The 800,183-nt window shown below is 56.7% G+C and carries 783 protein-coding genes, 13 tRNA genes, 1 other RNA gene, 3 pseudogenes and 1 riboswitch; of the genes and pseudogenes, 404 read left to right on the top strand and 396 right to left on the bottom strand.

The window, feature by feature from the left end; genetic code table 11:
• The 3 genes from AC2TDA_RS12785 to AC2TDA_RS12775 form a co-directional block, all read left to right on the top strand.
• Nucleotides 1-101, top strand: a 101-nt coding sequence (locus AC2TDA_RS12785) for a hypothetical protein (RefSeq protein WP_480879499.1), incomplete at its 5' end; no start/stop codon positions are given.
• A 156-nt stretch (nt 102-257) separates the two neighbouring features.
• The gene (locus tag AC2TDA_RS12780) at nt 258-671 is read left to right on the top strand and encodes a GNAT family N-acetyltransferase (RefSeq protein ID WP_480848278.1); all 414 of its coding nucleotides are present in this window, start codon (nt 258-260) and stop codon (nt 669-671) included.
• 168 nt (nt 672-839) lie between these two features.
• A complete protein-coding gene (locus AC2TDA_RS12775; protein ID WP_480848276.1) occupies nt 840-1,007 on the top strand; it encodes a hypothetical protein in 168 nt (55 codons plus the stop codon).
• Here the strand turns inward: AC2TDA_RS12775 and AC2TDA_RS12770 are convergent.
• The 3 genes from AC2TDA_RS12770 to mazG all read right to left on the bottom strand — a co-directional run bounded on the left by AC2TDA_RS12770 (nt 1,004) and on the right by mazG (nt 3,312).
• Entirely contained in the window at nt 1,004-1,453 is a 450-nt protein-coding gene (locus AC2TDA_RS12770) for an N-acetyltransferase family protein (RefSeq protein WP_480879486.1), read from the bottom strand. The two genes, AC2TDA_RS12775 and AC2TDA_RS12770, sit on opposite strands and share 4 nt — an antisense overlap.
• Entirely contained in the window at nt 1,450-2,391 is a 942-nt protein-coding gene (locus tag AC2TDA_RS12765; RefSeq protein ID WP_480879485.1) for a nucleoside hydrolase, read from the bottom strand. The genes AC2TDA_RS12770 and AC2TDA_RS12765 overlap by 4 nt, the downstream gene beginning before the upstream one ends.
• A gap of 63 nt (nt 2,392-2,454) precedes the next feature.
• A complete protein-coding gene (mazG, locus tag AC2TDA_RS12760) occupies nt 2,455-3,312 on the bottom strand; it encodes a nucleoside triphosphate pyrophosphohydrolase (protein ID WP_480879484.1) in 858 nt (285 codons plus the stop codon).
• Nucleotides 3,313-3,378: 66 nt separating this feature from the next.
• On the opposite strand from mazG, the gene AC2TDA_RS12755 reads away from it, so the two are divergent.
• The 4 genes from AC2TDA_RS12755 to AC2TDA_RS12740 all read left to right on the top strand — a co-directional run bounded on the left by AC2TDA_RS12755 (nt 3,379) and on the right by AC2TDA_RS12740 (nt 7,058).
• Nucleotides 3,379-4,542, top strand: a complete 1,164-nt coding sequence (locus AC2TDA_RS12755) for a M20 aminoacylase family protein (RefSeq protein ID WP_480879483.1) — start codon at nt 3,379-3,381, stop codon at nt 4,540-4,542.
• 53 nt (nt 4,543-4,595) lie between these two features.
• On the top strand, nt 4,596-5,558 hold the full coding sequence (speB, locus tag AC2TDA_RS12750) for an agmatinase (RefSeq protein WP_480879482.1): 963 nt from the start codon (nt 4,596-4,598) through the stop codon (nt 5,556-5,558).
• Between the two features lie 84 nt (nt 5,559-5,642).
• Entirely contained in the window at nt 5,643-6,590 is a 948-nt protein-coding gene (gene speB, locus AC2TDA_RS12745; RefSeq protein ID WP_480848267.1) for an agmatinase, read from the top strand.
• Between the two features lie 63 nt (nt 6,591-6,653).
• Complete coding sequence (locus AC2TDA_RS12740; RefSeq protein ID WP_480848265.1) at nt 6,654-7,058, top strand: DUF1499 domain-containing protein; 405 nt, start codon at nt 6,654-6,656, stop codon at nt 7,056-7,058.
• Between the two features lie 406 nt (nt 7,059-7,464).
• Here the strand turns inward: AC2TDA_RS12740 and AC2TDA_RS12735 are convergent, their stop codons facing one another.
• The gene (locus AC2TDA_RS12735) at nt 7,465-7,743 is read right to left on the bottom strand and encodes a hypothetical protein (RefSeq protein WP_480848264.1); all 279 of its coding nucleotides are present in this window, start codon (nt 7,741-7,743) and stop codon (nt 7,465-7,467) included.
• Between the two features lie 63 nt (nt 7,744-7,806).
• Between AC2TDA_RS12735 and prfA the strand changes: the two genes are divergently transcribed.
• The 3 genes from prfA to AC2TDA_RS12720 all read left to right on the top strand — a co-directional run bounded on the left by prfA (nt 7,807) and on the right by AC2TDA_RS12720 (nt 10,525).
• Nucleotides 7,807-8,862, top strand: a complete 1,056-nt coding sequence (gene prfA / locus AC2TDA_RS12730) for a peptide chain release factor 1 (protein ID WP_480848292.1) — start codon at nt 7,807-7,809, stop codon at nt 8,860-8,862.
• Nucleotides 8,859-9,704, top strand: a complete 846-nt coding sequence (gene prmC, locus AC2TDA_RS12725) for a peptide chain release factor N(5)-glutamine methyltransferase (RefSeq protein WP_480848262.1) — start codon at nt 8,859-8,861, stop codon at nt 9,702-9,704. The genes prfA and prmC overlap by 4 nt, the downstream gene beginning before the upstream one ends.
• Nucleotides 9,705-9,943: 239 nt before the next feature.
• Complete coding sequence (locus tag AC2TDA_RS12720) at nt 9,944-10,525, top strand: DUF4167 domain-containing protein (RefSeq protein WP_480879481.1); 582 nt, start codon at nt 9,944-9,946, stop codon at nt 10,523-10,525.
• Nucleotides 10,526-10,594: 69 nt separating this feature from the next.
• Here AC2TDA_RS12720 and rsmA read toward each other — a convergent pair whose 3' ends face one another.
• From rsmA to lptG, 5 genes are all read right to left on the bottom strand, one after another.
• Nucleotides 10,595-11,437 carry a 16S rRNA (adenine(1518)-N(6)/adenine(1519)-N(6))-dimethyltransferase RsmA gene (rsmA, locus tag AC2TDA_RS12715; protein WP_480879480.1) on the bottom strand — a complete coding sequence of 281 codons (843 nt, stop codon included), beginning with the start codon at nt 11,435-11,437 and terminating at the stop codon, nt 10,595-10,597.
• A gap of 84 nt (nt 11,438-11,521) precedes the next feature.
• Nucleotides 11,522-12,487, bottom strand: coding sequence for a 4-hydroxythreonine-4-phosphate dehydrogenase PdxA (gene pdxA, locus AC2TDA_RS12710; protein WP_480879479.1), 966 nt, complete (start codon nt 12,485-12,487; stop codon nt 11,522-11,524).
• A complete protein-coding gene (locus AC2TDA_RS12705; protein ID WP_480879478.1) occupies nt 12,484-13,737 on the bottom strand; it encodes a peptidylprolyl isomerase in 1,254 nt (417 codons plus the stop codon). Before AC2TDA_RS12705 ends, pdxA begins: the two co-directional genes overlap by 4 nt.
• Nucleotides 13,728-15,893, bottom strand: coding sequence for an LPS-assembly protein LptD (locus AC2TDA_RS12700; RefSeq protein WP_480879477.1), 2,166 nt, complete (start codon nt 15,891-15,893; stop codon nt 13,728-13,730). The genes AC2TDA_RS12705 and AC2TDA_RS12700 overlap by 10 nt, the downstream gene beginning before the upstream one ends.
• Complete coding sequence (gene lptG / locus AC2TDA_RS12695) at nt 15,893-16,993, bottom strand: LPS export ABC transporter permease LptG (RefSeq protein ID WP_480879476.1); 1,101 nt, start codon at nt 16,991-16,993, stop codon at nt 15,893-15,895. Before lptG ends, AC2TDA_RS12700 begins: the two co-directional genes overlap by 1 nt.
• A 218-nt stretch (nt 16,994-17,211) precedes the next feature.
• Here lptG and AC2TDA_RS12690 point away from each other — a divergent pair, with 218 nt between their 5' ends.
• The 3 genes from AC2TDA_RS12690 to AC2TDA_RS12680 are packed head-to-tail and all read left to right on the top strand — an operon-like array spanning nt 17,212 to nt 20,229.
• Nucleotides 17,212-18,690 carry a leucyl aminopeptidase gene (locus AC2TDA_RS12690; RefSeq protein ID WP_480879475.1) on the top strand — a complete coding sequence of 493 codons (1,479 nt, stop codon included), beginning with the start codon at nt 17,212-17,214 and terminating at the stop codon, nt 18,688-18,690.
• Between the two features lie 4 nt (nt 18,691-18,694).
• Nucleotides 18,695-19,153, top strand: coding sequence for a DNA polymerase III subunit chi (locus tag AC2TDA_RS12685; RefSeq protein ID WP_480879474.1), 459 nt, complete (start codon nt 18,695-18,697; stop codon nt 19,151-19,153).
• Between the two features lie 29 nt (nt 19,154-19,182).
• Nucleotides 19,183-20,229: an aldo/keto reductase gene (locus AC2TDA_RS12680; RefSeq protein ID WP_480879473.1), complete on the top strand. Its 1,047-nt coding sequence runs from the start codon at nt 19,183-19,185 to the stop codon at nt 20,227-20,229.
• Between the two features lie 87 nt (nt 20,230-20,316).
• Here the strand turns inward: AC2TDA_RS12680 and AC2TDA_RS12675 are convergent, their stop codons facing one another.
• A complete protein-coding gene (locus AC2TDA_RS12675) occupies nt 20,317-21,303 on the bottom strand; it encodes a GlxA family transcriptional regulator (RefSeq protein WP_480848245.1) in 987 nt (328 codons plus the stop codon).
• Between the two features lie 132 nt (nt 21,304-21,435).
• Here AC2TDA_RS12675 and bcoG point away from each other — a divergent pair, with 132 nt between their 5' ends.
• The 4 genes from bcoG to AC2TDA_RS12655 all read left to right on the top strand — a co-directional run bounded on the left by bcoG (nt 21,436) and on the right by AC2TDA_RS12655 (nt 24,974).
• Nucleotides 21,436-22,350 carry a 3-dehydrocarnitine:acetyl-CoA trimethylamine transferase BcoG gene (gene bcoG, locus AC2TDA_RS12670; protein WP_480879472.1) on the top strand — a complete coding sequence of 305 codons (915 nt, stop codon included), beginning with the start codon at nt 21,436-21,438 and terminating at the stop codon, nt 22,348-22,350.
• A gap of 64 nt (nt 22,351-22,414) precedes the next feature.
• Complete coding sequence (locus tag AC2TDA_RS12665; RefSeq protein ID WP_480879471.1) at nt 22,415-22,744, top strand: hypothetical protein; 330 nt, start codon at nt 22,415-22,417, stop codon at nt 22,742-22,744.
• Nucleotides 22,745-22,752: 8 nt separating this feature from the next.
• A complete protein-coding gene (locus tag AC2TDA_RS12660) occupies nt 22,753-24,219 on the top strand; it encodes a carnitine 3-dehydrogenase (protein ID WP_480879470.1) in 1,467 nt (488 codons plus the stop codon).
• Entirely contained in the window at nt 24,216-24,974 is a 759-nt protein-coding gene (locus AC2TDA_RS12655; RefSeq protein WP_480879469.1) for an SDR family oxidoreductase, read from the top strand. The genes AC2TDA_RS12660 and AC2TDA_RS12655 overlap by 4 nt, the downstream gene beginning before the upstream one ends.
• 8 nt (nt 24,975-24,982) lie before the next feature.
• Here AC2TDA_RS12655 and AC2TDA_RS12650 read toward each other — a convergent pair whose 3' ends face one another.
• Nucleotides 24,983-25,165 (bottom strand): hypothetical protein, encoded by a 183-nt coding sequence (locus AC2TDA_RS12650; RefSeq protein ID WP_480840128.1) that lies wholly within the window; start codon nt 25,163-25,165, stop codon nt 24,983-24,985.
• A 78-nt stretch (nt 25,166-25,243) separates the two neighbouring features.
• Nucleotides 25,244-26,122 carry a helix-turn-helix domain-containing protein gene (locus tag AC2TDA_RS12645; RefSeq protein WP_480879468.1) on the bottom strand — a complete coding sequence of 293 codons (879 nt, stop codon included), beginning with the start codon at nt 26,120-26,122 and terminating at the stop codon, nt 25,244-25,246.
• Nucleotides 26,123-26,232: 110 nt separating this feature from the next.
• Here AC2TDA_RS12645 and AC2TDA_RS12640 point away from each other — a divergent pair, with 110 nt between their 5' ends.
• Genes AC2TDA_RS12640 through AC2TDA_RS12630 form a run of 3 tightly spaced genes read left to right on the top strand, consistent with a single transcriptional unit; the run spans nt 26,233 to nt 28,252 of the window.
• Complete coding sequence (locus tag AC2TDA_RS12640; RefSeq protein ID WP_480848235.1) at nt 26,233-26,436, top strand: DUF2061 domain-containing protein; 204 nt, start codon at nt 26,233-26,235, stop codon at nt 26,434-26,436.
• Nucleotides 26,429-27,331 (top strand): fatty acid desaturase, encoded by a 903-nt coding sequence (locus AC2TDA_RS12635; RefSeq protein ID WP_480879467.1) that lies wholly within the window; start codon nt 26,429-26,431, stop codon nt 27,329-27,331. The genes AC2TDA_RS12640 and AC2TDA_RS12635 overlap by 8 nt, the downstream gene beginning before the upstream one ends.
• A 21-nt stretch (nt 27,332-27,352) precedes the next feature.
• The gene (locus tag AC2TDA_RS12630; RefSeq protein WP_480848231.1) at nt 27,353-28,252 is read left to right on the top strand and encodes an EamA family transporter; all 900 of its coding nucleotides are present in this window, start codon (nt 27,353-27,355) and stop codon (nt 28,250-28,252) included.
• Here AC2TDA_RS12630 and AC2TDA_RS12625 read toward each other — a convergent pair.
• From AC2TDA_RS12625 to AC2TDA_RS12615, 3 genes are all read right to left on the bottom strand, one after another.
• The gene (locus tag AC2TDA_RS12625; RefSeq protein WP_480879466.1) at nt 28,249-29,613 is read right to left on the bottom strand and encodes a DEAD/DEAH box helicase; all 1,365 of its coding nucleotides are present in this window, start codon (nt 29,611-29,613) and stop codon (nt 28,249-28,251) included. The two genes, AC2TDA_RS12630 and AC2TDA_RS12625, sit on opposite strands and share 4 nt — an antisense overlap.
• A gap of 183 nt (nt 29,614-29,796) precedes the next feature.
• Complete coding sequence (locus tag AC2TDA_RS12620; RefSeq protein WP_480879465.1) at nt 29,797-30,741, bottom strand: glycosyltransferase family 2 protein; 945 nt, start codon at nt 30,739-30,741, stop codon at nt 29,797-29,799.
• A 15-nt stretch (nt 30,742-30,756) separates the two neighbouring features.
• On the bottom strand, nt 30,757-32,361 hold the full coding sequence (locus AC2TDA_RS12615; RefSeq protein WP_480879464.1) for a peptide chain release factor 3: 1,605 nt from the start codon (nt 32,359-32,361) through the stop codon (nt 30,757-30,759).
• Nucleotides 32,362-32,470: 109 nt separating this feature from the next.
• On the opposite strand from AC2TDA_RS12615, the gene AC2TDA_RS12610 reads away from it, so the two are divergent.
• The 8 genes from AC2TDA_RS12610 (at nt 32,471) to AC2TDA_RS12575 (ending at nt 39,592) form a co-directional block, all read left to right on the top strand.
• Nucleotides 32,471-32,833 (top strand): SnoaL-like domain-containing protein, encoded by a 363-nt coding sequence (locus AC2TDA_RS12610; RefSeq protein WP_480879463.1) that lies wholly within the window; start codon nt 32,471-32,473, stop codon nt 32,831-32,833.
• 75 nt (nt 32,834-32,908) lie between these two features.
• Nucleotides 32,909-33,688 carry an SDR family oxidoreductase gene (locus AC2TDA_RS12605; protein ID WP_480879462.1) on the top strand — a complete coding sequence of 260 codons (780 nt, stop codon included), beginning with the start codon at nt 32,909-32,911 and terminating at the stop codon, nt 33,686-33,688.
• A gap of 2 nt (nt 33,689-33,690) precedes the next feature.
• Nucleotides 33,691-34,803, top strand: coding sequence for a hypothetical protein (locus AC2TDA_RS12600; protein WP_480879461.1), 1,113 nt, complete (start codon nt 33,691-33,693; stop codon nt 34,801-34,803).
• A 361-nt stretch (nt 34,804-35,164) separates the two neighbouring features.
• A complete protein-coding gene (locus tag AC2TDA_RS12595; protein ID WP_480879460.1) occupies nt 35,165-35,503 on the top strand; it encodes a hypothetical protein in 339 nt (112 codons plus the stop codon).
• 226 nt (nt 35,504-35,729) lie between these two features.
• The gene (locus AC2TDA_RS12590; RefSeq protein ID WP_480848217.1) at nt 35,730-36,815 is read left to right on the top strand and encodes an ABC transporter ATP-binding protein; all 1,086 of its coding nucleotides are present in this window, start codon (nt 35,730-35,732) and stop codon (nt 36,813-36,815) included.
• Between the two features lie 120 nt (nt 36,816-36,935).
• Complete coding sequence (surE, locus tag AC2TDA_RS12585) at nt 36,936-37,718, top strand: 5'/3'-nucleotidase SurE (protein WP_480848215.1); 783 nt, start codon at nt 36,936-36,938, stop codon at nt 37,716-37,718.
• Nucleotides 37,715-38,365 (top strand): protein-L-isoaspartate(D-aspartate) O-methyltransferase, encoded by a 651-nt coding sequence (locus tag AC2TDA_RS12580; protein ID WP_480848213.1) that lies wholly within the window; start codon nt 37,715-37,717, stop codon nt 38,363-38,365. Before surE ends, AC2TDA_RS12580 begins: the two co-directional genes overlap by 4 nt.
• A 60-nt stretch (nt 38,366-38,425) precedes the next feature.
• The gene (locus AC2TDA_RS12575; protein ID WP_480879459.1) at nt 38,426-39,592 is read left to right on the top strand and encodes a peptidoglycan DD-metalloendopeptidase family protein; all 1,167 of its coding nucleotides are present in this window, start codon (nt 38,426-38,428) and stop codon (nt 39,590-39,592) included.
• A gap of 61 nt (nt 39,593-39,653) precedes the next feature.
• Here the strand turns inward: AC2TDA_RS12575 and AC2TDA_RS12570 are convergent, their stop codons facing one another.
• Together AC2TDA_RS12570 and AC2TDA_RS12565 are read right to left on the bottom strand one after the other, a co-directional pair.
• Nucleotides 39,654-40,325: a helix-turn-helix transcriptional regulator gene (locus AC2TDA_RS12570; RefSeq protein ID WP_480848209.1), complete on the bottom strand. Its 672-nt coding sequence runs from the start codon at nt 40,323-40,325 to the stop codon at nt 39,654-39,656.
• A 21-nt stretch (nt 40,326-40,346) separates the two neighbouring features.
• Nucleotides 40,347-40,652: a hypothetical protein gene (locus AC2TDA_RS12565; RefSeq protein ID WP_480848207.1), complete on the bottom strand. Its 306-nt coding sequence runs from the start codon at nt 40,650-40,652 to the stop codon at nt 40,347-40,349.
• Between the two features lie 222 nt (nt 40,653-40,874).
• Here AC2TDA_RS12565 and AC2TDA_RS12560 point away from each other — a divergent pair, with 222 nt between their 5' ends.
• The 4 genes from AC2TDA_RS12560 (at nt 40,875) to AC2TDA_RS12545 (ending at nt 43,390) form a co-directional block, all read left to right on the top strand.
• Nucleotides 40,875-41,090 (top strand): twin-arginine translocase TatA/TatE family subunit, encoded by a 216-nt coding sequence (locus AC2TDA_RS12560; protein ID WP_074734275.1) that lies wholly within the window; start codon nt 40,875-40,877, stop codon nt 41,088-41,090.
• Between the two features lie 6 nt (nt 41,091-41,096).
• The gene (gene tatB, locus AC2TDA_RS12555; RefSeq protein ID WP_480848205.1) at nt 41,097-41,555 is read left to right on the top strand and encodes a Sec-independent protein translocase protein TatB; all 459 of its coding nucleotides are present in this window, start codon (nt 41,097-41,099) and stop codon (nt 41,553-41,555) included.
• Nucleotides 41,552-42,430 (top strand): twin-arginine translocase subunit TatC, encoded by an 879-nt coding sequence (gene tatC / locus AC2TDA_RS12550; RefSeq protein ID WP_480848203.1) that lies wholly within the window; start codon nt 41,552-41,554, stop codon nt 42,428-42,430. The genes tatB and tatC overlap by 4 nt, the downstream gene beginning before the upstream one ends.
• A 117-nt stretch (nt 42,431-42,547) precedes the next feature.
• Nucleotides 42,548-43,390 carry an ATP-binding protein gene (locus AC2TDA_RS12545; RefSeq protein WP_480879458.1) on the top strand — a complete coding sequence of 281 codons (843 nt, stop codon included), beginning with the start codon at nt 42,548-42,550 and terminating at the stop codon, nt 43,388-43,390.
• A 62-nt stretch (nt 43,391-43,452) separates the two neighbouring features.
• Here AC2TDA_RS12545 and AC2TDA_RS12540 read toward each other — a convergent pair whose 3' ends face one another.
• The 18 genes from AC2TDA_RS12540 to AC2TDA_RS12455 all read right to left on the bottom strand — a co-directional run bounded on the left by AC2TDA_RS12540 (nt 43,453) and on the right by AC2TDA_RS12455 (nt 60,999).
• Complete coding sequence (locus AC2TDA_RS12540) at nt 43,453-44,097, bottom strand: SDR family NAD(P)-dependent oxidoreductase (protein WP_480879457.1); 645 nt, start codon at nt 44,095-44,097, stop codon at nt 43,453-43,455.
• A 42-nt stretch (nt 44,098-44,139) separates the two neighbouring features.
• Nucleotides 44,140-44,388, bottom strand: coding sequence for a hypothetical protein (locus tag AC2TDA_RS12535; RefSeq protein WP_480848198.1), 249 nt, complete (start codon nt 44,386-44,388; stop codon nt 44,140-44,142).
• A gap of 283 nt (nt 44,389-44,671) precedes the next feature.
• Entirely contained in the window at nt 44,672-46,195 is a 1,524-nt protein-coding gene (purF, locus tag AC2TDA_RS12530) for an amidophosphoribosyltransferase (protein ID WP_480848196.1), read from the bottom strand.
• A 660-nt stretch (nt 46,196-46,855) separates the two neighbouring features.
• The gene (locus tag AC2TDA_RS12525; RefSeq protein ID WP_480848194.1) at nt 46,856-47,461 is read right to left on the bottom strand and encodes a CvpA family protein; all 606 of its coding nucleotides are present in this window, start codon (nt 47,459-47,461) and stop codon (nt 46,856-46,858) included.
• 39 nt (nt 47,462-47,500) lie between these two features.
• Nucleotides 47,501-48,865, bottom strand: a complete 1,365-nt coding sequence (radA, locus tag AC2TDA_RS12520; protein ID WP_480879456.1) for a DNA repair protein RadA — start codon at nt 48,863-48,865, stop codon at nt 47,501-47,503.
• Nucleotides 48,866-48,997: 132 nt separating this feature from the next.
• Nucleotides 48,998-49,780 (bottom strand): DNA repair protein, encoded by a 783-nt coding sequence (locus tag AC2TDA_RS12515; protein WP_480848192.1) that lies wholly within the window; start codon nt 49,778-49,780, stop codon nt 48,998-49,000.
• 148 nt (nt 49,781-49,928) lie between these two features.
• Complete coding sequence (locus tag AC2TDA_RS12510) at nt 49,929-50,381, bottom strand: paraquat-inducible protein A (protein ID WP_480879455.1); 453 nt, start codon at nt 50,379-50,381, stop codon at nt 49,929-49,931.
• A gap of 77 nt (nt 50,382-50,458) precedes the next feature.
• Complete coding sequence (locus AC2TDA_RS12505) at nt 50,459-50,941, bottom strand: cytochrome b (protein ID WP_480848189.1); 483 nt, start codon at nt 50,939-50,941, stop codon at nt 50,459-50,461.
• A gap of 98 nt (nt 50,942-51,039) precedes the next feature.
• Nucleotides 51,040-51,786 (bottom strand): ABC transporter ATP-binding protein, encoded by a 747-nt coding sequence (locus AC2TDA_RS12500; protein ID WP_480879454.1) that lies wholly within the window; start codon nt 51,784-51,786, stop codon nt 51,040-51,042.
• Nucleotides 51,783-52,565 (bottom strand): MlaE family ABC transporter permease, encoded by a 783-nt coding sequence (locus AC2TDA_RS12495; RefSeq protein ID WP_480848185.1) that lies wholly within the window; start codon nt 52,563-52,565, stop codon nt 51,783-51,785. The genes AC2TDA_RS12500 and AC2TDA_RS12495 overlap by 4 nt, the downstream gene beginning before the upstream one ends.
• Nucleotides 52,562-53,596, bottom strand: a complete 1,035-nt coding sequence (gene alr / locus AC2TDA_RS12490; protein ID WP_480879453.1) for an alanine racemase — start codon at nt 53,594-53,596, stop codon at nt 52,562-52,564. The genes AC2TDA_RS12495 and alr overlap by 4 nt, the downstream gene beginning before the upstream one ends.
• Nucleotides 53,597-53,825: 229 nt before the next feature.
• On the bottom strand, nt 53,826-54,881 hold the full coding sequence (locus tag AC2TDA_RS12485) for a Hint domain-containing protein (RefSeq protein WP_480879452.1): 1,056 nt from the start codon (nt 54,879-54,881) through the stop codon (nt 53,826-53,828).
• 123 nt (nt 54,882-55,004) lie between these two features.
• On the bottom strand, nt 55,005-56,495 hold the full coding sequence (locus tag AC2TDA_RS12480; protein WP_480848179.1) for a replicative DNA helicase: 1,491 nt from the start codon (nt 56,493-56,495) through the stop codon (nt 55,005-55,007).
• Between the two features lie 201 nt (nt 56,496-56,696).
• Nucleotides 56,697-57,374, bottom strand: coding sequence for an orotate phosphoribosyltransferase (locus tag AC2TDA_RS12475; RefSeq protein WP_480879451.1), 678 nt, complete (start codon nt 57,372-57,374; stop codon nt 56,697-56,699).
• Nucleotides 57,375-57,518: 144 nt separating this feature from the next.
• Nucleotides 57,519-58,700 carry an ammonium transporter gene (locus tag AC2TDA_RS12470; RefSeq protein WP_480879450.1) on the bottom strand — a complete coding sequence of 394 codons (1,182 nt, stop codon included), beginning with the start codon at nt 58,698-58,700 and terminating at the stop codon, nt 57,519-57,521.
• Between the two features lie 201 nt (nt 58,701-58,901).
• Complete coding sequence (locus AC2TDA_RS12465; protein ID WP_480879449.1) at nt 58,902-59,378, bottom strand: CinA family protein; 477 nt, start codon at nt 59,376-59,378, stop codon at nt 58,902-58,904.
• Nucleotides 59,375-59,872 carry a phosphatidylglycerophosphatase A family protein gene (locus AC2TDA_RS12460; protein ID WP_480879448.1) on the bottom strand — a complete coding sequence of 166 codons (498 nt, stop codon included), beginning with the start codon at nt 59,870-59,872 and terminating at the stop codon, nt 59,375-59,377. Before AC2TDA_RS12460 ends, AC2TDA_RS12465 begins: the two co-directional genes overlap by 4 nt.
• Entirely contained in the window at nt 59,869-60,999 is a 1,131-nt protein-coding gene (locus AC2TDA_RS12455; protein WP_480879447.1) for a bifunctional 2-C-methyl-D-erythritol 4-phosphate cytidylyltransferase/2-C-methyl-D-erythritol 2,4-cyclodiphosphate synthase, read from the bottom strand. The genes AC2TDA_RS12460 and AC2TDA_RS12455 overlap by 4 nt, the downstream gene beginning before the upstream one ends.
• Nucleotides 61,000-61,180: 181 nt before the next feature.
• On the opposite strand from AC2TDA_RS12455, the gene dusB reads away from it, so the two are divergent.
• From dusB to ntrX, 5 genes are all read left to right on the top strand, one after another.
• On the top strand, nt 61,181-62,164 hold the full coding sequence (dusB, locus tag AC2TDA_RS12450; RefSeq protein WP_480879446.1) for a tRNA dihydrouridine synthase DusB: 984 nt from the start codon (nt 61,181-61,183) through the stop codon (nt 62,162-62,164).
• On the top strand, nt 62,161-63,240 hold the full coding sequence (locus tag AC2TDA_RS12445) for a two-component system sensor histidine kinase NtrB (RefSeq protein ID WP_480848166.1): 1,080 nt from the start codon (nt 62,161-62,163) through the stop codon (nt 63,238-63,240). The genes dusB and AC2TDA_RS12445 overlap by 4 nt, the downstream gene beginning before the upstream one ends.
• Complete coding sequence (locus AC2TDA_RS12440; protein ID WP_480848164.1) at nt 63,240-64,607, top strand: response regulator; 1,368 nt, start codon at nt 63,240-63,242, stop codon at nt 64,605-64,607. Before AC2TDA_RS12445 ends, AC2TDA_RS12440 begins: the two co-directional genes overlap by 1 nt.
• Nucleotides 64,608-64,706: 99 nt before the next feature.
• On the top strand, nt 64,707-66,995 hold the full coding sequence (locus AC2TDA_RS12435; RefSeq protein ID WP_480879445.1) for a sensor histidine kinase NtrY-like: 2,289 nt from the start codon (nt 64,707-64,709) through the stop codon (nt 66,993-66,995).
• Nucleotides 66,992-68,401 (top strand): nitrogen assimilation response regulator NtrX, encoded by a 1,410-nt coding sequence (gene ntrX / locus AC2TDA_RS12430; RefSeq protein ID WP_480848160.1) that lies wholly within the window; start codon nt 66,992-66,994, stop codon nt 68,399-68,401. Before AC2TDA_RS12435 ends, ntrX begins: the two co-directional genes overlap by 4 nt.
• An 11-nt stretch (nt 68,402-68,412) precedes the next feature.
• Here ntrX and AC2TDA_RS12425 read toward each other — a convergent pair whose 3' ends face one another.
• Nucleotides 68,413-68,892: a hypothetical protein gene (locus AC2TDA_RS12425; protein WP_480848158.1), complete on the bottom strand. Its 480-nt coding sequence runs from the start codon at nt 68,890-68,892 to the stop codon at nt 68,413-68,415.
• Between the two features lie 96 nt (nt 68,893-68,988).
• Here AC2TDA_RS12425 and trkA point away from each other — a divergent pair, with 96 nt between their 5' ends.
• From trkA to AC2TDA_RS12400, 5 genes are all read left to right on the top strand, one after another.
• A complete protein-coding gene (gene trkA, locus AC2TDA_RS12420) occupies nt 68,989-70,365 on the top strand; it encodes a Trk system potassium transporter TrkA (RefSeq protein ID WP_480879444.1) in 1,377 nt (458 codons plus the stop codon).
• A complete protein-coding gene (locus AC2TDA_RS12415; RefSeq protein ID WP_480879443.1) occupies nt 70,365-71,906 on the top strand; it encodes a TrkH family potassium uptake protein in 1,542 nt (513 codons plus the stop codon). The genes trkA and AC2TDA_RS12415 overlap by 1 nt, the downstream gene beginning before the upstream one ends.
• Nucleotides 71,907-72,036: 130 nt before the next feature.
• Entirely contained in the window at nt 72,037-72,276 is a 240-nt protein-coding gene (hfq, locus tag AC2TDA_RS12410) for an RNA chaperone Hfq (protein ID WP_005982826.1), read from the top strand.
• Nucleotides 72,276-73,547 (top strand): GTPase HflX, encoded by a 1,272-nt coding sequence (gene hflX, locus AC2TDA_RS12405; protein WP_480848153.1) that lies wholly within the window; start codon nt 72,276-72,278, stop codon nt 73,545-73,547. Before hfq ends, hflX begins: the two co-directional genes overlap by 1 nt.
• Nucleotides 73,548-73,578: 31 nt before the next feature.
• Nucleotides 73,579-73,887 carry a putative quinol monooxygenase gene (locus AC2TDA_RS12400; RefSeq protein WP_480848151.1) on the top strand — a complete coding sequence of 103 codons (309 nt, stop codon included), beginning with the start codon at nt 73,579-73,581 and terminating at the stop codon, nt 73,885-73,887.
• 39 nt (nt 73,888-73,926) lie between these two features.
• On the opposite strand, the gene AC2TDA_RS12395 is transcribed toward AC2TDA_RS12400, so the two are convergent.
• The 4 genes from AC2TDA_RS12395 to hemB all read right to left on the bottom strand — a co-directional run bounded on the left by AC2TDA_RS12395 (nt 73,927) and on the right by hemB (nt 78,834).
• The gene (locus AC2TDA_RS12395) at nt 73,927-74,322 is read right to left on the bottom strand and encodes a nuclear transport factor 2 family protein (RefSeq protein WP_480848149.1); all 396 of its coding nucleotides are present in this window, start codon (nt 74,320-74,322) and stop codon (nt 73,927-73,929) included.
• 166 nt (nt 74,323-74,488) lie between these two features.
• Complete coding sequence (locus AC2TDA_RS12390) at nt 74,489-76,954, bottom strand: penicillin acylase family protein (RefSeq protein WP_480879442.1); 2,466 nt, start codon at nt 76,952-76,954, stop codon at nt 74,489-74,491.
• Nucleotides 76,955-77,120: 166 nt separating this feature from the next.
• Nucleotides 77,121-77,693, bottom strand: a complete 573-nt coding sequence (locus tag AC2TDA_RS12385) for a lipid-binding SYLF domain-containing protein (protein ID WP_480848146.1) — start codon at nt 77,691-77,693, stop codon at nt 77,121-77,123.
• 142 nt (nt 77,694-77,835) lie between these two features.
• Complete coding sequence (hemB, locus tag AC2TDA_RS12380; RefSeq protein ID WP_480879441.1) at nt 77,836-78,834, bottom strand: porphobilinogen synthase; 999 nt, start codon at nt 78,832-78,834, stop codon at nt 77,836-77,838.
• Between the two features lie 120 nt (nt 78,835-78,954).
• Here hemB and AC2TDA_RS12375 point away from each other — a divergent pair, with 120 nt between their 5' ends.
• Together AC2TDA_RS12375 and mfd are read left to right on the top strand one after the other, a co-directional pair.
• Nucleotides 78,955-79,482: a component of SufBCD complex gene (locus AC2TDA_RS12375; protein WP_480848142.1), complete on the top strand. Its 528-nt coding sequence runs from the start codon at nt 78,955-78,957 to the stop codon at nt 79,480-79,482.
• 18 nt (nt 79,483-79,500) lie between these two features.
• Nucleotides 79,501-82,956, top strand: coding sequence for a transcription-repair coupling factor (gene mfd, locus AC2TDA_RS12370; RefSeq protein WP_480879440.1), 3,456 nt, complete (start codon nt 79,501-79,503; stop codon nt 82,954-82,956).
• On the opposite strand, the gene AC2TDA_RS12365 is transcribed toward mfd, so the two are convergent.
• The 5 genes from AC2TDA_RS12365 to AC2TDA_RS12345 all read right to left on the bottom strand — a co-directional run bounded on the left by AC2TDA_RS12365 (nt 82,953) and on the right by AC2TDA_RS12345 (nt 88,805).
• Nucleotides 82,953-83,630, bottom strand: coding sequence for an SH3 domain-containing protein (locus AC2TDA_RS12365; protein ID WP_480879439.1), 678 nt, complete (start codon nt 83,628-83,630; stop codon nt 82,953-82,955). The genes mfd and AC2TDA_RS12365 overlap by 4 nt on opposite strands.
• Nucleotides 83,627-85,291 (bottom strand): tetratricopeptide repeat protein, encoded by a 1,665-nt coding sequence (locus AC2TDA_RS12360; protein ID WP_480879438.1) that lies wholly within the window; start codon nt 85,289-85,291, stop codon nt 83,627-83,629. The genes AC2TDA_RS12365 and AC2TDA_RS12360 overlap by 4 nt, the downstream gene beginning before the upstream one ends.
• A gap of 57 nt (nt 85,292-85,348) precedes the next feature.
• Nucleotides 85,349-86,557 carry a multidrug effflux MFS transporter gene (locus AC2TDA_RS12355; protein WP_480848135.1) on the bottom strand — a complete coding sequence of 403 codons (1,209 nt, stop codon included), beginning with the start codon at nt 86,555-86,557 and terminating at the stop codon, nt 85,349-85,351.
• 74 nt (nt 86,558-86,631) lie between these two features.
• Nucleotides 86,632-87,291, bottom strand: a complete 660-nt coding sequence (locus AC2TDA_RS12350; protein WP_480879437.1) for a DsbA family oxidoreductase — start codon at nt 87,289-87,291, stop codon at nt 86,632-86,634.
• Complete coding sequence (locus AC2TDA_RS12345; RefSeq protein WP_480879436.1) at nt 87,288-88,805, bottom strand: class I adenylate-forming enzyme family protein; 1,518 nt, start codon at nt 88,803-88,805, stop codon at nt 87,288-87,290. Before AC2TDA_RS12345 ends, AC2TDA_RS12350 begins: the two co-directional genes overlap by 4 nt.
• 65 nt (nt 88,806-88,870) lie before the next feature.
• Here AC2TDA_RS12345 and AC2TDA_RS12340 point away from each other — a divergent pair, with 65 nt between their 5' ends.
• Entirely contained in the window at nt 88,871-89,494 is a 624-nt protein-coding gene (locus tag AC2TDA_RS12340) for a helix-turn-helix domain-containing protein (RefSeq protein ID WP_480848129.1), read from the top strand.
• Here the strand turns inward: AC2TDA_RS12340 and AC2TDA_RS12335 are convergent.
• The 5 genes from AC2TDA_RS12335 to AC2TDA_RS12315 all read right to left on the bottom strand — a co-directional run bounded on the left by AC2TDA_RS12335 (nt 89,491) and on the right by AC2TDA_RS12315 (nt 93,740).
• Nucleotides 89,491-89,718 (bottom strand): hypothetical protein, encoded by a 228-nt coding sequence (locus AC2TDA_RS12335; RefSeq protein WP_480848127.1) that lies wholly within the window; start codon nt 89,716-89,718, stop codon nt 89,491-89,493. The genes AC2TDA_RS12340 and AC2TDA_RS12335 overlap by 4 nt on opposite strands.
• A 190-nt stretch (nt 89,719-89,908) precedes the next feature.
• Nucleotides 89,909-90,568 carry an aquaporin gene (locus AC2TDA_RS12330; RefSeq protein ID WP_480848125.1) on the bottom strand — a complete coding sequence of 220 codons (660 nt, stop codon included), beginning with the start codon at nt 90,566-90,568 and terminating at the stop codon, nt 89,909-89,911.
• Nucleotides 90,565-91,041, bottom strand: a complete 477-nt coding sequence (locus AC2TDA_RS12325) for an arsenate reductase ArsC (RefSeq protein ID WP_480879435.1) — start codon at nt 91,039-91,041, stop codon at nt 90,565-90,567. The genes AC2TDA_RS12330 and AC2TDA_RS12325 overlap by 4 nt, the downstream gene beginning before the upstream one ends.
• A gap of 27 nt (nt 91,042-91,068) precedes the next feature.
• Complete coding sequence (locus tag AC2TDA_RS12320; protein WP_480879434.1) at nt 91,069-91,893, bottom strand: arsenate reductase/protein-tyrosine-phosphatase family protein; 825 nt, start codon at nt 91,891-91,893, stop codon at nt 91,069-91,071.
• A gap of 32 nt (nt 91,894-91,925) precedes the next feature.
• Nucleotides 91,926-93,740: an extracellular solute-binding protein gene (locus tag AC2TDA_RS12315; protein WP_480879433.1), complete on the bottom strand. Its 1,815-nt coding sequence runs from the start codon at nt 93,738-93,740 to the stop codon at nt 91,926-91,928.
• Nucleotides 93,741-94,032: 292 nt separating this feature from the next.
• Between AC2TDA_RS12315 and AC2TDA_RS12310 the strand changes: the two genes are divergently transcribed.
• Both AC2TDA_RS12310 and AC2TDA_RS12305 read left to right on the top strand, forming a co-directional pair.
• Nucleotides 94,033-94,806, top strand: a complete 774-nt coding sequence (locus AC2TDA_RS12310) for a 3-hydroxybutyrate dehydrogenase (protein WP_480848117.1) — start codon at nt 94,033-94,035, stop codon at nt 94,804-94,806.
• A 48-nt stretch (nt 94,807-94,854) separates the two neighbouring features.
• Nucleotides 94,855-95,880 (top strand): patatin-like phospholipase family protein, encoded by a 1,026-nt coding sequence (locus AC2TDA_RS12305; RefSeq protein WP_480848115.1) that lies wholly within the window; start codon nt 94,855-94,857, stop codon nt 95,878-95,880.
• Here AC2TDA_RS12305 and AC2TDA_RS12300 read toward each other — a convergent pair whose 3' ends face one another.
• The 4 genes from AC2TDA_RS12300 to AC2TDA_RS12285 form a co-directional block, all read right to left on the bottom strand.
• Nucleotides 95,881-96,558, bottom strand: a complete 678-nt coding sequence (locus tag AC2TDA_RS12300) for a DUF502 domain-containing protein (protein ID WP_480848113.1) — start codon at nt 96,556-96,558, stop codon at nt 95,881-95,883.
• 62 nt (nt 96,559-96,620) lie between these two features.
• Nucleotides 96,621-97,535: a pseudouridine-5'-phosphate glycosidase gene (locus AC2TDA_RS12295; RefSeq protein ID WP_480879432.1), complete on the bottom strand. Its 915-nt coding sequence runs from the start codon at nt 97,533-97,535 to the stop codon at nt 96,621-96,623.
• Complete coding sequence (locus AC2TDA_RS12290; protein ID WP_480879431.1) at nt 97,532-98,425, bottom strand: PfkB family carbohydrate kinase; 894 nt, start codon at nt 98,423-98,425, stop codon at nt 97,532-97,534. The genes AC2TDA_RS12295 and AC2TDA_RS12290 overlap by 4 nt, the downstream gene beginning before the upstream one ends.
• Nucleotides 98,426-98,488: 63 nt before the next feature.
• The gene (locus AC2TDA_RS12285) at nt 98,489-99,109 is read right to left on the bottom strand and encodes a thiamine phosphate synthase (RefSeq protein WP_480879430.1); all 621 of its coding nucleotides are present in this window, start codon (nt 99,107-99,109) and stop codon (nt 98,489-98,491) included.
• A gap of 163 nt (nt 99,110-99,272) precedes the next feature.
• On the opposite strand from AC2TDA_RS12285, the gene AC2TDA_RS12280 reads away from it, so the two are divergent.
• The 3 genes from AC2TDA_RS12280 to AC2TDA_RS12270 all read left to right on the top strand — a co-directional run bounded on the left by AC2TDA_RS12280 (nt 99,273) and on the right by AC2TDA_RS12270 (nt 102,699).
• Nucleotides 99,273-100,016: an RNA methyltransferase gene (locus tag AC2TDA_RS12280; RefSeq protein WP_480848105.1), complete on the top strand. Its 744-nt coding sequence runs from the start codon at nt 99,273-99,275 to the stop codon at nt 100,014-100,016.
• A gap of 63 nt (nt 100,017-100,079) precedes the next feature.
• On the top strand, nt 100,080-101,225 hold the full coding sequence (gene ctaA / locus AC2TDA_RS12275) for a heme A synthase (RefSeq protein ID WP_480879429.1): 1,146 nt from the start codon (nt 100,080-100,082) through the stop codon (nt 101,223-101,225).
• 4 nt (nt 101,226-101,229) lie between these two features.
• Nucleotides 101,230-102,699: a carboxypeptidase M32 gene (locus AC2TDA_RS12270; protein WP_480879428.1), complete on the top strand. Its 1,470-nt coding sequence runs from the start codon at nt 101,230-101,232 to the stop codon at nt 102,697-102,699.
• Between the two features lie 136 nt (nt 102,700-102,835).
• Here the strand turns inward: AC2TDA_RS12270 and trhA are convergent, their stop codons facing one another.
• Together trhA and gyrA are read right to left on the bottom strand one after the other, a co-directional pair.
• On the bottom strand, nt 102,836-103,504 hold the full coding sequence (trhA, locus tag AC2TDA_RS12265) for a PAQR family membrane homeostasis protein TrhA (protein WP_480879427.1): 669 nt from the start codon (nt 103,502-103,504) through the stop codon (nt 102,836-102,838).
• Between the two features lie 137 nt (nt 103,505-103,641).
• Nucleotides 103,642-106,368: a DNA gyrase subunit A gene (gene gyrA / locus AC2TDA_RS12260; RefSeq protein WP_480879426.1), complete on the bottom strand. Its 2,727-nt coding sequence runs from the start codon at nt 106,366-106,368 to the stop codon at nt 103,642-103,644.
• Between the two features lie 193 nt (nt 106,369-106,561).
• On the opposite strand from gyrA, the gene AC2TDA_RS12255 reads away from it, so the two are divergent.
• Complete coding sequence (locus AC2TDA_RS12255; RefSeq protein WP_480848096.1) at nt 106,562-106,831, top strand: usg protein; 270 nt, start codon at nt 106,562-106,564, stop codon at nt 106,829-106,831.
• A 104-nt stretch (nt 106,832-106,935) separates the two neighbouring features.
• The gene (locus tag AC2TDA_RS12250) at nt 106,936-107,634 is read left to right on the top strand and encodes a lipid-binding SYLF domain-containing protein (RefSeq protein WP_480848094.1); all 699 of its coding nucleotides are present in this window, start codon (nt 106,936-106,938) and stop codon (nt 107,632-107,634) included.
• Nucleotides 107,635-107,638: 4 nt separating this feature from the next.
• Here the strand turns inward: AC2TDA_RS12250 and AC2TDA_RS12245 are convergent, their stop codons facing one another.
• Nucleotides 107,639-108,592, bottom strand: coding sequence for a radical SAM protein (locus AC2TDA_RS12245; protein WP_480879425.1), 954 nt, complete (start codon nt 108,590-108,592; stop codon nt 107,639-107,641).
• A 162-nt stretch (nt 108,593-108,754) separates the two neighbouring features.
• Here AC2TDA_RS12245 and zwf point away from each other — a divergent pair, with 162 nt between their 5' ends.
• The 4 genes from zwf to AC2TDA_RS12225 all read left to right on the top strand — a co-directional run bounded on the left by zwf (nt 108,755) and on the right by AC2TDA_RS12225 (nt 114,302).
• On the top strand, nt 108,755-110,209 hold the full coding sequence (zwf, locus tag AC2TDA_RS12240; RefSeq protein ID WP_480848090.1) for a glucose-6-phosphate dehydrogenase: 1,455 nt from the start codon (nt 108,755-108,757) through the stop codon (nt 110,207-110,209).
• Nucleotides 110,206-110,877 (top strand): 6-phosphogluconolactonase, encoded by a 672-nt coding sequence (gene pgl, locus AC2TDA_RS12235; protein ID WP_480879424.1) that lies wholly within the window; start codon nt 110,206-110,208, stop codon nt 110,875-110,877. Before zwf ends, pgl begins: the two co-directional genes overlap by 4 nt.
• 5 nt (nt 110,878-110,882) lie before the next feature.
• Nucleotides 110,883-112,493 carry a glucose-6-phosphate isomerase gene (gene pgi, locus AC2TDA_RS12230; RefSeq protein ID WP_480879423.1) on the top strand — a complete coding sequence of 537 codons (1,611 nt, stop codon included), beginning with the start codon at nt 110,883-110,885 and terminating at the stop codon, nt 112,491-112,493.
• A gap of 189 nt (nt 112,494-112,682) precedes the next feature.
• The gene (locus AC2TDA_RS12225; protein ID WP_480879422.1) at nt 112,683-114,302 is read left to right on the top strand and encodes a long-chain-fatty-acid--CoA ligase; all 1,620 of its coding nucleotides are present in this window, start codon (nt 112,683-112,685) and stop codon (nt 114,300-114,302) included.
• An 18-nt stretch (nt 114,303-114,320) separates the two neighbouring features.
• Here AC2TDA_RS12225 and AC2TDA_RS12220 read toward each other — a convergent pair.
• The 3 genes from AC2TDA_RS12220 to AC2TDA_RS12210 form a co-directional block, all read right to left on the bottom strand.
• A tRNA-Asn gene (locus AC2TDA_RS12220) sits at nt 114,321-114,395 on the bottom strand.
• Nucleotides 114,396-114,525: 130 nt separating this feature from the next.
• A tRNA-Asn gene (locus AC2TDA_RS12215) sits at nt 114,526-114,600 on the bottom strand.
• Between the two features lie 77 nt (nt 114,601-114,677).
• The gene (locus AC2TDA_RS12210) at nt 114,678-115,592 is read right to left on the bottom strand and encodes an MBL fold metallo-hydrolase (RefSeq protein WP_480879421.1); all 915 of its coding nucleotides are present in this window, start codon (nt 115,590-115,592) and stop codon (nt 114,678-114,680) included.
• Nucleotides 115,593-115,636: 44 nt separating this feature from the next.
• Between AC2TDA_RS12210 and AC2TDA_RS12205 the strand changes: the two genes are divergently transcribed.
• Nucleotides 115,637-116,956 (top strand): ATP-binding protein, encoded by a 1,320-nt coding sequence (locus tag AC2TDA_RS12205; RefSeq protein WP_480879420.1) that lies wholly within the window; start codon nt 115,637-115,639, stop codon nt 116,954-116,956.
• A gap of 3 nt (nt 116,957-116,959) precedes the next feature.
• Here AC2TDA_RS12205 and AC2TDA_RS12200 read toward each other — a convergent pair.
• Nucleotides 116,960-117,036: transfer RNA gene (locus AC2TDA_RS12200), tRNA-Ile, on the bottom strand.
• A 107-nt stretch (nt 117,037-117,143) separates the two neighbouring features.
• Here AC2TDA_RS12200 and purM point away from each other — a divergent pair.
• The 3 genes from purM to rnd all read left to right on the top strand — a co-directional run bounded on the left by purM (nt 117,144) and on the right by rnd (nt 120,056).
• Nucleotides 117,144-118,190, top strand: a complete 1,047-nt coding sequence (purM, locus tag AC2TDA_RS12195; protein WP_480879419.1) for a phosphoribosylformylglycinamidine cyclo-ligase — start codon at nt 117,144-117,146, stop codon at nt 118,188-118,190.
• Nucleotides 118,187-118,783, top strand: coding sequence for a phosphoribosylglycinamide formyltransferase (purN, locus tag AC2TDA_RS12190; protein WP_480879418.1), 597 nt, complete (start codon nt 118,187-118,189; stop codon nt 118,781-118,783). Before purM ends, purN begins: the two co-directional genes overlap by 4 nt.
• Nucleotides 118,784-118,898: 115 nt before the next feature.
• Nucleotides 118,899-120,056: a ribonuclease D gene (rnd, locus tag AC2TDA_RS12185; protein ID WP_480879417.1), complete on the top strand. Its 1,158-nt coding sequence runs from the start codon at nt 118,899-118,901 to the stop codon at nt 120,054-120,056.
• Nucleotides 120,057-120,062: 6 nt separating this feature from the next.
• Here the strand turns inward: rnd and AC2TDA_RS12180 are convergent, their stop codons facing one another.
• Complete coding sequence (locus tag AC2TDA_RS12180; RefSeq protein ID WP_480848073.1) at nt 120,063-120,587, bottom strand: hypothetical protein; 525 nt, start codon at nt 120,585-120,587, stop codon at nt 120,063-120,065.
• Between the two features lie 142 nt (nt 120,588-120,729).
• Between AC2TDA_RS12180 and AC2TDA_RS12175 the strand changes: the two genes are divergently transcribed.
• Entirely contained in the window at nt 120,730-121,140 is a 411-nt protein-coding gene (locus AC2TDA_RS12175) for a SufE family protein (RefSeq protein ID WP_480848071.1), read from the top strand.
• On the opposite strand, the gene AC2TDA_RS12170 is transcribed toward AC2TDA_RS12175, so the two are convergent.
• Nucleotides 121,137-121,820, bottom strand: coding sequence for a DUF1638 domain-containing protein (locus tag AC2TDA_RS12170; RefSeq protein WP_480879416.1), 684 nt, complete (start codon nt 121,818-121,820; stop codon nt 121,137-121,139). The genes AC2TDA_RS12175 and AC2TDA_RS12170 overlap by 4 nt on opposite strands.
• 123 nt (nt 121,821-121,943) lie before the next feature.
• Nucleotides 121,944-122,642 carry a corrinoid protein gene (locus AC2TDA_RS12165; protein ID WP_480848067.1) on the bottom strand — a complete coding sequence of 233 codons (699 nt, stop codon included), beginning with the start codon at nt 122,640-122,642 and terminating at the stop codon, nt 121,944-121,946.
• 277 nt (nt 122,643-122,919) lie between these two features.
• Between AC2TDA_RS12165 and AC2TDA_RS12160 the strand changes: the two genes are divergently transcribed.
• Nucleotides 122,920-124,008, top strand: coding sequence for a PA0069 family radical SAM protein (locus tag AC2TDA_RS12160; RefSeq protein WP_480879415.1), 1,089 nt, complete (start codon nt 122,920-122,922; stop codon nt 124,006-124,008).
• 49 nt (nt 124,009-124,057) lie between these two features.
• Here AC2TDA_RS12160 and gltA read toward each other — a convergent pair whose 3' ends face one another.
• A complete protein-coding gene (gene gltA, locus AC2TDA_RS12155) occupies nt 124,058-125,353 on the bottom strand; it encodes a citrate synthase (protein ID WP_480848063.1) in 1,296 nt (431 codons plus the stop codon).
• Nucleotides 125,354-125,474: 121 nt separating this feature from the next.
• Nucleotides 125,475-126,875, bottom strand: coding sequence for a glutamate--tRNA ligase (gene gltX, locus AC2TDA_RS12150; RefSeq protein ID WP_480879414.1), 1,401 nt, complete (start codon nt 126,873-126,875; stop codon nt 125,475-125,477).
• A 78-nt stretch (nt 126,876-126,953) separates the two neighbouring features.
• Here gltX and AC2TDA_RS12145 point away from each other — a divergent pair, with 78 nt between their 5' ends.
• Nucleotides 126,954-128,993, top strand: coding sequence for a ComEC/Rec2 family competence protein (locus tag AC2TDA_RS12145; protein ID WP_480879413.1), 2,040 nt, complete (start codon nt 126,954-126,956; stop codon nt 128,991-128,993).
• On the opposite strand, the gene lexA is transcribed toward AC2TDA_RS12145, so the two are convergent.
• The 6 genes from lexA to AC2TDA_RS12115 form a co-directional block, all read right to left on the bottom strand.
• Nucleotides 128,987-129,685: a transcriptional repressor LexA gene (lexA, locus tag AC2TDA_RS12140; protein WP_480848057.1), complete on the bottom strand. Its 699-nt coding sequence runs from the start codon at nt 129,683-129,685 to the stop codon at nt 128,987-128,989. The genes AC2TDA_RS12145 and lexA overlap by 7 nt on opposite strands.
• Nucleotides 129,686-129,763: 78 nt before the next feature.
• Nucleotides 129,764-130,936 (bottom strand): molybdopterin molybdotransferase MoeA, encoded by a 1,173-nt coding sequence (locus tag AC2TDA_RS12135; protein ID WP_480879412.1) that lies wholly within the window; start codon nt 130,934-130,936, stop codon nt 129,764-129,766.
• Nucleotides 130,933-131,406, bottom strand: coding sequence for a cyclic pyranopterin monophosphate synthase MoaC (gene moaC / locus AC2TDA_RS12130; RefSeq protein WP_480879411.1), 474 nt, complete (start codon nt 131,404-131,406; stop codon nt 130,933-130,935). Before moaC ends, AC2TDA_RS12135 begins: the two co-directional genes overlap by 4 nt.
• Nucleotides 131,406-132,218 (bottom strand): indole-3-glycerol phosphate synthase TrpC, encoded by an 813-nt coding sequence (gene trpC, locus AC2TDA_RS12125; RefSeq protein ID WP_480848052.1) that lies wholly within the window; start codon nt 132,216-132,218, stop codon nt 131,406-131,408. Before trpC ends, moaC begins: the two co-directional genes overlap by 1 nt.
• On the bottom strand, nt 132,215-133,234 hold the full coding sequence (gene trpD / locus AC2TDA_RS12120; protein ID WP_480879410.1) for an anthranilate phosphoribosyltransferase: 1,020 nt from the start codon (nt 133,232-133,234) through the stop codon (nt 132,215-132,217). Before trpD ends, trpC begins: the two co-directional genes overlap by 4 nt.
• Nucleotides 133,231-133,812, bottom strand: a complete 582-nt coding sequence (locus AC2TDA_RS12115) for an anthranilate synthase component II (RefSeq protein WP_480848049.1) — start codon at nt 133,810-133,812, stop codon at nt 133,231-133,233. Before AC2TDA_RS12115 ends, trpD begins: the two co-directional genes overlap by 4 nt.
• A gap of 198 nt (nt 133,813-134,010) precedes the next feature.
• Here AC2TDA_RS12115 and AC2TDA_RS12110 point away from each other — a divergent pair, with 198 nt between their 5' ends.
• Nucleotides 134,011-135,531, top strand: coding sequence for a divergent polysaccharide deacetylase family protein (locus tag AC2TDA_RS12110; RefSeq protein WP_480879409.1), 1,521 nt, complete (start codon nt 134,011-134,013; stop codon nt 135,529-135,531).
• Nucleotides 135,532-135,584: 53 nt separating this feature from the next.
• On the opposite strand, the gene trpE is transcribed toward AC2TDA_RS12110, so the two are convergent.
• The 5 genes from trpE to fabI all read right to left on the bottom strand — a co-directional run bounded on the left by trpE (nt 135,585) and on the right by fabI (nt 141,600).
• Nucleotides 135,585-137,096 (bottom strand): anthranilate synthase component I, encoded by a 1,512-nt coding sequence (gene trpE / locus AC2TDA_RS12105; RefSeq protein WP_480879408.1) that lies wholly within the window; start codon nt 137,094-137,096, stop codon nt 135,585-135,587.
• Between the two features lie 12 nt (nt 137,097-137,108).
• On the bottom strand, nt 137,109-138,950 hold the full coding sequence (locus AC2TDA_RS12100; protein WP_480879407.1) for a SurA N-terminal domain-containing protein: 1,842 nt from the start codon (nt 138,948-138,950) through the stop codon (nt 137,109-137,111).
• A gap of 82 nt (nt 138,951-139,032) precedes the next feature.
• A complete protein-coding gene (locus AC2TDA_RS12095) occupies nt 139,033-140,208 on the bottom strand; it encodes an aminotransferase (protein ID WP_480879406.1) in 1,176 nt (391 codons plus the stop codon).
• 71 nt (nt 140,209-140,279) lie between these two features.
• Complete coding sequence (gene gpt, locus AC2TDA_RS12090) at nt 140,280-140,789, bottom strand: xanthine phosphoribosyltransferase (RefSeq protein ID WP_480848040.1); 510 nt, start codon at nt 140,787-140,789, stop codon at nt 140,280-140,282.
• A gap of 4 nt (nt 140,790-140,793) precedes the next feature.
• Nucleotides 140,794-141,600 carry an enoyl-ACP reductase FabI gene (gene fabI, locus AC2TDA_RS12085; protein WP_480848038.1) on the bottom strand — a complete coding sequence of 269 codons (807 nt, stop codon included), beginning with the start codon at nt 141,598-141,600 and terminating at the stop codon, nt 140,794-140,796.
• 135 nt (nt 141,601-141,735) lie between these two features.
• Here fabI and pdxH point away from each other — a divergent pair, with 135 nt between their 5' ends.
• The 4 genes from pdxH (at nt 141,736) to AC2TDA_RS12065 (ending at nt 143,585) form a co-directional block, all read left to right on the top strand.
• On the top strand, nt 141,736-142,341 hold the full coding sequence (gene pdxH, locus AC2TDA_RS12080; protein WP_480879405.1) for a pyridoxamine 5'-phosphate oxidase: 606 nt from the start codon (nt 141,736-141,738) through the stop codon (nt 142,339-142,341).
• A 121-nt stretch (nt 142,342-142,462) separates the two neighbouring features.
• Nucleotides 142,463-142,990 (top strand): cold-shock protein, encoded by a 528-nt coding sequence (locus AC2TDA_RS12075; RefSeq protein ID WP_480848035.1) that lies wholly within the window; start codon nt 142,463-142,465, stop codon nt 142,988-142,990.
• 10 nt (nt 142,991-143,000) lie between these two features.
• The gene (locus AC2TDA_RS12070; RefSeq protein ID WP_480848034.1) at nt 143,001-143,465 is read left to right on the top strand and encodes a DUF192 domain-containing protein; all 465 of its coding nucleotides are present in this window, start codon (nt 143,001-143,003) and stop codon (nt 143,463-143,465) included.
• 43 nt (nt 143,466-143,508) lie between these two features.
• A tRNA-Pro gene (locus tag AC2TDA_RS12065) sits at nt 143,509-143,585 on the top strand.
• Nucleotides 143,586-143,591: 6 nt separating this feature from the next.
• Here AC2TDA_RS12065 and AC2TDA_RS12060 read toward each other — a convergent pair.
• Nucleotides 143,592-144,047, bottom strand: a complete 456-nt coding sequence (locus tag AC2TDA_RS12060) for a hypothetical protein (RefSeq protein ID WP_480879404.1) — start codon at nt 144,045-144,047, stop codon at nt 143,592-143,594.
• Between the two features lie 520 nt (nt 144,048-144,567).
• Here AC2TDA_RS12060 and AC2TDA_RS12055 point away from each other — a divergent pair.
• Both AC2TDA_RS12055 and AC2TDA_RS12050 read left to right on the top strand, forming a co-directional pair.
• Nucleotides 144,568-148,185: a vitamin B12-dependent ribonucleotide reductase gene (locus tag AC2TDA_RS12055; protein ID WP_480879403.1), complete on the top strand. Its 3,618-nt coding sequence runs from the start codon at nt 144,568-144,570 to the stop codon at nt 148,183-148,185.
• A 543-nt stretch (nt 148,186-148,728) separates the two neighbouring features.
• Nucleotides 148,729-148,974, top strand: coding sequence for an EF-hand domain-containing protein (locus AC2TDA_RS12050; RefSeq protein ID WP_480848030.1), 246 nt, complete (start codon nt 148,729-148,731; stop codon nt 148,972-148,974).
• 54 nt (nt 148,975-149,028) lie between these two features.
• Here AC2TDA_RS12050 and AC2TDA_RS12045 read toward each other — a convergent pair whose 3' ends face one another.
• Nucleotides 149,029-150,573 (bottom strand): trimethylamine methyltransferase family protein, encoded by a 1,545-nt coding sequence (locus AC2TDA_RS12045; protein ID WP_480879402.1) that lies wholly within the window; start codon nt 150,571-150,573, stop codon nt 149,029-149,031.
• Nucleotides 150,574-151,002: 429 nt separating this feature from the next.
• Between AC2TDA_RS12045 and AC2TDA_RS12040 the strand changes: the two genes are divergently transcribed.
• A complete protein-coding gene (locus AC2TDA_RS12040) occupies nt 151,003-151,521 on the top strand; it encodes an outer membrane protein (protein ID WP_480879401.1) in 519 nt (172 codons plus the stop codon).
• 21 nt (nt 151,522-151,542) lie between these two features.
• Here the strand turns inward: AC2TDA_RS12040 and AC2TDA_RS12035 are convergent, their stop codons facing one another.
• Nucleotides 151,543-152,730 (bottom strand): pyridoxal phosphate-dependent aminotransferase, encoded by a 1,188-nt coding sequence (locus tag AC2TDA_RS12035; protein ID WP_480879400.1) that lies wholly within the window; start codon nt 152,728-152,730, stop codon nt 151,543-151,545.
• Between the two features lie 53 nt (nt 152,731-152,783).
• Nucleotides 152,784-153,128 carry an MmcQ/YjbR family DNA-binding protein gene (locus tag AC2TDA_RS12030; protein WP_480848024.1) on the bottom strand — a complete coding sequence of 115 codons (345 nt, stop codon included), beginning with the start codon at nt 153,126-153,128 and terminating at the stop codon, nt 152,784-152,786.
• A gap of 217 nt (nt 153,129-153,345) precedes the next feature.
• On the opposite strand from AC2TDA_RS12030, the gene cysS reads away from it, so the two are divergent.
• From cysS to AC2TDA_RS12015, 3 genes are read left to right on the top strand one after another with little or no spacing between them, the layout of a single operon-like run.
• Complete coding sequence (gene cysS, locus AC2TDA_RS12025; protein ID WP_480879399.1) at nt 153,346-154,743, top strand: cysteine--tRNA ligase; 1,398 nt, start codon at nt 153,346-153,348, stop codon at nt 154,741-154,743.
• Complete coding sequence (gene cimA, locus AC2TDA_RS12020) at nt 154,743-156,377, top strand: citramalate synthase (protein ID WP_480879398.1); 1,635 nt, start codon at nt 154,743-154,745, stop codon at nt 156,375-156,377. The genes cysS and cimA overlap by 1 nt, the downstream gene beginning before the upstream one ends.
• 2 nt (nt 156,378-156,379) lie before the next feature.
• Nucleotides 156,380-157,156, top strand: a complete 777-nt coding sequence (locus AC2TDA_RS12015; RefSeq protein WP_480879498.1) for a phytoene/squalene synthase family protein — start codon at nt 156,380-156,382, stop codon at nt 157,154-157,156.
• 6 nt (nt 157,157-157,162) lie between these two features.
• Here AC2TDA_RS12015 and AC2TDA_RS12010 read toward each other — a convergent pair whose 3' ends face one another.
• Nucleotides 157,163-158,389 carry an MFS transporter gene (locus tag AC2TDA_RS12010; RefSeq protein ID WP_480879397.1) on the bottom strand — a complete coding sequence of 409 codons (1,227 nt, stop codon included), beginning with the start codon at nt 158,387-158,389 and terminating at the stop codon, nt 157,163-157,165.
• Nucleotides 158,390-158,486: 97 nt separating this feature from the next.
• On the opposite strand from AC2TDA_RS12010, the gene AC2TDA_RS12005 reads away from it, so the two are divergent.
• The 3 genes from AC2TDA_RS12005 to AC2TDA_RS11995 are packed head-to-tail and all read left to right on the top strand — an operon-like array spanning nt 158,487 to nt 160,272.
• Nucleotides 158,487-159,119: a DNA-3-methyladenine glycosylase family protein gene (locus AC2TDA_RS12005; RefSeq protein ID WP_480848017.1), complete on the top strand. Its 633-nt coding sequence runs from the start codon at nt 158,487-158,489 to the stop codon at nt 159,117-159,119.
• Nucleotides 159,116-159,781: an alpha/beta hydrolase gene (locus AC2TDA_RS12000; RefSeq protein WP_480848016.1), complete on the top strand. Its 666-nt coding sequence runs from the start codon at nt 159,116-159,118 to the stop codon at nt 159,779-159,781. Before AC2TDA_RS12005 ends, AC2TDA_RS12000 begins: the two co-directional genes overlap by 4 nt.
• A 2-nt stretch (nt 159,782-159,783) precedes the next feature.
• Nucleotides 159,784-160,272 carry an N-acetyltransferase family protein gene (locus AC2TDA_RS11995; protein ID WP_480879396.1) on the top strand — a complete coding sequence of 163 codons (489 nt, stop codon included), beginning with the start codon at nt 159,784-159,786 and terminating at the stop codon, nt 160,270-160,272.
• Here AC2TDA_RS11995 and AC2TDA_RS11990 read toward each other — a convergent pair.
• Both AC2TDA_RS11990 and AC2TDA_RS11985 read right to left on the bottom strand, forming a co-directional pair.
• Nucleotides 160,269-160,694 (bottom strand): VOC family protein, encoded by a 426-nt coding sequence (locus tag AC2TDA_RS11990; protein ID WP_480879394.1) that lies wholly within the window; start codon nt 160,692-160,694, stop codon nt 160,269-160,271. The two genes, AC2TDA_RS11995 and AC2TDA_RS11990, sit on opposite strands and share 4 nt — an antisense overlap.
• A gap of 31 nt (nt 160,695-160,725) precedes the next feature.
• On the bottom strand, nt 160,726-161,331 hold the full coding sequence (locus AC2TDA_RS11985; RefSeq protein WP_480879393.1) for a pseudouridine synthase: 606 nt from the start codon (nt 161,329-161,331) through the stop codon (nt 160,726-160,728).
• 212 nt (nt 161,332-161,543) lie between these two features.
• Here AC2TDA_RS11985 and AC2TDA_RS11980 point away from each other — a divergent pair, with 212 nt between their 5' ends.
• Nucleotides 161,544-162,131, top strand: a complete 588-nt coding sequence (locus tag AC2TDA_RS11980; protein WP_480848009.1) for an HNH endonuclease — start codon at nt 161,544-161,546, stop codon at nt 162,129-162,131.
• Between the two features lie 3 nt (nt 162,132-162,134).
• On the opposite strand, the gene AC2TDA_RS11975 is transcribed toward AC2TDA_RS11980, so the two are convergent.
• Together AC2TDA_RS11975 and AC2TDA_RS11970 are read right to left on the bottom strand one after the other, a co-directional pair.
• On the bottom strand, nt 162,135-162,599 hold the full coding sequence (locus AC2TDA_RS11975) for a disulfide bond formation protein B (RefSeq protein ID WP_480879392.1): 465 nt from the start codon (nt 162,597-162,599) through the stop codon (nt 162,135-162,137).
• Nucleotides 162,596-163,174, bottom strand: coding sequence for a YqaA family protein (locus tag AC2TDA_RS11970; protein WP_480848005.1), 579 nt, complete (start codon nt 163,172-163,174; stop codon nt 162,596-162,598). Before AC2TDA_RS11970 ends, AC2TDA_RS11975 begins: the two co-directional genes overlap by 4 nt.
• Before the next feature lie 144 nt (nt 163,175-163,318).
• Here AC2TDA_RS11970 and AC2TDA_RS11965 point away from each other — a divergent pair.
• The 5 genes from AC2TDA_RS11965 (at nt 163,319) to AC2TDA_RS11945 (ending at nt 170,975) form a co-directional block, all read left to right on the top strand.
• Nucleotides 163,319-163,404, top strand: a tRNA-Leu gene (locus AC2TDA_RS11965).
• Nucleotides 163,405-163,838: 434 nt separating this feature from the next.
• Complete coding sequence (locus AC2TDA_RS11960; RefSeq protein WP_480879391.1) at nt 163,839-165,656, top strand: GAF domain-containing protein; 1,818 nt, start codon at nt 163,839-163,841, stop codon at nt 165,654-165,656.
• A 1,214-nt stretch (nt 165,657-166,870) separates the two neighbouring features.
• The gene (locus AC2TDA_RS11955; RefSeq protein WP_480848001.1) at nt 166,871-167,839 is read left to right on the top strand and encodes a TAXI family TRAP transporter solute-binding subunit; all 969 of its coding nucleotides are present in this window, start codon (nt 166,871-166,873) and stop codon (nt 167,837-167,839) included.
• A gap of 98 nt (nt 167,840-167,937) precedes the next feature.
• A complete protein-coding gene (locus AC2TDA_RS11950) occupies nt 167,938-170,547 on the top strand; it encodes a TRAP transporter permease (RefSeq protein ID WP_480847999.1) in 2,610 nt (869 codons plus the stop codon).
• Nucleotides 170,544-170,975: a universal stress protein gene (locus tag AC2TDA_RS11945; RefSeq protein ID WP_480847997.1), complete on the top strand. Its 432-nt coding sequence runs from the start codon at nt 170,544-170,546 to the stop codon at nt 170,973-170,975. Before AC2TDA_RS11950 ends, AC2TDA_RS11945 begins: the two co-directional genes overlap by 4 nt.
• Nucleotides 170,976-171,183: 208 nt before the next feature.
• Here the strand turns inward: AC2TDA_RS11945 and AC2TDA_RS11940 are convergent, their stop codons facing one another.
• Genes AC2TDA_RS11940 through AC2TDA_RS11930 form a run of 3 tightly spaced genes read right to left on the bottom strand, consistent with a single transcriptional unit; the run spans nt 171,184 to nt 175,263 of the window.
• Complete coding sequence (locus AC2TDA_RS11940) at nt 171,184-172,218, bottom strand: lipocalin-like domain-containing protein (protein ID WP_480879390.1); 1,035 nt, start codon at nt 172,216-172,218, stop codon at nt 171,184-171,186.
• Nucleotides 172,208-174,619, bottom strand: coding sequence for an ABC transporter permease (locus AC2TDA_RS11935; RefSeq protein ID WP_480879389.1), 2,412 nt, complete (start codon nt 174,617-174,619; stop codon nt 172,208-172,210). The genes AC2TDA_RS11940 and AC2TDA_RS11935 overlap by 11 nt, the downstream gene beginning before the upstream one ends.
• Nucleotides 174,616-175,263: an ABC transporter ATP-binding protein gene (locus AC2TDA_RS11930; protein ID WP_480879388.1), complete on the bottom strand. Its 648-nt coding sequence runs from the start codon at nt 175,261-175,263 to the stop codon at nt 174,616-174,618. The genes AC2TDA_RS11935 and AC2TDA_RS11930 overlap by 4 nt, the downstream gene beginning before the upstream one ends.
• 173 nt (nt 175,264-175,436) lie before the next feature.
• On the opposite strand from AC2TDA_RS11930, the gene AC2TDA_RS11925 reads away from it, so the two are divergent.
• Nucleotides 175,437-175,871: an ion channel gene (locus AC2TDA_RS11925; protein WP_480879387.1), complete on the top strand. Its 435-nt coding sequence runs from the start codon at nt 175,437-175,439 to the stop codon at nt 175,869-175,871.
• Here the strand turns inward: AC2TDA_RS11925 and cls are convergent.
• The 3 genes from cls to AC2TDA_RS11910 all read right to left on the bottom strand — a co-directional run bounded on the left by cls (nt 175,868) and on the right by AC2TDA_RS11910 (nt 179,884).
• Nucleotides 175,868-177,280, bottom strand: a complete 1,413-nt coding sequence (gene cls / locus AC2TDA_RS11920; RefSeq protein ID WP_480879386.1) for a cardiolipin synthase — start codon at nt 177,278-177,280, stop codon at nt 175,868-175,870. The genes AC2TDA_RS11925 and cls overlap by 4 nt on opposite strands.
• 23 nt (nt 177,281-177,303) lie before the next feature.
• Complete coding sequence (locus tag AC2TDA_RS11915; RefSeq protein WP_480879385.1) at nt 177,304-178,278, bottom strand: HAD family hydrolase; 975 nt, start codon at nt 178,276-178,278, stop codon at nt 177,304-177,306.
• 73 nt (nt 178,279-178,351) lie between these two features.
• Nucleotides 178,352-179,884: an arylsulfatase gene (locus tag AC2TDA_RS11910; RefSeq protein WP_480879497.1), complete on the bottom strand. Its 1,533-nt coding sequence runs from the start codon at nt 179,882-179,884 to the stop codon at nt 178,352-178,354.
• A gap of 301 nt (nt 179,885-180,185) precedes the next feature.
• On the opposite strand from AC2TDA_RS11910, the gene AC2TDA_RS11905 reads away from it, so the two are divergent.
• The gene (locus tag AC2TDA_RS11905) at nt 180,186-180,836 is read left to right on the top strand and encodes a Crp/Fnr family transcriptional regulator (protein ID WP_480879384.1); all 651 of its coding nucleotides are present in this window, start codon (nt 180,186-180,188) and stop codon (nt 180,834-180,836) included.
• On the opposite strand, the gene AC2TDA_RS11900 is transcribed toward AC2TDA_RS11905, so the two are convergent.
• Nucleotides 180,819-181,922, bottom strand: a complete 1,104-nt coding sequence (locus AC2TDA_RS11900; protein WP_480879383.1) for an AI-2E family transporter — start codon at nt 181,920-181,922, stop codon at nt 180,819-180,821. The two genes, AC2TDA_RS11905 and AC2TDA_RS11900, sit on opposite strands and share 18 nt — an antisense overlap.
• Before the next feature lie 144 nt (nt 181,923-182,066).
• Between AC2TDA_RS11900 and AC2TDA_RS11895 the strand changes: the two genes are divergently transcribed.
• Entirely contained in the window at nt 182,067-182,936 is an 870-nt protein-coding gene (locus AC2TDA_RS11895; protein ID WP_480879382.1) for a YihY/virulence factor BrkB family protein, read from the top strand.
• Nucleotides 182,937-183,079: 143 nt separating this feature from the next.
• Nucleotides 183,080-183,274 (top strand): hypothetical protein, encoded by a 195-nt coding sequence (locus AC2TDA_RS11890; RefSeq protein WP_480879381.1) that lies wholly within the window; start codon nt 183,080-183,082, stop codon nt 183,272-183,274.
• A gap of 3 nt (nt 183,275-183,277) precedes the next feature.
• On the opposite strand, the gene AC2TDA_RS11885 is transcribed toward AC2TDA_RS11890, so the two are convergent.
• Nucleotides 183,278-183,994 (bottom strand): RlmE family RNA methyltransferase, encoded by a 717-nt coding sequence (locus tag AC2TDA_RS11885; RefSeq protein ID WP_480847977.1) that lies wholly within the window; start codon nt 183,992-183,994, stop codon nt 183,278-183,280.
• A complete protein-coding gene (locus tag AC2TDA_RS11880) occupies nt 183,994-185,106 on the bottom strand; it encodes a Ppx/GppA phosphatase family protein (RefSeq protein WP_480847975.1) in 1,113 nt (370 codons plus the stop codon). Before AC2TDA_RS11880 ends, AC2TDA_RS11885 begins: the two co-directional genes overlap by 1 nt.
• A 239-nt stretch (nt 185,107-185,345) precedes the next feature.
• On the opposite strand from AC2TDA_RS11880, the gene AC2TDA_RS11875 reads away from it, so the two are divergent.
• The 5 genes from AC2TDA_RS11875 (at nt 185,346) to AC2TDA_RS11855 (ending at nt 188,739) form a co-directional block, all read left to right on the top strand.
• Nucleotides 185,346-185,642 (top strand): virulence factor, encoded by a 297-nt coding sequence (locus tag AC2TDA_RS11875; RefSeq protein WP_480847974.1) that lies wholly within the window; start codon nt 185,346-185,348, stop codon nt 185,640-185,642.
• A 26-nt stretch (nt 185,643-185,668) separates the two neighbouring features.
• Nucleotides 185,669-186,595, top strand: a complete 927-nt coding sequence (locus AC2TDA_RS11870) for a methylenetetrahydrofolate reductase (protein WP_480847972.1) — start codon at nt 185,669-185,671, stop codon at nt 186,593-186,595.
• A gap of 9 nt (nt 186,596-186,604) precedes the next feature.
• Nucleotides 186,605-187,666, top strand: coding sequence for a methyltetrahydrofolate cobalamin methyltransferase (locus AC2TDA_RS11865; protein WP_480847970.1), 1,062 nt, complete (start codon nt 186,605-186,607; stop codon nt 187,664-187,666).
• A 129-nt stretch (nt 187,667-187,795) separates the two neighbouring features.
• Nucleotides 187,796-188,620: a polyphosphate kinase 2 family protein gene (locus AC2TDA_RS11860; protein WP_480847969.1), complete on the top strand. Its 825-nt coding sequence runs from the start codon at nt 187,796-187,798 to the stop codon at nt 188,618-188,620.
• Nucleotides 188,621-188,665: 45 nt separating this feature from the next.
• Nucleotides 188,666-188,739, top strand: a tRNA-Gly gene (locus AC2TDA_RS11855).
• Between the two features lie 13 nt (nt 188,740-188,752).
• Here the strand turns inward: AC2TDA_RS11855 and AC2TDA_RS11850 are convergent.
• Together AC2TDA_RS11850 and AC2TDA_RS11845 are read right to left on the bottom strand one after the other, a co-directional pair.
• The gene (locus tag AC2TDA_RS11850; protein ID WP_480879380.1) at nt 188,753-189,610 is read right to left on the bottom strand and encodes a class I SAM-dependent methyltransferase; all 858 of its coding nucleotides are present in this window, start codon (nt 189,608-189,610) and stop codon (nt 188,753-188,755) included.
• 24 nt (nt 189,611-189,634) lie between these two features.
• The gene (locus tag AC2TDA_RS11845; RefSeq protein ID WP_480879379.1) at nt 189,635-191,677 is read right to left on the bottom strand and encodes an ASKHA domain-containing protein; all 2,043 of its coding nucleotides are present in this window, start codon (nt 191,675-191,677) and stop codon (nt 189,635-189,637) included.
• A 218-nt stretch (nt 191,678-191,895) separates the two neighbouring features.
• Here AC2TDA_RS11845 and guaB point away from each other — a divergent pair, with 218 nt between their 5' ends.
• From guaB to AC2TDA_RS11830, 3 genes are all read left to right on the top strand, one after another.
• The gene (gene guaB / locus AC2TDA_RS11840; RefSeq protein ID WP_480879378.1) at nt 191,896-193,344 is read left to right on the top strand and encodes an IMP dehydrogenase; all 1,449 of its coding nucleotides are present in this window, start codon (nt 191,896-191,898) and stop codon (nt 193,342-193,344) included.
• A 72-nt stretch (nt 193,345-193,416) separates the two neighbouring features.
• Nucleotides 193,417-194,580: an RsmB/NOP family class I SAM-dependent RNA methyltransferase gene (locus tag AC2TDA_RS11835; RefSeq protein WP_480879377.1), complete on the top strand. Its 1,164-nt coding sequence runs from the start codon at nt 193,417-193,419 to the stop codon at nt 194,578-194,580.
• Between the two features lie 106 nt (nt 194,581-194,686).
• Nucleotides 194,687-196,978 (top strand): hybrid sensor histidine kinase/response regulator, encoded by a 2,292-nt coding sequence (locus AC2TDA_RS11830; protein ID WP_480879375.1) that lies wholly within the window; start codon nt 194,687-194,689, stop codon nt 196,976-196,978.
• A 5-nt stretch (nt 196,979-196,983) separates the two neighbouring features.
• Here AC2TDA_RS11830 and AC2TDA_RS11825 read toward each other — a convergent pair whose 3' ends face one another.
• Nucleotides 196,984-197,577, bottom strand: coding sequence for a gamma-glutamyl kinase (locus AC2TDA_RS11825; RefSeq protein ID WP_480879373.1), 594 nt, complete (start codon nt 197,575-197,577; stop codon nt 196,984-196,986).
• 191 nt (nt 197,578-197,768) lie between these two features.
• Here AC2TDA_RS11825 and recA point away from each other — a divergent pair, with 191 nt between their 5' ends.
• The 4 genes from recA (at nt 197,769) to AC2TDA_RS11805 (ending at nt 202,914) form a co-directional block, all read left to right on the top strand.
• Nucleotides 197,769-198,833: a recombinase RecA gene (gene recA / locus AC2TDA_RS11820; RefSeq protein WP_480879371.1), complete on the top strand. Its 1,065-nt coding sequence runs from the start codon at nt 197,769-197,771 to the stop codon at nt 198,831-198,833.
• A gap of 177 nt (nt 198,834-199,010) precedes the next feature.
• Nucleotides 199,011-201,683 (top strand): alanine--tRNA ligase, encoded by a 2,673-nt coding sequence (gene alaS, locus AC2TDA_RS11815; RefSeq protein WP_480879370.1) that lies wholly within the window; start codon nt 199,011-199,013, stop codon nt 201,681-201,683.
• Between the two features lies 1 nt (nt 201,684).
• On the top strand, nt 201,685-201,972 hold the full coding sequence (locus AC2TDA_RS11810; RefSeq protein ID WP_480847954.1) for a DUF1330 domain-containing protein: 288 nt from the start codon (nt 201,685-201,687) through the stop codon (nt 201,970-201,972).
• Between the two features lie 105 nt (nt 201,973-202,077).
• Entirely contained in the window at nt 202,078-202,914 is an 837-nt protein-coding gene (locus AC2TDA_RS11805) for a transglutaminase-like cysteine peptidase (RefSeq protein WP_480879369.1), read from the top strand.
• Nucleotides 202,915-202,926: 12 nt separating this feature from the next.
• On the opposite strand, the gene AC2TDA_RS11800 is transcribed toward AC2TDA_RS11805, so the two are convergent.
• The 3 genes from AC2TDA_RS11800 to AC2TDA_RS11790 all read right to left on the bottom strand — a co-directional run bounded on the left by AC2TDA_RS11800 (nt 202,927) and on the right by AC2TDA_RS11790 (nt 206,479).
• Entirely contained in the window at nt 202,927-203,619 is a 693-nt protein-coding gene (locus AC2TDA_RS11800; protein ID WP_480896861.1) for a hypothetical protein, read from the bottom strand.
• 630 nt (nt 203,620-204,249) lie between these two features.
• Nucleotides 204,250-206,067, bottom strand: a complete 1,818-nt coding sequence (gene typA / locus AC2TDA_RS11795; RefSeq protein ID WP_480847948.1) for a translational GTPase TypA — start codon at nt 206,065-206,067, stop codon at nt 204,250-204,252.
• A gap of 76 nt (nt 206,068-206,143) precedes the next feature.
• Complete coding sequence (locus AC2TDA_RS11790; protein ID WP_480847947.1) at nt 206,144-206,479, bottom strand: DMT family transporter; 336 nt, start codon at nt 206,477-206,479, stop codon at nt 206,144-206,146.
• Between the two features lie 180 nt (nt 206,480-206,659).
• Here AC2TDA_RS11790 and AC2TDA_RS11785 point away from each other — a divergent pair, with 180 nt between their 5' ends.
• Complete coding sequence (locus AC2TDA_RS11785; protein WP_480847946.1) at nt 206,660-206,782, top strand: hypothetical protein; 123 nt, start codon at nt 206,660-206,662, stop codon at nt 206,780-206,782.
• An 83-nt stretch (nt 206,783-206,865) separates the two neighbouring features.
• Here the strand turns inward: AC2TDA_RS11785 and AC2TDA_RS11780 are convergent, their stop codons facing one another.
• On the bottom strand, nt 206,866-207,111 hold the full coding sequence (locus AC2TDA_RS11780; RefSeq protein ID WP_480847944.1) for a hypothetical protein: 246 nt from the start codon (nt 207,109-207,111) through the stop codon (nt 206,866-206,868).
• Nucleotides 207,111-207,764 carry an alpha/beta hydrolase gene (locus tag AC2TDA_RS11775; protein WP_480847942.1) on the bottom strand — a complete coding sequence of 218 codons (654 nt, stop codon included), beginning with the start codon at nt 207,762-207,764 and terminating at the stop codon, nt 207,111-207,113. Before AC2TDA_RS11775 ends, AC2TDA_RS11780 begins: the two co-directional genes overlap by 1 nt.
• A 181-nt stretch (nt 207,765-207,945) precedes the next feature.
• On the opposite strand from AC2TDA_RS11775, the gene iscR reads away from it, so the two are divergent.
• The 15 genes from iscR (at nt 207,946) to AC2TDA_RS11700 (ending at nt 221,978) form a co-directional block, all read left to right on the top strand.
• Entirely contained in the window at nt 207,946-208,404 is a 459-nt protein-coding gene (gene iscR, locus AC2TDA_RS11770) for a Fe-S cluster assembly transcriptional regulator IscR (protein ID WP_480879367.1), read from the top strand.
• A 60-nt stretch (nt 208,405-208,464) separates the two neighbouring features.
• Nucleotides 208,465-209,508: a cysteine desulfurase family protein gene (locus AC2TDA_RS11765; RefSeq protein ID WP_480879366.1), complete on the top strand. Its 1,044-nt coding sequence runs from the start codon at nt 208,465-208,467 to the stop codon at nt 209,506-209,508.
• Between the two features lie 16 nt (nt 209,509-209,524).
• Complete coding sequence (sufB, locus tag AC2TDA_RS11760) at nt 209,525-211,048, top strand: Fe-S cluster assembly protein SufB (protein ID WP_480848283.1); 1,524 nt, start codon at nt 209,525-209,527, stop codon at nt 211,046-211,048.
• Nucleotides 211,048-211,251, top strand: a complete 204-nt coding sequence (locus AC2TDA_RS11755; protein ID WP_480847938.1) for a hypothetical protein — start codon at nt 211,048-211,050, stop codon at nt 211,249-211,251. The genes sufB and AC2TDA_RS11755 overlap by 1 nt, the downstream gene beginning before the upstream one ends.
• A gap of 49 nt (nt 211,252-211,300) precedes the next feature.
• The gene (gene sufC / locus AC2TDA_RS11750) at nt 211,301-212,056 is read left to right on the top strand and encodes a Fe-S cluster assembly ATPase SufC (RefSeq protein ID WP_480847937.1); all 756 of its coding nucleotides are present in this window, start codon (nt 211,301-211,303) and stop codon (nt 212,054-212,056) included.
• The gene (locus AC2TDA_RS11745; RefSeq protein ID WP_480847935.1) at nt 212,056-213,336 is read left to right on the top strand and encodes a SufB/SufD family protein; all 1,281 of its coding nucleotides are present in this window, start codon (nt 212,056-212,058) and stop codon (nt 213,334-213,336) included. Before sufC ends, AC2TDA_RS11745 begins: the two co-directional genes overlap by 1 nt.
• Nucleotides 213,336-213,821, top strand: coding sequence for a YIP1 family protein (locus AC2TDA_RS11740; RefSeq protein WP_480879365.1), 486 nt, complete (start codon nt 213,336-213,338; stop codon nt 213,819-213,821). Before AC2TDA_RS11745 ends, AC2TDA_RS11740 begins: the two co-directional genes overlap by 1 nt.
• Nucleotides 213,818-214,384, top strand: coding sequence for a YIP1 family protein (locus AC2TDA_RS11735; RefSeq protein ID WP_480879364.1), 567 nt, complete (start codon nt 213,818-213,820; stop codon nt 214,382-214,384). The genes AC2TDA_RS11740 and AC2TDA_RS11735 overlap by 4 nt, the downstream gene beginning before the upstream one ends.
• A gap of 13 nt (nt 214,385-214,397) precedes the next feature.
• Nucleotides 214,398-215,618 (top strand): cysteine desulfurase, encoded by a 1,221-nt coding sequence (locus AC2TDA_RS11730; RefSeq protein WP_480879363.1) that lies wholly within the window; start codon nt 214,398-214,400, stop codon nt 215,616-215,618.
• 76 nt (nt 215,619-215,694) lie between these two features.
• Nucleotides 215,695-215,771 (top strand) — tRNA-Arg (locus AC2TDA_RS11725).
• Between the two features lie 460 nt (nt 215,772-216,231).
• A complete protein-coding gene (locus AC2TDA_RS11720; protein WP_480847928.1) occupies nt 216,232-217,251 on the top strand; it encodes a glycosyltransferase family 2 protein in 1,020 nt (339 codons plus the stop codon).
• A 15-nt stretch (nt 217,252-217,266) separates the two neighbouring features.
• Nucleotides 217,267-217,650: a GtrA family protein gene (locus AC2TDA_RS11715; protein ID WP_480847926.1), complete on the top strand. Its 384-nt coding sequence runs from the start codon at nt 217,267-217,269 to the stop codon at nt 217,648-217,650.
• A 17-nt stretch (nt 217,651-217,667) separates the two neighbouring features.
• Nucleotides 217,668-218,957, top strand: coding sequence for a glycosyltransferase family 87 protein (locus tag AC2TDA_RS11710; RefSeq protein WP_480879362.1), 1,290 nt, complete (start codon nt 217,668-217,670; stop codon nt 218,955-218,957).
• Entirely contained in the window at nt 218,954-220,354 is a 1,401-nt protein-coding gene (locus tag AC2TDA_RS11705; RefSeq protein WP_480879361.1) for an SDR family oxidoreductase, read from the top strand. Before AC2TDA_RS11710 ends, AC2TDA_RS11705 begins: the two co-directional genes overlap by 4 nt.
• A gap of 1 nt (nt 220,355) precedes the next feature.
• Nucleotides 220,356-221,978, top strand: coding sequence for a GMC oxidoreductase (locus tag AC2TDA_RS11700; RefSeq protein ID WP_480879360.1), 1,623 nt, complete (start codon nt 220,356-220,358; stop codon nt 221,976-221,978).
• Between the two features lie 31 nt (nt 221,979-222,009).
• Here AC2TDA_RS11700 and AC2TDA_RS11695 read toward each other — a convergent pair whose 3' ends face one another.
• Together AC2TDA_RS11695 and mepK are read right to left on the bottom strand one after the other, a co-directional pair.
• Nucleotides 222,010-223,335 carry a hypothetical protein gene (locus AC2TDA_RS11695; RefSeq protein WP_480879359.1) on the bottom strand — a complete coding sequence of 442 codons (1,326 nt, stop codon included), beginning with the start codon at nt 223,333-223,335 and terminating at the stop codon, nt 222,010-222,012.
• A 350-nt stretch (nt 223,336-223,685) separates the two neighbouring features.
• Nucleotides 223,686-224,255, bottom strand: coding sequence for a peptidoglycan L,D-endopeptidase MepK (gene mepK, locus AC2TDA_RS11690; RefSeq protein WP_480847921.1), 570 nt, complete (start codon nt 224,253-224,255; stop codon nt 223,686-223,688).
• Nucleotides 224,256-224,612: 357 nt separating this feature from the next.
• Here mepK and AC2TDA_RS11685 point away from each other — a divergent pair, with 357 nt between their 5' ends.
• Genes AC2TDA_RS11685 through AC2TDA_RS11670 form a run of 4 tightly spaced genes read left to right on the top strand, consistent with a single transcriptional unit; the run spans nt 224,613 to nt 228,848 of the window.
• Entirely contained in the window at nt 224,613-226,214 is a 1,602-nt protein-coding gene (locus tag AC2TDA_RS11685; protein WP_480879358.1) for a L,D-transpeptidase family protein, read from the top strand.
• A 35-nt stretch (nt 226,215-226,249) separates the two neighbouring features.
• The gene (locus tag AC2TDA_RS11680) at nt 226,250-227,341 is read left to right on the top strand and encodes a UDP-3-O-(3-hydroxymyristoyl)glucosamine N-acyltransferase (protein WP_480879357.1); all 1,092 of its coding nucleotides are present in this window, start codon (nt 226,250-226,252) and stop codon (nt 227,339-227,341) included.
• 32 nt (nt 227,342-227,373) lie between these two features.
• A complete protein-coding gene (locus AC2TDA_RS11675; protein WP_480847918.1) occupies nt 227,374-227,631 on the top strand; it encodes an acyl carrier protein in 258 nt (85 codons plus the stop codon).
• Between the two features lie 8 nt (nt 227,632-227,639).
• Nucleotides 227,640-228,848 carry a beta-ketoacyl-[acyl-carrier-protein] synthase family protein gene (locus AC2TDA_RS11670; RefSeq protein ID WP_480879356.1) on the top strand — a complete coding sequence of 403 codons (1,209 nt, stop codon included), beginning with the start codon at nt 227,640-227,642 and terminating at the stop codon, nt 228,846-228,848.
• A gap of 51 nt (nt 228,849-228,899) precedes the next feature.
• Here the strand turns inward: AC2TDA_RS11670 and AC2TDA_RS11665 are convergent, their stop codons facing one another.
• Nucleotides 228,900-229,493 (bottom strand): invasion associated locus B family protein, encoded by a 594-nt coding sequence (locus tag AC2TDA_RS11665; protein ID WP_480879355.1) that lies wholly within the window; start codon nt 229,491-229,493, stop codon nt 228,900-228,902.
• A gap of 452 nt (nt 229,494-229,945) precedes the next feature.
• Between AC2TDA_RS11665 and AC2TDA_RS11660 the strand changes: the two genes are divergently transcribed.
• Nucleotides 229,946-231,493, top strand: coding sequence for a helicase HerA-like domain-containing protein (locus AC2TDA_RS11660; RefSeq protein WP_480879354.1), 1,548 nt, complete (start codon nt 229,946-229,948; stop codon nt 231,491-231,493).
• Nucleotides 231,494-231,538: 45 nt separating this feature from the next.
• Here the strand turns inward: AC2TDA_RS11660 and AC2TDA_RS11655 are convergent, their stop codons facing one another.
• The 7 genes from AC2TDA_RS11655 to AC2TDA_RS11625 all read right to left on the bottom strand — a co-directional run bounded on the left by AC2TDA_RS11655 (nt 231,539) and on the right by AC2TDA_RS11625 (nt 237,682).
• On the bottom strand, nt 231,539-231,793 hold the full coding sequence (locus tag AC2TDA_RS11655; RefSeq protein ID WP_480879353.1) for a hypothetical protein: 255 nt from the start codon (nt 231,791-231,793) through the stop codon (nt 231,539-231,541).
• 183 nt (nt 231,794-231,976) lie between these two features.
• Nucleotides 231,977-233,290: a branched-chain amino acid ABC transporter permease gene (locus tag AC2TDA_RS11650; protein WP_480879352.1), complete on the bottom strand. Its 1,314-nt coding sequence runs from the start codon at nt 233,288-233,290 to the stop codon at nt 231,977-231,979.
• Nucleotides 233,287-234,297 (bottom strand): branched-chain amino acid ABC transporter permease, encoded by a 1,011-nt coding sequence (locus AC2TDA_RS11645; RefSeq protein ID WP_480847913.1) that lies wholly within the window; start codon nt 234,295-234,297, stop codon nt 233,287-233,289. Before AC2TDA_RS11645 ends, AC2TDA_RS11650 begins: the two co-directional genes overlap by 4 nt.
• Nucleotides 234,297-234,749: a hypothetical protein gene (locus AC2TDA_RS11640; protein ID WP_480879351.1), complete on the bottom strand. Its 453-nt coding sequence runs from the start codon at nt 234,747-234,749 to the stop codon at nt 234,297-234,299. The genes AC2TDA_RS11645 and AC2TDA_RS11640 overlap by 1 nt, the downstream gene beginning before the upstream one ends.
• Before the next feature lie 5 nt (nt 234,750-234,754).
• On the bottom strand, nt 234,755-235,585 hold the full coding sequence (locus tag AC2TDA_RS11635) for an ABC transporter ATP-binding protein (RefSeq protein ID WP_480847911.1): 831 nt from the start codon (nt 235,583-235,585) through the stop codon (nt 234,755-234,757).
• Nucleotides 235,582-236,370 (bottom strand): ABC transporter ATP-binding protein, encoded by a 789-nt coding sequence (locus AC2TDA_RS11630; RefSeq protein WP_170413254.1) that lies wholly within the window; start codon nt 236,368-236,370, stop codon nt 235,582-235,584. The genes AC2TDA_RS11635 and AC2TDA_RS11630 overlap by 4 nt, the downstream gene beginning before the upstream one ends.
• 130 nt (nt 236,371-236,500) lie before the next feature.
• A complete protein-coding gene (locus tag AC2TDA_RS11625) occupies nt 236,501-237,682 on the bottom strand; it encodes an ABC transporter substrate-binding protein (protein WP_480879350.1) in 1,182 nt (393 codons plus the stop codon).
• A gap of 152 nt (nt 237,683-237,834) precedes the next feature.
• On the opposite strand from AC2TDA_RS11625, the gene AC2TDA_RS11620 reads away from it, so the two are divergent.
• Nucleotides 237,835-238,932 (top strand): PQQ-dependent sugar dehydrogenase, encoded by a 1,098-nt coding sequence (locus AC2TDA_RS11620; protein WP_480847909.1) that lies wholly within the window; start codon nt 237,835-237,837, stop codon nt 238,930-238,932.
• Here AC2TDA_RS11620 and AC2TDA_RS11615 read toward each other — a convergent pair.
• A complete protein-coding gene (locus AC2TDA_RS11615) occupies nt 238,929-239,933 on the bottom strand; it encodes a GlxA family transcriptional regulator (RefSeq protein WP_480847908.1) in 1,005 nt (334 codons plus the stop codon). The genes AC2TDA_RS11620 and AC2TDA_RS11615 overlap by 4 nt on opposite strands.
• Before the next feature lie 168 nt (nt 239,934-240,101).
• Here AC2TDA_RS11615 and AC2TDA_RS11610 point away from each other — a divergent pair, with 168 nt between their 5' ends.
• On the top strand, nt 240,102-241,472 hold the full coding sequence (locus AC2TDA_RS11610; RefSeq protein ID WP_480879349.1) for a class II 3-deoxy-7-phosphoheptulonate synthase: 1,371 nt from the start codon (nt 240,102-240,104) through the stop codon (nt 241,470-241,472).
• A 63-nt stretch (nt 241,473-241,535) separates the two neighbouring features.
• Here AC2TDA_RS11610 and AC2TDA_RS11605 read toward each other — a convergent pair whose 3' ends face one another.
• Nucleotides 241,536-242,210, bottom strand: coding sequence for a PAS domain-containing protein (locus AC2TDA_RS11605; protein ID WP_480879348.1), 675 nt, complete (start codon nt 242,208-242,210; stop codon nt 241,536-241,538).
• A gap of 245 nt (nt 242,211-242,455) precedes the next feature.
• Between AC2TDA_RS11605 and AC2TDA_RS11600 the strand changes: the two genes are divergently transcribed.
• From AC2TDA_RS11600 to phoB, 10 genes are all read left to right on the top strand, one after another.
• Nucleotides 242,456-243,346 carry a YicC/YloC family endoribonuclease gene (locus AC2TDA_RS11600; RefSeq protein WP_480879347.1) on the top strand — a complete coding sequence of 297 codons (891 nt, stop codon included), beginning with the start codon at nt 242,456-242,458 and terminating at the stop codon, nt 243,344-243,346.
• A gap of 18 nt (nt 243,347-243,364) precedes the next feature.
• Nucleotides 243,365-244,006 carry a guanylate kinase gene (gmk, locus tag AC2TDA_RS11595; protein WP_480847904.1) on the top strand — a complete coding sequence of 214 codons (642 nt, stop codon included), beginning with the start codon at nt 243,365-243,367 and terminating at the stop codon, nt 244,004-244,006.
• Nucleotides 244,003-244,527: a gamma carbonic anhydrase family protein gene (locus tag AC2TDA_RS11590; RefSeq protein ID WP_480847903.1), complete on the top strand. Its 525-nt coding sequence runs from the start codon at nt 244,003-244,005 to the stop codon at nt 244,525-244,527. Before gmk ends, AC2TDA_RS11590 begins: the two co-directional genes overlap by 4 nt.
• A gap of 27 nt (nt 244,528-244,554) precedes the next feature.
• Nucleotides 244,555-245,601 carry an ATP-binding protein gene (locus AC2TDA_RS11585; protein ID WP_480879346.1) on the top strand — a complete coding sequence of 349 codons (1,047 nt, stop codon included), beginning with the start codon at nt 244,555-244,557 and terminating at the stop codon, nt 245,599-245,601.
• Between the two features lie 198 nt (nt 245,602-245,799).
• Complete coding sequence (locus AC2TDA_RS11580; RefSeq protein WP_480847901.1) at nt 245,800-246,840, top strand: substrate-binding domain-containing protein; 1,041 nt, start codon at nt 245,800-245,802, stop codon at nt 246,838-246,840.
• Between the two features lie 79 nt (nt 246,841-246,919).
• On the top strand, nt 246,920-248,392 hold the full coding sequence (gene pstC, locus AC2TDA_RS11575; RefSeq protein ID WP_480879345.1) for a phosphate ABC transporter permease subunit PstC: 1,473 nt from the start codon (nt 246,920-246,922) through the stop codon (nt 248,390-248,392).
• Nucleotides 248,389-249,750 carry a phosphate ABC transporter permease PstA gene (gene pstA, locus AC2TDA_RS11570; RefSeq protein ID WP_480879344.1) on the top strand — a complete coding sequence of 454 codons (1,362 nt, stop codon included), beginning with the start codon at nt 248,389-248,391 and terminating at the stop codon, nt 249,748-249,750. The genes pstC and pstA overlap by 4 nt, the downstream gene beginning before the upstream one ends.
• Before the next feature lie 12 nt (nt 249,751-249,762).
• Nucleotides 249,763-250,560 (top strand): phosphate ABC transporter ATP-binding protein PstB, encoded by a 798-nt coding sequence (gene pstB, locus AC2TDA_RS11565; protein WP_480879343.1) that lies wholly within the window; start codon nt 249,763-249,765, stop codon nt 250,558-250,560.
• Nucleotides 250,561-250,576: 16 nt separating this feature from the next.
• Nucleotides 250,577-251,278 carry a phosphate signaling complex protein PhoU gene (gene phoU / locus AC2TDA_RS11560; RefSeq protein WP_480847897.1) on the top strand — a complete coding sequence of 234 codons (702 nt, stop codon included), beginning with the start codon at nt 250,577-250,579 and terminating at the stop codon, nt 251,276-251,278.
• An 11-nt stretch (nt 251,279-251,289) separates the two neighbouring features.
• Complete coding sequence (phoB, locus tag AC2TDA_RS11555) at nt 251,290-251,979, top strand: phosphate regulon transcriptional regulator PhoB (protein ID WP_480847896.1); 690 nt, start codon at nt 251,290-251,292, stop codon at nt 251,977-251,979.
• Nucleotides 251,980-251,982: 3 nt separating this feature from the next.
• Here the strand turns inward: phoB and AC2TDA_RS11550 are convergent, their stop codons facing one another.
• Entirely contained in the window at nt 251,983-252,894 is a 912-nt protein-coding gene (locus tag AC2TDA_RS11550) for a LysR family transcriptional regulator (RefSeq protein ID WP_480879342.1), read from the bottom strand.
• A 97-nt stretch (nt 252,895-252,991) separates the two neighbouring features.
• Between AC2TDA_RS11550 and AC2TDA_RS11545 the strand changes: the two genes are divergently transcribed.
• A complete protein-coding gene (locus AC2TDA_RS11545) occupies nt 252,992-254,221 on the top strand; it encodes an acyl-CoA dehydrogenase (RefSeq protein ID WP_480879341.1) in 1,230 nt (409 codons plus the stop codon).
• Between the two features lie 295 nt (nt 254,222-254,516).
• Here AC2TDA_RS11545 and AC2TDA_RS11540 read toward each other — a convergent pair whose 3' ends face one another.
• Nucleotides 254,517-255,383 (bottom strand): acyl-CoA thioesterase, encoded by an 867-nt coding sequence (locus tag AC2TDA_RS11540; RefSeq protein ID WP_480879340.1) that lies wholly within the window; start codon nt 255,381-255,383, stop codon nt 254,517-254,519.
• A 49-nt stretch (nt 255,384-255,432) separates the two neighbouring features.
• The gene (locus AC2TDA_RS11535) at nt 255,433-256,650 is read right to left on the bottom strand and encodes a serine hydrolase domain-containing protein (protein ID WP_480879339.1); all 1,218 of its coding nucleotides are present in this window, start codon (nt 256,648-256,650) and stop codon (nt 255,433-255,435) included.
• Between the two features lie 166 nt (nt 256,651-256,816).
• On the opposite strand from AC2TDA_RS11535, the gene AC2TDA_RS11530 reads away from it, so the two are divergent.
• Entirely contained in the window at nt 256,817-257,422 is a 606-nt protein-coding gene (locus AC2TDA_RS11530; protein WP_480879338.1) for a DsbA family protein, read from the top strand.
• Here AC2TDA_RS11530 and AC2TDA_RS11525 read toward each other — a convergent pair.
• Together AC2TDA_RS11525 and AC2TDA_RS11520 are read right to left on the bottom strand one after the other, a co-directional pair.
• Nucleotides 257,419-258,447 carry a phosphotransferase family protein gene (locus tag AC2TDA_RS11525; protein ID WP_480879337.1) on the bottom strand — a complete coding sequence of 343 codons (1,029 nt, stop codon included), beginning with the start codon at nt 258,445-258,447 and terminating at the stop codon, nt 257,419-257,421. The two genes, AC2TDA_RS11530 and AC2TDA_RS11525, sit on opposite strands and share 4 nt — an antisense overlap.
• Nucleotides 258,448-258,490: 43 nt before the next feature.
• On the bottom strand, nt 258,491-259,309 hold the full coding sequence (locus AC2TDA_RS11520) for an SDR family NAD(P)-dependent oxidoreductase (RefSeq protein WP_480879336.1): 819 nt from the start codon (nt 259,307-259,309) through the stop codon (nt 258,491-258,493).
• A gap of 387 nt (nt 259,310-259,696) precedes the next feature.
• Here AC2TDA_RS11520 and aroQ point away from each other — a divergent pair, with 387 nt between their 5' ends.
• Nucleotides 259,697-260,146 carry a type II 3-dehydroquinate dehydratase gene (gene aroQ / locus AC2TDA_RS11515; RefSeq protein ID WP_480847888.1) on the top strand — a complete coding sequence of 150 codons (450 nt, stop codon included), beginning with the start codon at nt 259,697-259,699 and terminating at the stop codon, nt 260,144-260,146.
• Complete coding sequence (locus AC2TDA_RS11510; RefSeq protein ID WP_480847887.1) at nt 260,143-260,898, top strand: helix-turn-helix transcriptional regulator; 756 nt, start codon at nt 260,143-260,145, stop codon at nt 260,896-260,898. Before aroQ ends, AC2TDA_RS11510 begins: the two co-directional genes overlap by 4 nt.
• A 374-nt stretch (nt 260,899-261,272) precedes the next feature.
• Here the strand turns inward: AC2TDA_RS11510 and tsf are convergent, their stop codons facing one another.
• From tsf to AC2TDA_RS11485, 5 genes are all read right to left on the bottom strand, one after another.
• A complete protein-coding gene (tsf, locus tag AC2TDA_RS11505; protein ID WP_480879335.1) occupies nt 261,273-262,148 on the bottom strand; it encodes a translation elongation factor Ts in 876 nt (291 codons plus the stop codon).
• A gap of 77 nt (nt 262,149-262,225) precedes the next feature.
• Nucleotides 262,226-263,017 carry a 30S ribosomal protein S2 gene (gene rpsB, locus AC2TDA_RS11500; protein ID WP_480847885.1) on the bottom strand — a complete coding sequence of 264 codons (792 nt, stop codon included), beginning with the start codon at nt 263,015-263,017 and terminating at the stop codon, nt 262,226-262,228.
• 166 nt (nt 263,018-263,183) lie between these two features.
• Nucleotides 263,184-264,038: a lyso-ornithine lipid O-acyltransferase gene (gene olsA / locus AC2TDA_RS11495; protein WP_480879334.1), complete on the bottom strand. Its 855-nt coding sequence runs from the start codon at nt 264,036-264,038 to the stop codon at nt 263,184-263,186.
• Nucleotides 264,025-264,780, bottom strand: coding sequence for an L-ornithine N(alpha)-acyltransferase (olsB, locus tag AC2TDA_RS11490; RefSeq protein WP_480879333.1), 756 nt, complete (start codon nt 264,778-264,780; stop codon nt 264,025-264,027). Before olsB ends, olsA begins: the two co-directional genes overlap by 14 nt.
• 108 nt (nt 264,781-264,888) lie before the next feature.
• Nucleotides 264,889-265,071 (bottom strand): DUF3553 domain-containing protein, encoded by a 183-nt coding sequence (locus AC2TDA_RS11485; RefSeq protein ID WP_008756567.1) that lies wholly within the window; start codon nt 265,069-265,071, stop codon nt 264,889-264,891.
• Nucleotides 265,072-265,113: 42 nt separating this feature from the next.
• Here AC2TDA_RS11485 and AC2TDA_RS11480 point away from each other — a divergent pair, with 42 nt between their 5' ends.
• Nucleotides 265,114-265,710, top strand: coding sequence for a histidine phosphotransferase family protein (locus tag AC2TDA_RS11480; RefSeq protein WP_480847882.1), 597 nt, complete (start codon nt 265,114-265,116; stop codon nt 265,708-265,710).
• A gap of 6 nt (nt 265,711-265,716) precedes the next feature.
• On the opposite strand, the gene AC2TDA_RS11475 is transcribed toward AC2TDA_RS11480, so the two are convergent.
• The 9 genes from AC2TDA_RS11475 to AC2TDA_RS11435 form a co-directional block, all read right to left on the bottom strand.
• Entirely contained in the window at nt 265,717-266,979 is a 1,263-nt protein-coding gene (locus tag AC2TDA_RS11475; RefSeq protein ID WP_480879496.1) for a glutamate-5-semialdehyde dehydrogenase, read from the bottom strand.
• Between the two features lie 46 nt (nt 266,980-267,025).
• Nucleotides 267,026-268,132 carry a glutamate 5-kinase gene (gene proB, locus AC2TDA_RS11470; RefSeq protein ID WP_480879332.1) on the bottom strand — a complete coding sequence of 369 codons (1,107 nt, stop codon included), beginning with the start codon at nt 268,130-268,132 and terminating at the stop codon, nt 267,026-267,028.
• Entirely contained in the window at nt 268,120-269,154 is a 1,035-nt protein-coding gene (obgE, locus tag AC2TDA_RS11465; RefSeq protein WP_480879331.1) for a GTPase ObgE, read from the bottom strand. Before obgE ends, proB begins: the two co-directional genes overlap by 13 nt.
• A 37-nt stretch (nt 269,155-269,191) precedes the next feature.
• A complete protein-coding gene (locus tag AC2TDA_RS11460; RefSeq protein ID WP_480847879.1) occupies nt 269,192-269,728 on the bottom strand; it encodes a GNAT family N-acetyltransferase in 537 nt (178 codons plus the stop codon).
• Entirely contained in the window at nt 269,725-270,333 is a 609-nt protein-coding gene (locus tag AC2TDA_RS11455) for a LysE family translocator (protein WP_480879329.1), read from the bottom strand. Before AC2TDA_RS11455 ends, AC2TDA_RS11460 begins: the two co-directional genes overlap by 4 nt.
• A 96-nt stretch (nt 270,334-270,429) precedes the next feature.
• Nucleotides 270,430-270,699, bottom strand: a complete 270-nt coding sequence (gene rpmA, locus AC2TDA_RS11450; RefSeq protein WP_058271644.1) for a 50S ribosomal protein L27 — start codon at nt 270,697-270,699, stop codon at nt 270,430-270,432.
• A gap of 11 nt (nt 270,700-270,710) precedes the next feature.
• Nucleotides 270,711-271,328 (bottom strand): 50S ribosomal protein L21, encoded by a 618-nt coding sequence (locus AC2TDA_RS11445; RefSeq protein WP_480847877.1) that lies wholly within the window; start codon nt 271,326-271,328, stop codon nt 270,711-270,713.
• A 207-nt stretch (nt 271,329-271,535) separates the two neighbouring features.
• Nucleotides 271,536-272,345, bottom strand: coding sequence for a DUF2059 domain-containing protein (locus AC2TDA_RS11440; protein WP_480847876.1), 810 nt, complete (start codon nt 272,343-272,345; stop codon nt 271,536-271,538).
• Nucleotides 272,345-273,187, bottom strand: coding sequence for a DUF2059 domain-containing protein (locus AC2TDA_RS11435; RefSeq protein WP_480847875.1), 843 nt, complete (start codon nt 273,185-273,187; stop codon nt 272,345-272,347). Before AC2TDA_RS11435 ends, AC2TDA_RS11440 begins: the two co-directional genes overlap by 1 nt.
• A 123-nt stretch (nt 273,188-273,310) precedes the next feature.
• On the opposite strand from AC2TDA_RS11435, the gene AC2TDA_RS11430 reads away from it, so the two are divergent.
• A tRNA-Ser gene (locus AC2TDA_RS11430) sits at nt 273,311-273,400 on the top strand.
• 309 nt (nt 273,401-273,709) lie between these two features.
• On the opposite strand, the gene AC2TDA_RS11425 is transcribed toward AC2TDA_RS11430, so the two are convergent.
• The 15 genes from AC2TDA_RS11425 to AC2TDA_RS11355 all read right to left on the bottom strand — a co-directional run bounded on the left by AC2TDA_RS11425 (nt 273,710) and on the right by AC2TDA_RS11355 (nt 288,414).
• Entirely contained in the window at nt 273,710-274,405 is a 696-nt protein-coding gene (locus tag AC2TDA_RS11425; protein ID WP_480879328.1) for an RraA family protein, read from the bottom strand.
• Nucleotides 274,402-275,097 carry an alpha/beta fold hydrolase gene (locus tag AC2TDA_RS11420; RefSeq protein ID WP_480879327.1) on the bottom strand — a complete coding sequence of 232 codons (696 nt, stop codon included), beginning with the start codon at nt 275,095-275,097 and terminating at the stop codon, nt 274,402-274,404. The genes AC2TDA_RS11425 and AC2TDA_RS11420 overlap by 4 nt, the downstream gene beginning before the upstream one ends.
• A complete protein-coding gene (locus AC2TDA_RS11415; protein WP_480879326.1) occupies nt 275,094-276,218 on the bottom strand; it encodes a cobalamin-independent methionine synthase II family protein in 1,125 nt (374 codons plus the stop codon). Before AC2TDA_RS11415 ends, AC2TDA_RS11420 begins: the two co-directional genes overlap by 4 nt.
• A 10-nt stretch (nt 276,219-276,228) precedes the next feature.
• Nucleotides 276,229-276,831, bottom strand: coding sequence for a class I SAM-dependent methyltransferase (locus AC2TDA_RS11410; RefSeq protein WP_480896860.1), 603 nt, complete (start codon nt 276,829-276,831; stop codon nt 276,229-276,231).
• Nucleotides 276,828-277,793, bottom strand: coding sequence for a cupin domain-containing protein (locus AC2TDA_RS11405; protein ID WP_480879324.1), 966 nt, complete (start codon nt 277,791-277,793; stop codon nt 276,828-276,830). Before AC2TDA_RS11405 ends, AC2TDA_RS11410 begins: the two co-directional genes overlap by 4 nt.
• 192 nt (nt 277,794-277,985) lie before the next feature.
• A complete protein-coding gene (locus AC2TDA_RS11400; protein ID WP_480879323.1) occupies nt 277,986-278,975 on the bottom strand; it encodes a nuclear transport factor 2 family protein in 990 nt (329 codons plus the stop codon).
• Complete coding sequence (locus AC2TDA_RS11395; RefSeq protein WP_480879322.1) at nt 278,972-280,015, bottom strand: LacI family DNA-binding transcriptional regulator; 1,044 nt, start codon at nt 280,013-280,015, stop codon at nt 278,972-278,974. The genes AC2TDA_RS11400 and AC2TDA_RS11395 overlap by 4 nt, the downstream gene beginning before the upstream one ends.
• Nucleotides 280,015-280,779, bottom strand: a complete 765-nt coding sequence (locus AC2TDA_RS11390; RefSeq protein ID WP_480879321.1) for an SDR family NAD(P)-dependent oxidoreductase — start codon at nt 280,777-280,779, stop codon at nt 280,015-280,017. Before AC2TDA_RS11390 ends, AC2TDA_RS11395 begins: the two co-directional genes overlap by 1 nt.
• Nucleotides 280,779-281,831 (bottom strand): ester cyclase, encoded by a 1,053-nt coding sequence (locus AC2TDA_RS11385; protein ID WP_480879320.1) that lies wholly within the window; start codon nt 281,829-281,831, stop codon nt 280,779-280,781. Before AC2TDA_RS11385 ends, AC2TDA_RS11390 begins: the two co-directional genes overlap by 1 nt.
• Entirely contained in the window at nt 281,828-283,159 is a 1,332-nt protein-coding gene (hisD, locus tag AC2TDA_RS11380; protein ID WP_480879319.1) for a histidinol dehydrogenase, read from the bottom strand. Before hisD ends, AC2TDA_RS11385 begins: the two co-directional genes overlap by 4 nt.
• A gap of 11 nt (nt 283,160-283,170) precedes the next feature.
• Nucleotides 283,171-283,701 carry an ester cyclase gene (locus AC2TDA_RS11375; protein WP_480845519.1) on the bottom strand — a complete coding sequence of 177 codons (531 nt, stop codon included), beginning with the start codon at nt 283,699-283,701 and terminating at the stop codon, nt 283,171-283,173.
• Between the two features lie 128 nt (nt 283,702-283,829).
• Nucleotides 283,830-284,984, bottom strand: coding sequence for a carbohydrate ABC transporter permease (locus AC2TDA_RS11370; RefSeq protein WP_480631912.1), 1,155 nt, complete (start codon nt 284,982-284,984; stop codon nt 283,830-283,832).
• Between the two features lies 1 nt (nt 284,985).
• The gene (locus AC2TDA_RS11365; RefSeq protein WP_480879318.1) at nt 284,986-286,008 is read right to left on the bottom strand and encodes a carbohydrate ABC transporter permease; all 1,023 of its coding nucleotides are present in this window, start codon (nt 286,006-286,008) and stop codon (nt 284,986-284,988) included.
• A 72-nt stretch (nt 286,009-286,080) separates the two neighbouring features.
• Entirely contained in the window at nt 286,081-287,292 is a 1,212-nt protein-coding gene (locus AC2TDA_RS11360) for an ABC transporter substrate-binding protein (protein ID WP_480879317.1), read from the bottom strand.
• Between the two features lie 48 nt (nt 287,293-287,340).
• Nucleotides 287,341-288,414 carry an ABC transporter ATP-binding protein gene (locus tag AC2TDA_RS11355; protein ID WP_480879316.1) on the bottom strand — a complete coding sequence of 358 codons (1,074 nt, stop codon included), beginning with the start codon at nt 288,412-288,414 and terminating at the stop codon, nt 287,341-287,343.
• Nucleotides 288,415-288,578: 164 nt separating this feature from the next.
• On the opposite strand from AC2TDA_RS11355, the gene AC2TDA_RS11350 reads away from it, so the two are divergent.
• Genes AC2TDA_RS11350 through AC2TDA_RS11340 form a run of 3 tightly spaced genes read left to right on the top strand, consistent with a single transcriptional unit; the run spans nt 288,579 to nt 290,678 of the window.
• The gene (locus AC2TDA_RS11350; protein WP_480879315.1) at nt 288,579-289,580 is read left to right on the top strand and encodes a nuclear transport factor 2 family protein; all 1,002 of its coding nucleotides are present in this window, start codon (nt 288,579-288,581) and stop codon (nt 289,578-289,580) included.
• Entirely contained in the window at nt 289,577-290,446 is an 870-nt protein-coding gene (locus AC2TDA_RS11345; protein WP_480879314.1) for an amidohydrolase family protein, read from the top strand. Before AC2TDA_RS11350 ends, AC2TDA_RS11345 begins: the two co-directional genes overlap by 4 nt.
• Nucleotides 290,415-290,678, top strand: a complete 264-nt coding sequence (locus AC2TDA_RS11340; RefSeq protein ID WP_480879313.1) for a hypothetical protein — start codon at nt 290,415-290,417, stop codon at nt 290,676-290,678. Before AC2TDA_RS11345 ends, AC2TDA_RS11340 begins: the two co-directional genes overlap by 32 nt.
• 348 nt (nt 290,679-291,026) lie before the next feature.
• On the opposite strand, the gene argE is transcribed toward AC2TDA_RS11340, so the two are convergent.
• The 8 genes from argE to AC2TDA_RS11300 all read right to left on the bottom strand — a co-directional run bounded on the left by argE (nt 291,027) and on the right by AC2TDA_RS11300 (nt 298,042).
• Nucleotides 291,027-292,187, bottom strand: coding sequence for an acetylornithine deacetylase (gene argE / locus AC2TDA_RS11335; RefSeq protein ID WP_480879312.1), 1,161 nt, complete (start codon nt 292,185-292,187; stop codon nt 291,027-291,029).
• Between the two features lie 4 nt (nt 292,188-292,191).
• Complete coding sequence (locus tag AC2TDA_RS11330; RefSeq protein WP_480879311.1) at nt 292,192-293,241, bottom strand: ornithine cyclodeaminase; 1,050 nt, start codon at nt 293,239-293,241, stop codon at nt 292,192-292,194.
• Nucleotides 293,241-294,143: a DMT family transporter gene (locus AC2TDA_RS11325; protein WP_480879310.1), complete on the bottom strand. Its 903-nt coding sequence runs from the start codon at nt 294,141-294,143 to the stop codon at nt 293,241-293,243. Before AC2TDA_RS11325 ends, AC2TDA_RS11330 begins: the two co-directional genes overlap by 1 nt.
• Before the next feature lie 25 nt (nt 294,144-294,168).
• Complete coding sequence (locus AC2TDA_RS11320) at nt 294,169-294,798, bottom strand: cysteine hydrolase family protein (RefSeq protein ID WP_480879309.1); 630 nt, start codon at nt 294,796-294,798, stop codon at nt 294,169-294,171.
• Nucleotides 294,799-294,868: 70 nt separating this feature from the next.
• Entirely contained in the window at nt 294,869-295,648 is a 780-nt protein-coding gene (locus AC2TDA_RS11315; RefSeq protein ID WP_480879308.1) for an ABC transporter permease, read from the bottom strand.
• Between the two features lie 4 nt (nt 295,649-295,652).
• Entirely contained in the window at nt 295,653-296,342 is a 690-nt protein-coding gene (locus tag AC2TDA_RS11310) for an ABC transporter permease (protein ID WP_480879307.1), read from the bottom strand.
• 82 nt (nt 296,343-296,424) lie between these two features.
• Nucleotides 296,425-297,198: a transporter substrate-binding domain-containing protein gene (locus AC2TDA_RS11305; RefSeq protein WP_480879306.1), complete on the bottom strand. Its 774-nt coding sequence runs from the start codon at nt 297,196-297,198 to the stop codon at nt 296,425-296,427.
• A 49-nt stretch (nt 297,199-297,247) separates the two neighbouring features.
• Nucleotides 297,248-298,042 carry an ABC transporter ATP-binding protein gene (locus tag AC2TDA_RS11300; protein ID WP_480879305.1) on the bottom strand — a complete coding sequence of 265 codons (795 nt, stop codon included), beginning with the start codon at nt 298,040-298,042 and terminating at the stop codon, nt 297,248-297,250.
• Nucleotides 298,043-298,158: 116 nt separating this feature from the next.
• Between AC2TDA_RS11300 and AC2TDA_RS11295 the strand changes: the two genes are divergently transcribed.
• From AC2TDA_RS11295 to AC2TDA_RS11255, 9 genes are all read left to right on the top strand, one after another.
• Nucleotides 298,159-299,067 carry a LysR family transcriptional regulator gene (locus AC2TDA_RS11295; protein WP_480879304.1) on the top strand — a complete coding sequence of 303 codons (909 nt, stop codon included), beginning with the start codon at nt 298,159-298,161 and terminating at the stop codon, nt 299,065-299,067.
• A gap of 490 nt (nt 299,068-299,557) precedes the next feature.
• The gene (locus tag AC2TDA_RS11290; protein WP_480879303.1) at nt 299,558-300,046 is read left to right on the top strand and encodes a hypothetical protein; all 489 of its coding nucleotides are present in this window, start codon (nt 299,558-299,560) and stop codon (nt 300,044-300,046) included.
• Nucleotides 300,047-300,239: 193 nt separating this feature from the next.
• The gene (locus tag AC2TDA_RS11285; RefSeq protein ID WP_480879302.1) at nt 300,240-301,268 is read left to right on the top strand and encodes an alcohol dehydrogenase catalytic domain-containing protein; all 1,029 of its coding nucleotides are present in this window, start codon (nt 300,240-300,242) and stop codon (nt 301,266-301,268) included.
• Between the two features lie 75 nt (nt 301,269-301,343).
• Nucleotides 301,344-302,219 carry a branched-chain amino acid ABC transporter permease gene (locus AC2TDA_RS11280; protein WP_480879301.1) on the top strand — a complete coding sequence of 292 codons (876 nt, stop codon included), beginning with the start codon at nt 301,344-301,346 and terminating at the stop codon, nt 302,217-302,219.
• A gap of 4 nt (nt 302,220-302,223) precedes the next feature.
• Nucleotides 302,224-303,321: a branched-chain amino acid ABC transporter permease gene (locus tag AC2TDA_RS11275; RefSeq protein ID WP_480879300.1), complete on the top strand. Its 1,098-nt coding sequence runs from the start codon at nt 302,224-302,226 to the stop codon at nt 303,319-303,321.
• Nucleotides 303,318-304,082 (top strand): ABC transporter ATP-binding protein, encoded by a 765-nt coding sequence (locus tag AC2TDA_RS11270; protein ID WP_480879299.1) that lies wholly within the window; start codon nt 303,318-303,320, stop codon nt 304,080-304,082. Before AC2TDA_RS11275 ends, AC2TDA_RS11270 begins: the two co-directional genes overlap by 4 nt.
• Nucleotides 304,079-304,852 (top strand): ABC transporter ATP-binding protein, encoded by a 774-nt coding sequence (locus AC2TDA_RS11265; RefSeq protein WP_480879298.1) that lies wholly within the window; start codon nt 304,079-304,081, stop codon nt 304,850-304,852. The genes AC2TDA_RS11270 and AC2TDA_RS11265 overlap by 4 nt, the downstream gene beginning before the upstream one ends.
• A 5-nt stretch (nt 304,853-304,857) precedes the next feature.
• Nucleotides 304,858-306,777 carry an AMP-dependent synthetase/ligase gene (locus AC2TDA_RS11260; RefSeq protein WP_480879297.1) on the top strand — a complete coding sequence of 640 codons (1,920 nt, stop codon included), beginning with the start codon at nt 304,858-304,860 and terminating at the stop codon, nt 306,775-306,777.
• Nucleotides 306,774-307,934: an ABC transporter substrate-binding protein gene (locus AC2TDA_RS11255; RefSeq protein ID WP_480879296.1), complete on the top strand. Its 1,161-nt coding sequence runs from the start codon at nt 306,774-306,776 to the stop codon at nt 307,932-307,934. The genes AC2TDA_RS11260 and AC2TDA_RS11255 overlap by 4 nt, the downstream gene beginning before the upstream one ends.
• Nucleotides 307,935-308,003: 69 nt before the next feature.
• Here the strand turns inward: AC2TDA_RS11255 and rpsI are convergent, their stop codons facing one another.
• Complete coding sequence (rpsI, locus tag AC2TDA_RS11250; protein ID WP_480845552.1) at nt 308,004-308,489, bottom strand: 30S ribosomal protein S9; 486 nt, start codon at nt 308,487-308,489, stop codon at nt 308,004-308,006.
• Between the two features lie 6 nt (nt 308,490-308,495).
• On the bottom strand, nt 308,496-308,954 hold the full coding sequence (gene rplM / locus AC2TDA_RS11245; RefSeq protein WP_480845553.1) for a 50S ribosomal protein L13: 459 nt from the start codon (nt 308,952-308,954) through the stop codon (nt 308,496-308,498).
• Between the two features lie 243 nt (nt 308,955-309,197).
• Here rplM and AC2TDA_RS11240 point away from each other — a divergent pair, with 243 nt between their 5' ends.
• Nucleotides 309,198-309,563 (top strand): nuclear transport factor 2 family protein, encoded by a 366-nt coding sequence (locus tag AC2TDA_RS11240; protein WP_480879295.1) that lies wholly within the window; start codon nt 309,198-309,200, stop codon nt 309,561-309,563.
• 4 nt (nt 309,564-309,567) lie between these two features.
• On the opposite strand, the gene AC2TDA_RS11235 is transcribed toward AC2TDA_RS11240, so the two are convergent.
• Nucleotides 309,568-310,971, bottom strand: a complete 1,404-nt coding sequence (locus AC2TDA_RS11235) for an aminotransferase-like domain-containing protein (RefSeq protein WP_480845556.1) — start codon at nt 310,969-310,971, stop codon at nt 309,568-309,570.
• 99 nt (nt 310,972-311,070) lie between these two features.
• Between AC2TDA_RS11235 and AC2TDA_RS11230 the strand changes: the two genes are divergently transcribed.
• Nucleotides 311,071-311,298, top strand: coding sequence for a DUF1127 domain-containing protein (locus tag AC2TDA_RS11230; RefSeq protein ID WP_480845558.1), 228 nt, complete (start codon nt 311,071-311,073; stop codon nt 311,296-311,298).
• A gap of 59 nt (nt 311,299-311,357) precedes the next feature.
• On the opposite strand, the gene AC2TDA_RS11225 is transcribed toward AC2TDA_RS11230, so the two are convergent.
• Nucleotides 311,358-311,801 (bottom strand): PaaI family thioesterase, encoded by a 444-nt coding sequence (locus tag AC2TDA_RS11225; protein WP_480845559.1) that lies wholly within the window; start codon nt 311,799-311,801, stop codon nt 311,358-311,360.
• A 30-nt stretch (nt 311,802-311,831) separates the two neighbouring features.
• Between AC2TDA_RS11225 and AC2TDA_RS11220 the strand changes: the two genes are divergently transcribed.
• From AC2TDA_RS11220 to gluQRS, 3 genes are all read left to right on the top strand, one after another.
• Entirely contained in the window at nt 311,832-312,644 is an 813-nt protein-coding gene (locus AC2TDA_RS11220; protein WP_480879294.1) for an enoyl-CoA hydratase, read from the top strand.
• Nucleotides 312,645-312,894: 250 nt separating this feature from the next.
• Nucleotides 312,895-314,235 carry a methylenetetrahydrofolate--tRNA-(uracil(54)-C(5))-methyltransferase (FADH(2)-oxidizing) TrmFO gene (gene trmFO, locus AC2TDA_RS11215; RefSeq protein ID WP_480879293.1) on the top strand — a complete coding sequence of 447 codons (1,341 nt, stop codon included), beginning with the start codon at nt 312,895-312,897 and terminating at the stop codon, nt 314,233-314,235.
• A 177-nt stretch (nt 314,236-314,412) separates the two neighbouring features.
• Nucleotides 314,413-315,258 carry a tRNA glutamyl-Q(34) synthetase GluQRS gene (gene gluQRS / locus AC2TDA_RS11210; RefSeq protein ID WP_480879292.1) on the top strand — a complete coding sequence of 282 codons (846 nt, stop codon included), beginning with the start codon at nt 314,413-314,415 and terminating at the stop codon, nt 315,256-315,258.
• Nucleotides 315,259-315,305: 47 nt separating this feature from the next.
• Here the strand turns inward: gluQRS and hisI are convergent, their stop codons facing one another.
• Nucleotides 315,306-315,695 carry a phosphoribosyl-AMP cyclohydrolase gene (hisI, locus tag AC2TDA_RS11205; protein WP_480845564.1) on the bottom strand — a complete coding sequence of 130 codons (390 nt, stop codon included), beginning with the start codon at nt 315,693-315,695 and terminating at the stop codon, nt 315,306-315,308.
• Between the two features lie 48 nt (nt 315,696-315,743).
• On the opposite strand from hisI, the gene AC2TDA_RS11200 reads away from it, so the two are divergent.
• Both AC2TDA_RS11200 and AC2TDA_RS11195 read left to right on the top strand, forming a co-directional pair.
• Nucleotides 315,744-316,196, top strand: coding sequence for an iron-sulfur cluster assembly scaffold protein (locus AC2TDA_RS11200; protein ID WP_480845566.1), 453 nt, complete (start codon nt 315,744-315,746; stop codon nt 316,194-316,196).
• A 58-nt stretch (nt 316,197-316,254) separates the two neighbouring features.
• Nucleotides 316,255-316,893, top strand: coding sequence for a MarC family protein (locus AC2TDA_RS11195; protein WP_480845568.1), 639 nt, complete (start codon nt 316,255-316,257; stop codon nt 316,891-316,893).
• A gap of 186 nt (nt 316,894-317,079) precedes the next feature.
• Here AC2TDA_RS11195 and AC2TDA_RS11190 read toward each other — a convergent pair whose 3' ends face one another.
• The 5 genes from AC2TDA_RS11190 to sciP form a co-directional block, all read right to left on the bottom strand.
• On the bottom strand, nt 317,080-317,202 hold the full coding sequence (locus AC2TDA_RS11190; RefSeq protein WP_480845569.1) for a hypothetical protein: 123 nt from the start codon (nt 317,200-317,202) through the stop codon (nt 317,080-317,082).
• A 112-nt stretch (nt 317,203-317,314) separates the two neighbouring features.
• The gene (gene recG, locus AC2TDA_RS11185) at nt 317,315-319,405 is read right to left on the bottom strand and encodes an ATP-dependent DNA helicase RecG (RefSeq protein ID WP_480879291.1); all 2,091 of its coding nucleotides are present in this window, start codon (nt 319,403-319,405) and stop codon (nt 317,315-317,317) included.
• Complete coding sequence (gene ligA / locus AC2TDA_RS11180; RefSeq protein WP_480879290.1) at nt 319,402-321,654, bottom strand: NAD-dependent DNA ligase LigA; 2,253 nt, start codon at nt 321,652-321,654, stop codon at nt 319,402-319,404. The genes recG and ligA overlap by 4 nt, the downstream gene beginning before the upstream one ends.
• Before the next feature lie 125 nt (nt 321,655-321,779).
• Nucleotides 321,780-322,496: a response regulator transcription factor CtrA gene (ctrA, locus tag AC2TDA_RS11175; RefSeq protein WP_480845573.1), complete on the bottom strand. Its 717-nt coding sequence runs from the start codon at nt 322,494-322,496 to the stop codon at nt 321,780-321,782.
• A gap of 84 nt (nt 322,497-322,580) precedes the next feature.
• A complete protein-coding gene (gene sciP, locus AC2TDA_RS11170) occupies nt 322,581-322,874 on the bottom strand; it encodes a CtrA inhibitor SciP (RefSeq protein ID WP_480879495.1) in 294 nt (97 codons plus the stop codon).
• Between the two features lie 130 nt (nt 322,875-323,004).
• On the opposite strand from sciP, the gene mnmA reads away from it, so the two are divergent.
• Nucleotides 323,005-324,150, top strand: a complete 1,146-nt coding sequence (mnmA, locus tag AC2TDA_RS11165) for a tRNA 2-thiouridine(34) synthase MnmA (RefSeq protein WP_480879289.1) — start codon at nt 323,005-323,007, stop codon at nt 324,148-324,150.
• Here mnmA and AC2TDA_RS11160 read toward each other — a convergent pair.
• From AC2TDA_RS11160 to AC2TDA_RS11075, 18 genes are all read right to left on the bottom strand, one after another.
• Complete coding sequence (locus AC2TDA_RS11160) at nt 324,147-324,728, bottom strand: hypothetical protein (protein WP_480845576.1); 582 nt, start codon at nt 324,726-324,728, stop codon at nt 324,147-324,149. The two genes, mnmA and AC2TDA_RS11160, sit on opposite strands and share 4 nt — an antisense overlap.
• Nucleotides 324,728-325,885, bottom strand: a complete 1,158-nt coding sequence (lpxB, locus tag AC2TDA_RS11155; protein ID WP_480879288.1) for a lipid-A-disaccharide synthase — start codon at nt 325,883-325,885, stop codon at nt 324,728-324,730. Before lpxB ends, AC2TDA_RS11160 begins: the two co-directional genes overlap by 1 nt.
• On the bottom strand, nt 325,885-326,679 hold the full coding sequence (locus AC2TDA_RS11150) for an LpxI family protein (protein WP_480845579.1): 795 nt from the start codon (nt 326,677-326,679) through the stop codon (nt 325,885-325,887). The genes lpxB and AC2TDA_RS11150 overlap by 1 nt, the downstream gene beginning before the upstream one ends.
• 4 nt (nt 326,680-326,683) lie before the next feature.
• The gene (gene lpxA / locus AC2TDA_RS11145; protein ID WP_480845580.1) at nt 326,684-327,469 is read right to left on the bottom strand and encodes an acyl-ACP--UDP-N-acetylglucosamine O-acyltransferase; all 786 of its coding nucleotides are present in this window, start codon (nt 327,467-327,469) and stop codon (nt 326,684-326,686) included.
• A complete protein-coding gene (gene fabZ, locus AC2TDA_RS11140) occupies nt 327,466-327,939 on the bottom strand; it encodes a 3-hydroxyacyl-ACP dehydratase FabZ (protein WP_480845582.1) in 474 nt (157 codons plus the stop codon). The genes lpxA and fabZ overlap by 4 nt, the downstream gene beginning before the upstream one ends.
• A gap of 72 nt (nt 327,940-328,011) precedes the next feature.
• Nucleotides 328,012-328,590, bottom strand: coding sequence for an OmpH family outer membrane protein (locus AC2TDA_RS11135; protein ID WP_480879287.1), 579 nt, complete (start codon nt 328,588-328,590; stop codon nt 328,012-328,014).
• Nucleotides 328,591-328,602: 12 nt separating this feature from the next.
• Nucleotides 328,603-330,963, bottom strand: a complete 2,361-nt coding sequence (gene bamA / locus AC2TDA_RS11130; protein WP_480879286.1) for an outer membrane protein assembly factor BamA — start codon at nt 330,961-330,963, stop codon at nt 328,603-328,605.
• A 129-nt stretch (nt 330,964-331,092) separates the two neighbouring features.
• A complete protein-coding gene (locus AC2TDA_RS11125) occupies nt 331,093-331,221 on the bottom strand; it encodes a hypothetical protein (RefSeq protein ID WP_480845586.1) in 129 nt (42 codons plus the stop codon).
• Nucleotides 331,222-331,313: 92 nt separating this feature from the next.
• Nucleotides 331,314-332,666, bottom strand: a complete 1,353-nt coding sequence (gene rseP, locus AC2TDA_RS11120) for an RIP metalloprotease RseP (protein WP_480879285.1) — start codon at nt 332,664-332,666, stop codon at nt 331,314-331,316.
• Between the two features lie 5 nt (nt 332,667-332,671).
• The gene (gene dxr, locus AC2TDA_RS11115; RefSeq protein ID WP_480879284.1) at nt 332,672-333,844 is read right to left on the bottom strand and encodes a 1-deoxy-D-xylulose-5-phosphate reductoisomerase; all 1,173 of its coding nucleotides are present in this window, start codon (nt 333,842-333,844) and stop codon (nt 332,672-332,674) included.
• A complete protein-coding gene (locus tag AC2TDA_RS11110; protein ID WP_480845590.1) occupies nt 333,844-334,626 on the bottom strand; it encodes a phosphatidate cytidylyltransferase in 783 nt (260 codons plus the stop codon). Before AC2TDA_RS11110 ends, dxr begins: the two co-directional genes overlap by 1 nt.
• A complete protein-coding gene (gene uppS / locus AC2TDA_RS11105) occupies nt 334,623-335,354 on the bottom strand; it encodes an undecaprenyl pyrophosphate synthase (RefSeq protein ID WP_480845591.1) in 732 nt (243 codons plus the stop codon). Before uppS ends, AC2TDA_RS11110 begins: the two co-directional genes overlap by 4 nt.
• A 9-nt stretch (nt 335,355-335,363) precedes the next feature.
• The gene (gene frr / locus AC2TDA_RS11100; protein WP_480845592.1) at nt 335,364-335,927 is read right to left on the bottom strand and encodes a ribosome recycling factor; all 564 of its coding nucleotides are present in this window, start codon (nt 335,925-335,927) and stop codon (nt 335,364-335,366) included.
• A gap of 184 nt (nt 335,928-336,111) precedes the next feature.
• Nucleotides 336,112-337,107, bottom strand: a complete 996-nt coding sequence (gene acuI, locus AC2TDA_RS11095) for an acryloyl-CoA reductase (RefSeq protein ID WP_480845593.1) — start codon at nt 337,105-337,107, stop codon at nt 336,112-336,114.
• 56 nt (nt 337,108-337,163) lie between these two features.
• Nucleotides 337,164-338,258 carry a dimethylsulfoniopropionate demethylase gene (locus AC2TDA_RS11090; RefSeq protein WP_480879283.1) on the bottom strand — a complete coding sequence of 365 codons (1,095 nt, stop codon included), beginning with the start codon at nt 338,256-338,258 and terminating at the stop codon, nt 337,164-337,166.
• 1 nt (nt 338,259) lies between these two features.
• Nucleotides 338,260-338,766: a DinB family protein gene (locus AC2TDA_RS11085; RefSeq protein WP_480879282.1), complete on the bottom strand. Its 507-nt coding sequence runs from the start codon at nt 338,764-338,766 to the stop codon at nt 338,260-338,262.
• Nucleotides 338,766-339,470, bottom strand: a complete 705-nt coding sequence (locus AC2TDA_RS11080; protein WP_480845596.1) for a DUF1326 domain-containing protein — start codon at nt 339,468-339,470, stop codon at nt 338,766-338,768. The genes AC2TDA_RS11085 and AC2TDA_RS11080 overlap by 1 nt, the downstream gene beginning before the upstream one ends.
• A gap of 4 nt (nt 339,471-339,474) precedes the next feature.
• Nucleotides 339,475-340,284, bottom strand: a complete 810-nt coding sequence (locus tag AC2TDA_RS11075) for a DUF2182 domain-containing protein (RefSeq protein ID WP_480879281.1) — start codon at nt 340,282-340,284, stop codon at nt 339,475-339,477.
• 71 nt (nt 340,285-340,355) lie between these two features.
• On the opposite strand from AC2TDA_RS11075, the gene AC2TDA_RS11070 reads away from it, so the two are divergent.
• The 9 genes from AC2TDA_RS11070 to AC2TDA_RS11030 all read left to right on the top strand — a co-directional run bounded on the left by AC2TDA_RS11070 (nt 340,356) and on the right by AC2TDA_RS11030 (nt 347,358).
• Nucleotides 340,356-341,087 (top strand): FadR/GntR family transcriptional regulator, encoded by a 732-nt coding sequence (locus tag AC2TDA_RS11070; RefSeq protein ID WP_480879280.1) that lies wholly within the window; start codon nt 340,356-340,358, stop codon nt 341,085-341,087.
• Nucleotides 341,088-341,216: 129 nt separating this feature from the next.
• Entirely contained in the window at nt 341,217-342,617 is a 1,401-nt protein-coding gene (locus tag AC2TDA_RS11065) for a selenium-binding protein SBP56-related protein (RefSeq protein WP_480879279.1), read from the top strand.
• A 13-nt stretch (nt 342,618-342,630) separates the two neighbouring features.
• Complete coding sequence (locus tag AC2TDA_RS11060) at nt 342,631-343,281, top strand: hypothetical protein (protein WP_480879278.1); 651 nt, start codon at nt 342,631-342,633, stop codon at nt 343,279-343,281.
• A gap of 60 nt (nt 343,282-343,341) precedes the next feature.
• Entirely contained in the window at nt 343,342-343,704 is a 363-nt protein-coding gene (locus tag AC2TDA_RS11055) for a DUF4345 family protein (protein WP_480879277.1), read from the top strand.
• Between the two features lie 36 nt (nt 343,705-343,740).
• Nucleotides 343,741-344,087, top strand: a transfer-messenger RNA (tmRNA) gene (gene ssrA, locus AC2TDA_RS11050).
• 100 nt (nt 344,088-344,187) lie between these two features.
• Complete coding sequence (locus tag AC2TDA_RS11045) at nt 344,188-344,619, top strand: ester cyclase (protein WP_480845603.1); 432 nt, start codon at nt 344,188-344,190, stop codon at nt 344,617-344,619.
• Between the two features lie 132 nt (nt 344,620-344,751).
• Nucleotides 344,752-345,567, top strand: a complete 816-nt coding sequence (locus AC2TDA_RS11040) for a chromate resistance protein ChrB domain-containing protein (RefSeq protein WP_480879276.1) — start codon at nt 344,752-344,754, stop codon at nt 345,565-345,567.
• Nucleotides 345,564-346,814 carry a chromate efflux transporter gene (gene chrA / locus AC2TDA_RS11035; RefSeq protein ID WP_480879275.1) on the top strand — a complete coding sequence of 417 codons (1,251 nt, stop codon included), beginning with the start codon at nt 345,564-345,566 and terminating at the stop codon, nt 346,812-346,814. The genes AC2TDA_RS11040 and chrA overlap by 4 nt, the downstream gene beginning before the upstream one ends.
• Before the next feature lie 76 nt (nt 346,815-346,890).
• The gene (locus AC2TDA_RS11030) at nt 346,891-347,358 is read left to right on the top strand and encodes an SspB family protein (protein WP_480879274.1); all 468 of its coding nucleotides are present in this window, start codon (nt 346,891-346,893) and stop codon (nt 347,356-347,358) included.
• Between the two features lie 28 nt (nt 347,359-347,386).
• On the opposite strand, the gene AC2TDA_RS11025 is transcribed toward AC2TDA_RS11030, so the two are convergent.
• A complete protein-coding gene (locus AC2TDA_RS11025) occupies nt 347,387-347,950 on the bottom strand; it encodes a hypothetical protein (protein ID WP_480845608.1) in 564 nt (187 codons plus the stop codon).
• A 204-nt stretch (nt 347,951-348,154) separates the two neighbouring features.
• On the opposite strand from AC2TDA_RS11025, the gene fumC reads away from it, so the two are divergent.
• From fumC to AC2TDA_RS11005, 4 genes are read left to right on the top strand one after another with little or no spacing between them, the layout of a single operon-like run.
• Nucleotides 348,155-349,549: a class II fumarate hydratase gene (fumC, locus tag AC2TDA_RS11020; RefSeq protein WP_480879273.1), complete on the top strand. Its 1,395-nt coding sequence runs from the start codon at nt 348,155-348,157 to the stop codon at nt 349,547-349,549.
• Entirely contained in the window at nt 349,549-349,725 is a 177-nt protein-coding gene (locus AC2TDA_RS11015) for a DUF4169 family protein (RefSeq protein WP_480879272.1), read from the top strand. Before fumC ends, AC2TDA_RS11015 begins: the two co-directional genes overlap by 1 nt.
• Nucleotides 349,722-349,943 (top strand): ribbon-helix-helix domain-containing protein, encoded by a 222-nt coding sequence (locus tag AC2TDA_RS11010; RefSeq protein WP_480879271.1) that lies wholly within the window; start codon nt 349,722-349,724, stop codon nt 349,941-349,943. The genes AC2TDA_RS11015 and AC2TDA_RS11010 overlap by 4 nt, the downstream gene beginning before the upstream one ends.
• Before the next feature lie 58 nt (nt 349,944-350,001).
• Nucleotides 350,002-350,604, top strand: a complete 603-nt coding sequence (locus tag AC2TDA_RS11005) for a DNA-3-methyladenine glycosylase I (RefSeq protein WP_480879270.1) — start codon at nt 350,002-350,004, stop codon at nt 350,602-350,604.
• Nucleotides 350,605-350,607: 3 nt separating this feature from the next.
• Here the strand turns inward: AC2TDA_RS11005 and AC2TDA_RS11000 are convergent, their stop codons facing one another.
• The 4 genes from AC2TDA_RS11000 to AC2TDA_RS10985 all read right to left on the bottom strand — a co-directional run bounded on the left by AC2TDA_RS11000 (nt 350,608) and on the right by AC2TDA_RS10985 (nt 354,965).
• The gene (locus AC2TDA_RS11000; RefSeq protein ID WP_480845616.1) at nt 350,608-351,489 is read right to left on the bottom strand and encodes a fructose bisphosphate aldolase; all 882 of its coding nucleotides are present in this window, start codon (nt 351,487-351,489) and stop codon (nt 350,608-350,610) included.
• Between the two features lie 73 nt (nt 351,490-351,562).
• Nucleotides 351,563-352,918, bottom strand: coding sequence for a cytochrome P450 (locus tag AC2TDA_RS10995; protein ID WP_480879269.1), 1,356 nt, complete (start codon nt 352,916-352,918; stop codon nt 351,563-351,565).
• Nucleotides 352,915-354,123, bottom strand: coding sequence for a hypothetical protein (locus tag AC2TDA_RS10990; RefSeq protein WP_480879268.1), 1,209 nt, complete (start codon nt 354,121-354,123; stop codon nt 352,915-352,917). The genes AC2TDA_RS10995 and AC2TDA_RS10990 overlap by 4 nt, the downstream gene beginning before the upstream one ends.
• A gap of 89 nt (nt 354,124-354,212) precedes the next feature.
• The gene (locus AC2TDA_RS10985) at nt 354,213-354,965 is read right to left on the bottom strand and encodes a cytochrome c biogenesis CcdA family protein (protein WP_480845621.1); all 753 of its coding nucleotides are present in this window, start codon (nt 354,963-354,965) and stop codon (nt 354,213-354,215) included.
• A gap of 106 nt (nt 354,966-355,071) precedes the next feature.
• On the opposite strand from AC2TDA_RS10985, the gene AC2TDA_RS10980 reads away from it, so the two are divergent.
• Complete coding sequence (locus AC2TDA_RS10980) at nt 355,072-355,305, top strand: sulfurtransferase TusA family protein (protein WP_480846355.1); 234 nt, start codon at nt 355,072-355,074, stop codon at nt 355,303-355,305.
• A 50-nt stretch (nt 355,306-355,355) separates the two neighbouring features.
• Here AC2TDA_RS10980 and AC2TDA_RS10975 read toward each other — a convergent pair whose 3' ends face one another.
• The 7 genes from AC2TDA_RS10975 to purC all read right to left on the bottom strand — a co-directional run bounded on the left by AC2TDA_RS10975 (nt 355,356) and on the right by purC (nt 364,505).
• Nucleotides 355,356-358,247, bottom strand: a complete 2,892-nt coding sequence (locus tag AC2TDA_RS10975; RefSeq protein WP_480879267.1) for an Rne/Rng family ribonuclease — start codon at nt 358,245-358,247, stop codon at nt 355,356-355,358.
• Between the two features lie 512 nt (nt 358,248-358,759).
• Nucleotides 358,760-360,094 carry a sigma-54-dependent transcriptional regulator gene (locus AC2TDA_RS10970; RefSeq protein WP_480845623.1) on the bottom strand — a complete coding sequence of 445 codons (1,335 nt, stop codon included), beginning with the start codon at nt 360,092-360,094 and terminating at the stop codon, nt 358,760-358,762.
• A 13-nt stretch (nt 360,095-360,107) separates the two neighbouring features.
• Nucleotides 360,108-361,796 carry a sensor histidine kinase gene (locus AC2TDA_RS10965; RefSeq protein WP_480879494.1) on the bottom strand — a complete coding sequence of 563 codons (1,689 nt, stop codon included), beginning with the start codon at nt 361,794-361,796 and terminating at the stop codon, nt 360,108-360,110.
• A 126-nt stretch (nt 361,797-361,922) separates the two neighbouring features.
• Entirely contained in the window at nt 361,923-362,591 is a 669-nt protein-coding gene (gene purQ / locus AC2TDA_RS10960) for a phosphoribosylformylglycinamidine synthase subunit PurQ (protein ID WP_480845624.1), read from the bottom strand.
• A 24-nt stretch (nt 362,592-362,615) separates the two neighbouring features.
• Nucleotides 362,616-362,846, bottom strand: a complete 231-nt coding sequence (gene purS / locus AC2TDA_RS10955; RefSeq protein ID WP_480846357.1) for a phosphoribosylformylglycinamidine synthase subunit PurS — start codon at nt 362,844-362,846, stop codon at nt 362,616-362,618.
• Between the two features lie 119 nt (nt 362,847-362,965).
• Nucleotides 362,966-363,634: a MarC family protein gene (locus AC2TDA_RS10950; protein ID WP_480879266.1), complete on the bottom strand. Its 669-nt coding sequence runs from the start codon at nt 363,632-363,634 to the stop codon at nt 362,966-362,968.
• A gap of 115 nt (nt 363,635-363,749) precedes the next feature.
• Nucleotides 363,750-364,505: a phosphoribosylaminoimidazolesuccinocarboxamide synthase gene (gene purC, locus AC2TDA_RS10945; RefSeq protein WP_480845626.1), complete on the bottom strand. Its 756-nt coding sequence runs from the start codon at nt 364,503-364,505 to the stop codon at nt 363,750-363,752.
• A 187-nt stretch (nt 364,506-364,692) separates the two neighbouring features.
• On the opposite strand from purC, the gene AC2TDA_RS10940 reads away from it, so the two are divergent.
• Together AC2TDA_RS10940 and bmt are read left to right on the top strand one after the other, a co-directional pair.
• On the top strand, nt 364,693-365,013 hold the full coding sequence (locus AC2TDA_RS10940) for a DUF1476 domain-containing protein (protein WP_480879265.1): 321 nt from the start codon (nt 364,693-364,695) through the stop codon (nt 365,011-365,013).
• 118 nt (nt 365,014-365,131) lie between these two features.
• Nucleotides 365,132-366,148: a betaine--homocysteine S-methyltransferase gene (gene bmt, locus AC2TDA_RS10935; protein ID WP_480879264.1), complete on the top strand. Its 1,017-nt coding sequence runs from the start codon at nt 365,132-365,134 to the stop codon at nt 366,146-366,148.
• Nucleotides 366,149-366,157: 9 nt separating this feature from the next.
• On the opposite strand, the gene AC2TDA_RS10930 is transcribed toward bmt, so the two are convergent.
• The 10 genes from AC2TDA_RS10930 to AC2TDA_RS10885 all read right to left on the bottom strand — a co-directional run bounded on the left by AC2TDA_RS10930 (nt 366,158) and on the right by AC2TDA_RS10885 (nt 377,602).
• The gene (locus tag AC2TDA_RS10930; RefSeq protein WP_480845630.1) at nt 366,158-366,934 is read right to left on the bottom strand and encodes an enoyl-CoA hydratase-related protein; all 777 of its coding nucleotides are present in this window, start codon (nt 366,932-366,934) and stop codon (nt 366,158-366,160) included.
• 72 nt (nt 366,935-367,006) lie between these two features.
• Nucleotides 367,007-367,462 (bottom strand): cytochrome c-type biogenesis protein, encoded by a 456-nt coding sequence (locus AC2TDA_RS10925; RefSeq protein ID WP_480845631.1) that lies wholly within the window; start codon nt 367,460-367,462, stop codon nt 367,007-367,009.
• Nucleotides 367,459-369,423 (bottom strand): heme lyase CcmF/NrfE family subunit, encoded by a 1,965-nt coding sequence (locus tag AC2TDA_RS10920; protein WP_480879493.1) that lies wholly within the window; start codon nt 369,421-369,423, stop codon nt 367,459-367,461. The genes AC2TDA_RS10925 and AC2TDA_RS10920 overlap by 4 nt, the downstream gene beginning before the upstream one ends.
• A 74-nt stretch (nt 369,424-369,497) precedes the next feature.
• On the bottom strand, nt 369,498-370,076 hold the full coding sequence (locus AC2TDA_RS10915) for a holin family protein (RefSeq protein WP_480879263.1): 579 nt from the start codon (nt 370,074-370,076) through the stop codon (nt 369,498-369,500).
• Entirely contained in the window at nt 370,067-370,678 is a 612-nt protein-coding gene (locus AC2TDA_RS10910) for a holin-associated N-acetylmuramidase (RefSeq protein WP_480879262.1), read from the bottom strand. The genes AC2TDA_RS10915 and AC2TDA_RS10910 overlap by 10 nt, the downstream gene beginning before the upstream one ends.
• A 152-nt stretch (nt 370,679-370,830) precedes the next feature.
• Entirely contained in the window at nt 370,831-371,277 is a 447-nt protein-coding gene (gene ccmE / locus AC2TDA_RS10905; RefSeq protein WP_480845634.1) for a cytochrome c maturation protein CcmE, read from the bottom strand.
• A gap of 7 nt (nt 371,278-371,284) precedes the next feature.
• The gene (gene argC, locus AC2TDA_RS10900; protein WP_480879261.1) at nt 371,285-372,313 is read right to left on the bottom strand and encodes an N-acetyl-gamma-glutamyl-phosphate reductase; all 1,029 of its coding nucleotides are present in this window, start codon (nt 372,311-372,313) and stop codon (nt 371,285-371,287) included.
• Nucleotides 372,314-372,407: 94 nt separating this feature from the next.
• Nucleotides 372,408-373,217, bottom strand: coding sequence for a glutamate racemase (gene murI, locus AC2TDA_RS10895; RefSeq protein ID WP_480879260.1), 810 nt, complete (start codon nt 373,215-373,217; stop codon nt 372,408-372,410).
• An 8-nt stretch (nt 373,218-373,225) separates the two neighbouring features.
• Entirely contained in the window at nt 373,226-374,104 is an 879-nt protein-coding gene (locus tag AC2TDA_RS10890; protein WP_480845637.1) for a lysophospholipid acyltransferase family protein, read from the bottom strand.
• A gap of 78 nt (nt 374,105-374,182) precedes the next feature.
• A complete protein-coding gene (locus AC2TDA_RS10885; protein WP_480879259.1) occupies nt 374,183-377,602 on the bottom strand; it encodes an indolepyruvate ferredoxin oxidoreductase family protein in 3,420 nt (1,139 codons plus the stop codon).
• Nucleotides 377,603-377,771: 169 nt separating this feature from the next.
• Here AC2TDA_RS10885 and AC2TDA_RS10880 point away from each other — a divergent pair, with 169 nt between their 5' ends.
• The 7 genes from AC2TDA_RS10880 (at nt 377,772) to grxD (ending at nt 385,862) form a co-directional block, all read left to right on the top strand.
• The gene (locus AC2TDA_RS10880) at nt 377,772-378,680 is read left to right on the top strand and encodes a LysR family transcriptional regulator (protein WP_480845639.1); all 909 of its coding nucleotides are present in this window, start codon (nt 377,772-377,774) and stop codon (nt 378,678-378,680) included.
• Nucleotides 378,681-378,958: 278 nt separating this feature from the next.
• Nucleotides 378,959-381,217, top strand: coding sequence for a mechanosensitive ion channel family protein (locus AC2TDA_RS10875; protein ID WP_480879258.1), 2,259 nt, complete (start codon nt 378,959-378,961; stop codon nt 381,215-381,217).
• Between the two features lie 75 nt (nt 381,218-381,292).
• Nucleotides 381,293-382,414 carry a BamA/TamA family outer membrane protein gene (locus AC2TDA_RS10870; protein ID WP_480845641.1) on the top strand — a complete coding sequence of 374 codons (1,122 nt, stop codon included), beginning with the start codon at nt 381,293-381,295 and terminating at the stop codon, nt 382,412-382,414.
• Between the two features lie 88 nt (nt 382,415-382,502).
• Nucleotides 382,503-384,662: a phosphoribosylformylglycinamidine synthase subunit PurL gene (purL, locus tag AC2TDA_RS10865; protein ID WP_480879257.1), complete on the top strand. Its 2,160-nt coding sequence runs from the start codon at nt 382,503-382,505 to the stop codon at nt 384,660-384,662.
• A 140-nt stretch (nt 384,663-384,802) separates the two neighbouring features.
• A complete protein-coding gene (locus tag AC2TDA_RS10860; protein ID WP_480845643.1) occupies nt 384,803-385,039 on the top strand; it encodes a BolA/IbaG family iron-sulfur metabolism protein in 237 nt (78 codons plus the stop codon).
• A 183-nt stretch (nt 385,040-385,222) separates the two neighbouring features.
• Nucleotides 385,223-385,513: a hypothetical protein gene (locus tag AC2TDA_RS10855; RefSeq protein ID WP_480879256.1), complete on the top strand. Its 291-nt coding sequence runs from the start codon at nt 385,223-385,225 to the stop codon at nt 385,511-385,513.
• Complete coding sequence (grxD, locus tag AC2TDA_RS10850; protein ID WP_480845645.1) at nt 385,500-385,862, top strand: Grx4 family monothiol glutaredoxin; 363 nt, start codon at nt 385,500-385,502, stop codon at nt 385,860-385,862. Before AC2TDA_RS10855 ends, grxD begins: the two co-directional genes overlap by 14 nt.
• Before the next feature lie 8 nt (nt 385,863-385,870).
• On the opposite strand, the gene AC2TDA_RS10845 is transcribed toward grxD, so the two are convergent.
• The 3 genes from AC2TDA_RS10845 to AC2TDA_RS10835 are packed head-to-tail and all read right to left on the bottom strand — an operon-like array spanning nt 385,871 to nt 387,359.
• Nucleotides 385,871-386,221 carry an MliC family protein gene (locus AC2TDA_RS10845; RefSeq protein WP_480845646.1) on the bottom strand — a complete coding sequence of 117 codons (351 nt, stop codon included), beginning with the start codon at nt 386,219-386,221 and terminating at the stop codon, nt 385,871-385,873.
• Nucleotides 386,218-386,613 (bottom strand): cell division protein ZapA, encoded by a 396-nt coding sequence (locus AC2TDA_RS10840; RefSeq protein WP_480845647.1) that lies wholly within the window; start codon nt 386,611-386,613, stop codon nt 386,218-386,220. The genes AC2TDA_RS10845 and AC2TDA_RS10840 overlap by 4 nt, the downstream gene beginning before the upstream one ends.
• A complete protein-coding gene (locus tag AC2TDA_RS10835; RefSeq protein ID WP_480879255.1) occupies nt 386,613-387,359 on the bottom strand; it encodes a hypothetical protein in 747 nt (248 codons plus the stop codon). Before AC2TDA_RS10835 ends, AC2TDA_RS10840 begins: the two co-directional genes overlap by 1 nt.
• Nucleotides 387,360-387,594: 235 nt before the next feature.
• Here AC2TDA_RS10835 and tkt point away from each other — a divergent pair, with 235 nt between their 5' ends.
• Nucleotides 387,595-389,619: a transketolase gene (tkt, locus tag AC2TDA_RS10830; RefSeq protein WP_480879254.1), complete on the top strand. Its 2,025-nt coding sequence runs from the start codon at nt 387,595-387,597 to the stop codon at nt 389,617-389,619.
• 45 nt (nt 389,620-389,664) lie between these two features.
• Here tkt and AC2TDA_RS10825 read toward each other — a convergent pair whose 3' ends face one another.
• Both AC2TDA_RS10825 and AC2TDA_RS10820 read right to left on the bottom strand, forming a co-directional pair.
• A complete protein-coding gene (locus AC2TDA_RS10825) occupies nt 389,665-390,078 on the bottom strand; it encodes a hypothetical protein (protein WP_480879253.1) in 414 nt (137 codons plus the stop codon).
• A gap of 1 nt (nt 390,079) precedes the next feature.
• Nucleotides 390,080-391,039 carry a DUF808 domain-containing protein gene (locus AC2TDA_RS10820; protein ID WP_480879252.1) on the bottom strand — a complete coding sequence of 320 codons (960 nt, stop codon included), beginning with the start codon at nt 391,037-391,039 and terminating at the stop codon, nt 390,080-390,082.
• A gap of 179 nt (nt 391,040-391,218) precedes the next feature.
• Between AC2TDA_RS10820 and gap (AC2TDA_RS10815) the strand changes: the two genes are divergently transcribed.
• From gap (AC2TDA_RS10815) to gap (AC2TDA_RS10805), 3 genes are all read left to right on the top strand, one after another.
• Nucleotides 391,219-392,220 (top strand): type I glyceraldehyde-3-phosphate dehydrogenase, encoded by a 1,002-nt coding sequence (gene gap, locus AC2TDA_RS10815; protein WP_480879251.1) that lies wholly within the window; start codon nt 391,219-391,221, stop codon nt 392,218-392,220.
• A gap of 72 nt (nt 392,221-392,292) precedes the next feature.
• On the top strand, nt 392,293-392,436 hold the full coding sequence (locus AC2TDA_RS10810; RefSeq protein ID WP_480845655.1) for a hypothetical protein: 144 nt from the start codon (nt 392,293-392,295) through the stop codon (nt 392,434-392,436).
• Between the two features lie 81 nt (nt 392,437-392,517).
• Nucleotides 392,518-393,522, top strand: coding sequence for a type I glyceraldehyde-3-phosphate dehydrogenase (gap, locus tag AC2TDA_RS10805; protein WP_480879250.1), 1,005 nt, complete (start codon nt 392,518-392,520; stop codon nt 393,520-393,522).
• On the opposite strand, the gene coaD is transcribed toward gap (AC2TDA_RS10805), so the two are convergent.
• From coaD to AC2TDA_RS10790, 3 genes are all read right to left on the bottom strand, one after another.
• Nucleotides 393,514-394,005 carry a pantetheine-phosphate adenylyltransferase gene (gene coaD / locus AC2TDA_RS10800; protein ID WP_480845658.1) on the bottom strand — a complete coding sequence of 164 codons (492 nt, stop codon included), beginning with the start codon at nt 394,003-394,005 and terminating at the stop codon, nt 393,514-393,516. The two genes, gap (AC2TDA_RS10805) and coaD, sit on opposite strands and share 9 nt — an antisense overlap.
• 85 nt (nt 394,006-394,090) lie before the next feature.
• A complete protein-coding gene (locus AC2TDA_RS10795) occupies nt 394,091-394,528 on the bottom strand; it encodes a CBS domain-containing protein (RefSeq protein ID WP_480879249.1) in 438 nt (145 codons plus the stop codon).
• A 60-nt stretch (nt 394,529-394,588) separates the two neighbouring features.
• Nucleotides 394,589-395,491, bottom strand: a complete 903-nt coding sequence (locus AC2TDA_RS10790) for a LysR family transcriptional regulator (protein ID WP_480845661.1) — start codon at nt 395,489-395,491, stop codon at nt 394,589-394,591.
• 103 nt (nt 395,492-395,594) lie between these two features.
• Between AC2TDA_RS10790 and AC2TDA_RS10785 the strand changes: the two genes are divergently transcribed.
• Together AC2TDA_RS10785 and AC2TDA_RS10780 are read left to right on the top strand one after the other, a co-directional pair.
• Complete coding sequence (locus AC2TDA_RS10785) at nt 395,595-397,094, top strand: CoA-acylating methylmalonate-semialdehyde dehydrogenase (RefSeq protein WP_480845662.1); 1,500 nt, start codon at nt 395,595-395,597, stop codon at nt 397,092-397,094.
• Between the two features lie 189 nt (nt 397,095-397,283).
• The gene (locus AC2TDA_RS10780) at nt 397,284-397,868 is read left to right on the top strand and encodes a L,D-transpeptidase (protein ID WP_480879492.1); all 585 of its coding nucleotides are present in this window, start codon (nt 397,284-397,286) and stop codon (nt 397,866-397,868) included.
• A 67-nt stretch (nt 397,869-397,935) separates the two neighbouring features.
• On the opposite strand, the gene AC2TDA_RS10775 is transcribed toward AC2TDA_RS10780, so the two are convergent.
• Together AC2TDA_RS10775 and AC2TDA_RS10770 are read right to left on the bottom strand one after the other, a co-directional pair.
• Complete coding sequence (locus AC2TDA_RS10775) at nt 397,936-398,412, bottom strand: fasciclin domain-containing protein (RefSeq protein WP_480879248.1); 477 nt, start codon at nt 398,410-398,412, stop codon at nt 397,936-397,938.
• Between the two features lie 71 nt (nt 398,413-398,483).
• Entirely contained in the window at nt 398,484-399,335 is an 852-nt protein-coding gene (locus AC2TDA_RS10770) for a class I SAM-dependent methyltransferase (protein ID WP_480879247.1), read from the bottom strand.
• A gap of 135 nt (nt 399,336-399,470) precedes the next feature.
• Here AC2TDA_RS10770 and AC2TDA_RS10765 point away from each other — a divergent pair, with 135 nt between their 5' ends.
• The 5 genes from AC2TDA_RS10765 (at nt 399,471) to AC2TDA_RS10745 (ending at nt 404,351) form a co-directional block, all read left to right on the top strand.
• Nucleotides 399,471-400,586 (top strand): carboxylate-amine ligase, encoded by a 1,116-nt coding sequence (locus AC2TDA_RS10765; RefSeq protein WP_480845666.1) that lies wholly within the window; start codon nt 399,471-399,473, stop codon nt 400,584-400,586.
• Between the two features lie 196 nt (nt 400,587-400,782).
• On the top strand, nt 400,783-401,925 hold the full coding sequence (locus AC2TDA_RS10760) for an acyl-CoA dehydrogenase family protein (protein WP_480879246.1): 1,143 nt from the start codon (nt 400,783-400,785) through the stop codon (nt 401,923-401,925).
• Nucleotides 401,926-401,932: 7 nt separating this feature from the next.
• Nucleotides 401,933-402,973, top strand: a complete 1,041-nt coding sequence (locus AC2TDA_RS10755; RefSeq protein ID WP_480879245.1) for an enoyl-CoA hydratase/isomerase family protein — start codon at nt 401,933-401,935, stop codon at nt 402,971-402,973.
• Nucleotides 402,974-402,976: 3 nt separating this feature from the next.
• A complete protein-coding gene (mmsB, locus tag AC2TDA_RS10750) occupies nt 402,977-403,849 on the top strand; it encodes a 3-hydroxyisobutyrate dehydrogenase (RefSeq protein WP_480879244.1) in 873 nt (290 codons plus the stop codon).
• 118 nt (nt 403,850-403,967) lie between these two features.
• Nucleotides 403,968-404,351: a hypothetical protein gene (locus AC2TDA_RS10745; RefSeq protein ID WP_480845671.1), complete on the top strand. Its 384-nt coding sequence runs from the start codon at nt 403,968-403,970 to the stop codon at nt 404,349-404,351.
• A 6-nt stretch (nt 404,352-404,357) separates the two neighbouring features.
• Here the strand turns inward: AC2TDA_RS10745 and uvrA are convergent, their stop codons facing one another.
• From uvrA to AC2TDA_RS10730, 3 genes are all read right to left on the bottom strand, one after another.
• The gene (gene uvrA / locus AC2TDA_RS10740; RefSeq protein ID WP_480879243.1) at nt 404,358-407,216 is read right to left on the bottom strand and encodes an excinuclease ABC subunit UvrA; all 2,859 of its coding nucleotides are present in this window, start codon (nt 407,214-407,216) and stop codon (nt 404,358-404,360) included.
• A gap of 173 nt (nt 407,217-407,389) precedes the next feature.
• Nucleotides 407,390-407,466, bottom strand: a tRNA-Asp gene (locus tag AC2TDA_RS10735).
• A 51-nt stretch (nt 407,467-407,517) separates the two neighbouring features.
• Nucleotides 407,518-407,594: transfer RNA gene (locus AC2TDA_RS10730), tRNA-Asp, on the bottom strand.
• 591 nt (nt 407,595-408,185) lie between these two features.
• Here AC2TDA_RS10730 and AC2TDA_RS10725 point away from each other — a divergent pair.
• Nucleotides 408,186-408,260: transfer RNA gene (locus tag AC2TDA_RS10725), tRNA-Val, on the top strand.
• Nucleotides 408,261-408,440: 180 nt separating this feature from the next.
• On the opposite strand, the gene AC2TDA_RS10720 is transcribed toward AC2TDA_RS10725, so the two are convergent.
• Nucleotides 408,441-410,006: a carbamoyltransferase C-terminal domain-containing protein gene (locus tag AC2TDA_RS10720; RefSeq protein WP_480879242.1), complete on the bottom strand. Its 1,566-nt coding sequence runs from the start codon at nt 410,004-410,006 to the stop codon at nt 408,441-408,443.
• Between the two features lie 545 nt (nt 410,007-410,551).
• On the opposite strand from AC2TDA_RS10720, the gene AC2TDA_RS10715 reads away from it, so the two are divergent.
• Complete coding sequence (locus AC2TDA_RS10715) at nt 410,552-411,541, top strand: SGNH/GDSL hydrolase family protein (RefSeq protein ID WP_480896858.1); 990 nt, start codon at nt 410,552-410,554, stop codon at nt 411,539-411,541.
• Between the two features lie 15 nt (nt 411,542-411,556).
• Here AC2TDA_RS10715 and AC2TDA_RS10710 read toward each other — a convergent pair whose 3' ends face one another.
• The 3 genes from AC2TDA_RS10710 to AC2TDA_RS10700 are packed head-to-tail and all read right to left on the bottom strand — an operon-like array spanning nt 411,557 to nt 413,968.
• On the bottom strand, nt 411,557-413,392 hold the full coding sequence (locus AC2TDA_RS10710) for a carbamoyltransferase family protein (protein WP_480879240.1): 1,836 nt from the start codon (nt 413,390-413,392) through the stop codon (nt 411,557-411,559).
• Between the two features lie 4 nt (nt 413,393-413,396).
• Nucleotides 413,397-413,546, bottom strand: a complete 150-nt coding sequence (locus tag AC2TDA_RS10705; protein WP_480845677.1) for a DUF5989 family protein — start codon at nt 413,544-413,546, stop codon at nt 413,397-413,399.
• 17 nt (nt 413,547-413,563) lie between these two features.
• The gene (locus AC2TDA_RS10700) at nt 413,564-413,968 is read right to left on the bottom strand and encodes an SxtJ family membrane protein (RefSeq protein WP_480879239.1); all 405 of its coding nucleotides are present in this window, start codon (nt 413,966-413,968) and stop codon (nt 413,564-413,566) included.
• Nucleotides 413,969-414,598: 630 nt separating this feature from the next.
• Here AC2TDA_RS10700 and AC2TDA_RS10695 point away from each other — a divergent pair.
• Nucleotides 414,599-416,185, top strand: coding sequence for an APC family permease (locus AC2TDA_RS10695; RefSeq protein WP_480879237.1), 1,587 nt, complete (start codon nt 414,599-414,601; stop codon nt 416,183-416,185).
• A gap of 56 nt (nt 416,186-416,241) precedes the next feature.
• Here AC2TDA_RS10695 and lon read toward each other — a convergent pair whose 3' ends face one another.
• The 4 genes from lon to AC2TDA_RS10675 form a co-directional block, all read right to left on the bottom strand.
• Complete coding sequence (lon, locus tag AC2TDA_RS10690; RefSeq protein ID WP_480879236.1) at nt 416,242-418,650, bottom strand: endopeptidase La; 2,409 nt, start codon at nt 418,648-418,650, stop codon at nt 416,242-416,244.
• A gap of 233 nt (nt 418,651-418,883) precedes the next feature.
• A complete protein-coding gene (locus AC2TDA_RS10685) occupies nt 418,884-419,297 on the bottom strand; it encodes a DUF6636 domain-containing protein (RefSeq protein WP_480845682.1) in 414 nt (137 codons plus the stop codon).
• A 92-nt stretch (nt 419,298-419,389) separates the two neighbouring features.
• Complete coding sequence (tgt, locus tag AC2TDA_RS10680; protein ID WP_480879234.1) at nt 419,390-420,520, bottom strand: tRNA guanosine(34) transglycosylase Tgt; 1,131 nt, start codon at nt 420,518-420,520, stop codon at nt 419,390-419,392.
• A 64-nt stretch (nt 420,521-420,584) separates the two neighbouring features.
• Nucleotides 420,585-421,496, bottom strand: coding sequence for a nucleoside hydrolase (locus AC2TDA_RS10675; RefSeq protein ID WP_480879233.1), 912 nt, complete (start codon nt 421,494-421,496; stop codon nt 420,585-420,587).
• Nucleotides 421,497-421,671: 175 nt separating this feature from the next.
• On the opposite strand from AC2TDA_RS10675, the gene AC2TDA_RS10670 reads away from it, so the two are divergent.
• From AC2TDA_RS10670 to AC2TDA_RS10660, 3 genes are all read left to right on the top strand, one after another.
• Nucleotides 421,672-422,559, top strand: a complete 888-nt coding sequence (locus AC2TDA_RS10670; protein WP_480845686.1) for an SPFH domain-containing protein — start codon at nt 421,672-421,674, stop codon at nt 422,557-422,559.
• Nucleotides 422,560-422,561: 2 nt separating this feature from the next.
• Nucleotides 422,562-422,840, top strand: a complete 279-nt coding sequence (locus tag AC2TDA_RS10665) for an NfeD family protein (protein WP_480845687.1) — start codon at nt 422,562-422,564, stop codon at nt 422,838-422,840.
• A gap of 94 nt (nt 422,841-422,934) precedes the next feature.
• Nucleotides 422,935-423,297 carry an SUF system Fe-S cluster assembly protein gene (locus AC2TDA_RS10660; protein WP_480845688.1) on the top strand — a complete coding sequence of 121 codons (363 nt, stop codon included), beginning with the start codon at nt 422,935-422,937 and terminating at the stop codon, nt 423,295-423,297.
• 243 nt (nt 423,298-423,540) lie between these two features.
• Here the strand turns inward: AC2TDA_RS10660 and AC2TDA_RS10655 are convergent, their stop codons facing one another.
• Nucleotides 423,541-423,876 (bottom strand): hypothetical protein, encoded by a 336-nt coding sequence (locus AC2TDA_RS10655; protein ID WP_480879232.1) that lies wholly within the window; start codon nt 423,874-423,876, stop codon nt 423,541-423,543.
• 206 nt (nt 423,877-424,082) lie between these two features.
• On the opposite strand from AC2TDA_RS10655, the gene AC2TDA_RS10650 reads away from it, so the two are divergent.
• Together AC2TDA_RS10650 and tpiA are read left to right on the top strand one after the other, a co-directional pair.
• The gene (locus tag AC2TDA_RS10650) at nt 424,083-424,448 is read left to right on the top strand and encodes a HesB/IscA family protein (RefSeq protein ID WP_480845690.1); all 366 of its coding nucleotides are present in this window, start codon (nt 424,083-424,085) and stop codon (nt 424,446-424,448) included.
• A gap of 156 nt (nt 424,449-424,604) precedes the next feature.
• Nucleotides 424,605-425,354: a triose-phosphate isomerase gene (tpiA, locus tag AC2TDA_RS10645; RefSeq protein WP_480879231.1), complete on the top strand. Its 750-nt coding sequence runs from the start codon at nt 424,605-424,607 to the stop codon at nt 425,352-425,354.
• Nucleotides 425,355-425,374: 20 nt separating this feature from the next.
• Here tpiA and AC2TDA_RS10640 read toward each other — a convergent pair whose 3' ends face one another.
• The 7 genes from AC2TDA_RS10640 to AC2TDA_RS10610 form a co-directional block, all read right to left on the bottom strand.
• The gene (locus AC2TDA_RS10640; protein WP_480845692.1) at nt 425,375-425,821 is read right to left on the bottom strand and encodes a nucleoside deaminase; all 447 of its coding nucleotides are present in this window, start codon (nt 425,819-425,821) and stop codon (nt 425,375-425,377) included.
• A gap of 91 nt (nt 425,822-425,912) precedes the next feature.
• Nucleotides 425,913-426,224 carry a DMT family transporter gene (locus AC2TDA_RS10635; RefSeq protein ID WP_480879230.1) on the bottom strand — a complete coding sequence of 104 codons (312 nt, stop codon included), beginning with the start codon at nt 426,222-426,224 and terminating at the stop codon, nt 425,913-425,915.
• Nucleotides 426,225-426,385: 161 nt separating this feature from the next.
• Nucleotides 426,386-427,762 (bottom strand): TRAP transporter large permease, encoded by a 1,377-nt coding sequence (locus tag AC2TDA_RS10630; protein WP_480845695.1) that lies wholly within the window; start codon nt 427,760-427,762, stop codon nt 426,386-426,388.
• The gene (locus tag AC2TDA_RS10625; RefSeq protein WP_480845696.1) at nt 427,762-428,439 is read right to left on the bottom strand and encodes a TRAP transporter small permease; all 678 of its coding nucleotides are present in this window, start codon (nt 428,437-428,439) and stop codon (nt 427,762-427,764) included. The genes AC2TDA_RS10630 and AC2TDA_RS10625 overlap by 1 nt, the downstream gene beginning before the upstream one ends.
• A gap of 113 nt (nt 428,440-428,552) precedes the next feature.
• On the bottom strand, nt 428,553-429,554 hold the full coding sequence (locus tag AC2TDA_RS10620) for a DctP family TRAP transporter solute-binding subunit (protein ID WP_480845697.1): 1,002 nt from the start codon (nt 429,552-429,554) through the stop codon (nt 428,553-428,555).
• 341 nt (nt 429,555-429,895) lie between these two features.
• On the bottom strand, nt 429,896-431,125 hold the full coding sequence (locus tag AC2TDA_RS10615; protein WP_480879229.1) for a sigma-54-dependent transcriptional regulator: 1,230 nt from the start codon (nt 431,123-431,125) through the stop codon (nt 429,896-429,898).
• The gene (locus AC2TDA_RS10610; protein WP_480879228.1) at nt 431,122-432,852 is read right to left on the bottom strand and encodes a sensor histidine kinase; all 1,731 of its coding nucleotides are present in this window, start codon (nt 432,850-432,852) and stop codon (nt 431,122-431,124) included. The genes AC2TDA_RS10615 and AC2TDA_RS10610 overlap by 4 nt, the downstream gene beginning before the upstream one ends.
• A 47-nt stretch (nt 432,853-432,899) precedes the next feature.
• Here AC2TDA_RS10610 and AC2TDA_RS10605 point away from each other — a divergent pair, with 47 nt between their 5' ends.
• Nucleotides 432,900-434,081: a cytochrome P450 gene (locus AC2TDA_RS10605; protein WP_480879227.1), complete on the top strand. Its 1,182-nt coding sequence runs from the start codon at nt 432,900-432,902 to the stop codon at nt 434,079-434,081.
• Between the two features lie 88 nt (nt 434,082-434,169).
• On the opposite strand, the gene AC2TDA_RS10600 is transcribed toward AC2TDA_RS10605, so the two are convergent.
• Nucleotides 434,170-434,649, bottom strand: a complete 480-nt coding sequence (locus AC2TDA_RS10600; protein ID WP_480845702.1) for an Lrp/AsnC family transcriptional regulator — start codon at nt 434,647-434,649, stop codon at nt 434,170-434,172.
• 275 nt (nt 434,650-434,924) lie between these two features.
• Here AC2TDA_RS10600 and AC2TDA_RS10595 point away from each other — a divergent pair, with 275 nt between their 5' ends.
• From AC2TDA_RS10595 to AC2TDA_RS10565, 7 genes are all read left to right on the top strand, one after another.
• Complete coding sequence (locus AC2TDA_RS10595; protein WP_480845704.1) at nt 434,925-435,239, top strand: DUF2849 domain-containing protein; 315 nt, start codon at nt 434,925-434,927, stop codon at nt 435,237-435,239.
• 65 nt (nt 435,240-435,304) lie between these two features.
• Nucleotides 435,305-436,969, top strand: coding sequence for a nitrite/sulfite reductase (locus AC2TDA_RS10590; RefSeq protein ID WP_480879226.1), 1,665 nt, complete (start codon nt 435,305-435,307; stop codon nt 436,967-436,969).
• Nucleotides 436,959-437,720, top strand: coding sequence for a phosphoadenylyl-sulfate reductase (locus AC2TDA_RS10585; protein ID WP_480845707.1), 762 nt, complete (start codon nt 436,959-436,961; stop codon nt 437,718-437,720). The genes AC2TDA_RS10590 and AC2TDA_RS10585 overlap by 11 nt, the downstream gene beginning before the upstream one ends.
• On the top strand, nt 437,717-438,124 hold the full coding sequence (locus AC2TDA_RS10580; protein WP_480845708.1) for a DUF934 domain-containing protein: 408 nt from the start codon (nt 437,717-437,719) through the stop codon (nt 438,122-438,124). Before AC2TDA_RS10585 ends, AC2TDA_RS10580 begins: the two co-directional genes overlap by 4 nt.
• A 109-nt stretch (nt 438,125-438,233) precedes the next feature.
• Complete coding sequence (locus tag AC2TDA_RS10575) at nt 438,234-439,067, top strand: ferredoxin--NADP reductase (RefSeq protein ID WP_480846360.1); 834 nt, start codon at nt 438,234-438,236, stop codon at nt 439,065-439,067.
• 115 nt (nt 439,068-439,182) lie between these two features.
• The gene (gene infC, locus AC2TDA_RS10570) at nt 439,183-439,773 is read left to right on the top strand and encodes a translation initiation factor IF-3 (protein ID WP_480879491.1); all 591 of its coding nucleotides are present in this window, start codon (nt 439,183-439,185) and stop codon (nt 439,771-439,773) included.
• Nucleotides 439,774-440,011: 238 nt separating this feature from the next.
• Entirely contained in the window at nt 440,012-441,121 is a 1,110-nt protein-coding gene (locus AC2TDA_RS10565; RefSeq protein ID WP_480845709.1) for an aromatic ring-hydroxylating oxygenase subunit alpha, read from the top strand.
• Between the two features lie 17 nt (nt 441,122-441,138).
• Here the strand turns inward: AC2TDA_RS10565 and AC2TDA_RS10560 are convergent, their stop codons facing one another.
• Together AC2TDA_RS10560 and AC2TDA_RS10555 are read right to left on the bottom strand one after the other, a co-directional pair.
• Nucleotides 441,139-442,461, bottom strand: a complete 1,323-nt coding sequence (locus AC2TDA_RS10560) for an aspartate aminotransferase family protein (protein WP_480879225.1) — start codon at nt 442,459-442,461, stop codon at nt 441,139-441,141.
• Nucleotides 442,458-443,231, bottom strand: a complete 774-nt coding sequence (locus AC2TDA_RS10555; protein ID WP_480845711.1) for a beta-keto acid cleavage family enzyme — start codon at nt 443,229-443,231, stop codon at nt 442,458-442,460. The genes AC2TDA_RS10560 and AC2TDA_RS10555 overlap by 4 nt, the downstream gene beginning before the upstream one ends.
• Before the next feature lie 88 nt (nt 443,232-443,319).
• On the opposite strand from AC2TDA_RS10555, the gene AC2TDA_RS10550 reads away from it, so the two are divergent.
• On the top strand, nt 443,320-444,219 hold the full coding sequence (locus tag AC2TDA_RS10550; RefSeq protein WP_480879224.1) for a MurR/RpiR family transcriptional regulator: 900 nt from the start codon (nt 443,320-443,322) through the stop codon (nt 444,217-444,219).
• A gap of 46 nt (nt 444,220-444,265) precedes the next feature.
• Here AC2TDA_RS10550 and AC2TDA_RS10545 read toward each other — a convergent pair whose 3' ends face one another.
• The 5 genes from AC2TDA_RS10545 to AC2TDA_RS10525 form a co-directional block, all read right to left on the bottom strand.
• Nucleotides 444,266-445,057, bottom strand: coding sequence for an FAD binding domain-containing protein (locus tag AC2TDA_RS10545; protein ID WP_480879223.1), 792 nt, complete (start codon nt 445,055-445,057; stop codon nt 444,266-444,268).
• Between the two features lie 94 nt (nt 445,058-445,151).
• Entirely contained in the window at nt 445,152-447,512 is a 2,361-nt protein-coding gene (locus AC2TDA_RS10540) for a xanthine dehydrogenase family protein molybdopterin-binding subunit (RefSeq protein ID WP_480879222.1), read from the bottom strand.
• A gap of 80 nt (nt 447,513-447,592) precedes the next feature.
• Entirely contained in the window at nt 447,593-448,078 is a 486-nt protein-coding gene (locus AC2TDA_RS10535) for a (2Fe-2S)-binding protein (protein WP_480845717.1), read from the bottom strand.
• A gap of 155 nt (nt 448,079-448,233) precedes the next feature.
• Entirely contained in the window at nt 448,234-449,235 is a 1,002-nt protein-coding gene (locus tag AC2TDA_RS10530; RefSeq protein ID WP_480879220.1) for a molybdopterin-binding protein, read from the bottom strand.
• Nucleotides 449,232-450,200 (bottom strand): XdhC family protein, encoded by a 969-nt coding sequence (locus AC2TDA_RS10525; RefSeq protein WP_480879219.1) that lies wholly within the window; start codon nt 450,198-450,200, stop codon nt 449,232-449,234. Before AC2TDA_RS10525 ends, AC2TDA_RS10530 begins: the two co-directional genes overlap by 4 nt.
• Before the next feature lie 206 nt (nt 450,201-450,406).
• Between AC2TDA_RS10525 and AC2TDA_RS10520 the strand changes: the two genes are divergently transcribed.
• A complete protein-coding gene (locus AC2TDA_RS10520) occupies nt 450,407-450,907 on the top strand; it encodes a hypothetical protein (protein ID WP_480879218.1) in 501 nt (166 codons plus the stop codon).
• 3 nt (nt 450,908-450,910) lie between these two features.
• On the opposite strand, the gene AC2TDA_RS10515 is transcribed toward AC2TDA_RS10520, so the two are convergent.
• Together AC2TDA_RS10515 and AC2TDA_RS10510 are read right to left on the bottom strand one after the other, a co-directional pair.
• Nucleotides 450,911-452,167, bottom strand: coding sequence for a vWA domain-containing protein (locus AC2TDA_RS10515; protein ID WP_480879217.1), 1,257 nt, complete (start codon nt 452,165-452,167; stop codon nt 450,911-450,913).
• Between the two features lie 58 nt (nt 452,168-452,225).
• Nucleotides 452,226-453,134, bottom strand: coding sequence for an AAA family ATPase (locus tag AC2TDA_RS10510; protein WP_480879216.1), 909 nt, complete (start codon nt 453,132-453,134; stop codon nt 452,226-452,228).
• A gap of 155 nt (nt 453,135-453,289) precedes the next feature.
• Between AC2TDA_RS10510 and pyrC the strand changes: the two genes are divergently transcribed.
• Entirely contained in the window at nt 453,290-454,327 is a 1,038-nt protein-coding gene (gene pyrC, locus AC2TDA_RS10505; protein ID WP_480879215.1) for a dihydroorotase, read from the top strand.
• On the opposite strand, the gene AC2TDA_RS10500 is transcribed toward pyrC, so the two are convergent.
• Complete coding sequence (locus AC2TDA_RS10500) at nt 454,324-455,619, bottom strand: MmgE/PrpD family protein (protein WP_480879214.1); 1,296 nt, start codon at nt 455,617-455,619, stop codon at nt 454,324-454,326. The genes pyrC and AC2TDA_RS10500 overlap by 4 nt on opposite strands.
• Before the next feature lie 38 nt (nt 455,620-455,657).
• Nucleotides 455,658-456,101: a type II toxin-antitoxin system RatA family toxin gene (locus AC2TDA_RS10495; protein WP_480845727.1), complete on the bottom strand. Its 444-nt coding sequence runs from the start codon at nt 456,099-456,101 to the stop codon at nt 455,658-455,660.
• A 73-nt stretch (nt 456,102-456,174) separates the two neighbouring features.
• On the opposite strand from AC2TDA_RS10495, the gene hpt reads away from it, so the two are divergent.
• Nucleotides 456,175-456,717, top strand: a complete 543-nt coding sequence (hpt, locus tag AC2TDA_RS10490) for a hypoxanthine phosphoribosyltransferase (RefSeq protein WP_480845728.1) — start codon at nt 456,175-456,177, stop codon at nt 456,715-456,717.
• Nucleotides 456,718-456,885: 168 nt separating this feature from the next.
• Here the strand turns inward: hpt and AC2TDA_RS10485 are convergent, their stop codons facing one another.
• Complete coding sequence (locus AC2TDA_RS10485; RefSeq protein ID WP_480879213.1) at nt 456,886-458,037, bottom strand: amidohydrolase; 1,152 nt, start codon at nt 458,035-458,037, stop codon at nt 456,886-456,888.
• Complete coding sequence (lipA, locus tag AC2TDA_RS10480) at nt 458,034-458,984, bottom strand: lipoyl synthase (protein ID WP_480879212.1); 951 nt, start codon at nt 458,982-458,984, stop codon at nt 458,034-458,036. The genes AC2TDA_RS10485 and lipA overlap by 4 nt, the downstream gene beginning before the upstream one ends.
• A gap of 251 nt (nt 458,985-459,235) precedes the next feature.
• Here lipA and AC2TDA_RS10475 point away from each other — a divergent pair, with 251 nt between their 5' ends.
• On the top strand, nt 459,236-459,784 hold the full coding sequence (locus tag AC2TDA_RS10475) for a redoxin family protein (protein ID WP_480845733.1): 549 nt from the start codon (nt 459,236-459,238) through the stop codon (nt 459,782-459,784).
• 46 nt (nt 459,785-459,830) lie between these two features.
• Here the strand turns inward: AC2TDA_RS10475 and AC2TDA_RS10470 are convergent, their stop codons facing one another.
• The gene (locus tag AC2TDA_RS10470; protein WP_480879211.1) at nt 459,831-460,754 is read right to left on the bottom strand and encodes a LysR substrate-binding domain-containing protein; all 924 of its coding nucleotides are present in this window, start codon (nt 460,752-460,754) and stop codon (nt 459,831-459,833) included.
• Nucleotides 460,755-460,813: 59 nt separating this feature from the next.
• A pseudogene (locus AC2TDA_RS10465) lies at nt 460,814-461,933 on the bottom strand (DUF6456 domain-containing protein).
• A gap of 252 nt (nt 461,934-462,185) precedes the next feature.
• On the opposite strand from AC2TDA_RS10465, the gene AC2TDA_RS10460 reads away from it, so the two are divergent.
• Nucleotides 462,186-462,473: a DUF6477 family protein gene (locus AC2TDA_RS10460; RefSeq protein WP_480845737.1), complete on the top strand. Its 288-nt coding sequence runs from the start codon at nt 462,186-462,188 to the stop codon at nt 462,471-462,473.
• Here AC2TDA_RS10460 and AC2TDA_RS10455 read toward each other — a convergent pair whose 3' ends face one another.
• Nucleotides 462,474-464,018, bottom strand: coding sequence for a trimethylamine methyltransferase family protein (locus AC2TDA_RS10455; protein ID WP_480845738.1), 1,545 nt, complete (start codon nt 464,016-464,018; stop codon nt 462,474-462,476).
• A 136-nt stretch (nt 464,019-464,154) separates the two neighbouring features.
• Nucleotides 464,155-464,595 (bottom strand): GNAT family N-acetyltransferase, encoded by a 441-nt coding sequence (locus tag AC2TDA_RS10450; protein WP_480879210.1) that lies wholly within the window; start codon nt 464,593-464,595, stop codon nt 464,155-464,157.
• A gap of 93 nt (nt 464,596-464,688) precedes the next feature.
• Between AC2TDA_RS10450 and guaA the strand changes: the two genes are divergently transcribed.
• From guaA to AC2TDA_RS10405, 9 genes are all read left to right on the top strand, one after another.
• Complete coding sequence (gene guaA, locus AC2TDA_RS10445; RefSeq protein WP_480879209.1) at nt 464,689-466,248, top strand: glutamine-hydrolyzing GMP synthase; 1,560 nt, start codon at nt 464,689-464,691, stop codon at nt 466,246-466,248.
• 141 nt (nt 466,249-466,389) lie between these two features.
• The gene (locus AC2TDA_RS10440) at nt 466,390-467,253 is read left to right on the top strand and encodes a DMT family transporter (RefSeq protein WP_480879490.1); all 864 of its coding nucleotides are present in this window, start codon (nt 466,390-466,392) and stop codon (nt 467,251-467,253) included.
• 119 nt (nt 467,254-467,372) lie between these two features.
• Complete coding sequence (locus AC2TDA_RS10435; RefSeq protein WP_480879208.1) at nt 467,373-468,539, top strand: OmpP1/FadL family transporter; 1,167 nt, start codon at nt 467,373-467,375, stop codon at nt 468,537-468,539.
• A 99-nt stretch (nt 468,540-468,638) separates the two neighbouring features.
• Nucleotides 468,639-469,535: a DMT family transporter gene (locus AC2TDA_RS10430; protein ID WP_480879207.1), complete on the top strand. Its 897-nt coding sequence runs from the start codon at nt 468,639-468,641 to the stop codon at nt 469,533-469,535.
• A gap of 49 nt (nt 469,536-469,584) precedes the next feature.
• Nucleotides 469,585-470,457 carry an ATPase gene (locus tag AC2TDA_RS10425; protein ID WP_480879206.1) on the top strand — a complete coding sequence of 291 codons (873 nt, stop codon included), beginning with the start codon at nt 469,585-469,587 and terminating at the stop codon, nt 470,455-470,457.
• Between the two features lie 38 nt (nt 470,458-470,495).
• A complete protein-coding gene (metA, locus tag AC2TDA_RS10420) occupies nt 470,496-471,413 on the top strand; it encodes a homoserine O-acetyltransferase MetA (protein WP_480845746.1) in 918 nt (305 codons plus the stop codon).
• Nucleotides 471,403-472,356: an alpha/beta fold hydrolase gene (locus AC2TDA_RS10415; protein WP_480879205.1), complete on the top strand. Its 954-nt coding sequence runs from the start codon at nt 471,403-471,405 to the stop codon at nt 472,354-472,356. Before metA ends, AC2TDA_RS10415 begins: the two co-directional genes overlap by 11 nt.
• 48 nt (nt 472,357-472,404) lie before the next feature.
• On the top strand, nt 472,405-473,274 hold the full coding sequence (gene ppk2 / locus AC2TDA_RS10410) for a polyphosphate kinase 2 (protein WP_480879203.1): 870 nt from the start codon (nt 472,405-472,407) through the stop codon (nt 473,272-473,274).
• Nucleotides 473,275-473,364: 90 nt separating this feature from the next.
• Nucleotides 473,365-473,979 (top strand): TetR/AcrR family transcriptional regulator, encoded by a 615-nt coding sequence (locus tag AC2TDA_RS10405; protein ID WP_480879201.1) that lies wholly within the window; start codon nt 473,365-473,367, stop codon nt 473,977-473,979.
• A gap of 7 nt (nt 473,980-473,986) precedes the next feature.
• Here AC2TDA_RS10405 and AC2TDA_RS10400 read toward each other — a convergent pair whose 3' ends face one another.
• The 3 genes from AC2TDA_RS10400 to AC2TDA_RS10390 all read right to left on the bottom strand — a co-directional run bounded on the left by AC2TDA_RS10400 (nt 473,987) and on the right by AC2TDA_RS10390 (nt 476,329).
• Nucleotides 473,987-475,045 carry an adenylate/guanylate cyclase domain-containing protein gene (locus AC2TDA_RS10400; RefSeq protein WP_480845751.1) on the bottom strand — a complete coding sequence of 353 codons (1,059 nt, stop codon included), beginning with the start codon at nt 475,043-475,045 and terminating at the stop codon, nt 473,987-473,989.
• Entirely contained in the window at nt 475,042-475,410 is a 369-nt protein-coding gene (locus AC2TDA_RS10395; RefSeq protein ID WP_480845753.1) for a group I truncated hemoglobin, read from the bottom strand. Before AC2TDA_RS10395 ends, AC2TDA_RS10400 begins: the two co-directional genes overlap by 4 nt.
• Nucleotides 475,411-475,636: 226 nt before the next feature.
• Nucleotides 475,637-476,329: a Crp/Fnr family transcriptional regulator gene (locus AC2TDA_RS10390; protein ID WP_480879200.1), complete on the bottom strand. Its 693-nt coding sequence runs from the start codon at nt 476,327-476,329 to the stop codon at nt 475,637-475,639.
• 180 nt (nt 476,330-476,509) lie between these two features.
• Between AC2TDA_RS10390 and hemA the strand changes: the two genes are divergently transcribed.
• Nucleotides 476,510-477,733 (top strand): 5-aminolevulinate synthase, encoded by a 1,224-nt coding sequence (gene hemA / locus AC2TDA_RS10385; protein WP_480879199.1) that lies wholly within the window; start codon nt 476,510-476,512, stop codon nt 477,731-477,733.
• Nucleotides 477,734-477,788: 55 nt separating this feature from the next.
• Here the strand turns inward: hemA and AC2TDA_RS10380 are convergent, their stop codons facing one another.
• Genes AC2TDA_RS10380 through AC2TDA_RS10355 form a run of 6 tightly spaced genes read right to left on the bottom strand, consistent with a single transcriptional unit; the run spans nt 477,789 to nt 483,206 of the window.
• A complete protein-coding gene (locus tag AC2TDA_RS10380; protein ID WP_480845758.1) occupies nt 477,789-478,076 on the bottom strand; it encodes a cytochrome C oxidase subunit IV family protein in 288 nt (95 codons plus the stop codon).
• Between the two features lie 5 nt (nt 478,077-478,081).
• Nucleotides 478,082-478,630: a cytochrome c oxidase subunit 3 gene (locus AC2TDA_RS10375; protein ID WP_480879198.1), complete on the bottom strand. Its 549-nt coding sequence runs from the start codon at nt 478,628-478,630 to the stop codon at nt 478,082-478,084.
• Complete coding sequence (locus tag AC2TDA_RS10370; protein WP_480879197.1) at nt 478,627-480,549, bottom strand: nitric oxide reductase activation protein NorD; 1,923 nt, start codon at nt 480,547-480,549, stop codon at nt 478,627-478,629. Before AC2TDA_RS10370 ends, AC2TDA_RS10375 begins: the two co-directional genes overlap by 4 nt.
• 9 nt (nt 480,550-480,558) lie before the next feature.
• Nucleotides 480,559-481,368, bottom strand: coding sequence for an AAA family ATPase (locus tag AC2TDA_RS10365; RefSeq protein ID WP_480845761.1), 810 nt, complete (start codon nt 481,366-481,368; stop codon nt 480,559-480,561).
• Nucleotides 481,369-481,373: 5 nt separating this feature from the next.
• Complete coding sequence (locus AC2TDA_RS10360) at nt 481,374-482,741, bottom strand: cbb3-type cytochrome c oxidase subunit I (RefSeq protein ID WP_480845763.1); 1,368 nt, start codon at nt 482,739-482,741, stop codon at nt 481,374-481,376.
• Nucleotides 482,742-482,756: 15 nt separating this feature from the next.
• A complete protein-coding gene (locus tag AC2TDA_RS10355) occupies nt 482,757-483,206 on the bottom strand; it encodes a c-type cytochrome (RefSeq protein ID WP_480845765.1) in 450 nt (149 codons plus the stop codon).
• A gap of 358 nt (nt 483,207-483,564) precedes the next feature.
• Between AC2TDA_RS10355 and AC2TDA_RS10350 the strand changes: the two genes are divergently transcribed.
• Entirely contained in the window at nt 483,565-484,677 is a 1,113-nt protein-coding gene (locus tag AC2TDA_RS10350; protein ID WP_480879195.1) for a Hint domain-containing protein, read from the top strand.
• A 20-nt stretch (nt 484,678-484,697) separates the two neighbouring features.
• Here the strand turns inward: AC2TDA_RS10350 and AC2TDA_RS10345 are convergent, their stop codons facing one another.
• Nucleotides 484,698-485,891, bottom strand: coding sequence for an NnrS family protein (locus AC2TDA_RS10345; RefSeq protein WP_480879194.1), 1,194 nt, complete (start codon nt 485,889-485,891; stop codon nt 484,698-484,700).
• Nucleotides 485,892-486,136: 245 nt separating this feature from the next.
• Here AC2TDA_RS10345 and AC2TDA_RS10340 point away from each other — a divergent pair, with 245 nt between their 5' ends.
• The 20 genes from AC2TDA_RS10340 to AC2TDA_RS10245 all read left to right on the top strand — a co-directional run bounded on the left by AC2TDA_RS10340 (nt 486,137) and on the right by AC2TDA_RS10245 (nt 506,549).
• On the top strand, nt 486,137-487,813 hold the full coding sequence (locus tag AC2TDA_RS10340; RefSeq protein ID WP_480845770.1) for a cytochrome D1 domain-containing protein: 1,677 nt from the start codon (nt 486,137-486,139) through the stop codon (nt 487,811-487,813).
• Nucleotides 487,814-487,937: 124 nt separating this feature from the next.
• Nucleotides 487,938-489,722 (top strand): NapC/NirT family cytochrome c, encoded by a 1,785-nt coding sequence (locus AC2TDA_RS10335; protein ID WP_480845772.1) that lies wholly within the window; start codon nt 487,938-487,940, stop codon nt 489,720-489,722.
• 56 nt (nt 489,723-489,778) lie between these two features.
• Complete coding sequence (locus tag AC2TDA_RS10330) at nt 489,779-490,186, top strand: cupredoxin domain-containing protein (protein ID WP_480845773.1); 408 nt, start codon at nt 489,779-489,781, stop codon at nt 490,184-490,186.
• Between the two features lie 212 nt (nt 490,187-490,398).
• Nucleotides 490,399-491,160 carry a uroporphyrinogen-III C-methyltransferase gene (gene cobA, locus AC2TDA_RS10325; RefSeq protein ID WP_480879193.1) on the top strand — a complete coding sequence of 254 codons (762 nt, stop codon included), beginning with the start codon at nt 490,399-490,401 and terminating at the stop codon, nt 491,158-491,160.
• A complete protein-coding gene (locus tag AC2TDA_RS10320) occupies nt 491,153-491,503 on the top strand; it encodes a c-type cytochrome (RefSeq protein WP_480879192.1) in 351 nt (116 codons plus the stop codon). The genes cobA and AC2TDA_RS10320 overlap by 8 nt, the downstream gene beginning before the upstream one ends.
• Nucleotides 491,500-492,645 carry a cytochrome D1 domain-containing protein gene (locus tag AC2TDA_RS10315; RefSeq protein WP_480879190.1) on the top strand — a complete coding sequence of 382 codons (1,146 nt, stop codon included), beginning with the start codon at nt 491,500-491,502 and terminating at the stop codon, nt 492,643-492,645. Before AC2TDA_RS10320 ends, AC2TDA_RS10315 begins: the two co-directional genes overlap by 4 nt.
• 4 nt (nt 492,646-492,649) lie before the next feature.
• Nucleotides 492,650-493,639 carry a siroheme decarboxylase subunit beta gene (ahbB, locus tag AC2TDA_RS10310; protein ID WP_480879189.1) on the top strand — a complete coding sequence of 330 codons (990 nt, stop codon included), beginning with the start codon at nt 492,650-492,652 and terminating at the stop codon, nt 493,637-493,639.
• Entirely contained in the window at nt 493,636-494,088 is a 453-nt protein-coding gene (locus tag AC2TDA_RS10305; RefSeq protein WP_480879188.1) for an Lrp/AsnC family transcriptional regulator, read from the top strand. The genes ahbB (AC2TDA_RS10310) and AC2TDA_RS10305 overlap by 4 nt, the downstream gene beginning before the upstream one ends.
• A complete protein-coding gene (ahbB, locus tag AC2TDA_RS10300; RefSeq protein ID WP_480845780.1) occupies nt 494,085-494,567 on the top strand; it encodes a siroheme decarboxylase subunit beta in 483 nt (160 codons plus the stop codon). The genes AC2TDA_RS10305 and ahbB (AC2TDA_RS10300) overlap by 4 nt, the downstream gene beginning before the upstream one ends.
• A 4-nt stretch (nt 494,568-494,571) precedes the next feature.
• The gene (gene nirJ / locus AC2TDA_RS10295; RefSeq protein WP_480879187.1) at nt 494,572-495,786 is read left to right on the top strand and encodes a heme d1 biosynthesis radical SAM protein NirJ; all 1,215 of its coding nucleotides are present in this window, start codon (nt 494,572-494,574) and stop codon (nt 495,784-495,786) included.
• Entirely contained in the window at nt 495,761-497,314 is a 1,554-nt protein-coding gene (locus AC2TDA_RS10290; RefSeq protein WP_480845783.1) for a cytochrome D1 domain-containing protein, read from the top strand. Before nirJ ends, AC2TDA_RS10290 begins: the two co-directional genes overlap by 26 nt.
• A complete protein-coding gene (locus tag AC2TDA_RS10285; protein ID WP_480845784.1) occupies nt 497,271-497,534 on the top strand; it encodes a hypothetical protein in 264 nt (87 codons plus the stop codon). The genes AC2TDA_RS10290 and AC2TDA_RS10285 overlap by 44 nt, the downstream gene beginning before the upstream one ends.
• 89 nt (nt 497,535-497,623) lie before the next feature.
• Complete coding sequence (locus AC2TDA_RS10280) at nt 497,624-498,088, top strand: DUF2946 family protein (protein ID WP_480879186.1); 465 nt, start codon at nt 497,624-497,626, stop codon at nt 498,086-498,088.
• The gene (locus AC2TDA_RS10275) at nt 498,079-500,256 is read left to right on the top strand and encodes a 4Fe-4S binding protein (protein ID WP_480879185.1); all 2,178 of its coding nucleotides are present in this window, start codon (nt 498,079-498,081) and stop codon (nt 500,254-500,256) included. The genes AC2TDA_RS10280 and AC2TDA_RS10275 overlap by 10 nt, the downstream gene beginning before the upstream one ends.
• Nucleotides 500,257-500,269: 13 nt before the next feature.
• A complete protein-coding gene (gene nosZ, locus AC2TDA_RS10270) occupies nt 500,270-502,177 on the top strand; it encodes a TAT-dependent nitrous-oxide reductase (protein ID WP_480845787.1) in 1,908 nt (635 codons plus the stop codon).
• A gap of 3 nt (nt 502,178-502,180) precedes the next feature.
• Nucleotides 502,181-503,437, top strand: a complete 1,257-nt coding sequence (locus AC2TDA_RS10265; RefSeq protein WP_480879184.1) for a nitrous oxide reductase family maturation protein NosD — start codon at nt 502,181-502,183, stop codon at nt 503,435-503,437.
• Entirely contained in the window at nt 503,427-504,320 is an 894-nt protein-coding gene (locus AC2TDA_RS10260) for an ABC transporter ATP-binding protein (protein ID WP_480879182.1), read from the top strand. Before AC2TDA_RS10265 ends, AC2TDA_RS10260 begins: the two co-directional genes overlap by 11 nt.
• A complete protein-coding gene (locus AC2TDA_RS10255) occupies nt 504,317-505,138 on the top strand; it encodes an ABC transporter permease (RefSeq protein ID WP_480879181.1) in 822 nt (273 codons plus the stop codon). The genes AC2TDA_RS10260 and AC2TDA_RS10255 overlap by 4 nt, the downstream gene beginning before the upstream one ends.
• Nucleotides 505,135-505,650, top strand: a complete 516-nt coding sequence (locus AC2TDA_RS10250; RefSeq protein ID WP_480879180.1) for a nitrous oxide reductase accessory protein NosL — start codon at nt 505,135-505,137, stop codon at nt 505,648-505,650. The genes AC2TDA_RS10255 and AC2TDA_RS10250 overlap by 4 nt, the downstream gene beginning before the upstream one ends.
• A complete protein-coding gene (locus tag AC2TDA_RS10245; RefSeq protein WP_480879178.1) occupies nt 505,647-506,549 on the top strand; it encodes an FAD:protein FMN transferase in 903 nt (300 codons plus the stop codon). The genes AC2TDA_RS10250 and AC2TDA_RS10245 overlap by 4 nt, the downstream gene beginning before the upstream one ends.
• A gap of 111 nt (nt 506,550-506,660) precedes the next feature.
• Here AC2TDA_RS10245 and AC2TDA_RS10240 read toward each other — a convergent pair.
• The 10 genes from AC2TDA_RS10240 to pyrH all read right to left on the bottom strand — a co-directional run bounded on the left by AC2TDA_RS10240 (nt 506,661) and on the right by pyrH (nt 518,769).
• Nucleotides 506,661-506,750, bottom strand: a tRNA-Ser gene (locus tag AC2TDA_RS10240).
• 145 nt (nt 506,751-506,895) lie between these two features.
• Entirely contained in the window at nt 506,896-509,334 is a 2,439-nt protein-coding gene (locus AC2TDA_RS10235) for a DUF3772 domain-containing protein (protein ID WP_480879177.1), read from the bottom strand.
• Nucleotides 509,334-510,368: a cysteine synthase A gene (locus tag AC2TDA_RS10230; RefSeq protein ID WP_480845797.1), complete on the bottom strand. Its 1,035-nt coding sequence runs from the start codon at nt 510,366-510,368 to the stop codon at nt 509,334-509,336. The genes AC2TDA_RS10235 and AC2TDA_RS10230 overlap by 1 nt, the downstream gene beginning before the upstream one ends.
• Nucleotides 510,369-510,437: 69 nt before the next feature.
• Nucleotides 510,438-511,553 (bottom strand): NUDIX domain-containing protein, encoded by a 1,116-nt coding sequence (locus AC2TDA_RS10225; RefSeq protein ID WP_480879176.1) that lies wholly within the window; start codon nt 511,551-511,553, stop codon nt 510,438-510,440.
• Between the two features lie 30 nt (nt 511,554-511,583).
• Complete coding sequence (locus tag AC2TDA_RS10220) at nt 511,584-512,024, bottom strand: TrgA family protein (protein ID WP_480845800.1); 441 nt, start codon at nt 512,022-512,024, stop codon at nt 511,584-511,586.
• Between the two features lie 17 nt (nt 512,025-512,041).
• Nucleotides 512,042-513,250 (bottom strand): class I SAM-dependent methyltransferase, encoded by a 1,209-nt coding sequence (locus tag AC2TDA_RS10215; protein ID WP_480879175.1) that lies wholly within the window; start codon nt 513,248-513,250, stop codon nt 512,042-512,044.
• A 69-nt stretch (nt 513,251-513,319) separates the two neighbouring features.
• Nucleotides 513,320-514,744 carry a cryptochrome/photolyase family protein gene (locus AC2TDA_RS10210; protein ID WP_480879174.1) on the bottom strand — a complete coding sequence of 475 codons (1,425 nt, stop codon included), beginning with the start codon at nt 514,742-514,744 and terminating at the stop codon, nt 513,320-513,322.
• Nucleotides 514,745-514,792: 48 nt separating this feature from the next.
• Nucleotides 514,793-516,019 carry an aminotransferase class V-fold PLP-dependent enzyme gene (locus tag AC2TDA_RS10205; protein ID WP_480879173.1) on the bottom strand — a complete coding sequence of 409 codons (1,227 nt, stop codon included), beginning with the start codon at nt 516,017-516,019 and terminating at the stop codon, nt 514,793-514,795.
• Between the two features lie 197 nt (nt 516,020-516,216).
• Nucleotides 516,217-517,803, bottom strand: coding sequence for a BCCT family transporter (locus AC2TDA_RS10200; protein ID WP_480845804.1), 1,587 nt, complete (start codon nt 517,801-517,803; stop codon nt 516,217-516,219).
• 213 nt (nt 517,804-518,016) lie between these two features.
• A complete protein-coding gene (gene pyrH, locus AC2TDA_RS10195) occupies nt 518,017-518,769 on the bottom strand; it encodes a UMP kinase (protein ID WP_480879172.1) in 753 nt (250 codons plus the stop codon).
• A gap of 97 nt (nt 518,770-518,866) precedes the next feature.
• On the opposite strand from pyrH, the gene miaA reads away from it, so the two are divergent.
• The 5 genes from miaA (at nt 518,867) to AC2TDA_RS10170 (ending at nt 526,613) form a co-directional block, all read left to right on the top strand.
• Nucleotides 518,867-519,760 carry a tRNA (adenosine(37)-N6)-dimethylallyltransferase MiaA gene (gene miaA / locus AC2TDA_RS10190; RefSeq protein WP_480879171.1) on the top strand — a complete coding sequence of 298 codons (894 nt, stop codon included), beginning with the start codon at nt 518,867-518,869 and terminating at the stop codon, nt 519,758-519,760.
• A gap of 341 nt (nt 519,761-520,101) precedes the next feature.
• The gene (locus tag AC2TDA_RS10185) at nt 520,102-521,772 is read left to right on the top strand and encodes an ABC transporter substrate-binding protein (RefSeq protein ID WP_480845807.1); all 1,671 of its coding nucleotides are present in this window, start codon (nt 520,102-520,104) and stop codon (nt 521,770-521,772) included.
• A gap of 135 nt (nt 521,773-521,907) precedes the next feature.
• Nucleotides 521,908-522,954 (top strand): ABC transporter permease, encoded by a 1,047-nt coding sequence (locus AC2TDA_RS10180; RefSeq protein WP_480845808.1) that lies wholly within the window; start codon nt 521,908-521,910, stop codon nt 522,952-522,954.
• Between the two features lie 12 nt (nt 522,955-522,966).
• Nucleotides 522,967-524,430, top strand: coding sequence for an ABC transporter permease (locus tag AC2TDA_RS10175; RefSeq protein WP_480845810.1), 1,464 nt, complete (start codon nt 522,967-522,969; stop codon nt 524,428-524,430).
• Between the two features lie 95 nt (nt 524,431-524,525).
• Nucleotides 524,526-526,613: a dipeptide ABC transporter ATP-binding protein gene (locus AC2TDA_RS10170; RefSeq protein ID WP_480879169.1), complete on the top strand. Its 2,088-nt coding sequence runs from the start codon at nt 524,526-524,528 to the stop codon at nt 526,611-526,613.
• Nucleotides 526,614-526,679: 66 nt separating this feature from the next.
• Here AC2TDA_RS10170 and AC2TDA_RS10165 read toward each other — a convergent pair whose 3' ends face one another.
• Complete coding sequence (locus tag AC2TDA_RS10165; RefSeq protein ID WP_480845813.1) at nt 526,680-527,258, bottom strand: lytic transglycosylase domain-containing protein; 579 nt, start codon at nt 527,256-527,258, stop codon at nt 526,680-526,682.
• 207 nt (nt 527,259-527,465) lie between these two features.
• Between AC2TDA_RS10165 and ssb the strand changes: the two genes are divergently transcribed.
• Nucleotides 527,466-527,969, top strand: coding sequence for a single-stranded DNA-binding protein (ssb, locus tag AC2TDA_RS10160; RefSeq protein WP_480845815.1), 504 nt, complete (start codon nt 527,466-527,468; stop codon nt 527,967-527,969).
• A gap of 18 nt (nt 527,970-527,987) precedes the next feature.
• Entirely contained in the window at nt 527,988-529,058 is a 1,071-nt protein-coding gene (locus AC2TDA_RS10155) for a site-2 protease family protein (RefSeq protein WP_480879166.1), read from the top strand.
• 9 nt (nt 529,059-529,067) lie between these two features.
• On the opposite strand, the gene aroB is transcribed toward AC2TDA_RS10155, so the two are convergent.
• Both aroB and AC2TDA_RS10145 read right to left on the bottom strand, forming a co-directional pair.
• Nucleotides 529,068-530,180 carry a 3-dehydroquinate synthase gene (gene aroB / locus AC2TDA_RS10150; RefSeq protein ID WP_480845819.1) on the bottom strand — a complete coding sequence of 371 codons (1,113 nt, stop codon included), beginning with the start codon at nt 530,178-530,180 and terminating at the stop codon, nt 529,068-529,070.
• Nucleotides 530,181-530,768, bottom strand: coding sequence for a shikimate kinase (locus tag AC2TDA_RS10145; protein ID WP_480845821.1), 588 nt, complete (start codon nt 530,766-530,768; stop codon nt 530,181-530,183).
• A gap of 79 nt (nt 530,769-530,847) precedes the next feature.
• Between AC2TDA_RS10145 and AC2TDA_RS10140 the strand changes: the two genes are divergently transcribed.
• From AC2TDA_RS10140 to AC2TDA_RS10095, 10 genes are all read left to right on the top strand, one after another.
• A complete protein-coding gene (locus tag AC2TDA_RS10140) occupies nt 530,848-530,997 on the top strand; it encodes a hypothetical protein (RefSeq protein WP_480845823.1) in 150 nt (49 codons plus the stop codon).
• Nucleotides 530,987-532,513 carry a hypothetical protein gene (locus tag AC2TDA_RS10135; RefSeq protein ID WP_480845825.1) on the top strand — a complete coding sequence of 509 codons (1,527 nt, stop codon included), beginning with the start codon at nt 530,987-530,989 and terminating at the stop codon, nt 532,511-532,513. The genes AC2TDA_RS10140 and AC2TDA_RS10135 overlap by 11 nt, the downstream gene beginning before the upstream one ends.
• Before the next feature lie 2 nt (nt 532,514-532,515).
• Nucleotides 532,516-533,472 (top strand): site-specific tyrosine recombinase XerD, encoded by a 957-nt coding sequence (locus AC2TDA_RS10130; protein ID WP_480879164.1) that lies wholly within the window; start codon nt 532,516-532,518, stop codon nt 533,470-533,472.
• Between the two features lie 63 nt (nt 533,473-533,535).
• Entirely contained in the window at nt 533,536-534,843 is a 1,308-nt protein-coding gene (locus AC2TDA_RS10125; protein ID WP_480845829.1) for an HlyC/CorC family transporter, read from the top strand.
• Nucleotides 534,844-534,934: 91 nt separating this feature from the next.
• Nucleotides 534,935-535,690: an HpcH/HpaI aldolase family protein gene (locus AC2TDA_RS10120; RefSeq protein ID WP_480879162.1), complete on the top strand. Its 756-nt coding sequence runs from the start codon at nt 534,935-534,937 to the stop codon at nt 535,688-535,690.
• Nucleotides 535,691-535,770: 80 nt separating this feature from the next.
• Entirely contained in the window at nt 535,771-538,188 is a 2,418-nt protein-coding gene (locus tag AC2TDA_RS10115) for a GcvT family protein (protein WP_480879161.1), read from the top strand.
• Between the two features lie 31 nt (nt 538,189-538,219).
• Nucleotides 538,220-538,819: a nucleotidyltransferase family protein gene (locus AC2TDA_RS10110; protein ID WP_480879160.1), complete on the top strand. Its 600-nt coding sequence runs from the start codon at nt 538,220-538,222 to the stop codon at nt 538,817-538,819.
• A gap of 766 nt (nt 538,820-539,585) precedes the next feature.
• Nucleotides 539,586-541,022 (top strand): DegQ family serine endoprotease, encoded by a 1,437-nt coding sequence (locus AC2TDA_RS10105; RefSeq protein WP_480879158.1) that lies wholly within the window; start codon nt 539,586-539,588, stop codon nt 541,020-541,022.
• A gap of 159 nt (nt 541,023-541,181) precedes the next feature.
• Nucleotides 541,182-541,862: a response regulator transcription factor gene (locus AC2TDA_RS10100; RefSeq protein WP_480845838.1), complete on the top strand. Its 681-nt coding sequence runs from the start codon at nt 541,182-541,184 to the stop codon at nt 541,860-541,862.
• Nucleotides 541,855-543,225 (top strand): sensor histidine kinase, encoded by a 1,371-nt coding sequence (locus AC2TDA_RS10095; RefSeq protein ID WP_480845840.1) that lies wholly within the window; start codon nt 541,855-541,857, stop codon nt 543,223-543,225. The genes AC2TDA_RS10100 and AC2TDA_RS10095 overlap by 8 nt, the downstream gene beginning before the upstream one ends.
• Here AC2TDA_RS10095 and AC2TDA_RS10090 read toward each other — a convergent pair.
• From AC2TDA_RS10090 to AC2TDA_RS10080, 3 genes are read right to left on the bottom strand one after another with little or no spacing between them, the layout of a single operon-like run.
• Nucleotides 543,222-543,689 (bottom strand): CYTH domain-containing protein, encoded by a 468-nt coding sequence (locus AC2TDA_RS10090; protein ID WP_480879157.1) that lies wholly within the window; start codon nt 543,687-543,689, stop codon nt 543,222-543,224. The two genes, AC2TDA_RS10095 and AC2TDA_RS10090, sit on opposite strands and share 4 nt — an antisense overlap.
• Nucleotides 543,686-544,441 (bottom strand): ParA family protein, encoded by a 756-nt coding sequence (locus AC2TDA_RS10085; RefSeq protein WP_480879156.1) that lies wholly within the window; start codon nt 544,439-544,441, stop codon nt 543,686-543,688. The genes AC2TDA_RS10090 and AC2TDA_RS10085 overlap by 4 nt, the downstream gene beginning before the upstream one ends.
• A gap of 3 nt (nt 544,442-544,444) precedes the next feature.
• Nucleotides 544,445-545,980, bottom strand: coding sequence for a CHAD domain-containing protein (locus AC2TDA_RS10080; protein ID WP_480879155.1), 1,536 nt, complete (start codon nt 545,978-545,980; stop codon nt 544,445-544,447).
• A gap of 264 nt (nt 545,981-546,244) precedes the next feature.
• On the opposite strand from AC2TDA_RS10080, the gene AC2TDA_RS10075 reads away from it, so the two are divergent.
• Nucleotides 546,245-546,592 carry a TfoX/Sxy family protein gene (locus AC2TDA_RS10075; protein WP_480879154.1) on the top strand — a complete coding sequence of 116 codons (348 nt, stop codon included), beginning with the start codon at nt 546,245-546,247 and terminating at the stop codon, nt 546,590-546,592.
• A gap of 60 nt (nt 546,593-546,652) precedes the next feature.
• On the opposite strand, the gene ndk is transcribed toward AC2TDA_RS10075, so the two are convergent.
• Both ndk and AC2TDA_RS10065 read right to left on the bottom strand, forming a co-directional pair.
• Nucleotides 546,653-547,075: a nucleoside-diphosphate kinase gene (gene ndk, locus AC2TDA_RS10070; protein WP_239337727.1), complete on the bottom strand. Its 423-nt coding sequence runs from the start codon at nt 547,073-547,075 to the stop codon at nt 546,653-546,655.
• Between the two features lie 105 nt (nt 547,076-547,180).
• A complete protein-coding gene (locus tag AC2TDA_RS10065; protein WP_480879152.1) occupies nt 547,181-548,383 on the bottom strand; it encodes a multidrug effflux MFS transporter in 1,203 nt (400 codons plus the stop codon).
• Between the two features lie 301 nt (nt 548,384-548,684).
• Here AC2TDA_RS10065 and AC2TDA_RS10060 point away from each other — a divergent pair, with 301 nt between their 5' ends.
• The 9 genes from AC2TDA_RS10060 (at nt 548,685) to AC2TDA_RS10020 (ending at nt 556,295) form a co-directional block, all read left to right on the top strand.
• Nucleotides 548,685-548,894, top strand: coding sequence for a hypothetical protein (locus tag AC2TDA_RS10060; protein ID WP_480845853.1), 210 nt, complete (start codon nt 548,685-548,687; stop codon nt 548,892-548,894).
• Nucleotides 548,895-548,954: 60 nt separating this feature from the next.
• On the top strand, nt 548,955-550,808 hold the full coding sequence (locus tag AC2TDA_RS10055) for an ABC-F family ATP-binding cassette domain-containing protein (RefSeq protein ID WP_480879150.1): 1,854 nt from the start codon (nt 548,955-548,957) through the stop codon (nt 550,806-550,808).
• Entirely contained in the window at nt 550,805-551,197 is a 393-nt protein-coding gene (locus tag AC2TDA_RS10050) for an ACT domain-containing protein (protein WP_480879149.1), read from the top strand. Before AC2TDA_RS10055 ends, AC2TDA_RS10050 begins: the two co-directional genes overlap by 4 nt.
• Complete coding sequence (locus AC2TDA_RS10045; protein WP_480845858.1) at nt 551,194-551,814, top strand: MarC family protein; 621 nt, start codon at nt 551,194-551,196, stop codon at nt 551,812-551,814. The genes AC2TDA_RS10050 and AC2TDA_RS10045 overlap by 4 nt, the downstream gene beginning before the upstream one ends.
• Before the next feature lie 42 nt (nt 551,815-551,856).
• Complete coding sequence (locus AC2TDA_RS10040; RefSeq protein ID WP_480845860.1) at nt 551,857-552,438, top strand: retropepsin-like aspartic protease family protein; 582 nt, start codon at nt 551,857-551,859, stop codon at nt 552,436-552,438.
• A 60-nt stretch (nt 552,439-552,498) separates the two neighbouring features.
• Nucleotides 552,499-553,119 carry an ImuA family protein gene (locus AC2TDA_RS10035; protein WP_480879147.1) on the top strand — a complete coding sequence of 207 codons (621 nt, stop codon included), beginning with the start codon at nt 552,499-552,501 and terminating at the stop codon, nt 553,117-553,119.
• 63 nt (nt 553,120-553,182) lie between these two features.
• Nucleotides 553,183-554,397 (top strand): MFS transporter, encoded by a 1,215-nt coding sequence (locus AC2TDA_RS10030; protein WP_480879145.1) that lies wholly within the window; start codon nt 553,183-553,185, stop codon nt 554,395-554,397.
• Nucleotides 554,394-554,990, top strand: coding sequence for a YceI family protein (locus tag AC2TDA_RS10025; protein ID WP_480879144.1), 597 nt, complete (start codon nt 554,394-554,396; stop codon nt 554,988-554,990). Before AC2TDA_RS10030 ends, AC2TDA_RS10025 begins: the two co-directional genes overlap by 4 nt.
• An 81-nt stretch (nt 554,991-555,071) precedes the next feature.
• On the top strand, nt 555,072-556,295 hold the full coding sequence (locus tag AC2TDA_RS10020; RefSeq protein WP_480879143.1) for an MFS transporter: 1,224 nt from the start codon (nt 555,072-555,074) through the stop codon (nt 556,293-556,295).
• Between the two features lie 41 nt (nt 556,296-556,336).
• On the opposite strand, the gene AC2TDA_RS10015 is transcribed toward AC2TDA_RS10020, so the two are convergent.
• Nucleotides 556,337-557,287 carry a hypothetical protein gene (locus tag AC2TDA_RS10015; protein ID WP_480879142.1) on the bottom strand — a complete coding sequence of 317 codons (951 nt, stop codon included), beginning with the start codon at nt 557,285-557,287 and terminating at the stop codon, nt 556,337-556,339.
• A 277-nt stretch (nt 557,288-557,564) separates the two neighbouring features.
• Between AC2TDA_RS10015 and metG the strand changes: the two genes are divergently transcribed.
• The 3 genes from metG to AC2TDA_RS10000 all read left to right on the top strand — a co-directional run bounded on the left by metG (nt 557,565) and on the right by AC2TDA_RS10000 (nt 563,869).
• Complete coding sequence (metG, locus tag AC2TDA_RS10010) at nt 557,565-559,283, top strand: methionine--tRNA ligase (RefSeq protein WP_480879141.1); 1,719 nt, start codon at nt 557,565-557,567, stop codon at nt 559,281-559,283.
• Between the two features lie 266 nt (nt 559,284-559,549).
• A complete protein-coding gene (locus AC2TDA_RS10005) occupies nt 559,550-560,728 on the top strand; it encodes an efflux RND transporter periplasmic adaptor subunit (RefSeq protein ID WP_480879140.1) in 1,179 nt (392 codons plus the stop codon).
• Between the two features lie 3 nt (nt 560,729-560,731).
• On the top strand, nt 560,732-563,869 hold the full coding sequence (locus AC2TDA_RS10000) for an efflux RND transporter permease subunit (protein ID WP_480879139.1): 3,138 nt from the start codon (nt 560,732-560,734) through the stop codon (nt 563,867-563,869).
• An 88-nt stretch (nt 563,870-563,957) separates the two neighbouring features.
• Here AC2TDA_RS10000 and AC2TDA_RS09995 read toward each other — a convergent pair whose 3' ends face one another.
• Together AC2TDA_RS09995 and glpD are read right to left on the bottom strand one after the other, a co-directional pair.
• Complete coding sequence (locus tag AC2TDA_RS09995; protein WP_480879138.1) at nt 563,958-564,503, bottom strand: DUF2087 domain-containing protein; 546 nt, start codon at nt 564,501-564,503, stop codon at nt 563,958-563,960.
• A 225-nt stretch (nt 564,504-564,728) separates the two neighbouring features.
• On the bottom strand, nt 564,729-566,318 hold the full coding sequence (gene glpD, locus AC2TDA_RS09990; protein ID WP_480879136.1) for a glycerol-3-phosphate dehydrogenase: 1,590 nt from the start codon (nt 566,316-566,318) through the stop codon (nt 564,729-564,731).
• A gap of 192 nt (nt 566,319-566,510) precedes the next feature.
• On the opposite strand from glpD, the gene AC2TDA_RS09985 reads away from it, so the two are divergent.
• From AC2TDA_RS09985 to AC2TDA_RS09960, 6 genes are all read left to right on the top strand, one after another.
• Nucleotides 566,511-567,272: a DeoR/GlpR family DNA-binding transcription regulator gene (locus AC2TDA_RS09985; RefSeq protein WP_480879135.1), complete on the top strand. Its 762-nt coding sequence runs from the start codon at nt 566,511-566,513 to the stop codon at nt 567,270-567,272.
• A 110-nt stretch (nt 567,273-567,382) separates the two neighbouring features.
• Nucleotides 567,383-567,538, top strand: a complete 156-nt coding sequence (locus AC2TDA_RS09980; protein ID WP_480845873.1) for a DUF5993 family protein — start codon at nt 567,383-567,385, stop codon at nt 567,536-567,538.
• Nucleotides 567,539-567,560: 22 nt separating this feature from the next.
• Entirely contained in the window at nt 567,561-568,118 is a 558-nt protein-coding gene (locus AC2TDA_RS09975) for a disulfide bond formation protein B (protein ID WP_480879134.1), read from the top strand.
• 34 nt (nt 568,119-568,152) lie between these two features.
• Nucleotides 568,153-568,515 (top strand): DUF3302 domain-containing protein, encoded by a 363-nt coding sequence (locus tag AC2TDA_RS09970; protein WP_480845875.1) that lies wholly within the window; start codon nt 568,153-568,155, stop codon nt 568,513-568,515.
• Nucleotides 568,516-568,536: 21 nt separating this feature from the next.
• Nucleotides 568,537-569,682 carry an HlyD family secretion protein gene (locus AC2TDA_RS09965; protein ID WP_480845876.1) on the top strand — a complete coding sequence of 382 codons (1,146 nt, stop codon included), beginning with the start codon at nt 568,537-568,539 and terminating at the stop codon, nt 569,680-569,682.
• Nucleotides 569,683-569,693: 11 nt separating this feature from the next.
• The gene (locus tag AC2TDA_RS09960; protein ID WP_480879133.1) at nt 569,694-571,244 is read left to right on the top strand and encodes an efflux transporter outer membrane subunit; all 1,551 of its coding nucleotides are present in this window, start codon (nt 569,694-569,696) and stop codon (nt 571,242-571,244) included.
• Between the two features lie 3 nt (nt 571,245-571,247).
• Here the strand turns inward: AC2TDA_RS09960 and mprF are convergent, their stop codons facing one another.
• Both mprF and AC2TDA_RS09950 read right to left on the bottom strand, forming a co-directional pair.
• Nucleotides 571,248-573,857, bottom strand: a complete 2,610-nt coding sequence (mprF, locus tag AC2TDA_RS09955; RefSeq protein WP_480879132.1) for a bifunctional lysylphosphatidylglycerol flippase/synthetase MprF — start codon at nt 573,855-573,857, stop codon at nt 571,248-571,250.
• A gap of 126 nt (nt 573,858-573,983) precedes the next feature.
• Entirely contained in the window at nt 573,984-574,412 is a 429-nt protein-coding gene (locus AC2TDA_RS09950) for an Lrp/AsnC family transcriptional regulator (RefSeq protein ID WP_480879489.1), read from the bottom strand.
• Between the two features lie 86 nt (nt 574,413-574,498).
• On the opposite strand from AC2TDA_RS09950, the gene rocF reads away from it, so the two are divergent.
• The 3 genes from rocF to AC2TDA_RS09935 are packed head-to-tail and all read left to right on the top strand — an operon-like array spanning nt 574,499 to nt 577,390.
• Nucleotides 574,499-575,419 (top strand): arginase, encoded by a 921-nt coding sequence (rocF, locus tag AC2TDA_RS09945; protein WP_480879131.1) that lies wholly within the window; start codon nt 574,499-574,501, stop codon nt 575,417-575,419.
• Nucleotides 575,419-576,339: a citrulline utilization hydrolase CtlX gene (gene ctlX / locus AC2TDA_RS09940; RefSeq protein WP_480879130.1), complete on the top strand. Its 921-nt coding sequence runs from the start codon at nt 575,419-575,421 to the stop codon at nt 576,337-576,339. The genes rocF and ctlX overlap by 1 nt, the downstream gene beginning before the upstream one ends.
• Nucleotides 576,340-576,349: 10 nt before the next feature.
• Complete coding sequence (locus tag AC2TDA_RS09935; protein WP_480879129.1) at nt 576,350-577,390, top strand: ornithine cyclodeaminase; 1,041 nt, start codon at nt 576,350-576,352, stop codon at nt 577,388-577,390.
• Between the two features lie 49 nt (nt 577,391-577,439).
• On the opposite strand, the gene AC2TDA_RS09930 is transcribed toward AC2TDA_RS09935, so the two are convergent.
• From AC2TDA_RS09930 to dctP, 3 genes are all read right to left on the bottom strand, one after another.
• Entirely contained in the window at nt 577,440-578,843 is a 1,404-nt protein-coding gene (locus AC2TDA_RS09930) for a TRAP transporter large permease (protein WP_480845884.1), read from the bottom strand.
• Between the two features lie 3 nt (nt 578,844-578,846).
• On the bottom strand, nt 578,847-579,476 hold the full coding sequence (locus AC2TDA_RS09925) for a TRAP transporter small permease (protein WP_480879128.1): 630 nt from the start codon (nt 579,474-579,476) through the stop codon (nt 578,847-578,849).
• Between the two features lie 61 nt (nt 579,477-579,537).
• The gene (gene dctP, locus AC2TDA_RS09920) at nt 579,538-580,554 is read right to left on the bottom strand and encodes a TRAP transporter substrate-binding protein DctP (protein ID WP_480879127.1); all 1,017 of its coding nucleotides are present in this window, start codon (nt 580,552-580,554) and stop codon (nt 579,538-579,540) included.
• Between the two features lie 411 nt (nt 580,555-580,965).
• On the opposite strand from dctP, the gene acs reads away from it, so the two are divergent.
• The 8 genes from acs to AC2TDA_RS09880 all read left to right on the top strand — a co-directional run bounded on the left by acs (nt 580,966) and on the right by AC2TDA_RS09880 (nt 590,365).
• A complete protein-coding gene (gene acs, locus AC2TDA_RS09915; protein ID WP_480879125.1) occupies nt 580,966-582,930 on the top strand; it encodes an acetate--CoA ligase in 1,965 nt (654 codons plus the stop codon).
• A 7-nt stretch (nt 582,931-582,937) separates the two neighbouring features.
• Nucleotides 582,938-583,621, top strand: coding sequence for an adenylate kinase (locus tag AC2TDA_RS09910; RefSeq protein WP_480879124.1), 684 nt, complete (start codon nt 582,938-582,940; stop codon nt 583,619-583,621).
• Nucleotides 583,622-583,809: 188 nt separating this feature from the next.
• Nucleotides 583,810-584,094, top strand: coding sequence for a DUF4212 domain-containing protein (locus tag AC2TDA_RS09905; protein ID WP_480845893.1), 285 nt, complete (start codon nt 583,810-583,812; stop codon nt 584,092-584,094).
• A 5-nt stretch (nt 584,095-584,099) separates the two neighbouring features.
• Nucleotides 584,100-585,884, top strand: a complete 1,785-nt coding sequence (locus AC2TDA_RS09900) for a sodium:solute symporter family protein (protein ID WP_480845894.1) — start codon at nt 584,100-584,102, stop codon at nt 585,882-585,884.
• 108 nt (nt 585,885-585,992) lie between these two features.
• Entirely contained in the window at nt 585,993-587,816 is a 1,824-nt protein-coding gene (locus AC2TDA_RS09895) for a putative nucleotidyltransferase substrate binding domain-containing protein (protein WP_480879123.1), read from the top strand.
• A gap of 27 nt (nt 587,817-587,843) precedes the next feature.
• Nucleotides 587,844-588,362, top strand: a complete 519-nt coding sequence (locus AC2TDA_RS09890; protein WP_480845898.1) for a hypothetical protein — start codon at nt 587,844-587,846, stop codon at nt 588,360-588,362.
• A gap of 2 nt (nt 588,363-588,364) precedes the next feature.
• The gene (locus tag AC2TDA_RS09885; protein ID WP_480879122.1) at nt 588,365-589,777 is read left to right on the top strand and encodes a 3'-5' exonuclease; all 1,413 of its coding nucleotides are present in this window, start codon (nt 588,365-588,367) and stop codon (nt 589,775-589,777) included.
• 87 nt (nt 589,778-589,864) lie between these two features.
• Nucleotides 589,865-590,365: a flavin reductase family protein gene (locus AC2TDA_RS09880; RefSeq protein WP_480879121.1), complete on the top strand. Its 501-nt coding sequence runs from the start codon at nt 589,865-589,867 to the stop codon at nt 590,363-590,365.
• Between the two features lie 3 nt (nt 590,366-590,368).
• Here AC2TDA_RS09880 and AC2TDA_RS09875 read toward each other — a convergent pair whose 3' ends face one another.
• The 3 genes from AC2TDA_RS09875 to AC2TDA_RS09865 are packed head-to-tail and all read right to left on the bottom strand — an operon-like array spanning nt 590,369 to nt 592,601.
• On the bottom strand, nt 590,369-590,848 hold the full coding sequence (locus tag AC2TDA_RS09875) for a DUF6505 family protein (protein ID WP_480879120.1): 480 nt from the start codon (nt 590,846-590,848) through the stop codon (nt 590,369-590,371).
• On the bottom strand, nt 590,845-591,543 hold the full coding sequence (locus AC2TDA_RS09870; RefSeq protein WP_480879118.1) for a biotin/lipoate--protein ligase family protein: 699 nt from the start codon (nt 591,541-591,543) through the stop codon (nt 590,845-590,847). The genes AC2TDA_RS09875 and AC2TDA_RS09870 overlap by 4 nt, the downstream gene beginning before the upstream one ends.
• The gene (locus AC2TDA_RS09865; RefSeq protein WP_480845905.1) at nt 591,540-592,601 is read right to left on the bottom strand and encodes an Mrp/NBP35 family ATP-binding protein; all 1,062 of its coding nucleotides are present in this window, start codon (nt 592,599-592,601) and stop codon (nt 591,540-591,542) included. Before AC2TDA_RS09865 ends, AC2TDA_RS09870 begins: the two co-directional genes overlap by 4 nt.
• A 132-nt stretch (nt 592,602-592,733) precedes the next feature.
• Between AC2TDA_RS09865 and AC2TDA_RS09860 the strand changes: the two genes are divergently transcribed.
• Nucleotides 592,734-593,462, top strand: coding sequence for a c-type cytochrome (locus AC2TDA_RS09860; protein ID WP_480879117.1), 729 nt, complete (start codon nt 592,734-592,736; stop codon nt 593,460-593,462).
• Here AC2TDA_RS09860 and AC2TDA_RS09855 read toward each other — a convergent pair.
• Nucleotides 593,456-595,411, bottom strand: a complete 1,956-nt coding sequence (locus AC2TDA_RS09855) for a 4Fe-4S binding protein (protein ID WP_480879116.1) — start codon at nt 595,409-595,411, stop codon at nt 593,456-593,458. The two genes, AC2TDA_RS09860 and AC2TDA_RS09855, sit on opposite strands and share 7 nt — an antisense overlap.
• Before the next feature lie 257 nt (nt 595,412-595,668).
• Between AC2TDA_RS09855 and AC2TDA_RS09850 the strand changes: the two genes are divergently transcribed.
• The 11 genes from AC2TDA_RS09850 (at nt 595,669) to AC2TDA_RS09800 (ending at nt 605,221) form a co-directional block, all read left to right on the top strand.
• The gene (locus AC2TDA_RS09850; protein ID WP_480845908.1) at nt 595,669-596,223 is read left to right on the top strand and encodes a DUF3305 domain-containing protein; all 555 of its coding nucleotides are present in this window, start codon (nt 595,669-595,671) and stop codon (nt 596,221-596,223) included.
• Nucleotides 596,220-596,792 (top strand): DUF3306 domain-containing protein, encoded by a 573-nt coding sequence (locus tag AC2TDA_RS09845; RefSeq protein WP_480879115.1) that lies wholly within the window; start codon nt 596,220-596,222, stop codon nt 596,790-596,792. Before AC2TDA_RS09850 ends, AC2TDA_RS09845 begins: the two co-directional genes overlap by 4 nt.
• Before the next feature lie 4 nt (nt 596,793-596,796).
• Nucleotides 596,797-597,408 carry a TorD/DmsD family molecular chaperone gene (locus AC2TDA_RS09840; RefSeq protein WP_480845911.1) on the top strand — a complete coding sequence of 204 codons (612 nt, stop codon included), beginning with the start codon at nt 596,797-596,799 and terminating at the stop codon, nt 597,406-597,408.
• Nucleotides 597,409-597,466: 58 nt separating this feature from the next.
• A complete protein-coding gene (locus tag AC2TDA_RS09835) occupies nt 597,467-597,655 on the top strand; it encodes a ubiquinol-cytochrome c reductase iron-sulfur subunit N-terminal domain-containing protein (protein ID WP_480845912.1) in 189 nt (62 codons plus the stop codon).
• A gap of 104 nt (nt 597,656-597,759) precedes the next feature.
• A complete protein-coding gene (locus tag AC2TDA_RS09830; RefSeq protein WP_480845913.1) occupies nt 597,760-600,654 on the top strand; it encodes a formate dehydrogenase subunit alpha in 2,895 nt (964 codons plus the stop codon).
• Nucleotides 600,655-600,666: 12 nt separating this feature from the next.
• Entirely contained in the window at nt 600,667-601,260 is a 594-nt protein-coding gene (fdh3B, locus tag AC2TDA_RS09825; protein WP_480845914.1) for a formate dehydrogenase FDH3 subunit beta, read from the top strand.
• 108 nt (nt 601,261-601,368) lie between these two features.
• The gene (locus AC2TDA_RS09820; protein ID WP_480879114.1) at nt 601,369-601,719 is read left to right on the top strand and encodes a putative quinol monooxygenase; all 351 of its coding nucleotides are present in this window, start codon (nt 601,369-601,371) and stop codon (nt 601,717-601,719) included.
• A 27-nt stretch (nt 601,720-601,746) separates the two neighbouring features.
• Nucleotides 601,747-602,946, top strand: coding sequence for a formate dehydrogenase subunit gamma (locus AC2TDA_RS09815; RefSeq protein WP_480879113.1), 1,200 nt, complete (start codon nt 601,747-601,749; stop codon nt 602,944-602,946).
• Nucleotides 602,947-604,209 (top strand): c-type cytochrome, encoded by a 1,263-nt coding sequence (locus AC2TDA_RS09810; protein ID WP_480879112.1) that lies wholly within the window; start codon nt 602,947-602,949, stop codon nt 604,207-604,209.
• Between the two features lie 13 nt (nt 604,210-604,222).
• A complete protein-coding gene (locus AC2TDA_RS09805; RefSeq protein ID WP_480845919.1) occupies nt 604,223-604,348 on the top strand; it encodes a hypothetical protein in 126 nt (41 codons plus the stop codon).
• A complete protein-coding gene (locus tag AC2TDA_RS09800; protein WP_480879111.1) occupies nt 604,349-605,221 on the top strand; it encodes a substrate-binding domain-containing protein in 873 nt (290 codons plus the stop codon).
• 54 nt (nt 605,222-605,275) lie between these two features.
• On the opposite strand, the gene AC2TDA_RS09795 is transcribed toward AC2TDA_RS09800, so the two are convergent.
• The 9 genes from AC2TDA_RS09795 to AC2TDA_RS09755 form a co-directional block, all read right to left on the bottom strand.
• Nucleotides 605,276-606,091, bottom strand: a complete 816-nt coding sequence (locus AC2TDA_RS09795) for an ABC transporter substrate-binding protein (RefSeq protein WP_480879110.1) — start codon at nt 606,089-606,091, stop codon at nt 605,276-605,278.
• A gap of 23 nt (nt 606,092-606,114) precedes the next feature.
• On the bottom strand, nt 606,115-606,849 hold the full coding sequence (locus tag AC2TDA_RS09790; RefSeq protein WP_480879109.1) for an ATP-binding cassette domain-containing protein: 735 nt from the start codon (nt 606,847-606,849) through the stop codon (nt 606,115-606,117).
• Nucleotides 606,842-607,555 (bottom strand): ABC transporter permease, encoded by a 714-nt coding sequence (locus tag AC2TDA_RS09785; RefSeq protein ID WP_480845923.1) that lies wholly within the window; start codon nt 607,553-607,555, stop codon nt 606,842-606,844. Before AC2TDA_RS09785 ends, AC2TDA_RS09790 begins: the two co-directional genes overlap by 8 nt.
• Before the next feature lie 158 nt (nt 607,556-607,713).
• Nucleotides 607,714-608,703: an ABC transporter substrate-binding protein gene (locus AC2TDA_RS09780; protein ID WP_480879108.1), complete on the bottom strand. Its 990-nt coding sequence runs from the start codon at nt 608,701-608,703 to the stop codon at nt 607,714-607,716.
• 60 nt (nt 608,704-608,763) lie between these two features.
• Entirely contained in the window at nt 608,764-609,609 is an 846-nt protein-coding gene (locus AC2TDA_RS09775; RefSeq protein ID WP_480845926.1) for an ABC transporter permease, read from the bottom strand.
• Nucleotides 609,606-610,523, bottom strand: a complete 918-nt coding sequence (locus tag AC2TDA_RS09770) for an ABC transporter permease (RefSeq protein ID WP_480879107.1) — start codon at nt 610,521-610,523, stop codon at nt 609,606-609,608. The genes AC2TDA_RS09775 and AC2TDA_RS09770 overlap by 4 nt, the downstream gene beginning before the upstream one ends.
• Before the next feature lie 34 nt (nt 610,524-610,557).
• Nucleotides 610,558-611,355, bottom strand: coding sequence for an ABC transporter ATP-binding protein (locus AC2TDA_RS09765; RefSeq protein ID WP_480879106.1), 798 nt, complete (start codon nt 611,353-611,355; stop codon nt 610,558-610,560).
• 55 nt (nt 611,356-611,410) lie between these two features.
• A complete protein-coding gene (hydA, locus tag AC2TDA_RS09760) occupies nt 611,411-612,865 on the bottom strand; it encodes a dihydropyrimidinase (protein WP_480879105.1) in 1,455 nt (484 codons plus the stop codon).
• A 76-nt stretch (nt 612,866-612,941) separates the two neighbouring features.
• A complete protein-coding gene (locus AC2TDA_RS09755) occupies nt 612,942-614,192 on the bottom strand; it encodes a Zn-dependent hydrolase (RefSeq protein WP_480879104.1) in 1,251 nt (416 codons plus the stop codon).
• A 170-nt stretch (nt 614,193-614,362) separates the two neighbouring features.
• Between AC2TDA_RS09755 and AC2TDA_RS09750 the strand changes: the two genes are divergently transcribed.
• Entirely contained in the window at nt 614,363-614,971 is a 609-nt protein-coding gene (locus AC2TDA_RS09750) for a TetR family transcriptional regulator C-terminal domain-containing protein (RefSeq protein WP_480845932.1), read from the top strand.
• A 58-nt stretch (nt 614,972-615,029) separates the two neighbouring features.
• On the opposite strand, the gene preA is transcribed toward AC2TDA_RS09750, so the two are convergent.
• The 4 genes from preA to AC2TDA_RS09730 all read right to left on the bottom strand — a co-directional run bounded on the left by preA (nt 615,030) and on the right by AC2TDA_RS09730 (nt 619,362).
• Nucleotides 615,030-616,334 carry an NAD-dependent dihydropyrimidine dehydrogenase subunit PreA gene (gene preA / locus AC2TDA_RS09745; protein ID WP_480845933.1) on the bottom strand — a complete coding sequence of 435 codons (1,305 nt, stop codon included), beginning with the start codon at nt 616,332-616,334 and terminating at the stop codon, nt 615,030-615,032.
• An 18-nt stretch (nt 616,335-616,352) separates the two neighbouring features.
• Complete coding sequence (locus AC2TDA_RS09740) at nt 616,353-617,189, bottom strand: methyltransferase domain-containing protein (RefSeq protein ID WP_480845934.1); 837 nt, start codon at nt 617,187-617,189, stop codon at nt 616,353-616,355.
• Nucleotides 617,190-617,235: 46 nt separating this feature from the next.
• Nucleotides 617,236-618,570, bottom strand: a complete 1,335-nt coding sequence (locus AC2TDA_RS09735) for an NAD(P)-dependent oxidoreductase (protein WP_480879103.1) — start codon at nt 618,568-618,570, stop codon at nt 617,236-617,238.
• Between the two features lie 159 nt (nt 618,571-618,729).
• The gene (locus AC2TDA_RS09730; RefSeq protein ID WP_480845938.1) at nt 618,730-619,362 is read right to left on the bottom strand and encodes a cupin domain-containing protein; all 633 of its coding nucleotides are present in this window, start codon (nt 619,360-619,362) and stop codon (nt 618,730-618,732) included.
• A gap of 153 nt (nt 619,363-619,515) precedes the next feature.
• Here AC2TDA_RS09730 and AC2TDA_RS09725 point away from each other — a divergent pair, with 153 nt between their 5' ends.
• From AC2TDA_RS09725 to AC2TDA_RS09715, 3 genes are all read left to right on the top strand, one after another.
• Nucleotides 619,516-620,511 carry a hypothetical protein gene (locus AC2TDA_RS09725; RefSeq protein WP_480879102.1) on the top strand — a complete coding sequence of 332 codons (996 nt, stop codon included), beginning with the start codon at nt 619,516-619,518 and terminating at the stop codon, nt 620,509-620,511.
• 72 nt (nt 620,512-620,583) lie between these two features.
• A complete protein-coding gene (locus AC2TDA_RS09720; RefSeq protein ID WP_480879101.1) occupies nt 620,584-621,876 on the top strand; it encodes an O-acetylhomoserine aminocarboxypropyltransferase/cysteine synthase family protein in 1,293 nt (430 codons plus the stop codon).
• A 3-nt stretch (nt 621,877-621,879) separates the two neighbouring features.
• The gene (locus tag AC2TDA_RS09715) at nt 621,880-622,593 is read left to right on the top strand and encodes a GNAT family N-acetyltransferase (RefSeq protein WP_480879100.1); all 714 of its coding nucleotides are present in this window, start codon (nt 621,880-621,882) and stop codon (nt 622,591-622,593) included.
• A 3-nt stretch (nt 622,594-622,596) separates the two neighbouring features.
• Here the strand turns inward: AC2TDA_RS09715 and AC2TDA_RS09710 are convergent, their stop codons facing one another.
• On the bottom strand, nt 622,597-623,292 hold the full coding sequence (locus tag AC2TDA_RS09710) for an SIMPL domain-containing protein (RefSeq protein WP_480879099.1): 696 nt from the start codon (nt 623,290-623,292) through the stop codon (nt 622,597-622,599).
• A 164-nt stretch (nt 623,293-623,456) separates the two neighbouring features.
• On the opposite strand from AC2TDA_RS09710, the gene AC2TDA_RS09705 reads away from it, so the two are divergent.
• On the top strand, nt 623,457-625,475 hold the full coding sequence (locus AC2TDA_RS09705) for a hypothetical protein (RefSeq protein ID WP_480879098.1): 2,019 nt from the start codon (nt 623,457-623,459) through the stop codon (nt 625,473-625,475).
• On the top strand, nt 625,468-626,118 hold the full coding sequence (locus tag AC2TDA_RS09700; protein WP_480879097.1) for a class I SAM-dependent methyltransferase: 651 nt from the start codon (nt 625,468-625,470) through the stop codon (nt 626,116-626,118). The genes AC2TDA_RS09705 and AC2TDA_RS09700 overlap by 8 nt, the downstream gene beginning before the upstream one ends.
• Here the strand turns inward: AC2TDA_RS09700 and hppD are convergent.
• The gene (gene hppD / locus AC2TDA_RS09695) at nt 626,115-627,212 is read right to left on the bottom strand and encodes a 4-hydroxyphenylpyruvate dioxygenase (protein ID WP_480845947.1); all 1,098 of its coding nucleotides are present in this window, start codon (nt 627,210-627,212) and stop codon (nt 626,115-626,117) included. The two genes, AC2TDA_RS09700 and hppD, sit on opposite strands and share 4 nt — an antisense overlap.
• Nucleotides 627,213-627,359: 147 nt before the next feature.
• Between hppD and AC2TDA_RS09690 the strand changes: the two genes are divergently transcribed.
• The gene (locus AC2TDA_RS09690) at nt 627,360-627,815 is read left to right on the top strand and encodes an Lrp/AsnC family transcriptional regulator (RefSeq protein WP_480845948.1); all 456 of its coding nucleotides are present in this window, start codon (nt 627,360-627,362) and stop codon (nt 627,813-627,815) included.
• Nucleotides 627,816-627,834: 19 nt separating this feature from the next.
• Nucleotides 627,835-629,718, top strand: coding sequence for a cation:proton antiporter domain-containing protein (locus AC2TDA_RS09685; RefSeq protein WP_480879095.1), 1,884 nt, complete (start codon nt 627,835-627,837; stop codon nt 629,716-629,718).
• A 31-nt stretch (nt 629,719-629,749) separates the two neighbouring features.
• On the opposite strand, the gene cobT is transcribed toward AC2TDA_RS09685, so the two are convergent.
• The gene (gene cobT / locus AC2TDA_RS09680) at nt 629,750-630,763 is read right to left on the bottom strand and encodes a nicotinate-nucleotide--dimethylbenzimidazole phosphoribosyltransferase (RefSeq protein WP_480879094.1); all 1,014 of its coding nucleotides are present in this window, start codon (nt 630,761-630,763) and stop codon (nt 629,750-629,752) included.
• A 124-nt stretch (nt 630,764-630,887) separates the two neighbouring features.
• Between cobT and cobS the strand changes: the two genes are divergently transcribed.
• Complete coding sequence (cobS, locus tag AC2TDA_RS09675; protein WP_480879093.1) at nt 630,888-631,607, top strand: adenosylcobinamide-GDP ribazoletransferase; 720 nt, start codon at nt 630,888-630,890, stop codon at nt 631,605-631,607.
• Here the strand turns inward: cobS and AC2TDA_RS09670 are convergent.
• The 6 genes from AC2TDA_RS09670 to AC2TDA_RS09645 form a co-directional block, all read right to left on the bottom strand.
• On the bottom strand, nt 631,604-632,365 hold the full coding sequence (locus AC2TDA_RS09670; RefSeq protein ID WP_480879092.1) for an ion channel: 762 nt from the start codon (nt 632,363-632,365) through the stop codon (nt 631,604-631,606). The genes cobS and AC2TDA_RS09670 overlap by 4 nt on opposite strands.
• 120 nt (nt 632,366-632,485) lie before the next feature.
• Complete coding sequence (locus AC2TDA_RS09665; RefSeq protein WP_480845954.1) at nt 632,486-632,995, bottom strand: CarD family transcriptional regulator; 510 nt, start codon at nt 632,993-632,995, stop codon at nt 632,486-632,488.
• Nucleotides 632,996-633,277: 282 nt separating this feature from the next.
• Nucleotides 633,278-633,616 carry a ferredoxin FdxA gene (gene fdxA, locus AC2TDA_RS09660; RefSeq protein WP_480845956.1) on the bottom strand — a complete coding sequence of 113 codons (339 nt, stop codon included), beginning with the start codon at nt 633,614-633,616 and terminating at the stop codon, nt 633,278-633,280.
• A 66-nt stretch (nt 633,617-633,682) separates the two neighbouring features.
• Nucleotides 633,683-634,054, bottom strand: a complete 372-nt coding sequence (locus AC2TDA_RS09655) for an RNA-binding S4 domain-containing protein (protein ID WP_480845957.1) — start codon at nt 634,052-634,054, stop codon at nt 633,683-633,685.
• Nucleotides 634,055-634,060: 6 nt separating this feature from the next.
• On the bottom strand, nt 634,061-636,898 hold the full coding sequence (locus tag AC2TDA_RS09650) for a helicase-related protein (protein WP_480879091.1): 2,838 nt from the start codon (nt 636,896-636,898) through the stop codon (nt 634,061-634,063).
• 21 nt (nt 636,899-636,919) lie between these two features.
• The gene (locus AC2TDA_RS09645) at nt 636,920-637,489 is read right to left on the bottom strand and encodes a tetratricopeptide repeat protein (RefSeq protein ID WP_480845961.1); all 570 of its coding nucleotides are present in this window, start codon (nt 637,487-637,489) and stop codon (nt 636,920-636,922) included.
• 69 nt (nt 637,490-637,558) lie between these two features.
• Here AC2TDA_RS09645 and AC2TDA_RS09640 point away from each other — a divergent pair, with 69 nt between their 5' ends.
• The 3 genes from AC2TDA_RS09640 (at nt 637,559) to AC2TDA_RS09630 (ending at nt 640,737) form a co-directional block, all read left to right on the top strand.
• A complete protein-coding gene (locus AC2TDA_RS09640) occupies nt 637,559-637,849 on the top strand; it encodes an SCP2 sterol-binding domain-containing protein (RefSeq protein ID WP_480845962.1) in 291 nt (96 codons plus the stop codon).
• Entirely contained in the window at nt 637,849-638,829 is a 981-nt protein-coding gene (locus AC2TDA_RS09635; RefSeq protein WP_480879090.1) for an alpha/beta hydrolase, read from the top strand. The genes AC2TDA_RS09640 and AC2TDA_RS09635 overlap by 1 nt, the downstream gene beginning before the upstream one ends.
• A gap of 87 nt (nt 638,830-638,916) precedes the next feature.
• The gene (locus tag AC2TDA_RS09630) at nt 638,917-640,737 is read left to right on the top strand and encodes a M3 family oligoendopeptidase (protein ID WP_480879089.1); all 1,821 of its coding nucleotides are present in this window, start codon (nt 638,917-638,919) and stop codon (nt 640,735-640,737) included.
• 34 nt (nt 640,738-640,771) lie between these two features.
• On the opposite strand, the gene AC2TDA_RS09625 is transcribed toward AC2TDA_RS09630, so the two are convergent.
• From AC2TDA_RS09625 to AC2TDA_RS09605, 5 genes are all read right to left on the bottom strand, one after another.
• Nucleotides 640,772-641,668, bottom strand: a complete 897-nt coding sequence (locus AC2TDA_RS09625) for a DMT family transporter (RefSeq protein WP_480879088.1) — start codon at nt 641,666-641,668, stop codon at nt 640,772-640,774.
• A gap of 19 nt (nt 641,669-641,687) precedes the next feature.
• Complete coding sequence (locus AC2TDA_RS09620; protein ID WP_480879087.1) at nt 641,688-641,957, bottom strand: DksA/TraR family C4-type zinc finger protein; 270 nt, start codon at nt 641,955-641,957, stop codon at nt 641,688-641,690.
• Nucleotides 641,958-642,023: 66 nt separating this feature from the next.
• Complete coding sequence (locus AC2TDA_RS09615) at nt 642,024-642,998, bottom strand: Gfo/Idh/MocA family protein (RefSeq protein ID WP_480879086.1); 975 nt, start codon at nt 642,996-642,998, stop codon at nt 642,024-642,026.
• A gap of 167 nt (nt 642,999-643,165) precedes the next feature.
• The gene (gene rpoH, locus AC2TDA_RS09610; protein ID WP_480845969.1) at nt 643,166-644,062 is read right to left on the bottom strand and encodes an RNA polymerase sigma factor RpoH; all 897 of its coding nucleotides are present in this window, start codon (nt 644,060-644,062) and stop codon (nt 643,166-643,168) included.
• 147 nt (nt 644,063-644,209) lie between these two features.
• Nucleotides 644,210-645,244, bottom strand: coding sequence for an RluA family pseudouridine synthase (locus tag AC2TDA_RS09605; protein WP_480879085.1), 1,035 nt, complete (start codon nt 645,242-645,244; stop codon nt 644,210-644,212).
• Between AC2TDA_RS09605 and AC2TDA_RS09600 the strand changes: the two genes are divergently transcribed.
• The gene (locus AC2TDA_RS09600) at nt 645,243-645,545 is read left to right on the top strand and encodes a DUF6476 family protein (RefSeq protein WP_480879084.1); all 303 of its coding nucleotides are present in this window, start codon (nt 645,243-645,245) and stop codon (nt 645,543-645,545) included. The two genes, AC2TDA_RS09605 and AC2TDA_RS09600, sit on opposite strands and share 2 nt — an antisense overlap.
• 96 nt (nt 645,546-645,641) lie before the next feature.
• Here AC2TDA_RS09600 and AC2TDA_RS09595 read toward each other — a convergent pair whose 3' ends face one another.
• The 9 genes from AC2TDA_RS09595 to AC2TDA_RS09555 form a co-directional block, all read right to left on the bottom strand.
• On the bottom strand, nt 645,642-646,460 hold the full coding sequence (locus AC2TDA_RS09595) for a hypothetical protein (protein WP_480879083.1): 819 nt from the start codon (nt 646,458-646,460) through the stop codon (nt 645,642-645,644).
• 112 nt (nt 646,461-646,572) lie between these two features.
• On the bottom strand, nt 646,573-647,565 hold the full coding sequence (locus tag AC2TDA_RS09590; RefSeq protein ID WP_480879082.1) for a glycosyltransferase family 2 protein: 993 nt from the start codon (nt 647,563-647,565) through the stop codon (nt 646,573-646,575).
• Between the two features lie 127 nt (nt 647,566-647,692).
• The gene (locus AC2TDA_RS09585; protein ID WP_480845976.1) at nt 647,693-649,687 is read right to left on the bottom strand and encodes a tetratricopeptide repeat protein; all 1,995 of its coding nucleotides are present in this window, start codon (nt 649,685-649,687) and stop codon (nt 647,693-647,695) included.
• Nucleotides 649,684-650,637, bottom strand: coding sequence for a hypothetical protein (locus AC2TDA_RS09580; RefSeq protein WP_480879080.1), 954 nt, complete (start codon nt 650,635-650,637; stop codon nt 649,684-649,686). Before AC2TDA_RS09580 ends, AC2TDA_RS09585 begins: the two co-directional genes overlap by 4 nt.
• Nucleotides 650,634-651,617, bottom strand: coding sequence for a glycosyltransferase family 2 protein (locus AC2TDA_RS09575; protein ID WP_480879079.1), 984 nt, complete (start codon nt 651,615-651,617; stop codon nt 650,634-650,636). Before AC2TDA_RS09575 ends, AC2TDA_RS09580 begins: the two co-directional genes overlap by 4 nt.
• Nucleotides 651,618-651,742: 125 nt before the next feature.
• Nucleotides 651,743-652,879, bottom strand: coding sequence for an N-acetylglucosamine-6-phosphate deacetylase (gene nagA / locus AC2TDA_RS09570; RefSeq protein WP_480879078.1), 1,137 nt, complete (start codon nt 652,877-652,879; stop codon nt 651,743-651,745).
• Nucleotides 652,876-653,904, bottom strand: a complete 1,029-nt coding sequence (locus AC2TDA_RS09565) for an SIS domain-containing protein (protein WP_480879077.1) — start codon at nt 653,902-653,904, stop codon at nt 652,876-652,878. Before AC2TDA_RS09565 ends, nagA begins: the two co-directional genes overlap by 4 nt.
• A gap of 12 nt (nt 653,905-653,916) precedes the next feature.
• Nucleotides 653,917-654,672, bottom strand: a complete 756-nt coding sequence (locus AC2TDA_RS09560; RefSeq protein WP_480845983.1) for a GntR family transcriptional regulator — start codon at nt 654,670-654,672, stop codon at nt 653,917-653,919.
• Complete coding sequence (locus AC2TDA_RS09555; RefSeq protein WP_480879076.1) at nt 654,659-655,546, bottom strand: glucosamine kinase nucleotide-binding domain-containing protein; 888 nt, start codon at nt 655,544-655,546, stop codon at nt 654,659-654,661. The genes AC2TDA_RS09560 and AC2TDA_RS09555 overlap by 14 nt, the downstream gene beginning before the upstream one ends.
• A gap of 160 nt (nt 655,547-655,706) precedes the next feature.
• On the opposite strand from AC2TDA_RS09555, the gene AC2TDA_RS09550 reads away from it, so the two are divergent.
• The 14 genes from AC2TDA_RS09550 (at nt 655,707) to AC2TDA_RS09485 (ending at nt 669,954) form a co-directional block, all read left to right on the top strand.
• Nucleotides 655,707-656,630 carry an N-acetylmuramic acid 6-phosphate etherase gene (locus AC2TDA_RS09550; RefSeq protein WP_480879075.1) on the top strand — a complete coding sequence of 308 codons (924 nt, stop codon included), beginning with the start codon at nt 655,707-655,709 and terminating at the stop codon, nt 656,628-656,630.
• Nucleotides 656,627-657,880 (top strand): ABC transporter substrate-binding protein, encoded by a 1,254-nt coding sequence (locus AC2TDA_RS09545; protein WP_480879074.1) that lies wholly within the window; start codon nt 656,627-656,629, stop codon nt 657,878-657,880. Before AC2TDA_RS09550 ends, AC2TDA_RS09545 begins: the two co-directional genes overlap by 4 nt.
• Nucleotides 657,881-657,946: 66 nt before the next feature.
• Nucleotides 657,947-658,861, top strand: a complete 915-nt coding sequence (locus tag AC2TDA_RS09540; RefSeq protein ID WP_480879072.1) for a carbohydrate ABC transporter permease — start codon at nt 657,947-657,949, stop codon at nt 658,859-658,861.
• A 10-nt stretch (nt 658,862-658,871) separates the two neighbouring features.
• Entirely contained in the window at nt 658,872-659,711 is an 840-nt protein-coding gene (locus AC2TDA_RS09535) for a carbohydrate ABC transporter permease (protein WP_480845988.1), read from the top strand.
• Complete coding sequence (locus AC2TDA_RS09530) at nt 659,708-660,739, top strand: Gfo/Idh/MocA family protein (protein WP_480879071.1); 1,032 nt, start codon at nt 659,708-659,710, stop codon at nt 660,737-660,739. Before AC2TDA_RS09535 ends, AC2TDA_RS09530 begins: the two co-directional genes overlap by 4 nt.
• Nucleotides 660,736-661,731, top strand: a complete 996-nt coding sequence (locus tag AC2TDA_RS09525) for an ABC transporter ATP-binding protein (RefSeq protein WP_480879070.1) — start codon at nt 660,736-660,738, stop codon at nt 661,729-661,731. The genes AC2TDA_RS09530 and AC2TDA_RS09525 overlap by 4 nt, the downstream gene beginning before the upstream one ends.
• A gap of 518 nt (nt 661,732-662,249) precedes the next feature.
• Nucleotides 662,250-663,761 carry a KAP family P-loop NTPase fold protein gene (locus AC2TDA_RS09520; protein WP_480879069.1) on the top strand — a complete coding sequence of 504 codons (1,512 nt, stop codon included), beginning with the start codon at nt 662,250-662,252 and terminating at the stop codon, nt 663,759-663,761.
• Between the two features lie 131 nt (nt 663,762-663,892).
• Entirely contained in the window at nt 663,893-664,792 is a 900-nt protein-coding gene (locus tag AC2TDA_RS09515) for a DUF3800 domain-containing protein (protein ID WP_480879068.1), read from the top strand.
• A 635-nt stretch (nt 664,793-665,427) separates the two neighbouring features.
• A complete protein-coding gene (locus AC2TDA_RS09510; protein ID WP_480879066.1) occupies nt 665,428-665,979 on the top strand; it encodes a recombinase family protein in 552 nt (183 codons plus the stop codon).
• Nucleotides 665,980-666,094: 115 nt separating this feature from the next.
• Entirely contained in the window at nt 666,095-666,244 is a 150-nt protein-coding gene (locus AC2TDA_RS09505) for a hypothetical protein (protein WP_480879065.1), read from the top strand.
• Between the two features lie 564 nt (nt 666,245-666,808).
• Nucleotides 666,809-667,063 (top strand): hypothetical protein, encoded by a 255-nt coding sequence (locus tag AC2TDA_RS09500; protein WP_480879064.1) that lies wholly within the window; start codon nt 666,809-666,811, stop codon nt 667,061-667,063.
• 74 nt (nt 667,064-667,137) lie between these two features.
• Nucleotides 667,138-667,470: a hypothetical protein gene (locus AC2TDA_RS09495; protein ID WP_480879063.1), complete on the top strand. Its 333-nt coding sequence runs from the start codon at nt 667,138-667,140 to the stop codon at nt 667,468-667,470.
• Nucleotides 667,471-667,490: 20 nt separating this feature from the next.
• On the top strand, nt 667,491-667,985 hold the full coding sequence (gene rnhA, locus AC2TDA_RS09490; RefSeq protein ID WP_480879062.1) for a ribonuclease HI: 495 nt from the start codon (nt 667,491-667,493) through the stop codon (nt 667,983-667,985).
• Between the two features lie 481 nt (nt 667,986-668,466).
• Nucleotides 668,467-669,954, top strand: coding sequence for a reverse transcriptase domain-containing protein (locus AC2TDA_RS09485; RefSeq protein WP_480879061.1), 1,488 nt, complete (start codon nt 668,467-668,469; stop codon nt 669,952-669,954).
• Between the two features lie 136 nt (nt 669,955-670,090).
• Here AC2TDA_RS09485 and AC2TDA_RS09480 read toward each other — a convergent pair whose 3' ends face one another.
• From AC2TDA_RS09480 to AC2TDA_RS09470, 3 genes are all read right to left on the bottom strand, one after another.
• Nucleotides 670,091-671,347 (bottom strand): tyrosine-type recombinase/integrase, encoded by a 1,257-nt coding sequence (locus AC2TDA_RS09480; protein WP_480879060.1) that lies wholly within the window; start codon nt 671,345-671,347, stop codon nt 670,091-670,093.
• A 181-nt stretch (nt 671,348-671,528) separates the two neighbouring features.
• Nucleotides 671,529-671,615: transfer RNA gene (locus tag AC2TDA_RS09475), tRNA-Leu, on the bottom strand.
• Entirely contained in the window at nt 671,580-671,711 is a 132-nt protein-coding gene (locus AC2TDA_RS09470; protein WP_480846087.1) for a hypothetical protein, read from the bottom strand. The genes AC2TDA_RS09475 and AC2TDA_RS09470 overlap by 36 nt, the downstream gene beginning before the upstream one ends.
• Before the next feature lie 46 nt (nt 671,712-671,757).
• Between AC2TDA_RS09470 and AC2TDA_RS09465 the strand changes: the two genes are divergently transcribed.
• The 3 genes from AC2TDA_RS09465 to AC2TDA_RS09455 all read left to right on the top strand — a co-directional run bounded on the left by AC2TDA_RS09465 (nt 671,758) and on the right by AC2TDA_RS09455 (nt 674,663).
• Nucleotides 671,758-672,417, top strand: a complete 660-nt coding sequence (locus AC2TDA_RS09465; RefSeq protein WP_480879059.1) for a DsbA family oxidoreductase — start codon at nt 671,758-671,760, stop codon at nt 672,415-672,417.
• Between the two features lie 39 nt (nt 672,418-672,456).
• Nucleotides 672,457-673,152, top strand: coding sequence for a lipoyl(octanoyl) transferase LipB (gene lipB / locus AC2TDA_RS09460; RefSeq protein WP_480846089.1), 696 nt, complete (start codon nt 672,457-672,459; stop codon nt 673,150-673,152).
• Nucleotides 673,153-673,718: 566 nt separating this feature from the next.
• Complete coding sequence (locus tag AC2TDA_RS09455) at nt 673,719-674,663, top strand: site-specific integrase (RefSeq protein ID WP_480879058.1); 945 nt, start codon at nt 673,719-673,721, stop codon at nt 674,661-674,663.
• Between the two features lie 4 nt (nt 674,664-674,667).
• On the opposite strand, the pseudogene AC2TDA_RS09450 reads toward AC2TDA_RS09455, so the two are convergent.
• Both AC2TDA_RS09450 and AC2TDA_RS09445 read right to left on the bottom strand, forming a co-directional pair.
• A pseudogene (locus AC2TDA_RS09450) lies at nt 674,668-674,973 on the bottom strand (hypothetical protein); the annotation flags it as partial.
• 304 nt (nt 674,974-675,277) lie between these two features.
• Entirely contained in the window at nt 675,278-675,511 is a 234-nt protein-coding gene (locus AC2TDA_RS09445) for a hypothetical protein (protein ID WP_480879057.1), read from the bottom strand.
• 329 nt (nt 675,512-675,840) lie between these two features.
• Here AC2TDA_RS09445 and AC2TDA_RS09440 point away from each other — a divergent pair, with 329 nt between their 5' ends.
• The 3 genes from AC2TDA_RS09440 (at nt 675,841) to AC2TDA_RS09430 (ending at nt 678,774) form a co-directional block, all read left to right on the top strand.
• Entirely contained in the window at nt 675,841-676,053 is a 213-nt protein-coding gene (locus AC2TDA_RS09440) for a Stf0 family sulfotransferase (protein ID WP_480879056.1), read from the top strand.
• A 221-nt stretch (nt 676,054-676,274) separates the two neighbouring features.
• The gene (locus tag AC2TDA_RS09435; protein WP_480879055.1) at nt 676,275-676,877 is read left to right on the top strand and encodes an HAD family hydrolase; all 603 of its coding nucleotides are present in this window, start codon (nt 676,275-676,277) and stop codon (nt 676,875-676,877) included.
• 421 nt (nt 676,878-677,298) lie between these two features.
• Nucleotides 677,299-678,774, top strand: a complete 1,476-nt coding sequence (locus tag AC2TDA_RS09430; protein ID WP_480879054.1) for a tetratricopeptide repeat protein — start codon at nt 677,299-677,301, stop codon at nt 678,772-678,774.
• 305 nt (nt 678,775-679,079) lie between these two features.
• On the opposite strand, the gene AC2TDA_RS09425 is transcribed toward AC2TDA_RS09430, so the two are convergent.
• On the bottom strand, nt 679,080-679,880 hold the full coding sequence (locus AC2TDA_RS09425) for a glutathione S-transferase family protein (RefSeq protein ID WP_480879053.1): 801 nt from the start codon (nt 679,878-679,880) through the stop codon (nt 679,080-679,082).
• 4 nt (nt 679,881-679,884) lie between these two features.
• Nucleotides 679,885-680,328, bottom strand: a complete 444-nt coding sequence (locus tag AC2TDA_RS09420; RefSeq protein WP_480879052.1) for a cupin domain-containing protein — start codon at nt 680,326-680,328, stop codon at nt 679,885-679,887.
• 112 nt (nt 680,329-680,440) lie between these two features.
• Here AC2TDA_RS09420 and AC2TDA_RS09415 point away from each other — a divergent pair, with 112 nt between their 5' ends.
• Both AC2TDA_RS09415 and AC2TDA_RS09410 read left to right on the top strand, forming a co-directional pair.
• Complete coding sequence (locus tag AC2TDA_RS09415) at nt 680,441-681,373, top strand: LysR family transcriptional regulator (RefSeq protein ID WP_480879051.1); 933 nt, start codon at nt 680,441-680,443, stop codon at nt 681,371-681,373.
• A gap of 113 nt (nt 681,374-681,486) precedes the next feature.
• Nucleotides 681,487-681,993, top strand: a complete 507-nt coding sequence (locus AC2TDA_RS09410) for a hypothetical protein (RefSeq protein WP_480879050.1) — start codon at nt 681,487-681,489, stop codon at nt 681,991-681,993.
• A 286-nt stretch (nt 681,994-682,279) separates the two neighbouring features.
• Here AC2TDA_RS09410 and AC2TDA_RS09405 read toward each other — a convergent pair whose 3' ends face one another.
• On the bottom strand, nt 682,280-683,185 hold the full coding sequence (locus AC2TDA_RS09405) for an AraC family transcriptional regulator (RefSeq protein ID WP_480879049.1): 906 nt from the start codon (nt 683,183-683,185) through the stop codon (nt 682,280-682,282).
• Between the two features lie 104 nt (nt 683,186-683,289).
• On the opposite strand from AC2TDA_RS09405, the gene AC2TDA_RS09400 reads away from it, so the two are divergent.
• Nucleotides 683,290-684,117, top strand: a complete 828-nt coding sequence (locus AC2TDA_RS09400) for a cysteine hydrolase family protein (protein WP_480879048.1) — start codon at nt 683,290-683,292, stop codon at nt 684,115-684,117.
• Nucleotides 684,118-684,470: 353 nt separating this feature from the next.
• Here AC2TDA_RS09400 and AC2TDA_RS09395 read toward each other — a convergent pair.
• Nucleotides 684,471-685,601 (bottom strand): annotated as a pseudogene (locus AC2TDA_RS09395) (IS1182 family transposase); the annotation flags it as partial.
• A gap of 695 nt (nt 685,602-686,296) precedes the next feature.
• The gene (locus tag AC2TDA_RS09390) at nt 686,297-686,716 is read right to left on the bottom strand and encodes an HIT family protein (protein WP_480846091.1); all 420 of its coding nucleotides are present in this window, start codon (nt 686,714-686,716) and stop codon (nt 686,297-686,299) included.
• Between the two features lie 287 nt (nt 686,717-687,003).
• Here AC2TDA_RS09390 and ctaD point away from each other — a divergent pair, with 287 nt between their 5' ends.
• The 3 genes from ctaD to AC2TDA_RS09375 all read left to right on the top strand — a co-directional run bounded on the left by ctaD (nt 687,004) and on the right by AC2TDA_RS09375 (nt 689,945).
• Nucleotides 687,004-688,662: a cytochrome c oxidase subunit I gene (ctaD, locus tag AC2TDA_RS09385; RefSeq protein ID WP_480879047.1), complete on the top strand. Its 1,659-nt coding sequence runs from the start codon at nt 687,004-687,006 to the stop codon at nt 688,660-688,662.
• A gap of 145 nt (nt 688,663-688,807) precedes the next feature.
• A complete protein-coding gene (locus tag AC2TDA_RS09380) occupies nt 688,808-689,407 on the top strand; it encodes a DsbA family protein (protein ID WP_480846094.1) in 600 nt (199 codons plus the stop codon).
• 46 nt (nt 689,408-689,453) lie between these two features.
• The gene (locus tag AC2TDA_RS09375) at nt 689,454-689,945 is read left to right on the top strand and encodes a DUF2244 domain-containing protein (RefSeq protein ID WP_480879045.1); all 492 of its coding nucleotides are present in this window, start codon (nt 689,454-689,456) and stop codon (nt 689,943-689,945) included.
• A gap of 7 nt (nt 689,946-689,952) precedes the next feature.
• On the opposite strand, the gene AC2TDA_RS09370 is transcribed toward AC2TDA_RS09375, so the two are convergent.
• Nucleotides 689,953-690,435 (bottom strand): GatB/YqeY domain-containing protein, encoded by a 483-nt coding sequence (locus AC2TDA_RS09370; protein WP_480846098.1) that lies wholly within the window; start codon nt 690,433-690,435, stop codon nt 689,953-689,955.
• Nucleotides 690,436-690,618: 183 nt separating this feature from the next.
• Between AC2TDA_RS09370 and carA the strand changes: the two genes are divergently transcribed.
• Together carA and AC2TDA_RS09360 are read left to right on the top strand one after the other, a co-directional pair.
• Nucleotides 690,619-691,785 (top strand): glutamine-hydrolyzing carbamoyl-phosphate synthase small subunit, encoded by a 1,167-nt coding sequence (gene carA, locus AC2TDA_RS09365; RefSeq protein ID WP_480879044.1) that lies wholly within the window; start codon nt 690,619-690,621, stop codon nt 691,783-691,785.
• Nucleotides 691,786-691,866: 81 nt separating this feature from the next.
• A complete protein-coding gene (locus AC2TDA_RS09360) occupies nt 691,867-693,786 on the top strand; it encodes a glycosyltransferase family 2 protein (RefSeq protein ID WP_480879043.1) in 1,920 nt (639 codons plus the stop codon).
• Here AC2TDA_RS09360 and AC2TDA_RS09355 read toward each other — a convergent pair.
• A complete protein-coding gene (locus tag AC2TDA_RS09355) occupies nt 693,743-694,390 on the bottom strand; it encodes a GntR family transcriptional regulator (RefSeq protein ID WP_480846102.1) in 648 nt (215 codons plus the stop codon). The two genes, AC2TDA_RS09360 and AC2TDA_RS09355, sit on opposite strands and share 44 nt — an antisense overlap.
• Before the next feature lie 100 nt (nt 694,391-694,490).
• Between AC2TDA_RS09355 and AC2TDA_RS09350 the strand changes: the two genes are divergently transcribed.
• The 3 genes from AC2TDA_RS09350 (at nt 694,491) to AC2TDA_RS09340 (ending at nt 696,741) form a co-directional block, all read left to right on the top strand.
• Nucleotides 694,491-695,135 (top strand): pyrimidine 5'-nucleotidase, encoded by a 645-nt coding sequence (locus AC2TDA_RS09350; protein ID WP_480879042.1) that lies wholly within the window; start codon nt 694,491-694,493, stop codon nt 695,133-695,135.
• Between the two features lie 86 nt (nt 695,136-695,221).
• Nucleotides 695,222-695,470, top strand: a complete 249-nt coding sequence (locus AC2TDA_RS09345; RefSeq protein WP_480846105.1) for a hypothetical protein — start codon at nt 695,222-695,224, stop codon at nt 695,468-695,470.
• Nucleotides 695,471-695,544: 74 nt separating this feature from the next.
• Complete coding sequence (locus AC2TDA_RS09340; protein ID WP_480879041.1) at nt 695,545-696,741, top strand: UbiH/UbiF family hydroxylase; 1,197 nt, start codon at nt 695,545-695,547, stop codon at nt 696,739-696,741.
• Nucleotides 696,742-696,754: 13 nt separating this feature from the next.
• On the opposite strand, the gene AC2TDA_RS09335 is transcribed toward AC2TDA_RS09340, so the two are convergent.
• Nucleotides 696,755-697,882 (bottom strand): aminotransferase class V-fold PLP-dependent enzyme, encoded by a 1,128-nt coding sequence (locus AC2TDA_RS09335; RefSeq protein WP_480879040.1) that lies wholly within the window; start codon nt 697,880-697,882, stop codon nt 696,755-696,757.
• A 230-nt stretch (nt 697,883-698,112) separates the two neighbouring features.
• Between AC2TDA_RS09335 and AC2TDA_RS09330 the strand changes: the two genes are divergently transcribed.
• Nucleotides 698,113-698,814, top strand: coding sequence for a histidine utilization transcriptional repressor HutC (locus AC2TDA_RS09330; RefSeq protein ID WP_480846108.1), 702 nt, complete (start codon nt 698,113-698,115; stop codon nt 698,812-698,814).
• A gap of 6 nt (nt 698,815-698,820) precedes the next feature.
• Here AC2TDA_RS09330 and AC2TDA_RS09325 read toward each other — a convergent pair whose 3' ends face one another.
• On the bottom strand, nt 698,821-699,279 hold the full coding sequence (locus tag AC2TDA_RS09325) for an Lrp/AsnC family transcriptional regulator (RefSeq protein ID WP_480846109.1): 459 nt from the start codon (nt 699,277-699,279) through the stop codon (nt 698,821-698,823).
• Nucleotides 699,276-699,731: an Lrp/AsnC family transcriptional regulator gene (locus AC2TDA_RS09320; protein ID WP_480846111.1), complete on the bottom strand. Its 456-nt coding sequence runs from the start codon at nt 699,729-699,731 to the stop codon at nt 699,276-699,278. Before AC2TDA_RS09320 ends, AC2TDA_RS09325 begins: the two co-directional genes overlap by 4 nt.
• A gap of 131 nt (nt 699,732-699,862) precedes the next feature.
• Between AC2TDA_RS09320 and ilvC the strand changes: the two genes are divergently transcribed.
• Nucleotides 699,863-700,885, top strand: a complete 1,023-nt coding sequence (ilvC, locus tag AC2TDA_RS09315) for a ketol-acid reductoisomerase (RefSeq protein WP_480846113.1) — start codon at nt 699,863-699,865, stop codon at nt 700,883-700,885.
• Between the two features lie 46 nt (nt 700,886-700,931).
• On the opposite strand, the gene AC2TDA_RS09310 is transcribed toward ilvC, so the two are convergent.
• Both AC2TDA_RS09310 and AC2TDA_RS09305 read right to left on the bottom strand, forming a co-directional pair.
• A complete protein-coding gene (locus AC2TDA_RS09310; RefSeq protein ID WP_480879039.1) occupies nt 700,932-701,387 on the bottom strand; it encodes an SRPBCC domain-containing protein in 456 nt (151 codons plus the stop codon).
• Entirely contained in the window at nt 701,384-701,695 is a 312-nt protein-coding gene (locus AC2TDA_RS09305; RefSeq protein WP_480879038.1) for an ArsR/SmtB family transcription factor, read from the bottom strand. The genes AC2TDA_RS09310 and AC2TDA_RS09305 overlap by 4 nt, the downstream gene beginning before the upstream one ends.
• Before the next feature lie 78 nt (nt 701,696-701,773).
• On the opposite strand from AC2TDA_RS09305, the gene AC2TDA_RS09300 reads away from it, so the two are divergent.
• A complete protein-coding gene (locus tag AC2TDA_RS09300) occupies nt 701,774-702,676 on the top strand; it encodes a DMT family transporter (RefSeq protein ID WP_480879037.1) in 903 nt (300 codons plus the stop codon).
• Here the strand turns inward: AC2TDA_RS09300 and glmM are convergent.
• The 8 genes from glmM to AC2TDA_RS09260 all read right to left on the bottom strand — a co-directional run bounded on the left by glmM (nt 702,673) and on the right by AC2TDA_RS09260 (nt 713,831).
• Nucleotides 702,673-704,016 (bottom strand): phosphoglucosamine mutase, encoded by a 1,344-nt coding sequence (glmM, locus tag AC2TDA_RS09295; RefSeq protein ID WP_480846119.1) that lies wholly within the window; start codon nt 704,014-704,016, stop codon nt 702,673-702,675. The genes AC2TDA_RS09300 and glmM overlap by 4 nt on opposite strands.
• 34 nt (nt 704,017-704,050) lie before the next feature.
• The gene (gene folP, locus AC2TDA_RS09290; RefSeq protein ID WP_480879036.1) at nt 704,051-705,049 is read right to left on the bottom strand and encodes a dihydropteroate synthase; all 999 of its coding nucleotides are present in this window, start codon (nt 705,047-705,049) and stop codon (nt 704,051-704,053) included.
• Nucleotides 705,046-705,966, bottom strand: coding sequence for a dihydroneopterin aldolase (locus AC2TDA_RS09285; RefSeq protein ID WP_480879035.1), 921 nt, complete (start codon nt 705,964-705,966; stop codon nt 705,046-705,048). Before AC2TDA_RS09285 ends, folP begins: the two co-directional genes overlap by 4 nt.
• Nucleotides 705,967-706,254: 288 nt before the next feature.
• On the bottom strand, nt 706,255-706,893 hold the full coding sequence (locus AC2TDA_RS09280; protein ID WP_480846124.1) for a cell wall hydrolase: 639 nt from the start codon (nt 706,891-706,893) through the stop codon (nt 706,255-706,257).
• A gap of 188 nt (nt 706,894-707,081) precedes the next feature.
• Nucleotides 707,082-709,643 carry a putative PEP-binding protein gene (locus tag AC2TDA_RS09275; protein WP_480846125.1) on the bottom strand — a complete coding sequence of 854 codons (2,562 nt, stop codon included), beginning with the start codon at nt 709,641-709,643 and terminating at the stop codon, nt 707,082-707,084.
• Between the two features lie 68 nt (nt 709,644-709,711).
• Entirely contained in the window at nt 709,712-712,078 is a 2,367-nt protein-coding gene (gene glyS, locus AC2TDA_RS09270) for a glycine--tRNA ligase subunit beta (RefSeq protein ID WP_480879034.1), read from the bottom strand.
• A gap of 9 nt (nt 712,079-712,087) precedes the next feature.
• Nucleotides 712,088-713,302 carry a sodium/glutamate symporter gene (gltS, locus tag AC2TDA_RS09265; protein ID WP_480879033.1) on the bottom strand — a complete coding sequence of 405 codons (1,215 nt, stop codon included), beginning with the start codon at nt 713,300-713,302 and terminating at the stop codon, nt 712,088-712,090.
• A gap of 7 nt (nt 713,303-713,309) precedes the next feature.
• Nucleotides 713,310-713,831 carry a DUF6446 family protein gene (locus tag AC2TDA_RS09260; protein ID WP_480879032.1) on the bottom strand — a complete coding sequence of 174 codons (522 nt, stop codon included), beginning with the start codon at nt 713,829-713,831 and terminating at the stop codon, nt 713,310-713,312.
• A gap of 78 nt (nt 713,832-713,909) precedes the next feature.
• Here AC2TDA_RS09260 and AC2TDA_RS09255 point away from each other — a divergent pair, with 78 nt between their 5' ends.
• Nucleotides 713,910-714,542: a MarC family protein gene (locus tag AC2TDA_RS09255; RefSeq protein WP_480879031.1), complete on the top strand. Its 633-nt coding sequence runs from the start codon at nt 713,910-713,912 to the stop codon at nt 714,540-714,542.
• Nucleotides 714,543-714,550: 8 nt separating this feature from the next.
• On the opposite strand, the gene AC2TDA_RS09250 is transcribed toward AC2TDA_RS09255, so the two are convergent.
• A complete protein-coding gene (locus tag AC2TDA_RS09250) occupies nt 714,551-715,480 on the bottom strand; it encodes a glycine--tRNA ligase subunit alpha (protein WP_480846131.1) in 930 nt (309 codons plus the stop codon).
• Nucleotides 715,481-715,686: 206 nt separating this feature from the next.
• On the opposite strand from AC2TDA_RS09250, the gene AC2TDA_RS09245 reads away from it, so the two are divergent.
• The gene (locus AC2TDA_RS09245) at nt 715,687-717,420 is read left to right on the top strand and encodes a serine protease (protein ID WP_480879030.1); all 1,734 of its coding nucleotides are present in this window, start codon (nt 715,687-715,689) and stop codon (nt 717,418-717,420) included.
• 67 nt (nt 717,421-717,487) lie between these two features.
• Here AC2TDA_RS09245 and AC2TDA_RS09240 read toward each other — a convergent pair whose 3' ends face one another.
• Together AC2TDA_RS09240 and AC2TDA_RS09235 are read right to left on the bottom strand one after the other, a co-directional pair.
• On the bottom strand, nt 717,488-719,062 hold the full coding sequence (locus tag AC2TDA_RS09240) for a thiamine pyrophosphate-binding protein (RefSeq protein WP_480879029.1): 1,575 nt from the start codon (nt 719,060-719,062) through the stop codon (nt 717,488-717,490).
• Nucleotides 719,062-720,510: a TrkH family potassium uptake protein gene (locus AC2TDA_RS09235; RefSeq protein WP_480846134.1), complete on the bottom strand. Its 1,449-nt coding sequence runs from the start codon at nt 720,508-720,510 to the stop codon at nt 719,062-719,064. The genes AC2TDA_RS09240 and AC2TDA_RS09235 overlap by 1 nt, the downstream gene beginning before the upstream one ends.
• An 11-nt stretch (nt 720,511-720,521) precedes the next feature.
• On the opposite strand from AC2TDA_RS09235, the gene AC2TDA_RS09230 reads away from it, so the two are divergent.
• Nucleotides 720,522-721,262, top strand: a complete 741-nt coding sequence (locus tag AC2TDA_RS09230) for a hypothetical protein (RefSeq protein WP_480879028.1) — start codon at nt 720,522-720,524, stop codon at nt 721,260-721,262.
• A 345-nt stretch (nt 721,263-721,607) separates the two neighbouring features.
• On the opposite strand, the gene folE2 is transcribed toward AC2TDA_RS09230, so the two are convergent.
• Nucleotides 721,608-722,711 (bottom strand): GTP cyclohydrolase FolE2, encoded by a 1,104-nt coding sequence (gene folE2 / locus AC2TDA_RS09225; protein ID WP_480879027.1) that lies wholly within the window; start codon nt 722,709-722,711, stop codon nt 721,608-721,610.
• 195 nt (nt 722,712-722,906) lie between these two features.
• Entirely contained in the window at nt 722,907-724,097 is a 1,191-nt protein-coding gene (gene metZ, locus AC2TDA_RS09220) for an O-succinylhomoserine sulfhydrylase (RefSeq protein WP_480879026.1), read from the bottom strand.
• Between the two features lie 65 nt (nt 724,098-724,162).
• Nucleotides 724,163-724,239: riboswitch (SAM riboswitch) on the bottom strand.
• A gap of 121 nt (nt 724,240-724,360) precedes the next feature.
• Between metZ and AC2TDA_RS09215 the strand changes: the two genes are divergently transcribed.
• The 3 genes from AC2TDA_RS09215 (at nt 724,361) to AC2TDA_RS09205 (ending at nt 727,127) form a co-directional block, all read left to right on the top strand.
• Nucleotides 724,361-725,050 (top strand): glutathione S-transferase N-terminal domain-containing protein, encoded by a 690-nt coding sequence (locus tag AC2TDA_RS09215; RefSeq protein WP_480879025.1) that lies wholly within the window; start codon nt 724,361-724,363, stop codon nt 725,048-725,050.
• Between the two features lie 190 nt (nt 725,051-725,240).
• Nucleotides 725,241-725,867 (top strand): GNAT family N-acetyltransferase, encoded by a 627-nt coding sequence (locus AC2TDA_RS09210; protein WP_480879024.1) that lies wholly within the window; start codon nt 725,241-725,243, stop codon nt 725,865-725,867.
• Nucleotides 725,868-726,344: 477 nt separating this feature from the next.
• A complete protein-coding gene (locus AC2TDA_RS09205; protein WP_480846142.1) occupies nt 726,345-727,127 on the top strand; it encodes an extensin-like domain-containing protein in 783 nt (260 codons plus the stop codon).
• A 27-nt stretch (nt 727,128-727,154) separates the two neighbouring features.
• On the opposite strand, the gene AC2TDA_RS09200 is transcribed toward AC2TDA_RS09205, so the two are convergent.
• Nucleotides 727,155-727,526 carry an OB-fold nucleic acid binding domain-containing protein gene (locus AC2TDA_RS09200; protein WP_480879023.1) on the bottom strand — a complete coding sequence of 124 codons (372 nt, stop codon included), beginning with the start codon at nt 727,524-727,526 and terminating at the stop codon, nt 727,155-727,157.
• A 112-nt stretch (nt 727,527-727,638) separates the two neighbouring features.
• Complete coding sequence (locus AC2TDA_RS09195) at nt 727,639-727,953, bottom strand: hypothetical protein (RefSeq protein WP_480846146.1); 315 nt, start codon at nt 727,951-727,953, stop codon at nt 727,639-727,641.
• Nucleotides 727,954-728,249: 296 nt separating this feature from the next.
• Here AC2TDA_RS09195 and AC2TDA_RS09190 point away from each other — a divergent pair, with 296 nt between their 5' ends.
• Nucleotides 728,250-728,573, top strand: coding sequence for a 2Fe-2S iron-sulfur cluster-binding protein (locus AC2TDA_RS09190; RefSeq protein WP_037307538.1), 324 nt, complete (start codon nt 728,250-728,252; stop codon nt 728,571-728,573).
• A complete protein-coding gene (locus tag AC2TDA_RS09185; protein ID WP_480879022.1) occupies nt 728,573-729,367 on the top strand; it encodes an FG-GAP repeat domain-containing protein in 795 nt (264 codons plus the stop codon). Before AC2TDA_RS09190 ends, AC2TDA_RS09185 begins: the two co-directional genes overlap by 1 nt.
• A gap of 89 nt (nt 729,368-729,456) precedes the next feature.
• Here AC2TDA_RS09185 and purD read toward each other — a convergent pair whose 3' ends face one another.
• A complete protein-coding gene (gene purD, locus AC2TDA_RS09180; RefSeq protein WP_480879021.1) occupies nt 729,457-730,719 on the bottom strand; it encodes a phosphoribosylamine--glycine ligase in 1,263 nt (420 codons plus the stop codon).
• Between the two features lie 75 nt (nt 730,720-730,794).
• Between purD and xseA the strand changes: the two genes are divergently transcribed.
• Both xseA and AC2TDA_RS09170 read left to right on the top strand, forming a co-directional pair.
• Nucleotides 730,795-732,279 (top strand): exodeoxyribonuclease VII large subunit, encoded by a 1,485-nt coding sequence (gene xseA, locus AC2TDA_RS09175; RefSeq protein ID WP_480879020.1) that lies wholly within the window; start codon nt 730,795-730,797, stop codon nt 732,277-732,279.
• A gap of 3 nt (nt 732,280-732,282) precedes the next feature.
• Nucleotides 732,283-732,924, top strand: a complete 642-nt coding sequence (locus tag AC2TDA_RS09170; RefSeq protein ID WP_480879019.1) for a glutathione S-transferase family protein — start codon at nt 732,283-732,285, stop codon at nt 732,922-732,924.
• Between the two features lie 7 nt (nt 732,925-732,931).
• Here AC2TDA_RS09170 and AC2TDA_RS09165 read toward each other — a convergent pair whose 3' ends face one another.
• A complete protein-coding gene (locus tag AC2TDA_RS09165) occupies nt 732,932-733,327 on the bottom strand; it encodes a hypothetical protein (RefSeq protein ID WP_480846153.1) in 396 nt (131 codons plus the stop codon).
• A 143-nt stretch (nt 733,328-733,470) separates the two neighbouring features.
• Between AC2TDA_RS09165 and AC2TDA_RS09160 the strand changes: the two genes are divergently transcribed.
• The 5 genes from AC2TDA_RS09160 (at nt 733,471) to AC2TDA_RS09140 (ending at nt 737,696) form a co-directional block, all read left to right on the top strand.
• Nucleotides 733,471-734,109 carry a lysoplasmalogenase family protein gene (locus tag AC2TDA_RS09160; RefSeq protein ID WP_480879018.1) on the top strand — a complete coding sequence of 213 codons (639 nt, stop codon included), beginning with the start codon at nt 733,471-733,473 and terminating at the stop codon, nt 734,107-734,109.
• Between the two features lie 58 nt (nt 734,110-734,167).
• Nucleotides 734,168-735,310 (top strand): signal recognition particle-docking protein FtsY, encoded by a 1,143-nt coding sequence (gene ftsY / locus AC2TDA_RS09155; RefSeq protein ID WP_480879017.1) that lies wholly within the window; start codon nt 734,168-734,170, stop codon nt 735,308-735,310.
• Nucleotides 735,311-735,394: 84 nt separating this feature from the next.
• Nucleotides 735,395-736,297 (top strand): EamA family transporter, encoded by a 903-nt coding sequence (locus tag AC2TDA_RS09150; RefSeq protein ID WP_480846159.1) that lies wholly within the window; start codon nt 735,395-735,397, stop codon nt 736,295-736,297.
• Nucleotides 736,298-736,314: 17 nt separating this feature from the next.
• On the top strand, nt 736,315-736,920 hold the full coding sequence (locus AC2TDA_RS09145) for an inner membrane-spanning protein YciB (protein ID WP_480879016.1): 606 nt from the start codon (nt 736,315-736,317) through the stop codon (nt 736,918-736,920).
• A gap of 107 nt (nt 736,921-737,027) precedes the next feature.
• Complete coding sequence (locus tag AC2TDA_RS09140) at nt 737,028-737,696, top strand: Crp/Fnr family transcriptional regulator (RefSeq protein ID WP_480846163.1); 669 nt, start codon at nt 737,028-737,030, stop codon at nt 737,694-737,696.
• A 254-nt stretch (nt 737,697-737,950) separates the two neighbouring features.
• Here the strand turns inward: AC2TDA_RS09140 and AC2TDA_RS09135 are convergent, their stop codons facing one another.
• From AC2TDA_RS09135 to rpiA, 6 genes are all read right to left on the bottom strand, one after another.
• Nucleotides 737,951-739,402 (bottom strand): Do family serine endopeptidase, encoded by a 1,452-nt coding sequence (locus AC2TDA_RS09135; RefSeq protein ID WP_480879488.1) that lies wholly within the window; start codon nt 739,400-739,402, stop codon nt 737,951-737,953.
• Nucleotides 739,403-739,569: 167 nt separating this feature from the next.
• The gene (locus AC2TDA_RS09130; protein ID WP_480846164.1) at nt 739,570-739,764 is read right to left on the bottom strand and encodes a DUF2065 domain-containing protein; all 195 of its coding nucleotides are present in this window, start codon (nt 739,762-739,764) and stop codon (nt 739,570-739,572) included.
• Nucleotides 739,764-740,660, bottom strand: coding sequence for a protease modulator HflC (hflC, locus tag AC2TDA_RS09125; RefSeq protein ID WP_480846165.1), 897 nt, complete (start codon nt 740,658-740,660; stop codon nt 739,764-739,766). Before hflC ends, AC2TDA_RS09130 begins: the two co-directional genes overlap by 1 nt.
• Nucleotides 740,660-741,805: an FtsH protease activity modulator HflK gene (gene hflK, locus AC2TDA_RS09120; RefSeq protein WP_480846167.1), complete on the bottom strand. Its 1,146-nt coding sequence runs from the start codon at nt 741,803-741,805 to the stop codon at nt 740,660-740,662. The genes hflC and hflK overlap by 1 nt, the downstream gene beginning before the upstream one ends.
• Nucleotides 741,806-741,877: 72 nt before the next feature.
• The gene (gene gor / locus AC2TDA_RS09115; RefSeq protein WP_480879015.1) at nt 741,878-743,236 is read right to left on the bottom strand and encodes a glutathione-disulfide reductase; all 1,359 of its coding nucleotides are present in this window, start codon (nt 743,234-743,236) and stop codon (nt 741,878-741,880) included.
• A gap of 116 nt (nt 743,237-743,352) precedes the next feature.
• Nucleotides 743,353-744,138 (bottom strand): ribose-5-phosphate isomerase RpiA, encoded by a 786-nt coding sequence (rpiA, locus tag AC2TDA_RS09110; protein WP_480879014.1) that lies wholly within the window; start codon nt 744,136-744,138, stop codon nt 743,353-743,355.
• Between the two features lie 167 nt (nt 744,139-744,305).
• On the opposite strand from rpiA, the gene AC2TDA_RS09105 reads away from it, so the two are divergent.
• Genes AC2TDA_RS09105 through AC2TDA_RS09090 form a run of 4 tightly spaced genes read left to right on the top strand, consistent with a single transcriptional unit; the run spans nt 744,306 to nt 747,802 of the window.
• Nucleotides 744,306-745,007: a glutathione S-transferase family protein gene (locus AC2TDA_RS09105; RefSeq protein ID WP_480879013.1), complete on the top strand. Its 702-nt coding sequence runs from the start codon at nt 744,306-744,308 to the stop codon at nt 745,005-745,007.
• A gap of 1 nt (nt 745,008) precedes the next feature.
• A complete protein-coding gene (locus tag AC2TDA_RS09100) occupies nt 745,009-746,382 on the top strand; it encodes an L-serine ammonia-lyase (RefSeq protein WP_480879012.1) in 1,374 nt (457 codons plus the stop codon).
• Between the two features lie 40 nt (nt 746,383-746,422).
• Nucleotides 746,423-746,839 carry a GFA family protein gene (locus AC2TDA_RS09095; protein ID WP_480846175.1) on the top strand — a complete coding sequence of 139 codons (417 nt, stop codon included), beginning with the start codon at nt 746,423-746,425 and terminating at the stop codon, nt 746,837-746,839.
• Between the two features lie 48 nt (nt 746,840-746,887).
• A complete protein-coding gene (locus AC2TDA_RS09090; RefSeq protein WP_480846177.1) occupies nt 746,888-747,802 on the top strand; it encodes a DMT family transporter in 915 nt (304 codons plus the stop codon).
• On the opposite strand, the gene AC2TDA_RS09085 is transcribed toward AC2TDA_RS09090, so the two are convergent.
• Complete coding sequence (locus tag AC2TDA_RS09085; RefSeq protein ID WP_480879011.1) at nt 747,747-748,454, bottom strand: thiamine diphosphokinase; 708 nt, start codon at nt 748,452-748,454, stop codon at nt 747,747-747,749. The two genes, AC2TDA_RS09090 and AC2TDA_RS09085, sit on opposite strands and share 56 nt — an antisense overlap.
• Before the next feature lie 120 nt (nt 748,455-748,574).
• On the opposite strand from AC2TDA_RS09085, the gene AC2TDA_RS09080 reads away from it, so the two are divergent.
• Nucleotides 748,575-750,326 carry a hypothetical protein gene (locus AC2TDA_RS09080; RefSeq protein WP_480879010.1) on the top strand — a complete coding sequence of 584 codons (1,752 nt, stop codon included), beginning with the start codon at nt 748,575-748,577 and terminating at the stop codon, nt 750,324-750,326.
• Nucleotides 750,327-750,535: 209 nt separating this feature from the next.
• On the opposite strand, the gene AC2TDA_RS09075 is transcribed toward AC2TDA_RS09080, so the two are convergent.
• From AC2TDA_RS09075 to nthA, 5 genes are all read right to left on the bottom strand, one after another.
• Nucleotides 750,536-750,781, bottom strand: a complete 246-nt coding sequence (locus AC2TDA_RS09075) for a DUF2842 domain-containing protein (protein ID WP_480846181.1) — start codon at nt 750,779-750,781, stop codon at nt 750,536-750,538.
• A complete protein-coding gene (locus AC2TDA_RS09070) occupies nt 750,781-752,073 on the bottom strand; it encodes an adenylosuccinate synthase (RefSeq protein ID WP_480846183.1) in 1,293 nt (430 codons plus the stop codon). The genes AC2TDA_RS09075 and AC2TDA_RS09070 overlap by 1 nt, the downstream gene beginning before the upstream one ends.
• Before the next feature lie 99 nt (nt 752,074-752,172).
• The gene (locus AC2TDA_RS09065) at nt 752,173-752,508 is read right to left on the bottom strand and encodes a nitrile hydratase accessory protein (RefSeq protein ID WP_480879009.1); all 336 of its coding nucleotides are present in this window, start codon (nt 752,506-752,508) and stop codon (nt 752,173-752,175) included.
• Complete coding sequence (gene nthB, locus AC2TDA_RS09060; RefSeq protein WP_480879008.1) at nt 752,505-753,182, bottom strand: nitrile hydratase subunit beta; 678 nt, start codon at nt 753,180-753,182, stop codon at nt 752,505-752,507. The genes AC2TDA_RS09065 and nthB overlap by 4 nt, the downstream gene beginning before the upstream one ends.
• Nucleotides 753,179-753,793, bottom strand: coding sequence for a nitrile hydratase subunit alpha (gene nthA / locus AC2TDA_RS09055; RefSeq protein ID WP_480879007.1), 615 nt, complete (start codon nt 753,791-753,793; stop codon nt 753,179-753,181). Before nthA ends, nthB begins: the two co-directional genes overlap by 4 nt.
• A 150-nt stretch (nt 753,794-753,943) precedes the next feature.
• Here nthA and secG point away from each other — a divergent pair, with 150 nt between their 5' ends.
• From secG to AC2TDA_RS09000, 11 genes are all read left to right on the top strand, one after another.
• Nucleotides 753,944-754,309: a preprotein translocase subunit SecG gene (gene secG, locus AC2TDA_RS09050; protein WP_480846188.1), complete on the top strand. Its 366-nt coding sequence runs from the start codon at nt 753,944-753,946 to the stop codon at nt 754,307-754,309.
• Nucleotides 754,310-754,469: 160 nt separating this feature from the next.
• A complete protein-coding gene (gene pyrG, locus AC2TDA_RS09045; protein ID WP_480846189.1) occupies nt 754,470-756,113 on the top strand; it encodes a CTP synthase in 1,644 nt (547 codons plus the stop codon).
• A 105-nt stretch (nt 756,114-756,218) separates the two neighbouring features.
• Complete coding sequence (locus AC2TDA_RS09040; protein ID WP_480879006.1) at nt 756,219-756,995, top strand: isocitrate lyase/PEP mutase family protein; 777 nt, start codon at nt 756,219-756,221, stop codon at nt 756,993-756,995.
• 68 nt (nt 756,996-757,063) lie between these two features.
• Complete coding sequence (locus AC2TDA_RS09035; RefSeq protein WP_480879005.1) at nt 757,064-757,357, top strand: DUF1330 domain-containing protein; 294 nt, start codon at nt 757,064-757,066, stop codon at nt 757,355-757,357.
• 42 nt (nt 757,358-757,399) lie between these two features.
• Nucleotides 757,400-757,849, top strand: coding sequence for a tellurite resistance TerB family protein (locus AC2TDA_RS09030; RefSeq protein WP_480846194.1), 450 nt, complete (start codon nt 757,400-757,402; stop codon nt 757,847-757,849).
• Nucleotides 757,850-757,869: 20 nt separating this feature from the next.
• A complete protein-coding gene (locus AC2TDA_RS09025; protein WP_480846195.1) occupies nt 757,870-758,307 on the top strand; it encodes a tellurite resistance TerB family protein in 438 nt (145 codons plus the stop codon).
• Nucleotides 758,304-759,056 carry a phosphate/phosphite/phosphonate ABC transporter substrate-binding protein gene (locus AC2TDA_RS09020; RefSeq protein WP_480879004.1) on the top strand — a complete coding sequence of 251 codons (753 nt, stop codon included), beginning with the start codon at nt 758,304-758,306 and terminating at the stop codon, nt 759,054-759,056. Before AC2TDA_RS09025 ends, AC2TDA_RS09020 begins: the two co-directional genes overlap by 4 nt.
• Nucleotides 759,057-759,184: 128 nt before the next feature.
• Entirely contained in the window at nt 759,185-759,961 is a 777-nt protein-coding gene (locus tag AC2TDA_RS09015) for an ABC transporter ATP-binding protein (RefSeq protein WP_480879003.1), read from the top strand.
• A 32-nt stretch (nt 759,962-759,993) separates the two neighbouring features.
• Nucleotides 759,994-760,743 (top strand): transporter substrate-binding domain-containing protein, encoded by a 750-nt coding sequence (locus AC2TDA_RS09010; RefSeq protein WP_480846197.1) that lies wholly within the window; start codon nt 759,994-759,996, stop codon nt 760,741-760,743.
• A gap of 84 nt (nt 760,744-760,827) precedes the next feature.
• Complete coding sequence (locus tag AC2TDA_RS09005) at nt 760,828-761,715, top strand: ABC transporter permease (protein ID WP_480846199.1); 888 nt, start codon at nt 760,828-760,830, stop codon at nt 761,713-761,715.
• Nucleotides 761,712-762,518, top strand: a complete 807-nt coding sequence (locus tag AC2TDA_RS09000) for an ABC transporter permease (RefSeq protein WP_480846201.1) — start codon at nt 761,712-761,714, stop codon at nt 762,516-762,518. Before AC2TDA_RS09005 ends, AC2TDA_RS09000 begins: the two co-directional genes overlap by 4 nt.
• 23 nt (nt 762,519-762,541) lie before the next feature.
• On the opposite strand, the gene AC2TDA_RS08995 is transcribed toward AC2TDA_RS09000, so the two are convergent.
• On the bottom strand, nt 762,542-763,351 hold the full coding sequence (locus AC2TDA_RS08995; RefSeq protein ID WP_480879002.1) for a M90 family metallopeptidase: 810 nt from the start codon (nt 763,349-763,351) through the stop codon (nt 762,542-762,544).
• Between the two features lie 224 nt (nt 763,352-763,575).
• Here AC2TDA_RS08995 and AC2TDA_RS08990 point away from each other — a divergent pair, with 224 nt between their 5' ends.
• From AC2TDA_RS08990 to AC2TDA_RS08970, 5 genes are all read left to right on the top strand, one after another.
• The gene (locus AC2TDA_RS08990) at nt 763,576-764,895 is read left to right on the top strand and encodes a glutamine synthetase family protein (RefSeq protein WP_480879001.1); all 1,320 of its coding nucleotides are present in this window, start codon (nt 763,576-763,578) and stop codon (nt 764,893-764,895) included.
• Between the two features lie 58 nt (nt 764,896-764,953).
• The gene (locus AC2TDA_RS08985; RefSeq protein ID WP_480879000.1) at nt 764,954-765,634 is read left to right on the top strand and encodes a type 1 glutamine amidotransferase; all 681 of its coding nucleotides are present in this window, start codon (nt 764,954-764,956) and stop codon (nt 765,632-765,634) included.
• Entirely contained in the window at nt 765,634-766,992 is a 1,359-nt protein-coding gene (locus AC2TDA_RS08980) for a glutamine synthetase family protein (RefSeq protein ID WP_480846205.1), read from the top strand. The genes AC2TDA_RS08985 and AC2TDA_RS08980 overlap by 1 nt, the downstream gene beginning before the upstream one ends.
• A gap of 3 nt (nt 766,993-766,995) precedes the next feature.
• On the top strand, nt 766,996-768,306 hold the full coding sequence (locus AC2TDA_RS08975) for an NAD(P)/FAD-dependent oxidoreductase (RefSeq protein ID WP_480878999.1): 1,311 nt from the start codon (nt 766,996-766,998) through the stop codon (nt 768,304-768,306).
• A 112-nt stretch (nt 768,307-768,418) separates the two neighbouring features.
• Nucleotides 768,419-769,633: a DegT/DnrJ/EryC1/StrS family aminotransferase gene (locus tag AC2TDA_RS08970; RefSeq protein WP_480846207.1), complete on the top strand. Its 1,215-nt coding sequence runs from the start codon at nt 768,419-768,421 to the stop codon at nt 769,631-769,633.
• Nucleotides 769,634-769,636: 3 nt separating this feature from the next.
• Here the strand turns inward: AC2TDA_RS08970 and AC2TDA_RS08965 are convergent, their stop codons facing one another.
• From AC2TDA_RS08965 to AC2TDA_RS08950, 4 genes are all read right to left on the bottom strand, one after another.
• Nucleotides 769,637-770,395 (bottom strand): trypsin-like serine peptidase, encoded by a 759-nt coding sequence (locus tag AC2TDA_RS08965; RefSeq protein WP_480878998.1) that lies wholly within the window; start codon nt 770,393-770,395, stop codon nt 769,637-769,639.
• Nucleotides 770,396-770,402: 7 nt separating this feature from the next.
• A complete protein-coding gene (gene phaR, locus AC2TDA_RS08960) occupies nt 770,403-770,957 on the bottom strand; it encodes a polyhydroxyalkanoate synthesis repressor PhaR (RefSeq protein WP_480846209.1) in 555 nt (184 codons plus the stop codon).
• A 135-nt stretch (nt 770,958-771,092) separates the two neighbouring features.
• Entirely contained in the window at nt 771,093-771,539 is a 447-nt protein-coding gene (locus AC2TDA_RS08955; protein WP_480846211.1) for a phasin family protein, read from the bottom strand.
• 131 nt (nt 771,540-771,670) lie between these two features.
• The gene (locus AC2TDA_RS08950; protein ID WP_480878997.1) at nt 771,671-773,473 is read right to left on the bottom strand and encodes a PHA/PHB synthase family protein; all 1,803 of its coding nucleotides are present in this window, start codon (nt 773,471-773,473) and stop codon (nt 771,671-771,673) included.
• A gap of 112 nt (nt 773,474-773,585) precedes the next feature.
• On the opposite strand from AC2TDA_RS08950, the gene phaZ reads away from it, so the two are divergent.
• Both phaZ and AC2TDA_RS08940 read left to right on the top strand, forming a co-directional pair.
• Nucleotides 773,586-774,857 (top strand): polyhydroxyalkanoate depolymerase, encoded by a 1,272-nt coding sequence (gene phaZ, locus AC2TDA_RS08945; protein ID WP_480846213.1) that lies wholly within the window; start codon nt 773,586-773,588, stop codon nt 774,855-774,857.
• Between the two features lie 199 nt (nt 774,858-775,056).
• A complete protein-coding gene (locus AC2TDA_RS08940) occupies nt 775,057-775,278 on the top strand; it encodes a DUF6151 family protein (protein ID WP_480878996.1) in 222 nt (73 codons plus the stop codon).
• Nucleotides 775,279-775,473: 195 nt separating this feature from the next.
• Here the strand turns inward: AC2TDA_RS08940 and AC2TDA_RS08935 are convergent, their stop codons facing one another.
• From AC2TDA_RS08935 to AC2TDA_RS08920, 4 genes are read right to left on the bottom strand one after another with little or no spacing between them, the layout of a single operon-like run.
• Nucleotides 775,474-776,088, bottom strand: a complete 615-nt coding sequence (locus tag AC2TDA_RS08935) for a hypothetical protein (protein ID WP_480846367.1) — start codon at nt 776,086-776,088, stop codon at nt 775,474-775,476.
• A gap of 20 nt (nt 776,089-776,108) precedes the next feature.
• The gene (locus AC2TDA_RS08930; protein ID WP_480878995.1) at nt 776,109-776,534 is read right to left on the bottom strand and encodes a VOC family protein; all 426 of its coding nucleotides are present in this window, start codon (nt 776,532-776,534) and stop codon (nt 776,109-776,111) included.
• Nucleotides 776,534-777,526 (bottom strand): alpha/beta hydrolase, encoded by a 993-nt coding sequence (locus tag AC2TDA_RS08925; protein ID WP_480878994.1) that lies wholly within the window; start codon nt 777,524-777,526, stop codon nt 776,534-776,536. The genes AC2TDA_RS08930 and AC2TDA_RS08925 overlap by 1 nt, the downstream gene beginning before the upstream one ends.
• Nucleotides 777,526-778,275 (bottom strand): alpha/beta fold hydrolase, encoded by a 750-nt coding sequence (locus tag AC2TDA_RS08920; protein ID WP_480878993.1) that lies wholly within the window; start codon nt 778,273-778,275, stop codon nt 777,526-777,528. The genes AC2TDA_RS08925 and AC2TDA_RS08920 overlap by 1 nt, the downstream gene beginning before the upstream one ends.
• Before the next feature lie 193 nt (nt 778,276-778,468).
• On the opposite strand from AC2TDA_RS08920, the gene thrS reads away from it, so the two are divergent.
• From thrS to AC2TDA_RS08895, 5 genes are all read left to right on the top strand, one after another.
• Entirely contained in the window at nt 778,469-780,427 is a 1,959-nt protein-coding gene (thrS, locus tag AC2TDA_RS08915; protein ID WP_480878992.1) for a threonine--tRNA ligase, read from the top strand.
• Nucleotides 780,428-780,648: 221 nt separating this feature from the next.
• Entirely contained in the window at nt 780,649-780,951 is a 303-nt protein-coding gene (locus AC2TDA_RS08910; RefSeq protein ID WP_480846218.1) for a BufA1 family periplasmic bufferin-type metallophore, read from the top strand.
• Nucleotides 780,952-781,023: 72 nt separating this feature from the next.
• A complete protein-coding gene (gene bufB, locus AC2TDA_RS08905) occupies nt 781,024-781,881 on the top strand; it encodes an MNIO family bufferin maturase (RefSeq protein ID WP_480878990.1) in 858 nt (285 codons plus the stop codon).
• Entirely contained in the window at nt 781,878-782,639 is a 762-nt protein-coding gene (locus tag AC2TDA_RS08900) for an HvfC/BufC family peptide modification chaperone (protein ID WP_480878988.1), read from the top strand. The genes bufB and AC2TDA_RS08900 overlap by 4 nt, the downstream gene beginning before the upstream one ends.
• On the top strand, nt 782,636-783,154 hold the full coding sequence (locus AC2TDA_RS08895) for a DoxX family protein (RefSeq protein WP_480878987.1): 519 nt from the start codon (nt 782,636-782,638) through the stop codon (nt 783,152-783,154). Before AC2TDA_RS08900 ends, AC2TDA_RS08895 begins: the two co-directional genes overlap by 4 nt.
• Nucleotide 783,155: 1 nt before the next feature.
• On the opposite strand, the gene AC2TDA_RS08890 is transcribed toward AC2TDA_RS08895, so the two are convergent.
• Both AC2TDA_RS08890 and AC2TDA_RS08885 read right to left on the bottom strand, forming a co-directional pair.
• Nucleotides 783,156-783,524 carry a hypothetical protein gene (locus tag AC2TDA_RS08890; RefSeq protein ID WP_480878986.1) on the bottom strand — a complete coding sequence of 123 codons (369 nt, stop codon included), beginning with the start codon at nt 783,522-783,524 and terminating at the stop codon, nt 783,156-783,158.
• Nucleotides 783,525-783,565: 41 nt separating this feature from the next.
• Nucleotides 783,566-783,883: an ArsC/Spx/MgsR family protein gene (locus tag AC2TDA_RS08885; RefSeq protein ID WP_480878985.1), complete on the bottom strand. Its 318-nt coding sequence runs from the start codon at nt 783,881-783,883 to the stop codon at nt 783,566-783,568.
• A 217-nt stretch (nt 783,884-784,100) separates the two neighbouring features.
• On the opposite strand from AC2TDA_RS08885, the gene AC2TDA_RS08880 reads away from it, so the two are divergent.
• Nucleotides 784,101-784,307: a cold-shock protein gene (locus AC2TDA_RS08880; RefSeq protein WP_085796749.1), complete on the top strand. Its 207-nt coding sequence runs from the start codon at nt 784,101-784,103 to the stop codon at nt 784,305-784,307.
• Nucleotides 784,308-784,384: 77 nt separating this feature from the next.
• On the opposite strand, the gene AC2TDA_RS08875 is transcribed toward AC2TDA_RS08880, so the two are convergent.
• Both AC2TDA_RS08875 and thyX read right to left on the bottom strand, forming a co-directional pair.
• Complete coding sequence (locus tag AC2TDA_RS08875; protein ID WP_480896857.1) at nt 784,385-784,687, bottom strand: hypothetical protein; 303 nt, start codon at nt 784,685-784,687, stop codon at nt 784,385-784,387.
• 59 nt (nt 784,688-784,746) lie between these two features.
• Nucleotides 784,747-785,658, bottom strand: coding sequence for an FAD-dependent thymidylate synthase (thyX, locus tag AC2TDA_RS08870; RefSeq protein WP_480878983.1), 912 nt, complete (start codon nt 785,656-785,658; stop codon nt 784,747-784,749).
• Nucleotides 785,659-785,836: 178 nt separating this feature from the next.
• Here thyX and AC2TDA_RS08865 point away from each other — a divergent pair, with 178 nt between their 5' ends.
• Genes AC2TDA_RS08865 through AC2TDA_RS08855 form a run of 3 tightly spaced genes read left to right on the top strand, consistent with a single transcriptional unit; the run spans nt 785,837 to nt 787,682 of the window.
• Nucleotides 785,837-786,265, top strand: coding sequence for a VOC family protein (locus tag AC2TDA_RS08865; protein WP_480846231.1), 429 nt, complete (start codon nt 785,837-785,839; stop codon nt 786,263-786,265).
• Nucleotides 786,232-786,966: a DUF1194 domain-containing protein gene (locus AC2TDA_RS08860; RefSeq protein WP_480878982.1), complete on the top strand. Its 735-nt coding sequence runs from the start codon at nt 786,232-786,234 to the stop codon at nt 786,964-786,966. Before AC2TDA_RS08865 ends, AC2TDA_RS08860 begins: the two co-directional genes overlap by 34 nt.
• Nucleotides 786,963-787,682, top strand: a complete 720-nt coding sequence (locus AC2TDA_RS08855) for a DUF1194 domain-containing protein (protein WP_480878981.1) — start codon at nt 786,963-786,965, stop codon at nt 787,680-787,682. Before AC2TDA_RS08860 ends, AC2TDA_RS08855 begins: the two co-directional genes overlap by 4 nt.
• A gap of 3 nt (nt 787,683-787,685) precedes the next feature.
• Here the strand turns inward: AC2TDA_RS08855 and AC2TDA_RS08850 are convergent, their stop codons facing one another.
• The 3 genes from AC2TDA_RS08850 to AC2TDA_RS08840 form a co-directional block, all read right to left on the bottom strand.
• Nucleotides 787,686-788,183 (bottom strand): MarR family winged helix-turn-helix transcriptional regulator, encoded by a 498-nt coding sequence (locus AC2TDA_RS08850; RefSeq protein WP_480846235.1) that lies wholly within the window; start codon nt 788,181-788,183, stop codon nt 787,686-787,688.
• Between the two features lie 77 nt (nt 788,184-788,260).
• Entirely contained in the window at nt 788,261-788,518 is a 258-nt protein-coding gene (locus tag AC2TDA_RS08845; RefSeq protein ID WP_480846237.1) for a succinate dehydrogenase assembly factor 2, read from the bottom strand.
• The gene (locus AC2TDA_RS08840; RefSeq protein WP_480846238.1) at nt 788,515-788,907 is read right to left on the bottom strand and encodes a helix-turn-helix domain-containing protein; all 393 of its coding nucleotides are present in this window, start codon (nt 788,905-788,907) and stop codon (nt 788,515-788,517) included. Before AC2TDA_RS08840 ends, AC2TDA_RS08845 begins: the two co-directional genes overlap by 4 nt.
• Before the next feature lie 91 nt (nt 788,908-788,998).
• Here AC2TDA_RS08840 and AC2TDA_RS08835 point away from each other — a divergent pair, with 91 nt between their 5' ends.
• Together AC2TDA_RS08835 and AC2TDA_RS08830 are read left to right on the top strand one after the other, a co-directional pair.
• A complete protein-coding gene (locus AC2TDA_RS08835; protein ID WP_480879487.1) occupies nt 788,999-790,201 on the top strand; it encodes a pyridoxal phosphate-dependent aminotransferase in 1,203 nt (400 codons plus the stop codon).
• A gap of 14 nt (nt 790,202-790,215) precedes the next feature.
• Nucleotides 790,216-790,617 (top strand): hypothetical protein, encoded by a 402-nt coding sequence (locus AC2TDA_RS08830; RefSeq protein WP_480878979.1) that lies wholly within the window; start codon nt 790,216-790,218, stop codon nt 790,615-790,617.
• A 12-nt stretch (nt 790,618-790,629) separates the two neighbouring features.
• On the opposite strand, the gene AC2TDA_RS08825 is transcribed toward AC2TDA_RS08830, so the two are convergent.
• Together AC2TDA_RS08825 and AC2TDA_RS08820 are read right to left on the bottom strand one after the other, a co-directional pair.
• Nucleotides 790,630-791,994 carry an MATE family efflux transporter gene (locus AC2TDA_RS08825; RefSeq protein ID WP_480846241.1) on the bottom strand — a complete coding sequence of 455 codons (1,365 nt, stop codon included), beginning with the start codon at nt 791,992-791,994 and terminating at the stop codon, nt 790,630-790,632.
• Nucleotides 791,995-792,244: 250 nt separating this feature from the next.
• Nucleotides 792,245-792,853: a carboxymuconolactone decarboxylase family protein gene (locus AC2TDA_RS08820; protein WP_480878977.1), complete on the bottom strand. Its 609-nt coding sequence runs from the start codon at nt 792,851-792,853 to the stop codon at nt 792,245-792,247.
• Between the two features lie 152 nt (nt 792,854-793,005).
• Between AC2TDA_RS08820 and AC2TDA_RS08815 the strand changes: the two genes are divergently transcribed.
• From AC2TDA_RS08815 to AC2TDA_RS08800, 4 genes are all read left to right on the top strand, one after another.
• Complete coding sequence (locus AC2TDA_RS08815) at nt 793,006-793,872, top strand: methyltransferase family protein (RefSeq protein WP_480846243.1); 867 nt, start codon at nt 793,006-793,008, stop codon at nt 793,870-793,872.
• A 9-nt stretch (nt 793,873-793,881) separates the two neighbouring features.
• Nucleotides 793,882-794,733, top strand: a complete 852-nt coding sequence (locus AC2TDA_RS08810) for a sterol desaturase family protein (RefSeq protein WP_480846244.1) — start codon at nt 793,882-793,884, stop codon at nt 794,731-794,733.
• A gap of 372 nt (nt 794,734-795,105) precedes the next feature.
• On the top strand, nt 795,106-797,064 hold the full coding sequence (gene parE, locus AC2TDA_RS08805) for a DNA topoisomerase IV subunit B (RefSeq protein ID WP_480846246.1): 1,959 nt from the start codon (nt 795,106-795,108) through the stop codon (nt 797,062-797,064).
• A gap of 969 nt (nt 797,065-798,033) precedes the next feature.
• Nucleotides 798,034-798,315, top strand: a complete 282-nt coding sequence (locus tag AC2TDA_RS08800) for a hypothetical protein (RefSeq protein ID WP_480846247.1) — start codon at nt 798,034-798,036, stop codon at nt 798,313-798,315.
• Nucleotides 798,316-798,336: 21 nt separating this feature from the next.
• Here the strand turns inward: AC2TDA_RS08800 and AC2TDA_RS08795 are convergent, their stop codons facing one another.
• Nucleotides 798,337-799,107 carry an alpha/beta hydrolase gene (locus tag AC2TDA_RS08795; RefSeq protein WP_480878975.1) on the bottom strand — a complete coding sequence of 257 codons (771 nt, stop codon included), beginning with the start codon at nt 799,105-799,107 and terminating at the stop codon, nt 798,337-798,339.
• A gap of 82 nt (nt 799,108-799,189) precedes the next feature.
• Nucleotides 799,190-800,029: an EamA family transporter gene (locus AC2TDA_RS08790; protein WP_480878974.1), complete on the bottom strand. Its 840-nt coding sequence runs from the start codon at nt 800,027-800,029 to the stop codon at nt 799,190-799,192.
• Nucleotides 800,030-800,183 lie beyond the last annotated feature (154 nt).

Below are 800,183 nucleotides of genomic sequence, written 5' to 3'. Positions count from 1 at the left end.
CGCGCTCGGACCGGTTGGCGAAGTACAACCAGCTGATCCGCATCGAAGAGAGCCTGGGCGAAGTCGCCGAATACGCAGGACGCTCGATCCTTCGCACCTGACGATTGTGATGCTAAGCTGATCCTCGGTTTTCATCCGGGGATTGCGCTTTGCTGAATATAATTGAACCACAAACGCCGGACCACTTTGATGCGGTTCGGCGTTTGTGTTGGGAATATCGTGACTATTTGCTGTCGTTTAGTGGGAAGCCAAGGCGGATGGCCGAGGTGCTCTATCCCTATGACAAATACGCCCATCTGATGGAGGCCGTCGAAGCGGAACATACCCCTCCAAACGGGCGCACGCAGCTGGCCATGCTGGACGGGCAGGCTGTGGGGTGCGGCATGTTTCATACGATAGATAGGGGTGTCGCTGAAATAAAACGGGTCTATGTCAATGAAGAAGCGCGTGGCACCGGGGCCGGATGCGCACTTATGCAGTCGCTGATCGAAAAGTGCCGGAATGACGGGTATGACTATATCCGAATGGATACGGGCAAACACCAGGAGGCAGCGACTCGATTATACCTTTCGTTGGGCTTTGAGTTGCGCAACGCCTATTCCGATATCCCTGAGATTGCCAAGGAGCAACTGATCTTCTTTGAAATGGCGCTGCGCCCCGATAAATGCTGAGAAGTCGCTAACTACCGTTTTTTATTCATAATTACCCTGTTTTATTGCCCATTGGCACCGCAATTTTGGGTACTGGGCTGGCACAAACATCGTTATGTGTGAACTTGTACCTAACGTAGGGTAAGCGTCGTGGCCTATACTGATGGCATTGCAGTAAGGGGGGCTACAATGTCTGTATCAAAATTCCTTCTGGCGATTTCAGTACTCTCCGTCAGTTTCCTGGCCGCTTGCGCGGGCCCGGGCACCTATCCAATCACAGGGATGGAAGTGTCTCAGGATGACCCGGTCAAGGAGATGTACAATCCGGATCTGATTTTCCGCGGGGAATCCCGTTAAAGCGTCCTGCTCATCAGCATGTAACGCTCGCGGGGTCTGAAACCCGCACGTAAGTACAGTTTTTGCGCCGCCTCATTGGAGCGGTCGACCTCAAGATGCAGGGCAGTCAGCCCGGCTTCGGCAAGAGCTTTGGGGAGTTCGTGCAGCACCTCGGTTGCAATGCCGCGTCCTCGCACGGCTGGGCGGATGTATATCTCGTCCACGAATCCGTCCATGCCTCCGAATTCTACCGACCAGCCAAAAGTCAGGATGATGTATCCCAGCGGTGCCCGACCTGGCCCGATCAGATAAACACACCCGTGGGGGATGCCTTCGAGTAGGGGCAGAAGAGCCTCACGCCGTTGATCGGCATCCTGCTGGATGCCTGTCTCAGTATGGAAAGCAGCGACCAGAGCCATGAGGCGGTCCAGATCTTCGGGACGGGCAAGGCGGAGCGCGGCACTCATAGCTTCGCCAGTCGTTCAGTCAACAGCGCGAAAAAGCCATCCGCATCAACTTCGCCCATGAACATCGCATTTGGAGGGTGATCGGTGACGCGCCACCAATCCGCGACAGTCATTCCCATGGTCAGCTCAGACTGCGTCTCGATTTGTACGTTGATATGCCGTCCTTTGAACAGTTCAGGCTGGATCAAATAGGCGGTCACACAAGGGTCATGTAGCGGCGCGCCCTCGGACCCATATTTTTCCATGTCGAACCGTTCGAAAAAGTCGGTCATCTCGGCTACCGCATGACCAACTTTGGTACCTAGTGCGCGGAAGGCATTGTTGCGTTGCTTCGTGACCAGCGCATCATGCGTGACGTCCAGCGGCATAACCACAATGTGAACGCCAGATTTAAACACGATTTCAGCGGCTTCCGGGTCGACGTAAATGTTGAATTCTGCCGCTGGCGTGATGTTTCCGACCTCGAAATACGCCCCGCCCATCAGTACGATTTCCTGTACCCGGTCAATGACATCGGGCGCCTTTTGAAACGCCGTTGCAATGTTTGTCAGAGGGCCCAATGGGCAGAGCGTCACCGTTCCAGGTTCGTGCGCGCGCAGTGTGTCGATGATGAAATCAACGCCGTGGCCTTCGGTCAGTTCCATTTCGGGATCTGGAAGCTCAGGGCCGTCCAGACCGGTTTTTCCGTGCACATGTTCCGCCGTCACCAATGGGCGGTTAAGCGGTCGGTCGCACCCGGCATAGACAGGTATGTGGCTGTGCCCGGCCAGTTCGCAGACAATACATGCGTTCTTGGCAGTCAACTCCAACGGCACATTGCCAGCGACAGCGGTAATACCCAGTACTTCGATCTCTTCCGGGCTGGCTAGTGCCAGCAGAATGGCGACGGCGTCGTCCTGGCCGGGGTCGGTGTCGATGATGATCTTGCGCGGTGCCATGGCTGCCCTCTGGAGTATCGAAGGGCGGACACTGACAAGTGCCGCCCGCGTTGTCCAGTGGTTTTAGGCGTCGGTTGCAGCATCCACAGGCGGGAGTTTGCCGTTGGCCCGATGCTCTTCGATCTTCACTTCATCCCAGAGGGTGTCCATTTCTTCCAATGTACTGCCAGAGGGGGTTTTTCCACACGCTGCCAACCGCGCCTCGACCTGTTCAAAGCGGCGGGTGAATTTGGCGTTCGTGCGGCGCAGGGCAGCCTCGGGTTCGACGCCCAGATGTCGACCCAGATTGACTATCACGAACAGCAGGTCGCCGAATTCATCCTCAAGCGCGTCCGCGTCTTTGCTGTCGCGTGCCTCTTCCAGTTCAGCGGCTTCTTCGGTGATCTTGGCAAGCACGTGGCTGGCATCGGGCCAGTCGAACCCAACACGGGCGGCACGTTTCTGCAGCTTGTGGGCGCGCAACAGGGCGGGCAGGTTGGCAGCCACACCGTCCAGCGCGCCTTTTTGCTCCTTGCCGGCGCGTTCAGCGGCCTTGATAGTCTCCCAGTCCAGCGTCTGTTGCTCGGCGGATTTATCGCGGGATTCGTCGCCGAAGACATGCGGATGACGGGCCACCATCTTGTCTGACATGGTGCGCACCACGTCCTGAAAGGCGAAATGTCCGGCTTCCTCGGCCATCTGAGCGTGAAACACGGACTGGAACAGCAAGTCGCCCAATTCGCCCTTCAGTTCGTCCCAGGCCTTCCGTTCGATGGCGTCTGCGACCTCATAGGCTTCTTCGATCGTGTAGGGGGCGATGGTGCCGAAATCCTGTTCGACATCCCATGGACATCCCGATTTCGGATCGCGCAGACGGCGCATGATTTCCAGTAAACGCTCAATCCCGGCGTCCGAGTCATGGATCAGCGGATTTTCAGCCATTGCGAAGCCCCTTATTCCGGTGTCAGATGCATCCATCTCGCAGCTTGGATCAGGAGTCCACCCCAGATGCCCGTCGTCAACCGTATTGCTGGTTATGCCGCTGACATGACCAAATGGCGCCAGCACCTGCATTCGATCCCCGAACTGGAGTTTGATTGCTTCGAGACTGCAGCATTTGTGGCGGAACGCCTGCGCGAGTTCGGTGTGGATGAATTGCACGAGGGCATCGCTAAAACCGGAATCGTCGCAATCATCAATGGGCAGGGCGAGGGGGCAACGATCGGTTTGCGTGCGGACATGGATGCGTTACCGATTCCAGAAGAGACCGGTGTTGATTATGCCTCGAAAAAAACGGGCAATATGCATGCCTGCGGTCATGACGGTCACACAACAATGTTGTTGGGCGCGGCACGTTATCTGGCCGAGACGCGGAATTTCAGCGGCCGGGTTGCTTTGATCTTTCAACCCGCCGAAGAGGAAGGCGGTGGAGCCGGAGTGATGGTCGAAGAGGGCATCATGGATCGCTTCGATATCTCTCAGGTCTATGCGCTGCACAATGCGCCCGGATTTGACCAGGGCTCGTTCTACACAACGCCGGGTCCGATCATGGCGGCCGTCGACACGTTCGAAGTGCACATTCAGGGGGTTGGCGGGCATGGGGCCATGCCGCACGAAACCCGTGATCCGGTTATGGCAGCCTGCGGTATCGCGCAGGCAATCCAGACGATCGTCAGCCGCAATCACTACGCTTTGGATGATCTGGTAGTGTCTGTGACGCAGATTCACACAGGTACAGTGAACAACGTGATCCCCGATACGGCCTTTATCAACGGTACGGTGCGCACCTTCGATCCCAACGTCCAGAAAATGGTGATGGAGCGGATGGAGCAGATCGTGCAGGGGCAGGCGACCTCATATGGGGTCACGGCGCGTCTGGAATACGACGTGAGCTATCCCGCCACCATCAACGATGCCGACAAGGCCGCTTTCGCCGCCGATGTTGCGCGCGAGGTCTCGGGGGCTGAGCGCGTTAATGGCAATATGGGGCGCGAAATGGGGGCCGAGGATTTCTCCTATATGCTTCAGGAACGGCCCGGTGCCTATCTGTTTCTCGGGCAGGGTGAAGGCGCGGGCCTGCACCACCCGAAATACAACTTCAACGACGAAATCGCGCCGGTGGGTGCATCCTTTTTCGCGAGAATCGTGGAAAAGGCGCTGCCTGTGGCTTGACGTTAGCGCGCGTCGCCGACCCGTCGGGAACTTTGGGAGGAAGATAACCCGAAATGGCATTGGAAGATGCAAAAACTCAGGTGGACGAGGCGTTCACCAACCCGGACCTCAAAGGTTTGTCCTATGAGAATACATTTGGCGGGGCGACATCGTTTCTGCGCCGGCTGTACACGAAAGAACTGAAGGGCGTCGACATTGCGGTGACCGGTGTGCCCTTTGATCAGTCAGTGACCAACCGTCCCGGCACACGCTTGGGACCGCGCGCGATCCGCGAGGCCAGCGCCCTGCAATCGCCGGATGCGCCCTATGGCTGGCCTTTCGATGCGCTGAGCGAGTTGGCGATCATCGATTATGGCGACATGGCTTATGACTATGCCAACATCCCGGCTTTTCCTGACACGCTGACCGAGCACATCCGTACCATTCTGGCGGCTGATGTGGCCTCGGTCACGCTGGGCGGGGATCACTATATCAGTTTTCCGATCCTGAAAGCCTACGCGGAGAAATACGGGCCGATGTCTCTGCTGCAATTCGATGCGCATACGGACACGTGGGCCGACGATGACATGTCCCGCGTGGATCACGGCACCATGTTCTATAAGGCGGTGAAGCTGGGGCTTGTGGACCCGAAGCGTTCAGTCCAGGTGGGAATACGCACGAGTAACGAGGACACTCTGGGTGTTAATATCATCGACGCGCGAGAAGTGTACGAGTCCGGTCCGGCCGCCGTGGCGCAAAAGATCAAGAGCATCCTGGGCGACAGTCCGGTTTACCTGAGTTTCGATATCGACGGGCTGGACCCGGCATTTGCACCCGGAACCGGAACGCCGGTATGGGGCGGGCTGACCTCGATTCAGACCCAGATCATCTTGCGCGACATAGCTGGGATCAACATCAAGGGTGGGGACGTGGTCGAGGTTTCGCCACCGTTTGATACCTCGGGTGCAACGGCGATTGCAGGGGCGCATGTGGCGACTCAGATCATCTGTCTGCTCGGGTGGGGCAAGCTGACTTAAGAGTTTTGGCTGGGGCTTTAACTTTTGGTTAGCCAAACTTCCGCTATTTGCTTCCATGAATGGCCGGATGGGAGAACAACACGCATGATAGACTTCAACCAACCGATCAGCGGTAATGATCTTGCGCGGTTTTCCGGGCCGAACACCTTCATGCGGCTGCCTCAGGCGTCTTCGCTGGAGGGGTTGGATGTGGCGGTTCTGGGAATTCCGATGGATATCGGAACTTCGTGGCGGTCGGGCACACGGTTCGGACCGAAACAGATCCGCAGCGAAAGCGCGATGATCCGGCCCTACAACATGGCCACCTTCGCCGCGCCCTTTGACAGTTTGCAAATCGCCGATATCGGCGATTTGGCGATCAACACGTTTTCGCTGCCGGACAGTCTGAAGATCATCAAGGAAAGCTATGACGGCATTCTGGCGCAGAACGTGATCCCGGTCGCGATGGGTGGGGACCATTCGATCACTCTGCCTATTCTACGCGCGATTGCCGCCAAGCATGGTCCGGTGGCGCTGGTCCACGTGGACGCTCATGCCGACGTCAATGACGAGATGTTTGGCGAGCGTGAGACCCACGGCACAGTCTTTCGCCGGGCTTATGAGGAAGGGCTGATCGTTCCAGACAAGACTTTTCAGATCGGCATTCGCGGTTCGGGCTACGCCGCCAGTGATTTTACTGAGGCCCAAGGCTGGGGTTTCCGCCAGTTTCCCGCATGGGAGCTGTGGCAGCAAAACCTGACCGAGATCGGCTCGCAAATCCGCAAGACGGTGGAGGATCATCCGGTCTATATCACCTATGACATCGACAGTTTGGATCCGGCTTACGCACCCGGCACTGGTACGCCCGAAATTGGCGGGCTCACGACGCCGCAGGCGCTACAATTGATACACGCGCTGCAGGGGATGAACGTTGTGGGTTACGATCTGGTTGAGGTTTCTCCGCCCTACGATCCTTCCGGCAACACAGCGTTAACTGCAGCGAACCTGTTGTTCGAATTGCTGTGCATCCTGCCCGGGGTGACGCAACGGTAGGCACCCGACTGGGTTGTGCTGCTTGTGCTTCGGGATAGGGTCCGCTGAAAGGACAGGATCGGGATGAAGAAGATGGTGCTTTTGCTGTTTGTGGGGGCGGTGGTAGTGGCTGGCGCCTATGTCCGTCTGGCACCGTCCGATCCTGGACTTTGGCATGCCAGCCCAATTGGCGAGGCGGATCGGGATATGGCAGGCGGCGTGATCCGCGTGATCGAAACCGGCCCGGACGGTTTGGCGCGTCTGGACGCGATTGCGCGCGAGACGCCTCGGACCCGGGTACTGGCCGGTTCGGCAGAGGAGGGGATGGTGACTTACGTCACGCGCTCACTCGTGGCGGGATTTCCTGATTATACGACAGTGCAGCAGGACGGGGACAGGCTGCGCATTCATGCAAGGTTGCGCTTTGGGCGCAGGGATTTCGGGGTAAATAAGGCGCGGGTTGATGAGTGGCTAAGTAACCTGAAATGATTTGAGAATGCTACTCAGCGTCTCAATATCGGTGTCATGAGCGAATACGAAAGAAAGTTTCCATGCGCGGTTGAAGAGTTGAGGCGTGCCGGCATATGGAAAACTGCGAAAGTGCCCGCTTCAATTAGGTAATTAAGAAAATTGGGTTTCGAACCAAGGCCGCAGTGGTACCATTCCGTGGCCGTAAGTATCGCATGCCGCACGTTGACGTTCCCAACGATTCAGATCGTTCTCAAATATCTGAATGGGTGGAGGCCGGGAACCCACAACCTGCGGCCACTAATATTTGAATATTCTGGCGGCAGCGTATTGGCGGGAGGCCAGTTTTAAGCATTTATTGGCAGGGATTGTAGAAGGAAGAAACTTAGCCGCTGGCGTGACCTTTGAGGGTCAGAAAACCCAATTCTCACAAGTTTGCAAACCCGTTCTTTGGTTCGGAGTTCTGCTGCAATCCTGACGACAAACACCCTTCCTGCACCTCACGCCACATCGGCACGTTCAGCGACATCTGGCATTGCGCCATAAACATCCTGCCATCGACCTGTAGACAAATCATCTCGCCCAGCTCGACGCGGGTGCCTGATTTGTCGGTACAATAGCAATCTTGAACCTTGCCACCAGGGCCTACGACGTCGGCCATTGCAGGAGTGGCGCAAAGGGCGAGAGCAAGTACAATCCGTTTCATGCATATAAGCTTAGCACAAGCCTGGCCCTTGACCAAAGCCTCGGGATGATAGACACCGCCCGAATGATCCCAGAAGAACGCCTTGAACAGATAACCCAGCGATTCCAATACCTCGAAGCTGCCATGGCTGACGGCGCCTCGGGCGGGGACATCGCGGCATTGGCTAAGGAATACTCTGATCTCAAGCCTGTCGTCGATCAAATCATGGCTTGGCGTCAACTCGTGGCTGATCTGGCCGAGGCAGAGGCGATGTTGGCCGACCCAGATATGAAGGAACTGGCCGAAGAAGAACTTGCCGGTCTTAAAACCAGCATCCCGGAAGCTGAGCATGCGCTGCAACTGGCGTTGTTGCCCAAAGACGCGGCGGACGCGCGTCCAGCAATGCTGGAAATCCGGCCGGGCACCGGCGGCGACGAGGCGGCGCTGTTCGCCGGCGACCTGTTGCGGATGTACCAGCGATACGCCGAGGCGCGCGGTTGGCAAATTGAGATCATTGAAGAACAGGCGTCCGATCTGGGCGGAATCAAAGAGGTTGTCGCCCATATCAAAGGGGACAATGTCTTTGCCCGGATGAAATACGAATCTGGCGTACACCGCGTGCAGCGCGTGCCTGAAACCGAGAGCGGCGGGCGGATTCACACCTCGGCGGCCACGGTTGCAGTTCTGCCCGAGGCCGAAGATGTAGACATCCAAATTGACGCCAATGACCTACGCATCGATACAATGCGCAGCTCGGGCGCGGGTGGGCAGCATGTAAACACGACCGACTCGGCCGTGCGGATCACGCACTTGCCCAGCGGCATCGTGGTAACCAGCTCTGAAAAATCTCAGCATCGCAACCGCGAGATTGCCATGCAGGTGCTGAAGACGCGTCTTTACGATCTGGAACGCCAGCGGATCGACAGTGAACGCTCGGCGGACCGGGCCAGCCAGGTGGGGTCGGGCGACCGTTCGGAGCGGATCAGAACTTACAATTTCCCGCAAGGGCGCATGACCGATCACCGTATCAACCTGACGCTCTATAAGCTGGATCAGGTGATGCAGGGCGATCTTGACGAGGTGATTGATGCATTGACTGCCGACGATCAGGCGCGCCTGTTGGCTGAGATGGCGCAATGACCGGCGCACAAACAGCGGCACAGGCAATGGTTGCGGCCACCGCGCGCTTACGTGCGGCAGGCGTGCCGGATCCGGCACGCGACGCGCGTCTGTTGTTGGCTCATGCCGCCCGCGTTGAAGCTAGCCGCGTAACCCTGATTGCGCCTGAAGAACTGCCTTTGGATATCGCCGAGCGCTATGACCAGTTGGTCTCGCTGCGCGCTATCAGGGTACCGGTTTCACATCTGTTGGGCGAACGGGAGTTTTACGGCCGTCGGTTTCGGGTCAGTGGAGATGTACTGGACCCGCGACCGGAAACCGAGGCGCTGATTGAGGCGGCACTTAGCCAGCCGTTCGATCATGTACTGGATTTGGGCGTAGGATCTGGCTGTATTCTGATCACTCTATTGGCGGAACGGTCCAGTGCTTCCGGCGTAGGTGTTGATCTTAGCGAGGCTGCGTGCCTGCAAGCCAGCGCCAATGCGGTGCAGCATCAGGTGCAGAATCGGATTGAAGTTCTCCAGTCAAACTGGTTCGAGAACATTGAGGGGCAATTTGACCTGATTGTTTCAAATCCGCCGTATATCTCGCTGTCCGAAATGGATGAGCTGTCCCCAGAAGTTCGCGAGCATGAACCGCGTCTGGCTCTGACGGATGAAGGTGACGGGCTGGGCGCTTATCGCCATATCGCGGCTTCCGCACCAGATTTTCTGGCACCAGGGGGGCGAATATTAGTGGAGATCGGGCCGAAACAAGCTGCAGATGTCTCTGCTTTGTTCGATGCAGCGGGCTTATCAAATATCCGCGTGATCCCCGATCTGGATGGCCGCGACCGCGTTATCGGCGCCAAAATGCCGGGGTAAAATGCGTTATTGCGGCTAAAAAACGCCGGTGAAAGTAAAAAAGCTGCGAATTTTCCGAGAAACCCCTTGTCTGCGCGGGCAGGACATGTTTACTCAGGATTAGTCGGCGAGGTTGACGCTGTTTCAGCGCACCCCTGACGCCAAGCCCAAAAAGTCGACAATACGTTACGGCACAAGCCACTGAGCAGCGTAAGGTACGGGTTGATCGACAGCGAATGACAAGGCTGACGTAAAGTAAGATGAGATCCTCCAAATCCCGCTCGCGGGCCAAGAACAACCGCAATCGTCCTTCTGGCGGCAACGTCGTAAACCGGGTTTTTGACAGCTCGGGTCCTGAGGGCAAAGTGCGCGGCACACCGCAGCAGATCATTGACAAGTACAATCAGTTGGCGCGTGACGCTCAGCTGTCCAATGACCGTGTGGCCGCCGAAAACTTTCAGCAACACGCCGAGCATTATCTGCGCATGTTAAGCGAAGCGCAGCGCGAAATGGAAGCGCGCCGCGAAGAGCAGGAGCGCCAGAACCGCGAGCGCCAGGCCGAGCGTGACCGCGAACGCGCCGAACGCCAGGAACGCGAAGCAGCGCGTCAATCGGACCCGGCTGAAGCACCGCAACCGGATGTGATGGACTTCACCCCCGAGGCTGCTGCGCCCGAGTCTGGCCTGGTCGAGACTCCGGAAAGCAAAGGCGAAGCGCCTGCCGCAGGTGCCGAGGCGCCGGAGCGCAAAGAAAAACCGGCGCGCAAACCGCGTGCCCGCAAGCCCAAACCTGCACCGGAACCGGCTGCGGATGACGGTGATGCTCCCGAGGCCGCGGAGTAACCGGACTTTCTCGGAACAGTAATGATTAAAAACCCTGGCTTGGTTGCCGGGGTTTTTTGTTGTCTGATGTCAGGGTTTGCGAATCTCGCGGGCCAGCGCACAGAACGCCTCAATCGGAACCTGTTCGGCGCGTTCGGTGGGTTTGATCCCGGCGGCGGTCAGGCGATCTTCGATGTCCGGAGCCACGCCTCTCAACGAAGCGCGCAGCATTTTTCGACGCTGGTTGAAGGCCGCGGCGACGACACGCGACAGGGTTGCGGCGTCGGCCAGATAACGCGGCTCGGGTAGGGCGGTCAGGTGAACCACAGCGCTGGAGACCTTGGGCGGCGGTGTAAAGGCCCCAGGGGGTAGCGACATGGCGATGTTCGCATCGGCCCGCCATTGGGCAAGGATAGCGAGGCGACCATAGGCTTTGCTGCCCGGCTGGGCCGTTATGCGTTCAGCTACTTCCCGTTGAAACATCAGGGTGAGGCTTTGCCAGAAGGGCGGCCATTCGGGTGGGGTCAGCCAGCGGACCAGCAGTTCTGTACCCACGTTGTAGGGCAAGTTGGCGGCAACTCGAATAGGCGGCGTAAGGTGCGCCAGCGGATCGATCTCCAGTGCGTCGCCATTGATGACTTCCAGCCGGTCGGGATAGGCGGCGGCAATGTCATTCAGGGCGGCAATACAACGCGTGTCCTTTTCGAGGGCAACCACCTTGCGCGCGCCCTCGGAAAGAAGGCCGCGCGTCAAGCCACCGGGACCCGGTCCGATCTCAAGCACATCACAGGCGGTAAGGTCGCCAGCCTGCCGGGCGATCTTGGCGGTCAGGTTGAGGTCGAGCAGAAAATTCTGACCCAGCGATTTTCGGGCCGACAGCTGATGCGTGGCGATGACTTCGCGCAGGGGGGGGAGGGTGTCGATTGAACTCATGGTCAAATTACCGTGGCGCGATTTGGACCGCGGGCCCCTGAGGTATACTGCCTCTGGCCGGCGTGTTTTCAGCAAGATGACCCATCAGCGGGATTGTGCCATCTTTTGCGCCATCTTCAAGGCCTCGATCAAACTGGTCGGTGTGGCGATACCCTGACCTGCTATGTCCAGCGCGGTGCCGTGATCGGGTGAAGTGCGGATGAAGGGCAGCCCCAGCGTCACGTTCACGCCGCGGTCGAAGTCCAGCGTTTTGATCGGAATAAGGGCTTGGTCGTGATACATCGCGATAGCGGCATCGTACCGTGCGCGGGCGGCGGCATGAAACATCGTATCCGCAGGGTGCGGGCCAGTAACCGAGTAGTCGTGCGGGTTAAGATCAGCCAGCAGGGACGCGATCCAATCCAGCTCCTCCGTCCCCATTTTCCCACCTTCGCCAGCATGAGGATTGAGGCCGGCAACAGCGATACGCGGCTGGGCAATTCCAAATTGGGTACGCAGCCCGTCGGCGGTAATATCAATGGTTTCGCGCAAAAGCTCAGGCGTCAGCGCTGTGGGTACCTGCGACAAGGGAATATGGATCGTAGCTGGTACCACGCGCAATTGGTCGCTTGCCAACATCATGACGACACGATTGCGCCCGGCAAGGGCGGCCAGAAACTCGGTATGACCAGGATAGGCAAAGCCCGCTCCGTCGATCAGCGCTTTCTTGTGAATTGGCGCGGTGCACAGTGCGGAAGCCGCGCCGGACTGTACCAGTCTGACACCGTGTTCAATGGCCGCAATAACCGAGGATGCGTTACGCGGGTCTGGTTGCCCCGGAACATTGGGGGCAGGGAAATCCATAGGCAGAACCGGCAGGGCCGTGCCGCTTGCGGCCTGCGCCTGAGAGAGGTCCGTCAACTCGGCAACCGGGGTGCCCTTGGGCAGATGAGAAGCGTCCCCGAGGTAGACGAAAGGGCATGTGTCGCGCAAAGCGTTCCACGCTTTTGCTGCAATTTCCGGTCCTACACCAGCGGGGTCACCGCAGCTGAGCGCGATCGGGGTTGTCATTGCTCGATGATTATTGCGTCGGCCCTGAGCTGTTCCAGCAGGCTTTCAGCTAAGGCCTGCAGCCGTTGCTGGGTCAAAGCGTTAACAACGTCCACGCGGGTGGTGTCTTCACCAAGGTCGCGTGTGCGGTTGCACATCATCAGGAACACAAGTGTTTGCCCATTGTTGCGTGTCAGAGCGGTTGAGACTTCATTCGGGTCTAGCTTTGCCAGCTCCAATGCGACATCGCGCGGAATCTCAGATGGCGCCGCTGAGACGCGGTCCAGCACCTCGGGCGGTTGGTCTTTTGCAACGCCATAGAGATCGTCGCAGGTATCGATTTCTTCTTGCAGCCGGGCTGCTGACGCCAGTGTTTCGGCGCTGCGTCCACCGGGCAAGTAGTACATCGCATAATCGATCTTGGAATAACGCGGCGCGCCAGTGGAAACCTCACGCAAGCCGCGCATCTGGAACAACGCCACCGCATTGGGCAAAGTCAGAGGTTCAGTGATTTCGCCATTCTTCAGCCCCAGTATGACCGGCTGCAGCGCGGGCGGTAGATTGGTGATCGGCAGCCAGTCCAGACGACCTCCATTGTCGCGTGTGGCGGCCGCTGAGTATTGCGCTGCCGCGGACGAAAACGCCTCTTGGCTGTCCAGCTTCGCGATCTCTGCGGCCAGAGCGTCCGCTTGGGCAAGTGTTTGTTGGGTGACCGGAATGATAAGTTCGGACAACAGAACCTGCAATCCGCCGCCGCCACCCTGGCCCAGAGCGCGGTTGACCTCTTCCTGGCTCGGGCGTGCTTGGGAAATGAAGCGCGCCGATACGTAATCCCGCCAGGACATCTGATCGGCTACGAAGTCTCGGACGGTTTCCGGATCGACGCCGGCTTCGCTGAGCAACTGCAAAAACTGTTCGGTGCTCAGCTGACCGCGAGCGGCAAATTCGTCGATGCCAGTCTGCACGTCTTCGGGGGCGGCTTGAATGCCCGCTTCTCGCATGGCTTGCTTACGTAGACGATCATCTATCAGGGCCTGACGAACCTCGGCCTCTGAACTGCCGGGAACCCCGAGAATTTCCAAGAACTGCTGACGTTGCTGAAGCTCGTACCAGGTAACGATATCCTGATTGACCCGGATGGCCGGCGAAAACAGGCTTTGACCATTAGCCTGCGGTGGGACCACAGCTATTAAAGCAGCAGCCAGCGTCGGTATGACCGGCTTGAACCAGCCAGAACGGATTAACTTAGTGAAACCTGAGATCAGCTGCATGACTTTTTATACTTCTTACCACCGCTTTCGACGGAATACCCCGTCAGGGCAACGGTAAAGCCGATTTCCGTCGAAGGCTCAATACTTGATGTTGAGGTAAAGCGCCGTCTTACGGACATGTTAACCTGCACGCATTCATTAGTGTAAGTGACACCCACGCCAAACCGGATGGGTTCGGATTCGGCCAGATCATAACGTGCAAAGGCAGTGGTCAACCAGTTCTGATCGATACGGTGACGTCCGGTAAGCCTGACCTCCGAGATTTCATCACCGGGGTTTTCCGCAGGGTCGGGCTCCTGCCAGACATAGCTGCCGGTCAGCCGGGTGTCGTCTTTGGTCCAGGCGGTTCGGACTTCGGCTTTGCTAAAGCTGAAATCGTCGTCCAGCAACCCGCGCCCAGCCAGTGTAAGGCCTTTGCCATTGTCCAATTGACCGGCCAGCAAAATGTCAGACGCGGTGCCCTGCAATCCCGATGTCAGTGTGAAGTCAGGGTCCGCAGTCGTTCGAAATACCTGCCCAATGGTGGCCTGCGCGCGCCAGCCTGAGGTGTCGAACCGTGACCAATTTACGCCAAATACCGCAGTGGTTCCGTCTTCACGCCGATCTTCGGCGGGAAAGCGTGACAGAGACAGCAGGTTGCCGTGATCGAATTCCTGAAATGTACTCTCGTCATTTGGAACGTCCGTGTCTGACACATGAGTCCAGCCAACCTGCGCAATCGGTTCCAGAATCTGTGTTGCGCCCGATGCTTCCCGGCGCAGCAGAGGATAGCGCAAGGTCAGAGCAGCGCGTGGAGTGGATCGGGTGATGGTATTGGGGTATGCGCTGTCATTCCGGATATCAAACGTATCGACCGAAGTCCCGATCTGCGCGTCGGCCCGAAGCCCTGTAGCAAATGTCCAGCTGCGCAGCCATTCGGCATCAAACGTTGCCCGCGCAACATCGCGGCCTATAACGTCTTGATCGCTGGTGCGTTCGTGAGCGTGTCCGATGAAGGCCATCTGAACTTCACCGCCCAGGCCTGTCGGGAAATAGCGTTTTCGATAGTTCAGGTCAAACACGCGCGACGGAATTTCGTCCTGCTGCTCACTGTCGCGGAGGGTTTCATAGTGGATAAACCCGGTTTTGAAGGCCGTGTCGCGTTTGATCCGTTCCAGCGCGATTTCGCTGCGCAGCCGGTCGTAGTCGGGCAAGCCGTAGTCCGCAAGATAGGCGTCGTCTGACGTGGTCTCGATATTGAAAGTCAATCGGTAGTCATTCTTCAGATTGAACCAACCATCGGCGAAAAAGTATCCCCTGTTCTCATCCAGCCGAAGATCGTCGCGTGTAAAAGCACCTTCGAACTGAATGCGACCGTTTTTGAACGCCTGTCGATAACGATAGCCCAGCGTACGGGTTTTGGGCGACACGTACGGTGTCAGGGTCAGATCCTTGTGGTCGCCCAATTTGAAGAAATAGGGAACCTGCACACCTGTTCCCAGTTGCGACGTCGTGCGAATTGACGGCACCAGGAACCCGGTTGCTCGTTCCAATGTCGGGTCCGGCAAACGCAGGGCAGGGAAGTAGAAAACGGGTACGTCAAGAATGCGGAACTGCGCATTTTCGAAATACAATTGTTGTTCGACTTGATCATGGGTCACCTTTCGCGCCCGGATTTGCCACAGCGGCGGTCGGCCATTTGCGCAAACGTGACACGAGGTGGCCGCGACCTTACTGAACTGCGTATACCGGCCGGCAGCGCGGTTGGCTTGAACTGAAGCTATTTGCAATTGCTGATCAAACACCATTCGTGCCCCGGTCAGCAGGCCGTTCTGAAAACCACTGTCCAGTTGCGCGGTGTCGGCCAAAAGCGTAGATTGACCACCTTGATCAATGCGAATGGGACCTGTCAGGGACAGCTCTCCGGTATCCCGATCATAAATCACTTTTTGAGCGGTCAGCTTAATATCGCCTTGAAACGCTTCGACATTGCCCTCGGCCACCAACTTACGGTCGGCGGTGATAAAGACCTTGTCCGCGACCAGCAGAGCGGGTTCTTCCTGTTCCGCCGTCGACTGATCCTGGTTTGAGGTGTCAGCCGTGGACTGCGCCACCCCTGCCATGGGAAGCGAAAGAATCAATGTGCTGGACAAGAGAAGCTTGAGGATTGGCCGCATCAGCCATCCTCCGCATGAAGCAATAAGCCCAAGGATAGCAGAACAGCGGCAAAGGGTGGGGCCCAGGCAGATACGATTATTGGCAATTGGCCGTTTTCTCCTAGAATCTGCGCAAAATTGCGGACGAAATAGATCGCAAAGCCCAACAGAACCGCAGTCAGAACCGCGACCCCGGTTCCGCCAAACCGAACGTGGCGCATGGTGAAAGCAGCTCCGATCAGCACCATCGAAACGAGAAAGAAGGGGCGCGCCAACTGCACTTGAAGCCAGACTTCATATTGTTTTGTGGAGAAACCTGCCTCGCGCAGATCCCGAATCAATTGAGGCAGGTCGTAGACGGATACGGAATCCTGTTGGCCCAATGTGTCGATGATCCGGTCCCGAGTCAGCGTGGTCGGCAGGTTCAGGGTCTCGTGCAAAATAGCGTTCGTTTCAGGGTTCAGATCATTCTGCAAGGTCCAGACTTTAGCCTGACTCAAGGCCCAATGTCCGTTGTCCAATTGGGCGCGGTCAGCGATAATCTGCTCGATCGGTTTGCCGTCAGATGAAAACGTAGTGATTGTCACGTCGCGCAGGCCGAACTTGTCACCGTTCAGGGTGCCCAAAGCATGGATGACCGACTGTCCCGCGGCCGAGCCCTGTCTTAGCCACAAGCCCTCACGGCTGATGGACAGGGTTGAGCTTCCGTTGTTGCGAAAACTGTCCGACAGTCGCTGGTACTCCTCGGACGTGGCGGCGGCAAACGGGTTGAGAAGTGCCACGGTCAGTGTGCCAATCAACAGTGCCAGCGCGACCGGAGCGGCAAGGGCGCGTATGCCAGACCGGCCGATGGCGCGCGTGACCACCAATTCCGAGCTGCGCGCAAGGCCGACAAACAGCGCTATTGTGGACAGGATCATCAGCAGCGGCAGCATCTCGCTGATGGCCGCTGGCGTGTTGAGTAAAGTCAGTCGCATCAACTGACCAAACGACAAGTTGGCTTCCTCGAAGCGCCTGGCCTGCTCGATCAGGTCGATCAGCATCATCAGTGTTAGAAAAATGCCGCCGATGACAACAAAGCTCTGAATAAAACGGCGGGCAAAGTAACGGTCGAGGATCACGCAGGCACCCTCGGTCTTCGCTTGTGATCGGGAATCACTCGTGCCGTGCCGCGGCATGCTGGCTTATGCTTGCCGAATTTTGTCACTTCACTGCCCCCTGATACCTGCCGTTGTTTTCGGGCGACCTTAATGTAATTGCGGTGCGGGGAAAACTGCTATCTGGTCAACTGCGGCGGTGCGGGCTAGGTCTTGTGCAAAGTTTTTTTCAGGAGCACCTCATGAGCAGTCTCGTCCCCGTTCGTTTTCAACCTTTTGACCTTGATCTGATGGCGCAGGCCAGCGGTCGGGTCGCTATCATTGTAACCGAAGAGGGCAAGATGGGACCGGCTGCGCGCCGAGCCAATCGGTTGACGCGCGGTGCGGTGGCACGGCTGATCGAGAATGATCGCTTCGAAAAAGTGAAGACGGGCGAAGTAGTCTCGCTGGCCTGGCCGGGCGGTATGGCAGCCGAGGCACTCGACATTCTGATCCTGCCGCGTCGCCCCGATCATGACGAGGCGTGCAAGGCCGGGGCCAAGCTCGGCAAGCTGGCGGATGGCAAATCTGTATTGGTGATGGCTGGTAATCAGAACCGTACCGAGAATCTGGTCTTGGGGATGGTCCTGCGCAGCTATGATTTCGACGTGCACAAGACCAAGGATTCCGACCGGACCGGCGAGATTGTGGTCTGTCACACTAAACCCGACGAGGCCGAAGCTGCATTTGCGCCGCTCTATGCTGTGGCGGACGGGGTGCGTATGACGCGCGACCTGACCAATGAGCCTGCCAACGTTCTGACAACAACCGAATTCGCTGATCGCCTGTCCGAGATGCAGGAACTCGGGTTGGAGGTCGAGGTTCTGGACGAAGACAAGCTGGCCGAATTGGGGATGCGCACCCTGCTGAGCGTCGGGCAAGGCTCGGACAGCCCCTCCAAAGTTGTGGTGATGCAGTGGAACGGCGGCGACAAAGACGACGCGCCGCTGGCCCTGGTCGGCAAGGGCGTGGTGTTTGACACCGGTGGTATCTCGCTGAAACCGGCAGCCGGCATGGAAGACATGACCATGGACATGGGCGGTGCAGGGGTCGTCGCGGGCACCATGCGCGCGCTAGCCAAACGCAAGGCCAAGGCGAATGTCGTAGGTTTGGTGGGGCTGGTCGAGAACATGCCCTCGGGCAATGCCACTCGTCCCGGCGACGTGGTGAAGTCAATGAAAGGCGACACGGTCGAGATCATCAATACCGATGCGGAAGGGCGTTTGGTTCTGTGTGACGTCATGTGGTACGCGCAGGACCGGTTTAAGCCGGTTGGCATGATCGATCTGGCGACCCTAACCGGCGCAATCATCATTGGTCTGGGGCATGAAAATGCCGGTGTCTTCTCGAATAATGACACGTTCTGCGACGCCTTTCTGAAATCGGCCAAGGCCGAGGACGAAGGTGCGTGGCGGCTGCCTTTGGGCAAGGCGTATGACGAACTGCTGAAATCGCGGATTGCGGACATGAAGAACGTGGGCGGACGACCAGCTGGTTCGATCACCGCGGCTCAGTTCCTGCAGCGCTTTGTCAAAGAGGAAACGCCATGGATCCATCTGGATATCGCCGGAGTGGCCTCAGTCTCGTCCGAGACATCCTATGCGCCCAAAGGGGCCACCGGATGGGGCGTAAGGGCGCTGAGCCGTTTCGTTCAGGACAATTTCGAGACTGCCAGCGAGTAAACACATGGGCGCCGTCTATTTCTACCACCTGACCCGTCAGCCGCTGGAGCACACCCTGCCGGTGCTGCTGGATAAGGCGCGTCAGGCCGGGTGGCGGATTGCCGTGCGGGGCACAGACCCCGCGCGGATGGACTGGCTTGATGAAAAGCTGTGGCTGGGAGCTGAAGACGGGTTTCTGCCACACGGTCGCGCCGGCGGGCCGCACGACGCGGTGCAGCCCATTTTGCTGACGACCGACGCACAATCCGCCAACGATCCCTCCTGCGTTATGACCATTGACGGCGCATCTGTGGGCCCGGACGAAGTTACCAAGCTGGAGCGCGTTTGTATTCTATTTGACGGCAATGATGACTTGGCCGTTCAGCACGCACGCGGGCAGTGGAAGGCACTGACCGCTGCTGGATGTTCCGCACAATATTGGTCTGAGGAATCCGGACGGTGGGAGAAAAAGGCCGAAGCATAAGCAGCGGCTGAGTTTCAGGAGATGTATTGATGGAAATGAAGCCTTTAGGCCGCACCGGTATTATGGTGTCGGATATGTGTCTTGGGACGATGACATTTGGAACCCAGACACCTGAGGCCGGGGCGCATCGACAGATGGACATGGCTCTGGCGGCTGGGATCAACTTTGTCGATGCGGCCGAGATGTATCCGGTGAATCCGGTCTCGAAAGAGACGATCGGGCGGACCGAAGAAATTCTGGGCACCTGGAACGCTGCCAACCCATCTCGGCGCGGCGATTACGTGCTGGCCACGAAGCATTCCGGCGAGGGCTTCGTTCATGCTCGCAACGGTGCGCCGATCTCGAAAGAGACGATCCCCGAAGCGATTGAGGGCTCTCTGCGGCGTTTGCAGACGGATTGCATCGATCTGTATCAGTTTCACTGGCCCAACCGCGGCAGCTATATGTTCCGGCAGAACTGGGACTATGCGCCGTCCGGCGAGAACCGGGAAGAAATCCTGTCCGAGATGCAAGAGTCTCTCGAGGCGCTTCAGAAACAGGTCGACAAGGGTAATATCCGAGCCTTTGGCCTGTCCAATGAAAGCGCCTGGGGCACGGCGCAATGGTTGCGCTTGTCAGATGAGATGGGTGGGCCGCGTGTGGCATCGATCCAGAATGAATATTCGTTGCTATGCCGCCTGTTTGACACGGATCTGGCCGAGCTGTGCTTGTACGAAGATGTCGGCCTACTGGCGTTTTCCCCATTAGCCGCCGGTTTTCTGACCGGCAAATATCAAGATGGAGCTGTTCCCGAGGGGTCACGGATGTCTTTGGTACCGCAAATGGGCGGGCGCAAGACCGAGCGGGTGTTTGACGCGGTTTCGGCTTATTTGGAAATTGCCAATCGGCATGGGTTGGACCCAATACACATGGCGCTGGCCTGGTGCCGCAGTCGGCCCTTTATGGCGTCGACCATCTTTGGGGCGACGAACGAGGCACAGCTGAAACACATTCTTGGTGGGCTTGACCTGGTGCTGCCGGCTGAGGTTCTGGCCGAAATCACAGCTGCCCACAGGGCGCATCCCATGCCGTACTAGGTATGGGCGCTGTCCGCGTCGCCGCAGGTGGAAATCCCAGAGGGTAATTGGGCCAGTTGGTAATTGGGGCAACCGACGAGGTTTCTGTCAGTGATGGGTTGGTTGTGTGCGGTCCTGCCTCAGATCGCGGGCTGAAAGGCCGTGTGCAGTGCGGAAAGCGCGCGCAAAACTGGATTGCGAGGCAAAACCGGTTGCCAGGGCCACGTCCATCAGCGGTAAATCTGTGTCAGTGACCAGGCGGCGGGCCTCGGCCAGACGCAGTTGCAAATAGTGGTCTTGCGGGGTGGTGTTCAGGCGCAATCGGAACTGCTGTTGCAGTGTGCGGGGGCTGGTGCCCAGACGGTCGGCGATATGGGCCAGAGGCAATGGGTCGTCCAGAGAAGACTCCATCAAATTGTTGGCCTTGGCCGTCAGCGCGGTGTGACGGTGCGGAACGCCGGTACGACTTTGTGGTTTCGAGGGCTCCGGTGCACCATCATATAGGAACAGCCCTGATACGCGGGCGGCAAAGCCTGCTCCGTGGCGGGCGGCGATGATATGGAGCATCATTTCGACAGCCGGAATTGCCCCACCGGACGTCAGGCGGTTGTCGGATACCGTGAAGCGGTCAGGTCGCACGTCCACTTCAGGGAAGCGGGCGGCGAAGTTGTCCAAATCTTCCCAATGGGTGGTGGCGGCGCGACCGTCGAGCAGACCGGCCTCGGCAAGCAACCAAGGGCCGCCGTCAATGCCGGCCATAGTGGCGCCGGTGCCGGCAATGCGTCGTAATCCGGCCAAAAGGCTGGGGGTGGCGTGGCGTGCCAATTGGAAGCCCGCGACCACGATCATAAGATCGCAACTGTCCAGACGTGCTAGGGGTATGCCGGGGACACTGAGCGCGCTGGTCAGCACTGCTGGTTCAGCTTTGGCGGTTACGTAGTCCCAATCGAATGCAGGTCTGTCAGCCAGCCGGTTGGCTGCGCGCATGGGATCGATCGCAGCAGCAAAGCTGAGCGTGTTGCAATCGTCCAGCACCAATACTGCCGTTTTCAGGGCACGATGTTCGGGCTGGAGAATGTTTTTTGCGGATTTCATCAAGTCTGATTCGCATTCTGGAAAGTTGTTTCAACAAGGCTGCGCCAGAGTCGTGTGCAACGCAAATCGGAATCCGGGGAGAAGCCTGGGGAAAACTCACGGCAAAACCGGGTATAAGTTGGGGAAAACGCAATGCCTCTGGAAATGAACCGCGAAGTCTTCATCACCTGTGCTGTTACCGGCTCGGGAGGAACGCAGGATCGCAGCCCGCATGTGCCGCGTTCGCCGCAGCAGATCGCCGACAGCGCCATCGCTGCGGCCAAGGCCGGGGCGGCGGTGGTGCATTGCCATGTGCGCGACCCGGAGACTGGCGCGCCAAGCCGTCGGTTGGAGCTGTACCGAGAGGTGACGGACCGCATCCGCGACGCCGATGTGGACGCGGTTCTGAACCTGACCGCGGGCATGGGGGGCGATATGGTGTTTGGCGGTGTCGAAAATCCGCTGCCTCTGTCCGAGGCCGGAACCGATCTGGTTGGCGCATCCGAGCGTGTGGCACATATCGCTGAATGCCTGCCGGAGATCTGCACTCTGGACTGCGGCACGATGAACTTTGCCGAAGCCGACTATGTCATGACCAACACCCCCGGCGCATTGCGTGCTATGGGGCAGATGATGACCGATCTGGGTGTGAAGCCCGAGATCGAGGCGTTTGACACTGGTCATCTATGGTTTGCCAAGCAGCTGGTGAAGGAGGGCATTCTGGAACCCAACGCGCTGGTTCAGCTGTGCATGGGTGTGCCGTGGGGCGCGCCGGATGATCTGAACACCTTCATGGCGATGGTAAACAATGTGCCCGACGACTGGACGTTCAGCGCGTTTTCACTGGGGCGGAATGAGATGGCTTATGTGGCGGCCTCGGTTCTGGCGGGCGGCAATGTTCGCGTCGGGTTGGAGGACAATCTGTGGCTTGAAAAAGGTGTGCTGGCCGAGAACTGGCAATTGGTAGAGCGCGCGGGCACGATCATCGAAAACATGGGCGCGCGGGTGATCGGACCGCAAGAGGTGCGCGAGAAGCTTGGGCTGACCAAACGAGCGCCAAAGGGCTGAGAGTTTCCCTTGTGTCCGGCGGTCAAAATAGCGAACCCGGAGGCATCAGCATAAGGAGTACAATGTGCGTTTGATGTCTCTAACTGCCGTTTTTGTCAGTGCGATTTCCCTTTCAGGCTGCCTGCCGGAAGATCGGCAAATCGTCAGCAACTCTGCCGATTCAGACCGGAATGCGTGTGAGGCCAAAGGTGGCACCTATGAAATTGGTGGCCGGGCGCAGAGCTATGTCTGTTTCACGCCGTTGCCGGATGCGGGCAAGACCTGTGAGAAAGAAACCGATTGTACAGGCTTTTGCCTGTCGGAAACCAAACAATGCAGCGCGGTCACGCCTCAATTCGGATGTACTCCGCATTTGGATGAGACGGGGCGCGAGCTGGTGATCTGTATAGATTAGAGGACAGCATGACGAAAACAGCGGCAATCATCGGTGGTGGCGTAATCGGCGGCGGGTGGGCCGCTCGGTTTCTGCTTAACGGTTGGAATGTGCGGGTGTTCGATCCCGACCCCGAGGCCGAGCGCAAAATTTCTGAGGTTCTGGACAACGCGCGCCGCTCTCTGCCGGGACTGAGCGATGTTCCGTTGCCGCCCGAGGGTGTTCTTTCGTTTCATGATGATATGGCCGAGGCTGTGCAGGGGGCGTCATGGATTCAGGAAAGTGTGCCAGAACGGCTCGACCTGAAATTAAAGGTCTACAGAGGGTTGCAAGAGAATTGTGATTCAGGGGCGATCATCGGATCGTCAACCAGCGGGTTAAAACCGTCTGAACTGCAAGAGGGCGCCTTGCGCCCGGAGCAGATCGTGGTGACGCATCCGTTCAACCCGGTCTATCTGTTGCCACTGATCGAATTGGTGCCGACTGACAAGAACTCACCCGAACTGATTGCCAAGGCGAAGGAATTGCTGACTTCGGTTGGTTTCTTTCCCTTGCACATCAAGAAGGAGATCGATGCGCATATTGCTGACCGATTTCTCGAAGCTGTCTGGCGCGAAGCATTGTGGCTGGTCAAGGACGGCATCGCTACGACGGAAGAAATCGACGAAGCGATCCGCATGGGTTTTGGTATCCGTTGGGCGCAGATGGGACTGTTCGAGACCTACCGCGTGGCGGGGGGCGAAGCCGGGATGCGGCACTTTATGGCACAGTTCGGCCCCGCGCTGAAGTGGCCGTGGACCAAGCTGATGGATGTTCCGGAATTCACTGACGAGTTGGTCGACTTGATCGCAGATCAGTCTGATGCGCAGTCGGGAATGCACTCGATTCGCGAACTGGAACGTATCCGCGACAACAACCTTGTCGGTATGATGCGCGCGTTGAAGGCGCAGGATTATGGCGCAGGCGCGGTGCTGAACCAGCATGATGCGCTGCTGAAACCCGGTGCGCTTCCGACGTTGGATCAGGCGGATTTGAGCCAGCCAATCCTGACGCTCGCACGCGCGGTGCCGCTGGATTGGACCGACTATAACGGGCACATGAATGAGGCGAAATATGTGGAAGCCTTCGCCGTAGCCACCGACCGGTTCATGGAGATCATCGGCTGCGACATGAATTACATCGCATCGGGCGGCAGCTATTTCACCGCCGAAAATCATATCCGGTATATGGATGAGGCCCATGCCGGGTCAAAAATCGAAGTGCGCACGCAGATGCTGCTTGGGGCGGGCAAAAAGCTGCACGTGTTCCACAGCATGTACGAAGGCGACAAGCAGTTGGCGACGGGCGAAAGCTTCCTGCTGCATGTCAGCCTTGAAACGCGTCGTCCAAGCGCTCCGTCGCCCGAAATCGAGGCGGCAATGGCCCGCATCGCCGAAGCGCAGGCCGGGTTGCCTTACCCCGACGGGGCAGGGGCTTCGATCCGGAAGCCAGTATGAGCAGTCGGGTTCTGATCACCGCCGGAGCGTCGGGCGTTGGTCGGGCGATGGCAGAGGCATTTGATGCTGCGGGTTATGACGTGTGGGTCACGGATATCGACGATCAGGCGCTGAAGTCCCTGCCGGAGCACTGGATTGCGCACCGGGCAGATGTTGCCAATGAAACCGACATGAGATCGGTGTTTCAGGCGTGCAACGAGGCGGGCGGGCTGGATGCGCTTTGTGCAAATGCCGGAATCGCGGGTCCAACTCACGCCATCGAGGATATCGAACTGGCGGATTGGCGATCTTGTGTTGCGGTCAATCTGGACGGTGCGTTCCTGGCGGCAAAACACGCTGCTCCTTTGATGAAGTCAGCGAAGTCAGGAAGCATCATCCTGACTTCCTCGACTGCCGGGCAATTCGGGTATCCGTTTCGCGCACCCTATGCGGCGGCCAAATGGGCTGTGATTGGTTTGATGAAAACACTGGCGATGGAGCTTGGTCCGCACGGTATCCGCGTCAACGCCATCTGTCCGGGTTCAGTTGAAGGCCCCCGAATGGAGGGCGTGTTGCAACGCGAAGCTACAGCCAAAGGAATGACCCGCGATCAGGTGTACGCGGGCTATGCCTCGGGAACGTCCATGGGAAGCTTTGTCGAGGGCCGGGACATTGCCAATATGGCTGTTTTTCTGGCGTCAGACGCCGCGAGGCTGGTGTCTGGGCAGGTGATCGCGGTGGATGGTCATACCGTCAATCCTGACCCCAAGGTATAGCACAGGTATCAACCCTGGTTGGGGCCGCGAATCTGACGAATGGCGCTACGCACTGCTTGCCAGTCCTGCGCCTCCTGAGTATTTCCTGCGGCTTCGCACTCGCGCATCTTCTGCGCGGCTTCTGCTTCGGCCCTGTCACCATGGGCCGCATAAAGGGCACGTGCGTATTCAGCGGTCTTAAGAGCGTCCATTCCTGTCATCCTCCATCTAGATCGGAATGCTCGAAGGTTCGCGCTTGTCGACTATACTACAGGAATCCTGTTCTGGCATCATTGGCCTTCGGAACCAGCGAGAATCTCCTCGCGCAGCTGCCGAAGATGCATCGGAAAGCCGCGGGCAGTTATATCAGCTTCGCGCACTAAAGTATCGAAATGGCGCGAAAAAACCTCGATCCGATCACGGTCCCGGAAGGCCATATAGTGGCTGCCTGCGTAGAATACACACAGCAAAGGGCCAAAGATCGTGACTGGCGCTGAATACAGACGTTTGGCGTCGAACAGATAGATGCGCAGGCGGGGATAAAGTTGTTCGCATAGCTCCAGCAAGTGATCGATCTGTTCCAACCGGACGTGCCTTGGTAAGCTATCGTAATACCCGGTCGCCTTCGCAAAACTATCTATCTCATATAGCGGCATGGCGATCTCGTAGTCGGATTGCGCACTACGCATCCATGTCAACCTGTCGGCTGAAGCCCCAATGGCCTGATCCGCTGTCCTGCCAAGATGCGGGGCGTATTCCCATTCCAGAACGGCGCGAGTTTTCAGCATGTCAGGCAAGGTCGCGGGAACGTAGCGGATTTTGTAGCCCGCGGCCTCTTGGTGCCATTCAAAGATGCGTTCATCCACCAGTGCGCGGGGGGCTTCGGTCATGGTGAGCGAACTGGCCAATAACACAGCCGCGCTTTCTGGCCGGTTGGACAGGCTAAGCAGCCAATCGGCCGACACTCCAAGTGCGGAAGCACAGCTGCCGACAACATGTGCATTCGGCAAGCGCGCCCCGTCATCCGTCAGCAGTTGCGAAACCGTGGATCGGTCGACGCCAATATTGCGCGCCAGGGCGCTTTGGCTGACATTGCCTTCTTCCATGGCGCGGGCAAGTCGCAGTCGAAACTGGGCTGCGCGGTCGAGTTTGTCGATTTTATTTTGCATGTGATGATTTATATCACGTTCGATGAATTTTGTTAATCATATTCAGAATTTCCAACACCTGCGCCGTTCAGTAACACTGTTAGCAGAACAATAAAAAAATGGGGTCCGGAATGGAAACGCGACAAAGATCAGTCGTGAAAGCAATCGTTTGGAACGCGATGGGGTTGGCGACCATGACGCTGGTCGGCCTTATCGCAACAGGCTCTGCCGCTGTGGGCGGGGCCTTGGCTGTTGTGAACACCGCAATCGGCCTGACACTTTATATCGTCTACGAGCGGATTTGGGCGGGGATTACGTGGGGACGCCATGGCTGAACCAACGATACCCAAATCGCCCGAATGGGGTACGTTCGGTCTGATTGCAGCTTGTTATGCGGCGTGGATCGCGGCCGTGTTCTGTTTGGCTGGATGGTCCTTGTGGCTGGCAATCCCGACGATGGGAGTTATCGCCGCGTTGCATTCTTCGCTGACGCATGAGGTGCTTCATGGGCACCCATTCCGGGCAAAGTGGCTCAACGAGGCGTTGATGGCGCTGCCACTGACGTTATTCATTCCATACAATCGGTTTCGGGACCTGCATCTGGCCCACCATCAGGATGCGAACCTGACGGATCCTTATGACGACCCTGAAACAAATTACCTGGACCCTCAGGTTTGGCAATCTTTGTCCGGATGGCAGAAACGACTCTATTCAGCCAACAATACCTTGATGGGCCGTATCGTTCTGGGTCCTGCTATCGGGCAGGTAGCCTTTATGCGCGACGAGTGGCGAGGAGCAATGCATGGAGATCGGGCAGTTTTGCTGGCCTGGGCACTGCATTTGCCCGGCGTTGCTGCAGTTCTATGGATCGTGTCGCAATCGCCAATGCCGCTATGGGCATTTGTCATATCTGCTTATATCGGGCTGGGTCTGGTCAAGATCCGTACCTTTCTGGAACATCGCGCGCATGAGAAATCTCGCGCCCGCACGGTGATCGTCGAAGATCGCAGTCCGCTGGCCTTTTTGTTTTTGAACAACAACCTACACGTCGTTCATCACATGAACCCTGCGGCGCCGTGGTATCGTCTACCGGCGCTCTATCGCACCGGAAAGGATCGATATCTGGCCTGCAACGAGGCCTATGTTTATCGCTCATACGCGCAGATTTTCCGTCAGCATTTTTTGCGCGCTAAGGATCCGGTGGCGCATCCGCTCTGGCCAAAGCCTTGATTTGAGGACAGAAGGGAATCCATGAGTTTATGGATTCCCGTTACAATTGCCGCCGCCTCGTTTCAGACGGTGCGGTTCATGCTGCAAAAGTCACTTAGCAGCGTAAAACTGTCAGCGGCTGGTGCCACGTTCGCCCGGTTTGCCTATTCCATGCCGCTGGCGGTGTTAGGATTGGCCGTCGCGCTTTGGGCTGGGTACGCGCTTCCGCCCTTGACCGCGATGTTCTGGGTATTTGTGGTCATTGGGGGTACGGCGCAGATATTAGCGACGGTCTGCGTGGTCGCCCTGTTCAAGCAACGCAACTTCGCGGTCGGTATTACGTTCAAAAAAACCGAGGTGATCCAAACCGCTATCGTCGGGTTTATCATTCTGGGTGACAGTGTTTCGTCTGGTGCGCTGGTGGCGATACTGCTGGGTCTGCTGGCGGTTCTGTTGCTGTCGAAAACACCGGGTGGTGACGGGGCATGGTGGCGGCATCTGACCAACAGGGCCTCGCAGCTGGGTTTGGGATCGGGCGTGTTGTTTGCCTTCTCAGCAGTCAGCTATCGTGGCGCGTCACTGCAAATTGGTGATCTGGACGCATGGTTCCGCGCGCTGGTCACTCTTGCGGCAGTGGTGTCGTTCCAGTTTCTCAGCATGTGGCTTTGGCTGCTGTGGCGTGACCGGGCTGAATTGCGCGCGGTGTGGGACACCCGCAGTACCGGCGTTTTTGTAGGCCTGACCAGTCTTGGCGGTTCGTTTTGCTGGTTTCTGGCGTTCACACTACAAAACGCAGCCTATGTTAAAGCGCTGGGGCAGGTGGAACTGATCCTGAGCCTGCTGGCCTCGATACTGTTCTTCCGCGAAACCATTACCCGGCGCGAGATCGCCGGGATGTCATTGCTTGGGGTTTCGATCTTGGTGCTGGTGCTGACTATTTAGCCCGTGCGGCGCTCATCAAAGCTGAGAGCGATGAAGCTGGGCAGATGATCGCCCATACCGACGACCGAGCGCCCACCGCTGTCTTTCCCGCGTCCGCCGCGTTCTTTGCGATCGCCCGAGCGTGGCTGTGGCTCTTGTTCGGCTTTTGGCCCCGACGGCTTGCTGCGAGGCTTCCTTTCGGGCTTGGGCGCGTCCGTCTTGATTTCCTCGCCCTTGAAAGGGTTGTCCAAACGCGGAATTTCCTTTTGGATCAGCTTTTCGATCGCATCCAAAGCTTTTTCATCCCGCGACGAGCAGATCGTTATCGCCTTGCCATCACGCCCGGCACGACCTGTTCGGCCAATGCGGTGCACATAATCTTCGGGATGGCCTGGAACGTCAAAATTGAAAACGTGGCTGACAGAGGGCACATCCAACCCGCGCGCGGCGACATCCGACGCGACCAGCAGGCGTAGTGTGCCATCACGGAATCCGTCGAGGGTTTTCATGCGCTGCGACTGATCCAGATCGCCATGAATTGCGGCAGCATCGTAACCGTATTTTTTCAACGACTTGGCACAGATGTCCACGTCAGTCTTGCGGTTGCAGAAGATGATCGCGTTGGTGCATTTTTCGCCCTCGGCATCGATCAGAGCCCGCAGAACCTTACGTTTTTGACTTGCCTCGCGGTCACGGCGACCACCCTTGAACATGACAACGCCTTGTTCGATTGTCTCCGACGCGGTGGCTTGGCGCGCAACCTCGACACGGGCCGGAGCGGACAGGAAGGTGTCGGTGATCCGTTCGATTTCCGAGGCCATTGTGGCGGAGAAGAACAGGGTCTGTCGGGTGAAAGGTGTCAACGAGAATATGCGTTCGATATCCGGGATGAATCCCATATCCAGCATCCGGTCGGCTTCGTCCACCACCATGATCTGAACACCGGTCAACAGCAGCTTGCCGCGTTCGAAATGGTCCAGCAAACGGCCCGGAGTGGCGATCAGCACATCGACACCCCGGTCGATCAGCGCATCTTGTTCCTTGAAGCTGACGCCGCCGATCAGCAGCGCCTTGGTCAGCTTTACATTTTTGGCATAGGTGTCGAAATTCTCAGCGACCTGTGCCGCCAATTCCCGCGTCGGGCACAGCACCAGCGAGCGCGGCATCCGCGCACGCGCGCGACCACGGGCCAGCAGCGTGATCATCGGCAGCGTGAAGCTGGCGGTTTTGCCGGTGCCAGTCTGGGCGATCCCCAGAACATCACGACCTTCCAGCGCAGGGGGGATCGCGCCTTCCTGGATCGGGGTCGGAGTTTCGTATCCGGCTTCCTCAATGGCTTTGAGGACCTTCGGGTTCAGGTTCAGTTCGTTGAATTTTGTCATGTATGTCCGGTTCAAGCGGACACTTGACCTGGCCCGCGCGTCTGAATCATGCCGGGCCCGGATGGCCATGCGCCTCATGCGCGTTTCGGCTTTGGCGGGACATAACAAAAACGTGGGGCAGGGTCAAATGAAGACAAGTTAACTTGGCGCAGACACGTCACATTCGCGATTTTGCGCAACAATTCAGATGCTTCCGGGGAAGTGTTTCGCCAGTTTAGCATCCAGATCCAACGGCCTGTGGCGGATCTGACCGTGATCATGCAGACGCTGCCGTACTTCGGGGTCTCCACCACTCATCTCGTCATAAAACACGCGCAGACCGTTTTCGCCTTCCTCGGCTTCAATCCAGCTGAGCAACTCGTGCTTGTTAAGCCCACCTCGATCACGCGCGACATTGGGGTTCATGCCGGGTTTGTACGAGCCATGTTTCAGCCGAAAACGGTAGTGGTTCAGCCAATGTTCCCAATCGGGGGCATGCCGGTGGCACAGGTCGATCTCGGGCAGTTCGGTCTTGCAGGGCAAAAGCTGGTTGTTCTGAAAAATATTGTGGATGCGGTCGCTGATTTTTGGCAGGCCAGTGCGCGCAAACAGTTTACCCTGCACGTGGCTGAGGAAGCCCGATGTCAGGAACGCTCCAAAGTTCGGATAGAGCGTTTCGACCAAAGCCTGCCGGTCCGGGCCCTTTGGGATAAACGCCTTATAATGGTCATTCCCTCCGGCCAGCGCCTCAATAGGACGCATGCGGACAGCGGGCTGATCATTCGGTACGGCGCTAAGCAACTCTGGGATGGGGCGGGAAGGCCACAGAAACTCATCCACATCTATGTGGCACAACCAATCCAGATCGGTTTTGCGATACACACGTGTCGCGTTGGCAGATTGTCGTCGTTGGTGGCGCTCTGGCCTGTTGCACCCTCGTCGGGCCCAGAACTCATCATCACATTGCCAGACAGTGATCTTGGGGTGCTGCTTCAGCGCGTGAAGTGCTGCGCCATTAGGCTCGTCCAGATGCAGGTAAAGCCTGTCGGCCCCGAGATCCAGATGATAGGCCGCAAAACGCAGAATTTCTGCGGCAGAACCACGGAGCGTTGAGACGATGCCCCAGCGCGGCCTATCTTGCGTGCCCATCCAGTCAGTGTCCGATCACGTCATCATCTCTTTCGTTGCTGTCAGGTTCAGCGCCGGATAGTCACGAACCACCCGGTCGATGTCCCATTGCAGCCGCGTCAGGTAGACGATGTCGCCATCATGGTCGTGGGCGATGTGCTGTTTGTTGGCATTGACGAACTTGTCGACCTCGGCCTTGTCACCGCTGACCCAGCGGGCAGAGGTGAATTGCGACGCTTCAAATCGTACGGGCAGGCCGTATTCCATCTCGATCCTGCTGGCGAGCACTTCGAATTGCAACGCACCGACGACACCGACGATGAAACCGGATCCGATCGAGGGTTTGAACACCTTGGCCGCGCCTTCTTCGGCAAACTGCATAAGCGCCTTTTCCAGATGTTTGGCTTTCATCGGATCGCCCGCGCGGACAGTCTGAAGCAATTCGGGTGCAAACGAGGGGATACCTTTGACGCGGATCGCCTCACCCTCGGTCAGGGTGTCGCCGATGCGGAGTTGGCCGTGGTTCGGGATACCGATGATGTCGCCGGCCCAGGCTTCTTCCGCCAGTTCTCGGTCGGAGGCCAGAAACAGCACCGGGTTCGAAATTGCCATCGGCTTTTTAGTGCGCACGTGAGTCAACTTCATGCCGCGCTTGAAATGACCCGATGCCATGCGGACAAATGCCACGCGGTCGCGGTGCTTGGGGTCCATATTAGCCTGCACCTTGAAGACAAACCCGGCGACCTTCTTTTCATCCGGTGCAATCTGGCGCGGCTCGGCCGACTGAATCTGCGGTTGCGGCCCGTAGGCGCCAATGCCCTCCATCAGCTCTTTCACGCCAAACGAGTTGATCGCCGAGCCGAACCAGATCGGTGTCATGTGCCCCTCAAGCACGGCCTGCGGGTCGAGTTTGGGCAGCAGCTCGCGCGCCATCTCGACCTCTTCCAGCAGCTTGTCCAACAGGTGCTCGGGCACGTGTTCGGCCAATTTCGGATCGTCCAGCCCGTTGATCTCAATGCTCTCGGCCACCTTGTTGCGGTCGGCGCGGTCCATCAGTTCCAACCGGTCGCGCAACATGTCGTAGCAGCCGATAAAATCGCGACCCACGCCAATCGGCCATGCCGCTGGGGTGACGTCGATGGCCAGCAATTCCTGAATTTCGTCGATGATCTCGAACGTGTCGCGGCTTTCGCGGTCCATCTTGTTACAGAAGGTCAGGATCGGCAGATCGCGCAGGCGACAGACCTCAAACAATTTCTGCGTCTGGCTTTCCACACCCTTGGCGCCGTCGATCACCATAACCGCGGCGTCCACCGCAGTCAGGGTGCGATAAGTGTCCTCGGAGAAATCCGAGTGGCCGGGTGTATCCACCAAATTGAATCGGAAGTTGCCATAGTCGAAAGACATTGCCGAAGCCGAAACCGAGATGCCCCGGTCCTTTTCCATCTGCATGAAGTCCGAGCGCGTACGACGCGCTTCGCCTTTGGCGCGCACCTGACCGGCCATCTGAATGGCGCCCCCATACAGCAGAAACTTTTCAGTCAGCGTCGTCTTGCCCGCATCCGGGTGCGAGATGATGGCGAATGTCCGGCGGCGAGCGATCTCGGGCGGCAAGGTGGGTTGGTTCGAGGTATCAAGCATGCACGCGCGTATAGGCGGGGAATCCTGCCGAAGCAAGACAAAGGGGGTGGTTCGAATCGTGTGGCTATGGCAATAAGAACATATAGTGAACAAATTGTGGAGTGGACCGATGAATTTGAAAGAAATAGCCGAAGAATTGGTCGCTGGGTGCCGCGAAGATCGCGCCAAGGAAAATCTGGCAAAGCTATATGCGCCGGATGCTGTCTCGGTCGAGGCGATGGACATGGAGGGCATGGGACGTGAGACCCACGGAGTAGATGCCATTCGCGGCAAGCATGAATGGTGGGAAGGCGCGCATGAAGTATCGGGTGCGTCCGTTAGTGATCCGTTCATGCATGGCGAAGACCGGTTTGCGGTGATTTTTGAAGTTCAGGGAAAAGTTAAGGAAAGCGGCGAAGGTTTCGACATGCGTGAAGTTGGTATCTACCACGTGGCGAACGGCAAAATCGTGCGCGAAGAGTTCTTTTACTAAAGCGACTCTGCAATTCTGGTCTTCTTTGTCTGGTCGGTGCTAGACAAGCGAGCAACCACAGATGGGGAGGATCAGATGGATCTGGGAATTAAGGGAAAACGAGCGCTGATCAGTGCCAGCAGCAAAGGGCTGGGTCTGGGATGTGCTGAAGCTTTGGCCGCAGCGGGCGTCGATTTGGTTATGAACGCGCGAGGTGCCGAGGCGCTGGAGGCTGAGGCAGCGCGTTTGCGTTCCGAACATGGTGTGAACGTGGAGACCGTAGCCTGTGATGTAACCTCGACGGATGGTCAGGCAAAGGTGCTGGATGCGGCGCAGGGCGTTGATATTCTTGTGACAAACGCCGGTGGACCACCGCCCGGAATGTGGTCGGACTGGGAGAGGGATGATTTCATCAAAGCTCTGGATGCCAATATGCTAACACCGATCGCGTTCATGAAGGCGCTGTTGCCGGGGATGATGGACAAGGGTTGGGGCCGGGTGGTGAATATTACCTCGCAATCTGTCCGGGCTCCAATCGCCGTGCTGGGGCTGTCGAACGCGGCGAGAACCGGATTGACCGGATATGTTGCGGGAACGTCGCGACAGGTCGCGCCACACGGGGTGACGATCAACAACCTGCTGCCCGGCATTCATGCGACGGACCGCGCAATTTCCCTGGACAGCGGTGTCTCTGCACAGAAAGGCATTTCGATGGACGAAGCCCGGGCAGAGCGCGAGGCCACGATCCCCGCGCGTAGGTATGGCACAAGGCAGGAGTTCGGCGCAGCCTGTGCGTTTTTGTGTTCCCAGCACGCAGGATTCATCGTTGGCCAGAACATCCTGCTGGATGGTGGCGGCACCAACTTGACGATGTAACAATGGCGCAAGGGTTCTCTCTGAAAGATCAACTGTTCAACGCAGATAAAACCCGCTACCTCAGCGGCTTGTTTGCCGATGCTGAGCCAAGTTTCGACGATACTGCATTTCAAAATGCCGTATCGTCGCGCTTGCCGGCGCTCGAGTTGAAGGAACGGATGTCATGGATCGCAGAGTGCCTGCAAGATGCCCTGCCGGGTGAACTGCCTGCGGTCGCTCCTGCCATTCTGCGCGCATTGCCACCTCGGTTGGATCCGGACAAAACAGATGACGATTTTGGAGATTTCATCTTTGCACCGATCGGTGATTGGGTCGTGTCCGTCGGTCTGAATCATCCGGATCTGGCGCTGGATGTCCTCGAAGAGCTGACCCAGAGGTTTTCGATGGAATGGGCGATCCGCCCCTTCCTGAACGCTCACCCTGATCTGGTCATGCAGCGGATGGAAGCGTGGTGCGCGCATTCCAGTTATCACGTGCGTCGTCTGGTTAGCGAGGGCACGCGCCCTCGGTTGCCTTGGGGGCAGGCCGTTGGGCTGGAGTTGTCCGATCCGTTGCCGTTGTTGGATCGACTGCATGGTGACAACACGCGGTATGTAACGCGCTCGGTTGCCAATCACTTGAACGACATCACGAAGAAAGATCCGGACTTGGTGTTGGACCAGCTGCATTCCTGGCAAAAGGCAGCGAGGCAAGATGATGAAGAGTTGCAATGGATGACTGCCCATGCGTTGCGCGGGTTGGTGAAATCAGGGCATCCACGTGCATTGAGGGTTTTGGGGTATGATCCGGACGCCGATCTGACAGCTGAGATTCTGGTTAAGGGCGAAGCCAGGATCGGTGACGCGTTGGAGTTTGACCTGGAACTGAAAGGTGTCGGAAACCAGCCTGTATTGGTGGATTATATTATTCATTTTCAACGCTCCGGCGGGAAAATTTCACCCAAAGTTCACAAGCTAAAGCAAACCGCTTTGAAGAATGGGGCGCTGAAGTTGAAGAAACGCCACAAGCTGAAAGGTGATGCCACGACCTTCAAGCTGATACCCGGCCCGCATAGGTTGGAGATTCAGATCAACGGGCGTGTTCGGTCTGGTATTGAATTCGATTTGCTGGGCTGATTGCAGCCAGAAAGCTTCACGCTTACGTTGGATTTCTTAGCGCGGAATTGCGCAGGCTTTGGCGCGGCACAAGCTGCTGGGCGTCCACTATAAGAGGATCGCTCTTGAGAATCATGAGGCTGTGCAGATCATTTATGGTGAGGTGCAAGGCGGCACAGGTTTGCAAACTAAGGCCTAGTGTGCGCCGGATGATATGCTGGAACGCGTCAAGAATATTTTTTCGCAAATTCATGATGATGTGCTGACAAATTACTGTGGCTGCGGCCTGATCGTTCCGTAGAATCTGGAGAGTATGCACATTCTGGACTAAGGCTGCGGCGCGGGTCGCAACGATTACCCTCTGTCTGCGGTAGACGGAGAAATGGGGAGCGTCCTCGGGCTGGAAATAACCTCCGAGCAGCTGGATATCGCGCTGTACTGGAATGACTTTACGTCAATGTCCCACGATGCAGGGTTTGATGAGCCGCGTCGGGTCACCCATCGTCCTTTGGCAATTGATATCTCATGTCTGGATCAAGGGGTTGCGCCCCAGGGTTTTATCTCTGCCACCTACAATTTGTTCAAACTCTCTGCTCTGGAAGCGGCGTGCCAAGGCTACGGCCAGGTAGTGATTTCCAAGGGGGCTGTTCCTCACGCGCTGCATAGGTTCGTACTGGACGATCGCTACGCCATTCAGGCAGGCAAAGTGTTTCCGGTCTGAGGCACCACATGGATGATATTGAAGGACACACAGTTTGCGCGGCGTTTCGAATTCCTCGGTGATTTTGCGACACATTGCGGAATTTTGAAGGGTGAGGCGGGGAAAACCCACTTGAAGTATTTACTGCCTTAACGGGCTGCTGCTGACGCCTTGCGTCCGGCGGGCGGGGTTGTTATCCCCGCCCAAGCCCGCTGGATTTGATCGGGTAAGGCTATGGGGTCCATCGGTGACAGGCAAAGCAACGCCTCCGCGTCTGGAAATTCGCAATCTTGTCGCTCGGTTTGAAGGTCGGGCGGTGGTGGATGATGTCTCGCTGACTGTTCAGGCTGGGCAGGTGACATGTCTGCTGGGGCCGTCCGGATGCGGTAAATCCACGACATTGCGCATGATTGCTGGGGTCGAGATGCAGTCGTCGGGCGAGATTTTCGTTGATGGCAAACTGGTCTGCGACACCATCTTTCGCGTACCGCCCGAACGGCGCGAAATTGGTTTGATGTTTCAGGATTTCGCCCTTTTCCCGCATCTGAGCGTGGCCGACAACGTTGCCTTTGGCCTGAAAGGCGGCAAGGACCAGAAACGCGCCCGAGTTGAGGAATTGCTGACCAAGGTTGACCTGATGCGCTTTGTTGACGGTTTTCCGCATCAGCTGTCTGGTGGCGAACAGCAACGCGTGGCGCTGGCCCGTGCACTGGCACCGCGCCCGCGGATCATGCTGATGGACGAACCGTTCTCGGGCCTCGACAACCGCTTGCGAGACGGCATCCGCGATGAAACGCTGGCAATTCTCAAAGAGGAAGATGCAGCGGTTCTGTTGGTCACGCATGAGCCCGAAGAAGCGATGCGTATGGCAGACGAGATCGCCCTGATGCGGCGCGGTAAAATCGTGCAGCAGGGTGCGCCATACAACGTCTACACCCGACCCGTAGATAAGGCGGCGGTATCCTTTTTTAGCGATATCAATGTTTTGCCTGCGCAAGTTAACGGAGCTTTGGCTCAAACGCCGTTTGGACAGTTCCTGGCCCCAGGTGTTCCGGATGGCACGGATGTCGAAATCGTATTCCGTCCGCAGCATGTCCGGCTGGATTTTGATCGGAACGGCAAAGGGCCTTCGCCGACAGCCACCGACGGCGTCGCGGCGCGCGGCGTCGTGGAGCGGGCTCGTTTTCTGGGCAATGAGAGCCTGATCGAGTTTCGGATGGATCACGATGGCTCGGTCCTTCGGGCGACGGTTCCGAATGTGTTTGTGCCAAAACCAGGCAGGGTCATGTGGCTGACTATTCGTCGGGATAAGTGTTTCATCTTCCCCACCTGAGACATAAGAACCTCAGTTTCTGGCTGAGTGGTGCGAGAATGCCTCAGATTGCACACGCGCATTGCTTGCCGCAGCACGGGGGCGGGTCTATCAAGGGCGAAACGCAGGGGTGGATCGGGCATGCGAATTCTTCTGACAAATGACGACGGTATCAACGCTCCGGGGTTGATCACGCTCGAAGCGATCGCCAAAGACCTGGCGGGGCCGGAAGGTGAAGTCTGGGTGGTTGCACCGGCATTTGAACAGTCGGGTGTGGGGCATTGCATCAGCTATACGCATCCCATGATGCTGGCGAAGTTGGGTGAGCGCCGGTTCGCGGCCGAGGGCTCGCCCGCTGATTGTGTGCTGGCCGGGCTGCATGACGTCATGAAAGATGCGCGCCCGGATATTGTGTTGTCTGGCGTGAATCGCGGTAATAACTCGGCCGAAAATACGTTGTATTCCGGTACGGTAGGAGGCGCAATGGAAGCAGCGCTGCAGGGAATTCCAGCCATCGCGCTGTCGCAGTACTTTGGGCCGCGCAATCTTGGGTTGGATGACCCCTTTGAGACGGCGGCCAAATATGGTGCCGATCTGATACGCCGAATTCTAGATGCGACCCCGGACGAGCAGGTGGATTACCGACTGTTCTACAATGTAAACTTCCCTCCGGTTCCCGCGGATGAAGTGTTAGGAACACGCGTTGCGCCACAGGGCTATCGCCGCGATACCCATTTTGGGGTTGAGCCGCACAGTTCACCATCAGGAAGGCGCTTCCTTTGGATCAAGGGGGGGTATCAGCACAACCCGACCGCTCCGGGCACAGATGCGGCGGTCAATCTTGAGGGATATATCTCGGTCACGCCGATGCGGGCCGATTTGACAGCGCATGACGCGCTAGAGGCGCTGAAGACGATCGAATGACCGGACTTACTCCAGAAATAACCATGCAGTTCCTGTTCGCCCTGCGGTCGCGCGGTGTAACGGATGCGCGCGTTCTGGCCGCGATGGAGCAGATCGACCGTGGTCTCTTCGTCAAGGGGCTGTTCGCCGAGCGCGCCTATGAAGATACGCCGCTTCCGATTGCTTGCGGGCAAACGATCAGCCAGCCATCGGTTGTGGGATTGATGACGCAGGCCCTGCAGGTCCGGTCCCGGGACACAGTGTTGGAGATTGGGACCGGGTCGGGCTATCAGGCGGCGATCCTGTCCAAGCTGGCCCGGCGGGTTTACACGGTCGAGCGCCACAAGCGGCTGGTTAAGGAAACCAGTCAGTTGTTTCGTGACATGGCCCTGACCAACGTGACCGCGATGTTGTCGGATGGGTCCTATGGGTTGCCCGAGCAGGCTCCGTTCGACCGCATCATTGTGACCGCGGCTGCCGAAGATCCGCCAGGCCCGCTCTTGGCGCAGCTCAAAATCGGCGGTATCATGGTTTTACCAGTGGGCCAGTCGGACGCGGTGCAGACCCTGATACGGGTCACACGCACCGAAGATGGTTTGGACTACGATGAATTGTTACCGGTTCGGTTCGTGCCTCTGCTGGAGGGGCTCGGCAAGGACGGGGCTTAAACAGATTTTCAGGATGCGCCAGAACCCCGGGCAACAGGGGCAGGTGTTGAGGACAGTAAAATGAGAGCAGTTTCCAAATCAGCCATGCGCCGCTGTACGACAGCCGTTGCCGCACTTGTGGTTCTGGCCGGGTGCGAAGGCCCGTTTGACTATGATCTGCGCGGTGAGGTGGGCGGATTTTCCACCACTGACGCCGTTCAGGCGGCCACTGCAAGTCGGCCCGCTCCTGATGCACGCGGTGTTATCACCTACCCGAACTATCAGGTTGTGGTAGCGCGGCGGGGTGACACAGTTGGCGATGTCGCCGACCGTGTAGGCCTGCCTGTGGTCGAACTGGCCCGATTCAACGGCCTTCAACCCAATGACTCGTTGCGTGATGGCGAAGTTTTGGCACTGCCGCGTACAGTTGGGGCCAGTGCCAGTAATGTGGATATCGCCACGATCGCAGGGACCGCGATTGATGAAGCTCCGGATACAGGCTCTGTCCAGACAACCACCCTCAAACCGGCGCAACCGGCACCGGTGCCAGTTGCTTCGGGCCCAGAGCCGATCCGGCACAAAGTCAAGCGGGGCGAGACAGCTTATACGATCTCGCGCCTTTACCAGGTTTCAGTCGAGTCACTTGCAGAATGGAACGGGTTGGGCTCGGATTTCACCGTGCGTGAGGATCAGTACCTGCTAATCCCGGTCAAAGACCAACCGGCCCCGAAACCCGCCAGCACGGCCACGCCGGCAGCCGCCACGAATGTGACCCAGCCGGGGCAGGGATCTCCGACCCCCACGCCGCCAAGTGCGACTCAGCCTCTGCCCGATGAAAATGTCGAGCCGGTTGCCGAGGCACCGGACGTGACCGCAGACGCGCCGACCAATAGCGGGACGTCTGCCCTTGGTTTTCCAGTTTCGGGTAGAATTATTCGCACCTACGACAAGGGAAAGAACGAGGGCATAGATATTGCAGCAGCGCCCGGAACGGCGGTCAAGGCGGCCGAAGCGGGCACGGTGGCAGCTATTACGGCTGACGCGGATCAGGTGCCGATCATCGTGATCAAGCACAACAACGATCTGTTGACGGTATACGCCAATGTCGATGACATCAAAGTCAAAAAGGGTGCCCGGATTCGGCGCGGGCAGGACATTGCTGCGCTACGGGATGGTGAAAACGCTTATGTGCATTTCGAAGTGCGCAAGGGATTTGAATCCGTAGACCCCGAACCGTATCTGAAGTAACGCAAAATGACTCTTTTAGGGCCATTTCGCTGATGGGTTCGTCAGGAAAAGATGAATTTCATCATTTGGTTGGGTCGTAGTCACTCAGGCGCTTGCCGGGCTCATCTGCAAAGATCTCTGGTTGCGGTGTAACGGTTTCGATCAGGTCGATACGGAAGACGCGGAAGCCATTTCTTAACTCGCACCAGGCGGTCAAAGTCCAGACGCGCCCCCAGTATTCCATGTGCAGTGGACGGATAACCCGATCTGTAAGGACGCCATCAATGCGCCGGTAGGACAGGCGCAGCTTCTGACGGGATTTGATCGCTGCACGGATAGGGGCCATATGGGCCAGTCCTCGCGCAGCGTCGGCAAAAGGGTAGACGGCGAACTTCCAGGCATCGGCCTCGGCCACGACCTGCGTTGGCAGCACAGCGTCGATCTTGTCGGCAAGCGTTTCAGCAGCAGCTTTGAGATCGGGATCGGCTGCCTCGGCCACAATAGCCATCCCGAGGTTCAGCGCCTCAAGCTCCGCTGGGGTCAAGTTCAGAGGGGGCAGGGTGATCTGCTCGCGCACCATATAGCCCACACCGCGTTCACCCTCGACCGGGACGCCCGAGGCGACCAGCGTATCCATGTCGCGATAGATCGTGCGGACTGACACTTCGAGTCGGTCCGCGATGTCCTGCGCGCGGTGCAACTTACCGTCGCGCAGGATCTGTATGATATCGAACAGACGGTCAGTACGACGCATGACACGCCGCCCTGACCGGCTTTAGGCGGTCATGTTCCATAGCACATGCTCGTGGCGCATCTGGACGCTGTCGGGTTTTATGGCGGCCATCAGCGCAGGGGCGAAGTCTTGCTGTGGGAATTGCGCTGCGGCGTCCTGCGCGGCTTTCATATCCTGCCAGATGACATAGTCGGTCCAACGACCATCATCACCCTGGCTCAACTGGCGATGGGCAAAGCCGGGTGCGGCACGTACAAAGCCTTCGGTAGCTTGGCTGAGTTTCACGAACTCCTCGGGTGAGGTGCCGTGCGCGAGAGTGAAGGTTACGATTTCAGCGACGTGAGTCATTTGAGTCTCCATTGACCAGGTTTCGATGTCGCACACCTAGCCTGTATCAACTGACATAAACCTGTCAGTTGATACAGGCTATACCCCAAAAAAAAGCGCAAGCACATCAAATTTGGGTGTCAATTTGATCTGGGTCCCTTTTGGCAAGCGGCATCGAGGCGTAAACACGTGACCAAATCGCATATCCGGTGCGCATAGCGCCGACGCAAAAGGAGAAGTGACATGCTTAACAATATCGGCCTTCCCGGTCTTCTACTGATCGCCGTAGTGGTTCTGGTCCTGTTTGGTCGCGGCAAGATCAGCTCGCTGATGGGTGAAGTTGGCAAAGGCATTACGTCCTTCAAGAAAGGTGTCAAAGAAGGCGCGGACGAACTGGAGCAGGACGCGTCAGAGCTGGCCAAGGACGTCACGCCCGAGACCGACAAAGACAAGGTCTAACCCGGAATGTTTGATCTGGGCTGGACCGAGCTTTTGGTCATCGGCATCGTTGCCTTGATCGTGGTGGGACCAAAGGACCTACCAGTGCTGTTCCGCAATGTCGGTCGCTGGGTCGGCAAGGCGCGCGGTATGGCACGGGAATTCAGCAATGCCATGAACGAGGCGGCGGATGAGGCTGGCGTAAGTGAGATCAAAAAGGGTCTCAACGCGGCAACCAATCCTGTCAACACGGCCATGGACGGCGTGAAACAGGCGGCGCAGGATCTGGCCAACAGCATGGACCCGACCAAGTTCGATCCTGACAGCGAAACCGGCAAACTGGCCGCTGAACGGGCTGAGCAGGCCAAGAAGATCCAGGCATCGACTGCCCGGGCCTCTGCCGAACGCAAGGCCAAGGAAGCCGCTGATGCGCTCGCAAAGGCCGAAGAGGCCGAAGCTGCGCTGAACACTGAAAGCAAGACATGACCAAGACCGACGAGATCGAGGATTCCTCGGCCCCATTGATCGAGCATCTGACAGAACTGCGGACGCGGTTGATCCATTGCGTGGTGGCCTTTCTGATCGGAATGATCATCTGCTTTTCGGTGGCGACGCCGCTCTTCAATTTTCTGACGAACCCTCTGTGCGAGGTTCTTACGGAACGTGGGCAGGATTGTGGGCTGATCTTCATTTCTCCGCAGGAAGGCTTCTTTGTCGCCATCAAGGTCTCTTTGCTGGGTGGTTTCATTCTGGCGTTCCCATACATCGGGATGCAGATGTGGCGGTTCGTTGCTCCGGGGCTGTACCGGTCGGAAAAGAACGCATTCTTGCCATTCATGCTGGCCTCGCCCTTCATGTTCCTGTTGGGCGCCAGTTTTGCCTTTTACGTCGTGACGCCGCTGGCCTATGACTTCTTCTTGGGCTTCCAGCAGTTCGGATCCGAAGGTGAGGCGATCGTTGACGGAGCAACCACTGCGCCGCTGAGCGTGGTGTTTCAAGGCTCGGCGCAGGAATATCTGAACCTGACGATCAAGTTCATCGTGGCCTTTGGTCTGTGCTTCCAGCTGCCGGTTCTTCTGACTTTGATGGGCAAGGCGGGGCTGGTCAGCGCCGAGGGGCTGGGCGATGTGCGTAAGTATGCGGTGATCGGCATTCTGGTTCTTGCCGCAATCGTGACGCCACCGGATGTAATCACTCAGGTCATCCTGTTTGTGGTTGTTTATGGTCTTTATGAGGTTTCGATCTTCCTGGTCGCGCGGGTTGAGAAGAAGCGCGAAGAGCAACTGCGTGCCGACGGCTACTATGACGATGAAGCCGAAGCGGACGAAGAGATGGTGCAGGAACACGACAACAGTAAGTAACCTGCAACGAAACTCGGATCGGGCGCGCCCATAACTGGCGCGCCTTTTTCTTTTCCGCCTCTTGTTGTGCCGGATGGAACATGGTTTGAACCCAGCCAGACAAGACCGGAGGAGCCGATGGACGACCAAGCCCTGAACCGTATCGCGAATGCGCTGGAACGCATGGCGCCAGCGCCTCTGGCCGCGCCGGATTTCAACGCCGCCCCGGCTTTTGTCTGGCACGTGGACCCGGATCGGCTGGAACCGGTAACGCATGTCAACCGCGTCGATCTGGATCTGCTGGTGGGCATCAACCGCTCACGCGATACGCTTTTGGACAACACACGACGGTTTGCCAACGGATTCAAGGCCAACAATGCGCTGTTGTGGGGGGCGAGGGGGATGGGCAAATCCAGTCTTGTCAAAGCCGTCCACAGTACCCTGCAATCAGAGCATCCAGACCTGAAGCTGGTCGAGCTTCAGCGTGAGGATATGGGCTCGGTCGCGCGTCTGCTTAATCATCTGCGAGCGGCTTCGCACCGATTTATTCTGTTCTGCGATGATCTGTCGTTCAGCCATGATGACCAGCACTATAAATCGCTGAAGGCGGTTCTGGATGGCGGTATCGAAGGGCGGCCCGAGAATGTAGTGTTCTATGCCACATCCAACCGCCGCCACCTGATGCCGCGGGATATGATCGAGAACGAACGCTCCAGCGCCATCAACCCCTCCGAGGCGGTTGAAGAGAAGGTTTCATTGTCGGATCGTTTCGGCCTATGGCTGGGCTTTCACCCCTGTGACCAGGATGAGTATCTGGCGATGATTGACCGTTATTGTGCGGCTTACGGCGTCACTGTTGATGCGGAAATCCTGCGCGCCGAGGCCATTGAGTGGCAGGCCACACGCGGTGCACGCTCCGGTCGTGTGGCTTGGCAGTTCTTTGTCGATCTGGCAGGTCGAAACGGTGTCCACATCGCCTGACCCCGCGCTTTATCTGGCCGAAAACAACCCTGCCCGAGGCATGCCCTCAGGGTTATTCCATATCACAACGCGGAGATAATACGCTTCGCCTCTTCAATAGGACTGGTCAAAGTCTCCCGGTCCTCTCCGGGATGGAAGCGGGCCCTTACGGCTGTGGGCATAGGCATAGGTTCGACGATGGAAACACGCGGGCCGGTACGTTCTGTCTCGGCTGCCCAGCTTCGCGCCAGTGCCATCTGTGATGCCTTTGTGGCACCGTAAATGCCATAGAACTTTTCACCGGCCTTGGGATCGTCAAAGAACACAGCGTGCCCGTTTTCACCCAATAGGGGGGCAATATAGGGGATCAACACGGACGTTGCGGTCGCATTGGTGTTAACCGCCTTGGTCCACTCCTTGGGATCAACAAAATGCGCTGGCGTCAGGGCCGAGGTATGGATGGCTGTGTGCAACCACAGATCTACCTTGCCCCAGCGATCATGAATGCCGCGGCACAGCGCCGCCATTGCGTTTGGATCGGTGATATCCATCGGTGCCAGAGTGGCCTTGCCGCCTTTGGCCAGAATGCGATCATCCAGCTCTTCAAGCCCGCCAGTGGTACGGGCGACGGCGACGATGTGGTATTCGGGTGCCAGCTCTTCGGCCAGTGCCGCGCCCAACCCGCGTGAAGCCCCGGTAATGAGGGCGATTTTGGTCTGATCGGTCATAGGTGCGGTTTGAACGTCCACGCGCAGGGCGTCAAGACTGGATCAGGTGCCAGGTATGGCCATTCGCTTGGTCTGGCCGCTTTGTCGCAGCATGATGCCATCCTCATCAATGGCGATCACTGTCCCCGAAGCAACGCGGCTGCCCGGTTTCACCTTCTTAATCCGCCCCGAGGACAATCGCATCAGAGCTCGCATGTCCGCCTTGGGGCCAAAGACGCCCAAAACAGAGACTGAGTTCTTTTTCAGCGCACCCTCTTGGGTCGCTGTGGCTTTGACCGTCGCGTTTGGCATGTTCCGTGGTCCGTATTTTGTCGGACCCCTTTTGGTGGGTGGTTTGCGCCCGTCGGGTATCAAAACGAAAGAGGGAACAAAAGGTCATGCGACACGGTGCGAAACACCGCTTTGGGACGGGCCCGAGAAGCCTTTGCAATTGCGGCAGGTTCATCGGTGGGTTGTGAGCGGATTTTCACCGAAAGTAATTAAGCGCGCTTACGCATGCAAAACCACCCGCCACGACCAACGCGGTTTAGGGCCAGGCCGATTCGCGGATTGGCCGGCAGGTTCGCTGTGTTCTTTAGCCCGAGGCCAGCTTGGCCGCATTCCACGATCCGCCCGGAACTTGCATGGCCTCTCGCTTCTTGCTGACCCGAGTGCTGTTTTCCAGACTGTCCAGATAATCTTCGCTAACGCTGCCGGTTATGTAATTGCCGTCGAAACAGGAACAGTCAAAAGCCTCGATCTCAGGGTTGCCTTCTTTGGCGGCCCAGATCAGGTCATCAAGGTTTTGATAGAACAGCGCATCTGCGCCCAACTCCTGCCGGATCTCCTCGACGGTTTTGTTGTTCGCAATCAACTCGTGCTTGGTGGGCATGTCGATGCCGTAAACGTTGGGGTATTTCACCGGCGGCGAGGCCGAAGCGATGTAGACCTTTTTGGCCCCCGCTTCACGGCACATCTGGACAATCTTTTTGATGGTGTTGCCGCGCACGATGGAATCGTCGATCAGCAAGACATTGTGCCCGTCAAATTCCAGTGGAACCGCGTTCAGCTTGCGTCGCACGGATTTCTGCCGTTCAGCCTGACCCGGCATGATGAAGGTGCGACCGACATAACGGTTCTTCACCAGACCCTCGCGATAAGGAATGCCGGTGATCTTGGCTGCCTCAAGTGCTACGGGGCGTGCGCTGTCGGGTACCGGGATTATCCGGTCAATCTCCAGGCCCGAGTCCTGAATTTGTTTGGCCAGCGTCTGCCCCATGCGCATTTGGGTTTTATAGACTGACACCCCGTCCAGCAGAGAATCCGGGCGCGCCAAGTAGACATATTCAAAGATGCACGGCGTCAACTTGCCTTCTACCGCCTGAAACTCGTGCATGTTGCCTTCGAGGTCGATCAGGATCGCTTCGCCCGCGCGCAGGTCGCGCAGTTTGTCGAACCCGTTAATGCCAAAAGCCACATCTTCAGACGCAAAAGCGTAATCGTCGCCGTCTCCGTCCGCTGTGCGCTTGGCGACAGACAGGGGGCGGATGCCGTAGGGATCGCGGAAAGCCAGCATGCCGACGCCAGCCACCAGACAGATCACCGAATAGGCACCCTGAACACGCTCCATCGTCATCTTCACACCGGCAAAGATATTGCGGATCGGATCCGAATTGCCGTTCACCTTGATCGCGTCAGCCACCTTGTCGGCCAGCACGTTCAGCAAGATTTCAGAATCTGATGTGGTGCGCAGGTGGCGGCTGTATTTACCGGTCACCTTCTGGCGTTGTTCGGCAGTGTTGGTGATGTTGCCGTTGTGGACCAGATAGATGCCATAGGGTGCGTTCACGAAAAAGGGTTGTGCCTCTGCTGCGCTGAGCGATCCGGCGGTCGGATAGCGGACATGACCGATCCCGACCTTGCCCATCAACACTTCTGCATCTTGCGAGGTGAACACATCCTTGACCAGCCCGTTGGCCTTCTTCTCGCGGAAGAACTCTCCGTTATACGTCACGATACCCGAGGCATCCTGGCCCCGGTGCTGAAGCATCAGCAGCCCGTCATAGATTTCCGCAAACACATCATGTGTTCGGCTTGCGATTCCCAAAATCCCACACATTTACGGGGCTCCAATTTCTATGACGTTGTGACGCGAGGTTTGACCGACATTCGATTCCGGTTGTCCGGCATTGCTTGGGCAAGGCGCCCGGGGGCTGCTGTTCCTGATGCCAGAGCGGCAGTCATCATTGCGGCGCATGCGCATGAGAACAGAAAGAACAAGTTCGGCAGCTCCGATTCCGTGGCGGTTTGGCCTTCACATAATGCCTAATCGTGCCCCTGTCATCAAAGGATCACATTTACCTTTTGACGCAGGCAAAAAACAGTCGCGAATAATGGAAAAGATGACAAGATCGCGTGCTTGTGCTGTCATGGAGTCAAAGGCTGCAGACTGCGGGCCTCAATCTAACGAGTGGATAAACCCCATGTGGCAGCACAAACCAGGCAGCAAAAAGGAAGAACCGGTGAAACGCAGGTGCCATAGGTGCCGAGGAGCGGGGCGAGCGCCATGTGAAATCTGCAAAGGCGCGGGAGAAGTGGTTAAAAGCCGCGACATGTATGGTAAACCAGTGTCCAGCCGGTGTGATGGGTGCTTTGGCCTGAAAACCGTTCGGTGCACGGTTTGCGGAGGAGAAGGGTTCCTCTGATCTTGTCCGCCCCTTACTAATGAAAAAGCCCGGACGATGCCGGGCTTTCGAACGACTCTCACAGGTTTGCGATCTTAGCCCTGCGAGTCATCCTGCGTTTCTTCGGTGTTGGTTTCCGGCGCGCTGCCTGCGGTGCATGTCGCGACCAGCTCTTCGTACTGAGCAGTGACCCAGCCCAATGCGGCTTCGGGGTTTTGCTCTTCGATCTTGTCGCTGAACTGCTCGAACACTTTGGCCGAACGGCTTTCGTCGACGATCGTGTAGGACTGGCCGGTCATCACAGTGTCATACACGAAGAAGGCAATGGCCACGAGCAGGATGCCGCGGGCGACACCGAAAAAGAACCCTAGCGCCTGATCCAGACCCCCTAAGGCCGAGCGTTGCACCAGCGACGAGAACAGCGGAGTGAAGACGCTGACAATAATCAGCGCAACTGCGAACACGGCGGCAAAGCCAGTGATTACAGACAACTCGCAGCTGTCGCGCAGGAATTCTCCGACAACTGGAACTTCTTTGACCAGAGGGACAACCTGCGGAGCAAAGATAAAGGCCAGAACTGCAGCGGCGACCCAGCCTGCAATGGCCAAGACTTCGCGCATGAAACCGCGGGAGTAGGCGAGAATGCCCGATACCACGACGATCAGGGCAACGACCCCGTCAATAATTGTAAAACCTTCCATGGCCCTCGCCTGTTCGTTTCTGCCCCTCAGGGCGCGACCTTAACCTGCTCCGAAGGTTTCGCCAACAAACCCCACCAAATCAGAGGGTCGGGTGAGTGTCAGACCTGCCACAGTGCCGGTTTTGCCTCCTGCCGGAGCAATTGCCGCTGTGAAACCAAGTTTTTGCGCTTCTTTCAACCTGTTTTCGGTCTGAGGGGCCGGTCTAAGTGCCCCAGATAGCGAGATTTCTCCGAAAACGACGGTATCGGCGGGCAGGGCAGTATCTTCGCGTGCGCTGAGGAGCGCAGCGGCCACTGCAAGATCGGCTGCGGGTTCGCTGATTTTCAGCCCACCCGCAACGTTAAGGTACACGTCGAGACCAGCAAATGGGATGCCGCAACGCGCTTCGAGCACAGCAAGGATCATCGCCAGCCGCCCGCTGTCCCATCCAACGACGGTTCTGCGGGGCTGGGAATGAGGCGATGGCGCTACAAGCGCCTGTAATTCGACCAAGACGGGCCGTGTGCCTTCTATTCCGGCAAAGACGGCCGAGCCGGGGCTGGGCTTGCCGCGCTCCGACAGGAACAGCGCCGAAGGGTTCGTGACCTGCGCCAGGCCTTTACCGGTCATCTCGAACACACCGATCTCATCCGCCGGACCGAACCGGTTCTTGACTGCGCGCAAGATACGGAATTGGTGACCGCGTTCGCCTTCGAAATAGAGCACAGTATCGACCATATGTTCGACCACGCGGGGACCGGCAATCTGGCCATCTTTTGTGACATGACCAACCATGACAATCGACACGCCGTGCCGTTTGGCAAAAGTCGTGAGTTCATGCGCGGCGGACCGAACCTGAGACACCGATCCAGGGGCGCTGTCGACATTGTCGGCCCACATGGTTTGGATCGAGTCGATGATGGCCAGACCGGGTTTTTCGGCCTCCAGCGTCGTCAGGATGTCGCGCAGATTAGTTTCCGCCGCCAATTGTACAGGTGCGTCCTCAAGCCCCAATCGCCGCGCGCGCATACGAACCTGAGCGCTGGCTTCTTCGCCTGAGACATAGATCGTCTTGACACCGGCGCGCGCGAAACGGGCGGCGGCTTGCAACAACAACGTGGATTTACCGATGCCGGGATCGCCGCCAACCAAAATGGCAGAGGCCGGAACAAGGCCACCGCCGAGCACTCGGTCCAGTTCATTCACGCCACACAGCGTGCGGGGTGGGGGTGTTTCCTCGGTCGACAGGTCTGTGAGTGCAATGGACTGGCCGCGTTTGCCGCCGAGTGATTTTTTGGCCGGGCCAGCCGAGAGTGGCGCGTCCTGAATTATGGTGTTCCATTCGCCGCAACCGTCACAGCGTCCTGACCAGCGGGTATGCGTCGCGCCGCAGGCCGAGCAGGAGAAAGTGTTTGTCTTTGCCATGCGGCCCTTGGTGCCCGAGGATGGGCGGTTCTTCAAGCCCTTGCGGGCGTTCATCACCGCCGAAATACGCTGCGGTCTCGGGCCCTATGGGCCGTCGACCACAGCGGGCGCTGATGCGCCGGTGCTGTGTGGCTATTCAGCCGCGCGCGGCGGTGTCATCGCAATGACGCTGGACGCGCTCGGATCACTGTCGTCCGGCGGAGATTGCAGTTGCGCGGAAAGTTCGGGCAGCAATTCGAACAGTTCGTCCCGCAAGCGGGCAAGTTGCGATTTGGCGATGGATTCCTCGATCTCGATGTCGCGGGTCCACTGGCGCAATTCGTGCTGGATGGTTTGCGCATCTTCAATCCGGTGCTGGAACCGTTCGACTTCTTCCTGGCGCTGTTGAAGAAATGCGCGGGCACGCGAGACTTTGGCCTCGCCGTAAGTTTGTGCCAGTTCCTGGCTGACCTGGCTCATCTGAGCCGCCAGTTCCAGCAGTTCGGGTTCAAGTGCCTCGAGGTCGGGGTGGTCGCGTAGGTAGGCCATCCTCTCTTTGACGGCATCGAACTCGGATGCCAGCGCAAAGGCACCACTTCGGTCCGCGGCATGGGCAACCTGATACGCCTCGGCCACGTCCTGCATGTTTAGTGTGAATTTGCGGTGTGCATGCTCCAGCGCCATCATCCGGGCGCTGGAGGGCAGATAGAAGGCCAGCATCAGAACCAGAGCGGTCAAGCCGATTTGAATGTAGATGCCCGCATCGATGCTCGCGCCATTGCCTAGACCGGCCTGCATCGACAGCCAGGGCAAGATACCTATCGCGGACAACAGAGTGGTGGTTACAGCGAACAGCGCCGCTGCGCAGATCAGGAAAAAAGTCAGTTTCAAAAAGGCATTCTGAAATTGCAATGTTATGTTGTGGAGGGCGGTCATGTTCGACGAACTCCTTCTTAAACCGGTACACACCAAGCCCAAGCGGAGACATCTAAAACACACAGAATGGTCCGCAACGGGCCCGTAAACTACAAATTGTTGCTGCTCGAAATATAAAAATGATACTCAGATAGATGTTTTCAATCAATCAGGTCTGAGGTTTTCGTGATCTGGATGTCATTTCCGTAACGTGACCCAGTGCAATTGAGGCCAGAATGCAGCCTGTGAACAGGTAGAGGCCCCATGCGGTTTCGATGGTTGCGTAGGAAATTCCCTTGGCCAGCGTGATGTAAAGCGCGATCAGGAAGATATCGGCCATGGCCAACTTGCCAAGGATATTGAGCGCAGGTTGTACACGCGGATCCAGCAGGTCCCATTGGACCAGAGCCGTGCCGATGGTTTTGATATAAGGCGCGAAGAGGGCGAAGATTGTGACGATCAGCGCCAGGAAAACGTCGGATTTCCAGAGGGACTGAAGCCCGGTGATGACGCTGATCTCGGAAAGACCGAAGATTGGCAGCAGGCCCGCGCGCATCAGCGGAGCGAACCACGCGATGGGGTAGAGGATTAGGAGCGAAAGGGTGGCAATGCGCAGGGTCATGACAGCCGTACTGTATTAGAGTGATCTCTCGTACAGTACGGCGATGGACGGTACGTGCAAGGACGCACTCCTGGACGTCACTCTGCCCGCTTCATGCGTGCCATCAAGTTGGTTTTCAGAATAAACTGATGGAACAGGGCTGCCAGAACATGCAACAGAACAAGGGCAATTATCAGCGTTTTCATTACTTCATGCGCCTCGGCAGCTAATTCTACCCCGCCAAACCAAGCCAGAGCACCCGAGACCGGCAAAAGGACCATCAGTGCATACAGCGAAAGATGAGTTGAGTGAGCTGCCAGTTTCATTGCGGCGGATTCCTGGTCTGGCAACGGCGGTGCACCACGGGTCAGGCGTAACGCAACTCGCCAAAGTACAAGCGCCAGGACCAGCAATCCGCTAAATACATGGAGCGCAATCAATGGCTGAAACGTGACGGGTAATCCGTGTTCGATCCGGTTCCACGCCTCAGAGATCGGTTCGTGAAACAAAAACTGAAGAGCGATCAGCAGAAATATGATCCAGTGGAGGGCGATTTGCGCGCGCGAGTAAGAAGTGGGCATGGGGAAACTCCGGACAACGTTTTGATTGCGTAGGTAAAACGTGTGACGTTGAGAATTCCGTCGCATGTGACTGATTTTTTGGTCGAGCCGAATTGACCCTAACGCACCGCCTCAATCGGCCCCTCAGCACTGCCGCTGATGAACTGCTCCACATAGGGATCGCCTGAGGAATCCATCTGCTCCACCGGTCCGGTCCACTGGATCATCCCGTCATGCAGCATCGCCACGTTGTCGGCAATCGCTCGGACCGAGCTCATGTCATGCGTGATGGTCATTGCTGTGGCGCCCATTTCGGTCACGATCTCGCGGATCAGGTCGTTGATGACGCCGGACATGATCGGGTCGAGGCCCGTAGTTGGTTCATCAAAAAAAATGATCTCGGGGTCGGCGGCAATGGCGCGGGCCAGGCCCACGCGTTTCTGCATGCCGCCCGACAGTTCCGATGGATACAAATCAGCCACCTTGGCGCGCAGACCGACGCGGCGCAGCTTGTCGATGGCGATCTCGCGGGCGTAATCTGCGGGACGCTTCAGCGGGCCGCGCAGCAGGCGGAAGGCGACGTTTTGCCAGATGGGCAGCGAGTCAAACAGTGCGCCGCCCTGAAACAGCATGCCAAAACGGGCCAGGAATGCGTCTCGATCGCCTTTTTGCGCATTCTTGCCGTCAACGTAAATCTTTCCGCTGTCGGGTTTGATCAGGCCAAGGATACATTTCAGCGCCACGGATTTCCCGGTGCCTGAGCCGCCAATGATAACCATCGAGGTGCCCTTTGGGATCTCGAGATTCATGCCCTGCAACACGTGGTTGTCGTCAAAGGCTTTATGTACGTTCTCCATCCGTATCATAGCGAGAAGAACACCCCTGTCAGAACAAAGTTGGCGGCGAGGATCAGCACGGCGGCGGCTTCGACCGAGCCTTTGGTGGCACGGCCCACGCCCTGCGCGCCGCGGCCCGAGGTCATACCGTAGTAGCACCCCATGATGGCGGCGATCATGCCAAAGGCTGCACCTTTAACCAGCGATGAAACGACATCGCGGGCTTCAAGGAAATCGACGGTGTTTTTCAGGTAAGCCGCCGGGTTGAAGCCCAGGTTTTGCGTGGCGACCGTGTAACCTCCGGCGATGCCGATGATGTCGCCCACCGCAACCAGGACCGGAACTGTCAGCAGGGCCGCAAGCACGCGCGGCGCGGTCAAGTATTTCATCGGATGGGTCGACAGAGTCACCAGCGCGTCGATCTGCTCGGTCACTTTCATCGTGGCGATCTCGGCCGCGATGGAGGAGGTCACGCGCGCTGCAATCATCAGTCCGACCAACACCGGGCCAAGCTCGCGCACCATACCGATGGCGACGATCTGGGGCACGACAGCCTCGGCATTGAAGCGGGCGCCGCCTGCATAGATTTGCAGGGCCAATGCACCCCCGGTGAAAATGGCGGTTAGTCCGACGACGGGCAGGGACAGCCAGCCGATATTCAGCAACGCAATCATGAATTCCCGCGGATAGAAAGGCGGGCGGAAGATGTGCGAGATCGCATCCACGGCGAACAGGGCAACCCGGCCAAAAGCCGCGAACGCATTTAGTACGGCGCGGCCCAGCCCCCCCAGCGCGGTGATTGGGTTCATTCCACGTAGCCTCGCGAATAACGGTTGCCCATCGAGGTCAGAATTTCATAGCCAATGGTGCCTGCGGCCTCGGCCAGGTCATCCACTGTCTGGTGCCCGTTCAGGATGCGCAGGCGCTCGGGATCGTGCGGAAGGTCGGTGACGTCAACAGTAATCAGGTCCATCGAAATACGTCCGACAACCGGGCAGGGCAGATCCCCTGAGAATGCATCGATGCCGCCGCCAATTGCACGGTGCAACCCGTCGGCATAGCCTGCTGCGACTGTCGCAATCCGGGAAGGTCTGCGAGCGGTCCAGCTGCCGCCGTATCCGACTGCTTCACCCACTTCGACTTGGCGCACTTGCACGACAGGCAAATCGACCGTGACTACGGGTTTTGCTTCGGCGAAGGGCAGGCCCCCATAAAGGCCGATGCCCGGGCGGCAGAAATCAAAGTGGAATTCCGGCCCGAGCAGCGTTCCGCCTGTTGCCGCCAGAGAGCGCGGCACCGAGATTCCGTCGGTCATGTCCCGGAACGTCTGCAACTGCTGCTGATTCATCGGGTTATCCGGCTCGTCCGCACAGGCCAGATGGGACATCGCAACCACCGGGTTCAGCGCCAGGGCTGCATCGCGCAACTCGGCCCATTCGTTGGGTTCCAGCCCCAACCGGTTCATTCCGCTGTCCAGCTGTATGCCGAACGGATGCTCGGGTATTGCCTGACGATGACGCTGAAACTGTTCCGGTGAATTTATCAGCGGAATCAGGCCGTGGGCCGAAATCAGTTCGTTGTCACCTTCCATATGCCCGGAGAAAACAAAGATATCCGGTCCGGGTCCAATGGCCTTGCGCACGGTGGCGCCTTCTTCGGCGACGGCGACAAAGAACTTGCGAACGCCTTCGTCGGCCAGCGTCCAGGACACGGGTTCGGCACCCAGCCCGTAGGCATCAGCTTTGACAACAGCGCCGGTTTCGACACGCGTTTTCGCGTCGAGCGCTCGCCAGTTTTGGGCAAGCGACTGAAGGTTGATCGTTAAACGTGCAGTACTCATGGGTCGTTCATGACATTGGATACAGGCAGGTCAAGGGGGTATAAGGCGATTCCGCTTTAGTTCTGCGTGACATAAGTGGTTTCCTGCTTGCCGTGCACGGTTTTATTGGCTGATGCGGATACTTTTGCGAAAGCTTCTGCCTTATTTGTCTAGCCGTGATTGTGCGAGCTTGCAGATCAAAGGCGACTGGGTTGCTTGATCGTTTACGCTCAACTCATCCCAAGGGCGATTAGGCGTCATCTGCAGTTTGAAATTCCAGCAGTGGTTTGTTGTTTCTCAGATGCCGAGTCACTAGTTTTTTCTGGCGCTTGCCGGTCGGAATGTAGCAAGCTGGCCGGGCGTGATCCGCGTCGGTTAATTCCGGAAATAAAAGCGCCAGTTCCTCACGCGCCTCAGCGGTCATGGACTGCATGGCTTGAGGACCCGTAAACAGGCTTTCGCTGGGCGCTCCTTCGGAGAAAACGATAGTATGACGGTCGAATACGAGGTGGTAATAGGTTACGCCGGTTAGTTCGACATCAACGAAAATTCCGGGCAATTCTGTCAGTCGAATAGCCGACACCAGAACCGACCGCGCACCGAACATTCGCTGCGCGATCGCAGACCTCACGACCATGCGATGTTGTCTGGAAACCAGCAGATCACGTTGTGGAAATCCGTTGCCCAGAGCACCCTTCACAATGCGGACCGGACGCAATTCTGGCGTTTTGATCAGCTCTGACAGGCGCAGGCTGCGGGATAGCACCAACCGCACAGGTTCATAGGTTCCGTCCTGACTCAGGACGCAATCGCCGGCTCGTAGGTCTTCGACCCGGACCTCGCCTTTGGCGGTAAGTATTCTGGTGCCCGAAGTAAAACATGGCGCACCGGGATTGGGATTAGGGTTTTCGACAAAGTTCACCCCATCCGTCGATGTGAGCGATGCGGTGTCATCGGTGCCGTTGCTGCCGATCTGTGTCGATGTTTGACCATCGGCCGCGCCCTGCGTGGCCGTGACTTGTTGGTCGAACGAAACGAAACTCAGCACCGAGCCATCTTCGACGAGGGACACAGCTCCGAAACGGTTGATGCGGGCCGAAATCACGTAGTAGTCAAACCCGCCAACCGTTGTCATTGTCCCGGTATCTACATCGTCCGAACTGCGCAATGTGCCGTTTGAGTTATACACCTCAACCGTCAAGTTCGACACATTTGTGCCAGCGGGCACACGGACTTCGATAAAATCCTCATCCGGAGAGGAATTTGGCCCGTTGCGATATCTTATTTCCGATATGATTGCTGGCAAATATTCTAAGCCTTAACCTGTATTGCGACCTGTATCGCTTAGTTGCAATTGAGCTATCACAAACAGAGTATTTTTGCAAAAACAACGCTGGAAACCGGCGCAGGTTCTAAAGGCGCAGTAGGTTCAATACCCTTCGATCTGACCATCCTGTTGCCAGGGTTTGACCAGATTGCCGAAACGAGTGAATTGCGCCTCGAACGAGAGTTCAACCGTGCCGATGGGGCCGTGGCGTTGCTTGCCAACGATGACCTCAGCCTTGGCATGCAGGCGCTCCATGGCCTGCTTCCACTCTTCCATCTTTTCCAGCTCATGATCGCCGGGCTTTTCACGTTCCTTGTAGTATTCCTCGCGGAACACGAACATCACGACGTCGGCATCCTGTTCGATCGAGCCCGATTCCCGCAGGTCGGACAATTGCGGGCGTTTGTCGTCACGGTTTTCGACCTGACGCGACAGCTGGGACAGGGCAATAACCGGGATGTTGAGTTCCTTGGCAATGGCTTTCATGCCCATCGAAATTTCAGCGATTTCGTTGACACGGTTTTCGGCCATACCTCGGCACAGCTGTAGGTAGTCGATCACCAACAAGTCCAGCCCATGCGTCCGCTTCAGTCGCCGCGCTCGGGCAGCAAGCTGAGAGATGGGCAGGGCAGGGGTGTCGTCGATGAACAGGGGACAGGCTTCCAATTCCTTGGCCGCGTCCACGAAACGGCGGAACTCTGCCTCGGTCATGTCGCCCTGACGGATTTTGTGCGAGGAAATCTCGGACGCTTCGGCCAGAACCCGGCCGGCCAGCTGCTCGGCGCTCATTTCCAATGAGAAGAAACCAACGACGCCGCCATCGATCGCGCCTTCGCTGCCGTCCGGTTTCAGGCCGCGTTTATACGCCTTGGCGACGTTGAATGCCACGTTGGTCGCGAGCGAGGTTTTCCCCATCGACGGGCGGCCGGCCAAGATAATCAGGTCAGAGGGGTGCAAACCGCCCAGCTGTTTGTCCAAATCGGCCAGACCGGTGGAAATCCCCGCCATGCCACCACCGCGCTGGTATGCTTCGTTGGTGACGTTTACGGCTTCTGTGACCGCCTTGAGGAAGGATTGAAAGCCTTGTTCGGTCTGGCCCTGCTCGGATAATTGATAAAGCTGCTGCTCGGCCTCGACGATTTGTTCTTTTGGCTCACTGGCAACATCGACCCGCGCGGCTTTGTCCGAGATGTCCCGTCCCAAACGGATCAGCTCGCGCCGGATGGCGAGGTCATAGATCATCTGGGCATAGTCATGCACGGCAAAGGCACTGATCGAGGCACCCGCCAGCTTGACCAGATAGGCCGGGCCGCCAAGTTCCTTCAGGCCCTCATCTTCAGCCATGAAAGATTTCAGCGTCACAGGCGAGGCCAGCGCATTCTTGGCGATGCGCGTGGCCGCGACCTCGTAGATCCGTGAGTGAACCGGGTCATAGAAATGCTCGGCCCCGATGATCGAGGCCACCCGATCATACAGGTCGTTATTGGTCAGGATTGCACCCAGAAGCTGCTGCTCGGCCTCGATGGAGTGCGGCATGGTTTCGGCATTCTGAATCTGAGCCGCTGCCTGCTCGATACTGCTGATCTCGTTCATTGCTGTTCTCTATGTCCCTTGAGCAGAGGCCATATCGCAACGCCTTGAGTCGGCGCAAATTGTATGTTTTCTGGGGATAGCCTGTGCATATCTCTCCGCCCCATCATATTGCAGGATGGGACGGGGTTTCGTCAACATGTTGTAGGGGAATGACCGGCTGTTCGCTCCGATGTTTCTGTTCTGGAAACAGTTTGCGTCGCGTCAACTCTTGTGCGCTTCCTGCCATCCGCGCGGATCGTTCAGGAACGCTTCAACGCCATCCAGCGTCTCTTGATCGAATGCTTTCTGCGCCTTGGCTTCTGCCAGTACGTCCCACCATGTGCAGAGGTGATGCAGTTGAACACCATGGTCGCCCAGCGTTTTCTCGGTATCCGGGAAGATACCATAGTAGAAGATTACCGCCGTATGGCCGCAGGTCGCACCGGTTTCACGGATTGCATCGACAAAGGATAGTTTGGATCCACCATCGGTGGTCAGATCTTCAACCAGCAAAACACGCTCGCCTTCGCTCATCGCGCCTTCGATTCGGGCGTTGCGGCCGTAACCTTTGGGTTTCTTGCGCACATAGGTCATCGGCAAGGCCATGCGTTCGGCAACCATAGCAGCAAAGGGAATGCCTGCTGTTTCCCCGCCTGCGATATTGTCGAAAGCTTCGAACCCGGCGTCGCGCATTACTGTGACGGTCAGAAAGTCCATCAGTGTGGAGCGGATACGAGGGTACGAGATCAGCTTTCGGCAGTCGATATAAGTTGGACTGGGCAGGCCGCTGGCCAGCGTAAATGGTTCGCGCGCGTTGAAATGGACAGCCTTGATCTCAAGCAGCATCCGCGCGGTCAGGCGGGCGATTTCTGTGCTATCGGGAAATGAACTGGGGATCATGGCGGAACCTCGGAGCTGAAATGGCGTTGCGGGCTGATAGCCTGTCCTTTGACCCAGAGTCGAGAGGGTTGCACCGCAAAAGAAAAGCGGACCTCCAAGAGGTCCGCTTTTGCCCTTGCGGGCGGTCAAGCAACCAAGGTGGGCTTAGCTGCTGATGTCGTAGGCGCGCTCTCCGTGAACCGAAAGATCGAGCCCATTTGTTTCGGTCTCCGCATCTACGCGAAGCGGTGTGATCAGCGCAACCACTTTGACCAACACAATCGTGACAACTGCCGTAAAGGCACCCACGATCACCAGCCCACCCAGCTGCGCGGTCCACGTGCCCAGACCGAACAGTGCGATCATGAGCGTCCCAAATATACCGCCGACACCGTGCACGGCGAAGACATCCAGCGTGTCGTCGATTTTCAGCATAGTGCGCATGACATAGACCGCCTCCTGACACAGGATACCGGCGACGCCACCGATGATCAGCGCCTGCACGGGGCCGACAAAGCCCGAGGCCGGGGTGATCGAGGCCAAACCCGCGATGGTGCCCGTGACCAGACCTACCATCGAGGCTTTGCCAAAGCGGATCTTCTCCCACAGTGCCCAAGTCAGTGAGGCGGTGGCCGCAGACAGATGCGTCACGGTCATCGCCATTGCTGCACCACCGTCAGCTGCCAGTTGTGAACCGCCGTTAAAGCCGAACCAGCCAACCCACAGCATCGCGGCACCGACCATGACATAGCCGGGATTGTGGGGCGGGGTCGTGCGATTGCGGCGTGGTCCGAGGATCACAGCGATGATCAGCGCCGCCAGCCCGGCGGTTTCATGCACGACGATGCCGCCAGCAAAGTCGCGTACGCCAATCTCACCCAGAATGCCGCCGTCACTGAGGATTCCTCCACCCCAGATCCAGTGGACGACCGGTGCGTAACACAGCAGCATCCAAAGGGCCGAGAAGGTCAGCACAAATCCGAACCCCACACGCTCAACATAGGCCCCGACGATCAGGGCCGGGGTAATGATGGCAAATGTCATCTGGAAAGCAAAAAACAGTACCTCGGGCAGGGTGCCGGCCAGGCTGTCGGCGTCGACGCCGTTCAGAAACGCTTTGCCCAGCCCGCCCCAAAGGCCGGAGTCGCCCGGGCCAAACGCAATTGAGTATCCGGCGACCAGCCAAAGGATACTCATCAGGCAGGCAATGCTGAAGCAATGCATGAACACGCTCAGCACGTTTCGCGCGCGCACAAGGCCGCCATAAAACAGGGCAAGGCCCGGTAATGTCATGAACAGGACCAGCGCCGTTGCGACGATGATCCATGCTGTATCGGCTCCGTTCATGGGCCGCTCTCCTCTTTCGCTGCAGGGGCGCCGATCTGTGCTTGCACGTCACATACTGGCGCATCGTGAGTGGTGTGCTCTGCGTTGAAGCGAAGGGATGGAGAGGAAAAAAGAGGCAACACCCTAAAAGACCGCCTGTTTCGAGGGCCTTTTTTTAACTGGTGATAATTTTTGCGCTTTCAGGGTGTATGTGACGCAATTTTAAGCGAAACGCGAAACGCCCTGAAAGAGAAGCGCCAGCGCGTGGTCTCGGGCAGCGCGGCGGACAGCATCGCGGCCCAAAGCACCGAACTCAACTGTTTCTACTTGCGTCTGCTGCCCGTTGGCGGCCAGCCCGAAGCAGACGCGTCCTTCGGGCTTGAACTCAGAACCGCCGGGGCCAGCGATGCCGGTGATGGAAACAGCCAGTTGCGCCTGAGAATTGCGCAGCGCACCTTCGGCCATCTCGCGGGCGACCTCTTCGGACACTGCACCATGCGCGGTCAGGGTTTCAGCGCGAACGCCCAGCATCTGTTGCTTTGCAGCGTTGGTGTAGGTGACGAACCCCCGGTCGACTGTCGCGGAACTGCCGGGTATGTCGGTCAGTGCGGCGGTCACCATGCCGCCCGTGCAGCTCTCGGCAGTGGCGATCATCAGGTTTTTCACCCTGGCACGATCGAGTAGATCGGCAACGGTCACAGTCCCAAGACCCCATGCGAAATGCCTGCGAGTATTAATACGCCAACAGCGGCAAATACCCCGGCAATCACGTCGTCCAGCATGACACCCATAGGATCACCACGCCGGTCTGCCCAACCGACGGGGCCGGGTTTGGTGATGTCGAACAGGCGAAACAGGATGAACCCCGCGACCCAGCCGGGCCAGAGGGCCGTGATCTCGATCCCATGTGCCCAGGCGGGGTAGGAAATGGCCCACAGGGCAATGAACTGTCCGGCCACCTCGTCGATCACGATTTCTGACGGGTCGTGATCGTCCTGTCCCGCCGTCATAACGCGTGTAGCCCACAAGCCCCCAAAGAACGCGGCGAAAGTTGCCAGAACCAGCAGGGGAAACCCGCCCAGCGTGTGAAGCAGCCAGGCCAATGGCAGCGCAACCAGAGACCCCCATGTGCCCGGGGCAGGGCGCAGGTATCCAACGCCCCCGACAGTTCCAATCAAACGCGCGGCGGTCATGCTTTCACCAGACAGGCTGTGGCGAGCGAGGCGATCCCCTCGCTGCGGCCAGTAAAGCCCAACCGTTCGGATGTGGTCGCTTTGACCGAGACCTGATCTGCGCGCAACTCTATGATTTTGGACATTTCTTCTCGCATTGCCTGCGCATGAGGTCCTATTTTGGGATACTCGCAAACCAGCGTGCAATCCACGTTCGAGATGCGATAGCCCATCTGGTGCGCCAACTCGACCGCGTGCCGGAGAAAAACCTCGCTGGCAGCCCCCTTCCATTGAGGGTCGGACGGGGGGAAATGCTGACCGATATCGCCCTGCGCCAGGGCGCCGTAGATTGCGTCGGTTACCGCGTGCATGCCGACATCAGCATCCGAGTGCCCCTGCAACCCGCGGTCATGTGGCACTTTCACACCGCACAGGATTACATGATCCCCGTCGCCAAAGCGGTGTACATCGTAACCGTTGCCTAGCCTTACATCCATGTCCGTTCCCAATATGCGTTCCGCCCGGGCAAAATCCTCGGGTCGCGTGATTTTGATATTGTCCGCGTCGCCAGGCACGATGGCAACGTCCAGCCCAGCGGCGCGAGCGACTTCGACGTCATCTGCTGCGCCTCCGGGATGTGCGGCATGCGCCGCCAAGATGGCGTCATATCGGAACCCCTGCGGCGTTTGTGCCGCGAACAGGTTGCTTCGATCCTGAGTGCCTGAAACACTTGCGTCTTCGCCGACCCACAGGGCATCAGTGACTGCCAGTCCCGGCGCTGCCGCAAGATGGGTATCCAGCGCCTGCAGTACGTCCTGAATAACGCGAGCGCTGACACAGGGACGCGCCACGTCATGAATGAGAACCTGCTCGACGCCGTATCCGGTCAGCGCCTGTAGCCCGTTTTGAACCGATCCGGCCCGGTCCGCGCCGCCAGCGGCAAGGATCAAGCCCGAGTTACCGAACTCCTCCCAAGCCGAGGTGTCTTCGGGCGCGATAACCAATACGATGTGATCGACCTGACCCTGAAAGCGCTCAATGGTCCAATCGGCCACCCGCCGAACGGAAAGTGAACGCCATTGTTTTGGCGTGCCGCCACCGGCGCGTAATCCGCGTCCTGCGGCGACAATGATGGCGGCGGTCGTCATGGGGGCAGTGTCTCCTGTGTTGCGCAATGTTTAGGGGGCGGTGAATGCAGAGGCAATCACCCAGGTCAATATGCTTAAAAAATAGGCATGTGATGATTCTGCGGGCTTGTTTGCCGCCGTTTTCTTGTTCATATGCTGCGATTTCGATATCAAACCTGCAATTGCTCAAGGATTAGGCACGTTGACCCTGCGTCTTGCTAAAAAGGAACTGACCCCTCCGGTGTTGTTGGCGCCGATGGCTGGAATCACTGACCGGCCATTCCGTGATCTTGTGATGCGCTTCGGCGCAGGTATGGTCATTAGCGAGATGGTGGCCAGTCAGGAGATGGTTCAGGCCAAGCCCGGTGTGCGTGAGCGGGCCGAACTTTCGGCGGATGTGGAAAACACCGCTGTGCAACTCGCTGGGCGTGAGGCGCACTGGATGGCAGAAGCCGCCAGACAGGTTGCCGACCGCGGTGCACGGGTAATCGACATCAATATGGGATGTCCGGCTAAGAAGGTGACGAACGGGTATTCTGGTTCCGCATTGCTAAAGACGCCGGACCACGCGCTGACGTTGATCGAAGCCGTGGTGAGCGCGGTGGACATTCCGGTGACACTGAAAACTCGGCTGGGATGGGATGACTCGCTTCTGAACGCGCCGGATGTTGCGCGCCGCGCGCAGGAGGCCGGCATTCAGATGGTCACAATCCACGGACGCACCCGGTGTCAGTTCTATAAAGGTCGCGCCGACTGGCAGGCGATCCGGGCGGTGAAAGAGGCGGTCTCGATCCCAGTTATCGCCAATGGAGATATCATCGATACTGTGGCGGCGAAGGTGGCTTTGGAAAAGTCGAAAGCGGACGGCGTAATGATCGGACGCGGAGCACAGGGCAAACCGTGGCTATTGGCACAGATCTGTCACGATCTCTACGGCGGTGCGGCGCCCGATATCCCTGAGGGGGAGGGCCTGGTAGCCATGGTGCGCGCACATTATCAGGCAATGCTGGGGTTCTATGGTCAGGATCTGGGCTTGCGCGTCGCCCGCAAGCATCTGGGGTGGTACATGGATGAGGCGGGTACGCCCGCGCTCTTGCGCCGGTCGGTTCTGACATCGCGTGATCCGGACGAGGTGTTGCATCTGTTGGGCGACGCTCTGATCAGCCAGACAGAGGTGGCCGCATGACTTCGGACCAAGCCATCTGGGCCTCGTTGCCGGTCCCGGCCTTCATCATTGACGTTGAAGATCGTGTTGCCGATGTAAACTCGTCGGGAGAAGGGTTTCTGAACGCCTCGCGCAAATCGGTACTGGGAAGCCCGGTCTGGGATCTGCTGGCGGTGGATGCACCGCTGGAAGAGGCGTTCCTGCGCGCCCGGCAGTACGGTAGTCCACTCTTTGTTAATGATGTGGATGTTGGGTCAGGCAACCGGGCCCCTCTGCAATGCGCGCTGCAAATTGCGCCGTTGATGGGCCATCCGGGCATGATGATCATGATCGTTTCGCCGCGCGAACTGGCAGGTCGGATGACGCTGGGAAATACAGTGAAATCAGCAGCGCAATCCGCGATCGGGATGGCGGAAATGCTGGCGCATGAGATTAAGAACCCACTGGCAGGTATCACAGGTGCTGCGCAGTTGCTGAGCATGAACATTCCGCAGCAAGACCTAGAATTAACAGACCTTATCGTCGCAGAAACGCGCCGTATCGTGAAGCTTCTGGAGCAGGTCGAGCAATTCGGAAACCTGTCTCAACCCGATTTCCGGCCGGTCAATATCCATGACGTCCTTGATCGTGCGCGGCGGTCGGCGCTGCTTGGTTTTGGGGCCCACATGACCATCATCGAGGATTACGATCCTTCGCTGCCCTTGGCCTATGGCGACCCGGATCAATTCTTGCAGGTGGTGCTGAACCTTCTAAAGAACGCATCCGAGGCGGCCCCAAATGGCGGCGTAATCCGGTTGCGGACCTATTTCGAACACTCGTTCCGCCTGCGCCGCAGCGACGGTTCGGGTCACTCGCTGCCCTTGCAGATCGAGATCATCGACGATGGCCCCGGTCTGCCCGAGAAAATCCGCAGCGATATTTTTGACCCCTTCGTATCGGGCAAGGAGAACGGCACGGGCCTCGGGCTGGCACTGGTCAGCAAGATCGTGTCGGACCACGACGGCTGGATTTCCGCCGACTCGGTTCCCGGTCGCACCGTATTTCGCCTGTCCCTGCGACGGGCTCCTCGAGAAGAGCAGAGTAAGGAGAGCACCTGATGGATGGCACAGTTCTGGTCGCCGATGACGATCGCACAATCCGAACCGTTCTGACACAGGCCCTGACACGGGCCGGATGCAAGGTGCATGCCACCTCGTCCCTGACGACGCTGATGCGCTGGGTCGGTGAGGGCAAGGGCGATGTGGTAATCTCGGATGTTGTTATGCCCGACGGTAATGGCCTTGAGATGTTGCCCAAGATTGCCTTGGATCGGCCCGGGCTTCCGGTGATTGTGATTTCAGCCCAGAACACGATCATGACAGCGATTCAGGCGGCTGAGGCGGATGCCTATGACTATCTGCCTAAGCCATTTGACTTGCCGGACCTGATGAAACGTACCGCGCGCGCATTGGACCAGAAACAACGCGCTCTGCCAGAGCCGACTGACGCGACAGAGGATCGGCCGGATGAGTTGCCACTGGTCGGGCGGACACCATTAATGCAGGCGCTGTATAGGTTAGTGGCGCGGGTGATGAATACGGATCTGTCGGTGATGATTTCCGGTGAAAGTGGAACCGGCAAGTCTTTGATTGCCCGCGCTATTCACGATTTTTCGGACCGCCGAACCTTGCCCTTTGTGACCGTGACTGCGACCGAACTGAGCGATCTGGAGGGTCCCGCGCGGGTCATGGCGCGAGTACGCGGCGGGACGCTGCTGATTGATGAGATTGCTGATATCGACGAAGAGATTCAGGCCCGGATCGTGCGGATGATGGACACGCCCGGTGATCATGCTCCGCGTTTTATGGCCACCAGCCAGTCAGACCTGACCGAGGCAATGGAAACTGGCCGTGTGCGACAGGATCTATACTATCGTCTGTGCGGCGCGACGATCCACGTTCCGGCGTTGCGGGAACGGGTGGACGACATCACTCTGCTGGCCGACCATTTCCTGGCCAGAGAGGAGCGTGAAACCGAAACGAAACGTTGGCTCAGCGCGGAAGCGGTTGAACTGGTGCGTCGGTATTCCTGGCCCGGCAATGTGCGTCAGCTGGAAAACGCAATTCGCCGCCTGAGCCTGACCAGCCGTGCCGAAGAAATCTCCAGGGTCGAAGTCGAATTGGTTCTGGGTAGCCAGCCTGAAGCTGAGCCGGTTCTGGGCGATGGTGAGCGTGAAAAGCTGTCTTCGTCCGTCGAGCGCCATCTGAGGCGGTATTTTGATTTACACGGAAACATTTTGCCGCCGCCGGGCCTTTATCAGCGGATTTTGCGCGAAGTTGAAGCACCTCTGATCGAAATTGCGCTGGATGCAACCGGCGGAAATCAGGCAAAATGTGCTGACTTATTAGGGATCAACAGGAATACGCTGCGTAAAAAAATTACGGATCTCGATATTCAGGTGACACGCCGACGCAAACTGATGTAATATCGCCACACAAAACGTGGCATCCGGGTTTCTCCCGGCCAACGACCACGACATATGGCGGTAAGTCGCGCAGGCGACACATCAGAATGAGGGCAGACGGTGGCAACCCGGGCACAGAACGGGCCGATCCTATCGATCAACCGGTGGCGCAAGTCCCGGAGATTCCGCAATTTCAGCACTTTGGGTCTGGTCATACTGGGCCCTGTGCTGGCGTTTGCGACTTATCTGGTCATCGGCCCATTTGATCTTGGCGCGACAGCTCCGACGCTGCGGCTGATTCTCCTTGCTGATCTTGTGTATGTTCTCGTTGTCGCCGCCTTGGTGCTGGGGCAATTGGGCAGCCTGATCGCTGCGCGGCGGGCAAAATCCGCAGGTTCGCGGCTACATTTACGCCTGATTGGCGCGTTTACCCTACTGGCGCTGGTTCCGACGGTCACTGTGGCGATCTTCGCCGGTCTAACCGTGAATATTGGTCTTGAGGGCTGGTTCTCGGACCGGGTGCGGCAGGTTGTTGGGTCTTCATTGTCGGCCGCTGAAGCGTATGAACAGGAACACCAGCAAGGTCTGACGCAGGATGCTAGGGTGCTGGCCCGATATCTGGACAATGCGCGGGCGCTGGATTTCTACATCAGTGATGCCGAGTTGCGCGAGGTCCTTGCGCAGGGTCAGGCGCAGATCCAGCGGGGCCTGCGTGAGGCCTATGTCATCGACGGTAGTGGGGAAATCCGATCCCGTGGTGATCGGTCTTACTTGTTCAACTACGAACAGCCCACGCCAGAGCAGATGACCGAGGCCAACGATCTTGGCATGGCGGTCATTGCCGATTGGGATAACAGCGAGTTCCGCGCGTTGGTGCCATTGCAAGCTTTTGCTGATCGCTACTTGTACGTCAGTCGTGATGTAGACGGGCAGCTGCTGACGCTGTTGGATGATACAAAAGAAACGGCCCAGTTCTACCGCCAGCTTGAAAGCGAGCGGGGCAGGGTCTTGTTTGAATTCGGCCTTTTATATCTGGGTTTTGCCGTGATCCTGATTCTGGCGGCGATGTCGCTGGGCATGTGGTTTGCCGAACGTCTTTCGCGTCCGGTCGGGCGTCTGACTACAGCGGCGCAGCGCGTTGGTGCCGGCGATCTGAGCGTTCAGGTGATCGAAGAGGCCAGCGATGACGAGATCGCCATGCTCGGCCGGTACTTCAACCAAATGACCCGCCAATTGAAGGGGCAGCGCGATACTCTTCTGGAAAACACGCGCCATATCGAACGGCGCAGGCGCCTGTTTGACTCGGTGCTGAGCTCTGTCACCTCGGGGGTTGTGGGTATCGATCCAGATGGCTGTGTGACATTCGTGAACCGTTCGGCTGAGCGGTTACTGGATTGGTCGGGCAGAGAACAGCACCTGGCGATTGGTATTGGCGTGCCTGAATTTCTGCCGCTGTTCGAGAACCTCAAAGAAAGCGGGCAGGAAGCAGTACAGGGCGAGGTTAAAGTTACGCGTAAGGGCCAGCTTGAAAACCTTCTGGTGCGTATGGCGACCCGACGGGGCGAGGATGGCGGGCTTGAAGGTTATGTGGTTGCCTTTGACGACGTCACCGATCTGGTCAGCGCGCAGCGTATGGCAGCATGGGGCGACGTCGCCCGCCGTATCGCTCATGAGATCAAGAACCCACTGACCCCGATCCAACTGAGCGCTGAACGGATCAAGCGCAAGTTTTCACGCAAACTAGATGAAGAAGACTGCGATACCCTGGTTTCGATGACGGATGTTATCGTGCGGCAAACCAACGACTTGCGGCGCATAGTGGATGAGTTCTCGAAGTTCGCGCGCATGCCCGAACCGGACCGTCGAGAAGAGAATCTGGTCGATCTGGTTCGTGAGGCTGTTTTGTTGCAGCAGGCAGGTCAGCCGGACGTTCAGATTGATTCCGATCTGCCCGCCCAAGCCGTTTTTGCGGATGTGGATGCGACGATGCTGAATCAAGCGTTGACCAACCTGATCAAGAATGCCGGAGAAGCCATTGGAACGCTTAAAGAAAAGGGCGCGCCGGACAATCTTATGCCTCAGATCAAAGTATCGATGATTCCTGATGAAGCCGGGACAGTCATCACAATTGCAGACAACGGCATCGGCCTGCCTGAAGACCGGGCGCGGCTGTTTGAACCCTATGTAACTACCCGCGACGAGGGAACCGGTTTGGGATTGCCTATCGTCAAGAAGATCATCGAAGAACATGGCGGAGCGCTGACATTGGAAGATGCGCCCGTCTTCAACGGACAAGACCATTACGGCGCGATGGCTGTGATCCGTTTGCCTGGGGCCGAAGGGGCCTCCACCGTCGCGCCACAAAAGCAGGCGATTAAAACCAACAAACTGAAAGCAGGCCAAAGATGAGCGACATTCTGATCGTAGATGACGAACGCGATATTCGCGAACTAGTGTCCGACATTCTTGAGGACGAAGGCTATTCCACCCGGCTCGCCGGCAACTCAGACGATTGCATGGCGGAAATCAATGCCGAACCACCCGGGTTGCTGATTCTGGATATCTGGCTGAAAGACAGCCGAATGGACGGGATCGACATCCTGAAGGCTGTGAAACGTGACAACCCGGATGTGCCGGTGGTGATAATTTCCGGCCATGGCAATATCGAGATTGCGGTCGCTGCGATTAAGCAGGGCGCATATGACTTTATCGAAAAACCCTTCAACATCGATCAATTGATGGTGGTGATCCGCCGCGCCATGGAAACCTCGCGCCTGCGCCGCGAAAACGCCTCGCTGAAGCGGAAAGAGATTAGCGGTTCGGATATGATTGGCAAGTCGGCCTCATTCAGGGCGATGCAGGGACAGCTGGACAAGGTAACCAAGTCGAATGGTCGTGTGATGCTGAGCGGGCCCGCCGGATCGGGCAAGGAAATTGCCGCGCGGTACATCCATGCCCATTCCAATCGTGCTAACGCTCCCTTTGTTACTGTGAACTGCGCGGGGGTCGAGCCGGAGCGGATGGAAGAGGTTCTGTTCGGGCGTGAATCCTCGGAGCGCGGTGTTGAGTCGGGTCTGCTGGAGGAAGCCCATGGTGGTGTGATCTATTTCGACGAGGTCGCCGACATGCCGCTCGGTACGCAGTCGAAGATATTGCGTGTCCTTGTGGACCAGCAGTTTCAGCGCGTCGGCGGAGCCGACAAGGTTCGGGTGGACCTGCGGGTTATTTCATCAACCAACCGCGATCTTGGGACGGAAATCGCAGCCGACCGATTCCGGGAAGAACTGTATCACCGCTTGAACGTGGTTCCGATTGCGGTACCGTCTTTGGAAGAGCGGCGTGAGGACATTCCGGTTCTGGCGCAACATTTCATCGAAATGTGCAATGAAACCCAAGGCTTGCCGGTTCGCGAACTGTCGGATGAGGCAGTTGCGCTGCTCCAGACGATGATCTGGCCGGGCAACGTGCGTCAGCTTAAGAACCTGATCGAGAGGGTTCTGATCCTGGGTGATGGCACCGGCCCAATCGAAGCGCGCGAACTGCCCAATGAAGAAGAAAAACCGGACGAATCCGGTCGCGTTGTTCTGTCTGGCGTTTTGGCCACCTTGCCGCTGCGCGAGGCCCGCGAGGCGTTCGAAAGGGAGTACCTGCTGACTCAGATCAACCGCTTTGGCGGCAATATCAGCCGCACCGCCAGTTTTGTCGGGATGGAACGCAGCGCGTTGCATCGTAAGCTGAAATCGCTGGGTGTGGTAACTTCGAACAAATCAGGCGCGCGTGTGGCGCAACTGGATGAACCTGAACCGGCGGAGTAATCCGCCGGGGATTAGCCCGCTTGTCCTGGTGTAATGATCTGGAAGGAGCCGTCGTCGAATTTTACGAAACAGGACGACGGGTTTAGCGGCGGCAGGACCGTCGTGCGGGCGGGCGCGACCCGTGACTTTACGTTCTGCTTGCAGGGCGGCAGGCTGACTGGACGAAAGCCTTTTGCGGCCATGCACTGCGCTTCGACCGTGTTGCGCAACCTTTGGTTGACATCCACCGTGTAAACGCGCCCGGGTTCCCACCAGCCTGCTGACCGATAACAATTCCCTTTGCCGTCGCAATAGGTGCGACCGGGCCAATAGGTCGGCGGGCTCTGACGGATCTGATTTGCAACGGGTGCATCTTTCAATGCGTCGACCTGACATGCCGTCGTTTCGGCCTGCAATCGCGAGACGCTTTCACCTTCGCGGTAATACAGAGACAGAGGTCCGCATGAAGATAGGATAACGGCGGGAATAAGGAAGCGAAGGATTGTTTTCATACTCTTATCTTGCCGCAACTGTCTGTTCATGACAATTCAATTGACCGCTTTAGGGGCATCTGTCATTCAAAGATTTCAGGCAGAAAGGCCAGGAACATGAAGGTCATCATTTGCGGCGCCGGTCAGGTCGGCTGGCAGATAGCGCGGCACCTGTCGAGCGAAATGAATGATGTGACGGTGGTTGATAACAACCCGGATCTGGTACGTCGCGCGACCGAAACGCTGGACGTGCAGGGGATTGCGGGGTTTGCCAGCTATCCTGACGTGCTGGACCGGGCAGGGGCTCGGGACGCGGACATGATCATTGCTGCAACCCACTCAGATGAAGTGAATATGGTCACCTGCCAGATGGCGCATTCAGTGTTCTCGATCCAGCGCAAGATTGCACGCTTGCGGTCGAAATCCTACCTGGAGGCGATCCATTCGGACCTCTACCGCCGGGATCACCTGCCCATTGATGTGGTGATCAGCCCTGAACGCGAGGTTGCTGCGGCCGCGATGCGCCGCCTGTCGGCCCCGTCCGCGTTCGACACCGAAATTTTCATGGATGGCAAGGCCCAATTGCTCGGTATTCGCGTGGATGAGGACTGTCCGATCGTGAATACACCTCTGCGGCAGCTGACCGATCTGTTTTCGACCCTGAGTTCGATCGTAGTGGGAATCCGCCGTGAGGGATCGTTGTTCGCGCCGGAATCCGAAGACCAATTGTTTGTCGGAGACGAGTGTTACGTCTTCACCAATGTGAAAGACGTCGACCGCACGATGGAAGTCTTTGGCAAGGCGCAGAAGAAACAGGATCGCGTCGTAATCGTCGGTGGCGGTAATGTTGGGCTTGAGGTTGCACGGACGCTTGAAGAGCGCGAAAGCCGGGTGCGTGCCAAGATCATCGAGCGGGATCGGAAATGCGCCGAGATCGCCGCCGAGACGCTGGAACGTACGATTGTTCTGAACGGGGACGGTCTGGACGCCGCCCTGCTGAACGAAGCCGGGATCGACCGGGCCGACGCGATGCTTGCAGTCACCGATGACGACCGGACCAACATGCTGGCAGCGGTTCGAGCCAAGGGTGAAGGGTGCGCGCTGGCCATCTCTCTTATCAATGACCCAAGCATGGTGGCGCTGATGGGGCCGCTTGGAATTGACGCCTATATCAACCCGCGCGCGACAACCGTCAGCTCGATCCTGCGCCATATTCGCCATGGCCGGGTACGGCAGGTCTATTCCATCGGGGACGCCGAGGCCGAAGTAATCGAAGCCGAAGTTCTTTCGACCTCTCCGATGGCGGGGCAGAAACTACGCGACATCGATTTCCCGGAAGGTGTACTGGTTGGGGCAGTGCGCAAGGGGGACGATGTCGTGCGCCCAACGGGCAGTCTGCGGATCGACGAAAAGGATGTGGTCGCCATCTTTGCGCTGGCCAAGGACGTGCCCGAGGTGGAACGCCTGATGCAGGTCTCCATCGATTTCTTCTGATGTTGCGGGCGAGAGGACAGCAGCAGATCGGATTTATGCGGCGCCTGCCGCTGCTCTTGCTGATCTGGGCCGTCGCCTCGTTGTCGATGTGGATTCCTGCCGTTTATGCGCTGACATTGGATGACCACGGAACGTCCCGGTCGTTCTTCTATTCGGGTCTTTTGGGTCTGTTTGTCGTTTCCCTCATCTCGTTGGCACTATTGAACCGGGAACCCCGCCACGGGACGCTGGGTCAACTGGCTGTGATGTTGTCTTCGTTTACCGTCTTGCCGTTGTTTCTGGCGATTCCGTTGCATGATGCCCTGGGTAATACCAGTTATTTGAATGCCTATTTCGATATGGTGAGCGCGGTCACAACAACTGGCGCGGATCTGTTTCCCGACCCCGCGCGCCTGACCGCACCACTGCATTTGTGGCGGGCTCTGGTCGGATGGCTGGGCGGTTTGCTGATGTGGATCGCGGCTGCGGCGATCCTTGCCCCGCTATCGTTGGGAGGGTTCGAGGTCACAGCGCGCGGGCAACCGGGGCGTCCGGTTTCGGGGGTGGCGCAGAGTGAAAAGATGGACCCGCGCGGGCATCTTCTTCGCGTAACCCGCACGCTGGCACCGGTCTACACCGGGTTGACAGTGGTGATGTGGATTTTGCTGCTAATCGCCGGTGAACAGGGGTTGACCGCGGTCTGTCACGCGATGTCCGTCATGGCGACCTCTGGCATTTCCCCGGTGGGCGGGCTTGAAGGTTCGACCGCAGGCATCACCGGCGAGGCCATCCTGTTCCTGTTTCTGTTCTTCGCGCTGTCCCGTCTGACTTTTTCAGCGGACACCGCGACGACCGGTTATGCCCGGTTGGACAAGGATCCCGAATTCCGGATCGGAGTACTAATTGTACTGGCGGTGGCGGCGCTGCTCTTTTTTCGCGTTCTGGCGGGCGTTGCTGAACTTGGGTTGCAGATCGAACTTGTTCAGGCGCTGCACGTCATATGGGGCATGGTGTTCACAGTGATGTCTTTTCTGACAACGGCCGGGTTTGAAAGCGCCAACTGGAACGATGCGCAACAGTTGTCGGGATTGGGCACCCCCGGATTGGTTCTGATGGGGCTAGCTTTAATCGGGGGCGGCGTGGCCACCACTGCCGGAGGGGTCAAGTTGCTACGGGTCTATGCGCTCTACCTGAATGGTAAGCGTGAGATCGACCGCTTGATCTATCCCTCATCCGTCAGCGGTGAGGGCGGCGGCAACCGTCGCATTCAAAGCGACGGCGCTTTCATTGCCTGGATCTTCCTGATGATGTTCGCACTTACATTGGGATTGTTCGATGTTTTGCTGGCCGCGACAGGCGTAGGGTTCGAGCAGGCGATGGTTCTGAGCGTCGCTACGCTAAGCACTACCGGCCCGCTGATCGAATTGGCCACAGACGTGCCTATCCGTTTGGTTGACCTGTCGGGCGGGGCCAAGCTCACACTGTGTGCCGCGATGATCATCGGTCGTCTCGAGACGCTTGCGATCATCGCATTGATCACTCCAACCCTGTGGCGGGATTGACCTGTCAACAGGCCATTGTGCTAACGCCTGATTTTTCATCTGGAATATCTGCGCGCGCCACTCCATACTCCGCAAGAGGGAGCGCGTTGGTCCGCAGCGCGTAGCAAGAACAATGGCGAGATAAAAAAATATGGCTTCGGACAGACAGAATCTGCAGGACGCGTTCCTGAATAATGTACGGAAAGCAAAAGTCCCGGTCACGATATTCCTGATCAACGGTGTAAAGTTGCAAGGCGTAATCACCTGGTTCGATAATTTCTGCGTATTGTTGCGCCGCGACGGACAGTCGCAGCTGGTCTACAAGCACGCGATTTCAACCATTATGCCATCGCAACCGATCAATCTGTATGAGGGCGAAGACGCCTCTTGATGGACCACGATAGGGCGCGCACCCGGGCTTGGGTGCTGCATCCCGAAATCAAATCTGATGAACAGCGCCGCGTTCCCGAACCAGCGCTGGAAGAGGCGGTAGCACTGGCTGTCGCTTTGCCCGATCTTGACGTGATCGGATCCGAGGTTGTGCGTCTTCCGCGTGCTCAGCCAGGCTTGTTGTTCGGCAGCGGTAAAATCGAAGAATTGGGCGAACGGTTCCGTGAGAATGAGATTGAACTGGTTCTGATCGACGGGCCGGTCACACCTGTTCAGCAGCGCAATCTCGAAAAGGCCTGGAAAGTCAAAATCCTCGACCGAACCGGGTTGATCCTCGAGATTTTCTCGGATCGCGCCCGCACCCGAGAAGGTGTGTTGCAGGTCGAGATGGCGGCGCTCAGCTATCAGCGTACGCGATTGGTACGGGCCTGGACCCACTTGGAGCGGCAGAGGGGCGGATTGGGGTTTGTCGGTGGTCCGGGGGAAACCCAGATCGAAGCGGACCGGCGCGCTATTGATGACCAACTGGTACGGTTGCGCCGTCAATTGCAAAAGGTGATCAAAACCCGGACGCTGCACCGTGCTGCACGCGCCAAAGTACCGTATCCGATTGTAGCTTTAGTAGGCTATACCAACGCTGGAAAATCCACTCTGTTCAACCGCCTGACCGGGGCCGAGGTGATGGCCAAGGACATGTTGTTCGCCACTCTGGACCCGACAATGCGACGGGTTGAGCTGCCGGACGGACCCGAGGTGATCCTGTCGGACACGGTCGGGTTCATCTCGAACCTGCCGACCGAGCTGGTCGCTGCGTTCCGCGCCACACTGGAAGAAGTTCTCGGCGCAGATCTGGTTGTTCATGTGCGCGACATAAGTCACGAGGACACTGATGCGCAGGCGAAAGATGTGGAAGCCATACTGGCTTCACTTGGTGTAGATGACGAACGCCCCCGTCTTGAAGTCTGGAACAAGATTGACCTGCTTGCACCCGACGAAATCACCGCTACGTTGGCCCGAACTGAGCGGGATCCGTCCGTCTTTGCCATTTCGGCAGTGACGGGTGAAGGGATTGACGCGCTTCTTTCTGAAATCGCTGTCAAACTGCAAGGCGTTCGCCACGAGGCTGAGCTGACCCTGGACTTTTCCGAGGGTAACAAACGCGCTTGGCTATTCCGGCAGGAAGTGGTCCGCTCGGAGGAGCAGACCGAAGAAGGGTTTGTCATCACGGTGTTGTGGACCGACAAGCAGGCGGCCAAGTTCGCCGCGCTGTAAGTTTTGCAGCATGGGTTGAGGGGGGATTTTGATGGCAAAACTCGACAGCGCAAAGGTGCGGTTGCAGGGGCATATTGTTGTACCGGATGATCGCCTTGCGGACGTGCGCGCAGCTTTACCCGAACATATCTCTCTGACCCGTAGCGAGCCGGGCTGTATCTTGTTCGAGGTGATCGAGGATTCGGACCAACCGGGACGTTTTATCGTGTCGGAAGTCTTTGAAAACCGTGCAGCCTTTGATGCGCATCAGACCAGGACCCGCGCGTCAGGCTGGTTTCGGATTACTGAAGGCATCGAACGCGAATATGAGATATTCACAGGCGCGGCTGATCCTGAGTAGGGTCACTTACCCGGCTTTTATCAGCGCAAATCGCGCAACTTATGAACCGTCGATCTGTTTCTGGTAATCGTCTGAATCGAACCAGCTCAGAGAAGATTGAACCTTGTGATCAGGCCCCAACTCCCATTCCTCCCAGCCACGGGTGACGACATGGTTGCCAGTTTGGGCATGGTGCCCTTCGAGCGTCCATACAAATATAGCGTGCGAACCGGCCCATCGTAACATATCGCACCGCACTTCGAGATCCGGAAATTCCGCGAATAAATTCCTTACCATCCCGGCAATAGCTTCGCGACCTTGCAATGGGTCACCCCGGTTGACGGTGAATTGACCATCCGTGGCAAAGAAAAAGGCAACTGCTTCGGCGTCGCCTGAACTCCACGCTATGGCATAGTCGCGCGCCAGATTGTTCAATGTGTCGCGAACGCTGCCCACGAGTTTCCCCCTCATTGTCAGTGCAGTAGCCTTGCGAATGCTATGCCAAAGCGCGCAAGGGCGTCCATGCCGGCGACAATGATGCGCGGATATCGGCTAAAACCTGACGGTCCGAGCAGTGTTGCATGGACATAGCCCCTCGGTCGACAGCTTTAGCCCAACGTTCTTACCGGGCAGGGATCAGGTTGGTGACACCAACTGCTGCTGCACGGGCGAGGTCTATATCCAACGACATCGGAATGTACTCACCGCGCCGCCACAGCTGGGCCTGATCGTCATAGTAACGCGACAGGAAATGGCCGGACTGCCCCGTGGCAGTGATGAAGACGCTGCTGTCAGGATCGGCAAAGTCATAGACACCGCGATATCCCGCGCCATGGACGTTTTGGAACGGGTCTTCACCTTCGCCAGATGTCCGACCCCGCAGCAGAGTATTGTCTCCACCGCTAGTCGATTGGCGGATATTCACGAAGAACCGCAACACCGGAACTTCGCCCAGAACCGGGTGGTCGTGCGTTGCCTGATGCGCGTCGCCCCAGCGCAGGGATTCCAAGGCACTGCCATAACGCTCGGATATCCAGATCAGTGCGTCGTCCAGCGCCAAACGCGACATGTCAGTGCAGGTTTCAACCGGTGCGCTTTGACGTACGTCACACCAGACTGACGCACCGTCGATGTCGCGATAAACCCGCTCGATGAACAACGGCTCGACATGCTTGAATTCACTGGCCAGTGGGCCAAGTTCATCCGAGATAAGGCGGATTTGCAACGCGCGTAGCCAGGCGGCATAGATCAACGGTTCCGGCAAGTGTTCGTTCATCTCGCCATTCCACTCGGCCAGAAGGCTCAGTGCGGTCTGGCGCTGACGTTCCAGCGTTCCTTCCGGGGCGGATTCGCCGGTGAACCAGAGGTCGGCGCCGATCAGGGGAAGCAGCGACCGGGCTGTAAAGCTGACGGTGTCAAGCTGAGCCTCGATAAAACTGTCGCGGGTATGAACCTCACGGGATTGCATCAGGCGTTCCCAGCGGTGCACGCGCTGCGTGTCACCCCATTCGTATGAGACGTGTTCAGGGAAAGGGCGGTCGATGATTTTGTTGTTGGTGTTTCCCAGAATGCCGCCCGCGGGGGCTACAAACTCGGGGTTATCCGAATAAGGAAGCCGCCCTTGCCAGCGGTTCCGCTCCAACCAGCCGGGTGTGGGGATGCGGCCACGGCTTTGATTGTTCAGGTCCCGTTTGGGCATTGCTCCGATCAGCTTCATTCCAATCGTGTCCTTGTCGACCAGCGAAAGGTTCTGTGATGGAGCAATGAAATCTTCAGCAACGGCAATTGCCTGCCGCACGGAATCGGCGTTCATCAGCGCCATCGACGCCGTCATTGATGTGTCGCGCGGGCTGAGCGCGCTCCAGGACAGCGAGGCGACATGACCCGGAGGCGTAATGGTACTCAGATCGTAATGAGTACCTGGCAAGACCGGTCCATTTTCCGTCCATCGAAGGGTTAATGTGATCGGGGCTTCGTCTTTGATCTCGATGATGGAGGGGCGCGTTTGAAACTCTTTGAACCCGTCCGGGGTCAGGTATTCTTCGGAGTTGTCGGGGTTCAGCCGCTCGATGTGTACATCCTGATCGTCCAGGTAGGACGAGGTCAGACCCCAGCCCAGTCGGTCGCTGCGCCCGGTCATGACAGCAGGAGCACCGGGGATGGTGGCACCGATGACTCCGCCTTTGGACAGTTCCAGCCGCGCCAGATACCATACGCCGGGGGCCGTGAAACCCAGATGAGGGTCATTGGCCAGCAAAGTGCCACCGCTGGCCGAGCGGGACGGGGCGGCGGACCACGCGTTTGAGGCCCCCGCCAGACCGCGCCGAGGGAACGGTGACAAGGGCGTCTCGGGCCAGCTTGTTCCTTCGGCGTAACGCGGCAGGCTTGGAAACAGAGAGGCATATTCGGGTAATGCGGCAATCCCTGGCCCGGGAACGTCCGGCAGGATATCGGCAAGGCGAGCCGGGTCGTTCAGCATAAGCGAAGTGCGGGCCCGAAGAACCTCATCTTCCAGGTGGCCTGACAGTTGCAAAGCCATCAGCTTGATTACGGCCAGGCTGTCGCCCGGCTGCCAGGGCGAAACAGGTGCGTTGAACAAGAACATCTCGGGCGCGCCGCGGCCCAGTGCTTTCTCGTTGATCTCGTCCAGCCGCGCGTTAACTCCGGCGGCGTAAGCGCGCAGGGCCGCCTTGGTATAGTCGTCCTGCACCTCAACTGATCGGTGCGCCAGACCGTACAGGTCGAACCGTCGCAGCAGCTTGTCGATATGCACTGTCCGCTGGCCAAAGATTTCAGACAGACGACCCTGTGCGGTGCGGCGCAAGACCGTCATCTGCCACAACCGATCCTGCGCGTGCGCGTAACCCAGTCCAAAGAATACATCGGGATCGTTCTGGGCCAGAACATGAGGCACATTGGCGGTGTCACGGACTATTTCGATCGGCGCAGTCAACCCTTTGACTTCAAGGGTTTGGTCGTAATTCGGCAGGGATTGGCTGGCAAGGAAATAGACCAGCCCAACGGCAGCCAGAACCAGTAAGATCAGCCCGGAGGTAATCCGTACCAGCCAGCGAAAGACAAGACCCATCCGTGCCCCACATATCCATTCAGTTTTCGTTTGGTCGCAGATTAGTGGATGCCCAGACCGACTGAAAGAGGATTACCCGCGTAAACCGCGTTGAAACAGGCCAAAAAACTTAAAACCCCGCCACATAACGCGGCGGGGTCCATCAGAGGGGAGTGGTAATTCGAATTTAAGGAATGATGCGTGTATACTTGATGCCTTCGACCGTCGCACCAAACAGCAAACCGGCTTGCCCAAATATTGCTGCCAACACCGGTTTCCGTAGCTCTGTCGTAGTGGTCGATATTGTGCTGCCGGTGGCATCAACGACGTATCCGATATCGGCGCCCGCGGTCCATCCGCTGGACCGGCGGAAATCGTTTAATGCATCTTCGGTCATGAAAAACAGAACATGCGCGTACTGCTGAGCGCCGATCTGCAAACCGGCCGAGCCTTTTACAGCGGAATAGTAGTCGACTGTCGCGCCCTGAATACGCAGCGCGCCTTGGCCAAAGCCGCCGCCAAACATAAACCCGGCTTCGGTGATAAGTGGCATGACCAGCATGCCATTGGCCTTGTTGGCGATTTCAACTGTGTTGGGGTACTTGCTGTACATTTCGTTCAGCGTCGCATCGACACGGGCGTCAATCGTCGTTGCGTTTGAATTGCCGACGCCGTTGCCGCAAGCAGCGGTCAGCGTCAGCCCGGCCATGCCAATGGCAAAGCCGCGACGGCTCAGTCGGGGGGTATTGGAACTGCTCATGTTTCCTGTCTCTGTAGATGTGCCTGAGTTGCCGGGTCATCCCGATCTTATCTGCAAGAATACGCCGATTGCCTGCCCATGTCACGGGAAAGCTGTCCTGCAGCGTAAAGCAATCGGCGAAAAATCGCGAAATGGCAGGGTTTTAGCCTTGAAGGATTCGGGCCACCTGCGGTGCGAAGTAGGTCAGAATGCCGTCGCACCCGGCACGCTTGAAGGCGAGCAGACTTTCAAGCATGGTCTTTTCGCCATCGATCCAGCCATTCTGAGCTGCCGCCTGGATCATCGCGAATTCACCCGAGACCTGATAGGCATAGGTTGGTGCACCAAAGGTGTCTTTGACCCTGTGGCAGATGTCCAGGTAAGGCATGCCAGGTTTGATCATCACCATATCGGCACCTTCGGTTAGATCGCGTTCGATCAGGCGCAGTGCTTCGTTCGAATTGGCCGGATCCATCTGATAGGTTTTCTTGTCGCCGGTCAGTGCGCCGGACGCGCCGACGGCATCGCGGAACGGTCCGTAAAAGGCACTGGCATATTTCGCGGCATAGCTCAGGATCATAACATTGTGATGCCCAGCCTTCTCCAACGCCGTCCGCATCGCACCGATCCGCCCGTCCATCATATCGGATGGTCCGATGATATCCGCGCCGGCCTCGGCCTGCGCAAGTGTCATCTTTACCAGTGCCTCGACAGTCTGATCGTTCACGATCTCTCCGTCCACGACGTAACCGTCATGGCCGTTGATGTTGTATGGGTCCAGCGCGACGTCTGTCATCACGGCAATATCCGGGGCTGCTTCCTTGACCGCCCGGATCGCGCGGTTTGAAAGGTTGTCCGGGCTCCAGGCTTCGGCGCAGTCTTCGGTCTTCAGGGACGGATCTGTATATGGAAAAATGCAGATCGCCGGAATTCCCAGCGCCTGCGCCTCGACTGCGGCCTTGGCGATCAGATCGACCGAACGGCGCATCACTCCGGGCATTGAAGCTACGGGTTCCTCGATCCCCTCGCCATCGCGCACAAAGACGGGCCAGATCAAGTCGTCAGTTGTCAATGTGTTTTCTCGCACCAGCCCTCGGATCGCCTGCGATTGACGAGCCCGGCGAAATCGGGCGAGGGGATAGGGGGCGATGGTCGGTTTCATTGCGCGCTCTCCTTGAACATTCGCGCATTGGGTGGCATGAATTCTCCGTGGTCTCAAGGGTACCAATGGACGCGTCAGCGCGATGTAAGGCCCCAAGGACAGTAAACAAAGGGCTGGCGCTTGGACTTTTACTCTTCGATCTTCGAAATCATTGATATGCGCAGCTTTTCGAACCTGTGGTACTGGATCGGGTTGGCCGTGTTGTGGTCATCCGCGAGCCACTGGACGATCGGGGTTCCATATGACTTGGTGGTTCGGGCGCGGCGCGTGGGTGGCCAGACAGAACAGGATCTGCTGGATATTGTACGCATCAATACGAACCGGTTGCTTTATATCACGGATGTTTCCGGTCTGGTCATCATGGCGCTGTGCTGTTTCATTTTTACCGGAATGGCGACGCTGGGGTTTTATTATGAAGTGGAATTTGCGCAGGCCGTATTCCTGCTGCTGTTTCCCTTGTGTTTCGTCGCTTTGGTGAATATTACGGCCGCCCGGCGGTTGAAACGACAGGAAGCGACGTTGGAGATCGTGTCGAAAACTCTGACACGCTGCCGGATTTACACTCAGCTCATCGGCATGGTGTCGATACTGATCACGTCGCTTTGGGGTATGTACCAGAACTTTTCGATCGGCGTTCTGGGCTGGTAAGAACGAAAGGGCGCGGCGATGCAGGCTCCGAACCACGTAACAGTTGGCGGTGCCCCCGAAGGGTTTGACGCACAGCTTGTGCTGAAAGAAATCGCGCGCTCTGGCGGACCGGTCTGTCACGTTGCACGCGACGACAAGCGGATGGAGGCAATGCGCGCCGCGTTGACCTTTTTTGCGCCCGACATGCCCATCTTTGTATTTCCCGGCTGGGACTGCCTGCCTTACGATCGGGTATCGCCAAACGCGGATATTTCCGCTGCGCGCGTTGCCACGTTGGCGGCGTTTGTCCACCAAATGCCGACACAATTCGTTCTGCTGACCACGCTGAACGCGGCGACTCAGCGCGTACCGGCGCGCGACGTATTGCGTGAGGCCGCCTTTACGGCTCGGGTAAATCACCGCATCGACGAAGACGCCCTGCGCGGTTTTCTGGTCCGTATGGGGTTCACACAAAGCCCGACGGTCATGGAGCCTGGTGATTACGCGATCCGGGGCGGGATCATCGACATCTTCCCACCAGGCGAAACGGGACCGGTGCGTCTTGACCTGTTCGGAGATGTGTTGGATGGCGCACGCCGCTTTGACCCGGTATCGCAGCGCACGACCGAGAAGTTGGAAATTGTTGAACTTGCACCCGTGTCCGAGGTCATTCTGGATGACGCTGCGATCACCAGATTTCGACAGAATTACCGTATCGAATTTGGGGCGGCAGGAACGGATGATCCGCTCTACGAAGCAGTAAGCGCGGGCCGCAAGCATCAGGGCATTGAGCACTGGCTACCGTTTTTCCACGAAAAACTCGAGACGCTGTTTGACTACCTGCCGGGTGCTACGATCTCGCTGGACGATCAGGTTACGCCTGCGCGGCTGGCCCGCTGGGACAGTATCGAGGATCAATACGAAACCCGGCGTCTGGCGCTGGAAAACCGTTCGCGGATGGATACGGTCTATAAACCCACGCCGCCGGGACTGCTTTACCTTGATGATGCGGAATGGGAACAGGCCGTGGGCGACCGCCGGGTGATGCAGTTCAGCCCTCTGCCACAGGCTAGCGGGCCCGGTGTGATCGACGCAGGGGGGCGGATCGGCCGCAACTTTGCCCCGGAGCGCCAGCAGGAAAGCATCAGTCTGTTTGGCGCCTTGGCCAGCCATATCCAGGGTAAGCTGGACAAAGGGCCGGTTTTGATTGCCTCTTATTCCGAGGGCGCCCGTGAACGCCTGACCGGGTTGATCGAGGATGAAGGTCTGGCCGAGGCCATTCCTGTCCCGAACGGCACCCGAGTTGGCAAGCGCGGTTTGCATCTTGCTGTCTGGGCGCTGGAGCACGGTTTTGAAACCTCTGATCTGACGGTGATTGCGGAACAGGACGTTCTGGGGGACCGTTTGATCCGCCAGCCCAAGAAACGCCGCAAGGCCGAAAACTTCCTGACCGAGACTCAGTCTCTTAGCCCTGGTGATCTGGTTGTTCACGTCGATCATGGAATCGGACGTTATATCGGCATGGAGGTCGTGACGGCAGCAGGCGCGGCCCACGAATGTTTGCTGCTGGAATACGCGGAGCAGGCAAAACTTTACCTACCAGTCGAAAATATCGAGCTGCTGTCGAAATACGGTCACGACGAAGGTCTGCTGGATCGTCTGGGCGGTGGTGCATGGCAGGCAAAGAAAGCCAAGCTCAAGGAACGTATCCGCGAGATGGCGGATAAGCTTATTCGCATCGCTGCTGAGCGCGCATTGCGTAAGGCTCCGGTCATGGACCCACCGCCCCACGCGTGGGAGGAATTCAGCGCTCGTTTCCCATATCAGGAAACCGACGACCAGCTGCGCGCTATCGCGGAAGTGATGGAAGACATGCATTCCGGCGCGCCGATGGATCGCCTGATTTGCGGAGACGTGGGTTTCGGCAAAACCGAGGTTGCTATGCGTGCGGCCTTTGTTGCGGCCCTGTCAGGAGTTCAGGTAGCAGTCGTGGCGCCAACAACATTGCTGGCTCGTCAGCATGCGGCGTCTTTTAAAGAACGCTTTCGGGGTTTTCCCCTGGAGGTTCGGCAGCTTTCGAGGTTTGTCTCCGCGAAAGAGGCGCAGCAAACCCGTGATGGGTTGGCGCGCGGTACAGTTGATATCGTCATTGGCACCCATGCGTTGTTGGCCAAAGGAATTCGATTCAACAACCTCGGCCTGCTGGTTATCGACGAAGAGCAACACTTCGGTGTGGCGCACAAAGAGCGCCTGAAGCAACTACGCTCGGACATCCATGTTCTGACCTTGACGGCAACACCGATCCCTCGGACGTTGCAACTCAGCCTGACTGGCGTACGCGATCTGTCGATCATCGGTACACCGCCCATCGACCGTCTGGCGATCCGCACCTATGTCAGCGAGTTCGACGCGGTGACCATTCGCGAGGCGCTGCTGCGTGAACATTATCGCGGCGGGCAAAGTTTCTATGTTGTCCCGCGTATCTCGGACCTGCCCGAGATTGAGGAATTCCTGAAAGAGCAACTGCCAGAGCTGACTTACATGGTGGCTCATGGGCAGATGGCTGCAGGCGAGCTCGACGACCGGATGAACGCCTTCTATGACGGCAAGTATGACGTTCTGTTGGCCACTACGATTGTGGAAAGCGGGTTGGATATTCCGACGGCGAACACGATGGTCGTACATCGGGCTGATATGTTCGGTCTGTCGCAGCTCTACCAAATCCGAGGACGCGTGGGACGGTCGAAAACCCGTGCCTATGCATACCTGACGACCAAACCGCGACAGAAGCTAACCGCCACGGCCGAAAAACGACTGCGCGTATTGGGTTCACTGGACACGTTGGGCGCAGGGTTCACACTTGCCTCGCAAGACCTCGACATTCGCGGTGCGGGAAACCTGCTGGGCGAAGAACAGTCCGGACAGATGCGCGATGTGGGGTATGAGCTTTACCAATCGATGCTGGAAGAGGCGATCGCCAAGATCAAAGCCGGCGAGATGGAAGGGCTGTCGGATGCCGATGACCAATGGGCGCCGCAGATCAATCTGGGCGTCCCCGTTCTGATCCCCGAAGACTACGTGCCCGATCTGGATGTGCGTCTGGGGCTGTATCGCCGCCTGTCGTCGCTTTCGACCAAGGTCGAACTGGAGGGGTTTGCCGCCGAACTGATCGATCGTTTCGGAACGTTGCCGAAAGAGGTGAACACGCTGATGCTGGTCGTCCGCATCAAGGCGATGTGCAAGCGTGCGGGGATTGCCAAGCTGGATGGCGGGCCGAAGGGGGCGACAATTCAGTTCCACAATGACAAATTTGCGTCGCCTCAGGGGCTGGTCGATTTCATCCAGAACCAGCGTGGCCTCGCCAAGGTCAAGGACAACAAGATTGTCGTTCGTCGCGACTGGAAAAAGGACAGCGACAAGATCAAGGGCGCCTTTGCCATCGCACGCGATCTGGCTGAAAAAGTGATCGCCGAGAAGAAAAAGGCGAAAGCCTAGTCGCCGGTGACAAAGGTGCAGAGTTGCCAGTTACCAATTTCCGATTTCACGAACGCAGCACGATAGCCAACCATCGACCATAGAAAATCGCGGTGCATAAAGCCCGCGGTACCGTCCGTCAGGCGTACCTGTTGGTATTCAAGGTCAGGCTGGTAGTCAGGAATGATCACGACCTCATGGCTGATCTGCCCCAGAATCGCATCGTTCCGGGATGGGCCTTGCCGCAGCGAAACGTTTTCACCGACCACGAAAAAAGCGGTGAAAGGATCCAGCGATGCAGGCAACGTGATCTGCCATTGGTGCGGCATCCAGAACTCACCCTGATCGTCGAAATATCCGGGCTGAGACAAAGTAGTTTGCAAAGCGTTCCAGAACGTCTCACGCAATTCATCGGCTTCGGATCGGAACTCTTCGGTCAGAGTTTCCGGGGGAACCGTCAGATTGATGCGGAATTCCTCAGGGCCGCCGTTGCTGCCGTGGCTTAGATAAATGTCGGGGCAGGCTGAGGCGACAAGGAATTCTGTGTCACGGGCTTTGATCCGCTCCAGCAGTTCAGCCCGGAACGCGACCAGTGACGAATCCTGCGCCGCCTCATCCACCGGAGGGAAGTTTTGCCGCTGGGCGAGGGCGGGGCCGCCGATCAGCAAGGCCAGAAAGATGAGGACAAGCTTCATTCGGCCGCCTTCATCGCTGCCTGAGCGCAGAAACAAGAGGCGCCAACCGCGCGATCAGCACGTGCCAGAGCCAGATCCAGCCTTTGCTCGATCTGTTTTGTTTCAATGGCTTCGCCGCGCGCCTTCAAGCAATCATGCAACCCCTTGAGACTCCAGACATTGTCGGGGTGAATGGAAGCTCGGCTTAGGGTGCCGCCCAGTCCCAGATCTTCGCGATAGACCTCTTCGGCCTCAGACACGTGTCCTTGTTCGAAAAGCAATGCGCCCAGTGCGTGGCGCGTCGGCTGCATCCAGCCCCATGGTTCGTCATATGGCAAAGTATCGTCCAATTCGACTGATCGGCGCAGATGGGCAAAGGCCATTTCGTAGTTCCCTTTGCGATATTCGATCTCGCCCCGCAGCATTTCAGCTGCGATTTCAAGCAGATCAATGACGCGGTTATTGTGAAGCCTGCGCGTCTCCGGAACGCAGGTTTTGGCGGCTAGGAACAGGTTCTCCTCGGCTTCGGCCTCGGCAATCTGCCCCGTCGCTGCAAAGGCGACGGCACGGGCATAGTGCGTGGTGGCCGTCAGGGTGCGGTACAGGTCCGGGTCGGATGGCAGCCCCAACTTTTTGGCTTCTTCCCACCTGCCAAATCGGATCAGAATATGCGGACCCATGGACATGTAGCTTTCGAAGTAGTCCGCCATCGGCGGGCTTTCGATGCGCAGCATTTCTTCGGGCGTTGTATCCCACAGACCCTGATTGGCACGCAATGCAGGCTCTATCTGGCCCAGAAACAGAGCGCCGTAGATGGCGAAGTGATAGTTATGCTGGCGGTAACCGGTGTAGATGTTGAACGCGCCCTCGCGTTCGTAATATTTCAGATCGGCTTCGGTCGCCTTGGCGTTCCAGTAAGTAACGTTGTGATAATGGCCGCACAGAACGTCGATGTGCGTCGGCATGTGCACCAAATGGCCAGCATCCGGCACCAGTGTGCGCAATATGTCCCCGGCTTGCAGTGCCTTTTCCGGCGTGGGTGACATCTCCATCAGATGAACATAGAGGTGCAAAAGACCAGGATGGGTCAAAGCGTCGGAGTCGTTGGCCATAGCCCATTCCAACGCCTCTTGTGCCTCCAGTGTTGCAGCGTCTTCAGCGGGCTGACCGGTTTGCAGGTTCCACATCTGCCACGGAGTAAGGTTCAACAGGGCCTCGACAAAGACTGTTCGCAGATCCAGGTGATCGGGTTGTTCCGCAAAAGCTGCGCGCATGGCGTCGGCGAAGTCATAATCCCACTTGTGCATGTCCGGGACCGGTTCCCGCTGCGGATAGCGCGCAGGCAGGGCGTGGATCAGGGCCTGCTCGACGGGCGTGCCACGCTCTGCCAGAGCCAGGGCCTTCTGCGTCGCGTCAAATGCTGTGGCCAACGACTTTGTCTGGCCTTGATCGTCGCGCAAATCCCAGGGCAGGTTGTAATTCGGGCCAGCAGCATAAGCGATGCCCCAATGCGCCATGGCGCAGTCAGGATCAAGCTCTGCGGCGCGCTGAAAGCAGGCGACGGCTTCATCGTGATTATAGCCGTAGGTCCAAACCAGACCACGGTTAAACCAAATTTGAGCTTCAGCCGAGGATGTCGTCACCGTACAGGAATACGTACCGAGATCGTAATCATAACTCATTGAAATCCTCCCCTCGAATTGAGGGTAGGTTAGCGCGTTTCGACAAGGCTGGACAGATCAGGCGAGTAGTCTGTTTTCGATCCGACCCATATGCAGCATGAGGCCGAAGGCGACGATGCACATAGTCAGAATACCTGCTGTCAGCGGAGCTATGGATCCGTCAAACAGAAGGCCCACCGGAGCGGCAATGGCGGCTGCCAGAACCGTGGATATCGATCCGATTACCGAGGCCGCCATACCCGCGATGTGGCCCATCGGCTCCATCGCGATGGCGTTCAGATTGCCCATGGTGACGCCTGCCATAAAAAACACGGTTGTTTGCCAAAAGACGAACAACGCAAAAGAACCCTCGGGTGTAAGGTCAGCCATACTCAGCACGATGACAGCCGACGTGATCAGGATTTGACCGCCCAGCGCCCAGGTCACAATGCGGCGCATGCCTACCCGGACAACAACCGCTGCGTTCAGCAAGCTGGCAGAGCCAGACATCAGCGCCACAAAGCCGAACCAGAATGGGAAGCTTTCGGCGCGGTCATGCACCACGTCATATACCGGTTGCACCATGGTCAGCATGGTAAACAACATCCCCATACACAGTGTCTGAACCAGAATGGACAGCCGTACGGTGGGGTGGGCAATCATTTCCTGCACGGCGGCGACCATCAAAGGCAGGCGAAACGGACGGCGGTTTTCTGGTGCCAGAGACTCGGGCAGGCGTGCGGTCATCCAAAGGACAACGATGAGTGCAAACAAAATGAACGAGATAAAGATGCCGCGCCAGCCAAACAGTGCGATCACACCCGCGCCCAGCATTGGCGCGATGGCGGGAACCAGCGTGAAGATCATCATGGCAATCGAAACAATGCGCGCCATTTCCCGACCAGAGTAGAGATCCCGAATAATGGCCATCGCGACAACACGCGGACCCGCGGCACCCAGACCCTGAACGACACGCGCCGCCAAAACCAGCTCGAGCGAGGAACTGGCCCATGCGACCGCCGAGGCCAGAATGTACAGTGCAACCCCGCCATAGATTACTGGCTTGCGCCCGATTGCATCTGAGATGGGTCCTGTGAAAAACGTGCCGATTCCCATACCCAGAACAAATGAAGTCAGGATCAGTTGTGCCTTATTCAAGTCGTTCGGGCTTAGCTGCGCGCCAATTTCGGGCAGCGCAGGTAGCATGGAATCGATCGAAAATGCGATAGTCGCGAACATCATCGCGATCAGGGCGACAAACTCACCCCGAGACATGCGATTGGCCATGTGAGACTCCTTCCCACTGGCGCTATCACGACCAGACAGGTTGAGCTAGGTGGGAAAATGCACAGGGATATGTGCTATTCTGCAGGGGAAGCCTCAATCTGAGACATGATTTCGGCGATCACTTTAGCCCAAAGCTCAGGCGGTTGCGCACCGGGCACGGCGTGCTGGTTGGCAACGATGTAAGTCGGGACTGAACTGATACCCATTTGGCGTGAATGGCTGTCGCGGTTGCGTATGTCTTCGCGATCTGCGTCTGATTTCAACAGTTTCTGTACCACAGCTGCATCCATCCCCACGCTGTCGGCGATGTCGGCCAGAACCTCGTGCTGGCCAATGTCGCGGGCTTCGACGAAATAGGCATTGAACAGGGCATCCACGACATCGTTCTGCTTTCCCTCGATTCCGGCCCAGTGAATCAGGCGATGTGCATCAAGCGTATTCGGAGTGCGCTTCATACCTTCGAAATCAATCTTGAGCCCTGCATTCTCGGCATGTTCGACCACCGGGGTATAGGCGCGTACCGCTCCGTCTTTACCCCCGAATTTGCTTTCAAGATATTCCCGCCGGTCCATACCGGCATCCGGCATGTCGGGGTTCAGCTGAAAGGGGTGCCATTCGATCACGAACGGGTGGTTCGGCACATCCGCCAACGCCTTGTCCAGATGCGTCTTGCCGATATAGCACCACGGGCAGATCGGGTCGGACATAATGTCGAGTTTCACGGTCTGGGTCATTCGGACGTCGCCTTGAAATAGGCCGGCAGGGCGCGGCGCAGGAGTTTGCCATTGCCACCGGTGGGCAGGGCGGGCAGGTGAACAAAAGCGCGCGGTTGTTTGTAGCGCGCCAGATTGTCGGACACATAGGACCGTAAGGTGCTTTCGTCCAGTTTTTCCGGGCCGGTGTAAAAGGCCGCAATCACATAGGTGTCGGGTTTGACCTCGACAGCGGCGGCGCCGACTTGTGCAATGCCGGGGTGACGGGACAGCACGGCCTCGACTTCGACCGGAGAAACCCGGTATCCGCCTGCGTTCATCATGTCGTCGGCCCGACCCAGATAGGTGATCTGCCCATCGACGGCCATTGCTCCCTGATCCCCGGTCAAAAACCAGTTACCCTGCATCCGCGACTGCGCCTCGTCCGGGGCGTTGAGATAGGTCAGCATCATCCCGGGATCGTCGCGGTGGACAGCAATTGTGCCTTCCTGGCCTTGGGGCACAGGGCCATCAGGGCTCAAGATTGCCACGCGGCGACCGGGCTGAGGCTGCCCCAGCGACTCTCCTCGTGCCGGATGGGCCGGGCTGGACGAAATGAAGGTCGAACATTCAGACATGCCATAGGCTTCATAAAGTTCGGTTCCTGTCGCCTGAGTCCAATGCTCATGGAGAGGGCGGGACAGCTTTTCCCCAGCGCAAAGACCATGACGGAGATCAGGCAGGGCGGGCAGCTGTGGTTGTTGCAGGACTTTGCGAAAGACACCCGGAGCAGCGGCAAAGATCGAGGCCTTGTGTTGGTGCAACAGTGCCGGAAGGTCGGCTAGGTCCGTGCCCGGTTCTGGGATCAGAGCGGTTGCACCGATGGTCCAGGGATCCATCAACCCGGTGCCCAGTGTGTAAGTCCAGTTAAACGCACCCGCGTGACACAGCCGATCACTTTCGCGCAAGCCATACCAGCCATCTACCATCATCTGTCGGGCCCAAATCGCCCGGTGGGCATGGGCCACGGCTCGCGGGCTGCCTGATGTACCGGAAGTATAGACTACGTAAGCCAACCGGTTCGGATCGCCGATTGCAAACTCGGCTGGCGGCAGATCGCGCATTGAGATCAGCTGATCCAACCCGATTTTCATCGGGTGTGGTGCACAGGCGATGGACGGATCATGTAGTATTGCCGCGGGTGACAGGTCCGAGATCATCCGGGCCGTTTCCGGTTCGGTCAATTGCGCCGAAGTCGGCACCGGGACAATCCCGACTGAAATTGCCCCCAGATAAGCGATCGGAAATTCCACTGAATTGCCCAGCCGCATCAACACAATGTCGCCGGGGCGCAGGCCGGCCCGCAGCAATCCTGTGCCCGTGCCTAGAATTGCAGATTGCAACGCGGCAAAGCTCCAATCTTGGGTGCCGTGCGGGCTCAGGATAGAAAGGGCAGTCTTTGTCGGAAGGTTTGCTGCATGACGCAGGACATGTGCCGCCATGTTGAACGGCGCAGGGCAGGGCGGTGGTGGGCCTTGATCGAAAACTGACAGCATGCCGACTGGCTATCGTGGCAGCTGACGCGTTGCAAGCGCGCCACGCTGGCCCTATAGAGTTGCACATGACTTCGAGCGACCCGAAATCCCTGATCCGCATCGCCCGCGACAACGGCGTCGATACCCATGTCGAACCCTTGGATCTCGGCGCGCGGGTACGCGAGCTGCGCAAGGCACGCAACTGGACGTTGGAACAGGCGGCAAGTCAGGCCGGTTTGGCGCGGTCGACCCTCAGTAAAATTGAAAACGGGCAAATGTCGCCCACCTATGAAGCGCTCAAGAAGCTGGCGATCGGGCTGGAAATCTCGGTGCCTCAGCTATTTACAGCACCGCAGCGCGATCAGGTGATCGGTCGCATGGCAGTGACGAGAATGGGTGCCGGGACAGCCCATGCCACTACGACATATGAACATGAATTGTTGGCCGATACGCTGACGAAAAAGCAGATGCTACCTTATCGCGCCCGCGTCCGGGCTCGATCAATGGACGAGTTTGACGGTTGGGTTCGCCATGATGGCGAAGAGTTCCTGTATGTTCTGACTGGAATCGTGCGGTTGTACACGGAATTCTATGAACCAGTGGAAATGCGCCGTGGTGACAGCGCTTATTACGATGGCAGTATGGGCCACAACGTCATTTCCGTAAGCGACGAGGACGCGACGATCCTTTGGGTCACGTCACTTACCTAAAGCCGATTGGCTTCGCGGTTTAGTGACTCGGTAAAAAGAAAATCTTCAAGCTCTTCGCGCGCTTCGTTCACGGTCAGATGGTGGCGTTCGGCAAGATAGGCTTCAAACTGTTTGCGGTCATCCCGCACGCGCGCCATATCCTTGTCGCGCAGGTTTGGGAACCTCCGTTTTGCGCGCGCGTATGACGCGCCCCAATCTTGCGTCAGATCAGCCCAGTTCAACATCTGCGAGCCTTCCTATGTTCCAGTTTCAGGACTGCTCTCCCCCCAAACAGGGTACGTAGGAGTTGGCGACTCTGCGGACATGACAAAATGTCGCATCCTGACGTTACGTAATAGGCGCACAAAAAAACCCGCTGCGGCGATACCGCAACGGGTGGACGGACCTGCTGTTAAGTGAGTGGCGGCCGGTCCGTTACGTCTCGGGCCTGAACAACCAGTTCAGAACTATGTGCCCGATAAACACAGCAATAATCTGCATCACGATGAACATCGGAATGTGCGCAGGGTATATGCCTGCGAACGTATCCGTAAACCCTCTAGCGATGGTCACTGCCGGATTGGCAAAACTTGTGGAGGATGTATACCAGTATGCCCCTGTGATATAGAGGCCCACTAGGGCTGGTACCGTGTCCGGTTTGTGCCGAATTCCGCCGAAGATCACGAACAGCAGTCCCAGCGTGGCGATGATCTCGGAAAACCACTGGTGCGATCCGGTGCGGTGCAAGGTTTCCGATGTCTGTAGAATCGGCAGGTCGAACATATAGTGGCTAGCCCAAACGCCCACGATCCCGCCGGCGATCTGCATAACCATGTATGGGGCAACCGCGCGCCAAGGGTGTTCGCCGCGCAAGGCAAAGGCCAGTGTGACGGCGGGGTTGAAATGCGCGCCCGAAACAGGACCCAGAGTGGTGATGATGGCATAGAGCATGCAGCCTGTGGCAATTGCATTGGCCAGCAGGGCAAGCGCGATGTTCCCACCTGATAATGTCTGCGCCATTATCCCGGACCCGACGACACCGATCAGCAGAAAAGCGGTGCCCAGAAACTCGGCAAAATACTGGCGGGCGTTCATTGAAGGTCTCCGATACGTTTGAGTTGTGTGGTCAGATCGTCGCTGTCCATAGTCTCGACAGGCAGATCCAGCAGGGCGGCGGCGCGGCGGCCTAAAATGGCATAAGCCGTGCAAAAGGCGTCGTCCCAATCGGATTCCGAGGCCGCCGCAGGATCTTCAACACCCCAATGGGCGCGCACGGGGGCGCCCGGCCAGACAGGGCAGGTTTCCTCGGCGGCTGATCCGCACACGGTGATCACCACGTCCATTCTGGGCGCATCTTCAGCCGCGAATTCATCCCAGCTTTTAGAGCGGGCACTCGATAAGTCATGCCCCTTGCTTTCCAGCAGGGCCAGCGATTGGGGGTGCACTTTACCGGCCGGATTCGAACCTGCGGAATAGGCGTGTACGCGCCCCTTGCCGGTGTGGTTGAAGATCGACTCCAGCAAGATCGACCGGGCGGAATTGCCGGTGCACAGAACCAGTATGTTCATAGTGATGCGTCCTTGGATTGGCTGTGGTTATTTGGCCATTCGGCCAATGTCATCTACCTTGTGTTGTAATGATATACGATCGAGCGTTTCGAATGGCAGGCTGACAAAGGCAGTGATCCGGTTGCGCAAAAGCCCATAGGCCTGCTGAAAGGCCAGATGTTTTTGCGCCGCTGTGCCTTCAGCTTTGACCGGGTCGGCAAGACCCCAATGGGCGCTTATGGGTTGGCCAGGCCAGGTTGGGCAGGCCTCGTTGGCGGCGTGGTCGCAGACGGTAAAGACGAAATCCATCACCGGGGCGTCCTCTGCCGCGAACTCATCCACGATTTTTGATCTCAGGTCGGCGGTCTCATGACCTTTTTGGCGCAGCAGCTTCAATACATCGGAATTGGGCTGGCCTGACGGGGCGGTTCCCGCGGAAAAGGCGCGGAACTTTCCGTTGCCTTCGGCGTTCAGTATGCTCTCGGCCATGATCGAACGGGCCGAATTGCCGGTGCAGATGAACAGCGCATTAAGCGTGCGGTCTGGGCTGGTCATGATTGGATCTCCGGAGGTTTGCAGACACAAATCGGGACGGTTCTGACAGCAATTCCCCAGCAGCTCTCCAAACAGGTCGCGAACGGCGGGAAGATTTGCTGAATAGTGCAGAAACGTTCCCGTACGCGACTGAACGATCAGATCAGCCGATTTTAGAGCATTGAGGTAGGTTGATGTCGTATTTGGCTTCAGCGCCAGTGCGTCGGCGATCTCACCGGCGGGCACTGAATCCGGGTAGCGGCGCATCAACAGCTGGAACAGGTCCAGCCGTTTGGGATGCGCCAAGGCGCCAAGTTTTTCATGAATCGTTATTTCCATAATTCATGAAATATGGAAATAGATTGCTCAGGTCAATCCTGATACCACCAGACCTGCGGCATGTATTCCGGTCCGTCGCCATAAATCGGCAAGGTTTCGGGGAATTTCAGCTCCTTGGCGTGCGCAATGCGCCCGACATCAAAGCTCCAGATCGGAATGACATAGCGTCCAGCGGTCAATACGCGATCAAGCGCTCGGGTCGCGGCCACAAAATCCTCGTGACTTTCAGAGGACAGCATAGCGGTGATCAGCCCGTCGACGGCGGGCGATGCCACACCCATCAGGTTGCGAGTGCCCGGAGTATCAGCATTTTCGCTACCCCAATACAGGCGCTGTTCGTTACCAGGGGAAAGGGACAGTGCGCGGCGGAAGATTGTCATGTCAAAGTCCAGCTTTGACGTGCGCTCGGTGAATTGTGCGCTGTCCACCTGTTCGGTTGTGACCTGAATACCCAGACGCTCCAACGCGCCGGTGAAAATGTCTATTGCGGTCTGATTGTCGCTGTCGCCTTGCTGCAGCAGTACGGTGATGGTGAACGGGTCGCCGTTTTCGTTTCGCAGGACACCGTCCTGAATGATCCAGCCTGCTTCGGACAACAATTTACTGGCCGCACGAATATTGGCCCGGTTGCGGGCCGAGCCGTCGCCCTGAGGCAGGGCATACCCTTCAATTGTACCAGGCGGCAGGCTGTCGGCGTAGGGCAAGAGTAGCTCCTTAACCTTCCCGGTTGCCTCACCCGGTTGCATCGCCAGATCAGAGCCTGAGAAATACGAAGTGATCCGCGGCTGTGCACCGCCGGTGATCGTGTCGTTGATGAATTCGAAGTTGAACGCCAGCATCAGCGCTTCGCGCACGCGCCAATCGTCAAATGGTGCTTTGCGTGTATTCATCACAAAGCCAGTCATGCCCGAAGGCTTGCCGTGCGGTATTTCCGTCTTGATCACATCGCCGCGCTGTGCGGCAGGAAAGCCGTATTGAGTGTCCCATTTGTCAGCGTTGAATTCTCGAACTGCCGACAGCTCACCGGCTTTGAAGGCTTCGAACAGAACTGTGCCGTCGCCGTAGAACTCAATCCGCATTTCATCAAGGTTCATGGTGCCTTTGCGGAATGGTGTATCCGCGCCCCAGTAATCCGGGTTGCGGCGCAGGTTTACATACCGTCCGGCCTCGTAATCGTCGATTACATAAGGGCCAGTTCCAACCGGGATGTCATGCAAGCTTGCGTTGGCGAAGTCTTTCCCCTCCCACTGTGCTTTTTGCAGGATCGGGCGCATACCTGCGATCAGGGCCAGCTCGCGATCGGGTTCGTTGAAGGTGATGCGTACGCTGCGCGGGCCGGTCTGTTCGATGCTATCGATCTTGCCCCACAAACCGCGATAGCGCAGGTGCCCTTCGGTGCCCAACTTCTCATAGGACCAGACTACATCCTCGACGGTCACGGGGGCGCCGTCCGAGAATCGGGCATTTTCGCGCAGCGTGAATTCGACCCAGGACCGGTCCGGAGCAGTCTCAACTGATTCGGCTAACAACCCGTAAAGTGTGAAAGGTTCGTCCCAGGATCGACCCATCAGACTTTCATGGGTCCAAAACCTCAATTGCCAGGGTGACGTGCCTTTTTGCACAAACGGGTTCAAACTGTTATAGCCGCCGGTGTTTCCGAAAACGACCTTACCACCCGTGGGCGCATCTGGATTTGCGTAGGGTAGCGACACAAAATCCGGTGGTAGGGCAGGGTCACCATACATAGCTATGCCGTGCGCCGATTCTGCCGATACCAGAGAGGCCGTGAAAATGGTGGCGATTCCCGCGATCACTGGACGAACGGGGCGGAGATAATTGGCGATCATTTTGGAAACAATCCTGCTCTGGCCTTATTTTGTTTGGGATTCACCGTAGCGATGATTTTTCTTGTTATCAAACTTTTAGCTTGGATGGCGGCGTGGAATTGCTTATAAAGGTTCTACTGCTCGATAGGTTTCTTGCCTGTATGAAACCTGCCTCAATAACTTAACGCCCGCTTCGTGCGGGCGTTTTTTTGTGCAGCAATTGCACGGTTTCTTGCCCCGGATCATTCCCCGTTTTCTTTGCAGGTGCAGCATGGCACTGTGTCCGCGAAATGGACTCAGAGGGAGAGCGGTCATGAGCCTGTCTGGAAAAACTGCCATCATTACGGGATCGAATTCGGGGATCGGGCTGGGGGTGGCGCGTGAGCTGGCCAAGGCCGGGGCGGATGTGGTCCTGAACTCGTTTACGGATCGGGATGAAGACCATGCTTTGGCGGCCGGGATTGCAAAAGAGACAGGAACCAAGGCGCGATACATCAAGGCCGACATGTCAAAAGGCGAGGAATGCCGGGCCCTGATCGAACAAGCCGGGGCCTGCGATATTCTGGTTAACAATGCGGGTATCCAGCACGTTTCGCCGATTGACCAATTTCCTGTTGAGAAATGGGACGCAATCATCGCCATCAATATGAATTCGGTTTTTCATACGACCGCTGCGGCGCTGCCGATGATGCGCAAGGCAGGCTGGGGACGGGTTGTGAATATCGCGTCCGCGCACGGATTGACCGCGTCTCCTTTCAAAGCAGCTTACGTGGCAGCTAAACATGGTGTTGTCGGGATGACGAAGACCGTGGCGCTGGAAACCGCGCAGGAACCGATTACGTGCAACGCGATCTGTCCGGGATACGTACTGACGCCGTTGGTCGAGTCGCAGATTCCCGATACGATGAGAGAGTACAACATGAGCCGAGAGGACGTGGTCAAGAACATCCTGCTTGAACGGCAACCGTCTAAGGAGTTTGCCACTGTGGAGCAGTTGGGCGGCACGGCGATCTTCCTGTGCTCGGACGCAGCAGCGCAGATCACGGGGACGACGATCTCGGTTGATGGGGGCTGGACTGCGCTGTGACGCATGAGGGTTCTGCGCTAGACCATTGAACAGAAGAAGGAGCGCGGTTTGAAACGCATCAATCTGGCTTTGCAGGGTGGTGGCGCACATGGCGCCTTTACCTGGGGCGTTCTGGATCGGATTCTTGACGAAGAAGATATCGAGGTTGCGGCGATTACCGGAACCTCGGCCGGGGCGTTGAATGGTGCTGCGTTCAAGTCCGGGATGGTGCATGCAGGGCGTCAGGGCGCACGGGATTGTCTGGACGGATTGTGGAAACGCATGGGTGCGGTGGGCGACATGCGGATCGCCCATTGGATGCGCGGGGTGGAACCGGCGCATATTGCGCAGGCGCTGGAATACGCGGCTCCGTTTTCGGTGGCGGATGCGTGGTCGCGGCTGGTGTCGCCTTATGCGTATGGGCCGTTCTACAGTAATCCGCTGGAAAGCGTTGTTGAACGGTTCAACTTCGATGAGATATGCGCAGACGATGGACCTGGCTTGTTTGTCTGCGCCACTTGTGTACGCAGCGGCAAGATCAGAGTGTTCACCGGGCGTGAGATTTCGACAGATGCCATCTTGGCCTCGGCCTGTTTGCCGAACCTGTTTCAGGCGGTCGAAATTTATGATCCAAAATCGGGACGGACCGAAGCCTATTGGGATGGTGGTTATACCGGCAATCCCGCACTGTACCCTTTGTTCGATGGTGAGCTGCCGGATGACGTGGTGATCGTTAACATCAACCCGCTGGAGCGGGACGAAGTGCCGAAGACGCCGCAGCAAATCCAGAACCGGATCAACGAGATCAGCTTTAACTCGTCTCTGTTCAGAGAGTTGCGGGCGATAAACTTTGTGCAGCGTCTGCTGGCGGAAGGAAAGCTGAAAGCAGGTGAGATGAACCGCGTTCTGGTACACATGATCGCCGATGACGAGCTGATGAACGACTTGTCTGCTGCAACCAAGACGGTGCCCAATCCGATTGTGCTGCACAGGCTGAAACAGGCCGGACAGGCAGCAGCGCACCAGTTTCTGCGCGACCACAAATCCGATCTGGGTGAGCGCAGCACTGTCGATCTGCCCGCGATGTTTGGTTGATTACTCGGGCGGCTGTGTCGGGTCTTTTTCGTTGGGGTAAACGAGACCTGCGGAAATCACCAGCTTCGCCGCGTCTTCGATCGACATATCCAGCAGGATGACATCCTCTTCCGGAAAGAAAAGTAGAAACCCCGAGGTCGGGTTCGGCGTGGTGGGAACAAACACGCTCATCAACGCGCCTGCGGTTTCCGCACGTTCGCTGACTTCACCTCGGGCGGTGGTCGAGACAAAGCCGATGGCCCAGATACCCCGGCGCGGATACTGGATCAGGCAGGCCTTTTCGAAGGAACGCTCGGTTTGGGCAAAAACAGTTTCCGATATCTGTTTGATGCCGGAATAGACGGACCGAACAACTGGCATTCGGTCCACAAGGCTTTCTGCGAAATGGATCAATGACCGTCCAAGAATACCCTTGGCAATCCAGCCGACGATTACAGTGAAGATCAGGAAGATCACCACGCCAACGCCGCGCAGGTTGATACCGACATATTCCGAGGGCTGGAAACGTTGCGGGATCAGTGGCAAGACTGCGCTGTCGATCCAGCCGACGACTGACCAGATCAGCCAGACGGTCAGCCACACTGGCGCAATGACGACGATACCCGTCAGAAATGACGCACGGAACCCTGCGAAAAGGCCGGGTCGGCGATGAGGTTCTTCGTCAAAGGGCGTATTCATTGCGGTCCTGAGCGGTTTGCGGATTTAGTTAAGCAGTCCGGGGCCTTGGTACAATAGGTTAATCAGGCTTTGCTGTCGCTGAGCGCCTTGGCGATTCCTGCCGCAAGCCGCGCATTGTTACGGACTAATGCGATATTGGCGATAAGTGAACGCCCATCGGTCTGTTCAAAGATACGTTGCAAAAGGTAGGGCGTGACGCCTTTGCCGGTGATCCGGTGCGTTTCGGCATCGGACTGAGCAGAGGCGATAATGGGTGCCAGTTCTTCGGCCGGGATTTGGTCGGCGATTGGGATAGGGTTCGCGACCAACTGCCCGCCGGGCAGGCCAAGCGCGCGGCGCGTGGCATGTGCCAGGGCGATCTGCTGCGTGCTGTCCATCCGCAAGGGCGCGGCATAGGGGGACTTGGCCGACCAGAAGGCCGGGAATTCGTCCTGACCGTGGGCGATGACCGGAACGCCCAGCGTTTCGAGCACTTCCAAAGTTTTTGCCAGATCCAGGATGGCCTTGGCGCCAGCGGCAACGACTGTCACCGGTGTTTGCGCCAATTCGTGCAGGTCGGCGGAGATGTCAAAAGTGGTTTCGGCCCCCTGATGGACGCCACCGATGCCGCCAGTCGCGAAGACTTCGATCCCGGCGTAATGCGCAGCGATCATGGTCGCTGCCACGGTGGTGGCACCGGTACCTCCGGTGGCAATGCAGGCCGCCATGTCGGCGCGTGAGATTTTGGCCACGCCCTGTGCTGTGCCCAAACCTTGCAGCTGCTCTGGTTCGAGCCCGATATGGAGCGTGCCCTCGATCACCGCGATGGTGGCCGGTGTTGCGCCGGCATCGCGGATGTCTTGTTCTACCTGAGCTGCGACCTCAATGTTCTGAGGGTAGGGCATGCCGTGGGTTATGATGGTGCTTTCCAGCGCGACGATAGGATGGCCGGCGTCTTTGGCAGCGCGGACCTCTGCAGAGAATTGGATGTTGTTCACAGTGGGGTTTCTCCGGAAACATATGTTGCAGCGGCGTGCAAGGCGCGGGTCAGGGCCGCTTCGTTATCTGCGCCGCCCGCTTCTGAGGCGATATGGGCCGCCATGAAAGTGTCGCCCGCGCCTGTCACCCGAGTAACCAGAACGGACGGGGGTTTCTGGGTCAGAACGCCCGAGGCCGAGCCGACGGTTGCCGAGCTGCCTCCGTCAGTCACCAGCACTCGCAATGCGCCCCTGTCCAGCAGGCCTTTGGCGGCGCTTCGGGAGTCGGTAAACTCTCGCTGGCACAGTAGCCCTGCTTCTTCGAGGTTTACATAAAGTGTCGCGCGGGCGTGCTTGAGGAAAGGCAACAGGCGCTCGGCCTTGCCGGGTGAGGCAGGTGCTACGCGCAGATCGGCGCGAGCGAAGGCCGGGCTTTGGGCGATCTCTTCGAGCAAGTCCTGTGTCAGGTTGCCGTCGAGAGCGATTGGCCCTTCAAAGGGCGTATTCTCATAACCCAGAGGGCCGTGCATCAGCGGGTGCAGGATTTTGGGCCCTGCCGCTTCGAGCGAATGAGCATCAGCGATGGCAGCAATCAGCCCATTGGCGCCTTCGACGGCCATATAACGGTCAGTCGGAAGGTCTTGCGAGCGGTAGACATGGTCGGTCACCATGCCAAGCCGTGAACAAGCATGGATCAGTTCGTCGCCTTCAGGATCTCGGCCAATGGCCGTCAGAAGGGTCGGCGTCATGCCAAACCGGACGAGTGTCATTGCAATATTCATGGCCACGCCGCCCGGCAGTCGAGTGATGCGCCCGGGTACATCCGAACCTTGCCGCATGGCGCTGGCGGATCGGCCTATCACATCCCATAGGACGGACCCGATACACAGGATTTCGCTGTTCTGACTCATGCTGATGTCATGCCGCAGTACCCGTTTCCCTGCAAGTCGGAATGGTACCGCAAACGGTCACACTCAGCTCATTGCCGCGATCAGTGTGCTCAATTCGGCCGCAGGATCGTCTTTGGACCAGATCTCATCACCAATGCCGAAGAAATCGGTATTGGGTGACAAGTCACGGATCAGGTCCGGTGTCAGGCCGCCTTCGGCCACGACCGGAACTTCGATCATCTCGGACCACCACTGAAACAGGTCTTTTTCTGCGCGTGTGCCGTCACCCAGAGCCGCGCCGCCGACGGGGCCAAAGGCCACATAGTCTACTCCGGCTTCGCCTGCGGTCATGCCGTCGTGGCTGGACGCGCCACAAAAGCTGCCAACGATGGCGTCGGCGCCCAGCTCTTTACGTGCTGCGCGCACCGATCGGGCGGCATCATCCAGATGTACTCCGTCGAGGCCCAACCGCTGAGCCAACAAGACATGATTTGAGATCACTAGCGCGACGTCGCGTGCGTGGGCCACTTCACGGCAGGCATCTGCGGCGCGAGCAATTGCATCTTCGTCACTACCGGCCAGCGCCAGACGAATGCAGGCGATCTCGGCCCTGTCGAGAACACTGGCGAGCCTGTTAGGAAAACTACTCAGCTCGATGGTCGGAGGCGTGATCAGGTAAATCTGCGGCTGCTCGGGGGTGTCCATGGGCGCGTCCTTCGCTTTCAGTCTTTGGCGCGGTTTAGCGGATTGCGCCGGGGAAGCAAACTTTTATGCCTCGTGCGTGGGTATTTGGGATCAGAAGAGGCTGGGGTGCCTTGCTCTGCGCGGATGTGGGGATTAGAGCAGGCGGAACTTTTCGGAGTAAGTGATGCCCAGAGATTCATCCCAGCCATCCTTTGTGCTTGTCCGCCCCCAAATGGGCGAGAACATCGGCGCCGCTGCGCGGGCGATGTGGAATTTCGGTCTGGACCGGATGCGGATCGTGGCACCGAGGGACGGTTGGCCGAACCCGAAGGCAGTGGCGATGTCGAGCGGGGCCGGGCGATTGCTGGACGAGGCGCAACTGTTCGATGATCTGGCAGGTGCGCTGGGGGACAGGACCTTTGTCTTCGCGACCACAGCGCGGCAGCGCGGGTTGACCAAACCGGTTTTTAGCCCTGAACGGGCGATGCAGATCGCTGCTGAGAAGGTCGCGGCGGGTGAAAAAGTGGCTGTTCTGTTTGGTCCGGAGCGCGCCGGGCTTGAGAACGAGGATATCGCAAAGGCGAATGCGATCATTTCGGTCCCTGTGAACCCGGAATATGCCTCATTGAATCTGGGACAGTGCGTGTTGCTGACCGCCTATGAATGGATGCGCCAGACCGGCGATGTGGCGCATGAAGCTACCGATCTGGGCAAGGGCGACTGGGCAACCGGCATAGAGGTAGAGAAGCTGGTCGAGCACTATGAGGGGCGGTTGGAAGAGGCCGGGTTCTTCTATCCGCCTGAAAAGGCGGAAGGGATGAAGGTGAACCTGCGCAATTTGTGGTCTCGAATTCGGATGACGCGGGCGGATGTACAGATGCTGCACGGGATCATGCGGCAGATGGTCCGCTGGAAGGAAAAGGGCTGAGGCTGGACCTCGGTCCCCCATGGCCCTAGCTTGCGACGAAATCCAAGGCAGGAAGAGGACGGCATGAGCGGTAAGCGCAGCATCTTCGAAGACGTCTCAGACACGGAAAAACAACAGGCGGTTCAGCCGGGAATGATCGACAGGGGGCGCGGTGGCGCACGTCTGGCCATTCGCATCTGGCTGATGATCCTGTTCGCTTTGGTGGTCGTGATGATCGCGGTCGGCGGGCTGACGCGCCTGACTGATAGTGGTCTGTCCATCACTGAATGGCGTCCGATCACCGGAGCCGTGCCACCGATGACTGAAGCGGATTGGCAGGCCGAGTTCGATAAGTACAAACAGATCGACCAGTGGCGCATCCAGAACCAGTGGATGGAGTTGGCGGACTTCAAATCGATCTATTGGTGGGAATGGGGTCACCGTCAGTTGGGCCGCGCGATCGGGCTGGTCTGGGCGCTTGGGTTCTTTGGCTTTCTCGCCGCACGTAAGATCCCAGCCGGGTGGACTGGACGTTTGCTGATCCCCGGTGTTCTGGGCGGCGTGCAGGGGGCCGTTGGCTGGTGGATGGTTGCCTCAGGCGTGACACAGGGCGAGGGCATGACCGCCGTCGCCAGCTATCGCCTTGCGATACATCTGGGTCTGGCTTTCGTGATCCTCGGGTTTCTGGCGTGGTATATTTTCATGCTGGGGCGCGAGGAGCGCGACCTGATGCAGGCGCGGCGTGCGAAAGAGGCGCGGTTGTTCTCACTGTCCACAGGACTGATGCATTTTGCGTTCCTGCAAATCCTGATCGGCGCGATGGTGGCCGGGATCGATGCCGGGCGATCCTTTACAGACTGGCCGTTGATCGGCGGACAACTGCTGCCGCCGGACGCAACGATGCTAGAGCCGATGTGGCGGAATTTCTTCGAAAGTCCGGGCCTTGTTCAGTTCATTCACCGTTGCGCAGGCTATTTGCTGTTTGCTTTCGGTATTGTGGTCTGGCGTCGCGGCAGTACCAGCGCTCATCCGCAGACGCGTTTTGCCTTCAACGCCATGTTTGCGGTTCTGGCTCTGCAGGTGGTGGTCGGTGTATTGACCGTCGTCTACGGCGCACCCTGGCAGATCGCCATTTTCCATCAATTCCTGGCCGTCGTCGTCTGGACCCTGATCCTGCGCGCTCGTTTTTTGACGGCCTATCCCATAGCAACTTCTCTGCGCGGAGCATGACTTTATGACAGCTTTCAACGACCTGATGGCCTATCAGCGTGAAACCTCGGCCCTTGGACAGATCGCCGGACGTTTGGGTTGGGACCAGGAAACTGTGATGCCGCGTGGTGCAGCACCCCAACGCGCCGAGGAGATGGCCGCGATCGAGGCCGTGCTCCACGCCCGCCGTTCGGATCCGCGCGTCGCGGACTGGCTAGAGAAAGCGGACGCAGACAGCGAATCCGATCAGGCGCAATTGCGGGAAATCCGTCGTGCCTATGATCGTGCAGTCAAGGTGCCGGCGGATCTGGCAACGGCAATTGCACGGGTTACGTCAGCGGCACAAGGCTTGTGGGCGCAGGCCCGCGCGGACGAGGACGTCGCGGCCTTTCTGCCTGTTCTGGATGAAGTCGTCTCGCTCAGGCGCGAGGAAGGTTCTGCGCTGGCTCAGGGCGGCAATATCTATGATGCCTTGGTCGAGGATTACGAGCCCAACACCACTGGTGATCAGATTGCCACCATTTTTGACCAGATGCGTCCGCGGCTTGTTGCCCTGCGTGCAGCCGTTCTGGACAAACCAGAACCAGCCGCGCTTTCGGGTTGTTTTGATGAGCTGGCTCAGATGTGTCTGTCGCAGAAATTGGCCACTACGTTCGGTTATGACCTGAACCGGGGCCGAGTGGACAAAGCGGTGCATCCGTTCAGTTCGGGCAGCGGCTCAGACGTGCGAATTACTACCCGAACCAGCGAAACCGACCCATTCAACTGTTTCTACTCGACGATTCACGAGGTCGGCCACGCCGCATATGAACAAGGGATCAACAGCAGCTACGCGCTGACGCCGCTGGGTCAAGGCGTATCGATGGGCGTGCACGAAAGCCAAAGCCGGATCTATGAAAACCAGCTGGGTCGTTCTCGTGCTTTCACAGGCTGGCTTTATGGTCAAATGACGGAGGCATTCGGCGACTTCGGTATTGCGGATGCCGATGCCTTTTATGGCACCGTTAATCGCGTACATAACGGGTATATTCGTACCGAGGCGGACGAGGTGCAATACAACCTGCACGTCATGCTGCGGTTCGATCTGGAGCGCGCCTTGATGAGCGGTGATCTGCAGGTGGGCGATCTGGAAGCTGCCTGGAACGACCGATTTGCTGCTGATTTCGGTTATGCAGTAAACAAGCCATCAAACGGGTGCCTGCAGGATGTGCACTGGTCGGTTGGTCTGTTCGGATATTTCCCGACTTACGCGTTGGGTAATGTCTATGCCGGGTGCCTCTATCAAGCGCTGCGGGGCGCAGTGCCTGGATTGGACAGCCAGTTGACCGAAGGCGACACTTCGGGCGCAACCGGCTGGTTGCGCGAAAACGTACAGCAGTACGGCGGGCTTTATGAACCGCGCGAGATCATTCAGCGCGCAAGCGGTGTAGAACCGGGACCGGAACCGTTGTTGGCCTACCTCGAAGAAAAGTTCGGCGGGTTGTACGGGCTTTGATGTCCGTACGATGTTGCGCCGGGAAGAGGTGCTTGTCTGACCTGTTGCTGTTCTCTGCGTGATCACCCCAACGAGTGTCTGATTTGGGTGTGAATGCGGTTGGCTTCACACCTGGATGCGCGCAGCTTGGTTGGTATCAAAGAAATACAACAGGTATCCTTTCGATGCGAACGGCGACCGCAGCGAAAAATAGCACGCTCCCGGTCAGTACGAACACATGCCAGATCGTGTTGTGATAGGGTATCCAGTCGAGAAGATAAAACGCGATGCCCGCGGTATAGACAACGCCGCCGGTCAGCATCAAAACCAGAACGGTTTGGGGCAGATCGGCCAGCATCTCATGGCCCGCCCAGACGGCGGCCCATCCCATCACAACGTACAGCGCAAGCCCGAGCCACCGGAAGCGGTGAGGATGCAGCATCTTCATGGCTGTTCCCAATGTGGCAGAGGACCACAAACCTATGAGAAGCCCAGTCGACGGAACACCAGACAACAGAACGAACGGTGTGTAAGTGCCTGCAATTTTAACATAAATCCCGGAATGATCGAGGCGGCGGAGAAGCTCCGACCATTTGTCGCTTTCGATCATGTTGTAAAGCGCCGAAAACGTCAGCATGAAAACAAGTGTGACGCCATAAACAGAGGCGCCCAGCACGGCAGCTGGTTCTGATCGGTAAAAGATCGTCAAAACCACCAGTGTCGGAACCGCAATCAGTGCTGAAGAAACACCTAAAACGTGGACAATGGCGTCGCTGATGCGTTCGGCACGGCTGTAGGCCGGTCGGATATCTGCAAAAGACTGCATGGGTTAAATCTAGGATCCAGAGTGCGCCCGGACAAGGATCACCCGGTTGCCTGTCAATAAATTGATCCCAAACAACAAAGCGCCCGCAGAGCGAGCGCTTTGTCATAACCGGTTTCTGGCAATGTCGAAGGGCGAGGTTATTCTTCGGCCTCTTCATCGCCCTGATCCGCAATCCAGGCGACACTGACGACCTCTTCACCCTTGCCAGTGTTGAACACTTTCACGCCGCCAGCCGAGCGCGATCGGAAGGAAATTCCGTCGACAGGCACCCGGATTGACTGACCCTTGGACGTTGCCAGCATGATCTGATCGTCAATCTCAACCGGGAAAGAAGCCACCAGTTCGCCGCCGCGCATCGCCTTGTCCATCGCCGCGACGCCCATGCCGCCCCGTCCGCGGACAGGATAGTCGTGGCTGGAGCTTAGCTTACCTGCGCCACCTGCGGTAATCGTCAGAATCAGGTTCTCGACGGCTGACATTTCGGCGTAACGTTCCTGAGGCAGAACGCTGTCCGCGTTGCCTTCGTCCTCATCGTTGTCCGTTTCCTCGGTGACGCCCGCCATCAGACGACGCATCTTCAGATATGCGGCCCGTTCATCCGGGCCGGCTTCGAAGTGTCGGATCACCGACATCGACACAACCCGGTCGCCGTTGGACAGCCGTATTCCACGGACGCCCGTGGATTCTCGCGAGTTAAAGACTCGCACATCCGTCGTGCGGAAGCGGATGGCACGGCCCGAGTTGGTGACCAACATCACGTCCTCGTCTTCCGAGCAGATGCGGGCATTAACCAGTTCTACACCCTCGGGCAGCTTCATGGCGATCTTGCCGTTGCGGCGGACATTGGTGAAGTCAGACAAACGGTTACGGCGCACATCGCCCGCACTGGTGGCGAAAATGATTTGCAGGTTTTCCCATTCCTCATCCGGCACATCAACCGGCATGATCGCTGCAATGGAAACGCCGGTCGGGATCGGCAGGATATTGACGATGGCCTTTCCTTTGCCGGTTCGTCCAGACTGCGGCAGCCGCCAGGTCTTCAACTTGTACACCATTCCATCCGTGGTGAAGAACAGAAGCTGCGTGTGCGTGTTGGCGACGAAGAGGTTGGTAACAACATCCTCTTCCTTGGTCTGCATCCCCGACAGCCCTTTGCCACCACGTTTCTGCGCGCGGAAGTCGACCAGCGGAGTCCGCTTGATGTAGCCACCCGAGGTCACTGTCACGACCATGTCTTCACGCTCGATCAGGTCTTCATCTTCCATATCGCCGGACCAGTCGACGATTTCGGTACGACGTGGTACGGCGAACTGCTCGCGGACGCTGCGCAGCTCATCGCCAATGATCGACATGATCCGTTCGCGAGAGGACAGAATATCCAGGTATTCCTGGATCTTGGCAGCCAACTGTTCCAGCTCGTCTGTGACCTCTTTGACGCCCAGCTGTGTCAGGCGCTGCAGGCGCAGGTCCAAAATTGCCCGAGCCTGAACTTCGGTCAGGTTGTAGGTGCCATCATCGTTCATTTTGGACAGCGGATCGTCGATCAGGCGCAGGTAACCCTCGATCTCAGCTGCGGGCCAACGACGGGTCATCAATTTCTCACGCGCCTGTGCCGCGTCAGCCGAAGACCGAATGGTCGCCACGACCTCATCCACGTTCGAGACGGCTACGGCCAGCCCGCAAAGTATGTGGCTACGCTCGCGCGCTTTGCGCAAATCATAGGCCGTCCGACGCGCTACGACGTCTTCCCGGAAGTCGATAAAACTGGTGAGGAACCGCCGTAGTGTAAGCTGCTCGGGGCGACCACCGTTCAAGGCCAACATGTTGCAGCCAAACGATGTTTGCATCGGCGAGAAGCGGAACAGTTGATTCAGCACCACCTCGGGCGTCGCATCTCGTTTCAGTTCAACCACCACACGCACGCCGTTGCGGTCGGATTCATCCTGAACGTGGCTGACACCTTCGATGCGTTTCTCGCGCACGGCTTCGGCGATCTTTTCGATCATCGAGGCCTTGTTCACCTGATAAGGGATCTCATCGACAACAATTGCGTACCGGTCTTTACGGATCTCCTCGACGCGGGTCTTGGAGCGGATTATCACGCTGCCGCGTCCCTCAAGGTACGCCTTGCGCGCACCCGACCGGCCCAGCATGACGCCGCCTGTCGGAAAATCGGGGCCGGGGACATATTCGATCAATTGTTCGGACGTCAGATCCGGGTCGTCGATCAGGGCTAGCGTGGCATCAACCACTTCACCCAGGTTATGAGGAGGAATGTTGGTCGCCATACCCACGGCAATACCGCCGGCACCATTAACCAACATGTTGGGGAAACGGGCGGGCAGAACGGTCGGCTCTTTATCTTTGCCGTCATAGTTGTCCTGAAAATCGACCGTGTCTTTTTCGATATCTGCCAGAAGGGAGGCGGCGGGTTTGTCCATCCGCACTTCGGTGTAACGCATAGCCGCGGGGTTATCGCCGTCCATCGAGCCAAAGTTGCCCTGCCCATCCAGCAACGGCAACGACATTGAGAAATCCTGAGCCATCCGCACCAACGCGTCATAGATCGCGCTGTCTCCGTGTGGGTGGTATTTACCCATCACGTCGCCCACCGGACGGGCCGATTTGCGGTAAGACTTGTCGTGCGTATTCCCTGTTTCATGCATCGCGTAAAGGATACGGCGGTGCACAGGCTTCAGCCCGTCCCGTAGATCAGGGATCGCGCGGGAAACGATGACCGACATCGCATAGTCCAGATAGGACGTCCGCATTTCGGATTCGATGGAAACCGTCGGGCCGTCATAGGTGGGGCGCTCGGGCGGGGTTTCATCCATGTTTTCAGGAATTTCTGGCGTATCGCTCACGTAAACTGCCCGTTCTTTATGCAGGGTCTATATCTTGTGGATGCATCTTATCAGACCCGGCACATAAGGTGCAAGCAAGCAACGATTTTGCATGCGAAAAACCCCGTAACACCAGAGTAACATATTGTTAACTAAGGGTTAGGAGGTTTTCGTGTTACCCTAAAGAGACCTTGCAATAAATTTGGAGGTCTGCATGGAGCAAAGCGAAACGGAATTAATGCTCAAGGGGTACGGGCTGACGACGGCAGAGTTTTTCTATCGCATGCCCGATTATATTCACGTTCTGAATACGTTCATCTGGCAGGAATACGACCTGGCGCCCGATCATCCAAAGCTGTTCGATTTCATCGACTTCTGGCAGCGAGAGATCGAAGGCCCGTTGCATTCCGTCCGGTTCACGCACCGCAAGATGATCGCGCCCGGAGAATGGCGCAACATGGTTGGTGAGTTTCGGATCAATTGACGCTGGAATAGGGTTTCGGATCAGTAGCTGTCGGATTGCGTTTATATTTTGGACGCATCGGGTAAGGTATCGACCGAGTCGCCGGTCGCATTCGGAGCCACAATATGACAAGAGTTCTGTTTTTCATTACCGCCGCTTGTCTGGCGTGCGGAGGGGCTGCTGCTGACGGCGTTCTGGGAAAGATCAAGAAAGGCGCCGAGAATACGGCAAATGCGATCGGGCGTGGAGCGGAGAGCGTTGGCAACACCATAGACAAGGGCGCAAACGCGGTCGATGAAACCATCAATTCAACGGCAAACCTTGTGTCCAACGAAGCTACACCTGAAGAAACACGCGCCAAGCTCGACCTTATGGCAGATGATGTATTGACGCAGCTATTGGCTGAAAACCCCGAGGCGCGGTCTCTTTACGACGTCAGCGCGGGTTACGCGGTGTTCGATTCTCGTAAAATAACTGTATTTCCTGTTTCGGCGGGTTATGGGCGCGGTGTTGCAGTGTCAAAAGAAACGGACCACCACACCTACATGAATATGGGTACAGGCGGGGTCGGAGCGGCCATAGGTATAGGCGGGTTTGAAACCAAGTTCGTAATTCTGTTCGAAACACCGGAGGTGCTGGAAAAGTTCATAACCTATGGGTATGACGCCACAGCGGAATCCGGGGCTATGTACGGCGATGACAGCAGCAATGAAACCGTTCGGTTCACCGATGGTCGGTCATTCTTTGTGTTGGGTAAGAAGGGCTGGCGGGTTTCGGCTGGGGCGTCTGGCACGAAATACTGGAAATCTCCGGAATTGAACTGAAGGTTCAACTTGAACAGCTTGCCCCGCCAAGAACGCAAAACTTGGCACAATGCGGGTGGTTCAGGTGCACGTCTGCCTCGGCTTCCGCCAATGTTGTACCCATTTCGAATTCAGCCGCGTAAGGCAGTAGGGTGCAAGCCAGAACGACAGGGCTTGCAGCGCCATTGCGTTTGACCACCATGCGCGAGTTGGCGCACATGACCTCGCTTGGGGATTTGTTCAGTATGTCCCAGCAAGCGGTTGTAATTTCAGGGACATCAACCGTTTCGTCCATCTCCGGAAACAGGACTGTTTGAGCAGGATTCCGGGCGTCGATGTCAAAACCATGTTCTGCGAAGAATTCCGCATAGCCCTTTCGGTTTTCGGCATTGGTGTCCCCCCAGACAGTTCGCCCAGCCACCGTCATTCTGAACCCATTGTCGCGCAACCATTTCATGCCGGTCAGAGTTCTCTCGAAACTGCCTGTGCCGCGCTCTTTATCATGTAATTCGGGCTTATAATGATCTACGGAAACACGTAGCGTCAGTGCGCCGGGATGACTGCGTTCGAGCTCCAGCAACCCTTCACGCATCTTGCGGCGCATCATTGGCAGCATGGCGTTAGTCAAAATCAGCACATCATAGTCGCGTTCCAGCGCCGCACGGGCCATGCCAATCATTTCGGGGTTCATGAAAGGTTCGCCGCCGGTGAAACCGATTTCGCGGATCGGCCAATTCCGGGCATCGATCTGATCCAGGTAGGCCCGGACTTCGTCTGCAGTGATATACACCAGCGCATCATTGGTCGGGCTGCTGGCGATATAGCAATTCGAACATTCGATATTGCACAAGGTTCCAGTGTTGAACCACAACGTTTCAGGCTGTTTCAACGAGACCGAAGCACGGGTCTGACCATCTGCTGCCACCAATTTGTTCTGAAACTTACCGATATTGGCGATGTGAGGGACGTTGTCTTTCATTCCGCATCCGGTTCTTTGCAAATTAGTAGTTGATCTAGTTCGATCTGGACTATCGGAAAAGGTGCTGAAGTCAGAACTGACAGAGTTTTGATGGAAGCAAAAAAAGAAAATATGGTGGCGCTAACATTGGACATGGCTCGAACGGCAAGGTAAGGAAAACCCATGGTTTCTCGCGTCATACCTGTAGACCCTTTTGATCTGGTCATTTTCGGTGGAACCGGCGATCTGGCACAACGCAAGATCCTGCCGGCACTGTTTCGTCGCTATTGTGCAGGCCAGTGGCCCAAAGACACCCAGATCATAGCTGCTGCACGTAGTGATTTGGATCGTGCGGCATTCCAGGCGCTGGTCTCTGATTCGTTGCGCCAACACGCGCCAAACCGGTCGAAGGACGCGGAAAAGCTGAACGGGTTTCTGAACCGCGTGGATTATGTCCGGTTGGACGCGCTTTCTGAGGATGGTTGGGCCGCGTTGGCGGACAAGTTGCATCAGGACCGCGTACGGGCGTTCTATTTCTCAGTCGGTCCTCGGCTGTTCGGGCCTCTGGCCGAGCGGATCAATGAGAATGGCCTGGCCAATGCACAAACCCGTGTTGTTGTTGAAAAACCATTCGGCCATGACCTGGAAAGCGCACGCGATCTCAATGCCACGCTGGCGGCACATTTTTCCGAAGGTCAAATCTATCGCATCGATCACTATCTGGGTAAGGAAACCGTTCAGAACCTGATGGCGGTGCGGTTTGGGAACATGATGTTCGAGCCGTTGTGGAACAGCCAATATGTGGATCATATTCAGATCACCGTGGCTGAAACCGTCGGCATCGCCGGGCGCGAGGAATATTACGAGCGGGCAGGCGCCATGCGGGATATGGTGCAGAACCACCTGATGCAACTTTTGTGCCTGATCGCAATGGAGCCGCCGGCCAAGTTCGATCCTAACGCGGTACGGGATGAAAAACTGAAAGTGATCCGCGCGTTGGATCCGGTCGAGCCGCATCACATCGTGCGCGGCCAGTTTTCGGCAGGGCCCGAGGGGCTGGGTTATCGTGACGTTGTGGGCAATCCGCGCTCGACCACCGAAAGCTATGTCGCGCTGCGCGCCCATGTCAGCAACTGGCGGTGGGCAGGTACACCTTTTTACCTGCGTACAGGCAAACGGTTGGTGGCGCGATCGTCGGTCATCAATGTACAGTTCAAGGACGCGCCACACTCGATATTCGGGGAAGAAGCAGGACGGCACGCGAATGCACTGTCGATCCGTCTGCAACCGAATGAAGGCATCACGCTGAAAGTGACGATAAAAGAACCAGGCCAAGGCGGGATGCGTTTGGTCGACGTGCCGCTGGACATGAGCTTTGCCGAGGCGTTGGGCCCGGAAAACCAGGACCCGCCTGATGCCTATGAAAGGCTGGTGATGGATGTGATCCGGGGCAACCAAACGTTGTTCATGCGCGGTGACGAGGTAGAGGCCGCATGGGCCTGGACCGATCCTGTCATTGCCGGATGGCAGGCACGGGGCGATGTGCCCAAACCTTATGAAAGCGGAAGCACCGGTCCGGGCGACGCCGAGCTGCTGATGAAACGCGACGGTCGCCACTGGCAAGGGATCAAGCCATGAAAATACAGGAATATGCCGACCGCGATATGCTGGCAATTGATGTGGCCAATGACTTGGCCGGTGATCTTGAGGCCGCTTTGCTGCATCACGATCTGGTGTCCTTTGCCGTGCCGGGCGGCACTACGCCCGGACCGATTTTTGACGGGCTTTGCGCGGCTGATCTGGAGTGGGATCGTGTTCGGGTTCTGCCCACTGATGAACGCTGTGTTCCAGCCGATGATGAACGCTCGAACGAACGTCTCATCCGTGAGCGTCTGCTGACCAGCCGTGCGTCGGTGGCCGAGTATGTGCCGCTATTTGTGCCGGGGCGGAACCCCGAGGACGCTCTGGCCGAGATTGAAACGCTGATCGCACCTGTGCTGCCGCTCTCGGTCCTGGTTTTGGGCATGGGCGAGGATATGCACACCGCCTCGCTGTTTCCGGGTATGGCCGATTTGGGCGCAGCGTTGGACAGCCACGCGCCGATGCTGGCCGTGGCGCGAACAGATGTTCAGCCCGAGCCGCGTATTACGCTGACGGCACCTGTATTGGACGGGGCGCTGTCCAAGCATCTGATTATCTACGGTGACGCGAAACGCACCGCATTGGAACGAGCGATGACAATGCCTCCCGAAGAGGCACCGATCGCCGCTGTGCTCAGCGGCATGACGGTACATTGGGCGGAGTAAGAGGTATGCAACTCGAAACCCTCAAATATCTTGCTGAACAGGGGGCTGGCGACAGCATTCTTAACCTGTTCGAAACAGACCCTGAGCGAGCGCGTGAATTTTCAGCCTCGACCGGTGATATGCTGTTCGACTACTCGAAAACCAAAATCGACAAAGATGTCCGTGCCGAATTGATCCGCCTGTGCGACGCCGCTGATCTGGCCGCGCGTCGTGATGCGATGTTTGGCGGCGAGAAAATCAACGAAACCGAGGGGCGGGCGGTTCTGCATACAGCCTTGCGCAACCTGGATGGAGGTCCGGTCGAGGTTGATGGACATGACGTCATGCCAGACGTCCTGGACACGTTGCAACGGATGCGAGTCTTTGCCGAAGAAATCCGAGGCGGCGCGATTCAAGGCCCGGGTGGCAGTTTCACCGATGTGGTGAATATCGGGATCGGAGGGTCCGATCTCGGCCCGGTCATGGCGACCCACGCGCTTGCGCCTTATCACGACGGGCCGAGGCTGCATTACGTGTCGAACGTGGACGGCGCGCATATCGCCGATACGCTGCGCGAGCTCGATCCGACACGCACACTGATCATTGTGGCCTCCAAGACTTTTACAACGATCGAAACTATGACCAACGCGCGCACCGCCCGTGCCTGGGTAATGGACGGCGGTGGCGATCCGGCGCGGCAATTTGCTGCTGTCTCCAGCGCTTTGGACAAAACAGCGGCCTTTGACATCCCCGAGGACAGAGTCTTTGGATTCGCTGATTGGGTTGGTGGTCGCTATTCCGTCTGGGGACCAGTGGGATTGCCCGTAATGATTGCCGTTGGCTCGAACGCCTTTGATGCATTTTTGCGGGGCGGGCAGGCGATGGACCTGCACTTCCGATCGGCCGATTGGGTTGAGAATATGCCGGTTATGCTGGCCCTGGTTGGCATCTGGCACCGTCAGGTGTTGAACCACACCGGCCGCGCGGTGCTGCCCTATGACCAACGTCTGCTGCGCTTGCCTGCCTATTTCCAGCAGTTAGAGATGGAATCGAACGGCAAGTCGGTCGCCACGGACGGCAGCGCGCTGACCATGCCCTCGGGACCTGTCGTCTGGGGTGAACCGGGCACCAACGGTCAGCACGCCTTTTATCAGCTGATCCATCAGGGTACCGATGTGGTTCCGTGCGAGTTCATGGTGGCCGCCGAGGGACATGAGCCTGAACTTGCCCATCATCACCGCTTGTTATTGGCCAATTGCCTGGCCCAGTCCGAGGCATTGATGCGCGGCCGTTCACTAGATGAAGCGCGGGACCGTATGACTGCCAAAGGGCTGGAAGGCGACGAGTTGGAACGGCAGGCCCGTCACCGGGTATTCCCGGGCAACCGGCCTTCGACCACGCTGATCTATCCCAAGCTCACGCCGTTTGTGCTGGGCCAGATCATCGCCCTGTATGAACACCGGGTTTTCGTCGAAGGGACCTTGTTGGGAATCAATTCGTTTGATCAATGGGGCGTTGAGCTGGGTAAGGAACTGGCTACCTCGCTGGGGCCGATCGTGGAGGGAGATGTCAGCGCGGCGGACAAGGACGGATCGACCGCGGCTTTGGTCGACTATGCGCTGCGGCATCGGCGCTGATAGGCGGTCCTGACCGTGGTCCGCTGTCGCGACCGACAGCATTCTTTTATTGTCAGACAATTGAAAGATTGGCAGGGTCGTTGCCAATCAATGCCAATGTTTGATCCGTCTGGCTCTGCTGGGACGTAATGCAAACAAGGCAATAAAGCGCGGCCGCTACGGCACGAAGCTGACTATGGGAGGATGTCCATGCTGGGACAGATGATGACGCAGCCGTTGCTGATTTCGTCACTGATTGATCACGCCGAACGTTATCACGGGGAAACCGAGATCATTTCGGTCGAGACCGATGGCTCGGTGACTATGACCGACTGGGCGGGAATTGCGCAAAATGCACGCAGGCTGGCCTCGGCGCTTAACCGGCTGGGATTACAACCGCAGGATCGCATAGGGACGCTGGCGTGGAACAACCGGCGCCATCTTGAGATTTATTACGCCGTGTCCGGTGCAGGTTTCGTCTGCCATACGATCAACCCGCGTCTGTTTCCGGACCAGCTGACCTACATCATCAACCACGCTCAGGACCGGGTGTTGTTCTTTGATGCAACATTTATCCCTCTTGTCTCAGCATTGCAGGAACACCTGAGTGAGGTTCAGCACTTTGTGCTGATGGGGCCTCGGGACGACGCCGCATCGGAGCAGGTGGTCGATTTGAAATTCTATGACGAGTTGATCGATGCGGGCAGCGACGATTTTGAATGGCCCGACTTGGACGAAAATACGGCCAGCGGCCTTTGTTATACGTCGGGCACGACAGGACACCCCAAGGGCGTTTTGTATTCCCATCGTTCGACAGTATTACACAGTTTTGCATCGAACACGCGGGATGTTATTGGGTTTTCGGCGATGGACGTCGTGATGCCGGTTGTACCGATGTTCCACGTTAACGCTTGGGGTTCGCCTTACGCGTGCGCCATGTCCGGGTCACGCATGGTGCTACCGGGGCCGGGTTTGCACGGCGAAGCGCTGGTTGATCTGATCGACAAGCATGGTGTGACGCTGGCAATGGGCGTCCCGACTATCTGGCAGGGCCTTCTGGCTCATGCCCAGCAAAACGGTTCTCAGCTGACTAGCCTGAACCGCACCGTCATAGGCGGTGCTGCTTGCCCGCCGTCAATGATTGAAACCTTCCGGGAAACCTATGGCGTCGATACCGTCCACGCCTGGGGTATGAGCGAAATGAGCCCTCTGGGAACGACCAACTATCCGCTGGCCAAACACCTCGATCTGCCGCTTGAAGAACAACACAGACTACGCGAGAATCAGGGACGTCCTCCTTTTGGCGTGGAATTAAAGATCGTAGATGATGACGGCAACGATCTGCCACATGACGGTGAAACACAGGGCGATCTGATGGTTCGCGGTCCTTGGGTGTTGGACAGCTATTTTCAGCTGCAGGATCAGGATCTTTTGCAAAACGGCTGGTTCGCGACTGGCGACGTGGCGACACTGGACCCTGACGGCTATATGACGATCCGCGACCGGTCTAAGGACATCATCAAATCCGGCGGCGAATGGATCAGTTCCGTCGAACTGGAAAACATCGCCGTCGCACACCCGAAACTGGCCACTGCTGCGGTTGTTGGAGTGCCTCATCCGAAGTGGGACGAGCGCCCGTTGCTCGTGGCGGTTAAGTCCGAGGGTGAAGATCCGACAGAGCAAGAGCTATTGGACTTTTTTGACGGTAAAATTCCTAAGTGGCAGGTGCCCGACAAGGTTGTTTTCGTAGATGCGCTGCCGCTTAATGCGACGGGTAAAATCCTGAAACGCAATCTGCGCGCGGACTTCAACGATGCCCTGTCGGGCTGAGTGTCGATGATTGGAGAATGGCTCCGGCGGTAGGGATCGAACCTACGACCAATTGATTAACAGTCAACTGCTCTACCGCTGAGCTACGCCGGAACGGTTCGCGCCGTATAGCAATCAGATTTCCTGGCGTCCAGAGGGGTCAAAGAGTTTTTTCGACGAAAAACTGGACCGGACTTCGGATCACACGTCAGTGCAGTTTGAAACGCGCAGATGTAAGGAAAATTGGCTCCGGCGGTAGGGATCGAACCTACGACCAATTGATTAACAGTCAACTGCTCTACCGCTGAGCTACGCCGGAACTGAGGGCGCGTATAACAACACCGATTTTCGCCGTCCAGAGGGGATGCGCATAACGATGAAAAAAATTTCTGCGGGTCAGCTGAGCCGCCGGAATTGTGCTGCTACAGACAGGTCTTGAAGCGGTTCAACGCGGAATTTTCCCGTCAGGTCCACAAGATGCGCAAATACATTTCGTTCGGCGGCTGGCAGCAATGCGTCAGAGGTATCGACATATATCCGGCGGGCCAATTCTTGCACTGTTGCAGGGCCGTCCTCCAGTGCAGTCAGGATTTGGCATTCACGCCCAAGACGATGTTCGATCAGCCAATCCAGCCGGGCCGCAGGTTCAGTAACGGGGGCTCCGTGGCCCGGATGAAACACGGACCATTGGCGCGCGCGCAAGCGGTGGCACGCGTCCATGAAATCTGTCAGGTCACCGTCCGGCGGCGAGACCAGCGAGCTGGCCCAGCCCATTACATGATCGGCGGTAAAACACGCTTCGCCCCAAGCAAGCGCGATGTGATTGCCCAGATGACCCGGCGTGTGGATTACCTCAAGCTCCCAGTCCTCACCTCGGATGATCTGACCATCCAGCACCTCCTGATCTGGGCGAAAGCCTGAATCGATGCCTTCGCCGCCTCCGGCCAACCCTTGTTTCGCCAGCTGCGTCATGACGGCGCTACGACCGGCTTCTGGCTCGCCAAAGGCCAGAATCGGCGCGCCGGTGCGCGCGGATAAAGGGGCGGCGAGGGGCGAGTGGTCCAGATGGGAGTGAGTCACCAGAATGTGGCTGACCCGCTGATCGGGCTGCAACGCGTTTAGAATCGCGTCGAGGTGTGCTTCGATCATCGGGCCGGGATCGATCACCGCGATGCCTCGGGTGCCCAGCAAATAAGTGTTTGTGCCGCGATAAGTCATCGGCGACGGATTTGGCGCAAGAATCCGTCGGAGGCCGGGTGAAAGCTCTTCGGCCACGCCGGGTGCTGGGTTGAAACTGTCAGGGGCTTGCATTGTGACCTCTTCCTCTTACCCAGGTGGCCCGCTAGGTTTAGCGCATGTCGTCGCAATTGCTCAAACCCTATATGCCCCGCAGCCTGTATGCCCGTGCTGCCTTGATTCTCGTGCTGCCGGTCATTGTCGTGTTGTTGGTGGTGTCCATCGCCTTTCTGCAGAAACACCTTGAAGAGGTGACGCAGCAAATGACGCGTTCCGCTGCACGGGAAGTTGATCTGATCATGGAGGGGATGCAGGGCGCCGAGACACAGCAAGAGGCGCTGGCTGCCGTAAGAACCGAATTGACGGCCCTGGGAATGACGGCGCGATTCCTGAACCCGGACGAAGAAGCCGAAGCCGGATCACGCCGGTGGCATGATTTCATAGCGCCGCAAGTTGCTGAAAACCTGCACACAAGGTTACCAGAGGCTGTCGCGATAGCCTTGCCGAGCGGCAAAGAGGCGCGCGTTTATCTCGAGACAGACCTTGGGACACTTGAGTTGGCATTCGACCGGAGGCGGTTGTCTCCGGCCGCTCCACACCAGTTGCTTGTCACTATGGTTTTCTTTGCCGTTGTGATGACCACGATTTCCTTTCTTTACATGCGTAACCAATTGCGGCCGATCACTCGCCTTGCCGACGCGGCACAGGCTTTCGGTCGCGGTAGGGTCGTGCCTTACACGCCGAACGGTGCGATCGAGGTGCGCGCGGCGGGAAACGCATTTCTGGACATGCGGTCTCGAATTGAGCGTCAGATCGAACAACGAACACGGATGCTGTCCGGCGTTAGCCATGATCTGCGTACGCCGCTTACCCGGTTGAAACTGGGACTGTCGCTTATTCCTGAAGAAGAAGCAGGCCCAATGCTCAAAGATGTGGACGAGATGCAGTCCCTTCTGGATGCATTTCTGGAGTTCTCCCGTGGCACTGCTGAGGGCGCCCCCGAGAAAGTGGAGCCCGAATTGTGGCTGCGAGAGATCGTGAAGGACGCGCAGCGTGCCGGTTACGATGTGGAACTCACATCGATCGAAGGGGAAGGCCCCGCCATGATGCGCCCGACCGCGATGCGGCGCGCAGTGGAGAACCTGATCGGGAATGCAGTGCGTTATGGTTCTCGCGCTGAGATGAGTCTGACGCTCACTCCAAAATCCCTGCGCATTCGGGTTGAAGATGATGGACCCGGAATTCCATTGGAACAGCGCACCGAGGCCGTAAGACCATTCACCCGGCTTGATCCGGCCCGAAACCAGAATCAGGGCAGCGGTGTCGGTTTGGGCCTGGCCATCGTTGCGGACATAGCACGCGCCCACGGAGGCACGTTGCGGTTGGGCAAAAGCAAAAACCTGGGCGGATTATGTGCGGATATAGTGATCGGACGGTGAAAATGGTAGGCCCGGAGGGACTCGAACCCCCAACCAAAGCGTTATGAGCGCTCTGCTCTAACCAATTGAGCTACAGGCCCGCCTGAGCGCCTTGGGTATCACGATCTGTGCCCGCGTCAAGCCTGACCGTTGCAACATGTTGCACAATCGAATAACCCGCCCGCAAAGCACTCATGAGGGATTGGCCATGACAGCGGGCAAGAACGGAATCACCTATGCCGATGCCGGTGTGGATATTGACGCAGGCAACGCGCTGGTTGACCGGATCAAGCCGGCGGCGAAGCGCACCAATCGCTCGGGTGTGATGAGTGGGCTAGGCGGGTTCGGCGCGTTGTTCGATCTCAAAGCCGCCGGTTACGAAGACCCGATTCTTGTGGGGGCAACCGATGGCGTGGGCACTAAACTAAGGATCGCTATCGATACCGGTTTGGTGGACGGCGTCGGAATCGACTTGGTGGCGATGTGCGTCAACGATTTGATCTGTCAGGGTGCCGAGCCGCTGTTTTTTCTGGATTACTTCGCCACCGGCAAGCTGGACACGGATACGGCCGCACGGATCATCGAAGGCATCGCCGAAGGGTGTGCACAATCAGGTTGCGCTTTGATCGGTGGTGAAACGGCCGAAATGCCGGGCATGTATCCTGATGGAGATTTCGATTTGGCCGGATTCTCGGTCGGTGCGATGGAGCGGGGCGCTGTTCTTCCCGACGGAGTTCAGGCCGGTGATGTTCTGCTGGGGCTGGCCTCGAACGGGGTGCATTCCAACGGCTACTCGCTGGTGCGCAAACTGGTTGAGATATCGGGGCTGGGTTGGGACTCTGCATCTCCCTTTGGCAGCGGGACGCTGGGCGAAGCACTGCTGACGCCGACGCGGCTCTATGTCAAACCTGCATTGGCGGCGATACGGGCAGGGGGCGTTCATGCGCTGGCCCATATCACCGGTGGTGGCCTGACAGAAAACCTGCCGCGTGTCTTGCCCGAAGGAATGGGTGCCGAAATCGATCTGAACTCCTGGAATCTGACGCCTGTCTTTGGCTGGATGGCAGAAGTCGGCGGGATTGCCGAGGCCGAGATGCTCAAGACCTTCAACTGCGGTATCGGCATGATTGTTGTCTGCTCTGCAGATCAAGCCGACACGCTGACCGGGTTGCTGACCGAGGCTGGCGAGACGGTCTCACGGATTGGTACTGTCACGGAAACACCGGGCGTCGCGTACTCGGGCACCCTGTTGTGAGCCATAAGCGCGTCGCGATCCTGCTGTCTGGCGGGGGGTCGAACATGGTGTCGCTGGTCGACAGCATGGTGAACGATCACCCAGCCCGACCCTGTCTGGTTTTGTCCAATGACCCAAGTGCGGGTGGGATTCAGAAGGCAGCAGATCGCGGTATTCCTACAGCTGTGGTCGATCACCGTCCTTTTAAAGGCGACCGTTCAGCATTCGAGTCAGAACTGGTGAAACCTTTGCTAGAGGCACAACCTGACATAATCTGCCTTGCCGGGTTCATGCGGGTACTGACCGGGGAGTTCGTATCGCAGTTTCAGGGGCAAATGCTGAACATCCACCCGTCACTCTTGCCGAAATACAAGGGCCTGAATACTCACGCACGGGCGATCGAGGCTGGGGACACAGAACATGGCTGTACCGTACACGAGGTTACCGCGGCCCTGGATGACGGTCCGATATTGGGTCAAGCCCGTGTCGAGGTCGAGGCGGCAGATACCTCAGATACTTTGGCCGCGCGGGTTCTGACTTGGGAGCACAAGCTGTACCCGGCTGTTTTGCGGCGCTATGCCCAAGGTGACAAATCCCCGGTTCTGCTACCCTGATTTGCCTTCGGTGATTTACACGCCCCCGGAAATCGGCCTATGGTCGCCCCTAACGCTCGGGACGAGGACGTAAAGACGGGCAGTCATTAAAAAAAGAGCAAGAACAGCACGGCGCATGAGAACCCTGACAACGACGCAAGAGCTGGCCGAATTTTGCAAGACGGCTTCGGAATATCCCTATATTACCGTAGACACAGAGTTTCTACGCGAACGGACATATTATTCGAAGCTGTGCCTGGTGCAGGTGGCCTATCCCTCGGATGACGATGATAGCGCGGTGCTTGTTGATCCGCTGGCCGACAATATGTCGCTTGAGCCTCTCTATGACCTGTTTCGTGATGAACGTGTTGTAAAAGTCTTTCACGCCGCACGACAGGATCTTGAGATTTTCTGGGTTGAAGCCGGTGTTTTCCCTGCACCGCTGTTTGACACGCAGGTCGCTGCGATGGTCTGCGATTTTGGTGAGCAGGTGGGTTATGAAACGCTGGTCCGCAAAATCTGTAAAGCGGGCGTGGATAAAACCTCAAGGTTCACGGACTGGTCCCGCCGCCCTTTGTCGGACGCGCAGAAAACCTATGCTTTGGCGGATGTAACGCATTTGCGGAACATCTACGAATACCTGGCTGCAGAGCTTGAAAAGACCAAACGCAGCCATTGGGTCGCGGAAGAGCTGCAAATTCTGACCCGGCCCGAAACCTACGATATTCGCCCCGAGGACGCATGGCGGCGGGTCAAGACCCGAACGAATTCAGCCAAATTCTTGGCCGTGGTTCGCGAGTTGGCTCAATTTCGAGAGGCTTATGCGCAGGAAAACAATGTCCCGCGTAGTCGTGTATTCAAGGATGATGCCCTAATCGAGATGGCGTCTACCAAGCCAAATTCGACCTCAGATCTCGGTGGTTCACGGTTGCTGTTGCGTGATGCGCGTAAAGGTCCAATAGCCGATGGGATTCTCGCCGCAGTCAAACGCGGCGTGAACTGCCCGCCGGAGCAAATGCCCAAAATTGACAACAGCCGCGACAAGCTGAAGGTCAATCCGGCACTGGCCGATTTGCTGAGGGTATTGCTGAAGTCAAAGACTGAAAGCGCAGGCGTTGCCGCCAAGCTGATTGCGTCCAGCGCCGACTTGGATCTGATCGCCTCCGGGGAACGCGAAGTACCTGCAATGACCGGTTGGCGGTTCGAAGTGTTTGGTGAGGATGCCCTAAAACTCTGCGATGGCAAGATCGCACTGGCGGCAAAAGGGCAAACTGTTCAGGTCGTGTCGCTCTAATCCCGCTTAGCGGCGGCGTGATTCCAATGCGTTTTGCTGACCGACCACACGAACCAGGCGAATGTCCTGCAGCTCCTGTGCGGTGACATTGATAGCATCCGACACCATGCGCGACCGTTCGGTCCCTTGCGATGTTGCATAGTCGGGGTAATTCACACGAAACGAGAACTCCATAATGCCGTTTTTGGTGTTTTCCTCAGATTCAACGCGCCTGAGGTGGGCGTCGTAAGCGCCCTGTCGAATTGCTGTCCCAGCAGCATAAACAATAGCCCCCGCCGGCGTTGGATCGATTCGCAGTTCATCAATCCGAGCGATCGGAATACTGCTGTCGATGGCGTCCGGGCGCTTGAACAAGCCGGCCGAGTCACTTTGCGCCGGAACAAGTGCATTCGGATCTTCGGTTGACAGTTCGCCCGGGGCAGGGGTGCTGGGCTCAAACCAGTTCGAGGGGTTCACCCGCGAGTCGCGCCAGCCGCCGCAGCCTGACAGAATTAACGTGGAAACCAGAAGAACAGACAGAGATTTGTACATGGACCCAACGATTTGTGTATTTTTTCCTGCATCGGGTTACCGCAATTTCATCGTCTTGAAAAGCCACGCCGGGGGGTGGACAGACGGTTAAGCTAAGCATAGGTCACAATTATGATCGCGCAACGCAAGGAATAGCCGAACTATGGCAACGCCCGCCTTTGAAGAGATTGTCGAGGACTTCGAATTTTTGGAGGACTGGGAAGACCGGTACCGCCACGTCATCGAGCAGGGTAAGGCGATGTCCCCGTTGGATGATGCGCTGAAAGTACCGGCAACCAAAGTCAATGGATGCGCAAGTCAGGTATGGCTACACCCTGTAATCGAAGGCGGGGCGTTCCACTTTGATGGCGACAGTGACGCCCTTATTGTACGTGGCCTGATCGCTGTATTGCGGAGCTTGTACAATGGTTTGCCAGTAAGCGAAGTGCCCAGCGTGGATGCTGCGGCCGAACTTGCGCGGCTGGGCTTAAACGACCATTTGTCCGCGCAACGCTCAAACGGGTTGCGTTCGATGATCGAACGGATTCGCGAAGTCGCTTTGGCCAACGCCTAGCTTTGGTCCTGCTGTCCGGCTGTTGGGCGGGCCGCCCAATCGGATAAGGTGGTTTCCAGATCACCATATCTTGTCAGCCTGCGTTCGAAAGTCAGCCCCATTCGATCCGCGCATTCCATTGCCCGTTGGGTAAGGTCGGGATTATCGGTCTGCGCCTGATAGACGAGTTTTGTGTAGTTTCCGAAATACATGTCACGCAGTTCCGGATGCCGGTCCAGACCTAGCGGCTTCCAGACGAACGCATCGAACTGCCGTGCCAGAAAATCCGTTAGGTAGAAGGCTGTGGTTTCGTCATCGGCATGTTCCGCGAAGGCATCGTTGCCCTCGAAGAAAGAATAACAATGCGGGCCCTTGATCATCTCGACGCCCAAACGTTCACAGGCCTGCTGTAACAACCCGCCGGTTCCGCAATCGGCATAGACGACATAGATCCGTTCAAAACTGTCCCGGTGCTTGGCCACCGCGTCTTCGACCGCTTGAGTGATGCGTTCAGGATGGACATGCAGGATTGCCGGTAGACAGGTCAGTGCCATGTGGTCCCAGCCGTTGCGGGCCTTCAAATCCAGAATTTCACGCGCCAGAGCACCACAAGCGATGAGCAGAATCTGCTCGGCCTTTCGCTGTTCGCTAAAACCCTGCACCGTCAGGCTGTTGTCGTCTGGCAATGGCGTGTCCGTCATCGGGCTTCCGTTCGGTTGCGTCTCAGAACAATTTTAGTGCCGCCTGTTGTGATTTAACAAGCGCGGCCCCGGAACAAAAAAAGCCGCCCGAAACGGGCGGCCTTCGGTAATCTTTCAATTGGATTAGCCCGCCATCTGATTGTGGCGGCGCGACACGAAGTCTTTGGCCATTTCCACAGCCACCGCAGCGTCACGGCAATAACCGTCGGCACCAATTGCCTTGCCGAACTCTTCGTTCAGGGGCGCACCACCCACAAGTACGATATAGTCATCGCGCAGGCCCTGTTCGACCAGAGTATCGATGACGACCTTCATATAAGGCATCGTGGTCGTCAGCAGAGCGGACATGCCCAAGATGTCAGGCTGTTCAGACTCCAGCGCCTCAAGGTAGTTTTCTACGGGGTTGTTGATGCCCAGATCGACAACTTCGAACCCTGCGCCTTCCATCATCATCGAAACAAGGTTCTTGCCGATGTCGTGGATGTCGCCCTTGACGGTGCCAATGACCATCTTGCCCACACGGGGCGCACCGGTTTCGGCCAGCAACGGCTTGAGGATCGTCATGCCGCCTTTCATGGCGTTGGCTGCAAGCAAGACCTCGGGGACGAACAAGATGCCGTCGCGGAAGTCGTGGCCAACGATCGTCATGCCACCAACCAGCGCCTTGGTCAGGATGTCGTAAGGGGTCCATCCGCGTTCCAGCAGAATGTTCACACCTTCCTCGATCTCTTCCTTCAGACCATCATAAAGATCGTCGAACATCTGCTCGACAAGTTCGTCGTCGTTCAGTTCTGACAGGATGATGTCTTCTTCATCGGACATGGGGCATTTCCCTGAGCTGTTCGGGCCCTCGGCCCGGGGTGGCAATTTTTTCCGTTTTGGCCATTTCGTCGCATGTATACTGTGACGATTGCGACCTTGGTCGTTCTTAGACCGACCTATAGATGAAAATATGACCTGATGGGGTGGATTTTTTTGCATGACTATCTTGTAGTTTATTCAAGATCCCACGGTATTTTCAAATTTTCCCGTCAGATGGGACGCAGAGGGCAAATGTTGTCGCCTTGCGTGAGCAGCAGCAGTTCTGTATTACAAGACAATGAGAACAAAGAGCGAACAAATTGTTGATCACACACGGCTGGTCGCTCGTGGTTCGGCGTCAAACCATGCCGGCCGTTTCGAGCGGTTCCTCACCACCGCCAAGCATGACGGGTGGGATAACGATGGAGAATTGCCGCCGCTGCGTACTGAAACCCGGGATGAGATTGCACGGAGCCTGATTACCTACAACACCTCTCCTGACTTGCCCTTCGATCGCTCGATCAATCCGTACCGCGGATGTGAACACGGTTGCGTTTATTGTTTTGCGCGCCCGACGCACGCTTATCTGGGGCTTTCTCCGGGTTTGGACTTTGAAACACGTTTGGTCGCGCGTCCGAACTCGGCAAATGTGTTGCGGCGCGAGCTATCGGCGCGGTCCTACAAGGTCGCCCCGATAGCGCTTGGAACCAACACGGATCCATATCAGCCGATCGAGAAGACTCGCGAAATAACAAGAGCCTGTCTTGAAGTTCTGAGAGGTTTTCAACACCCGGTTGGTATCGTAACCAAGGGCACTCTGGTAGAGCGCGATCTGGATATTTTAGCGCCCATGGCGAAGCAGGGCTTGGTCCGTGTGGGGATTTCTTTGACAACCCTGGATTCTGATCTGTCCCGTAGAATGGAGCCGCGTGCGCCGTCTCCGCAACGCCGCTTGAAAACAATCAGGCGGCTGACCGAGGCTGGAGTTCCGGTGCGTGTAATGACATCGCCCATCGTGCCCGGTCTGACGGACCACGAGCTGGAACACCTACTGGAGGCCGGTCAGGAGGCGGGGGCTGATGCGGCCAGTTGGATCATGTTGCGATTGCCGCGTGAGGTATCAGAATTGTGGCAGGAGTGGTTGGCGGAACACGAACCGCATCGCGCCGGGAAGATCATGGCGCGCCTGCGCGAGATGCATGGGGGAAAAGACTACGACCCACGTTGGGGGCACAGAATGCGGGGCGAGGGCACCTACGCAGAGATGATTGCGCATCGCTTCAAAGCGGCGCTAAAGCGACTAGGACTGGCGACCCAGTCGCCGCCCTTGCGTTGCGATTTATTTGCTGTGCCAGCGCAGGTCGGCGATCAGCTTAGCTTGTTTTGACAAAAAAGCCCCGGCGCAGGGCCGGGGCTTAAGTTCGATTTGGCTTGTCTCAGCGTTTTTCGATATCAACGTAGTCCCGCATGGTCTCGCCCAGATACAGCTGACGCGGACGACCGATCTTGTTTTGCGGGTCGGCGATCATCTCTTTCCACTGGCTGACCCAGCCGACGGTACGCGACAGTGCAAAGATCGGCGTGAACATCGAAGTCGGGAAGCCCATCGCTTCAAGGATGATGCCCGAATAGAAGTCTACGTTCGGGAACAGCTTCTTCTCGGCGAAATACGGATCTTCCAGAGCTTCTTTCTCCAGCTCTTTTGCGACCTGCAATTTCGGATTGTTTTCGATGCCCAGCAGCTCAAGAACTTCGTCCGCCGACTGTTTCATCACCTTGGCTCGCGGATCGAAATTCTTGTAGACGCGGTGACCAAAGCCCATCAGGCGGAACGGATCGTCCTTGTCCTTGGCGCGGGCGATGAATTCGGGGATGCGGTCGACGGTACCGATCTCTTCCAGCATCTCAAGGCAGGCCTGGTTGGCACCGCCATGGGCCGGACCCCAAAGACAAGCAACACCAGCGGCGATACAGGCAAACGGGTTTGCCCCCGACGAAGACGCCAGACGCACGGTCGAGGTCGACGCGTTCTGTTCGTGGTCGGCGTGCAGCGTGAGTATCCGGTCCATTGCGCGGCTGAGGATCGGATTGACGTCATAATCCTCGGCGGGCACGGCGAAACACATGCGCAGGAAGTTCGACGCATAATCCATATCATTGCGCGGATAAATGAAAGGCTGGCCGATGTGATACTTATAGGCCCAGGCCGCGATGGTGGGCATCTTGGCGATCAGACGATGCGAGGCGATCTCGCGCTGTTGCGGGTCCGAGATGTCTGTCGAATCGTGATAGAACGCCGACATGGCACCCACAACGCCGACCATAATGGCCATCGGGTGCGCGTCCCGGCGGAACCCGCGGTAGAAATACTGCATTTGTTCATGCAGCATAGTGTGGCGGGTTATCGTGGTCTCAAACTCTTCGAGAACGGCTGCGGTGGGCAGCTCTCCGTACAGCAGCAGATAGCAGACTTCCAGAAAATGGGATTTTTCGGCCAATTGGTCGATCGGGTAACCCCGGTGCAGAAGCTCGCCCTTTTCACCGTCAATATAGGTGATGGTGCTGTCGCAACTGGCGGTTGAAGTGAATCCGGGATCATAAGTGAATACGCCCGCCTGGCTATAAAGCTTGCGGATATCAACAACGTCCGGCCCCGCGGTTGGCGAATGAACCGGCAACTCGTATTCTTTACCATGGACAGTCAGCGTGGCGGTTTTGTTGCTATCGGTCATTTCATCCCTTCCTCAGTCATGCGCATGTCGGATCGCTGTCCGACCTTGCGGGCAACGGCTGCGCGCAAGCGCGCAGTCCGGGTATTAGCGGAGCAGCGTTACCCGAATGTGAAGGTCGGGCCTAGTTCACTGCATCAGAAAGTCGCGCCAGGGTCTCATCCCTCCCAAGCACGAGCATCATGTCAAAAACCGAAGGTGTCGCAGCCCGACCGGCCAAAACCGCCCGTAGCGGACCCGCCAGTTTACCGAACTTAACCCCTTTCGCTTCTGCAAACGAATTCAGGGTTTCCTCCAGCTCGTCACGGGACCAGCTAGCATTTTGCAGATGCGGCGTCAATTCACTCAGTATACCATCGGATACAGATGCCAGCGCTTTTTCGGCTTTTTCATCAGGTGCAATCGGCCTTGACGTCAGAACAAAGTGCGCTTTTTCAAGCAGTTCTGGGAACGTTCGGGCTCGATCCTTGAGGCAATACATCGCACGTTCCAGATCACTGGATTGTGTGTCACTCAGAGTGTTGTGACCAGCCGCTGCCAGATAGCCTGCGATTTCATGCCGCAGCGCAGCATCCTCAGATATTGCAATGTGCTGGCCGCACAGGTTCTCAAGCTTCTTAAGATCGAAACGGGCAGGGCTTTTGCCAATGCCGTCCAGATCGAACCATTCCTTTGCCTGTTCATCAGTAAAGAACTCATCATCCCCATGGCTCCACCCCAGCCGCGCCAGATAGTTGCGCATACCGGCCGCAGGATATCCCATTGCCTGGTATTCCTGCGCACCCAGTGCGCCATGGCGCTTACTCAGTTTTTTGCCATCAGGGCCGTGAATCAGAGGAATATGTGCCCAGATTGGGACGTCCCAGTCCATTGCTTCGTAGATCATCATCTGACGTGCGGCGTTGTTCAGGTGGTCATCGCCTCGGATAACATGGGTTACGCCCATGTCGTGATCATCCACTACGACGGCCAACATGTAGACTGGCGTTCCATCTGAACGAAGCAAGACCATGTCGTCCAGTTGGTCGTTGCGAATAGTGACGTCGCCCTGAACCTGATCCCGGATGATCGTGACGCCGTCCTGAGGTGCCTTGATACGGATCACAAACGGTAGATCAGGATGGGTCGAGTCATCAGCATCCCGCCAGGGGCTGCGGAATAAGGTGGATTTGCCCTCTGCGCGTGCCTGATCGCGGAAAGCGGCAATTTCTTCCTGCGTCGAGAAGCACTTGTAAGCTTTTCCCTGTGCGAGCAGTTGGTGGGCGACTTGGGCATGGCGAGCGGCACCTTCAAACTGACTTTTGATGTCGCCGTCATGATCCAGGCCCAACCACTCCATACCTTGCAAAATAGCAGCGGTTGCTTCGGGGGTGGATCTTTCCCGATCGGTATCCTCAATCCTCAGCAGGAACTTTCCGCCACGACCCCGAGCATACAGCCAATTGAACAACGCGGTACGGGCGCCGCCGATATGTAAAAACCCGGTGGGCGATGGGGCAAAACGGGTGACGACCTGATCGGACATAGTGGTGATTAACCTTTTGGTAACCTTAGCGGGCTTAAGTTGACGCCTGTCTAACGAGCCCGGGAGACGGGGGCAACCATGCGTGTTCTGGCTGGGATCGAGACCGCGTTACTGAAGCAGCGAGGGTACCTGTTTCCGTGGTCTCCGATCTGTTTGGCGATAGGAATTGGATTCTATTTCACCCTGCGGTTCGAGCCCGGCTTGCAACTTTATGGCTGGGTTCTGGTCTTGTCGCTTGTCGCATTGGTTGCCAGTCGCAGCCTGCCTGCTGCCTGGGCTCCACTGGCCGTCGGTTTAGCGCTGATTGCCGCCGGTTTTCTACTGGCGGGCGCGCGTGCTCACAGGGTTGCAGAGCCGGTACTGCAATGGCGCTACTATGGCCCGATCGAGGGGCGGGTCGTGGCGCTGGACCGCTCTGCGTCGGATGCGCTGCGGGTGACGCTGGATCAGGTGCGGATCGGGGATGTGCCTGAAAAACAGCAACCGCAGCGCATTCGGCTGTCTATGCATGGCGACACTGTTCCCCTGATGCCGGGACAACGGATCATGACGACCGCGCATATGTCTCCTCCGCAGGGGCCGGTCGAGCCGGGCGGTTTCGATTTTCGCCGTCACGCATGGTTTCAGCGTTTGGGTGCCGTCGGCTACACCCGAGTTCCCGTGATGCCTGTGTCTCCGGTTGAGGACGGGCTCGGTGGTGTGCGAATAACATTCTGGCGCATGGCTGTATCCGAGCACGTGCGTGGGGTTTTGCCTGGCGAAGTTGGTGGATTTGCTGCTGCCGTGACAACCGGGGATCGCAGCGGCATGGGGCAAACCACGCTTGATGCGCTTAGGGCGTCGAACTTGGCTCATTTGCTGGCAATTTCAGGTCTGCACATGGGATTGTTGACCGGTTTTGTTTTTGTGACTTGCAGGATCATATTGGCAACGATTCCGGCGTTGGCATTGCGTTTGCCGGTGCGAAAGCTGGCCGCGATCTGTGCGTTAAGTGCCGCAATGATCTATCTGTTATTGTCAGGCGGGAATGTCGCGACCGAGCGCGCCTTTGTCATGGTCAGCGTCATGTTGGGCGCGGTTCTGATTGATCGCAGGGCCATTTCACTACGCGCTGTTGCACTTGCGGCGCTGATTGTCCTGATCCTGCGCCCCGAATCTCTGCTTAGCCCTGGGTTTCAGATGTCATTTGCCGCAACCACCGCTTTGGTCTCTGTATTCGGAGGAATGCGCAACCTGGGGCCGATCCCGGGTCCCAAATGGATAAAGCCTGCTTTGGGTTTGTTGATGTCCTCTGCCATTGCGGGTCTTGCCACTGCACCGGTCGGGGCTGCGCATTTCAACACAATGTCTCACTATGGCTTGCTGGCGAACCTCTTATCGGTGCCCGTCATGGGTACGGTCGTGGTGCCGACCGCTGTCGTAGCGGCACTATTAGCGCCATTTGGATTGGAATGGCTCGCGCTGGCACTGATGGGTTTGGGACTACGCTGGATTTTAGGGGTTGCAGAGTGGGTCTCGGCGTTGGACGGGGCCAGGGGCTATGTGGTCAGCCCCCCGGAATTCGTGTTGCCTATGCTGGCTCTTGGCGCATTGTGGGCCATTCTTTGGCAAACCCGTGCCAGATGGGCAGGCGTGGCCCCAATGGCTGCGGCATTGATGCTATGGGGACAGGGGCACCGGCCAGAAGTTCTGGTGGCCGATACAGGCAGTCTGATTGGTGTAATGACCGCAAGCGGGCGGGCGCTGAGCAAAGAAAAAGGCAGCGGTTTTGTGGCTTCGGTTTGGCTTGAGAATGATGGTGACGGCGTAGATCAAACCCGCGCGGCGGCCCGCTGGCCGCATGCCCCGGACCGGGTGCAGCGGTTTTTGCTGGGCGATAAGGAACTGGTACACGTCACCGGAAAGCGGGCAGCCAGCAGCTTTGACGAATGCAATCAAAACCAGATAGTCGTATCGCCGGTTGCGTTGGAGCTCAGCGGCAACTGTACGATCTTTGGCCCGAAAATATTGCGGGAAACCGGCAGCTTGGCGTTTGACGACGGACATCTTATGACCAGTGCAGATGTCACCGGGCGCAGGCTCTGGTCTCCTGGCGCCCGTAATATCAAGGATCAGTAGCTGCGGATCAAGCCAACCAGACGACCTTGAACTTTGACCTTTTCTTCCGGCAACACACGGGTTTCATAAACCGGATTGGCAGCCTCGAGTGCAATTGCGTGGCCACGGCGGAAGAAACGTTTCAGCGTGGCTTCCTGATCTTCCACCAGTGCGACAACGATATCGCCGTTATCTGCGACCGAAGTTTCCCTAATCACAACAACATCACCGTCATTGATGCCTGCGTCGATCATCGAGTCACCGCGTACTTCAAGCGCGTAGTGGTCTCCTTTGCCGGAAACCATAGTGCCCGGCACTGCTACACGGTGAGAAACATGGCTGATTGCTTCAATTGGAACACCCGCTGCGATACGGCCCATCACGGGCAGTTCCATCGCATCTACTGTGACCGGTTCGAAATTGGCGGGGCGCGGGCCTGTTGGCCGGTCGCCCTCGATCACGCGTGGGGTAAAGCCTGCGGTCGGCTCGCCACCGAGGCTTTCCGGTAATTTCACAATTTCGATGGCGCGGGCGCGATGCGCAAGACGGCGGATAAAGCCACGCTCCTCCAGCGCGGTGATCAACCGATGGATCCCGGATTTCGAACGCAGATCCAGCGCAATCTTCATTTCGTCGAAGCTGGGCGGAACACCGTCCGCCTGAACGCGTTTATGGATGAATTCCAGCAAATCCAGCTGTTTTTTGGTCAGCATTGCTCACACCTCGTCGCTCATGCGTTTTCTTTTGTTCTACGCATGTTCACGTTTTGTGTCAACGGATTTACAGGTCTTCTAGATCGGGAGGTACAGAACTTCGTCCCCGACAACCCGTTCAGGATCATGCGGTTCACGCACCAACAGTGCATTTGCTTGGGCCAGAACACTGAGCAGCGAGCTATCCTGATTGTCACAGGCCCGGATGCCGGTTTCGTCCAGTACAGCGCGCATATAGTGTTCGCGCGGTCCGTTCTTGCCGATTGGCGCCGCCAGTTTTGCTCGTCGAAATGGTGATAAAGCCTCTTCGCGTCCAAGCATGCGGCGCACCATTGGGGCCAGAAACAGATAGCCGCAGACCATTGCACTCACCGGATTGCCGGGCAGGCCGACCATAGCCGCGTCACCCAATCGTCCGGCCATTAGCGGTTTTCCGGGTCGCATTCGGATCTTGTAGAACGACCGGTCCATGCCCAACGCCTGCGAGACATCGGCGACAAGGTCATATTCGCCCACCGAGGCGCCACCGATGGTTACGACCATGTCCGCGCCATCCGCCAGATTGAATGCTGTTTCCAGCGAAGAGACGGTGTCCTGAGCAATCGGCAGAACCCGGACACGCGCACCAACTTCCTCGAGTAACGCTTTGAGGCCAAAGGTGTTTGACGCGATGATCTGATCGGGGCCGGGGGTTTCTCCGGGCATGACCAGTTCGTTTCCGGTCGAAATGAGCGCGATCTCTGGTTTGCGTGTTACCGGCACCGTTGTGATATTCATTGCGGCCATCAGTGCAACGTCTTCTGCTCGAAGGCGTCGAGGTGCTGAAATCCGTGTGCCGACCGCAAAATCAATGCCTGCCGGGCGGATATTGGGTTTGGGGCCGGGGTCATTGCTGATTGTGATCAGATCGCCGCGTCGGTCGACATCTTCCTGAATGACGACAAAATCAGCACCTTCGGGAACTGGCGCGCCCGTAAAGATTCGAACTGCCTGTCCGGGGCCCAAGGGGGCGCTGAAACGCTGCCCTGCCGTGGCTTCGCCAACGACTTTGAACATCGCGTGCCGTTCGACTTCGGCGGACATAACCGCGTAGCCATCCATCGAGGATGCGGCAAAAGGCGGTTGATCCCGGGTTGCTATCACATCTTCCGCCAGAACACGACCTGCGGAATTTGCAAGCGGAACTGTCTCGGCAGGAAGCGGGTCAACCAGCTCGAACAGCAGAGCACGTGCCTCTTCTACGCTAATCATTCCGCTTCGTAACGTCCTGATTTTCCGCCATCTTTCAGAAGAACCCTGATACCGCCAATCTCCATCGCTTTGTCCACGGCTTTGGTCATGTCATAAACGGTCAAAGCTGCGGTCGTGACGGCGGTTAGGGCCTCCATTTCGACGCCGGTCTGTCCAGACGTTTTTACGGTCGCTTCGATCTGTACACCTGGCAGGTCCGGGTCCAGTGTCAGCTCGACGGCAGCACGCGTAATCGGGAGGGGGTGGCACAATGGGATCAGGTCGGGTGTTTTCTTAGCGCCCATGATACCGGCCAATCGTGCCACACCGAGAACGTCGCCCTTTTTTGCGCGACCTTCTGAAATAATATCAAAGGTTTCCCGAGCCATCTTAACGTGACCTGCGGCAACAGCGACGCGATCTGTCACCGCCTTGTCCGAGACATCGACCATGTGTGCTTGGCCCTGAGAGTCGAAATGAGTCAGTGGCATTACATCACTCCGGGTACCAATGGGTTGGCGAGCAACGCATGGGTCGCAGCCGCCACATCGTCCTGACGCATCAAGCTTTCACCGATCAGAAAACAACGGGCGCCGTAACGTGCAATGTCAGCCAGATCTTCGGGCGTGCTCAAACCGCTTTCGCAAACGATCCGACGCCCAGCAGGAACCAATTTCGATAGGCGTCTAGTCGTATCAAGAGTGGTTTCGAACGTTTTCAGATTACGATTGTTTATCCCGATCAATGAGCTTTTTAGAAGCGTCGCGCGTTCCAGCTCCGCTTCGTCATGCACCTCGATCAGAACATCCATTCCCCATTCAAATGCGGTCTGTTCCAGTTCAGCGGCCTGTGCGTCACTCACCGAGGCCATGATTATCAGGATACAGTCGGCACCAAGAGCGCGCGCCTCGATGACCTGATAGGGATCATACATGAAATCCTTGCGCAGCGCCGGCAGTGTGGTGGCCTCGCGCGCAGCAGTCAGGTACTCTTTAGCGCCCTGGAAACTAGGTGTATCCGTCAGAACCGAGAGGCACGCCGCTCCGCCGTCTTCGTAAGCTTTGGCCAAAGTAGGCGGATCAAAATCTGCGCGGATCAACCCTTTGGACGGGCTTGCCTTTTTAACCTCAGCGATCAGGCCATATCCCTTACGCGTTGCACGCTGCAGCGCGTCGGCAAAACCGCGAGTTTCTGAGGCGGCGTTAGCCTCGGATTCCAGCGTTTCCAGTGGCTTATTCGCTTTGTCCGCAGCAACTTCTTCCAGTTTGTAGGCTTTGATCCTGTCCAGAACGGTCTCGGTCATGCGGCTTCCTGTGTAATTCGGGCCAGGGCGGCGATTTTTTCTTTGGCTTTCCCGCTGTCGATGCTTTCGGCAGCCATGGCAACACCCTCTCGTAGGTCGCTCGCGGCATCGGCTACTACCAGTGCGGCCGCGGAATTGAGTAATACCGCGTCACGATAGGCCGATGGCGCGCCATTCAACAGGGCACGGAACGCAGAGGCATTCTCTTCGGGGGTTCCGCCGATGATATCCTCGAACGGATGGACCGGCAGTCCTGCGTCTTCGGGGTGAATCTCAGCTTCCTTAACGGTACCGTCTTCAACGGACGCGACCCAGCTGATGCCGGTGATGGTCAGTTCATCGGTGCCATCTGATCCATGGACCAACCAGGCGTGTTCCGAGCCCAGCAGGCCCAGAGTTTTGGCCATTGGACGGATAAGATCGCGACTAAACGCGCCGGTCAACTGACGCTTGACCCCGGCCGGGTTTGTCAGAGGCCCCAGAATGTTGAATATCGTGCGCGTGCCCAGCTCTTGTCGGGACGGCATGACATGGGCGATTGCCGGGTGGTGCATCGGCGCCATCATAAAGCCGATGCCGACGTCTTTTAAAGCTGTTTCAACGACTTCCGGGCCGACCATAACGTTGATTCCAAGCTGTCCCAGAGCATCCGCAGCGCCAGATTTCGAACTCAGATTCCGGTTACCATGTTTCGCGACAGTCACGCCAGCGCCAGCCACGACGAACGCGGTGGCAGTCGAGATATTCAGCGTTCCCTTGCCGTCGCCGCCAGTGCCCACGATGTCCATCGCACCAGCAGGAGCATTCACCGCATGACACTTGGCCCGCATGACTGCGGCTGCGGCGGCATATTCATCAACGGTTTCACCGCGGGTTCGCATGGCCATCAGCAAACCACCGATCTGGCTGGGCGTTGCTTCGCCGTCGAATAGAATTTCAAAGGCTTTTTCAGCTTCGGCGCGGGTCAGAGACCGATCGGCCGCAGCACCGATCAGCGGTTTCAGTGCGTCGCTCATGCGGGGACTTTCATTTCATTCAGGAAGTTCTTGAGCAGGGCATGCCCGTGCTCAGAAGCGATGGATTCCGGGTGGAACTGTACGCCGTGTATTGGCAGTTCCTTATGCTGCAGGCCCATGATCGTGCCGTCTTCTAGTTCAGCCGTGACTTCAAGGCAGTCGGGCAGGGTATCGCGGTTTACAATCAACGAGTGATAACGGGTTGCTTCGAACGGCGACGGCAGGCCAGCAAAAACACCCTTTCCGGTGTGGTGCATCTGACCCATTTTTCCATGCACAATCTCATGACAGCGAACCACTTCGCCGCCAAAAGCCTGCCCGATGGTCTGGTGCCCCAGACATACACCCAGCAAAGGCGTTTGGGTTTCGGCGGCAGCTTGGGTGAGAGCCAGGCAAATACCCGCTTGATCAGGGTCACAAGGGCCCGGGCTCAGCAGAATACCGGCCGGGTTCATGGCCATCGCTTCCTGCACGTCCAGCGCATCGTTGCGGCGCACGACCATTTCGGCGCCCAACTCGCCCAAATAGTGAACGAGGTTGTAAGTAAACGAGTCATAGTTGTCGATCAGCAGCAGCATTCAGCACAAGTCTTATGTTTGAGCAATTCGGGCTGGCGATGCAGCCTCGAGGCGCGGTATAATGTCGGGACATACATGCTCAGGCTTGCGCGGCAGCGTCAAGGGGACATACGCCCCTGTCGCGTGCGCAAGGGAGTGCCGCATCAGACGGCGCCCGGGGCAGGTGAGGCAGACAACAACGCGAGAGGCGAAACATCAATGGGCGGATTTTTCGGTGGGCTGATCGCCGGGGCGGTCGTTGTTTTGTTCCTTGGTGTGGCTTTGTCCATGACCACGCCGCTGACCCGTAAACCCGACGTTACAACTGTGGCACCTCAGGTTGCAGCAGTGCCGGTGCTTGAAGGCACGGCAAACGTGGACGGAACCGGGAATGATGCGGATCTGGTTGAATTGCCGCCCCGCGCGCCCGAAAGCCCTACAGGCCAGTCTGATACGGTTGTCGGTTTGGTTGGCAGTGAACCGCGGGTCGATTCTCTGCCTCAGACGGGCTCCGCCCCTTCGGAATTGGAAGCACCGGACGACTCCACCGCGCCTTCAGTGGCCGTTGCTGGCGATTCACCGTCGCAAGTGGCGCAAGTGGCGCCCGTTCCAGCATCACCTCTTCCGGATGTAGAGCCGGATACAGTCGCAGAATTACCACCCGCGCCACAACCGGCGCCAGAGGAAGAGGCAACACCGGAAACAGAAATTCAGTTGGCTGAACCTGTTTCTCCGCAGCCGGAAACTGAGGTCGCGATACAGCCTGGTGAAACGTCTCAAACAGAAGACGACCAGGAGGTTGCTGCTCTGCAACCGGAGCCACTGCCGGAACCTCAGATTGAATTGCCCGAAGCCCGTCCAGAACCCGAGGATGGTGGCAGTCCCATTGCCGTTGAGGGGGAAGAGGACACACGGCCGCGCAAACTGCCGCGGATTGCGTCATTGCCGCAGATTGGTGGCGAACAGCCATCGACCTCGGCTCAGGCAGTTGGAACGCGCATAGTTCCGCTGACCGAACGAGATGAGCCAACGGTCGAGGACGTTGTAGAAGCTGCGGTCGGGACGGGAAATCCGATCGAAGATTATGCAGCCAGTTTTGAGAATCCAGAAGCCAAGCCGCTAATGTCGATCATTCTGATAGACGATGAAGGCGCTTATGGTGCGGAGGCGTTGAAAGACTTTCCGTATCCGCTGAGCTTCGCTGTGAAACCGTCAGATCCCGACGCCGCGGAAAAGATGGCCCGACACCGTCAGGCCGGGTTCGAAGTTCTGGCCGTTGCTGATCTGCCCACGGCAGCCAGTGCGCAGGATGCCGAGGTATCTTTATCGGTATGGCTGGACGCTTTGCCCGAGACTGTAGGGATTCTCGAAGGCGTTGGTACCGGAATTCAGGGAAACCGCAAACTTGCCGATCAGGTGGCCGCGATTGCCGGCGGTACTGGTCGTGGTCTGGTCACGCAAGGCAAGGGGCTGAACACCGTGCAGAAGCTGGCTGCGCGCAACGGAATCCCGTCGAGTGTTGTGTTTCGGGATTTCGACGGCGCGCGACAAGACCCCCAAGTAATGCGCCGCTTTCTGGATCAGGCTGCATTTCGCGCTGGTCAGGAGGGCGCGGTTGTCATGCTGGGGCGTTTGCGTCCCGAGACGATCTCGGCCTTGTTGCTTTGGGGGCTTGAGGATCGTGGAAGCCGGGTGGCCATGGCACCCATCTCGGCCGTAATGATGAACGAGATCCGGTAAGTCTCTTTAAAACCTGATTAATAAGGATGGTAGCCAAGCTGCCATCCTTTTCTTTAACTGTTGCCGTTGCCGGTAAATCGAGCAGCATCCGCAGCCGCGCGTCGGATTGCGTTCGATTTGTGAACGGTCTCCATAAATTCGGCTTCGGGATCGCTGTCATATACAACGCCACCCCCGGCCTGAATATAAAGCTTGTGGTCTTTGACGATGGCGGTGCGCAGAGCGATGCACATATCCATGTCGCCGCCCGCGCTGAAATAACCAACACCGCCGCCATAGACGCCGCGTTTTTCAGGTTCCAACTCGTCGATGATTTCCATCGCTCGCACTTTGGGCGCGCCAGAGACCGTCCCGGCGGGCATCCCCGCAAAGAAGGCGTCCAAAGCGTCTTTATCTTCAGCCAGCTCACCAACGACGTTCGAAACGATGTGCATCACGTGGCTGTAGCGTTCGATTATGAATTCTTCGGTCGGACGTACCGTGCCGATCTTCGAGACCCGACCCGTATCATTGCGACCCAGATCCAGCAGCATCAGGTGCTCGGCCAGTTCTTTTTTATCGGCCAGCAGATCGATTTCGTTGGCCTTGTCCTCTTCGGGTGTGGCGCCGCGTGGGCGGGTTCCGGCAATGGGCCGGATGGTCACTTCACTGCCGAAAACACGCACCAGAATTTCCGGGCTGGCGCCTACAACCTGAAAACCGCCGAAATTGAAGTAGAACATGAATGGCGAAGGGTTCGTACGGCGCAAGGAACGGTACAGCGCAAAGGGAGGAAGCGGGAAATCTTGCGTCCAGCGCTGCGCGGGAACGACCTGAAAGATGTCACCTGCGCGGATGTATTCCTTGGCCTTCTCTACCGCCTCCATATAGCCGGATTTGGTAAAGTTCGACACAGGTGGTGCGACCTCTCCAGCCTCTCCCAGATCACGGGTCTCGGCGGGCATGGCCCGTTCCAGATCTCGGACGGCGTCCATCACACGTTCGGCAGCCTGCGCATAGGCAGCCTTGGCCGACTGACCGTCGCTGACCCATGCCGGAGACACCACGGTGACCTCGCCCTTTACCCCATCCAAAACAGCAATGACCGAGGGGCGCAGCATGATGGCGTCCGGCAGGCCCAGAGGATCAGGGTTCACGTCCGGCAGGTGTTCCACCAGTCGGACCATGTCATAACCCAGATAGCCAAACAGGCCAGCCGCTGCCTGGGGCAGGTCATCAGGAAGTGCGATCCGGCTTTCGGCCAGCAGCGCACGAAGGTTATCCATTGGATTGCCGTCCTGCGGAGTGAACGCATCCGCATCGAACCGTGCCGAACGGTTCAACGATGAGGTTTCACCATGACACCGCCAGACCAAATCCGGTTTCATGCCGATGATCGAATAGCGCCCGCGAACCTCGCCACCGGTCACGGACTCGAGCATGAATGCGTCTTTCTGCGTACCAGTCAGCTTGAGCATCAGGGACACCGGCGTATCCAGATCAGCAGCCAATCGGGTATAAACGACCTGATTTTCACCGGCTTCATAAGCGCGTGCGAATGCGTCGTACTCGGGTGTCAGCGCCATGTTCGGTCTCGTTTAGTAGCTGGCCTGTACGGCGTTCAGTGCCTGCTGATCCAGCACAGGGCGGGCACGGGTCTGAGCGTCGCGCACGTAGATGTCGAAGATGTTTTGAGCCAGCGCCTGATTCAACTGAGCAGCCAATGCGTCCTGCATGCGACGTTGTTCATCTGTTTCGGCTGGCGGCAGTTCTTCATCCAGACGCACGATCATTGCAGTGCCCATGCCGGGAATGACGCGCAGTTCTCCCGGTTCCATTTCGAAAACCTGACTCATGAAATTGGCGGGAACATCGTTCAGAAACGCAGTCCGGGTCAGCGCATTTTCCACTCGGAACGGCAGGCCCGTTGCAGTGAAATCACCGTCGGTTGCCAACTGTGTCAAAACGCTATTGGCCTGATCCTGCAACGCTTTTGCAGTTTCGGCCTGCACCCAGGCTTCTGCAACGCGCGGGCGCGCCGATTCCAGCGGTTCAGGACGGGGCGGGAGTGTATCATTCAAACGCAGCGCAAAGATCGAGCCATCTTCGAGGAACGCGACTTCGGGAAAATCACCGTCTCGGACGTCCTGAGCCGCAGAGCGGAATCCTTCATAAGCAGCAATTCCGTCTTCGCTCTGCCGGGTCCAGTCGATCGTACCCAACTCCATCTCGGTCTCGGTCGCAAGCTCCTCCAGCGTGGCGCCACCTGCCAACATGTCGTTGATGTCTTCTGCCTGCGCCTCGATCAGGCGCCGCGCACGTTCGGCGGACAGTTCTTCACGCAGCTCGGCTTCGGCGTCTTCGAAGCTCACGTTATTTGCGGCCAGTGAACCGTTGATGCGGAACAAGGCGGGACCAAAAACAGAGGGTAACGGCCCAACCACGTCGTCGATTTCCGCTGCAAAAACATCGTCTGCAGCATCACCCAGATCGTCACGAGTGACGTCGCCGAGATCCACATCGCTCAACTCGAGCTCGCGATCGCGGACCAGCTGTTCGAAGTCGGCACCTCCGACTTCCAGTTGAGCCAGCGCTTCGGTCGCCGAAGCTTCGTCGGAGAATACCAGCCGTTCGACTAAACGGCGCTCGGGCTGTTGGTACTGTCCTGCGCGTTGATCATAAAGACGGCGCAGAGCGTCCTCTTCGATCTCGACCGTGTCCAGCAGCATTTCGGGCGACAGGACCGTATATGTCAGCTGCTTTGTGCGGGGCAGGGTGAACTGGTCAGTGTTTTCGTCATAATAGGACTGCACCTGCGCATCCGTGGGTTCAGAAATCGGTGTCTCCAGAGCATCCGAGGATAAGGTGGCGACTGTAAAGCTGCGCCTTGCCAAAACGTAATTTGACAGGGCGTCGGTCAATGTACGGGGCATTTCAACGCCGCTCATCACAGCGCCTTGCACGATTGTGCGGGCGGATTCCTTACGCAGGTCTGACTCGAACTGCGCATCTGTCATACCGACCTGTTCAAGCTGGAAGCGATAAGCTTCACGATCAAACTCACCATTTACACCCTGAAAGGCGGGAATCTGGACGATCTCCTGTTGAAGGTTTTCGTCACCGATGGACACCCCCAACTGACCGACCTCATTGTCCAGCGCAGCAAGCGCAATCAGGCGCGACAGGGCCAGTTGGTCCAGCCCAAGCTCTTGAGCCTGAGACATCTGCATCGGCTGTCCGGTTTGCGCTTCTACCGCGCGGATTTCGCGCTGCAGCTCACGAACATAGGCATCGACCGAAACGTTCTCATCCCCGACTTGTGCTACCGTGCGTACTGTGCCGGTCAGACTGGTCGCGCCGAACCCGGCCAGGCCCAGCATCAAAAGGCCCATGAGTATCCAGACAAAGGTCTTTGATAGGTTTTTCACGCCTGTGGCCATAGTGCCCTCTTGGTTTTGTTGTGGCAGGAACTGCCCCGTCGGTTGCGGCCCTGAATACGACGCGCACCGCCGAGGGGCAAGCTCAGAAGGTTACAGCCTGCAAACGGTCGAACAACTGTTCGATTCCAGCCCGGTCGAGATTGGCGAATGCCACACGCACCTGTCGTTTTCCCGCCGGGTCGTGATCGGGCATGAACATTGTTCCCGGCAGAAGAAGAATCCCTGCTTTGGATACTAACCGATGAGCCAATTCGTCCGAGGCCATGTCGAATGGGTGTTCGAGGTAGGCGAAATACGCACCCAATCCAAGCAATCGCCAACCCTTGGCCGTCAGGCGCGGCATCCCTTCGGTTATTGCGTCACGGCGGTCGAGGATTTCGTCACGCTCTCCCGCCACCCATTGAGACAGGTTCTGCATTCCCCAAAGGGCGGCGAACTGACCGATCTGACCAGGGCAGATCGCAACCGTATCCAGAAATTTCTCCATTTCCGCCAGCAAGGCGGTGCTGCTGGCGACCGCACCAACCCGGTGACCGGTTAGCCGGTACGCTTTCGAGAACGAGTACAAGTGAACAAGTGTGTCCTGCCATCCCGGTTGCTGAAACAGGTCGTGCGGTGGGCCGCTTCGGCTGTCAAAATCGCGATAGGTTTCATCGACCAAAAGGCGAATCCCAGCCTCCTGCGCCAGATCGTAGAAGGCGCGCACAATTTCGGAGGGGTATTCGACACCACCGGGATTGTTGGGCGTCACCAGTGCTATTGCGCGGGTTTTGTCCGTGATCAGGGCACGGGCCTTGGCCGGATTAGGTAGTAGATCATCACCGGTTGGCAAATCAACGGCAGTGACACCAGCCATATCCAGCCACATTTTATGGTTGAAATACCAAGGTGTTGGAAGGATGACCTCATCCCCCTGATCGGTGATTGCCGAAATCACTGCCGAGAATGCCTGATTGCAACCGGACGTTATTGCCACCTGATCTTCTGCAATCCTGGTTGCATAATGATCGCCAATTTGCGCAGCAAGCTCCGCGCGCAAATCATCATTTCCCAAAACCGGACCATAGAGGTGTGCGCTGTCCTCAGAGACTGCGAATTCGGCCATCGCCTGCCGAAGTGCCAGTGGCGGAGGATCGACCGGGGCCGCCTGACTGACGTTAATCAGAGGGCGTTCGGCGGGGAATGTGACCCCTTCAAGCCATCGACGCGCCTCCATTACAGGAGGAGGGAAGGTGGCTTTGGTACGAGTCTGGGTCATGGCGTGCCGATTCCTTGGCGAGGCTCGGCCTCGCGCATCCGAGGGTTATTGAACGGAAGAAACCGGGGAACTTAGTCGGTGCCCCGGTAAGGTTGGACATATTGCAGGGCCATGTCCCACGGGAAGAAGATCCACGTGTCCTGGCTGACCTCGGTAATAAAGGTGTCAACCATCGGCCGACCTTTTGGCTTGGCATAGACCGTCGCAAAATGGGCTTTGGGATACATTTCGCGCACCAGTTCAAGGGTTTTGCCGCTATCCACCAGGTCGTCGATGATCAGGATGCCCTCGCCATTTCCCATCAGGTCGGGGTTCGGCGCCTTCAGCACCTGAGCTTCGCCCTGTTCCTGATGGTGGTAGGACCTTACGCTAACCGTGTCGACAGTGCGGATATCCAGCTCGCGGCTGACGATCATCGCCGGGGCCATGCCACCGCGAGTGATTGCGACGACGGCGCGCCAAGCGCCATCATCGGGACCTTGCCCATCCAGTCGCCAAGCCAGCGCGCGCGAGTCGCGATGAATCTGATCCCAGCTGATGTGGAAGCCCTTTTCGTGCGGCAGTTGGTCCTTGGCGCTCATGGTCTTAACCCTTTTCAACGTCTGGCGCGTCGACGGCTTTCATGCCGACGATATGATAACCGGAATCCACATGCAGGTTTTCCCCGGTTACGCCGCTGGACAAGTCAGATAACAGATAAAGGGCTGAATTGCCGACATCGTCGATCGTCACATTGCGGCGCAAGGGCGAGTTATACTCGTTCCACTTCATGATATAACGGAAATCGCCAATGCCGCTGGCCGCCAGTGTCTTGATCGGACCGGCTGAGATCGCATTGACGCGAATCCCATCCTTGCCAAGATCTTCGGCCAGATACTTAACAGAAGCTTCCAGCGCAGCTTTGGCAACGCCCATCACATTATAGTGTGGCATCACCTGTTCGGCGCCGTAGTAGGTTAGCGTAATTGCGCTTCCACCTTCGGTCATCATCTTTTCGGCGCGCTGCATTACAGCCGTGAAGGAATAGACCGAGACATCCATTGTCAGATTGAAATTGGCGCGGCTGGTGTCAACGTAGCGACCGCGCAGCTCGTTCTTGTCGGAAAAGCCGATGGCGTGGACGACAAAATCCAGTTTGCCCCATTGCTTTTCGAGCGAAGCAAACAGACCGTCAATCGAGTCCTCGTCGCTGACGTCACAAGGCAAGACGATCTCACTGCCCAGCTGAGCCGCCAGAGGGTCGACGCGTTTCTTCAGAGCATCACCCTGATAGGAAAATGCAAGCTCGGCCCCGGCGTCGGACAAGGCGCGGGCGATTCCCCATGCGATGGATTTGTCATTGGCCAGTCCCATGATGAGGCCGCGTTTGCCGGCCATCAACTGATTTGACATGTTTGGTTCTCCGCCTGTCGTCGCGTTGTGTTTGGTTGGTTTATGCCATTGATTGCCATGCATCAAGGCCATGTGCTCTTGCTCGCAGCGGGTTCTCGCCTTAGGGTCGGGATCAACTGTTTCCAGGGGATGGAAATGAACGAGCGCAGTGGCATCTTTGCCGGCACCGATCCGTTGGAAATAGCGCGGCGGTGGTTGAGTGAAGCTGAAAAAACGGAACCCAACGACCCGAACGCGATTGCGCTGGCAACCGTGGACGAGGGTGGTTTACCTAACGTACGCATGGTTTTGTTGAAAGACATCGAGCCTGACGCTTTTGTCTTTTACACGAACTATCACAGCGCCAAGGCTGTGGAACTGGACGGTGCTGGCAAAGCGGCTTTTGTAATGCACTGGAAATCATTGCGGCGCCAAATCCGGGTTCGTGGTACAATCAGCAGAGAAGAAGGCCCGCAGGCGGATGAGTATTACGCCTCCCGCTCGCTCAAAAGTCGGTTAGGGGCTTGGGCATCGCGTCAGTCTCAACCGCTGGACAGTCGCACCGCGCTGATGGCCGAAGTGGCCAAGTTGACGGCAAAGCTGGGTCCCAACCCTCCGCGCCCTAAGTTTTGGGGTGGGTACCGGTTAATTCCGACTGAGATCGAATTCTGGGCAGACGGGGCTTTTCGGTTACATGACAGGTTCCAGTGGCGTTGGAATCCTGAGAGCTCTGAATGGCATATACAAAGGCTGAATCCATGACTCTCGCGTATCGTGAAATGCAACGGCCCATAAATGAAGGACTTTTTCGGCTTGAATTTGTGTGGCAATCTCATAGAAACCGAACCCTCAACGACCTCAATGCTTTCGTGATGGGAAAACAGTGCCAGAAGATCTGAACAGCATGTATCGCGTCCGTGGACACGTGAAATGGTTCGATCCCGCCAAGGGGTACGGATTTGTTGTGTCCGAAGAAGGCGGTCCGGATATTCTGTTGCATGTCAATGTACTGCGCAATTTCGGCCAGAGTTCGGTCGCGGATGGCGCGGGTATCGAGATCATGACGCATCGGACTGACCGAGGTGTGCAGGCGGTCGAAGTGGTCAGTGTCGATCCTCCGGCTCGGGCTGAGTCGATGATGCTGGCGGATTTCGCCGAGCTGGATCCGACCGTTATTGCAGCAGCGCCATTGGAAGCTGCGCGGGTTAAATGGTTCGACAAGGGCAAGGGCTTTGGCTTTGCCAATGTGTTCGGCAGCAGCGAGGACGTGTTCCTGCATATCGAAGTTTTGCGCCGTTCCGGACTTGCGGACCTGCAACCAGGCGAGGCGCTGGCGATGCGCGTGATCGACGGCAAACGCGGTCGCATGGCGGCGCAGGTGCTGGCATGGGAATCAGCCCTGAACGGGTGAAAGCTTTGTGATGAAATTTTCCTCGCTTCTGGTGATTCTCACTTTGACACTGAGTGGAGCCGCCAGGGCAGAGTGCAGACCTGATCGCGTCGACCTGAAAAACAATCAGGCACAGGTTCGCTTTGACATCGAACTGGCCCGGACCCCGCAAGAAAGATCGCGAGGGTTGATGTTCCGGGAAAACCTTCCAGCGCGCGCCGGGATGTTGTTTGTATTCGACCCGCCGCAACCGGTGGCGTTCTGGATGAAGAACACTCTGATCCCTTTGGACATGATCTTTGTCGACCGTGCTGGAATAGTGACACGTGTTCATCAGGGTGCGATTCCCGGTGATCTGACGCCCATCGAGGGCGGAGATTCGGTTTACGCTGTGCTTGAAATCAACGCGGGCCTTTCGGCGCGATACGGTATTCGCCCCGGAACGCAGATGCGTCACAAAGTTTTTTCGCAAGGCCCCGCAATTTGGCCATGTTAGGGGTTTTCAAATCAGATCACCGCCGTTAGGAAGGCGCACGGTCCGGGGCGTGGCGCAGTCTGGTAGCGCACCTGTTTTGGGTACAGGGGGTCGTAGGTTCGAATCCTGCCGCCCCGACCACTTCCTTCAAGAAATTGGCGTTCCGCCATAACCGGCGTAGATGTCCGTCAAATCGCGGTCCAGCGCATCACTTTGCACCGGGATTTTAATGGTTGAGCCGTTCTTTTGCGGTACGAGAAAGAATAGATCCGCATCCACACGATAACCCTGACCGTTTTTGGTCGAGCTCAGGCGTGTCACGATCTGCGGTAGTTTCTGCGGATAGCCATCGTAATTGAGAATCAAAAACGCGGTGGCGTCAGGCGAGAGTAATTCGCGACACTCGAAACTGCTTTGCCCGGTTTTCACATAGTCCTCACCAGGACCAGCGCAGTCTGTTTCAAAGGATGCGAACAGTTTTTTTGGATAGTCGGGGAACTGTGCGCTGCGAGACGGCAGGGGTAATTCTTGTGGTGTGCAGGACACTGAAAGGATCAGGATCGGAAGCAGACGCAGAAGATGCATGATCAATTCAGTCCCCATTCAAATCCGTTTGGTCTTTTGGAGTATTGCACGCGTTCGGATTTTCCGAAGATGATTCTCTGACAGCATTGTTAATTGTGTTGCGGATGATCTACTGCCGGTAACTGTTGTGTTCGAAACAGGAATTTTATTTGAAGAATTTGGGCGTCTATCTGGTGCAGCTGTGAATAGTCTTGTGGAGGAATCGCAATTTGGCGACATGCCGCCCGTTTTCTGGATTACGTCAACAAAAAAGATTTCAAAATGGCGGAAAAAGGCCGTTGACGATCTATGGGTAGATACGCCAAATTGTATGGGCCGAAAGGATTGCCACTAAATCTGGTAGGAATAGCCAGAGCGGGCAACGGACAAGGGTCGGAAAGCACTTAATTGCGACGTGCAACCGTTGAATCGGGTCTGCGCTGTTTTGTACGGCGCACCGTCCCTTTGTGTCCAGAATTAGACGGCAAAGCGGGCGGTACCCCGCAGGACAAGTTTAGGTGCCGGGAAGCGAACATTGGGCTGAATTGGGGCTGCGGAAATGAAGATTGAAAGAAAGTTCACCAAACCGGGGCAGGATGCATACGCAGATCTGGATTTTGTGTCGGCAACCTCGGAAATCCGCAACCCTGATGGCACCATCGTGTTCCGTCTTGATGGAATCGAAGTCCCCTCCAGCTGGAGCCAGGTGGCAAGCGATGTCATCGCGCAGAAATATTTCCGCAAGGCGGGCGTGCCCAGCCGCCTGAAAAAGGTCAAGGAAAAGGATGTCCCCGAATTTCTCTGGCGCTCGGTCCCGGCCGATGATGCTGAATTCGATGGTGAAATCTCGTCCAAGCAGGTGTTCGACCGTCTGGCGGGCGCCTGGGCCTATTGGGGCTGGAAGGGCGGCTATTTCTCGACCGAGGAAGACGCGCGCGCCTATTTCGACGAGATGCGCTATATGCTGGCGACACAGCGTGCCGCACCGAACAGCCCGCAATGGTTCAACACCGGCCTGCATTGGGCATATGGAATCGATGGCCCGGCGCAGGGTCACCACTATGTCGACTACAAAACTGGCAAGCTGACCAAATCGAAGTCCGCTTACGAACATCCGCAGCCGCATGCGTGCTTCATCCAGTCCGTGGATGATGATCTGGTGAACGAAGGCGGCATCATGGATCTTTGGGTGCGCGAGGCGCGCCTGTTCAAATACGGCTCGGGTACCGGGACCAACTTCAGCCATCTGCGTGCAGAAGGTGAAGCGTTGTCGGGTGGCGGCAAGTCCTCGGGCCTTATGGGCTTTCTCAAGATCGGCGACCGCGCCGCTGGCGCGATCAAATCAGGCGGCACAACCCGTCGAGCAGCAAAGATGGTAATCGTCGATGCTGATCACCCTGACATCGAGAAATTCATCGAATGGAAGGTGATCGAAGAGCAGAAGGTGGCCTCGATCGTTGCCGGATCGAAGATGCACGAGAAGATGCTGAACGGCATTTTCGAGGCCATCCGCTCGTGGGACGGCGCGCAGGACGATGCGTATGATCCCAACAAGAATGACAGCCTGAAGAAAGCGGTTCGTGAGGCGAAAAAGGTCGCGATCCCCGAGACTTACATCAAGCGCGTGCTGGATTACGCCAAGCAGGGCCACGACAGTATCGAGTTCCCGACCTACGACACGGATTGGGATTCGGAAGCCTATAGCTCGGTCTCGGGCCAGAACTCGAACAACTCGATCCGCGTGACGAATGCGTTCCTGACCGCCGTCGAGAAGGACGCAGATTGGGAACTGATCAACCGGACCGATGGCAAGGTCGCCCGCACCGTCAAGGCGCGCGATCTATGGGAGAAAGTCGGCCATGCGGCTTGGGCCTGCGCCGATCCGGGCATCCAGTTCCACAACACGGTCAACGAGTGGCATACATGCCCCGAAGACGGTGAGATTCGTGGCTCGAACCCGTGCTCGGAGTACATGTTCCTGGACGATACGGCCTGTAACCTGGCGTCAATGAACCTGCTGACGTTCCTTAAGGATGGTGAGTTCCAAGCGGCCGACTACATGCACGCCTCGCGCCTGTGGACGCTGACGCTGGAAATCTCGGTGACGATGGCGCAGTTCCCGTCGAAGGAAATCGCGCAATTGTCCTATGACTTCCGCACGCTGGGTCTGGGTTACGCCAATATCGGCGGTTTGCTGATGAACATGGGTTACAGCTATGACTCGGATGAAGGGCGTGCCATTTGCGGATCGCTGACCGCAATCATGACAGGCGTTGCCTACGCCACCTCGGCTGAGATCGCCGGAGAGCTTGGTCCGTTCAAAGGGTACGAGCGCAACGCCGATCACATGCTGCGTGTTATCCGCAACCACCGCCGCGCGTCGCAGGGCGTGACCGAAGGGTACGAGAAACTGGCCGTGAAGCCTGTGCCGCTGGACCACGACAACTGCCCGGACAAACGTCTGGTTGATCTGGCCATGTCGGCTTGGGATGAGGCGTTGAGCCTTGGTGAGAAGAACGGTTTCCGCAACGCGCAGGCCACCGTGATCGCGCCGACCGGCACCATCGGTCTGGTGATGGATTGCGACACCACCGGGATTGAGCCGGACTTTGCTCTGGTGAAGTTCAAGAAGCTGGCCGGCGGCGGTTACTTTAAAATCATCAACCGCTCGGTGCCCTCGGCACTTGAGAAACTGGGCTACTCCTCGTCTCAGATTGAAGAGATCGTAGGTTACGCTGTTGGTCACGGCACCATTGGCAACGCGCCGGGGATCAACCACACTTCTCTGACCGGTCACGGTTTTGGCCCGAATGAACTGGCTAAAGTGGACGCCGCGCTGGAAAGCGCCTTTGATATCCGGTTCGTCTTCAACCAGTGGACACTGGGCGAAGATTTCTGCACCGGCGTACTGGGCATCCCGGCGACCAAGCTGAACGACCCGACTTTCGACCTGCTGCGCCATCTGGGCTTTACCAAGGCGGATATCGACGCGGCAAACGATCACGTCTGCGGAACCATGACGCTGGAAGGTGCGCCGCACCTGAAGGAAGAGCATTATTCGATCTTCGACTGCGCCAACCCGTGCGGCAAGAAAGGCAAGCGTTTCCTTGGGGTTGATAGCCACATCACCATGATGGCAGCGGCGCAGAGCTTCATCTCGGGCGCGATCTCGAAAACAATCAACATGCCGAATGACGCGACCATCGAGGACTGCCAGAAGGCCTATGAGCTTAGCTGGTCGCTTGGCGTCAAGGCCAACGCGCTGTACCGTGACGGCTCGAAACTCTCGCAACCGCTTGCGGCTGCTCTGGTTGAGGATGACGACGAGGCCGCTGAGACACTGGAAAGTGGTTCGGCGCAGGAAAAAGCCGTCGTTCTGGCCGAGAAGGTGATCGAGAAGGTTGTGGTCAAGGAGATCATCCGCAGCCATCGCGAGAAACTGCCGCATCGCCGCAAGGGTTATACCCAAAAGGCAATCGTGGGCGGCCACAAGGTCTATCTGCGCACCGGCGAGTTTGAAGATGGCAAGCTGGGCGAGATCTTCATCGACATGCACAAGGAAGGCGCTGGCTTCCGGGCGATGATGAATAACTTTGCCATCGCGGTGTCGGTTGGTCTGCAATATGGTGTGCCGCTGGAGGAGTTTGTCGACGCCTTCACCTTCACCAAGTTTGAACCGGCGGGGATGGTACAGGGCAACGACTCGATCAAGAACGCGACGTCGATCCTGGATTACATCTTCCGCGAGCTGGCCGTGTCCTATCTGGACCGCACCGATCTGGCCCATGTGAAACCCGAAGGCGCAACCTTCGACGATCTGGGCCGGGGCGAAGAGGATGGCCTGTCCAATGTCTCGGAAATCAGTGACAGTGCGGCAACCAAGTCGTTGGAAGTGTTGAAGCAAATCAGCTCGACTGGATACCTGCGGAAACGTCTGCCGCAAGACCTGATGGTCTTCAACGGCGGGCAGGCTGACGTGAGCGGCTTGGCTGAAACTGCCGCGCAGTTCGAGGCGCCGGCGGAAGCAGCAGTGGTGACCAGCATGGACGCCCGCACCAAAGCCAAAATGCAGGGATACGAGGGCGACCCGTGCGGCGAATGTGGGAACTACACGCTGGTGCGCAACGGTACCTGCATGAAATGCAACACCTGCGGTTCCACGTCGGGTTGTAGTTAAAGAAAACGCCCCGGCATCCCGGGGCGCAGGGGTCGGAAGCTGCCACAGTGACCGGCCCCGACGAATACGGAGCAAGGCCTGAGACTTACCACAAGGCGCCTTGTTCCACTCGGTCGACATGCCCGTGTCGACCGGGAACAGGGTGGGGCGGAATATTGCTCTTTCCCACTCTCTCACGGGGCGGGTGCGCTCGTCCCATGCGCAGTCCAGGCCGCAGGCAAAAAAACACCGGGCGGTCAACGATATGAGCCTGGAAGGCGAAACTAACAGGGGGCTTCGGCCCCCTTTCTTTTTTGGGCACCTGAGTCGCCGATTTGAGCGCAGGGTTGCCGGATCATCCCAAATCCGTCGGGCAAGAACCGCCGAAACGCTGATTGGCCGTTTTGTCCAGCGGCGGATTGCGGATGCGACTCGGTGAAACACGCGGAGATTGGCGCGAAAACACTGAGATCCCGCAATGCGGGTGACGAGGGGGTGGGACTGGGTGTTTGTGATGCCTGTCCGGACACCAAGACACAAAAAACTCACTTAGGAGGCACCGTTATGAAACCACAAAATATGGCTGTCATTTCAGCATTTGTATTTGGACTGCCAGCGCTGGCTGTGGCGCAATCTACTGCCGACGCCAACGGCGATGGCGTTCTGACCATCGAAGAAGTTCAGGCTGTAGTGCCGGAAGTTGACGCTGACGTCTTCTCGACCATGGATGCAAATGGTGACGGCGCGCTGGACGCTGACGAGATCGCGGTGGCGCAAGAGGCCGGATTGCTGCCCCCAAGCAACGGCTGATCTCTCATCGCGACGGCGGCCCGAATCAGTTCGGGCCGCTGCTTTTTCAAAAGGTTATGCGGGTAAGTGAATGTTGAATCTGCTTCGCAGTTCGGCGTCCAACAGGGGGTCGAAACGAGCCTGCGACGGAGTTGCAAGGATCGCTTCTTTACGTGCAATCGCCTTTTCGATCAGATCTGGTTTACCCAGTTCGGCCCACTCTTTGGGTGAAGTCCGGTCACCCAGACTTGGGTAGACATAGTCTACCTGCATCCGGCTGAGCGTGGCATCTGTGCCCAAGTAGTGACCCGGCCCACCCAGACAAACCTCGGCAATCTGGTCCAGGGCCAGAGTGTCATCTGTTACTTCGATCCCACGCACACAGCGCAGGGCCTGACCGATCAGATCATCGCTGAGAATCAGGCTTTCGAGGCAGAACCCCAGTAGGGATGAGTGCATGCCAGCGGCCTCATAAACCATGTTCAGCCCAGACAGGCCCGCCATGACGTTAGAGCACATCTGCTCCCACCCGGCTTGCATATCAGGTAGTTTCGAATCCGACGCTCCAGCCGCCGCGCCACCGGGCAAGCCATAGAACTTGTGCATTTGTGCGCAACCTGCGCTCAACAAAGCTTGCTCACCGGAACCGACCGACATCGCGCCGGTACGCAGATCAAGGCCGAACGGCCAGGTCCCAACGATGGCCGGGGCGCCCGGTTTGACGGCGTTCACGTAGACCAGGCCCGCCAGACATTCCGCAGTGGCCTGAGTGATGGCACCCGCGATAGTCGACGGCGCGGTGGCGCCCGCCATGCCGGCAGACAGCAGCAGAACCGGCATGCCGGCTTTGATACACGCCTCCATCACCTCGCAACTTTCGGTTGCGAATTTCATCGGTGGAACCACAAAGCAATTAGAGTTGGATACAAACGGCCGTTCGCGCCACTTGTCTTCTCCACCGGCGATCATATGCAACATTTCCATGGCCGGAGCGACATAGCTGGGATCGGTAAAGGAGGTTCCGATGTGCTTGAATGTACCCGAGCAGCACGCGTAGATCGTGTTCAGGTCCATCTCCTGATTATCCAGGATATCTCGGCACACCATCGGGCGCTGGACAAAGTGGATGTTGTCCAGGCTGTCACATATGCGGGACGCATCATACAGGTCCTGAACCGTCGAATCGCGGTATTCCCGCCCGTGGACATCGACCATGTGAACGGCAGCACCAGCGGTCCCGTAGTGTACGCGGTTTCCGGTTAGTTCCAGGTCGGTCTTGCCGTCACGGCTGTGCAAAGTGACCGAGCGATTTGCCTTGGCCAACATGTCCTCGACCAATGCGCGGGGAAAGCGGATGCGACCGTCGTCGCCCAGAATACAGCCCGCACCTACAAGGTAGTCGATGCCGCTTTGCGGTGCGTCGGCCAGGCCGATGGTTTCCAAAGCGGTCAGGGCAGCGTTGTGAATACGCTCCATATCCTGTTGGCTGAGTGGCTTGTAGGTGCCGCCCTCCATGCCGGGGCGGATAGGACGCAGATGATCCGGCAGGGCGCTTGAGCGGGCTGCACGTCGGGCAGAGCGACCGCCACTGCGCGAGGAGTTTCGGGATTGATCGTTCATATTTTGGGTCCGGTTACTAGACAGGAAGTAGGTATTGGCAGGGTCAACCCGCCAACGGCCGCCCCCTTGCGGCACGTCCCCGGTCCGCACCGATGGTGCGGCTCACTAGGGATATCTTCCAGAAGTCGTTTTTCATCAGAACCCTTCGCGTCTCAGTGCTACTTTCCTAACCAATGTCGGCGAAATCTGTTCTATTTGCGACCATTGTTCGGATTTCTTTATCTGACGCGCACGAGCTCTCGCGGCGTCCGAATGTCGAAAATGTCACGCAAGATTCTGTGAGGAAATGTTTTTTTTCCGTTTGGGCGGAAATCTGTTAAGCTGCTGTTAAGTATTTAAAGAGGAATTTTGGGTTAGCTGATTAACTGGCATGGCCTGATCCAACTGAGGCAATCGTGCCGAACCGACGGCGTACCTCCGGAGGTCTGAGTGAAACTGACAAAGGCGACACTGTCTGTAGTACTGCTGCTGAGCGCTGGTCCAGCGCTGGCAGAGGATTGGACGGGTGCTTATGTGGGTTTCAGTTTTGGTTACACCGATGTTGACGGCCCAAGCGGAAGCGGCGGAAGCGATTTCAGCTTTGGCCCGCTTATCGGCTATGATTACGATTTCGGAAATTTCGTTTTGGGCGGCGAGTTGGAGTACAACAGCCTGAACCTGGATCTTGGGCGGTCCGAAGGGAGCTTGGACAGCATGTCCCGGGTGAAACTGCGGGGCGGCTATGATTTTGGCTCGGCCCTTGGATACGTGGTTGTCGGTTCGGCGCGCGCGGACACATCAGGCAGCAGCGACACTGCAGCTGTCTATGGAATAGGAATCGCGTATCCGATCGGAGACAGGTTTGTGATCAGTGGCGAAGCACTGCGCCAGAACTTCGACGATGTGACCCGGTCCAATGGTGGTCTTGATACTAACGTTATCAATCTGCGCACGACGTTCCGGTTTTAACGAACACCTGCAATTGAATGACTAAGCAGCACCTCTGTCCTGCGACAATTGCCCGGCGAAATCACACAAAGTCTTAAGCGAATCGGCGAATCTTTCATCATCAACAGTCATCGCAACGCGAATGTGTCCGGCGGCGGCGACGCCGAAACTTTCACCAGGCATGACCGCAATCGAGTGCGAATCCAGTAAGGCGTTGGCAAATCCTTCGCCGCTCAACCCTGTGGCGCGAACGTCCAGCATCAGATACATCGCGCCCTGTGCCGGGATCAGGCCAACAGTGTTTTGCTGCGCCAGAAGCCGTGTAGCCAGTTCGCGGCGGCGTCGGAACGGGGCGGCGACTTCATCTTCGGGGCCCTGACCCGCACTGAGTGCAAAACTCGCGGCATCCTGAATGAATCCCGGTACGCCATAGGTTGTGTGGGTCGCCAGATTGATCAGGTGTTCGATCACTTCTTCCGGACCGACGATCCACCCGCATCGAGACCCTGTCATGGCATGGGATTTGGACATCGACCCGACGACCAGAGTACGCTCGGCCATCCCCGGCAACGCGCGGGGCGAGATGTGTGAACCTTCCCAGACCTGAGTGTCATAAACCTCGTCCGAGATCAGCCAGAGATCACGGCGTTGGCAAAGCTCAGCAATCGCGCCCAGCGTTTCAGGTGAATAGACAACGCCCGTGGGGTTGTTGGGCGTATTGATCAGCAGGGACACGGCGCCGTCTGTATGTTCGTCGATCTTTTCGGCACGGGGCTGGAACGCATCTTCGGCGCTAGTCTGTACGGCTTTGGCGATTGCTCCGGCACCGCGTATCGTGCCGGGGTAGGTGGCGTAGTAAGGATCAAGGTACAACCCCGTATCGCCGGGATTGCAAACGGCGACGTGGGCGGCGAACAAAGCGGCCTGACCACCCGGTGTGATCAGAACATTATGGCGCGTGGTTTTCACACCAGTACGCACCTGAACGCGCGCGGCCACAGTGTCGCGCAGCAGATCGGTACCGGGCACCATGGCATAACCGGTGTGGCCACTTTGGGCAGAGGCGTCCATCTCGGCCAGGATTTCGGGGCTTGTGCCGATGTCATGTTCGCCGATGGTCAACTCGGTAATGGCATGCCCTTCCGCGATCATCCGGCGCGCCCGATAAAACACGTCCCAGCCATCGGATCCGCCTTCGGTCAAATGTGTGATGCGATGCGACAGTTTCATTCCACGCCTCCCTGATTTCGCCCGAATGGGGCAGAGGCGTGCGGGTTTGTCAATCAGCTTCGTGCGGCCAAAGTCGATTGGACCTTTTTAGTCAGCGAAGCGCGCACGATATCGTAAGACGCCGTCAGCCGGTGCCGTATTTCTTCAGGGTCCGTGTCCCAAGGCAAGTGAATCCAACTGCGGTGAAAATAGGGAGCCTTGGTGCCGATTCCTGCATCAATCAGCATCTGAGCGGTTTCGATATCGGGTGTCTTCACGGACACGCCGTCGCCAACCGAGCCGACACAGGCGAACATCTTGCTGCCGACTTTCCATGCATCATGTCCTCCGCCCCAGGGGTCGGACAGCTCGGCGCCGGGCAGGTCACCACATACGGAATTGACGAAATCGCGGCTCATGCTGCTGACTGTGCCGCGAGGGAGTTATGAACTCAAGGCTTGGCGCAGGATGTGTCCCGTGATATGCGGAACGCATGAACCGTATGACCTGCATCATTATTTGCTGCATTCCCTGCTGATCACTCAAGCGGGCCGGTTTCTTTCGTTTTCATCTCTGAGACAAGTTGCTATGCCCGCGCAAACGCGCAAGCGCACGCTGTTTTAGGAGCAAGACCCGATGACGACGATCAAACTGCACAACACACGGACGCGGACGAAAGAGGATTTCGTTCCGATCGACCCTGAAAATGTGCGTATGTACGTCTGCGGGCCGACGGTCTACGACCGGGCGCACTTGGGAAATGCGCGGCCCGTTGTTGTCTTTGACGTGCTGTTTCGCTTGCTGCGCCATGTGTTTGACGCCGAACACGTGACTTATGTGCGTAATTTCACCGATGTTGACGACAAGATTAACGCGACAGCTTTGGCCCGGAAAAAGGCGGGCGCTGAAGGCTCATTGGAGCTGCTGGTGCAGGAACGGTCGGATGAAACGATCGGCTGGTATCTGCATGACATGGGTGCGTTGGGTGCATTGGAACCCAGTCAGATGCCCCGCGCGACAGAGTATATCGCCCAGATGATCGCGATGACGCAGGATCTGATCGACAAGGGCCATGCCTATGCCGCCGAGGGGCACGTACTATTTGCGGTGGACAGCTGGAAAGAGGAGTACGGCAAGCTTTCGGGACGGTCTGTCGATGACATGATTGCCGGGGCTCGGGTCGAGGTGGCTCCGTATAAGAAGAACCCGATGGACTTTGTACTCTGGAAGCCGTCGACAGACGACTTGCCGGGATGGGATTCGCCCTGGGGCCGCGGGCGCCCGGGATGGCACATTGAGTGTTCGGCCATGAGCTACGAGTTGCTGGGTGAGAGTTTCGATATTCACGGCGGCGGCAACGATCTGATGTTTCCGCATCATGAAAACGAGATTGCTCAGAGCCGTTGTGCGCATCCACATGGTGAGTTTGCGAAAGTCTGGCTGCACAACGAAATGCTTCAGGTGGAAGGGAAGAAGATGTCCAAATCGCTGGGCAATTTCTTTACTGTGCACGATCTGCTGGAACAGGGCGTACCGGGTGAAGTCATCCGCTTTGTCTTCCTGCAAACCCATTACCGCAAGCCGATGGACTGGACCGAGAAAAAGGCGCGTGAAGCCGAGGCGACATTGCGAAAGTGGCGGACGCTGACGGCGGGCATCGAGCCCGCCGCCAGCGTGGCGCCCTCGGTCATCGATGCGCTGGCCGATGACCTGAATACTGCAGGCGCCATTGCGGAACTCCATCGTCTGGCGGCGACTGGTAATGCCGCTGGGCTTTTGGCGGGCGCACAAACCATGGGTTTGTTGACGGCCGAGATGGGAGACTGGGCGGAAACCGGTTCGCTGGACTTGTCACCGCATGCCGACAGGCTGGCGCAGGCGCGGGCGACCGCGATGCAAACCAAGGATTTCGCCGAAGTTGATCGCCTGAAGGCGCTGTATCTGGCGGCGGGTCTTGAAGTTCGGATGAGCAAGGACGGTGTGGATCTGGTGCCCGGCGCGGGTTTCGACGCTGCCAAGCTGGAGGGTGTGTGATGGCCAGAGAACGGCTTTATCTCTACGATACAACCTTGCGCGATGGTCAACAAACGCAGGGGGTTCAGTTCTCGACGGCCGAAAAGGTCCAGATCGCTCAGGCGTTGGACGAATTGGGTGTCGACTATATCGAAGGCGGCTGGCCCGGAGCCAACCCCACTGACAGCGCATTTTTTGAAGCTGCCCCCGCGACGTCGGCCCGGTTGACTGCGTTTGGAATGACCAAGCGATCCGGACGATCAGCTGAAAATGACGATGTACTGGCGGCCGTGATGAACGCGGGTACGCAAGCGGTCTGTCTGGTCGGAAAATCTCATGACTACCACGTGACCCATGCGCTGGGTGTATCACTTGAGGACAACGTCGAGAATGTACGCGCCTCGATCGCACATATTGTAGCGTCCGGGCGTGAAGCGCTGTTTGATGCCGAGCATTTCTTTGATGGCTACAAGGACAACCCGGCCTATGCGATTGAGGTCTGCCGTGCCGCGCTGGATGCGGGGGCACGTTGGGTTGTGCTGTGCGACACGAACGGCGGTGCGCTGCCGGCAGAGGTTGGCAGGATTGTCGCTGATGTGATCGCCGCGGGTTTGCCGGGGGATCGGCTGGGCATTCACACACATAACGACACGGAAAACGCGGTGGCTTGTTCGCTGGCGGCTGTGGATTCCGGGGCACGGCAGATTCAGGGCACGTTGAACGGGTTGGGCGAGCGTTGCGGAAACGCCAACCTGACGGCGTTGATCCCGACCTTGCTGTTGAAAGAACCCTATGCCTCGAACTTTGACATTGGCGTCAGTCACGAAGCGCTGATGGGTTTGACGCGGATCAGCCGCATGCTTGACGACATTCTGAACCGGGTTCCCAGCAAACAGTCGGCCTATGTGGGCGCATCGGCCTTTGCCCATAAGGCAGGTTTGCATGCCAGCGCAATTCTAAAGGACCCGTCGACATATGAGCATGTAGACCCGGGCGACATTGGCAATGCGCGTGTCATACCGATGTCGAACCAGGCTGGGCAATCAAATCTTCGCAAGCGGCTGACCGAGGCCGGACTGACGGTTGAGGCCAGCAACCCGGCGCTGGGACGCATTCTGGACCGGATCAAACTGCGTGAGGCTGAGGGGTATTCCTATGACACCGCCCAAGCCAGTTTCGAACTTCTGGCACGGGATGAGCTGGGTCAGTTGCCCGAATTCTTCGAGGTGAAGCGTTACAAGGTCACGGTTGAGCGTCGAAAGAACAAGTATAACATGATGGTCAGCTTATCCGAGGCTGTCGTAGTGGTGAAGGTCGACGGGGAAAAGAAGCTGTCGGTCAGTGAGTCGCTTGACGAAGATGGCAGTGATCGCGGCCCGGTGAACGCGCTGGCCAAAGCTCTAGCCAAGGATCTGGGTCGATATTCTCAGATTCTTGAAGATATGCGCCTGGTGGATTTCAAGGTGCGGATCACTCAAGGTGGAACCGAGGCGGTGACGCGGGTCATAATCGACAGCGAAGACGGGCAGGGTCGGCGCTGGTCGACTGTTGGCGTCAGCGCGAACATAGTTGATGCCTCGTTCGAGGCCTTGCTGGATGCGATCCAGTGGAAACTGGTGCGGGATTGCGGTTCGCAAACGGCGGCGGCCGAGTGACCGTGGAATTCGACGAAGATGTCAAAGCCTGCGCGGCCTTGGTGCATCGCGCAGACCCAGACCGGTTCATGGCCGCCATGGCTGCACCTGTCGGTGCACGCGCAGTTCTGTTTCCACTGTATGCCCTCAATGTCGAGGTGGCCCGTGCCCCGTGGGTCACACAGGAGCCAATGATTGCCGAGATGCGCCTGCAATGGTGGCGCGACGCATTGCAGGAGATTGCCGAAGGGCAGACCGTTCGCCGCCACGAGGTTGTAACGCCCTTGTCGCGCAGCCTGTCACCTCATCTGGCCGCACTATTGGATGAGTATGTCGCCGTAAGGCGTTGGGATATCTATCGCGATCCGTTCGAGGACGAGGACCACTTTGACAGTTATATCCGTCACAGTGCCGGGACCTTGATGGTCGTGGCTGCGCAATCTTTGGGTTCAGGTGACGAACAAACCCTGCGCGATTTCGGCTATGGCGTGGGGGTGGCGAACTGGTTCCGCGCAATCCCCGATCTTGAAGCCCGTGGAAGGATTCCCTTGCTGGACGGGACGCCTGATGGCGTTCGCGCGCTGGCTGAAAAAGCTCTGGAGCGCCTCACAGCGGCAAAGGCGGGGCGGTCAACTGTCTCGGATGAGGCGCGTCCCGCGCTCTATGCGGGCTGGCAGGCCGAATGGGTGTTGCGACAGGTTTTGGCGCAGCCCGGGCGTGTCGCCCAAGGGGGGCTGTCCCAAGGGGAATTGCGGCGCAGGCTGTCGTTGATGTGGACTGTTGGAACCGGTCGCTGGTAGCTGATGTCAGATCGCCTCGGGCTCTGCCGGGCGAAGGACCAGCCACAGCAGAGCACCGCCCGCAAGGGTCAGCAGCGGGATCATGGCCAGATTGACTGCAGACCAGCCTTCGACCGGTGATCCGCCCGAACAGTTCATTAAACCGCCCGATGCGAGCGAGGCCAGCGTGACGCCGCCGAATACCAACAGGTCATTGAGACCCTGCATGCGCCCGCGTTCGCTCACCTCGTGAGATGCGGCCAGCATTGAGGTCGCACCGATAAAGCCAAAATTCCAGCCGATGCCAAGCAGGATGAGAGCGACGAAAAAGTTGCCAAGATCGACCCCTTGCAGGGCAACGACCCCAGCCCCGCCAAGAATGGTGAGACCCAAAGCGACGATCTTTTCCACGCCGAACCGAGCGATCAGGTGACCGGTGAAGAAGCTGGGCACGTACATGGCCAGCACGTGTGCGGTAACCACATCAGCGGCGTCATTTGCAGTGTAACCGCAGCCCACCACTGCCAGCGGCGTGGATGTCATCACTAGATTCATCAACGCATACGAGACCATCGCACAGATAACGGCGACGGCAATGCGCGGCGTTTTCAGCAATTCTAGCCGGGATCGTCCTTTTGGCGAGTTCTCGGTCGGGCGCGCTGGAGTCGGGATATCGAGGAAAAAGAAAAGGGCTGAGCCGACTACATTGATCGCTATCACTGCCAAATATGTCCCCAGAAACGGGATGACATAGGCGGTAGATGTGAGTTTCACGATTTGTGGCCCAATGATTGCCGCCGCCAATCCGCCTGCCATGACATAGGAAATCGCCTTCGGCCGAAACGTATCCGACGCAGTGTCAGCGGCTGCAAAACGATAAAACCCGTGGGCGCTCATGTAGATGCCTGTCAGCAAACTCCCAAGCAGAAAGATCGGGAATGAGCCCAAATACAAACCGTATGCGCCCACCAGACCACCGCAGGCACCGGCCGTAGCCCCGACAAGGAACCCGGCGCGCCGCCCCCAACGTTGCATGATTGCCGAAATGGGTGTGGCCGCCAACATCGATCCCAAAACGATCAGCGAGATCGGCAGGGTAGCGAGGCAGGGGTTTGTCGCAAGCGATTGCCCGGCCAGACCGCCAACAATGAACATCATTGGCATCTGCGCGCCTAGAAGCGATTGAGCGGCCACCAGAACGGCGACGTTGCGCTTGGCTTGGCTGTCATTTGGTGTGATGGCGGTCATTGTCATGGGCCTATGCGTATCGGCGATCTGTTCGGCACACAAGCGGGTTGCATATGCGACAAAGGGGCCTAACGTTCGGCGGGGATCACAAAACGGAGCGCCCATGGTTGTCGGACGCATTATTGAAACGCCAGGTTGTGTCGCGGAAGGTGCTGCATGGTTATCTGACACCTGTCCGCGCATGGCCCATGCCATCGAACAGACAGGCCCTTTGCCCCTGCGTCGCCGCCCGGACGGTTTTGCCCAGTTGCTAAGTGCGATCGTCAGTCAGCAGGTCAGCGTTGCCTCGGCAAACGCGATCTGGAAGCGGTTGCAGGAGGCGAAATTGACCGGACCGCGCAAGATCATGTGGGCTACAGATGACGATCTGAGGGCTGTCGGATTAAGTCGCCAGAAGATTCGTTATGCCCGGGCTTTGGCTGAAGCACGCATTGATTACAAAGCATTACGCGGTATTCCTGATGAGGATGTTGTTGCGATACTGACGCAAGTATCGGGGATTGGAACTTGGACTGCCGAAATTTACGCCATGTTTTCATTAGGGCGTGCCGACGTTATCGCACCCGGTGATCTAGCGCTGCAAGAAGCCGCCCGCGCGCTCTACAAGTTGCCTGCGCGGCCAACCGACAAGGAACTGCGGCAGATGGCAGAAGCCTGGTCGCCGTGGCGATCGGTTGCGGCACGGGTTTTGTGGGCCTATTACCGCGTGGTCAAAGACAGAGAAGGGATCAGATGACACGGGTTTTGAATGCGCTCCGAAAAGAGCCGGTTTCGGGCGATACACGCTCGGTTGTGGTGTTTGTGCACGGCTATGGCGCTAACGGGGCCGACCTGTTGGGTCTTGCGGATGTTCTGGGTGAACACCTTCCCGACACGTTGTTCGTGGCCCCGGATGCGCCCGAGCAGATTCCCGGCATGCCCAACGGGTATCAATGGTTCCCGATCCCCTGGATTGACGGATCCTCGGAAGAAGAAGCACGGCGCGGCATGGAAATGGCCGTGGAAGACTTCGACGCGTTTCTCGACGCTCTGATGGTGGATGAGGATGTTTTGCCGGAACAGGTTGTACTGTTTGGGTTCTCTCAAGGCACAATGATGAGCCTTTATGTTGCGCCGCGTCGCGAAGATCCGGTTGCCGGAATTGTGGCCTTTTCCGGCCGTCTTCTGGAGCCGGACATGTTGGCAGATGAAGTTGTCAGCCGGATGCCCATTCTATTGGTGCATGGTGACGCAGATGACGTCGTGCCGCCGCAATCGCTGCCGGAAGCTGCAGAGGCTCTGCAGACAGCAGGTTTCAAAGAAGTCTACGCGCATGTCATGAAAGGCACCGGGCACGGTATCGCGCCCGATGGGCTGAGCGTCGCACTGGCCTTCATGCGTGACAAGCTGAGCCTGTAACCATGATCGTGGTGCGTCCGATGATGCGGGAGGATGTGGCTGACGCATGCCGCATTCTCAACGCTATCATCGCCGCAGGCGGGACGACCGCGTTTGAAATTCCGTTCTCTGAGCCTTTGTTCACGCAAAGCTATCTCGACGGCTTAGACAAGATTTGCTGCCACGTTGCGCTGGATGTTCAAGGCGAGGTGGCCGGATTTCAATGGTTGGGCACCCATGAGATCTTGCCCGAAGATTGCGCCGACATCGCAACGTTCACCCGCCGCCATCCAGTGCTGCGCGGCGCTGGTCGCGCACTGTTCGAAGAAACGTCGAAACGGGCCGTTTCGTTGGGATTTCAAGCAATCAGCGCAACGATTAGGGCCGATAACGCTCTCGGACTCAAGTATTATGAAAAGATGGGATTTCGTGATTATTCGGTGGCTTACGGCGTACCGTTAAGGGATGGAACGCCGGTAAACAGGATTTCGAAACGATATGCTTTACGTTAGTCCCACAGGTGGCTTTCTGAAAACTCAACTGAGTTGCCTGCCGGGTCGCGGACATAAAGAGATCTTGCACCGGTGGGCCAATCGAATTCGGCATCAAGCGGGATGTTCCAGTCCAGCAAGTGTTTGCGCATGGTCGCGATCTCATCGCGAGTCAAAACCAAGCACACATGTCCGGGTCCGCGCGCGCCATGTGGTGGGACTGGCAGGTCTGGGTTGTTTGGCGGTTGCTCGGTCTGAACCGGATTAAACAGCAGCAGAACTGAACCGCCGACCCGATAGAAAACGTGCCGATCTTCCACGCGCTGAATACGTGTCAGCCCCAGAACTTCTCCGTAAAACCGCTCAGCCGCATCGAGATCATCAACATACAGCGCGGCCTCCAGAATGGCGGACGGGGCTGGTATGTCTGCAGTAACCTTCATGAATCCAGTTTAACCGCTAGGAAGCATTCTGTCACCGGCGGGGGCGGCGGTCGCGTTTACGCTGTGGGGCGGAATTGAAAGCAGGCAATGGCAGGCTGTCCCAGTGACCGGGTTCCAGCCCTTCCAACGTCCAGTCGCCGATACGAGCTCGGATAAGCCGAAGGGTAGGGTGGCCCACTGCGGCCGTCATTCGACGAACCTGCCGATTGCGGCCCTCGCGGATGGTCAACTCGACCCAGCTATCGGGAACGGTCTGACGTACGCGAATTGGTGGCGTGCGGGGCCACAACCCCTCCGGCTCGTCCATCAGCCGAGCCTTAGCTGGGCGTGTCGGGCCCTCTTTCAACTCCACACCATCGCGCAAAGCCTTCAGGGCAGCTGCATCCGGCACACCTTCGACCTGAACCCAGTACGTTTTGGGCATCTTGTGTTTCGGATCCGAGATCTGCGCCTGCAGCTTGCCGATATCCGTCAGCAGCATCAGTCCTTCGCTGTCGCGATCCAGACGGCCCGCGGGATAGACGCCGGGCAGGTCTATGAAATCCGACAAAGTGTTTCGCGGCGATTCGGCATTCGCGCGGTCGGTGAACTGCGGCAGCACGTCGAACGGTTTGTTGAAGCGGATGAACCATGACATGGGCAACGCCATATCCCGGCGGCCAAATCGGTGCAACCTGTGGATAACTGTCACGATCTTGTCACGGATTGGGTTTAATCAATCCCCGAGATATTGTGGAAACTCAGGACTTGTCAGAGTTTTAACACGATATATAGTTAAGTTAAGGCCGGGGCGGGTGTTCCCCGCTCTGGTGTCAAAACGGGCAGAGCAGAGCGAGGAGCGATTCTGATATGGACGGAGACTTCAGGACCGAATTTGTCAGGGAACCCGGTGCTCTCAAGCATCATCCCGCATTGGTTTTGAACGCTGACTATCGCCCACTTTCCTATTACCCCCTATCACTCTGGCCGTGGCAGGAGGCTATTAAAGCTGCATGGCTGGATCGGGTCGACATCGTCGCAGAGTATGACGAAGTGGTCCGCAGTCCCAGTACGCAGATACGAATACCATCGGTCGTTGTCCTGAAAGACTATGTAAAACCCAGAAAGCGCGTGGCCTTCACGCGCTTTAATTTATTTTTGAGGGACGAATTCTGTTGTCAGTACTGTGGCAGCCGCGGTGATCTGACCTTTGATCACGTGGTGCCGCGCGCTGCGGGGGGCGTGACAAGTTGGCAGAACGTGGTTGCTGCCTGCAGCCCGTGCAATCTGCGCAAGGGTTCGAAATCGCTGCGGCAGGCTAGAATGACGCTGCGAAAGCCGCCGCGACAGCCGGATGCCGAATCCCTACGTAATGTCGGGCGCAAATTCCCACCGAACCACCTGCACGACAGTTGGATTGATTTTCTCTATTGGGATGCCGAACTGGATCAGCAGTAGAGCTTAGCGTGCGCGCCAGGCAGCGATCCAGATCAGGGCCAATCCAGTGGATATGACAGCGTTCCAGCCTGCCATCGACAGACCAAACAATTCCCATGGAATATCATCACAACGAACCAACGGGGCGGCCATGATCTGGTTCAGCAGATCTTCTGCCGACAATCCGCTTATGTCGCCCGAGGTACAGCTGGTTGGGCCTTCCCACCACTTTCGCTCGACACCTGCGTGATACGCACCGATCCCGGCGGTGATCATAGCTGCAACCGCTCCTAGGAGTGGAAGCGCCCGAAGGCTCGGCAGGGCCAGTGCAACGGCGCCGATCAGGAAAGCCGCCCCGTGCGGGTAGCGTTGCCAGATGCACATTTTGCAAGGCGCCATGCCGCCGAGATACTGGAAGCCCCATGCGGCCAACAACAAGGCGGCTGACCCGCCGGCTGCAAGAACAATTAGTGATGATCGATTTATCATAGGTACCGCACCGCAAAGAACCCGCCCAATAGCAGCAGAATGAACAGGGTGAACATTAATCCCAACCGTTTTTCGATGAAATCGCGGATCGGTTCACCAAATTTCCACAACAGTCCTGCGACAACGAAGAACCGCAATGCCCGCGCGAGGATGGATGTCGCAATAAATGTGCCCAGTGGCATTCCCGTCCAGCCGGACATGATCGTGATGACCTTATAAGGGAAAGGCGTGACCCCAGCGGTCAGCACCGCCCAAAAGCCGAAATCGTTGAACCGTACATTGAACTCTTCCATGGCTTGCGCTTTGCCCATGGCCTCGAGAATAGGCTGGCCGACACTTTCGTAAAAGAAGGCGCCGATTGCATATCCCAGCATTCCGCCCAACACCGAAGAAACAAGAGCCACCGATGCAATCAGCCAGGCGCGTGAAGGTCGTGCCAGGATCATGGGAATCATCAGAACGTCAGGAGGGATCGGGAAGAACGAGCTTTCGACAAAAGCCACAATGGCAAGCGCCCAAAGGGCATGAGGGTGATCCGCTAGACGAATGGTCCAGTCATACAGTGATCGCAACATAAAATACAAAATCCATGCCTCGGGACGGGCAATCCAAATCACGCACCCGAAGTACCGTCAACCTCCGTCGGGCGAACAAAGGTGGGAAAGGTTGATTTTTGCCTCTGGACCTTCCTGATGCGGGACGCTAATCCAAGGAACGTGGCCCAAGTGGCGGAATGGTAGACGCAGGGGATTCAAAATCCCCCGGTAGTGATACCGTGCCGGTTCGAGTCCGGCCTTGGGTACCAAAGTAAAAACAGAGAGTTAGGGGAACCTGCTCTCTGTTTTTTCTTTTCTGACATTGCGTTTCCCCGCACAGCTAACTCACACTTTCACGCTCTCGTCTAATCTCAGATTCGACGTGTTTGCGCAACTTTGGACAGCTTGTGATTATCAGCAAGGCTTTGTCGAAGTGTGTAGTTAACCGTTTCGCAAGCCCACTTACTGAGGATGACCCACGTTCTGAGGATGACCCACGTTCCGAGATCTCGTGGAACCGTGGTCGGGCAAGCGGAATAATAACACCTTAACCTTGATCGAACTGGCGGCGCGTAACCTTAGGGAGATACCCGCCGGCCAAAAACAAATCTAAAGGTCAGAGGAAGGCTGCTATTTGTAATGCTAGTCTACAACGCACGGCTTCACTAATGTGGAATTGATTTGACAGAAAAGTGGTTTAGCAATGCGGAAACAATTGGGCCGGGTTGATCGACAGGACCTCCGACTGGAACTTGACCGTATGCGTGACCGAGAGACCGCCACGCGGGAAATACTGCAGGCCATCAATGAAAACCGCCACGACGATCGGCCCGTTTTCGAGACGATCTTGGGCCATGCAGCACGCTTGTGCAACGCACCGATTGCTTGGTTGTTGCTCGCAGATGAGGGTTTGACGAAGCTCAGTCTGGCCGCACATCATGGGTTGCCACGCCGGGCGTTGGAAATCGACCAGACGTGGTCTGTAAACTGGGATGGTCCTGTAACCGGTCTCGGGATCGCGTTGCGCGATGCTTACACAACTCAGGACGAAGACCTGTCGCAAAGCAAAGCGTATCTGACCGGCGATCAGGATATGTGCCAATTGGTTGATGATGAAGGTCTGCGGACCCGAATATCAGTTCCGCTCGTCAAGGAAGGCCGTGCGATCGGGGTTATTGTTCTAAGTCGCCGTGAAGTCTCCAAATTCAGCGCTGACGACATCCGACTGATCGACACTTTTGCCGAGCAGGCCGTAACGGCAATTGAAAATGTGCGCCAGTTTCGTGAGGTACAAGAGCGCTTGCAACGTGAGCGCGCCTCGTCCGAGGTACTGAAGGTTATCAGCCATAGCCGCGACGACGAAAAACCTGTCTTTGATGCGATTCTCAATAACGCCTGTAAGCTTTGCAATGCGCCCTTGGCCGGATTGATATTGGGAAAGCCTGAAGACAGCGTTCAGATTCTGGCTGCACATAATGGAATGTTTCCTGAGGCAATCGAGTTGTTCGAGACAGGGCAAATGCGGATGGACGGGGAACTGTCTTACGCCGCTAAATCCATTATCGAAGGCCGCTTGATCGCTTTTGATGATATGGGGGACAGTGATCTATACAAGGCGGGCAGTCCGGTTGTTCGCTCGATGGTGGATGCATCCGGTATACGAAGCGTGTTGTTTGTCCCGCTGATGAAAAACGGTAAGGGCATCGGAAATCTGACGCTTTTCCGCAACGAGGTCAGCCCGTTCAATCAGTCGGAAATCTCTCTAATCCAAACCTTCGCCGATCAGGCCGTGATTGCCATTGAAAACGTGCATCAATTCAATGCGCTGGAAAAACTCAACTCTGAATTGGGTGAACGGGTCGAAGAACAGGTGGGCCAGATTGAGCGGATGGGCCGCCTTAAGCGTTTTCTGCCGGCGGCGGTGGCCGACACCGTAATTTCTTCTGGTTCGGAACAGTTGCTCTCAAGTCATCGTGCGCTATTGGGTGTGTTGTTTTGCGACATCCGAGGCTTTACCGCCTTTTGCGAAACGGCGGAGCCGGAAGAGACCATCGAAGTTCTGCAAACATATCATGAGGAATTGGGCAAGCTTATCAATGAGCACGGAGCAGGCGTCGACCACCGGATGGGCGACGGGATCATGGTCCTGTTCAACGACCCATTGCCATGTGACGATCCCGCAGGCGATGCTGTACGGCTGGCAAACGCGATGCGCGAAAAGATGGTTGAACTGAGTGGGAAATGGAAGCGACTGGGTTATCGGCTTGGGTTCGGCGTTGGTGTTTCTCTTGGGTATGCCACGGTAGGTTTGGTGGGTTTTGAGGGGCGTTTCGACTACACGGCTTCTGGAACCGCCATCAACCTTGCCGCACGTCTTTGCGACGAAGCCAGGGACGGGGAAATTCTTCTTAGTCCTCGGGCTGCTATGGCAGTTGAGGATCACTACCAAGTCGATACCAGAGGTGAAATCAGCCTGAAGGGTATTCGTGAGCCGCTCGAAGTCTTCAAGCTTGTAAGCTGAAAAGAAACACGAATCATGACAACGCCAGCAAATCTGGCGTTAGCGAGACTGGGTTATACCGGAGCTTCGATACTCACCCATAGTGTTGCGAATTGGGTTGAACAGGCAATACCAGCATTCTTGGTGGGCAGTATCCGGATTAGTGACGAAGAACCGCAGCAATTGAAAAACTGGTCAGGGGATGTTGCGCTTGTTCAGTTTCGGAAGGGTTATTGCCACAACTGTTGGTTTGAAAGGCTTTCATTATGTCGCTTACAATCCCACAGAGAACGCAGTCATACCAATCTGTCACCACCAACACGAAAATTCGGGACGCGTTTGATACACGCCCTGATGGTATTTTCACCTCTACGCCCACTAAGTGCGGAACCACTTGGATGCAGCCCATCTGCGCGACGCAGATATTTGAGGACCCATTGGTTGATCCTAGGCTCGGTGAGGTTTCCAGATGATTGGACAGCGCTTCTAACGAAGAGGGCGAAACCCTCTCTGAGTTGAATGCCCAGGCACATCGTCGCTACCTGAAAACCCACACTTCACTGGATGGCATCACCTATGATGCAAACTGCAAGAATTTAGCTGGCTACCGGCATGCTCTTGATGCTGCCATTTACGCGCCCTCTGCAAATCGGGGATATGGAAGAAGGATACAAATTTACCTGACAGCGGAAGCAGTAACAAATGGAAGGTGTTTTGGCGCAGCATACGCTTTCAGTCTAAAGGGCGCGGATGAACGAACTGCCTGCGCGGGAAGAACGTACGTGGCTCGAATTTGGCTATAAAGATTAGTTTTGTATGGCTTCCCGCGGCTGAACAGCGGGTGTTACGACACCATTGATGATAACCTTCAAACTCTATTTGGGACATGAAAACCCACGCCAGAAACGTCCGACAGGTTTCTGACTTCTTGTCTCCAAATCCGTTCTGTGTAGTCCCCGTGACGTCGCATTCTTTTCCATCCAACCTTGGCGGTTGTGCCAAATAGCGGGGAAAGTTCGGTTTTTTCCGTCAAATCTGAAGCTTTGCGGAAATGATACTGGCTCTGGCCTTGACAAGCGTGATCTCGGAATGAAACCTCGAAATGGTTGGGAGACATTGGAAAATTCACATAGTTGCACCCGTTGCATGACGGGCTGATCTGGCTTATCGGCACGTTCCCCGGATATGGGGCATTCGCCTTTTTCCGCCCACAAAATAAAAATGGGAGTTCTTAAATGAAAAATAGCAGCAAGCTTAGCCTCGGCGCATTCGTGACCGCTGCAATGATGGCTCCGGCGGCTTATGCCGAAGAGTTCATCACCATCGGTACTGGCGGCGTCACCGGCGTTTATTATCCGACCGGCGGCGCGATCTGCCGTCTGGTGAACAAGGGCCGCAAGGAACATGGCGTTCGTTGTTCGGTCGAATCAACTGGTGGTTCGGTCTACAACATCAACACCATTCGCGAAGGCGAGCTGGAGTTCGGTGTGGCTCAGTCCGACTGGCAATACCACGCCTTCAACGGCAGCTCGAAATTCGAAGAGGCTGGCCCCTTCGAAAACCTGCGCGCTGTATTCTCGGTTCACCCCGAGCCGTTTACCGTTGTTGCACGTGCCGATTCCGGCATCACCAACTTCGAAGATCTGAAGGGAAAGCGCGTCAACATTGGTAACCCTGGCTCAGGTCAGCGCGGAACCATGGAAGTTCTGCTTGGTGAAATGGGCTGGACCACCGGCGATTTCGAACTGGCGACCGAGTTGAAAGCAGCCGAACAGTCCGCAGCTCTGTGCGACAACCAGATCGACGCGATGGTCTACACCGTTGGTCACCCTTCGGGTTCGATCCAGGAAGCCACCACCGCTTGTGACTCGGTTCTGGTGAACGTAAGCGGCGATGCGGTTGACAAGCTGGTCAATGACAACTCGTTCTACCGGACCGCAACCATCCCAGGTGGCATGTACCGTGGTTCGGATGGCGACACCGCGACCTTCGGCGTTGGTGCTACTTTCGTGACCTCGGCGGATGTGTCTGAAGACGCGGTTTATGCGGTTGTCAGCTCGGTCTTCGAAAACTTCGATGACTTCAAAAAGCTGCACCCGGCATTTGCTAACCTCAAGCCCGAAGAAATGATTGCAGACGGCCTGTCGGCTCCGCTGCACCCGGGCGCCGAGAAGTACTACAAAGAAAAAGGCTGGATCCAGTAAGCCAGACCAAATGCAGGGTGCCTTCGGGCGCCCTGCACCAAACCCATTGAAACGGGTGTCAAAAAAGGCAGAAAACGGCTGCGACGGGGAGACACTTCATGAGTTCCGACACACAATCCAATCGACCTCTATCTGAAGAAGAGCTGCAGGAGCTTGTAGCCTCGTCAGACGCGGGCGGGCGCAATCCAATTGGTAATGTCGGAATCTTTCTGGCCATAGTCGCGGCGATCTGGTCGATATTTCAGGTCGTGTTGGCGTCTCCGCTAGCGAATTATGTGCTGCCGGGCAGCGTTGTGAATAACGCGCGACAGTTTCACCTGGCTTTTGCGATGTTTCTGGCCTTTGCGGCCTATCCGGCGCTGAAATCCAGCCCACGCGATTATATCCCGATTCAGGATTGGTTGATGGGGATTCTGGGCGCGTTTGTAGCGCTTTACGGGTACTTCTTTTACAATAAGATCGTCGATGCAGGTGGTCTTGCAGATGACACCGACAAGTGGGTCGCTCTGGTCGGCCTGCTGTTGCTGTTTGAGGCCGCGCGTCGCGCGCTTGGCCCAGCGATGGCGATTATTGCCACGATCTTTCTGGCCTACGTGTTCTTCGGCTCGTCCGAATGGGTGCCGGAAGTTATCCGCTGGAAAGGCGCCAGCCTGAAAAAGGCGATGAGCCATATGTGGATCACGTCCGAGGGCGTGTTTGGCATAGCTTTGGGCGTATCAACTAAATTCGTGTTCCTGTTCGTCCTGTTCGGAGCGTTGCTCGATAAGGCCGGGGCAGGGAATTACTTCATCAAGATGGCGTTCGGCGCACTGGGTCACCTGCGCGGTGGTCCAGCCAAGGCCGCCGTTGTCGGTTCTGCCGCGACCGGTCTGATCTCGGGTTCGTCCATTGCAAACGTTGTAACCACCGGCACGTTCACCATTCCGCTGATGAAGCGGGTTGGGTTTTCCAGCGAGCAGGCGGGTTCGGTCGAGGTTGCCTCGTCGGTCAACGGTCAGATTATGCCGCCGGTTATGGGGGCTGCGGCCTTTCTGATGGTCGAGTATGTGGGTATTTCCTACGTTGAGGTTATTACCCACGCGTTCCTTCCTGCAGCAATCTCTTACATCGCGCTGGTCTACATCGTTCATCTTGAAGCGGTGAAGCGGAACATGCCCACATTGGGCGACCGCGATGTGCATTTGGCGCGGACCGTTGTAGGGATGTTGTCCTTCTTTCTGGTATTTGCAGGCCTCTGCTATGGTTCGCAGTACCCAGTTGAAGCGGTCACAAGCTGGGTGCCGTCTGCGGCAGGTTTGATCCTGAGCCTGATCGTTTGTGCTGTCTATGTGGGCCTGCTGTATCTCGCTGCGCAGGTGCCTGATCTTGAGCCTGATGATCCAAACGCCAAAGAGGTGACACTGCCGGTCATCGCAGATATCTACAAAGCGGGCCTGCATTACCTGTTGCCGATCATCGTTCTTGTTTACTTTCTGATGATTGAACAAAAATCGCCGGGGCTTTCGGCATTTTGGGCAACCGCGCTGCTGTTTGTAATCCTGCTGACACAAAAGCCGCTCAAGGCGTTGTTCCGGGGACAGAATAGTCTGAATGACAAATTCATCGACGGTGTCGCGGATCTTTGGCAGGGTTTGATTGATGGCGCGCGCAACATGATCGGTATCGCGCTTGCGACAGCCACGGCAGGCGTGATCGTGGGCACCGTGACCCTTACAGGTGTCGGACAGGTGATGGCCGATCTGGTTGAGTTCCTGTCGGGCGGCAACCTTATCCTTATGCTGGTGATGGTAGGTATCCTCAGCCTGATCCTGGGTATGGGCCTGCCGACCACGGCGAACTATATCGTTGTCAGCTCTCTGATGGCCGGGGTTGTAGTCGAACTTGGGGCACAAAGCGGATTGATTGTGCCGCTGATCGCCGTGCATCTGTTCGTCTTCTACTTTGGCATAATGGCGGATGTGACACCGCCGGTGGGTCTGGCCAGCTTTGCCGCCGCCGCTGTGTCGGGGGGTGATGCGATCAAGACTGGCTTTACCGCGTTCTTCTACAGCCTGCGGACCGTAGCTTTGCCGTTTGTCTTCATCTTCAATACCGATCTATTGCTGATCGATGTGACTTGGGTTGAAGGCATAATCGTTGCGATTTCGGCGACTATAGCCATCCTCGTCTTTACAGCCGGGACTATGGGTTATTTCATCACGCACAGCCGTATTTACGAGAGCGTTGCACTGATCCTTGTGGCTTTTGCACTGTTTCGGCCCGATTACCTGATGGACCGTGTCTCACCGCCGTTTACTACGGTCGAGCCTGCGGCTTTCGAGGAAACAATCGGTCAAACTTCACCGGGGACTCAGGTCAGGCTTGTCATAGCAGGACCGGATTTCGATACTTTGAAAATGGTGGATAAGACCGTCGTCGTTTCTGTCGGCGATGAAGAGGGCGGTGCTGCGCGTGTCGAAGCTATGGGCCTGCTGCTGATCCCTGAAGATGGGCTGGTCAAGCTAGAAGAGCCGGCGTTCGGTTCACCGGTCGCCGATGATCTGGACATCTTTGACTATTACGGGGATGAGGCCGTGCGCCTGACATCCGTCAGCCTTCCGGCAAGTCAGCCACCCAAACAGCTGATGTTTATTCCGGCGCTGATCCTGCTGGGTCTGATCGCCTTCCTGCAACGCGGCCGCGCCGCCAGACAAGAGGTGCCTGCATGACACGTTCTGTTTTATGCGCAGTAGACGCTGGTAAACCGGAATCAGACGCCGAGGTGTTGCGACAGGCAGCGCGATTGGCTGATCTGGATGGTGCACAACTGGATGTGGTGACGGTGCTGCCGGATTTTGGCGAATCCTTTGTCGGCAGCTTCTTTGAGCCCGGACATCATGAGCATGCAGTTGAAAGCGCTCACAAAGCGCTGGAGAATTTAGGGAATTCTGTTCTGGGGGCCGAGCGCAACGCCAAAGTGCGCCATGTTGTGGCCACCGGTACAGCTTATCAGGAAATCCTGCACACAGCTGAATCTGCTGGAAGCGATCTGATCGTTATTGGAGCGCATCGACCTGATCTAAAGGACTATCTTTTGGGTCCGAATGCTGCCCGAGTCGTTCGACACTCGACCGTTTCCGTCTACGTGGTCCGATAGTCTGCTTGCAGGGATCGTTTATTCAGCCGGCCAAACTCACACAGGTGTTCGAGTTTGGTCGTGCATTTGCGCTGTTTCGCTGCTCCACCAATAGCAATGCGGATGGCTGGAGTTCGATCTTGCCAAGCGTCGACAGAGTTTTCTGTAAACGGAATCTACTAAACTTCCTGGCCGCACAGCCGTCCATCAGGCGGGACTTCAGCTTACATCAATAGCCGGTCATTTCCAGATACCCGCGGCCCGAGTGGCTGCCCGAGACGCTTACCGGGCCTTCCCAGTATTCGAAGCTTGTGCCCATCCATGCGTCAGGAATCAGGGCCATGACTTCGACATCCAATCCATGTTCAGGAAGGGTCACGTGCCATTTCACGGGAACTTCACGGCCTGCGACATCGGCCGTTTTCTGCGGTAGGAAAGTTGTCGAACCATCGGGCAGGGCGGCGCTTTGACCATCCGCATCGATCCAGGTGGCGGCGGTGAAGTCCCCGCGCGCTCCACGTAGGCGGAACGCCATTAGCTTGTTTCCGTCATCAAGGCTGAGCGAGAACCAGTCCCAACCGCTCTGATCAGCAGCCAGGGGCTGTGATGACCACTCGCGGTCCAGCCAGCCTTTGCCAGTCACCGCCACCTCTCTGGTCGGCAGGCGCAGGACGCCTTCAACCGCGTAGGCGGGTTGTGAATAATAGTAGCTGGCCTGCCCATCTGCGGACTTTACGGAATAGCCTTGATCGCCATGAAAAACCAATGGCCCGGTGGCTTGCATTGACAGATCATACCCAAATTCTGCACCGCTGGCGGCCAATTCAAGCGTGTCGATCTCTTCCCCTCGCATGTGCCAATCGTCAATCCAGGCTTCGAAAGGCACGGCGGTAACCCCGGCCTGACCAATACCGCCGCGCGACAGTCGCTCGGCAAAGAAATGATCCTTGGGTGTGGTTACCGCGGCATGCCCCATCCACAGTTGAGGGCTCTGCCAGCCCTCGGCCTCACCTGGTTTCAGGGCCGAACGGAACAGTGTCCACTGTATCCCGTATTCCAGCCCGTCTTCGCCCCTCAGGTTTGCGGTCAGATACCACCATTCGATCTTGTAAGAGGGGTGCGGCCCATGGTCCTGCGGAAATGTGAATTCGTAACCGGGTCGGGGAACATCAAAACCATCGGCCGTTCCACCCAGCCCGGCAAAACCTTGCGCCCAAGCGCCGAGCGGCAACCAGAGAAGTAGCAAGAGGATCTTAGCGTTCATTACCAAATACCCTCAGCAATTCCACAGGCGGCAGGCGCAGCAGTCGCCACGCAGGCAGGGCTGCAGCAATTGCTGCCGCCAGCAGCGTCAAGGCAAACAGACGAATCCAGTCTGCGGGAAAAAGAAACATGGGCAATCGCCAGCCGAAGGCCTGAACGTTGATTACAGCTAATAACACCCAGGCCAGCACCAACCCCAGTGGCAGTGCCAGACAGGCGGTCAGTGTCGCCAGCAGAATGCTACGCAACAGCTCCAGCCATGCGAGTTGAGCGCGCGTCAGGCCAAGAGCCCAAACCGGCGCAACCTGAGGCAGGCGCTGGGTCCAAAGGGTCAGCAGGCTGGTGAGGATCGCGAACCCAGCAACCCCCAGCGTCAGAACGTTCAACGCGGATGTGACCACGAATGTTTTGTCGAATATCGCCAGCGATTGCGCCTTCATCGCCCCCTGCGGGACGACTGCTCGGGTGGGCAGGTCGAACCGCTCACGCATGGTTTGCGCCAGATCGGCGGCGCGCTCAGGCGCCACACGAATACCAAAGCGCCGGGCCGAGGTTGATGGCGCGATAGCATCCAGTTGCGACATCGCAACGATCGCTTGGCCGGTTGGATTGCCATAGTCGGAATACACACCCGCGATCCTCAGGGTGTCGTTTGGCGTGATGGCAAGAGTGTCGCCCGGCCAAAGGTCAGCGCGACGCGCCAGTTGTTCGTTGATAAGAACAGCGCCGTGATCCATCACCATATCCCAGGCATCAGGACTGCGTGCGATCAAAGGCCAGTGCTGTCGATAGGTTTCGCTGTCGATGACTCCATACAGGAACAACGGTCCGGTTTCATGGGCCAGTTCGGTGCTGCGGATCGGAAGAACCGCATCGACCTGCGGTTTCAGCCAGTCCGCAATCCGGGCGGCCTGTTCGTCGTCAGTGGCTGTGACGTAGAGTTCAGAAGTCAGGCGCTGATCCAGCCAGCCGGTGAATGTCAGCCGGAAACTGGAAACCATTGTACTGACCCCAACATTTGCGGCCAGAGCCAGAAGCAAGGCCATCAGCGCCAGTGAAAGACCCGGGAGTTGCGCGCGCATGTCCGCCCAAACCCATTGGGCCAACGGTCCGCGGGCCCGCCGTGCCAAGGCGGCCAGCAGCCAGGACAGGATGACAGGCAACGTCAGGGCCGCACCAGTCAAAATGCAGGCCAGCATTGCAAACCCGGTGACCAGGTTTTCAACGCTTGCATACAGAACAAACCCTGCAATCAAAAGGGTGACGCCAACGCCGCCTGCCACGCGCTGAGACATAGCACCCCTCCAAGCCAGTAAGCCTGGCCCGGCAAGCAAGGGCATGTGCGACAGTTTCCAAAGGGCATGACCGCTGGCGACCAAAGTGCCCCCGACGGCCATCGTTAGGCCGGAAAGTACCCACAGTGGGCGCAAGGTAAGCTGTCCTTCAACCGGCGCGCCGTAAAGCCCACGCAAGGTTGCCGCCACATCGGGGATCAACGCGCCCGCAACTAGGTAACCCAGTACGAGCCCGAGTAGACCACCAGCAAAGGCGAGCAGGACAAGCTCGGACAGGATCAGGCAGACGAGGCGTCGCATCGGCACGCCCAGCGCCCGCAACGTGCGGATCATCCCACGTCGTTGGGCGAAGGCCAGGCCGACAGTGCCGTGGACAATGAACAGGCCAACGGCGAAAGACAGCAGACCAAAGGCAGACAGGTTCAGGTGAAAACTGTCAGTCAGCCGAGCGGTGTCGGTGCGAGATGACGGGCTGGTACGTTCCAACTCGGGGGCAATCTGCGAAAGAGATGGCAGATCCGCGGGCTGATCCGGAAGGATAACCAGACGCGAAATCAGATTGCGATGGTTCAACAGGTTCTCGGCCACGCCGATATCGGTGAGGATGAGGTTCGGGGGCAGGGCAGTACTGGTGATGATTGGCGGATATCCCTCCAATCCGTCAAAGAACGGCTCCAACTCGGAAGCCATCAGCAGGCGACCCGGGGATGTCAGAAAGTCTGAGGGGTCAGTAGGCGCTTCGCTTTGTTCGACTTGGGTAAAGGCGGGCAACGCGGGATAGCTGAGCATGTCCACACCCATCAGGCGGACTGAGCGTCCTTTCACCCGTAAGGTTCCTTCCAGCACGGTAGCCACTTGCCACCCCGCGCGGCGCAATGCGACGTAGCGGGACAATGGGATCATGCCAGACGGATCATGCAACTCGTCGAACTGACCAAGGGCAAGTTGGGCGCTGGCCTTTGCATAGCTGGCTCGGGCCTCGGCATTGATAGCTTGGACAGCAGACCACAATCCTGTCGCCAGTGCGATACCGGTTAACAGGGTAGCAAGCTGCAACCGATGGGAACGCCAATGAGACAGTAAAACCTGGAGGCACGCGCCGGTCATGTGATGCGACCGCCAGCCAAATGCGCGCTCCGGTCCAGCCGTGCGGCGATGTCCGGTGAGTGAGTCACCAGTAAAAGGGCTGTGTCCGTATCGGCGACCAGAGACAGCATGAGGTCCAGAACTACCGCGCTGGCGGTTTCGTCCAAATTTCCTGTTGGTTCATCCGCCAGCAAAAGTTTAGGCCGTGTTGCCATCGCGCGGCCAATCGCAACTCGTTGCTGCTGTCCGCCTGACAATTGTTCGGGGTAGCGATCCAGTACGTCAGTAAGGCCTAAATGAACAGCCAAGTGCGCGGTCCATTCTGGATCGTCGCGCCCAGCTAGGCGGGCATGGATCGAGAGGTTTTGGGCTGCTGTCAGCGAGGGGATCAGATTGAACTGCTGAAACACCAGCGACAAAGTCGTACGCCGCAATGCTGCCCGCCCTGCGTCGTCCAGAGATGAAAAACGCGCGCCGTCCAGCCTGATTTCGCCTGCATCGAACTCGTCCAATGCAGCGGCGAGATGCAGCAGAGTGCTCTTGCCGCTACCGCTCTCTCCAGTCAGGGCCAAGGTCTGGCCCGATGCAAGTGTCAGCGAGATGTCGTTGAGAACAGGGCGTCCACCGGGATAGGATTTCCGAACATGTTCAATGGTAAGAAGCATTCTCAACCTCATCTGGTGCATGTCACAATGTGCAACCCGCGCTTGTTGTGTCCAGTGTTGAGAGCGGTCCGGTTCTATTCGCCGCAGCGCCACCCTTTGGGTCAGGGTTGTTCAATGCGCCGCAAAAGCTCATGCTGCCAAACAGCAAACTAAAAACACGAGGGGCACGCGCAATGACGTTGCCACAGCAAATACTGTGGGGCAGCCTTTATTTGGGGATCTGCTTTCTGATCGAAATCATGTTGCTGACGTGGTGTGTCCTGGTTGTTCGTCGCTTTCTGGAGAAATGGGATAGCAAGAGCGCGATCCTGGCCACGGCCGGCCCGATCACCATCGCGTTGTTGTTCATCATCTTCACGCATACTGTTCAGGTCTGGATCTGGGCTATCGTCTGGGTTTTTGGCGACGTGCTGCCGGATTGGAATACAGCTCTGTATTTCTCGCTGGTGACATTTACGACCCTCGGTTATGGCGACATCGTTCTGGGCGAGGGTCTGCGTATCTTCGGTGCATTCGCCTCGGTCACCGGTCTGTTGGCCTTTGGCCTTTCAACGGCGTTTATGGTGGCGCTGATGACCCGCGTGTTTCAGGAAAGATTCCTGTCCTAGAGGATCGGGGCAAAGAGCCGTGCTATCGGAGCGCCAAACCGGATATGGCCGGGTTGTTGCGACAATGTTCGCGTCAGCTCGTAACTGGCCTCAAAGTCGGTTATCAGCATGTCCCGTGTCGACTTCGCGGCCCGAGCGTCAAAAAAGAGCGCCATCGCCTCGAAATTCAGCCGGAACGAGCGGTTGTCCAGATTGGTCGTTCCCACCGCTGCCAGCGTATCGTCAACCAGAATGACCTTTTGGTGCATGAAGCCGTCAGTGTAGCGAAAAATGCGCGCGCCGCATTCGCGGATTTCGTCGAAATAGGCAAAGGCGGCCAGCCAGGGCAGGCGATGGTCGATCACATCCGGGACTAGAATGCGCACATCGACGCCCCTTAGCGCGGCGTGTTGCAGTGCCGTCATGATGTCGATGTCGGGCACGAAATAAGGTGAGGCGATCCACAGGCGTTCCTTAGCCTCGGCGATGGCGGCAAAGAACATCATAGCGCCGGTTTCGGTGTCGTCTCCGGGGCCCGTTGCGACAAGCAGGGCGTTCATGTCCTGATCGGACTCGCTTCCGGCCCAGTCCAGCTGGTCGATCAGGTCTTCGTTGCGGGCCCAATGCCAGTCCTCGATAAAAATCAGCTGCAACTGCCGAACGATGTGACCGGTCATTTTCAGGTGGGTGTCGCGCCAGCGTCCGAACCGGGGATCCTGACCCAGATACTCGACCCCAATATTGTGGCCGCCGATGAACCCGGTCTCGCCATCTATGATCACGGTCTTGCGGTGATTGCGATAGTTGAGCTGAAAGCGAAAATTCGGCCCTCGCTGTTCTCGAGGGTCAGCTACATCTATTCCCGCGTTGCGCAGCGTCGCCAAGTAAGTGGATGGCAGCCCATAGCTGCCGACGGCATCGGTCATGAACCGCACATGAACGCCGCGGCGGGCGGCACTGATGAGTTTTTCCTGTAATTCCTGTCCCAAGGCATCATCTCGGACGATATAGAACTGGATCAGGATATAGTTTTTCGCGGTTTCGATAGCGTCAAAGATAGACTGAAACGTCGCCTCGCCGTCGATTAACAGCTCGGCCCCGTTGCCTCGGGAAACAGGCAGGTGGGCCAGCGCTTCGAATGGACGCGGGTTGATCCGCAATGTGTCCGGGTCGGGTTTCGAGAAGTCCGCGAAGGATTTGATGCCCTCGACCACGCGTTCGCTTTCCTTTCGTGCGATGCGGTAACCTCGAAACCGGTGGTGGCCCAGAAACAGGTAAAATGGCACTGCCAAAAAAGGTGAAGTCAGCAGAAATACAACCCAGCCAACGGCCCCCTGAGGTGTCCTTGCTGTCTGTGCCGCGCGAACGGCAAAAACGACCGCAAAACAATAAAGTGCGAACAGGATTAGAGAGACAAGCAAAGTCCACATCAGAGCGTTGTAATCCGAATGGTTCAGTTCGCGCCAGTGTAGATGCGTGACCAGTCATTAGCCATATCAACGATGACCCACCCCATATCGGGACCTTTGTCGAGGCCGTCGACCAATTGCCCGATATGGCTTTCACGATCATAGGCCCATTCTCGTTCGGCATCCGTATGATGGACCAGTACTCCCAATCGAGGCCCGTCGCCGGCAGTCGTCCATTCCAGCATGGCAAAGTCGCCGTCCGAGTTTCCACCGGCCAGGATAGGTCGGCGACCTATGGTCCGTTCGATGTTGATCGGTTTGCCTTCCTTATCGTCAATAAATGCGATACCCGGCATCTTGGAAATCACGGGGTTGTCGCCTGAAGTGTCATAAGTGGTTTCGCCATAAGTGCCCAACACCTGTTCGGGCGGGATGCCGTAAGCCTCCTGGGCAAAGACACGCATGAAATGCAGCCCTCCACCCGACACGATGTAGGTCTTGAAACCTTCGTCACGAAGATAGCGAAGCAGTTCAACCATCGGCTGATAGGTCATCTGGTCATAAGGCAGGTCTGTGTCGGTGTGCCGTGCGTTTTCCAGCCATTCTGCGACAGCGTCCTGAAACTCGGTCACGCTAACACCAGAATGCGAAGCGTTTACGACCTCAATCAGGGCGTCATGACCGCCTTTCAGGATGGGTTCCAGGTCTCCTTCTGCCGCGGCCTTCAGAATAGGAGAGGACAGGATCGCCGGATCTTGCTCGGCAAGTTCGGCCAGACGGTCCATGGCAAAGATGAACTGAAAATAGACCGGCTGTTCAGCCCAGAGTGTCCCGTCATTGTCGAAGACCGCTATACGCTCCGACGGTGTAACGTAGTCAGGATTCTCGGGATCTGTCACAGAGGTGACAAAGGATACAATCTGTTTCTTCGTCTCCGTGTCGGTCCAGCTTGGCAGTGGATCGGCAAATGCAATCAACGGAAGGGCGGCGAATAAGACTGAAAGAGATCGAATTTTCACGAGAAACCTCCTGATCAAATTGTCAGGGGCCGCTTGGCCAGCGGCCCCTGAACTGTCTTCAATATCTGACGCATCAGTTGGATGCAGGCGTCGTCAGTTTTTCCATAACCTGATTCAGGTTGAAACTGGCGGCTTTCTGGCGCGGCGGGTATTCTTGGAATGTCGCCAGGAAACTACCCACATACTGCTGTGCCGGAACCAGGAAATAGGCCCGGTCGAGCAGCCAGTCATAGTACGTGTTGGAAGTCCTGTACGCGCGCTCATACGGATCGCGGCGCAGGTTGATGATCAGCGGAACCCGAAGCTCGGTCCAGGGTTCAATCCACGCACGCAGGGTCGCCCAGGCTTTCTGCTCCAGGAAGATCAGCTTCCAGTCATCAAAGCGCAATGCAGTCAGATCGCCGTCATCTGAGAAATAGAAAATCTCACGGCGCGGGCTATCCATTGTTTCACCGGTGAGCATAGGCAGGATGTTATACCCGTCCAGATGCACCCTGTAATCGCGCCCCATTGCCGGTGAGCTGTAACCCTCCTTCAGCTTCTCCTTGATGTCCGGATCTCCGGCCACGGCCAAAAAGGTCGGCAACCAATCCATGTGATGCACGATCTGATTGCTGACCGATCCTGCCTCGATCTGGCCGGGCCAACGCACCATCGAAGGCACACGCCATCCACCTTCCCAATTGGTGTTCTTTTCACCCCAGAACGGCGTCGCGGCGGCATCTGGCCAGGTGTTGTAGTGCGGTCCGTTATCCGTTGAGTAGTGCACGATCGTGTTGTCGGCGATACCAAGTTCGTCCAACAGATCGAGCAGCTGACCCACATGCATGTCATGTTCGATCATGCCGGCTGAGTATTCATCCGCTACACCACCGACGATTTCGTTTGCCTGCGCGCGCATCTCGTCTTTGACATGAGTGCGGAAGTGCATGCGGGTACCGTTCCACCAGACGTAGAAAGGCTTACCTTGCTCATTCGCACGCTTGATGAAATCAATCGCGCCAGCGACAGTTTCCTCGTCAACTGTTTCCATTCGTTTCCTGGTCAGAGGACCCGTGTCCTGAATCTCGCCATCGGCACTGGATTTGATCACACCACGCGGCCCAAAGGACTCTCGGAAGGTGCGGCCATCCGACATTACGGCATCGCCCGGATAGTCTTCGTTTTCGGGCTCTTCTTCGGCGTTCAGGTGGTACAGATTCCCGAAAAATTCGTCAAAACCATGGTTTGTGGGCAGATGTTCATCTTTGTCGCCAAGGTGGTTCTTGCCAAATTGCCCCGTCACATAGCCGTGGTCTTTCAGTAGGCCCGCAATGGTCGGATCCTCAACCTGCATGCCAAGATCCGCTCCGGGCAGGCCAACCTTGGACAATCCTGTCCGGAATACCGATTGGCCCATAATGTAAGATGATCGCCCGGCGGTGCAGGATTGCTCACCGTAATAGTCAGTGAAAATCATTCCCTCGTTGGCAACCCGGTCGATATTGGGCGTTTGGTACCCCATCAAACCCATCGTGTAGGCTGAAATGTTTGATTGGCCGATATCATCGCCCCATATGACAAGGATATTGGGTTTTTGGTCTTGGGCCCAGGCGGGCAAGGCCATTGCAACCGCGATCGACGCCACGGCTGCCTGCCGCATTCTCGTGCGCCAGTTTTTTAGGAACTGAGAGGAAGGTAACATGTGTTGCTCCTGAACTTATGGACCTGCAAAGCCCGACGAATAAATCAGCGTACGGGACTGGAAACAATTTCAATGCCCGCCATTAAGCTAAAGATTTCCCGCAGAAATTCAGTTTGCGCGGGAGTCGTGTAGCGATAACGTATGACAGTGCAGCAGTTCGAAATTTATCACATGATGAAGTTGAAAAATACAGATGTTAAAAAATTTGAGTAACGGGAAATCGTTGAGGGAGTCTGGTTGGTTCGCGGCCCGGTCGCCGACCTTTCAGGATGCGCTTTTGTCCTGCGCCGTCACCAAGAATTACGATCCGGATGAGGTTTTATACCTTCAGGGTGATCCTGCAGATGGCATTCACGGGGTACTGCAGGGTGCAGTGAAAATCACTGCGCCTGCTGATGATGGTCAGGAGTTTACAGTGCACCAGGAAGGCGCCGGATTCTGGGTCGGAGATCTGGCACTTTTCGCGTCGACACGCAGATTGATCAGCGTTGTGGCAACTCAGCCCACAGAAACCCTGTTTTTCCCAAGCTCGCGACTGGAGCGTCTGGTGAAAGACAACCCCGAATATCTCAGAGATTTTTACTCCCTCTCTTATGAAAACATGCAGAAAGCTCTGCGGATCATCGCCAATCTTGGGACAACCGGAAATATGAAGCGGCTGATTCTGCGCCTGTTGCATTTGGAAGAAGTCGCCACCGACCCGGACGGTTGGATTCATATTTCACAAGAAGAACTGGCCGCCATGATTGCCGTTTCTGCTCCTACGCTGCATCGATCCTTGCAAAACCTGATCAAGCAAGAACTGGTCGAAGGTGGTTATGGCCGGTTGCGATTGAAGGACAGGAGTGCCCTGATCTCACTTTGTCAGAGCTGAACGGCGCGCGTCGCTATGGGCGTCGTCCTCTGCTAACCGGCCGTCCAGTGACATGAGTATCGCGACAGGTCGCAAAGCCGGGATATGGCTGAAGATAATCAGAATGCAGACTGTCAGCGGGACGCTAAGAAAAGCTCCGATTAATCCCCATATTGTTGTCCAGAAGGTCAGAGCTAATATGACCAGAAATGTCGACATGTTCAGGGATCGTCCCAGCATGGCTGGGTCCAGAAAATTACCGATCAAGAACTGAAGGGTGCCGCAGCCCAGTACGATCACCAGAAACGGTCCGATGCTTTCGAATTGAACCAGCGCGATCATGGCCGGAAACACCACCGCGATGATCGAGCCAATCGACGGAATGAAGTTCAACGCAAAGGTCAGGACTGCCCAGGTCTCGGCGTATTCCAATCCCAGAACGCGGAACACGGTGTAGCTGATGGTCGCGGTGATCAGGCTGATGAAGGTTTTAACACCCACATACCGTTGCAGGCTGTAGGAAATCGCATCCAGAACCGATGCCAGATCGGCGCCGAGCTGAGGGTTTCCCGCTGCAAGCTGTATTTTTTTACGAAATGCCAGCCGCTCTGCCATCAGGAAGGCCACATATAGGCTGATCAGAAAGAACTGATTGAGCAGTGAAGTCGCACTGCCAAGCAGCAGCCGCGCGACAAAGGACATGTCGATGCTGACCAGATTGTCGCGGATAAAGCTGGTGACGTCATTGCCCACCAGCCCGGTGATGCGATTGACGGCGGTGTCGAATTGGTTCTCGTATGTGTTAATCGAGCGGGCAAACTGCGTGGCCTGACTGCCGAGCACGTACATAATCATGAACAAGCCGGCCAGAACGACTGTGACACCGGCGATATTGGCCAGCCAGACCGGTGCCCGTGTCACCGCTCGAACCCGGTCGGCAAGCGCGATGATCAGAACATTGATCAGCAGCGCCATGGTCAAAGGGATCAGAAACTTGGAACCTGCGTACAGCGCCAGCACGACCAAAGTGGCCACAATGGCTATGTCCCGGACGACCGTCAAAGTCAGACGGGGGCGGGCAAGGTCGTTTTGGCTTTCAGAGGTCATGTGGTGGCCTTATTGCGTTTGTCGCGTGATCCTGCACAGGCTGACGGGTTTATGCAATCCGCTCAGTCGGTTATCGGCAAGAATTCAGCACCGGGGCGGGATTGTCTTGTTCAGCCCGGTTCCAACGTGGTTTAGGGTCCGATTATGACCCATGTATCGATTCCTTCATCAGGCCAATTTCTGCGCGCCCTTTGGCTGGCTGTGCGCAGGTTCAACAACAAAAACGGCTTCGTCATGAGTAGCCATGTGGCAATGTCCCTGATGATGGCGTTGTTCCCCTTCGTTCTGTTCACAGTTGCACTGGCAGGTGCGCTGTCGCAAGGCTATGTCACCGATGAGCTGATTGAACTGATTTTTGGTGCCTGGCCAAAGGATGTGGCTGATCCGATCGTTTCGGAACTGCGAGCCGTTCTGGACGGGGCAGGGACCGGAGTGATCACCCTAGGTGGTCTGTTGGCGATCTATTTTTCGTCCAACGGGGTCGCTGCCGTTCGCCAAGCCATGACGCAGGCCTACCACGATCAGGACAGCTGGCCATTCTGGAAGACACGTCTGTTGTGTTTCGCATTGGTCATTGCTGGCGGGGCTGCAATTTTGGCCATTGCGGCGGTAGAAGTGGTGTTGCCTGTTTATACGCGCTTGGTTACGGAAAAGACGGATGTGGATGTGGGGGAGTGGCTGTCGGTTGACCGTTTGCGTTGGACCTTTACCGTGGCAGTACCGACGGGGATGGTTCTTCTGGCACATTTGATCCTTCCGACGCGACGCCACAGGGTTACGCAGATCCTGCCAGGGGTCGTTCTGACCCTTGCGCTATGGGCTGCAGGTGGTTGGGGGTTCTCGATCTATATTGCACAGTTTGCCAGATACAGCGCGACATATGCGGGTCTCGCTGGCGCCATGGCCGCCCTTATCTTTCTTTATCTGTGTTCAGCAATGTTGATCCTAGGGGCCGAATATAACGGGGCATTGATCGACTTACAGAATGCGCAGAAAGGCAAGGAATCGGAGTGATAGCCTAGTGACCGTGTTGAGTTGAAGGAAATTCAAACAATCAGATGAGGTGCTGAAACGGCACTGTACAGGCAGATTTGTGCCACGTTTCCGGCAGAATTGATCGGTAGGGACAGTAGGGTAACGATGTCTTCAGGTGTTCTATGTCGAAACGTTTTCCTACAAAAATACCGCCACTGGCAGGGTCACGCAAAACAACTCTGGATGACCGTATCGCTGAACTGCGTGCCAAGAAAACCGTCTACGTCAGTCACGGTGACGCCTTGCTTTTGCAAGGAATAGCAACCGCATCACTACGGGAACAGCGCATCATCGACGGTAAATTCAAGCTGGACTAAGCCTCAGCCTCTGAACCCGGTGGCGACGACAAACTTTTCCGAACTGTCCGACCGGGATGCCGGTGGTTTCACATTGGCCACTTTCTGGAATTTCTGCTTCAGCAGCTTTTGCAAGTCGCCCTCTGCACCTCCTGCCAGTACCTTGGCGACAAACGTGCCGCCTTCTTCCAGCACATCAAACGCAAAATAAGCCGCCGTTTCGCACAAAGCCATGATGCGCAAGTGATCTGTCTGCTTGTGCCCCGATGACGATGCGGCCATATCCGACATCACTACATCCGCTTTGCCGCCCAGCCATTCCTTGACTTGCTCGTCGGCGCCATCATCCATGAAATCGAGCTGGTAGATCTCGACCCCGGCGATGGGTTCGACTTCTTGCAGGTCGATGCCCAGAACGGTGCCGACCTTTTTGTCCGTCCGCTCGCCCAGTGCATTCACCCGCTTCACAGCAACCTGGCACCACCCGCCGGGGGCACAGCCCAAATCTACGACGCGAGCGCCCGGAACGAGGAAGCGGAATTTTTCATCCAGTTCCAGAATCTTGAACGCGGCCCGTCCGCGATACCCTTCGGTTTGGGCGCGTTTCACGTAGGGGTCATTCAACTGCCTTTGCAGCCAGCGGGTCGAGCTGAGCTTGCGCCCGCGCGCGGTTTTAACCTGAACCTTCAGGTCGCGCTGTCCGCGACCCGAGGTGTTTTTGCCAGTTGGTGTCTTCGCCATCAGAACGGTCCGTCTTCCAATACGCCATCCGCGCTCATCTGTGCATAAAGCAGACCTTCGCGCAGCCCCCGGTCCGCCACGGAAAGGCGGTCGGTGGGCCAGCAACGTAACAGAGCCTGCAATATGGCCGAGCCGGACATGATAAGAGCCTGCCTGTCGTCACCAATACGGGGATCACGACGCCGACCCTGAGGGCCGAGTTCTAGATAGCCACGTATGACTTTGTCAATCTGATCGCTGGTCATGCGCAATCCATCGACCTTGGTCCGGTCATAGCGTTTCAAGCCTAGGTGCGAGGCGGCGACAGTGGTCACTGTGCCGCTTGTGCCGACGATCTGAAATCCTTCGCGTGCCTGTTCGTCCTTGTAGGGGGCGAAATCGGCAAGGTTTTCCTCGAAAAACCAACTCATCAAGGCGAACCGGGCCGAGTCATCCTCAACATCGTGAAACTGGTCACGCAGCGTGGCCACCCCCAGGGGTACGCTGATCCAGTCTACGACTTTGGCCGCTGGAAACGGGCTTTCAGCAGGGTGGAACCCGTTGTGTAGTCGCATGATCGCCGCAGGCCGGTCACGGCGAGGAAGGGATGAAATGTCGATCCACACCAACTCGGTCGAGCCGCCACCAATATCGACGACCAGCAATTGTTCGGTCTTGGTCGAAACCAGTGGCGCGCATGAGATGACGGCCAGGCGTGCTTCTTCCTCGGGCTGGATGATCTCAAGGGTCAAACCGGTTTCGCGCTTTACCTGCCGGATGAACTCGCGCGAGTTCTTGGCCCGCCGACAGGCTTCGGTCGCAATCAGCCGCATCCGCCTGACTTTGTTACGCTTCAGTTTTTGCTGGCAGATCCGCAGGGCCTGCACGGTGCGCGCCATCGACGCCCGCGACAATCGTCCGGTGCGTTCCAGTCCGGCGCCCAGCTGCACGGACTTGGAAAAACTGTCTACCACATGGAACCCGCTGCCCTTGGGCTGGGCTATCAACATGCGGCAGCTATTAGTCCCCAGATCCAGCGCCGCATATAACGCATCTGGATCGGGTCTTGCCGGCGCGGGGCTTTCGACCGCCTTCGGGAACGCGCCCGCACCTTTGGGACGCTTGGGCGCCATCTTAACGCCCTCCGATTTTCGAGTTACCCCGACCATAGGTCGCGCACTGCGATCACGCAAGACGCTCATTATCGTCATGAAGATTTTGATGTCGGGAACTCGGGAAACTTCCGATACAAGCCCGGCATCCCATAGTGGGCAAAAACGTCGCTGGAAAAGCGTCGGGTGTCGAAAATCGACCGGCCCGAGCCCACATTGAAGTTTAGAACCAGCCCATCGGGTTAGGAGGAATCACAAAGATGCCTGACGTCACTATTGTATACTGGCGCGACATTCCCGCTCAGGTCATCGTCGGCAAAGGCCGGCGTGGCGCCAAGCGGCAGTTGGAGGAACGGTTCGAGCAAGCGATCGACCGTGCTGCCATGAAGGTGAATGCAAAGGACAGTGATGCCTATCTGGCCGAATGGCGCAAAGCCGAGCCTTTTGTAGTTGAGGGCGACCCGTCCGAGGTTGCCGAGGCAGAAGCCGTGCGTCTGGAAACGGAATACGATCAGGACCGCATCAAGACTCTGATCGCCAATGACGGTTGGGCATGAGCCCAAAATCTTTATGGGAGGCCACGATGGCTTTGCTGAACTTCAAGAAACGTGATGCGGCCGAAAAGGCCCCGGTGAACCCGACCGTCGAAGCCTTTTTGCAAGGCTATTCGATCGAGGTGATGCCGCGGACCGCCGAAAAGGTCGAGGACTTCCGTGCGCTGCTGCCCGAAGGCACCCGCGTCTACATCGCCCATATCGAGGGCACTCCGATCGAGGATATGGTCAAAACGGCCAAGCGGATCACTGATGAAGGTTATCCGGTCATGCCGCACTTCCCGGCGCGCATCATCAAGGACGCGGCCACGCTGGAAAACTGGATTTCCATGTATCAAGGCGAAGCAGGTGTCGATCAGGCGCTGCTGCTGGCCGGTGGTGTTGCCAATCCGCATGGTGATTTCGACAGCTCGATGCAGCTGTTGGAAACCGGCCTGTTTGATAAGGCGGGCTTCAAGCGCCTGCATGTTGCGGGCCACCCCGAGGGCAACAAGGACATCGATCCGGACGGCTCGACCAAGAACGTGGATGACGCGTTGCGCTGGAAACAGAAGTTTAGCGAAACCACCGATGCCGAAATGGCGCTGGCAACGCAGTTCGCATTTGATGCAAAGCCGATCATCGAATGGGCCGACAGCCTGAAAGCTGCGGGCATCGACATTCCGGTTCACATCGGTATCGCAGGTCCGGCAAAGCTGCAGACGCTGATCAAGTTTGCTATCGCATGTGGCGTCGGCCCGTCGCTGAAGGTATTGCAGAAGCGCGCAATGGATGTGTCCAAGCTGCTGCTGCCGTATGAGCCGAACGATGTGATCACCGAACTGGCCAACCACAAGGCGGCCAACCCGGATTTCAACATCACCAACGTGCACTTCTTCCCGCTTGGCGGCATCAAGACCAACGCCAATTGGGCCATCAATAACGGCGGCGCTTCGGCAAAGCCTGTAAACTCCTAAGGATCGGACATGACCCGTACAGTCGTCGAATCAAAAACAAAAACCGCCGTCCTTGGCTTTGACGAACCGTTCTGCGTGATCGGTGAGCGGATTAACCCGACAGGCCGCAAGAAGCTGGCCGCCGAGCTTGAGGCCGGTGATTTCTCGACCGTCGAGAAAGATGCGCTGGCGCAGGTTGCTGCAGGTGCGACCGTTCTGGATATCAACGCAGGTGTTGTTTACAACTCGAACCCCAACCCGAACGAGACCGAGCCGCCGCTGATGACCAAGATCGTCGAGATGGTTCAGGGTCTGGTCGACGTGCCGCTGTGCATCGACTCGTCGGTTCCGGGCGCGCTTGAGGCAGGACTTGAAACGGCCGAGGGTCGCCCGCTGCTGAACTCGGTCACGGGCGAAGAAGATCGTCTGGAACTGGTGCTGCCGCTGGTCAAAAAGTATAATGTGCCGGTCGTTGCAATTTCGAACGATGACACCGGTATTTCCGAAGATCCCGACGTGCGTTTCGAAGTCGCCAAGAAGATCGTTGAACGTGCGGCTGATTTCGGCATCCCCGCGCATGATATCGTGGTTGACCCGTTGGTCATGCCGATCGGTGCGATGGCAACGGCCGGTCAGCAGGTGTTTGCCCTGGTCCGTCGCTTGCGCGAAGAACTGGGCGTGAACACCACCTGTGGCGCATCGAACGTGTCCTTCGGTCTGCCGAACCGCCACGGAATCAACAACGCTTTCCTGCCGATGGCGATGGGTGCCGGCATGACGTCGGCGATCATGAACCCGGTAGCGCTGCCGGTGGGGCCCAAGAAACTGGCCGAGAAAAAGGCCGAGGTTGAAGCAAAAGGCATCATCCTGCCTGCGGACATGGATGATGAAACCTTCTGTCAGCTGTTCGGTTTGGGCTCGACCCTTCCGCGCGCAGGCAAAGAGATGGAGGCCATCCGCGCTGCCAACCTGCTGACCAACAACGACCCGCATGGTGGTGAGTGGATCAGATTCAACAAAGCGCCGGGCGAAGCAGGCGCAGCCGGTGCTGCTGGTAGCCGTCGCGGTGGCGGCCGTCGCCGTCGCGCCTGATCTGCCTTAAGTTGGAGGTTCCAAAGGCCGGGTGTTAGCCCGGCCTTTTTCATTTTTGATACGGATCATTGTCACCGAAAATTTGAGTCATAAGACTGGGCCCATGAAATTTCCAAAACAGGTGTGCCCATGATTCATCATCCTCCAAAACTGTCGGATGCCGATTTGTCCAAACGGCTTGGGAAGGGGGAGTATCTCGACCGGCTAGTGGGCTTGCAAGCGCAGTTGGCGCTTATCCAGCAGGCGTTTCTTTTCCACGGACTCAAGGGAGTCATTGTGTTTGAAGGCTGGGACGCGGCCGGCAAAGGGGGCACGATCCGTCGCGTCAGCCAGGCGTTGGATCCGCGTAGTTTCAAAGTCTGGCCCATTGGAGCACCGCGCAATTACTACCTCAACCGCCACTATTTGCTGCGGTTTTGGGAACGTTTGCCGCCCGAAGGCGCGATTTCGGCATTCGACCGAAGTTGGTACGGTCGTGTAATGGTTGAACGGACTGAACAGTTCACCCCGGAAGAGCGATGGCGCGCTGCCTATCGAGAAATCAATGATTTTGAACGGATGCTGGTGGATGACGGGACACGCATCGTAAAACTGTTCTTCCATATCTCGCCGGAAGAACAGATGGCTCGATTTACCGAACGCCTGCACAATCCGATGAAGCGCTGGAAACTCACCTATGAAGACTTCCGTAATCGCGAGAAATGGCAAGAGACTGAGGTCGCGGTGGATGAGATGCTGGCTCGAACGTCAACCGAAGTTGCACCCTGGCATGTCATTCCGGCCAACAACAAGAAATACGCCCGTATCAAGGCGATAACGGCCATTGTTGATGCGTTTTCGGACGGGGTTGATCTGAATCCGCAGCATCTGGACCACAAAACGCTTGATGCGGCGGGTCGCATGCTGGAGGTGGATCAGGACCTGATCGAAAGTTTGCGTGCCCGAACGGATTGAACTGGCTTGAACCCGATCTTGGGGCAAGGTATCCAGTCAAAAGCGGCGGGTATGATGTAATGGTAGCCTGTCAGCTTCCCAAGCTGAACGCGCGGGTTCGATTCCCGCTACCCGCTCCATTTCCTTTTTCAATCAATCCAAACGCCGCGCTTGATATAAGTTGATGACCGCTGGAATCTTCAGGCTCTGGCCGTTGGCGAAAGGACGGAATTCTTCTGCTACTGTATCCCGAATAGCCCGAACATCCTGAGAAGTTCCATCGAAATACGATATCACTCGGGCTGCGGGGCCAACACGTGTACACAGGGCGGCCGTGTCCAGAATGGAACCAACACCCTCCAAATCAACGGGCACAGCATCTGCTTCGATTTTGGTCAGGCCCGCCTGTGCCATCATTCCGGTGACGTGATCGATGTCATGAAATGCCAATGGCCCGGGCGCGAAACGGTCTACCTTAGGTGGCTGGCCGAGGTGCGAAGCTGCCGCAATATGTGGGATTTTGAACCAGGGATTGTCGGCAAGCGGGCCCCAGGTTGCAAAAGTCATCTGCCCGCCGGGCTTCAACGCGCGGGCCATATTGGCAAACGCGGCGACAGAGTCCTCGAAGAACATCACGCCAAAGCGTGAGATCGCAGCGTCCCGTTCAGCCTCAGCAAACGCATGTGCCTGAGCGTCTGCGTATTGGAATTCGATGTTGCTCAGACCACTTTGGGACGCGCGGGCTTGAGCCCGGTCCAGAAAGGGTTGGGAAATATCAACCGCAAGGACATGGCCGGTTTTGCCGACTTGTTGCGCAGCAGCAATGGCGCTTACACCCGTGCCGCACCCGATATCGAGCACCCGCATACCCGGTTGCAGCTCGGCGCGCTTCAAAAGCAGGTCGAGTACAGGAGACATCAGAAGGTCAAGCTGATCTTCGTAGATTAACCATTTGGCACCTGAGGCCGACTTGCCCCAATACTCGGCTTGCTCGTCGTTTATTGTCTGCATTCGGGCCTCCTTGAGTTGGCCCGACTATGACCTTCTGCGACGGCGGCGGCCAGATTTTTCCTCATCTCCACCAGTGTTAAAACTGGGGTTGGGCAGGGTGACCACCTGCGACAATTCCGGGAACGGGTCGGTCTTGTGCGGGATCGCGTTGGCGGCCACGAAATGGTCCTGAAATTTGGGTTCGATTGCAGTTTCGATCTTGGTGATTTCGCGCACCACACGCTCGATCTCGGCCCGTGAGCCAATGTTGCACAGGGCTATCCGCGCCCCGGTTCCGGCGGCGTTGCCTGCACTTGAGACCTTGTTCAGAGGTGCGTCCGGGATCATGCCCAGCACCATCGCGTGTTTGGTCGAGATATGGGCGCCGAACGCGCCAGCCAGAACTACGCGATCGACTTTGTCGACCTCCATCTCGTCCATCAGCAGACGTGCGCCCGCATAAAGCGCTGACTTGGCCAGTTGGATTGCACGGATGTCACCTTGCGTGACTGTGATCCTCGGACCCCCATCTGCACTGGCATCGTGAATCAGATAGGCATGGGTACGCCCTTCCGGGATCGCACGTGCTGTTCCCGTCTGTTCAGCCGAGCCAATCAAACCGCTTTCGTCCAGAAGCCCGGCGATGCGCATCTCGGCTACGGCCTCGATGATGCCCGATCCACAAATCCCGGTGATCCCGGTTGTCGCAACATCCTGATCAAACCCGTCTTCGTCCGACCATTTCTCGGATCCGATGATGCGGAATCGGGGTTCTTTTGTGACAGGGTCGATCTCGATCCGCTCTATGGCGCCGGGCGCGGCGCGTTGGCCGGAACTGATCTGTGCACCCTCAAATGCGGGACCTGTCGGGGAAGAACAGGCCAAAACACGTCTGGTGTCGCCCAGCAGAATTTCGGCATTGGTGCCCACGTCCACAATCAGGACCAGATCATTGGACTTGCCGGGCTCTTCGGAAAGGGCCACGGCTGCACAGTCGGCGCCTACATGTCCCGCTATGCACGGTAGAATGTAGACCTGTGCGCGTGGGTTCATGTTGATCAGGTCCATCTCGCGTGCGGGCAGTGAAATGCTTTCAGATGTCGCCAAAGCAAACGGAGCCTGGCCCAGCTCGACCGGGTCCAGACCCAGCAGCAAGTGGTGCATGACGGGGTTACAGACAAAGACCGTCTCGACAATCAACTTGGCGTCGATACCGGCTTCTTCCGCGATCGAGGTCGTCAGATCATTGATCGCCTCGCGCACGGCTTTGGTCATTTCCCGATCTCCGCCGGGGTTCATCATCGAATAGGACACGCGGCTCATCAGGTCTTCGCCAAATCGAATCTGCGGATTCATCAAACCTGAAGACGCCTTTACCTCGCCGGTTTCCAGATCGGTCAGATGGGCGGCAATGGTGGTCGATCCGAGATCGATCGCAAGGCCATAGAGGCCGCTTTCATGCAGGCCGGGCCAGATTTCAACGATCCGGGCAACGGTGTCCTTGTGGCCTTTGTGCACAGCCACCGTTACTTCCCATTTGCCCTTGCGCAGAACAGGTTGCAGCTTGGACATCAGGGAAAGATCAGCTGTTACCGCTTCGATGTGCCACTGCTCGCGCAGGGCGCGCTCCAGCCTCTCCAGATCGCCCGTGGGCGAGTGCATGTCGGGTTCTTCCACCACGACAAAATAGAGGCGCGTCGCCGGGTCCATCGTGATCGCGCGCGCTGTGGCCGCCTTTCGGACAACCTGCCTGTGAACCTGGCTTTCAGGCGGTACGTCGATCACGATGTCACCTTGAACTGAAGCCTGACAACCCAACCGGCGGCCCGGCTTCAGGCCACGTTTGTCATCATATCGCTGTTCGACTGAGTTCCATTCGCTCAGTGCGTCTTCGTGAGCCGTCACGCCGTGCTTGGGAAACTCGCCATAGCTGGGCGTGATCTGGCATTTCGAGCAGATGCCACGCCCTCCGCAGACCGAATCCAAGTCGACGCCCAATTGACGGGCGGCGGCCAATATCGGGGTGCCGACCGGGAAATGCCCGCGTTTACCGGACGGAGTGAAGACGACAAGAGGATCGGTGGTCATGGGTGACATGCCTTTTTGTATTCGCGCGTATCCCGCGCAAGATATGGGTTTGTGCGCAAAGGGAAAGGCCCGTCAGCGGCACGAATTGCACAGCTTGCGTCGTTTTCCACCGCGTCATCGCCCCGCAGGCGGAAACTACTTGAGGTCGGGGGCTTTTCCTTCGGTGCAATCCATGCAATAGGGTCACCGTCAAACGGGCTTTTGCATGGGGTTAACAGATGCAGATTCGTGAGGCACTCACCTTTGACGACGTTCTCTTGGTTCCGGGCGCATCTTCCGTGCTGCCGGCCACTGCGGATACGACCACGCGTGTGACGCGCGAAATCACCATGAACATCCCGTTGCTGAGTTCAGCAATGGACACGGTGACCGAAGCGCGCATGGCCATCGCGATGGCCCAGGCCGGTGGGATCGGCGTTGTTCACAAGAACCTGTCGGTCGAAGAACAGGCACGGGAAATTCGCCGCGTGAAACGGTTTGAATCGGGGATCGTCTACAATCCGGTCACCCTGACGGCCAATCAGACGCTGGCCGACGCACAGGCGCTGGTCGAACGTTACAATTTCACCGGCTTTCCGGTTGTCGACGCTGACGGGCGAGTTGTCGGCATCGTCACCAACCGCGATATGCGGTTTGCCACGTCGGACGATACGCCGATCAGCGCGATGATGACGTCGGACAATCTGGCCATGTTACAGGAACCCGCCGATCTGGAAGAGGCCAAGAGCCTGATGCGCGCCCGACGGATCGAAAAGCTGTTGGTTGTTGATGGTTCGGGAAAACTGACCGGTCTGTTGACGCTCAAGGATACCGAACAGGCCGTATTGAACCCAACCGCGTGCAAGGATCATCTTGGCCGTTTGCGCGTGGCGGCGGCGACGTCGGTCGGCGATGCCGGTTTTGGCAGGTCCGAGCAACTGGTGGATTCCGGAGTTGACATCATAGTTGTTGATACCGCGCACGGCCATTCGCAGGGCGTTCTTGACGCGGTCAAACGCGTAAAAACATTGTCAAACGAAGTGCAGGTGATCGCAGGCAACGTGGCGACCGGTGAGGCAACCCGCGCCCTGATCGATGCAGGGGCGGACGCGATCAAGGTTGGCATCGGTCCGGGGTCGATCTGCACGACCCGCATGGTCGCCGGTGTGGGTGTGCCCCAGTTGACTGCCATTATGGATTGTTCCTCGGCCGCGGGAGACGTTCCGGTGATCGCTGACGGCGGCATCAAGTTCTCGGGCGATTTCGCCAAGGCCATCGCGGCCGGCGCATCCTGCGCCATGGTCGGTTCGATGATTGCGGGAACGGATGAAAGCCCAGGCGAGGTAATTCTTTATCAGGGCCGTTCGTTCAAATCGTATCGCGGCATGGGCAGCCTGGGTGCCATGGCTCGCGGGTCGGCCGACCGGTACTTCCAGAAAGACGCCGCCAATGACAAGCTGGTTCCTGAAGGGATCGAGGGGCAAGTGCCTTACAAGGGCTCGGCTAGCGCTGTGGTTCACCAGCTGGTTGGCGGATTGCGCGCGGCCATGGGATACACCGGTTGCGCCACGGTCGAAGAGATGCGCCGCAACTGCAACTTCGTGAAAATCACCGGCGCAGGCCTGAAAGAAAGCCACGTGCATGACGTTCAGATCACGCGTGAAAGCCCGAATTACAGGGTAATGTGATTTCAACACCTGTTCACGGCGCCCGGCCTCAAGGCGCCGTCCGGCAGCTGACGCGAAGGATCGGAAACCTCAATGATACCAGCTGCGCGCGTGCAGGCGTCGATAGAAATTCTCGATGACATCCTCGCTGGTGCGCCAGTGGAAAAGGCCCTGACAGGTTGGGCACGCCGCAGCCGGTTTGCGGGTTCCAAAGACCGTGCCGCCATTCGCGATCATGTTTTCGAAGCGTTGCGCCGAAAGCGCTCTTTTGCGGCATTGGGAGGGTCGGAAACGGGCCGTGGCCTGATGATCGGTCAAACTCGCGCATCAGGGCAGGACCTGTCGATCGTATTTACCGGAACCCGCCATGCGCCTGACCCCGTGGCTATTTCTGAGGTTGCACGGAATTTTTCCAGCACTGCCGAACAGCTGGACATCCCGGAATGGCTTTGGCCAGAGTTCGAGCGATCTCTGGGGGATGAGGCTGAGGCAGCAGCGATAGCATTGCAAGAGCGCGCGCCGGTTCATTTGCGGGTCAATCTTTCCAAATGCGATTTGGCGCAGGCAATCCAGACACTGGGCCAAGATGAGATAGAAGCCCAGCCGCATTCTGCTTGCGAAACTGCGCTGGAAGTTACGGTAGGGGCCCGGAAAATTGCGCAAAGCCAGGCTTATGCATCGGGTTTGGTCGAACTTCAGGATGCGGCCAGTCAGGCCATAGTTGCTGCATTGGATTTGCAGCCGGGCATGCGTGTACTGGACTATTGCGCAGGCGGTGGCGGCAAGGCTTTGGCTCTGGCGGCTCGGCACGAGGGCGTGCGTGTTTTTGCCCACGATGCCAATCCAGGTCGCATGCGTGATCTGCCAGTGCGGGCAGACCGGGCAGGGGCGAAGATCACGGTGTTGGCTGGCAGCGAGATCGCGGAGCAAGCGCCATTCGACGTTGTTTTGACGGACGTGCCTTGCTCTGGCAGCGGGTCATGGCGGCGGGCTCCTGCAGGGAAGTGGACCTTGACGCCTGAAAGTTTACAGGCCCTTACAGGTGTTCAATCCGAAATACTGGACGCGGCGGCACCTATGGTCGCGGCTCAGGGTGCGCTGGCCTATGCGACGTGCTCAATGTTGGCTGTGGAAAACGATGCCATCGTCGAGCAATTTGTCCGCAACAACCCGGCTTGGTCGGCTACTTATCGTAAAGCGTGGCGGGTTTCCCACGGAACCGATGGGTTTTACACGGCGCACTTGACGCGAAACTGATCTACTGAAAACAACTAAAAGAAGATTTTTGGCCGCCGAATTCGTTAAGCAGCGGTTAACCATTGTGATCCGATACTCATCGGAAACAATTCACGTTGAGTAGTTGATGTCTGACACCACAGAGAATTTGCCGCCGCCGACGACGGAATCGGGGCACGGTCGCGCGCGCATAATCTCACTGGGTTTAAGTGCCTTATTGCTATGTGCTCTCCCAGTTTTTCGCGTTTTACCCGGCCATTGGAATACTGGTCTGGTCGTTGTCGGCTTGTCATTTCTATCGGTCGCGTTGTTCCAAATTGTCCGCACCATGTTGGCGCTTCGAATAGCAGAACAGAAGAATTCTGTGTTAGCGGCGCTAATCGAACAAGAGGACGAAGCCTGTTTCATCACTGACGCCAATGCAAATCTTCAGATCGCCAACGACCAAGCGCGTGCGCGTTTTCAAGCGCAAAAGGGACTCCGGCTCGACGTCACTCTGAGATCACTTTTTGCCAATCCGGCTGCGATACTATTTCGCCTTCAGGCACGAGCCCGGGACAAAGGACATTCCTGTGAAGAGATCGTAACGAGAGGACAAGCAACTACGATCAGCGTCACGAAACTTGAAAACGGTTTGTATTCTTGGCGGATCGGACTGGCGGCAAAAAGGCAATGGAACAGCCCCCTAGTTCCTATCATAACAACCGGGCGCAACGGCACCATCGTGCAGGCCAATGAGGCCGCTCGGCTGCTGCTTGGGCAGGAGGTGACTTCGCTGGAACACGTTATCTCAAGGGAGGTACCCCTAAACGGCGTGATGGCGCGTCTTCAAACTGCTGACGGCCCGCAGACAGTGGTTGTGTCGACGCTTCGTGATGGCGGGGTAGACCGTGATCTTTTGCTGGTGCCGGTCAAAGGTGCCCGGCCCGAGGTTGGGGCGAAGTCTTTTGCTGATCTGCCTGTACCGATCATGCGTCTTTCGCCAGAGGGAGAAATCCTTGAAACAAACCGCCTTGCAGCTCGCCTGGTCGGAGAGTTGGGACCCGAAAGAGCAAATATAGAAGACATCATGCAGGGGCTGGGTCACCCGATTGGGGAGTGGCTAGTTCGCACGGCTGAACAGGATTTGCCCCCGCATTCGGAATTTTTACGACTCTCACGCGATGATAAAGAGGTTTTTGTCCAGGTCACTCTGTCCAGAGTGTTCTGGGATGGGAAGATTTGCCTGATCGCCGTTTTGAATGATGCGACCGAACTTAAGACTCTGGAAGCTCAGTTTGTACAAGGACAGAAAATGCAAGCTGTCGGGCAATTGGCTGGTGGTGTTGCGCATGACTTCAACAATCTATTGACGGCAATCTCGGGCCACTGTGATCTTCTGTTGCTGCGTCACGATCAGAATGATCCGAATTACGGGGACCTGGTCCAGATCAATCAGAACGCCAATCGGGCTGCGGCGCTTGTCAGCCAGTTATTAGCATTTTCCCGAAAACAAACGCTTAGACCAGAGGTGTTGGATCTGAGGGACACGATCTCGGACCTCATCCATTTACTGAACCGTCTGGTTGGGGAAAAGGTACGACTGACTCTCAGCCATGATCCGGTGCTCAAGCCGGTCAAGGCAGACAAGCGGCAACTTGAGCAGGTTCTGATGAATCTCGTCGTCAATGCCCGCGATGCAATGCCCGAAGGTGGTGAGATTAGGATTGAAACCGAAGTCACCACATTGGATCAGCCCTTGGCGAGAGATCGCGCAACGGTGCAACCCGGCGAATACGTTACGGTAAAGGTGATCGACAGCGGGGTGGGCATACCTGCAGATAAACTGCAGAAAGTGTTCGAACCCTTTTATACCACCAAGCGCACCGGCGAAGGGACCGGTCTGGGCCTTTCCACGGTTTATGGGATCGTAAAGCAGACCGGTGGATTCATTTTTGTCGACAGTGTTCTGTGTCACGGTACTGAGTTCACGGTATTCCTGCCTGTGTGCTCTATTGCAGAAATAATTGAACCCGAGGCCGTCGTTGCCCACCCTGAGCAGGGGGCGCAACAGGGTGAAGGCGTAGTGCTGCTGGTTGAAGATGAGGCACCGGTGCGCGCTTTTGCCACCAGGGCTTTGCGATTGAAAGGCTACACGGTTCTTGAAGCGGATTCGGCCGAGTCGGCGTTGAATCTGCTGGAAGATCGCACATTGTCTGTCGACGTGTTCGTTACGGATGTGGTTATGCCCGGCATGGATGGCCCCACTTGGGTACGGGAAGCCTTAAAGACACGTCCCGACGTCCGTGTGGTGTTTATGTCCGGCTACACCGAAGGCGCATTTAGTGACTCTGGTCCTGAAATCGAAAATTCGACTTTCCTGCCGAAACCATTCTCCCTCACACAGTTAACCGAAGCAGTTTTTCAACAACTTAACTGAGGGATTTAGCGCGCCGATGCGTGTAAGGCGAAGTCGTCAGAGAATTTCCGGCGATATTTCGCATAGATTTTATCGGACAAGTCTAGGGTCCGCATTGGTGACACATTTTCCGAAGGTAGGTGAATCTCACAGTTGAGGCGGTTTTGCAGGAATTCCAGTATCGCTGATTGGTTCTCGTATTTGAAAACATGTGCCGCCCCGGCGCCGTTGCTCCGAGTCCGAAAAAAATCAGACTGACAGCCGACATCGGCGAAGGCAGGAGGAGGGTTTTGCAAATATGCCTGAACGAACGCATTGAAACTGAGGTTTTGGGTCGAGTTGGCATGGCCGTCCAATTCTGGGCGACCCCGGTACCTGTACCAGCTGCTCAGCCAGTCGACCGGTTCGCGTACAACAGCCATGATCTCCATTTCGGTATCGAACATCTTCTGAAAGATGTTCTGGAAAAACCGATCGAAACGACGAACAGACGCGTGCTTTAATTCCGGAGGGCCGGAAACGACCAGATCGGCGCGGTCCCGTAGTGCCTTAAGATAGGCCGAGCTACCAGTTTTGGGAACGGACAAAAGCGCTAGGCGTTCTTTGTAGAAAACAAGCATTTTTCCCTTTACCTTCAATGCTTTTGAATTTTCAGATTGTCGTAAACGACTCCTTAACACAATTGGAGAACAGTAAGAATTGTAAGTTTTTGTTGAAATGTTCTCTTTTTGATCTCATAAGGAACAAGAGGCGAACAAAGCAGCGATTGCCGCCCGATCAAGGGTGTGACAAAAGGGAAGGCGACAGGACAATGGCGGATCTTCTGACGATGAGCGACAAGAAAAACGCAGATAAGCAAAAGGCGCTCGACAGCGCGCTGGCCCAGATTGAACGACAGTTTGGCAAAGGCTCGATCATGAAGCTTGGCGACGATACCAAGCAGGAGATCGAAGCAAGCTCGACCGGATCTTTGGGATTGGATATCGCGCTGGGTATTGGCGGTTTGCCGATGGGGCGAATTGTTGAGATTTATGGACCTGAAAGCTCCGGTAAAACGACGCTGACCCTGCATTGTATTGCCGAGCAGCAAAAACGTGGCGGTGTGTGTGCGTTTGTTGACGCGGAACATGCTCTTGACCCGCAATATGCTCGTAAACTGGGTGTCGACCTCGATGAGTTGCTGATTTCACAGCCTGACACCGGTGAACAGGCGCTAGAGATTACCGATACGCTGGTGCGCTCGGGCGCAGTGAACATGGTTGTGGTCGACTCGGTTGCGGCTCTGACGCCGAAATCCGAGCTGGAGGGCGACATGGGCGACAGCAATGTCGGCGTTCAGGCCCGTTTGATGAGCCAGGCGATGCGCAAGCTTACCGGTTCGATCAGTCGCTCGAAGTGCATGGTGATCTTCATCAACCAGATCCGGATGAAAATCGGCGTGATGTTCGGAAGTCCGGAAACCACCACCGGCGGCAACGCTCTGAAATTCTACAGCTCGGTTCGTTTGGACATTCGCCGGATCGGTGCGATCAAGGACCGCGATGAGGTGGTTGGTAACCAGACCCGCGTAAAGGTCGTCAAGAACAAGGTGGCGCCGCCGTTCAAGCAGGTGGAATTCGACATCATGTATGGTGAAGGCATCAGCAAAATGGGCGAATTGCTGGATCTGGGCGTCAAGGCCGGGGTGGTTGAAAAGTCAGGCTCTTGGTTCAGTTATGGGGATGAGCGGATCGGGCAGGGGCGCGAGAACGCCAAGCAATACCTGCGTGATAACAGCCGTATCGCATTGGATATTGAGGATAAGATTCGCGCAGCGCACGGGTTGGATTTTGAAATGCCTCCTCAGGCGGATGAGGATGATATCTTAGAAGCCTAGCAATTGGTTATGTGAAGCATAGAAGCTGCGGTTACTCCGCAGGCGTCGTGAATGCCTTGAACAAGGCGGTCCAGTAGGGCCGCCTTGTTTTGTTCCGGTGTGCCAATCCTGTGGACACTCCCGGGGCACGGGGCTAAACCTGCGCAGAACATGATGATTGCGCGCTGAGAGAGCCCTATGCAAACGCTGAACGATATCCGCTCAACCTTTCTGAACTACTTTGCCAAGCAGGGTCACGAAGTGGTCGCGTCCAGTCCGTTGGTGCCGCGCAATGATCCGACGCTGATGTTCGTGAACTCGGGCATGGTGCAGTTCAAGAACCTGTTCACCGGCGTTGAGACCCGTGACTACCAACGTGCCACAACAGCGCAGAAATGCGTACGCGCTGGTGGCAAGCACAACGATCTGGACAATGTGGGTTACACAGCGCGCCACCATACGTTTTTCGAAATGCTGGGGAACTTCTCGTTCGGCGATTATTTCAAGCCCGAGGCGATTCCGTTCGCATGGGAGCTGATCACCAAGGAATTCGGCATCGACAAGAACCGCCTGCTGGCGACGGTCTATCACACCGATGATGAGGCGTTTGATATCTGGAAAAAGGTGGGCATCCCAGAAGATCGGATCATTCGCATCGCCACCAACGACAATTTTTGGCAGATGGGTCCGACAGGACCGTGCGGACCGTGCACCGAAATTTTCTACGATCATGGCGATCATATCTGGGGTGGTCCTCCGGGATCAGCCGAGGAAGATGGTGATCGGTTCATCGAGATCTGGAACATCGTTTTCATGCAGAACGAACAGTTCGAGGACGGCTCGATGGTCGAACTCGACATGCAGTCGATCGACACCGGAATGGGGCTGGAGCGGATCGGTGCGCTTTTGCAAGGTAGCCACGACAACTACGACACCGACCTGTTCAAGACGCTTATTGAGGCTTCGGCAGATGCAACTGGCGTCGATCCTTACGGGGATCAGAATGTGCATCATAGGGTGATCGCGGATCACCTGCGATCAACCTCTTTCCTTATTGCAGATGGTGTGATGCCGTCGAATGACGGGCGCGGCTACGTACTGCGCAGGATCATGCGGCGCGCCATGCGCCACGCCCATTTGCTGGGCGCCAAGGATCCGGTCATGTACCGTCTGGTACCAACTTTGGTACAGTTAATGGGGGCTCAGTATTCTGAACTGGGTCAGGCGCAGCCGCTGATCGAAGAGACTTTGCTGCTGGAAGAAACCCGGTTCAAGCAGACACTGGATCGTGGTCTCAAGTTGTTGGACGACGAAGTTTCTGGTTTGCGCGAGGGAGAGCCTTTGCCGGGTGACGCGGCGTTCAAACTGTATGATACGTACGGGTTCCCGCTGGACCTGACACAAGATGCGTTGCGGGAAAAGGGCCGGACCGTGGATACGGATGGCTTCGATTCCGCGATGGCGGAACAGAAAGCCAAGGCACGCGCTGCCTGGGCAGGGTCGGGCGAGGCCGCGGATCAGGCGGTGTGGTTTGACGTTCTGGATATTGCGGGTGCTACGGACTTCCTGGGATACGACACGGAAAAGGCCGAAGGTCAGGTGGCCGCGCTTGTTGTCGACGGTGCTCTGGTCGACGAGATCGGGCAGGGTGGCAATGGTTGGGTGATCGTGAACCAGACGCCGTTTTATGGTGAAGCAGGTGGTCAAATTGGTGATACCGGCAAGATCCGCCGCCTCGAAGACCGCGATCACGTGTCCCGGGTTGAGGACACACGGAAACACGCAGATGGCAAGGTTTATGCGCACAAGGTAACAGTGGATCAAGGGACGATCTCCAAGGGTGACGCGGTCGAGCTTGAGGTCGACCATGCTCGGCGTACCGCCATTCGTGCCAACCATTCGGCCACGCACCTGCTGCACGAAGCCTTGCGCGAGACACTCGGAGATCACGTCGCACAGCGTGGCTCGCTGAATGCGGCAGATCGGTTGCGTTTCGATTTCAGCCACTCCAAGGCACTTACGCTTGAAGAGGTGCAGAAAGTTGAACGCGAGGTGAATGACTTCATCCGTCAGAATTCAGCGGTCGAGACGCGGGTCATGACTCCGGATGACGCCCGTGAATTGGGCGCTCAGGCGTTGTTCGGTGAAAAGTATGGTGACGAGGTACGTGTCGTTTCGATGGGTAAAGCAGCCACCGGCAAAGGTCACGATGGTGACACTTGGTCGATCGAATTGTGTGGTGGCACCCATGTGCGACAAACCGGCGATATTGGAACGTTTGTTGTTCTCGGCGACAGCGCAAGCAGCGCGGGAGTACGTCGGATTGAGGCCCTGACCGGAGACGAGGCATTCCGTTACCTGTCCGCACAGGATCATCGTCTGGCCCAAATCGCGCTTGAACTGAAAGCACAGCCCAATGATGTCGTGGACCGGGTCAAATCCTTGCTGGATGAACGTAAGGCTTTGCAGAACGAAGTGGCGCAGTTGCGTCGGGATCTGGCCATGGCCGGCGGCGCTGGTCAGGGCGGCGGCACCGAAGCGCGAGAAGTCAATGGAACGAAATTCCTGGCACAGTCGTTGACCGGTGTATCCGGTAAGGACCTTCCTTCCTTGATTGACGAGCATAAGGCGCGGCTGGGGTCCGGTGCCGTATTGCTGATTGCAGATACAGGCGGCAAAGCAGCGGTTGCAGCAGGTGTGACCGCAGATTTGACGGACCAAGTGTCCGCCGTGGATCTGGTCAAAGCGGCCGTATCCGAATTGGGAGGAAAGGGCGGTGGTGGTCGTCCGGATATGGCGCAGGGTGGGGGCAAGGATGCCTCGAACTCTGACGCAGCTATAAAAGCGGCCGAAAAGGTATTGGGAGGATAAGATGCCTGCACTCTGGATTGCACACGTCACGGTGACGGATGCCGACGCCTATGGGAAATATGCTGAGCTGGCCGGACCGGCGCTTGCAAAGCATGGTGGTGAGTTCATCGCCCGCGCAGCGAGATATGTTCAGTTGGAAGGGAAAGAGCGGCCCCGGAATGTCGTCGCTCGGTTCCCGTCTCTCGAAGCAGCGGTAGAGTGCTATAACTCGCCTGAGTATCAAGAAGCGCTCGATCATGCTCGTGGCGCGAGCGAACGAGAACTCGTTGTCGTCGAGATAACGGATTGAATTATAGGGCTTCCTGACGCTTCATACCTGTGTGTCAAGAAGCACCCTATTTATTGAAATTCCGCGTCCCGTATTAAGCGGTTTGTTCCCGGATCCGGTCTTTATTTGACCCGTCAGTTCAGCGCGGGTCTTCAATTGTGGCCGCGACTGCCACTTTGTTGCGCTGAAATCGTCAAAAAGAAATACGAATTTCTGCCGCTTTTCCCCCTCAGATTGACCTTTGATTGCTTTGCCGCCTCCGTTTCCATAGATTATGGGAACGGAATATGGATGCACACAAAAGTAATCGCTCGGATGGTATTGGATCGAGGGATGGCCATGAAAGTGTTTTGTTCCAAATTATTTACGAGTTCAAAAGGTTCACCTGAAAGATTGAAGTCAGTCGGAGCTGCAATCGCTCTGGCAATTGGTGTGCTGTTGTTTGGCGCGAAACTCTCAATTGCAGAATCTGCGTTTATCCCCACGTCGGCGGTTTCTCCGCCGCCATCGGGCGCGCAAAGATTGTGCGCGCAATACTCATGGGCGTGTGCGACCAAGCAATCTATTCAGATGTCCAGTACTCAGGAAATGAAGCTGGTCAAAAGTATCAACCGAAAGGTAAATTCCAGTACACGGTCAGTGACCGATCAGTCGCAATACCGGACTCGCGAGTTTTGGGCGCTTCCGACGTCTCGAGGTGGGGACTGTGAGGATTTTGCTCTGCTGAAGAAGCGCGACCTGATTAGGGCAGGGTTAGACCCAAGCAAATTACTGATTGCAACGGTGTTGGACACTCGCCGGAATTCCCATGCCGTTTTGGTCTATCGGTCGAGCCAAGGTGACTTAGTTCTAGATAACCTTACGAACCGGGTTAAACCGTGGGCGGCGACGCGGTATCTATTTTTGAGAATGCAAAACCCAAAGCAGCCCAAAGGTTGGATCGGCGTCTACGCAAGCAGTTGAGGCCAGAAGGGGCTACAGTATTGTTACCAAATGATGGGCGATGAATTCATCGCCCATTGTGTTTTTCAGCTTCAGGCCTGAAGAGTTATCTTTTTTCTCTACTTTCGCGACCTTTGCCCTTGTGTCCGTCACCTTTGGGACCTTTGCCCTTGTGTCCGTCACCTTTGGGACCTTTGCCCTTGTGTCCGTCACCTTTGGGACCTTTGCCCTTGTGTCCGTCACCCTTGGGACCTTTTCCCTTGTGTCCGTCACCCTTGGGGCCTTTGCCTTTGTGGCCGCCACCTTTATGGCCTTTGCCTTTAGGCCCATCGTCTTCAGGCCCATCATCTTCTGGTCCGTCGTCTTCAGGCCCATCGTCTTCAGGCCCATCATCTTCTGGTCCGTCGTCTTCAGGCCCATCGTCTTCAGGCCCATCATCTTCTGGTCCGTCGTCTTCAGGCCCATCGTCTTCAGGCCCATCATCTTCTGGCCCATCATCTTCTGGCCCATCATCTTCTGGCCCATCGTCTTCTGGCCCATCGTCTTCTGGCCCGTCGTCTTCCGGTCCGTCGTCTTCTGGCCCGTCGTCTTCTGGCCCGTCGTCTTCTGGCCCGTCGTCTTCTGGCCCATCGTCTTCTGGCCCGTCGCCTTTTGGTCCGTCGCCTTTTGGTCCGTCGTCTTCAGGATCATCACCTTTAGGATCGTCGCCTTCGGGTTCTTCACCATCTGGTCCGCTGTCTGTGCCTGGGTCGGTTCCCGTAGGAGTCTCGCCATCACGCCCGTCGCCGCTTCGCCTTGGATTGCCGATGGTTGATGCTGTCGGGAAGTCTGTGAGAACAGCCGCAAATCTTGGGCAATCTAGGAGCGTACGTTGAAGTATCTCCTCGAAATCTGCGCGTCGATGGATGTAACGCAACATGCGAGAACTGACGACATCACACGCGCATAGTGTATTGGAAGACACAGATTGCCTTGCGGTTTTGACGGTACACATGTCCGACGCACTGGCTGCCCCGGTGGAAAGTACTGGTAACGAAACCGAAACAAAAACAAACGAAAGTAACTTTGATCTCATGCGCATAGCGCACCTCCTCAGAACTCGTAACCCTTAGCAACCACTGGAACTTGTGGCGCCACATTCTTGACACAAATACCGCTAAATGATGCCTTGTTTACAGAGGGATTAGAACCGTCATTTCCCGAGAAAGCGCACTTTAAAGTAGAAATTCGGGCAATAACAAAGAGAAAGCCCGGGCATATGCCGGGCTTTCAATACCTTACTATTTTTCGGAGTGATTTAAAAATGTCACAGAAGTGCCATTGTTTCTAAATCAGGATATAAAAAGGCGCTCTGCGTCACGCAGATTTAGCCATCCGCTTGCGTTCATGTGGGTCAAGAAAGCGCTTGCGGAGACGAATTGCGTTCGGCGTTACTTCAACCAGTTCATCGTCGTCGATATAGGCAATCGCCTCTTCCAGTGAGAACTGAATATGAGGCGTCAGGCGCACAGCATCGTCCGAGCCACTGGCCCGTACGTTCGTCAGTTTTTTGCCTTTAAGAGGATTCACTTCGAGATCGTTGTCACGTGAATGCTCTCCGATAACCATGCCTTGGTAGATGTCGGTTTGCGGGGCAACGAACATGCGGCCGCGCTCTTCCAAGTTCCACAGGGCGTAAGCCACGGCCTGGCCGTTCTCCATCGAGATCAGAACTCCGGCACGACGACCTGGGATCGGACCCTTGTGCGGGGCCCAGCCGTGGAACACGCGGTTCAGAACGCCGGTGCCCCGTGTGTCGGTCAGGAATTCGCCGTGATAACCGATCAGGCCGCGTGATGGGACATGCGCGATGATGCGCGTTTTGCCTGCGCCGGCGGGGCGCATCTCAGCCAGTTCACCCTTGCGCGCTCCGGTAATTTTTTCGATCACCGAACCGGAATATTCATCGTCCACGTCGATGGTGACTTCTTCGATGGGCTCCAGACGCTGACCATCTTCTTCACGGAACAGAACCTGCGGGCGTGAGATGCTGAGTTCGAACCCTTCGCGTCGCATGTTCTCAATCAGAACGCCCATTTGCAATTCGCCGCGGCCGGCGACTTCGAAGGCCTCGCCGCCGGGGGTGTCAGAGATGCGGATGGCGACGTTCGACTCGGCTTCCTTCATCAACCGGTCGCGAATCACGCGGGATTGAACCTTTTTGCCGTCGCGCCCAGCCAGCGGAGAGTCGTTGATGCCGAAGGTGACAGTGATGGTGGGCGGGTCGATCGGCTGGGCGGGCAGGGCCTCGTCAACCTGAGGCGAAACGAGCGAATCTGCCACGGTGGCTTTGCTCATCCCGGCGATGGTGACGATGTCGCCTGCTTCGGCCACGTCAATGGGTTGCTGACCCAGACCGCGGAAGGCCAGGATCTTGGAGGCGCGGAAGTTTTCGATCAGCGCGCCGTCGCGGCTAAGTGCTTTCAGGGTGTCGCCGGCTTTCAGAGTACCGCTTTCGACGCGGCCGGTCAGAATGCGGCCGATAAACGGGTCGCTGCCCAGAGTCGTGGCCAACATTCGAAACGGTTCGTCCTTTTTCTCGGCCTGCTTTGGCGAGGGGACGTGATCAACGATCAGGTCGAACAGTGCGCTCAGATCCTTGCGGGGTCCGTCCAGCTCCATATCGGCCCAGCCCGAACGGCCCGAGGCGTACATGGCAGGGAAATCCAGCTGATCATCATCCGCGCCGAGGTTGGCAAACAGATCGAAGCACTCGTCCAGGGCCCTGTCGGGTTCGGCGTCCGGCTTATCGACCTTGTTCAAAACCACGATGGGTCGCAGGCCCAAGGCCAGCGCCTTGGACGTCACGAATTTGGTCTGTGGCATCGGGCCTTCGGCCGCGTCGACCAACAAGACAACACCGTCAACCATGCTGAGGATCCGTTCGACTTCGCCGCCGAAATCGGCGTGGCCGGGGGTGTCGACGATGTTGATGCGCGTATCTTTCCACTCGACCGAAGTCGCTTTGGCCAAGATGGTGATGCCGCGTTCACGCTCCAGATCGTTGCTGTCCATGGCGCGTTCCGCCACGGCCTGATTTTCCCGGAACGCGCCGGATTGCTTAAGCAGCTCATCAACCAGGGTCGTCTTGCCGTGGTCCACGTGAGCGATGATTGCGATATTGCGCAGTTCCATGAGAGGTCAGCCTTTGAACGGGAAGTTGCCGCGCGCATAGCGCGGCTTGGGCAAAGTTACCAGCCCTAACGCGCGATCAATGCCCGGCCGTGCTAGAAAACAGGTGAATGACGAGGATACCGCCCAGAATCAACGCCAGTCCAAGGATCGCTGGCCAGTCCAGTTTCTGACCAAAAACAAAGAACCCAATCAGGGCGATCATAGCGATGCCTAGCCCGGACCAGATCGCGTAAACGATACCAACGGGCATCACCTTGAGCGTCAGAGACAATAGGAAAAACGCAAAACCGTATCCCACAATGACCAGCGCAGAGGGCCAGAAGCGTGTGAACTGCTGACTGGCCTGAAGGGCGGTTGTTCCGATGGTTTCAGCGGCAACGGCCAATAAGAGGATCAGGTAGATCTTAGGCACGGGATTTCTCGCAGATGATTTGACGGTTTGGTTGACCACATAATTGGGGTTTTCGGCAAGTGAATTCCTACCTGCAATCAGAGCGAGAGTGACTCGAAGGTCAGGTAAACCCGACTATTCGGTTTATGGAGTATCGTGGTAACGTCACAGTGTTTATTAGTGTTTTTTTATGAGTTTGGAATGACGACATTTGCAAAATCCGTCATCATCATATCGTTTTTGATCGTGGCGCTGGGGTGGCTTGCAGACGGGGGGTCCGTCGACAAAGATGCAGCCATATTTGTTGAGCGGTTTTCGGGTTGATACAGTTTAAGCGCTAATCGCATACGATAGTGAAAAAGGAGCTCTCGGGCTCCTTTTTTGTTTTTCTTTGGCCCTCAGGGAAGCTATTGCTTTTCAATTGCCTTTAGCTTCGAACGATGCTCGGACAGTCTTTTGACCACGAACTGTCGGGCTTTTCGCTCAGCAAGCCGGACCCGAATTTCGGTCAAATATGCCTCTTCCAGGGACTGTGAAGCAGCACCCAGGACTTCCCCAACCTCGACAAAGAATCGATCTTCGCCGGTTTCATCCATCACCTTCATTGTGTCTTCAGCCAGTCTGGCCGCGAGGGTAGAAATCGTGTCGGACATTACCGGGTGTTCTCGGTCAGGCGGCGCTTTACGTAGTCCGTCACGTCGGTCATCAGCGTGTCCATGTGGCGGTCCTGGAAAAAGTGGTCGGCGCCTTCAACTTCGTTGTGGGTGATCGTTATGCCTTTTTGTTCGTGCAACTTGCCCACCAGCGTTGTTGTGTCCGCCGGCGGTGCCACGCGGTCGGCCGAGCCGTTGATGATCAAACCGGAGGACGGGCAGGGCGCCAAGAAAGAAAAGTCATACATGTTTGCGGGTGGCGAAACGCTGATGAACCCGGTGATTTCCGGGCGACGCATCAACAACTGCATGCCGATCCATGCGCCAAACGAGAAACCTGCGACCCAGCAGTGTTTCGAGTTGTTGTTCATTGATTGCAGGTAATCAAGCGCCGAAGCCGCATCGCTCAGCTCACCGATGCCCTGATCATATTCGCCTTGACTGCGGCCAACGCCGCGGAAGTTGAACCGCAACACGGTGAAGCCCATGTTGTAAAAGGCATAGTGCAGGTTGTAGACCACCTTGTTGTTCATGGTCCCGCCGAATTGAGGATGCGGGTGCAGCACGATAGCGATCGGTGCGTCTTTTTCCTTTTGCGGGTGGTAGCGGCCTTCCAGGCGGCCTTCGGGTCCGGGAAAAATCACCTCGGGCATGTGTGCTTTGGTCCTGTCTTTTTACCGTGTCGGCGCCCAGAAATACTTGACGATATTCGTCAGGCACCTTAGAACGGTTCTAATTACATTTGGGCCGCGTAAAATACGCTGCCAGTGGGAGATACGCACTGGCTGCGGCGGCGTCAATGATTTCGCGCTATTCTTGCCACGAGGGAATACAATGAAGCTGTCAACCAAGGGCCGATATGCAATGGTTGCGCTTGCAGACATCGCGCTGCAACCAGTCGATCAGCTTGTGACGCTTGCTGAAATATCCGAGCGGCAGGACATCTCGCTTCCGTATCTGGAGCAGCTGTTCGTCAAATTACGCCGTGCGGAGTTGGTCTCGTCGGTTCGTGGGCCAGGTGGCGGCTATAGGTTGGCCCGTCCGGCATCGGATATTCGTGTGGTTCAGGTTCTTGCCGCGGTAGATGAAACTGTCGATGCGCTGCAAAAAGGCGCGGGGGCGTCCGGTGCGTCTTCTGGTAGCAGGGCGCAGTCGCTGACCAACCGGCTGTGGGAAGGTTTGAGCGCTCAAGTCTATGTGTTTCTGCACCAAACTCGCCTATCGGATGTCATTCAAAATGATCTGGCGCCGTGTCCTGCCGTACCTAGCCTGTTCTCCGTCGTGGACGACTGACGGAATGTCATGTAGTTCCACATCCCAAGACACCAAAAGCCCGTTTGAAAAGATGTATCCATGAAACGTATTTATCTGGATCATAATGCGACGACCTTGCTTCGGCCTGAGGCGCGCGCTGCCATGGTTGCGGCGATGGATGCTGCCGGAAACCCGTCTTCGGTTCACGCCGAAGGCCGGGCTGCTAAAGCGTTGGTCGAAAGGGCGCGCGCTCAGGTCGCGGCAGCTTTCGGCGCGGACGGTGCCGATGTTGTTTTCACGTCTGGCGCAACGGAAGGTGCTGCGCTGGCCCTCGCGGGGCGTGGGTTGAAGGGTGCCGCGGTTGAACATGACGCAGTTCGCGCCTGGACAGATGACAGCCTGCCCGTTTCAGGCTCTGGCCAAGTCGAAGTATCCAACCCTGAGTCTTCGACGCTGCAACTGGCTAACTCCGAAACAGGTATTGTTCAGACCTTGCCGGTCGGGCTCGCCGTGACGGATGCGACCCAGGCATTTGGTAAACTACCGGTCGCGTTCAACTGGCTGGGCGCAAAGACGGCTTTGATCTCGGCTCACAAACTGGGGGGGCCCAAGGGCATAGGCGCTGTGGTTATGAACCGCGGTACAGATCTACCTGCCCAAATCAAGGGAGGTGGCCAAGAGATGGGCCGGCGCTCGGGCACCGAAAATGTCATTGGGATAGCGGGTTTCGGGGCTGCTGCTGAAGCTGCGGCGCGTGATTTGGCGAATGGTGTCTGGGAAAAAGTTGCCGAACTTAGAAATATTCTAGAAAACGCTCTTGAGGCCGGCTCTAAATCTACTATTTTTGTCGGGAAAGATCAGGAGCGACTCCCGAATACTCTGTGTTTTGCCACCCCGGGTTGGAAAGGCGAGACACAGGTCATGCAGATGGATTTGTCCGGTTTTGCGATCAGCGCCGGGTCTGCCTGTTCCAGCGGCAAAGTACGTGCCAGTACGGTTCTGACGGCCATGGGTTACGACGAGCTGACGGCAGCGAGCGCGATCCGCGTGTCGCTTGGACCGGAGACGACTGAAGAAGATGTGCTGCGTTTCGCCGAAACGTGGCTTGAAAAAGAGAAAAAGCATCATGCGCGTGCCGCGTGATCGGACGGAGGATGTCATGGCCGCTTTGGACCAGACTCAGGTAAAAGAAGGCGTCGATCAGGACACCGTGGATGCGGTGCGCGAGGTCGGAGGCGCCTACAAGTATGGTTGGGAAACCGATATCGAGATGGAATACGCCCCTAAGGGGCTGACACCGGATATCGTCCGGCTGATCTCGGAAAAGAACGAAGAGCCTGAGTGGATGACCGAATGGCGGCTGCAAGCGTACGAGCGCTGGCTGCAAAAGGATGAGCCCGAATGGGCGATGATCGACTACCCCGAGATCGATTTTCAGGACCAGTATTACTATGCCCGGCCCAAGTCGATGGAGGTCAAGCCCAAGTCTCTGGATGAAGTCGACCCCAAACTGCTTGCCACATACGAAAAGCTTGGTATCCCGCTGAAAGAGCAGATGATTCTGGCAGGCGTCGAGGGCGCGGAAGCGGCACCAGCCGAGGGTCGTAAGGTTGCCGTGGACGCGGTGTTCGACTCGGTTTCGGTCGGCACCACCTTCCAGGCCGAACTTAAAAAGGCCGGGGTAATCTTCTGCTCGATCTCCGAGGCCATTCGCGAGCATCCGGAACTGGTCAAGAAATACCTGGGTTCGGTCGTGCCGGTGTCTGACAATTTCTACGCTACATTGAATTCAGCCGTGTTCTCGGATGGCTCGTTTGTCTATGTGCCGCCCGGTGTGCGCTGCCCGATGGAACTGTCGACCTATTTCCGGATCAACGCTGAAAACACCGGTCAATTCGAACGCACACTGATCATCGCCGACAAAGGCTCTTACGTGTCCTATCTTGAGGGCTGCACCGCACCTGCACGGGACATCGCGCAGTTGCATGCCGCTGTTGTCGAGATCATCGTCGAGGAAGACGCCGAGGTGAAGTATTCCACTGTCCAGAACTGGTATCCGGGCGATGAGAACGGCAAGGGTGGCATCTACAACTTTGTCACCAAACGCGCCGATTGCCGGGGTGACCGGGCCAAGGTGATGTGGACGCAGGTTGAAACCGGCTCGGCCGTGACGTGGAAATACCCGTCATGCATCCTGCGCGGTGATGACAGCCAGGGTGAATTTTATTCAATCGCCATCACTAACAATATGCAGCAGGCCGATACCGGCACCAAAATGGTTCACTTGGGCAAGAACACCAAATCACGGATCGTGTCCAAAGGGATCAGCGCGGGTAAAGCGCAGAACACCTATCGCGGTCTTGTGTCGATGCATCCCAAGGCTAAGAACTCGCGTAACTACACGCAGTGCGACAGTTTGTTGATCGGTGATAAATGCGGCGCACATACAGTGCCTTACATTGAAGTTCGCAATAATTCTTCACGCGTCGAGCACGAGGCGACAACCTCGAAGGTGGATGACGATCAGCTGTTCTATTGCCGCCAGCGTGGAATGGACGAAGAAGAGGCCGTCGCCCTTGTGGTTAACGGCTTCTGCAAAGACGTCTTGCAGGCCTTGCCGATGGAGTTCGCGATGGAAGCGCAGCAACTTGTGGCGATCTCACTGGAAGGCTCGGTCGGTTGATGGCTCGTACGCCGCGCAAACGCATCCAACGGGATGATGTGTTGACCGTTCTGGGATATGCGCTTCCGGTTCTGGGCGGGTTGTTGGGCGTGGCCTACGTAAACACCAACTACATGGAATTTATCAACCCGGTCTGGGCGGTTGGTGGAGGGGCCATCCTTGGTTGGATAGCCGCCCGCGTGATCCGCAAGATACTGGGATAAGAATACATCGGGGCCGGGGCGCCCCTTGCGATACGCAAAAGGACAAATCATGCTGGAAATCAAGAACCTGCACGTCAAACTTGAGGAAGAAGAAAAAGAGATCCTCAAAGGTGTTGACCTGACCGTCGAACCTGGAACGGTGCATGCGATCATGGGACCGAATGGTTCGGGCAAATCGACTCTCAGCTATGTGCTGTCGGGACGTGACGGGTATGAGGTCACGGCGGGTTCGGCCGCGCTTGAAGGAGAGGACCTGTTGGATATGGAGCCGGAAGAACGCGCCGCTGCGGGCCTGTTCCTGGCGTTCCAGTATCCGGTTGAAATCCCGGGCGTCGGTAACATGACATTCCTTCGTACTGCCGTAAATGCGCAGCGCAAGGCACGCGGCGAAGAGGAACTGTCGGCGGCGGACTTCCTGAAAGTCATCCGCGCCAAGGCAAAATCGCTGAAGATCGATGCGGATATGCTCAAGCGTCCGGTAAATGTGGGCTTTTCGGGCGGTGAGAAAAAACGCAACGAAATCCTGCAGATGGCGATGCTGGAGCCCAAGATGTGCATCCTGGACGAGACCGACTCGGGCCTTGATGTTGACGCGATGAAGCTGGTTTCCGAAGGCGTGAACGCTTTGCGTGGCGAAGGGCGCAGCTTTTTGGTCATCACCCACTATCAGCGCCTGCTGGACCACATCAAACCGGATGTTGTTCATATCATGGCTGACGGTCGTATCGTGAAATCCGGTGGCCCCGAGCTGGCGCTGGAGGTGGAACACAACGGTTATGCAGATATTCTGGCTGAGGTGAACTAATGGCGTTGCCACAAGCGAAACAGACCGCGACGGAAGAGCGGCTTGCCTCTCTGACCATGCCCGACGCAGGCTGCACGCGCAAAGCGCGCGAAGCCGCTTTGGCGCGCGTTCGGGAAATGGGTTTGCCCGGGCGGCGGGATGAGTATTGGAAATACACCAGGCCGGACACTTTGATTTCGCCTGAAGCGCCTCCCGCAGCCGTATTCAGCACTGATGAACCCATGATGTTCCATGAGTTCGATCGGTTGAAGATCGTATTTGTCGACGGTGTATTCAGCCCGGATGATTCCGACGAACTGTCACTGGAAGGTGTCACCATTGATCGGCTCGAGGATATCTGCTGCAAGGATATCCATTGGGCCAAGGAGTTGTACGGCGTACTGGAGGCCAAGGGCCAGTCACCGGTGCCACGCCCATTGGCGGCACTGAATACGGCGTTTGCTTCGGATGGGGTAGCGATTCATGTAAGCGGCAAACCGTCTAAACCGATCAGCCTTATCTACCATCATACGTCCGAGGATTCGGATGCGATTTTGCATCATGTCATCCGAGTGGAAAGCGGCGCAGAAGTGACCATTCTCGAAAACGGTCCTGCGGCGTCGCGGTTCAACAAATGTATGGAAATCGACATCGCAGACGGTGGCACGTTTCACCATGTCCGCGCGCAGGGACGTGACCATCAGCGCCGCGCCGCAACTCATATGTTCACTCGTATGGGTGCCGAGTCGGTGTACAAGTCCTTTACCCTGACTGTGAACGGCGTGCTGACACGCAATGAACAGGTCGTTGAGCTGACGGGCGATAACGCAATCGCTCACATAGCAGGGGCATGCGTTGGTGACGGAGAGTTTCTCCACGATGATACAGTCTTTGTGACTCATGATGCTGTGAACTGTGAAAGCCGACAGGTTTTCAAGAAGGTTCTTCGCAACGGAGCTACTGGCGTGTTTCAAGGCAAGATCCTGGTGAAGGAGGGTGCCCAAAAAACCGACGGGTACCAGATAAGCCAGTCGTTACTTCTGGATGACGACAGTCAATTCCTGGCCAAGCCCGAACTTGAAATCTACGCAGATGACGTGGCGTGTTCACATGGCTCGACGTCGGGTGCGATTGACGAAACGGCATTGTTCTATCTCCGTTCGCGCGGGGTTCCGGCAGAAGAGGCGACCGATATGTTGACGTTGGCGTTTCTGGCTGAAGCCGTGGATGAAATCGAAGACAAGGCTCTGACAGAAGTCATCGTGTCGCGCCTGCAAGAATGGCTGGCGCGCCGCCGCTGATGCCCGTTACATCGGATATCGTGGCCACGTATCGCGGTCCGGGGCGAGTTGTGCGTCGTCTGTTGGAAATGGGACAGCGGGAAGACCGTGCGCTGGCCATTTTGATGGCAGGCTGTGTTCTGGTGTTCATAGGTCAGACCCCGCGTCTGGCACGCGAAGCGCATCTGACCGGGCAGGAGTTAAATGCTCTGCTGGCGGGGGCACTGTTTGCCTGGGTGCTGAGCGCGCCTTTGATCCTATATCTTGTTGCCGGGCTCAGCCACATTGTGGCCCGTCTGTTCGGTGGCCAAGGCGATTGGTTCGGGGCGCGGATTGCTCTTTTCTGGTCTTTTTTGGCGGCCAGTCCATTGTTGATGCTGTTCGGCCTTGTTGCCGGATTTATCGGGCAGGGTGCGGCGATGAACCTTGTTGGCGTGGCGTGGGTGGCCGTGTTCCTGTGGTTCTGGATTTCTGGTCTCATTCAGGCAGAAGGTCGCAATTCATGACAGCATCCGCCCTGCGCAGTCTGGCCGTTTTGACGGTCGCCAATCCGGCCGAGGCTGCTCGGCAAGTCCTTGCAAACTGTCCGGGACGCGACGTGTTGTGGTTGGGCTTTAGCCTCGCGGTTGTTCTGAATACGCTGGTCCAGTCGGCATCCAGTTTGATCTACCCGATCGTCGACCCGGACCTTCCGCTTTTGTTCGAGCCGGTAATGCAAATACTGGTCACCACTGCAGGGGCGTTGGCCCTCAGCATTTGCGCATTTTTTGTTGTCGGTCGACTCTTGGGCGGGCAGGGAACGTTTGACGGGATCGCCGCTCTAATGATCTGGCTGCAATTTCTGCAGATTGCGGCCCAGGTTGTTATCTTTTTCCTGGCGATTGCGCTTCCGCCGATGTTGCGCCCCCTTATTTTGGCGATGAGCCTTTTCAGCCTTTACATCACCTTGCATTTTCTCAATCAGGCGCATCAGTTCGGTTCGCTCGGAAAATCCTTTCTGGTGATCCTGGTCTCGGGCCTCGCGGCCGTTCCTTTTGTTCTTCTGATGACCCCAAACGGGCCGGAGTAGGGAAACACTGTCTATGTACGATGTACAGAAAATCCGTTCTGACTTTCCGATCCTGTCCCGGCAGGTGAATGGCAAGCCATTGACATACCTGGATAATGGCGCGTCGGCGCAAAAACCTCAGGTGGTGATAGATGCGGTGACACAGGCCTATTCCCAAGAATACTCGAATGTTCATCGCGGCCTGCATTATCTGTCAAACCTTGCGACCGAAAAATACGAAGCTGTGCGCGGCACCGTGGCGCGGTTCCTGGGCGTTCGGGATGAGAATGAAATCGTATTGAACTCGGGCACGACCGAGGGGATCAATCTGGTCGCCTATGGGTGGGCGATGCCGCATCTTCAAGCCGGGGATGAGATTGTCCTGAGCGTGATGGAGCATCACGCCAACATCGTACCCTGGCATTTTCTGCGAGAACGCCAAGGGGTCGTGCTGAAGTGGGTGGATGTTGATGCGGTGGGGCATCTGGATCCGCAAGCAGTCATCGATGCCATCGGCCCCAAGACCAAACTGGTTGCTGTGACCCATTGCTCAAACGTTTTGGGAACAGTGGTTGACGTCAAAGCCATAACTGAAGGCGCTCATGCCAAGGGCGTTCCTGTAATGGTGGATGGAAGTCAGGGCGCTGTGCACATGCCGGTTAACGTTCAGGATATCGGCTGCGATTTCTATGCGATTACCGGCCACAAGCTTTACGGCCCGTCGGGTTCGGGGGCGATCTACATCAAGTCTGAACGCATGGCCGAAATGCGTCCGTTCATCGGCGGCGGTGACATGATCAAGGAAGTCTCGAAGGATCAGGTGATCTATAACGATCCGCCAATGAAGTTCGAGGCCGGAACGCCAGGTATCGTGCAGACGATCGGTATGGGTGTCGCTCTGGATTACATGATGGATCTCGGAATGGATTCGATTGCCGCGCATGAAGCAGGTTTGCGCGACTACGCAATGCAGCGCCTGACCGGGTTGAACTGGTTGCAAGTTCAGGGCACGACCGCCAACAAGGCCGCCATCTTCAGCTTTACGCTGGATGGTGCGGGGCACGCGCATGACGTGTCGACGATCCTGGACAAAAAAGGCGTTGCCGTGCGGGCGGGGCACCATTGCGCGGGTCCCTTGATGGACCATCTTGGGGTAACCGCAACATGCCGCGCCAGCTTTGGACTCTACAACACCACCGACGAGGTCGACACGTTGATCGACGCGCTGGAATTGGCGCATGATCTGTTTGCTTAGGGCGGAGTAAAAGCAGCAAATGTAATGCGGATTTGCAGTTGCACCCGGACTTGAACGAGGGTAGCTAACCCACAAGGCACCTGTAGCTCAGCTGGATAGAGCGCTGCCCTCCGAAGGCAGAGGCCAGAGGTTCGAATCCTCTCAGGTGCGCCATTTTCCTAAAACACCGTTCCAGGCAACTGAATTTCCACTTTTGGAATGCGAGCTGTGCTCGTTTTCAAGTTTCCCGGGATACGTGTATTTTTGTTCACGTCTTTCGTGTAACCTTTTATTTTTCCAAGTTATAACGACCTCTTCCACTGCCGACCTGACGATTGTGTCCGCTTGGCAAAGACACCAGGCAAGTGATCTTAAAAGGGAAAGCGGTTCTTTCACCCGGCGAAGAGTGTCGTTTTGGATCATATTCAGGGGTCAAGCCTGCTTTCAGCAATACAAAACGCTCTCAACCACATTAAAGGAAGTATCAACTGAGCGGCAACAATCTTACTCCAAGCCCCTCAATGTCCTTAAAAGCTTTGAGATTTCCTCGCTTCATGCGACATATGGCTGACAAATATCTGATTTCTGCGGTTATACTTTAGGGTAGAGTTTTGGTTTTAGGTTTCATTGTGCGATGAGTATGCCATTTTTGTCAGTCGTAGTGCCCTGCTTCAACGAAGAGGAGTCGCTGCCCGAACTGGTGCGCCGGGTTGTAGCTGTGTGCACGACAGTCGCCGGTGAGGACTATGAAATAGTTCTTGTCGATGATGGTTCAGGCGATAACACCCGCTCTCTGATCCGCAAATTCAGCGACGAATACCCGACGATCGTGGGTGTTTTTCTCTCTCGAAATTTTGGACACCAATTGGCATTGACCGCAGGGTTGAATTTTTGCCGGGGCCAGCGTGTTCTTATTCTGGATGCAGATCTGCAGGACCCGCCAGAGCTGCTTTCTGATATGATGCAACTGATGGATGACGGTGCTGACGTCGTCTATGGCAAACGGACGGAACGGCAGGGCGAAACCCGTGCGAAACGCTTTTCTGCCCATGTTTTTTACCGTTTTTTGAACCTGCTGATAGATATCGACATTCCGCCTGACACAGGTGACTTCCGTCTTCTAAGCCGCCGGGCTCTGACGGCACTCAACGAGATGCCTGAACAACACAGATTTATCCGGGGGATGGTTAGCTGGGTTGGGTTCAAACAAGTTCCCTTGGAATACTCCCGTTCCGCCCGTTTTGCCGGGGACACAAAATACCCTTTGCGGAAAATGATCGGCTTTGCGATGGATGCGATTGCGGGTTTTTCGATCCTGCCGTTGCGCCTTTCGATTTATCTAGGGTTTATCTGCGCACTATTGGGGGTCGTGTTCCTTGCCTACACCGCATACAGCTACCTGACAGGGATCGCCATTCAGGGTTGGACAACGCTGATGTCCGTTGTCCTGATCCTTGGCAGCGGGCAACTTCTGGTCTTAGGTGTGATCGGCGAATATCTTGGCCGGCTTTATATCCAATCCAAGAAACGCCCCTTGTTCATCGTGGAAGAGATAATCGGGCAAGGAGACCATCCCGAAACAAATCATGACAACGATTCTAACGACCTGACGGTGCCAGAGGGGATCAGATCCTCAAGGCATGCAGCGCAATAGAACGGGCAGTCCAGTATGTCGGCCAGAAGCGTTGTTACATTTGTTTTGACAGGCGGGATTGTCACAGGCGTTCATGTCGCAGTTGGCTTGGCCGCACATCATTTCGGCGGCCTCGAGCCTTTAAGCGCCAATCTTGTGGCCTATTCGGTCGCATTTTTTGTTTCCTACTTCGGTCACCGAAACTACTCATTCAGATCACCCGGTCGCATTCAGCGGTCCATGCCAAAGTTTTTTGTCATTTCCGTCATTAACCTGTTTCTGAACCAGATCATCGTATTCACCGTTTCAGATGTATTGGGGCAGCCATATTGGGCATCGCTGGCTGTAATGATCGCGATCGTGCCGACATTTACCTATTTCATGAGCAAAATCTGGGCGTTTAGCGATGGTGATTTTTGATGGAGGAATATGAGGGCATGACTGAAACAGTGGAGATTTCACCCGTACGTACCGTCATTCCACGCCGTGCCATCTATTGTCTTTCACTCCTCCTGTGCGGTCTTGCGACTGCTTATCTACTGTTCAAGGTCGTGCAACTTGCAGAAAAGCCCGGTTTTGATTTTCGCTACATCTGGCTGGCTGGCGACATGTGGCTTGATGGCATTAATCCGTATGGCCCGACGTATGAGGCCACGGGTGCAGCAAAGATCAATTCGGGGCACGTACCGATCATGTGGGTGTATCCGCCCACATGGTGGGCTTTTGCCACGCCTTTTGGGGCGCTTGACCTGCCTGCAGCGAATATCGCCTGGAACATCAGTGGAATTCTTCTTGTGGTCGCCATTTGCGGCCTGACCACCAGCGCCTTCATATCTGCGTTTCCAAAACGTAGTCTGGCTGTCTCAGAGCGTCTGGGAGGAATGGTTTTTCTGCCTGTTTTCAGCGCGCTGTATTTTCTCATGTCGCTTCTGGAGGCGACTGCAATCCTGTTTTCCGTTGGCCAGACAACCCTTATTGCAGGCTTGGGGGTGGCCCTGATGCTATGGGGACGGATCAACAAGATGCTCTATCTGGAAGCCGTTGGACTGACACTGGTTTTGCTCAAGCCACAGATCGGGGCGCCCTTTGCTATATTGCTTTTGCTGCTTGATCCGCGTTCGCGCAAAGCTGTTGCTATCGCTTTCGTACTCTCGATTCTCCTTCTGCTTCCGTCCCTGGCTATTGCACCTGGTTCGATCTTTGATTTCCTTCGCAACCTCGGGGCTTATGACGGGTTTACGGCTGCCAACCTGCCGCAATCGATGACCGGCATTCGTTTGATTGTATGGGAGCTTGCAGGTTTTGATATCGGAAACCCAATGGCAACTTTGATCGCTCTTGCCGTTGTTCTACTGCTCTGTGTCGGGCCTGGCCGCATCACTCGAGGTGCAGGCGATGATATCAGGGCGTGGCAGATATTCGGACTGACAAGTGCGGTGATCGTCGCGCTGGCGCCGTTACATATTTATGACTTCGTCTTGCTTGCTGTTCCGCTTGCTCTGGTATTTAGGGGAGGGTGGGCAAGTACGGTTCTGGCCATTAGCGGATCGCTATTGATCTGGCGTTCCGAAAATATCGTCGGGGTATGGGCGTTCCACGCGCCTGAGGTGGAAATATTCCCAAGCTCGCGACTGGCAACCATCGGTGCTTTGCTGTTTCTGCTCGCAGTGAGCATCGTCGTTCAGCGACTGAATCAGCAAGATATTGACCGGCCGTCTTCATCATGACGCGCACGATCTTTTTCACCGGAGCAACAGGTTTTTTAGGCCAACGTGTCCTGCCTGCGCTTGTCGCGCAAGGGTGGCACTTACGAGTTCTTGTGCGGGACAAAAACCGGGCAAAAGACCTTCCAAACAATGTGGAAATATGCGTTGGGGATCTGACTGATCCATCCAGTTATCGCGGGGCGCTTGATGGCGTTGATACAGTTCTGCACCTCGGGGCGCTGACCGGCAAAGCATCGAAGCAGGAACATGAGCGCGTAAACCGGCAAGCGACAAAGCAGTTAATCTCATCCTGCACAGAGCAGGGTGTCAAACAATTCCTGTTTGTCAGCTCCATTGCGGCGGGGTACGCTGACAAGTCATTCTACCCCTATGCAGAAGCCAAGGCGCGGGCCGAACAGGACCTTGCCGCTTCGGATCTAAACTATACGATCCTGAGGCCAACGCTGATCCTGGGGCAGGGTTCACCCATTTCGGATGCTCTGGACACGCTGGCAGGATTACCCGTTGTCCCTCTTCCGCAAAGAGGAGACCCAATCAGTGTACAGCCAGTTGCTGTTGATGATGTGGCAACTGGGATCGTCGAAATCCTGAAACGAGACACCTTTGACAGGGAAACACTGGATTTTGGCGGTCCGGACGTGGTGCCGATGAAGGAGCTCTTGCGAACAATTGCGCAGCTGCATTTTGCCCGAGACGCACGCATCCTGAAGTTGCCATTGCGATTGGTACAATGGCCATTGGCGTTGCTGGAGCCGCTTGCCCGCGGCATCATGCCCGCCACCGCAGGGCAGTTCGCGGTTTTCGGCAATAGTTCGACCATATCTGACAACTGGTTGGTAAAGGCGTTATCGCCGCAAATGACAACGTTGCACGATCAGATCGGTACAGTTTCCGAGAACGATGACCAAGGCGGCGATACAGGTGATGTTACCGAGAATCCCGTTACGCCGCAAAGCGACGCCAGAACCGAAGCCAGGATGTTGTGCAACCACATGACCGGAAAAGACCCGAGCGACGCAGCAATTATGCATTATTCCAGGGCGCTGAACGATCTCGGACTAGATCATGAGGGCAGTCGGTTCGATCAGTTGACGTTGTCACTCGCACGACGGGGCGGGATCAGCATGTGGCTTGCGGACGGGTATTGTGGACTGCTTCACAGGCATGGTGTGTTGCGTCGGCGGCAGGTTCTTTATGCTGCAATTCTGGAGAATGAGGCCGGTACGCACCAATTGTTTGATGGATCGCCAGACATCGGACCCGTTCTGGCACTGCTGCGCCTTGCATGGGTTGGGATTGTGTCGGTAACAGCTTCATTGGCTGGAACGATCTTCTTGCTCCCGTTACGTTTTTGGCTGGACCGGTCGAATCCAGTATCCTCAAACGGCTCCAAATAAGATGCATATCATTGTAATTGGATCAGGCCCCAGCGGAGTGCATTTCGCACTAACTGCGATTGAACGCGGGCATACTGTGACGATGGTTGATGTTGGAAAAACAGGAAGGGAAACTCCACTTCCGCGGGCAGGTTTTTTCGATCTGAAAACATTGCACCCGGACGCTGTGCGTTATTTTCTGGGCGACCATTATGAAGCCATTAACCTGCCAGCGAGCAACTCTGACCAGAATGAAGAGTACTACGGGTTGCCCGCGTCAAAGGATTACGTCTTTGAGCACCCAAGTTCTTTCGGGATGAGAGCGCACGGTTTGTCATCACTAGTCTCTTTTGCGGCGGGTGGATTGGCAGAGTGCTGGACCGGTGGCGCCTACGCATTCAATGATGACGATTTGAGCGAATTCGGTTTCAGCTATGAACAAATGTCACCGTATTATGAAAAGGTCGCCGAGCGGATCGGTGTCGGCGGTGAGGCTGACGATCTGGCACGATGGTATCCCCCCCAAGATGGATTTCTGAAACCCATATCGTTGGATCGAAGCAGCGCTTCCCTGGTTCAAAAGTACCAATCCCGACGGGTGAAATTGGCACGCAGGCATCAGGGCATGCGATTGGGTCGGTCGCGCCAAGCCGCGCTATCTGGAAACCTCGGAAATCGAGATGCTTGTACTGAATGCGGCCGATGCCTGTGGGGATGCCCCAACGGCGCCTTCTATACGCCTTCGCTGACCTTAGAAATACTCAAGAAACATCCGCGCTTCACCTATACACCAGGCCATTTCGCGAGCCATTTTTCGGTGGCGGGGTCAAAGAGCCTGGATAATTTGGTTACCTATACCGCCAGTGGTGCAATCGAAGAAATCACCGGCGACGCATTCGTGCTTGCTGCTGGCACAATCAGCAGCGCCAATTTGTTTCTCAGGACAATCTTCAAGGCCAGAGGTGAAATCATCAAACTTCCGGGGCTCATGGACAATCAGCAAGTGCTTGCGCCGTTTCTCAATCTGTCCATGCTGGGGCGGCCTTATGACCCCTCGTCCTATCAATACCACCAACTGGCAATTGGCATGGAAACCGAAAACCCTGCGAAGTTCGTGCATGGACAGGTCACGACACTGACAACCGGTAGTGCCCATCCCGTGATTTCGCAAATTCCATTGGGAATGAAGGCAGGCCGGAAGATATTTACCACGCTAAGATCTGCACTTGGAGTGGTAAACCTCAACTTTAATGACACCCGTCGGAGAGAGAACCACGCTACACTCGATCCGCAGAAAGATGTTGAGGGATGGCCCGCATTGTCCCTTAGATACGAGTCGCCAGAGGGCCAGGATCAGGAAATCACGGATGCACTTTCACGGTTAAGGCGATTTATGCGCGATCTTGGGGCGCCTCTGGTTCCCGGCATGACCCAGATACGCCAACCCGGAGCAAGCGTGCATTATTCGGGTACATTGCCGATTTCTCCAACAGGCGGTGAACTGACCGTAACACGCGATTGTCAATCAAACGATTTCGAGAACCTGTTCGTAGTCGACGGCTCCGTCTTTCCGACACTTCCGTCCAAGAACCTCACTTTTACACTGATGGCAAATGCAACCAGAGTCGCGACTGAGGCCTTTTAGCGCGGTTCAACCTGACGAAATCCAGCAGTACTTATTGACTGACCGTTGGCTTTTCCGAGTTCTGTAACAACGCGTCCGCATGGATTTGTAAGTCCGAAGTTATTCGCAGGTACTCAGAAAGGTTGTTGTACGCGAGGAATGGAATCGAAACGATGGCTATTGCCAAACAAAACAAACGTCCTTTGCCAAGCGCCGAGAACCCAGCCAAAAACAACATCGCAGGGAGATAATTCAGAGAGTACAAGAACATCTCGTCCCCGTAGAATAAATGCAGCACTAGTTGAAACAACAAATAATAGATCATCGCCTGTGCAATCGGCTTGTTTGGACCGGGCTTGAAAACAGCGTTTGCCAAGCCGGAAAGGAACACAATCGCCCATGCCAATAGCCCAACACCACCGACCCACGTGAGCGCCGTTAGAGGTGTGAGCTGTACAGTCAACCGCATCCATTCTGGAAAAGCCGGGTTATCCAGAAAGGGAACGTCGGGGATCGCAATGGAGTACGCAAAAAAAGCTCGTAGCTTATCCAGGTTCCCACCTGCATATTCGTGGAGAATAAACGTTAATTCATGCCTGATGTAGGGAACGAAAAACGTGGAACTCGGAAAAAACACTTTTTGCACCGCGAACAGAACTGTCGCCATTGCAAAGCCATTAACTAAAATTTGAAAAGCGCGCTTGTAGTGATTGGATGCAAGCACCGTCAAAATGCCTGCCATCCAATTGGTTGTCGTTATCGAGAAAGCGATCACAGTTGACAGGGACTGAAAAACTGGCGGAATTTTTCCACGTTGCATAAGTGTTCCGAATGCCAAGGCGATTGTGACGGTCAGCCCACCAAAAGCGTATACCTCCGGAACAGTCATCCAAAAGATTGCCGAACTCGAAACTGCTCCAAGAGTTGTGAAGACAATTGCGTCCGGGCGGCGTAAACCCAATCCGCGAAAGCCACCAAATAGGGTTGCACCCCAAAAACCAGCAACCGCAGAGAGGGCACCGATAGCTGCAAGCCTTTCAGAGAAGCCTATCAGCATGAGAATCTTCGTTGGAGGATAGGTTGCAATTGGCTGAAGTGGATGGACATTCGTTCGGAAGTTATCCGCATCGCGGCTGATCATGACCTGCTGTACTCGGATCAAATCAGCTTCGAACCACACCCAGGCATCCCGCGTGGGATCTATCAAAGCGGGCGGTATTTGGTTGGCGATTTGCCAGTACGCCGCGCCAGAAACAACAAAAATCACAGCTGCAATAGCCAAGTCGACCCGGCACGCGACAATCCAGGTCAGAAAAGCTCTGAAGTTGTACAAGAAGGAACGGCGAGCATTGGGGATATCGATGACGATTTCGTTCAATATCCGTCGCAACATTGTAACCTCTAACCAAATAACTAACGCAAAATCAGTGTAATAAAACCAAACATCACCTCAACACCAAACCTAAAATTATGCAACTGATTTGTCAGAATGCGGTCGTTTATTAGGAATATGCGTGAACTAAAATGGCGATCGTCAAAAGCACAAAGCCCGACGCACTAGAAGGTTATAGTTAGGGGGAAAGCAAGATTCTGGTCTAAAACGGTCAAAAACCGATGAGTAGCTTTCGACCCGAAATACAATCTATTGCTCAAGGTGATGGGCTTTGGGCCCAATAACGTGTCTCCGCAAACACGATTGCCTGGCTGAAAGTGTGGGTTTGGGCTGGATTAGCCTCGCCAGGTCCGGATGTCTCCGCAATCCATATGCACAAAGTTGGAACGGTAGTACTGCCCAACTCCACCAGCACGGCAGGACATCGCGGCCTTGGCCATTTGCGAGACCGACCGAGAAGCTAAACGCAAGTCAGCCGCCTGACCTTTCATATGCAGTGAGTTTCTGGCAACGCCACGCGAACGGTTCCGAAGCATCGCGTTGGTTTTTGGGGAACGGTAGCCCGACAGCAGCATATAGGGCTCGCTTACGTCCAAAAGGTTATGCGAAGCTGCCATGATATCGATCGTACGCAGGTCCATATCCTTGACCTGATCGCTGCGCCAATCGCGCATGAAGTGGTTTACTTCTTTGACTGCGTCTTTGATGTATTTGCCATCGACCCAATAAATCATGTCGATACGCTCGCCCGTACGACCAGAATACATACGGATTCGGCGGATATCGCCACCTCCACGGAGAAAACCAGCCGCATTGGAATAGGTCGGAGCCGCTACAACTGCGGTAGCCGCGAATGCGCCCAATAGGGCACGCCGGGTCAGGCCCGAAGTACTGCTCTTGGTCATTTTTTGTTTCGTCCCGTACTGTTCCTGCCTGCACACGATGTTACGCGCGCGTTCTTAATTTTTTCCCCAACCCAGATGCGGGTTTTATGGCACAGTTGGAATCACGCGCCAAGGAGTCTTTCACTGATGCGAAATCAAGGGGGAATTTTCGGCAGTTTTTTGCGCAACTGATGCGAACCTGCATAGTTTTGCTACAGTAGATCGGCGCTTACCCGCTCGCGATGCAAACGCGCATCACGGTTCGAAAGATGACCCTTGTTGATGGATTTGTGAATAGACATCCGATGCGGCGCGAAACATTATTTCGCAATGCCCTGTTTTAGGGTTGTCAAGTCATTGAATAACCAAGGACACCCCATGCCCTCTGTCTTTCGGACATGCACCAGTTTTCTCATCGCCGCTTGTTTCGCGGTATCCGGGTCTGTCGCGCAGGCCGGAACGACCAATACAGCGTTCCAACTGGCCGTGGCAGAGGCCACAGTGAAGCAAAAGGGCATATCCGAGTTTTACCGGGAAAACGGGTTCGAGCCAATTTGGGTCGGGGACACGCCCGAACATGCAGCTCGACGTGCAAAATTGATAAAGGCCTTGTCGACGACAGATCTGCATGGGCTGCCAGCGGCACGATTTGACGTGCAATCCCTTGTGACACGCATGGAAGAGGCGCGAACAGTTCGCGATCTTGGACGTTTGGAAGCGGAACTGACCCGCGCATTCTTGAAGTACGCCAATGACGTAAAATCCGGAACTGTAAAGCCGTCTGATATTGATGAAGGCCTTGTGCGAAAGGTGGACCGGCGGTCAGCCGCAGAGCATCTGGAACTGATGATGTCCGAGCCGGCCGGTGGATACATTGGCAAGCTCTCACCGCAGTCCAACCAATACCGAGCGTTGCTGAAGCAGAAAATTGCTCTGGAGAAGCTAATCGCTCAGGGTGGATGGGGCGCTACAGTTCCCGTTTCGAAACTGGAACACGGCGACACCGGACCCAATGTCGTTAAGTTGCGCAATCGGCTTGTGACAATGGGGTACCTGAAGCCGACCGCCATCCCCAATTTTGACACCCAACTTTTGTCGGCAGTGCAGGCTTTTCAAACTGCCCACGGGTTGGAGCCAGATGGCGTCGCCGGGCAGGGAACCCTTACCGAGATCAATCGACCGGCGTCAGACAGGCTCAAGTCCGTGTTGGTTGCTTTAGAGCGAGAGCGTTGGTTGCCCGAGCAACGCGGTACACGCCACATTCTGGTTAATCAGGCGGATTTCTCGGCCAAAATTGTTGACGAAGGACAAGTGACTTTTGAAACCCGCGCCGTGATCGGCAAAAACACACATGATCGTCGCAGCCCGGAATTCTCGGATGAGATGGAGCACATGGTGATCAATCCCAGCTGGTACGTGCCGCGCTCGATCATCACCAAGGAATACCTGCCGAAGCTGCAATCCAATCCGAATGCGGTCGGGCATATTCAGATCACGGATCGCAGCGGTCGCCAGGTCAATCGGGGAGCGGTCGATTTCACTCAGTTCACGGCCCGCGATTTCCCGTTTGCGATGCGGCAACCGCCCAGCAAAAGCAATGCGCTGGGCTTGGTGAAGTTCATGTTCCCCAATAAGTACAACATCTATCTCCATGATACGCCTCAGAAAAGTCTGTTTGCGCGTGAGGTGCGAGCGTTTTCGCATGGCTGTATACGGCTGGCGCAACCCTTTGAATTTGCTTACGCGTTGCTTGCACGGCAAGAAGAAGACCCCAAGGCGTTTTTCCATCGCGTTTTGGCCACCGGAAAAGAAACAAAGGTGAATCTTGACCAGCCCGTTCCTGTGCATTTGATCTATCGGACGGCCTATGTCGGCCCTAAAGGCGACATACAGTATCGTCGCGATGTCTATAACAGGGATCGCAAAATCTGGGAGGCGCTGCAAAAGGCAGGGGTGGTCCTGCCGGACGTTCAAGGGTAATCACGGGGGCAAGTCCTGCCACAAGGAAGCCCACGATGCAGCACACCATTGAACAGATCGCTCAGGCTTTGGGTGCCGAAGCCGCGGGTCAGACCAGTCTGACTGTTTTGCGCGCCGCCGAGCCCGGAGATGCCGGGCCCACTGATTTGGCCATGGCGATGTCGCCAAAATATGCAGAATCTCTGGCATCAGGTTCGGCTCGCGCTGCCGTACTATGGGAGGGCGCAGATTGGCAGGCATTGGGACTTGAAGCGGCGATCTTTGTCGGACGTCCGCGGATGGCAATGGCCGGTATCACCTCGATTCTGGATCGCGGTCAGGGGGTTCAGCCAGGCACACACCCTTCGGCCGTTGTGGATCCGACTGCCGAAATCGGAGCGGACGTCTCCATTGGCCCGCTTGCGGTCGTCGGTGCACGGGCGCAAATCGGTTCGGGCTCCGTGATTGGGGCGCATTGCGTGATAGGCATTGATGCTACCCTGGGCAAAAACGCTATGCTGCGCGAGATGGTCAGCATCGGCGCGCGCACTGTCATTGGTGATCGCTTCATTGCGCAACCCGGCGCACGGATTGGCGGGGACGGATTTAGCTTTGTCACGCCCGAGGTTTCCGGTGCCGAGAATGCGCGTAAAACCTTGGGTGATACAGGCGATGCCAAAGCCCAGAACTGGTTGCGAATCCACTCTTTAGGTGCCGTCGAAATCGGTGACGATGTCGAGGTCGGCGCCAATTGCACGGTCGACAATGGAACGATCCGCAACACCGTTATTGGCAACGGCTCGAAGCTCGATAACCTTGTCCATGTCGGACATAACACTCGGGTAGGGCAGGATTGTTTGCTGTGCGGCCAAACCGGTGTGTCCGGCTCGGTTGAGATTGGCAACAACGTGGTGTTGGGCGGGCAAACCGGTGTCGTCGACAACATCTTCATCGGAGACGGCGTGATTTCGGGCGGTGGGACGAAAATCCTGTCCAACGTACCCGCAGGTCGCGTACTCATGGGATATCCCGGCATTAAAATGGAAAGCCATACGGATATCTACAAGGCGCAGCGTCGTCTTCCACGTATAGCGCGTGACGTCGAGGCGTTGAAAAAGGCTGTTTTCAAACAGCCCACGAGCGATTAAATCATCCGCAACGCGAAACTCAGGGGATCGACATGAGCATCAGCGACCGCGTCATCGCAATCATTGCCGAGCAGGCCGTGTTGGAGCCATCGGATGTGACGCCCGACAGCACGTTGGAGGACTTGGGTATTGACAGCCTAGGGCTGGTCGAGAGCATTTTTGCCATCGAAGAGGAATTCGACATCACGGTGCCTTTCAACGCAAACGAACCCACGGCCAGCGATTTCGATATATCGAACGTGGCTGCAATCATCGCGGGTATAGAAAAACTCGTATCGGAAAAGGCCTGACAGCCGGTATGAAACGCGTTGTCATTACGGGTGCGGGCACAATCAACTCGCTGGGCCATTCTGTTCCCGATACTCTTGAAGCCATGCGTGAGGGGCGCTGCGGCATCTCGGATCTCGAGTTTCGCGATGTCGAACGTCTGTCCATCAAGATTGGTGGTCAGGTGCGGGGGTTCGAGGCCGAAGGTCGGTTCAACCGCCAACAGATGACACTCTATGATCGGTTTACTCAGTTCACCCTGACAGCTGCAAAAGAGGCGATCGACCAGTCCGGCATTGCTTTTCACGGCGATCTGGCCGCGCGTTCCGGGGTTGTACTGGGAACGGCCGGTGGTGGCGTGTCAACATGGGATGACAACTACCGTTCGGTGTATGAGGACGGCAAAAATCGAGTGCATCCATTCGTCGTGCCCAAACTGATGAACAATGCGGCAGCGAGCCATGTGTCGATGGAACACAATCTCAAAGGCCCCAGTTTCACGGTGTCCACTGCCTGTGCCTCGTCAAACCACGCGATGGCGTTGGCCTTTCAGATGGTACGCAGTGGTGCGGCCCCTGCAATGATTACAGGCGGATCAGAGTCCATGCTGTGTTTTGGCGGTGTCAAAGCGTGGGAAGGCTTGCGGGTCATGTCCAAGGACGCCTGCCGCCCTTTCAGCGCCAACCGTAACGGTATGGTTCAGGGCGAAGGCGCAGGCGCGTTTGTGTTCGAGGAGTACGAGCACGCGCGCGCACGCGGTGCCGACATTCTGTGTGAAGTTGTTGGTTTTGCGATGTCGTCGGATGCCGCCGATATCGTGATGCCCAGTAAACAAGGTGCCTCACGCGCTATGTCGGGTGCCCTAGCGGACGCCAAACTGGATGCTAGCGATGTGGGTTATATCAATGCACATGGCACTGGTACCGCGGCTAATGACAAAACCGAATGTGCTGCCGTTGCAGATGTTTTTGGTCCACATGCAGATGAGCTAATGATCTCGTCCACCAAGTCCATGCATGGGCACCTAATCGGCGGCACCGGTGCGGTCGAGTTGTTGGCTTGCATCATGGCGCTGCGCGACGGCGTCATTGCTCCAACCATCGGGTATGAAGAACCCGACCCGGAATGCGCCCTGGACGTAGTCCCGAATGAGGCGCGTGAGGCAAAAGTAGATGTCGCTCTTAGTAACGCGTTTGCGTTTGGCGGGCTGAACGCCGTTCTGGCGTTGAAGCGCGTATAAAAAAGCCGCCGTGCAAACACGGCGGCAATTTATTGAGCTCGTCGTAATTTTTTAGTTTACGGACGGCGTCAGGCCATCAAAGGCCGACGTGAAACCACTCAGGGACATCTCCATGTTCAGAACCTGGTTGGGCGCGCGTGCGGGGACCAGCGACAGAACGGCCTTCGAACCTGATTTCATAGCATCGATGTCGCCTTGAGTGAGACCCAACTGCGCTATGCAGCCAACTGGCATGCAGTGGTGATAGTTGTAGAGCTTCCGCGGCGCGCCATCGATGGAAATCGCAAGCTGGGCTTGTAATAGGGTTTCCAACGGTACGACCACGTTCGCCCATGCAACAGCGGCGCCGCCTTCGGGCAGTTTACCAACGGTGACTTCCGCAATCGGATCGCCCTGGGCGCCCTTCAGAATCTGAACCATGGCGCAAGGATCAACATCATCTTCAGACTTGATGCACGAGATCCCCCACTCGCCGCTTTCTTCCTTGATGTATTGTTCGCCAATACGGGGGCCGGATTCGCCGAGATCCAGGTCACTTCCGACTTGCGACTGGTCGGTTTGCGCCTCTGATGTGTCCTGCGCGTAGGCCGCGCCGCTCAGCAGAGCTGCAGCCGCAAATGTGAATGGGACTAGTTTCCTGATCATGAATGCCTCGTAATGCTGATCCAGCTTTTTGTTCCCTCTATCACCAAGGAACCGTAGTGTCAGGTTTAAACCGGTATCCGTGCCTGAAAATAACAGATTTCCGCCGAAGCACTGGTCGCAATTGCATGTGATACCAACGGAAAAGGGAGCCGGTGGAGCGGCTCCCTTCTTGAATTTTTCTCCCCGTCGGACTGGCCGACTTAGTTATGCGCAAACGTTACGAGAGCGAAACCCAACGGTCAACAGCTATCCGCAAAAATTTGTCCCGCTTTTTAAAAAGTTTGATTGGGAGAGTCCGAAAAAAAAAGCCGTGCCCAAAGGCACGGCCAGTCAACAGGGAGGAAGTTTGTTCCCTTACGGATATCTTCGCAAAGAAACCAAAATGACTATCGCAGCCAAAGGTTAACTTTGTATGCTTGGCCCAGATCGTTAGAGTTTGGGGCAGTTTTTCTATGAGCGACAAAATTTTCATCGGCGGCGCGGGTCCGGACTACGGGCAGGCGCAGGGTTTGGCTTTGAAGTACGCCAACCGCCACGGGCTGATTGCGGGCGCGACCGGCACTGGCAAAACCGTCACGTTGCAAATCCTGGCCGAGGGCTTCTCAAAAGCTGGAGTCCCAGTGTTTTTGTCCGACGTCAAAGGGGATTTGTCCGGGTTGGCCCTGCCGGGTAGCGAAGATCACAAACTGCATAAGGCTTTTCAAGAGCGCGCAACTCGCATCGGGTTCGACGACTTCTCCTATGCCGCCTGTCCAGTCACTTTCTGGGACTTGTTCGGCGAGCAGGGTCATCCGGTTCGCACTACGGTGACCGAAATGGGGCCGTTGCTGCTATCGCGGCTGATGGAGCTGAGTGAAGCACAGGAAGGTATTCTGAACATTGCGTTTCGGGTCGCGGATGAAGAGGGGATGCCGCTGCTGGACCTCAAGGACCTTCAAGCGCTGTTGGTCTGGATTGGTGAAAACCGCGCGCAGTTGTCTTTGCGTTATGGCAATGTGTCGACGGCGTCAATCGGTGCTATTCAGCGTCGTTTGCTCGTTTTGGAAAATCAGGGCGGCACAAACCTGTTTGGTGAACCTGCGCTGGACCTTTCCGATCTGATGCGAACCGACGAGAACGGGCAGGGGATGGTCAACATTCTCGCCTCTGACAAGCTGATGGGCGCACCTCGGCTTTATGCGACGTTCCTGCTGTGGTTGCTGAGCGAGTTGTTCGAAGAACTGCCCGAGGTTGGCGACCCGGACAAACCCAAGTTGGTATTCTTTTTTGACGAGGCGCACCTGCTGTTCGACGACGCCCCCAAAGTCCTGGTCGACAAGGTCGAACAGGTCGCGCGGTTGATCCGATCCAAGGGTGTGGGTGTGTACTTTATCTCTCAGCACCCGGCGGACATCCCCGAGGATATTCTGGGTCAGCTTGGCAACCGCGTTCAACACGCTTTACGTGCCTTCACTGCTCGCGACCGCAAGAACCTGCGACTGGCAGCTGAAACCTACCGTGAAAACCCGGAGTTTGATACGGAAACGGCCATTCGCGAGGTCGGCGTAGGTGAGGCCGTAACCTCGATGTTGCAAAAGAAAGGCGTCCCAGGAGTAGTCGAGCGGACACTGATCCGCCCTCCTGGGTCTCAGCTGGGGCCGATAAACAAAGCCGAGCGTCAGGCGGTTATGAAAGCCTCGCCGATGGCTTCAAAATACAACGACGCCACCGATCGGAAATCGGCCTTTGAAATCCTTCAAGCGCGTGCAAATGCAGCCGCTCAAGAAGCTGCCGCCGCGGAGTCTGATGACGTTATCGAGCAGCAGACACCCATGGAACGCGAATACGCCTCGGCGCGCCGGTATTCCGGCAACCGTGTCGGAAGATCTTCTTCCCGTGTCACGCGCAAGCAGGACACGTTTGCAACCGCCATGAGTGAGGCGGTTATCAAAGAGCTAAAGGGCACAACCGGCCGCCGCATCGTTCGCGGCATATTGGGCGGGTTGTTCCGGAGCCGATGAAAGTTAAGAAGCGCCCGGTTACTACGTAATTGGGCGCCTGAGCCATCACTGATTCAGTCGGCGCAGCCCCTCTTGTTTGCAGTAATTGTCTGCTTCGGGCACTGACATTTTGGTGGCGGGAAAGTCTATTGCGCGATCCCACGAGACACGGTCTTGCCGATACAATTGGCAAGTCACTACACCCTTTTCTGTCGGAACCTGAACAGGGGTGGTTTCCAGTTCTTCCGGGGTTGGCACACAGGCCGAAAGTGCAGCCGCCAAGATAGCAATGGCTGCAGTAGTTTTGAGTGAAGTCGGCATGGGGTTCGTTACTCTTATTAACAAAAATGATAGTTACAATCTGCCCGGGCTCTCTCCGAAATCGCCCGTCAGGTACCGCAGGATTGATGAGTGGCGGTAACCCGGTTTATTCTTTTTTGACCATCGAAACAAGAAACCGCGCCGAATGACGGCGCGGTTCAACAGTTCTCAGTGAGTTTTCGCCTACTTTTCAGGAATTAGGCCCCGAGGGCTGAACCTGAGAACAATCAGCAGGATCAAACCCATCGTGAACAACCTCATATGAGCGGCACTGCCGATCAGATGCGCCTTCAGGGCGCTACCATCCGGCATCCCGGCGGTGATCAGGTTCATCAGCCACAGGCCGATGGGTTCGACCTGAACCCACAAGAACCAGATCAGGAACGCTCCCAGTACGGCGCCAAAGTTGTTGCCCGAGCCACCGACGATCACCATGACCCAGACCAGGAAAGTAAATCGCAATGGCTGGTACGCGCCGGGGGTCAACTGACCGTCCAGTGTGGTCATCATCGCGCCTGCGACCCCGCAGACTGCTGAACCCAAGACAAAGATTTGCAGGTGCCGGCGAGTGACATCCTTGCCCATCGCCTCGGCCGCGACCTCATTGTCCCGGATGGCGCGCATCATGCGGCCCCAGGGGCTTTTGAGCGCCATCTGTGCCATCCAAAGCAGTGCCAGAAGCACAACAAGGAACAGCAGCGAATAGCCAAGTTTGACTGACAGGGTCGAGGCCGTGACTGGATCCAGCCCAAACCACTCGGCGCGGGCGAGAAAGCTGGGGTCATTCTGAAGCTCGACCTCGTAGCCGACGACTGGGGCAGGGCGCGGAATACCGTAAACATTCTTTACGCCACGGGCCAGCCAGTCCTCGTTTTTCATGATCGCTATGATGATCTCGGCAATGCCCAGCGTTGCAATTGCCAGATAGTCCGAACGCAGCCCCAGTGCCGTTTTGCCGATCAGCCAGGCAGCACCTGCTGCCAGCAAACCGCCTGCCGGCCAGGCTAGCAGAACGGGCAGGTTAAGACCTCCCAGGCTGCCTTCGACTGCGGGGTTAATCGCCTCAACCGCAGCCGCGTTTGGATCAAAGATTGCGCGATAGACAAAGAAACCAACCAGCAGGATGCCGATGATCGACACGGTTTGAGTGCGCCCTTTTGGCAATTTCTGCGCGACGAAAACCGCTGCCACCACCGTTGCCGCGCCCATTAACAGAGCCAGAATAATCCCATAACCACCCGCGGACCATGCTCCGGACGTCGGAGGGGTTGAGACCAAAACAACTGCAAGACCGCCCAGTGCAACAAAGCCCATGACACCGACGTTGAATAGTCCAGCGAAGCCCCATTGCAGGTTAACACCGATCGCCATGATGGCCGATATCAAACCCATGTTCAGGATCAGGATCGCGGCGTTCCAGCTTTGTGTGAAACCCGTCAGTAGGATCAGACAGCCAACGACAACGAAAAGCAGCGTGTTTTTGACAGACTCGCTCATACCGCTTTCCCCTTAAACAGACCCGTTGGTTTGAACAAAAGCACGATCAGCAAGATGACAAAGCTGACGGCGAATTTGTAATCGGTGGAGAGGAACTGCACCAAGCCCGAAGGGGCCAAGCTTTCTGGCGCCATATAGGTGAGAACCTTTTTCCACGCATAGGTGATTGTGACCTCGGAAAAGGCGATGATGAACCCACCCGCGATCGCACCCAAGGGGTTGCCGAGGCCACCCACGATGGCCGACGCGAAGATGGGTAGCAGAAGTTGAAAATAGACGAAGGGTTTGAAACTCTTGTCCAGCCCGTAAAGAACGCCTGCCGTCGTGGCCAAGGCTGCGACGATGATCCATGTGATCATCACCACACGTTCAGGATTGATGCCAGAGAGAAGTGCCAGATCCTCGTTATCCGAATAGGCCCGCATCGATTTGCCGGTGCGCGTCTTGTTGAGGAACCAGAACAGTAGCGCTACGGCGACAACGGCAACGATCACGGTGATACCCTGAGAGGTTTTGATCGCCAGACCCTCTCTCAGCCCAGTCATCGCTTTGAAATCCCTTGCGGAAATCAGGAAACGTGCGCCGTCTGAAAACCTTTGATCATCAGGACCAATGATGAATCGCACCAGACCGTTCATGATGAACATTACGCCCATCGAAACGATCACCAGAATGACCGGCTTGGCCTTCTGTTCCCGGTAAAAGCGGTAGACAAACCTGTCGGTGATCAGCACCAGAACGATACAGCCCAGAATGGCAAAGGGCAGGGCGAGCAGAGCGGTCGGCAACGGCCCAAAACTGACGCCCGCGGCTTGCAGGCCCCACGTGACCAGAACAGCGATCATTGCGCCAAAGGCCATCGTGTCGCCATGGGCAAAGTTCGAGAACCGCAGGATGCCATAGATCAGCGTCACCCCCAGAGCGCCCAGCGCCAACTGGCTGCCATAGGCGATTGCGGGAACAAGGACGAAGTTGGAGAGCGCCACAAGGGCGTTTAGGAAATCCATTAGTTGTTTTCTCCGCAGTGGCCATGAAGTACCGACACGTCGACCAACCCACCTCTGGTTTGCGTTGTGATAGTGACGTCAGTTGGTTTACCCTTGTCCAACTCGATCTGCATGATCGCCATTTCTCTGTCGTCGGTACGGCTTGCAACAAGTCTGCCATCTGTCGAAAGTTCCGGTTCGAACTCAAAGCCGGCTAACGGAAGTTTGGAGTCCTTGTCTGGCCCGACAGAAAAAGTGTTTAATTGGTTTCCAACAGAAGAAAGCTCCATGTTAAAGCCGCCCTCTAGACACTCGACGGCGTCACAGTTGTTCGAAATGCAATGCGCACGAACTTCACACATTTTCATACGGCAAAAAGCTTGAGGAAGGATTTCTGCATAGACTACGCTAGCCGAACCGAACCCTGTGGCAGTCAAAAAAAGCATGCGTTTCAGGCTTTGAAGAGTAAACACAGCACTCACCCCCCCAAGAAGCTCTTACGCACTTCAGGATCCGCCAGCAGTTCCTTGCCCGTGCCGGTATAGGCATTCCGCCCCTGAACCAGCACATATCCTTTGTCCGCGATCTCCAGTGCCTGACGGGCGTTCTGTTCGACCATCAGGATCGGCAGGCCGGTGCGCGAAACCTCGATGATCCGGTCGAACAGCTCATCCATCACGATGGGCGAGACACCGGCGGTGGGTTCGTCCAGCATCAGCACCTTGGGCTGGGTCATCAGCGCGCGGCCCACGGCGACCTGTTGGCGTTGGCCGCCCGACAGCTCTCCGGCGGCCTGATTGCGTTTGTCGCGCAGGATGGGGAAGAGGTCAAAGACCTGCTCCATCGTCTGGCTGATGTCGTCGCGGCGGATGAAGGCTCCCATCTCGAGGTTTTCCTCAACCGTCATCGTGGTGAAAATGTTTTGGGTCTGAGGCACGAAGCCCATGCCTTTGATCACGCGATCCTGTGGCGATAGGTTGGTGATATCTTCGCCGTCCAGCCGCACAGCGCCAGCACGGACGTCCAGCATTCCAAATACAGCTTTCATCGCGGTGGATTTACCGGCACCGTTGGGACCAACGATTACAGCGATCTCACCTTTATCGACGGCGATGGTGCAGTCATGCAGGATGTCCGGGCCTTTACCATATCCGCCGGTCATGGTGTCACCGATAAGAAACGGGCCGCCGCCGACATAATGGGTTTCACCGCTTTTCCTGTGCGCCGGGGTCATTGTCCCAATGCCGGCAGTGTTGGTGATCGAAGCGTCTTTGTTGCCGTGATCGTCCTGATAGGGGTTGTCGCTCATGCGCCGGCCTCCAGCTTGTCCTTGTTCTTCAGGCCGGTGCCCAGATAGGCCTCGATCACGTGTTCATTGGCTTTGATCTCGTCCAGAGTACCCTCGGCCAGAACCTTACCCTCGGCCATGCAGATAACCGGGTCGCAGATTTTGCCGATGAAATCCATATCGTGTTCGATGACGACAAAAGTATAGCCGCGTTCCTTGTTCAGGCGCAGGATCGTGTCGGCGATGGTCATCAGTAGGGTGCGGTTCACACCTGCGCCAACCTCATCCAGAAATACGATCTTGGCGTCGACCATCATTGTGCGGCCAAGCTCCAGCAGTTTTTTCTGACCGCCCGAGACCTGACCGGCCTTGTGATCGGCCAGATGTTCGATGGTCAGGAATTCCAGAACCTCGTCGGCCTTTGCCTTCAGCGCGCGTTCTTCATCCGCGATGCGCTTGCGTCCGAACCACGTGTTCCACAGCGATTCCCCGGATTGTGCGCCGGGCACCATCATCAGGTTTTCGCGGCAGGACATCGACGAGAACTCATGCGCGATCTGGAAGGTACGCAGCAAGCCTTTGTGAAACAGATCATGAGGCGGCAGGCCGGTGATTTCCTCGCCATCCATGAATACTTTGCCGCTTGTCGGCGGTAGAACACCTGCGATCACGTTGAACAGAGTGGTTTTTCCAGCCCCATTCGGCCCGATCAGGCCAGTGATGGAACCTTTTTGGATTTCCAGCGATGCCCCATCCACCGCGTGAAACCCGCCGAAATGCTTGTGCACGTCCTCGACGACGATCATCTTTTCCCCTAGCCACCCTTGTCGGTGTTTCTGCTTCCCTATCCCCAAAAGGTGAGGTGCGGCCTTTTTTCATTGAAACAGCCCGGACACAAGGCCCGGGCTGCTTGGTCTTATAGATTGTAGGCCGAAATCAACGGAAGTTGACGGTCTTGTTTTCGCCGTCGGTTACCTCGATCTCGCGGTAGGAACCTGCGCTTTCACCGGGGCCGATCAGCTCAACGCCCGACGCGCCGACATAATCGATGTCCTGACCAGCGGCCAGCAGTTCCAGACCCTTGGCCAGCTCGCCAGGATAGATTTTCTCACCCGGAGCGTTGGCGACGTCCATGATCTTGGCGCCATATTCAGCCGGGTTGGTCGACCCTGCGGCTTGCATGGCCAGCATGAACAGAGCAGCTGCGTCGTAGGACTCAGGCGAGTAGGGCGATGAGCCGTCAAAGCCCGCGGCCTCGGCCATGGCAAAGTACTTTTCGGCACCTTCACCGCCCGAACCGGCGATCTGACCGAACGAACCGTTCAGGTCGGGCCCGACATTGGCGGGCAGCGAGTCACCGATCATACCGCCTGGCAGGCCGAACGTGTCGAACGCGCCGCTGTCCAGAGACGACTGGATGATGCCCAGGCCACCTTGGTCCAGATAACCTGCAACGACCAGAATGTCGCCACCGGCCGATGCCAGTGCACCAACTTCGGCCGAATAGTCGGCTTTGCCGTCTTCGTGCGCGGCAACGATGGTCACTTCACCGCCTGCTGCTTCGAACGAGGACTGAATCGCATCGGCCAGACCTTTGCCGTAGTCGTTGTTGGTGTAGGTCAGCGCGATCGAGGTGATGCCGCGGTCCTTCAAGATGTCGGCCATCACTTCGCCTTCCCGCGCATCCGACGGAGCAGTGCGGAAGAACAGGCCGTTGTCTTCCATGGTCGACAAGCCGGGCGACGTTGCCGACGGTGAGATCATGACCATGCCGTTCGGAATAGCCACGTTCTGCAGGATCGCACCGGTCACGCCGGAGCAGTCACCGCCGATGATGCCGGCTACGCCCTCACCGATCATGCGTTCGCCGTTCGATGTCGCCAGGCCGTTGTCGATGCAGCCGGTGTCGGCACGCGATGCGGCGACTTTGGCGCCGTCCAGTAGTTTACCGGATTCGGTGACCTCAGCCATTGCCAACTCGGCACCTGAACCCATAGCCGGGGCCAGCGATTCGATTGGGCCGGTGAAGCCAAACAGAACGCCCAGTGTCACGTCTTCGGCCATTGCGGTACCAGCCAGCAAAGCGGTTGCTGCAGTTGCTGTAAGCAGCTTTTTCATATGGTTACTCCCTTATTGGAACGTATTCGTTCTGGGCACGACCCTAGGCAAGCTATTCGGAAAAGAAAAGTCCTAACGAAAAGTTGGCTTTCACATGGCCACGCTATCTTGTTTGCTCAGACGTGGGCGACCCAAATTACCGGAGGTTTCGGATGCTTAGGCTTGGTGTTTTTCTAGTGTTTCTCTTCACATCAGGTGTCGCGTCTGCAGACCAGATACAAACCTCGGTCGGCACTGTGACTTTGACTAAGCTTGTCGGTGGGCTGGATACGCCCTGGGCTATCGGCATTTTGCCGGACGGTGCGTTTCTGGTGACCGAGAGGGATGGCAAATTACTTCTTGTTGCCGACGGGGACGTAAGCCGGGTCAAAGGTACCCCAAAGGTCGCAGCGTCAGGTCAGGGTGGATTGTTGGACGTCACCGTGGCGCGTGACTTCGCACAAAGCCGTGAAGTTTTCCTGACGTTCTCGAAAAAGCAGCGAGGTGGCGCGGGGACAGCTGTGGCCGTGGCGCGCCTGTCTGAAAATGGGAAGCGACTGACAAATTTACGAGTCATTTTCGAAGCAATACCAGGTGGTTCATCGGGTCGGCATTTTGGCTCGCGGGTTGTCGAGGCTACGGATGGTACTTTGTTCGTGACTATAGGGGACAGGGGGGACGGACCCGCGGCGCAGGATCTCTTGACCCATATGGGAACGGTTATTCGTATCAATCGGGACGGAACAGTGCCAACCGACAACCCATTCAAAGGGGAAGCGTCCGTTCGTCCCGAAATCTGGTCCTACGGACACCGAAACGCGCAAGGCGCCGGTTTCGATGCACAAGGGCGGCTTTGGATTTCGGAACATGGTGCGAAAGGGGGGGACGAAATCAATCTGGTACGGCCCGGCGCAAATTACGGCTGGCCGGTTATCTCGTACGGTACGCACTACTCGGGCAAAAAGATCGGTGAAGGAACGTCCAGACCGGGAATGGAGCAGCCCAAATACTACTGGGACCCGTCTATCGCTCCGTCGGGGTTGATGGTCTATTCAGGAAAGTTGTGGCCGCAGTGGAGAGGTGATCTGTTCGTCGGGTCGCTCAAATTCGACTATATTGCGCGGCTGGCTGGTTCTCCGCTGCGCGAAGTCGAGCAGATCAAAGGGCCCGAGACGGAGCGCGTTCGGGATATCGTCGAAGCGCCTGACGGGTCGATCTGGTTCATCTCGGTTGGAAATGAAGCGGTCTACAGGATGACGCCTGCCCGTTAAACGGACAGCCTTCCGCCTTGAGCGCCACGCTCGCGATAGGGCGTCGTGTTGTAATGCGCCCGGTAGCATTTCGAAAAATGCGAGGGGCTGGCAAATCCGCAGGCGAGCGCCACGTTAATCACGCTCATATCCGTCTGCATCAGCAGGTTGCGTGCTTTGTGCAGACGCAGCTCCATATAATAGCGCTTGGGCGACCGGCTAAGGTAACGACGGAACAGACGTTCTAGCTGACGCGTTGACATGCCGACGTCTTTGGCCAGAATCGAAGGCGAGATCGGCTCTTCGATGTTCTTTTCCATCATCAGGATGACCTGACTCAGCTTGGGGTGGCGCACGCCGATCCGGGTGGGTGTGGACAGGCGTTGAGTGTCCTGATCCGTACGGATCGAGGAATAGATCATCTGATCTGCAACGGCATTTGCCAGCTCTTCACCGTAATCTGCGGCGATCAGTTTGAGCATCAGATCAATAGACGACGTTCCGCCTGCAGTGGTCATCCGGTTTCCGTCGATCAGAAATACTGACTTGGTCAGTTCGACCGAGTCGAATTCTTCGGCAAAACTGTCGGAGTTTTCCCAATGAATCGTCGCACGCTTGCCATCCAGCAAACCAGCTTTGGCTAGCGTATAGGCCGCGGTGCACAGCCCGCCAATCTTCAGCCCTTTGCGCGCTTCACGGCGCAACCAGTTAAGCACGCGTTTTGTCGTGGCTGCTTGGACATCGACGCCGCCGCAAACAAGGATTACTTCGTCCCGCTGAAGCTCGGACAAATCGCAATCAAGATTGAATTCTGTCCCGGCCGAACATTTGACCGTTTCACCGCCTTCACCGGCCAGCGTCCAGGAATACAGGTCGCGATCAGACATACGGTTGGCGATGCGCAGGCTATCCAGCGCTGACGCAAAGGACAGCAGTGAAAACTTGTCCAGCAGAACAAAAACATAATTGTTCGGCTTTGTGGCATTGCTGTCCACAGTGACAACTTGGCGTTGCTCTTGCATGGCGAACTGTCCTTGATTCGGTGCCTGCCGACTTTTTACAGACGGCGGAATTGCCAGCCACCATGCTCAAAGCTTGTTTACGTCGTCAAGAGGCGCAAAAGGATATGGTCACTCTTCATTGCATTTTGTATAGAGACGCTCTGAAATACTTCAGCGGAGATCAGAGCAATGACCGAGTGGCAAAAATCGAACTGGCGCAACAAGCCCCGTGTTCAGATGCCCGAATATACCGACCCGGCCGCCCTGGCCAAGGTTGAGGCAAAGCTTTCGCAGTATCCCCCGCTGGTTTTTGCGGGTGAAGCGCGACGCCTCAAGCAACATCTGGGTGCCGCCGGTCGTGGCGAAGCGTTCCTTTTGCAGGGAGGCGATTGCGCGGAGAGTTTTGATCAGTTCAGCGCCGATGCAATCCGTGACACTTTCAAGGTGATGCTGCAAATGGCGATGGTTCTGACTTATGGCGCCAAGGTGCCGGTGGTCAAAGTCGGCCGCATGGCCGGGCAATTCGCAAAACCGCGCAGTGCGCCGACAGAAGTATTGGATGGCGTGGAACTGCCCAGCTATCGCGGCGATATTATCAACGAACTGGCTTTCACGCCCGAGGCAAGGATTCCGAATCCTGAAAAAATGCTTCAGGCGTACACACAGGCGGCTGCGACGCTGAACCTGCTGCGCGCTTTCTCGACCGGTGGTTTCGCCGACATGAGCCGGGTGCATTCCTGGACTCTTGGATTCACAGATGAGCAGGACGTTCAAAAATACTCCGAGATTGCGGATCGGATTCAGGACACGATCGATTTTATGGAAGCGGCCGGCATTACAGCTGACACCACCCATGAATTCTCGACCGTTGAGTTCTATACCAGCCACGAAAGCCTTCTGCTGGAATATGAAGAGGCACTGACGCGTTTGGATTCAACGTCCGGCAATTGGCTTGCGGGTTCAGGTCATATGATCTGGATCGGCGACCGTACGCGTCAGCCGGACGGCGCACATGTCGAATTCTGCCGTGGCGTGCTGAACCCGATTGGCCTGAAATGTGGTCCGACAACGACTGCCGAGGACCTCAAGGTTCTGATGTCCAAACTGAACCCGGAAAACGAAGAAGGCCGTCTGACCCTGATCGCACGTTTCGGCGCAGGTAAAGCGGGCGAGCATCTGCCGCGTTTGGTCAAGGCTGTGAAAGAAGAGGGCGCCAAGGTCACCTGGGTCTGTGACCCTATGCATGGCAACACGATCAAATCGGCCACGGGCTACAAGACACGTCCGTTCGAATCCGTTCTGCGTGAGGTGCGCGACTTCTTTGGCGTACATCAGGCCGAAGGAACCATTCCCGGTGGCGTGCATTTCGAGATGACCGGTCTGGACGTCACCGAATGCACCGGCGGTGTACGTGCCGTGACCGAGGAAGATCTGTCTGATCGTTACCACACCGCCTGCGACCCGCGCCTGAACGCAACGCAGTCGCTGGAGCTGGCATTCCTGGTTGCCGAAGAGCTGACCAACCTGCGTCGTGATCGGAAGAAACGCGCTGCGAGCTGATCGGCATCAACAAAAACCAAACCGGCGGGCCATTTGCCCGCCGTTTTTTTTGCCCCCTCGTGCTCAATCGTCGCGAGACGACACCAGCCTTAGATGGCTTTTGGGTGGTTGAAGCGGCTCTTGATCTTCTGCAAAGCCAAACGTCTGTTCTGGGGTAACCTGTGGTGGAAGTTGAAGGTCACCAACGCTGCGCACACGGTTGTCGGTGATTGCAAAACGTCTCGGCGTTGTTCCGATCACACCATCGCATATCATGACACCCAAAACCCGGCTGACGTCACCAAGGTCGCTTTTCAACGGAAGAAGGATCATACGGGCCTGTAGACGTGCGCGACCCAGCTTGCCTTTGGACACCATGCCAAGCTCGGCAACGGCGGGTGCTGCAAAAACCTGTTCCAGCTGCGTCGTCACTTCATCACGCGCATCCGGTTCGAAGAAAGAGGTCAGCGGCATTCCACGGACTTCCATTCCTGCCAGCTTGTTTAGGTGGCTGCCCGCGAGCCGAAATCGCGCCAGACCGGGCGCAATCCGCTCAAGAATAAATGTATATTCCAGAATATTCTCCAGCCCGCGCGGGTCAATCTGCGACCGCATTGGCACCCCGTCGCCAGTCAGAAGCGCGGTCCAATATGCCTCGGCCTGGCGGATGGGGGACAGGCTGCGCCCGCTATCAAAGCGATCCATTGCAACGATCTTTCCAAAACTTGAGCCGGAACCAGTCCCGAAAAAGGTTTTCATTTTCATCACCCTAACATCAATCACTCGCGATTTATCTAAAATGCCGTGTAATAGGCAGCACAGCGATACACCAGCCGTTGCGACCGGTAGATTGGCATGGGTTAAGACAATTTTGGAGGAATTCTTTAACGAATGGTTAACTTCGTCGGATGAATTCAGGAATAAGCAAGGTCTTGCCCCGGGGCGGCCGATGGCATTAGGTGCGGCAAGCGCGCGGAACGTGCGACAGAATTGAAAGGGCAGGCATGATCAACTCCATGACCGGATTCGCCTCGGGCAAAGGCGCGTTGGCCCCCCATAGCTGGACGTGGGAGCTGCGGAGCGTCAACGGCAAGGGCCTGGACATGCGGCTGCGGGTTCCCGATTGGCTGACAGGGCTGGAAGCCGCGCTGCGGTCCGAGCTGTCAAAGGCCGTCGGCCGGGGAAATGTCACCTTGTCTCTGCGGGTGAACCGGGAAGAAACCTCTTCGGATATAAGATTGAATACTGTTGCCATGGACGCGGCGCTGGCGGCTTTAGCTCAGACCGAATCTATGGCTACCGCGCAGGGGCTGACGTTGGCTCAATCCCGCGCCAGTGACCTTTTGTCGTTGAAAGGTATGATGGAGGTCGGCTCTGACGCGGATGATGCCGCGCCGATTGTCGCGCAGCTGAAGACCGAATTCGGCGGCCTGCTGTCCGATTTCCTGACCATGCGCCAAGCCGAAGGGCGGGCATTGGCAGATATCCTGCAATCTCAGCTGGACCGCATTGCGGACCTGACCGAGCAGGCGGCCGGGTTGGCCGAAAAACGCCGGGAAGACATGGCGCAAGCATTGCGTGACAACCTTGCGCGTGTTTTGGATAATTCCCGGGATGCCGACCCCGAACGCGTCGCTCAGGAACTGGCTTTGATCGCAGTCAAGGCCGACATCACAGAAGAGATCGACAGGCTGGCCGCGCATGTGACTGCCGCGCGGACATTGCTGGCCGAGGATGGCCCTGTCGGGCGCAAACTTGATTTCCTGACCCAGGAATTCAATCGCGAGGCCAATACGTTGTGCTCCAAATCCCAGCATGCCGAACTGACGTCGGTTGGGTTGGAGCTGAAGGCGGTCATTGATCAGATGCGTGAGCAAGTGCAGAACGTAGAATAACAGACGGGAACCAGAAACATGGCGGATCGCCGAGGTCTCTTAATCATCTTGTCCTCCCCCTCGGGCGCGGGCAAATCCACTCTGGCCCGACGGCTGATGCAGTGGGACAGTGAGCTGGAATTCTCGATCTCGGCCACGACCCGTGCCCCGCGACCGGGCGAAGAGCATGGGCGCGAGTATTACTTTCTGTCCGAGGACGCCTTCAGGCAACAAGTGGCTGATGGCCAGATGCTGGAACACGCGCACGTGTTTGGTAATTTTTACGGGTCTCCTGCGGACCCGGTGCGTGATTCAATCAACCAGGGTCGGGATGTTCTGTTCGATGTGGACTGGCAAGGCGAAGTTCAGATTCGCAATTCAGATCTGGGTAAGCATGCTTTGTCGATCTTCATCCTACCGCCGTCGATCCCGGAATTGCGCCGCCGGTTGGAAACCCGTGGGCAGGATAGTGCGGATGTCATCGCAAAGCGGATGCTTAAAAGCTGGGACGAGATCAGCCACTGGGGGTATTACGATTATGTCCTGATCAACGATGATCTGGATACCACCGAGGAAAAGCTGAAAACGATTGTCAGCGCCGAACGTATGCGGCGCATTCAACAGCCGCGCCTGCAGCACCACATCCGCACTCTGCAGACTGAATTCGAGGGGTTGTCATGACTGTATTTGCCTTGGGCGAACACGTGCCTCTCATTCATGAAGACACATGGGTTGCACCGGATGCCAACCTGATTGGTAAGGTGGTGTTAGAGCAGGGCGCCTCGGTCTGGTTTGGTTGCACTATTCGCGCTGACCACGAGGAAATTCGCGTGGGGGCGGGCAGCAATGTTCAGGAAAACTGTGTCATGCATATTGATGCCGGGTATCCACTGACCATTGGCCAGAACTGTACAATCGGGCACAAAGTTATGCTGCATGGCTGCACCATCGGCGACAACAGTTTGATCGGAATGGGCGCTATCGTTCTGAATGGCGCAAGGATCGGTCGAAACTGCCTCATCGGAGCAGGGGCCTTGATCACCGAAGGAAAGGAAATCCCCGATAACTCGCTGGTTATGGGGTCTCCGGGTAAGGTGGTTCGTCAACTGGACGAGGCTGCCGCGCAAAAACTCACGCTAAGCGCGCTGCATTATCAGGAAAACATGCGCAAGTTTCGCGACACTCTCAAACCGGTTTCATAAGGCAATCAACGCCGGATAGGCCCCGATATGTCCCACGAGCTGATTGGCGAATTTGTTTCGGCTGTACCGATGCCTGCTCTGATGGTGGATCAGACAGAACGGATCATTGCAGCCAATACGGAAGCAAAAACGCTTCTGGGCCAGAATATCGAGGGGCGTCACTATGCAACGATCCTGCGTCAGCCGCAGGTGATCGAAGCCATGGAGCAGAGTCTACGAACCAAAGGCCCCGCAAAAACGCGCCATCTATCCAATGACGGTGCGCAGGATACGACGTTTCAGGTGGAATGCCGGTACATGAATGGTGTCGGCGCGGTATCGGGTGGGGCGGTTCTGGTGGTGTTTCAGGATGTCACTCATCTGGAGCAAGCCAGCCAGATGCGCCGCGACTTCGTAGCCAATGTCAGCCACGAGTTGCGAACCCCTCTGACTGCGTTAATGGGGTTCATCGAAACCCTGCGCGGCCCGGCCCGCAACGACGCCAGTGCCCGAGAACGATTCCTGCAAATCATGACGGACGAAGCCAACCGGATGAATCGGCTGGTTGGGGATCTGTTGTCACTGAACAGGGTCGAAAGCGAAGAGCGTGTTCGCCCCAAGGAACAACTCGACCTGACCGGACTATTGCAATCCATTCTGAATTCCCTGCGGCCGTTGGCCGATGATGCCCCGGTAACGATGACACTGAATGCGCCACCCGAACCGGTCATGCTGACGGGCGACAGCGATCAGTTGCGACAGGTCTTCACCAATCTGATCGAGAACGCGATCAAGTACGGTGGCAGCGGCGAGAGTGTGACGATTAATGTTCGGCCTTCAGAACGCGACACAGCGATGCGAGGACCTGCTGTGCGGGTTGAGATTGTAGATAAAGGACCGGGTATTGATGCCATTCATCTGCCCAGGCTGACCGAGCGATTCTATCGGGCAGATAGCCACAGGTCTCGTGAACTGGGTGGAACCGGGTTAGGACTGGCGATCGTTAAGCACATCGTCAATCGCCACCGGGGCCGGCTGCGCGTTGAAAGCGATCTGGGAAAAGGCTCCGTCTTTACAGTGATTTTGCCACGCTGATGAGGCGGCGAGCCTGAACTGACGTGCGACGAAAACATGACAAATTCACCCTTCGTCAAGTTAAGAAAGCCTAAGAAAATCGTGAGTTGTCATAAAACTGTTACGTATGTGTCACAAAAGGCTTACGCACGGCGCTTAGGGGTGCCGACAAGATCATCATGGGGATGATCAATTTATATCTTTCTCAAGGAGACTGTAATGTCCTTTGTAAAACTGTCGGCTTCTGCACTGGCCATCGCGGCCGTCTCGGCTACTACTGCTGCTGCTCGTGATCAGGTTCAGGTTGCTGGTTCGTCTACTGTACTGCCCTACGCCTCGATCGTCGCCGAAGCCTTCGGTGAGAACTTTGACTTTCCGACGCCGGTTGTTGAATCGGGTGGTTCCTCGGCAGGCCTGAAGCGGTTCTGCGAAGGTGTTGGTGAAAACACCATCGACATTGCCAACGCATCGCGTCAAATCCGCGAAAAAGAGATCAAGGCCTGTGCCGAAGCAGGCGTGACCGATATCATCGAAGTTCAGATCGGTTATGACGGCATCGTGTTTGCCAGCGACATCAACGGCAACTCGTTCGAATTTACACCAGAAGACTGGTACAAAGCCCTGTCCGCTCAGGTCGTTGTTGATGGCGCGTTGGTCGATAACCCATACAAAACCTGGGCCGATGTGAACCCGGACTTCCCGGCGCAGCCGATCGCAGCCTTCATCCCGGGCACCAAGCACGGCACCCGTGAAGTGTTCGAAGACAAAGTAATTCTGGCCGGTTGTGAGCATCTGGGCGACTTCGACGTCTACAAAGCTGCCAACGGCGACGACAAGAAAGCCGCTGAAAAAGCCTGTATCGCTCTGCGTACCGACGGCGTTTCGGTCGACATCGACGGCGACTACACCGAGACTCTGGCCCGTATCGACAGCAACAAAGACGGCATCGGCGTCTTCGGTCTGGCGTTCTACGAGAACAACACCGACAAGCTGCAGGTAGCAACCATGTCGGACGTTGTTCCGTCGACAGAATCGATTGCCACCGGTGAGTACCCCGTTTCGCGCCCGCTGTTCTTCTACGTGAAGAAAGCCCACATTGGCGTGATCCCCGGCCTGAAAGAATATGCCGAGTTCTTTGTAGCCGATGAGATCGCTGGTCCTGACGGCCCGCTGGCGGAATATGGTCTGGTCTCTGATCCGGAACTGGTCAAGGTTCAGGAGGCTGTAGCCAACGAAGCCACGCTGGGTGGCGGCTCCTAACCCGAATGCTCTTGGGGCCGGGGCGTTTTTTCGCCCCGGTTCCTTTTGACTCCTACATCGCCATCCCTACGGAGTTTACATGGCTTTATCCTGGCTGCTGCTGATCCTGCTTGCTCTGGCTGTCATTGGCTATTTCATGGGCCGCTCCCGAGCATTGACAAGTGCAGGTGGAGAGATCCGCGAATTGCACTCTCTGCCTTCCTATTATGGCTACAACGTCGCTTTGAGCGCGCTGGTTCCCGCCTTGTGCGTGTTGATTGTGTGGTTGCTGGTTCAGCCGATGATCGTGAATAGTGCAGCGTCCAATCTGATTCCAGACGAAGTCATCACGGAAGGCTCCAATCGTGGCCTAGTCATGAGCGAGGTTCGCCGAGTTGCCAATGGTTTGGACGGCGCAGTTAAATCGGGCGCTATGACAGAGGGCGATTCGCGCGATGGGAACGCAGATGTCGAAGAGCTCACAGAAAAACTCAAAGCTGCCGGACAAGTTCTGACGCAAGATATTACCAAACCCGTCTTGCTTGCGGCCCAGAAATACCGCGTCATGAATGCAGCTGGCACGGTCGCGATGCAGATATCGGTGCTACTGCTAGCGCTGGTTGGAGCCGCCTTCGCCTATATTCGCACACACAAGGAATTCCGCGCGCGCAATGTGGTTGAACAGGGTGTTCTTGCACTTCTTTTGTTTGCTGCGTCTATCGCCATCCTGACAACTGTCGGAATCGTCCTGTCGATGCTGTTCGAAACCATGAATTTCTTCCAACTGCACTCGTGGAAGGACTTCTTCTTTGGCAGCACCTGGGCACCGAATTTCCGCGGAGGCAGTGAGTTGTCGATCCTGCCGCTGCTATGGGGAACGCTTTATATTTCAGTGATTGCGCTTCTGGTTGCCGTTCCGATCGGCCTGTTCGCCGCGATCTACCTGTCCGAGTATGCTTCAGGGGCGACCCGCGCGGTGGCTAAGCCGCTGCTAGAGATATTGGCGGGTATTCCCACGATTGTTTACGGTCTGTTTGCATTGCTGACCGTCGGCCCCGCGTTGGTGTCCATGTTCGGCAATGGTGGCGTTCTTGGGGTTGGCTGGATGGCCAGTTCCAACGCTGTACTGACCGCCGGCCTGGTGATGGGCATTATGTTGATCCCGTTCGTTTCTTCGCTGTCTGACGACATCATCAACGCCGTGCCGCAATCGATGCGCGACGGTTCGCTTGGTCTGGGCGCGACGCATTCAGAAACGGTACGTAGTGTGATCCTACCAGCAGCTCTGCCGGGCATCGTGGGCGCGGTTCTGCTGGCCGCCAGCCGGGCCATCGGCGAGACCATGATCGTTGTGATGGCGGCAGGAGCCATCGCCAAGTTTTCAGGCAACCCATTCGAGGCGATGACCACAATTACCACACGTATCGTCAGCCAGCTGACCGGAGATACTGATTTTGCCAGCCCTGAAACCCTGGTGGCCTTTGCGCTGGGTCTGACTCTGTTCGTCATTACACTGGGGCTGAATATCTTTGCCCTCTACATCGTACGCAAATACCGGGAGCAGTACGAATGACCGATATGTCCCAAACACCAGACGCTTCTCCGACTGCAAAACCCAAAAGCGGATCGCTGTTTGAAAAAGACACGCGTACCAAGCGGCGAAACGCGGCGGAAAGCCGTTTCAAGATGTACGGGATCGCAGCCATTGGCGTTGGCTTGCTGATGCTGATCGTGCTGGTCACCAACATCGTGACCGCTGGGGTAGGGGCGTTCCAACAGACCTACCTTGAGTTGGACGTGAACCTGCGCGAAGACAAGCTGGACAAGAAGGGCGAGCGCAATATCGACGACATCAAGAAGGTTTCGACCTTCGGTTATGCTCCTTTGGTATCGGCAGCGCTTGAAGAAGAAGTTCAGAAACTGGGCATTCAAACAGAGCTGACTGCCAAACAGATGGGCGGTATTCTGTCCAAGGCTGCGATGGCAAAGCTGCGCAACTACGTGATCGCCCACCCTGAAGAGATCGGCCAAACGGTCAGCTTTCGCTTTTTGGTCAACAGCCGCGTGGACGGTTACGTCAAAGAGCGCGTTACCCGCGAGTCGATCGCTAACGACAAAAGCATCTCGGTCGAGCAACTGGACTTCGTCGATCAGTTAATCGAGGCTGGGGTTCTTTACAAAGCTTTCAACCCGGACTTCATCCTGGGCGCTGATGCGTCCGACCAGAGACCCGAGGCCGCCGGGATCGGCGTGTCGATGCTGGGCTCGCTGTTCATGATGCTGGTTGTGTTGGTTTTGGCGCTGCCGATCGGCGTTGCCGCTTCGATTTATCTGGAAGAATTCGCCCCACAAAACCGACTGACTGATATCATCGAGGTGAACATCTCGAACCTGGCTGCTGTCCCGTCCATTGTTTTCGGTATTCTGGGTCTGGCCGTGTTCATCAACTATATGCACCTGCCGACGTCAGCCCCACTGGTCGGTGGCTTGGTGCTGACACTGATGACTTTGCCGACGATCATCATTTCGACCCGCGCGTCGCTGAAAGCGGTGCCTCCGTCGATCCGTGACGCGGCGTTGGGGGTAGGGGCCTCAAAGATGCAGGCGGTGTTCCACCACGTTCTGCCGCTGGCCGCACCTGGAATTCTGACCGGGACCATCATTGGTCTGGCTCAGGCTCTGGGCGAAACTGCGCCGTTGCTACTGATCGGGATGGTGGGCTTTATCGCCTCGAACCCGCCCGACGGCATCGTGGCTGGCTTCCTGTCGCCAAACTCTGCCATGCCGGCACAGATCTACGAATGGTCCAAACGTGCCGACCCGGCCTTTTACGAACGCGCATGGGGGGGCATCATCATCCTGTTGATCTTCCTCGTCACAATGAACACCATTGCGGTACTCCTGCGCCGCCGCTTTGAACGCCGCTGGTAAACGGAGGCTATTATGAATGATATGACACGAGTGGAGAGAACCGTGGACTCCAAAGCCATCAAGATCGCCGCGAACAATGTTCAGGTTTACTACGGTGACACGCACGCCATCAAAGACGTAGATGTTCAGATCGAAGACAAGACCGTGACCGCCTTTATCGGCCCGTCGGGCTGCGGTAAGTCGACCTTCCTACGTTGTCTGAACCGAATGAATGACACGATCGATATTTGCCGGGTGAAGGGCGATATCTTGCTGGATGGCGAGGATATCTACGACAAGCGTGTAGACCCGGTTCAACTGCGCGCCAAGGTGGGTATGGTGTTCCAGAAACCCAACCCGTTCCCCAAATCGATCTATGACAATGTGGCCTATGGCCCGCGCATTCACGGTCTGGCCAAGAACAAGGCGGAACTGGATGAGATCGTTGAAAAATCCCTGCGTCGCGGCGCGATCTGGGACGAAGTAAAAGACCGTCTGGATGCCCCCGGAACCGGCCTTTCTGGTGGTCAGCAACAGCGCCTGTGCATTGCGCGCGCTGTGGCTACGGCCCCGGAAGTTCTGCTGATGGATGAGCCATGTTCAGCGCTGGACCCGATTGCAACCGCGCAGGTCGAAGAATTGATTGATGAACTGCGCGAGCGGTATTCGGTCGTGATCGTGACCCACTCGATGCAGCAGGCGGCGCGCGTCAGCCAGAAGACGGCGTTTTTCCATTTGGGCAATCTGGTCGAATTCGGTGAAACCGGCCAGATCTTCACCATCCCCGAAGATCCCCGTACGGAAAGCTACATTACAGGCCGGATCGGCTGAGCACAGGTATTCAAACATGACCGAACAACATATAGCATCCGCATTCGACCGCGACCTCGAAGCAATTCAGGCCCATATCATGAAAATGGGTGGTCTGGTCGAGGCTGCCATCATGGGCGCCGCGCGATCGCTTGAAGCACGAGATGAAGAACTGGCCCAGCAAGTGCGTCAGGGCGACAAAGCCATCGACGCGCTGGAAGATGTCATCAACGAGGAAACTGCACGCCTGATTGCGTTGCGAGCTCCTACTGCCGGCGACCTGCGGCTGGTGCTGTCGGTGCTGAAAGTTTCCGCCAACCTCGAACGTATTGGCGACTACTCTAAGAACATTGCCAAGCGGACGACCGTTTTGGTCAATGCGGGCGAGATCAATGGCAGTGCCGCCGCGTTGCGCCGTATGGCGCGCGAAGTCGAGGTGATGCTTCGCGATGCTCTGGATGCGTACATTCAGCGTGACGCCGAACTTGCTGCGGACGTGATTGAGCGCGACGAAGAAGTGGACCAGATGTATAACGGGCTGTTTCGAGAGTTCCTGACCTTCATGGCCGAGGACCCGCGCAATATCTCATCGTGTATGCATCTGCACTTCATTGCCAAGAACATCGAACGTATGGGCGATCACGTGACTGCTATCGCCGAACAGGTCGTCTATCTCGTCACGGGTGAACGTCCGACCGAATCCCGCCCCAAAGCCGATACCACCTCGCAAACTGCCTAGGAGGCAAGACAATGTCCGCTGATCAACCGACAGTGCTGGTTGTCGAGGATGAACTGGCGCAGCGCGAGGTGCTTGCCTACAACCTTGAGGCGGAAGGCTTCCGCGTTTCTAAGGCAGCCAACGGTGACGAAGCCTTGTTGCTGGTGGATGAAGACAGCCCGGACATCATTGTCCTTGACTGGATGATGCCGAATCTCAGTGGAATTGAGGTGTGTCGCCGGCTGAAGACCCGCCCCGACACACGTTCTATCCCGATCATCATGCTGTCGGCCCGCAGCGAAGAAGTCGACAAGGTCCGCGGTCTGGAAACCGGGGCTGATGACTATGTCGTCAAGCCGTATTCGGTGGTGGAACTGATGGCGCGGGTCCGTACCCAATTGCGTCGCGTGCGCCCAGCAACTGTTGGTATTCGCCTGGAATTCGACGACATCATTCTGGATTCCGAGACCCACAAGGTCAGTCGCAACAATAAGCCGCTGAAACTCGGCCCAACTGAATTCCGGCTGCTGAGCACGTTCATGGAAAAACCCGGACGTGTCTGGAGCCGTGAGCAGCTGCTGGACCGCGTATGGGGCCGGGACATTTACGTCGACACACGCACAGTTGACGTACATATCGGACGATTGCGCAAGGCGCTGACACAGCACGGCGGTAAAGACCCGGTGCGCACGGTTCGCGGCGCCGGTTATGCATTGGGCTGAGAGTTAACGGGGCAGGGTCTCTTCGCTTTGCGCTTGCGAGGCGAGCCAGTGCCGGAACTGTCGCAGTGTGGTGTCCTCGGATTTATCCCGTGGCCAGACAAGGTAGTAGGCACCCAGCGTTTCGACGCTATCGGAAAACGCGGCGATCAGCTGACCCGTAGCCAAGTCCTGTTCAACTAGATAGTTCGGCAACAGGGCAACACCCAACCCGTGCAGAGCGGCCTGATTGATCGTCGTGAATTGGTCGTGAACAGTGCCGGGCAGGGGCTCTGGGTGTTCTACACCCAATTGCCTGAACCAATCCTGCCAAGCGCGCGGGCGCGTCTGAATATGCAGCAGTGGTAGTTTCAGCAATTCCCCGGGCGAAGCCGGTGTGCCGTGGGGCAGCAGGTCGGGCGAACAAACGGGAATGACCCTTTCAACTTGTAACAGCAGACGATCTGTCCCGGGCCAGTCGGGTTCCCCAAAATGCAATGCAGCATCAAATGGTTCTGCGGCAAAGCTGAACGGTCGCAGCCGTGTTGTCATGTTAATCGTTATGTCGGGGTGACGACGTGCAAAATCGGGCAGGCGGGGAACCAACCAGCGCATCCCGAACGTGGGCAAGATGGCAAGGTTTACCATCCCTCCGACTGGTGCAACGTGAAGCTTTAACGCGGCCTGTGCGATCTGAGATAGAGCGGGTCGAATTTCCTGAACATAATCCTGCCCGGCCTGCGTCAGAGACAACCGCTTACGGTCTCTGCTAACCAGTTCCGCCCCCAATTGCGCCTCAAGTGCCTGAAGTTGTCGACTAACAGCACTTTGGGTCAGAGCCATTTCATCAGCTACAGCTGACGCCGAACCCAATCGATCGAGCGCTTCAAGTGCTCGCAGGGCGGAAATCGGTGGAAGAACAGGCCGTCGGGTTCTCATCTATGCGTTTTAGTCATGAAACTGTGAAAAAGTCTCGCTGTTTTTTGCAAGAAACTCAGATTAGGTTGGGGAAAACTGCCTCAGCGGGAGAAATGCCATGACCGTGCACGACGTCAAACCAACTCTACGAGCCAAGGATGCCCCTGACTTGGGAGCCTTCGCCTGGGACGATCCGTTTCGTTTGTCAGACCAGCTCGAAGAAGACGAGCGTTTGATCGCCGAGAGCGCACGCAGCTACGCTCAGGAAAAGCTGCAACCGCGTGTCACCCAAGCGTTTCAGAACGAGGAAACCGACCCCGAGATTTTCCGCGAAATGGGTCAGATGGGCCTGCTGGGAACCACCATACCCGAAGAATATGGCGGCATTGGTGCCGGATATGTCACCTATGGCCTGGTCGCGCGCGAGGTCGAGCGTGTGGATTCCGGCTATCGTTCAATGATGTCGGTTCAGAGTTCGCTGGTGATGTACCCGATCTATGCTTATGGAAGCGTGGAACAGCGGAAGAAATACCTTCCGAAACTGGCGAGCGGAGTATGGATCGGTTGTTTCGGGCTGACGGAACCGGATGCAGGGTCCGATCCTGCCGGAATGAAAACACGCGCTGAAAAGATTGAAGGCGGCTACCGGCTGACCGGCAGCAAGATGTGGATCTCCAATTCTCCGATTGCCGATGTGTTCGTCATCTGGGCCAAATCCAATGCACATGACGGAAAAATCCGGGGTTTTGTCCTGGAAAAGGGTACTAAAGGCCTGAGCGCGCCAAAGATCGAGAACAAGCTGAGCCTGCGCGCCTCGATCACCGGCGAGATCGTTCTGGATGGTGTCGAGGTGGGCGAGGACGCGTTGCTGCCCCATGTTCAGGGTCTCAAAGGTCCGTTCGGGTGTTTGAACCGCGCGCGGTACGGCATCAGCTGGGGCACCATGGGGGCCGCAGAGAGTTGCTGGCATGCCGCGCGTCAATATGGTCTTGATCGCAAACAGTTCAATCGACCGCTTGCTCAAACTCAACTCTATCAGAAAAAGCTGGCGGACATGCAGACAGAGATCGCGCTGGGGTTGCAGGCCAGCCTGCGTGTTGGTCGCCTGTTGGATCGGGCAGAGGCTGCACCAGAGATGATTTCGATCGTCAAACGCAACAATTGCGGTAAGGCGCTCGAGATCGCGCGGATGGCGCGTGACATGCATGGCGGCAACGGAATTTCACTGGAGTTCCATGTCGTTCGGCACATGATCAACCTGGAGACAGTGAACACCTATGAGGGCACGCATGATGTGCACGCCTTGATTCTGGGGCGGGCTCAAACCGGGTTACAGGCGTTTTATTGACCCAGCATTTGGCAATGGGCATTTAGGCAACGCTGATCGTGCAAAGCAGAATAGCCGTGCTACTCGGCGAGAGGCATGTCTTTGGCAACACTCTGGTCGGATGCTGCTTGTTTCAACCACTGCAGTGTTCGACCCAATACGCCATTTTGCCGGGTTTGTACAAAACCAAGCATGAGGATCCATTATGCGTGTAATTGGTATTATGGTAATAATAGAACCTAATTGGTAATCAGGTTAACCGCAACGCTCTTAATGACCGCAACATCAATGCAGTCAGTAACTTAAGCGCGACACTTTAATTCGAACGCGACGGACGTAACAAACCTTCCTGTGTAACTGATGCAACCAAAGAACCATCTTGAGCGTAAATCGAACCGCGGTTGAAGCTGCGGCCATTCCCGGTCCATGGAGATTCCATCGTATAAAGATGCCAGTTCTGAAATTGGACCGGTGCATGGAACCAAATGGCGTGATCCAGGCTGGCTCCGTTGATTTCACCAGAAAACCAACTCAGGCCGTGCGGCCGCATACCAGAGCTCAACAGACTCATGTCTGAGGCATACGCCAACAACAGATGCTGAGTGACGGTATCGGCGGTATCTGCCGCTGCCATCCGAAACCAAAGACTGTTGCGGTCATCCGCCCTTTTTGGCGTAAACACATCTAAAGGTTCAATTTCGCGCACTTCAATCGGTCGCTCACGCAGCAATTCCGACCGTAATTTATCTGGGACGCGCGGCAGATATTTCTGCCGCAATTCGTCTCGCGACGGATGGAACTCAGGGGCAGAAACGTCGGGCATCGGATGCTGGTGGTCCCAACCGTTATCTTGAACGTGAAACGAAGCTGACATGTTCAGAATCTGTTTCCCGTGCTGGATGGCGACCACACGCCGGGTTGTGAACGAACCTCCATCTCGCGCCCTATCAACCTGATATATAACAGGAATATCAGGATCTCCTGGGCGTATGAAGTAAGCATGCAGGGAATGACACAAGCGGTCCTCAACTGTCCTATAGGCCGCGGCAAGTGCCTGAGCGACCACTTGCCCTCCGAAAATCCGCGTCGGTGTTTCGCCTCCAGATCCTGTTCCGCGAAACAGGTCTACCTCCAGCCGCTCTATGTTCAGCAGGTCCAACAGAATGCGTTCGGCTTCGGTCATGAAGGTGTCTCCGGTCTTCAGCAAGTCTCGGGTATCAACACAGCGTCTGTCATTCAACCATCGCGCCGAGAACAAGCGACCTGAGTTCTGCCCGCGACGGGTATGAACTGGACGGCGAAAGCTGGGTAAAGAATACGACCGTCAGGTCGTTGACCACATCGATCCAGAAAAAGGTTGAGGCCATACCGCCCCACCCAAAGTCACCAACTGAGCACGGCGCGCCCAATCGGCCTGGTTCCAATATCACTGAACCTCCGATCCCGAACCCAGTGCCTTGCATCGGCTGTTCCGCAAAACTCTGCGGCCCCATCGAGGCAATATCGCCGGGTAAATGGTTGCACATCATGAATTTTACAGTTTTTGGCCCCAGTAACCGAACGCCGTTTCCAGTACCCAAGTTCCGCAACATCTCTGCAAAGCGACTGTAGTCGTCAATCGTGCTCACTAAACCTCCGCCACCGGAAAAGGTGGTGGTATTTTCGAATGGAGACTCCCCAGCCGCATCAACCAAGCGCAAAGTGTCTCCACCTTGTCTGGCGGCGTTCAAGGCCATCGCATCACCTTCAAGCGGTGTATAGAGTGAGGCAAACCTGCTCCCTACCCCCAGAGGCACCGAAAATCCGGTTTCCTGCATATTCAACGGCTCGAAAATCCGCTCGGCACAGAACTGATTCAATGACTGACCGGACACTACTTCGATTACACGGCCAATGACGTCGATACCGACCGAATATTCCCAGCGTGTTCCCGGCAGAAACGCCAAAGGCAATTTGGAAAGAACTTTAATTCGATCGACCAAGGGGCCATGATTTGGCGAAAAAATTAGATCCCGCGCATCCATTTCTTGCGGCAAAAGGCCCGGGTTAAAGGGATAGCTAAGGCCGCTGGTGTGTGTCAGCAACTGATGCAGGGTCGGCGTTGGCGCGTCTTCTGTCTGGTCCAGACGATCCGCACCAGGGATTAGCGCCTGCATATCTTGAAACTCTGGAATAAATTCGGAGACGGGGGCGTCCAGATGAAGTAACCCACGCTCGGCCAGCATCATAAGGGCGACGGACGTGACAGGCTTGGTCATTGAATAGATCCGCACAAGCGTGTCCCGTTCAAACGGTAGGTTGTTCTCGACGTCTCGAAAACCGCAGCTATGGAAGAAGGCCTCCTGCTCTTTTTGCTTCACCAGCAGCGAACTGCCCGCATACTTCCGTTGATCTACATAACGGTGCATCCAATCGCGAATATGTGTCAGTGCTGTTGGATCAAACCCCATATATTCGCTCCGTTTTGATGTCTTTCGCCGATACTGCCGCGACGTCCTGTGAAACGACAGCAGAAAACCGCAGAGCTTCACGGAAATCACTGAGGTGACACGTAGGGGCTGCTAAACTGAAGAATGACTAGATTCGGCCCTGTACTTTCCTGACAGGAGAAGAAACATGACGCAACGTATTGTTTTTATGTATGACTTCTGCAGTCCAAATGCCTATCTGGCCCACAAGGTCTTGCCAGACCTGGCGAAACGACGAGACATGGTGCTGGGCTATCATCCGGTACTTCTGAGCACAGTCTTCAAGGCCACAAACAACCAAAGCCCGTTTGAGGCCTTTTCCGAAAATCGCCAGAAAACCGCCTATCTCACCCATGACCTACACCGTTTTGCTCGTCGTCGGGGCATCAATTTTCACATGAACCCGCATTTCCCTCCGAATACCAAATTTGCAATGCGTGGCGCGGTGTACGCGCAGGGTAAGTCTTGGGAAAACAAATATATAGATGCAGTTTTTGATGCGATCTGGGTGCACGGTCAAAAGATCGATGACCTGAGTGTTCTAATGGACGTAGTGCAGGAAGGCGGGCTGCCTGCACGAAAAATTCGGACAGCGCTGGGTGATGGCAACGTCAAGCAACAGCTGAAAGACCAGACCAAACTGGCAGTTCGAAATGGCGTTTTTGGCGTGCCCACAATGTTCGCGGGTGCCGAAATGTTCTTTGGCAAAAATAGTCTGGGAAATCTGGAGCTGGAACTCTCGCAGTCCGATTAAGACTTTAGTGCACTCAAGCCCTGCCCCGCAAACAGAGGCACATAAGACCCGAACGCACGGGCCCGGTCCGGGTCGGACGCATTGCCGTCCAGCGCTCGTTTGTAGACCCCTTGCAAAATACCCGCCATCCGAAAGAAGTTGAAAGCAAGGTAGAACCCAAAATTGTCGATCCCACCAAGCCCCCGACGCGCGCAATAATCCGCAATAAACTGCTGATCTGTCGGTAGGCCGAGACTGCCGCGATCGATCCCAGACAAACCGCGCCCTTCTGTTCCAGGCGGCATTTGCCATTGCATTATAACGGCGCCCAGATCGGCAAAGGGATGACCGATTGTGGACAGCTCCCAATCCAATACGCCGATGCAGCGCGTACTGTCTTGCTCGAAGATCAGGTTGTCGATGCGGAAGTCGCCATGTACCAGTGTTCTCTGCCCGTCATCAGCCGGGATTGCGGTCTCCAACGCCAAGATCAAGGCGTCCATATCCGCAATCTTGGTCGTCTCTGATGCACGGTACTGTTTCGTCCACCGGGTGATCTGGCGCTCAAAGTAATTCCCGGGCGGGCCAAAGTCGGACAGGTAGGCGGTATTAATATCCACTTTATGCAGTTCAGCCAGGACGCGGTTCATCTCATCCAGAACCCCTGCCCGCGTCTTGTTGTCCTCGCCCCGCATTGTGGGTTCCGGAAAGATCCGCCCTTGCAAATGCTGCATCACATAAAATGCTGACCCAATGACACTATCGTCTTCGCACAGGACGTACACGGCGGGTACCGGAACCTTGCTGTCAGCCAGTGCCTTTTGCACCCGAAACTCTCGATCGACGGCGTGGGCGGATTTCAAGAGAACACCGGAGGGTTTCCGGCGTAACACGTAGCTTTTGTCGGGCGTGCGCAGCAGGTATGTCGGGTTGGATTGGCCAAAGGGAAATTTGGTAGCTTGAAGCGGGCCATTGTAGCCAGCAATCTCTCCCTTAAGATAGGCGTCTACAGCGCTCAGATCCAATTCATTTTCCTTGATATCCATTGGCTACCTCAGGGACTATCTGAACTAATCTAAGTATCGCCGGCTAAAGAGCATCGGCGAAAATATTTCCGCCGCTTTGCACGTTGATCCCACCAGACACAGGTATGACAGCGCCTGTGACATAGCTACCGCCGCGCCCGCATAGGAACAACACGCACCCGCCAATGTCGTCCTCTCTTCCCACCCGACCGAGCGGAACCGCCTTGCCAACCTTTTCACGTTTGGTCAGGTCCTCAGTTGCAAACGCAGTCATTCTTGAGACAAACGGCCCTGGGGCAATCGCATTGACGGTCACCCTGTGCGGCGCAAGCTCCTTGGCCATGATTTTCGTCAGGTGAATAACGGCCGCCTTTGAGGCCGAGTAGCTGTAGGCCCCGTCACCCATGGGCGCCTCGCCCATAACCGATGCAACATTGACCACGCGTGCAGGGTCGTCTCCGGAGGCCGTTTTTGTCATCAAAGGCAGCAGCTTTTGGGTCAGGTCGAACACGCCGGCAACATTTACCGACATCACTTTGTCCCACGCGTCATAGGGGAATTGCCCCAGCTGCGCGCCCCAGGTAACACCCGCATTGTTCACTAAAATATCAAGCGCTTGAGTTCGACTATTCACCTCGGACACAAGTGCATCAATGCCCGCCTCGCTTCCGATATCACCAGAGAACCCTTCGGCCGAACCAGATGCATCAAGGGCGTTCAACTCGGCCGCGACCTCTTTGCAGGCATCTCCCTTACGGGAGGCTATCAGAACATCCGCGCCTGCACGTACCAGAGCCTCGGCTGCCATTCGGCCGATTCCGGTTGCGCCACCTGTCACCAGCGCAGTCTTTCCCTGAAGTGAAAACAATGTCTCTGGTGTCATTTTGTCCCCCCTCGCCAAGCCGGATTTCCGTGTACTGATTCTACGCACTGTAGTTCCGGGGCCGCGGCCTAGATAGCATGTGGCAATAATCCAACGCTTTTGGCGTCGCTAAGCAAGAGTGAGAGATGCACGCTTGGGCGTTACTCTGCGTCATGACGGATGGCAAAGAAGGCCTGGAACCAATTTCACCCGCTGATTTCAAACCTCAATTCAAGGCCAACTACTCGGCTAAGTTGTGATCAATACTGACGATATGTGATTAACTTTACATCCCTGACCCTAGTAACAGGACAACATAAGGTATCATTGCTCGCCTCATAAGAGCAGAGGTGGCTGGACGCTACTTGTAATCAGGTTTATGAAAATAGGACATGGGGATAGTGAGAAATGCAGAACATCCTGGTTTTGAATGGTCCGAATCTGAACCTTCTGGGGACACGTCAACCGGAGGTATACGGTCGTACGACCCTTAAAATGATCGAAGATCTGTGCCAGGCCCACGGTGGATCTCTGGGGCAGCACATCACGCATTTCCAATCCAACCACGAGGGCGCGCTGATTGATGCGATCCATGAAGCCCGCGGAACGCAGGACGGTATCGTGCTTAACGCTGGTGCCTACACGCATACGTCGGTTGCTTTGATGGATGCGATCTCCTCGGCGCAGGTTCCAGTTGTAGAAGTACACCTGTCGAACATCCACGCCCGGGAAGAATTTCGCCACAAATCTTATATCGCTCGGGTTGCAGTCGGTCAGATTTGTGGATTTGGGGCCCAAAGCTATGTGATGGCATTGGATGCGCTGGCCACGCATCTCGCAGAGGAGAACGCGGGATGAACCTCAACGAGTATCTCAACTTTTTAAGCTACGCCAAGACGCTGGAAGAGCTATGGGATGCACACTGCCGGCAGATGGCCAAATACGGTTTTGACCGGCTGCTGTATGGGTATACGCAGTACAGGACTGAAACTTCGCTGGGCGATCCAGAGGACTTTGTTATCCTGACCAATCACTGCAAGGAATACCTGGACGGGTTCCTGCGGTCTGGCCTGTATTTCCATGCCCCGATGCTGAAATGGGCGTTGCAAAACGAAGGCGCCGCGAGCTGGCGCATGATTCAAGAGGCAATGTCCAGCGGGACCATGACGCCTCAGGAGCAGCAGGTTTACGAGTTTAACAAGTCCAAAGGTGCGACTGTTGGCTTCACGATCAGCTTCACATCGGTCTCTGCACGCTCGAAGGGTGCCATTTCGATGGCCCACTATGGGGACATGTCGCAAGACGAGGTAGACGCCGTCTGGGATGAGCATGGCGATGACATATTGCTGATGAACAATATGGCCCACCTCAAAATCCTCACCCTGCCCTACAACGCCCCAAACAGAGCTTTGACCAAACGCCAGCGCGAAGCCTTGGAATGGGTAGGCGATGGCAAGACAACGCAGGACATCGCACTGCTGATGGGGCTTACAGCTGCCACGGTTGAAAAGCATCTTCGCCTGGCGCGAGAGTCGCTGTGTGTTGAAACGACAGCACAGGCCGTTCTCAAGGCTTCGTTGCAAAACCAGATGTTCGTCATGGAAGTGTGACGGCTTCGATATTGACGCAAAATGGCGTCAGTTTACCTTAGGTAAGGAAATCATTACTTTCCAAATCCGCACTGAAAATTGCAAAGTAGTACTGTTCCGTGAGTGGTGGCTTTAGCCAGGGAACATTTGATCGGATCTTTGCTATATCAGGGCTCTCCGATCGGTCTGTCTCAGGGGCGTCTATTCGTCCACGTACCTGGGTCGGAAATTTTGGGGGGCCTCGACCATCCCCATCATGCGGGGCCCCTCAATCTCTCTTCCAAAACTCGTTATCTTCGTATTGCAAAAACACGAAAAAAAACCGGCTACGCGCGGCGCGTAACCGGTTGCGTTTGTTTTAGTTTCTGCGGACCTTAGCAGGGCCGCAGAACTTTTTAGCCTTGAGCTGCTTTGGCGACTTCCGCTGCAAAGTCTTCCTTTTCGACCACGATGCCTTCGCCAACCTCCAGACGGACAAAGCCGGTGATGGTTGCGCCTGCTTCTTTGGCCGCTGCTTCAACGGTCAGGTCAGGGTTCACAACGAAGGACTGGTTCAGCAGAGTCGATTCGGCGACGAATTTCTTCATGCGGCCAACGATCATCTTTTCGATCACCTGCTCCGGCTTGCCGGATTCGCGGGCGATGTCCATCTGGACCTGCTTTTCTTTCTCGACAACCGCCGGATCCATGTCCGCCTCGGACAGAGCGGCCGGGTTCACAGCTGCGATGTGCATTGCAATCTGCTTACCGATGGTTTCGTCACCACCCGACAGTGCAACCAGAACACCGATTTTACCCATGCCGTTGGTGGCTGCGTTATGGACGTAGGACACAACGGTGTCGCCCGACAGCTTGGCCATACGGCGCACCGACATGTTCTCGCCGATGGTGGCGATCTTGTCGGTCAGGGTGTCAGCAACGGACTTGCCGCCCAGATCAGCCGCCAGCAGAGCTTCGACGTTTTCGACGCCTTCGGCTGCATAGGCGATCTTGCCAACCATTTCCTGGAACTCGGCGTTCTTCGCAACGAAGTCGGTTTCCGAGTTCACTTCGACCGCGACGCCATTGCCGCCGTCAACGTGCACGGCGACCAGGCCTTCTGCTGCGGTACGGCCGGATTTCTTGGCCGCTTTGGCCAAACCTTTGGTGCGAAGCCAGTCAACGGCTTCGTCCATATTGCCGCTGGTCTCGGTTAGCGCTTTTTTCGCGTCCATCATGCCTGCGCCGGTCGAGTCGCGCAGTTCTTTAACCATTGCTGCTGTGATTGCCATCTTTTGGCTCTCCTCAATTCAAACGGAATTGGGGCAGGTCATACCCTGCCCCATATGTCATTTACGTGACGGGCAGCTTACGCTTCGGCAGGTGTTTCTGCTTCCGCGGGTGCTTCTTCCGCAACGGTTTCTTCAACCGGCGCTTCCTCGAAGGCACCCAGATCTACACCGGCGGCACCCATCTGTGCGGTCATACCGTCCAGAGCGGCACGTGCGGCCAGGTCGCAGTACAGAGCGATGGCGCGGGCTGCGTCGTCGTTGCCGGGGATGATGTAGTCGACACCATCGGGCGAGCAGTTGGTGTCAACCACAGCCACAACCGGGATACCCAGCTTGTTGGCTTCGGCGATCGCCAGTGCTTCTTTTTTGACGTCGATGACGAACAGCAGATCAGGAACGCCGCCCATTTCGCGGATACCGCCCAGCGATGCCTGCAGTTTGGTCTGGTCACGTTCCATGCCCAGACGCTCTTTCTTGGTCAGGCCTTCGGCGCCCGATTCCATCGCTTCGTCGATCTGGTTCAGACGGTTGATCGACTGGGAAACGGTTTTCCAGTTGGTCAGCGTGCCACCCAGCCAGCGGTGGTTCATGTAGTATTGAGCCGACTTTTCAGCGGCGTCTGCGATCGGCTGGGCTGCCTGACGCTTGGTACCAACGAACAGAACACGGCCACCTTTTGCGACAGTGTCACGAACGGCCTGCAGCGCCTGGTCCAGCATCGGAACAGTCTGGGTCAGGTCCATGATGTGAATGCCATTGCGCGAGCCGTAGATGAACGGGCCCATGCGGGGATTCCAACGTTGTGTCTGGTGACCAAAGTGAACGCCAGCTTCCAGCAGCTGACGCATGGTGAACTCGGGAAGAGCCATGCTATTTTCCTTTTCCGGTTTACGCCTGGGCGGGGGTGAAAGAAGCGGATGCTCCAACCGGCGGTCTTGATGAGGATGTCTCCCTCAAAAAGGCCAAACCCCGCCTGCGGGTTTGAATGGCGCGCGTATACGGCAGGTTCGCATGTAGCGCAAGGGTCAATTGCCCCTATTTTTCGAGGCGCGCGAACACATGCGCATGACGAACCGCCTCTTCACAATGGGATGCAAGTGCCTTGCGGTCGGGAAAATCGCTGACCCGCGCCGGAGAGTGATAGATCAATTCGACCGAACCCTGCCCGCGTGCGCCCAACGTCTTTAACAGATGGGGCGCAAAGTCCATATCGCCCCACCAACCATAGAATCTCTCGGGCTGTCCTTCGGGCGCATGGAAAATGACCGAGACCGGCTGCACATACATAAATTCTCGCAGTTCATCTGCGAAGAACGCTGCAAACAGAGTTGATTTAAAAGGTAAAACCCGCAAACCATCGGTCGAGGTGCCTTCGGGGAAAAACAACAGCTTGTGCCCGGCCTTCAGACGGTTTTCAAAAACCTGTGTCTGCTCACGCGCCTTTTTCCGATCTCGCTCTATGAACACTGTGCCGGTTGCCCGCGCGAGCCACCCGATGCCTGGCCATTTCGCAACTTCGGCTTTCGAAACAAAATAGACGCGCTTGCGTGCATTCAAGGCAAATATATCCAGCCACGAAGTGTGGTTGGCGACCACGGCCCCACGCTCGCGCATCAGTTCTCCAGAGGTTCGGAACCCCATCCCCAAAACTCGGAATGCATTGCGACACACAAATTGCGAGATAAATGGCGTGATCGGTCGACGGATGCCAAATAGCGGCGCCTCGATCAGCCGGACTATCAACAGAATGATCAGGCCACCAAAGACCAGAATAGCCAAAGGCAGCCCACGTAAGACCACGAGAATCCAACCCAGTACGCCCAATTCGACGCGGTCCGGTGCGTTCTCACTGTTCCACAAAGGATCGTTCACCTGTTCAGGCTCCGCCATATATGCGCTTTGGCCTGTCGTTCATACGCGCGGTATCGAGGATCAGGCAAACATCGGTTGTGTTGAACGCGTGATCGATAAACGCACCCTCCCCCACAAATCCGCCCAGCCTCAGATAAGCTTTGATTAGAGACGGAACCTGTACCATGGCGGAGCGGCGATCCAGATCTTCCGGCTCCACGAGGTTCATCGATTGAAAAACCTCGGGCTGAGCCCTGACCCTCAGGTCGGGCGGAGCCAGATGGTTGTGATGCAGCATCGACAGAGGCTGCGCCAGTTCCTGAACATTTGTGCCGTGAAAGCTGGCCACTCCGAACAGCACTTCGATGCCACGCTCAGCAACATAGGCCGCCAGTCCGTTCCAAAGATGGTACATCGCTGTACCGCCCCGATAGTCAGGGTGCAGGCATGATCGTCCAAGTTCCAACAGCCGTCGCCCGCTTTGCTTGAGAACGGTCAAATCGTACTCGTCCTCGGAATAAAACTGCCCCAGTTTTGCAGCACGTTCGCCCGGTAACAGCCTGTAAACGCCAACAACTTCACTCGTCGCGTCATCATAGGCTAGCATGTGATCGAAATATGGGTCGAACCTGTCCTGCTCGAGCTCGGCGTCGTGATCGACCATCTCGCCTCCGCCACCAAGTTCGCGCACGAAAACGTCGTAGCGCAGGCGTTGCGCCGCGCGCAGCTCATCCTCGGTCTCGGCGAGGCGGATGGTAAACGAGGGGCCAGCGTCCGGCATGTCGGGACCTTGTATCCTTTGATATCTGTTGGGCAGATATCGCAGTTTTTCAGGCAAAGGCAACATGATGACCTCTGGTCATCGATGTTAACCTTTTCTAAACCAGTTTCACGGATCAAAGACCGGCATCAGGGCTATGCGTGTCCCGTCGATTACCACTTTCCCCTGCTCGCGAAAGTTTACGGTGATCTTACCCGCGATGTTGGACTGAACCTGTCCGACGCCCCAATCTGGGAAATCCGGGTGCCGGACATACATGCCCGGTGCAAGAATGGCATTCAGGTCTGTCATACAGGGGCTCCGGTCCGGCGGCAGATACAGCAGGAGGTACGCATGGGCGACACCAACGTCAACTTGGCCGAGTTGATCGGCTCTCGGATCTGCCACGATCTGATAAGCCCGATCGGGGCAATCACCAACGGACTTGAGCTGTTGGAAATGGTTGGTGCGTCGCAAGGGCCCGAAATGGAGCTGATCTCGGGCAGTGTTGGAAGCGCCGGCGCCAAGATCAGGTTCTTCCGCGTGGCCTTTGGGGCGGCGGGCAATCAACCTCTTGGTCGCGCCGAGGTGAACAATTTGCTGAAGGATATCGAACAGGCCAGCCGTGTCCGGGTGCGTTGGAATGTGACCGAGCCGATGCCGCGTAATCAGGTCAAGCTAGCGTTTCTTGCTTTATTGTGCTGCGAAAGCGCTATGCCTATGGGTGGAGAAGTCGAAATCGCTGCAACGGGAGACACCTGGCTCGTGAGTGGAACCGCGGACAGGCTGAAGGTGGACAACTCTTTGTGGAAGGGCCTGACCAGCAAGCGCTTCCCTACAAAAGTAACACCGGCACAGGTCCAGTTTGCGCTTCTGCCAGAGACGGCCGCGTCAATGAGGCGGACGGTGGCCGTAGAAACGGCCACAACGCGTGTCGCAATCCGGTTCTAAACTGTTCTAGCTGCGCGTCGTGCCATTTCCGCGCACCAGATATTTGAAACTGGTCAACTGGGCCGCTCCAACAGGACCGCGCGCGTGCATTTTCCCGGTCGCGATTCCGATCTCGGCACCCATTCCAAACTCCCCACCATCAGCGAACTGCGTCGATGCGTTGTGCATCAGGATCGCGCTGTCCAGTCGCTCAAAGAACCGCGCTGCAGCCTGCCCGTCTTCGGTCATGATGCAGTCAGTGTGGTTTGAGCCGTATTGCCGGATGTGAGCAATCGCTTCATCAATATTCGCAACCGGTTTTGCCGCGATGATGCTATCCAGAAACTCCTTGCCCCAATCGGCGTCTGATGCCGCAATCGTTCCATCACTAGCCAGCGTGCCCTGAGCGTGCACCTCAACCCCGGCAGCCAACAGAGCCGCAATGAGGTCCTGCCCCAATGTGTTCGCGATCTCCGCGTGTACCAACAGGCATTCGGCGGCACCACATATACCTGTCCGGCGGGTTTTGGCGTTCAAAACCACATCCAGTGTTTTCTGAGGATCGGCGGATTTGTCGACATAGATGTGCACGATGCCTTCCAGATGAGCGAAAACCGGTACTCTCGCCTCGCGCTGGACAAGACCGACCAGACCTTTGCCTCCACGCGGAACGATAACGTCCACATAATCCGTCATCGTCAGCAATTCCTGAACCGCCGCACGATCGCGCGTCGGTACCAGTTGGATCGCATCTTCCGGAAGGTTAGCGGCCTTCAAACCTTCCACCAGGCAGGCATGAATTGCGGTCGAAGAATGGAAGCTCTCGGACCCGCCACGCAAGATGACTGCGTTGCCCGATTTCAGGCATAGCGCGCCAGCGTCCGCTGTCACATTGGGGCGGCTTTCATAAATCACTCCGATCACACCCAAAGGCGTACGCACACGCTGAATGTTCAGACCCGACGGCATATCCCACTCGGCGAGCACTTGGCCCACAGGATCGGCCTGATCCGCAACTGTGCGCAAACCATCAACCATGCCCTGAATGCGCGTCTCATCCAGCATCAGGCGGTCCATCATCGCTGGGCTGAGGCCCTTGTCGCGGCCAAACTCCAAATCTTTCTGGTTTGCCTCAATGATCAATGCGCGATTATTCCAAACGTCCTCTGCAGCAGCAATCAGAGCAGCATGTTTGCGTTCTGCGTTGGCAAACCCCAGCTCCTGCGACGCTGCCTTGGCACGTTTCCCAAGATCGGCCATCAGGGCGGGGATATTGTCGAAATCCTTCATGTCATATGCCTTTCTTGTAGGTTCGTCCATTTCGCCGACCTGTCCATCACAGCGCAAGATCGTCCCGATGAACCAAAGCCGCGCGGCCGGGATAACCAAGCGTCGCTTCGATTTCTGAAGACTTACGACCTTTGATTGCATAGGCTTCCTGCGCGGTATAGCGACTGAGACCTTGCGCCAAACGCCGAGCTTGCAAATCCAGTATCGATACCGGGTCACCCCGACCGAAATCGCCCGTCACTTCGACTATGCCCGCCGGCAACAGGCTTTTACCGTTTGACAGCGCCAAAGCAGCCCCGTCGTCGACTGTAATCTCACCCCGAGGTTTCATCGCAGATATCCAACGCTTGCGGGCTGCCTGCGGGTCCAGAGTCGCATTAAACCACGTGCAGTTAGCACCATTGTCAAGCGTTTTCAGCGGGTTGTGCGGCGAACCTTCGGTAATAGCCATGTCGCAACCAGCAGCAATCGCCATTTTACCAGCCAGCAATTTGGTTTTCATACCACCTTTGGACAGCCCCGAGCCGGCGTCGCCAGCCATCGCTTCTATCTCAGGCGTAATGACGTCGATCTGGTCGTAGCGCGTGGCCGTTGGATCAGTTGCTGGGTTCCCTGAATAAAACCCGTCCACGTCTGACAGTAGGATCAGTTGATCTGCGCCCACAGTCACAGCAATTTGCGCGGCAAGGCGGTCATTGTCTCCGTACCGGATCTCATCCGTGGCGACAGTATCGTTTTCGTTGACAATCGGAACGACACCCAGTCCCAACAACGTCTCCAGCGTAGCACGGGAGTTCAGGTAGCGCCGCCGGTCCTCGCTATCTTCCAGAGTGACCAAAACCTGTGCAGTGGTGATGCCGTAAGGTGTCAGCGCCTCTTCGTAAGCGCGGGCCAAACGGATTTGCCCAACAGCAGCGGCTGCTTGTGATTGCTCCAGCGGCAGCGCGGCCATAGGCAGGCCTAACACGCCGCGGCCCAGGGCGATTGAACCGGAGGAGACCAGAACCACATCCGTTCCCTGCCCTTTTAGCCAGGCAACGTCCTGCGCAAGAGAATGCAGCCAGTCCGAACGCAACAGGCCCGTCTCCCGGTCCACCAATAGGGCAGACCCAATCTTGACGACCAGGCGGCGCGCGGCGGTCAGGGTTGCCACGGCTGCACCTCCTCCGCGGGCTTCTGGCGCAGACGGTTTTCGTCTATCTGCGCACGCAGGGCGCGCAGGACCTCGGTTACGCCTTGATGCGCAACCCCCGACATGGCCATGACGGGGCCGCCGACGGCCTCTTCCAGTTCGGACTTGGCCAGCTCGCGTTCCTCGTCATCCAGCGCGTCGACTTTGTTCAGAACGGTGATCCGGGGTTTCTCGGCCAGTTCGCCGCCATAGGCTTCCAACTCGTGAATGATGGTCCGGTAGTCCTCGGCCACGGTCTCAGACGTGCCATCGACCAGATGCAGCAGAACTGCGCAGCGTTCGACATGGCCCAGGAAGCGGTCCCCGATGCCGCGACCTTCATGTGCACCTTCGATCAGGCCGGGGATGTCGGCCACAACGAATTCCACATTGTCCACGCCGACAACGCCCAGGTTGGGGTGCAGAGTGGTAAACGGATAGTCGGCAATTTTCGGACGCGCATTTGACGTTGCAGCTAGAAAAGTCGATTTCCCGGCATTCGGCATGCCTAACAGGCCCACATCTGCGATTAGCTTCAGCCGCAACCAAATAGTACGGTCAATCCCCGCCTGCCCCGGATTTGCACGGCGCGGCGCCTGGTTGGTCGCCGATTTAAAATGCAGGTTACCGAAGCCACCATTGCCGCCTTTGGCCAGCAATACGCGCTCACCTACTTCGGTCAGGTCGCAGATAACGGTCTCTTCGTCTTCATCCAGAATTTCGGTGCCGACGGGTACGCGCAGGACGATGTCATCGCCATCCTTGCCTGTCCGTTGTTGACCCCGACCGGGTTGGCCGTTTTTGGCAAAAAAGTGCTGTTGATAGCGAAAGTCGATCAGGGTGTTCAGCCCGTCCACAACCTCGGCCCAAACAGACCCGCCTTTACCGCCGTCCCCGCCATCGGGACCGCCGTATTCAATGTACTTTTCACGCCGAAAGCTGACGCACCCGCCACCGCCGGCCCCGGACCGGATGTAGACCTTTGCAAGATCGAGAAATTTCATGACTGTCCCCTACTGCAAAGGCCCCATCGGCCACAAGTCAGAGTTTTTTGCTGTATGTCCAAGTGGGCACATTTGCATCGCGCGCCACTGAATAGCTTTCGGCATCGCCAAGGTATTCGAACCCACAGTGTGTCAAAACCCGGGCGGATGCCGGATTGTCCTGAAATACGCTGGCAAACATCGTCGCGTTTTCAAGTGGATTCGCCGCAACCAGTGCTTCGACTGCCTGCGATGCGATGCCCGTGTTCCAGTAGATAGGCGCCACCCAATAACCGACCTCGGACTGGTTGCGATCCAACCTCTTGAGTGAAATCACACCAATCAGTTCAGGCCCACCATCCTTGGTTGCATCCATGACCCAGACATCTTCGTCCCGGTCGTCCGCCATCGAACGGGTCACAAATGCTTCGACCGATCCCGGCGGCAAAGGATGCGCAATACTGGTGGTCATGCGCGCCACGCGCTCGTCGCCTGCATAATACTCAATCAGCCCCATATCCGACCGGCGCAGAGGGCGCAGGTCGAACCGCTCGGTTTCAATGACCGGCTGATTTATTATTGTTTCAATTTTCATGAGTGTGTTCCTCCTCCGAACAACACAAAAAGTACGGACGCAACAGTAAGACTCGCTAATGTCCACATCAGATATTTTTCGACAGGCCGTCCTTCAACCACGTGGGCAATTCTATCTCCGGCAAACGTCCAGATCGGATGCAGCAAAACCTGGCAGAACAACAAACAGAGAGCGATCGTGAGCGTTGCGTCAAAGCTGGATGCCCCAACGGCAACAAAACTGGTAAAGCCTGCAATGATCATCGCCCACGCCTTTGGATTAAGCGGATGCACAATCAGCCCCGCCCAGAACCCAGGTACCTCATCGGCGCTATCACGCCGCGAGAGTCGAAGGTTGGCAATTTTCCACGCGAGCCAGCAAATATATGCGGCTGAAGCGTATTTCAGAACAGTAAAGATCATCGGCGCCTGGCCAGCCAACTGCAACAGGCCAAAACCCACTGGCCAGATGATCAGCTGCTTGCCCAGTATCACGCCGGCCACAAACGGCAGCGCTGCCCGGAAACCATAGCGCGCACCCGTACCCAGCAGGACCATGTTGGCCGGTCCCGGCGTGCCGACCTGGCTGGCGGCAAATATCAGGAAACTGGTGGTTGCGACTGTCATCTGAGCGTTGGATCAAAACTGTGTTAAAACGAGAAAGGGGACCGGCACTTTGTGCCGGTCCCCCATGAATTTTTCTTAAACCTTCTGGGTTTCGGCTTACTCTGCGGCCTCCGCCACTGGCAGGACCGAAATAAAGGTGCGGTTTTTGAGCCCCTTGTGGAACTTCACGGCGCCATCCACGGTTGCAAAGATCGTGTGATCCTTGCCCATGCCTACGCCTTCGCCCGGCCAGAACTTGGTGCCGCGCTGACGCACGATGATGTTGCCTGAAATGGCGGCCTGGCCACCATACAGTTTCACGCCAAGGCGACGACCAGCTGAGTCGCGACCGTTACGGGAGGAACCGCCAGCTTTTTTATGTGCCATTCTCTCTCTCCTTAGCCTTTGGCCAGCTCTTTGGCCTGCTCAACCCATTCGGGTTTCACTTTGACCGTTTCGATAGCAGCAATCTGCTCGTCCGACAAGGCGGCCAGAGCGGCAAAGCTCTCGATACCGGCCTCATTCAGCTTCTTGGCAGCGGCAGGGCCGACACCGTTCAGCTTGGTCAGATCGTCAGCGGCAGCAGCGGCGGCGGGTGCCTCTGCTTTGGCTTCAGCTTTCTTGGCAGGCTTTTTCGCCGCCGGAGCAGCTTCGCCAGCCGGAGCCGAACCGGTTGCAGCTTTGATGCCCGACTTGTCAGCGCCCGACGACAGGATGTCGGTGATCTTGACCAGAGTCAGTTTCTGACGGTGGCCAACGGTACGCTTCGAGCTGTGCTTACGACGGCGCTTGACGAACTTGATGACCTTGTCACCTTTGATCTGTTCGATCACGTCGGCCTGAACGGCTGCACCATCGACAAACGGCGCGCCGACAACCGGTGCGTCACCGCCCAGCATCAGTACGTCGTTGAATTGAACTTTTTCACCTGCGTCGGCAGCCAGCTTTTCAACGCGGAGGATATCACCCGCTTGAACCTTGTACTGCTTGCCGCCAGTCTTGAGGACCGCAAACATGCGTCTTTCCTTTTCATACCCGCGTTCTGTGGTCCCCTTTCGGGCGTTTTGGCCTAAGCCACCTCGAACAGCGCGCCCTTTTCGGGCTGTGTGACGACCTTGGAGCGAACCCCTCAGGTCAAATAATAACGATACCCGGCGCGGAGATTCCGGCCGGGATGCGCGCTTATCCCGAGTTTGCTCATGAAAGTCAACCAAAAACCCGGTTCAAAGGTCAGACGTATTCAGCGCCCGTGCCACTGTTTTTCCCAGCCGATATGAAATGGTGTCAAACATTGCGTCGAACCCTTCGAAAATGGCCATGTTCAACGCTTTTCCGGCTTCGGTTCGGGAAAAAGCGATATTCTCGCGCATCTGCGCATGATCCAGCGGCTGATAGGCAAGCAGCAGGAATGAGAATACCCATTTTTCGGTTTCCGCATGGGTGGCATCTTGCTGCGCCAACAACTCTGCCAGCAGGGCTCCGTCATCAGTCGGATCTCCGCGCCCTTCTGCAATCCCTTTGAAGAAGTTGAAATCCGAGCTGAGAGAGTTCTGCACATTTTGTTCGATCAGGTCATTGACCTGAATGTACTCCTCGACCAATCGAAAAGTCTCGGACGATCGGTCCACTTGGTCATAGGTCAAACGCGCGATCTCTTCGACCGCTTCGTCTGCAAACGCAAGGCGAGCCGAGTTCTCCAACGAGACTATGGTCTGCCCAAGTTCGCCTTCGAAGAAAATCGCCGCTCTTTCCAACTGAGCGTCCGTCATGCCAGTTTCAAATGCTTCAGCGATCTGGCCCTTCATCCAGTTGGGATCGTACAGGTCCTCGACTTGGGTCAGAAAGAACGTACCACCCTGCCCGCTCAGCAACGCCTGATCCAGCTCACGCCCTTGCATCACGCCTTCTTGGCTCAGAATTTCCATGACGTCACCCATATGCAGGGCACGGGTCAGACGTTCGACCTGTTCATTCGCGTCAACAGGAAAAGCCCAGATCGTCAGGGCGGCGGCGGAGGCAATCAACTGACGCATTAAATGTCCTGCGCGGGCCGCAATTCGGCCATTCGGGACGCCAGAATCTCGAAGCGCATCGCCATGATTTCGTACTGAATGGCGTTCAGCAGTTCATAGACCTCTTGCATAAGCGGTTGTTCGAGCGCGTCGACATAGGCATCCACGTCAGCGTCGGAAAAGTCGCGGTAAGCGTAGGCAGACCCTGCCAGGGCCGACAATTGCAGCGATCGGCGCATTTCGCCCTCGTTCGCGCGCATCATCTCACGCAGCTCGTCACCATTCAGTTGTAACTCAATGACGCCCGAAGCGCTGGCTGCCAGCAGAAAGCGCACCTGAATCTCCTGCAACGCCCGCAACGACGTGCCACTTGAATCGACAGCACGGTTCATCCGCTTCAGACTTTCGACGCGTGGCGAACCATCCTTGATCAGTTCTGAGACAATTTTTTGCCCCTGAGCCTGCTTGGCGTCGTCATCTTCATTCATGTGCGAGGCGTTCTCAGCTACGACCAGCCGTTGTCCCAGATCCGAGGCATAAAACTCGACCGCGTGATTCAGGGCTTCATCGCTCAAAGTCTGTTCCAGAATCGATACAGCGGTTTCGTGCATGTCTTTCGTATCGAAAACCTCTTCGGTCAGGCGGGCCCAATCCGACCCGAAACCATCCGGGTCGATGCCCAGCATCTGAGGGGCCGAGGCGGACGCGTGCGCTATGCTTTCAAGCGCCACGTCAAATCCAGTGGTGGTCAAAAAGGCTTCGATCCGGTCCCGGTTCGCGGCCATCGACGGCATCGCTGCAAAGCACATAGCAAGAGTTGACAACAGAAGCGGTGAAACAAGTTGGCGCAGATAATAAGTCATACCTCAAAGCCTAGGCGTTTTCCGGCTGCTGGCAATGGAAAAACAAGGTATCGGTGAATTGAGGAATTTTCTACTTGCACCCCCGCTCGTTCCTCACTAAATCCCCCCCTCACAGACCCCCGCGGAGAGGTGCCGGAGTGGTCGAACGGGGCGGTCTCGAAAACCGTTGTGGGTGCAAGCCCACCCAGGGTTCGAATCCCTGTCTCTCCGCCACTATTTCGCGACCAGCGCAGTCCCTGAATACAGTCTCGTTACCCTACTCACGACCCTGTGCACTTGTCGCTGAACAACAGATGGGTCTACTTTCAGATGAGGCAAAACAGTTTTTTTCCCAAAAAAACCTACCGAGCCCAGTAACCTCCTTTCCTTTGCTATTTCCGGACCCTAACCGGACATTCGAAGTTGAGTTTGCTTCTGTGAATCGGCTTGTTCTGACGTACCGTTTTCAGAGTTTGTCATTGTGGCACCAAAAGAAGGCAGTCGTAGCTTAGGTACGCCGTTTCTTATTCACTCAACCGGCACTCAGACTCTGGCTTTTTCAAAGGCTGCCCAAGCGGTTTCGAATGCTTCAAAATTAAACTCCGGATGTCGGGCTGCGTCCAAGACAATACGTTCCGTCGACAAAAGCTTTTGTATTGCAACTTCCAACCGATCGACGACATCCTCGGGCACGACCAGGGCACCATGACGGTCGGCGTGAACCAATTCGCCCGGATTAACGGTCAGGCCAAAAACTGAAACCGGCGTATCAATCTCTCGGATGTGGACGAAACCGTGGCTCGGCCCGACGGAGCCGGCAACAACCGGAAACCCCTCGGGTATGTCCCCGAGATCGCGCATGACACCATTGGTTACGACACCTGACATGCCGAACCCTTTGTGAACCGTCGTATTGATCTCACCCCAATAAGCGCCAATGCAATCGGGATAATCCAGATCCTCGACCACCGCGACTGAAGGGCCGGACGCTTCGGCCATGTATTTGTAATAAGCCATACGTCGGGTTTTGGTGATTTCAGGCGGCTCGGTCGGTGGATTGACTGCTGCAATCTTGGAAGTGCGCGCATAGCCGACGATCGCGGGCTCTTCGGGGGCAGAACTCAGCATCGTGCCGCGCGTAAACCTGTCGAACCCGCGCTTGCCCTGCGCCACTTCGATGGCATTGCAAACGGTGGGGGTGTCGACCTTGCGTAGCAGGGACAAAAGGGATGGCGTCATGTGTCCTCCAACCAGCGGATCAATGCCGCTGTAGTTTTTTGTGGTTGTTCCAATGTCGGGAGGTGCCCTGCACCTTCAACGATCTCCAGCGCGCTATGTGGCAGCAGATCATGCATCATCTGGTGACGCTCAACAGGGCACAACTTGTCTTCTCGCCCGCACAGAACCAGAGCGTTTCCGGTAAATGCCCTCAAAGTCGCGCTTTGGTCTGGGCGGTCCATCAGCGCCTGCGACTGGCGCAAGAAAACGTCAGGGCCCAGGTCGGTGGCCATTGCCATGCACAGATCCAGGATAGCCCCCTGGTTTGGCTCATCCGCCAGGTAACTGGGCTTCATCTCGTCACGCATCACCGTCCTCAGTTTGCCGTCGCGAACGGCGGCCATCTGGGGCGTGCGACGGGTTTTGACCTCTGGTTTTTCGGCCAGCGGGTTAGTGTCGAGCAAAGCCAGGCGCGAGACACGTGCAGAGGCCTGACGCAATACTTCCATCGCCACGATCCCCCCCATCGACAAGCCGGCCAGAGCGAACTCGGGCGGCGCATTTTTCAGGATATCATGCGCCATGGCCTGCACGCTGTCGTGCCGGGACAAAGGGAACGTCATCACGGGCCTGCTGCCCGACAGAGCGTTGATCTGCGGGCCAAACAGGCGGGCATCGCACATCATGCCCGGCAGGAAGATCAAGGGTGTCATGCCGAGGCCAGCTTTGCCCCATCAGACAGTGCCGACAACTTAGCGTAGGCAATCTGAGGGTCGACCGCGCCAAAGCCCGCAAATGTGCCAAAGCCGCAATCGCTACCCGCTATCACCCGTTCTGTGCCGACAATTCCTGTAAAGCGCTTGATCCGCTGGGCCACGAGTTCGGGATGCTCGACGAAATTGGTGGTGGTGTCGACCACGCCGGGCACCAAAATCTTATCATCGGGTATCTCAGTCCTGCGGTCACGAAACACCGTCCACTCGTGCGCGTGTCGCGGGTTCGAGGTCTCGAACAGAACATAGCGCGATTTGGTGCCCATCAAAGTGTTGAAAACCTTGTCCATTGCGATGTCACAGCAATGTGGACCCTCGTAGTTGCCCCAGCAGATATGAACCCGCACGCGGTCCAGCGGGACGTTCTGAAGTGCGTGGTTCAGGGCCTCGACATGCATATCCGCAATCTTGACGAACTCGTCGTCCGAGAGATCGGTGAACAGCATATGACGCGACAAGGCCAGATCGGGGCAATCCAGTTGCAGATCCAAACCCGCGGCCACGATGGTTTCGTATTCCTCTTTCATGGTATCGGCCAACGCTGCAAGGTAGGCCTCTCGCGTGGGATAGAAATCGTTCTGTAAAAACAAAGAGATCACGCCGGGAGACGCGGCATTCATGAAACCACGCTCTGCCTCGTGCTGCTCCATTGCAGCTTTGAGGTTGGCAATATCCTTCTCCAACTCGCCCTGCCCTTTTGAACGCACCTCGCCGGTGCACATCGGTCGTGCGTATTGCGGCGTACCCCCGTCATTGGCCAGTCGCTGCAGGAAGCCGGGGAACATCTTTAGGTCTGCAGGCGCATTTCGTGGGCTGTCACCTGAAAACCCGGTGTAACGATCCTTGACATAGGTCGCGTAGGAAATCTTCGAGGTTTCGCCATCGCTGACAACGTCGACACCGGCGTCGACCTGTTTGCGCACTGTCTCGGAAACCGCTTCGGTCATGCAGGTGTCAAAAGCGGCGGTATCGTAGGTTTCACCGTTTTCACGGGCGAAAATGAAATCCACCACGTCTTGCGTTCGGGGCAGAGACCCAACATGTGTGGTTTTGATAGTCATCAGCGCCTCCTTAAACTTTGCGTGCCATCAGGATCGTGTGGCTTTGGGTTTCGGGGTCCTCGGCCAGATACCCGGTCATTTGCAGTCCGTTTTCCTCGAGACACGTCGCGTAATCGGCTGGGGACAAAGAGGCGTGATAGACAAGCTCCGATCCCACTGTGCCGCTGACCTCTCCGGCACGGGGTCCCACAGTCAGCATGAGCATTCCGCCGGGTCGCAAATGGCGCGCCATGCGGGCGATACAGTCTTTTTGTTCATCTGCCGTCAGATGAAAAAAGCTGTACCAGGCGATGATGCCATCGAATTGCTGATCCAGCTCAAAGTCCCGCATATCCGCATGCCGCCAATCCCCATCAGGCCACCGGTCACGGGCAATGACCAGCATCGCCTCGGCAAAATCGACACCTGTTACTGCGAACCCCTCAGCCATGAACCAGCGTGCAATCGGGTCGCCTGTGCCGCAGCCCAGATCCAGCACATGGTCACCCGGCTTGAAGCTTGCCGTGAAGCGCGCCAACCAGCGCGCTTCGAACAGGGCCTTTGAGCGACGCTTGTCATACTCCGTCGCTTGCCGCTCATAAACGGCGTGTGTGTCTTCGGGGTCTACACTCATCCTGTCCATGTGGCTCCTGCCGGGTCATCGGTTGCGGTGATCCGGTACAGACCCGCCTGCCCGGTCATCGAAGGTTCTACGCTATAGGATTCACCGGACAGCACCAAAGCCGTGTCGCCGGAAGACAAAGTGGCTTCATGATCGTCGATCGAAACACGCCAGTGGCCACTGGCCGGCATAAGAACCACAGGTTTTTCTGCTACAACCGGTTCGGTCACAGAGGATCCTCGCCCAAGGAAATCAACCTCGAAACCGGGTTTATCCTTGATCATTCCGTTTTCGCCGATCACCGTCGCGGGCTTGTTGGCTGACAGCGCCATTAGGTCCCAATATCGCGCGACATAATTGCCTACGACATCCTCAACCGGAACTTCGGGGTAGTCCTTCAACTGCTCCTCGGTCAGCAAAGGCATCGAGCGCACATTATGAGGTAGTTCCTGCCCCTTTTTGGAGTCGTACAGAACACCATTGTCGCCCAGCATCAGCCCATGTGCCCGAGCATCTTCAATGACTTGAGGTGCCCATGTCACTCCACCGCCCGCATCGTCACCGCCGAGGATAGACATGATCATTCCGTAGTCCTGACCAACGTTTTCGAAGCCGCGGAAGATACCTGTGGGGATGTTGAAGATATCGCCTTCTTCGGCAATGAATTCTCCAGCCGTACCATAACGCCCCCAGAAAAACCGCCAGCGGCCTTTGGCGACAAAAAACACCTCGGCTGTAGTGTGGCTGTGCAGAGAATTCCGGCACTTCGGCGGCTGGCCCGCAGCGCCGATGTTGAAGCCGATCTTGTCAGTGATATGCACGTGTTGATCCGGGGATTCCGAAACGCCACCGCCGATGATTGTAAAGTTCTCTTTCTGATCGCTGCCCGGAGTATGGGCGTCGATAAATGCGGTTTTGCACGGCTGGAGTTCACCATAGCGAACGATGCGAGAAGAGATGTTTGATTTCGACATTTTGTAAGTTCCGATACTACGTTTTCAGGAATGGTGGTCTGCGTGCCTGTGCGGCACACTTTCTCATTCCCCTGGCGGACGCAGGTTCAAACGCCGTGCACGCAGGCTTTGGCGATGCATATGATAACGCAGAAGAGTCCCGGTCTCACTCAGACCATCCACAAGGATGCGATATGCGGCCGGGCGCGCCACTCAGACCTCACCACTCTGCAACAGGATCTGTTTCCAGACCGAGGTTTCATCAAACAGAGTATATTCGCGACGCAACTGCGCCTGGCCGCCAATCAGGGCGCCGAACTCGGCGTGGCTGATGCCGAGGACATAAACCTGCGCGCCGGTTGGCGCACCAAAAACGCCCCAGCCGTCATGTTTGCCCCAAAGGCTCCAGCGGATCGCGGCGCGGGGTGGCATATCCGGATCGTCACGCCCGATCTGATGCTCGATCTTGAATTCGGCATTTGGGAAACTCGCCCGCAGACCCATCCAGAAACGGTCGACCGCATCCCAGCCATGTCCGGTCACGCCGCCCACGTATTCCGACTGAATGGCCCGGTCATATTCTGCCTCGATTGCACCCATATCGGCATTCATGATCCGGCTCAGAATCTCGGCGTAGCGCTGCCCCCACTCGTTGTCGTTTCCATGACCCTTGTACGGCCCAGGCTGATCGATTTCGGGGGTCAGGGGTTTGACGCAGTTGTCCGGGCCGCCCTCGCGGGCGATCAGATCGGCGGCATATTCCTTGGGGGCCCAGCCCATTTGGCGCACGATGGCACCTTGGTCGCGGATCAGCCACTCGTCATTGATCTGATTGTTAATAGCGTGACAATCGGCCAGAATCCGGTAACGCAGCTTTGTTCCCGTTGGCTTGCCGTAAACACCCTCGGCCAGATGCGTGGCCGTTGAAAGGATACGATGAGAACTTAGCATCCCTTCTTCGGGGGTGCCGGACCAGATCACGTCCTCGCCCAGCAACTGCCGGTCCGGAAACTCGGCCAGCGTCGCCATGGTCGCGCCGATCACGTTCTGATTGCCCAGAACCATCGAACCGGGCGAGCGCACGACGATATCTTCGCTGTAATAGTCGTGCAGGGTCGCAATACCCCGGTCTTCCCAAATCTCTTTGGTGATACCGATGATATAGTCGGGGAAGTCCCGAAACTTGGGATCAAAGCCTTTCATGTTTTCATCCTTTGCGGCGTCCAGCCTTTGGGCAATCGTGCCGATGTGCGCACGATGAGTGGCCCATCAATCGCGACCTTGCGTGCCGCAGCAGCTGTCGGGTTTTCAATATGATCCAGCAGAGCGTCAACCGTTTCGGCAACCATCAGGTTGGCGCGCTGACGAATGGTTGTGAGGTTATAGGCAAGCCAAGCTGCTTGCGGGACGTCATCATACCCAACGACTGAAACGTCTTCGGGCACACGCAATCCCAGCTCGAACCGGATGACGTCCATGACGGCAAGAGCCATGTGGTCATTGGCGACGAAAACCGCGTCGGGCCGTTTCTGCGGCTCGACATCGAACATACGACGTGCCGCCAAGCGCGCGTTCTCGGTGTGAAACTCTCCGATCTCATGAGCGTACAGGGCCTGGCCCGCATCGCTCAGAGCTGCTCGGAAGCCAGCTTCGCGGTCTCGCTGGGTTGATGCGCCTTGCCACCCGGCGATGTAAGCGATGCGGCTGTGGCCGGCAGCGACAAAGAACTCGGCCACCTTGCGACCGCCCGCATAGTTGTCAGACGTGACCGATGTGATTCCGTCGATGTCCTGACTACGATTGAACAGCACCACCGGCACACCGGCCTGTTGGCACCGCGTTGCGATATCGGACGACATCGCGACCGAGGCCAGAATAACCCCATCAACCTGATAATCGAGGATTTCCTCCATCACGCCGTCAATGTTTCCGGCTGTTCTGGAGGCCATGAAGATCAGGACGTGATAGCCCTGCTCCTGCAACTCATTCGACAACTTCTCGAGCGCTTCGGGATAAAAATAGTTGTCCAGATAGGCGACCACTAAACCGATGATGCGGCTTTTACCGGACACCATCGCGCGGGCCAACACATTGGGGCGATAGCCCAATTCAGTAGCGGCTTTTCGCACTTTCTCTTCGGTCTTCTTGCTGACCGAAGCCCCGGGCGTGAAGACTCGGCTAACCGCGGATTGGCTAACCCCTGCAAGCTGGGCGACCTGGAGTGATGTTACTTTCTCAGCCATCAGTCTGCCGTCCAACCTCCGTCAATCAACATCGAAGTGCCCGTGACCAGCGCCGAGGCGTCCGAGGCGAGGTAGCGGACCGCGCCCATAATGTCCTCGACCTCTCCCACCCGGCCCAACTTGATCTTTTCCATGATCCACGCGGCGCGTTCAGGGTTGTCGAATGTGGATTGGGTGAGCGGTGTTCGGATGAAAGTCGGGCAGACCGTGTTGATCCGGATGCCCTGTTTGCCCCATTCGATGGCCATTGATTTGACCATGCCCTCCAGCCCGTGTTTGGTCGCACAATAAAGCGCCCGGTCGACTCCGCCGACATGCCCCATCTGGCTGGAGATATGGATGATCGAACCAGGCTTTCCAGCCTCGATCAAGGCGCGGGCCGCGTAGGCCGAAAGGAAATAGGCCGAACGCAGGTTTACACTTGTGACAAGATCGAAATCCTCGGGCGTTGTCTCAATAGCAGCGCTGTGCCGCGCGACCCCGGCGGAATTCACCACAACGTCAAAGCTGCGCGTCAGGAATAGCTGCTCTAACGCACCCAGATCGCCCTGATCCAGCACAAGAGCCTCGGCTGACCAGCCTTGCCCTTGCAGAGCAGCGACAGTGTCGTTCAGCCGGTCCGCACCTCGGGCCGCGCAGACGACATGCGCGCCTGCCTCGGCCAAAGCCACCGCGCAGCCCTGTCCGATGCCCGAGGAGGCTCCGGTCACGAGGGCGGTTTTTCCGTTCAGGGAAAACGAAGGGGTGCGCGGCAGGTCGGTCATCAGTTCATTCCATCCGGTATTTCAATGCGGCCCATGTTGCGGGCCTTATTGAATTCCCGCAGACGGGCAAAGACGTCAACGCCAAGCTGACGGTATGCGTCCAACAGATCGACCAGAACCCAGTTTTCCCGGATTCTGCCGTTTTCCAACCGCCAGAAGTCAAGGCTGCGCATGGTGATCTTCTTGCCCGAAGGTGCAATCCCCAACCAGCCATCATCCGTGACAGTCTGGATCATGTTGGGCCAGCCGGTCACCGCAGCGTATTCGCTGTCACCGAAGAAGTGATAAGTGATGTCCCCTACATACTGCCCACGATCCGGCATCCCGTTCAGAAACGGAATCTGGTGCCAGTTGCGGAAACCCGCATAACCGCGCCCGGTACCGATGCCCGAGGGGCCGTACCAGTTCATACGCGGATGCCAGAAGCGTTCCATCTCCATCACCTCGGGGCCGCCTTGCGACGGGTGTTTCTTGAGGTGTTCCAGCATGTCGATGATGTGCTGACAGGTTGCCTTTCCCTTGGCCGCGTCATAGGGGCCGGGCACGAAACCGTCTTGCGTGGCCGGTCCGGGAACATGCCATTCGCGCCCCAGGCTTGGGGCCATCGGCCAAGCCCCCGCTTGCATCATCACCTCGGGGATATCCCAAAGCGCCTGCATTTCAACGACCTTGGCGTCCTCGAACCGATAGAATTCGTGGAACCTCATGGTCACCTGATGCCCGGTGGGCGGGATTTCGAGCCACGGGCCGGTGAAAGTACCTGTGAAGTAGCCCCCGCATCCGACCCAGTCCGCGCCGTCTTCGTCCGGCCCGGCCATGACGATGTAATCGCGACGCTCCAGATCGGGCCAGGCGGCCAACAGGTCTTTGAAGGCACAATCATAGAAAGAATCGCTGCCGGTTCTGTCGCCAAAGGGATGGCACAGGTGGAACACCGTGTCTGGAGACGTAGCCTGAGCCAGCGCCTTGCGGACACCGGCCTCGGAAAAATCATACATCGCAGACCTGAGCGGAGCGATCAGGGCCTTATGCCGGGTGTGCGGGTCACTCATTCAGCAGCATCCCGATACGGCGCGGGTTCGCCATAGGGTACGTTAATTCCGCCATAACGCCGTACGCGAACATTGCACTGCTCCGCATGGCCCACGAAACCTTCCAGAATACAGAGGCGCGAGCCGTATTCGCCAATCAACGTCGCCGCTTCATCGGTCAGAACTTTCTGATAGCTGTGCGTTTTCAGGTACTTCCCTACCCACAACCCACCGGTATAGCGACCTGCCTTCTTCGTTGGCAGCGTGTGGTTCGTACCAATCACTTTGTCCCCGTTCGACACATTAGTGCGCGGACCAAGGAACAGTGCGCCATAGCAGGTCATATTCTCAAGGAACCAATCGTCGCGATCCGTCATCACCTGCACATGTTCCGAGGCAATGTCATCGGCCACTTGCAGCATCTCTTCATACGTGTCGCAGACGATCACTTCACCATATTCCTCCCACGACACTTTCGCGGTGTCTGCGGTCGGCAGGATACCCAACAGACGATCCACCTCGGCCAGTGTCTCTTCGGCAAGTTTGCGAGAGCTGGTCAGCAACACGCAGGGGCTGTTGTAGCCATGCTCGGCCTGCCCCAAAAGATCTGTTGCGCACAGCTCAGCATCTGCTGCAGTCTCATCCGCGATGACCATCGTCTCAGTGGGGCCTGCGAACAAGTCGATGCCGACGCGCCCAAACAGTTGGCGCTTGGCTTCGGCCACAAATGCGTTGCCTGGGCCAACCAGCATGTGAACCGGGTCGATGGTCTCGGTTCCCAGCGCCATCGCTCCGATGGCCTGAATGCCACCCATGACATAAATCTCATGCGCGCCACCCAGATGCATCGCCGCAATCACCGCCGCGTTGGGCTCGCCGTTGAAAGGAGGTGTGCAGGCTATGATGCGTGGAACACCGGCCACCGATGCGGTCGCCACCGACATATGCGCCGAGGCCACCATCGGGAACTTGCCGCCGGGCACATAGCACCCCACCGACTGCACCGGGATATTCTTGTGTCCAAGAATGACGCCCGGCAGAGTTTCGACCTCGATATCCAGCATCGAATCCCGCTGCGCCTGCGCAAAGTTTCGCACCTGTTCCTGCGCGAATTTGATATCTGCCAGCTCGCGCTCGGTCAGCTGACCGATCAGTCCGTCGATTTGTTCTGGAGACAGCCGGAATGACTCGGGCGAGTAGCTATCGAACTTCTCGCTCAGCTCGCGCACGGCAGCATCACCACGGGCTTCAATATCTTTCAGGGTCGCCTCAACCACGGCGCGGGTTTTGGCGTCATCGTCGGCCCGGTCGGCGTCAGACTTACCGCGTTTCAGATACTCGATTGTCATGTTTCCAATCCTCAGTTTTCGGGCCGGGGCGGAAGTTTTTCCCCCCGGTCAAATGCTTCCCAGCCTTCACCGTTGAACAGATCGACCCCCAGCTGCGCCGCGACATGCGCGAAGTCGACATTCACCCAGTTGTCGGCAATCTTGCCGTCGACCACCTTCCAGAAATCCATGTACCGAATCTCAACCCGCTTGCCGGTAGGAGCGATGCCCAGAAACTCACCCGAATGGGTCGCTTCTTGACGACCGAACGCCGCAGCCCACTCACCCATGTAAAGGCGCGCCTCATCAATGCAGGTCTTGTCCGAGAACGCAGCCTGAAACGGGCGCTGCCAGTTGTCCTGAAACTCTTTCAGGCCGGTCTTGGTGCCGCAGCCCTGATTACCCATCCAGCGAAAACCCTGGGCAAAGAACTCACCAATATCGTCGATGCGGTGGTCGTTCAGACCATCCACCATGGTTTCAATCACACGGCGTGTCTCTTCAGTTTTGCTGAGATCGGTGTCGCGGGTCAGAACCGCTTGTTCGGGGCGAGAACCTTTCATGTCTCATGTCCTTTCAGATTGCTTGGGGAAGAGTTTGGGGACAGGTCCCCCAATGCTCAGAAAATCCCTTGGCATCCTGTTCAACGCCGGGTGGCGCGACATGGCGTTATGTCGGGCATTTTTGCTCATCAGCCTTTCACCGCCCCTGCAGTCAGACCGCTGACGATCTGGCGCTGGAAGATCAGAACAAGGAAGATCAGCGGCGCGGTGATCGATACGGCGGCGGCCACGGCAACCACCTGGTCGGTTGTCGTAGTCTCGCGGTTAAACATACCAACGATGGCCGGAACCATGGTCTGGTTCTGCGCATCCAGCAGCAGCGAGGTGACAAGGATGTCGTTGTACGCCAGCAGGAAGCTGAACAGCCCGGTGGTGATCACCCCTGGCCACATCACCGGCATGATCACACGGCGGAAAGCCTGAAAGTGGTTGCAGCCATCGACGCGCGCGGCCTCATCCAGCTCGGCCGGAATGTTCTGGAAGAATGAGCGCAGCATCCAGATCGTAAACGGTTGGTTGATCGCCACCAGCACCGCGATCACGGCAAAGGGCTTGCCATAGAGCGTCGGTGCGTTTTCGCCCAGGATCGGGGCCAGCCATTCGGACGAGCTGATGAAAACCGGCAGATAGCTGGCGACCAGCGCCGACGGCGGCAGCGCGCGGAAGATCAGCGCAACGATCAGCAGCCAGAAGGCCAGATTTGACCCCGACCGCGCCAGCCCATAGCCCGCCAATGTCCCGACCGAAAGCGACAGGATGACAACGCCAGTAGTCACGATCAGCGAGTTCTTGAAGTTGTTCGAGAAGCCGCGGTCGATCCAGACTGTTTTGTAGTGTTCGGTCGTCAGACCCAGTATGTCACGCCCCAGCGGACCAAAGATTGGGTTCAAGACGCTCAGAATGGCGGGCAGGATTATGAAAAACACGACCAGAAAGCCCACTGCCGCGGCCAGAATACCGATCACCCAGCCAAACCATTCCTGCCCTTCCCTGGAATAGGTTTTGATCATTTCCGGCATCTTCTTGAACACCAAAGCAATAGTGCCCCAGATCACCGCTATACCGAGGATGATATCCAGCAGCGACAGTCCGTTGCCGTTGGACAGAGTCGTTGGCCCGAAGATCACGTTGAGGGCATTGCTGTCAAAAGCATCGACCGGGGATTTGAAGCTCATCACCGTGATCCAGAAGATCGGGAAGATGGCAACAAGGCACCAGAAGGCCAGGAAGACGTTCGAGGTCAGCCGCAGGCTGAACGGTTGGCGAAGCGCGCGCGAGGACATGTCAGTGACCTCCTTTGTGATCGCGCCATGTCCGGCGCAGCGGGAAGATAAGCAGGATGGCGATACCGATCATGGTCAGCATGGCGCTGGCCGAAGCCCGGCTGATCGAACGGTTGCCCGCCTGATCAGGCACCAGGAAGTCATACGTCAGCCATTGCAGCGATATGACGTACCCTTGGCTGGCGAACCCGACGATCTCTTCGAACACCCGGTAGCTGTCCATCAGGTGGATCATCGACACGAATATGATCAGCGGCATCAGATGCGGGATGACAATGTACTTCATCCGTTGCCAGCGGGTCGCGCCGTCGATCACCGCGCTTTCCAGACTGTCCTGATTGACCGTTTGCAGACCAGCATAAAACACGATGGCGGCAAAGGGCGCGACATGCCAGACGCGGTACAGCATCATCAGGATTTCAATGGTCCAGGCCTGCGCAAACAGGGCGATATCCCGGTTCAGCCACCATTCCAACAACGCAGTCAGGATACCGTCACCACGGAACAGCCAGTTGACCGACAGCACCCCGATCACAGGGGTTATGATAAAGGGCAGCAACGAGATGAATATCACCGGCCCTCGGATCGCCTGTGCTGCGTTGTTGATCATAACCGCAATCCCCAGCCCGCAGACGATGACCAAAGGCAAGGTGATCAGCGTGAAGGTCAGGGTAAACCGAAGCGCTTTCCAAAAGTTGATGGTGGACAGCACGTTCCAGTTGCCATCACTGATCGCGCGCCAGGCCCGTTCCGGCTCCAATACGTTGCGATAGCTTTCCCACCCCACATACTGGGTTTGGGTGATGACCTTGCCTTCCTCATCCAGTTTTGGCTGTGAGACCGTTTCAGTCACACAGGTCTGTGTCAGGAACCCCGGGGTGCAGGTTTCAACCTCAACCGTCTCGTAAATCGGCTGTGTGACATAGAAACTCTGCTTGAACACGCTGACCAGAGGGAACGCGATGAAGAGAAGCATCATAAAGACAGAGGGGCCAACAAAGGCGGCAAATGTCCGGAAATTCATGGCTCTGCCTTTCTCATGGTTCTCGAGGGATCAGGAGGGGATGGGAGGGCCGGAGCCCTCCCCCCGGGAGGATCAGTTGTTGACCAGACCTGCTTCTTTTGCAGCAGTCAGATAAGCGGCTTCGATATCGGCCAGAGTGGTCGATGCATCTTTTACGCCAGTCAGATAGTCGGCCAGACCGTTGCCCAGCGCACTGTGCAGAACGCCCATCGGGGCCGACGCAGGATAGGCCTTGGCACCGTTTTCTGCCGACGCTGCGGCACCGGCTGCCAGATCACCCGGCGTGTAGGCGGGGCTCAGCCAAACAGCGACGTCGTTGTTGGCGCTGACCATGTCACCGTCAATGCCTTCCAAGACCAGACGGAACGCGGCATCCGCTTCTTCGTCGCTCATGTTTGCAGCCAGTACGACACCATCCCACCAGATGGTGGTCGAAGGCGCAGCCGCACCCATCGGAGCCGACGCCATGGTCACTTTGCCGACAACCTGGCTTTCGGCTTCGTCGTTCATCGCCGCGGCACGGCTGGCCCACAGGTTCGCCATCGCGATCTTGCCCTGCTGGAACTGCTGTTGAACGTAGGTCGAGTCGGATACCAGATATTCAGGGTCCATGAACTCGGTCATCGCCTTCATGGTCTCAAGCGCTTTGACACCCTGTTCGTTGTTGATCGAGGGCATGTTGCCTTCGCCAAAGAACTGACCGCCTTCGCCCATGTACATGTTGACGAATTCCTGAGCCAGGTTCCAACCGGTCTTGAACGTGCCACCAATCGGATAATCCATGACACCCGCTTCCTTGATCTTGGCAGCGGCGGCCAAAACATCATCATAGGTCTTGGGCTCTTCGATGCCGAGATCGGCCAGAACGTCACTGCGGTACATCAAGTGCTGTGCGTTCACCATCATGGCAATCGCCATCACCTTGCCGTCTACCTTGATCAGCTGGTTCGGCAGCAGGTCCTGACCGTATTTCTCGACCAGATCATCCAGCGGACGCAACGAGCCTGCGTTCAGCAGCGGGATCATAGTCTCGTTGGCAACGCCACCGATCTGATACAGCGAGGGGTTCGCTGCAAAGGCCTCGGGCTGCTTTTCGCGGAATTCCTGATCCAGCGAAGCGCTGAAGTTGCCGCATTCGGCCATTGCGTCGGTGACCGCTTTCCAGGCCTCGAAACCAGCCGAAAGCGATTTCAGCGGCACTTCGTTTTCATACGCACATTCGGCCCATACGCCGGTTGCTGCAAGCGACATGGCGCCTGCCATGAAGAGTGATTTGAGTTTCATGCGTTTCTCCCTGTCAGGATCGGTCCGTCGTCGACGTCCGGACCGCTGTTATGCCCGAATGGGCTGTTTGTGGGATTGCTCCCCGATCCGCGCACCGCTTTCAGCTTCAAAGAGGTGACAGATTTCCGTTGGCACCGAGAACGAGACCATCTCGCCAATTTCGGCGCGGAAGGCTTTGTCGGCCTTGACCGACACCAGTGCACCACCGACCCGGACCGAGATCATGGTCGCGTCGCCCAGCAGCTCCAGCGTATAGATCGGAGCCGTGATCTGACCCTGCCCTTCGGCAAGGCTGGCATCCTCGGCGCGGAAGCCCAGCGTCATCGGGCCATCCGGCGCATCGGCCGGAATTTCCACATGTTCGGCGCGGAACACGCCGCCCGAAACCTGACCGTCCATCAGGTTCATTGCCGGTGAGCCGATGAAGCTGGCCACGAAGGTGTTCGCGGGGCGGTCATAAATCTCGGTCGGGCTACCAACCTGCTGCACCACGCCTTTTTTCATGACAACAACGCGGTCAGCCAGGGTCATGGCTTCGATCTGGTCGTGGGTCACGTAAATGGTGGTGACCGCCAGCTCGTGGCTGAGGTTCTTGATCTGCGCCCGGGTCGAGACCCGCAGCTTGGCGTCGAGGTTCGACAGCGGCTCGTCCATCAGGAACACGTTGGGTTCGCGGACAATGGCCCGGGCCAAAGCCACACGCTGCCGCTGACCGCCCGAAAGTTCGGCGGGCTTGCGGTGCAGGAACTCGTCCAGCTCAACCATCGCGCTGGCACGGCGGACCTTTTCATCATGGGTCGCCGGATCGATACCGCGCACTTTCAGCGGAAAGCGGATGTTCTCATAGACGTTCATATTTGGGTAGAGCGCGTAGCTCTGGAACACCATCGCCACGTCGCGGTCCTTGGGCTCAAGGTCGTTGACCACCTTGCCGTCGACCAGGATTTCGCCCTCGGTCACGTCCTCAAGACCGGCAATCATGCGCATCGTGGTGGTCTTGCCGCAGCCCGAGGGGCCGAGCAGAACCAGAAACTCGCGATCCGCGATCGTCAGGTCGAAGTTGTGAACCCCAACGAATGAGCCCCATCGTTTACCGACGTTCCGCAATTGAATTTCCGCCATGGTGCCCCCTGCAAGGAATCATTTTGCATACGTTTGCAAAAGTGTAATTCGCATATACTAAATCAGGCAAGACTTTTTTGCATACGTATGCAAAGATGCTATTGATATCCGACTCACACCGGCCTCGCGCCTCTCGTAAAACCCTGATTACAATGGTAACCACCGTGAACTTTCAGACAGAAAAAAACCTGGTCTCCACGTTTCACACCGCCATGGATTCCGCGACAGAGCAAGAATCCCCCAAGGTGATGAGCCAATTCTGCTCTCCAGAACTGAAGTGGCACGGTTTTCATCCATTCGACGAAATCAATGGTGCCGAACACGTCGCCCGGCAATTCTGGCGGCCGTTAAAATGCAGCCTAACCCACATGCAGAACCGTGTGGATGTCTTGTTTGCGGGGCAAAACTCGTTGCGTGACGAGGTTGACGTCTGGGTTGTGTCCATGGGGCATTTGATGGGGCTGTTCGACCAACCGTGGTTGGGTATTCGCCCAACCGGTAAATTGGCGTTCCTACGATATTGCGCGTTCTACAAAGTCGTTGGTGACAGGATTGTCGAAACAGCAATGTACTTCGACATACCCCACCTGATGGTGCAAGCCGGACAGAACCCGTTTCCTCCACAAACGGCTGCGCATCTGGTGCAGCCTGGACCAATGCCCCATGACGGCCTGCTATTGAGCGAACAACCGGTTGAAGAAGGCAAGAAAACATTGGCGGTCATCAATGCGATGATCTCGGATCTTGGCCAATGGGACAGTGGGGTGTCGCTTGAGGATGAATTGGCCCGAACCTGGCACCAGGACATGATCTGGTGGGGACCCGAGGGGATCGGCGCGACCTACACGATAGAACGCTATGCCAAGCAGCACTCTGGACCGTTCCGTGCGGCTTTCAAAGATCGATCAAAGACCAAACATGTCTGCCGACTGGCCGAAGGGCATTATGGCGGCTTCTTCGGCTGGCCCAACTTCACGGCTACTCCGTCGGGAGGGTTCATGGGTATGCCTGCCACCGATAAACCCGGCGAGTTTAGGGTGATAGACATCTATCGCCGCGCTGGTGACAAACTGGCCGAAAACTGGATCTTCATCGACCTGCTCCACTTCTGGAATAGGCAAGGAGTTGATATTCTGGCACGCACCACGGGGATCGAAACACCATGAAGATAGATGCACATCACCACCTGTGGGATCTCTCTGCAGTGAACTACCCTTGGCTCATGGAGAGAGGCATCGTTCGATTTTTTGGCGACCCGGCTTCCATCCAGCGGGACTATTTGCTGCCGGAATTTCGCGCAGATGCCGAGGCCATGGGCTTCGGCGCCTCGGTACACATTCAGGTCGGTGCTGCTGACCCCTGGATCGAAGCTCAATGGGTGCAGTCCGTTGCCGACCAGTTCCCTGACTGGCCGTTGGTGCAAGTGGCTTTCTGCGATCTGACCTCTGATGATCTGGACGAACACCTCGACCGTCTTCAAACCCTGCCTTCTGTGCGCGGCGTTCGTCAGATTATCGGCCGTGCTCCGGGTGAAGACGCGTCAACTGGCACAAACGCGCTGCTTAAAGACCCAGCGATTTTGGCTGGTCTGAAGCAACTGGGCACCCGCGGCATATCCTTTGACCTTCAGCTGCTGCCTGAACTAATGGGTCAAGCCGCAGATGTTCTTGCGAAAGCTCCGGAAACCCGGATAGCCCTGTGCCACGCAGGCTCGCCACACGACCGGACACCACAAGGTTTGCAAAGGTGGGCAGATGAATTAACAGCATTGTCGAGCCTGCCGCAGGTTTATTGCAAACTCTCCGGCCTCGGAATGTTCGACCACAACTGGAGCGCTGACAGCGTCGCGCCTATCGTTTCTACTTGCTTGTCCCAGTTTGGCGCCGATCGCTGCATGTTCGGATCGAATTTCCCGGTTGATAGCCTCGCTTCAACTTACAAGGAGGTTGTTTCCCGGCACCAGGAACTCATCCCGAGCTCTAACCAAGAAGACGTGTTTCATGGCACGTCAAAACGCTTCTATCGCTTTTGATAGCGAAGAAGCACTCAAGCCAAGGATCTTTGGTTCTATTTCAGAACAACTGCTTTGCAGTCGCGGCGAAAGGTGGCTTCCCGCCCTTCGGAACATCAATGAGCTTTCGGTAACTACTGAAGAAGTTCACTCATCTCAAATGACTATGACTCTTTCCTATGACACCCCTACCCGCTTTCTGTGCCGAACATGCCTATTTTATCGCAACAAAGCCTTTGTTTTATTGATATGAGGACTTCAGTTTTGATGTCGAAAACGGTCTCGGAAACCGTTGTGGGTGCAAACCCACCCAGGGTTCGAATCCCTGTCTCTCCGCCATTATCCCATTTTCAGCCCGTGCAGATCGTGATCACCGGCTAGTAGTATCCCGCCCACTGCTATGATCGTTTCGCTTGCCGTTGAACAATAGATGGGCCCGGTGAAAGAACGGTCCAAGACCTGCTGTTTCTGTCACACACTACACTTACCCCAGAGCCATGCCGCACGTGCCTTTTTCGGCTCACAACCGATGTTCAAAGACCAGGGTCAGATCGCCCGCTTTCAAGGTTACAGCCCGAAATGAGGCAAAGCAGTGTGAAACTCACTGACAGTTATCCTGGATTAGGTTTTCCATGAAACGCCACCCCTCCTCGAACTGCTCCAGTAGAATATACTCGTCCGGCTGGTGCGCTTGCGCTATGTCGCCGGGACCGCAGATAACGGTGGAATAGCCACGCCGCTGGAATAACCCGCCCTCTGTTGCGTAGCTAACGACGCGAGGGGCATTGTCGCCGGTCAGGCGGCGGGCCAGCGCCTCGGCGGCGCCCTCGGGTTCGGGTGCCAATCCAGGAGCATTGAAATCCTGAAACAGTGTAATCTCGGCGCTAGGATGGACCGCTTTCATTTCTGCATCCAGCCTTGCGGCCTCGGCTTCGAAGCGGGCCTCCCACAGGCTTTGGTCCTCGCCTGGGATCACGCGGAAATCGATCTCGAAACGGCAATCCTTCGCAGTTATGTTATGGGCGGTCCCGCCCTTGATGGTGCCAACGTGGACGGTGGTATAGGGCGGCACGAAACCCGCATCCACCATGCTTGGCCTGCGGGCGGCGTTCTCTGCGTTCACCCGGTTAGCCCAGCTGACCAGTTCGGCCGCCATCATCACAGCGCTGACACCCTCGTGCATGATCGAGGAATGCACCTCGTGCCCGCGCACATCAACGATGTATCCGAATCCGCCCTTGTGGCCGCAAACCACCTGCATCATCGACGGTTCCCCTATAATCACCGCATCTGCCCTGGGAAGGCCGCTTGCCAGCAAGCGTTCGATCATAGGTGCCGCACCTGTCATTCCGACTTCTTCGTCATAGCTGAGTGCGATCTGAATCGGGCGTTTCAACGGGCTTTTCAACGCGAGCGGCACGGCGGCCAGCGCCAGCGCATCGAACCCCTTCATGTCGCAGGTGCCGCGGCCATAAAGCCTGCCATTGCGTTCGGTCACGGTGAAGGGATCACTGGTCCAATCCTGACCTTCCACCGGCACTACATCCGTATGACCCGACAGCACCACGCCGCCCTCCACCTCTGGCCCGATATGGGCGAAGATTGAAGCCTTGGTTCCGCAGGGCGACGGCACCCGCACAGGCGTAACCCCGTGCGACAGTAGATAGCGTTCCACAAAGTCCACCAGCGCAAGGTTGCTGTCGCTGCTGACGGTCGGAAAAGCGACAAGCCGGTCCAGGATCTGGCGTGCACTGAGGTCCATACGCTTAGCCCTTCGCCCGCGTCAGCATGCCAAACAGATCACGCGGATCATTCGGATCGGCCAGCAGGTCGAGGTTAATGTAGAACTCCGTGCCTTGAATGGCGCGGTGGATATAGCGCAAGGCGCTGAAATCCTCGATCGCAAAGCCGACACTGTCAAAAAGAGTGATCTGGCGCCTGTCTACGCGACCCTGTTGCCGGCCTGTGATCACCTGCCACAACTCAGTTACGGGATGTGTTTCTTCCAGCTGCTGGATCTCGCCTTCGATCCAGGTCTGCGGCGGGTATTCCACGAAGATGTCCGAGCGCAGCAGAATGTCGCGGTGCAACTCGGTCTTGCCGGGGCAGTCACCACCGATGGCGTTGATGTGGACACCGGGGCCGACCATGTTGTCGGTCAGGATGGTGGCGTTCTGCTTGTCTGCAGTGCAGGTGGTGATGATCTCAGCCCCTTCCATCGCCGCCTCACCGCTAGTACAGGAGACGACGGTGAGGCCCGTGCCGAACAGGTTTCGCGCGGTCTTTTCAGTGGCCGCCGGATCGATGTCATAAAGCTGAACGGTATCAATGCCACAGACCGCCTTGAATGCGAGGCATTGGAATTCTGCCTGTGCGCCGTTGCCGATCATCGCCATGGTTCGCGCACCCTTGGAGGCAAGGTGTTTTGCCGCCATGGCCGAAGTGGCAGCGGTGCGCAGGGCGGTCAGCATGGTCATCTCGGTCAGCAGTTTCGGATAGCCGGTGTCGACGTCTGCCAGAAGTCCGAAGGCCGTAACAGTTTGCAGCCCTTCCTTGGTGTTCTTCGGATGGCCGTTCACATATTTGAAACCGTACATCTCGCCATCCGAGGTGGGCATCAGCTCGATCACGCCGACGGGCGAATGGGACGCCACGCGGGGCGTCTTGTCGAAGCTCTCCCAGCGTTTGAAGTCGTTTTCGATTTCATCGGCCAGCTGTGTCAGCAGCCGTTCGATGCCGATGTGATGGACCAGCCCCATCATGTGTTCGACAGAGACAAAGGGCACCATGGCAAGATCGGAAGGAAGCGGGGGCATCAGGCATCTCTTTTCTGAAGGAGGGACATGGCCAGGCCGGAGGTGATGATTAACACGATTCCGGCCCAGGCAAGGGGGGTGGCGGCCGTACCCCAAAGGAGAAAACTCCAGAGGCAGGCGAAGATGAGGAAGGAGTATTCGAAGACCGACACGAAAGCGGGCGTGCCGATACGGTAGGCCTGCGCGATGAGCGAGACCGCGATCACAGCACCAGCGGCCTGAAACAGGGTGAGCCACAGGAAATGCGGGCTGGGAGTGACCCAGGCGCGGGTCAGGAAAGGACCTGCGGTATCGGCGCCGGGCACCAAGCTGACGGTGGCCAGCATCACAAGACCTGCGCCGCCGATGAACAGAAAGATCCACAAGGCCAGCGCCAATGCGCTTTCATTTGCACAGATGTGGCGGGTCAGCAGCATGCCGAGCCCGTAGAACAGCCCTGCCCCCAGCGGCATCAGCGAAGTCGGTGTCAGGTTCGCAAAGTCGGGCTGAAGCAGCATCAGCGCGCCACTAAAGCCGGTGAGAATCGCCAGCAACTGCAACGCGCTGAGACGGGTGCCGAAGAGTAGCGCTGACAAGAGCAGAACCCAGATCGGCGCACTGAACAAACCGGCACCGGCCTGCGCGACGGGAAGCGTGCCAAGGGCTGCAAAGTAGATCAGCAAGCCAACGGACACTGCCGCGCTACGCTGGGACAGGCGTGGCAGGTTCACGGCCCGAACGGGCTGGCGCAGCAGATGCGCACCGATCAGCAGCAAGGGCAGCGCAAACAGAGTGCGAAACACTTGGAACTGCCATAGCCCGGCCTCCTGGCTGACGGCAAAGACGAAGTTATCGATGAAACTGAGGATGGCAGAAGCCGCCATCGCAAGCCCTGCGGCAGCGACGTTGCTGTTGGTCTGCATGCGCTTGGTCCTTGGCTGGGTGGCTTCAGGCGCCTGCCCGATCCATGGCGTCCAGTACTTCCTCAACCGGCCGGATCGCGCCGTGCTGTAGGTATTCCATTGCTCTCAGCGCAGCATCATGTGCTTCGATACTGGAGCCGGCCACGCAGTCTTCGACCACACGACAGAAATAGTCGCCCTGATGGCCGTCAACAAAGGTGTAGTGCACGCAGACATCCGTCAGCCCACCGGTTAGGATGAGCGTGTCCGCCTTCAGACCGCGCAACAGGATTTCAAGATCGGTGCCGTAGAAGGCAGAGTAGCGGCGCTTGGAGATGCGGTAGTCATCCCGGCGCATGCCCAACTCCTCTTCGGCAAAGTCCGTCAGAGGATTGCTGTCGAGACAATGCACGGCCTCATCCCCATCCAGCTCGCGCCCGAAATCGATCAGGTTGGCCCGGTGGATTTCCTGGATGAAGACCACGGGAATATCATTCTCGCGCGCTTTTTCTATCACCACTTTGGTGCGGGCCATACGCTCTGCATAGTCAGGCATATGAGCTATGGAACGTTCACCGTCGGGGATCGGGGCAAAGCTGGACTTCTGGATATCAATGACGATCAGCGCGGCACGGCCCTCGATCAGGTCACGTTTGATAGAGCTGGTTTGTGTCATCGGAGTACCTTTCGAAAGTGGATTCTGAAGGAAGTGCCCGCGGAAAGGGTTGCGGCACTGTACTAACAGGTCAAGCTTGGGCCGGTGCGGCTGTTGCGGTCTCAAGCGGGCGCAAGTGGCGCAAGTAGCGCTTTTCGGCGAGGCGGAAGGCTATGGAGATCAGGAAGACAATACCCATGTAGAATAGCATCGCGGTGATGAAGCCCTCGTACGCCAGATAGTAGCGACCGTTCAGCCAGCGCCCGACACCCAAGAGGTCTTGCAAGGTGACGGTGCTGGCGACGACCGACCCATGCAGGGTAAAGATCACCTCGTTCGAATATGCGGGCAGTGCGCGGCGGAAAGCACTGGGCAGGACCACTTGCCGCATCCGGGTGAACGGAGACATGCCACAGGCCTTTGAGGCTTCAATTTCGCCTATCGGTGTGGATTCGATCGCGCCCTTCAGGAACTCGGTTGTGTAGGCGGCGGTGTTCAGCGTGAAGGCAATCATCACACACCACCACGGATCGCTGAGCACCGGCCCCCAAAGGAAGGAGTTGCGGACCACCTCAAACTGACCGAGACCAAAATAGAAAAGATAGGTTTGCACCAACAGAGGCGTGCCACGGAAAGCGTAGGTATAGCCCCAGATCAATTGGTTCAGCACCGGCTTGTGGTAAGCCCGAGCAATGGCCATGGGGATCGCAATCAGCCCACCAAAAAGCAGTGCCAGGAAGGTCAATTGCAGTGTTACCAGCGCGCCCTCAAAGAATTTGCCGAGGTTGTCGTAGATCAGCACGATGTCCAGCGGCATGGCGGTCTCGCTGATGTGGCGCAGGTACTCGATAAAAGTGCGTTCGGTTTCCATGTCGTCAGGCCCTTTTCACACCGGCGCTGTAGCGACGGTCGACCCACCGCAACAGAAGATCGGATATCCCGGTGATCACCAGGTAGATGAACAGCACGGCAATCATGAAAGTGAACAGCTTGTGAGTGGAACGGCCGGCCGCAAAGGCATTCCAGACCAGGTCATGTAGCCCGATCACCGACACCAGTGCGGTGGATTTGATTAACACAAGCCAGTTGTTGGTAAAGCTCGGCAGCGCGAAGCGAACCATTTGCGGCCAGGTGACCAGCCGGAAGATTTGGAACGGGTTCATGCCAGTGGACATGGCGGCTTCGATCTGGCCGCGCGGAATGGCAAGGATCGCGCCGCGGAAAGTTTCGGCCATATAGGCGCCAAAGATAAACCCGAGCGTCAGCACCCCGGCGATGAACTGGTTGACGTCGATATAGCCCCAGAGGCCAGTGATAAGGCCAATGTCATTCAACATCACCTGGCCGCCGTAGAAGATCAGCATCATCAGCACCAGATCCGGCACGCTACGCACAAAGGTAGTGTAGGCATTGCCCATCCGGCGGATGCCAGGCGCGTGAGATAGCTTGGCAAAGGCGCCAGCCAATCCGCAGATCACCGAGAGTATCAGGGACAAGACCGCAAGGGAGACGGTGACGCCCACCCCCTCGAGCAGGATCTGCTTGTATTCGAAAATCAGCTGCATGGGTCCCTGTCCGTTGATGTTTCAGATGAAGGAAGATACGGCGGCGGAACACAGGCCCCGCCGCCAGGGCGCATCTGCGGGATCAGTTCCCGTAGATGTCCACGGGGAAATACTTGTCATTGATGGTTTTGTAGGTGCCGTCGGCGCGAATTTTCTTGATTGCCTTGCTCAGCTCATCCGCCAGCGGATCACCCTTGCGCACGGCAATGCCCACACCTTCACCAAGGCAGGCCGGATCATCCAGATCGTCGCCGTAAAAGGCGAATCCTTCGCCCTGCGGAGTATTGAGAAAGCCGTCCAGCGCGCCCAGCGTATTGTTCAGCTGCATGTCCAGACGCCCGGCCGTAAGGTCGGCAAAAACGTCTTCCTGGGTGTTGTAAAGTTTGATGTCGGCTTCGGGGAAATGTTTCTCCACATAGCACTGCAGCGTGGTGCCGCGAAGAACGCCGATTTTAACACCCTTGGTGCCTTCACGGGTCAGTTCGAAAGCTACGCCTTCCTTGGCGATGAAGCGTGACGGGGTGTGGTAGTATTTCTCTGAGAAGCTGACTTTCTTCTTGCGGTCCTCGGTGATCGACATCGAGGCGACAATGGCATCGTACTTGTTGGCGATCAGCGCCGGGATCATACCGTCCCATTCCTGTTCCACCAGCACGCATTCGCGCTCCAGCTTTTCGCAAAGCGCATTGGCCATGTCGATGTCGAAGCCGGACAGGCTGCCGTCGGCCTCTTTCTTGGAAAAAGGCGCATAGGCGCCTTCGACGCCAACGCGCAGGGCCTCGGCCAGAACAGCCTGGCCGCCCATCAGTGTCATCGCGGCGGCGGCGGAGGCAAGAAGGGTCTTCTTGAAGGTCATGTGAATATTCCCTGTTGTTTCTGTTGCGGGTCAGTGGGGGCCGGCCTGTTCAATGCCGGGTGTTCGACAGGAATTCCTTGAACCGTGCCGAACGCGGATTGCTGAACATTTGCGTGGGATTGCCCTGTTCCTCGATCAACCCTTGGTGCAGGAAGATGACCTTGTTCGATACGTCGCGGGCAAATCCCATCTCATGCGTGACCACGACCATGGTGCGGCCTTCTTCGGCCAGCGAGCGGATCACCTTCAGAACTTCTCCCACCAATTCCGGATCCAGCGCTGAAGTGGGCTCGTCAAACAACATCACTTCCGGCTCCATTGCCAGGGCGCGGGCGATTGCGGCGCGCTGCTGTTGGCCACCCGAAATGTGCGAAGGGTAGTGGTCACGGCGTTCGTACATGCCGACGCGCTGCAACATGGCCTCGGCCTTTTCGATTGCCTCGGTTCGGGGCTGTTTCAGCACATGGATGGGACCGGCAATGACATTCTCCAGAATTGTCATGTGGGACCACAGATTGAAGGATTGAAACACCATGGCCAGCCGCGCACGGATGCGTTCGACCTGTTTGGCATCGGCGGGCTTGAACACGCCGTGGCGGTCCGAACTCATCCTGATGTCCTCGCCATGCACGGTGATCGTGCCAGCGTTGGGCGTCTCCAGAAGGTTGATGCATCGCAGGAAGGTGCTCTTGCCCGAACCTGAGGAGCCCAGCATAGAAATGACATCGCCCTCGCGCGCCTCCATCGAAACGCCTTTCAGCACTTCTAGCGCGCCATAAGATTTGTGAAGATCCGCCACCCGAAGCGAAAGATCGGCGTCAGGTTTTATGTGCTGTACGGCCATGCGGCTCTCCGTCTTCGTCTCGTATTACGTTGGTTCCAAAACGGTAACGGCAGGTTCGGAAATCGAAAAACGGGTTAAACTTGCCCTCAGCGTCGGTTTTTCCTACGGTACGTTGCATGCTTGGATCACTCCGCCACCTGAACGCCCTACGCGCCTTCGAGGCCGCTGCCCGCCATAACAGTTTCGCTAAGGCGGCAGCGGAGCTGAACGTCAGCCACAGCGTAATCAGTCAGCATATCAAGACTTTGGAACAGTGGTTGGGCACGGACCTGTTCCGCCGTCTTGGCAATCGGGTCGAGTTAAGCGACGACGGCCGCGCGCTGCTGCCGCAGGTGTCCAACGGGTTGCAGGTGTTGAACGATGCCTGCGACGGCATGCTTCGCATGACACAAAGCGGTACGCTGGTGGTAAGCGCGGAACCGGCGCTTGCCTCGCTCTGGCTGCGCAAGAAGATCACGGAGTTCTGTCAAGAATATCCCAAGATCGACATCGACCTGCGGCCGGCTTGGCAGCCGCCACAACTGGGTGAAGGCCATGCCGACATGGTGGTCCACTTCGAAACACGCCAGACCGCCGGAGAAGGCCGCCAACACCGCCTGTTTCCGATCAACGGCTTTCCTGCTTGCACCCCGAGCTTGCGCGACCAACTACTGGCGGACGGGACCTGCGATTGGAACAAAGTGCCGCTTGTTCACGACAACGGGCGTGAAATCTGGCATCAGTGGTTTTCCACGTACGAGCCCGCGTCCCAGCGCTGGCAGGACGGGCGAGTCTATTCCGATCTATCCCTTGCGATCGACGCGGCTGTTGACGGTGAGGGATTGGTGCTCGCGGACGAGATATTGTGTGCCAAGGCCCTAGAGTCAGGAGCACTGGTAAAATTCGATCTTCGGATGATCGAATGCGTTTGGTATACGATTGCATTTCCAAGCAGCACACGTGCAGGAGCAGCGACTGATACCTTCGTAGGCTGGCTCAGTACAAAAAATCCTGCGGATGAGCTTCAAAGCAAAACTCAGCAGTAAAGCTGACCTCCACGCAGTGAACATATAGGGATCGCACTCCACCAAATCTTCCCGGAAACTCCTGCACTTCAGAGCACTCTTGCTAACGGCAAAATGGAAGATCATCCCCCCTACCCGCTCTGACACTTTGTATAGCAACCCATCCGGCCAACCATTCCGAACTTTCCCTTTTTTGCCTCACGAAACCTCTGTTTTGGAAACCGCAACACTTCGCACAGGCGTCGGAACGGGCTGGACAACAGTTGTGGGTGCAATTCTACTCAGCGTCAAAATCCCTGCCATACTGCCCCAAAAGGTTTCCTGATTAGAGCTTTATGCAATTCTGATGGCCCCCTAACAGACACCAACGGCGTGAATTTGCCTGTACGTTCCCACTCAATCAGCGCACTGTGGCCCAAACCCGGATTCTGAAAAGATTGCCCCGGTTTTCCCCTTTGCGATCAGGTAGTTTTACCCCATCTGGGCGATACATCGTTCTAAGGAGACTCATATGTCGCGTTTATTACTTATCATCATCATCGCCGGCATTGGCGCCGGTGCGTATTACTATATGACCCGACCCGACCCCACACCGGCTGAACAACTGCAATCCGCTGCACAGGACGCAACCGAAGCCGCCAGCGAGGCCGCATCGGCCGTGCAGGAGGCTGCAAGTGATGCCGCAAATACGGTTACCGAACAGGCCGCTGAAGCCGCTTCTTCACTGACTGACCAGGCCAACGACGCCGCCGCCGAGGCCGGAGAGCAAGTCGCTGCTCTTACGGCACAGGGTCAGGACTTGTTCAACTCGTGGCTGCAAGAGGGCATGCTGACAGCCCAGCAATTCGATTACGACGCCATGGTTGCATCGGTTCAGGATAGCACTCTGACGCAAGAGGTAAAAACCCAGGCCGTAGCGATTCTAGACAAGATCAAAGCCTCACCGGAGACAATCACTGCAGAAATTCAGAAACTGCAAACTTTGTTGACACAGCAATAAAAAAGGACGGGCCGACCCCTGTGGTCGGCCTGTTCCGTCAGGTCAGTTCGGCGCGTGATTGACGCCGGACGGACCATTTGATTGGCTTGCATTTAATCCACGTCGCAAATCTCTGGCTTCCGTCCTCTCGCCATTTCCATGGCCTTCAGAGGAGCCGCTGGCGACTGATCCGATCCAAAGCAAGGAATGCTGAATGCCTGACCTCCCATCCTCGATGTTTGCCGTCGTTCAGAAATACGATGGTTTTTCAGGCACTGCCACGGGGCCGACGCTTGATGCTGCCGATGACTGGCTGGAATCAACCGAATTGTCCGTGCCCTCGCCCGGACCCGGGCAGGTATTGATCCGGTTGCGCACGGCATCCGTGAACCCCTCGGACATCCATTTCATCAAGGGCGAATACGGCCAGCCCCGCGTTAAGGGTTCCCCCGCCGGGTTCGAGGGATGCGGCGATGTCGTCGCAACCGGCAAAGGGGCCGAAGCACTACAGGGCCAGCGTGTCGCCTTTGTGGCTGCGGGCTCGGGGGCTTGGGCGGAATTCGCATTGACGCAGGCGCAGATGTGTATCCCCTTGCGAACCGACATCTCGGATGACGACGGGGCTGCCCAGATCGTCAATCCTCTGACGGCCATGGCGATGGTCGACATCGCTCGCGGCGACGGTAACGCTTTTGTTGTCTCAGCCGCAGCCAGCCAGTTGGGCAAACTGATGTGTAGCCTGGGGCGCGATCTGGGATTGAAGCCAATCGCGTTGGTGCGGCGGACCGAAGCCGTTGACGCGCTCAGGGAAATTGGAGCCGCACAGACTCTCGATACGACACAGCCGGATGTTGCGCAGAAATTCGCGGATATCTCTGCCACCTTGAAACCTCGTGTATTCCTGGACGCGGTTGCGGACCAGCTCTCGGAACAACTGTTTTGCGCGATGCCCAACGGTGCAAGGTGGATCTGCTATGGCAAACTGAGTTCTGAGTTGCCGCGCCTGACCCAGATGGGGCAGTTGATCTTTATGGATAAGCGGATCGAAGGGTTCTGGCTGACCAAATGGATGATGTCCACACCGCCTGCGGATCAAATGCGGGTGGTGACCGAAGTACAGGCTCGCTTCGCTGACGGTCGTTGGAAAACCGATGTATCAGAACGGCTTTCTCTGCGGGAGGTGGTGCCAAATCTCGCTCTCGCGCTGAAAAAGAGTGACGGAAAGGTGATTATCACGCCATAGTAGAACCACGCCCCGGCGTTCACAGGAGACCGGGGCACAAACGACGCCGGACATACCGGCACAAGGAGGGAGAGTTTGGACAACGCGCAACTGCTGATCAGCGGTCTGGCCAATGGATGCGTCTATGGTCTGATCGCGCTTGGCTTTGTGCTGATTTACAAGGCGACCGAGGCTGTGAATTTCGCACAGGGCGATTTTATGATGCTGGGCGCCTTTGTCACCATCGGCCTGACAAACACTGAATATATGGGCCTGCCCTTTTGGCTGGCTCTGCCAATTTCACTTGGGATCATGGGGGCGTTTGGCTATCTGGTCGACCGTCTGATCATCCGCCGCCTGTTCGGTGAAAGCCAGACAGCAGTTGTTATCCTGACAATCGCCATGGGGTTTGTAATCCGCTTTGTTGCTGGGTTGATCTGGGGGCATGAACCTCAGACCTTGCAGAACCCTTTGGCCGGGAAAGATATCCGGTTCGGTGGGCTGGTACTGGGGCTGGAGGATGTCGCCGTCATTGTCGTTACTGTGCTGCTGACCTGGGCTCTTTACCTGTTTTTCAGCAAGACCAAATTGGGGTTGGCCATGCAAGGCGCATCCCAGAACCAATTGGCGGCCTACTACATGGGCATTCCGGTCAAACAGGTTCAGGGCTTCATCTGGGCCCTGGCAGGTGTTTTTGCGGGGATTGCAGGAATACTGTTCGCAGCCAAGGGTTCGGTAGATCCCACAACGGGTCTGCTTGGCATAAAAGCCTTTGCGGCAGCAGTAATCGGCGGCTTTGGCAGCTTGCCGGGTGCCTTGGCCGGAGGTCTGATTGTCGGCGTGATTGAACCGTTTGCCAGCCGATACATCGCTGCCGGGTACAGCCAGATTGCACCCTACACCCTTCTGCTGGCCGTGTTGATATTCCGCCCGAACGGGCTGTTCAGTCAGGTTAGGGTCAAAAAGGTCTAGTTGCATGCGGATCGTATTCAAAACCGACTACATGCAGGATATCCGGCCGTGGAAAGACGGGTATCAGCTAAGCCTCTATCTGATCCTGCTGGCCGTGGTAGCAGTGGCCCCATGGTGGCTGGACGCCTTCTATCTTGGAGAACTGACCAACGTTCTGATCTGGGCCATAGCTGGCCTTGGCCTGATGATCCTGACCGGTCACACCGGTCAGGTCAGCCTGGGTCACGCAGCTTTTCTGGCCTTTGGGTGTTACGCCAATGTTGTTCTGATCGAGGCAGGTGTACCCTTTCTGATCGCCTTTCCAGCCGCGGGTATTTTGACCGGCATCGCGGGCGTTACTGTCGCAATCCCCGCCCTGCGATTGCATGGAATATACCTCGCCATATTCACCCTTGCGCTGTCGATACTGATGGATGACATCATTGTGTTGGCCGAACCCGTTACCGGAGGAGTCGCCGGTAAATATCTGGGTGGTGTAGAGATTTTTGGGGTTATAGTTGACCGTTGGGCTACCCCTGATCAGTTTTTCTGGCTGGTGTTGAGTGTCGCTGTTCTGGTCACGCTGGGCTATATCAATCTGCTCAGAACTCCGCTGGGGCGCAGCTTTATCGCAGTGCGAGACTCTGAGGTTTCAGCGCAGGCTATAGGTGTGGATATTGCCCGCACCAAAGCAGTCTCGTTCGCCCTGTCCTGCGCCGTCACTGGCTGGTCTGGTGCGTTGATGGGGCTTTATGCAGGGGCATTCAATAATGAGACGTTCAGTGTTCTGATTTCCATTCAGTTGCTGATGATGGTCGTCATCGGCGGTCTGGGATCGATCCACGGCGCCTTCCTGGGTGCCATTGTGATTGGGTTCCTGCCGCAGTTTCTGTCGATCGCTAAGGAATATGTCGGTGCCTTGTTCGGAGGCAACACGGTTGCCATACCGGGGCTGGAATTCGGCGTATTCGGCATGATCCTGATCGCCTTTATCCTGTTCGAACCCATGGGCATGTATGGCAGATGGCTGAAGATCCGCACCTGGTTCGAGCTGTTCCCATTTTACCGGAAGGATATGTTCAAACGGCAAAAGAGCTACCTCAAGACGGAGCGTCTGAGATGAGCTTGCTGGAATTCGAGAGTGTTACACTCAAATTCGGCGGGCTGACTGCGGTGAACGACTTGTCATTTGCGGTCGATCAGGGCGAAGTCTTTGCCATCGTCGGACCCAACGGTGCGGGTAAATCCACTGTTTTCAATCTGATCTCACGGTTTTACGAGCCCAACGCAGGTTCTATAACATTCGACGGGCATGATCTGCTGCAAGTCAAACCTTCTGGCGTCGCAGCCTATGGTGTTGCACGGACATTTCAGAACATAGAACTGTTCGAACACGCATCCGTGCTGCAAAACCTGTTGGTCGGGCGCCATCGGCATCGCAACACCAACCTGCTCTCAAACATTTTGTTCACGCGATCCGCCCGTCGGCAGGAGCTCGAGAACCGCGAAAAGGTCGAAGAAATAATCGACTTTCTTGACCTGCAGGCGTTTCGGGACAAGATGATCTCGGGATTGCCCTACGGGGTGCGCAAAGTGGTCGAGGTGGCTCGCGCGCTGGCGACAGAACCCAAGCTGTTGCTGCTGGACGAACCGGCCTCGGGCCTTTCCGTCGAAGAAACAACGGATCTGCGCTGGTGGATCGAAGATATCCGGCGGCAGATCGGAATCACAGTTCTGATGGTCGAACATGACATGGGGCTTGTTTCGGCCGTGTCCGACCGGGTTCTGGCCATGGCTGATGGGGCGATGCTGGCACTTGGACCCCCCGCAGAGGTCCAGTCACACCCCGCTGTGGTCGAGGCGTATCTGGGGAAAGCCTCATGAGTGAACCCATCCTGAAAATCCGCAACATCGAAAGCTTCTATGGCCCGATCATGGCCATTCGCGGAGTTTCGCTGGATGTACATCAGGGTCAGATCGTATCAATACTTGGGGCAAATGGGGCCGGTAAGACAACATTGATGAAAACAGTGTCCGGTGTGATGGACCCTGAAAAAGGAAGCATCACGTTCGACGGTCGCGACATTCAGGGGGCAGAGCCGCACAAGATCGTGAAAAGCGGTATCGTGCATGTTCCCGAAGGCCGGGAGGTTTTCCCACTGCTGACGGTCGACGAAAATCTCAGCCTCGGGGCTTATACCCTGTCGAACAAAGCGCAGGTAGAACAGGATCGCGATCTGGTCTTTACATACTTCCCGGCTTTGAAAGACCGCCGTAATCAAGAGGCTGGAACCCTGTCAGGTGGACAGCAGCAGATGCTTGCGATCGGGCGCGGCCTGATGGCCAATCCTAAAATCATGCTGCTGGATGAGCCGTCGCTGGGCCTGTCTCCGCTACTTGTGCAGGAGATTTTCGGCATTCTGAAACGGCTGAATGACGAGCAGAACATGACAATGTTGCTGGTCGAGCAAAACGCCAATGCGGCGTTGGAGCTAGCTGATCATGGCTATGTCATGGAGGTTGGTCGTATCGTGATGGATGGCGCGGCGGATATGCTGATGCAGGCTGAAGACATCCGAAGTTTCTACCTCGGCGTCCAGGAAGAAGGCAGCCGTGAAAACCGCCGCTGGAAGCGGAAGAAGACGTGGAGGTAGACCGGATGGACGCCAGCCCCCTGCCCCCGCAAGTCACGATCAACGGCGTCCGGTTCAATGCCACGCCGGGCCAACGACCATTGCGCGTCGACGGCTGCATAACAATCAGCGAGCTGTTTCAGAAACGGTGTGCTGAATTGGGCGCCCGTACAGCTCATCGGGAAAAAGATCTGGGGATATGGAAATCCTATTCCTGGACCGACTACTGGCAACGCGCTAAGTGGATTGGCCTTGCCTTTCGCAAGTTAGGGTTAAAGCGCGGAGAGGTCGTCTCGATCCTGTCCGAAGACCGCAAGGAATGGGCTTGGTTCGACATGGGCATTCAGGGTGTCGGCGGCATCGCGTCCGGCATCTACACCACCGATGCGGCCAGTCAGGTCCAATATATCGTCACCAACAGCGGCAGCCGATTTCTGATTGTCGAAGATGAAGAGCAGCTGGACAAATTCCTGGCCGTTGAACACGCGTTGCCGGATCTTCTGAAGGTCATAATCCTCGAAGACGAAGGCCTGCATAACCTCGATCATCCGCGATGCATGATGATCGACGACCTCTACGCCCTTGGCCAACAGGCAGAGGCTGAAGAACCCGGCACGTTTGAAGCGGAAATTTCCCTGACAACTCCGCAGGACACCGCCCTTCTGGTTTATACCTCCGGAACTACGGGAAAGCCCAAGGGCGCGATGCTGAGCAACGAAAACATCATGGCGGCCATCGAAGCCGGCGCGCATTCGTTGCCCGGCTTCGAGTCGGATGAGCAGCTGTGTTTCCTGCCGCTTTGCCACATTCTTGAACGCGACGTTTCGATCTATTTCCCGCTCGCCTCGAAATGCACCGTCAACTTTGCCGAAAGCCCGGAAACGGTCTTTGCCAATCTGCAAGAGGTCTCGCCCGATACCTTTACTGCCGTTCCACGCGTCTGGGAGAAGATTTATTCTCATGTACAATTCATGGAGAAAGAAGCCACGACGACGGGGCGAATAGCCTTTGCCAGGGCTATCGCGGTGGGGATGGAACGGGCGGACTACATTCTATACGGCAAACCCGTTCCACCAATCCTGGCAGCTCGGTTCTGGTTATGGGATCGGCTGGTTTTGCGTAATCTGCGGCGAATGCTGGGTATGGACAAGTTGCGGCGCGGCGGCTCTGGAGCTGCTCCGATCTCACCTGAGTTACTGAAATGGTATTGGGCTATCGGCGTGCCTTTGGTCGAGGGGTTCGGGATGACCGAAACCTCGGGTATCGCATCGCTTAACACGCCTGACGCGAACAGAATTGGAACGATCGGACTACCCGTTCCGGGCAATGACCTGCGGATTTCGGACGAAGGAGAAATTCAGATCAAAGGTCTGAATGTCTTTCAGGGCTATTGGCACAACAACGCGAAAACGGCTGAAACCTTTACGGCTGACGGATGGTTGTGCACCGGCGACATGGGGCGCATTGATGAAGAAGGCTTCGTCACAATCACCGGACGTCTTAAGGACATCATCATCACCGCCGGTGGCAAGAACGTCACCCCTGCTGAGATCGAAAGCCGAATGAAATTCAGCCCCTATATCTCGGATGCGGTTGTCATCGGGGATCAACGTAAGTTCCTGACAGCCCTGATCATGATCGACCAGGAAAACGTGGAGAAATTTGCGCAGGAACAAAAGATCCCCTTTTCGGATTTCACGTCTCTTTGTTCTGCGTCTGAGGTCACAGATCTGATCAGCGCCGAAATTGTTTCCATAAACAAGGACTTTGCGCGAGTGGAACAGATCAAGGATTTCCGCCTGATCAACGTTTTGCTGACAGCCGATGATGACGAGCTGACGGCGACCATGAAACTGAAACGTAATCTGGTGGAAAAGAAACACGCACATTTAATCGAAGATATGTACCATGAGACAGGGCTTGGCCCACAGGGAGGAGAGATATGAAGGAATTTGTAAGTGGACTGGTCGCCGCAACCACCTTAACCGTTTTAGCATCGTCGGGATGGGCTGAAACACAGGGCGTGACCGACGATGAAATTGTCATTGGTTCGGTCAATGACCTTAGTGGGATTTTCGCAGCTGTTGGCGTTCCCGCGACCAAGGGCGCTAACGTGGTCTTCGACCGGGTCAATGCCAACGGTGGCGTGCATGGTCGTACGATCCGTTACGTGGTCGAGGATAACGGCTATCAAATGCCACGCGCGATGCAGGGCTACAACAAGCTGCTGAATCGAGACAAGGTATTCGCAATGCTGCAGTCGCTGGGTACACCGATGAACCTGGCCGGATTCAAGTTGCTGGATCCCAAGGGCATTCCCAACGTCGCCCCTTTGACCGCCGCGCGCCAAATGCTGCAAGAACCGATGAACAACAAGTTCACTTCATTTTCGTCCTATTATGACCAAAGCCGCGTGGGTGTGAAATATCTGGCCGAGCAGTTCGGGTCGCAATCCGTCTGCACCATGTATCTGCCAACCGATTTTGGGGAAGAGATTTTAGAGGGCAGCAAAGCCGGTGCCGAAGAAGCAGAAATTAACTTCGTCGCCGAAACCACTCATAAACCTGATGAAACCGACTTCGTTGGTTCACTTAGCAAATTGAAGGAAGAAGGTTGTGACATCGTCACAATTGCGCTTGGTGTACGTCAAGCAATTACGATTGTGGGCACAGCCAAAAAGATGGGGCTTGAAGATATGAAGTTCCTCGGCACTGCAGCCAGCTTCCTGACAGTTGTGGCGAAAGTGCCCGGAGGTGTGACAGACGGGTTTTATGCAGCCGCATCCTGGCAGGATCTATGGGCCCGCGCAGACGAGCCAGTTCCCGCTGCCTTTATCGAAGAGTACAAAGCCGCGACTGGTGAGGACCCTGTCGGCTTTGCGATGCTTGGCTATTCCGCTGCTGAGATGATGGTCAAAGCTTTGGAAGCCGCTGGCCCTGACTTAACGCACGAAAGCTTTATCGCCGCCATGGAGACTCTGGACTATCAAGATGAACTGGTTGGCAACCACATGACCTTTGGTCCGGACGACCATCAGGGCGCAGACTCGGTTTATGTCAACGTGGTCGAGAACGGCAGCTGGAAGCTGGTCTACGAAGAATAAACTTGTGAAACAGCCAATAAAAAAGGGCTCGCACATGCGAGCCCTTTGGAATTTTGTAGTCCGCAGCGATTAACGCTTCGAGAACTGGAACGAACGACGCGCTTTGCGCTTACCGTATTTCTTCCGTTCCACAACGCGGCTGTCGCGGGTCAGGAAGCCAGCAGCTTTCAGCGCGCCACGCAGCGACGGATCGTACAGCTGCAGCGCCTTCGAGATGCCGTGCTTGACTGCACCGGCTTGACCGGTCAGGCCACCGCCTTTGACAGTTGCTACAACGTCGAACTCACCTTCAACACCAGCAACTTGGAACGGCTGGCGCAGGATCAGCTGCAGAACGGGGCGTGCGAAGTACACGTCCTGATCTTTGCCGTTCACGGTGACCTTGCCGGAACCCGGCTTGATCCACACGCGGGCAACAGCGTCTTTACGCTTGCCGGTGGCGTAGGAGCGGCCCAGCTCGTCACGTACGGGTTCACGCACGATGACTTCTTCGGCCACGGTTTCAACGCCTGCGACGGCGCTCAGCTCTTCGAGAGTATTGATCTGATCAGCCATCGGTCATTAGCTCCGGGTGTTTTTCTTGTTCATGGACTTAACGTCCAGAACTTCGGGCGACTGGGCTTCATGCGGGTGCTCGGCACCGGCATAAACGCGCAGGTTGGTCATAACCTGACGCGACAGGCGGTTGCCAGGCAGCATGCGCTTGACCGCTTGGGTCACGACGCGCTCGGGGTGTTTACCCTCGAGGATCTGCTGCTTGGTGCGCGACTTGATGCCGCCCGGGTGGCCAGTGTGCCAGTAGAAGTTTTCTTCGCGCTTCTTGCCGGTCATCTGGATTTTGTCAGCGTTGATCACGATGACATTGTCGCCCATGTCCATGTTCGGGGTGAACGACGCTTTGTGCTTGCCACGCAGACGCATGGCGACGATCGAGGCAAGACGGCCCAGAACAACGCCCTCGGCGTCGATCAGGATCCATTTCTTGTCGATGTCTGCAGGTGTTGCAGAAAAGGTTTTCATGGCAGGATAGTCCTGTTTGATGTGAAAGACCGCCCCAAGCCGGTGCGGTCCGAATTCGATGGATGGGTATTTAGAGGCAGTCGAAATGCACGTCAAGGACATCAATCCTTATTTATATTAGTGTTTTCAATATCTTACAAAATAGGTATTATTTTACCCCATAGCGCACACCCAAACCTGAGCCTCAAATCTACTCGATTGCTATAATCACACTATTCTTTAAGTCAGTTACGGAGCGCCGCCATGCAAGATTTACACCAAACAATCAGCGACTACGGAGCCGCATGGCAAGAATCCGATGCAAACAAACGGCTCGATCTGCTGACATTTTGCTTTGCAGAAAACGGCCGTTATGTCGACCCAACCGCGGACGTCGACGGACGCGAGGAACTGTCTGCTCATATTGGCAAAATCCTCAAAAACTCAGATGGGCGTATTGAGATTACCAGCAAACCAACCAGCCACCACGATGTGATTCACTTCACGTGGCACATGGTCGGTCCAGACGGTTCCGTTTTTGTAGCCGGCCATGACTTTGTTCGGCTCGACGCGAGCGGCAAGATCGCCCATCTAGCTGGCTTTTTTGGTGACCCCGACCCATTGGAGTGAAGCATCAAACGCTAATCTGCTCTGGCGGGTTATCCAGCAATGCGCGCAGCCGCAGCATCGCGTCCTCGAATTGGTCCAATGTAACGTGCCCGTTCACAGCGATGCGGACGGCATTCGGTGCCCGCCCGTCCCGAAGCGCGAACTCGTCAGCTGACCGTATTTGAATCCCCTCACGCTCTGCAGCGCGGCTAAAAGCAGCAGAACGCCAGCCAGACGGCAGGTTTAGCCAGACAAAGGGGATCTCCGCATCCCAGTTCAGGTCAAACCCGCCAAGTGCATTCACCGCCACCCGGACATATTCGCCCATCTTCACGCGTACGTCTTTTGCCAGTTGTCGTGCCCGAGGATCGCTGAGCAGCAATCGGGTCAATTCCGCCAACGGTTGCGCCAGACCAAAATACCCGTACTCGGCAGATCTACGCAAATCGCCGCTCCGTTCTTTCGGTGCAATCGCAAAACCGACGCGCAAAGCCGGTGTAAGTGTTTTGGAAATCGAAGACACATGCCAACCGCGTTCCGGTGCCAGTGCCCGATAACTGGGCGCACGCGCTTCCCCCATGCGATAGCAGTCATCTTCAATGATTTGCAGATCGTATCGGCGCGCGATCTCGATCACCTCTTTACGTCTCTCCAGCGGAGAATGACTACCCGTAGGGTTCTGCACCTCAGGAGACACGCATATGGCCTGAGCTTGTGTGTGACGCAAAACATGGTCCAGCGCATCTGGGTTTATGCCCCATTTATCCAGTTTCACGCCCACCACTTCGGCGCGCATCAATTCACCGGCCCGTCGGAACCCGGCATAAGATAGGTCCTCGACCAGAACGACTGGTTTCGGCCCTTTCAGAACTGTTTGGAATACCACACACAGGCCGCTTTGACCGCCATGTGTCAACACAATGTCGTCGGCATTCAATGCACCGAGCGGCAAGTCCGCCAACCATTCGACCACGGTCTGCCGAACTGGTTGATAAGCGTCTCGCGTAGGGTAATTCATGAACATTCGCGGATCACCCTGGGCGATTTTGGCCAAACATTCCCGGATCAAGGTGACCTGTCCGACATCCGGCAGGCGCGGGCTGAACAGGCTGACATTGGCGTCATATTTGTCATCCCGCAGATGCAATTGCCGGGACCAGACGTCGTCCAGAATAGGAGATCTCGGGGGAGCCACGAATGTACCACGCCCGACCTCAGCTTGTAGCAATCCCTCGTCTGTCAGGATGGTATAGGCTCGTGCGACTGTACCAGGTGTGATTTGTAACCTGTAGGCAAGCTCCCGCACCGGAGGCAGCTTTGTTCCAACCTCCAGCGTTTTGTTTTCTATCGCTTTTCGGATCGTATCTGCAACCAGTGTATACTTTGGCCCCTTTGCCTTAGGGAGCGCTTCGGGCCAAATTGTATCCATTACAATTCTTCCTTTGATTTTGACACAATCCTGAATGTATCAAACACATGTACCGAGCATTTATACTTTGTGTCAATACAATTTTGAAAGGATACCCAAATGACACGCGCAATGCACAACCCCGCCCTTTTGCTGCTGAACGACAGTCAACGGCTGCCGCTGATCGCCGCGCTGGCCGTGCGGTTTGCGGCGTCGGTCACGAAATGGGAACAACGTCGTCGCAGCCGTGTTAATCTCGGTCGCCTGGATGACAGACTTCTTCGCGACGTTGGTTTAACCAGCTATCAGGCGCGAAATGAATCCAAACGCTATTTTTGGATGAACTAACTATCCCCAGTCCCAATTATTGGGACCTCTTCCTGGGCCGGGGTTTACCCCGGCCTTTTTTATCCGAACGCTGCCGCCGCCGAGCCTTCGGGCGGGATTGAATAGGTCAGGCTTGCTCGCGCAACGGGTTGGTCCGAGCCTTCCGAGAACATCAGCACGTCCCCAACTGCCAGACTCCGCCCGAGCTTTAGCAGTCGGCACTCTGCAATCATATCAGCCGACCCATTTGGTTTTCGCAGAAAATCCATCGAACTGCTGGTCGTTACGGCCAATGATTGTCGCCCTTTACGCGCCAGGATCATCGCGTAAACACTGACATCCGCCAGCCCGAACATAGACGGCCCGGACACCGTGCCACCGGGGCGTAAATGGCGGTCTTCGACAACAAGGCGCATCGTGATGGATGACTCGGTCAGATCCTCCACAACGAAATCACTGTGAACCTGCGGAAAAACCTGAGCCAGGTACGCGGTCAATTCTTCTTTGTTCAGCGCCAATGACATGCTTTCCCTCCGTGCCTAGCCGCCCTACAGTTGGCCGACAGCCAGCAGGAGGGCAAGATGGCAATTCTGGAACGTAACGACACAGGTGCAATTGCTCATTTAAAGATGAACGCACCGGATCGGTTGAACGCGTTGAGCGATGAGATGCTGGCCGCCCTTCAAGTTGAACTGGATGCCTTGAAAGTGGATCACACGATTCGAGTGGTGGTGCTATCCGGCGAAGGCAAGGCGTTCTGTGCCGGGCACGACCTGAAACAGATGACTCAAGGCCGTCAGGCCGAAGACGGTGGAAAGGCATATTTCGAAGACTTGTTCGCACGTTGCGCGAAAATGATGATGTCCGTTCAGGCCCTGCCCCAACCTGTCATTGCGCAAACCCACGGCATTGCGACCGCTGCAGGTTGCCAATTGGTAGCGACCTGCGATCTGGCTGTAGCCGCCGAAGGAACCCGGTTTGGCGTGAACGGAGTGAATATCGGGCTGTTTTGTTCGACTCCAATGGTAGCGCTCAGCCGCAATATCCCGCGCAAAAACGCATTCGAGATGCTGACCACAGGCGACTTCATTTCCGCGGAACGCGCGGCTGAACTGGGTTTGGTCAATCGAGTGGTGCCTGAAACGTTGCTGGAACAGGAAACAATTGCACTGGCCGAGCAATTATCCCGGAAACTGGGCTCAGCCGTTAAGATTGGAAAACAAGCGTTTTATCAGCAGCTTCAGATGCCGCTGGACCAAGCTTACGCCTATACTGCGGACGTAATGGCGCAGAATATGCTGTACCGGGAAACCGAAGAAGGTATTTCCGCATTTATCGAAAAAAGACCGCCAAATTGGCAGCAGTAACGCAATTGTTCCGCATAATTTTAATGACTGTTCGCATTTTTGGACTTTTCAAAGGGGCGACACTGTGGCAAAGGTGGGACAAGGCTAAGGCCTTGATTGTGCTTTTGGGTCGCCGTGGGCGGAAGGTCCCTCCAAGCTGGTTTCTCTCACCGGCGTAGACATTCCCGCAGCGGCGACCCCAAGACTCCCAGACAAATTATTGGCGAAACGCGCGTTGCGTCTGACTGTGCTCTGCCCTATTTGGCTGCTCATGACACAAAAATTGCATATCGTTGGCGGCGGCATGGCCGGGTCCGAAGCTGCTTGGCAGGCGGCAGAAATGGGTGTGGATGTTGTCATCCACGAAATGCGGCCAAAAGTGGAAACATTTGCGCATCAAACCGGCAATCTGGCCGAGATGGTGTGCTCCAATTCCTTCCGTTCGGACGACGATGAACAAAATGCTGTTGGTTTGCTGCATTGGGAAATGCGCGCCGCTAATGGGCTGATTATGTCGACCGCGGATGCGCATCGACTGCCCGCAGGTGGAGCGTTGGCGGTGGACCGCGATCCGTTTGCCGAATCCGTCACGGCCAGACTGCTTGCGCACCCACGTGTGTCCGTGACCGCGGAAGAGGTGACAGCTTTGCCCGACAGTGACCAATGGATTTTTGCCACTGGTCCTCTGACCTCACCGGATCTGGGTGTTGCTATCCGTGCCGAAACCGGAGCCGAGGCGCTGGCGTTCTTCGACGCAATAGCGCCCATCGTTTATGCCGACAGCATAGACATGAGCCAAGCCTGGATGCAGTCCCGCTATGACAAGGGCGAGACCGAAGAAGAGCGCACCGCTTATCTAAACTGTCCGATGGACCGCGATCAGTACGAGGCATTCATCGACGCGTTGCTGGCTGCCGAGAAAACAGAATTCCACGAAGGTGAAACCGCGGGCTATTTCGATGGTTGCCTGCCGATCGAAGTCATGGCCGAGCGTGGCCGTGAAACCCTTCGTCACGGCCCCATGAAACCGGTTGGCCTGACCAATCCCCACCAACCCGATGTGAAACCCCACGCTGTCGTGCAACTTCGGCGTGACAATGCTCTGGGCACCTTGTTCAACATTGTCGGCTTTCAGACCAAAATGAAATACGGCGCACAAACCGATGTTTTCCGTATGATTCCGGGTCTTGAGAATGCCAGTTTTGCGCGCCTTGGTGGCATTCATCGCAATACGTTTATCAACTCGCCGACCCTGTTGGATGCGCAAATGCGGCTGAAGTCGCGCCCCAACATTCGTTTCGCCGGGCAGATCACCGGCGTAGAAGGTTATGTCGAAAGCGCGGCTATGGGGTTGCTGGCGGGCCGTTTGGCAGCGGCAGAAATCCTTGACCGTCCGCTGCCTGAGGTTCCGCAGGACAGCGCAATGGGCGCTATGATTCACCACATTACTGGAGGAGCCGAGGCCAAGACGTTCCAACCGATGAATGTGAATTTTGGTCTGTTCCGACCGGTCGATGGCCTCAAAGGCGGGCGACGGGGCCGCAAGGACCGTTACAAGGCGTATACAGACCGGGCTAAAGCCGTTTGGACAGATTGGTTGGCTCATTGCTGACTGGACGCATCTGCAAGGCTGCGCCTAGAGTATTCGCATGTACCCTGTATCTCATAGTATCACGGTCTTTCGAGAAGATGCCCGGGCAAACAAGTCTGTCACCTGTGACAAGCTTCGCCTCGTGATGATAAAGCGACCAGGAGACATTAAGTTTTACATATATAGCTTTGATAAAACGTGACATTCACCACTAGATTCGCACCTTCACCGACGGGTCCCTTGCATTTGGGGCATGCCTATTCCGCACTGTTGGCTTACGACATGGCGGTAGCCCATGGCGGGCAATTCTTGTTGCGGATTGAGGATATTGACCAATCCCGGTCCCGCATTCAATGGGAAGACCAGATTTATGAGGACCTCGCTTGGCTAGGGCTTAAATGGGCTCAGCCCGTGATGCGGCAATCAGACCGATTAGCTCGCTATCGTCAGGCGTTGGACATTCTCATCGAAAAGAACCTTGTCTACCCGTGTTGCTGCAACCGTGCAGATATTGAAGCGGCCGCTGGAGCGCCGCAGGAAGGTGTTCCACAATTCGGACCGGACGGGCGCATATATCCCGGCACCTGCCGTCATCGCCTCATGTCCGAAGCTGGCCCAAATGACGTCATGCGATTGAACATAAAGAAATCTCTGGAAGAGATTGTTTTACCATCGTTTCAAGAAACAGGTGCCGCTAATTACGGGTATCATTCGCTTGATCCAGAAACCCTGTTGCAATCCGTGGGAGATATTATCCTTGTGCGCCGTAACATGGGCAGCTCTTACCATCTGTCCGTTGTCGCGGATGACGCAGATCAGAAGATTACACATGTCGTCCGCGGAGAAGATCTGTTTGATGCAACGCAAATCCACGTCTTGCTTCAAACCCTGCTTGGATTGCCGATACCGACCTATTACCACCACCAATTGATCCGTGACCTGTCCGGTAAGCGCCTGGCAAAGCGCGATGACGCCCGCGCAATCGCCAAGTACCGCTCCGAGGGAGCTTCGCCCAAGGACATCAGGGCCATGGTCGGTCTGTGAGAACTATTTTTGATTGTCTCATAAAAGGAGTGCTTCTCGTCGGAACCTCATTCCATCGGAGACATCAATTCCACCTCAGCACCGTCCCTCATAGCTGTGTAAAAGCAGCTGCGCCTGTTGGTGTGACAGGCTGGTCCGGTCTGCCGAACCAGAACCAACAGGCAATCCCGGTCACAGTCGATCCGCAAGTCAACGAGTTCCTGCACATGGCCTGAACTTTCGCCTTTTACCCAAAACGCTTGACGGGACCGTGACCAATAAGTGACGCGCCCCGATGTCAGCGTTCGCTCAACAGCTTGCGCATTCATCCAGGCCATCATCAGGACCTCGCCCGAACCTTCGTCTTGCGCAATTGCGGGTATCAACCCTGCGTCGTTGAATTTAAGAGTCGACGGGTCGAACGAGACAGTGTGCGACATAGCAAAAACCTTTTGCATCCCAGAGCCTGGCCACTATGTATGGGGAACATCCAACGAGGGAAAGCCATGTCCGGCGAAACAGACCTTATCAAGCTTTATTCTGGGCGCATTCTGGCGCTGGCGGCTGATATTCCGCATCTGGACCGGCTGGATAACCCCGATGCAACGGTTAAAAAGCGGGCCCCACTGTGTGGGTCAACTGTAACGGTAGACATCAAAGTGCAGGACGGACGAATTTCCGAATACGGTCAGGACGTCAAAGCCTGTGCGTTGGGCCAGGCATCAGCTTCGGTCGTGGGTAACGCCATCATAGGTGCCACACGCGCCCAGGTGGAAACCGCCCGAGACCAGCTGTCTGACATGCTGAAAAAAAACGGCCCTGCCCCGGATGCACCGTTTGACGGGCTTGAGGTACTGATACCCGCCCGCGAGTACAAGAATCGGCACGCCTCGATCCTGTTGGCGCTCGAAGCAGCGTCTGAGGCTATCAAACAGGCTGAACAGGCCAATTGCGCGTAATCGTGGTGTTCTCTGACAAACCCGTCTAGTCTCACTCCAATTCTGAGGGAGAGACGGATTGAACAATTTGTTGGAGCATTTCGTCACGCTTTGGGTCGTCATTGACCCGATCGGTACAATCCCTGTTTTTATCGCCGTCACAGCGGGCATCGAAGTTACCGCCAGACGAAAAACAGCACTGTTGGCTGCTTTGGTCAGCGCTGGCGTTTTGTTGTTCTTTCTGGTTTTCGGGCAACTGCTGATCGAAGCACTGGATATCGGCCTCAATTCATTTCAGGTTGCCGGCGGGATAATTCTGTTTCTTTTTGCACTGACGATGATTTTTGGAGAAAGCAAACAGGACATCGAACAGCGGCAGGCCGAAGAGGACTTGGAAGACAAAATGCACAAGGCCAACCCAGCGATATTTCCGCTGGCCGTGCCGTCGCTGGCTTCGCCTGGTGCCATGCTGGCGATCGTCATTCTGACTGACAACAATCGGTTCAGCGTGGCAGATCAGGGGATTACAGCCTTAGTCATGCTGTCCGTAATCGCCATTGCGTTTGTTCTGATGCTACTGGCTGAACCGATCATTCGCTGGATCGGCCATTCAGGCGCGGCAATTATCAGCCGTGTTATGGGCATGATTTTGGCGTCGGTTGCCGTCAATTCAGTATTGTCGGCCATGCTCGAAATAATCCACACCGGTCAGCTATAAAAAAAACCGCCGCTCCTTCCGGGCGGAAAGGGCGGCGGCAGGCAATGCGTGTCTCGTGTGGGATCCGGAATTCCGCGTGGGGCCGAGGCAGGCCCCTTCAAGGGATTTGGGACAGGCAGGTCACCCTTGATATAGATGGGGATGACAAACGCGGGTCATTCGGCACGAGATCGCAGGCAGAAAGGGTCAGAACCCCATCGGTAGGTGAAGGGCAACCATCAGCATAACCACCAAAGACGCAACGCCCGCTGCATCCTGCAAAAGCGTGGCCTGCGAACGGCTGAAAGCGGTTTTGATCTGGGTCAGCATAGTCTCACCTCCGGTCAGAGCTTTAATCCTTTGTTGACCTTTTGTTCTCATATTTTTCCGAGTCGGTAAAGAACTTTTTGAGAACATTTGTGAACCTAGCGGAACAAATTGGCTAACCCACTGAAATCAAACGGATCGCCTGATCCTGTTTCATCAACCACAACAGAACACGGGCCCCCTGTCCACGTTCCGACTTCAGTTGGGGATCACTTGCCAGTAGAGCTCGTGCGTCAGACTGCGCCACAGCCATCAGCCCGGCCTGTCGTTCCAGATCGGCAATGCGGAATTTTGGCAGACCGGACTGGGCGGTTCCAATCAGATCACCAGCCCCTCGCATCTGTAAATCTGTTTCAGCAATGCGAAACCCATCTTCGGTCTCGCGCAGTACTTCCAGCCGTTTTCTCCCGCCCTCGCTAAGCGGGGCCTGATACATCAACAGACAGGTCGACGCATCTTCGCCGCGTCCGACGCGCCCTCTCAGCTGATGGAGCTGTGCAAGCCCAAATATCTCGGCTCGTTCGATAACCATGATTGTGGCGTTGGGAACATTCACACCAACTTCGATGACCGTTGTCGCCACCAGAATCTTGGTCTGCCCTGTCTGAAATGCAGCCATGGCCGCGTCCTTATCAGCCGGTGGCATCTGGCCGTGAACCAACCCAACGACATCATCACCCAGCAGCGCTCGTAAACGTTTGAAACGCTCTTCCGCCGCTGTCAGATCCGAAACCTCGGACTCATCGACCAAAGGACACACCCAATAACACTGCGTTCCTTCCTCAATCGCCCGGCGAAGATGGGCCACCACCTCTTCCATGCGCTGGGTGCTTACTATCGCGGTTTTGATGGGTTTTCGTCCGGGCGGCTTCTCATTCAGAACCGACACATCCATGTCGCCATATTGAGCCAACGCCAAGCTGCGTGGAATGGGAGTGGCGGTCATGACCAGAACGTCTGCGCGCCGCCCTTTCTCGGACAGCTCCATGCGCTGCCGAACACCAAATCGATGCTGTTCGTCGACGACAGCCAGACGCAGATCGTGAAATTCAACGTCTTCCTGAAACACCGCATGCGTTCCGACCAGAATTTGGATGTCGCCGCGTTTCAGCGCCGCCAACTTAGCGCGCCGCTCGGCTCCTTTGTCGCGCCCTGTCAGAATTTCCAGCACCACGCCCGCCTCTTCGGCAAGCGGCCGCAGCCCTTCGAGATGTTGGCGCGCAAGTATTTCGGTAGGCGCCATCATGACCCCCTGCCCTCCGGCCTCGACCGCGATCAGCAGCGCAAGAAACGCCACTAACGTCTTACCTGCACCCACGTCCCCCTGAAGTAATCGGTTCATCCGTGTATCGGACGCCATGTCGGTGGAAATGTCGCCAACCGCGCGCGATTGTGCCTCTGTGGGGCGATACGGCAAACTGTTCAGGACATTGGACTGAAGCTTTCCGGTTCCAACGCTGACTACCCCGCGGGTCTTCCGTTCACGCTGGCGCGCCAAAGCCAAAGTGAGCTGGTGCGCGAACAGTTCATCATAGGCCAGCCGTTCCCGCGCCGGGGCAAATGGTGCCACGTCATCCGCCCCTCTTGGATGGTGCGCCGCCTGCATGGCCGTTACCCAATCGGGCCAGTTTTGTCGGTCGACCTGCGCCGGATCGGCCCACTCCGCCAAGTCAGGTGCGCGCGCCAGAGCACTCTGCGCCGCCTTATACGCAGTTTTCTGAGTGACGCCCTGCGTCAAATGATAGACTGGTTCGAACTCGGGCAACTCTCCCGCTTCCTCTGGAGGTACAATGTGATCCGGGTGAACCATCTGCGCCATACCATCGAACAGTTCCAGCTTGCCCGAAACCACCCTGCGGAAACCTTGAGGCAGAATTTTCTTTAGGTAATCACCACGCGCATGAAAGAAAACAAGCTGGAAATCGGATTGACTGTCTTCAACCTGAATACGATATGCTCCACCGCGATTTCGCGCAGGACGATGAGCCCCAACCGTCACTTCTACCGTCAGCGTCGAGGGCAGATCGGCACCTTTGATCGTATCGCGACGCCGCCTGTCCACGACCGCATAGGGTAATGAAAACAGCACGTCACGCGGGGACTCGATCCCCAGCTGCGCCAAGTGCTGAGCGGTCTTGGGGCCAACACCTTCCAGCGTTTCCAACCCAGCGAATAGCGGGAAAAGTTTCTCGGGACGGCCCGTCATGCATCCCCGATCAGCTGCAACCAGCCATCTTCGTCCAGGGTTTCTATCCCAAGGTCCGCCGCTTTCTTAGCCTTTGATCCCGCACCCGGCCCAGCAATCAGCAGGTCGGTTTTTTGGCTAACAGAACCGGACACCTTTGCCCCCAACGCTTCGGCCCGTGCCTTTGCCTCTGCGCGGGTCATTTTTTCCAGCGTTCCGGTAAAGACAACGGTCTTTCCGGCCACAGGGCTGTTCGTGGCCGGTGCATCGGGCGCGACAATCACCAAATGGCCACGCAAATCGTCAAACGCCCGTCGCTCATCCGCGTTGGCGAAGGCATCGGACAAAGACAATCCCAGCGTCGCGCCGATGCCATCAATTCCAGTCAGATCCGACCAAGCGATGGCTGCGGCTGCAGGAACATCCAGCGCGGTGGTCGCAGCGTCCCGCGCCTCCTTGATACGCGCCCGGCGATTTTCGGTCATCGCGATGTTCCGCTCGGCTTCTTCTGCTTCATCTGCCTGTCGATGCGCCAACGCGGCGGGACGCGCTGTATCGATGGCTTGTGCCATGGAGTCCCAATCGCGATAATAAAGTGCCAGATCGCGCGCACCCACTTCACCCACATGTCGAATGCCAAGGGCAAACAACAGGCGCGCAAAAGGGATAGTCCGTTTTTCATCAATCGCCGCGAAAAGATTACTGGCCGACGTCTCACCCCATCCGTCCCTGTTTTTCAGGCGAGCAAGATTCTGGGCGTCGCGCACCTGCAATGAGAATATATCGGCGGGCACGTTTATGGGCAGAACCGGGTCGTCATAGAACATCTCGACTTGTTTTGCACCCAGCCCCTCAATGTCGAAGGCTTTGCGTGAAACAAAATGTTTCAGCTTTTCAACGGCCTGAGCCGGACAGATCAGGCCTCCGGTACACCGACGCACCGCGTCGCCATCTTCCCGAATAGCCTCGCTATGGCATTCCGGGCATTTCGTTGGGAATTTATAGGGGTCAGCATCGTCGGGCCTTTTGCTTAGATCAACGTCCGCGAGTTTTGGTATAACATCGCCCGCCCTGTAGACCTGCACCCAGTCGCCAATTCGAACATCTTTGCCGCCCCTGATCACGCCGCCTTTGGCATCGCGCCCGGCAATATAGTCTTCGTTGTGCAGCGTCGCATTCGAAACAACTACACCGCCGACTGTTACCGGATGCAACCGAGCCACAGGACTTAGCGCACCGGTACGACCGACCTGAATGTCGATCGCCTCGAGCCGGGTCCAGGCCAGTTCTGCCGGGAATTTATGCGCAATCGCCCAGCGGGGCGTCGTTGACCGAAACCCAAGCCGGGCTTGAAGGCCCAGGTCGTTCACCTTGTAGACAACCCCGTCGATGTCATATCCAAGGGTCGCACGCTGCGCTTCGATCTGGCGATAATGATCCAGCATCTGCTGGGTTGTGTCACACAATCTGGTCAAGTCGTTTACTTGGAACCCAAGAGACTTCAGCCGCTGAATTGCCTCCATTTGTGTATTCGCTAATGGCGCGGACAATTCCCCCCAGGCATAAGCATAAAACCGCAGCGGACGTGATCGCGTGATCGAGGCGTCCAGTTGCCGTAAAGAACCGGCCGCAACGTTTCTGGGATTGGCAAATGTCTTGCCCCCGGTTTCGGCCTGTCGCACGTTGAGCACATCGAAATCGGCGTGAGACATATAGACCTCGCCGCGTACTTCCAACACATCAGGTGCATCGTCGATTTCATGTGGAATATCGGTCACCGTTAACGCGTTGGCAGTCACGTTTTCACCGACTTCGCCATCACCTCGGGTTGAGGCCTGAACCAACTTGCCGCGCTCGTACCGCAAAGACAACGAAAGACCGTCAATTTTGGGCTCAGCGGTAAAAGCGAGCGGCGCATCGCTGGACAGTCCAAGATACTTTCGAATCGAACGATCGAAATCGGCGACGTCTTCGTCATCGAACGCATTGCCCAAAGACATCATGCGAACAGCATGCGTGACCTTGGAAAACCCCTCTGCAGCGCGCGCGCCAACCTGATCAGTCGGGCTATCCGGACGCTTGAGATGCGGAAATCGCTCCTCGATGTCCGTGTTCCGGCGCTTCAAAGAGTCGTAATCCGAGTCCGATATCTCTGGTGCGTCCTCGGCGTGGTACAGTTGGTTGGCCCGGAGGATTTCAGCTGCCAGCCGAGCCAATTCGGCCCGCGCCGTGTCCTCGGTCAGCTCTGATACCGGAATGGATTCGCTCATGGCCTCGCCCCGTCACGTTTTCTTGGACCCCAGTGATAGGGCGAGGCCATGGCTAGGTCCAGTACTGTGCTGAGCCGTGAGCGAGGTTGCCGCCCTGGACCAGCGACGGCAGTGATAGGGTGAAATCAGGCGCCAACCGCCATGCGGGTTTCGTCAACACTATTCGCCTGCGGATCGCGTAGAACATATCCCCGGCCCCAGACCGTTTCGATATAGTTCTCGCCGCCCGTGGCATTGCTGAGCTTCTTGCGCAGCTTGCAAATAAACACGTCGATTATTTTCAGTTCGGGTTCGTCCATACCGCCATAGAGATGGTTCAGGAACATTTCTTTGGTCAGGGTCGTTCCCTTACGCAGGCTCAGAAGCTCCAACATCTGGTATTCCTTGCCAGTCAGGTGCACCGTCTTGCCCGCCACCTCGACCGTCTTGGCATCCAGATTGACTGCCACGCGACCGGTGTGGATGATCGATTGCGAATGCCCTTTTGACCGCCGGATGATCGCATGAATTCGCGCCACCAACTCTTCGCGGTGGAAAGGTTTGGTCAGGTAATCGTCCGCTCCAAAACCAAAGCCCTTTATCTTGCTTTCGGTGTCATCCGCGCCGGACAGAATCAGGATCGGTGTTTCAACGCGCGCAATCCGAAGCTGGCGCAAAACCTCATGCCCGTTCATATCCGGCAGGTTCAAGTCCAGCAGTATCAGGTCATAATCATAGAGTTTCGCCAGATCGATACCTTCTTCGCCCAGGTCCGTCGCATACACGTTCAGATTGGCATGTGTCAGCATCAACTCGATGCTTTTTGACGTTGTTGGATCATCCTCGACAAGAAGTATTCGCATTACACTGCTCCAATTCAGTTCAATCTTTCCAATTAAAATCGAGCCTGAACAAAAATGGTTAATCTGGCGTTACCGTTGAATCTTTTATTCACTTTCTCCTTTAGGTTGTCGATATTTTTTTAATGCCGTCACTTTCAACGCGTCCACACCGTGTTCGGCGACCATCGATACCCATGTGTTGAATTCTTCGTCGCAGATACCGTACCGCTTTTTCGCATCAGACAATGAAATCAGTCCGTAAAGAACACCCCTCACCACCAGAATCTTGCGTGACGCGACCCATCTGCGTGTATCCGCCGGTGGCAAATCCGCCCGTGTCATAATGGATCCATCCGGTAACGTGATCGACCTTGGACCTTCCACTTTGTGCAAATACATCTTTCTACCCTTTTCCTGCTGCATCAAAGCTGACTCCAGCCTACTTAAAGCCAAGTGAAACCGCCCCTTGAGAGTGTGTAGAATTTTCCTATATTCTGCCGGTCTTTCTTAACCCGGACTGGAACCGCCAATGGCCCTCGATACCGAGACCCCGCTGAACTCACTTGGCTTCGCAAAATCGCCCTCGGAAACGCGGGTGGTTGTCGCCATGTCCGGTGGCGTGGACAGTTCTGTTGTGGCCGCCTATCTGGCGGATCAGGGATATGACGTGATCGGTGTGACGCTGCAGCTTTATGACCACGGGGCGGCATTGGCCAAGAAAGGTGCGTGCTGTGCGGGGATCGACATCCACGATGCGCGGCGCGTTGCGGAAGAGCGCGGCTTTCCGCATTACGTTCTGGATTATGAGAACATCTTCAAAGACGCGGTGATTGACGAATTCGCGGACAGTTATTTGGCCGGCGCAACACCGGTGCCCTGCATTCGCTGCAATGAACGTGTGAAGTTCAAGGACCTGCTGGAAACCGCCAAGGACCTTGAGGCTGACTGCATGGCCACGGGACATTACATCCAGCGCAAGATGGGCTCCAATGGTCCGGAACTGCACAGTGCCGAGGATGCGAACCGCGACCAATCCTATTTTCTGTTCTCGACCACGCCCGAGCAACTGGACTTCCTGCGCTTCCCGCTAGGTCATCTGCCTTCAAAAGACGCGACACGCGAGATGGCGGCGCAATACGGGTTGGCGGTGGCGGACAAACCCGACAGTCAGGACATCTGTTTTGTGCCCAACGGCAACTATGCCAGCGTGATCGAAAAGCTGCGCCCGGGTGCAGCTGAACCCGGCGAGATAGTCCATGCTGATGGCCGTGTGCTGGCCCAGCATGACGGCGTTATTCACTACACAATCGGGCAACGCCGCGGATTGGGCATCGGTGGTCTTAGCGAGCCGCTTTACGTGGTCAAGCTGGACGTGGACAAAAAACAGGTCGTGGTTGGGCCCAAAGAAATGCTGGCCACCCGTGTCATCCCTGTGCGCGAGATCAACTGGCTTGGGGATGAACCGTTCACCTCTCGGGATGAGTGGCACTTCTCGGTTAAAGTCCGCTCGACCCGTCCACCGCGTGAGGCGATCATCCGGCCGCTTTCGAACACCACAGCCGAGGTTGAGCTGCTGACGCCCGAGGAAGGCATATCGCCCGGGCAGGCCTGTGTGTTTTACGAAGGTGAAGGCAGCCGCATTTTTGGCGGCGGCTGGATTTGGCGCGGGTACTAAATCGCGTCAGTCCAGGAGTTGCTTAGGATATAAAGACCGGCACAGATCATCACATAGGGCACAAGGCGTTCCAGTCTTTGTGCCAGCCCGCCGGTCATGAAGCTTGCGCGCGCGCCCATCAAGCCCAACAGCGCCAATCCCAAGGCCGCCAGCGTCGCACCGATTACTCCCGCCGCCCGGAAACTGGGAATTGAATCCGCCAGCAGCGGCGCCAGAACGGCAAACGTGTCCATCGACAGGCTGATAAACAGCATCATGGTCACAAGCATAGAAGCGCCTGCAGAAACCCTCGGGGTTTCCTCGGACCGTTGCCCCCAAATCTGTCGAACCACGCCGATAACGCCAAGTGTCAGCGGGATCACCCCCAGATACCCGGCCCACTGCGGCACCACATCCTCGACCCCAAAAGCCAGCAGCAGAGCAGCGTAAATCACGATTATCTGCGCCAACAAGAAGCCAAGAACTGCGCGCCGCGGACCAGAAACCATCATCAGCGCCAGCAAAGCAGCCAGATTGTCAAGATTTGTCAGCACTTGTGCCATGAAAGCCGAAGCGGCAAAAACCACATGGTCCAGCATCACGCGCCCATCCGTTCCAGAACCGCTCGGGCAGCACGCAATCCGGGGGCCTCACCACCGCGCCCCAACCGTTCCATCGTCAGTTCCATGGCATCGCGCTGGTCATCGGGTGAATTCGAAACCTGCGTCAACGCAGCTGCAATCTTGCCCGGTTGACACTCGTCCAGAAGGCATTCGGGCACGGCACGTGTGTCGGACACAAGATTGACCAGCGTCACCGTATCCAAATTGACCATCCGTTCTGCCATCTTCTGCGTCAGCCAGCTGAGCCGATATGCAATAACCATCGGGGTCGACTGTGCTGCCAACTCAAGCGAAACGGTCCCGGACGCAGCCAGCGCCAGATCAGCCGCCGCGAAGGCCGCGCGTTTCTGCCCCTCGGCGTGATCCGATGGCAAGTTGCGCGGGTCCACGACCACGGGGCTGCCCGGCCAGTTGCGGACATGCTCGGACACTGCGTTGACCATATGCGCTACCGCTGGAACAACTACGCGTGCGGTCGGACGCTCATGCAGAAAGATCGACAGAGCTTCGCCAAAGACCGGGGCTAGCCGGTCGACCTCGCCTCGGCGTGATCCAGGCAAGGCCAATACCAGAGGTGCATCACCCAGATCATACGCCGCGCGGAAATCCGCGATGTCCTGTTCTGACGCGATGGGTTCATTCACTACCGGATGGCCGACAAAGTCACACTCCATTCCGGCACGTTCCATATAGGGCGGCTCAAACGGCAGCAGGGCAAGAACATGGTCGATGACCTTGGCCATCTTATCCGCCCTGCCCGGACGCCACGCCCAGACAGAAGGCGCCACATAGTGAACGGTGCGAATGTCACTGGCGGATTTGACCAGCTTGGCCACGCGCAGCGAGAAATCCGGGCTGTCGATGGTGATCAGAACATCGGGCTGCGTTTCAAGTACCGCCTGCCCGGTTTCGGATATACGGCGTTTGAGGTGAAAGAATTTCGGAAGAACTTCAACCAATCCCATGACACTGAGCTCGGCCATGGGAAAATGGCTCTGCAATCCTTGCGCCTGCATCAGGGGACCGCCGACGCCGTCAAACTCAACATCCGGGACGAGCGTCTTCAGGCCCTCCATCAATGCCCCGCCCAGCCGGTCGCCCGAGGGTTCTCCGGCGACCAGAAAGACTCTCATCAGACCGTCCGCTCGCGCACGGTCAGGAACAGGCCCAGGCGGTTACATTCCTCGATGACGCGATCCCGTTGAAGTACAAGAACACCGCCCTTTTCGATGACAATCCCGGACAAGCCGGCAGCAACGGCGCCTGATACGGTATCGGGCCCAATCGCCGGCAAGTCTACTCGCCGATCCTGTTGAGGCTTGGGACCTTTGAATAATACGCCACCCCCAGCGTCCGGTCTCTGGGTCAGGGATTGCAGCATCCATGCGGTGCCAAAAATACTCTCGATAGCCAGCGCCTGCCCTTTCAGAACAATGCAAGCTTGCCCGATATCCGCAGGCCCCATGGCACGCAGAATTCCGGCCGCCCGGTCAGCGTCGGCCAGATCGTTTTCAGATGGCTGGGCCTCGGTCAAGCAACCCAACGGCGGCAGAAGCTCGGGCGCGATCTGATGGGCCGCGCGAACATTCATCCCGGCGTCCTCAAATATGCCAATCACAGCGCGCAGTGCACCATCGTCGCCTGACATGATCGCTTTTTGCAGGATCGGAACCAGAGGCATCGTCGCTGCGTCAATGCGAGTGGGATCGACGACCGGACGTCGCACCGCCCCGGCCATGCATATCTGGGTTACACCACGCGACTTGAGCTCGGCAATGAAGCTCCCGAGTTGCTCAAGTGGGAAGACAAGCTCTGCCGACAAGCTATCCGGCTCAAACCCTTCCAACGCGCAGATCAGAGGGCGTTCGGACAACGCAGGTACAAGTTCACCAGGCAACGCGCCCGTTCCTGCGATCAACGCCAGCATCGTATTATTTCCCCGGTGTCAGGAAAGAGCGGTCCGTGTCACCGGTCACAAAATCGACAATCTGACGGACATACTCGCTTTCGACGTCTTGACCCAAACGCTTGGCGCGATCCATGAACGTGCCCTCACCTTCAGACAACTCTCGGAACGCTGCGCGCAGGGCCGAGATGTCAGCCCTTGTAACGCCGCGACGTTTGAGACCGACGAGGTTCAGACCGTCCAACTCGCCGCGAGGCGCCTGAACGAGGCCATATGGGATCACATCCTTGGCCACCATAGTCAGCGCCCCGATAATGGCGCCCTGCCCGACACGCACCCATTGGTGCAGACCTGAGATGCCACCGACGATCACGTCATCCTCGATGACGCAATGACCCGCCGCGCCGGCGTGGTTGACCATGATGACACGGTCGCCAATCTGAACATCGTGGGCAACGTGCACACCTGCCATCAACAGACAGTCATCCCCGATCCGAGTTACGCCGCCACCACCTTCGGTGCCGGTATTCACAGTCACATGCTCGCGGATACGGTTGCGTTTGCCGATCTCCAGTCGCGTATTCTCGCCGCCGAACTTCAGATCCTGCGGAATCTCACCGATGACTGAGAAATTGAAGATCACGCTATCTTCATCAATCGACGTATCGCCAGTCACCACGACATGCGATTTCAATTCGACCCGATCCCCAAGACGGACCTGCGCACCAACGTAGCAGAACGGACCGATTTTACAGTCCTGACCTATCTGTGCACCGTCTTCGATAATTGCGCTGGGATGGATTCCGCTCATGCCGTTTTTTCCATGTCCCAGTCGACATAGGCCGAGAATTCAGCCTCGGCAGCAACTTCGCCCTCAACCGTCGCACGACCGCTGAACTTGAAAATCTTACCACCCTTTTTACCGCGAACCGTTTCGACATGCATCTCAAGGACATCGCCCGGGACAACCTTGCGTCGAAATTTACACTTGTCGATGTTCATGAAGTAGATCAGCAACTCGCTGTCGATGACATCCATGCCAACGCCCAGCATGACGCCCGCTGTTTGCGCCATGGCCTCCACTATGGTCACACCAGGCATGATCGGAGTACCCGGGAAATGCCCCTGGAAGTGCGGCTCGTTCATGGTAACGTTCTTGATGCCCACTGCGGATTGATATCCTGAAATATCCACGACCTTGTCGACCAGAAGAAACGGATAACGATGCGGTAGAATGCGCTGAATCAACTGAATGTCGGCACTCTTGGTTTCCGTGGTCATTGTGCAGATGTCCCGTTCTGAATTTCTCTGTTCCGCGTGGTTAGCAATACCAGTCCCTAAGGGCAAGCCAACCTATTCGCCGCGCCCATCCTCAAGCGCCTGCCCATCACCGATGGCCGCATTGATCCGCGCGATAGCTGCGTCAGTGATATCAGACGCGTCCGAACTCAGGAAAACGCTGGACCGTTCGATAATGATCGAAGCGCCCGTTTCGCGCATCAGCTCAATCAATACGGGCTGCGCCATCTCGACAAAGGTATTGCGCGCTTCCTCGCTGCGCTGTGCCAATGCATCCAATTTGGCCCGTTGGCTCTCGCGATGCTTTTGAACCTTGTCGTCAAATGCCTCGGCCAGAGGACGAAACTGTTCGGCCGTCAGCTCAGCCCGTTGTTCCGTTAAATCTCTTTCCTCTTTGCTGAGCGCAGCAATAATGCGTTCGTTCTCCTCGGCCAAAACTTCGCTTTCCGCTTCTATTTCGCGAAACACGCGCTGGCCGAATGCCGATCCGGAAAACAATTTCTCGCCCGAGATCGTCAACACGCCTAATTGCGGCACACCTAGTTGTTGCGATTCAACGGCTCCGGCGGTTCCCAACGCCAGAAACACACACAGGGCCCGGATCGGGCCCTGTAATCTGTTTGTTAATCCCACGAACATCAGATCTTAGAACTGAGCCTGAATGGTCAGGTCAAAGTTCCGTTCCTTGTCAAAGGCTTCCTTTTTCAACGCGTGGGAGAAGTTGAAACGCAACGGTCCAAACGGAGTAGTCCAGAGCACTGAAAGCCCGACCACATGACGGATGGAACCATCTGCCCCAACGATATTGCCACCCGCAGTATTAACGTTGTTGAGGTTGTAAAGGTTTCCAACGTCGTAGAACACACCACCACGCAGACCAAGCTCTTCAGGTAGTCCCAGCGGAAAGTCCGACTCGAACCGGGCAACCCAATAGTAGTTACCGCCAATCGCGTCATCCTGACCGTTGGACAAATCGCGCGGGCCAATGCCGGCAGGTTCAAAGCCTCGGAAAACACTCGGCCCCAAAACAAAGCGATCAAGGGTTCGGCTAAAGTCGTTGCCGGTCCAATTCAGGGCGCCAAGTTCCAGTGTGGCGCGCAAAACAACTTCTTCATTCAGCACTCTTTGCTGCGCAATCGCGCGAGCTGTTGTCCTTATAAACTCACTGTCTCCACCCAAACCAGCGGCATCAACATTCGCTTCAAGAAGCACGCCGGCATTGGGGTTCAGACCACCCAAGCGACTGTCATAGACATAAGAGAGACCAATCGAACTGGCGGTCCGCTTACCCTGTGCAATTTCCGAAGAAATCACGGCCCCGCTGGTCTGCCCGCTTTGCTCAGTCATTTCGCTGCGATCCCAGCCGTAGCGCAACCGCAGCGAGGACAGCTCGCCGATGGCATAGCTCAGCTGAGGATTGAAGAACACGCTTTTGGTGTCAAAGGTAGCAAAACTTGAATTGGTGGTGGCCAGACCTGTTCCGAGATCAAACCGCAGTTTCCGACCTAGCAAATAGGGCTCGCTAAAGTTTATAACGTATTGTTCCGAGTCCTGCGCAGTTGACAGTGTAATCCCAAGGTTTTGACCACGCCCCAGGAAGTTGGACTCGTTCAAGCCGATTGCGATCCCGATACCATCTGAAACCGAGTAACTGCCACCCAGGCTAAGCGAGCCTGTCGGCTGTTCTTCGACATCTACGTCCACGATCACTTGACTGGGGGTAGAGCCCTCGCGGGTTTCGACGTCTGCCACAGCAAAGAACCCAAGCGCACGGATGCGCTCTGCGCTTTGGCGGATTTCGCGCGGGTTGAACGGATCACCTTCAACCGTGTCGAACTGGCGGCGGATCACCTGATCCAGTGTGGTGGTATTACCCTCGATATCGATACGCTCGACAAAGATCCGAGGACCCTTGGTTAGAACAAACTGAACATCCAGGGTCAGATCTCGTTCATTGCGGGTCACACGGGGTTCAACCCGCAGGAAGTCGACACCCTGCTTGATGCCCAGCCGCTCCTGACGCGCGATCGAGTTTTCGATCAACGTAGGTGAATAAACAACGCCCGGTTTGATCTTGAGTGCGTCCTGATAAGCGGCCGCATCTACGCCCGGAATTTCGCTTACGGTCGAAATGTTACCGAATTTGAACTGCTGCCCCTCGGTAACATTGATGACCAGGAAGAATGCATCGCGCTCGCGGGTCAGTTCCACATTCGCACTGTTGACGCGGAAGTCTGCATAACCTCGAGATAGGTAGAAATCACGCAGCACCTGTTTGTCGAATTCGATCCGATCCGCGATAAAGGTGTCCCCACGCAGGAAGGTCCGCAGGAAATTGGCCTGTTTGGTCTCCAGAACGCGGCGTAATCGCCGGTCGGAATAAGCCCGGTTACCCACAAAACTCACGCGTTCGATTTCGATGGTGGTGCCTTCGGCAACCTCAAAAACAAGATCAACGCGATTGTCGCTACGACGAATGATGCGCGGAATGACGGTGGCCGCAATCCGACCCTGTGCGGAATACACTTCAGCGATCAGATCCGCGTCCGCTTCCGCCACCTGCGGAGTAAATACTCGTCTCGGCTGAGACGCGATCGCATCCAGTAGAATATCGTCTTTGACGCGGCGGTTCCCCTCAATGCTGATCTGGTTAATCGTGGGATATTCCTCGACTTCGATGACCAGAGTGCTGCCCCGAGGCGTCAGTTCAACTGTCTCAAAAACGCCACTGTCAAGCAAACGCTGAAAGGCATCATTCAGCTGCCCAGCTGTCACAGTTTGTCCCGCTTCGATTCCCGTTCGCGTGATAATCGTCGAGGTTTCGATCCGCCGATTTCCTTCAACCTGGAAGTTGGTGATCGTGTAAGTCTGCGCCTGAACCGCCTGCGGCAAAGCCAGTAAACTCAGCCCCGCAAAGAGAAAAAGAAACGCTAGTGCTCGCCACAAAATCTTGCCTTGCGACATGTTCAAGCCGCAGGATGTGCCCGTACCTCTGCTGTCCGCCATGTTTTTTTTCTACCCAGAATTTTCAGACTTTAGCAGTTGAGTAGCGGGTATGCCCCGTCTTGTCAAAAGACCAAACGGCAAAGGCGCACATTGTTTTGCGCACTTAACAAGTCGACAATTTCAGAAGAATCACAGACCTAGGATATACGCACCAGCGGCCAGAGCTAACGCGGTCACACCAAAGCTGAGCAGCATGTCCCAGTTCAACAGGAACAGGAAACTGAAACTCCGATAAGATTTTTGCAGCGCCTTGGTCATAGCGACAGGGTCCGTTAGTCAGATTTTGCACAAAAGAACTTACCCACGAAATAAGGCATTTTTGCGTCCCGACCGTGCCGACCCTGCCTTATTTAGCAGAACAGGTCATTGCTGACTGAAAAAAGCATCAAGGACAGGATCAGCGTTATACCGATTCCCATCAGCACACGCAGCGCCTTGTCGCTGGGAGGTTTCCCCGCAACGGCCTCATAGGCGTAAAACACCAGATGCCCGCCGTCCAACGCGGGAATCGGGAACAGGTTCAGCAAACCTACAGCTGTCGACAGAACCGCGATGAAAAAGACAAAGTTCTGCGCTCCCTGGCTGGCCATCGCACCTGAGGTTTCGGCGATGCCAATTGGGCCGGATATGTTGCACGTGCTGATAGCCCCGGTAATCATGTGCCACATGCCGGACAACGATCCCTCAATGATACGGACTGTCTGGCGCACACCGCCCGTTAGCGAATCCCACACTCCAGCCGGAACTGTTGCCGGTTCAAGCATCATCCCACCAACAATGCCAATGCGCCAATGCGTTACAAATCCGCCTTCAGGCCGAGGTTCATCTGTCCGGCGCGGGGCCAACGCAAACTCAAGATCGGCTCCGTCGCGCCAAACGTCCAACAACAGAGCCCGCCCATCCGAACTTTCAACGTGTTCCTTGAGTTGTTCGAAAGCAAAGATCGGGTCGCCGTCCACGGCCGTGATGACGTCACCGGCCTGCAGTTGAATGTCCATCGCCGCGCTTCGTGGCGCAACTTGCTGAATCAATGGGGGAAACAGCCAAGGCGCCGATACGTCGATAGTCTGTCCGTCTCGGATGACCCTGTAATCCAGAACCGGCTCAACTGGCAGCGCATCGGTGAATTCGGACCAGGTGCTCTGGTCATCGAAATCCGGTGTCGTGATACCAGCGATGGCAACAATCTCGTCACCATCCTGAAGACCCTGAACTGTGCCGGGCAATGGGTGCAGCGCGCCAACGGTCAAAGGTTCGCGTGATACGCCCTGTGACCAGAAAATCAGACCAAAGACCAGTATGGACATCGCGAAATTGAACACCGGTCCGGCCGCCACGGTCGCGGTTCGGGCCCACAAGGGCGCTCCATGCATGGTGCGGCGCAGTTCTTCAGGGGTCTGCTCCGAGATTTCGCCCATCGCCTCTTCGTCTTTTCCCGAAGCTGCGTTGGAATCGCCCAGGAATTTCACATAGCCACCAAGGGGCAACAAAGCGATCTGCCACCGTGTTCCGCGCTTGTCGACGCGGCTCCATAGGACAGGACCAAAGCCGATCGAGAACACCTCGGCATGAATGCCGGACCAGCGACCCACGATGTAGTGGCCGTACTCATGAACGGCTACGATGACGGATAGCGCCACTACAAATGCCAGCACAGTGTACAGCAAACCGCCAAATTGTGGGATCAAAGAGAATATGTCCAAAAGTTTTATCCTGCTCGTTCAAGTACGGCTTCATCGATCCACTTACGTGCCAGATGGTCCGTTTGCTGCACGTTATCAAGGGTCAAAGCGGCATCAATAAGGCTGTCTGCAGTGTCGAAACGGTCGAGAACCGACGACACCATGTCAGCCATGTCCAAAAAGCCCGTGCGGCGGGCAATGAAATGATCAAGCGCCCTTTCCTTCGCTGCATTGAACACAGCTCCGGACAACCCGCCACGGTCCATTACTTCACGCGCAAGGCGCAATGCTGGATAGCGGGCTTCATCGGGGGCCACAAAACGCAATTGCCCCAGCGCCGCAAGATCCAGTCGCGGCACCGGCAATGCCTTCCGTTCGGGCCAGTGCAGCGCGTAACCGATAGCATGACGCATGTCTGGGGCGCCGAGGTGGCTCATGATCGCGCCGTCACGGAAACCGACAAGAGCATGTACGATAGACTCGGGGTGCACGAGCACTTCGATATTTTCAGGATGAATGTCAAAAAATTCTCTTGTTTCTATGACTTCCAGCGCTTTGTTGAACATCGAAGCGCTATCGATAGTGATGCGCTGCCCCATGTTCCAATTAGGATGGCTTGAGGCTTGCTCAACCGTCGCATTAGCCAGATCACTCAGTGGCCAATCTCGAAACGCTCCACCGCTGGCAGTGATGATAATGCGCTCGACCGAGGCCATATCCTCACCCACCAGAGCCTGAAAGACAGCGGAATGCTCGCTGTCCACCGGTAACAGGCGCGCGCCGTGTCTGCGCGCGGTTTCCAGTACCAGCGGACCGGCGCAAACCAGCGTTTCTTTATTTGCCAAGGCCAATGTTGCGCCTTGTTCAAGCGCTGCTATGCCCGGCGCCAGCCCTGCGGCGCCAACAATGGCCGACATCACCCAATCCGCCGGGCGCGATGCGGCCTCGGTCAAAGCCGCCTGCCCCGCTGCCGCTTGGATTCCAGTTCCCGACAACGCACTGCGCAAGTCATCCAGCCGATCTTCGAAAGCCGTGACCGCCAAGTCCGCCCCTAAACGCTGCGCGTCCCGGGCAAGTTGCGCAATATTTGCGCCGCCGGTCAAAGCTACGACATCATAGGATGCAGGATCGCGGGAAATCAGATCAATTGTGTTTTGCCCAACCGAACCGGTTGCACCGAATATCGACACTTTACGCATCACATTCCTCCGGGTGCATAAAACAACCCTGCGAGAAGTATGAACAGCGATGCCCCCATCATACCATCAAAACGATCCAGGAATCCGCCGTGACCGGGGATAAGGTTTGAACTGTCTTTCACACCGAACTTCCGTTTGGTTGCGCTTTCGACGATGTCACCCGCCTGACTTGCCATCGACGCAAGTACCGAGATGGCGACAAATGCAACGCCAAACCCCGCGTGAGCTGCAAAAAATGTGCCCACCAGCGCCGCTGCCGCCCAGCCACCAGCCGTTCCGGACCAGGTTTTCTTTGGGCTGACCCGCGGCCAGAATTTGGGCCCGCCGATCGCCTTGCCGACAAAGTACCCCGCCACATCCGTAGCCACCACGATCGAGATCAGCCAGACCATCCAGCCGAAGCCCATATTCTCGCGGATCGAGATAAAGCCCAGCCCTGATGCGGCAATCCAGACCGCGAACAGCACGTAAATTCCCTTTGCACGTTTGATCTGCCCGGCGCCGACGAGCGCAGGTGCCAAAAGGAACGGTAGTTTATAGAGCGGTGGTAGATGGTAACTGAGAACCACGGCGACACCGGTTAAAATCCCCAATTGAAGCGCAACACCGAACCGCTCCGGATCAATCATCCGTACCAGTTCCCATGTCATCAGGCCGCAGGCGGCAGCGATAAAGATCTCGAACCACAGCCCGCCCAACCAGACTTCGACTGCGCCGATAGCCACCAGCACCGCCGCAGACAAAACCCTGGCCGTCAGATCAGACCATCGGCCGTCGCTCATACCGAAACCGCCCCGAACCGTCGTTCGCGGGCCCCGAAACTGCGGCATAGACGTTCCAACTCGGCTGCCGTGAAATCGGGCCACAAAGTATCGATGAATTCGTATTCCGAATACGCCGATTGCCAGAGCAGAAAGTTCGAAATGCGCGCTTCGCCGCTGGTACGGATCACCAGATCCGGATCCGGCAATACCCTTGTATCTAGGTATTTTGGCAAGGTCTCTTCGTCGACGTCTTCAGGGCGCAAACGGCCTTCAGCGACATCGCGAGCGAGACGTTTGGTAGCCCGCGCCACCTCGTCTCGTCCGCCGTAATTCAGGGCTACCGTCAAGTGAACAAGATCATTGTCTTGCGTTTCCCGCTCAAGCGTGTCCATCAGCTCAGTCAATTTGGAGTCAAGGCGAACGCGGTCTCCGATGAAACGAACACGAATACCGTTTTCCTTGAGGGTCCTTGCCTCTTTGACGATATACCGGCGAAACAGACTCATCAGCCCTGCCACTTCAGCCTGAGTCCGTTTCCAGTTCTCGGTCGAAAAGGCAAAAACGGTCAGATACTTGATCCCCAACCCCGGGCAGGCTTCAACCACCTCACGCACACGTCGAGCACCCGCGTGGTGCCCGAATAACCGGGGTCGTCCCCGCGCCTGTGCCCAACGACCGTTGCCGTCCATGATGATCGCCACATGCGTGGGGCCTACGGCAGGCGTATTATGAGGATCCTTGGGCATATCAGCGGGTCAGACCTGCATGATCTCTGCTTGTTTGGTCTCAAGTGCTTCGTCGACGGTTTTGATCATCGCGTCCGTCAGATCCTGCACCTCCGACTCCCAGAATTTCTGGTCATCTTCGGACATGCCGTCGGACTTGGCTTTTTTGATCTGGTCCATGCCATCGCGGCGAACATTGCGAATGGAAACGCGGGCGCTTTCCGCATACTGACCGGCTACTTTGCCCAGCTCACGTCGGCGCTCCTCGTTCAACTCGGGGATCGGCAACATGATAATCGTCCCGTTCAGTTGCGGGTTGATGCCAAGACCACTTTCGCGGATCGCCTTTTCCACCTTACCGACCAAGGACTTATCCCAAACGTTCACGGTGACCATGCGGGATTCGGGAACGTTTACAGTCCCAACCTGGTTGATCGGGGTCATCGTGCCATACGCATCAACCATAACCGGTTCCAGCATCGAGGCCGACGCACGACCGGTTCGAAGAGATGCAAATTCAGTCCTGAGATTGGCCATTGCGCCATCCATGCGGCGCTTCAGATCATCGGTGTCCAGTTCGAAATCGTCAGACATTCTGCTCACTCCCCGTCTTCAGGTGCTATTGGGATGCGTCTTAAGCCATCGCAAATGGGATGTATAGCAATCATGAGCAGGAATTGTGTCAATGACCAGAGTTGTTTCCACCCGGGACGTAAAAACCGGAGAACGGGAAAACCGGCCGTTTAGATGAACAGCCGGTTCTGGAAATGTTCGGGAATCAACTGTTAACGTCGACGACAACGCGACCTTTCACCTGCCCATTCAGAATGTCAGCGCCCAATTTCGGCAAGTCAGACAAAGTCGCCGGGTGCACCATCGCATCAAGCTTGTCCATCGGCAGATCCGTCGCAATCCGCTGCCATGCGCGCACACGGTTGTCATAGGGCTGCATCACACTGTCGATGCCCAGTAAATTGACACCGCGCAGCAGAAACGGGATCACCGTCGCCGGCAAGGCGGCGCCCCCCGCCAACCCTACCGCGGCGACCGAGCAGCCATACTTCATCTGCCCAAGAACACGGGCCAGCATGGCTCCTCCGACAGCGTCCACACAACCTGCCCAGGTTTCGCTCTCAAGCGGTCGTTTGGTGGTTTCGTTCAACTCATCCCTCGCCACGATGGTCGTTGCACCCAGCGACTTCAGGTAATCCGCAGTCTCGGGTCGCCCTGTCACCGCAGCCACTTCATAGCCGAGATTGGCCAAAATGGCCGTCGCGACCGAGCCAACGCCCCCGGCCGCGCCAGTGACCAGAACCGGTCCATGACCCGGTTCCATTCCATGATCCTCCAGCGCCATGACCGCGAGCATTGCCGTAAACCCTGCGGTGCCCACAGCCATTGCCTGCCGGGTATCCAGCCCATCCGGCAGAGGAACCAGCCAATCCGCCCGCGCATTTGCTTTTTGCGAATACCCGCCCCAATGGGCTTCACCCACGCGCCATCCGGTCAATACAACCTTTTCGCCCGCCTTGTAACGGTCGTCAGTTGAGGTTTCGACAGTACCTGCGTAGTCGACACCCGGGATATGAGGGTAGCTCCGCACCAGCCCGCCGCCTTTGGGCGACATGCACAGACCGTCCTTGTAGTTTACGGTCGAGAATTCGACAGCAACCGTCACTTCGCCGACGGGCAAATCGTCCAGAGACATCTGCTTTACGGCCGCACTTGCAAGACCACTTTCTTCATCTTTTTCAACAACTAGTGCATTGAACATCATGTCTTCTCCTTTGGTCGGCCTGTCCATAGGCCATCTTCCAAAACCTGTTTTACTCAGCGCCAGAAATTCTCTTGCACCTCAGCCCATCTCATACCGTGTTCAGTCATGACCTCGACTCGTCTTCCGGCGGACCAATGCGCACGGTCGACCATGCCAATGGCAACGTTCACCTCAAACTCAGGCGAATAGACCGCCGACGCGATTTGGCCAACTGGCTGTCCCGCTGCCAATAGCGGCCAGGATTGAGTGCACGGTCCAATATTGCCTTCGATCACCATAGGCCGAATAATCCGCGGCGGCCCGTTCTTTGCCTGATCCGCCAACGCCGCCTTGCCGATGAAATCCAGAGGCGAGTTACAAAACCGGGCCAATCCACATTCATACGGTGTGTTTTCACGCCGCATATCCGAACCAAAGCTAAGCAAACCGCTTTCGACCCGCTCAATATTGTTCGGGCAGCCCGCCCGAACTTTCAGGTCCTGCCCATTGGCAAACAGACAGTCCCATAGTGGCATACCGTAGTCCGCGCCTTCGACATAAATCTCGAACCCACCTTGCTTGGACCAGCCGGAACGAGCAACGACAAACGCTTTATCTTCGAACATCAAGCGCTTGTAACGGAAGAACTTAATGTCTCTGATCTCATCACCGAATACGCGGGCCATAAGCTCATCTGCCTTGGGTCCCTGAACAGCCAAAGGTGAAACATCGGGTTCCGTGATCTCAACATCAAGGTTCAGCGCGATGGCAATTCCCAACGCAAATTGCCACAAATCGCCATCCGCTACGGACAGCCAATAGTGGTCGTTTGCCAGTTTGATCGCGACCGGGTCATTCAGCATGCCGCCGTTCTGATCGACTATCGGAACGTAGTAGCACTGATCATCCCGCATCAGGTCCATGTCACGCGGGCTTAGCATACGCATCAGGCGCAAAGCATCCGGACCTTTGATCTGCACTTGCCGCTCACAGGAGACGTCCCAGACTTGTACGTGCTTTTTCAAATGCGCGGCATCCGCCTCTACGCTTTCAAAGAAAGTTGCCAGCAATGTGTGGTTGTAGACCGTGTAACCGCCCACGCCGGCAGCTTCGACGCCACGGGTGAACGGAGTTTTGCGAACCCGGCGGTTGGGGGTGATGACTGCCATCTCAATATCCTTCGGGCAGAAAGACCAGGTCACTGATCGGCGCCTTGGAGCCCGCCTCGGTCAACATCTGATGCAACTGGCCCCGATGGTGCGTCTGATGATTGAACATATGAATGATGCATTGCGCATAAGGCTTTGTCACATCATCTTCTTTTGCCGCAGAATACCAAGTGAAATCACCCGTCAGAGGTGCGTCGCCCAGCGATTCCGCCCACGCGGCGATGCGTGTATCGATCTCCGCTCGTAGCGGTAGCCAGGCCGCAAGATCAGAGCAGAGCGTGACACTGTCGGGAATGCCACCGCCGGGACCCTCACCCTTATCGAAACGGGAGATCCAAATCCAATCCCCCCAAAGCAAGTGATTGGCCGTCGCCATGATCGAGCCGAAGAACGCACCGCGATCTCTGGTTAATTCCGATGCTGGAAGCGCTTTGAGATAACCGGACAACTGATTGTTCTGCCAGCGATTATAGCGGGCCATCTCACGCGTATAGGCACCTGTGATCATCACTTTGGCCCGTGCCAGTCAATCGGACAGATTTCAGCGGATTTTCCGCCGAAATCCCATACGCGGCCATAGTCACGGACTTTGGACTTGATGCCGCGTGCGACGATAATGTCTGGTCCCATCCAGTATTTCGAGTTTGATACCATCACCGGATGCTCAGGGTCCTTGCCGGCGAGCATTTCGATTTCGCCCTGAATCTTACGACCGATTACGATCCGCCGTTTGTTGCCATCCCGCTCAATCTGAACCGGGGCACGCTCGGCACCTATGATCTCGCTGACCAGCATTGTGAACAGACCAGTGGTGCCACCGGCCTGGCCGCTGAAAATCTGCAATATCCCATTATAGGCTTTACCGCTGGCGCGTTCGTCTACATAGGCAGCAACCTTCCACTGTCCTTCTCCCATGCGGCCCGGAATATCGACCAGCAGACCAACATTCAGCCCGGACAGGTCTTCGCCTTCATAATTGCCTTCATCAATGATGATTCCCATCCATGCGTGGCAATGGCCCTCGGTCGGGGGGTGCGCACCCAGCGATACGACGCAGGGGCAAAACACGTCGCAAGAGCAATTGAGGATCAACTCGCCCTTGATCGCCCAGTCCGTCGGGCTCATCTCGCGCCGTTTGGGATTGGGCATCCGGCTGTCAATTCGTTGACTGATTGGCAATCTGTCCGCTTCAGGTTTCTTGTTTTTTGCCATCAGGTTATCCTCCGTAAATAATTCGGTAAACGAGCAGGCCAACGCCGCCCGCGATCAATGCAAACCCCAGCGGTTTTGTTACGATATGACCGATCTGAGGGAGTTTCTCTAAAACCATGAACAAGGTGGCCAAGCCCATCCACAGCAGGCTCATGACCCCACCGACAAAGCCAAGCGCCATAAAGCCCCAACAGCAGCCAACGCAGAATACGCCAAGCCCAAACCCCATACGCAGACCGCCCAAAAACCCGGTTTTCCAGTGACCCAGAAAATAGGTCATCGGGGCATGGCAGACGCCGTGACAGACCTCTTTGGTGCGGCTGAACTGAAAGGCGCCGACCGCGATCATCAACCCGCCGGCAAAAAATGGAGACTTTGCGATACCGAGCATATCAACAGCGCCACCAAACAATAGCGAAAGCTGCATCGCAGTAATCAGTGCCGCAAATCCGACCCAAACGACAAAGTATCCGAACAGAACGCCCAACCACCCTGTTCGCGTCCCGTTGGCGCTGTGGATCAGATCGTCATAGCTGCGCAAGGTTGGAACCAGCGTTGGCAGCATCATGGCGGCCATCATGATCGCCCACATCCAGAACAGAGGACCGAACTCCGCCATGGGCATGTACATGTCCATCCGCGGGTCCATGGCCTGCATTGCCGCGCCCATGGGTCCAGGTCGGCCGATCCAGTCCAGATCCATGTTGCGGCTCATCGAGACCATCATCCACCACGACCACAGGATCGCGACGTAAAAGCCCAGCCAAAGCCCATTTCGGAAAATTGCGCGACTCACCTGTCCCTCCCGACTCATCGCCCTTGCTTTTCAAATGTCAGACTTTTAAATGTCAGACAAATAAAAATTCACCCCGGAACACGTCAATAATGAAAATCGACCCTCAGAGCCGCACTGACTTGTCAGCCCAAATCGCGGAGGCGATCCGGGATGCGATAGTTTCGGGACGATTGATCGTCGATGAACGGCTACCCTCCGAAGCCGAACTTGCTGATCAGTTTCGAGTTTCGCGCCCAACGGTTCGAGAGGCCCTAAAACGGCTTGCAGCTCAATCACTTATACGTACCCAGCGCGGCGCATCCGGGGGCGCATTTGTCAACCGGCTAAGCTTTCCGGACGCCTATTCCCAACAAATCACCACGTCGACTCTGTTGCTGTCTATGAACGCGATCAGCTTTGACACCGCGTGCGAGGCGCGCTTTGCGCTTGAACGGGCCTGTGCTCCGCTAGCGGCCGAACGTCGTACACCGGACCAACTGGCCTCCATGCGCGCCGAAATTTTCCGCCAATCTCAACCTGGCCTGACAGATGAGGCTTTTTGCGCTTCGGATGTTGCATTTCATCGGGCGCTTGTGGATGGCGCAGGCAACCCGGTGCTATCCTACCAGTTGGCCGGAGCTGTCGAGGCAATGCAGCCGTTGATGAACATGATCACTTTCAGCGAACGTTCGCGCGAGGAGATCATCGCGCTGCACGGTAAGATCGCTGACGCTTTGGATACTCATGACGCGGCAACCGTAGATTCGGCATTGATCGATCTTGAAACTTACACGCGAAAGTTGGCGCGGGACGTCGCAGAAAAACGAAAAAAATCCGCTTAAAAACAAATCAGAATATGTCTTGACGATGTGAGGCAGCAGAAAGGAGAATCGGGCAGGCAGCATAGCGACCGGCGACAAGACCGGAACTCTCAATACAAATTGAATATCAATTACTTACGGGAGGATGTTATGAACCAAAGACCGGACCCGACCTTTTATCCATCTGCCAAATTGGCCATGGAGGGACCGACTGAGACGCTGGCTTTCACGCTAATGCTCAGCCCTGATTTTTCGCAACCAGACGGATTGGCAATCGTGAACGTCGATCCGACATCCAGTGATTATGGCAAAATCGTTCATCAGGTGATCATGCCGGAAAAAGGTGATGAATTTCACCATTTCGGCTGGAACGCGTGCTCATCGTCACTTTCACCGCTCAGCGGTCATGCGTTTCTGGAGCGCCGGTATTTGATTATCCCGGGGATACGATCCAGCCGGATTTACATCGTCGACGTCAAAAGCCCGCTGGAAGCCAAGATTCACAAGATCATCGAACCAGAAGAGGTCTTTGCAAAAACCGGATACTCGCGCCCGCATACCATTCATTGCGGCCCTGAGGGGATTTATGTCAGCACTTTGGGTGGCGGTGGCGCGGATGGCACTGATGGCCCTCCGGGTATCTTCATCATGGATTGCGAGAGCTTCGAGATCATCGGGCGTTATGAGATCGAGCGAGGGGTGCAGGACAAGCATTATGATTTCTGGTGGAATCTGCCGCGCGACTACATGGTCAGCTCGGAATGGGCACTACCACCGCAGTTCGAAAATGGGATTGTAGCCGAGGATCTTCTGTCGAATAAATACGGGCACCGCATACATTTCTGGAACCTGCGCAATCGCACCAATATCCAGACCATCGATCTGGGCGAAAACCATCAGATGGCTCTGGAAATTCGTCCCGCACACGATCCCGTCAAGCAACACGGGTTCTGTGGCGTTGTTGTGGATACAACCAATCTGCAAGGCGCGATCTTTACCTGGTGGCGCAACAACGATGGCACTTTCGAGGCTAAGAAAACCATCACCATCGACCCGCAACCCGCCGATCCCGACGACCTGCCCGACCTGCTAAAAGGGTTCTCAGCGGTTCCACCCTTGGTCACCGATATCGACCTAAGTCTGGATGATCAGTATCTTTATGTTTCTTGCTGGGGGACGGGAGAAATGCACCAGTATGATGTTTCGGACCCAATGAACCCGAAACTGACAGGCAAAGTGGAAATCGGGGGTATCGTCAAAAAGACCAAGCACCCAAACGGTCAGGATTTTGGCTATGGCCCGCAAATGGTGGAAATCAGCCGTGATGGCAAGCGGGTCTACTGGACCAATTCGCTTTATTCCACATGGGATGATCAGTTTTACCCCGGTGAAGGCGGTGCCGCCATGGTCATGGCCGAAGTCGGCGAAAACGGCGGGCTGACGCTGAACCCGAAATTCTGGGTCGATTTCCCCGATGGCTATCGCAGCCACCAAATCCGGCTTGAGGGCGGCGACTGCTCGACAGACAGCTTCTGCTACCCTTCCGTCTGAGTTGGATGTTTTGATGACATCGACGGCCGGCCTTTGGCTGGCCGTTGTCCTGAGCGGCGCCTACCACGGCCTGAACCCTGGTATGGGATGGCCACTGGCCGTGTCAGCCGCCTTGATGGAGCAAAAGCAGTCGGCGCTTTGGCGGGCATTGGCAGCGTTGGCCAGCGGACATTTCGTGGCCATGCTTGGGGTCTTACTGCCGTTTGCCCTCATGGCCGCACTTGTTGAATACCAGCGCGAAATCCGAATAGGTGCGGCTCTGATCGTCATAGCGATGGGTGCTTATATCGCTATCACCAGACGACACCCCCGGATGCTGTCCCGGGTTCCGCCCAGCAAGCTGGCCCTATGGTCCTTTCTGGTGGCATTGGCCCACGGAGCCGCATTGATGCTTATTCCAATATATCTGGGACTGTGCGGACTGGATGAACTGGACGCGGGGCACCGAGCCGTTTCAGAGATAATGACGACGAATGGGCTGTTGGTACTTGCGGTCGCCGCCATCCATACATCCGCGATGCTTCTGGGGGGCGGCTTCCTCGCTTTCGCGGTCTACCGCTGGTTAGGGTTGCAATTTCTGTCTCGAAGTTGGTTCAATCTCGAACTGATCTGGGCCCTGAGCCTGATATTGGTCGGCGTATTAGGCCTTTGGTCCGCAATTTAGACGCTTTTCTCGAAATCTTAAGACGCTAGTTTTGCCAGACAGAACAAGGGGACAGTAAACATGACGACAACGCTAAACATGATTGCCGCAGTGTTGACCATCGGCTTTGGCCTGTTTGGCTTTCTGGCACCAGCCTGGACTGCGGCTTCGCTGGATCTGACCCCCACCAGCAGCACAATGGGGCTGAGCGAGATGCGTGCATCAGTTGGTGGTTTGTTTGTCGTCACAGGGGTCGCAGTATTGTGGCTGCACAACCCTATGGCTTACTTGATGTTGGGTGTTGTGTATGGCGGAGCTGCACTGGGTCGTTTTGTTTCTGTCGCGCTGGACAACCCTCCGCTGATTAAAGCCCTGGCGTTTGGTGGAATCGAACTGATCCTGGCTGCCTGGCTCATTCTCGCAAACATGAATAAATCCACGTAAGTAGCTGATTTATAAATACTCACAGTTTTTCAATCTGAGTTTGCATCTAACCACCACCTCACCTATATAAGACATGTCCTTCGGGACTATGGACATAAACGCGCTCGTAATAAGCGGATCGGACCCGGGGGCGGTACCCGGCGGCTCCACCAAACATCCTTCATTTGGGGATCATGGGGCCGAAATAGGATCGACGAACGTCTAAAGGGGTTAGCTTTGTCTCGGCGGGGTGCCACCGTACCGGCCCAAAAAGTACAATTGCAAATGACAATCGTGCTCCGGTTGCAGTTGCTGCGTAAGCAGTAGCAAGACCGAAACTTAAGCCCTTGCGCCTAGCCGCGTAAGGCGGGGTTCGCAGGTACCTGGCAACAGAAACCTGCACTTCCTATCATTATGTCTGCTTTTGTCGCACAACTCATCCAAAGTTCAGAGTTTGTTTATTTCTCTGCGCCATTTTCCTGTTGGACTGACAGGAGAGCTGAGATGACGAAATCCGATAGGTTGCGAGAGTGGTATTCCGAAGTTTGGGAAAAAGGGAACACAGACGCAATTGATCAGTTTTTTGCGCCCGAAACCATGGCCGAAGGCCTGATACCCGAGATGCAGGTCGGCGCAGATGATTTTCGCGATCTGGTAACGGCGTTTCGGCATGTGCTGGGCGAAATTTCAGTGGACTTGCCCAAAGTTATCGAGAATGGGGATTGGGTTTCCGGTATTCTGCACGTGCGCACCTGTCGCGCCGACAATGGCGCCCCACTTGAAGTCACCGGTCAGGTCATGGCGCGTTTCAAGGGTGACAAGATGGTCGAGGCGTACAACCAATTCGACTTTATCTCATTTTTCGAACAGCTGGGACAGTTCCCACAGGACACGCTGCCGGTCTGCATGACCGGGCAACGGCTTGATTGGGCCTGACCTGAACTCAACGCGATCTTGACCCAACGCGCCCTTCCAAGGTAGCACGGGCGCAAGGGGTCAGCTTGCGAACACCCCGTGAGGCGGCAGCCCAAGTTTCGCATGTATCCGAAGTGACAAAGGAAACATGCTATGGCTGCCCCAAATGCAATAACTCCCCGACAACTGGCTCGGTTGATAGGTACACCTAATGCACCAGTGCTGGTTGATATCCGCACTGACCCTGATTTCGACGAAGATCCAAGAAAAATTCCCGGTTCAGTGCGCCTGCCACACACTGACATCGGCGGAATTAGCCACCTAATCGGTGACCAGCCAAGCGTCATCGTGTGCCAAAAGGGTAAAAAGCTAAGCCAGGGCGTCGTGTCGTGGCTTCGCGGCCTGGGACATCAAAGCGAATATCTGGAGGGAGGCACTTATGCGTGGTCCGCCCTGCCAGAGGCACCGCTTGTACCGAAAACCGCTATCCCTCCGTTTGTGGACGGCAGCACACTGTGGGTTACGCGACACCGCCCCAAGATTGACCGCATCGCCTGTCCCTGGCTGATCCGCAGATTCGTCGACAGAAATGCCCGCTTCCTGTTCGTTGCACCTGCAGAAATTCCAGGCGTCGTTGAACACTTCGGCGCGACTCCCTTTGATATTGAAGGCACCTTCTGGAGCCATCGCGGTGAGGCCTGCACCTTTGATACAATGGTCGAAGAATTCGGCCTGAGGTCTCCGGCATTAGACCGGATGGCAACCGTCATTCGTGCCGCCGACACCAATCGCCATCAACTTTCCGCCGAGGCCGCTGGCTTGTTGGCTATCTCTGTTGGTCTTTCTCGCCAATACCGTGACGATCATGCACAGTTGGAGGCCGGACTACACGTGTACGATGCGCTTTTCCGCTGGGCACGAGACGGGTTCGATGAGGGACACGATTGGCCTGCCGGCCACGGATCATGACACCTTCAACGCAAGAGCTCGTCAATGTTTTTGGCCGGATCGGCCTGCTGTCCTTTGGTGGGCCGGCGGCACAGATATCGTTGATGCATCAGGAACTGGTCGAACGCCGGACATGGCTGGACGAACAGACATACCTTCGGGCACTGTCTCTCTGCATGTTGCTGCCGGGGCCCGAGGCGATGCAATTGGCCACCTATGCTGGCTGGCGTTTGCGTGGCGTTGTCGGCGGACTGATTGCAGGCGGCTTGTTTGTCCTGCCCGGCGCTGTCGTTATTGCCATTCTGGTGGGCCTTTACGCGGCATATGGGGACCTTCCTCTGGTGCAGGCAGCATTTCTTGGCGTTAAGGCGACTGTAATCGTGATCGTCGTTCAGGCCCTGCTCAACTTGTCTCGCAAGGCACTGGTCGGAACAGAACCTCGGGTCATTGCAGGATTGGCGTTTCTGGCCATCTTTGCACTAAACCTGCCCTTTCCTTTGATCATTCTGATTGCGGCCATTTGGGGATTTGCAACCTCTCAAGAACATGTCGCAACAACCACCACGCCGGCGCCAGCTTTGGCGCGGCCGGTCAGAACGGCGGCCCTTTGGCTGACCCTGTGGCTTGCGCCGCTGGTTGCGTTGGAACTCAGCGGTCAGGAATTGCTGAGCGATCTTGGCTGGTTTTTTGCCAAGCTGGCTGTGGTGACCTTTGGCGGGGCTTATGCGGTTCTAGCCTACATGACCCAAACCGTGGTCGAGACCTACCAATGGATCAGAACCGATCAAATGATCGACGCGCTCGGATTGGCGGAAACTACGCCAGGTCCGTTGATTCTGGTAACGCAATTCGTGGCGATGCTCAGCGGACAAGTCGCTGGCGGGCCGGCACTTGCGCTGGCCGCAGGGTTTGTGGCGCTATGGGCGACTTTTGTGCCCTGTTTTCTGTGGATTTTCCTTTCGGCACCTTATTTGGACAGGATCGCAGCGCGACCTCGCCTGGGTGCTGCATTGCGCGGAATAACTGCGGCGGTCGTAGGAGTGATTCTCAACCTTTCGGTGTGGTTCGGGCTTAACGTGCTGTTCGAACAGGTGTCCGATTGGGCTTGGGGTCCAATTTCACTGCCCCTGCCCGATCCATCAACGCTGAACACCGCTGCCGTCGCTTTGACAATAGCCGCAGGGCTGTTGATTTTCCGTCTGAAATCCGGTTTAGCAACGACGCTGACGACAATGGTGCTAGCCGGAATGTTGACGCAGGTTTTGTGATCAATACCCTTCATCCCGGCCTTTCGTTTCCGTTCGAATCCCTTATGCTGAGAATAACCACTTTTGAGGATCAAATATGTCGCAAGACATCGACTACGGGAATCTGATGCACACGGCCATGCGCGGTCTTATCAAGACCGTGCTGACCGGTGTGTCGGAAAATGGCCTGCCCGGCACACATCATTTCTTTATCACCTTCGATACCCGACAAGACGGGGTCAAATTGGCCGACTGGCTGCATCAGAGATATCCCGATGAGATGACAATCGTCATGCAACATTGGTTCGAAAACCTTGAGGTTGGCGAAGACGGTTTCTCTATCACACTGAACTTTGGTGACGCGCCCGAGCCGCTGTATATTCCTTATCTGGCGATCAAGACCTTCGTGGATCCGTCAGTCGAATTCGGTCTGCGCTTTGAAAGCCCCGAGGACGAAGACGAAGAGATAGATCAGGTTGCGGAAGAACCAATCGAGGTTGAACCCGAAGAAGATGAACCAAATCGCGATGCAGACGTTGTGTCGCTGGACAGCTTCCGCAAGTAACTTACTTGGACCCCGCCCAATGCGGGGTTTATTTCCTTTTCAGAAACGTCTCTACCGAACGGGATTTCATGCCGTTTCGGAACCGCGAAAAGGATAGGTCCAGCCCTCCATCAGCCAGAGTTCGGTCGAATTGCTGTAATTCGTAACCACCGTTTTGGTCGATAAACAGGGAAAAAACTGTCAGCGTTTCGCCCTCAATCCGGCCCCAAACAAACGGCTCGCCCTTCATCGGATCCAGCGGCACCTCGTGCCCAAAAACATTACGCTTCATCGCCGCGGAATATACATTCGGTCGTGCAGATGTTTGGAAATCAACCGAGAATTTTTCATCCTTGACGCGCCCGTCCAGTTTGTACGTCGTCGTCGACCAACTGACGTTAAAACCGTCTTTGGTTTTCTCAATTGATACACTCATATCCCGCGGCGTCTCGGTGCCATCTGCGTCTACAACATTGGCTGAACCGACATAATCGCCCACAAAAGCATCAATACCAGTGGCCGCCGCCTGCATGGATAGGGCAACAAGCCAGAGCGACGCTGCAAACGTACAGAACGCCATGTGCATCGGCCTGCCGGAAAATAGTGCGCGCATGACTGCCTCCGTCGCGGTTACTGGTATAATAACTTTAGCCCGTTCATGCACAATGGCACTGTTTTCGCTAACGTCAATTGTTTGCACCATACCTCTGTCTATACGTCTGACAGACTTAAGTTTATGGTGCGCGCAACTGGCCGATTGCGTCACGACACAGCTGAGGCTAAACGGCATACAACTGCATACCAGACGGAGTGACAGATGTCTCAGACCCGCACCGAAACCGACAGCTTTGGCCCGCTAGAGGTACCTGCCGACAAATACTGGGGCGCACAGACACAGCGCTCGATCATGAATTTCCCTATTGGCTGGGAAAAACAACCCGTGGCCATCGTCCGCGCGCTGGGCGTGATCAAGCAGGCCTGCGCCATGGAGAACAAAGCCACAGGCAAGCTGGACGCGAAGATTGCCGATGCGATCATTCAGGCGGCTGGAGAAGTGATCCAAGGAAAATTCGACGACAACTTCCCTTTGGTCGTTTGGCAGACCGGTTCGGGCACTCAATCGAACATGAACTCGAACGAAGTGATCGCGAACCGTGCAATCGAAATTCTGGGCGGCGTGATTGGATCGAAGGAACCCGTACACCCGAACGATCACTGCAACATGGGTCAGTCGTCCAACGACACATTCCCCACCGCAATGCATATCGCCACTGCGATGAGCGTTCGCGACGTGCTGCTGCCTGGTCTGGAAAAATTCGCCACTGGGTTGGAGGAGAAGGCCAAGGAATTCGAAGGCATCATCAAGATCGGCCGCACCCATACGCAGGATGCGACACCGCTGACGCTGGAGCAGGAGTTCGGCGGATACGCGCATCAGATCCGTCAGGGCATCGCTCGTGTCGAGGCCTCAATGCCCGGAATTTACGAACTGGCGCAAGGCGGCACTGCTGTTGGCACCGGCCTGAACACCCATGACGGTTGGGATGAAGCCGTCGCGGCCAACATGGCCGAGATCACCGGCCTGCCCTTTGTCACCGCGCCCAACAAATTCGAAGCCCTTGCGGCTCATGACGCTATGGTCTTTTTATCCGGCGCATTGGCGACCATCGCGGGGTCTTGTTACAAGATCGCCAATGACATCCGGTTGCTGGGCTCTGGCCCTCGCTCGGGTCTGGGTGAACTTATTCTTCCTGAGAATGAACCGGGGTCGTCGATCATGCCGGGCAAGGTGAATCCCACTCAGGCCGAAGCACTGACCCAAGTTGGGGCTCATGTGATTGGTAACGATACGGCCATCAAATTCGCCGGATCGCAGGGACATTTCCAGTTGAACGTGTACAACCCCATGATGTCCTACAACCTGTTGCAATCGATACAGTTATTGGGCGACGCCACGGACAGCTTTACCGAACGGATGCTTTTGGGCATCAAGGCCAATGAACCACGCATCGACAAGCTGATGAAGGAATCACTGATGCTGGTGACCGCGCTGGCGCCGACCATTGGATATGACAACGCCACCAAGGTCGCTAAAACCGCTCACAAGAATGGAACTACGCTCAAGGAAGAGGCGATTGCGCTGGGCTTTGTGGACGAGGAGACATTTGAGGCCGTTGTCCGCCCTGAACACATGATCGGTCCCAAAAGCTGATGGGCAAGCCGGTCAACTTGAACCGGTATCGCAAGGAAAGAGCACGGGCCCAGAAAAAGGCCCGTGCAGAACAGAACGTTGTTAAATATGGACGTACAAAATCCGAGAAGGAAGAGCTGCGGCTTCGGCAGGAAAAACAACGTCGCGACCTGGACAACCATGAGGTTGAGGAATGAGTGGCCGGCCCGCCAAACGCTCATTGACGCTCAAGGGGCACCGTACATCGGTTTCTCTGGAGGATGAGTTCTGGCAGGCATTTCGGGAAATTTCTCGCCATAAAGAACTTCCTATCAACGTTTTAGCGTCAGAAATTGATGCTGATCGCGATCCGGAAACCGGTCTTGCCTCGGCCATTCGGGTGTTTGTTCTTAACTGGTACCGAAGCCGGAATTGACCCCTTGCCTCACGCGTTTGACCCCGGTTAAGGTACCCCGGAACAAAAGGCGTACATTATGAGCAAGACCATTCCGGGCCCTGACGGTCAACCGCGTTGCGCATGGTGCCAAGCGGCACCCGAGTTTTTCGACTATCACGATAATGAATGGGGCTATCCGGTAGCCAATGATCAGCGTTTGTTCGAAAAGCTGTGCCTGGAGAGTTTTCAGTCTGGTCTGAGCTGGCGCACCATCCTCAGCAAACGTGAGAATTTTCGTCGCGCCTTTTGTGAGTTTGACTTCAATAAGGTGGCTGACTTTTCCGAAACAGACATTGACCGGCTTCTGCAGAACAAAGGCATCATCCGCCATCGTGGCAAGATTGAAGCGGTGATCAACAATGCACGACGCGTGCAAGAGTTGATCGCAGCAGAGGGTTCTTTGGCGGCCTATGCCTGGAGCTATGAGCCCAAGTCACCTTCGGCTCCGCAAACAGCATCGACGTCACCCGAGTCGGTGGCGATGTCAAAAGACCTCAAAAAACGCGGATGGAAATTTGTTGGCCCAACAACAGTATTCGCGTTCATGCAAGCCATGGGGCTGGTGAATGATCATGCTGAAGGCTGTATTGGCCGTGAAAAAGCGGCGCAGTTGCGCCGCTCGTTCAAAAAGCCTGAATAGTAATCAAATCGAAGCGCGGTAGATCTTTTCGATATTGCCGCCCAGAGCAGAATTGAATTCCGCATCTGATTGCTGCTTCGACAATCCTTCGGTCAATGCACGCGAGAAGGACGCAATCATCTTACCGTTCTGGTTCAGCAGGTCGCAGGCCTCGGCGGTCGAATACCCACCCGACAGTGCAACAACGCGCAGCACGCGGGGATGGTCGGCCAGAGCGTCGTAAAGGTTCGCCTGGCTTGGAATGGTCAGCTTCAGCATGACCTCCTGCCCCTCGCCCAACTGATCGAGGTTTTTCAGGATTTCGACCTTCAGGATATCCTCGGCTGCGGCTTTGGACTCCGAGTGAATGTTCACCTCGGGCTCGACGATCGGAACCATACCTGCATCAGTGACTTCACGGGCAACGTCAAACTGTTGTGCAACGACGGCAGCAATGCCTTCGGCATTTGCTTCGTGGATAACCGAGCGTTCCTTGGTACCGAACACACCTTCCGCTTTGGCAAGAGTTTCAGCCAGACCCGGGATCGGCTTCATCATCTGGACACCGTTCGCCGTGTCTTCAAGACCCTTGTCGATCTTCAGAAACGGCACGACCCCTTTGACCGACCAAAGATAATCCGCGACCAGACGGCCGTCGATCTTCTCACCCAACGTTCGTTCGAACAGGATGGCGCCGATTACTTTGTCCTTGGTGAAGTCATCCGCCAGAATGATCCGGGCGCGCATTTTCTGGATTTCGCCGAACATCTCTTCGTCCGAGCTGTAATCCGTGCTCTCAACGCCGTATAGCGCCAGAGCCTTGGGGGTTGAACCGCCACTCTGATCCAGTGCTGCTATGAATCCTGCACCTTCGGACATCTGCGTGCGCTGTTCTGCCTTGGACATAACTCTTTCCCGTTCAATATTGATTCCGCTTTTTTCAACCGCATACATGAAGGGGTTGGACAATGGTAGTTTGTTAGCGCTGAACCAGACGCAACCGGATGCCATCTTTGGATCGCACCGTCAGATGCGCGACCGGAACGGGCGTTTCCCCCTCAATTGTTTCCAATCGGTAAGTGCGAAGCAGCATGGACAGGATCAACGGGCCTTCTACCATTGCGAAACCCGCCCCCGTGCACACGCGCGGACCTGCGGAGAACGGAATATAAGCCTTTCGCTGGCACGCCTTGCCATTTTCGGTGTTCCAGCGGGTCGGATCGAACTCGTCGGGCTTGTCCCAAAGCCGCTCATGCCGGTGCAGATGCCATGGGCTGAGAACGATCTGCGATCCTTCGGCGATTTCCCGGTCTCGGAAGTTCTCCGAGCAGGCAGCCTCGCGGACCATCATCGGGACCGGAGGATAAAGCCGCAGCGCTTCGCGGAACACATCCCGGCTGTGGCGGAGTTTGGACACAACGGAAAATTCTGGGTCGTCCTCGTCCAGTACTTTTGCCTCATCCGCGACCCGGTCCTGCCATTCTGGGTAAAGTGCCAACAGATACAACGCCCACGCCAATGCGGAAGCACTGGTTTCGTGACCGGCGAGAAAGAAAATGGCGACCTGATCCACCATTTCATCGGTTTCGAAACAGCGCCCGGTTTCCGGGTCCGGTGTCGTCATGATCTTGGTTGCCAGATCATCAGGCGCACAGCCGGCGGCAATTTGGCTAGCCCGTTCAGACGTAAGATGCGCAATCAGTGCCCGGATATCGCGTGCGTTCCTGCGTGTCTGGCGTGAATGGAATCTGGGAATCCAGCGTGGAACCGGAATAAATGCCGCCAAGTTCAGCAGCGGTTGTTCCCTTTGGTAGGACCGGAACTTTTCAAATACCTCGGACGCAATCTCGTTCTCGATCGGAACCGAGAAAAGAGTTCGAAAGATCACGTCTGCAGCCGCGTGGCTGGTGATTTCTTCGCATTCTATATTTGTGCCGACCCGCACCCGCAGCCGGTCCACACAGGCCTGAGCCGCAGCCAGCATCGCAGGAAACGTGGCCTTCAACCGCCCCCCCTCGAATGCCGGGTCGATGATCCTGCGCTGGCGTTTCCAAGTCTCGCCATTTGTCAGAAACACAGAATTACCCAACAGCGGGCGCAGCCCTTCGCTGATCCGACCGGACTTTGGAAAATCATCTGGCCGTTGCTTGAGAACTGAATCAATCAGGTCCGGTTGGTTGACCATATAAGAACGAAAGAACGGCGTCCGAAACTCCGCCATCCAGGCGCGGTACAAGCGCTGCGGTTGCGCCGACAACAAGTCCTGACGGAACAGTTTCAGGTACTGCAATAGCGAAACCTTGTCCGGTCGGGCGTGGGGTTTGGGTGGTTTCATACTTGCACCGATGTGTATTTCGAAACCGCGCGCTCGATCCTCGAGGCCGACGGCGCGCGGTTTGCGTAGCGTTGTGATAAGGTTTGAGGTCCCGCAGTGATGCGGAAATAGTCGTAGTCTCCGGGCTTGTCGAACGCGCAAAGATATTGGAAATGCAATCGGAAGAACCGCCAGCGCAATGCCCGCCAACGCTCGGCCGACAGTGTTTTTGTAAACGCGGCGGATAGCACCAGTGGCCAGAGTTTTTCCTGGCTCGCGACGCCGCTGACCGCAACGGGATCGCACAGCGCAAAAGCGCATCCGTCGCCGGGCGCCGACACATCCACCCAAGAGAAATTCGAGCAAGTGGACAAAAACAGCAAATCCGACCGCAACTGGTGCGCATTGGGCAGGAACGATACCATGGGAACCACCTGTCCCAGAGTAAGAAACGAAAGGGTTGGCCCGACCCCATTTCGGCGCCGCATCAGGTCAGCCAATACAGAAACACCCAGATGCGCGCCTGAGCTGTGGCCAACGACCAGCACCTCATCATCATCCTTCTCCAGGGCCTGTTCGACCAAAGTCGTGAATTGATCCAACCGCGACTGCAAGTCCGGTGCGATCTCGCCCCGAAGACGCGCTGAATGCGCATAATCATGCATCAGGTAATAGGCGAACAGCCGGTTGTCGATCTGGCGAAACCAGCGCATCAGGACGTATGCAGAAAGTGCCGCTGGTATATACGCCAATACCCCTATCAGCGGTTCAAGACCCTCTGTCGCGATCCACGCCACCAAAATAGCAGCGACCAGTTGCAGCATGAGCATACCCACGGGGTATAGCGCAGCGATCACAGGTCCCTTTCGCAACTGCATCAAACGCCACAGGGCACCTGTAGAAAAATAGATCCATGCCGTACGGGCAAGTTGCCAATAGGTCGCCGGGATCGAACTGGCCATGCTGTCGCGGACGATATCTGACCAGACCAGAACTTCGACATCCGTTTGCACCGTCACCCCATCCTGAACTGACGTGACGTGCCAGCCATAAGGCCCATTCCCCGATTTGGCGGACACTGCGAGTTCATAACCTGAGATATCAGCCTGTGAACGACCTTCTTTCCGGTACAGTTCACGGTAGCGGCGGGGATGAATCGGATCATAGCCGGGGATGTAGAAAACCCGGCGGCGGCGCACCACTTTTTGCGGAGTTTTACTGCTCATGCCCATAACCTTTGCCGCGCAGATTAGCGCAGCGCGGCGACCAAGGTAAGACCTAGTCGTCGATGAATTCACCCTAAAAACTCAAAGAGTTAACCCAGAGTTGCCAGCGCCGGAAATGTTTCAAGCAGCCACCAGCTGAACTCGGTGAACAGGCCGGTGATCAACATGATCCCCACGAACAACAGCAAGCCACCCATTACCTTTTCGATTGTTCCCATATGAGGCTTGATCCGATTCATAACTGCCATCGAGCGATTCAGGAACATCGCAGCCAGCAGGAACGGAATACCGAGGCCTGCCGCATAAACACCTAGCAATAGGGTACCGCGTGCTACCGATGCCTCGGACGCGGCCAAGGAAAGTATCGCGCCCAGTTGCGGACCGATGCAGGGTGTCCATCCAAAGGCGAAGGCCAGACCAAGGATGTAGGCACCAAAAACCGACCCGCCGGAATCACCGGTTTCAACCCTCGCTTCACGGTCCAACAGCGGGATTCGAAACACATTCAGGAAATGCAGGCCGAACACGATCACCACTGCACCAGACAGCTTTGCAAACAACACTTGATTTTGAAGCACAAATGCTCCGAATGCGGAAGCCGTGAACCCCAGAAGCAGAAACACCGTCGACAGCCCCATGACGAAGAACAGTGCCGCTAATGTCGCCTTGCGCCGGGCCTGAGCCTGATCCTGCATCTCGTTAATCGTAACGCCGCTCATATAGGCCAGGTAGGGTGGCACGATGGGCAACACGCAGGGCGACAGAAAACTGATCAGCCCGCCCAGCATGGCGATGAACATGGCGGGCAGAAGCCCTGCGTCGATGATGTCTATTCCGAACATGCTTCAGCACATATGTTATCCGTCGCGCCGCGTCACGGGGCCATTCGGTCACATCCTCGTGGTTGCCCGCTGGACAGCATCGCAAGTTGGACATATCCCGTTTCACATGACCAAAGAGACCGAAACGCTGGACGCGTTGGGCCTGCTGTGCCCTTTACCCGTCCTGAAAGCCCGAAAAAGACTCAAATCCATGCCTGCAGGTGCAATCCTGCGAGTTTTAGCCGATGATCCCGCGGCAATTATCGACGTTCCACATTTCTGCGCTGAGGCAGGTCATACCCTGATCGCACAGGAAACGGTCGAGAGCCATCAGGTCTATGTCATCCGAAAATCATCGTGATACGGCAATCCGCCCTTAAAAAAGGCGGACCCGAGAGCCCGCCTATTGGATTATTGACCGATTGACCACCAACCACGCCGTTTGGGCTTGGCCGGGGCCGGTTCAGGTTCCTCCGAAACAGTTTCCAGAATCGCCTCGGCAGGTTCGATCACTGGTGCCTCGTCCTCGGGCTCAGTAGGTTGAACGTCTTCGGCGACTTCCGGCTCTGACGCTTCTGCTTCCACCTCAGCTTCAACCGGGATTTCCTGCACCGCGTCGATCACCTCAGTCACGACCGTTTCTTCTTCTGAGGACGGCGCGTCATCTTGCACATCTTCAGTCACTTCAGCGGCAACCGTTTCTTCTGCTGCCTGCTCGTCGCTTTGCTGAACGGGTTCAACCTCGGGCGTCTCAACAGCGGCTTCCTGCGCAGGTTCCTCTGCCTCTTTGGCCGTTTCGGTGGTCTGGGCGTCTACTGCCGGGGCATCGGCCTCGACCATGTCATCAGCAGCCTTTTTACGCCGGCGCGGGGCACGACGTTTCTTAGGCTTTTCCGGTTCCTCAGCCTTTTCGGTGCCCTCTGCACCCTCTTCGCTCGCGGCCTCCTTCACCTCATCCTCTGCGACAGGCGACTCGGAGGCGTCGCTTGCTTCTGCGGCGTCGTTCTCGTCATCATTGGTCTCGGATGAATCGGCGTTGCCAGAAGTCTTTTTACGGCGACGGCGGCGGCGTTTGCGTTTGGGTTTGGTTTCCTCTTCCGCCTGAACGGTTTCTTCCTCGTCCTCGCTCTTGTCCTCATCCGAGGAATCCACCAGATCCATCAGGGACGCATCCACAGACACAACGGGCGCTGTTGCCTCGGGTACGATCCGGCTGGCCGTTTTGAATTTCTCCATCGAGAAATCTGGGCTGACCAGATGCACATCCCCTTCGATCCGAACGGACAGTCCATAACGCGACTCGATCTGGGCGATGTGTTCGCGCTTTTGGTTCATCAGGAAGTTGGCAATGCCGACGGGGCATCGTACCAACACCTCGCGCGAGCGGCGACGGGTGCCTTCTTCTTCGATCTGACGAAGTATCGAAAGCGCCATGTTGTCGTCCGACCGGATCAGACCGGTTCCATGACAGGCCGGGCACGGTTGGGTCGTCGCCTCGATCATTCCGGGGCGCAGACGCTGACGGCTCATCTCCATCAGACCAAAACCTGATATGCGGCCTACCTGAATGCGTGCGCGGTCGGTTTTCAGCCGTTCTTTCATGCGCTTTTCGACGGCGGCGTTGTTCTTGCGCTCGTCCATATCGATGAAATCAATGACGATCAGGCCTGCCAGGTCGCGCAGACGCAGCTGCCGCGCCACCTCCTCCGCCGCCTCGAGGTTGGTTTTCAGCGCGGTTTCCTCGATCGAGCCTTCCTTCGTTGCCCGACCCGAGTTCACGTCGATTGCGACCAACGCTTCGGTCACGCCGATCACAATGTAGCCACCGGATTTCAGCTGAACGGTCGGATTGAACATCCCGGCCAGATAGCTTTCCACCTGATAGCGCGCAAACAGTGGCAGCGCGTCCTCGTACCGCTTCACGTTCTTGGCGTGGGACGGCATGATCATCTTCATGAAGTCTTTCGCGATGCGGTATCCGCCCTCACCTTCGACCAGAACCTCGTCAATGTCGCGGTTGTAGAGATCGCGGATCGAGCGCTTAGTCAGATCGCCTTCTTCGTAGATTTTCGCAGGCGCAATAGACTGCAGGGTCAGGGCGCGAATTTGCTCCCACAAGCGCTGCAGATACTCATAGTCGCGTTTGATCTCGGATTTGGTGCGTTTGGCGCCAGCTGTACGAACAATCAAGCCCGCCCCCGTGGGCACATCAATCTCAGACGCGATTTCCTTCAGCTTCTTACGGTCGGCAGCGTTGGTGATTTTGCGGCTGATACCGCCTCCGCGAGCGGTGTTGGGCATCAAGACGCAATAGCGACCAGCAAGCGACAGGTACGTGGTCAGCGCAGCACCCTTGTTGCCGCGCTCTTCCTTGACCACCTGCACCAGCAGAACCTGCCGAACCTTGATGACTTCCTGAATCTTGTAACGGCGTGGACGCGGTTTGCGCGGGGGACGGATGTCCTCACTGTCATCCTCGTCGGCGACGGATTCGATTGTGTCGTCCTTGGATGCAGCATCCGAGGTCTTGCCTTTTACGTCCGCATCGTCGTTCTCTTCAGATCCGTCCGTTTCCGGATCAGCATCGGAAGGGCTCGCTTCGGCTTCTCCAGCGTCATCGCCAGATTCATCCTTAGGCGCCTCGACATCTGTTTCAGCAGTAGCTTCAATGTTGGCTTCTTCGGTCGTAGTTGCGTCCGCTTCACCCTGCTCATTTGAGGCGGCGACTGTCGTTTCTGCCTCCTGATCTTCCGGTTGCTCTGCCGCTTCATCGGCCGGTTCTTCCACCGGCGTGTCGGCAACCATTTCCATGGGCGACGTGCCTTCCGGCACCGGCGCATCGGCCTCATCGGCCTCATCCAGGTCGATGGTTTCCATACCGCTTGGTTCAGTCGAAACATCCAAAGTTTCAACCGGATCATCGGATTTCACATCCTCGGCCTTGCTCCGCGAGCGGGAACGGCGCTTTTTCGGCTTGGAATCCTCTGCGTCGTCCCGTGCCTTCATTGCCTCGGCATAGGCGCGCTCTTCCTCCATAAGGGCTTCGCGGTCCGCAACCGGGATTTGGTAATAGTCCGGGTGAATCTCGGAAAACGCCAAGAAACCGTGCCGGTTCCCGCCGTAATCTACGAACGCTGCCTGCAACGACGGCTCAACCCGCGTCACTTTTGCCAGATAGATATTGCCAGCTAGTTGGCGTTTATTTTCGGATTCAAAGTCAAACTCCTCGACCTTGTTTCCGTCGACCACCACAACGCGGGTTTCCTCCGCGTGGGTGGCATCGATAAGCATTTTCTTAGCCATGTGTCCTTGGTGCACCGCGCCAAACGCGTTGTCCGTAGCCGTCCTGGCGGACGGGCGCTTTTGGGGTGGTGTCTTGTCAGGGCGATATCAGACGGCGCGCGGCAGGGATCGGCGCTGTGGCCCCCTGCCCGGTCTCTCAATCGTTGCGCGCGCGTCATCGCGGTTCTTCTCCGACAGGCGTGGATCGTGCCGCCGCCTGCCCATTATTTCCTTTCGCCCGGTTTTCCGGGCTCAGGTACTCTGTTGCCCCGAGTGTGGGGCACAATCGGTCTGCCATGCCTCGTGGGATTGATCCTCAGCAGCAGCATGACAGCGAAACTCAAAAGAACGGGACTTGCAGGCGCAATTTTGCCCGGCCCGTTAGGACACAATAAAAGCAGTCCTGTGGAAAAGACAATGGGCAAACTGCATCGCAGTTCGTTGGCGCCGCTCAGCATCTCTTTATTTGGCTCAAAAAGAACCAATAAACGTTGATTGTCGGCCAAAAGAAGGGGCCGCGCCCCTTCCCGCCTTTAAAGGTAATCCGACCGCTGCAACCCGTATTTGGCCATTTTCTCGTTCAACGTCCGGCGTGGCAGGCAAAGCTCATCCATCACCGACGCAATCGAGCCCTTATGACGTCGCATCGTGTTGTCGATCAGCATCCGCTCGAATGCTTCGACATATTCCTTGAGCGGCTTGCCCTCGGTGGTCATGACCGGCTGCATTTCTTCGTGATCCGACATCAGCAACGAGGCGATGGTGCCGGACCCGCGGCGCGATTGCAGAACGGCACGTTCGGCAATGTTGATCAACTGGCGCACGTTTCCCGGCCACGGGGCTTGCAACAGCTGCGCGGCCTCCTGCGCACTGACCTGAGGCGCATCGCAGCCATATTCCTCTGCGAACTGCTCGCTCAAGCGGGTGAACAGCGTCAGAATATCCTCACCGCGCTGCCGGAGTGGCGGCATGGTGATGCGCAGCGCTGCCAGGCGATAAAATAGATCCGGCCGCAGAACGTCTTCGCTGGTCTTGCCCGCTTCCTGCAGGTTCGAAATTGCAACGATCCGGGTTTCGGCAGGTGTGCCCTGTTCGTTCATGACACTCAGAAGACGAGCCTGCAACGTATCGCTGAGTGCCTCGACATCTTCCAAAACCAGAGTCCCACCGCGCGCTTCCTCGATAGCAGGAAGCTGTGTGTCCTCTGGCATCATTGGGCCAAACAACCGCTTGGACAGCGCGTCCTCTTCCAGCGCAGCGCAGGATACCAGTACGAATTTCTTGCCTGCCCGGCTGCCCACTGCGTGCAGCGCATGTGCAACCAGGGTCTTGCCCGTGCCCGTCTCACCATCGATCAGTACATGACCATCGGCCTGACCCAGATCCAGAATGTCTTCGCGCAGCCGTTCCATGACCGGGCTGGCGCCGATCAATTTGTTCATGATCTGAGTGCCGCCGGAAAGTTCGCGCCGCAGAGCGCGGTTATCCAGTGTCAGTCGGCGCACATTACTGGCCCGCTTGGCCAGTTCGGACATTCGGTCGGGATTGAATGGTTTTTCGAGGAAATCAAAAGCCCCAACCCGCATCGCCTCGACCGCCATAGGTACGTCGCCGTGGCCGGTGATCATGATGACTGGCAGCGTGCTGTCAGCGCCCATCAGCTTTTTCAGCAGTTGGATACCATCCATCCCAGGCATCTTGATGTCCGAAATCACGATCCCCGGATATTCGGGCCCCAGAACCTTGAGCGCATCTTCCGCGCTGGCGAAGGTTTCAGTGTCATAACCCGACAATGCCAGCCATTGGCTGATCGACTGGCGCATGTCCTGTTCGTCATCCACAATGGCGATTTTCATGGCCTGTGCCATAGTAATTCCTTTGTTATTCAGCGGCCTCAAGGCCGTCGCTTCCCAGTATCGGCAGTTGCATCTCGAACACCGCGCCGCCGTGTTGACCGTTGCGCGCAGTCAGACGTCCACCGTGGTCGTTCACGATCCCGGACGAGATAGCAAGCCCCAGGCCAACACCATCGCCCGGCTGCTTGGTTGTATAGAACGGTTCGAACAGGTTCTCGATGTCTTCAAGACCGTGCCCATTGTCACGCACGGTCAAAACCGCCGAGTCGCCCGCTGCCAGAATGATCTCCACATCCGGCTCTGGTACCGATTTGGTGGCATCCAGCGCGTTTCGCAAGAGGTTCACCATCACTTGTTCGATCCGCATCCTGTCCCCCATCACGACAACAGGGGTCTCTGGCAGAATTTGAGTGATTTTTACATGTCTCTGCCGCAATTGCGGCTCCATCATCGATAAGGATGATGCCAGCGCTTCGCCAAGATTTACTGGGGAAAACGCGTCAGCACCCTTGCGCGCATAAGACTTGAGCTGCCGTGTTATCGCGCCCATTCGTTCGATCAGCCCGTCAATGCGGCCAAAGCTGGCCAACGCCTCTTCGGCACGGTCGCGGCGCAGCAAAAGGCGTGCACCGGCCAGATACGTTTTCATCGCCGCCAATGGTTGGTTCAACTCGTGGCTAACCGCGGCCGACATTTCACCCAACGCTGCCAGTTTCGAGCTTTGGGCCAGGGTTTGTTCAGCCACTTCCAGTGTCTTTTCAACCCGTTCGCGTTCAGCAATTTCCCGCTGCAACCTAGTGTTTAATGCGCGAAGCTCCGCCGACTCGCGCTGGAACAAAGTCATCCGCGACGTGGCGCGGCGGCTGAGCGCATAGAAAGCCAACGCCAGAAGAATCGCAAATCCCATGATCTCGAGTGCAAGTACGCTGTTCACCTTTTCCCGAATCGAGGAATAGGTCGTGAACGACGTCATCTGCCACCCCCGGAACGGAATGCGCGTCTCCATACGCATCACGGCCTCGCCCTGAAGGTAGGCATCGGGAGGCAACACCGTCCAATCCGTCGTTGCCCGGATGGCGCGTTGAATGGCGCCTTGTGGCGGCTGTCGCAGCATCGCGGCATCCTCGTCCACGCCGCGCCACTGAGGTTCGGTCGACAGAATGATATTGCCCGTGCTGTCGGTTACCAACACGGCATCTGAAATCCCGGCCCAGGCGCGTTCGAATTTCTGAAGATCAACCTCAACTACGATAACGCCCAGAAATTCCGAGCCACCCTCAATGCGGCGGGAATAAACAAAACTGTAGCCGCCAGACTCCCGAGGAATGACAGAAAAGATGGTCGCATTCGATCGGATTGCATCAATGAAATACGGGCTACTCCGGTGTGCCTCACCCAGACGGTTGCGGTCCGTTGCCGCCACCGTGCGGCCGTCGCGGTCCAACAATACCAATGAGGCGGCACCAATCTCTTCGACAAAGGAAATCAGGCGCTGGGTTGAAAGCGAGAAGTCGCTGGATTGCAAGGCTGAAATCAGCGTCGGGTCGCGCGCCAGCAGTTGCGGCACAATGGAGTTTCGGCGCAGTTCGCTCAGCAGGTTGCCGGAATACAGAGCCAACCGTACCTCGGCACGGTTGCGTGTTGATTCTGTAAATCGACTGGTCAAAAGGCTGTTTGTGATCCAGACCGTCGTCACCGTGGCCATCAACAACATGATGATGGCCAGACGCAACCGCCAACCCAGCGGCGCCACACGGAGCCGCCCAAAAAACCCGGGGTTGTCTGGTTGCACTTCTGAACTCATTCCAAGACGCTACGCGCCCGGGCCAATGACCTCAAGTCACACTGGCGCTAGCACACCCGCCAATGCGCGGAAGAGCGCCGTTCCATCGGTGCCTCCGTGGCCCGAATCCGCCGCCCGTTCGGGATGTGGCATCATCCCCAACACGCGCCGGTTGTGCGACAGGATGCCTGCAATATCGTTGCGCGAACCGTTGGGATTTTCGGCGTAAGTAAAGGCGATCCGGTCCTCACCTTTCAGCTTGGCCAAGGTTTCGTCGTCGGCGAAATAGTTACCGTCGTGGTGGGCGATGGGAATGTCGATCACATCGCCAGCATTGTAACCTTCAGTAAAGGCGCAGTCGCTGGTTTCAACCTTTAGGCCGACCGTCCGGCAGATGTACTTCAAACCGGCATTGCGCAGAAGCGCACCCGGCAAAATGCCGGTTTCGGTGAGCACCTGAAATCCGTTGCAGATACCAACGGCGTAGCCACCGCGTTCCGTATGCTGGGCCACCGCCTTGCAGATCGGGGATTGCGCTGCAATTGCCCCGCATCGCAGGTAATCACCGTACGAAAACCCTCCGGGCACGCCGACAATATCCACACCCTCGGGCAATGCAGCGTCCTTGTGCCAGACCATGTCGACCGAGAACCCGGCCTGTTCGAAGGCCACAGCAAGATCGCGGTCGCAGTTGGACCCGGGAAAAACGATGACGGCAGCGCGCATGGCGGACCCTCCTTGGTGGGAAACTCAGATCAGTTCGATCTCGAAGCGTTCGATGACCGTGTTGGCCAACAGCTTTTCACACATTGCGGTCACGTCCGCCTCGGTCGAACCTTCGGCCAGTTCCAGATCGATGACCTTGCCTTGGCGCACGCCTTCCACCTGATCGAAGCCCATGGCACCCAACGCGTGACGAACGGCCTCGCCCTGTGGGTCCAGAACCCCGTTCTTGAGCATCACATGCACCCGTGCTTTCATTTTCGCAACTCCACCTGCAGACCCGATGACCGGGGTCCATTCCGTTGCGCGCGAGATACCCTGCTTGCGATCATTGGACAACCCTTCTTGGACAGGACGGATGATCGCAGGTGAACGCCTCAACCTCCTATTGTCGCAGACAGTCCCGGATAATGCGTATCGATTGCATGGAAGATCCCGGTCAGAACCATTTCCACCGCTACAGCGACCAGAATGATGGCCATCACACGGGTGATCACATTGATCATCGTTGTTCCGACCGTTCGCGAGATCGCATCGGCAAAGAGCAATCCCAGCCCGACAATTGCACAGGCAATCAAAACTGCTGACCCAAGGGTCACGATCTCGGCCCCATCAGACAGGGTATGCGCAAAAACAATTGTTGTTGCGATTGTGCCCGGTCCAATCGTCAGCGGAATAGCAAGCGGTACAACAGCAATGTTGCTTTTCTTCGCTTGCCCTTCCTGAATCGCTTGCTGATCTCCCTCTGGTCGGTCCGAGGCATTCAGCATGGACATGCCAACACCCAGAATGATCAACCCGCCGGCAATACGAAATGACGGAATATCAATCCCAAAGAACGCCAGTATTTCCTCACCGATCATGACCGAGATCAGCGCAACCACCACCACCGTTCCCGTCACGACCAAGGCAACACGGCGCCGTTCCGCGGTGGAATACCCTTCGGTCATGCTCAGAAAAATCGGGATACCGTAAAGCGGGTTGAAGATCGCCAGCAGAGCGGCAAAAAACTTTAGAAAAACTGCCTGATCAAAGAGTTCGGCCATGTGAAGGTCACCTTGATGCCACGCTAAATAGGATGCGCTAAACTAGCAGATACAAAGAAAAAAGCGCCACCTCAACCAAGGTGACGCCTTCTGAAGTTAAAGCCGAGTGCCGAGATCAGTTGATCAGCGTCGGCTTGGTAACGTTGCTTTTAGGCAGAACGCCAAGGCGACGAGCCACTTCGGAATAGGCATCGGTCAGGTTGCCCAGATCCCGGCGGAATACGTCCTTGTCCAGTTTCTGCCCGGTTTCGATGTCCCACAGTCGGCAGCTGTCCGGGCTGATCTCGTCAGCAACGATCAGGCGCTGGAAGTCACCTTCGTACACCCGACCGATCTCGATTTTGAAATCGACCAGACGAATACCCACGGCCAGCATTATGCCGCTCATGAAGTCGTTTACACGCAGCGCAAGGCTGAGGATGTCGTCCATGTCCTGCTGGCTGGCCCAGCCAAAGGCAGCGATGTGCTCTTCAGTGACCAGCGGGTCACCAAGCGCGTCATCCTTGTAGCAATACTCGACAATCGGGCGCGGCAGCTGAGTACCTTCTGCAATGCCCAGACGCTTGGACATCGATCCGGCGGCGTAATTGCGCACGATGACTTCCAGCGGGACAATCTCGCAATTGCGGACCAATTGCTCGCGCATATTCAGGCGGCGGATAAAGTGGTTCGGCACTCCGATCTGGGTCAGGCCGGTCATGAAGAACTCACTCAAACGGTTGTTCAGTACACCCTTGCCGTCGATCACGTCTTTCTTCTCGGCGTTGAACGCAGTGGCATCATCCTTGAAATACTGGACGATAGTGCCCGGTTCGGGGCCTTCATACAGGATCTTGGCCTTACCTTCGTAGATCTTTTTGCGACGCGCCATGAGCGACCTTTCCAGTCCGGGGCGAGGGAATGAGTCCCTTCGCGTTGGCGCCCTCATAGTGCAAGCCCTGCTTTCCCGCAAGTTCACCGACCCGAGAGGCTTTGACGCAGCGCAAATCCCTTGCACCCAAGCTGTCGTATAGTCATATCATGAGGAAAGAAGATGTAATCCAAGAGGTCCCCAACCCATGACCACATTTGACGAACGTGAAGCCGCGTTTGAAAACAAGTTCGCGCATGACGAAAAAATGCAGTTCGTTGCACGGATGCGCCGCAACCGGTTTATGGCCGTATGGGCCTCGGCTCTGAAAGGCGAACCCGTTGAAAAGGCTCGGGCTTATGGCCAGGAACTGGTCCATACCGACCTGCAAAACGTCAGCGAAGATGACGTTGTTGAAGCGGTGAAAGGTTATCTGGGCGACCTGGCCGACGAAGCAAAGATTCGCGAAAAGATGGCGGAATTGCTGGTCGAAGCCAAAGAGCAAGTCGTGACTGAGGCCGAAATCTAAGGCTTTTATCCGACCCTCATGATCTTCATGAGTTTTATGAGTTTGATTTGACGCTCCGGTCGTGGGACACGGGGCGTCTATATTATCGGCCCTGCGGGCCAAAAATTGGAATGCCCCAATGACAAACGCGCTCAGCAAACTTCTGGAAACCACTGATGCCATTCTGGCGGATGGGGCAACCGGAACCAATCTGTTCAATATGGGCCTGCAATCGGGCGATGCGCCGGAATTGTGGAACGTGGACGCCCCAGACAAGATTCGGGCTCTGTATCAGGGTTCGGTGGATGCGGGCAGTGATCTGTTTCTGACCAATACGTTCGGTGGCACTTCTGCGCGCTTGAAATTGCACGAAGCACAGAACCGCGTTGGCGAATTGAACCGCGCCGGCGCTGAGCTGGGTCGCGAAGTGGCAGACAAAGCCGGGCGCACGGTGATCGTCGCAGGCTCGGTCGGTCCGACGGGTGAGATCATGGAGCCAGTTGGCAGCCTGACGCACGCCGACGCTGTTGAGATGTTCCACGAGCAGGCTGAGGCACTAAAGGCCGGTGGGGTCGATGTCCTTTGGCTTGAAACCATCAGTGCCCCAGAAGAATTCCGTGCGGCGGCCGAAGCTTTTGCTTTGGCTGACATGCCCTGGTGCGGCACCATGAGCTTTGACACTGCCGGACGCACCATGATGGGCGTGACGTCCGCCGATCTGGCGCAAATGGTCGAAACCCTGCCGAACCCGCCAATCGCGTTTGGCGCCAATTGTGGTACCGGCGCCTCAGATATCCTGCGCACTGTTTTGGGCTTTGCCGCTCAAGGCACCGAGCGTCCGTTGATTTCCAAGGGCAACGCAGGCATCCCAAAATACGTGAACGGCCATATCCATTATGATGGCACGCCGGAGCTGATGGGGCAGTACGCCGCCATGGCCCGCGACGCAGGTGCGACGATCATCGGTGGCTGCTGCGGTACAATGCCGGACCATCTGCGCAAAATGCGCGAGGCGCTGGATACATGCCCGCGCGGGGAACGACCCACCTTGGATCAGATCACAATGGCACTTGGAGCGTTTTCGTCTGCCTCGGACGGCACCGAGGACGGTGCTGGCGCTCCCGAACGTCGGTCACGCCGTCGTCGTCGGGCATAGCCTATGTAATCAGCGCCCCTCGAATACCGGGGGGCGTTTTTCCAGGAAAGCTACGACACCCTCAGCAAAGTCGCGGGTGCGTCCGCAATCGCCCTGCAGATGAGCCTCGGTCGCAAGTTGCTGCGGAAGTGTCTTTTCGTAGGTGCCACGGATCGCCTGCTTGATCGCGGCAAAACCTGCGGTGGGACCGCTGGCCAGATACTCGGCGCGCTTGCGCCAATGAGCCTCAAATGCGTCGTCGGCAACTGCCTCCCAAATCAGACCCCAATCGTCAGCCTGCCGGGCGCTGATCTTGTCTGCGAACAAAGCCGCCCCCATTGCCTTGGCAAAGCCCATCTGCCGCGGCATGAACCATGTGCCCCCCGCATCCGGCAATAGACCGATCCGCGCGAAAGCCTGCAGGAAATATGCACTTTCGGTTGCAATTACCACATCGGCGCAAAGCGCAAGGTTGGCCCCTGCCCCGGCCGCCGGTCCATTGACAGCGGCAATAGTTGGGATCGGACAATCATAGACAGATTCCAGCATGGGCTCATATTCGTCCCGCAACGCGCGTTCCAGATCAATCTTACCGGTGCTGGAGGCATCCCCAAGGTCCTGACCTGAACAGAACGCTTTGCCCGCGCCAGTCAGAACCACGGCACGTGCATGACGCGCGGCGTGTTTCATCGCGTGAGTAATTTCGGCACGCATCCGCGTTGTCAACGCGTTCATCTTGTCCGCTCGGTTCAGCGTCAGAACCGCCAAACCCTCTGTGATGTCCAGATCAACCGCTTCGTATTCCATAGAAATCCTCACCTGCGCAGTGTTTGTAAAACCCTGACTTAAATGTGAGGCAAGCGAAAGTGGAACCGCGCGTCAGTCTTCCAGAATTCGGCGCAACCGTTCCTTTTCCTCTTCGCTCAGAGCGTCGGTCTGATCGGCTTTCTGGTGCTGTGCGCGCTTGCGCAAGAAACTCCACCCCATGGCAGCTGCGATCAACAACATGATCGGACCCGCCAGCCATAGCATCAGATTAGCGCCGGACGTGGTCGGTTTCAGCAGGACATATTCGCCGTAGCGATCAACAATGAAATCCACCGCTTCTTTATCTGTGTCTCCTGCAACCAAGCGTTCCCGCAGCAGTATCCGCAGATCACGTGCCAATTCGGCATTGCTTTCGTCGATACTTTCATTGCGGCAGACAAGGCAGCGCAGCCCGGTGCTGATATCGCGTGCGCGTGCCTCAAGTGCCGGATCGTCAAGAACCTCGTCAGGCTGGACCGCCATCAGAGGTGAGGCCAGCATCATCAGGATCAGAACAAAACGTTTCATTCTGCAGGAACTCCTGACTGCGGGGTTTTGCGTGCTCCTGCTGCGACACGGAAACGACGGTCGGACAAGCTCAGGACACCACCCAGTGACATCAGGATACATCCGCCCCAGATCCAGTTGGCCAAGGGCTTGATATAAGTACGCATGACCCAACCGCCATCGGCCTGTTGGTCTCCGATTACCACATAAACGTCACGCAAGATCCGGTAGTCGATTGCAGCCTCGGTAGTCGGCATCCGGGCTACCGGGTAGTCACGCTTTTCCGGGTGCAGCGTGGTAATCTGACGACCGTTCTTTTCCAACGTCACGTCTGCCATAGTCGAGAAGTAGTTTGGCCCCTGCACGTTGCGTACATCCTTCAGGGTCAACGTAAATTCTCCGACCTCGAAGGGCTTACCAGGCTGCGCGACACGGATATCTTCAACTTCCCATGCGGTTAGACCCGCAATTGCGAACATGGTGACGCCCAAACCGGTATGCGCCACCGCCTTACCCCAATCAGCACGAGGAAGGCGGAACAGACGCGCCAGACTACCCTTGCGGCCAGTGCGGCTCCAGAGGTCCACGACCGCGCCAAAGGTGACCCAAGCGCCAAGGAAAAGACCCACCGGCCCTAGCGCACTCCGACCCGTTTGCATGACCCAGACAAGGATGGCCAATGCGACGGCCAAAATGAACGCATAGCGCAACGACCACGCAGCCCGACCCAGCTTGCCCCGCTTCCACGGCAGCATCGAGCCGACTGGCAGGGCGATCCCAAGCGCGATCATGAACGGCGTGAAAGCAGCATTGAAAAACGGTGCCCCAACCGAAAGCTTACGGTCAAACGCCATTTCGGCCACCATCGGCCACATGGTGCCGAAGAACACGACAAAGCAGCTGACAGCCAACAGGATGTTATTCAACACCAACGCGCTTTCGCGGCTGACCATTCCGAATACACCCTTGGCCTCCATCGCCTGCGCGCGTGCCGCAAACAGCGTCAGTGCACCACCGATGAAGATCACAAGAATGATCAGGATGAACACACCGCGTTCGGGGTCATTGGCAAAGGCATGGACCGAGGTCAGCAGACCCGAGCGCACGATAAATGTCCCGATGAGCGAGAAACCAAACGCGATGATCGCTAGCAGAATCGTCCAGCTTTTCAACGCCTCACGTTTTTCCACCACAATGGCCGAGTGCAGCAACGCGGCCGCCAGAAGCCACGGCATAAACGAAGCGTTTTCAACCGGATCCCAGAACCAGAAACCGCCCCAGCCAAGCTCGTAATATGCCCACCAGGACCCCAGTGCGATCCCGATTGTCAGGAAAACCCAGGCGGCCAGAGTCCATGGTCTCACCCAACGGCCCCATGCGGCATCTACACGCCCCTCGATCAGGGCGGCGATGGCAAAGCTGAATGCCATGCTCAGACCCACATAACCCAGGTACAGGAACGGCGGATGGAAGGCCAAACCGGGGTCTTGCAGCAAGGGGTTCAAATCTCGACCGTCAAAGGGTGGTACAGGAAGGCGGTCAAACGGGTTCGACGTGAACAGGATAAAGGCAAAGAATGCCACACCAATGGCAGATTGCACCGCCAGGACCCGCGCTTTCAGTGTCGGTGGCAACCCGCCACCAAAAAACGCCGCCATTGCGCCAAAAATCGTCACGATCAGCACCCAAAGCAGCATAGAACCTTCATGGTTCCCCCATGTGCCGCTGATCTTGTACAACATCGGCTTCGCCGAGTGGCTGTTCTCGACAACAATCCGCAACGAAAAGTCCGACGTCGTAAAGGCCCAGACGAGCGCGCCGAAGGAAAAAGACGTTAGCAGAAACTGGGCGATTGCCGCTGGTTCGGCAAAAGCCATCCAACCGGTCCATCGATTGGCAGCCCCGACAAGGGGTACAACGCTCTGTACGATGGCGACCAGGAAGGCGAGGATAAGGGCGAAGTGGCCGAGCTCTGTAATCATGGGCCGTTTATACTGCTGCCACTCGGCAAGTGCCATTCACATTCGCCCGGTCGCCGGGCACATAGTGTCGCGCCCTAGGCCTTTTGCAGGCGGCGCCAATCCTCCAACGCCCGATTCTCGCCCTGCTCGGATAGATGTTGAACCAGCTCAGCATCCGGCCCCGGGTCCGCGACCCCCGGACTGTCGCTGCGCATCTGCCTCAGTGCCTCCAGATTCGCCATGACAGTAGGCGCGCGCAGCATTGTGGCACCGATTTCGCGCTGTAAATCCTGCACCTTGGCTTGATGTCGCGCGCCAAAATAAAATGACACAATCACACCCAGTAACCACCACAGCGGTTCCGGGACCAACGCAATCCCCTGCATTCGGGCAGCAAACCACAACGGATCAACCATCGCCGCAACAAACAGCCCCAGTGTTCCCAAAGCCAGCGCCGGACGCGGCAAACGGTTCAGACCATCAATGAGGCGATCATATCCCCCCTTCTGACCGATTTGGAACTCTGCTCCGAATTGTTGCATTGCTTGTTCCTGCAAGCCAACAGAGCGCCGAGCGCCTGCTTCGGCATTTTCTCGAAACACTTCGGCTGTCTCGCGAACTACGTTGCGACCCGTGCCAAACAACAATCCCAAAATTCCTGAGATCAACCCCATGCCAAGACCCTATTCTGAAACTCTTCGTTCGTCAGATGGTATGAGACGGACAGAAACTCTTCGGCCCGGCGAATCCAACCGCCCTTCTCGCCAGCGCGAGTCCGCGCATATTTGCGCAACGAAGCCCGTCGATCCGCAATGTCGAAATAATAGTTCCGTCGCGCAACACCGTACGCATCCCGTAGTGCGACCGGATTGGGTGTAGCCGCGGTGTGAGCGGCGGTCGCAGTATGAGACCCGATTACACCATCAACCAGGACGTCGAACCCCATTTGGCCCAATAACCGTTGCAGGATTTTCACAGCCTGAGAACCCGCATTGACATACATATCGAACAGCGACGCCTGCAATTCCGCTGGGGTCAAAGCAACACGCGGCTTGTCAAAATAATGTTCCAGGAAAATGTCGACGGCCTGCTCTTTGCTCAATGCACGTACATCTGCCCGTGTGATGGACCTGTCACCCGTCAGGTCCAGCCCGAGGCGGCGCATGGTATGAATGGTCACACCAAATTTCGTAGGCCCGCCAGGGTCGTCGGGATCATCTACATAACCACCTTCCCGAGCTACGATACCCATAGCTATCTGCCGAACAGTCTGCATTCCGCTCCCCTTTTGACCTGATTGGGGGAAACGGTCACGGAAAGACGTTAAACCAGCGATAAATATAAGGGCGCTGCATGCCCAAACGCACGCAACGCCCTGTTAATTCTGACCCCAAACATCTCTGCCCGAGGGCTTCGACTCAGCTAAGTTCAGCTGTCTTCGGCCTCCTGGTAAACGCCTTGCTCCTTCAAAGCATCGACAACTTCTTTCGGCATATAAGTTTCGTCATGTTTCGCAAGAATTTCCGTAGCTTCAAAGACGCCGTTCACGTAACTTCCGGTCCCGACCATCCCCTGATTTTCAGAAAACAGATCCGGCAAAACACCGGTAAATGCCACTGGTACGCTTTCACCACCATCGGTCACAACAAAATGTACCGTCTCGCCCTGCCCACGAATGATTGAGCCTTCTTCGACCAGACCGCCAATGCGGAACACTTCGGTCGGCTTTGGTGGCTCGGCGATAACCTGACTGGGTGAGCGGAAAAAGTTGATGCCGTCTCGCATTGCATACCCAATCAACCCTGTCGCTAGAACAAGGGCAACCACAGCCAGCAATATCACTTGTACACGACGACGTTTCTTGAGCGTTTTCATAGTGTCCTCACGGGAACAGAGGGGCCATCATCAGGCCCGTCGTTTCAGCTTCACCTAACATCAGGTTGGCATTCTGCAAGGCTTGCCCGCTGCTACCTTTTGTCAGGTTATCCAATGCCGCCACCACAATGGCACGACGTTCGATCCGATCCGCGACTACGCCGATATGGCAGTAGTTCGACCCCCTGACGTGATGAGTCGAAGGTGTTTCGCCAAATGGCAACATCTGAATAAATGGCTCGGCTTCGTAGGCCGAACACAGCGTCTCAAAGACGCTTTGCGGGTCGCCCTTCACATACGTAGTCGCCAGAATTCCGCGATTGGCCGGGATCAGGTGGGGTGTAAACTGTACATGAACCGTCCGCCCGGCGAGTTTAGAGAATTCCTGATCAAATTCACCGAGATGCCGGTGCGTACCACCAATGGCATAGGCGTTGTAACCTTCGCTTAGCTCCGCATGCAGAAGGTTCTCTTTTAATGCCCGCCCTGCACCGGAAACAGCGCATTTCAGATCAAGGATGATATCGTCTAAGTCGATCACCCCAGCGGCAATTAAGGGACGCAGAGCATATTGCCCGGTCGCCGCATTGCAGCCCGTTCCGGCAACCAGCCGAGCAGACCGGATTTCGTCCCGGTAGAATTCAGTCAGGCCATAGACCGCCTCGTTCTGATGCGCGATGGCGGAATGTGGATTGCCATACCACTTTTCGTATTCTTCAGGATCGCTTAGCCGGAAATCGGCTGAAAGATCAACGATCCTCTGTGCTTTTGGCAGCTCGCGAATGACTTCTTGGCTTGTTTTATGTGGCAAAGCGCAAAAACAAAGATCAATTTGCGAGAAATCGATCTCGGAAATTTTGCACAGGACCGGCAAGTCCAAATGCCGCAAATGCGGAAACACCTGTGCCATGGATTGGCCTGCCTTACGCTCGGCGGCCAGAGCTGTAACTTCCATATTCGGGTGCTCGGCGATCAGCCGCACCAGTTCGGCGCCGGTATAACCGGACGCGCCCAGAATTGCGATTTTGTGGGTCATGTCAGACTTCTTTCACTTATGTGCCACATCTTACGACCGCCGATGCGACGGTCATCGAATTAAAGAGTCGGTAAAAGACCGTCCTTGACTTAGGTCAGGCAGCCGCAAAGGTGATTTGTCGTCGGAGAAACTGGGTCGCACGATCGCTGACGAACCCCGGTTTCCCGGTGGTCAGAAAACCACCATCGCCTTCACCTGTCATGTTGGGATGGCGCTGCAGGTAATCGGCCAGACTCTCTGCGACCAGATCACCCTGGCTGTAGACTTTTACGTCTGGACCAAGTGCCGCCTGAAATGTCTCGGCCATCAATGGGTAGTGCGTACAGCCAAGAATTGCAGCCTGCGGATCAGGCATCTTGCGTTTTAGCGCATCAACATGCGAGCGCACCAATGCTTCGGACAGGATCATGTCACCGTCCTCTATAGCATCGACAACACCGCCACAGGCCTGCGCCTCGACGTCGACGCCGATAGCACGAAAGGCCAGTTCACGCTGAAACGCGCGGCTGGAGACAGTCGCCGGTGTGGCAAACAATGCGACGTGCTGCACCTCAACCTCGCGCGGGGGCGAGTTGTCGCCCCATTGCCGCTCGGTCAGCGCTTCGATCAAGGGGACAAATACGCCCAGAACGCGCTTACCTTCGGGCACGCCTTCTTCCTGCATTCGACGCAGTGCGGCGGCGCTGGCAGTGTTACATGCCAGAATCACAAGATTGCAGCCACGCGACCACAGATCATGGACGGCATGACGCGTCAGTTGAAAAATATCTTCGGCATCGCGCACGCCGTACGGGGCATGCGCGCTGTCCGCAAAATACAGGAAATCCACGTCCGGCAGACGTTTCTGCGCGGAGTTCAGGACGGTCAGCCCGCCCAATCCGGAATCAAAGATACCTACTGCCATTTGCCCCTTCAGGCGCGATGCCGTTCCTCAAATTCATAGCCGTAGTCATAGGACTTCAACGGCTGTGGGGACAGCTCATACGTGGCTTTGCGCAAGAAATCCATCATCTTGCGCGTATCCTTTGCCAACGGGTCCAATACGTCGCGGCCGATTGGCTCGCCAATCACGACGCTGACTGGGGTATCAACGCGCTTTTTGAACTCTTTGATCAGCAAACCCATGCGCAGCGTGTTGTGAAGATGACTGGCAATCTGGAACAGGCGCGAGGTGTGGCCATCAAAGAAAACAGGCACCACCGTCGCGTTTGACTTGGCAACCATTCGCGCTGTAAAGCCACGCCAGCCTGGATCCATCGGGTGTGAGAACGGCTTGACGCCAGTACTGACGGTGCCGCCCGGGAAAATGCCAATCGCCCCACCCTCACCCAGGTAGTCCAACGCCGTTCTGCGGGTTTCGAGGTTCAGTTTCATCGCCTCTTTCGACGCATCAAACGAAATCGGAAGGACTATCCGATTCAAGTCCTCCGCCTTGCGGAATACCCGGTTGGCCAGAATACGGAAATCACCGCGGGTTTGCGCCAGAATATGCCCCATCATCAATCCATCCAGAATTCCATAAGGATGGTTAGCAATCAGGATCAGCGGCCCGTTTTTCGGAACGTTCGACAGTGATCCTCCGACCACATCCAGAGACAGCCCGTAGCGATCAACCATGACCGACCAGAAATCGCGCCCCTTGGCCACCTCGTGTTCGTAACCGTGTGCCCGTTTGATCAACCGCAGACGGCCGGTAGTGTTTTCCATCAACCTGATAACTATCCGCCCACCCTTGGTTTCAGCGGAGTAGGCATAAGAAATGTCACGAGCGATATGGCGTGACGAGGGCATCGAAAACTCCGATATAAGGACCAGTGGTTAGTGGTAGGTAGCAATTCTTACCGCATAGCGTAACAGGCATGTGAAGCTTCACTCTGCCGCAGACCTGACCTGCGGCCTGCCGTCACCGATTACTGCCAAAAGCTCTTCGCGCCGTTTTGCTGCCTTAGCCTCGTTTTCAATGAGAACAGGACCAAACCCTCTGATGTCCAGAGGCAGGCGGGCCAGCGCGGCAATCGCGTCGCGCGTACCCGCAGTCAGTTTGGGCAGAACCTGCTTCATGTCTTTTTCGTATTGCCGGATCAGTGCCCGCTCCATCCGCCGCTCAGCGCTGTAACCAAACGGATCAAACGGTGTTCCGCGCAGAACTTTGAGCCGCGCCAATAGCTTAAGCGGGCCAAGGAACCATTCGCCAAACGCACGCTTGCGTGGGCGCTCACCGGCACCTTTGCCACCCAGTGCCGGCGGTGCCAGATGGAAGGTCATTTTGAAATCGCCGTCAAATTCGGCTGCTGCCTGGTTACGACTGTCCAGCAACAGGCGCGCGACCTCGTATTCATCCTTGTAAGACAGCAGCTTGTGATACCCTTTTGCAACCGCCTCTTTGACGTCTGCATCATCGATGGTCGCCAGCAGCTTGCGATACCGCTTCGCCAAACGCGTGCCTTGATAGCTGGTCAGGTGGTCCGCCCGGAAATCGATCATCTGATCCATCGATTTCGGCAATTCGGCTACATTTGGGCTTAGGATTCTCGCTACCTCTTCCGGGTGCAAAACCGCCCACCGACCAACCTCGAACGCACGCTTGTTGCGCTCAACCGCAGCGCCATTCAACTCGATGGCTTGCAGGATTGCTTCATGGCGGATCGGTAACAGCCCTCGTTGCCAGGCTGCGCCAAACACCATCATGTTCGAATAAATTGAATCCCCCATCACGGCGCGCGCCAAATCTGTCGCGTCGAACAGATCGGCGTTTTCTTTCAAGCGGGCTTGCAATGCCAGCTCCAGTTGATCAGCGGGTATTCGGAAATCGGTATCACGCGTGAAGTCGCCCGTAATGATCTCGTGACTGTTGACCACCGCACCGGTTTGCCCTGCTTGTGTAAGACCCAGAGTTTTAGCTCCGGCAGACACCACCAGATCGCCTCCGATCAGGGCATGTGCCTCTCCGGTTGCAACACGAATGGCGCTGATATCTTCTGGTCGATTGGCAAGACGGCAGTGGATATGAACCGCGCCGCCTTTTTGCGCCAGCCCTGCCATCTCCATCATGCCGGCGCCCTTGCCATCGATCTGGGCAGCCTGTGCCAGAACTGCGCCGATGGTGACAACGCCGGTACCACCGACTCCGGTGATCACTACGTTATGCGTGCCGTTGATCTGCGGCAAAATCGGCTCCGGCAAGTCCGGAAGGTCGATGTCGGTTGTGGCTTCTTTCTTGATCTTCGCCCCTTCAAGCGTGACAAACGACGGGCAAAACCCGTTCAGGCAAGAGAAATCCTTGTTGCAGCTCGACTGGTCGATCGCGCGTTTACGTCCAAGTTCAGTCTCTTTGGGCACAATCGACACGCAGTTTGACTGCACACCGCAATCACCGCAGCCTTCGCAAATGTCGGTGTTGATGAATACCCGCTTATCGGGATCTAGGAATGTGCCACGCTTGCGCCGCCTGCGCTTCTCGGCGGCGCAGGTCTGGACGTAAACAATGACGGATACACCCTCGATTTCGCGGAATTTTTCCTGAACCTGCATCAGCTCGGCGCGCTCATGAGTTTCGACCCCAGATGGCAGAGCCTTGAAGTTCACATCTTCCTTTTCGTCGTAAACCACGGCCACGTTTTTAACGCCCATTGCCGTGACTTCGGCCACGATCCGTTCCGCGGTCAGGTCGCCTTCGTTTTCCTGCCCGCCTGTCATTGCGACGGCATCGTTGAACAAGATCTTGAAGGTGATGTTTGTCCCGGCGGACAGAGCCGCCCGGATCGCCTGAACGCCCGAGTGGTTGTACGTTCCGTCCCCTAAGTTTTGGAAAACATGTTTGGTTGTCGAAAAGGGTTCCTCTCCGATCCAGTTCGCGCCCTCGCCCCCCATCTGAGTGAACCCGGTTGTCTCACGGTCCATCCACTGCACCATGTAGTGGCATCCGATACCGGCATAGGCGCGGCTACCTTCAGGCAGTCTTGTCGAGCTGTTATGAGGACAGCCAGAACAGAAATACGGCAGTCGCGCCGCAATTTCTTGCGCGTTGTCCGCACGGCGCGCTTCTGACAGCTTGGCCAGACCGGCACGCACTCCATCGGTGTCCCGCCCTTCTTCAATCAGGATGTTGCCGAGTTTCTCGGCAATCATTATTGGGTCCAATGCCCCGCGTGTGGGAAACAGCTCCTCGCGGTGCAATGTACCTGCACCGCCTTTGTACCATCCATAGACCCGACGACCGCGCCGATCGTCAAAGATCGCTTCCTTGACCTGAACTTCGATCAGCTTGCGCTTTTCCTCGACGATAATGATCAGGTCGAGCCCTTCAGCCCAGCCGTGGAAGCCCTTCATATCCAACGGAAAAGTCTGGCCGATTTTGTAGGTAGTGATGCCTAGGCGTTCAGCCTCGTTCGCGTCAATGTTCAACAGAGACATGGCATGGACCAGATCCAGCCAGTTCTTGCCTGCTGCCACGATCCCGATCTTGGCACCGGGTTTCCCCCAAACGCGCTTGTCCATTTTATTGGCGTGCGAGAACGTTTCAGCAGCGAAACGTTTATAGTCGATTACACGCCCTTCCTGCAGATGCGGTGTATCACCCAAGCGGATGTTCAACCCGCCCTCAGGCATGTCGAATTCGGGCGTCACGATCTGCATCCGGTCCGGACTGCCGTCAACAACGGATGTCACTTCGATCGTGTCCTTCATGGTTTTCAGACCAGCCCAGACACCGGCAAACCTGCTGAGCGCAAAACCATAGATTCCGTAGTCGAGAATTTCTTGCACACCCGCCGGACTGACCACCGGCATATACATGTCCACTAACGACCATTCCGACTGATGCAGCACGGTCGAGCTTTCGCCCGTGTGATCGTCCCCCATGGCCATCAGAACCCCGCCATGTTTGCCTGTCCCGGCCATATTGGCGTGGCGCATGACATCCCCTGACCGATCTACGCCCGGGCCCTTGCCGTACCAAAGACCGAAAACGCCATCGAACTTGCCATCATTGCGCAAACCGGCCTGCTGGCTTCCCCATAGCGCCGTAGCAGCAAGATCTTCGTTCAGCCCATACTGAAAGATCACATCACTTTCGGCCAATTGCTTCTGCGCGCGTGTCATCTGCAGATCCACAGCGCCCAAGGGCGATCCGCGGTACCCAGTGACCAGACCAGCGGTATTTAATCCGGCCTTTTTATCGCGCGCTTTCTGCATAAGCATCAATCGCACCAACGCCTGTGTCCCGTTCAGCAGAACCGGACTCTTGGACAAGTCGAACCTGTCATTCAGCGAAATTTTCGGCTGACTCATCAGACGTCTCCCCTCGTCGGATTAGTGTGCTTCATTCCCAGTTATTTTAGGTCATAAAAGCTGACCTGTATAGTAAATTTCCCCATAACCGTAACGATTTCACCGTTTGAATGTGGAAATTGTTACGTCTTTCATATAGGCCTGCCAAAGGATAACGAAAGTTGCGACGATGGATTGGGACAAGCTCAGAATATTTCACGCGGTAGCGGATGCAGGCAGCCTCACGCATGCCGGAGACAAGCTCAATTTGTCTCAATCCGCCGTGAGCCGTCAGATTCGCGCACTGGAAGAATCACTGAATGCGACCCTGTTTCATCGCCATGCCCGCGGGCTGATACTGACCGAGCAGGGAGAGTTGTTATTCGATGCCACCTCAGCCATGTCCAAACGGTTGGATGCGGCCGCTGCCCGTATCCGTGATAGCGAGGATGAGGTTTTCGGCGTCCTTCGTGTAACAACCACGTTCGGCTTCGGCACTCTGTGGCTGGCTCCACGCCTGCCCAAGCTTTACGAACAATATCCCGATCTCAACATCGACCTGATGCTTGAGGAACGTGTCCTGGACTTACCCATGCGCGAAGCCGATGTGGCCATCCGCATGAAAGAGCCCAGCCAGGCCGACCTTGTCCGCAAACGCCTGATGACGGTGCAGATGCTGCTTTACGCGACGCGCAGCTATCTGGACGCGCACGACGCACCGCTGGAAAAGCCTGAAGATATTTCCAAACACCGGTTGATTTGCCAGACCCCATCTGCGCCCCAGGTCGGCGCAAGCGCCTCTTTGGTGCGGCATCTGATGACTTATGAGCCCGGCTCACTCCTGACAGTCAACAACTACTTTGGTGTCCTTCAGGGTGTTCTGCACGATCTCGGGATCGGCGTTCTTCCCGATTACGTCACCGAAGACTTCCCCGACCTGGTACCTGTTTTGTCGGATATCGAAATCGCCGATGTTCCGGTTTACCTCGCCTACCCCGAGGAATTGCGCCATTCCAAACGCGTCGCGGCATTCCGGGATTTCGTGCAAGATGAAATCATTGCCCACCGCAAGCACTTGAGGCAGATGGGAAAACTCTAGCTATGCAGCTAGATCATAGCGGGCATGATCCTTTATCGTCCAAAACACCTTGATCGTTCACAAAGTGATCCCTAAATCAGCAATCGAAGGCGGTGATGCTGTAACGCTCATCATCTTCATACCTCCCTGTTGGACTACGGCCGAGCTTAGTGCTCGGCCTTTTTTTTGGGTTTTTGCCAGAAGCATCGTGTCAAGTCATCGAAAACTCTGGGAAAATTGCTCGCCGGAGCCTATGATCTCAAAAAATCGATGAAAATATCGCGTTCGAGGGTAAACCCATGTTCCAACCACTCCGCCTTTTGCTGGCGTTGGTGTCCGTTCTATTCTTAGCGGTTCCGCTTCAAGCACAAGAAACAGGCGCAACATCAACCGTAACCATCCCCGAGGACCTAACGCCTGAACAGGTCGACGACCTTGTGGCACGCATGTCTGACGATCAGGTACGTGCCATCTTGCTGGAACGCCTTGATGCAGTTGCCGAAGAGCAAGCTGCAGCCAAGGAAGGTCATGAAGACCCCCTCACCGAGATAAATGAGATCTGGGCGGAAATGGTCACTTCGTGGGCTCATGTTCTAACCACATTGCCAAATATCGCCAGTGCACAAATCACGGCGTTCGAAAACTTCTCGACAACCTTTGGAACGACCGGAGTGTTTGTTCTTATGGGGCTGATCCTGTCAATTCTGGTGGTCGGCTACATAGCAGAGAAGCTTTTTGATTTTCTGACGCGCAGATGGCACGCAGCAACAGAGGTTGCAGACGAAGCGGATCTTTGGGGCGCAGTTCGCTATCTTTTCCGCCGTTTCTGCCGCGAGATTGCGGGGCTGGTAGTATTCTATGTCGTCATCCGCGCGGTTGGGCGCGGACTTCTGACCGTTGAACAAATCACTTATGCGGCACCTTTTGTGTTCTACCTGATCTGGATTCCTCGTTTGGGCGCTGCAGCTTCTCGGTTCGTTCTGGCACCCGAAAAGCCACAGTTTCGGTTGGTAAATATTGACGATCGCTGGGCGAAATACCTGCACCGCAACCTTATCGGCCTGTTGATCCTGATCGGTTTTACGTTGTTCGTCGTCCGGTTCAATTCGCTTAACGGTGTTACTCCCGACGATACCCGTATCGCCTTTTGGCTCAACGCGGCAATTCACGTCTATATCGGCGTAATCGCGTGGACTGCGCGTGAGGGGTTGTCGCAGATGATGCTGGGTACTGATCCCGATCATACGAAGTTCGACGAAGAGGTTGCCCAATATTACCCCTACTTCGCCATTGGCGTTTCGGCGGTGATATGGCTGCTGGTCGAGTTCCTGTCTGCGCAACGCGATCCTGCAATTCGTGCGTTGTTGGTTCAGGGGCCGCATTTCACCACCATGTTCTGGTTGTTGATCGCACCTGCACTCGACACTCTGATACGCGGATTGGTGCGTCACCTTCAGCCACCGATGTCCGGCGAAGGTCCCCTGGCAGAGCGTGCTTATCGTTCAACCAAGCGCAGTTATATCCGGATTGGCCGTGTAATTGCGGGCTTGTTTGTTGTGTTCATGATCGCACGTGCCTGGCAACTCGATCTTCGCCATGTCGCCTCGGCGGGCGTCAGTGCCGAAGTCGGCGGGACGGTCATCGAATTCCTGCTGATCATCGCTGTTGGCTATATCATGAACGAGGTAGTCTCACTGTGGATCAACCGCCGCTTGGCCAAGGAACAGACCGCAGCAGAGGCGCTGGATGAGGAAGCTGGCGGCGAAGGTGGCGGCGTCGGTGGTTCTCGCTTGGCTACGGTACTGCCGTTGCTTCGGATTACTGCTCAGGTAACGATCGCAGTCATCTTCGGCCTGTTGGCACTTGGTGCACTGGGCATCAATATCACTCCGCTGCTTGCCGGTGCCGGTGTTCTGGGCCTAGCTATTGGGTTTGGCGCACAGAAATTGGTGGCGGACATCGTCGGCGGCATTTTCTTCCTGATCGACGACGCGTTCCGCGTTGGAGAATATGTTGATGTGGGCGGTACTATGGGCACTGTAGAAAAGATCTCGATCCGATCGATGCAGCTGCGCCACCACCGCGGGCCGGTTCACACCATTCCCTACGGTGAGATTCAGAAGTTGACCAATTTCAGCCGTGATTGGGTGATCATGAAGCTGAAGTTCACCGTTCCCTTCGACACCGACCCAAACAAGGTCAAGAAGATCTTCAAAAAGATCGGTGCCGAGATGATGGCGGACGAGGTTCACAAGGAAGGCTTCCTACAGCCGTTCAAATCGCAAGGCGTGTTCGACTTTGACGATGTGGGCATGATCATCCGGGGCAAGTTCATGGCCAAGCCCGGCAAACAGTTCACATTGCGGAAAGAGATCTTCAATCGGGTCAAGGCCGAGTTCAATGCAAACGGCATCGACTTTGCGCGCCGTGAGGTCCGCGTGGCCATTCCCGGTTTGGATGAAGCCGAGCACCTGAGCGATGAACAGAAAGCTACGATTGGTGCTGCCGCGGGTGATGCGGTGGCTCAACAAGCGAAACAAAAAGAAGAAGGAAAATAGAGATTTCCTGACGCACGAGTGACCCGGAGACGGGTCACTCGCCCGAAAACCAAATTGGCCACGGAAGGGGCAGACATGCTTCGAAACGCCGTGTTTGCAGTAATTGCGATTTCACTTGGCACACTTCCGACCAAGTCTTTTTCGCAAAGCTCCAGCAGTGTTGTCGATGTACAAACCAACGGGCTGGATAGCGCTTCTAAAGAGGAAAACATTGGCTTTCGGCGGGGGTCTTTCGTGCTTGCCCCCATCCCGTTTTCCAACCCCACTATTGGTTCTGGCCTTGTTTTAGGGGCCGGATATCTTTTCACCCTGGATGAAGGCTCAAAACCCTCGGTTCTCGGAATTGGAGGGCTGAAATCCGATAATGGGAGTACGGTCGGGGGCGCCTCTATAAACCTTGCATTCGATCAAAATCGCTGGATTATCAAGGCACTGTATGGGCGGGCTGATGTGCGATACGACCTTTTCACGGATATCGGCGTTCTACCTATCCAACAGGACGGAGACCTGGCCAGGATCAGCGTTTCCTATGGCGTGACGCCTGACTTGTCATTTGGTTTGAGCTTGCGGTACCTGGACACAGTCATTTCCCCGGACTTCCCAAATCTGCCGCCAATTCCGCCGCCTTTCGATCAGTTTCTGGTCACCGAATACGGCAATATCGGGCTAATCTCAGACTGGGATGCACGCGACGACACGGTCTATCCCACATTGGGCCATAACCTGCACGTCGAAGCGTATAATGGATACTCACTGAAAGGCGTGTTGGAGGATTACTCGAAGGCCTATGCCAACTACACCCATTACTTCAGCCCCGGCGAGAAAACAGTCTTGGCCGCTCGGGCATCCGTGTGTGGATCATCCTCGGGTACGCCCTTTTTCGATCAATGCGGGTTAGGTACGGTTGATGCTTTCCGAGGGTTTTCGGCCACTCAGTTTCTGGATTTCAATTCGGCATCTCTACAGGTTGAGGCGCGGCAGAGATTGACGAAACGTATTGGGGTGGTCGCCTTTGCCGGGGCAGGACAAGTCGGATCCAGCTTCAGCGACCTCAGTGACGGTGGGACCCACTCGGCCTATGGTATTGGTGCGCGGTATCGTGTTTCAAAGAAGTTCCCACTCGACTTTTCAGTCGACGTCAGTCGCAATGACGAGCAGGAAAACAACCTGTATATCTACGTAGGCCAGCGGTTCTGACGCGCCTGCGCTCTCTTGGCCCTTCCCACCGGAGCGCCCTTGCCCTAAAAGGCCCGCAATCTCGGCCCACTTGGACACAGGATAAACGATGCAAGAGCCCGCCATCACACCCGATCTGATTGCCGCCCACGGGCTCAAGCCTGATGAATACGACATGATCCTCGAAATCATCGGGCGCGAGCCGACCTTTACTGAGCTGGGCATCTTTTCGGCCATGTGGAACGAACATTGCTCATATAAGTCCTCAAAAAAATGGTTGCGCACCCTGCCCACCTCGGGGCCCCAAGTGATCTGCGGCCCAGGCGAAAACGCGGGCGTAGTAGATATCGGCGACGGTCAGGCAGTGGTCTTCAAGATGGAGAGCCACAACCACCCTTCGTATATCGAGCCTTATCAGGGCGCGGCAACAGGCGTCGGCGGCATCCTGCGCGACGTGTTCACCATGGGTGCGCGTCCGATTGCGTCCATGAACGCGTTGTCTTTTGGTGAACCGGGACATCACAAAACCCGCCAACTGGTCAACGGGGTGGTTGAAGGCATCGGCGGCTACGGCAACTGCTTTGGCGTTCCGTGCGTCGGCGGAGAAGTTCGCTTTCACCCGGCCTATAACGGCAATTGCCTTGTGAATGCTTTTGCGGCCGGATTGGCTGACAGTGACAAGATTTTCTACTCGGCCGCGTCGGGTGTTGGCATGCCTGTCGTTTATCTGGGTGCCAAAACCGGTCGCGACGGTGTCGGAGGCGCGACCATGGCTTCGGCCGAATTCGACGACACGATCGAAGAAAAGCGCCCCACCGTTCAGGTCGGTGACCCATTCACTGAAAAGCGCCTTATGGAGGCGACGCTGGAGCTGATGCAAACCGGCGCCGTAATTTCCATTCAGGATATGGGCGCAGCTGGCCTGACCTGTTCCGCGGTCGAAATGGGCGACAAAGGTGGTCTGGGTGTCCGGCTCGATCTGGAAAACGTACCACAGCGCGAAGAAGACATGACGGCGTACGAGATGATGCTGTCCGAGTCGCAGGAACGTATGCTGATGGTCCTCAAACCCGAACTTGAGGCCGAAGCCCGCGCCGTGTTCGAAAAGTGGGATCTGGATTTTGCCATCGTTGGAGAAACTATCGCCGAAGACCGTTTCCTGATAATGCACAATGGGGAAGTTAAGGCCGATCTCGTCCTGTCCAAACTCTCCTCCACTGCCCCCGAGTACGACCGACCATGGGAACCAACACCTGAGCCAGTCGCGCTGACCGAAGTACCGCAAATCGATCCGATCGACGGGCTGCGCGCCTTGCTTGCATCGCCCAACTACGCGGGTAAACAGTGGGTTTACGAGCAATATGACACCATGGTCATGGCCGACACGAACCGCACGCCCGGTTTGGGCGCGGGTATGGTGCGTGTACACGGGACGGACAAAGTGCTGGCCTTCACCAGCGATGTTACCCCGCGCTATGTCCGCGCAAATCCGGTCGAAGGCGGCAAGCAAGCCGTGGCCGAAGCCTATCGCAACCTGACCGCAGTTGGTGCCAAACCGTTGGCAACAACCGACAACCTGAACTTCGGAAACCCGGAAAAGCCCGAGATCATGGGCCAGTTTGTCGGTGCAATCCAGGGCATCGGTGCCGCCGTTGGCGCGCTGGACATGCCGATCGTGTCAGGCAACGTTTCGCTGTACAACGAGACCGATGGTCAGGCGATCCTGCCCACACCGACCATTGGTGCAGTCGGATTGTTGCAGCATTCAGATGAGATCATTGGAAACGAAGTACGCGAAGGCCATGTTGCCCTGGTGATCGGGGAAACCAATGGCCATCTGGGACAGTCTGCCCTGCTGGCCGAAGTATTTAACCGCGAAGACGGCGATGCGCCCCATGTCGATCTGGACGCCGAGGCGCGTAATGGTGATTTCATCCGCGCCAACCGCGAGATGATCAAAGCCTGTACCGATCTGGCCGATGGCGGCCTTGCGCTGGCCGCGTTCGAACTGGCGGAAGCGGCTGGCATAGGTGTCCACCTCGATGACGCATCGACCGAATTCCTGTTTGGTGAAGATCAGGCGCGTTATCTGGTTGCCTGCAATTTCGACCAGGCCGAGGCGCTGATGATTACCGCCGGTCAGGCTGGCGTTCCGTTGGTGTCGGTGGGGCGTTTTACCGGCGAAACCGTCAAGATTGGAGCATCCGAGGCACCACTGATCGAGCTGACCGCAACGTTCCGCACCAGCTTTGCTGAAGCCGTCGCCTAAGTGTCGGCAACCCCCTGCCGAATACAACTCCTGAACCTTCGCCAAGGTGCAGGGATTGCCTTTTTTGAGAGCATCGCAGCCCCTTGCACGGGCTCGTCCATCGCTCTACATCTTGAGAAAGACCTTCAGGAGTAACCTACATGCCGATGAGCACCCACGAAATCGAACACCTGCTACGTGAAGCGTTTCCGAACGCGGAGATTCAGGTTGGAGGTCAGGACGGTGTGCACATGTCCGCCATGGTCGTGGACGAAAGCTTTCGCGGAAAAAACCGGGTTCAGCAACAACGCGCTGTTTATGCGGCGCTGAAAGGCAAAATGGACGGCCCGGACGGAGAACTGCACGCACTGGCGTTGACGACAAAAGTTCCGGAATAATGGATGAGCCGATCGGATGGGTTCTGCCGAGGCTGATCTATCTGGTCTTTGATATTGTCAACTTCTTAGCGATACTGTGTTGTGATCTTCCGAAACTGCTAAAGTACGGGCCGAGGTATTGGCGCGTCACAAGGAAAATGAGACGCCGCGACTACGAACGTCGCCGAGGTTGAGTGCTAAAAAATGAATGGCTGGCTATTCTGGATAGGTGTAATCGCAGCATTGATAGTTGCCGCCGCCCTGATCGAAGCCTATCTGAAACGAAACAAAAAACGAAAGCTCGCCGACATGCGTCCGGACCCGGACAAACTCAGCAAAGTGGGCGGCATCGAAAGATACGGACTTGATCCGCTGGCCTTGGCGCAGGCTGAGCATCGGCGGCTGGAAGAAGAAGGATGGGTGCCCGACCCATCAAAGAACGAAACGACCACCCCGAATGCGGGTGAAGAGGAAAAGCAAGATGAGCGACGTTAAAACTCAGATCGACGAAACCGTCAAAGCCAACGACGTGGTGCTGTATATGAAAGGCACCAAGGAAATGCCGCAGTGCGGGTTCTCGTCGCGCGTGGCCGGTGTGCTGAACTACATGGGTGTCGATTACGCCGACGTGAACGTTCTGGCCGACGAAGACGTGCGTCAGGGCATCAAGGATTATTCCGATTGGCCGACAGTGCCTCAGCTCTACGTCAAAGGAGAATTCGTCGGTGGGTGTGACATCATCACCGAGATGACCCTGTCGGGCGAGCTGGACACACTGTTTGACGAGAACGGTGTCGGCTACAACAAAGATGCAGCCGACAAGATCCGCGAAGCAAACGCGTAATCCGGCAACTAGCGACTGGTGCAGTCCTTGAACAATACCAGTTCAGGGGCTGTGTCACCGACCGCTTGGTGGGATATCGTCGCCTCCCACCCCTTTGAGCGTAGCGAATAAGTGCCCACGGCTCCCTCGGATTCATAGCGAATGCCGGACCCGCTTGGAGCCTGCCGCATCGCCACAAGTGTTCCATCAATTACCATCGCTGCAGCGCCCGATCCGTCAGAGGCGTTGAAATAAGACACAGGGATTTGCGTGTCGTTTTCGCAAGTGAACGTCACCGACAAAATATCGATGTCAGCCAGCCCCGATGTGGCCAAGACTGACAGGATCACGCCGCAGAACGTAGATCGCAACACTCTCATTTACTCGCCTGTTCTTCGACAACCGCGGCAAGTGCTTCGGCGCGCGCTGCCATTTCAGCCAGCGTATCGGTGACGGAAGGCGGTACAACTGCGACCTCAATCCGCTCTGGCTCGGGCCTGGGTGCGTTGCGCAGTGTTTGCAACTCGGCCTTCGTTTGCTCCAGATTTGCTTCCAGCGTCTTGATTTTGTCGTCTATCGCCGCCGACTTGTCCGCCAGCATCAGCCCTGCCATCAAAAGCATCCGGGATTCCGGCATGCGACCGATTTGGTCGGACAGAACCTGCGCCTCATCATCCAGCAATTGGGCAGCTGCCATCAGGAAAACTTCTTCCCCTTCCTGACACGAGACGTCAAAGTCCCGACCACCGATATGAATAGTGACCTCGGGCATTATTCCACCTCTCCTTCTGTCAGTTTGGCCTGCGACAGCAGCGGTTCCAGACGAGCCAGAACCGCGTGAGCTTCAGCCGCATCGGTTGCCTGTGCTGCGCGGGTCGCCTCGAGTTCAGCAACCGTGGCACGATTTAGCAACTCGGCATCGGGCAGGCCGTCCTGCGACGCGGCCCGCAGCTCGTCGACAGACGCGCGCAATTGTTCGTTTGCCTTGCGCATCCGTTGCAGATCATCATCAAGTCGGGACATTGCCGCACCATGACTGCTGCGTTCTGCACGAAGCATTTCAAGCTCGGCGCTTAATTCCGCTACGCGCTCGCTGTCTGCCAGTTCCGCACGCAGTTGGGCGTTTTCGGTCTTCAGCCCTTCCAGTTCTTCACTGTTATCCAATGCCGCCTTCGCGTCTGCCAGTTCTGCGCGGGCAGCTTCAACCGAGGCCAGAGTTGACGCCATCTCGGCCAATTGTTCGCGCAACTTCTCTGCTTCCGAGTCATCCGCGGGCACAGATTCTGCCTTCTCCAACTCAGTGCGTAAGTTGTCGATTTCTTGATCGTGGCGCGTTTTCAGGGACTTGATCCGCTCTTCCAACTGAGCGTTGGCTACGCGCTCATCTTCCAGCGCAACACGTAACTCCTGATCTACCGATGCGCCTGCGGGGGCTGCATCTTTCAAAGCATCTACCCCGGATCCAATCCGCTCCATGGCGGTGATGATACGTCGTTGTAATTCCTCGATCTGACTCATGCCCCTGTCACCTCTTTATCAAGGTTCGTATTGCTGCACGCCTGCCCGAATCATCGGTGGCAGCTCTCTGGGCTTAGTCTAACGGAATGTGGTGGAAAATACCCACTCTTTGCTTTCAATCACTTGGGCTGCACTCTTGAACCAAGTGCACGGATCAAGGACCGGTTCTGCTTGCACTTTGGAAGTTGGATGGTATTCAGCGCCCATCTGCCCGTAACCCAAAGGAATAACGCCCGTGGACCTGACTGCGCTGCGCAAAGCCAACCCCGAACACTGGGACAAAGCTGCGGCCATCCGCACCCTGACCCTTGACGCCGTCGCCGCCGCCAATTCCGGCCATTCCGGCATGCCGATGGGCATGGCCGATGTTGCGACCGTATTGTTCGAAAAGCACCTGAAATTTGACGCCTCGGCCCCGAACTGGCCTGACCGCGACCGGTTCATCCTTTCGGCGGGTCATGGCTCGATGCTGGTGTATTCGCTGCTGTACCTTACCGGCAACAATGACGTGACGCTGGAAGAAATCAAGAACTTCCGCCAGTTGGGTGCCAAGACGGCGGGCCACCCGGAAAATTTCCTGATCAACGGTATCGAAACGACCACCGGCCCTCTGGGTCAGGGTATCTCGAACGCGGTTGGTTTTGCCATGGCTGAAGAAATTCAGCGCGCGCATTACGGCAAAAAAGTCGTTGATCATTATACCTATGTGATTGCAGGCGACGGCTGCCTGATGGAAGGCGTCAGCCAAGAGGCGATTACGCTGGCCGGCCGCCACGAGCTGAGCAAACTGATTGTCTTCTGGGACAACAACAACATCACCATCGACGGTACCGTTGATATGGCGGACCGCACAGACCAGGTGCGCCGTTTCGCAGCCTCGGGCTGGCACGTGATCGAGATTGACGGCCACGACCCTAAAGCTATCGACGCCGCCATCACTCAGGCGAAAAAGTCCAACAAACCCACGATGATCGCCTGTGAGAGCCACATCGCTCTGGGCCACGCCGCGCAGGATACATCGAAGGGTCACGGCGCGCTGACGGATCAAGACCAGCTGAAAGCCGCGAAAGAAGGCTATGGCTGGCCGCATGAAGCGTTCGAGATCCCGGCGAATGTGAAATCCGCCTGGGAAGCCATCGGTGCTCGTGGTGCAGCCGAACGTGCCGCTTGGGATGAACGCTTTGCCCAGCTGTCTGAGCGTAAGCAGGCCGAATTCAACCGCGCCTACGCGTTCGAAGCCCCCAAGAAACTGGCCGGTGCGATCCGCGCGTTCAAGAAACAGATGTCGGAAGATCAGCCTAAACTGGCCACTCGCGCCTCCTCCGAGAAGGTTCTGAACGTCGTGAACCCGATCATGACCGAGACTGTGGGCGGTTCGGCAGACCTGACCGGTTCGAACAACACAAAATCCGCTGATATGGGCGTGTTCCTGCCGGAAAATCGCAAAGGTCGCTACATCCATTACGGCATCCGCGAGCACGGAATGGCCGCTGCGATGAACGGCATGGCTCTGCATGGCGGTATCCGCCCTTATGGCGGAACGTTCATGGCGTTTACGGATTATGCCCGCCCGTCCATGCGTCTGGCAGCGCTGATGAAGGTGCCAAGCGTATTCGTGATGACCCATGACTCGATCGGACTGGGCGAAGATGGTCCGACCCACCAGCCAGTCGAACACTTGGCAATCTCGCGCGCGACCCCGAACACCTATGTGTTCCGCCCCGCTGACACCGTTGAGACCGCCGAGGCCTGGGAATTGGCACTAACCTTCAAGGACAGCCCCTCTGTCTTGTCGCTGACCCGTCAAGGCGTGCCGACCGTGCGCAAGGATCACAAGACCAAGAACCTGACTGCACAAGGCGCTTATGTTCTGGCCGAGGCCGAAGGTAAACGGCAGGCAATCCTGATCGCGACCGGCTCCGAGGTTTCTTTGGCGATTGAAGCCAAGGCACTTCTCGAGGCCGAAGGCATCGGCACCCGTGTCGTCTCCATGCCCTGTATGGAACTGTTCGCCGCGCAGGACGAAGCCTATCGCAAGCGCGTCCTGCCTGCAGGCCCTGTCCGCGTCGGTATCGAGGCCGCGGTCCGCGCCGGTGGCTGGGACCGCTGGTTGCTGGGTGAGCGTGGCCGTGAAGCCAAGGCCGGGTTTATCGGCATGTCCAGTTTTGGTGCGTCGGCCCCGGCTGGTGAGCTCTACAAGCATTTCGGCATCACCGCCGAGGCAACGGTTGCCAAGGTCAAGGAACTGCTGGGGCTGTAAGCCTATCCCAAAGAATAAAGCAAAGGGCGGCTTCGGCCGCCCTTTTCATTTGGCTTCGGCTTCAACCTTCAGCTTTAACGCGTCATAGGCTTTCAGAGCGTAGTCCAATCTCAACTCATACCGTCCCTGCACCACCACTTTCTCGGGTGGTTGCAAGCCAATACAAGACAACGCTTGACGAAGATGGGTACCTGATAGGGGAACGTAGGTTGCCGATTGCCCGGTCAAAGTGTTGTAGAATCGTCCGCCCAACCAATGTCTACGCTTCTGCGCCTTGAGGGCTGTATCAATACGAAAATGCAAATAACCGTAGAGTTCGCCTTCGTCGAACGACACTTCGTCGGCTGCAATGCTCAGCGCAGAGAGAAGCGAAGATGCACCGCTCCGAGACGACCCGCGTGATCCGATTTCTCGGATGATAGGCCCATCTATTAAGGTTTCTAAGCGGAAATGCTGCATCTTAGTGGTCAGCTTTCCTGTTGAACAACGGCCCGATGACCTTGGTTGCAACCGGGATCAAAACAAGCCCCCATGCCAAACCAAACACACCGTCAATCGCGGCTTTGGAAATCCATTCCACAGCGCCCACCCACTGTTCCGAAACCGAATGCCCGATGGCATAGGCCCAGTCATGAATGTGATGGCCCAGCCAGCCAAAACCCAGAACTTCCATTCCGTGAATGATAATCGACCCGCCGACCCACAGCATTGCCGCGGTTCCGACAATCGACAGCGTCTTCATCACGCCAGGCATTGCTTTGACCAGACCACGCCCCAAGCCACGCCCCACGGGCGTCGGCGCGTTCTGCGCCAGATACAGGCCCACATCATCCATCTTCACGATCAGCGCGACCGAGCCATAAACGGCGACCGTCACACCAATCCCCACAACAGCCAGTGTCGCCGCCTGCATCCACAAGTTGGGCGCTTCGATAGCGGCCAATGCGATAGTCATGATCTCGGCAGACAGAATGAAATCGGTCTTGATCGCACCTTTGACCTTTTGCTCTTCCAGATGTCCGGGGTCGCGATTTTTCATGTCCTCATCGATGACATGACTGCCATGCGGAAACAGGACGTGGAATATTTTCTCGGCACCCTCGAAGCATAAATATGATCCACCGATCATCAGCAACGGGGTGATCAGCCAGGGCGCGAGATTTGCGAGCAGAAGAGCGACAGGCAACAACAAGACGATCTTGTTGAAAACGGACCCGCGCGCGATGCGCCAGATGATCGGTAACTCTCGTGCAGGCGCAAAGCCTTGTACGTATTTCGGCGTTACCGCGGCATCGTCAATGATCACACCTGCTGTTTTGGCACCGGCTTTGCCAGCCGCCGTGACAACGTCGTCTACTGACGCTGCCGCAACCTTGGCAATGCCCGCCACATCGTCCAACAGGGCCAAAAGACCACTCATCGCGCATCCTCTCGTTTCGCCGCCGATGCCGACACTACCTGATCCAACCCTTAGCGCAAGCGTTAGCGCAATCGGGTGAAGTTTGCGCTACCACCTTCAAAATATACCATTTTTGCCCTTTTGAGATTCCCCTTTCACGGCTATATGGCCTGCGAAGCAAGCGCATTTGGAGACATCAGATGACCATCAAGGTCGGTATCAATGGTTTTGGTCGTATCGGCCGCTGTACGCTGTCGCACATCGCCGCATCGGCACGCAACGACATCGAAGTGATAAAGGTTAACGCAACCGGCCCGCTGGAAACCTCAGCGCATCTTCTGAAATATGACAGCATTCACGGACGATTCCCGCGGGATGTATCCATCAACGGCAACACCATGGATCTGGGCCGTGGCCCGATGGAGATGTTCTCGACCTATGACATGAATGAACTAGACTGGGATGGCTGCGACGTTGTTCTGGAATGTACTGGTAAGTTCAATGACGGTTTGAAGGCTCAAACGCATCTTGAGCGTGGCGCGCAGAAGGTCCTGCTGTCGGCTCCTGGCAAGAATGTCGACAAAACCATTGTGTTTGGTGTGAACCACAACAGCCTGACAACAGAAGACAAGATGGTCTCCAATGGCTCTTGTACCACAAACTGCCTGGCACCGCTGGCCAAAGTACTGGACGAAGGCATCGGTATCGAACACGGCATCATGACCACGATCCATGCCTACACCGGCGACCAGCCAACGCTGGACCGCCGCCACAGCGACCTCTACCGCGCCCGCGCTGCTGCAATGTCGATGATTCCAACCAGCACCGGAGCGGCCAAAGCTCTGGGAGAGGTTCTGCCAAACCTGAAGGGTCGCCTGGATGGATCCGCAATTCGCGTCCCGACCCCGAATGTCTCGGCCGTGGACCTGAGCTTCCGCGCTTCGCGTGACGTTACTGTTGCCGAAGTCAACTCAATTGTCGAAGAAGCCGCGAAAGGCCCAATGCAGCGGGTCTTGGGTTTTGAACCCGCACCGCTGGTTTCAACCGATTTCAACCATACCGAGGAAAGCTCGATCTTCGCGCCGGATCAGACCCGTGTGGTCGACAACCGCATGGTGCGCGTTCTGGCCTGGTATGACAACGAATGGGGCTTCTCGGTCCGTATGGCAGATGTTGCCGTAGCCATGGGCCGCCTTAACTGAGCCTTTGGACTTCGCTTGTACCATTGTGCCCGCTCAGGTTATCTGGGCGGGCCTTTTTCGTTCGGGACAGCCATGACCAATCAAATCGCCATCTGGCTTGGAATCCTAATTCTCGGCGGGATAATGCTGGACATCGCCTTCTTCGGAACCGATCATCTGCTGTTCCTCAGCAAGAAACTTTACAGCTTTTTGGATTGGCTCGCCTTCTGGCGGTAACATAGGTTTTCCTTGACTTTTTGACTTGCCTCGCTTTGTTAGCGCTAACCAATTTTGAACCGCATTTTGACGGAGCGCATAATGACACTCAAACTGGCTATTAACGGATTTGGACGGATCGGGCGCGGAGTTTTGCGGGCGGTGAAGGAAACCGGGCGCACTGATATCGAGATTGTTGCAATCAATGATCTGGCCAAGCCTGAAATGAACGCACACCTGTTCGAATTCGATAGCGTGCATGGCCGTTTTCCATACCCTGTTACCCTGTCAGAAGCCGGTTTGGATATTGGCAGCGGCCCCATCCGACTGAGCAGCGAACGTGATCCCGAGTCTCTGGACTGGTCGGATGTGGACGTGGTTCTGGAATGCACCGGCGTATTCCGCACGCGCGACTCGGCCTCGCGGCATTTCAAGAATGGATCAAACAAAGTCCTGATCTCTGCCCCTGCCCGGGGCGACGGAGCTGTCAAAACCGTCGTTTTCGGCGTCAACGATCACGATTTGACGCCCGAGGACAAGGTAGTTTCAAACGCGTCTTGCACGACAAATTGCCTGGCGCCTGTCGCAGCTGCTCTGGATGCTGGGTTGGGGATAAAGCATGGCAACATGACGACGATTCATGCCTATACAGCCAGCCAGCCGGTACATGATGCAGCGGGTAAAGACCCCTACTTGTCCCGTGCTGCAGCGCTGTCGATGATTCCAACAACGACAGGGGCAGCTTCTGCGGTGGGTTTGGTTCTGCCGCAACTGGCGGGAAAACTGACTGGGCAAGCCATTCGCGTGCCGACACCCAATGTGTCTGCTGTTGATCTGGTTGCGGAAGTTTCCCGGTCCACAACCGAAGAAGAAGTCAACGCATTGTTCGTCGAGGCCGCGGTCAAAACTCCCGGCGTTCTAGCTACAGAAACACGACCTCTGATCTCTGTCGACTTCAATCACGACTCGCACAGCTCGACCGTGTCGCTGACAGAAACCAAGGTGACAGACGGCACTCTGGTCAGGGTGTTGGCGTGGTATGACAACGAATGGGGATTCTCGAACCGCATGCTGGACACGGCTGCCGCGATGGGTGGCTTAGCCTAGACGCTCTTTTAGGGCGTCGTTGACCCGCGGCGTGACGAACTTCGATACGTCCCCGTTCAGCCGCGCGATCTCCTTGACCAGTTTGGACGCAATAGCCTGATGCCGTGCCTCGGCCATCAGAAAGACTGTCTCGATCGAGTCATCCAGCGCCCGATTCATTCCAACCATCTGGAATTCATACTCAAAATCCGCAACGGCGCGCAAACCGCGCACGATGATCTGAGCCCCAACATCGCGGGCACAATCGATCAGCAGATTCTCGAAGGGATGCGCGACAATCTCGGTTCCTGTCTGTTCGGTCAGAAACGCGCATTCAGCCTCGATCATGGCTACGCGTTCCTCCAAAGAGAACAGAGGCCCCTTGTCTCGATTGATCGCGACACCAATCACAAGCTTATCAACCAGCGCCGATGCACGACGGATGATATCTATATGACCCATGGTGATTGGATCAAAGGTTCCGGGATACAATCCAACCCGCATCAGGCTCTCCTGCGCAACATTATTTCTGCGCAAGCAAACACAACTTTACCGCAGGTGCAAGAGGCCGAAATAGGCCCGCGAGCCGTCAGTGGCCCATAATCATGCCTTCAAGCGCATCTTTTTCCATCTCCAGTTCCGCCAGTTGCGCCTTGACCACGTCGCCCAATGTCACAATGCCCACCAGGTTTCCGTCTTCAATAACAGGCATGTGGCGAAAACGGCCTTCGGTCATTTGTGACATGATACCCTGAACCGTATCCTGACGGGTGGCCGTTACCAGCTCTCGCGTCATATAGGTGCTGACCGGCTTGTCGAGACACCCGCTGCCGCTGGCGGCGAGCTCGCGAACGATGTCTCGCTCAGACAAAATACCGGCGGCTGTCTTACCGTTGTCCTCGGATACGACAACCGTACCAATCCGTTTTTCGGCCAGAATTTTTGCCGCTTCAGACACCGTTGCAGTAGGCTCCACAGTCACCACATTATCAGTGGCCTTCGACTTGAGAATGCCCTGGACCAGCATTTGCAACACCTCCGAAATAATTTCACGTTTTCCAAAGCGTTGCCGGAATGTCAGACCCTGTCAAGCACCTGCTTGACCTTCCAGCCGCGCAACTTCGTCACGGATACCATGCTTCAATGCATCAGCAAAACGGTTCAGCCGTTCGTTACGTTGATCACCCTGATGACGAACCAGATAAAAACTGCGGGTCAGACTGACCTGATCCGTCACGATTTTCTGCAAACCGGGATGAAACGGCAGCGTAAAGTCGTGCGCTACACAGACCCCGGTGCCCAGCGAAACCTGCCGCAGTTGGACAGAAACCGAGTTTGATGCAAGCGCGACACGGTCAACCCCAATGTCATTGAGGTAATCCAGCTCACGGTCAAAGATCATATCCGGAATGTAACCAATCATCCGGTGACCTTGCAGATCAGTCACCGAGTGAATCTCATTGTGTCGGTTCAGATAGTCCTGACTTGCGACCAAGTGCAGACGATAATCGGTTATCTTTTGCACCAGCAATTTGCCGGCCGTGGGAGCGCTGACGGTGACGGCCATATCGGCCTCGCGCCGGGACAAGTTGATGATGCGTGGAAGTGCCAGGATCTGGATGTCCAGGTCCGGATTGGCATCGCTGATCCGTGCACAAACCTGAGGCAACAGGTAGTTTGCAGACCCGTCGGGCGCGCCAATTCTGATTTGACCGCCAAGAGACTTCGTCCGAACCGATACAACCCCAGCCGCTGCACGCATGGCCTCTTCGGCTTGCAACCCATGATCCATAAGGCGCTCACCTGCTTCGGTCAGCAAATATCCCTGCTGCGATTTCGTGAACAAGATCGCATTCACCGCCGCCTCTAACCGCGCAATCCGGCGCCCGACTGTGGCAGGGTCAATTTTAAGAAACCGTCCCGCCGCAGACAAGCTTTCTTCGCGCGCGACAGCCAGAAAGACCCGCATATCATCCCAATTCGGATTCATTTCACCCCTTTTGCATTTTTGCAAAGCTCTTTTGAAATATTGCCTCTGTTCGCGGGATTTCTGCAAGCCTATTCTGCGCGCAAATTCACCGGAGGAGTTTGCAATGCAAGATCTGACCCATTTCATTAACGGCGAGAACGTGGCTGGTACGTCCGGCCGTTTCGACGACGTCTTCAACCCCGCCACCGGCGAGGTTCAGTACAAATGCCCGATGGCAAGCGTGGCTGAAACAACAGCCGCCATCGAAGACGCGGCTGCCGCGCAGGTAGCATGGGGTGCAACCAACCCGCAGAAACGCGCGCGCGTCATGATGGCCATGGTCGGGCTGATGAACCGCGACATGGATAAACTGGCCGAAGCGCTCAGCCGCGAACATGGCAAGACCATCCCCGACGCCAAGGGCGACCTGCAGCGTGGACTGGAAGTGATTGAATACTGCATCGGAGCGCCACAAATGCTGAAAGGTGAGTTCACCGACAGCGCTGGCCCCGGCATCGACATGTACTCCATGCGTCAGCCGTTGGGTGTTGTGGCGTCGATCATGCCCTTCAACTTCCCCGCCATGATGCCGTTGTGGCACGTTGGCCCGGCCCTGGCCTGCGGCAACGCAGTTGTGCTGAAGCCGTCCGAGCGTGACCCGTCGGTTCCTTTGATGCTGGCCGAGCTGTTTGTCGAAGCCGGTCTGCCTAAAGGCGTTTTCCAGGTCGTCAATGGCGACAAGGAGGCAGTAGACACTCTGCTGGACAGCGAGATCATTCAGGGCGTCAGCTTTGTAGGATCGACACCGATTGCCCAGTACATCTATTCCCGTGCCACCGCGAACGGCAAACGTGCGCAGTGCTTCGGTGGTGCCAAGAACCACATGATCGTTATGCCCGATGCCGACTTGGATCAGGCCGCTGACGCGCTGGTTGGTGCTGGATTTGGCGCAGCCGGCGAACGCTGCATGGCCATTTCGGTTGCCGTGCCCGTCGGCGAGGAAACTGCCGATGCGCTGATCGAAAAGCTGATCCCGCGTGTCGAAAAGTTGAAGGTTGGTCCCTATACCGCAGGCGATGACGTGGATATGGGTCCCGTTGTAACTGGCGCCGCCAAGGAACGCATCCTCGGCCTGATAAACTCGGGCGTGGAACAGGGCGCAAAGCTGGTTGTTGATAACCGCGACTTCAGCCTGCAAGGCTATGAAGATGGTTTCTTTGTCGGCCCACACCTGTTCGACAACGTGACCCCGGAAATGGACATCTACAAGCAAGAAATCTTTGGTCCGGTTCTGTCCACGGTTCGTGCGGGTTCGTATGAAGAAGCGTTGAAGCTGGCGATGGATCATGAATACGGCAACGGTACCGCGATCTTCACCCGTGACGGTGACACCGCGCGTGACTTTGCCAGCCGTGTGAACATCGGCATGGTCGGCATCAACGTTCCGATCCCGGTTCCGCTAGCTTATCACACCTTTGGCGGCTGGAAGAAATCCATGTTCGGCGACCTGAATCAGCACGGCCCTGACAGCTTCAAGTTCTACACCCGCACCAAGACTGTGACGTCGCGCTGGCCGTCGGGCATCAAGGAAGGTGGCGAGTTCAACTTCAAAGCCATGGACTAAGCCCGCGGGCGAATTCCAATAAAATCAGGAACTACGGCCCGGTTTCGGGCCGTTTTTCTTTTTTGCGCACACATTCACAACAAATTCAGAGCCGAGCCACTGGAAATCACGCGCCGACACCAATATTTTACCCGCAAATAACGACCCGAGCAGATCATTTAACCGGAGGCAACCTTGTCCCAATTCCGCATGACCCGCCGTTCTGCCCTGATAGGGGCTGCGTCCCTTCTGGCGACCCCTGCACTTGTGCGGGCGCAAAGTCTGGACGCGTTTCCGCAGGGCGAGGATGCAATAAGCACACAATTGCCGGTGCGCCGTAACGTCTCCTCATTCTCACAGCAGAACTGGCAGGACCATTTCGACGAGCTGGGTGTTGGTTGCCTGCTTGCCGATATCACCAGCCGCGCCGTGCATTATTGGGGCGCAGATGGAACTTACAAACTGTACCCCAGTTCCGTTCCCCAAAGCGAGGAACTCACCAAGCGCGGATATACTGAAGTGGTCCGTAAAAGCGAGAATCCAAGCTGGACGCCAACCTCTTCGATGCGCGAACGGGACCCATCGCTTCCAGTTCGGATGGAAGGCGGCGAGCCAGGCAATCCGCTGGGCACACGGGCAATGTACTTATCTTGGCCAGCCTATCTGGTGCACGGAACACATGATACTCGCAAGATCGGTCGGCAGAGCTCGTCCGGATGCATCGGTCTTTACAACCAGCATGTCGAGGAACTGTATCCTTTGGTGCAGATCGGAACTCAGGTCCGGCTGGTATAATCTCTTCCACAGAACGCAAAAAGCCCCGGTCACAAAACCGGGGCTTTTTCTTTGCGGAAGGGTCAGTTTATTCTGGCAGGATCACAGCGTCGACCACGTGGATAACACCGTTGCTCGCAACAATATCGGCCTGGATAACCTCGGCTTCATTCACTTTGACGCCATTTTTGGCGTTGACGCTCAGCCGGTCGCCCTGGACAGTCAGAACTTTGGCGCGCTTACCTGCAATGTCACCAGACATGACCTTGGCCGGAACCACGTGGTAGGTCAGTATCGACACCAGTTGATCCTTGTTCTCCGGCAGGAGCAGAGTTTCAACCGTTCCATCTGGAAGCGCCGCAAACGCTTCGTCCGTAGGCGCAAAAACGGTAAAAGGGCCGTCCCCTTTCAGTGTACCCACCAAACCTGCGGCCTGAACGGCGGCAACCAGTGTGTTGAATGACCCGGCGGAAACTGCAGTGTCTACAATGTCGGCGGCTTGCGCTTTGACCGGCAGGGCCAGTGCCATTGCGGCGGCTGCACCCAGGAATGTACGACGGAACATGGCTGTCTTCTCCTCTCCAGCTTGTTATGGAGAGGGTTACGGGCCTTTCACCGGGCCGGATCACTATGAGATCAATTTTCTTTCAGCTGGATCCAAATACTCTGCGCGCGACCGTCCTTCAGGAAGGGCAAGGCCTCAACTGCATCCGGGCGGGCCTGCTGTAGGTAATATCCCGGCCAAAGCATTGAATATGCGCCAGATTGCAACAACGCGTGCAACATATACTGCTCACCCCAACCCGGGCAGTCATAAAAAAAGCGCTTGGGGTACTCATAGGGCAGAAAAACATCGTGCACATGGATGACCACACCCGGTTTCAGCGCAGGAATGATGCGGCAGAACAGATGTGCGACATCATTGCTCATACGGACCACATGGCTGGAATCAATGAACAAGACGTCTCCGGCCTCTAGTTGTTCGAATAACTCCGGGTCGACTTCTTCCAGCCGTTTCTGCTCGAACTGATCAACAACATGGGCGATATCCGCACGTGGATAAGGGTCAATTGCAGTGATGGTTGTATCCATCCCGCCATCGATGATCGCCTGACGGGTGACACGGGTAGAGTTCCCACACCCGACCTCGATCACACGCTTTGGCTGAAACCTGCGGATCATTAGGTACAGAGCATCGGCATCCGGGCTGTCGTAATAGCCATTGCCGATCCGATAGCCGGTCTGATTTCGGGACGGGTTTTTCAGCGCGTCCAGCGCCGCCGTGTGCTGAGCGTATTCCTCGGTCAGTTGCGCGATATCGAAATCTTCCATTCCCGGTGACATGGCATACGCCGGGCGGTTCAGCCCCCCTGCCCGTTCAAACGCTTCAAGGCGCGCGCGTTCTTCCTGCTCGATGACTTTGTCAACCAACTTCACCCCAAGCTCATCAAGGGCAGCATTGATCTGAGGGAATTTTCTGGGTTTCACGGCGGCGGCTCCACTTTCCGTTGCGCCTGTTCCTTACCGTTGCTTGCAGGGCCTCTGCAAGCCGCAGCGCGCCAAACCCTTGGCAAACTGGAAAATTCCGTATTCACTGATTGAACTTGAACCGAGGGGTGCGCCATGCAGCAGGAATTCACGCTGGGAATTGAAGAGGAATATCTGCTGGTTGATCGTGACAGCCTGCAGTTATCCGAAGCACCCGAAGCGTTGATGGAGGCCTGCCAAAACGATTTTCAGGGTCAGGTCAGCCCCGAATTCCTGCAATGCCAAATCGAAGTTGGAACTCGTCCGCATACAACTGTTAAGTCTGCCCGAGAAGATCTCAAGCGTCTGCGCTCTTGCGTGTCCAAACGCGCGGCCGACTACAACCTCGCCCCAATCGCCGTGTCTTGCCATCCTTCTGCCAACTGGAAGGATCAGCATCACACGCGCAAGGAACGCTATGACGCGCTGCAACATGCCCTTGGCGGTGTGGCACGTCGAATGCTGATCTGCGGCATGCACGTACATGTTGGAGTTGAGGATCAAGCCTTGCGCGCCGATCTGATGCCGCAGCTTTCTTATTTTCTGCCGCATCTTCTGGCGTTATCGACGTCATCGCCCTTTTGGAAAGGCGAAGATACGGGATTGTCGTCCTACCGCCTGACCGTTTTCGACAACCTGCCCCGTACAGGCCTGCCCCCGGTATTCAGTAGCTGGAGTGAGTATGAGCGCACCACCGGGGTGTTGGTGGAACTGGGTGTGATTGAGGATACCTCAAAAATCTGGTGGGACCTGCGCCCTTCCCACAGCTTCCCGACGCTGGAAACCCGTATCATGGATGTGCAACCTCGGTTGGAACACACATTATCCCTCGCTGCGCTTGTTCAAGCACTGACCCGGATGCTGTGCCGCCTGAAGGATCGCAACCTGCGCTGGCGCCAATATGACAGGTTCCTGATAGGAGAAAATCGCTGGCGCGCACAGCGATACGGCGTCGGCGAAGGCTTGATCGATTTCGGAGATCGATCGATCAAACCGATGGCCGAACTGATCGGCGAACTGATGGGAATGCTTGCCGAAGATACAGAGGCACTTGGCACCATGACCGAACTGGCACGCCTGCGCCAGATCGCTGAAAACGGTACTTCGGCAACGCGTCAGCGCCGCGTCTACGCCGAAGCGACGGCACAAGGCCAAGATCCAGGTAAGGCGGTGGTCCGCCATTTGATAGAGGAATTCCACGCAGACTTATAGGCAAGCGTTCCTTCGGCGGCCCCAATACGGCAAAGACACTGTTTCCCAGAAAAAAATTGAAGCCAGCACCTGGCCGACCACCGGGTTTTCATAAGCTGAGCCCTGCCCACAACGTTTGCTCACGCTGCAAAAATTCTGTAAGGATTGAATAATAAAACGCTTGTTCAATTCTGCAGATAACAAAAGAAGGCCCGCCATGGATTTTGCGCTGACCGAGGAACAGACAGCTATTTTCGACATGGCTTACGCGTTTGGGCAGGACAACATTGCCCCGCACGCACGCCAATGGGAAACCGACGGAACCATCCCCAAAACTCTCTGGCCCCAGATCGGAGAGCTTGGGTTCGGCGGTCTCTATGTGTCAGAAGAAGCCGGCGGATCGGACCTGACGCGGCTCGACGCGACTTTGGTGTTCGAGGCGCTGTCCATGGCCTGCCCCTCGGTTGCGGCCTTCCTGTCAATCCACAACATGTGCGCAAAGATGTTGGACAGCTTTGCCAGCGACGATCTGAAGTCCCGCATCATGCCTGACGTCCTGAGCCTGAACACCGTCCTCAGCTATTGCCTGACCGAGCCCGGTTCCGGATCGGATGCGGCCGCGCTCAAGACCCGCGCAGAACGCACGAACGAAGGTTATACCCTGAATGGCACAAAAGCATTTATCTCGGGCGGTGGTTATTCAGACGCCTATGTTTGCATGGTGCGCACAGGTGAGGACGGACCCAAAGGCATTTCAACCGTTTATGTAGAAGACGGTACGCCGGGTCTGAGTTTTGGCGCGCTGGAACAAAAAATGGGCTGGAAAAGCCAGCCGACTGCGCAGGTCCAATTCGACGATTGCAAAATTCCGTCCGGGAATCTGGTTGGAACCGAAGGAGACGGTTTCAAATACGCGATGAAGGGCCTGGACGGCGGGCGGTTGAACATCGCCTCGTGCTCACTTGGTGCTGCACAGGCCGGTTTGGATATGACACTGCAATATATGTCCGAGCGCAAAGCATTTGGCCAGTCCATCGACCAGTTTCAGGCGCTACAATTTCGTCTGGCGGATATGGAGATCGAGATGCAGGCCGCTCGCACCTTCCTGCGGCAAGCTGCGTGGAAACTGGATCAGGGTGCGCCTGATGCGACTAAGTTCTGCGCCATGGCCAAGAAATTTGTAACCGAGACCGGATCGAAAGTGGTCGATCAATGCCTTCAATTGCACGGTGGGTACGGGTATCTGGCGGACTACGGTATCGAAAAGCTTGTGCGCGATCTGCGTGTGCATCAGATACTGGAAGGCACGAACGAGATCATGCGCGTGATCGTCGCGCGCCAGATGCTGTCCAACCACTGAGGTTTCAATGCCAGACATCTACATCCGCACTACTGGTCGCGCGGGACGTATCACTTTGACCCGGCCGCAGGCGCTGAATGCGCTCAGCTACGACATGTGCATGGCCATCGACACCGCTTTGCGTAACTGGCGCGAGGACGATGCGATCGATCTGGTCATCCTTGACGCCGAAGGTGACAAAGCATTTTGTGCAGGCGGCGATATTGCCGAGCTTTATGACACGGGCACCAAAGGAGATTTCTCCTATGGCCGAACGTTCTGGCGCGACGAATATCGCGTGAACGCCCTGATCTTCGAATACCCAAAGCCGGTAATCAGCTTCTTGCAAGGTTTCACGATGGGCGGCGGCGTCGGCATTGGGTGCCATGGCAGCCATCGAATTGTCGGAGAAAGCTCGAAAATCTCGATGCCCGAATGCTCGATCGGTCTGGTTCCGGACGTCGGCGGTACGCTCATGCTGGCATTGGCACCCGGTCGGCTGGGCGAATACTTGGGGACAACTGGCCACCGCATGGGACCGGGCGACGCAATCTATGCCGGTTTCGCCGATCACTACGTACCGCAAGAGATATGGCCCGAACTGATCGAATTGCTTGAGGCATCGGGACGCGCTGAGTTGGTACAAGAGCATGCGCAGACCCCGCCGGGAAGCCCTCTGACCGACCAGCAGGCACTGATCGACGTTTGCTTTGACGGCGAAACGTTGAGAGACATCCTGAACAACCTGCGCAATAACGATACAGATTTTGCGCTGAAAAATCTGACTGTTATGAAACGGAATTCACCTTTATCAATGGCTTGCGCGGTTGAAATGCTGCACAGGTTACGAGGTCAAAGTTTGACACTGCGCAAAGCGTTGGAAATGGAATACCGCTTTACCTATCGTGCGATGGACCAAGGGGATTTTCTGGAAGGCATCCGCGCACAGATCATCGACAAGGATCGAAACCCGCAGTGGCAGTTTTCTGACATGAACGTACCTGCCATAGCCGTTTCCAAAATGCTGCAACCGCTTGGATCGGATGCGCTCAGTTTTACAGAGGAGTAAGGGATGAAAATCGGATTCATTGGGCTGGGCAACATGGGTGCACCGATGGCGGCCAATCTGGCACGTGCCGGGCACGAGGTCACAGGTTTTGACATGGCCAACGTAGCTGTCGAAGGCGTTTCATTGGCCTCCTCAGGTACCGAAGTCGCCGCCGGAGCTGACGTCGTCATCACCATGTTGCCCAACGGCCAGATTCTACGTGCCGTAGCAAACGAGATCATCCCCGCCATGAAGGCAGGCTCTGCTTTGGTCGATTGTTCCACTGTAGATGTCGATAGTGCGCGCGCTGTCGCCGAACAGGCAGGTGCCGCCGGTTTGCTTGCAGTTGACGCGCCAGTTTCTGGCGGGATCGGCGGTGCAGCAGCAGGAACGCTGACTTTCATGGCTGGCGGCTCGGACGCGGCCTTCGCCAAAGCGGCGCCCCTGTTCGAGATTATGGGGCAGAAAGCGGTTCATTGCGGCGAAGCTGGTGCTGGCCAGGCTGCAAAGATTTGCAACAACATGATCTTGGGCGTCACCATGATTGCCACCTGCGAAGCCTTTGCTCTGGCCGACAAATTAGGTCTGGACCGGCAGAAGATGTTTGACGTTGTCAGCACGTCATCCGGCTATAGCTGGACAATGAACGCCTATTGCCCTGCGCCTGGCGTTGGGCCTGAGAGTCCAGCAGACAACGACTACACCCCGGGTTTCGCTGCAGAACTGATGCTGAAGGACCTGCGTCTTAGCCAGCAAGCTGCTGACAGCGCGGATGCTGATACGCCGATGGGACATATCGCTACGACGCTCTATGAACAGTTTGTCGAACAGGAAGGCGGATTGGGTCGCGACTTCAGCGCCATGCTGCCCCGGTTTGAAAAACGCGGTCGATCCTAGGCCGCCAGTGGCGGGATTTCGCACAACCCAAGCGCACAGGCTGGTAAAACCATCTTTCTGCCACTTAATAGTGGCAGAGAGTAGCGCTGGTTATAAGCAGCGAAGTTGGAGTGTGACGATGAAATCAATGTTGAGCCTTACCGTAATAGCCGCTTTGGCCGTCGGATCTGTTCCTGCGTTGGCTGGGAATGGCAAAGGAAAAGGCAAGTCTAAAGACACATTCGAAGTCTATCGCGTCGCACCGAATTCTGGAAAAAACGGTCATTGCCCCCCGGGGCTGGCGAAGAAGGCAGTGCCCTGCGTTCCACCGGGGCAGGTCAAAAAACGCTATCGGGTCGGAGACCGGATCGACGGTGATTACGCTTGGATCACCGATCCTTACCGCTATGGCCTGAACCGCGGCGGTAATTATGTTCGTGCTGGTGACTATGTTTATCGGGTGAATCCGGATACCCGAAAAGTTCTCAACCTCATCGGTGCTGTGGCCGACATCCTGTACTGATCCAACCTATTCGGCGGCTACACGTTCTGACTTTAGCATGGGTTTGAGGTATTGCCCGGTATAGCTGTGGCTGCACTTTGCGACATCCTCAGGTGTTCCTTCGGAAACAATCTGGCCGCCGCCATCTCCGCCTTCGGGGCCGATATCAATGATCCAATCCGCTGTTTTGACCACATCAAGGTTATGCTCAATCACCACAACCGTATTGCCCTGATCAACCAATTCATGCAGCACTTCCAACAACTTGCGGACATCTTCGAAATGCAGGCCAGTCGTCGGTTCATCCAGGATATAGAGTGTCCGGCCCGTTGAGCGTTTGCTCAATTCCTTTGACAGCTTCACTCGTTGCGCCTCGCCACCCGACAAGGTTGTCGCCTGCTGTCCGACCTTGATATATCCAAGCCCAACACGTGCCAGCGCGTCCATCTTGTCGCGGATCGATGGCACAGCCTTAAAGAACTCTTGCGCGTCTTCCACCGTCATATCAAGGACATCGGCGATAGATTTACCTTTGAACTTGATCTCCAGCGTTTCGCGGTTGTACCTCGCTCCCTTACAGGTCTCACAGGTCACGTAGACGTCGGGAAGAAAGTGCATCTCAATCTTGATGACACCATCGCCTTGACAGGCTTCGCACCGGCCACCTTTGACATTGAAGCTGAACCGCCCAGGTTTGTATCCTCGCGCTTTGGCTTCGGGCAGGCCCGCGAACCAGTCCCGGATCGGGGTGAAAGCCCCCGTGTAAGTCGCTGGATTCGAACGCGGAGTCCGTCCAATTGGGCGCTGGTCGATATCAATCACCTTATCCAAATGTTCCAGCCCTTTGATTGTCTCGCATGGGGCCGGTGTTTGACGCGCTCCGTTCAAACGCATCGACGCTGTCTTGAACAGGGTTTCAATCGTCAGCGTCGATTTCCCGCCACCCGACACACCAGTGACACAGACAAACTTGCCCAAGGGAAATTCGGCAGTCACGTTCTTAAGATTGTTTCCGGTCGCCTTGACCACCGTCACCTTGTGATTTTTACCGTCACGCCGTTCCGCCGGCACGGCGATTTCCCGTGTGCCGGCCAAGTACTGCCCCGTGATTGAGGCGGCATCCCCCGCAATGTGTTCGGGTGTGCCGTGGCTGACCACCTGTCCACCATGAACCCCGGCGCCCGGCCCGATGTCAAAAACGTAATCCGCTTCGCGGATGGCTTCTTCATCATGCTCAACGACGATGACTGTGTTGCCCTGATCCCGAAGGTTCTTGAGCGTATCCAGCAATCGGTCATTGTCTCGTTGGTGCAAACCAATCGAAGGTTCGTCCAAAACGTACAGAACACCGGTCAGACCCGATCCAATCTGGCTGGCCAGACGAATACGCTGGCTTTCGCCGCCCGACAGGGTGCCACTTGAGCGTGACAGCGTAAGATATTCTAAACCAACGTTATTTAGAAATCCAAGCCGCTCGCGGATTTCCTTGAGAATGGCACGTGCAATTTCATTCTTTTGCTTACTTAGATGGTTCGGCGCGTCCTCAATCCAGGCCAGCGCCTCGCGGATCGACATTTGGACCACCTGCCCAACATGCAGACCCGCTATCTTGACGGCCAGCGCTTCGGCCCGCAGCCGATAGCCATTACACGTGCCACATGGGCGGTTGTTTTGGTACCGCTCAAATTCTTCTCGAATCCAGGCGCTGTCGGTTTCGCGATAGCGGCGCTCCATGTTCGGGATCACGCCCTCAAAGCTGCGCGTAACCTGATAGACCCGCCCACCTTCGTCATAGCGGAATTGGATTTCTTCTTCTCCAGACCCGCGCAGGAACACCTGCTGAACATGGGCCGGAAGATCTTTCCACGGCGTGTTCTTATCGAACTCATAATGTCGGGCAATTGCCTCGATAGTTTGCAGAAAATAAGGTGACTTGCCCTTGCGCCACGGCGCCAAAGCTCCGTCATAGAGTTTCAGCGTCTGATCCGGGACCACCAGCCGTTCATCAAAAAACAACTCGACACCCAGACCGTCACAGTCCGGGCAGGCTCCGAAAGGCGCGTTAAAAGAAAACAGGCGTGGTTCAATTTCCGGGATAGTGAACCCGCTGACAGGACAGGCAAAATTTTCGCTAAAGGTGATACGTTCAGGATCCCCTTCTCGTGGTGCCGTTTCGAGGATCGCAATTCCATCGGCTAGATCAAGCGCGGTTCGCAAACTGTCAGCCAGACGAGTTTCCATCCCGTCGCGTATCACGAGCCGATCAACAACCACGTCAATGTCATGACGAAACTTCTTATCCAGTGTCGGTGGTTCGTCCAACTCATAGAACTCACCATCCACCTTTACACGTTGGAACCCCTGCTTTCGCAGCTCCAGAAACTCTTTTTTGTATTCGCCTTTTCGGTCCCGCACGATGGGGGCAAGAAGGTAGCCACGTGTACCCTCCTCCATCGTCATAATCCGATCGACCATATCCTGCACTTGTTGCGCCTCGATCGGCAGTCCGGTTGCCGGGCTGTACGGCGTACCTGCACGGGCAAAAAGCAGACGCAGGTAATCGTAAATCTCGGTGACAGTTCCCACGGTGGAACGCGGATTTTTCGACGTCGTCTTTTGCTCGATGGAAATCGCGGGAGAAAGGCCGCTAATGTGATCGACATCCGGCTTTTCCATCATGTCCAGGAACTGCCGCGCATAGGCTGACAGGCTTTCTACATATCGCCGCTGCCCTTCGGCGTAGACGGTATCAAAGGCTAATGAGGATTTGCCCGAACCAGACAACCCGGTGATCACGACCAACTGATCGCGCGGAATATCTACATCAATATTCTTGAGGTTATGTTCGCGTGCGCCGCGTACCTCGATATTCTTCAGCTCAGCCATCGTGGCCCCCAATTCACCAGTGATCTAGAAATAAGCGAGCCACACTGAGTCTCCAACCGAAAAATTAGAACAAAGTGTGAACTGATGGATTATTGCCGACACCTACTGACACCGGATACCATACCAACGCCCTTCAGATCGAAGGGCTATGTCACATCAGGCGTTTTGGGAAATGGCGCGGTTGACGGGGCTCGAACCCGCGACCCCCGGCGTGACAGGCCGGTACTCTAACCAACTGAGCTACAACCGCGCATTTAGGGTCTATGTCCGATCCATTTACCCGGATCAAAGGCTGGCAACGTGGCGCGGTTGACGGGGCTCGAACCCGCGACCCCCGGCGTGACAGGCCGGTACTCTAACCATCTGAGCTACAACCGCCCGCTGCCCGTTCGTTACTGAACGTTGGGGTGTATTATGGTCCTGCCCCGACATCGTCAAGCGGCGTTTTGAAGTTTTTTTGCAGAGCGCAATTTTTTGTAGTCTCTTAGGCTGCCTTTGCCATCGCTTGTGACCAAAAGAAACCGCGTAAAGACAGGCCGGAGAACAAGAAACACTTGGCTCCTTATCGGGTTTGTGCATTTGACTTAATCTGCGCCATTGAAACTTGTATCTCGCCGCAGCATCCATTGCGTTCGCATGTGGCTATATACACTTTCCCACTTCTGCCGATCAAAGGCTTGGCTCGTCACCAGGCTTCATTTTGATCCTTAACGGCAAAAACAAAAAGTGGATCAGTTAAGTGGAAAATTGTTTTTGGCAGCAAGTTAGCAGCCGTTCTCTTTGCGTTCTCATCCTATGCCGTAGAAGTAACCGGCGGTTTTCTCAACCTCGGCAACTCGACATTCACCGGCAGTGACTACCCGACCATCCCGGCGTTTGATCTTTTGCTACGGTGATTTGCGCCGAGGCATTCTCGCCTCTCACGCCCCCTTGCGACAAAACCAGAGTCGGGGTATCAGGCGATCATACGGGTGATTAGCTCAGTGGTAGAGCGCTTCGTTCACATCGAAGATGTCAGGAGTTCAAATCTCTTATCACCCACCATTTCCTCAATAGACAGCAGACCCTTACGAAGTGTTCTCAGAACTTGTGGGAACATACCCGCTCTGTATCTTATTCAGGTCATCTCAGTTATGTTTGATGTGTGTTTTCTTTGCTGACAACACAAGGCTGCCCGCCCCCAGCCTCCCTGCCATTGCAGCAAGCTCACTTAGGGAATTCGGTTTAGTGAAACCGGTAAAGGGACAGGCCGGCGACAACTCCATCAAGGCCAGCGGAACGCGCGTAGTGATAGAGATCACTGGTATTGTTAATGAACCCAGCCCCCTGAAAGTTCAAAGATGTGTTGCACAGAACCCCTACTCCGGAAATCGCCCTGAACTCCTTGAGCAAATTGTATAACATCGAGTTCTGGTCTTGCCGGACCGTCTGCAAACGCGCCGATCCGTCCATATGCGTGACAGCTTTTAGCTTGGGGTCTATTACTTTCGAAAAATGGAGCATGTAGGGCGATGGCCCAGACCACTCAAAATGCTTCGACACGTCTTCTTCAAGGCAGACCGGCGCAATTGGAGCATCAAGGGCGCGGCCTTTCATTCTATTCAGCCTGTCGCGCGTTTTTGTGTTGAACGGAGCGGCAAGTATCGATCGGTTTCCAAGCGCACGCGGACCCAGTTCGCAATTCCCAAGGGCCCAACCAATTATCATTCCATCGTTCAGCGCGGATGCGACCTCCTGTAAATTCAGTTCGCTAACGATAACATCTTCCATGTCGGACTGATCGTCGCAGAATGGTGGCCCCGCATAGACAGTCCAATCCAATTTGGCACGCCCCGTAAAATGGCGCATCGCATCCACGGCTGTTCCAATGGCGCTTCCAGAATCGTTTGTGCAGGGTGGAACAAACACTTCGCGGAAAAGCCCACAGTCGCGCCATCGGGTGTTCCAATCGCAATTCAGCCCGCATCCGCCAGAAATAAGCAACGGAAATCCCTTGGTCAGTTTCGTTCTGGCGAATTCATAGAATGCCGAAAACACGGCCTCCGAGAATTTTGCCGCTAAATCCTGAAACCTTGGTGTGCCGACGCCAATGTTGTGAAAAGGTGAAGATCGGAAATCATCCTTGGCCAAAGGATTTTCCGCAGCGTTACTGCCCAACAAAGCACTTATCAGTTCCTGCGCCTCAGCGTCGGTTTCGTTGATTTTTCCAAGCGCACTGGCCGCCATCAATTTGCCTGCGCTGCTTTTTCTGCGTGCGCCGTTCAAGTGCGGAAATTCAGGATCAGCAAGCGCATAGAGAAACGAAAACTTCTGACCGGGGCTGGTCATTACCCGACCCAGATGGTGAATTTTCAAATCACCGTCGATTTCGTAAAAATCTCCCAACGCGCCTTCCCAAACCAGCGCATAGCAGGGCTCGCCTTGCTCGAAGGGAGACATTGCATAAGCCGACCAGATATGTGACCGCTCATGTGTGGACGAGTAGAAATCCAGAGACTTACCAAAAAACCTCTTCTTTCCGACGATCTCCGAGGAGTCTCCAACTCCGAAATACCCGGCACCAGAACGTGAAGAATGGTCTACCCCTGTTGCAGACCAGCCGCTGAGCGCCAAAACGTCGGGCAGCTGGTCGAACCACAAGGCCGCATTGATCAGCGTATCCGGGTTAACTGGTGCATTGCGCGGAAAGCTGTCTTTTTCTGCTTCGTAGGAAAACAAAAGGCTCTGCTCGCGTGCATTTACACCCGCAATCGAGCCGTCATGCCCAGGATTGATGGAAAAGATCTTCATGGATTCAAACGGGTCGCTTCCTTGTCAGTTATCGTTCAAATGAAGCAAGTCAGACATATGCGGTTAAACGTAGCCGACAGTGATACTAGGCGGAAAGGTCAAAATTGTAATCTCGAAGAACACGCTAATTTCGCCCGAACACTTGAGCAGATAGAGCGACAAACAGCAAAGATTGACGTTTCAATGTGCGCAAAACGTCAACAATTGCCGATAAGACTTGCGATTATTCACCTTTCGTTAGGCCGGAAAAGTGCCTCTTATACCCGATGATACATCGCCGCTGGTCGGGCCCACAGCCGACCGTTATACAAACTGAGATGGAAGTTTCATGCGCTGCAAAAAAGAACATCGTTTTCGCGTTGGTGGTAGTCTTTCCCCTCTACCTCGTTGCGATGGTTGGAGACTTCCTTTTGATGCGGGCGATCAATGCGCAGGTTGATGCTGTCGGGGGCGAAGGCCGACGGATCATGAACGAACGATACCAGACACAGGATCGGGAGCTGATCGCCGACGCCGAAAAGGCCGGGTACAAGTACCGAATTCTATTGCCGCTTCTGATCGAGAAAACCCGCGACCTGAGCGACCTGGGCCGCGACCTAGGATATGCACCGCTCGGCCTGGAGGCGAACGCGAAGCTCTTTGTCTGTAATGAAGGGCACGAGCCGCTAATGCTCACAACTGATCGTTTCGGCTTTCGCAACCAGGATTCTAATTGGGACACCAAAAACAGTGAGCTTGTTCTGATTGGGGATTCATTCGCCTTCGGTGTTTGCCAGCAGGAGCGACACACAATTGCCGGGCTACTTGCCGATCGATACACCATTCGGAACCTGTCATTTCCAGGCGCGACAGCTGTTCACTATGCGGCAATGCTTAAGACTTTCGGTCCGAAAATAGATGCGGACAACGTTGTCATGATCTTCTACGCGAACGACAACAAGCCCATTAAGACCTCGCAAGTTTACCACGAAATCTTTTTCGGCCCTCAGGCCGATACGTCCGGTTTTTTTGACGGTTCTGAATCCATTGCGCCAGCGCCCGCACATCAAGAATTCTACACGTTAGCCCGCGCTGGCGTTCTTGCCGAGTCGAAAGCAGCTAAACCAAGAGAAACCGGGTTTGTGGCTCGCAACCTCCGGCGCGCGGAAAAACTGCTATCCCACTACAATTTCCCGGCGGTGCGGGCCTTGATGGCTTCGTATTTTGACGCACAAAGGGGTTCGACCGAGTCCGTAAACCTAGCGGTCAAAACTCTCAAAGGTCATTGCATGGACACGGGTTGTACACCGCTCATAGTTTACATTCCGAACAGCCAGTTCTGGGATCCAGATTTAAGATCACCCGAGTTTGCAAGTTTGGTTGCCCAGATAGCCGGGGAAAATGGCATCCCCTACCTGGATTTTACGAACGAGTTAAACAGCCTTGGCCGGGAGGCCTATGCAAATGCCGGAATTCACTTATCCAAGACCGGTTACGCCTTGGTTGCAGATGCAATTAACAGCTTTTTTGAACAAGGCGACGTTGCATTGGATTGATCGATGCATCCACGATCAATCCAGTTCGTATTTTTCCTCGTAGTTTTCGGCAAGGCTGGGGTCCTGGTTTTCCTTGCGGAGAAAGGCGTTGCCAACGACCAGAACTTCGATCCCCGTCCCCATGAAACAACGGAACGCGTCCTCGGGGGTACAAACGATCGGCTCACCTCGTACATTGAATGACGTATTCACGACCACCGGGCAGCCCGTTCGTTCCGCGAATGCACCAATCAACGCATGGTATCTGGGGTTAGTTTCCTTATGCACAGTTTGAACGCGAGCTGAATAATCCACGTGCGTAATCGCCGGAATATCAGAGCGTTTCACATTCAGCTTCTCGATACCGAAAAGGCGACTTTCCTCGTCTGACATTTGCTGGCGAATGTCTTCTTTCACATCAGCGACAAGCAACATATAGGGGCTATCATAATCAAGCTCGAACCAGTCGTTCACGTGCTCCCGCAATACGGAAGGTGCGAAAGGTCGGAAGCTCTCCCTGTATTTCACTTTTAAATTCAATACTTTCTGCATTGTGGGTGAGCGCGGATCACCAAGGATCGAACGTCCACCCAATGCTCGGGGACCAAATTCCATACGTCCCTGAAACCATCCGACCGCCTTTTCCTGTGACAAGGCTTCAGAAGTTCTGGCGATAATTTCTTTTTCGGGAAGAATCTCAAATCGGGCGCCGGCTTGCTCAAGCTGTTCAGTGATTTCCTGATCGTCAAAAGACGGCCCCAAATAAGCTCCGTGCATCGCATCACCACTAGGCACGGTGCGGGGCATTTTCATCTCGTCGTGCCAAGCACCCAGTGCCGCACCCAATGCGCCGCCCGCGTCTCCGGCGGCGGGCTGAATCCAGATATCCTTAAAGGCACCATCACGCAGAATTTTGCCATTGGCCACGCAATTGAGCGCAACACCACCGGCCATACACAAGTTCGGGCAATCATATTCCTTGGCCAACGCTCGGGTCATACGCAGGACAACCTCCTCCGTCGCGGCCTGCACTGACGCGGCAATATCCATGTGAAACTGCGTCAGGTCGTCGGTTTCGGGCTCACGGACAGGCTGGCCGAAAAGGTCAGAAAACGCCTGATTTGTCATGGTCAGGCCGTGCGTGTAATTGAAGTAGGATTGATTGAGCTTGTAAGAACCATCCTCTTTCACATCAATCAGGTTATCAAGGATGGTATCTTTGTACTTGGGCTCACCATATGGCGCGAGACCCATTACCTTGTACTCGCCGGAATTCACCTTGAAGCCAGTATAGTATGTGAAGGCAGAGTAAAGCAGACCCAGCGAGTGCGGAAAGTGAATCTCTTTGTCGATCTTCAGGTCATTGCCATTCCCCATTGCAACTGTGGTCGTCGCCCACTCTCCAACGCCGTCTAAGGTCAGGACCACGGCCTGATCGAATGGCGAAGGATAAAACGCACTGGCCGCGTGGCTGAAGTGGTGTTCAGAGAACATTAGCCGCTCACCGGTAAATCCCTTTTCGAACTGGCGAAGCTCGCGAACCAAAAGATCCTTTAGAAACAGTTTTTCGCGCAGCCAGACAGGCATCGCCTTGCGAAATGAGTTGAATCCCTTTGGCGCCGTCGCAAGATAGGTTTCAAGCAGACGTTCAAATTTGAGAAACGGTTTGTCATAAAAAACAACGGTTTCGACATCGGCCAGAGTGATGCCCGCCTCGGACAACACATAGCGCACAGCATTCTGAGGGAATCGTGCGTCGTGTTTTTTCCTGCTGAAACGCTCTTCCTGCGCTGCAGCGATGATTTCACCATCGTTGATCAGAGCAGCCGCGCTGTCGTGGTACAGCGCGGAAACGCCAAGTATATAAGTCATGTGATTAAAACAGCGTGTAAATGAAGGGCGCGACTGCAGATCCCTGGCTCAGGACAATCAATGCACCAAACAGGGCCAGCACCAGTATCACCGGAAAAAGCCAAAACTTTTTGCGAACTCTCAAAAAAGCCCAAAGTTCAGATACAAAAGACATGTTAGATTTCTCCCAATTTAGAATTGGTTTTTCATACTGCTCGGAGGGTCCGTGCGCTTGATCCAGTAGGATTGTGCATCCCTATCCAGCTTCTGGCCAAGAAGATCTTTGCCAAAAAGCCTCATTAAGCCGCCAATGGTTACGAAAGTCGTCAGAAAAACGAGCGCCATTACAATCGGTGCCACGATGGCCCCAAGCAACAAGCCAAATTTGAACCACATTCTGTTGGGCCACTTCAAAACCCTTGGCGCAACAAATGACAAAGCCAGAAAGACAGCAGCAATAACCAGGGCCCAAATCCGAATTCCTTCGCCACCGGTCAACGGCCACAAAGCGATAATGGCAAACACAACTCCAAAAACGACGCCGAAATTGCGTTCGGATCCCATTTCAACAGACACATTTGATGTGTGGTCGGACATGTCAGGACCTCCCGTAGTCTAAGGTTGAAACCGCATAACTATTCATTTTGCTGCACCACAGTATCGCCAGCACCTACCACGCGGGACAGGCCTCCATCTGATCTTCACAGTCGTAAAGAAACCTCGACCGACAGTGTGTTCGTTGAAACGTAATATGAAAAGTGGGTTTATGTACATGACATGAAAGCTAAACGTTTCCTTACAATGGACATTCAAGTGAAAGTATCTGGGCTTTGAAAATCAGTTCGAAATCGAGAAATCACTTTGCGCCACCCATAACCTTTAACCCCAAATCTTCACTCACACTCACAACACGCACCGCCTACATTACAGCAGCATGGCAAACCTCATTACTCAAGTTGATACCCGGTTCGAACATATGGCCACAAAATTCTGCATTTGTTTACATATTCGCACAAATAGATACCCCTGCACCACTTTGTTGAGCCTCAGTTTACCTTGAGCAATTTCGAGATTGATCTAGGCATGGATATTAAGCCCACTCATCCTCAAAAATCCCTGTCGCCGATCCTTCTCAGTAATTTGGTGGGCTTGTCACGCATCTGACGCGCTGACTATCCTGTGGCGATTGGCCGTGTCCCCCACGGCGCAAAGCAGCAGGATCGGGGCATGGCAAAGCTGAAACGGGATATCGGCCTGATCGGCCTGACGTTCATCTCGGTCGGTGGCATCATCGGGTCAGGATGGCTGTTTGGGCCATTGCTGGCGGTGCAACATGCCGGACCCGCTGCGATTCTGTCGTGGATCATTGGCGCCGTCGCGATGTTCACTCTGGCGATCACCTTTGCAGAAATCTCGGCCATGCTGCCGATCCCGGGCGGGATTGCACGCGTGCCCCAATTCTCGCACGGCAACATCGTTGCCATGGCGATGGGCTGGACAGCATGGATCGGATACAACACCACCGCGCCGATCGAGGTCGAAGCCATGCTGAAGTACCTCGCCCCTTACGCACCCTGGCTGCATGCGGCAGATACAGGCGACCTAACCGGAGCGGGAATTGCAGTTGCGCTGTTCTTTATGCTGGTGTTCGTTGCGGTCAACGCACTGGGCGTCAAGTTCTTCGCTCAGGTGAACGCGGTGCTGACCTGGGCCAAGATTGCCATACCCGTCCTCCTGTCCGCCGTGTTGATTGCAAGCCGCTTCGAGGTACAGAATTTCACTCAGCCCAACGGGTTTGCCCCCTATGGGCTGCAAGGCATCATGGCCGCAGTTTCGACCGGAGGCATCATCTTTTCCTTCATCGGGTTTCGCCACGTGGTCGACATGGCCGGAGAAGTGCGGAACCCGAAATTTGCCATCCCGGCCGCTCTGGTATTGTCCATCGTCCTGTGCGCCGCCATCTATCTGGGTCTTCAGGTGGCTTTTATCGGCTCCCTTGATCCAAAGATGATCAGTAATGGCTGGGCAAGCCTGAGCTTTGGCGGTCAGGGACCGCTGGACGGTGTTATCATGTCTGTTGGGATTCTGTGGTTTCTCAGCTTGCTGAACATCGGTTCGGTTATCGGGCCATTCGGTAATGGGCTGGTCGCGACGGGATCGAACGCACGGATCGCGCTGGCTCTGTCACAAAACGGATTTCTGCCGCGGAGGTTGCAGATGTTATCCTCGTTCGGTGTTCCGCTTTGGGCGCTGGCACTGAACTTTTTGATCGGCATCCTGTTCCTGCTCACCGTCCCATTTACGACCGTCATCGCGCTGAACGGCGCGGCAATTGTGCTGTCCTTTGCGGTAGGGCCAGTCGCCGTGGTCTGCCTGCGCGACCTCTTGCCAGATCGCCCCCGCTCGATCCGCATTCCTGCGGTCAAACTTGTCGGACTATCCGCTTTCGCCATCGCAACTCTGATCGTGTACTGGAGCGGATGGGACACCGTCTGGCGGCTTGGCATCGCCATCGTTGTTGGGATGGTGTTGCTGCTGATCCGGTTCCACAATCGCCTCGACGCAATGGATGTGACCGAAGCATTGTGGCTCGTCCCCTACTTCAGCGGCATCGGCCTGATCTCGTATCTGGGCCAATTTGGCGAGGGTGCGTTGAAGCAAATCCCGTTTGGATGGGACATAGTTCTATGCGTCCTGTTTTCCGCAGTCATCTTTGCGCTGGCTATTCGGTCAGCCTTACCCGCAAAAAAGTTTCGCGAATACATCGCTGAAGAAGAGGTTTTGGATCCCAAAAAGCCCGTTATAGGTCTGTAATCAAATAAAAAAGGCGAGGTGTAAACCTCGCCTTTTCTTGTCATCTTCAGTCAGTTTCAGTGCGCCGTGGCGGACTGACTCGCACCATCACTGGACTTGGCTGCCGCTGCGGCCGCCTCTTCAGCGGCTTCATCCCACTCAATCGATTCTGGCTTGCTCACCAAAGCCTGCTTGAGAACTTCCGACACGTGCTTGACGGGGATGATCGTCAGCCCCTCTTTGACGTTGTCCGGAATATCTGCCAGATCCTTTTCGTTCTCTTCGGGAATAAGAACGGTCTTGATCCCGCCGCGCAATGCAGCCAGCAGTTTCTCTTTGAGCCCGCCAATCGGCATCGCATTCCCGCGCAAGGACACCTCGCCAGTCATGGCAATGTCCTTGCGTACCGGGATACCGGTCAGCACAGACACAATCGATGTAACCATGGCCAGTCCGGCCGAAGGACCGTCCTTGGGCGTGGCCCCATCTGGGACGTGCACGTGGATATCCAATTTGTCGAACTGCGGTGGCTTCACACCGATCTGGGGAGAAATGGACCGCACATACGACGATGCCGCGTCGATGGATTCTTTCATCACATCGCCCAGTTTACCGGTGGTCTTCATCCGACCTTTGCCCGGTAGTTTTAGGGCTTCGATATGCAACAGGTCACCACCGACCGAGGTCCACGCCAAGCCAGTGACAACACCAACCTGATCGTCCTGTTCGGCAAGGCCATAACGGAACTTGGGCACACCAAGAAACTCATCAAGATTTTCCGGCGTCACCTTAACGGCCTCGGCTTCTTTCTTGATGATCTTTGTCAGCGATTTCCGCGCCACCTTGGCGATTTCGCGCTCAAGGTTCCGGACACCCGCCTCCCGCGTATAGGTGCGGATGATCGCTTGCAGCGCCTCATCGGTCAGCTCAAACTCCTTGCCCTTCAGGCCATGGTTCTTGATCTGCTTGTCGATCAGGTGCTGCTTGGCAATCTCGCTTTTTTCGTCCTCGGTGTAACCTGCCAGCGGAATGATCTCCATCCGATCCAGCAAAGGCCCGGGCATGTTGTAGCTGTTGGATGTGGTCAGGAACATCACGTTCGACAAGTCATATTCCACCTCAAGATAGTGGTCCATGAACGTATTGTTCTGTTCGGGATCCAACACCTCGAGCATGGCCGAAGCCGGGTCGCCACGGAAGTCCTGCCCCATCTTGTCGATCTCGTCGAGCAGGATGAGCGGGTTTGTGGTTTTCGCCTTTTTCAGCGCCTGGATGATCTTACCGGGCATCGAACCGATATAGGTTCGGCGGTGACCGCGAATCTCGGACTCGTCGCGCACACCACCCAACGAGATGCGGATGAACTCGCGCCCCGTTGCTCTGGCAACAGATTTACCCAGCGAGGTCTTACCGACACCCGGCGGGCCAACGAGGCACATGATCGGGCCCTTCAGCTTCTTCGAACGCTGTTGAACCGCCAAATATTCGACAATCCGTTCCTTGACCTTCTCAAGCCCATAGTGGTCATCATCCAGAATGGCTTGCGCGCGGCTAAGATCCTTTTTGACGCGAGACTTGGTGCCCCACGGTAGTGCAAGAATCCAGTCCAGATAGTTGCGTACAACGGTTGCTTCGGCAGACATGGGCGACATGTTCTTGAGCTTTTTCAGCTCACCCTCGGCCTTTTCACGCGCTTCTTTCGACAGCTTGGTCTCAGCGATCTTGGCTTCCAGCTCAGCAACTTCGTTCGAGCCGTCCTCTCCGTCGCCCAGCTCCTTCTGAATGGCCTTCATCTGCTCATTCAGATAGTATTCGCGCTGGGTCTTCTCCATCTGGGTTTTGACGCGGGTCTTGATCTTTTTCTCTACCTGCAGCACGGACATTTCGCCCTGCATCAGGCCATAAACCTTCTCAAGCCGCTCGCTGACGCTCAGGGTTTCAAGCAGTTCCTGCTTTTGCTCAACTTCGATCCCCAGATGACCCGAGACCAGATCGGCCAGCTTTGCAGGCTCGGCGGTTTCGCCGACGGCGGCCAGCGCCTCTTCGGGGATGTTCTTACGCACTTTGGCATAACGTTCGAACTCGTCCGCAACAGTACGCAAAAGCGCCTCGGTGGTGGTGACGTCGCCGGGGATTTCAGTCAGGTATTCCGCGCGGGCTTCAAAAAAATCTTCGTTTTCAAGGAATTCCGTGATCTCAACGCGCGCCTGCCCTTCAACCAACACTTTGACGGTGCCATCAGGTAGTTTAAGCAGCTGCAGCACATTGGCCAGAACACCCGTCCGGTAGATACCGTCGATTTCTGGGTCATCGACACTGGGGTCGATCTGGCTGGACAACAGAATTTGCTTGTCGTCCTGCATCACCTCTTCCAGCGCGCGGACCGATTTGTCTCGGCCCACGAACAGCGGCACGATCATATGTGGGAATACCACGATATCGCGCAGCGGCAGGACGGGGTATGAGGAATTCAGAGGCTCTTGCATGCTCTATCCTTATCATTGGCAAGACGACATCGGTCCCTGATACAGGCAACCCTTGGTCGTCTCCTGTCTTGGACGATTAAGGTGGGGCACCTGTTACCCCATTTCAACCTTATCGCCGTGTGTCGTGATGCAGCATGGCCCGATGATTTGGCGACTGCAAGACATCGAACAGACATATCCACCGATTTTGCGGTCTCACATCACTAAGACTGACCAGATAACGCCGAATACGGTCAAAATACCTTCTGAACGGCCCGGGAAAGAAAGAAACCGTGACCGACTTCGTTTTCGCACTCCAGACCTTTTTCTGACGAATGGCATACAAACCCGCCAAACCGACCAGTTACGCCATATTCAGCCCGGTCAAAGCCATCGCGATTATAGCTGAGGGGTTGGCATAACATTCTAACCGCACCGGTATTCGTCATGAAAAAGTCATGGCCCCAATTCGAAAGGCAATCTGAGGGACGCGGCAAAGCTGGTGAGCCTGAGCGTTCGATTATTGTGCAGGAAAGGTCAGAGACACCGGATTCTTCCCCAACGACACACTGAATATTCTCGGACGGCGTCTCAAACGTCCACACATCTGCATGCGCAACCGAAGCGATAAAGGCGAAAATAACGAAGAAAGCAGAAAAACGAGGCATAGAATCCTCCTGAACAAACAAAGAAATTTGCTGAAATAGACTGTTTGCAGAATAGCAAATTTTGCACGGTTTGTCACCGCTACCGCCACATTCTACAGTGGTTCGATATCGCCTTGTTCCCGCAGAGCGTGGAACTCTGCCTGCCATGCATCAAATGTACCCGCAGTGATCGCATCGCGCATGCCCTGCATGATTTCCTGAAAATAGTGCAAGTTGTGCCAGGTCAACAACATGCCTGAGATCATCTCATTGGCGCGAAACACGTGATGCAAATAGGCGCGAGAGTAGTTTGAACAGGCCGGGCATGAGCAGGCCTCGTCCAGCGGGCGCGGGTCATCGGCATGACGGGCGTTCTTGATGTTCACCACGCCGAACCGAGTGAAAACTTGACCTGTCCGTCCCGAGCGCGACGGCAGCACGCAATCCATCATGTCGATCCCACGCGCGACAGCACCGACGATGTCGTCGGGTTTACCGACGCCCATCAGATAGCGCGGCTTGTCCACAGGCAGAAAGTCCGGGGCATAGTCGAGACAGGAGAACATCGCCTCCTGCCCTTCGCCTACCGCCAGCCCACCGACAGCATAGCCCTCGAAGCCTACGTTTTTCAGGGCTTCTGCGCTTTCTTCGCGCAAGTCCTGCTCCAATCCTCCTTGCATGATGCCAAACAGTGCATGACCCGGCCGGTCACCAAACGCCTCGCGCGATCTATCAGCCCAACGCATCGATAGGCGCATGGAATCGGCAATGCGGTTGCGATCCGCCGGCAGCGCCGGGCATTCGTCAAAACACATGACGATATCCGAGCCCAACAAACGTTGAATCTCCATCGACCGCTCTGGCGTCAGCTCGTGCTTCGACCCGTCAATATGAGATTTGAACGTCACGCCCTTTTCGGTCAGTTTGCGCAAGCCGGCGAGCGACATGACCTGAAACCCACCCGAGTCGGTCAGAATTGGACGTTCCCAATTCATAAACTTGTGCAACCCACCCAACTTGTCGATCCGCTCGGCCGTAGGGCGCAGCATCAGGTGGTAGGTATTGCCCAACAGGATGTCCGCGCCGGTCGCGCGCACGCTCTCGGGCATCATCGCTTTGACCGTGGCCGCCGTGCCGACAGGCATGAAGGCCGGGGTACGCACCTCGCCTCGCGGGGTGTTGATCACGCCGGTGCGGGCCTTGCCGTCGGTGGCTTTGAGGTTAAAGGAGAAACGGTCGGTCATCTTGATGCCTCGGGGTCGCGGAACCGGGCTGGATTTGCCCGATCTGCCACCGCATTGCAACCCGTCAGGGCAAGGTAGAAACCCGTTCAGTAAACAGCCGAACAACCTCTGCACCGTCGACATCCCGACAGACAAAAATCGGCGCGCGGGTCGGATCAGCGCGGGTCGCCCCCAGCTCGGGGCCATCTGCCGTTACACGCAGACCGGTTTCCACCATGTCGAACATCGGTGCATGAGTACAGGCGATAACGGCAGTGGAGTCATGAAGCCCGCACCCTTCCAACCCACCAACATCCTTGTAGAACTTCAGGTAGAAAGCTGAAATATCTCGCAGAAACGCGCCCATGTCCGCCGAGCGTTCGGCCAGATCCTCGAAATCCGCAGGCTCGTACAGGGTTTTCAAAGTGACATCCAAGCCAACCAGAACGGTCTGAGGCGGCGTTGCAAAGACCTCATCCGCCGCGCGGACATCGTGATAGATGTTCGCCTCGGCATGTTCGGTGATATTGCCAGGGCAGAAAACGGCCCCGCCCATGATCACCAGCTTATTCAGGTTTCCGGCAAAGTCCGGGTCTAGACGCATAGCATCCGCAATATTGGTCAAGGGTCCGACCGCACAGACTACCAGTTCGCCACGATGCACCTTTGCCATTTCGACAAGGAACTCTGCAGCTGACAAGGAATGGTTTTCACCGATCTGTGGGATTTCGGTCAGGTCGCCAAACCCTTCAGGCCCGTGCACGTGCTCGGACGGTGTGTGGCGATTGGTACCGCGCGGAAACGGTGCGCCTTCGGCTACAGGAATAGAAAGTCCTAGTTTGTGCAGTAAATAGCGGGCATTTCGACTGGATTGTTGGACATGGGTGTTTCCAAAAACGGTCGTCAGACCGATAAGGTCAATATCGGGTGCGGCCGCGGCATAGGCAATCGCCATCGCGTCGTCGATGCCGGGGTCAGTGTCTATTATCAGCTTCATTTGCCCCCGATAGCGCAATCACTCCGGGATGCAAAGCAGCCACAGGGCAAAAATTCCGCACCCCAACCTCGTTTTCAATGATTTGCATCCCGCCCCGCTCAATCCATACCAGAGTTGAAAACGGGCGACTCAATTCCCACATGTATACCATAGTACACAATAAAAGAGGACAGAAATGACCGAAGACCAGATTATCGGGCTGCTCACGTCGAACATCATTTATCTTCTGGCAGCCGCCTTTATCGTGCTCGTCATACTGAAGGGCATCAAGATCGTTCCGCAATCCGAAAAATATGTTGTCGAACGGTTCGGTCGCCTGCACTCAGTGCTTGGACCGGGCATCAATTTTATTGTTCCTTTTCTGGATGTTGCACGTCACAAGATATCCATTCTCGAACGCCAGCTGCCAAATGCGACACAAGACGCAATCACCAAGGATAACGTGCTGGTTCAAATCGACACCTCGGTATTTTACCGCATTCTGGAACCGGAAAAGACAGTGTATCGTATCCGCGACGTGGACGGTGCGATTGCAACAACAGTTGCAGGTATCGTGCGTGCGGAAATCGGCAAGATGGACCTGGATGAAGTCCAGTCCAACCGTGCGCAACTGATTGATCGCATTCAGGAAAGCGTCGAAACCGCCGTGGATGACTGGGGGATCGAAGTGACCCGCGCCGAGATACTGGATGTAAACCTGGATCAGGCCACTCGTGATGCAATGTTGCAGCAGCTGAATGCTGAGCGTGCACGCCGGGCGCAGGTGACCGAGGCTGAGGGTCAGAAGCGGGCGGTCGAACTACAGGCCGATGCCGAGCTTTACGCGGCAGAACAAACCGCAAAAGCCCGCCGTATTCAGGCCGAAGCCGAAGCCTATGCGACCGGTGTTGTTGCCAAGGCCATTCAAGATAACGGGATTGAGGCAGCGCAGTATCAGGTCGCTTTGAAACAGGTCGAAGCACTGAACTCGCTTGGCACCGGCTCGGGTTCGCAGACCATCGTTGTTCCCGCAAACGCGCTTGAGGCCTTTGGAAACGCCTTCAACATGCTGAAAGGAAGGTAATAATGGCTGATCCGTTCTGGTTAACTTGGTGGATCTGGCTGGCCGCGGCCTTGATCCTGGCCATAGCCGAGGTCGCCCTGCCCGGCTTTATCTTTCTAGGCTTTGCAATCGGGAGCGCAATTACGGGGATCCTGCTGTTAATCCCCGGCCTCAGCCCAAGCCTTCCGGTCCTGTTACTGATCTTTGCAGTCCTGTCCTTGATAGCCTGGCTGGTACTGCGACGGATTTTTGCTCTTCCCCATGGTCAGGTAAAAACCTTTAATCACGACATTAACGAATAATCTGCTCTGGCGCCCCGACTGGGCGCCACCGCACCTCTGGACGCTGCCCTGCACTTTCCCTATATAAATTCTCAGGTAACAGACCGAGGCATCAATGACCCACCCCAGCGAACAGTTTGAAGGCAGCCCTCTGATTGCGCCTTCAACCATCGAGCACCCCCTCTACGAACCCGTGGTGGAAGCCTGCCGGACAGTTTTTGACCCTGAGATTCCAGTAAATATCTATGATCTCGGTCTGATCTACACAGTCGACATCGACAGCGAAAACGCCGTCAAGATCATCATGACCCTGACCGCCCCGGGCTGCCCGGTGGCGGGTGACATGCCAGGTTGGATCGTCGAAGCGATCGAACCGGTCGCAGGTGTCAAGGAAGTGGACGTCGAACTGACATGGGAGCCCCCCTGGGGCATGGAAATGATGTCAGATGAAGCCCGACTGGAACTCGGATTTATGTGACCAGGGATTCACTTACAGATTCCAAACGACTGTCATCAAACAGTAGTGAACCTGTCATCATTTCTTTAGGTATTCGTCACATTGATGCGGGACAAATTGGTTACCAACGCCGAGCATCCTTAGAGCACCTCAAGCTTAGTGTTGGGCAATTGGGCTGAAGACCTGTTTGCCGCCCCCAAACTCTGGCCCGAATTTCGGACCGCTCTTGCCCGAGAGCGGTCCTTTTTCTTTAAAATCAGCTACCTACTTTGCACCACACGTCGATTTAATTTCGGCGGCGCGGTCATCAAGCTGTTTGATGTAATCCCCGGACAGCATCTCCAAACGCTTGTTTTCCGTCCCTGTTGCAAGACCCAGCAGCGCGCCCGCAGGCAGGATTGCGATGACGCTTTCGGCCTGTTGCGTCTCGGCGTGTTTCTTTTCGGCGGCAATTGCGCGCAGATCGCCTTCGGCCGTCGCGCAATTGACCGGATGCCGCTTGGTCTCCGCCGATGCGGAATGGGCAAGCGCCCCGAGGCAAAAACAGGTCAGACCCAACACCATACGCCGGGTGGTTCCGCTGAGGGATTGCATAGCCATATAAAACCGCCTTTCTTGAAATACCTTACCGTCGCCTAACGGACATACCCCACACGCTAAGGGCATCACCGGACCTAAGACAAGCCAGAACCTCTTGCTGAGTTCGGTCACCCAAGGCGATTGTCGAAAAAGCAATGACCGCAATCCCTTGAGCCTGGGGCTTCTGACCCTTAGATTAGAAGCAACACGCGAGAACGGAGCACACCATGTTTGGTATCCCCGGCAAACAAGCCGTAACCATGACGCCGAAGGCTGCAGAGCAGATCTTGCGCCTGATGACCTCAGGCGGCCACGCCGGGCTGCGCATTGGCGTCAAGAAGGGTGGATGCGCCGGCATGGAATACACGATGGACTATGTCGATGAAGCCGACTCAAATGACGAAGTGGTCGAACAGGACGGTGCGCGTGTAATGATCGCACCCATGGCGCAGATGTTCCTGTTCGGGACCGAGATCGACTACGAGGTGTCTTTGCTGGAATCCGGCTTTAAGTTCCGCAATCCAAATGTAGTCGATGCCTGTGGCTGCGGTGAATCCATCAAATTCGACGATACCCTCACTGTTCAGCGTTAAGGCGCCGTTTCAGACACATTCAAGTCTTATTGTGCTAGCGAGTCACAAGGTGACACGATTGGCCACGTTATATCGACCTACTCTGTGGCTGGAATTGTCAGGCGTCGCGGACGATGTTATCGCGTTCCAAACACATCAGGCAGAGAGGAATACCAGATGCGGCGCAAACTGGCGGCTGGGAACTGGAAAATGAATGGATTAGGGGCTTCGCTGACAGAGATCACGGCACTTGCCGGGATGTACCCTGATCCTTTTGTCGATATTCTGATTTGCCCGCCGGCAACCTTGCTGCATCGCGCATCCCAAGCTGCAGACGGCTCGGGCGTCGCTGTCGGAGGTCAGGATTGCCATCCGGACGCTTCTGGTGCCCATACCGGTGATCTGAGCGCCGATATGTTGCTGGACGCGGGTGCCAATGCGGTGATTCTCGGCCACTCCGAGCGGCGCGAAGACCATGGAGAGGACAACGATGACATCCGGGCCAAGGCCCGCACAGCAATGGACGCAGGCCTTATGGCGATCATCTGCGTCGGCGAAAGCCTGGAACAGCGCGAAGCAGCAAACACGCTCGATATCATTGGCGGCCAATTGTCCGGCTCGATCCCGGATCAGTCTACGGGCGAAAACCTCGTCGTTGCCTACGAGCCGATCTGGGCAATCGGAACCGGTAAGGTTCCTACGCTGGAACAGATCGGGGAAGTGCACGATTTCATTCGCGCGCGGCTGGAGCGCCGCTTTGGCGAAGGCGTGGGCCGTTCCGTCCGGATTCTTTATGGCGGATCAGTTAAGCCGAGCAATGCCTCCGAAATATTTGCCGTGTCGAACGTGGATGGCGCGTTGGTCGGAGGCGCCAGCCTGAAAGCACAGGACTTTGCAGGCATCATCAGCGCGTTGGAGAATGCGTGAACACTTAGGTGACGGGTAAATCACTCTGCAATGTCTTCCGCCCAAAGTTCGGGCTTTTCCGTGATGAACCGCTTCATCAGTGCGATGCAATCGGGGTCTTCTGCCAGAATGACCTCGACCCCACGCTGGCGCAGAAACTCTTCATTACCGCCAAAGTTTTGCGTGTCGCCGATAACAACACGCGGGATACCAAACTGAACAATCGTTCCAGCGCACATCATGCAAGGCGATAGCGACGTATAAAGCACGGTATCTCGGTAGGTTTTCTGCCGTCCCGCCTTGCGCAGCGCGTCCATTTCCCCATGTGCGATCGGGTCGCCTCGCTGAACACGCTGATTTCTCCCCTGCGCGACAATTTCACCGCCGCGAGCCAGAACCGATCCGATCGGGCACCCACCTTCGTCAAAACCCTCTTTGGCCTCAACATAAGCGACGCGCAGCAAGCGCGCGTCGGTATCACTAAACATGCTGGCAAGCCTCCTCGGATCAGTGTTTTGAAGACAACCTGACGAATGCCGGAACGGGCGTCAACGGCAGGTTGGCGCACAGCGACACCCTTTATGCCAGTTTCATTGTAACAATTCCGGCTGTGATCAGAACCGCCGCCAAGACTCGTGTCGCAGTTAGTGTCTCACCCATCATTGTGACGCCGACGACAAAAGCTCCAACTGCGCCGATACCGACCCAGATGGTGTAGGCGGTACTCAACGGCAGTTCCCGCATTGCCAATGCGAGCAATCCAAACGAACCGATCATAGATACTCCCATGATCGCGGTGGGCCAGAAACGGGTAAAGCCGACGGACTGCTTCATCGCGCCCGCCCAAACAACTTCCAAAATTCCGGCAAAAAATAGCATGATCCATGCCATTGGGTGACCTCATGTCCTGTTCGGGTCGTCCCGAATGGTTATCCATTATGGAGAGGTCGTCCTCACCCCATCAGCTGGGAACTCAAACTTCCATTTCAAGAGGAACAAACAGAAAAACCGGGCGGATCGCGCCGCCCGGCCTATTGACGGGTTAACAAACCCTAGTTGGTGATAATCTCCGGCCCCATGAAGGTGTTCGGCAGGAAGGTCGAAATCCACGGGATGTAGGTCACCATGATCAGGAAGACAAACAACACCGCGAGGAAGGGCAGTGCTGCGCGCACCACGCTCATCATCGGCATGCCCGCAACACCGGAGGTGACGAAGAGGTTCAGACCGACCGGAGGCGTAATCATCCCGATCTCCATGTTCACAACCATGATGATGCCGAGGTGGATCGGGTCGATTCCCAACTCGATGGCAATCGGGAACACCAGGGGCGCCACGATGACCAGCAATCCCGAAGGTTCCATAAACTGACCACCGATCAGCAGGATGACGTTGACCACAATCAGGAAGGTCACCGGCCCCAGACCCGCCGAGAGCATGGCGGTGGCGATGTGTTGCGGAACTTGCTCATCTGTCAACACGTGCTTGAGGATCAAAGCGTTGGCGATCACGAACAGCAGTGTCACCGTCAGTTTGCCGGCCTCGAACAAAGTGTGTTTGGTGTCAGGGTGGATGAATGCCGTGACCAGCGCATAGGGTTTCTTCAGCAGAGAGATGTTCTGCGAATCCCCTTCTGTGCTGAGCGGCCCCATATCCTTGTAGACAAAGCTGGCGATGAGGAAGGCATAAACGGCGGCTACGGCGGCGGCTTCAGTTGGCGTGAAGATGCCCCCGTAGATGCCACCAAGAATAATCACAATCAGGAACAGGCCCCATCCCGCCTCGCGCGCCGAAGTGAAGACTTCGCCCCACCCTTTCCAGTCGCCCTTGGGCAGGTTCTTGACCTTGGCCATCACGTAGATCGTGACCATCAGCATCAAGCCTGCCATCAAGCCCGGAATAACGCCTGCCAGGAACATGCGACCGACAGAAACCTCGACCGCCGCGGCGTAGACCACCATCACGATGGACGGCGGGATCAGGATACCCAATGTACCCGCGTTACAGATCACACCGGCGGCAAACTCTTTGGAGTAGCCAACTTGGCGCATCCCCGCGATAACAATGGACCCGATTGCCACGACAGTTGCCGGGGACGAACCTGACAGTGCTGCGAACAGCATACAGGCGAAGACACCTGCAATTGCCAATCCGCCGGGCAGATGCCCCACGCAGGCAATCGAGAACCGGATAATCCGCCGCGCCACACCACCTGTCGTCATAAAAGACGACGCGAGGATGAAGAACGGAATGGCCAGCAGTGTAAAATGACCCTCAAAGGCTTCAAAAAGGGTGCCTGCAACCGAGGCCAGCGAGCTATCGGAATAGATCAGTAGGAACAGGGTCGAACTGAGGCCCAGAGCCACCGCGATCGGTACACCAATCAGCAGCAGGCCGATGACCATCGAGAAGAGAAGTACTACGTCCATCAGTCATGCTCTCCTTGCTGAGCCCGGACTTCTTCGATCTCGTCCTCGACTTCGTGGCTGGCGACAAGACGGTCGGTATCGCCGCGCCAGATTTGAACTGCGACCTGTGCAAAGCGGATCACCAGCAACAGCATCGACACTGGCAACACCAGATAGGGCACCACTTTGGGTAGCTTTTCGTAGCCCTCGCCATAGTTGATCAGGCCTTCAAGAAAGCGCAGCGGCGCCACCATGGGGATATCATCGACTTCATAGAAGCTCTGACTGCGCGCGCTGGTATCGAACCCGGTTGGGAACCAGCGGCCGGAAGTCGGTGGCAGGTCAGCAAAGACCGCCCAATAGTCGTACGACCCCTTGAGCAACAAAAGCGAGAACACCAGACAGCACCCGACGGCAATCAGCGCCAGTATCCGGCGCGGCGCCGGGGCCAGCATGTTCAGAATTGCATCAACGCCCAGATGCGCGTGCTTCTTGACGGCGTAGGAAGCCCCCAGAAGAACCAACCAGCCAAAGGTAAAAACCGTCAGCTCAAGCGCCCACAGGATGTTGGAATTAAACACAAACCGCGCGATCACGTTAGCAAAGGTGACGACTGTCATCAGACCCAGCAGACACGCGATCAGGGTTTCTTCGATATGGTCGACCAGCCCGCCTTGGCCGGATTTCGCACCAGACATATCTCTGTCCCCGCATTTTTTATGATGAGAGTAAAGGGTGGCGGGCCTCAAACGGCCCGCCTGGTCTGCGCGTCCATCACTCCCCAGTCCCGGACGCGCGACCTGTACCGGGCTTAGAACCCAGCGTTGATGGCCTGAGCGGCGTCGATCTTGTCCTGACCCACGTCACCGGCGAACTTGTCCCAAACAGGCTTCATCGCATCAACCCATGCTTGACGCTGTTCCGGGTTCAGTTCGCGGATGATGCCACCCGCGTCTGTGATCGAGGCTTTGGCCGCTTCGTTCACGGTGAAGGCTTCTTTGTTCCGCGTCTCAGTCACTTCGGCCAGAATGGTCAGAAACTGATCACGCACTTCAGGGTCAAGGCTGTCCAGCCAGTCCACGGATGTCACAACCAGATAGTCGATGATGCCATGGTTGGTTTCGGTGATACCGTCTTGAACCTCAAAGAACTTTTTGCCGTAGATGTTCGACCAGGTGTTTTCCTGCCCGTCCACAACGCCCTGCTGCAACGCGCCATAGACCTCCGAGAACGCCATCTTCTGCGGGCTGCCGCCAATGGCTTCCATCTGCGCGACCAGCACGTCCGAGGACTGAACGCGGAACTTCAGGCCTTCCGCATCCGACGGCTCTTCCAGCGGCTTATTAGCTGACATCTGCTTCATTCCATTGTGCCAGAATGCCAGCCCCTGCAGGCCACGGCGCTGCATGCTGTCTTTCATCGCCTGACCATCTGCCGAGGCTTGGAATGCATCCACAGCGTCGATGTTCTTGAACATGAACGGCAGGTCAAACAGACGGAATTGCTTGGTGAATTTCTCGAACTTTGACAGAGACGGCGCAGCCAGTTGCACGTCGCCTTGCAGCATTGCTTCAAGCACTTTGTCATCGTTATAGAGCGTAGAGTTCGGATAGACCTCTATGCACATCACGCCATTCATCTCGTCATTGACGCGCTGCTCGAGCAGCGAAGCGGCGATACCTTTAGGGTGCTTGTCGGTGTTTGTCACATGCGCGAACTTCACCACAATCTCGCCGTCGTCGCAGGCTGCAAAGCCTGCGGTTGCGGTGACAGAAAGGGCAAGCGCGGTAGCGGCGGTTGTCAGGAACTTCATGTGTCTTTTCCTCCCAGACTTCTGTGAAATCTCTGCTGAACGCCTCATCGGCGATCACTGCGCGCAGTCAAACGAATCGCAGATAAGCTCTCAACGATTTGTTCATTTTTGAAGCAGATCGTATTTAATCCATAGTTTTCAGTATGTTACCAACATGCTTTTCAAGTGACCGTCTGTAGCCAACTTGATAAGTGCGAAAAACCGCACATCCCAATCGCCGATTGTGCGGAAATCCGCACAGTTTCGAATCAGTCAACCGAATCACGGACTTGACCACTTGCGTCGAGAGCAATCCATCGACGTGCTCCGCATGAAATGAAGTCAAAGCCAACCAGAGAGACCTATCTGCGATAGTCTTCTGGGCGTATCTGATATCGCGCCAGTTTGTCGTAAAATGTCTTTCGCGGCAATTTCAACGCCTTTGCGGCCTCGGACGCCTTGCCATTATGCCGGCCGAGCGCCGCGATAAGAAGCGACCGTTCCACCCGTGCCATTTGTTCGCTCAATCCCAGATCGGCCGCCTTCGCCACCTCCTCTGGCATACCCAGGACGAACCGCATGGCCGCAGACATCAGAGACCGTGCGTTTCCCGGCCAGTCCTGCGCCATCAGCGAAGCAAGATGGTCTGAAGTGATCTCTGGCTCGACGATCCCCGCCTGCTCGGCTGCCTGCGCGACATAATGGCGAAAGATCACCGGTATATCTTCGGGCCGCTCTGACAAGGCCGGGATGCGCACGGGCATGACATCCAGACGATAATAGAGATCCGCATTGAAATCACCGCGTTCTGATAGCTCGGCCAGATCGGCAGTGGTGCCGGCAATTATGCGCGTCCCCACCGTTTTTTCCATCAATTCCAGTGCTGCGTATTGGGTGGCGTCGGGCAGTGCCGAAACTTCGTCCAGAAACAGGGACCCGCCCGCTGCATCCTCGCACCCCTGCAACAATTCGCCCGGCGTCAGACCGGATGCCGCCCGTTTGACAAACGGCCCCTGCCGGTCCGGCGACATCAAGTGGATCACCTCAGCAATTTTCGAGATGCCACTTCCTGCAGGTCCAGTGACCAGCACCTCAGCCCGGGTTGGGGCCACCGCCCGAACACGGTCTCTGAGGGCTTCTGCTTGCTGTGAACGGCCGAACAACATCCGAGCCGCCGGATCCCCCCTCTCTATCTCATGCTTCAGTGCGCGGTGCTCCAGCACTTGTGAGCGGGCCTCGAACGCGCGTTTGAGTACATCCAACAAATCGGTTGCAGCACACGGTTTTTCCAGAAAATCGAAGGCGCCTTGCCCCATAGCCTGAACGGCCATCGGTATGTCGCCCTCACCCGTGAGTAAAACTACCGGCAGTTCGGGATCAGTGTCTCGGGCATAGGCCAACAAGTGAAAGCCATCACGCCCTGGCATTCGAATATCCGAGACGATGACTCCGGAAAAATCCCTGCGGATATGATCCTTTGCGGCGACAAACGACCCTGCTGTGACGGGCTCATATTCGGCCAATTCCAATGTTTGCGCCAAAGCCTCGCGCACCGCCGCGTCGTCATCGACCAAAAGCACCTTGCGGATCATGCAACCTTGTCCTCCCGGTAATATTCAAGTTCGACGGTGAACATTGCGCCCTTGCCCGCGTTGATACCCCGGATATTTCCACCAAAGCTTTGAACAAGCCCGTAGGAAATCGAAAGACCCAGCCCCATTCCCTCTGATGAGCCCACGGCCTTCGTCGTATAGAAGGGTTCAAACAGCTTCTCGGGCTCTTCAATCCCCGGTCCGATATCGTGTACTGTAACCGCCAGCCTCTCACCTGCGTCGATCACGATGCCTATGTGGCGGTCTTCCTGATTGCTCATGGCGTCAGCCGCATTGTTGATCAAGTTGACGAAAACTTGCACCAGCCGCACCTCTCCACCCCAGGCGAAAATAGGTTTGTCGATTGGTTGCCAATCCAGAGTCACCCTATCAGCACGCAAGCGCGCCTCAGTTAACTCCACCGCAGTGTTGATGACCTGCACCAGATCGACCTTGCCCATGGGTTCGCTTTCATTGCGGGCAAAAGCCCGAAGGTTCTTGATGATCCGTGCCATTCGCGCGGCCATATCCGAAATTCGTCCGAGGTTTTCACCGGCCTTTTTACCCTTGCCATGCGCCAGAAACGCCGCGCCATTGTCGGCAAATTGTTGAATCGCCATAAGCGGTTGGTTCAGTTCATGGCTGATCCCAGCAGACATTTGACCAAGCGCACTCAACTTGCCGGCTTGAACAAGGTCGGCTTGGGCCTGTTTCAACGCGGCTTCCGCCTCTTCCCGTTCGGCCACCTCGCGCCGCAGGGCGGTGTTTGCGGCAGTCAGCGCGCGCGTGCGCTGCAAAACTCGACTTTCCAGCACGGCATTGGCGTCTGCCAACGTCCTCCGTCGTTCGGTCGCAAGAAACAAAAACGCCCCAAACGCAAGACAGATCGCGGCAACGGCAGCGGCCTGCAAAGCGGCCAAACGGCGCGCAGGAGCTACATCCATCAGAACTTCGCCAGTCATACCAATGACCGGCAAATCGCGGGCCAGATGTAATGCATTGCGTGGCAGATACGCGCCCCATCCCAAACGCCACAATTCATGCTGGCCCACCCGCATGGACGAGAAGTCAAGGTCAACGCCGGGTGGAGAAAGCCCGACTTGCCCCGGATCGCGTTGCCAGAACAAAAGATCAGACCGGTTGGATATAAAGACAAGGCCCGCGTGATCCACGAAGAACACCGCCTCGGTGCTTCCCCGCCATGTTTGTTCTATGTCTTCGACATCCGCGATAACCATCAGCGCACCATCCACGCGACCATCTGGCGCAAAAACCGGGGCCGCGTAAGAGTAAATTCGATCACTGGTGCCCGACAGGACCCCATGGGAACTCCCCAGCGCCCCTTGCATTGCGCGTTCGAATGCCGGTTGCCCGCGCACAGTTCCATCCACCACGTCATGCGCTGCGGCCAGAACCTCTCCACCGGGGGCAGCGAATAACACATCGACGGCCGCGGTTTTGTCCGCAGTTTCCAGCAATAGGATACGCGCAGCTCTCTTTCGTTCGGGATTGTTCAAATCGGTCAATGTCGGATGCCCGGCCATCAACACTGCAAGTTCCTGATAAACCTGCAACTGAGAGCTCAATCGATCCGAGGCCAGTTCAAGGTCCGCCTGCGCCTTTTCGCTCAGCTGTGACAACGCCTGACGATAGCCAGACGTCCAAACCGCGGCTGACAACAATCCAACCGCGCACAGAAAACCAGCAATGACCCAAAATCTCTGCATGACATAGGGTCTTGCATTCACCGAGCCTCATGGCAAGTCTGCCGCGTATGAAGACGATGATCCAATCCCCCACCGAACCTGAATTCGTGCAGAATCCCTACCCGTTCTATGATTCTGCCCGCGAACATGGGGATCTCGTGTTCTGGAAGGACTATGGAATGCCCGCTGCGGTTTCCAATAAAGCGGTACAGGACATTTTCCGAGACCGCCGTTTTGGAACCGAGCGACCACCCGAATCGGCGAATGAAGAACCCGCCCATCTTGCGCCCTGGCTCGCGATCGAGGCCCATTCGCTGCTTGAAGCAGAGCCGCCTCGGCATACCCGCTTGCGTGCGCTGGTGCTGCGTGCGTTCACGTCCCGAGCGATTTCGGCACTGGCGCCCGCAATTGAACACTTGTGCCACGAGTTAATCGACTCTTTTCCGAACGAGCCTTTCGATCTTCTGGATGCGTATTGCACGCAGGTTCCGGTCATTACCATTTGCCGTCTGTTGGGCGTGCCTGAAACCAAAGCCGCGGATTTGCTAAGATGGTCTCATGCAATGGTCGCGATGTATCAGGCTGGACGCACTCGTCAGATCGAGGACGAGGCCGCGCTTGCTTCAGCAGCCTTTACTGTGTTTCTTTCCGAGTACATAGAACAACGCCGCACTGACCCGCGCGATGACCTGATAACACGACTGATTGCGGCGGAAGAAGACGGTGAAAAACTCTCGCGGGATGAGCTCATTTCGACCTGCATTCTGCTCCTGAATGCCGGACACGAGGCCACGGTGCATTCGTTGGGAAACGGGGTGAAGACACTCTTGGAAACCAGAACGCCACTGGACGTTCTGAAACCAGCCTCAATCGACCGTACTGTCGAAGAGATCATACGCTTCGATCCGCCACTTCACCTGTTTACCCGCTACGCTTACGAAGACATCGACCTGTTCGGCCATAAGTTTGCCCGGGGTGATCAGGTTGCGTTGCTGCTTGGTGCCGCGAATCGTGATCCCTCTATCTGGCCCCATGCAAACACGTTCAATCCAAGGCGTGAAATCGTTACAAATTCAAGCTTTGGCGGAGGCGTACATTTCTGCGTTGGAGCTCCCCTCGCCCGGTTGGAAATGCGTATTGGGTTACCAATTCTCTTCGACCGGTGCCCAAACTTGAGACTGGCAAGCGAACCGGTCTATGCGGATAGCTATCATTTCCACGGACTGACAAACTTGATGGTAAGAACCTGAGGGCGGCAAAAAATATCGTTGCGAAACGCCACAGTCATAGCATCCCTTGGAAGCCACTTAACGAAGGATGCGCAATGAAGAACCTTCGTCACCCTTCCTTCAGCGCGTTCAGCGGCAGCATTGTCGTCGACTTTATCTCCTCCATCGACAGCAGAGCGGTAACGTTATGCACACGCACTTCCGAGATCAGGGTCTGGTAGAATGAATCGTACGCGCGTGCATTTTTCACGCGGACTTTCAGGATATAGTCGATATCCCCGGCCAGGCGATGCGCTTCCTGCACCTCGGGTTGATCCCGCAGCGCTTTCAGAAACTTTCTCTGCCATTCGGCTTCGTGCTCGGACGTCCGGATAAGCACAAAAAAAGTTGCCTCGAACCCCAGAGCTTCGGCATCCAAAAGAACCGTCTGCTGACCTATGACTCCTGCGCCCTTGAGTTTGCGAATACGATTCCAAACAGGTGTCTTGGAACTACCCACCCGTGCCGCTATTTCATCCAGGGACTGACTGGCGTCACGTTGCAGCTCGGCCAGAATTTTCCGATCTGTTTCGTCTATTCGAACTGACATCCCATTTTTTCCTTCGAATTAACACATATGTTCCAGCTTCGCTCGATACCGGAACATTTGTTCTTATTTGATCCGCAATATAGCGCTTAACCGGGAATATTTCCTATATTAGCACTCAAGTCAAACAACACCCGGTGCGATCAGATGCTGCCCTTTCGAAGACATACGCAAAACGATGCCGTCCATTCCGACGCCACAGGTCTGGGTTGCGATGTCGTGAACGGCAACCGCACACCGGTCCCAACTGACATTTCATTCAATAAGGAGCACGCCTGATGGCTCGCGCATTTACCCCAAAAGTGGTTACTGCCAACGACCTGTTGGAAGGCGACGTGATTTACCTGACAGAAGATGACCGTTGGTCGCGCAATCTGTCGGACGCCGAGCTTATCACCGATGAGGCGCATGCCCAGCTTCGTCTTCTGGATGCTGAGCGCCAAGTCAGTAAGATTGTTGGTGCCTATCTTGCTGATGCCGTAGCCAGCGACAACGGCCCCGAGCCCACCCATTTCCGGGAAGACTTCCGCCGCACTGGTCCGTCCAACTATGCCCACGGCAAACAGGAAACTTCCCCGCAGCCCCGGGCCTGACCTCTGGCCCTCTCTCTCCCCTTCAAGGCCCCAAGGTTCGGGGCTGCAATCAAGGACAGCTAATCATGTATCGCTACTCCGAGTTCGACACAGCATTTTTGGCAGAACGTAACGCGCAGTTCCGCGCGCAGGTCGAGCGCCGCATTGACGGGTCGCTGACCGAAGACGAATTCAAGCCCCTGCGCCTGATGAACGGCCTGTACCTGCAGCTGCACGCCTATATGCTGCGGGTCGCCATCCCCTATGGCACGCTGAACAGCGCACAGATGCGCCAACTGGCCCTGCTGGCTGAAAAGTGGGACAAGGGCTATGGCCATTTCACCACCCGTCAGAACATCCAGTACAACTGGCCGAAACTGAACGACGTGCCGGATATGCTGGACGCGCTGGCCGAGGTAGGTATGCACGCCATCCAGACCTCGGGCAACACCATCCGCAACGTGACCGCCGACCATTTCGCCGGTGCCGCCGCTGATGAAATCGCCGACCCCCGCCCCTATGCCGAACTGCTGCGTCAGTGGTCGACCGACCACCCGGAATTCCAGTTCATGCCGCGTAAGTTCAAGATCGCCATCACCGGCTCGGACAACGACCGCGCCGTGATCAAGGCGCATGATATCGGCCTACAACTGGTCGAACGTGACGGCGTTCTGGGTGCCCGCGTTATCGTGGGTGGCGGTCTGGGCCGTACCCCGATGATCGGTAAAGAGCTGTCCGAATTCGTCGCCTTTGACGACCTGCTGGCCTATCTGGAAGCCACCGTTTCGGTCTGGAACCAGATCGGCCGCCGCGACAACAAATACAAGGCCCGTATCAAGATCACCGTGCATGAAAACGGTATCGACACCATCCGCGCCAAGGTCAACGAGCGCTTCCTCAAGGTGCGCCCGCAGTTCAAGGGTGCCGACATGAACCTGCTGGAAGAGATCAAGGGGCATTTCGCGCCGCCTGCCTTCCGCGAGGGTTCGGTTGCGTCGTTTGAAAGCGCCTATACCAACAATCCCGTCTTCCGCTCGTGGGTCGATACCAACATCGCGCCGCACAAGAACGCCGACCACGCGATCGTGACGATCTCGATCAAGAAGCACGGCCAGACGCCGGGTGATGCAACTGCCGAGCAGATGCGCGTGATGGCCGATCTGGCCGAAGAGTTCGCCTATGACGAGCTGCGTATCAGCCATGAGCAGAACGTGATCCTGCCGCATGTGCACAAGTCGGACCTGCCCGCGATCCACGCCAAGCTGAAAGAGCATGAGTTGGCGACCGCCAATATCGGCCTGATCAGCGACATCATCGCTTGCCCGGGCATGGACTACTGCGCGCTGGCCACGGCCCGCTCGATCCCGGTCGCGCAGGAAATTGCGACCCGCTTCGAAGACCTGAAGCTCGAGCATGATATCGGTCACCTGAAGATCAAGATCTCGGGCTGCATCAACGCATGTGGTCACCACCACGTAGGTCATATCGGCATCCTGGGTCTGGATCGTGCTGGCGTCGAGAACTACCAGATCACTCTGGGTGGGGACGGCACCGAAACCGCAGCGATCGGCGACCGCACGGGTCCGGGCTTTGCATATGACGACATCGTTCCCGCAGTCGAGCGCATCGTGGAAACCTATCTGAACCAAAGGGAAAGCGCCGAGGAGACCTTCCTCGAAACATACCGCCGGGTCGGCATGGCACCATTCAAGGCTGCCCTCTACCCCGAGGCGCGTGCCAATGCCGCTTGACCTGATCCAGACGGAACTGGGCCGGGACAGACGCGAACTAACCGAACAGGTCGAGGCGTTGAACGCCCGGTTCCGCCACCACAGCGCGCATGATGTGATGCACGGCGCGATTGAGGAGATTGACGAGCTTGCTCTGGTCTCCAGCTTTGGTGCGGAATCGGTTGTTTTGCTGCATATGGCGGCGGTGGTGAACAAAGCGACACCGGTGCTATTTGTTGACACGCAGATGCTGTTCACCGAAACGCTGGAATACCAGCAGGAGGTCAGCGAGCGTCTGGGTCTGACCAATGTTCGCATCATCCGGGCCGCGGATGAGGACATTGAACGCGAAGACCCTTATGGCGCCTTGCGCCTGAGCGACATGGATGCATGCTGCAACCTGCGCAAAACCTTCCCGCTGCAAAGGGCACTGGCTGGTTTTGACGGCTGGATCACCGGACGCAAACGGTTCCAATCCGGAACACGGGCCGCGCTCGATTTCTTTGAAGTCGAAGACGGCACGGGCCGGATCAAGGTCAACCCTCTGGCCCATTGGGCACCCGAAGACGTGCGCGCCTATATGGAAGAAAACAACCTGCCCCGGCATCCGCTGGTGGCCAAAGGATACCCTTCGATCGGTTGTGCGCCCTGCACCTCGCCGGTCAAGGAAGGTGAAGACCCCCGCGCCGGACGCTGGCGCGATCAGAACAAGGAAGAATGCGGCATCCATTTTGTCGATGGCAAGATGGTGCGCGCCGGAGAGAAAACATGAACGTAATCGTAACGGATGGGGGGTTCGCCCCCGATGACTGGACCGACGGTTTTGTCACGCTGGAAGATGCGGCGAATGACGTGGTTGCTCTGGACGTGACTTCAGACACCGACCCGGACGAACTGTATGATCGTCTGGGTAACGCACAAATGGTCAGGGTCGATTTCCCGTCTTTTGCGGACGGTCGCGGCTTTACCATTGCGCGGACGTTGCGGCTGAAAGGTTATACCGGACGTCTGCGCGCCAAAGGTCACGTTCTGGCCGATCAATATGCCATGGCGCGCCGCAGCGGCTTTGATGAGGTCGAAATCGATCACAGCCTTGCCGACCGCCAACCAGAAGATCAATGGCTTGCCCGCGCAAATTGGCAGGACAACAACTATCAGTCCCGCCTGCGCGGCTAGGGCCGCCAATCACCAGCTTGTGACACCATGGGGGGCAATCTGTCCCCTTTTCCTGACTTGGATCAAAGATTAAACGGAGATGTCGGTTAAGCAGACCGATAGTGAAACGATGACAGAGATGAAATCCGTGACCGAAGCAACCGCCGTTAAGGCCCCCGTTCTGCCCGACGCCCAGACTGTGACCGAGGTCAAACACTGGACCGACCGCCTGTTCTCGTTCAAGGTGTCGCGCCCGGCATCCCTTCGGTTTCGTTCGGGCGAGTTCGTGATGATCGGCCTTCTGGGCGACAACGGCAAGCCGCTGCTGCGTGCCTATTCCATCGCCTCACCGTCCTGGGACGAAGAGTTGGAGTTCTACTCGATCAAGGTGCAAGACGGCCCGCTGACCTCGAAGTTGCAGCATATCCAACCGGGCGACCAGATCATCCTGCGCCCCAAGCCCGTCGGTACGTTGGTGCATGACGCTCTGCTGCCCGGCAAGCGCATCTGGTTCTTCGCCACCGGCACCGGCTTTGCGCCCTTTGCCTCGCTGCTGCGCGAGCCTCAGACCTATGAAGACTATGACGAGGTCATCATTACCCACACCTGCCGCGATGTGGCCGAGCTGGATTATGGTCGCGAGCTGATCGACAGCATCAAGCAGGACGAAATGCTGGCCGAACTGATGGGCGAAGGATTCGCGGACAAGATTCGTTACTACCCGACGACAACACGTGAAGAGAGCCCCAAGATGGGCCGGATCACCAGTCTGCTGAAGGACGGGACCGTCTTTGCCGATCTGGGCATCGAAGGCGGCATCAAACCGGAAACAGACCGCGCCATGGTCTGCGGCAGCCTTGCCTTTAACCACGACATCAAGGCGATCCTAGAAGAGTTTGGCCTGCGCGAGGGCGCAAATTCCGAGCCCAAAGAGTTCGTGATCGAAAAGGCTTTTGTCGGCTGATCCTGATTGCCGGTCCGGCCTTTTGGCCTGGGACCGGCAAAAACACCGGGATTTCATGGAATTTTCATGCGGCCTTCGATTTATGCCGCTTGAAACACTTTACGCACCAGTCTAAATTCCGGGCTCGAAATTCTGCAATCATCAAAGGAATGAACCCATAGCTCGCAGACCTCACAACGCGCCGCCGCAGAGAGACACCGGACCGCGCGTCAATGACAAAATCCGTGCCCCCGAAATTCGCCTGATCGGCGCCGAAGGTGAAAATGTCGGGGTGGTTCATCCCGCCAAAGCCATGCAACTTGCCGCTGATGCCGGCCTCGATCTGGTCGAAATCTCGCCCAATGCGAACCCTCCGGTCTGCAAGATCATGGACTTCGGTAAATTCAAATACGAGACGCAGAAGCGCGAAGCCGAAGCGCGTAAAAAGCAAAAGATCATTGAGGTGAAAGAGGTAAAATTCCGGCCCAACACCGATACGCATGACTATGACGTCAAAATGCGTAACGTGTTCAAGTTTTTGGAGAACGGCGACAAGGTCAAAATCACCCTGCGTTTCCGTGGCCGCGAGATGGCTCACCAGAATCTGGGCCGTGAACTGCTGGAACGTGTGGCCGAAGACATCAAGGAAGTCGGCAAAGTCGAGAACATGCCGAAAATGGAAGGCCGTCAAATGATCATGATGATTGGCCCACTTCCCCAAAAGTAAATATCGCCAATCACGCGAATTCGAACCCTGTCAGAGGTAATCTGGCAGGGTTTTTTTGTTCACAGGAACTTCAAAACACGCGATTTGATTCCGCCTGTCCCGGCCACCAGATCCAGAGTGTCTGATTCCGGCAGCATGTCGATTTCAGGCGCTCTGATTTCGACAACGCTGGCGCAAAGTGGAAAGCACTGGATCTGCTTCTGCTCCAAGCTCGTGCAACCGGGTACAGGAGGCCACAATGGGTGAGATGTCATTTTCTGGCGGCGTGTATCAATCGCTTCCGGCGCGTGCATATTGCGACAAGACCATTTTCGCCCACGAGCGCACCAGCATCTTTGGGCGTTCATGGCAGTTGGTCGGCCATGAAACCGATCTGCCGAATTTCGGTGACTTCGTTGTCGAGAATATCAACGGAGTTTCGATCATCGTGATCCGTGGGCAGGATGGTGTCATTCGCGCATTTTACAATGTCTGCGTTCATCGCGGTCACGAATTGCTGAAAGGCAAAGGGTGCACCAAAAAAATGACCTGCCCCTACCACGCGTGGACCTATGACACGACGGGCCAGCTGCGCGCTGCTCCGAACGCCGCGGCGTTTCCGGGGTTCGACAAAAGCCAGTACAAGCTCCGCCCAGTTCAGGTCGAGGTGTTTTTCGGGCTGGTTCTGGTCAATCTCGATCCGCGGGCCCGCGCCCTCTCCGATCTGGCCGAAGATGCGTTAAATGAAATTTCGGAATACGCGCCCAATCTACCTAGCTACCGGCGCGCGGACCGGACTGAGCGCCTGGCCAATGCGAACTGGAAAGTCGTCGCTGAAAATTTCAACGAATGCTATCACTGCGCAGTCGTGCACAAAACTCTGACGACCGGAGTAGTCGACCCGGATCAGTACCAAACACGTGGCTTTGATTACGGCATTCGTCACGCCAGCCCTGCCCGGCCGGATTCTCAGAAGTCTTACAGCTATGTCGCCGACCCCAAGGCGCGCACAGACAAGTTCTTGACCTGGTGGTTCTTCCCGCTGTTCGCGCTACAGGTCTATCCCGGTGGGATCGTGAATACCTATCGCTGGAAACCACTAAGCGTGAATACGACCAAGGTCGAGGTCGATTGGTGGCTACCGGAGGCCGAACCAAATGCCGTAGAGCAGGAGATCATCTTGCAGCATCGCAATACTACTTTTGCCGAAGACGGTCCGATTGTTGACTCAGTCCAGCGCGGGCTGGAAAGCGGTGCTTTGGGTAATGGTGCGGTGGTGGTGGACGATGCCTGTTCGTCTCAGTCGGAGCACCCGATCATGGCTTTCAACGCGCTGTATCAGAGGGCAATGGACAGCACTGCCCCCTGAATTGACTGCGTATCGCCTCACGCCGGAATCGACACTTCGATAGCCTTGGTCAGTTTTGAGACCAGTTCATCGATTTGTGCGTCTTCAATAATAAACGGCGGCGCAAGCAGGACATGGTCGCCATTCCTGCCATCGCGCGTTCCTGACATCGGGTAACAGATCAGACCTTCGGCAACAGCTGCCTTCTTGATCTTTCCCGCCACCCCGAGCGCGGGGTCAAACGGCGCACGCGAGTCCCGATCCGCCACCAGTTCCACCCCTCGGAACAAACCCCGCCCCCTAATGTCACCAATATTCGGATGCTGACCAAAGGCGTTTTCGAGAGCAGACTGAACTTTCTCACCCATAATTTGGGCTCGCGCAGGCAGTTCGCGCGATGTTAGTTCCCGTACGACGGCCAAGGCGGCGGCGGTCGCGACCGGGTGCCCGATATAGGTATGCCCATGCTGGAAAAAGCCGGAGCCATCCCGGATCGCATTGTAAATCTGCCCCGTGCACAGCATCGCGCCAATCGGTTGATAACCGGCGCCCAACCCCTTGGCAATACACAGAATATCCGGAACAACTCCGTCGTGATCACAGGCGAACAGATGCCCGGTGCGGCCCATTCCGCACATGACTTCGTCCAGTATCAACAGGACACCGTATTGGTCGCATATTTCGCGGATGCGCTTGAAATACCCCTCAACTGCGGGAACCGCACCCAAAGTGGCGCCCACGACCGGTTCGGCCATGAAGGCCATCACAGACTCGGGACCGAGGCGCAGAATTTCGGTCTCTAACTCATTGGCGACACGCTGACCGTAGTCATAGCTGCTCTCGTCACCGGTTTTTTCCGCATACTCGTAGCACGGTGCGATATGGGTCATTTCAATTAACATCGGGGCGAATTGCGCCCGCCGCCATGCATTACCACCTGCGGACAAAGCGCCCAGCGTATTGCCATGATAGCTTTGACGCCGGGCGATCACATGGCGTCGTTCGGGTTGGCCGATTTCCAGGTAGTATTGTCGCGCCAGCTTGATCGCCGCTTCGGTCGCCTCGGACCCGCCGGACACGAAGTAAACTCGATCCAGATCGCCCGGAGCCTGTTCGATCAGCAGATCAGCCAGCGCTTCGGCTGGTTCTGATGTCATGAAACCGGTATGAGCAAACGCGACTTGTTCGACCTGATCCTGTACCGCCTTGATCACTGTGGGGTTTGAATGGCCAAGACAAGACACTGCTGCGTCACCACAATCCAGATACCGTTTGCCCTGTGCATCAATCAGGTAACATCCGTCTCCTCCTGCCGCGACCGGAAGAACGGACTTGGTGTGACGCGGGAAAACATGGCTCATTTCATTATTCCTTCAAGAGATTCCGCCAAAACCGCAACCGAGGCGGCATTATCAGCCCAGAATGCCCCATCCGGGCCTGTCAGGCTGTTCTCAAAACCAACGCGGACATCTCCGCCGCGCATTGCGGCCGCAACAAGACACGCATGTTCCTGTGCGCCAAAAGCGCAGACCATCCAGGACGATGGGCTGGCAGGAAACGCATCCAAGTCCACGGGAGCCGATTGCTGATCCATCGCGTAGCGCCCAAGAACCAACAGACGATCTGTCTGATCTGTCCGCACGACGCCTTCGGCTTGCCACCGGATCAGCAAGTCTGCATCAGCCCTGTCATACAGAATGTGTTGCACCTGTGTTCCCTGCTCCTGGCACGTTGCATAGACCCGCGCAGCCATGTCAGGTTCACGAGCGATTTCGCGAACTGAAATTGAGGCCCAAGTCGGCTGAACACCTTGCAGACAGTCATATTGCGACTGAACGTCATAGATACCCGCTGACTCGGTTGTGATCTGAACATCCATCTGCGGCGCAGCCCGCTGCAACTCGGCAATGGTCTCACGATATTGCCCGGAATCCAGCGAATGCTGCCCAGAGCTGTCCCGGATATGCAAATGCACCCCGTCCGCTCCTGCGGCTTTGCAGGCCGTCGCGGTCTTTACGATTTCGTCAATCGTAACCGGAAGCGCTGCATGGTCCACATGCCCGCGTCGCGCCCCATTTGGCGCGACCATCACATAGGGGGCTCTTGCCCCGCTTTTCATGTCGTAAGACATAACACCACCTAAATTATTCGATACCGACCTATACTGTGAATCAATGTTTTCAATTTGAATTTTTAAAAACATTTGTTTTTATATGACCATGCAACGCTCACTTTCCCCTCTGACCAACCGACTCCGCCGCGACATTGAAGACTTGCCGCCGCAGATGCAGGTCGCCGCCAAATATGTCATTGATCATCCGGGCGACTTTGGCCTGAACCCGATCCGTGTGACGGCCGATAAGGTCGGTGTCAGTTCAAACGTTCTGGTTCGTCTTGCTCAGCGAATGGGGTATGATAGCTTCGAAGCTTTTCGGCGTCCCTTTCGCCAAACCCTCGTGACAGACCGCGAAGACCGGATGGGCCAGGAGTGGCTCGAACGGATGAGCGCCGGAGACGCGTTCAGCGCCGCTCAGGCTGGATTCGCGCAGAATGAATTGAACGTCGCGTCCCGTTCACTGCGCCTTATGGATCCGCGGTTGGCAGAACAGGCGATCGATCACATGACCTCGGCCCGACGTTGTTTTGTGACAGCCACACGCGCAAGTTATGCGCTGGCCTACTATTTCCGCTATGCCGGGCGCATGGCGCATCCCGGATTTCAATTGGTTCCCCGTCACATGGGCTCTGCCATTGACGATCTGATCGAAGGGGACTCAGGCGACTGCCTGTTCGCAATCACGGTCCACCCATACTCTGCGGACACGATCCAATCGATGCGTTTCGCCCGCGAGCGCGGCATGCGGATCGTCCTTCTGTCTGACAGTGAAGTAATAGCGCCCGGAGTTGAACCGGACGTCACATTGCCTGTCAGCACACGCGCCATGCACCAGTTCTCAAGCTTTTCCGGTGCAATGGTCGTTCTGGAATGCCTTTTGGGCCACCTCTATGCCTCGGGCGATGACATCGCCCGTGAGCGGGTCGAGCAATACCAGAAGGCGCGTGAGGATACAGGTGCCTACTGGCGTCCGGCGAATCTTCCGAAACTGCGGAAAAAATAGAAAAGGCCGCGACGTGTGGCGCGGCCTTTCAGTTCAATTCAATACATTAAGAACAGGCTTCAACCGCCCGCTTGGCCATCACTTTGACGAGGTGCGCGCGATATTCCTTGCTGCCATGAAGATCGGCGATCATATTCATCGGGTTGATCTTCAGGTTCATCAAGGCGTCCGGTCGGAACTCTTTGTTCAGTGCCTCTTCGGCCTCGGACCAGCGGAAGACCCCATCTTCGCTGGCGCCGGTCACGGCCACACGAACGCCGTCTGCAAACCGTGCCAGAAACACTCCAACCAGCGCGAAGCGCGACGCCGGTTGAAGGAACTTCTGATAGCTGGCCGTCTGCGGCACGGGAAAGTTGACCGAGGTGATGATCTCACCCTCGTCCAGAGCAGTTGTGAACATGCCCTGGAAAAACTCATCCGCCGCGATCCGACGTGTATTGGTGATGATTGTCGCGCCCGACCCCAAGGCACCTGCAGGATAGCACGCTGCGGGGTCGTTATTGGCGATTGAACCGCCAATTGTACCGCGATTGCGTACGGCAGGATCGCCGATCTGACCCGCCAGTGCCGCCAGCGCCGGATAGCTACTTGCAGCCTCGGTGGCCACGGTCGCATGTGTCGTCGCGCCGCCGATGGCGAGCGAGCCATCATCCTCGACGCAAACACCTTGCATCTCGGAAATCCCGCTCAGCGACACCAGAGCTGACGGAGCCGCCAACCGCTGTTTCAATGTTGGGATCAGGGTTTGCCCACCCCCCAACGCCTGCGCATCCTCGGCCCCCAACGCGGCAGCCGCGTCGGCGATGGTCGAGGGCTTTTCAAACTCGAAACTGTACATTTCGTTTTCCTTTCCGAAAGGCGCGGAACCGCCCTTCATCTGGCTGTAATTATCTCGGGGGTCCGAGGGCTGCCCCCCGGTCCACCCTCTCCATTCAGCTGTTCATCGCCGACCAAACGCGCGACGGGCTGACAGGCATGTCGATGTGATCGATCGCCTTTCCGCCCGAGTTCAGCGCATCCAGCACCGCGTTGACCACTGCCGGCGGCGAGCCGATTGCACCGGCCTCACCACAGCCCTTCACCCCCAGCGGGTTGTGGGTACAGGGCGTCTGGCTGGAATGATCCACACCGTAGAACGGCACGTCATCGGCACGCGGCATCGCGTAATCCATGAAGGACGCGCTCAGCAATTGGCCATTCTCGTCATAGGCACAGTTCTCAAGCAAAGCCTGACCGATACCCTGACCGATACCGCCATGCACCTGACCGTCCACAATCATCGGATTGACGATGTTGCCGAAGTCGTCCGCCGCGGTAAACGCTTCTATCGAGACCTTCCCGGTATCAGGATCGACTTCGACCTCACAGGCATAGGCACCTGCTGGGAAAGTGAAGTTGGCCGGGTCATAGAACGCGGTCTCCTCCAGCCCTGGCTCAATTTCCAGCGGGTAGTTGTGCGGCACATAGGCTGTCAACGTCACATCGCCCCAAGCCACTGACTTGTCAGTGCCTGCCACGCTGAATTGACCATCTTTCAGCTCGATATCGGCCTCGGATGCCTCCAGAAGATGAGCAGCGATCTTCTTGGCTTTGTCGATAATCTTCTCGGTCGCCTTGACCATCGCCGAGCCACAGACCGCAAGGCTGCGCGAACCGTAGGTGCCCATGCCGAACGGAATTTTCGAGGTATCGCCATGCACGATCTCGACCATCGACTCATCAATGCCAATCATGTCGGCCACAACCTGCGGAAACGCGGTCTCATGTCCCTGCCCGTGGCTGTGCGCACCGACCATGACACTAATCGAGCCGGTGGCGTTCACTCGGACCGTCGCTGCATCATAGAGACCCGCACGAGCCCCCAGCATGCCAACGATGTTCGACGGCGCGATGCCGCAGGCCTCGATATAGCAGTTGATGCCCAGCCCGCGTAACTTGCCGTTAGCCTCGCTTTTCGCTCGGCGTGCGGCAAAGCCCGCAAGATCGGCAGCGGCCTCAAGCTTATCCATCGTCCCGTTATAGTTACCCGTGTCGTAGGTCAGTGCGACCGGCGTGTCATAGGGGAACTGGGTGATGAAGTTCTGGCGTCTCAAAGCAATCGGATCAACGCCCAATTCGCGCGCGGCCTTGTCGACCACACGCTCCAATTGGAACGTTGCTTCGGGGCGACCTGCGCCGCGATAAGCGTCCACCGGAACTGTGTTCGTGAACATCGCTTTCACGTTCACCTGAATGACCGGCGTCTTGTAGTTACCCGCCATCAACGTACCGTGCAGCCATGTCGGAACCGAGCTGGAGAATGTCGACAGATACGCACCCAGATTGGCGTAAGTGTCTGTGCGCAGACCAATAAAGTTGTTGTCCGCATCCAGCGCCAGCTCGATCCTGCTGACATGGTCGCGGCCTTGCGCGTCCGACATGAACGCCTCGGACCGGCTGGCCGTCCACTTGACCGGACGGTTGCAGGCTTTGGCGGCGAATGTACAAAACGCCTCTTCCGCATAGTGGAAGATCTTGGTGCCAAAGCCACCACCCACATCCGGGGCAACAACGCGGACCTTGTGCTCGGGCAGGCCCAGAACAAAGGCGCACATCAGCAAGCGGATCACATGCGGGTTCTGCGAGGTGGTATAAAGCGTATACTCCTCGGTCCCACGGCTGTATTCGGCCACAGCAACGCGCGGTTCCATCGGGTTGGCAACCAAACGGTTGTTAACCAGATCCAGCGTGGTCACGTGAGCCGCATTGGCAAAGACCTCGTTGACCTTGGCGTCATCCGCTTCACCCAACTGCCAGTCATAGCAGATGTTGTTCTTCAGATCGTCATGAACCAGTGTGGCGCCGTCCTGTGCTGCGGCTTTCATGTCCAGCACGGGCGGCAGTTCTTCGATGTCCACCTCGATGGCCTCAGCGGCATCGCGCGCCTGTTCCAGACTGTCGGCCACTACGGCGGCAATCGGGTCGCCCACGTGGCGGACCTTGCCTTGTGCCAGAATGGGATGCGGCGGTTCTTGCATGGGTGCACCGTGCTTGTCGGTCACCTCCCAGCCGCAGGGCATGCCGCCCACGCCTTCGAAATCCTTACCGGTGAAAACCTTGACTACACCCGGCATACCCTCGGCCGCCGAGGTGTCCACGCTTTTGAGGCGACCATGCGCAACGTCGGACCTCAGGAAATGCACATATGCCTGGCCATGTACGTTAATATCGTCGGTGTAATTGCCCGCTCCGGTCAGAAAGCGCACGTCCTCACGCCGCTTGGAACTGGCTCCGATGCCACTGTCTTTGGGCATTGCTTGTTCTCCTCCCATAAACAGGTGCTATAGCGCACCCTTTTTCACCCACGGGCGTACTCACCACGCCCGCAGTGGCATTACTCCGCAGCGATGCTGCTGACGTCCTGACCAGATGCGGCCATGATCGCCTTAACGATGTTGTGATAGCCGGTGCAGCGGCACAGGTTACCCTCAAGATATTTGCGGATCTCGGCCTCGGTCGGGCGCGGATTGTCCTTGAGCAGTGCCGCCGCGCTCATCACCATTCCCGGTGTGCAGAAACCGCATTGCAACCCGTGATGATCCTGAAACGCCTGTTGGATGGCGTTCAGAGAGCCATCCCCATTCGCCTGACCTTCGATAGTACCCACATCGGCACCTTCAGCCTCGAGTGCCAGCATATTGCACGACTTTACGGCCTCACCGTTCACGTGCACCACGCATGCGCCGCACTGAGCAGTGTCACACCCGACATGCGTTCCGGTCAGCGACAGGTGATCGCGCAGAAAGCTGGACAGCAACGTCCGGCCTTCGACATCACCGCTCACGGACTTTCCGTTCACGGTCATTGAGACCTGTGTCATGAGATCCTCCCAATTTTATGTTTTTCTCTTGCGCCCGAGTTAAACACGGGAAATTTCGTTTGAGAACAAAAATATTTACCCGAATTTTCCGCAACTTCGCGCTGTAGCCATCTAATGATGTGGCATGGTGCCAAAAGGGCAAAAATGCCGTTACGTCACTTGTGCTTCGCCGCACGTGGTTGCGGTCTGGTTGGGATTTCTTTGAGCAATCCGCCGACACCCATAGCTGCGATGTCAGCGCTTGTCGTTTCCACTCCGCATGCCACGCGGGACAGAACCCAGTCAGCCCCATTTAATGCCGGCGAGCGCGCGCATCCGGGCAATCCAATAACAGGACGATCCTCCAAAGACCCCAGAAACAAAAGGTTACCGGGGTCGACAGGCATACCGAACCGGTCGACAACCCCGCCGGCCGCGCGTACCGCCCCCGGTGCCACATCGTTCCCGTCAGATGTGGCCGAACCGGTCAGGATCATTACGACCTCTCCACGTATTCTCGACACGGCAGCCGACAGCGCGTCCAATGTGTGCGGAACTGTATCCAGATCTATCAGTTCCATACCAAGCGACTCGACCCGGCCCCTGACGGCAGCGATACCTTTTTCGTTGGATGGGCCACCCGGTATGTCGGTCACGACCAGGCCTGCAGTTTTGTGCACTGGGGCAGCCAGACGAACGGCGCCTTGCGCCTGTCGAGCAGCGTGCAAAACGTCTGCCCCCGGTACTGCATACGAAATAACCTTAATCGTGGCCACCATTCCCCCGGCGCTCATCTGCTGATACTGCGGCACGGTAGCGACCGTGATCATTGGATTAACCAGGTTGAAACGCTGCAACGCCTCCGTATCCAGAACGGCTATACCCGGTCCGTCCGCCAGCAGATTGACGCGACCGGTGAACGCCTCGGTCGCGCGCAAATTCACCGTTTTCGGATGAGGGGCAAGCGCCTCTGCCAGCATTCTGGCAGCTTCGTCTTCGTGGCAATCTCCGGGTTCCAGCCGGGCCACCGTCACTTCTGATAGGCCCGCTTCTTCCAACAGCGCGAGATGATCGGCCGTCAGGATTAATCCCTTGCGTAATTTGCGTGTTCCGGCCTTGACCGAATGCGCCAGTATTGCGTCGGTGGCTTCGGACAAAGAAACGGGGCCGAACTTCACGCCTTACCCCGCAGAACAGCAGTCATCTGCGCCAGTATGGCCACAGCGATTTCGGACGGATCCGCCGCTCCAATATCCAAACCAACTGGGCCGTGTATCCGGGCAATCTGTTCAGCCGTGAACCCAGCTTGTGTCATGCGCTCGACCCGTTTGGCATGGGTTCGGGTCGAACCCAGAGCACCGATATAGAACACGTTGGCCTGCAAGGCCGCTTGCAGCGCCGGGTCGTCAAGTTTCGGGTCATGGGTCAGTAAAACCAGCGCTGTACGGGCATCCAGACCCAGCTTGGCAACCGCTTCGTCCGGCCAATCGGTCAGGACTTTTTCACTGGGAAATCGGTCGCTTGAGGCAAAAGCCTCACGTGGATCGACAATCGCCAGATCATATCCTGCGATCCGCGCCATGGGAACAAGGGCCTGCGCGATATGAACGGCGCCTACAACGATCAAACGCAGCGGTGGATTGTGTACTGCGACAAAAGTCTGACCGCCCGGTTCGAACCCGGATCGGTCCATCCGCAAACGCTCGGCATAGGCGTTGCGCCGCAGGGCGCGGTGACCCGTCTCGACGTTGACTTCATAGGCAAGCGGTTCGCGCCGTGCGCGCGCCGCAACCAATTCGGCGAGCGTCGCTTCGGGCAGCACGGACCCGACGGGTTCGACCAGAACCCGGATAGTACCACCACAGGCCAGGCCAACAGCAAAAGCGTCCTCGTCGCTGACACCAAACTCCAGAAGACGGGCGTCGCCCTCTTCGATGGCTTCCAGAGCTTCAACAATCACTGCACCTTCGACGCAACCACCGGATACGGAGCCTTCTATCCGCCCATCTCCACTGATCACCAGTTGCGATCCAACGCGACGCGGGGCGCTGCCCCAAGTCTCGACAACCGTCGCAAGTGCCGCGCCTTTGCCAGCTTGGTACCAGTTCAATGCGGTTTCCGGGCTATTGTCGAATCGTTCCATAAAGACCTCCGGCCTGTTCCCGCCCCAACATAAGGAGCTTTGGCGCAATGAAAAGCGGGTTGAGTATTCACTTTCCGGCGCTAACAAGCCGAATTCGCGGTCATATTCGCAAATTGTTGATTGTTCCGCCTTCAAGTTCTAGCGTGCAGCTCCATCGGGACTTTGACCTGATTCACCCCTGCACATTTCTTACGGGAGACAAAGAGTTGAAACGCATTCTTACACTGGGAGCAGTGGTAGGTCTGATGACCGCTACCGCTGGCTGGGCCGACACGTTTTTAAAGTATGGTGAGGTTGAAGGCTGGAAAGTCTTTATTGATCAGGACAAGAAATCTTGTCTGATCGAAGCCGTCGATGACGCTGAAAACGTGGTCCAGATGGGCCTGACGGAAGATCGCGGCGTCGGTTACGTGGGTGTCTTCACAAAGGCCAAAACTGATATCAAGCGCGGGGAAAAGGAAGCCGTCGCTGTTCTTATTGGCGACAATATCTACTTGGGTGAAGCCACGGGAATGAAAGGTAATATCACAAAGGGATATTCGGGCGGCTATGTTTTGTCAGACGATCCGCAGTTCGCCGATGACCTTGCCAAGCAGAAGGAAATGATCGTATTCCCTGAGAAAGAATTCGCCTTTTCCGTCGATTTGACAGGTACTTACAAGGCCATGGAAATGGCGCGGAAGTGCAACGAAGAACAGTTGTCCTGACTGCTATTCGGAAAGCGCTGCCATCAGCCGCGCTTTCTGTCCCTGGTCGTCGGGTCGAGAGATCACGGCGGCCAGATCTTCAAGCGAAGCAATTGAATGTCCGGCGCGGAAGCTGTCTACATGAGGCAGCATGGTTGCCACGCCCCGCGCTTTTGGCGCGAAACCATCCCAGCGCAGCAGTGGATTCAACCAGATCAGGCGCCGCGACGACAGGTGCAAGCGTTCGATCTCTTTCTGCAACAGATCAGGATCGCCACGCTCGAGACCGTCGGTGATCAGCAGAACCACCGCACCCTGCCCCATGACGCGCCGCGACCAGTCCCGATTGAACTGATGCAGGCATTCTCCGATCCGTGTTCCACCTTCCCAGTCCTGCGCCTCCGCTCCAGCAGCGGCTAACGCGGCGTCCACATCCCGCTGATGCAGGTGCCGGGTGATATTGGTCAGACGGGTGCCGAAGGTGAAAGCGTGCACTTTGGCCCACCCCGCTCCTTTGGCGTTCGAGACGGTGTGCAGAAAGTGCAGGATGACCCGGCTGTATTGACTCATCGAACCGGAAATATCGCAAAGCACCACCAGATTTGGCCAGCGCGGTTTGGGTTTTAAGCGGGCGATGTCACGCAGCTCTCCCCCCTGACGCATGGCCGACCTAAGCGTGCGGGCGCGGTCAATGCGCTGGCCCAGATGGCTGGCCTGTCCGCGGCGTGACTCGATGGGTTTGACCGGCAGGGTCAAACGCGCGAGCAGGCGCTTGGCTTGAGCAATCTCAGACGTACTCATCTGTTCGAAGTCAAGGCTGCGCAGGCGTTCCTCAGAAGACGCAGTTTGGGTCGCGTCGATCTCAATCTCGCTTTCCTCTTCCTGCTCAGCGGTGTCCGGCAGATCACGTTCCACCCCGTCCAGCAACGCTTCCGCCGCTCGCTTTTCCGCCGCATCCGCCTTGCGTTCTTCCTGCACACCACGAATAGCGGGCAGCATCATGGACATCATGTGCTCCAGATAGCGCGGATCGCGCCAATAGAGGCGGAAGACCTGCGCGAATACGGTACGATGCTCTGGGCGGCTCACGAAACAGGCATGCAGCGTCCAGTAGAAGTCCCGTTTTTCGGTGAAACCCGCAGCCTGTACCGCCCGGATAGCGTCAACGACGCGACCTGTGCCAATCGGCAGGCCAGCTTTGCGTAGCGCACGCGCGAAATGAGTGATGTTCTGCGCGAGTTTAGGAGTGTCTGGGACATCCAGCGGGAGTTGTTCGGCCATTACCTTTCATGGAGGCGCCGCCCCCAGTCCCCCATTGAAATTGCGCAAAAATAAAGCATCACGCGGGCTCTAAATCAGCTTTGGCCTGGTCAAGGATGCGTTTGGCCTCGGACCCCTGCAGCTTCTGAATGTCGTCCTGATATTTGAGGATCGCGCCCAGAGTATCGCCGATCACTTCGGGGCTGAGGTTGATCACATCCAGAGCCAGCAGGCATTTGGCCCAGTCGATGGTTTCAGCAACGCCTGGCTTCTTGAACAGATCCTCGGTGCGCAAGCGTTGGACAAAGGCCACAACTTCACGGCTTAGCGCCTCGGCTGCTTCCGGAGCACGGGCGTGCAGAATTTCAATTTCGCGATCGAAATCGGGGTAATCGACCCAATGATACAGGCAGCGACGTTTCAGGGCATCGTGGACCTCACGCGTTCTGTTCGAAGTGACAATCACGATGGGCGGTTCTGGTGCTTTGACAGTTCCAAGCTCGGGGATGGTCACCTGAAAATCGCTAAGTGCTTCCAGTAAAAAAGCTTCAAAGGGTTCGTCGGTACGGTCCAATTCGTCGATCAGCAGAACGGGTGCGCCATTCTCGTCGGGGCGCATGGCTTGCAGCAAAGGGCGCTCAACCAGGTATTCGTCCGAAAACAGCTCGGTCTGTAGCGCGCCACGGTCCGCTCCGCCAGATGCTTCGGCGGTACGGATAGCCACCATTTGCGCGGGAAAATTCCATTCATACACAGCCGAAGACGCATCAAGACCTTCGTAGCATTGCAGGCGGATCAGGCGCCGCCCCAACCCTGAGGCCAAGGCCTTGGCGATCTCGGTCTTGCCCACGCCAGCCTCACCTTCCAAAAATAGCGGCCGCCCGAGTTTCAGAGACAGAAACACAACCGTGGCCAGCGCCCTGCCACAGACATAACCCTGGCCCCCAAGCATTTGCTGTACGGCATCAATAGAATTCGGCTGCGTCATGGGATCCCCTTATTGTTCGGCCCAACAGGTCACGACAACGCCATTACGTCAAGACCATGGTCTTTCCGGGACTTACGACGATCCGGCACGGTGGCAAGAGCATCGGACCTATTGAAGGCCTTTCGCCACCGGGGCGGCTGTGCTAGCGGGAGGGCATGACCGATACCCTTACGATCCGCCGCCCCGACGACTGGCATCTGCACCTGCGCGATGGCGCCATGCTGCAGGCCGTCCTGCCCGAAACCGCACGTCACTTTGGCCGTGCGATCATCATGCCGAACCTTGTTCCGCCTGTTGTCACCGGCGATCAGGCCGCCGCATACCGCGACCGAATTCTGGCCGCACTGCCCGACGACATGACGTTCGAACCGCTGATGACGCTGTACCTGACCGAGGACACCGATCCTGCCGATATGGCTGCAGCCCATGCCAGTGGCCTGATCAAAGCGGTCAAACTGTACCCTGCCGGGGCAACGACCAACTCGGCCTCGGGTGTGCGCGATTTCGAAAAGGTCCGACCGGTTTTGGAAAAAATGGCCGAGATCGGCCTGCCGCTGTGTGTGCACGGAGAGGTTACGGATGCCGAGATCGACATATTCGATCGCGAGGCCGTGTTTATCGACCGCATTCTGGACCCAATCCGTAAAGCAACGCCGGGCCTGCGGGTTGTAATGGAACATATCACCACGTCGAACGGCGTGGATTACGTCAAGGCCAACGCGGCGGACCTGGGCGCGACGATCACAGCACACCACCTGATCATCAACCGCAACCATATTCTGGTGGGCGGAATCAAACCTCATTATTACTGTCTGCCTGTCGCCAAACGCGAGGAGCACCGCATGGCTCTGCTGGCAGCTGCGACTTCGGGGGATGCACGATATTTCCTGGGCACTGACAGCGCACCACACACGGATGCGAACAAAGAAATGGCTTGCGGCTGTGCGGGGTGTTTCACCGCGACAAACACCATGTCGCTGCTGGCCGAGATGTTCGACCGGGAAGGCGCGCTGGACAAACTGGAAGGCTTTGCTTCCCGCAATGGCCCGGGCTTCTACGGCCTGCCCGTCAACGAAGAGACAATCACTTTGGCCAAAGGCGAACCGGTGGCCTATCCGGCCAAGATCGACTCGGGCGACGGACCCGTCACTGTGTTTGATCCGGGCTTTCCGCTGCACTGGCGCGTGGTCTAATCACCCATCCCATCCGACAGCTCTGCTGCGCGCCCGCCGGTGCGCAGCATCGACCAGATTGCGTCTGCCTCATCGCCGCCGATCAATTTCGATGCCTTTTCCCTCACGCGATCTTCGCGATCGGCCAGAGACATTGGTGTCAGCAGGTCATGCGTGGCTTCGCGCCGCGCCCCATCCCTGCGCAGCAAGAACAATTGCGCCTGCGTTTCGGACAGGCCTTCATCCTCTTCTACTGTGATCCTGTCTCGCAATGACTGCAGGCGCGGATCTGCGCAAACATCATCCGAAAAGCTGTCCGGCAGAGCTGTATCGTACCCCAATGCCTGCATCGCGATTACAGTACGATAGGAGAATTTCGCCCCCAAACCCGTGACCGGAGTCAACTGATTGCACACACTCATCCAGCGCGGATGTGTCTTGATTTTGATTTCGGCGACTTCAGGCTCAGCGATATCCAGGTCCCGCGCTGCCTCAAGTGCTGCGTGCAAGCCGTGACAGCAGGCGTGGAACTTGTGGCTGACGGTTTCGAACAACCATTCATCGCCCAGACCCTCAAGTGCGCTAACGGTATCTTCGGCGCCCAGATGGGTGGCACCAAACCCATTAGGGCCTTCGATGGCGGCTGCATTCGGATCAAATCCATTGCGGATCAATAATGCCGCCTCGATGCCATTTGAGGCAGCATGCCCGGCATTATAGGGTTTACCCATGGTACCGAACTGCGCCTTTTGCCCAGACGCGAGCGTCGCTGTCAGCCCCAGAACCCGCCGCATCTGTTCGACGTCAAAACTCATGATACGCGCAGTCGCTGCCGCCGCACCAAAAGCCCCGGCTGTCGCCGTTTGGTGAAATCCGGCCTGATAATGCCCGCGCCCCAACCAGAGACCTATGCGTATCGACAACTCCATACCGATCAGAGCAGCTTCAAGCAGTTCGACGATCGGTTTGTCTTCCCACGATGCCATTGCCAGCGCGGCCGGGAGCACGGCGACAGAAGGATGTCCGATATGTGCAAAATGCGTGTCGTCGTAATCCAGCGCATGCGAAATAGTGCCGTTGACCAATGCCGCCGCACGCAGCGGCGCGGTGCCCCCTCCGAACAACTGCGCCTGCGGTGTGCCGCCTTCGGCCAGAACCATGTCACGTATGATGCGCGAAACTGGTTCTTGTGCCCCCGCCCGTCCGACAGCCAGCCAGTCCAATGCAGACAGGGAAGTGACGATCCGCGCCTGCAATGTGGTCGAGACGGGCCCGGCGGCGAATTCAGCGAGTGTCGTAGTCAGGTCTGCCATGGGCCGCAGTCTAGCGCGCGCGCCGTGGCCGTAAACCCTTAGCCGTACAGCGCCGCTGCGCGCTGTTCAAAGGCGCGTACGATACGGTGCATGGCCTCGTTGAACACAACGCCGATGATGCCCTGCAAAACAGCGTTCTTGAATTCGAAATCTACGTGGAAAGACACGTTGCAGCCGTGTTCCGTATCTTCGAATTGCCAATCTGAGCGCATGAATTTGAACGGGCCATCAAGATACTCAGTATCGATTTTCTTTTGCGCGTCAAACAGCGTCACGCGGCTGCCGAACCGCTCACGGAAGACCTTGAACGAAATGACCAGATCGGCTTCAAGTACCTGCCCATCGCCGACGGCATAAGTTCGTCGAATACGCGACGCAGCACACCAAGGCAGAAATTCCGGATATTTGGCCACGTCGGCAACCAGATCATACATCTGCTGGGCGGTGTATGGCAGGGCGCGTGTTTCGGAATGGGTTGGCATGGCTTCCGGGTATTTACAGGTGACAATGGCGCGTCATGTCGTATGTTGCGCGCCAAAGATCAAGGGGGCAGTGATGAGTGACCGCGCATATGTGATAGATGAGATGATCTCGGCCAAGGCTATTGCCGCGCGGATCGAAGAACTTTGCCGCGAAATCACCTCGGAATTCGGCAGTACGGACAAGTTGATCGTTGTTGGTCTGCTGCGGGGCAGTTTCGTGTTCATTGCCGATCTGGTGCGCGAACTGGACTTGCCGATCGAAGTCGATTTCCTCGAGGCTTCCTCGTACGGAGACTCGATGGAAAGCAGCCGGGAAGTCCGCATTCTCAAAGACTTGCGCGGCGCAATTGAAGGGCGCGATGTACTGGTAGTCGAGGACATCGTCGATACCGGCCATACATTGAACCACGTCACCAAGTTGCTGCAAAGCCGTACGCCCAAACGATTGAAATCCATCGCCCTGCTGGACAAACCCAGCCGCCGCGAGGTTGATTTCCGCTCGGACTGGATCGGATTTGAAATCCCGGACGAGTTCGTCGTGGGCTATGGCATCGATTATGCACAGCGCAACCGTAACCTGCCTTTCATCGGCAAAGTGCGGTTTGTCGAAGACTAACGCCAGTGAGCCTGCGTCATTTTTTGCGCATGTCGAAATGGGCCCGCAACCCGCCATCCGAGCGTCGGGTCAAGCTGGTCATAACGGTGATTCTGATTTGCCTGCTGGTTTTCGGGATCGAGTATATGGGTTGGTGGCCGGATTGGGCGGGAAGCCGACCGGGGAAGCTCAGGCCCTGATGCCCAGCACGTCGTCAATTGCCGCCAGAAAAATACCGCTGCCGATCGGGATCAGCGCGTCCGGAAAGTCGTAATCCGGATTGTGCAACTGCGGATGATTCAGACCTGCCCCCAACCAGAGCATTGCGGATTTGGCACTTTTTCCAAATTGGCCGAAATCCTCAGAAAACCGTTGTGGATGAGATGCTGGCCGGATCGGTACTTTTTGCGCCTTACACGCATCAGAAAGGATCTTAGCGGCCTCGGCCTCGTTAACACAGGCTTCAAAGACATCGTCATATGTGATGGTTACGGCCAGTCCTTCGTCCGCGGCGACCTGATTTACCAAAGCCTCGGCCGCATCGACCAGATCAAACATGCGCCTGTCCGAGACCGTGCGCAGGGTCACCCACAGTTCAGCCTGCCCCGGAGCCACCCCGAATGTAGCGGCTCCCAAACTGGCGTGAGTCACAGTGGTAAGGGCAAAGGCCTCATCCAACGCTCCACCCGGACCCAACCCGGACAAAGCCGGCATAAGTGTCGCCAACGCACCAGCCGGTGAAATCCCGTCCTGCGGCGCCGCAGCATGGGACGTTTTTCCCGTAAGCTCGATCCGCATTCCGCGTGAGGCACAGTTTGCAGGACCTTCGCACAACTCAACCGCGCCCAATTCCAACCCCGGCAGGTTGTGCAGGGAAAATACGTAATCCGGGGCGATCTGAGCGAATTGCGGGTCAGAGCGGAAAGCTGCGGCACCCTGCCCGATTTCTTCGGCAGGCTGGAAGATCAGAACAACACGACCGCTTTTGGATCGTGCTTCTCCAAGTTTGAAAGCTACGCCCAGGACTATGGCCATATGCCCGTCGTGGCCACATAGATGCCCCTTACCGGGATAGCGCGAGGCGTAGGGCGCATCAGAGATTTCCTGAATTGGCAGCCCGTCCAATTCGCATCGAATGGCCACGGTCGGGCCCGCCCGACCGCTGTCATAGATGGCTGCGACTCCGTGGCCGCCAATGCCGGTCAGAACCTTATCTGGGGAACAGGTCTGTACCAGATTGGCGATACTTGCGGCCGTGCCTCTCTCATCGCCGGACACTTCGGGTACTTCATGCAACTCGTGACGTATCTCCGTCAGCCAGTTCTGAAGCTCGTGTCTCACCCTTGGCTCAGCTTTTTTTGCCGGGCATCGCGCAATTGTGCGAAATCATCTCCGGCATGGTACGAAGACCGGGTCAACGGTGTTGCCGATACCATCAGGAAACCTTTGCCGAACGCGGCCTTTTCGTAGGCGGCAAATTCCTCGGGCGTGACAAAACGGTCTACATGATGGTGCTTAGGTGTCGGCTGCAAGTACTGACCGATCGTCAAAAAATCGATGTCGGCGGCCCGCATATCATCCATGACCTGCCGTACCTGCTGCTCCTCCTCGCCCAGCCCGACCATGATGCCGGATTTGGTGAACATCGAGGGGTCCATCTCTTTGACGCGCTGCAACAGACGCAGCGAATGGAAATAGCGCGCTCCGGGGCGAACCTGCGGATACAGACCCGGCACCGTTTCGAGGTTGTGGTTGAACACGTCAGGTTTTGCCTCAACCACGGTTTCGAGAACGGATGGATCACATTTCAGGAAATCAGGCGTCAGAATCTCGATAGTCGTTTTAGGAGACCGGTGACGCACGGCCCGGATGGTTTGGGCAAAATGCTCGGCGCCGCCATCCTCAAGATCGTCGCGATCAACCGAGGTAATCACCACGTGGTTCAGATCCAGCTTTTCGACCGCATGGGCAACCCGGCCGGGTTCAAAGGCATCCAGTTCATCAGGGCGACCCGTCGCAATGTTGCAGAAAGTGCAGCCACGGGTACAGATTTCACCCATAATCATCATGGTCGCATGGCCCTGGCTCCAGCATTCGCCGACGTTCGGGCAACCAGCCTCTTCGCAGACCGTGACCAGGCCGTTATCGCGCATGATCTTGTGAGTATCGGCGTAACCTTTGCCTCCGGGCGCTTTGACGCGGATCCATTTCGGCTTCTTCGGCTGCGAATTGTCAGGCCGGTGGGCCTTTTCAGGATGACGTTGCTCGGGAATTTTCAGATCACGCACGGGCGGTTTTCCTGGCTTTTGGTCGATTTGGACTGTCCCTAACATAGACTGCAAGCCATCTCCAGACCAGCACTGCATGGCCGCTATGCACGGTTAGTTCGCGCTCGCAGCATCCCCCACTCGGAACAGCGAATTGCCATTATATTTCCTTGACATCCAATTATGCGCATTCGCAGCAATTCGAACGTTGAAGACAGTTTAGAATCCTTATAAATCGGCAACGAAACGCACCGATTCACATGAGGTTGAACATGAAATCCGGAACCAAACTGCCAGACGTGACCTTTCACACCCGTGTCCGCGATGATGCGATTGAAGGACCCAATCCGTTCCGCTGGGAAGACAAAACAACCGCCGATTATTTCGCTGGCAAGCGAGTGATCCTGTTCTCACTACCCGGCGCGTTCACTCCCACATGCTCGACCTATCAGCTGCCCGGATTCGAAAATGGATTCGCGGACTTCGCCGCCAAAGGCGTCGATGACATCTACTGCATGTCGGTCAATGACAGCTTTGTCATGAACAAGTGGGCGCAGGATCAGGGCCTTAAGAACGTCAAGGTCATCCCTGACGGATCAGGCGAGTTCACTCGCAAAATGGGCATGCTGGTTGACAAGGACAACCTGGGCTTTGGCATGCGGTCGTGGCGGTATGCGGCCATCGTGAAAGACGGTGTTGTCGAAGCCTGGTTCGAAGAACCAGGGCTGATGGACAACTGCCCCGAAGATCCCTACGGCGTGTCCTCGCCCGAAAACTTGATGAAGCATCTGGACGAAGCGCGCGAGCCCGCTCTGGCCTGATCCAGATAATCGATGCTGAGTTTAGGCCCGCCACCGGCGGGCCTTTTTATATGCGGGTTTTTTCGACGATTTCCTCACCGACTTGCTGCATAACTTGCGCCAGCTTTCCGAACCAGTCTTCCTTTCGCGTTGATGACCGGCGCACCAACCCAATCGTTCTGGCTGGTTGAGGCTGGCCAAACCGCAACAATCTTAAGCCTGGTACGGCATCGGACTCGGCCTGCGCGGCCAGTTCGGGCATCAGAGTCAGACCAAAGCCCTCGGCAACCAGCCTCGACAAGGTCGCCAGCGAAGACGCTCCCATATTGATCTGGCTGCTGTTCCGGTCTTTTCCACACACTTCAAGAGCCTGATCCGTCAGACAATGACCGTCTTCCAGCAGCATCAACTGAGTGGTTTGCAAGTCCACCGGCCGCAGCGCCTCGGGACTGACCGTCAGGCGGGTCAGGCGGGCCTGGCTGCCAGCAAGCAAGAAACGGTCCTGAAACAAGGGTTCCTCAATCAGCCCTTCCCCTCCTGCGGGCAAAGCCAAAACGGCCGCGTCAATCTCACCCGTACGAAGCTGGGACAACAGCCTTTCCGTTCTGGATTCAAGGATTTGAACCCGCAACGAGACATCGCCAGAACGTAGTCCCGCCAAAACGCCGGGTAGCAAATATGGCGCCACAGTTGGAATGATGCCGATGGACAGAGACCGATGCCCGCCCGAGTGGTCGCGGGCAAATCTGTCCAACCGGTCCGCAGAGTCCAGCACTTGATATGCGCGGTCCAATACATCGCGCCCAAGAGGTGTCAGCAGAATGTCCCGTGCTTGTCGCTCGAACAACGGGCCTCCCATTGTCTCTTCCAGAGCCTTGATCTGGACGGACAGTGCGGGTTGCGACACATTGCACACCTGTGCCGCGCGTCCGAAATTTCGTTGTTCTGCAACCGCACGGAAGTACTGCAACTGTCTGAGGGTAAAATTCATAACCTTTGACTATCACTTACCACCCAAATCGCAAGATCAGCAAATGACTAGCGCTGCAATTAGCCAATCATGCGATCCCGCTGGGTTTGATCTTCGTAGTGGCGCTTGAGCCTTTGCAGCGCGATCCGCAGAACGATCTTACCGGATCGCGCTGACCAACCCATCCGCTTTTCCGCCAGTTCGAGCCCTTCGAGATAACAGCAACACCGCAACGCAACATCACTGAGCCCCGGCCCCAGATCTGCCAACGCCCGGGCCACCCGATCTCGCGCCCCCGAAGAACCGTGCGTTGCAGGTGTCGAGGCCTCGAATCCACCCCGCCCGCCTCCGGTCAGGAATCGATCCCAGTTCTGCGCGACCTGAGGCCCGATCTGTGCCAGTTCGAAATCTTCACGCAGACGCTCGCCTGCCCCGACCAGGGTTTCGTCCAGGAACGGTTTACCATCCCGATCACGCCGGCGGGACAAAGCGACCAGTGGGCTTTCCGTGGCACCATACCGCGCGCGCAGGCCGTTTTGGCGGCACCATACCGGACGCCTGCCGGTCGCCTGGCGCCTGAAATGGGGCCTGCGCCTCGGCCATTCCTAACTCATTTTGTGTCCGCGCGCGGTTTTCGGCCTCAGCAACCAGATGACTCAGCGCCGACCGACCGGCTGTCGAAATCCTGTATCGTGAAATACGCCCGGGATTGTCACAGGAAATCCAGTCCTTCAGCGCCAGAGCCTGGGCGATTTGGCATTCAACTACCGCCGTTTTCGTGGCTCCGCTCTCTCCGTTGTCACGAACAACAACAGCCTTGTCCATGTCTTCGGCAACGGCCAGAACGGCGCCGGTTTCGCACAGACGACGCAGCACGCGCAGGGCCTCACGATCGAATTCTTCATCCCTCGCGGCCAATGGGCTTTGCACCTCGTCCGCTTGGGCCATCGGCCGCACGACCTTGGAATAGGCGTCCAGCGGCGGGAAATGCGTCTCGGCCAGAGTTTGCAGCGCTGCATCTACCAATGGATCGTCCCGGCGCATTTCGATCCGCCGAATTTGCCGCAGAATGGTCGAAGCATGGCATCCTGCCGACCGCGCAATATCCCGTATCGACCGTCCTGTTTCCGTGTGGGCAAGATACCGTTGCGCCCCTTCGGGAACCCATGCGGGAACGGTGGATGCCAAGCTGTTTTCCATAGTTTTATGCCCTCGTCGACAAAACAAACTGCCAGTGTTCGTCGTCGGATTCTTAGTTAACCAATTCTAACTAGAGTCGCTTTCGTTACTCGTTCGTTAATCACAGACGACACGAAGCAGAATTGATTCAAAAAGATAAACACTCGTGAAACCATCGTTCGGCGCGAAGGGTCACAATGCAACACCCGCTTAGGTTGTGTAACAACATCAGCAACTGAATAGGATGAAAGGAACGTTCAAGTGCAGGACCTGATGAGCATGATCACCACACTCCGCCGCCCACGCCTATTAACCAGGGCCGCCAAAATCGGCGCACAGGATTACGACCGCGAACGGCACTTGCAACGTATTCTGGGCTATGGCGCACTACCCGGCACGGGTGCAGCGCTTGTCCGTTTGATGGAGCTGGAACGGGGGGTCAACCTTCAACGGAAAGAGGAAGATGCGGCCTATTCTCTGGTGCGGCATCTAGATCTAATGATCGCTCTGATCGGCGAGGCGCAACTGTATAAGGCCAGCCGCGCCTCGCATTATGCGTGATCAGGTAAAGGCGTCCGGCATGGACGCTTTTTTCTCGGCCACATAGGCATCAAGGGCTTCCTTGATCGCCGGGTCCAACTGCGGTTGCTGATAGTTGGCCAGCAAGTGCTCGACTCGCGAGCTGGCCAAAGTCCGCGTATCGCGCCCACCTTCTTCTTCCCAGGTTTCGAAGGGCTTATAGTCCAGCACCTCGGTCTTCCAGAAGGACTCTTTGAAGTTGGCCTGCGTGTGCGCGCAACCTAGGTAGTGCCCGCCCGGCCCCACTTCGCGAATTGCATCCATGGCCTGAGCGTTTTCGTCATAAGCAACGCCCTTGGCCAGACCATGCAACACGCCCAACTGATCAGCATCCATGACGAACTTCTCGAAGTCTGCGACGAGGCCGCCCTCAAGCCATCCGCAAGCATGCAGCATGAAGTTTACGCCCGACATCAGCCCCATGTTCAGCGAGTTTGCCGTTTCATAGGCCGCCTGTGCATCCGGCAATTTCGACCCGCAGAACGATCCGGCCGAGCGGAACGGTAGGTTTAGACGCCGTGCCAACTGACCGGCACCATAAGTAATATGCGAGGCCTCGGGCGTTCCGAATGTCGGTGCACCCGAGTTCATGTCAATTGAGGTCACCATCGCCCCAAATATCACCGGGGCACCCGGTCGAATAATCTGGCTATACGCGACGCCGGCCAGAACCTCGGCCAGAACCTGCGTCAAGGTTCCCGCAACGGATACAGGTGCCATTGCACCGCCGACGATAAAGGGCGAAATGATGCAAGCCTGATTGTTCTTGGCATACACTTCAAGCGAGCCCATCATCACATCGTCGAATGTCATCGGCGAGTTGATGTTGGTCAGTGATGTCATCACCGTGTTTTCCTGCACGAAATCCTTGCCGAACAGAATCCCGCACATCTCGACCGAATCCTGCGCACGGCTGGGATCCGTAACAGACCCCATGAACGGCTTGTCCGAAAGGGTCATATGCGCCATCAACATGTCCAGGTGGCGCTTGTTCACCGGCACATCCGTCGGCTCACACACAGTACCGCCCGAATGGTGCAGCCATTTGGACATGTAGGCCAACTTCACGAACTTGTTGAAATCGTCCATGGTCGCATAGCGTCGACCGCCCTGAGCATCCCGCACAAACGGGGGGCCATAGACCGGGGCCAGAACCAGGTTCCGCCCGCCAACAACCACGGTTTTCTCCGGGTTGCGGGCATGCTGGGTAAACTGGCTGGGTGCCGTCTTGATCAGCTCGCGGGCCAAACCACGCGGAATACGGACACGTTCGCCGTTAACATCTGCACCCGCATTGCGCCAGCGTTCCAGCGCGGCAGGATTATCGACGAAGTTAACGCCAACCTCTTCCAGCACGGTTTCCGCATTGTATTCGATGATTTCCAAAGCCTCTTCGTTGAGAACTTCGAAATTCGGAATATTGCGTTCGATGTACTTTGCGGTTTCGATGACAACCGCTGTGCGCTCCGCCCGACGAGCGGCACCACCGCCACCCCGAGTTCTGCGCCGGGTGTTTGACTCTGACATGAGAAGATCCGGTCTGTCTGGTTCGTTTGATCAATTTGTTACATGAACGGCCAACTTCACCGAAGGTTTTTTACGGCGCTATAGGGGGAAAAGCGACATGGTTCCCTGGTAGCGCATCGATAAGTCAGCCGGGAACTCAGCGGGTCGATTTCTCCAGCACAACTTTGTTTCCCTGAATTTCCAGCTCGCTCCATCCAAGTTGGCGGTACATCGCGCGGGTGCTGTCCATCAACTTGTGTGTACTCAATCTGAGGTGAGAAAGACCCTCCTCTCGTGCTGCCGCCTCGGCAACGCCCAACAAGCGGCGGGCGATACCCTGTCCTTGCGCATCCGGATCTACCGCAAGATTGAAGACCATGATCGCGTCGGACATTCTGCCAAAAACGATCACGCCCAATATTTGCCTATTCTCCTCGATTACAAAGACACTTCGGGTGTTGATGTCTTCGCTGATTCCGCTGGTGACATCAGGAAGATCGGGAATATCGCGCAGCGCTTCGGCATAGGCGCTTGCGATACACTCGCGAATCGCATCGGCATCCGCCGAAGTTGCAATCCGTGGTTTAACCTGTGACATTTCTCGCCCTTCTCTTTCTTTCACACCAAGCTCAGGCCAATAGTTGACGTCATTGCGCTTGCACAAACAAGGCTTGCGACCTAATAGCCAAGCATGACCCAAGACACCCATGACCGCCTTCTGATCATCGACTTCGGTAGCCAGGTAACGCAGCTGATCGCCCGTCGCCTGCGCGAACTGAACGTCTATTGCGAGATTCACCCCTATCAGAATGTCACGATGGAATTCGTGCGCGAGATGGCGCCGCGTGCCGTGATATTCTCGGGCGGGCCAGATAGCGTGACGCGCGAGGGTTCACCGCGCGCGCCGCAGGAGATCTTTGATCTTGGCGTGCCAATCCTTGGTATTTGTTATGGCCAACAGGTCATGATGCATCAACTGGGCGGCAAAGTTGAAAGCGGCCATGGTACAGCCGAATTCGGCCGCGCATTCGTCACACCTAACGGTTCACTGGACATCCTTGACGGTTGGTTTGCCGACGGCGACGAACAAGTATGGATGAGCCACGGCGACCACGTTAGCGAAATTGCACCGGGCTTCCAGGTTTACGGTACATCGCCTAATGCGCCATTTGCCATCACCGCAGATCCGGCTCGCCATTTCTATGCGGTACAGTTCCACCCCGAGGTGCACCACACGCCCAAAGGCGCCAAGCTCTATGAGAATTTCGTGAAGCTGGCAGGGTTTAGTGGCGACTGGACAATGGGTGCGTACCGCGACGAGATGATCCGCAAAATCCGCGAACAAGTGGGCGACAAAAAGGTGATCTGCGGCCTCTCTGGAGGCGTCGACAGCTCGGTTGCAGCCATTCTGATCCACGAGGCAATCGGTGATCAGCTGACCTGCGTATTTGTCGATCACGGCCTGCTGCGCAAGAACGAGGCCGAAGAAGTCGTCGGTATGTTCCGCGACAACTACAACATTCAGCTGATCCACGCGGATGAAAGCGACTTGTTCCTGGGCGAGCTGGACGGTCAGTCCGACCCGGAAACCAAGCGCAAGATCATCGGCAAGTTGTTCATCGACGTGTTTCAGAAACACGCCGACACGATCGATGGGGCCGAATTTCTGGCCCAGGGCACGCTGTATCCCGACGTGATCGAATCGGTTTCGTTCTCGGGCGGCCCCTCGGTCACCATCAAGTCCCACCACAATGTCGGCGGTCTGCCCGAAAAGATGGGCCTGAAACTGGTCGAGCCCCTGCGTGAACTGTTCAAGGACGAAGTCCGCGCGCTGGGCCGCGAACTTGGCCTGCCACAGAGTTTTATCGGCCGCCACCCCTTCCCCGGACCGGGTCTGGCGATCCGCTGCCCCGGTGAGATCACCCGTGAAAAACTGGATATCCTGCGTGAGGCCGACGCCATCTATATCGACCAAATTCGCAAACACGGTTTGTATGATGAAATCTGGCAGGCATTTGTCGCCATCCTTCCGGTGCGTACTGTGGGTGTAATGGGTGACGGGCGTACCTATGATTATGCCTGTGCACTGCGGGCTGTGACCTCGGTCGATGGTATGACCGCTGACTACTATCCGTTCAGCCATGAATTCCTTGGCGAAACTGCCACCCGGATCATTAACGAGGTCAAAGGCATCAACCGGTGCACCTATGACATCACCTCGAAACCGCCGGGTACGATCGAGTGGGAATGACAAAAAAAGCCGGGATGTGACCCGGCTTTTTCGTTTCACGGAGCCGAGTAAAACGCTAGGAAGTCTAAAACTTAACCTGTGAACTTCTTGGAGGCAGATTTGGACCACACCAAACCTCAGATCGCTAAAGCTGCGCTTTGGATGACTGGTGCAATTGCCGCATTCTCATCAATGGCTGTGGCCGGGCGTGAGCTGAGCGTCACCCATGACACTTTCGAGATCATGTTCTACCGCAGTCTCGTTGGCCTTTGTGTGGTCGCACTGGTCCTCACAGTGAACGGGAAATGGCACCAGGTGTCCACCGACCGGTTGGGCTTGCACGCAATTCGAAACGGGCTGCATTTCACCGGTCAAAACCTGTGGTTTTATGCCGTCGGCGTCATTCCATTAGCCCAGGTTTTTGCGTTGGAGTTCACGAACCCGATCTGGGTTATTCTGCTGTCACCTTTGTTTCTGCGCGAGCGGCTGACGGCACTGCGCATGATCGCCGCCCTGATCGGGTTTGCAGGCATCCTGATCGTGGCCCAACCTGGTACCGCGCCTCTGAGCCTGGGTGTTATTTGCGCGGCCGCATCGGCCATATTCTTTGCGCTCACCAATATCTCAACCAAATCGCTGACTCGTACTGCCAGTATCGGATGCATCATGTTTTGGCTGACTCTCATGCAGGCTGTTTTTGGTCTTGTTGCCGCCGGATTTGATGGGCGGATGGCATTGCCTTCGCTGCAGACCGCGCCGTTTCTGCTGCTGATCGGATTGGCGGGTCTTTTGGCGCATTACTGCATCACGAATGCGCTTGCGATTGCGCCGGCCACGGTAGTAGTTCCCTTTGATTTTGCACGCCTGCCAACCATCGCGATTGTCGGCATGGTCCTGTACCACGAACCGCTTGACCAATGGACGCTGCTGGGTGCCGCCGTGATTTTCGCCGGGATATTCCTGAATGTCTGGTCCGAGAATCGTAACAATTCCGCAACACCGCAACGTATCTCCTGCCCAGAGTAACGTTCGGTTACCAGTTGACCATTTCTTAATGTCTAAGGTTGTATCAGCCGGTAACATGCCCGGTTGGCGCGTTTAGGGAACGTGCAAGGCAGGGCAAAGGACAGTGTAGGGAGGATTAAATGAAAAAAACGCTGTTACAAGCGTGCGCGCTATGCGTTGGGGCAACGGCGGTACAGGCAGGTGGTCTCGATCGGAGCGGTCAGGGTGTGAACATCCTGTTTGAAGAAGGGTCAGTGGTACAGTTCCGGCTTGGGTACACTAACCCCAGTGTCAGCGGAACAATGCCAAACCTGACACCCGGTCCGAATTTCGGCCAGCCGGTTGATTCTGGCAACGTAGCCAACGATTTTTTCACACCGCACCTCGCCTACAAAAGGGCGTTGACCGAAAAGCTGGACTTTGCTCTGGTTTATGACCAACCGTTTGGCGCGGACATCGCATATTCAGCGGCTTACCCGCTATCAATCAATCCGATCCCGGGTGGTCGTTCGGACGTTCTGCGAGCAGAAGCCGACACAGATGCAATCACAGCGCTGCTGCGTTACAAGCTGGACGGCGGCTTTAGTGCCATCGGCGGTCTGCGCGCACAGCGCGTCAAAGCTTCGGTAACTGTGCCGATTGCAGCCGGCTACCAGGTCAATTCAGACGCTGAAATTGATTTCGGGTATGTGGTTGGTGTTGCTTGGGAAAAACCAGAAATCGCCGCACGAGTGGCTCTGACGTACAACTCAAAAATCACTCATAACCTCTCACAAACCGAATCGCTGAACCCGCCGCCGATTCCCCCTATCCCGCCAGGAACAGTCGCGACATTTGACACAACCAGCGAGATCGAAACACCGCAGTCAATTAACTTGGACTTTCAAACCGGCGTTGCACCCCGCACGCTACTGTTTGGATCGGTACGCTGGGTCGACTGGCCACAACTGGTTTACGATCCGCCTAACTACCCGCCGACTTCGAACCTCGTAGACTATTCAGACGCTACTTTCACCTATGCTCTTGGCCTCGGCTACCAGTTCTCGGACGAGTTTTCTGGCGCGGTCACTTTGGGTTATGAATCGTCTCAGGGAAATCCGGTGTCGAACCTGGGTCCGACTGACGGATTCTGGAGTGTCGGCCTCGGTGGTACGTATTCCTTGGAAAAAGCCAAGATTTCCGGTGGTGTCCGCTATACCGATATCGGGGACGCAACAGCCAATGGCGCAGGCCCCAACGCCCGCGCCACTTTCACCGGCAACAGCGCATGGAGCGTCGGCTTCCAGATCACCTACGACCTGGGCTGAACCAAATACCACTTTGCCACAAAGCCTCGCCTATCCGGCGGGGCTTTTTAGTCGCAAGAAACGGGTCGCAATCACCCTTTGCGGATGACAGAACGAGGTATGGAACCTCAAAAATCCCTTTCTCCGCGCGCCTGGTCCGAGCTTGTTTTACTCGGAGTGATCTGGGGCGCCTCCTTTCTCTCCATCCGTATCGCATTGGATACTATTCCTTTCATGACCTCGGTCCTGCATCGGGTCTTCTGGGCAACTTTGGTTCTTTGGATCGTGATCGCTTGCCAGCGGCAGCCTATCCCGCGCGACCTTCGCATCTGGGGCGCTTTTCTGGTTATGGGGCTGCTCAATAATGTTCTGCCCTTTGCGCTCATGGCTTGGGGGCAGCTTTATGTCGAAACCGGCCTGACATCGATCCTCAACGCGGCGACCGCGATCTTCGGCGTATTGCTAGCCGCGCTGTTTTTCCGCGATGAACGGCTCAGTCGGACGCGGTTTATTGGAGTTATCTTAGGCTTTCTGGGGGTGGCAATCGCGATTGGTCTGGCAAACTTCACCCAGTTCAGCCCTGGCAGCCTCGCTCAACTGGCCATATTGGGCGGTACCCTGTCATACGCATTGGCGGCGGTCTGGGCGCGGTTCAATCTGAGTAGCTTGCCACCTCAGATTGCGGCGGCAGGCATGTTGACGGCCTCGACTCTGATAACGCTGCCAATCACTTTAATCGTTGACGGGGTTCCATCACTGAACCTGCCTTGGCAAACCTGGGCAGCAATCGCCTATTACGCTGTCATCGCTACAGCCGGAGCTTACCTGCTGTATTACCGCGTTCTGGCGCAGGCGGGCAGCGGAAATCTGATGCTGGTGACACTTGTCATACCGCCGGTTGCCATCATTCTGGGTGCTTTGATCCGAGACGAATCCCTACCCCCCAACGCGTTTCTGGGGTTCGCCGTTCTCGCATTGGGCCTAATTATCCTCAGCCGATCCGGCCGACGAGATTGACGCCGCTGACGACCCGATTTAGCTAGGGCAAAACAAGGGACAGCGGATCATGATCTACACCTCAGCTCAGGAGTGGCGCGATGCGGCGCGCAAAAAAGTGCTGTTTTTCGGCATGTCCGGATTGGGGAAATCCTATGTCTCGAACCAATTGCGGGACGCAGGCGGTTGGTTCCATTACTCAATCGATTACCGGATCGGTACTCGGTATATGGGCGAGTACATCACCGACAATGCCAAGGCCGAAGCAATGAAAGTACCCTTTCTGCGCGATCTTTTGTTGTCGGATTCGATCTTTATCGGCTCGAATATAACTTTCGAAAACCTTACGCCTGTTGCGGCCTATCTGGGCAAGCCGGGAAATCCGGCATTAGGCGGGCTGGAAATTTCGGAGTACCGTCGCCGTCAGGAACAGTTTCGCCAAGCCGAAATCCACGCCCTGCTGGATACAAAGTATTTCATCGACCGAGCGCAACGGCTATACCAGTACCCCAATTTCATCTGCGATACCGGCGGATCGATTTGTGAGTGGGTCGACCCGAACAACCCCAAGGATCAGGTCATGTCCGAACTGTCCCGTCATACTTTGATGATTTGGATCAAGGGGGACGAGGCTCACACAACCGAATTGATCCGCCGTTTCGACAAAGCCCCCAAACCGATGTCCTATCAGCCAGAGTTCCTGACACAGGTTTGGGATGAATACCTGGCTCTGAACGGCTGTGCAGCGGACAAGGTTGATCCGGATGCCTTCATCCGCTGGACCTATGCCCGCGCTCTGGCGCATCGCCAGCCCAGATACGAGGCAATGGCGGCCAATTGGGGTATTACGGTCACCGCCGATGATATCGGCAGAGTTCGCGACGCCGGTGATTTCGATGAGTTGATCGAACGCGCCCTTGAGACCCAGGCCAACCCGGCCTAAGTTCCAGATTTCATTCGCAGCTTCAACAGCGTGACATTATGCCGATCAAGATACCATCCGACTTGCCCGCCTTTGACGTCCTGACCCAAGAGGGCGTTATGGTCATGGCCGATGATCAGGCCGCACGTCAGGACATCCGCCCCCTGCGGATCGGGCTGTTGAATCTGATGCCCAAAAAGATTCAGACAGAGAACCAGTTTGCGCGTCTGATCGGGGCGACTCCGCTACAGATCGAGCTGTCACTGATCCGCATGACCGAGCATCAGACCAAAAACACTGCTGCCGAACATATGGCCGAGTTCTATCAGCCATTTCAGGACGTGAAGGGTCAGAAATTCGATGGTCTGATCATCACTGGCGCGCCCATCGAGCATCTGGATTTTCCAGATGTTACTTATTGGGACGAAATCACCGAAGTGTTCGAGTGGACACAGACCAACGTGCATTCCACCTTTGGCGTGTGCTGGGGCGGCATGGCGATGATCAACCATTTTCACGGCGCCCGGAAACATATGCTGGACGCCAAGGCGTTTGGTTGCTTCCGGCATAGAAACCTCGATCAGGCTTCGCCGTTTCTGCGTGGGTTCTCGGACGACTGCGTGATCCCTGTCAGTCGCTGGACCGAGATGAAACAGGTCGAGATAGATGCCACGTCAGGTCTTAAAACGCTGCTGGGCAGTGACGAAGTCGGGCCTTGTCTGGTCGAGGACCGAGACCATCGCGCGCTCTATATTTTCAACCATTTCGAATATGACAGCGACACGCTGAAACAGGAATATGATCGCGACGTGGCCAATGGAACGCCCATAAACGTGCCGCTGAATTATTATCCGGACGACGACCCAACCCAGGCACCGCAAAACAGATGGCGCAGCCATGCACATCTGCTTTATGGCAACTGGATCAATGAGATCTACCAGACAACCCCATTCGACATGAACAAGATTGGCCGTTAAAATCCTGATATCCCTTTGTCTTCTCCTGTTGGCGCTGGTCACGGTTACTGCTTGGCGCGTCAATCAGCGTGAAACCAATGCGGAAGTTCAGTTTCCACTGGAAGGCCAGATTGTCGAGGTGGACGGGAACGCTGTTCATGCCGTGGTGATGGGAGACGGCCCGGATGTCGTGCTGATCCATGGGTCCAGCGGCAATACCCGCGACATGACGTTTGCATTGGCGCCCATTTTGGCGAAGAACTATCGCGTCATCGTGTTCGATCGTCCCGGACTCGGCTACTCAGACAGCTTTAACCCTGACGGCGAAACCATTGTTGAACAAGCGGAAATACTACAACAGGCCGCTGCTAAACTAGGCGCGAAGAAACCCATCGTCGCCGGGCAAAGCTACGGAGGTTCGGTCTCACTGGCTTGGGCGGTAATGCGGCCTGACGATATTTCCGCTCTGGTGCTGATTGCCCCCGCGGCAATCCCTTGGGAGACACCGCTGGACGCTTTCAACACGATCGGTGCGACCTCGGTTGGCAACGCGCTGGCATTGCCCCTAGTTGCCGCTTACGTTCCGGATTGGTACGTGACCCAGGCCCTGGACACAGTATTTGCCCCGCAAAAAGCTCCCGAAGGATATGCCGAGCATTTCGGACCCGGGCTAACAATGCGCCGCGCGTCGATGCACTCCAATGCCAAGCAGCGCGCCAACCTGCTGGACGAAATTACCGAACTACAACCACGGTACGGTGAGATTTCCGTACCAACTGAAATCGTCCACGGCACCGCGGACACAACAGTTGGCATCGGCTGGCATTCAGAGCGTCTGATCGAACAGATCCCGGGTGCGGAACTGATCGAACTGGACGGTATCGGCCACATGCCTCAGGTCGTTGCCGCGCCTGAAGTTGCCGCCGCAATCGACCGCGCTGCTGAACGCGCGGGTTTGCGTTAAGCTCATCCGTAATCCATAGTAAGTTATGGATTTTATGGCGAGGCGTTCATGACCCGATCAGAAAAAGGCTCTATCGAAAAGTACTTTCGCAAGAACGCCCCGGACGACATTCGAAAGACCATCGAGGGCGCGAAAAAGGACGACATTCTGAACCCGACTTACCCCTATTCTGAACGGATGAAGGGAAAGGACTACAATCGACAGATGGAGTCCCTGCAGATCGAATTGGTCAAGATGCAATCCTGGGTCAAAGAGACCGGACAGCGCGTTGCCATCATTTTCGAAGGCCGCGACGCGGCAGGCAAAGGCGGAACGATTAAACGCTTTCGCGAGAACCTGAACCCACGCGGTGCCAGAAATGTGGCGCTCAGCAAACCGTCGGATGCCGAACGCAGTCAGTGGTATTTTCAACGCTATGTCTCCCACTTGCCGTCTGCCGGGGAAATCGTGTTTTTTGACCGCAGCTGGTACAATCGCGGTGTTGTCGAGAACGTTTTTGGCTTTTGCACACCGGAGCAGCGCGAAAGATTTTTTCGCCAGGTCCTTCCACTTGAAACAGGATTCGTGAACGACGGTATTCATCTGTTCAAGTTCTGGCTGAATGTCGGGCGTGCGGAACAGTTGAACAGGTTTCTCGCGCGTGAAACCGACCCCCTGAAACAATGGAAACTCAGCCCGATTGATGTGGCGGGATTGCATAAATGGGACGAATACACCCTATCGATATCCGAAACTCTGACCCGGTCTCATTCAGAGCACTGCCCCTGGACCATAGTCCGTTCGGATGACAAAAAACGCGCGCGTCTGGCGGCGATACGGACAGTGTTGAATGCGGTGAATTATGACGAAAAAGACGTCGAAACCGTTGGCACACCGGACCCGGACATCTGTGGTGGTCCGGACATCTGGGACGCGTAAAAGCTTGTCAGTCATCAGTTGGACGCGGAATAAGGGTTAGGCTATGTGTCGACCCCTGAGCAAAAAAAACCAAAGGCGACTAGGGCCGGAATGACAAAGCGCGGTTATCATCACGGAAACCTCAAACAGGCGCTGATCGAGGCGGCGTTGTCCCTGATCGAGGTAAAAGGCCCGACTGGATTTACTTTGTCCGAGGCTGCCAAGACTGCAGGTGTGACACCTGCCGCCGTTTATCGCCATTACGAAGGCCGCGAGGATTTGATCGCCGAAGCCGCCCGACAGGGGTTCGAAATGTTCGCGGACCTGATGCAATTTGCCTACGACAAGGGCCAGCCTTCAGCTCTGGCCGCGTTCGAGGCCACTGGCCGCGCCTATCTGGCCTTTGCTCGCAAACATCCCGGGCACTATATTGCAATGTTCGAAAGCGGAATTTCGGTGAACCGGACACCCGAATTGGCTGTCGCCGCGAACCGGGCCAAAAGTGTATTGGAAAAGGCTGCTGCCGATCTTTCACAACATATCCCACCAGAAAAACGACCACCTGCCGCGATGTTCAGTGCCCATATCTGGGCCATGAGCCACGGCGTTGTAGAGCTTTACGCCCGCAACACAGGCGCTACGTCGCCCTTCCCGCCAGAGGAATTGCTGGAGTCCGGAATCGGCATCTATCTCAGAGGGTTGGGTCTATTGCCTCAGGACGACTGAGAATTCCTCAGAACATCCGGGTCTTCTGCGGCATGCTCAGCCGAGATGTAACGTTGATCAGATCCATACTCCCCATCCCCTTGATATCCACCGGTCCAAGATCAGTGATCTGGAACTCATCAATCAGGGCGTATTTCATCTCTTCCGGGGCAACAATGTGCATCGGGTTGGCAAAAACCTGAAGACGCGACGCGATGTTTACCGCAGGACCGAAAACGTCATAGACATACTTTTGTATGCCCACGACTGATCCGACCGCCGCCCCCGTTCCAAGCCCGATCCTGGCCCTCCATTTATGAGGATGGCTTTCGTTGCGCCGCTCCAGATACCGCAGGAAACGCACGGCGCAATGGGCGACTGCCGTAGCGTGATCGGGCGTTTCATCCGGCATACCGGAAACGGCCAGGTAAGCATCGCCTATCGTTTTGATCCGCTCGCAGCCGAATTGTTCTACGATACGGTCAAACGCCGTGAAAATGTCATTCAATTCGCTCAGCGTAACAGTCGGGTCGGTCTTGGCTGCGAAGTCGGTAAAGTCGACAAAATCCAGCATGACCACCGACACCTGATCATAGAGCTGTGGCGTTACCACGCCGAATGTTTTGAATTCTTCGTACACGGCGCGCGGCATCAGATTCAGCAACAGACGCTCAACCCGCTCTTTCTCACGTTCCAACTCGCGCGTGTTACGTTCGACCATGGTTGAATAGCTGTCGATCATGCTCTCCAACTCACGGATACGCGTGATGTTCTGGCATTCGACGACCAAAAGCTGTTCATCAGACCCTTTGGCGAGCGAGACAGCGGTTGCGAAGATCAACGTGCGGCGTTTGGGCTTGATCTGCAATTCTGCGGAATACCGAAGACCCGACTGCTTCACGTCCTCCAACTCATTTACGTCAAGCCCCGGCAGCATATCCAACAAGGTCTGCCCGGGTTCCGGTGTTCCAAACCATTCGGCAAACGGACCATTATGAAACACAAATGTCATATCCGAAGCCCGCAGGACGGCCACACCGACCCCGATAGCGCGAAGCAGATGTTCGTTGATCGCATGAATGTTCATGCGGCAGTCCGAGCTACGATTATTGAGCGTTTCGACTCAATCGCATCCATAACAACTGCGATGTCCGCATCTGACATTCCATGCTGGATCAGAGCTTCTGTAAGCAGGACCCCCAACTCATCGAAATCCGCGTGCGTGATGTTCAGGTGGCGATGCACAGCTTCAATCCGGTCGTCGCTGAACGACGCCGGGCCGCCGACAAGCGAAGAAATGAATTTGGTCTGGTGATCGATCAGGCGCGGCATATCGATATCGTCGAAATGATCGCCGATCTGATCGGAATCCAATGCCAAATCATAGAATGACATCACGATGCGGCTGATGGTTTTGAACCCGCCGTACTTCTCGTAAATAGTCTGACTCACAACAAAAAACCAAGGATAGTTGGCGTTAACACTGCAACAGTATATCAAATTGACAGTTTTGTTAACTTTTATACGCAGTTATGACAGCAAACAGTGTCGTCACCTCGTCTGTTGCGCATAACGCCATAGAATGTTGTCTGCCCGGACCCCTGAATCCTGCCGGCTGTCGCACAACTGATTGTCCAAAGAAAACCGGGGTTAACCCGATCGTGTTCTAGGTTCGTTATTACTTCTCTGACGGATCGCTTTCGGCGTAATCCCGAAGGCTAACGACGTCAGAGATCACGGCGTGGTTTCGGTTGATCTTTACGCCGACTGATTTCAAACGCGAGAATGCTCGGCTCAGGCTTTCCGGTTTCATGCCCAGACGCCCCGCTATCAGCATTTTGTCGTAAGGCAGTTCAACATCACATCCACCGGACTCGATCTCGCAAAGGCCCAACAGAAATTCTGCCACCCGCTGCGCCCCGGTCTGCGCTTTGAGTTGCTCCAGCTGAGCAACAAGCGAATGCAGATGCGTAAAGGTCGATGCCAGGATTGAAACACCGATTTCGGGATCTTCACGCATTAGCGACAGCAATACCGGACTAGGGATATGCATAATTTCACACGGAGAAACGGCTTCGGCCGACACCGGATAAGGAACATTTCGCAGCGCGACAGCCTCGCCAAAGCTTTCGCCTTTGGTAAAGACGCTGACAACGGCTTCGGCGCCCGTCGGAGACATGCGAAATAGCTTGACCCAGCCTGCCAGCACAACGTGAACAGCTTTGGCCTCTTCCTCTTGAAGAAAGATTGTTTCGCCACGATCGTATTGCCGCCAGATCGCATGGCCAAGCAGCGTATCGACATGCTGCTCGGGCAAGCTCTTGAGCAATAATGACTGCCGCGCGATCGCTTTTTGGATTTCATGCGCCACGAAGCGTCCCCTTTTTCCCTGGCCATTCTTCTGACCGGTACATCTATTCTATTCTGGCTATGCCAAACCCGACACCGCTGCACCAGCCTTTTCCTGCCATAAACTTGACAATTGTCATGTCGCGCGCACCATCCGGGGCTTAATCTCCCCCCAAAGCCAGTATTCCGGGGAGCAAGCAAGATGGACTACGAGCGATATTTCACCCAAAGCCTGGATGCATTGCGGGACGAGGGAAATTACCGTGTATTCATCGACCTGCAACGCCGTTGCGGTGCGTTTCCGAACGCGCGTCAGACCGATGGGCCAGTGCAGCGCGACGTTCGAATTTGGTGTTCCAACGACTATCTGGGCATGGGCCAGCATCCTTCGGTGATCGAAGCGATGCACGATGCGCTGGATCGCTGCGGAGCAGGTGCAGGCGGAACACGAAATATTTCAGGCACGACTCATAATCACGTGTTGCTAGAATCGGAACTGGCCGATCTGCACGGGAAAGAGGCCGCGCTGCTGTTCACTTCCGGATATGTGTCAAACTGGGCCGCGTTGGGGACGCTGGCATCGAAAATCCCCGGTCTGATCGTATTCTCTGATGCGCTGAACCATGCTTCGATGATCGAAGGCATCCGCCACTCACGGGCGCAGAAGGTAATTTGGAAGCATAATGATCTAGCGGACCTTGAAGCGAAACTGGCCGCTGCTGATCCCGATGCACCTAAAATGGTCGCGTTCGAATCGGTCTATTCCATGGATGGAGACATCGCGCCAATCAAGGATATCTGCGATCTGGCCGACAAGTACGGCGCTATGACTTATCTGGACGAGGTTCACGCCGTTGGCCTTTACGGTCCTCGCGGAGGCGGTATCGCCGAGCGCGAAGGTCTGATGGACCGATTGACAGTGATCGAAGGTACTTTGGGCAAAGCTTTCGGTGTCGTTGGCGGCTATATCGCCGCATCCGCTGCGCTTTGCGATTTCGTGCGCAGCTTTGCCAGCGGATTTATCTTCACGACCGCCCTTCCCCCGGCAATCGCCGCAGGTGCGGCAGCGTCAATCCGGCACTTGAAACAGTCGACCGAAGAACGCGATCTGCAAAAAGCACGCGTGGCTCAGGTCCGCGCCCGGTTGGACGCAGAAGGCATCCCGCATCTGCCCAACCCCAGCCACATCATCCCGGTGATGGTGGGCGATCCAGTGAAATGCAAATTCATCTCGGACACGCTGCTGGAAGAGTTCGGCATTTACATCCAACCGATCAACTACCCCACCGTACCCAAGGGTACCGAGCGTTTGCGGATCACGCCTTCACCCGTGCACACGGATGAGGATATCGATCATCTGGTTGGGGCTCTGTCGGCCCTCTGGCAACGGTGTCAGATCGCACGGATGCCAATGGCCGCCCAATAACCAAAGCGTCCCTTCGCTTGGAAAACTGCCGCTCAACTGAGCGGCATTTTTTTTGTCAGATCAGATAAAGACCAAAGATCACAGCTGCGAAGCCGCTCAACACCATCGTGAAACCGCGCAGCCATGCCGGGCTGTGGGATAGATCGAGATAGTGCGCAAGGATAATGCGCGCCTTGATCATCGCAAGCAGCAGGATGCCCCCTCCCACGATTGAATCTGGCGCGGGCCACATGGTCAGCACTGCGGATGCAACACTCAGCCCCAGCAGCCCGAGCCAGGCGCGTGTAAGCAGATCCCGGCGCCATAGGCGGGCGACAATGGGAGAGGACGAAGACGTAGGCATGTCCGTCATCCCAGCAAATAAATCACGGGAAACAACATGATCCAGACCAGATCGACCATATGCCAGAACTGTGCTCCGGCTTCGATATTGCGGGGGTCGTCACGCCAGGCGACCAGCAGCAGGATGCAGACACCTGCCAGAACGTGGGCCGCATGAAAACCCGTGAGCAGATAGTAGAACAGAAAGAACGGGTGAGTCTCATAGCCGATCCCCTGCCCTGCCTTGCCCGCGTACTCCGCTCCTTTAATGATCAGGAAGACCACCCCCAGAAGCGCCGCGCCAATCAAGGCAAAACGAGCAATCCGACGGCGCGCAGCATGCCTCCAGGCAAGTGCCTTGGCCGCAAGAAAACCGGAAGTCACCAACACGGCGGTGTTTAGCGCCGCGCCGGTGCGATACAAATGCGACTGCGCCTCAGCAAAACCTGCCGGGTCGGTCAGGCGCACACCCATGAAAGCAATAAGACCTGCCCCGAAAACCAGCAGCTCGCTGATGATCAAAACCCACATCAGCAACTCACCGGGTAGTTCGTCGATCAGCGTGGCATCACTCATGCTCCGACCAGTTGCCGGTAAATCTGCGGCAGCGCCATGGTCAGACGATGCGGGTCGGGGATGACGGCAAAACCTCCCTGCCCGAACATACGCGAAAACCAGCTTTTGCCAGTTTTGTCGATAGTGACACCAAAGACTGACTGTCCCGCGCGCCGCGCTTCGCGGACGGCCATGCAGGTGTCTTCGATGCCGTGGCGGCCCTCATAGTGGTCCAGATCGTTGGGTTTCCCGTCGGTGATCACCAACAGCAGGCGGCGCTTGCGCGATTGGGCTGCCAACTCGGCCGAACAATGGCGGATAGCAGCGCCCAGCCGGGTGTAATGCCCGGGCCGCAACGAGGCGATGCGCTGTTCGACCAACGCCCCCATCGGCTCATCAAACCGTTTGCAGCGCTGCACATAGACACGCTGGCGCTTCAACGAGCTGAAGGCGTGGATCGCGAAATCGTCACCGCAGGCATTCAGACCCCAGGCCAAAGCGGCCAGCGCCTCGCGTTCGATGTCGATCACGGCGCGGCCTGTGACAGCGCTCTCGGTCGAGCGGCTGATATCCAGCAGAATCGAGACCGCCAGATCGCGCGCCTCGGGGCGGGATTGCAGCCAGATGCGCTCATTGCTTACACCGCTGGCATGGCGGTCAGTTTCGGCACGCACGGCGGCCTCGATATCCAGCTGATCTCCGTCAAGATGGCCTCGGGTCATCACTCGGCCCGGGCGCAGCGCTTCAAACTGGCGTTTTACGGCGCGAATCCGGCGCGCAGTTGCGGGGTCTTTTCCGAATTCAGCGGCATCCTCGCGAATTTCGGCATCCGAAGTCAGGACGTTGACGTGGTCGGGCAGATAAGCACCAGTGCGCACATCCCATTCGGGATAGAGGATGCGGCCTGAAAGACGTTCGCGGTTCACATCTTCGGGCGCGAGATCCAAGTGCAGTTTCAATCGAGTTGGCGGTGCCTTGGAGATTTGACCCAGGCCGATTTCGTCCTGATCATCAGCCGCCTTTTTCGCATTATCTGGGTCGTCGTCGTCAATTCGGCGATTGAGATTCAGGAACTCGGCCCAGCTGAGGATCGCTTCAAATTTGTGCAGGATCAGGCTGTCGTTTCTCTCAGCCTGGTCGGACTTGCGGCGGCGCGCGCGGTGTGTCTTTTCGCCGGATTCCTCAGGCGGACCATCGGTATCGCGGCTTTCAACTTCGGTGTGCTCCGAAAACGAAACGGCGCGTAGTTCAGGCCATAGTGGAATCGGACGGTAGTGCTGATAGCCACGTGGCGCTACAAGATCATCGTCCAGCTTTTGAAGCTGCTCTGCCCTTGGAGAGAGCGGCGCGGAGTCGCCCAACATGTTGCGAAGCAGCTCTTCAACAGCTGCCTCAACCGGCGGCAGGTTCGAAATGTCGCGTTGATATAGCAGGCCTTTGCAAAGTTCGGTGTAAAGCGGGCGCAGGCCGGGGGCATCGTCTAGTGTAGCTGCGACCATCGCTTGTGCCGCAGTTAGGGCGCGCAAGTCGGCACGCAGCGGGTCGTCTTCGTCGATCCGCGTTCCGGCATGGGCAGCGGCGGCAGCAAGCCAGACGTATAGTGCGCCGTTCGCCTCTCGTGCGGGGAAAACTGCCAGCCTGTCGGGCAGGCGTAATACTTCACCGTCGAACGAGGCACGCGGAAGCTGTTCCACTTCGGTCGCCAAACGACGCCTCCAGCTCAGACGGTGGTGCGAAACTTCGGGTGAGACCGGGCGCAACTCGACGCCCGGACTACCCCCAAGCCCTCGGAAGAGGACTGCCAACCGCCCTGCGACCTCAGAGAGGTCGACCGCGGCTCCAACATGCACCTCAGGTGCATCAAGGCGGCTGGCAAGGGTGTGCCACAGTTTCCCGATCGTTTCTTCGGGTTCCCATGGCTCAAAATCGATCTTGACCATCAGCCGGCCTCACCCAAAGACAGCCGTGACAAGATCGAGGAGCCCGCGTTTGATGTCCTCATCATCAGTCAGAGGTTCGATCATAGCGGCAAGGATGGCGCGGTCGGTCGACATGCCCTGTGCGATCAACGTCGCGGCATAGACGACCAGGCGGGTGGAGACGCCTTCCTCTAGATCCTGACCCTTGAGCCCGCGCAGCTTGCCCGCCAGACGAACCAGCGGTTTGCAACGCTCCAGCGCCAGTCCGCTTTCTTCGGCTACGACTTTTGCCTCCATCTCGGGCGATGGGAAGTCGAATTCCATCGAGATGAAACGCTGCCGGGTCGAGGGTTTCAGGGTTTTCAGAATATTCTGGTAACCAGGGTTGTACGAGGCAACCAGCATGAAGCCGGGTGCGGCCTCAAGCTCTTCGCCGGTACGGTCGATCGGCAAGATACGCCGGTCATCGGTCAAAGGGTGCAGCACGACGGTAACGTCCTTGCGTGCCTCGACAACTTCATCGAGATAACAGATCGCGCCTTCTCTTACGGCGCGGGTCAGCGGACCGTCGACCCAGACGGTTTCGCCGCCCTTCAACAGGTAGCGCCCGATCAGATCGGCGGCAGCCAGATCGTCATGGCAGGCCACAGTGTAAAGTGGGCGACCCAGTTTTGCGGCCATGTGGGCCACGAAGCGGGTCTTGCCGCAGCCGGTCGGACCTTTCAGAAGAACCGGCAGGTTGTTTGAGCTGGCGGCTGTGAACACATCACATTCATCGCCCTGAGGGAGGTAGAAGGGGGCGTCAGCCGCCCCCATTCCCAGTTTCATGGAGCCATCCATATCCATCACTCCGCAGGTGTTTCGGCTGCACCGGGTTCGATGATCTCTTTACGAGGAACCCAGATCGAGTAGATGAACAGCAGAGCACCGATAACCACAACCAGACCAGAGCCAAAGCGCATCCAGTAGAAGATTGCGATCTGATCCTGCACATCCATGAAGTAGTCACCTACGACACGCTGCATGTGCGTCTGCACGGTTCCGGCAAAGGTCAGCACGAAGGTCATGAAGACCATACCACCGGTCATCAGCCAGAACGATACCATGTTCAGAACCTGATTATAAGGATCGCGGTTCTTCAGGATCGGCATTGCGTAGCTGAAGATCGCCAGGTTGAGGCAAACATAGGCACCGTAGAAGGCCAGGTGACCGTGAGCGGCAGTGATCTGCGTACCGTGAGTGTAGTAGTTCACACCGTGCAGCGTGTGCAGGAAGCCCCAGACACCCGCGCCAAAGAAGGCCAGCGTCGCACAACCCAGCGACCACAGCAGTGCGGCCTTGTTGGGGTGATCACGACGGCCCTTCCAGACCATGACGAAGGCAAAGGCCATCATCGCGAAGAACGGGATCACTTCGAGGCTGGAGAAGATCGAACCGATCCACTGCCAGTAACCCGGTGTACCGATCCAGTAGTAGTGGTGGCCGGTGCCGAGGATGCCCGAAAACAGCGCGGCGGCAACGATGACATAGAGCCATTTCTCGACGATCTCGCGGTCAACGCCTGTCAGCTTGAGCATCAGGTAGGCCAGGATCGAGGCCATGATCAGTTCCCACACACCTTCGACCCACAGGTGAACAACGTACCACCAGTATTGTTTGTCCAAGGACAGGTTGCCCGGGTTGTAGAAGGCAAACAGGAACAGCAGTGCCAGACCCCAGAGGCCCAGAAGCAGGATGTTGCTGATTGCAGTCTTTTTACCCTTCAGAACTGTCATCGAGACGTTGTAAAGGAAGATCAGCGCGGCAACTACGATGCCTGCCTTGACCCATTTGGGTTGTTCAAGGAACTCGCGCCCCTCTTTACCCAGCAGCCAGTTACCTTCGAACAGGTTAAAGGTGTAGGTAAGCACCGCGCCCAGCGTACCGACCACAAGGATCAGCAGTTGCAGATAGGCCAGCTTGGTCGAGTGGATCTCACGCTCGGTTTCTTCCGGGATCAGGAAGTACGCCGCGCCGAAGAAGCCCAGGATTAGCCAGACGATCAGAGCGTTGGTATGCAGCATCCGCACAATGTTGAACGGCAGCAGCTCACTCAGAAAGTTAGGCGATACATAAATCCAGCCAGCCAGCAAACCGCCGGTTACCTGGATCGCGAACAGGGCCATTGCCACGGCAAAATAGGCATAGGCCACTTTTTGGGATTCGTATTTCATTTCTCCGTTCCCTTCTCAGCCCGCTTCATTCGGCGGCCAGCCCTGAGCGTCGATATTGTCCGTCCAGATCAGGAAGTTGGCCAGATCACGGATCTCTTCGTCGCTTAGGTTGAAATTGGGCATCTGCCGACGACCGGGAATGCCGGTAGGCTGCGCCTCCATCCAGCCCTTGAGGGATTCAAAGGCTGATTCCGGATCGTCCAGGACACCCCAGCGGGTCATCACGTTGGCAACCTCAGGGGCGAAATAAGCACCTTCGCCCATGATCGAGTGACAGTTAATGCAGGCGTGTTTTTCCCAGACGTGTTTGCCGCGTACCACGCTTTCATCCAGTTTCGCCGAATTCTCAGAATTGACGATGTACCAGTGGGAATGGGCCGATAAGGCCAAAAAGATGAGAATGAAGAACAGTGACCCGCCATAAAAAATATTGCGGGCCATGCTCTTTGTCATGACTTCTCGCATCGCGCTCTCCTTTGCGCCGATTAGCTAGTTTTGTCACAATGGCGGTCCGGCCATGGTGTCGCCTTAACGAAAGTCAAGACCATGAGCTTGAATTCACGTAACCTGCGATGAATACAGGAATTCAGAACCCAAGCGTGGAGAGACGATCCTTTTCAATTTGCCCGGCATGACGGCTGGGAAAAGGGAAGTAGTAATTGTTTATTAACACAAATTCGTCAAAATGCCGCATTGCTGCCTTGATAATCATCACTCCTAGCAGCAATGTTCAGCCCGGCAATTCTTACGGTTCTAAAAAAACATCCAACGCATGTAAGCCGTCGACTGCGTTTAGGATGCGCTGACGTATAGGGCAGGTTAAATGGCAAATTATTCTTACATCGGCTATTCACCCGATGTCATAACGGTCGATTTCAATTTCGGCCCCGACTTTATTACACTTGATGCCTCCTATGATCCGGATACCGATCGGCGCATATTTGATGTCACGGATGACGCCGGGGGCCTTATTCTTGACGGCGGATCGGGAACGCCCGATACCGGAACCGTTTTCAATGGCGACAGATACAACGACGAAAATGGCGACGACTCGACACAGACAGGGGTTGTTACCAGCATAGATGGATCGCTGACGCCGATTACCGGCGATATCTATCTGGAAGAATCTTATCTGCTCACAAAACCCGGCGGAGGTACGATCGACGTGTTTCGCGTTGAGGTCGAAGGCGAACCGGTGGGGTACATTACGTCAGAGCCTCTGGTTCCGGGCGTCACATACACGTTCCAGGTCTCTAATGTTACACCGACGAACGCTCCGGACACTACTGACCCGGACGTCATTGTTGATGTGCCTTGTTTTGTTGCCGGAACTATGATCCGCACCCCCGGCGGGGAAAAGCTCATCGAAACGCTGTCGGCGGGCGATGAAATCATAACTCTGGACCGCGGAACGCAACGCATCAGATGGATCGGCGCGCGGACACTGGACCTCGCGGACCTGACGGCGAAACCCAGATTGTTGCCAATTCGGATAGAGGCCGGTGCGTTGGGCTGTGGCCTGCCCCGGCGCGATTTGCTGGTTTCACCGCAGCACCGGATGCTGGTGCGATCAACCATCGCGATACGTATGTTTGACACCAGCGAGATCCTGGTGCCTGCGCACACTCTGGTCGGCACTCCCGGTATCAGCATCGATGAATCGGTGAAAACGGTCGAATATTACCACATGCTATTCGAACGGCATGAGATTGTCTTTGCCGAGGGCGCTCCGTCGGAAAGCCTGTTCACTGGCACCGAGGCACTCAAAACAGTGCCGCCAGCAGCGCGTGCAGAGATGCTAGAACTGTTCCCGTTTCTGGGAACTCCAGGGTATGCCCCTGCTTCCGCGCGTCCAATACCGGCGAAAGGCAGGCAGGTTCGTAATTTGGTTCAGCGTCACATCAAGAACAGTCGCTCTCTGATCGAACACCTGTGATAGGTTTCGCGGGTGTGGCGCTATGCGTTCCTTGTACGCGGTCCTGTCAGCGCTGGCCACATGGCAATCAAATACAAGGCGATGGCACTGACCCAAAGCCCGTCCGCGACCAGCATAGCGGTCATATAACTGTCACTTAGCCCGGTCCCCAGCCATCTTACGATCGCAGCCACAGCCATTAGTCCGTAGGCCACTGTCATGGTCGGCGGCGCGACCAGCGCGCGCCCCGAGTGCCCAAGCGCGGCACGGCTCATCACAGCAAGGGTCATGCCACCGACACAGCCGATTCCCAGAACATGCAGGGCGGCGATTTCCTTACCATAGCCCAGCACAGCCAGCCCCCACAGGATCAATCCCAGCGCCAGCATCCCCAAGCCAAGGTGCAGGGCGATCAGGATCGGCTGCCGGATAGCCCAGCCTGACCTCCAACCTGCCAAACGCAACACCTGAATAACGCCCAGAGTCAGTGCCAGCACACCGGCGACAGGTCCGATACCCAATGCCAAAACGGTTAGCGGCACCAATAGCGCAACCACCATGCCAGCTTTTTCCAGCGCGGGAATCGAGGCCGGCCAGGCAGATTCAGGTTCTCCAGCTCGTTTCATTGCATTTCGGGTAAAGGCCGGTGTGATCCGCCCACCGAGAATTGCGATCATCGAACACAACGTTAACAAACCTGCGCGCAGACCGGACTGAAGCGTATTGTCCGTCACCCCGATCCATTCCAAATGAGTCAACAGGTTGGCGACCCAGATATAGGACAAGAGCAACAGAAAAATCATGTTTTGTGGCTTGGGCCTGCGGATCAGCTGAGACGCGATCTTCGCTGCAAGTATTGGCACGAAGGCCAAATCGACCACTGCAACCAGCACTGGTGACAAAGCACCCGAAAACCACAGGGCGAGCCGGCCCGCCAACCAAATTCCGGCCGCCAGAGTGACAAAGCGCGCGCGTGCGTCAGGCGTGCCAGTCCAATTTGGGACAGCGGTCAGGAAGAATCCGCCTAGGGCGGCAGTGGCATATCCGAAGATCATCTCGTGTGCGTGCCACATGGGTGGCGACATGGAATAGGTCGGATCTTCGTAGGGAATCGCTCCTGTCTGCGTAACCAACCATAATCCCCAGGCCCCGCCCGCAAACAGGCCGTACAGACCTGCAAACAGAAAAAACACCCGGAATCCTTCGCCCAACACACGTGCGATCATTGCCGACATGCCTGCTCTCCTTGGCCGCAATGCTGTTTTACCAAGGTCTAGACGCGGCAAGCCCTTCCCCCCTTAACAAAAATCAAGGGCGCGCAGTTAATATGAACAGAAAACACAACTTTTACGGTGTCTCTTTTTAACAAAATCCCTGCTCGCCTGCCGGTTTACGGACCTCTCGTTGACTTTGGTCAAGGATGACATCTCCGTGATGTCTCAATCTCAGCCCTGCCTCACCACGCAAATGGAGAGTGATCATGTCACTTGGAATCAGCTACAACAAAACCGGCCGCGCCTTTGGGGTCGGTTTGGCAATGTTGCTGGGCAGCGTCGCTGCGCCAGCATTTGCCCAAGAGCCAACATTGAGCGACGAAGCATTTGAATCGTCCAAACAGCTCTACTTTGAACAATGCGCAGGTTGCCACGGCGTTCTGCGTAAAGGCGCCACCGGTAAGAACCTTGAACCGCACTGGAAGAAAACCGCAGCGGACGGCACCGTGACCGAAGGCGGCACCCTTGCACTCGGGCAGGAACGCCTTGAGAAGATCATCGCCTGGGGTACCGAAGGCGGTATGAACAACTTCTCGGACATCATGACCGAGCAGGAAATCAAGGATATGGCGACATACATCATGATGGAGGCCCCCAAGCCGCCAGAGATGTCGCTGGAGCAGATGAAAGAGACCCGAAAGGTCTACGTCGAAGAAGCCGACTACCCGACCGAGCCGCTGCATGGCCGCAATTGGGAAAACTTCTTTGTCGTCATCGAGCGTGACGTAGGTAAAGTGGCTGTTATCGACGGCGACACCAAAGAAGTGCTGACGCACATCCCGACCGGTTACGCTGTGCACGTTCTGAAAGCATCCGAGCACCACTCGATCACCGAGCCGGAGCATCCGGGCCGCTTCTGGTACACCATGGGCCGCGACGGCAAGATGACCAAGATCGACCTCTGGCAGAAGCCCGAGAACATGTTGGTTTCCGAAGTCAAGATTGCCTATGACGCGCGCGACGTTGCCGTTTCCGGCGACGGCAAATACGTCATCGGCGGTGGTTACTGGCCGCCGCACTTTGCAATCGTAGATGCCCAGACCATGGAACCGGTCAAGGTCGTTTCGACCCGCGGTACCAACGTGGACGGCGAGTATGTGGAAGAGGCCCGTGTGGCCGCTATCTACACCACGCCGAACGAACCCACCTGGATCGTTGCCGTGAAAGAACTGGGTCAGCTGTGGCAGGTCGACTATACCGACCTCGACAACCTGCGGATCGACAAGATCAACTCGGCCAAGTTCCTGCATGACGGGTTCTTCGACCCGACAGGCCGTTACTTCCAGATCGCCGCGAACGCGTCGAACAAGATGGTCGTCGTTGACACCGAGACCCACAAGCTGGAAGCGATGATCGACACCGCAGCCCTGCCGCACCCGGGACCGGGCGCCAACTGGGTCGACCCGAACTGTGGTCCGGTAGCTGGTACAACCCACCTTGGCGTTGGTACCGTGACTGTCTGGGGCAACGACCCCGAAGGTCATCCGGATCAGGCCTGGAAAACCTGCTACGAAGTGGAAACAGACGGCCCCGGCCTGTTTGTCCGTACCCACCCGAATTCGGATTACATCTGGGCTGACCAGACCAAACATCCGGAGCCGGAAATTCAGCAGTCGGTTCAGGTCATCTCGAAAGAGACCGGCGAGATCGTGAAAACGATCCAGATCACCGAAGACGAAGGCAGCGCCGCTGTTCACTTCGAATTCAACGCTGACGGTACCGAGGTCTGGGTTTCCAAATGGAACCTGTCGGACTCGAAAGAACCCAACGGTCAGATCGTGATCTTCGACGCCAAGACGCTGGAAGAAATCGGCCGCATCGAAGGGCTCTATGCTCCGACCGGCAAGTTCAACGTCTACAACCGTTCGAACCACGTCACCTGACGGTTTCAGAACCAACACCGGAAAGGGCGGGCCCCTCGCCCGCCCTTTCCCCGTTTGACCAAACAGCCAAACTCACCGGCCTGCCACCCAGGGCCAGACAAGACAGCCAAAACGGAGCCCGGATATGACTTCCGAACCGGAAAAGAAAAAACCGATCTGGCGCCGGTATTTCCTGTGGGGAATGCCTGTGGCAGGTATCGCGGCGGCCTTTGTCGCCGGTATCGTCTTCTGGGGCGGTTTCAACACCGCCATGGAAGCGACCAACACCAAAGATTTCTGTATCTCGTGCCACGAGATGCGCGATTTCGTCTACGAGGAATACACTGGTACGATCCACGACGTGAACCGTTCGGGCGTCGGCGCGGTCTGTTCCGATTGTCACGTGCCCAAGGACTGGACCCACAAGATGATCCGCAAGATCAAGGCGTCCAAAGAGCTGTATGGCAAGATGGTCGGCACCATCAATACCCGCGAAAAGTTCGAGGCCAAGCGTGTGCATCTGGCGATGAACGAATGGGAACGGATGAAGAAAACCGACTCGCGCGAGTGCCGCAACTGTCACGATTTTGAATCGATGATGCCCGAGTTCCAGAAACCACGCGCGCGTCAGCAGCACTTGAACGCGATGGAGATCGGCCAGACCTGTATCGACTGTCACAAGGGTATCGCGCACTCGGACGCCCGCGACCGGGCCGACGAAGAGTATCTGGAAGAGTTGGAAGCGCCGAATCCGGCCTTCATCCGCCCGATCCCGCCAGAGTACATGGCCAGCCTTGCAAAGATCGAAGCCAAGGAAGCTGCCGAGGCTGAGGCTGAAAAAGCGGCCAAGCAGGCGCAGAACGAGGCTGTTCAGGCCCAGATCGCAGCCGCTGTTGATGCAGCTGTCGCTGAAGAACGCGCCAACGCAAGCGGAGAAGAAGCCGCAGCCCCCGCAGGCGGTGGCAGCGATGTCGGTGGCAACATTGACTGGAACGCCGTGGCAAGCGCAGATATGAAACTGTTCTACCCCGGTCAGGCTTCGTTTGAATGGGTGCAGAACGGCAAGTTCCACGGTGGCGCACGACCGCTAACCAAGGGCGGCGATCAGTGCTCGACCTGTCACGCCAAGGAACTGGATGCGATCGGCAACAAGATTGTTGCAGGTGGTGATCTGGAACCGACTCCGATCCCAGGCAAGCGCGGTGTGATCGACGCAACAGTGCAGGCAGCCCACGACGACGAAAACCTGTACATCCGCATGCAATGGCCGGATGCGGGTCACAACCCTGCCCCGTTTGTTGATGGCGGCAAGATGGACCCTGACAACCAGATCAAGGTCGCCATGATGATCACCGGTACCGGTATCGAGATGGGCGATCAGGTGGGTTGCTGGGCCTCGTGCCATGCCGACAACACCTATATGCCCTTCGCGCCCGAAGCCGACGCGATTGCCGCCAATGGGGATGTCGCAGGCCGTATGAGCGCACAGGACACGGTGACCAAGTACATCAGCGAAAGCCGCACGGATGTCGAAGTCAAAGGCCGCCGTGGCAAAGCTCTGGGTGGTTGGGACAAGCTGGAAGCGGAAGCTCAGATCGAGCAATACCTGGCCGACGGCACATATCTTGACCTGATGCGCGTTTATGCTGACGGTAGTGCCTCCAACGGTTATCTGCTGGAACAGCGCGTGGTCAATGACGGTGAAATCTCCGCCTCGGCCAACCTGTCGGGTGGCATGTGGACTGTCGTCTTCTCGCGGCCACTGAATTCCGGTGCGCCCGGGGATGTGCCGCTGGAGCCCGGTCAGACCTACACGGTCGGCTTCGCCATCCACGACGACTTTGCCGCCGCGCGCTTCCACCACGTGACGTTGAATACCAGCATGGCGCTGGATGACGACGCAGCCAATATCAACGTGGTAAAACAATAACGGATTGGGGCCGGGTGAACCGGCCCCTGCCCTTTTTCAGAAAGGAGACACGGACAATGAAGACCCACCGCCTTCTTCCTGCACTTCTGCTGTTGGCCTCACCGGCGTTTGCGGCAGATGAAGACACCGCTGCAATCTGTGCCGAAGCTGAAGAAAACTATGTCGAGATATTCGGCCAGCCGTCCGAGGCTGTTGAGGACGCCGAAGTAGTGCTGATGTACAAATACAATTTTTGCCCGGGGGAACTGACCGTTAAAGCAGGCACAACAGTTCGCTGGGTCAATGTAGACAAACGCACCAGCCACAGCGTGCTGCTGAAAGACGGCAGCGAACCTGAAAGCGACCGACTTTTCCCCGAGGAAACAGTGGAACTGACGTTCCTCACACCGGGCCAGCAGGACTACCTCTGCGGACCGCATTGGGAGACACAGAACATGATCGGAATGATCACCGTCGAACCCTGAGCCGAGGCAGAATTACAGGCAGAAAAAAGGAGCGCGGGCGCAATTCCCGCGCTCCTTAACTTATGTCAAGGAGGTTGGTTTGCGATTGCGCCAATCTGCCCCCATGACACGCCCGGTTCACCTAGCAACGTCCCGATTTCCCACCGGATTATCGCGAGGATGTTGCCTGAATACCCGGGTTCCGAAGACATTCAGAACAAGCGAGTTTGCACATGAGCGGTAAGGTTTTTCTGATCGGTGCCGGTCCGGGCGATCCAGAGCTGATGACCCTGCGAGCCAAACGGATGCTGCAAGAGGCCGATGTGGTGGTCTATGACCGCCTGGTCTCGGACGACATTCTTGCCATGCACGCCGAAGGCGCGCGGCTGATCCCGGTCGGCAAGGCTCCAAAGTGCCACACTGTTCCGCAAGAGCAGATCAATGAAATCCTGCGGGAAGAAGCAACGAATGGTCATATCGTGGCCCGACTCAAGGGTGGCGACCCGATGATCTTTGGTCGCGGTTCGGAAGAAGCCGCCTATCTGATGGCTCACGGCGTCCCGGTCGAATACGCCCCCGGTATCACCGCAGCACAAGGCGCGTCCTGCTCGACCGGTGTACCCCTGACGCATCGCGGTCTTGCGACCTCGGTTCAGTATGTCACCGGCCACCGCCAGGCGGACAAGGTTCTGGATCTGGATTGGAAGCGTTTGGCTGATCCCGACACGACTTTGGTTGTCTATATGGGTGTCGCCAATATCGGCCAGATCGCCGTTGGTCTGATGACCGAGAATCTGCCCGGATCAACCCCTGTTCTGGCCGTTGGCAAGGCCACCACTCGGGACGAACGCCGCCTCGTCTCTCGTCTGGATCAGCTTGCGTCAGATGTGCGCACTGCCGAACTGAAAGCCCCGACGCTGTTTATCATCGGTAAGGTGGTATCGCTTTACGCCGAAAAGCCTTTGACCGATCTGTTGGAGCAGGCACATGGCTAGCGTCGTCAATATGAACAACGGACGCTCGGGCTGGACTGCGCGCGCAGTTCTTTCAACGGCCGTGTTCGTGGCCACGTCGGCTCTTGCCGCCGACGTGCTTGACCCAAACGCGCTGAAACGACTGGTCCATCAGGACTGCGGCTCGTGCCACGGACTGTCGCTGAAAGGTGGCCTTGGCCCTGATCTGCGGTCCGAAACCCTACAGCATTATGACTCCGACGTACTGACCGGGGTCATCCTCGACGGCATTCCCGACACCGCTATGCCCCCTTGGCGGCCCCTGATCAGCGAAGAAGAGGCCGAATGGATAGCCCGTTACCTTCTGGAACCGGAGGCACAATGAAACATCTCGTCCTTGGCCTTGTGGCCACACTTATGATGACAGCGGCACAAGCCGAACCCACCGCCACCGGGGATCTCGGGCTGGTAATCGAACGCGCCAAAGGTTCGGTTCTGCTGGTGGATCAATCCGACCGCGCCGCATTGGCGCGAATCGAAGGTCTGGGTGACCTGTCCCATGCTTCGCTCGTGTATTCGCCCGACGAACGCTTTGCCTATGTATTCGGGCGCGATGGCGGTTTGACAAAAGTGGACATCGTCAGCCGGCAGATAGCGAACCGCGTCGTGCAAGCGGGCAATGCCATTGGCGGTGCCATTTCGGATGACGGCAAGCTGGTGGCCGTTTCAAACTATGAACCCGGCGGCGTACGCGTTTTCGACGCCGATACACTTGAGATGGTCGCCGACATCCCCACCGACAGTAAAACCATTGGTCTGGTAGACGCGCCGGGCCGCCGGTTCGTGTTCACCATGTGGGACACAGGCGAAACCTGGATTGCCGACTTTTCTCAGGGCACGCCTGAGATCACAAAGATCACCGATATGGGTAAAAACCCATACGACGCGCTGATCACCTCCAACGGCCGCACCTATATCACCGGTCTGTTTGGCGAGGACGGTCTGACCGCGCTCGACCTGTGGTCAGAAAATCCCGAACCAATTCGAGTACTACCCAACTACGGGCGCGGGCAAGAAGAGATGCCCGTCTACAAAATGCCTCATCTGGAAGGCTGGGCACTGACAGGCAGCGAGTTTGTCCTCCCCGCCGTCGGCCACCACGAAGTTCTCTGGGTTAACGCAGAAACACTGACGGAAACCGGACGAACCAAGACTCACGGCCAGCCGGTCTTTGCCATGGCGCGTCCCGACGGACGGCAGGTTTGGGTGAACTTTGCTCATCCACTGAACGACACAATCCAGGTGATCGATAGCGTCAGCAAGGAAATCATCCACGAGTTCAAACCCGGCCCCGCCGTTCTGCACATGGAATTCACACCGCGCGGTCACGAGGTCTGGATCAGTGTGCGCGATGCCAACAAAGTCATGGTCTACGACACGCAAACATTTGAAAAATTGCGCGAAATCGAAGCAGACAGCCCATCCGGTATCTTCTTCACTGCCCGCGCGCACAGAACGGGACTTTGAACCCATGTGCCATATCACAGACCCGATAGATCGCAGTTTGCTGGACGATTTCCAACGGGATTTTCCCATCGTTGAACACCCGTTTCAGGTTCTGGCCAACAAACTGAACCTCAGCGAAGACGAAGTGGTCGACCGGTTGGCCCGAATGCGGGCGGCGGGGCGGATCACCCGTGTCGGTGCCACTATCGCGCCCGGGGCCGTTTCGGCCAGCACTTTGGCTGCCGTCGCCGCGCCTGAGGAGCGCATTGAGGAGTTTGCAGCCCTGATCGATTCCGAACCGGGTGTGAACCACAATTACCAGCGCGAGGATGACTGGAACCTCTGGTTCGTGGCCACGGGTCCGGATCGGGCACATGTGGATGACACGCTTGCCCGGATTGCCGAACGAACTGGCCTGCGTGTGCTCGACTTGCGACTTGTGCGCCCGTTCAACGTCGATCTGGGTTTCCGCATGTCCGGCGGTTCCCGGCGCGTCCCGACTGCGCGAAAAATCAATCGGTCCGTCATGCAAGGCGGAGATCGGGACCTGCTTCAGGCTCTGAGTTCCGGTTTGCCACTTGTGGCCGATCCTTACGCCGCGGTTGCCCGTTCACTGGGGCGCGATTCCGGGGAAATCATGGAACGCATTCGCGTGTTGCACGGTGCGGGCATCATCTCTCGTCTAGGGGTAATCGTTCGCCATCGCGCACTGGGGTGGTCCGCCAACGCTATGGTTGTCTGGGATTTGCCATCTGAACAGATCGACCAGGCCGGGCCCGCACTTTCTGCGCACCCTGGTGTTACCCTGTGCTACGAGCGCAGACCGGTTGAAGGCATTTGGCCTTATCGCCTCTATTCAATGATCCATGCCCGCTCCCGCCCTGAAGCGCGTGAAGTTCTGGCTGGTGCAGCAGCGCTACCGGAACTGGCAGGTGCGCAGCATAAAGTACTGTTCTCAACCCGCTGCTTCAAACAGACCGGTGCGTTGATCAAACCCAAGGAAGCCGTCGCATGACCCCTCTCGACACGATTGACAGGGCCATTCTGAACCGAATGCAGGATGACCTGCCTTTGACATCGCATCCCTACGCCAATGTAGCTGACGAACTAGGGATATCGGAAAGCGATCTGCTGGCCCGTCTGTCACGGATGAAAGAGGAGCGCGTGATAACCCGCTTTGGCCCGTTCTTCGACGCCGCCGCCATGGGCGGAGCGTTCTGCTTGTGTGCAATGGCTGTTCCTGCCGACGAATTCGAAACCGTCCTGACCAAAGTCAATGCACATGCCGAGGTCGCGCATAATTATGAGCGCACGCACCGGCTAAACATGTGGTTTGTGCTGGCCACCGAAACACCTACGGGGATCGAGGCCGCCGCCGATGCCATCGAACTGGAAACGGGAATCAAGGTTCTTCGCTTCCCCAAACTGCAAGAATTCTTTATCGGCTTCCGGGTGGCAGCATGATCGACACGACTGACAGACAGATCATCGAGACGCTTCAGGGCGGGTTACCCCTGGTCCCTGCACCTTATGCTCAGGTGGCGGAAGATCTTGGCATGGACGAAGACGTTCTTCTGACCCGTCTGGCTGCGCTAAAGACACGTGGCGTGATCCGCCGTATCGCTGCGGCCCCCAACCACTACAAACTGGGCATGACCTCGAACGGGATGACTGTGTGGGATGTTGATGACGAGCGCATTGCCGAATTGGGCGCGCTGATCGGCGCCCTGCCGTTTGTTACCCATTGCTATGAACGGCCACGCGCCCTGCCCGACTGGCCGTATAACCTGTTCGCCATGGTACATGGCGCTGACAAGGCGGAAGTTGAAGAAAAACGCAGCCAAATTACCGATATTCTGGGTGACGCCTGTCGAGCAAAAGACATCCTCTATTCCACACGCATCCTGAAAAAGACCGGGCTGCGCCTGAAAGCGAAAGGCTGAGACCATGTTCCGCCTGACCGAATACATGCACCAGCTCGTCAAACCGACCCCGGTGCGCAAACGCCGTCCCGGCCCAGTGAAACCCGTTGTGATCTGGAACCTGACACGGCGCTGCAACCTGAAATGCCGACATTGCTACACCGTCTCGGCGGATGTTGCGTTCCCAGGTGAGCTCAGTCATGAGCAAGCCATGGTAACCCTTGAGGATCTGGGCCATTTTCGCGTCCCGGCCCTGATCCTCTCGGGTGGGGAGCCGCTGGACCGATTCGATTTCTTCGACATTGCCAAGCGAGCACGCGAGCTTGTACCGATGCTGGCGCTGTCGACCAACGGCACGCGGATTCATGACGAGACAGCGGACATGATCGCCGATGTAGGCTTTAACTATGTCGGCATCTCGCTGGACGGGATCGGAGCTACCAATGACTGGTTCCGCGGTGTCGAGGGCGCCTTTGCCGATGCGTTGCGCGGGGTACGCGAATGCAAGAAACGCGGTATCAAAGTCGGTTTGCGTTTCTGCCTGACCGAAGGTACGCAACACCACCTGCCCGATCTGCTGCAACTCTGCGATGACGAGGGTGTGGACAAGTTCTACCTTTCTCACCTGGTCTATGCCGGACGTGGCGACAAGAACCGGGGCGAGGATGCCGAACATCTACGTACCCGCAAAGGCCTCGACCTTTTGCTGGAACGGGCTTGGGAAGCTGCCTCGGGTGGACGGCCACTGGACATCGTGACCGGCAACAACGATGCCGATGCGGGTTATTTTCTGAACTGGGTGCGCGCGCATTTCGATGCCGAGACCGAAGCTCATGTGCGAGATCATCTGGCCGCATGGGGTGGTAATTCCAGTGGTTTAGGTGTGGCAAACATCGATAATCTGGGCCGGGTTCACCCTGACACCTATTGGTCGGATTACACAGTCGGCAACGTCAAAACCCAAGCGTTTTCAGAACTCTGGACAAGCGATGACCAGATGTTGGCCATGCTTCGAACCCGACCACGCCCGCTCAAGGGGCGCTGTGGCGCGTGTCAATTAAAGGATGTCTGCGGCGGCAACACCCGTATCAGGGCCTTGCAACTGACGGGCGATCCCTGGGCCGAGGACCCGGCCTGCTACCTGTCAAATGAAGAAATCGGTGTAGACGGCGCGGGCGAACGCCTGCAGGTCACACCGTTCCGGGGGAAACGTCATGATCCGGCACATCAATTCTTTTAGAACACTCAAGGTTGGCACACTGTGCTCTTTGCTGCTGGCCGGAACCGCATGGGCGGACGCCCAATCCGATTACGCCGAGCATTGCGCGTCCTGCCACGGTGAAAACCGTCTCGGTGGTGTAGGCCCTGCCTTAATCCCCGAAACGCTGAAACGGATGCGTGGCCCACGTGTGGCCGCTGTGATCGCCGAAGGGCGCACCGCCACGCAGATGCCGGCGTTTTCGCATGAGCTAGACACGTTGCAGATCGAGGAACTGGCGGGCTGGTTGAAATCTCCGCTGGAAACCAACCCGGAATGGGGTGAGGCCGATATCATGGCAAGCCGCACACTGGATGAAGACTACATTGCGGTTGACGCCCCTGTTTGGGCCAGTGACCCGATGAACATCACTCTGGCTGTAGAAACCGGCGACCATCATGTCAGCGTATTGGACGGCGATACCTTCGAAGTCCTGGATCGTTTCGAGACCCCATTTGCCGTTCACGGTGGACCAAAGTTCAGTCCCGACGGGCGGTATGTCTTCATTATGTCTCGCGATGGCTGGGTGCAGAAGTATGACATCTGGGCGCTGAAACAGGTGGGCCGCGTGCGCGCGGGCCTCAATAGCCGCAACATCGCCATGTCCGGCGACGGCAAATGGGTGGCCGTGGCAAATTACCTGCCGAACAGCTTGACCCTACTGTCGACCGAGGACCTTTCTGTTGCACAGGTTATTGAGATCAAAAGTAAAAAGGGAAATCCCAGCCGCGTATCGGCCGTCTATCAGGCCCCACCGCGCGAGAGCTTTGTGCTGGCTTTGAAAGACGTCCCGGAGATCTGGGAGGTCTTCTACGGCGACAACCCACCTCAATCCGGGTTGGGTCACGATTTCCGCATCGAAGGCCAGTTCAAGAACCCCAACCCTTTCCCCGTACGCAAAATCACAACGCCCGACTATCTGGACGATTTCTTCTTTGACCAGAGCTATGAATACGTCATGGGCGCCTCGCGCGATGGCAAAGGCGGTCAGGTAATCGACTTGGTGATCGGTCAGAAAGTGGCTGATTTGGATCTGCCGGGGATGCCGCACTTGGGTTCGGGTATTACGTGGAAGCACAGCGACACCACAGTAATGGCCACGCCGCATCTGACCGACGGCACAGTCTCGGTGATTGACATGGAGACATGGGAGACGGTCAAGCGAATCAAGACCGAAGGCCCAGGTTTCTTTATGCGCAGCCATGAGAATTCGCCTTACGTCTGGGCCGATGTGTTCTTTGGCCCTAACAAGGACGCCATGCACGTGATCGACAAGCAAAGTCTTGAAATCGTAAAGACTCTGCGTCCGGCTCCCGGCAAAACTGTTGCCCACGTCGAATTTACCAAGGACGGCAGCTATGCGCTGGTGTCGATTTGGGAAGATGACGGCGCGGTGATCGTTTACGATGCGCAAACGCTGGAAGAAGTCCGCCGCCTGCCGATGCGCAAACCCTCAGGGAAATACAATGTCTGGAACAAGATCACATTCTCAGAAGGCACCAGCCACTGATGAAAAATGGCCGGTCTGGAAACTGGCCATTTTGCTCTATCCGGCCACGGCGTTGACCGTGGCCATCAACTTGTTTTTGGCAGGGTTGATCCTACACAGTGCGGGTTTCGGTGCGATTGGACCGGTACCTGCAATCCTGTGGTCGTTACCGCTGGGCATCCCTGCTTCCTGGCTTGCCGGACGTTGGGTGCGTGGCCTAATGGATGAAGCCGACGGATAGGTCCAAATTTTCTGAAACCTGACCTAAGTCAAGTATCCGTCAGAGAGAATCCCGTAGAACTCACGAAAGACTGCCGAGTTGGATTCTCCATGCCTGCCCGTAACCTTATGCACACTTTCCCTGTCCGCGTTTCACGCGCGGCGTGTGCGCTGGCAGGCATCTTCCTTCTGTTGTTACAAATGCTTGGCCCGGCGCTGGCGAGTCCCGGGGAAAGCATGTGGGTGGAGATCTGCTCGGAGGCAGGCGCGGTCTGGGTCGAGGTCGACCTTGAAGAGGACAGCACCGACCCAGCTGCGCCATGCCCGAAATGTGCGGATTGCGCACTTTGCGCTGTGACGACGGCGGCGCCGCTGCCCGAGGTCCCGGTGTTGTCGCAGGCTGGAAATGTACAGATTGTACGCGCTGGAAACCGGGACCTGTGCGATTTGTACCACTCGAAACGATTGTGGCCCGAAACCCGAGGCCCTCCGTTTGCGTCCCAAGATAAAACCGAACGTGCCCTGCGCGCGTCCATGGCGTCAATCCAAATTTTCGGAGGTGCGCCGTGGTCGTAAGTCGCGCAATCCATTTCCTGCTGGCCCTTACTCTGTCCTGCCTGATAGCAATCAGCGCCCGTGCCGACAGCCTCGCCAGTTTCCTGCCCGATCTGAGCCCAGCCGATTTGGCGCCTGGTGCCGATGCTTTTGGCCCGGTCCGCGAGGACATAAAAGTCGCCCCTGTTCTGAAGGGGGGCGAAACCGTCGCCTGGGCCTTCCTGACCTCTGATTTTGTTGGAACCACCGGGTATTCTGGCAAACCCATCCATGTGGTTGCGGCCATCGACGACGATGCTGTTCTGACTGGCGTGCAGCTGGTCAAACACTCGGAACCCATTGTTCTGATCGGTATTCCCAACTCTCGCATGGTTGAACTGACCGAAGGTTACACCGGGCTTGACCTCAAGATTGAAGCCGAGACGGGTGGTGAGGGGCATGACCTCGACATCATCTCGGGCGCCACCGTCACGATCATGGTGATCGACGACAGCCTTGTGCGCGGCGGTATCAAGGTGGCCCGCGCACTGGGTCTGGGCGGTCTGTCACCGTTGCAGGCCGATGGTCCAAAGCGCGAAGTCGATATGGCGAAAAGCGCTCTCTATGACTGGGCAACCCTTTCGGGTGACGGTTCGATCCGTCGACTGACGCTGGATGTAGGCCAGGTCAACGCGGCCTTTGAAGCGACGGGCGATCAACGCGCCATCAAGCGCCCCGAACCTGGTGAGCCGGAATACACATTCATCGACATGCACGTGGCCCTGGTCTCGGTTCCTTCGATCGGCAAGTCCCTGTTGGGCGAGGCTGAATATGAAAACCTGACCGAATGGCTGAACGAAGGCGAACAGGCCATTCTGGTTCTGGGGCGCGGGGACTATAGCTTTAAAGGCTCAGGTTATGTTCGCGGTGGGATTTTCGACCGGATTCAGCTGATACAGGGCGACAATTCGGTTCGTTTCTTCGACAAGCAGCAGCGGCGATTGGGCAAGGTTGCAGCGCCTGATGCCCCGAGCTTTGTCGAACTGGACATCTTCAAGATCCCGGCAGATGCCGAGTTCGACCCGACCGAACCGTTCCGCCTGCAACTGCTGGTGCAACGTGCGGTAGGTGCGGTGGAAAAGATCTTTCTGACCTTCGATCTGGGCTACAAACTGCCCGAGCAATACCTGCTACCAGTTGCGGCCCCCACCGTTGTCGATGACGCCACCGGCGAAGCTGCTGCCAAAGCCGCACTGTGGAAACGTATCTGGAAGGACCGCACGGTTGAGATTGCCGGTTTGGGTTTCATGCTGCTGGTGCTGACCGCCACGTTCTTCTTCCAGTTCCACGCCACCATGAATGCGCGGGTCTTCTACTGGTTTCGCATCGGTTATCTGACAATGACACTGTTCTTCATCGGATGGTACGCCAATGCCCAGTTGAGCGTCGTGAACCTGATGGCACTGGCGGGCAGCTTGCGAACCGGCTTCTCGTGGGATGCCTTTCTGCTGGATCCGCTGGTGTTCATCCAATGGTTTGCCGTCGCCGCCGCCCTGCTGTTCTGGGGACGTGGCGCCTATTGCGGCTGGCTGTGCCCGTTCGGTGCCTTGCAGGAACTGACTAACAAGATCGCCCGCGCGCTGAAAGTACCGCAATGGACCCTGCCCTGGGGCCTGAATGAACGCCTCTGGCCCGCGAAATACATGATCTTCCTTGGCCTGTTTGGCCTGAGTTTTGTCTCGATCCCATTGGCCGAAACCTATGCCGAGATTGAACCGTTCAAGACCGCGATCATTCTGAAATTCATGCGCGACTGGCCTTTCGTGGTCTTTGCGCTGGCTTTGCTGGTGATCGGTCTGTTCATTGAACGCTTTTACTGTCGCTACCTCTGCCCGCTGGGCGGTGCGCTGGCGATCCCTGCCCGTGTCCGCATGTTCGACTGGCTGCGCCGCTACAAAGATTGCGGCACGCCTTGTCAGACCTGCGCCAACGAATGCCCCGTTCAGGCAATCCACCCAACCGGTGAGATCAACCCGAACGAGTGCGTCACCTGCCTGCATTGTCAGGTGCTCTACCAGTCCGAGACCAAGTGTCCCGTCGTCATCCGCCAGCTGAAACGGCGGGGCAAGACGGGGTCGGTTCAACCGAAAACCCCTCTCGGACAACCACCGGCGAACCATCCGAACGCCAAACCGCAAACCGTTTCCTAAAGGAGGAACGATCATGTCGGAACATGACAAGAAACTAACCGTCACACGCCGCGGGATGCTGGGTGCAACCGCAACCGGCGCCGTGCTGGCCGGGACCGGTCTGGGCTCGACCCTGATGACCGCGAAACAGGCCAGCGCTGCAGCCAATGCGAACTTGCAGCCCGGTGAGCTGGACGAGTATTACGGCTTCTGGTCCTCGGGTCAGACCGGCGAGCTGCGCATCCTGGGCTTCCCGTCCATGCGCGAACTGATGCGGGTTCCGGTATTCAACCGCTGCTCGGCCACAGGTTGGGGTCAGACCAACGAGTCGCTGAAGATCATGACCGACGGTCTGCTGCCGGAAACCAAGGAGTTCCTCGCCAAGCGTGGCATGAAAACCTATGACAACGGCGACCTTCACCACCCGCATATGTCGTTCACTGACGGCACCTATGACGGCCGCTATCTGTTCATGAACGACAAGGCCAACACCCGCGTCGCTCGTGTACGCTGCGACGTGATGAAGTGCGACAAGATCACCGAAATCCCGAACGCCAAGGCGATCCACGGTCTGCGTCCGCAAAAATTCCCGCGCACCGGTTATGTCTTTGCCAACGGTGAAGATGAAACTCCGCTGGTCAATGATGGCACAGTGCTGGATGATCCGTCGCAATACGTGAACATCTTCACCGCGCTGGATGGCGACACCATGGAAGTGGCATGGCAGGTGATTGTGTCGGGTAACCTCGACAACACCGACTGCGACTATCAGGGCAAATACGCCTATTCGACCTCGTACAACTCGGAAATGGGTATGAACCTGGCCGAGATGACTGAGAACGAACTGGACCACGTTGTTGTATTCAACCTCGCGGAAATCGAAAAAGGCATCGAGGCTGGCGACTATCAGGAGCTGAAAGGCGTCAAGGTTCTGGACGGTCGTAAGGGTCAGAACAAGAAGTATACCCGCTACATCCCGATCCCGAACTCGCCCCACGGCATCAACACCGCGCCTGATGGCAAGCACGTCTGCATCAACGGTAAGCTGTCGCCGACCGTGTCGATCATGGACGTTACCAAGCTGGACGCTCTGTTCGAAAGCGATGCCGACCCGCGGTCCTGCATCGTGGGTGAACCGCAGCTGGGCCTTGGCCCGCTTCACACCGCATATGATGGTCAGGGCAACGCGTTCACCACGCTGTTCCTGGACAGTCAGATCGTGAAGTGGAACATCGACAAGGCAATCGAAGCTTACGGTGGCGCTGATGTCGACCCGATCATCTCGAAGGTCGATGTGCACTATCAGCCGGGCCACAACTCGACTTCCATGGGTGAAACCAAGGATGCCGACGGCAAATGGCTGATTTCGATGAACAAGTTCTCGAAAGACCGGTTCCTGAACACGGGTCCGCTGAAGCCCGAGAACGAGCAGCTGATCGACATCTCAACCGACGAGATGAAAGTGGTTCACGACGGCCCGACATTTGCCGAGCCGCATGACTCGATCATCGTTCGCAGCGACATCGTTAACCCGGTCAACGTTTGGGATCGCAACGACATCACTTGGGAAGACGCCCGCAAACAGGCCGAAGCCGATGGCATCGATCTGGAAGAAGGCGCCGAAGAACCCATCCGTGATGGCAACAAGGTGCGGGTCTACATGACTTCGCAGGCACCGACCTTCAGCCTTGAGAAGTTCACCGTCAAACAGGGTGATGAAGTAACTGTCTACATCACCAACCTGGATGACGTGGACGACGTGACCCACGGCTTCTGCCTGGGCAACTACGGCATCGCGATGGAAGTTGCGCCGCTGGCGACAGCCTCGGTCACCTTCACTGCCGACCGTCCGGGCGTGCACTGGTTCTACTGCCAGTGGTTCTGCCACGCGCTGCACATGGAAATGCGCGGTCGGATGCTGGTCGAGCCGCAGGGGGCATAACCCATGCGTTGGCCCCTGCTCATACCGCTCCTGCTCGGCTCGCCCCTTTGGGCGGCGGACTGGGATGTGCCCAACCGGGCGGGGGCCATCAGCGAGATACTGGCGCAGGCGGCGGATGGGGACACCCTCCGCCTGAGCCCCGGTGTTTACACCGAAACCCTGGTTCTGGACCGGCCCGTCACCATCGACGGGTTGGGACAGGCCACTATTGACGGACAAGGCGCGGGCAGCGTCATCACCGTGACCGGACCCGGCGTGACCGTGCGCGGTCTGACGGTGATCGGCTCGGGCTCAAGCCATGACGGAATCGACAGCGGTATCCAATTGACCAAGACGGCCAAAGCGCCGGTGGTCGAAGATAACGTGCTGCTGGGAAATCTCTATGGCGTCGACATTCATGGTGCCAAGGACAGCATCGTACGTGGCAACCTGATCGAAGGCCGCCAAGACCAGCGGATGAATGACCGCGGCAATGGCGTCTACGTCTGGAATGCACCCGGCGCGGTGGTTGATGGCAATGATATCCGGTACGGTCGTGACGGGATCTTTGTGAACTCGTCCAAGAAAAACACCTTCACCAACAACCTGTTCCGCGATCTGCGTTTCGCGGTGCATTACATGTATGCCGACGACTCGGTCGTCAGCGACAATGTCTCGATTGGGAATGATCTGGGCTATGCGGTGATGTTCACGACCAATGTGACCGTGGCCAACAATGTCTCGATCGGTGACCGTGAACATGGCGTAATGCTGAACTATGCCAACAAAAGCGTCATCACCGGCAACGTGGTGAAAGGTGCCAAGGAAAAATGCACCTTCCTCTATAACTCCAACAAGAACGAATTCACCGACAACTGGTTCCAGGGTTGCGGCATCGGCATTCACTTTACCGCCGGCAGCGAACGCAACCGCATTGTTGGCAATGCCTTTGTCGGCAACCGGACACAGGTGAAATACGTCTCGACCAAATGGGTCGAGTGGTCCGAAGACGGACGCGGCAATTACTGGTCTGATTTTGCCGCTTATGATGTGGATGGCAACGGCATCGCCGATGCCCCTTATCGCCCCAATGACAGTATGGACCATGTGCTGTGGACCCAACCCGCAGCCAAACTTCTGCTCGGCTCTCCTGCCGTGCAACTGGTGCGCTGGTCGCAATCGGCATTCCCGGCTCTGCTGCCGGGTGGCGTGATCGACAGCAACCCATTGATGCAAGCCCCTGAACCCCCAGCAATGAAAAAGGTGCCTCATGACGGATAAGGCCCTGACGATCGAAAGCGTCTGCAAGGACCGTGGCAAGACCCGCGTTCTTGACGAAATCACCCTCTCTCTCGCCCCCGGTCAGCGTGTTGCGCTGCTGGGCCATAACGGCGCGGGCAAATCTACTCTGATCAAATCCATCCTCGGCCTGACGCCGATCAATGGCGGAGCAATTCAGATCGGCGACTCGCTCCCCGGCAGTGCACGTGCACGTCGGGATACGGCTTATCTGCCCGAGGCGGTCTCGTTCCATCCCGCATTGACCGGGCGCGAGCAATTGACCCTGTTCGCGCAGCTTTCCGGTGAGAAAGCCGATATTCCCGGACTTCTGGAACGCGTCGGCCTCAGCGACGCGCTGGACCGCCGCATCGGAGCCTATTCCAAAGGCATGCGGCAACGTCTGGGACTGGCACAGGTACTGCTGGGTCAGCCCAAAGTGGCGCTGCTGGATGAACCGACATCCGGTTTGGATCCGATCTCACGGCAGGACCTCTACGCCATCATCGACGAACTGGCCGCGCAGGGCACAGCCGTCCTGATCGCGTCCCACGCCCTGACCGAGGTCGAAGCCCGCACCGACCGCATCGCCATCATGCGCAAGGGGAAGATGGTCGCTGATGACACGTTGAGCAATTTGTCAGCTCTGGCTGGCCTGCCGATCCGCCTGCGGGTTCGCGCCAGCGACAACCCCGACGCACTCGCCGCTGAACTGGGCGGCAACCGGATCAACGGGGCTGCGGTTGAACTTCTCTGCGCACCCGATGACAAGATGGAGGCCCTGCGCCGCATCGCCGGACTGGGCGACGCAGTGGCGGATGTCGAAATGACGCCGCCCAAGCTGGAAGACCTCTATCGTCATTACGCCCAGGAGGATTTGCAATGACTCGCTTCCTCGCCATAACCCGCACTGAAATGCTAATTCTGCGCCGCAACCGTTGGCTGCTGATGGCGACGCTGATCATGGTGCTGTTTGCGCTGGCGCTGACTTTCGCAGGCAGCGCACCAACCGGCACATTGGGAGTTGACATGTTGACCGTCTCGGTCGCGTCGATGACCACGCTGTCAGTCTATCTTGCGCCGTTGTTGGCGCTGATGATCGCCTTTGATGCCATCGCCGGTGACGTGGATCGCGGCAGCCTGTCGCTGCTGCTGTCCTACCCTGCGGGGCGCGGTGAAATCCTGTTGGGCAAGTTCACCGCCCACCTGGCCGCATTGGCTTTTGCCATGACCGTCGGCTTTGGCACGGCAGGCGCGGTTGCGGCTTGGTTCGGTGGCGCTGGCCCGGAAAGCCTGATGGCGCTGGCCCGCCTCATCCTCACATCCATTCTGCTGGGCGCCGTTTTTCTGGCGCTGGGTTACCTGCTGTCTGCTCTGGCCAGGGGCGCCACGGCAGCGGCAGGCCTGTCGGCCGGGCTCTGGCTGGTTTTTGTCGTCCTCTATGATCTGGGCCTGTTGGGGGCCGTCGTCATGGATAAGGACGGTACCTTCACTCAATCCGTCTTTCCATGGGTGATGGTAGCCAACCCGGCCGACGCATTCCGTCTGTGGAACATTGCTGCGACCGAAGGTGTGGCTATGGCCTCTGGCATGACCGGAGCCGCGCAGGCCCTGCCCGTCTGGGCCGCGCCTGCCTCGCTGCTGATCTGGCCGGTGCTTGGTTTCATCCTCGCCCGCGCCGCATTCCGGAAGGTCGAGCCATGAAGCACCTTGCCGTGATTGCACTGGTCGCCCTGAGCGCCTGCAAAGAGGAGCAGATCGCCGCCCCCGATCCTGTCGATCTGACCCCGGATGCACTAAGCTTCTTCTGCCAAATGAACATCGCTGAACATGGCGGACCAAAAGGCCAGATCCATCTCGAAGGCTACCCTGCCCCTTTGTTCTTTGCACAGGTGCGTGACATGGTGGCTTATCTCAAAAGCCCCGAGCGGGATGCCCGGATTACCGCCGTCTATGTCAGTGACATGGGTGTCGCGCCAAATTGGCAGCATCCCGGTATTTCAAATTGGATACACGCCGACGGAGCGACTTTTGTGGTCGGCGCAAACGTCGCCGGCGGCATGGGCGCGCGTGAAGTCGTGCCATTTGCCGACCCTTCGGATGCCGAAGCGTTCATCGGCCAACACGGTGGCACATCGTTGCCCTTGACCGACATACCGGATGTCGAGGTTCTGGGCCCCGTCGATTTGGATATGAAATTGGAGACGCCAGCATGACCCATCTGTCCCGCCGTCGTTTTCTGACCATCTCGGCCGCTTGTGCTGCTCTTCCGGCAGGCGCAATGGCCGCACCTGTTGCACATTGGCGCAGTACTGCGTTGGGTGCCGCAGCCAGCCTGAGGCTGGAAGGACTAACCGATAAACAAGCCGGACCCGTGATTTCCGCTGTTGAGGCCGAAGTAACCAGGTTGGAGAACATATTTAGCCTCTATCGCCCCAACTCGGAGATCTGCCGGCTAAATCGGGACGGTATTCTTGCGGCACCAGCCCCAGAACTTCTGAACGTGCTTAGCCTGTGCTCGGCCCTTCACAACGCCACTGATGGCGTATTCGACCCCACCATTCAGCCTCTCTGGGCTGCGCTGGCGACCGGTGCGAGTACTGAAGACATCTTGTCGGCTCGCGAAACGATTGGATGGAACAAGGTTTCTGTCCAGACCGACGCAATTCGGCTACCCAAGCCGGGCCTTTCGGGCCTAACACTCAATGGCATCGCCCAAGGGGCCATAACAGACCGAATTGCCGCCCTACTTGCATCGCATGGCTTGCGCGACGTGTTGGTCAACATGGGAGAGATCGTCGCCAGTGGCCAGCGCGCCGACGGACGTGACTGGCGTGTAGGTGTGACCGGCCCGAACCGCGATGTCATAAAGCGCGTTGAACTTCGGGACAGAGCCATCGCCACATCGGATGCCAAAACTCTCATGCTGACTGATGCACAAGGGCATATCCTGAATCCAAACGGCGGTGAACTGCATCACCAGATTCTATCCGTATCGGCGCCCGATGCGGCCCTTGCGGACGGTCTGTCAACTGCCCTGTGTGCGATTCCAACGGAGCGCCACGACGTGGTTTTGAAACAGTTCCCGGGCTCCAGTCTAGAGATGTGTATCTGACTTCAAACGCCGGTTGGATTGCAACAATGAGCTTTCCGACTGGCGCAAAACGTACATGATCAAATCTCAGGTGAACCCTCACCTTTAAAGTTATCGGCAAATGCTGGTGAATGGCGGAGAGACAGGGATTCGAACCCTGGAGACGGTTTCCCGCCTACACACTTTCCAGGCGTGCGCCTTCGACCACTCGGCCACCTCTCCGTGCCGGCGTTGTTTGGACCATAGAAACTGGATTTGCAAGGGCCGATTGCAATGAAATGAAGCCTCTCAGGTGAAAAACAAATTTCCGGATTCAGCACTATACTCTTGCGCTGCTATACCGTCGCCGCAGGATCAATCCACTGGTTCAGAGCTCGTCCCCGTCACCCGTATCCAGATCCGTTTCGGTTAGTTCAACAGGTTGTGCTTTTCCGTCGGTTTCGCGCGGCTCTGGCGGCGTCTGAGCCGGTTTCTCAGCCGCTTCGCCCGAACTGCGTAGCACTTCGGCATTGCGCAGCCAGACATCGCGCTGAGCAAACGGAATCTCGATACCCTCTTTCACGAACCGCTGATTGATTTCGTGATTCATGTCCGATTTTACGCTCAGCACCCAATTCACATCGCGCAAGATGGCCCGGATTTCGAAATCCAGCGAGTCCGCTCCGAAGCCCTGAAATACAACGCTGGGCGCAGGATTGGCCAGAACCATGGGATGAGCATTCGCAATCTCACCCAAAATGGATTCGACCTTGCGCGTGTCGGTTCCGTACGCCACACCGACCGGCACGATCACACGCCCAATCGTGTTGCCACGCGTATAGTTCGTGACCACTCCGCTGATCAAATCTGAATTCGGCACAATCACATCGGTTCGGTCAAACGTCTCGATCCGCGTGGAACGGACCGAGATGTCGCGGACATACCCCATCATTCCGTTCACATCGATCCAATCGCCTTTGGAAATCGGACGCTCGACCAGCAAAATGATACCAGAAACGAAGTTGGAAACGATGGTTTGCAATCCGAAGCCGATACCGACGGAAAGCGCGCCCGCTACGATCGCCAGTGACGAAAGATCAAACCCGGCCACCATGATCGCTGCCAACGCAGCAAGGAATATGCCGACGTACCCGGTGCCCGCAACGATGGCATTCTGTCCACCGGGATCAATACTGGTCTTTGGCAAAAGGGAATTGCGCAGCCCCCCCTGAACCAGACGAGTCAGCGTGTAACCGATGACAAAGACAGCGACAAAGACCATGAAATTGCTGGGGGAAATCGTCACGCCGCCGATATCGAACCCCAGAAGCAGACGCGCCCAGGCTTCGAGCAGGTCCGTTTCCCGCGCGCCCCAGTAGATCGCAAGCAAAGGAAGCGAGAGAATTGCCAATGCGAACCCAACCAGAACAGAGAACAAAGAGTCCTTGGCCGCCTCGCCCTGCCCTGTGATCCATCCGTAAACAAGACTGAAGAACCGTTGCACAATGATGATCGCGGCTATCAGGACGAGAGTCTTGACCGCCGGAAACACAATCGCTTCGGCAGCATTGATATATCCAAACGCTGCCAAAATCGGTGTGGCAATCCCAAGCAGAAACAAAGCCCGGCGGAGGAATTCAACAAGCTGGCTGAACCCGGCTAGACGCGAAGGGGTTTCGGCGATCGCCGGATCGGTGTATTGCGGCGATTGCCGGATCTGGCGGACGCGCAGCAGCAGCAGCGCCGTCACTACAACAACCGGAAACCCGACAACTGCGCGCGTTGCATCCGAGATATTCTCGATCTGCTCGAACAGGATTGCCAATTCATGAAGGATCAGCATTCCCGCCAGTAGATCGATATAGACGCGAAGCTCGATAATTTTTTGGGCGGATACTCTGCTGAAACCCTGTGTGGCCCCCATCAGATAAATCTGTCGACCGATCCAGTCGAAATAGAAGATCGTCGCTGCCCAGAATGGGATATTCTGGAACAGAAGCGTCCCCCGCAGCCCCAAAACACCGGTCAACATGACTGCTTGGACGAATGCCCAAACTCCTAACCAGGGCAGGATAATCCGCAGAAGTGAAATGACAAACGTCCAGACTCCGCTGCCACTTCCCCCAAAACGCCGCAGGTAATCGCCGCCCTTTTCCGACCAGCTACGCCCGTAAAGCAGAAGCACACTTGCGACAGCCAGTAAGAACACGATTCCAAGGGCACGTTCACGCATCTGCTCACGCACGACGTCAGAGCGCAGGTTCTTTATGGTTTCGTTCCAAAGGCTGCGAACGGCCTCTGTCACATCTATCCAAGCTGGTCGCCAATACGCGGGATTTAATGGCGAAGGATCCCGCTGCAACAGCTCCTTCGTTTGGCGTTTCCGAATGATCTGATCAATCTCGCTTATCAAACCGTTTGCGCGGGTATAGGCCTCTTCCGAGATGATCCGCGGCACCCGCAAACCGTTGAGCTGGTTTTCAAGGTGCTCGCGCAGCTTGGAAATATCTTCGGGTTCGCTACCGCCGTCTTCGGGCTTGGGCCCCAGCGCCTTGATTTGATTTTCCAGCGTTTGGATACGCTCAGTATTGGCGCTGCGCGCCTTGTTAAAGTCTTCGCGGTAACCGTTTATTTCTGAACGTAAATTTTCAAGCGAAGCGTTCGAGGCTCGGTTGGTCTCGATCACCGCTTCGGCGCGGTCCGCTGTACTGATCCACCCTTTGTAATAGTCGCTTTGCCGATCCGTCAGCTGGGCAGAGGCCACTCCACCCAGCCCGAAAAGGCAACATGTCAGAAGGATCAGAAACAGGCGGACCTGTCGCAACATCACACGTCCTCGAACACGCCGGGGATACTGCGAGGCGCCTCTGTCATCCAGTCAGGCACAGGCAACTCTTTTTCCCGCAGAAATTCCGGATTGAACAGTTTGGACTGATAGCGGGTGCCATAATCGCACAGGATCGTCACGATTGTATGACCCGGGCCAAGATCCTTGGCCAGACGCACCGCACCGGCCATGTTGATCGCGGTCGAACCGCCCATAACCAAACCTTCTTCGCGGAGTAGATCAAAGATATAGGGCAACGCCTCGTTGTCGGTGACCTGATACGAGAAATCGGGGGTAAACCCTTCCAGGTTTTTCGTAACCCGAACCTGACCGATGCCTTCAGCGATCGAGCTGCCCTCCATCGCGATCTCGCCGGTGGTATAGTAGGAAAAGAGGCCAGCACCCATCGGATCAGCCAGCCCGATCTTGACGCCCTTGGGTTGTAGTGCGTCGGCCACACCGGCCAGTGTCCCGCCTGAGCCTACAGCGCAAACGAAACCATCGACTTTCCCGCCAGTTTGTTCCCAGATTTCAGGGCCGGTCGTTTCCACGTGCGACTGGCGGTTGGCGACATTGTCGAACTGGTTCGCCCAAATCGCTCCGTTGGGCTCTGTCTGAGCCAGCTCTTCGGCCAGTCGGCGCGAGTAGTGCACAAAGTTGTTGGGATTGCGGTAAGGCGCGGCCGGAACCTGCACCAGCTGAGCCCCAGCCAACCGCAGCATGTCTTTCTTTTCTTCCGACTGCGTTTCCGGGATCACAATGACCGTCTTGAACCCCATTGAGGCCCCGACCAGCGCCAGCCCAATGCCGGTATTGCCCGCTGTGCCTTCAACGATCGTGCCGCCCGGTTTCAGGTCTCCGCGCGCGACAGCATCACGGATGATATACAGCGCCGCGCGATCCTTGACGGACTGGCCCGGATTCATGAACTCGGCTTTCCCAAGTATCTCGCATCCGGTTTCCTCGCTGATGCGACGCAGACGGATCAGGGGTGTTTTGCCAACTGCGTCGGCCAGGTCTCGTGCAATGCGCATGGCGCCCTCTTGTCGTTTGGTATCGCAGAAGATTTACAGGTGCCCCGCCATAACCACAAGCGGCGATAGCTATGCCCTCAATCCGTCGCGGTGCCGCGCCAGCCAGTGCGCCGCCGCCAACAGTGGCAGGTCCTTGAAAACGTGACCATCCACCATTTCCATAAATTCGTCGTATGGAAGGATTTTGCTACGAATGTCTTCGCCTTCGGAAGCCAGTCCGCCGCCGCTGACTGTTTCCGTCAAGTCCGCAAGCCCCACATAAAGATTAACATATTCGGTCGAAGATCCGGTTGATGAATAAGCACCGCCGGCAAAGTGCAGCGCGTTCAGCACCAGACCCGCCTCCTCCAAAGACTCGCGATGCGCGGCTTGCTCTGGTGTTTCGCCGGGGTCGATCATGCCGGCAATTGTCTCCCAAATCCAGGGTTCAGGGTCATCCATCAAATAGGCCGGGGCACGGAACTGTTCCACCAGCAAAACAGTGTCGCGAACTGGGTCATAGGGCAGCACGATCACCGCGCTGCCCTGCATCAATGCACTGCGCTTAAGGGTCGGCCCCATGGTTCCGTCATAAAGTCGGTGCTGCAATTCGATCTCGTCAACGCCGAAGTAATCGATATATGCGCGCCGGTGTTTATGAACGATAACGTCTTTCGCTGTGTCCCGAGTGTCACCGGTTCGTCGAGCGCGCGCTGTTAGCTTCGCCCAGGCACGCATACGAATGGAGGGGAAGCAACGCGCAATTGTGGCGGCATCGACCTTGCCATAGTAGGCCATCACCTCTTCTGCGGCCAGCAAAGTAACCGCTCCCCACGCATCGACCCAATCGGTCAGAGACCATCGCGGACCTGGCCGCCACAAATCGGGTTCGGGAAAAAACACCTGAGCGTTTTGAGCTGTACCGTCAGACAGCGTGACCAATTGAGTTTGCAGATCGTAATCGAATCCGCCCTCGTAATAGGCCAGGCGATCCAGATCTTCTTGGGTCAAGCCTTGCGCCAGAACACCTTCTGCTGTGCCGCCCTTGGCAGCGACGATCATCGGAAAAATCTGATCCAACACCGCATGAACTGAATGGTCGGCCAACGTGGCCTGAGCAATGGAAAGATCGCCGGAAGCCCGACCTAGAACAAGTTCGAGCAAGGGAACATGTCGGAGTGTTCCGTAAAAAAACAGATCAGGCAAAGCTTTGAGCCCCGTTATTGAAAGGAGATTTTACCGCCAGCGGCGCGACGCTTCTTCAGACATCAACCCGGCTACGAGAGCACCGATTGCAAGTGTCCAAAGGATTTCCGGCACTAACAATTGTTGACCAAATCCCACACCAAGTTTGAAAATGGCCAGTACCGCTTCGAATGGACCATCGAAACGATTTCGCATGGCCAACCGGAACATTTCGTATGTGCCCTGAACAAACAAGCCCCAAAACACTAAAGACGCGATCCCTGTCAGCCCGTTGTTGATGGCGGCAGTCCACCCCCGGCCAGCGCGCTTGCCCATGATGACCCAGCCGCAGGCCAGCCCCAGACCCATGTTCACGAAGGTGAAATAGCCATAGTCTTTCCCCGGTTCACCATTGTCGATGATCATGCCAGACACAATGAACCCCACCACCATAAGACAGACAGCGGCGACAAGACGTGTGGCAGTAGGCATTCGAGAGGTTCCGTTCGTTAACTCGGTTTCGCTATAGTGATCTGTGTCACATCGCAATTACCGGTGTCAAAGGCTGCGCCGCAGGCGGTCAAATAATAATTCCACATGCGGCGAAAACGCTCGTCAAAGCCCAAATCCGCGATCTGATCCCATTTGTCGTTGAAAGTATCGTACCAGCGGCGCAGGGTCAGATCGTAGCTTTTGCCGAATTCCTTTGACCGGATAACGTCCAGACCCGCCTGACTTATATGTTCTTTCAGGACTGTCGGAGCCGGCAACATACCTCCCGGGAAAATATATTTCTGAATGAAATCAACGCCGTTCTTGTAAATATCCCACCGGTGGTCAGCGACGGTGATGATCTGCAACGTTGCCTGTGATCCTGGCTTCAGCCGGTCGCGCACAGTATCAAAGAAGACAGGCCAGTACTTTTGCCCAACAGCTTCGAACATCTCGATCGAGGCAATGCCGTCATATAGCCCCCGCTCGTCTCGATAATCCTGAAGCTTGAAATCAACTTGATCGGAAAGCCCTGCTTTTTCAATGCGTTCCCGCGCAAACTTCAACTGTTCTTGGCTAAGTGTCAGTCCGGTCACACGCAAACCTCGCTCTTTGGCGGCAAACTCAGCAAACCCGCCCCATCCGCAGCCGATTTCCAGTACGTGATCGCCGGGCTGCGCGCCCATTTCGTCGATCAGACTGGCGTATTTAGCGGTTTGCGCGTTTTCGAGGCTTTCCTGACCGCTTTTGAAAATGGCGCTGGAATAGGTCATCGTTTCGTCCAACCACAGACCATAAAACTCATTGCCCAGGTCATAGTGGTACGAGATGTTTTTTTTCGCTTGTGAACGGTTGTTGCGATGCAACCAGAAACGCAATCTTTCATAAGCCCGGACCAGGAATTTTCCGGTAAAGTCGTCATAGACCGTTTCCGTGCCCAGGTGCACCAGATCCATGAATGACCGCAAATCCGGAGTGCTCCATTCACCTTCTAGATAGGCATCGGAGAACCCAAGCTCACCTTCTCGTACAAGGCGGGCAAAGACTTCGGGATCGTGTATATCCACGCGCGCGACTGGGCCCGGATCGGGCGCTTTAGCCCGAAATACACGACCGTCCGGCAATGCAATATCCAGCTGCCCACAGTTGATCCGCGTGATCATCTTGAACACTTGTGCGAAATATCTTGGCAGGTTTTCCTGCCCGTCCGTGGTAGTCAGAACCATCCGCTCTCCCCTTTGTGGTCCTGTATTTAGGCTAAGACGGGATTTTCTTTCTGGCAAGTTTTCAGTTCCTTACTGGTTTTTCGCGGATTGATAGAGGGTCAGAGCCCGATTGCGACCTCCGGCCAAATCAACCACTGGCTGAGGGTAATTGTCAGTTGCGCTCATGCCCCAGGACCGAGGAACAGCGTCGAAATAGGCCAAGGCACTGTCCGGCGGGTTTTTCTGACCTTCGGCAATCCATGCCTGCAGGTAGGCCGAGTTCGGATCGAACCGTTTCCGCTGGGTTTCAGGGTTGAAAATCCGAAAAAACGGAGCGGCATCGGGCCCCGAGCCCGCCACCCATTGCCAACCCATCGCGTTTGCGGCCGGGTCCCAGTCGGTCAGGCATTCGGCGAACCAGTTCATCCCGATCCGCCAATGCGTCATCAGATGTTTTGTCAGAAAACTGGCCACGACCATGCGCGCCCGGTTGTGCATGCGCCCGGTCACGTACATCTGACGCAAACCTGCATCGACCAAAGGCACACCGGTACGCGCCTGCCGCCAAGCCTTTACTTCGGGCGTGTCGGGATCAGTTTGCCAGGGTAAACTATCCCAATCCTGCTTCCAGTTGTCGGTCAGGATGTGAGGCCAATTGTACATCAGGTGGTAGGCGAATTCGCGCCACGCCAGCTGTCGCAGATACACATCGGTCCCGGGCGCGCCCAGAACGCTGGCCCTTTGAACTCCATGCCAGATTGTCTTCGGACTGATCTCGCCCAGAGACAGGTATTCCGACAGGTTCGACGTTCCGTCTTCGTCCACCCTGTCTCTCCGCTCGGAATACGTTCCGATATGATCCAGAAACCGATCCAGTTTGTCCTGAGCCGCTTCCTCTCCGGGACTGACAAAAGGACGAACGATTGATCCGCCGCGTTGCATGCCTCGGAACAAATCCCATGTGTCCAATGTCTCCGACACGGGCCAACTAGACGGGGCCATCAATTTGGACGGAGATGGTAATGGAGGCAAAACCTCACGGGACTGGACCGCACGCCACATAGGTGTGAAAACCCGAAAAGGCTGCCCATCTTTTGTGGCAACCTGCCAGGGTTCAAACAACAGATGACCGGCAAAGGACCGGGCTTGAACACCCTGTTGAGTCAAGTTCGTTTTGACCCGCCTATCCCGCTCGATCGACAACGGATCATAGGCGCGGGACCAGTAAACGGCGCCAGCACCGGTTTCTGCAACCAGATCACGCAGCACCACGAGCGGGTCGCCTCGGCGCAGGATAAGGCGACTACCACGGCGCGCAAGAGATTTGGCAAAAGCTTCGAGCCCCAAACCCAGTCGCCATTTCGGCGCGCTGCCCAGACGCTGCGCGTGATCATCCAAAATGAAAACCGGAAGAACAGGTCGACCACAGCGAACGGCGACATCCAATGCCGGATGATCCGACAGACGCAGATCACGTCTGAACCATAGAATTATCGGAGTTTGATCGACCGCCATTTTTGCCCCACCTTTTCCTTTGACTTACGCGGCAGGGCGAAAACTGGATCACAAAACGCGGTCAAGCGCCTCTAACAATTGATCGATTTCCTGTTGGCTTGTGTAATGTGTAAAGCTTAGCCGCAATACTCCCTGGTCGGGATCAACGCCCATCGCAGTCAGTGGTCGAACCGCATAAAAATCACCACCGCCAGCCATGATCCCGAATTTCTCCAATTCGGCTGCCACTGGTTCGGCGGGGCCATTCAACGCCAGAGCAACTGTCGGCGCGCGCTTTGAAGCGTCCGAAGGGCCTATTAGGCGCAGTGTATTTCGGTCTTTGACAGCATCCAAAAGCGGTTGCAGCAAGGAAACTTCCTGCGCGCGCATCAGGTCGTGAACAAAAGCTCCACGCGCGGCGGCGCCATCTTTGGGGCCGCCATGGTGATCATTGAGCAGATCAATATAGTCCGCCATCCCCGCACTGGCCGCAATCTGTGCATGATCCGGACCAGCAGGCGTGAAGCGCTTGTACAGAACGTCCGCGTTGAAGTAGTGTGCCTGATTGGGCAGCAACTCTCCCAATGCGCGCCGGATTACCATGCAACCCTGATGCGGACCGTAGGTTTTATAAGCCGAGAACAGGTAGATATCGGGCCCTAAATCACCAACGTTGGGAAAGCCGTGCGGAGCGTAGGACACACCGTCGACACAGACAAATGCGCCGGCTGCATGGGCAATCGCGGTGATCTGCGTCACAGGATTGATTTCGGCCACTACGTTCGAGCAGTGCGGAAAGCACACCAGCCGAACCCGTTCATCCAGCAGGTTCTCAAGATCCAGCGGATTTAGGCTGCCTGTCTCAGGATCAACCTGCCATTCGCGAATCTCGATGCCGTCATCGGCCAGACGCCGCCACGGGCCGGAATTCGCCTCATGATCCTGATTTGTCACGACGATGGCATCACCCGGTTGCATCCATTGGCGGAAGGCCTGCGCCAATACAAAGGTATTCTGTGTGGTCGACGGACCAAAGCTCAGCTCATCGCTGTCCACACCAAGCAGCGCCGCCATCCGCGAGCGCGCCTCGTCCATTTCCTGCCCGCCCAGGCGGCTGGCCTCGTATGGGGCATAGGGTTGCACTTTTCGCTGGGTGTAAAACCGGGTCAACCTGTCGATAACCGGTTTGCAAGTATATGATCCACCAGCATTTTCGAAGAATGCCTGCCCTTGCAGACTAGATTCGGAAAAAGCCGGGAACTGGGCTCGCACAAAATCAATATCCAGAGAGCTCATTGCTCCGACCTCCATACTTTCCTTCGGTTTTTTTCGCCGGCAGTAAGCAGCGCCCTTCCCGCCCCGTCAAGCCGGGTCGAGCTTTGCAATTCGTTAGAAACAGGCCGGAACACGCAAACATTCGATGCGATGGCGGTGCAAAAAAAGGCCCCGGACGAAATCCGGGGCCTTTGCCATTTTATTGCTTTCTTGGATCGTCAGCTGCGACGCCGTTCATTGGCAAGCCCGATGAACAGTGAAACGCACATCAGAACAAGAACGATTGCAAACGGGAACCCAGTTGCGATGGCCGCTGCCTGAAGCGCGCCAAGGCCACCGCCAAGCAACAATACAACCGCGATTGCGCCTTCCAGAATGCACCAGAAAACCCGCTGTGCCGTTGGCGCGTCGGTCTTGCCGCCAGCCGTAATCGTATCGATTACCAGCGAGCCCGAATCCGAGCTGGTCACAAAGAACACAACAACCAGAATGATGCCGACGAAAGACAGCAACGAGGTCATTGGAAACTGTTCGAACATGGAGAACATCTTCAGCTCGAGCGCGGCATCCGACAGGGCTTGGCCCGAACCGGACATAACCTGATCCAGTGCGGCGCCACCAAAGACGCTCATCCACAGCGCCCCGACAACCGTCGGAATCAGGATGACACAGGTCACGAATTCACGCACCGTACGACCGCGCGAGATGCGGGCGATGAACATGCCAACGAAAGGCGACCAGGAAATCCACCAGGCCCAGTAGAAGGTGGTCCAGCCTTGCAGGAAGTTGGTGTCTTCGCGGCCAACCCAGTTCGACAGAGCCGGCAGTGCGATGACATACTCGATCATGCTGTCGAAGAACCCTGTCAGGATCGCCACCGTCGGGCCCACAATCAGAACAAGCAACAGCAATGCAGCCGCCAGGATCATGTTCGCTTCGGACAAACGCTTAACACCCTTGTCCAGACCCGCCACAACCGAGATCAACGCGAAGACGGTGATCAGGCCGATCAGCAGGACTTTCATTCCGTCTGATATCGGTACGCCGAACAGGTAGTTCAGACCAGCCAGCGCCTGCGTCGCGCCCAGCCCCAGTGATGTTGCCAGACCAAAGATCGTCGCAAACACCGCGAGAACGTCGATGATATGGCCCAACGGACCCCATGTGGCCTCACCAAAGAGCGGGTAGAACACAGACCGCATGGTCAGCGGAAGACCGCGGTTGAAGCTAAAGAATGCCAGCGCCAATGCCACTACAGCGTAAACAGCCCAAGGGTGCATGCCCCAGTGGAATATGGTGGCCGCCATTGCCAGTTTTTTGGATGCTTCGGGATCTTCCAGGCCAGCGCCCAGCGGGGCCCAGTCGGTACGCACGCCATCTTCGCCGACTGCAACGCCACCCAACGACGATCCATAGTGCGAGATCGGCTCGGCGACACCCCAGAACACCAGACCGATGCCCATGCCTGCAGCGAACAGCATCGAGAACCAGCCTGCATAGCTGTAATCCGGTTTGGCATTGTCGCCACCCAGACGGATCGAGCCATAGGGCGTCACGATCAGCAGCAGTGAGAACACCACAAAGATGTTGGCTGCAATCATGAACACCCAGTCAAAATTGCTGGTCAGCGCCGGACGAAGCCACCCAAAGAACTCGGTCGCCTGCTCGCGAAAGACGAGCGAGAAGAACACGAATGCAATGATGGTAAGCCCCGAAACGGCGAAGACCGGATTATGGACATCCAGACCCATGATCTGGACGTTGTCCTGACCGACTTCGTAGTCGGTATCCGTATTGTCGGACATAGTCTCATCCTTCCCTTATTCGGTACAATTCACATCCAGGATTGCGGAATGCAGAGGCTTGACTGACAAGACATCATGTTAACCGAAAACGACATTTCGCCCAAAAAGCGACGTTTGGAAAGGACCGCGGCAGCAAGTTCATCAAGAGGATTGCGCCGAATGCAAAACGGGCCGGGGAATTGACCCGGCCCGCTATTCCTGTGTGTATTCAGTTTAGCCCTGAACCTTGGTATATGTCCCCTCTCCCGCCAGGATGCCGCGGAACCCGCCCGGTTCGTCCAGACCAAAAACGATCAGCGGCAGGTTGTTGTCGCGGGCCAGTGCAATGGCCGACGCATCCATGACCCGTAGCCGCTTGGCCAGCACATCGTCATAGCTTACCGTGTCGTAGCGCACAGCATCAGCGTTTGTTTTCGGGTCCTTGTCGTAGATGCCGTCTACACCGTTCTTGCCCATGAAGATGGCCTCGCAAGCCATCTCGTTGGCGCGCAGGGTCGCTGCTGTATCGGTTGTGAAATAAGGGTTGCCTGTTCCGGCAGCGAAAATGCAAACCCGCTTTTTCTCGAGGTGGCGCACAGCGCGGCGGCGAATATAAGGTTCGCACACCTCATCCATGCGAATGGCCGAAATAACCCGGGTGAAGACCCCGACCTCTTCCAGAGCGGACTGCATCCCAAGCGCGTTCATGACGGTTGCGAGCATCCCCATGTAATCGGCTGTGGTTCTTTCCATCCCCTGCGCCGAGCCCGAAAGTCCGCGAAAGATGTTGCCGCCGCCGATTACCATGCAAATCTCGACACCCAGATCATGTACGGATTTGACCTCTTGCGCGATCCGTTGAACGGTCGGCGGGTGCAGCCCGAATCCCTGGTCGCCCATCAGCGCCTCGCCGGAGATCTTCAACATGACCCTGCTATATGTAGTCTTCGGGCTTTCGGTGGTCTCGGTAGTTTGGGAAAGGCTCATATTGCGCTCCGGGCTGGCACGGGGTTATTTTCCGGCGCAAAATGAAGCAAAAACCGCGCAGGTTCAATGCGGATGGTAAGGAATAAGGCAACCACACATGGCCGACACCTCAGCAACACGGCTTTTGGACCGCCTGCCCGAAATTCCGGACGACATACCTGTGCTCATCGCGGGCCCGACCGCATCGGGTAAATCTGAACTGGCCCTGCAAATCGCGGAACGTCATGGCGGTATCATCGTGAATGCCGATGCCAGTCAGGTCTACGATTGCTGGCGGGTCATTTCAGCGCGCCCATCCGCCGAGGATGAAACTCGAGCACCACACAAGCTGTACGGCCACGTCGCTTTTGACCAAACCTATTCTGCCGGCCATTGGCTCCGCGAGGTCACGCCTTTGCTGTCAGACGGCCCGCGCCCGATCATTGTGGGTGGAACGGGTCTTTATTTCACTGCGCTGACCGAAGGAATGGCCGATATTCCGGCCACCCCGCCCGAGGTCAGGTTTCAAGCTGATCAATTGTCCTTGCAGACGCTGATCGACGCATTAGACGCCGAGACTCTGAAGCGCCTGGACGCCAATAACCGGGCTCGTGTGCAACGAGCATGGGAAGTGCAGACAGCAACCGGTCGGCCCCTTGCCGCTTGGCAAGAGGACACTCCGCCCCCGACTTTAGCTTTGGCGAACACTGTGCCTGTCGTTTTCGATGTTGACAAAAGCTGGCTTGAAGACCGGATCAACCGTCGGTTTGACCAGATGCTTTCCCTTGGCGCATTGGACGAAGTGGCAGCAATGCGGGATAAGTATGACCCCGTTTTGCCCGCTTGTAAGGCCATTGGCGTTCCCGAATTGATGGCCCATCTGGCGGGCCAGATGACTCTGGACCAAGCACGAGAAAAGGCCACGATTTCGACCCGGCAATTCGCGAAACGACAGCGCACATGGTTTCGGGCGAGGATGAAACACTGGAATCGGATCGACACTGCATACTGATTCGAATGTCACAGTCGGTTGTAACCTTTAAAAACCCCATGAAAATATGAGCTTATAATTTGGATGCGTCCGGAGCGTTCCGATCTTCAAGGAAGTGTTTATCTGGCGTATTCAGTGCAAATTCGTGAATCCGTGCATGCCTGACTTTTCGCACGAATGTCGCTTTTGTACTCCGAATGACGATTTCGAACATTGACCTAGCCCCAAAACTGGTGCGGAATGATGCCATGGGGATGTACAGAATCCAAAAAAGAATGCCCAAAGCCCTATGCCCCGGCCCTGCCCGGGCCGCGTAGCGCAAAAAGTAATCAACGAAAATACAGTGTCACAGGGAGACATCCATGAGTAATCAGCAATCCACCGAAGATCAGGTGCACTGGGCGGCCGAGATGCACGCCCAGGAGTATCGCGACGGCAAGCTAAGCCGCCGCGAGTTCCTGACCCGCGCAACCAGCCTTGGTGTTACTGCAGCCGCGGCGTATGGCCTGATCGGCCTGCCAACTCCTGCTCTTGCAGCAGGAGACGCGCCCAAGAAAGAAGGCGGTGTCCTGCGCGTGCAGCAGGAAGTTCGCGCCTTGAAAGACCCGCGCACCTATGACTGGTCGCAAATCGCCAACGTGTCGCGTGGCACGCTGGAATATCTGGTCGAGTACAACTCGGACGGATCGTTCCGCGGCATGCTGCTGGACGGATGGGAAGTCAACGACGACGCCACTGTTTACACGCTGAAGGTTCGTCCAGGCGTCAAGTGGAACAACGGTGACGATTTCACTGCCGACGACGTGGCTCGCAACATTGCCCGTTGGTGCGACAAGAGCTCGGAGACCAACTCGATGGCAGGGCGTTTCGCCACGCTGATCGATGCAGATTCCGGACAAGCCGGTGATGGTGTAATCGAAGTCGTCGATGCGACGACGGTTAAACTGAACCTGCCGAAGCCCGATATCACGCTTATTCCAGGCATGGCCGACTATCCGGGTGCGATCGTTCACAGCTCGTTCAGCGAAACAGACCTGTTGAACAATGTGGGCACCGGCCCCTACCTGATTGACGAGCTCGAGGTCGGCGTAAAGGCCGTTCTCGTACGCAACGACAATCACACCTGGTGGGGTGATGAAGTCTTTGGCCGCCCGGCTCTGGATCGCATCGAGTACATCGATTACGGCACGGACCCGTCGGCGTGGCTGGCAGCTTTGGAATCCGACGAAGTCGACATGCTCTATGAATCGGTGGGTGAATTCATCGACGTCATGGACGGCCTCGGCTACGTGAAGTCCGAAGTGGTGACTGCGGCGACTATCGTTATCCGCACCAACCAGCTGGCCGAAATCGATGGCAAGCAGCCCTATGCGGACAAGCGCGTTCGCCAGGCGCTTCAGATGGCCGTCGACAATTCCATCTGTCTGGAACTGGGCTATGGCGGTCGCGGCGCACCTGCGGAAAACCACCATGTTGCTCCGTTGCATCCTGAATATGCCGAGCTGCCACCGCAGAAAGTCGACCCGGCAGCCGCGAAAGCACTGATGGACGAAGCCGGTTACGGCGATTTCGAACATGAGATCATCTCGATCGACGACGACTGGCGCCGCAACACCACCGATGCCGTAGCCGCGCAGCTGCGCGACGCGGGCATCAACGTGAAACGGACCGTTCTGCCGGGCAACACGTTCTGGAACGACTGGGCGAAGTATCCGTACAGCTCGACCAACTGGAACCCGCGTCCGCTGGGTGTTCAGATTTGGGCGCTGGCCTATCGCTCGGGTGAAGCCTGGAACGAGTTCGGTTACGCGAGCCCCGAGTTCGACGCCATCCTGGACGAGGCCCTGGCCATCGCTGACGCGGACCAGCGTCGCGAGGTCATGGCCCGTGGCGAAGCTCTGCTGCAGGAAGATGCGGTTACGATCCAGCCATACTGGCGTTCGCTGTACCGTCACATGAAAGAAGGTCTTGTCGGAACCGACATGCACGTGACTTTCGAACACCACCACTACAAGTGGGGCTGGGCGGCTTAATACCTGCTCAAACCACATAGGGGCGCCTGTATCGGGCGCCCCTTTCCAGCCGCAGACTTGCCGACGCGGGGTCGGACGTCCGAGGCCAGATAATGGTCCAATGATCTGCGGAACACCCGAACAACAGGGGCCATCATGGGACTATTCATCCTCCGACGGTTCGGCGTCATGCTGTTGACAGCATTATGTCTGACTTTCGTGGTCTTTTTTCTGACCAATCTCTACCCGAACCTCGAAAAGCTTGCCAAAACGCAGGGCAACCAGCGGATGTCCGACGAACAGGTCGAAACCTGGCTGGGCAATCGCGGCTACCTTCAACCCACCCTAATCAAATATGGCCAATGGCTGGGTGTGATGCCCGGCTTCCAGAAAACACTGGACGACGGCCAGGTTGTGGGAACCTGCACAAGACCCGGTTCGACGCCCGAGAACACACCCAAGTACTGCGGCGTTCTGCAGGGCGACTGGGGCTATTCATCAGTCTTTAAGGATGAGGTCGGCGGTATTGTCGGCAAACGCCTAGGCAACACCGGGTATCTGATGTTCTGGGTTCTGGTTCTGATGGTTCCCACGGCTCTGCTGGTGGGCGTGTTGGCCGGAATGCGCGAAGGATCAGCGCTGGACCGTTCGCTGTCCACGTTTTCGATCATAACGACGGCGACACCTGAATACGTGTCCGGTGTTATCTTTATCGCGATCTTCACGTCCTCGACCGTTGGCCTGAAATGGTTCAAGGGCACGGCGACACAAGCGATGGACAATCCGACCTTCGAGAACTTCTTTCTGCCAGTGCTGACCATTGCACTGTACGGGATGGGGTATATCGCCCGGATGACCCGAGCCTCGATGACCGAGGTCATGACGGCTCAATACATCCGGACCGCGCGTCTGAAAGGGGTTTCGTTCCCCAACATCGTCATGAAACACGCGCTTCGCAATGCGCTGATCGCGCCCTTCACCGTCATCATGCTGCAGTTCCCATGGCTGCTGAATGGTGTGGTCATCGTCGAGACCCTGTTCAACTACAAGGGCTTTGGCTGGGCGCTGGTGCAGGCGGCAGGCAACAATGACATCCAGCTGCTGCTGGCGATTTCGGTCGTGTCGGTCTTTGTGGTGCTGGTGACGCAGCTGATCTCGGATATCGGCTATGTCTACCTCAACCCGCGCATCCGCATTTCGTAAGGGAGATAGAACATGGAACCTCTTAGCTGGACCGGCTCTATCGCCTTTCTCAACCCCTTGCTGATGATTGCGTTGGCGGCGCTGCTGCTGTCCATCCTGATCTGGATCATCGGCAGCATTTTTCTGCCCGAAGAGCAGGTCATTATCAATTCCGATGGATCGATTGCGGCCAGCGGCGGTGTCCGCGGGTTGACCAACCTAGCCCTGCGCTTCAGTTTCATGGCCTGTGTTGGACTGGCGTTGGCCTATCTGATCCTGGGTATCGTGATGGGCACTGGCGCAGGCATTATTGGGGCGATTTCCCAGCAATTCCTGCCCGTCTGGTTGTCGCTGATCATAATGTTTGCCATGTCCATAGCCTTCAAGCGACGGCTGGGTCTGTACGGCAAATTGTATGACAGCCCGATTGGTATGATTGGGTTCGGGCTTGTCATGTTCTGGGTTTTTACCGGCGTTTTCGGAGCCCTTGATCTTATCGTGACCCATGATCCGCTGACCCAAATCTCGGGCATGAAGAACAAGTTGCCTGGAACACCGTTGCCAAGCCCGAAAGATGGCGAGTTTGCCTGGTATCTTCTGGGTGGTGACAATCTTGCCCGTGACGTCTTTAGCCGGATGGTGAAAGGCGCTTGGATCGTGGTGCAGATTGCCCCGCTTGCAACGCTGTTTGCCTTCATGGTCGGTATCACGCTGGGCTTGCCCGCGGGATATTATGGTGGTCGTTTGGACACCTTCCTGTCCTTCCTTGCCAACCTGATCCTGGCCTTCCCGGTTATTCTGCTGTTCTACCTGCTGGTGACACCAGAGATCGTGGCCACGGGTGTGCCGAACTACATGGCTGCTGTGCTATTCGTCTTTCCGATCCTCTTCATCGGTGTTCTGCTGAATTCACGCTACTACACGCGACCGAATTTCCGCACGCCGCTGCTGATTGGGGTATTGGGAGTGGCGATCTGGTTGTACCTGTCGCTGATCTCGAGCGGCGGGTATATTATCGACACCGATGACTACAGGATTTGGGGCCTGCCGACCTACCTGGATCTGTTCGATATCCCCGGTGGCATTCTCGTGGTCTTTGTCTCGGTGGTCTTCGTCAACTCACCCACGGTGTTCCGCATCGTGCGCGGTCTGGCGCTGGACATCAAAACACGCGACTACGTAGCTGCAGCGCAAACCCGCGGTGAGGGCCCATGGTACATCATGCTGTGGGAAATCCTGCCCAACGCTCGTGGCCCTCTGATCGTCGATTTCTGTTTGCGGATCGGTTACACCACCATCCTTCTGGGTACCTTGGGTTTCTTTGGCCTGGGTCTTCCTCCGGAAAGCCCGGATTGGGGTTCGACGATTAACGAAGGGCGCAAGCTTCTGTCGATCTACCTGCACCCTGCCCTTCCGCCTGCCTTTGCCTTGTTGTCTCTGGTTCTGGGTCTGAACCTGCTGGCCGACGGCCTGCGAGAGGAAAGTTTGAAGGACTGATGTGATCGAGGTCGGGGGGCCAGCCCCCCGACCCCCGAGATATATTTGGCCAGATGAAAAGAAATCCTTTTCTTTGCGCCGACAGGGAGAACAAGATGAGCAAAATGGCGGAATATGACGGCCCGATCCTTGAGATCGATAAGCTGTCGATCTCTTTTTTCACCCGCCTGCGGGAAATCCCCGCCGTGATGGATTTTTCCGTCAGCGTGCAACCCGGCGAAGCCGTTGGGCTTGTTGGCGAATCCGGATGCGGGAAGTCGACCGTTGCACTGGGTGTCATGCAGGACCTTGGCAAGAACGGTCGGGTTGTGGGCGGCACGATCAAGTTCAAGGGTCGAGATCTGGCCGAGATGAGCTCCGAGGAGCTGCGCGACATCCGCGGCAACGAAATCGCGATGATTTATCAGGAGCCGATGGCTTCGTTGAACCCGGCGATGAAGATCGGCAAGCAGCTGATGGAAGTGCCGATGATCCACGAAGGCGTCAGTCAGGACGAGGCCTATGCCCGTGCTCTGGAAGTGGTGACCGATGTGCGCCTGCCCGACCCTGAGCGGATGCTGAACAGCTTTCCGCACCAATTGTCAGGTGGTCAGCAGCAGCGGATCGTGATCGCGATGGCATTGATGTCTAAGCCGGCACTACTGATCCTTGACGAGCCGACAACCGCGCTGGACGTGACCGTCGAAGCCGCCGTGGTCGAACTGGTCAGAGACCTGGGCAAGAAATACGGCACGTCGATGCTGTTCATCTCCCACAATCTGGGTCTGGTTCTGGAAACCTGCGACCGGCTATGCGTGATGTATTCGGGCGAAGCGGTAGAACGCGGTTCGATCCACGACGTGTTCGACGAGATGCAGCACCCCTATACACAGGCGCTGTTCCGCTCGATCCCGCTTCCGGGCGCTGACAAGAACTCGCGCCCTCTGGTGGCCATTCCAGGGAACTTCCCTCTGCCCCACGAACGCCCGCCGGGGTGTAACTTTGGACCCCGCTGCGACTACTTCGAAGAGGGGCGCTGTGACTCGCAGGACATCCTAATGCAGGCCGTTCCAGGCAACGACCGGCACCACACGCGCTGCCTCAAGTTCCAGGAAATCGACTGGAACGCCCCGATTACGCTCGCGGACCAGAAGGAAAAAGGCGAGATTGGCCGGACGGTTCTGAAGATGGACAACCTCAAGAAATACTATGAGGTTGCGGCGAACGCTCTGTTTGGCGGCGGCGAGAAGAAAGTTGTCAAAGCTAACGAGACGCTGAGTTTCGAAGCCCATGAATCTGAAACGCTGGCTATTGTGGGTGAATCCGGGTGCGGCAAGTCCACCTTCGCCAAGGTTCTGATGGGGCTTGAAACGGCCACGGACGGCCAAATCCTTTTGGATAACCGCAATATCGAGGACGTGCCAATTGAAGAACGGGACGCCAAGACGGTCGGAGAAGTGCAGATGGTGTTCCAGAATCCGTTCGACACGCTGAACCCCTCTATGACCGTTGGCCGCCAGATCATCCGAGCGCTGGAAATCTTCGGCGTTGGCAATTCAGAAGCCGAGCGCAAAAAGCGGATGCTGGAACTACTGGATCTGGTGAAGCTGCCGCGCGCCTTTGCTGATCGGATGCCGCGCCAGCTGTCAGGTGGTCAAAAGCAGCGTGTGGGTATTGCACGCGCCTTTGCGGGCGACGCCCGCATCGTTGTGGCGGACGAGCCAGTGTCGGCGCTGGATGTTTCAGTTCAGGCTGCCGTGACCGACCTGTTGATGGAAATCCAGCGGGAACACAAAACCACTTTGCTGTTTATCAGCCATGATCTGTCCATCGTTCGTTATCTCAGCGATCGGGTTATGGTCATGTATCTGGGTCATGTGGTTGAACTGGGGACCACTGATCAGGTGTTCAGCCCGCCCTATCACCCATATACCGAGGCGTTGCTGAGCGCTGTACCCATCGCCGATACCTCGGTCGAGAAACAGCACATCGTTCTTGAGGGCGATATTCCATCGGCCATGAACCCGCCACCGGGATGCCCGTTCCAGACACGTTGCCGCTGGAAATCCGAAGTGCCAGACGGACGGTGCGAGTCGCATGTACCACCGGTTCAAACGCTTGTGGATGGGCATCAGGTCAAATGCCACCTCGCCGAAGACATTCTGGCCCGTATGGAGCCGGTCATAAAAATCGCGGCCGAGTAACCAAGGCCAAAACAACGAGAAAAGGCTGGCGATATGCCAGCCTTTTTCTCTTTTTCCGTCTCGGTTTTATCCGCCCCAGATTACTTTCACGTAATTCTGCGTTTCGGCATAAGGTGGGACACCGCCGTGTCGCTCTACCGCTTCGGGGCCCGCGTTATACGCGGCCAAAGCAAGACGCCACGATTTGAACTTGCGGTACTGCCAAGACAGATACCGCGCTCCGCCTTCAAGATTCTGGATTGGATCATGCGGGTTAACGCCCAGCACCCGCGCGGTCTGTGGCATCAATTGTGCCAAGCCCAATGCACCTTTGTGTGACTTGGCATGGGGGTTCCAACCGCTTTCCTGCTGAACGAGGCGCAGGAACAGCTCTTCGGGCACGTTGTGCTGGCGCGCGACTTTTCGCGCATGCTCCAGGTACTGCCCCTTATAATTCCCGGTGTATCGCTTTGAAAAAGTGCCGTGTTCGGTTTTCGGTTTCAGACGCTCGGAATCACGGTACTGGCTGGCGGCACGGCTATCCAACACCTTGGCTTGCTTCAGGAAAATTGCCTTGCGGCTCTTGGAAGACAGGGTTTCGGCCGCAACCGCTCCTGACGTCGCACCCAAAACCAACGCTGCAATACCACCAACCAGAAAACGCATTAAAGCCTGTCCCGCTCGCTCTTTAACTCGACGGATTATATGTATTACGCCCAGAAATGAAAGCTTGGTTAAGAGAGGACTAAAAATTTCCCGATTACCGTTGCTTCATCAACCGTGTTTTAACCACGACGCAGGCCGTATAGGGTCGGCAGCAGAACACAGCGTCAGATTCGGGCGCGCTCCAGTCAAAAAAGAACGAGGGAATACATGGCGGGTTCAGTCAATAAGGTCATTCTGGTCGGAAATCTGGGCCGAGACCCCGAGGTACGGACATTTCAGAACGGCGGTAAGGTCTGCAACCTGCGTATTGCGACCTCGGAAACCTGGAAAGACAGAAACACCGGCGAACGCCGCGAACGGACTGAATGGCACTCGGTCGCCATCTTCAACGAAGGTCTGGTTCGCGTAGCCGAGCAATATTTACGCAAGGGCTCGAAGATCTATGTAGAAGGTCAGCTGCAGACCCGCAAATGGCAGGATCAGTCGGGCCAGGATCGTTATTCGACCGAGGTAGTCCTGCAAGGGTTCGGTTCGACCCTGGTCATGCTGGATGCCCGCGGTGAAGGCGGCGGTGGTGGCTACGGCGGCGGCCAGTCGGGCGGTTACGGTGGCGGCCAGGCCGGAGGTGGGTATGGCGATCCCTACAGTGGCTCGTCCAGCGCTCCGGCACCTGCATCCGGCGGTATCGACGACGACGAGATCCCGTTCTAACCAATTCGGAGACACAATATGGCATGGTCCTTCTCGCTCGGCCGGTTGCTCGGTTCGGAACTGAGGGTCCATGTCACATTTTTCCTGCTGCTGGCATGGGTCGGGTACGCAGCTTATTCCAGCGGTGGTTGGCCCGCAGCCATCGACAACATCCTTTTCGTTTTGGCGCTTTTCGCCTGTGTAGTGGCGCACGAGTTCGGTCACGCACTGATGGCGCGGCGCTATGGCATCAAGACACCAGACATCACCCTGTTGCCGATCGGTGGACTGGCGCGGCTGGAGCGGATGCCGGAAAAGCCAATGCAAGAAGTCTGGGTCGCCCTCGCCGGCCCTGCCGTGAATGTGGTGATCTGGGTAGTTCTGGTTGTATTGGGGGCGGGAACGCAGATCGACTCTCTGGCTCAGATAGACTCGACCCGGGCTGATCTTCTCAGCCGTCTGGCGTTTGTCAATTTGCTGCTGGCTGTGTTCAACATGATTCCCGCTTTCCCCATGGACGGCGGTCGTGTTTTTCGCGCTTTGTTGTGCCTGAAGATGGATCGGGTCAAGGCCACGCGCATTGCAGCTTTTGCCGGACAATTTGTTGCGGTTGGACTCGGCTTTCTGGGTTTGACCACGGCCAACCCCATTCTCGTGCTGATTGGCATTTTCGTCTTTGTCGCAGCCAACGCCGAAAGCCAGGATGTCGCCATGCGCTCGGTCGCGCGGCGGGTGATGGCGCGGGATGCGATGATCACCGAATTTCGCGCCCTTTCGCCGGGCGACACGCTCAGCACTGCGGCGCAGGCCGTCATCCACACGACGCAGCACGAATTTCCTGTGATCGACGCCAATGGTGCGTTGCTGGGCTTCGTCACACGAAACCACTTGTTTGCTGCGCTGGCTGGCGAGCATCCCCGCTCTGACCCAGCCACATCCATTATGGAAACCGATATTCCTCAGGTCGCGTTGACCAGCGGGCTGAACAAAGTGCTGGACGGTTTGCACAAAGGTGCCCCGGCTATCGCCGTCTGCACCCAGTCCGGGCAGATGGTGGGCTATATCACCCGCGAGAATATCGGCGAGTTGATGGTTATCCAGGGGCGCTGATCACCGACCTTAACAGACGGCTAGGGCATCCTCGAGAACGGACAATACTGCGTCCCTCGGTACGTCGGATGTAACAAATGCCTGCCCGATTCCTCGTGCCAGAATAAACCGCAACTGACCGTCGATAACCTTTTTGTCCTGAGCCATCAGATCGACCAGAGCCTCGGCACCCGGCAGTTCGCCCGGAATATCAGCGAGATCAGTCTTCATTCCCATGGTTCGCAGATGCGCTCGCACCCGGCTGGGATCTTCCTGTGAACACAAGCCAATTCGCGAGGACAGTTCGAATGCCAAAGCACAGCCGATGGCAACTCCTTCGCCATGCAGCAACCGATCAGAATAGCCGGTCGCGGCTTCCAGCGCGTGGCAGAAGGTGTGGCCAAGGTTCAGCAGCGCGCGATCGCCCTGCTCGGTCTCATCACGCGCGACGATATCGGCCTTCATCTGCACTGAACGGGTCACCGCCTGCACGCGCGTTGCCATGTCACCGGAGGAAAGGGCCGGTCCGTTGACCTCAAGCCACTCAAAGAATTCCGCATCACCCAGCAGGCCGTATTTCACGACCTCACCATATCCGGCCAGAAAGTCCCGCGCGGTCAGTGTCCCTAGAACCGACGTGTCCGCCAGGACCAGCGAAGGTTGATGAAACGCGCCGATCAGGTTCTTGCCCTGCGGGGCGTTGATACCCGTTTTGCCCCCAACCGAGCTGTCCACCTGCGCCAGCAGCGACGTCGGAATTTGCACGAACCGAACCCCACGCCGCAAGACGGCAGCCGCAAAACCAGCCAGATCCCCGATCACTCCGCCGCCAAAGGCGACAACGACATCTCGTCTTTCAATCTTTTCCGCCAGCAACCATTCGACCGCGCGTTCAAAGTGAGGCCAGCTTTTCGTGGATTCGCCAGCTGGCAAGGCCAGCGCCGTCATCTCGATCCCTGCTGCACCCAGACCCTCTCGCAAAGTGTCCAGATGTAGCGAGGCAACCGTCTCATCCGTCAGAACGGCCACACGCGGCCGTGGCAACAACGGCGCGATACGCGCACCGGATTGGGCCAACAGGTCAGGGCCGATCTCGACATCATAGGATCGTTCGCCCAGCTCTACATGTACGGATTGATGCATCTACTTTTGTTCCAAAACATCCGGGCGGGTTGCCAGAGCAACCAGCACTCGGTCCACCATATCTTCGATTGCGGTTTCGCCGTCGGAATCGGCCACCAGATCGGCCTGCTCATAGATCGGAACACGCGCTTCAAACAGCGCGCGCAAAGTCGCATGAGGGTCAGCTGTGCGCAAAAGCGGGCGTGTATCCTTGTGGCGAACGCGATTCCACAACACGCCCAGATCAGCCCGCAACCAGACAGAAACGCCACGTTCCGAGATCATCCGGCGGTTTCCTTCCGCCAGAAAAGCACCGCCACCGGTCGACAGAATGCCCTTTTCCTCGTCCAGAAGACGGCTGATGACCTGACTTTCCTTGGCGCGAAAGAAGTCCTCACCATCGCGGGCGAAAATCTCGGGGATGGTCATATTAGCTGCTGATTCGATCTCGGCATCGCTGTCCAGAAACGGAACACCAAGCCGCGCGGCCAGCGCCCGACCCACCGCTGTTTTCCCGGCGCCCATCATACCAACCAAAACAACGGTTTTGTGCAGATCAAACCGCCGCGCTGTGTCCGCCTGAGAGGTGTTATGCTTAATTTCGCTCATTTCATCGTGAATGACGTGATCTTGGGAAAAATGCCAGTTATAACTTGGACAAAACCAAAAATTGAGGCAGCGTTGACCCATGGGCCGTCTGTTAAAGTTCCTGCTCTACATTATTTGCCTGAGTTTCATCGGGCTGGTGGGCTATGCCTATCTCGGGCCGTTCTTCGGAGTGGATTTCTCCGCCCCGCAAAGCGAAATCCGCGAACCGGTCATTTTGAATGCCGACTAGAGCCGCTCTGCTGGCGATATTCCTGGCCGGCACTGCACAGGCCCAGACGCAAGAGCCGCTGTCGGTAATCGACTGGCTGTCTGCCCCGCCTGAAAACCTGCCCGGCACTGTCCTGCTGGAACCTCCGGTGACCCAAAACGGGCTGCAACCGGACGTGCAGGTCACGCCGCTCGAGGCTCTTTCACCACCCCTTGGGCTGGTATCTTCGTCTGTCACCGGCCTGCCCGTCGATCTTTGGCAACGCAGCGATCCAACGCGGTTGGCCGAGTTGATCGCGCGTGTGCCGGTCAAGGCCAACCCCGCCATGCAGAGACTGCTGTTCACCCTGCTGCTGTCCGAAGCCCGCCCGCCGGCGGTGTCCGACACACCCGGCGAGTTGTTGATGGCGCGGTTGGATCGTCTGATGCAGCTAGGTGCGGCGGATCCGGTCCAATCTTTGGTACAACTTGCAGGTCCAACCGACTCGCAGGATCGGTTCGAACGCTGGTTTGATGCTACATTGCTGACCGGCGACGAGGACCGCAGCTGTACAGCGCTGATTGCGCAACCACACTTGTCGCGGGACTATGCCGCACAGATATTCTGCAAGGCGCGCCGCGGCGACTGGACCTCGGCTGCTCTGACGCTTGAGGCGGCGCATGCTTTGCAGGTCTTGCCGCAAGATGAGCTGGACGTGCTTGACCGATTCCTCAGCCCCGAGCTGTTCGAAGACGCGGCCTACCTGCCGCAACCCGAGGACCCTGATCCACTGACCTTCCGCCTGTTCGAAGCAATTGGCGAGCGGTTACCTACAGCATCCCTGCCCCGTGCCTTTGCCAACGCCGACTTGCGGGATGTAGCCGGATGGAAAGCTCAGGTCGAGGCTGCCGAGCGTCTGACCCGGATCGGTGCATTGACGCCAAATCAACTGCTGGGGCTCTATACCGAACGCAAACCCGCCGCGTCCGGCGCGGTCTGGGACCGCGTGGCCGCTATTCAGCGATTTGACACGGCGTTGCAACCCGACAACCCCGAAGGTGTCGCGAAAACTCTGCCCGAAGCCTGGAAGCAGATGCGCAGCATTGGGTTGGAAGTTCCCTTTGCCGAACTGTTTGCAGAAAGGCTTTCGAACGTTTCCCTTGAAGATACCGAAGCGGAAAACCTGCGCTGGCGCATCCTGTTGCTGTCCGAACGCTATGAGGATGCCGCTTTGGCTGAACCCAATGGGCCGGAAGAAAACCCGTTTCTGGCCGCACTGGCACAGGGAGACCCCGGTCGCGCACCCTCACCTTCACCATTGGCGGATGCAATCTCCGAAGGGTTCGCATGGTCAGCCCCAATTCCGTCCGACATTGATGTGCTGTTGCAAAACGAGCAACTGGGAGAGGCCATTCTTGAGGCGATGAATCTGTTTGCCCATGGGGCGCGCGGTAATCTTGTTGATCTGACCGCAGCCATCGCGGCATTTCGGCGGGTCGGGCTCGAAGACACAGCGCGCCGCGCGGCATTGCAACTGATGATTCTGAACGGGGCCTGACCATGACGGCGCCAGCCACGCAGAATCTGTGGATTTCCACCTTCCTCGAAGCGCAAGCGGCAGAACTTGGCGCGGCGACAAACACGCTGCTGGCTTATGGGCGGGATCTACGTGATTTCTCGGAATGGCTGAACCGCCACAAGTCCAGCTTTGCCGACGCAGATCGGGATCAGATCGAAGGCTATCTGATTGATTGCGACGCCGAAGGTTTGTCGCGCTCGACCCGCGCACGGCGGTTGTCGGCGATCAAACAGCTCTATCGCTTTGCGTTCGAAGAAGGCTGGCGCGAAACCAACCCGGCCATACAAATCAAAGGCCCCGGACGGCAAAAACGACTGCCCAAGACATTGGACGTGGAGGAAGTCGACCGATTGTTGGAGGCCGCGCGCCAAACCGGGCGCGGCACAGCGGACAAGGTGCGTAACACCTGCTTGATGGAATTACTCTATGCCACGGGAATGCGGGTGACCGAGCTGGTATCTCTGCCTGTCTCATCCGCGCGTGGCGATCCGCGTATGTTGTTGGTTCTGGGTAAAGGCGGCAAAGAACGAATGGTTCCCCTGTCACCGCCTGCCCGCGAAGCGTTGGCCGCATGGCTGATCATCCGGGATGAAGCCGAAGAAGATGCCGTGTCGAAAGGTGCGCAAAGGACCCGGTTCCTGTTCCCATCGCGCGGCAAATCGGGGCACCTAACGCGCCACCGGTTCTTTCTGCTGGTCAAGGAGTTCGCGGTTAACGGCGGTGTTTCACCGGAAAAGGTCACACCGCACACCCTGCGTCACGCCTTTGCAACGCACCTTCTGGCCAACGGCGCCGATCTCAGGTCAATCCAGACCCTGCTGGGTCACGCGGATGTCGCCACCACCGAAATATACACGCATGTTCTGGACGAACGCCTGTCGGAACTGGTGCTGGAACACCACCCTCTGGCAAAAGATGATCCGAGCAGTAAGGGCTAACCCCTTGATCGGACGGGGCCTCGCCCCCATAACGGATGCAGCAACAAGAACTTTCAAGGACCGATGGAACCCACCGAATCTCTGCTTGATGGCGCCTTCTGGATCACCTCAGGCTCTATCCTTCTCCTGCTCGTACTGTCGGGCTTTTTCTCTGGCTCGGAAACGGCCCTGACGGCCTCATCCCGCGGCAAGCTGAGGACACAGGCTGACAAAGGTTCGCGCGGGGCGCGAAAAGCGCTGGATATTACAGAAGACAACGAACGTCTGATCGGATCGGTTCTGCTGGGCAACAACCTGGTCAATATCCTGGCGGCTTCGCTGGCCACCGCCTTGTTTACCCGGCTTTTCGGAGAAAGCGGAGTAGCACTGGCGACGTTGGTAATGACCTTTCTGGTACTGATCTTTGCCGAGGTGTTGCCCAAGACCTATGCCATCACAAATGCCGAGAAAGCGGCTGCCGCGGTTGCACCGGTGATTGGCGCTGTCGTGACGGTCTTCTCGCCCATTGTGGCCGCCGTCCGCCTGTTGGTCCGCGGAGTCTTGCGCCTGTTCGGTGTTCGGATCGACCCGGACAGCAACATCTTGGCTGTACGCGAGGAGATCGCTGGTGCTTTGCAGCTGGGGCATTCCGAAGGCGTAGTCGAAAAAGAAGACCGCGACCGCATTCTGGGTGCGCTGGACTTAGGCGACCGCGCTGTGGAAGAGATCATGCTGCACCGTTCGAATATTGAGATGATCGACGCGAATGATGAGCCCGAGGCAATCCTGAAACAGTGTCTGGAAAGCCCCCATACTCGCCTGCCAGTTTTCCGGGACGAGCCCGAGAATATCGTGGGCGTTGTCCATGCCAAGGATTTGTTCCGCGCCATGTACACGCAGGTCGGCGGGACCGGTGGTGATACTGGTCGGCTGAAGGATTTCGATATCGCGAAGGTGGCGAATGCCCCCTATTTCGTTCCCGAGACGACGACTCTGGATGACCAGATGCGTGAATTTCTTCGGATGCATAGCCATTTTGCGCTGGTCGTGGACGAATACGGGTCTCTGCGGGGGCTGATCACACTGGAGGACATTCTGGAAGAGATCGTCGGCGAAATCGCGGATGAGTTCGACATCGACGAAGACGTTCCCGTCACCCGAACCGAGGACGGGCAATACCTGGTCGAAGGCGCGATGACCATTCGTGATCTCAACCGTGCCCTTGAATGGTCCCTGCCTGATGAAGAAGCCAACACGCTGGCCGGTCTGGTGATACACGAGGCGCAGATGATTCCGATCGTGGGTCAGGTTTTCTCGTTCCACGGTTTCCGGTTCGAGGTCACGGCACGCGAAGGCAACCGGGTCACTGAGTTGAAAATACGCCCACTGTGACGGCGGGTAAGTTTCTGTATCTTCGGCCAATTGGTCACTGATAGAGTTGGCAAATCGAATTTTTGACAACTTGGATCAGGAGCCCATTAAGATGCCCAGCCTGAAGCGCAAACTGCGTGACACAAACGACCGGCTCAGTTCGGTGGTCTGTACTATTCCGTCAGCCACCGTCACGCAGGCGGTCGCTGCTTGTGGTGTCGATTCAGTCATCATTGACCTTGAACATGGGGCGGTGGACTATGCCTCGGCCCATGCCATGATCGCGGCAACGGCAGGAACGGAATGCGCGCCTTTGGTCAGGGTTGCCAAAAACGATCCGGCGCATGTGAAACGCGTATTGGATTTAGGTGCAGAAGGAATTGTCTTTCCTCTCATTCGCACGGTGGCGGATGCGCGGGAGGCGGTGGCAAGCTTGCATTATCCACCAAGCGGGACGCGAGGTTTTGGGCCATTTCTGGCGCAATCACGCTGGGGAGAGTCCCTGCCATCCTATGCGCAATCGGTCGAGCCCGAACTGGTTTGCTGTCTGCTGATCGAAACCACCGAAGCACTCAAGAATATCGAGGATATCTGCGCCGTTCCCGGCCTTGACCTCTTGATCATCGCACAATTCGACCTCAGCACCGAACTCGGGTTGATGGGGCAATTTGATCATCCGGATTTTCTGTCTGCGGTCGACCGGATCGAAAAAGCAGCAATGAGCGCCGGTATCCCATTGGGCAATATCGCCCTGACGGAAGATCGTGCGAAGGACCTGTTTGTCAAAGGATACAGGCTTATCGGCGGGTTTGACGCTCTGTGGCTGCGAGAGAAAGCTTCACAAATCCATGGCTGGTGCAATGCGTGACAAACGACAGATGGTGTCGCTAACGGAACAGTAATATGCGCGACCCGGCGACAGGTTTTGCAAAACAGCAGGAGGCCAATGTGAAAACCACTACCCAAGTCGCAGTGATCGGCGGCGGCGTCGTCGGATGTTCCGTACTATACCACCTGACCAAACTAGGCTGGTCGGATGTGATGCTGCTGGAACGTTCGGAACTGACCAGCGGATCTACCTGGCACGCGGCGGGCGGATTTCATACTCTGAACGGCGACACAAACATGGCCGCGCTGCAGGGCTATACGATCCGGCTGTATAAAGAGCTGGAAGAGATCACTGGCATGTCCTGCGGTCTGCATCATGTGGGTGGTATCACGCTGGCTGATAATCAGGACCGGTTCGACATGCTGCTGGCCGAACGCGCCAAGCACCGCTTCATGGGGCTCGAGACCGAGATTGTCGGCCCGGACGAGATCAAGAAGATTGCTCCTATCACCAATACCGACGGGATTATCGGCGCTCTGTACGACCCTCTTGATGGCCACTTGGACCCTTCGGGTACAACTCACGCCTATGCCAAGGCCGCTCGAATGGGCGGGGCAACGATCGAAACCCATTGTATGGTGCGTGAAACCAATCAACGGCCCGACGGAACGTGGCACGTGGTGACGGACAAAGGCACCATACATGCCGAACACATCGTCAATGCAGGCGGCCTTTGGGCACGCGAGGTTGGCGCGATGGCCGGAGTTTATTTCCCGCTGCACCCGATGGAGCACCAGTATCTGGTGACGGATTCGATCCCGCAGATCGAGGCGATCATCGACGCGGGCGGCGAACACCCGCATGTGATGGACCCCGCCGGTGAAAGCTATTTGCGGCAGGAAGGGCGCGGTCTGTGTATCGGATTCTACGAACAGCCCTGCAAACCCTGGGCCGTAGACGGCACCCCATGGGAGTTCGGGCACGAGCTGCTACCGGACGATTTCGACAAGATCACCGACAGCATCGAGTTTGCGTATAAACGCTTCCCGGTATTGGCCGAGGCCGGAGTGAAATCGGTAATACACGGGCCGTTCACCTTTGCTCCGGACGGTAACCCCCTGGTCGGACCAGTGCCGGGTATGCGCAATTACTGGTCCGCTTGCGGTGTCATGGCCGGTTTCAGCCAGGGTGGCGGCGTTGGTTTGACACTGGCGCAATGGATGATCGAAGGCGAGCCGGAACGCGATGTCTTTGCCATGGATGTGGCCCGCTTCGGCGACTGGATCAGCCCTGGTTACACGCGGCCAAAGGTGATTGAGAACTATCAGAAACGCTTTAGCGTCGCCTACCCGAACGAAGAGCTGCCCGCAGCCCGACCCAATCGCACCACTCCGATGTATGATATTTTCAGCGACCTTGGCGCGGTATGGGGACAACAATACGGGCTGGAGGTGCCAAACTACTTCGCCCAGGGCGACGAGCCCAGCTACGAAACGCCTTCCTTCCGCCGCTCGGACGCGTTCGAGGCAACTGGCCGCGAGGTACGCGCCGTGCGCGAAAACGTGGGCATCAATGAGGTCCACAATTTCGGCAAGTATCGCATTACCGGCGCCGGTGCCCGCGCCTGGCTGGATCGGATCATGGCTGGGCGCATTCCGAAGCCTGGACGCCTGTCCCTGACCCCGATGCTGTCCCCCCGGGGCAAGTTGATCGGGGATTTCACCATTTCCTGCCTCGGCGAGCAGGAATTTCAGGTGACCGCGTCATATGGCAGTCAGGCGTTCCACATGCGCTGGTTCGAACAGAACACGCAGCAGGATGTAACCGTCGAAAATATTAGTGATCGTCTCAACGGGCTCCAGATCGCCGGACCCAAGGCCACTCAGGTTTTAGCCGCCTGCACACGCGACGAAATTTCGGACCTCAAATTTCTTGACGTACGCCGGATGACTGTCGGCATGACAGACTGCATCGTTCAGAGGGTCAGCTACACCGGCGATCTTGGTTATGAGATTTACTGCGATCCCATGGCGCAAAGGCAGCTATGGTGGACATTGTGGGAAGCCGGACAACCGTATGGCATGGTGCCGTTCGGGATGCGCGCTATGATGAGCTTGCGTCTCGACAAGTTCTTTGGCTCGTGGATGCGAGAGTTCTCGCCGGATTACACCGCAGCCGAAACTGGGCTGGACCGGTTTATCTCATTCACCAAGAGTGCAGATTTCATCGGCCGTTCGGCAGCCGAGGCGCAGCGCAAAGAAGGCACGGACCGCAAGTTGGTGGCCTTTGACGTCGACGCCACAGACGCCGACGTCAACGCCTACGAACCCATCTGGCTTGAAGGTCAGGTCGTGGGGTTTTGCACCTCGGGCGGGTATTCTCATTACGCGCAGAAATCTGTCGCTTTGGGCTTCCTGCCAACTGATCGCGTGATCGACGGATTGGAGGTCGAAATCGAGATTCTTGGGCAGATGCGACCGGCCCGTGTGATCTCGACACCTTTGTTCGACGCAGACGGGGCGCGCATGCGGGGATGACTCGCCCCTATTCTGACGGCATGGTGACGCTATGACCCAAATTCCCGTCATTCTGCTGGCCGCCGGTCAGTCCAGCCGCATGGGCGGCAAAGACAAACTGATGCAAATCGTCGACGGCATACCATTGCTACGCCGGTCGGCGTTGCGGGCTATGCCGGTTGGGCCGCTAATCGTCGCTCTGCCCCCAGCCCCGCATCCGCGTTATGACGCGCTAGTTGGTCTGGATCTGGAAATGGTTGCGATCCCCGATGCAGCAGAGGGCATGAACGCCAGTCTGCGAGGCGCGCTGACACGCCTTCCACCCGGCGCGTCAGCTGCAATGATTCTGCTGGCTGACTTGCCAGATCTGACAGCGGCCGATTTGGAAGCTGTCCGGCAATCCGTGGAGGACAATCCCCAGAACTTGATCTGGCGCGGAGCAACCAGCGACGGTGTGCACGGACATCCGGTTGTTTTCGACAAGTCGCTTTTTGAACGACTTTCGGATTTGACAGGCGATGGTGGCGCTCAAGCCGTTGTCAGAGCCTTCCGGAACAAATTGCACGTTCAACGCTTGCCTGGGCAGAATGCTCTGCTGGATCTGGATACACCCGAGGATTGGGCGCGTTGGAAAGCGACGCAGTCATCTTGATAAATGCTGATCCCAAAATGAACACGGCCCGGTCGAAAACGACCGGGCCGATTGCCCTAAATCAAGACTACCACTTTCACCATTCCCGAACGCGCGACCGGATCACTTTAAAAGCGTCCCGAGATCGCTGCCGAACCTAAACAAGACCCCCTCGTTAACAAGCAGCTCAGCGCCCACGGTACCTGAAATATGCCTCCGACACCCCCTAGTGTCTCGGGCCCCCCTCGATTGGGCAATTTCATCGTCACCCATAAGATGCGTTCAAACAACGTAAAATTAGAAGAATCAGTTAATTTTGTTGGAAGCAATCTTGTATTTACGCAACAACACGACTCGCCACGTTCTCCTTAAAGTTGTGGACAATCAGGAGCAGCCTCTACGGTTTTGACCAGCCTGTTGACGCGCAACTCGCAAAATCTCGTTTTTGCGTATACCTGTGTGGAGCCGCTGATACCGCATCTGATACTTTACTCTACCTATAAGGGAAATTGCCGCAGAACGCGTCCAACTCAGTTTCTTTGTTAACAAATTCGATTCAATTCAACTGTTTTAGTGATTTGCGGTCATTATCGGCAACAATCCACCGATTCGATTGACGCACATCAGCGTGATTCTGTTCATTCGAAACCTCGAAGGGCCTCGTTTCGGCGCTGAAAAACAGCAAAATTAATGTTTCTTAACCTGCAGCACAGAAACCCCAAAGACTGATGCGGCATCTCCTGTCTCCAAGCGCGGACTAAACCGCCAAACACACACAGGAGTCATAATGAGCATCCGCAAATCCTCACTGCTTTTCCCGCGCACGTCAAACTGGATCGGCGCCGGCGCCCTGGGCGCGGCCATGTTGGCCACCACTGCCATGCCCTCGATGGCAGACGAGGCATTGGCTGATCTGGTCGAAGCCGTGTCGCCTTCGGTCGTGACCATCATTGCTGAACAAACCGCCGCGCCCGCGCCCGCTCGGGGCCAGGAATTTGATTTTGAAGACCACCCGTTCGGTGAGTTCTTCAAAAGGTTCGGCGGTCCGGAAGGATTCAAAATGCCGCAGCGTGGGCCCAGCCAAGGATTGGGGTCCGGTTTCGTGCTGGAGGAAACAGGCTATATCGTCACCAATCACCACGTCGTCGACAACGCCAGCACTGTCACCGTTCGTCTGAGCGACGATCGCACCTTCGAGGCCGAAATTGTTGGTACTGACCCACTGACCGATATCGCCGTGCTCAAGATCGATGCCGGCGAAAACCTGCAAGCCGTCGAGATGGGCGACAGCGAAATTATTCGCGTCGGCGAAGATGTTGTGGCGATTGGCAACCCGTTCGGTCTCAGCTCGACGGTCACAACCGGGATCGTGTCCGCCAAAGGGCGCAACATCTCGGAAGGTCCCTATGCCGAATTCATCCAGACGGATGCTGCAATCAACAAAGGCAACTCGGGTGGTCCCCTGTTCAACATGGAAGGTGAAGTAATCGGCGTGAACTCGGCCATCTATTCGCCCAGCGGTGGATCGGTTGGTCTGGGCTTTGCCGTGACCTCGAACATCGTCGAACACATTGCTGCCGACCTGCGTGATGACGGCCAGGTCAGCCGTGGCTGGTTGGGTGTTGCAATCCAGACCGTCAGCCCGCAGCTGGCCGCTGCCTTGGGAATCGACGCGGCAAACGGCGCGCTGGTGTCAGACGTGGTTTCCGGCAGCCCAGCGGACGGTGTGCTGCAGCAGGGCGATGTAATCCTGTCGTTCAACGATGAGGCCGTCAATTCCAGCAGCGATCTGCCAATTCTGGTCGGTACGACCAAGGCTGGAACTGAAAGCGTTCTGACCGTTCTACGTGATGGTAAGCAGCAGCAGATCGAGCTGACCATCGGCCAGCATCAGTCCGCATCTGCAACTGCGGACACTGTTGTCGAAGACAAGTTCGCCGACAGCTCATTGGGTGTCACAGTTACACCGTTGACCGAGGCTGCTCGCGCCGAAATGGGCGTAGCCGAGACCGTGGACGGAGTTGTCGTGACCGAATTGCAGCCCGAAGGCCCCGCCGCCAAGGCCGGGTTGCGGCGTGGCGACGTCATTGTCCGGTTGGGCAATCAGGACACCGCAACTCCGGATGCTCTGCAGACCGCATTGGAAAGCGAAAAGACCGATCCGGCGTTGGTACTGATCAATCGTGGCGGCAACCAGATCTTCGTTGCGATCGAGCTCGTCTAACCCCCCAGCGCGTACCTTAGATGGGGAAAACGGGTGCGCGCCTCCTGGTTGGCATGGTTTGTCCACGTGCTGCCAGGACGGCCGGGTGCGGCATCGCACCCGGCATGTTTTTTTTAACGGCCATCTGTGTTTAAATCCCGATTGAAAGGAACCGTAAGCATGAGTAGACGCCTGCTGATCGTTGAGGACGACGCCGACACACGGGATTTCATCGCCAAAGGATTTGGCGAAGAAGGTTATGTGGTCGAGGTTGCTGCGGACGGCCGCGAAGGGCTGTACCATGCCACTGATGGCGGATTTGATGCCATCGTGCTGGACAGGATGCTGCCTGGGCTGGATGGGTTGTCGTTGATCAAATCGATGCGGGCCGCCGGACTGAAAACTCCGGTCTTGATGCTGACCGCGATGAGTGCAGTAGACGAACGCGTCAAAGGCCTGCGGGGTGGCGCTGACGATTATCTGGTCAAACCATTTTCTTTTCAGGAACTGCACGCCCGGATCGAAGCCTTACTGCGTCGCCCACAAGAAGCCGAAGAAACACCTACCCTCACCTGTCGCGACCTTGAAATGGATCTATTGACCCGCAGAGTTACGCGCGGTGATCGGGAAATCACTCTGACCCCGCGTGAGTTTCAGATACTGGAGTTTTTTCTGCGTCGAAAAAACCGCGTCGTATCGCGCACCATGTTGCTGGAGGGGGTTTGGGATTATCACTTTGACCCCAATACGAACGTAGTCGATGTTCACATTTCAAAACTGCGCAGACAGCTGGACGAGGACGGGGCCGACCCGTTGATCGAGACAGTTCGGGGGGCTGGATATATGGTATCGGATGGCTGAGCTGCGCCTGTCGCTCAAGAACGCGCGCACACGTCTGGTTCTGGCCAGTATGGTCCTCAGCGCCCTGCTGACGGCAACTGTTCTGGCAATGGTTTATGTCACGGCCAACCGAACCATTTCCGGCGAAACCAGATCGGTTGTGTCCGCCGAACTGACGGGTCTGGCCGACGAATACGAACGGCGTGGTCTGATCGGGCTGATGTCCGCGATCGAACGGCGATTGCCAAGTGCGCCCGAACGCGACGCCGTGTACCTGCTGGCAGATCGTGTCGGCAACAAACTGGCTGGTAACCTGACTAGCTGGCCCGAAGGCATTGCAGCAGGAAGTGGTTGGGTCGAGTTGAGCCTGCGCAAAGTGGACACCGATCAGTTCGTTCCGATCTCTGCCGCGTCGATCCGCCTGCCCGGAGGAGAGCGGCTGCTGGTCGGGCGCGACGCGCAAGCGCGGCAACAATTCGACCAGGTGCTATGGCGTTCGGTCGTGTTGGCGCTGACTGCAGCGCTTGCTCTCAGCCTGCTGACCGGATGGTTGCTGACAAGGCTGGTGTTTTCGCGCCTGAAAGATATTGCGGATACAGCCGAGGACATCGTTTCGGGCGACCTGTCCCACCGCATGCCGATCCGCGGCACGGGCGATGAGTTCGATCAGATGGCGGGCACGCTCAACAACATGCTGGACCGGATCGAAGAACTGATCAGCAATCTGCGCACCACATCCAATTCGATCGCGCATGACCTGCGCTCCCCTCTGTCGCGCCTGCGTCAGCGGATCGAAGCTCTGGCAGAACCCGGAAAATCCGATCAGGAGCGAGAGGTCGATACCGCTCGGGCCACTGTGGAAATCGACCATTTGCTGCGTGTTCTCAGTCAGCTTACTGAAATCTCACGGGCCGAGGCCGGCTTGGGTCGCGAACAATTCGAGCCCGTGAACCTGTTGCAACTGGTCGGGGACGTAGTCGAACTTTACGAACCGGTCGCAGCGGATCAGGGTATCCGGCTTGAAGTAACAGGCTCAGCGGACCCGATCCAGGGCCACCGGCCGCTGCTATCGCAAGCGCTTTCGAATCTTCTCGAAAACGCTATGCGCTATGCGCCAAAAGGTACGGCTATCACCATCAACATCAGCGAAAATGGCCCTCACACACTGCTCAGCGTGCGGGATCGTGGCCCGGGTGTACCCGAAGCCGATCTACCGCGCCTGCAACTGCCATTCATTACGCTTGATCCGGCCAGAACCGGTCGTAATGCAGGGCTGGGTCTGGCGCTTGTTGCCGCCATCTCGCGAATGCACGGCGGCGCGTTCCTGGCACGAAACCGCTCCCCGGGTCTGGAGACCGTAATTCAATTGGCCAGGAAGCCCTAAACCGGTTTACCTTTGATCGCCATATTCTTGTTTTTAAATCGCTTATCCTCAGTCACCTCGACGCCAAACCAGTCGGGGGGACTAAACTGCTTGGCCTCGGATTCGGACCCAAATTCGACCTCAACCAGCCGCAAAGGCGCCAAGTCTCCCCGAAAAATATCCAACTCAAAGACCCGCCCGTCTGCAAGGTTTCCGGTAAAGCGTTCTTTCTCGACACGGCGGCCAGAGGTTTCGGGCCAAAATGTTTCGAATTGTTCGGCTGATATCTCAGCCTCTCGTTCGACTCGCACCAGCGACCCGGCACCTTTGAGGGTCAGGTAATAGGTTTCGTTCTTTTGCCGTAGACGCAACTCTGTCGAATCCTCGGGCGCGGTCAGATACCCTTGGCGGACCAAGGCCTTTTGCACTTTGGTCAGATCGGGCAACTCGGCCACAAGGAATTTGCGTTCGATTTCCGTACTCATTTGGCCCGAGTCACTCTGTTGTCCAATTCGTCATACAGCGCCTGATAAGCCGCGCTGGCTGCGCTGCGCCTGGCATAGGTTTGCACTGGCGCGCGGTGTTGTCCCATGCGTTCAATATCAGCGGCAAAGGGTATGCAGCTACGCAGGAACCGCTTGCGGTACTGCTTGCGCATCGACTGCATTGTCTCGAGATGTAGCGTTTTTCGTTTCTGTACCATCGAAAAGAACGCCCGCAGCTTTTTCTTGGGCAGATTCTTTGCGGCGAAGAATCCGACCAATTGCTCAAATGATCGCTCCGAAAGCGTTGTGGGGATAACCGGCACGACGATAGTGTCAGCAGCCTTGAAGATGTTTTCCGACAGTATCGAGAAATTCGGCGGGCAGTCCAAAACGATCACGTCGTAGTCCCCTCCAACCGACATCAATGCCTTTTTCAAACGCGAGCGTTTGTTCCGCATGCGTGATAGGAACACGTCAAAATCACGGTGGGTCAGATTTGCAGGAAGAACGTCCAACCCTTCGAAATCACTGGCGCGTATGGCCTTGGTAAAGCGTTGAACATCCTCGAAAAACCGAGCCTCTGTCAATTTTCTTGACGGCCTCACGCGCAGATAAAACCCCGACGCCCCTTGCGGGTCCAGATCGCACAGCAGTACGCGCTTGCCCCCCTGCGCGTAAGCATAGGCAAGGTTCACAGCAGTTGCTGTTTTCCCTACGCCGCCTTTGTTGCTGTAGCAGGCCAAGATCTTCATTCCTTAGCCCTCCGACTCGTGAAACAGAGTTCGGAACAGGCGGCGGATTTTGGGGCTGTCGAAGTGTTCGAAATTCGAAAGGACACGATCGCGTTCTTCCAATTGCTTCTGGCTTAGCACCGCAACCAGACCGCCAACTGCCATGCCAAGCTGCGCATTTGCCTGACCCGAGCGCGAGGTCCGTTGGGCAACAAAATGCAGCAACGCCTCTTGCTGAACAGAACAGTCGTTGAACAAACCAAGGTTATTTTGAAGTTTCTTCAATGGCTTAATGATCTTTCTGAAGGCTTTAGCATCGAACAAGGGCGCGAAGAATTCCATGAGATACCGCAATTTCTTGCAGTGAATACGCAAAGTGTGCACCACCTTATCCGAAGTATCGGGAGTGATGCTGCGAGCGAGTTTGCAGACCTTGCGATAGCGTTTCCAGATCAGCGTTCGGGCATAAGCATAGGCGCCGGCCTCGGCGTTCTGGCCAACCGCAAGCTGTGTGTGGTCCTGAAACTGAGTGGCCAAGGCTTGCATGGAGGCCTTGTATTTCGCGCTGCGAAGACGACGTGATAGTCGGGATAGTTCCTGAACGCGCTCTGCTTGGATCTGAGCAAACAATTCAATTAACCCGGCATGAAGTTCTTTTGGTAAAACGCTGAAGTACCTATCTTTCTCAAAAAGATAGACATCCAAATCCCGTAAACGGCCCGTCGGTGTCATATGGTCAGCGAACACGTTTTTCAGTTGATCCGTCAGGTCATCTGAGTACACGCTTTGAAACAGGCTGAGTACCGAACGGATACGACGCAGAGACACTCGGTAGTCATGCAGGAATTCGGTATCGATATCGGCAATGATGCCCGCTTCGTTCTGACATGCGACTTCAAGGAATGTTCGGATGATGTCCGTGGCGGCCTGAATGGCGGGTTCAGATTTCCCAAGCGGAATATCCGGCTTGGCGAGATAGGGGCGCATACCCGGATACAATTGAGAAAACACAAACTCGGCTCGGGGTTGGCCGTTGTCGAGCTTGCCCAAAGCAGCGCAAGTCCTGGCAAACGCGCGATCATACCCGCGCAGACGTTGCAGATGAACGATAGCGATCTGACCATTCTCGGATTTCAGCGACATGACCGAGCCGCGAACCAGGGTTTTCTGAAGATCATCCAGGACAGCAATCGATTGCTCACCGATCCGTCCTTCTCCAACGACCATCAGCGCCCGCAAGGAAGGAAAATCTGAAAGTGTCCGGCGCAATGCTCCATCCGGGAGATCCTGAATAAAACGGCCCTGCCCGATGACATTTTCTGCGACGACAACGCCGTTATCGCCAATCAGCCGCACCCCGCCTGAAGTTTCGATCAGCAGTCGCCCGGAACGTCGCAGCGATTGATCATGGCAATCCAGAAACGTGAACGCCCGGTCCGCCGATATTGTCGCCAGTTCCACCCGGTACCCGTCCAACGCTTTTTCAAGCGAACCGGCCTGCAGTTCCTGCGGGACCACAAAAATTGCGCCCTGTTCACCCGTCACACCAGACCCTTCCATGCTGTCACCGGATACATTCCCACCCTGGAAACGCCATTTCCCCGAACACCGTTTCCGAGCACAGCCAAGCCTGCCAAAGACACCCGGGGCATTCACCAAGCACAAGCGATGTGTTGCATTAGCCTTTCTCGGAGTTCGTTCAGTCACCCTTATTAGGTATGAAATCGCAACGTGTATGCCGGATCAAGGAAAACTGCCCCGGTCTGGCGCAAACACCCGGCTAGGGCTGGTGACAGCTGCCCGAGGCCACGATAAGACCAAAGCATGACCGACCCCGTTTCTTCGATCCGCAACCTTGGTCCAGCTTTTGAGCAAGCCTGTGCTCGCGCTGGTATTCATTCAGCGCAGGAGTTGCGCGACCTGGGTGCTGATGCAGCGTATTCGCGGTTGTTGCAGGCCGGGACTCGGCCACATTTCATTGGCTACTATGTGCTTGTAATGGGTTTGCAGGGACGCCCATGGAACGACTGCAAGGGCGAAGAGAAAAAGGCGCTGCGGCGGAGGTTCGATGCAATCAAGGCCGAGGCATCGTCGGCACCGGAAACGCAGATGATCTCTGACCTGGACGCGATCGGGGTGCGCATTGCGCCACGCGACCTAAAACAGATCTGAGCACAAAAAAAGCCGCCCCCGAATTCGGGAGCGGCCAATTCAATTCCGTCTGACGGCGGTTTAACCGACCAGTTCGATGCCCGAGAAGAAGTAGGCGATCTCAACAGCAGCAGTTTCCGGAGCGTCTGAGCCGTGGACCGAATTTTCGCCAACCGATTCAGCGAACTCAGCACGGATGGTGCCGGGGGCCGCGTCTGCGGGGTTGGTTGCGCCCATGACTTCGCGGTTTTTGGCAATGGCGCCTTCGCCTTCCAGAACCTGAACAACAACCGGAGCCGACGACATGAATTCGCACAGTTCGTCATAGAACGGACGCTCGGCATGCACGTCATAGAACTTGCCAGCCTGAGCCTTGGTCATGTGGATGCGCTTTTGCGCCACGATGCGCAGGCCTGCATCTTCGAACTTGGCATTGATCTTGCCAGTCAGGTTGCGGCGGGTTGCATCGGGCTTGATGATCGAGAATGTGCGTTCCAGTGCCATATCGGCCTCTCCTTACTCTGAATGCGCGGGGTGCCGCGCCGAAATATATCGCGCGCCGCCTAACATGGTACGGGGCGTATGAAAAGCACTATGATGCAAAGCGGTTCAGATCGTTTCAGGCAACGGGTCCTGACGGTCTACCCAGCGGACATACAATACCGCCAACAGGCCGATGAAGCTGCTGATGCACATCATGCCCAGCACCAAAAACGGCCCGTTTTCCGGGTTTACAAACGCACCGGTCAGCGACGTGATAACCGCCCCCAACGCCACAATCATCGCCCCCGACAGCCCGGCTGCACTGCCTGCAAGTTTTGGCCGCACTGACATCAGGCCGGCCGAGGCATTCGCGTTGGTCAGTCCATTGCCGAACCCCACAAATACCGCCGAACCGAAGAAAACCCAGACCGAGCCCATCTCACCGAGAAACAGAATCAAACCGAAAAGCGGCCCCAAGGATGCGACGATGCGGCCTGCCAAGATCATAGTGGTCAACGGCGTAAACGCAGCGATGCGCCCTGTGATAAAGTTACCCACCATGAACCCACCGGTTATGATGCCTATACCAAGACCCAGCATCGCCGGGCTGAGGTCGAACCATGCTGCCGCCACCAGCGGCGCACCCGTGATGAAGCTGAAAAACCCGCCGATTGAGAACGCCGCGCACAAGGCATAGCCCCAGAAGCGGCGCGCCCTAAAAAGATGCGGGTATTCTCGCAGCTGAGCACCGAAAGTTGAGGAGCGATCGGTATTCGTTTCACCCATATCCACCCAAAGCAGCGCCAGCATGCCGGCGCCAAATGCGGAATACAAAATAAACCCGGCGCGCCAGCCGAACAGCATATCAAGGGCGCCACCCAACATCGGCCCCAACATGGGCGCCAGAGCCATCGCCATCGCGACGTAACCCAGCTTACTGGCCGCCTCGTTTGGGGGATGCATATCCCGGATCGATGCGCTTGAAAGAACTGGTCCGGCGACCACAGCCGCTTGCAGCAGGCGAAACCCAAGGAAGGTCCAGATCGAGTCGGCCAATACACAGCCCAGCGACGCAAAGGAGAAGATTGCCATACAGATCAGCAGGATGGGTCTGCGACCGTATCGATCAGACAGAGGCCCCATGATCAGTTGCAGTACCGCCGAAACCGCCAGGTATCCGGCAACCGACAGGTTCACCAGCCCGTAATCGACCTGAAAATCCTCTCCCATCCGAGCAAGCGATGGCAGGAACATATTCAGTGACAACACTGACAACGCGGTCGCAAAAATCAGCGTGATCAGAGACGGAGGTGTTTGAGCCGCGCGCATGAAGAAAACCGGTGTGAAATGCCAACCGAACCCGTGCTATCACATGGTCCGCGCCATGCCCATGCCGAACCTTTGCCACTGTGCATTGCGGGGTCCGGACATGGATTGAGCGCATAGCCCCTTGGACGAGTGCGAAGGAATGACGCAGCCGGAAAACAGCGCTTTCAATTCCTGATTATTTAAGTCAGTTACTCCTTGCGCGAACAGAGTCGACAAACAACACAAGGTCACTCTAATGATACCAAAGCTTGCTTTTACCACCTGTTTTCTTGCTTCAACGGCCATAGCTGATGAGACGACAGTGACAATGGACTATGAGCTGTTCGAAACATCAATTGCGCACACCGATCTGGAAACTTGCCCGGCAAACTTGCCCCAATCAGGCGCTTTTTGTCGTGCCACTTTGCACCACGACGAATTTCACGTCTTTGCTTTCAGTGAGGAAGGCGACCAGGTTTTGGTTGGATTTGCCTCCTACCCGTTCGAAGACGTGGCTGTTGAATTGAACTGATACGCAGTCAGCAAAGTAACCCCATTGACAAGCGTCAGGCCGTGCCGCAGTGCTCGGCCTATGCTACGGATTGAAGACATCACTTACGCCGTCGAAGGCCGCCCCCTGTTTGATGGGGCCAGCGCGACAATCCCGGATGGTCACAAGGTCGGGCTTGTGGGCCGCAACGGCACCGGGAAGACCACACTGTTCCGCCTGATCCGGGGAGAGTTGGCACTGGAGTCGGGGAACATTTCTCTTCCCAAACGGGCGCGGATCGGGGGCGTGGCGCAAGAGGTGCCCTCGTCCGACGTTTCGCTGATCAACACGGTCCTGGCCGCGGATACAGAACGCAGTGCGCTGATGGCCGAAGCCGACAGTGCAACGGACCCTGGTCGTATTGCTGATATCCAGACCCGCCTGGCGGATATCGACGCGTGGTCGGCCGAGGCGCGCGCGGCATCGATCCTAAAGGGTCTTGGGTTCGATGACGAAGATCAATTGAGACCGTGCTCGGATTTCTCGGGCGGCTGGCGGATGCGCGTAGCATTGGCGGCGGTGCTGTTTTCGCAGCCTGATCTGCTGCTGTTGGACGAACCGACCAACTATCTGGATCTCGAAGGCGCGCTGTGGCTAGAGAGCTATCTGGCGAAATATCCGCATACGGTGATTATCATCAGCCACGACCGCGGCCTCTTGAACCGTGCCGTAGGATCGATTCTGCACCTGGAAGACCGCAAGCTGACCTATTATGCGGTTCCTTACGACAAATTCGCCGAACGCCGAGCCGAGCGCTTGGCGCAGGCCGAATCCGAGAATGCCAGGGCTAAAGCGCGCATCGCGCATCTGCAAAGCTTCGTGGACAGGTTCCGCTACAAGGCCTCCAAGGCCGTTCAGGCCCAGTCGCGTTTGAAAATGATCGAACGCATCCAGCTGGTTTCGACCCCGCAAGAGGCCGCCCTGCGCGCGTTCACGTTCCCGGAACCCGAAGAGCTGTCACCACCGATCATTCAACTTGAGGGCGGCGTAACGGGTTATGGCGAGACCGAGGTGCTGCGTCGGTTGAACCTGCGTATCGATCAGGATGACCGCATCGCCCTGCTCGGCAAAAATGGTCAAGGTAAATCGACCTTATCGAAACTACTATCCGACCGCCTGCCCCTGATGGCGGGAAAGATGGCCCGCAGTTCGAAGCTGCGCATCGGTTATTTCGCGCAGCATCAGGTGGATGAGCTGCACGTAGACGAAACGCCTCTGGATCACTTGCGTCGGCTGCGCCCGGATGAGGCGCCGGGTAAATGGCGCTCGCGACTGGCCGGGTTCGGTCTTGGCGCGGATCAGGCGGAAACCGTAGTTGGCCGCCTATCGGGTGGCCAAAAGGCGCGCCTGTCGCTGCTGATCGCCACAATCGACGCGCCGCACATGTTGATCCTCGACGAACCGACAAACCACCTCGACATCGAAAGCCGCGAAGCGTTGGTCGAGGCGCTGATCGCCTATTCCGGCGCAGTCATTCTGGTCAGCCACGATATGCACCTGTTGGGGTTGGTGGCAGATCGGCTTTGGCTGGTTTCGGATGGAACCGTCAAACCGTTTGACGGCGATCTGGAGGTTTATCGCGACCAGCTGCTGGCGCGCGACAAACCCGTGAAAGAAAAGCCTCAGACGGCAAAACCGAAGCGCCCTTCACGCGATGCAATGCTCGCGTTGCGCGCCGATTTGCGCAAATGTGAGGATCGGATCGAGAAACTGACGGACATGCACGAGAAACTCTCGGCCAAGCTGGCAGACCCGGCGCTGTACGAGGATGACCGGGTCAACGATCTGGAAGGCTGGAATCGTAAATTTGCCGAGGTAACCGAGGCGATGCAAAAAGCCGAGGCGCTGTGGGTTGCCGCCGCCGAACGGCTTGAGAAAGCCGAGGCCGCAGCATGACTTCTCCGGTGAAAGAAACCAAAGCGATGATTGCTGGCATGCGACCCCATGCGGTGGCCGGGGAATTCGCATTCGTCATTTGGCCAGAAGACACGGCCTGGCCAAAAGGGACTCGCGCCAGCTGTATCGAAGACGAAGGCCTCTCTCTGATCGTTCCCGTCAACGCCGCCACCCATGGCGCCCTACCTATGCGCTGCATCACGCTGCAGGTCCACTCATCGCTTGAAGGCGTTGGCCTTACGGCGGCAGTAGCAGCAGCACTTGCGCAATCCGGGATACCAGCAAACATGGTCGCAGGTTACCATCACGATCATGTCTACGTTCCGGCAACACAGTTGGACGATGCAATGGCAGTTCTTGAACGTTTGCAACAGGATGCAAGAGATTGATTGAGGCGGCTTTTTTCGTGACGGCATTCACCACACTATTCGTGGTGATCGACCCCTTTGGCACGACGCCAATTTTTGTAGCCATGACGCAGGGCATGGGCGCGCGCGCGCGTCGTATTACTGCCATTCGCACCTGCCTGACGGCCTCTGGTATCCTGATCGCGTTTGCCGCCTTTGGCGAAGCGGTTCTGGGTTTCGTCGGCATCTCGATGGAGGCATTCCGGGTCGCAGGTGGCGCGCTGCTGTTTTTAACCGCGCTCGATATGTTGTTTGATCGGCGTACCAAGCGGCGCGAGGATCGCGCAGAAGAAGAAGAACACCCCGATCCGTCTGTCTTCCCGCTGGCAATCCCGCTGGTGGCCGGACCGGGCTCGATTGCAACAATCATCCTGCTGGCGGGACAGAACCCCGGCATACAGGGGATCGCGGCAGCCTGTGCAGTCATGTTGGCCGTAATGGCTGTGGTCCTGACGTTCTTCCTGTCTGGCGGACTGATCGCGCGCATTCTGGGCAAAACCGGGTTGAATGTTCTGACGCGGCTGCTCGGGATGCTTCTGGCCGCCTTGTCGGTTCAGTTCATTCTGGACGGGCTCAAGGCCTTTGGATTTGCTTCATGAATTCCCATATTGGGATTGGTAGAGCATTTTTTGGGTAACGGCATGGATGGTTATGAAATCGGACGTTTGACCTATCTGGTCCTGCTGGGTGCTGCGCTGCTGATGTGGTTCATCACGCAGAACCGTCAATCGCTGGGCAAGACCATGCAGATGGCCGCCGCCTGGGTGTTCATCTTTATCGGTGTCATCGCAGTGATCGGGCTTTGGGGCGACATCCGCTCGACCGTCAGCACCACGCCCCAGATGACTGTGACCGATCATCGGATCGAAGTGCCGCGATCCTTTGACGGGCATTATTACTTGCCGTTGCTGGTGAATGGCGAGCCTGTCACCTTTATGGTCGACACTGGTGCCAGCCAGATCGTCCTCAGCCCGCGGGATGCCAAACGGGTCGGGATTGATACGGATCAGCTGAACTATCTGGGCCGGGCCGTGACCGCTAATGGAGTGGTGCGTACTGCTCCGGTCCGCCTGGAGAGCCTGGCGCTGGGGCCGATAACGGACCGCAATGTCCCGGCCTCGATCAACGAAGGAGATCTGGATCAATCGCTGCTGGGTATGGAGTATCTGCATCGGTTTCCCAGCATTCAGTTCGCGGATGGCCGCCTGATCCTGTCGCGTTAGATCACGCAACCGCGGCGCTTTTCGATTGAGAACAAAAGTGGAACATGCTAGCATCTCGGCATGTCTACCCATCTTCTTGGCCGCAAACCCGCGCGTGAGGCGCCGGGGCTGAAACTGCACCCGCAGATCACGCTGCAACTGGGGCGCGTGCACGAGGCCTGCGGCCCTGCCCGGCGCAGCTTTGCCATGTGGCTGGCCGGTCAGGCGCAGGGGCCGGTGCTGTGGATTTCCCCCGCGTGGGAGCCCGGACAACTGAACCCGGACGGGATGATGCCCTTTGCCGATCCGGCCCGATTTCTGTTTGTTCGCCCCACCCGCGCCGAAGATCTGCTGTGGTGTATCGAGGAAGCGCTGCGCAGCGGAACCATCCCGCTGGTCATCGGCGATCTGCCCGGCGCGCCGGGGCTAACACCGATACGACGGATGCATTTGGCCGCCGAACAGGGTGGCACGATGGGGCGGGCTCCGCTGGGGCTACTTCTGACCCCTGGCGACGGCGGCGCGCAGGGGATTGAGACGCGCTGGCACATGGCCGCAGCCCATCAGGGCGAGGCTCGGCGCTGGACCTTGACTCGCCGCCGTGCCCGCGCCCTGCCCCCGGTCAGCTGGCAGGCCACCCAGACCGCAGCCCGCGCCGGTCTGCACCTGCAACAGATCGAAACAGAAGACACGCTTGCTTAACGGATCGGCACATCACGCAACTTGTGACTGGTCAAAGCCAGCGGCGCGCCCTAGCGTTCCGGCATGACGCATCCCATCCATGACAGCCGATACTCCTGGCTACGCCTCCTGGTCACATTGGCCATCGCGACAGTTGTCAATGTAGGCATGTGGGCCGTGATCGTCGTCATGCCAGCCATCGAAACCCAGTTCGGCGCCGGACGCGCTGAAGCCTCAATGCCCTACACACTTACCATGATCGGGTTTGCGCTTGGCAATATGTGGCTGGGTAGGTTGGTCGACCGAATGGGCGTAACGCAAGCGTTGATCGGGGCGGCTGTGCTTAGCGCTGTCAGCTATCTGATGGCGACGCTTGCACCCAACATGGTTCTGCTTTCGGTGGCACATCTAATCTTGGGGCTGGGCACTTCCGTCGGCTTCGGCCCGTTAATCGCCGATATATCGCACTGGTTCATGCGCAAGCGGGGGATCGCGGTGGCATTGGTGGCTAGCGGCAATTACCTGTCCGGCGCAATCTGGCCCACCCTGCTGGCCGGCATATTGCAACGCGAAGGATGGCAACAGGTTTACCTGAGCCTTGCCCTCATCACTTTGGTTTCGGTCATCCCCCTCTCACTGCTGCTGCGTCGTACTGTTCCGGTCGAAGCCCACAACACTGCCGCAGCTGCAGCAGAAGTCAGATCGCAAAGCGTAGGCCTGTCGCCGCGAGCTCTGCAATATATACTGGGGCTGGCTGGAATTGGGTGCTGCGTAGCGATGGCGATGCCACAAGTCCACATCGTTTCCTATTGTGTTGGACTGGGTTACGGGCCTGCTGTAGGGGCCGAAATGCTTTCGCTCATGCTGATGGGCGGCGTGGTCAGCCGCATCATCTCGGGCCTGGTAGCGGATCGGCTGGGCGGGCTTTACACATTGCTGATCGGATCCATCCTGCAATGCGTCGCGCTTTTTATGTTCCTGCCCTACGATGGGATGGTGTCACTTTACGTCATCAGCATGCTCTTTGGTCTGGCTCAAGGTGGCATTGTCCCCAGCTACGCTCTGGTGGTTCGTGAATACATGCCCCCGCAAGAGGCCGGCGCACGTGTTGGGTTTGTTATGATGATGACCATCATGGGCATGGCTCTGGGTGGGTGGATGTCGGGATGGATTTACGATGTTACCGGAAATTACCAACTGGCCTTCGTGAATGGCATTCTGTGGAACGGGTTGAACATTGCCATCCTGCTGATCTTGCTTAACCGGTCACGTCCACGCGAATCCCAGGCGTTGGCATGAACCACCTTGCGCGACGCACGCTGATCGCAGGGCTGGCCGCCCTGCCACTGGCGCGCGCCGCACAGGCTGCCCTGTTCCCCTATGTCCTGGCGCCACGGGAAACCACGGTAGGCTTTTCCTTTGAATTGTCTGGAGTAACTCAGTCAGGAACGATACCTATCCGGTCCGCCAACATCCAGGTCGACACAACACGCTTGCAGAACAGCCGAGTTGACGTCGTGATGGACGTGGCCAAGGCGCGGACCAAACTTCACTTCGCTCGTGGTCCGATGCTGGGCCAAAGCGTACTGGACGCCGCCCGTTTCCCGACGATCCGATTCTCTTCGACAAAAATACGACTGGGTCCCCAAGGCCGCATTTCCGAAGGCGCATCCATTACCGGAGATCTCACACTGCGCGGCGTCACACGCCCAATAACGCTGAGCGCAAACCTCTACCGCCCACCAGGCAGCGCCGCGGATGAGTTGGATGTTCTGTTCATTCACCTGACCGGAAGACTGAATCGTCACGACTTTGGTGCATCAGGCTACCCTGACTTGGTGCAGGAAGAGGTGGGCCTGAACATCGAAGCTGAGATCGAACGCATGACCTGATCACAGAAAAGCAAAAAAACGACGCGCGGAGGTCGAATAGGCGCGCGCATTATTCCGCGATACGTTAACCCTGAGACCATCATGCGCACGATCATTTCCTTTGCCGCCCTCTTTTTTTCAGTCATTCTACTTCAGCTCTCGACGGGGGGCGTTGGTCCTCTGGATGCGATCTCTGGTATCACCCTGGATTTCTCGACCGAGCAGATCGGTTTGTTGGGGTCGTCGCATTTTATCGGGTTCTTCATCGGTTGCTGGTGGGCGCCGCGCCTGATGGGCAATGTCGGCCACTCTCGCGCCTTTGCTGTTTGCACAGCATTGGGGGCGATGGGGCTGATCGGACATACCCTGACCGACAACCCTTACATTTGGGCGGCACTGCGCATCGCATCAGGCACCTGCGTCGCGGGCAGCTATACGGTTATCGAAGCGTGGTTAAACGCCAAAGTCACGAATGAGACGCGCGGGCGTGCCATGGGCACCTACCGCATTGTCGATATGGGCGCGTCACTTGGTGCTCAGCTGATTATAGCAGTGCTACCCCCTGCGTCTTACGTCTCGTACAATTTGCTGGCCATTTTGTGCTGTGCATCGCTGCTCCCGCTGACACTGACACGTGCTAGCCAGCCTGAAACACCTAAGGCCCCGCGTCTGCGTCCAAAGCTTGCTTGGAACAGTTCTCCCTTGGCCGTTGCGGGCGTTATTGTGGCCGCTCTGAGTTCCGCATCCTTCCGAATGGTCGGACCAGTATACGGGCAAGAGGTCGGTCTGGGTGTGGATCAAATCGCCTTCTTCCTGGCGTCATTTGTTCTGGGCGGTGCGCTGGCCCAATACCCGATGGGATGGCTTGCCGACAAATACGACCGGCGCTGGGTTCTGATCTGGCTATCGATCGCAGCGGTTCTGAGCTGTGGAATAACGATGATCGCCAGCGGCACCGGAACCTTCGGCGTCATGCTGGCGGCAGGGCTGTTCGGATTCACAACGTTTCCGATCTTTTCGGTTTCTTCTGCGCACGCGAACGACTTTGCCACGACGGAACAAAGGGTCGAGTTATCCGCTGCATTGATGTTCTGGTACGCATTGGGAGCGATCGCGTCGCCCTATGTATCGTCGACGCTAATCCAGCAGTTCGGTCCCGGAGCGTTGTTCGCCTTCGTGGCGCTGGGCCATGTATTCCTGATCGTCTTTGGCCTGGCCCGAATGCGGTCCCGCCCTACCCCGGAAGAACGGACCAACTACGTCTACGCCCCTCGAACTTCTTTTACTATTGGCCGATTGCTGAAACGGTCACGCGAAAGGCGATAGACACACCGCGTTTTTGGTCCCGGACTTAGGGTCAAAAATGTTCAGTCGGCATCAGTAACTGCTGAAGGCGAAGCCGGGATCATTTCGTCCAGAATTGAACCCGCTTCGTAGCCCAAAAGGTCGACCTCCATCCGCGCCGGGTCTCCGAAAGCCCACGCCCCGACATTTCTCTGCATTCTCACGTAGCCCGCGTACTTTGTCAGCGCATCATTCCCGTGCGCGTTTTCTGCGAACAACACCTGACCGGCGGCCACCTTTTCGGGCATCACGCGCTGCAAATACAGCAGAACTACGTTTACGTCTTCAACGCTGGAGCCGCCGTGATGCACGACGTACATTTTCGCCCATTCCCGCTCATCCATAGCGGCACGCGCTTGGGACACCGCGGAATGGAGCGCGGTCAATTCTGCGCGAGCGGCCGAACGCATGTTTGCTGCCCATACCGGTCGCATATCGTTGATTACCTGAGAGACTGCTTCGCGCGTAAGCTCATCTTTGCTCAGCGCGTTCTTGGCGAAGTCGTGGGCCATTTCAAGCATTTCCCGTTGGCTCGCCAGTTCGTCTTTCGGTAAGTCGAGCCCATCGATTGAAGCAAGCAGGCTTTCTATTTCTGTGGCTACAACCGAAAAATCCTGCTTCCAGCGCTCTTTCTGCGCATCATCTTCCGGCCAAGGTGTGACGGCGCCAATAATTGCCAATAGGACATGCGACGTTGACTTAAAAATCTCATACCGTGGCGCGTTCCTTGAATATGTCGCCTCTCCTTCATCCGATATCACTGTGACATCACGAGCAATTACCATGATCGGTCGTGTTTCAGCGGTCAGCGCATCCTGACCGCGATGAAAGATTGAAAGCATCGCGTGGTTGAATGTTTCCACCGCCTTTTCCGCATCATTTTGATCAGCGGACGCGTCTACCGAAGACAAGAAGATGGTTGCACACAAGACAACGGCGGCCTTCAAGCCGCGCCATATCGATGAATACTGCATTTTATATCCCCCACGACAGGTTCGCCGAACCATCATACACCGTGGAAGCCTGTTGCGCGAACACCGCTTCGTCACTCAATTCCATCGAAAGCACGCGCGGTAGGAAGAGTAAGGCGCATTCACTCCGACACAGTCATCTGAAGGACGGTCACCGATCTCGGTGTCAGGTAACTCCATCCCTTGATGGCACGGAAATTCGGATGTGAGTGAAACCGGGCTTTTGCTGGCCGGTCACTTCATGTAGACGGGCGCGCAGACAGTTACGCGGATACGGAACATGGCTCGAATTCTCATTACCTCGGCAATCCCATACATCAATGGGATCAAGCACCTCGGCAACCTGATCGGCTCGCAATTGCCTGCCGATCTTTACGCACGCTATCAGCGTGGCCGGGGGAACGAGGTCATGTTCCTGTGCGCCACGGATGAACACGGCACCCCTGCCGAGCTGGCTGCCGCCAAAGCGGGCAAGCCGGTGGCTGAGTATTGCGCCGAGATGTACGGCATTCAGGCAGACATCGCCAATCGCTTCGGGTTGAGCTTTGATCACTTCGGCCGCTCGTCCAGCGAACAGAATAAAAAACTGACCCAGCATTTCGCAGGCAAACTGGATGACGCCGGGCTGATCCGCGAAGTCACCGAAAAGCTGGTCTATTCCAACGCCGACAAGCGCTTCTTGCCTGACCGTTACATCGAAGGCACCTGCCCCAATTGCGGCTATGAGCGCGCCCGCGGAGACCAGTGCGAGAATTGCACCAAACAGCTGGATCCCACCGACCTGATCGAGCCGCGCTCAGCGATTTCCGGGTCCACCGATTTGGAAGTGCGCGAAACCAAGCACCTGTACCTGCGTCAGTCTGCGATGAAGGATCAACTGGATGCGTGGATCGACAGCAAAAGCGACTGGCCTATCCTGACGACATCAATCGCCAAGAAATGGCTACATGACGGTGACGGTCTGCAAGACCGCGGGATCACACGCGATCTGGACTGGGGCGTGCCGGTCAAGAAAGGTGATCAGGATTGGCCAGGGATGGAGGGCAAAGTATTCTACGTCTGGTTTGATGCGCCTATCGAGTACATTGCCTGCGCCAAGGAGTGGGCGGATTCCAGCGGCAAAACCGATGCTGAATGGGAACGCTGGTGGCGCACGGACAAAGGTGCGGATGACGTGCGCTATGTCCAGTTCATGGGCAAGGACAACGTTCCCTTCCATACTCTATCGTTCCCCGCGACCATTCTGGGCTCGGGCGAGCCGTGGAAGATGGTCGATCACCTCAAATCGTTCAATTACCTGAACTATGATGGCGGCCAGTTTTCTACCTCGCAAGGTCGTGGCGTGTTCATGGATCAGGCGCTGGAGATTCTGCCCGCCGACTACTGGCGCTGGTGGTTGCTGAGCCATGCGCCCGAAAGCAGCGACAGTGAATTCACATGGGAAAACTTTCAGCAGTCGGTGAACAAAGATTTGGCCGACGTTCTGGGCAACTTCGTCAGCCGTATCACCAAGTTCTGCCGCTCGAAATTCGGCGAGGCCGTTCCTGAGGGCGGCGAATTCGGCGAGCGGGAACAAGAACTGATCGCTGACCTGACCCGCCGCGTGCGCGCGTACGAGGGTCATATGGAAGCAATGGAGGTTCGCAAATCCGCGCAGGAATTGAGGGCGATCTGGGTTGCAGGTAACGAATACCTGCAAGCGGCCGCTCCTTGGTCGACCTTCAAGGAAAACCCGGAACAGGCCGCAGCACAGGTGCGGTTGGGACTGAACCTAATCCGTCTTTATGCTGTTCTCAGTGCGCCTTTCATCCCCGAAACCTCGGCCCGGATGCTCAGCGCCATGAACACGCTGGACACCAGTTGGCCCGAGAACGTGGACGCAGCGTTGAATGCCCTGCCCGCCGGACACACGTTCAGCGTGCCGGACGTAATGTTTGCCAAGATCGCGGACGAGCAGCGCGAAGACTGGCAGACCAGGTTTGCCGGAACGCGCGACTAAACGCCTACCAGGCAAATTGATTAATCGGGGGCGGCCTACGTCCTCGATTTTGCGGGTTTCAGCGGCATTCGAACCCTGTTTCTCGCGTTTGGCCGCCTAAGTCGGTTGCTTGGCACAAGAAAATCCCGAACTGCTGATACGCCACGCCTTTCAACGTGCTTGAGGAATCCCACCAAACCGTCCATCCTGCCGTAGAATTACTTCGACTCGTCGAGGCTCAAACTGCGCCTTGGCCCATTATCCTTAGTTTGAACGAGGCGGTCGCAATGTCCCCAGCAATCTTTTCTTCGAAATTTCAAAATTGCGGGCGGTTCAGGGCGATCGGCCTGCCTCTTGCAATGCTGGCGGTTTTGGGATCGGCACAGATTTCCGCCGCTCAGGATCAAAGCGACGCGCCGCCGCCTAAGGTATCGATTGCCGCAGCCTACACACAGGAAATCACGGACGAAGCCGTGTTCATCGGCCGGGCAGAGGCGATCAACAAGGTCGACATCATCGCCCGCGTAAGCGGTTTTTTGGACAGCAAGGAAGTGGACGACGGATCGTTGGTGGCCGACGGCGACTTGCTATTCACCATTGAACCCGACCTCTATGAAGCCACGCTGGAGGCGCGCAAAGCCGATCTGGACCGGGCCGAGGCCAATCTGGAACTGGCCAAGGTCGATCTGGCTCGAAAAGAAGAATTGTACAAACGCGATGCCACGCCGGAATCCGAGCGCGACATTGCCCGCGCGAACGAACTGGTGGCCGAGGCCGAGGTCAAAGCCGCCAATGCCGCAATCCAGCAGGCAGAACTGGATCTGAGCTATACCAAAATTCACGCGCCCTTTGACGGGCGTATCGGCAGGATCACAACCAGCGTCGGTGACGTCGTCGGCCCAAACAACCCACCCCTCGTCAACGTGGTGAGCGAGGCACCGATCTACGTGAACTTCTCGCTTAACGAAAAAATGTTTACTTCGATCCTGGAGACTTTCGGAGAAAACGCGGCATCGCTGGCCGAAAGCCAGAAAAGTCCGAATGTCCATGTGATTTTGCCTAACGGAACGGAACTGGATGAAACCGGCGAAATCGTCTTTGTCGACAACAGGATCGATCCGCTGACCGGTGCCATCACCGTACGCGCGCAGTTCGACAACACCAACCGCCTGATCATCGACGGTGCATTTGTGAATGTGCAGATCGAGGCGCTGGAGCCCACCCTGCAGGTATTGGTCCCGCAGGCGGCGCTGCAACGCGACCAGCGCGGCGAATTCGTTCTGGTCGTCAACGACAAGCAGATGGTCGAACAGCGTTATATCACGACCGGAGACGCAGTAGAAACTGCCATCATTGTTCTTGACGGTCTGCGTGAAGGTGAAAGCGTGATTGTTGAGGGCTTGCAAAGGGTTCGTCCGGGTGTAGCCGTCGATGCGGTCGTCGCCTCAGAACAGCCGGGAGAATAACCGATGTTCTCAGCCCTGTTCATCAGCCGGCCTAAGCTGGCCCTTGTCATCTCGCTTGTCCTGACCATTCTGGGCGGTATCGGCTACATGGTCCTGCCCGTAGCCCAGTTCCCGGACATCACGCCGCCTGTCGTCAGTGTGTCTACGACCTACACGGGCGCCAATGCCGAAACCGTCGAAAACACCGTCGCCGCCCCGATCGAGGCGCAAGTAAACGGTGTGGATGACATGATCTACATGACATCAACTTCGTCTGATAACGGCTCATATTCGTTGAACATCACGTTCGAGGTCGGCACGGATCCGGATATCGCCTCAGTGAATGTGCAGAACCGCGTGGCGCAGGCGATGTCCTCGCTGCCGACCGAGGTGACATCATCAGGCGTGGTGACCGAGAAAGCGTCGACCAACATGCTGTTGCTGGTCACGCTGACGTCTCCCAATGGCACCTATGACAGTGTGTTTTTGTCGAACTATGCGTCGATCAATCTGAAAGATGCGCTTGCGCGGGTTCAGGGCGTCGGCAAGGCGGACGTTCTGACCAATCTGGAATACGCCATGCGGATCTGGATGGATCCGGACAAGATGGCCGCGCTCTCCATCACGCCCGGCGACGTGATCAACGCCATTCGGGAACAAAATATCGAAGTTTCGGCGGGCTCAATCGGCTCACCTCCGGTCCCTGAGGGGCAGACTTTTCAGTATACGATCAAGACCAAAGGGCGCCTGACCTCGGCCGCCGAATTCGGCGATATCGTCATCCGCACCGGGGAAGCCGGCGCAATCGTGCGTGTAAAGGACATTGCACGCATTGAACTGGGAGCTCAGTTCTATTCGGCCTCGGGGTATTACCAGGCGGTCCCTGCGACGGTGATTGGCATTTATCAGGCTCCGGGCGCCAACGCTCTGGCTGTTTCGGAACGGGTGGAGGCAGAGCTGGAACGCCTGTCGCGGTCCTTCCCGACAGATGTGGAATATGCTGTCCCCTTCAACACCACGGATTTCGTTGAGCAGTCGCTAAACGACGTGGTCACAACCCTGATCCTGACCTTTACCCTTGTGATCTCGGTCGTGTTCCTGTTCCTGGGCAGTTGGCGCGCAACGATCATTCCCGCGGTGGCGATTCCGGTCTCGTTGATCGGGACATTCGCCTTTTTGTTGGCCTTTGGGATGTCGCTGAACACAATCTCGTTGTTCGCACTCGTGCTTGCCATCGGGATCGTGGTGGATGACGCCATCGTTGTGGTCGAAAACGTCGAGCGGATTATCGCAGACGAAGGACTTCCTCCGGCCGAGGCTACCCGCAAGGCTATGGGGCAGATCACCGGGCCTGTTATTGCGACAACTCTCGTGTTGTTGGCTGTATTCGTGCCGGTGACGTTCATGCCCGGCATCTCGGGGCGGCTATATTCGCAGTTCGCCGTCACGATCTCGACCGCGGTTGTGATTTCCTCCATTAACGCGCTGACACTGTCTCCGGCCCTATGTGGGCTGGTGCTGAAGGCAAGGTCCGGCCCCCCCAAAGGGGTGCTGGCTACTTTTGAGCGCTTCATCGGTACCGTACGCAGCGGCTATGTCGCGATCGTACGGAAACTTCTCATCCTGCCAGTCGCAGCATTGGGCGTGATTGTCGTGCTCGCAATGGGTACCGGAACCATCATGTCCAACACATCCAGTGGCTTTATCCCTCTGGAGGACAACGGCTATCTGTTCGTTGACATCCAGCTGCCGGATGCCGCCACGCTGGAACGCACCGAAACCATCAGCTCACGGGTCGACGATCAAATTCGCGAAATCCCAGGCGTCGCCAACACGGTTCTCGTGAACGGCTTTTCGCTGCTGAACGGCACCACAACAAACGGTGCGGCAATTTTCGTCAACCTTACCAACTGGGACGAACGTCAGGATGATGATCTGAGCGCAGATGCCATCCTCGCCAAGGTATTGGCCATCGCCTACGGCGAATCCGCAGCCTCGATCGTCGCCTTCAACCCGCCCCCGATTCAGGGCCTCGGCATGTCCGCCGGCGTCGAAATGGAGGTACAACAGACCGGAGGCGGCACACCGCAGGATTTGGCATCAGCCGTTGGATCTTTTGTCTATGCCGCCAATCAACGGCCCGAAATCGCGCAGGCCTACACCACCTTCCGCGCCAATGTTCCACAGCTGTTTGTTGATCTGGACCGTGAGAAAGCCAAGACACTGCAAGTGTCGGTGGCAGAGGTTTTCCAGACAATGCAGGCCCAACTGGGCTCGTACTATGTAAACGACTTCAACCTGTTCGGTCGCGTCTACCGCGTAATGATCCAGGCTGACGGCACATATCGTGACAATGTCGAGGATATCTCGAACCTCTATGTTCGGTCTGAAAAGGGCGAGATGGTGCCACTGGGTACACTGATCGACGTGGAGAACGTGCTGGGCCCGGTCCTGCTCAAGCGTCACAATCTGTTCCGGTCGGCGACTGTTACGGCTGTTCCCGCTCCGGGCTTGTCGACGGGTGATGCGATCAACGTGATGACCGAGGAATCGGCAAACGCCCTACCCCCTGGCTATGCGTTCGAATGGACCGGTACTGCGCAGCAGCAGCTGGCTTCCGGCGGTTTGGTGATCGTCATCTTGGGGCTTGCGATCCTGTTTGGATATCTGTTCCTGGTGGGTCAATACGAGAGCTGGACGATGCCCGTTTCCATTCTGTTGTCGGTCGTCGTGGCCTTGTTTGGCGCGGTTGCGGCGGTGGCAATCGTGGGCAGCGACATCAACCTTTACACGCAGATCGGGATGATCATGCTTGTCGGTCTTGCCTCAAAGAACGGCATTCTAATCGTCGAATTTGCGATGGAGCAGCGTGCCAAAGGGCTGTCGATTAAAGAGGCGGCGGCTGAAGCCGCGCATCAGCGTTTCCGCGCGGTGATGATGACCGCACTGTCGTTCCTTCTGGGCGTTGTGCCACTGCTGGCGGCTAGCGGAGCCGGTGCGGCCAGCCAAAGGGCAATCGGCGTGGCTGTATTCGGCGGGATGCTGGCTGCTACGCTGATTGGTGTAATCGTGGTCCCGGTCTTGTATGCCTTGATGCAAAGCCTGCGAGAATGGGTAAAGGGTACCAAGAACGATCCGGACCCGACCGAAGAGGCCGCCTAAACCCGAAAAAAACAAGAAAAAGCCCCGCCGATAACGCGGGGCTTTTTCTTTCGGATACTAGTCCTTGGCTTTACAACACAGCGCGGATCTAAGCTGAACGCGCACGGCGGCGGGAGGTAACTGCTCGGATCAACGCCTTTGCCTCGGCCGGAGGTTCCTGTTCGACCCGGCGATAGTCCGTTCCGTCCCGTTGCCGGGTCAACAACCCGCTGGATATCATGGTCCGGCGCAACGTGGCCGGGTCCTCAAAATTATGTTCTTGGGACAGATACGCGTTGATGTCCTTTTCCCTAAAAGACGCCCCAGCAGGCAATCCTGACCACAGCACCCAGAGCGACAGGTTTTGCACGGACCGCTTTGACGGCCACTCACGCAAACGGCCCAGTTCGTCAAACCGGTGAAGGGCGCGTTCAACCGTACGCATATCTGTTGCGGCCTGATCTTCTCGCGCGTTCAGCCGTCTTCGCGCCGCATTGGCGGATCGCATATGTTGAACGTTTTGAAACCCCGCGGCGCGGGCCACCATGTTCATCAAGGTCAGGTGCGACGGGCTTGTATCTCCCAGTTGACGGGACAAAGCACGCACGAAGGCTGTCAAATCATCGGTGTGAAGGGGAACAGAGACTTTGGTCATCATGCATCCATGTCGGGCGTTTTGCTCGATCGTTGGTCGCTGGCTTAACGAAACTACGCCCTGATGTATGCGATGTCGTTTATGTCTTCTGGCAGGTTTAGCACTCCGGAAAAGAGCAGCGACGCCTCGGTGTCTGCCGACCGTGTCAGATGGCTAACACGGTATGCCCCGTTGGCCAAGCGTCAAACGCCCAATCGTTGAAAACGTGCAATTTATCCGAAGCCGTCAAGCGACCTTTTCAGGTTGCAGACGATCCACCATCCACGTGTCTATCCGCGCAACCTGATCCGCATTCAGGCGAAGACCCAGTTTGTTGCGACGCCAGATCACATCCTCGGCCTTACGGGCGTATTCCTTGTCCATCAACCACGCCAGTTCCAGTTCCGTGAGCGTGGCACCAAAATCTTCGCCCAAGTCAATGGCGTCCCGCGCGTCACCCAGAATGGCTCGCGCCTCGGTTCCGTAGGCGCGGATCAGGCGACGCGCCCATTTTGCGTTCAGAAACGTGTAATCCGTCAGCAATCCGTCGATCTGGTTCTGCACATCCTCAACAGGGAAATCCCCTCCGGGCAATGCGACACCAGCAGTCCAAGGCCCGGGCAAGTCCGGGAAAAACGTCGCCACCTTGTCCAACGCACTTTCGGCAAGGCGGCGATAGGTCGTGATCTTTCCGCCAAAGACGTTCAGAACCGGAGCTCCACCTTCCTCATCTACTTTCAGCGTATAATCCCGTGTAGCAGCCGTGGCGCTGCTGGCCCCATCATCATACAAAGGCCGGACGCCGGAATAGGTCCAAACGATCTCATCGCGCGTCACGGCACGCTCAAAGTACTTTGATGCGAAGGCGCAAAGGTAATCCTGCTCGGCTTCGGTACATTCAGGCTTTTGGTCTGGGTCGGAATGATCCTGATCCGTTGTTCCGATCAGTGTGAAATCCTGCTCATACGGGATCGCAAAAATGATCCGGCCGTCTTCACCCTGGAAAAAGTAGCATTTGTCGTGATCATAGAGTTTCGGAGTCACAATATGACTGCCCCTCACAAGGCGCACGCCCTCTCGCGAATTTGACCGGATCTTGGTTTGAATGATGTCTCCAACCCAGGGGCCACCTGCATTGATCAACATTTTCGCGCCGACAACACGTGTCTCGCCACTAGCCCGGTCTCGAATGGTGACGTTCCACAGATCGCCACTGCGCTCGGCCGAGAGAACTTCGGTCTGCACCAGAATTTGCGCACCGCGCGCTTCAGCATCTCGAGCATTCAAGACGACCAGCCGGGAGTCTTCTACCCAACAGTCGGAGTATTCATATGCCGTCTCGAATTTGCTGTGCAATGGATCGCCTTCCGGAGCGCTATGCAGGTTCAGCGACGTTGTGCCCGGTAGGATTTTCCGCCCACCCAGATTGTCATACAGGAAAAGCCCCAAACGGATCAGCCAAGCTGGCCTGCGTCCGCGCATCCAGGGCATCACCGTGCTCAACACGCGCGAGGTGGGCGTTTCCGCGTCAAACCTCATGTCGGCGTGATAGGGCAGCACGAACCGCATAGGCCAACTGATATGCGGCATGGCCCGCAGCAGAGTCTCGCGTTCGATCAGGGCTTCGCGTACCAGCCGGAACTCAAAATACTCCAGATACCGCAGCCCGCCGTGAAACAGTTTAGTCGAGGCGGAAGATGTGGCCGACGCCAGGTCATTCATCTCGGCCAGAGTTACTGACAACCCCCGACCCGCGGCATCCCGCGCGATACCACATCCATTGATACCGCCACCAATGACAAAGAGGTCTTTGATCTGATCTTCCTGAGGCTGCATGTCAGATGATTCCCTGATGACGATAGTCATCGGCATTAATCGGAACATCATTCGGAAGGTCAACGTATTTATTCGCTTTTCTTCGTTTAACGGCGCAATTCAAGGCATTATTCGAGATTTCCTCATGTTTCGCTTGCCATATACTTAAAAAGGAACAAAAACGAAGAAAGCTATCATCTTTGGGAACCTGCCATGTCCTTGTCATTTCGTCAGACTGACATTCTTGAAATCGCCAGCGCCGAAGGTCGAGTAGCCGTCGACGATCTGGCTGCCCGGTTCGGCGTGACCGTCCAAACCATCCGCCGTGACCTTTCCGAGCTGTCAGAGGTGGGTAAGCTGGATCGGGTCCACGGAGGCGCCGTTCTGCGTTCGGGCGTGTCCAATATCGGCTATGAAGACCGCCGCGCCCTTAACGAAGAGGCCAAAACCCGCATCGCTGAGCGCTGCGTTGCAGATATTCCTGACGGTAGCTCGATCTTTCTGAACATCGGCACCTCGACCGAGGCCGTCGCGCGGCACCTGCTGAGCCACAGGAACCTGATGGTTGTGACCAACAACATGAACGTCGCGAATATTCTGGTGGACAACCCCGAATGTCAGATCGTCGTCGCCGGCGGAGTTCTGCGGCGGTCGGACGGCGGCCTTGTGGGGGACCTGACCGCATCCACCATCCGGCAGTTCAAATTCGACCACGCGATCATTGGCTGTTCCGCGCTGGATGCGGACGGGGATTTGCTGGATTTCGACCTGCAAGAAGTGCAAGTCAGTCAGGCAATCATTGCACAGTCCCGACATACATGCCTGGTTGCCGATCAGTCAAAATTCCAGCGAACGGCACCCGGTCGTATCGCCTCGATGTCGGACATCGATACAGTCTATACCGACGCTCCCCTGCCCGGCGATCTACCTCGACTCTGTCGCGACTGGCAGACGTCGGTCGTTCTATGCGATTAGGCGTCTTTCGCATATAACACGAATTCTGGCAGCCGCTTCTTGCCAGATACCAATGGTCCTGACACTATCCCTAGCATTGAAACTTGTGCACGGGAGGGGAGAACCGGGCCATGATTGCGCTTTTATTTGCATTACTTACGGTCACAATGGGACTGAATTACTTCAATCTGACGAAGGTAGCCAACGTGCTGTTTTTTGTCACGCTGGCGTTGAGTGTGTATTGGCTGAAGTTCCACGCCACCAGCCAGCTGACCATTCAATTGTGAGGGGCGCGAGATGACACCTGAAATGTCCAGAACCCTCAACGCTCTTGGAATGCTGGCCGTCTGCATTGTTCTGACGTTGGCATATTTCTACCAACTGAAACTCTACGAGCTTCCCTGCCCTCTATGCCTTCTGCAACGGGTCGGTTTCGTTGCGGTCGGTGTTGGTCTCGGCCTAAACCTTCTCTATGGCGCACGTCCGCAGCATTATGCCATCGTGCTTATTGCAGCGCTTTTCGGCGGCAGCGTCGCGGTTCGGCAAATCCTGCTGCATATCGTGCCGGGTACTGGTCATTATGGCTCTCCGGTTTTGGGGCTGCACTATTATACCTGGGCTGCAATTTGCTTTTTCCTGATCTTGTTGGGCACGGCCTTCATGCTGCTGTTTGATCGCCAATACGTGGATCGCTCGCGGGCCGAACCGCGGTTCGGAGGCAACAAACTCGCCAAGATCGCTTTCTTTGTCATGCTGGGGCTGGCGGTAATGAATGCCGGAACGACACTGTTGGAATGCGGTCCGGGCATTTGCGCAGATCCTCCAACCAGCTACAAATTGATTGACGAAATGGACAACAACAACTGAGGATAGAACAACCTTCCCATAAGGAGGCGTGAGCATGGGACTTCTGGGGCAACCACTGGAATATTACGACTACCTTACGTTTGTGGCACTCATCCTGCTGCTGGCCGCCATTATGGGACTGTTTCTTTTCCTCATGGGCTTGCCTGGACGCATTGCGATCAAGCGCAACCACCCGCATGCCGAGGCCGTCAAGATCATGGGCTGGATGGGTTTTCTGGCCGTTGTACCCTGGGTTCACGCGTTCATGTGGGCATTCCACGACGGTGTGACGGTAGACATCCGGCGTGGCCCGGACGAGGAGCGTGATGCGATCCGCGATGAGATCAAACGACTGGGCGGCAAGATCAAACCCGAATATCAGGACCGGCTCGATACAGACGAGACACAGCAAAGCTAAGGCCAAGGGAAACTAATTACTATGTTCGTTGCCCTAGGCATCACGCTTTTCTACATCATTTTCGTCTGGTTCATCTTCTTCAAGATGGAGTGGCTGAAATTCAATATCGCCTGGGGGATCGTTTCCTTCTGGGTCGGTGCCCATCTGCTGCTGATTTTTCTTGTTGCCCTGCGGTTCTTTCAACCATTCTCGGTCGACAGCCACGTGGTCCGGTCGACCATCCAGCTCGTTCCCAAACTGACTCAACCGACGATTCTGACCGAAGTTCTGGTCGAGCCGAACGCTCCGGTCAGCAAAGGCGATCCGCTTTACCGTTTTGACGATACGGTCTTTTCGCTAGCGGTGGACAATGCCAAGGCACAGCTGGTGGCTGCCGAACAAAACGCCAAGATACTCGAACAGGATGTGATCGCTTCGACCGAAGCAGTCGAGCGCGCCAACGCGCAATTGGCCTATGCCCTGACGCAGCAGGCAAGGTATGAAAACCTCGTCCCGGCCGGTGGAGCACGGCAGGACGAGTTGGATCGCTGGGACGAACAGGTCACCGAAGATCAGGCGCAGGTCAAACAGGCCGAAGCCAACCTTGAGAAGTCGAAACTGGCTCAGGCTTCACAGATCGACGGTGTGAACACCGGTATTCTGCAAGCGCAGGCGCAACTGGCCGAAGCTGAGTATTTCCTTGAAAACACAACGATCTATGCGCCCGAAAATGGCATGATCGTTTCTCAACAGGCGCGCCCCGGTCTGGTGGTCGGTGATATTCGCCTGGGCGCCATTGCCAGTTTCGTGACAGAGGAAAACCCATACATCCTTGCCACCTATCGACAGCAAAACCTGAAATTCGTTGAACCCGGCCAACCGGTTGAGGTCGCGCTGGACCTCTACCCCGGTGAAATCCTGACCGGCAAGGTCGAGGCGATCTGGTGGGCCACCAGGCAGGGGCAGTACCTGCCTTCTGGCCGCCTACCCGGCTTCGAGTTGCCCAAGCTTCCCGGTCGGATCGCAGTGCAAATCTCGGTCGATGTGCCCGAGGGGCATACTTTCCCGGCCGGCGGACATGCCGCCGTGGCTATTTACACGGGCATGGGCAAAAGTTTCGAGTTCCTGAGGCGTATTAACATTCGCCTTTATTCCTTCGCCAACTTCATCCGACCGCTGGATATTTGAGGATGCGCGCCATGACACTCCGCCGGTTGTTGGGCTCGGCCCTCTGCGCAGCCACACTCGCCGCCTGCGCCCCGGTTGGTCCGGATTTCGTACGCCCGAATTCTCCGGTCGTGAAACAATGGATCGAGGTAAACAGCCCCAGCGCAGGTCAAAGCGGGCTGACTTCCCGCAGTGCACCGGTGGTGCGCTGGTGGGAGACGTTCAACGACCCCACGCTAAACAAGCTGATCGCCGAAGCTTATGCTCAGAACCTGTCACTACAGGTCGCAGGCGCGCGTGTCCTGCAGGCCCGTGCTCAATTAGGGATAGCCTTCGGAGAGCTTTACCCCCAGTCACAGGCGATCGGAGGCTCGTTTGAGCGGCGTCGGATCAGCGACAATCTGGGGCCGGTTTCAGATATACGGCGCATTATCCCGCTGGATACTGAGTTTTCCACCTCACAGGTTGGGTTTGACGCGCAATGGGAGCTGGACGTCTGGGGCGCGCAACGGCGCGGGGTTCAGGCGGCGCGCTCTAATCTGGCGCTGCAAGTGGCTAATTACGACGATGCACTGGTTACACTGACCGGTGATGTGGCTGCGCTCTATATCAATATCCGGTCGCTGCAAGAAGCACTGGGAATTGCCCGCGAAAACATCAAACTGCAGCAAGAATCGGCGGATCTGACCCAATTGCGCTTCAACAACGGCGTCACGACCGAGCTGGACGTGCAGGAGTCCCTCGCCTTGCTGAACAACACCAAGGCTTTGGTCCCCGAATTGGAAAGCGACCTGCAACAGGCCAAGAACGCCTTGGCCGTGTTGCTGGGCAAGACGCCTTCACGCATGACCAGCCTACTGGGCAATTCGGGACGAATCCCCTCGGCGCGGTCCAACGTGGCTGTCGGGGTGCCCGCCGAACTGTTGCGCCGCCGTCCCGACGTGCGCGCTGCCGAACTGGCAGCGGCGACGCAATCGGCGCAGGTGGGCATTGCGATTGCAGATCTCTATCCTCAGTTCGTCCTGTCCGGGGCAATCGGATTGCAGGCTTCAGGTGGGCAGGATCTGTTCAGCTCCGGCAGCAACACGGGGCTGGCCAGCGCCGGGGTTGTTTGGAACGTGCTGAACTATGGCCGGATTCAGAACAACGTACGGGCGCAGGATGCCGCTTACCAGGCATTAATCGCGAATTATCAGAACACCGTTCTGACAGCCTATTCCGAAGTCGAAAGCGCCATGGTTGCCTATAGCGAGGCGCGCAAGCAGGTGGCATTTTATCAGAAAAGCGTTGATGCCTCACGCAAGGCGGCCGAGATCGCTGTAGATCAGTACCGCGACGGCATCGCCAGCTATTCCCGCATCCTGAACACGCAAACGGCGCTGCTGCGGTCTCAGGCCAATCTGATCGAGGCGCGTCAGCAAGTGTCCAGCAATCTGGTTGCGGTCTACAAAGGCTTGGGCGGCGGCTGGCAAATCCGACAAAACCGGGAATTCCTGCCCGAAACCGTGCTTGCCGAAATGGCGTATCGCACGGATTGGGGCGATTTGTTGGAAAAGACACCAACCCGCGCCAGCCTGAACTGACCCCTATTTCGTCAGGCCGCGCAATCCGCCTGAAATCAAGATGTTCACTTCATACAAAATCCGGGGTGCAGCCAGCCCCCCTGGGCTGGCCAGATAATTCGGGCTCCATTCCGGGTCGAACTTCTGTTTGAACGCACGCAGTCCTTCGAAGTGATAAAACTGCTCGCCATGCTCGTAAACGAACCCGCCAATGCGGTTCCAAAGCGAGGCCAACTGCCGGTTTTCGATCCCTGAAAACGGCGCGGCGCCCAGCGAAAACCAGTGGAACCCCTGCTCGGACCCCCAGACCATCATCTCGGCGAACAAAGCGTCCATGACAAAGCTTGGACTGTCGGGTTCGTATCGCATCAGATCCAGCGAGAGCTCGGATTTGTTCCCCCCCTGAAAGAGGTTGGCGAATGCCATGATCTTACCGGTTTCGCCATCGCGCAGCACTGCGTGGTCGAAATAGGACAGGTATTGGTCATCAAACCCACCCAGGGCGAACCCTTTCTCCTCACCCGCCTTCTGCGCCAGCCAGTCGTCAGAAATCTTTCGCAATTCGGGTAAAACCGGAGCCAAATTCTCTTTTGGGATAATCTCGAATGCATACCCTTCGCGCTTGGCCCGGTTCTTGGCCTGACGAAACCGTTTACGGGATTTGCCATCCAGCGAGAAATCCTTTAGCGGCACCCGCGCGACCTCACCGATTTTCAGGATCGACAGACCGAGGTCCAAAAATGTCGGCAGGTATTCAGTGGAGACACTGTAAAAAGCACAAAGCTTGCCTTCGCGGTCCGCCATTTCGCGCAGCTGCCAGATCAATTGTTGGCCTGCTTTTTCATCGCCCACCGGCTCACCTTTAGAGATCAGCGCGTTGCCGGTATCTGCATAAGCGATGAAGGCGGTCTCATCCGGGGAAATCAGGAATTGTTTGTCACCGGTCAGCGAAATCTGCGACTCGGTGTCTTCGCACTCCATCACCAAGCGCTGGACGACCTCGGGGATTTCAGTTCGTACAGGGGTCGGAATCTCACGTCCGAACAGAGAGTTCACTGCCACAACGCCGACAATCACCGCCACCACCAGGCTGGAACGCAGGAACCGCGAAGCGTCGCCGTTCCAGGCAAAATCCCACCACAAGGCATTCTGATATTCAACGTGGGAATAGGCAAACAGGCCCACCCAGAAAATCACCGCCAGCAAGACAACGACGCTGACCAGCCAAGGGATGTTCAATCGAAATATCGAAGCGCCGCTGACCCGGTAAAACGCGCCACGGAACATCGCCAGTAGCCCGATCGTGGCGAGCATCGACAGGGCTTCATGCGTGTCCAACCCCTTGGCAAGCGACGCAAAGAAACCCGCTACCATCAGAAACATGGCCACGACCCACGCCCGATAGAGTTTTCGAAACAACCCGCGCGACACAAGCAGCAACAAGACCCCAACGGCGCTGCCCGCAAGATGCGAAGCTTCGACAAAAGAGAGCGGCAAGACCTCTCGCAGGACGCCCAGGTTTTGTGACCCGGCTGGCAACGCGCCCGAGACCAGCAGGGTTACCCCGGCGACTGCCGCAACGCCGGCGGCCACCATCGGTACCATGGGCCGGATGACTCGGTAAACCCACGTTGCAGCGCCGCCAATCCGGTTCCTCTGCGTCAAGGCCGAGGCAATCGCAATCGACAGAGTGGCGATACCAAACGGCAGGAAAGTGTATACAACGCGATAAAGCAGCAGCGCGGCGATTACGTCGGACCGCCCCGATGCGCCCAGACCGGCAATCAACGTGGCCTCGAAAACGCCGATGCCTCCGGGAGCGTGGCTGAGGATGCCAACCGCGATGGCCGCTACGTAGATAGTAAAGAAGTAGGGGAAACCCACCCCAAGATCATCTGGCATCAAGACATACAGCGTCATGGACGCGCCAAACAGATCCCCCAATGCCGCGAGTGTCAGCAGACTGGCCAGCTTGCCGCCGGGCAGATTAAACCCGAACCCTGCAACGGACAGCCGCCTCCCGCCGCTTGACAGCCAGATGAACAGAACGGCCAACCCGGCCAGCAGACACAGGCCGATCGCGGTTTCGGTTGTCTCGCTGATCGGCAGCACTTTGGCCACACCATCCGGGTGGAAGGTCAGCAGGATGCCCAATATCAGGACCAACCCCATCCAGAACGCGACCCAGGACGTGGCGATGACACCCGCCACGCGCCCCAGATCCAGCCCGAGCGAGGCGTAGATCCGGTATCTGATCGCGGTACCGGTTATGTAGGAAAAGCCAAGACAGTTCGACACGGCATACCCGCTTGCCCCGGCCATGCCAGCCACCGGCAATGGCACCTTGCCGCCTGCAATGCTTTGCACTGCGAACACGTCATATAGTGACAGCGATACAAAGCTGATCGCCGTCCAGCACACCGCAAAGAACATGATTTTCCAAGATGTGCCGGCAATATCCGTCTTAACGTCCGCCCATTTCACATGAGACGACAGGTCATGCAAAACCGTCAACGCAATCAGGGTAACCAATATCGGGATGACAATACGCACCCAGGGCTTTTCCAAAAGCTCGGTAACCTTCTCGGCCCAGCGTATGGCGCGTGGGTCTTCGCCGGTTTCCTGTGTGCTCATGGTGAACGCCTCTGCTCCTGCGCGGTTATGCACCTGTGCCCCAACTGCATGACAACAGGGGCGTATTTTGGCCATGGGTGAACCTTGGCACAGTTTGCGCCTCGGTCAAAGCGCGACGAAACGCAATCAATACCGTCCCTTGCGGGTCGACAGCAACAAATTGGTCTCAGACCGCGTGACACCTTCCATGCGCCTGATCTGAAACAGAACTTCATCCAGCTCGGCCAGGGTCTCGGTGCCGATCTCGGCGATCAGGTCCCAACTGCCATTTGTCGAATGAACCGCCCGCACCTGACGCATTGCGGCAATCCGGGCCATGGTCCTTTCGGTTCCCCGGCCTTCAATTTCCAGCATCATCAGTCCGCGCACCGGGCTTTCAGCGACACCCTGCCGGGTCAGAACGGTAAAGCCTACAATCTCACCGGATTGCTTGAGGCGTTGCAGGCGGCTGCGTACCGTCGTGCGAGTCACCCCTAACACCTCGGCCAGTTCAGACAGGGATGCGCGGGCGTCCCTGTGAAGGGCATTCAGCAATCTGTTATCCAAATCGTCCAAATCTACTTTCCATTTCGTATTTCTACCTTTCATTTTGAACATTTTGCCCTCTTCTCGCAACCCAGCTTGTGTCGGTAGATAGACATATGGACAAAATGAACCTTATTCTTGCCGGTGTGCCAATGGACGCCGGAAAACAACGGCAGGGGTGCCGAATGGGCCCGGACGCCTATCGCGTAGCGGGTCTTGCACAAGCCCTTGCAGACCTTGGGCACAACGTTTCGGATATCGGAGACATCCACCCTGATCTGGTGGATATCCCCGAACACCCGCACTTGTTTTCCCTTCCCGAATGCGTGGGATGGACCAGCGCGCTCAGCCGTACAGCGCAGGAATCTTCGCAGACCGGACTACCGATATTCATGGGCGGCGATCACGCTTTGTCGATGGGAACCGTCGCAGGAATGGCGGCGCATGCAGATCGCGTCGGACGACCGCTTTTCGTTCTTTGGTTGGATGCCCACAGCGATTTTCACACTCCAAACAGCACAGGCAGCGGTAATCTACACGGCACGCCAGTGGCCTATTTCACGGGCCAGCCCGGATTCGATGCATTTCCCGCGTTGACTGCACCTGTTTCCACCGACCGTGTCGGCATGATCGGATTACGCTCGGTCGACCCGGCAGAGCGTGCAGCCTTGGAAAAAGACCATGCCATGCTGGTCGACATGCGCAGCATTGACGAGCACGGGATCAAGGCACCGCTGATGGCGTTTCTCGACAAAGTGCGCGCTGCGAATGGGATTTTGCACGTTTCGCTGGACGTCGACTTTCTGGACCCGTCCATCGCGCCCGCTGTCGGCACCACCGTTCCCGGCGGCGCGACCGAGCGCGAGGCGCATCTGGTCATGGAGCTTCTGCATGAAAGTGGCCTTGTGTGTTCGCTGGATCTGGTCGAATTGAATCCATTCCTTGATGAACGCGGCCGTACCGCAAAACTGATGGTCGATCTGGCGGCTTCACTGCTGGGCCGCCGCATCTTCGACCGCGTAACACGGAGCTTCTGATGCTGTCTCTGCAGGCACCTTCCGCCGTCGTCATGATCCGCCCCCACGCCTTTGCGTCCAATCCGGAGACTCGCGACGACAACGCCTTTCAAACGCTGGCAAATCGTTCCTCCGAGGCCACCTCGTCCGCAGCCCGCGACGAACATGACCGTGCGGTCGAGCAACTGCGCGAAGCTGGCGTAACCGTCCATGTGTTTGACGATCACGGTGAACACGATACCCCTGACAGCGTGTTCCCGAACAATTGGTTCTCTACGCATCCGGGTGGGCATGTGGCGATCTATCCGATGTTTGTCCCGTCTCGTCGGCGCGAACGCCGAATGGATGTGATTGAGATGCTGAAACAAGACTACCGCGTGCAGGACGTGATCGACTATTCGGGCCTTGAACCGGACGATCTTGCCTTGGAAGGCACCGGAGCCATGGTTTTGGATCACGTGGGCCGTATCGCATACACGGTCAAATCCAATCGTGCCGATCCAGTGTTGCTTGAGCGGTTTTGCACGCACTTCAACTATGAGCCTATCGCGTTTGAAGCACGGGACGCGCAAGGTCGGGACGTCTACCACACCAACGTTTTGATGGGCATTGGCACACATTACGCCCTGATTTGCCTGGACATGATCACCGATCGGGAACGCAGGGCGACGGTGCAGGCCCGGCTGGAAGAATCCGGGCGTACCGTTATTGATCTCAGCCACGAACAGATCGCCGAATTTGCTGGCAATGCCATCGAACTGGCCGGTCGCGATGGTCTGGTGCTGGCCCTGTCCAGCCGCGCGCTGGCCGCGCTTAGGCCCGATCAGCTTGCCGTGATCGAAGCAAGCGCGTCACCCTTGCCGCTTTCCGTTCCAACAATCGAAACCGCCGGTGGGTCGGTGCGCTGCATGATCGCAGGCATCCACCTGTCACGCCGCTAGGAGAATTCCCATGCAACCTTCTGACAAGGCGCTTGTTCCATTCGTTTCCGTCGACAACATGATGCGGTTGGTTCACCACATCGGCGTCGAGGCGATGATCACCCAGATCGCCGCCCAGATCGAGGCTGACTTCAAACGTTGGGAAAGCTTCGACAAGACCCCTCGCATCCCGGCTCATTCACCTCATGGGGTGATTGAGTTGATGCCGACTTCGGATGGCGAGGCCTACGGGTTCAAATATGTCAACGGTCACCCAAAGAATACGTCCGAAGGATTGCAAACGGTGACAGCCTTTGGCCTGCTGGCAGATGTCTATACGGGCTACCCCACTCTGCTGACTGAGATGACTATGCTAACGGCTTTGCGTACCGCGGCCACATCGGCGATGGTTGGCAAGTACCTGGCACCGAAATCTGCCACAACTATGGCGATGATCGGTAACGGAGCGCAATCCGAATTCCAGTGTCTTGCGTTCAAGGCGATGTGCGGAATCGATACAGTCCGTCTTTATGATACGGACCACAATGCGACCGCCAAATGCGCGGCGAACCTTGCGGGAAAAGGCTTGACGGTTGTCTCCTGCAAAACCCCCGAAGACGCTATCGAGGGCGCTCAGATCATCACGACCTGCACGGCGGACAAGAAATACGCAACGATCCTGACAGATAACATGGTTGGACCCGGCGTACACATCAACGCGATCGGGGGCGACTGCCCTGGCAAAACCGAGTTGCACCGGGACATCCTTCTACGATCAGACATCTTCGTGGAGTATCCGGAGCAGACAAGGATCGAGGGTGAAATTCAGGCTTTGGAAGCTGATCACCCCGTCACTGAGATGTGGCAAGTCATGACCGGGCAAGCCAAAGGCCGCACCGATGATCGCCAGATTACTCTTTTCGATAGCGTCGGATTTGCTATCGAGGATTTCTCGGCGCTTCGATACATCAAGACTGCCATTGAAGGCACTGATTTCTATGAAACTCTAGACATGCTGGCAGACCCTAACGATCCACGAGACCTTTTTGGGATGTTGATGCGGGCAAGCTAAGAACCCGCTCTGACGACTGACTGACCCCAGCTTTTCGCTGGGGTCTTTTTTATCCGGCCAGTGACGGCAGGTAGAGGACGATGCCCGGGAATGCCACGAGCAGAGCTATAGTCAGAGCATCCGCTACGAAAAACGGGGTAACACCCTTGAAGACGTCCTGAACACTCAAATCAGGGCGCACACCCGCCACGACAAAACAGTTCAGGCCGATAGGGGGCGTGATCAGGCAGAACTCAGCCATTTTCACAACTAAAATGCCAAACCAGATCGCACACATCGGGCCCGACATACCAAAGGCGCTGTCGGCGGCCGATACTGCCTCGCCGCCATTCAGGGCCATGACTGCAGGATAGACGACCGGCAAGGTCAGCAGCAGCATTCCGATTGCGTCCATGAACATGCCCAGCACCGCGTAGGCAAGCAGGATACAGATCAGGATCAGCATGGGCGACATCTGCAGTGACGTGATCCAGTCGGAGAACGCGCCAGGCAAGTCGGCGAACCCAAGAAAGCGCACGTAGATCAGAACACCCCAGATGATCGCAAAGATCATGGCGGTTAGCTTGGCGGTTTCCAGCAGTGCCGATTTGAACTGGGGCCAACGCATGCCATGGAACAGGGCAAAACAGAAGACGATAAAGGCGCCGATGGCGCCACCTTCGGTTGGAGTGCCCCATGCCTTTTCACCGAACGGGTTATAGACAAAGCAGATGATGATCAGGATGACAGCTACGATCGGCAATGCGCCCGGCAAAGCGGCAAAGCGTTCTTTCCATGTAAACCCAGTCACGGGAGGGCCAACGGATTTGAAAATCACGGCAATTCCGACGATCAACAATCCGTAAATCACCGCCGAAAAAGCCCCTGGGATGAAGCCTGCAAGCAGCAGCTTTCCTACGTCCTGTTCGACAATAATGGCATAGATTACAAGAATTGCAGAGGGCGGGATCAACGAAGCCAACGTCCCTCCTGCGGCGACCACGCCAGCGGCAAAGCGTTTGTTATATCCCACGGCCAGCATCTCTGGGATAGCTATCCGAGCGAACACTGCCGACGTTGCGACCGAAGCACCCGACACCGCAGCAAACCCGGCGGTGGCGAAAATGGTCGACACTGCCAGCCCACCCGGCACCCATGCCACCCAGCGTTTGGCGGCTTCGAACAAGGCCCGGGTCAGCCCCGCATAATAGGCCAGATAACCGATCAGGATAAAGGTTGGAATCAGGCTAAGCGTATGGGAAGCGACCTTGGAATGAGGCACCTGCCCTGCTGTTTTGACGGCGACCGTGACCGCCTTTCCGAACCGCCCCGGATCATAGCCGAACTTGGCCCAGAATATCCAAATCAGTCCGACAAGCCCGGCAAGTCCGGCAGCAAACGCCACGCGCATCCCGACCACGACCAGAGCCAACATGCCGCCCGTGACCCAAAGTCCGATTTCTATCGTGTCCATGAGTTATGAGCGCCCTTCGAACTGTTCAGCCTCTGCCGCTGCTTGCGCCGCAGCGTCCTGTATCAGCGGGACGGCAACCGGTGTTTCCAGCCCCAAAACGAAAGCGCGGCCATAACCCCATGCTTGCAGAACTAAACGTGCGGACAAAACGGAGAAGGCTATGGGGGCAAGCAGCTTGGCAGGCCAGATCGGAATACCAATGTCGATCGAGCTGTCTCTGCTCCAAAGAGGTGCACCAAAGTCAAAGGACCGGTCGAAATGAGCCCAACTGCCCCACACCAGCGCCAGCATCAAAGCGAGGATCAGCAGGATCGAAATCAATTCGAAAAACCATAGTGCCCGCCCGGTCAGGCGTGAGATCACGATGTCCATGCGAATGTGTCCGCCATCGCGTTGAACGAAAGAAATGCCCAAAAAGGCAATCAGGGGCATGGCCTGCTCGATCCAGTCCACATAACCCGGCAATGGCGCGTTCAAGGCATTACGTCCGCTAACAGACACGACCGCCAGAACCATCAGCCCGAACACCGCAAACCCGCTGATCAATGCCAAAAGCAGCTCAAATCTCAATAGTCGCTGATCCAGACGGCTGAGAAGACTGCCGTCTTCCAGCACCGTGGCCTGTCCTGCCATCCCCGTGACCCTCTACCTAAAAAGAAAAACCCGGGTGCCAGGTGGCACCCGGTCTGGAAGTCTAGTTGCCGCCGCGCTGTTGTTTCAGCGTAGCTTGAACCAGATCGTAGAGATCCTGAGCTGGCAAGCCCTGAGCGGACATATCTTCAATCCACTTCTCGCGGATCGGGTCCGCCGCCTTGGCGCGGAACTCTTCGATCACGGCGTCGTCGATCATCACTTTTTGGACGCCCTTCTCGTCCAAGACACTGTCCCATTGCTCTAACAGACCACCATAGTTGGCCAGGTAATGGTCAATGGCTTCATCAATCGAGCTGTTCAAAGCTTCAAGGTGCTCGGCAGGTAGGGATTCATAGGCTTCGATATTCACAACAACCGGGCAATTAACCGTCCCCGGGTTCAGGTTCGCTGTCCACCAATCAGCCTCATTGATCGTACCAAAGGACAGATGCGCGTGCTGGGCAAAGGCCACGGTATCGACAACGCCAGACTCCATAGCATTGTAGGCTTCGGTTGCAGGCACGGATGTCGGCACACCGCCTACGGCTTCGAACGCCTGACCCAAACCACCTGTGGCGCGCACGCGCATTCCTTCGAAATCTGCTAGTTCGTCACGTGCATCACCGGTACCGACCAGATTGTACTGTGGCATAGGCGAAGTCATAATGATCCGGGCGTTCCACTGCGCCATCTCGTCTTTTACCGCCGGGTGATCATAGACAGCGTGGCTGACCGCCACCTCTTCGTCCAGCGTATTCACGCCGAGAAACGGCAATTCCAGGACGGTGATCGCCCGGTTTTTGTCGCGATGATAACCCGCGCAAAACTGTGCCATTTCAAAGGCGCCGATTTCGATTCCGTCCAGGTTTTCACGCGGTTTGGACAAACCGCCGTAGCTGACATTGATGGTGAAGTCACCGTTAGTCTTTTCGCTGACCAGCTCAGCCAGCTTTTCCACATGTTCGGTAAAGGCCCGGCGCTTACCCCAAACCGAAGCATTCCATTCGGTTGCAGCCGCTTGGGTAACAAACGACATGCTCAGGGCGGCGACAGCTGCACCGCTCAACATCTTGTTCATAATGATTTCTCCCTTTGGTGCGCCCCCTCCCGAGGCGCTTGGAGGTAAAGCTAGCGCCAACCTTAGGATGTGCCAACCCCTGCATCGGAAACGTGCCAGTTTAGACAATTCAGCTAGACAAAGAGCGCTAGCCCTGACCGGCACGCACAAAATAGGTAGCCTGACGTGATAGATTTTTTTACAGGTTAGCAATTGTTTTTGTGTTATTTTTTAACGCACATCAGTATTTATTTACAAAATTCCCTGGCCTTCAAAAATTTGTTTACAAACAAATCCAAGGATTACGGCAATTTATTTATTTCTTTTCAGAACTCCGTATTATCCAAAGTTGGGGAGGAACAGGGTCGACTTTGCCTAATCGGCGAGCAAAACGGTCCAATATCATCCAGTCCAGAGGGAGGAGCCTCAAAAATGACTACCGCTGCCCAGGCAGATGCCAATACCTATCCGCCATCCGCAGAAACCGTCGCGCGCGCCCATGTCGATGCTGACAAGTACGCCGACATGTATGCGGCCTCGGTGAGTGATCCTGATGCATTTTGGGGCGAACACGGCAAACGGGTTGACTGGATCAAGCCATACACGCAGGTCAAGGACGTCAATTACGACTTCGGGTCGGTTAAGATCAACTGGTATGCCGATGGCACGTTGAACGTTTCGGCCAACTGCCTGGATCGACACCTGAAAACACGGGGCGATCAAACCGCGATCATCTGGGAACCGGATGATCCAAACGATGCCGCCGAGCACATTACCTATGCCGAACTGCACCGCCGCACCTGCCGGATGGCCAACATTTTGGAATCGATGGGCGTGCGTAAGGGTGACCGTGTCGTCATCTATCTGCCGATGATCCCCGAAGCTGCATATGCCATGCTGGCCTGCGCCCGGATCGGCGCGATCCACTCGATCGTTTTCGCAGGCTTCTCGCCTGACGCTCTGGCCGCGCGGATCAATGGCTGCGACGCAAAAGTTGTAATCACCGCCGATGAGGCTCCGCGCGGTGGGCGCAAAACGCCGCTTAAATCAAATGCCGACGCGGCACTGCTGCACTGCAAGGACACAGTGAAGTGTTTGGTCGTCAAGCGTACCGGTGGTCAGACCACATGGATCGATGGCCGCGACTATGACTACAACGAAATGGCGCTCGAGGCGGATGACTACTGTGCACCCGCCGAGATGAGTGCAGAAGATCCTCTGTTCATTCTGTATACCTCAGGTTCGACCGGCCAACCCAAAGGCGTTGTACACACGACGGGCGGGTATCTGGTCTATGCCGCTCTGACGCATGAGATCACCTTCGACTATCACGAAGGTGATGTCTACTGGTGCACGGCGGATGTAGGCTGGGTCACCGGCCACAGTTACATCGTATACGGTCCGCTGGCCAACGGCGCGACAACGCTGATGTTCGAAGGTGTGCCGACCTACCCCGATGCCAGCCGATTCTGGCAGGTTTGCGAAAAGCACAAGGTCAACCAGTTCTACACCGCCCCGACCGCGCTGCGCGCCCTGATGGGGCAAGGCAACGAATGGGTCGAGAAATGCGATCTGAGCGATCTGCGCACATTGGGCACGGTCGGCGAGCCGATCAATCCTGAGGCATGGAATTGGTACAACGAAGTTGTCGGTGGCGGCCGCTGCCCCATCGTCGACACCTGGTGGCAGACCGAAACCGGCGGCCATCTGATGACGCCGCTTCCGGGTGCACACGCGATGAAGCCTGGCTCGGCCATGAAACCTTTCTTCGGCATTCAGCCGGTGGTTCTAGACCCGCAATCGGGTGTCGAGATCCAGGGCAACGGAGTCGAAGGTGTGCTCTGCATCAAGGACAGCTGGCCCGGCCAGATGCGTACCGTCTGGGGCGATCATGAGCGGTTCCAGAAGACGTATTTCGCCGACTACAAGGGCTATTACTTCACTGGCGACGGCTGCCGCCGCGACGATGATGGCGATTACTGGATCACCGGGCGCGTAGATGACGTGATCAACGTCTCGGGTCACCGCATGGGCACAGCCGAGGTTGAAAGCGCGCTGGTAGCACATGCCGCCGTTGCCGAGGCCGCTGTTGTTGGCTATCCGCACGAAATCAAAGGGCAAGGCATCTATTGCTACGTCACCCTGATGAACGACCGCGAACCCAGCGATGAGTTGATCAAAGAGCTGCGCACATGGGTCCGGACCGAGATCGGACCTATAGCCAGCCCCGATGTGATCCAGTGGGCGCCGGGCCTGCCGAAGACCCGTTCGGGCAAGATCATGCGCCGTATCCTGCGCAAGATTGCCGAGAACGATTTTGGCTCGCTGGGTGATACTTCGACACTCGCCGATCCGTCGGTGGTCGAAGACCTGATCGAAAACCGTGCAGGCAAGTGAGGATGTGATGGACGCTGCCACAATCACCACACCCACTGTTCTGATCCTTCTCGGCCCTCCGGGTGCCGGGAAGGGTACACAGGCCCGTATGCTCGAAGACAAGTTCGGTCTGGTTCAACTCAGCACTGGCGATCTGCTGCGCGAAGCCGTCGCAGCGGGAACTGAAGCCGGAAAAGCGGCGCAAGCCGTCATGGAAGCCGGCGATCTGGTCAGTGACGGGATCGTCATCGCCATCCTGCGTGACCGCATGGCCCAACCGGACTGCGCCAAGGGCGTCATTCTGGACGGTTTTCCGCGCACCACAGTTCAGGCCGAAGCCCTGGATGGCTTGCTGGCCTCGGCAAACCAAAAGATCAACGCGGCCATCAGCCTCGAGGTTGAAGACGCTGAAATGGTGACCCGTATCTCGGGTCGTTACACCTGTGCAGGTTGCGGCGAAGGGTTCCATGACACGTTCAAACAACCTGCCGAAGAGGGCAAATGCGACAATTGCGGCCATACCGAATTCAAGCGCCGCGCCGATGATAATGCCGAAACGGTGGCCTCTCGTCTTGAGGCTTATCACGCACAAACCGCGCCGCTGATCGACTACTACCAGAACCATGGTGTGCTGAAACGCACCGACGCCATGGGCAAGATCGAAAACATTGCACGCGATCTGGAAGAGATCGTCGGCGACGCGATGAGTTAAGGGGAGGAGATAAGCCCAACACTCCGGGCTTTGATCCTACAACAGAATACTTCATAGGCCCCGCCTTGGCGGACCAGTGGAGTTTTGCCCGACGCCAACCAGGCGTTTGGCACAATCGAGAAGCGACCCGACGCACTGGAGGAGTATTGCTCCGGGTCGCCAACGAGGAAGCGAAGGAGGAACCCGCAATGGCGGATAATTCGACAAACTCCGCGCAGGCTGCCGACGCCGATAAGGGTTATTGGCAAGCCAACCTGCGCCTCATCTACATCAGCCTCGCGATATGGGCGCTGGTGTCGTTTGGATTCGGCATTCTGCTGCGTCCATTGCTGTCCGGTATCGCCGTTGGCGGCACCGATCTGGGCTTTTGGTTCGCTCAGCAAGGATCGATTCTGGTCTTTCTGGTGCTGATCTTCAACTACGCCTGGCGCATGAACAAGCTGGACGCCGAATACGGTGTTGAGGAGGACTAAGCAGCATGGACCAGTTTACCATTAACCTGCTGTTTGTTGGCGCGTCCTTTGCGCTTTACATCGGCATCGCGATCTGGGCCCGCGCGGGTTCCACATCTGAATTCTACGCCGCGGGTCGCGGCATCCACCCGGTCACCAACGGTATGGCGACAGCGGCTGACTGGATGTCGGCAGCTTCGTTCATCTCGATGGCGGGCCTGATCGCCTTTACCGGCTACGACAACAGCTCGTTCCTGATGGGCTGGACTGGCGGCTACGTGCTGCTGGCACTTTTGCTTGCGCCTTACCTGCGGAAGTTCGGCAAATACACCGTGTCTGAATTCATCGGTGATCGCTTCTACAGCCAGACCGCACGTATCGTTGCGGTGATCTGTCTGATCGTGGCGTCGGTGACCTACGTTATTGGTCAGATGACCGGCGTTGGCGTGGCCTTTGGCCGCTTCCTCGAGGTATCGAACACCACCGGTCTGCTGATCGGCGCGGGCGTTGTGTTTGCTTATGCGGTGTTTGGTGGGATGAAGGGCGTGACCTACACTCAGGTCGCTCAGTACTGCGTGCTGATCACCGCCTACACCATCCCGGCGATCTTTATCTCGCTGCAGCTGACCGGAAATCCGGTTCCGGCGCTGGGTCTGTTCGGTGATGCCGCAGGTGGTGAGCCGCTGCTGACCAAACTGGACGCCATCGTGGCCGAGCTTGGCTTTGCCGAGTACACAGCACACCATTCGAACACGCTGAACATGGTGCTGTTCACGCTGTCGCTGATGATCGGTACCGCCGGTCTGCCGCACGTGATCATGCGCTTCTTCACCGTGCCGAAAGTGTCTGACGCACGCTGGTCCGCTGGTTGGGCGCTGGTGTTCATCGCGCTGCTGTACCTGACCGCCCCTGCGGTTGGCGCCATGGCTCGTCTGAACATCACCGACATGATGTGGCCCAACGGTGGCATCGAAGGTGGCGCCGTATCGGTCGAAGAGATCGACAACGATCCGCGCTATGACTGGATGGCCACGTGGCAGAAAACCGGTCTGCTGGATTGGGAAGACAAGAACGGCGACGGCAAAATCCAGTACTACAACGACAAGTCCGAAGCCATGCAGGCAATTGCGGAAGAAAAAGGCTGGGTCGGTAACGAGCTGACCAAGTTCAACCGTGACATCCTGGTTCTGGCCAACCCCGAGATCGCAAACCTGCCAGGTTGGGTAATCGGTCTGGTTGCGGCCGGTGGTCTTGCGGCCGCTCTGTCGACCGCTGCGGGCCTGTTGCTGGCGATCTCGTCGGCTGTGTCCCACGACCTCGTCAAAGGTGCGATCAACCCGTCGATCTCTGAAAAGGGTGAACTGCTGGCGGCGCGGATCGCAATGGCCGTGGCCATCGTTGTTGCAACCTACCTGGGTCTGAACCCACCGGGCTTTGCGGCGCAGACGGTTGCTCTGGCGTTTGGTCTGGCGGCTGCCTCGATCTTCCCGGCGCTGATGATGGGGATCTTCTCGACCCGCATCAACAACACCGGCGCGGTTGCTGGTATGCTGGCGGGTCTGACCGTGACCCTGGTCTACATCTTCCTGCATAAGGGCTGGCTGTTCATTCCGGGCACCAACTCGTTCACCGATGCTGATCCGCTTCTGGGTCCGATCAAGTCGACCTCGTTCGGCGCCATCGGTGCGATGATCAACTTTGCGGTTGCCTACGTAGTTGCAGGCATGACCAAAGAGACACCGCAGGAGATCAAAGATCTGGTCGAAAGCGTACGCATTCCCCGTGGTGCGGGCGCAGCTCAGGATCACTGAGTTAGATGCGGTCGGCGGCTAACGTCTCTGACCGTATCCTTCGATCCACTGTACCCGCCCGGCATTCCACCGGGCGGGGCTTTTATTTCAGAGTTCCAGAGACACACAATGCCCCTGTCCCATGATGAGATCACGCGGTTTCTGAAATCCGTACACCCGTATGACGCCCTTTCCGCAGACGCGCTGGAGGACCTTGCCAGTCAGATCAAGGTCTGGGAAATCGAGGCGGATTCAGCGGTTTACGAATTGGGACATCCCCTGCCCGGCGTATTCGTCATCTATGAAGGTCAGGTTGAAATTACAGATGAGAACGGCGCAGTCGTTTCGCATTTGGGGTTACGCAACTCCTTTGGCGAACGTGGTTTGCTGAAAGATGGCAAGGCCGCAACCAAAGCGAGGGCGCATACGCCTTCCATTCTGATCGTGCTACCGCCCGACCTGGTGCACACTTTGATCTCCGAACACGATGTGGTCGCGAAATTCTTCAATCGCTCGCGCGGCCAGCGCGCTGGTCCGCAGAGCCTGGCCACCAGCGCCGTTGACGTGCTGATGGCGCGCGACCCGGCCACCTGCCCTCCGAACACGTCGGTTCAACAGGCAGCGCAGATGATGCGCGACAGACATATTTCTTCGCTTTGCGTGACTGAGGATGAAGCGCTGCTGGGCATTGCCACTTTGCGGGACATTTCCGGTAAGTTCGTAGCGGAGGCACTGCCGCAGAATACTCCGATTTCGGCCATCATGACGGCTAACCCAATTACCTTGTCGCCCAATGACATAGGTTCCGATGTTCTGCACGTGATGATGGAGCGCGGGATCGGTCATATTCCGATCTCTGAAGCCGGTCGGCTGGTTGGAATTGTAACGCAAACAGACCTGACCCACTATCAGGCGGTCAGTTCGGGCGAGCTCGTGCGCCGGATTGCGCGCGCGAACACGGCACAGGACATGGCGAGTGTCACGGCCGAAATCCCACAACTCCTGGTACAGTTGGTTGCCGGCGGCAACCGCCACGAAATCGTAACCCGCTTGATTACGGACATTGCAGACACGGCAACACGCCGTTTACTTGCACTGGCGGAAGACAAGCTCGGCGCCCCTCCTGTGCCCTATCTGTGGCTGGCGTGCGGTTCACAGGGGCGGCAGGAACAGACAGGTGTGTCGGATCAGGACAATTGCCTGATGCTGGATGACAGCGTAACCGATGCGGACATGGACTATTTCGCGAAGCTTGCGAAGTTTGTTTCAGACGGGCTGGACATCTGCGGGTACTTCTTTTGCCCTGGCGACATGATGGCGACCAATCCGCGCTGGTGTCAGCCTGTACGGGTCTGGCGCGACTATTTCCAGGGGTGGATCGCAAAGCCCAACCCCGAGGCACAGATGCTGGCCTCGGTTATGTTTGACCTGCGCCCCATCGGCGGCGCGTTCGAACTATTCACAGACTTGCAGACCGATACGTTGGCCGCCGCCAATGCAAACTCGATCTTTGTGGCGCACATGATCTCAAACTCTCTTAAACACACGCCGCCGTTGGGGTTGTTGCGCGGGTTTGCCACCATCCGCTCGGGCGAGCATCGCAACACGCTAGATCTGAAACACAACGGCGTGGTGCCGGTGGTTGATTTGGCTCGTGTCTACAGCTTGCAGGGCAAACTGACCGAGGCGAACACTCGTGCGCGCCTGAAAGCTGCCGAAGCGGCAGGCGTGCTCAGCCATTCTGGGGCACACGATCTGCTGGACGCGTATGACCTGATCGCGGAAACGCGCTTGGACCACCAGGTTCGGCTGGTCAAATCCGGCGAAAAGCCTGACAACTACCTGCCACCGTCCGAATTGTCGGACTTTGAGCGAAGTCATCTGCGCGATGCCTTCGTCGTGGTAAAAACGATGCAATCCGCGGTCGGCCACGGCAAGGGAATGCTGGGTTAACATGCGGATGAAGAACGGAGAGACGACATGTTTCTGGAATTGATCGGCACAGTCTTTGCAGGCTTTGCCTTTGCGGGCATCGTCATGGTGGCAAACAAGCTGACCGGAGGGCGGTTGCCCAAATGGGCTGCCCCTGTGGCGGCAGGTGTGGGCATGATCGCCATGACCATTTCCAGCGAATACTCGTGGTACGATCGAACACGCGGTCAGTTGCCGGAAGAGTTGACCATTGTGCAAGAGGTCGAGAGCCGCGCCCTCTATCGCCCCTGGACCTATGCGGTGCCCTTCGTGGACCGGTTTGCCGCCATCGACACCGTGTCGGTGCGCACCAACGAAAGTGTTCCGGAACAGCGCCTGGTCGATCTGTATTTCTTTGGCCGCTGGGCTCCGGTTTCCAAAATGCCGATTGCTGTAAACTGTGTCGAAAACAGCCGGGCCACACTGGCCGATGGAGCAGAATTTGCCGATGACGGGCGTCTTCTGAACGCCGACTGGTTTGTGGCGGGCTCTGGCGACCCGGTCATCGAGGCGACCTGCGGGGTCTGAAAATGTTTAACCACCTGAGCCTACGCCTGCGGATTTTCCTGTTCTTCTGCCTGTTGGCGGTCGGAGGATTGCTCGTCAGTTCGACCGCGTTGTGGATCAGCTATCAAAGGGTCGGCAACCCAGACCTGTTGGACGCCTACATATTTGCAGGGCTTCTGATCGCCTTTGGGTTTCTGGGCTTGATCGTCGGCGTCTGGCTTCTGTTCGATGACAACGTGGCGAAACCGATCGAGCGCCTGTCGGCGCAGCTGCGTGCCCGGGCACACGCCGGTGTCAGCACAGAGCTGGATCTGCAAGCAGCGCGGTATCTGGGAGACCTGGCCCCGGCCGCTGCAGGGTTGGCGGAACAACTGGCCGACACTGCGATGAACACAGCCGAAGCCGTTGCTGCCGAGACCGCCCACCTGGCCACCGAAAAGCAGCGGTTGACCGCGCTGCTGACCGAAATTCCCGTCGCCATGTTATTGGCCGGACCAAAGCATCAGATTGTTCTTTACGACGCGCAAGCAGCTGAGGTTTTGGCGCAAATCGCGCATCCCAGACTAAATGCATCGCTGTTTGACTATCTCGAAAGCACCGGGTTGACGGATGCTTATGCCAAGATGAACAAAACCGGCATGGATGTCTATTGCACACTGACCAGCGTTGACGGGCGACAAACTTACACTGCCCGGATGAAACCGCTTGGTGATGCGCCGGGGTATATGTTGATTTTCGAAGACAGCATTGCTCGCATCCCGCCCGACGATGCCCGTCCGCTGGTATACGATTTCGATCTTTTGGACACGCCGGGCGATGATGTCTTTGAAGACCGCACGCTGTCTGACCTGATCTTCGTCGTATTTGACACGGAAACAACCGGGCTTTTGCCCCATAAGGATGAGATCGTGCAGATCGGCGCAGTTCGCGTCGTGAAAGGAAAAATCGTTGAAGGCGAGCAGCTGAATACTTTGGTCGATCCTGGCATTCCGATCCCTGTTGCCTCGACCAAAGTACACAAAGTCAACGACGCAATGGTACAGGGTGCACCAGATATCGCCAGTGCCGGGCGCAGTTTTCACCAGTTTGCACGTGACGCCGTGATCGTGGCCCACAACGCGCCGTTCGACATGGCCTTTTTGCGCCGCCACGCGGACAAGATGGAAGTGGAATGGACACACCCTATTCTGGACACAGTTCTGCTTTCGGCAGTTCTGTTCGGAGCCAGCGAAACGCATACCCTGGATGCGGTATGCGACCGACTTGGCATTTCCATCCCCGAGACACTGCGGCATACAGCTCTGGGCGATGCGGTGGCAACTGCCGAGGTTCTGGTCCGGATGCTGCCGATGCTTTCGGCCCGCGGCATGGTTACCTTTGGCGATGTTATCGCGGAAACCCGTAAACACGGGCGGTTGCTGGAAGATCTGAACTGACCAAAAAGATGTGAACTTGACCTAGCTTTTCGTGGACAATCCCGGCACGGCGTGGCACCTGAGACGAGCCCAGTGAACGAGCGTGCAATGACCGAAAAGACCTTTATGCCCAACCCGGACCAAAGCATGGCCTTTCGCGAGGCATTGGGGTGTTTTGGCACTGGGGTCACGGTCGTTACGGCCCATACGGAGAACGGTCCGCACGCCATCACCGTCAACTCGTTTTCGTCCGTATCTCTGGACCCGCCATTGGTGCTTTGGTGCCTGGCTCGGGACTCGAACCGGTTTGATACTTTCAGCACCTGCCAATCTTATTCGATCCATGTAATGGCGCAGGACCAGCAGGATCAGGCGGTGAAATTCGCCCGTAACGGACTGGATTTCTCGCACGCGGACTGGCAGCTCGATGAGGCCGGACGACCGCAACTGGCAGGTTGTCTGGCCCGTTTCGACTGCAGCCTTCACGACTGTCACGAGGCCGGCGATCACTTGATCCTGGTCGGTCATGTGGACAAGGTCATGTACCGCAAAGGTCAGGGGCTGATTTTTAAACGTGGTCAGTTCGGCGGGTTCGCCGATCTGTTCTGAGGGCTATTCGTCCAAAGAGCCGTGCACGGCCAAGGCTTCCAGCTGTGCATCCTGCGGAGTGATCACACGAAACGCCTCGTGCACCCCTGCCCCGGTCAATTCGCGCGCAACGGTCAGCAGCGTGTTTGGCGCGTGCTCCTTGCACAGTTCGGACATATGGTCCAACTCGGCCCGCGCCACGCCCAACGCGGCCTCGACCGATGGTGCACCATAGATTCGCACAAAATGTTCAGCCAGATTCTGAGTGATCTGTTCTTGCTCAGCGGATTCGATCTGCGTCACCGCCACAAAGGTTACACGACCAAAGGTTTCCAATCCCAGCCACCCATTGGCAAAGGCCTGCCGCGCCTTGCCTTCAAGATCACCCTCACCCCAGTTGGAAAACTCGAACCCACCCGAGATGCACCATTCGCCGGTGCGAGCCGGGACATGAAAGACGTTCATATCGCTTTCGTCGAAGTGAATGGCTCGTGCGAGCTTCATCTTGTGTCCTCCAGCAAATCCGTTAGGGGGCGCAGATGGGTGTCCGCACCGTCACGGATCAACATTCCAAACCGTTCGTCTGTTCCCAGAAACACACCCCGCCCGTCAATCGGCTCGCCAACGCCGCGCAGCAGACCCATCCACTCGGAATGCAGAGGCGCATTGCCATCCTCCTGCCAGCGGTTGAGCCAAGTCAGCATGTGGCGTGACCAGCTTTCGATCAGCTGCGTGGAAGACACCTCAGCGCATCCCTCATCATACAAAGCTGTCACATCCGGTGTCTTACCCGGTGCATCGCCTGTTTGCAGCAGCGCCAGTTCCCAGCCGATCACCAGCCAATCGGGTGCTTCACCCGGTTCACAGTCAGAGGAGGCAGCGCGAAACTGGCCGCAGCGCGCTCCGTTCACACAAATCAACCCGTCCCATCCCAGATGCACAGCCACTTCAGGCGGGGCGAGTGCGCCCAACGCATTCTGAAAGCCCAAAGCACACAGCGGCAACATCGCCATGGCGTCAGCCAAGGCGACCTCAGGGGCAAAGACAATTGCAACCCTCAGACGGTCGGCCTGAATGTTGTAGACGACAGCGCCGGACTCACAGCCCAGCGCGGCCATTGCCTGGGCCCGTTCAAACGGATCCTCCACACCCTGCACCGGATGGCCCGTCAGCAGAGGGGGAAAGACCGGTTCACTCATGCGTTGCCCTTGGCAATCATGTCACGGGCGATCTTGCGGAAAGCATCGGCCTGCGGAGTGTCGGGTTTGCTGACGACGATGGGGGCGCCGCCATCCGCCGCCACCCGGATATCCAGATGCAACGGGATTTCCCCCAGCAGTGGAACGCCCAGCGCCTCGGCTTCGGACTTTACACCGCCATGACCGAACACGTGTTCCTCATGCCCGCAGTTTGAACAGATATGGGTGGACATGTTCTCGATCATCCCGACGATCGGCGTCTTGAGCTGATTGAACATATCGATCCCCTTGCGGGCATCGATCAGCGCCACGTCCTGAGGGGTCGAAACGACAATAGCACCGTCTACTTTGAACTTCTGGCTCAGCGTCAGTTGCACATCACCGGTGCCGGGCGGCAAGTCGACGATCAGCACGTCCAACGCGCCCCATTGCACCTGACTCATCATCTGCTGCAGCGCACCCATCAACATCGGACCGCGCCAGACAACAGCCTGCCCTTCATTGGTCATCAGCCCCATCGACATCATCGTCACGCCGTGATTGCGCAACGGCAGAATAGTCTTTCCATCTGGGCTGGCCGGACGGCCCGAGACACCCAACATCCGTGGCTGCGACGGTCCGTAAACATCCGCATCCAGCAGGCCCACGCGCCGCCCTTCAGCCGCCAGCGCACAGGCGAGGTTGGCGGAGACCGTGGACTTGCCCACCCCACCTTTGCCCGAGGCAACAGCAATAATCCTGTCCACACCGGGCACAGCCTGGGGTCCGGTTTGTGACGGCTTGGGTTTCGGCTTCAGATCAGGCGGAGCCTTGTCGGAATGCGCGGTCAACATAGCCGAGACATTGGCCACACCGTCCACCATCTGCGCCGCCTGCTCGGCAGTGGCACGCACCGGCTCCATACGCTCGGCCTGTTTAGGATCGATCTCCAGCACAAAGCGCACAGTGTCGCCTTCGACGTTCAGCGCGCGCACAATCCCCGCGCTGACAATGTCCTGACCGGAAACCGGGTCGGTGATCTTTTTCAGGTTCGCCAGAACCGCATCACGGATGCTCATGCGTCATTCCCCTTGATCTGCACCGTGGTGCGCGCTTTGCGTATCGACAAAAAGCAGTCGCCGCTCATTGCATGTATCTCCGTCTCATTCTGCTTATTTGACGCATTTGCCCGTGGGCCGTTAGGCTGGGCCATGCGCTTTGTTCTCTTGTGCCTGAGCCTGACGCTCTCTGCCAGCCCTTCCTTGTCGCAGGAGGCGCTTGGCCTTGCGGCCCCGGATGAGGTTTCGGCCTCTGGCCTATTGCAACATATCCTTCCGCGCTTCTCTCTCAAGACCGGGATACGCGTTGTCGCGGAAGAAAATGGTGAAATGTCATTGTCCCCTGCGCCACCCGGCGATCCGGTCTTTGCCCGTGACGGAGTCACCTACCATTTGCGCACCAACGACAATGCCCGCCAGATCCGTTTCCGGGACTGGTTGTTGTCCGATATCGGTAAGCGCACAGTCGAAAGCTTTGCCCCTTCGCAGGGTGCGCCGTTCAGCGCCAGATTTGAGGTCGCTTCTGTCGAGGATGAACAAACCGTTGAAGGCGATGTCAGTCTGGGACAGGAATTGTCGATGACCCATTGCGGCAGATGTCATGTCATCGGCCCACAGAACAGGATGAACGGTTTGGGTTCGACACCGTCTTTTTCCGTCCTGCGCGCGCTGCCGGACTGGTCCGAGCGATTTCAGGCGTTCTTTGCTTTGAACCCCCATCCCGCTTTCACACAGATCCAGGACGTCACCCCTCCATTCTCCAAGGAACGCCCATCTCCGATTCATCCGGTCGAGATGACCATGGGCGATCTCGAGGCAATTGTGGCCTTTGTCGCTGCCCTCAGCGCCGCCGATCTGGGCGCCCCACTTCAATTTCAGTGATCCTTGCGCTTTGAGAAGTAATCCTCGGTGGTCACAACAGGCGGCCTGGGTTTCGACGTGAATGGATTGTCCTGACTGTGGAACTGCGCATTAACCCGGCAATTATCGCACATCTGGATCATCCGGGCCTGTTCCGAAGTGGCAAACATCGGATGCGTGCCCGAGAGTTTTTCCATAACCCGTTCGACGGTTGATTTCACACCGAACAAAGCGCCACATTCGATACAGGCAAACGGTTCTTCCTCGTTCAGAACCCGCTGAGACAGAGCGGCATCACTGAGATCCAGTTGCGGCACCAGTGTAATGGCCTTTTCCGGACAGATCGTACGGCAGAGCCCGCATTGCAGGCAGGCGTCCTGTTGAAAATTCAACTGAGGCTTGTCCGGGTTGTCGGCCAATGCGCCCGAAGGGCACAGGGACACACAACTGAGACACAGGGTGCAGGTATCCGTATTCACGGCAATCGCGCCATAAGGAGCACCTTCGGGCAAAGGCAATGGCACCTCCGTCCCGGGGTTAAGAGCCTGTGCGGATAGCCTCGCGATCTGTCTCCGGTTACCCAGCGGCAGGACCGGATCGGTCAAGGACGTGAGAACCTCTTGCCCGTACAGGATATCCGAAAGGGCGTCAGGGTCCGCAACATCGATCAAGCCCAACACCGCCTGTCCGGCAATAGCTTGCGCCAGCGGCAGTTCCCGATCCAGCGCATCGCGTTCGGTTTTGGGGGACAGCAGAACATCCACACGCGCAAATCCATGCGCCAGACCTGCCAGCATTTCCGCATGTCCGACCCCGGACACGCCATTAAGTTCCAGCGGAATGACATCTGCAGGCAGACCCCGGCCAAATCGGGCGGCAAGTCGGATCATCTGCGCCCCGTGGCCGTCGTGCACCAAAAGCCGCGGCGCCGTGCCGCCAGCACGGCGATAGGTACGGGCCAGAATATGCATCCGTGCCAGCAGCGCCGACACCGGCGGGTCTTCATAGGTAATCGCGGTCGAGGGGCAAAGGGCCGCACATTCACCACATCCCGCGCAGATCATTGGGTCGACAGCAACATGCTCACCCGCAGGTGTGATCGCTCCTGTGGGACAGACGTTCAGACAATTTGAGCATCCCACCTGCTCGGCCCGAGAATGGGCACAGAGCGCTTCGTCCAGCCGCACATAAAGCGGTTTTTCAAAGGTGCCGACATGTTGCGCAATTTCAAGAGCCAGCTTGGCCACGGCAACCGCATCACGAGGATCCGCCCGCAGGTAGCCTTCGCGTTTCTCTGGTGCTGCGACCAGAGGCGTGTCCCCTGTCAGATCGACGACGATGTCACAACGCGAAGTGGCCCCATCCCGCGGAGCGCTCCACCCAAAAGCACCGCGCCCGCCGGGCTCCAACTGCTGAACCTGATCTAGACGCAGGGTGAAGCCGCCCAGAGCACCGGTCAGACCACTTAGTCGACCACGAACCACATCAAATGCGCGGCTAAGCGGTTCCGCTGCATCCGTAACCAGAACCGTGACAGCCAGATTCTCGGAAAGAAGTTCAGCCAAGTCAAAGGCAACGTCACCGGGGCCGATGACGCAACATGTCCCCTCGCTGATGACATCAACACTGGGGGTTTCGGGCTGAGGCAGTAGCGCCTCGGCAGCAAGGGCCGCCATCTTTGGCGTTGCCTCATGGCCCTGATCGGACCATCCCGCCCGATCCCGAAGATCGACAAATCCGGGCTGGTCAACACCCAGCTCTTCCGCCAGTTCGCTAAAAACCTGGGTCTCTTGCCCGCAGGCGATCACTATTGGCTCACCCGGCTGCAACAGTTTCGCCGCCGCCTCCAACTCGCGTGTGCACAGTGCAGTATGAACTTTGGAGCAAGCCGTTTCACAGGCCGTGGAAATCTCATCGGGGTTCAGCGATTGCGACCCCGCGCAGTCGCATAGCAAAATCTTGGTCGCCATTTTTCTCCCCACACACGTTCCCATTGCAAGCAGCTTAGACCTAAACCTGATGGTGACAATGCGGCGGGATCAAAGAAACCAATATTTGTGCACTAATTTTCATCACGGTCCAATCTGCTCGCCGGTTCAGCGCTCAAAAACGAATAAATAATCTGTGATAGCGACCTTTGCGCTCGATGCAGACTTGGCACGCAGTCGTTTTGTGTACCATAGTACATCTAAGAGAAGGCAGGGGAGAGCCTTTTCGGGGAGGAAGCGTGGCCAAGGCCGCAAGTCAAATCGAAATGCCGGTTGGTGTTGTTGTGCGCAAAACGCCCGGGGTTACTCGCTGGGCGAAGTGGAGTTGGCGTGCCGTCGCTGCGTTACCCGGCGCGGGTCCCGCGAACTGGCAGGAACTGCGCCGCGAGGGTGAGGCCGTGGAATACCATGCGGCCACCCTGCCCCTTACTCTTTGGGCAGACGAAACCGAAAGCTATATGGTGAACCTGTCGGACGGACAGCCGTCACTCTATCTGGTCCTGCGGGACGAGTTGGATGGGGATAGCCCGCTGAACGCCGTTCTGGTCACGGCCTCTCCCTTTGAAGGTCAGGATTACGCCGATACCGGTGAAGAGATCGTCGAGAAAATCCCGATGAGTGATGGGCTGATCGCATGGGTGCGGGATTTCACCTTGCAGCATCATCGCGACGAGGTCTTTGTAAAGCGTCGCCGTGACAAAAAACGGATCGATCTGGTCGAAGACGGCCGGGGCGACGCCCGCATTCGTCAAGCCTCGGACGTCTACCGAGCGCCGCGGAGGGTTGTACAATGACCGAAGCCCGCGATTTCTGGTCTCGTCGCAAGGCCGCTGTGCGGGCTGAAACTGAGGCTGAAAGCGAGGCCGTCGAAGCCCAGACATTGGCCGCTCACCAAGCTGAACTTGAAGAAAAGAGCGACATTGAGATTCTCGCTGAATTGAACCTGCCGGACCCGGACCACCTGCAAACGGGCGACGATGTTTCGGCGTTCATGGCAAAAGCCGTTCCCGACCGTCTTCGCCGCCGCGCTTTGCGCCGGCTGTGGCGACTGAACCCGGTTCTGGCCAATGTGGATGGTCTGGTTGATTACGGTGAGGATTATACGGACGCGGCCTGCGTGCTCGAGAACATCCAGACTGCCTATCAGGTGGGCAAAGGCATGTTGGCCCATGTCGAGACATTGGCGGCAGAAGCAGTTGAAGACGAACCCGAGGCTGAGGTCGAAGTCCCGGAACCCGAGCCAAATCCTGAGCCAATGGGGGAGCCGGTCGAGGAACCGGTTCTATATGCCGAAACCGAAGAGGCTGAAGAAGTCGATTATCCCTATGCCCCGCGCCGCATGAAATTTGAATTTGAAGGATAACCCAATGACCGCAAACAACGCGCAACATCTGGATGTTTCGGCCGAAGATCGCCTGCGCGCGGATTTCTATAACTTTCTCGGGCTTCTGTTGGCAGTCCCTCCGGATCAGATGCTTCTGGAACAGGTTTCAAGTCTAACCGGAGACGACAGCGAACTGGGTCAGGCGATCCAGGCGATGTCTCGCGTCGCCAAGGTAACCAAGCCGGCGGCGGCCGAGCGGGAATTCAATGCATTGTTCATTGGGTTGGGTCGCGGCGAATTGCTGCCTTACGCCAGTTTTTATCTGACAGGGTTCCTGAACGAAAAGCCTTTGGCGCAGTTGCGCAATGACATGGCCGTCCGCGGGATTACGCGGGCGCAGAACGTGTTCGAACCCGAAGACAACATCGCCTCGCTGATGGAGATGATGGCGGGGATGATCATCGGTCGCTTTGGCGCGCCTGCCTCATTGGACGAACAAAAGACATTCTGGAACAAACATATCGGCCCCTGGGCCGCGCATTTCTATTCGGATTTGGAAGCCGCTGAAAACTCGGTCCTCTATGCGTCGGTCGGTACGGCCGGTCGTGTGTTCATGGAGATTGAGCGAGAGGCATTCCGAATGACGGCGGCTTGATCCGCCACTCGCCAGCGCCAGTAAAGGCGCTAGATCGCAAATGGGAGAGGAGGACCCCATGAGCAAGACCAAGGAAGAAGGCGCCACGCGCCGCGACTTCCTCAAACTGGCCGGAACCGCAGCACCAGCTGCCGTTGCCGCTGCCAGCCTGACCGGGAAAGCCGAGGCAGCCGAGCTGCCGACGGACGAAACCCGCATTCAGGACACTGCGCATACCCGCGCCTATCTGGACAGCGCCCGGTTCTGAACCGGACGTCGTCGCCTCCGACTGACGGTTGCGATTGGCCCTGATGTCGGCATCAGCAGTACCAAGCCAGCCATGGGTTACATGGCCAGCAAGGGAGGAAAGAAATGCTTAGGAAAAAGACCAACGGGGTTGCGAGACGCCCCCAGCGGACAAGTATCCTGTCCCAGGTCGGCGAAAAAACCGTCGATCGCCGCGCGTTCCTGCGTGGATCGGGCCTGACGATCGGCGGCCTCGCCGCGATCAGCGCCACGGGTGGAACCGTGACGCCCGCCAGCGCCCAGACAGCGGCCAATCAGGCCGTCGAAAATATCAAATCTATATGCACTCATTGTTCGGTTGGCTGCACAGTGATTGCCGAAGTACAGAACGGCGTCTGGATCGGGCAAGAACCCGGTTGGGACAGCCCGTTCAATCTGGGTGCACACTGCGCCAAAGGGGCTGCTGTTCGCGAACATGCCCATGGCGAGCGCCGCCTCAAGTATCCGATGAAAAAGGAAGGTGGCGAGTGGAAGCGCATCAGCTGGGAACAGGCGATCGACGAGATCGGCGACGGCATGATGAGCATCCGTGAGGAATCCGGTCCAGACAGCGTCTATTGGTTGGGCTCGGCCAAGCACAACAACGAACAGGCCTATCTGTTCCGTAAATTCGCTGCCTACTGGGGCACGAACAACGTGGATCATCAGGCCCGTATCTGCCACTCGACCACGGTTGCGGGCGTTGCGAACACATGGGGCTACGGCGCCATGACCAATTCGTACAACGACATCCACAATTCCCGGGCCATCTTCATCATCGGCGGCAACCCGGCCGAGGCGCACCCCGTGTCGCTGTTGCACGTCCTGCGCGCGAAAGAGCAGAACAATGCCCCGCTGATCGTCTGCGACCCGCGCTTCACGCGCACAGCGGCGCATGCGGATGAATATGTCCGCTTCCGCCCCGGAACAGACGTCGCTCTGATCTGGGGTATCCTGTGGCACATCTTCGACAACGGTTGGGAGGACAAAGAATTCATCCGCACCCGTGTTTGGGGCATGGACCAGATCCGGGATGAAGTTCGGAAATGGAACCCGGATGAAGTCGAACGCGTCACCGGCACGCCCGGATCGCAACTGCGCCGCGTTGCGCGCACCATGGCCAACAACCGTCCCGGCACGGTGATCTGGTGTATGGGCGGAACGCAGCACACAAACGGCAACAACAACACCCGCGCCTACTGCGTGCTGCAGCTTGCACTGGGCAACATGGGCACCTCGGGTGGCGGCACCAACATCTTCCGCGGCCACGACAATGTACAAGGCGCGACGGACCTTGGTGTTCTGTCCCACACCCTGCCCGGCTACTATGGTTTGTCGAAAGGTGCCTGGGGTCACTGGGCGCGTGTCTGGGGTGAAGAACCCGAATGGCTTGCCGGTCAGTTCGCCACGATCAAGGACAAGGAAGGCAAGGACAAGCCGCTGCAGAATGAACGTGGCATCCCTGTATCCCGCTGGATCGACGGTGTTCTGGAAGACCCCGAGAACATGGATCAGGACAACAATGTCCGCGCCATGGTTCTGTGGGGCCACGCGCCGAACTCGCAAACGCGGGGTCCGGAGATGAAGACGGCGATGGAGAAGCTGGACATGCTGGTCGTGATCGACCCATACCCCACCGTTTCCGCCGTTCTGCATGACCGAACCGATGGCGTTTACTTGTTGCCAGCCTGTACGCAGTTCGAAACCCGTGGTTCTGTCACGGCGTCGAACCGGTCGTTGCAGTGGCGTGACAAAGTGGTTGATCCGCTGTTCGAAAGCCTGCCGGATGAGGTCATCATGGCCAAGTTCGCCAACAAATTCGGCTGGGCGGATCGGTTCTTCCGCAATATCGAGATGGAAGACCCGGAAACCCCGAATGTTGAAAGCATAACGCGTGAGTTCAACTCGGGCCTCTGGACGATCGGCTACACTGGTCAGTCTCCGGAACGTTTGAAAAGCCACATGGCCAACCAGCACATGTTCGACAGAACGACGCTGCAAGCTATTGGCGGTCCGAACGATGGTGAGTACTACGGTCTGCCTTGGCCCTGCTGGGGTACGGCGGAAATGGGTCATCCGGGGACACCGAATCTCTATGACATGTCCAAGCCTGTTGCCGAAGGCGGCCTGACCTTCCGCGCCCGTTTTGGCGTGGAACGGGACGGGCAGAACCTGCTGGCCGAAGGTGTCTATAGCGTCGGCTCGGAAATTCAGGACGGCTATCCTGAGTTTACCATGCAAATGCTGATGGATCTCGGCTGGGATGGCGACCTGACCGCCGAAGAGCGTGCGGCAATCGACGCTGTGGCTGCTGAAAAGACCAACTGGAAAACCGACCTGTCAGGCGGCATCCAGAGGGTTGCTATTGCCCATGGCTGCGCGCCGTTTGGCAATGCTAAGGCGCGGACGGTTGTCTGGACTTTCCCGGACCCGATCCCGATCCATCGCGAACCGCTCTATACACCGCGGCGCGATTTGGTCGAGGATTATCCGACTTATGAGGACCGTCAAGCCTATCGTCTGCCCACCCTTTATGCTTCGATCCAAAAGAATGACTTTTCAAAGGATTACCCAATAATCCTCACGTCAGGTCGTCTGGTCGAGTACGAGGGCGGCGGCGAAGAAACACGGTCTAACCCGTGGCTTGCCGAGCTTCAGCAGGACATGTTCGTCGAGATCAACCCGCGTGATGCCAACAATCTTGGTATTCGTGACGGGTCACAGGTTTGGGTCGAAGGTCCCGAGGGCGGAAAGGTCAAGGTAATGGCGATGCTGACCAACAGGGTCGGTGCCGGAGTGGCCTTTATGCCATTCCACTTTGGCGGCCATTTCCAGGGCGAGGATCTGCGGCACAAATACCCTGCCGGAGCTGATCCTTATGTGTTGGGTGAAAGTTCGAACACGGCCCAGACCTATGGCTATGATTCAGTGACCCAGATGCAGGAGACCAAGTGTACTCTCTGCAAAATCTCGGCAGCGTAAGGAGGACGATTAATGGCTAGAGCAAAGTTTCTCTGCGACGCTGAACGCTGCATCGAGTGCAACGCCTGCGTCACCGCGTGCAAGAACGAGCACGAGGTCCCGTGGGGCATCAACCGCCGCAGGGTGGTGACGATCAATGACGGCAACCCGGGCGAACGCTCGATTTCGGTGGCCTGCATGCATTGTTCGGATGCGCCTTGCATGGCGGTGTGCCCGGTCGATTGCTTCTATCAGAATGAAGAAGGGATCGTCCTGCACTCCAAGGACCTGTGCATTGGTTGTGGCTATTGCTTCTATGCGTGCCCGTTCGGCGCGCCGCAGTATCCGCAGGCTGGCAACTTCGGATCGCGCGGCAAGATGGACAAATGTACTTTCTGCGCCGGCGGCCCCGAAGAGAACCACTCGAACGCAGAGTTCTCCAAATATGGTCGCAACCGGATCGCCGAGGGCAAACTGCCCATCTGCGCCGAAATGTGTTCGACCAAAGCCCTGCTTGCCGGTAACGGCGACGTGGTGTCCGCCATTTACCGGGAACGCGTCGTGGCGCGTGGATTTGGTTCCGGCGCCTGGGGTTGGGGTACGGCCTACGACCAGAAAGACGGTTAACACCGTCTGAAATAAGACAGCCCCGTGATCTTCCCCGGGGCTGTCTCTGTTCGGTCAGACATTTGCTGCCGAACTAAACTGGCATGACCTACCCGCGCGGAGCATTTCATGACTGAAGATATTTATTGGACGCTAAAACTTGAGCTGCACGCTGATCAGGACGCGGCCTTTAATACGCTCATGGCAGAAATGGTCGCCGCGACGTTGGATGAAAGCGGTGCTAAATCTTATGAATGGCATCGCAGTGGGTCTGCCGTACACATCTTTGAACGTTATGCCAGCTCCGGTGACGCCATGATCCATATGCAGAACTTTGGGGCGAATTTTGCCGAGCGGTTCCTCTCCATTTTGACGCCTACTCAACTGGACGTCTACGGCCCGGTGAGTGACGATCTACGCGCAACCCTCACTCCGGTTGGCGCTGTCTTTCACGAACAAGTTGGTGGTTTTGACCGTTAATCCCGGATGACACAGGAGTTATAACAGATGCGCCTGATCCAATTGCTGCTGATACCACTTTTCCTCGCCAGTTTTGCTTGGGCTCAGGAAAACACCGAGGTTGTTTCGGAACCTGACCGCAGCGCCACGGGCGGCGCGACAACTCTGGAAGACATATTGGCCCGGCAACGCGGCGAAAAAGTCGACAACAGTTATCGATCCGGGAATACGGGTCAAAGCAACGCAGAGGGTCTTTTGGGGCAGCTTGGAACGCGTGGCGTCGCCTCGGACAGCGACGTGTATCGCGCCCTGCGTTACGGCTCGGCAGATGTCACTGTCTCGTCCAAAGGGCCTGCGGCGGGTGTCTTGATTCAGGACGGTGGCATTTGGTGGTTAAACTTCCGTACCGGCCCACTACGCGTATATGGCACCTATATTTTGGGTGGAATGCTTGTTGTTCTGCTGCTCTTCTTCCTGATCCGAGGGAAAATCCGGATCGACGGGGAAAAGACAGGACGAACCGTCACCCGTTTTTCCGGCTTCGAACGGTTTGGTCACTGGCTGTTTGCCGGATCTTTCCTGATCCTGGGTCTCACCGGTCTGCTAACTCTTTATGGTCGCGACTTCCTGATCCCGATTTTCGGCAAAGAAGGATTCGCCGCCATCGCACAGGGCTGCAAATGGATGCACAATAACCTTGCCTGGTCATTCATGCTGGGGCTTGTGATCGTCACCGTGACCTGGATCGCCCACAACATTCCCAACCGCACTGACCTCAGATGGCTGGCGGCAGGAGGCGGTTTGTTCACAAAGGACAGTCACCCTCCGGCCAAGAAATTCAACGCAGGTCAAAAAATCATCTTCTGGGCATGCATCGTGCTGGGTGTTTCGATCAGCCTGTCTGGCTTGTCGCTGCTTTTCCCGTTCGAGATGCCTCTGTTCGCAAAAACTTTTGAGATTGCCAATGCAACCGGCCTGCCGCAAATGATGGGATTGGACCTTCCGGTGCAGATGTCACCGCAGGAAGAGATGCAATATGCTCAAGTTTGGCATGTCATGATCGCCTATGTCTTCATCGCGATCATTCTGGCCCATATCTATCTCGGCTCGATCGGAATGGAAGGTGCATTCGACGCTATGGGCACCGGCGAGGTGGAAGAGCAATGGGCCCGTGAGCACCATTCGCTTTGGTTGGAAGAGGTGCAGGAAAACGAAGCCAGCAAGGGTGCGGCTTCGCCCGCTGAATAGATGCGCAATCTGCTGTGTGTCCTGGCGTTGCTGCCTCTTCCGGCGTATGCCGAATTCTATACGCTGAAGGGTCATGGGGGCCCCATCATGGGGATCGCCACGTCTTCAGATGGGCGAATTGCAACGGCCAGTTTCGACAATTCGGTCGGCCTGTGGTCAGGACGCCAACCCAAATGGCTTGAAGGGCATGAGGCTGCCGTCAACACGGTCGTTTTCAACGGAACCGCGATTTACTCGGCCGGTGACGATTTCACCTTAAGGCGCTGGCCCGGCGGACAGGTCGTTGGACAGCACGCGGGCAAAATCGTCGAAATCGCTGCGTCCAAGTCTCATGTCGCTACAGCCAGCTGGGACGGGACCATCGGAATTTGGCCCGTCGACGGGTCCGAGACGAAAACACTTGGCCCAACCGGCAGTGGCGTGAATGCAGTTGTCTTCTCTCAGGATGGGTCGCAGCTTTATTCGGCTGGCATGGACGGGACATTGCGTCTTTGGGACACAGTTGCGGGCCAAGAGCGAGAACGATTGGTCGAACATGGTTTTGGCATCAACGAACTGATCCTAAACACGCAGGACAACTGGATCGCCTATGGTGCGGTCGACGGCGTTACCCGTATTCGCGATCTGACTACCGGTGAAGAACGCGACTTTACCCTCGGGCGCCGTCCCATCCTTGCTTTGGCTCTTAGCCCGGACCGACGGATGTTGGCTGTCGGCGACGGACAGGGCTTTATCATGGTGATCGACACGGCAGACTGGCGCATTGCACAGGATTTTCGTGCAACGCTGCGAGGGCCTGTCTGGGCGCTGGCGTTTTCCAATGATGGTCAAAACATTCATGCCGGAGGGCTGGATGAGGCGATGTACAGCTGGCCCGTTGCTTCGCTGGGGGATCATACGAAGATGGCATCAACCCAACCGGATTTCCTGAAGCAGCCTGAAGAGATGGGGAACGGTGAACGGCAATTCGCGCGGAAGTGCTCGATCTGCCATAGCCTGACACCCGAAGGACAGAGGCGCGCTGGTCCTACCCTGCACGGTGTCTTCGGGCGGCAAGCGGGGTCTGTGCCGGGATATTTATACTCGGACATCCTGCAAGACTCTGATATCATTTGGGATGAAGACACGATAAACGCTCTGTTCGATGAAGGACCGGATCACTACATTCCGGGGTCCAAGATGCCGATGCAACGGATAACGGGACCACAGGACCGAACCGATCTGATCACCTTTCTGCGCCGCGCCACGGCGCCCGAGAACTGAGCCGGAGGAAACTATGAAAGCCTTTCTTGCCGCCGTCGCAGCGATGGTCGTCATAACCTTCGCAGCCCCCTTTGTGCTGAACCAGATCGGGTTCAGTGCAGCAGACGCGGGCACGAGTTCGGCTGTGCGTCTCGACTGAATGCCCCAGTACCTGACCACCCGCGAGCTGGCCGATCTGCTGCGCATCGGCGAGCGGAAAGCTTATGACCTCGCCTCCTCGGGTGAAATCCCCTGCGTTCGGGCCATGGGTAAACTGCTTTTTCCCAAAGCCGAAATCGTTGCCTGGCTCAACGCGTCCCGATCCGGCCCGCAGGTCGCCGAGCCACCATTGCCGCCGATTGTTGCAGGCAGCCACGATCCGTTACTGGACTGGGCATTGCGCGAAAGCGGATCGGGGCTGGCAACCTATTATGACGGCTCGTTTGACGGGCTTGAACGGCTGAAGGTTCGCGATGCTCAGGCGGCTGTGCTGCACATCCACGAAGACAACGGTTTCAATGCGCAATCCTTGCGAGAAACACTTGGTGAGGCGCCCGTTGTTTTGGTTGAAGTCGCGCAACGTCAACGAGGCCTGTTGCTGGCCCCCAACACTGTTGGCATTTCAGGGTTTCAGGACCTCAAGGGGCGCCGTGTCATCTTGCGACAGGACAGTGCCGCCAGCCAGCACCTTTTCGACGCTCAACTTGCCGCGAACGGGTTGGACCGCGCTGATCTGGCCGCCCTTCCCGATTGCGCCCGCACGGAAGAAGAGCTCGCCACCGCCCTGCGCGACAGCAAGGCCGAAGCCGGTTTCGGTCTTGGCGCCCTCGCCCGGTTTCACGGTCTGAGCTTTGTCCCCACACACACCGAAAGGCTGGACCTGGCCATCTGGCGCCGCGCGTATTTTGATCCGCCGATGCAAAAGCTCCTGAAGTTTTTGCAAAGCGACCGTTTCTCAACCCGCGCGGCAGAACTTGGTGGGTACGACATCACCAAGATGGGCAAAATCCATCACAGCGGTGCAAGCGGCTGATAGGCTTCATCCCCGCCCAAACATCCCGGCCGCAGGCGCGGGCGGCGGGCCCAATCACCGTGCATTCGGGAAAAAAAGCTGCGCCCCGTCAAGGCTGTAAGACGCAATTGCGTCTTGACCGTCTGGCCCGGTCAACCAGTCGATGAACCGCTGCCCCGCTGCGGCACGGACACCAGGGTTTTTTTTGGGGTTAACAAGGATCACTCCGTATTGATTGAACAGGCGCGGGTCACCCTCGACCAAAACACCCAAGTCCCCTCTGTTTCCAAATGACAGCCATGTTGCTCGATCGGTCAGCACGTAGGCGTCCATTCCGCTCGCCACGTTAAGTGTTGCGCCCATGCCAGACCCAGTCTCGCGGTACCACGCACCGGACGCACCGGTCGGATCAACACCGGCACTGGCCCAGTGTTGCATCTCGGCTTTATGGGTCCCGCTGTCATCCCCGCGCGAGGCAAAAGGAGCCTCAGATTGCGCAATAGCTGTCAGTGCAGCGACGATGTTGTTGCCACCTTTGATTTTGGCCGGGTCAGACATAGGGCCGACAAGGACAAAATCGTTGTACATCACGTCAAAACGCTCAACCCCCCATCCATCGGCCACGAACTGCTCTTCGGCCGGTTTGGCATGGACTAACAGGACATCCCCGTCCCCGTTGATCGCATTTCGGATCGCCTGCCCTGTGCCCACAGCGACCACGCGGACATCTATTCCGGTCTCGGCCTCGAACCCGGGCAAGATGTAGTCCAGCAGACCGGAATTCTGGGTCGAGGTGGTCGATTGCACCACGAGAAACGGCTCTTCGGCCGCAGCCTGCGCGGGAGCCAAGCCAAGCGCGATCAAAACAGCGCTGAAAATTGCGCGGAACATCGATTTCTCCGTTTTCTTTTAAACTACGTGACCAGCCCGCCGGCCAGATATCGGCGTGCAGCGGGGCTTGTCGGTTTCTCCAGCACCTGAAGGGCCGCACCGTGTTCAACCACTTGGCCGCCCTGCATCATCACCACATCGGCCGCCAGACGGCGGGCTTGCCCGATATCATGCGTCACCATCACAACGCGTACGCCTCGTTCAGACGCACGCAGTATCATGTCCTCGATCTTTTGCGTCGCACTCGGGTCCAGTGCGCTTGTTGGTTCGTCCAGAAACAAAGTCTCTGGCCCGGTTGCCAAAGCACGTAGAATGGCAAGCCGCTGGGCCTCACCCCCAGACAAGGAACGCGCTGCTTGCCGTGCCTTGTCGTCCAATCCGCCTTCGGACAACAACTGGGTGATCTGCAATTTGCGGACCGCGCGAGGCTGTCCCTGACGTTTCAGAACAAAATCCAGATTTGCGGCAACGGACCGACGCAACAACACCGGGCTTTGGAACACCATGGCCTGCTGTGCCTTGTGTTCTGCGTTCAATTGAGCGCCGCTCTGGAGAATTCTCCCCCGGTCTGGCGAGATCAGGCCATGCAGGCACCGCAGCAAAAGGCTTTTGCCCGATCCGTTCGGACCCAGTATCAACGTGGGTCCGGGTCCATCCAGCATCAGCTTTTGCACGTCCAGCAGAGTTTTACCCTTACGCGCAATTCGCAGTCCTTGCACCTCAAGCCTGTCTGACACCCCTGTTACCAGATCACGCATGGCGCAGCCCTTCTTGTTCGGCGCGTAGGCTCAGACTGCTGACCATTGCGTTCACGGCAATGGCGATACCGATCAGGATGGCTCCCAGCGCAAGTGCCAAAGCCAGATTGCCCTTCGACGTTTCCAGCGCAATGGTCGTGGTCATGACACGTGTGACGTGATTGATATTGCCGCCGACGATGATCACCGCGCCGACCTCGGCAATGGCGCGCCCGAAGCCAGCCAGCAAAGCCGTCACCAGCGCCAACCGTGCGTCCCACAGCAGCACCGGCACGGAGGCCAGACGGGACACGCCCAATGACCGCAACTGCTCTGCATACTCTTCGGCAAGCAGCTCAACCACCTGCCGCGTCAGGGCGGCGATGATCGGAGTTACCAGCACGACCTGTGCGATGATCATCGCTGTGGGCGTATAAAGCAGCTCCAGCACACCCAGCGGACCAGAGCGGGACAGCATCAAATAAACCAATAAGCCAACAACCACCGGGGGGAAGCCCATCAATGCATTCATCAAAACGATCAAAATCCGGCGCCCCGGAAACCGGGCGACCGCCAGAGCTGCACCAACAGGCATCCCAATCGCAGCCGAAATCAGGACTGCAAAGATAGAAACTTCCAGTGATAGCAGCACAATTGCCCACAGGTCTGAATCGCCACTCAGGATCAGAGCCAATGCCGAACTGAATTCTGATGCAAATCCCTGCATTCTCCACCATCATTTATGCATTTCGCGTGAAATGCCATAATTTACAGGAGAATACTAAACCGATTTCAATCCAAGTACAGGATCATTTCCGACATCTACAACGAGAAACGCGGCCCGCATCCGGGCCGCGTTTTGTTAATCACACAGAAGTACCGCAATCAGTTCAGCGCAGCATCCGTGATCTGGTGAGTCCAGGCACCGTCTGGTTGCTTGGTGATGACCGGGTCCGAACCTCCAGCCAGCAACGTGCCAACTGTGCGTTCAAAGTCCGCGGGGTCCAACGCGCCGTTCGAACCTGCCGTCAGCTTGGCGATCTCACCCATCATGCGCTTTTGATGCTCTTCAGTCTGGGCACCTGTTGCATCATTCTCCAAAACGATATCGGCGGCCTCATCCGGATGTTCTTCCGCGTATTTCCAACCTTTCATCGAAGCACGAACAAAACGCTCCATCTTGTCGACAAAAGCAGCGTCGCCCAGGTTTTCTTCCAGCACATAAAGACCGTCTTCCAGCGTCGCGACGCCCTGATCCTCATATTTGAAGGTTACCAGTTCATCCGGGCTGACACCTGCATCGATGACCTGCCAATACTCGTTGTAGGTCATGGTGCTGATGCAATCGGCCTGACGTTGCAGCAATGGATCGACGTTAAAGCCTTGCTTCAGAACTTCGACGCCGTTTTCACCTTTGCCACCGGTGTCGATGCCAAGCTGGCTCATCCAGCTCATGAACGGGAACTCATTACCGAAGAACCAGACCCCCAATGTGCGGTTCTTTAGATCTTCGGGCGAGGAAATCCCGGCATCCTTCCAGCAGGTCAACATCATGCCCGAGCTTTTGAACGGCTGCGCGATGTTGACCAGCGGCAAGCCTTTCTCGCGCGCGGCCAGTGCGGCCGGCATCCATTCCACAGTCACGTCGGCACCACCACCAGCAATGACCTGCGTCGGCGCGATGTCAGGACCACCGGGTAGAATGGTAACGTCCAGCCCCTCTTCCTCATAGAACCCTTTGTCCTTGGCCACGTAGTAACCCGCAAACTGTGCCTGAGTGACCCACTTCAATTGCAGTGTCACCTCATCCGCTGCCAGCGCCGCGCTGGCTGCCAGGCTAAAGGCGACAACCGCCCCGCTGAGTAGCTTGTTCATCTTCATTTCTCCTAGTTGCTTGTTGTGCCCCGTTACCGGGGTCTGTTGAATTCCTTTTTTCTATCCACGCTGCGACGGATGCCAGAAGGTCACCGCCTTTTCGATCATCGCGACTAAGCCGTAGAACGCCGTCCCTGCCAGCGCCGCCACAACAATTTCTGCCCAGACCATATCGAGCGACAATTGCCCGACGCTGGTCGAGATCCGAAAGCCCATACCCAATGTCGGCGAGCCAAAGAACTCGGCCACGATAGCGCCGATCAGCGCCAGAGTGGTAGAAATCTTTAACCCGTTGAAAATGAATGGCATCGCAGCGGGTAGACGCAGTTTGAGAAAGCTCTGCCAATAGGTCGCCGCGTAGGTCTCCATCAGGTCACGCTGCATCGCTGTCGCCTCGCGCAATCCGGCCACGGTATTCACCAGCATGGGGAAAAATACCATCACCACAACCACGGCCGCCTTGGAATGCCAGTCAAACCCGAACCACATCACCAGAATGGGTGCTGTTCCGACAATTGGCAGCGCCGCCACAAAGTTTCCTACAGGCAAAAGGCCAAGCCGTAGAAAATCCCAGCGGTCCACTGCAATGGCCATCAGGAAAGCTGCGCCGCAGCCGATTAGATATCCGCTCAACGCGCCTTTGATGATGGTCTGCACGAAATCGGCCCAAAGAACCGGCAGACTGTCGGCAAAGCGCGCCGCAATGAGCGATGGTGCAGGTAAGATAACCAAAGGGACTTCGAGCCCGCGTACTACCAACTCCCATATTCCTATAACGGTCAGACCAAAGATAAGCGGCGCCAGAAACCGCACCAACCGTGTGTCAGCTTGCGGTCCACTGGCCAATCGACTGTTCAGCCACCAGCCAAGCAGCCACAACCCAAATGCAAACGAAACCATAATCATTGCGCCATCCCCATCCGTGTCAGGACAGAACGCTCAATGAGCCCAAGTAGTCCGACAAGGCATGCCGCAAGAATTGCGGCAGCAAACAAGGCCGACCATATCTGCACCGTCTGACCATAATAGCTGCCCGCCAACAATCGCGCGCCCAGCCCGGCGACCGCCCCGGTCGGCAGCTCTCCGACAATAGCGCCGACCAAAGACGCCGCGATACCGATTTTCAGAGACGTAAACAGATACGGCATCGACGCTGGCAGCCGCAGTTTCCAGAACCCTTGTGAGCGGCTGGCATTATAGGTGCGCAGTAAGTCTAATTGCATCGCATCCGGGCTACGCAACCCTTTGACCATGCCGACAACGACCGGGAAGAAACTCAGGTATGCCGAGATGATTGCCTTCGGAATGATCCCCTGAATGCCCACCGAGTACAAAACCACGATGATCATCGGTGCAAGAGCAATGATCGGTATGGTTTGACTGACGATGGCCCACGGCATGACGGACAGGTCCATGACCCGGCTATGCACGATTCCGACCGCCAACAGAACTCCCAGCCCTGTTCCGATGACAAATCCCAGCATTGTTGCGCTAAGGGTGACCCAGCCATGATAAATCAGTGACCGTTTTGAAGTTATCTTCTTTTTGGCGATCGTTTCCCACATCTCGATGCCAACCTGGTGCGGGGCAGGCAATCGGGGCCGGTCCTGTTCCCACGTGGACGAAATGGCGAAACCGTTGTTCCACGCAAGGCCGAATTCGTTCATGTCCCGTCGATCCTTGGCGGATGGCGGTTGAACCTCAGCACCTGCGCGCTCCAATTCAGTCAGCACACCTTTGATATTCATTGGGATGCAAGACCCGTACCAGAGCACGACAATTGCGGCGATTACTGTCAAAACGGCGATTATCTGCTTCATAACGACCTCGCCTTTTTAGAGTTAAGACGTCGCATCAGACTTCATCTCCGTGCCCGGCCCGTAGCCCTTCGCGGACTCGGTGTGCTACTTCGATGAACTCCGGCGAGTCCCGAATATCCAATGGCCGTTCCTTGGGCAGTGGACTGTCGATCACATCCGTAATCCTTCCCGGACGCGGGCTCATGACCACAATCTTGGTGCTGAGATACACGGCCTCGGGGATCGAGTGCGTCACAAACCCGATGGTCTTTTCCGTGCGGGCCCAAAGCGCCAGTAACTGCTCGTTCAGATGATCGCGCACGATCTCATCCAAAGCACCGAAGGGTTCATCCATCAGCAGAATATCGGCATCAAAAGCCAATGCACGCGCGATGCTGGCGCGCTGCTGCATCCCACCAGACAACTGCCAAGGGAACTTCCCTCCAAATCCTTCAAGATCAACGAGCTCTAGAACGTTCTTGACACGCTCGTCCTGCTCTGCCGCCGAGTATCCCATGATCTCAAGCGGTAGTTTGATGTTCTTGGCAATGGTGCGCCATGGATACAGTCCTGCTGCCTGAAACACATACCCGTAGGCCCGATTTCGCCGCGCTTCGTCCGGGGTCATGCCGTTGACGGTCAGCGTTCCTCCGGTCGGTGCCTCAAGGGCCGCGATACAGCGCAGGAACGTGGTCTTGCCGCATCCCGATGGCCCGATGAAGCTAACAAACTCGCCCTTATCGATGGTCAGGTTCACGTCCTTGAGCGCATGAATCGGCCCGTCATTGGTCTGGAAAGTCAGGTCCAGCTGCCTTGCCTCAATAACGGGCTGCGTTGTGCTTTCAGTATTCATTCCATTGCCTTGAAAAGAGTGGTGTTCGGGCCGCCGGTCGAGCGGCCCCTGCAGATCAAACGCCCGTTGCCGGGATGCCTGACCGTTCCACCGGCCGCGGAGCGGTCAGCTCTTTCCAGGTGCTCAGGGCTTTGTTGACATGGCTGTTAGGTTCGCGCGCGACAAAATCTCCGTGGCCCTCCTGCGTGCGGATCTCACCATCATGCACGGCAACCTGCCCGCGGGTCAGGGTAAAGCGCGGCAAGCCTTTGACATTCTTGCCTTCGAACACGTTGTAATCGATCGAAGATTGCTGCGTGTCAGCGCTGATCGTTTTGGATTTCTCAGGGTCCCAAACAACCAGGTCGGCATCCGCCCCCACAAGGACAGCTCCCTTTTTCGGATAGCAGTTCAATATCTTAGCGATATTTGTTGAAGTAACAGCAACGAATTCGTTCGGCGTCAGGCGACCCGTTCCCACACCGTGCGTCCATAGCATTGGCATCCGGTCTTCAAGCCCGCCTGTCCCATTCGGAATTTTGGTAAAGTCACCCACGCCACTCCGTTTCTGATCGGTCGTAAAGGCGCAGTGATCGGTGGCCACAACGCTCAGAGAACCGGATTGCAGACCGGCCCACAGGCTGTCCTGGTGCTGCTTGTTGCGGAATGGCGGACTCATGACCCGGCGGGCGGCGTGGTCCCAATCATGATGGAAGTACTCGCTTTCATCCAGCGTCAGATGCTGGATCAGCGGTTCGCCCCACACCCGCTTGCCCAGCATTTTGGCCCGGCGGATGGCCTCGTGGGCCTCTTCGCAGGATGTGTGCACTACATACAACGGCACGCCGGCCATATCGGCAATCATGATGGCGCGGTTGGTGGCCTCACCTTCAACCTGTGGCGGGCGAGAATAGGCATGCGCCTCGGGTCCGGTGTTTCCTTCAGCCAACAGCTTGGCGCTGAGTTCGGCAACAACATCGCCATTTTCGGCATGCACCAAGGCGATCCCGCCCAGCTCGGCAAGGCGCTGAAAAGACGCATAGAGTTCGTCATCGTTCACCATCAGCGCGCCCTTATAAGCCATGAAGTGCTTGAAGGTATTGATGCCACGCTGTTCGATCACCGTCTTGATGTCGTCAAAGACCTGTTCGCCCCACCATGTAACAGCCATATGGAAGGAATAATCGCAATTCGCACGGGTCGATTTGTTGTCCCAGCGCTTGAGCGCGTCCAGCAGGCTTTCGCCGGGATTGGGCAGAGCGAAATCGACCACCATCGTGGTACCGCCAGCCAGCGCCGCCCGCGTGCCGCTTTCGAAATCATCGCTGGAATAGGTCCCCATGAACGGCATTTCCAGGTGTGTATGGGGGTCAATGCCACCCGGCATGACGTAACACCCGGTAGCATCAAGCTCTTTATCGCCTTTCAGGTTTGGCCCGATTTCAATAATTTTGCCGCCTTCGACCTTCACGTCCGATTTGTAAGTCAGATCGGCGGTAACAACGGTTCCGTTTTTGATGACAGTTGACATGCTATTCTCCCTGCGGGCGCTTTGCGCCTCTGTCTTGTTCAATTTCTGACGGGGCAACGCTGTACTCGCGGCGCCTCTATTCTACGATTTCTGCTGTCTCAACGACGGCGTGAAACAGAACGTCGGCTCCGGCTGCGGCCCAATCTTTGCTGATTTCCTCGGCTTCATTGTGGCTCAGACCATCGACGCAGGGACACATGACCATCGCCGTGGGTGCCACGCGGTTGATCCAGCAAGCGTCATGACCGGCGCCTGAGATGATATTGGTGTGCGAATAACCCAACCGCTCGGCAGCATCCCGCACCGCTGCCACGCAGCCTTCGTCGAACTTCACCGGATCAAAGCCGCCGACTTTCTCGAATTCGATCTCCAACCCCATTTCTTGAACGATATCCTCGGCGGCGACACGCAGGCGGTTTTCCATGTCCGTGATCACGTTCAAATCTGGTGACCGGAAATCGACAGTAAACACGGCCTTCCCCGGTATCACGTTGCGCGAGTTCGGATAGACGTCGATATGTCCGGCCGCTCCGACCGCGTGGGGCGCATGGGACCAGGCGATCTCGTCGACCTTTTCCAGCACGCGCGCCATCGCCAAGCCAGCGTTCTTGCGCATGGGCATCGGGGTTGAACCCGTGTGGGCGTCCTTTCCGGTAATTGTGACCTGCGTCCAGCTCAGGCCCTGACCATGCGTGACGACGCCGATGTCCTTTCCTTCGGCCTCAAGAATTGGCCCCTGTTCGATGTGCAACTCAAAGAAAGCGTGCATCTTGCGCGCGCCGACCTCCTCGTCACCGCGCCAACCGATGCGATTCAGTTCGTCCCCGAATTTCTTGCCCCCGGCATCCTCGCGATCATATGCCCAGTCTTGAGTATGGATACCGGCAAAAACGCCCGAGGACAGCATAGCCGGGGCATAGCGCGTGCCTTCTTCGTTGGTCCAGTTTGTTGCTACGATCGGGTGCCTCGTCTTGATGCCGAGGTCGTTGAGGGTGCGGATGATCTCCAAACCACCCAGCACACCCAATACACCATCGTACTTCCCGCCCGTGGGCTGTGTGTCGAGATGCGATCCAACATAGACCGGAAGTGCCTCTGGGTCGGTCCCTTCGCGCCGTGCGAACATGTTGCCCATCTGATCGAGGCCCATAGTACAACCTGCGTCCTCGCACCATTTCTGGAACAACGCACGCCCTTCTCCATCTTCATCCGTCAGCGTCTGCCGGTTATTCCCGCCTGCGACGCCGGGGCCAATCTTTGCCATCTCCATCAGGCTGTCCCAAAGCCTGTCGCCATTTATCCTGAGATTCTGAGCTGGAGCTGCCATAGTCTTATCCCTGTTGCTTGCGATTTGGCTCGCTTTTGGTGTCTTGATTTGACCATCTGGTCAAACTCACGCTATCACGGGTTCGACATCAGTCAAGAAATTGCATGGCACCGCCGCAAATTTCGGCATATTTGGTGCTCGCTTGGCGGAAAAAGAGACGACAGGGAAACATGCCCAAAGACCGTGCACCGACGAGAATTCAGAAAAAGAACCGCGCAGCGATTCTCGAAGCTGCTTTGAATGTGTTTTCAGCGCATGGTTTTCGTGGGGCGACTGTAGATCAGATCGCGGCAGAAGCAGGGCTGAGCAAACCGAATCTGCTGTATTATTTTCCGTCGAAAGAGGCGATCCACACCGCGCTGCTCTCTGGGTTGTTGGAGACGTGGCTGGCCCCGTTGCATGATCTGGACGAGAGCGGCGATCCCCTAGAGGAAATCCTGTCCTACATCCATCGCAAGCTTCAGATGAGCCGGGAGTTGCCGCGCGAAAGCCGTCTGTTCGCAAATGAACTGGTTCAAGGCGCACCGCGCATTCACGACGCATTGTCAAATGATCTGAAATCGTTGGTCGATGAGAAAACCAAGGTTCTCACGCACTGGATGGATCAGGGACAGATCGCGTGGGTTCATCCCTATCACCTGATCTTCTCAATCTGGGCACTGACGCAGCATTATGCGGATTTTGATGTCCAGGTTCGGGCGATCCTTGGTGACGAAGATCCATTCGAAGGCGCCGAACCATTTATAGACACGGTGTATCGAAAACTTCTGACGCCATGAAAAAGGGCTGCAGTGCAGCCCTCGTTCACTTCGTGTCATAAGCCATTGCGGAATATGACTATTCCGCCGCCCTGGCCATCGGGTTGTTCGGATGGGTGGTCCAGTTGGCGTAGTCCGGCTGCACCACCTCACCCGTGCGCGGATCAACCTCGCCCGCGGCCATCGGCTCCATCGAAATACACCCTTCGACCGGGCAGACATCGACGCAGAGGTTGCAGGCCACGCATTCTTCGTCTTTCACCTCGAACACGCGATCCGGCGAAACAGAAATCGCCTGGTGGCTCGTGTCTTCACATGCAGCGTAGCACCGGCCGCATTTGATGCATTGATCCTGATCGATTTTGGCCTTGGCCACGTAGTTCAGGTTCAAGTACTGCCAATCCGTCACATTTGGTACGGCACGCCCGACTATCTCGGACACGTTGGAATAGCCCTTTTCATCCATCCACTCGGACAGACCCGCCGTCAGTTCGTCGATTATCTTGAACCCATAAGTCATTGCCGCAGTGCAGACCTGCACGTTACCACAACCCAAGGAGATGAACTCAGCTGCATCGCGCCAGGTGGTCACACCGCCAATACCAGAGATGGGCAAACCGTGTGTTTCCTCGGCCCGCGCGATTTCGGACACCATCGACAGGGCAATCGGCTTGACGGCCGGACCACAATAGCCTCCGTGGCTGCCCTTACCATCAATTGAAGGTTCGGGGCTGAACGTGTCCAGATCGACACTGGTGATCGAGTTAATCGTATTGATCAGCGACACCGCGTCTGCACCGCCGTTCTTGGCGGCTGCTGCCGGTTTGCGGACATCTGTGATGTTTGGCGTCAATTTCACGATGACCGGGCGGTCGTAGTATTTCTTGCACCAGCGCGTGACCATCTCGATATATTCCGGAACTTGCCCAACGGCCGCGCCCATACCGCGCTCGCTCATCCCATGCGGGCAGCCGAAATTCAACTCGATCCCGTCCGCTCCGGTTTCCGCCACGCGTGGCAGGATGGCTTTCCACGCCTCTTCTTCACACGGCACCATGATCGAGGCGATCAGCGCACGATCTGGGTAATCCGCCTTGACCCGTGCCATTTCCTCAAGGTTCACCTCAAGCGGACGGTCCGTGATCAATTCGATATTGTTCAGCCCCAACAGACGACGATCCGCACCATAAATCGCACCATAGCGTGGTCCGTTAACGTTCACGACCGGCGGCCCTTCGGCCCCCAGCGTTTTCCATACGACGCCACCCCATCCGGCCTCGAATGCGCGGCGTACGTTGTATTCCTTGTCCGTCGGCGGCGCGGAGGCCAGCCAATAGGGGTTTGGGCTTGAGATGCCCAGAAAGTTTGTCGTCAGATCGGCCATGGCTTCTCCCTTCCCGGCTCAGCCGGTTTTCTTGAATATCATTTCAGTCGGGCGGATCCGCCCGGCCTTTAGGTTTGTGACGTAGTTTTGGAACTTCTCGGGCGCCGTCTCGCCCATCATCAGGTGGATGCCCAACGGGGCCGGACCGCTTTCGGCGATGCGCGCGAAGGCGTCCTCAAAAAACTCAACGGCAAATTCCGAGCGGTCGGCCTCTGCCACAAGTTGCAGACCCGCGGCTGTAGCTGCATCCCGGTAAACATCTGGCGTATCTACAAAAGATGTTCCGGCCACGGTCGACCACGGCAGAGGGAATTCCAGCGGCTCGGCCACCGCGCCACCCATTACATCGAACAGAGCAAATGTCCCGCCCGTAGCAAGCGTCCGGGAGACTTCGGCAAACAGCCCTGCCTTGTCTTCGATGTTCATGCCGACATGCAGCATGATCGCAAGGTCAAAGCCCGCGTCAGGCACTGGCATGTCCAAGGCACTGCCGACGAGAAAGTTAACTTTATCCGAATGCCCGACAAGATCGCTTAGCTCGGTCGCAGTTTCGATGAATTCCGGCGTCAGATCGACCCCGGTCACCGTCGAGTCATAACGATCCACGATATAGCGCGACGTCCCACCGATACCGCATCCGACATCCAGTACACGAGTTGCGTGGGTCGGCGATAACTGCGCAAACAGGTTATCAGTCGCCTGAACGCCACCAGTATGGAACTCGTCCCCTGCCTTGAGGTCCGCGACCGTCGCAGCATCGGGATCGACGCCACTTGCCTCCAACGCCGCGCGAACGCGCTCGGTCAGGGCACCGGTTGTGTAGTGTTGAGCAACAGCTTGTTCGATCTGGGACATGAGAATACCTCAGCTGCGAATTGGATGGGGTGAATGCCCCATCCTATCACGAAACGAGCGTTGCGTGGATGTCCATCGCCGCATCCCGGCCCTCGGCCACAGCCGTCACGGTGAGGTCTTCCCCGCCTGCAGCACAGTCACCTCCGGCCCAGACACCCGCCATCGATGTTCTACCAGCCTCATCGACTGCGATCTTGTTGCCTTCCAGCGCCAACCCTTCCGGCGCCCCTTCCAGTGTCTGACCGATGGCCTTGAGAACCTGGTCCGCCGGTACACGGATCGTTTCGCCGGTTCCGGTCAACTTGCCATCTTGGCTGGCGGTATATTCCAATTCAATCTCTGCCGATGCTCCGTTTCCGTGAACCGCGACGGGCTGCACGTTGCACATGATGCGAACACCATGTGAGGCGGCCAAATCTTGTTCATACCGGCTGGCACCCATAGCGTCGCGGTCGCGGCGATAGGCAATGGTCACATGTTCAGCGCCCAGCAGCTTGGATTTTACAGCCGCATCCACTGCGGTCATGCCGCCACCAATCACGACCACGTTTCGTCCTACGGGCAATTCAGACAGATCGCTGGCCTGCCGCACATCCGAGATGAAATTGACCGCGTGTCGTACCCCTTCTTTTTCCGCGCCCTGCGCCCTTAGCGCGTTGACCCCGGCCAGCCCGATAGACAGGAATACGGCGTCATAATTTTCAAGCAGACCGTCCAGTGAGATGCTCTCGCCAAGCACGGAGCCAGTCTCGATCACAATGCCGCCGATTTTCAAAAGCCAGTCCACCTCGGCCTGTGCGAAATCGTTGGTCGATTTGTAGGCCGCAATTCCGTATTCGTTGAGGCCGCCCGCCTTAGGCTTGGTTTCATGAATCACCACGTCGTGCCCCAGCATTGCCAAACGGTGCGCACAGGCCAGACCAGCCGGCCCCGCCCCGATCACGGCAACTGTCTTGCCGGTGGACGCCGCGCGTTCGAACGGATGATCGCCAGACGCCATGACAGTGTCAGTCGAGTAGCGCTGCAATCGCCCGATCTCAACCGGCTTGCCCTCGGCAGCCTCCCTCACGCAAGCCTCTTCGCAAAGGGTTTCCGTCGGGCAGACGCGGGCACACATACCGCCCAGAATATTCTGCTCCAAGATCGTGCGACCCGCTGCCTGAGGTTGCCCGGCCTGAATCTGACGAATGAACAATGGAATATCGATGTCCGTCGGACAGGCCGTCACGCATGGCGCGTCGTAGCAGAAATAACAGCGGTCTGCGGCCACGGCGGCCTCATGCGGCGCCAAAGGCGGATGCAGATCGGTGAAATTCGAGGTCAGCTCATCGCTGGAAAGCCGCCCGGAGACGATCCCGGGTGCCATCTGGCCCTGTGCCATCACTCTACTCCCTGTAGATATGTTTGTTATGGCCCCCAGCTTGCCACATTCTGATTTTTTATCAATTGGTAAAATTTGCCAAATGGTCAAAAAATGAAAAATCCAGGCAAATCAGCCCGGATTTCCATAGAAACGCACTGTAAAAGTGCAATTCCTGGATCAGAGCATCCCTTTAAGATGCCCGGATTTGATCCAGACGCGGGCACCGCCTGCCCCAGCGGTCGCTTCGGACTGCGTTCCCGGAGGCAGGCGCAACCAATCCCAGATCGCAAATTCTTCGCCTTTTTCGACAAAGCCGCCTTCGATCACAAAGACCTCCATTCCTTCGGCTGCGTCCAGTTCGACGGTTTCACCAGCGGCCCATTCCTGAACTTGAACGCGCTCATGCGCGTCTTGAAACAGGTTCACATTGCTTTCACCGTCGATTGAACGGCGCACTTCGGTCCGGTCAGCGGGATCAAACTGATGCAGTTTTACTAGAATCGTCGCGCCCTTGCTGGCCGAAGGAGTGTGCGACGAAGTCGGCGGGTTACGCACATAGCTGCCGACCGGGAAATCGCCGGTTTCGTCCTGAAAGACGCCGTCGAGAACCAGGTATTCCTCTCCGCCGTCGTGCGTGTGGGCGTCAAAGGCACTGCCGGGGGCAAAGCGTACAATAGTGGTAGCCCGGGCAACCTCGGCTCCGATCCTGTCCAGCATCTTGCGCTCAACCCCGGCCGCAGGGGATGCGACCCATTCGGTGTCATTGAAGTGAACGGCCACCCGTTTGGTAAAATCTGCATTGACCCGCATAAGTGCTCTCCTGACCTTGCACACCTGTTTACATGGTTTGTCGTTCAGAATTTTCAAACTTCAGCCCGGATCGGGTTTTGACGACCCATGCCCATTACTGTAATCCCGGATCAGCAGTGCCCCGACCCACATACTCAAAAAGAAAGCACGTGCATGCAGGCGAAGCCCCCGAAGTTCAACGTTGCCGTCATCGGGCAGAACAATCGTCTGCAATTCGAGGCCGTGCTGTTTGCCGCTTCGCTGCGCCACTCCTCACCACAGTTTTCAGGGCGCCTGATGGTCGCGGTTCCGCAGGCTGGCCCTCTTTGGCGACAAGACCCCAGCATTCGGAACGAAGACGTCCTGAAAGCTCTGGATCATCTGGACGTCGAAATCGTCCCGTTCGAGTCTAAGGTCTTTGGCGACAGCTATCCGCAAGGCAACAAGATCGAAGCCTTATTAGCCCTGCCCGAGGATGAGCCGTTCGTTCTCTTCGACAGTGACACGCTGATCACCGGGGAACTGATGGATGTGCCGTTTGATTTCGAACGTCCCGGCGCATCACTGAAGGTTGAGGGGACATGGCCTAAGCCCACCCTTTACGGGCCAGGCTATGAAGGGATCTGGCGCGCAATGTATGACCGGTTCGGGCTGGATTTCGAAAGTTCGAAAGACACGTCGCAGCCGCAGGATTACTGGCGGCGCTACTTGTATTTCAACGCGGGCTATTTCTTTTACAAATGCCCGCGTCTGTTCGGCGAACGTTTTCTGGATTTCGCCCGCATCGTCCGGGACGAGGCAATCCCCGAATTGACAGGGCAAAATCTGGACCCTTGGCTGGATCAAGCTGTGCTGCCTCTGGTCATTCACTCCTTTGGCGGCGGGCGCAACGTGTTGCCCGACGGGTTATTGGACGGATCGGTCAGCTGCCATTATCGCCTGTTCCCTCTGCTCTATGCGCGTGAAAGTGATCATGTGATCGAGGTGCTGGAAGCCGTTTCTACGCCGAACAAGATCAAGAAGGTCCTGAAAACCTATGACCCGATTAAAAAGCTGGTCATTCAGGGTAAGGGCGCCAAGATCCGCGCAATGTTCGACCAGACCAACCTGCCTCAGCGCGAACAGGTTATCCGCAAGACCATCAAGTCCAAGGGCCTGTGGCAGCGGTAATCACAACATTGTGCGCAAGCGATCAATGGCCTAGAGATTCAGCAACTCACATTCCAACAGGAGATTTCCAAGATGTCAGACGGCCCTACTTACGGTTTTGATACGCTGCAAATTCACGCCGGAGCCCGCCCTGATCCGGCAACCGGGGCTCGCCAGACGCCAATCTACCAGACTACGGCTTATGTGTTCCGCGATGCCGACCACGCAGCAGCTCTGTTCAACCTGCAAGAAGTCGGGTTCATCTATTCCCGTTTGACCAACCCAACCGTGGCAGTGCTGCAAGAGCGCGTGGCGACGCTGGAAGGCGGCGTTGGTGCGGTTTGCTGTTCGTCCGGCCACGCAGCCCAGATCATGGCGCTATTCCCGCTGATGGGTCCGGGCTGTAACGTGGTGGCCTCGACGCGCCTTTATGGCGGCACGGTCACGCAGTTCAGCCAGACCATCAAACGGTTCGGCTGGTCTGCGAAATTCGTGGACACCGATGATCTGGACGCGGTGAAGGATGCCATCGACGAAAATACCCGCGCAGTGTTCTGCGAATCCATCGCCAACCCCGGTGGTTACGTAACCGATATCCGCGCTCTGGCAGACGTGTCGGATGAGGCAGGCATTCCGCTTATTGTCGACAACACTTCGGCCACGCCCTACCTCTGCCGCCCGATCGAGCACGGCGCGACTCTGGTCGTGCATTCGACTACCAAATACCTGACCGGCAATGGTACAGTTACCGGCGGCTGTATCGTGGATTCCGGCAAATTCGACTGGTCGGCAAATGACAAGTTCCCGTCACTCAGCGAACCGGAACCGGCCTATCACGGGTTGAAATTCCACGAGACCTTTGGCCCGCTGGCCTTCACTTTCCACGGCATTGCAATTGGTCTGCGCGATCTGGGCATGACGATGAACCCACAGGCCGCGCATTACACACTGCTGGGGATCGAAACGCTTAGCCTGCGTATGGAACGCCACGTGGAGAACGCTCAGAAAATCGCCGCATGGCTCGAAGCTGATGACCGCGTCGAATACGTCACCTATGCGGGCCTGCCTTCGTCGCCCTATCGTGACCGGGTGAAAAAGCACTATCCAAAGGGAGCAGGCGCGCTGTTCACCTTTGCCGTAAAGGGTGGCTATGACGCCTGTATCAAGCTGGTCAATGCGCTGGAGATTTTCAGCCATGTCGCGAATCTGGGTGACGCCCGCTCGCTGATCATCCACTCGGCCTCGACGACGCACCGACAGCTGACTCCGGAACAGCAAGAGGCCGCGGGCGCAGGCCCCAACGTGGTGCGCTTGTCCATCGGGATCGAGGACGCGGACGATCTGATCGCCGATCTGGATCAGGCCCTGTCCAAGGCCAGTGCCTGAAGCATGGTTTCCGGGCACGATACCAACGATCTTGGACAACCCATCGGCTTGCCGGTGCCGGACGTCTTTCCACGTCCGACACCGCCCTATACGTCGATGCAGGGACGTTTCTGTTCAGTCGTGCCACTGGATGTGAACCGGCATGCGCCCGGCTTGTACCGGGCGTTTGCCAAAGATGCGGATGGGCGCAACTGGACCTACCTGCCCTATGGCCCGTTTGACAGAGAAAGCGATTTCGTCGAGTGGGTGCACGGCAATTGCATGGACGCCGACCCTATGTTCCATACGGTTCTGGATGCCGATGAAACACCGGTGGGGATGGCCTCATACCTTCGGGTTACACCGTCGGCAGGGGCGATTGAAGTCGGCCACATCCATTTTTCGCCCCTATTGCAGCGCAAACCACAATCAACCGAAACCATGTATTTGATGATGCGCCGCGTCTTCGACGAATTGGGCTATCGCCGGTACGAATGGAAATGCGACGCACTGAACGCGCCCTCGCGCCGCGCTGCCGAACGGTTGGGCTTTACCTTCGAAGGTGTCTTCCGGCAAGCCACCCACTACAAGGGGCGCAACCGGGACACGGCCTGGTATTCGATCATCGATCGGGAATGGCCGCGCATTCGCACAGCATTCGAAGAGTGGCTTGCGCCAGAGAATTTTGATAGTGCAGGCCAACAGATTCAATCGCTGAAGGCCCGCGCCGGGTCTTAAGGGTCACTCGGATATTTCGAACACCATCGAGATATTGACTGATACGGAAATTTCGCCGCCTGCCACGGGAACGCTTCCGGCGTCGGCCATCGCCATCTCGCGCATCTGGATACCGGGGCGAGGACCACCTCCCTGATCATTGATCGAAACGACCTGTCCCAGAGTGACCCCGGCAGCCTGGGCCAGTTGCTCGGCTTTGGCACGGGCATCCGCAACAGCATCTGCGCGGGCCTTGGCTTCAAGCGGTTTGGAGTCCTGCACCGAGAAACTCAGGCCGCCGAAATCATTGGCACCGTCGCGGATGACAGCATCCATGATCTGCCCCAGATTGTCCAAGTCACGTACGCGGACGAATACCCTGTTCGAGGCCACAAAACCTGTTATCTCGGGCGCCGCGCCATCCGAACTGTGTCGACCGGACCAGACGGGGGACAGCGACAGATCACGAGTCTGAACGTCGCGTGCCTCAAGCCCCATCTCGTTCAGACGGCTCAGAATCTGCGTGACCGCATCTGACGTCGCCTGCATCGCGTTTGACGCCTGTTTGTCCTGGTTCGTCACCCCAAGCGTGATAGTCGCCATGTCAGGGGCTGACAGGGCTGACCCCGATCCGCTAACAGTGATGCGACGTTCTTCCGCATGGGCGGGCAACGCCGCGATCGCTGCGGTCATCGCAGCCAGAAAAGCAAGTGTCTTCAAGGTGCTCTCTCCTTTTTTCTGACTCAATACATGGGGCGGCATGGCTTTGCCAGACAAGGGGGCAGCTTGCCTTTTCCTTTCCCTCGGCGGGTTCCTGCTCTAATCTCACCGGGCGGATGCCAAGGTGTTTGCATTGAAACTGACAAATGTGGTTCCACCGGATTATGAAACCTGCCTTTGCGCTGTCTTTTTCCGAAAACGGGATTTCCTTGCACCACCGGTCCGATGGCGACTGGTATAGCATCGGATCTACGCCGCTGGATGCTCCCGATCTGAATGATCGGATTCGAGCCCTGCGCGATCAGGGATTCGCAATTGAAAACGATTTGAACTGCAAGTTGATCATCCCACAAGATCAAGTGCGGGTATTGACGGTCGACTCGGAGGGGCTGAGTCCTGAAGTGCTGGACCAAAAGGTTCGCGACGCTTTGGAAGCTGCCACGCCCTATACCCTGGCCGAGCTTTCCCACGTCACGATCACAGAAGGACCGGTCACAAAGGTTTTAGCCGTCGCCCTGCAGACACTGGACGAGGCGCGCGAATTTGCGGCAGATCACGGGTTTATCCCCGGGGCATTCACTATCAGCACGACCGGTGGGGACGCCTTGACCGGCCCGTCCATTGACCTAAACCCCCTGCCGGCGGAGAGCGAAACTTCACCCCCGGCGAAGGCGAAAACCCAGGTCGATGCCGCGCCAGATGCAGCTGAACCCGAAGCGCCCTCGGTTCCTATCCACCCGATTGCCGGTTCAGCGGAACCCGAAGCCTTTCGGCCTCAGGTCACGGTTGCTAAATCCAAAGGCGCAGGGTTCGGCGCGACCACCTTCGACCTGAAGCGAATTGCAATTCCTGTCATAGCGGCGTCGGTGGTTCTTGGTATGGTCGCTGGAGCTTGGTCGTTGATGCGATCGACTCCAGAAAGCGAACAGCCGACCGAACAGGCCGCGGAAGTACCTGTGGTCGAAGAGCCGTCCCAGCCACAGGTCACGAGTCTCCCTGAACCCGCGACCGACCCAGCCCCCTCGACGGATGAGGAAGCGACCCTTTCCCCCGCAGACTCAGCGATCCTTGAAGCACTGGAAGTTGAACCGGAACAGGTCGAAGAAATCGCAACCGAAGCCGACCCTGAACCGTCATCAGAGGAAGACAAGGCTCTAAATCCCACTGACGCAGCGATCCTTGAGGCGCTGACCGTCGAACCGGAGCTGATGGAAGACGTCGCACCCGAGGCTGGTTCCGAGATCGTTTTTCGCGATTTCACAGGGACCGCGCCGAAACCTCCAAACGCATTGCAACCGCCTGTTCTTTTGGACGAGGATGAGATCTACCTCGCGTCAATCGACCGATCAGACCTGTCTCAGGATTCGGTCGCCCTGCCCCCGCTGGACAATCCGGACAGTGACGCCCCTTTCGAAACGGTGTCCTTGCCTGGTCAGACGGGCCAGCCACTCAATCTGGATGATCGCGGGCTTGTGACGCCCAGCCCCGAAGGTACACTAAACCCAGACGGAATTCTGGTTTTTGAGGGTACACCACCCAAAGCGCCGCCTGAACCTCCGGTACGGTCCGAGAGTGAACCCGAGATCGAGGATACCGATACCAGACTCGCAGGCTTCCGCCCCCGACCTCGCCCTGAAAACCTGGTGGATCTGTTCGAGCGGAGCCAGCTTGGCGGGCGGTCTCTTGAGGAATTGGCGACGGTTCGTCCGAAATTGCGCCCGAAATTCATTGAAGAACAGCCAGTGGTTGACTTCACTCCAACGGCACTTGCCGTTGTACGTGTGCCACGCCCCAAGACCAGACCGGCAAGCCTTGCCGCCCGGGCCACTCAAAATCCCAGTTCGGGCAGCGCGCCCCTCGGATCAACGGCCAACGTCGTTTCGAATGGTGATGAAGCGGGATCATTCCAACCGAAATCGGTTGCGCCAAAAATTCCGTCAACGGCGTCAGTCGCCCGTCAGGCCACGATCGACAACGCCATCAACCTGCGAAAACTCAACCTGATCGGCGTGTACGGCACACCCGCCAATCGACGCGCGCTGGTGCGCCTGCCCAGCGGCCGGTACAAAAAACTTAAGGTCGGGGACAGGATTGACGGTGGTAACGTGATCGCCATCGGAGACAGCGAACTGCGTTATCAAAAGCGCGGAAAAAACGTTACGCTGAAATTGCCGCGTGGCTGACAATCAGAACTACGCCGAGCAGATCATCGCAGGTTACGAACGGGCAGCGCCTGAACTCGTCACGGCCTATGAGCAGGTGAAGCCGGAGTTGGTTTTGTCGCCAGTGGCACCTCATCTTCCCAAGACAGGCGGTACAGTGCTGGACGTCGGGGCCGGCCCCGGTACCAACGCGGCTTGGTTGTCTGATCGCGGGTGCGAGGTCACAGCGGTGGAACCAGTGGCGGCCTTTCGTGAGGCGGATCGGCAAAGATACGCGCATTGCAAAATCAAATGGTTTGATGATCGGCTGCCCGGCTTGCCGGCAGCATTTTCAATAGGTGCACAATACGATGTCATCCTGGCGACAGGGGTCTTTCATCACCTTCCGCCTGACGATCAGAAAGCCGCTCTAGGAACGCTGTCCAAAGCGCTTAAAATCAATGGAAAACTGATACTTTCACTACGCCATGGGCCGTGCCAATCGACGCGTCCGGGGTTTGCCATTTCCGTGATCGATTTACTTGAAGCAGCGCGACAACTTGACCTTCGCGTCGCGCAATTGTCGCGTAGGAACTCGGTGCAAAGAGAAAACCGGCGCGCCAGGGTCCATTGGACCTGGGTCGTACTGCGCGCGCCGGGCTCCGCATTTGAAGCCAAAAGTTAGGCTGCCGAGATTTCGCCCGACTCGATTTGCTCGCGCTCGATGGATTCGAACAGAGCTTTGAAGTTGCCCTCGCCAAAACCGTCATCGCCCTTGCGCTGAATGAACTCAAAGAAGATCGGGCCGATCACCGTTTTCGAGAAGATCTGCAGAAGGATCTTTGTCTCGCCGCCGTCCAGGACACCTTCACCGTCAATCAGAATGCCATGTTTCATCATTCGATCCTTCGGTTCGTCATGTCCGGACACACGTTCGTAAGACAGGTCGTAATAAGCCTCGTTTGGTCCGGGCATGAATTTCAGACCATTCTCGGCAATCGCATCGGTCGAGGCATAGATGTCGTCGCTGCCGACAGCGATGTGCTGGATACCTTCACCGTTGTATTTCTTCAGGTAAGACACGATTTGACCAGTTTCTCCGCGGTCTTCGTTGATTGGAATGCGGATGCGACCACAGGGCGAGGTTAACGCGCGGCTGAAGAGACCGGTGAACTTGCCCTGAATGTCGAAGAAGCGGATTTCCTTGAAGTTGAACAAGTCACCGTAGAACTTGAACCACTTGTCCATGTTGCCCTTGAAAACATTGTGGGTCAGGTGATCGAGGTAATAGAACCCCTCACCACCCGGCTTGGACTGCTTGAGCCACTCGAACTCCTGATTGTAGGGCGACGTATCGTGATACTGGTCGATGAAGTAGATCAGGGAACCGCCGATACCCTTGATCGCCGGTACATCCATGGTTTTGTCGGCGGCATCGTAAGGCTCGGCCCCTTTCGAGACGGCATGCTCATATGCCTTCTTCGCATCCGCAACGCGCCAGCCCATCGAAGGCGCACAGGGGCCATGTTCGGCCACAAACTTCGCGGCAAAGCTGTCAGGGTCAGCGTTCAGAATATAGGTAACGTCGCCCTGCTGCCACAGCTCGACCGAGGGTGTGTCGCGATGATAACCGACATACTCGAACCCCATACGTGCGAACAGGTCGCGCAGTTCCTGCGGTTCGGGATGGGCGAATTCCACAAATTCGAACCCGTCGGTTCCGGCTGGATTTTCTTCGCTGATTACGGATTTCGGGGCGTTGTGCGGGAATGGACCCATGGCGCGTCTCCTCAGAAAACAGGAATTTCTTTGCTGATTCAAAAATACGCATTAATCGGCGCTGTTTCTGCGCGTTGTTTTTGTGTAAACTTGATTCAAACGCGCAAAACTCGCGCGGTATTGGCAGAATTCGGAGATTCCCCGCATATGCTGGATTCGACAGACACACGCCTGCTGTCAGCTTTGCAAAAGGACGCACATCTGACGGCGCATCAACTGGGCGAGATGTTGAACTTGTCGGCCAGCCAGGCTGGTCGCCGGCGTCAAAGGCTGGAGGCCGAAGGATACATTACCGGCTACACCGCCCGGCTGGACCCGCTAAAGCTGGGTCTGCATGTGCAGGGTTTCATTCAGGTTCATCTGGGCACGCACGGGCCCGAGCAATCCGCCAGTTTCGCCCGTATGGTCAACGCCCGCCCCGAGATCAGCAGCGCCTGGACGATGACGGGTGAGGCAGACTATCTGCTGCATGTCTATTGCGACAACCTATCCGCGCTCAACAGCTTGCTTCACGAGGTGATCCTACCGCATCCTGCAGTTGCAAGAATTCAAAGCCAGATCGTAATGGATCAACTGAAACGCGACGCGCCACTGCCGACATAGGTACACAGGAAGGACAAAAATGAACGAATTCCTATACCAGGCTTCGATCTACCTGGCTGCGGCGGTGATTGCCGTGCCCTTGTCGGCGCGTTTGGGATTGGGTTCAGTGCTGGGCTACCTAGCGGCCGGAATCGCGATCGGCCCAATCCTTGGACTGGTTGGGGCCGAGACGGAAAGCCTCCAGCATGTCGCGGAATTCGGCGTCGTCATGATGCTATTCCTGATCGGCCTTGAGTTGGAGCCCCGCGCCCTATGGGATATGCGCGACAAACTGCTGGGACTGGGCGGTCTGCAGGTTGGATTGTCCACCGCGGCCATCGCAGCCGTGGCATTTTACGCGAACCACCCTTGGTCGGTCGCTCTTGCCGTGGGACTGACACTCTCGTTGTCGTCGACAGCGATCGTGCTTCAGACTTTGTCGGAAAAAGGCTTAATGCAGACAAATGGCGGCCGGGCAACATTTTCGGTACTGCTGACTCAGGACATTGCCGTGATCCCGATACTGGCGTTCCTGCCCTTGCTGGCATTGCCAGAAGTCGTTCACTTTCAGAGCGATGGCTCGATTGACCGCGGCACCGATTTGCCGCACGACGCCGACTATCACCAAACGCTGTCGCTGGTCGAAGGGTTGCCCGGCTGGGCTGTCACTCTGGTTACAATCGGCGCCGTCGCTTTCGTGGTGCTGGCGGGGGTATACCTGACCCGCCCCCTATTCCGTTTCATCCACGCCGCCCACCTACGCGAGATGTATACGGCGCTGGCATTGATGATCGTTGTCGGGATTTCCTTCCTTATGACTCTGGTTGGCTTGTCCCCTGCCCTTGGCGCATTTCTGGCCGGGGTTGTTTTGGCAAGTTCGGAATTCAGGCATGAGATGGAAAGCGATCTGGAGCCGTTTAAGGGCCTTTTGCTCGGCCTGTTCTTCATTACGGTCGGCGCTGGCATAGATATCGGCTATTTCTTCGCTGATCCGTTGGATCTGATTGGCTTGGCTTTGCTGGTCATTCTGGCAAAGGGCGTCATCCTCTTCATTGTCGGACGAGCGTTCAAGCTGCGTGGGCGCGATCACTGGCTATTCACTCTTGGCTTGGCGCAGGCGGGTGAATTTGGCTTTGTCCTGTTGGCCTTTTCCACGCAGCAGAACGTAATCCCCCCGGACCTGTCGCAAAAACTGTTGATGATCATCGCGCTGACAATGCTGATTACTCCGCTGCTGTTCATCTTCTTTGATCTGCTCAGCCGCCGCATTGGCGATAGCAGTCCAAAAGTCGAGCCGGATGAAATCGACGAGAAAGGCCCCGTCATCATCGCAGGCATTGGCAGGTTCGGACAGATCGTGAACCGGCTGGTGCAAGCCAGTGGCTTCAAAACCATCGTTCTGGACCACGATATCGAGACAATTCAGCTGATGCGCCGGTTCGGCGTCAAAGGTTTTCTGGGTGATCCCACCCGCCCCGAGCTTTTGCGGGCTGCCGGGATAGAAAAGGCCGCCGTTCTGGTCGCCGCAATGGATGACCACAAACAAGTGACCCGTCTCGTTGGCTATGCGCGACGTCAACGGCCGGATTTGCACATCATCGCTCGCGCCAAAGACCGCAACCATGTTTACGAGCTGTATCAGGCAGGGGCCGACGACATCGTGCGGGAAATGTTCGACGGCTCGCTTCGGGCCGGCCGCTATGTGCTGGAGAACATTGGGCTGAGCGAATACGAGGCTGCGCAGGCTGAGCAGACATTCTATCATCACGACCGAATGTCGGTACGTGAACTGGCTGAACTGTGGATTCCGGGAATGCCAACCGCAGAAAACAAGAAGTACATCGAACGGGCCCAGAAGCTGGAGAAGGATCTGGAAACCGCTCTTCTGGAAATGGCGGAAGAACACGCCAAGAAATCAGCCTGACCGGCGGCTCAGCCCCGGTCAGGCCCATTGATCAGCCGTCCGAGACACCAGCTTCGGCAAATGTCGCCATACCGGAATGGCAGGCCACTGCGCTTTTCAGAATATTGATCGCCAAAGCCCCGCCGGACCCTTCACCTAATCGCAGGCCGAGGCTCAGCAAGGGTTCTTTTCCCAACTTTGCCAGCACAGCGCCGTGAGCACCCTCCGCGCTTTGATGGCCAGCAATCGTGTGATCCAATGCGGTCGCTGAGACACGCGCCAGACAGGCAGCTGCCGCCGAACAGATAAAGCCATCCAGAATGACCGGAATACGCAAAACACGCGCTGCCGCTATTGCGCCCGCCATTGCCGCAATCTCGCGCCCGCCCAGGCAGCGCAGGATATCCAGACCGTCGTCCGTTTGCCCGTGCCGGGCTACACCCTCGGCCACTACGCGGGTCTTGTTGGCCAGACCAGCATCATCAACCCCCGTTCCCCGTCCGGTCCAATCGACCGCGTCACCGCCGAACAGAGCGCAAGCAATTGCGGCCGCTGGGGTTGTATTGCCAATTCCCATCTCACCAACCACCAACAGATCGGCCTGCGGATCAACGGCCTGCCAACCAGTGCGCAGAGCCGCAACCAGTTCGCCCTCGCTCATCGCCGGAGCTTGGGTGAAATCCGCGGTAGGTTGATCCAGATCCAGCGCGTGTACATCCATTTTTGCGCCCGCGGCTTTGGCGAGTTGGTTAATCGCCGCCCCGCCGTGCTGAAAGTTCATCACCATCTGCACGGTGACCTCAGGTGGAAATGCCGAAACACCCTGAGCGGTCACCCCGTGATTACCAGCGAACACAATAACTTGCGGCGCGGCGATTTTCGGCTGCGCATCCCCGCGCCAGCCCGCGTACCAGATCGCCAAATCCTCGAGACGCCCCAAAGCGCCCGGGGGTTTGGTCAACTGGCCATTTCGCTCTTCCGCTGCCTGTCGTGCAGCCTGATTGGTGTCAGGCGCGCCGGTTAAGGCATTTCGGAAACTGTTCAGATCTTTAATTTCGGGCAGCATTCAAAGCCTCGTTGCATCAGAGTGGTCCTGCGTGTTTAACCAATGTTGGGAAAGCAACAAGACCCGGAAAGGCCTGGGAGTGCATAAAAACGACACGGCCCCATTTTCACGGTGGGATATACCCTTGGCACTGGTCTTACTGACCCGCTTACCGATTCCTCGGCTGCCCGAAAGCGTATTTGCAAGACAAGCCCGGGCGGCGTGGGCCTTTCCCGTCGCGGGACTAGTCGTCGGCGTGCTGGCTTGTGGCGCGGGCTGGGTCGGCATGACAGCGGGCTTGCCAGAATTGGCCGTTGCCACACTGGTCGTCGCCGTACTGATCGCAACCACGGGCGCCATGCATGAGGATGGTCTGGCCGACACCGTTGACGGGCTTTGGGGTGGCTTCACCGCCGAACGTCGGTTGGAGATCATGAAGGACAGCCATATTGGAACCTATGGTGTTCTGGCCTTGACCCTTGCGCAACTATTGCGGATTACAGCTGTCTCCGCTCTGCTAAGCAACGGGATATTCGCTGGCATTCTCGCCGCCTGCCTCTTTTCGCGATCTTTTATGCCTGCCGTCATGTGCGCTTTGCCGAATGCCCGCCAATCAGGGTTGAGCCATTCGGTCGGTGCTCCGCAGGTTGGTGCCGTTTTCACCAGTTTCGCGCTGGCCCTCGTTCTGAGCATCTTGCTCCTGGGCGGGCTTACATGGTTTCCGGCCCTTTGCGCTGCCGCTGCGGCAATATCCGTCGCCTTGCTCGCCAAGGTCAAAATCAGAGGCCAGACGGGCGATATTCTCGGGGCAACGCAATCCTTGTCCGAAATCGCCTTTCTTCTGGCGCTGACCACAATGGTCTAAACCACACCACCGGTTTCGATCCGCAAGGTCCCGCCGCAATGCTTACAATGCACCGCGTCCGGGTCGTGACGGTAAAGTCCGCAGCTCGGGCATTTGTGACGTACCTTTTGCGGCATAAAAATTGCCTGCGCCAAACGGACAAACAACGCAACGCCAACCACCATTATAAACACAGAAAACATCTTGCCAGCTGGGGTCGCCAATGTGACGTCGCCAAACCCGGTCGTTGTCAGCGTTGCCATCGTGAAATACAGCGCGTCTATGTAAGGCGTTTGGCTGTTATCTGGAATGAAGAACACAAGAACCGCCGTCGAAGTGGCGAAGACAAAGACCATCAGGTTGATGGCGGCGATCACCGCATCCTCGTGTGTTCGGAAAAAGCTGCTGTCCCGGCGCAGATCCCGCAACAGATGGTACGAGTGGATCAGACGTAGGGCTCGCAATATCCTCAGAAAAGCCAGATTTCCGGTCAGGAACGGATCGAGAATAAGAGAGATGATCACGACGATATCAGCAAGCGTGTATACCTTTCTAAGTAGTTTCCAGCGATCCTTGGCAATCCAAAGGCGCGCTAGAAAATCCAGCAGAATGATAAAACCGACGCCCCAACTGGCGGCCGTTAGTCCCGGCCCGTGCGGAATGGCTGCAGTGGACACGAAAAAAATTATCGAAACTGCGTCAAACAGGATCAGAATGTATCGAAACCAGACTGAAACAGGGCTCTTGCCGATATAGAGCGCTTTGACCGCTGTTTTCATTTGGACACCGTACACCATTACTCTGACAGGAAAATTAACCGCAAAGAGGCGTCAGACCAAGCAATCGTGCGCAAAAAAGCCGCCCCTGATCGGGGCGGCGCATATCTGTATTCTCGGAAATCAGGCAGCGCGCGAGGTCAAAACCTCATCCACTTGCTTGGCCGCCGATATCTCATCAGCACCCGAGACCGCGGCGACTTCGCGAGTCAGACGTTCCAGCGCGGCCTCATACAGCTGACGTTCGGAATAGCTCTGCTCGCGTTGATCGTCTGTGCGGTGCAGGTCGCGAACCACTTCGGCAATGGAAATCAAGTCGCCTGAATTGATCTTCTGTTCATATTCCTGCGCCCGACGCGACCACATGGCCCGCTTGACCTTGGCCTTGCCTTTGAGCGTTTTCATTGCCTGGCTAATCACGTCTGGCGAGCTAAGAGACCGCAGACCGGATTCGGTTGCCTTGTTGGTCGGCACCCGCAACGTCATTTTGTCTTTCTCAAAAGAGATGACGAACAATTCAAGCGAAAATCCCGCGACTTCCTGCTCTTCGATCGAGATGATCTGACCCACGCCATGCGCAGGGTAGACAACATAATCGTTCGGGCGGAACTCAAGCTTTTTCGACTTCGACATTCACATTCATCCTTGGTTGCAGACTGTGATCCAGACAAAAAACAGCCGAAGGCGGTGCCGTCCAAGGCGCCGTCACTTGGCTTTCTGTCACAAATTTAAAACTCCAAAGTGAGCATACTTACGGAGCACATCCCAGTCTCAGTCATCATTCAGGTAGTAAGTATATCACAAAATTGCGACACCCAAAAGGTCATCAGACCAGCGGGCGCTTGAAACGCAGCATTATCAAATGCTTGCGCATCTCAGCTTGCCTGCCAACCTGCCATTTTGACGGCGAATCGCTCAGCCGCCCTCGCCGGGGGCTTCGGAGAAATACTTCTCCATCTTACCTTCTTCTCCGTCGCGCTCCTCTGCGTCGGGCAAAGGTTCTTTTTTGGTGACGATCACCGGCCATTGCTCAGAGTATTTCCGATTGAATTCGACCCATTCCTCCATCCCCGGCTCGGTATCGGGGCGGATTGCATCTGCGGGGCATTCAGGCTCGCAAACGCCGCAGTCGATGCACTCGTCGGGATGGATGACCAGTGTGTTCTCGCCCTCGTAGAAACAGTCCACCGGGCAAACCTCGACACAGTCGGTATATTTGCAGGCGATGCAGTTTTCGGTGACAACATAGGTCATGGGTCAATTCCTGTTTACGGCTTGGGCGACTAGCTAATTCAGTCTGCCTGTGTCTTCAAGAGAAGATCACTCCTTTGGGGTGCGAGAAAGATCAAGCGCACGCCGTTCTTTCTTGGTCGGGCGACCTTTTCCTTCGAAACCCGGATTTCGAGGCGGCGCGTCCTGCTTTTCCGTCATGTCAGTGTAGAGCGTTTGCGCCTCGGGCGCCGGCCCTCGCCGTTCGCCCAAGGCTTCGATGCGCACGACGCGTACGACGCGCCCCTGAGAGAACGTCAGAACATCGCCAGGGCCGACCGCCATCGCCGGTTTCTGGATTCTGTTTCCGTTGACGCGCACATGACCGCCGCTGACCTGCTTGGCGGCCAGGCTACGGGTCTTGAAGAACCGCGCCTGCCACAGCCATTTGTCGATCCGCAGCTTGGCCTGAGCCTCAGCCATCGTGGATTAGTTACCGTCCTTCAAACCCATCAGCGCTGCTGCAAACGGATTGTCTGGATCGATCGCCTTTTCCTTCTTCGGAGGCCGTGACGAGAAGGACTTGGCACCCTGTGGCTTGCCCCCCTTCTTGCCCTGCGGCTTGCCGCGCCCATCCTGAGGTTTGCCGCGCGGCTTACCTTTGCCTTGCCCCTGCCGCTGTTCGCGGCGCGGTCCACGGTTGGCAGGGCGCTGACGACCCCAGGTAAAGGTGTAGAACACTTCGACTTCGGGCTCGTCCGAAGCTGTTTCGGACGCCGGTGCCTCGGCTGCCGCCTCGGTGCTTTCGGTGGCCTCGGCTGGCTCCTCGGCGGGTGTCGCGGCTTTTTCGGGCGCGACTTCCGGTACCGCGGTTTCTTCGGCGTCAGGGTGTTCCGTCGCCTCTGCTACCGCTTGTTCAGGCGCCTCGACCGTTTCAACCGCGACCGGTTTGACTTTCTCACGCTCGCTTCTCTCGGCCTTGTAACCTAATCCTTGCATGAGGTCAGCAAACTGCTCGAGGGTCATACCAGTGATGGACAGCATATCTGGCTTGGCTTCAAACCCGCCACGGCTGTCTTCGGCACGCAGCATGTCAGCCAAACGTTCGAGCATGTCGATACGGATCGAACGCTCACCGGCATCGCGGTATCCACACATGGTATCGTAGCCTTCGGGTGCACCCTTGGCGACGGGGACAGTAACCAGGCCCGGAGGCGGCGCGTCCGGGAACTCCTGCAAGCCACCAGCCAGCGCCCAAAGCACCAGACGCAGGCGCGTCGGCGCAGGTTTCAGCAACAGCGGCATGAAGATGGTGAACTGACCGAACCGGATGCCGTGCTTGCGCAGCGCACCGCGTGCGTCCTGATCCAGATCCTTGACCTCTTGCGCGACACCGGCACGAGGCAATACGCCCAGCGCCTCGACCATGCGGAAGGCAAAACCCTTGGCCAGTCCTGACAGTTCCTCATCCCGTGACAGGTTCAGCAGCGGCTCAAACAGCGCGGCAACCTTTCGGTCAATGAAGTGTTGCAGGCGACGCTGAACCTTCTGTTCCACGTCCGGGCCGGCAGCTTCATCCACAAACACCTCTACCATCGGCTTGAGAGGCTCTGCCCCGGCAACCAGTTTGCCGACGGCATATTCGCCCCACATCAGGCCGCCCTGATCGGTAAAATCAATTTCGGTATCGGGCGCATTGTAGAAGCGATCGGCACGCAGATGGAATTGCGGCGCGAGTGCTTGCAAGGACGCCGATTTCAGAGCTTTCGCTTCGGTTCCCTGCGCGCTTTTGTCCGGGGTAAACCGGAACCCTTCCAGACGACCGACGAATTCTCCTTCGACGGTCACTTCACCCTTGTCATTTACTTCGGCCAAAAGGGCCTCCTTCTGTTTGAGCCGGCGCAGCAATACGGATGTGCGCCGGTCCACAAATCTCTGAGTCAAACGTTCGTGAAGAGCGTCCGACAACCTGTCTTCTACAGCGCGCGTTTCGGCGCGCCAATGCGATTCGTCACGCACCCAGCCGTTTCGTTGCGCAACATATGTCCAAGTGCGAATATATGCCAACCTTTTGGACAATGCGTCAATATCGCCATCAGTTCGGTCGATGCGCCGAATCTGACGTGCCAGGAAGTCATCGGGGATCGCGCTGCGCTCATGCAGATGTTCATAGATCACTTCAAGCAAACTGGCGTGTTCGGCATGGCTGATGCCGCGAAAATCGGGGATACGGCACACATCCCATAGCAAACGTATAGATTGCCCGTCGCTTGCACGTGCCGCAATCTCAGCCACTTGCGAAAGCGATTTCAGTACATTCAGATCGTCGGCAGGCCGCGCTTTCATCAAATGTTCGTCGTTTGGGCCGACCTCGAGGGAATCGATCAGCGCATCGATTGACCCGAACCGCAAAGCAGCATTCCGCCAGTTCAGCTTCTTAATCGGCGTAAACCGGCTATCCATGATGGCCTGAGCGACACCCTCGTCCAGTGGCGGTGCTTCTCCGGTGACACCAAAGGTACCATCGGACATGCCACGCCCGGCCCGGCCTGCAATCTGCGCCAGCTCATTTGGCGCCAGAGGACGCATCCGCCGTCCGTCGAATTTACTCAGAGACGAGAACGCCACATGGTTCACGTCGAGATTAAGCCCCATGCCGATAGCGTCCGTGGCGACCAGGTAATCGACTTCACCATTCTGGTATAAGTCTACCTGTGCATTTCGCGTGCGCGGGCTGAGCGCCCCCATAACCACAGCGGCCCCACCTTTTTGACGGCGCAGCAATTCGGCTATCGCATAGACGTTCTCAACCGAAAAGCCGACGATTGCGCTGCGTGCAGGCATACGGCTGATCTTCTTTGACCCGGAATAAACCAGTTGCGACATCCGCTCCCGTCGAACGAATTGTGCTTCGGGTACCAGCGCCGCTATAGGACCTCGCATGGTGTCGGCACCCAGAAACAGTGTCTCGTGGGTACCGCGAGCGCGCAGCAGTCGATCCGTGAACACATGGCCGCGCTCGGGGTCGGCGCACAGCTGGATTTCATCGATTGCCACGAAATCCGTACCCATTGCCTCGGGCATCGCCTCGACTGTGCAAACCCAATACTGGGCACGCGGCGGTACGATCCGTTCTTCACCCGTGACCAGCGCCACGACGGATGGACCGCGGATCGCAACAATCTTATCGTAAATCTCACGCGCCAGCAGCCGCAGCGGCAGGCCGATCACACCAGTTCGGTAACCCAACATGCGTTCAATCGCATAATGGGTTTTACCTGTGTTTGTCGGACCGAGAACGGCCACGATTCGGGATGACCCGTTCACCTTTGCCCCCTGCCCCGGACCTTAAAGTGCCTTGCCTTCAATCTGAGGCTTCAGCCGATTCAGGGCATTGGTTACTTCTTCGTGATGGGGATGTATAGCCAACGCACGGGAATAGGCCTCAAAGGCCTGCTGAGGTCTGCCCACGATCTCAAAAATAAGGCCTAACCCGTAGATAGCCTCGTAATTATTCGGGTTCAGTGTCAGGGCATGTTCCAGATCCGCCGCCGCCATGCCAAACCGATCAATGCCAAAAAAAGCGGACGCCCTGACATGCCAGCCTTCGGCAAAATCGGGCGCATGGTCTGTCAGCGCGGTCAAGTGTTCGATAGCTGCGCTGATGTCACCATCATCCAGGGCTTCCCGTCCACGTTCGAGCAAAAGGTCCGCCGATGCCGAACCTGACTGCGACCACAATGCCTGCAACTGGCGATCAATGCCGACAGCTTGTTCCGGCGTAGCCTGCGCCAGCTGCTGCAAAAGCGCAGCCTCATCCCGAGAGTCACCTTGTTGCGCAATGCAACTGGTGGAAATCGTGACTAGGAGAGTCGTTGCCGCCACGATACGTTTGAGTTTGGTGCTTGCAATGCTCATAACAACGTTCAGTGTAGCGTTGCGACCGGGGATGTCCATTCACGGCGCACAAACAAAACGAGGAAGACCATGAGCGAAATTCTTGAAAAAGCGGCGGCCGCGCTGAACGAAAAACTGGCGGGCGGCGCTTTTGACGCTTCGGCCAAGTTTTCTATCGCCGATCTGGGGGCTATCGTTCTGGATGCAGACGGCGCGCGGGTCAGCGACGAGGATGCGGATGTCACCCTAAGCGCGGATGCCGACACATTCGAACAGATCCTCAGCGGCGAGATGAACCCCACAGGCGCGTTCATGTCCGGCAAGCTGAGCGTGGATGGAGATATGGGAATTGCCATGAAACTTGCCTCGGTGCTGGCCTGATGGAGTTATCGCCGGCCCCTTTCTTTGAAGATGTGGCCGGCGGACCCGACGGTGGTACGGCGCATTGGCTGAAAACCTCGGATGGCATTCGTATCCGTGTAGGGCACTGGCTCCCGAATCGCGACGCGCTTGGAACGGTTATGCTGTTTCCAGGCCGGACGGAATACATAGAAAAATATGGCGATAGCGCAGCCGAATTTGTGAATCGCGGCTTTGCAGTGCTCGCTGTGGACTGGCGCGGTCAGGGTCTGGCCGACCGGTTGCTGGACGACCCGCGCGTGGGACATGTCGAGAAGTTCACGGACTATCAGCATGATGTTCGTGCGACCTTGGATTTGGCCGCAAGGCTGGATTTACCGAAACCGTGGTATGTCCTTGGGCATTCGATGGGTGGCGCAATCGGGCTGAGGGCAGCCGTGGAAACCAACAGTTTTGCGGCTTGTGCCTTTACGGGTCCGATGTGGGGCATCTTTTTCACACCACTCATGAAACCCCTTAGTCGCCTGACCGCATATTGGGGACCAAGGTTCGGGCTGGGAGAAAAGAAGCCACCCACGACGTCATTTGCAAGCTATGTCGCCTCACAACCTTTCGAAGGCAATATGCTGACGCGCGACCCCTCGATGTACAAGATGATGCAGGATCAACTGACTGCGCATCCAGAACTTGCTCTGGGCGCACCGTCGACCATCTGGCTACGTGAAGCGCTGGATGAATGCGCCTGGCTTATGGATCAGCCGGCGCCCGATATACCTTGCCTCACCTTCCTAGGCGGTCACGAGCAAATCGTGGATCGAAAAGCGATCCGTGCGCGGATGGCAAACTGGCCGCGCGGCACTCTGGTGGAAATCCCGGATGGCGAGCATGAGGTGTTGATGGAAGCACTCAATGTACGCGGCCCTGTCTTCGATCAGCTTGCCGCACATTTCCTCGCAGCCCGTTCGGATCGGCCGTGCGAGCCGGTGTTTTCAGGCGAATGATCCGCGGGGTCACGGACGCATCAGTCGGCTTGTGATCCTAGCGCCGCACACCTAAATGTTGGCAAACAATTCAATTCGAGGTGTTCCATGCGCGACCTACCCTTTCCCGTCCGTGACGCAAACGCAATCGGCGGCGCCGAAAACTTGGGCGACTTGCCAGAGTGGGACCTGACCGACCTCTATTCCTCCGAAGATGCGCAGGAACTGACCCAGGATCTGGATTGGCTGGAAAAGGAATGCGCCTCGTTCGCAGCAGATTACGAAGGCAAACTGGCCGAACTGGACGCCGAAAGCTTGCTGACGTGTGTGCACCGCAATGAAAAGATCAATACCATTGCAGGCCGCATCATGTCTTTTGCCGGGCTGCGCTATTACCAGCTTACCACCGATGCTGATCGCGCGAAATTTCTGTCGGACATGCAGGAAAAAATCACTGTCTTCACTACGCCACTGGTCTTCTTCACACTCGAGATCAACCGCATTGAAGACGACGTTCTACGAGCGCATTTTGACGCCAATCCTGCGCTGGCCCGGTACGAGCCAGTCTTCCGCCGCATCCGCGCTATGAAACCCTACCAGCTGTCTGACGAGCTGGAGAAATTTCTGCACGATCTGGGCGTGGTTGGCGATGCGTGGGAACGTCTATTTGACGAAACCATCGCCGGGCTGACATTCACCGTGGATGGTGAGGAACTGAACATCGAAGGCACTCTGAACCTGCTGACCGAGCAGGACCGCGCAAAGCGCGAGGCGGCCGCCCGGGAACTCGCGTCAGTATTTCAGGACAACATCAAAACCTTTGCCCGCGTGCACAACACGCAAGCAAAGGAAAAGGAAATCGTCGACCGCTGGCGCAACATGCCAACTGCGCAAACGGGGCGCCACTTGTCGAACGATGTAGAACCCGAAGTGGTCGAAGCCCTGCGCGAGGCGGTTGTCGCTGCTTATCCCAAGCTCAGCCATCGGTATTACGAATTGAAACGTAAGTGGCTGGGTCTGGATGTCATGCAGGTCTGGGATCGCAACGCGCCCCTTCCGATGGAAGACACTCGCATCGTCAACTGGGCCGAGGCCCAGAAAACGGTGATGGACGCCTACAACGCCTTCGATCCACGCATGGGCGAAATCGCGACGCCCTTCTTTTCCAAAGGCTGGATCGATGCTGCCGTGAAACCCGGCAAAGCCCCCGGCGCGTTTGCCCACCCCACGGTGACCGAGGTTCACCCCTATGTAATGCTCAACTATCTGGGCAAGCCGCGCGACGTGATGACACTGGCGCATGAGCTGGGCCACGGCGTGCATCAGGTGTTGGCCGCCGATCAGGGTGAGATGCTGTCATCGACGCCCCTGACACTGGCCGAGACCGCATCCGTGTTCGGCGAAATGCTGACCTTCCGTAAAATGTTGGACCAGGCCGAGACACCGGAACAGCGCAAAATTCTGCTGGCCGGCAAGGTCGAGGACATGATCAACACGGTCGTGCGTCAGATCGCTTTTTATGACTTCGAGTGCAAACTGCACGCAGCCCGGCGTGAGGGTGAGCTGACCCCCGATGACATCAACGCCTTGTGGATGAGCGTTCAGGCCGAAAGCCTTGGCTCGGCATTCGAATATATGGACGGGTATGAGACTTTCTGGGCCTATATCCCCCACTTCGTGCACTCGCCGTTCTACGTCTACGCCTACGCATTCGGTGATGGATTGGTGAACGCCCTCTATTCCGTTTACGAGAGTGGTGCCGAAGGTTTCGAGGACAAGTACTTTGAAATGCTGCGCGCCGGAGGGTCGAAACACCATTCCGAACTGCTGGCTCCGTTTGGCCTGGACGCCAGCGATCCGAAATTTTGGGATAAGGGCCTGTCGATGATTTCCGGCTTTATTGACGAGCTGGAAGCGATGGAAGGCTGACACGATAACGGGCGGGTCTTTGCGGCCTGCCCCTTCAGTCTTCGGTCTTTTTCATGGAAGTCAGGAAAATGGCCGCCACGATCAACACGGCCCCCAGTATCGCCATCGGCGTAATGGCTGCGCCCAGAAACACCGCCGAATTGACAAAAGTAAACACGACCGACGAGGCGAACAATAATGTTGCCGTGAGTGTCGAAACCCGCGCCGCCGCCTCATACCAGAGGTAATACGCCAATGCGGTCGGAAAAATTCCAAGCAGGATCAGGAACACCACATCGTTGGCGCTGGGAATCTGCAGCGAAAACAATGCCAACGGCACCAAAAGAACGCCCGAACACAGAAAGATTCCGAACAGGAAATTCAGTCGTTCTGCGGTCGACTGCGAGGATCGCATTGCGCGGCTGCTGGCAATCAGAAACACGGCCCAGCTGAACCCCGCGCCGATTTCCATCAGATCACCCAGCAAGGGTTCTCCGCCGCCCTGAAAATCCTGATAGACCGTTAAAAACACACCTAATATCGCCAACGCCGTCGCGACAAATTCTGTACGCCCAATGGGCGTGTCGGCAAAGAAATACAGAAACACCAACACAAAGAACGGGGCGGTGTTTTCCAGCACCATCGCATTGGCCGCACCCGTATGCTCAAGGCCGATGTGAAACAGGATGTAGTTCACGACCGTGGCAAAAACGGCCAGGCGAAAATTCCAGTCATCGAAACGGATCGAGGCCCGCGCGCCCATAACGCGCAACATCGCGTAGATTGCCAGCGCCGCAATGAACAACCGGGTTACGGCAATCTGCAACCCACCCAGATCACTTGTCAGGTACCGGACGATAACGCTGTGCGTACCCCACAGAAAAGCCGCCAGAAACCCGAGCAGCAGACCGTTTAGCAACCACGATTGAGCTTTGGTTGAACCGTCTTGCACTGCGCCCTCCTGACACGGCCTATTTCAGCTGACTGTCCTTTGATCCGCGGCGATTGACACCGCCCCGCGCCTTGAACGCACCGTCCCGGTCTTGCTGACAATCAAGGCACAGCTTGACGCCCGGCAAGGCCAGTCGACGTTTCTCGGGGATGGGTTCCTCGCATTCAGCGCAATGGGTCAGGCTTTCGCCCACAGGGCGTTTCTGCGCCTGCATCCGCGCAAGCTCATCCGAAATGGATGCCTCAATCTGTTCGCTCACCGCGCCGTCGCGTGCCCAGCCACCGGCCATAAGTCCCCTCCTGATTGGGTGAGGAACAGGTTAGACGCGCCAGGGTCGTATTGGCAAGTAATCGAATTACAGTGAAACGGCTCCGTCGAAGACCTTGTCAATCACCACTTGAGTACCGCGTGAAAATTCCAGCGGGCAGATGTAATCGTCTCCGTTTCGAACCGTTTGGCAAAATGCTTCGACCTGCAGTTTATAGTGATCGTCGCCCGGGAACCGCGTGACCTGCACCTCGAGCCCGGGGCGATGCAATTCCACGCGCGCCTCCCCGAATACGCGCGCGTTGAAGGGGGCAGTCAGACGAATAACGCCCTTTTCACCGTGGAACACCATCTCTTGGTGCGGGTGCATGCGGATCGAGACATAAGCGGAGTAGGTAAAATCCGGGAATTGAGCACGGATTTCGGTAAAGCTGTCGATGCCGTTTTCCCAGCGGATCGCGGATTGCACGGCTACTGGTTCTTGCCCAGAGGCAAATCGCGCGCCTCCGATCACGTAAACACCGATGTCCCGCAACCCGCCCCCTCCGGTTTCGGCACGGTTTCGGATGTTCTGCACCTCGGTACGGTTGTCGAAGCTGAAGGCACCGGTGACATGCGCCAGCCGTCCGATTGCGCCGTCGGAAATCAGTTTACGCGCCAACTGCCATTGAGGGTGATGCACGATCATGTATGCCTCGGCCGCCAGCAATCCGGTCTGATCCCGTTTGGCGATCAGCTGATCAAACTCCTCGGCCCGCATTGTCATAGGCTTTTCGCAAAGCACATGCTTGCCCGCCTCTAGCGCCTTCAGGCTCCATTCGACGTGCAGGTGATTGGGCAATGGGATGTAGACAGCCTCGATCGCAGGGTCCGACAAAAGGGCATCATAGCTGTCATGGACAATCATTTCGGGACAGAAGCTGAGGAAAGGCTCTGCCTTGGCCGGATCAGAGGTGGCCAACCCGGCAAACCGCGCGCCATTTGCTGCATGAATCGCAGGTGTCATGAATTGGCGCGCGAATTTCGAGGCACCAAGAACACCCCAATGAACCGGTTTCTGCATAATCCCCCCTCCCGAAATCTGAGCTGCCGCTAGCGTTAGCGCAAACGTGACCCCGTTCTTCTAACAACGCAGGACCATTCTGTCATGACTTAAGTCGCCCCGTGTCTGCACGAAAAAGCCGGCCCAATCGAGATTGGCCCGGCTTTCTTCAGAATTCTTGTAGTGGCTCAGACTTTGCCCAGCATGCCTTTGTCACGGGCAAGCTCTCGCATCTTTTTCTGCAGTTTCTCGAATGCCCGAACCTCGATCTGACGAATGCGTTCACGGCTGACATTATACTGCGTGCTCAGCTCTTCCAATGTGACCGGTTGATCCATCAGACGGCGCTGGGTCAGGATGTCCTTCTCGCGATCATTCAACACATCCAGAGCAGCCGCCAACAATTCCCGGCGGGCTTCCAGCTCATCCCGTGCTTCGTAATCACCGGCCTGATCCGCATCTTCATCTTCGAGCCAGTCCTGCCATTGCATGGTTCCTTCGCCTTCGGACCCGACGGTCGCATTCAGCGAAGCATCTCCGCCAGACATCCGACGGTTCATGCTGATCACTTCATCTTCCGTTACGCCTAAATCTTCTGCGATCTTCTTGACGTTTTCCGGACGCATGTCACCTTCTTCCAGCGCACCGATGCGTGCCTTGGCCTTGCGCAGGTTAAAGAACAACTTTTTCTGAGCCGAGGTCGTGCCAAGCTTGACCATCGACCACGACCGCAGGACGTATTCCTGGATCGAAGCGCGAATCCACCACATCGCATAGGTCGCCAGGCGGAAACCTTTTTCGGGGTCGAATTTCTTAACCGCCTGCATCAGGCCCACGTTGGCTTCGGAAATCACTTCAGCCTGCGGCAGACCATAGCCGCGATAGCCCATAGCAATCTTAGCCGCCAGACGCAGATGGGATGTAACCATCTTATGCGCAGCCTCGGTGTCCTGTTCTTCGACCCAGCGTTTGGCCAGCATATATTCTTCTTCCGGCTCCAGCAGGGGAAACTTGCGAATCTCCTGCATATAGCGGTTCAGCCCACCTTCAGGCGTGGGCGCTGGAAGATTTGTGTAATTTGCCATTTATTTCTGCCCCTTGGACAAATGTTTAAGTCCTTAACATGGGATATGGGTACCAGACCCGATACATTCAAGAGGATCTGTTAACAGTCTGGAATTAAGCATTGATTAAGAAAAGCTAAAACTGCCTTCTTCACAGGCCTTTGCACATTATGTCAACGGCGCACGCAACTGGTTCAGTAGGGTTTCCATGTCATCCGGAAGCGGGGCCTCAAACCGTAACATGTTGCCGGTAACTGGGTGCTCAAACCCTAACACCGCCGCATGCAAGGCTTGCCGTGGAAATTCCCTGACAGCTTCGGCGGTCTCGGGGCTGAATGCGCGCGCGGCCAGTTTGCGTTTGCCACCATAGACGGGATCACCGACCAGCCCATGCCCGGCATGGGCCATGTGCACACGAATCTGATGTGTCCGGCCCGTTTCCAGCCAACATTCTATCAACGCCAACGTGCCGGGCGTTCCGTAAGTGTCGACGACCCGAGCACGCGTCACGGCGTGGCGCCCACCGTGGAACAGAACGGCTTGTTTCTGCCGGTCAGTCTTGTGCCGCGCCAGTTGTGTTGTCAGGCGCATGATGTTGCCGGGTTCGAAACTGACGCCCTTGATCCCGCGCAGGCGCGGATCATTTGCATCCGGAATGCCGTAACAAATCGCGCGATAGTATCGTTCGACAGTGTGCGCTTCAAACTGCGCTGCCAACCCCTGATGGGCCGCGTCAGACTTGGCTACGACAAGCAAGCCGCTGGTGTCCTTGTCGATGCGATGCACGATGCCGGGCCGTTTCACCCCACCCACGCCTGACAGACCATCGCCGCAATGATGTAACAGCGCATTTACCAGAGTCCCACTTGGGGATCCGGGCGCCGGGTGCACAACCATGCCTGCCGGTTTGTTCACCACAATCAGGTCCGCGTCTTCGTAGACAACTTGCAGCGGAATATCTTCAGGTCCGATATGGCTGTCTTCGGCCTCGGTCACGGAAATCTCAATATGCGCGCCTTCGGCTACTTTCGCCTTCGGGTCCGCCGCCACGATACCGTTCACGCGGACGGCACCTTCGCCAATCAGGCGGGCCAGCCGCGTTCGCGACAGGGCCTCGCCATCTGGCACATCCCGTGAAAGCGCCTTATCAAGACGAGGCGGCGGTGCAGCCGCAATATGAAACTCAATCAGGCGAGTGCCCATGACAGACCCTTCCGAACCTCTGGAGCCGCAGGAGACGCCACAGCTTCGCTTGTTGCGTCGCATGGTCATGCTTCTGACCGCGGTGATGATTGGCGGGGTTCTAGTGACATTCGCATTGATTGTCATCCGCTTATCGGACCGCATACCCACCCTACCTGAGCAGATCGAGTTGCCCGACGGTGCCAAAGCTCAAGCGGTGACCATCGGAAACAACTGGTACGCCGTTGTGACTGATGACAACCGGATATTGATCTTCGACAAAACCACAGGCCGATTGCGGCAAGAGATCCAGGTTGAGTGATCCGGCCTACAATGTCGCGTATTCGGCTTGATCCGTGTCAATCCCGGGCCGATAGGCGCCAACTTCACCATCCAGCCCCACATCGGGAAGAATCGTTTAGATCGGAGCTGCGGCCGGGTCGATACCGTGTTTCTCAACTAGCTGCCCGATCAGACTGTCCTCAGGAGGAATACTGTCAAAACGGTTCCGCAAGAAAGGGCGCATCCGACGTCCATAAAAGTGGATAGAAACTGTGTCAGGTTGAATGAACTGTTGAAAGTTACCACCTGCGCGCGCCATGACCCTGCGATTTTCGTAGGGAATGGGATATAGAATATGTGACTGCATTGCGTTCTTGTCCTCACCATGACGCTTTAAGAGCCAGGTCAAGGCAGAAGGTCCCCACACACCCCAGGGCATTTCACCGACATGTTTCGCGTTGCCGCTTTCCTTCGCCTCAATCAGAGCTTTCTTATGGCGTGGAGCGACCCAGGGAGGGATCGCATAAGGGTCTTCCGTGTACCGAATGAGGTCTTGCAAGGTTGGGCTGTCTGGCGGCAGCTTCATTATACCGTTCGCGACTTCAGAAGCCGTAATCCAGCCATAGTAGTGACCATCCGTGGGTACAAAAGGCCTTATACAATATGCGTCCGTATCTGCCCAAATCAGATCGGGTTCTTGTGCAAGCATACGATATCGGAACTTGTCTGCATGGGGAGCAGGGCTTCCGGTTCGGCCGTGTATGACAAAGTCTTCATCCGGCAGAACCTCGCGCGCATCTCGAACTTCGACACCGTCCGGGATGTTGGAGACATTATTGTAAACGTAGAGCCTGACACCTTGGCCTGCGTGCAAAAAGGAAACGATGCACAATTGTTCGAGAAAACTCAGCGGGCCTTCCACCCAAAGCATGCCTATTTTGTAGTTGTCTGGCATCTGGCTCAATTCCTCGTTCGCGTTTTGTCTATGGGTGTTTCTTGGGCATAGCGCCTATTCGATACCGGCGCGCCAATATGCGTGGCGCGATCTAAGATTACGCTGCCATTTCTCACGCCGCTGGGTCCGTGGCGCTGGCCATTTGTTCCATCAGGTCCTGAATATCGGGCTCACTCAACAGCTCTGTGATCTGTTGTTGATGCGAATTGCAAGCCGCGTGATGCAGGCGCGCCGTCTCGGAATCAGAAAGCAGCGCATCAAAAAGTTCTCGTTTGCGCCTGGCCACGGCATCAATGGAACGATCGGTCACGGCATTCTGGTTCATGATGTTCCAATATTCCAGGCCCAGATCACCCCCGGTATGGTGCGCGCGGCCGCGCACCTTTTTGACCAAGTAGCTTTCGCAGGACTTCAGCGCATAATGGTTCAACTGTACAAACTCGTAGCCGACGGAATCCCGAGCTGACCGCCAGCTGCCAGTGAAGTACCGATCCGGCATGGGTTGCCCCGCCCCGTTGTACCAGTGACATTCCGACATGGTTTCCACGGTCGAAAATTTGGGGCGATGCACGCCCAAAGTGTCCCACAAACCGCGTTGAAACATCGTCTTGATACCCCAGGCCTGATGCGGTTTTCGGGTATTCTCCCGCGCAGCCCGTGTGAACTGGTCGGTCAGAAACCGGTCTTCGTATTTGACGACGCCCGAATTGCCGAACAGGCGCCAGGTCATCGAAATCGTTCGCGCGTCGGGAATGGCATCTGTCAGGGCTTTCAACGTATTGTCCCCCGTCTTTACGTTGATAAGCTCGTCAGCATCGATGACGATGACCCAGTCCTGCGGACGCGCCACTTCCATCGCAAGAAATGTCTTGTAGGCTCGTTTCTGAGGGCTGGTCCGACGGTGGGAATTGTTATCCACATGGGTCACGATCCCACGTTCATGCAACCTTTGAAGCAGAGCATCGGTGCCGTCCGTGCAGTCATTTGTCATGACCACCATCTGATCAATACCGATTGCCTGATTGTGCGCCACCCACTCAAGCACAAAGGGTCCTTCGTTTTTCATCGGCGTTACGCTGACAAATCGCGGATCCTGTTCTGCCATTTCAGATTGCCTCATTCCCTGCTGCGCCTGCGCGCCTTGCCTGATTTTTGTTTAAGATTAAACACACTGACCGGACAAACCAACGACTATCACCGCTTCAGGATCGTTCTTAATCCGGTAATAAACGTCAATTCCCAGCCCTTTTCAGTTGATTGGCAAAGCGTTTGAACGTCGGGCACAGTTCACTGGCTTTTCGAAGGTAAGGACGCGCTTTTCCCTTTTTGCCGCGCCGCAAAAGTATCTGCCCGGCCAGACCCTGAATTGCAGCCGTTCCCTCGTCCATATCCGCAGCCTGCAAAATCTGATTCTCCCCCTGCTCAGACGCACCGAGCCTTTCCAGCAGACGCCCCATAGCAAATACGAGAAAAGGGTTTTCCGGGTCACAGGCCAGCGCCTCGGCCATGGTGCGGCGCGCACGCCCCGCATCTCCCTCGGTTTCGTACAACTCGGCCAGCCGTTTGTAATACAGCGCATTTTCCGGGCGTTCAGCCACAACTTGCCGAGCGCTGTCTATGGCCTTTGCCGGAGACAGTTGACCCATCCGCATCTGCAGAACCGATGCGAAGCTTCTAAATTGAGGGTCTTCAGAAGCAATATCCGAGACGTTGTCCAGACCGGCCTGCAAAGTAGCCAGGCGCGGACCATCGCCCAACAAACGTCTTGCCCGTTGATCCAGCGCCAGTTCTGACCAATCCATCAGGATCATGTCAAAATTGCAGGGCTGTCGAGCGAGCACTTTCTGCTGCACCAGATACAAATTGTTGAACGGTGGAAATCGGCGTTGGCGCAGGCTGCGCTGCAACGCCCAGTCCACAGGAGGAAACAAACGGAAAGCCAGCTGATCACGATACAGCATTCGCGAACCCAGCACGACAACATCGGGCCGCAGGGGTTTGGCCCAGAACGCTTTTCCGAACTGAAGGCTCGCCCCCCAACGCTTTTTCTGAGCCCCCAGAATGGCCCCGCGCAATGCACTTAGAACCGCGTGGTCTTCGGGCCAGAGGTGTTGGTTCTCAAGACCCTGACGCGCCAGAGCCTCACTTTCCTGCCACTGGCCCAGATAAAAACAGTTCAATGCCTGAAGCAGTGGTAGAAACGCATTGTCTGCACCTGCGTCAAGAATGGGTTGAGCAAGTTCGTAGGCCTCTTGGCACAAGTCCTGCGCAATGAGGTATTGCACCGCCTTGGAATAGACATGCGCAGCTTCAGAGGTATTCAGAAATGCGCCCGGCCCTTTTGCTGCGCGCGCAATCACGCGGGCATTGGCAATCTGCAGTTCGTCTTCGGACAGGACGTCGCGGAAAACCTTTCTCTGTTGGCCGGAGACCCGCGCGGCAGCCATCGAAAAGGCCGAGATAAACGGCGCGATCACCTGATCGGCCCGAGACATCGTGTAGAGTTCCAGAAAATCGCGCTGCGCTCGTGTAAGACTGGAGAGGTCAGCGATATCCGCCATTTGCATCAGTTCTGGAAAGCGTTGCTGAAATCGAGCGATCAGCTCCGGCTGATCCGAAAACATGATTGCAGCCTGCCCCTTGGTCTTTTCCAGATGTGCTTCGTAAAGTTCCTCTGGTTCAATCTTGGCTGGCCATGTCGTGTGCTTCCAGGGCAACCCGTTCAGAATGTCACCGCGCCGGATGTGATAGGCCGATACGCCCTGTCCTGAGAGTTTGTCATCGGCCCGCTCCATGATAGCGCGTATCTGATCAGTGAATCCGATCCGATGAATGAATTGCCGATAACGTGGGCGGATGGCTTCGATATCTTCCCAGGGAAAGGCCAGAACCTCGAACCCTTCCTCGACCAATACCGAGCGGCCCGATGCCAAGTGCGCCTTAAGCCGTTCAGGGGACGGGTCACTTTGAAAAGCCCAAACTGGCAAGGCGTTTTTGCTGAGTGAATCGAACTCTTTCTGGTCAAGAAAGTGCCCGTCCATCCAGTCTTTCGAAAACAACTCCTGCGGGTGGTCAAGTTCCGGTGCATCCGCCCCCTGTGGGAACCAGTTCACCCGATAGTCCGCACTGAAGTCCTCGGCTAGCCGAATGCAGGTCAGCATCATAAGAAGCCGCGCGCCCATTCTGTCCTTGCGCTGGCCAATAAAAAAGCCCGTTTCCGACGTCATTGCGACTTCCGGGCGGTTTCTGCCGCCAATTGACGGCGCAGTGACTGGAACCTCTTGCGTGCTTTGCTGACCAGCTTTGGATGGCGTTCGCTGCCGTACGCTTCAACACCGCGCATATACATCGGCAGCGTGCGCCGGGCCCGCATCATCCGGTAGTATTCCGGCGGCTCCAAGGTGCCGTCCATTGCCCCAAGCATGACAGGCTTCAACAGGTTGAGCTTCCGCAACATAGGCGCCGCGAAATGGTTCGAAGACCAGGTTTTTAACAGAGTCGTGTTTGATCCCTGCAAGCGGGCCGCGTGTCGCCGGTCCAGATCAAAAAACGGGTCATAGAAAACATAAGCCCTGCGTGCGGAACCTAGCGTTTCGGCCCCATCACTCAGTGGTAAATCCCAATCCTGTACACGACCAAACCGATATCGGGTTTCCCAGGGAACCAACCGCTCATCCAGGGTGGTTTGCGGATTGAAGGCGATCACAATCGATCCCGGTGCGATCGCAGAAAACACAAGCGCACCAAACCCACCCATCGACGCGCCGGCAAACACGACCTGATCGAACTGTTCAAAAAAGCCCTCGGTCGCCTTGGCCTGAAGATAGGCGATGATCTCTGGGTCGCGATACCAAGCCTTGGTTCGCGCAATAACGCCAAGATGCGACCAACCTATATCGCGAAAGAACTTCCACCCCCAAGGTTCCCGGGCAAATGACAGATCGTTAACGTTGGCAATATTGTCAAAGCTGACCACCAGCCGGGACGTGTCGCGTTGATGATAAAGGATCGCGTGCCGGTCCAACTTTTGCAGGAAACCGGATCCGCTGCCGCCCGGGTACAATTCGACAAACCAGGGCGGCGCCGGATCGGTCAGGATACGCTCATATCCCGTCCTTCGATCGGGATGCTCGGGCTGGAGCTGATCTTTGGAAAGGTCATCTACCATGGGTTTCAAACAAGATTATCCGCCAACCAGGAGCGGAATTCGACCCAGTCCGGCCGCATTTTGATTTCCGAGGCTTTGCTGCGGTGCCAGTCACAGGCTTGTGCGTGCAGCCGCCCCAGATCGGGATCAGCCTTCAACTCGGCCAAAAGTGGGATGGCCCGCTCGGCCACAGGCTGAATCGAGCGGTCTTCTTCCTTGTTGGCGTTCATATCCCGCCAATAGGATTGGCCCTGATCCACCTTGATGTGATTGGTCCGCCCGCGGTCGCGCTTGATCAGGAACCCGTCCAATGATCGTACCGAATAATGATGCAGCCGGCCAAATGAATGGTCGAACCCGCGCCATGCGCGCCAACCAATGTCGGCGGCGGGAAACAAGTTCCCACCGGCATCCGACCAGGCAACTTCGTGTTCCTTGCCCTCTTCCATGCCCTTAGGGCGGTGCGGGCCATAACGCGTGAACTTGCCGTTGTTTCGGAAGAGGGTTTTCAGCCCATAAGCCCGCCCGGAATGGTGTGGAAACTCCAGATCCGACATCGAGAAAAGCTGTGTTACGGGTTTGTCTTCCAAGCTTATATTCCCGGAACTTCCAAAAAGCTTCCAGGCAAAGGAAATCGCGTCCACAGGTTGTGCTGCTTTTTCCTCAACCGCTTCGATTAAAGCGGCGAAACTGTTGTCACCGCAACGGATATTCCAGAATTCATCCACATCCAGACACATCAGCCAGCCCGCTTGTTGCACTTTTGGGTGCCGCCGTGCACGCCGCAGCATTTGGTGTTGCGGGTTGCCGCCCTCAGCCACCTTGTTGTCGACATGAGATGCCCATCCCATTTCCTCAAGCCTGCGCGCGATGTCGTCTGTGCCGTCTTCACAATCATTCGAAAAAATTACAAAATGATCGACCCCCAACATGCGATGATAGGCCACCCATTCCAACATGTACGGGCCTTCATTCTTCATCGTTGTGAATACGGTAATGGTCTGAGACATCTATGGCATTCCGGAAACTTACTCAGTTTCCTTCTTACACAACCCGAATAGTCGCGGCGAGCGGGGAAATGCGCCCAGCGCGTAACCCGTCCGGGACTGATGCAAGGCTACATCCGAACAAACGGTCAGAAAGAAATGGCAGGAGTTGCCCCTGACAGGTCCGGCGCGATCCTGATCGCGTCAGACAATCTGTGCAGCTGGCCCTTTTTGCTGTCCTGAATGAACTCGGCCGGAACGCTGGTGGCAGCACCAAGGGCCTGCGGAAGCGAAACGCCGACCTCGGCCACGAGAATTCTAACTGCTGTTGTCAGGTCGAGATCCGCCCCTGCCAAGGTCCCGTCCTGCAACGTCAACCTACCGTTTTCGCGCCGGATCAGGCGACCTTCGAGCCGGAACTCGCTTTGGGTCGTTCCAGCCACTGCCATGGCGTCACTCACCAGAAATATCCTGCCCGGGCCACGTTTAGCCACCCAAGCTGAACGCATCGTTTCAGGGTGAACATGGACGGCATCCGCGATCATCCCCGCAGACATCTGACCGCTGGACAATGCTGCCCCGACCAATCCCGGCTCGCGGCTGCCCAGTTGGCTCATGGCGTTGAACAGATGGGTGGCACAGCGCGCGCCGGCCCGAGCATAGGCCATGCAGGTGTCAAAGGGCGCATCCGTGTGGCCCAGTGACACGATCACACCGGCCTTCGCCATTGCTTCCACCTGATCGACGGTGGCGTTTTCAGGGGCCAGCGTCACCATGAGCGCTGGCAATACCTGTGCCGCCATCAAAATCCGGGCAAGATCGGCCTCTTCCATGGGCCGTATCAACGCTGCATCATGGGCCCCCTTGCGACGTTCCGACAGGTGCGGGCCTTCCAGATGCAAACCAGCGATGCCTTGCACCTCCGTGTTGACGGCTTCGATTGCAGCGTCAATCGCCGCAAGGGTCTTTTCAGCCGTATCCGTGATCAGCGTCGGCAGGATCGAGGTCGCACCCAGCGAGCGATGGGCCGATGAGATACGCGCCAGTGTTGCGACCGAAGGGTCGTCATTGAACATGACGCCGCCGCCACCGTTTACCTGCAGATCGACATATCCGGGGCTTAGGATATCGCCTGTCAGGTCTTCAACATTTTCGCCCAATGCAATCTCTGCCTCGGGGATCAGCGCCTGCAGCACTCCGTCTGCAAACCGTGCTGCGTGGCCGGTACGTACGGATTTGCCGTCGAATATCGGCCCGCCCGCAAAGGTTATCGGCTGGGCGCTCATACTGTTTCTGTCACTTTCTTCAGATGGCGCGGTGTGTCCGGATTTATCCCGCGCCGCGTGGCAACGGTTTCAACCATACCATAAAAGGACGCAATGGACGTGACCGGATCGGTCATCCAATGCGATGTGCGTACATGCGGCAAAGGTGTCGCCTGTGCCACCCTATCAGTGGTCGCAAATACTTGCGCCCCTTTGGCCGCCAGCGCATCGGCGACCTCGGCAATATTGGCTTCGGCGGCATCGCCTGAAGAGAAAGCAAGCACCGGAAAACCCTGATCGACAATTGAGACCGGGCCATGCAGAACTTCGGCCGAGGAATAGCTCTCGGCGTGGATCTGGCAGGTTTCCTTGAATTTGAGAGCCGCCTCATTGGAAATCGCCCAAGAGGTTCCGCGCCCCAATGTAAACAGAGACTGACCATCGACAGCTTCGACCACCGCGCTCCAATTACAAGTGATGGCCCCTTCAAGGGCTGTGGGCAGACTGCGGATCGAGGCCAACAGAGCCTCATCGCGTTTGATTTCTGCCAGCAACCAAAGACCTGTCACTAGTGAAGTCACAAAGGTCTTGGTCGCTGCTACGCTTAGTTCCGGCCCCGCATGGATCGACAAAGCAGAGGACGCAGCTTCGGCCAAAGCGGAACTGGTGTTGTTTGTGATGGCAACGGAATACGCGCCCCCATCTGTCAGCGACTTCGTAAGTTGAACGATGTCTGGACTCTGCCCGGATTGCGAAACCGCGATGCACAAGGCGCCTTCACAGCGCATGTCGACGCCATAGATGGATTTCACCGAAGGTCCGACCGACGCCATCGGCAAGCCCAACAGCAACTCGGACACGTATTTCAGATAGCTGCAGGCGTGATCTGACGAACCACGCGCGACCGAAATCAGAAAACGTGGATCGCGCGTCCGGATTTCCTCGGCAGTTTTTGCAATGGCACCCGCGTCGTAGGTAAGTAATCGGTCCACAGCACAGGGAATTTCATTTATTTCCTTGCGCATCTGAGTGGTTTCGCTGGGCATGGTCCGGGCCTTTCAGTTTGACAGGCGCAGTTCGGCTACGAAATCGTAGGCTTCGCCGTGATAGATTGATCGGGTCAGTTCCGCGACCCGTCCGCTTTCGAGATAGGAGGTGCGCTGGATTCGCAGCCCCGCGGTACCTTCTGCGCAGTCCAGAAGCTCAGCTTCCGTCGCTTCAAGGTTAATAGCTGAAATCTTCTGTATTGCTCGAACCGGGCGATGGCCCAATTGCTCCAGCACTGCGTAAAGCGACCCCGAAACCTCGGTCGGATTGGGCAATATGTCGAGAGGCAGGGCTGCGCGTTCCAGCGCCATTGGGCGACCACCCGCCTCGCGCAGCCGGTGAATGCGGGCGACCTGCTCACCAGCCGACAAGCCAAGAGCCATCATTTCTTCGGGCGACGGCAGGAAAATCCCGCGCTCCAGCCATGTGGATGTGGTCTTGAGCCCGCGCCTTTCCATGTCTTCGGTAAAGGATGTCAGGTGTGACAGCGATTGCTCGACGCGCGACACGGGTTCGCGCACAAAAGAACCGGACCCCTGACGTTGTTCGATCGCGCCTTTGCGAACCAGCTCTTGAATGGCCTTTCGCACGGTAACGCGGGACAGGTCAGTCAGTTCGGCAATTTCGCGTTCGGGCGGCAGTGAGCTGTTGGGGGGCAGAATACCGTCCTCGATCCCCTGCTCGAGCCGCTGGCGCAGTTGCACATAGCGGGGACCGGCGGTCCGGCCCAGCCAGCCTTCAGGGCGCAGAAAATCAGCAACGCTCATTATCAATCTCCTCTTGAAATGCGCGCGCCAGCGCCAGCGCACCAGCCATTGGATCACCAAGCGGTTCAGCAAGGTCGGATTGCATGTCTACCGGCAGATATGGCGCGTATTGAGGGCCAATACCCCCTGTCAGACACACCGGCATACCAGGCACCCACCCCATTTTGGATATCCGATCTGAAAGGTATTCGGCGGCCTCTTGCATGATCATCACCGCTATTGGATCTCCCTTGGCGGCGAATTCCGTGACGGTCGGCGCCAATGCGCCAAACTCCGTTGGGGACATGTCGGCGGCCGCCCGGACAACACCTGCAGCTCCATCGAACCGCTTTAACAGCCTGTCTGCCATTTTGGACTGCTCAGTCAGCCCGTCCGTACACTCTAACGTATTGGACAATGCCTGCCGCCCAACCCATTGGGCCGACGCCTGATCCCCCAGAACCGGCCCCCACCCACCGGCGAAGTGCATTTCGCCAGCACGTTGGGCCGCAATGAACGAACCGGTCCCGCAATGAGCAACAAAACCGCTTTCAGGCCCCAAGGCCCCGCGCAAGGCCGACGCCCTGTCATCGGCAATACGAACCCTTTGAAACGGCAACGCCGCAGCCAGTTGATCGGCCAGTGCATCGCCGGTTATTCCAGCCAACCCCAGATACGCCGGCGCTTGGGCAAGTATGGCGACGGTAGTCCCGACATGCTCGGCCAACATACCCAGCCCGCGCTTCAATTCCGCACGTGCGGCGTCAAAATCAGTAGAAACGTTTGCCGCGCCCACCTCGATCTGCCGGATCACAGCGCCATCGAACAGAGCGATGCGGCACCGCGTGCCGCCGCCATCGACGGCGAGGTACATGGTATCTGAGGCATTAGTCATACAAGTACCTTTATAATACCTTTTATCAATTTAGAAGACCTAAATATGACCAAATGCAAAATATAGGGCGAAATAGGTGAAAATTTTGTGACGTAAACAAAATGGTAGACTAATGGTATCTAAAAGGTATGATGCCAGAAGCCTAGGGAGGGAGAATCACGTGATCACGCCAGTGACGGAACAGTTGCATCAGGATGCCATCGGACTGGACGCCCGGCCTCTGCTTGATGTCGCCGCACTGCTGGGGCAATCACAGGCCGAGGCATCCAAAGCCCCGCTGGGCGCGATCGATCAGATTTGCGCAGGCGCGCAGGCCATGGCCAGCACAATTCGATCCGGCGGTGTTTTGCATTACCTTGCAGCGGGATCTTCGGGCCTTATGGCAGCGTCGGACGCGCTGGAGTTGGGCGGAACATTCTCTATTCAGGCGAACCAAATTCGCATTCACATGGCTGGCGGCCTGCCCACAGGGTCAGAGATGCCCGGCGATGCCGAAGATACCTCGGACACACTGGAAATGGAACTGGCCGACCTTTCCCGTAAGGACACAATGATTGCCGTCTCGGCCAGCGGGACAACACCTTATACGATAGCTGCCGCCAAGATCGCTCGGAACATGGGGGCGACCGTGATCGGGATTGCCAACAATTCAGAATCGCAGTTGCTGCAACTGGCAGATCACGCGGTCCTGTTGTCGACACCGCCCGAACTCATTTCCGGCTCTACCCGCATGGGTGCGGGGACTGCGCAAAAAATTGCGCTGAACATACTCTCGACACTGATGGCAGTGGAACTGGGTCATATTCAGGACGGCATGATGATCAACCTGCGCGCCGACAACGACAAATTGCGAGCCCGCGCAACCGGGATCGTGTGTCGACTGACGGATTCCACGCCCGAATGCGCGGAAACGGCGCTGGCCGAGGCCGACGGCAACCTCAAATGCGCCGCCCTGCTGGCTGCGGGCGCCGGGTCGCTTGAAACTGCACAAACACTGCTGCGAGAGTCCAACGACCACCTTCGCCCCGCATTGGAACGACTGAAAAAAAACATTGAAACTATCAACATGGGAGAAACCAAATGACACGCAAAGTTCTAAGTCTGGCCTTGCTGAGCACCGCGCTCGTTGCCAGTGGCGCCTATGCCCAAGACGCCACCCTGACCATCGAAAGCTGGCGCAATGATGATCTGGCTCTGTGGCAGGACAAGATCATTCCGGCCTTCGAAGCCGAGCATCCCGGCATTAAGGTGGTCTTTTCCCCCTCGGCCCCGGCCGAGTACAACGCCGTACTGAACTCCAAGCTCGAGGCCGGATCGGCGGGCGATTTGATCACCTGCCGTCCCTTCGACGCCTCGCTTGCACTGTATGAAGCGGGCCACCTGACCGACCTGTCCGATCTGGGCGCCATGAACAATTTCTCGGACGTCGCCAAATCCGCGTGGCAAACCGATGATGCCTCGGCCAGTTTCTGCGTGCCTATGGCATCGGTGATCCACGGATTCATCTACAACAAGGACGCGTTCAACGAGCTGGGTATCGAAGTCCCGACCACTGAGGCCGAGTTCTTTGCCGCACTGGAAAAGATCAAGGAAGACGGCACCTATATCCCGATGGCCATGGGCACCAACGACCAGTGGGAAGCCGCCACCATGGGATATAACAACATCGGCCCGAACTACTGGAAGGGCGAGGAAGGCCGTCTGGCGCTGATCAAGGGCGAACAGAAACTGACCGATCCCCAGTGGGTTGCGCCTTATGCAACGCTAGCTAAATGGGGCCCCTATCTGGGCGACGGGTACGAGGCACAAACCTATCCCGACAGCCAGAACCTGTTCACGCTGGGTCGCGCCGCAGTTTATCCGGCGGGCAGCTGGGAAATATCAGGATTCAACACGCAGGCCGATTTTGAAATGGGCGCTTTCAAGCCGCCGGTTCAGAATGCTGGCGATACCTGCTACATTTCGGACCACACCGATATTGGCATTGGCATGAATGCCGCCAGCGAAAACCAGGAAGCCGCACGTACTTTCCTGGCATGGGTCGCAAGCCCGGAATTCGCCAGCATCTTTGGTAACGCCCTGCCCGGCTTCTTCCCGCTCTCCAGCACTCCGGTCGAATTGGAAGATCCGCTGGCCAAGGAAATAGTCGGTTGGCGTGATGAATGTGAAAGCACGATCCGGTCGACCTACCAAATCCTTTCACGCGGCACGCCGAACCTGGAAAACGAGACCTGGGGCGCATCCGTTGCCGCAATCAAGGGCGTCGAAACACCCGAAGCACTGGGTCAGCAGCTTCAGGACGGTCTGGCCAGCTGGTACGCGCCGCATCAGTAAGATCTGACTGTACAATTCCCGGACGCGCGCCCGCGTCGCGTCCGGCACCTTTCCCCGGAGTTTCCCATGCAGACCCGCCGCATCAGATGGCATATCGCCGTATTCCTGGCACCCGCTGTGCTGGTCTACACGGCGGTGATGATCTTCCCCCTTTTTAACACCCTGCGCCTTGCACTGTTCACCGAGGTTGATCAGACCCGCATCTATGTCGGGTTGCAGAATTTCCGCACGCTGTTCTTCGACCCGATCTGGTCCGAGCAATTCTGGAATGCTCTGGGCAACAACTTCTGGTTCTTTCTCGTTCACATGCTGGTTCAGAACCCCATCGGCGTCGCTCTGGCCGCGATCCTGTCGCACCCTCGCCTGCGGTTTGCTGCACTTTATAGGTCTGCAATATTTATCCCGACGATCCTTAGCTTTGTGATTGTGGGCTTTGCCTGGAAACTGATCCTTTCACCTCTTTGGGGCATCGCGCCTTCGATGCTGGACGCGGTCGGTTTGAAATCTCTGTTTGCGCCGTGGCTGGGAAAAGAAGAATACGCGCTGACCACGCTGGCGCTGGTCTCAGTCTGGCAATTCGTCGGCATCCCGATGATGCTGATCTATGCCGCCCTTTTATCGATCCCCGAAGAAATCCTTGAGGCCGGAGAAATCGACGGAATCACCGGAACTTCGGCCTTCTGGAAGATCAAACTGCCTCTGATCCTGCCTTCGATCGGCATCATCTCGATCCTGACTTTCGTAGGTAACTTCAACGCGTTCGACCTGATCTATGTGTCGCAAGGTGCGCTGGCGGGGCCAGATTTCTCGACCGATATTCTAGGCACATTCATGTACCGCACCTTCTTTGGCTTCCAGTTGCAACTGGGCGACCCACATATGGGCTCGGCCATCGCCGGGGCCATGTTCGCCATCATCCTCGTGGGTGTCTGTATCTACCTGTTCGGCATCCAGACCCGGATGCGCCGGTATCAGTTGTGAGGATCGGCAAATGAACCAAGCTCGTACAAACCCGCTAAACACCGCTGCGATGCACGGGGCGCTGATCATCTACACGCTGATCGCTTTGTTCCCGGTCTTCGTCATCATCATCAACAGTTTCAAGACCCGTCGCGCCATCTTTCGCGAACCGCTCGCCCTGCCCGATGCCGAGAGCTTTTCTCTGATCGGATACCAAACCGTGATGAAGCAGGGGGATTTCTTCCTCTATTTCCAGAATTCGCTGATCGTCACCGTCGTATCGCTGACCTTCATCCTGCTGTTCGGCGCAATGGCCGCCTTTGCCCTCAGCGAATACCGGTTCAAGGGCAACACCTTGATGGGGCTGTACCTGGCGCTTGGCATCATGATCCCGATCCGCATCGGCACCGTCGCCATTCTTGAGCTGATGGTGGCGACTGGTTTGGTCAACACGCTGTGGGCTCTGATCCTCGTTTACACGGCACAAGGTCTGCCGTTGGCGGTATTCATCCTGTCGGAGTTCATGCGTCAGGTCTCCGACGACCTGAAAAATGCCGGACGTGTGGACGGCTTGTCTGAATACACGATCTTCTTTCGTCTGGTTCTGCCGTTGGTTCGCCCTGCCATGGCGACAGTGGCTGTGTTCAACATGATCCCGATGTGGAACGACCTGTGGTTCCCGCTGATACTGGCCCCGTCTGAGGAAACCAAGACACTTACGCTGGGCAGCCAGGTTTTCATCGGTCAGTTCGTTACCGACTGGAACGCGGTTCTGTCGGCGCTCAGCATGGCGATCCTTCCGGTGCTGGTTCTTTATGTCATCTTCTCGCGTCAACTGATCCGAGGCATCACATCAGGAGCCGTCAAGTGACCCGAGTCATCATTGCAGGCCTCGGCAACATGGGGTTAAGCCACGCGCTGGCTTTACACAGCAATCCGGATGCAGAGATCGTCGGGCTGATCAATCGGTCTGTCATCGATTTGCCGCCCGAACTACAAGCTTACTCATACTTCAAGACCTTTGAGGAAGGCCTTGAAACTAAACCCGATCTGGTGGTTGTCGCAACCTATTCCGACAGCCATGCAGACTATGCATGCGCGGCGATGGAGGCCGGCGCTCATGTCTTCGTGGAAAAGCCACTGGCGACCACCGTCGCAGACGCCCAGCGCGTCGTGGCAAAAGCCAATGAGACCAGCCGGAAATTGGTTATCGGGTACATTCTGCGCCACCACCCCTCATGGATGCGTCTGATAGCCGAGGCACGCGATCTGGGTGGCCCGTATGTCTTTCGTCTGAACCTGAACCAGCAAAGCAGCGGCACCGAGTGGGAGACTCACAAAGCGCTGATGCAGACCACCTCACCCATCGTCGATTGCGGCGTCCACTATGTCGACGTGATGTGCCAGATCACCGATTCCGATCCGGTGCGCGTCCACGGCATGGGCCTGCGCCTAAGCGACGAGATTGCCTCGGACATGTATAATTACGGCCAGTTTCAGGTTGTTTTCGAGGACGGATCAGTCGGCTGGTATGAGGCTGGCTGGGGCCCGATGATGTCCGAAACAGCGTTCTTCGTGAAAGATATCGTATCACCCAACGGGTCGGTTTCTATCACTGACGGCAACAAAGGCGCATCGGCGGATATCGATGGCCACACCAAGGTCGGCGGCATCCTTGTCCACCGCTCTGATGGCGATCGGCTGATCGACATGCCCGACGAGCCCGGCCATCAAGACCTCTGCGATGCCGAGCAGGCCTATATGCTGCGCGCCATTGCCGAAGATATCGACCTGACCCGTCACATGAATGACGCCGTCCAATCCCTTGCCATATGTCTGGCCGCTGATGAGAGTATCCGTACCGGCCAGCCCATTTCGCTGAAAGAGACGACCTTATGACTGCCCTGACCCTTCATAACGTGAGTAAATCCTTTGGCACCGTTGAGGTTCTCAAAGACATTAACATCGAAGTGGATGAAGGAGAGTTCGTGGTCTTTGTAGGCCCTTCGGGCTGCGGCAAGTCCACCCTGCTACGCGTCATTGCCGGGCTCGAGGATGTCACCTCGGGTGAGGTGCGTATTGGCGGCGAGCTAATGAACCTCACCCCGCCCTCCAAGCGCGGGATTGCGATGGTGTTCCAAAGCTACGCGCTCTATCCCCATTTGAACGTGCGCAAGAATATGTCACTTGCGCTCAAGCAGGAAGGTCAGAGCAAACAGGTGATCGAAGAACGGGTCACCAAGGCCAGCAAGATGCTGAACCTTGAACCCTACATCGACCGCTACCCGTCCGAGCTGTCCGGCGGCCAGCGTCAGCGCGTCGCAATCGGTCGCGCCATCGTGCGCGAACCCAAGCTGTTTCTCTTTGACGAACCGCTGTCCAATCTCGACGCGGCATTGCGCATGAACACCCGGCTCGAGATCGCCAATTTGCACCAGCAACTCGATGCCTCGATGATTTACGTAACGCATGACCAGACCGAAGCAATGACACTGGCAGACAAGATCGTCGTTTTGCGCGACGGCCACGTCGAGCAAGTCGGCAGCCCGATGGAACTTTACAACAACCCCGCCAATCAGTTCGTCGCCGGATTCCTTGGCGCGCCATCAATGAATTTCTTCCCTGCCAGCCTACTGGGCGATGGAGCGGACACAACAATGGGAATCCGCCCCGAGGATCTGTTTTTGTCAGATGAAGGTCCCATCACCGCGAATGTCACTCATGTCGAACACCTGGGCGGGGACACCAATGTTGTCGCGGTGATGCAAGACCATCAAATTACGGCGCGCCTGTTCGGTCAGCATCAGGTGAATACAGGCCAACCCATTCGCTTTGGATATACCCCGGACCGCACGTATCGCTTCGACCCAAAAGGCGAGCGCCTCAGCTGAGAAAAGAGGGATTCCAACAATTTCAGGATATTGGTGCGGTCGAGAAGCATCTAGAGCAATCGAACTAGCGCCATTGACACTTTATTTTTATGGGCGAAAGACCCTAGGGCAGCCATCAGGTTTCCCCAAATGTGTGCTGTTTTTACGTTTATTGTGTGTTGCCTGCGGTTGTCAACTCAGGTCCAGAAAAACAGAGCAATTGCGCCTTGGTCAAAGTGAGGCGGAGCGAGGGCTACATCAGAAACAGCAAAACGGTGGATAACATTACCAAGGTAACGACTGAACTTGCCGCTACTGGAACGTAGGGGTTTCCTTGGATAACCTTAGATGCTTACGCGGTTAGTTTAACCGTCTGTGCATTCCGTTTGGCAAGTGTCTCGTCAAACTGTTTGGCATCCGTTTCGACTTCCTTCTTAGGATTAGCCCGTGGCTTTAACCCTACACTATTCACGCTTGAACTCACAATTCGCCCAAGGCTAAAAAACCCATATTGCTCACAGGTAATGGACCGTAGATCGTTGAAAGATAATAAAAGTAGTGAGACCCCACACGAAGCTAATTGGTCCGACGACTATCTGGAACGTCAAGAAGACGCGCGGTTGTTGCAGGCATTTATTGAGGGGCAACTAAACCTGCGAGAAAACGCAGGCAAACCTCGCACCTATGTCCTGAACCTCGACTCTGGTTGGGGCAGCGGAAAGACATTTTTTCTCGAACGATTTGCTAGGGATTTGGCGGAAAAGCACCATGTTGTGGTTCGGATAAACGCTTGGGATGACGATCAATCTAAGGATTCTTTCTTGTCGGTCGTTTCGGTGGTTCAACGTGGGTTACGAGAAGCCTTGGTGGCTGACGGCAGGCAAGGAGAAGTCTTAGCGAAGACTAAGCCACTTCTTCGAACTGCTGGACGCATTGCGGGCACGGCAGCGGTTGGTGCCGTCACACATTGGGCCAAAAAGGCCGTTGGGAATGAAGCCGTTAGTGTTGTTTCTGACTTATTCACACCTTCTGAGGATGAACCCAGTGAGGATAGTCAATCTGGTGCTGAGAGTGACTTAAACTCAGCAGTTTCCAAAGGCCTTGAAGACGCTATCGATGTCACTGGCAAAGCTATGTTGGAGAGTTTTGAGTCAAACAAGACTGCCCGTGCGAATTTCAGGAACCAACTCGCGGCACTTGCACAGAGTGTATTAGACGACCAGCAACGCCCAAGCCCAATCTACATCCTCATTGACGAGTTAGACAGGTGTCGCCCAAGCTATGCCGTTGATCTCCTAGAAAACGTAAAGCACTTGTTTTCTGTAGAGAACATCGTGTTTGTTCTTGGCACGGACACTGACCAGCTTTCACATGCCATCAAAGGCCTCTACGGCGGGGATTTTGATGGGAAACGGTATCTAAGGCGCTTTATTGACAGAACCTACAGATTTCAAAGCGCCGACCGTAGACCCTTCATAAAGCAGCTTTACCATAGCCTCGGCTTAACAGACGAGATGTTTACCGTCCCCGACACCAACCCAACTTCCGAAGCTTCAGTAGTTGAGTTTCTCGACCTTGTATTCTCTGCCCAAGGGATCGAACTTAGGGACATAGAACAAATGATGGACATGATCGCTACATTCGCGTCAGTTTGGGAGTGGTCGCCACTGCCTATTGACCTTGTGACTCTTGTCCCGCTCGTAGTTAACAGTCATTTGAATGTGGCGGAAGGCGACTCTGAGCACCCAACGGCACAATCCGTGGCCGAAACGCACTTTAGTTTTCAAAAATTGTATCACGTCGCTTCTGGCGAATCCCCGGTTGAAGAAATGCAACTCTCGAAAATGGCACTCAAGGTTTTACGCTATCCAGATCACAGAAGCAGCGGGCTTGATGAGCAAAATGAATTTGATGATTGGCTTAGCAAGAAAAGTTACCGAGAACGCACCCATTTCAACCATGACCCAAGGATGGAACAAAGAGTCGCCCAGCGTGGCCTGCCTTCGTTGTATCCGTGGTTGCTAGCAAAAGTCGCGAGGCTTCAAAACTAAGAGCTAGTGATAGTGTGGTGGCCATAGGAAACGCCCATAGGTAACGGTGGTAGGTCACAACCACATTGCAGCCCCGAAACACTCAACCTAATGTGAAGCGATAGCATCTAACTACTACCAAAAGCATTTCAATGTCTTACCAGTATATTCTCTACGTCGATGAAGCAGGCGACGATAAAGCACATGACCTGAGACCACATAACCCAGACGGCAACTCAGAGTGGCTCTGCTTGGGTGGGTACGTTGTGCGCAAAAGCGTAGAGGCTGAGCTAGAGGAAAGAAGGAACGCGCTTCTCAGAGAGATCGGAGGGCAAGACGGGGGCGTCCTCCACTACCGGAACTACAAGCCACGCAACCGCATGAAAGTCTGCAAGAAATTGGCGACGTATCGTGCAAGAGCTTTTGTCGTATGTTCTTTCAAGGAGACCATGATTGGACACTCCAATCCCCGCGCAGCTACAGCGGGAGGTGATGAGCGCCAAATCCTTTATAACTTTGTGACCCGATTACTTCTCGAAAGAGTGACCGAGTTTGTTCACAACGATGCGTTGAAGCAGGGTCATAAAGACCCTGTGTTGAAGATCATAATGGCTAGCCGCAAGGGGCATCATTTTGGTCACTTCAAAGAGTATGTTCAGACGCTGCTGCAACAAGCCAAGGAAGGCACGACCTACTTGGATACCCGCGAGATCAAGCATGAAGTACTACGGTACGACCAAATTGAGCGTGCCCCGGCTTCCACGCTTCCCGGCCTCCAACTTGCCGACACGGTAGTTAGCGCGACTTTTCAATCAATCGAACGGTCGTCCCCACATTATTCAGACCACCCTGCCCTCCACTTGGAAGACATCGTCGCAAAAAAGAAGCACAGCCCGTGGTTTCCAAGCAAGGCGTCCAATGTGGGAATGACGTTGTATAAGGCCGCTCAGTTGGTAGATACGCTTTCAGAAGAGCAGTGGAGTTTTTTTGAGACATTCGGCTACAACCGCGCTTACTTGAAAAAGCTCAGGGAGAAAAAGAAGGCAAAGTAAAGCTGATCGGCCATATCCAACTCAGATAAGAAATCTCAGCGCGCTGTGAGTTCCAACCACCACCGGTTCCGTCGGCTCGGCACTATGATCTGCAAACTTGGTTGCTGATTGATGCCGCAAGTATTTTGACAAAAAAATTTGAGAGCCGGAGATAGATATAGATGCCGCGCATATCCCCCGGTGGGGCCGCCTCGGGGCAACTCTCGCCACATGCGGGGAATATCCATTAGAGCAATAAAAACAAAGGGGTGACGTGTAGTTCCGGGTAAATCATCTACACGTTGCATCACATTGATGCAGCACTACCAAGAATAGGAATAGTAGAATGATCGTCTTTGACTTTTGCGTCGGCCCTTTAAACTTGCTCGTCGAGCGTTTTCCGCACTCAGCGACCCTTAAGGTAATCCATGAGGGACCGGGCGAGACTTTCGTTGACGTTGGCCGCTACCGCCTGACGTTCACGAACCACCGGAAGGCACTACGGTAGCCTGAATACGCACGTCTCATTTGACCGGAGTGTAACAAGACAGGTGCCAACCCCTCAGATGCCGTCTCATTTAAGTAGGATTGACATTTATAACACACTTTCTTATTTAACTTTATAGGGTAAACGATACACATTCGGAGACAGGCACATGCTCATCGGATACGCTCGGACGTCGACAGCAGACCAGATCGCAGGCTTTGAGGCACAGCAACGTGAGTTGAAAGACCATGGATGTGAGAAGGTGTTTGCTGAGCAGGTGAGCAGTGTGAAGCAGAGAGATCAGCTTGAGGCAGCCATGGACTTTGCCCGCGAAGGGGACACTGTGGTTGTCACTAAGCTGGACCGTTTGGCGCGCTCCGTCCCTGATCTCATCGAAATTCGCAAGCGGCTATCAGACAAGGGCGTCAAACTGCACATCATGAACATGCCCATGATGAATGACAGTGCCACCGCGCAGATGCTTGAAACAGTCCTTGGGGCTGTTGCTCAGTTTGAGCGTGAGGTGATGCTTGAGCGGCAGCGTGAAGGGATTGCGAAGGCGAAAGCAGAGGGGAAGTTCAAAGGACGCCCTGCGATGGATGAGGACAAGGCAGCCGCCATTCGTGAAGCGTTCCAGAACGGTGAAAAGCCGACCCAGATTGCAAAGGACTTCGGGGTCAGCAGAGCGACTGTCTATAGGCTTGCGAAAGAGGCGGCCTAAGGGCGAAATCCAATTCCCCCCCATACAAGCAGAAAATAGATATTCAGCTAGCGATAGTGGTCGCTCAAACCGGTAAAAGCCAATTCACCCACAGTATAGCCGTACAGAACATTGCATGAACATTTACCCCCACTATAGCCGTACTCAGAATTTCGAAATCCGGGTGGATGGCGGTTCGTCCCATCCGGTGGATGAGGTGGAGACCAGCATGGCGGTCCACATGACCGTCGAGGTTTTCCATCTGGGGCGGCGTTTTGTGTGCTGAACGTCTCGCCCTTAGCATCCCCATGAGTTGCCATGCCAATTCTGTTCGGCTCGTCTGTACAGTGGGGCGTAACTGTTAAAAACGGACTTTGCACACAAAGCAGTACGCAGACGAGCAAGCAGGTGGTCCCGGTAAAAGGTCCCTCCGCATATGTAATAGTAACCCCATAGGCTACCCTTAAGGTACGTCGACTTTCGTCTCCTTCATCAAAATCCAACCCTGTGAAGGCCCCCTGAAGGTAAAGCAGTTTCACTGCCAACACGTTCAGGTGCCCCCTACGGCTCGCTCCGCTCGTTGAAAGACCGAGTGAGGATGATCATCATTCATCACACCATAATCCCATCATAAGGAACTCCCCAATTGAACACTGACACATCCCTTCAGGGGAACCTAAAGTCGTGCGCGCGTTGCACCCAGACGTTTGAACCCAGAAGGTCCAACCAGAAGTACTGCTCTGTCAAATGTAAGAAGGCCGGCAGTAAGAACGCTGCAAGGGGAAACCGCGCAACAGAGAACAAAGAGCGGTCCAAGCTGCATTGCGCCCGTGCACGAGATTTGGAGCGAATGGTCTACTCAGTCGCTCCGTCAGAGCGTCTTGGCGTCATGCAAAGCGTACTGTCCTTCATCCCAGTGGACGCTGGTCTCAGGAATATTCTGTGTGACCTTAGGTTGCTGCGAGAGCCACCCAGAATGTCTGGGCGTAAGAATATCGCTCAGGCAGCCAGCAGGTACACCCGTAAGTTCTATGGTCTCTCGATCCAGACATACGTTCGCAAGGTGCATGCCGGGGATGACATTGAAGGCATTGCAATAACGTAGCGGAGACATCGTCACCTCGAACAGCAATCAGGGCGTCCTTAACGGGCGTCCTTTTTCATCTTTGGAGAAACATCATGAAACTGAATGAACAGAACCGCGTGGCCGACAAACGGCTGCGTCGTATCGGCTATGACAAACGGCGGGCATTCACGAAACGCCTGAGGTCAACAGCACGTGCCCGCTTGGGTCACGACAAGTATGATGATCAGCTTGCCCCTTGGGCCGACCGACCGAGCCAATGGGCCAACATGAGAGTGCGCCCTGAAGTGGTGGTTACAGTCAACACCGTGCGTGAACGCATGGTCAAACAGTTGGAGCGTGAGGTCTCACAGAGCGAAGCGCTTTCATTCTTGGTTGAGCTTGGCGTGGTCGCCATGACAGACCGCAAACAAACCACAGCCCCCTAACGAACGAAGAAGAACCCCAAATGACAAACACTGAAATCACTATTCACACTGATGGCTCATGCCTCGGAAACCCCGGTCGAGGCGGCTGGGCTGCAGTCGTCCGAAGATACGAAGACGGCAAAGAAACCAAGAAGCGGTCCGTCTTTGGCAATGTCGCGCACACCACAAACAACAGGATGGAAATGGCAGCCGCCATTCAGGGTATGCGCCAAATCAGGCGTGACGAGAAAGCCCAGATCACGGTCTATTCCGACAGCTGGCTGCTCATCCAAGGGATGACCGAATGGGTGCCCAAATGGCAATCTAACGGCTGGCGTAAAGCAAGCGGCAAGCCCGTCGAGAACCGCGACCTTTGGGAAGAACTTCTGGTCGTATCAGACAGATTGAACGTGCAATGGGAGTGGGTGCGGGGCCACGCTGGGGACGCAAGGAATGAAGAAGTCGACGGGTTGGCTGTAGCGGCAGCTATTGGTCCTACGAGCCGCCGCCCGCAAGACCGAGGCTATGCGGCTTAAGAGTGCTCTTGTGCGTCATGCTAGAAATTGGAACTGGCTGTCGCGGGGTCGCGCTTTGCGATCTTTTGGTAGCTAATGTCTGGTCATAAAGCTCCAGCCGCTGCGGTAAGGAGCACTCATTGATGCAAGAATGCCACAAAGACTCACAACTGCGCCGAATTAAACAAAAATCTTCAGTTGGCAACTTGAAGTGTTCCTAGTCCGTTCCCAAGTCGATGTCATCGTCGTCTTTAGGGCGGCGCAGTCGATCGTTTAAACTGTCAAGTCCTGTGGCCAGGTACATGCAGATTTCGAGTACCATTTGTTGGGCTCCTGTATTTATACCGGCGACGCGGCTTCGGTTTCCGGTAATCCCGGTTGTTATGTAAATGACAATATAAGCGAACACGTCGAAAAGATGGGCACCACGCAGAACAGTCGGGGCCGGAACGAATAAGGGCAAGTGTCCTGCCTAATGTTTCGGCCCCTCTCGCGTAGGAAAATGGAACCAAGCTTTTCACCCAAAGACCTTAAACACTACCCTCATTTTGACCGCAGACTTTCCATCAAAGAGGCCGAAGAAATCGTTTCTGACCCCGCGCGGGTCGCCGCAAATAAATTCTATCCCTTCTTTCTGTATGAAGAGACTTGGCAGCCATTTAGGACAGCTGAAAAAGAACGACCAGAGCCGAAGTCACGGCCCATCCGATATGCTGCTCGTCGGGACGCCTATATCCTTACACATTACAGAAGAATCCTCGCCGAGAGATATGAAGAACGCCTTTCCAAATTGGGTATTGAACACTGCCCAATTGCATACCGGAAGATTCCCAAGGGTGGCGGCGGAGGCAAGTGCAACATTGACTTTGCGAAGGATGCCTTTGACGAGATTGAGAAACAGGGCGACTGCGTCGCCATCGCACTCGACATCAAAGGCTACTTCGAGAACTTGGATCACGAACGTATCAAAGCGGTCTGGTGTGACCTTCTAGCCGTTGACAGACTACCCCCCGATCACTTCACCGTCTTTAAGAATGTCACCCGGTATCACGTTGTAGACCAAAAGGATGTTTACCGCCGTCTTGGATACATTGAAACGGTCAGCGTTAATGGCTATCCCCGCGAGCGCTACACAGTTCCTTTCAAGAAGATGCCAACCCAGCTCTGTTCCCCTGCTGATTTCCGCGCCAAGATTTGCGGCGGCGACCCCACACTTCCAAGTTTGGTACGACCCAACGCAGACGACGAAGGGAACCTCCTCAACCATGGAGTTCCGCAAGGCGCACCGATTTCCGATCTGATTGCAAACTTCTATCTTCTCGGTTTCGATGTAGCGATGAACCAGTATGCGGAGTCCCGGGGCGGTCGTTATATGAGGTATTCAGACGACATTCTTTTGATTGTTCCGGGCGGTGAAACCGAGGCGAATGAGGCAGAGAGCTTTGCCGTTGGAGAGATAAGCAAATTCGGGAAGAAACTGAAGATCAAAGAAGCCAAGACTTGCATTGTTCGCTTCCAGCGCGATGACGACGCCCTAGCCTTTCAGCATGTACGCGGACCTCAGGGGAAAAACGGCTTTGAGTATCTCGGCTTCCGCTTCGATGGCCGGAAGGTCTATGTCCGTGACAGCACCATATCCCGGCTGTACCGCAAGGTGGCTCTATCCGCAAAGGGCGTGGCGCGTGGCTTTGCAAAAGCTCATCCCAAAATGAACGCCTCGGAGATATTGGCTACCTTCAACTACTCCGACTTCAGCCAGAGATTCAGTCGTGTTCATCCGGAAGAACTTTCGCCAGACGACTATGGCACATGGACGTTCTATAGCTACCTAAAGCGCGCATCTGAAACATTCGGAGCGCGAGGAGCACCGATCTTGCCGCAGGCGCGTAACTTCAAAGCGATTATGAAACAACGTATTGCCGAGGCGATGGTCAGGGCAGTGGTCCAAAGGGATAGGGCCGCAGCAGCGACCGAAGCGGAACCTGAATAGGTACTTTTTGGTTACTACCAGAACAAAGCGTTACGCCGAAAGGGCGTTTGGAAATTAGCGAAGACATGCAAAAACGTATCCAAACTCAGACGTGCAAGAACGTCGATCAGGTGGAAGGTCTGATGCGCCGCAAGGTCTAAAGCCCAGCCTTCACACCCCACCTAGCGAACTCACTCAGCCGCGCCTCACGCCCACCATAAGTATTCTCAGCGACCGACTGAGCGGAGTGCCCGAGATACCCGTGACGTACCTCTACAGGTGCCCCTGCATCCCTCAGCTTATCGCTTGCCCTGTGGCGTAGCCCGTGGACCTTCATGCGCTTGTCGTCAGTGTTCTTTCTGACCGCTTTCATCAGTGCCGCAGAGGCAGCCGTAGGGCCTCCGTCACGGCCATAAGAAGGGAACAGAGGCTCGCTACCCTTACGCCCCTCTACGCGCGCCCTGAGGGATTCCCTGAGGCTGTCTGAGGCTATCGGAACATACCTGTCACTGTTGCTGTTCTTGATGCCGTTGATTTCGTTGGGCGTGATCAAGATAGACGGTGTTTCTCCGGTCAGGTCTACATCGCTAATACGCAGACCACAGGCTTCGCCCAGCCGCATCCCTGTAGCTTTCAGCACCCGCCACATATCAGGAAGGTCTTTACTTCGACCGCCCTCTAAGGTCTTCTGCACGGCGTCAACAACACTGTCTGGTAGCGGGACGTTCTTATCCAGTGAGCTAACCTGCTCCTTTGGCCACGGCAGGCGCTCGAAGTGGTTTCGCTCAGACGGTATCTCCAATTCCCTGACAGCATGGTTGTAGGCTGCGGCTACTATGATCACCTCACGCTGACACGACTTGAGGGCCAGAGGTTGTCCGTTGGCTTTCTTGAGACCTAGCAGGTGATCCATAAAGCTACGTGCCGTCTGGCGGTCGATACTCTCAATGCTCACATCTTCAAGAGGTTTGCCTAGGACATCACTCAGCCGATTGAATGTGCGATCAATTCTGACCATCGCCTTTCTATCATCGGCCAGCCCCTTATCCTTGGCGTAGGTGTCCCTCATGTCGGCTAGAGACGGCTTCGGAGCTTCCCGATCAGGGTTCAAGACGGCTGCTACTACCTCGGGGTCCTCGCCACGGGCTGCCAGACTGTGCCCCACTACTCCACGCGTCCAGCTATCGTCAGGGTCCAAGCCCTGCACACCTTCCATGTATTGTTCCGCAAGGCGCTGGGCGTCGATGAACTTTTGAGTGGCCGACCGAGTGTCTAACTCAGGGTGCCGCCTGTACGTATCCTCAACAATCGCGTCAAAATTTCTCAGGTGGAATTGGTACTCGCGCTGAAATGCAGCCCCTTCCCGCGCCTTTATGTGCTTCTGATAGGCGTCTTCACCAAGTATTTCGCGCACGCGCTTGGGCCACCTTCTGCGGAAACGCCATTGAGTATCGCTGATAGGGTCGACGTATTTTATCTTCATTCTAAGGGCCATTGTGTGCTGTCCGTGTGTGCTGTTTGCGTTATGCGACACACTCGGAAAATGCTGAATGCCCTTGTTTATAAGGCCAAAAACCAACTGATCAAGCTGGTTCTGGTGCGGTCGAGAAGACTCGAACTTCCACGGGTGTTACCCCACAGCGACCTCAACGCTGCGCGTCTACCAATTCCGCCACGACCGCACTGCCAATGACTTGGTAGACGCGCATATAGACGGACAAACGCAGGATGTGAAGAGGCAAAAACAAGGGCGGATTGATTTCACTCCGGCGGCTCATATCTTTAACCCTGATGAAACCCTCAGGCCAGTGTCAGGAGCCTCCTATGACAACCGCAGATCCCCGTCCCGTTGTTCAGATCGACGTTGTCTCGGATGTTGTCTGCCCCTGGTGCGTTGTCGGATTTCGTCAACTTGATCTGGCCCTGCAACAGGAAAACGTGCTTGCGCGGCTACGGTGGCATCCGTTCGAACTGAACCCGAACATGGGGCCTGAAGGCCAGAACCTGCGCGAACATATTGTCGAGAAATACGGCTCGACCCCGGAGCAGAGCCAGCAGGCACGCGATCGCCTGACTGCCTTGGGGGCTGAACTTGGCTTTGCGTTCAATTTCAACGACGAAAGTCGAATCCACAACACTTTCGCGGCGCATCAGCTCTTGGATTGGGCTGAAAGTCAGGGGCGGCAGCATCCGCTCAAACTGGCGCTGTTTGATGTCTACTTCACCCGGCAGCGTGACGTTTCGGATATTGAGGTCCTCATGGATGCGGTCATGGCCGCCGAGCTGGATCCTGAGGCCGCTCGTACGGCATTGGATTCAGGCGCCCATGTGGGATCGGTGAGAAAAAAACAGCAGTTCTGGACCAGCCGGGGTGTTTCCGGCGTTCCTTCGGTGGTATTTGGCAGCAAATACCTGCTGACCGGCGCGCAGGGCACAGACACCTATGCGCAGGTTCTGCAACGCTGCCTGACCGAGGCTGCCTGAGGTCTTCCCCCCGCCCCGCAGACGGTCTAAGGACATCACATGGAATGGAAGACGACCGACGGGCTAACCGATTACAACGAAGCCATCGCTTTTATGGAGGCCCGCGTGGCCGCCATTGCTGCGGGCGACGCGGATGAGTGTATCTGGCTACTGGAACACCCGCCGCTGTATACGGCTGGAACTTCGGCCAAGCGAGAGGACCTGACCGACCCTGATCGTTTTCCCGTTTATGAAAGCAAACGTGGTGGGCAATACACCTATCACGGACCAGGGCAGCGCGTAGTTTACGTGATGCTGGATGTGGGCAGACGGGGGCATGATGTTCGTCGCTTTGTCAAACAACTGGAAAATTGGGTGATCGCGGCACTGGCAGAATTCAACGTTACCGGTGAAATCCGCGACGGCCGTGTTGGCGTCTGGGTCCAGCGCAACGACAAGCCGCTGACGGTGACGGGGCAGACCGCCGAAGACAAGATCGCCGCAATTGGTATCCGGCTGCGAAAATGGATCAGCTTTCACGGGATTTCGATCAATGTCGAACCGGAACTGGATCACTTCACCGGAATCGTCCCTTGCGGCATTCAGGAACACGGCGTTACCTCGCTGGTCGATCTGGGACTGCCGGTCACCATGGCTGATGTCGATGTAGCCCTGCAAAAGACGTTCCTAGACATTTTTAGCCAGACAGGCCCGGTGCCCAGCCTTGCAGAAACGTCAGCGCGAATCGCTGACTAACACCACTGGAAACGACAATCTTCTCAAAGTCGACGATCTGTTTCTGAATTCCGGCTAAGCTTCCCCAGCGTTAACCTAAATTCGCTTAAAATTCAGGGTTTCTTCACTTCCCCCCAATACAAAGGGCTGCGGACCACGTAGTATGTAATGACCGTTCAAGAGTGAGTGGTGTGTTAACCGGTAATCGCGGGCCATGCCCGGGAAATCCGTTCAGTGTTTGGTTACGAGTCTGCCGTTCCGACCCCATATCGGAACGGCAATTCGTATCAAAAGCCTGAAATTACCTTATTTTATTGACGATAACGCGGCATTCAATCCGATACACACGGCTTGCATGTTGGCTTTTTTTGCTTGTTTTTGCCTGTTTTATGCTATTGGAACAAAAAATGTTGTCCTGAAAAAGCGAAAAGTTGTCCCGCATGGCCCAAATCATCGAGCGCGTCAGAACAGACGGTTCCACCGCTTATCTCGCACAGATCGCTATCAAGAGAAAAGGGAAATGGGTCCACCGCGAATCTCGGACGTTCGATAAAAGGCGAACCGCCGAGGCGTGGCACAAGAAGCGCATGAAAGAAATCAAGGCGCTTGGGGATGATCTATCTACTCTGAAACGCAAGGATAAAACGCTGAAATCTGCGATAGATATATACCTTGCCGACTCTGGTGAACAGAACGGCAAGACAAAGAAGCAGGTGCTGGAAACAATCAGGGATGAATACGACATCGCCGACATGGAAGCCGACGAGATCCACAGCGCCGATATCGTCGAATTCCTGAAACTGGTCAGCGGTCGCGACGGCGGCATAGCGCCCTCAACCGTTCTCAGCTACGGTCGCCACCTTGCTGCAGTCTTTCGCATCGCAAACTCATCATGGGGCATACCGCTGGATCGATCAGCAATGAGCGACGCGCTAGACGCAACCAAGCGCCTTGGAATCACACGCAAGTCCAGATCCCGAAACCGCCGCCCCTCGCTGGACGAACTGGATGCGCTGTTGACCCTATTTGAACAGAAATACAAGGCCCGCCCCGCTTACATGCCCATGCACCACATCATGGCGTTCGCGCTGTTCTCGACGCGCAGGCAGGAAGAAATCACCCGAATAGGACAAGATGGGTTCGATGTTGAAAATCGCCGCCTTTTCATTACCGATATGAAGCATCCCGGCGACAAAATCGGCAACGATGTGTGGTGCGATATGCCGGAACCAGCCATGAAGATCGCGCAGGCCCGGCCCAATGACCAAAATACCGATATGGTTTTTCCCTATGATCCAAAAGCCATCAGTCAATCCTTTACGCGGGCGTGCAATTTGCTCGGCATCGAAGACCTGCGGTTTCATGATCTGCGACACGAAGGAATCTCCAGGCTGTTTGAAATGGGCCTATCGATCCCACAAGTCGCGGCAGTTTCTGGCCATCGCTCATGGTCATCATTGCAGCGATACACCCACATCAAACAGACGGGCGACAAATACGAAGGCTGGAAGTGGATCGATCGACTGACCTAAAGCCCTACCCGTCCCAGTCGTCACTTCGGGGCGTTATGCCGGTATAGATCCCGGTATTCCCGCTCACGTGCCCTTCTGCCAGAGACTTAACCTTCCAGCCAATGCGCAGATACAGACGGAACCAATGGAATCCGAAGCTAACCTGATATTCAAAAAAACGACGCCCGCCAGCCTGGACCTCAACATAGTGGTGCGATGGGCCGACCTTACGCGGAATAACCCGCCCGAATGACTTTGTGACGTGGCAGCTGACCTTTTCGTAATAGAAGGGGACACCCAAGCTACTCCGCAGCCGGTACGCCTTGTTTCGCCAGAGCCAGCGCCGTAGAGGGTGACCGGCCGTTCCATGCTAGATGGTGTAGCGGCCATATGCCCCCCCCTTTAAACTTACGTGCGCAAAAATCTGACTACCCACGCCAGTCCCGTGCCGATGGGGTTTGAACTTTTGATCCCCCCCTTGCGGCCCGACGCTCTATCCGCTGCTTCTTGATGTCGTGACAGGATTTGCAGAGCGACTGCAGCTTACCCGCCTCGGATTGCAGGTAGGTCCGCACAAATCGGCTTTGGCTGGCAGGCGGTATCTGCAGCAATCGCGCCCAATTCATAATAGAGGCTTAGGCAGGCCATGTGTTTTTTAGCGGGCCGCGCGCATAGGTTTCGACAACCTCGGCCAAGGCCAACAGCCTTTCTTCCACCATGTAGGCTAGCCGCGCCTCCAGACTGGACAGGAACTTATCATGATCCTCAGCCTTCACGCCGCGCTTGCGCACCAAGCCCTTACCAATCAACGGATTGATCAGACACCGCCTGACACGCGCTTTACCGTCTCTCGGTTCCTGCCCTTCCATTGCCCCACCCTTTTCTAAGCAAATCCTGACTTATCCACAGGCCAACCCGTTGCGTTCGTTACACGCGCAGTATTTTTCATTTCTTTATCGTTTCTTTTCTTTTCGACACGGACATTAAGGTGACACTAATTTTTTATGTTTACTTTCAAAGCACTATCAGACCATTGTGTGTATTAGTGTCCGGTTAGTGTCTGCTAGTGTCCGTCTAAAGTTAGATTAACGTTGGACTTACATTCGCCGTGATGGCCGCTATCTGAACCGAAAGAACCTGCCTATGATCCGGTGGCAATCGCTTCGCAGCTACGGTTGTTGGAGCAGATGGATACCCAATGGGGTCTTGGTTTGAGCGCGAAGGCATCAACCCGATCCGCATCACGTATGGTGAACTGTCCGCTGCACCGTATGCGACGCTCAAGTTGCTTTTGAAGGAACTCGGTATGAACTATGAGCATACAGTTGAAATCACGCCACCCACGGCAAAGTTGGCGGATGCGACAAATCAGGATTGGGCAGAAAGGGTTCGATCAGAAGGACGGCTTTAAAACACTGAGGTCAACGACAGCTATGTCCGCAGAGCAGACATCCGTCCCTCCTTATTGTTTAACTTCAATCGTCCGCTATGAGCCCAATTTGTCATTTAGCTTGACCGAATTTTATCGGAGGGCGAGAAGGCCATAGGTTGCAATTAAAGGTGCTTTCATGACTTTGCCCGCAGTGATTTTTGATATGGATGGCCTTCTATTGGATACCGAGAGAGTTTGCCTTGAGTTTTGTTGATACTAGGCGCGCTTTTGGCCTCTCTGAGAGTCCAGATACCTTCCTGAGGTGTGTAGGTTTGCGGGGGCAAGAACCAGACCGAATAATCAGTGATAGCCTGAACGGCAAGGTCGGATTTGACCAGTTCAACGAAGAATGGGACCAGCGAATTGACGCGTCGCTTGAGCAAGAAATCCCGGTCAAATATGGTGCTCTTACACTTGTCCAAACCCTTTCCCTGAAAGGGCATTCGTTGGCAGTGGCAACTTCCACCAGTACGGATAGGGCCTGTTTGCAACTGGAGCAATGCGGGCTATTCAAGCATTTCAATTGTGTGATTGGCGGTGACATGGTTTCCAAGCACAAGCCGGACCCAGAGGTCTATCATAAGGCTGCAAAGCAACTTGGATATCGGGCCTTAGATTGCGTAGCATTTGAAGATAGCGAAATGGGTACACGTGCAGCGGTAGCGTCTGGTGCCACAACGGTCCAAGTTCCCGATTTGCTACCTCCCTCAGAAGCTCTGAAAGAGCTAGGGCATCACATCGCTCCTGATCTATTAAAAGGTGCAATTGCCGTTGGGCTGATTTCAGTTCGAGACGTAGCCTAAACGGCAGCTTTGTCCACAAAGCAGGCTTTGGGGCCGTTAGAACCGGGTCAATGTCCACTGACATATGTCAGATGACCGCTCTGAGCCCAGACCTGCCACCTAAAGTCAAAGGCATGCTGCACTTGCGTTCGGCAAGTCGCAGCCCTTTGCTGACATGCGAAGGGAGGGCGATGCTACGGGTGTTACATATGCGAGATCCGCCAACCATGTCACCGATGGCGCCGTTTATTTAGGCACGAGCACTTTTTCTGATGCCGTATGTTTTTCCCGTTTCGTATGAGAGGGCTTTCATCCCGCTGTAAGCAGTGGCCCCCAGGGGAGTCCAGACAGCATTCAGGACACGCTGGCCCTATTCGTGTAGAATACAGGCAAGCTAGGCTCTCATTCAATTTCGTTTCAGGCACAATATTGGAGAAAAGGAATGCAACATTTGCACCGCAAAACCCGCGCCACTCTTGTAGCCTTTCTCGGTACGGCGTGTTTGGTCGCACCCGCACCCTCAGTTGCGGTGGGACCGGGTTTTCAAACAAGCTGCACTCAAGAAGCCAATCAGGCTTTCAACGACGGGCTGAGCCTCTTACATAACATGATGTATGTTCAAGCAGAGGCGGCCTTCAATCAGGCGGCTGAAGCCGATCCCTCCTGCATCATGGCACAATGGGGCATCGCCATGGCGAACTTCCATCCGCTGTGGCCCGGCACACCGAGCGAGGCTGAAACGGAAAGGGGGACGGCAGCAGCCGAAAAGCTTGCCTCCATGACAACCGACAACGCGCTTGAGGAAGCACTTGTCGCGGCTGCCGCAGCATTCTATGCACCCGGCCAAGACGGTTATCGCGCTCAGATCAGCGCCTGGGCCGACGCGCAGATTGCGGCGGCCGAAGGAAACCCCGAGAATATTGATGCCGCCGCGTTTGCTGCGCTGGCGCGTCTGGCAACAGCGCCGCGCGGGCCAGCCCGGATCGAGGTCAATGCCCAAGTGGGAGACACTCTGGATGCACTGCATCAGTTACAGCCAGAACATCCCGGTATCATTCACTACGCAATCCATGCCTACGACAATCCCCCTCTCAAAGAGCGTGGACGGCCTTACGCCGAGATATATGACAAAACGGCCCCGAACGCGCCGCATGCGTTACACATGCCGGCGCATATCTTTACGCGCACGGGTGACTGGGAAAAGTCGATTGATCTCAACCGCCGCTCGGCCAGGGCGGCGTTCGAACAGTCCGGTGATACCATCCAGATCCATTATGCCCATGCCATAGACTACATGGTCTACGGTCATTTGCAGCTTGGCGAGTATGACGAGGCGGCCCGGCTTGTTGATGAGATCAATGCGATAGACAATCATCAGGTCAGTTTTGTCACCGCCTATGCGTTGGCAGCCGCGCCGGTAAGGCTATTGCTTGAACGAGACATGTGGGCAGAGGCCGCAGCGTTGTCACCCGACTTGCACCCCACAATTCCCTGGGAGGAATTTCCACAAACCTTTGTCATGCTCTGGTTTGCAAAAGGGCTGGGGGCCGCGCGAAGTGGCGACGTTGCCGCCGCTCAGACTGCTGTTGCCGAGCTCAAGGCCCTTCATGACGCGATGAAGGAGCGTGGGCAGGATTATTGGGCAAAGTTGACTGAAGGACAGATTCTAACCGTTGAAGCTTGGATTGCACTGGCGGAAGGCGATGAGGAACTCGCCCTTACCCAACAAAGTGCGGCCGCCGATCTTGAAGACGAGATTGGTAAAAGCCCGGTGACGCCCGGTCACGTGTTACCGGCTCGCGAACTCCTGGGTGACATGCTCGCGCAAATGGATCGAAAAGATGAGGCGGCTGACGCGTATCGCGCTACTTTGCTTCTTTCTCCGAACCGTGCACGAAGCGCAGCCGCACTCGAATAGCTACCGTTAGTACCAACCGACGTCACGACCGCAGCGAACGGCAACTAGGTGGCCTTCCAACCTGCCCCGGCGAACTAAGTTGAATGTCGGCTATGTCCCGCCCACCTGCCATCTGACACTGGAATTTGTACGTCCGGAATGTGCGGTTTTCGACCTGCCGCACATGCGAAAGAACGAAGCTCGCTAAACGGCAGGAATGCGCTCTTGTCACCAGTTCGGGCACGTCGCAAAGAAAGTCGGCAGTGAGCCCATTTTGTCCAATGCCGCGGCGCATACATGTCCGGTACTGAGTATCTACGACCTAGTCACGCGACAAGTCCCAGCTCTTTGTCGGTGGCTGTCGCCGCATACTTTTCCTTGGGGGGCATGGGTCTTGTTTGCCAAGGCGGTTCGAAGGCGAAGCTTGAAACGCTGCGGCCGTCAGGCAAGGCACCGTTTCCGGCCCCGAGCGCGTAGTCGTAGTAGAGTTTGACGATCTCTTCTTCGGTCACCTGCGCTGTTTCGGGATGCGCCATGCATGCATCACGCCACGCATGCACTCGGTCATAATCTTTGCCCTCGGGCAGTTTGAACCCTTCATAGTAGTCAAGGAACCAAAAGCGCTGGAATATAGGGGTAAAAACAGCCTCTGTCGAACCGAAGTCCTCAAACAAAAATGGGCCGGTCGGGTTGTGATAACCTAGGAAATTATCAAGGTCTCGATAAAGCGCCAGGAGTTTAATCAAATGCTCATCTCGGCGGGCCTGATCCTGATTCATGACAAAGAGATAGCCTGCCATTGTGAAGGGTCCTTCGCGGGCAATCAGCATCGACTCAATGGCGTGCTCGGCAGGATCACTGCGGCGCAATGGTGCCCCAGGTAGAGCCTCGTCAAGATAGCGCAGTATCACGAGGCTTTCTTTCAATATACGACCGTCGCTGGTTTCCAGCACGGGCAAGGCTGTCGTCCCTCGGGTCTTGGCTAGCAATTCCGGATCGCGTGGCTTGGTGATATCCACCAAACGAAATTCTACGGCATCCGTTAGTCCCCGCAACGCCAGTAGGATTTCCAGTCGCTGCGAGAAGGGACAGACGGGGATGTGATAGACGATGTGTTTCTTAGTCATGTGTTCAATCCAACGGCGGGCCGGTGAAGGCCATGTTGTGCCGCTTGGCGCTCTCTTCAATGGCGGGCATGTCCTCTGGGATACGGCACTGACCGGCTGCCATTTCGGAAAAGAAACCTTCGAATCCGCCGGGCGTCAGGATCACGAGATGGCGGCAAGGTTCGTCGTCTGTCACCTTGAATGTATGTTCCTTGCCACGAGGGATAAATACGCTTTCGCCGGCCCCTGCGGTGAACTCCTCGCCTTCCAACCAAAACCTGCATGAGCCGGTGAGGATCACGAATGTTTCGTCTTCGTTTTGATGCACATGGCGTGGAGGGCCGCTACCCGCAGGGGACCAGCTGTCCACGATGGACATAGCGCCGCCCGTTTGTTCTGGGCTGAGGATGGTTTTGTATTTTACGCCGAGCCATTCGATGGCTCCGTCGATTTGGGCTAGGTCTTTCATCGTTTCTCTCCATTAGCGTTGGATTGAAACGAAAGCGCTTCCGTTGACAGGAGCCTATCCGAAGGCCAACCTATCGGGCAAACCGCAATATATAATATAGGATATCGGCCAGGTGAATTTCGCGACACTCGACCTCAATCTTTTGCGCGTGTTGGACGCTCTCTTTCGCGAAGGCTCAACCGTCAAGGCGGCCGGCAAGCTAGCGATGTCGCAATCCGCGGTCTCTGGTGCGTTGTCGCGTCTTCGCCATACCTTGGACGACCCCCTTTTTGTCCGGCAGGGAAACCGTTTGGTTGCTACAGACTATGCAGCCAGGATTGCATCCGGTTTGCGCGAAGAACTCGAACGTCTTGAAGCTTTGCTAGCTCCACCGGCTACCTTTGATCCGCAAACCGCTGAAGGCACTTTCCGGATCGCAGCAAGCGATTTTTTCGCGGAACTTCTGATGCCACCTTTGGGTGATCTCCTGCAAAAGTCAGCGCCCAATCTACGAGCGCAACTGGTTGATCTGGTTCCGAATGACTATGTGGCCAGTCATGAACTACGCAACGCTGACATTGCGCTGATCCCGGACTTGGTACTACCGGACTGGGTCAATCGAAAGCCGCTCTTCCATTCGCCGTTCCACGTTATCGCACGCAAGGGAAATCCAAAGATTGAGGGGCTTCAGGAAGGGACGCAGATGCACATGGATACGTTCTGTGCACTCCACCACGTGTTGTTTTCCCCCGAAGGGAATCTGGCCGCGATGGGCGACGCTGCCCTTAGTCGCGTCGGAAGACAGCGACAGGTTGCTATGACCGTGCCCGTCTTTAGTGGCGTCTGTCGCGCGGTGAGCGAAAGCGACCTCATTGCGCTTGTGCCCGCGCAGCTTGCAAAGAAAGTCGCCAAGACATTCGGACTGCACGTGTTCGAACCTCCGATGCATATTGAACCGGCACTGATCATCGGCATCTGGCATAAGCGTTCCGACAACGCCCCGATGGCGGCCTGGATGCGTAGCCAAGTCTTCGAATTAATGAAGGGGTTGGACTTAGACAGTTAATCAAACTGTTCTACGCAACGCCCGTCGAACAGATACAAATTGATGATTCGAAAAACAGAATCGAAATAGATTCAACCAGCTTTTACAGACATTCGCGTGGGCGAAACGAACGAATGCATTGTCCGCTCACCTGTCTTTACCACCTGACGATGGACGTCCGGAAATTCGACACTGAAATCTGGCTGCAAACCGCGCGTGCCGGTGCTGAACTTGTCCAAAGCGCGTGTAACTTTTGCTACTATCAAGATTTCGCGAGCCTTGAGGCGGCGCACCGCGGAATTGTGGATACGCTTTCTGACTACGAAAGCCGCATACAAGAAAAAACGATGTGGCGGGTTGATCTACCGTTTCACGAACTTTTGGTCAGTGTCGAGGAGCGGTATTTCAATCACGACGCGCTTAAAACAATTCGGCAGGACGGAAGACCAAGATTCTGGGGTGACGCCTATAAAAGGTATAACAAGTTCAGCGCCTTCAAAGAGGCCAGCAAGGTCTACCTTTTGACGTCCACAAAACGCGAATGGCTTTGTTGCAAGCATGAAGATACGGCTTGGCTGGTTGATCCAACATCTGGTGAGAAAGTGGTCTCTGCACAAGTAACCGCCGAGAAAAGCGGTTGAGAGAATAGAGGCATTCAAAGCGCGTTTACACGGAGACGAATTACCCTAAGCCGACGTTGGCGCAAGTGCAGCGAATTCACACTTTGTCCGCACAGCAGGCTTTGGGGCCGTTAGAACCGGGTCAATGTCCACTGAATATGTCGGATGACCGCTCTGAGCCCATATCGGACATAGCCCAAGATAATGTTTATGGCCGCTCTGTCCGCTACGAGCCCGAGCGGACATTATTGTCGAATTTAGATGCTGCAAATGCCTGATGCAGCTAACGGCACTTTGCAGCAAAGCCTTATTCGGCCGCAACTTTTTTGAATTCGCTCGGTGAAACGCCAAATTCCTCTTTAAATGCCCGCGAAAAGTAGGTCCGGCTTCGATATCCTGCCATAGATGAAATCCGTTTTATGGGTAGATCGCATCGGGTTAACAGTTCGGCGGCCCTGCGTAGGCGAATTTTCCGAAGTACTTCTATGGCCCCAATCTTGTACGCCTTGCCAAATCGCGAAGCAAAAACCGATCGACTCAGTGCGCATTTTTCAGCAAGGCTTTCGAGATTATGGGCATATTCCGGATATTCGAGCATAGCCTCCATCGCAGGCCATAGTTTTTCATCTGTTGCACCATCAACCCACCACAACGACGGGTCTCCAGCAATGTGCCGCCTCCGAAATAGTCGAATTACGCATTGCTCTAGAAGGGATTCCGCCAGCGCTCGAGTCCCTATGTCCGGATGACTAACCTCATAGACGAACTGATCTAGCGCCATCCTCACGCGGTCTGTCGGTGACAAATGTTCGACAATCGGATGGCGAAGAAGATTCAATGCTCCACCACTGCCCCGGTAGGCGATTTCGAGGCGTCCGCATATGGCAAACAAAGGAGACCCTACCGAACTATCGCCAACGACAATGTTTGTCATTCCATCGATTGGCGGCAAGGTGCGTGGACGGACACCACCACCCGCACCACACACATGAAAAGCGTAGGTCAAATAGGCCGGTGCCAGCAACACTGTTCCTGGGGTCAACTGAACGTCAACATTATTCCCAATGTTAACTGTTGCCGACCCATCCAGTACATAATGCAGAATAGCAAAAGGCCGAACGCCAAAGTCCACGCGACAGTCCCCACGCAATTCGCATAGGGCGAAGGGACTCATTTTGATTTCCAGGGTCTCCAGAACGCGTTCGATGGACATGTCTGACCGCCCCCTCTCAGTTCCAGAAGACGCCTTTCAGACGATAAGGCACGGTCTTTTTCTTATTATGTTCGCAGTTTCGGTCCATTCAAGGAGAAAGTGTCATGTGCACCGACCCAAATTGCGACAATCAAACTGAAATCGGCCGTCGTGAGCTATTGACCAGCACTGTCGCCCTGGCCGCCGGTGGTGCTTTGCTTTCCGGAAAAGCACTTGCGGCTTCAGATCCAGACAGTTCTTATTCTGATCCAAGTGAACCAGCACTGCCGCCGACTGACGTGGAAGTCGGATTGTCCGATACTGCGTTAGTCGTAACCGACCCGCAGGTGGACTTTCTGAGTGAAGATGGCGTCACCTGGGGAGTTGTCGGAGCGTCTGTTCAGGAACATAACACGGTCGAAAACATTGGGCGTCTGTTTGAAGCTGCAAAGGCCCGCGGAATGACGATCGCCATTTCCCCTCACTACTATTACCCGTCTGATCATGGCTGGACCTTCGGTGGTCCACTCGAAAAACTGATGCACAAGATCGGAATGTTTGATCGGAAAGGTCCGTTGACACTTGACGGCTTCGACGGCTCTGGCGCTGACTTTATGCCACAGTACAAAGAGTACATTCTAGACGGGGAGACCATCGTCGCCAGCCCGCACAAAGTCTACGGCCCCGAAAACAACGACCTCAGTTTACAATTACGTAAACATGGTGTTTCGAAAGTCATCTTGGCGGGCATGTCAGCCAATCTGTGTCTGCAGGCCCATCTATACGAGCTATTGGAGCAGGGTTATCAAGTGGCTGTTGTTCGCGATGCCACCGCGGCAGCGAAGCTTCCGGAAGGGGACGGGTATCTGGCAGCATTAATCAATTTCCGTTATGTTGCTAACGGTCTCTGGACCACCGACGAGGCAGTCGAGAAAATTAAGGCAGCATCCTGAAACAAGCGGTGGATTTTAGCAAGCCACGTGGAAACAAGCTCGATGCTTAGAGTAGCGCCTCGACATCTCGACTTCTGACAAGCTAAACCGCTTCTCCCGCTTTGAGGGAGAAGCCTGCGCACAAAGCCTGCAAAATTTCTAACAGCGTGATCCCTTAGTGGGAGCAAAAAAGGTGCATTTCTGGCTTCTGAGGACAGCCATGAGACCTATTGTGGATCTATGCATTGCCGCTACGTGATGTGACAAACGCTTGAAACTGCGGCGAACGGCGGCTTAGTCCGGATTCTGTGGAAAAACAACGTATTGCTGGTGCAGAACGTTTGGCGCTGACCACTGTACGAGCGCCTTTCTTGTCAGGCTTTCCGCGTTTGCTGCGGTGCGGGAAAGATCTTGGCCAGTTTACGGAGGTTCTGGGCGGTGGCTGCGAGGAGAAATTCGTCGTTCGCACCACATGGGCCCCGTAATCGAAGCCTGCCCAGCCCGAGGATACGTTTGAGGTGGGCAAACAGCATCTCGACCTTCTTCCGAAGTTTCATCGAGACCTTGTATTGTCTGGTCTTGGCAATATCGCGGGCAAGTTGACGGGCGTCTTCGTGCTCTTCGCGGGTGATCTTACGTGCGTCCGTATTCGGGCAGCACTTTGCCTTCGATGGGCAGGTCTGGCAGGTCTGTTTGAGGGCGCGATAACGGGCTGTCCCTTTTCCGGACGGGACTCTCTTGGGATCTGAGTAATTACGGCGAAACTGTTTCAGTGCATGGCCCTCGGGACAGATGTATTGATCGTTTTCGGCATCCCATTCAAAGTCAGTGCGGGACCATGTGCCATCAGGGCGTCCGGCCTTGTCGATCACCGGAATATGAGGCGCGATCTTACGATCAACCAGCCAGCCCAACATCGGGCCAGATCCGTAGGCCGTGTCTGCGATCAGCCTCTCAGGGTGAAAGTCGAACCGCCTTTTAACCCGGTCCAGCATGGTCTTTGTCGACCCCACTTCGGCCTGCAGGATGGACCTGGTCGCTTCGACATCCACAATCACGCTGTGATCTGTATCGATGAGGTAGTTATCGGAATACGCAAAGAACGCTGGCGCCTTGTGCGCCGCTGTCCATTGGCTGGCAGGGTCGGAATATGAAATGAACTTAGGCTTGACCGGCGACGCAGCACCAAACGCGGCCTCATCCAGAGTTTCCAGATATTCCCGAACAGCACGCGGTGCGGTCTTGGCATCGATCCGTGCAGCATCCCATTCTTCCTGTGATGCTTAATATTGCTTGGTCGCCTCCGCCTCAATCAAGCTGGCATCAATCGCCATACGCTGGCCGCTGACCAAACCTTCTGCAATGCACCGTGCCACTGTCGTTTCGAACACGTACCGCAAGAGTTCACTCTCACGGAACCGACCATGGCGGTTTTTGGAAAAGGTCGAATGATCCGGCACTCGATCCGTCAGATCGAGGCGACAAAACCAACGATAAGCAACGTAATAGTGTTCACGATCCGCGTAGTTTGACGCCGAAAAAATGGAAGCGAAGCTGGGAACAACACACCAGGACAACACAAAAGCCGCGCCTCTCAGCGCGGCTTTTTCGTTTGGCGTCAGGTTTCAGGACAACTTTCAGGACAACTTTAACAAGCCGTTATTTGTAATTAATTGTTTTAACTGGCTCTTTTTTGCCATGAAAACCCACCCCATATCGGAACGGCAATTCTCTTTTTAGGACCTTTGACTTTCCAGATGTCCGAAACGCGCGGGACCAACGCAGGCCCGATCCACGCATTCCAGCTCCAGCGTTGTATGACCAATTGTAAACTGATCGCGCAATCTGGCTGACGCCGGCCTGAACGTCCCCTGCACGTGACCAATACTCACCCGCAATGACCAAATGGGCCGTCAGGGCTGGTTCGCGTTCCTGCATGTCCGGGGTAAGAAATCTGACGAGCCACCCGATATCGAGGCATTGCCGACGTTGGAAGGCCCGCAAGGATCTGACTTGAATTGCGCCCATGGCATTGCAGAACGACAGCCGGCTGATTGGCAGACCTCATCAGTAGGTCAAGGCGTCTTGAAAACGAGTTTCCACGCATCATGCGACGAGCAACGCGATCACGTCTGTGCCGTGTTAAACCCGTTTTGAAACCACGACGTGTGCAAAAGGTCTGAACCAGTGCATTGTAGCATCAGGTCAAAGCAGCTCGAACTTTCTCTGCATGTTCGGCAATCAGATCGAAATCACCCATTTTGCCGGGTGGGCGCAATGCAACACCGTCAAAGCGGGGCAATACGTGGAAATGCAGGTGAAAGACCTCCTGCCCACCAGCTTCTTCGTTGAACTGTTGGATGGTGACACCGTCGGCGTCAAAAGCTTCCTTGGCGGCTCCGGCAAGTTTCTGGACAGTTGCCATTGCAGCGGTCAGCTGCGCAGGTGAGGCATCCAGTATATTTCGGCACGGCGTCTTGGGAATGACCAACAGATGCCCGTCTGAACGCGGCATGATATCCATGAAGGCCAGTGTCTCATCATCTTCATAGACGCGCGATGCCGGGATTTCCCCACGCAAGATCTTGGCAAAGATGTTTTCGGGATCATAGGCTGTCATTTTGGCTCTCCGGTCCTGAGATTACCCTTTCTTCTGCGGCTCTACCCCCTGTGGGTCAAGGTTGAAATTGTATGCCGATGCATCTCTTGATTTATCGCGGGCAATACCCAGATAAGCGGCATCTGAGATCGATTTCCCGCTGGGCACCCCCTGCCCCGCGACAATTAATCTTGATCCAGATCAAACTCGGCCATTGAAGGTCGCCCCCTCGCAATCTAAAAACATCAGGAATCCCGCGCGTTGGAGAGGTCCGACAGCGCGGTGCAGTTGCAACAGGAGGCACCTAAATGGCAGACGCAGCCATTCATGGTCACGAGCATGAAGACAATCGCGGATTCTTTACCCGCTGGTTCATGTCGACCAACCACAAGGACATCGGGATTCTTTACCTGGTCGTTTCGGCGATCGCCGGTCTGATCTCGGTTCTGATGACCGTCTACATGCGGCTCGAGCTGATGCACCCCGGTGTTCAGTACATGTGCCTCGAAGGCTTCATGGCCGATCCATGCACGCCAAACGGACACCTGTGGAACGTCATGATCACCTATCACGGTGTTCTGATGATGTTCTTTGTGGTCATTCCAGCGCTATTTGGCGGATTTGGTAACTATTTCATGCCGTTGCAGATCGGTGCGCCGGATATGGCGTTCCCGCGGATGAACAACCTGTCCTTCTGGCTGTATGTCGCCGGTACTTCGCTGGGCGTGGCTTCGCTGCTGAGCCCCGGCGGTAACGACCAGCTCGGCTCGGGCGTCGGCTGGGTTCTGTACCCGCCGCTGTCGACGACCGAAGGCGGCATGTCCATGGACCTTGCGATCTTTGCCGTGCACGTATCAGGCGCCTCCTCGATCCTCGGCGCGATCAACATGATCACCACCTTCCTGAACATGCGCGCCCCGGGCATGACCCTGTTCAAGGTGCCACTGTTCAGCTGGTCGATATTCGTCACCTCATGGCTGATTCTGCTGTCGCTGCCGGTTCTGGCGGGCGCGATCACCATGTTGCTGATGGACCGTAACTTTGGGTTCACCTTCTTTGATCCGGCCGGTGGCGGCGATCCGATCCTGTATCAGCACATCCTGTGGTTCTTCGGCCACCCGGAAGTGTACATCGTGATCCTGCCCGGGTTCGGCATCATCAGCCACGTGATCGCGACCTTCTCACGCAAGCCGATCTTCGGTTACCTGCCGATGGTCTGGGCGATCATCGCGATTGGTGTTCTGGGCTTCGTCGTGTGGGCGCACCACATGTACACCGTGGGCATGTCGCTGCGCCAGCAGGCTTACTTCATGCTGGCCACGATGGTCATCGCGGTGCCGACCGGGGTTAAGGTCTTTTCGTGGATCGCGACCATGTGGGGCGGCTCGATCGAGTTCAAGACACCGATGCTGTTCGCATTTGGCTTCCTGTTCCTGTTCACCGTTGGCGGTGTGACCGGCGTTGTGCTGTCGCAGGCTGGTGTGGACCGTGCCTATCACGACACCTACTACGTTGTTGCACACTTCCACTATGTGATGAGCTTGGGTGCTGTGTTCGCGATCTTTGCCGGAGTTTACTTCTACTTCGGCAAGATAACTGGTCGTCAGTACTCGGAATTCTGGGGGAAAGTTCACTTCTGGCTGTTCTTCATCGGCGCCAACCTGACCTTCTTCCCGCAGCACTTCCTGGGCCGTCAGGGCATGCCGCGCCGCTATATCGACTACCCTGAGGCATTCGCCCTGTGGAACTACGTCTCGTCGATCGGCGCGTTCATCTCGTTCGCCTCGTTCCTGCTGTTCTTCGGCATCGTGTTCTACGCCCTGTTCCGTGGTGCACGTATCACCCAGAACAACTACTGGAATGAATACGCGGATACGCTGGAATGGACCCTGCCCTCGCCGCCGCCTGAACATACGTTCGAGCAGCTGCCCAAGCAGGAAGACTGGGACAAGGGCCACGCGCACTAAGCCCCGCACACTGAGATTGAAACCCCGCCCAAGTGGCGGGGTTTTACTTTTGCCAATACCAAAAAACTGCTGACCAGTCGCCAGATCGACAAAAATCGGCTATCCTGTGTCAGGCAATGCACCCGGCCAGACGGAGGGTCAGCCCATGCCAGAAATCGATTTTTGGTTTTCTGTAGGAAGCACATACAGCTTTTTGACCATCATGCGATTGGATGAATGGTGCGACGAGCATAACGCCACAGTTCATTGGAAGCCGTTCAATGTGCGAACCATCATGTCTGCTCAGAAAAACATCCCCTTTGCCGGTAAGCCTGTGAAATCTGCCTATATGTGGCGCGACATTGAACGCCGCGCCGCGAAGTATCAGATTCACGCAAAACTACCCGCGCCCTATCCGATTTCCGACCTCCCGTTGGCCAACCAGGTTGCTTTGCTGGGTATGACAGAAGGCTGGGGTAAGTCGTTTACACAGTCTCTCTATCGCGTCTGGTTCGAGGACGGTGTCGAAGCAGGCGGAGAAGAAGCAATTTCAGAAGCACTGCATCGTTGCCAGCAGGACCCACGGCTGACCCTTGCCCGTGCACGCAGCCCGGACACAATTGAGGCGCTGGAAACGGAAACTGCGTCTGCGATCAAACTGGGGGTCTTCGGCGCACCCAGTTTTGTTGTTCGGAACGAAGTGTTCTGGGGCGATGACAGGCTCGAGGACGCCCTGTCCTGGGCCCGGGTTGGCCACGTCGTCTGACGAATAATCCTTCGACTTTGGTGCGCGCTGCGATATGTGACAAACCATGCCTTACCGTTGGAAACAGATGTCGGAAGCCGAGCAGGAACTGCGCCTTTGGCCGCATAATTCCTTGCCGCCACGCGCCGCGATGGGCGTGGTGCTGGCTGTGTTCCTGTTTGGACTGATACCCCTTTTCGCGGTCCTGGGCTCGGTTCTGCTATGGGGGCTTCTGCCCTTTTTGCTGATCACAGTCCTGGGCCTTTGGCTGGCCTTTGAAATGAACTATCGCGCACGCAGCGTATTCGAAGTTCTTACGCTAAACAGAAACCACGCCCGGCTAGTTCATCACGACCCCCGAACCGGCGATCAGGAGTGGTCCTGCAACCGTCATTGGGCACGACCGGAAATGCACAAGACCGGGGGCCCTGTGCCACATTATGTTACCCTCATCGGAGATGGCCGCGAAGTCGAAATCGGGGCATTTCTGTCCGAAGACGAACGCATCGCTCTTTATGACGAGTTGATGCGAAAACTGCGCGAATCCGCCGCGCAGTAAACTATCTTTAGTTGCCGTTCGACGCTGCGCACAGATGGTCTTTGACCATAGGACCCACTTTGCCGAAATCCATTTGGCCGGTGTACCGGGTCTTGAGCTCACCCATCACCTTGCCCATGTCGCGGATCGATCCCGCGCCGGTGGCAGTAATGGCCGTCTGGATGGCTTTAGCCACCTCGTCATCGTCCAGCTGTTTGGGCAGGAACTCCTCGATCACCTCAACCTCGCGCATCTCACGCTCGGCCAGATCCAGGCGTCCACCTTCCTCATAAGCGCGCGCACTTTCTTTGCGCTGCTTGGTCATTTTGCCAAGAATTTCAAGTACCTCGGCATCGCCGCAGCCCTTGGCCTCTTCATTGTCCAAGGCTCGCGCAGCGATATCGCGATCCTTGATCGCGGCATTGATCAGGCGCAGAGTCGACAGGCGCATCGCCTGCTTATCTTTCATTGCTTGCTTCAGGGCGGCATTCACCCTTGATCGCATATCCATTTGGTCTGTCCATCCCCATGGCAACGGAACCCCGAACATATCTAAACAAAAAGCGCGACACAACAGGATACAAATAGTGCTAAGTTATTGAAATTCAACAATAGCCTAAAATTTGAACAGACTTGACCCAGCGGCGTATCCCCCTTAGGAATGCGCCGGTTTACCCAACAGGAGAGTCGCGCCATGGCCCAGAACGCCCCGTCCAAGCCCACCGCATGTCTGGCATTGGCCGACGGAACACTGTTCTACGGCATCGGGTTCGGCGCAATCGGCCAGACCGTGGCCGAGCTGTGCTTCAACACCGCGATGACAGGTTATCAGGAGATCATGACAGACCCGTCTTACGCGGGGCAGATCGTGACCTTCACTTTTCCACATGTCGGCAATGTCGGTGTGAACCCCGAGGATGACGAAACCGGTGATCCGGTCGCCGAGGGGATGGTGGTCAAATGGAACCCGACCGAACCGTCGAACTGGCGCTCGGCCGAAGAATTGAAGGGCTGGCTGGCACGCCGCGGTCGTATCGCCATTGGCGGAGTTGACACTCGCCGCCTGACACGGGCGATCCGCCAGCAGGGCGCACCCCACGTGGCGCTGGCCCACGATCCGGATGGCAATTTTGACATCGAAGCTTTGGTCGCTGCTGCACGCGATTTTGCCGGGTTGGAAGGTATGGACTTAGCCAAGGACGTCACCTGCGCCCAAAGCTATCGCTGGGATGAGATGCGTTGGGCCTGGCCCGATGGCTATCAGCCACAAGAGTCACCAGTGCACAAGGTCGTGGCGCTGGATTTCGGCGCTAAGCGGAACATTCTGCGCTGTCTGGCTTCGGCCGGATGCGATGTGACCGTCCTGCCTGCCACTGCAACAGCGGCGGAAGTTCTGGCGCACAATCCGGATGGGGTATTTTTGTCGAACGGCCCCGGAGACCCGGCAGCGACCGGCGAATACGCCGTTCCAATGATCAAAGAGGTTCTGGACACGACTGACCTGCCCGTTTTTGGCATCTGCCTAGGCCACCAGATGCTGGCGCTCGCACTGGGCGGTCAGACCGTCAAGATGAACCACGGCCACCACGGCGCCAACCACCCGGTCAAGGATCTGGAGACCGGCAAGGTCGAGATCACCTCGATGAACCATGGCTTTGCTGTGGATGCGCAGTCCCTGCCAGACGGTGTCGTGGAAACGCACCGATCGCTGTTTGACGGGTCGAACTGCGGCATCCGAATGTCTGATCGTCCGGTTTATTCAGTACAATACCACCCGGAAGCCTCTCCCGGCCCGCAAGACAGTTTCTATTTGTTCGAACGCTTTGCAAACGCCATGGCAGGCAGAAAGGCGCAAGCCTAGTCTGGCTATCGTTCAGTGTTAACCTGACATTAACCCTGATTCAGCAACCCTGTCGCACAGTACCGGCGGCAGGGTTTCTTTATGGTCGAACTGAATTTTCAACGTCTGGCACCGGCACGTCCCGTTCCCAGTCCCCGTGGCCGAAAACCACTGGGCGCGCGGCTGCTGGAACAGGGCGTCATAACACCGGAACAATTGGCGAAAGCCCTGCACCTGCAGCGCCGACAAAACGCACTGTTGGGAGAGATACTGGTGGGCGAAGGCTGGGTCGGACGACAAGATATCCTTGCGGCCCTTTCTGACCAAAGTGGATTGCAAATCGCTGATTTTTCGAAAACACCCCCAGACCCGGCCCTTTGTGCGATCAAACCAGTCGAATTCTGGCTTGAGCACAACGTCATTCCCTGGATGCGCGTCGGGCCTTTGCTTCTGGTTGCCACCTGGCGGCCCGACCGATTTGATACTGTTGCCAACGCGCTGCGCGAACAAAGCCTTTCCGCCATTCCGGTGCTAGCCAGCAACAGTCAGATCGACAAGGCGCTGGCAGATGTATTTGCGGAACCGCTGGCACAGGCTGCGGAGGCGCGCGTGGACCAAGAACAAAGCTGTCGCACATGGACAGCTCGCTCGCGGTTGGGACCGGTCGTTTTGCTGATCTTGCTCTGCACTATATGCGCCATGCTGCCCCATTTCGGTTTGGCGCTCTTGCTGGGAGCAACGGTTTTGACGTTGGTCATGTTTCTGGTTCTCCGACTGGCTGGGCTGATCGTCTATCTGCTTCCGCGCACCAAACCGTCAGAGCCACCGGAGAAGGTCGAATCCGGCCTGCCCTGCGTCTCAATTCTGGTGCCATTATTTGAGGAAAAGGAAATCGCTGATGCGCTGATCTCGCGGCTTCAAAGGCTGACCTATCCCAAGGCATTGCTGGATGTAATTCTGGTACTTGAAGAACGGGACGAAATAACGCGACTGACCTTATCCAATGTGGAATTACCGAGCTGGATACGTGTGATCGAGGTTCCAAAGAGGGGCGACCTGACGACCAAGCCGCGTGCCATGAACTATGCGCTGGATTTTTGTCGGGGTGATATACTTGGCGTTTGGGATGCGGAAGATGCGCCAATGCCGGATCAGATCGAAACGGTTGTTCGCCACTTTGCCAAGGCCCCTGAAGACGTCGTCTGCCTTCAAGGTGCATTGGATTATTACAACCCGCGCACCAACTGGCGGTCGCGCTGTTTTACCATAGAATACAGTGGCTGGTTCCGGGTCGTTCTGCCCGGCATCGCCAGGCTGGGTCTGGTCGTTCCGCTGGGCGGTACGACGTTTTTTTTTCGCCGTGACAAGCTGCTGGAGCTCGGCGGCTGGGATGCCCACAACGTAACTGAAGACGCCGATCTGGGTGTCCGCCTCAGCCGCGCGGGCTATCGCACCGAAATCGTGAATACGGCAACATATGAAGAGGCAAATTTTCGCGCCTGGCCTTGGGTCAAACAACGCTCACGTTGGCTCAAAGGGTTTATGGTCACTTATTTGGTACACATGAGATCACCACGCCGTTTGCTGTGCGAACTGGGGGCGCTCCGGTTTCTGGGCGTTCAGGCATTCTTTCTCGGAACAGTAGGACAATTTCTGCTAGCACCGGTTTTGTGGGTGCTCTGGCTCGCCTATTTGGGGCTGCCCCACCCATTTCAGGCCATCATCCAAAACGATTTAATGTCGGTATGCTTCTACCTGTTTTTTCTGGCTGAGGCGGCAAATTTTCTGGTCGGGACATTGGGGGTTGCGGCCGGGAACAGAAAATTCCTGATCCCGTGGGTTCCGACAATGATACTTTATTTCCCGCTAGGAGTTCTGGCTGCGTACAAGGGGTTGTGGGAGCTGGCCGTCAAACCATTTTTCTGGGACAAGACACAACACGGCCACGCAGCCGAGGAATTTCCGACCACCAAACACCTTATTTCTCGCGCTGCACCGCTTCCTGTTTCAGGCGGGTCATGAAGGCGACCGAGATATGGTCTTTCAGCGCCAGCCCTGCTGCATCTTCGTCGCGGGCAGCAATAGCCTCGACGATGCCCTTGTGTTCGCCCTGTGCAATTTCACCGCGCCCCTGAACGGCCAGCGACGTTGTCGCCATCAACGCCATTGTCCTATGCACGAGGTCAAGCTGCTGTACCAGGTATCGGTTGTGCGAAGCCAGATGGATCTGCTCATGGAACCGCCGATTGGCACGCGACAGGGCCGTTGGATCATCCACCAACGCGTCATCGGCCGCGACCATGTCCTGCAGCACTTTGATCTCTTCTACGGTTGCATGACGGGCAGCCAACCGCGCAGCCAGGCCCTCAAGCTCGCGCCGCACCACATAAAGCTCGGCCATCTGGTTGTGATCCAGCGACGCCACAATCAGAGATCGCCCATCCCGTTCCAACAGCGATTGCGTCTCGAGTCTCTGCAGCGCCTCGCGGATCGGAGTTCGCGACACGCCGAACCGCTCGGCCAGCTCGCTTTCAACCAGACGGTCGCCCGGCTTGTAGACACCTACATCAATCGCTTCGAGTATCAGGCTGTAGGCGTCCCTGTTGGACTGTTTGCTCTGGGGCATGGGGTCTTTGTCTCCTCGTTCGGACATGTCTATCCGTCACAGGGGGCCACGATCAAGAGCAGGCATTGAAAACCGCACCGGCGCGGCCTAAACCGAACTCATGGTGAAACAAGCCTTTGATCACGTCACCCAATGGGTGTTCGACCTCGACAACACGCTGTACCCACCGCATATGCGCCTGTTCGATCAAATCGAGGTGCTGATGACGGATTACGTGGTGCAGGCCATTGGTGTGGACCGCCCCGAGGCGGATCGGCTGCGCAGTCACTATTGGCGTCAATATGGAACCACGCTGGCCGGGCTGATGGCCGAACATGACCTGGACCCCGTTCCCTATTTGCACGCAGTACATCAGGTGGACATGAGTCATATGGAACCCGACGTGGCGTTAGCCGATCATATCCGCGCTTTGCCGGGTCGATGCATCGTCTACACCAACGGTTCGGCCCCTTACGCAGAACGCGTTTTGGCGGCTCGTGGCCTGAACGGATTGTTCGACGCGATCTATGGTGTGGAACACGCGGGTTATCGCCCCAAACCCGAAAAGGCGGCATTTGAGTCGATTTTTTCTCAGGACGGCATACAGACTGAACTTGCCGCCATGTTTGAAGACGATCCACGCAATCTGGCCGCGCCGCACGCGATGGGAATGCGTACCGTACACGTGTCCCCGGACCCGCACGAGGCAGATTACATTCACCATCACACGGATGATTTGACCGCGTTTCTTGCCCGACTGCGATAGGCTGACGCACTGCGACATTCTGCTCATTCTGCACGTGCAGCATCCTCCCTATATGCGCATCAGCAGCGAACAGAACGGAGACCCCCATGAGCGCGATCGAGATGCCTCGGCGCCTGCCCATCTGGCAGCGCCTGTTTTTTGCAATCCCCCTGTTTGGATGGTTGGCACGTGATGCCGCCAACGGAACAGCCAGAGATTGGTTTTATACTGCCGCCGCAATCGTCAGCATGTGGGGCTGTTCTGTGATGTTGTTCGGTATACCGGGCCTGTACTTGCCGGCATTGGCCATGGTCCCGATGATGTTCCTGATCCTCATCCTGATTTCACGCGGGTGAGATACGGGACAGGATGTCACTTGGCACGCCCAGCAGTTCGGAACTAGTGTCTGCCTGCAACGGAGATACTCGCCATGACTGACAGCTGTGACATCCTGATTTCCGGAGGCGGTATCGCCGGGCTGACCGCGGCTGCCGCCTTTGGTGCCGCCGGGTTCGACGTGATTTGCGTCGACCCCGCGCCTCCGATCACGGAACGGGATGTTGATGGGTCGGACCTGCGTACGACGGCCTTTCTGCAACCGGCCCAAGGGCTGCTGGAACAATGCGGTTTGTGGCAGCGACTGGAGGCCCACGCGGCACCGCTTCAAATCATGCGCATCGTAGATGCCGGCGGAGAGGTACCCGAACCTCGTGTCGTGCGCGATTTCAACGCGTCTGACATTTCCGAACACCCATTTGGCTGGAACCTGCCCAACTGGCTGTTGCGGCGCGAGATGGTGGCGCGACTTTCCGAATTGCCAAACGTCGATTTCCGGCCCGGCACCGGCACCGTCAGTCTGTTCACCCGCACAGCCGAGGCGCGTGTGGGCCTGGGTGATGGATCTCGTGTCCGATGTAAGCTGGTGGTAGCAGCCGATGGTCGTGCCTCGCCCATGCGCGAGGCTGCGGGTATCAATGTCCACACCACACGTTATGGTCAGAAAGCGCTGGCCTTTGCCGTCACACACCCGATTCCTCATGACAATGTTTCAACCGAAATCCATCGCTCGGGCGGCCCGTTCACACTGGTGCCGTTGCCTGATTGGAAGGGCCAGCCCTCCTCGGCCATAGTCTGGATGGAACGCGGTCCGCGCGCTGTGGAATTGCTGAACACCAAACCAGAGGCATTCGAGGCCGCAATGACCGAACGGTCTTGCGGGTTGTTTGGTCCGCTGAAATTGGCCTCACGCCGGACGATCTGGCCAATCATCAGCCAGTCGGCTGAACACCTGTCGGGCGAGCGTGTCGCCCTGATGGCCGAAGCTGCCCATGTGGTGCCCCCGATTGGTGCGCAGGGTTTGAACATGTCACTTGGCGATCTGCGTAGTCTGCTGGACCAGGCGCAAGCCCGCCCCGAAGGGCTGGGAGACGCACAGATGCTCGAGGCGTATCACAAGGCCCGCCACAACGAGATTGCGCTGCGCGTCAAAGGCATCGACTTGCTGAACCGCGCCTCGATGATCGAAGCGCGCCCTTTGCGGGATGCGCGGGCCATGGGACTGAATGCGCTCTATTCCCTGCCACCTGTACGGAAGACTCTGATGCAGATGGGCCTCGGCGTGCGCTGAAGCCCGCTGGGCGTTACAGAACCTGATCCAGCACGCGTTTCAACCGTGCAATCGTGCCGTCGACATCATACAGCTTGTCCAGACCGAACAGGCCCAGACGGAACGTGCTGAATCCTTCGGGCTCGTCACATTGCAGCGGTACCCCGGCCGCAATCTGCATGCCCAGAGCGGCGAATTTCTTGCCGTTCTGGATCTCGGGATCCGACGTATAGCTGACCACCACGCCCGGCGCGCCAAACCCATCGGCAGCAACTGACATGATGCCCATATCCTTGAGCACCGCCCGAACGCCATCTCCCAGAGCCCATTGCGCTGCACGCAGCTTTTCGAACCCGTAATCCCGTGTCTCAACCATTGTATCGCGGAACGCGCGCAATGCGTCCGTCGGCATGGTCGCGTGATAGGCGTGGCCTCCGTTTTCGTAGGCTTGCATGATCTGACGCCATTTCTTCAGGTCGATGGCAAAACTGTCTGATGTCGTCTCGGCCAGACGCGCCTCGGCCCGTTCCGACAGCATCACCAGTCCGGCACATGGCGATGCGCTCCACCCCTTTTGCGGGGCCGAGATCAGAACGTCTACGCCGGTCGCTTTCATGTCAATCCAGACACAACCCGAAGCAATACAGTCCAGAACCATCAACGCGCCGACCTCATGCGCGGCGGCGGCCATGGCGGTCACGTAGTCATCCGGCAAAATCACCCCGGCAGCAGTTTCGACATGCGGTGCAAAAACGATGTCAGGGCGCTGTTCGCGAATGGTCGCCACAACCTCTTCGATCGGTGCGGGGGCGAAGGGGGACGGACTGCTGTTACCGGTCTCCCGCGCCTTCAGCACCGTTGCATTCGCTGTCAGCCCCCCGGTTTCAAGGATCTGACTCCAGCGATAGGAAAACCAACCGTTGCGTACTACTAGAGCATTGGCCCCACGCGCAAACTGTCGGGCAACGGCCTCCATCCCATATGAGCCACCGCCCGGAATGACAGCCACCCCGTCGGCGTTATACACCTCGCGCAGTAACCCCGATATATCACGCATCACCTGCTGAAAGCTCGCCGACATGTGATTGAGTGACCGGTCCGTAAAAACAACCGAAAACTCTTCGAGACCATCCGGGTCAACATGTTCCAGCAATGCAGGCATTTCCTGTCCTTTCCTGACGTTTGTTCGTTTCTGCACCGTCTCGTCGCGAAGGTAAAGCCAGACAAACCCGATGCGTTGACCCGAGGTCAATGGTAACTGTCAGTATTAATTTGATATTTCTTAAGCCACAATATGAAGAAATGACGCCAAATAGTGTCACCCTCTCTTTACACCATGGCGTGTTTCTGACCAGATACGCACACTTTGAAATAGAAAAGGTATTGTTCTACGTGACTTCGCAAAAACGGATTAGTTTTCAGGTTGTTCGGGACGAGGTGAAAAGGCGGATCGAGGCGCGCGTCTGGCCTCAGGGATCGCTTTTGCCAACGGAAACACAATTGGCCGAGGAATTCAATTGCGCCCGCGCCACCGTGAATCGTGCCTTGCGCGAACTTGCGGACCAAGGATTTGTCGAACGTAAACGCAAAAGCGGGACCCGCGTCAAGAAAGAGCCGCGAAAGCAGGCCAAGCTGGAAATTTCTCTGGCCCGTCAAGCCGTTGAAAGCCAAAATTCCGCTTACCGCTACGCGCTGGTCGAACGTAACCTTGTCTACAGCCCTGGCTGGCTGACCTCACAACTCAACGTTGAGCCTGACGCCCGCGTGCTGCACGTGATCTGTATGCACTATGCGGACAACCGCCCGTTTCAACTGGAAGAGCGTTGGATCAATATCGAAGCCGTTCCTGACGTAGAGCATGCCGACCTGAGCAAAAGCGGCCCGCATGAATGGTTGCTGAACGCGTCCCCCTTTACCGAAGCCGAAATCGCGTTCTGCGCAATCTCGGCTGACAGTCGCTTGGCCGAGTACATGGGCACCACAACCGGTGCTTCTATGATCCAACTGGAGCGCACTACCTGGAAAGACGGGCAGCCGATGACATTTGCGCGTATGACGCATCACCCGGGGTATTGTATCCGTACCAGCTACTGACGGCGGTCAGGCTATCGGTCCCGGTAGGCGTTCTTCGCTCAGCAAGACATTTGCTTCGACATCCCCTGCCCCGGGCAGGGTCATGATCCTCCGCCTAAGCACCCGTTCAAAGTCGGACAGGTCGCGGGCGACCACCCGCAAACGATAGTCATATAGCCCCAATACATGCTCGACGGTCTGAACCTCAGGAATGGCGCTGACGGCGCGTTCAAAATCCTCAAGACTGACGTGGCCCTTTCGCGCCAGCTTCACACCGAGGAAAACAGTGACCCCAAATCCCAAAGCCTCGGCATTCAGCCGCAATCGACGCCCCTTGATGATCCCGGCCTGCTCCAGCCGTCGAATACGCCGCCACGTAGCAGGCTGACTCAGACCGAACCGACGGCCCAGCGCCCCGGCACTCTGCGTTGCATCCTGAATCAATGCGCGCAGAATCTTACGGTCAATTTCATCCAGATCGATCATACCGGCAAAACCTCATCCCGCTTGAGCCGCGCAATATGCATCAGGGCTTCGATATCCGCGATATGCGGCAATGTTAGAATACGGTCTCTGTACACCTGCTGATAGTGGGGCATATCGCGAGCCAGTACAGACAGGCGTACATCAACGCGCCCCAGGAAAGTCTGTATCTCGATGACCTCAGCCACTAGGCGTGCGGCGGCGGTGAATTCGTCAAATGCGCGTGGTTGTGTCTTGTCCAATGTGATCCGCAGGGAAACTTCGACCGCGTAACCCAGCGCGGCCCAGTCGATCACCGCCTCTTGCCCCAAAATGACCCCGGCGGCCTGCATTTTTTCGATCCGGCGCCAACAGACCCCCGAGCTGATCCTGCACAGGTCCGCAAGTTCCGCCGCAGACAGGCTGGGGTTAGCCTGAAAATGCCGCAGGATACGTCGATCCAGATCATCAAGCATGATTTTTTCACTTTCAATAAGTTTGGCGAATTATTCTTCGCCAATTTCCAAATTACTTAACCTCATACTACTCGCCAATAGCAAATTGCATGGGTAAAAGCACAGCAATCGAAACTGAAAGGACCGGCCAAATGCGCGTCTATTACGATCGCGATTGCGACATCAACCTGATCAAAGACAAAAAAGTAGCCATCCTGGGCTATGGTTCGCAAGGTCACGCCCACGCGCTGAACCTGCGCGACTCGGGTGCCAAGAACCTTGTTGTTGCCCTGCGCGAAGGCTCGGCATCGGCCAAGAAAGCCGAAGGTGAAGGTCTGCAGGTGATGGGTATCGCCGAAGCGGCTGCCTGGTGTGACGTCATCATGTTCACCATGCCCGATGAATTGCAGGCCGAGACCTATAAGAAATACGTCCACGACAACATCAAGCCCGGCGCCGCGATTGCGTTCGCTCACGGCCTGAACGTTCACTTCGGGCTCATTGAACCGAAAGAAGGCGTCGACGTCATCATGATGGCCCCCAAAGGCCCCGGCCACACCGTGCGTGGCGAATACACCAAAGGCGGCGGTGTGCCCTGCCTGGTGGCTGTGCATAACGACGCAACCGGCAAAGCACTGGAAATCGGTCTGTCGTACTGCTCGGCCATTGGTGGCGGTCGTTCCGGCATCATCGAGACCAATTTCCGTGAAGAGTGTGAAACCGACCTGTTCGGCGAACAGGCTGTTCTGTGCGGCGGTCTGGTTGAACTGATCCGCTGCGGCTTTGAAACTCTGGTCGAAGCGGGCTACGCGCCCGAGATGGCCTATTTCGAGTGTCTGCACGAAGTGAAACTGATCGTTGACCTGATCTATGAAGGTGGCATCGCCAACATGGATTACTCGATCTCGAACACGGCAGAATACGGCCAGTACGTGACCGGCCCGCGTATCCTGAAGTATGACGAGACCAAAGCTCGTATGAAAGCGGTTCTGGACGACATCCAGCAGGGCAAATTCGTCCGTGACTTCATGTTGGAAAACGCTGTTGGCCAGCCTACCATCAAAGCGGCCCGTCGCGCCAATGACGAGCATCAGATTGAAGAAACCGGCGCAAAACTGCGCGCCATGATGCCCTGGATTTCTGCCGGCAAAATGGTCGACAAAGAAAAGAACTAAGCCTGGCTTAAGTCAGTGAAAAGGGCGGCACATGTGGCCGCCCTTTTTATGTATTCACTGAACGCAAAAAACACTCACCCAGCACGAAGTCCCAACCGGTGTCGTAGCCACCACGCTTGCCGAGGGCTTCTGCCGCCCATACTTCCCAGCCGGAATGGATCAGCGTCACTTTGGTTCGTCCTGCTCCGTGATCTTCGAACGAGACTTCAACCCGAGTGGTGCGATCTTTGTCGGTACCCGGATGCCAACTGAGCACTAGCTGCTGGCTATCCTCAAAGACCAAAACCTCACCCCAATCGGCGCGCGTGCCATCAAACATTGTCTCGTAGACAGCGCCGCCCACGTATGGCTCAATCACCACTGCCAACGCGGGCTTTCCGCGCGACGCTGACACGGCATGACCGTCCAGCGGCCACCATTTGGCAATCCGGTTCACGAAAACATCAAATGCACGCGCAGGAATGGCGTTCACGATCACAGTTTTGACGATGGGATCCGTCACGTTTCCCTCCCCTGCTGATCCATCTCGGCTGCAAAGCTGTCCAAAACCTCTGTCCAATACCGCTCTAACCAGGCACGCAATTCCGCAAGCCCCTCGGGTCGCGCGGTATAAATCCGGCGCGTCCCCTCGGCCCGGCACACCACCAGCCCCGCGTCAGAAAGAACCCGAAGATGTTGTGAAACTGCTGGTCGGCTGACCGGCAAGTCGACAGCCAATTCTCCGACCGCACGGGGCCGCTCTGCCACGGCTTCAAACACCTGACGGCGGGTCGGATCACCCAAAGCGGAAAATACAGTTCCGTAAGCCATTACTTACCGTAAACGTTTACTTACTTTGCGTCAATTTCGCCGCGTGACACTGGCAAAAACGCGGGATAAGGGGGTGAAATGGTTCAACAACCCACAAAGCAAGATTGGAGCGGCATATTGCTGCTCGGCCTCATCTGGGGCGGAACGTTCATGGTCGTCGCCATGGCATTGGAAGGGTATGGACCAGTGACGGTCGCGACCACGCGAACAACCTTAGGCGCGGTCACCCTGTTAGTTATGATGCGCCTCACGGGGCGAAGGTTTCCCAATCCAGACGCCAGGTTATGGGGCTCGATCATTGTGATAGGCGTCTTGTCCTCTGCCCTGCCCTTTATGTTACTCAGTTGGGGCCAGCAATTCGTGCCCTCAGCCTTTGCGGGGCTTTCAATGGCGGCAATCCCTTTGATGGTTTTACCCTTGGCGCATTTCTTTTCCGACGAGCCCCTGAATTTGCGTCGTTTGTTTGGTGTTTCGCTGGGGTTTTCCGGGGCTCTCGTTCTGATCGGCCCCGGCCTGGCACAATTGGGGCAAGGCGCGGAGCCATTGGCACAACTCGCCTGTATCGGGGCTGCGCTCTGCTATGCCTGCGCGGCGATCTTCACACGCCGCTGCCCGCCTATCGATCCCGTATCATTGGCAGCCCTGACACTGCTAGTAGGCGCGGTTATACTGCTGCCGATCATGCTAATGACCGAAGGCGTACCTGGTTGGCAAGGAACCCGTCCCGGGCTTGCTCTGATCGCTTTGGGCTTGTTACCAACCGCTTTTGCTACTCTTCTGCGGATCACTATCGTTCGTAGCGCAGGATCGGTGTTCATGACTCTGGTGAACTATCAGGTACCGATCTGGTCAATGCTCTTCGGTGCCTGGATATTGTCAGAGGCTATTCCATTGCGATTTTATATCGCTCTGACGCTTATCCTTACGGGGATGGCCATCAGCCAATGGTTCAGCCTGCGAAGGACTCTGTTTGGGCGTTAGCCCGCAGCTGCTTCGACCTCAGCCACAATGCCATCTACGACCTGTGCCAGAAGAACGTCATCCTCACATTCAGCCATCACGCGGATCAGCGGCTCGGTGCCGGACTTCCGGATCAACAAACGGCCCTGCCCGATTAACTTTGCCTCGGCATCGGCGATAACGGCCCTGACGCTGGCAGTCTCGAGTGGCGCCTGCCCGGCATCGTAGCGCACATTTTTCAGCAGCTGCGGCACCGTTTCGAACTGACGCGAAAGCTCCGAAGCTTTGCGCCCAGTCAATACCATCTCGGCCAGAAAATGCAGACCGGCCATCAGACCGTCTCCGGTTGTGGCAAAGTCGCTCATCACGATATGGCCTGACTGCTCGCCGCCCAGATTGAACCCACCCTCGCGCATTCGTTCGACAACGTAACGGTCGCCTACAGCTGTGCGTTCCAACCGCAACCCCTGCCCGTCCAGATGGCGTTCAAGACCAAGATTGGACATAACAGTGGCCACCAGAGCGCCACCCTTCAGCTGCTCGGCTCGTGACCAAGCAGACGCCAGCAGGGCCATTAGCTGGTCGCCATCGGCAACGTGTCCCGTTTCGTCAATCACGACGACCCGGTCAGCGTCTCCGTCAAGGCAAATGCCAACATCCGCTCCATGAGCGACAACAGTCTCGGCCGCCACCCGCGGCTGGGTCGAGCCACAGCCCAGGTTGATATTCTTGCCGTCAGGTGCAATTCCAACGGGAATGACCTCCGCGCCCAATTCCCACAGGACCTCAGGCGCAGTCCGGTGCGCCGCCCCGTTGGCGCAGTCGATCACCACCTTCAGCCCGTCCAGCCGCAGATCGCGTGGCAGCGAAGATTTCACTCGCTCTCCATAACGGAACCGCGCATCATCCACACGGCGGGCACGGCCAATATTCTGCGCCTGCGCCGGCTTCACGCCTTGTTCGATCAATCGCTCAATCTCGATCTCAGCCTGATCAGACAGCTTGAACCCGTCGGGTCCGAAGAATTTGATGCCGTTGTCCTCGGCCGGGTTGTGGCTGGCCGAGATCATCACACCCAGATCGGCCCGCATCGACCGCGTCATCAACCCCACGGCTGGGGTTGGCACCGGACCCAGCAACAGCACGTTCATCCCCGTCGAGGTCAACCCCGCCGTCAGCGCGTTTTCCAGCATATAGCCCGAAAGGCGGGTATCCTTGCCGATCACTACACGGTGCGCGCTTGATGAGTCCCTGCGGAAATACCGCCCCACCGCCGCCCCAATGCGCAGGGCCATTTCGGCCGTCATCGGGTACGTATTGGCGGTTCCCCGCACTCCGTCAGTTCCGAACAGCTTGCGCATCAAATGAACTCCATGAACTCTTTCTGGGTCCGGATTACCGGACAGCGGCCCAGAGGCGCAAGGCCTGAGCTGTTTCGGCCACGTCATGAACGCGCAGAACTTGCACACCTTGCGACAATCCCGCCAATGCGACGGCTATTGATCCCGGCGCGCGGGCGTCTTTGCGCGGCTCTTTCCCAATCTGGCCAATGAACCCTTTGCGGGACACCCCCAACAAGACCGGGCAGCCCAGACCGTGAAACAGGCTGATATTGCGCAGCAGAGTCAGGTTGTGCTCATCGGTTTTGCCAAAGCCGATACCGGGATCGACGAAGATCAGCTCTCGTTTCAATCCCATCGCTTCCAGCTTTAACACCTGCGCGGCAAGGAAATCGTATACATCCAGCAGAACATCGTCGTACTGCGGGTCATCCTGCATCGTGGCCGGGTCTCCCTGCATGTGCATGACGCAGACAGGCGCACCGATCTCACCGCAATACGGCGCTAACGCCGGATCAAAGGTAAATCCGGACACGTCATTGATCAGGCCAGCACCGGCCTCATAAGCCGTTTTGGCGACTTTGACCTTACGCGTGTCGATTGAGATTAACGCGTCCGTTTCCGCCCGGATCGTCTGGATCAACGGCAGGGTCCGTTCGATTTCTTCATCTTCCGGAACAAAAGCCGCACCTGGCCGAGTCGACTCTCCGCCGATATCCAGAATGCTTGCCCCATGCGAAACCATGTCGATGGCCGCAGCATGCGCCGCGTCGATGGAGTTATGAACGCCGCCATCCGAGAAGCTGTCTGGCGTTGCGTTTAGAATTCCCATGATATGCGGGCTTGCCATGTCCAACCCGGCAACAACGCCGCGAGACCGGGTTAGGAGAGCAAGGCAATCGCTTGGAATATCACAAGTTTCAACGACGTTGCCTGGTGCGCCACGGATCAGACGTTCGGCATGAGTGAACCACAAATCCTGACCCGCCAAGCACATCGCGTTTTTAGGACGCGACGGGCCATGCTGGACCAATGGTCGGTAATATTCCGTCACAGTTGCGCCTGCGTCACCGGAATTGCGCGCAGTGGCGTTTTGGGTTCTTTTGGCAGGTCGCCACCGATGACCAACATTTCGCTGGCCTCAAAAGTGGCAGCAAACCAAGCCGCAAGGGCGACCGCATCGGAAGGAGCCGCCGATGGCCCATCCACCGCATCCAACACGATCTTGGATGGAGCCCAGACGCAGATCTGGCCATTCTTCATGGCCCAGTCCAACTCGGTCCGGGTCGAAACGACGACGCAACGATGGTCCCGCGCAGCCAGAACCCAGGCGTTCTGTTCTATAGCCAACAAATCGATTCGGCGCTGCGTCATCGCATGTCCGGTTTGTGAAACAACAAGATCAGAGGCGCCAACGCACAGGATCAATGGACGCGCCCGGTTTTCCAGCTGATCAATCCAACCGGTTAGATTGCCCGAGGCAATCGCCTCATTCGACAAGAACACCAGGCGAGGATGCGGGCGTTCTTCTTCGGTGACATCGTGGTGCAAATCGTCTTTGCCGCGCACGATTTCCACACCCAAGGCGCCCGGACCACGATCCAACTTTTCTATGCGAACAAAAGCCCTTACCGCCTGAGGCTCAAGCAGAATTCGTTCAGCCACCCGGTCGGCAAGCGTTTCCAGAAGGTTCAGACGTTCCGCAGCCAGCTCGAAGGCAATCGCCTCGGTCACGCGGTCGTAAGACAGGATGCGGTCCACATCATCGTCAATAGGGTCGGTCAGCGGGCGCACCTCAACCACGATATTAAAGCAAACTCGCTGGGTCGTGCCACGTTCAGCCTGAAAGGCGCCGATCTCAACTTCGACGATATGATCGCGCAAAGATATGCGGTCGAGCGGACCTCGCGATGCGGTCGCCTCGGATCGTTCGGAAGGATGCGCAAAGGCGAGGCGGATTTCTGAACTCATGAGCGTGCTTTCTCGGGCTCTGTGGAACTGCTCACCTAATTTAGGTGTTTCGGGGGCCTATAACACTCATACAAACGCCATTCTACCCGCCGAATGCGTCCTTAAGTGACGCTGAACCAACTCATCATACCAGATTCTGCATGGCAAAGCGTGTGACAATGCAGCAGCGCAAACGCTGCCGCTGATCTTGGGATTTGCCCGATTTCAATAGCCTTTGCGGGCCTCCCGGCTCGCAAATTTGGCTGCACCGCGACCCGCGCCATTTAGCTTCCAGCGCGGCTGCATCGGTCAGTTGCTGGCGGTCCGATAGTTGTGCCGGTAGAAAATATGCACGCCAATCCGTGCTGTTTCCTTGTACACGCGGGACCAGGACGGGCGAACCGCATTGGTATGGTAGTGAGTGGCGCCAGCGGTCATTTCGTCGGCCCTGCCGTCGAGCGCGGCACGAGCGACTTTAGACACACGCTCGTATGCGCGCTTTTCATGAATAACTTCTTTTTGTCCGTCGCAGGTATAGGTGAACTGGCACTGGTATTTCTTACCGGTCCCCTGTTTGATTACACCACACAACGAATTAGGAAATCGGCTGCTGTCAACACGGTTCATGATCACTTCAGCAACGGCGAACTGTCCACGAACACTTTCACCGCGGGCCTCAAAATACAACGCCTCGGCGAGGCAGCGGAAATCGTCGTCGCCCGTGGCCTTTGGTTGCTGGTCCAACCAGTCCTTTGTAAAGGACATCTTTTGCTCAGGCTGCTTGCGCGGCTTGAACAGTTTCAGGTAGTCGCGAAAGCTCTGCCCCGGCAACTCATTGCGGGCAACCAACTCATCTTTTGTAACTTCTACGTCCTGCCTTTCGGCATAGGACAAATTCGGCAGCACGGTTGCTGCCATTACGGCAACAGCCACAATGTAGCGTTTCATCAGATAACCTCGCACAGGCACAAAACCGCGCCTAACCCTCCCCCGGCGGGCGCGACGAGGCTCATAACCCAGACGAAGCCAAACGTCCAGTTCTGAAAAAAATGCAAGTGGAATCTTGCCCGCGAGGCCAAAAACTTTTGGCCGCAGGTCCATCCCAAACCCACTAATCCTAGGGCTATTGGGCTAAGTCAACCCCCAAGTTTGGACGAAATCGCCAGTTGAGCGGCAGACAGCCGAGCGACCGGCACCCGGAACGGGGAGCAGGACACATAGTCAAAGCTCAGGTCCCTACAGATCGCTATTGATTCGGGGTTACCGCCGTGCTCACCGCAAACTGACAGGGTCACGTCAGGCCGTGATGCCCGCGCACGTTCGGCCCCCAGCCGTAGCAACTCACCCACGCCGTCCGCATCCAGTACATGAAACGGATCCTCGTTGAAGACACCCAGCCGCACATATGCAGACATGAACCGTCCTGCATCGTCTCGCGACAGGCCATAGGTCATCTGGGTCAAGTCGTTGGTTCCAAAGCTGAGAAAGGCGGTATGCGGTGCGATTTCTTCCGCACGCAGACAAGCACGTGGCGTTTCGGCCATCACGCCCAGGCGATAATCGAATTCCTGCCCCTGTTCCGACGCGACCTCGGCCGCGACTGCATCAATGCGTGCCTTGACCAGTTCAACTTCGCGCTTAGCCGAGACCAGAGGGATCATCACCTCGGGCACCACAGGCGCGCCGTCTTTGCTGGCCTCGAGAGTTGCTTCAAAAATGGCACGCGCCTGCATATCGTAGATTTCAGGCACGGTCACGCCCAGCCGGACACCGCGTAGACCCAGCATGGGGTTATATTCGCTCATTGCGGCGACCCGGCGTTCCACGTCCGAAACTGGCAGGTCCAGTGCCTCGGCCAGTTCGCGCTGGCCGGTGCGGGTCGTCGGCAGGAATTCGTGCAATGGCGGGTCGAACAAACGGATGCAGACCGGTTGGCCCTCCATGATACGGAACAATTGCACGAAATCCTGACGTTGCATGGGCAACAACCGTTCCAGCACTGCAGCGCGTCCCGACGATGTCTGAGCAAAGATCATCTCGCGCATCACAGTCAGGCGACCGGGGTCAAAGAACATATGCTCTGTCCGGCAAAGCCCGATCCCCTGCGCCTGAAAATTTCGGGCTGTCTGCGCGTCCGCTGGTGTATCGGCATTGGCACGAATTTCAATGTCGCGTTCGGCATCCGCCCAGGCCATCAACGTCTGAAAGCAATCATCCAACGCCGCTTCGAGCATGGCCGGCTGTCCGGCCAGAACCTGCCCGGAACTGCCGTCGATAGTCAGTGTGTCACCGGTTCTGAACACGCGACCGTCAGGTGCGGTCAGCAACTTTTTCTTGTTCTGGAACCGCATTTCTGACGCACCGACAATGCAAGGAAGACCGAGGCCCCGCCCAATAACCGCGGCATGGCTGGTCATCCCGCCCTTTTCCGTCAGCACCGCGACTGCTGCATGCATTCCTCGCACGTCTTCCGGCGACGTCTCGCGGCGGACCAGAATGCAAGGTTCACCCCGCGCAGCACTAGCTTGCGCTTCGGCGGCCGTAAAAACGATTTTTCCAGTCGCGGCCCCCGGGCTGGCGGCAATACCGGAGGTCAAAACATCGCGCTCGGCATCCGGATGGACCTGACGGTGCAGCAGTTCATTCAGAGAATGCGGATCGATGCGCATCACCGCCTCTTGCGGCGGGATGATCCCGTCCTCGGCCAGCCTTACCGCGATCCGCATTGCCGCGCGCGAGCCACGCTGAACCCGAACGCCATCCAGAATGTGCACCTCGCCGTTCTGAACGACAAATTCGACCTGCATTTCCTCGCGCAGCTTTTCCCGCATCAGAGCTGCATGCGTTTTTAGATCGGCAAACGCTTCGGGCGCTACGTCCTCAAGCGACTGACCACGCAGGTCTTTCTCAAGGTACAGCGCTGACACACCCTCGCCCAGGGCGTCCCTGCCCTGGCTCTGGCTCAGATAACGACCAGTGATCTGGGGCATCCCCGTTGTTGTATCCACCAGCTGCAACACGCCCGAGCCGCACTCACCCTGACCGACACCTGGAATCATTTCCTGGATCACCAAGCCCAACCCGGCATCCGCAGGCGCACCTTTGGCTTGCCGTAACAGGCGCGCAGATGTCCCGTCCCATGCGCGCGCCATCGACCGCAGCACTGCAATCAGCTGCTCCCCCTGATCCTGAGGGAATACCTCGTCGGTTTCGTCTTCATAGGCGCGTAATGACAGGCTCAACCCTTCGCGGCCATCCGCTTCGATATCGTCGAAGACGTCCGGGTCCAGCCGCGCGACGTGCATCGCATAGCTCTGAACAAAACGCAGATACAGCGCGGCCGCCGCGTCTCGGCCCATTTCAGCAGACAGGTCCAGATAACTGGCATCGTTCATGCCAATGTTCAGAACAGCGCCTGGCCCGCCCCAATCCGGATCCTCGGAACTTGGGCGAACGCAGAGCAAAGATGCAGGATCGAACTGTTCCAGAATGGCCGCAAGATCGGGCACGTGCCCGTTCGCAATCGCCTGCACGGATTCAAAGGACAGCGCCACCGTACGTGGCACCGGCATATCCAGCCGGACCAGACGTTGAAGACATTTTGCCCGCCCGCCATGGGTGTTGGCGGCGACGGGTGCATCGGATGTGATCAGCGTGGTATGCGGGTTATTCTGCACTGCGGCACCTTTTTGTTTCACCGCAGCATAAGCGCCTGCGCCCTTCGCGCAAGGGCGTTCTGGGCGCGCATCGCCGCGCGCCCAGCAGGTTAGCCTTCGATCTTGGTCAGATCGGCAACGCTGGAGCATACCTTCCGGATCTGGCTGAGCAGGTTCAGACGGTTGCGGCGCAAAATGTCATTGTCGGTGTTGACCTGCACGTCTTCAAAGAACGCATCCACCGGCCCGCGCAGCGCGGCCATGGCGGACATGGCTGCCGGGAAATCCTCGGATTTCAACGCCGGATCGATTTTGGACTGAGCTTGATCCAGAGCGGCAAACAGCGCTTTTTCGCTGTCCGTCTCGGCGAATTTAACATCCGCGCCATAGGAGTATTCAACGCCGTCCTTTTCCTCGGCCTGCGTCAGGATGTTGTTGGCGCGCTTAAACCCCTGCACGAGGTTCTCTCCATCCTCGGTCGCGATCACCGCATTCAGAGCGCGGGCACGTTTGACCAGCAAGTTGAGGTCGTCATTCCCCTCCATCGCGATACAGGCGTCGATGACGTCGTGGCGGATACCCTCGTCGCGGAGGAAGACTTTGAGGCGATCATGGAAGAAGGAGAGGAGGTCGCCTTGCTTGTCAACAAATCCCAGCGACGTCGTGGCAGACCAAGGCATGTAGGTTTTTTCAGCGCGAGCACGTGCATTGCCACTGAACGACGAGTATGGCCAGCCAAACTCGTCCTTGTAGAGGCCGACGACACGGTCCGAATCCGGCTTTGCTTGAGCGTTGACCGTGTCATCCTCCGGTTGCCAGTTCAGCGATAACGGTTTCCAACCTTCAACTCGTGAAAACGCAAACTCGAACGCTGCACTTACATCCCGTTTGGCGGCATTTTCATCAACGTAAGCCTGCATGTCTCGAACATAAGAAAGTTCTCGTTCTTGTCCGATTTCGACGGCCTTGTTGACAATACCTACAGTCGACAGATTCAGTTTATTCTCCAACACCAACCGAATAACCCCCAACGCCGCCCGGCGCAGGGCAAACGGGTCTTTCGACCCGGTCGGTTTCTCATCAATCGCCCAGAACCCGGTCAGCGTGTCCAGCTTGTCCGCCAGCGCTACGGTCACGGATAGTGGTGCGGTCGGCACGTCATCGGATGGGCCAAGCGGCGAGTAATGCTCTTGTGCCGCGGCGGCCACAGCAGCGTCTTCGCCTGCGGCTTCGATATAATACCGCCCCATAAGCCCCTGAAGTTCCGGGAATTCATAAACCATCTCGGAATTCAGATCTGCCTTGGCCAGACGCGCGGCTTTCTCGGCCTGATCGGCATCGGCGCCCGTCACCGGGGCCAGTTCGCGGGCCAGCGCGGCGATGCGGTCGATCCGTTCGGCCTGCGTGCCCAGCTTGTTGTGGAAGGTCACATTCTCCAGCGCGCGGGTCCATTGGGCGATGTCCGTCTTGGCAACGCGCAGGTCGTTCTCCCAGAAGAATTTCGCATCGGCCAAACGCGCCGATAGAACCTTCTGGTTCCCCGCCAGAATGGTCGCACCATTGTCGGTGGTTTCGCGGTTGGCGACGGTAATAAAGCGTTCGATCCGGCCTGTTTTCGGATTACGGACCGAGAAGAACTTTTGATGCTCTTTCATCGAGGTTTGCAGCACCTCGGGCGGCAATTCCAGGAATTCGTCGTCAATCTGCCCCATCAGAACCACGGGCCATTCGACCAGCCCTGCGACCTCGGCCAGCAGGCCCTTGTCCTCAACCACGTCCAAACCAGAAGCGAAAGCCATGTTCTGGGCGTCGTTCCAAATGTGCTCAGCGCGTTCTTCGGGCGACAGCACCACAAAAGCGCGTTTCAATTTGGCAGCGTAATCCTCGAAAGACGTTACAGAAAACTGGCCCGGAGCCATGAATCGATGGCCCTCGGTCGTGTCGCCCGATTTGATCCCTTCGACCTCGAGCGGTACCACCTGCGCGCCGGTTTCATCGGTCAGGATGCATAAGATCGAATGTAATGGGCGCACCCAGCGCATCCCGCCACTGCCCCAGCGCATGGATTTGGGCCAGGGGAAGTTGCGGATGGTCGCTTCAAGCACCTCGGCAATGATCTCGGCAGCCGGACGGCCTGCTTTTTCGATGGTGGCAAAATACACCGCGCCCTTCGGCGTGTCGCGTTCTTCAAGCTGGTCGCGGGTCAAGCCTGCGCCGCGCAGGAACCCTTCGATGGCTTTGTCCGGCGCTCCGACTTTGGGGCCCTTGCGCTCTTCCCGGATGGTGGGGCTTTCAGACAGCAGCCCTTCGACCGCCAGCGTCAGGCGACGCGGCGTGGTCAGCGTAGCGGCACCGGCGTAGGTCAGCCCGGCCTCGACCAATCCATCGGTGATCCGCTTTTTCAGGTCTTCACCAGCGCGGGTCTGCATGCGCGCTGGGATTTCCTCGGAAAACAGTTCGATCAGCAGGTCGGGCATTTTCGGTCCTTAGAAATTGACGATCGTCTGGATGACGATGGCATTGGCGATATCCACAAAGAATGCGGATACAAGGGGGAGCACGATAAAGGCAATAGGCGAAGGGCCATATCGCTTGGTCACGGCGGTCATATTGGCGATAGCGGTCGGCGTGGCACCCAGGGCAAAGCCGCCAAACCCGGCGGACAGAACGGCAGCGCGGTAATTGCGGCCCATCACCGGGAACAGAACCCAGATCACGAACGCCACCGCAAACAGGGTTTGGGCCCCCATGATGACGACGATGGCCAGACCAAGTTCGGCAATGGTCCAGAGCTGCAGGCTCATTAGCGACATGGCCAGAAACGCACCCAGCGAAAACTCCGAAATCAGCGCCAGTGAGGGCGTCCGCGACACCGGCCGCGCGTTGGGTGCCAGGGCTGTGCGCAGGTTGGCGATGACGATCCCCATGATCAGGCAGGGCACGAACAAGGGCAGTTTCAGCCCGGTGGCCACGATTGCCTCGTTCAGAAAAACGCCGAAGATGATCGCCAGGTGCAGATAGAGCAACACGCGCATGATGGTCAGGTGATCGATTTTGGTCTCGGCCTCGGTGGCATCATCCGGCAGCCCGACCGTGTGCTCTTCGTCCGGACGTTCCGGGGTCAGATTCTTGCCCTCGACCAGCAACCGGGCAATCGGCCCGCCCACCAGCGCAGCCAGCACAAGCCCGAGCGTCGCCACAGCCACGCCGAGTTCGGTCGCGCCTTCAAGCCCGGTGACCGCGCCGACCTCGGGGGCCCAGGCGATGGCAGTGCCGTGCCCTCCGATCAATGAGGCCGAACCGAAGAGAACCCCAGCCTGGGCGGGATACCCAAAGGCAACAGCACCGGCAGCACCGACGGCATTCTGCGCAACGATTGTCACCAATGTTAGAATGAGAAGCAGGAACAATGGCTTACCGCCGGAAATCAAATCCGCCAGCCGGGCGTTCAGACCAATCCCGGCAAAGAACACGACCAGCAGGAAATCCCGCGAGGCAAGGTCGAAAGTCAGCTCAAGCCCCGCCACAAGATACAGACACAGCAAGACAAGAGACGCCATCAACCCGCCGGTGACCGGCTCGGGGATATTGAACTGCCGAAGCAGTGCGACCCGAGCGTTGATCTCGGCCCCAATCAGGTAGACCGCGATGCCAAGCGTGGCGGTCAGAAAACTGGGCACGTGAAGCGCTGCGTCGGTCATGACACCCTCAGCTTTCGGGCCGGGGCGGACATTCCTCGCCCACGACCGTCCCGTCATAGGCCTTTTCGCCGCAATTGTTCAGCGCGTGCCAGACATAGCCTTTGCCATCATTGGTTACGGCCACGATCCGATCGACCCCGTAATGAATGTTCTTTGTGCCTACGAAAGCGCGCGCCTGACCGGACTTCAGCGCATCCGCCAATGACACGGCATCGTAACAGTCAAACCAGCCGGGCGCGGTCAGGGGCTCAGGTTTTTCGACCGGAATATATGCATTTAGCAAGTCCGGTGTGAGATCGGTCTCAAAACAAGCCCGATACCGGATCGGAGAGCTGTCGGCATCAATCGCCTGAAAATCGGTATATGCGATTGGCGCTGACGCTTCTGCCCCTTTAGCCAGCAGAGCCACGTCTTGCCCGGGTTGTGGCTCGACCTCATAATAAAAGCCGTAAACTTGCAGATAGTACATGCCTGCGCCTGCCAAAACGGCAGAAACAACGAGAATGATTGCCAGCAGTTTACCTGTCATTGCTCACACGGCCTCTTTCAAGTTGGCGGAAAATCGGACAGGGTCCCATCTGATACAGGCGGAAACGAGGCCACCCACATGGAAACGACCCTTGCAGTCGGGTTTTTCGGCGCGCTGTTTGCGATCATGAACCCCATCACCAACTTGCCCGTGTTTCTGAGCGTCACTCAAGACCTGCCGGCTGTGGAACAACGCAAAATTGCGGTGAAAACAGCGGTGTATTGCCTGATCCTTGGGGGTGCGTTTGCGTCTGTTGGCAGCCCGGCCCTCGGCCTGTTCGGAATAAGTGTGAACCACCTGCGTGTCGCGGGTGGATTGGTGGTACTGATGATCGGCCTCAATATGTTGAACGGAAACGAAAGCAGCTCGCACCACGGGACTGACGGGGAAAAGAAATCCTACCCGGCGCCCGAAACGGTGGCATTTTACCCGCTGGCCTTTCCGATATTGGTCGGTCCGGGCACAATCACGACGCTTATTCTTTATGCGCACCACATCAAATCCCCACTCGAAGCCGTTGTTTACGCTGGCGTCTTCGCGGTCGTGGTCGCCTTGTTGCTGGCGACCTTCTGGAACGCTTCCTGGCTTGCCGAACGACTGTCGGGCAACGCGCGCGTGATCATGAGCCGTTTCATGGGCATGATCCTGTCGGCCATCGCGATCGGCATGATCGCCGATGGGCTCAAAGCACTGCTTCCCGGATTGGCCTAAACGCCCCATCAGACCTCGAACCCGGCGGCCTCGGTCTGGACGAACGCGTCCGCACATTGCTTGGCTAGCGCACGGACCCGGCCGATATAGGCCTGCCGTTCGGTGACCGAGATCACGCCCCGTGCATCGAGTAGATTGAAGATATGGCTGGCCTTTATGCACTGATCATAGGCGGGATGGGCCATGATGATACGTTTGCCGGTCTTGGGATCGTCGTGTTCCTGCGCCAGAATGGCGGCGCATTCGGCCTCGGCCTCTTCGAAATGGCGCAGCAGAACTTCGGTGTTGGCCACGTCAAAGTTCCAGCGGGCGTATTCTTCTTCGGTTTGCTTGAAGATATCACCGTAGGTCAGCGGGCTGGGCGACTGAGGATCATTGAACGGCATATCCATTACGTGATCGATGCCCAATACATACATCGCCAGACGTTCAAGCCCATAAGTCAGCTCACCTGACACGGGGGCGCAATCATAACCGCCGACTTGCTGGAAATAGGTGAACTGGCTGACTTCCATACCGTCGCACCAGACCTCCCAGCCAAGCCCCCAAGCACCCAGAGTGGGGCTTTCCCAGTCATCTTCGACAAACCTGATGTCATGCAGGTCCATGTCGATGCCGATGGCCTGAAGGGAACCCAGATACAGCTCTTGCAGGTCAGGCGGGCTGGGTTTTATCAGCACTTGGTACTGATAGTAGTGCTGCAACCGGTTAGGGTTTTCTCCATAGCGCCCGTCGGTTGGGCGGCGCGAGGGCTGTACGTAGGCTGCAGCCCACGCCTTGGACCCCAAGGCACGCAATGTAGTCGCCGGGTGGAACGTCCCTGCCCCAACTTCCATATCGTAGGGCTGCAAAATCGCGCATCCCTTCGACGCCCAATAGGTCTGAAGCCTCAGGATAATCTCCTGAAATGAACGAGGTGCGTTGGACGGTTCGGTCATGACATTCCCTTTGGACGCATCGGCGCCCGGTTCCGGTAGGTTTTGCCCTTCCTATGCAAGGCACCAATTGGCGTCAACGGGCCAATCATCCAAGGCTGTCACTGCGCAGCCACACCGGAAATTCCCCGTAATGCAGGCATGGCGTTTGGGCACCTAAATCGCGTAATCTGCACCAAGGAAAAAACGCTGCATAAAACGGGCAGAAAATGACACGCACTTTCACGGCAATTCTTTTGTTTCTACTTTTTGGGTTGCGCGCTGCAACCGCCCAGCAGGACCAGGGCGTCTGGGTTCAGGTCGAGGCGCAGCCTTCGCTGCGCGAAGCTCAGGACCGCGCGCAGGACTATGCCCAATCCTTGCCTGATGTGAACGGGTTTCGCCTGACCAGCGGCTGGTATGCTATTGTTATCGGGCCCTATTTGCGATCGGACGCTGAACAGGTATTGCGGGTCTACCGGGCCGAGGGCCAAATTCCCTCTGACAGTTTCATTGCGTTCACCAGCGCGCTGGGACAGCAGTTCTGGCCTGTCGGCGCGAACATCCTGGACCGGGGTGTGGTCACGCCACCGGCGGAACCACAACCCGAACAACCTGTAACCAGCCTGTCGTTGCAACCGGCGGAAGAAACCCGTTCACAGGCCCTTCAGGGTGAACGACTGCTGAGCGCCAAGGAACGCAGAGATTTGCAAACCGCGTTACAGGCCGCGGGGTTCTATAGTTCAACAATTGATGGAGCTTTTGGCGCAGGAACCCGACGCTCAATGTCGGATTGGCAGCGCTTCAATGGGTTCGAACCCACGGGAGTTCTGACCACCCTGCAACGCAAGACCCTGATGGATGACTATAATGCGCCGTTGATCAGTGCCGGCATGGAACGTCATGTGGACTCTCAGGCCGGTATCACCATGGACATGCCCTTGGGCGTTATCTCATTCGACAGGTACGAGGCTCCTTTTGCCCACTTCAGTTCAACTTCGGAACTGGGCGCGCAGGCTCTGCTGATCAGTCAGGAAGGCAGCAGGGCCACGTTGCGCGCGCTGTATGAGGTGATTCAATCCCTTGAAATCGTTCCGCTGACCGGCCCGCGTGAGCTGCGCCGCGACGCGTTCACCATCGAAGGCCGTGGCAACGGTATCGTCTCGTATACGCAGGTCGCGCTTAAAGATGACAAGATCAAAGGCTTCACTCTGGTCTGGCCCGAAGGGGACGACGCCCGCCGGGCGCGAGTTCTGGCAGCCATGCGCGCCAGCTTAGACACCTCGGACGCGGTTCTGGATGCCGGAGCCGGTGCCAATGCGGAACAAAGGATTGACCTTGTCTCCGGCCTTCAGGTTCGCAAGCCGCGCCTGTCACGTTCCGGTTTTTATGCAGACGCAAATGGCTCGGTCCTGACCGTTTCAGAAATCACGGACGGCTGTGCCCGCATTACGTTGGATGGAGATCAGGAAGCGCAGGTGGCCTGGTCTGACGCCGACCAGGGCATCGCCGTTCTGCGCCCCAACCAGACCCTCGCCCCAATCAGCGTGGCGGAATTCCAAGCAGAACAACCGCGTCTTCAGTCCGAAATTGCCGTGTCCGGTTATTCCTATGAGGGCGCGTTGGGCGCGCCAACATTGACCTATGGCCAGATCGCCGACATTCGCGGACTAAATGGCGAGACCGGTGTCAAACGTCTGGAACTGTCTGCTCAGCCGGGCGACGCCGGCGGACCGGTCTTCGACGAAAACGGCAATGTGGTTGGCATGCTTTTGCCGAACCCTTCAGAAGGGCGCACACTGCCGGCCAGTGTCAGCCTGGCGGCGAATGTGGACAGCTTGACCGAAGTCCTGGCCAAAGCCGGTGTTTCCGGCCAACCCGGTCAGGGAACGTCACAGATCTCACCCAATGAGTTGAATCGACGGGCCAGCGGCATGACAGTTCTGGTTCACTGCTGGGATTAAAACCATCGGGCTCGAACAGGAAACGGCGTTGCGATCTCCGCAGCGCCGTTTTTCATTCTCTCCCGGCTTACAGAATGTCCGGCGTCACTCGGATCAAAGTGGGCACAGGTGCGTCCAAAGCCGTGCGGACAGTCGATTGCAGTTCTGTCAGATCCTTCGGAGCCGCCGACAGTGCGCCATACGCCTCTGCCAGCTTGCAGAAGTCGGGATTGCGCGCCACGACGGCATTAGGAGCGATCTGGCCGCGCACCATGCTGTCTTCGATCTCTTTCAGTTTGCCATTGTCCCAGAGGATGATCGGCAAAGACAGTTTCAACTCAACCGCGGCCCCAAGTTCCTGCATTGTGTATTGAAAACCGTAATCACCGGCGACAACGACCGTGGGCTTGCCACGTCGGGCCACTGCCCCGCCAATACCGGCAGGCAAAGCATAACCCAACGTCCCAAAGCCCGTCGGGTGATGCCAGTGATGGGGATAAGGCATGTCCCAGATTTCTTTTGCAACATAGGCAAACTGGGTCATATCCGAATAGATCATGGTGTCCGCAGGCATCGCGGCACGTAAGGCATCCGCAACCGGTACGATACCGGGCCTTTCTGCATCGACCTCGGCACGCCACCTGGCGCGCGCCTCGGCGATCTCCCGCGGGTTCCAGCCTGTTGCGGGTTTGACCTTGTCTGATGCCTCCCACAAGGCACGGGCAAAACTTTCGGCGTCCGCCTGCAGCTTTACGGCCGCGCGGTGACGGTCCGACAGTACTTCGGGGTCAAGATCGACACGTACGTGTTGGACGGTGTGACCCAGATCACTGCGCCACAGATCGACCTCACCCAGTTCGGCGCCAACGGTGACGACCAGATCTGCTGATGAAATTACATCCACGCTGCTGGGCCTTGGCAACATTGAACCAAAGTCCAATGCATAACCCGTTCCCACCATCCCTCGCCCAGCATAGGTGGTGAAACATGCCGCCCCCAGTTGCGTCAGTATCTGTCGCCACAGGTTCGAACGCGCACCACCGCCCAGAATGAACAGCGGACGTTTTGCAATGTTCAACAGCGACAGAACCGGCGCGACATCAGGTGGCAGCACCTGGTTGCGCTGCGCAGGCTGATTTGGGAAGGGCGCGGAATCGGCGTCTGCCTCAAGTTGAGCAATTGGGACCTGAATATGTTTGGGTCGCGGGCGAGACAGTTCGAATTCTTCAAAAGCCCGCTCAATGAGCCCATAGGCCGCGGGCGCGGTGTCAGCCTGAAGCGACCAGTCAGCGACCGTTCCTGCAGCCAGCCGCTGATCCTTCATCTGGTGCAGTTGGCCCCGTGTAGCCTGGGATTCATCCAGGCACGAGGACAGTACCAACATCGGAACCGAGTCGGAGTAAGCCTGTCCTATCGGAGTCATGACATTGCACAGGCCCGGTCCGGTGATCACATAAGCCACGCCCGGCTTGCCGGTTGCACGGGCATAACCGTCGGCCATGAATCCTGCGCCCTGCTCGTGGCGGGCAAGAATATGGGTGATCCCGGCCTCTTCAATTCCCCGATACATCTCCTGATTATGAACGCCGGGAATGCCAAATATCACATCTACTCCCCGATCCTTGAGCATGTGCGAAATTTGCGCGCCAAGGGGTCTTTTCATTAGCCTCTCCAGAATTGCACGGTAAAGATTGCGTAGACGGCCAGCAGTTCAAGCCGGCCGACCAACATTCCGATTGTAAGCAGCCATTTTGCTGTGTCGTTCAATCCGCCGAAGTTCCCGGCCGGGCCGATCTGATTCCCGAGGCCCGGCCCCACATTTGCCAGCGCAGTCGCAGCACCAGATACCGATGTGATAAAATCCAGCCCTGTAAAAGCCAACGCCCAGGACAGAACGCCCATGGACAGCACGAAAAACATGAAAAAACTCATGACCGAGGTCAGAACGTCCCGACCAATTGGCCGCCCATCATAGGTTGGCATGAACACACCATGCGGCGTTCTGATCCGATTTATCTGAGTTTTAATCGAAGCGAACAGCAACTGGTACCGAAAGACCTTGATGGAACAAGCGGTGGATCCAGCGCAGCCGCCAATCAGTCCGATCAGAAAGAACATCATGACCGGAAAACTGCCCCATCCCATGTAGTCGACGCTGGCATAGCCCGTTCCTGAAATGATCGATGTGATGTTGAAAAGCGATTCCCTCACGGCCTGCTCCCAGTGATGAGGGAATACAGATGTCAGGAACACGGACATGACGACCACCAGAACGAGGATCGTCGCCAGAAACGCCCGAATTTGACTGTCTCGCCACAGAGACCCGGTGTGACCGTTGGCAAGCTGAACGTAGCGCACGAAAGGCAACGCCGCCAAAATCATAAAGACCGAGGCCGCGTACTCTGTCGCGCCGGAAAATCTAGAAAACGAGCTGTCGTAATTCGAAAACCCACCCGTTGCGATCGTGGTCATTGCATGGACTGTCGCATCAAAGAAGCTCATGCCGAAGCCAGCGTACACAAGGGCGCAGACTAAGGTCAGAAACACGTAGATCAGGGAAATCTGCCCAGCGATCTCCTGTGCGCGCGGCAGGATTTTCCCCATAGTCTCAAAACCTTCCGAGCGGAATATCTGCATTCCACCCACGCGCAGTTCGGGAAGGAACACCATCGCGACCACAATAATACCGATACCGCCCAGCCATTGCAGCAACCCCCGCCACAACAGCAGGCCGCGGGGCAGATTATCCAATCCCGATATTACGGTAGAACCCGTCGTTGTGAGGCCGGACATCGCCTCAAAATAGGCATCGACGAAGCGCAGCTCGGTCTCGCCGAACAGGAACGGGATGGCGCCGAATATCGGCAGCGCCACCCAAACTCCGGTTGTCAGCAAAAAGGTTTGCCGAATGGTCAGACCTTCCCCTACACCGTTTGCGCAGCTCATGGCGAGGACCGCGCCGGTCAGAATGGTGATGACGGCGCTTTCAAAAAAAACGGTCCATTCGCCCCGACCGTCGATCAGGTCCGCAACCATGGGCAGCAGCATGGTCGCCCCGAGAACGGCGACCAGCAGGCCTATCACATATCCGACCGGACGAAGATCCATCATGACGGGCAGCGTTGGCGCGCCTACCCGACCGTGTCAAGCAGATGATCCCCTGCTATTCGCCAGTTTTTTTCGTCGGTGTCGGCATCGCAGGTGGATTCGAGGGCGAACGCGTGCGTCTGGTCGGCGTTTTCGGCTGTTCCGCCACAGTCGTCGGGGTGGCCGCTTTTACCGCTGCTGGCTTGGCCTTAGATGGCGCGTTCGAGCGACGGACCGCTTGTGGCGCAGGTTTGGAAGACGGCATTGGATTGGCAACCGTCGCCTTAGATGCGGTAGGTTTGACAGCAGTTTCGGCCGCAACGGGGACCGGTTTAGCCGCAGCGGCGGGTTGCGTTTTTGCGGTAGTGGGCGCCTTCTTTGCCACAGGCTTTGCAGCTGCGGCTGGTTTGGCCTGTGCTACAGCTGGTTTGGCCTGTGCCGCAGCCGGTTTGGCCTGGGTCGCAGCCGGTTTGGCCTGGGTCGCAGCCGGTTTGGCCTGGGCCGCAGCTGGTCTTGACTGGGAAGCCGCTGTCACCTTGCGTTTGGTGGCGGCAGGTGCAGCCTTGGGCTTGGCGGCAGCGGGCGCAACTTTTTTAGAGGATTCCGCAGGCTTGGCACGCTTAAAGGCCGGAGGTTTGGGCTTGCCCGCGATCTTTCGTGCCGCTGGTTTCGCAGGGGCGGGTCGCGGCGTCGCGGATGCGGCGTGCAGTGCATTCATTGGCGCCATAGGAAGCTCCAACGCCGAGCGGGTTATGATCTGCATGATCCTCATCTGATTTGTCACTGCGTAGCCCGCCACACGGAAGGCTGCCGCCTGAACTTCAAATGGGTAGGAAATCGGATTCATTACTTATTTCTCCTTTGAAAGCGAGGCAGTCGGACAAAGGGAAAAGAGGCTTGTCCGCCCCGATCTTTAGGGCGGTTTTAGGGATTGGCGGTCCAAGGCGTCGCACGTCCCGGCTTCCTTTCTGGCTGCACCACCGCAATGGCAGGCAGCAGCTGCGCTCGGGCCGAGGTTAACGCAAAAATCCAAGCAATTGCAGCATTTCTCGCTGCATTGCGGCAATAAAGCGCCAATGACCAAAATTGCGGTGTTATTTCAGAAGGTTCCGTAGGGTCAATCAGCCAACATGGAACAGAGTCGTGAACAACCGCGGGTCCAAACTTGAGGTATCAAAGGTCGGGCCTTCGGTCAGAATCGATACCGCGTCATGGCTGTGCAGGCTTTCCTGATGGCTGGCAATTACCCTGAAATCCCCTACATGGTGATCAGCCTGCAATTCGGCACAGAACAGGCGGGCGGCATCTTCGACAAAAATCGGATTGGCCGCGTTCAGCTCTGCAAAGGCTTGTTCGTCTTCACGTTTGACCATGACTTGTGTTTCGGTCGGGACCGCACGACGGCACAGGGCGATCAGATCTTCGAACCACAGGCAATCCGCATTGCAATCCACCGCGACAGAAATACGTGCAACCGAGCGTTGGGAATGCGGCGTCGCCAATTGCCCTCGCGTCGACCTCGCGTGTTCGCTCAGTTCCAGCGAACAGGGGCAAGTCGAAGAATAGACATAGTCCAGATGCATGATCTTCAGGCGCTCTCCGCCGCGCTCAACCAGCTCCAGAGCGATGTCGTAGTACTGATACCCCTCCAATCCGGACCGCAGGCTTTTAATCTTGTCCGGATAAGAAAAGCGCATCTGAATGCGTGCATCAAAACTGTCGAGGTCCGTCTTATAGCCATCCAGCGCAGCCTCCATCACCTCGAAGCTGAAGGTGCGTTCCGCGTGTTTATAGAATGACCGCATGATCCGGGACATGTTGATGCCCTTTTTCTCGGCCTCCAGGCTGACAGACCCGGTAACCGAGGTCTCGAGCGTCAGATCGTCACCGTGCTTGCGATGAAACCGGATCGGCAGGCGAAAGTTCGAAATCCCGACATGTTGAATCTGCTGTCTGGCTCCCCGGATCAGGCTGGAAGGTCCGTTCTGCAGATCGGGCAATGTGGCCTTGTATGACTCGTCTGCCACAAACCCTTCCGGGTATTCACGCGACAAAGAGGGATAGTTGACCGGCGTCAAACCAGGAACAAGACGTGCAATCGCCGGATCGAGCTGGCTGATTTCTGCCTCAGATACCGAAGACGCCCATTTGCGCAAAACACTCAACGCGACGGCGGCCTCATCGCGGTCAGGGGCGTCGTCCAAATCTCGGGAATGTAGGTTCATGCGCTGAGTATCCTTGAATTCGCCGCCGGATTATAGACGGTTTCGGACCATACACCAGTAAAGCCCTATACATCCACAGTATCAGTCCAGATCAGGTATTTCTGTGCGAAACCGTCTTTTTCGGTGCGAAAGCGTCGTGTGCGCTTGCAGCACGTTGGTCATATCCCTGGGCGGTCGGTCCACCCAGGGACAAGCTCACTTCTGCGACGCGTCCAGCGCCTTTTTGATGTCAGCGAGCAAATCGCCCGCATCCTCAAGGCCAACAGAAAAGCGGATCAGTCCCGGCGTTATACCCAACTCATCTTTCTGCTCATCACTCAGACGTTGATGCGTTGTGGTTGCGGGATGGGTTGCGATCGACTTGGCGTCACCCAAATTGTTCGAGATCACTGGGATCGTCAGCGCATTCAGGAAGGCAAAGGCCGCGTCTTTACCGCCCTTGATGTCCAGCGACAAGACAGTCCCACCCTTGCCGCCCAACTGGGTCTGAACCAGAGCGTATTGCGCGTGGGTTTTCAAACCAGGGAAAAGTGTGCGTACCAGCGCCGGGTGCCCCTCGAGCGCTTCGGCCAAAGTCTGGGCTGTCTCGGCCTGTGCATTGACTCGCAGCGCAATGGTTTCCAGCCCTTTAAGCATGATCCACGCGTTGAAGGGGCTCAGCGCGCCGCCAGTGTGCTTAAGGTACGGCTCAACAGTTCCTCGGATAAAATCTTTGGTGCCGATGATCACACCACCAAGGGCACGCCCCTGTCCATCAATATGCTTGGTGGCCGAATAGACGACAACGTCCGCGCCCTGCTCGATCGCACGCGAAAACACCGGCGTCGAGAATACATTGTCCACAACCACGACCGCGTCTGCGGCATGGGCCAGCTCGGCCACGGCGGCGATGTCGATCACCTCCAACGTCGGGTTGGACATGGATTCAAAGAACACCGCCTTGGTGTCCGGGCGTATTGCGGCCTTCCACTGATCCAGATCGGTGCCATCTACAAATGTGACTTCGACGCCGTAGCGGGTCAGAATGTTCTCCAGAATATACAGGCACGACCCGAACAACGCCTTGGCTGAAACAACGTGATCCCCTGCCTTCAGCATCGACACAAGCGCACCGTTCACGGCCGCCATGCCGGATGCGGTGGCAAAGGCGTCTTCGCCTCCCTCCAATACCGCAATGCGCTGTTCGAACATCGAAACAGTTGGATTGCCGTAACGGGCATAGATGAATTCGTCAGGTCCGCACTCCAGAAAACGGGCCTCGGCCTGTTCGGCAGTGTCATACACGAAGCCCTGCGTCAGATAGATCGCCTCGCTGACCTCATTGTACTGACTGCGACGGGTGCCGCCGTGGACGGCTTGGGTGCGTTTGTTCCAGCTTTCGCTCATGTCATTCCTCTCGGCCCTTGCCTAGCAAAGGCATCAAAAAAACCCCAGACGCGGTCAAGCGAAAGGGGCCTTTCATCCTGACCTTTTAGCGTGTTGTTTAGCGTGGCCCGCAATCCGGTAACAAATCGCCACGTAGCTTCTGCGACGCAAATACGCCGCGCGTCCTTGCCCGTCAAGCCCGGTTGCCCTGTGTCACGCTTTCGTAACCGCCTCTTGCCGATTGCGCAGAATACCGCATGATCTGTTCAACTTGAGGAGACACCATGATCGATCTGTATTTCTGGCCCACGCCGAATGGCTGGAAGGCATCCATCGCTTTGGAAGAGATGGAGCTGCCCTACACCACGCATCTGATCAATATCGGCAAGGGCGAACAGTTTGACCCCGAGTTTCTGAAGATCGCGCCCAATAATCGGATGCCTGCCATCGTTGATCCCGACGGGCCAGATGGGGCGCCGATCTCCGTTTTCGAAAGCGGTGCAATCCTGATGTATCTGGCCCGCAAGACTGGTCGGTTTTATGGTAAATCCGAACGCGACCGGATCGCAGTCGAGGAATGGCTGATGTGGCAGATGGGCGGCGTCGGTCCGATGGCCGGTCAGGCACACCACTTTCTTAAATACGCGCCGCAATTGGACCCGCCGCAAGACCTTCCCTATGCCAAAGACCGCTACCGCACCGAGGTCGGGCGCCTTTATGGCGTGTTGGATCGTCGGTTGGCTGAAAACGAGTACGTCGCAGGCGATTTCTACTCTATCGCCGATATGTCGATCTGGGGTTGGGCCAGTCTATGGGAAGGTCAGCAGCAGGTACTGGAGGACAAGCCTCATTTCGCCCGCTGGTTGGACACTGTAAGCGCCCGTCCCGGCGTGCAAGCGGGTCGCGCGCTGCATGCAGAGCTACGCGGAGATCACAGGGACAAGCAGGCGCAAGGAATTCTGTTCAAGCGGTGAATAAGCGGCCGCATTGCGACGGCCTGGAAATGCCAACTTTTGCACGCTCTAAGGAAACGTCGATACAGGGATACCTACAACGGTCAATGCTGGAGAATTTCCTTTAAATCCAAACCAATGCTATTTGAGTGTCTATGCAACATCAGACGTGAAACCGATTTTGAGGGCACGGTGTGCAGAAGGACCTAATATGACCGTTTCGATTCAGCCTGCGTTGCAATCTGCGTCACCGGCGGAATTGGCTGATCTCCTTTGGAGCACGGACCCAAAGCTAAACGGCTACATGTTTGAAAACATGGGCGTATTGCACAAGATCATTGAATGCGAGTGGCCTGCTGATCAGGGGCTGTATTCGCATAAGCAGGCATTTGCGGCTTTGAACCATGGCAATATCGTCGGGCTTCTTATTGGGCACACTGAAAACGAATATGCGGCGAATTTCGACTTTTCAGTCGTCCACCAAGCAAAGTCGCTGGGGGACGAAGAGGCGGAACATTTGACATCTGCATTGCATTGGATGGATCGCTTGTTCCCTGTGCCGCGGCATGGGTCCTATTATATTTTGGAATTTGCTGTGAAGCCTGAAATGCAAGGTGCGGGCGTTGCCAACCAGTTATTAAGGGCTGCCGAAGCGCAGGCTTTTGCACGTGGGTGCTCTCAGGTCTGTCTTGATGTGTCTGCCGACAATCAAGCCGTAGGTTTCTATCGCCATGTCGGATTTCAGGTCGAGGTTGAAACACGTGTACCAAGCCTGGACGATGCGCATGGAATTGGGTTTCACCTGCATATGGTCCGCGATCTTGCGCAATCCATATGAAACCAGCGTGAGAAGTGAACGCGTAAGCTATGCGTCCCTACGTCCGAACCACCAAATCCAGCATTTCCATGCGTTTCTTGATTTCTTCCGAGGTGATATAGGTAACGAAAACAAATATTTTCGTAGCTGTTGGACAAGCAACGCACTCGACTCACAGTTTTGAGCAGGTTCCCAACTTCCCTTGAGTGCGGCACCAGTTGCATTGTCACTTACAGCGAAACAGACTTCGGCTATCTTGATGAATTGTTTCGGGTAACATTTTGGATTATATCGTTAATTTTCTTTATCGCTCAATTTTGGCGATCACTGGCAATGGCGTGTATAGTTTGATTGGGGAGTATAGTTGCGTGTGGCGCTCGAAATCGGAAACTGTCTGATGCATCAATATTCCATCCGAAATCGAAGCAAACATTGTAAGTTTACCTAGGTCGGGCAGAGTAGGATTGAACCAGTCATGATAGGATACAAATCGATTTGATGCGGATATTAACCGCGATATTGATGCTGTGCGCGGGTGGTATGGCGAGTGCCGCGCCGGATTGTGCTGAAAGACCATACATTCAACCTTCCGATCTCATTGCATACGAGCCGGTCGGCGACGGTGACGTGCACACCGTAAACGCGTCCGCGACAGCCGCGGCTGCACCAGGGCCGGAGGTGGTGGTTTCTCTGAGGCCAGAGTTGCGGCCCTGCAAGTTTCGTCTGATCGCACTCGGACGTGAGAAATTGCAAAAACGAGGCGCGGTGTGCGGCGATTGGACAATTCTGGGTGAGAAGCGCAAGTCTTTTTCAGGAAAATACCGTGGATGTGGAATCACCAACCCAATTCGGGTTCATATGGTGTCTGACATCTTGCTCAGTCAGTTAGCGCTTATGGATTGCGAGACGGCTATTACGCTCAAAACATGGATTGAAGGCACGGCCAAACCAGCTTTTGCTGACCATGGGGGGGGCTTAAAGGGATTGCGTCTTGCTGGCCACTATTCTTGCCGGACGCAGAACAATCAGCCTCGCGCGCGTCTTTCTGAGCATGCCAGAGGTCGAGCAATCGATATTTCTGCGTTTGTGTTAATGGATGGCACTGTGATTACTGTTGGCGACGGGTGGAACGCTGAAAATTCGAGCGACGTTATGCGTAAGCTGCACAGCGGCGCCTGCGGTTTGTTCGGCACGGTGCTTGGTCCCGACGCGGATCGGTTTCACAAGGGGCATTTCCATTTTGATACGGCTCGTCATCGCAGCGGAGCACTTTGTCGCTAGCGCGCGTGGGATTGCTGGGGGCCTTTCCTACCCCTCGCCCTGCACCAGCACATCCAACATGCCTGAGATATCCTCGATTTCTTCCGCGATCACATGGGTCACCGAATGCGCACGCTGCATCCGGCCCGTCACCCGCAAAAGCCGCCCCGAGATCACCGCACGGCGGAAGCGTTCGTAGATCTTGCGCCAGACCACCACGTTCACGATGCCGGTCTCATCCTCAAGCGTGACAAAGATCACCCCCTTCGCCGTCCCCGGTCTCTGCCGCAGGATCACCAGCCCCGCCACCGCCACTAGCGCGCCCTCGGGCGGGGCGTCCAACTGACAGGCGGGTAGACAAGCGGGAGGGCGGGGCCAGTTCCGGTCCGGAGTTGCAGGGCGAGCGACAGTCACAAGCATAAGAACAAAAATAGAACAAACGGCAAGGAAGTCCAGTCGAAACCACCCTGCGAAAACTGCCCTTATGCGGCCAGGTCGCGCGCCGACAGAAATTCACTCGGCGCGCGGAAACTCACTTGGCGTCGTGCGCATTGAACTTGGCCAGACCTTCCCGCAACGCAATCTTGGCCTTGGCAAGGTCATCACCATCCAGCGCGTCCAGCGCCCTGATTACGTCACTGCGCAATCGCAGCGCTTTCGGGCCCGGGGCTCCAACCGGATGCAACTCATCATCATTTGCAGCGGTCAATGCGCCATGGCTGATGCCATCAATGACATCGACAATCTTTGCCTGGCTTTCGCCGAACCACGCGGCAATATCATGTTCTTCATCACCGCGATCATTCATTCCAACAACAATTTTCGCGTCCTGTACCGTAAGTGCCATAAATTTCCTCCACATCTTGGTCAGCGTAACAGGGCATGATCAGCACAAATCCAACCACCCGACAACCGCCAGATATCATTCCCGTTTCAATCATAGAGAATACGTCACAATCGAATTGCACTTCACGCCAATCAGCAAGGTTCGCGAGCGGGCAATGAACCGCCCGAACCGAAACAAAAGGAAAACGCAGCCGCGCATTGAACAAACACGTTACGTCTGGCTGCAAATGAGGCTGGAAAGACCCGGAATGCTTGACTAAAGAAGATGCGGAACATCGCAAAAGGAAGACGCACGCAATGGCAAAGATCACCTATGTCGAGCATGGCGGTACCGAGCATACAGTCGAGGTCGCCAACGGACTGACCGTCATGGAAGGGGCACGTGACAATAATATCCCCGGCATCGAGGCCGATTGCGGCGGTGCCTGTGCCTGTTCGACCTGCCATGTCTATCTTCACCCCGACTGGGTTGAGAAAGTTCCGGCCAAGGATGACATGGAAGAAGACATGTTGGACTTTGCCTTTGAACCTGACCCTGCCCGCTCGCGCCTGACCTGCCAGATCAAGGTCACCGACGCGCTGGATGGTCTGGTCGTGCAGATGCCCGAAAAGCAAATCTAATGCATTCCAAGGCGCCGCGCCTGCCCGCTTGCTTGTGGCAATGCCGGGCACGCGGCGCTCTGCTGCTGTCGTGTATGTGGCTCGCGGGGACGAACCCCGCAGCTGTCGCCGATACAATCACCAGTGCTCGCTACTTTGAACCTACCACGCGCTATGCACATGGCGTTCTGGGCGACAATGTCGAATACGGAGCCCTTCAGCTCTCGGTCAAAAACGCATCAGCGACAGCCGAACTGCTCACAAACTCAGTCCTGAAGCGCTCCATAGTGACAATTCGTTTGCCACTGGACCGGGTATTCGAAGATCTCGCCCCACGACTGGTGGACATTGATCAAGACGGCACGTTCGAAGCTGTCGTTGTCGAGTCTCATAACCAAACGGGCGCTCAGTTGGCGATATACAACGCCCGCGGAGACAAGATCGCCTCGACACCACATATCGGCACCCGTTTCCGCTGGCTCTCTCCGATCGGTGCGGCAGATCTGGATGACGACGGGCACATCGAAATTGCCTATATCGATCGCCCGCATCTGGCCAAGACCTTGCGCATCTGGCGGTTCGCGGACGGCAACCTGACAGAGATCGCCACCCTACCTGGCCTGACCAACCACCGGATCGGCGAAGATTTCATCAGCGGCGGCGTGCGGGATTGTGGCGCAGGCCCGGAACTTGTCGTCGCCAGTGCTGACTGGCGCAACGTTGTCAGTGTGAAATTCAATGGGGACTGGGTGCAGAACGCGCTAGGCCGCTTCACACCCGACGCGATTGACCAAGCAATGGCCTGCACATCCTAAACAACCGCAGCCCGCATCAGCGGGCTGCCCGGACAAAGGCCTTTGGCGTCACATCTTTGATGCAGCGTCAAGACGCGGGAGCCCTGCGATCAGAGAGCTCTCCAGCCGATGTCGCGACGATAGAAGCCGTCTGGCCAATCGACGCCTTCCACCATCGCGTAAGCCCGATCCCGGGCTTCGTGCAGCGTGTCACCCCGTGCGGTCACGTTCAGAACACGACCGCCAGACGCCTGAATTTTCCCGTCAGCCGATTTTGTTCCCGCATGAAAAACCATATTCATGCTATCCTCAGCCAAAGCATCCAACCCATTGATCACAGTACCCTTATCATACGGTCCCGGATACCCGTTGGCCGCCATGACCACCGTAATCGCGTGGTCATCGGCCCAGTTTACCTGTGCCTCACCCAGCCGCCCTTCTGCAGCTGCGTGCATCAAGTCCATCACCTGAGCCCCCAGACGCATCATCAGCACCTGGCATTCCGGGTCGCCGAACCGGACGTTGTATTCCACCAGTCGAGGCTGCCCGTCCTTGATCATCAAACCCGCGTACAAAACTCCCTGAAACGGCGTACCTCGACGTTTCATCTCGGCCATGGTCGGACGCACGATCTCATTCATCGCCAGGGATTCGACTTCCGTGCTCAGTACCGGGGCCGGCGAATAGGCGCCCATGCCGCCGGTGTTCAAACCTGTATCACCTTCGCCCACACGCTTGTGGTCCTGTGCTGTGCCGATGGACAGAATATCCTCTCCGTCGCAAAGCACGAATAGCGACGCCTCTTCTCCTTCCATGAATTCTTCGATGACTACTTCCGCCCCGGCGCCGCCAAACGCACCGCCGAACATGTCGTCAATGGCATCCAGCGCGGTCTGTTCGTCCATGGCAACGATCACACCTTTACCTGCCGCCAAACCATCGGCTTTGACCACAATCGGAGCGCCCTGTTCCTGGATATAGGCTTTGGCTGGCTTGGCCTCAGAAAACCGCGCATAGGCCGCGGTTGGTGCGCCCGCAGCATCACAGATTTCCTTGGTGAAGCTTTTTGATGCTTCCAGCCGAGCAGCCTCGGCCGAAGGACCAAAGACCAAAACGCCAGCTTCACGCAAACGATCAGCTACACCCGCTGCCAAGGGCGCTTCGGGGCCGACGATTACAAAATCAATCGCATTTTCTTCAGCAAAGCTTACAACCGCCCCGCCGTTTTCGATATCCAGCGCCGCGCAATCGGCAATCTGCGCGATCCCGGCATTACCCGGCGCCACAATAAGACGGTCGCATTTGGGGTTTTGCATAACCGCCCAGGCCAGGCTGTGTTCGCGCCCACCGCTGCCGAGAATGAGGATATTCATGAATGCTCTCCGATCTGCTTGGCCTTGCTTGCGGGGCGTTCTAAGCTGGGCAGGCATTTGACACAAGGCGCTGAAATGTCCGACCTGCTTGACGACCCTGTTCCGGGTCAAAATACCCCCGAGTACACAGTCTCCGAGATCTCTGGCGAGGTAAAACGCACGCTCGAAGGCTCGTTCGGGCGAATCCGCGTGCGCGGCGAAGTCGGGCGTGTATTCAAGGCGCGATCGGGCCATTTGTATTACGATGTCAAAGACGATCGGAATGTGTTGGCCTGCACCACGTGGAAGGGTCAGGTTTCCGGGCTGTCTGTTGTCCCCGAAGAAGGGCTAGAGGTGGTTGTCACCGGTCGCCTCACCGCCTTTGGCGCGCAGTCAAAATACAATATGAACGTCGATGAGGTCGCCGTTGCTGGCCAAGGCGCGCTGATGGCGCTGCTGGAAAAGCGCAAGAAACAGCTTGAGGCCGAAGGGCTGTTTGCACCCGAGCGCAAGAAACCCCTGCCCTATCTTCCCCAGATCATCGGAGTTGTGACCTCTCCATCCGGCGCTGTGATCCGGGACATCCTGCACCGTCTTCGCGACCGCTTTCCGCGCAAGGTGCTGATCTGGCCTGTCGCTGTGCAAGGCTCGAACTGCGCCCCCGAAGTTGCTCGCGCCATCGAAGGCTTCAACCAACTGAGCCCAGGCGGCGCGCTACCGCGTCCCGACCTGATCATCGTCGCCCGCGGCGGGGGGGCGATCGAGGACCTTTGGGGCTTCAACGAAGAAATTGTCGCCCGCGCTGTAGCCGCTTCAGAAATCCCTCTGATTTCGGCGGTCGGGCACGAGACCGACACCACCCTGATCGACTTTGTGTCAGATCGACGCGCGCCCACGCCCACCGCGGCAGCAGAACTGGCTGTTCCTGTGCGGATGGAGCTGCTGGCCTGGACAGGTGAACAGGGCGCCCGCCTGTCACGCTCTGCTGCTGACGCAGTCCAACGGCGCAGCCAGCGCCTGCGCGACCTGTCCCGCGCTCTGCCGCGCGCCGGAACTTTGCTGGACACACCGCGTCAACGATTGGATCAGGCGTCTGAACGCCTGCCCAACGCCCTGATCCGGGGCGTTCAGACTCGCCGTCTGAATTTGCTGGATACTTCGGCGCATCTGCGTCCTTCGACACTGCGCGGGCTAGTGGAAACCCGCCGTGATCGTTGGCGTAACTTGTCCTCACGCCTGTCACTCCGTCCAATTCAGCGCGAAATGACAACCAGGCGCGATACGCTGAACCGACTGACGGACCGCATGAACACTGCCCAGGCCACACGCCTGGACCGCCTGCGCCAACAATTGGAGGCAACAGACCGCCTGCGCGAAACGCTCAGCTACAAGGCGACGTTGGAACGCGGTTATGCTGTCGTGCGCGTCGAAGGAGAAGTCGTCACGACGAAAGCGCAAGCATCAGAGCATCCGGTTCTTGAGATCGAATTCTCCGATGGCCGGCTCCAAACAGGTGCACCAACCAAACCTTCTGTGAAAAAAGCCAAAGCGAATACTCCGGATCAGGGATCGTTGTTCTGAGCCATGCTGACGATCTGGGGTCGCAAAACATCATCCAACGTGCAGGCCCTGATGTGGTGTGTTGGTGAGCTTGGCCTGGAGTATCAGCGGCATGATGTAGGGCACCGCTTCGGTGGGCTCGATACCGAAGAGTTCCGGAACCTTAATCCGAACCGAACCATCCCGGTATTGCAGGATGGTGAAAACCCGCCACTGTGGGAAACCGGACCAATCTTGCGTTTTCTCGCGGACCGATATGGCAGCGACGCGTTTTGGCCCAAGGACCCTGTACGGCGGGCCGAAATCGACAAATGGGCCGAATGGGCAAAAATCAACGTTGCTATGGCCTTTACGGTTCCGGTCTTTTGGCAGGTTGTTAGAACCACATCATCAAAGCAGGACGCCGACGCCGTAAAGCAGGCCGTCGCGGCCCTTGAAGGCAAACTGAAAATCGCCGACGAGCGACTGGCGGAAAGCACATACCTAGCCGGGCCGGACCTGACTCTGGCGGATATTCAACTCGGCCATATCCTGTTTCGCTACTACGATATTGATATTCAACGCGCGCGCCTTCAATCCCTGCGACGGTACTATGGCACATTGACTGAACGGCCTGCGTTTCAGGAACACGTCATGATTAGCTATCGCGATCTTCAGGTGACCTAATCAAACCTCAGACGCCAACTTCTGGGCCAAGGCATACCATTTCTTCCTCGACATCCTCGGCCTCATATAGCTCCGTGGCTGCCGGATCACCCTCGAACTGAGCAATCAGCCCGCCGCTCGACCGCGTGAAGACCCAGCATTGGGGGTCCAGTCGGTCTTCGTACAGAAAACAAATCTGGTCTTCGCGTTCGTACCACACGCCTTTCTTGCAGTCGCCGTCCAGAAACGACCAGATTACGCGACGATTAGGCAGGTACTGTTCGACCCCATAGATCTGGCCACCATAACCATAAAAAAGTGTCTTGCCGTTGGTATAGCTGTCGAATTCGGCACCGGACATTGGCGATTGCGCACCAGCAGCTGGCGCCGAGACAAGAGCAAGAATCAGCAGGCGTTTGAACATGACCATATTCTGTCAGATGCCGCGCCACGGCACCATTCAACCTTTTCCTGATCCGACGGCTAACTCTACGTCACAGCTTGAGTCTGCATCTCACACCGGGTGACAGTGTGAGGCAGTGCACCGAAGCCCGAAGGTTAGATGGAATGACGCAGATACTCTTTATCGCAGCTTTCATTTGCGCCCTAGCCTACCTGCCACTAACGGTACGCCCGGCCAGTTCGTTGCGCACCATCGCGAAAACCGTTTCGGTAGCGCTGCTGGCGGTACTGGCTCTGATGCAAGCCGCACCGTGGCTGTTGGTATTGGCATTGGCGATGTGCGCTGTCGGGGATGCACTTTTGTCACGTGAAACCGATGCGACCTTTATGGCTGGAATCGGTGCCTTTGCCGCCGGGCATCTTGCCTATATCGCACTGTTTCTGACCTTTCCCGCCAGCGACGCCACTCTGATCTTAGACAACCCGGGCATCGCCTGGTCTCTCATCCTGCTGGGCATCGTCATGGCTACTCTGCTCGCACCTCGCGCCGGTGAGCTGAAGGGGCCGGTTCTGGCCTATATTCCGATCATCCTCGGCATGGGTGTAACAGTTCTGGCAGTGCCCGAGGCTGGTGCATTACGCTGGGCGCTTCCTGCGGCAATTGCCTTCATCGCATCGGATCTGATTCTGGCGACCGAAAAATTCCTGTTACCCGCTGACCACCCTGCTCTGAAGCTCACGCCTTATCTGGTCTGGCCGCTATACTGGGGTGCGCAGGCCGGATTCCTGTTTGCCTTTTCGTGACCCTTTGCAACTGCCGCAATTCCGCATTAGGTGAAGGGAACACCTGCGGAGACCAAAAATGGCGTTTTTTTCCAAGCTGAAGGACAAGCTGTTCAAATCCTCATCGCGCCTCGAGCAAGGGCTTGAGGCGATTGTTGAGGATGGCGGCGAAGAAACCCCGGCACCCGACCCGGTGATCCCCGATCCCGAGCCCGAGCCGCAGCCGGTTCCCGAAGTTCCCAACCCGGAACCAGTCCCGCAACCGCTTGAACCTCCTGCGCCAATCCCGGCTGACCCCACACCGGCCCCGACACCTCCGGAAGTTCCCGAGAGCAAGGGCCTGCTGGGCCGCCTGTTCAACCGCGGCGACGACAAGGCAGTGGTTCGCCGCACGCTGGATGACGACATGCTGGAACAGCTCGAAGAGCTGCTGATTGCGTCGGATATGGGCGTTGACACTGCTCTGCGCGTCACCGCCAACATGGCCGAGGGGCGTTATGGCCGCAAACTCTCGGCCCGGGAAATAAAGCAGCTTCTGGCACAGGAAGTGGCCCGTGTGATGGAGCCCGTCGCCAAACCTCTGCCCATTTACCCCAAGCGCCCGCAGGTGGTTTTGGTCGTGGGTGTCAACGGCTCCGGTAAAACCACGACCATCGGTAAGCTGGCCAGCCAGTTCAAGGCGGCAGGCAAAAAGGTCGTCATTGCCGCTGGCGACACTTTCCGCGCCGCAGCAGTAGAACAGCTGCAAGTCTGGGGCGACCGCGCCGGTGTGCCGGTACTGACCGCGCCCGAAGGATCGGACCCGGCTTCGCTGGCCTACGACGCGTTGACCAAGGCGCAGGAAGAGGGCGCTGATCTGCTGATGATCGACACTGCCGGCCGCTTGCAGAACCGTGCCGACCTTATGGAAGAGCTGGCAAAAATCGTTCGCGTTATCCGCAAGGTCGACGACACTGCGCCCCACAACACCCTGCTGGTGCTGGACGCCACAACTGGCCAAAACGCGCTTAGCCAAGTGGAAACCTTCCGCAATCTGGCCGATGTCTCAGGCCTCGTGATGACCAAGCTCGACGGGACGGCAAAAGGCGGCGTTCTGGTGGCACTCGCAGACAAGTTCGGACTGCCGATCCACGCAATCGGCGTAGGTGAACAGATTGACGATCTCGCCCCTTTCGACCCAGAAGATTTCGCCGCTGCTTTGACAGGTTTGGACGCAGCCTGATCTGACCTTCATCCGGTTCGGAGTATCCATCAGGGATGAAAGCCAGATAGCCCCCACCATATCAATCCAGCAAAAGGCCAATTTTTGAGCGACTGGCTGATCTCCCTTGAAGGCACAGAAGCCGGCCACAGGCTGGCCCTTGGCCTGGCACTGATGGCAGCTTTCCTGCACGCGGTCTTCGGTGCACTGCAAAAGGGGCGCCATGACCCTTGGTTGTCGCGCGGCGCCATTGACGCTTGCTATTGCCTGATGGCCGCTCCTCTGGCGTTCTTCGTGGTTCCGTGGCCCGAACCCTATATGTGGCCGATCTTCGCCGTCGTTTGGCTTATTCACATCGCCTACAAAATGCTTCAGGCCATGGCGTACACCAAAGGCTCATACACCGTGGTCTACCCCGTTGTGCGCGGTACAGGCCCCCTGTTTACTGTCATCGGTGCTTTTCTGTTGTTCGGAGAAACATTCTCGGTGGTTCAGTGGCTAGGTGTGGCAACACTGCTGGCGGGTATCTTCGGACTGGCAGCATACAACTTCCACTTTCTCGAGACCAACCGAGAAACGCTTGGCATCGCTCTGATTCTGGCCGTTGCCACCGGCCTGTTCGTGGCGCTCTACACGACCTATGACGCCTACGGCATTCGCGCCACCGCTGACCCGTTCACCTTTCTGGCCTGGTTCTTCATGATCGACGGTGTGGCGATGCCGATTTATGCAGCGCTTAGATGGCGGGCCATGATCAACCGCCCGGCGCTTGGCCCGCTGATGCTGCGTGGCCTTGTGGGGGGTATCATCGCCCCACTTTCCTTTGGCGCCATCATGTTGGCCACCCGACTGGACAAGGTCGGCGAGGCTGCCGTTCTGCGCGAAACGTCGACTGTCTTCGCGGCATTGATCGGCTGGTTGGTGCTGAAAGAAACCGTCGGTCCAAGACGCATTGCACTGATGGCATTGATTGCACTCGGCGCCGTAATAGTTGAAATGGGCGGGTAAGCAGCAGGACGCACACCATGACAGGTAAAAAAGACATCAACCCATTTCTGAAGCAGGTGCTGGAGCTTGGGCCTCCGCTGGCCTTCTTCTTCATTTACCTGCGTCTGCGCGACGACAGTTTTCTGATTGGCGGGGTCGAATATTCCGGGTTCATCGTGGCGACAATTCTGTTTGTCCCGCTGATGCTGGCCGCCATGGGCATCCTTTGGTACCTGACCGGCAAACTCAGCCGGATGCAGATATTCACGGCATTCATGGTGATATTTTTTGGCGGATTAACGGCTTGGTTCAATGACGAGCGGTTCTTCAAGATGAAAACAACGCTGGTTTATGGCTTTTTCTCGATCATCCTAGGCATCGGCCTTCTGCAGGGAAAATCCTATCTGGCTTACGTGTTGGACGAGATGCTGCCGATGCGCAATGAAGGTTGGATGATTCTGACGCGCCGTCTCTGCGCGTGTTTTGCAGTGCTGGCCATGGCCAACGAATTTGTCTGGCGAACCATGTCGACGGACCTGTGGGTGAAGATCGAGACCTTCGCCTTTCCCATCGCCCTTATGGCCTTTCTAATGCTGCAATTCAGCGTGCTGCAACGCTATATGGAAGACCCCGACCAGCAATAGTGCAGCAAACGCTTGCAAGATTATCAGACAAATTCCTTGGCTTAGTGCCAAAGCTGTGGAAAGTTGAGGGACCACTCAAAACACTCAACCGGAGTACCGCTCGCATCATGATGGCCCTTCCCAGCAGTGGTTTCCTGTCCGAAGCATCTGAAAGGCTGAGGGCAATGCTTGCCGCACAAGCGGTTGAAGTCGTGCTGAACCGTGGGGACGTTTTGTTTGAGCAAGACGATGAGGGCGACGCGCTCTACGCCATTCTGGAAGGCACGCTCGAGGCGTCTTTTCTTGCGATGAGCGGGCGCAAACTGTCCCTCAGCCTGATGCGACCTGGCGAGGTCTTCGGCGAAATCGCGCTTTTTGACAATGGCCCGCGCACAGCCACGATCACCGCCGCTGAGGCATCACGGGTCCTGCGCGTGCGCCGGAATGACGTGATGGAACAAATCCGGCGGCATCCAGACCTTGCGGTCGACATGATACGGCTGGCCGGTCTGCGGATGCGCTGGATGGGAGCCCAGTTGAACGAGCAGGTGTTCTTGCCGATGCCGGTGCGGCTAGCCCGAAAACTGCTGCTGCTGGCCGGGCAACAGGATAACCCAACTGCGCGCATTACCCTGTCGCAAAGCGAACTAGCAGAGTTTGTCGGCGCGACGCGCGAGGCGGTTTCGAAAACAATCTCGACCTGGAAACGCAGTAACGTGGTCGAAGCTTCCCGCGGCGGCCTGCAAATCCACGACTTCGATGCTCTGAAGCAGCTGGCCGATTCCGATTTGATTTAAAAAAGTTCCGACCTTGTGAACCGCTTCACATACCAGACGTCATTCTTGACGTATGGTCGTAGATGTTACCGTAGGAGGTTGGTTTTATCATCCCCGATATCTGTCCACCAGCCTCTCCCTGTACCAGAGCCATATGCCGTCCCCGGCATATGGCTTCTCTCATTTTAAGGGCGTATTTCATCATGCTCTGCACTGAAAATGAAAAAGGCCGAGGTGCTAACCCCGGCCTAGATTTCGGTTTCTTCTGAGTACGCTTACTCTTGAAGGCTCAGCGCTACAAACCTCGGCTCGCCGCCGCGGCGTACCAGCAGTAGTAAGGATTTCCGCCCAGCTTCGCGCGCTTCATCCATCCGCGCCTCAAGATCATCGATCGAGGTCACTTTCTGCTGACCCGCTTCGGTGATCACATCGCCAGCACGCAGACCTTTCGAAAACGCTTCTGACGCCTCGTCGACGTTGGACACGACCAACCCTTCGGCGTCAGCATCCAGGCCCAGATCCTCTCGCAACGTTTCTGTCAGCGGTGAGATCGTCAGACCAAGGATATCCTTGTTTTCCCCCTCTTCCGCTTGCGGGACCTCTTCTTCACTAGTCTCGGCGCGCTCAGCATCTTCGCGACGACCCAGCGTGACCAGAACAGTTTGAGTACCGCCATCGCGATGAACCACAACGCGCACGGACTTGCCTACGGTTGTTTCACCAACCTGACGAACCAGACCGCGCGTGTCCTCGACCTCGACCCCGTCAAAGCTGATGATCACGTCCCCGGCCAGCAGACCGGCCTCTTTGGCGGGGCCTTCCGGCACATCGCTGATCAGGGCACCACCGGGTTTGTCCAGACCCATCGCTTCGGCCATATCCTCAGTGACATCCTGGATGCGAACGCCCAGCCAACCGCGCCGTGTCTCGCCAAACTCGCGCAACTGATCGACAACCTTGACAACAACGTTCGACGCCATTGAAAAACCAATCCCGATCGAGCCGCCGTTGGGAGATAAAATCGCGGTGTTCACACCGATAACTTCACCATCCATATTGAACAGCGGTCCGCCCGAGTTGCCCCGGTTAATCGCCGCGTCAGTCTGGATGTAGTCGTCATATGACCCGCTCAGAGCCCGATTACGGGCCGAAACGATCCCGGCTGAAACGGAAAACCCCTGACCTAAAGGGTTGCCCATGGCGATGACCCAATCGCCCACCCGCGCGGTGTCGCTGTCGCCGAACTTTACATATTGCAATGCCGTTGGTGCCTCGACCTTAAGCAAAGCAATATCTGTCTTTTCATCCGTACCGATCACTTTGGCGGGCAGTTCTTCCGCAGGCTGACCATCCCCGGGGAAGAATTCGACAAGGATTTCGTCTGCTTCCGCGATAACGTGGTTGTTAGTGACGATGTAGCCATCTTCGGAAATCACGAAACCTGATCCAAGCGCATTGCTGCGGCGCGGCCGGTTTTCGTCTTCCCCGCCGTTCCGATCCTGAAACTCTCGGAAGAAGTCTTCGAACGGAGAACCCTCGGGCACGATCCCCTGCGGACCGGTGTGGCCTTCGATCAGAGTGCTTGTAGTGATGTTGACCACCGCCGGGCTGATTTTTTCGGCCAGCGGCGCCAAGCTTTCGCTCCGGGCCTGTGCGGCAAGGGTCTGCGCCAAGACAAACAACATCGTGGCAAATCCCAACCACATCAGCCGCAACCTTGTGCTCATCTCGTCCTGCCGGACGGAAATACTGCGTGCGTGTGCCTGCACCGGGGATCTCCTTATGAATTCATGTCGACCGTGTTCACAGCCGTTCTTGCAAAACAATGTAGTCAGTTTGTCAAAGCCCGCAACACGGGATCGCGGTTAAATCACTGGCAAGTGAGGATACTACTTCAAAACCCGACCTGGTACGCACCCCACAACAACACCAGACCGCTGACCACGCACAGCAGTCCGACCAGCCGCCGCGCCTGCTCTGGCATCGCTCTGAGGGCTTCGAGCATGCGCTCGATAAGCGAAGGGGCCAGCGCATAGGCCAGCCCCTCGACAATCAGAACCAGCCCGAAGGCCAGAAGGATCATGCCCATTACTCAGGTACCGCAGCAGCCGGTGCCCGTCGCCCGGTGGGAGAGCTGAGATAGTTGAAAAACTCCGAATCCGGGCTCAAAATCAACGAGCTGTTCCCGCCTTGCAGTGCGTTCTCATAAGCGGTCAGCGAGCGGTAGAACTCAAAGAACTCCGGGTCCGCGCCATAAGCTTCGGCAAAGATCGAGTTGCGTTCGGCATCTGCCTCACCGCGAATGATCTCGCCTTCGCGACGCGCGTCTGACACCAGTTCAACCACGGTCCTGTCGGCCTGCGCGCGCACACGCTGGGCAGCTTCGTTACCACGTGCGCGTTCGTCGGTAGCTTCCCGTTCCCGTTCAGCTTTCATCCGGTCGAATGTCGCCTCAAGGTTCGCCTGCGGCAGGTCGGTTGCCTTCAGACGCACGTCGATCACGGTTACGCCCAGCGCAAGTGCTTCAGCAATCGCGCTGTTGCGGATGCGCAGCATCAGCGCGGCACGATCCGAACTCAGGATATCACGGGACGAAACCGAACCCAGCACTTCACGCGTCTCAGCACGCAGAATTCGATCCAGTCGATCTTCGGCTACAGGTATACCACCAACACCAACGGCCTGTCGGAATTGGTTCAAATCCGCGATCCGATAGCGGGCAAACGCGTCTACCACCAAACGGCGATCATCCAGAGGCGTCACCTCCAACGGCTGAACGTCGATTGAAAGGATGCGGTCGTCATAACGGACAACTTCCTGAATCAGGGGGATCTTGAACGCCAGGCCAGGGTCTTCCTTGACCGAGACGACACGACCGAATTGCAGAACCAGCGCGCGTTCGCGTTCGTCCACGATAAAGATCGAAGACAGAATACCAACAACCGCAATCACGATGACCGGCAGAATGAAAGTCGTTTTACGCATCAGTTGCTCTCCTCACCGGAATTGCGACGCAGCTCGTTGAGCGGAAGATACGGAACGACGCCCTGCCCTTGTCCAGTCGAGTTTTCGTCCAGAATGATCTTGTCCACGTCGCCCAGAACCTGCTCCATCCGTTCCAGGTACAGACGCTTGCGAGTCACCTCCGGTGCTTTAGAGTACTCCTCGAGAACAGCGCTAAAGCGGCTGGCTTCACCCTGCGCACTGTTGATTTGTTGTGCGCGATAGGCTTCGGCTTCTTCCAGTACCTGAGCGGCTTCACCACGCGCTTCAGCCAGGACCCGGTTGGCGTAAGCATCAGCAACGTTCTGTAGGCGGTCGCGCTCTTGCGCGGCGGCCTGAACGTCGCGGAACGAGGCGATCACGTCCTGCGGCGGGTCGGCCTTGTCAAAGTTCACACGAATGATGTTCACGCCCGAGTCGTAGCTGTCCATCGTCAGCTGGATCAGTTCCTGCAAACGGTCGGCAATGATGCCGCGGTCCCGGTTCAGGATCGGCGCCAGCTCGCTTTGCGCGATAATCTCGCGCATCGCCGATTCCGACACCGCGCGGATCGTTTGACGAGGATCGCGCAGGTTGAACAGGTATTTGGCCGGGTCGTTGATGTTCCAGACGACCTGATAATCGATATCGACAACATTTTCGTCGCCGGTCAGCATCAGACCATCATCGCTGCCGCGCGTGCCGCCCATGTCTTCGGTTTGTTCACGAGTAACAGGAATGACTTCTGCGGTAACCACAGGCCAAGGAGCAAAGTTCAGACCCGGATTCCCAACTGCCGAAAACTCTCCCAAAAACAGTTCAACCGACTGTTCTTCCGGTTTAACGGTGTAAAAGCTTGCCGCCGCCCAAAGACCTGCCGCGACCACCAGACCAATCACTACGGTCCCTTTGGTAAACACCGGTCCGCCGCCACCGGATCCCTGTCCGTTGCTGCCACGGCCACCGCCGCCGCGCCCGCCCATCAGCACGCGCAACTGCTCCTGACCCTTTTTCATCAGCTCATCGATCTCGGGGATCTGCGGGCCTTCACCTTCGGGAGGCTTGCGCCCATCCCCGTTGTTTCCCCGATTTCCTCCGCCACCGGATGAGCCTCCGCCCCCCCAGGGGCCGCCGCTGTTGCCCGCCATGTTTTTCAATTCCTTCGTTTAGGCCCGTGTGAACACGGGTTCCCTTGTAACTTGTGTGCGCGCAGTTGCAAATCAAGCAGTGCGTACAGGTTGCCGCATTGTCACCAGTTCTTCGGCCATCACGGGATGAACTGCAACCGTTCGGTCGAAATCTTCTTTGGTCGCGCCCATTTTCACGGCGATCCCGGCCAGTTGGATCATCTCACCCGCGCCCGGCGCGACGATATGACAACCCAGCACCTTACGCGTCGCCTGGCTGACGATCAGCTTCATGAGCACGCGCTGTGTGCCTCCGGCAAACGCCTTCTGCATCGGCTTGAACGAAGTCGCATAAACCTCGATCGGCTCCTGCTCGGCTGCTTCCTCCTCGCTCAGCCCCACTGTGCCCATCTCGGGCTGAGTGAAGATCGCGGTTGGGATCAACTCATGATCCACCGGTGTTGGATTACCTTTGAAGACGGTTTCCACAAAGGCCATGCCTTCGCGGATGGCAACCGGCGTCAGGTTTACCCGGTCGGTCACGTCACCGATAGCATAGATCGAAGGCACAGCAGTTTGGCTGTATTCGTCCACGATGATCTCGCCTTTGCGGCCGCGTTCGACGCCCAGACTTTCCAGCCCGAGATCATCAGCATTCGGTGCGCGGCCCGTGGCATACATGACTACATCGAACAGTTGCTCTGAACCGTTCGTTGCCTTTACCCAGATTTTGTCGCCCTGTTTTTTCATCTCAAGCACATTGGTGCCCAGATGCACATCAACACCGTTCTGGCACATTTCTTCACAGATCAGCCCGCGGGCCTCATCATCGAAGCCACGCAGGATTTGGGCGCCGCGATAGAATTGGGTCGTTCGCACCCCCATACCGTTCATAATCCCGGCGAATTCGCAGGCGATATAGCCGCCGCCAACGATCAGCATCGTTTCGGGCAGTTTCTCCAGATGGAAAATCTCGTTCGACGTGATTGCCAGATCCGAGCCAGGAAATTCTGGTACAACCGGGCGTCCGCCTGTCGCCACCAGAATATGCTTGGCCGTCTTGCGGGTGCCATCTGTCAGCTCCACTGTGTGTGAATCCAATAGGCGGGCGCGTTGATCGAAGCTTTCGACGCCATTATTTTTCAGAATGTTGCGGTAGATACCTTCCAACCGATCCAGCTCGGCATGAAGTTTGCCACGGAAGGTACTCCAGTCAAACGCACCGGACTGAATGTCCCAACCATAGGCCTGTGCGTCGCTGACTATGCCCGAGTATTCACTAGCAAAAACCATCAGTTTTTTGGGCACGCAGCCTCGAATCACGCAGGTGCCGCCATAGCGGTCTTCCTCGGCCAATGCCACCTTGGCGCCATTTTCACCCGCAGCAACGCGCGCCGCGCGGACCCCGCCCGAGCCTCCGCCGATGACGAACAGATCGTAGTCAAAGCTCATGCTGGGTTCCTTTGTTCAACTTGCCAAAATTCTCTGGATATCTGGGCGCAATATGTCGATTGCCAACCCCTAGGGGCCGAAAAAACGTTTTTCTGAAGACCTTTGAGGCGTGATTCTCAATCCGCCAGATTCGAAAACAGATTCTCGGTGCCGTCGCTGGGCTGGTCCGTCTCCACAGTACCTTCGTTCAGATCGCGCACTTCAACCCGTCCGTCGCCGTGACCGATGACAACCTTGTCGCAGATGTCGATGAACAGGCCGTTCTCGACCACGCCCGGCACCTGATTGAGCATCAATGCCAGATGGCGTGCGTTACCGATGCGCTTGAGGTGCAGGTCCAGGATGTGATTGCCCTCGTCAGTGACCCTTGGCGCTTCACCATTCATCCGCAGCGTGACCGACGTACCAAGCACGTCCATCGCATCCAACGCCTCTTCGATCAGGGTCCGGGTGGTTTGCCAGCCAAATGGGATCACCTCGACCGGCAAGGGGAACGCGCCCAGAGACTCAACTTCTTTGCCGGCATCGGCGATTACGATCATCTGGTCGCTGGCGGTGGCCACGATCTTTTCCTGTAATAAGGCCGCACCGCCACCTTTGATCAGGTTGAATTCCCCGTCAAACTCATCTGCTCCGTCGATGGTCAGGTCCAGCCAGCCCGCCTGATCCAGCGAGACGACCTCGATCCCCACTTCGCGCGACAGCTGCGCCGTTGCGGTCGAGGTCGGGACGCCTTTGATCTGCAATCCGTTGTCACGCACCCTCTCGCCCAGCCGGCGCACCATCCACGCCGCGGTCGAACCGGTGCCCAACCCAACGCGCATCCCGTCCTGAACAAATTCGGCTGCGCGACGTGCGGCAACACATTTAGCTGTCTCGATGGGTGACATTTCTCCGGTCATGGCTGGTTCCCCTCAGATTGCTGACGGCGTTATACGGAATGCTCCGGTCGACTGCGAGAGACAATTCGCGGCTGCGCTGTGTTAACATGTCGCTGAAATACGCGTTTCCGATTGGAAACGTCGCAATCAAGGCTTCGCCCATTGTACGCATGTCTAACATAAGGCTCATGGAATCGCCGTACCGCCTGCATTATGCCCCCGACAACGCCTCGCTGGTGATCCGGCTGGTGCTAGAGGAGATGGGCCTGCCGTACGAAACCGTTCTGGTCGACCGCAGCCGGAACGAACAAAATGGCGTGGCGTATCGCGCTCTGAATCCGAATGGGTTAATCCCGGTTCTGGAAACACCCCAAGGTCCGATTTTCGAAACTGCGGCGATCCTGCTGTGGCTGGCGGACGAGCACGGGAAAATGGCCCCCGACGCAAGGAGCCCGGATCGGGCGGCATTCCTGAAATGGCTGTTTTTCGCGTCCAACACCCTGCATGCGGATCTGCGTATCTTGTTTTACGCCGAGAAGTACATCGCCCCGACCCAGGCCGAAACCTTGCGTGCGGGGATACGACCGCGCCTGCGGCAACACCTGAAACTGCTGGATGCCGAAGCCAAGAAAGCACCCTCGTGGCTTACCTCGGAGCAACCAACTGTCCTGACATATTATCTGGCCTGCATGCTTCGCTGGATGGCTCTGTACCCTGCCAGATCGGACCGCAGCTGGTTCCAATTGCCGGATACGCCTTATCTTCAAAACATGCTGATGCGGTTGGAAGCACGACCAGCAACACGCGCCGCCATTAAGGCCGAAGGGTTGGACGTCACGCCCTTTACCTCACCCACCTACGCAAACCCACCAGAAGGCTCCGCTATCTGACATGTTCCTCTCTGTCTTCGATATGTTCAAAGTGGGCATAGGCCCGTCTTCTTCTCACACCATGGGCCCCATGGTCGCGGCCGCACGCTTTCTAGACCTGATGCGTGCCTCGCCGTTCGAATTCGCGGGCCTGCGCGGGTCCCTTCACGGTTCCCTGGCGTTTACCGGTGTAGGCCACGCCACCGACAGGGCTACAATCCTGGGGTTGGCTGGATTTGTGCCGGACAATTACGACAACAACAAAGCCGAAGCCGCATTGGCCGAAATCGCCAAAACGCACACTGTAACACCGGACGGATTGCCCGAGCTGAAGTTCGACCCCAAGACCGATCTAGTATTTGACTATGACAACAACCTTCCGGGCCATGCCAACGGCATGATCCTGATGGCCACGGACGCACAGGGCGATGTGATCCTGCGGCAGGTTTATTACTCCGTCGGCGGCGGTTTCGTCCTGACCGAGGAAGAACTGGCCGAAGGCAAAGACACCAACGACGGTCCTCCGGTGCCCTTCCCGTTTCATTCGGCGGCCGAGATGCTGGAAATGGCGAAGACGAGTGGCAAGAGCATTGCCGATATGAAGCGCGCAAATGAAATCGCGCGTGGTTGTGCCGACAGTTTTGCCAAAGGAACCGCCCGTTTGTGGGAGGTCATGAACAACTGCATCGAACGCGGCCTGACCACCGACGGTATCCTGCCCGGTGGTCTGAACGTGCGCCGCCGCGCCAAGGGCATTCATGATGCGCTGATTGCCGAACGTGGCATGAACCTGAACGCTCCCCATACCATCAATGATTGGATGAGCGTCTATGCCATGGCCGTAAACGAAGAGAACGCGGCCGGTGGGCAAGTTGTCACCGCTCCGACCAATGGCGCGGCGGGTACGATGCCTGCAGTGCTGCGCTATTACCTGGACCACGTACCGGGCGCATCAGAAAGTCATATCGAAGATTTTCTACTCACCGCAGCAGCCATCGGCGGTCTGGTTAAGTATAACGCCTCGATTTCCGGAGCCGAAGCGGGATGTCAGGCCGAGGTCGGCAGCGCCTCGGCAATGGCAGCCGCGGGCCTGTGCGCTGTCATGGGTGGCACTCCGGAACAAGTCGAAAACGCAGCCGAAATCGCGCTGGAGCATCACTTGGGCATGACGTGCGACCCCGTGGCTGGCCTGGTTCAGGTGCCCTGTATCGAGCGCAACGGTCTGGCCGCCATCAAAGCCGTCTCGGCTGCGTCCCTGGCGCTACGCGGCGACGGGCAGCATTTCGTGCCGCTGGACGCGGCTATCGAAACCATGCGGCAGACAGGGCAGGATATGCACGAAAGATACAAGGAAACCTCGCTTGGCGGGCTGGCGGTGAACATTCCCAACTGCTGATACAATCGTCCAGCTGACAGGTCTTAGGAAAGGGCAACCAATGAACGGTCGTTGTTTATGCGGAGCGGTTCGGTTCGAGGTTGATCCCCCTGTCCTATCCTGTGTCACCTGCCATTGCGAAAGCTGTCGGCGGCAATGTTCGGCCCCGATGACGGCTTACTTCGGGGTGCGTGATGGACAATGGCGCTGGACGGGTGAAGAGCCTCGATTGTTCAACTCCTCGCCTGGCGTCGAGCGCAGTTTTTGTTCGTCCTGCGGTACACCGATGTCTTTCCGTTCAAAATCCATGTCGGATGTAATGCACCTGTACGTGGCCGCGCTGGACGATCCCGAGGCGTTGCAACCGACGCTGCACGTGGCGCACGAGGAAAAACTGAGCTGGCTCAAACTGAATGACGGTCTGCCTTGCTGCGTCGGCCCGGACTACACGAAATACCAACCGCTGCCTGACGATTAACTGGCACGTCTCTTTCCACGGCGTCAGCAACCCGCTAGCGTCGCCGCCATGACTCAGGATCGCCCCGTCTTCGGCATCGTTTTGATGCTCGGCTTTTGCATACTCGCACCACTTGGCGATGCCATGGCAAAGCTGTTGGGCGAAACGACACCTCTTGGACTGCTGGTTCTGGTCAGATTTGCGGTGCAGGCCATCATCCTGATCCCGCTGGTTGCCCTCACTGGTCGCACCTGGCGAATGCAGGGGCGTGTCTTGCGATTGACGGTGATCCGCACGCTTCTCCACATCATAGGGATCGCGGCAATGTTCAGCGCGTTGCAGTACCTGCCGCTTGCAGATGCAGTCGCTATCGCCTTTGTCATGCCCTTCATCATGCTGCTACTGGGAAAATATGTACTGGGTGAACAGGTCGGTCCCCGCCGCGTGATCGCATGCATCGTGGGCTTCACTGGCACGCTGCTGGTTATCCAGCCCAGCTTTGCCGCGGTTGGCCTGCCTGCATTGCTTCCATTGATCGTAGCTGTTGTCTTCGCCCTGTTCATGCTTGTTACGCGGCAAATTGCCAAAGAGACTGACCCGGTGTCACTGCAGGCCGTGTCCGGCGCCATGGCTACGATCTTTCTGCTGCCGCTGATGCTTTTCGGAACAAAGGCCGGGGTTTGGGAGCTGACCTTGATCCTGCCGACTGACAAAATCCACTGGTTGCTGCTGGCCATTGGTGTTCTCGGTACAGTAGCTCACCTGTTGATGACCTGGTCTCTGCGATATGCGCCGTCGGCGACGCTTGCCCCGATGCAATATCTGGAGATTCCAGTTGCCACCCTTATCGGATGGCTGATTTTTCGCGATCTGCCTGACGGGATCGCAGCGCTAGGAATCGCAATTACCGTGGCCGCCGGTCTCTATGTCATCCTGCACGAGCGGGCCAACGCCCGGTCTGGCCCGACAGAAACGCCTGCATGACCTGATCCAGGGCCGCACGGGGCACCATGACTAAAAGCCCGGGTCCGTCCATTTGAAGCTCCACCTCAGACAACGCGCGGTTCGAGGTGCCAACCCGCCCGTCAGGTGACAGGCCCAACCCGTCGATAGGCCATTCCAACCCTTTGCTGCACCCGGTTACATGCCGAAGCGGAAATAACGACACGGTTTCTCCGGCCTCAATGGGAAGAACAATCTTCGGCGGCGCGTGAAAGATCACTTCGTGCGCGCCCAACAATACACAAGGTCGATCCTGTAACCGCACCAGCGCATTGAACACCGCCAATTGGTGATCCACACGCCCGCCTAAAAAGCCGACACCTAAAATCAAAGGCGCTTCGATGCTGCGCAATGCTTTGTCGAAATCCGTGCTGTCCTGTTCCCGGATCGGGTACAAGCGATCCTCTGGAATGCGGGTACGATATCTGGGTTCGAGGGAATCGAAATCTCCGATGACCGCCTCTGGCAAATGCCCCGAATCGATCAATGCCGCCGCCCCTCCATCTGCCGCCACGGCACGATTGACGCGAGTGAGTGCTAGAATCGTATCCTCTGGGCCGATCAGTCCACCACCAAACAGCGCTATTGGCTCCTCAGACCGTACAATCGGCCCGTTTTTCTTAAGATTGACCATTTTTCCCGCTTTTGGACATATTGAGACCACAAAATGATAGACTCATGGACAAAGTTTCGAGTCGATACCGTGCGACTAGCTCGGATTTCGGCCTGGTAGTTTGTAGAGGACGTGCGTCTGATGGTACAGAACAACAAGGTATTGACCGTATCCTACGGAACCTTTTCCTGCACTTTGGAAGGCTTTGACGATTCATTTGAAACGATGAAAGCTATTGCCGAATACTTCCGTGATCTGGCAGCAGATGACCGGTATTTCGGATCCGAACCTCCGCAGCCAGATGCCGAAATGCTGACTCGCATCGCCCAGCGCGACATCGCACGCAAAGTCGAAGCCAGCCAGAATGACAGCGGCCTGTTGTTGCGCGCCACGGAAGCAGCCCCCACCGTTGCCGCCGCACCTGTCGTCGATGCCCCTGCACCGGAAGCCCCCGCCGAACCAGTGGCACGACCAGCCCATAGCCCGATTGCGGCAGCTACTGAGCCAGCCGCCGACAGCATCGCAGCCAAACTGCAGCGTATCCGCGCCGTGGTTTCGCATTCCAATGAAAATCCGCCGCAGTTTGGCGAGGACGAGGAAAACGGCTTTATCGAGCCCGCGCGGCCTCAGGTAGACGCCATATCGGCCGCATTTGAAGCAGGTGCACTGAACCCGGCTGATTTGTCGGAAGACGAACCGCGGACCGAGCTCACCGAAGCAGACGATACAACAGAGGCGGTTGAAGCGCCCCGGTTGGAAGAGTTTGAAGAAACCGCAGAATCAAGCGAACAGGTAGGTACCGAGTTCCAAGCTGAGATCGCTGTTCCTGAAGACATCGATCCGTCAGATCTGGAAGAAGCGCAGATTTCCATCGAGTCGGCGTTTGAGCAGGATGCCGAAACCCTGAATGAGATCCTGGCACTGACTGGTGCTGAGGCCGTCGAGGCGACCGAACCGGAAGCAACCGAAGCGGCAGAGGCTGAGCAGCCCGAGGTCACTTCGGACGACGTATTGTTTACCGATGCCGAAGACACTGCCGAAGACGAGCCGGAAACAGATGGCATCCTCAATATTCTCAGCGAGGATGAGGACGAAGACGAGGCAGAAATCGAGGTGGATGAGGCGGAACCTGAAAGCGCTAGAAATGTTCTGAGCGCTGAAGACGAGGCCGATCTGCTCGAGGAAATCTCGCTGGTCGAAGCTGAACTTGCGGCGAGCTCGGATCACAAAGTGGCGGAAGATAGTGGCTTGGATCAGGACGTCTCGCGTTTGATGGATACGGCCGACGCCCGCATGGACGATCCGGCAACCAGTGATCAGCGCGAAACCTACTCGCATCTGCGCACCGCCGTGGCAGCGACCGAAGCCGAGCGCGTTTCCAAAAGCAGCGCCGAATCCGAAGACGCAGAGTACCGTGGGGATCTGGCATCGGTTGTCAGCCCTCGCCGGCCCGAGGTCAACGTCACAAGCATTCGCCCCCAGCCAGACGCACCCGCTCCGCTGAAACTGGTGGCCGAGCAGCGTGTTGACGCTGACAATGATGAAGAAACAGGCCCAATTATGCCCCGGCGCGTCCAGTCCTCGCAGGATGACGGGACAGAAGAAGGTGGCTTTGCCAGTTTCGCTCAGGAACAAGGCGCGCAATCACTGTCCGACCTTCTGGAAGCTGCCGCCGCTTATCTTTCGTTTATTGAGGGGCAGGAGCAGTTTTCGCGCCCGCAGCTGATGAACAAGGTCCGCTCTCTCAAGCAGGATGATTTCAACCGGGAAGAAAGCTTGCGCTCATTTGGTCAGTTGCTGCGGGACGGCAAGATCGAAAAAGCTGGCGGCGGTCGTTTTTCAGCCTCGACCGAGATCGGCTTTCGGCCCGACGACAAGCGCGCTGCCGGATAAACACCGAAAACAATAAAGAACTACCCCCTCGAAGAAAGGGCCAGAGGTTTTCTCTGGCCCTAATTGATTGACACGTAATCGTTTGGCGGGATCGCTGAAAACACGTAGGCGACAGGTGTTATTCAGCAGAGACCGCCACCTGAGCCAAATTTATTTGTTCGGACTGAAAGTGTGGCGTCAATTGCCGATGACGAAGTTCGTTGCGACGTTCAGTTCGCGTCCTGATCCGGGTCTTCCTTACCCACGCCGCGGAACACGAACTTGAACGGCAAGGCCCACACGATGCCAAGCGCAACATAAACCAGCAGCTCCAGCCAGATTGGTGGACGATCCAGCCAATTCAATACAGTCACGACGGCGACAATGTACAACGGCAAACCGACCAGCAGCAGAACCAGAGACCAGCGCCGCCGCGCCTTGTAGCTTAAACCCGGTTTTTCGTCAGGACTGCCCATTAATCGGCAAACGGGTCGGTCACCAGAATGGTATCCTCCCGCTCCGGGCTGGTGGACAGCAGCGCCACCGGGCATTCGATCAGTTCTTCCACCCGGCGCACGTATTTGATCGCGTTCGCGGGCAGGTCTGCCCAGCTGCGCGCGCCTTCAGTGGATTCGCTCCAGCCCGGCATTTCCTCGTAGATCGGGGTACAACGAGCCTGTTGATCAGCAGCAGTGGGCAGATAATCCAAACGTTTGCCATCCAATTCATAGCCGGTACAGATTTTCAGCGTCTCAAACCCGTCCAACACATCCAGTTTGGTCAGCGAGATACCGTTCACGCCGCTGGTCGCACAGGTCTGGCGCACAAGGCAGGCGTCGAACCAACCGCAACGGCGCTTGCGGCCAGTGGTTGTACCAAACTCGTGTCCGCGCTCACCCAGACGCTGACCATCATCATCATCCAGTTCTGTCGGGAACGGTCCTTCACCAACACGGGTCGTATAGGCCTTGACGATCCCCAGTACGAAGTCGATCGACCCTGGCCCGATGCCCACACCGGTAGACGCCTGTCCCGCGATCACATTCGAGGAAGTCACAAATGGATAAGTTCCGAAATCAATATCCAGCAATGCGCCCTGCGCGCCTTCGAACAGAATGCGTTTACCCGCCCGGCGTTTTTCGTTCAGGACTTTCCAGACGGGCGCGGCAAAGGGCAGAATCTGCGGTGCGATTTCTTTCAGCTGTGCGATCAGACCGTCACGATCAATAGGCTCCAGCCCAAGACCATTGCGAAGAGCGTTGTGATGCACAAGGGCCCGATCAACCCGCAGAGCCAGTGTTGCATCATCGGCAAGATCGGCAACTCGGATCACTCGGCGACCGACTTTATCCTCGTAGCAAGGGCCAATGCCACGGCCGGTCGTTCCGATCTTGGCAACCGAATTCTGATTCTCGCGCGCCCGGTCCAATTCTCCGTGGAAAGGCAGGATCAGAGGCGTATTTTCGGCGATCATCAGTGTTTCAGGCGTGATATCAACGCCTTGCGCGCGAATTGTCCCGATTTCTTTGACCAGATGCCACGGGTCCAGGACGACGCCATTCCCGATCACGCTCAACTTGCCACCGCGCACCACGCCCGAAGGCAGCGCGTGCAGCTTGTAAACCTCTCCATCAATGACCAGCGTATGACCGGCGTTATGTCCGCCCTGAAAACGCGCGATCACGTCCGCCCGTTCGCTGAGCCAGTCGACGATCTTGCCTTTTCCTTCGTCACCCCACTGGGCGCCGACAACAACCACGTTGGCCATATCCGGTCCTTTTGCGCTGAGTTATCAAACCCGGCTCATATAGCGGGGGGAAAGCAGCAGGGAAACCGGTAATTCGACGCAGCCGACCAGTTCCGGAGCTTACTTGCCTGTCAATCGCACTGGTTCGCCATGTGGTGTCGCCAAATACGCGTCCTCCCACGCATCGCGCAGCGCATTTACATCGTCGGCAGCGGCCGCCCCCTGCTCGGCAAGCAATACCTCGAGCGTTTCCAGCCAAGCGTAAAAATAATCGTCGCCACCGTTCAACTCACGGTTCAATCCGTGTCGCTTCAGAGTATCGGAGAACTGCGCCGCCCAATCCGGCCACGCAAACCGTCCGGCCTCATTCAGCGCTACAGTCACGGCAAAAACCTGTGCGTGCCAAGGTTCGGCAAAGACCGGCTCGGGCGCGGAAAAAGTGATGCAATCGCTCATGCGGGCTCCAGATATGATTGCCACAGATCCAGCACCACCTGGTCTTTTGGATGTTCCGGTGCTGTCCAAAGTTCGGACGCCGGAAAGGCTACGGCATACAGCGGCTCTGGCGCTTCACCCAATCCATGCGCGTTGGAATCTGGTAGAACATGGGTACCGTGCAGCTTAAGAATGCGCCCTCTGGCACCGGCAGCATAAATAGGCAACCTGGTGTGCCCCCCATCAACAAGACGATTTGCTGCAGGGTGCGCTGTGCGGACTTCTTGCCCGATCTCAAATTTTGTGGCGACTTTCGAGGGACGGTCCGCAGGGCCGCCTTTGGCCAAAGCAGGCGCAACGGCTTCGGCTTTGAGCATACGATCTGCAAGCGGGTGGGCTTCGTCCGCCCCTGGTCCACTTAGGTCATCCGAAGTCAGGACACCCTTTTCGACTAGTTTATCCACAAGTGCAGCAATCCAAATCTCATAATAGGAAAATCGGGTGTAATCTTGTGGCGACAGGCACTCGCGCGCGTGCCGCATTTCGTCAATATTCCACCGCCCAATTGGATCAGACGCCAACTTTACCGCCAGGGCACGCGCATGCCAGTCCTCGGCAAAAACCGGATCGCCTTCAGATTCGGGGTGAATCGGGCCGTCGCCGAAACGACCTCCCATGTCATGTACGCGGGTCATGCCGGCACTCTGGGCAAACCCATCCCGATCATGCTGTCACGAGTAACCAACGCGGTGAGTTCATCCTCACTCAATCCATCCGCCCCCTTAGGGCGCATTGGCAAGACCAGATAGCGTATTTCGGCGGTCGAATCCCAAACCCTAACCGCAGTCGCCTCGGGCAAGGTTACGCCAAACTCTGCCAACACTTTACGAGGTTCGCGCACGGCGCGGGCGCGGTAGGCGTCGGACTTGTACCAACCGGGCGGTATGCCCAACAGTGGCCATGGGTAACAGCTGCATAGCGTACAAACGACCATGTTGTGCCGCTCTGGGGTGTTTTCGACCACGACCATATGCTCACCCTGGCGACCGTAGTAGCCGAGCTCGGCCACAACCGGCGTTGCATCTTCCAGCAACGCCTGCTTGAACTCAGGATTCGACCACGCTTTGGCGACAACGCGCGCGCCGTTCTGCGGGCCAATCTTGTTTTGATAGGTGTCGATGATCTCATCCAGTGCCGCCGGATCGATCAAACCCTTGCGGGTCAGAATCGTCTCGAGCGCTTTGACACGAAGCGCGGGTTCAGGTGGCAACAGGGCGTGCGGGTGGTCGTGATCGTCATGAGGCATGGGCGTAGCCTGCGCCACCGATCGGCCACCTGTCCAGTCCCGTTGCCGTGATCTGAATTATCACCGTTCATGATGCCAACTCCTCCCTTGCCCCCGATGGCAAACTTGCATAAGTACCACGCGATACACGCCACGCTGTACAGGAACACCATGGAAAACGTCGTTCTCATCATCCACCTCCTCCTGGCCCTGGGCCTGATTGCCGTTGTGCTGATGCAGCGGTCCGAAGGCGGTGGCCTGGGTATGGGTGGTGGCGGCGGTGGCGCCATGACCGGCCGCGCAGCAGCGACCGCTCTGGGCAAGCTGACATGGATCCTTGCCGCGTGCTTTATCGTGACATCAATCACACTGACGATTCTGGCAGCCCAGAAGTCTTCGGGCAGCTCGGTTATCGACCGGTTGGGTGTTCCAGCCCCGGCCTCAACTGAGGAAAGCACACCGGCGGTTCCGTCCACGGATGACCTGCTGCCGCCGGCACAGGGCGACAATGCGCCGCTGATTCCGCAGGCCGACTGATCTACAAAACCTAGAAACCTGAAAGAGAACGGCAACAGCATCTTGCGGTTCTCTTGCGCATTTGGCGCGAATCCTTTATACGTGAAGTCCCGTGGTGCAGCGGTTTTTTCAAGCCGCCGGGCAGCTGATAATGTCGTCTCACGGGAGCAGCCGAAAAAACATGGCGCGTTTTATTTTCATCACTGGTGGTGTGGTTTCGTCCTTGGGCAAAGGACTGGCTTCGGCGGCTCTGGGCGCCTTGTTGCAGGCCCGCGGATACTCTGTGCGCTTGCGCAAACTGGACCCCTACTTGAACGTCGATCCCGGCACGATGTCGCCGTTTGAACATGGCGAAGTTTTTGTAACCGATGACGGGGCCGAGACCGATCTGGACCTTGGTCACTACGAGCGATTTACCGGTGTAGCAGCGCGCAAAACTGACTCGGTCAGCTCGGGCCGGATCTACTCCAACGTACTCGAGAAAGAGCGTCGTGGCGACTATCTGGGCAAAACCATTCAGGTGATCCCGCACGTCACCAACGAGATCAAGGATTTCATCGCTATTGGTGAGGATGAGGTCGATTTCATGCTGTGTGAAATCGGCGGCACCGTGGGCGATATCGAGGGCCTGCCCTTTTTCGAGGCCATCCGCCAATTCAGCCAGGACAAACCACGCGGTCAGTGCCTGTTCATGCACCTGACTCTGCTGCCCTACATCAAAGCCTCGGGCGAGTTGAAAACCAAACCGACACAGCACTCAGTGAAAGAACTACGCTCGATCGGTCTGGCGCCAGACATTCTGGTCTGCCGGTCAGAAGGTCCGATTCCAACCAAGGAACGTGAGAAACTGGCGCTGTTCTGTAACGTGCGCCCGGATTCGGTGATTGCCGCACAGGACCTTTCAACCATCTACGACGCTCCGTTGGCCTATCACCGCGAAGGTTTGGATCAGGCAGTATTGGACGCGTTCCAGATCAGCCCTGCACCCAAGCCGGATCTGACCAAATGGGAAGATGTCAGCGACCGTATCCACAACGCCGAAGGCGAGGTGAAAGTCGCTATCGTCGGTAAATACACCCAACTGGAAGACGCCTATAAGTCCATAGCCGAGGCGCTGACCCACGGCGGCATGGCCAACCGGGTCCGGGTCAAGATCGAATGGGTCGATGCCGAGGTCTTCGATACCGAAGACGCTGCTCCGTATCTTGAAGGGTTCCATGCGATCCTCGTGCCTGGTGGGTTTGGAGAGCGCGGCACCGAAGGCAAGATCAAAGCAGCGCAATACGCCCGCGAGCACAAAGTGCCTTATCTGGGCATCTGTCTCGGCATGCAGATGGCCGTGATTGAAGCCGCCCGGAATGCAGCGGGCATCAAGGAAGCCGGATCGGAGGAATTCGACCACGAGTCCGGTAAAAAACGTTTTGAACCAGTTGTTTATCACCTGAAAGAGTGGGTGCAGGGCAACCACAAGGTCGAGCGCAAGGTGGGTGATGACAAAGGCGGCACCATGCGATTGGGCGCGTATAACGCCGTTTTGGCCGAAGGTTCGAAGGTGGCCGCGGTTTATGGCGGCACCCAGATCGAGGAGCGCCACCGCCACCGCTATGAGGTGGACATCAAATACCGCGAGAAGCTGGAAAAAGCGGGCTTGAACTTCTCGGGCATGTCACCTGATGGTCGCTTGCCGGAAATCGTCGAATGGTCGGATCACCCGTGGTTTATTGGTGTTCAGTACCACCCGGAACTGAAGTCCAAACCTTTTGAGCCACATCCCCTGTTCCGCGAGTTCGTACGTGCCGCGAAAGACACCTCGCGACTGGTCTGATCGGCCCGAAAGGTCACCGCAACGTGACGGCTGTTGTCAAAATAACTATACGCAGCGGCCCGTTACACGGTTAACTGTCAGCAAACAGCTGACAGGAGACCGGCCATGACAGATCAGAACACCCAAGCGGAAGCCTTCACCGCCCTGCACAAGAAGGGCGCCCCTGTCATCCTTTTCAACATCTGGGACGCCGGAAGCGCCGCCGCTGTGCGCGACGCCGGAGCCAAGGCAATCGCAACCGGTAGTGCTCCGGTCGCCATGGCGCAGGGGTTCGCTGACGGGCAGAACGTTCCGCTGGAAACAGCGCTGGACAATGCACGCCGGATTGTCGATGCAGTTGACCTGCCGGTGACGTTGGATTTCGAAGGAGCTTACGCAGAAGACGCATTGGGTATTGCGGCAAATGTTCAACGTGCTCTTGAAACTGGTGTAATCGGGTTCAATTTCGAAGATCAAATCGTTGGAACCAAAGAGCTTTATGACATCGAAACCCAAGCCGCCCGAGTCGGCGCAATGCGTGAAGGGTGTGATGCAGCTGGAATCTCTGCCTTCATCAACGCGCGAACCGACATTTTCCTCAAGGCGCATCCCGATACCCACAACGAAGCGATGCTGGACGCTGCTGTCGCGCGCGCCAAAGCCTACGCCGAAGCTGGTGCCAGCGGCTTTTTCGCCCCCGGCCTGAAAGACGAAGCACTGATAGCGAGCTTGTGCGATGCGACCGAACTGCCCGTGAACATTATCGCATTGCCGGGCACACCGGACACACCGACCCTAGCCAATCTCGGCGTGGCGCGCATCAGCTATGGCCCCGTACCCTATCGGCAGATGATTGCGTGGTTGCAGGACAAGGCACGCGAAGCCCTGCTTCCGCCAACCTGAACACCGATAGGGGATTGCATTTGATCGGTTTCCTCCGCAACTTGCCTGAAATTGCTGGAGGATGCCACTTGGCCAAAGGATACTGGGTTGCCCATGTCGACGTAGACGACATGGAGACATACAAAAACTACATCGCCGCAAATGCCGCGCCGTTCGCTGAATACGGTGCAAAGTTCCTGGTGCGCGGAGGTGAACGCACCTCCAAAGAGGGCAAGGCTCGCGCACGTACGGTCGTGATTGAATTCCCAAGCTACGAACAGGCTCTGGCTTGCTATGAAAGTGACGGCTATCAACGGGCAAAAGCTCTGCGTGATCCGGTATCGACTGGCGATCTGGTGATTATTCAGGGCTATGACGGGTAGTCCCCGCTTGGCCGGTCATAAAATATGGAATAACGTAGCCCTATGTTAAAAAAGCTCTTTCAGGCCTTCCGCCCACCTCAGCAGACCACCCTGCCCGACCCGGACGCCGAGCTGGCCCTGGGTGCCCTGATGGTGCGCGTGGCAAAGGCGGATCGAGACTACAAGCTTGAAGAAATCAGCCTGATAGACCGCATTCTTGCCCGCCTTTATCAGCACAATGCGATCGAGGCCGCCAAAGTGCGCGCCACCTGCGAAAAACTGCACGCCGCCGCCCCCGAGACCGACACGTTCGGCAAACTGATCCGCGAAACCACCGACCTGAAGGAGCGCCTGGCTGCACTGGACGCTTTGTGGGAGGTTGTTCTGGCCGATGGAAACTCGGACGAGGGCGAGATCAAGATCGTAGAAGAGGCGCGTGCGGCAATGGGCCTTAGCTTCAATGACAGCAAAGCCTCTCGCGAACGGGTGCAAAGCCGCTTGGAAGCCAGCTAGGCAGCGTCTATATCTTGCTCATGTTTAAGGATTTCCTGTCCCGGCTTACTCAGCCGCAGCCCGACCCGCTTGTCGAAGACGACGCCCGCTTGGCCCTGACTGCCCTGCTGGTACGCATTGCGCGATCCGACAATGACTATGCCGATACCGAAATGGCCCGGATCGATCGGATATCAACCCAACGCTATGGGCTGTCTCCATTCGAAGCCGCCGCACTTCGCGCCCGCGCCGAGGATCTGGAGGCCGAGGCCCCCGATACTGTCCGTTTCACACGCGCCATCAAAGAAGCTATCGCCTATGACGACCGCCTGGCCGTGGTGCAGGCGATGTGGTCGGTCGCTTTAGCCGATGGCCAACGCACCGGTGAGGAGGATTCGTTGCTGCGACTGGTAGTCAGCCTGTTGGGCGTCAGCGATGTGGATTCGGCTCTGGCCCGGCAGAAGGCCGAAAAACCGTGACGGCGATGCTGGGCATGTACGACATGCCCGCCCTTCAAGCAGCCAATGACAGCTTTTGGGCGCTGATTCGGAAACATGTTGGACACGGTCCGGCAACTCTGACTCGCGATGCAGACGTTTGGGACGTCTGGCTTGATACCAATCTGACATTTGCCCAAACCTGCGGCATGCCTTACCGAACCCGCCTGCACGGCAAGGTACAACTAGTGGGTACCCCCGATTACGGCCTGCCCGATTGTCCGCCCGGATACTACCGTTCGATCTTCGTCGCCCGGGAGGATGATCTACGCGAACTGGATCAGCTTGCAAACGGAACTTTTGCCTATAACGAAGCCCTGTCGCAATCCGGCTGGGCTGCACCAATGGTGCATCTAAGCAAGCTCAGCCAGGTCCCAGTATCCTTTCTCGAATCTGGGGGGCATGCACTATCTGCGCAGGCCGTGGCAGATGGGCGCGCCGATTATGCATCTTTGGACGCACTGACCTGGGAATTGCTCAAGGAACACACCGATCTTGGCTTGGCATTGCGCGAAGTCGCCGTAACTTCCCCCACACCTGCTCTGCCTTACATCACTGCAAATGGACAAGACGCGCGCAACCTCGCCCACGCCGTTCGCGCGGCAATAGCTGAGCTCAGTTCTGCAGAGCGTGAATTGCTGCATCTGCGTGGCCTGATCGACATACCAGCAGAGCTTTACCTGGCGGTCCCCAATCCGCCCGCACCAGAAGCCATCCTGCGCAATCCCTGACCGATTTGACCAAAACCTCTGGTCGATTTGGAGGTTTCAGGTCCGGAACGTGTCATTTGCGCATTGCATTGGACGATTTTTTCAGCCCTAGTACCGCACCAACACAACTAACAAAGCCTGGATCGCCCGTGACAGAGACCGCCCCCGTAATCGAGATCAAGAACCTGCACAAAAGCTTCGGAAATCTCGAGGTATTGAAAGGGGTGGACATAACAGCACATCGTGGCGACGTCGTTTCGCTGATCGGATCATCCGGTTCTGGAAAATCCACCCTTCTGCGTTGCTGCAACTTGTTGGAAGACAGTCAGGAAGGCGAGATCCTGTTCAAGGGCGAACCTGTGCGCTGGACCGGCAGTCATCACCATCGCCGCCCAGCTGATGCAAAACAGGTACTGCGAATTCGCACCAATCTGTCGATGGTGTTCCAGCAGTTTAACCTATGGGCCCATTTGACGATCCTTCAAAACGTGATGGAAGCTCCGGTTACCGTTTTGGGCCGCGATCGGGCCGAGACCGAAGACAGCGCCCGCAAATACCTTGAGAAGGTCGGCATCGGTGACAAATGCGACGCCTACCCGGCCCAATTGTCCGGGGGCCAGCAACAACGCGCCGCGATTGCCCGCGGCCTATGCATGGAGCCCGAGGCGCTATTATTCGACGAACCCACTTCGGCGCTTGATCCCGAGCTGGAACAGGAAGTGATCAAGGTGATCAAGGATCTGGCCGCCGAGGGTCGCACCATGATTATCGTGACCCATGACATGAAAATGGCGGCTGACATCTCGAGCCACGTTGTTTTCCTGCATCAGGGCCTGATCGAAGAAGAAGGCACGCCAGAAGATATTTTCACCACCCCTGAATCCAAGCGGCTTCAGGGCTTTCTATCCGCCACACAGGCGGCATAACCTACGGACAGAACCAATAAGGGGAGTAACCAATGAAAAACCTGATTCTGACCACCGCAGCACTGGCGTTGACCGCCGGTGTGGCAATGGCTGACACCGTTCGCATGGGCACAGAGGGCGCTTACCCTCCGTATAATTTCATCAACGACGCGGGTAAAATCGATGGGTTCGAGCGTGAAGTGGGCGACGAGCTGTGCAAACGCGCCGGGCTGGAATGCGAATGGGTCAAGAACGACTGGGATTCGATCATCCCGAACCTGGTCTCGGGCAACTACGACACCATCATCGCCGGTATGTCGATCACCGACGAACGTGACGAAGTCATCGACTTCACTCAGGACTACTACCCACCGACCGCGTCAGCCTACGTCGCAGTCACGGAAGGCGTTGATGTGACAGGTGGTATCGTTGCGGCGCAAACCGCGACCATTCAGGCCGGTCATGTTGCTGAATCCGGCGCTACCCTGGTTGAATTCGCTACACCGGAAGAAACCATTGCAGCCGTCCGCAACGGCGAAGCCGACGCCGTTCTGGCCGATCGGGACTATCTGGTTCCTCTTGTCGAGGAATCGGGTGGCGAGCTGGTTTTTGTTGGCGACCCGGTCCCGCTGGGCGGTGGTATCGGAATGGGCCTACGCGAAAGCGATGGCGACTTGCGCGGCAAGTTTGACGCTGGGATCACCTCAATGAAAGAGGATGGCACGCTGAACGAGATGCTGATCAAGTGGTTCGGTGAGGGCACCGCCACCTATGGCACCGACGGTTCGGTTGTAACCAACTAAGCACTCCGTCCAAAGGTCCGGCGCCGTTTGTGCGCCGGACCAACCCCCGGCCAAACACCGGGCCTGACGTTCGAAAGACGCCTCATGTTTTCCTACTGCGCTGATCCCGACATTTTGGGCACGTTCCGCTGGTTTTCCTGCTACCTGACCAACGGCGTCCACTGGTCGTTCTACCTGTCGTTCGTCAAGGTTCTCGCTCTGCTGGCCGTTACCGCACCAGTTGCACTTAGCTTTGGGTTCACCGGCGCGATGGCCGCGCGGTCGCATTTCCCACCGCTCAGCTGGCTGGGCAAAGGTTACATCGCCATCGTTCGCGGCGTGCCCGATATCGCCTTCTTCCTGTTTTTTGTAATCGCGCTTGATCAGGCATTTGAATGGACGCGACACAAAGTTCTATGTCCCGAATGGACTGACCCGATCCGGCAGGGCAACGACTTCCTTGTCTGTCAGGCCGCCAAATTGCCACTGAGAACCGCCCCGGAATGGGTTCACGAGACTTATGGCTTCCTCCTTGCCGTAATCACCTTTTCGATCGTTTTCGGAGCTTTCGCTGCGAACGTTCTTTTTGGTGGCATGCGGGCCGTACCCCATGCCCAGCTGGAGACTGCCGAGGCCTATGGCATGACTCGCCGCCAAACTTTTTGGCGCATCCTTGTGCCGCAGATGTGGGTCTACGCCCTGCCCGGTCTCAGCAATCTGTGGATGGTGCTAATCAAAGCCACACCGTTGCTATTCCTGCTGGGGATCGAAGATATCGTCTACTGGGCTCGCGAGCTCGGCGGCACTAAGACGTCCAAATTTACCCAATACCCGCACGGTGACTGGCGTATGTGGTACTTTCTGTTTCTCCTGATCTTTTATCTCGGCATGACCCGCGTGTCTGAGATCGGGTTAGAGAAACTGATGCGCCGCTTGTCCCACGGGCAGGCCACATCCGGTGGCGAGCTGCTGCGCAAGGAGACAACGGCATGAGCTGCTTGCAAACCATCCAGGATTACGGCCTGCGCTCGATTGGACTTGGTGAGCGTTTGCTTCCTAGGACCGATTTCACCTTGTGCGAACAGTTCACTCTGATCGGCTCGGGCATGATCTGGAACATCTATTTTGGTGTAATGGCACTGGCGACGGGGTTCTTTCTGGCCACCGCTGTGGCACTTGGCAAAGCGTCCAGCAACAAATGGCTGCGCAAACCCGCCGAGTGGTTCATCTTTATCTTCCGAGGTTCTCCTCTCTTTATTCAGTTTTTCTTCGCCTATTTCTTCTTCCTGTCGCTGAAGAAATCCTACCCGATGTTCGACGCCCTCACGTCTGCTTGGTTGGGTGCACTGATCGTTCTGTTCTTGAACACGGCCGCGTATACGGGCGAAATCTTCTATGGCGCTCTGCGCTCGATCCCCAAAGGTGATATTGAAGCGGCGGATGCCTACGGTATGTCCGGCTGGTCGCGCTTCCGTCGGATCATCTGGCCTACAACGCTGCGGCTAGCCTGGCCTGCCTATACCAACGAGGCCATCTTTCTGTTCCAATCCACGACGCTGGTTTTTTTCTCGGCGTTCCCGGCCTGGCAGCAACGCGGCGACGCGCTGTATTACGCCAGCTATTTCGCGGATAAGACGTTCAATCCTTTCATCCCCTACCCGATCCTGGCGTTCTATTTCATCCTGCTGACGTTGGTTATCGTCGGCGGTTTCGGACTGATCAACAAACGTCTGAACCGACACCTGCCCGCAGAGCGGAAAGCCAAGATGCGGTTCCGGTTAAATCTGGCGCGCTAAGGGACTGGCCTCGCACCGACCCCCTATTGCCAAGTAGCGGGGTCCAGTTGAAACAGTTGGGACAGCTGAGCATAAACATCAGGGACCTCGCGTTTCAGTGCGTGAGGTCTTTCAAAGAAAACCTCGACTGAAACTGCAAAGAACTCTTCGTGGCCAACCGCTCCATAGGGGTCGATGACCGTGTGCCGCCCGCTTTCGACCGCGTGAACGTGTGTCTCATAGGCCTTCAGGAAGACGCGTTCCCACTCGGCAAAGCTCTGGCCTTCACTCAGGACAGGCACACCGTTGGTGCCGCCCGACAAATCGTCAATCTGATGCGCAAACTCATGGAACACCACATTGTGCCCATCGTGGTCATCCAGCGCACCGTGGTTGCTGTGAGCCCATGAAAGGATGACTGGGCCGCGATCCCAGCTTTCTCCGGTGCGCACGATTTCCTTTTCCGTAACAACGAAGCCGGAGTGTTTCTGTTGCTTTGACTTGAAGGCATTTGGGTAGATCAGGACCGTCGTCAGGTTGTCGTACCAAAGGTCGCTGTTTACCACGAGCAAACAGGCCTGCGCGGCAATGGACAGCTCCATGTCCTCAGTTACCTCCAACCCGTCGCAACCAAGGAACTCCACCTGATTCAGAAACAGGTTCACTTTGCCATCCAGTTTGCCGCGCAAGTCCGATGGCAACCGTTGAACGATGGGCACCCGACGCTCAACGATGCCGCGTTGATGCTCGGAAAGCGGTGTGGAAAGCAACGTAGTGCGCATTTGTCTCTTCGACCAATAGCGATAGCCCAAAATGCCAATGGTCAGAAGAATAAGTGTAAACAACAGTGTCATCAGCAAACACTATAAGGATCACGCCACGGGGTACAATTGGCGACACATCATCCCTAAATCGACTAGCACGATTGGAGACAATCGGGGCCAGGTGACGCACCAATTGAACATTGCGCTAAATCCTGTTGCCGTTTTCAAACCCGCTTCCAAAAATTTGATCAAATTTAGTGACATTACGGAGAACGTCCTTTAAACCTTCAGGGACAAGATAAACGGAGCCCCAAATGGACCTGAGCGCCCTGCACACTTTTCGCGTCGCAGCCTGTGACCTGAATGGTCAGATGCGCGGCAAGCGCGTGCCGCCCTCATATGCCGCAAAGCTGGACAAGGGCGCTGTACGAATGCCGTTCTCAGCGCTCAATGTCGATCTTTGGGGCGCGGACATAGATGGCAGCCCGCTGGTTTTCGAGAGCGGTGATGCCGATGGTGTCTTGCGCCCGACCGAACGTGGGCCGGTGCCAATGCCCTGGCTGAGCACACCAACCGCGCTGGTGCCGATGTGCCTTTATGACGACAACGATACGCCATTTGACGGTGACCCGCGCCATGCACTAACCGCTGTGCTGGATCGATATGCACAACGCGGCTGGACTGTCATCGCGGCAACCGAATTGGAGTTCACCTTACTGGACGCATCCGGCGCGCAACCTCGGCCTCCGCTAAACCCGGTTACAGGACGGCGCCTGAAGGACGAATCGGTTTTGTCGATGGCAGAAATGGACGCATTTGATGCGTTCTTCACTGATCTCTATGACGGCTGCACCGCGATGGGAATCCCGGCCCAGACCGCCATTTCCGAAAGCGGAATCGGCCAGTTCGAGATCAACCTGAACCACCAGGACGCCATGCGTTGCGCTGATGATACGTGGCTTTTCAAGGCGCTGACACGCGGCCTGGCGCGGAAACACGGGTTTTCTGCGACTTTCATGGCAAAGCCTTACAAGGACGATGCCGGCAACGGTATGCACGTGCATTTCTCTGTCGTCGATGCGCAAGGTCGCAACGTCTTTGATGACGGTGGACCCGAAGGTACTGATACCTTGCGCTCTGCCGTCGCAGGTTGTCTTGCAGGGATGTCCGGAAGTACGCTTATTTTCGCGCCGCACGGCAATTCATTTACCCGCCTAGTGCCCGGTGCTCATGCCCCGACAGGGGCCAGCTGGGCTTACGAAAACCGGACTGCCGCCATTCGAATCCCTGGTGGCGCCCCGGCAGCGCGCCGGATCGAGCATCGTGTGGCCGGAGGAGACATCAACCCCTATCTGATGCTGGCCGCCGTGTTGGGCGCGGCTCTGGTCGGTGTTGAAGACAACCTAAAACCCCCTGCTCCAATCAATGGCAATGCCTATGAGATCGACGGCCTCCCGCAACTGGCATCGGACTGGCCTTTGGCCATCGCAGCATGGGAGGCCGATCCGGTGGTTGCACGCATCTTTCCTGCCGAATTGATCCGCAATCTGGCGATGACTAAGCGGCAGGAAATGGCTCGGTTTTCGGATCAGCCGTCAGACGAACACTGGCTCAGCTATCTCGAGGCGGTATGACCCCCTTGCCCGACGTGCTGCTGTAGGCTAAAAGAAATTTGATCAAATTTGGTGACCTATGAAAATCGGTATCCTCCTGACCGGCCATCCCCCTGACGAATTGCATGATCAATTCGGCGAGTATGACGGCATGTTTCGTACTCTGATGAACGGAAACAATTTTGAATACGAAACCTTCGCAGTCGTTGACAATCAGTTCCCCACGGACGCTGATCAGGCTGATGGCTGGATTATCACCGGGTCGCGCCACGGCGCGTATGAGGATCACCCGTGGATCCCTCCGTTGGAGGATTTGATCCGCTCGATCCGAGACAGCGGTAATCCCCTGATCGGTGTGTGCTTTGGCCATCAGATCATCGCACAAGCTCTTGGTGGCACGGTTGAGAAATTTCAGGACGGTTGGGCTGTCGGGCGCACCGAATATGATTTTGGCGGTGAAACGGTCACGCTGAACGCATGGCATCAGGATCAGGTCACTCGCTTACCTGATGGCGCACGTGTCCTGGGGACCAATGACTTCTGCAAGAACGCAATGCTGGCCTATGGTGACACGATCTGGACCGTACAGGCGCATCCTGAATATGGCGACGACTTTATTCGAGGATTGATCCAGACCCGCGGCAAAGGCGTCGTACCAGACGATCTGCTGCAAGATGCCGTAAACCGCCAGCCTGGACGCAACGACAACCCTGCGATCGGGCGATACATGGCCGAATTCCTAAAGAAAGTGAGGGCCTGATGGCCAACTGGATAGACGAACTGCCCGAAGCGGCCCGCAGCTATATCGAGGGACAACGGCTGGATGAAGTCGAGTGCATTATCGCTGACTTGCCCGGAATCGCGCGCGGCAAGGCCGTTCCCGCTTCGAAATTCGCGCGGCAATCCTACTTTCACCTGCCTGACAGCATCTTCTACCAGACCATTACAGGCGATTGGGGCGAAGCCGCGGGGGACGATGGGTTCATCGAACGCGACATGATCCTGAAACCGGATTTCTCGACCGCCTCGGCCGCCCCGTGGACTGGAGACTGGACTTTGCAGGTCATCCACGACGCTTATGACCGCGACGGCGAACCTATTCCCTTCAGCCCACGCAACGTATTGAAGCGCGTCGTTCAGCTTTATCACGACAAAGGTTGGAAACCAGTCGTAGCGCCCGAGATGGAGTTCTTTCTGGTTGCCCCAAATGTCGACCCGGCGCAGGGCATCAAACCAATGATGGGCCGATCGGGCCGCCCGGCCGCAGCACGTCAGGCCTATTCAATGACGGCAGTGGATGAGTTCGGCCCGGTTATCGACGACATCTATGATTTCGCCGAGCATCAAGGGTTCGAGATCGACGGTATCACGCAGGAAGGTGGCGCCGGTCAGTTGGAAATCAACCTGCGTCATGGCAACCCGGTCAAGCTGGCCGACGAGGTGTTCTATTTCAAACGCCTGATCCGCGAGGCCGCCCTGCGCCACAACTGTTTTGCTACCTTCATGGCCAAACCGATCGCGGATGAACCAGGCTCGGCCATGCACATCCATCACTCGATCACGGATCTGGAAACCGGTCAGAACATCTTTTCCGGCCCTCAGGGCGGGGAAACCGACGCGTTCTACAATTTCATTGCGGGGCTTCAGAACCATTTGCCCGCCGGGCTGGCCGTTATGGCGCCCTATGTGAATTCCTACCGGCGCTACGTCAAAGACCATGCAGCACCGATCAATCTGGAATGGGCGCGCGACAATCGAACCACTGGCATTCGGGTGCCCTTGTCCGGCGCCGAAAGCCGCCGGGTCGAAAACCGTATCGCCGGTATGGATTGTAACCCATACCTGGGCATCGCGGTTTCTCTGGCCTGCGGGTATTTGGGGCTGGTCAATCAAGAACGCCCGCGCCGACAGTTCTATGGCGATGCCTATGACGGGGACGGCGATATCCCTCAGGTCATGGGTGAAGCGCTGGATCTGTTCGATGAGGCAGAGGCCTTGCACGAGGTGCTGGGACCGGATTTTGCACGTGTCTACAGCATCGTAAAACGCGCAGAATACGAGGAGTTTCTACAGGTGATCTCGCCATGGGAACGCGAGCATCTGCTGATGAACGTCTGAATCATGGGCCTGAACTTACTCTATTCCAACGACCGCAAATCGGAATATCCGCCAAGTTGGTATACGGCGACGGCGCTCCCGACGGAACGGTCACCGGCGCTATCTGGCGTCACCAAAGCGGATGTCTGTGTCGTCGGGGGTGGATACACGGGGCTGTCAGCTGCGCTGCATCTGGCCGAGGCCGGATTCGACGTGGTTTTGCTCGAAGCACATCGCGTCGGTTTCGGTGCGTCTGGTCGTAACGGTGGGCAGTTGGGCAGCGCTCAGCGTATGGATCAGGAAGATTTGGAACGTTTGGTTGGCGATTCCGACGCTGCCAAACTGTGGCAACTGGCTGAAGGCGCCAAAGACCTTGTCAAATCGCTGGTCTCAAAACACCAGATCGACTGTGATCTGAAGCCTGGAATCGCCACCTTGAGCCTGAGCGCATCCGAATGCGATGACTTGCATAACCATGCGGCACATCTGTCAACTAAGTATGGGTATGACCGGATCGAGCTGTTGAATGAAGATGCAGGTCACGCCCTTTGCCCTTCGCCTGCGTACAAGGGTGGCTACCTGGACATGGGAGCCGCGCACCTTCACCCGCTGAACTTTTCGCTGGGTCTCGCCCAAGCGGCTATCAAGGCGGGGGTACGAATCCACGAAAGTACTGAGGTTCTGAAGATTGAAGAGGGCCAGCGCGCTACCGTGAACACGGCGAACGGGAAAGTCGCTGCGGATCACGTCATATTGGCCTGCAACGGTTACCTAGGGGATTTGAACCGCAAGGTCGCGTCGCGGGTGATGCCGATCAACAACTTCATTGCAGCGACTGAGCCACTTGGAGCCGAGGCTCAAAAGGTTCTGACGCGCGACGTTGCAGTGGCCGATACGAAGTTCGTCGTGAATTACTTTAGGCTCAGCGCAGATGGTCGCCTGCTTTTCGGAGGCGGCGAAAACTATGGCTATCGTTTCCCCACTGATATTGCGGCAACGGTCCGCAAACCCATGACCGAGATCTTTCCGCATCTGCGCGATGTCCGGATTGACTATGCCTGGGGCGGCACGCTTGCCATCACCATGCGCCGAATGCCTTATCTTGCACGGGTGGCACCGAACATCCTGTCCGCTTCCGGCTATTCGGGCCACGGTGTCGGTACAGCCACCCATGCGGGCCAATTGATGGCCATGGCCATTCAGGGTCAATCGGAAGGTTTTGACACAATGTCACGCGTACCCGCCTTGCCGTTTCCGGGCGGCCCATCTCTGCGCAGCCCGCTGCTGGTGTTGGCAATGACGTGGTATGCCCTCCGGGACCGGCTGGGGATCTGAAAACCCATACCGCGACAATTTGGTGAAATTCCGCCTAATGACGGAATGAGCTCTTGGTTTGCTGAATTCGTTACTTTATATTTCCGAATAGTAGAATTCGGGAAAACCAAATATGACGCTACCACCTAACGTTCATGATGCCGAACCCATCCCCGCAGCAGCAAGAGAAGCCATCGATGCCTTGATGCAATCTGGCGACCTGTTTCGTTACACGGCACCGCAGGACGCGCCTGTCACTCTGCTTGAGGCCGAGTTTGCCGAGCTTTTGGGCACAAAATATGCTTTGGCCGTATCGTCCTGTTCAGCTGCTCTATTCCTGTCACTAAAGGCGCTGGATCTGCCGCGCGACGCGCGGGTGCTGATCCCGGGCTTTACCTTTGCAGCGGTACCATCTTCGGTGGTGCATGCCGACTGCATCCCGGTTCTGTGCGAGGTCGGCGACAACTATCGCATCAACATGGTGGATTTCGCAGCGAAGCTGGACGACGTGCAGGCAGTGATCATCAGCCACATGCGCGGCCATACGTCAGACATGGACGCAATTATGGAACTGTGCGACGCGCGCGGAATCCCCGTGATTGAGGACGCGGCACATTCATTGGGCACCACGTGGCATGGCCGCAATATCGGAACCATTGGTAAGGTGGGCTGTTTCTCGTTCCAGTCTTACAAAATGATTAACGCGGGCGAAGGCGGCATCCTGATAACAGACGATGCCGATCTTGTCGCCCGTGCCGTCATAATGTCCGGCGCCTACGAGCATAACTGGAAGAAACACAAAGGCCCGCACGGCGACAACTCGCCCGAATTGGAACAAGCCTTTGCCCGCTGGCAGAACAAATTGCCTCTGTATAACCTGCGGATGAGCAACCTGAGCGCCGCTGTGATCCGGCCCCAGATTCCTGAATTGGCCCGCCGTGTACGCGATGGCTTGGACAATCACGATTATGTCGCAGGCCGTCTGAACACCTCGCCGTATATCGATGTCCCTGCCCCGCTGGCGCCGGAACGGCGTGCTCCGGATTCGATCCAGTTCAATTTGGTTGGCATGGACGAAGCTGAGACCCGCTCATTTGCCGAGGCCGCTGAGACCCGCGGCGTCAAGGTTCAGGTCTTCGGGTTAAGTACGGACAACGCCCGCGCGTTCTGGAACTGGCAATTCATGCCAGAGCAGGTCGACCTGCCCCAGACGCGTACAATGTTAATGAGGGCCTGCGACGTCCGGTTGCCTGTTCGTCTGACACGGGAAGAGCTGGACATGATCACCGACATTCTGCTTGCGTCAGTCGCGGATGTGATTGGTCCTGTGCCCGTATACGGTACCTGACTTTCAGTCAGCATTCAGTTCAAACAAGTCGACCGACAAAAACAATGCGTCAATCCCCTGCGGGGTTGGCGCGATGCGCGACAAGAGACCGGCCACCCCCAACCCGCTTTGGCTCTGCACAAGCAACGGAGCGCCAGAATCGCCCATCATCACGGGGCAGATTGCCTGCATCAGCGCTGTAGCTACAGGACGAGGCCGGCAAGTACCAGTTCGGCTCAAAACATGCGGGCGCAGACCAGAGTAACCCGCAACAAAACTCTCTTGCGCGACCGACACGGCTGGCAGATAGCCAACCGTTTGACCTATCGGATCAGACAGTTCCAAGATCGCCCAATCCAATTCAGCACGGTCGTTAAAAGACCCCTCTGAGCCCTGTTGCGATGCTATATTGTATTCTTTGACCGTTGAAAATGCTGCAACTTCTCCGCGCTGATAACCCGCTGCGAAACGAATGCTTTCAGCGGGAATCCACCGCTTACGGGCACTGTTGTAAAGGCAATGTGCGGCCGTCAGCACATGCGTTTCCGACACAAGCACGCCAGTACAGTGCGATCGCTGGTTAGTACTGGCAAAGTTGACACGGCCAATGGCGCGCCACGGCGCCTGCGACGCGTCGACGATCTCACGGGAGCGTATTTCATCGCACCCGGCATCGGCGTCTCTGCCCATGGTGCAGACAGGTTCCCAGGTTTCAGTGAACTTCCCTTGCGCCAGCGTGTCCCCAGCCCAAAGCAACGCTAAAAGCAAGGGCAGCACGCGCATGATGGGATTAGCTCAGCTTGGATAGTTTCTTTTGCAGCTCAGCAAGTTGTTTCTTGATGTCCGCCAAATCTTCCTTGGATTCGGACGCATCTTCCTGCTCGGCATCAGGGCCAGACCAGTTTCCGGATAGACCGCCCGTCATTGCCTTTAGAAACGCCTGTTGCTGCGCCTGCATCGCGTCAAACCCCGGAATCTGAGACATGGGGTTCATGGCATTCATGTTCTCCATCATCTTGCTCTGGCTTTCGCGCAACATCTCAAATGAGCTTTGCAGAAACTGCGGCATCATTCCCCCGCCAGGAATCATATAGCTGCGCACCAGGTCGTTCAGAACATTGACCGGCAGAACATTCTCACCCCGGCTTTCATGTTCGGCAATGATCTGCAGAAGGTACTGACGGGTCAGGTCATCACCCGTTTTCAGATCGATGATCTGAACTTCACGCCCATCGCGGATAAATCCCGCGATATCTTCCAGCGTGACATAGTCGCTGGTCTCGGTGTTATACAGCCGCCGGCTGGCGTAGCGTTTGATCAGAAGCGGTTTTTCTTGTTCCGGCACCGTTTGCCCTCCCCAAGGATGATGCGTTGCAGCAGAGATTATGCGAGTGCAGAACAAAAAGAAAGGGCAGGTCGAATGACCTGCCCAAAGCGATTGCACCAATTGGGAGGGATGGGTGCGTGTCGCCGTCTTAACTTACTTGGCAGTCGTTGCTTTCTTGGCAGCAGCGGTTACCTCGTTGGTGGCTTTCTTGACAGCAGCAGTTGCGTCTTCGGCAGCGTCTTTGCCAGCAGCCATCAGCAGCTCAACGGTTTCAGTCTGAACTTTTTTCGCGATTTCAGCGAAAGCCGCCATGTTTTCAGCAGCAACTTCAGCCGACGCGCTTGCGAAGTCGGTTGCAGCTTTGGCGTAGTCAGCAGGCTCTGCCTTTGCTTTCGACATCTCGGTCAGTTTGGCCAGGGTTTCCTTGGTCCATTTGTTCGAGATCTCGGCCGACTTAGTAGCAGCGTCCAGTGCAACACCCGACAGCTTTTCGTTCAGAGAAGCGGTCGATTTGAATGCATCTTCCAGAGCTGTTGTGTCAACCGGGAATGCGCCCATCATGTCTTTCATGACTGCGGTAAAGTCTTGGGTCTTTGCCATTGTTCTAATCCTCTTAGCCTGTCCGGGCCCACCCCGGGTTTCATCAGCTTGAGGGCAATATGATTTCTGCGACGCAGCATTTCAAGTATTTTCTTGCTGCATCGCAGAAAAAATTAAGTTTCAAAATGAAATCAACGACTTGCCTTTACCAATACATAAGTACCCGGAGCCGGGCACAAACGTGGATGGTTCGAATCGCCAGTATCACGAGCCGGCACTTGCTTGCCCGAACGCTTTTTCAGCCACGCTTCCCACATTGGCCACCAAGAGCCTTCGTGAAAGTCTGCTTCCTTTAGCCAAGTCTCGGCATCCGCCTTGAGATCCGGATTAGTATAATGGCCGTATTTCTTCTTGCTTGGCGGATTAACGATCCCGGCAATATGCCCGGATTCGGACACCACGAAAGTTTTGGATCGCGAGCCCATTTGTTGGACGCCACGATAACAATCCTTCCATGCCGCGATGTGATCAGTCTCGCAGGTGATGGCCATCAGAGGCACGTCCACGTCCGATATGCGCAGTTTGTGCCCCAACAACTCAAACCCATCCGTGACGAAATCGTTGCTCTGACACAATCCGCGCAGATACTGCATCGCCATGCGGCCCGGCAGGTTGGCGCCGTCCCCATTCCAGTACAGCAAATCAAATGCAGGTGGAGTTTCCCCCATCATGTAGCTGCGAATGGCGGGTGTGTAGATCAGATCCTTCGAGCGCAGGAACGACATGGTCCGGCCGATGATCCACGCTTTCAAAACACCGTCCCGGTCGACCTGCTGTTCGATACCGTCCACGAAATCGTTCTGCAGGAAAGGTGTGAATTCCCCCTGCTCGCCAAAATCCGTGAGCGTCGTAAAGAATGTGGCCGATTTAACCGACTTGTCGCCGCGCTGCTTCAGCAATGACAAAGTCAGGCTGAGCGTCGTACCGGCGATACAATATCCGACTGCGTTGACCTGCTTGACCTTGCAGATATTCTTGGCCTCCTCGATCGCCATTAAGAAACCTTCCTGAATATAGTCCTCCATACCGATATCGGCATGCGAGCTGTCCGCGTTCACCCAGCTGACAACAAACAGGGTATAGCCTTGTTCGGTCACCCATTTGATCAGGCTGTTCTGGGCCTTCAGGTCAAGGATGTAGAATTTGTTGATCCAAGGCGGGAAAAGCACGATCGGCGTTTCATGAACTGTTTCGGTCGCCGGTTTGTACTGGATCAGCTCCATCATGCGATTGCGATAGACGATGTCACCGGGAGTCGTGGCGATATTGCCCCCGATCTCAAAAGCGCTTTCGTCTGCCAGTTTGACCACCAGCTCGCCATCATTCGCTTCAAGGTCAGAAACAAGGTTTTCTAACCCCTGGATCAGCGACTGACCTTCGGTTTCAACTGCTTTTTCCAGCGCATCGGGATTGGTGGCCAGGAAATTTGTCGGCGCCATCATGTCGATGATCTGACGCGAGAAATAGCTGAGTCGCCGTTTGTCCTTTTCCTCCAAATCCTCGACCGAAGCGACCGCCTGTTCGATGGCTTCTGCGTTGGTCTGATATTGCTGACGGATAAAGCGAAAGTATGGGTTCGTGTCCCACATGGGGTTTGAAAACCGGCGGTCGGGCTTGCCCTCGCCTGTGTCCTCTATCTGGCCGGACGTCATCGCTTTTTGCGCCTCGGCAAAATTCAGAACCGATTTGCTCCAGTATTCAACCTGCTGTTCCAATAACTTGGCAGGATTCTGCCAAGCTTCGGCCCAGTAAGCAGTTGCTGCCCGTGCATAAAGCTCTTGATTCGGGCCGTCCAACGCGGAGGCATGCGGCGTTTTACTGGCCATTACCTCGATCAAACGTTTCGACAGATGTTCGACCTTTTCCATATTTTCTTTAAGGCGTTCAATATGTTCGTCGGTCATATCGGGCGTCTGATCTTCGCTAGTTGTCATTTTAACAATTCCCCCCTAACCTCGCTGCTATGCAGAATAACGTCGTGGGTGCTGGGGGGCAAAGCGACGAATGGTCCGAACTCTCAGGATGACACTCAGGAGGCCCCATTTCATGCGCTACATGATGACATACGACCTGATGGAAACAATGCGCAACACCAATCAATGGCTTGGTGCAACCGCAAGCGCGATGGCGTCTTACCCCCAGTTTTCGATGATCCCGAACCCAGCATTCAATTGGATGGCCGCATGGGGCGAAGTAACCGAGCGCACCTTCCAACGCATGGTCGTCAAGCCCGACTGGGGCATTCGCACTTTTACCTGCGAAGACGGCAAGGACCATCTGGTCGACATCACCACAGTCCTCGAGCGCCCTTTCGGCGACCTGATCCATTTCCGCATCAATGGGCGTGCAGAGCAGCCCCGAAAGGTGCTGTTGGTTGCACCGATGTCGGGTCACTATGCGACGCTGTTGCGCTCGACCGTCAAAAGCCTGCTGGTCAATTGCGAAGTTTATATCACCGACTGGCATAATGCGCGCGATATCCCTGTGTCCGAAGGTAAATTCGATGTTGAAGATTACACGCTCTACCTTGTCGATTTTATGAAGGAACTGGGCCCGGATACACATGTTGTGGCTGTCTGCCAGCCCGCGCCGCTGACGTTGGCCGCTACCGCATATCTGGCCGAGGTCGAGCCCAAGGCGCAACCCAGCACTCTGACCTTGATCGGCGGACCTGTAGATCCGGACGCAACCCCAACCGAGGTCACCGATTTCGGGCGGCGTGTTACGATGGGTCAGCTGGAAGAGACGATGATCCAACGTGTGGGATTCAAGTATAAGGGCGTGGGTCGCATGGTATATCCCGGCCTCTTGCAACTGGCATCTTTCATGTCAATGAATGGCGAACGCCACAGCAAAGCCTTCACGGACCAGATTCACCGCGTGATGCGTTTCGAAGCATCGGATCACGATGCACATAACCGGTTCTATGACGAATACTTGGCTGTCATGGACATGACGGCCGAATTCTATTTGTCTACGGTTGAGCGGGTATTCAAAAACCGTGAGATTGCGCGCAACGAGTTTGTCGTAGCAGGTCACAAGGTGGATATTGGCAAAATCACTGATGTGGCGGTCAAATCCGTCGAGGGCGCGAATGACGACATCTCGGCGCCAGGCCAGTGTATCGCCGCGCTGGATCTGTGCACCGGCCTGCCCGACAGCAAAAAAGCCAGCCATGTCGAACCGGGCGCAGGCCACTACGGTATCTTCGCCGGGCGTAGCTGGCGTGATAACATCCGCCCGCTTGTGATTGATTTCATGAACCAAAACAGCCGAAAGCCTCGCCCCAAAGCTGCCAACCGAAACAAGGTTGCCTGACGGGAAGAAGCAAGAAATTGACCTGAAACTTCGTCCTTTCCTGCACTCGCAGCGTTATGCGAAGCCGCCTTGCCGCAAATGGCGTAGCGCCCGGGATGCACGCGGTATGCTCTTGCCGCAATTGCGGGGCATCTTAGGTGTTTTCCGGTCAACCGGCCTCCGCGCCGAGCCCGGATGAAACTCTTCAACCTACACCCGAATGCGTCATCATCAAAAGGGGTCGGAGCATCTGGCTGCAATGCAACTCAGCCCCAAAGGCATGATGCGCTGGTACGCAACGTGCTTTAACGCTCAGCTTACCACGACCTATCAATTGCCGATAACCTCGTTTGGCGGTTTCATCACCAAACGCATCGCCGCCCCGACACCCTTGGGGCCCGTCACCACACGCAAGATTGTTCCCATACCCAGCGAGAAGTAAAAGCACAAAAAATCGCAATATGGGGTCAATGGGCTTCTAAAATGCGCAGTGGCATCGCGTCTTTCAGGCCGTTGGAAGTCTTCACTTTTCTTCAATCCAGAAACTGGTGAGTCTATCGTCGCACCAACGATCCTGACCCAAAAAGAACGCATAGCTTTCTTCGGCGGAGTGCAAAGCGTAACTGCCGCTTAGTGCTCAAGGATAATTCAGTCCGCGGAAAGCCGGGAAATCCGCGTATCTCTTGCGCCTTTCAACAAGGGCTTCATCCGGTGTTGCGCCCGGTCGCAACAGACAACCGCGTGGAGCGATATAGCTGTCGATGCGTCGTATCGGGGTTGGACGCCAGACAAGGTTAAACGCGCAGAGTTTCGGAAAGAACCAAATCTCGGAATAATCCAGATGGTCATGCATCCACCATGCAAGATCGCGCCAATCGCGCCCCTCGGCGTAACGGTCCGCAAACCACGGAATCACGATAGAAGCCCCGGCGATACGTTCGTCGCCCTCGCCTCGGTCCCAGATATGACATTCCAGCGGATGATCGTTACGGGCGCAGTTCAGCTTGTTCTCGTTTCCGAACTGATTCAGTGAGGGTGAGCGATAGCCGGACCGCACAGCAATGCGCCCAAAGGTTTCCTCAAGCGGGTCCAGCAGGGTTTCGCAGAATACCCGCCCGGTTTCGATCGCCAGATCAGGGTTCTCCGGAATGTTCTGCATACCATGGAAGTTGCCGATCTCAGAGTACAAAAAGTCGCGCATAAAGAAGTGCCGGGATAAGCGTACGCGGCCCAAGGTTTCGAGGCTCCACATACTTCCTGGCTTGCGCATGGTCAGTACCCGTTCCAGCGAAAGGAGCCGTCCGGACCCAGTTTCGAGAACGGGTTGAAGGCCACCTCCCAGATCGTTCCTTCGGGTGTGCGGAAATAGCCATGATGCCCGCCCCAGAATACATCTGAGGCAGGTTTCAGAATCTCCGCACCCGCTTCATCAGCCTTGGTCAGCACGTCTGCCACGACTTCCTTGGATCGACAATTGTAGCTTAGGGTAAGGGCCCCTTGCCCTAGCGTGCTGATATCGACACCGATTTCTTCAGCCAGTGCCGAGAGTGGGTAGAGACCAAGTGTCTGACCAATCAGGTCAAATGCGATCACGCCGTCCGAGCTATCGACCCTTTGCCAGCCCAGTTTTTCGTAGAACACTGCGGCTGCTTCAGGATCTTCCACACCCACCGTAATTAAGCTGACACGTTGTTCCATCACTCAATCCCCTGCTCTTTCAGCCACGACAGAATACCCGCCACGGCTGCATCTGTCTGTCCCGGCGACATCAGCCGCCCCGCGACCACGTGCGAAGACGGATCATCCCCCGGCCCCATCTTGACCAAATTTACAGTAGCGGTTGCGCCCCAAGCCTCGGCAACATTGTGCGTCAGATCAGGCCGAACCACCTGATCGTCGTCCGAGAACCAGAAGAAGGCCGGGATTTTTACTTCCGAGAAATCAAGCGCGTAAACCGTTTCGACCAGCACCGTCATCGGAACCACCGCTTCCCATGGATAAATTGATGACCAATACTTGTTCTTCTCGGGATCGGGGCTCGAAACATCACGCTCCTGTCCCATCAGGATGGGCAACCAGATTCTGGCCCACGGCAAGCCGGGTATCCACGCCCCAATCGTATTGACGCCAAAGTTCGGCGAGACGAACACCATCCCGGCGACATCCTTGCTCAGTTCCGGGTTCAACGCAGCGGCCGCAGCCAGCGTTCCACCCGTCGACGTCGAAATGATGACGACACTTTCACCGACGGCGCGCGCTGCGGCTAGCCCCTCGGCCAAATCCTGCATCCAGCCCGTAGCCGTCCCTTCCGCCATTGCATCGTCACTGCGGCCATGCCCTTGCAATCGGGTGTAGACCAGATTTGCCCCTAACGCGTCCGCCACCAGGTCAGGCACAGGACGGATTTCTTCGGAAGTGGCCGAGAACCCATGGATGTAAAGAACTGAGACAGGTGTGCTTTTCTCTTTGAAACCATCCTGCCAGATCACCCGCTTTTCGACGCCGGGCTTGATGTCATCAAATACGGATTCCGTGCTTTCAAAATAGACCTGCACACCTTCGCCAAACTTCCGCGAGTCAAAACTCGGGTTCAAGTTCACCGTCTCGCGGGGGCCAAACCAATAGACAAGAGCGCCAATTGCAATAACCGCCAGAAGGACACGCCCCAAGGTACGTCCAAAGCGCCGCATCAGCTGTTCACCATGACACTCAGAACTGCCTGTTCGATCATCTCCAGACACAGTTCGTCCGAAAACCGGTGGTCGGCATCCTTGACCAGAGTCAGACGCATATCTGGCCCAGTGGCGTGCTCCAGCAACCGAACTGCAGTTTCCGTGGAGACCGCTGTATCCGCTGTCCCTTGCAGGAATCTCACGGGAAACGGCAATTCCAATGGCGCGCGCAGAACCAAGTGCTTGCGGCCGTCCTCTATCATGCGCTTGGTGATGACGTAAGGCTCCATATAGTCAGAGGGCAGCTCGACCTGCCCCACGATGTCCAGTGCTGCCTTCTGCTCCTCGGTGAAAGACGCCCAGTACCCATCCTCTGTAAAATCCGGCGCGGCGGCAATGGTGACCATCCCCGCGATCCGGTCAGGAATTTCGCGAGCCAACAGCAGAGCCTGCCAGCCCCCCATGGACGAACCAACGACAATCAGAGGCCCCTCTGTCAGCACCGAAACTGCAGCCAGCGTATCTTTGTGCCAATCACCAATGCACCCTTCGGTGAACGTTCCCGAGCTCTCACCGTGACCTGAATAATCAAACCGCAGGTAGCTTTGGCCGCGCGCTTGCGCCCAGGCTTCAAGATGCACCGCTTTGGTGCCCTCCATGTCCGACTTCAGCCCGCCAAGAAAAACAATAGTCGGCCCCTCACCTTCACTTTTGTGATACGCAAGTTGCCGCCCCTGTGCGGTATCCAGAAAATTCGTAGCAGCCATGAAACTCTCTTTCGCTTTTGGCTCATCATGCACGGCAGACATTGGGCCGCAATTCCCGAATTCCGTTCCCCGGTAGTGTTACACCCGATCTTTCACCACTCTTGACAGCTCATGCTGCACCTGCCACATGAGCCGAACACCATAACCCGCAACCGGGCGTTCTGTGGGCGCCAAACCGACGAGGAGAGCCGATATGGCCCTGGATTCAAAATCCGTCTCTCTCACCTTTCCTGATGGCAATGCTCGATCCTTTGACGCAGGCGTTACGCCGGCGCAAATCGCTGCCGACATCTCAACATCGCTGGCAAAAAAAGCCATCTCGGCCACGGTGAATGGCCAGCATTGGGACCTGCAATGGCCCATCGAAGCGGATGCCGACATCGCTATCCACACCATGAAGGACGAAGTTCAGGCGAACGAACTGATCCGCCACGACCTGGCCCACATCATGGCGCGTGCCGTGCAGGAGATCTGGCCGGACACCAAAGTCACAATCGGCCCAGTCATCGAAAACGGTTGGTACTATGACTTTGACCGCGCCGAGCCTTTCACGCCCGAAGACCTCGGCCTGATCGAGAAAAAGATGAAGGAAATCATCAACAAGCGCGACCCCGTGACCACCGAAGTCTGGGACCGTCAACGTGCGATCGATTTCTACACTCAGAATAACGAGCCCTATAAGGTCGAACTGATCGAAGCCATTCCGGGCGACGAGCCACTGCGCATGTACTGGCACGGCGACTGGCAGGACCTGTGCCGCGGCCCACACCTGCAGCACACCGGACAGGTTCCGGGCGACGCCTTCAAGCTGATGAGCATTGCTGGCGCCTATTGGCGCGGCGACAGCAGTCGCGCAATGTTGCAACGTATCTACGGCGTTGCCTTCACCGGCAAGGAAAAGCTCAAAGCACACCTGCACATGCTGGAAGAGGCTGCCAAACGTGACCACCGCAAGCTGGGCCGCGAGATGGATTTGTTTCACATGCAGGAAGAGGCCCCGGGCCAGATCTTCTGGCACCCTAATGGCTGGACCATCTACACCTCATTGCAGGATTACATGCGTCGTGCCCAGCAACGTGGCGGTTATGTTGAGGTAAACACGCCTCAGGTCGTTGATCGAAAGCTGTGGGAAAAGTCCGGGCACTGGGACAAATATCAAGAGCATATGTTCATCGTCGAAGTGGACGAGGAACACGCACGCGAGAAGTCGGTCAACGCGCTTAAGCCGATGAACTGCCCCTGCCACGTTGAAATCTTCAAGCAGGGACTGAAGTCATATCGCGATCTGCCACTGCGTATGGCCGAGTTTGGATCGTGTGCACGATACGAACCATCGGGTGCGTTACACGGTATTATGCGCGTCCGTGGTTTCGCGCAGGATGACGCGCACATCTTTTCGACCGAAGATCAGATCGGCGACGAGTGCGCGCGCTTTATCGGCTTCCTGACGGACGTCTATAAGGACCTTGGGTTTGAAAGCTTTAAGATCAAATTCTCGGACCGACCAGAACAACGTGCGGGATCGAACGAGGTTTGGGACAAAGCCGAAAAAGCGCTGCTGGCATCGACACGGGCTGCTGGCGTCGAACCAGAGCTGAACCCCGGTGAAGGCGCGTTTTACGGGCCGAAACTGGAATTTGTTCTGACCGATGCAATTGGCCGGGACTGGCAGTGTGGCACATTCCAAGTGGACTTTGTTCTGCCTGAACGGTTGGACGCCACCTATATTGGCGCGGACGGCGCCAAGCACCGACCGGTCATGCTGCACCGCGCCTGCCTTGGCTCCTTCGAACGGTTCATCGGTATCCTGATCGAGGAACACGCGGGTAAGCTGCCTTTCTGGCTGGCGCCACGTCAGGTTGTAGTCGCTTCGATCACCTCGGATGCAGATGACTACGTGATGGAAGTGGTTGAAACGCTCAAGGCAGCCGGTGTTCGCGCCGAGGCTGATGTCCGTAACGAGAAGATCAACTACAAAGTCCGCGAGCATTCGGTCGGCAAGGTTCCGGTCATTTTGGCCGTCGGTCACCGAGAGGTCGACGAGCGCACGGTCAGCGTCCGCCGACTGGGTGAGAAACAGACAAAGGTTGAATCACTTGAAGCTGTAACAATTGAGCTGGGCCAGGCCGCGACCCCACCAGACCTGTTGTAACATTCGGTAGCAAATTGCACTGAATCCGGCCCCCGCTTTGGGGCCGGATTGAAACATTTCCATTTTTCCACTTTAAAAACAGATTGTTAACGCACAAGGTGACATGACTACCTTTGACGCGCTCGTGAGACACGGGCTCGTGAATTCAACTCTGGCCGCCAAGCCATTACCTTTATCATTGTCATAAGCAGACATACCCAGTCATCAAGAGGATTTCCGAGATGTCGAACACCGCTAAGTCCCTGGTCATCGCGACCGCAGTCGCAGCCGCTGTATCTGGCGCAGCCACAACAGCATCCGCACAAGCCAAAGAAAAGTGCTATGGCGTTTCGCTGGCCGGTCAGAACGACTGTGCCGCTGGCCCCGGCACCACTTGCGCGGGCACCTCGACTGTCGATTATCAGGGCAACGCATGGACACTGGTTGACGCTGGTACTTGCGCCGATATCGAACTGCCGAAATCGGCGGACGGTGCAGCGCGCAATGGTTCGCTCGAACCGCTGGAGCGTGACCTGCCGGCATAAGGCCACGCAAACGAAGATTTTGGGGGCGGGCAATATCGCTCGCCCTTTTCGTCGTAGTCAGGGAACACGCTGATGTTGGATAACGCACTCCGATCAAATCGACTGCCTGCCGCACCAGGCGTGGGATACAAACCGCAGCACTTTTCTCAGATCCTTGAACACGCAAGGCCAGTGACCTGGCTTGAAATTCACGCCGAGAACTACATGGGCGACGGTGGCCGTCCGCTGGCGCAGCTTCGGCATCTGTCCGAACAGTTCCCCATTTCCGTTCATGGTGTCGGCCTGTCCATCGGCGGAGAGGCTCCCCTGGACCCAGATCACTTGGCTCGTTTGAAACATCTGGTCGGCTGGCTTAACCCGGCCAGTTTTTCCGAGCATTTGGCCTGGTCTACCCATGACAGCCATTTCCTGAACGATCTACTTCCCCTGCCCTATACCGACACCACGCTGGAGCGCGTCTGCAATCACATCGATCAGGTGCAAGATGCGGTCGGGCGGAAGATGCTGCTGGAAAATCCCTCGAGCTATCTGGCGTTCGAGGAAAGCACCTGGACCGAGCCTGATTTCTTGCGAGAAATTGCACGGCGCACTGGCTGTGGCTTGTTGTTGGACGTAAACAATGTTTTCGTATCCGCCACCAATCTCGAGTTTTCGCCCCAAGGCTATGTCGATGCCTACCCGCTGGAGCAGGTAGGCGAAATACACCTTGGTGGCCACGACGAGGACGAGGACGATCATGGCCGCCCTCTGTTAATCGACAGTCACGGGCGCGAAGTCGTCGATCCGGTTTGGGCCCTGCTGGACTATGTTTTGGACCGGTCCGGGTCCAAGCCAATTCTGATCGAATGGGACACCGATGTTCCCGACTGGCCGATCCTGCGGGCCGAAGCGGAACGCGCGCAAGCGGCGTTGGACCGGGTTCCGGCATGAGTGTATCGCAAACCGATTTCCACTCGGCTCTCTTGGATGCCAACCAACCGGTTCCGGACGGTTTGCTGGACGCCGCCGATCATCCGGCGGGACGGCGATTCAGTGTTTACCGCAATAACGTCGCCGTTTCACTGACCGAAGCGATGCATCTAGCCTTCCCCGTGATCACCAAACTCCTGGGGTCTCAGAACATGGATGGGTTGGCGGGAATTTTCCTGCGCCGACATCCCCCATCTTCACCGTTGATGATGTTTTACGGCGAAGAGTTCCCTGATTTTCTGGCTGGGATGGAGCAACTGTCTCATCTGGGTTACTTACCGGATGTCGCCCGACTGGAGCTTGCCATACGGCAATCCTATCACGCCACCGACAGCCAACCGATCAAACCGGAGGCATTGGCTGTGCCGCCAGAAGACTTGATGCAGGCGAAACTCGCCTTGGCTCCACCTATGCAGATTGTACGCTCGGATTGGCCGATTCATGCAATCTGGCAATTCAACACACAGCCGGATGCTCCCAAACCCGAGGCAGACGCACAGGACGTTCTGATTACCCGCCCGGACTATGACCCTGCCCCGCATCTGTTGCCGCCCGGCGGTGCCGACTGGATCGCGCAGCTACAGAACGGGCAAACCGTCGGCGGCGCTTTCGAGGCAACCACTGCACAAACCCCCGACTTTGACCTGGGGACTACTCTGGCACTGCTCTTGCAGGGCGGAGCGATAACTTCCGTGACTATCGAAAGGCTGGATACATGACTGCCCTGATTTCAACGTACAACAACTCTATGGCAAAGGTGGATCACGCCTCGGGCTGGTTGACGCCCACGCTGGCGCGGGTGGTCTTTATCGCTGTCTTGTTTTTCTACTATTGGAACTCGGCCACGCTGAAGATTGACGGCTCGATCTTTTCACCCTCGGCTGGCGCATTCGGGCAGATTTTTCCCAAGGCCGCTGAGGCCGTATTGTATGACGTAAGCCAGATGACCTTTTTTCAGCGCATCGTCATCTTTTTTGGCACGGTGGCCGAATTTGCCCTGCCCGTCTTACTGGCTGTGGGCCTGCTGACCCGCCTTGCCGCGCTAGGCATGATCGGCTTTGTTTGGGTTCAGACTCTGACTGACGTCGTAGGTCACAACGTCAAACTCGGCAGCCTGTTCGACAACGCAATAACACTGATGGATCAGCGGGTGATGTGGACATTCCTGCTGCTGGTGATTGTGATTAACGGAGCGGGCCCGATCTCGATAGACCGGGTTCTGCGCCTGAGATAATCTAGAAATGCGCCTTGGGCTCGTCCGGTTTTCCCGCGGCCAGCCCAAGGATTCCGGCCACGCTAGCAAAGGCAATCGGGAACATGGTGAACACGCCAAAACCAAAGGCGTAATACATGCCAGCCGCCGAAAGCAGCAGCAAAACTCCGGCAATCAGTGCACGCGCATGAGCCATAGCGCCACCGGCAATGGCCAGAAGCGGCGCCAGAATTGAGGCAGCCTGCACCAGTTCGGGATTCTCGACCTGCTCAGCAAATCCTTCGATCTCACCAAACTGGTCGACGAGTTCAACAAAGCCATACCCAAAGAAGCCGACAATCATTCCAACAAGGCCGGCGATGACGCCCAAGATCATTGCAGCGTTTCGCATTCTTCCGTCTCCATAGTTTCAGATGTCAGATATGTGGTTTCTTAGGCGACACCAAGACCTCGGCGCGTATCTTCGGTCCAGCCCAGAAACAGCTCCCCGTTTGACTCGATCAGCGGGCGCTTCATCAAGGCGGGGTATTCCGCCATCAGGTCCAGAGCAGGACGATCACGCTGAGATTCATCCAATTCACGCCAGGTTGTTGACCGCGTATTGAGCAAGGCTTTGCCGAAACGTTCGTAAGCCATTGTCATTACAGAGTCGGGCACTCCTTGCACCCGGACATCCACAAATTCAACATTTTTGAGTAATTTCAAGGCTTTGCGGCACGTATCGCAAGTTTTCAAGCCATAAAGGCGCATGATTGGGCTGTTCCTGTTGTTGATGCAAAGTTGGGCAAAATGAAATGCTTACCCCAGTTATTCTTGATTTTTTACTTCACCGTGCAATGTTGAAAAAGACGAAACACGCAATTCGGGCCATATCGTTTGCGCGAAACGGTGATGTGTTGCGGGTGAGTCAACGACTGCCCCCACCAATTTTGTGGGACAACGTGTAAGTAGGAAGGAGACACGGGAAATGCCTACCGGCACCGTGAAATGGTTTAATACAACCAAAGGCTATGGGTTTATCGCCCCCGACGAAGGCGGCAAAGACGTGTTTGTTCATATCTCGGCCGTTGAACGATCCGGTCTGACCGGGCTCGCCGATAATCAGAAAGTCGCGTACGAGCTGCAGGATGGACGTGACGGTCGTCAAATGGCGTCTGATTTGAAGCCATTATAAGTCTGATCTCGCCACAGGTGGGACATCTAAAAATAGGTTAGCGGCCAATTTCCGGCCGTTGACCGCTTTATCCAAAGTTATCCTCGCGTCGGAGTTTGTTCGGTGTGAGTAAACCAGTTTTCGCCCATGGCAACGATGCACGACGTGCCAGTGGCGTATGTGATGACCAGAGTCCAATCGCCGGATTTGCTGGTCCAGACTTCCATGATCTGCTCTGGTCCGCGCATGCCTGACGCAACTTGCGTGGACCCAAACTGACGCAGCAGCTTGTCATGCATTCTGCTGGTAGGTTCGCAGATCACTTCAGCGATGGGAGATTTGGCCTGTGCGGGATTAACCAGCATCAGAACCAGTGCAAAATACCGGATATAGACAGCCACCGTCATGCATCAAATGTAACAGATCCATGACGGCACGTATAGACAATTGATATGCGACTTCAGCCCTCGCGGATCACGTCCTGAAACTCGCGCCACTCTCGAGCGGTGAGGCCAGAGGTCTCTTGCGTAACCGCTTCTCCGGCCAGCATCCGACGCATACAGCTTACCATCTGTGCGGACAAATTGACTGCGCCCAGCCGGTAATCTTCGAACGCGCGATAGGCGAAGGGCAGCCAATCAGCCACGATCTTGCACATGGTTTCGGCATACACCCGGATTTCATATTGGGCATGCGGGTCGGCACGCAGACGCAGGAAGTGGAACAGGTTGTGCAAATCCACTTTCCAATACCATTGCGTGTAGATATTTGCCGGCAGGTTCATACGCGCCAGTTCCCGGGCCAGTCCCTGCTGTCCGTCTTGATCAATCATCGCCTCGTAATTGTCATAGCACCGCGCACTGTCAGCCTTAAGAATCTCCAGAACGCGAGCCGCCTCTTCTCCCTGCAGAGCGTCACCACGACCTTGGTTGTTGACCTCGGACTGGGCGGCCACATGCTCGGGCGCGGGAATATAGAATTCGCGATCCAGGATCGAATAGCGGGCCGAGTATTCGTTCACATTTGCCGTCCGATGGCGTATCCACTGACGCGCCACAAAGACGGGCAACTTAACGTGCAATTTGACTTCGCACATCTCGAACGGTGTCGAATGCCAATGCCGCATCAGGTAGCGGATCAACCCTTCGTCATTCTGCACCGACTTGGTGCCCTTGCCGTAAGACACGCGCGCCGCCTGGCAGATCGCGGCATCATCACCCATATAGTCGATCACCCGGACAAAGCCGTGGTCCAGGACCTGATGCGCCGTATAAAGGTGATCTTCCATACCTTTAGCAACAACACGGCGGGTCGAGTTGGACTGCGCACGTTGCGCTTCGATCTCGGCCAGTTGGTCGGCAGACAGCGGCATGAAATTATCCTTTCCAGAAATGAGTCGCCTGCCACTATATCTCGTTGAACACCCCACCGGAACCGCGAGATGTGCGGCGTAGCGCGCAATTTCCGAATTGTGTCCTACCTGCCCTCTCGACATGGCAAGCCTGCGCGCTAAGCTGCTGAACATCACAATCAATGCAAGGAAAGTCGCGATGGGGCTGACATATCTTCACACCATGGTCCGCGTGAAGGATCTGGAGAAATCCATAGCGTTCTACGAACTGCTGGGCCTGAAGGAAACCCGGCGGTACGACAGTGAGGCCGCGCGCTTTACCCTGGTGTTTCTGGCCCCTCCAGGTCAGGAAGATGCGCCGATCGAGTTGACATACAACTGGGATGGTGACGACGAATTGCCCAGCGACAGCCGTCATTTCGGGCACCTCGCCTACGGCGTCGACAATATCTACGACACCTGCCAGCACCTTCAGGACAATGGTGTTGTCATCAACCGCCCGCCGCGCGACGGACGCATGGCTTTTGTCCGGTCACCCGACAATATCTCGGTCGAACTGCTGCAAAACGGCGCGGCCCTGGAACCGGCCGAACCATGGGCCAGCATGGAAAGCACCGGCACCTGGTGATCCGCTGGCTGGCATCCTTTGGGCTGGCCGTAATGGCCGGCCCTATTCAGGCTGAAACCTGTCGTCTCGCTCTCGCTCTGGCAATAGACATTTCAACTTCGGTCGACGCTAATGAGGATGTGTTACAGCGGCAGGGTCTTGCGGCAGCACTGATCGCACCTGAGGTTCAAGACGCATTTTTCTCATCCTCGTCGCCTGTTGCTCTGGCGGTCTATGAATGGAGTGGACGCGAAGTCCAGCGGGTTATTCTCGACTGGAAGATGATTGACGACGACTACGACCTGATCCATGCATCTTCACTCATTTCGCAATCCGTCCGCTCGGACAGCGGTTCAGCTACGGCAATGGGATATGCTCTGGCATTTGGCGCCACCCTGATGCAGCAGGCACCCAATTGCCTTTTTCAAACCATAGATCTGTCTGGGGATGGATCGAACAACGATGGTTATGGACCACGCATAGCCTACAAGCACTTTCCATTTGACGACATTGTCGTGAACGGCCTAGTCATCAATGCTGCCGATTTTGAGGGCGAGCTGTATTTGATCCCGTTCTTCGAAAACAATGTGTTGCGCGGCCCCGGAGCGTTTCTGGAAATCGCAGATGGGTTCGATGATTTCGAGCGCGCCATGCGCAGGAAACTGGAACGGGAACTAAACGCGATTGAATTGAGTGCAATACCGCCAGGTCATCCAAATTGATCCGTTTGCTGGCCCTTCTTTTCAGCCTGATGGCTTGTCCGGTTTGGGCCGAATGCCGTCAGGCACTGGCCTTGGGACTGGATGTGTCTGGATCGGTCGACAGTCAGGAATACCGCCTGCAACTCGATGGGTTAGCGGCCGCTTTACGCCGCCCTGAGGTTCAGCAATTGATCGTATCTGGATCCGACGCACCCGTTCGTCTCGCAGTTTTTGAGTGGAGCGAAACTGGACATCAGCGCATCCTTGTAAACTGGACAGAAATCGTTTCTGCGTCGGAGTTGCAGGAGGTCGCCCAACATCTGAACTCGGTAACGCGGTCTGCAGCCCCACAGGGCACTGCTGTTGGCTCTGCGATGGTGTTTGGGGCTGAGCTTTTGGCCGGACAATCCGATTGCTGGAAGCGCACGTTGGATCTGTCCGGCGACGGCAAGCACAACCTTGGGGCCCATCCACGCGACGTCAAAAAGACCTTGAACCGATCTGGCATCACGATCAACGGGTTGGTGATCGGTGCCGATGACCCGTCACACGGCGATAAACGATACGTCCAGGTCGGTGAATTGTCTGCCTATTATAATGCATGGGTCATTTTGGGTCCAGGAGCCTTTGTCGAGGTCGCCTTGGGTTTTGAAGCGTATGAAGACGCAATGACGCGCAAGCTGATTAAAGAGTTGGAAGGGCTAGTCCTATCGGAACTCAGCCCGGAGGCGCGATGAAACTCAATAAATATACCTGATCTGGTCGGTCCAATATCTTTCCACGCGACGCAGCGATCCAGTGATATCCTCAATCCCTTCGATGCCCAGAACGCCCCGGCTTTGCAGGCCCTCTGCGTGGCGGGCAAACAGATCGGATACGATGTCCCGGATTTCCCGCCCGCGCGGTGTAAGCCGGACGCGAACCGAACGCCTGTCGATCTCACAACGCTGATGGTGCATGTACCCCATCTCGACCAGCTTCTTGAGATTATAGCTGACGTTGCTGCCCTGATAATACCCGCGGCTTTTCAACTCTCCTGCGGTGACTTCATGATCACCGATATTGAACAGCAGCAGAGCCTGCACCGCGTTGATTTCCAGAACACCAACGCGTTCGAACTCGTCCTTTATGACGTCCAGCAGCAACCTGTGCAGGCGCTCGACCAGCGCCAAAGCCTCTAGGTAGCTGGACATGTACCCCTTTATCCCCTGCGCGGAGACCTGCATTTCCAAACTCATACGATCCTCCGATTCATCGCGCCGTTGCAGACAAGATGACGCGAATTCCCGAAAAATCGGTTAAGCCGAATTTTAGTCTATTTTTGAAAGGTTTCCGCGATTTCAGCGATCAGCTCTGCAAAGGGCTCTGGTGCAGCAGCCTGACCTGTAACCCATTGATAAAGGTCCTGATCGTTTTCGTGCAACAGCGCGTCGTAAGTATCCAACTGGGCCAGATCCATCGTGTTCAGATTGCGATCGGCATAAGCAGACAGGATCAGATCCATTTCCTTGATCCCACGCCGCATTGAACGCATTTTCATGCGTTTAATCCGCGTTTCGCGCGGCTCGGTCATTCGCTTTCTTCCAGTTTTTGGCGTAAAGCTTTTTCAACGCGCGCCAACCGTTCGGAGCTGGCACGCATTTCCCCCCGAATGGAACGCATCTCGGCAACCAGAGGCGCCAGGTCAGTATTTCCGTCACTGATCGCATTCGGGGCATCCGTGCCCTCACCCTCGCCTGTGAGCAACCACATGATCGAGACGTTGAGCATACCGGCCATCATCGAAAGCTTGTTTGCCCGGGGTTCAGACACATCATCTTCCCATCCGACGACGGTGGCTTTCTTGACGCCCAGGCGACGGGCCAATTGTGTCTGCGTCATTCCTGTGGCCTCACGCGCGCCCGCTACACGATCCCCGAATGTCGCCGCGTTCGGCCCGAACCAGTCCGTTTCGTCGTTCATTGGGGTCTCCTGCACATGTAGCCTGTATGACTTGATCGTATTTCTGGCGCACCCTATGACAGTCCGGACCAACTTACAAACCGAGGCCGCCATGACCTTCCTGTCTGCGACACTGTCGCGCGTCAAACCCTCTCCGACGATTGCCATGACCGCGAAAGCAGCCGAGTTGAAAGCGGCAGGGCGCGATGTCATCGGTCTGAGCGCAGGTGAGCCGGATTTCGACACTCCCCAGAACATCAAGGACGCCGCCGTAGCGGCAATCGCGGCTGGCAAAACGAAGTACACTGCACCCGACGGCATTCCCGAGCTGAAACAGGCGGCTTGCGCCAAGATGAAGCGTGATCACGGGTTGGATTACACACCTGCCCAGATTTCCGTCGGAACGGGTGGCAAGCAGACGTTGTACAATGCCCTGATGGCAACGATGAATGACGGTGACGAAGTCGTCATCCCTGCGCCCTACTGGGTCAGCTATCCAGATATGGTATTGCTGGCCGGGGGGACTCCGGTCGTGGTTGAAACCACTCTGGAAAACAATTTCAAGCTGACACCTGAGCAATTAGAGGCGGCGATCACGCCCAAAACCAAGTGGTTCATTTTCAATTCGCCCTCCAACCCGACAGGAGCCGGATACAGCCGAGACGAACTGAAGGCGCTTACCGAGGTCCTGATACGTCATCCACATGTCTGGATAATGTCTGATGATATGTACGAGCATCTGGCCTATGACGGATTTGAATTCTGCACGCCCGCCGAGGTCGAACCCCAGCTCTATGACCGGACGCTCACCTGCAATGGCGTGTCCAAAGCATATGCCATGACCGGCTGGCGCATTGGATATGCAGCCGGCCCGGTCGAGATCATCGCGGCGATGCGCAAGATCCAGTCGCAATCGACGTCGAACCCCTGCTCGGTTAGCCAATGGGCTGCGGTCGAGGCGCTGAATGGCACGCAGGCGTTTCTGGCCCCCAACGCGGACATTTTCAAACGCCGTCGCGACCTGGTTGTCGAAATGCTAAACCGGATTGAAGGCATTACCTGCCCTACACCAGAAGGCGCTTTTTATGTCTATCCCTCCATCGCTGGCCTGATCGGCAAGACGACGCCCGCTGGAACCATCATCGATTCGGATGAAACCTTCGCCAACGCACTTCTGGAAGAGGCAGATGTGGCTATAGTCTTTGGCGCGGCCTTTGGTCTGTCGCCCAATTTCCGGGTCAGCTATGCAACTTCCGATGAGGCGTTGAAAGAGGCTTGCACCCGTATCCAACGGTTTTGCGCCGAATTGACCTGACCACGGAGGAACACATGACTGCAGAACTGCCTGAGTTTTACTTTCGCGTGCGCGAGAATGGTGCAGCCGTGTTCAGGGTCGATACAGAAAACCGTCAGCAGCGGATCGAATTGAACCAGATTGCCGTTCTCAACATCCGCAATGGAGAGGTCAAACCTCACGGACAACATGTTCTGACGTCGGCCGAATCCGCAGAGATCGCCCGTTGGATGGACGAGCGCAGAACCCTGTTGGAAATGCGGGACATCGATGACATTCATCGCGCGGTGGATCATCTGAACCGGACAACTCAATGGGCACAGTCCAAGGCTTCGGACGATCAACTGGAGGACGTCACTGACCGGCTGTTGATGGCAATGCACGACCTACGCACTGTGTTGGTTCGCAAAAAGGCTGATCGTTTGAACAAAGACTGAGACGGGATCGGGTTATTCCGCAGGAACGGGAATTCCGCGGACGGACCTCAACCAGAAACGAGCCATGAGCAATACCGCCGCAAAGGCGAGGCCAAGGACAAGGCCCAACCAGACACCGATCCCGCCCATTTCCTGGACGAATCCAAAAAAATAAGAGGCTGTAATTCCTACGCCCCAGTAGCTGAGCGCAGCCATGACCAATGGTATCTTCGCGTCCTGCAGTCCGCGCAACAGACCCAGCGCGATGACCTGTGCGCCGTCTACCAACTGAAACAGAGCAGCCATTGCCAGAAGGCCGGTCCCGATCGCCAAGATCAGTGGACGCTGTGGATTATCTGACTCGATAAACAGCGAAATCAGCGGCTCGGCGCAAGTCAGGAACAACACGATCGCCATAAAGGACATCACCAAAGACATACCTGTAACAGCGATCGCCCCTTTTTCCAAATGCGCTCGGTCACGCCGGCCCAGAGCATTGCCCGCCCGGATCGTTGCCACGTTGGAAAGGCCGAGATGTACCATGAACGTCGCAGACGCAAGAGTCATCGCAATTCCATGTGCTGCCAGTGGCACTTGCCCCAGCCAGCCCATCATCACGGCGGAGGTCGCAAATAACGACACTTCGGCCAAAGTCGTCAGACCGATCGGAATACCCAGCCGCAATACGCTGAAAAACATTTCCCAGTCCGGGCGCCAGAAACGTTGGAACAGACTGTGCTCGGGCAATGCTCGAACCGCGTAGATCACCACACATATCAGCGAGACAACTTGCGTCACGACTGAAGCAATAGCCGCACCGGCGGCCCCTAATTCGGGCGCACCCCAGTTACCAAAGATCAGAGCGTAATTGGTAACCCCATTAACCAGCGCGGCCAGCACAGTGATCCACAAGACAATCTGCGTCCGCTCCAGCGCTGCCAGATAAGACTTTAGCACCATCACCAGCAATGCTGGAAACAACCCCCATCCGGCGATCCTCAGATATTCCGATGCAGTTTCAGCAACTTGGGGCTCTTGCTTCAACCCGATCAGAATCGGGTAGGACCACCACAGCAGTGGCATCATCACAGTCGCATAAAGCAAGGACAGCCACAGCCCCATTCGTGTCGAGCGTCGAATGCTGGTCTCATCTTCTTCCGCGGCAGAGGTGGCGACCATTGGCATGACGGCCAATCCGAAACCTGCGCCGAATAGAAACAAAACAAAGAAATAGCTGCTGGCAAGCGTCACGGCGGCCAGCGCCTCGACACCGTACCAACCCAGCATGATGGTATCGGTCAACCCGATCGCAAACTGCGCGAGATGCCCACCGATTAGCGGCAGCCCCAGCACCGCTATGGCTCGAAAATGAGCCGGATATGTCATCACCTTGTTCATCCCGCCAGCCTTAGGGCCGCCATTTGCCCGAGACAAGAGAAGATCTGATTTATTTCAAAGTGAGACTTATGCCATCGGAAAGTCAAAATAGGCCGAGTTCCATCTCACAACACGAACCGACAGTCCACGCGATCCGGTGCCATGCGAAAACAGCGCGCACCATTCATCCAGCTTCAAGCGTACTCTCGAAGGGAAACTCGCTCACCAATCCCACAGCAAGCTTCCGCCTCGACCGGCCAGTTTTCCGCCTTCAGCGATGCCCCCAATCTTCGGGGTTATCCGAATTGTTGGGAGACAAGCCCAATATGTCCCCTTTGGTTGAACACCCCAATCCCAACACGGTACGGTTTGCGTAAGAAAAATAGGAACACACTTGATTGATCTCGAGGATCTCACCGTCATCCCAACCCGCATCACGAAGAGCCTGAACGTCCGATTCAGTCAGATCCGCCGGTGCTTCTGTCAACTTTCGTGCATATTCCATCGCAGCAATTTGCGCCGCATCCAATGGCGCCTCGCACGGTTCACGGTGTTCAATCGCTGTTCGAATGGCGTTACCGCGCTCCTTGTCGCCCAGCAATCGCTGCAGCCCGTTGAAATGGTGTTCGACACAGTACTCGCACCGGTTCAGCGCGCTGACCCAAACGCCCAAAACCTCGAGAAACCACTTTGGGATCTGATTGGCAGAATGATGTAAGACGTTTTTATACATCCCCATATGGCCTTCCATCGAATGTGGGCGCAGAGAATGCACCATCATGATGTTGTCCACATTGCCGCCCGGGCCTGTGACCCGGTCATAGAGTTTTCTAAGCTTGCCCGTTGCCTCTTCAAACGGAATGGTCTTGATCCAGCTCATCGGGTCTCCTTCCTTTGCCTCTGAAAGACATTTTTGTCAGGTCAAAGGTGACCTGGGTCTTCTTCCAGCTTCTATCAACACTTCACCGGCTTCAGGCCGGGACGGAGTTTACCGAACCCTCGAAGCGAAGGCATGTCGCTGCAGAAGCTGTGTTGGATACGATCCAATTCGCACAATTAAACCCTGTCAATCAATATGATACCGGCGCAGGGAAATTGGCGCCTCGCGCGCTGTGCAATCGCATCCCAGAACGTCTCTTTTCATGGCGCGAAACGAAAATCGGGCTTCAATCGCAACAATGCCGAGAAACAAATTGCACCATAATCCAGCGCCATAAATCGAACAAATTTCTGCGGCAGGTAACGAGCCAACGGCACTTTTTGAGCGAAAGCACACAAATGTTTACAGAATTTCTTCGTCAACGACCAACGTTCCTGGATACGTTTGAGAAATATCTGTTGTGCGTCGTATTCTCATTTTTTGCCTACAGAATGGTTAACGGATACCTCGAGACGGGCTCTACTGTCACGCTGTTCTACCTTGCAGACCAACTCATCGTGATGATGTTCATCCTTTTGAGAAGAAGCACCGAAGCAATCAGCACGCGCGTGGATGATTGGTTGATAGGTTTTGCCGGAACGTTTCTTGCCCTGCTTTTTGGCCCCACGAGCGGCAATCCAATCGTGGATCCGACCGTAGTCACAGGACTATTGATTGTTGGCCTAGCTATCCACGTCACCGCGAAACTAACGCTGAGGCGTAGTTTCGGCGTCGTCGCCGCCAATCGCGGCGTCAAAGCGTCCGGAGTTTATAAGCTAGTTAGGCATCCAATGTATACGGGTTACATGATCTCACAAGCGGGGCTTTTGCTGGCAGGGCCGACTGTCAACAACGCGATCGTGCTTGGCCTGTGCTGGGGCCTCTTCTTTTGGCGCATTCGTGCCGAAGAGCGGCTCCTGGGAACTGATCCGGCATATTCGGAACTCGCCCGACACAGACTTCTTCCTGGAATCTATTAGAGGCGTGACATGATCCTCGAATGGTTTGATATCCGCTCTTTCCTTCTGTTCCTTCTGGTGTTCGTACCGCTGGAACATGTGCTGCCCATCCATGAAAAGGCCAAGTTCTTCAGACGCGGTTGGTCCACGGATGTTCTGCACTTCTTCTTCTCTGGCATAGTAATACGGATCGGCCTTTTTGGCGTTATCTATGCCGCATTTCTGTTCGGGACCGCAGCGCTTCCCAACTCTTGGCAGGAATCCGTTCGCGGTCTTCCCTTGTTGGTGCAAATCCCTGCAGTCATTATCATCGCCGACCTCGGATTCTATTTGTCCCATCGTCTTATGCACACGGTCCCTATTCTTTGGCGGTTTCACGCTGTACACCACAGCAGCGAAGAACTGGACTGGCTGGCCGCCTATCGGGTTCACCCGGTCGATCAGGTCATAGTAAAAGGGACATCCCTTGTTCCGATCTTTGTGCTTGGGTTTTCGGAAGCTGCAATAATAGTTTCAGGAGTGATCTACCAATGGCATGCACTTCTGCTGCATTCCAACATCCGGGTGCATTTTGGGCCGCTGAAGTGGTTTTTCGCATCGCCTCAGTTTCATCACTGGCATCACTCGAACCACCGCGAAGCCTATGACAAGAATTTTGCTGGTCAGCTTTCCTTTTGGGACATCGTTTTCGGAACGGCCCACATGCCGGAACATATGCCAGAGCGTTACGGCGTCGACGAAGAGATTCCAGAAAACTATGTGGGGCAGCTCGTGTATCCGTTCAAAAAACCCCAGGACGCCGGTGTGGAAACAGAGCCTAGCCCAACAGTTGACCGGTCGCGAGCCTCCTCTGTTAACAACGGCCCGGTGGAGTCGCACTAAACCAGTTCACCGCGCATCCTGACTAGGTTGTGCGGCTGACCTTTCTTTCGAATTCCTGCGACATACTTGGAACTTACGGGCACAATTTCCAGGTACATGCTGTCTCACGTTTCCAAATCACTTAAGACCTGTTTCACAAGGCTGAGAATCCAATCAGAATGGCTTGAGCCGGAAAATTCACTGTACAATAATTGGCATCTGCGGTGCGAAGCTTCTGATCAAGGAGCTGGGGGACTAAATACTCTTTGACAGCAAGGTCTTTCACGCGGCAAAGCATTTCGCTGCTGGTTCTCCACAACACCTCGCGCCCCTCTTCCCCCGGACCACATCACCTGCCATAATAGGGGAAACTCAAAAACAAGAGCAGCACCCATGCCCGACGATCTGTTGACGCCTAGCGCCACCGCCGCCTATGACGCCTCTTCTATTGAGGTGCTTGAAGGGCTGGAACCGGTCCGCAAACGCCCCGGCATGTATATCGGCGGCACCGATGAGCGTGCACTGCATCATATGGTGGCCGAAATCCTCGATAACTCGATGGATGAGGCCGTCGCCGGTCACGCCAATCGGATCGAGGTGGAATTGCACGAAGACTATGCCCTGACCGTGCGTGACAACGGCCGCGGTATTCCGATCGACCCGCATCCAAAGTTCCCGGACAAATCCGCGCTTGAGGTGATCCTGTGTACCCTGCACGCGGGCGGCAAGTTCTCGGGCAAAGCCTATCAGACCTCGGGCGGCCTGCATGGCGTGGGCGCCTCGGTCGTCAACGCGCTGTCGGATTCGATGGTCGTGCAGGTGGCCCGCGACAAACTGCTTTTCGAACAGCGGTTCTCGCGTGGAATTCCACAAGGCCCGGTCGAAAAAGTGGGCGCAGCGCCGAACCGGCGAGGCACAACCGTAACTTTCCATGCCGATGCTGAAATCTTCGGCCATCACAAGTTCAAACCGGCTCGTCTGTTCAAATCGATCCGTTCCAAAGCCTACCTGTTCTCGGGCGTGGAAATCCGCTGGAAGTCTGCCATCGATGACGGCGAGACGCCGACCGAGGCCAGCTTCCACTTCCCCGGCGGTCTGTCGGATTACCTAAAGGAAACGATGAACGGCTCGTCTACCTATGCCGATCAGCCCTTCGCTGGCACCGTGGACTTTCAGGAGAAATTCCGCACCCCCGGCAAGGTCGAATGGGCGATCAATTGGACGCCCTCGCGCGACGGGTTCATCCAGTCCTACTGTAACACCGTCCCTACGCCCGAAGGCGGGACGCATGTCGCAGGTTTCTGGGCCGCTGTCCTTAAGGGGATCAAAGCCTATGGCGAGTTGATCAACAACAAGAAGGCCGCGCAGATTACACGTGAAGATCTGATCACCGGCGGCTGCGCGCTGGTGTCGTGCTTTATCAGTGAGCCCGAGTTTGTCGGCCAGACCAAGGACCGCCTTGCCACGGTCGAAGCACAACGGCTGGTCGAAAACTCGGTCCGCGACCATTTCGACAACTGGCTGGCCGCAGACACGAAGTCCGCCGGCGCCATTCTCGACTTCCTCATCCTGAGGTCCGAGGAACGTCTGCGCAGACGGGCCGAGAAGGAAACACAACGCAAATCCGCCACTAAGAAACTTCGTCTTCCCGGCAAGCTGGTGGACTGCTCTAGTTCAACACGGGACGGCACGGAATTATTCATCGTCGAGGGCGATTCTGCGGGTGGTTCCGCAAAAATGGGTCGCAATCGTAAGACACAGGCCCTGCTGCCCCTGCGCGGCAAGATTCTGAACGTGTTGGGCGCGGCCAGTTCCAAGCTGGGCACCAATGCCGAGATCAGCGATTTGACTCAGGCGCTGGGTGTAGGGCTTGGCACCAAGTTCAACGTCGACGACCTGCGCTATGACAAGATCATCATCATGACGGATGCAGATGTGGACGGGGCGCATATCGCCTCGCTGCTGATGACGTTCTTCTTTACCCAGATGCGCCCGATGATCGACGCGGGCCACCTGTACCTCGCCTGCCCGCCTCTCTATCGCCTGACCCAAGGCGCCAAGCGCGTCTATTGTCTGGACGAGACCGAGCGCGACGAGTGGCTTGAGAAAGGTCTGGGCGGCAAGGGCAAGATCGACGTCTCGCGCTTCAAAGGTCTGGGTGAGATGGACGCCAAGGACCTGAAAGAGACCACGATGGACCCGGCCTCGCGCAAACTGATCCGCGTCACCATCGACGAGGACGAACCCGGCGAGACCGGCGATCTAGTCGAGCGCCTGATGGGCAAAAAACCCGAACTGCGGTTCCAGTACATTCAGGAGAACGCGCGGTTTGTTGAGGAGTTGGATGTTTAACCGCCTAGGTCTTCAGCGCCGGAATTTGGTGGATCGGATTCAGGGTGAGTCGATCTGGATGCGTATTTAATAGCGTGGAATAACTTCATGCGTTCTTGCCAGATCAAACCCTACCATCTGGAGAGCTCGCCTCGGATTTCCTGAAGATTGCCGTACGCTTGTTCCATTTCCAAAAGAGGTCACAAGATAATGAGATACAAAGCACCGCTTGCGAGACAGGGGCTTCTACCGATGGTTTCATTGCTATTATCCTTCAGTTTTGGATCTCAAGGATTTGCAGAAATGTACTTCCCAAGCCCGGATTTCCGAAAAAATGTGATTGGAGTATCTTCCTACGGTGAGGTCTTTTTTGATGATGGGCAAGCTTTTCGTCTGTGGGGGCTGCATCCAAATCCCGACCCACTGAAGGAATACATTGTCGGTAAGTATCTTGCTTGTGTGTCTGTTGGTGCCTTGACCGTCCGAGACAGTAGAAGTTCGCATACATCAAAAACCATTTTGTGCGCTTTTAGCGGCCCCAGCTTTGCTTCTCGGCACCTCAAATACCTCTCCCAAGACCTAATTCAGCGAGGGATAGCTACAGAACTATGTTCTGAAACAAGAGGCTATTTTGGACACTGTAATTAACGCCACTTGGGAACGGTATGATATGACCGCTCGGGATGTATTCGATGGGTACCCCTTATCTGCTATTACGACCCTGCGCGATGAAGAACGACCATAACCTCGAGGATTATTCAAATAATCTATCAGCCTATTGGGGGCGAGTGGGGCACGTGCATGACGCCTAGCATCACGCCTGTGGTAGTAGGTGAGGAACATCTCTACAAGCCGCACGCAAACACACCTCTTGCCTAACCCGTTGATCTCGTTCACACTTACCCTCAACCCGTCATCCAAGAACGAAATTTGAGGTTCCGAGCGTCCAAGACCCAATGAGACGAACAGATATTCGAACGGGAGGACGACATGAAAACACTAACCCTCGGGCTGGCTTTTGCCCTGCTGGCCAGCCAAGCAACCGCGCAACAGACACTGACCACTGCCTCTCCCATTCCGGACGGCGCCGAGACGCGGTTCTGCTATTACGACGGCATGGCCTATTCACAAGACTCCTTTGTCCTGTTGACCGGCGATAACACTGTCACCGAAACGGTCCGCACGATCCAGGAACGTCTGCTGCGCTGTCATCGCGAAAGCGACGGCACTCTGAAATGGAAACCGCAGAGCACCTTCTCGACCAATAACTGAGAGGATGGGCAGGTGGGCGCCCTAGCCTACCTTCTCGTCCAGCCAAACGGCAATCTGCCCGGCAGGTTTTTCCCAGCCGGGTTCCATGAACAGGAAATGCGCGTGGTTTTCCACGGGCAGGAAGGACGCACGGTCTCCGTACAGTTTGGCCAGCGCGCGGCAGGTATTGGGGTTCACGGCTCGGTCCTCGGTGCCTGACACGATCAGAACCGGGCAGTCGACCTTGTCGATATCGACCTTCATCGCGTGGTGGTCGTCGAACATCCAAAAGAACATCTCGAACATCACCCGCCCGCTTTCGGCGCCCAGACGGTCGAATACCCCATGCTGTTGCGCCTCGGGCATTTTATTGAGCGCAAAGGGGGCCATCAGATCGAACTCGACCCGCATGGGCTGTTTCCAGAACGCTCCGCCCTCCATCAGTGCGCGCGGCACGGCGCGCTCGTCATCGGTTTCCGGCAGCGTGCCCCACGGCGCGTTGGGGTTGATCAGAACGATAGCGCTAGCCAACCCACGGGAAGCCACCTGCTGCGCCACCACACCCGCAATGGCGTGGCCCAGAATGACCGGCTTGCTGTCGAGTCCCTGAACGAAATCCGCAATATCATTGGCATAGTCCAGGACGCTGGTATTGGTCAGACCGGGATCAGGCTCGGCCTTTGGGTCTCCGTCGTGATAGCGCAGCGCCGGGGTGTGTACCGTCCAACCCCGGTTGCGGAAGAAACCCGCGTAACGCTCCATGCACCACGGCCCGGCAAAAGCGCCGTGGATCAGAACAATCTCTTTGGTCATGAAATGCGCTCCCTCGTCAGTCACACCTAATATGCGAGACGAAGGGCGCGATCAGCAAGGTTGCCTGTTGCGGACGCTGGTTTCAGACGGCCATACCGATCAGAGCGACTCCGACTGCCATCAATACCGCAGAACCCAGCCGCCGCATCCAATAGCCCTCTTTCAGGAAGACAAAGCCAATCAGAGCAGCAAAAACAACCGAGGTTTCCCTGAGCGCCGAAACTGCGCCCAGCGGGGCAAAGTTCTTAGCATAGAGCACCAGTCCATAGGCCGTCATTGACACCAGGCCACCCAGTATACCGAGCATCCACGTTTTGGCGGAAAGCGCGGCCAGAGTCTTCCCTTTCCGAATGCCGATGAACCCAGCGATGAACACGTGCAGGAACGCGCCCCAAGCCCAGTAACTGAGCGTGTTGCCGGACAGCCGCACGCCGACGCCATCAACGACCGAATAGATCGATATACAAAAGCCCGTGCCAAGAGCAAAACCAAAGGCCCAAAGCCCGACGCCAGACCGCAGGGCCTTCCAACTGCTCAGTTGGATGCCAACCGCGATCAACGCGATCCCGCCCCAGGCTTGCAACGGCAGCACTTCGCCCACCAACAGCAAAGCCCACAAAGCCACAAGCGCCGGTACAACGCCCCGGGCAATTGGGTAGACGACGCTTAGATCCCCATGCTGATACGCCTTGCCCAGCATGTAGTAATACCCGAAATGCACGACGGTCGAGATCAGGATATATGGAAAACTCTCCGCACTGGGCAGCGGCAGCAACAGAATCATGACCGTTGCAGGTATGACGTGACCCAACGCTACAAGACCCAGAGTCGTCGTCCGGTCGGCCGCGGTTTTGACAATCGCATTCCAAACCGCGTGCAGCAGCGCTGCCGTCAAAATGATGGCGATGACAAACGGTGTCACATCCGGACCTTTCGAGCAGAGAAAACCGGCCCAAAATGCGGGCCGGTGGCGTTACTTGCACAATGATCGGCTGATCACAATACTGCCTTAAACAGCGTGGTCAGGTTTTCTTCGGTCAGTTCGATGGGATTACCGCCGCAAGACGGGTCGATGA

It is taken from the genome of Ruegeria sp. HKCCD6426, assembly GCF_057221115.1.
Note: the sequence above shows the minus strand (reverse complement) of the source record. Positions and strands in the feature narration are given on the sequence as shown.

Excerpts from the sequence above, each read along its gene's own strand:
- AC2TDA_RS12780 (WP_480848278.1), top strand. The coding sequence starts at position 258 with ATGGCCGAGGTGCTCTATCCCTATGACAAATACGCCCATCTGATGGAG.
- AC2TDA_RS12775 (WP_480848276.1), top strand. The coding sequence starts at position 840 with ATGTCTGTATCAAAATTCCTTCTGGCGATTTCAGTACTCTCCGTCAGT.
- AC2TDA_RS12770 (WP_480879486.1), bottom strand. The coding sequence starts at position 1,453 with ATGAGTGCCGCGCTCCGCCTTGCCCGTCCCGAAGATCTGGACCGCCTC.
- AC2TDA_RS12765 (WP_480879485.1), bottom strand. The coding sequence starts at position 2,391 with ATGGCACCGCGCAAGATCATCATCGACACCGACCCCGGCCAGGACGAC.
- mazG (WP_480879484.1), bottom strand. The coding sequence starts at position 3,312 with ATGGCTGAAAATCCGCTGATCCATGACTCGGACGCCGGGATTGAGCGT.
- AC2TDA_RS12755 (WP_480879483.1), top strand. The coding sequence starts at position 3,379 with ATGCCCGTCGTCAACCGTATTGCTGGTTATGCCGCTGACATGACCAAA.
- speB (WP_480879482.1), top strand. The coding sequence starts at position 4,596 with ATGGCATTGGAAGATGCAAAAACTCAGGTGGACGAGGCGTTCACCAAC.
- speB (WP_480848267.1), top strand. The coding sequence starts at position 5,643 with ATGATAGACTTCAACCAACCGATCAGCGGTAATGATCTTGCGCGGTTT.
- AC2TDA_RS12740 (WP_480848265.1), top strand. The coding sequence starts at position 6,654 with ATGAAGAAGATGGTGCTTTTGCTGTTTGTGGGGGCGGTGGTAGTGGCT.
- AC2TDA_RS12735 (WP_480848264.1), bottom strand. The coding sequence starts at position 7,743 with ATGAAACGGATTGTACTTGCTCTCGCCCTTTGCGCCACTCCTGCAATG.
- prfA (WP_480848292.1), top strand. The coding sequence starts at position 7,807 with ATGATCCCAGAAGAACGCCTTGAACAGATAACCCAGCGATTCCAATAC.
- prmC (WP_480848262.1), top strand. The coding sequence starts at position 8,859 with ATGACCGGCGCACAAACAGCGGCACAGGCAATGGTTGCGGCCACCGCG.
- AC2TDA_RS12720 (WP_480879481.1), top strand. The coding sequence starts at position 9,944 with ATGAGATCCTCCAAATCCCGCTCGCGGGCCAAGAACAACCGCAATCGT.
- rsmA (WP_480879480.1), bottom strand. The coding sequence starts at position 11,437 with ATGAGTTCAATCGACACCCTCCCCCCCCTGCGCGAAGTCATCGCCACG.
- pdxA (WP_480879479.1), bottom strand. The coding sequence starts at position 12,487 with ATGACAACCCCGATCGCGCTCAGCTGCGGTGACCCCGCTGGTGTAGGA.
- AC2TDA_RS12705 (WP_480879478.1), bottom strand. The coding sequence starts at position 13,737 with ATGCAGCTGATCTCAGGTTTCACTAAGTTAATCCGTTCTGGCTGGTTC.
- AC2TDA_RS12700 (WP_480879477.1), bottom strand. The coding sequence starts at position 15,893 with ATGCGGCCAATCCTCAAGCTTCTCTTGTCCAGCACATTGATTCTTTCG.
- AC2TDA_RS12690 (WP_480879475.1), top strand. The coding sequence starts at position 17,212 with ATGAGCAGTCTCGTCCCCGTTCGTTTTCAACCTTTTGACCTTGATCTG.
- AC2TDA_RS12685 (WP_480879474.1), top strand. The coding sequence starts at position 18,695 with ATGGGCGCCGTCTATTTCTACCACCTGACCCGTCAGCCGCTGGAGCAC.
- AC2TDA_RS12680 (WP_480879473.1), top strand. The coding sequence starts at position 19,183 with ATGGAAATGAAGCCTTTAGGCCGCACCGGTATTATGGTGTCGGATATG.
- AC2TDA_RS12675 (WP_480848245.1), bottom strand. The coding sequence starts at position 21,303 with ATGAAATCCGCAAAAAACATTCTCCAGCCCGAACATCGTGCCCTGAAA.
- bcoG (WP_480879472.1), top strand. The coding sequence starts at position 21,436 with ATGCCTCTGGAAATGAACCGCGAAGTCTTCATCACCTGTGCTGTTACC.
- AC2TDA_RS12660 (WP_480879470.1), top strand. The coding sequence starts at position 22,753 with ATGACGAAAACAGCGGCAATCATCGGTGGTGGCGTAATCGGCGGCGGG.
- AC2TDA_RS12655 (WP_480879469.1), top strand. The coding sequence starts at position 24,216 with ATGAGCAGTCGGGTTCTGATCACCGCCGGAGCGTCGGGCGTTGGTCGG.
- AC2TDA_RS12650 (WP_480840128.1), bottom strand. The coding sequence starts at position 25,165 with ATGGACGCTCTTAAGACCGCTGAATACGCACGTGCCCTTTATGCGGCC.
- AC2TDA_RS12645 (WP_480879468.1), bottom strand. The coding sequence starts at position 26,122 with ATGCAAAATAAAATCGACAAACTCGACCGCGCAGCCCAGTTTCGACTG.
- AC2TDA_RS12640 (WP_480848235.1), top strand. The coding sequence starts at position 26,233 with ATGGAAACGCGACAAAGATCAGTCGTGAAAGCAATCGTTTGGAACGCG.
- AC2TDA_RS12635 (WP_480879467.1), top strand. The coding sequence starts at position 26,429 with ATGGCTGAACCAACGATACCCAAATCGCCCGAATGGGGTACGTTCGGT.
- AC2TDA_RS12630 (WP_480848231.1), top strand. The coding sequence starts at position 27,353 with ATGAGTTTATGGATTCCCGTTACAATTGCCGCCGCCTCGTTTCAGACG.
- AC2TDA_RS12625 (WP_480879466.1), bottom strand. The coding sequence starts at position 29,613 with ATGACAAAATTCAACGAACTGAACCTGAACCCGAAGGTCCTCAAAGCC.
- AC2TDA_RS12620 (WP_480879465.1), bottom strand. The coding sequence starts at position 30,741 with ATGGGCACGCAAGATAGGCCGCGCTGGGGCATCGTCTCAACGCTCCGT.
- AC2TDA_RS12615 (WP_480879464.1), bottom strand. The coding sequence starts at position 32,361 with ATGCTTGATACCTCGAACCAACCCACCTTGCCGCCCGAGATCGCTCGC.
- AC2TDA_RS12610 (WP_480879463.1), top strand. The coding sequence starts at position 32,471 with ATGAATTTGAAAGAAATAGCCGAAGAATTGGTCGCTGGGTGCCGCGAA.
- AC2TDA_RS12605 (WP_480879462.1), top strand. The coding sequence starts at position 32,909 with ATGGATCTGGGAATTAAGGGAAAACGAGCGCTGATCAGTGCCAGCAGC.
- AC2TDA_RS12600 (WP_480879461.1), top strand. The coding sequence starts at position 33,691 with ATGGCGCAAGGGTTCTCTCTGAAAGATCAACTGTTCAACGCAGATAAA.
- AC2TDA_RS12595 (WP_480879460.1), top strand. The coding sequence starts at position 35,165 with ATGGGGAGCGTCCTCGGGCTGGAAATAACCTCCGAGCAGCTGGATATC.
- surE (WP_480848215.1), top strand. The coding sequence starts at position 36,936 with ATGCGAATTCTTCTGACAAATGACGACGGTATCAACGCTCCGGGGTTG.
- AC2TDA_RS12580 (WP_480848213.1), top strand. The coding sequence starts at position 37,715 with ATGACCGGACTTACTCCAGAAATAACCATGCAGTTCCTGTTCGCCCTG.
- AC2TDA_RS12575 (WP_480879459.1), top strand. The coding sequence starts at position 38,426 with ATGAGAGCAGTTTCCAAATCAGCCATGCGCCGCTGTACGACAGCCGTT.
- AC2TDA_RS12570 (WP_480848209.1), bottom strand. The coding sequence starts at position 40,325 with ATGCGTCGTACTGACCGTCTGTTCGATATCATACAGATCCTGCGCGAC.
- AC2TDA_RS12565 (WP_480848207.1), bottom strand. The coding sequence starts at position 40,652 with ATGACTCACGTCGCTGAAATCGTAACCTTCACTCTCGCGCACGGCACC.
- AC2TDA_RS12560 (WP_074734275.1), top strand. The coding sequence starts at position 40,875 with ATGCTTAACAATATCGGCCTTCCCGGTCTTCTACTGATCGCCGTAGTG.
- tatB (WP_480848205.1), top strand. The coding sequence starts at position 41,097 with ATGTTTGATCTGGGCTGGACCGAGCTTTTGGTCATCGGCATCGTTGCC.
- tatC (WP_480848203.1), top strand. The coding sequence starts at position 41,552 with ATGACCAAGACCGACGAGATCGAGGATTCCTCGGCCCCATTGATCGAG.
- AC2TDA_RS12545 (WP_480879458.1), top strand. The coding sequence starts at position 42,548 with ATGGACGACCAAGCCCTGAACCGTATCGCGAATGCGCTGGAACGCATG.
- AC2TDA_RS12540 (WP_480879457.1), bottom strand. The coding sequence starts at position 44,097 with ATGACCGATCAGACCAAAATCGCCCTCATTACCGGGGCTTCACGCGGG.
- AC2TDA_RS12535 (WP_480848198.1), bottom strand. The coding sequence starts at position 44,388 with ATGCCAAACGCGACGGTCAAAGCCACAGCGACCCAAGAGGGTGCGCTG.
- purF (WP_480848196.1), bottom strand. The coding sequence starts at position 46,195 with ATGTGTGGGATTTTGGGAATCGCAAGCCGAACACATGATGTGTTTGCG.
- AC2TDA_RS12525 (WP_480848194.1), bottom strand. The coding sequence starts at position 47,461 with ATGGAAGGTTTTACAATTATTGACGGGGTCGTTGCCCTGATCGTCGTG.
- radA (WP_480879456.1), bottom strand. The coding sequence starts at position 48,865 with ATGGCAAAGACAAACACTTTCTCCTGCTCGGCCTGCGGCGCGACGCAT.
- AC2TDA_RS12515 (WP_480848192.1), bottom strand. The coding sequence starts at position 49,780 with ATGACCGCCCTCCACAACATAACATTGCAATTTCAGAATGCCTTTTTG.
- AC2TDA_RS12510 (WP_480879455.1), bottom strand. The coding sequence starts at position 50,381 with ATGACCCTGCGCATTGCCACCCTTTCGCTCCTAATCCTCTACCCCATC.
- AC2TDA_RS12505 (WP_480848189.1), bottom strand. The coding sequence starts at position 50,941 with ATGCCCACTTCTTACTCGCGCGCGCAAATCGCCCTCCACTGGATCATA.
- AC2TDA_RS12500 (WP_480879454.1), bottom strand. The coding sequence starts at position 51,786 with ATGATACGGATGGAGAACGTACATAAAGCCTTTGACGACAACCACGTG.
- AC2TDA_RS12495 (WP_480848185.1), bottom strand. The coding sequence starts at position 52,565 with ATGAACCCAATCACCGCGCTGGGGGGGCTGGGCCGCGCCGTACTAAAT.
- alr (WP_480879453.1), bottom strand. The coding sequence starts at position 53,596 with ATGAGTACTGCACGTTTAACGATCAACCTTCAGTCGCTTGCCCAAAAC.
- AC2TDA_RS12480 (WP_480848179.1), bottom strand. The coding sequence starts at position 56,495 with ATGAACGAGATCAGCAGTATCGAGCAGGCAGCGGCTCAGATTCAGAAT.
- AC2TDA_RS12475 (WP_480879451.1), bottom strand. The coding sequence starts at position 57,374 with ATGATCCCCAGTTCATTTCCCGATAGCACAGAAATCGCCCGCCTGACC.
- AC2TDA_RS12470 (WP_480879450.1), bottom strand. The coding sequence starts at position 58,700 with ATGAACGGAGCCGATACAGCATGGATCATCGTCGCAACGGCGCTGGTC.
- AC2TDA_RS12460 (WP_480879448.1), bottom strand. The coding sequence starts at position 59,872 with ATGACCGCCGCGCGTTTGATTGGAACTGTCGGGGGCGTTGGATACCTG.
- AC2TDA_RS12455 (WP_480879447.1), bottom strand. The coding sequence starts at position 60,999 with ATGACGACCGCCGCCATCATTGTCGCCGCAGGACGCGGATTACGCGCC.
- AC2TDA_RS12445 (WP_480848166.1), top strand. The coding sequence starts at position 62,161 with ATGACTTCGGACCAAGCCATCTGGGCCTCGTTGCCGGTCCCGGCCTTC.
- AC2TDA_RS12440 (WP_480848164.1), top strand. The coding sequence starts at position 63,240 with ATGGATGGCACAGTTCTGGTCGCCGATGACGATCGCACAATCCGAACC.
- ntrX (WP_480848160.1), top strand. The coding sequence starts at position 66,992 with ATGAGCGACATTCTGATCGTAGATGACGAACGCGATATTCGCGAACTA.
- AC2TDA_RS12425 (WP_480848158.1), bottom strand. The coding sequence starts at position 68,892 with ATGAAAACAATCCTTCGCTTCCTTATTCCCGCCGTTATCCTATCTTCA.
- trkA (WP_480879444.1), top strand. The coding sequence starts at position 68,989 with ATGAAGGTCATCATTTGCGGCGCCGGTCAGGTCGGCTGGCAGATAGCG.
- AC2TDA_RS12415 (WP_480879443.1), top strand. The coding sequence starts at position 70,365 with ATGTTGCGGGCGAGAGGACAGCAGCAGATCGGATTTATGCGGCGCCTG.
- hfq (WP_005982826.1), top strand. The coding sequence starts at position 72,037 with ATGGCTTCGGACAGACAGAATCTGCAGGACGCGTTCCTGAATAATGTA.
- hflX (WP_480848153.1), top strand. The coding sequence starts at position 72,276 with ATGGACCACGATAGGGCGCGCACCCGGGCTTGGGTGCTGCATCCCGAA.
- AC2TDA_RS12400 (WP_480848151.1), top strand. The coding sequence starts at position 73,579 with ATGGCAAAACTCGACAGCGCAAAGGTGCGGTTGCAGGGGCATATTGTT.
- AC2TDA_RS12390 (WP_480879442.1), bottom strand. The coding sequence starts at position 76,954 with ATGGGTCTTGTCTTTCGCTGGCTGGTACGGATTACCTCCGGGCTGATC.
- AC2TDA_RS12385 (WP_480848146.1), bottom strand. The coding sequence starts at position 77,693 with ATGAGCAGTTCCAATACCCCCCGACTGAGCCGTCGCGGCTTTGCCATT.
- hemB (WP_480879441.1), bottom strand. The coding sequence starts at position 78,834 with ATGAAACCGACCATCGCCCCCTATCCCCTCGCCCGATTTCGCCGGGCT.
- mfd (WP_480879440.1), top strand. The coding sequence starts at position 79,501 with ATGCAGGCTCCGAACCACGTAACAGTTGGCGGTGCCCCCGAAGGGTTT.
- AC2TDA_RS12365 (WP_480879439.1), bottom strand. The coding sequence starts at position 83,630 with ATGAAGCTTGTCCTCATCTTTCTGGCCTTGCTGATCGGCGGCCCCGCC.
- AC2TDA_RS12360 (WP_480879438.1), bottom strand. The coding sequence starts at position 85,291 with ATGAGTTATGATTACGATCTCGGTACGTATTCCTGTACGGTGACGACA.
- AC2TDA_RS12355 (WP_480848135.1), bottom strand. The coding sequence starts at position 86,557 with ATGGCCAATCGCATGTCTCGGGGTGAGTTTGTCGCCCTGATCGCGATG.
- AC2TDA_RS12350 (WP_480879437.1), bottom strand. The coding sequence starts at position 87,291 with ATGACCCAGACCGTGAAACTCGACATTATGTCCGACCCGATCTGCCCG.
- AC2TDA_RS12345 (WP_480879436.1), bottom strand. The coding sequence starts at position 88,805 with ATGCTGTCAGTTTTCGATCAAGGCCCACCACCGCCCTGCCCTGCGCCG.
- AC2TDA_RS12340 (WP_480848129.1), top strand. The coding sequence starts at position 88,871 with ATGACTTCGAGCGACCCGAAATCCCTGATCCGCATCGCCCGCGACAAC.
- AC2TDA_RS12335 (WP_480848127.1), bottom strand. The coding sequence starts at position 89,718 with ATGTTGAACTGGGCTGATCTGACGCAAGATTGGGGCGCGTCATACGCG.
- AC2TDA_RS12330 (WP_480848125.1), bottom strand. The coding sequence starts at position 90,568 with ATGAACGCCCGCCAGTATTTTGCCGAGTTTCTGGGCACCGCTTTTCTG.
- AC2TDA_RS12325 (WP_480879435.1), bottom strand. The coding sequence starts at position 91,041 with ATGAACATACTGGTTCTGTGCACCGGCAATTCCGCCCGGTCGATCTTG.
- AC2TDA_RS12320 (WP_480879434.1), bottom strand. The coding sequence starts at position 91,893 with ATGGAAATAACGATTCATGAAAAACTTGGCGCCTTGGCGCATCCCAAA.
- AC2TDA_RS12315 (WP_480879433.1), bottom strand. The coding sequence starts at position 93,740 with ATGATCGCCAATTATCTCCGCCCCGTTCGTCCAGTGATCGCGGGAATC.
- AC2TDA_RS12310 (WP_480848117.1), top strand. The coding sequence starts at position 94,033 with ATGAGCCTGTCTGGAAAAACTGCCATCATTACGGGATCGAATTCGGGG.
- AC2TDA_RS12300 (WP_480848113.1), bottom strand. The coding sequence starts at position 96,558 with ATGAATACGCCCTTTGACGAAGAACCTCATCGCCGACCCGGCCTTTTC.
- AC2TDA_RS12290 (WP_480879431.1), bottom strand. The coding sequence starts at position 98,425 with ATGAGTCAGAACAGCGAAATCCTGTGTATCGGGTCCGTCCTATGGGAT.
- AC2TDA_RS12285 (WP_480879430.1), bottom strand. The coding sequence starts at position 99,109 with ATGGACACCCCCGAGCAGCCGCAGATTTACCTGATCACGCCTCCGACC.
- AC2TDA_RS12280 (WP_480848105.1), top strand. The coding sequence starts at position 99,273 with ATGCCCAGAGATTCATCCCAGCCATCCTTTGTGCTTGTCCGCCCCCAA.
- ctaA (WP_480879429.1), top strand. The coding sequence starts at position 100,080 with ATGAGCGGTAAGCGCAGCATCTTCGAAGACGTCTCAGACACGGAAAAA.
- AC2TDA_RS12270 (WP_480879428.1), top strand. The coding sequence starts at position 101,230 with ATGACAGCTTTCAACGACCTGATGGCCTATCAGCGTGAAACCTCGGCC.
- trhA (WP_480879427.1), bottom strand. The coding sequence starts at position 103,504 with ATGCAGTCTTTTGCAGATATCCGACCGGCCTACAGCCGTGCCGAACGC.
- AC2TDA_RS12255 (WP_480848096.1), top strand. The coding sequence starts at position 106,562 with ATGGAGCAAAGCGAAACGGAATTAATGCTCAAGGGGTACGGGCTGACG.
- AC2TDA_RS12250 (WP_480848094.1), top strand. The coding sequence starts at position 106,936 with ATGACAAGAGTTCTGTTTTTCATTACCGCCGCTTGTCTGGCGTGCGGA.
- AC2TDA_RS12245 (WP_480879425.1), bottom strand. The coding sequence starts at position 108,592 with ATGAAAGACAACGTCCCTCACATCGCCAATATCGGTAAGTTTCAGAAC.
- zwf (WP_480848090.1), top strand. The coding sequence starts at position 108,755 with ATGGTTTCTCGCGTCATACCTGTAGACCCTTTTGATCTGGTCATTTTC.
- pgl (WP_480879424.1), top strand. The coding sequence starts at position 110,206 with ATGAAAATACAGGAATATGCCGACCGCGATATGCTGGCAATTGATGTG.
- pgi (WP_480879423.1), top strand. The coding sequence starts at position 110,883 with ATGCAACTCGAAACCCTCAAATATCTTGCTGAACAGGGGGCTGGCGAC.
- AC2TDA_RS12225 (WP_480879422.1), top strand. The coding sequence starts at position 112,683 with ATGCTGGGACAGATGATGACGCAGCCGTTGCTGATTTCGTCACTGATT.
- AC2TDA_RS12210 (WP_480879421.1), bottom strand. The coding sequence starts at position 115,592 with ATGCAAGCCCCTGACAGTTTCAACCCAGCACCCGGCGTGGCCGAAGAG.
- AC2TDA_RS12205 (WP_480879420.1), top strand. The coding sequence starts at position 115,637 with ATGTCGTCGCAATTGCTCAAACCCTATATGCCCCGCAGCCTGTATGCC.
- purM (WP_480879419.1), top strand. The coding sequence starts at position 117,144 with ATGACAGCGGGCAAGAACGGAATCACCTATGCCGATGCCGGTGTGGAT.
- rnd (WP_480879417.1), top strand. The coding sequence starts at position 118,899 with ATGAGAACCCTGACAACGACGCAAGAGCTGGCCGAATTTTGCAAGACG.
- AC2TDA_RS12180 (WP_480848073.1), bottom strand. The coding sequence starts at position 120,587 with ATGTACAAATCTCTGTCTGTTCTTCTGGTTTCCACGTTAATTCTGTCA.
- AC2TDA_RS12175 (WP_480848071.1), top strand. The coding sequence starts at position 120,730 with ATGGCAACGCCCGCCTTTGAAGAGATTGTCGAGGACTTCGAATTTTTG.
- AC2TDA_RS12170 (WP_480879416.1), bottom strand. The coding sequence starts at position 121,820 with ATGACGGACACGCCATTGCCAGACGACAACAGCCTGACGGTGCAGGGT.
- AC2TDA_RS12165 (WP_480848067.1), bottom strand. The coding sequence starts at position 122,642 with ATGTCCGATGAAGAAGACATCATCCTGTCAGAACTGAACGACGACGAA.
- AC2TDA_RS12160 (WP_480879415.1), top strand. The coding sequence starts at position 122,920 with ATGAGAACAAAGAGCGAACAAATTGTTGATCACACACGGCTGGTCGCT.
- gltA (WP_480848063.1), bottom strand. The coding sequence starts at position 125,353 with ATGACCGATAGCAACAAAACCGCCACGCTGACTGTCCATGGTAAAGAA.
- gltX (WP_480879414.1), bottom strand. The coding sequence starts at position 126,875 with ATGTCCGATCAGGTCGTCACCCGTTTTGCCCCATCGCCCACCGGGTTT.
- AC2TDA_RS12145 (WP_480879413.1), top strand. The coding sequence starts at position 126,954 with ATGCGTGTTCTGGCTGGGATCGAGACCGCGTTACTGAAGCAGCGAGGG.
- lexA (WP_480848057.1), bottom strand. The coding sequence starts at position 129,685 with ATGCTGACCAAAAAACAGCTGGATTTGCTGGAATTCATCCATAAACGC.
- AC2TDA_RS12135 (WP_480879412.1), bottom strand. The coding sequence starts at position 130,936 with ATGATTAGCGTAGAAGAGGCACGTGCTCTGCTGTTCGAGCTGGTTGAC.
- moaC (WP_480879411.1), bottom strand. The coding sequence starts at position 131,406 with ATGCCACTGACTCATTTCGACTCTCAGGGCCAAGCACACATGGTCGAT.
- trpC (WP_480848052.1), bottom strand. The coding sequence starts at position 132,218 with ATGACCGAGACCGTTCTGGACAGGATCAAAGCCTACAAACTGGAAGAA.
- trpD (WP_480879410.1), bottom strand. The coding sequence starts at position 133,234 with ATGAGCGACGCACTGAAACCGCTGATCGGTGCTGCGGCCGATCGGTCT.
- AC2TDA_RS12115 (WP_480848049.1), bottom strand. The coding sequence starts at position 133,812 with ATGCTGCTGCTGATCGACAACTATGACTCGTTTACTTACAACCTCGTT.
- AC2TDA_RS12110 (WP_480879409.1), top strand. The coding sequence starts at position 134,011 with ATGGGCGGATTTTTCGGTGGGCTGATCGCCGGGGCGGTCGTTGTTTTG.
- trpE (WP_480879408.1), bottom strand. The coding sequence starts at position 137,096 with ATGGCGCTGACACCCGAGTACGACGCATTCGCACGCGCTTATGAAGCC.
- AC2TDA_RS12100 (WP_480879407.1), bottom strand. The coding sequence starts at position 138,950 with ATGGCCACAGGCGTGAAAAACCTATCAAAGACCTTTGTCTGGATACTC.
- AC2TDA_RS12095 (WP_480879406.1), bottom strand. The coding sequence starts at position 140,208 with ATGACCCAGACTCGTACCAAAGCCACCTTCCCTCCTCCTGTAATGGAG.
- gpt (WP_480848040.1), bottom strand. The coding sequence starts at position 140,789 with ATGAGCGCCAAGGACCAACTGCCGCACGAAAAGGGCTTCCACATCAGC.
- fabI (WP_480848038.1), bottom strand. The coding sequence starts at position 141,600 with ATGTCAAATCAGTTGATGGCCGGCAAACGCGGCCTCATCATGGGACTG.
- pdxH (WP_480879405.1), top strand. The coding sequence starts at position 141,736 with ATGAACGAGCGCAGTGGCATCTTTGCCGGCACCGATCCGTTGGAAATA.
- AC2TDA_RS12070 (WP_480848034.1), top strand. The coding sequence starts at position 143,001 with ATGAAATTTTCCTCGCTTCTGGTGATTCTCACTTTGACACTGAGTGGA.
- AC2TDA_RS12060 (WP_480879404.1), bottom strand. The coding sequence starts at position 144,047 with ATGGGGACTGAATTGATCATGCATCTTCTGCGTCTGCTTCCGATCCTG.
- AC2TDA_RS12055 (WP_480879403.1), top strand. The coding sequence starts at position 144,568 with ATGAAGATTGAAAGAAAGTTCACCAAACCGGGGCAGGATGCATACGCA.
- AC2TDA_RS12050 (WP_480848030.1), top strand. The coding sequence starts at position 148,729 with ATGAAACCACAAAATATGGCTGTCATTTCAGCATTTGTATTTGGACTG.
- AC2TDA_RS12045 (WP_480879402.1), bottom strand. The coding sequence starts at position 150,573 with ATGAACGATCAATCCCGAAACTCCTCGCGCAGTGGCGGTCGCTCTGCC.
- AC2TDA_RS12035 (WP_480879400.1), bottom strand. The coding sequence starts at position 152,730 with ATGAAACTGTCGCATCGCATCACACATTTGACCGAAGGCGGATCCGAT.
- AC2TDA_RS12030 (WP_480848024.1), bottom strand. The coding sequence starts at position 153,128 with ATGAGCCGCGATTTCGTCAATTCCGTATGTGGTGACCTGCCCGGCGCC.
- cysS (WP_480879399.1), top strand. The coding sequence starts at position 153,346 with ATGACGACGATCAAACTGCACAACACACGGACGCGGACGAAAGAGGAT.
- cimA (WP_480879398.1), top strand. The coding sequence starts at position 154,743 with ATGGCCAGAGAACGGCTTTATCTCTACGATACAACCTTGCGCGATGGT.
- AC2TDA_RS12010 (WP_480879397.1), bottom strand. The coding sequence starts at position 158,389 with ATGACAATGACCGCCATCACACCAAATGACAGCCAAGCCAAGCGCAAC.
- AC2TDA_RS12005 (WP_480848017.1), top strand. The coding sequence starts at position 158,487 with ATGGTTGTCGGACGCATTATTGAAACGCCAGGTTGTGTCGCGGAAGGT.
- AC2TDA_RS12000 (WP_480848016.1), top strand. The coding sequence starts at position 159,116 with ATGACACGGGTTTTGAATGCGCTCCGAAAAGAGCCGGTTTCGGGCGAT.
- AC2TDA_RS11995 (WP_480879396.1), top strand. The coding sequence starts at position 159,784 with ATGATCGTGGTGCGTCCGATGATGCGGGAGGATGTGGCTGACGCATGC.
- AC2TDA_RS11990 (WP_480879394.1), bottom strand. The coding sequence starts at position 160,694 with ATGAAGGTTACTGCAGACATACCAGCCCCGTCCGCCATTCTGGAGGCC.
- AC2TDA_RS11985 (WP_480879393.1), bottom strand. The coding sequence starts at position 161,331 with ATGTCATGGTTCATCCGCTTCAACAAACCGTTCGACGTGCTGCCGCAG.
- AC2TDA_RS11980 (WP_480848009.1), top strand. The coding sequence starts at position 161,544 with ATGGACGGAGACTTCAGGACCGAATTTGTCAGGGAACCCGGTGCTCTC.
- AC2TDA_RS11975 (WP_480879392.1), bottom strand. The coding sequence starts at position 162,599 with ATGATAAATCGATCATCACTAATTGTTCTTGCAGCCGGCGGGTCAGCC.
- AC2TDA_RS11970 (WP_480848005.1), bottom strand. The coding sequence starts at position 163,174 with ATGTTGCGATCACTGTATGACTGGACCATTCGTCTAGCGGATCACCCT.
- AC2TDA_RS11960 (WP_480879391.1), top strand. The coding sequence starts at position 163,839 with ATGCGGAAACAATTGGGCCGGGTTGATCGACAGGACCTCCGACTGGAA.
- AC2TDA_RS11955 (WP_480848001.1), top strand. The coding sequence starts at position 166,871 with ATGAAAAATAGCAGCAAGCTTAGCCTCGGCGCATTCGTGACCGCTGCA.
- AC2TDA_RS11950 (WP_480847999.1), top strand. The coding sequence starts at position 167,938 with ATGAGTTCCGACACACAATCCAATCGACCTCTATCTGAAGAAGAGCTG.
- AC2TDA_RS11945 (WP_480847997.1), top strand. The coding sequence starts at position 170,544 with ATGACACGTTCTGTTTTATGCGCAGTAGACGCTGGTAAACCGGAATCA.
- AC2TDA_RS11940 (WP_480879390.1), bottom strand. The coding sequence starts at position 172,218 with ATGAACGCTAAGATCCTCTTGCTACTTCTCTGGTTGCCGCTCGGCGCT.
- AC2TDA_RS11935 (WP_480879389.1), bottom strand. The coding sequence starts at position 174,619 with ATGACCGGCGCGTGCCTCCAGGTTTTACTGTCTCATTGGCGTTCCCAT.
- AC2TDA_RS11930 (WP_480879388.1), bottom strand. The coding sequence starts at position 175,263 with ATGCTTCTTACCATTGAACATGTTCGGAAATCCTATCCCGGTGGACGC.
- AC2TDA_RS11925 (WP_480879387.1), top strand. The coding sequence starts at position 175,437 with ATGACGTTGCCACAGCAAATACTGTGGGGCAGCCTTTATTTGGGGATC.
- cls (WP_480879386.1), bottom strand. The coding sequence starts at position 177,280 with ATGTGGACTTTGCTTGTCTCTCTAATCCTGTTCGCACTTTATTGTTTT.
- AC2TDA_RS11910 (WP_480879497.1), bottom strand. The coding sequence starts at position 179,884 with ATGGCCTTGCCCGCCTGGGCCCAAGACCAAAAACCCAATATCCTTGTC.
- AC2TDA_RS11900 (WP_480879383.1), bottom strand. The coding sequence starts at position 181,922 with ATGACCTCTGAAAGCCAAAACGACCTTGCCCGCCCCCGTCTGACTTTG.
- AC2TDA_RS11895 (WP_480879382.1), top strand. The coding sequence starts at position 182,067 with ATGACCCATGTATCGATTCCTTCATCAGGCCAATTTCTGCGCGCCCTT.
- AC2TDA_RS11890 (WP_480879381.1), top strand. The coding sequence starts at position 183,080 with ATGTCGAAACGTTTTCCTACAAAAATACCGCCACTGGCAGGGTCACGC.
- AC2TDA_RS11885 (WP_480847977.1), bottom strand. The coding sequence starts at position 183,994 with ATGGCGAAGACACCAACTGGCAAAAACACCTCGGGTCGCGGACAGCGC.
- AC2TDA_RS11880 (WP_480847975.1), bottom strand. The coding sequence starts at position 185,106 with ATGGCGCCCAAGCGTCCCAAAGGTGCGGGCGCGTTCCCGAAGGCGGTC.
- AC2TDA_RS11875 (WP_480847974.1), top strand. The coding sequence starts at position 185,346 with ATGCCTGACGTCACTATTGTATACTGGCGCGACATTCCCGCTCAGGTC.
- AC2TDA_RS11870 (WP_480847972.1), top strand. The coding sequence starts at position 185,669 with ATGGCTTTGCTGAACTTCAAGAAACGTGATGCGGCCGAAAAGGCCCCG.
- AC2TDA_RS11865 (WP_480847970.1), top strand. The coding sequence starts at position 186,605 with ATGACCCGTACAGTCGTCGAATCAAAAACAAAAACCGCCGTCCTTGGC.
- AC2TDA_RS11860 (WP_480847969.1), top strand. The coding sequence starts at position 187,796 with ATGATTCATCATCCTCCAAAACTGTCGGATGCCGATTTGTCCAAACGG.
- AC2TDA_RS11850 (WP_480879380.1), bottom strand. The coding sequence starts at position 189,610 with ATGCAGACAATAAACGACGAGCAAGCCGAGTATTGGGGCAAGTCGGCC.
- AC2TDA_RS11845 (WP_480879379.1), bottom strand. The coding sequence starts at position 191,677 with ATGACCACCGATCCTCTTGTCGTCTTCACTCCGTCCGGTAAACGCGGG.
- guaB (WP_480879378.1), top strand. The coding sequence starts at position 191,896 with ATGCAGATTCGTGAGGCACTCACCTTTGACGACGTTCTCTTGGTTCCG.
- AC2TDA_RS11835 (WP_480879377.1), top strand. The coding sequence starts at position 193,417 with ATGATACCAGCTGCGCGCGTGCAGGCGTCGATAGAAATTCTCGATGAC.
- AC2TDA_RS11830 (WP_480879375.1), top strand. The coding sequence starts at position 194,687 with ATGTCTGACACCACAGAGAATTTGCCGCCGCCGACGACGGAATCGGGG.
- AC2TDA_RS11825 (WP_480879373.1), bottom strand. The coding sequence starts at position 197,577 with ATGCTTGTTTTCTACAAAGAACGCCTAGCGCTTTTGTCCGTTCCCAAA.
- recA (WP_480879371.1), top strand. The coding sequence starts at position 197,769 with ATGGCGGATCTTCTGACGATGAGCGACAAGAAAAACGCAGATAAGCAA.
- alaS (WP_480879370.1), top strand. The coding sequence starts at position 199,011 with ATGCAAACGCTGAACGATATCCGCTCAACCTTTCTGAACTACTTTGCC.
- AC2TDA_RS11810 (WP_480847954.1), top strand. The coding sequence starts at position 201,685 with ATGCCTGCACTCTGGATTGCACACGTCACGGTGACGGATGCCGACGCC.
- AC2TDA_RS11800 (WP_480896861.1), bottom strand. The coding sequence starts at position 203,619 with ATGGTGAAGAACCCGAAGGCGACGATCCTAAAGGTGATGATCCTGAAG.
- typA (WP_480847948.1), bottom strand. The coding sequence starts at position 206,067 with ATGGAACTGCGCAATATCGCAATCATCGCTCACGTGGACCACGGCAAG.
- AC2TDA_RS11785 (WP_480847946.1), top strand. The coding sequence starts at position 206,660 with ATGACGACATTTGCAAAATCCGTCATCATCATATCGTTTTTGATCGTG.
- AC2TDA_RS11780 (WP_480847944.1), bottom strand. The coding sequence starts at position 207,111 with ATGTCCGACACGATTTCTACCCTCGCGGCCAGACTGGCTGAAGACACA.
- AC2TDA_RS11775 (WP_480847942.1), bottom strand. The coding sequence starts at position 207,764 with ATGCCCGAGGTGATTTTTCCCGGACCCGAAGGCCGCCTGGAAGGCCGC.
- iscR (WP_480879367.1), top strand. The coding sequence starts at position 207,946 with ATGAAGCTGTCAACCAAGGGCCGATATGCAATGGTTGCGCTTGCAGAC.
- AC2TDA_RS11765 (WP_480879366.1), top strand. The coding sequence starts at position 208,465 with ATGAAACGTATTTATCTGGATCATAATGCGACGACCTTGCTTCGGCCT.
- sufB (WP_480848283.1), top strand. The coding sequence starts at position 209,525 with ATGGCCGCTTTGGACCAGACTCAGGTAAAAGAAGGCGTCGATCAGGAC.
- AC2TDA_RS11755 (WP_480847938.1), top strand. The coding sequence starts at position 211,048 with ATGGCTCGTACGCCGCGCAAACGCATCCAACGGGATGATGTGTTGACC.
- sufC (WP_480847937.1), top strand. The coding sequence starts at position 211,301 with ATGCTGGAAATCAAGAACCTGCACGTCAAACTTGAGGAAGAAGAAAAA.
- AC2TDA_RS11745 (WP_480847935.1), top strand. The coding sequence starts at position 212,056 with ATGGCGTTGCCACAAGCGAAACAGACCGCGACGGAAGAGCGGCTTGCC.
- AC2TDA_RS11740 (WP_480879365.1), top strand. The coding sequence starts at position 213,336 with ATGCCCGTTACATCGGATATCGTGGCCACGTATCGCGGTCCGGGGCGA.
- AC2TDA_RS11735 (WP_480879364.1), top strand. The coding sequence starts at position 213,818 with ATGACAGCATCCGCCCTGCGCAGTCTGGCCGTTTTGACGGTCGCCAAT.
- AC2TDA_RS11730 (WP_480879363.1), top strand. The coding sequence starts at position 214,398 with ATGTACGATGTACAGAAAATCCGTTCTGACTTTCCGATCCTGTCCCGG.
- AC2TDA_RS11720 (WP_480847928.1), top strand. The coding sequence starts at position 216,232 with ATGAGTATGCCATTTTTGTCAGTCGTAGTGCCCTGCTTCAACGAAGAG.
- AC2TDA_RS11715 (WP_480847926.1), top strand. The coding sequence starts at position 217,267 with ATGTCGGCCAGAAGCGTTGTTACATTTGTTTTGACAGGCGGGATTGTC.
- AC2TDA_RS11710 (WP_480879362.1), top strand. The coding sequence starts at position 217,668 with ATGACTGAAACAGTGGAGATTTCACCCGTACGTACCGTCATTCCACGC.
- AC2TDA_RS11705 (WP_480879361.1), top strand. The coding sequence starts at position 218,954 with ATGACGCGCACGATCTTTTTCACCGGAGCAACAGGTTTTTTAGGCCAA.
- AC2TDA_RS11700 (WP_480879360.1), top strand. The coding sequence starts at position 220,356 with ATGCATATCATTGTAATTGGATCAGGCCCCAGCGGAGTGCATTTCGCA.
- mepK (WP_480847921.1), bottom strand. The coding sequence starts at position 224,255 with ATGACCAAGAGCAGTACTTCGGGCCTGACCCGGCGTGCCCTATTGGGC.
- AC2TDA_RS11685 (WP_480879358.1), top strand. The coding sequence starts at position 224,613 with ATGCCCTCTGTCTTTCGGACATGCACCAGTTTTCTCATCGCCGCTTGT.
- AC2TDA_RS11680 (WP_480879357.1), top strand. The coding sequence starts at position 226,250 with ATGCAGCACACCATTGAACAGATCGCTCAGGCTTTGGGTGCCGAAGCC.
- AC2TDA_RS11675 (WP_480847918.1), top strand. The coding sequence starts at position 227,374 with ATGAGCATCAGCGACCGCGTCATCGCAATCATTGCCGAGCAGGCCGTG.
- AC2TDA_RS11670 (WP_480879356.1), top strand. The coding sequence starts at position 227,640 with ATGAAACGCGTTGTCATTACGGGTGCGGGCACAATCAACTCGCTGGGC.
- AC2TDA_RS11665 (WP_480879355.1), bottom strand. The coding sequence starts at position 229,493 with ATGATCAGGAAACTAGTCCCATTCACATTTGCGGCTGCAGCTCTGCTG.
- AC2TDA_RS11660 (WP_480879354.1), top strand. The coding sequence starts at position 229,946 with ATGAGCGACAAAATTTTCATCGGCGGCGCGGGTCCGGACTACGGGCAG.
- AC2TDA_RS11655 (WP_480879353.1), bottom strand. The coding sequence starts at position 231,793 with ATGCCGACTTCACTCAAAACTACTGCAGCCATTGCTATCTTGGCGGCT.
- AC2TDA_RS11650 (WP_480879352.1), bottom strand. The coding sequence starts at position 233,290 with ATGAGCGAGTCTGTCAAAAACACGCTGCTTTTCGTTGTCGTTGGCTGT.
- AC2TDA_RS11645 (WP_480847913.1), bottom strand. The coding sequence starts at position 234,297 with ATGGATTTCCTAAACGCCCTTGTGGCGCTCTCCAACTTCGTCCTTGTT.
- AC2TDA_RS11635 (WP_480847911.1), bottom strand. The coding sequence starts at position 235,585 with ATGAGCGACAACCCCTATCAGGACGATCACGGCAACAAAGACGCTTCG.
- AC2TDA_RS11630 (WP_170413254.1), bottom strand. The coding sequence starts at position 236,370 with ATGATCGTCGTCGAGGACGTGCACAAGCATTTCGGCGGGTTTCACGCG.
- AC2TDA_RS11625 (WP_480879350.1), bottom strand. The coding sequence starts at position 237,682 with ATGAAAAAGCTGCTTACAGCAACTGCAGCAACCGCTTTGCTGGCTGGT.
- AC2TDA_RS11620 (WP_480847909.1), top strand. The coding sequence starts at position 237,835 with ATGCTTAGGCTTGGTGTTTTTCTAGTGTTTCTCTTCACATCAGGTGTC.
- AC2TDA_RS11615 (WP_480847908.1), bottom strand. The coding sequence starts at position 239,933 with ATGCAAGAGCAACGCCAAGTTGTCACTGTGGACAGCAATGCCACAAAG.
- AC2TDA_RS11610 (WP_480879349.1), top strand. The coding sequence starts at position 240,102 with ATGACCGAGTGGCAAAAATCGAACTGGCGCAACAAGCCCCGTGTTCAG.
- AC2TDA_RS11605 (WP_480879348.1), bottom strand. The coding sequence starts at position 242,210 with ATGAAAACCTTTTTCGGGACTGGTTCCGGCTCAAGTTTTGGAAAGATC.
- AC2TDA_RS11600 (WP_480879347.1), top strand. The coding sequence starts at position 242,456 with ATGATCAACTCCATGACCGGATTCGCCTCGGGCAAAGGCGCGTTGGCC.
- gmk (WP_480847904.1), top strand. The coding sequence starts at position 243,365 with ATGGCGGATCGCCGAGGTCTCTTAATCATCTTGTCCTCCCCCTCGGGC.
- AC2TDA_RS11590 (WP_480847903.1), top strand. The coding sequence starts at position 244,003 with ATGACTGTATTTGCCTTGGGCGAACACGTGCCTCTCATTCATGAAGAC.
- AC2TDA_RS11585 (WP_480879346.1), top strand. The coding sequence starts at position 244,555 with ATGTCCCACGAGCTGATTGGCGAATTTGTTTCGGCTGTACCGATGCCT.
- AC2TDA_RS11580 (WP_480847901.1), top strand. The coding sequence starts at position 245,800 with ATGTCCTTTGTAAAACTGTCGGCTTCTGCACTGGCCATCGCGGCCGTC.
- pstC (WP_480879345.1), top strand. The coding sequence starts at position 246,920 with ATGGCTTTATCCTGGCTGCTGCTGATCCTGCTTGCTCTGGCTGTCATT.
- pstA (WP_480879344.1), top strand. The coding sequence starts at position 248,389 with ATGACCGATATGTCCCAAACACCAGACGCTTCTCCGACTGCAAAACCC.
- pstB (WP_480879343.1), top strand. The coding sequence starts at position 249,763 with ATGAATGATATGACACGAGTGGAGAGAACCGTGGACTCCAAAGCCATC.
- phoU (WP_480847897.1), top strand. The coding sequence starts at position 250,577 with ATGACCGAACAACATATAGCATCCGCATTCGACCGCGACCTCGAAGCA.
- phoB (WP_480847896.1), top strand. The coding sequence starts at position 251,290 with ATGTCCGCTGATCAACCGACAGTGCTGGTTGTCGAGGATGAACTGGCG.
- AC2TDA_RS11550 (WP_480879342.1), bottom strand. The coding sequence starts at position 252,894 with ATGAGAACCCGACGGCCTGTTCTTCCACCGATTTCCGCCCTGCGAGCA.
- AC2TDA_RS11545 (WP_480879341.1), top strand. The coding sequence starts at position 252,992 with ATGACCGTGCACGACGTCAAACCAACTCTACGAGCCAAGGATGCCCCT.
- AC2TDA_RS11540 (WP_480879340.1), bottom strand. The coding sequence starts at position 255,383 with ATGACCGAAGCCGAACGCATTCTGTTGGACCTGCTGAACATAGAGCGG.
- AC2TDA_RS11535 (WP_480879339.1), bottom strand. The coding sequence starts at position 256,650 with ATGGGGTTTGATCCAACAGCACTGACACATATTCGCGATTGGATGCAC.
- AC2TDA_RS11530 (WP_480879338.1), top strand. The coding sequence starts at position 256,817 with ATGACGCAACGTATTGTTTTTATGTATGACTTCTGCAGTCCAAATGCC.
- AC2TDA_RS11525 (WP_480879337.1), bottom strand. The coding sequence starts at position 258,447 with ATGGATATCAAGGAAAATGAATTGGATCTGAGCGCTGTAGACGCCTAT.
- AC2TDA_RS11520 (WP_480879336.1), bottom strand. The coding sequence starts at position 259,309 with ATGACACCAGAGACATTGTTTTCACTTCAGGGAAAGACTGCGCTGGTG.
- aroQ (WP_480847888.1), top strand. The coding sequence starts at position 259,697 with ATGCAGAACATCCTGGTTTTGAATGGTCCGAATCTGAACCTTCTGGGG.
- AC2TDA_RS11510 (WP_480847887.1), top strand. The coding sequence starts at position 260,143 with ATGAACCTCAACGAGTATCTCAACTTTTTAAGCTACGCCAAGACGCTG.
- tsf (WP_480879335.1), bottom strand. The coding sequence starts at position 262,148 with ATGGCAATCACAGCAGCAATGGTTAAAGAACTGCGCGACTCGACCGGC.
- rpsB (WP_480847885.1), bottom strand. The coding sequence starts at position 263,017 with ATGGCTCTTCCCGAGTTCACCATGCGTCAGCTGCTGGAAGCTGGCGTT.
- olsA (WP_480879334.1), bottom strand. The coding sequence starts at position 264,038 with ATGGCGGAGCCTGAACAGGTGAACGATCCTTTGTGGAACAGTGAGAAC.
- olsB (WP_480879333.1), bottom strand. The coding sequence starts at position 264,780 with ATGCCGGACGCTGGCCCCTCGTTTACCATCCGCCTCGCCGAGACCGAG.
- AC2TDA_RS11485 (WP_008756567.1), bottom strand. The coding sequence starts at position 265,071 with ATGACAGACCTGAATGCCATTCTTGCACCGGGCATGTATGTCCGGCAC.
- AC2TDA_RS11480 (WP_480847882.1), top strand. The coding sequence starts at position 265,114 with ATGGGCGACACCAACGTCAACTTGGCCGAGTTGATCGGCTCTCGGATC.
- AC2TDA_RS11475 (WP_480879496.1), bottom strand. The coding sequence starts at position 266,979 with ATGAAGGATTTCGACAATATCCCCGCCCTGATGGCCGATCTTGGGAAA.
- obgE (WP_480879331.1), bottom strand. The coding sequence starts at position 269,154 with ATGAAATTTCTCGATCTTGCAAAGGTCTACATCCGGTCCGGGGCCGGC.
- AC2TDA_RS11460 (WP_480847879.1), bottom strand. The coding sequence starts at position 269,728 with ATGAAAATTGAAACAATAATAAATCAGCCGGTCATTGAAACCGAGCGG.
- AC2TDA_RS11455 (WP_480879329.1), bottom strand. The coding sequence starts at position 270,333 with ATGACAGTCGCAACCACCAGTTTCCTGATATTTGCCGCCAGCCAGGTC.
- rpmA (WP_058271644.1), bottom strand. The coding sequence starts at position 270,699 with ATGGCACATAAAAAAGCTGGCGGTTCCTCCCGTAACGGTCGCGACTCA.
- AC2TDA_RS11445 (WP_480847877.1), bottom strand. The coding sequence starts at position 271,328 with ATGTTTGCGGTCCTCAAGACTGGCGGCAAGCAGTACAAGGTTCAAGCG.
- AC2TDA_RS11440 (WP_480847876.1), bottom strand. The coding sequence starts at position 272,345 with ATGCGTCAGTTGATTGCCTCCGCCGCCGCCCTGACGATCTGGGCTTTT.
- AC2TDA_RS11435 (WP_480847875.1), bottom strand. The coding sequence starts at position 273,187 with ATGACTTATTATCTGCGCCAACTTGTTTCACCGCTTCTGTTGTCAACT.
- AC2TDA_RS11425 (WP_480879328.1), bottom strand. The coding sequence starts at position 274,405 with ATGACGCCATCCCTTTTGTCCCTGCTACGCAAGGTCGACACCCCCACC.
- AC2TDA_RS11420 (WP_480879327.1), bottom strand. The coding sequence starts at position 275,097 with ATGACACCCTTGATCTTCCTGCCGGGCATGATGTGCGATGCCCGCCTG.
- AC2TDA_RS11415 (WP_480879326.1), bottom strand. The coding sequence starts at position 276,218 with ATGACTATCAAAACCACACATGTTGGGTCTCTGCCCCGAACGCAAGAC.
- AC2TDA_RS11410 (WP_480896860.1), bottom strand. The coding sequence starts at position 276,831 with ATGAGTGTAGACCCCGAAGACACACACGCCGTTTATGAGCGGCAAGCG.
- AC2TDA_RS11405 (WP_480879324.1), bottom strand. The coding sequence starts at position 277,793 with ATGTCGAAATCAAACATCTCTTCTCGCATCGTTCGCTATGGTGAACTC.
- AC2TDA_RS11400 (WP_480879323.1), bottom strand. The coding sequence starts at position 278,975 with ATGAAAGGCTTTGATCCCAAGTTTCGGGACTTCCCCGACTATATCATC.
- AC2TDA_RS11395 (WP_480879322.1), bottom strand. The coding sequence starts at position 280,015 with ATGGCTGAGAAAGTAACATCACTCCAGGTCGCCCAGCTTGCAGGGGTT.
- AC2TDA_RS11390 (WP_480879321.1), bottom strand. The coding sequence starts at position 280,779 with ATGACCGACCTGCCGCGCACCCCTTCGTTTTCCCTGAACGGAAAAACC.
- AC2TDA_RS11385 (WP_480879320.1), bottom strand. The coding sequence starts at position 281,831 with ATGAGTGACCCGCACACCCGGCATAAGGCCCTGATCGCTCCGCTCAGG.
- hisD (WP_480879319.1), bottom strand. The coding sequence starts at position 283,159 with ATGACAATCGAGTATCTGAAACGCGGTAAGTCTGACGCCGACCGGGCC.
- AC2TDA_RS11375 (WP_480845519.1), bottom strand. The coding sequence starts at position 283,701 with ATGAAAGGTTCTCGCCCCGAACAAGCGGTTCTGACCCGCGACACCGAT.
- AC2TDA_RS11370 (WP_480631912.1), bottom strand. The coding sequence starts at position 284,984 with ATGTCCTCGCGCGCGCTTCGCCAACCGTTCAGCCTGCGGCTGACCTCG.
- AC2TDA_RS11365 (WP_480879318.1), bottom strand. The coding sequence starts at position 286,008 with ATGAATTTCCGGACATTTGCCGCCTTTGTTGGCCCCTCTGTCTTTATG.
- AC2TDA_RS11360 (WP_480879317.1), bottom strand. The coding sequence starts at position 287,292 with ATGAAACTCAAATCACTCTTCATGGCAGGCGCCATGTCGCTTGCAGCA.
- AC2TDA_RS11355 (WP_480879316.1), bottom strand. The coding sequence starts at position 288,414 with ATGGCGGAAATTCAATTGCGGAACGTCGGTAAACGATGGGGCTCATTC.
- AC2TDA_RS11345 (WP_480879314.1), top strand. The coding sequence starts at position 289,577 with ATGAAGATAGATGCACATCACCACCTGTGGGATCTCTCTGCAGTGAAC.
- AC2TDA_RS11340 (WP_480879313.1), top strand. The coding sequence starts at position 290,415 with ATGGCACGTCAAAACGCTTCTATCGCTTTTGATAGCGAAGAAGCACTC.
- argE (WP_480879312.1), bottom strand. The coding sequence starts at position 292,187 with ATGGACCTCAGTGCACGCCAGATCCTGGACCGGCTTGTCGCTTTTCCG.
- AC2TDA_RS11330 (WP_480879311.1), bottom strand. The coding sequence starts at position 293,241 with ATGCCCCCGCTTCCTTCCGATCTTGCCATGGTGCCCTTTGTCTCTGTC.
- AC2TDA_RS11325 (WP_480879310.1), bottom strand. The coding sequence starts at position 294,143 with ATGCAGACCAACAGCAACGTCGCTGCCGCAGGGCTTGCGATGGCGGCT.
- AC2TDA_RS11320 (WP_480879309.1), bottom strand. The coding sequence starts at position 294,798 with ATGACACAAACCAGCTCTATCAAACGTGACCTGATCGAGGGCCGTGCC.
- AC2TDA_RS11315 (WP_480879308.1), bottom strand. The coding sequence starts at position 295,648 with ATGGAAACCGAACGCACTTTTATCGAGTACCTGCGCCACATCAGCGAG.
- AC2TDA_RS11310 (WP_480879307.1), bottom strand. The coding sequence starts at position 296,342 with ATGCAGCTGATTTTCGAATACAAGCAGATCCTGCTCGAGGGGGTGGGC.
- AC2TDA_RS11305 (WP_480879306.1), bottom strand. The coding sequence starts at position 297,198 with ATGACCTTCAAGAAGACCCTTCTTGCCTCCGCCGCCGCCGCGATGACA.
- AC2TDA_RS11300 (WP_480879305.1), bottom strand. The coding sequence starts at position 298,042 with ATGGCCGTACAGCACATAAAACCTGACGCCGATCTTTCGCTTCGGGTG.
- AC2TDA_RS11295 (WP_480879304.1), top strand. The coding sequence starts at position 298,159 with ATGCTTGGATCACTCCGCCACCTGAACGCCCTACGCGCCTTCGAGGCC.
- AC2TDA_RS11290 (WP_480879303.1), top strand. The coding sequence starts at position 299,558 with ATGTCGCGTTTATTACTTATCATCATCATCGCCGGCATTGGCGCCGGT.
- AC2TDA_RS11285 (WP_480879302.1), top strand. The coding sequence starts at position 300,240 with ATGCCTGACCTCCCATCCTCGATGTTTGCCGTCGTTCAGAAATACGAT.
- AC2TDA_RS11275 (WP_480879300.1), top strand. The coding sequence starts at position 302,224 with ATGCGGATCGTATTCAAAACCGACTACATGCAGGATATCCGGCCGTGG.
- AC2TDA_RS11270 (WP_480879299.1), top strand. The coding sequence starts at position 303,318 with ATGAGCTTGCTGGAATTCGAGAGTGTTACACTCAAATTCGGCGGGCTG.
- AC2TDA_RS11265 (WP_480879298.1), top strand. The coding sequence starts at position 304,079 with ATGAGTGAACCCATCCTGAAAATCCGCAACATCGAAAGCTTCTATGGC.
- AC2TDA_RS11260 (WP_480879297.1), top strand. The coding sequence starts at position 304,858 with ATGGACGCCAGCCCCCTGCCCCCGCAAGTCACGATCAACGGCGTCCGG.
- AC2TDA_RS11255 (WP_480879296.1), top strand. The coding sequence starts at position 306,774 with ATGAAGGAATTTGTAAGTGGACTGGTCGCCGCAACCACCTTAACCGTT.
- rpsI (WP_480845552.1), bottom strand. The coding sequence starts at position 308,489 with ATGGCTGATCAGATCAATACTCTCGAAGAGCTGAGCGCCGTCGCAGGC.
- rplM (WP_480845553.1), bottom strand. The coding sequence starts at position 308,954 with ATGAAAACCTTTTCTGCAACACCTGCAGACATCGACAAGAAATGGATC.
- AC2TDA_RS11240 (WP_480879295.1), top strand. The coding sequence starts at position 309,198 with ATGCAAGATTTACACCAAACAATCAGCGACTACGGAGCCGCATGGCAA.
- AC2TDA_RS11235 (WP_480845556.1), bottom strand. The coding sequence starts at position 310,971 with ATGGATACAATTTGGCCCGAAGCGCTCCCTAAGGCAAAGGGGCCAAAG.
- AC2TDA_RS11230 (WP_480845558.1), top strand. The coding sequence starts at position 311,071 with ATGACACGCGCAATGCACAACCCCGCCCTTTTGCTGCTGAACGACAGT.
- AC2TDA_RS11225 (WP_480845559.1), bottom strand. The coding sequence starts at position 311,801 with ATGTCATTGGCGCTGAACAAAGAAGAATTGACCGCGTACCTGGCTCAG.
- trmFO (WP_480879293.1), top strand. The coding sequence starts at position 312,895 with ATGACACAAAAATTGCATATCGTTGGCGGCGGCATGGCCGGGTCCGAA.
- hisI (WP_480845564.1), bottom strand. The coding sequence starts at position 315,695 with ATGCAAAAGGTTTTTGCTATGTCGCACACTGTCTCGTTCGACCCGTCG.
- AC2TDA_RS11200 (WP_480845566.1), top strand. The coding sequence starts at position 315,744 with ATGTCCGGCGAAACAGACCTTATCAAGCTTTATTCTGGGCGCATTCTG.
- AC2TDA_RS11190 (WP_480845569.1), bottom strand. The coding sequence starts at position 317,202 with ATGCTGACCCAGATCAAAACCGCTTTCAGCCGTTCGCAGGCCACGCTT.
- recG (WP_480879291.1), bottom strand. The coding sequence starts at position 319,405 with ATGACGGGCCGTCCCGAGAAACTTTTCCCGCTATTCGCTGGGTTGGAA.
- ligA (WP_480879290.1), bottom strand. The coding sequence starts at position 321,654 with ATGAGCGAATCCATTCCGGTATCAGAGCTGACCGAGGACACGGCGCGG.
- ctrA (WP_480845573.1), bottom strand. The coding sequence starts at position 322,496 with ATGCGAATACTTCTTGTCGAGGATGATCCAACAACGTCAAAAAGCATC.
- sciP (WP_480879495.1), bottom strand. The coding sequence starts at position 322,874 with ATGTATTTGCACAAAGTGGAAGGTCCAAGGTCGATCACGTTACCGGAT.
- mnmA (WP_480879289.1), top strand. The coding sequence starts at position 323,005 with ATGGCCCTCGATACCGAGACCCCGCTGAACTCACTTGGCTTCGCAAAA.
- AC2TDA_RS11160 (WP_480845576.1), bottom strand. The coding sequence starts at position 324,728 with ATGCTGGACCATGTGGTTTTTGCCGCTTCGGCTTTCATGGCACAAGTG.
- lpxB (WP_480879288.1), bottom strand. The coding sequence starts at position 325,885 with ATGAGAGTCTTTCTGGTCGCCGGAGAACCCTCGGGCGACCGGCTGGGC.
- AC2TDA_RS11150 (WP_480845579.1), bottom strand. The coding sequence starts at position 326,679 with ATGCTGGCGTTGATCGCAGGAACGGGCGCGTTGCCTGGTGAACTTGTA.
- lpxA (WP_480845580.1), bottom strand. The coding sequence starts at position 327,469 with ATGAGCGGAATCCATCCCAGCGCAATTATCGAAGACGGTGCACAGATA.
- fabZ (WP_480845582.1), bottom strand. The coding sequence starts at position 327,939 with ATGACCACGGAAACCAAGAGTGCCGACATTCAGTTGATTCAGCGCATT.
- bamA (WP_480879286.1), bottom strand. The coding sequence starts at position 330,963 with ATGGCGGACAGCAGAGGTACGGGCACATCCTGCGGCTTGAACATGTCG.
- AC2TDA_RS11125 (WP_480845586.1), bottom strand. The coding sequence starts at position 331,221 with ATGACCAAGGCGCTGCAAAAATCTTATCGGAGTTTCAGTTTCCTGTTC.
- dxr (WP_480879284.1), bottom strand. The coding sequence starts at position 333,844 with ATGCGTAAAGTGTCGATATTCGGTGCAACCGGTTCGGTTGGGCAAAAC.
- AC2TDA_RS11110 (WP_480845590.1), bottom strand. The coding sequence starts at position 334,626 with ATGAGCGACGGCCGATGGTCTGATCTGACGGCCAGGGTTTTGTCTGCG.
- uppS (WP_480845591.1), bottom strand. The coding sequence starts at position 335,354 with ATGCCCAAGGATCCTCATAATACGCCTGCCGTAGGCCCCACGCATGTG.
- frr (WP_480845592.1), bottom strand. The coding sequence starts at position 335,927 with ATGTCTGACGATTTCGAACTGGACACCGATGATCTGAAGCGCCGCATG.
- acuI (WP_480845593.1), bottom strand. The coding sequence starts at position 337,107 with ATGTTCAATGCACTAGTTGTTGAAAAAGATGAAGAAAGTGGTCTTGCA.
- AC2TDA_RS11090 (WP_480879283.1), bottom strand. The coding sequence starts at position 338,258 with ATGGCAGTCATCACCCCCAACCGCCGGGTTCGCAAAACTCCGTTCACC.
- AC2TDA_RS11085 (WP_480879282.1), bottom strand. The coding sequence starts at position 338,766 with ATGATCACAGGTGCCTATACGCGTGAGATGGCCCGCTATAATCGCTGG.
- AC2TDA_RS11080 (WP_480845596.1), bottom strand. The coding sequence starts at position 339,470 with ATGGCAAAAAACAAGAAACCTGAAGCGGACAGATTGCCAATCAGTCAA.
- AC2TDA_RS11075 (WP_480879281.1), bottom strand. The coding sequence starts at position 340,284 with ATGAGTCGGGAGGGACAGGTGAGTCGCGCAATTTTCCGAAATGGGCTT.
- AC2TDA_RS11070 (WP_480879280.1), top strand. The coding sequence starts at position 340,356 with ATGAAAATCGACCCTCAGAGCCGCACTGACTTGTCAGCCCAAATCGCG.
- AC2TDA_RS11065 (WP_480879279.1), top strand. The coding sequence starts at position 341,217 with ATGAACCAAAGACCGGACCCGACCTTTTATCCATCTGCCAAATTGGCC.
- AC2TDA_RS11060 (WP_480879278.1), top strand. The coding sequence starts at position 342,631 with ATGACATCGACGGCCGGCCTTTGGCTGGCCGTTGTCCTGAGCGGCGCC.
- AC2TDA_RS11055 (WP_480879277.1), top strand. The coding sequence starts at position 343,342 with ATGACGACAACGCTAAACATGATTGCCGCAGTGTTGACCATCGGCTTT.
- AC2TDA_RS11045 (WP_480845603.1), top strand. The coding sequence starts at position 344,188 with ATGACGAAATCCGATAGGTTGCGAGAGTGGTATTCCGAAGTTTGGGAA.
- AC2TDA_RS11040 (WP_480879276.1), top strand. The coding sequence starts at position 344,752 with ATGGCTGCCCCAAATGCAATAACTCCCCGACAACTGGCTCGGTTGATA.
- chrA (WP_480879275.1), top strand. The coding sequence starts at position 345,564 with ATGACACCTTCAACGCAAGAGCTCGTCAATGTTTTTGGCCGGATCGGC.
- AC2TDA_RS11030 (WP_480879274.1), top strand. The coding sequence starts at position 346,891 with ATGTCGCAAGACATCGACTACGGGAATCTGATGCACACGGCCATGCGC.
- AC2TDA_RS11025 (WP_480845608.1), bottom strand. The coding sequence starts at position 347,950 with ATGCGCGCACTATTTTCCGGCAGGCCGATGCACATGGCGTTCTGTACG.
- fumC (WP_480879273.1), top strand. The coding sequence starts at position 348,155 with ATGTCTCAGACCCGCACCGAAACCGACAGCTTTGGCCCGCTAGAGGTA.
- AC2TDA_RS11015 (WP_480879272.1), top strand. The coding sequence starts at position 349,549 with ATGGGCAAGCCGGTCAACTTGAACCGGTATCGCAAGGAAAGAGCACGG.
- AC2TDA_RS11010 (WP_480879271.1), top strand. The coding sequence starts at position 349,722 with ATGAGTGGCCGGCCCGCCAAACGCTCATTGACGCTCAAGGGGCACCGT.
- AC2TDA_RS11005 (WP_480879270.1), top strand. The coding sequence starts at position 350,002 with ATGAGCAAGACCATTCCGGGCCCTGACGGTCAACCGCGTTGCGCATGG.
- AC2TDA_RS11000 (WP_480845616.1), bottom strand. The coding sequence starts at position 351,489 with ATGTCCAAGGCAGAACAGCGCACGCAGATGTCCGAAGGTGCAGGATTC.
- AC2TDA_RS10995 (WP_480879269.1), bottom strand. The coding sequence starts at position 352,918 with ATGAAACCACCCAAACCCCACGCCCGACCGGACAAGGTTTCGCTATTG.
- AC2TDA_RS10990 (WP_480879268.1), bottom strand. The coding sequence starts at position 354,123 with ATGAGCAGTAAAACTCCGCAAAAAGTGGTGCGCCGCCGCCGGGTTTTC.
- AC2TDA_RS10985 (WP_480845621.1), bottom strand. The coding sequence starts at position 354,965 with ATGTTCGGAATAGACATCATCGACGCAGGGCTTCTGCCCGCCATGTTC.
- AC2TDA_RS10980 (WP_480846355.1), top strand. The coding sequence starts at position 355,072 with ATGACCAAAGAGACCGAAACGCTGGACGCGTTGGGCCTGCTGTGCCCT.
- AC2TDA_RS10975 (WP_480879267.1), bottom strand. The coding sequence starts at position 358,247 with ATGGCTAAGAAAATGCTTATCGATGCCACCCACGCGGAGGAAACCCGC.
- AC2TDA_RS10970 (WP_480845623.1), bottom strand. The coding sequence starts at position 360,094 with ATGGCACAGGCCATGAAAATCGCCATTGTGGATGACGAACAGGACATG.
- AC2TDA_RS10965 (WP_480879494.1), bottom strand. The coding sequence starts at position 361,796 with ATGTTGTTGATGGCCACGGTGACGACGGTCTGGATCACAAACAGCCTT.
- purQ (WP_480845624.1), bottom strand. The coding sequence starts at position 362,591 with ATGCGCGCTGCCGTCATCGTTTTTCCCGGGTCCAACTGCGACCGCGAT.
- purS (WP_480846357.1), bottom strand. The coding sequence starts at position 362,846 with ATGAAAGCACGGGTGCATGTGATGCTCAAGAACGGGGTTCTGGACCCA.
- AC2TDA_RS10950 (WP_480879266.1), bottom strand. The coding sequence starts at position 363,634 with ATGGCCGAACTCTTTGATCAGGCAGTTTTTCTAAAGTTTTTTGCCGCT.
- purC (WP_480845626.1), bottom strand. The coding sequence starts at position 364,505 with ATGGCGCGTCGCAAAAAGATCTACGAAGGTAAGGCCAAGATCCTGTAT.
- AC2TDA_RS10940 (WP_480879265.1), top strand. The coding sequence starts at position 364,693 with ATGACCACATTTGACGAACGTGAAGCCGCGTTTGAAAACAAGTTCGCG.
- bmt (WP_480879264.1), top strand. The coding sequence starts at position 365,132 with ATGACAAACGCGCTCAGCAAACTTCTGGAAACCACTGATGCCATTCTG.
- AC2TDA_RS10930 (WP_480845630.1), bottom strand. The coding sequence starts at position 366,934 with ATGGAATACGAAGCGGTTGATCTGGACATCACAGAGGGTTTGGCGGTT.
- AC2TDA_RS10925 (WP_480845631.1), bottom strand. The coding sequence starts at position 367,462 with ATGAAACGTTTTGTTCTGATCCTGATGATGCTGGCCTCACCTCTGATG.
- AC2TDA_RS10920 (WP_480879493.1), bottom strand. The coding sequence starts at position 369,423 with ATGATTACAGAGCTCGGCCACTTCGCCCTTATCCTCGCCTTCCTGGTC.
- AC2TDA_RS10915 (WP_480879263.1), bottom strand. The coding sequence starts at position 370,076 with ATGGGGTTGATCTCAGGAATTTTGGGATTGTTGTTTGGCACGGGTCGC.
- AC2TDA_RS10910 (WP_480879262.1), bottom strand. The coding sequence starts at position 370,678 with ATGCAGACTGTTCGGCAGATAGCTATGGGTATCGTAGCTCGGGAAGGT.
- ccmE (WP_480845634.1), bottom strand. The coding sequence starts at position 371,277 with ATGAAAACGCTCAAGAAACGTCGTCGTGTACAAGTGATATTGCTGGCT.
- argC (WP_480879261.1), bottom strand. The coding sequence starts at position 372,313 with ATGACCCACAAAATCGCAATTCTGGGCGCGTCCGGTTATACCGGCGCC.
- murI (WP_480879260.1), bottom strand. The coding sequence starts at position 373,217 with ATGGCAGTAGGTATCTTTGATTCCGGATTGGGCGGGCTGACCGTCCTG.
- AC2TDA_RS10890 (WP_480845637.1), bottom strand. The coding sequence starts at position 374,104 with ATGCCCTCGTCACGCCATATCGCTCGTGACATTTCTTATGCCTACTCC.
- AC2TDA_RS10885 (WP_480879259.1), bottom strand. The coding sequence starts at position 377,602 with ATGAGTCAGCCGAAAATTTCGCTGAATGACAGGTTCGACTTGTCCAAG.
- AC2TDA_RS10880 (WP_480845639.1), top strand. The coding sequence starts at position 377,772 with ATGGATTGGGACAAGCTCAGAATATTTCACGCGGTAGCGGATGCAGGC.
- AC2TDA_RS10875 (WP_480879258.1), top strand. The coding sequence starts at position 378,959 with ATGTTCCAACCACTCCGCCTTTTGCTGGCGTTGGTGTCCGTTCTATTC.
- AC2TDA_RS10870 (WP_480845641.1), top strand. The coding sequence starts at position 381,293 with ATGCTTCGAAACGCCGTGTTTGCAGTAATTGCGATTTCACTTGGCACA.
- purL (WP_480879257.1), top strand. The coding sequence starts at position 382,503 with ATGCAAGAGCCCGCCATCACACCCGATCTGATTGCCGCCCACGGGCTC.
- AC2TDA_RS10860 (WP_480845643.1), top strand. The coding sequence starts at position 384,803 with ATGCCGATGAGCACCCACGAAATCGAACACCTGCTACGTGAAGCGTTT.
- AC2TDA_RS10855 (WP_480879256.1), top strand. The coding sequence starts at position 385,223 with ATGAATGGCTGGCTATTCTGGATAGGTGTAATCGCAGCATTGATAGTT.
- grxD (WP_480845645.1), top strand. The coding sequence starts at position 385,500 with ATGAGCGACGTTAAAACTCAGATCGACGAAACCGTCAAAGCCAACGAC.
- AC2TDA_RS10845 (WP_480845646.1), bottom strand. The coding sequence starts at position 386,221 with ATGAGAGTGTTGCGATCTACGTTCTGCGGCGTGATCCTGTCAGTCTTG.
- AC2TDA_RS10840 (WP_480845647.1), bottom strand. The coding sequence starts at position 386,613 with ATGCCCGAGGTCACTATTCATATCGGTGGTCGGGACTTTGACGTCTCG.
- AC2TDA_RS10835 (WP_480879255.1), bottom strand. The coding sequence starts at position 387,359 with ATGAGTCAGATCGAGGAATTACAACGACGTATCATCACCGCCATGGAG.
- AC2TDA_RS10825 (WP_480879253.1), bottom strand. The coding sequence starts at position 390,078 with ATGCAGCATTTCCGCTTAGAAACCTTAATAGATGGGCCTATCATCCGA.
- AC2TDA_RS10820 (WP_480879252.1), bottom strand. The coding sequence starts at position 391,039 with ATGAGTGGTCTTTTGGCCCTGTTGGACGATGTGGCGGGCATTGCCAAG.
- gap (WP_480879251.1), top strand. The coding sequence starts at position 391,219 with ATGACCATCAAGGTCGGTATCAATGGTTTTGGTCGTATCGGCCGCTGT.
- AC2TDA_RS10810 (WP_480845655.1), top strand. The coding sequence starts at position 392,293 with ATGACCAATCAAATCGCCATCTGGCTTGGAATCCTAATTCTCGGCGGG.
- gap (WP_480879250.1), top strand. The coding sequence starts at position 392,518 with ATGACACTCAAACTGGCTATTAACGGATTTGGACGGATCGGGCGCGGA.
- coaD (WP_480845658.1), bottom strand. The coding sequence starts at position 394,005 with ATGCGGGTTGGATTGTATCCCGGAACCTTTGATCCAATCACCATGGGT.
- AC2TDA_RS10795 (WP_480879249.1), bottom strand. The coding sequence starts at position 394,528 with ATGCTGGTCCAGGGCATTCTCAAGTCGAAGGCCACTGATAATGTGGTG.
- AC2TDA_RS10790 (WP_480845661.1), bottom strand. The coding sequence starts at position 395,491 with ATGAATCCGAATTGGGATGATATGCGGGTCTTTCTGGCTGTCGCGCGC.
- AC2TDA_RS10785 (WP_480845662.1), top strand. The coding sequence starts at position 395,595 with ATGCAAGATCTGACCCATTTCATTAACGGCGAGAACGTGGCTGGTACG.
- AC2TDA_RS10780 (WP_480879492.1), top strand. The coding sequence starts at position 397,284 with ATGACCCGCCGTTCTGCCCTGATAGGGGCTGCGTCCCTTCTGGCGACC.
- AC2TDA_RS10775 (WP_480879248.1), bottom strand. The coding sequence starts at position 398,412 with ATGTTCCGTCGTACATTCCTGGGTGCAGCCGCCGCAATGGCACTGGCC.
- AC2TDA_RS10765 (WP_480845666.1), top strand. The coding sequence starts at position 399,471 with ATGCAGCAGGAATTCACGCTGGGAATTGAAGAGGAATATCTGCTGGTT.
- AC2TDA_RS10760 (WP_480879246.1), top strand. The coding sequence starts at position 400,783 with ATGGATTTTGCGCTGACCGAGGAACAGACAGCTATTTTCGACATGGCT.
- AC2TDA_RS10755 (WP_480879245.1), top strand. The coding sequence starts at position 401,933 with ATGCCAGACATCTACATCCGCACTACTGGTCGCGCGGGACGTATCACT.
- mmsB (WP_480879244.1), top strand. The coding sequence starts at position 402,977 with ATGAAAATCGGATTCATTGGGCTGGGCAACATGGGTGCACCGATGGCG.
- AC2TDA_RS10745 (WP_480845671.1), top strand. The coding sequence starts at position 403,968 with ATGAAATCAATGTTGAGCCTTACCGTAATAGCCGCTTTGGCCGTCGGA.
- uvrA (WP_480879243.1), bottom strand. The coding sequence starts at position 407,216 with ATGGCTGAGCTGAAGAATATCGAGGTACGCGGCGCACGCGAACATAAC.
- AC2TDA_RS10720 (WP_480879242.1), bottom strand. The coding sequence starts at position 410,006 with ATGAAGATCTTTTCCATCAATCCTGGGCATGACGGCTCGATTGCGGGT.
- AC2TDA_RS10710 (WP_480879240.1), bottom strand. The coding sequence starts at position 413,392 with ATGACTTATATACTTGGCGTTTCCGCGCTGTACCACGACAGCGCGGCT.
- AC2TDA_RS10705 (WP_480845677.1), bottom strand. The coding sequence starts at position 413,546 with ATGTCTTTTGTATCTGAACTTTGGGCTTTTTTGAGAGTTCGCAAAAAG.
- AC2TDA_RS10700 (WP_480879239.1), bottom strand. The coding sequence starts at position 413,968 with ATGTCCGACCACACATCAAATGTGTCTGTTGAAATGGGATCCGAACGC.
- AC2TDA_RS10695 (WP_480879237.1), top strand. The coding sequence starts at position 414,599 with ATGGCAAAGCTGAAACGGGATATCGGCCTGATCGGCCTGACGTTCATC.
- lon (WP_480879236.1), bottom strand. The coding sequence starts at position 418,650 with ATGCAAGAGCCTCTGAATTCCTCATACCCCGTCCTGCCGCTGCGCGAT.
- AC2TDA_RS10685 (WP_480845682.1), bottom strand. The coding sequence starts at position 419,297 with ATGCCTCGTTTTTCTGCTTTCTTCGTTATTTTCGCCTTTATCGCTTCG.
- tgt (WP_480879234.1), bottom strand. The coding sequence starts at position 420,520 with ATGACCGACCGTTTCTCCTTTAACCTCAAAGCCACCGACGGCAAGGCC.
- AC2TDA_RS10675 (WP_480879233.1), bottom strand. The coding sequence starts at position 421,496 with ATGAAGCTGATAATAGACACTGACCCCGGCATCGACGACGCGATGGCG.
- AC2TDA_RS10670 (WP_480845686.1), top strand. The coding sequence starts at position 421,672 with ATGACCGAAGACCAGATTATCGGGCTGCTCACGTCGAACATCATTTAT.
- AC2TDA_RS10665 (WP_480845687.1), top strand. The coding sequence starts at position 422,562 with ATGGCTGATCCGTTCTGGTTAACTTGGTGGATCTGGCTGGCCGCGGCC.
- AC2TDA_RS10660 (WP_480845688.1), top strand. The coding sequence starts at position 422,935 with ATGACCCACCCCAGCGAACAGTTTGAAGGCAGCCCTCTGATTGCGCCT.
- AC2TDA_RS10655 (WP_480879232.1), bottom strand. The coding sequence starts at position 423,876 with ATGGCTATGCAATCCCTCAGCGGAACCACCCGGCGTATGGTGTTGGGT.
- AC2TDA_RS10650 (WP_480845690.1), top strand. The coding sequence starts at position 424,083 with ATGTTTGGTATCCCCGGCAAACAAGCCGTAACCATGACGCCGAAGGCT.
- tpiA (WP_480879231.1), top strand. The coding sequence starts at position 424,605 with ATGCGGCGCAAACTGGCGGCTGGGAACTGGAAAATGAATGGATTAGGG.
- AC2TDA_RS10640 (WP_480845692.1), bottom strand. The coding sequence starts at position 425,821 with ATGTTTAGTGATACCGACGCGCGCTTGCTGCGCGTCGCTTATGTTGAG.
- AC2TDA_RS10635 (WP_480879230.1), bottom strand. The coding sequence starts at position 426,224 with ATGGCATGGATCATGCTATTTTTTGCCGGAATTTTGGAAGTTGTTTGG.
- AC2TDA_RS10630 (WP_480845695.1), bottom strand. The coding sequence starts at position 427,762 with ATGGACGTAGTACTTCTCTTCTCGATGGTCATCGGCCTGCTGCTGATT.
- AC2TDA_RS10625 (WP_480845696.1), bottom strand. The coding sequence starts at position 428,439 with ATGTCTGGTGCGAAATCCGGCCAAGGCGGGCTGGTCGACCATATCGAA.
- AC2TDA_RS10620 (WP_480845697.1), bottom strand. The coding sequence starts at position 429,554 with ATGAAGTTCCTGACAACCGCCGCTACCGCGCTTGCCCTTTCTGTCACC.
- AC2TDA_RS10615 (WP_480879229.1), bottom strand. The coding sequence starts at position 431,125 with ATGATCCGCAAGGTGCTTTTGGTCGATGACGACGCGGCGGTGCGCGAG.
- AC2TDA_RS10610 (WP_480879228.1), bottom strand. The coding sequence starts at position 432,852 with ATGCAGAGATTTTGGGTCATTGCTGGTTTTCTGTGCGCGGTTGGATTG.
- AC2TDA_RS10605 (WP_480879227.1), top strand. The coding sequence starts at position 432,900 with ATGAAGACGATGATCCAATCCCCCACCGAACCTGAATTCGTGCAGAAT.
- AC2TDA_RS10600 (WP_480845702.1), bottom strand. The coding sequence starts at position 434,649 with ATGTCAGTTCGAATAGACGAAACAGATCGGAAAATTCTGGCCGAGCTG.
- AC2TDA_RS10595 (WP_480845704.1), top strand. The coding sequence starts at position 434,925 with ATGGCTCGCGCATTTACCCCAAAAGTGGTTACTGCCAACGACCTGTTG.
- AC2TDA_RS10590 (WP_480879226.1), top strand. The coding sequence starts at position 435,305 with ATGTATCGCTACTCCGAGTTCGACACAGCATTTTTGGCAGAACGTAAC.
- AC2TDA_RS10585 (WP_480845707.1), top strand. The coding sequence starts at position 436,959 with ATGCCGCTTGACCTGATCCAGACGGAACTGGGCCGGGACAGACGCGAA.
- AC2TDA_RS10580 (WP_480845708.1), top strand. The coding sequence starts at position 437,717 with ATGAACGTAATCGTAACGGATGGGGGGTTCGCCCCCGATGACTGGACC.
- AC2TDA_RS10575 (WP_480846360.1), top strand. The coding sequence starts at position 438,234 with ATGACAGAGATGAAATCCGTGACCGAAGCAACCGCCGTTAAGGCCCCC.
- AC2TDA_RS10565 (WP_480845709.1), top strand. The coding sequence starts at position 440,012 with ATGGGTGAGATGTCATTTTCTGGCGGCGTGTATCAATCGCTTCCGGCG.
- AC2TDA_RS10560 (WP_480879225.1), bottom strand. The coding sequence starts at position 442,461 with ATGAGCCATGTTTTCCCGCGTCACACCAAGTCCGTTCTTCCGGTCGCG.
- AC2TDA_RS10555 (WP_480845711.1), bottom strand. The coding sequence starts at position 443,231 with ATGTCTTACGACATGAAAAGCGGGGCAAGAGCCCCCTATGTGATGGTC.
- AC2TDA_RS10550 (WP_480879224.1), top strand. The coding sequence starts at position 443,320 with ATGCAACGCTCACTTTCCCCTCTGACCAACCGACTCCGCCGCGACATT.
- AC2TDA_RS10545 (WP_480879223.1), bottom strand. The coding sequence starts at position 445,057 with ATGTACAGTTTCGAGTTTGAAAAGCCCTCGACCATCGCCGACGCGGCT.
- AC2TDA_RS10540 (WP_480879222.1), bottom strand. The coding sequence starts at position 447,512 with ATGCCCAAAGACAGTGGCATCGGAGCCAGTTCCAAGCGGCGTGAGGAC.
- AC2TDA_RS10535 (WP_480845717.1), bottom strand. The coding sequence starts at position 448,078 with ATGACACAGGTCTCAATGACCGTGAACGGAAAGTCCGTGAGCGGTGAT.
- AC2TDA_RS10525 (WP_480879219.1), bottom strand. The coding sequence starts at position 450,200 with ATGGAACGATTCGACAATAGCCCGGAAACCGCATTGAACTGGTACCAA.
- AC2TDA_RS10515 (WP_480879217.1), bottom strand. The coding sequence starts at position 452,167 with ATGGCCGAACAACTCCCGCTGGATGTCCCAGACACTCCTAAACTCGCG.
- AC2TDA_RS10510 (WP_480879216.1), bottom strand. The coding sequence starts at position 453,134 with ATGACGCAGCCGAATTCTATTGATGCCGTACAGCAAATGCTTGGGGGC.
- pyrC (WP_480879215.1), top strand. The coding sequence starts at position 453,290 with ATGACCGATACCCTTACGATCCGCCGCCCCGACGACTGGCATCTGCAC.
- AC2TDA_RS10500 (WP_480879214.1), bottom strand. The coding sequence starts at position 455,619 with ATGGCAGACCTGACTACGACACTCGCTGAATTCGCCGCCGGGCCCGTC.
- AC2TDA_RS10495 (WP_480845727.1), bottom strand. The coding sequence starts at position 456,101 with ATGCCAACCCATTCCGAAACACGCGCCCTGCCATACACCGCCCAGCAG.
- hpt (WP_480845728.1), top strand. The coding sequence starts at position 456,175 with ATGAGTGACCGCGCATATGTGATAGATGAGATGATCTCGGCCAAGGCT.
- AC2TDA_RS10475 (WP_480845733.1), top strand. The coding sequence starts at position 459,236 with ATGAAATCCGGAACCAAACTGCCAGACGTGACCTTTCACACCCGTGTC.
- AC2TDA_RS10470 (WP_480879211.1), bottom strand. The coding sequence starts at position 460,754 with ATGAATTTTACCCTCAGACAGTTGCAGTACTTCCGTGCGGTTGCAGAA.
- AC2TDA_RS10460 (WP_480845737.1), top strand. The coding sequence starts at position 462,186 with ATGAGCATGATCACCACACTCCGCCGCCCACGCCTATTAACCAGGGCC.
- AC2TDA_RS10455 (WP_480845738.1), bottom strand. The coding sequence starts at position 464,018 with ATGTCAGAGTCAAACACCCGGCGCAGAACTCGGGGTGGCGGTGGTGCC.
- AC2TDA_RS10450 (WP_480879210.1), bottom strand. The coding sequence starts at position 464,595 with ATGTCACAGGTTAAACCACGGATTGCAACTTCGGCGGATGCCGATGCG.
- guaA (WP_480879209.1), top strand. The coding sequence starts at position 464,689 with ATGACCCAAGACACCCATGACCGCCTTCTGATCATCGACTTCGGTAGC.
- AC2TDA_RS10440 (WP_480879490.1), top strand. The coding sequence starts at position 466,390 with ATGACTGGTGCAATTGCCGCATTCTCATCAATGGCTGTGGCCGGGCGT.
- AC2TDA_RS10435 (WP_480879208.1), top strand. The coding sequence starts at position 467,373 with ATGAAAAAAACGCTGTTACAAGCGTGCGCGCTATGCGTTGGGGCAACG.
- AC2TDA_RS10430 (WP_480879207.1), top strand. The coding sequence starts at position 468,639 with ATGGAACCTCAAAAATCCCTTTCTCCGCGCGCCTGGTCCGAGCTTGTT.
- AC2TDA_RS10425 (WP_480879206.1), top strand. The coding sequence starts at position 469,585 with ATGATCTACACCTCAGCTCAGGAGTGGCGCGATGCGGCGCGCAAAAAA.
- metA (WP_480845746.1), top strand. The coding sequence starts at position 470,496 with ATGCCGATCAAGATACCATCCGACTTGCCCGCCTTTGACGTCCTGACC.
- ppk2 (WP_480879203.1), top strand. The coding sequence starts at position 472,405 with ATGACCCGATCAGAAAAAGGCTCTATCGAAAAGTACTTTCGCAAGAAC.
- AC2TDA_RS10405 (WP_480879201.1), top strand. The coding sequence starts at position 473,365 with ATGACAAAGCGCGGTTATCATCACGGAAACCTCAAACAGGCGCTGATC.
- AC2TDA_RS10400 (WP_480845751.1), bottom strand. The coding sequence starts at position 475,045 with ATGAACATTCATGCGATCAACGAACATCTGCTTCGCGCTATCGGGGTC.
- hemA (WP_480879199.1), top strand. The coding sequence starts at position 476,510 with ATGGACTACGAGCGATATTTCACCCAAAGCCTGGATGCATTGCGGGAC.
- AC2TDA_RS10380 (WP_480845758.1), bottom strand. The coding sequence starts at position 478,076 with ATGCCTACGTCTTCGTCCTCTCCCATTGTCGCCCGCCTATGGCGCCGG.
- AC2TDA_RS10375 (WP_480879198.1), bottom strand. The coding sequence starts at position 478,630 with ATGAGTGATGCCACGCTGATCGACGAACTACCCGGTGAGTTGCTGATG.
- AC2TDA_RS10370 (WP_480879197.1), bottom strand. The coding sequence starts at position 480,549 with ATGGTCAAGATCGATTTTGAGCCATGGGAACCCGAAGAAACGATCGGG.
- AC2TDA_RS10365 (WP_480845761.1), bottom strand. The coding sequence starts at position 481,368 with ATGGATGGCTCCATGAAACTGGGAATGGGGGCGGCTGACGCCCCCTTC.
- AC2TDA_RS10360 (WP_480845763.1), bottom strand. The coding sequence starts at position 482,741 with ATGAAATACGAATCCCAAAAAGTGGCCTATGCCTATTTTGCCGTGGCA.
- AC2TDA_RS10355 (WP_480845765.1), bottom strand. The coding sequence starts at position 483,206 with ATGCGAGAAGTCATGACAAAGAGCATGGCCCGCAATATTTTTTATGGC.
- AC2TDA_RS10350 (WP_480879195.1), top strand. The coding sequence starts at position 483,565 with ATGGCAAATTATTCTTACATCGGCTATTCACCCGATGTCATAACGGTC.
- AC2TDA_RS10345 (WP_480879194.1), bottom strand. The coding sequence starts at position 485,891 with ATGTCGGCAATGATCGCACGTGTGTTGGGCGAAGGATTCCGGGTGTTT.
- AC2TDA_RS10340 (WP_480845770.1), top strand. The coding sequence starts at position 486,137 with ATGTCACTTGGAATCAGCTACAACAAAACCGGCCGCGCCTTTGGGGTC.
- AC2TDA_RS10335 (WP_480845772.1), top strand. The coding sequence starts at position 487,938 with ATGACTTCCGAACCGGAAAAGAAAAAACCGATCTGGCGCCGGTATTTC.
- AC2TDA_RS10330 (WP_480845773.1), top strand. The coding sequence starts at position 489,779 with ATGAAGACCCACCGCCTTCTTCCTGCACTTCTGCTGTTGGCCTCACCG.
- cobA (WP_480879193.1), top strand. The coding sequence starts at position 490,399 with ATGAGCGGTAAGGTTTTTCTGATCGGTGCCGGTCCGGGCGATCCAGAG.
- AC2TDA_RS10320 (WP_480879192.1), top strand. The coding sequence starts at position 491,153 with ATGGCTAGCGTCGTCAATATGAACAACGGACGCTCGGGCTGGACTGCG.
- AC2TDA_RS10315 (WP_480879190.1), top strand. The coding sequence starts at position 491,500 with ATGAAACATCTCGTCCTTGGCCTTGTGGCCACACTTATGATGACAGCG.
- ahbB (WP_480879189.1), top strand. The coding sequence starts at position 492,650 with ATGTGCCATATCACAGACCCGATAGATCGCAGTTTGCTGGACGATTTC.
- AC2TDA_RS10305 (WP_480879188.1), top strand. The coding sequence starts at position 493,636 with ATGACCCCTCTCGACACGATTGACAGGGCCATTCTGAACCGAATGCAG.
- ahbB (WP_480845780.1), top strand. The coding sequence starts at position 494,085 with ATGATCGACACGACTGACAGACAGATCATCGAGACGCTTCAGGGCGGG.
- nirJ (WP_480879187.1), top strand. The coding sequence starts at position 494,572 with ATGTTCCGCCTGACCGAATACATGCACCAGCTCGTCAAACCGACCCCG.
- AC2TDA_RS10290 (WP_480845783.1), top strand. The coding sequence starts at position 495,761 with ATGATCCGGCACATCAATTCTTTTAGAACACTCAAGGTTGGCACACTG.
- AC2TDA_RS10285 (WP_480845784.1), top strand. The coding sequence starts at position 497,271 with ATGTCTGGAACAAGATCACATTCTCAGAAGGCACCAGCCACTGATGAA.
- AC2TDA_RS10280 (WP_480879186.1), top strand. The coding sequence starts at position 497,624 with ATGCCTGCCCGTAACCTTATGCACACTTTCCCTGTCCGCGTTTCACGC.
- nosZ (WP_480845787.1), top strand. The coding sequence starts at position 500,270 with ATGTCGGAACATGACAAGAAACTAACCGTCACACGCCGCGGGATGCTG.
- AC2TDA_RS10265 (WP_480879184.1), top strand. The coding sequence starts at position 502,181 with ATGCGTTGGCCCCTGCTCATACCGCTCCTGCTCGGCTCGCCCCTTTGG.
- AC2TDA_RS10260 (WP_480879182.1), top strand. The coding sequence starts at position 503,427 with ATGACGGATAAGGCCCTGACGATCGAAAGCGTCTGCAAGGACCGTGGC.
- AC2TDA_RS10255 (WP_480879181.1), top strand. The coding sequence starts at position 504,317 with ATGACTCGCTTCCTCGCCATAACCCGCACTGAAATGCTAATTCTGCGC.
- AC2TDA_RS10250 (WP_480879180.1), top strand. The coding sequence starts at position 505,135 with ATGAAGCACCTTGCCGTGATTGCACTGGTCGCCCTGAGCGCCTGCAAA.
- AC2TDA_RS10245 (WP_480879178.1), top strand. The coding sequence starts at position 505,647 with ATGACCCATCTGTCCCGCCGTCGTTTTCTGACCATCTCGGCCGCTTGT.
- AC2TDA_RS10235 (WP_480879177.1), bottom strand. The coding sequence starts at position 509,334 with ATGTTGCGACAGGTCCGCCTGTTTCTGATCCTTCTGACATGTTGCCTT.
- AC2TDA_RS10230 (WP_480845797.1), bottom strand. The coding sequence starts at position 510,368 with ATGCGCATTGCACGAGACCTGGCCGACGCAGTTGGCAAAACACCCCTG.
- AC2TDA_RS10220 (WP_480845800.1), bottom strand. The coding sequence starts at position 512,024 with ATGCCTACTGCCACACGTCTTGTCGCCGCTGTCTGTCTTATGGTGGTG.
- AC2TDA_RS10215 (WP_480879175.1), bottom strand. The coding sequence starts at position 513,250 with ATGGTTCTGACTACCACGGACGGGCAGGAAAACCTGCCAAGATATTTC.
- AC2TDA_RS10210 (WP_480879174.1), bottom strand. The coding sequence starts at position 514,744 with ATGGCGGTCGATCAAACTCCGATAATTCTATGGTTCAGACGTGATCTG.
- AC2TDA_RS10205 (WP_480879173.1), bottom strand. The coding sequence starts at position 516,019 with ATGAGCTCTCTGGATATTGATTTTGTGCGAGCCCAGTTCCCGGCTTTT.
- AC2TDA_RS10200 (WP_480845804.1), bottom strand. The coding sequence starts at position 517,803 with ATGTCCGACAATACGGATACCGACTACGAAGTCGGTCAGGACAACGTC.
- pyrH (WP_480879172.1), bottom strand. The coding sequence starts at position 518,769 with ATGAGCCTTTCCCAAACTACCGAGACCACCGAAAGCCCGAAGACTACA.
- miaA (WP_480879171.1), top strand. The coding sequence starts at position 518,867 with ATGGCCGACACCTCAGCAACACGGCTTTTGGACCGCCTGCCCGAAATT.
- AC2TDA_RS10185 (WP_480845807.1), top strand. The coding sequence starts at position 520,102 with ATGAGTAATCAGCAATCCACCGAAGATCAGGTGCACTGGGCGGCCGAG.
- AC2TDA_RS10180 (WP_480845808.1), top strand. The coding sequence starts at position 521,908 with ATGGGACTATTCATCCTCCGACGGTTCGGCGTCATGCTGTTGACAGCA.
- AC2TDA_RS10175 (WP_480845810.1), top strand. The coding sequence starts at position 522,967 with ATGGAACCTCTTAGCTGGACCGGCTCTATCGCCTTTCTCAACCCCTTG.
- AC2TDA_RS10170 (WP_480879169.1), top strand. The coding sequence starts at position 524,526 with ATGAGCAAAATGGCGGAATATGACGGCCCGATCCTTGAGATCGATAAG.
- AC2TDA_RS10165 (WP_480845813.1), bottom strand. The coding sequence starts at position 527,258 with ATGCGTTTTCTGGTTGGTGGTATTGCAGCGTTGGTTTTGGGTGCGACG.
- ssb (WP_480845815.1), top strand. The coding sequence starts at position 527,466 with ATGGCGGGTTCAGTCAATAAGGTCATTCTGGTCGGAAATCTGGGCCGA.
- AC2TDA_RS10155 (WP_480879166.1), top strand. The coding sequence starts at position 527,988 with ATGGCATGGTCCTTCTCGCTCGGCCGGTTGCTCGGTTCGGAACTGAGG.
- aroB (WP_480845819.1), bottom strand. The coding sequence starts at position 530,180 with ATGCATCAATCCGTACATGTAGAGCTGGGCGAACGATCCTATGATGTC.
- AC2TDA_RS10145 (WP_480845821.1), bottom strand. The coding sequence starts at position 530,768 with ATGAGCGAAATTAAGCATAACACCTCTCAGGCGGACACAGCGCGGCGG.
- AC2TDA_RS10140 (WP_480845823.1), top strand. The coding sequence starts at position 530,848 with ATGGGCCGTCTGTTAAAGTTCCTGCTCTACATTATTTGCCTGAGTTTC.
- AC2TDA_RS10135 (WP_480845825.1), top strand. The coding sequence starts at position 530,987 with ATGCCGACTAGAGCCGCTCTGCTGGCGATATTCCTGGCCGGCACTGCA.
- AC2TDA_RS10130 (WP_480879164.1), top strand. The coding sequence starts at position 532,516 with ATGACGGCGCCAGCCACGCAGAATCTGTGGATTTCCACCTTCCTCGAA.
- AC2TDA_RS10125 (WP_480845829.1), top strand. The coding sequence starts at position 533,536 with ATGGAACCCACCGAATCTCTGCTTGATGGCGCCTTCTGGATCACCTCA.
- AC2TDA_RS10120 (WP_480879162.1), top strand. The coding sequence starts at position 534,935 with ATGCCCAGCCTGAAGCGCAAACTGCGTGACACAAACGACCGGCTCAGT.
- AC2TDA_RS10110 (WP_480879160.1), top strand. The coding sequence starts at position 538,220 with ATGACCCAAATTCCCGTCATTCTGCTGGCCGCCGGTCAGTCCAGCCGC.
- AC2TDA_RS10105 (WP_480879158.1), top strand. The coding sequence starts at position 539,586 with ATGAGCATCCGCAAATCCTCACTGCTTTTCCCGCGCACGTCAAACTGG.
- AC2TDA_RS10100 (WP_480845838.1), top strand. The coding sequence starts at position 541,182 with ATGAGTAGACGCCTGCTGATCGTTGAGGACGACGCCGACACACGGGAT.
- AC2TDA_RS10095 (WP_480845840.1), top strand. The coding sequence starts at position 541,855 with ATGGCTGAGCTGCGCCTGTCGCTCAAGAACGCGCGCACACGTCTGGTT.
- AC2TDA_RS10090 (WP_480879157.1), bottom strand. The coding sequence starts at position 543,689 with ATGAGTACGGAAATCGAACGCAAATTCCTTGTGGCCGAGTTGCCCGAT.
- AC2TDA_RS10085 (WP_480879156.1), bottom strand. The coding sequence starts at position 544,441 with ATGAAGATCTTGGCCTGCTACAGCAACAAAGGCGGCGTAGGGAAAACA.
- AC2TDA_RS10080 (WP_480879155.1), bottom strand. The coding sequence starts at position 545,980 with ATGGAAGGGTCTGGTGTGACGGGTGAACAGGGCGCAATTTTTGTGGTC.
- AC2TDA_RS10075 (WP_480879154.1), top strand. The coding sequence starts at position 546,245 with ATGACCGACCCCGTTTCTTCGATCCGCAACCTTGGTCCAGCTTTTGAG.
- ndk (WP_239337727.1), bottom strand. The coding sequence starts at position 547,075 with ATGGCACTGGAACGCACATTCTCGATCATCAAGCCCGATGCAACCCGC.
- AC2TDA_RS10065 (WP_480879152.1), bottom strand. The coding sequence starts at position 548,383 with ATGCGCGCGGCTCAAACACCTCCGTCTCTGATCACGCTGATTTTTGCG.
- AC2TDA_RS10055 (WP_480879150.1), top strand. The coding sequence starts at position 548,955 with ATGCTACGGATTGAAGACATCACTTACGCCGTCGAAGGCCGCCCCCTG.
- AC2TDA_RS10050 (WP_480879149.1), top strand. The coding sequence starts at position 550,805 with ATGACTTCTCCGGTGAAAGAAACCAAAGCGATGATTGCTGGCATGCGA.
- AC2TDA_RS10040 (WP_480845860.1), top strand. The coding sequence starts at position 551,857 with ATGGATGGTTATGAAATCGGACGTTTGACCTATCTGGTCCTGCTGGGT.
- AC2TDA_RS10035 (WP_480879147.1), top strand. The coding sequence starts at position 552,499 with ATGTCTACCCATCTTCTTGGCCGCAAACCCGCGCGTGAGGCGCCGGGG.
- AC2TDA_RS10030 (WP_480879145.1), top strand. The coding sequence starts at position 553,183 with ATGACGCATCCCATCCATGACAGCCGATACTCCTGGCTACGCCTCCTG.
- AC2TDA_RS10025 (WP_480879144.1), top strand. The coding sequence starts at position 554,394 with ATGAACCACCTTGCGCGACGCACGCTGATCGCAGGGCTGGCCGCCCTG.
- AC2TDA_RS10020 (WP_480879143.1), top strand. The coding sequence starts at position 555,072 with ATGCGCACGATCATTTCCTTTGCCGCCCTCTTTTTTTCAGTCATTCTA.
- AC2TDA_RS10015 (WP_480879142.1), bottom strand. The coding sequence starts at position 557,287 with ATGCAGTATTCATCGATATGGCGCGGCTTGAAGGCCGCCGTTGTCTTG.
- metG (WP_480879141.1), top strand. The coding sequence starts at position 557,565 with ATGGCTCGAATTCTCATTACCTCGGCAATCCCATACATCAATGGGATC.
- AC2TDA_RS10005 (WP_480879140.1), top strand. The coding sequence starts at position 559,550 with ATGTCCCCAGCAATCTTTTCTTCGAAATTTCAAAATTGCGGGCGGTTC.
- AC2TDA_RS10000 (WP_480879139.1), top strand. The coding sequence starts at position 560,732 with ATGTTCTCAGCCCTGTTCATCAGCCGGCCTAAGCTGGCCCTTGTCATC.
- AC2TDA_RS09995 (WP_480879138.1), bottom strand. The coding sequence starts at position 564,503 with ATGACCAAAGTCTCTGTTCCCCTTCACACCGATGATTTGACAGCCTTC.
- glpD (WP_480879136.1), bottom strand. The coding sequence starts at position 566,318 with ATGCAGCCTCAGGAAGATCAGATCAAAGACCTCTTTGTCATTGGTGGC.
- AC2TDA_RS09985 (WP_480879135.1), top strand. The coding sequence starts at position 566,511 with ATGTCCTTGTCATTTCGTCAGACTGACATTCTTGAAATCGCCAGCGCC.
- AC2TDA_RS09980 (WP_480845873.1), top strand. The coding sequence starts at position 567,383 with ATGATTGCGCTTTTATTTGCATTACTTACGGTCACAATGGGACTGAAT.
- AC2TDA_RS09975 (WP_480879134.1), top strand. The coding sequence starts at position 567,561 with ATGTCCAGAACCCTCAACGCTCTTGGAATGCTGGCCGTCTGCATTGTT.
- AC2TDA_RS09970 (WP_480845875.1), top strand. The coding sequence starts at position 568,153 with ATGGGACTTCTGGGGCAACCACTGGAATATTACGACTACCTTACGTTT.
- AC2TDA_RS09965 (WP_480845876.1), top strand. The coding sequence starts at position 568,537 with ATGTTCGTTGCCCTAGGCATCACGCTTTTCTACATCATTTTCGTCTGG.
- AC2TDA_RS09960 (WP_480879133.1), top strand. The coding sequence starts at position 569,694 with ATGACACTCCGCCGGTTGTTGGGCTCGGCCCTCTGCGCAGCCACACTC.
- mprF (WP_480879132.1), bottom strand. The coding sequence starts at position 573,857 with ATGAGCACACAGGAAACCGGCGAAGACCCACGCGCCATACGCTGGGCC.
- rocF (WP_480879131.1), top strand. The coding sequence starts at position 574,499 with ATGGACAAAATGAACCTTATTCTTGCCGGTGTGCCAATGGACGCCGGA.
- ctlX (WP_480879130.1), top strand. The coding sequence starts at position 575,419 with ATGCTGTCTCTGCAGGCACCTTCCGCCGTCGTCATGATCCGCCCCCAC.
- AC2TDA_RS09935 (WP_480879129.1), top strand. The coding sequence starts at position 576,350 with ATGCAACCTTCTGACAAGGCGCTTGTTCCATTCGTTTCCGTCGACAAC.
- AC2TDA_RS09930 (WP_480845884.1), bottom strand. The coding sequence starts at position 578,843 with ATGGACACGATAGAAATCGGACTTTGGGTCACGGGCGGCATGTTGGCT.
- AC2TDA_RS09925 (WP_480879128.1), bottom strand. The coding sequence starts at position 579,476 with ATGGCAGGACAGGCCACGGTGCTGGAAGACGGCAGTCTTCTCAGCCGT.
- dctP (WP_480879127.1), bottom strand. The coding sequence starts at position 580,554 with ATGAACAAGATGTTGAGCGGTGCAGCTGTCGCCGCCCTGAGCATGTCG.
- acs (WP_480879125.1), top strand. The coding sequence starts at position 580,966 with ATGACTACCGCTGCCCAGGCAGATGCCAATACCTATCCGCCATCCGCA.
- AC2TDA_RS09910 (WP_480879124.1), top strand. The coding sequence starts at position 582,938 with ATGGACGCTGCCACAATCACCACACCCACTGTTCTGATCCTTCTCGGC.
- AC2TDA_RS09905 (WP_480845893.1), top strand. The coding sequence starts at position 583,810 with ATGGCGGATAATTCGACAAACTCCGCGCAGGCTGCCGACGCCGATAAG.
- AC2TDA_RS09900 (WP_480845894.1), top strand. The coding sequence starts at position 584,100 with ATGGACCAGTTTACCATTAACCTGCTGTTTGTTGGCGCGTCCTTTGCG.
- AC2TDA_RS09895 (WP_480879123.1), top strand. The coding sequence starts at position 585,993 with ATGCCCCTGTCCCATGATGAGATCACGCGGTTTCTGAAATCCGTACAC.
- AC2TDA_RS09890 (WP_480845898.1), top strand. The coding sequence starts at position 587,844 with ATGTTTCTGGAATTGATCGGCACAGTCTTTGCAGGCTTTGCCTTTGCG.
- AC2TDA_RS09885 (WP_480879122.1), top strand. The coding sequence starts at position 588,365 with ATGTTTAACCACCTGAGCCTACGCCTGCGGATTTTCCTGTTCTTCTGC.
- AC2TDA_RS09880 (WP_480879121.1), top strand. The coding sequence starts at position 589,865 with ATGACCGAAAAGACCTTTATGCCCAACCCGGACCAAAGCATGGCCTTT.
- AC2TDA_RS09875 (WP_480879120.1), bottom strand. The coding sequence starts at position 590,848 with ATGAAGCTCGCACGAGCCATTCACTTCGACGAAAGCGATATGAACGTC.
- AC2TDA_RS09870 (WP_480879118.1), bottom strand. The coding sequence starts at position 591,543 with ATGAGTGAACCGGTCTTTCCCCCTCTGCTGACGGGCCATCCGGTGCAG.
- AC2TDA_RS09865 (WP_480845905.1), bottom strand. The coding sequence starts at position 592,601 with ATGAGCATCCGTGATGCGGTTCTGGCGAACCTGAAAAAGATCACCGAC.
- AC2TDA_RS09860 (WP_480879117.1), top strand. The coding sequence starts at position 592,734 with ATGCGCTTTGTTCTCTTGTGCCTGAGCCTGACGCTCTCTGCCAGCCCT.
- AC2TDA_RS09855 (WP_480879116.1), bottom strand. The coding sequence starts at position 595,411 with ATGGCGACCAAGATTTTGCTATGCGACTGCGCGGGGTCGCAATCGCTG.
- AC2TDA_RS09845 (WP_480879115.1), top strand. The coding sequence starts at position 596,220 with ATGACCGAAGCCCGCGATTTCTGGTCTCGTCGCAAGGCCGCTGTGCGG.
- AC2TDA_RS09840 (WP_480845911.1), top strand. The coding sequence starts at position 596,797 with ATGACCGCAAACAACGCGCAACATCTGGATGTTTCGGCCGAAGATCGC.
- AC2TDA_RS09835 (WP_480845912.1), top strand. The coding sequence starts at position 597,467 with ATGAGCAAGACCAAGGAAGAAGGCGCCACGCGCCGCGACTTCCTCAAA.
- AC2TDA_RS09830 (WP_480845913.1), top strand. The coding sequence starts at position 597,760 with ATGCTTAGGAAAAAGACCAACGGGGTTGCGAGACGCCCCCAGCGGACA.
- fdh3B (WP_480845914.1), top strand. The coding sequence starts at position 600,667 with ATGGCTAGAGCAAAGTTTCTCTGCGACGCTGAACGCTGCATCGAGTGC.
- AC2TDA_RS09820 (WP_480879114.1), top strand. The coding sequence starts at position 601,369 with ATGACTGAAGATATTTATTGGACGCTAAAACTTGAGCTGCACGCTGAT.
- AC2TDA_RS09815 (WP_480879113.1), top strand. The coding sequence starts at position 601,747 with ATGCGCCTGATCCAATTGCTGCTGATACCACTTTTCCTCGCCAGTTTT.
- AC2TDA_RS09810 (WP_480879112.1), top strand. The coding sequence starts at position 602,947 with ATGCGCAATCTGCTGTGTGTCCTGGCGTTGCTGCCTCTTCCGGCGTAT.
- AC2TDA_RS09805 (WP_480845919.1), top strand. The coding sequence starts at position 604,223 with ATGAAAGCCTTTCTTGCCGCCGTCGCAGCGATGGTCGTCATAACCTTC.
- AC2TDA_RS09800 (WP_480879111.1), top strand. The coding sequence starts at position 604,349 with ATGCCCCAGTACCTGACCACCCGCGAGCTGGCCGATCTGCTGCGCATC.
- AC2TDA_RS09795 (WP_480879110.1), bottom strand. The coding sequence starts at position 606,091 with ATGTTCCGCGCAATTTTCAGCGCTGTTTTGATCGCGCTTGGCTTGGCT.
- AC2TDA_RS09790 (WP_480879109.1), bottom strand. The coding sequence starts at position 606,849 with ATGCGTGATCTGGTAACAGGGGTGTCAGACAGGCTTGAGGTGCAAGGA.
- AC2TDA_RS09785 (WP_480845923.1), bottom strand. The coding sequence starts at position 607,555 with ATGCAGGGATTTGCATCAGAATTCAGTTCGGCATTGGCTCTGATCCTG.
- AC2TDA_RS09780 (WP_480879108.1), bottom strand. The coding sequence starts at position 608,703 with ATGAACAAGCTACTCAGCGGGGCGGTTGTCGCCTTTAGCCTGGCAGCC.
- AC2TDA_RS09775 (WP_480845926.1), bottom strand. The coding sequence starts at position 609,609 with ATGATTATGGTTTCGTTTGCATTTGGGTTGTGGCTGCTTGGCTGGTGG.
- AC2TDA_RS09770 (WP_480879107.1), bottom strand. The coding sequence starts at position 610,523 with ATGAAGCAGATAATCGCCGTTTTGACAGTAATCGCCGCAATTGTCGTG.
- AC2TDA_RS09765 (WP_480879106.1), bottom strand. The coding sequence starts at position 611,355 with ATGAATACTGAAAGCACAACGCAGCCCGTTATTGAGGCAAGGCAGCTG.
- hydA (WP_480879105.1), bottom strand. The coding sequence starts at position 612,865 with ATGTCAACTGTCATCAAAAACGGAACCGTTGTTACCGCCGATCTGACT.
- AC2TDA_RS09755 (WP_480879104.1), bottom strand. The coding sequence starts at position 614,192 with ATGGCAGCTCCAGCTCAGAATCTCAGGATAAATGGCGACAGGCTTTGG.
- AC2TDA_RS09750 (WP_480845932.1), top strand. The coding sequence starts at position 614,363 with ATGCCCAAAGACCGTGCACCGACGAGAATTCAGAAAAAGAACCGCGCA.
- preA (WP_480845933.1), bottom strand. The coding sequence starts at position 616,334 with ATGGCCGATCTGACGACAAACTTTCTGGGCATCTCAAGCCCAAACCCC.
- AC2TDA_RS09740 (WP_480845934.1), bottom strand. The coding sequence starts at position 617,189 with ATGTCCCAGATCGAACAAGCTGTTGCTCAACACTACACAACCGGTGCC.
- AC2TDA_RS09735 (WP_480879103.1), bottom strand. The coding sequence starts at position 618,570 with ATGGCACAGGGCCAGATGGCACCCGGGATCGTCTCCGGGCGGCTTTCC.
- AC2TDA_RS09730 (WP_480845938.1), bottom strand. The coding sequence starts at position 619,362 with ATGCGGGTCAATGCAGATTTTACCAAACGGGTGGCCGTTCACTTCAAT.
- AC2TDA_RS09725 (WP_480879102.1), top strand. The coding sequence starts at position 619,516 with ATGCAGGCGAAGCCCCCGAAGTTCAACGTTGCCGTCATCGGGCAGAAC.
- AC2TDA_RS09720 (WP_480879101.1), top strand. The coding sequence starts at position 620,584 with ATGTCAGACGGCCCTACTTACGGTTTTGATACGCTGCAAATTCACGCC.
- AC2TDA_RS09715 (WP_480879100.1), top strand. The coding sequence starts at position 621,880 with ATGGTTTCCGGGCACGATACCAACGATCTTGGACAACCCATCGGCTTG.
- AC2TDA_RS09705 (WP_480879098.1), top strand. The coding sequence starts at position 623,457 with ATGAAACCTGCCTTTGCGCTGTCTTTTTCCGAAAACGGGATTTCCTTG.
- hppD (WP_480845947.1), bottom strand. The coding sequence starts at position 627,212 with ATGGGTCCATTCCCGCACAACGCCCCGAAATCCGTAATCAGCGAAGAA.
- AC2TDA_RS09690 (WP_480845948.1), top strand. The coding sequence starts at position 627,360 with ATGCTGGATTCGACAGACACACGCCTGCTGTCAGCTTTGCAAAAGGAC.
- AC2TDA_RS09685 (WP_480879095.1), top strand. The coding sequence starts at position 627,835 with ATGAACGAATTCCTATACCAGGCTTCGATCTACCTGGCTGCGGCGGTG.
- cobT (WP_480879094.1), bottom strand. The coding sequence starts at position 630,763 with ATGCTGCCCGAAATTAAAGATCTGAACAGTTTCCGAAATGCCTTAACC.
- AC2TDA_RS09670 (WP_480879092.1), bottom strand. The coding sequence starts at position 632,365 with ATGAAAACAGCGGTCAAAGCGCTCTATATCGGCAAGAGCCCTGTTTCA.
- AC2TDA_RS09665 (WP_480845954.1), bottom strand. The coding sequence starts at position 632,995 with ATGTCGAAGTCGAAAAAGCTTGAGTTCCGCCCGAACGATTATGTTGTC.
- fdxA (WP_480845956.1), bottom strand. The coding sequence starts at position 633,616 with ATGACCTATGTTGTCACCGAAAACTGCATCGCCTGCAAATATACCGAC.
- AC2TDA_RS09655 (WP_480845957.1), bottom strand. The coding sequence starts at position 634,054 with ATGGCTGAGGCTCAGGCCAAGCTGCGGATCGACAAATGGCTGTGGCAG.
- AC2TDA_RS09645 (WP_480845961.1), bottom strand. The coding sequence starts at position 637,489 with ATGAGCATTGCAAGCACCAAACTCAAACGTATCGTGGCGGCAACGACT.
- AC2TDA_RS09640 (WP_480845962.1), top strand. The coding sequence starts at position 637,559 with ATGAGCGAAATTCTTGAAAAAGCGGCGGCCGCGCTGAACGAAAAACTG.
- AC2TDA_RS09635 (WP_480879090.1), top strand. The coding sequence starts at position 637,849 with ATGGAGTTATCGCCGGCCCCTTTCTTTGAAGATGTGGCCGGCGGACCC.
- AC2TDA_RS09630 (WP_480879089.1), top strand. The coding sequence starts at position 638,917 with ATGCGCGACCTACCCTTTCCCGTCCGTGACGCAAACGCAATCGGCGGC.
- AC2TDA_RS09620 (WP_480879087.1), bottom strand. The coding sequence starts at position 641,957 with ATGGCCGGTGGCTGGGCACGCGACGGCGCGGTGAGCGAACAGATTGAG.
- AC2TDA_RS09615 (WP_480879086.1), bottom strand. The coding sequence starts at position 642,998 with ATGCAGAAACCGGTTCATTGGGGTGTTCTTGGTGCCTCGAAATTCGCG.
- rpoH (WP_480845969.1), bottom strand. The coding sequence starts at position 644,062 with ATGGCAAATTACACAAATCTTCCAGCGCCCACGCCTGAAGGTGGGCTG.
- AC2TDA_RS09600 (WP_480879084.1), top strand. The coding sequence starts at position 645,243 with ATGACAGACCCTTCCGAACCTCTGGAGCCGCAGGAGACGCCACAGCTT.
- AC2TDA_RS09605 (WP_480879085.1), bottom strand. The coding sequence starts at position 645,244 with ATGGGCACTCGCCTGATTGAGTTTCATATTGCGGCTGCACCGCCGCCT.
- AC2TDA_RS09595 (WP_480879083.1), bottom strand. The coding sequence starts at position 646,460 with ATGCCAGACAACTACAAAATAGGCATGCTTTGGGTGGAAGGCCCGCTG.
- AC2TDA_RS09590 (WP_480879082.1), bottom strand. The coding sequence starts at position 647,565 with ATGGCAGAACAGGATCCGCGATTTGTCAGCGTAACGCCGATGAAAAAC.
- AC2TDA_RS09585 (WP_480845976.1), bottom strand. The coding sequence starts at position 649,687 with ATGACGTCGGAAACGGGCTTTTTTATTGGCCAGCGCAAGGACAGAATG.
- AC2TDA_RS09575 (WP_480879079.1), bottom strand. The coding sequence starts at position 651,617 with ATGTCTCAGACCATTACCGTATTCACAACGATGAAGAATGAAGGCCCG.
- nagA (WP_480879078.1), bottom strand. The coding sequence starts at position 652,879 with ATGAGCGCCCAGCCGATAACCTTTGCGGGCGGGCCGATATTCGACGGC.
- AC2TDA_RS09565 (WP_480879077.1), bottom strand. The coding sequence starts at position 653,904 with ATGCCCAGCGAAACCACTCAGATGCGCAAGGAAATAAATGAAATTCCC.
- AC2TDA_RS09560 (WP_480845983.1), bottom strand. The coding sequence starts at position 654,672 with ATGAGCGTTGCTGATTTTCTGCGCCCTGAAGGCTGGCTGGGCCGGACC.
- AC2TDA_RS09555 (WP_480879076.1), bottom strand. The coding sequence starts at position 655,546 with ATGACTAATGCCTCAGATACCATGTACCTCGCCGTCGATGGCGGCGGC.
- AC2TDA_RS09545 (WP_480879074.1), top strand. The coding sequence starts at position 656,627 with ATGACACGCAAAGTTCTAAGTCTGGCCTTGCTGAGCACCGCGCTCGTT.
- AC2TDA_RS09540 (WP_480879072.1), top strand. The coding sequence starts at position 657,947 with ATGCAGACCCGCCGCATCAGATGGCATATCGCCGTATTCCTGGCACCC.
- AC2TDA_RS09535 (WP_480845988.1), top strand. The coding sequence starts at position 658,872 with ATGAACCAAGCTCGTACAAACCCGCTAAACACCGCTGCGATGCACGGG.
- AC2TDA_RS09525 (WP_480879070.1), top strand. The coding sequence starts at position 660,736 with ATGACTGCCCTGACCCTTCATAACGTGAGTAAATCCTTTGGCACCGTT.
- AC2TDA_RS09515 (WP_480879068.1), top strand. The coding sequence starts at position 663,893 with ATGTCTTACCAGTATATTCTCTACGTCGATGAAGCAGGCGACGATAAA.
- AC2TDA_RS09510 (WP_480879066.1), top strand. The coding sequence starts at position 665,428 with ATGCTCATCGGATACGCTCGGACGTCGACAGCAGACCAGATCGCAGGC.
- AC2TDA_RS09505 (WP_480879065.1), top strand. The coding sequence starts at position 666,095 with ATGAACATTTACCCCCACTATAGCCGTACTCAGAATTTCGAAATCCGG.
- AC2TDA_RS09500 (WP_480879064.1), top strand. The coding sequence starts at position 666,809 with ATGGTCTACTCAGTCGCTCCGTCAGAGCGTCTTGGCGTCATGCAAAGC.
- AC2TDA_RS09495 (WP_480879063.1), top strand. The coding sequence starts at position 667,138 with ATGAAACTGAATGAACAGAACCGCGTGGCCGACAAACGGCTGCGTCGT.
- rnhA (WP_480879062.1), top strand. The coding sequence starts at position 667,491 with ATGACAAACACTGAAATCACTATTCACACTGATGGCTCATGCCTCGGA.
- AC2TDA_RS09485 (WP_480879061.1), top strand. The coding sequence starts at position 668,467 with ATGGAACCAAGCTTTTCACCCAAAGACCTTAAACACTACCCTCATTTT.
- AC2TDA_RS09470 (WP_480846087.1), bottom strand. The coding sequence starts at position 671,711 with ATGAGCCGCCGGAGTGAAATCAATCCGCCCTTGTTTTTGCCTCTTCAC.
- AC2TDA_RS09465 (WP_480879059.1), top strand. The coding sequence starts at position 671,758 with ATGACAACCGCAGATCCCCGTCCCGTTGTTCAGATCGACGTTGTCTCG.
- lipB (WP_480846089.1), top strand. The coding sequence starts at position 672,457 with ATGGAATGGAAGACGACCGACGGGCTAACCGATTACAACGAAGCCATC.
- AC2TDA_RS09455 (WP_480879058.1), top strand. The coding sequence starts at position 673,719 with ATGAAAGAAATCAAGGCGCTTGGGGATGATCTATCTACTCTGAAACGC.
- AC2TDA_RS09445 (WP_480879057.1), bottom strand. The coding sequence starts at position 675,511 with ATGGAAGGGCAGGAACCGAGAGACGGTAAAGCGCGTGTCAGGCGGTGT.
- AC2TDA_RS09440 (WP_480879056.1), top strand. The coding sequence starts at position 675,841 with ATGGGGTCTTGGTTTGAGCGCGAAGGCATCAACCCGATCCGCATCACG.
- AC2TDA_RS09430 (WP_480879054.1), top strand. The coding sequence starts at position 677,299 with ATGCAACATTTGCACCGCAAAACCCGCGCCACTCTTGTAGCCTTTCTC.
- AC2TDA_RS09425 (WP_480879053.1), bottom strand. The coding sequence starts at position 679,880 with ATGACTAAGAAACACATCGTCTATCACATCCCCGTCTGTCCCTTCTCG.
- AC2TDA_RS09420 (WP_480879052.1), bottom strand. The coding sequence starts at position 680,328 with ATGAAAGACCTAGCCCAAATCGACGGAGCCATCGAATGGCTCGGCGTA.
- AC2TDA_RS09410 (WP_480879050.1), top strand. The coding sequence starts at position 681,487 with ATGCATTGTCCGCTCACCTGTCTTTACCACCTGACGATGGACGTCCGG.
- AC2TDA_RS09405 (WP_480879049.1), bottom strand. The coding sequence starts at position 683,185 with ATGTCCATCGAACGCGTTCTGGAGACCCTGGAAATCAAAATGAGTCCC.
- AC2TDA_RS09400 (WP_480879048.1), top strand. The coding sequence starts at position 683,290 with ATGTGCACCGACCCAAATTGCGACAATCAAACTGAAATCGGCCGTCGT.
- AC2TDA_RS09390 (WP_480846091.1), bottom strand. The coding sequence starts at position 686,716 with ATGACAGCCTATGATCCCGAAAACATCTTTGCCAAGATCTTGCGTGGG.
- ctaD (WP_480879047.1), top strand. The coding sequence starts at position 687,004 with ATGGCAGACGCAGCCATTCATGGTCACGAGCATGAAGACAATCGCGGA.
- AC2TDA_RS09380 (WP_480846094.1), top strand. The coding sequence starts at position 688,808 with ATGCCAGAAATCGATTTTTGGTTTTCTGTAGGAAGCACATACAGCTTT.
- AC2TDA_RS09375 (WP_480879045.1), top strand. The coding sequence starts at position 689,454 with ATGCCTTACCGTTGGAAACAGATGTCGGAAGCCGAGCAGGAACTGCGC.
- AC2TDA_RS09370 (WP_480846098.1), bottom strand. The coding sequence starts at position 690,435 with ATGGATATGCGATCAAGGGTGAATGCCGCCCTGAAGCAAGCAATGAAA.
- carA (WP_480879044.1), top strand. The coding sequence starts at position 690,619 with ATGGCCCAGAACGCCCCGTCCAAGCCCACCGCATGTCTGGCATTGGCC.
- AC2TDA_RS09360 (WP_480879043.1), top strand. The coding sequence starts at position 691,867 with ATGGTCGAACTGAATTTTCAACGTCTGGCACCGGCACGTCCCGTTCCC.
- AC2TDA_RS09355 (WP_480846102.1), bottom strand. The coding sequence starts at position 694,390 with ATGCCCCAGAGCAAACAGTCCAACAGGGACGCCTACAGCCTGATACTC.
- AC2TDA_RS09350 (WP_480879042.1), top strand. The coding sequence starts at position 694,491 with ATGGTGAAACAAGCCTTTGATCACGTCACCCAATGGGTGTTCGACCTC.
- AC2TDA_RS09345 (WP_480846105.1), top strand. The coding sequence starts at position 695,222 with ATGAGCGCGATCGAGATGCCTCGGCGCCTGCCCATCTGGCAGCGCCTG.
- AC2TDA_RS09340 (WP_480879041.1), top strand. The coding sequence starts at position 695,545 with ATGACTGACAGCTGTGACATCCTGATTTCCGGAGGCGGTATCGCCGGG.
- AC2TDA_RS09335 (WP_480879040.1), bottom strand. The coding sequence starts at position 697,882 with ATGCCTGCATTGCTGGAACATGTTGACCCGGATGGTCTCGAAGAGTTT.
- AC2TDA_RS09325 (WP_480846109.1), bottom strand. The coding sequence starts at position 699,279 with ATGATCGATCTGGATGAAATTGACCGTAAGATTCTGCGCGCATTGATT.
- AC2TDA_RS09320 (WP_480846111.1), bottom strand. The coding sequence starts at position 699,731 with ATGCTTGATGATCTGGATCGACGTATCCTGCGGCATTTTCAGGCTAAC.
- ilvC (WP_480846113.1), top strand. The coding sequence starts at position 699,863 with ATGCGCGTCTATTACGATCGCGATTGCGACATCAACCTGATCAAAGAC.
- AC2TDA_RS09305 (WP_480879038.1), bottom strand. The coding sequence starts at position 701,695 with ATGGCTTACGGAACTGTATTTTCCGCTTTGGGTGATCCGACCCGCCGT.
- AC2TDA_RS09300 (WP_480879037.1), top strand. The coding sequence starts at position 701,774 with ATGGTTCAACAACCCACAAAGCAAGATTGGAGCGGCATATTGCTGCTC.
- glmM (WP_480846119.1), bottom strand. The coding sequence starts at position 704,016 with ATGCGCAAGCTGTTCGGAACTGACGGAGTGCGGGGAACCGCCAATACG.
- AC2TDA_RS09285 (WP_480879035.1), bottom strand. The coding sequence starts at position 705,966 with ATGAGTTCAGAAATCCGCCTCGCCTTTGCGCATCCTTCCGAACGATCC.
- AC2TDA_RS09280 (WP_480846124.1), bottom strand. The coding sequence starts at position 706,893 with ATGAAACGCTACATTGTGGCTGTTGCCGTAATGGCAGCAACCGTGCTG.
- glyS (WP_480879034.1), bottom strand. The coding sequence starts at position 712,078 with ATGCCCGACCTGCTGATCGAACTGTTTTCCGAGGAAATCCCAGCGCGC.
- gltS (WP_480879033.1), bottom strand. The coding sequence starts at position 713,302 with ATGACCGACGCAGCGCTTCACGTGCCCAGTTTTCTGACCGCCACGCTT.
- AC2TDA_RS09260 (WP_480879032.1), bottom strand. The coding sequence starts at position 713,831 with ATGACAGGTAAACTGCTGGCAATCATTCTCGTTGTTTCTGCCGTTTTG.
- AC2TDA_RS09255 (WP_480879031.1), top strand. The coding sequence starts at position 713,910 with ATGGAAACGACCCTTGCAGTCGGGTTTTTCGGCGCGCTGTTTGCGATC.
- AC2TDA_RS09250 (WP_480846131.1), bottom strand. The coding sequence starts at position 715,480 with ATGACCGAACCGTCCAACGCACCTCGTTCATTTCAGGAGATTATCCTG.
- AC2TDA_RS09245 (WP_480879030.1), top strand. The coding sequence starts at position 715,687 with ATGACACGCACTTTCACGGCAATTCTTTTGTTTCTACTTTTTGGGTTG.
- AC2TDA_RS09240 (WP_480879029.1), bottom strand. The coding sequence starts at position 719,062 with ATGAAAAGACCCCTTGGCGCGCAAATTTCGCACATGCTCAAGGATCGG.
- AC2TDA_RS09235 (WP_480846134.1), bottom strand. The coding sequence starts at position 720,510 with ATGATGGATCTTCGTCCGGTCGGATATGTGATAGGCCTGCTGGTCGCC.
- folE2 (WP_480879027.1), bottom strand. The coding sequence starts at position 722,711 with ATGAACCTACATTCCCGAGATTTGGACGACGCCCCTGACCGCGATGAG.
- metZ (WP_480879026.1), bottom strand. The coding sequence starts at position 724,097 with ATGAGCGAAAGCTGGAACAAACGCACCCAAGCCGTCCACGGCGGCACC.
- AC2TDA_RS09215 (WP_480879025.1), top strand. The coding sequence starts at position 724,361 with ATGATCGATCTGTATTTCTGGCCCACGCCGAATGGCTGGAAGGCATCC.
- AC2TDA_RS09210 (WP_480879024.1), top strand. The coding sequence starts at position 725,241 with ATGACCGTTTCGATTCAGCCTGCGTTGCAATCTGCGTCACCGGCGGAA.
- AC2TDA_RS09205 (WP_480846142.1), top strand. The coding sequence starts at position 726,345 with ATGCGGATATTAACCGCGATATTGATGCTGTGCGCGGGTGGTATGGCG.
- AC2TDA_RS09200 (WP_480879023.1), bottom strand. The coding sequence starts at position 727,526 with ATGCTTGTGACTGTCGCTCGCCCTGCAACTCCGGACCGGAACTGGCCC.
- AC2TDA_RS09195 (WP_480846146.1), bottom strand. The coding sequence starts at position 727,953 with ATGGCACTTACGGTACAGGACGCGAAAATTGTTGTTGGAATGAATGAT.
- AC2TDA_RS09190 (WP_037307538.1), top strand. The coding sequence starts at position 728,250 with ATGGCAAAGATCACCTATGTCGAGCATGGCGGTACCGAGCATACAGTC.
- AC2TDA_RS09185 (WP_480879022.1), top strand. The coding sequence starts at position 728,573 with ATGCATTCCAAGGCGCCGCGCCTGCCCGCTTGCTTGTGGCAATGCCGG.
- purD (WP_480879021.1), bottom strand. The coding sequence starts at position 730,719 with ATGAATATCCTCATTCTCGGCAGCGGTGGGCGCGAACACAGCCTGGCC.
- xseA (WP_480879020.1), top strand. The coding sequence starts at position 730,795 with ATGTCCGACCTGCTTGACGACCCTGTTCCGGGTCAAAATACCCCCGAG.
- AC2TDA_RS09170 (WP_480879019.1), top strand. The coding sequence starts at position 732,283 with ATGCTGACGATCTGGGGTCGCAAAACATCATCCAACGTGCAGGCCCTG.
- AC2TDA_RS09165 (WP_480846153.1), bottom strand. The coding sequence starts at position 733,327 with ATGTTCAAACGCCTGCTGATTCTTGCTCTTGTCTCGGCGCCAGCTGCT.
- AC2TDA_RS09160 (WP_480879018.1), top strand. The coding sequence starts at position 733,471 with ATGACGCAGATACTCTTTATCGCAGCTTTCATTTGCGCCCTAGCCTAC.
- ftsY (WP_480879017.1), top strand. The coding sequence starts at position 734,168 with ATGGCGTTTTTTTCCAAGCTGAAGGACAAGCTGTTCAAATCCTCATCG.
- AC2TDA_RS09145 (WP_480879016.1), top strand. The coding sequence starts at position 736,315 with ATGACAGGTAAAAAAGACATCAACCCATTTCTGAAGCAGGTGCTGGAG.
- AC2TDA_RS09140 (WP_480846163.1), top strand. The coding sequence starts at position 737,028 with ATGATGGCCCTTCCCAGCAGTGGTTTCCTGTCCGAAGCATCTGAAAGG.
- AC2TDA_RS09135 (WP_480879488.1), bottom strand. The coding sequence starts at position 739,402 with ATGAGCACAAGGTTGCGGCTGATGTGGTTGGGATTTGCCACGATGTTG.
- AC2TDA_RS09130 (WP_480846164.1), bottom strand. The coding sequence starts at position 739,764 with ATGGGCATGATCCTTCTGGCCTTCGGGCTGGTTCTGATTGTCGAGGGG.
- hflC (WP_480846165.1), bottom strand. The coding sequence starts at position 740,660 with ATGCGTAAAACGACTTTCATTCTGCCGGTCATCGTGATTGCGGTTGTT.
- hflK (WP_480846167.1), bottom strand. The coding sequence starts at position 741,805 with ATGGCGGGCAACAGCGGCGGCCCCTGGGGGGGCGGAGGCTCATCCGGT.
- gor (WP_480879015.1), bottom strand. The coding sequence starts at position 743,236 with ATGAGCTTTGACTACGATCTGTTCGTCATCGGCGGAGGCTCGGGCGGG.
- rpiA (WP_480879014.1), bottom strand. The coding sequence starts at position 744,138 with ATGACCGGAGAAATGTCACCCATCGAGACAGCTAAATGTGTTGCCGCA.
- AC2TDA_RS09105 (WP_480879013.1), top strand. The coding sequence starts at position 744,306 with ATGGAATCGCCGTACCGCCTGCATTATGCCCCCGACAACGCCTCGCTG.
- AC2TDA_RS09100 (WP_480879012.1), top strand. The coding sequence starts at position 745,009 with ATGTTCCTCTCTGTCTTCGATATGTTCAAAGTGGGCATAGGCCCGTCT.
- AC2TDA_RS09095 (WP_480846175.1), top strand. The coding sequence starts at position 746,423 with ATGAACGGTCGTTGTTTATGCGGAGCGGTTCGGTTCGAGGTTGATCCC.
- AC2TDA_RS09090 (WP_480846177.1), top strand. The coding sequence starts at position 746,888 with ATGACTCAGGATCGCCCCGTCTTCGGCATCGTTTTGATGCTCGGCTTT.
- AC2TDA_RS09085 (WP_480879011.1), bottom strand. The coding sequence starts at position 748,454 with ATGGTCAATCTTAAGAAAAACGGGCCGATTGTACGGTCTGAGGAGCCA.
- AC2TDA_RS09080 (WP_480879010.1), top strand. The coding sequence starts at position 748,575 with ATGGTACAGAACAACAAGGTATTGACCGTATCCTACGGAACCTTTTCC.
- AC2TDA_RS09075 (WP_480846181.1), bottom strand. The coding sequence starts at position 750,781 with ATGGGCAGTCCTGACGAAAAACCGGGTTTAAGCTACAAGGCGCGGCGG.
- AC2TDA_RS09070 (WP_480846183.1), bottom strand. The coding sequence starts at position 752,073 with ATGGCCAACGTGGTTGTTGTCGGCGCCCAGTGGGGTGACGAAGGAAAA.
- AC2TDA_RS09065 (WP_480879009.1), bottom strand. The coding sequence starts at position 752,508 with ATGAGCGATTGCATCACTTTTTCCGCGCCCGAGCCGGTCTTTGCCGAA.
- nthB (WP_480879008.1), bottom strand. The coding sequence starts at position 753,182 with ATGACCCGCGTACATGACATGGGAGGTCGTTTCGGCGACGGCCCGATT.
- nthA (WP_480879007.1), bottom strand. The coding sequence starts at position 753,793 with ATGCCTCATGACGATCACGACCACCCGCACGCCCTGTTGCCACCTGAA.
- secG (WP_480846188.1), top strand. The coding sequence starts at position 753,944 with ATGGAAAACGTCGTTCTCATCATCCACCTCCTCCTGGCCCTGGGCCTG.
- pyrG (WP_480846189.1), top strand. The coding sequence starts at position 754,470 with ATGGCGCGTTTTATTTTCATCACTGGTGGTGTGGTTTCGTCCTTGGGC.
- AC2TDA_RS09040 (WP_480879006.1), top strand. The coding sequence starts at position 756,219 with ATGACAGATCAGAACACCCAAGCGGAAGCCTTCACCGCCCTGCACAAG.
- AC2TDA_RS09030 (WP_480846194.1), top strand. The coding sequence starts at position 757,400 with ATGTTAAAAAAGCTCTTTCAGGCCTTCCGCCCACCTCAGCAGACCACC.
- AC2TDA_RS09025 (WP_480846195.1), top strand. The coding sequence starts at position 757,870 with ATGTTTAAGGATTTCCTGTCCCGGCTTACTCAGCCGCAGCCCGACCCG.
- AC2TDA_RS09010 (WP_480846197.1), top strand. The coding sequence starts at position 759,994 with ATGAAAAACCTGATTCTGACCACCGCAGCACTGGCGTTGACCGCCGGT.
- AC2TDA_RS09005 (WP_480846199.1), top strand. The coding sequence starts at position 760,828 with ATGTTTTCCTACTGCGCTGATCCCGACATTTTGGGCACGTTCCGCTGG.
- AC2TDA_RS09000 (WP_480846201.1), top strand. The coding sequence starts at position 761,712 with ATGAGCTGCTTGCAAACCATCCAGGATTACGGCCTGCGCTCGATTGGA.
- AC2TDA_RS08995 (WP_480879002.1), bottom strand. The coding sequence starts at position 763,351 with ATGACACTGTTGTTTACACTTATTCTTCTGACCATTGGCATTTTGGGC.
- AC2TDA_RS08990 (WP_480879001.1), top strand. The coding sequence starts at position 763,576 with ATGGACCTGAGCGCCCTGCACACTTTTCGCGTCGCAGCCTGTGACCTG.
- AC2TDA_RS08985 (WP_480879000.1), top strand. The coding sequence starts at position 764,954 with ATGAAAATCGGTATCCTCCTGACCGGCCATCCCCCTGACGAATTGCAT.
- AC2TDA_RS08980 (WP_480846205.1), top strand. The coding sequence starts at position 765,634 with ATGGCCAACTGGATAGACGAACTGCCCGAAGCGGCCCGCAGCTATATC.
- AC2TDA_RS08975 (WP_480878999.1), top strand. The coding sequence starts at position 766,996 with ATGGGCCTGAACTTACTCTATTCCAACGACCGCAAATCGGAATATCCG.
- AC2TDA_RS08970 (WP_480846207.1), top strand. The coding sequence starts at position 768,419 with ATGACGCTACCACCTAACGTTCATGATGCCGAACCCATCCCCGCAGCA.
- AC2TDA_RS08965 (WP_480878998.1), bottom strand. The coding sequence starts at position 770,395 with ATGCGCGTGCTGCCCTTGCTTTTAGCGTTGCTTTGGGCTGGGGACACG.
- AC2TDA_RS08955 (WP_480846211.1), bottom strand. The coding sequence starts at position 771,539 with ATGGCAAAGACCCAAGACTTTACCGCAGTCATGAAAGACATGATGGGC.
- AC2TDA_RS08950 (WP_480878997.1), bottom strand. The coding sequence starts at position 773,473 with ATGACAACTAGCGAAGATCAGACGCCCGATATGACCGACGAACATATT.
- phaZ (WP_480846213.1), top strand. The coding sequence starts at position 773,586 with ATGCGCTACATGATGACATACGACCTGATGGAAACAATGCGCAACACC.
- AC2TDA_RS08940 (WP_480878996.1), top strand. The coding sequence starts at position 775,057 with ATGCGTCATCATCAAAAGGGGTCGGAGCATCTGGCTGCAATGCAACTC.
- AC2TDA_RS08935 (WP_480846367.1), bottom strand. The coding sequence starts at position 776,088 with ATGTGGAGCCTCGAAACCTTGGGCCGCGTACGCTTATCCCGGCACTTC.
- AC2TDA_RS08930 (WP_480878995.1), bottom strand. The coding sequence starts at position 776,534 with ATGGAACAACGTGTCAGCTTAATTACGGTGGGTGTGGAAGATCCTGAA.
- AC2TDA_RS08925 (WP_480878994.1), bottom strand. The coding sequence starts at position 777,526 with ATGCGGCGCTTTGGACGTACCTTGGGGCGTGTCCTTCTGGCGGTTATT.
- AC2TDA_RS08920 (WP_480878993.1), bottom strand. The coding sequence starts at position 778,275 with ATGGCTGCTACGAATTTTCTGGATACCGCACAGGGGCGGCAACTTGCG.
- thrS (WP_480878992.1), top strand. The coding sequence starts at position 778,469 with ATGGCCCTGGATTCAAAATCCGTCTCTCTCACCTTTCCTGATGGCAAT.
- AC2TDA_RS08910 (WP_480846218.1), top strand. The coding sequence starts at position 780,649 with ATGTCGAACACCGCTAAGTCCCTGGTCATCGCGACCGCAGTCGCAGCC.
- bufB (WP_480878990.1), top strand. The coding sequence starts at position 781,024 with ATGTTGGATAACGCACTCCGATCAAATCGACTGCCTGCCGCACCAGGC.
- AC2TDA_RS08900 (WP_480878988.1), top strand. The coding sequence starts at position 781,878 with ATGAGTGTATCGCAAACCGATTTCCACTCGGCTCTCTTGGATGCCAAC.
- AC2TDA_RS08895 (WP_480878987.1), top strand. The coding sequence starts at position 782,636 with ATGACTGCCCTGATTTCAACGTACAACAACTCTATGGCAAAGGTGGAT.
- AC2TDA_RS08890 (WP_480878986.1), bottom strand. The coding sequence starts at position 783,524 with ATGCGAAACGCTGCAATGATCTTGGGCGTCATCGCCGGCCTTGTTGGA.
- AC2TDA_RS08885 (WP_480878985.1), bottom strand. The coding sequence starts at position 783,883 with ATGCGCCTTTATGGCTTGAAAACTTGCGATACGTGCCGCAAAGCCTTG.
- AC2TDA_RS08880 (WP_085796749.1), top strand. The coding sequence starts at position 784,101 with ATGCCTACCGGCACCGTGAAATGGTTTAATACAACCAAAGGCTATGGG.
- thyX (WP_480878983.1), bottom strand. The coding sequence starts at position 785,658 with ATGCCGCTGTCTGCCGACCAACTGGCCGAGATCGAAGCGCAACGTGCG.
- AC2TDA_RS08865 (WP_480846231.1), top strand. The coding sequence starts at position 785,837 with ATGGGGCTGACATATCTTCACACCATGGTCCGCGTGAAGGATCTGGAG.
- AC2TDA_RS08860 (WP_480878982.1), top strand. The coding sequence starts at position 786,232 with ATGGGCCAGCATGGAAAGCACCGGCACCTGGTGATCCGCTGGCTGGCA.
- AC2TDA_RS08850 (WP_480846235.1), bottom strand. The coding sequence starts at position 788,183 with ATGAGTTTGGAAATGCAGGTCTCCGCGCAGGGGATAAAGGGGTACATG.
- AC2TDA_RS08845 (WP_480846237.1), bottom strand. The coding sequence starts at position 788,518 with ATGACCGAGCCGCGCGAAACGCGGATTAAACGCATGAAAATGCGTTCA.
- AC2TDA_RS08840 (WP_480846238.1), bottom strand. The coding sequence starts at position 788,907 with ATGAACGACGAAACGGACTGGTTCGGGCCGAACGCGGCGACATTCGGG.
- AC2TDA_RS08835 (WP_480879487.1), top strand. The coding sequence starts at position 788,999 with ATGACCTTCCTGTCTGCGACACTGTCGCGCGTCAAACCCTCTCCGACG.
- AC2TDA_RS08830 (WP_480878979.1), top strand. The coding sequence starts at position 790,216 with ATGACTGCAGAACTGCCTGAGTTTTACTTTCGCGTGCGCGAGAATGGT.
- AC2TDA_RS08825 (WP_480846241.1), bottom strand. The coding sequence starts at position 791,994 with ATGAACAAGGTGATGACATATCCGGCTCATTTTCGAGCCATAGCGGTG.
- AC2TDA_RS08820 (WP_480878977.1), bottom strand. The coding sequence starts at position 792,853 with ATGAGCTGGATCAAGACCATTCCGTTTGAAGAGGCAACGGGCAAGCTT.
- AC2TDA_RS08810 (WP_480846244.1), top strand. The coding sequence starts at position 793,882 with ATGATCCTCGAATGGTTTGATATCCGCTCTTTCCTTCTGTTCCTTCTG.
- parE (WP_480846246.1), top strand. The coding sequence starts at position 795,106 with ATGCCCGACGATCTGTTGACGCCTAGCGCCACCGCCGCCTATGACGCC.
- AC2TDA_RS08800 (WP_480846247.1), top strand. The coding sequence starts at position 798,034 with ATGAAAACACTAACCCTCGGGCTGGCTTTTGCCCTGCTGGCCAGCCAA.
- AC2TDA_RS08795 (WP_480878975.1), bottom strand. The coding sequence starts at position 799,107 with ATGACCAAAGAGATTGTTCTGATCCACGGCGCTTTTGCCGGGCCGTGG.